At 64.7% G+C, this 912,668-nt stretch carries 852 protein-coding genes, 18 tRNA genes, 3 rRNA genes, 1 other RNA gene, 21 pseudogenes and 2 riboswitches (2 of these 897 only partly in view); of the genes and pseudogenes, 402 read left to right on the forward strand and 493 right to left on the reverse strand.

The window, feature by feature from the left end:
* Positions 1-923: the end of a transcription-repair coupling factor gene (mfd, locus tag CUREI_RS03985; RefSeq protein ID WP_038610717.1), read on the forward strand. Its footprint begins 2,710 nt before the window's first position; only the last 923 of its 3,633 coding nucleotides appear in the window; its start codon lies beyond the left edge, outside the window; the stop codon is at positions 921-923.
* Between the two features lie 130 nt (positions 924-1,053).
* Here the strand turns inward: mfd and CUREI_RS03990 are convergent, their stop codons facing one another.
* Complete coding sequence (locus tag CUREI_RS03990; protein WP_038610720.1) at positions 1,054-1,674, reverse strand: CPBP family intramembrane glutamic endopeptidase; 621 nt, start codon at positions 1,672-1,674, stop codon at positions 1,054-1,056.
* A 51-nt stretch (positions 1,675-1,725) separates the two neighbouring features.
* On the opposite strand from CUREI_RS03990, the gene CUREI_RS03995 reads away from it, so the two are divergent.
* The gene (locus tag CUREI_RS03995) at positions 1,726-2,880 is read left to right on the forward strand and encodes an NAD(P)H-binding protein (protein WP_069202880.1); all 1,155 of its coding nucleotides are present in this window, start codon (positions 1,726-1,728) and stop codon (positions 2,878-2,880) included.
* On the opposite strand, the gene CUREI_RS04000 is transcribed toward CUREI_RS03995, so the two are convergent.
* Positions 2,861-4,177 (reverse strand): esterase-like activity of phytase family protein, encoded by a 1,317-nt coding sequence (locus tag CUREI_RS04000; RefSeq protein ID WP_084768160.1) that lies wholly within the window; start codon positions 4,175-4,177, stop codon positions 2,861-2,863. The genes CUREI_RS03995 and CUREI_RS04000 overlap by 20 nt on opposite strands.
* Positions 4,178-4,336: 159 nt before the next feature.
* Between CUREI_RS04000 and CUREI_RS04005 the strand changes: the two genes are divergently transcribed.
* Positions 4,337-4,410, forward strand: a tRNA-Leu gene (locus tag CUREI_RS04005).
* On the opposite strand, the gene CUREI_RS04010 is transcribed toward CUREI_RS04005, so the two are convergent.
* On the reverse strand, positions 4,411-4,641 hold the full coding sequence (locus CUREI_RS04010) for a DUF3253 domain-containing protein (RefSeq protein ID WP_330216996.1): 231 nt from the start codon (positions 4,639-4,641) through the stop codon (positions 4,411-4,413).
* A gap of 23 nt (positions 4,642-4,664) precedes the next feature.
* Positions 4,665-5,021 (reverse strand): DoxX family protein, encoded by a 357-nt coding sequence (locus CUREI_RS04015; RefSeq protein ID WP_038610727.1) that lies wholly within the window; start codon positions 5,019-5,021, stop codon positions 4,665-4,667.
* A 25-nt stretch (positions 5,022-5,046) separates the two neighbouring features.
* Here CUREI_RS04015 and CUREI_RS04020 point away from each other — a divergent pair, with 25 nt between their 5' ends.
* Positions 5,047-6,285: a hypothetical protein gene (locus tag CUREI_RS04020; RefSeq protein ID WP_144242411.1), complete on the forward strand. Its 1,239-nt coding sequence runs from the start codon at positions 5,047-5,049 to the stop codon at positions 6,283-6,285.
* Positions 6,266-7,384: an aromatic amino acid lyase gene (locus tag CUREI_RS04025; RefSeq protein ID WP_038610734.1), complete on the forward strand. Its 1,119-nt coding sequence runs from the start codon at positions 6,266-6,268 to the stop codon at positions 7,382-7,384. Before CUREI_RS04020 ends, CUREI_RS04025 begins: the two co-directional genes overlap by 20 nt.
* A gap of 2 nt (positions 7,385-7,386) precedes the next feature.
* On the opposite strand, the gene CUREI_RS04030 is transcribed toward CUREI_RS04025, so the two are convergent.
* Positions 7,387-8,766 carry a cryptochrome/photolyase family protein gene (locus CUREI_RS04030; RefSeq protein ID WP_038610738.1) on the reverse strand — a complete coding sequence of 460 codons (1,380 nt, stop codon included), beginning with the start codon at positions 8,764-8,766 and terminating at the stop codon, positions 7,387-7,389.
* A gap of 29 nt (positions 8,767-8,795) precedes the next feature.
* Between CUREI_RS04030 and CUREI_RS04035 the strand changes: the two genes are divergently transcribed.
* Positions 8,796-9,260, forward strand: coding sequence for an S-ribosylhomocysteine lyase (locus tag CUREI_RS04035; RefSeq protein ID WP_038610742.1), 465 nt, complete (start codon positions 8,796-8,798; stop codon positions 9,258-9,260).
* A 22-nt stretch (positions 9,261-9,282) separates the two neighbouring features.
* On the opposite strand, the gene CUREI_RS04040 is transcribed toward CUREI_RS04035, so the two are convergent.
* Positions 9,283-10,209: a suppressor of fused domain protein gene (locus CUREI_RS04040; protein WP_038610745.1), complete on the reverse strand. Its 927-nt coding sequence runs from the start codon at positions 10,207-10,209 to the stop codon at positions 9,283-9,285.
* Positions 10,210-10,358: 149 nt separating this feature from the next.
* Here CUREI_RS04040 and CUREI_RS04045 point away from each other — a divergent pair, with 149 nt between their 5' ends.
* Entirely contained in the window at positions 10,359-11,174 is an 816-nt protein-coding gene (locus CUREI_RS04045) for a Bax inhibitor-1/YccA family protein (protein WP_038610748.1), read from the forward strand.
* A 63-nt stretch (positions 11,175-11,237) separates the two neighbouring features.
* On the opposite strand, the gene CUREI_RS04050 is transcribed toward CUREI_RS04045, so the two are convergent.
* The 3 genes from CUREI_RS04050 to CUREI_RS04060 form a co-directional block, all read right to left on the reverse strand.
* Positions 11,238-11,771, reverse strand: coding sequence for a hypothetical protein (locus tag CUREI_RS04050; protein ID WP_038610751.1), 534 nt, complete (start codon positions 11,769-11,771; stop codon positions 11,238-11,240).
* Between the two features lie 38 nt (positions 11,772-11,809).
* Entirely contained in the window at positions 11,810-12,331 is a 522-nt protein-coding gene (greA, locus tag CUREI_RS04055; RefSeq protein ID WP_038610754.1) for a transcription elongation factor GreA, read from the reverse strand.
* 106 nt (positions 12,332-12,437) lie between these two features.
* Positions 12,438-12,902 carry a DUF4307 domain-containing protein gene (locus tag CUREI_RS04060; RefSeq protein WP_038610757.1) on the reverse strand — a complete coding sequence of 155 codons (465 nt, stop codon included), beginning with the start codon at positions 12,900-12,902 and terminating at the stop codon, positions 12,438-12,440.
* 97 nt (positions 12,903-12,999) lie between these two features.
* On the opposite strand from CUREI_RS04060, the gene mca reads away from it, so the two are divergent.
* The 3 genes from mca to CUREI_RS04075 are packed head-to-tail and all read left to right on the forward strand — an operon-like array spanning position 13,000 to position 14,970.
* Positions 13,000-13,872: a mycothiol conjugate amidase Mca gene (mca, locus tag CUREI_RS04065; protein ID WP_038610759.1), complete on the forward strand. Its 873-nt coding sequence runs from the start codon at positions 13,000-13,002 to the stop codon at positions 13,870-13,872.
* Complete coding sequence (locus CUREI_RS04070; RefSeq protein WP_038610762.1) at positions 13,873-14,172, forward strand: hypothetical protein; 300 nt, start codon at positions 13,873-13,875, stop codon at positions 14,170-14,172. It abuts the gene before it with no gap.
* Positions 14,173-14,970, forward strand: a complete 798-nt coding sequence (locus CUREI_RS04075) for an isoprenyl transferase (protein ID WP_407919156.1) — start codon at positions 14,173-14,175, stop codon at positions 14,968-14,970.
* Here the strand turns inward: CUREI_RS04075 and coaA are convergent, their stop codons facing one another.
* The gene (gene coaA, locus CUREI_RS04080; RefSeq protein WP_038613916.1) at positions 14,971-15,894 is read right to left on the reverse strand and encodes a type I pantothenate kinase; all 924 of its coding nucleotides are present in this window, start codon (positions 15,892-15,894) and stop codon (positions 14,971-14,973) included.
* A 114-nt stretch (positions 15,895-16,008) separates the two neighbouring features.
* Here coaA and glyA point away from each other — a divergent pair, with 114 nt between their 5' ends.
* Positions 16,009-17,301 carry a serine hydroxymethyltransferase gene (glyA, locus tag CUREI_RS04085; RefSeq protein WP_038610768.1) on the forward strand — a complete coding sequence of 431 codons (1,293 nt, stop codon included), beginning with the start codon at positions 16,009-16,011 and terminating at the stop codon, positions 17,299-17,301.
* On the opposite strand, the gene CUREI_RS04090 is transcribed toward glyA, so the two are convergent.
* Entirely contained in the window at positions 17,298-17,693 is a 396-nt protein-coding gene (locus tag CUREI_RS04090; RefSeq protein ID WP_038610771.1) for a DUF5997 family protein, read from the reverse strand. The genes glyA and CUREI_RS04090 overlap by 4 nt on opposite strands.
* A 24-nt stretch (positions 17,694-17,717) precedes the next feature.
* On the opposite strand from CUREI_RS04090, the gene CUREI_RS04095 reads away from it, so the two are divergent.
* The 3 genes from CUREI_RS04095 to CUREI_RS04105 all read left to right on the forward strand — a co-directional run bounded on the left by CUREI_RS04095 (position 17,718) and on the right by CUREI_RS04105 (position 19,551).
* Positions 17,718-18,299 carry a LysR substrate-binding domain-containing protein gene (locus tag CUREI_RS04095; protein WP_038610774.1) on the forward strand — a complete coding sequence of 194 codons (582 nt, stop codon included), beginning with the start codon at positions 17,718-17,720 and terminating at the stop codon, positions 18,297-18,299.
* A gap of 53 nt (positions 18,300-18,352) precedes the next feature.
* Entirely contained in the window at positions 18,353-18,928 is a 576-nt protein-coding gene (locus CUREI_RS04100) for a hypothetical protein (RefSeq protein WP_158407450.1), read from the forward strand.
* A 92-nt stretch (positions 18,929-19,020) separates the two neighbouring features.
* The gene (locus CUREI_RS04105; protein WP_051952388.1) at positions 19,021-19,551 is read left to right on the forward strand and encodes a GNAT family N-acetyltransferase; all 531 of its coding nucleotides are present in this window, start codon (positions 19,021-19,023) and stop codon (positions 19,549-19,551) included.
* On the opposite strand, the gene CUREI_RS04110 is transcribed toward CUREI_RS04105, so the two are convergent.
* The 4 genes from CUREI_RS04110 to CUREI_RS04125 are packed head-to-tail and all read right to left on the reverse strand — an operon-like array spanning position 19,548 to position 23,705.
* Positions 19,548-21,119 carry an MDR family MFS transporter gene (locus CUREI_RS04110; RefSeq protein ID WP_038610780.1) on the reverse strand — a complete coding sequence of 524 codons (1,572 nt, stop codon included), beginning with the start codon at positions 21,117-21,119 and terminating at the stop codon, positions 19,548-19,550. The genes CUREI_RS04105 and CUREI_RS04110 overlap by 4 nt on opposite strands.
* Positions 21,113-21,721, reverse strand: coding sequence for a TetR/AcrR family transcriptional regulator (locus CUREI_RS11570; protein WP_051952193.1), 609 nt, complete (start codon positions 21,719-21,721; stop codon positions 21,113-21,115). The genes CUREI_RS04110 and CUREI_RS11570 overlap by 7 nt, the downstream gene beginning before the upstream one ends.
* Before the next feature lie 27 nt (positions 21,722-21,748).
* A complete protein-coding gene (locus tag CUREI_RS04120) occupies positions 21,749-22,252 on the reverse strand; it encodes a hypothetical protein (RefSeq protein ID WP_038610783.1) in 504 nt (167 codons plus the stop codon).
* 52 nt (positions 22,253-22,304) lie between these two features.
* Positions 22,305-23,705: a class II fumarate hydratase gene (locus tag CUREI_RS04125; protein WP_038610786.1), complete on the reverse strand. Its 1,401-nt coding sequence runs from the start codon at positions 23,703-23,705 to the stop codon at positions 22,305-22,307.
* Between the two features lie 104 nt (positions 23,706-23,809).
* Between CUREI_RS04125 and CUREI_RS04130 the strand changes: the two genes are divergently transcribed.
* Positions 23,810-24,484, forward strand: a complete 675-nt coding sequence (locus tag CUREI_RS04130; RefSeq protein ID WP_038610789.1) for a CPBP family intramembrane glutamic endopeptidase — start codon at positions 23,810-23,812, stop codon at positions 24,482-24,484.
* Here CUREI_RS04130 and glpX read toward each other — a convergent pair.
* Positions 24,481-25,491, reverse strand: a complete 1,011-nt coding sequence (gene glpX, locus CUREI_RS04135; RefSeq protein ID WP_038610792.1) for a class II fructose-bisphosphatase — start codon at positions 25,489-25,491, stop codon at positions 24,481-24,483. The genes CUREI_RS04130 and glpX overlap by 4 nt on opposite strands.
* A gap of 120 nt (positions 25,492-25,611) precedes the next feature.
* Here glpX and CUREI_RS04140 point away from each other — a divergent pair, with 120 nt between their 5' ends.
* The gene (locus CUREI_RS04140; RefSeq protein ID WP_038610795.1) at positions 25,612-26,190 is read left to right on the forward strand and encodes a DUF4245 domain-containing protein; all 579 of its coding nucleotides are present in this window, start codon (positions 25,612-25,614) and stop codon (positions 26,188-26,190) included.
* Here the strand turns inward: CUREI_RS04140 and CUREI_RS04145 are convergent.
* Together CUREI_RS04145 and xseA are read right to left on the reverse strand one after the other, a co-directional pair.
* Complete coding sequence (locus CUREI_RS04145; RefSeq protein WP_038610798.1) at positions 26,159-26,443, reverse strand: exodeoxyribonuclease VII small subunit; 285 nt, start codon at positions 26,441-26,443, stop codon at positions 26,159-26,161. The two genes, CUREI_RS04140 and CUREI_RS04145, sit on opposite strands and share 32 nt — an antisense overlap.
* An 11-nt stretch (positions 26,444-26,454) precedes the next feature.
* The gene (gene xseA / locus CUREI_RS04150; protein ID WP_038610801.1) at positions 26,455-27,720 is read right to left on the reverse strand and encodes an exodeoxyribonuclease VII large subunit; all 1,266 of its coding nucleotides are present in this window, start codon (positions 27,718-27,720) and stop codon (positions 26,455-26,457) included.
* A 114-nt stretch (positions 27,721-27,834) separates the two neighbouring features.
* Here xseA and CUREI_RS04155 point away from each other — a divergent pair, with 114 nt between their 5' ends.
* Positions 27,835-28,812, forward strand: coding sequence for a 4-hydroxy-3-methylbut-2-enyl diphosphate reductase (locus CUREI_RS04155; protein ID WP_038610804.1), 978 nt, complete (start codon positions 27,835-27,837; stop codon positions 28,810-28,812).
* Here the strand turns inward: CUREI_RS04155 and CUREI_RS04160 are convergent, their stop codons facing one another.
* Genes CUREI_RS04160 through CUREI_RS04170 form a run of 3 tightly spaced genes read right to left on the reverse strand, consistent with a single transcriptional unit; the run spans position 28,813 to position 31,959 of the window.
* Positions 28,813-29,460 (reverse strand): DUF6542 domain-containing protein, encoded by a 648-nt coding sequence (locus tag CUREI_RS04160; RefSeq protein WP_201773340.1) that lies wholly within the window; start codon positions 29,458-29,460, stop codon positions 28,813-28,815.
* Positions 29,461-29,471: 11 nt separating this feature from the next.
* Positions 29,472-30,521, reverse strand: coding sequence for a DNA recombination protein RmuC (locus CUREI_RS04165; protein ID WP_038610807.1), 1,050 nt, complete (start codon positions 30,519-30,521; stop codon positions 29,472-29,474).
* Positions 30,522-30,552: 31 nt separating this feature from the next.
* A complete protein-coding gene (locus CUREI_RS04170; RefSeq protein WP_069202882.1) occupies positions 30,553-31,959 on the reverse strand; it encodes an AI-2E family transporter in 1,407 nt (468 codons plus the stop codon).
* A gap of 94 nt (positions 31,960-32,053) precedes the next feature.
* On the opposite strand from CUREI_RS04170, the gene ychF reads away from it, so the two are divergent.
* The 8 genes from ychF to CUREI_RS04205 all read left to right on the forward strand — a co-directional run bounded on the left by ychF (position 32,054) and on the right by CUREI_RS04205 (position 40,149).
* The gene (gene ychF, locus CUREI_RS04175; protein WP_038610809.1) at positions 32,054-33,142 is read left to right on the forward strand and encodes a redox-regulated ATPase YchF; all 1,089 of its coding nucleotides are present in this window, start codon (positions 32,054-32,056) and stop codon (positions 33,140-33,142) included.
* Between the two features lie 20 nt (positions 33,143-33,162).
* Complete coding sequence (locus CUREI_RS04180) at positions 33,163-34,674, forward strand: recombinase family protein (protein ID WP_038610812.1); 1,512 nt, start codon at positions 33,163-33,165, stop codon at positions 34,672-34,674.
* A 349-nt stretch (positions 34,675-35,023) separates the two neighbouring features.
* Positions 35,024-36,880, forward strand: a complete 1,857-nt coding sequence (locus CUREI_RS04185; protein ID WP_024058955.1) for an HsdM family class I SAM-dependent methyltransferase — start codon at positions 35,024-35,026, stop codon at positions 36,878-36,880.
* Positions 36,877-37,857 (forward strand): restriction endonuclease subunit S, encoded by a 981-nt coding sequence (locus tag CUREI_RS04190; RefSeq protein ID WP_022865465.1) that lies wholly within the window; start codon positions 36,877-36,879, stop codon positions 37,855-37,857. The genes CUREI_RS04185 and CUREI_RS04190 overlap by 4 nt, the downstream gene beginning before the upstream one ends.
* Positions 37,858-37,949: 92 nt before the next feature.
* Positions 37,950-38,132, forward strand: coding sequence for a helix-turn-helix domain-containing protein (locus CUREI_RS04195; RefSeq protein ID WP_022865466.1), 183 nt, complete (start codon positions 37,950-37,952; stop codon positions 38,130-38,132).
* Between the two features lie 170 nt (positions 38,133-38,302).
* Positions 38,303-39,325: a DUF4192 domain-containing protein gene (locus CUREI_RS04200; protein ID WP_038610815.1), complete on the forward strand. Its 1,023-nt coding sequence runs from the start codon at positions 38,303-38,305 to the stop codon at positions 39,323-39,325.
* Positions 39,326-39,484: 159 nt separating this feature from the next.
* The gene (locus CUREI_RS12495; RefSeq protein WP_016456431.1) at positions 39,485-39,628 is read left to right on the forward strand and encodes a hypothetical protein; all 144 of its coding nucleotides are present in this window, start codon (positions 39,485-39,487) and stop codon (positions 39,626-39,628) included.
* An 89-nt stretch (positions 39,629-39,717) separates the two neighbouring features.
* On the forward strand, positions 39,718-40,149 hold the full coding sequence (locus tag CUREI_RS04205) for a single-stranded DNA-binding protein (RefSeq protein WP_038610819.1): 432 nt from the start codon (positions 39,718-39,720) through the stop codon (positions 40,147-40,149).
* On the opposite strand, the gene CUREI_RS04210 is transcribed toward CUREI_RS04205, so the two are convergent.
* Entirely contained in the window at positions 40,146-40,559 is a 414-nt protein-coding gene (locus CUREI_RS04210) for a recombinase family protein (protein ID WP_236627257.1), read from the reverse strand. The genes CUREI_RS04205 and CUREI_RS04210 overlap by 4 nt on opposite strands.
* 212 nt (positions 40,560-40,771) lie before the next feature.
* Between CUREI_RS04210 and CUREI_RS04215 the strand changes: the two genes are divergently transcribed.
* The 4 genes from CUREI_RS04215 to CUREI_RS04230 all read left to right on the forward strand — a co-directional run bounded on the left by CUREI_RS04215 (position 40,772) and on the right by CUREI_RS04230 (position 42,419).
* Entirely contained in the window at positions 40,772-41,317 is a 546-nt protein-coding gene (locus tag CUREI_RS04215) for a TetR/AcrR family transcriptional regulator (RefSeq protein ID WP_034666346.1), read from the forward strand.
* A complete protein-coding gene (locus CUREI_RS04220) occupies positions 41,314-41,673 on the forward strand; it encodes a DMT family transporter (RefSeq protein ID WP_038610824.1) in 360 nt (119 codons plus the stop codon). Before CUREI_RS04215 ends, CUREI_RS04220 begins: the two co-directional genes overlap by 4 nt.
* Positions 41,670-41,999, forward strand: coding sequence for a DMT family transporter (locus CUREI_RS04225; protein WP_034666342.1), 330 nt, complete (start codon positions 41,670-41,672; stop codon positions 41,997-41,999). Before CUREI_RS04220 ends, CUREI_RS04225 begins: the two co-directional genes overlap by 4 nt.
* 105 nt (positions 42,000-42,104) lie before the next feature.
* Positions 42,105-42,419, forward strand: coding sequence for an NIPSNAP family protein (locus CUREI_RS04230; RefSeq protein WP_236627258.1), 315 nt, complete (start codon positions 42,105-42,107; stop codon positions 42,417-42,419).
* A 263-nt stretch (positions 42,420-42,682) separates the two neighbouring features.
* On the opposite strand, the pseudogene CUREI_RS12595 reads toward CUREI_RS04230, so the two are convergent.
* The 6 genes and pseudogenes from CUREI_RS12595 to merA (CUREI_RS04255) form a co-directional block, all read right to left on the reverse strand.
* Positions 42,683-42,833: pseudogene (locus CUREI_RS12595) on the reverse strand (IS481 family transposase); the annotation flags it as partial.
* Between the two features lie 375 nt (positions 42,834-43,208).
* On the reverse strand, positions 43,209-44,165 hold the full coding sequence (locus CUREI_RS04235; protein ID WP_038610825.1) for a cytochrome c biogenesis CcdA family protein: 957 nt from the start codon (positions 44,163-44,165) through the stop codon (positions 43,209-43,211).
* Positions 44,162-44,644, reverse strand: a complete 483-nt coding sequence (locus tag CUREI_RS12600) for a TlpA family protein disulfide reductase (protein WP_236627259.1) — start codon at positions 44,642-44,644, stop codon at positions 44,162-44,164. Before CUREI_RS12600 ends, CUREI_RS04235 begins: the two co-directional genes overlap by 4 nt.
* 119 nt (positions 44,645-44,763) lie before the next feature.
* Positions 44,764-45,087: a hypothetical protein gene (locus CUREI_RS04245; RefSeq protein WP_236627260.1), complete on the reverse strand. Its 324-nt coding sequence runs from the start codon at positions 45,085-45,087 to the stop codon at positions 44,764-44,766.
* 18 nt (positions 45,088-45,105) lie between these two features.
* On the reverse strand, positions 45,106-45,792 hold the full coding sequence (gene merB, locus CUREI_RS04250) for an organomercurial lyase MerB (RefSeq protein ID WP_236627261.1): 687 nt from the start codon (positions 45,790-45,792) through the stop codon (positions 45,106-45,108).
* Positions 45,793-47,217, reverse strand: coding sequence for a mercury(II) reductase (merA, locus tag CUREI_RS04255; protein WP_038610830.1), 1,425 nt, complete (start codon positions 47,215-47,217; stop codon positions 45,793-45,795).
* A gap of 108 nt (positions 47,218-47,325) precedes the next feature.
* On the opposite strand from merA (CUREI_RS04255), the gene CUREI_RS04260 reads away from it, so the two are divergent.
* Together CUREI_RS04260 and CUREI_RS04265 are read left to right on the forward strand one after the other, a co-directional pair.
* On the forward strand, positions 47,326-47,715 hold the full coding sequence (locus CUREI_RS04260) for a heavy metal-responsive transcriptional regulator (protein ID WP_004601215.1): 390 nt from the start codon (positions 47,326-47,328) through the stop codon (positions 47,713-47,715).
* 476 nt (positions 47,716-48,191) lie between these two features.
* Positions 48,192-48,902: an IS6 family transposase gene (locus tag CUREI_RS04265; protein ID WP_038610832.1), complete on the forward strand. Its 711-nt coding sequence runs from the start codon at positions 48,192-48,194 to the stop codon at positions 48,900-48,902.
* A 680-nt stretch (positions 48,903-49,582) separates the two neighbouring features.
* On the opposite strand, the gene CUREI_RS04270 is transcribed toward CUREI_RS04265, so the two are convergent.
* The 3 genes from CUREI_RS04270 to CUREI_RS04280 all read right to left on the reverse strand — a co-directional run bounded on the left by CUREI_RS04270 (position 49,583) and on the right by CUREI_RS04280 (position 53,192).
* A complete protein-coding gene (locus CUREI_RS04270; protein ID WP_201773341.1) occupies positions 49,583-50,878 on the reverse strand; it encodes a coiled-coil domain-containing protein in 1,296 nt (431 codons plus the stop codon).
* 1,534 nt (positions 50,879-52,412) lie between these two features.
* Positions 52,413-52,712: a hypothetical protein gene (locus CUREI_RS04275; protein ID WP_024058949.1), complete on the reverse strand. Its 300-nt coding sequence runs from the start codon at positions 52,710-52,712 to the stop codon at positions 52,413-52,415.
* A 171-nt stretch (positions 52,713-52,883) separates the two neighbouring features.
* On the reverse strand, positions 52,884-53,192 hold the full coding sequence (locus CUREI_RS04280; protein ID WP_024058948.1) for a helix-turn-helix domain-containing protein: 309 nt from the start codon (positions 53,190-53,192) through the stop codon (positions 52,884-52,886).
* 1,472 nt (positions 53,193-54,664) lie between these two features.
* On the opposite strand from CUREI_RS04280, the gene erm reads away from it, so the two are divergent.
* A complete protein-coding gene (erm, locus tag CUREI_RS11790; RefSeq protein WP_016456425.1) occupies positions 54,665-55,519 on the forward strand; it encodes a 23S ribosomal RNA methyltransferase Erm in 855 nt (284 codons plus the stop codon).
* Positions 55,520-55,589: 70 nt separating this feature from the next.
* Here erm and CUREI_RS12605 read toward each other — a convergent pair whose 3' ends face one another.
* The 3 genes from CUREI_RS12605 to merA (CUREI_RS04300) form a co-directional block, all read right to left on the reverse strand.
* A complete protein-coding gene (locus tag CUREI_RS12605; RefSeq protein ID WP_425304311.1) occupies positions 55,590-56,060 on the reverse strand; it encodes a type IIL restriction-modification enzyme MmeI in 471 nt (156 codons plus the stop codon).
* Between the two features lie 833 nt (positions 56,061-56,893).
* A complete protein-coding gene (locus CUREI_RS04295) occupies positions 56,894-57,244 on the reverse strand; it encodes a hypothetical protein (RefSeq protein ID WP_005293255.1) in 351 nt (116 codons plus the stop codon).
* A complete protein-coding gene (merA, locus tag CUREI_RS04300) occupies positions 57,241-58,662 on the reverse strand; it encodes a mercury(II) reductase (protein WP_038610842.1) in 1,422 nt (473 codons plus the stop codon). The genes CUREI_RS04295 and merA (CUREI_RS04300) overlap by 4 nt, the downstream gene beginning before the upstream one ends.
* A 98-nt stretch (positions 58,663-58,760) precedes the next feature.
* On the opposite strand from merA (CUREI_RS04300), the gene CUREI_RS04305 reads away from it, so the two are divergent.
* Complete coding sequence (locus tag CUREI_RS04305) at positions 58,761-59,150, forward strand: heavy metal-responsive transcriptional regulator (protein ID WP_005290994.1); 390 nt, start codon at positions 58,761-58,763, stop codon at positions 59,148-59,150.
* A 46-nt stretch (positions 59,151-59,196) separates the two neighbouring features.
* Here CUREI_RS04305 and CUREI_RS12790 read toward each other — a convergent pair.
* From CUREI_RS12790 to CUREI_RS04320, 4 genes and pseudogenes are all read right to left on the reverse strand, one after another.
* Positions 59,197-59,442, reverse strand: a pseudogene (locus CUREI_RS12790) (LLM class flavin-dependent oxidoreductase); the annotation flags it as partial.
* Positions 59,443-59,524: 82 nt separating this feature from the next.
* Positions 59,525-59,815: pseudogene (locus CUREI_RS11940) on the reverse strand (VOC family protein); the annotation flags it as partial.
* Between the two features lie 223 nt (positions 59,816-60,038).
* Positions 60,039-60,482: an alternative ribosome rescue aminoacyl-tRNA hydrolase ArfB gene (gene arfB / locus CUREI_RS04315; protein WP_038610845.1), complete on the reverse strand. Its 444-nt coding sequence runs from the start codon at positions 60,480-60,482 to the stop codon at positions 60,039-60,041.
* Between the two features lie 87 nt (positions 60,483-60,569).
* The gene (locus CUREI_RS04320; RefSeq protein WP_051952194.1) at positions 60,570-61,643 is read right to left on the reverse strand and encodes an FUSC family protein; all 1,074 of its coding nucleotides are present in this window, start codon (positions 61,641-61,643) and stop codon (positions 60,570-60,572) included.
* 132 nt (positions 61,644-61,775) lie between these two features.
* On the opposite strand from CUREI_RS04320, the gene CUREI_RS04325 reads away from it, so the two are divergent.
* From CUREI_RS04325 to CUREI_RS04335, 3 genes are read left to right on the forward strand one after another with little or no spacing between them, the layout of a single operon-like run.
* A complete protein-coding gene (locus CUREI_RS04325) occupies positions 61,776-62,615 on the forward strand; it encodes a CPBP family intramembrane glutamic endopeptidase (protein WP_038610848.1) in 840 nt (279 codons plus the stop codon).
* 11 nt (positions 62,616-62,626) lie between these two features.
* Positions 62,627-63,784: a chromate efflux transporter gene (gene chrA, locus CUREI_RS04330; protein WP_038610851.1), complete on the forward strand. Its 1,158-nt coding sequence runs from the start codon at positions 62,627-62,629 to the stop codon at positions 63,782-63,784.
* A 40-nt stretch (positions 63,785-63,824) separates the two neighbouring features.
* Positions 63,825-64,925: a Dyp-type peroxidase gene (locus tag CUREI_RS04335; protein WP_084768173.1), complete on the forward strand. Its 1,101-nt coding sequence runs from the start codon at positions 63,825-63,827 to the stop codon at positions 64,923-64,925.
* Here the strand turns inward: CUREI_RS04335 and CUREI_RS04340 are convergent.
* Positions 64,908-65,960 carry a sensor histidine kinase gene (locus tag CUREI_RS04340; RefSeq protein ID WP_038610854.1) on the reverse strand — a complete coding sequence of 351 codons (1,053 nt, stop codon included), beginning with the start codon at positions 65,958-65,960 and terminating at the stop codon, positions 64,908-64,910. The two genes, CUREI_RS04335 and CUREI_RS04340, sit on opposite strands and share 18 nt — an antisense overlap.
* Positions 65,960-66,634 (reverse strand): response regulator transcription factor, encoded by a 675-nt coding sequence (locus CUREI_RS04345; protein WP_084768175.1) that lies wholly within the window; start codon positions 66,632-66,634, stop codon positions 65,960-65,962. The genes CUREI_RS04340 and CUREI_RS04345 overlap by 1 nt, the downstream gene beginning before the upstream one ends.
* 89 nt (positions 66,635-66,723) lie before the next feature.
* On the opposite strand from CUREI_RS04345, the gene CUREI_RS04350 reads away from it, so the two are divergent.
* Together CUREI_RS04350 and CUREI_RS04355 are read left to right on the forward strand one after the other, a co-directional pair.
* Positions 66,724-67,548: a DUF418 domain-containing protein gene (locus CUREI_RS04350; protein WP_038610856.1), complete on the forward strand. Its 825-nt coding sequence runs from the start codon at positions 66,724-66,726 to the stop codon at positions 67,546-67,548.
* Positions 67,545-68,390 carry a trypsin-like serine protease gene (locus tag CUREI_RS04355; RefSeq protein WP_038610859.1) on the forward strand — a complete coding sequence of 282 codons (846 nt, stop codon included), beginning with the start codon at positions 67,545-67,547 and terminating at the stop codon, positions 68,388-68,390. Before CUREI_RS04350 ends, CUREI_RS04355 begins: the two co-directional genes overlap by 4 nt.
* A gap of 46 nt (positions 68,391-68,436) precedes the next feature.
* Here CUREI_RS04355 and CUREI_RS04360 read toward each other — a convergent pair whose 3' ends face one another.
* Both CUREI_RS04360 and CUREI_RS04365 read right to left on the reverse strand, forming a co-directional pair.
* Complete coding sequence (locus CUREI_RS04360) at positions 68,437-70,392, reverse strand: vWA domain-containing protein (protein WP_038610862.1); 1,956 nt, start codon at positions 70,390-70,392, stop codon at positions 68,437-68,439.
* Entirely contained in the window at positions 70,385-71,770 is a 1,386-nt protein-coding gene (locus CUREI_RS04365; RefSeq protein WP_038610865.1) for a magnesium chelatase, read from the reverse strand. Before CUREI_RS04365 ends, CUREI_RS04360 begins: the two co-directional genes overlap by 8 nt.
* A 41-nt stretch (positions 71,771-71,811) precedes the next feature.
* Here CUREI_RS04365 and CUREI_RS04370 point away from each other — a divergent pair, with 41 nt between their 5' ends.
* Positions 71,812-72,360, forward strand: coding sequence for a histidine phosphatase family protein (locus CUREI_RS04370; RefSeq protein WP_038613955.1), 549 nt, complete (start codon positions 71,812-71,814; stop codon positions 72,358-72,360).
* A 26-nt stretch (positions 72,361-72,386) separates the two neighbouring features.
* Positions 72,387-73,079 (forward strand): SCO1664 family protein, encoded by a 693-nt coding sequence (locus CUREI_RS04375; protein WP_051952195.1) that lies wholly within the window; start codon positions 72,387-72,389, stop codon positions 73,077-73,079.
* A 15-nt stretch (positions 73,080-73,094) separates the two neighbouring features.
* Here the strand turns inward: CUREI_RS04375 and CUREI_RS04380 are convergent, their stop codons facing one another.
* The 5 genes from CUREI_RS04380 to CUREI_RS04400 all read right to left on the reverse strand — a co-directional run bounded on the left by CUREI_RS04380 (position 73,095) and on the right by CUREI_RS04400 (position 78,404).
* Complete coding sequence (locus tag CUREI_RS04380; protein WP_069202884.1) at positions 73,095-75,035, reverse strand: bifunctional metallophosphatase/5'-nucleotidase; 1,941 nt, start codon at positions 75,033-75,035, stop codon at positions 73,095-73,097.
* A gap of 91 nt (positions 75,036-75,126) precedes the next feature.
* Entirely contained in the window at positions 75,127-75,666 is a 540-nt protein-coding gene (locus CUREI_RS04385; protein ID WP_038610870.1) for a DUF488 domain-containing protein, read from the reverse strand.
* Between the two features lie 25 nt (positions 75,667-75,691).
* On the reverse strand, positions 75,692-77,200 hold the full coding sequence (locus tag CUREI_RS04390; protein WP_051952196.1) for an HNH endonuclease signature motif containing protein: 1,509 nt from the start codon (positions 77,198-77,200) through the stop codon (positions 75,692-75,694).
* Between the two features lie 106 nt (positions 77,201-77,306).
* Positions 77,307-77,783: a hypothetical protein gene (locus tag CUREI_RS04395; protein WP_038610873.1), complete on the reverse strand. Its 477-nt coding sequence runs from the start codon at positions 77,781-77,783 to the stop codon at positions 77,307-77,309.
* Positions 77,784-77,909: 126 nt separating this feature from the next.
* The gene (locus CUREI_RS04400) at positions 77,910-78,404 is read right to left on the reverse strand and encodes a DUF1707 SHOCT-like domain-containing protein (protein ID WP_038610876.1); all 495 of its coding nucleotides are present in this window, start codon (positions 78,402-78,404) and stop codon (positions 77,910-77,912) included.
* Positions 78,405-78,455: 51 nt separating this feature from the next.
* Here CUREI_RS04400 and CUREI_RS04405 point away from each other — a divergent pair, with 51 nt between their 5' ends.
* The gene (locus tag CUREI_RS04405) at positions 78,456-79,229 is read left to right on the forward strand and encodes a MerR family transcriptional regulator (protein WP_038610879.1); all 774 of its coding nucleotides are present in this window, start codon (positions 78,456-78,458) and stop codon (positions 79,227-79,229) included.
* Between the two features lie 23 nt (positions 79,230-79,252).
* On the opposite strand, the gene CUREI_RS04410 is transcribed toward CUREI_RS04405, so the two are convergent.
* The 3 genes from CUREI_RS04410 to CUREI_RS04420 are packed head-to-tail and all read right to left on the reverse strand — an operon-like array spanning position 79,253 to position 82,327.
* Complete coding sequence (locus tag CUREI_RS04410) at positions 79,253-80,005, reverse strand: ABC transporter ATP-binding protein (protein WP_038610883.1); 753 nt, start codon at positions 80,003-80,005, stop codon at positions 79,253-79,255.
* Positions 80,006-80,008: 3 nt separating this feature from the next.
* Positions 80,009-81,094, reverse strand: a complete 1,086-nt coding sequence (locus CUREI_RS04415) for a FecCD family ABC transporter permease (protein WP_051952197.1) — start codon at positions 81,092-81,094, stop codon at positions 80,009-80,011.
* 3 nt (positions 81,095-81,097) lie between these two features.
* Positions 81,098-82,327, reverse strand: a complete 1,230-nt coding sequence (locus CUREI_RS04420) for an ABC transporter substrate-binding protein (protein WP_038610887.1) — start codon at positions 82,325-82,327, stop codon at positions 81,098-81,100.
* A gap of 226 nt (positions 82,328-82,553) precedes the next feature.
* On the opposite strand from CUREI_RS04420, the gene CUREI_RS12850 reads away from it, so the two are divergent.
* Entirely contained in the window at positions 82,554-82,889 is a 336-nt protein-coding gene (locus CUREI_RS12850; RefSeq protein WP_038610890.1) for a DUF3072 domain-containing protein, read from the forward strand.
* A 12-nt stretch (positions 82,890-82,901) separates the two neighbouring features.
* Here the strand turns inward: CUREI_RS12850 and ku are convergent, their stop codons facing one another.
* Entirely contained in the window at positions 82,902-83,714 is an 813-nt protein-coding gene (ku, locus tag CUREI_RS04430) for a non-homologous end joining protein Ku (protein ID WP_038610893.1), read from the reverse strand.
* 35 nt (positions 83,715-83,749) lie between these two features.
* Here ku and CUREI_RS04435 point away from each other — a divergent pair, with 35 nt between their 5' ends.
* A complete protein-coding gene (locus CUREI_RS04435; RefSeq protein ID WP_038610896.1) occupies positions 83,750-86,026 on the forward strand; it encodes an ATP-dependent DNA ligase in 2,277 nt (758 codons plus the stop codon).
* A gap of 3 nt (positions 86,027-86,029) precedes the next feature.
* Here CUREI_RS04435 and CUREI_RS04440 read toward each other — a convergent pair whose 3' ends face one another.
* Positions 86,030-86,233 carry a hypothetical protein gene (locus CUREI_RS04440; protein WP_038610899.1) on the reverse strand — a complete coding sequence of 68 codons (204 nt, stop codon included), beginning with the start codon at positions 86,231-86,233 and terminating at the stop codon, positions 86,030-86,032.
* 35 nt (positions 86,234-86,268) lie between these two features.
* On the opposite strand from CUREI_RS04440, the gene CUREI_RS04445 reads away from it, so the two are divergent.
* A complete protein-coding gene (locus CUREI_RS04445) occupies positions 86,269-86,793 on the forward strand; it encodes a 2'-5' RNA ligase (RefSeq protein ID WP_051952199.1) in 525 nt (174 codons plus the stop codon).
* Here CUREI_RS04445 and CUREI_RS04450 read toward each other — a convergent pair.
* The 5 genes from CUREI_RS04450 to CUREI_RS04470 form a co-directional block, all read right to left on the reverse strand.
* The gene (locus CUREI_RS04450) at positions 86,790-87,527 is read right to left on the reverse strand and encodes a spermidine synthase (RefSeq protein ID WP_051952200.1); all 738 of its coding nucleotides are present in this window, start codon (positions 87,525-87,527) and stop codon (positions 86,790-86,792) included. The genes CUREI_RS04445 and CUREI_RS04450 overlap by 4 nt on opposite strands.
* A gap of 9 nt (positions 87,528-87,536) precedes the next feature.
* A complete protein-coding gene (locus tag CUREI_RS04455; RefSeq protein WP_038610905.1) occupies positions 87,537-88,982 on the reverse strand; it encodes a DHA2 family efflux MFS transporter permease subunit in 1,446 nt (481 codons plus the stop codon).
* Between the two features lie 126 nt (positions 88,983-89,108).
* The gene (locus CUREI_RS04460) at positions 89,109-89,528 is read right to left on the reverse strand and encodes a cupin domain-containing protein (RefSeq protein ID WP_038610909.1); all 420 of its coding nucleotides are present in this window, start codon (positions 89,526-89,528) and stop codon (positions 89,109-89,111) included.
* Positions 89,529-89,581: 53 nt separating this feature from the next.
* Positions 89,582-90,628, reverse strand: coding sequence for a hypothetical protein (locus CUREI_RS04465; protein WP_038610912.1), 1,047 nt, complete (start codon positions 90,626-90,628; stop codon positions 89,582-89,584).
* Between the two features lie 21 nt (positions 90,629-90,649).
* Positions 90,650-91,558, reverse strand: coding sequence for a DUF808 domain-containing protein (locus CUREI_RS04470; protein WP_038610916.1), 909 nt, complete (start codon positions 91,556-91,558; stop codon positions 90,650-90,652).
* Between the two features lie 113 nt (positions 91,559-91,671).
* Between CUREI_RS04470 and CUREI_RS04475 the strand changes: the two genes are divergently transcribed.
* The 5 genes from CUREI_RS04475 to CUREI_RS04495 all read left to right on the forward strand — a co-directional run bounded on the left by CUREI_RS04475 (position 91,672) and on the right by CUREI_RS04495 (position 96,564).
* A complete protein-coding gene (locus CUREI_RS04475) occupies positions 91,672-93,219 on the forward strand; it encodes a dipeptide ABC transporter ATP-binding protein (protein ID WP_084768177.1) in 1,548 nt (515 codons plus the stop codon).
* 91 nt (positions 93,220-93,310) lie between these two features.
* Positions 93,311-93,416, forward strand: a riboswitch (TPP riboswitch).
* Entirely contained in the window at positions 93,407-94,000 is a 594-nt protein-coding gene (locus tag CUREI_RS04480; RefSeq protein ID WP_069202885.1) for an ECF transporter S component, read from the forward strand. It overlaps the preceding riboswitch by 10 nt.
* On the forward strand, positions 94,001-95,329 hold the full coding sequence (locus CUREI_RS04485) for an ABC transporter ATP-binding protein (RefSeq protein WP_038610921.1): 1,329 nt from the start codon (positions 94,001-94,003) through the stop codon (positions 95,327-95,329).
* 3 nt (positions 95,330-95,332) lie between these two features.
* Complete coding sequence (locus tag CUREI_RS04490) at positions 95,333-96,094, forward strand: energy-coupling factor transporter transmembrane component T family protein (RefSeq protein WP_038610924.1); 762 nt, start codon at positions 95,333-95,335, stop codon at positions 96,092-96,094.
* Positions 96,091-96,564 (forward strand): nucleoside/nucleotide kinase family protein, encoded by a 474-nt coding sequence (locus CUREI_RS04495; RefSeq protein WP_038610927.1) that lies wholly within the window; start codon positions 96,091-96,093, stop codon positions 96,562-96,564. The genes CUREI_RS04490 and CUREI_RS04495 overlap by 4 nt, the downstream gene beginning before the upstream one ends.
* On the opposite strand, the gene CUREI_RS04500 is transcribed toward CUREI_RS04495, so the two are convergent.
* Together CUREI_RS04500 and CUREI_RS04505 are read right to left on the reverse strand one after the other, a co-directional pair.
* Complete coding sequence (locus CUREI_RS04500; protein WP_038610930.1) at positions 96,545-97,084, reverse strand: DUF402 domain-containing protein; 540 nt, start codon at positions 97,082-97,084, stop codon at positions 96,545-96,547. The two genes, CUREI_RS04495 and CUREI_RS04500, sit on opposite strands and share 20 nt — an antisense overlap.
* A 2-nt stretch (positions 97,085-97,086) precedes the next feature.
* Positions 97,087-97,755 (reverse strand): Rv1157c family protein, encoded by a 669-nt coding sequence (locus CUREI_RS04505; protein ID WP_038610933.1) that lies wholly within the window; start codon positions 97,753-97,755, stop codon positions 97,087-97,089.
* 170 nt (positions 97,756-97,925) lie between these two features.
* Between CUREI_RS04505 and typA the strand changes: the two genes are divergently transcribed.
* The 8 genes from typA to CUREI_RS04545 all read left to right on the forward strand — a co-directional run bounded on the left by typA (position 97,926) and on the right by CUREI_RS04545 (position 105,935).
* Positions 97,926-99,842 carry a translational GTPase TypA gene (gene typA, locus CUREI_RS04510; RefSeq protein ID WP_038610936.1) on the forward strand — a complete coding sequence of 639 codons (1,917 nt, stop codon included), beginning with the start codon at positions 97,926-97,928 and terminating at the stop codon, positions 99,840-99,842.
* An 11-nt stretch (positions 99,843-99,853) separates the two neighbouring features.
* A complete protein-coding gene (locus CUREI_RS04515; protein ID WP_051952202.1) occupies positions 99,854-101,497 on the forward strand; it encodes an ABC transporter family substrate-binding protein in 1,644 nt (547 codons plus the stop codon).
* Positions 101,494-102,366: an N-acetyl-1-D-myo-inositol-2-amino-2-deoxy-alpha-D-glucopyranoside deacetylase gene (gene mshB, locus CUREI_RS04520; protein WP_038610942.1), complete on the forward strand. Its 873-nt coding sequence runs from the start codon at positions 101,494-101,496 to the stop codon at positions 102,364-102,366. The genes CUREI_RS04515 and mshB overlap by 4 nt, the downstream gene beginning before the upstream one ends.
* Positions 102,363-102,686 carry a hypothetical protein gene (locus tag CUREI_RS04525; protein ID WP_038610945.1) on the forward strand — a complete coding sequence of 108 codons (324 nt, stop codon included), beginning with the start codon at positions 102,363-102,365 and terminating at the stop codon, positions 102,684-102,686. Before mshB ends, CUREI_RS04525 begins: the two co-directional genes overlap by 4 nt.
* 12 nt (positions 102,687-102,698) lie before the next feature.
* Entirely contained in the window at positions 102,699-103,022 is a 324-nt protein-coding gene (fdxA, locus tag CUREI_RS04530; protein ID WP_038610948.1) for a ferredoxin, read from the forward strand.
* A 4-nt stretch (positions 103,023-103,026) separates the two neighbouring features.
* Complete coding sequence (gene dapC, locus CUREI_RS04535) at positions 103,027-104,127, forward strand: succinyldiaminopimelate transaminase (RefSeq protein WP_038610951.1); 1,101 nt, start codon at positions 103,027-103,029, stop codon at positions 104,125-104,127.
* Between the two features lie 66 nt (positions 104,128-104,193).
* Complete coding sequence (locus CUREI_RS04540; RefSeq protein ID WP_051952390.1) at positions 104,194-104,763, forward strand: GtrA family protein; 570 nt, start codon at positions 104,194-104,196, stop codon at positions 104,761-104,763.
* An 89-nt stretch (positions 104,764-104,852) separates the two neighbouring features.
* Positions 104,853-105,935 (forward strand): HNH endonuclease signature motif containing protein, encoded by a 1,083-nt coding sequence (locus CUREI_RS04545; protein ID WP_038610954.1) that lies wholly within the window; start codon positions 104,853-104,855, stop codon positions 105,933-105,935.
* Here the strand turns inward: CUREI_RS04545 and CUREI_RS11585 are convergent.
* From CUREI_RS11585 to CUREI_RS04570, 4 genes are read right to left on the reverse strand one after another with little or no spacing between them, the layout of a single operon-like run.
* Complete coding sequence (locus CUREI_RS11585; protein WP_051952203.1) at positions 105,884-106,429, reverse strand: GNAT family N-acetyltransferase; 546 nt, start codon at positions 106,427-106,429, stop codon at positions 105,884-105,886. The genes CUREI_RS04545 and CUREI_RS11585 overlap by 52 nt on opposite strands.
* On the reverse strand, positions 106,419-107,393 hold the full coding sequence (gene dapD / locus CUREI_RS04560; RefSeq protein WP_038610957.1) for a 2,3,4,5-tetrahydropyridine-2,6-dicarboxylate N-succinyltransferase: 975 nt from the start codon (positions 107,391-107,393) through the stop codon (positions 106,419-106,421). Before dapD ends, CUREI_RS11585 begins: the two co-directional genes overlap by 11 nt.
* A gap of 5 nt (positions 107,394-107,398) precedes the next feature.
* Positions 107,399-108,763, reverse strand: coding sequence for an amino acid permease (locus CUREI_RS04565; protein WP_038610961.1), 1,365 nt, complete (start codon positions 108,761-108,763; stop codon positions 107,399-107,401).
* Complete coding sequence (locus tag CUREI_RS04570) at positions 108,764-110,140, reverse strand: amino acid permease (RefSeq protein WP_051952204.1); 1,377 nt, start codon at positions 110,138-110,140, stop codon at positions 108,764-108,766.
* A gap of 116 nt (positions 110,141-110,256) precedes the next feature.
* On the opposite strand from CUREI_RS04570, the gene dapE reads away from it, so the two are divergent.
* From dapE to CUREI_RS04600, 7 genes are read left to right on the forward strand one after another with little or no spacing between them, the layout of a single operon-like run.
* The gene (gene dapE / locus CUREI_RS04575; RefSeq protein WP_038610964.1) at positions 110,257-111,348 is read left to right on the forward strand and encodes a succinyl-diaminopimelate desuccinylase; all 1,092 of its coding nucleotides are present in this window, start codon (positions 110,257-110,259) and stop codon (positions 111,346-111,348) included.
* A gap of 6 nt (positions 111,349-111,354) precedes the next feature.
* Positions 111,355-112,140 carry an LOG family protein gene (locus CUREI_RS04580; protein WP_038610966.1) on the forward strand — a complete coding sequence of 262 codons (786 nt, stop codon included), beginning with the start codon at positions 111,355-111,357 and terminating at the stop codon, positions 112,138-112,140.
* Positions 112,133-112,984 (forward strand): dihydropteroate synthase, encoded by an 852-nt coding sequence (gene folP / locus CUREI_RS04585; protein ID WP_236627262.1) that lies wholly within the window; start codon positions 112,133-112,135, stop codon positions 112,982-112,984. The genes CUREI_RS04580 and folP overlap by 8 nt, the downstream gene beginning before the upstream one ends.
* Positions 112,981-113,697, forward strand: coding sequence for a glucosyl-3-phosphoglycerate synthase (locus CUREI_RS04590; protein ID WP_038610972.1), 717 nt, complete (start codon positions 112,981-112,983; stop codon positions 113,695-113,697). Before folP ends, CUREI_RS04590 begins: the two co-directional genes overlap by 4 nt.
* Positions 113,698-113,707: 10 nt before the next feature.
* A complete protein-coding gene (locus CUREI_RS04595; RefSeq protein ID WP_038610974.1) occupies positions 113,708-114,028 on the forward strand; it encodes a hypothetical protein in 321 nt (106 codons plus the stop codon).
* A gap of 4 nt (positions 114,029-114,032) precedes the next feature.
* Entirely contained in the window at positions 114,033-114,203 is a 171-nt protein-coding gene (locus CUREI_RS11795; protein WP_069202886.1) for a DUF3117 domain-containing protein, read from the forward strand.
* 17 nt (positions 114,204-114,220) lie between these two features.
* Entirely contained in the window at positions 114,221-115,081 is an 861-nt protein-coding gene (locus CUREI_RS04600; RefSeq protein ID WP_038610977.1) for a class I SAM-dependent methyltransferase, read from the forward strand.
* A gap of 18 nt (positions 115,082-115,099) precedes the next feature.
* On the opposite strand, the gene CUREI_RS04605 is transcribed toward CUREI_RS04600, so the two are convergent.
* Both CUREI_RS04605 and glgA read right to left on the reverse strand, forming a co-directional pair.
* Positions 115,100-116,500 carry a GH32 C-terminal domain-containing protein gene (locus CUREI_RS04605; RefSeq protein ID WP_038610980.1) on the reverse strand — a complete coding sequence of 467 codons (1,401 nt, stop codon included), beginning with the start codon at positions 116,498-116,500 and terminating at the stop codon, positions 115,100-115,102.
* Positions 116,497-117,654 carry a glycogen synthase gene (gene glgA / locus CUREI_RS04610; protein WP_038610983.1) on the reverse strand — a complete coding sequence of 386 codons (1,158 nt, stop codon included), beginning with the start codon at positions 117,652-117,654 and terminating at the stop codon, positions 116,497-116,499. The genes CUREI_RS04605 and glgA overlap by 4 nt, the downstream gene beginning before the upstream one ends.
* Positions 117,655-117,721: 67 nt before the next feature.
* On the opposite strand from glgA, the gene glgC reads away from it, so the two are divergent.
* Entirely contained in the window at positions 117,722-118,939 is a 1,218-nt protein-coding gene (gene glgC / locus CUREI_RS04615) for a glucose-1-phosphate adenylyltransferase (protein WP_038613977.1), read from the forward strand.
* On the opposite strand, the gene CUREI_RS04620 is transcribed toward glgC, so the two are convergent.
* A complete protein-coding gene (locus CUREI_RS04620) occupies positions 118,936-119,610 on the reverse strand; it encodes an O-methyltransferase (RefSeq protein ID WP_051952205.1) in 675 nt (224 codons plus the stop codon). The two genes, glgC and CUREI_RS04620, sit on opposite strands and share 4 nt — an antisense overlap.
* A 67-nt stretch (positions 119,611-119,677) precedes the next feature.
* Here CUREI_RS04620 and sigE point away from each other — a divergent pair, with 67 nt between their 5' ends.
* From sigE to tatB, 3 genes are read left to right on the forward strand one after another with little or no spacing between them, the layout of a single operon-like run.
* Entirely contained in the window at positions 119,678-120,280 is a 603-nt protein-coding gene (gene sigE, locus CUREI_RS04625) for an RNA polymerase sigma factor SigE (RefSeq protein WP_038610986.1), read from the forward strand.
* Positions 120,281-120,298: 18 nt separating this feature from the next.
* On the forward strand, positions 120,299-120,685 hold the full coding sequence (locus tag CUREI_RS04630) for an anti-sigma factor family protein (protein ID WP_038613981.1): 387 nt from the start codon (positions 120,299-120,301) through the stop codon (positions 120,683-120,685).
* A 10-nt stretch (positions 120,686-120,695) separates the two neighbouring features.
* Positions 120,696-121,118 carry a Sec-independent protein translocase protein TatB gene (gene tatB / locus CUREI_RS04635; RefSeq protein ID WP_038610990.1) on the forward strand — a complete coding sequence of 141 codons (423 nt, stop codon included), beginning with the start codon at positions 120,696-120,698 and terminating at the stop codon, positions 121,116-121,118.
* Here tatB and CUREI_RS04640 read toward each other — a convergent pair.
* The gene (locus tag CUREI_RS04640; protein WP_038613983.1) at positions 121,111-122,247 is read right to left on the reverse strand and encodes an Mrp/NBP35 family ATP-binding protein; all 1,137 of its coding nucleotides are present in this window, start codon (positions 122,245-122,247) and stop codon (positions 121,111-121,113) included. The two genes, tatB and CUREI_RS04640, sit on opposite strands and share 8 nt — an antisense overlap.
* 52 nt (positions 122,248-122,299) lie before the next feature.
* Between CUREI_RS04640 and CUREI_RS04645 the strand changes: the two genes are divergently transcribed.
* Positions 122,300-122,821: a general stress protein gene (locus tag CUREI_RS04645; protein WP_051952207.1), complete on the forward strand. Its 522-nt coding sequence runs from the start codon at positions 122,300-122,302 to the stop codon at positions 122,819-122,821.
* Positions 122,814-123,527: a type 2 periplasmic-binding domain-containing protein gene (locus tag CUREI_RS04650; protein ID WP_038610993.1), complete on the forward strand. Its 714-nt coding sequence runs from the start codon at positions 122,814-122,816 to the stop codon at positions 123,525-123,527. The genes CUREI_RS04645 and CUREI_RS04650 overlap by 8 nt, the downstream gene beginning before the upstream one ends.
* Positions 123,528-123,607: 80 nt before the next feature.
* Here the strand turns inward: CUREI_RS04650 and CUREI_RS04655 are convergent, their stop codons facing one another.
* The 3 genes from CUREI_RS04655 to CUREI_RS04665 all read right to left on the reverse strand — a co-directional run bounded on the left by CUREI_RS04655 (position 123,608) and on the right by CUREI_RS04665 (position 131,942).
* A complete protein-coding gene (locus CUREI_RS04655) occupies positions 123,608-127,342 on the reverse strand; it encodes a multifunctional oxoglutarate decarboxylase/oxoglutarate dehydrogenase thiamine pyrophosphate-binding subunit/dihydrolipoyllysine-residue succinyltransferase subunit (protein ID WP_038610996.1) in 3,735 nt (1,244 codons plus the stop codon).
* A 123-nt stretch (positions 127,343-127,465) separates the two neighbouring features.
* Positions 127,466-131,077: an ABC transporter ATP-binding protein gene (locus tag CUREI_RS04660; RefSeq protein ID WP_144242413.1), complete on the reverse strand. Its 3,612-nt coding sequence runs from the start codon at positions 131,075-131,077 to the stop codon at positions 127,466-127,468.
* A complete protein-coding gene (locus CUREI_RS04665; protein WP_069202888.1) occupies positions 131,067-131,942 on the reverse strand; it encodes a hypothetical protein in 876 nt (291 codons plus the stop codon). The genes CUREI_RS04660 and CUREI_RS04665 overlap by 11 nt, the downstream gene beginning before the upstream one ends.
* Before the next feature lie 91 nt (positions 131,943-132,033).
* Between CUREI_RS04665 and CUREI_RS04670 the strand changes: the two genes are divergently transcribed.
* Both CUREI_RS04670 and CUREI_RS04675 read left to right on the forward strand, forming a co-directional pair.
* Complete coding sequence (locus tag CUREI_RS04670) at positions 132,034-133,617, forward strand: carboxylesterase/lipase family protein (protein WP_038610999.1); 1,584 nt, start codon at positions 132,034-132,036, stop codon at positions 133,615-133,617.
* Between the two features lie 99 nt (positions 133,618-133,716).
* Positions 133,717-134,607 (forward strand): hypothetical protein, encoded by an 891-nt coding sequence (locus tag CUREI_RS04675; protein ID WP_084768179.1) that lies wholly within the window; start codon positions 133,717-133,719, stop codon positions 134,605-134,607.
* 12 nt (positions 134,608-134,619) lie between these two features.
* Here CUREI_RS04675 and CUREI_RS04680 read toward each other — a convergent pair whose 3' ends face one another.
* Positions 134,620-135,144, reverse strand: a complete 525-nt coding sequence (locus CUREI_RS04680) for a hypothetical protein (RefSeq protein ID WP_038611001.1) — start codon at positions 135,142-135,144, stop codon at positions 134,620-134,622.
* Between the two features lie 157 nt (positions 135,145-135,301).
* On the opposite strand from CUREI_RS04680, the gene CUREI_RS04685 reads away from it, so the two are divergent.
* From CUREI_RS04685 to CUREI_RS04705, 5 genes are all read left to right on the forward strand, one after another.
* Complete coding sequence (locus CUREI_RS04685) at positions 135,302-136,507, forward strand: MFS transporter (protein ID WP_038611003.1); 1,206 nt, start codon at positions 135,302-135,304, stop codon at positions 136,505-136,507.
* A complete protein-coding gene (locus tag CUREI_RS04690) occupies positions 136,504-137,499 on the forward strand; it encodes a nucleoside hydrolase (RefSeq protein WP_038611005.1) in 996 nt (331 codons plus the stop codon). The genes CUREI_RS04685 and CUREI_RS04690 overlap by 4 nt, the downstream gene beginning before the upstream one ends.
* Before the next feature lie 112 nt (positions 137,500-137,611).
* Positions 137,612-138,391, forward strand: a complete 780-nt coding sequence (locus CUREI_RS04695; RefSeq protein ID WP_051952208.1) for a hypothetical protein — start codon at positions 137,612-137,614, stop codon at positions 138,389-138,391.
* Positions 138,392-138,394: 3 nt separating this feature from the next.
* Positions 138,395-139,093: an energy-coupling factor transporter transmembrane protein EcfT gene (locus tag CUREI_RS04700; RefSeq protein WP_236627263.1), complete on the forward strand. Its 699-nt coding sequence runs from the start codon at positions 138,395-138,397 to the stop codon at positions 139,091-139,093.
* The gene (locus tag CUREI_RS04705; protein WP_051952209.1) at positions 139,084-140,244 is read left to right on the forward strand and encodes an ATP-binding cassette domain-containing protein; all 1,161 of its coding nucleotides are present in this window, start codon (positions 139,084-139,086) and stop codon (positions 140,242-140,244) included. Before CUREI_RS04700 ends, CUREI_RS04705 begins: the two co-directional genes overlap by 10 nt.
* 8 nt (positions 140,245-140,252) lie before the next feature.
* On the opposite strand, the gene CUREI_RS04710 is transcribed toward CUREI_RS04705, so the two are convergent.
* From CUREI_RS04710 to CUREI_RS12800, 10 genes are all read right to left on the reverse strand, one after another.
* Positions 140,253-141,638 carry a DUF3427 domain-containing protein gene (locus CUREI_RS04710; protein ID WP_051952210.1) on the reverse strand — a complete coding sequence of 462 codons (1,386 nt, stop codon included), beginning with the start codon at positions 141,636-141,638 and terminating at the stop codon, positions 140,253-140,255.
* Positions 141,639-141,659: 21 nt separating this feature from the next.
* Positions 141,660-142,550 (reverse strand): DDE-type integrase/transposase/recombinase, encoded by an 891-nt coding sequence (locus CUREI_RS11590; protein WP_051952091.1) that lies wholly within the window; start codon positions 142,548-142,550, stop codon positions 141,660-141,662.
* A 101-nt stretch (positions 142,551-142,651) separates the two neighbouring features.
* Positions 142,652-143,338, reverse strand: coding sequence for a hypothetical protein (locus tag CUREI_RS12220; RefSeq protein ID WP_144242372.1), 687 nt, complete (start codon positions 143,336-143,338; stop codon positions 142,652-142,654).
* Positions 143,339-143,388: 50 nt separating this feature from the next.
* Positions 143,389-145,053 (reverse strand): DEAD/DEAH box helicase family protein, encoded by a 1,665-nt coding sequence (locus tag CUREI_RS04725; RefSeq protein WP_038614001.1) that lies wholly within the window; start codon positions 145,051-145,053, stop codon positions 143,389-143,391.
* Positions 145,053-145,442, reverse strand: coding sequence for a (deoxy)nucleoside triphosphate pyrophosphohydrolase (locus CUREI_RS04730; protein WP_038611007.1), 390 nt, complete (start codon positions 145,440-145,442; stop codon positions 145,053-145,055). Before CUREI_RS04730 ends, CUREI_RS04725 begins: the two co-directional genes overlap by 1 nt.
* Before the next feature lie 53 nt (positions 145,443-145,495).
* On the reverse strand, positions 145,496-146,455 hold the full coding sequence (locus tag CUREI_RS04735) for an L-lactate dehydrogenase (RefSeq protein WP_038611009.1): 960 nt from the start codon (positions 146,453-146,455) through the stop codon (positions 145,496-145,498).
* A gap of 109 nt (positions 146,456-146,564) precedes the next feature.
* Positions 146,565-147,968, reverse strand: a complete 1,404-nt coding sequence (locus tag CUREI_RS04740) for an amino acid permease (protein ID WP_144242483.1) — start codon at positions 147,966-147,968, stop codon at positions 146,565-146,567.
* Between the two features lie 406 nt (positions 147,969-148,374).
* Positions 148,375-148,962 (reverse strand): hypothetical protein, encoded by a 588-nt coding sequence (locus CUREI_RS04745; RefSeq protein ID WP_038611013.1) that lies wholly within the window; start codon positions 148,960-148,962, stop codon positions 148,375-148,377.
* 47 nt (positions 148,963-149,009) lie between these two features.
* Positions 149,010-149,606 (reverse strand): hypothetical protein, encoded by a 597-nt coding sequence (locus CUREI_RS12795; protein ID WP_330216997.1) that lies wholly within the window; start codon positions 149,604-149,606, stop codon positions 149,010-149,012.
* Entirely contained in the window at positions 149,488-150,357 is an 870-nt protein-coding gene (locus CUREI_RS12800; protein WP_330216998.1) for an SLC13 family permease, read from the reverse strand. Before CUREI_RS12800 ends, CUREI_RS12795 begins: the two co-directional genes overlap by 119 nt.
* Positions 150,358-150,456: 99 nt before the next feature.
* Here CUREI_RS12800 and CUREI_RS04755 point away from each other — a divergent pair, with 99 nt between their 5' ends.
* Positions 150,457-152,553 carry a DEAD/DEAH box helicase gene (locus CUREI_RS04755; protein WP_038611015.1) on the forward strand — a complete coding sequence of 699 codons (2,097 nt, stop codon included), beginning with the start codon at positions 150,457-150,459 and terminating at the stop codon, positions 152,551-152,553.
* 184 nt (positions 152,554-152,737) lie between these two features.
* Here CUREI_RS04755 and CUREI_RS11595 read toward each other — a convergent pair whose 3' ends face one another.
* From CUREI_RS11595 to putP, 4 genes and pseudogenes are all read right to left on the reverse strand, one after another.
* Entirely contained in the window at positions 152,738-154,465 is a 1,728-nt protein-coding gene (locus CUREI_RS11595) for an IS3 family transposase (RefSeq protein ID WP_084768181.1), read from the reverse strand.
* A gap of 113 nt (positions 154,466-154,578) precedes the next feature.
* Positions 154,579-155,061 carry a membrane protein gene (locus CUREI_RS04765; protein ID WP_038611016.1) on the reverse strand — a complete coding sequence of 161 codons (483 nt, stop codon included), beginning with the start codon at positions 155,059-155,061 and terminating at the stop codon, positions 154,579-154,581.
* 33 nt (positions 155,062-155,094) lie between these two features.
* Positions 155,095-155,694, reverse strand: coding sequence for a GmrSD restriction endonuclease domain-containing protein (locus tag CUREI_RS04770; protein WP_038611018.1), 600 nt, complete (start codon positions 155,692-155,694; stop codon positions 155,095-155,097).
* A 75-nt stretch (positions 155,695-155,769) separates the two neighbouring features.
* Positions 155,770-157,269 (reverse strand): annotated as a pseudogene (putP, locus tag CUREI_RS04775) (sodium/proline symporter PutP).
* Between the two features lie 126 nt (positions 157,270-157,395).
* Here putP and CUREI_RS04780 point away from each other — a divergent pair.
* From CUREI_RS04780 to CUREI_RS04805, 6 genes are all read left to right on the forward strand, one after another.
* On the forward strand, positions 157,396-160,497 hold the full coding sequence (locus tag CUREI_RS04780) for a DEAD/DEAH box helicase (RefSeq protein ID WP_038611020.1): 3,102 nt from the start codon (positions 157,396-157,398) through the stop codon (positions 160,495-160,497).
* A complete protein-coding gene (locus CUREI_RS04785) occupies positions 160,494-161,306 on the forward strand; it encodes an SWIM zinc finger family protein (protein ID WP_038611022.1) in 813 nt (270 codons plus the stop codon). Before CUREI_RS04780 ends, CUREI_RS04785 begins: the two co-directional genes overlap by 4 nt.
* A 57-nt stretch (positions 161,307-161,363) precedes the next feature.
* Positions 161,364-162,536: a metallophosphoesterase family protein gene (locus tag CUREI_RS04790; protein WP_038611025.1), complete on the forward strand. Its 1,173-nt coding sequence runs from the start codon at positions 161,364-161,366 to the stop codon at positions 162,534-162,536.
* 3 nt (positions 162,537-162,539) lie between these two features.
* Positions 162,540-165,188 (forward strand): AAA family ATPase, encoded by a 2,649-nt coding sequence (locus tag CUREI_RS04795; protein WP_038611028.1) that lies wholly within the window; start codon positions 162,540-162,542, stop codon positions 165,186-165,188.
* A gap of 11 nt (positions 165,189-165,199) precedes the next feature.
* Positions 165,200-165,664 carry a MarR family winged helix-turn-helix transcriptional regulator gene (locus CUREI_RS04800; protein WP_038611038.1) on the forward strand — a complete coding sequence of 155 codons (465 nt, stop codon included), beginning with the start codon at positions 165,200-165,202 and terminating at the stop codon, positions 165,662-165,664.
* Positions 165,665-165,746: 82 nt separating this feature from the next.
* Entirely contained in the window at positions 165,747-165,977 is a 231-nt protein-coding gene (locus tag CUREI_RS04805; protein WP_051952212.1) for a PspC domain-containing protein, read from the forward strand.
* Here the strand turns inward: CUREI_RS04805 and CUREI_RS04810 are convergent.
* On the reverse strand, positions 165,974-166,789 hold the full coding sequence (locus tag CUREI_RS04810; RefSeq protein ID WP_236627264.1) for a polysaccharide deacetylase family protein: 816 nt from the start codon (positions 166,787-166,789) through the stop codon (positions 165,974-165,976). The two genes, CUREI_RS04805 and CUREI_RS04810, sit on opposite strands and share 4 nt — an antisense overlap.
* Before the next feature lie 67 nt (positions 166,790-166,856).
* Positions 166,857-167,390, reverse strand: a complete 534-nt coding sequence (locus CUREI_RS04815; RefSeq protein WP_038611044.1) for a YceI family protein — start codon at positions 167,388-167,390, stop codon at positions 166,857-166,859.
* 124 nt (positions 167,391-167,514) lie between these two features.
* Here CUREI_RS04815 and CUREI_RS04820 point away from each other — a divergent pair, with 124 nt between their 5' ends.
* The 3 genes from CUREI_RS04820 to CUREI_RS04830 all read left to right on the forward strand — a co-directional run bounded on the left by CUREI_RS04820 (position 167,515) and on the right by CUREI_RS04830 (position 170,009).
* Positions 167,515-168,357 carry an EamA family transporter gene (locus CUREI_RS04820; RefSeq protein WP_051952213.1) on the forward strand — a complete coding sequence of 281 codons (843 nt, stop codon included), beginning with the start codon at positions 167,515-167,517 and terminating at the stop codon, positions 168,355-168,357.
* A gap of 693 nt (positions 168,358-169,050) precedes the next feature.
* Positions 169,051-169,410 (forward strand): Cd(II)/Pb(II)-sensing metalloregulatory transcriptional regulator CmtR, encoded by a 360-nt coding sequence (cmtR, locus tag CUREI_RS04825; RefSeq protein ID WP_038611046.1) that lies wholly within the window; start codon positions 169,051-169,053, stop codon positions 169,408-169,410.
* Entirely contained in the window at positions 169,407-170,009 is a 603-nt protein-coding gene (locus CUREI_RS04830) for a cadmium resistance transporter (protein ID WP_038611048.1), read from the forward strand. Before cmtR ends, CUREI_RS04830 begins: the two co-directional genes overlap by 4 nt.
* A gap of 280 nt (positions 170,010-170,289) precedes the next feature.
* Here CUREI_RS04830 and CUREI_RS04835 read toward each other — a convergent pair.
* The 5 genes from CUREI_RS04835 to CUREI_RS04855 all read right to left on the reverse strand — a co-directional run bounded on the left by CUREI_RS04835 (position 170,290) and on the right by CUREI_RS04855 (position 175,377).
* Positions 170,290-170,363: transfer RNA gene (locus CUREI_RS04835), tRNA-Arg, on the reverse strand.
* A 236-nt stretch (positions 170,364-170,599) separates the two neighbouring features.
* Positions 170,600-171,271, reverse strand: coding sequence for a LutC/YkgG family protein (locus CUREI_RS04840; RefSeq protein ID WP_051952214.1), 672 nt, complete (start codon positions 171,269-171,271; stop codon positions 170,600-170,602).
* A complete protein-coding gene (locus tag CUREI_RS04845) occupies positions 171,272-172,822 on the reverse strand; it encodes a LutB/LldF family L-lactate oxidation iron-sulfur protein (protein ID WP_038611050.1) in 1,551 nt (516 codons plus the stop codon).
* Positions 172,819-173,604, reverse strand: coding sequence for a (Fe-S)-binding protein (locus CUREI_RS04850; RefSeq protein WP_038611052.1), 786 nt, complete (start codon positions 173,602-173,604; stop codon positions 172,819-172,821). Before CUREI_RS04850 ends, CUREI_RS04845 begins: the two co-directional genes overlap by 4 nt.
* A gap of 90 nt (positions 173,605-173,694) precedes the next feature.
* A complete protein-coding gene (locus CUREI_RS04855; RefSeq protein WP_038611055.1) occupies positions 173,695-175,377 on the reverse strand; it encodes an L-lactate permease in 1,683 nt (560 codons plus the stop codon).
* A gap of 165 nt (positions 175,378-175,542) precedes the next feature.
* On the opposite strand from CUREI_RS04855, the gene argS reads away from it, so the two are divergent.
* The 4 genes from argS to thrB all read left to right on the forward strand — a co-directional run bounded on the left by argS (position 175,543) and on the right by thrB (position 180,941).
* A complete protein-coding gene (gene argS, locus CUREI_RS04860) occupies positions 175,543-177,195 on the forward strand; it encodes an arginine--tRNA ligase (RefSeq protein WP_038614012.1) in 1,653 nt (550 codons plus the stop codon).
* Positions 177,195-178,559: a diaminopimelate decarboxylase gene (gene lysA / locus CUREI_RS04865; protein WP_038611057.1), complete on the forward strand. Its 1,365-nt coding sequence runs from the start codon at positions 177,195-177,197 to the stop codon at positions 178,557-178,559. Before argS ends, lysA begins: the two co-directional genes overlap by 1 nt.
* Positions 178,560-178,646: 87 nt before the next feature.
* Positions 178,647-179,999, forward strand: a complete 1,353-nt coding sequence (locus tag CUREI_RS04870) for a homoserine dehydrogenase (protein ID WP_038611059.1) — start codon at positions 178,647-178,649, stop codon at positions 179,997-179,999.
* Positions 180,000-180,011: 12 nt separating this feature from the next.
* On the forward strand, positions 180,012-180,941 hold the full coding sequence (gene thrB, locus CUREI_RS04875; protein ID WP_038611063.1) for a homoserine kinase: 930 nt from the start codon (positions 180,012-180,014) through the stop codon (positions 180,939-180,941).
* 66 nt (positions 180,942-181,007) lie between these two features.
* On the opposite strand, the gene CUREI_RS04880 is transcribed toward thrB, so the two are convergent.
* Both CUREI_RS04880 and CUREI_RS04885 read right to left on the reverse strand, forming a co-directional pair.
* A complete protein-coding gene (locus CUREI_RS04880) occupies positions 181,008-182,153 on the reverse strand; it encodes a glycerol dehydrogenase (RefSeq protein ID WP_038611066.1) in 1,146 nt (381 codons plus the stop codon).
* Positions 182,154-182,182: 29 nt separating this feature from the next.
* Complete coding sequence (locus CUREI_RS04885) at positions 182,183-183,913, reverse strand: long-chain fatty-acid--CoA ligase (protein ID WP_038611069.1); 1,731 nt, start codon at positions 183,911-183,913, stop codon at positions 182,183-182,185.
* 262 nt (positions 183,914-184,175) lie between these two features.
* Here CUREI_RS04885 and rho point away from each other — a divergent pair, with 262 nt between their 5' ends.
* From rho to CUREI_RS04980, 19 genes are all read left to right on the forward strand, one after another.
* The gene (gene rho, locus CUREI_RS04890) at positions 184,176-186,062 is read left to right on the forward strand and encodes a transcription termination factor Rho (protein WP_038611072.1); all 1,887 of its coding nucleotides are present in this window, start codon (positions 184,176-184,178) and stop codon (positions 186,060-186,062) included.
* Positions 186,062-187,141 carry a peptide chain release factor 1 gene (gene prfA, locus CUREI_RS04895; RefSeq protein WP_038611075.1) on the forward strand — a complete coding sequence of 360 codons (1,080 nt, stop codon included), beginning with the start codon at positions 186,062-186,064 and terminating at the stop codon, positions 187,139-187,141. The genes rho and prfA overlap by 1 nt, the downstream gene beginning before the upstream one ends.
* Positions 187,128-187,979: a peptide chain release factor N(5)-glutamine methyltransferase gene (prmC, locus tag CUREI_RS04900; RefSeq protein WP_038611078.1), complete on the forward strand. Its 852-nt coding sequence runs from the start codon at positions 187,128-187,130 to the stop codon at positions 187,977-187,979. Before prfA ends, prmC begins: the two co-directional genes overlap by 14 nt.
* A 26-nt stretch (positions 187,980-188,005) precedes the next feature.
* Positions 188,006-188,662, forward strand: a complete 657-nt coding sequence (locus CUREI_RS04905; RefSeq protein ID WP_038611081.1) for an L-threonylcarbamoyladenylate synthase — start codon at positions 188,006-188,008, stop codon at positions 188,660-188,662.
* Positions 188,663-188,667: 5 nt separating this feature from the next.
* A complete protein-coding gene (locus CUREI_RS04910) occupies positions 188,668-189,828 on the forward strand; it encodes an MraY family glycosyltransferase (protein WP_038611084.1) in 1,161 nt (386 codons plus the stop codon).
* A 44-nt stretch (positions 189,829-189,872) separates the two neighbouring features.
* On the forward strand, positions 189,873-190,283 hold the full coding sequence (locus tag CUREI_RS04915) for a hypothetical protein (RefSeq protein WP_051952394.1): 411 nt from the start codon (positions 189,873-189,875) through the stop codon (positions 190,281-190,283).
* Between the two features lie 343 nt (positions 190,284-190,626).
* On the forward strand, positions 190,627-191,421 hold the full coding sequence (gene atpB, locus CUREI_RS04920; RefSeq protein WP_038611089.1) for a F0F1 ATP synthase subunit A: 795 nt from the start codon (positions 190,627-190,629) through the stop codon (positions 191,419-191,421).
* A gap of 97 nt (positions 191,422-191,518) precedes the next feature.
* The gene (locus CUREI_RS04925; RefSeq protein WP_034999811.1) at positions 191,519-191,764 is read left to right on the forward strand and encodes an ATP synthase F0 subunit C; all 246 of its coding nucleotides are present in this window, start codon (positions 191,519-191,521) and stop codon (positions 191,762-191,764) included.
* 48 nt (positions 191,765-191,812) lie between these two features.
* On the forward strand, positions 191,813-192,385 hold the full coding sequence (locus CUREI_RS04930; RefSeq protein WP_038611094.1) for a F0F1 ATP synthase subunit B: 573 nt from the start codon (positions 191,813-191,815) through the stop codon (positions 192,383-192,385).
* Positions 192,386-192,390: 5 nt separating this feature from the next.
* Positions 192,391-193,224, forward strand: coding sequence for a F0F1 ATP synthase subunit delta (locus tag CUREI_RS04935; RefSeq protein ID WP_038611097.1), 834 nt, complete (start codon positions 192,391-192,393; stop codon positions 193,222-193,224).
* Between the two features lie 8 nt (positions 193,225-193,232).
* Positions 193,233-194,897, forward strand: a complete 1,665-nt coding sequence (atpA, locus tag CUREI_RS04940; RefSeq protein ID WP_038611100.1) for a F0F1 ATP synthase subunit alpha — start codon at positions 193,233-193,235, stop codon at positions 194,895-194,897.
* A 51-nt stretch (positions 194,898-194,948) separates the two neighbouring features.
* Positions 194,949-195,917 (forward strand): F0F1 ATP synthase subunit gamma, encoded by a 969-nt coding sequence (locus CUREI_RS04945; RefSeq protein ID WP_038611103.1) that lies wholly within the window; start codon positions 194,949-194,951, stop codon positions 195,915-195,917.
* A gap of 3 nt (positions 195,918-195,920) precedes the next feature.
* Positions 195,921-197,438: a F0F1 ATP synthase subunit beta gene (atpD, locus tag CUREI_RS04950; protein WP_038611106.1), complete on the forward strand. Its 1,518-nt coding sequence runs from the start codon at positions 195,921-195,923 to the stop codon at positions 197,436-197,438.
* Between the two features lie 11 nt (positions 197,439-197,449).
* Positions 197,450-197,818, forward strand: a complete 369-nt coding sequence (locus CUREI_RS04955) for a F0F1 ATP synthase subunit epsilon (RefSeq protein ID WP_038611109.1) — start codon at positions 197,450-197,452, stop codon at positions 197,816-197,818.
* A 102-nt stretch (positions 197,819-197,920) separates the two neighbouring features.
* The gene (locus CUREI_RS04960) at positions 197,921-198,421 is read left to right on the forward strand and encodes a DUF2550 domain-containing protein (protein WP_084768183.1); all 501 of its coding nucleotides are present in this window, start codon (positions 197,921-197,923) and stop codon (positions 198,419-198,421) included.
* Positions 198,422-198,443: 22 nt separating this feature from the next.
* Positions 198,444-199,136, forward strand: a complete 693-nt coding sequence (gene nucS, locus CUREI_RS04965; RefSeq protein WP_038611112.1) for an endonuclease NucS — start codon at positions 198,444-198,446, stop codon at positions 199,134-199,136.
* Positions 199,136-199,423 (forward strand): hypothetical protein, encoded by a 288-nt coding sequence (locus CUREI_RS04970; protein ID WP_038611115.1) that lies wholly within the window; start codon positions 199,136-199,138, stop codon positions 199,421-199,423. Before nucS ends, CUREI_RS04970 begins: the two co-directional genes overlap by 1 nt.
* Before the next feature lie 10 nt (positions 199,424-199,433).
* The gene (locus tag CUREI_RS04975; protein WP_038611118.1) at positions 199,434-199,736 is read left to right on the forward strand and encodes an MTH1187 family thiamine-binding protein; all 303 of its coding nucleotides are present in this window, start codon (positions 199,434-199,436) and stop codon (positions 199,734-199,736) included.
* A gap of 3 nt (positions 199,737-199,739) precedes the next feature.
* The gene (locus tag CUREI_RS04980) at positions 199,740-200,576 is read left to right on the forward strand and encodes a tetratricopeptide repeat protein (protein WP_038611121.1); all 837 of its coding nucleotides are present in this window, start codon (positions 199,740-199,742) and stop codon (positions 200,574-200,576) included.
* Here the strand turns inward: CUREI_RS04980 and glgB are convergent, their stop codons facing one another.
* Both glgB and CUREI_RS04990 read right to left on the reverse strand, forming a co-directional pair.
* The gene (gene glgB / locus CUREI_RS04985; protein WP_201773343.1) at positions 200,577-202,766 is read right to left on the reverse strand and encodes a 1,4-alpha-glucan branching protein GlgB; all 2,190 of its coding nucleotides are present in this window, start codon (positions 202,764-202,766) and stop codon (positions 200,577-200,579) included.
* A gap of 9 nt (positions 202,767-202,775) precedes the next feature.
* Positions 202,776-204,803, reverse strand: a complete 2,028-nt coding sequence (locus tag CUREI_RS04990; protein WP_038611123.1) for a maltotransferase domain-containing protein — start codon at positions 204,801-204,803, stop codon at positions 202,776-202,778.
* A gap of 152 nt (positions 204,804-204,955) precedes the next feature.
* Between CUREI_RS04990 and CUREI_RS04995 the strand changes: the two genes are divergently transcribed.
* Genes CUREI_RS04995 through CUREI_RS05015 form a run of 5 tightly spaced genes read left to right on the forward strand, consistent with a single transcriptional unit; the run spans position 204,956 to position 210,028 of the window.
* On the forward strand, positions 204,956-205,750 hold the full coding sequence (locus tag CUREI_RS04995; RefSeq protein ID WP_051952396.1) for an ABC transporter ATP-binding protein: 795 nt from the start codon (positions 204,956-204,958) through the stop codon (positions 205,748-205,750).
* A 16-nt stretch (positions 205,751-205,766) separates the two neighbouring features.
* Positions 205,767-206,654, forward strand: coding sequence for an NUDIX hydrolase (locus tag CUREI_RS05000; protein ID WP_407919152.1), 888 nt, complete (start codon positions 205,767-205,769; stop codon positions 206,652-206,654).
* On the forward strand, positions 206,644-207,783 hold the full coding sequence (locus CUREI_RS05005) for a THUMP-like domain-containing protein (RefSeq protein WP_038611132.1): 1,140 nt from the start codon (positions 206,644-206,646) through the stop codon (positions 207,781-207,783). The genes CUREI_RS05000 and CUREI_RS05005 overlap by 11 nt, the downstream gene beginning before the upstream one ends.
* 10 nt (positions 207,784-207,793) lie before the next feature.
* Positions 207,794-208,915: a cysteine desulfurase family protein gene (locus CUREI_RS05010; protein WP_038614018.1), complete on the forward strand. Its 1,122-nt coding sequence runs from the start codon at positions 207,794-207,796 to the stop codon at positions 208,913-208,915.
* A gap of 51 nt (positions 208,916-208,966) precedes the next feature.
* Positions 208,967-210,028, forward strand: a complete 1,062-nt coding sequence (locus CUREI_RS05015) for a glycoside hydrolase family 25 protein (protein WP_038611134.1) — start codon at positions 208,967-208,969, stop codon at positions 210,026-210,028.
* Here CUREI_RS05015 and CUREI_RS05020 read toward each other — a convergent pair.
* The 8 genes from CUREI_RS05020 to CUREI_RS05055 form a co-directional block, all read right to left on the reverse strand.
* A complete protein-coding gene (locus tag CUREI_RS05020) occupies positions 210,025-210,813 on the reverse strand; it encodes a spermidine synthase (protein WP_038611137.1) in 789 nt (262 codons plus the stop codon). The two genes, CUREI_RS05015 and CUREI_RS05020, sit on opposite strands and share 4 nt — an antisense overlap.
* 14 nt (positions 210,814-210,827) lie before the next feature.
* The gene (locus CUREI_RS05025; RefSeq protein WP_038611140.1) at positions 210,828-211,577 is read right to left on the reverse strand and encodes an ABC transporter permease; all 750 of its coding nucleotides are present in this window, start codon (positions 211,575-211,577) and stop codon (positions 210,828-210,830) included.
* A gap of 3 nt (positions 211,578-211,580) precedes the next feature.
* A complete protein-coding gene (locus tag CUREI_RS05030) occupies positions 211,581-212,327 on the reverse strand; it encodes an ABC transporter permease (RefSeq protein ID WP_038611143.1) in 747 nt (248 codons plus the stop codon).
* The gene (locus CUREI_RS05035; protein ID WP_038611146.1) at positions 212,324-213,238 is read right to left on the reverse strand and encodes an ABC transporter ATP-binding protein; all 915 of its coding nucleotides are present in this window, start codon (positions 213,236-213,238) and stop codon (positions 212,324-212,326) included. The genes CUREI_RS05030 and CUREI_RS05035 overlap by 4 nt, the downstream gene beginning before the upstream one ends.
* An 83-nt stretch (positions 213,239-213,321) precedes the next feature.
* Complete coding sequence (locus tag CUREI_RS05040) at positions 213,322-214,002, reverse strand: response regulator (protein WP_038611149.1); 681 nt, start codon at positions 214,000-214,002, stop codon at positions 213,322-213,324.
* On the reverse strand, positions 213,999-215,111 hold the full coding sequence (locus CUREI_RS05045; RefSeq protein ID WP_051952216.1) for a sensor histidine kinase: 1,113 nt from the start codon (positions 215,109-215,111) through the stop codon (positions 213,999-214,001). Before CUREI_RS05045 ends, CUREI_RS05040 begins: the two co-directional genes overlap by 4 nt.
* 55 nt (positions 215,112-215,166) lie before the next feature.
* The gene (locus CUREI_RS05050) at positions 215,167-215,481 is read right to left on the reverse strand and encodes a metal-sensitive transcriptional regulator (protein ID WP_038611152.1); all 315 of its coding nucleotides are present in this window, start codon (positions 215,479-215,481) and stop codon (positions 215,167-215,169) included.
* Between the two features lie 34 nt (positions 215,482-215,515).
* On the reverse strand, positions 215,516-217,690 hold the full coding sequence (locus CUREI_RS05055) for a heavy metal translocating P-type ATPase (RefSeq protein WP_084768185.1): 2,175 nt from the start codon (positions 217,688-217,690) through the stop codon (positions 215,516-215,518).
* A gap of 173 nt (positions 217,691-217,863) precedes the next feature.
* Here CUREI_RS05055 and mnmA point away from each other — a divergent pair, with 173 nt between their 5' ends.
* Together mnmA and CUREI_RS05070 are read left to right on the forward strand one after the other, a co-directional pair.
* Positions 217,864-218,943, forward strand: coding sequence for a tRNA 2-thiouridine(34) synthase MnmA (gene mnmA, locus CUREI_RS05065; RefSeq protein ID WP_038611160.1), 1,080 nt, complete (start codon positions 217,864-217,866; stop codon positions 218,941-218,943).
* 197 nt (positions 218,944-219,140) lie between these two features.
* Positions 219,141-219,998, forward strand: coding sequence for a uroporphyrinogen decarboxylase/cobalamine-independent methonine synthase family protein (locus CUREI_RS05070; RefSeq protein WP_038611163.1), 858 nt, complete (start codon positions 219,141-219,143; stop codon positions 219,996-219,998).
* Here CUREI_RS05070 and CUREI_RS05075 read toward each other — a convergent pair.
* The gene (locus CUREI_RS05075; RefSeq protein ID WP_038611166.1) at positions 219,995-220,669 is read right to left on the reverse strand and encodes a 3'-5' exonuclease; all 675 of its coding nucleotides are present in this window, start codon (positions 220,667-220,669) and stop codon (positions 219,995-219,997) included. The genes CUREI_RS05070 and CUREI_RS05075 overlap by 4 nt on opposite strands.
* Positions 220,670-220,739: 70 nt before the next feature.
* Between CUREI_RS05075 and ligA the strand changes: the two genes are divergently transcribed.
* Positions 220,740-222,764, forward strand: a complete 2,025-nt coding sequence (ligA, locus tag CUREI_RS05080) for an NAD-dependent DNA ligase LigA (RefSeq protein WP_038614023.1) — start codon at positions 220,740-220,742, stop codon at positions 222,762-222,764.
* A 96-nt stretch (positions 222,765-222,860) separates the two neighbouring features.
* Here ligA and CUREI_RS05085 read toward each other — a convergent pair whose 3' ends face one another.
* Positions 222,861-223,526, reverse strand: a complete 666-nt coding sequence (locus CUREI_RS05085) for an ACT domain-containing protein (RefSeq protein ID WP_038611169.1) — start codon at positions 223,524-223,526, stop codon at positions 222,861-222,863.
* 101 nt (positions 223,527-223,627) lie between these two features.
* On the opposite strand from CUREI_RS05085, the gene gatC reads away from it, so the two are divergent.
* Genes gatC through CUREI_RS05105 form a run of 4 tightly spaced genes read left to right on the forward strand, consistent with a single transcriptional unit; the run spans position 223,628 to position 227,742 of the window.
* Positions 223,628-223,927 (forward strand): Asp-tRNA(Asn)/Glu-tRNA(Gln) amidotransferase subunit GatC, encoded by a 300-nt coding sequence (gene gatC, locus CUREI_RS05090; protein WP_038611172.1) that lies wholly within the window; start codon positions 223,628-223,630, stop codon positions 223,925-223,927.
* Between the two features lie 6 nt (positions 223,928-223,933).
* A complete protein-coding gene (gene gatA, locus CUREI_RS05095; RefSeq protein WP_038611175.1) occupies positions 223,934-225,415 on the forward strand; it encodes an Asp-tRNA(Asn)/Glu-tRNA(Gln) amidotransferase subunit GatA in 1,482 nt (493 codons plus the stop codon).
* Positions 225,390-226,700 (forward strand): MFS transporter, encoded by a 1,311-nt coding sequence (locus CUREI_RS05100; protein ID WP_269077750.1) that lies wholly within the window; start codon positions 225,390-225,392, stop codon positions 226,698-226,700. Before gatA ends, CUREI_RS05100 begins: the two co-directional genes overlap by 26 nt.
* A gap of 10 nt (positions 226,701-226,710) precedes the next feature.
* Positions 226,711-227,742: an ATP-dependent 6-phosphofructokinase gene (locus CUREI_RS05105; protein WP_038611178.1), complete on the forward strand. Its 1,032-nt coding sequence runs from the start codon at positions 226,711-226,713 to the stop codon at positions 227,740-227,742.
* Here the strand turns inward: CUREI_RS05105 and CUREI_RS11600 are convergent.
* Positions 227,739-228,587 (reverse strand): PrsW family glutamic-type intramembrane protease, encoded by an 849-nt coding sequence (locus CUREI_RS11600; RefSeq protein ID WP_051952217.1) that lies wholly within the window; start codon positions 228,585-228,587, stop codon positions 227,739-227,741. The genes CUREI_RS05105 and CUREI_RS11600 overlap by 4 nt on opposite strands.
* Positions 228,584-228,973, reverse strand: a complete 390-nt coding sequence (locus CUREI_RS05115; RefSeq protein WP_038611181.1) for a hypothetical protein — start codon at positions 228,971-228,973, stop codon at positions 228,584-228,586. The genes CUREI_RS11600 and CUREI_RS05115 overlap by 4 nt, the downstream gene beginning before the upstream one ends.
* A gap of 204 nt (positions 228,974-229,177) precedes the next feature.
* Here CUREI_RS05115 and CUREI_RS05120 point away from each other — a divergent pair, with 204 nt between their 5' ends.
* Entirely contained in the window at positions 229,178-229,693 is a 516-nt protein-coding gene (locus CUREI_RS05120; RefSeq protein WP_038611184.1) for a mismatch-specific DNA-glycosylase, read from the forward strand.
* On the opposite strand, the gene CUREI_RS05125 is transcribed toward CUREI_RS05120, so the two are convergent.
* Together CUREI_RS05125 and CUREI_RS05130 are read right to left on the reverse strand one after the other, a co-directional pair.
* Entirely contained in the window at positions 229,660-230,481 is an 822-nt protein-coding gene (locus tag CUREI_RS05125; RefSeq protein ID WP_038611187.1) for a PrsW family glutamic-type intramembrane protease, read from the reverse strand. The genes CUREI_RS05120 and CUREI_RS05125 overlap by 34 nt on opposite strands.
* Positions 230,481-230,948, reverse strand: a complete 468-nt coding sequence (locus CUREI_RS05130) for a hypothetical protein (RefSeq protein WP_144242414.1) — start codon at positions 230,946-230,948, stop codon at positions 230,481-230,483. Before CUREI_RS05130 ends, CUREI_RS05125 begins: the two co-directional genes overlap by 1 nt.
* A 432-nt stretch (positions 230,949-231,380) precedes the next feature.
* On the opposite strand from CUREI_RS05130, the gene CUREI_RS12615 reads away from it, so the two are divergent.
* Positions 231,381-231,725 carry a GNAT family N-acetyltransferase gene (locus CUREI_RS12615; protein WP_069202889.1) on the forward strand — a complete coding sequence of 115 codons (345 nt, stop codon included), beginning with the start codon at positions 231,381-231,383 and terminating at the stop codon, positions 231,723-231,725.
* Between the two features lie 10 nt (positions 231,726-231,735).
* Here the strand turns inward: CUREI_RS12615 and nadC are convergent, their stop codons facing one another.
* A complete protein-coding gene (gene nadC, locus CUREI_RS05140) occupies positions 231,736-232,611 on the reverse strand; it encodes a carboxylating nicotinate-nucleotide diphosphorylase (protein WP_051952218.1) in 876 nt (291 codons plus the stop codon).
* 6 nt (positions 232,612-232,617) lie between these two features.
* Positions 232,618-233,571, reverse strand: a complete 954-nt coding sequence (gene nadA, locus CUREI_RS05145) for a quinolinate synthase NadA (RefSeq protein WP_038611193.1) — start codon at positions 233,569-233,571, stop codon at positions 232,618-232,620.
* A gap of 152 nt (positions 233,572-233,723) precedes the next feature.
* Here nadA and CUREI_RS05150 point away from each other — a divergent pair, with 152 nt between their 5' ends.
* The 4 genes and pseudogenes from CUREI_RS05150 to CUREI_RS11960 all read left to right on the forward strand — a co-directional run bounded on the left by CUREI_RS05150 (position 233,724) and on the right by CUREI_RS11960 (position 238,045).
* The gene (locus CUREI_RS05150; RefSeq protein WP_038611196.1) at positions 233,724-234,710 is read left to right on the forward strand and encodes a bile acid:sodium symporter family protein; all 987 of its coding nucleotides are present in this window, start codon (positions 233,724-233,726) and stop codon (positions 234,708-234,710) included.
* A 28-nt stretch (positions 234,711-234,738) separates the two neighbouring features.
* Positions 234,739-236,262: an Asp-tRNA(Asn)/Glu-tRNA(Gln) amidotransferase subunit GatB gene (gatB, locus tag CUREI_RS05155; RefSeq protein ID WP_407919153.1), complete on the forward strand. Its 1,524-nt coding sequence runs from the start codon at positions 234,739-234,741 to the stop codon at positions 236,260-236,262.
* A 115-nt stretch (positions 236,263-236,377) separates the two neighbouring features.
* Positions 236,378-236,818, forward strand: a pseudogene (locus CUREI_RS12620) (transposase); the annotation flags it as partial.
* A gap of 111 nt (positions 236,819-236,929) precedes the next feature.
* Entirely contained in the window at positions 236,930-238,045 is a 1,116-nt protein-coding gene (locus tag CUREI_RS11960; protein WP_236627276.1) for an IS30 family transposase, read from the forward strand.
* Between the two features lie 162 nt (positions 238,046-238,207).
* On the opposite strand, the gene CUREI_RS05165 is transcribed toward CUREI_RS11960, so the two are convergent.
* A complete protein-coding gene (locus CUREI_RS05165) occupies positions 238,208-239,611 on the reverse strand; it encodes a YkvI family membrane protein (RefSeq protein WP_038611203.1) in 1,404 nt (467 codons plus the stop codon).
* A 181-nt stretch (positions 239,612-239,792) separates the two neighbouring features.
* On the opposite strand from CUREI_RS05165, the gene CUREI_RS05170 reads away from it, so the two are divergent.
* Positions 239,793-240,635, forward strand: coding sequence for a DoxX family protein (locus CUREI_RS05170; protein WP_038611205.1), 843 nt, complete (start codon positions 239,793-239,795; stop codon positions 240,633-240,635).
* On the opposite strand, the gene ilvD is transcribed toward CUREI_RS05170, so the two are convergent.
* Both ilvD and CUREI_RS05180 read right to left on the reverse strand, forming a co-directional pair.
* Entirely contained in the window at positions 240,636-242,474 is a 1,839-nt protein-coding gene (gene ilvD, locus CUREI_RS05175; protein ID WP_038611208.1) for a dihydroxy-acid dehydratase, read from the reverse strand. It lies immediately after the preceding gene.
* A 4-nt stretch (positions 242,475-242,478) separates the two neighbouring features.
* Positions 242,479-243,027 (reverse strand): PH domain-containing protein, encoded by a 549-nt coding sequence (locus CUREI_RS05180; protein WP_038611210.1) that lies wholly within the window; start codon positions 243,025-243,027, stop codon positions 242,479-242,481.
* Between the two features lie 277 nt (positions 243,028-243,304).
* On the opposite strand from CUREI_RS05180, the gene CUREI_RS05185 reads away from it, so the two are divergent.
* From CUREI_RS05185 to ilvC, 3 genes are all read left to right on the forward strand, one after another.
* Positions 243,305-245,131: an acetolactate synthase large subunit gene (locus tag CUREI_RS05185; protein ID WP_038611213.1), complete on the forward strand. Its 1,827-nt coding sequence runs from the start codon at positions 243,305-243,307 to the stop codon at positions 245,129-245,131.
* Positions 245,132-245,133: 2 nt separating this feature from the next.
* The gene (gene ilvN, locus CUREI_RS05190) at positions 245,134-245,652 is read left to right on the forward strand and encodes an acetolactate synthase small subunit (protein WP_038611216.1); all 519 of its coding nucleotides are present in this window, start codon (positions 245,134-245,136) and stop codon (positions 245,650-245,652) included.
* A gap of 74 nt (positions 245,653-245,726) precedes the next feature.
* Positions 245,727-246,743, forward strand: a complete 1,017-nt coding sequence (gene ilvC, locus CUREI_RS05195; RefSeq protein ID WP_038611219.1) for a ketol-acid reductoisomerase — start codon at positions 245,727-245,729, stop codon at positions 246,741-246,743.
* 135 nt (positions 246,744-246,878) lie between these two features.
* On the opposite strand, the gene CUREI_RS05200 is transcribed toward ilvC, so the two are convergent.
* Entirely contained in the window at positions 246,879-247,379 is a 501-nt protein-coding gene (locus CUREI_RS05200) for a hypothetical protein (protein ID WP_038611222.1), read from the reverse strand.
* Between the two features lie 268 nt (positions 247,380-247,647).
* On the opposite strand from CUREI_RS05200, the gene CUREI_RS05205 reads away from it, so the two are divergent.
* The 7 genes and pseudogenes from CUREI_RS05205 to CUREI_RS05235 all read left to right on the forward strand — a co-directional run bounded on the left by CUREI_RS05205 (position 247,648) and on the right by CUREI_RS05235 (position 255,591).
* Positions 247,648-248,559, forward strand: coding sequence for a cation diffusion facilitator family transporter (locus CUREI_RS05205; RefSeq protein WP_038611225.1), 912 nt, complete (start codon positions 247,648-247,650; stop codon positions 248,557-248,559).
* Positions 248,560-248,574: 15 nt separating this feature from the next.
* Positions 248,575-250,338: a DUF262 domain-containing protein gene (locus tag CUREI_RS05210; protein WP_038611227.1), complete on the forward strand. Its 1,764-nt coding sequence runs from the start codon at positions 248,575-248,577 to the stop codon at positions 250,336-250,338.
* The gene (locus tag CUREI_RS05215; RefSeq protein WP_038611230.1) at positions 250,338-251,204 is read left to right on the forward strand and encodes a hypothetical protein; all 867 of its coding nucleotides are present in this window, start codon (positions 250,338-250,340) and stop codon (positions 251,202-251,204) included. The genes CUREI_RS05210 and CUREI_RS05215 overlap by 1 nt, the downstream gene beginning before the upstream one ends.
* A gap of 10 nt (positions 251,205-251,214) precedes the next feature.
* Positions 251,215-252,195: pseudogene (locus tag CUREI_RS05220) on the forward strand (hydroxyacid dehydrogenase); the annotation flags it as partial.
* A 54-nt stretch (positions 252,196-252,249) separates the two neighbouring features.
* Positions 252,250-253,266 carry a 3-isopropylmalate dehydrogenase gene (locus CUREI_RS05225; RefSeq protein WP_038611232.1) on the forward strand — a complete coding sequence of 339 codons (1,017 nt, stop codon included), beginning with the start codon at positions 252,250-252,252 and terminating at the stop codon, positions 253,264-253,266.
* A 10-nt stretch (positions 253,267-253,276) separates the two neighbouring features.
* Positions 253,277-254,737 (forward strand): hypothetical protein, encoded by a 1,461-nt coding sequence (locus CUREI_RS05230; RefSeq protein ID WP_038611235.1) that lies wholly within the window; start codon positions 253,277-253,279, stop codon positions 254,735-254,737.
* A 62-nt stretch (positions 254,738-254,799) separates the two neighbouring features.
* Positions 254,800-255,591, forward strand: coding sequence for a fumarylacetoacetate hydrolase family protein (locus tag CUREI_RS05235; protein WP_084768193.1), 792 nt, complete (start codon positions 254,800-254,802; stop codon positions 255,589-255,591).
* 8 nt (positions 255,592-255,599) lie between these two features.
* Here the strand turns inward: CUREI_RS05235 and CUREI_RS05240 are convergent, their stop codons facing one another.
* Positions 255,600-256,715 carry an isochorismate synthase gene (locus CUREI_RS05240; protein WP_038611252.1) on the reverse strand — a complete coding sequence of 372 codons (1,116 nt, stop codon included), beginning with the start codon at positions 256,713-256,715 and terminating at the stop codon, positions 255,600-255,602.
* Between the two features lie 85 nt (positions 256,716-256,800).
* Between CUREI_RS05240 and CUREI_RS05245 the strand changes: the two genes are divergently transcribed.
* From CUREI_RS05245 to CUREI_RS05295, 11 genes and pseudogenes are all read left to right on the forward strand, one after another.
* Positions 256,801-257,895, forward strand: a complete 1,095-nt coding sequence (locus CUREI_RS05245; RefSeq protein ID WP_144242416.1) for an alpha/beta hydrolase family esterase — start codon at positions 256,801-256,803, stop codon at positions 257,893-257,895.
* Positions 257,896-258,148: 253 nt separating this feature from the next.
* Complete coding sequence (gene gltX, locus CUREI_RS05250) at positions 258,149-259,636, forward strand: glutamate--tRNA ligase (RefSeq protein ID WP_038611255.1); 1,488 nt, start codon at positions 258,149-258,151, stop codon at positions 259,634-259,636.
* Positions 259,637-259,791: 155 nt separating this feature from the next.
* Positions 259,792-259,863, forward strand: a tRNA-Gln gene (locus CUREI_RS05255).
* Positions 259,864-259,893: 30 nt separating this feature from the next.
* Positions 259,894-259,966: transfer RNA gene (locus tag CUREI_RS05260), tRNA-Glu, on the forward strand.
* A 127-nt stretch (positions 259,967-260,093) separates the two neighbouring features.
* Complete coding sequence (locus CUREI_RS05265) at positions 260,094-261,146, forward strand: ABC transporter substrate-binding protein (protein WP_051952221.1); 1,053 nt, start codon at positions 260,094-260,096, stop codon at positions 261,144-261,146.
* Between the two features lie 94 nt (positions 261,147-261,240).
* Entirely contained in the window at positions 261,241-262,764 is a 1,524-nt protein-coding gene (locus tag CUREI_RS05270) for an ABC transporter permease (RefSeq protein WP_144242485.1), read from the forward strand.
* 15 nt (positions 262,765-262,779) lie between these two features.
* Positions 262,780-263,838 carry an ABC transporter ATP-binding protein gene (locus tag CUREI_RS05275; protein WP_038611258.1) on the forward strand — a complete coding sequence of 353 codons (1,059 nt, stop codon included), beginning with the start codon at positions 262,780-262,782 and terminating at the stop codon, positions 263,836-263,838.
* 80 nt (positions 263,839-263,918) lie between these two features.
* Positions 263,919-263,991 (forward strand) — tRNA-Glu (locus CUREI_RS05280).
* Between the two features lie 63 nt (positions 263,992-264,054).
* Entirely contained in the window at positions 264,055-264,876 is an 822-nt protein-coding gene (locus CUREI_RS05285; protein WP_038611261.1) for a PhzF family phenazine biosynthesis protein, read from the forward strand.
* 80 nt (positions 264,877-264,956) lie between these two features.
* On the forward strand, positions 264,957-265,532 hold the full coding sequence (locus tag CUREI_RS05290; RefSeq protein WP_038611263.1) for an HD domain-containing protein: 576 nt from the start codon (positions 264,957-264,959) through the stop codon (positions 265,530-265,532).
* Positions 265,533-265,578: 46 nt separating this feature from the next.
* Positions 265,579-266,471: pseudogene (locus tag CUREI_RS05295) on the forward strand (pyridoxal-phosphate dependent enzyme).
* Here the strand turns inward: CUREI_RS05295 and CUREI_RS11965 are convergent.
* The 3 genes and pseudogenes from CUREI_RS11965 to CUREI_RS05310 all read right to left on the reverse strand — a co-directional run.
* Positions 266,446-266,902 (reverse strand): annotated as a pseudogene (locus tag CUREI_RS11965) (cytochrome ubiquinol oxidase subunit I); the annotation flags it as partial. The pseudogenes CUREI_RS05295 and CUREI_RS11965 overlap by 26 nt on opposite strands.
* Before the next feature lie 208 nt (positions 266,903-267,110).
* The gene (locus CUREI_RS05305; RefSeq protein ID WP_038611269.1) at positions 267,111-269,300 is read right to left on the reverse strand and encodes a YhgE/Pip domain-containing protein; all 2,190 of its coding nucleotides are present in this window, start codon (positions 269,298-269,300) and stop codon (positions 267,111-267,113) included.
* Complete coding sequence (locus CUREI_RS05310) at positions 269,297-271,888, reverse strand: YhgE/Pip domain-containing protein (RefSeq protein ID WP_051952223.1); 2,592 nt, start codon at positions 271,886-271,888, stop codon at positions 269,297-269,299. Before CUREI_RS05310 ends, CUREI_RS05305 begins: the two co-directional genes overlap by 4 nt.
* 83 nt (positions 271,889-271,971) lie before the next feature.
* Here CUREI_RS05310 and CUREI_RS05315 point away from each other — a divergent pair, with 83 nt between their 5' ends.
* Positions 271,972-272,931 (forward strand): pyridoxal-phosphate dependent enzyme, encoded by a 960-nt coding sequence (locus CUREI_RS05315; protein WP_038611272.1) that lies wholly within the window; start codon positions 271,972-271,974, stop codon positions 272,929-272,931.
* The gene (locus CUREI_RS11970) at positions 272,928-275,687 is read left to right on the forward strand and encodes an FAD/NAD(P)-binding protein (protein WP_038611274.1); all 2,760 of its coding nucleotides are present in this window, start codon (positions 272,928-272,930) and stop codon (positions 275,685-275,687) included. Before CUREI_RS05315 ends, CUREI_RS11970 begins: the two co-directional genes overlap by 4 nt.
* Positions 275,688-275,707: 20 nt before the next feature.
* On the opposite strand, the gene CUREI_RS05325 is transcribed toward CUREI_RS11970, so the two are convergent.
* Positions 275,708-276,394 carry an IclR family transcriptional regulator gene (locus tag CUREI_RS05325; protein WP_038611277.1) on the reverse strand — a complete coding sequence of 229 codons (687 nt, stop codon included), beginning with the start codon at positions 276,392-276,394 and terminating at the stop codon, positions 275,708-275,710.
* Between the two features lie 61 nt (positions 276,395-276,455).
* Between CUREI_RS05325 and leuC the strand changes: the two genes are divergently transcribed.
* Both leuC and leuD read left to right on the forward strand, forming a co-directional pair.
* The gene (leuC, locus tag CUREI_RS05330) at positions 276,456-277,877 is read left to right on the forward strand and encodes a 3-isopropylmalate dehydratase large subunit (protein ID WP_038611280.1); all 1,422 of its coding nucleotides are present in this window, start codon (positions 276,456-276,458) and stop codon (positions 277,875-277,877) included.
* Between the two features lie 12 nt (positions 277,878-277,889).
* Positions 277,890-278,480, forward strand: coding sequence for a 3-isopropylmalate dehydratase small subunit (gene leuD, locus CUREI_RS05335; protein WP_038611283.1), 591 nt, complete (start codon positions 277,890-277,892; stop codon positions 278,478-278,480).
* A gap of 14 nt (positions 278,481-278,494) precedes the next feature.
* Here the strand turns inward: leuD and CUREI_RS05340 are convergent, their stop codons facing one another.
* The 3 genes from CUREI_RS05340 to CUREI_RS05350 are packed head-to-tail and all read right to left on the reverse strand — an operon-like array spanning position 278,495 to position 280,462.
* On the reverse strand, positions 278,495-278,959 hold the full coding sequence (locus CUREI_RS05340) for a hypothetical protein (RefSeq protein ID WP_038611286.1): 465 nt from the start codon (positions 278,957-278,959) through the stop codon (positions 278,495-278,497).
* Positions 278,960-278,962: 3 nt separating this feature from the next.
* Positions 278,963-279,427 carry a YbjN domain-containing protein gene (locus tag CUREI_RS05345; protein WP_038611289.1) on the reverse strand — a complete coding sequence of 155 codons (465 nt, stop codon included), beginning with the start codon at positions 279,425-279,427 and terminating at the stop codon, positions 278,963-278,965.
* 24 nt (positions 279,428-279,451) lie between these two features.
* Entirely contained in the window at positions 279,452-280,462 is a 1,011-nt protein-coding gene (locus CUREI_RS05350) for an NUDIX hydrolase (protein WP_038611291.1), read from the reverse strand.
* 90 nt (positions 280,463-280,552) lie between these two features.
* Between CUREI_RS05350 and CUREI_RS05355 the strand changes: the two genes are divergently transcribed.
* On the forward strand, positions 280,553-281,551 hold the full coding sequence (locus CUREI_RS05355) for an NAD(P)H-dependent glycerol-3-phosphate dehydrogenase (protein ID WP_038611293.1): 999 nt from the start codon (positions 280,553-280,555) through the stop codon (positions 281,549-281,551).
* Positions 281,552-281,572: 21 nt separating this feature from the next.
* A complete protein-coding gene (locus CUREI_RS05360; protein ID WP_038611296.1) occupies positions 281,573-282,613 on the forward strand; it encodes a D-alanine--D-alanine ligase family protein in 1,041 nt (346 codons plus the stop codon).
* A 145-nt stretch (positions 282,614-282,758) separates the two neighbouring features.
* Here CUREI_RS05360 and CUREI_RS05365 read toward each other — a convergent pair whose 3' ends face one another.
* Positions 282,759-283,688 (reverse strand): DUF3515 domain-containing protein, encoded by a 930-nt coding sequence (locus tag CUREI_RS05365; protein WP_038611299.1) that lies wholly within the window; start codon positions 283,686-283,688, stop codon positions 282,759-282,761.
* 33 nt (positions 283,689-283,721) lie between these two features.
* On the opposite strand from CUREI_RS05365, the gene CUREI_RS05370 reads away from it, so the two are divergent.
* The 7 genes from CUREI_RS05370 to CUREI_RS05400 are packed head-to-tail and all read left to right on the forward strand — an operon-like array spanning position 283,722 to position 290,812.
* Positions 283,722-284,684, forward strand: coding sequence for a thiamine-phosphate kinase (locus CUREI_RS05370; protein WP_038611302.1), 963 nt, complete (start codon positions 283,722-283,724; stop codon positions 284,682-284,684).
* Positions 284,684-285,325, forward strand: coding sequence for a uracil-DNA glycosylase (locus tag CUREI_RS05375; RefSeq protein WP_236627266.1), 642 nt, complete (start codon positions 284,684-284,686; stop codon positions 285,323-285,325). Before CUREI_RS05370 ends, CUREI_RS05375 begins: the two co-directional genes overlap by 1 nt.
* A 24-nt stretch (positions 285,326-285,349) precedes the next feature.
* Entirely contained in the window at positions 285,350-286,879 is a 1,530-nt protein-coding gene (locus tag CUREI_RS05380; RefSeq protein ID WP_038611305.1) for a DAK2 domain-containing protein, read from the forward strand.
* A gap of 1 nt (position 286,880) precedes the next feature.
* Entirely contained in the window at positions 286,881-288,983 is a 2,103-nt protein-coding gene (locus tag CUREI_RS05385) for an ATP-dependent DNA helicase RecG (RefSeq protein WP_038611309.1), read from the forward strand.
* Between the two features lie 18 nt (positions 288,984-289,001).
* A complete protein-coding gene (gene rsmD / locus CUREI_RS05390) occupies positions 289,002-289,598 on the forward strand; it encodes a 16S rRNA (guanine(966)-N(2))-methyltransferase RsmD (RefSeq protein ID WP_038611312.1) in 597 nt (198 codons plus the stop codon).
* Positions 289,599-290,075, forward strand: a complete 477-nt coding sequence (gene coaD, locus CUREI_RS05395) for a pantetheine-phosphate adenylyltransferase (protein WP_038611314.1) — start codon at positions 289,599-289,601, stop codon at positions 290,073-290,075.
* Entirely contained in the window at positions 290,075-290,812 is a 738-nt protein-coding gene (locus CUREI_RS05400) for a sulfite exporter TauE/SafE family protein (RefSeq protein WP_038611316.1), read from the forward strand. The genes coaD and CUREI_RS05400 overlap by 1 nt, the downstream gene beginning before the upstream one ends.
* 13 nt (positions 290,813-290,825) lie before the next feature.
* Here the strand turns inward: CUREI_RS05400 and CUREI_RS05405 are convergent, their stop codons facing one another.
* The 5 genes from CUREI_RS05405 to CUREI_RS12750 all read right to left on the reverse strand — a co-directional run bounded on the left by CUREI_RS05405 (position 290,826) and on the right by CUREI_RS12750 (position 293,908).
* Positions 290,826-291,599 carry an amino acid ABC transporter ATP-binding protein gene (locus tag CUREI_RS05405; RefSeq protein WP_038611318.1) on the reverse strand — a complete coding sequence of 258 codons (774 nt, stop codon included), beginning with the start codon at positions 291,597-291,599 and terminating at the stop codon, positions 290,826-290,828.
* The gene (locus tag CUREI_RS05410; RefSeq protein ID WP_051952224.1) at positions 291,596-292,570 is read right to left on the reverse strand and encodes an amino acid ABC transporter permease; all 975 of its coding nucleotides are present in this window, start codon (positions 292,568-292,570) and stop codon (positions 291,596-291,598) included. The genes CUREI_RS05405 and CUREI_RS05410 overlap by 4 nt, the downstream gene beginning before the upstream one ends.
* Before the next feature lie 2 nt (positions 292,571-292,572).
* A complete protein-coding gene (locus tag CUREI_RS05415; protein WP_038611321.1) occupies positions 292,573-293,472 on the reverse strand; it encodes an ABC transporter substrate-binding protein in 900 nt (299 codons plus the stop codon).
* A gap of 91 nt (positions 293,473-293,563) precedes the next feature.
* The gene (locus CUREI_RS05420) at positions 293,564-293,779 is read right to left on the reverse strand and encodes a hypothetical protein (RefSeq protein WP_038611324.1); all 216 of its coding nucleotides are present in this window, start codon (positions 293,777-293,779) and stop codon (positions 293,564-293,566) included.
* A gap of 6 nt (positions 293,780-293,785) precedes the next feature.
* Entirely contained in the window at positions 293,786-293,908 is a 123-nt protein-coding gene (locus CUREI_RS12750) for a hypothetical protein (RefSeq protein ID WP_269077753.1), read from the reverse strand.
* Positions 293,909-294,060: 152 nt separating this feature from the next.
* Here CUREI_RS12750 and CUREI_RS05425 point away from each other — a divergent pair, with 152 nt between their 5' ends.
* Positions 294,061-294,327, forward strand: coding sequence for a helix-turn-helix transcriptional regulator (locus CUREI_RS05425; RefSeq protein ID WP_038611327.1), 267 nt, complete (start codon positions 294,061-294,063; stop codon positions 294,325-294,327).
* Positions 294,324-294,797: a hypothetical protein gene (locus CUREI_RS05430; RefSeq protein WP_038611330.1), complete on the forward strand. Its 474-nt coding sequence runs from the start codon at positions 294,324-294,326 to the stop codon at positions 294,795-294,797. The genes CUREI_RS05425 and CUREI_RS05430 overlap by 4 nt, the downstream gene beginning before the upstream one ends.
* Before the next feature lie 15 nt (positions 294,798-294,812).
* Here CUREI_RS05430 and CUREI_RS05435 read toward each other — a convergent pair whose 3' ends face one another.
* The 5 genes from CUREI_RS05435 to CUREI_RS05460 all read right to left on the reverse strand — a co-directional run bounded on the left by CUREI_RS05435 (position 294,813) and on the right by CUREI_RS05460 (position 299,215).
* On the reverse strand, positions 294,813-295,982 hold the full coding sequence (locus tag CUREI_RS05435; RefSeq protein WP_201773345.1) for an MFS transporter: 1,170 nt from the start codon (positions 295,980-295,982) through the stop codon (positions 294,813-294,815).
* A gap of 38 nt (positions 295,983-296,020) precedes the next feature.
* Positions 296,021-296,476 (reverse strand): MarR family winged helix-turn-helix transcriptional regulator, encoded by a 456-nt coding sequence (locus CUREI_RS05440; RefSeq protein ID WP_051952225.1) that lies wholly within the window; start codon positions 296,474-296,476, stop codon positions 296,021-296,023.
* Positions 296,477-296,561: 85 nt separating this feature from the next.
* A complete protein-coding gene (locus tag CUREI_RS05445) occupies positions 296,562-297,038 on the reverse strand; it encodes a hypothetical protein (protein WP_144242417.1) in 477 nt (158 codons plus the stop codon).
* A complete protein-coding gene (locus CUREI_RS05450; RefSeq protein ID WP_038611336.1) occupies positions 297,035-297,244 on the reverse strand; it encodes a helix-turn-helix transcriptional regulator in 210 nt (69 codons plus the stop codon). The genes CUREI_RS05445 and CUREI_RS05450 overlap by 4 nt, the downstream gene beginning before the upstream one ends.
* A 1,731-nt stretch (positions 297,245-298,975) precedes the next feature.
* Positions 298,976-299,215 (reverse strand): hypothetical protein, encoded by a 240-nt coding sequence (locus CUREI_RS05460; protein WP_038611341.1) that lies wholly within the window; start codon positions 299,213-299,215, stop codon positions 298,976-298,978.
* Positions 299,216-299,375: 160 nt separating this feature from the next.
* Between CUREI_RS05460 and CUREI_RS12225 the strand changes: the two genes are divergently transcribed.
* Complete coding sequence (locus CUREI_RS12225; RefSeq protein WP_144242418.1) at positions 299,376-299,741, forward strand: hypothetical protein; 366 nt, start codon at positions 299,376-299,378, stop codon at positions 299,739-299,741.
* 296 nt (positions 299,742-300,037) lie between these two features.
* Here the strand turns inward: CUREI_RS12225 and CUREI_RS05465 are convergent, their stop codons facing one another.
* Positions 300,038-300,772 (reverse strand): hypothetical protein, encoded by a 735-nt coding sequence (locus tag CUREI_RS05465; RefSeq protein WP_144242419.1) that lies wholly within the window; start codon positions 300,770-300,772, stop codon positions 300,038-300,040.
* A gap of 63 nt (positions 300,773-300,835) precedes the next feature.
* Complete coding sequence (locus CUREI_RS05470) at positions 300,836-301,177, reverse strand: hypothetical protein (RefSeq protein ID WP_038611346.1); 342 nt, start codon at positions 301,175-301,177, stop codon at positions 300,836-300,838.
* 123 nt (positions 301,178-301,300) lie between these two features.
* Between CUREI_RS05470 and CUREI_RS12445 the strand changes: the two genes are divergently transcribed.
* On the forward strand, positions 301,301-301,438 hold the full coding sequence (locus CUREI_RS12445; protein ID WP_158407451.1) for a hypothetical protein: 138 nt from the start codon (positions 301,301-301,303) through the stop codon (positions 301,436-301,438).
* A 238-nt stretch (positions 301,439-301,676) separates the two neighbouring features.
* On the opposite strand, the gene CUREI_RS05475 is transcribed toward CUREI_RS12445, so the two are convergent.
* A tRNA-Leu gene (locus tag CUREI_RS05475) sits at positions 301,677-301,750 on the reverse strand.
* 152 nt (positions 301,751-301,902) lie between these two features.
* Here CUREI_RS05475 and polA point away from each other — a divergent pair.
* Positions 301,903-304,506, forward strand: a complete 2,604-nt coding sequence (gene polA / locus CUREI_RS05480) for a DNA polymerase I (RefSeq protein WP_051952398.1) — start codon at positions 301,903-301,905, stop codon at positions 304,504-304,506.
* Positions 304,507-304,936: 430 nt separating this feature from the next.
* On the opposite strand, the gene CUREI_RS05485 is transcribed toward polA, so the two are convergent.
* Positions 304,937-306,169, reverse strand: coding sequence for a YkvI family membrane protein (locus CUREI_RS05485; RefSeq protein WP_051952226.1), 1,233 nt, complete (start codon positions 306,167-306,169; stop codon positions 304,937-304,939).
* Positions 306,170-306,473: 304 nt separating this feature from the next.
* On the opposite strand from CUREI_RS05485, the gene rpsA reads away from it, so the two are divergent.
* The 6 genes from rpsA to CUREI_RS05515 all read left to right on the forward strand — a co-directional run bounded on the left by rpsA (position 306,474) and on the right by CUREI_RS05515 (position 312,178).
* On the forward strand, positions 306,474-307,934 hold the full coding sequence (rpsA, locus tag CUREI_RS05490; RefSeq protein ID WP_038611352.1) for a 30S ribosomal protein S1: 1,461 nt from the start codon (positions 306,474-306,476) through the stop codon (positions 307,932-307,934).
* A 120-nt stretch (positions 307,935-308,054) separates the two neighbouring features.
* A complete protein-coding gene (gene coaE / locus CUREI_RS05495; protein WP_038611355.1) occupies positions 308,055-308,651 on the forward strand; it encodes a dephospho-CoA kinase in 597 nt (198 codons plus the stop codon).
* Between the two features lie 66 nt (positions 308,652-308,717).
* Entirely contained in the window at positions 308,718-309,071 is a 354-nt protein-coding gene (locus CUREI_RS05500) for a DUF4259 domain-containing protein (protein WP_038611358.1), read from the forward strand.
* 32 nt (positions 309,072-309,103) lie between these two features.
* Positions 309,104-311,203: an excinuclease ABC subunit UvrB gene (uvrB, locus tag CUREI_RS05505; RefSeq protein ID WP_038611361.1), complete on the forward strand. Its 2,100-nt coding sequence runs from the start codon at positions 309,104-309,106 to the stop codon at positions 311,201-311,203.
* Positions 311,204-311,219: 16 nt separating this feature from the next.
* On the forward strand, positions 311,220-311,678 hold the full coding sequence (locus CUREI_RS05510) for a universal stress protein (protein WP_038611364.1): 459 nt from the start codon (positions 311,220-311,222) through the stop codon (positions 311,676-311,678).
* A gap of 53 nt (positions 311,679-311,731) precedes the next feature.
* Entirely contained in the window at positions 311,732-312,178 is a 447-nt protein-coding gene (locus CUREI_RS05515; RefSeq protein ID WP_038611367.1) for a universal stress protein, read from the forward strand.
* On the opposite strand, the gene CUREI_RS05520 is transcribed toward CUREI_RS05515, so the two are convergent.
* From CUREI_RS05520 to CUREI_RS05530, 3 genes are all read right to left on the reverse strand, one after another.
* Positions 312,179-314,341: a HelD family protein gene (locus tag CUREI_RS05520; protein WP_038611369.1), complete on the reverse strand. Its 2,163-nt coding sequence runs from the start codon at positions 314,339-314,341 to the stop codon at positions 312,179-312,181.
* A gap of 64 nt (positions 314,342-314,405) precedes the next feature.
* Positions 314,406-315,446, reverse strand: coding sequence for a DoxX family protein (locus CUREI_RS05525; protein ID WP_038611372.1), 1,041 nt, complete (start codon positions 315,444-315,446; stop codon positions 314,406-314,408).
* 103 nt (positions 315,447-315,549) lie between these two features.
* Entirely contained in the window at positions 315,550-316,143 is a 594-nt protein-coding gene (locus tag CUREI_RS05530) for an MBL fold metallo-hydrolase (RefSeq protein ID WP_038611375.1), read from the reverse strand.
* 85 nt (positions 316,144-316,228) lie between these two features.
* Between CUREI_RS05530 and uvrA the strand changes: the two genes are divergently transcribed.
* The 4 genes from uvrA to rplT all read left to right on the forward strand — a co-directional run bounded on the left by uvrA (position 316,229) and on the right by rplT (position 320,571).
* Complete coding sequence (uvrA, locus tag CUREI_RS05535) at positions 316,229-319,087, forward strand: excinuclease ABC subunit UvrA (protein WP_038611378.1); 2,859 nt, start codon at positions 316,229-316,231, stop codon at positions 319,085-319,087.
* 271 nt (positions 319,088-319,358) lie between these two features.
* A complete protein-coding gene (gene infC / locus CUREI_RS05540; RefSeq protein WP_084768197.1) occupies positions 319,359-319,907 on the forward strand; it encodes a translation initiation factor IF-3 in 549 nt (182 codons plus the stop codon).
* 33 nt (positions 319,908-319,940) lie between these two features.
* Entirely contained in the window at positions 319,941-320,135 is a 195-nt protein-coding gene (gene rpmI, locus CUREI_RS05545) for a 50S ribosomal protein L35 (protein ID WP_038611384.1), read from the forward strand.
* A gap of 52 nt (positions 320,136-320,187) precedes the next feature.
* A complete protein-coding gene (rplT, locus tag CUREI_RS05550) occupies positions 320,188-320,571 on the forward strand; it encodes a 50S ribosomal protein L20 (RefSeq protein ID WP_038611386.1) in 384 nt (127 codons plus the stop codon).
* A gap of 84 nt (positions 320,572-320,655) precedes the next feature.
* Here rplT and CUREI_RS05555 read toward each other — a convergent pair whose 3' ends face one another.
* The 3 genes from CUREI_RS05555 to CUREI_RS05565 form a co-directional block, all read right to left on the reverse strand.
* Positions 320,656-321,312, reverse strand: a complete 657-nt coding sequence (locus CUREI_RS05555) for a response regulator (RefSeq protein WP_038611389.1) — start codon at positions 321,310-321,312, stop codon at positions 320,656-320,658.
* A 16-nt stretch (positions 321,313-321,328) separates the two neighbouring features.
* A complete protein-coding gene (locus CUREI_RS05560) occupies positions 321,329-321,511 on the reverse strand; it encodes a hypothetical protein (protein ID WP_144242420.1) in 183 nt (60 codons plus the stop codon).
* 114 nt (positions 321,512-321,625) lie between these two features.
* Positions 321,626-322,588, reverse strand: coding sequence for a sensor histidine kinase (locus tag CUREI_RS05565; protein WP_038611395.1), 963 nt, complete (start codon positions 322,586-322,588; stop codon positions 321,626-321,628).
* Between the two features lie 206 nt (positions 322,589-322,794).
* Between CUREI_RS05565 and CUREI_RS05570 the strand changes: the two genes are divergently transcribed.
* From CUREI_RS05570 to der, 33 genes and pseudogenes are all read left to right on the forward strand, one after another.
* Complete coding sequence (locus CUREI_RS05570) at positions 322,795-323,607, forward strand: TrmH family RNA methyltransferase (RefSeq protein WP_038611397.1); 813 nt, start codon at positions 322,795-322,797, stop codon at positions 323,605-323,607.
* A 215-nt stretch (positions 323,608-323,822) separates the two neighbouring features.
* Positions 323,823-324,893 carry a phenylalanine--tRNA ligase subunit alpha gene (pheS, locus tag CUREI_RS05575; RefSeq protein ID WP_236627267.1) on the forward strand — a complete coding sequence of 357 codons (1,071 nt, stop codon included), beginning with the start codon at positions 323,823-323,825 and terminating at the stop codon, positions 324,891-324,893.
* Between the two features lie 12 nt (positions 324,894-324,905).
* The gene (pheT, locus tag CUREI_RS05580; RefSeq protein WP_038611400.1) at positions 324,906-327,413 is read left to right on the forward strand and encodes a phenylalanine--tRNA ligase subunit beta; all 2,508 of its coding nucleotides are present in this window, start codon (positions 324,906-324,908) and stop codon (positions 327,411-327,413) included.
* Positions 327,414-327,478: 65 nt separating this feature from the next.
* Positions 327,479-328,534 (forward strand): N-acetyl-gamma-glutamyl-phosphate reductase, encoded by a 1,056-nt coding sequence (argC, locus tag CUREI_RS05585; protein ID WP_038611402.1) that lies wholly within the window; start codon positions 327,479-327,481, stop codon positions 328,532-328,534.
* Between the two features lie 56 nt (positions 328,535-328,590).
* Positions 328,591-329,751 (forward strand): bifunctional glutamate N-acetyltransferase/amino-acid acetyltransferase ArgJ, encoded by a 1,161-nt coding sequence (argJ, locus tag CUREI_RS05590; protein WP_038611405.1) that lies wholly within the window; start codon positions 328,591-328,593, stop codon positions 329,749-329,751.
* A 12-nt stretch (positions 329,752-329,763) separates the two neighbouring features.
* Positions 329,764-330,699, forward strand: a complete 936-nt coding sequence (gene argB / locus CUREI_RS05595; protein ID WP_038611408.1) for an acetylglutamate kinase — start codon at positions 329,764-329,766, stop codon at positions 330,697-330,699.
* Positions 330,696-331,874, forward strand: coding sequence for an acetylornithine transaminase (locus CUREI_RS05600; protein ID WP_038611410.1), 1,179 nt, complete (start codon positions 330,696-330,698; stop codon positions 331,872-331,874). The genes argB and CUREI_RS05600 overlap by 4 nt, the downstream gene beginning before the upstream one ends.
* A 3-nt stretch (positions 331,875-331,877) precedes the next feature.
* Positions 331,878-332,819 carry an ornithine carbamoyltransferase gene (argF, locus tag CUREI_RS05605; protein ID WP_038611413.1) on the forward strand — a complete coding sequence of 314 codons (942 nt, stop codon included), beginning with the start codon at positions 331,878-331,880 and terminating at the stop codon, positions 332,817-332,819.
* Positions 332,816-333,313, forward strand: a complete 498-nt coding sequence (locus CUREI_RS05610) for an arginine repressor (protein ID WP_038611415.1) — start codon at positions 332,816-332,818, stop codon at positions 333,311-333,313. The genes argF and CUREI_RS05610 overlap by 4 nt, the downstream gene beginning before the upstream one ends.
* 46 nt (positions 333,314-333,359) lie before the next feature.
* Positions 333,360-334,574 carry an argininosuccinate synthase gene (locus CUREI_RS05615; protein WP_038611418.1) on the forward strand — a complete coding sequence of 405 codons (1,215 nt, stop codon included), beginning with the start codon at positions 333,360-333,362 and terminating at the stop codon, positions 334,572-334,574.
* Between the two features lie 9 nt (positions 334,575-334,583).
* Positions 334,584-336,020 (forward strand): argininosuccinate lyase, encoded by a 1,437-nt coding sequence (gene argH, locus CUREI_RS05620; protein WP_038611421.1) that lies wholly within the window; start codon positions 334,584-334,586, stop codon positions 336,018-336,020.
* A gap of 66 nt (positions 336,021-336,086) precedes the next feature.
* The gene (locus CUREI_RS05625) at positions 336,087-336,266 is read left to right on the forward strand and encodes a Trm112 family protein (protein WP_038611424.1); all 180 of its coding nucleotides are present in this window, start codon (positions 336,087-336,089) and stop codon (positions 336,264-336,266) included.
* A gap of 18 nt (positions 336,267-336,284) precedes the next feature.
* Positions 336,285-337,553, forward strand: a complete 1,269-nt coding sequence (gene tyrS / locus CUREI_RS05630) for a tyrosine--tRNA ligase (RefSeq protein WP_038611426.1) — start codon at positions 336,285-336,287, stop codon at positions 337,551-337,553.
* An 897-nt stretch (positions 337,554-338,450) separates the two neighbouring features.
* On the forward strand, positions 338,451-339,137 hold the full coding sequence (locus CUREI_RS12230) for a hypothetical protein (RefSeq protein WP_144242372.1): 687 nt from the start codon (positions 338,451-338,453) through the stop codon (positions 339,135-339,137).
* Positions 339,138-339,268: 131 nt separating this feature from the next.
* Positions 339,269-339,760, forward strand: a pseudogene (locus tag CUREI_RS12855) (hypothetical protein); the annotation flags it as partial.
* 240 nt (positions 339,761-340,000) lie between these two features.
* Positions 340,001-341,500 (forward strand): 16S ribosomal RNA (locus CUREI_RS11810).
* A 412-nt stretch (positions 341,501-341,912) separates the two neighbouring features.
* Positions 341,913-344,999 (forward strand): 23S ribosomal RNA (locus CUREI_RS05645).
* Between the two features lie 170 nt (positions 345,000-345,169).
* Positions 345,170-345,287: ribosomal RNA gene (gene rrf, locus CUREI_RS05650) — 5S ribosomal RNA — on the forward strand.
* Together the 16S, 23S and 5S rRNA genes form the textbook arrangement of a ribosomal RNA operon.
* 562 nt (positions 345,288-345,849) lie before the next feature.
* Positions 345,850-346,575 carry a tetratricopeptide repeat protein gene (locus CUREI_RS05660; RefSeq protein ID WP_407919154.1) on the forward strand — a complete coding sequence of 242 codons (726 nt, stop codon included), beginning with the start codon at positions 345,850-345,852 and terminating at the stop codon, positions 346,573-346,575.
* Positions 346,576-346,579: 4 nt separating this feature from the next.
* Positions 346,580-347,563, forward strand: a complete 984-nt coding sequence (locus CUREI_RS05665; RefSeq protein WP_038614057.1) for an HAD-IIA family hydrolase — start codon at positions 346,580-346,582, stop codon at positions 347,561-347,563.
* A gap of 209 nt (positions 347,564-347,772) precedes the next feature.
* Complete coding sequence (locus CUREI_RS05675) at positions 347,773-348,597, forward strand: TlyA family RNA methyltransferase (RefSeq protein ID WP_038611437.1); 825 nt, start codon at positions 347,773-347,775, stop codon at positions 348,595-348,597.
* On the forward strand, positions 348,598-349,518 hold the full coding sequence (locus tag CUREI_RS05680; RefSeq protein ID WP_038611440.1) for an NAD kinase: 921 nt from the start codon (positions 348,598-348,600) through the stop codon (positions 349,516-349,518).
* A 27-nt stretch (positions 349,519-349,545) separates the two neighbouring features.
* Entirely contained in the window at positions 349,546-351,273 is a 1,728-nt protein-coding gene (gene recN, locus CUREI_RS05685; protein ID WP_038611443.1) for a DNA repair protein RecN, read from the forward strand.
* A 52-nt stretch (positions 351,274-351,325) separates the two neighbouring features.
* Positions 351,326-352,567, forward strand: coding sequence for a putative cytokinetic ring protein SteA (gene steA, locus CUREI_RS05690; protein WP_051952399.1), 1,242 nt, complete (start codon positions 351,326-351,328; stop codon positions 352,565-352,567).
* A 12-nt stretch (positions 352,568-352,579) separates the two neighbouring features.
* Positions 352,580-353,428: a copper transporter gene (locus CUREI_RS05695; protein WP_051952229.1), complete on the forward strand. Its 849-nt coding sequence runs from the start codon at positions 352,580-352,582 to the stop codon at positions 353,426-353,428.
* A 20-nt stretch (positions 353,429-353,448) separates the two neighbouring features.
* The gene (locus CUREI_RS05700) at positions 353,449-354,096 is read left to right on the forward strand and encodes an NUDIX domain-containing protein (protein ID WP_038611449.1); all 648 of its coding nucleotides are present in this window, start codon (positions 353,449-353,451) and stop codon (positions 354,094-354,096) included.
* Between the two features lie 3 nt (positions 354,097-354,099).
* Entirely contained in the window at positions 354,100-355,020 is a 921-nt protein-coding gene (gene xerD / locus CUREI_RS05705; RefSeq protein ID WP_038611452.1) for a site-specific tyrosine recombinase XerD, read from the forward strand.
* 187 nt (positions 355,021-355,207) lie between these two features.
* Positions 355,208-356,077, forward strand: coding sequence for a ParA family protein (locus CUREI_RS05710; protein WP_038611455.1), 870 nt, complete (start codon positions 355,208-355,210; stop codon positions 356,075-356,077).
* Positions 356,077-356,898 carry a segregation and condensation protein A gene (locus CUREI_RS05715; protein ID WP_038611458.1) on the forward strand — a complete coding sequence of 274 codons (822 nt, stop codon included), beginning with the start codon at positions 356,077-356,079 and terminating at the stop codon, positions 356,896-356,898. The genes CUREI_RS05710 and CUREI_RS05715 overlap by 1 nt, the downstream gene beginning before the upstream one ends.
* Before the next feature lie 36 nt (positions 356,899-356,934).
* Entirely contained in the window at positions 356,935-357,531 is a 597-nt protein-coding gene (gene scpB / locus CUREI_RS05720; protein WP_038611461.1) for an SMC-Scp complex subunit ScpB, read from the forward strand.
* Between the two features lie 11 nt (positions 357,532-357,542).
* Positions 357,543-358,472, forward strand: a complete 930-nt coding sequence (locus CUREI_RS05725; RefSeq protein ID WP_038611464.1) for a pseudouridine synthase — start codon at positions 357,543-357,545, stop codon at positions 358,470-358,472.
* On the forward strand, positions 358,472-359,173 hold the full coding sequence (gene cmk / locus CUREI_RS05730; protein ID WP_038611467.1) for a (d)CMP kinase: 702 nt from the start codon (positions 358,472-358,474) through the stop codon (positions 359,171-359,173). Before CUREI_RS05725 ends, cmk begins: the two co-directional genes overlap by 1 nt.
* Positions 359,170-360,801 carry a ribosome biogenesis GTPase Der gene (der, locus tag CUREI_RS05735; RefSeq protein WP_038611469.1) on the forward strand — a complete coding sequence of 544 codons (1,632 nt, stop codon included), beginning with the start codon at positions 359,170-359,172 and terminating at the stop codon, positions 360,799-360,801. The genes cmk and der overlap by 4 nt, the downstream gene beginning before the upstream one ends.
* A 25-nt stretch (positions 360,802-360,826) precedes the next feature.
* Here the strand turns inward: der and CUREI_RS05740 are convergent, their stop codons facing one another.
* Complete coding sequence (locus CUREI_RS05740) at positions 360,827-361,606, reverse strand: class I SAM-dependent methyltransferase (protein WP_038611472.1); 780 nt, start codon at positions 361,604-361,606, stop codon at positions 360,827-360,829.
* Positions 361,607-361,719: 113 nt separating this feature from the next.
* Here CUREI_RS05740 and CUREI_RS05745 point away from each other — a divergent pair, with 113 nt between their 5' ends.
* From CUREI_RS05745 to CUREI_RS05760, 4 genes are all read left to right on the forward strand, one after another.
* Positions 361,720-362,565, forward strand: coding sequence for an alpha/beta hydrolase family esterase (locus CUREI_RS05745; protein WP_051952230.1), 846 nt, complete (start codon positions 361,720-361,722; stop codon positions 362,563-362,565).
* Between the two features lie 34 nt (positions 362,566-362,599).
* The gene (locus tag CUREI_RS05750; protein WP_051952231.1) at positions 362,600-363,562 is read left to right on the forward strand and encodes a diacylglycerol/lipid kinase family protein; all 963 of its coding nucleotides are present in this window, start codon (positions 362,600-362,602) and stop codon (positions 363,560-363,562) included.
* Between the two features lie 49 nt (positions 363,563-363,611).
* A complete protein-coding gene (locus CUREI_RS05755; protein ID WP_038611473.1) occupies positions 363,612-364,148 on the forward strand; it encodes a gamma carbonic anhydrase family protein in 537 nt (178 codons plus the stop codon).
* Positions 364,149-364,275: 127 nt separating this feature from the next.
* On the forward strand, positions 364,276-365,451 hold the full coding sequence (locus tag CUREI_RS05760; protein WP_038611475.1) for a zinc-dependent alcohol dehydrogenase: 1,176 nt from the start codon (positions 364,276-364,278) through the stop codon (positions 365,449-365,451).
* A gap of 185 nt (positions 365,452-365,636) precedes the next feature.
* Here CUREI_RS05760 and CUREI_RS05765 read toward each other — a convergent pair.
* The 3 genes from CUREI_RS05765 to CUREI_RS05775 form a co-directional block, all read right to left on the reverse strand.
* Positions 365,637-365,713 (reverse strand) — tRNA-Pro (locus tag CUREI_RS05765).
* Between the two features lie 81 nt (positions 365,714-365,794).
* Positions 365,795-366,136, reverse strand: a complete 342-nt coding sequence (locus CUREI_RS05770) for a YchJ family protein (protein WP_236627157.1) — start codon at positions 366,134-366,136, stop codon at positions 365,795-365,797.
* A gap of 59 nt (positions 366,137-366,195) precedes the next feature.
* On the reverse strand, positions 366,196-367,422 hold the full coding sequence (locus CUREI_RS05775; protein ID WP_051952233.1) for a bifunctional alpha/beta hydrolase/OsmC family protein: 1,227 nt from the start codon (positions 367,420-367,422) through the stop codon (positions 366,196-366,198).
* A 110-nt stretch (positions 367,423-367,532) separates the two neighbouring features.
* Between CUREI_RS05775 and secA2 the strand changes: the two genes are divergently transcribed.
* The 5 genes from secA2 to CUREI_RS05800 all read left to right on the forward strand — a co-directional run bounded on the left by secA2 (position 367,533) and on the right by CUREI_RS05800 (position 372,355).
* Entirely contained in the window at positions 367,533-369,824 is a 2,292-nt protein-coding gene (secA2, locus tag CUREI_RS05780) for an accessory Sec system translocase SecA2 (RefSeq protein WP_038611477.1), read from the forward strand.
* A gap of 87 nt (positions 369,825-369,911) precedes the next feature.
* Positions 369,912-370,337, forward strand: coding sequence for an oxoglutarate dehydrogenase inhibitor Odhl (odhI, locus tag CUREI_RS05785; RefSeq protein WP_038611479.1), 426 nt, complete (start codon positions 369,912-369,914; stop codon positions 370,335-370,337).
* 20 nt (positions 370,338-370,357) lie between these two features.
* A complete protein-coding gene (ftsR, locus tag CUREI_RS05790; RefSeq protein WP_038611481.1) occupies positions 370,358-371,122 on the forward strand; it encodes a transcriptional regulator FtsR in 765 nt (254 codons plus the stop codon).
* Positions 371,110-371,670, forward strand: coding sequence for a bifunctional nuclease domain-containing protein (locus CUREI_RS05795; RefSeq protein WP_038611483.1), 561 nt, complete (start codon positions 371,110-371,112; stop codon positions 371,668-371,670). Before ftsR ends, CUREI_RS05795 begins: the two co-directional genes overlap by 13 nt.
* 118 nt (positions 371,671-371,788) lie before the next feature.
* Entirely contained in the window at positions 371,789-372,355 is a 567-nt protein-coding gene (locus CUREI_RS05800) for a MerR family transcriptional regulator (protein ID WP_051952234.1), read from the forward strand.
* A gap of 69 nt (positions 372,356-372,424) precedes the next feature.
* Here CUREI_RS05800 and CUREI_RS05805 read toward each other — a convergent pair whose 3' ends face one another.
* The 6 genes from CUREI_RS05805 to gndA are packed head-to-tail and all read right to left on the reverse strand — an operon-like array spanning position 372,425 to position 379,990.
* Positions 372,425-373,828, reverse strand: coding sequence for a hypothetical protein (locus CUREI_RS05805; protein WP_038611486.1), 1,404 nt, complete (start codon positions 373,826-373,828; stop codon positions 372,425-372,427).
* 48 nt (positions 373,829-373,876) lie between these two features.
* Complete coding sequence (locus CUREI_RS05810) at positions 373,877-374,737, reverse strand: hypothetical protein (protein ID WP_038611489.1); 861 nt, start codon at positions 374,735-374,737, stop codon at positions 373,877-373,879.
* Complete coding sequence (locus CUREI_RS05815; protein ID WP_038611491.1) at positions 374,737-375,789, reverse strand: hemolysin family protein; 1,053 nt, start codon at positions 375,787-375,789, stop codon at positions 374,737-374,739. Before CUREI_RS05815 ends, CUREI_RS05810 begins: the two co-directional genes overlap by 1 nt.
* Complete coding sequence (locus CUREI_RS05820) at positions 375,786-377,156, reverse strand: hemolysin family protein (RefSeq protein WP_038611494.1); 1,371 nt, start codon at positions 377,154-377,156, stop codon at positions 375,786-375,788. The genes CUREI_RS05815 and CUREI_RS05820 overlap by 4 nt, the downstream gene beginning before the upstream one ends.
* Before the next feature lie 17 nt (positions 377,157-377,173).
* Entirely contained in the window at positions 377,174-378,478 is a 1,305-nt protein-coding gene (locus CUREI_RS05825; protein WP_038611497.1) for a DEAD/DEAH box helicase, read from the reverse strand.
* A 42-nt stretch (positions 378,479-378,520) separates the two neighbouring features.
* Positions 378,521-379,990 carry an NADP-dependent phosphogluconate dehydrogenase gene (gene gndA / locus CUREI_RS05830; protein ID WP_038611500.1) on the reverse strand — a complete coding sequence of 490 codons (1,470 nt, stop codon included), beginning with the start codon at positions 379,988-379,990 and terminating at the stop codon, positions 378,521-378,523.
* 52 nt (positions 379,991-380,042) lie between these two features.
* On the opposite strand from gndA, the gene CUREI_RS05835 reads away from it, so the two are divergent.
* The gene (locus CUREI_RS05835; protein WP_051952235.1) at positions 380,043-380,492 is read left to right on the forward strand and encodes a PaaI family thioesterase; all 450 of its coding nucleotides are present in this window, start codon (positions 380,043-380,045) and stop codon (positions 380,490-380,492) included.
* Here CUREI_RS05835 and CUREI_RS05840 read toward each other — a convergent pair.
* From CUREI_RS05840 to CUREI_RS05860, 5 genes are all read right to left on the reverse strand, one after another.
* Positions 380,489-381,559, reverse strand: a complete 1,071-nt coding sequence (locus CUREI_RS05840; RefSeq protein WP_069202890.1) for a magnesium and cobalt transport protein CorA — start codon at positions 381,557-381,559, stop codon at positions 380,489-380,491. The two genes, CUREI_RS05835 and CUREI_RS05840, sit on opposite strands and share 4 nt — an antisense overlap.
* 225 nt (positions 381,560-381,784) lie before the next feature.
* Positions 381,785-382,660, reverse strand: a complete 876-nt coding sequence (gene pflA / locus CUREI_RS05845; protein WP_038611505.1) for a pyruvate formate-lyase-activating protein — start codon at positions 382,658-382,660, stop codon at positions 381,785-381,787.
* 3 nt (positions 382,661-382,663) lie between these two features.
* A complete protein-coding gene (grcA2, locus tag CUREI_RS12805; RefSeq protein WP_038611508.1) occupies positions 382,664-382,915 on the reverse strand; it encodes an autonomous glycyl radical cofactor GrcA2 in 252 nt (83 codons plus the stop codon).
* 39 nt (positions 382,916-382,954) lie between these two features.
* Positions 382,955-385,006, reverse strand: a complete 2,052-nt coding sequence (locus tag CUREI_RS05855; protein ID WP_330217001.1) for a pyruvate formate lyase family protein — start codon at positions 385,004-385,006, stop codon at positions 382,955-382,957.
* A 294-nt stretch (positions 385,007-385,300) separates the two neighbouring features.
* Entirely contained in the window at positions 385,301-386,638 is a 1,338-nt protein-coding gene (locus CUREI_RS05860) for an NAD(P)/FAD-dependent oxidoreductase (RefSeq protein WP_038611513.1), read from the reverse strand.
* Between the two features lie 131 nt (positions 386,639-386,769).
* On the opposite strand from CUREI_RS05860, the gene CUREI_RS05865 reads away from it, so the two are divergent.
* Complete coding sequence (locus CUREI_RS05865) at positions 386,770-388,089, forward strand: SAM-dependent methyltransferase (RefSeq protein WP_038611516.1); 1,320 nt, start codon at positions 386,770-386,772, stop codon at positions 388,087-388,089.
* Between the two features lie 138 nt (positions 388,090-388,227).
* Here the strand turns inward: CUREI_RS05865 and CUREI_RS05870 are convergent, their stop codons facing one another.
* Entirely contained in the window at positions 388,228-388,938 is a 711-nt protein-coding gene (locus CUREI_RS05870; protein ID WP_236627159.1) for a YceI family protein, read from the reverse strand.
* A 7-nt stretch (positions 388,939-388,945) separates the two neighbouring features.
* Positions 388,946-389,149, reverse strand: a complete 204-nt coding sequence (locus CUREI_RS12810) for a hypothetical protein (protein ID WP_330216986.1) — start codon at positions 389,147-389,149, stop codon at positions 388,946-388,948.
* Positions 389,150-389,411: 262 nt separating this feature from the next.
* Here CUREI_RS12810 and CUREI_RS05880 point away from each other — a divergent pair, with 262 nt between their 5' ends.
* The gene (locus tag CUREI_RS05880) at positions 389,412-389,789 is read left to right on the forward strand and encodes an RNA polymerase-binding protein RbpA (RefSeq protein ID WP_038611519.1); all 378 of its coding nucleotides are present in this window, start codon (positions 389,412-389,414) and stop codon (positions 389,787-389,789) included.
* A gap of 78 nt (positions 389,790-389,867) precedes the next feature.
* On the opposite strand, the gene CUREI_RS05885 is transcribed toward CUREI_RS05880, so the two are convergent.
* From CUREI_RS05885 to CUREI_RS05905, 5 genes are read right to left on the reverse strand one after another with little or no spacing between them, the layout of a single operon-like run.
* Complete coding sequence (locus CUREI_RS05885) at positions 389,868-390,878, reverse strand: polyprenol monophosphomannose synthase (protein ID WP_051952236.1); 1,011 nt, start codon at positions 390,876-390,878, stop codon at positions 389,868-389,870.
* Positions 390,865-392,442, reverse strand: a complete 1,578-nt coding sequence (lnt, locus tag CUREI_RS05890; RefSeq protein ID WP_038611521.1) for an apolipoprotein N-acyltransferase — start codon at positions 392,440-392,442, stop codon at positions 390,865-390,867. Before lnt ends, CUREI_RS05885 begins: the two co-directional genes overlap by 14 nt.
* Positions 392,443-392,994 (reverse strand): FxsA family protein, encoded by a 552-nt coding sequence (locus CUREI_RS05895; RefSeq protein WP_038611524.1) that lies wholly within the window; start codon positions 392,992-392,994, stop codon positions 392,443-392,445.
* A gap of 26 nt (positions 392,995-393,020) precedes the next feature.
* A complete protein-coding gene (locus tag CUREI_RS05900) occupies positions 393,021-393,749 on the reverse strand; it encodes an SDR family oxidoreductase (protein ID WP_038611526.1) in 729 nt (242 codons plus the stop codon).
* Positions 393,742-394,848 (reverse strand): M24 family metallopeptidase, encoded by a 1,107-nt coding sequence (locus CUREI_RS05905; protein ID WP_038611529.1) that lies wholly within the window; start codon positions 394,846-394,848, stop codon positions 393,742-393,744. Before CUREI_RS05905 ends, CUREI_RS05900 begins: the two co-directional genes overlap by 8 nt.
* 32 nt (positions 394,849-394,880) lie before the next feature.
* Between CUREI_RS05905 and CUREI_RS05910 the strand changes: the two genes are divergently transcribed.
* A complete protein-coding gene (locus CUREI_RS05910) occupies positions 394,881-395,447 on the forward strand; it encodes a S1 family peptidase (protein ID WP_038611533.1) in 567 nt (188 codons plus the stop codon).
* Here the strand turns inward: CUREI_RS05910 and CUREI_RS05915 are convergent, their stop codons facing one another.
* Genes CUREI_RS05915 through dop form a run of 8 tightly spaced genes read right to left on the reverse strand, consistent with a single transcriptional unit; the run spans position 395,448 to position 404,501 of the window.
* Entirely contained in the window at positions 395,448-398,210 is a 2,763-nt protein-coding gene (locus tag CUREI_RS05915; protein ID WP_038611536.1) for a DEAD/DEAH box helicase, read from the reverse strand. It lies immediately after the preceding gene.
* 5 nt (positions 398,211-398,215) lie between these two features.
* A complete protein-coding gene (gene tatC / locus CUREI_RS05920) occupies positions 398,216-399,226 on the reverse strand; it encodes a twin-arginine translocase subunit TatC (protein WP_236627160.1) in 1,011 nt (336 codons plus the stop codon).
* A 9-nt stretch (positions 399,227-399,235) separates the two neighbouring features.
* Positions 399,236-399,499 (reverse strand): Sec-independent protein translocase subunit TatA, encoded by a 264-nt coding sequence (gene tatA, locus CUREI_RS05925; protein ID WP_038611539.1) that lies wholly within the window; start codon positions 399,497-399,499, stop codon positions 399,236-399,238.
* Positions 399,500-399,534: 35 nt separating this feature from the next.
* A complete protein-coding gene (locus CUREI_RS05930) occupies positions 399,535-400,461 on the reverse strand; it encodes a helix-turn-helix transcriptional regulator (protein ID WP_038611542.1) in 927 nt (308 codons plus the stop codon).
* Positions 400,461-401,414: a helix-turn-helix transcriptional regulator gene (locus CUREI_RS05935; protein ID WP_038611544.1), complete on the reverse strand. Its 954-nt coding sequence runs from the start codon at positions 401,412-401,414 to the stop codon at positions 400,461-400,463. Before CUREI_RS05935 ends, CUREI_RS05930 begins: the two co-directional genes overlap by 1 nt.
* 7 nt (positions 401,415-401,421) lie before the next feature.
* Positions 401,422-402,780, reverse strand: coding sequence for a Pup--protein ligase (pafA, locus tag CUREI_RS05940; protein WP_144242425.1), 1,359 nt, complete (start codon positions 402,778-402,780; stop codon positions 401,422-401,424).
* Between the two features lie 28 nt (positions 402,781-402,808).
* The gene (locus tag CUREI_RS05945) at positions 402,809-402,991 is read right to left on the reverse strand and encodes a ubiquitin-like protein Pup (protein ID WP_038611551.1); all 183 of its coding nucleotides are present in this window, start codon (positions 402,989-402,991) and stop codon (positions 402,809-402,811) included.
* 10 nt (positions 402,992-403,001) lie between these two features.
* Complete coding sequence (gene dop / locus CUREI_RS05950; RefSeq protein ID WP_038611553.1) at positions 403,002-404,501, reverse strand: depupylase/deamidase Dop; 1,500 nt, start codon at positions 404,499-404,501, stop codon at positions 403,002-403,004.
* A gap of 114 nt (positions 404,502-404,615) precedes the next feature.
* Here dop and CUREI_RS05955 point away from each other — a divergent pair, with 114 nt between their 5' ends.
* Entirely contained in the window at positions 404,616-406,100 is a 1,485-nt protein-coding gene (locus tag CUREI_RS05955) for a peptide MFS transporter (protein ID WP_038611556.1), read from the forward strand.
* A 74-nt stretch (positions 406,101-406,174) separates the two neighbouring features.
* On the opposite strand, the gene pdxS is transcribed toward CUREI_RS05955, so the two are convergent.
* Complete coding sequence (gene pdxS / locus CUREI_RS05960) at positions 406,175-407,050, reverse strand: pyridoxal 5'-phosphate synthase lyase subunit PdxS (protein WP_038611559.1); 876 nt, start codon at positions 407,048-407,050, stop codon at positions 406,175-406,177.
* A 71-nt stretch (positions 407,051-407,121) separates the two neighbouring features.
* Here pdxS and CUREI_RS05965 point away from each other — a divergent pair, with 71 nt between their 5' ends.
* The 6 genes from CUREI_RS05965 (at position 407,122) to pdxR (ending at position 412,549) form a co-directional block, all read left to right on the forward strand.
* On the forward strand, positions 407,122-407,307 hold the full coding sequence (locus tag CUREI_RS05965; protein ID WP_144242426.1) for a hypothetical protein: 186 nt from the start codon (positions 407,122-407,124) through the stop codon (positions 407,305-407,307).
* 340 nt (positions 407,308-407,647) lie between these two features.
* A complete protein-coding gene (locus CUREI_RS12235) occupies positions 407,648-408,211 on the forward strand; it encodes a hypothetical protein (RefSeq protein WP_144242427.1) in 564 nt (187 codons plus the stop codon).
* A 15-nt stretch (positions 408,212-408,226) separates the two neighbouring features.
* Positions 408,227-408,976 (forward strand): ABC transporter ATP-binding protein, encoded by a 750-nt coding sequence (locus CUREI_RS11975; RefSeq protein ID WP_084768201.1) that lies wholly within the window; start codon positions 408,227-408,229, stop codon positions 408,974-408,976.
* A gap of 16 nt (positions 408,977-408,992) precedes the next feature.
* Positions 408,993-410,297 (forward strand): zinc-binding metallopeptidase family protein, encoded by a 1,305-nt coding sequence (locus CUREI_RS12240; RefSeq protein ID WP_144242428.1) that lies wholly within the window; start codon positions 408,993-408,995, stop codon positions 410,295-410,297.
* Positions 410,298-410,608: 311 nt separating this feature from the next.
* Positions 410,609-410,995, forward strand: coding sequence for a hypothetical protein (locus CUREI_RS12245; RefSeq protein WP_144242429.1), 387 nt, complete (start codon positions 410,609-410,611; stop codon positions 410,993-410,995).
* 174 nt (positions 410,996-411,169) lie between these two features.
* Positions 411,170-412,549, forward strand: coding sequence for a MocR-like pyridoxine biosynthesis transcription factor PdxR (gene pdxR, locus CUREI_RS05975; RefSeq protein WP_236627161.1), 1,380 nt, complete (start codon positions 411,170-411,172; stop codon positions 412,547-412,549).
* Between the two features lie 36 nt (positions 412,550-412,585).
* Here pdxR and arc read toward each other — a convergent pair whose 3' ends face one another.
* The 3 genes from arc to CUREI_RS05990 are packed head-to-tail and all read right to left on the reverse strand — an operon-like array spanning position 412,586 to position 416,208.
* The gene (gene arc / locus CUREI_RS05980; protein ID WP_038611570.1) at positions 412,586-414,106 is read right to left on the reverse strand and encodes a proteasome ATPase; all 1,521 of its coding nucleotides are present in this window, start codon (positions 414,104-414,106) and stop codon (positions 412,586-412,588) included.
* A 29-nt stretch (positions 414,107-414,135) separates the two neighbouring features.
* Positions 414,136-414,969: a tRNA (adenine-N1)-methyltransferase gene (locus CUREI_RS05985; protein WP_038611572.1), complete on the reverse strand. Its 834-nt coding sequence runs from the start codon at positions 414,967-414,969 to the stop codon at positions 414,136-414,138.
* Positions 414,970-414,984: 15 nt separating this feature from the next.
* The gene (locus CUREI_RS05990; protein WP_038611575.1) at positions 414,985-416,208 is read right to left on the reverse strand and encodes a M18 family aminopeptidase; all 1,224 of its coding nucleotides are present in this window, start codon (positions 416,206-416,208) and stop codon (positions 414,985-414,987) included.
* Between the two features lie 26 nt (positions 416,209-416,234).
* Between CUREI_RS05990 and CUREI_RS05995 the strand changes: the two genes are divergently transcribed.
* Positions 416,235-417,074, forward strand: coding sequence for a RecB family exonuclease (locus tag CUREI_RS05995; protein ID WP_038614087.1), 840 nt, complete (start codon positions 416,235-416,237; stop codon positions 417,072-417,074).
* Here the strand turns inward: CUREI_RS05995 and CUREI_RS06000 are convergent.
* The 7 genes from CUREI_RS06000 to CUREI_RS06030 form a co-directional block, all read right to left on the reverse strand.
* A complete protein-coding gene (locus CUREI_RS06000) occupies positions 417,071-418,738 on the reverse strand; it encodes a formate--tetrahydrofolate ligase (protein WP_038611577.1) in 1,668 nt (555 codons plus the stop codon). The genes CUREI_RS05995 and CUREI_RS06000 overlap by 4 nt on opposite strands.
* Before the next feature lie 5 nt (positions 418,739-418,743).
* Positions 418,744-420,054: an anaerobic C4-dicarboxylate transporter gene (locus CUREI_RS06005; RefSeq protein ID WP_038611579.1), complete on the reverse strand. Its 1,311-nt coding sequence runs from the start codon at positions 420,052-420,054 to the stop codon at positions 418,744-418,746.
* A 99-nt stretch (positions 420,055-420,153) separates the two neighbouring features.
* Entirely contained in the window at positions 420,154-421,593 is a 1,440-nt protein-coding gene (aspA, locus tag CUREI_RS06010; RefSeq protein ID WP_038611582.1) for an aspartate ammonia-lyase, read from the reverse strand.
* A 59-nt stretch (positions 421,594-421,652) separates the two neighbouring features.
* Positions 421,653-422,330, reverse strand: a complete 678-nt coding sequence (locus CUREI_RS06015; protein ID WP_038611585.1) for an HAD family hydrolase — start codon at positions 422,328-422,330, stop codon at positions 421,653-421,655.
* Positions 422,308-422,706 (reverse strand): hypothetical protein, encoded by a 399-nt coding sequence (locus CUREI_RS06020; RefSeq protein ID WP_038611588.1) that lies wholly within the window; start codon positions 422,704-422,706, stop codon positions 422,308-422,310. The genes CUREI_RS06015 and CUREI_RS06020 overlap by 23 nt, the downstream gene beginning before the upstream one ends.
* Before the next feature lie 24 nt (positions 422,707-422,730).
* Positions 422,731-423,945 (reverse strand): cysteine--1-D-myo-inosityl 2-amino-2-deoxy-alpha-D-glucopyranoside ligase, encoded by a 1,215-nt coding sequence (mshC, locus tag CUREI_RS06025; RefSeq protein ID WP_038611591.1) that lies wholly within the window; start codon positions 423,943-423,945, stop codon positions 422,731-422,733.
* 16 nt (positions 423,946-423,961) lie between these two features.
* Complete coding sequence (locus CUREI_RS06030; protein WP_038611593.1) at positions 423,962-424,807, reverse strand: undecaprenyl-diphosphate phosphatase; 846 nt, start codon at positions 424,805-424,807, stop codon at positions 423,962-423,964.
* 70 nt (positions 424,808-424,877) lie between these two features.
* Between CUREI_RS06030 and CUREI_RS06035 the strand changes: the two genes are divergently transcribed.
* Positions 424,878-425,930: a YncE family protein gene (locus tag CUREI_RS06035; RefSeq protein WP_038614089.1), complete on the forward strand. Its 1,053-nt coding sequence runs from the start codon at positions 424,878-424,880 to the stop codon at positions 425,928-425,930.
* Positions 425,931-425,942: 12 nt separating this feature from the next.
* Positions 425,943-427,022 carry a quinone-dependent dihydroorotate dehydrogenase gene (locus CUREI_RS06040; RefSeq protein ID WP_038611606.1) on the forward strand — a complete coding sequence of 360 codons (1,080 nt, stop codon included), beginning with the start codon at positions 425,943-425,945 and terminating at the stop codon, positions 427,020-427,022.
* Here CUREI_RS06040 and CUREI_RS12755 read toward each other — a convergent pair.
* Positions 427,019-427,141 (reverse strand): hypothetical protein, encoded by a 123-nt coding sequence (locus tag CUREI_RS12755; RefSeq protein ID WP_269077723.1) that lies wholly within the window; start codon positions 427,139-427,141, stop codon positions 427,019-427,021. The genes CUREI_RS06040 and CUREI_RS12755 overlap by 4 nt on opposite strands.
* Before the next feature lie 961 nt (positions 427,142-428,102).
* Between CUREI_RS12755 and CUREI_RS11980 the strand changes: the two genes are divergently transcribed.
* The gene (locus CUREI_RS11980; protein ID WP_084768203.1) at positions 428,103-428,474 is read left to right on the forward strand and encodes an SdpI family protein; all 372 of its coding nucleotides are present in this window, start codon (positions 428,103-428,105) and stop codon (positions 428,472-428,474) included.
* Between the two features lie 455 nt (positions 428,475-428,929).
* On the opposite strand, the gene CUREI_RS06045 is transcribed toward CUREI_RS11980, so the two are convergent.
* Positions 428,930-429,697 (reverse strand): ATP-binding protein, encoded by a 768-nt coding sequence (locus CUREI_RS06045; protein WP_038610129.1) that lies wholly within the window; start codon positions 429,695-429,697, stop codon positions 428,930-428,932.
* 3 nt (positions 429,698-429,700) lie between these two features.
* Complete coding sequence (gene istA, locus CUREI_RS06050; RefSeq protein WP_084768122.1) at positions 429,701-431,341, reverse strand: IS21 family transposase; 1,641 nt, start codon at positions 431,339-431,341, stop codon at positions 429,701-429,703.
* A gap of 135 nt (positions 431,342-431,476) precedes the next feature.
* Between istA (CUREI_RS06050) and CUREI_RS11985 the strand changes: the two are divergent.
* Positions 431,477-431,669, forward strand: a pseudogene (locus CUREI_RS11985) (quinone-dependent dihydroorotate dehydrogenase); the annotation flags it as partial.
* Here CUREI_RS11985 and CUREI_RS06055 read toward each other — a convergent pair.
* The 5 genes and pseudogenes from CUREI_RS06055 to CUREI_RS12870 all read right to left on the reverse strand — a co-directional run.
* Complete coding sequence (locus CUREI_RS06055) at positions 431,666-432,022, reverse strand: hypothetical protein (RefSeq protein WP_038611609.1); 357 nt, start codon at positions 432,020-432,022, stop codon at positions 431,666-431,668. The pseudogene CUREI_RS11985 and the gene CUREI_RS06055 overlap by 4 nt on opposite strands.
* 9 nt (positions 432,023-432,031) lie before the next feature.
* Complete coding sequence (locus tag CUREI_RS06060; RefSeq protein WP_038611612.1) at positions 432,032-432,565, reverse strand: YbhB/YbcL family Raf kinase inhibitor-like protein; 534 nt, start codon at positions 432,563-432,565, stop codon at positions 432,032-432,034.
* A gap of 21 nt (positions 432,566-432,586) precedes the next feature.
* Positions 432,587-432,818, reverse strand: a pseudogene (locus CUREI_RS12860) (ABC transporter ATP-binding protein); the annotation flags it as partial.
* Positions 432,754-433,101 (reverse strand): annotated as a pseudogene (locus CUREI_RS12865) (hypothetical protein); the annotation flags it as partial. The pseudogenes CUREI_RS12865 and CUREI_RS12860, both read right to left, overlap by 65 nt.
* 72 nt (positions 433,102-433,173) lie before the next feature.
* Positions 433,174-433,296 (reverse strand): annotated as a pseudogene (locus tag CUREI_RS12870) (hypothetical protein); the annotation flags it as partial.
* Positions 433,297-433,686: 390 nt separating this feature from the next.
* Here CUREI_RS12870 and CUREI_RS06070 point away from each other — a divergent pair.
* From CUREI_RS06070 to CUREI_RS06080, 3 genes are all read left to right on the forward strand, one after another.
* A tRNA-Leu gene (locus CUREI_RS06070) sits at positions 433,687-433,772 on the forward strand.
* A gap of 75 nt (positions 433,773-433,847) precedes the next feature.
* Complete coding sequence (locus tag CUREI_RS06075) at positions 433,848-434,504, forward strand: TVP38/TMEM64 family protein (protein ID WP_038611617.1); 657 nt, start codon at positions 433,848-433,850, stop codon at positions 434,502-434,504.
* 20 nt (positions 434,505-434,524) lie between these two features.
* Positions 434,525-435,082: a DNA-binding protein gene (locus CUREI_RS06080; RefSeq protein ID WP_038611620.1), complete on the forward strand. Its 558-nt coding sequence runs from the start codon at positions 434,525-434,527 to the stop codon at positions 435,080-435,082.
* Here the strand turns inward: CUREI_RS06080 and CUREI_RS06085 are convergent.
* Genes CUREI_RS06085 through CUREI_RS06095 form a run of 3 tightly spaced genes read right to left on the reverse strand, consistent with a single transcriptional unit; the run spans position 435,054 to position 437,595 of the window.
* Complete coding sequence (locus CUREI_RS06085) at positions 435,054-436,295, reverse strand: SPFH domain-containing protein (RefSeq protein ID WP_407919157.1); 1,242 nt, start codon at positions 436,293-436,295, stop codon at positions 435,054-435,056. The two genes, CUREI_RS06080 and CUREI_RS06085, sit on opposite strands and share 29 nt — an antisense overlap.
* Before the next feature lie 9 nt (positions 436,296-436,304).
* The gene (locus CUREI_RS06090; RefSeq protein ID WP_038611623.1) at positions 436,305-436,733 is read right to left on the reverse strand and encodes an NfeD family protein; all 429 of its coding nucleotides are present in this window, start codon (positions 436,731-436,733) and stop codon (positions 436,305-436,307) included.
* Positions 436,734-436,743: 10 nt separating this feature from the next.
* Complete coding sequence (locus CUREI_RS06095) at positions 436,744-437,595, reverse strand: DUF3097 domain-containing protein (RefSeq protein ID WP_038611626.1); 852 nt, start codon at positions 437,593-437,595, stop codon at positions 436,744-436,746.
* A 40-nt stretch (positions 437,596-437,635) separates the two neighbouring features.
* On the opposite strand from CUREI_RS06095, the gene CUREI_RS06100 reads away from it, so the two are divergent.
* A complete protein-coding gene (locus CUREI_RS06100; protein WP_038611629.1) occupies positions 437,636-438,388 on the forward strand; it encodes a hypothetical protein in 753 nt (250 codons plus the stop codon).
* Here CUREI_RS06100 and CUREI_RS06105 read toward each other — a convergent pair.
* From CUREI_RS06105 to CUREI_RS06115, 3 genes are all read right to left on the reverse strand, one after another.
* Positions 438,385-439,431, reverse strand: a complete 1,047-nt coding sequence (locus CUREI_RS06105; protein WP_038611633.1) for a ferrochelatase — start codon at positions 439,429-439,431, stop codon at positions 438,385-438,387. The two genes, CUREI_RS06100 and CUREI_RS06105, sit on opposite strands and share 4 nt — an antisense overlap.
* 18 nt (positions 439,432-439,449) lie before the next feature.
* Entirely contained in the window at positions 439,450-441,153 is a 1,704-nt protein-coding gene (locus CUREI_RS06110) for a DIP1281 family NlpC/P60 protein (RefSeq protein WP_236627162.1), read from the reverse strand.
* Between the two features lie 488 nt (positions 441,154-441,641).
* Positions 441,642-442,121: an Rv1476 family membrane protein gene (locus CUREI_RS06115; protein ID WP_051952240.1), complete on the reverse strand. Its 480-nt coding sequence runs from the start codon at positions 442,119-442,121 to the stop codon at positions 441,642-441,644.
* 208 nt (positions 442,122-442,329) lie between these two features.
* On the opposite strand from CUREI_RS06115, the gene acnA reads away from it, so the two are divergent.
* The 3 genes from acnA (at position 442,330) to CUREI_RS06130 (ending at position 446,527) form a co-directional block, all read left to right on the forward strand.
* Positions 442,330-445,107, forward strand: coding sequence for an aconitate hydratase AcnA (gene acnA / locus CUREI_RS06120; protein ID WP_236627163.1), 2,778 nt, complete (start codon positions 442,330-442,332; stop codon positions 445,105-445,107).
* A 108-nt stretch (positions 445,108-445,215) separates the two neighbouring features.
* Positions 445,216-445,767 (forward strand): TetR/AcrR family transcriptional regulator, encoded by a 552-nt coding sequence (locus CUREI_RS06125; protein ID WP_038611639.1) that lies wholly within the window; start codon positions 445,216-445,218, stop codon positions 445,765-445,767.
* Positions 445,768-445,804: 37 nt separating this feature from the next.
* Positions 445,805-446,527, forward strand: a complete 723-nt coding sequence (locus CUREI_RS06130) for a glutamine amidotransferase-related protein (RefSeq protein ID WP_038611642.1) — start codon at positions 445,805-445,807, stop codon at positions 446,525-446,527.
* Here CUREI_RS06130 and CUREI_RS06135 read toward each other — a convergent pair.
* Positions 446,524-447,180, reverse strand: a complete 657-nt coding sequence (locus tag CUREI_RS06135; RefSeq protein WP_038611645.1) for an NAD(P)H-binding protein — start codon at positions 447,178-447,180, stop codon at positions 446,524-446,526. The two genes, CUREI_RS06130 and CUREI_RS06135, sit on opposite strands and share 4 nt — an antisense overlap.
* A gap of 41 nt (positions 447,181-447,221) precedes the next feature.
* On the opposite strand from CUREI_RS06135, the gene CUREI_RS06140 reads away from it, so the two are divergent.
* Both CUREI_RS06140 and CUREI_RS06145 read left to right on the forward strand, forming a co-directional pair.
* Positions 447,222-447,491, forward strand: coding sequence for an ACT domain-containing protein (locus tag CUREI_RS06140; protein WP_038611649.1), 270 nt, complete (start codon positions 447,222-447,224; stop codon positions 447,489-447,491).
* Between the two features lie 10 nt (positions 447,492-447,501).
* On the forward strand, positions 447,502-448,866 hold the full coding sequence (locus CUREI_RS06145; RefSeq protein WP_038611652.1) for a PFL family protein: 1,365 nt from the start codon (positions 447,502-447,504) through the stop codon (positions 448,864-448,866).
* On the opposite strand, the gene CUREI_RS06150 is transcribed toward CUREI_RS06145, so the two are convergent.
* The 11 genes from CUREI_RS06150 to CUREI_RS06200 form a co-directional block, all read right to left on the reverse strand.
* Positions 448,863-449,114 (reverse strand): PLDc N-terminal domain-containing protein, encoded by a 252-nt coding sequence (locus tag CUREI_RS06150; protein ID WP_051952241.1) that lies wholly within the window; start codon positions 449,112-449,114, stop codon positions 448,863-448,865. The two genes, CUREI_RS06145 and CUREI_RS06150, sit on opposite strands and share 4 nt — an antisense overlap.
* Positions 449,115-449,126: 12 nt before the next feature.
* On the reverse strand, positions 449,127-449,645 hold the full coding sequence (locus CUREI_RS06155; RefSeq protein ID WP_051952242.1) for a DUF421 domain-containing protein: 519 nt from the start codon (positions 449,643-449,645) through the stop codon (positions 449,127-449,129).
* 654 nt (positions 449,646-450,299) lie between these two features.
* Positions 450,300-451,928 (reverse strand): ABC-F family ATP-binding cassette domain-containing protein, encoded by a 1,629-nt coding sequence (locus CUREI_RS06160; protein ID WP_038611655.1) that lies wholly within the window; start codon positions 451,926-451,928, stop codon positions 450,300-450,302.
* A gap of 161 nt (positions 451,929-452,089) precedes the next feature.
* Positions 452,090-452,941, reverse strand: a complete 852-nt coding sequence (locus tag CUREI_RS06165) for a cutinase family protein (RefSeq protein ID WP_038611658.1) — start codon at positions 452,939-452,941, stop codon at positions 452,090-452,092.
* A 301-nt stretch (positions 452,942-453,242) separates the two neighbouring features.
* Positions 453,243-453,635 carry a metal-sulfur cluster assembly factor gene (locus CUREI_RS06170; protein WP_038611661.1) on the reverse strand — a complete coding sequence of 131 codons (393 nt, stop codon included), beginning with the start codon at positions 453,633-453,635 and terminating at the stop codon, positions 453,243-453,245.
* A 2-nt stretch (positions 453,636-453,637) separates the two neighbouring features.
* Positions 453,638-454,087, reverse strand: a complete 450-nt coding sequence (gene sufU / locus CUREI_RS06175; protein WP_038611663.1) for a Fe-S cluster assembly sulfur transfer protein SufU — start codon at positions 454,085-454,087, stop codon at positions 453,638-453,640.
* A complete protein-coding gene (locus CUREI_RS06180) occupies positions 454,084-455,316 on the reverse strand; it encodes a cysteine desulfurase (protein ID WP_038611666.1) in 1,233 nt (410 codons plus the stop codon). The genes sufU and CUREI_RS06180 overlap by 4 nt, the downstream gene beginning before the upstream one ends.
* Positions 455,316-456,071, reverse strand: coding sequence for a Fe-S cluster assembly ATPase SufC (gene sufC, locus CUREI_RS06185; protein ID WP_038611670.1), 756 nt, complete (start codon positions 456,069-456,071; stop codon positions 455,316-455,318). Before sufC ends, CUREI_RS06180 begins: the two co-directional genes overlap by 1 nt.
* Before the next feature lie 12 nt (positions 456,072-456,083).
* Complete coding sequence (gene sufD, locus CUREI_RS06190; RefSeq protein WP_038611673.1) at positions 456,084-457,247, reverse strand: Fe-S cluster assembly protein SufD; 1,164 nt, start codon at positions 457,245-457,247, stop codon at positions 456,084-456,086.
* The gene (gene sufB / locus CUREI_RS06195) at positions 457,248-458,693 is read right to left on the reverse strand and encodes a Fe-S cluster assembly protein SufB (RefSeq protein ID WP_038611675.1); all 1,446 of its coding nucleotides are present in this window, start codon (positions 458,691-458,693) and stop codon (positions 457,248-457,250) included. It abuts the gene before it with no gap.
* On the reverse strand, positions 458,686-459,417 hold the full coding sequence (locus CUREI_RS06200; RefSeq protein ID WP_051952243.1) for a helix-turn-helix transcriptional regulator: 732 nt from the start codon (positions 459,415-459,417) through the stop codon (positions 458,686-458,688). The genes sufB and CUREI_RS06200 overlap by 8 nt, the downstream gene beginning before the upstream one ends.
* Before the next feature lie 246 nt (positions 459,418-459,663).
* Between CUREI_RS06200 and mptB the strand changes: the two genes are divergently transcribed.
* The 5 genes from mptB (at position 459,664) to CUREI_RS06225 (ending at position 464,945) form a co-directional block, all read left to right on the forward strand.
* Complete coding sequence (mptB, locus tag CUREI_RS06205; protein ID WP_038611678.1) at positions 459,664-461,298, forward strand: polyprenol phosphomannose-dependent alpha 1,6 mannosyltransferase MptB; 1,635 nt, start codon at positions 459,664-459,666, stop codon at positions 461,296-461,298.
* Positions 461,291-462,217, forward strand: a complete 927-nt coding sequence (locus CUREI_RS06210) for an ABC transporter ATP-binding protein (RefSeq protein WP_038611680.1) — start codon at positions 461,291-461,293, stop codon at positions 462,215-462,217. Before mptB ends, CUREI_RS06210 begins: the two co-directional genes overlap by 8 nt.
* Entirely contained in the window at positions 462,217-462,987 is a 771-nt protein-coding gene (locus CUREI_RS06215) for an ABC transporter permease (protein ID WP_038611683.1), read from the forward strand. Before CUREI_RS06210 ends, CUREI_RS06215 begins: the two co-directional genes overlap by 1 nt.
* A 136-nt stretch (positions 462,988-463,123) precedes the next feature.
* On the forward strand, positions 463,124-463,987 hold the full coding sequence (locus tag CUREI_RS06220; RefSeq protein ID WP_084768487.1) for a COX15/CtaA family protein: 864 nt from the start codon (positions 463,124-463,126) through the stop codon (positions 463,985-463,987).
* Position 463,988: 1 nt separating this feature from the next.
* Positions 463,989-464,945, forward strand: a complete 957-nt coding sequence (locus CUREI_RS06225) for a quinone oxidoreductase family protein (protein WP_038611688.1) — start codon at positions 463,989-463,991, stop codon at positions 464,943-464,945.
* Here CUREI_RS06225 and CUREI_RS06230 read toward each other — a convergent pair.
* Entirely contained in the window at positions 464,942-465,895 is a 954-nt protein-coding gene (locus tag CUREI_RS06230; protein ID WP_084768207.1) for a heme o synthase, read from the reverse strand. The two genes, CUREI_RS06225 and CUREI_RS06230, sit on opposite strands and share 4 nt — an antisense overlap.
* Before the next feature lie 132 nt (positions 465,896-466,027).
* Between CUREI_RS06230 and tkt the strand changes: the two genes are divergently transcribed.
* From tkt to pgl, 5 genes are read left to right on the forward strand one after another with little or no spacing between them, the layout of a single operon-like run.
* A complete protein-coding gene (tkt, locus tag CUREI_RS06235; RefSeq protein ID WP_084768209.1) occupies positions 466,028-468,199 on the forward strand; it encodes a transketolase in 2,172 nt (723 codons plus the stop codon).
* A 43-nt stretch (positions 468,200-468,242) separates the two neighbouring features.
* Entirely contained in the window at positions 468,243-469,334 is a 1,092-nt protein-coding gene (gene tal / locus CUREI_RS06240) for a transaldolase (RefSeq protein WP_038611694.1), read from the forward strand.
* A gap of 1 nt (position 469,335) precedes the next feature.
* Complete coding sequence (zwf, locus tag CUREI_RS06245) at positions 469,336-470,874, forward strand: glucose-6-phosphate dehydrogenase (protein ID WP_144242430.1); 1,539 nt, start codon at positions 469,336-469,338, stop codon at positions 470,872-470,874.
* Positions 470,875-470,889: 15 nt separating this feature from the next.
* Positions 470,890-471,819, forward strand: coding sequence for a glucose-6-phosphate dehydrogenase assembly protein OpcA (locus CUREI_RS06250; RefSeq protein ID WP_038611699.1), 930 nt, complete (start codon positions 470,890-470,892; stop codon positions 471,817-471,819).
* Positions 471,809-472,492: a 6-phosphogluconolactonase gene (gene pgl, locus CUREI_RS06255; RefSeq protein ID WP_038611702.1), complete on the forward strand. Its 684-nt coding sequence runs from the start codon at positions 471,809-471,811 to the stop codon at positions 472,490-472,492. Before CUREI_RS06250 ends, pgl begins: the two co-directional genes overlap by 11 nt.
* Positions 472,493-472,506: 14 nt before the next feature.
* On the opposite strand, the gene secG is transcribed toward pgl, so the two are convergent.
* The 18 genes from secG to CUREI_RS06345 all read right to left on the reverse strand — a co-directional run bounded on the left by secG (position 472,507) and on the right by CUREI_RS06345 (position 490,815).
* Positions 472,507-472,743, reverse strand: coding sequence for a preprotein translocase subunit SecG (gene secG / locus CUREI_RS06260; protein ID WP_038611705.1), 237 nt, complete (start codon positions 472,741-472,743; stop codon positions 472,507-472,509).
* 82 nt (positions 472,744-472,825) lie between these two features.
* Positions 472,826-473,599 carry a triose-phosphate isomerase gene (tpiA, locus tag CUREI_RS06265; RefSeq protein WP_038611709.1) on the reverse strand — a complete coding sequence of 258 codons (774 nt, stop codon included), beginning with the start codon at positions 473,597-473,599 and terminating at the stop codon, positions 472,826-472,828.
* 25 nt (positions 473,600-473,624) lie between these two features.
* A complete protein-coding gene (locus tag CUREI_RS06270; RefSeq protein WP_038611712.1) occupies positions 473,625-474,836 on the reverse strand; it encodes a phosphoglycerate kinase in 1,212 nt (403 codons plus the stop codon).
* 92 nt (positions 474,837-474,928) lie between these two features.
* Positions 474,929-475,939: a type I glyceraldehyde-3-phosphate dehydrogenase gene (gene gap / locus CUREI_RS06275; protein WP_038611715.1), complete on the reverse strand. Its 1,011-nt coding sequence runs from the start codon at positions 475,937-475,939 to the stop codon at positions 474,929-474,931.
* A 240-nt stretch (positions 475,940-476,179) separates the two neighbouring features.
* Positions 476,180-477,148: a DNA-binding protein WhiA gene (gene whiA, locus CUREI_RS06280; protein WP_038611718.1), complete on the reverse strand. Its 969-nt coding sequence runs from the start codon at positions 477,146-477,148 to the stop codon at positions 476,180-476,182.
* Positions 477,149-477,194: 46 nt separating this feature from the next.
* Positions 477,195-478,160 carry a gluconeogenesis factor YvcK family protein gene (locus tag CUREI_RS06285; protein ID WP_038611721.1) on the reverse strand — a complete coding sequence of 322 codons (966 nt, stop codon included), beginning with the start codon at positions 478,158-478,160 and terminating at the stop codon, positions 477,195-477,197.
* A 33-nt stretch (positions 478,161-478,193) separates the two neighbouring features.
* Positions 478,194-479,105, reverse strand: coding sequence for an RNase adapter RapZ (rapZ, locus tag CUREI_RS06290; RefSeq protein WP_051952245.1), 912 nt, complete (start codon positions 479,103-479,105; stop codon positions 478,194-478,196).
* A gap of 51 nt (positions 479,106-479,156) precedes the next feature.
* Entirely contained in the window at positions 479,157-481,220 is a 2,064-nt protein-coding gene (uvrC, locus tag CUREI_RS06295) for an excinuclease ABC subunit UvrC (protein WP_038611723.1), read from the reverse strand.
* A 3-nt stretch (positions 481,221-481,223) separates the two neighbouring features.
* On the reverse strand, positions 481,224-481,757 hold the full coding sequence (locus CUREI_RS06300) for a PH domain-containing protein (RefSeq protein ID WP_236627164.1): 534 nt from the start codon (positions 481,755-481,757) through the stop codon (positions 481,224-481,226).
* A gap of 73 nt (positions 481,758-481,830) precedes the next feature.
* Positions 481,831-482,316, reverse strand: coding sequence for a 6,7-dimethyl-8-ribityllumazine synthase (gene ribH, locus CUREI_RS06305; protein ID WP_084768214.1), 486 nt, complete (start codon positions 482,314-482,316; stop codon positions 481,831-481,833).
* Between the two features lie 9 nt (positions 482,317-482,325).
* Positions 482,326-483,603, reverse strand: a complete 1,278-nt coding sequence (locus CUREI_RS06310) for a bifunctional 3,4-dihydroxy-2-butanone-4-phosphate synthase/GTP cyclohydrolase II (protein ID WP_038611729.1) — start codon at positions 483,601-483,603, stop codon at positions 482,326-482,328.
* Between the two features lie 11 nt (positions 483,604-483,614).
* Positions 483,615-484,202, reverse strand: a complete 588-nt coding sequence (locus CUREI_RS06315; protein WP_038611732.1) for a riboflavin synthase — start codon at positions 484,200-484,202, stop codon at positions 483,615-483,617.
* Positions 484,183-485,181 carry a bifunctional diaminohydroxyphosphoribosylaminopyrimidine deaminase/5-amino-6-(5-phosphoribosylamino)uracil reductase RibD gene (gene ribD / locus CUREI_RS06320; protein ID WP_038611734.1) on the reverse strand — a complete coding sequence of 333 codons (999 nt, stop codon included), beginning with the start codon at positions 485,179-485,181 and terminating at the stop codon, positions 484,183-484,185. The genes CUREI_RS06315 and ribD overlap by 20 nt, the downstream gene beginning before the upstream one ends.
* Positions 485,178-485,840 (reverse strand): ribulose-phosphate 3-epimerase, encoded by a 663-nt coding sequence (gene rpe / locus CUREI_RS06325; RefSeq protein WP_038611736.1) that lies wholly within the window; start codon positions 485,838-485,840, stop codon positions 485,178-485,180. Before rpe ends, ribD begins: the two co-directional genes overlap by 4 nt.
* A gap of 5 nt (positions 485,841-485,845) precedes the next feature.
* Positions 485,846-487,339, reverse strand: coding sequence for an RsmB/NOP family class I SAM-dependent RNA methyltransferase (locus tag CUREI_RS06330; protein ID WP_038611740.1), 1,494 nt, complete (start codon positions 487,337-487,339; stop codon positions 485,846-485,848).
* The gene (gene fmt, locus CUREI_RS06335) at positions 487,336-488,265 is read right to left on the reverse strand and encodes a methionyl-tRNA formyltransferase (protein WP_038611742.1); all 930 of its coding nucleotides are present in this window, start codon (positions 488,263-488,265) and stop codon (positions 487,336-487,338) included. The genes CUREI_RS06330 and fmt overlap by 4 nt, the downstream gene beginning before the upstream one ends.
* Positions 488,266-488,273: 8 nt before the next feature.
* Entirely contained in the window at positions 488,274-488,765 is a 492-nt protein-coding gene (gene def, locus CUREI_RS06340; RefSeq protein ID WP_038611744.1) for a peptide deformylase, read from the reverse strand.
* A gap of 40 nt (positions 488,766-488,805) precedes the next feature.
* The gene (locus CUREI_RS06345) at positions 488,806-490,815 is read right to left on the reverse strand and encodes a primosomal protein N' (protein ID WP_038611747.1); all 2,010 of its coding nucleotides are present in this window, start codon (positions 490,813-490,815) and stop codon (positions 488,806-488,808) included.
* A gap of 135 nt (positions 490,816-490,950) precedes the next feature.
* Between CUREI_RS06345 and CUREI_RS06350 the strand changes: the two genes are divergently transcribed.
* Genes CUREI_RS06350 through CUREI_RS06360 form a run of 3 tightly spaced genes read left to right on the forward strand, consistent with a single transcriptional unit; the run spans position 490,951 to position 493,133 of the window.
* Entirely contained in the window at positions 490,951-491,844 is an 894-nt protein-coding gene (locus CUREI_RS06350; protein ID WP_038611750.1) for a polysaccharide deacetylase family protein, read from the forward strand.
* A gap of 17 nt (positions 491,845-491,861) precedes the next feature.
* Positions 491,862-492,245 (forward strand): hypothetical protein, encoded by a 384-nt coding sequence (locus CUREI_RS11620; protein WP_051952246.1) that lies wholly within the window; start codon positions 491,862-491,864, stop codon positions 492,243-492,245.
* Positions 492,246-492,248: 3 nt separating this feature from the next.
* A complete protein-coding gene (locus CUREI_RS06360; protein ID WP_051952247.1) occupies positions 492,249-493,133 on the forward strand; it encodes a hypothetical protein in 885 nt (294 codons plus the stop codon).
* On the opposite strand, the gene metK is transcribed toward CUREI_RS06360, so the two are convergent.
* The 11 genes from metK to pyrR form a co-directional block, all read right to left on the reverse strand.
* Entirely contained in the window at positions 493,130-494,347 is a 1,218-nt protein-coding gene (gene metK / locus CUREI_RS06365; RefSeq protein WP_038611753.1) for a methionine adenosyltransferase, read from the reverse strand. The two genes, CUREI_RS06360 and metK, sit on opposite strands and share 4 nt — an antisense overlap.
* Before the next feature lie 141 nt (positions 494,348-494,488).
* On the reverse strand, positions 494,489-495,724 hold the full coding sequence (gene coaBC / locus CUREI_RS06370) for a bifunctional phosphopantothenoylcysteine decarboxylase/phosphopantothenate--cysteine ligase CoaBC (protein WP_038611756.1): 1,236 nt from the start codon (positions 495,722-495,724) through the stop codon (positions 494,489-494,491).
* 85 nt (positions 495,725-495,809) lie between these two features.
* The gene (gene rpoZ, locus CUREI_RS06375; protein ID WP_038611759.1) at positions 495,810-496,124 is read right to left on the reverse strand and encodes a DNA-directed RNA polymerase subunit omega; all 315 of its coding nucleotides are present in this window, start codon (positions 496,122-496,124) and stop codon (positions 495,810-495,812) included.
* A gap of 15 nt (positions 496,125-496,139) precedes the next feature.
* Positions 496,140-496,727, reverse strand: a complete 588-nt coding sequence (gene gmk, locus CUREI_RS06380; RefSeq protein WP_038611762.1) for a guanylate kinase — start codon at positions 496,725-496,727, stop codon at positions 496,140-496,142.
* Positions 496,728-496,729: 2 nt separating this feature from the next.
* Complete coding sequence (gene mihF / locus CUREI_RS06385; RefSeq protein ID WP_038614115.1) at positions 496,730-497,053, reverse strand: integration host factor, actinobacterial type; 324 nt, start codon at positions 497,051-497,053, stop codon at positions 496,730-496,732.
* A gap of 202 nt (positions 497,054-497,255) precedes the next feature.
* Entirely contained in the window at positions 497,256-498,095 is an 840-nt protein-coding gene (gene pyrF, locus CUREI_RS06390; RefSeq protein WP_038611763.1) for an orotidine-5'-phosphate decarboxylase, read from the reverse strand.
* A complete protein-coding gene (gene carB / locus CUREI_RS06395) occupies positions 498,095-501,448 on the reverse strand; it encodes a carbamoyl-phosphate synthase large subunit (protein WP_038611765.1) in 3,354 nt (1,117 codons plus the stop codon). Before carB ends, pyrF begins: the two co-directional genes overlap by 1 nt.
* A gap of 18 nt (positions 501,449-501,466) precedes the next feature.
* Complete coding sequence (gene carA / locus CUREI_RS06400) at positions 501,467-502,621, reverse strand: glutamine-hydrolyzing carbamoyl-phosphate synthase small subunit (protein ID WP_038611768.1); 1,155 nt, start codon at positions 502,619-502,621, stop codon at positions 501,467-501,469.
* Positions 502,622-502,643: 22 nt separating this feature from the next.
* Complete coding sequence (locus CUREI_RS06405; protein ID WP_038611771.1) at positions 502,644-503,927, reverse strand: dihydroorotase; 1,284 nt, start codon at positions 503,925-503,927, stop codon at positions 502,644-502,646.
* On the reverse strand, positions 503,924-504,874 hold the full coding sequence (locus CUREI_RS06410; RefSeq protein WP_038611774.1) for an aspartate carbamoyltransferase catalytic subunit: 951 nt from the start codon (positions 504,872-504,874) through the stop codon (positions 503,924-503,926). The genes CUREI_RS06405 and CUREI_RS06410 overlap by 4 nt, the downstream gene beginning before the upstream one ends.
* Positions 504,875-505,435, reverse strand: a complete 561-nt coding sequence (gene pyrR, locus CUREI_RS06415) for a bifunctional pyr operon transcriptional regulator/uracil phosphoribosyltransferase PyrR (protein ID WP_038611777.1) — start codon at positions 505,433-505,435, stop codon at positions 504,875-504,877.
* A 134-nt stretch (positions 505,436-505,569) separates the two neighbouring features.
* Between pyrR and CUREI_RS06420 the strand changes: the two genes are divergently transcribed.
* Genes CUREI_RS06420 through CUREI_RS06430 form a run of 3 tightly spaced genes read left to right on the forward strand, consistent with a single transcriptional unit; the run spans position 505,570 to position 507,865 of the window.
* Positions 505,570-506,901 (forward strand): TIGR01777 family oxidoreductase, encoded by a 1,332-nt coding sequence (locus tag CUREI_RS06420; protein ID WP_038611780.1) that lies wholly within the window; start codon positions 505,570-505,572, stop codon positions 506,899-506,901.
* The gene (locus tag CUREI_RS06425) at positions 506,898-507,383 is read left to right on the forward strand and encodes a YbjN domain-containing protein (RefSeq protein ID WP_084768216.1); all 486 of its coding nucleotides are present in this window, start codon (positions 506,898-506,900) and stop codon (positions 507,381-507,383) included. The genes CUREI_RS06420 and CUREI_RS06425 overlap by 4 nt, the downstream gene beginning before the upstream one ends.
* Entirely contained in the window at positions 507,380-507,865 is a 486-nt protein-coding gene (locus tag CUREI_RS06430; protein ID WP_038611783.1) for a YbjN domain-containing protein, read from the forward strand. Before CUREI_RS06425 ends, CUREI_RS06430 begins: the two co-directional genes overlap by 4 nt.
* Here the strand turns inward: CUREI_RS06430 and CUREI_RS06435 are convergent.
* From CUREI_RS06435 to aspS, 16 genes and pseudogenes are all read right to left on the reverse strand, one after another.
* Positions 507,862-508,704 carry a PPK2 family polyphosphate kinase gene (locus CUREI_RS06435; protein WP_038611786.1) on the reverse strand — a complete coding sequence of 281 codons (843 nt, stop codon included), beginning with the start codon at positions 508,702-508,704 and terminating at the stop codon, positions 507,862-507,864. The two genes, CUREI_RS06430 and CUREI_RS06435, sit on opposite strands and share 4 nt — an antisense overlap.
* A gap of 291 nt (positions 508,705-508,995) precedes the next feature.
* A pseudogene (gene nusB / locus CUREI_RS06440) lies at positions 508,996-509,502 on the reverse strand (transcription antitermination factor NusB); the annotation flags it as partial.
* Complete coding sequence (gene efp / locus CUREI_RS06445) at positions 509,502-510,065, reverse strand: elongation factor P (protein ID WP_038611789.1); 564 nt, start codon at positions 510,063-510,065, stop codon at positions 509,502-509,504. The gene efp and the pseudogene nusB, both read right to left, overlap by 1 nt.
* Before the next feature lie 50 nt (positions 510,066-510,115).
* A complete protein-coding gene (locus CUREI_RS06450; RefSeq protein ID WP_038611791.1) occupies positions 510,116-511,207 on the reverse strand; it encodes an aminopeptidase P family protein in 1,092 nt (363 codons plus the stop codon).
* Positions 511,207-511,641 carry a type II 3-dehydroquinate dehydratase gene (gene aroQ, locus CUREI_RS06455; protein WP_038611794.1) on the reverse strand — a complete coding sequence of 145 codons (435 nt, stop codon included), beginning with the start codon at positions 511,639-511,641 and terminating at the stop codon, positions 511,207-511,209. Before aroQ ends, CUREI_RS06450 begins: the two co-directional genes overlap by 1 nt.
* Before the next feature lie 2 nt (positions 511,642-511,643).
* Complete coding sequence (aroB, locus tag CUREI_RS06460; protein ID WP_038611797.1) at positions 511,644-512,696, reverse strand: 3-dehydroquinate synthase; 1,053 nt, start codon at positions 512,694-512,696, stop codon at positions 511,644-511,646.
* 18 nt (positions 512,697-512,714) lie between these two features.
* Positions 512,715-513,230, reverse strand: coding sequence for a shikimate kinase (locus CUREI_RS06465; RefSeq protein WP_038614121.1), 516 nt, complete (start codon positions 513,228-513,230; stop codon positions 512,715-512,717).
* A gap of 131 nt (positions 513,231-513,361) precedes the next feature.
* Complete coding sequence (gene aroC / locus CUREI_RS06470; protein WP_038611800.1) at positions 513,362-514,585, reverse strand: chorismate synthase; 1,224 nt, start codon at positions 514,583-514,585, stop codon at positions 513,362-513,364.
* 37 nt (positions 514,586-514,622) lie between these two features.
* A complete protein-coding gene (locus CUREI_RS06475) occupies positions 514,623-515,048 on the reverse strand; it encodes a prepilin peptidase (RefSeq protein WP_051952248.1) in 426 nt (141 codons plus the stop codon).
* A 10-nt stretch (positions 515,049-515,058) separates the two neighbouring features.
* Complete coding sequence (locus CUREI_RS06480; RefSeq protein WP_038611803.1) at positions 515,059-515,877, reverse strand: shikimate dehydrogenase; 819 nt, start codon at positions 515,875-515,877, stop codon at positions 515,059-515,061.
* Positions 515,878-515,879: 2 nt separating this feature from the next.
* On the reverse strand, positions 515,880-517,028 hold the full coding sequence (locus tag CUREI_RS06485) for an endolytic transglycosylase MltG (protein ID WP_236627165.1): 1,149 nt from the start codon (positions 517,026-517,028) through the stop codon (positions 515,880-515,882).
* Positions 517,029-517,030: 2 nt separating this feature from the next.
* Positions 517,031-517,519 (reverse strand): Holliday junction resolvase RuvX, encoded by a 489-nt coding sequence (gene ruvX / locus CUREI_RS06490; protein WP_038611806.1) that lies wholly within the window; start codon positions 517,517-517,519, stop codon positions 517,031-517,033.
* 128 nt (positions 517,520-517,647) lie between these two features.
* Complete coding sequence (alaS, locus tag CUREI_RS06495) at positions 517,648-520,314, reverse strand: alanine--tRNA ligase (protein ID WP_038611810.1); 2,667 nt, start codon at positions 520,312-520,314, stop codon at positions 517,648-517,650.
* 73 nt (positions 520,315-520,387) lie between these two features.
* Positions 520,388-521,749, reverse strand: coding sequence for a replication-associated recombination protein A (locus CUREI_RS06500; protein ID WP_038611813.1), 1,362 nt, complete (start codon positions 521,747-521,749; stop codon positions 520,388-520,390).
* A gap of 9 nt (positions 521,750-521,758) precedes the next feature.
* Entirely contained in the window at positions 521,759-523,018 is a 1,260-nt protein-coding gene (locus CUREI_RS06505) for a phosphotransferase family protein (protein WP_038611816.1), read from the reverse strand.
* 7 nt (positions 523,019-523,025) lie between these two features.
* Positions 523,026-524,849, reverse strand: coding sequence for an aspartate--tRNA ligase (gene aspS, locus CUREI_RS06510; protein WP_038614129.1), 1,824 nt, complete (start codon positions 524,847-524,849; stop codon positions 523,026-523,028).
* A 146-nt stretch (positions 524,850-524,995) separates the two neighbouring features.
* Here aspS and ypfJ point away from each other — a divergent pair, with 146 nt between their 5' ends.
* From ypfJ to CUREI_RS06525, 3 genes are read left to right on the forward strand one after another with little or no spacing between them, the layout of a single operon-like run.
* Positions 524,996-525,928: a KPN_02809 family neutral zinc metallopeptidase gene (gene ypfJ, locus CUREI_RS06515; protein ID WP_084768220.1), complete on the forward strand. Its 933-nt coding sequence runs from the start codon at positions 524,996-524,998 to the stop codon at positions 525,926-525,928.
* Positions 525,929-525,979: 51 nt separating this feature from the next.
* The gene (locus CUREI_RS06520) at positions 525,980-526,702 is read left to right on the forward strand and encodes a CBS domain-containing protein (protein WP_038611819.1); all 723 of its coding nucleotides are present in this window, start codon (positions 525,980-525,982) and stop codon (positions 526,700-526,702) included.
* A 54-nt stretch (positions 526,703-526,756) separates the two neighbouring features.
* Positions 526,757-528,151 carry an L-serine ammonia-lyase gene (locus CUREI_RS06525; protein ID WP_038611821.1) on the forward strand — a complete coding sequence of 465 codons (1,395 nt, stop codon included), beginning with the start codon at positions 526,757-526,759 and terminating at the stop codon, positions 528,149-528,151.
* A 6-nt stretch (positions 528,152-528,157) separates the two neighbouring features.
* On the opposite strand, the gene hisS is transcribed toward CUREI_RS06525, so the two are convergent.
* Positions 528,158-529,438 (reverse strand): histidine--tRNA ligase, encoded by a 1,281-nt coding sequence (gene hisS, locus CUREI_RS06530; RefSeq protein WP_038611824.1) that lies wholly within the window; start codon positions 529,436-529,438, stop codon positions 528,158-528,160.
* Positions 529,439-529,475: 37 nt separating this feature from the next.
* The gene (locus CUREI_RS06535) at positions 529,476-530,111 is read right to left on the reverse strand and encodes an MBL fold metallo-hydrolase (RefSeq protein WP_201773326.1); all 636 of its coding nucleotides are present in this window, start codon (positions 530,109-530,111) and stop codon (positions 529,476-529,478) included.
* Positions 530,112-530,214: 103 nt separating this feature from the next.
* On the opposite strand from CUREI_RS06535, the gene CUREI_RS06540 reads away from it, so the two are divergent.
* On the forward strand, positions 530,215-531,159 hold the full coding sequence (locus tag CUREI_RS06540; protein ID WP_038611829.1) for a peptidylprolyl isomerase: 945 nt from the start codon (positions 530,215-530,217) through the stop codon (positions 531,157-531,159).
* A 71-nt stretch (positions 531,160-531,230) separates the two neighbouring features.
* Here CUREI_RS06540 and CUREI_RS06545 read toward each other — a convergent pair whose 3' ends face one another.
* The 17 genes from CUREI_RS06545 to CUREI_RS06625 all read right to left on the reverse strand — a co-directional run bounded on the left by CUREI_RS06545 (position 531,231) and on the right by CUREI_RS06625 (position 550,978).
* Positions 531,231-533,279: a bifunctional metallophosphatase/5'-nucleotidase gene (locus CUREI_RS06545; RefSeq protein WP_038611831.1), complete on the reverse strand. Its 2,049-nt coding sequence runs from the start codon at positions 533,277-533,279 to the stop codon at positions 531,231-531,233.
* A 180-nt stretch (positions 533,280-533,459) separates the two neighbouring features.
* Positions 533,460-535,736 (reverse strand): RelA/SpoT family protein, encoded by a 2,277-nt coding sequence (locus tag CUREI_RS06550; RefSeq protein ID WP_038611834.1) that lies wholly within the window; start codon positions 535,734-535,736, stop codon positions 533,460-533,462.
* A 48-nt stretch (positions 535,737-535,784) separates the two neighbouring features.
* A complete protein-coding gene (locus tag CUREI_RS06555) occupies positions 535,785-536,360 on the reverse strand; it encodes an adenine phosphoribosyltransferase (RefSeq protein ID WP_038611837.1) in 576 nt (191 codons plus the stop codon).
* Positions 536,361-536,376: 16 nt separating this feature from the next.
* Entirely contained in the window at positions 536,377-537,996 is a 1,620-nt protein-coding gene (locus CUREI_RS06560; protein ID WP_236627166.1) for an ABC transporter substrate-binding protein, read from the reverse strand.
* A 14-nt stretch (positions 537,997-538,010) separates the two neighbouring features.
* Entirely contained in the window at positions 538,011-539,159 is a 1,149-nt protein-coding gene (gene secF, locus CUREI_RS06565) for a protein translocase subunit SecF (RefSeq protein WP_038611843.1), read from the reverse strand.
* Between the two features lie 2 nt (positions 539,160-539,161).
* Complete coding sequence (gene secD / locus CUREI_RS06570; protein ID WP_069202892.1) at positions 539,162-541,087, reverse strand: protein translocase subunit SecD; 1,926 nt, start codon at positions 541,085-541,087, stop codon at positions 539,162-539,164.
* A gap of 155 nt (positions 541,088-541,242) precedes the next feature.
* Complete coding sequence (gene ruvB / locus CUREI_RS06575; RefSeq protein WP_038611846.1) at positions 541,243-542,319, reverse strand: Holliday junction branch migration DNA helicase RuvB; 1,077 nt, start codon at positions 542,317-542,319, stop codon at positions 541,243-541,245.
* A 13-nt stretch (positions 542,320-542,332) separates the two neighbouring features.
* Positions 542,333-542,947 carry a Holliday junction branch migration protein RuvA gene (gene ruvA, locus CUREI_RS06580; protein ID WP_038611849.1) on the reverse strand — a complete coding sequence of 205 codons (615 nt, stop codon included), beginning with the start codon at positions 542,945-542,947 and terminating at the stop codon, positions 542,333-542,335.
* The gene (ruvC, locus tag CUREI_RS06585; RefSeq protein ID WP_038611852.1) at positions 542,944-543,477 is read right to left on the reverse strand and encodes a crossover junction endodeoxyribonuclease RuvC; all 534 of its coding nucleotides are present in this window, start codon (positions 543,475-543,477) and stop codon (positions 542,944-542,946) included. The genes ruvA and ruvC overlap by 4 nt, the downstream gene beginning before the upstream one ends.
* Positions 543,478-543,587: 110 nt before the next feature.
* The gene (locus CUREI_RS06590; RefSeq protein ID WP_038611854.1) at positions 543,588-544,340 is read right to left on the reverse strand and encodes a YebC/PmpR family DNA-binding transcriptional regulator; all 753 of its coding nucleotides are present in this window, start codon (positions 544,338-544,340) and stop codon (positions 543,588-543,590) included.
* A gap of 77 nt (positions 544,341-544,417) precedes the next feature.
* Complete coding sequence (locus CUREI_RS06595; RefSeq protein ID WP_038614136.1) at positions 544,418-544,873, reverse strand: hypothetical protein; 456 nt, start codon at positions 544,871-544,873, stop codon at positions 544,418-544,420.
* Positions 544,870-545,955, reverse strand: coding sequence for a glycosyltransferase family 4 protein (locus tag CUREI_RS06600; protein WP_038611857.1), 1,086 nt, complete (start codon positions 545,953-545,955; stop codon positions 544,870-544,872). Before CUREI_RS06600 ends, CUREI_RS06595 begins: the two co-directional genes overlap by 4 nt.
* Positions 545,956-545,958: 3 nt before the next feature.
* A complete protein-coding gene (locus CUREI_RS06605; protein ID WP_038611860.1) occupies positions 545,959-546,894 on the reverse strand; it encodes a phosphatidylinositol mannoside acyltransferase in 936 nt (311 codons plus the stop codon).
* Positions 546,895-547,530, reverse strand: coding sequence for a phosphatidylinositol phosphate synthase (gene pgsA, locus CUREI_RS06610; protein ID WP_038611863.1), 636 nt, complete (start codon positions 547,528-547,530; stop codon positions 546,895-546,897).
* Positions 547,523-548,164, reverse strand: a complete 642-nt coding sequence (locus CUREI_RS06615) for an HIT family protein (RefSeq protein WP_051952249.1) — start codon at positions 548,162-548,164, stop codon at positions 547,523-547,525. Before CUREI_RS06615 ends, pgsA (CUREI_RS06610) begins: the two co-directional genes overlap by 8 nt.
* Positions 548,124-550,178 carry a threonine--tRNA ligase gene (gene thrS / locus CUREI_RS06620; protein WP_038611869.1) on the reverse strand — a complete coding sequence of 685 codons (2,055 nt, stop codon included), beginning with the start codon at positions 550,176-550,178 and terminating at the stop codon, positions 548,124-548,126. The genes CUREI_RS06615 and thrS overlap by 41 nt, the downstream gene beginning before the upstream one ends.
* 212 nt (positions 550,179-550,390) lie before the next feature.
* Complete coding sequence (locus tag CUREI_RS06625) at positions 550,391-550,978, reverse strand: copper resistance CopC family protein (protein ID WP_038611872.1); 588 nt, start codon at positions 550,976-550,978, stop codon at positions 550,391-550,393.
* Positions 550,979-551,829: 851 nt separating this feature from the next.
* Here CUREI_RS06625 and CUREI_RS06630 point away from each other — a divergent pair.
* The 3 genes from CUREI_RS06630 to CUREI_RS12255 all read left to right on the forward strand — a co-directional run bounded on the left by CUREI_RS06630 (position 551,830) and on the right by CUREI_RS12255 (position 554,149).
* On the forward strand, positions 551,830-552,648 hold the full coding sequence (locus CUREI_RS06630) for a tyrosine-type recombinase/integrase (protein WP_236627167.1): 819 nt from the start codon (positions 551,830-551,832) through the stop codon (positions 552,646-552,648).
* 66 nt (positions 552,649-552,714) lie between these two features.
* Complete coding sequence (locus CUREI_RS06635; RefSeq protein WP_038611875.1) at positions 552,715-553,044, forward strand: hypothetical protein; 330 nt, start codon at positions 552,715-552,717, stop codon at positions 553,042-553,044.
* Between the two features lie 517 nt (positions 553,045-553,561).
* Positions 553,562-554,149, forward strand: a complete 588-nt coding sequence (locus CUREI_RS12255; protein WP_144242431.1) for a hypothetical protein — start codon at positions 553,562-553,564, stop codon at positions 554,147-554,149.
* On the opposite strand, the gene CUREI_RS11625 is transcribed toward CUREI_RS12255, so the two are convergent.
* Together CUREI_RS11625 and CUREI_RS12260 are read right to left on the reverse strand one after the other, a co-directional pair.
* Complete coding sequence (locus CUREI_RS11625) at positions 554,146-555,036, reverse strand: DDE-type integrase/transposase/recombinase (RefSeq protein ID WP_051952091.1); 891 nt, start codon at positions 555,034-555,036, stop codon at positions 554,146-554,148. The two genes, CUREI_RS12255 and CUREI_RS11625, sit on opposite strands and share 4 nt — an antisense overlap.
* A gap of 101 nt (positions 555,037-555,137) precedes the next feature.
* Entirely contained in the window at positions 555,138-555,824 is a 687-nt protein-coding gene (locus CUREI_RS12260; protein WP_144242372.1) for a hypothetical protein, read from the reverse strand.
* Positions 555,825-555,917: 93 nt separating this feature from the next.
* Here CUREI_RS12260 and CUREI_RS12265 point away from each other — a divergent pair, with 93 nt between their 5' ends.
* Entirely contained in the window at positions 555,918-556,400 is a 483-nt protein-coding gene (locus CUREI_RS12265; protein ID WP_144242432.1) for a hypothetical protein, read from the forward strand.
* Between the two features lie 535 nt (positions 556,401-556,935).
* On the opposite strand, the pseudogene CUREI_RS06660 reads toward CUREI_RS12265, so the two are convergent.
* Positions 556,936-557,571: pseudogene (locus CUREI_RS06660) on the reverse strand (RNA-guided endonuclease InsQ/TnpB family protein); the annotation flags it as partial.
* 154 nt (positions 557,572-557,725) lie between these two features.
* Between CUREI_RS06660 and CUREI_RS06665 the strand changes: the two are divergent.
* Both CUREI_RS06665 and CUREI_RS06670 read left to right on the forward strand, forming a co-directional pair.
* Positions 557,726-558,544 (forward strand): DUF6414 family protein, encoded by an 819-nt coding sequence (locus tag CUREI_RS06665; RefSeq protein ID WP_236627168.1) that lies wholly within the window; start codon positions 557,726-557,728, stop codon positions 558,542-558,544.
* A complete protein-coding gene (locus CUREI_RS06670; protein WP_236627169.1) occupies positions 558,541-559,671 on the forward strand; it encodes an AAA family ATPase in 1,131 nt (376 codons plus the stop codon). Before CUREI_RS06665 ends, CUREI_RS06670 begins: the two co-directional genes overlap by 4 nt.
* A 109-nt stretch (positions 559,672-559,780) precedes the next feature.
* Here the strand turns inward: CUREI_RS06670 and CUREI_RS06675 are convergent, their stop codons facing one another.
* Positions 559,781-560,221 carry a GNAT family N-acetyltransferase gene (locus CUREI_RS06675; protein ID WP_051952253.1) on the reverse strand — a complete coding sequence of 147 codons (441 nt, stop codon included), beginning with the start codon at positions 560,219-560,221 and terminating at the stop codon, positions 559,781-559,783.
* Positions 560,222-561,591: 1,370 nt separating this feature from the next.
* On the opposite strand from CUREI_RS06675, the gene istA (CUREI_RS06685) reads away from it, so the two are divergent.
* Positions 561,592-563,232, forward strand: coding sequence for an IS21 family transposase (gene istA / locus CUREI_RS06685; RefSeq protein WP_084768122.1), 1,641 nt, complete (start codon positions 561,592-561,594; stop codon positions 563,230-563,232).
* Between the two features lie 3 nt (positions 563,233-563,235).
* Positions 563,236-564,003, forward strand: a complete 768-nt coding sequence (locus CUREI_RS06690) for an ATP-binding protein (RefSeq protein WP_038610129.1) — start codon at positions 563,236-563,238, stop codon at positions 564,001-564,003.
* 501 nt (positions 564,004-564,504) lie between these two features.
* Here CUREI_RS06690 and CUREI_RS12270 read toward each other — a convergent pair.
* From CUREI_RS12270 to CUREI_RS12275, 3 genes are all read right to left on the reverse strand, one after another.
* Entirely contained in the window at positions 564,505-564,663 is a 159-nt protein-coding gene (locus CUREI_RS12270) for a hypothetical protein (protein WP_236627170.1), read from the reverse strand.
* A gap of 427 nt (positions 564,664-565,090) precedes the next feature.
* Positions 565,091-565,162 (reverse strand) — tRNA-Val (locus CUREI_RS06695).
* 15 nt (positions 565,163-565,177) lie between these two features.
* Positions 565,178-565,438: a hypothetical protein gene (locus CUREI_RS12275; RefSeq protein WP_144242434.1), complete on the reverse strand. Its 261-nt coding sequence runs from the start codon at positions 565,436-565,438 to the stop codon at positions 565,178-565,180.
* On the opposite strand from CUREI_RS12275, the gene CUREI_RS06700 reads away from it, so the two are divergent.
* The 9 genes from CUREI_RS06700 (at position 565,409) to msrB (ending at position 568,424) form a co-directional block, all read left to right on the forward strand.
* A tRNA-Gly gene (locus CUREI_RS06700) sits at positions 565,409-565,484 on the forward strand. The genes CUREI_RS12275 and CUREI_RS06700 overlap by 30 nt on opposite strands.
* A gap of 19 nt (positions 565,485-565,503) precedes the next feature.
* Positions 565,504-565,575, forward strand: a tRNA-Val gene (locus tag CUREI_RS06705).
* 34 nt (positions 565,576-565,609) lie between these two features.
* A tRNA-Gly gene (locus CUREI_RS06710) sits at positions 565,610-565,685 on the forward strand.
* Positions 565,686-565,728: 43 nt separating this feature from the next.
* A tRNA-Cys gene (locus tag CUREI_RS06715) sits at positions 565,729-565,802 on the forward strand.
* A 15-nt stretch (positions 565,803-565,817) separates the two neighbouring features.
* Positions 565,818-565,889 (forward strand) — tRNA-Val (locus tag CUREI_RS06720).
* 43 nt (positions 565,890-565,932) lie between these two features.
* Positions 565,933-566,008 (forward strand) — tRNA-Gly (locus CUREI_RS06725).
* A 37-nt stretch (positions 566,009-566,045) separates the two neighbouring features.
* Complete coding sequence (locus tag CUREI_RS06730) at positions 566,046-566,729, forward strand: dihydrofolate reductase family protein (RefSeq protein ID WP_038611886.1); 684 nt, start codon at positions 566,046-566,048, stop codon at positions 566,727-566,729.
* A gap of 28 nt (positions 566,730-566,757) precedes the next feature.
* Positions 566,758-568,014 carry a glycosyltransferase family 87 protein gene (locus tag CUREI_RS06735; protein ID WP_069202893.1) on the forward strand — a complete coding sequence of 419 codons (1,257 nt, stop codon included), beginning with the start codon at positions 566,758-566,760 and terminating at the stop codon, positions 568,012-568,014.
* A complete protein-coding gene (gene msrB / locus CUREI_RS06740) occupies positions 568,011-568,424 on the forward strand; it encodes a peptide-methionine (R)-S-oxide reductase MsrB (RefSeq protein ID WP_038611889.1) in 414 nt (137 codons plus the stop codon). The genes CUREI_RS06735 and msrB overlap by 4 nt, the downstream gene beginning before the upstream one ends.
* Before the next feature lie 21 nt (positions 568,425-568,445).
* Here the strand turns inward: msrB and hemQ are convergent, their stop codons facing one another.
* The gene (gene hemQ / locus CUREI_RS06745) at positions 568,446-569,150 is read right to left on the reverse strand and encodes a hydrogen peroxide-dependent heme synthase (RefSeq protein ID WP_236627278.1); all 705 of its coding nucleotides are present in this window, start codon (positions 569,148-569,150) and stop codon (positions 568,446-568,448) included.
* 126 nt (positions 569,151-569,276) lie between these two features.
* On the opposite strand from hemQ, the gene CUREI_RS06750 reads away from it, so the two are divergent.
* On the forward strand, positions 569,277-569,915 hold the full coding sequence (locus CUREI_RS06750; RefSeq protein WP_038614150.1) for a DUF3000 domain-containing protein: 639 nt from the start codon (positions 569,277-569,279) through the stop codon (positions 569,913-569,915).
* A gap of 11 nt (positions 569,916-569,926) precedes the next feature.
* The gene (locus CUREI_RS06755) at positions 569,927-571,132 is read left to right on the forward strand and encodes an HRDC domain-containing protein (RefSeq protein ID WP_038611895.1); all 1,206 of its coding nucleotides are present in this window, start codon (positions 569,927-569,929) and stop codon (positions 571,130-571,132) included.
* Here the strand turns inward: CUREI_RS06755 and dxs are convergent.
* The 4 genes from dxs to dut form a co-directional block, all read right to left on the reverse strand.
* A complete protein-coding gene (gene dxs, locus CUREI_RS06760; RefSeq protein ID WP_038611898.1) occupies positions 571,129-573,042 on the reverse strand; it encodes a 1-deoxy-D-xylulose-5-phosphate synthase in 1,914 nt (637 codons plus the stop codon). The two genes, CUREI_RS06755 and dxs, sit on opposite strands and share 4 nt — an antisense overlap.
* A gap of 106 nt (positions 573,043-573,148) precedes the next feature.
* Positions 573,149-574,408 carry a class I SAM-dependent RNA methyltransferase gene (locus tag CUREI_RS06765; protein WP_038611901.1) on the reverse strand — a complete coding sequence of 420 codons (1,260 nt, stop codon included), beginning with the start codon at positions 574,406-574,408 and terminating at the stop codon, positions 573,149-573,151.
* The gene (locus tag CUREI_RS12000) at positions 574,409-575,368 is read right to left on the reverse strand and encodes a DUF3710 domain-containing protein (protein ID WP_084768222.1); all 960 of its coding nucleotides are present in this window, start codon (positions 575,366-575,368) and stop codon (positions 574,409-574,411) included.
* A gap of 73 nt (positions 575,369-575,441) precedes the next feature.
* Positions 575,442-575,897 carry a dUTP diphosphatase gene (dut, locus tag CUREI_RS06775; protein WP_038611904.1) on the reverse strand — a complete coding sequence of 152 codons (456 nt, stop codon included), beginning with the start codon at positions 575,895-575,897 and terminating at the stop codon, positions 575,442-575,444.
* Positions 575,898-576,016: 119 nt separating this feature from the next.
* On the opposite strand from dut, the gene CUREI_RS06780 reads away from it, so the two are divergent.
* Entirely contained in the window at positions 576,017-576,553 is a 537-nt protein-coding gene (locus CUREI_RS06780) for a DUF3093 domain-containing protein (protein WP_084768224.1), read from the forward strand.
* Between the two features lie 79 nt (positions 576,554-576,632).
* Here the strand turns inward: CUREI_RS06780 and CUREI_RS06785 are convergent, their stop codons facing one another.
* Positions 576,633-576,926, reverse strand: a complete 294-nt coding sequence (locus CUREI_RS06785) for a DUF4193 domain-containing protein (protein WP_038611910.1) — start codon at positions 576,924-576,926, stop codon at positions 576,633-576,635.
* A gap of 164 nt (positions 576,927-577,090) precedes the next feature.
* On the opposite strand from CUREI_RS06785, the gene ppgK reads away from it, so the two are divergent.
* Together ppgK and CUREI_RS06795 are read left to right on the forward strand one after the other, a co-directional pair.
* Positions 577,091-577,849: a polyphosphate--glucose phosphotransferase gene (gene ppgK / locus CUREI_RS06790; RefSeq protein ID WP_038611913.1), complete on the forward strand. Its 759-nt coding sequence runs from the start codon at positions 577,091-577,093 to the stop codon at positions 577,847-577,849.
* A gap of 165 nt (positions 577,850-578,014) precedes the next feature.
* The gene (locus tag CUREI_RS06795; RefSeq protein WP_038611916.1) at positions 578,015-579,496 is read left to right on the forward strand and encodes an RNA polymerase sigma factor; all 1,482 of its coding nucleotides are present in this window, start codon (positions 578,015-578,017) and stop codon (positions 579,494-579,496) included.
* Between the two features lie 73 nt (positions 579,497-579,569).
* Here CUREI_RS06795 and CUREI_RS11630 read toward each other — a convergent pair whose 3' ends face one another.
* The 3 genes from CUREI_RS11630 to CUREI_RS06810 are packed head-to-tail and all read right to left on the reverse strand — an operon-like array spanning position 579,570 to position 582,283.
* Positions 579,570-580,223: a DUF4190 domain-containing protein gene (locus tag CUREI_RS11630; RefSeq protein ID WP_051952255.1), complete on the reverse strand. Its 654-nt coding sequence runs from the start codon at positions 580,221-580,223 to the stop codon at positions 579,570-579,572.
* Positions 580,224-580,271: 48 nt separating this feature from the next.
* Positions 580,272-582,032 (reverse strand): DEAD/DEAH box helicase, encoded by a 1,761-nt coding sequence (locus CUREI_RS06805; protein WP_084768226.1) that lies wholly within the window; start codon positions 582,030-582,032, stop codon positions 580,272-580,274.
* On the reverse strand, positions 582,029-582,283 hold the full coding sequence (locus tag CUREI_RS06810) for a DUF3039 domain-containing protein (RefSeq protein WP_038614160.1): 255 nt from the start codon (positions 582,281-582,283) through the stop codon (positions 582,029-582,031). The genes CUREI_RS06805 and CUREI_RS06810 overlap by 4 nt, the downstream gene beginning before the upstream one ends.
* 51 nt (positions 582,284-582,334) lie before the next feature.
* Here CUREI_RS06810 and CUREI_RS12635 point away from each other — a divergent pair, with 51 nt between their 5' ends.
* From CUREI_RS12635 to galE, 6 genes are all read left to right on the forward strand, one after another.
* Positions 582,335-582,850 carry a DUF3099 domain-containing protein gene (locus CUREI_RS12635; protein WP_084768228.1) on the forward strand — a complete coding sequence of 172 codons (516 nt, stop codon included), beginning with the start codon at positions 582,335-582,337 and terminating at the stop codon, positions 582,848-582,850.
* Between the two features lie 25 nt (positions 582,851-582,875).
* Positions 582,876-584,435, forward strand: coding sequence for a DUF7782 domain-containing protein (locus tag CUREI_RS06820; protein WP_038611919.1), 1,560 nt, complete (start codon positions 582,876-582,878; stop codon positions 584,433-584,435).
* Between the two features lie 8 nt (positions 584,436-584,443).
* Complete coding sequence (dtd, locus tag CUREI_RS06825; protein WP_038611922.1) at positions 584,444-584,878, forward strand: D-aminoacyl-tRNA deacylase; 435 nt, start codon at positions 584,444-584,446, stop codon at positions 584,876-584,878.
* Positions 584,879-584,988: 110 nt separating this feature from the next.
* The gene (locus CUREI_RS06830; RefSeq protein ID WP_038611925.1) at positions 584,989-585,990 is read left to right on the forward strand and encodes a sigma-70 family RNA polymerase sigma factor; all 1,002 of its coding nucleotides are present in this window, start codon (positions 584,989-584,991) and stop codon (positions 585,988-585,990) included.
* A 128-nt stretch (positions 585,991-586,118) separates the two neighbouring features.
* Positions 586,119-586,814, forward strand: a complete 696-nt coding sequence (locus CUREI_RS06835; RefSeq protein ID WP_038611927.1) for a metal-dependent transcriptional regulator — start codon at positions 586,119-586,121, stop codon at positions 586,812-586,814.
* Positions 586,811-587,800 carry a UDP-glucose 4-epimerase GalE gene (gene galE, locus CUREI_RS06840; RefSeq protein ID WP_038611930.1) on the forward strand — a complete coding sequence of 330 codons (990 nt, stop codon included), beginning with the start codon at positions 586,811-586,813 and terminating at the stop codon, positions 587,798-587,800. The genes CUREI_RS06835 and galE overlap by 4 nt, the downstream gene beginning before the upstream one ends.
* Positions 587,801-587,803: 3 nt before the next feature.
* On the opposite strand, the gene CUREI_RS06845 is transcribed toward galE, so the two are convergent.
* The gene (locus tag CUREI_RS06845) at positions 587,804-588,955 is read right to left on the reverse strand and encodes a DUF4192 domain-containing protein (protein WP_158407452.1); all 1,152 of its coding nucleotides are present in this window, start codon (positions 588,953-588,955) and stop codon (positions 587,804-587,806) included.
* A gap of 213 nt (positions 588,956-589,168) precedes the next feature.
* On the opposite strand from CUREI_RS06845, the gene CUREI_RS06850 reads away from it, so the two are divergent.
* The 3 genes from CUREI_RS06850 to CUREI_RS06860 all read left to right on the forward strand — a co-directional run bounded on the left by CUREI_RS06850 (position 589,169) and on the right by CUREI_RS06860 (position 594,179).
* Positions 589,169-590,260: a PAC2 family protein gene (locus CUREI_RS06850; RefSeq protein WP_038611934.1), complete on the forward strand. Its 1,092-nt coding sequence runs from the start codon at positions 589,169-589,171 to the stop codon at positions 590,258-590,260.
* Between the two features lie 34 nt (positions 590,261-590,294).
* Positions 590,295-592,835, forward strand: a complete 2,541-nt coding sequence (locus CUREI_RS06855; RefSeq protein WP_084768501.1) for a DEAD/DEAH box helicase — start codon at positions 590,295-590,297, stop codon at positions 592,833-592,835.
* A gap of 96 nt (positions 592,836-592,931) precedes the next feature.
* The gene (locus CUREI_RS06860; protein WP_038611940.1) at positions 592,932-594,179 is read left to right on the forward strand and encodes an NAD(P)/FAD-dependent oxidoreductase; all 1,248 of its coding nucleotides are present in this window, start codon (positions 592,932-592,934) and stop codon (positions 594,177-594,179) included.
* An 88-nt stretch (positions 594,180-594,267) separates the two neighbouring features.
* On the opposite strand, the gene CUREI_RS06865 is transcribed toward CUREI_RS06860, so the two are convergent.
* The gene (locus CUREI_RS06865) at positions 594,268-594,792 is read right to left on the reverse strand and encodes a carboxymuconolactone decarboxylase family protein (RefSeq protein ID WP_038611943.1); all 525 of its coding nucleotides are present in this window, start codon (positions 594,790-594,792) and stop codon (positions 594,268-594,270) included.
* Positions 594,793-594,813: 21 nt separating this feature from the next.
* Complete coding sequence (locus tag CUREI_RS06870) at positions 594,814-595,410, reverse strand: peroxiredoxin (RefSeq protein WP_038611946.1); 597 nt, start codon at positions 595,408-595,410, stop codon at positions 594,814-594,816.
* 116 nt (positions 595,411-595,526) lie between these two features.
* Between CUREI_RS06870 and CUREI_RS06875 the strand changes: the two genes are divergently transcribed.
* Entirely contained in the window at positions 595,527-596,483 is a 957-nt protein-coding gene (locus CUREI_RS06875) for a hydrogen peroxide-inducible genes activator (RefSeq protein ID WP_038611949.1), read from the forward strand.
* 15 nt (positions 596,484-596,498) lie between these two features.
* Positions 596,499-600,443, forward strand: coding sequence for an ATP-dependent RNA helicase HrpA (gene hrpA, locus CUREI_RS06880; protein ID WP_038611952.1), 3,945 nt, complete (start codon positions 596,499-596,501; stop codon positions 600,441-600,443).
* A gap of 27 nt (positions 600,444-600,470) precedes the next feature.
* Here hrpA and nrdR read toward each other — a convergent pair whose 3' ends face one another.
* Complete coding sequence (gene nrdR / locus CUREI_RS06885) at positions 600,471-600,929, reverse strand: transcriptional regulator NrdR (RefSeq protein WP_038611955.1); 459 nt, start codon at positions 600,927-600,929, stop codon at positions 600,471-600,473.
* Positions 600,930-601,593: 664 nt separating this feature from the next.
* On the opposite strand from nrdR, the gene lexA reads away from it, so the two are divergent.
* The 5 genes from lexA to CUREI_RS06910 all read left to right on the forward strand — a co-directional run bounded on the left by lexA (position 601,594) and on the right by CUREI_RS06910 (position 606,612).
* On the forward strand, positions 601,594-602,274 hold the full coding sequence (gene lexA, locus CUREI_RS06890; RefSeq protein ID WP_038611958.1) for a transcriptional repressor LexA: 681 nt from the start codon (positions 601,594-601,596) through the stop codon (positions 602,272-602,274).
* 78 nt (positions 602,275-602,352) lie between these two features.
* The gene (locus CUREI_RS06895) at positions 602,353-603,138 is read left to right on the forward strand and encodes a DeoR/GlpR family DNA-binding transcription regulator (protein ID WP_038611961.1); all 786 of its coding nucleotides are present in this window, start codon (positions 602,353-602,355) and stop codon (positions 603,136-603,138) included.
* Between the two features lie 70 nt (positions 603,139-603,208).
* Positions 603,209-604,192 carry a 1-phosphofructokinase family hexose kinase gene (locus CUREI_RS06900; protein ID WP_236627171.1) on the forward strand — a complete coding sequence of 328 codons (984 nt, stop codon included), beginning with the start codon at positions 603,209-603,211 and terminating at the stop codon, positions 604,190-604,192.
* Positions 604,193-604,211: 19 nt separating this feature from the next.
* A complete protein-coding gene (locus tag CUREI_RS06905; protein ID WP_038611963.1) occupies positions 604,212-606,284 on the forward strand; it encodes a PTS fructose transporter subunit IIABC in 2,073 nt (690 codons plus the stop codon).
* A gap of 58 nt (positions 606,285-606,342) precedes the next feature.
* Positions 606,343-606,612, forward strand: coding sequence for an HPr family phosphocarrier protein (locus tag CUREI_RS06910; RefSeq protein WP_038611966.1), 270 nt, complete (start codon positions 606,343-606,345; stop codon positions 606,610-606,612).
* 71 nt (positions 606,613-606,683) lie between these two features.
* Here the strand turns inward: CUREI_RS06910 and CUREI_RS06915 are convergent, their stop codons facing one another.
* Positions 606,684-607,964, reverse strand: coding sequence for a uracil-xanthine permease family protein (locus tag CUREI_RS06915; RefSeq protein ID WP_038611969.1), 1,281 nt, complete (start codon positions 607,962-607,964; stop codon positions 606,684-606,686).
* A gap of 121 nt (positions 607,965-608,085) precedes the next feature.
* Between CUREI_RS06915 and nagB the strand changes: the two genes are divergently transcribed.
* A complete protein-coding gene (gene nagB / locus CUREI_RS06920) occupies positions 608,086-608,811 on the forward strand; it encodes a glucosamine-6-phosphate deaminase (protein ID WP_038611971.1) in 726 nt (241 codons plus the stop codon).
* Here the strand turns inward: nagB and hflX are convergent.
* On the reverse strand, positions 608,808-610,343 hold the full coding sequence (hflX, locus tag CUREI_RS06925; RefSeq protein ID WP_084768233.1) for a GTPase HflX: 1,536 nt from the start codon (positions 610,341-610,343) through the stop codon (positions 608,808-608,810). The two genes, nagB and hflX, sit on opposite strands and share 4 nt — an antisense overlap.
* Before the next feature lie 70 nt (positions 610,344-610,413).
* Here hflX and CUREI_RS06930 point away from each other — a divergent pair, with 70 nt between their 5' ends.
* Entirely contained in the window at positions 610,414-611,157 is a 744-nt protein-coding gene (locus CUREI_RS06930; protein WP_051952256.1) for a hypothetical protein, read from the forward strand.
* An 18-nt stretch (positions 611,158-611,175) separates the two neighbouring features.
* The gene (locus tag CUREI_RS06935) at positions 611,176-611,691 is read left to right on the forward strand and encodes a hypothetical protein (RefSeq protein ID WP_038611974.1); all 516 of its coding nucleotides are present in this window, start codon (positions 611,176-611,178) and stop codon (positions 611,689-611,691) included.
* A gap of 13 nt (positions 611,692-611,704) precedes the next feature.
* On the opposite strand, the gene dapF is transcribed toward CUREI_RS06935, so the two are convergent.
* The 3 genes from dapF to CUREI_RS06950 are packed head-to-tail and all read right to left on the reverse strand — an operon-like array spanning position 611,705 to position 613,976.
* Positions 611,705-612,517 carry a diaminopimelate epimerase gene (dapF, locus tag CUREI_RS06940; RefSeq protein ID WP_038611977.1) on the reverse strand — a complete coding sequence of 271 codons (813 nt, stop codon included), beginning with the start codon at positions 612,515-612,517 and terminating at the stop codon, positions 611,705-611,707.
* Positions 612,514-613,413 carry a tRNA (adenosine(37)-N6)-dimethylallyltransferase MiaA gene (miaA, locus tag CUREI_RS06945; RefSeq protein WP_038611980.1) on the reverse strand — a complete coding sequence of 300 codons (900 nt, stop codon included), beginning with the start codon at positions 613,411-613,413 and terminating at the stop codon, positions 612,514-612,516. The genes dapF and miaA overlap by 4 nt, the downstream gene beginning before the upstream one ends.
* Complete coding sequence (locus CUREI_RS06950; protein ID WP_038614170.1) at positions 613,410-613,976, reverse strand: hypothetical protein; 567 nt, start codon at positions 613,974-613,976, stop codon at positions 613,410-613,412. Before CUREI_RS06950 ends, miaA begins: the two co-directional genes overlap by 4 nt.
* A gap of 133 nt (positions 613,977-614,109) precedes the next feature.
* Here CUREI_RS06950 and CUREI_RS06955 point away from each other — a divergent pair, with 133 nt between their 5' ends.
* Together CUREI_RS06955 and CUREI_RS06960 are read left to right on the forward strand one after the other, a co-directional pair.
* Positions 614,110-615,462, forward strand: a complete 1,353-nt coding sequence (locus tag CUREI_RS06955) for a DUF349 domain-containing protein (RefSeq protein ID WP_038611983.1) — start codon at positions 614,110-614,112, stop codon at positions 615,460-615,462.
* A 9-nt stretch (positions 615,463-615,471) separates the two neighbouring features.
* On the forward strand, positions 615,472-616,551 hold the full coding sequence (locus CUREI_RS06960; RefSeq protein WP_038611986.1) for a GNAT family N-acetyltransferase: 1,080 nt from the start codon (positions 615,472-615,474) through the stop codon (positions 616,549-616,551).
* On the opposite strand, the gene CUREI_RS06965 is transcribed toward CUREI_RS06960, so the two are convergent.
* From CUREI_RS06965 to CUREI_RS06995, 7 genes are all read right to left on the reverse strand, one after another.
* Complete coding sequence (locus CUREI_RS06965; RefSeq protein WP_038611989.1) at positions 616,548-617,159, reverse strand: Rv2732c family membrane protein; 612 nt, start codon at positions 617,157-617,159, stop codon at positions 616,548-616,550. The genes CUREI_RS06960 and CUREI_RS06965 overlap by 4 nt on opposite strands.
* Positions 617,160-617,176: 17 nt before the next feature.
* Positions 617,177-618,703: a tRNA (N6-isopentenyl adenosine(37)-C2)-methylthiotransferase MiaB gene (gene miaB, locus CUREI_RS06970; protein ID WP_051952257.1), complete on the reverse strand. Its 1,527-nt coding sequence runs from the start codon at positions 618,701-618,703 to the stop codon at positions 617,177-617,179.
* A gap of 24 nt (positions 618,704-618,727) precedes the next feature.
* Positions 618,728-619,876 (reverse strand): aminotransferase class I/II-fold pyridoxal phosphate-dependent enzyme, encoded by a 1,149-nt coding sequence (locus CUREI_RS06975; RefSeq protein ID WP_038612003.1) that lies wholly within the window; start codon positions 619,874-619,876, stop codon positions 618,728-618,730.
* Entirely contained in the window at positions 619,873-620,589 is a 717-nt protein-coding gene (locus CUREI_RS06980) for a 6-carboxyhexanoate--CoA ligase (protein WP_038612005.1), read from the reverse strand. The genes CUREI_RS06975 and CUREI_RS06980 overlap by 4 nt, the downstream gene beginning before the upstream one ends.
* Before the next feature lie 49 nt (positions 620,590-620,638).
* The gene (gene recX / locus CUREI_RS06985; protein ID WP_038612008.1) at positions 620,639-621,220 is read right to left on the reverse strand and encodes a recombination regulator RecX; all 582 of its coding nucleotides are present in this window, start codon (positions 621,218-621,220) and stop codon (positions 620,639-620,641) included.
* A 3-nt stretch (positions 621,221-621,223) separates the two neighbouring features.
* The gene (gene recA / locus CUREI_RS06990; protein ID WP_038612011.1) at positions 621,224-622,345 is read right to left on the reverse strand and encodes a recombinase RecA; all 1,122 of its coding nucleotides are present in this window, start codon (positions 622,343-622,345) and stop codon (positions 621,224-621,226) included.
* Positions 622,346-622,595: 250 nt separating this feature from the next.
* Positions 622,596-622,811 (reverse strand): DUF3046 domain-containing protein, encoded by a 216-nt coding sequence (locus CUREI_RS06995; protein ID WP_038612014.1) that lies wholly within the window; start codon positions 622,809-622,811, stop codon positions 622,596-622,598.
* Between the two features lie 43 nt (positions 622,812-622,854).
* Here CUREI_RS06995 and CUREI_RS07000 point away from each other — a divergent pair, with 43 nt between their 5' ends.
* From CUREI_RS07000 to CUREI_RS07010, 3 genes are read left to right on the forward strand one after another with little or no spacing between them, the layout of a single operon-like run.
* Positions 622,855-623,421: a biotin transporter BioY gene (locus CUREI_RS07000; RefSeq protein ID WP_038612018.1), complete on the forward strand. Its 567-nt coding sequence runs from the start codon at positions 622,855-622,857 to the stop codon at positions 623,419-623,421.
* A 3-nt stretch (positions 623,422-623,424) separates the two neighbouring features.
* Complete coding sequence (locus tag CUREI_RS07005; RefSeq protein WP_038612021.1) at positions 623,425-624,114, forward strand: energy-coupling factor ABC transporter ATP-binding protein; 690 nt, start codon at positions 623,425-623,427, stop codon at positions 624,112-624,114.
* On the forward strand, positions 624,111-624,716 hold the full coding sequence (locus CUREI_RS07010) for an energy-coupling factor transporter transmembrane component T family protein (protein ID WP_038612024.1): 606 nt from the start codon (positions 624,111-624,113) through the stop codon (positions 624,714-624,716). The genes CUREI_RS07005 and CUREI_RS07010 overlap by 4 nt, the downstream gene beginning before the upstream one ends.
* Before the next feature lie 69 nt (positions 624,717-624,785).
* Here CUREI_RS07010 and CUREI_RS07015 read toward each other — a convergent pair whose 3' ends face one another.
* The 4 genes from CUREI_RS07015 to pgsA (CUREI_RS07030) form a co-directional block, all read right to left on the reverse strand.
* Complete coding sequence (locus tag CUREI_RS07015; protein WP_038612027.1) at positions 624,786-625,649, reverse strand: PspA/IM30 family protein; 864 nt, start codon at positions 625,647-625,649, stop codon at positions 624,786-624,788.
* A gap of 71 nt (positions 625,650-625,720) precedes the next feature.
* Positions 625,721-626,092 carry a helix-turn-helix domain-containing protein gene (locus tag CUREI_RS07020; protein WP_051952258.1) on the reverse strand — a complete coding sequence of 124 codons (372 nt, stop codon included), beginning with the start codon at positions 626,090-626,092 and terminating at the stop codon, positions 625,721-625,723.
* Between the two features lie 23 nt (positions 626,093-626,115).
* Positions 626,116-626,655 carry a CinA family protein gene (locus CUREI_RS07025; RefSeq protein ID WP_038612030.1) on the reverse strand — a complete coding sequence of 180 codons (540 nt, stop codon included), beginning with the start codon at positions 626,653-626,655 and terminating at the stop codon, positions 626,116-626,118.
* Entirely contained in the window at positions 626,652-627,191 is a 540-nt protein-coding gene (pgsA, locus tag CUREI_RS07030; RefSeq protein WP_084768507.1) for a CDP-diacylglycerol--glycerol-3-phosphate 3-phosphatidyltransferase, read from the reverse strand. The genes CUREI_RS07025 and pgsA (CUREI_RS07030) overlap by 4 nt, the downstream gene beginning before the upstream one ends.
* Positions 627,192-627,240: 49 nt before the next feature.
* Between pgsA (CUREI_RS07030) and CUREI_RS07035 the strand changes: the two genes are divergently transcribed.
* A complete protein-coding gene (locus CUREI_RS07035) occupies positions 627,241-627,525 on the forward strand; it encodes a YciI family protein (RefSeq protein ID WP_038612037.1) in 285 nt (94 codons plus the stop codon).
* A 9-nt stretch (positions 627,526-627,534) separates the two neighbouring features.
* Here the strand turns inward: CUREI_RS07035 and CUREI_RS07040 are convergent, their stop codons facing one another.
* From CUREI_RS07040 to dapB, 7 genes are all read right to left on the reverse strand, one after another.
* Positions 627,535-628,710, reverse strand: coding sequence for a TerC family protein (locus tag CUREI_RS07040; RefSeq protein WP_038612039.1), 1,176 nt, complete (start codon positions 628,708-628,710; stop codon positions 627,535-627,537).
* A 186-nt stretch (positions 628,711-628,896) separates the two neighbouring features.
* Complete coding sequence (locus CUREI_RS07045; protein WP_038612041.1) at positions 628,897-632,016, reverse strand: FtsK/SpoIIIE family DNA translocase; 3,120 nt, start codon at positions 632,014-632,016, stop codon at positions 628,897-628,899.
* Positions 632,017-632,083: 67 nt separating this feature from the next.
* Entirely contained in the window at positions 632,084-632,710 is a 627-nt protein-coding gene (locus tag CUREI_RS07050) for a TIGR03085 family metal-binding protein (protein WP_038612043.1), read from the reverse strand.
* Between the two features lie 124 nt (positions 632,711-632,834).
* The gene (locus tag CUREI_RS07055) at positions 632,835-634,937 is read right to left on the reverse strand and encodes a ribonuclease J (RefSeq protein ID WP_038612045.1); all 2,103 of its coding nucleotides are present in this window, start codon (positions 634,935-634,937) and stop codon (positions 632,835-632,837) included.
* A 2-nt stretch (positions 634,938-634,939) separates the two neighbouring features.
* A complete protein-coding gene (dapA, locus tag CUREI_RS07060) occupies positions 634,940-635,848 on the reverse strand; it encodes a 4-hydroxy-tetrahydrodipicolinate synthase (RefSeq protein ID WP_038612048.1) in 909 nt (302 codons plus the stop codon).
* A gap of 36 nt (positions 635,849-635,884) precedes the next feature.
* Positions 635,885-636,517, reverse strand: a complete 633-nt coding sequence (locus CUREI_RS07065) for an FAD-dependent thymidylate synthase (RefSeq protein ID WP_051952259.1) — start codon at positions 636,515-636,517, stop codon at positions 635,885-635,887.
* Positions 636,518-637,261 carry a 4-hydroxy-tetrahydrodipicolinate reductase gene (gene dapB / locus CUREI_RS07070; RefSeq protein ID WP_038612050.1) on the reverse strand — a complete coding sequence of 248 codons (744 nt, stop codon included), beginning with the start codon at positions 637,259-637,261 and terminating at the stop codon, positions 636,518-636,520.
* A 55-nt stretch (positions 637,262-637,316) separates the two neighbouring features.
* On the opposite strand from dapB, the gene CUREI_RS07075 reads away from it, so the two are divergent.
* The 4 genes from CUREI_RS07075 (at position 637,317) to CUREI_RS07090 (ending at position 640,142) form a co-directional block, all read left to right on the forward strand.
* Positions 637,317-638,012 (forward strand): AMIN-like domain-containing (lipo)protein, encoded by a 696-nt coding sequence (locus tag CUREI_RS07075; RefSeq protein ID WP_038612053.1) that lies wholly within the window; start codon positions 637,317-637,319, stop codon positions 638,010-638,012.
* 9 nt (positions 638,013-638,021) lie between these two features.
* Positions 638,022-638,315: a hypothetical protein gene (locus CUREI_RS07080; protein ID WP_038612056.1), complete on the forward strand. Its 294-nt coding sequence runs from the start codon at positions 638,022-638,024 to the stop codon at positions 638,313-638,315.
* A gap of 109 nt (positions 638,316-638,424) precedes the next feature.
* On the forward strand, positions 638,425-639,201 hold the full coding sequence (locus CUREI_RS07085; protein WP_038612059.1) for an NAD(P)-binding protein: 777 nt from the start codon (positions 638,425-638,427) through the stop codon (positions 639,199-639,201).
* A 47-nt stretch (positions 639,202-639,248) separates the two neighbouring features.
* Positions 639,249-640,142: an oxygenase MpaB family protein gene (locus CUREI_RS07090; RefSeq protein WP_038612062.1), complete on the forward strand. Its 894-nt coding sequence runs from the start codon at positions 639,249-639,251 to the stop codon at positions 640,140-640,142.
* A 65-nt stretch (positions 640,143-640,207) separates the two neighbouring features.
* On the opposite strand, the gene CUREI_RS12640 is transcribed toward CUREI_RS07090, so the two are convergent.
* Together CUREI_RS12640 and CUREI_RS07100 are read right to left on the reverse strand one after the other, a co-directional pair.
* Positions 640,208-641,512 (reverse strand): DUF6114 domain-containing protein, encoded by a 1,305-nt coding sequence (locus tag CUREI_RS12640; protein ID WP_069202894.1) that lies wholly within the window; start codon positions 641,510-641,512, stop codon positions 640,208-640,210.
* Positions 641,496-642,077, reverse strand: a complete 582-nt coding sequence (locus CUREI_RS07100; protein WP_038612065.1) for a DUF6230 family protein — start codon at positions 642,075-642,077, stop codon at positions 641,496-641,498. Before CUREI_RS07100 ends, CUREI_RS12640 begins: the two co-directional genes overlap by 17 nt.
* 237 nt (positions 642,078-642,314) lie before the next feature.
* Here CUREI_RS07100 and CUREI_RS07105 point away from each other — a divergent pair, with 237 nt between their 5' ends.
* Together CUREI_RS07105 and CUREI_RS07110 are read left to right on the forward strand one after the other, a co-directional pair.
* A complete protein-coding gene (locus CUREI_RS07105; protein ID WP_038612069.1) occupies positions 642,315-643,391 on the forward strand; it encodes an oxygenase MpaB family protein in 1,077 nt (358 codons plus the stop codon).
* Positions 643,392-643,492: 101 nt separating this feature from the next.
* Positions 643,493-645,076 carry a succinic semialdehyde dehydrogenase gene (locus tag CUREI_RS07110; RefSeq protein ID WP_038614180.1) on the forward strand — a complete coding sequence of 528 codons (1,584 nt, stop codon included), beginning with the start codon at positions 643,493-643,495 and terminating at the stop codon, positions 645,074-645,076.
* A gap of 57 nt (positions 645,077-645,133) precedes the next feature.
* On the opposite strand, the gene CUREI_RS07115 is transcribed toward CUREI_RS07110, so the two are convergent.
* The 4 genes from CUREI_RS07115 to CUREI_RS07130 form a co-directional block, all read right to left on the reverse strand.
* Complete coding sequence (locus CUREI_RS07115) at positions 645,134-647,422, reverse strand: polyribonucleotide nucleotidyltransferase (RefSeq protein WP_038612072.1); 2,289 nt, start codon at positions 647,420-647,422, stop codon at positions 645,134-645,136.
* Positions 647,423-647,562: 140 nt separating this feature from the next.
* A complete protein-coding gene (gene rpsO / locus CUREI_RS07120) occupies positions 647,563-647,832 on the reverse strand; it encodes a 30S ribosomal protein S15 (RefSeq protein WP_038612075.1) in 270 nt (89 codons plus the stop codon).
* Positions 647,833-647,935: 103 nt separating this feature from the next.
* Positions 647,936-648,898, reverse strand: a complete 963-nt coding sequence (locus tag CUREI_RS07125; RefSeq protein WP_038612078.1) for a nucleoside hydrolase — start codon at positions 648,896-648,898, stop codon at positions 647,936-647,938.
* On the reverse strand, positions 648,895-649,863 hold the full coding sequence (locus CUREI_RS07130) for a bifunctional riboflavin kinase/FAD synthetase (protein ID WP_038612081.1): 969 nt from the start codon (positions 649,861-649,863) through the stop codon (positions 648,895-648,897). The genes CUREI_RS07125 and CUREI_RS07130 overlap by 4 nt, the downstream gene beginning before the upstream one ends.
* A 31-nt stretch (positions 649,864-649,894) precedes the next feature.
* On the opposite strand from CUREI_RS07130, the gene truB reads away from it, so the two are divergent.
* Positions 649,895-650,788, forward strand: a complete 894-nt coding sequence (gene truB, locus CUREI_RS07135) for a tRNA pseudouridine(55) synthase TruB (protein ID WP_038612084.1) — start codon at positions 649,895-649,897, stop codon at positions 650,786-650,788.
* A 106-nt stretch (positions 650,789-650,894) separates the two neighbouring features.
* On the opposite strand, the gene CUREI_RS07140 is transcribed toward truB, so the two are convergent.
* The 10 genes from CUREI_RS07140 to rimP all read right to left on the reverse strand — a co-directional run bounded on the left by CUREI_RS07140 (position 650,895) and on the right by rimP (position 662,005).
* Positions 650,895-652,592: an IS3 family transposase gene (locus CUREI_RS07140; RefSeq protein WP_038609853.1), complete on the reverse strand. Its 1,698-nt coding sequence runs from the start codon at positions 652,590-652,592 to the stop codon at positions 650,895-650,897.
* Between the two features lie 101 nt (positions 652,593-652,693).
* On the reverse strand, positions 652,694-653,356 hold the full coding sequence (locus tag CUREI_RS07145) for a 4'-phosphopantetheinyl transferase family protein (RefSeq protein WP_038612086.1): 663 nt from the start codon (positions 653,354-653,356) through the stop codon (positions 652,694-652,696).
* Positions 653,356-654,156 (reverse strand): metallophosphoesterase family protein, encoded by an 801-nt coding sequence (locus CUREI_RS07150; RefSeq protein ID WP_038612089.1) that lies wholly within the window; start codon positions 654,154-654,156, stop codon positions 653,356-653,358. Before CUREI_RS07150 ends, CUREI_RS07145 begins: the two co-directional genes overlap by 1 nt.
* Positions 654,153-655,490 carry an MATE family efflux transporter gene (locus CUREI_RS07155; RefSeq protein ID WP_038612092.1) on the reverse strand — a complete coding sequence of 446 codons (1,338 nt, stop codon included), beginning with the start codon at positions 655,488-655,490 and terminating at the stop codon, positions 654,153-654,155. Before CUREI_RS07155 ends, CUREI_RS07150 begins: the two co-directional genes overlap by 4 nt.
* Complete coding sequence (locus CUREI_RS07160; protein ID WP_051952260.1) at positions 655,483-656,481, reverse strand: DHH family phosphoesterase; 999 nt, start codon at positions 656,479-656,481, stop codon at positions 655,483-655,485. The genes CUREI_RS07155 and CUREI_RS07160 overlap by 8 nt, the downstream gene beginning before the upstream one ends.
* Positions 656,474-656,914 carry a 30S ribosome-binding factor RbfA gene (rbfA, locus tag CUREI_RS07165; protein ID WP_038612098.1) on the reverse strand — a complete coding sequence of 147 codons (441 nt, stop codon included), beginning with the start codon at positions 656,912-656,914 and terminating at the stop codon, positions 656,474-656,476. Before rbfA ends, CUREI_RS07160 begins: the two co-directional genes overlap by 8 nt.
* Before the next feature lie 98 nt (positions 656,915-657,012).
* Positions 657,013-659,844 carry a translation initiation factor IF-2 gene (gene infB / locus CUREI_RS07170; protein ID WP_038612101.1) on the reverse strand — a complete coding sequence of 944 codons (2,832 nt, stop codon included), beginning with the start codon at positions 659,842-659,844 and terminating at the stop codon, positions 657,013-657,015.
* A gap of 104 nt (positions 659,845-659,948) precedes the next feature.
* Positions 659,949-660,281, reverse strand: coding sequence for a YlxR family protein (locus tag CUREI_RS07175; RefSeq protein ID WP_038612104.1), 333 nt, complete (start codon positions 660,279-660,281; stop codon positions 659,949-659,951).
* Between the two features lie 168 nt (positions 660,282-660,449).
* A complete protein-coding gene (gene nusA, locus CUREI_RS07180; protein ID WP_038612107.1) occupies positions 660,450-661,457 on the reverse strand; it encodes a transcription termination factor NusA in 1,008 nt (335 codons plus the stop codon).
* Positions 661,454-662,005 (reverse strand): ribosome maturation factor RimP, encoded by a 552-nt coding sequence (gene rimP, locus CUREI_RS07185; RefSeq protein ID WP_038612110.1) that lies wholly within the window; start codon positions 662,003-662,005, stop codon positions 661,454-661,456. Before rimP ends, nusA begins: the two co-directional genes overlap by 4 nt.
* 31 nt (positions 662,006-662,036) lie before the next feature.
* On the opposite strand from rimP, the gene CUREI_RS07190 reads away from it, so the two are divergent.
* Complete coding sequence (locus CUREI_RS07190; protein ID WP_236627172.1) at positions 662,037-662,843, forward strand: DUF4439 domain-containing protein; 807 nt, start codon at positions 662,037-662,039, stop codon at positions 662,841-662,843.
* Between the two features lie 137 nt (positions 662,844-662,980).
* Here CUREI_RS07190 and CUREI_RS07195 read toward each other — a convergent pair whose 3' ends face one another.
* Complete coding sequence (locus CUREI_RS07195; RefSeq protein ID WP_038612113.1) at positions 662,981-664,768, reverse strand: proline--tRNA ligase; 1,788 nt, start codon at positions 664,766-664,768, stop codon at positions 662,981-662,983.
* Positions 664,769-664,799: 31 nt separating this feature from the next.
* On the opposite strand from CUREI_RS07195, the gene CUREI_RS07200 reads away from it, so the two are divergent.
* From CUREI_RS07200 to CUREI_RS07220, 5 genes are all read left to right on the forward strand, one after another.
* Positions 664,800-665,486 (forward strand): YaaA family protein, encoded by a 687-nt coding sequence (locus tag CUREI_RS07200; RefSeq protein WP_038612116.1) that lies wholly within the window; start codon positions 664,800-664,802, stop codon positions 665,484-665,486.
* A gap of 10 nt (positions 665,487-665,496) precedes the next feature.
* Positions 665,497-666,222, forward strand: a complete 726-nt coding sequence (locus CUREI_RS07205; RefSeq protein ID WP_038612119.1) for a DUF1648 domain-containing protein — start codon at positions 665,497-665,499, stop codon at positions 666,220-666,222.
* Between the two features lie 88 nt (positions 666,223-666,310).
* On the forward strand, positions 666,311-667,432 hold the full coding sequence (locus CUREI_RS07210; protein ID WP_038612121.1) for an ATP-binding protein: 1,122 nt from the start codon (positions 666,311-666,313) through the stop codon (positions 667,430-667,432).
* A 22-nt stretch (positions 667,433-667,454) separates the two neighbouring features.
* The gene (locus CUREI_RS07215) at positions 667,455-668,468 is read left to right on the forward strand and encodes a thermonuclease family protein (protein WP_051952261.1); all 1,014 of its coding nucleotides are present in this window, start codon (positions 667,455-667,457) and stop codon (positions 668,466-668,468) included.
* 36 nt (positions 668,469-668,504) lie between these two features.
* A complete protein-coding gene (locus CUREI_RS07220) occupies positions 668,505-669,248 on the forward strand; it encodes an NAD-dependent deacylase (RefSeq protein WP_038612127.1) in 744 nt (247 codons plus the stop codon).
* Here the strand turns inward: CUREI_RS07220 and CUREI_RS07225 are convergent.
* Both CUREI_RS07225 and cobA read right to left on the reverse strand, forming a co-directional pair.
* Positions 669,245-670,162, reverse strand: coding sequence for a class I SAM-dependent methyltransferase (locus tag CUREI_RS07225; RefSeq protein WP_038614184.1), 918 nt, complete (start codon positions 670,160-670,162; stop codon positions 669,245-669,247). The genes CUREI_RS07220 and CUREI_RS07225 overlap by 4 nt on opposite strands.
* A 124-nt stretch (positions 670,163-670,286) precedes the next feature.
* A complete protein-coding gene (gene cobA, locus CUREI_RS07230) occupies positions 670,287-671,027 on the reverse strand; it encodes a uroporphyrinogen-III C-methyltransferase (protein ID WP_051952263.1) in 741 nt (246 codons plus the stop codon).
* A gap of 24 nt (positions 671,028-671,051) precedes the next feature.
* On the opposite strand from cobA, the gene CUREI_RS07235 reads away from it, so the two are divergent.
* Positions 671,052-672,257: a protein adenylyltransferase SelO family protein gene (locus CUREI_RS07235; protein WP_038612130.1), complete on the forward strand. Its 1,206-nt coding sequence runs from the start codon at positions 671,052-671,054 to the stop codon at positions 672,255-672,257.
* A 36-nt stretch (positions 672,258-672,293) separates the two neighbouring features.
* Here the strand turns inward: CUREI_RS07235 and mqo are convergent, their stop codons facing one another.
* Positions 672,294-673,805, reverse strand: coding sequence for a malate dehydrogenase (quinone) (mqo, locus tag CUREI_RS07240; protein WP_038612133.1), 1,512 nt, complete (start codon positions 673,803-673,805; stop codon positions 672,294-672,296).
* Positions 673,806-673,933: 128 nt separating this feature from the next.
* Here mqo and CUREI_RS07245 point away from each other — a divergent pair, with 128 nt between their 5' ends.
* From CUREI_RS07245 to CUREI_RS07260, 4 genes are all read left to right on the forward strand, one after another.
* A complete protein-coding gene (locus CUREI_RS07245) occupies positions 673,934-674,938 on the forward strand; it encodes an alpha/beta hydrolase (RefSeq protein ID WP_038612136.1) in 1,005 nt (334 codons plus the stop codon).
* 47 nt (positions 674,939-674,985) lie between these two features.
* On the forward strand, positions 674,986-676,413 hold the full coding sequence (gene mtr / locus CUREI_RS07250) for a mycothione reductase (RefSeq protein ID WP_051952264.1): 1,428 nt from the start codon (positions 674,986-674,988) through the stop codon (positions 676,411-676,413).
* A 310-nt stretch (positions 676,414-676,723) separates the two neighbouring features.
* Complete coding sequence (locus tag CUREI_RS07255) at positions 676,724-677,053, forward strand: hypothetical protein (protein WP_038612139.1); 330 nt, start codon at positions 676,724-676,726, stop codon at positions 677,051-677,053.
* Positions 677,054-677,098: 45 nt separating this feature from the next.
* Entirely contained in the window at positions 677,099-677,578 is a 480-nt protein-coding gene (locus CUREI_RS07260; RefSeq protein ID WP_038612142.1) for a hypothetical protein, read from the forward strand.
* Between the two features lie 72 nt (positions 677,579-677,650).
* On the opposite strand, the gene map is transcribed toward CUREI_RS07260, so the two are convergent.
* The 5 genes from map to dxr are packed head-to-tail and all read right to left on the reverse strand — an operon-like array spanning position 677,651 to position 684,042.
* Positions 677,651-678,550, reverse strand: coding sequence for a type I methionyl aminopeptidase (gene map / locus CUREI_RS07265; RefSeq protein WP_038612145.1), 900 nt, complete (start codon positions 678,548-678,550; stop codon positions 677,651-677,653).
* A 50-nt stretch (positions 678,551-678,600) separates the two neighbouring features.
* Positions 678,601-680,415, reverse strand: a complete 1,815-nt coding sequence (locus tag CUREI_RS07270) for a penicillin-binding transpeptidase domain-containing protein (protein WP_038612148.1) — start codon at positions 680,413-680,415, stop codon at positions 678,601-678,603.
* A 1-nt stretch (position 680,416) separates the two neighbouring features.
* On the reverse strand, positions 680,417-681,580 hold the full coding sequence (gene ispG, locus CUREI_RS07275) for a flavodoxin-dependent (E)-4-hydroxy-3-methylbut-2-enyl-diphosphate synthase (RefSeq protein WP_038612151.1): 1,164 nt from the start codon (positions 681,578-681,580) through the stop codon (positions 680,417-680,419).
* A 20-nt stretch (positions 681,581-681,600) separates the two neighbouring features.
* Complete coding sequence (locus tag CUREI_RS07280; RefSeq protein ID WP_038612154.1) at positions 681,601-682,809, reverse strand: M50 family metallopeptidase; 1,209 nt, start codon at positions 682,807-682,809, stop codon at positions 681,601-681,603.
* 15 nt (positions 682,810-682,824) lie between these two features.
* On the reverse strand, positions 682,825-684,042 hold the full coding sequence (gene dxr / locus CUREI_RS07285; protein ID WP_051952265.1) for a 1-deoxy-D-xylulose-5-phosphate reductoisomerase: 1,218 nt from the start codon (positions 684,040-684,042) through the stop codon (positions 682,825-682,827).
* Positions 684,043-684,179: 137 nt separating this feature from the next.
* On the opposite strand from dxr, the gene CUREI_RS07290 reads away from it, so the two are divergent.
* The gene (locus tag CUREI_RS07290) at positions 684,180-684,713 is read left to right on the forward strand and encodes a DUF2631 domain-containing protein (RefSeq protein WP_051952266.1); all 534 of its coding nucleotides are present in this window, start codon (positions 684,180-684,182) and stop codon (positions 684,711-684,713) included.
* Positions 684,714-684,768: 55 nt separating this feature from the next.
* Here the strand turns inward: CUREI_RS07290 and rlmN are convergent, their stop codons facing one another.
* Genes rlmN through frr form a run of 3 tightly spaced genes read right to left on the reverse strand, consistent with a single transcriptional unit; the run spans position 684,769 to position 687,413 of the window.
* The gene (rlmN, locus tag CUREI_RS07295) at positions 684,769-685,872 is read right to left on the reverse strand and encodes a 23S rRNA (adenine(2503)-C(2))-methyltransferase RlmN (RefSeq protein WP_038612160.1); all 1,104 of its coding nucleotides are present in this window, start codon (positions 685,870-685,872) and stop codon (positions 684,769-684,771) included.
* Positions 685,873-685,925: 53 nt separating this feature from the next.
* Entirely contained in the window at positions 685,926-686,843 is a 918-nt protein-coding gene (locus tag CUREI_RS07300) for a phosphatidate cytidylyltransferase (RefSeq protein WP_051952407.1), read from the reverse strand.
* A 12-nt stretch (positions 686,844-686,855) separates the two neighbouring features.
* Positions 686,856-687,413 carry a ribosome recycling factor gene (gene frr / locus CUREI_RS07305; protein WP_038612163.1) on the reverse strand — a complete coding sequence of 186 codons (558 nt, stop codon included), beginning with the start codon at positions 687,411-687,413 and terminating at the stop codon, positions 686,856-686,858.
* Between the two features lie 76 nt (positions 687,414-687,489).
* Here frr and CUREI_RS07310 point away from each other — a divergent pair, with 76 nt between their 5' ends.
* Entirely contained in the window at positions 687,490-688,587 is a 1,098-nt protein-coding gene (locus CUREI_RS07310; protein WP_038612166.1) for an amidase family protein, read from the forward strand.
* Positions 688,588-688,595: 8 nt separating this feature from the next.
* Here CUREI_RS07310 and pyrH read toward each other — a convergent pair whose 3' ends face one another.
* The 3 genes from pyrH to rpsB all read right to left on the reverse strand — a co-directional run bounded on the left by pyrH (position 688,596) and on the right by rpsB (position 691,518).
* Positions 688,596-689,357 (reverse strand): UMP kinase, encoded by a 762-nt coding sequence (pyrH, locus tag CUREI_RS07315; protein WP_051952267.1) that lies wholly within the window; start codon positions 689,355-689,357, stop codon positions 688,596-688,598.
* 142 nt (positions 689,358-689,499) lie between these two features.
* Complete coding sequence (gene tsf, locus CUREI_RS07320; protein WP_038612171.1) at positions 689,500-690,318, reverse strand: translation elongation factor Ts; 819 nt, start codon at positions 690,316-690,318, stop codon at positions 689,500-689,502.
* Positions 690,319-690,534: 216 nt separating this feature from the next.
* Entirely contained in the window at positions 690,535-691,518 is a 984-nt protein-coding gene (rpsB, locus tag CUREI_RS07325; protein WP_038612174.1) for a 30S ribosomal protein S2, read from the reverse strand.
* A 301-nt stretch (positions 691,519-691,819) separates the two neighbouring features.
* Between rpsB and CUREI_RS07330 the strand changes: the two genes are divergently transcribed.
* Positions 691,820-692,359, forward strand: coding sequence for a M23 family metallopeptidase (locus CUREI_RS07330; RefSeq protein ID WP_051952408.1), 540 nt, complete (start codon positions 691,820-691,822; stop codon positions 692,357-692,359).
* Here the strand turns inward: CUREI_RS07330 and CUREI_RS07335 are convergent.
* From CUREI_RS07335 to rpsP, 12 genes and pseudogenes are all read right to left on the reverse strand, one after another.
* Positions 692,322-693,215: a tyrosine recombinase XerC gene (locus CUREI_RS07335; RefSeq protein WP_038612178.1), complete on the reverse strand. Its 894-nt coding sequence runs from the start codon at positions 693,213-693,215 to the stop codon at positions 692,322-692,324. The two genes, CUREI_RS07330 and CUREI_RS07335, sit on opposite strands and share 38 nt — an antisense overlap.
* A gap of 11 nt (positions 693,216-693,226) precedes the next feature.
* A complete protein-coding gene (locus CUREI_RS07340) occupies positions 693,227-694,414 on the reverse strand; it encodes a DNA-processing protein DprA (protein WP_038612181.1) in 1,188 nt (395 codons plus the stop codon).
* Positions 694,415-695,935 (reverse strand): YifB family Mg chelatase-like AAA ATPase, encoded by a 1,521-nt coding sequence (locus tag CUREI_RS07345; RefSeq protein ID WP_038612184.1) that lies wholly within the window; start codon positions 695,933-695,935, stop codon positions 694,415-694,417.
* A complete protein-coding gene (locus CUREI_RS07350) occupies positions 695,922-696,302 on the reverse strand; it encodes a YraN family protein (RefSeq protein WP_038612187.1) in 381 nt (126 codons plus the stop codon). Before CUREI_RS07350 ends, CUREI_RS07345 begins: the two co-directional genes overlap by 14 nt.
* A gap of 159 nt (positions 696,303-696,461) precedes the next feature.
* On the reverse strand, positions 696,462-696,767 hold the full coding sequence (locus CUREI_RS07355) for a DUF2469 domain-containing protein (RefSeq protein ID WP_038612190.1): 306 nt from the start codon (positions 696,765-696,767) through the stop codon (positions 696,462-696,464).
* Positions 696,764-697,420 carry a ribonuclease HII gene (locus CUREI_RS07360; protein WP_038612193.1) on the reverse strand — a complete coding sequence of 219 codons (657 nt, stop codon included), beginning with the start codon at positions 697,418-697,420 and terminating at the stop codon, positions 696,764-696,766. Before CUREI_RS07360 ends, CUREI_RS07355 begins: the two co-directional genes overlap by 4 nt.
* A gap of 4 nt (positions 697,421-697,424) precedes the next feature.
* Positions 697,425-698,261 (reverse strand): signal peptidase I, encoded by an 837-nt coding sequence (gene lepB / locus CUREI_RS07365; protein ID WP_236627173.1) that lies wholly within the window; start codon positions 698,259-698,261, stop codon positions 697,425-697,427.
* Positions 698,262-698,385: 124 nt separating this feature from the next.
* Positions 698,386-698,733, reverse strand: a complete 348-nt coding sequence (rplS, locus tag CUREI_RS07370) for a 50S ribosomal protein L19 (protein ID WP_038612195.1) — start codon at positions 698,731-698,733, stop codon at positions 698,386-698,388.
* A gap of 113 nt (positions 698,734-698,846) precedes the next feature.
* Complete coding sequence (locus tag CUREI_RS07375) at positions 698,847-701,156, reverse strand: Tex family protein (RefSeq protein WP_038612197.1); 2,310 nt, start codon at positions 701,154-701,156, stop codon at positions 698,847-698,849.
* Positions 701,157-701,418: 262 nt separating this feature from the next.
* Positions 701,419-702,240 (reverse strand): annotated as a pseudogene (gene trmD / locus CUREI_RS07380) (tRNA (guanosine(37)-N1)-methyltransferase TrmD); the annotation flags it as partial.
* A 1-nt stretch (position 702,241) separates the two neighbouring features.
* The gene (gene rimM, locus CUREI_RS07385) at positions 702,242-702,742 is read right to left on the reverse strand and encodes a ribosome maturation factor RimM (protein WP_038612199.1); all 501 of its coding nucleotides are present in this window, start codon (positions 702,740-702,742) and stop codon (positions 702,242-702,244) included.
* 118 nt (positions 702,743-702,860) lie between these two features.
* Positions 702,861-703,358: a 30S ribosomal protein S16 gene (gene rpsP / locus CUREI_RS07390; protein WP_038612211.1), complete on the reverse strand. Its 498-nt coding sequence runs from the start codon at positions 703,356-703,358 to the stop codon at positions 702,861-702,863.
* A 343-nt stretch (positions 703,359-703,701) separates the two neighbouring features.
* Here rpsP and CUREI_RS07395 point away from each other — a divergent pair, with 343 nt between their 5' ends.
* A complete protein-coding gene (locus CUREI_RS07395) occupies positions 703,702-705,855 on the forward strand; it encodes an acyltransferase family protein (protein WP_236627174.1) in 2,154 nt (717 codons plus the stop codon).
* A 158-nt stretch (positions 705,856-706,013) separates the two neighbouring features.
* Here the strand turns inward: CUREI_RS07395 and ffh are convergent, their stop codons facing one another.
* From ffh to gdhA, 13 genes and pseudogenes are all read right to left on the reverse strand, one after another.
* Positions 706,014-707,618, reverse strand: a complete 1,605-nt coding sequence (ffh, locus tag CUREI_RS07400) for a signal recognition particle protein (RefSeq protein WP_038614202.1) — start codon at positions 707,616-707,618, stop codon at positions 706,014-706,016.
* 111 nt (positions 707,619-707,729) lie between these two features.
* A complete protein-coding gene (ftsY, locus tag CUREI_RS07405) occupies positions 707,730-709,370 on the reverse strand; it encodes a signal recognition particle-docking protein FtsY (RefSeq protein WP_038612215.1) in 1,641 nt (546 codons plus the stop codon).
* A gap of 38 nt (positions 709,371-709,408) precedes the next feature.
* Positions 709,409-712,876: a chromosome segregation protein SMC gene (gene smc / locus CUREI_RS07410; protein WP_038612217.1), complete on the reverse strand. Its 3,468-nt coding sequence runs from the start codon at positions 712,874-712,876 to the stop codon at positions 709,409-709,411.
* A 28-nt stretch (positions 712,877-712,904) separates the two neighbouring features.
* Positions 712,905-713,189 (reverse strand): acylphosphatase, encoded by a 285-nt coding sequence (locus CUREI_RS07415; protein ID WP_038612219.1) that lies wholly within the window; start codon positions 713,187-713,189, stop codon positions 712,905-712,907.
* A 20-nt stretch (positions 713,190-713,209) separates the two neighbouring features.
* Positions 713,210-713,695: pseudogene (locus CUREI_RS07420) on the reverse strand (alanine:cation symporter family protein); the annotation flags it as partial.
* Positions 713,696-713,733: 38 nt separating this feature from the next.
* The gene (locus tag CUREI_RS07425; protein WP_038609853.1) at positions 713,734-715,431 is read right to left on the reverse strand and encodes an IS3 family transposase; all 1,698 of its coding nucleotides are present in this window, start codon (positions 715,429-715,431) and stop codon (positions 713,734-713,736) included.
* Positions 715,432-715,480: 49 nt separating this feature from the next.
* A pseudogene (locus CUREI_RS07430) lies at positions 715,481-716,503 on the reverse strand (alanine/glycine:cation symporter family protein); the annotation flags it as partial.
* Between the two features lie 55 nt (positions 716,504-716,558).
* The gene (locus tag CUREI_RS07435) at positions 716,559-717,065 is read right to left on the reverse strand and encodes a flavin reductase family protein (RefSeq protein WP_038612224.1); all 507 of its coding nucleotides are present in this window, start codon (positions 717,063-717,065) and stop codon (positions 716,559-716,561) included.
* Between the two features lie 22 nt (positions 717,066-717,087).
* A complete protein-coding gene (mutM, locus tag CUREI_RS07440; RefSeq protein WP_038612227.1) occupies positions 717,088-717,909 on the reverse strand; it encodes a bifunctional DNA-formamidopyrimidine glycosylase/DNA-(apurinic or apyrimidinic site) lyase in 822 nt (273 codons plus the stop codon).
* Positions 717,902-718,669, reverse strand: a complete 768-nt coding sequence (gene rnc / locus CUREI_RS07445; protein WP_038612229.1) for a ribonuclease III — start codon at positions 718,667-718,669, stop codon at positions 717,902-717,904. The genes mutM and rnc overlap by 8 nt, the downstream gene beginning before the upstream one ends.
* Positions 718,666-719,202 carry a YceD family protein gene (locus tag CUREI_RS07450; RefSeq protein WP_038612231.1) on the reverse strand — a complete coding sequence of 179 codons (537 nt, stop codon included), beginning with the start codon at positions 719,200-719,202 and terminating at the stop codon, positions 718,666-718,668. The genes rnc and CUREI_RS07450 overlap by 4 nt, the downstream gene beginning before the upstream one ends.
* 21 nt (positions 719,203-719,223) lie before the next feature.
* Positions 719,224-720,015, reverse strand: coding sequence for a DivIVA domain-containing protein (locus tag CUREI_RS07455; RefSeq protein WP_038612232.1), 792 nt, complete (start codon positions 720,013-720,015; stop codon positions 719,224-719,226).
* Between the two features lie 26 nt (positions 720,016-720,041).
* Positions 720,042-721,388, reverse strand: coding sequence for an NADP-specific glutamate dehydrogenase (gene gdhA / locus CUREI_RS07460; RefSeq protein ID WP_038612234.1), 1,347 nt, complete (start codon positions 721,386-721,388; stop codon positions 720,042-720,044).
* Between the two features lie 111 nt (positions 721,389-721,499).
* Here gdhA and CUREI_RS07465 point away from each other — a divergent pair, with 111 nt between their 5' ends.
* Complete coding sequence (locus CUREI_RS07465) at positions 721,500-722,642, forward strand: glycerate kinase family protein (protein WP_051952269.1); 1,143 nt, start codon at positions 721,500-721,502, stop codon at positions 722,640-722,642.
* On the opposite strand, the gene CUREI_RS07470 is transcribed toward CUREI_RS07465, so the two are convergent.
* Positions 722,612-723,001: a hypothetical protein gene (locus CUREI_RS07470; RefSeq protein WP_038612235.1), complete on the reverse strand. Its 390-nt coding sequence runs from the start codon at positions 722,999-723,001 to the stop codon at positions 722,612-722,614. The two genes, CUREI_RS07465 and CUREI_RS07470, sit on opposite strands and share 31 nt — an antisense overlap.
* A gap of 30 nt (positions 723,002-723,031) precedes the next feature.
* Between CUREI_RS07470 and CUREI_RS07475 the strand changes: the two genes are divergently transcribed.
* Genes CUREI_RS07475 through CUREI_RS07485 form a run of 3 tightly spaced genes read left to right on the forward strand, consistent with a single transcriptional unit; the run spans position 723,032 to position 728,101 of the window.
* Complete coding sequence (locus CUREI_RS07475) at positions 723,032-724,384, forward strand: DUF4921 family protein (protein WP_051952270.1); 1,353 nt, start codon at positions 723,032-723,034, stop codon at positions 724,382-724,384.
* 3 nt (positions 724,385-724,387) lie between these two features.
* On the forward strand, positions 724,388-725,641 hold the full coding sequence (locus CUREI_RS07480) for an amidohydrolase (RefSeq protein ID WP_038612239.1): 1,254 nt from the start codon (positions 724,388-724,390) through the stop codon (positions 725,639-725,641).
* Between the two features lie 54 nt (positions 725,642-725,695).
* Positions 725,696-728,101 carry a glycogen/starch/alpha-glucan phosphorylase gene (locus CUREI_RS07485; RefSeq protein WP_038612242.1) on the forward strand — a complete coding sequence of 802 codons (2,406 nt, stop codon included), beginning with the start codon at positions 725,696-725,698 and terminating at the stop codon, positions 728,099-728,101.
* Here the strand turns inward: CUREI_RS07485 and CUREI_RS11640 are convergent.
* Positions 728,098-728,556, reverse strand: a complete 459-nt coding sequence (locus CUREI_RS11640; protein ID WP_051952271.1) for a GNAT family N-acetyltransferase — start codon at positions 728,554-728,556, stop codon at positions 728,098-728,100. The two genes, CUREI_RS07485 and CUREI_RS11640, sit on opposite strands and share 4 nt — an antisense overlap.
* A 29-nt stretch (positions 728,557-728,585) precedes the next feature.
* Here CUREI_RS11640 and CUREI_RS07495 point away from each other — a divergent pair, with 29 nt between their 5' ends.
* Both CUREI_RS07495 and CUREI_RS07500 read left to right on the forward strand, forming a co-directional pair.
* Positions 728,586-730,427, forward strand: coding sequence for a chorismate-binding protein (locus CUREI_RS07495; protein ID WP_038612244.1), 1,842 nt, complete (start codon positions 728,586-728,588; stop codon positions 730,425-730,427).
* Positions 730,420-731,160 (forward strand): aminotransferase class IV, encoded by a 741-nt coding sequence (locus tag CUREI_RS07500; RefSeq protein WP_038612247.1) that lies wholly within the window; start codon positions 730,420-730,422, stop codon positions 731,158-731,160. Before CUREI_RS07495 ends, CUREI_RS07500 begins: the two co-directional genes overlap by 8 nt.
* Before the next feature lie 322 nt (positions 731,161-731,482).
* Here the strand turns inward: CUREI_RS07500 and CUREI_RS07505 are convergent, their stop codons facing one another.
* The 9 genes from CUREI_RS07505 to CUREI_RS07545 are packed head-to-tail and all read right to left on the reverse strand — an operon-like array spanning position 731,483 to position 740,842.
* Positions 731,483-733,903, reverse strand: a complete 2,421-nt coding sequence (locus CUREI_RS07505; protein WP_038612249.1) for an excinuclease ABC subunit UvrA — start codon at positions 733,901-733,903, stop codon at positions 731,483-731,485.
* 30 nt (positions 733,904-733,933) lie between these two features.
* Positions 733,934-735,355: a pyruvate kinase gene (gene pyk / locus CUREI_RS07510; RefSeq protein WP_038612252.1), complete on the reverse strand. Its 1,422-nt coding sequence runs from the start codon at positions 735,353-735,355 to the stop codon at positions 733,934-733,936.
* Complete coding sequence (gene lgt, locus CUREI_RS07515; RefSeq protein WP_084768513.1) at positions 735,348-736,298, reverse strand: prolipoprotein diacylglyceryl transferase; 951 nt, start codon at positions 736,296-736,298, stop codon at positions 735,348-735,350. Before lgt ends, pyk begins: the two co-directional genes overlap by 8 nt.
* Before the next feature lie 26 nt (positions 736,299-736,324).
* Complete coding sequence (locus CUREI_RS07520; protein WP_038612255.1) at positions 736,325-737,143, reverse strand: indole-3-glycerol phosphate synthase TrpC; 819 nt, start codon at positions 737,141-737,143, stop codon at positions 736,325-736,327.
* Positions 737,144-737,187: 44 nt separating this feature from the next.
* The gene (locus CUREI_RS07525) at positions 737,188-737,886 is read right to left on the reverse strand and encodes a TIGR02234 family membrane protein (RefSeq protein WP_038612258.1); all 699 of its coding nucleotides are present in this window, start codon (positions 737,884-737,886) and stop codon (positions 737,188-737,190) included.
* A complete protein-coding gene (locus CUREI_RS07530) occupies positions 737,887-738,696 on the reverse strand; it encodes an inositol monophosphatase family protein (protein WP_038612260.1) in 810 nt (269 codons plus the stop codon).
* A gap of 4 nt (positions 738,697-738,700) precedes the next feature.
* Complete coding sequence (locus tag CUREI_RS07535) at positions 738,701-739,336, reverse strand: type 1 glutamine amidotransferase family protein (protein ID WP_038612263.1); 636 nt, start codon at positions 739,334-739,336, stop codon at positions 738,701-738,703.
* 26 nt (positions 739,337-739,362) lie between these two features.
* On the reverse strand, positions 739,363-740,661 hold the full coding sequence (locus CUREI_RS07540; RefSeq protein ID WP_051952272.1) for an MFS transporter: 1,299 nt from the start codon (positions 740,659-740,661) through the stop codon (positions 739,363-739,365).
* A gap of 1 nt (position 740,662) precedes the next feature.
* Positions 740,663-740,842: a hypothetical protein gene (locus tag CUREI_RS07545; protein WP_144242438.1), complete on the reverse strand. Its 180-nt coding sequence runs from the start codon at positions 740,840-740,842 to the stop codon at positions 740,663-740,665.
* Positions 740,843-740,944: 102 nt separating this feature from the next.
* On the opposite strand from CUREI_RS07545, the gene CUREI_RS07550 reads away from it, so the two are divergent.
* Positions 740,945-741,982 carry a YbjN domain-containing protein gene (locus CUREI_RS07550; protein WP_038612269.1) on the forward strand — a complete coding sequence of 346 codons (1,038 nt, stop codon included), beginning with the start codon at positions 740,945-740,947 and terminating at the stop codon, positions 741,980-741,982.
* Position 741,983: 1 nt separating this feature from the next.
* Here the strand turns inward: CUREI_RS07550 and CUREI_RS07555 are convergent, their stop codons facing one another.
* Both CUREI_RS07555 and CUREI_RS07560 read right to left on the reverse strand, forming a co-directional pair.
* Positions 741,984-742,508 carry a hypothetical protein gene (locus tag CUREI_RS07555; RefSeq protein ID WP_144242439.1) on the reverse strand — a complete coding sequence of 175 codons (525 nt, stop codon included), beginning with the start codon at positions 742,506-742,508 and terminating at the stop codon, positions 741,984-741,986.
* Complete coding sequence (locus CUREI_RS07560) at positions 742,490-743,326, reverse strand: hypothetical protein (protein WP_038612275.1); 837 nt, start codon at positions 743,324-743,326, stop codon at positions 742,490-742,492. Before CUREI_RS07560 ends, CUREI_RS07555 begins: the two co-directional genes overlap by 19 nt.
* Positions 743,327-743,383: 57 nt before the next feature.
* On the opposite strand from CUREI_RS07560, the gene CUREI_RS07565 reads away from it, so the two are divergent.
* The 6 genes from CUREI_RS07565 to CUREI_RS07590 all read left to right on the forward strand — a co-directional run bounded on the left by CUREI_RS07565 (position 743,384) and on the right by CUREI_RS07590 (position 751,618).
* Positions 743,384-743,953 carry a TetR family transcriptional regulator gene (locus CUREI_RS07565; protein ID WP_038612278.1) on the forward strand — a complete coding sequence of 190 codons (570 nt, stop codon included), beginning with the start codon at positions 743,384-743,386 and terminating at the stop codon, positions 743,951-743,953.
* A 22-nt stretch (positions 743,954-743,975) separates the two neighbouring features.
* Positions 743,976-746,144 (forward strand): glycogen debranching protein GlgX, encoded by a 2,169-nt coding sequence (gene glgX, locus CUREI_RS07570; protein WP_038612282.1) that lies wholly within the window; start codon positions 743,976-743,978, stop codon positions 746,142-746,144.
* Positions 746,144-747,532, forward strand: a complete 1,389-nt coding sequence (locus CUREI_RS07575) for an exonuclease domain-containing protein (protein ID WP_038612284.1) — start codon at positions 746,144-746,146, stop codon at positions 747,530-747,532. Before glgX ends, CUREI_RS07575 begins: the two co-directional genes overlap by 1 nt.
* A 63-nt stretch (positions 747,533-747,595) precedes the next feature.
* Positions 747,596-748,177, forward strand: a complete 582-nt coding sequence (locus CUREI_RS11645; protein ID WP_051952273.1) for a hypothetical protein — start codon at positions 747,596-747,598, stop codon at positions 748,175-748,177.
* Positions 748,178-748,187: 10 nt separating this feature from the next.
* Entirely contained in the window at positions 748,188-750,563 is a 2,376-nt protein-coding gene (treY, locus tag CUREI_RS07585; protein ID WP_038612288.1) for a malto-oligosyltrehalose synthase, read from the forward strand.
* A gap of 14 nt (positions 750,564-750,577) precedes the next feature.
* Positions 750,578-751,618: a GTP pyrophosphokinase gene (locus tag CUREI_RS07590; RefSeq protein ID WP_084768242.1), complete on the forward strand. Its 1,041-nt coding sequence runs from the start codon at positions 750,578-750,580 to the stop codon at positions 751,616-751,618.
* Here the strand turns inward: CUREI_RS07590 and CUREI_RS07595 are convergent, their stop codons facing one another.
* From CUREI_RS07595 to ilvA, 4 genes are read right to left on the reverse strand one after another with little or no spacing between them, the layout of a single operon-like run.
* On the reverse strand, positions 751,619-752,002 hold the full coding sequence (locus CUREI_RS07595) for an RNA-binding S4 domain-containing protein (RefSeq protein WP_038612291.1): 384 nt from the start codon (positions 752,000-752,002) through the stop codon (positions 751,619-751,621). It lies immediately after the preceding gene.
* Between the two features lies 1 nt (position 752,003).
* Complete coding sequence (locus CUREI_RS07600; protein WP_038612294.1) at positions 752,004-752,237, reverse strand: hypothetical protein; 234 nt, start codon at positions 752,235-752,237, stop codon at positions 752,004-752,006.
* A gap of 19 nt (positions 752,238-752,256) precedes the next feature.
* Complete coding sequence (locus tag CUREI_RS07605) at positions 752,257-752,898, reverse strand: IMPACT family protein (protein WP_038612297.1); 642 nt, start codon at positions 752,896-752,898, stop codon at positions 752,257-752,259.
* A 4-nt stretch (positions 752,899-752,902) separates the two neighbouring features.
* Positions 752,903-754,204: a threonine ammonia-lyase IlvA gene (gene ilvA / locus CUREI_RS07610; protein ID WP_038612300.1), complete on the reverse strand. Its 1,302-nt coding sequence runs from the start codon at positions 754,202-754,204 to the stop codon at positions 752,903-752,905.
* A 126-nt stretch (positions 754,205-754,330) separates the two neighbouring features.
* Between ilvA and CUREI_RS07615 the strand changes: the two genes are divergently transcribed.
* Positions 754,331-755,200, forward strand: coding sequence for a choice-of-anchor I domain-containing protein (locus tag CUREI_RS07615; RefSeq protein WP_038612303.1), 870 nt, complete (start codon positions 754,331-754,333; stop codon positions 755,198-755,200).
* Between the two features lie 93 nt (positions 755,201-755,293).
* On the opposite strand, the gene dnaE is transcribed toward CUREI_RS07615, so the two are convergent.
* From dnaE to lspA, 7 genes are all read right to left on the reverse strand, one after another.
* On the reverse strand, positions 755,294-758,854 hold the full coding sequence (gene dnaE / locus CUREI_RS07620; protein WP_038612306.1) for a DNA polymerase III subunit alpha: 3,561 nt from the start codon (positions 758,852-758,854) through the stop codon (positions 755,294-755,296).
* A 57-nt stretch (positions 758,855-758,911) separates the two neighbouring features.
* The gene (locus tag CUREI_RS07625; RefSeq protein WP_038612308.1) at positions 758,912-760,180 is read right to left on the reverse strand and encodes an ABC transporter permease; all 1,269 of its coding nucleotides are present in this window, start codon (positions 760,178-760,180) and stop codon (positions 758,912-758,914) included.
* Positions 760,181-760,891, reverse strand: coding sequence for an ABC transporter ATP-binding protein (locus CUREI_RS07630; protein ID WP_038614223.1), 711 nt, complete (start codon positions 760,889-760,891; stop codon positions 760,181-760,183).
* A gap of 36 nt (positions 760,892-760,927) precedes the next feature.
* Positions 760,928-762,598 (reverse strand): efflux RND transporter periplasmic adaptor subunit, encoded by a 1,671-nt coding sequence (locus tag CUREI_RS07635; RefSeq protein WP_038612310.1) that lies wholly within the window; start codon positions 762,596-762,598, stop codon positions 760,928-760,930.
* A 105-nt stretch (positions 762,599-762,703) separates the two neighbouring features.
* Entirely contained in the window at positions 762,704-763,204 is a 501-nt protein-coding gene (locus CUREI_RS07640; protein WP_051952275.1) for a hypothetical protein, read from the reverse strand.
* Positions 763,205-764,134, reverse strand: coding sequence for an RluA family pseudouridine synthase (locus CUREI_RS07645; protein ID WP_038612313.1), 930 nt, complete (start codon positions 764,132-764,134; stop codon positions 763,205-763,207).
* Positions 764,124-764,645, reverse strand: a complete 522-nt coding sequence (lspA, locus tag CUREI_RS07650; protein WP_051952276.1) for a signal peptidase II — start codon at positions 764,643-764,645, stop codon at positions 764,124-764,126. The genes CUREI_RS07645 and lspA overlap by 11 nt, the downstream gene beginning before the upstream one ends.
* Before the next feature lie 49 nt (positions 764,646-764,694).
* On the opposite strand from lspA, the gene CUREI_RS07655 reads away from it, so the two are divergent.
* The gene (locus CUREI_RS07655; protein ID WP_038612319.1) at positions 764,695-765,618 is read left to right on the forward strand and encodes a hypothetical protein; all 924 of its coding nucleotides are present in this window, start codon (positions 764,695-764,697) and stop codon (positions 765,616-765,618) included.
* Here CUREI_RS07655 and CUREI_RS07660 read toward each other — a convergent pair whose 3' ends face one another.
* A complete protein-coding gene (locus CUREI_RS07660) occupies positions 765,619-766,209 on the reverse strand; it encodes a hypothetical protein (protein WP_038612322.1) in 591 nt (196 codons plus the stop codon).
* Between the two features lie 75 nt (positions 766,210-766,284).
* Here CUREI_RS07660 and CUREI_RS07665 point away from each other — a divergent pair, with 75 nt between their 5' ends.
* A complete protein-coding gene (locus CUREI_RS07665) occupies positions 766,285-767,178 on the forward strand; it encodes an asparaginase (RefSeq protein WP_038612325.1) in 894 nt (297 codons plus the stop codon).
* On the opposite strand, the gene CUREI_RS07670 is transcribed toward CUREI_RS07665, so the two are convergent.
* The 23 genes from CUREI_RS07670 to CUREI_RS07780 form a co-directional block, all read right to left on the reverse strand.
* Positions 767,167-768,549, reverse strand: coding sequence for a DNA polymerase IV (locus CUREI_RS07670; RefSeq protein ID WP_038612328.1), 1,383 nt, complete (start codon positions 768,547-768,549; stop codon positions 767,167-767,169). The genes CUREI_RS07665 and CUREI_RS07670 overlap by 12 nt on opposite strands.
* A 43-nt stretch (positions 768,550-768,592) precedes the next feature.
* Positions 768,593-769,891 (reverse strand): HNH endonuclease signature motif containing protein, encoded by a 1,299-nt coding sequence (locus tag CUREI_RS07675; RefSeq protein ID WP_084768246.1) that lies wholly within the window; start codon positions 769,889-769,891, stop codon positions 768,593-768,595.
* A 209-nt stretch (positions 769,892-770,100) separates the two neighbouring features.
* Positions 770,101-773,277 (reverse strand): isoleucine--tRNA ligase, encoded by a 3,177-nt coding sequence (ileS, locus tag CUREI_RS07680; protein WP_038612334.1) that lies wholly within the window; start codon positions 773,275-773,277, stop codon positions 770,101-770,103.
* 239 nt (positions 773,278-773,516) lie between these two features.
* On the reverse strand, positions 773,517-774,545 hold the full coding sequence (locus tag CUREI_RS07685) for a DivIVA domain-containing protein (protein ID WP_038612337.1): 1,029 nt from the start codon (positions 774,543-774,545) through the stop codon (positions 773,517-773,519).
* A 126-nt stretch (positions 774,546-774,671) separates the two neighbouring features.
* Positions 774,672-774,983, reverse strand: a complete 312-nt coding sequence (locus CUREI_RS07690) for a YggT family protein (RefSeq protein WP_038612340.1) — start codon at positions 774,981-774,983, stop codon at positions 774,672-774,674.
* Positions 774,984-775,001: 18 nt separating this feature from the next.
* On the reverse strand, positions 775,002-775,532 hold the full coding sequence (locus tag CUREI_RS07695) for a cell division protein SepF (RefSeq protein ID WP_038612343.1): 531 nt from the start codon (positions 775,530-775,532) through the stop codon (positions 775,002-775,004).
* 49 nt (positions 775,533-775,581) lie between these two features.
* Entirely contained in the window at positions 775,582-776,292 is a 711-nt protein-coding gene (locus CUREI_RS07700; protein ID WP_038612347.1) for a YggS family pyridoxal phosphate-dependent enzyme, read from the reverse strand.
* Positions 776,285-777,010: a peptidoglycan editing factor PgeF gene (pgeF, locus tag CUREI_RS07705; RefSeq protein ID WP_038612350.1), complete on the reverse strand. Its 726-nt coding sequence runs from the start codon at positions 777,008-777,010 to the stop codon at positions 776,285-776,287. The genes CUREI_RS07700 and pgeF overlap by 8 nt, the downstream gene beginning before the upstream one ends.
* 14 nt (positions 777,011-777,024) lie before the next feature.
* Entirely contained in the window at positions 777,025-778,218 is a 1,194-nt protein-coding gene (gene ftsZ / locus CUREI_RS07710; RefSeq protein ID WP_038614228.1) for a cell division protein FtsZ, read from the reverse strand.
* Positions 778,219-778,351: 133 nt separating this feature from the next.
* Complete coding sequence (locus CUREI_RS07715; protein ID WP_038612353.1) at positions 778,352-778,999, reverse strand: cell division protein FtsQ/DivIB; 648 nt, start codon at positions 778,997-778,999, stop codon at positions 778,352-778,354.
* A complete protein-coding gene (gene murC / locus CUREI_RS07720) occupies positions 779,000-780,421 on the reverse strand; it encodes a UDP-N-acetylmuramate--L-alanine ligase (protein ID WP_038612356.1) in 1,422 nt (473 codons plus the stop codon).
* Complete coding sequence (locus CUREI_RS07725; RefSeq protein WP_038612360.1) at positions 780,418-781,500, reverse strand: UDP-N-acetylglucosamine--N-acetylmuramyl-(pentapeptide) pyrophosphoryl-undecaprenol N-acetylglucosamine transferase; 1,083 nt, start codon at positions 781,498-781,500, stop codon at positions 780,418-780,420. The genes murC and CUREI_RS07725 overlap by 4 nt, the downstream gene beginning before the upstream one ends.
* Before the next feature lie 7 nt (positions 781,501-781,507).
* Positions 781,508-782,932 (reverse strand): FtsW/RodA/SpoVE family cell cycle protein, encoded by a 1,425-nt coding sequence (locus CUREI_RS07730; protein ID WP_084768248.1) that lies wholly within the window; start codon positions 782,930-782,932, stop codon positions 781,508-781,510.
* Between the two features lie 62 nt (positions 782,933-782,994).
* On the reverse strand, positions 782,995-784,398 hold the full coding sequence (gene murD, locus CUREI_RS07735) for a UDP-N-acetylmuramoyl-L-alanine--D-glutamate ligase (RefSeq protein WP_038612363.1): 1,404 nt from the start codon (positions 784,396-784,398) through the stop codon (positions 782,995-782,997).
* The gene (gene mraY / locus CUREI_RS07740) at positions 784,395-785,501 is read right to left on the reverse strand and encodes a phospho-N-acetylmuramoyl-pentapeptide-transferase (protein WP_038612365.1); all 1,107 of its coding nucleotides are present in this window, start codon (positions 785,499-785,501) and stop codon (positions 784,395-784,397) included. Before mraY ends, murD begins: the two co-directional genes overlap by 4 nt.
* A 37-nt stretch (positions 785,502-785,538) precedes the next feature.
* Positions 785,539-787,059, reverse strand: coding sequence for a UDP-N-acetylmuramoyl-tripeptide--D-alanyl-D-alanine ligase (locus CUREI_RS07745; RefSeq protein WP_038612368.1), 1,521 nt, complete (start codon positions 787,057-787,059; stop codon positions 785,539-785,541).
* Positions 787,056-788,552: a UDP-N-acetylmuramoyl-L-alanyl-D-glutamate--2,6-diaminopimelate ligase gene (locus CUREI_RS07750; RefSeq protein ID WP_038612371.1), complete on the reverse strand. Its 1,497-nt coding sequence runs from the start codon at positions 788,550-788,552 to the stop codon at positions 787,056-787,058. Before CUREI_RS07750 ends, CUREI_RS07745 begins: the two co-directional genes overlap by 4 nt.
* A 25-nt stretch (positions 788,553-788,577) precedes the next feature.
* Complete coding sequence (locus tag CUREI_RS07755; protein WP_038614233.1) at positions 788,578-790,482, reverse strand: peptidoglycan D,D-transpeptidase FtsI family protein; 1,905 nt, start codon at positions 790,480-790,482, stop codon at positions 788,578-788,580.
* A 202-nt stretch (positions 790,483-790,684) separates the two neighbouring features.
* On the reverse strand, positions 790,685-791,347 hold the full coding sequence (locus CUREI_RS07760) for a hypothetical protein (RefSeq protein WP_144242440.1): 663 nt from the start codon (positions 791,345-791,347) through the stop codon (positions 790,685-790,687).
* 39 nt (positions 791,348-791,386) lie between these two features.
* Complete coding sequence (rsmH, locus tag CUREI_RS07765) at positions 791,387-792,391, reverse strand: 16S rRNA (cytosine(1402)-N(4))-methyltransferase RsmH (RefSeq protein WP_038612374.1); 1,005 nt, start codon at positions 792,389-792,391, stop codon at positions 791,387-791,389.
* Positions 792,392-792,565: 174 nt separating this feature from the next.
* A complete protein-coding gene (gene mraZ, locus CUREI_RS07770) occupies positions 792,566-793,000 on the reverse strand; it encodes a division/cell wall cluster transcriptional repressor MraZ (RefSeq protein WP_038612377.1) in 435 nt (144 codons plus the stop codon).
* Positions 793,001-793,415: 415 nt separating this feature from the next.
* Positions 793,416-793,808 carry a DUF3040 domain-containing protein gene (locus CUREI_RS07775; RefSeq protein WP_038612380.1) on the reverse strand — a complete coding sequence of 131 codons (393 nt, stop codon included), beginning with the start codon at positions 793,806-793,808 and terminating at the stop codon, positions 793,416-793,418.
* Between the two features lie 88 nt (positions 793,809-793,896).
* Positions 793,897-794,331, reverse strand: a complete 435-nt coding sequence (locus CUREI_RS07780) for an SAV_6107 family HEPN domain-containing protein (RefSeq protein WP_038612383.1) — start codon at positions 794,329-794,331, stop codon at positions 793,897-793,899.
* A gap of 154 nt (positions 794,332-794,485) precedes the next feature.
* Here CUREI_RS07780 and CUREI_RS07785 point away from each other — a divergent pair, with 154 nt between their 5' ends.
* Genes CUREI_RS07785 through CUREI_RS07795 form a run of 3 tightly spaced genes read left to right on the forward strand, consistent with a single transcriptional unit; the run spans position 794,486 to position 797,694 of the window.
* Entirely contained in the window at positions 794,486-795,088 is a 603-nt protein-coding gene (locus CUREI_RS07785; protein ID WP_051952280.1) for a GNAT family N-acetyltransferase, read from the forward strand.
* A gap of 3 nt (positions 795,089-795,091) precedes the next feature.
* Positions 795,092-796,183 carry a polyprenyl synthetase family protein gene (locus CUREI_RS07790; protein ID WP_201773327.1) on the forward strand — a complete coding sequence of 364 codons (1,092 nt, stop codon included), beginning with the start codon at positions 795,092-795,094 and terminating at the stop codon, positions 796,181-796,183.
* Positions 796,183-797,694: an alpha-(1->6)-mannopyranosyltransferase A gene (locus tag CUREI_RS07795; RefSeq protein ID WP_051952281.1), complete on the forward strand. Its 1,512-nt coding sequence runs from the start codon at positions 796,183-796,185 to the stop codon at positions 797,692-797,694. The genes CUREI_RS07790 and CUREI_RS07795 overlap by 1 nt, the downstream gene beginning before the upstream one ends.
* Here CUREI_RS07795 and CUREI_RS07800 read toward each other — a convergent pair.
* Positions 797,597-797,959 (reverse strand): Rv2175c family DNA-binding protein, encoded by a 363-nt coding sequence (locus CUREI_RS07800; protein WP_038614245.1) that lies wholly within the window; start codon positions 797,957-797,959, stop codon positions 797,597-797,599. The genes CUREI_RS07795 and CUREI_RS07800 overlap by 98 nt on opposite strands.
* Positions 797,960-797,984: 25 nt before the next feature.
* On the opposite strand from CUREI_RS07800, the pseudogene CUREI_RS07805 reads away from it, so the two are divergent.
* Positions 797,985-799,238, forward strand: a pseudogene (locus CUREI_RS07805) (protein kinase domain-containing protein); the annotation flags it as partial.
* A gap of 21 nt (positions 799,239-799,259) precedes the next feature.
* Here the strand turns inward: CUREI_RS07805 and CUREI_RS07810 are convergent.
* The 14 genes from CUREI_RS07810 to ctaC all read right to left on the reverse strand — a co-directional run bounded on the left by CUREI_RS07810 (position 799,260) and on the right by ctaC (position 813,087).
* On the reverse strand, positions 799,260-800,648 hold the full coding sequence (locus CUREI_RS07810) for a class II 3-deoxy-7-phosphoheptulonate synthase (protein WP_038612388.1): 1,389 nt from the start codon (positions 800,646-800,648) through the stop codon (positions 799,260-799,262).
* A gap of 81 nt (positions 800,649-800,729) precedes the next feature.
* Positions 800,730-801,239, reverse strand: a complete 510-nt coding sequence (locus CUREI_RS07815; protein ID WP_038612391.1) for a polyadenylate-specific 3'-exoribonuclease AS — start codon at positions 801,237-801,239, stop codon at positions 800,730-800,732.
* Positions 801,240-801,455: a hypothetical protein gene (locus CUREI_RS07820; protein WP_038612394.1), complete on the reverse strand. Its 216-nt coding sequence runs from the start codon at positions 801,453-801,455 to the stop codon at positions 801,240-801,242.
* Positions 801,452-802,180: a lysophospholipid acyltransferase family protein gene (locus CUREI_RS07825; protein ID WP_038612397.1), complete on the reverse strand. Its 729-nt coding sequence runs from the start codon at positions 802,178-802,180 to the stop codon at positions 801,452-801,454. Before CUREI_RS07825 ends, CUREI_RS07820 begins: the two co-directional genes overlap by 4 nt.
* Before the next feature lie 13 nt (positions 802,181-802,193).
* A complete protein-coding gene (locus CUREI_RS07830; protein WP_038614247.1) occupies positions 802,194-803,147 on the reverse strand; it encodes an ROK family protein in 954 nt (317 codons plus the stop codon).
* Positions 803,148-803,158: 11 nt separating this feature from the next.
* Positions 803,159-804,310, reverse strand: coding sequence for a glycosyltransferase family 4 protein (locus CUREI_RS07835; RefSeq protein ID WP_038612400.1), 1,152 nt, complete (start codon positions 804,308-804,310; stop codon positions 803,159-803,161).
* A complete protein-coding gene (locus tag CUREI_RS07840; protein ID WP_038612401.1) occupies positions 804,294-805,322 on the reverse strand; it encodes an NlpC/P60 family protein in 1,029 nt (342 codons plus the stop codon). Before CUREI_RS07840 ends, CUREI_RS07835 begins: the two co-directional genes overlap by 17 nt.
* 159 nt (positions 805,323-805,481) lie before the next feature.
* Complete coding sequence (locus tag CUREI_RS07845; RefSeq protein ID WP_236627175.1) at positions 805,482-806,246, reverse strand: C40 family peptidase; 765 nt, start codon at positions 806,244-806,246, stop codon at positions 805,482-805,484.
* Positions 806,245-806,368: riboswitch (cyclic di-AMP (ydaO/yuaA leader) on the reverse strand. It overlaps the preceding gene by 2 nt.
* A gap of 412 nt (positions 806,369-806,780) precedes the next feature.
* Positions 806,781-808,412: a cytochrome bc1 complex cytochrome b subunit gene (gene qcrB, locus CUREI_RS07850; RefSeq protein WP_038612402.1), complete on the reverse strand. Its 1,632-nt coding sequence runs from the start codon at positions 808,410-808,412 to the stop codon at positions 806,781-806,783.
* The gene (qcrA, locus tag CUREI_RS07855; protein ID WP_038612403.1) at positions 808,412-809,632 is read right to left on the reverse strand and encodes a cytochrome bc1 complex Rieske iron-sulfur subunit; all 1,221 of its coding nucleotides are present in this window, start codon (positions 809,630-809,632) and stop codon (positions 808,412-808,414) included. Before qcrA ends, qcrB begins: the two co-directional genes overlap by 1 nt.
* On the reverse strand, positions 809,629-810,477 hold the full coding sequence (gene qcrC, locus CUREI_RS07860) for a cytochrome bc1 complex diheme cytochrome c subunit (RefSeq protein WP_038612406.1): 849 nt from the start codon (positions 810,475-810,477) through the stop codon (positions 809,629-809,631). The genes qcrA and qcrC overlap by 4 nt, the downstream gene beginning before the upstream one ends.
* Positions 810,478-810,533: 56 nt before the next feature.
* A complete protein-coding gene (ctaE, locus tag CUREI_RS07865; protein ID WP_201773328.1) occupies positions 810,534-811,154 on the reverse strand; it encodes an aa3-type cytochrome oxidase subunit III in 621 nt (206 codons plus the stop codon).
* Positions 811,155-811,542: 388 nt separating this feature from the next.
* Complete coding sequence (ctaF, locus tag CUREI_RS07875) at positions 811,543-811,974, reverse strand: aa3-type cytochrome oxidase subunit IV (protein ID WP_038612412.1); 432 nt, start codon at positions 811,972-811,974, stop codon at positions 811,543-811,545.
* A gap of 18 nt (positions 811,975-811,992) precedes the next feature.
* Positions 811,993-813,087 carry an aa3-type cytochrome oxidase subunit II gene (ctaC, locus tag CUREI_RS07880; RefSeq protein ID WP_038612414.1) on the reverse strand — a complete coding sequence of 365 codons (1,095 nt, stop codon included), beginning with the start codon at positions 813,085-813,087 and terminating at the stop codon, positions 811,993-811,995.
* Positions 813,088-813,431: 344 nt separating this feature from the next.
* Between ctaC and asnB the strand changes: the two genes are divergently transcribed.
* Entirely contained in the window at positions 813,432-815,354 is a 1,923-nt protein-coding gene (gene asnB, locus CUREI_RS07885) for an asparagine synthase (glutamine-hydrolyzing) (RefSeq protein WP_038612416.1), read from the forward strand.
* 74 nt (positions 815,355-815,428) lie between these two features.
* Complete coding sequence (locus tag CUREI_RS07890) at positions 815,429-816,424, forward strand: S41 family peptidase (protein ID WP_038612419.1); 996 nt, start codon at positions 815,429-815,431, stop codon at positions 816,422-816,424.
* A gap of 66 nt (positions 816,425-816,490) precedes the next feature.
* On the opposite strand, the gene CUREI_RS07895 is transcribed toward CUREI_RS07890, so the two are convergent.
* On the reverse strand, positions 816,491-816,835 hold the full coding sequence (locus CUREI_RS07895) for a HesB/IscA family protein (RefSeq protein WP_038612422.1): 345 nt from the start codon (positions 816,833-816,835) through the stop codon (positions 816,491-816,493).
* A 159-nt stretch (positions 816,836-816,994) separates the two neighbouring features.
* Between CUREI_RS07895 and CUREI_RS07900 the strand changes: the two genes are divergently transcribed.
* Both CUREI_RS07900 and CUREI_RS07905 read left to right on the forward strand, forming a co-directional pair.
* Positions 816,995-817,723, forward strand: a complete 729-nt coding sequence (locus CUREI_RS07900) for a DUF3043 domain-containing protein (RefSeq protein WP_038614256.1) — start codon at positions 816,995-816,997, stop codon at positions 817,721-817,723.
* A gap of 3 nt (positions 817,724-817,726) precedes the next feature.
* Positions 817,727-818,713 carry a nicotinate-nucleotide--dimethylbenzimidazole phosphoribosyltransferase gene (locus CUREI_RS07905; RefSeq protein ID WP_038612425.1) on the forward strand — a complete coding sequence of 329 codons (987 nt, stop codon included), beginning with the start codon at positions 817,727-817,729 and terminating at the stop codon, positions 818,711-818,713.
* On the opposite strand, the gene CUREI_RS07910 is transcribed toward CUREI_RS07905, so the two are convergent.
* Complete coding sequence (locus CUREI_RS07910; RefSeq protein ID WP_038612427.1) at positions 818,710-819,828, reverse strand: branched-chain amino acid aminotransferase; 1,119 nt, start codon at positions 819,826-819,828, stop codon at positions 818,710-818,712. The genes CUREI_RS07905 and CUREI_RS07910 overlap by 4 nt on opposite strands.
* 70 nt (positions 819,829-819,898) lie before the next feature.
* On the opposite strand from CUREI_RS07910, the gene CUREI_RS07915 reads away from it, so the two are divergent.
* A complete protein-coding gene (locus tag CUREI_RS07915) occupies positions 819,899-821,383 on the forward strand; it encodes a leucyl aminopeptidase (protein ID WP_038612429.1) in 1,485 nt (494 codons plus the stop codon).
* 10 nt (positions 821,384-821,393) lie between these two features.
* Here the strand turns inward: CUREI_RS07915 and CUREI_RS07920 are convergent, their stop codons facing one another.
* Positions 821,394-821,789 carry a hypothetical protein gene (locus CUREI_RS07920; protein ID WP_038614257.1) on the reverse strand — a complete coding sequence of 132 codons (396 nt, stop codon included), beginning with the start codon at positions 821,787-821,789 and terminating at the stop codon, positions 821,394-821,396.
* A 123-nt stretch (positions 821,790-821,912) separates the two neighbouring features.
* Between CUREI_RS07920 and sucB the strand changes: the two genes are divergently transcribed.
* From sucB to CUREI_RS12760, 10 genes and pseudogenes are all read left to right on the forward strand, one after another.
* Positions 821,913-824,123 carry a 2-oxoglutarate dehydrogenase, E2 component, dihydrolipoamide succinyltransferase gene (gene sucB, locus CUREI_RS07925; RefSeq protein ID WP_038612432.1) on the forward strand — a complete coding sequence of 737 codons (2,211 nt, stop codon included), beginning with the start codon at positions 821,913-821,915 and terminating at the stop codon, positions 824,121-824,123.
* 67 nt (positions 824,124-824,190) lie between these two features.
* Positions 824,191-825,891 carry a dihydroxyacetone kinase family protein gene (locus CUREI_RS07930; protein WP_038612434.1) on the forward strand — a complete coding sequence of 567 codons (1,701 nt, stop codon included), beginning with the start codon at positions 824,191-824,193 and terminating at the stop codon, positions 825,889-825,891.
* A gap of 83 nt (positions 825,892-825,974) precedes the next feature.
* Complete coding sequence (gcvP, locus tag CUREI_RS07935; RefSeq protein ID WP_038612436.1) at positions 825,975-828,839, forward strand: aminomethyl-transferring glycine dehydrogenase; 2,865 nt, start codon at positions 825,975-825,977, stop codon at positions 828,837-828,839.
* Between the two features lie 11 nt (positions 828,840-828,850).
* Positions 828,851-829,924, forward strand: a complete 1,074-nt coding sequence (gcvT, locus tag CUREI_RS07940; protein ID WP_038612439.1) for a glycine cleavage system aminomethyltransferase GcvT — start codon at positions 828,851-828,853, stop codon at positions 829,922-829,924.
* A gap of 2 nt (positions 829,925-829,926) precedes the next feature.
* Positions 829,927-830,313, forward strand: a complete 387-nt coding sequence (gene gcvH / locus CUREI_RS07945; RefSeq protein ID WP_038612441.1) for a glycine cleavage system protein GcvH — start codon at positions 829,927-829,929, stop codon at positions 830,311-830,313.
* Positions 830,314-830,346: 33 nt separating this feature from the next.
* A complete protein-coding gene (gene lipB / locus CUREI_RS07950) occupies positions 830,347-831,132 on the forward strand; it encodes a lipoyl(octanoyl) transferase LipB (RefSeq protein WP_038612445.1) in 786 nt (261 codons plus the stop codon).
* 4 nt (positions 831,133-831,136) lie between these two features.
* Positions 831,137-832,180 (forward strand): lipoyl synthase, encoded by a 1,044-nt coding sequence (gene lipA, locus CUREI_RS07955; protein ID WP_038612449.1) that lies wholly within the window; start codon positions 831,137-831,139, stop codon positions 832,178-832,180.
* A 43-nt stretch (positions 832,181-832,223) separates the two neighbouring features.
* Positions 832,224-833,015 (forward strand): DUF4191 domain-containing protein, encoded by a 792-nt coding sequence (locus tag CUREI_RS07960; RefSeq protein WP_038612451.1) that lies wholly within the window; start codon positions 832,224-832,226, stop codon positions 833,013-833,015.
* 17 nt (positions 833,016-833,032) lie between these two features.
* Positions 833,033-833,314, forward strand: a pseudogene (locus tag CUREI_RS12875) (threonine/serine exporter family protein); the annotation flags it as partial.
* Between the two features lie 55 nt (positions 833,315-833,369).
* On the forward strand, positions 833,370-833,504 hold the full coding sequence (locus CUREI_RS12760; RefSeq protein ID WP_269077724.1) for a hypothetical protein: 135 nt from the start codon (positions 833,370-833,372) through the stop codon (positions 833,502-833,504).
* On the opposite strand, the gene CUREI_RS07965 is transcribed toward CUREI_RS12760, so the two are convergent.
* A complete protein-coding gene (locus CUREI_RS07965) occupies positions 833,501-833,977 on the reverse strand; it encodes an RDD family protein (RefSeq protein ID WP_038612454.1) in 477 nt (158 codons plus the stop codon). The genes CUREI_RS12760 and CUREI_RS07965 overlap by 4 nt on opposite strands.
* 75 nt (positions 833,978-834,052) lie before the next feature.
* Here CUREI_RS07965 and glnA point away from each other — a divergent pair, with 75 nt between their 5' ends.
* The 3 genes from glnA to CUREI_RS07980 all read left to right on the forward strand — a co-directional run bounded on the left by glnA (position 834,053) and on the right by CUREI_RS07980 (position 837,176).
* Positions 834,053-835,489, forward strand: a complete 1,437-nt coding sequence (gene glnA / locus CUREI_RS07970; RefSeq protein ID WP_038612457.1) for a type I glutamate--ammonia ligase — start codon at positions 834,053-834,055, stop codon at positions 835,487-835,489.
* A 77-nt stretch (positions 835,490-835,566) separates the two neighbouring features.
* Entirely contained in the window at positions 835,567-836,133 is a 567-nt protein-coding gene (locus CUREI_RS07975; protein ID WP_038612460.1) for a VIT1/CCC1 transporter family protein, read from the forward strand.
* 80 nt (positions 836,134-836,213) lie between these two features.
* Positions 836,214-837,176: a TDT family transporter gene (locus CUREI_RS07980; RefSeq protein ID WP_084768258.1), complete on the forward strand. Its 963-nt coding sequence runs from the start codon at positions 836,214-836,216 to the stop codon at positions 837,174-837,176.
* Between the two features lie 17 nt (positions 837,177-837,193).
* On the opposite strand, the gene CUREI_RS07985 is transcribed toward CUREI_RS07980, so the two are convergent.
* A complete protein-coding gene (locus tag CUREI_RS07985; protein ID WP_038612465.1) occupies positions 837,194-837,751 on the reverse strand; it encodes a GH25 family lysozyme in 558 nt (185 codons plus the stop codon).
* Complete coding sequence (locus CUREI_RS07990; protein ID WP_038612468.1) at positions 837,748-838,272, reverse strand: NUDIX hydrolase; 525 nt, start codon at positions 838,270-838,272, stop codon at positions 837,748-837,750. The genes CUREI_RS07985 and CUREI_RS07990 overlap by 4 nt, the downstream gene beginning before the upstream one ends.
* Before the next feature lie 27 nt (positions 838,273-838,299).
* Between CUREI_RS07990 and CUREI_RS07995 the strand changes: the two genes are divergently transcribed.
* Positions 838,300-839,067, forward strand: a complete 768-nt coding sequence (locus tag CUREI_RS07995; protein ID WP_038612471.1) for a hypothetical protein — start codon at positions 838,300-838,302, stop codon at positions 839,065-839,067.
* Here the strand turns inward: CUREI_RS07995 and CUREI_RS08000 are convergent.
* The 5 genes from CUREI_RS08000 to CUREI_RS08020 all read right to left on the reverse strand — a co-directional run bounded on the left by CUREI_RS08000 (position 839,048) and on the right by CUREI_RS08020 (position 846,361).
* Positions 839,048-839,989: a S1 family peptidase gene (locus tag CUREI_RS08000; RefSeq protein WP_038612482.1), complete on the reverse strand. Its 942-nt coding sequence runs from the start codon at positions 839,987-839,989 to the stop codon at positions 839,048-839,050. The genes CUREI_RS07995 and CUREI_RS08000 overlap by 20 nt on opposite strands.
* A gap of 73 nt (positions 839,990-840,062) precedes the next feature.
* A complete protein-coding gene (gene thrC / locus CUREI_RS08005) occupies positions 840,063-841,529 on the reverse strand; it encodes a threonine synthase (protein WP_038612490.1) in 1,467 nt (488 codons plus the stop codon).
* 25 nt (positions 841,530-841,554) lie between these two features.
* The gene (locus CUREI_RS08010) at positions 841,555-841,827 is read right to left on the reverse strand and encodes a hypothetical protein (RefSeq protein WP_038612493.1); all 273 of its coding nucleotides are present in this window, start codon (positions 841,825-841,827) and stop codon (positions 841,555-841,557) included.
* A 179-nt stretch (positions 841,828-842,006) separates the two neighbouring features.
* On the reverse strand, positions 842,007-845,030 hold the full coding sequence (locus CUREI_RS08015; protein WP_038612496.1) for a bifunctional [glutamine synthetase] adenylyltransferase/[glutamine synthetase]-adenylyl-L-tyrosine phosphorylase: 3,024 nt from the start codon (positions 845,028-845,030) through the stop codon (positions 842,007-842,009).
* Positions 845,027-846,361: a glutamine synthetase family protein gene (locus CUREI_RS08020; protein WP_038612507.1), complete on the reverse strand. Its 1,335-nt coding sequence runs from the start codon at positions 846,359-846,361 to the stop codon at positions 845,027-845,029. Before CUREI_RS08020 ends, CUREI_RS08015 begins: the two co-directional genes overlap by 4 nt.
* 81 nt (positions 846,362-846,442) lie before the next feature.
* On the opposite strand from CUREI_RS08020, the gene CUREI_RS08025 reads away from it, so the two are divergent.
* Positions 846,443-848,020, forward strand: coding sequence for a CYTH and CHAD domain-containing protein (locus CUREI_RS08025; RefSeq protein ID WP_038612509.1), 1,578 nt, complete (start codon positions 846,443-846,445; stop codon positions 848,018-848,020).
* Here CUREI_RS08025 and CUREI_RS08030 read toward each other — a convergent pair whose 3' ends face one another.
* Positions 848,021-848,227: a hypothetical protein gene (locus CUREI_RS08030; protein ID WP_038612512.1), complete on the reverse strand. Its 207-nt coding sequence runs from the start codon at positions 848,225-848,227 to the stop codon at positions 848,021-848,023.
* Positions 848,228-848,314: 87 nt separating this feature from the next.
* Between CUREI_RS08030 and CUREI_RS08035 the strand changes: the two genes are divergently transcribed.
* Together CUREI_RS08035 and CUREI_RS08040 are read left to right on the forward strand one after the other, a co-directional pair.
* The gene (locus CUREI_RS08035) at positions 848,315-849,490 is read left to right on the forward strand and encodes a galactokinase family protein (RefSeq protein WP_038612514.1); all 1,176 of its coding nucleotides are present in this window, start codon (positions 848,315-848,317) and stop codon (positions 849,488-849,490) included.
* Positions 849,487-850,101 carry a hypothetical protein gene (locus CUREI_RS08040; RefSeq protein ID WP_201773329.1) on the forward strand — a complete coding sequence of 205 codons (615 nt, stop codon included), beginning with the start codon at positions 849,487-849,489 and terminating at the stop codon, positions 850,099-850,101. Before CUREI_RS08035 ends, CUREI_RS08040 begins: the two co-directional genes overlap by 4 nt.
* A gap of 120 nt (positions 850,102-850,221) precedes the next feature.
* Here CUREI_RS08040 and CUREI_RS08045 read toward each other — a convergent pair whose 3' ends face one another.
* The 6 genes from CUREI_RS08045 to CUREI_RS08065 form a co-directional block, all read right to left on the reverse strand.
* Positions 850,222-851,616, reverse strand: a complete 1,395-nt coding sequence (locus CUREI_RS08045) for an RNB domain-containing ribonuclease (RefSeq protein ID WP_038612518.1) — start codon at positions 851,614-851,616, stop codon at positions 850,222-850,224.
* Between the two features lie 26 nt (positions 851,617-851,642).
* An RNA gene (gene rnpB, locus CUREI_RS11740) (RNase P RNA component class A) lies at positions 851,643-852,035 on the reverse strand.
* Between the two features lie 143 nt (positions 852,036-852,178).
* Positions 852,179-853,876: an IS3 family transposase gene (locus CUREI_RS08050; protein ID WP_038609853.1), complete on the reverse strand. Its 1,698-nt coding sequence runs from the start codon at positions 853,874-853,876 to the stop codon at positions 852,179-852,181.
* 137 nt (positions 853,877-854,013) lie between these two features.
* Positions 854,014-855,129 carry a bifunctional RNase H/acid phosphatase gene (locus tag CUREI_RS08055; RefSeq protein WP_038612521.1) on the reverse strand — a complete coding sequence of 372 codons (1,116 nt, stop codon included), beginning with the start codon at positions 855,127-855,129 and terminating at the stop codon, positions 854,014-854,016.
* Between the two features lie 3 nt (positions 855,130-855,132).
* Positions 855,133-855,831: a zinc ribbon domain-containing protein gene (locus CUREI_RS08060; protein ID WP_038612524.1), complete on the reverse strand. Its 699-nt coding sequence runs from the start codon at positions 855,829-855,831 to the stop codon at positions 855,133-855,135.
* 10 nt (positions 855,832-855,841) lie between these two features.
* Positions 855,842-856,975, reverse strand: coding sequence for a Nif3-like dinuclear metal center hexameric protein (locus tag CUREI_RS08065; RefSeq protein WP_038612532.1), 1,134 nt, complete (start codon positions 856,973-856,975; stop codon positions 855,842-855,844).
* A gap of 36 nt (positions 856,976-857,011) precedes the next feature.
* Between CUREI_RS08065 and CUREI_RS08070 the strand changes: the two genes are divergently transcribed.
* From CUREI_RS08070 to CUREI_RS08090, 5 genes are all read left to right on the forward strand, one after another.
* Positions 857,012-857,644 (forward strand): HAD-IA family hydrolase, encoded by a 633-nt coding sequence (locus CUREI_RS08070; protein ID WP_038612535.1) that lies wholly within the window; start codon positions 857,012-857,014, stop codon positions 857,642-857,644.
* The gene (locus tag CUREI_RS08075) at positions 857,595-858,113 is read left to right on the forward strand and encodes a low molecular weight protein-tyrosine-phosphatase (RefSeq protein ID WP_051952284.1); all 519 of its coding nucleotides are present in this window, start codon (positions 857,595-857,597) and stop codon (positions 858,111-858,113) included. The genes CUREI_RS08070 and CUREI_RS08075 overlap by 50 nt, the downstream gene beginning before the upstream one ends.
* A gap of 6 nt (positions 858,114-858,119) precedes the next feature.
* Positions 858,120-859,037: an SURF1 family cytochrome oxidase biogenesis protein gene (locus CUREI_RS08080; protein ID WP_236627176.1), complete on the forward strand. Its 918-nt coding sequence runs from the start codon at positions 858,120-858,122 to the stop codon at positions 859,035-859,037.
* 25 nt (positions 859,038-859,062) lie between these two features.
* Entirely contained in the window at positions 859,063-859,476 is a 414-nt protein-coding gene (locus CUREI_RS08085; protein ID WP_038612543.1) for a hypothetical protein, read from the forward strand.
* 45 nt (positions 859,477-859,521) lie between these two features.
* A tRNA-Val gene (locus CUREI_RS08090) sits at positions 859,522-859,594 on the forward strand.
* 163 nt (positions 859,595-859,757) lie between these two features.
* Here CUREI_RS08090 and CUREI_RS08095 read toward each other — a convergent pair.
* A complete protein-coding gene (locus tag CUREI_RS08095; protein WP_038612547.1) occupies positions 859,758-860,162 on the reverse strand; it encodes a DUF3052 domain-containing protein in 405 nt (134 codons plus the stop codon).
* Between the two features lie 200 nt (positions 860,163-860,362).
* Between CUREI_RS08095 and aceE the strand changes: the two genes are divergently transcribed.
* The 5 genes from aceE (at position 860,363) to CUREI_RS08120 (ending at position 866,291) form a co-directional block, all read left to right on the forward strand.
* Entirely contained in the window at positions 860,363-863,158 is a 2,796-nt protein-coding gene (gene aceE / locus CUREI_RS08100; RefSeq protein ID WP_051952286.1) for a pyruvate dehydrogenase (acetyl-transferring), homodimeric type, read from the forward strand.
* A gap of 258 nt (positions 863,159-863,416) precedes the next feature.
* The gene (locus CUREI_RS12280; RefSeq protein ID WP_144242372.1) at positions 863,417-864,103 is read left to right on the forward strand and encodes a hypothetical protein; all 687 of its coding nucleotides are present in this window, start codon (positions 863,417-863,419) and stop codon (positions 864,101-864,103) included.
* Between the two features lie 101 nt (positions 864,104-864,204).
* Positions 864,205-865,095, forward strand: coding sequence for a DDE-type integrase/transposase/recombinase (locus CUREI_RS11655; protein WP_051952091.1), 891 nt, complete (start codon positions 864,205-864,207; stop codon positions 865,093-865,095).
* A 111-nt stretch (positions 865,096-865,206) separates the two neighbouring features.
* Positions 865,207-865,494, forward strand: coding sequence for an acyl carrier protein (locus tag CUREI_RS08115; RefSeq protein WP_038612550.1), 288 nt, complete (start codon positions 865,207-865,209; stop codon positions 865,492-865,494).
* Positions 865,491-866,291 (forward strand): HAD-IIA family hydrolase, encoded by an 801-nt coding sequence (locus CUREI_RS08120; RefSeq protein ID WP_038612553.1) that lies wholly within the window; start codon positions 865,491-865,493, stop codon positions 866,289-866,291. The genes CUREI_RS08115 and CUREI_RS08120 overlap by 4 nt, the downstream gene beginning before the upstream one ends.
* Positions 866,292-866,363: 72 nt before the next feature.
* Here the strand turns inward: CUREI_RS08120 and CUREI_RS08125 are convergent, their stop codons facing one another.
* The 3 genes from CUREI_RS08125 to CUREI_RS08135 all read right to left on the reverse strand — a co-directional run bounded on the left by CUREI_RS08125 (position 866,364) and on the right by CUREI_RS08135 (position 869,254).
* The gene (locus tag CUREI_RS08125; protein WP_038614264.1) at positions 866,364-867,758 is read right to left on the reverse strand and encodes an NAD-dependent succinate-semialdehyde dehydrogenase; all 1,395 of its coding nucleotides are present in this window, start codon (positions 867,756-867,758) and stop codon (positions 866,364-866,366) included.
* Positions 867,748-868,071, reverse strand: a complete 324-nt coding sequence (locus CUREI_RS12285) for a hypothetical protein (RefSeq protein ID WP_144242441.1) — start codon at positions 868,069-868,071, stop codon at positions 867,748-867,750. The genes CUREI_RS08125 and CUREI_RS12285 overlap by 11 nt, the downstream gene beginning before the upstream one ends.
* Positions 868,072-868,336: 265 nt before the next feature.
* A complete protein-coding gene (locus CUREI_RS08135) occupies positions 868,337-869,254 on the reverse strand; it encodes a DMT family transporter (protein ID WP_038612559.1) in 918 nt (305 codons plus the stop codon).
* A gap of 86 nt (positions 869,255-869,340) precedes the next feature.
* Here CUREI_RS08135 and CUREI_RS08140 point away from each other — a divergent pair, with 86 nt between their 5' ends.
* On the forward strand, positions 869,341-869,877 hold the full coding sequence (locus tag CUREI_RS08140) for a hypothetical protein (RefSeq protein WP_038612562.1): 537 nt from the start codon (positions 869,341-869,343) through the stop codon (positions 869,875-869,877).
* On the opposite strand, the gene CUREI_RS08145 is transcribed toward CUREI_RS08140, so the two are convergent.
* From CUREI_RS08145 to CUREI_RS08175, 8 genes and pseudogenes are all read right to left on the reverse strand, one after another.
* On the reverse strand, positions 869,870-870,709 hold the full coding sequence (locus CUREI_RS08145) for a trimeric intracellular cation channel family protein (protein WP_069202919.1): 840 nt from the start codon (positions 870,707-870,709) through the stop codon (positions 869,870-869,872). The genes CUREI_RS08140 and CUREI_RS08145 overlap by 8 nt on opposite strands.
* 30 nt (positions 870,710-870,739) lie before the next feature.
* The gene (locus tag CUREI_RS08150) at positions 870,740-871,555 is read right to left on the reverse strand and encodes a trimeric intracellular cation channel family protein (RefSeq protein ID WP_051952288.1); all 816 of its coding nucleotides are present in this window, start codon (positions 871,553-871,555) and stop codon (positions 870,740-870,742) included.
* A 131-nt stretch (positions 871,556-871,686) separates the two neighbouring features.
* Positions 871,687-872,802, reverse strand: a complete 1,116-nt coding sequence (locus CUREI_RS12015) for an IS30 family transposase (protein WP_236627276.1) — start codon at positions 872,800-872,802, stop codon at positions 871,687-871,689.
* Positions 872,803-872,913: 111 nt separating this feature from the next.
* Positions 872,914-873,381 (reverse strand): annotated as a pseudogene (locus CUREI_RS12645) (transposase); the annotation flags it as partial.
* A gap of 76 nt (positions 873,382-873,457) precedes the next feature.
* Complete coding sequence (uriH, locus tag CUREI_RS08160) at positions 873,458-874,444, reverse strand: uridine-preferring nucleoside hydrolase UriH (protein WP_038612565.1); 987 nt, start codon at positions 874,442-874,444, stop codon at positions 873,458-873,460.
* Positions 874,437-875,882 carry a uridine transporter UriT gene (gene uriT / locus CUREI_RS08165; RefSeq protein WP_038612568.1) on the reverse strand — a complete coding sequence of 482 codons (1,446 nt, stop codon included), beginning with the start codon at positions 875,880-875,882 and terminating at the stop codon, positions 874,437-874,439. The genes uriH and uriT overlap by 8 nt, the downstream gene beginning before the upstream one ends.
* A 63-nt stretch (positions 875,883-875,945) precedes the next feature.
* A complete protein-coding gene (locus CUREI_RS08170) occupies positions 875,946-876,743 on the reverse strand; it encodes a serine hydrolase domain-containing protein (RefSeq protein WP_038612571.1) in 798 nt (265 codons plus the stop codon).
* A gap of 30 nt (positions 876,744-876,773) precedes the next feature.
* Positions 876,774-877,394, reverse strand: a complete 621-nt coding sequence (locus CUREI_RS08175; RefSeq protein WP_051952289.1) for a DUF4230 domain-containing protein — start codon at positions 877,392-877,394, stop codon at positions 876,774-876,776.
* 224 nt (positions 877,395-877,618) lie between these two features.
* Here CUREI_RS08175 and CUREI_RS08180 point away from each other — a divergent pair, with 224 nt between their 5' ends.
* Complete coding sequence (locus tag CUREI_RS08180) at positions 877,619-879,175, forward strand: AbgT family transporter (RefSeq protein WP_144242492.1); 1,557 nt, start codon at positions 877,619-877,621, stop codon at positions 879,173-879,175.
* Positions 879,176-879,198: 23 nt separating this feature from the next.
* Here the strand turns inward: CUREI_RS08180 and CUREI_RS11660 are convergent, their stop codons facing one another.
* Positions 879,199-879,840: a hypothetical protein gene (locus tag CUREI_RS11660; protein ID WP_051952290.1), complete on the reverse strand. Its 642-nt coding sequence runs from the start codon at positions 879,838-879,840 to the stop codon at positions 879,199-879,201.
* A gap of 10 nt (positions 879,841-879,850) precedes the next feature.
* Positions 879,851-880,132, reverse strand: a complete 282-nt coding sequence (locus CUREI_RS08190) for a hypothetical protein (protein ID WP_038612577.1) — start codon at positions 880,130-880,132, stop codon at positions 879,851-879,853.
* Between the two features lie 118 nt (positions 880,133-880,250).
* Between CUREI_RS08190 and CUREI_RS08195 the strand changes: the two genes are divergently transcribed.
* From CUREI_RS08195 to CUREI_RS08205, 3 genes are all read left to right on the forward strand, one after another.
* A tRNA-Asn gene (locus tag CUREI_RS08195) sits at positions 880,251-880,326 on the forward strand.
* Positions 880,327-880,505: 179 nt separating this feature from the next.
* Complete coding sequence (locus CUREI_RS08200; RefSeq protein WP_038612580.1) at positions 880,506-881,504, forward strand: NADP-dependent oxidoreductase; 999 nt, start codon at positions 880,506-880,508, stop codon at positions 881,502-881,504.
* Between the two features lie 9 nt (positions 881,505-881,513).
* On the forward strand, positions 881,514-882,212 hold the full coding sequence (locus tag CUREI_RS08205; RefSeq protein WP_038612583.1) for a type 1 glutamine amidotransferase domain-containing protein: 699 nt from the start codon (positions 881,514-881,516) through the stop codon (positions 882,210-882,212).
* Positions 882,213-882,232: 20 nt separating this feature from the next.
* Here the strand turns inward: CUREI_RS08205 and CUREI_RS12765 are convergent, their stop codons facing one another.
* Both CUREI_RS12765 and CUREI_RS08210 read right to left on the reverse strand, forming a co-directional pair.
* Positions 882,233-882,367 carry a hypothetical protein gene (locus CUREI_RS12765; protein WP_269077725.1) on the reverse strand — a complete coding sequence of 45 codons (135 nt, stop codon included), beginning with the start codon at positions 882,365-882,367 and terminating at the stop codon, positions 882,233-882,235.
* 198 nt (positions 882,368-882,565) lie between these two features.
* The gene (locus CUREI_RS08210) at positions 882,566-886,333 is read right to left on the reverse strand and encodes an RNA-directed DNA polymerase (RefSeq protein ID WP_144242442.1); all 3,768 of its coding nucleotides are present in this window, start codon (positions 886,331-886,333) and stop codon (positions 882,566-882,568) included.
* Positions 886,334-887,263: 930 nt separating this feature from the next.
* On the opposite strand from CUREI_RS08210, the gene CUREI_RS12450 reads away from it, so the two are divergent.
* Positions 887,264-887,440: a hypothetical protein gene (locus tag CUREI_RS12450; protein WP_158407453.1), complete on the forward strand. Its 177-nt coding sequence runs from the start codon at positions 887,264-887,266 to the stop codon at positions 887,438-887,440.
* A 203-nt stretch (positions 887,441-887,643) separates the two neighbouring features.
* Here the strand turns inward: CUREI_RS12450 and CUREI_RS08220 are convergent, their stop codons facing one another.
* From CUREI_RS08220 to CUREI_RS08230, 4 genes are all read right to left on the reverse strand, one after another.
* Positions 887,644-888,099, reverse strand: coding sequence for a hypothetical protein (locus tag CUREI_RS08220; RefSeq protein WP_051952291.1), 456 nt, complete (start codon positions 888,097-888,099; stop codon positions 887,644-887,646).
* A 44-nt stretch (positions 888,100-888,143) separates the two neighbouring features.
* Positions 888,144-888,500, reverse strand: coding sequence for a hypothetical protein (locus CUREI_RS12290; RefSeq protein ID WP_144242443.1), 357 nt, complete (start codon positions 888,498-888,500; stop codon positions 888,144-888,146).
* Between the two features lie 734 nt (positions 888,501-889,234).
* Positions 889,235-889,933: a hypothetical protein gene (locus CUREI_RS08225; protein WP_051952292.1), complete on the reverse strand. Its 699-nt coding sequence runs from the start codon at positions 889,931-889,933 to the stop codon at positions 889,235-889,237.
* Positions 889,934-889,953: 20 nt separating this feature from the next.
* Positions 889,954-890,027 (reverse strand) — tRNA-Ile (locus tag CUREI_RS08230).
* 82 nt (positions 890,028-890,109) lie between these two features.
* On the opposite strand from CUREI_RS08230, the gene CUREI_RS08235 reads away from it, so the two are divergent.
* Complete coding sequence (locus tag CUREI_RS08235; RefSeq protein ID WP_038612589.1) at positions 890,110-890,382, forward strand: hypothetical protein; 273 nt, start codon at positions 890,110-890,112, stop codon at positions 890,380-890,382.
* Between the two features lie 12 nt (positions 890,383-890,394).
* On the opposite strand, the gene CUREI_RS08240 is transcribed toward CUREI_RS08235, so the two are convergent.
* The 3 genes from CUREI_RS08240 to CUREI_RS08250 are packed head-to-tail and all read right to left on the reverse strand — an operon-like array spanning position 890,395 to position 892,448.
* Positions 890,395-891,318 (reverse strand): Ppx/GppA phosphatase family protein, encoded by a 924-nt coding sequence (locus tag CUREI_RS08240; RefSeq protein WP_038612592.1) that lies wholly within the window; start codon positions 891,316-891,318, stop codon positions 890,395-890,397.
* Complete coding sequence (locus tag CUREI_RS08245) at positions 891,315-891,878, reverse strand: DUF501 domain-containing protein (protein WP_038612595.1); 564 nt, start codon at positions 891,876-891,878, stop codon at positions 891,315-891,317. Before CUREI_RS08245 ends, CUREI_RS08240 begins: the two co-directional genes overlap by 4 nt.
* A gap of 24 nt (positions 891,879-891,902) precedes the next feature.
* The gene (locus CUREI_RS08250; RefSeq protein WP_038612598.1) at positions 891,903-892,448 is read right to left on the reverse strand and encodes an FtsB family cell division protein; all 546 of its coding nucleotides are present in this window, start codon (positions 892,446-892,448) and stop codon (positions 891,903-891,905) included.
* 136 nt (positions 892,449-892,584) lie between these two features.
* Here CUREI_RS08250 and CUREI_RS08255 point away from each other — a divergent pair, with 136 nt between their 5' ends.
* Positions 892,585-893,046 (forward strand): hypothetical protein, encoded by a 462-nt coding sequence (locus tag CUREI_RS08255; protein WP_038612600.1) that lies wholly within the window; start codon positions 892,585-892,587, stop codon positions 893,044-893,046.
* Between the two features lie 304 nt (positions 893,047-893,350).
* Here the strand turns inward: CUREI_RS08255 and CUREI_RS08260 are convergent, their stop codons facing one another.
* The 7 genes from CUREI_RS08260 to CUREI_RS08290 all read right to left on the reverse strand — a co-directional run bounded on the left by CUREI_RS08260 (position 893,351) and on the right by CUREI_RS08290 (position 898,616).
* On the reverse strand, positions 893,351-893,581 hold the full coding sequence (locus CUREI_RS08260; RefSeq protein ID WP_038612603.1) for a hypothetical protein: 231 nt from the start codon (positions 893,579-893,581) through the stop codon (positions 893,351-893,353).
* 45 nt (positions 893,582-893,626) lie between these two features.
* Positions 893,627-893,812, reverse strand: a complete 186-nt coding sequence (locus CUREI_RS08265) for a hypothetical protein (RefSeq protein WP_038612606.1) — start codon at positions 893,810-893,812, stop codon at positions 893,627-893,629.
* Positions 893,813-893,891: 79 nt separating this feature from the next.
* Entirely contained in the window at positions 893,892-894,809 is a 918-nt protein-coding gene (locus tag CUREI_RS08270) for a nucleotidyl transferase AbiEii/AbiGii toxin family protein (protein ID WP_051952293.1), read from the reverse strand.
* Positions 894,796-895,623: a type IV toxin-antitoxin system AbiEi family antitoxin domain-containing protein gene (locus CUREI_RS08275; RefSeq protein ID WP_236627280.1), complete on the reverse strand. Its 828-nt coding sequence runs from the start codon at positions 895,621-895,623 to the stop codon at positions 894,796-894,798. The genes CUREI_RS08270 and CUREI_RS08275 overlap by 14 nt, the downstream gene beginning before the upstream one ends.
* A 171-nt stretch (positions 895,624-895,794) precedes the next feature.
* Complete coding sequence (eno, locus tag CUREI_RS08280; RefSeq protein ID WP_038612621.1) at positions 895,795-897,069, reverse strand: phosphopyruvate hydratase; 1,275 nt, start codon at positions 897,067-897,069, stop codon at positions 895,795-895,797.
* Positions 897,070-897,136: 67 nt separating this feature from the next.
* The gene (locus CUREI_RS08285; protein WP_038612624.1) at positions 897,137-897,943 is read right to left on the reverse strand and encodes a lytic transglycosylase domain-containing protein; all 807 of its coding nucleotides are present in this window, start codon (positions 897,941-897,943) and stop codon (positions 897,137-897,139) included.
* Between the two features lie 46 nt (positions 897,944-897,989).
* Positions 897,990-898,616 (reverse strand): MazG nucleotide pyrophosphohydrolase domain-containing protein, encoded by a 627-nt coding sequence (locus CUREI_RS08290; protein WP_038612627.1) that lies wholly within the window; start codon positions 898,614-898,616, stop codon positions 897,990-897,992.
* A gap of 34 nt (positions 898,617-898,650) precedes the next feature.
* Here CUREI_RS08290 and CUREI_RS08295 point away from each other — a divergent pair, with 34 nt between their 5' ends.
* Entirely contained in the window at positions 898,651-899,298 is a 648-nt protein-coding gene (locus tag CUREI_RS08295; RefSeq protein WP_038612629.1) for an 8-oxoguanine DNA glycosylase OGG fold protein, read from the forward strand.
* Between the two features lie 288 nt (positions 899,299-899,586).
* Here the strand turns inward: CUREI_RS08295 and dnaG are convergent, their stop codons facing one another.
* The gene (gene dnaG, locus CUREI_RS08300; RefSeq protein ID WP_038612632.1) at positions 899,587-901,515 is read right to left on the reverse strand and encodes a DNA primase; all 1,929 of its coding nucleotides are present in this window, start codon (positions 901,513-901,515) and stop codon (positions 899,587-899,589) included.
* 35 nt (positions 901,516-901,550) lie between these two features.
* Between dnaG and CUREI_RS08305 the strand changes: the two genes are divergently transcribed.
* Both CUREI_RS08305 and CUREI_RS08310 read left to right on the forward strand, forming a co-directional pair.
* The gene (locus CUREI_RS08305) at positions 901,551-901,940 is read left to right on the forward strand and encodes a ribonuclease domain-containing protein (protein ID WP_038612635.1); all 390 of its coding nucleotides are present in this window, start codon (positions 901,551-901,553) and stop codon (positions 901,938-901,940) included.
* Positions 901,940-902,188, forward strand: a complete 249-nt coding sequence (locus tag CUREI_RS08310) for a hypothetical protein (protein WP_038612638.1) — start codon at positions 901,940-901,942, stop codon at positions 902,186-902,188. The genes CUREI_RS08305 and CUREI_RS08310 overlap by 1 nt, the downstream gene beginning before the upstream one ends.
* 66 nt (positions 902,189-902,254) lie before the next feature.
* Here the strand turns inward: CUREI_RS08310 and CUREI_RS08315 are convergent, their stop codons facing one another.
* Positions 902,255-903,274 carry a DUF559 domain-containing protein gene (locus CUREI_RS08315; protein ID WP_038612641.1) on the reverse strand — a complete coding sequence of 340 codons (1,020 nt, stop codon included), beginning with the start codon at positions 903,272-903,274 and terminating at the stop codon, positions 902,255-902,257.
* A 315-nt stretch (positions 903,275-903,589) separates the two neighbouring features.
* On the opposite strand from CUREI_RS08315, the gene CUREI_RS08320 reads away from it, so the two are divergent.
* The 3 genes from CUREI_RS08320 to CUREI_RS08330 are packed head-to-tail and all read left to right on the forward strand — an operon-like array spanning position 903,590 to position 906,472.
* Complete coding sequence (locus tag CUREI_RS08320) at positions 903,590-905,302, forward strand: carbon starvation CstA family protein (protein WP_038612644.1); 1,713 nt, start codon at positions 903,590-903,592, stop codon at positions 905,300-905,302.
* Positions 905,286-905,543, forward strand: a complete 258-nt coding sequence (locus CUREI_RS08325) for a cory-CC-star protein (RefSeq protein ID WP_038612647.1) — start codon at positions 905,286-905,288, stop codon at positions 905,541-905,543. The genes CUREI_RS08320 and CUREI_RS08325 overlap by 17 nt, the downstream gene beginning before the upstream one ends.
* Positions 905,534-906,472: an ArsA family ATPase gene (locus CUREI_RS08330; RefSeq protein WP_038612650.1), complete on the forward strand. Its 939-nt coding sequence runs from the start codon at positions 905,534-905,536 to the stop codon at positions 906,470-906,472. Before CUREI_RS08325 ends, CUREI_RS08330 begins: the two co-directional genes overlap by 10 nt.
* Before the next feature lies 1 nt (position 906,473).
* Here the strand turns inward: CUREI_RS08330 and CUREI_RS08335 are convergent, their stop codons facing one another.
* Positions 906,474-907,745 carry a deoxyguanosinetriphosphate triphosphohydrolase gene (locus CUREI_RS08335; protein ID WP_038612654.1) on the reverse strand — a complete coding sequence of 424 codons (1,272 nt, stop codon included), beginning with the start codon at positions 907,743-907,745 and terminating at the stop codon, positions 906,474-906,476.
* A 20-nt stretch (positions 907,746-907,765) separates the two neighbouring features.
* Between CUREI_RS08335 and CUREI_RS08340 the strand changes: the two genes are divergently transcribed.
* Positions 907,766-909,778 (forward strand): TPM domain-containing protein, encoded by a 2,013-nt coding sequence (locus CUREI_RS08340; RefSeq protein WP_038612657.1) that lies wholly within the window; start codon positions 907,766-907,768, stop codon positions 909,776-909,778.
* 4 nt (positions 909,779-909,782) lie between these two features.
* Here CUREI_RS08340 and CUREI_RS08345 read toward each other — a convergent pair whose 3' ends face one another.
* Genes CUREI_RS08345 through CUREI_RS08355 form a run of 3 tightly spaced genes read right to left on the reverse strand, consistent with a single transcriptional unit; the run spans position 909,783 to position 912,153 of the window.
* The gene (locus CUREI_RS08345; RefSeq protein ID WP_038612660.1) at positions 909,783-910,256 is read right to left on the reverse strand and encodes a hypothetical protein; all 474 of its coding nucleotides are present in this window, start codon (positions 910,254-910,256) and stop codon (positions 909,783-909,785) included.
* A complete protein-coding gene (locus CUREI_RS08350; RefSeq protein WP_038612663.1) occupies positions 910,253-910,759 on the reverse strand; it encodes a hypothetical protein in 507 nt (168 codons plus the stop codon). Before CUREI_RS08350 ends, CUREI_RS08345 begins: the two co-directional genes overlap by 4 nt.
* Positions 910,760-910,770: 11 nt before the next feature.
* Positions 910,771-912,153 (reverse strand): glycine--tRNA ligase, encoded by a 1,383-nt coding sequence (locus CUREI_RS08355; protein ID WP_038612666.1) that lies wholly within the window; start codon positions 912,151-912,153, stop codon positions 910,771-910,773.
* A gap of 175 nt (positions 912,154-912,328) precedes the next feature.
* Between CUREI_RS08355 and CUREI_RS08360 the strand changes: the two genes are divergently transcribed.
* Positions 912,329-912,668, forward strand: the 5' portion of a protein-coding gene (locus tag CUREI_RS08360; protein WP_051952295.1) for an ArsR/SmtB family transcription factor. 143 nt of this gene lie beyond the right edge of the window; 340 of the gene's 483 nt are visible here — the first part of the coding sequence; the start codon lies at positions 912,329-912,331; the stop codon falls past the right edge of the window.

The raw sequence follows: 912,668 nt of genomic DNA on the forward strand, positions 1-912,668 counted from the left end.
TGGACATCGCCAATGCCAACACCTTGATTGTGGAAAACGCGCAGAACATGGGCTTGAGCCAGCTGCACCAGCTGCGCGGACGCGTGGGGCGCTCCCGCGAGCGCGCGTACGCGTACTTCTTGTACCCCAAGGACAAGACGCTCACAGAGACCTCCTACGACCGCCTTGCCACCATCGCCCAGAACAACGACCTGGGCGCTGGTATGGCCGTGGCGCAGAAGGACCTGGAAATGCGCGGCGCGGGCAACGTGCTCGGCGCGGAGCAGTCCGGTCACATCGCGGGCGTCGGCTTCGACATGTACGTCCGGCTGGTCAGCGAAGCCGTGGAGACCTTCAAGGGGCTCATGAGCGGTGAGCCCGTCGACGCCACAGACAAGGGCCCGAAGGAAATCCGCGTGGACCTGCCCGTCGACGCCCACATCCCAGAGAACTACATCAACTCCGAGCGTCTGCGCCTGGAGGTTTACCGTAGGCTCGCCGAGGCGCGCGACGACGATGCCCTCACCGCCGCCGGCGACGACATGGTGGATCGCTTCGGTGCCCTGCCCACCGAGGTTGAGCACCTGATGGCAGTTGCGCGGCTGCGTAACCAAGCGCGTGCGGTGGGCGTGGCCGACATCCTCACCCAGGGCGCACGCATCAAGCTTCACCCGGTTGAGCTACCGGACTCCAAGCAGGTGCGACTGAAGCGCCTGTACCCGGGTGCGAACTACCGGGCCGCAGCGAAGACCCTGCAGGTGCCCATGCCGCGCGAGGGCGGGAACAAGCGCGCGATCAACGCACCCAACTTGCGAGACATGGAGCTGCTGCAGTGGGTGGCGGATTTCATGTCCGAGATGCTGGATGCGCCGAAGGTCTCAGTGGCTGGATCGACGGTGGCGGAGGAGAAACCGAAAAAGAAAGTGTTCTCGGTCAGCGAGTAAGAGCGGTCTCCACACTCGGGATCCAGCTACCAGGAGCCAGCTATTCGCATCCACGGGCCGATTAGCTGGCTCTTACCAGCTGGATCCGCGTGGAAGGGGGAGGGGGCCGACAGTGGGCTGTGGTTCCGATCTAGAAGAACTGCGGCAGGATGAACAGCATCCCGATGCTCCAGGTCAAGTGCACCGCAATAGGGGAGTACAGCCTGCCGGTTTTGACCGACTCGTAGTACGCCACCGCGCCAAGAACGCCCGCTGCGAACACTAGCAGCGGCACGCCCATTGCGCAGGTGACCAGGCAGTAAACAGCCGTGGACCACAACCCAGCCTGGGCCACCGACTGGCCGTGGGCGCGCAACTGCCGCGGGACCATGTCGCGGTACACGAGCTCTTCGCCGACGCCGTTGACCACGAGCACCACCAGCGTGAGCAGGTAACCGCCCTTGTCCGGGGTATTCAGCAGCTCGGCAGCCGGACCCGCCAGCGCGGGGATGCGGCTGACCACCACCGCGCCGAGCACGAAGACGAGGGCGAGGGCGGCGCCGATGAGGGCGCCCCGGAGGACGTCGAGAAGCTTGTGTGGCCCGGCAAAGGCCCTGTGATTTCCCCACACCCACCACGCCGCCGCGTAGACCGCAGCGGTAAGCGCGGTGGCCCAGTAGAAGCCGGGGGTGCCGTCGCCGGCGCGGCGCGACAAGAACAGTCCGAGCGCGCCGAGTGCGCAGGGCACGAGGAAAAGCCATTGCCTGGTCAAGTGAGAACTCCGTCCAAGTATTACCGGCGGTGCAGGAGCAAGATTACCGGCATGACTGAAACAAGGACTGGGCTGGTCACTGGCGCCACAGGCTACGTGGGTGGTCTCGTGGTGAAAAACCTACTCGACGACGGCTGGCGCGTGAAGATCCTCGCCAGAGACGAGGACAAGGCGCTGGGCAAGACCTGGGGCGATGAGGTGGAGATCGTCGAAGGCGACGCCAGCGAACGGGCGGACGTTGCTGGCGCGCTCGAGGGCGCGGACTGCGCCTGGTATCTGCTGCACTCCATGGGCGACGGTGCCGGGTTTGCAAAGGAAGAAGCCGAAATGGCCCGCCAGTTTGGGGAGGAGGCAAAGCGCGCCGGGGTGGAACGCATCGTGTACCTCGGCGGGTTACACCCGAGCGGCGAAGATGTCTCCGAGCACCTTGCTTCGCGCGTGCGCGTGGGCAAGATCTTGATGGATTCGGGCGTGCCCACCGCGGTGCTGCAGGCGGGCGTTGTCATCGGCGACGGCTCGTTGTCGTTCCAGCTGCTGCGCCACGTCACCGAGCGAGTCCCCGCGTTCATCGCCCCGGATTGGATCACAAACAAGATCACTCCGATCGGCGCCCGCGACATCGCCTTCTACCTTGTCGCGGCGGCCGATCTCCCGGCGGAGATGAACCGCACCTTCGACGTTGGCGGGCCGGACTCGATGCCGTACGTGGAGATGATGCAGCGCTACGCCGAGGCGGTGGGGCTGCACCGCCGCCCGTATGTCACCGCGCCGATCATGACCCGCAAGTTGGCAGCGTGGGGGCTGGGCATGCTCACCCCGCTGACCTACAAACAGATTCTGCCCATCTTCGAATCGGTCAGCGTGGACACGGTGGTGAAGGAGCGCGACCTAGAAGCGCTTGTGGGCACCCCGGAGGGCGGCAACCAGAAGTTCGAAGACGCCGTGCGCGAGGCCGCCCAAGGCACCGACCCGGGCTGGTACGGCGCAACGGCCACGCCTTTGCATGCCGCAGCCGTGGTGGCCGGTGCGTTGAGTGGCCGCCCGTTGGTGCAGGTGCCGGTCAACCTTGCCGTGGCGGTGGCGGGCACCATCGTCGCGGGTAACGCTCGGGAAGGTGGCCGCTCGCCGTGGCCCGCGGTGGCGGCGGCCGCAACGGTGGTTGCGGCCGCATCTGCGATCTCGCGGGTTACTTCACGGAGAAGATGATCATCTCGGTGTCGTCGGGCTTGCCGCGGTAGCGTCCGTCGTCGCCGGGGAAGTTGTTGTCCAGCGCGGTGAGGTAACGACCGTCCTCGAGCTGGATGATCGTTTCAACGCTGCGGAGAGCAAACGCGAACGGGTCCCCAACACCGTAAGCACGCGCGTCCGAGACCATGCCGATCTTGCCTGGATTGGCGATGTTCAGCAGATCCGCCATGAGGTGTTTTTCCAAAACCGTACCCGCCTCGGCATCGCCGAAGTTCCTCACCTCAAACACCTTTTTAAGTTTCGCGTCAGATCCGAGAGAGTCATCGCGCTCAAGAACCAGCAGGCGACCGTCTTTGGTGAGGAACGCGTCCCCGATCAACGCGTCTTCGCTTTCGGCCATGTAGGTCCAGGTTGCGCCGGTGTACTCCCCGGTTTCGGTATCAAACTGGGAGACGATCCGTTCCCGTTTGTCTTCCGCATCGTCAAGGTACCCTTCGAAGATCGGGTACAGGTAGCGGCCGTCAGTGGCCATGGCTTCGAAACCCTTCGAATTGCGCAGGTTTGGCTTCTCGCCAGCGTCAAGCGTGGGGTTGGATGGGCTCTTTACCTCCGGGTGCGGGTAGGGCGCGTGGAGCAGCGTGCCGTCCGCCGAGAAGTGCAGGATGTACGGGCCGAACTCCTCGCCGATCCAGAACGAACCGTCGGTTGCCCGCACAATCGACTCTGGGTCGAAATCCGCGCCGGTGAGGAGACGGTCAGTGGTGCCGTTGTTGACGATCGGCCAGGTAATCTTTCGCTCGGGATCTTTCAAGTCGATCTGGTGCAGCACTTCAATACCGCCCACGTTTTCTGGGTTCTTGGCGGTGGCTGCGGTCTCCCAATTCGGTTTAACCTGGTAGATGCGCAGCAGGAAGTCCGAGGAATTCGCTTTTGAGCCGAAACCGTTGTCGGGCAAACCGTAGAAGGTGCCGTCACCGACCTCGACAATTCCAGAAAAACCGGGGATGACCTGGCCCTTGAATGGATGGGTCTGCCCGTTGCCGTCGAACGCGTCCTTGCCAGAGTCCGGGCCATTTGCCTGGTGAAGCGCGGACAGTTTTGCGCGGCCTTCAAGGACTGGGCCATTCTGCGGGGCAGCGGGCGAGTGGTCGTTTGCGGAAGACCCGGTCGCCGTCGAGCTGCCGCCAGCCGCGGATCCGACAACTCCGCCTAGTAGGCCGCCGACCAAAAATGCGCCGGACACGACGGCCATAATTTGCTCGAGATTGAGGTTTCTTATCAGTTGATCAAGTGGTGGAGGGAGCTGGATGTTCATGGCCACTGCCTTTGTCACTACGGGAAATTGGGTGCAACGCTCAAGCGAAACCTGCGCTTCGCACAGTGAGTGTAAGGCGATGCATCCGTCTCCGCTGGGCGAGAATTCCCCCACCGATTCTCGCCCAACAATAACGGGGAAGTACCATGGTTCCCCATCGCCCCTATAGCCCAATTGGCAGAGGCAGCGGACTTAAAATCCGCGCAGTGTCGGTTCGAGTCCGACTGGGGGCACTATGGGAAGCGGGGTCCGCGGCGAATTCGGATAGGACCTTTCGCGGTGGCTAGATCTACGGTTTCGGAACCCTGGGTGATGATGACGGTACCGGCGTCGACAAGCTGCTGCGCCGCGTCGCGGACCGGTTGCATGAGGTCGCGCCAGTGCTCGTCGCCCAGCTCGCGGGCCACGTCGGACGGGCAGATCGAGGAGGAAGGGGCGCGGGCAGCAAGCTTCTCGACGATCACCTCACGGTATTTCGCCGCCCCTGTCATCGGCGCCCGATTCGCAGCGCCGCCTGGATGAGTGGGACTTGCAGCGGTAAGCGGCCGATGGCGATGGCCTTCAGCGGCAACGACGTGTTTCGCCACTGCCAGGCCATGTTGAAGTTTGCCGGCCACACCGCGGCGAGCAGTGCTGCGGCCAGCGGGCCGCCGATTGCGCGTGTTTTTCCATTCGCCAAAAGCGCCGCCACGACGAGCTCCGCGACGCCGGAGACGTAGGTGTACGTGCGCGCGCTGCCCGGCAACGCGTCGGGCACGATTCGATCGAACGGTTCCGGTTTGGCAAAGTGCAGTACGCCTGCGCCGGCGAAGAGGGGGATCAGTAACTTTTCGAGCAATTTCATTTGTTTAAGTTTACGTGAACAGCGCATGATCTACCGTAACCCCGTAGATTCGAGGATTATGTTCGTTCTTTGCGTTGCACCGCTTCGGGATGTCGATCCTTACCAAGTAAAGGGCAGGGATTTATTCGGCAACTCCGACGTTGATACTGCGTTTTCGAGTAGGGCTGGTGGATCGGCCAGTTTGACGCGCCCTCGTGTGAAGCAAACAATCGCTTCACACGCCGAGATGAACAAGGTTGCAGCCCAGTTCGACGGAATTCTCAGAGTAAGCCCACCTAAGTTGTACGACCAACAGGGGATGCACCTTTTGGTCTCGCTCGTTGAGGTGCGCGATGAATTTCTATTGCGGGCACACCACATCGAGAGGTTCGAGCGTATAACCACCCGGTTGTTTGAAGAATTTACCGAAAAGCACTACAGTGCGAATGCCGATTCCGCTCCTTCTGTACGGTGGGTGAACCGAACGTTACTTCTCCCACGTCGCGAGCTTGCGCTCGAACATGGAGCTGGAGAACCAGAGTTGCCGAAACGTTGGTTTCAGCAGGATGGAAAACGAGAGGTACCTCTGAGTAAGGGGGCGGTATTTTATGCGAGTTGGGGCAACAACGTTCTGATCTACCATCCAGATCACGGACGAGACTTTGGGATCGATTCTGTGGTTGAGCCGCTTATCCACGCACAATACCTGTGGTGCTACCTGACCGATATCGAACGAATTTCGCTGGGGTATCTGGAATTGCTGAGCTCGGGAAGAAAAGTGCGTGACCGGCTTATCCGTGGCGTGATCGATCTACATTTCGAACTGGCGATGGAATCAGTAATGCGCGAAAGAACTCGAACGGAATCGCAACCGCAATTCCGTGAGATTGTTGAGGCGGTCCTCGCGGCTTGGAAGTATGAAGAAGTGCATGAGGATGTGGACACAAGGCTGCAGCGACTTGAGCATATCGTCCAGGGCCGTTCCGAACTCGTGCAGCGCACCCAAAACAAGGTCATGGAAAATACGCTGTTCGCTCTGGGCGCCCTGACGCTGGTATCCTTGGCGATCTCGCTAATCCAAACAGCTTTTGCTGAAGTGTCTGTGGATGGGGAAGGTCTAAGGCCTGGTGGAGCGATGTTCGAGTGGATGAGAAACGTCGACGCGTCGACGTTGGTGATGTTGTCTCTCGTTATTAGCGCGATCGTGATATTAATCGCGGGATTGTGGCCAAAAGCCGTCGATCAACGGGAAAGGAATCAGCTAAATGGCATTCACGTTGAGTGAGCTACGCAACGCTGTGCAGCAGATTGAGGAGCCGCAGGCATGGTCAAACAGGGTCAACCCGCTTGCCGACGAACGGTATCGCATTGAGCAATTCATAGAATCCGGTGGCCAGGCGTACGGATTCACCACATTATTTGGTCACTTAGATTCGATTAAGAGGGAGCGCGAAGCCATTTCGAGTCTCTACCAGGGCCACCTTGTTGGTCATCCGGATCGGCTGGACCCCGTAATTGCGCGTGGGATTGTGGCCGTCAAGCTTTGCCAACTTTCTAACGGCGGAACGGGGATCTCTCTAGCGTCCTACGAGCGTCTCCGCGAAGCATACGCCGCCGGATTAGACGATGTGCGGGTAGATTTGTATGCCTCGTACGGCAGTGGCGACGTCGTCCCCGGGGCATGGCTCGTCAATTCGATTTTCGGCGGTGTTGAAAACCTCCGAAGGGGCGATCTCATGGCGCTTATTAACGGGGCCTACCTTCCCGCCGGTGTGCTATTAGGGGCGTTAGACCAACTCGAAACGGTCGTGTCGCGAGGGCTCGTACTCATCGCTGACGCGCGGGATGTGTCGAAAAAGCTCCAAAAATCTTCCGACGTTCAACTCCCTGTGTCGTTGCGGGACCTAACCCCTTTGCACGAGGTAGTCGATCATGCCCGAGATCAGATAGAAGCTGCGTTGCTCAGAGCAGCCAACCGCCGCAGCGGCAACCCGATGTTCCAGATAGAGGGTGGGGTCGTGCAGCCGTGGAGTAATTCTTCGTTTCTCGATTTCCAGCTGACGTTCGCGTTGAGTACAGCACACGAAGCATCGCTGGTTATCGCTGCGTATGCTACCTCCGCAACAAGATGGGTATGCGGATCAGCTGAACTATTGGCGGATGAACTCCAGCGTCCTCTTTTCGTCCAACTGCCCAAGGTGGCTAAAGCGTACGAGGACAAGTTGCTCGCTAGATCAGCAGGAGCGAGTTACTCGCAAAACGAATCTCGGGGAGTAGAAGATATATCGGATTCCTCGTTGCGGCGAGTGCTTGACTTGGTCGATAGCGCCTCGGTGATAGACAACATTAACGATCTTCTTGAGGAAGCACTCCGAATGGTCTGAGATCAACTACTGGTCTTTATATCCTCGTACGCCGCCAGCGCCACCTTGCGTGATTCCTTCACGTCCACCATCGGCTCCGGGTAGCCGGGCAGCAGCGCCTCCGGAGCCCACCGCGACACGTACGCGCCGGCGGGATCGAACTTTTCCTGCTGCGTAAGCGGGTTGAAGATGCGGAAGTACGGCGCAGCGTCGTCGCCCGAGCCCGCCACCCACTGCCAATTGAAGGGGTTGGAAGCGGCGTCCGCGTCGACGAGCGTGTCCCAGAACCATTCCTCGCCGTGGCGCCAGTGAATGCCCAGGTTCTTGGTGAGCCAGGATCCCACCACCATGCGAACACGGTTGTGCATGGTGCCGGTGCGCCACAGCTCGTGCATGCCTGCGTCGACAAGCGGCACCCCGGTAGCTCCCCGCTGCCACTGGGCGAGTTGATCTAAGTGCTGCGCCGCGTCTGCATCCGGTTCCATCGCGGCGCTCGCAAATGCGGCGGCATGCTCCCACGGTGCCGCGTTGGCGCTCCACGCCCACTCGAAGCGGTTGAACTGCTCGCGCACGTTGTGCGCCGCCAGATCCGGAAGGTGGTAGTAGCGGTGCCAGGCGAAGTCGCGCCACACGAGCTGGCGTAGAAACGCCCACGCATCTGGTGCGGCGGTGGGGTGCTCCTCGGCGAACGCCACGGTTTCCGCCCACACGTAGCCAGGGGAGAGCTCGCCGAAGCGCAGGTGGGCGCTCAGCCCGGATGTCGCGCCGGGGGTCAGGTCGTTGTTGTCGTAACCGTGCCCGTCGGCCAGGCCGTCTAAGAACTCGTGGAATCGGCGCAGCGCTGCGTCCTCGCCGGGTGTGTTGTGCACAGCCAGTTCCTCCGCCCACGACGGCGCGGCCGAAACCTCCAGGCGCGTGCCCCCTGGGAGCGACGGCGCAGCCACCGGGCGTGGGGGATGCGCCGCTACGTGCTGCTGCATCGCTTTGTAAAACGGCGTGAACACCCGGTACGGCGTGCCGGACCCCGTGGCGATGTCCCACGGCTCTGCCAGCAAAAACCCGGGGAAGGTGCGTGCGTCGACGGCTCGCTTGACCTCGGCGTCGAGCTCGACCGAGTCGTAGCGACGGTTCCACACCACCTCAGCGTCCATCTCGCGGGCGAGGCGAGGCACGATTTCGCGCGGGTCGCCCACCTCGCGGATGAGGGGCAGCTTCTCGCTGAGGGCAGCGGCGCTGCGCTCTCTCCACCAGGCGGCCGCGCGGCCGAGGGGCCGGGCAGTGGAGGAGTCGTCGATAAGCACACCGGCAACATCGCCGCGCGACGCGGCGTACGCGAGGGCGGGGTTGTCGGTGACGCGCAGGTCGTCGCGGAACCAGACGAGCGTCGTTGGGGTGGTGGGCACGGGTGCGTCCCTTCAGTACAGTTGGGGCCATGACTGATCGTATGAATGTTGAATCGTTCAACCTCGACCACACCAAGGTAGCCGCCCCGTTTATTCGCCTGGCGGACCGCAAGGAGCTGCCCCACGGTGACACACTGGTGAAGTACGACATCCGCTTCAAGCAGCCCAACGTGGAGCACTTGGAGATGCCCGCGGTGCACTCGCTTGAACACATGTTCGCCGAGCACGCGCGCAACCATGCCGACAACGTGATCGACTTCGGCCCGATGGGCTGCCAGACCGGCTTCTACCTCCTGCTCTCCGGTGACCCGTCCGAGGCTGAGGTGGCGGAGCTCGTCGAGAAGACCTTGACGGACATCACCGAGGCAGATCAGGTGCCCGCCGCCAACGAGCAGCAGTGCGGCTGGGGCGCAAACCACGATCTCGCCGCCGCAAAGCGTGAGGCTCAGGCGTTCTTGGACAAGCGCGCCGAGTGGGGCACCGTGTTCAAGTAAACCGGTTCCCGCAGTCCGGGCGTTAGGTATTCGGATCCACCACGCGGATCTCAAGGGGCGCGGTGCGCAGGCGGTACACGCCTGGCGCCGCGTCGAATACTGCTAGCAGCTCGTGCGCGAACGCCGTGGTCGCGGGCACAATGATGTGGTCGTCTGCGAACTCGGCAGTGGGGCAGTGGGGATCGAACAACAGCCACGTATCGCCGTTGAGTAAAGCGAACGTCCGGCCGTGTAGCAGGCGGTGGCGCGCGGCCCGCACCACCGCCCGAGCGGCCGCGGTGTCCATGTCCACGCGGCCCTTCGCATCAACGTCGAGGAAGCGCGCGTGCATCGCGCCTATCGACGACCCTTCGGCCCCCACCACCCTGCCCAGCATTTCGCGGTCGTCGGGATGTGCACTGAGTGGCGCGCGATCTGTGGACGTCATGGATAAGGGCACGCGGTCGCTTATCAGTGTCGCAAACTTAAGCGGGTCCCACGACAGCATCCGCTCGAAGTCGTCTCCGGCCAGGCCCACGGCGCAGGTGAAGCGGATGAAGCCGGTCGGCCCGTCCAGTACGCCGAGGAGCGGGTCGGTGACGAACACGAATCCCGTCAGCGTTCCCCGGGGAGTATCCAGCGACAGGTAGTGGCCGGGCTCGATCTCGTCGCGCGCTGCGTGGGCGAGCACGTCCGCCGGCCACTGCTGCGGGAGCGCAGGCGCGCCGGGCACCCGCATCGTCAGCTCCGTCTGCGTGCCCGCGGACGGCTGCGACGAGGCGACACGAGACACGCCGAACGTGGTGTACAGGACGTGGGGGACCGGTTCTGCGAGTACGCGGGCGTGGACCTCAAGACTGCGGTAGGCAAACACATACGCGTCGTCGCTGCCGGTGACGTTGCGGATGTGCTCGCGCACAGCGTCGCCGCCTGTGCGGGGACCGCGTCGCGCATTCTCAAACACACCCATGGGCCCACCATATCGCCGCCTGGATGTCCGAGCGACGCAGCTGTGGGAACCTTTTGTCAACGTGTGACGTTGTAGACATTGAACTCTTTGGGCCGGGCGCCCGGTCCGGGAATGACGGTACGCAACTTTATGGAAAGGATCTGTGCGACGTGAGAAGCACTAACCCCGTTCTGCGCAATCTGCCGGAGGCGGAGGCGAATAACGGCTACGGCTACCAGGCCGGCCAGACCGCCACCCTGCCGGGGTATGCGCCCGACATCAACCAAGACCGCCCGATGACGGTGGACGACGTAGTGACCAAGACCGGTATCACGCTGGCCGTCATTATCGCGTTTGCCGCCGTCAACTTCGCCATCTACGCCAGCGGCAACATCGGCCTCGGCTCCATGCTCACCATCGTCGGCGCCATCGGCGGGTTCGTCACCACCCTGGTGCACGCGTTCCGCCGTGAATTCGGCTCGCCCGTTGTCACCCTCATCTACGCCGCGTTTGAGGGCTTGTTCCTCGGCGGCTTCTCGATTTTGGTTTCGGGTTGGTTCACCGTCGGCGGCGCCGACGCTGGCCAAATGATCTTCCAGGCCATCCTGGGCACGGTCGGTGTGTTCATCGGCATGCTGGTGGTCTACCGTCGTGGTGCGATCCGCGTCACCCCGCGTTTCAACCGCGTGCTCACGGGCGCCATTTTCGGCGTCGCGATCATGGCCCTGGGTAACCTCCTGCTGGCCATCTTCGCCGGAACCTCCCCGCTGCGCGACGGCGGCACCCTGTCCATCGTCTTTGGCGTGGTCTGCATTGTGCTTGCGGCCCTGTCGTTCCTGCAGGACTTCGACCTAGCGGACAAGCTCGTCCGCACCGGTGCGCCGGAGCGTGCGTCCTGGGGCGTCGCCCTGGGTCTGGCCGTGACGCTGGTCTGGCTCTACACCGAGATCCTGCGCCTGCTGTCCTACTTCTCCAACGACCGCTAAGAAGCGAACAAGAAAGCGCCTCGCACCGGGTTCTCCGGCGCGAGGCGCTTTTTTCGTGTCGGCCTAGTACTCGTTGTCAGGGACCACCGACTGGCCGTCGACGGAGATGGTGGTGAAGACTACCTCACCGTCAACCATCTCCGGGTTGCCCAGCACAACCTTCACGCCTTCTTCGCGGTTGTCGGGGGAGACCACCACGCGGGTCGCGGTGCCCTCCGCGAGGTCCTCGCCCCACTGATCCCACACGATGTCCTCGAGGAAATCGTCCTGCTTCTGGCAGTCCACGGTCAGGCGCTCCGGACGCACCAGCCCGGTGGCGCCACAGTTGTTGAATGTCGGGGTGCCAGCAGCAGCGGAGGCTGTGGTCGTGCGCTCCTGGCTCAGCCCGTTGGCTTCGGTGACGTTGGTCGCCTCAGCACTCGAAGTCGCCTGAGCGGTTGTGCCGCCGACGCCCTTGAGGGAGGTCGGGTCCTGGCTGGTGGCCGTGTCAACCTTCTCATCGGACGGGTTCTGGTGCGGAGGGGTGCAACCTGCCAGGGCGAGCGCTGCCAAGGCGGCGACTCCGGCTACTACTTTGCGGGAAGAGGTGGCAATCACAGGGATATTCCTATCGTTGGAAACGGGAAAAGTTTTGGCTACTTCGCGCGGGGCGTGGAGGCCTTGTCTGAATCATACGGCTCGGCGGAGACGACGGTGACAGAGATCTCTCGGCCGTTTGGAGCCGTGTACGTGCGGGTCTCGCCCTCGGAGGCGCCCACAACAGCTGCGCCGAGCGGGGAGTTCTCCGAGTACGTCTCCAAGTCTGCGTTGTCCGTGGAGGCCGCGCGGGTGCCAATGAGGAAGGTCTCGCGGTCGTCTTCGTCGCCGTCGTAGTACACGTGCACCACGGAACCCACGTGGGCGACACCCTCAACCACACCGGAGCGCTCGGTGGTGGAGTTAGACAGGATCTCGGAGATCTGGTTGATGCGCGCCTCCTCCTGATCCTGCTGCTCACGGGCCGCGTCGTAGCCCGCGTTCTCCTTCAGGTCGCCTTCCTCGCGGCGCTCGTTGATCTCGGCGGCGATGACCGGGCGATTGTCAATGAGCTGCTGCAGTTCGGCCTCGAGCTTGGCCTTCATCTCGGGAGTGATGTACTGCTGCTGGGTTTCAGCCATAAAGGTCTCAACCTTCCCTGATACGTGAAATAGGCCCGCCGCTAGCGGGCCGAAGTGTGCAGATATACGGCCGAAAGATTACCACATGGCGCGGTGCCGAAACCCGCTAGCGTGCTGCGTAAAACGTGCTTTCCGGGTCCATGTAGAACGGAAGGTTCTCGGAGCAGCCATAGATACGTCCTGACACGAGCGGTTCTCGCACCGGGAGGTCCACAGCGATGCGGGAGCGCTCTTCGGCACCGGCGGGCAAGATGACCTCGCGCCGGCCCACCTCCGCGTGCGAGTAGTCCACCGCAGTGACGATGCAGTACGCGGGAGTGTCAGGGTGCTTGCGGGTGACGTCGATCCAGAGCCTGCCGGTGGTGTCGTCGAGACGCTCCTGCGAAATGAACTCGGCCCGGACGGGTTCGTTGAAGCGGTCCATGATTGTTCTCACGCCGAAGAACAGCAGCGCGCCCACGAGGAGGACGGAGACGACGGCCACCACCTTGCCGCCGATGGAGCCGGATCCGGCCTTCGAGCCGTAGCGGTCGGAGGGGCGGGGGTTGGTGGCTGGGCTCGCAGTACTCACAGAAACGGCTCCTTGCAGGTGGTAAGGACTTCGGGGTCGATCGTACTAAGATGAGGCGAAGGTAAAGAACTGGCCCTACAGACGTTGGAGTGATCGAGTGACCGGCTTGCGTTTGATGGCAATTCACGCCCATCCCGACGACGAATCCTCCAAGGGGGCGGCCACCATGGCCAAATACGCCGCGGAGGGTAACCGGGTGCTCGTGGTGACCTGCACCGACGGCAGGCGCGGCGACGTGCTCAACCCCGCAATGGACTGCCCGGGGGTGCTGGACAACATCTTGGACGTGCGGCGCGAGGAGATGGCCCGCGCGGCCGCGGCGCTCGGCGTCGAGCACGTGTGGCTGGGTTACGAGGATTCAGGCCTGCCGGAGGGCGACCCACTGCCGCCGCTGCCCGAGGGATCGTTTGCCGTCCAGGATCCGGAAGACGTGGCGGTGAAGATCGTGGAGCAAATCCGCGAGTTTCGCCCCCACGTGATCATCACCTACGACGAAAACGGCGGGTACCCGCACCCGGACCACCTGATGGTGCACGCGGTGTCCTTGATCGCTTGGGAGCGCGCGGGAGATCCCGATTTCGCGCCCGAGGCCGGCGCACCGTGGACTCCGCTCAAGCTGTACTACTCCCACGGCTTTATCCTGCGGCGGATGAAGCTACTGCAGGAGCGGTTGATCCAGCGTGGCCAGAAGAGCCCGTACGAGCTAATGATCAAACGGTGGGAGGAAAACGAGGGCGATGTGTTCGACCGCGTGACCACGCAGGTCGAGTGCGCCGCCTACTTCCAGCAGCGCGCCGATGCGCTGACCGCGCACGCCACGCAGATCGACCCGGCCGGGGCGTTCTTGGCCAGCCCCGTCGAGGACCAGCAAGTGGTGTGGCCCACCGAGGAATTCGAGTTGGCCGCCAGCCGAGTGGACACGACACTGCCGGAGACGGACTTGTTCGCGGGCATCGAGGAGGAGAAGTAAATGACCACGTTCACCGTCGCCGCCGCAAACGCCGCCAACTGGGTCCTCGCGCAAGCTCCGGGGGAGACCCCGGTCGGGCCGGACTTTGGCAAGGCGTCGCCGATCGGTCTGCTGCTGCTTGTCATACTGGGTGTGGTGGTGCTGTTCATCGGCTGGTCGTTCCACCGCCGGTTCTCCCGCTTCAAGCGCCGCCAGGCTTTCGCGGAGGCGCGTGGCATCGACCCGTTCGATGAGAAGGCCATAGATGCCGCTATGGAAAAGGCTGGACTTAAGGACCAGCGGAAGAAAAGCGCCTTCTAGCTGGCTAGAGTTGCAACCGTGTCTGTCCTTTCCAAGCTGCGATACCCGCTCTATCCGCTTTACGAGGCGCGCCTGAAACGCGAGCTCCGCGGCAAGAAGCGCCCGCGGCACATCGCCGTGATGGCTGACGGCAACAGGCGGTGGGCGCGCGAGTCGGGCTTTGCGGACATCTCGCACGGGCACCGCGTTGGGGGCGCAAAGATCGGCGAGCTAGTGCGTTGGTCGGCGGAGATGGACATCGACGTGCTCACCATCTACCTGCTGTCCACGGAAAACCTACAGCGCACCACCGAGGAGGTGGAGCTGCTCTTCGACATCATCTCCGGGGTGATCGAAGACCTCGCCACGGAGCATGACACCTGCCGCGTGCGGTTGGTGGGGCATCTCGAGCTGCTGCCGGAGGACGTCGCTAAGCGGATGCGCGACAGTGCCGCTACCACTGACGAAAAGCCCGGGCTCACCGTCAACATCGCGGTAGGCTACGGCGGGCGGCAGGAGATCGTGGACGCGGTGCGCTCGCTTATCGACGCCAAAGCTCACGCCGGAGTCGCCGCCAAGGACATGGCGCCCGAAATCACCGTGGAATCCATCTCGGAGCACCTGTACACCTCGGGCCAGCCGGACCCCGACTTGGTCATCCGCACCTCCGGCGAGCAGCGCCTGTCCGGGTTTTTGCTCTGGCAGGCGGCGTATTCTGAGATTTGGTTCACGGATACCTACTGGCCAGCGTTTCGCAAAATCGACTTTTTGCGCGCGCTGCGCGATTATTCGCAGCGCTCCCGCAGGTTCGGCAAATAGTTACAACTTGCGCATGCGTACACGCTGGACTGTGTGGTCGTAGTCTTTGCGCAGCACGAGCGACGCGCGCACGCGGGTGGGCAGGATGTTTTCCATCAGGTTGGGCAGGTTGATAGTTTGCCACAGCTCGCGCGCGGCGTACGCGGCGGCGGCATCGTCCATTGTCGCGTAGTCGGCGAAGTGGTTACCGGGTTCGCGGAATGCGGTGTCGCGCAGTTTGAGGAAGCGCTCGATGTACCAGCGCTCGATGTCCTGGGTCTTCGCGTCCACGTAAATGGAAAAGTCGAACAGGTCGGAGACCATCAGGGTGGGCCCTGTTTGCAATACGTTGAGCCCCTCGAGGATGAGGATGTCCGGCTGGCGGACCTCGATGCACTCGTCGGGGAGGATATCGTAGGCCTCGTGGGAATAGATCGGGGCCTTGACCACGGGCTGCCCGGATTTTACCTCGGTGACAAAGCGCATGAGGTTGCGGCGGTCGTAGGATTCCGGGAAGCCCTTGCGTTGCATGATGCCGCGCTCTTCCAACACCGCCTTGGGGTAGAGGAAGCCGTCGGTGGTGACAAGGTCCACCCGCGGGTGCGAGTCCCACCGCTGCAGCAAGACCTGCAGAACGCGCGCCGTGGTGGACTTGCCCACAGCCACCGATCCCGCCAACCCGATGATGAAGGGCACGTGCCCGGGGTCTCCACCGATGAAGGTTTCGGTCGCTTTGGTCAGCTTTTGCCGCGCCCGTACCTGGAGGTGAATCAGGCGCGACAGTGGCAGGTAGATGTCCTCGACTTCCTGCAGGTCGAGGTTCTCGCCGATCCCGGAGAGCGCCTCCAGTTCCGCCTCCGTGAGCACCTGGGGCATGGTGGCGCGGCGTGTGCGCCAATCCTCGCGGTGGAAGTCGAGGTACGGCGACGAATCGGCTCGTGACATAGCCACCATTGTTACACCCAGGGGAAAAGGGGAATGAATCTCGCTTCTTGGCGCAGCGGGTTTCCTATACTTCGACATGTTGTTACCAACGCGAGAAGAAAGGACCCGGTCGAAGTGTCTGAAGACCTCCGTTACCAGGATCTGGCCACCTACGACCCCGAGGTGCACGCCGCAATCGTGGCCGAGCTGGCGCGCCAGCGCGACACCTTGGAGATGATTGCCTCCGAAAACTTCGTGCCGCGCTCCGTGCTGCAGGCGCAGGGATCGGTGCTGACCAACAAGTACGCGGAGGGCTACCCGGGCCGCCGTTACTACGGGGGCTGCGAGCACGTCGACGTGGTCGAGGACCTTGCCCGCGACCGTGCCAAAGCGGTGTTCGGCGCGGAGTACGCCAACGTCCAGCCGCACTCGGGCGCCCAGGCGAACGCCGCTGTGCTTATGGCATTGGCTGAGCCGGGTGACACCATCTTGGGCCTCGACTTGGCGCACGGCGGCCACCTCACCCACGGCATGAAGATCAACTTCTCCGGACGTCTCTACAACGTGGCTGCCTACCAGGTGGAGGAGGACACCCACCTTATCGACATGGCCAAGCTGCGCGAGCAGGCCCGGGAGGTCAAGCCGAAGGTCATCATCGCCGGCTGGTCCGCGTACCCGCGCCACGAGGACTTCGCGGAGTTCCGCTCCATTGCCGACGAGGTCGGCGCCTACCTCTGGGTCGACATGGCGCACTTCGCCGGCCTCGTGGCAGCGGGCCTGCACCCGAACCCGGTGCCGCACGCGCACGTCGTGTCCTCCACCGTGCACAAGACGCTGGGCGGGCCGCGTTCCGGCTTCATCCTCACCAACGACGTGGAGTTGCACAAGAAGCTGAACTCCGCGGTGTTCCCGGGCCAGCAGGGTGGGCCGCTCATGCACGTCGTGGCCGCAAAGGCCACCGCGTTCAAGATCGCGGGCACCGACGAGTTCAAGGACCGGCAGCAGCGCACCCTCGCGGGTGCGAAGGTGCTGGCGGAGCGTCTGCTTGCCGACGACGCGCGTGAGGCCGGCGTCTCCGTCGTGTCCGGCGGCACCGAGGTTCACCTCGTGCTGGTGGACCTGCGCAACTCGCCGATGGACGGCCAGCAGGCTGAGGACCTGCTGCACGCCGCGGGCATTACCGTCAACCGCAACGCTGTGCCGTTCGACCCGCGCCCGCCGAAGGTGACGTCTGGGCTGCGCATCGGCACCTCCGCCTTGGCTACCCGCGGGTTCGGCGAGGAGGATTTCCGCGAGGTCGCCGACATCATCGCGGAGACCCTGATCAAGGGTGAGGACGCCGACATCGAGGCGCTGCGCGGCCGGGTCCGTGCGCTGGCGCAGCAGTACCCGCTCTACCCGGGCCTCGAAGACTGGAAGATGCTCTAGTCGTCGTCGCCAGCGGCGGGGTTTTCGGCTCCGTCGCTTGAGCCCCCGTGCCCGCGCTGCTCGGCGAGAGTGGCGCGGGCTTTTTGCAGCCACTCCGGCTGGTCTTCAAGCAGTGCACGAATCTCGTCGGTGGTCATCGCCTGCTCCGCGCCGGCGTTTTTCAGCGCGGTGACGGAGATGCCGAGCTTCCGGGCGACTTCGGGGCGCGGGTGGGGCCCGCGCAGCCGGAGTTCCTGTAGCCACTGCGGCGGGTTGTCCTGCAGCTCGCGCAGCTCCGCGTGCGTCACCGCACCATCTTGGAACTCCTGCGGGGTGGCGGGGAGGTAAATTCCCAGTTTCTTTGCGGCGGTCACCGGCTTCATCGCGGTGCCGGAGGGAGTCTGATCAGTCATAGCAAAACGGTAGCATTGAGCGTCATGCTCACCATCGCCTTCGCTACCGGCACTGAACCGGGCAAGTGGTTCCGTCGCTACGAGGAGCTCACCGGGGATCGCCTCGAGGCGGTCCCGTCCGACGACCCGTTCTCGCTCGTCGGCACGCAAGCGACGGCCGCGCTGATGCGGCTTCCGGACGAACGGGTAGGCGACGAGCACCATGTCGTCCGCCTGTACGAGGAGGCGCCAGGGGTCGCGGTGCCGAAGGACTCGGTGTACGCCGAGGTGGGGGAGGTTACGCGGGAGGATCTCGCGGAAGAAATCGTCAACTTTTCCGGGCAGTCGCCTATCGACGACCTTCGGTCTGCCCTGCAGGTGGTCGCGGCGAACGTCGGTGTGGCATACGCGCCGCTGCCGTTGCTGAAAAACCTTGCGCGCAAGCAGATCAAGGCCCTTCCGCTGAACGGGGAGGCGGCTGGGCAGACCGAGATTGCTCTGGTGTGGCGCAAGGTGGACGATTCCGACGTTGTGCAGGACTTCGTCGGCGTGACGCGGGGCCGCACCGTGCGTTCCTCCCGCGGGACTAATCACCCCCGATCAGGTGGGAAGCGGACCCGACGTTAACTCGATGTTCATAATGGACGATGGACTTGTTCCACAAACGAAAGGCACAGATCATGTTTTCCCGTAAGATTGTTGCTTCCGCTGCTGCGTTGACGATTGGTGCGACCGGCCTGGTTGCCTGCTCGAACGACGACGACGCTGAGCCGACCTCCACCGAGGTTGTCTCCGAGACCGCGACGGAGACCGATACGGCTACCGAGACGACTTCGGCTGAGGAATCCACCACCTCCGCTGCTGCCGACGCCGAGGCGACCGAGGAGATCACCACCGCCGACGGCGCGACCGCCATGGTGCCGGCTGGTGTCGTCGCTGCGATGGACGAGTACGCGATGCCGGAGTGGGGCGAGCCGATGGCGGTCGAGGAGACCGACGGCGGCTGGATCGTCACCTACGACAACGAGCACTACGTCACCTGGAACGAGAACACCGGTGGCGCTCCCACCTGGGGCCAGATCGCTAACGAGTGGATGACCGATGTCCGCCTGGACAAGAAGCTGGGCTTCCCGGTTGCCCCGGAGACCGAGAACGCAGACAAGTCCGGCTGGACCCAGGAGTTCGAGAACGGCACCATCGAGTGGACCCGCGGCGGCACCGACGATGCCTTTACCGCAATCGTCACCGAGAAGTAATTCGGCTCGACGTTTCAGGCGCCACCCTGCGGATGCGGGGTGGCGCCTTTGCATGCTTGCGCGCGTTCACGCCCTTCTGGACAATGGGGCGCATGCAGAAATCGGACTTTTTCATCCGGCCCATCCGACCGGAGGACTATCCGCAGGTACGCAGCATCTATGAGATGGGGCTGCAGACCGGCAACGCCTCCTGGGAGACCCAGGGGCAGACCTGGGAGCAGTTCTCCCGGAAAAAGATCATGGAGACGGTGTTTGTCGCCGTCGATGGGGAGGACGAGAACACAATTCTCGGCTGGGTGGGCGCCGCAAAAGCCTCGTCCCGGGCGGTGTTCTACGGGGTGGTGGAGGATTCGATCTACACGCACCCCGATGCGCGCGGCCGCGGCATTGGCGGAGCGTTACTCGACCACCTCATTCAGACCTGCATTGACCTGCACAAGTGGTCCATCCATTCTTGGATCTTCCCGGAAAACGAGGGATCCGCGGGCCTGCACAGATCCCGTGGGTTTGAGAAGGTGGGCACGTTCCACAACATGGCCCAGATGGCCTACGGCGACCGCCGAGGCCAGTGGCGCGATTGCGACATCTACGAGCTCATCTTGCCGATGTCGCGTGAATCCTAGCTCAGGTCCTCCTTGAGCTTTTCCTCGCGCACCGGCAGAAGCAGCAGGAAGGCGACGATGACTAGGGGAACCATCAGCTGGAACACCGGTGTGAGGCCGTCGTTGTAGGAGGTCAGCACCGCTTCTTTCACGGGCGCCGGCAGCTGCGCAACCAGCTCGGGGGTGAGGCGGTTCGCGCCGCCTTCGCCGAAGCGCTGCGCGTACTCCGCGCCCTCGGGGCCGAGCTGAGCCAACGCCTCCGGCAGCCGCTCCTGCAGGTTGTCGCGCATGTTGTGGATGAACAACGACCCGGACAGGGAGGCACCGATGGATGCGCCGATCTGGCGGAAGAAGTTGTTCGTGGAGGTTGCGGTACCCACATTCGCGAGCGGGAACGAGTTCTGCACGATGAGGACGAGCACCTGCATGACCAGCCCGAGGCCGAAGCCGAAGATGAACATGTACACACCCAGCATGGTCAGCGAGGTTGTCACCTTCAACGTGGAGAACAGGTACAGGCCCAGCGTGGTCACCAGCATGCCCACGAGCGGGTACATCTTGTACCGGCCGGTCTTGGAGATGATGAAGCCGACAGCCATTCCGGTGACCAGCATGCCCACGACCATCGGCAGCATCATGAGACCTGCCTCGGTCGGGGTGAGCTGGTGCACCATCTGCAGGTAGGTGGGCAGGTACGCCAGGCCACTGGTCATGGCCAAGCCCAGCACGGTGCCGGCAAGCGTGGTCAGCACCATGTTGCGGTTGTGGAACAGGTCCATCGGGATGAGCGGGTTCGTTGCGCGAAGCTCCACCAGGACGAATACCACCGCGGCAACGAGCGCGATCACACTGGTGGCGATGATGGTGGGGGAGCTCCACTCGTACTGGGTGCCGCCCCACGTGGTGGTGAGGATCAGCGACGTGGTTGCCACCACCATCAGCGTGGTGCCCAGGTAGTCGTAGTGCATGCCCTTCGCAGAGCCGCGGCGCAGCTTCAGCACAACCACGCACACGGTCATGGCGAGCAAGCCCAGCGGGATGTTCATCCACAGCGCCCAACGCCAGCCGGGACCGTCAGTGAACCAGCCGCCCAACACCGGGCCCAGCACGGAGGCAACGCCGAACACGGCGCCCATCACACCCATGTACTTGCCGCGCTCGCGGGCGGGGACCACCTCGGCGATGATGGATTGGGAGTTCACCATCATGCCGCCGGCGCCCAAGCCCTGGACCGCGCGGCCGATGATGAGCAGCTCCATGGTGTTGGCGAAGCCACCGAGGGCGGAACCCACAACGAACAGGCCGATGCCCGTGATGTAGAGCCACTTGCGTCCGAGGATGTCGCCGAGCTTGCCGTTGACCGGCATGGCGATGGTCATTGTGACCAGGAACGCGGAAATGACCCAGCTCATGTGGTCGACGCCGCCGAGCTCACCGACGATGGTGGGCAGCGCGGTGGCGAAGATCATCTGGCCGAGCGAGCTCATCAACATCGTGAGCAGCAAGGCGGAAAAAATGATGCCGACGTTTGGGGCGCCAGCGCCGGTCTTCGGCGTGTCGGCTGCGCGTGTTTCTGCCGTATCTACCATGGCATGTCCTTTGCGTAGTTCGAAAGATCTTGGGCGTATGTGATGAGCTGGGCGATTGGGTCGCCGCCGTCGGGCGGGTGCCAGAGGTAGCGGCTTACAACCCCTTGGAAGAGCGCGACGATGAAGTGCGTTTCGTCCTCGAGCGAACCGGTGTGCCGCCGGTCGTCGGGGAACTGCTCGAAGTGGTCGTAGACCGCGCGGCCCACCTGGGTGAGAAAGCCGCGCTTGCGAGCCGCCTCCGCCTGCAGGAGCCCGGGGTTTTTCTCCAGCATCTCTCTGCGGCACGCCGTGGCCGGCCCGTCGAAGCCGCCGGGGGCGACCTCGATGGAGCGGATGACAAGCTCGAGAACGTTGTCGCTTTGGGTCCGCTCGATCGCGGTCAGGGATTCATCGCTGAACGCGAACGGGAAGGACCCTAAGATGGCCTCGTCCTTGGAGTCGACGTAGTTGAAGAAGGTGCGCCGCGAAATGCCGGCGTCGCGGCAGATGTCGTCCACGGTGACGTTGTCGTAGCCGTGTTCCTCCACCAGCCGGGCGGCCTCGTCGCGGATGCGCTGCTTCGTCTCGCGGCGCTTCTGCTCTCGGATCCCTTCATTTTGCACGGGGTGCAATATTACACCCGGTGCACGTTATGGCAAGCCCGCTGAAAGCTCGCCTTCTACCAGGGCGTTCGCGCCCTCGAGGTACCTCAGTTTCACAATCCCGGGGTCAAGCTTCTCGACGTCCCAACGGCCCTGCCCGTCATTACACCCCTTCGTCAACGGAATGGATGTGCCGTCCTGGGTGATGAGCGCGGTGCATCCAGTCAGGGGGTAGGTCACCGACGCGGTGCCGCCACCAAACGTGGCGACCGCCGGCCAAGCCTTCACCTTCGCGTTGTCCTCCAAACTGTTCAGCGTGCCGGTGTAGGTGCCGGTAGGGGCCGAAGGATCGTCGATAGGCAGCTGTGGCTGCGCGGTCACCGTCACGGTGGCGGGAATGTCATTTGTCGGCGTCGGGCGGGGGTTGGAGTACCAGTACGCAGCCGCGAGCGCGATGCCGATGATGGCGGTGATGAGCGCGAGCACCCCACCGATAACCCACGGCTTGTTCGGGCCGCCAGCGGTGCGCAGCTCGGAGAAAGAATCAGGCATGAGAAAGCCCCCAGCTCGAAGTGATGTGCTGGGGGCAGATTCTAGTTCCGGTCTAGTTCCGATCGGTGTTCGCCATGGAGAGCACGTCGAGGCGCTTATCCAGCTCCTCCTCGGTGAGCTGCTCGCCGTCCACGAAGCCCAGGTCGATGGTGGCCTGGCGGATGGTGATGCCCTCCTTGACCGCGTGTTTAGCAATCTTCGCGGCGTTTTCGTAGCCGATCGCGGAGTTCAGCGGGGTGACGATCGACGGGGAGGACTCGGCGAGGGTGCGCATGCGCTCCTCGTCCGGCTCGATGCCGTCTACAAGCTTGGTGGCGAACTGGCGGGCCGTGTTGGCCAGCAGGCGGGACGACTCCAGCACGTTGCGCGCCATCATCGGGATGAACACGTTGAGCTCGAACTGGCCCTGGGTGCCGCCGAACGCGACGGCGGCGTCGTTGCCGATGACCTGCGCGGAAACCTGCGTCGCGGTCTCACACAGCACCGGGTTGACCTTGCCCGGCATGATGGAGGAGCCCGGCTGCAGGTCCGGCAGGTGGATCTCGGCGAAGCCGGCGAGCGGGCCGGAACCCATCAAGCGGATGTCGTTGGCGATCTTGTACAGGCTCACGGCGACGGAACGCATCGCGCCGGAGAATTCCACGAGGCCGTCGCGGTTGGCCTGCGCCTCAAAGTGGTTCTTGGCCTCGGAAAGCTGCTCGACGCCGGTGAGCTTCTTCAGCTCCTCGGTGACCTTGCCGCCAAACTCGGCCGGGGTGTTGATGCCGGTGCCGACCGCGGTGCCACCGATGGCGAGCTCGCCGAGGCGGTTCAGCGTTCCCTCCACGCGCTCGATGCCGAGCTCAATCTGGCGGGCGTAGCCGGAGAACTCCTGGCCAAGCGTGACCGGGGTGGCGTCCATGAGGTGGGTGCGACCGGACTTGACCACCTCGTGCCACTGACGGGCCTTGGTTGCCAGCGACTCCTGGAGCACCTTCAGCGTGGGGATGAGGTCGTTCGCAGCGGCCTCGGTCGCGGCGACATGGGTCGCGGTGGGGAAGGTGTCGTTGGAGGACTGACCCATGTTGACGTGGTCGTTGGGGTGGACCTCAACACCGTTGGCCTTGGCAATAGAGGCGATGACCTCGTTGGTGTTCATGTTCGAGGAGGTGCCGGAGCCGGTCTGGAACACGTCGATCGGGAACTGGTCGTCGTGCTTGCCGTCCGCGATCTCCTTCGCCGCCGCGATGATGGCGTCGGCCTTCTCGGCGTCCAGGTTGCCGAGGTCCTTGTTCACCTGCGCGCAGGCCGCCTTGAGCAAGCCGAGCGCGCGGATCTGCTGCGCCTCCAGACCGCGGCCGGAGATGGGGAAATTCTCCACCGCGCGCTGCGTCTGCGCGCGCCAGAGGGCGTCGACGGGCACCTTGACCTCGCCCATGGTGTCATGTTCGATGCGGTATTCCTGATCAGCCATCATGTGTCCTTTGCAACTCTATCGTGCACGCCCCGCACTGTAAGGTGCGTGCGTGCCTGTCCATTGGACGATTATGCATGAACCAGACACGACGAGGAGACGAAATGACCGAACACAACGCCCCGCAAGCCCCCGCTTTGAGGGATGCGCTGGTGGGGCTCGCGTGCGTGGTAGTTGCCGATGCGCTTCTTATCGCGCAAGCGTTCGTGCTTCTGCGCCTCGAAGTCTCGCGCGCAGTGCTGCTCACGCTCTTCCCAGTATTGATTCTGGTGGCGCTTGCGGTGCCCACTATCTTCCTGCTGCGCTACCTCAAGCGGCGCGGGATCCCACTCGGATTTCACCGGCTGGGTGCGAAGGGGTGGCACTTGCTGTGGGAGTTCCCAGCCGCAGTGCTGTTCGCGGGAGCCGGGGCCGCGCTCATCGGCCCGCTGGTCGGGCTGGAGCCGACAGGGGAGTCGGTGGCGAACGACGGCTCCAACCTTGGCATCGTCCTCACCCTTATTGCTTACTTAACGGTGGGGCCGTTTCTTGAGGAAATCGTGTTCCGGCGCCTCGTGATGGGCTACCTGGACACGGTCGCCCCCGCTGCCGTGAGCGTCATCGGCAGCGCGATTCTATTCGGCCTTGCACACATCGCCCCGCCGGCGATGCTGTATACGGGGCTCATGGGCATCGCCCTGGCACTTTCAACTCGTTGGCATAAGTCGCTGTGGGCCGGGCTCATTTTGCACTTCTGCAACAACCTGCTCGTGCAAGCTGTTGTCTTGGGCGCGATTTAGTCGTTCGGGTCGGAGTAGTCCACCACGGAGTAGTCCTGCAGCTTCGCCAGCTGGTGCTGGGATTCCACGAAGCGCACGGTGCCGGACTTGGAGCGCATGACCAGCGAGCGGGTGGTCGCGCCCGACTTGCGGTACGTCACGCCGCGCAGCATGTCGCCGTTGGTCACGCCGGTGGCAGCGAAGTAGCAGTTGTCGGACGTGACAAGGTCGTTGATGCCCAGCACGCGGTCGAGATCGTGGCCGGCCGCCAGCACCTTCTCGCGCTCCCGGTCGTCCTGCGGGGCGAGCATGCCCTGGATCTCACCGCCGAGGCACTTCAGCGCGCACGCCGTGACGACGCCCTCCGGGGTGCCGCCGATACCCATAGCAATGTCGATGGAGCTGACATCCCGCGCGGCTGCGATGGCCCCGGCGACGTCGCCGTCCATGATGAAACGAACCTTGGCGCCAGCGGCACGGATGTCGTCCACAAGCTGGTTGTGGCGCGGGCGGTCGAGCACCACCACGGTCACGTCCGAGGTGCGGATGCCCTTCGCCTTCGCCACGGCCTCGATGTTCGCGGCGACCGGGGCGGTGATGTCGATGGTGCCGGCTGCTTCCGGGCCCACGGCGATCTTGTTCATGTAGAACGCATCTTGGGGGTTGAACATGGAACCCCGGTCGGCTGCCGCGATCACGGAGATCGCATTCGGGCGGCCCTCAGCCATGAGGCGGGTGCCGTCGACCGGGTCCACCGCGAGATCCACCGCCGCGCCTTGGCCGTTGCCCACCCGCTCGCCGTTGAACAGCATCGGGGCCTCGTCCTTTTCGCCCTCACCGATGACGATCACGCCGTCCATTTCCACCGAGTTGATCATCTTGCGCATCGCGTTGACTGCCGCGCCATCGCCCTCGTTCTTCTGGCCGCGTCCCACCCAGCGGCCGGAGGCCAGTGCGGCGGCCTCGGTGACGCGCACCAGCTCCATGGCGAGGTTGCGGTCGGGGTAAAGGTCAGACGGTGCAGTCATCGAAGAAGATCCTCCTGTGGCGATAAAAATGACCCCCATATTGTGTCACTTCCGCTGCGCAAAGAGGTTGGTATTCCCACCTTTTAAGGGGGAGGGGCCCTGCGTGCAATACTGAAGCGCGTGGCAAGCGATAAAAAACCCCGCATTTTCCAGGACGGGCGAGACATTGCGATCAACGCCGTCCTCATCGTCGTGCTGATGCTTGTGGCAGTCGGTGCCACCGGGCTGTGCTCCTTCAATCCGGGCGCGCCCGAGCAGGGGCCGGTGCAGGAAGTGGACGCGGAAACCTTTCTCGATCTGGAGTCCCGCGCGGTGGGCTTCCCGGTGCGTTACCCGGATATGCCGGAAGGGTGGATCACCAACTCGGCGCGCCGCTCTATGCTCGCCGGCCAGCCTGCCCCAGTGGTGGGTTGGGTGACTCCGGACCGTGGCTTTATCCAGCTCACCCAGACGGGGCTTGACGTCGAGGCTGCCATCGAGAACGCGGATTCGAAGCCGCGCACGCTGGATCGCACCGTCGACGTGGACGGGCACCCGGTTGAAGTGTTCGCCTCCGAGGAGCAGGACGTGCGGGATGTATGGGTGGTCGATGCAGGCGACGCCCGGTTCGTCCTCACGGGTGCCGGTGAAGACCGGGAGTTCGAGGAATTGATCGCTACCGCGCTCGCTACTGCTCCGATTCAGCACCCTGACCAGTAGCGGCGGCGCCCTGTCGGGAACTGATGGCGTCTTCGACGCGGCGCGAAGCGCCGTCCAAAAGCACCTCGCACCGCTTAGCCAGCGCCTCGCCGCGCTCCCAATATTTCAGCGATTCATCGAGGCTCATCTGCCCCAGCTCGAGGATCTTCACGGTTTCAACGAGCTCGTCGCGCGCCTGCTCGTAGGAGAGGGTGGATGGGTCCGGCAATGCGTTCTCGTTGGCCTGGCCGGATCCGAAAGTGTTTTCGCTCATGTGGGCTTTCCTTAATCTGCTTGCGTGGTGGACATAGCGGCGGCGGTGATGGAGCCGTCGCCGACGCGGATGCGCAGCTGCGACCCGGGCGGGGTTTGATCGATGGAGGTCACAACTTCGGGCTCGGAACCGTCGCGGGGCAACACCTGCACCACCGCGTAGCCGCGGGCTAGCGTTGCCGCCGGGCCGAGGGCGGACACCTGGGCGCGCAACCCGCGGACGTGCTGGGACTCGCGCTGGAGGAGATGGGAAATGTCGCGCCGGATCGACACCGCGGCGCGGTCCACCTCCTCGCGGTGGCGATTGATCGCCAGCATCGGGTCCGCGAGCGACGGGCGCGAGCGCAACGATGCCAGGCCATCGCGCTCCCTGCGGACCCACCCGCGCAGGGCGGCGGCCATCCGGCCCCGGGCTTCGTCGATAAGCATCCGCTCCTGTGCGACGTCGGGAACCGCGCGCTTGGCGGCGTCGGTGGGGGTTGCGGCGCGGACATCGGCGACGTTGTCCAGCACTGGGTTGTCCGGCTCGTGACCGATGGCGGAGATGACAGGGGTGCGGGCATCCGCGACGGCGCGCTGCAGCGCTTCCTCTGAAAACGGCAGCAGATCCTCCACCGAGCCACCACCGCGGGCGATGATGATCACGTCGACATCCGGGTCCGCGTCGAGCTCCCCGAGGGCCTCGATGACCGCGGGGACGGTGGTTGGGCCTTGGACCGGGGTGTTGATGATCTCGAACTGCACCTCCGGCCAGCGCCCCTGCGCCACCGTGACGACGTCGCGCTCTGCGGCGGAACCTCGGCCGGTAATCAGCCCCACCTTGGTGGGCAGGTAGGGAAGCGGCCGCTTCCGAGCCGGATCGAACAACCCCTCGGACGCGAGTTGCTTGCGCAGGGCCTCGATGCGGGCCAGCAACTCGCCCGCGCCAACGTGCCTGATCTCCGACACCCGCATGGAAAACGTGCCGCGGCCGGGGTAGAAGGACGGTTTGCCGAGGACGACAACGCGGTCGCCGTCTTTCAATGGCACCTGCATCCCGGTAAGCAGAGACGTCTCTGCGGTGAGTTGAACGCTGGCCTGCTCCTGCGTGTCGCGCAACGTGAGGTAGGAGAACCTCCACGAGGGCTTCGTGTTGACCTGGGTGAGCTGGCCTTCAATCCAGAGCCACCCGAGGCGATCAATCCAGCCCTTCACCGAGGTGTTGAGCTTGGACACCGACCACGGAGACTCCGGCGAACTCTTGGACGGCGCGTTGCGCGAATCCGATGCTTCTGCCACCGTGCGTTCCTTTCTTCGACCCGTTGTGCTGACCCGTTTGCCTCAGCAACGTTACCCGGCGGGCCGACATCGCCCGCCTATTGTTTTTGACGCTGATTGGTTAGTGTTGGTTCCATGACAGATCAGGGTAAAAAAGTCCTCCTCGCATCCCCCCGCGGGTACTGCGCCGGCGTCGACCGCGCGGTGGAGACAGTAGAGAAGGCCCTGGAAAAATACGGCGCACCTGTGTACGTGCGTAAGGAAATTGTGCACAACAAGTACGTCGTTGAAACGCTACAGGAGCGTGGCGTGGTCTTCGTCGACGAAACCGATGAAGTGCCGGAAGGCGCGCACCTTGTCTTCTCCGCTCACGGCGTCTCGCCGGCGGTGCGCGAATCCGCCGCGCAGCGCAACTTGCTCACACTGGACGCGTCGTGCCCCCTGGTCACCAAGGTGCACAACGAGGCACGGCGTTTCGCACGCGACGGTTACCACATCCTGCTTGTCGGCCACCAGGGCCATGAAGAGGTCGAGGGCACCGCCGGCGAGGCCCCGGAGATCACCCACCTCATTGACGGTGTCGACGGCGTCGACCGCCTGCCTGACTTCCCCGAGGACCAAAAACTCGTGTGGCTGTCCCAGACGACGTTGTCGGTGGACGAGACCATGGTGATTGTGGACAAGCTCCACGAGCGGTACCCGAATCTGGAAAACCCGCCAAGCGACGACATCTGCTACGCCACCCAAAACCGCCAAGCGGCGGTGAAAGAGATCGCCCCTCGGTGCGACTTGGTCATTGTTGTTGGCTCTAAGAACTCGTCGAACTCCCGCCGGCTCGTCGAGGTTGCGTTAGAGGCCGGCACCCCGGCGTCGTATTTGGTGGATTACGCCTCGCAGATCGAGGACGCCTGGTTCGAGGGCGTGGAAACCGTGGGTGTGTCCTCCGGCGCTTCCGTGCCGGAGATTCTGGTGAAAGAGCTGATGGAAGAACTCGCGCGCCGCGGCTACACGGACGTGGAGGAAGTGACCACCACGGTCGAGACCATTACCTTTGCCCTCCCGCGCGACCTGCGCCTGCCGCGCCGCAACAACCCGGCGGTGGCGCAAGGCTAGTCAGCCCTTGTAGAGGTCCTCGCCGAGCCGGTCCGTAATTCTGGAGGAGCCGGTTCGCGGGGGCCTTTTCGCCGCTCGCTCGGAATCGGCGCGTCGCAGAAGCTCCTGCACGGAAACAGACGCGGCGCGCTCCCGTGCACGCCGGCCTTGGGCGTTGGTGCGGCGGTTGCTGCGATGCACCCTGGCGCGCTCCGCGGATTCGCGCCTGCGCAGTTGCGCGTTGTACCGCTTGATCAGCCCGATACGCACCGAAGCAATGACCAACGAGCCGAGCGTCACCGCGAATAACAGTGGGAACATCTCGGTCACCGGGTACAACACCAGCAGGAGAGCGGCCTTGCCGGACGCGCCCCCGGCGGCGATATCCCCGCGTGCCATTGCCCAGCCTGTAAGGAGGACGGCGCCAACGAACAAGATCGGCGCGCTGGCGACACTGAGAAAGAGCCCTTTCGGGTTGACCAGGGTCACCACGGCAATGACCGCGACGGCGTACAGCGTGAGAAACGGCCAGCCGATGAGCGCGGTCGACAGGGAGATAAGCGCTCCCGTGAACAGCGCCGCGAAGATGATGCTGATGCCGGATCCCGTGGGCAACCCGACAAAGGTTGCGGACGGGGAGGGTGAATTCCGGCTCGAGACGTGCGACACGCCAGACGAGTTTACCCGTCGGCCTCCTCGGCAGCGTGGCGGGCACGCGTGGACACGGGTTTGAGTGCGGGCGCTACACCGCGACGTGACGGCACCTGGGCCTCTTCCAGCCTGCGCGCGGTCACCATCACCCGCGAATCCATCGATGCCAAGGTGGCGTTGTATGCCTCCACCGCCTTGTCCAGGGAGGCGCCGACCCGGTTGTAGTGTTCCGCCATGGTGGATAGGCGCTGGTGCAGCTGCCCGCCCAAGCGTTGGATTTCCCGGGCGGCCTCGTCAAGCGAGGCATGCCGCCAGCCCAGTGCCACGGTGCGCAGCAGCGCGAACAAAGTGGTGGGTGTGGCGACGACAACGTCGCGGGCGAAGGCGTACTCCAGGAGCTCCGGGTCGATGCTCAGGGCTGCGTCGAGAAATGGGTCTGCTGGCACGAAGAGCACTACAAACTCTGGGGTGGGTTGGAAGGCGTCGATGTACGACTTCGCTGACAACGTGTCCACGTGGGCGCGCAGGAGGTGGGCGTGGCGCCGCATGAACGCCTGGCGCTCCTCGGGGTCTTCGGTACCGATCGCGTCGAGATACGCCTGGAAGGGCACTTTGGCGTCGACGACGATGTTTCTGCCCTCGGTCAGGCGGATGATCATGTCGGGGCGGACGTTGGCGTCGTCGATGCGCATGTGGGCTTGGGTGTCAAAGTCGACGTGTTCCAGCATGCCGCCGAGCTCCACCACCCGCTCAAGTTGCATCTCGCCCCAGCGGCCCCGCGTTTGCGGCGAGCGGAGCGCGGTGATGAGCTGATCGGTGCGGTCGCCCAGACGCGCGGAGGTTCTGCCAATCGCCTGCACCTGCCCGGCTAGCGACGACGCGGTCACCGCCTGCTGCTTGTCCATCGAGTCCAGCTGGTCGCGCATGTCTTTCAACGCGCGCGCTACGGGCCGCAGGTCCTGCGGTGGAGCGGGCTCCGGCGTGGAGCGCCGCAGCCAGGATGCACCTGCGAAAACGCCCGCGATGAACCCGGCGAGCAGACCGGTGGAGAGGATGAGAAGCACGGTGGCGGTGGACATGGCTGGCAGTCAACCACACCGCTGGGGCACGCTACCGCTCGGGTTCGACCGTGTGTTCGCTTGGTGCCCGCTCGGTTGAGCGTGACTGCGGGCTTGCTTCTGCCTTTCCGCGCAAGCGCCCGATGCGCTCAGTTGTCACACGCAGTTTCTTCAAACTCGTGGTGCCGAAGCGCTCGCGCTTCGCATCATCCGCCTGGTCGTCGGGTGCGGGGGCGTTGACCCACTCGTGCTCGCCGCGCCATTCCTCGCGCTTGTGCACGGATTCCGCCTCCACGATCTCGGCGATAATCTCGCCCTCGTGGGTGGCAAGGTCGATGTCCTTAGCACCGATCTCGCCGGCGTTGATGCGCAGGACCTCCAGCGCGTAGCGGTACACCACTGCGATCATCGCAGCGGTAGGCACCGCGAGGAAGCCGCCGATGAGGCCGAACAGGGCACCGCCGACGGTGACGGAGACCAGCACGATCACTGGGTGCAGGTTCATCGCGCGGGACTGCAGCAACGGCGAGAGTACGTTGCCCTCGAGCTGCTGCGTGGCCAGCACGATGCCCAGCACGATCAGGGCTTTGGTGAAGCCGAGGGTGACCAACGCGATCAGGACCGCCAGCGCACCCGCGACGACGGCGCCGACGATGGGGATGAACCCCGCCACAAAGGTGATCAGCGCAAGGGTAAACGCCATCGGCACACCCACGATGGCGATACCGGTGCCGATGACAATCGCGTCCACCAGGGAGCACACCGCTTGCGCGCGGATGAAACCGGACAGGGTGTTCCAGGCCCGCGTGAGCAGCTCGGTGAGGTACAGGCCGGTGCGTCCGCCGGTTGCGCTGCGCAGCCACGGCAGAAACCTGTGGCCGTCCTTGAGAAAGAAGAAGGTCAGCACAACCAGAACCATCAACGTCACGGACAGGCCCGCGGCGGTGTTGATGCCGGAGAACACGCCGCCGGCGATCGCGCCCGCCTGGTTTTGTATCCACAGCGTGATCTCGTCGACGCCTTCGTTCAGGCTCTCGGGGTCTAAGTTCAGCGGCGGTCCCTGCGCCCAGAGCTGCAGCCGCTGCAAGCCCTCGAGCGCCTGGATGTACAGCAGCCGGGACTGGCCCACAAGGTCTGGCGCGATGATCATGGCCAGCGCCGCGAGCACGCCGAAGAACAACAGCATCGTCAAAAAGGCCGCGAGGGCGGCGGGGACCTTCAGGCGCCGCAGGGCAGCAGCGATGGGTGCGAGAACCGTGCACACGATAAGCGCGAGCACGACGGGAAGAATTCCCGCCCAGAACGCGCCGATGAGTCGGCCGACCGCGTACAAAAACACGGCGACGACCAGGATCCGGAGCGTGAACTTCGCTGATGATGCGAGCCAGTTGTTGAAGACGACGTTGCGGTCAACTCGGTCCTCGTGCTCTTGGCCGGTTGTCTGGATCGGTTCGCTCACGCGGACTATTGTGCACCATCGCAAATTGCTTTGCGACGGCCCACCTCACGGCCCGCGCCGAATCGGGCGAAAGGGTCCGCTAGGATATTGCGCCGTGAGCCTTACTCTTGGAATTGTCGGTCTGCCCAACGTTGGCAAGTCCACCCTGTTTAACGCCCTGACGCGCAACGAGGTGCTTGCCGCGAACTACCCGTTCGCAACGATCGAACCGAACGTCGGGTTGGTGGAGCTGCCAGATCCCCGCCTGGACCGCCTGGCGGAAATCTTTGACTCGGAGCGCGTGCTGCCTGCGACCGTCTCGTTCGTCGATATCGCCGGCATTGTCAAGGGCGCGTCCGAAGGTGAGGGCATGGGCAACGCCTTTCTTGCCAACATCCGCGAGGCCGACGCAATCTGCCAGGTCGTGCGCGCGTTCGCCGACGACAACGTCATCCACGTGGATGGCCAGGTCAATCCGTCCTCCGACATCGAGGTCATCAACACCGAGCTGATCCTCGCCGACCAGCAGACCATTGAGAAGGCCCTGCCGCGCCTAGAAAAGGACGGCCGCAAGGATAAGGACGTCGCCGCGCAGGCCGAGGAAGCGAAGAAGGCGCAGGGCGTCCTTGAAGATGGCCGCACCCTGTTCGCCGCCTCCAAGACCGGTGACGTCGACCTCGCGCTGCTGCACCACCTGCACCTGATGACGGCCAAGCCGTTCCTCTACGTGTTCAACTCCGACGAGGACGTGCTCACCGACGACGCGCGCAAGCAGGAGCTGCGCGACCTCGTCGCCCCCGCCGAGGCGGTGTTCCTTGACGCGCAGACCGAAACCGAGCTGCTCGAGCTTGACGACGAGGACGCGGCCGAGCTGCTCGCCGCCGTGGGCCAAGACGAGCCGGGCCTGCAGACCCTGGCGAAGGCCGGCTTTGACACCCTCGGCCTGCAGACCTACCTCACCGCCGGCCCCAAGGAGGCCCGCGCCTGGACGATCCGCAAGGGCGACACTGCCCCGAAGGCCGCCGGCGTGATCCACTCCGACTTTGAAAAGGGCTTTATCAAGGCGGAGATCGTCGCGTTCGACGACTTGAATGAGTTTGGCTCGATGGCGGAGGCCCGTGCCCACGGCAAGGTGCGCCAAGAAGGCAAGGACTACGTCATGGCCGACGGCGACGTGGTGGAGTTTCGTTTCAATGTAACCTGAGGCGCGCTAGTGTTAGCGGCATGACAACACGTGCTGCTATTTACCTCCGTATCTCGCTCGATGCTGCCATGGACGGCCTCGCCATCGACCGGCAGCGCCAGGACTGCGAAGCCCTTGCCGAGCAACGCGGCTGGGACGTCGTGCATACCTACGTCGATCAGTCGATCTCCGCGTCGAAGAAGGACGTGGACCGCCCCGACTACGACGCGATGGTGGCGTCCTTTGAGCGCGGCGAGATCGACGCGATCATTTGCTGGGACCTCGACCGCCTCACACGGCAGCCCTGGCAGCTCGAAGAGTGGATCGACAGGGCAGAGGAGCAGGGGCTGAAACTCGTCACTGCGAACGGTGATGCTGACCTTGCCACCGACGGCGGCAGAATGTACGCGCGCATCAAAGCAGCCGTGGCACGCGGCGAGATCGAGCGAAAGAGCATGCGCCAGTCTCGTGCGCAACAGCAACGCGCCGAGCAGGGCCGCTGGTACTCCGGCGGTGTGCGCCCTATCGGCTACACCTCCACCGGCGAGATCATCCCGTCCGAAGCCGCCGCCGTGCTCGGGATGTTCCGCGCTGTCGAGCGGGGCAACTCCATGCGCGATATCGCACGTGCCTTATCTGGGGTCGATCAGCCGGGCTTGCCGGATATCCCGACCACGCCGCGCCATATGCACACCGTGGTTACAGAGCGCAACGCTCGACGCCGCGCTGCTGGCCAGGAAGAAAAGCCTGTTCCCGACGCGCAGCCGTGGGCCTATACGTCGTTGCACTCGATCCTGCGCAATCCCGTGTATGCCGGCTACTCCACGTATAAGAAGGCCAAGCGCAAAGGCGTGAAGAACAAATACCGCCGTGTCACGCATATCGTCCGCGACCCCGATACCGGCGAGCCGGTGAAAGGGCAGTGGGAGCCGATCGTCACACCCGATCTGTGGTGGCGTGTGCAGAACGTGCTCGATGATCCCGACCGGCTGACCAACAAGGAGCGGCGTAATACTCGCCGCCATCTTGGCTCGGGTCTGTATGTCTGCGACGAGTGTGGCAATCCCGTGCGCACGCATGCCGACCGCTACCGCTGCGCGGCCTGTGGCTTAGTGCGCACGCATAGCGTCGATGATTTTGTGCTCGCCGTGATCCGCGCCCGCCTTGGTCGTGACGACCTAGCAGACCTGTTGCCGACTGCGGATGACGACGAGGTCGACGCCATCGACGACGAACTCGCTGAGCTTCGCGCAAAGCTCGCCCGCGTCCAGGCTGACTACGACGAGGAGCTTATCGAGGCCCGTGACCTCAAGCGCGCGCGAAACCGTTATGAGCCGCAGATCGAGAAACTCGAAACGCGCCGTGCCCGCCTTGCTGGCGCATCGGCGCTGCTCGACACAACCGGCTACGCCTCGCCCGTGGACGCCTTCGACAACGCAGAGCTTGCCGTGCAGCGCCGTGTCATCAACACCCTGTGCCAGGTGCGCCTGCGCCGTGGCGTGCGCGGAAGCAAGACCTTTAACCCCGAATCAGTCCAGATCGTGTGGAACTAGGTTGCAGTGTGTGACACGTCAACAATCGCGCGCATGTGCTGCGACGCGCGACGCTCCTACGAAGGAACGCCACGGAGCCGGCAGTTCGGGGGAGATCTGCCTTCGTGTATCGGGGGTGACACTGCTCAACCGTGGCGTTCGGGGAAAGTATTACACGACTGTTTCCACCCCGCATGTCGAGCGCCGAAAGCAAGAACCCGGGTTGTACGGTAGCGGTAATTTGCGTTTTTGTTACACGCCGCGTTTCACGCAACGATCCCGGGCGGCTTCGCATCCTGCCATGTGTACATCGTTACATCTCAGGGGCGAGATGTGGAGGATCGGCCAGACTTGGATAGGGAGTGCCCGCATGGCAAACGAGCGGATTACAGAAGACTTAGTCGATGAAAAGCTCCGCAACCTCGGATATTACGAGGATGCAGAGAAGATCATCGTTGAGAAGCAGCAATCCGCCATTGAGCTGGTTCGCAAGTCTTTGTCGAAGGCGTCGAAAACTGGCGGCGGCGGTGGTGGTTTCCCGGAGTTCATCATCACTGCCCCCGACACCCCCGACATGATCGTGGTTATCGAGTGCAAGGCAGAGACACGTTGGCACGAGTCGGAAAATCGTGATCGCCCTAAAGACTTCGCGGTTGACGGTGTTCTGCACTACGCAAGTTTTCTGACACACAAATACACCGTGATCTCGATTGCAGTCTCGGGCACGCCTGCACATAGTGAATGGTCCTTCTTTGTCACCACCAAAGGAGAGAAGGAAGCACGCCCGCTTAAGGCCCCGAGCGGTGCAGCGATTACCGAACTTGTCAGCCTTGATGACCTCATTACCGCCGCATCGTTCGATCCTTCTGTTCAGGCAAAGCGAACAAAAGACCTCATTTCGTTCTCTCAGGAAATGCACGCTTTCATGAGGGATGAAGCGGAGCTAGAAGAGAAAGAGAAGCCTCTCGCCGTCGCGGGTAGCCTAATCGCGCTCAACGACCCTGTCTTTGCAAAGACCTACGAAGCATATGGTGCGAAAGACTTGCCCGACTTCTGGATGCAAACGATCCAGAAAGTCATCGGGTCTGCGCAAATCCCGTTCGCCAAGATAACGAACATGACCCAGCCGTTTACTGGCATCCAAGTGCACCCAGAGCTGGGTAAAGCTACCAAAGCCTATCCGCAGGGCTTGTTACACGAAATCGTGACCCTGCTTGCGGAGAAGGTGCTGCCCTTTATCACCGTTTATCACGACTTCGACGTTGTGGGAGCTTTCTACGGTGAGTTCCTGAAGTACACAGGCGGTGACGGCAAAGGGTTGGGGATTGTACTCACGCCGAAGCACATCACTGAGCTGTTTAGCCTGCTTGCCAACGTCGATAAGGACAGCATCGTGCTTGACACCTGCGCTGGTACTGGAGGCTTCCTAATCTCGGCAATGAACCAGATGGTCCGTACTGCGATCACGCAAGACGAGATTGAGTCGATCAAGAAAAACCAACTGATCGGCGTCGAACAAAACCCGAGCATGTACGCCCTAGCGGCTTCAAACATGATCCTGCGCGGTGACGGGAAGGCCAACCTCTACCAAGGGTCTTGTTTTGACACCGCCATCACCAAAGGCGTCAAGTCCCACAAAGCGACAGTTGGTTTGATTAACCCGCCTTACGCCAAAACTAAGGAAGACCTGCACGAGCTGCGATTCGTGGAACACATGCTTGATTGTCTCACTCCCGGGGCGATCGGTATTGCCATTGTCCCTATCTCGTGCGCAACTGCGCCTAGCATCCGCAAGCGCAGCCTCCTGAAGAACCACACACTGGAAGCAGTCATGTCAATGCCACCGGAAGTCTTTTACCCGGTTGGTGTCGTCACTTGTGTGATGGTGTTTACTGCACACATTCCACATGAAAGATCTGACCGGAAAAGCTGGTTTGGTTATTGGCGCGAAGACGGGTTCGTCAAAATTAAGAATCTCGGCCGCGTCGATCGAAATGGAACCTGGCCAGAGATACGCGACCACTGGGTTGAGATGTTCCGTAATCGAGAAGTCAAGCCTGGTGAATCTGTCATGCAAAAGGTGGATGCCGAGGATGAATGGGTCGCGGAAGCTTACATGGAAACGGACTACTCGACTCTTACCCAGTCGGACTTCGAGAAGGTCCTTCTCGACTACGCACTGTTCACCTTGCGCGGGGTCGATATCGAAGAAGGCGGGGACGCGTGACTCGCCAACCTTTAGGTGACCTATTTCATGTTGAGTACGGAAACAAACTCGACATGAACAAGATGACACCAACCGATCCACGGACAGGCATCGCATTTGTAGGACGAGTGGGTGGCCTGAACGGAAAATCAGGTGTCTCCGGGTACGTCGAGGCACTACCTGACCTGACCCCTTATCCCACAGGTTTAATCACAGTTGCCCTCGGAGGGTCGCGACTGCTGTCTTCCTATGTTCAGCAGCGCCCGTTCTATACAGCTCAGAACGTGGCAGTCCTTCGTCCAAAGCGAGACACCATGAGTCTCAACGAGCGTCTCTTCTACGCGATGTGTATTCGCAAGAACGCCTTTCGTTATAGCGCTTTCGGAAGGGAAGCAAACCGCACTCTAGCGACTATTGAGGTTCCCACCGAGATACCCGATTGGGTCGAAATTAGTGAGGTTCCGACTCATGAGGGGCTTCGGGCAGCTACAGGCGATCCCGTGGCTTTGACCGACCCCAGTGGCTGGTGCGATTTCCCGATAGAACAGCTATTTGAGATCAAGAAGGGTAAGCGAGTCACCAAAGCAAATAGGCAACCGGGAACAACACGTTTCATAGGTGCTTCGGACAGTAACAATGGGATTACCGATTGGAGCGCGCTTGAACCACTCTTCCCCGCAGGGACCATCACAGTTCCCTACAACGGATCGGTTGGTTATTCCTTCTACCAGGATCAACCGTACTTCGCCTCAGACGACATTCAGGTGTTAATCCCTAAACAAGAAGTGTCCTACTGGGCAATGCTGTTCATCTCAACCATGATTCGTCACGAGAAGGACCGATTCACGTATGGGTATAAGTGGAATTTGGCTCGAATGAGGAAGATGACACTTCGGTTGCCAGCTGCACCAACCGGGAAGCCTGACTGGGATTACATGGAAGGCTTTATGCAAGGATTACCGTTTTCTGCCGCGATCACTGGTGAGGTGGGTGTCTAACGCTCATCGGTTACGCCTACGTTCCAACCTCCAAGCAGAGACAGTAGCTCGACACTCAGCGTGACCTTCTTGTCCAGCGCACCCGTGAGGGCGTGGCGCACGCCCGCGCCCAGGGCAGGGTCGCCGGCCCCAAACCGAAGCTCGACCAAGAACAAGCCCAGATCGCCAAGGAGCTTATTGAGGGCGGCAAGTCCGTCAGTGCAGTAGCCAGGACATTCAACGTCTCGCGGCCGACGATCTATCGCGCTCTCAAGCGCATCGAAGCCGACGCCTAAGCACAGGCTGCGTCGCTAGCGCTCGCACCCGGCGAGAAGGCACCAGGCTGCGCTAGCGACGCCCGGCGCACAAAGGCACTGTACTGCTGGGATACGCCTGCGACCGGCAGAGCCGGGCCGAATACGGGATTGACCACATACACCCCGTATTCGTGCAAAGGAGCACTGCCATGTCCACTCATTCCCACACGCTTGCATCTCACGGCGAGATCCTTGCGAACCTCCCCGGCATCCTCGGCTTCTACCCGAACAACTCGCTGATCCTCGCGTTCTTCGTCGACGACGAGGGCGTCGACACCGTCCGCCTCGGCCCGGTCGCACGGTTCGACCTGGACGAGGCCGTGGAGAAGCTCAACGAGAGCCGCGAGCGGTTCGCAGCGTGGGTCCACCACCTCGAACTCGACGCAGTTATCGCGTACATGATCAGCGATGACATTGCGCAACCGGTCTTCGACGAGACGGCCACGTACCTCACCAGCGGGGCAGTGCACCTACCGCCGCTGCTCGGGGTGGTGCAGGTGCCCGAAATCGTCACCGGGGCCGCGTGGTGGTCTGTGTACCAGCATCCGCTCATCGACGAGCCACGCCACGGCGTTGTCGGCGAGGTCGCCGCATCGGCGGCGCTTCAGCAGATGCTAGAGCACACCGGAGAGCTGCCGGAGCCGAGCAAAGACGACATCGAAGCACGGTTGAACAGCACCGATCACGGCATCGACGCTGCCGAGCACGCCGACATCATCGAAGACGCGCTGGCGTATATCCCGCCCATGTTCGCGGACGTGCTGCAGCGTGAATACGAGCAGGCGGCGGCAGGGATCACCCAGCCGAGCACTCGTGCTGTTCGGTCTGCGCTGAAATGCTTCACCACGCCGCGCTTGCGAGACACGCTGCTCGCAGCGCTGCTCGATGAGCCGCAGGCTGGCCTTGCGTTCATAGAGCAGGTTATGCGCGCTGTCCCGACCAGCTGGCCGGGGATGCGGGCGCAGCTCACCGCCACTGTTGCCGTGCTCGCTCACGCCACAGGCCAGCCGGGACTAGCTGGCGTGGCTGCGCAGCGAGCCACCGAGATCGGACCAGACGAGAATTTCCCGTCTCTGGTGGCCAAGCTGACCGACATTGGCCAGGGCGAGCGGATGGTCGAACTCGTCCGCGAGGGCGCTGAGAAGACCCGCACGATCTTGTTCACCGAGTAGCACCACACACCCCGTTGCAGCGATGCAACGGGGTTTCTTTTTCTCGCGGGGCCGTGGCCAGCAGAGATGCACACCTAGCGGGGCGGGGGAGAACCCCCTAGACAGCAGAGCTGTCTCCAACAGACGGATTGACCATCCATCCGAACAAGGAGGCACCTGATGCGCGACATCACCCACACCGACCTGGAACTGCTCTACCAGCTCGCCGACGGCATCGACGGCGAGGACGCCGATCCGGGCGCAGCACAAGAACTGCGCGACCTAGAGGCGGCAGGCACACCGCTGCCCTGGGCAGTGCTGTAACGACAGCTCAACCCCCGCAGCGGCAAAGCCGCTGCTTAAGTACCCAAATTGCACGGCAAATCACACCCACTCACGTAAGGAGAACCATCATGTCCAACCCCTTCAACAACGGCACCATCGTCGGCAACGCAGCTCGCGCACCCAAGCTGTTCGAGCACGCAAACGGCGGCGCGACGGTGAAGCTCAGCGTCTATGCGCGCAACACCTTCAAGAACAAGTCCACCGGCAAGGTGGAAAGCGAGATCGTGGAGCTGACCGGCTACGTCCAGGACGCGAAGAACCCCGGTGTGTTCGGCTGCATCGGCTCCGGCGACCGCGTCGCGGTGAGCTACTCGCTCAAGACCGACGTCTACACCGACAAGGACGGTGTGAAGCAGTACCCGCTGGTGGCGCGCATCGACACGGTGCAGCTGATCGATTCCAAGAAGGAGTCCGCTGCACGCGCTGCCCGTCGCGGTGGCGAGGCGGCGAACGCCGCCCTGGCTGGCGCCGGCGCCGACAACGACGAAGCACCGTTCTAACGACAACACCCCGCAGGGAAACCTGCGGGGTTATTTTTTTCAACTATTTCACGGTGTTGATCCAGCTCTTTCACGGCCATACCCAACTGAACAAAACCCAACAGCCCTAGCATCAGCTTGGCGATCGGGGTGGAGTCTTTTGAGTAGGTCTGTCCCTCCTTGAGGAGCTTCACCGACACTCCTTTGCTGACTAGCTCGTCAACAATGGCGTACAGATCCGTCAGTGAACGCGCGCACCGATCCATCGACGTGACGACAAGCTGATCTCCTGCACGGACATATCGCATTGCTTCATCAAGTCCAGGGCGCTCACGCGATCCACCACTGGCCTTATCCGTGTAATAGGTGAAGACCTTCTCTGCCTTGAGTTGTTCAATCTGACGATCAAGGTTCTGATCTTTCGAACTCACCCGGGCATAGTCCACCTTTTGTCCTGAGATCGCCCCCCAACTGTTCAGTGATCTCCAGAGGCAGTGACGGTTCTGTTCCGTTAGTCTTGGAACTAACCCTAGCGAACAGGAAGTTTTTTCATTCACAAATTGTTCGCTTGGGGTGTACCCCAGGTGCCCCTACCAGCGCCCGCAGTTGAAGGCTTCACCTATCAAATGGTAAAATTAGCTATATGCGAACCAGTCAGCGCTCCGAGATCCTGGAAGCTGCCCTCCGCGTCATGAACGCAGCGGAGGGTGGCGACATTACCCTTGACGCAGTGGCCCACGAGGCCGGGCTCACCAAACCGGGATTGCTATATCACTTCCGCAACCGCGACGTACTGCTCGCCGCGATCGTCGACCACGCTGCGGCCAACGTCGAGAACGACATGACTGCCACCCTTGGCAAGCCCCTCGAGAACGCCAACGCCACCGAGCGGCTCCTGAGCTACGTTCACGTCGCCGCCCACGGGGCCGCCAAGCGCGCCGAGTTCATCATCTGGGGCCAAGCGACGTACCGGCCCGAACTCACCGAACCGTGGACTACGCGGATGGGCCGCTGGCTCGAACTCCCGGACGATCTCGACGCCGCCACCCGAGCCAGGCTGACCACCGCCCGACTCGCCGCCGACGGACTCTGGGGCGCCCAGGCCACAGGTGTGTCCACCCTCCACGGCGCGGATCTCGAAGCCGTCGTCTCCAGCATTCGCTCCCTGATCGAAGGAACAACCCCATGAAGCAGTGGTTCCTGCTCGCTGGTGCCATCACTACCGAAGTGGCGGCGACGCTGTCTCTCAAGGCGGCGCTCAATCACCCATCCTGGTACATCGTGGTTGCTGCCGGATACATCGGCGCTTTCGTCTTCCTCACCTTCTGCCTGCGCGAAGGAATGCAGATCGGCGTCGCCTATGGCATCTGGGGAGCCAGCGGGGTCGTGCTCGCCGCTGTGCTATCCGCCGCGATTTTCGGTGAACCTCTGACTGCTGTGATGGGTCTTGGAATGGTTCTGATCATCAGCGGTGTCCTCACCGTCGAACTCGGCTCCCAGAAAGCTCAGCAAACCGCAGCCCAGGAAGCAGGAGTCAACTCATGAGATGGATCTTCCTCGCAGGCGCCATCTTGTCCGAAGTCGTCGCGACCATGTCGCTACGAGCCTCCGACGGTGGCCGGGTGAAGAAATGGTTCATCGGCGTCATCGCGGGGTATCTCGTGGCGTTCGTCGCCTTAAGTCTCGCCTTGGCCGACGGCATGGCCCTTGGCGTCGCCTACGGCATCTGGGCAGCATCCGGCGTAGCTCTCACCGCGATCCTCGCCCGGGTCATCTTCCACGAACCCCTCACCCGAACCATGGCCCTCGGCATCCTCTTCATCGCCGTCGGAGTTCTCACCGTTGAAATCGGCGCCAACTTGGCGAACTGACGCATTTCCGCAGGTAAACCAGGCAGATTGGTGTGCCCCAGGTGCACCACGAGGCGCACAGACAAAGGCTCCCCAATGAGCGCCTGTGGGCCTAGCGTTGTGGATGTGATCACCTGTGTCGTCCACTACACCATCGACCCCGACCAGATCGCGGCCTTTGAACAGTTCGCCCGCGCTTGGATGCGGCATGTCGACGAACACGGCGGCACCCACCACGGGTACTACCTACCCGCGGAAGGTGTGAGTGACCGTGCGGAATCCCTGTTCAGCTTCCCCAGCCTGGCTGCCTACGAGCAGTACCGCACCTCGTTCGGCACCCACCCGGACTTCATCGCCGCTGACCGGATTCGAGACGAGTCCGGGTGCGTCCTGCGGTACGAGCGCACCTTCATGCGGCCGCTCCTACCCCAGGGACACTGAAAGGGACTCCGGCAGCACGCTCGGCACAACCCACAACGCCGCAGGTCAGCGCGTACAGATGGGTGTACCCCAAAAGCCTCATGTCTCGATTATGCCTCACAAACCCCTACCGAGCACCACCCTGCGACAACTTAGGGCGAGACGCTTTAGTGAGACGGGGAGGAGGCCAATTGCCCCATGAAACGGTCTCACATTCCAGTTCCTGCCGGGTGTCTCATAAAACTTTAGGTTTTCAGGACGCTCCGCGACCGCTAGTGGGCCATATAAGCGAGTCGGGTGTGGTCATCGACAGCGGCATGGACGTGGTCGAACCCGATCGGGTCTTCCGGTCGCGGATCGGTCGTGGACTCGCCAACCGCCGCTGTCGGGGATGCGGCTGAGTTTCTTCACATCGATATGGATGAGCTTGCCTGGCCACCAGCAACGCTCTCGCATGCGTGGTCAAGCGGGCGTTACCGTTGGGCATAGAGGCCTCCGGCAGTGAAGAACTAGACAGCTCCACTAAGCCAGGAGGCCTAACTATTTCACAAGACCGAAAGTGCCACCAACGTCACGGTCGAGTACAACTAGTGGGTGTCACTGTGGCTTTCCGAAGTCCACCACACTGACGTTCCCGTCATTGCGGGGGCGGTACAGAGGGCTCCTGACGGATTGCCCGAAGTCCTCTGCACGAATTGACTTCCGGCCTGATGCCGCTGTACCAACCTGTCCTGATAGGCGGGCGCCTCGTTTGCCAGAAGATGGGGCACGGTTCCCTCTCCCCCTTGCTTTTTGGGAGTCCTCGGCCAGCTACGGGATCGTGCCTGGCCGGTCCTCGGTCGAGTTGTTGTCCGGAGTTGGTGCGCAGCAGTCGGGTTCCCCGCTTTGCCCGGGGCCCTCGCCTGTGGGCGGCGTTCCCTGTCTGATGCGCAGTCTCCTGCGCCGGTTGAGGGCGGCCAATGCCGATGCGAGCACCACGGCTGCGGCGAGGGCTGCGATCAGGGTGCTGTTGTCGCTGATCCAGGCGCTGGCGGCGGCTGACCATACGGCGAGGCTGTTGGCCTGTGCGGTTCCGCCGGTGGCGGCGGGATACCAATACCAGCTGAGGTAGGCGCCGGTTATGGTGAGGATGAAGGCGGCGATGCGGTTGCTGTGCTTGGCCAGGCCGGTGATTCTTCGCCCGAGGGCGGCCCCGGCGATGGCCGTGCCTGCCGAAACGAGCATCAGGACAGTGGCCGAGCCTGCGGCGTAGGCGGCGAAGACCGCGAGCAGCCCGGCGTAGCTGGCGACGGCCTGGGCTTGGGCGATCACGGCCAGGAGCACCCCGAGGGTGCAGCCGAGGGATGCTGCGGCGTATCCGACCCCGAAGGCCACCATGCGCCCGGTTTTGTGCCCTGCCCCTGCGGCTTCTTGTGTGCGGGGTTTCGTGGCCCAGGCCGGCAGACGGAGCCGTGGTGTGAGTCCGGTGAGCATGGCCAGGCCCAGCAGGAGAAGGATCACCCCGGTGGCCATTCCCAGCCAGGGCGCTGCGCTGATCAGGGTCCTGGCGCCCGCGCTGACGATCAGCCCGAAGGCTGCCAGGGTCCCGGCGAAGCCGAGGCTGAGCGCGAGCCCGGCCCGGAGCCCGTGGGCCAGACGCAGCGCGAGCGGGCGCGTCCGGGCGTCCCCGATGGTCTGGGCTATCCAGGCGGGCAGGAGGGCGAAACCGCAGGGATTGACCGGGGCAATCATTCCAGCGGCGAAGGCCAGGGCAAGCAGGGCTGTCATTGGGCACCGGCCTTGGTGAGTTCTTCTTGGATCTTTTCCGCAGACGGGTCGGTGGCCCGGAAGGTAACGTCACCCTTCGCGTCGACCACCACCAGGGTGCTCATGGAGGTGACCTTGTACCGGGTGGTCAGTGTGGCCCCGGTGTCGATGACGGCAGGGAGCTCAGGGGCCTTGATGTAATCGCGGAATCCGTTGATGGTCTCCTTCGGTTCTCGGGGGTCCACGTCCACCAGGAGGTAGTCGGCCGAGCTTCCCAGGGCCGTGGAGGCCTTGTTCAGGGAATCGGCCCCTTCCACACACTCACCGCATCCGGCAGAGAAGAAGAACAGTGCTGCGGGCTTACCGTCCGGGATGGTCCGGGTAGTGCCGTCAATGTCGGAGACCGTAACAGCAACGGCACCGGCCGCGTCGGGCGACGAACCGCCTGGCGCGGCCGACGGGCCGCTCGGTGAGCTGGCGCAGGCGGTTGTCAGTGCCATGACCGCTGTCAGAAACAGGGCGGAGGCGAGGTGCCTGGGCCGGGGAACGGACAGAGAACGGCGGGATCTCGGGTATGTCATGGTGTCTGGTGGTTCCTTCCAGGAATGGGGATGGGGACTCAGGCGGTGCCGTGGTCGGTGCGGTGGTGCTCGGGGGATGCGGGAGGGCAGCAGTCGTCGGTCCTGTGGCGTTTTCGCTGCCTGGTGACGGCGATGATCCCGGCCAGGAGCACCGTGGCGGCCGCGAGTAACACGAGGGGATTTGAGAAGAATCCGGCGATCGCGCCGAGGGCTCCGGCGGCGATGAGGATGGGTCCTGCGCAGCACAGGATCATGGCCGCTGCTATGCCGATTCCTGCGGCCAGTGTGTGGTATCGCCCGGGGCGACCGGTCTGCCGGACGGGTTGATGGCCGGTGTCTGGCTGTTCTGGGTGCTGGGTCATGTCATGTCCTTTTAAAGCTCAGCAGCAGGAGTCCTGCGCCGCGGGGGCCCGCGTGGCGGCCGCGGCGAGGAGGGCGGAGGCCATGGCGGCACCGGCCCGGTGTGCCGCCTCGATGTCCAGGACTTCGCCGTCGGGATGGGAATCCAACCACGGCTGGGCGTCCTCGCGGGAGGCGAAGTAGTGGACCTGGTTGCAGAACGATGACCGCACCGGCCCCGTGCCCGGGTGGCTGATGATGGACACGACGGCGGTGGCCGGCTGCACGGAGGTCACCGTGCCGTCCGCGCCCGTCATCACCCGGATGACGGTCCCGCTACCCGGGGAGGTCGACTCAATGGTTGCGGCCTTCCCGATCAGGGCCGGGAAGAAGAGGGTGTCCAGGGCGCACCAGGTGTAGAGCTGTTCCCCGGCCAGGGTGAAGCGATGCGGGGTGGGCCGCATCGTCAGGGCCAGGCCGATGATGCGGCCCTCGTCGTCGTACTCGGTGTCCGGGACGGCGGCCAGTCCCTGCCGGACCGTGTCTTCGCTCCGGCCACTGGCGGTGGCCAGTTCGGCGACCGTGACGGGCTCGCCCTCGGCCAGGAGCCGCAGCAGCGGCACGAACAATTCCGGGTCTATTCCGGAGCGCGCGGGGGACAACAGATAGGTGAGGGCCTGGTCGGTGGCGGTCATGGCATTCCTTTGCTTCGGTAGTGGGGGCTGCACTCAGGCGCAGCAGGAGAGCTTGGAGACGTCGGTGTTGAAGGCCTTGGCGGCGATCCTGATGCCCTCGGCCATCGTCAGGTAGGGGCTCCAGGAGGCGGCGACCTGTGCGGTGGTCATGCCCGCTTCGAGGATGTAGACGCCGGCGGCGGCGATCTCCCCGGCGTCCTTGGCCACCGCGGAGAGGCCCAGGATCCGTCCGGTGTCGCGGTCCGCGACAACCTTGATGAAGCCGCGGGTGTCGCGGTTGACCACGGCTCGCGGCACGTACTCCAGGGGGAGGACCCGGCACTCGCAGCTGATCCCGGCGGCGACAGCTTCCTTTTCCGTCATCCCGACCGCCCCAATGGCGGGACTGGTGAAGGTGACCCGGGGCAGGTGCCGGTAGTCGACCTCGGCCAGGGCATCGGTGAACGCATTGTCCACGGCCAGGGCGCCGTGGGCCGCTGCGACGTAAACGAACTCCCGATGGCCCGTCGCGTCCCCGGCGGCCCAAACCCGCGGGTTGGACGTGGCCAGGCGGGAATCGACCACGATCTCGCCGGATGCGCCGGTCTTCACCCCGACGGCGTCAAGGTCCAGTCCCTCGGTCACCGGGCGGCGGCCCAGTGCCACGAGGATGTGGGAAGCGCGGAACACCTCCTCGCCCCCGGCCACGTTTGCCGTCACCGAGACCCCGTCCGGGCCGGAGGCCACGGAGTCGGCCATGGCCCGCCGGACCACTCGGATCCCCTCGTCGGCGAACACCCCCGCCAACGCCTTGGATGCCTCCGGTTCCTCCTGCGAGGCCAACCGGGAACGGACCAGCATGGTCACCCGGGAGCCAAGCCGTGAGAAAAGCTGTGCCATCTCCAGGGCAACATAGCCTCCGCCCAGGATCAGCATTGATTCGGGCACCTCGTCCAGTTCCATTGCCGTCGTCGAGGTCAGGTACCCGGCCTCGGCCAGTCCGGGAACGGGGGGCACGTAGGGTGCGGAGCCAGTGGCCACGAGGTAGTGCCCCGCCTCGATCGTTCTCACTGCACCATCCGGGGAGATCACCCGGAGCAGCGGTGCGTCCTGGGTTCCGGTGAACGACGCGTCCCCCGAGATCATCGTCCACCCGTAGTCCGCGGCCAGATCGACGTACTTCTCCGTGCGCATGCTTTCAACCAGCGCGGCCTTGCCCTGAATCAGGGCCGGCATGTCCACCGGGCCCGCCGAGGCCGCCACCCCAGGGAAGCGGGCCGAATCCAACGCCACGTGGCGGGCCTCCGCGGCAGCCAGGAGCGCCTTCGACGGGACGCAGCCCGTGTTCACGCATGTCCCGCCCACGGTGCCGCGCTCCACCATCACGACGCGCTTGCCCAGCCCGGTGGCCCGGATCGCGGCCGCAAACGCTCCGCCGCCGGAACCAATAATCGCCAGATCGAACTTTTCGTTTGTCATTCCAGATGTCTCTTCCCTGTGGTTCAAAAGTTCCTATGGAACCATTGTGAACCTTCCAGTACAATGGAAGGTCAAGTGTGGTGGCCATTGGAAGGGGAATCGGCGAACATGAGGATCGGACAGCTTGCGGAAGCAACCGGAACCACGACCAAGACCCTGCGGTTCTACGAGGAGTCGGGGCTGCTCCCTCCGGCCGAGCGATTGGCCTCCGGCTATCGGGACTACGCCGAGGATGCCGTGGGTCGGGTCGGGTTCATCCACCGGGGTCAGGCCGCCGGGCTGACCCTCGCCCAGATCCGCCAGATCCTCGACATCCGCGACGGCGGCCAGGCGCCCTGCGAGCACGTGCGCGACCTGCTTGACGTGCGCCTCGCTGAGATCGAGCAGCAGATCGCGCAGCTCTCCGTGCTACGCGACACTATCGCGGACCTCAGACAGGACGCCGCACACCCGGACCCTGAAACGTGCAGCACCGATCAAGTGTGTAGGTACTTGTAATCCAATTGGGCACACCTCCTGGACCGCCAAAAGGCTCTCGCAAAAAGATACCGCCAGATCTACAAAATTGAGGAAGAGCTCATCAGCAAAATCGACAAATTGACTGACGTAGTAGTCATCCCTAACGCGTAAGACCTGCACACTGCTTGTACAAATGATAGTTTCGTGATGACGCTGGGGTGGGTTCCTGCTCCGCAGGCGTCCGAAGGCCCTGGGTCGAGCAATCCCCCCTGCTCCCCGGGGTCTTCCGCTATCTGAGAACCTTGCTTCACCCGGGTTCTCTCATTCTTCACTGCCCAGGGGGGCAGGGGAACCGTATATTGCTTACGGTGTGAGACCCCTACAGCTCGGGCCATTCACTCGCCCCTTTAAGGGCGGCGACGTGACGTGCGACCGTGGCCCGCGAGAACCCCGTTTCCGCTGGTGCTGTTGCAAAGTTCGGGCGACAGGAAGACCTGCGTGAAATAATCACAGCCATGGGCATCTTCTCCGGTCGTCATTTCCCCCGTGAAATCATCCTGTGGGCGGTCCGGTGGTACTGCCGCTACGGGCTCAGCTACCGCGATCTGGAAGAAATGATGACCGAACGCGGCGTACCGGTCGATCACAGCACCATCTACCGCTGGGTCCAGAAATATGCTCCTGAGCTGGACAAGCAGACCCGGTGGTACCGACAAGTCCCGGATTGGCAGGCCCGGTCCTGGCGGGTGGACGAGACCTATATCCGGGTCGGGGGAAAGTGGTGCTACCTCTATCGGGCCATCACCGCGGGTGGGCATACCCTGGATTTTTGCCTGTCCCCAAAGCGTAATGTCGCCGCAGCGAAGCGTTTCCTGGCCAAGACCCTGAGGTCGAACACGATAACCGGGTTCCCGCGGGTGATCAACACCGATAAAGCACCCTCCCTGGCCAGGGCAATCGCCGAGTTGAAGTCAGAGGGAATCTGCCCGCAGACCGTGGAACACCGGCAGGTGAAATACCTCAATAACGTCATTGAAGGAGATCATGGGCGGCTGAAACGGATCCTCGGACCGAAGGGGGCGTTCAAAAACCAGACCTCGGCGTACCGGACGTTGAAAGGGATGGAAGCGATGCACTCATTACGGAAAGGCCAGGGCGCGATGTTTGCCTACGAGCAACCGAACCCGGATGCGGTGATCGTCAGCCGGGTGTTCGAGGCTGCCTGAGAACGCCGACCCGCAGCGAGCATCAGAGGATGAAGACTGGGTCGTCACGGCTCTCCGCCTGAAGTTTGCAACAGCACCAAGGCGCCGTTCGGACGTCGTAGGGGAATAGCGGTGGTGCAGCTCTAGGTGCACTGACATTTCACGGTGTATTTCACACGCCGCTTTGTTGCACATCACCCGTGCTGTTTTACAGTGCAGTGCAGCGGTGCTTTTACTGGCGTTTCTGCTGCGCAATTCACTGCACTATGTAGTGGACGCGACATTTCATTAACACGTAGGTTGCACTGTGTATTGGGCACCCATTTCATCGACACGTTTACTGCGCAATCAAATGCCCTGTCACTTTAATGACATGTGAATTGGGCAGTGAAGTGGTTTGTCATCCTATTGACACCTTTACTGCGCAACAGAATGACACCGTCATTCTGCCGGCCCTTCTGCGGACGTCTTTTCTGCGCAGCACACGCGCCATTGTCCCGGCCGACGTGCTGCGCAATATCTCCGCCACTCAACAGGCCAATTCGCTGCACAACGTAGTGACACTCCGCTCAGCGTGGCCCAGATTTCTTCGATTCTCGCTGAATTAGAGCGGTTTTAGCGCTATCTCTGGACACTGACCCTGGCGACACCCTGCTAGGCCGCTACAGGGCCGTACAGGGCGGGGGAGAGCAGTGCTACAACTAATCAACGCCATCACGGTCACGCTGCTGTTGCTGATGGCGGCGGCGCTTCTCGATACGCTCCTGTGCACGTCGGCGCGCGTCACTGTGCTTGCTTGAGGTCTGCGACTCCTTGAACTGCGTAAAGCGCTCAAGCAACTCCGGGCTGCCGTGCAGTTCTTGCACCAGGAACTTCTTGTCCAGATGCTCCAACTGCTGTCCTGACTTCACCGCTTCTTCGATGATGATGGCGGCTTCATCTTCGGCATCCGCGTGCGCGTTGCGGCGGATCTGATCAGCGTCCTCGCGGGCGTCCTCACGCATCGATGTAGCGTCGCGCGTGGCCTCGTCGCGGATGCTTGCAGCCTTACCTCGTGCTTCACTGCGGATCGTCTCGGCGTCGCGCTCAGCCTGCTTATGGGCCTCGTCGGCCTTGCGAGTTATCGACTCCGCTTCGCTGCGGGCCGTGGCTGTAATCGCGCTCGCCTTGGCCCGTGCAGTCTCTTCGGCTCGTTCGAGCAGCTCGTCTGCTTGCGCTTCGGCAAGGCCCATGGTCTGTTCGGCGTCCTGCTCGGCTTTCTCGCGTGATTCACGAAGTACGCGCTCAGCAACAGCGCGGGCCTGTTCTTCGGCGTGCTGCAGCACACTTTGCGCTTTCTCGTTGGCTTCTTGGGCCTGTTCAAGTTCTTCTGCCGCCTGCTCGCGGTCACGCTCAGTCGCGTCCATGTCTCGCTGTACCGAACGGTGCTTGAGTTCCACTTCGTTCTCTCGGTTCGCGAGATCACGCTCCCGATCTTGCTGCTCGGTGTAGCGGTCGAGGTTCAGCGACTCGTCGTGTCGTTCAGAGACTTCCAGCTCGACCGGATAACCCAACGAGTGCATGTGTTCACGAAGCCCTCGCTGTGCATCGATGAACTTCTGTTGGCCCGATATCTGCTTGCCCTTCTTCGGGCCGGATGTGTACCGCACCGTGGGGTCTGTGTTGTACGCGATGCCAGGGCGGCAACGCAGCGTACCGGGCTTGTCCGGATGAGGGGAGAGGGTGTCCGCCTGAAACTGGATGTGTGGCGTCGATTCGTCGAAGTTCATGTTCCCGCCGGCGACTGCGTCGATACCGCCGGGAATGAAGTTCTCGGCGAGCCAACGCATTGACTCTTCGGGGTACTTCTTTGCTTCTTCGTAGTCGCGGGCGACATAGCGCGGACGTTTCACTTCGCGCCCGTCCACCTCACTGGTGTAGTAGTCGGGGATCTCCTTGCACATCGACTTCGGCGGATACACGACGAACAGCGACGTCTCGAAACTGTTCTTCTGCACGCGCACTCCGTCCATCCGAGGCGTCTACGGCCGCCACAGGGCCGTACAGCCGCTGCCACAAAGATGAACCAATCGAGTCGCGGCGCTATGAATTTGTGTCAGCAGCTGCCGCTGGATCTGCTGCAGCGCGGGCGCTGCGAAACACACGTCGCTGGCGGTGTATCTCACATGCGCTGTCGCGCATATGTCCGCCGCGAGCGTGATACGTCTGCACCGATAGTGTGCTTGTTGTACGGGCCGATATGGAGTGTGTTACTTCAGGCCCGTGTCTCAACCCCCGCAGCAGCATCAACACCGCCTTGCGGCGGATAGCTCGCTGCGGGATTTTCACCACCCTGCAATGACCGCCTGACGGCGGTGTCACGGTGCAGGGTGTGGCTGTGCGCACCACTTAGACGATGTCGGTCTTGCCGTTCGGTTAGACACCTTGCGCTCGCAAGCTCGCTGCAGGTGTCTCGATGACGCGGGAAGACGCCGCAAGCGGCGTTTCCACCCGTCATCGGCCCTTACTTTAAGACCGACATACAGTGGCTGACGCCACACGTGGTGCGCACAGCGTGGCGACCTGCAGGTTTTGCATAGGCACCATGTGCGCTTCGCGCATCAACGGGCCGTTTCGGGTAAGGGTCGAAGACCACGTAAAGACCCGAAACACGCAGGTCGCAGCCCCCTTCTGTGTCAAAACCCCTATATGTTTGTCGTTATAGGGGTAGAAGGGGAAAAGGGCATAAGGGGGTGCGACGCCTCCGCTGCGCTCCGGCGCTCGGCATAGCCGAGGCACTGCACCGGGTATTACTACTCGCTGGCGCTCGCATAACCCGGTGCCCGGCGCTGGCGCGCCGCCCCCTACAGCCCCAGTCTCAGACCTCGCTCGCTCGGTCTGGCTGGTGCTGTCTTGCCCTCCGCCTGCGCTCCGGTCAAGATGCCCAATAGTGCAGCTGGCGCTGCACCTTGTGTGATGACCCATGCTCTGCATCACGACACTGCTGGCAATCCGATATATCCCGTCGATATGTATTCGGATATGCCAGCATCGATGTGTCGTGTTTGGGTCATCACGAAACGCTCCATTACGGCAAGCGTGCCGTAATGGATATTGGCGTATCTCACGACGCGGCATCATGCGGCGTCCGCCGCATACCATCTGCCGTCGCGGTCACAACTTCAGCAGCACAGCTGCTGAAATCTGCTCTGTCCACGCTGCTGTCTTTGCTGCACCCACGGCCCCGTCTTCGGCATATTTCAAGTCCACACAAGACTATGCCGGCCAGAACCGCGCATAACAGCAGCGCGACATACCGCCAGCCATGTGGCGGATGATCCAGGCGACGGGGCAGACGTGTATATGCCCCGTCGCCGATACCGGCGCAAGCATCGTGACAGTGTCACGTGTAGCGGTGCCGCAGCCACCCGCACACACGCGAAAACCCCGCCCTTGCGAGCGGGGTGTGTGGCGACATCAAACGTGACGGCTGTACGTCGTCACGCCGCGTGGCCGTACACACATGAGGTGATTGCGTGTACGGCTAAAGGGTTAGTCGGGTACAACTTCTAGATGCCGCTTCGGCTTACTGCCCTCGGTGCTCTCAGGCGTGTCGCCGTCACCGTTCTCAGGTGTATCGCTGTCCCCTTCGGTGCTGGCGGACTTGTCACCGTCCCCTTCGGTGCTGGCGGACTTGTCACCGTCGAGATTCACCTCGAACTCTTCGGCATACTTGCGCAACTGCGCAAGGCGCTCCTTTGTCGCTTTGTGTGCACGGCGCGCCTCGTTCACGGTATCTTTTGCTTGCTGCTCATCGCGCAGCGCTGCTGCGTAATCGTCTCTGAAAGACATGGTTTGTTCTCCTTGGTTGAATGAACTGTTTATTTGGACTCGGGGCACGACGGTGGAGCGCGCGTGTGTAGTAGCACGGCCATCACCCATCAGCCCTCGCACTCAGTTCAAGACCCAGCCTGACTAGCTGAGCTAAGCGGCGGGATCTCGTCGTAGGCGGGTTTGTCCGCATTAGTGCTTCACACCGCCCAGCACCGTGACGAGCTGCTGGCGCTGCTCATCTGTCAGTTGGGGCGCTGCATTCACGACGGCATCGACGAAGCCGTCGAATAGCTGCGGGGCAGGGCGGCGTGCGGCCGCGAGGTAGGCGTCGAGATCGTCTTGGCGAATCCGATAGGCGGTGCCGAAACGGTGGAATGAAAGACGGCCCTCTTTAATAGCTTTTCGCAACGTGGACTCGGAGCCGACGCCGAGATCGGCGAGTTCCTGCAGCGTGTAAAAGCGTGGCGCGACGGCGGTAGTCGTGTCCTTTTCGGACATAGAAAAACGCTCCTGGGCAGATTGATCTGTCCCGGAGCGGGGTGCTTTACCGGCTTGCTATTCAGGCGGCTTGGAGTGCCGTGCTCAACTCGCTAGAACGGTGGTCTGCCGTCCCATCGCTTTACGGGAGCGCTTACTCCCTACCTGACCGCTTTTGTGGTTGGCAATGCCGTTGCCGACCGGTCTATCTCGTCGGAGGAACCGCGCCTATCACGGTCGAGAGGCTGTCTCTTTATGAATTATCCTCGGGGTTATCCCCCGTATGCGGCTGGCTAAACCAAAAACGAATTAAAACGCCACATACGGTCTGGGGGCCATCGTACGGAACTTATGCGTCGCGCACAATAGCCTGCGACCTAATCTTTACGAATCGAACCGAGCACGTTTCTACACGCCACGTGGCACGGCTGGGGTGTTGTGGTGGGGCAGCTGTTGTGTGGCGGCATGGTGACACGCAAGGGGCGCGCCTTTTTGTGACCTGTGACACGTCTATAGTGTGCTCGTTTCGTAGTTTTGACCTCGTTTCGTAATTTGCCGATCAAAATACGAAAAAATTACGAAACGCTCTACCTGCGGTTTCGTGATTTCCGCAAACGAAAAGAACAAAACTACGAAACACGCGATAACGCTGTGACCTGCATAGACACGTCACATTTCGGCGGTGTTTCGTTATTTTGCGGTATTTCGACCCAAACCTTTTAAGAGAGAGACGCAGACACGCATTGCAGGCACATGTCTACGACACAGAGCGTCCTCGTTGAGGGCACGCTGCAGGGGTTGCAGCTATGTGACACGGGACACAATCGCAATCAAGGTGTCTCTTCTTATTTAGATTTTCTTCAAAAAGTGGAAAAATTACGAAACGAAAACCATTTACGCTGCTCAACGTATGTTTTTGTGTTTCGTAGTTTTGTTCTTTTCGTTTACGAGATTACGAAATGACCCGCAAATACCTACCGTGACCTGCGGTGATGTGTTTCGTATTTTTCTGCGTAATTTCACGTCGCCCGAAGCAGACACCCTGCCGTGTGCTTGCTGCAGGGCTGCGGCCGTCCCTCCATGTGGAGCGTCAGTGTCGATGCTGTAACTTAAACGTACATACATTTGTGGCGCTCTCGTTACGTGTCTGTGCATTGCCGAGCTCTTTACTGTTGTGTGTGGGCGCGCAGCCGTAGTGTCCGTGCCACTCCGAGTAGGGCGCGTCGTACCCCAAACCCATGTTCAATTAAATTCCAATCCAGAGAGGTCTTGCACTGTTGCGGTGCGGTTGTCTTCTTTCTCACCGTATTGGACCCTGCGAAATTAATTGGATACGATAGGCCCATGTTGATTTCAGGTTCCGTTTTCATGCGGCCGCTCACCAGCCGCTAAGGCGGTTTTCTCCCTCCCGCAGGTTAGAAACCGCTCCGGTCCTTTAGCCGGGCGGCCATTTGCCATGCCCGGCTCCGTTTCAACTCCACGGAGCACACCTGATGTCTACATACGGATACGGCCGTCACGAACATGGCCAAAATTTTCTCACAGACCACAAGATCATCAACTCCATCGTCGATCTTGTAAAACAAACCTCCGGCCCCATCATTGAGATCGGGCCAGGAAGCGGTGCCCTCACTCACCCGATATCCCACTTGGGGAGGGCAATAACGGCAGTTGAGGTAGACGCAAAACTAGCTGCCAAACTCACAAAAAAGACCGCCTCGGCGTCGGTCGAAGTGGTCCATGATGATTTCCTCAACTTCCCGTTACCCGCCACTCCCTGCGTCATTGTGGGAAACATTCCCTTTCACCTCACCACTGCCATTCTTCGAAAGTTGTTGCATGCGCCGGCATGGACTGCCGCTGTACTCCTCATGCAGTGGGAAGTCGCTCGCCGCCGGGCCGGGGTAGGTGCAAGCACGATGATGACAGCTCAGTGGTCCCCATGGTTCACGTTTCACCTTGGTTCCCGAGTACCAAGGTCTGCTTTCCGGCCACAGCCAAACGTTGACGGGGGGATCTTAGTGATCCGCCGGGTGGGTGACCCGAAGATCCCGATAGAGCAACGCAAAGCCTTTCAGGCGATGGTGCACACCGTTTTCACCGCCCGGGGACGCGGGATAGGGGAAATTCTCCGAAGGGCAGGGTTGTTTTCATCACGTTCAGAGACACAATCATGGTTGCGCTCGCGAGGAATCGACCCCGCAACCCTACCTCCCAGATTGCACACCAGCGACTGGATCGATCTCTTCCAGGTGACTGGTTCCTCTTCACCGCGCCATCGGCCCATTTCACAATCGGGAAGTAGTCAACGCCCTCCTCAACGGAAAAATCGAGGCCGGCGGCGGTAATCCCCCCACCACCAAAACCGAAATCCACCAGTAGTAGTGAACGACCCATGTTCGTCTACCGTGAGCCGCGTTATGGCAGTGACGTGTTCTCGTCGGGCACAGTCATAGTTCCCGGCGTTGCCAGCGACAGGGTTCTACACCCAGCAGCGGGACCGATCAAAATCACCCGCACGGGGAACGACCCTGCTGGTGGTTTCGATTTTGATGAAAGCGAGGAGACATAGCCCCTCGCCAACTCCCCGTAGCTGGCGAACAGTAGCTCCTGGCGCTGGCGCTCGTTGGTGAGTTTGCGTGCCACATCGAAAGCCTTATCGACTTCCCGGTCCAAGTTGTTGTGAGCCTTGAGCAGAATTGGGTCCATCGATAACGGGTTGTAGTGCTCCGCGAGTGACCGCTGGGGGTGCCGCTCGCGTGCCCGCAGCACCAACTGTCCAGCGTCGATGATTCGCTGCTGCGCCTTCTCATCTAGTTCACACAGAGCTGGTCCGCAGTTGTAGCTCCCGATGTACTCCGAAAAACGGAAAAAATAAATAGTGGGGATACATCAACCTTCCACTTTCCATTCTTCCGGCTCAGAGTATTGAGGGGTCTGGGACCGGGTCCGTAAACCCTTTATGTTTTTCGCGCACAGCGGTTTTTAGCGACGCACCCTATAGGTTTTCCGCAGAACCTATATGTGTTTCTGTGCACCCCCATATGTTGTCTGTTTCTAGCGGTATTTCGTTGTACTTTGCGCATCGAATAGTTATTTATCGACGACACTCCGTCGAGTTCAAGTTCAACGTGTAGTGCTTAACCTCTGCGATGAACTCTTTGATCCCGGGACGTGATGAGGACTGGGGCTATTGTGCTCCCCCGAACGCTACGGCCCGGGGGCACGAGGCTGTGTCGCAGGTGCAAGCGAGAGGACCAGGAGCGAAACACAGACCGCTGAGTCGACGCAGTCACGGTAAAGACGGAGCCGTCTAGGCGGTGCTCGAGGTTGCGCGAGATACGGTGACGCTGGGCGTCGGTAAGCGATGCGCATTCGGCGACATCGATGGAAAGCTGGACTTTGCCGTCCGTCGTGTTGACGCCCTGGCCGCCCGGAGTCGACGATTTAGCGAAACGCTCCGCGAGATCGGCGGCGATGACCGCACCGTCGGGGATCCCCGGGCCGGGCGCTATGGTCATGTCGTTCATGCCGCCCAGCCTAGGTGCCCACAACCCTTTCTCGTCTCGGCGGAAGCGGAGACCGCGTCGCGACGGCCGGGATCCAGCCTCAGTATTATCCTCGTCACCGGTTGTTTCGAACGCTTTTTGCTCCTCCTTCTCCCGTCGGGCTTCGATTTCAGCGGCCTCCGCAGGTGGCAGTGATCGCTGGATCCGCTCGAACTACCGGTTCCGATCAGCGGTCGAAGGATTTTCGCAGCAGCCGGACCTGCGGCGCCGGTGCCGCCGCCGTAGCCTGACGAGCATCCCCGCCATGACGGCCATCACGACGGCGGTCCCGGCACCGATGATCCAGGGATTACCGAGGAGCCCACCGACGCCTGCGAGTGCTCCGCCCGCCGCGATGAACGGCAGGCCGCAGCAGAGCAGCGACGGAAGCGCGCAGCATGCCAGCAAGAGCAGCCCGGTCACTGCAGCGACGACGGGACCGGCGCGCCATTCGTCGCGGTCCTGATCGGCGCTCATCGTCTGCTTCAGGATGAGATCTCCCCGATTGCCTGCGTTGCCGTTCATGCGCAGCACGACAGCAGCGACGGGTCGGTGGTGAAGGCCTTCGCGGCGATCCGGATGCCCTCGGCCATGGTCAGGTAGGGGGCCCAGGCGTTGGCGACCTCGGCGACGGTCCTGCCGAGCACGTGGACGCCTGCGGCGGCGAGCTCCCCGGCGTCCTTGGCGACGGCGGTCATGCCGAGGATCTCGTTCGTCTCGGCGTTCACGACGATCTTGATGAACCCGCGGGTGTCGCGGTTCACCAAGGCGCGGGGCACGTGGTGCAGGGGTAGGACGCGGCAGTCGCAGCGGATCCCCGCGGCGAGGACGTCCTTCTCGGTCATCCCGACCGCGCCGATCGCGGGCCCGGTGAACGTCACCCGCGGCAGGCGGGCGTAGTCGACGGACCGGTCGGCGTCGGCGAACGCGTTCTCGGCGACGAGGGTGCCGTGGTGGGCGGCGACGTAGACGAACTCGGGGTGCCCGGTCACGTCGCCCGCGGCCCAGACCCGCGGGTTCGAGGACTGCAGCCGGTCGGAGACGACCACCTCGCCGGAGTCTCCGGTATTCACCCCGACCGCATCGAGGTTCAGGCCATCGGTGACGGGACGGCGTCCGAGGGCGACCAGGACCTGGTCGGCGCGGAACTCCTGCGAGCCGCCGGACAACGCGGCGGTCACGACGGCCTCGCCTCCCGTGCCGCGGGAGACCCGGGTGGGCACTGCGCGGCTGACGACGCGGATGCCCTCGTCGGCGAACACCTCCTGGAGCGCCTTCGACACCTCCGGCTCCTCCTTCGAGGCGAGCCGGGACCGCACGAGCAGCGTGACCTGCGAGCCGAGGCGGGCGAACAGCTGCGCCTGCTCCAGGGCGACGTAGCCGCCGCCGAGCACCAGCAGCGACTCGGGGACCTCCGTCAGCTCCATCGCCGTGGTCGAGGTCAGGTATCCGGTCTCCTCCAGGCCGTCGATCGGCGGTGCCCACGGGCGAGAACCAGTCGCGACCAGGTAGTGGTGGGCCTCGATGGTCTCGACGCTTCCGTCGGATCCGGCAACATCGAGAACCGGCGCATCAGGGGTGCCCACGAACGAGGCGTCGCCGCGGAGGACCTGCCAGCCGTAGGAGTCGGCGACGTCGGCGTACTTCTCGCCGCGCAGCGACTCCACCAACGCTTGCTTCCCAGCGATCAGCGCGGGCATGTCGACGGGATCCGCCGTCGTCGCGATCCCGGGGAACCGGGTTGCGGCGTCGACCGCGACGTGCCGCGCGCCGGCCGCGGCAATGAGCGCCTTCGACGGGACGCAGCCCGTGTTCACGCAGGTGCCGCCGAGCGTCCCGCGCTCGATCATCACCACCGACTTCCCGAGCGTGCTGGCGCGGATCGCAGCGGCGAACGCGCCGCCTCCCGATCCGATGATGGCGAGATCGTACTTCGTAGGCATCGCTGCTCCTGTCAACTCTTGGCTTTCTGCTCTGTCTCAGCCATACTGGACCTTCCAGTGCAGGGGAAGGTCAAGCGCGGCCACGGAGGGAGACAGCAATGTGGATCGGAGAACTCGCCGAGAGGGCGGGCACTACCGCGAAGACACTTCGCTTCTACGAGGAACAGGGCCTTCTGCCCCCGACCGAGCGCACGCCGTCCGGATACCGCGACTACGCGCCCGAGACGGTCGCTCGGATCGACTTCATCCACCGCGGCCAGGCCGCGGGCCTCACCCTCGCCCAGATCCGCCAGATCCTCGACATCCGCGACGGCGGCCATGCGCCCTGCGAGCACGTGCGCGACCTGCTTGACGTGCGCCTCGCTGAGATCGAGCAGCAGATCGCGCAGCTCTCCGTGCTGCGCGACACTATCGCGGACCTTAGCCAGGACGCCGCGCACCCGGATCCTGAAACGTGCAGCACCGATCAAGTGTGTAGGTACTTGTAGACGGCGGGAGTCAATGACTCAAACGCTACAACCCCGATATGCGCTAGCGCATGTCGATGCCGCCGGTGCCCACCTCGATGATTTTGGTGGTGGCCGCGATAGCACACAGCAGCGGCATCGGGGCGGAGGCCTGCAGCGCGAAGTGGTGGACTCGGAAGGACGCGTTGTTCACGCCGATTTCGTCCGCAGCCTGGGTGATCTCCAGACGAGTCTTGGCGATCTTTTCCGCAGATGGCCCGCACTAGCTGCCGAAGGCGTAATGCCCGAAGCTTAAGAAGCCGAACGCTTTCATTGGATGACACTCCTTTTGATGGTGTTAACGAGAGGGAGTAACTTTGCAACGACATACCGTCGAGTTCAAGTTCAACGTGTAGTTACGCGTCGGGGCTGCCCACGCAAAACTCGTTACCTTCCGGATCCTGCATAACGGTCCAAGTAAGTCCCGGTGCTTCATGACCGCTGAGTTCAGTGGCGTCCAACGCCTTGAGGTGCTCTACTAGGGCTTCAAAAACAGTGCCGCCGCCGTCGATATGAACGCAGTTTTTGCCGGGGGTGGGGTCGGCAACGCGCTGAAAACCTAGTGCTGGGGTGGAGCCGACCATGACGAAGTCTCCGCAGTCGGCGACGATTTCGCATCCAGTCGCGGCGGACCAGAATTCGGCGAGCTTAGAGGGGTCGTTTCAATCGAAGGTTATCTGTCGGATAGCGAAAGTTGTGTCACGCATAGTCCGCGCCGTACCCGTGCTTCGCACTCCACGTCTCGCTTCGTCTTCTTCGAGGATTCGTGGGATGCCCCGAGCCGCAGCTCGTTCTCCCCTCAGGCATCTGAGCTGGGGACACGGCTTTTCGGCTGTTGAGGTTCTTTGGGATGAGTCTGCAGGAGCGGTGTTACGGCAACCGGGGCCGGCGCCTCGTCGACTTCAGCTCCGAGCGCCGCTTCTTCGCTTCGAGACGGCGCCGCACCGAGCCGCGCGTCGGCTTCGTTTTCCGCCGTGGGGGAGGTGGCGGGGCGAGAGCCTCGCGCAACAGGGCAGCCATGCGTTCTCGCGCCTCGGCGCGGTTGCGGACCTGTGAGCGCTGCGTCGACGCGCTGACGGTGAGCACCGTGCCGTCCAGGCGGTGTTCTAGGTTGCGCAGGGCGCGGCGGCGTTGGGCGCCGGAAAGTGATGCGCACGTCGCAATGTCGATGGAGAGCTGCACCTTGCTGTCCGTCGTGTTGACGCCCTGACCGCCCGGGCCTGACGCTTTCGCGAACCGCTCCGTCAGATCCGCGGCGGCGACGACGAGGCCGCCCGGGATCCCCGGGCCAGGTGCAATGGTCAAGTCGTGCATGCCGCCCACCTTACGTATGCAGGTCGTATGCGCTGAACCTGTGGGACGGGGGCGGTAGAGCGGGAGCCCGTCGCAAAGCAACTGCTCCTAGCGCCGCGGCAGCACGACCTCGGGGTACTTGCGCACGTAGCCGACCGCGATGACGACGAGCGCCGCGAACGCGCCGATGACGGTCTCCGCGGTGCGCGCGAGCAGCATCGGCCAGACGGGGGAGGCCTCGACCGTCTGCACCATCAGCAAGGCGGTCGGGGTGATGAAGCTGGCGGCGATGGTGTAGTTGCGGGTCACGTACATCTCGGTGAGGTACTGCAGAATCACAATCCACACGACGATCTGCCAGCCCTGCATCGGGTGAGACAGCAAAAAGCCGGCCACCGCGATGCCGGTGAGGGTGCCCAGGACGCGCTCGATGGCGCGGTAGTACTGCACCTTGAACCGGGAGTTCACCAGCGGCGCGACGGCGGCGACCATGGCCCAGTAGGAGTGGGTCAGCGGGTCGAAAATAGTCACGGAAATCAGCCCCAGCACGCCGGCGAGCAACGGGGAGAAGAAAAACCGGCTGGCTTCGACCCGCAGGCGCCGCCACGGCACCCGGCCCGCCCCGGGGGCGCGGGTTGGGTGCTCGGGTTCCTTCGCATCGCCGCCGGGGCCTTCGCCGATGAGGTGGGAGAGCTGGCCAAGCGCGAGACAAAACAGTGCAGCGGTGCCGGCGATGGCGAAGGCGAGCGCCGGGTGGACCGGGTCGTTGAGGGACCCGACGGCAGCCACGGAGAAGACCACAAACACCGACCCGGTCGGTTTCATTTCCGCGGCCAGCGCAATGGTCGCCCACACCGAGGACACCAGCGCGGTGACGGTCATTAGCGCCCACGGGCTGAGGTCCAGCCACGCCATGACCGCGCCCACGGTCACCGCAGAGGTCAGTGCGATACCTGCCAGTATGTGGTGCTTCAGCCGCACCCGGCGCGTCATGTGCCTGCCGTACACGCCGGTAAATGCGCCGAAGTTGGCGTAGATGGCCAGATCCATGCGGCCCAGCGCGAGCAGCGTGAACATGGGGATGGCAACGCCGAGGGCGGTACGGAAGGCGGGGATGTGGTCGCGCCGGGCAGGGCCCATCTCAAACAGCGGGCTGAAGTGGTGCAACCGGGAACCTCCCATACGCGATCCGTGCTCGTGGTTGTCCGCGGGCAGAGTTTAGCGCGGGCGCGGCGCTGATCGTCCCATGCACATATCAACAGTCAGGCATATGATGGCCCGGTTGTTGTAACCGCGAGAAGGAGTTTCGTCACAGTGTCACACGCGGGGGAGTACGCGTTCGAGTCGAGAAACCAATCCAACTACGCCTGGTGGAGGCCACTCGCCGAAATCGTCGCGGTCGCCGTGCTCACCGTCGCGTTCGTCGCGGTGATTGGTGTTTCCCTCGAAGCCGCAGGAGTGGACACGACGAGCGGCGCGGCGGACAAGTACTTCGGGTACGGCTCCGTGGTCGTGGAGATCCTGGCGGTGCTCGCCGCGGTCCGGTTCATCGGGCGCAGGCCGGTTGCGTCGGTGTTCACAGCGCGAACAGGAACGAAACCTTGGGTGCCATTCGCCGCGTACGCGTTGGCGTTTGTTGTCATCGCCGCTGTTATGGGCGCGGTCGGCGTGGTCGGTTACGGCGCGTCCTGGGATCAAGTTATCGGAGATATCCGGAGCGATCTTCCGTTGGAGCTCGTCGTTATTGTGCTCGCCGCGCTTGCGGAGGAGATGGCGTTTCGCGGCGTGTTCTTCCAGGCGTTCACGGCGTGGACCAAGCGCCCGGCCGTGGGCGCGGTGCTCGCCGCGATCCCGTTCGTGGCGATGCACCCGCAGGCGTACGGCTCACCGGTTCCCTTCGCCCATTATTTCCTTGACGCGCTGCTATACGCGCTTTTGGTGTGGGCGTTCAACAGCCTCTGGGTCGCGGTTGCGGTGCACGCGGCGTGGAACACCTTCGGCTCGGTCCAAGCCCTGGGAATGCCGAACTCGGCTGCGAGCGTCGTGGCGGCATTCGCGGCTGCTGCGGCGGCTTCCGCCGTGGTGATTGCAGTGCTACCCCGCGCCGCGCCGGTTCACACGCGGGCACCTGCTCAGCGTGGCGCCGACCGCTAGCCTCACATCTTGTGCTTGAGGTATTACACGTATTCACCCGCCTCGGTCTGACGTCGTTCGGCGGGCCGACGGCGCATCTGGGGTACTTCCGGGACGAGTTCGTGGAGAAGCGGAAGTGGCTCACCGACGACGAGTACGCCGACCTCGTCGCCCTGTGCCAGTTCATGCCGGGCCCCGCGTCGAGCCAAGTCGGCATGGCAATTGGGCTCAAGCGTGCCGGGTATGCGGGCATGCTGGCCGCGTGGGTGGGTTTCACGCTGCCAAGCGTGGTCCTCATGGTCGCGTTCGCGCTCGGGGTGGCGTACCTCGGCGACATCTCGGACGCGGGTTGGCTCGCGGGGCTCAAGGCTGCGGCGGTCGCGGTCGTCGCGCAGGCGGTTATGGGGATGGCGACAAGCATCGTCACCGACAGGCTCCGCGCGGCCGTCGCGCTCGCGGCGTTCCTCATCGTGCTTCTCGTCCCGCACCCCGCGGCCCAGGTCGGCGCGATCGCCGCGGGCATGGTCGCGGCCACCGTCGCATTGTCGCCTATCGACGCCCCTCCGGCCCCCACCCGCACCTCCACAGCAACCCGCACCGTGGGGTTGGCGGCGTTGGGGGTGTTCGCTGCACTGTTGGCGCTGCTGCCGCTGGTGGGGCACATGAATACAGGCCTTGGCATCTTCGACAGCTTTTACCGCTCCGGCGCGCTCGTCTTCGGTGGCGGGCACGTGGTGCTCCCGCTGCTAGAGCAGGCCACGGTCGCGGCCGGGCTCGTTGACGCCGATACCTTCCTCGCCGGATACGGCGCCGCCCAGGCGGTGCCCGGCCCGCTGTTCACGTTCGCGTCGTTCTTGGGTGCCTCGGCGCAGGGGGTGCACTGGCTGTGGGGCGCGACCCTGGCCACGGTGGCGATCTTCCTGCCGGCGGCGCTGCTGGTCATCGGTGTGATGCCGTTCTGGGACCAGCTGCGCGCCCATCCGCGCGCCGCGCACGCGCTCGCGGGTGCCAACGCCGCGGTGGTGGGCATCCTGGCCGCGGCGCTGTACACGCCGGTGTTCACCTCCGGCATCCACGGGCCGGCGACGATGGCGGTGGCGGCGGGGGCGTTCGTAGCGCTGCGGAGCTTCAAGGCGCCGGCGTGGGCGGTGGTGATCGGTGCGGCGCTTACCGGGTGGGCGGTGCTGTGATGCGAGCGCAACTCACACCGATAGGGAATACTTACTCCCCATGACAAGCAGGAACCAGGCAGAAGTTACCCAGACCGTGATCCTCCCGCAGTCGCGGGACGCGCTGTTTATCACCCTCGGCTTCAAAGAAGGCGGCGAGGAGGCCGCGCTCGCGGCGCTTTCCAGCCTGTCCAGCCTCACCAACGGCGTGGGCTTCCGGTACCCGAAGGCGCACTTGACCGCGGTGGCTGGCATCGGCGCGACAATGTGGGACCGGCTTTTCGCACTGGACAAACCGGAGCACCTGCACGAGTTCGTCGAGCTCCACGGCGCGAAGCACCACGCGCCGTCCACGCCGGGCGACCTGTTCTTCCACATCCGGTCCGACGAATTCGACGTCGCTTTCGAGCTCGCCCGCCGCATCAACGCGATCGTGGAGGACCACATCGACTACCACGACGAGGTTCACGCCTTCCAGTACCAGGATTTCCGCGACCCGCTCGGCTTCGTCGACGGCACCGAAAGCCCCCGTGGCCAGGAAGGCGTCGAGGTGGCCATCATCCGCGACGGCATCTGGGAGGGCGGCAGCTACATCGTCGAGCAGAAGTACGTGCACAACCTCAAGGCGTGGAACGACATCACGGTGGAGGAGCAGGAGCAGGTCATCGGCCGCACGAAGCACTCCGACATCGAGCTGGATGAGAAGGCGCCGAACAGCCACGTGGCCGTCAACCAGGTAGAAGACGAGGACGGCAACGGGCTGGAGATCGTGCGCAACAACCTCTCGTTCGGCGACGCGCTGGGCAAGCAGGGCACCTTCTTCATGAGCTACGCCCGCGACCCGCGCATCACCGAGGTGATGCTGCGGCGGATGTTCATCGGCGAGCCGGAGGGCAACTACGACCGCATCCTGGATTTCTCCGAGGCGCTGACCGGCTGCAACTTCTTCGCGCCGCCGCGCGTGTTCCTGGACCACTGCGCCGACTACGCACACCCGCACCTGCGCCCGGACGCGGGCGAGCAGCCGAATCAGCCCGCGATCAACCTGCCGCAGGGCAAGGCGGTCTTCCCGGACCGAGCGGACGTGCCCACCTCCCACAACGCGGAGGACGTCGCGGCCGCGCAGGCGCGATACGAGGGGGCGCTACGCCGGGAGCAGTAGCTTCACGACGAGCCCGCCTTCGGCCCGCGCCGCCAACTGCAGCGAGCCGCCGTGGGCCTTTGCTATCGCCTGAACCAGCGCCAGTCCGAGCCCGTGTCCGGAACCCGAGGTGCGTCGCGCGCGGGCGAACGGCTCGGTCCAGGTGGCAACCTCGGCGGGGTCCAACACGTCGCCGCCGGAGGAGACGGTAATTTCGGCGAGCGGCGCGGGGGTGCCGGAGGTTCTCCGCAGTGTCAGCTGCGCGGTACCGGGCGCGCCATGGGCGACGGCGTTGCGCACGAGGTTGTCCACGGCCTGGCGGACCAAGGTGGGGGAGGCTTCAACGGTGACCGGCTCGGCGTCGACGGGCACGCAGTGCGCTGCGACCGCCTCGTGGCACAGGGCCGCCAAGTCGACGGCGTCGCGGTCGCGGACCTGCACGTTGGCCAACTGCAGCAGCGAGGACACGGTCGCGGCGTTGCGGGCGTTGACCTTGCGGATCTGGGCCACAGCGGGGCGCAGGTCTGCGTCGCCGCCGCTGAGAGCAACGTCGGCGACGGTCTGGATGGTGGCGATCGGGGTTTTCAACTCGTGGGAGGCGTTGGCGGCGAAACGGCGCTGGCGTTCCACCGCGTCCGCGAGCTCGTCGAGCATGGCGTTGAGCGCCTCCGAAAGCTCGCCGACCTCGTCGCGGGGCCCGTCGTAGTCGATGCGGGCCGCGAGGTTGCCGCGGGTAACCTCGCGGGCGTCGTCGGCGATGGCGCGCAGCGGGGTGATCACCAGCCCGGCCACGAACCAGCCCGCCACCCCGGCGAGCGCGGTCAGCAGTGCCAACGCGCCCAGAGAGGCGGTGAGGATCCGACGCAAGATCTCGTCGGTCACGGGCACCGCGCCGTCGATGACCACCCCGTCCGGCCCGGCCGGAAACTCCGCCATCACCGGCACAGGGGTGAGCTTCAAATACGCGTACACCAGCCCGATCAGCGCGCAGCCGACGCCGAGCACGGTGGCCACGAACATCACGGTGATGCGGGCACGGAGGCTGAGTTTGCGCATCAGCGCTCCTTGTCGGCCACGTAGTAGCCGGCGCCGGTGACGGTGTGCACGATGCGCGGCTCGCCGAGCTTTTTGCGTAGGTGAGACACCGTCACGCGCGGGGAGTTGGTGAAGGGGTCGGCGTTTTCGTCCCACGCCTCGGCCAGCAGGTCCTCGGCGGAGATCACCCCGCCGTCGGCCTCCATGAGCACTTGCAGCACCGCGAACTCCTTCGGGCTGAGGCTCACCGGTTCGTCGCCGCGGGTGACCTCGCGCCGGAAGGTGTCCAGGCGCACGTCCCTGCAGCGGTACACCTCGCCGCGCGCCGGGGCGTTGCGTTTTGCCAGGGCCCGCACGCGCGCCACCAGCTCCGGCAGCTCGAAGGGTTTGGCCAGGTAGTCGTCGGCGCCGAGGTCGAAGCCTTCCAACCTGTTGTCCAGCGTGCCGGAGGCGGTCAGCATGATCACGCGAGTCGTCGGCTGCGTGTCCACGATCCGGCGGCACACCGCGTCGCCGTGCACCCCGGGCAGGTCGCGGTCGAGGACGACGACGTCGGGCGGCAGCTCGTCGATACGCTCGAGCGCCTCGTAGCCGTCGTATGCGGTGGAGGTCTGCATGCCTGCGCGCGTGAGTCCGGTGGCGATGGCGTCGGCCAAGAAGGCCTCGTCGTCTACGATGAGCACCCTAATTGTCATGGTGGCGATGGTAAATGCGGCCGTGTTGCGGCGGCGTAAACACGCGCGTTAATGCTGGCGCAACACCGTCCCTCGTAGCTTGGCGCACCATGCAGACCAGAATCGTTGGCATCGACGCGGCCCGTGCCGTGGCGCTTGTCTCTATGATCGTCGCCCACCTCACCGCACCCACCGGGATCGCCGCGCAACTGCTGTTCGGTTTCCCGGCGGGGCTCTTCGCGTTCCTCGCCGGGGTGTCCATGGGGCTCATGCGCGCCCGGCCGGCACAGTTCGTGGTGCGCGGGGCGTGCCTTGTGGCGCTGCACGTCGCACTGGTGCCGTTCGCCGGGACCATCGAGGTGGTGTTGGGCACGATCGGGGTCTGCATGATCGCGCTCGCCTGGGCGCCCAGACTGGGGTCGGCTTGGATGAGCTGGCTCGTTGCGGTGCTCACGCTCGGATCTGCGGTGCTCGCGCCGTCGGCCTCGCCGTACCCGCCGCTGATGTGGGCGGCGCTCATGGCCGCCGGGATGCTCTTTGCCCGGCACATGCCACTGCGCTCCGGCGCGGTGGTGGGCCTGGCGCTGTTTGCCGCCGACGTCGCGCTGCGGTGGTGGTTCCCGCTACCCGCGCTTCTCGACGCCTCCGGCCACACCGGCGGCCTTGTCGATGTCGTGGGCACCGGAGGGGCGTCGATAGGCATCTGCTCCCTGTGTTGTCTTGCCGGGCGTTGGCTGGGGTGGCTCGCGCCGCTGGGGCGGATGACGCTGACGCTGTATTGCCTCCATGTGCTCACCGCGCAGTGGGTGGGGCTGGGGCCGAGCCTGCTTGGTGCGGTGCTGATCGCGTACGGCTGGCTCGCGGTGTTCGAGCGCGGTCCTTTGGAACATGTTGTCCGCCGCCTGGTGGCGGTGCTTGGAAAGGAAAAAGTATGAAAAAGTTGGCGATTTGCGTTGCAGTTGGTGTTGCTGTGGCGGCGCAGCCCGCGTGGGCGATGGAATCCGAGCAGTTCGCAGGCGACGCGGCTGAGGCGCAGCCGGTGGTCTCGGTGCGCGTGGACGACTCCGACCCGGACGACGGCGTGTGCACCGGCACCGCCATCGACCCGCACTGGGTGATCACCGCCCGCCACTGCGTGGAAGCGGCCGCCAAGGCGGGCGGCTCGGTGCGCACCGGCCAAGGTGACAACCAGAAGGTGTACAAGGTGGACCGCCACGAGGTGGCCCCGCGCGGCGACATCGCCCTGCTGCACACGGCAGAGGACATGGGGTTGCCCTTGTACGCCTCGGTGGCGGATACGGTGCCGAGCGGTGGCGTGAACATCTACGGCTGGTCCTCCGACGGCTCCGGCGGCTCCACCACGCTGCCCGCCGCGGAGGCCACGGTGCGTGGGGAATCGCCGCTGGCGCTATTCGACGCCCCGACCGCCCTCGACGTGGCGCTGGAAAACGGCGCGCGCATCCAGCCCGGCGACTCCGGAGGCGCCATCTTCGATGGCGGCAAGGTCGCTGGCATCATGTCAGCGGGGTTGTTCGAGGACCCGGAAAACCCCACCGAGGAGGAGATGACCTCGAACGCCGCGGTGGCAGTGGCGCCGGTAGCGGAGCAAGCGGAGTGGATCCGCGGCGTGGTCGCGGGTTCCGACGTGCCGGGCGCGGGTGCCGCCGAGTCCTCGGAGCCGAGCCCAAAGGTGCGCTACGCGGCGCTCGGCCTTGGCGCGCTTGCGTTGTTGGCGGCCGCCACGTTCATGGCCACCCGGCGAAAGGCAGGCGCGTAGTTCGCGCTCGTCTGCACGCGTCTGTGCTCGTCTGTGCTCGCCTGTGCTAGAACCACCCGCGTAGGTACTCGCCGACCACCGCGCCGCCGAGCTCGCCGAGGTCCGGGGCCACCACGCGCCCGCCGGATCGGCTCGCCATGGCGTTGAGCAGGTTGACCAGCCCGGGGTCGTCGCCGAGGCGGAAGAACGTCGGGCTCACGCCCCGCTTGGTCACCTGGTCAAGCGCCTGCACGGTCTTGGCCAGCGTGATCCGGTCGGTAGGCCAGTTGAAGTAGGGCTGGCCCCAGTCGGTGATCATGGACGTCGGCTCGCCGTCGGTAACCACCAGCAGGGTTGGCTCGTGGTTGGGGTGGCGGGCGAAGAACTGATCCGCGAGCAGCAGTGCGTGCTGCAGGTTCGTACCTTTCTCCTGGATCGGCGGCAGGCCTGTCAGCTCCTCAATTGACATCGTCTGCGCGTACAGCCCGAACCCGATGAGCGTGAGCTCGTCGCCGCGGAACTGGGTGGAGATGAGGTGGTGCAACGCCAGCGCCGTCTGCTTCATCGGCGCCCAACGCCCCTCCATTGCCATGGAGAAACTGGTGTCCACCAACAGCGCCACCGCGTTTCTCGTGCGGGCTTCGGTTTCCACCACCTCAATGTCGCCGAGCTGGATGCCTATCGACGCCCCTTCGGTCCGCTCGCCGGCAACCGCGGTGCGCTGGATCGCGTTGGTGATGGTGCGGGTGGTGTCCCAGGCGGCGGTGTCGCCGAACTCCCAGGGGCGGGTGCCGCCGGTGGGTTCACCGGTGCGCCCGGCGAGGCGGGAATCGCGCGCGCCGGGGGAGGCCAGGTGCGTGGAGACGTCGCGCAGCAGCTCCTTGCCCAGCATCCGCATCGCCTTGGGCGACAGCTGCAGGTTGCCCTGCTCCCCCTTGTTCAGCAAGCCCGATTCCCGCAACGCCTTTTCCAGGTCGCGAAGCGTTTTCGCGCTGGTGGCCGCCTCCTTGCCCAAGAGATCGGCCACCTCGTCGAGGTCCAGGTCGGGCCGGGCGGCGTTCATCGCCTCCGCCAGCTCGTCCAACCGGCCCAGGTCGCGCATGGCCCGGGTGGCCTCGCCAAGCCCCATGCCGTCGCCGTCGCCCTCGAACGATTCGGACCCGTACCAGTCCAGGTCGGGGCGGATGCCGCGCAGGTTCGCGTCCAGCTCGCCCATGAGGTTCATCAGTTCCTCGGACCCGAATGCCTGGGCGGATAGCGCCATGAGCTCCTGGCGCTGCTCCGGCGTCATCGAGTTGAGCAGGCGTTGGGCGGCCGCGGAGCGCTGGGCGAGCAGCTCCACAAGCTCGTCGATGTTCCTGGGCTGCTCCGGGAACTGGTCCCCGTGCTTGGCCATGAACTCGGTGAAGTCCTGCTCGGTGGCCATGCCGGCGCGGTGCTTGCCCAGCAGCACGTTGAGGTCGCGCAGCATCTCGGCAACGGCGGCCCGGTCTTCGTCGGTGGCGTTTTCCAGCATGCCCTTCATGCCTTCGAAGCGCTGGTCCAGCAGCTCCCGGCCAACCAGGTCGCGGATCTGGTCGTACTTCTCGCGCGCCTCGTTGGATGCCCAGTCGTAGCCGTCGAGTTCGGTCACCGCGGCGGCGGGGGAGGCGGGCAGGTTCTCCAACGTCATCTCGCGCATGGAGCGGTCGAGGTCGTCCATGTCCACGTCGCGGGCGAGCTGCCCGCGCTCGGCGAGCACCGCGGCGTCGAGAAGCTTGCGCACCTCGTTCAGCGTGCCGTGCAAGTTGCCTTTCTGCAGCAGTTCCTGACGCCGCTCGGCGATGCGGGCGGCGAGCTCGTCGTATCCCTCAGCGCCCTCAGTGCCTCTGCGCAGGTACTCGCGCAGGGCCTGCTCGGCGGGGTAGCCGTACATGACGTCGTCGGCGATGGCCCGCACCGCCTCGGTGAGATCCGGCGGGGGTGCGAGCGGGTCCGGGCCCGGGGTGTACTTGCGGTAGTGCAGGTAGCGGGGGTTAACCATAGATGGTCTCGCCCTCTCCGGAGTCCTTCGAGATCTTCTGCGTCAAGTACAGCGCCTCCACCGCGAGCTCGATCGCGGCGGCGCGTTCGCCGTCGCTCTCGGCGTGGAAGGCGCGGGCGATGTCGTCGTAGAGCGGCTCATCGAGCACCGGCAGGCCGTCGAGGAACTCGCTGGCGGTGACGTTTGCGCCGTCGGTGATGGTGGTGGTGCCGTCGAGTGCCTCGATCAGCGGGGTGAAGTCGAGCTCACGAATGCGGGGGCGAAGTGCCTGAGCGACCGCGTTGCGCAGCAGGTACTCGAGGATGTCCCACTCGCGGCCTTCTTCGCCGTGCTCGAACTCCACCTTGCCGCCGAGCACGTCCACAGCGGCCTCCACGTCCACCAGGCGGGCCACGGCGATGTCCTCGCCGCGCACTGCGGCGCGGCGCGCGGCTGCGGCGGCGATGGTCTCGGCGCCGGCGATGGCGAAGCGGGCGGAGACGCCGGCGCGCTGGTTCACGGCGTCGGACTCGCGCAGGGCCCGGGTGAAGCGGGCGAGGATCTCCATGACCACGTCCGGCACCTCGGCAGTGAGCTGGGATTCCTGGCGGATCACCGCGATCTCGTCGTCCAGCTCGACGGGGTAGTGGGTGCGCACCTCGGCGCCGAAGCGGTCTTTTAGCGGGGTGATGATGCGCCCGCGGTTGGTGTAGTCCTCCGGGTTGGCGGATGCGACCACGAGGACGTCGAGAGGCAGGCGCAGCATGTAGCCGCGGATCTGGATGTCCGCTTCCTCCATGACGTTGAGCATGGCCACCTGGATGCGCTCGGCCAGGTCAGGCAGCTCGTTGATCGCCACAATGCCGCGGTTCGAGCGTGGGATGAGACCGTAGTGGATGGTCTCTGGGTCGCCGAGGCGACGGCCCTCGGCCACGCGCATCGGGTCGACATCGCCGATGAGGTCCGCCACGGAGGTGTCCGGGGTGGCCAGCTTCTCGGAGTAGCGGGCCTCGCGCGGGATCCAGACAACCGGCAGCGCGTCGCCTTCTTCCGCGATGCGGCGCTTCGCTGCCTCCGTGATGGGGTGCAGGGGGTGTTCGCGCAGCTCGGAGTCGGCGATGGCGGGCACGTAATCGTCGAGGAGCTGCGGCAGGGTGCGCAGCAGGCGGGTCTTGCCTTGGCCACGCTCACCGAGCAGCACGATGTCGTGGCCCGCGATGATCGCGCGCTCGACCTGAGGCAGCACGGTGTGCTCGAGGCCGTGCAGGCCCGGCCAGGGGTTCTCGCCGGCCTTAAGCTTGGCTAGCAGGTTGTCGCGCAACTCCTCGCGCACGGTCTTGTATTCGTAGCCGGCGGCCTTGAGCTCGCCGAGGGTGGAGATTGCTGGGGCTTGCGTCATGCCGGCCAGGGTACGCCAGTGTCCGACATAGGATGGCCGGCATGGTTCACGCCAACGTCTACCTCGTCCGCCACGGCGAGACACCCACCACCGGGAAGGTCCTGCCCGGGCGGGCTCCGGGGCTGCACCTGTCCGCGCGCGGGCGCGAGCAGGCCAAGGAGGTCGCCGCGCAATTTTCGGATGTTCACGCCGTGTACTGCTCGCCGCTGGAGCGCACCCGAGAAACCGCGGCACCGCTGTGCGAGAAGTTCGGGTTGGAGCCCGTGCTTTGCGACGGCATCCTGGAAGCCGACTTCGGGTCCTGGACCGGCGCCTCGTTGCAGGAGCTCTCCGCGTTGCCGGAGTGGAAGGTGGTGCAGCAGCGTCCGTCGGAGTTCCGCTTCCCCGGCGGCGAATCCTTCGCGGAGATGCAGGCGCGGGTGGTGGGCGCCCTGGAGGAGATTGTGCGCCGCCACCCGGGTGAGACTGTGGTGTGCTTCTCCCACGCGGACCCCATCAAGGCGGCGCTGACCCACTACGCGGGCAAGCCGCTGGACGAGTTCCAGCGGGCGAAGGCGGCCCCCGGCTCGGTGACCAGGGTGCAGCTGTGACGGAAAAGCCGGAGGTGTTGGCGCTAATGGAGCGTGGCGACGTCCGCGTACTTGGCGCGCTCACCGAATCCTCCAACGCGACCTTTCTGGTGGAGGTGAGCCGAGGCGGCGGTACTTGCTGGGCGATCTTCAAACCTGAGGCGGGGGAGCAGCCTCTGCACGACTTCGAACCGGGCCTGTGGTGCCGGGAGCGCGCCGCCTTCCTGCTCAGCGAGTGGTTGGGCTGGGGCATCGTGCCGCCAACCGTCGTGCGGGAGGTTGAGCCGTTTGGTGTCGGGTCGCTGCAGGCCTACGTCGACAACGACGGCTCCCACTACTTCCCGTTGCTGGAGACCCGTCCGGACCTGCACCCCCAGTTCCGGCGCATGGCCGTGTTCGACCTGTTGGCCAACAACACGGACCGCAAGTCCGGCCATGTGTTGCTCGGGAACGTGCCGGGCACCGGCTCAGACGAGCAGGTGTGGGGCATCGACCACGGACTGTGCTTTCACCAGGACCCGGAGCTGCGTACCGTGATTTGGGATTTTGCTCACGAGGAGGTGGAGGCGGAGCTCGTCGATACGCTCGCGCCCCTCGTGGGTGGCGTGCCGGACGAGGTCGCCTCGCTGCTCACTGAGCCGGAGGTTGCCGCGTTGCGCGCGCGGGCCTCGCGGATCGTGCGGCTGCCGTGGCTGCCGGAGCCGCGCTCGCACTACCAGTTTCCCTGGCCGCTGGTGTAGTGCTCGCGGGCCTGGTCAGCGCTTCGCGATGGGGCCTAGCACCCTGTCCACCTCGAACGGGAAGAGCAGGGCGACGAGGCTCGCCATGCCGACGAGGGCGGCAAACCCCAGCGGGAGGATCCAGCCGAGTTTGCCCATGAGGTCCGCAACGAACGAAGGGGTGGCGGTTTCCGGCGCAGGCGCGGGAGCGACATCGACCGGGACGGTCACGTCGGTGCCGGCGTCGGTGGTAATGCGCAGCTGCTGGGTGCCAGACAGGTCGGCTGGCACGGTGAGCTTTACGGTCGCGGTGCCGTACTCGTTGGCGGTCATGCCCGCGGCGTCAGCGGAGATCGTGGCATCGGCGGTGGCGTTGCCGAGCGTTGCGGTGACGGTAGTAGCGCTTTCGCCCTGACCGTAGAGGAGGGAGCTGAGTTCGATGGTCGCTTCCTCGCCGGCGGTGAGCGGGGCGGGAAGGTGGACGCCCACGTTGGACTGGCTGGTGCGCTGCTTCTGGCCGGCGTCGAGCGCCTCCACGAGCGCGTTGAGGTCCACGTACCCCAGGTTCGCCGGTGCGGTGCCGCGGGTGAAGGCCTTGAAGTTGTCGCCGCCGCCGAGCAGGAACGTCGATCCGGCGACCACGTACGTCGTGTCTGGGTCGATGGGTGCGCCGTCGATGGTCACGGAGGTGATCTTCGACCCCACCGGCGCGGCTGGGTCGTAGGTGTAGGCAACATTGTCGGAGACGCCCAGCGGGAACATCGGCCGCTCCGGGTCGTCGCGCCACTGCTCCTCCAGCGCGGCCACGACGTCGGAGCCCTTCAGCTCCACGTAGGTGTTCTCGCCGCCGAACGGCTGCACCGAAAAGGCCTGCTCGTATGTCACGTCGCCTGCCTCGATTTCGGCGCGGACCCCGCCGGCGTTCATCACACCGATGTCTGCGGTGACCGAGGAGTTGTTGGACACGCCTTGGCGGGTGGCCTCTGCGATGTAGTTGTTCAGCTGGGACTCCCTGTCGCCCGCTTTATACATGTGCGCTGCGGCGCGGCCGACAACTTTCTTGCCCTCGGAGCCGGCCTTCGCCAGCGCGTCCTCGATCACTTTGTTGATTTCGGGCTGTGGGGTGTCGCAGGCGCGGATCGCGTCGGCGTCGAGGAGCTCGGCCCTCTTCACGGTCAGCGTCTTGCTCGCGCGGTCGAAGCTCAGATCCACGTTGGCCAGGTTGTTGCCGTAGTATCCCGCCTGCATGAGCAGCGGCTTGGCGCCCGTTGGTGCGATGACCTGGTGGGAGTGGCCCAGGAACGCGACGTCGACGGCGTCCGAGAACTGGTCGGCCTTGATGCCGCCTTCGTGCACGAGCGCGACCACCACGTCGGCCTCGCCGTCGTTCTTCAACCGCGTTGCAAGCTCATTGGTGGTTGCCACCGGGTCGTTCCACGTGATGCCCGCGATGGATTTCGGGTTGACCAGGTTTGGCATGTCGTCGGTGACGGTGCCGATGAAGGCTACTTTTGCGCCGTCGAGGTCCTTGACCACGTAGTCCTTCGTGTTTTCCACGGTCTTGGCGTTGGCGGCCAGGTAGTCGAACTTCGCCGTGGCGGTGACGCGGGTGGAAAATTCGTCGGCGCCGTCATCGAGTTCGTGATTGCCCAGCGCCGAGACCTGCAGGTTCATCAGGTTGAGGATCTCAAGGGTGGGGACGTCGTCAAGCAGCTTCGATGCGAAGGGGGAGGCCCCGATGTTGTCGCCGGCGGAGGTGAAAATGTGGGTCTTGCCCTCGGCTGCTCTATCCACCGCGCACTTGAGGTGGGCGGCGCCGGGTGCGTTCTTCGTCTGCTCCCAGTACCCGTGGAAGTCGGTGATGTTGGAGATGGTGAACTCGGAGGTGGTGTCGGCCATCGCCGCCGGGGCGAGGGTGACGGCAATCGCTGCGGCGGTGGCAACCGAGATCAACTGGGTGGGGACGCGGGAAGACACGGGAGGGCCTTTCGTGAGGGCTGGGTGAACGACGAAGACTGTAGGAAGGCTGTATTTCTTTGAGGTTGCCCGCAGATGAATTTTGGGTGCGTCAGGCGGCGGGGTAGCGCACGAGGCCGTCGTCGCCGACCACGGCGCCCTCGTTGAGGGTCGCCTCGCTTATCGACGCCCCTTCGGCCCCCATCCCCATAATGTGACCAACCTCGTCCCCATGGGCGAGCAGGTGGTCGGCGATGATCCGCCGGTGGCACCGCCACCAGACCGCCTCCGAGCACATGATGGCGGTAGGGGTTGTGGCCGCGTGGTTGCGCAGCTCAGCAAGCGCGTCCGCGAACTCGTCGCCGAGCGCGTGGTCTGCGTAGTTGTGGAAGCTGCGGTTGCGCCAGTTCCCGTTGGCCTCGAATGGCACGGTGTGCGATACCGTGCGCCGCCCTGTGAGGCCCTCGCTCCGGCTGTATGCGATGCCGTGGTCGGGCAGGTGCGCGGCGAGGTGGTCGTCATTGAACCACGGGTACTTCCTCGAACCGGGCAGCTTCCGCACGTCAACGATGGATTCCACCCCGGCGGCGGTGATCATCGCTGTGAAGTCTTCGAAGTCCAGGTTGGAGTGGCCCACAGTGTAGATACGCATGCCAACGACGCTACGCGTCCGGCTCTCACACTCGCATGGGCACGAACGCATCCTTCATGGGTGGGTGGCTGGGCGGGTAGAAAGCGGGGTCGCGCCCGTTGTGTTTCGCGCACTCGCACCTCCCCTTGGCCGCGAAAATCCTGCTCACCGCCGAGTGTCTCGCCGGCACCGACTGATTGAATTTCAGCGCCTCACTCGGTCGACGGCGGAAGCCTGCTCTACCCGTTTGCGGGTCGAAATCCATGTACCCCTTGTTAAAAGAGCCGTCCCTGTGGTCGTTGTTGCACCTGTGGTGCTCGCGGCACAGGCCGGTGAGGTTTTCGATGTCTGTGTTTCCACCTTTGATCCACGCGAGGATGTGGTGGGCCTCGCACTCCGACATGGCTGCGGTGCAGCCGAGCCAGGAGCAGACCCCTTGCACCGCGAACATGGCGATGCGCTGGGCGACCGAGGCCAGCCTGCTGGTGCGCCCCATCCACAGCGGCACCGAGGTGACCCCGTCGACCTGGAGCAGGAAATCGGTGGTGCCGTCCATACCCAGGCGAACCAGGTCGAAGCAGTCCACCTCGATCCCGGTGTTGGTGTCGTAGAGCATGGCGGCGTCGCCGTCCGCGAGATCGTCGAGGGTCAGCGCCAACACCACAGAGGCCGCGCCGCCGTTAGCCTTCTGCGATTCCTGCTCGTACTGCTCGAAGATGGCGAAGAACTGGTCGAATCGGCGCTGCTGCGGGGTGCGCGGATCCACCTCGCCTTGCAACTCCTCCGGAAGGTTTGCGTTTGGCGCCAACCCTTTGTCCAGGTGTGCCTTCATCAGCGCCGCGTGGCCGGCGGTGGCATTGATATGGATGTCTACGGTGCCATCTGCTTTACGACGGCCAAAGGTCACACTCCGCTTCTCAAACCCGGCGTTCGGGTTGGAGTGGGGAGCGTGCTTGCGATTCGCGGCGTCGACAGCCTTGCGCACAAACAGACGCAGGTCCTCCGGGCTGCGGTGCAGGGCTTCTTCCATGGCCTCGGCGTGGATGCGGGCGCGCTCGCTCGACGCGGCCTTGAGGAGTTTGTCCAGCTCGCGCCGGATGATGTCCTGCTTCTCAGCACTTACACGCGACGAGTTCTTTCGGGCATCCTCCTGGCGGGCGCGGTCCTCCTCGGCGGTGGAGGCGGCATCGTCCGGGGCCGCCTCGAAAAGATCCTCGGCCTCGTCTGCAGGGGGAGGGGTGGGCTCCGGTGGTGCGCCGTACAGCAACCGGCCGCGCTCGAGGCGGTTGTAGGCCTCGCCCTTGGACAGGTCCAGGCACTGCTGCAGGTACGCGTTAGGGTAGTTGGCTCCGACGACACGTCCAGCATCGTCCCGGTCAGCGATGAAGGCGAATGCTGCGTCGATAGATGCCTTCTTCTTAAACTGCTCCTCCAGGCGCTCCATGTCGTGCCGGATATCCGCAAATGCGAGGGCGGAGGGGTCTTCGAACAGCGTGCTAAGTGTGCGCAGCGCCGAGGAAATGTCGTCGACACACCGGGTAATCTCGCTAGTCATGGCCCCTCCTTCCTGCTGAGAGTCCGGTTTTTGGAAGTGATGAATTCAATCTAACAACGCGTCCGACACGGTCATGTGCAAATAGAACGTCTGTTCGAAACAGTAATCAATTCAGCACTTCAATGTCCACTTCTGCGTTGTCCTTGAGCATGAGCTGGCTGCCGAAGGGCAGGCTCATGTCGGACGAGTACGAGAAGTGGTCAGGCGAAACCCGCAGCCGCACCCGCTTTCCTACGTATTCGTCCCAGCCGTTGGTGTGATCTGAGGTCCCGAAATCCCAGTGCTGCACGGATCCAAGGCGGGCAAAGGGGCTTTCTTGGGCAACCTGACTTCCCGCCTTATTTGCGGTGATGGTGACAGGGGAGTTGAAGACCAGCACGTAGTACAGGTTGTCCGGGTCTTCGTTGGCCGGAGCGGGGCGGCCGTTCCGGGCTTGTTCGGTTGACCATGCTTCCACGTTGCCGGTGACGAACAGGTCACCGTTCGAGTCCACGACTACCGGAGCGTCTTCCGCTTCCGCAACTTCCGCAGACTTCACAACCGAGCCGGAATCCTGTTCTACCCACTGCGTGGATGTGACCATCACAGTCTCCTGCGAACCACCCCCAGCGCAGCCCGAAACCATCCCAACAGAACCGGTAACAACAAGCGCGAACACGCGACGACAACGCCTGCCCCCACTCTAATCGGAGCGCACAGGAATTCCCGGCTACTTCTCAAGCTCTTTGCGACGCTCGGCGACAAGTTTCAGCCGCTCGGCGCGATCGGAACGTTCCTTTTCTAACAGTTCCTCGAGAATCTCGTCTTCCTCGTCGGAGATGTCAAAGACGGTGTACCAAGCGACAGTGAGCATGCCCACCACCGGCCACACCACCCAGGCGTAGTCCAAATCGAGCCCAAGCTGCAGCACGAAAAAGACCGCCAAACCGCCGATGATGGTGGTGTAGATCGCGGTGTCCAGCTTCCGCTTCGCCGCGAGTTTCTCATCCAGCTCGACCTCGGACGGCGTCCGCTTCTCCGGTGAGACCGGTTCGGCCGGGAGGTCGTCGAAAAGCACGGAAAGCTCCCCGCGTGTGCGCGCAATCGCGGCTTGACCTGTGCGTTCTTCGAACTCTCCCACGTCCAGGTAGCCGTCGGCGAACAGCGTGCCCAACCGGTCCAGCGCGTCCGAGCGCTCAGCATCGCCCACGCGAATCTCGTCCATCACAGCTCCCAACTTGCACTTGCCCCTGCGGCAAGCTGTTCAATCGCAATCATGGCAGATGGTATCGAATACACGATCGGCGAGGCGGCGGATGCGCTCGGCGTTTCCGGCAAGGCGCTGCGCCACTGGGAGGCGCTCGGCCTCATCACGCCCGCGCGCACGTGGGCCGGCCACCGCGTCTACAGCGAGGCGGACCTCGAGCGCGGCGCGGCCATCGCCCTCTACCGGGGCGTCGGCGTGCCGCTTGCGCAGATCGAGCAGCTTCTTGACGCCTCCGGAGCCACCCTCACCCGCGCCCTCGAGCACCACCAGAAAGCACTCGCTTCTCGACGGCGCACGCTCGACGCCCAACTCGCATCTGTCCAGCACCTCATTGACAACGCAACGAAAGGATCTATCGACATGGACGCAATGAAGAAGTACCTCGGCGAAGATATGCCCGCCTACCAGGAGGAGGCTGAGCAGCGCTGGGGCGAGACCCCGGAGTGGGCGCAGTCCCAGAAAAAGCTCGCGCAAATGGGCGAAGGCGACTTCAAGCGCCTGCAGGAAGAGCAGGAGGTGTTCGCCGCAGACCTGGTTCACGCCCGCGACGCCGGTGTGGAACCCGGCTCCAAGGAGGCCACTGAATTGGTGGAGCGCCACCGAGCGAGCATCGCCCAGTGGTACGACGTGACCCCGGCGCGCCAGCTCATCCTCGCGCGCATGTACGTCGGCGACCCCCGTTTCCACGAGGCGTACAGCGGCGCCCAGGAATATCTACTGGAGCTGGTCACAGCCCATGCCGCGGCTGAAGGGGTGGACGTAGACAACCCGCAGTGGGGCTAGCGGAGTGCCACCCCCGCCCGCAGCTACACCGGGCACACCACCGGCACGCCGCCATCGTCGAGCACGCGTGCGCGGATGCCGTAGACCTCCTCCAGAAGGTCGGGCTGCAGCACCGCGTGCGGGATGTCGTGGGCGACCACGCGGCCGGCCTTGACCACGAGCAGCTCGTCGCAGTAGCGGGCGGCCAGATTCAGGTCGTGGATGGCTACGAGGGCCAGCCGGTTCGAGCCGTGCACCTCTTCGCAAACGATCTGCAGCAGTTCCACTTGGTGGCGCAGGTCGAGGGCGGAAGTGGGCTCGTCGAGAAGCATGATGTCGGGCTCGCGCACGAGCATTTGCGCCATGGCGACGAGCTGGCGCTGTCCGCCGGACATGTCGGACACGAGGCGGTCCGCGAGGTGCGTGATACCCAAGCGCTCCATCACGGCCGCACTGCGGTCTAGCGGATTCCACGACGCGTCCCCGCGGCGGCGCGCAGACACCATGATGGATTCAAACGCTGTCAGCGACGCGCTGCTGAGCAGATCCTGGGGGACGTAGCCGACGGCTTGCACCTTCTGCTTGCCGACGAGCTCCGCGCCATCGACGCTGAGCGTCACCGACCCCTCAGCGGGTTCCTTGATCCCTGCGATGGTTTTCACCAACGTAGACTTACCGGCCGCGTTCGGCCCGATGAGGCCGACGACTTTTCCTGGCTCGAGGGGGCCGAACGACAGCGAGTGCAAAATGGTGGTTCGGCCGTAGGAAACGGTGAGGTTTTCGGCGCGAATTGCCATGGTTTACGCACTCCTTCGGCGGGCCCGGGTGAAGATGAGGAAGACGAAGAACGGTACGCCGACCAGCGAGGTGATGATGCCGATCGGGATCGCCACACCGGGGATGATGGACAGGGACACCGCGTAGGCCATGCTCAGCAGCATGGCTCCCGCGGCTGCGGCGGCGGGGAGGAAGAACTTCTGGTCCTCGCCGACGAGCATCCGCGCGATGTGGGGGCCGACAAGCCCGATGAACCCGATAATGCCGGTGAACGCCACGGAGGCGGCAGCGAGGAACGACGCCACCAGCAGGGTAGACAGCCGCAGGCGCTTGACGTCGATGCCGAGGGCGGCCGCGCGGTCGTCGCCAAGGCGCAACGCGGTGAGCCGCCAGACGTTGGCGATGCAGAACGGCACCGCGGCCGCCAGCACGATGGCCAGGATGATGTTGGCGGTCCAGTTCGCGCGCTGCATGGAACCCATAGTCCAGAACACGATCTGCTGGAGGGCTTCCACGTTCGCGCCGTACTGCAGCAGCGACAGCAGGGCCTGGAAGAAGAAGGACAGCGCGATGCCGAGCAGGATCATCGATTCCGCGGTGGCGCCACGCCACACGGACGCGCCGGCGACGATGCCCACCGCGATGAGCGCGGCCAGCGCGGCCATGAGCGCGAGGTTGAATTGCGGGTTGGCAATGAGCGTCCAGCCCATGACGATGGACACGGCCGCGCCGAATGCGGCGGCAGCCGAGATCCCGAGCGTGAATGGCTCGGCCAGCGGGTTGTCCAGAATGGTCTGCATTTGCCCGCCGGCCAGGCCGAGGGCCGCGCCGCACAACACCGCCATGACGGCCGCCGGGAGGCGCAGATTCCGGATCACCACGCGGGTTTCTTCGTCCACCTGCTCCGGGCGGAACACAGCGTTCACAACGTCGGCGACCGAGATGTCGAGCGGGCCGACGATGACGGCGATGAGAAAGCTTGCGGCAGCCGCGGCGGTGAGCCCGACGATCGCGAACGCCTTCTTGCGCCCACGCCGGCGGTAGCTGTCGATTGCGGCTTGGCGAGCGTCCACAGCCACTCCAGGTTCCGCGGATACCTTGGTTGTCATGGTCTAGCTTTCCTCCGGGTTGGCCGGGTCGATGAAGAATGCGCCGCTGTACTCAAAGGGCAGCCATTCCTTGTGGAAGTCCTTGAAGTCCTGGGTGGGGTTGAGGTCTGCGAACTGCTCCGGGTGGATCCACTTCGCAAACGCTTCGAGCGCGAACACGTTGTAGGGGTTGTCGTAGAACTGGTGGTAGACCGCGAAGTAGTTGCCGGTCTTGGTCGCGTCGAGCTGATCCATGCCCGCTTGGCTGAGCGGGCCGTCGCAGGTCTGCAACGCCAGCTCTGGGCTGGACTGGTAGCCCAGCTCCACGTGGCGTACGGCGTCCGTGCGGTTCGGGTCGCGCGCCCACTCGCCGCCGGTGACAATGAGCTTGTCCGGGTTGAGCTCGATGAGCTTTTCCGCCGTGATCGTCGTGCTGTCCGCGCCAAGCACCTCTGGGCCGAGGTTGTGCCCGCCGGCGGCGGTGACCAGCGTGCCCAGGTTGGCATCGCCCGCGACGGCGCAGCAGTCGTTGAATCCGGGGGCCATCCAGATGAGCACGTCGGGCCGGTCGGTGGTTTCGGCGACCCGGTCGGTGATCTCCTTGACCTTGGCGTTGTAGAACTCGTTGTACTCCTCGGCGCGCTCGCTTTGCCCCAGCAGGTCGCCCAAGAGCTGCATGGAAACGGTGGTGTTTTCCAGCGGCTTCTGGCGGAAGTCGATGAATGCGTACTTCAGTCCTGCGGCGTCCATGTCGGAGAGGAACCCGCTTTCCTCCACCGCTTTCTTCTGGTCCAGCGTCATGATCACCACGTCCGGCTTCTGCGCCAAAAGGTTCTCCACTGTGACGTCACCCTTTTGGATCATGCCGATGGTGGGCATGTCCTTGGCCTCGGGCTGCAGTTCGAAGAGTTTGTCGCGGAACGCGCCTGCGGCCTTCTCCAAGTCCTGGCCGTACGCCACGACGTTGTGCAGCGGCTCGTCCTGCAGCAGGGCAGTGGCGTAGGCGGCGCGCCCCTCCGCCAGCACGATGCGCTCCGGCAGCTCGTTGAACTGCAGTGTGCGCCCAGCGGCGTCGGTCACAGTGACAGCGCCGTCTGTGGCCCGTGTCTGCGAGGTCCCGGACTGCGCGGACGCCGTTTCGGAGGTGCTCGCGTGTGTCGTGTCGGCATCGCCGCCGTTGTCAGCGCACGCGGTCAGTCCGAGCGCGGTTGCAATTGCGACGCCGAAGACGCCGATGCGGTGTGGAAGCTTCACCACTTTCCCCTTTATTCATCGAGTCAGCCTAAGCTAAGTTATAGGAACAACTGGGAATGTAAGGCAAGCCTAAGCTGCGGTCAAGAAGGGGCTGCGGTGGGGGTGACGCGACCACAACGCACGCAGCGCGTATCGGCCGAAGGGCGGCCCCGGTTTTTGGGTACGATGGCGTCACTTTCGCGTCCCGCGCCCGCGCCCGCGGACGTCGACACAAGAGGAGGAAACCATGACCACTCCAGAGAATGATCCCCGCAACCAGGTTGCGCAGGAGCCGCCGTTCGACCCTGAGTATGACGCGGCGTACGACCAAGCGCCGCCCGCCAACGAGCAGGCCCCGCAAGGCGACGGGCAGGAGATGCTCGGCGCGACCGGCGACGCCCAGGACGGCAACCTGGAGAAAGACCCGTCCGACTGGGTCTCCGGGGACGACCCGGCCACCGAGGCGCAGAAGTCCTACATTGACTCGCTGGCTAAGCAGGCGGGGGAGCAGATCCCTGCGAACCTGACCAAGGCCCAGGCCTCCGAGCACATCGACCGGCTGAAAAAGCTCACCGGCAACTAAGCACTCCGCCGGCTAGGCGCTCTTGTCGCGCTTGTCCAACGACGCCTTCAGCGCGGCCATGAGGTCGACCACGTTGTCGTCGTCTGCATCGTCGTCATCGGGTTGCTCGCCGAAGGTGGCGTCGGTGTCGAGCGTGTCGCCCTCTTCGAACTTGGCGTCGATGAGTTTGCGAAGCTCCGCCTGGTAGTCGTCCTCGAACTCCTCCGGTGTGAAGTCGGAGGCGTAGGACTCCACCAGTTGCTTCGACAGCTTTAGCTCTTTTTCGCCGATCTTCGCCCGGGACTTTGTGCCCTTGAACTCTCCGGCGAAGTCGAGCTGGCGCACCTCGTCGGCCCACATCAGCCCCTGCAGCACGATGACCTTATTTACCACGCGCAGCACCCCCAACCGGGTCTTTTGCCGCAGGGCAAAGCGCACCACCGCGATCAGGTCCGAATCCTGCAGTGTCTGCCGCAGCAGCAGGTACGACTTCGGTGTCTTGCCCTCAGGCGCGAGATAGTAGGACTTTTCCAACATGAGCGGATCAATCTGCTCCGCGGGCACGAACTGCACGACCTCAATCTCGTCGTTGTCCGCCTCGGGCAGGGATTTGAAGTCGTCGTCGGTGAGCACGACCGTGTCGCCGTCCTCCTCGAAGGCCTTGTCGATGTGCTTGTACTCCACCTTTTCACCGCACACCTCGCAGCGCCGCTCGTAGCGAATGCGTCCACCGTCCTTGTCGTGGACTTGGTGGAACGACAGGTCGTGGTCCTCGGTGGCCCCGTAAGCCTTCACGGGGACGTTGACGAGGCCGAAGGTGACAGAGCCCGACCAAATTGCACGCATGGGCCACACTCTACGCACGCCTCTACAGTGGGACCATGGCGAACGACCAGAAGGTCCGCGTCGGCGGCCGCGAGCTCACCGTGAGTAACCTCGATAAGGTGCTTTACCCGGCCACGGGCACGACCAAGGCCGACGTGATGCGGTACTACCAGGCCGTCGCCGAGGTGCTCATCCCACAGGCGAGGCGGCGGCCGGTGACCAGGAAGCGGTGGCCCGAAGGCGTCGAGAAGCAAAGCTTCTTCCGCAAAGACCTCGAAGATTCCGCGCCCGAGTGGATAGCCACCGGCACCATCCAGCACACCACGAGCGTCAACGCGTACCCGCTTATCGACGGCTCCGCCACCCTCGCCTGGCTGGCCCAAGTTGCCGCCCTCGAGCTGCACACCCCGCAGTGGCGCTTCGGCGAGGACGGGGCACCCCGCAACCCGGACCGGCTGGTGCTGGACTTAGACCCCGGGCCCGGCGTGGAGCTGCGTGACACCGCCGAGGTGGCCCTGTGGTGCCGCGAGATCCTCGAGGACATGGGGCTGACCTGCGTCCCGGTGACGTCCGGGTCCAAGGGCATCCACCTCTACGCGGGCCTAGACGGGGCAAGCGAAGCGGACGCCGTGTCCAAGGTGGCCAAGACGCTGGCGCAGCATCTCGAGCGCACCCACCCAGACCGGGTGACCGCCGACATGTCGAAGGCGCGGCGCAAAGGAAAGGTCTTTTTGGACTGGAGCCAAAACAACGGGAAGAAGACCACCATCTGCCCGTACTCGCTGCGGGGGCGGCAGCAGCCCACCGTCGCCGCGCCGCGGACGTGGGACGAAATTGAAGACCCGAAGCTGCGCCAGCTCGAGTTCGAGGAGGTCATGGAACGGGTCACAGATGGGCTCGATCCGATGGCGGACCTTGGCACCCACCGGGACGACAAGCTGGCCACGTACCGCTCCATGCGCGACAAGCGCAAGACCGGCGAGCCGGTGCCGGACGCCGCGCCGCAGCCACGCGAGGGCGAACCCATCTTCGTCATCGGCGAGCACGACGCCTCGCACCTGCACTGGGATTTCCGGCTGGAGCACGACGGCGTGCTCGTCTCCTGGGCCGTACCGAAGGGCCCGCCGCTCGAGACCGACAAGAACCGCCTCGCCGTGCAGACCGAGGACCACCCGATTGAGTACGCCGAATTCGAAGGCACCATCCCAAAGGGCCAGTACGGCGCCGGCACGGTGAAAATCTGGGACATCGGCACGTGCGAGGTTGAAAAGTGGCGCGCAAACGAGATCATCGTCGTACTGCACGGCCGCGGCGACGGGGGCTTGGGCGGCATCCCGCGCCGCTACGCGCTCATTCGCACCGAGGGAAAGAACTGGCTGCTCAAGCTCATGCGCGACCAGCCTTTGCCCGCGCGCCCGCTTGCTCCCATGCTTCCCACCATGGCCACCCGCGGCGACATCACGCTCGACCAACACGAGGGCGCCACGTTCGCGTTCGAGATGAAGTGGGACGGCTACCGGATCCTCGCGGACGTCGGCCGCGACGTCCGTTTAGTCAGCCGCGGCGGCAAGGACTACACCCGCCTCTTCCCGCACGCGAGCGAGCTTTCGCAGATGCTTGCCGACGGCGGCTGCGTCGACGGCGAGTTGGTCGCCCTCGGGCCCGACGGACGTCCCGACTTTTCGCTGCTGCACAACGCCGACCGCGACGGCGCGCACGCGCACCTGCGGTACATGGTCTTCGATCTCCTCCGCCTGGGGGGCCGCGACCTGACCGCGGAGCCGTGGTCCACCCGGCGCGAGTTGCTGGGCCACATGGGCGACACCGAGCACGTGGTTGTCCCACCCGCGTACACCGGCAGCTTCGACCACGCGTGGCGCGCCGCCGAAGAGCTGGGGCTGGAGGGAGTGGTGGCCAAACGCACCGACTCGGCGTACGCGCCGGGGGAGCGCAGCAGCGCGTGGTTGAAGGTTAAACGGGCACTGCACCAAGAGGTGGTGGTTGTCGGCGTGCGCACGGGCAAGCGCGACATCGCATCCCTGCTCGTCGCGGTGCCGGACGACGAAGGCGAGCTGCGCTACGCCGGCCGCGTGGGTACGGGCTTTTCCAACGCGCAGCTCGCCGACATTGGGGCGAAGCTGCGCCGCATTCAGCGCGCGACACCACCGGTGGACGTGCCTGCCGAGGATGCGCGCGATGCTTGGTGGGTTATACCGGAGTACGTGGCGGAAGTGCAGCTCGCAGGGGCCACCGCGGAGAAAAAAGTGCGCCAGGCCTCGTGGCGAGGCTGGCGCGATGAGAAAGATCCCAGCGAGGTGCGTTGGGAGGTCTAGCGGCTAATCCTCCAGCGTCGGGTCTTCGGCGTCGTCGCGCTCGGAGATGTCGTACTCCAGCTGCGCCTCCTCGGTGGAGTTCTCCGCCTCCTCGCCGTAGCCGAGCGCGGAGCCGGTGTCCTGCGCAAACTGGTCGTCGTCGTGGTCGACCGGCTTGTTCGTGCTGCCCTGGGTGGTGTAGCCGGGCTTCGCGGGATCGTTCTGCATGGGTCGCTTCCTTTCGTCGATAGCGTATTGCCACGATGGTACGCCCAAAGCCGGGTACGCTCGATCCGGTGTCGCCCGAGAACATTCTGCTGCGCTTGCCTGAAGCCCAGGAGCAGACTGTCCGGGAGATCTACGCGGCGCTCGAGCAGCGGGGCTTCCCGCCGCAGCACCAGCGCCCGCATATTTCCGTCACCTTCGCCCCGGCAATGCACCGTCGCGCGATCGCAGCGGCCGTGGACCTACTGCCGCCGCTGTTGCCCGCAACCTTGCGCCGCTCGGGTGTGGTCGTCTTCGGCACGAAGTCCAAACAAACGGTGGCCTGGTTGCTCGAGGCGCCGGAGGACCTTGAGCGGGCGGCGCGCGCCGTCAGCGCATCCAACCCAGAAGGGCGCGGGGAGCGCTGGGTCCCGCACGTAACCATGGGCCTGCGCCTGCCCAAGGCGGTCGTGCCGGACTATATCGCGGCACTTGCGGAGGTCACGTCCCCGCACCTGACAGAACTTACGGCCGCCTTCGCGGCGTTCTACCAGCCGAGCTTGGGCACCGAGTTGGTGCTTTAAACGGCTCGGTCGTGCAGGGGCGAAGCGCCGTCGAGAGGCAGCTGCGACCCTGCGCGGAGCGGGCGGTCGGAGGCTGCGACGACGACGTTGCCGTAGCCGCGGCCGGCGAATATCGCGGCGGTGTGCGAAAACACCTGTTGCAGCCCGGCGAGCTCAGCGCGGCTGCGCGGCAGACCTTCGTGGTCCCCGATGTTGGCCACGAACAACCCGCCGGGGGACAGCGCCCGGTGCGCGGCGCGGAAGAATTCCACGGTGGTGAGTGGACGGGGCGTGTCCGGACCCGCGAAGACGTCGCGGACAATCACGTCCACAGAGCCGGGCGCGAGCGCGTGCGTGAACGCGCGGGCTTCCGCGACGGCGATCTCCACCGGTGGGTCGAAGGTGTCGCGCACGAGGCGCGCCAGCCCACGGTCCAACTCCACCGCGATGTTGTGGCTGTCCCACCGGTGGTGGACGTAGCTCGGCAGCGCGCACCCGGCCGCGCCCAGGTGCACCGCGGTGAACGGCTGCGCCAGCTCAGCGGCCGCGATGAACTCCGCGATCCACTGCATGTACTCGTACTCCAGCACCTCGGGCGCGCCGGGCACCACGTAGGAGGACGGCACCCGGTTCACCTCGAGCACGAACGCTCCGTCGCGGCCGGGGTCCGCGACGATGGCCGCGGTGCCGGTGTCGATGGAGTAGGTGCCCTCGATGCGTTTTTTCGGGGCGCGGGGTTTCCGGGTGCGGGACACGGTGACCCCTTAGTCGCTCCAAGACTTCGTCTTGGCAAAGAAACAGGCAGCGACGGCACCGGCCGCGATCACGGCGCTGGGCAGCCAGATCGAGTTGCTCATCGCCTCGGCGAAGGGCTCGTGCAGCGGGGCGGGTAGCACGCCGGTGGTCTGACCGGCGGTGGCCATCTCGCTGGCATCGCCGCCGAGCTTTGCGGCCAGCTGGGACGACATCATCGCAGCGATGGCCGCGGAGCCGATCACGGCGCCGATCTGACGCGTGGTGTTGTACACGCTCGAGCCCGCGCCGGCGAGCCGTGGGTCCAGGTTGCGCGTAGCGATCATGGACAGCGGGCCCCACATCATCGAGTTGGCCACGCCGTAGAGGGCCGAGACGGCGTACATCCACTGCGGGTCCACATCCGGGGTGGTGATCAACGCAGAAGCGGCCATGGAGACCGCAGCGAGCGTGAGCCCGGCAATGGCGAAGGGCTTCGGGTCGTGCGTGTTGGTCAGCTTGCCGATGTACGGGGAGAGAAACCCGGAGATCAGGCCAGACGGCAGCACGAGCAGTGCAGCTTTGGTGGGGGAGAAGCCCTGCACCGTCTGCACGTAAATCATCCACGGGATGATGTAGGTGGAAATGGCAAACCCCACGGTGGAAATGGTGGCGCCGGCGAGGGAGAAATTGCGGTCGTTGAACAGGGCCACCGGCACGAGCGCACGGTCTCCCTGCCGCGATTGCCAGCGGAAAAACAACGCCATGGTGACGGCCCCGACCACCAGCAGGGCCCACACGCGCCAATCCCAGCCGAAATGCTGCGCCTCCTGGATGCCGAAGACGAGGCAGAACATGCTCACCGAACTCAGGGCAACACCAACCCAGTCGAAGTGGCGGTTCGTCTTTTCCAAACGCGGCACATAGATCCAGGCCAAGATCAGGCCGAGGACACCGACGGGGACGTTGACGAAGAAGATCCAGGGCCACCCGGAGGCGTCGACAAGCACGCCGCCCAACAGCGGGCCGGTGACCGTGGCGAGGCCGGCAGTGGCGCCCCAGACACCCATGGCGCCGCCGCGCTCCTTCGGGGAGAACGTGCGGATCATCACCGACATTGTCTGCGGGGTGACCATCGCCCCGCCCAGCCCCTGGAAGGCGCGCGCGGTAATGAGCGCGGTGGAGGAGCTGGCCAGGCCGCACGCGAGCGACGAAGCGGTAAAGAGGGCCAGCCCGATGAGGTAGATCGTGCGGGGGCCGAAGCGGTCACCGAGGCGCCCGGTGATCAGCAGGGGCACCGCGTACGCCAGGAGGTAGGCGGAGTTGACCCAGATAACCTCGTTGTACGAGGCGCCCAGCCCCTCAGAAATGGCGGGGATGGCCACGGAGACGATGGTGGAATCCACCAAAATCATGAAAAAGCCCAGCATCATCGACCAGAGGGCTGGCCACGGCGAGCGCGTTGAAGTTTGCTGCACCGGGGAAATGATACTGCGCTTCAACGACAGTGCTAGGGAGGAGCTAGAGCTGTGGCCACATAGCGTGACCGGCAATAGGAAAGGCCCGGGAATGGGGCATCGTTCCCGGGCCGAAAGCGTGCGGTGTTACACGCCGTCAGTCTCGTGCGGGTCGTTGTCCGCCTCGGCCTTCGTTTCGTGGCGGGTGCCCGGCTCGTGCTCCGGCGGGGCGTAGATGGAGTACAGCTTCGCGGGCGCGTCGGACTCGTTGACAAAGTTGTGCCACTTGCCGGCCGGCACGAACGCTGCCCAGTCCGCGGTAATGACCTCGTCGACGTCCAGCTCGTCCTCGGACGGGCCGATCTTCGCGCGCAGCTCGCCTTCTTCCAGGCGGAGGAACTGGTCGTGGTCGTCGTGGATTTCGGCGCCGATCTCGCCGCCGGCCGGAATAGTCATCACGGTCAGCTGCAGGTTCTTGCCGGTCCACAGTGTGTCGCGGAACGCCTCGTTGTCGAGCGTCGCGCGCTCAATGTCCACTACGTACGGGTTCGGTCCGTTGTCAGCCATAACGCCTCCTCGGTCGATGGGGTTGGTCCACCACCGAGCCTAGGGGCTTTTGCTTATCGACGGTGGCGTCCGCCCCGCTTCCGCCCCCGATGCTTCCGCCTGAGCTGCACCTTTTCCACCTCGGTGAGGTAACCCCCGTCGGCGTGCTGCGCCGCCACCGGCGTCAGCGCGGGCCGCTGCAGCGGTTCCGCCAGCTCGTCGACACGGCCGAACATCTCGGTCGGCGCACCCAGCGCCTCCGGGCGCCCGTTGCCGTGCAGCGACACGTAGCGGGCGGTATGCCGCGGCTTGACCTCGTCGTCCGGGTCGGTGGCAAAGTCGCGCTCCACCGTCACACCCCAGTCCCCGCCGGGGAACTCGATGAGCTGCCACGGTTCCGGGCGGCGCACCGGCGCCACGGCTAACGCGGGGACCCGTTCCGTGCCCTCGTCCGGGCCGGCAGCGTCCAAGGCGGCCATGCCGTTCAAAATGATTGCGCGGGCCCACAGACCGCCCGGAGCGATCCCGTCGAACCAGGAGCGGGCTGCAACAGCGTCGTCCCCAGCAATCGCGCCCAGGACGCGCCCGCCGAGGGTGGCTAGCGTAGCGCCGTCGAGAGGCACGAGCCCCACGAACCACTGGCCGGGGGAGTATGCCTCGAGCTCGGCAGCGCTGAACTCGCCCACTGAGGTGTCCAGGACCAGCATGTCCCCGGGGCGCAGCACGGCAGCCGCGTCGGGGGCGTTGTTGCGGGGAACGGCGAGCTGCGGCTCGGGCAAGACCACGTGGACGTCGAAGCGCTCGGCTTCGCGGTCCAGCTTCACCGCGGCCACGGTGGTGGGCTGCAGAAACGAGGAATGGACGCGCTCAATGTCGGGGAAGTGGGAGCGCCACTCAGGTGCGATCTCACCGAGGACCGGGCCAGGGAGATCGCCTGTGCTGCCGCGGCGCACACGCCACGAACGGTTCAGGGGGTTGGCCTCCAGCACCACGTCGATGTAGATGGTGCCCCGCAGCCCGGCGAGATCCGCGAAAAGGGCGGCCTGCGAGACGTGGTCCACGGGGACTTCCACGCCGGCGCCCCACGTGGACGGAGCGAGGGGATACTGCTTGGCTGCCATAGGGCGAATTGTAAGCAGCTGCTAACGCAGCTTCTTCACCAGCTGCACTACGCCGAGGACGATGAAGCCCACGATCAGCCCCACAATCATGGAGATTCCCGTCTCCACCATCCAGCCGAGCGCGCCGCCACTGACGGCCTCCTGGCCCTTGGCGATAATCTCGTGCGGCCAGTGCCAGCCCACGACCTCGTCCAGGCCCCTCACGATGAGGTGGCCGCCGACCCACAGCATGGCGATGGTGCCGATGACGCCGATGGCGCTGAGCACGTGAGGCATCGCCTTCACCAGGCCCCGGCCCAACTTCGGCGCGTTGCCGCGCTCGATCATGCCGCGGCCAATGTCGTCGATCTTCACCAGCAGCGCCACGGCGCCGTACACCGCGACGGTGAGGAAGATGCCCACCGCGATCAGCACTACCGCCTCCATCCAGACGGGCTGGTCTTTGACCTCGTCCAAGGAGATGACCATGATCTCCGTGGACAAGATGAGGTCGGTGCGGATCGCGCTGTTGACCAGGTTGTCCTCGTCCTGCTCGGACTTGTTCGCAGCCTGTTCCGCTTGCTCGTCGCTATCCGAGGACAGCTTGTGCACGATCTTCTCCGCGCCCTCAAAGACGAGGTAGGCGCCGCCCAGCATGAGGATCGGGGTCAACGCCCACGGCGCAAACGCGTTAAGCAGCAGTGCGATGGGGAGGATGAAGACGAGCTTGTTGCGCAGCGACCCTTTGGTGATGCGCCAGATCATCGGCAATTCGCGCGACGGGGTAACGCCTGAGACGTACTGCGGCGTCACCGCAGCGTCGTCGATGACCACGCCGGCGGCCTTTGTTGAGGTCTTTGCGGTCATGCCGGCGATGTCGTCGACGCTCGCGGCGGCTTGGCGGGCGATGAGGGCGACGTCGTCGAGCAGCGCGAGTAGGCCACCGGCCATGTGTTCTCCTCGTGGGTTTGAGACAAGAGTAACTCAGTTAGTATACGGAACTCGCCGGATGCGTCTTGCCCAGGCGGAGTGAGGGTTGCCTAACCTTTGCTAGGGTCGATCGCATGCGGACATCTCAGGCCACCGTGACAACGACCCGCCCTGAGCGTTACGGCAAGCAGCTCGCCTCCCACTTCAGCAAAAAGGTTGAGGCACAGTGGAGCGATGTCGACCGCGAGGGGGCCATCAACTTCCCGGCGCACGACGGGATCGAGGGCGCCCGGTGCACCCTCACTGCCGGAGAGGGCGTGCTGCACATGCGTATCGACGGCACCAGCGACGCCGTCGAGCGATGTGAGCAGGTGGAGGAGTCGCTCAAGGCGAACAACATCGTGGACGGCTCCGAACGTCACCAGCGCGTCATCGAACTCCTCGAGCACGCCGGCTTGCCGGACGCGGAGCGCCGCGCGACCCAGTTCCCGCACGAGTTCTCCGGCGGCATGCGCCAACGCGCGCTCATCGCCATGGGCCTGGCTGCCAACCCCGAGCTGCTCATTGCCGACGAGCCGACCTCGGCGCTTGACGTGACCGTGCAAAAGCGCATCCTTGACCACCTTGAGACGCTCACGCAGGAGTCGCAGACTGCGCTGCTGTTCATCACACACGACCTCGGCCTGGCCGCCGAGCGCGCCGACCACCTGCTGGTCATGCACCGCGGTCGCGTGGTCGAGCGTGGCTCGAGCCTGGACATTCTGCGCAACCCGAAGCACCCGTACACCCGCAGGCTTGTCGACGCCGCACCGTCGCTCGCCGCCGCCCGCACCCAGGCCGCCTCCATCGGCGAAGGCGCGAAGGCGGTGGAGACCAAACCCGAGGACGTAGTCATCCGCGTGGACAATTTGGTAAAGGAGTTCGATGTCCGCGGCCAGAAGGCGGACAAGAAGGTGTTGCGCGCCGTAGACGAGGTGTCCTTCGACCTGCGCCGCGGCACCACACTCGCGCTCGTCGGCGAGTCCGGCTCCGGTAAGTCCACCGTGGCCAATATGGCGCTGAACCTGCTCGAGCCGACCAGCGGCACCGTGTACTTCGAGGGCCAGGACATCTCGAAGTTGAGCCGCAATGAGCTCTTCAACATCCGCCGCAAGATGCAGGTGGTGTTCCAGAACCCGTACGGCTCGCTCGACCCGATGTTTTCCATCTACCGCTGCATCGAGGAGCCGCTGCGCCTGCACAAGGTGGGCAACCGGAAGCAGCGCGAGGCCCGCGTGGCGGAGCTGCTGGACAAGGTGCAGATGCCGCGCTCCGCGATGCGCCGATACCCCAACGAGCTCTCCGGCGGTCAGCGCCAGCGCATCGCGATCGCACGCGCGATGGCGCTTGAACCGGAGGTCATTGTGCTCGACGAGGCGGTCTCGGCCCTCGACGTGCTCGTGCAGGATCAGATTCTCACCCTGCTCAAGCAGCTCCAGGCGGAGATGGACCTGTCGTACCTGTTCATCACCCACGACCTCGCAGTGGTGCGCGAGACCGCCGACGACATCGTGGTCATGCGCCAGGGCAAGGTGGTGGAGCAGGGCCCCGCGGACGCGATCTTCGACACCCCGCAGGAGGAGTACACCCGCAACCTGATCGATTCCGTGCCGGGCTTAAACATCGAGTTGGGCCAAGGCTAAAAGCGGTTTGCTTATCGACGACGCCACGCAGCCGGCCTGCGAACGTCGTCGATAAGCATGTCTGGGCCATGTTATAGCATCGCCGGAGAACTGAACACTGCACGGGAGCTGCGTTGCAGCTGAGATGCCGGTTGACGGCGAACCGTAGAACCTGATCCGGGTAATGCCGGCGCGAGGAAGGAAGATTATGACGAAGAACTATTCGTGGCGTGTGATCGACATTGTCACCGCCGCTGTGTTGGGTGTGGCCTGCGGCCTGCTGTTTTGGGTGTGGAACAGCATCGGCTACGCGGGGTTTAAGGCGCTCGACGCCCTGACCCCGGGCCTGGGTGGTCTGGTCACCGGTATCTGGTTTACTGGCGGTGTGCTCGGTGGTCTGATCATCCGCAAGCCGGGTGCCGCGGTGTTCGTCGAGGTTGTTGCCGCATCCGTTTCCGCGGTACTTGGCAGCCAGTGGGGCATTGAGACGCTCTACTCGGGTCTGGCCCAGGGCTTCGGCGCTGAGCTGATCTTCCTGATCTTTGCCTACCGTCGCTTTGGCCTGTCCACGGCGGTGCTCTCCGGTATCGGCGCCGGTGTCGGCGCGTTCATCCTGGAGCTGTTCCTGACGCCGAACCTGGCGATGAGCCTGCAGTTCAACCTCATCTACCTGGCCTGCCTGATCGTCTCCGGCGCGATGCTTGCCGGCGTGTTCTCGTACTACTTGGTCAAGGCGCTGGCGAAGACCGGTGCGCTGGACCGCTTCGGCGCAGGCCGCGAGCGCTTCGACCAGGCTGCGTAGATGGCCCCGGTCATCCGCGCCCGCGGGCTGACCTATCAGCACGCGACGCGCCCTGATCCGGCGTTTTCCGGCGTCAACCTCGATGTCGAGCGCGGCGAGCGCATCCTGATCACCGGCGATTCCGGCTCCGGAAAATCGACGCTGCTCGCGGTGATCGCGCGGCTTATCGACGACTCCGAGGACGGCAGCCGCGCCGGCACCCTGGACGTCGACGGGACCGTCGGGATGGTGCTGCAGGATCCCGAGGCACAGACCATTTTGTCCCGCGTGGGCGACGATGTCGCTTTCGGCGCGGAGAACTTCGGCGTGCCCCGCGACGAGATTTGGCGCCGTGTCGAGGTAGCGCTGGACGATGTCGGCCTCGACGTGCCACTCGACCACCGCACCGCGCACCTATCCGGCGGGCAGAAGCAGCGCCTCGCCCTTGCCGGGGTCCTTGCGATGGGCTCGGACATTTTGGTGCTCGACGAGCCGACCGCCAACCTGGATCCGCACGGCCGCGACGAGGTGATTAACGCCGTCGATCGAGTGTGCAAGCGCACCGGGGCCACACTGATCGTGGTCGAGCATCGCCCGAAGCACTGGGCGCACGTAGTGGACACCTACTATCGCCTGGACCGCGACGGACTGCGCCGCATCACCGCCGAGGAGCTTCCGGACGCACCGCCGCTTCCGCCCGCAAAAGACGTCCCGGCCGGCGCGCGCGGCGCAGTGGCCACGAATAATCTGCTCACGCGTTTCGGCCCGCCGCGCACGGTTCGCGCACCGGAGGGCCACTCGACCGTGATCACCGGCGAGAACGGCTCCGGCAAAACCACGCTCGTGCAGGTGCTCGCGGGTCTGACACCGCCGGAGCGCGGCGTGGTGGAGTACTCCGAAACGATCCGCCAGGGGTTGACCAAGCCGTCGATTGACTGGTCGTCGAAGCACCTGGCCAGCCGCATCGGCTACGTGTTTCAGGAGCCGGAGCACCAGTTCGTCACCGCCACCGTGCGCGAGGAGATGGCACTGTCCGGTGCGCCGCAGGAGCGTATCGACGACCTCCTGCACCGCCTCCGCCTCGACCACCTGGTCACCGCGAACCCGTTCACGCTCTCCGGCGGGGAAAAGCGCCGCCTGTCGGTGGCTACCGCTTTGGTCAACGCCCCGCAATTGCTCATCCTGGACGAGCCGACGTTCGGCCAGGACGACCGCACCTTCGTGGAACTTGTCGGCCTGATCCGGGAACTGACGGACAACGGCGTCACGGTCATCTCGATCACCCACGACGAGGCGTTCATCGCCTCACTCGGCGACCACACCGAGCACATCACGGCGGGGGAGAGCTAGCCCATGAACCTGTTGGTCAACATCAACCCCGTCACGCGCATCCTCGGCCTGGCGCTGCTGACCACGCCGCTGATGTTCACCATCGACTGGGTCTCCGCCACGTTCGTCCTCGTCTTCACCGTTGTGATGGTGCCGCTTTGCGGTTTGAGTTACGGCCGTTTTTTCAAACGGGCACTGCCGATCCTCATCGTCGCGCCACTGGCAGGCATTCCGATGGCGCTCTACGGACAAGCGGGCGGCGAGACTTACTTCGAGTGGGGGCTCGTCCACGTCACCGAGTTGTCGGTCTCGCTCGCGTGGGCCGTCATCCTGCGTGTGTTGGCAATCGCGCTGCCTGTGGTGTTGCTGTCCGCTGACGTGGACCCCACCGACCTTGGCGACGGTTTGTCACAGGTGCTGCACTTGCCGGAGCGCTTTGTCATCGGCGCGGTGGCAGCCCTTCGCATGCTCACGCTGCTTCGCGACGACCTCGACGCCATGCGCCGTTCCCGCCGCGCCAGAGGCATCGCCGACCAGGGCAAGATCAAGTATTGGTTCTCCTTGTCGTTCGGGCTGCTGGTGATGTCGCTGCGCCGCGCCGGCAAACTCGCCACCGCGATGGAGGCCCGCGCCTTCGGCGGGCCGACCAAGCGATCCTGGGCGCGCGAGTCCAAACTGCACGCCCGCGACTGGATCGTCATGGCGGTCTGCCTCGGTACCGCGCTTGTCGCCCTCGGTGTCGCGTGGCTTACCGGCGACCTGCGCCCGGTGTGGTCGGTGAGATGACCTACACGCTGCTTATCGACGGTGCCTCCGGTTCCGGTAAGACCACTCTCGCCAGGCAGATTGGCCAGGCGCTGGGCATTCGCGTGGTGCATCTCGACGACTTTTACCCCGGCTGGTACGGACTGGCAGAAGGCGCTGCGATGGTGGCGCGCGACGTGCTGCACCCGGTGCAGCCCGGGTATTGGCGCTGGGACTGGTACCGCCACCGCCGCGCCGAGTGGGTGCCGCTTGAACCAGGGAAGGACCTCGTGGTGGAGGGGGTTGGGGCGGTCACGGAGTCGTCGATACGCGCTGCCCGAATGCTCGGGGACGTGAACACCATTTGGGTGAGCGCGGACGAGCACACGAGAAAAGCCCGGGCCCTCGCACGGGATCCGGGCTACGTCCTGTGGTGGCAGATGTGGGCGCGGCAGGAGGCGACGCTAGAGAAAATGCCAGTAGATGTGGAGGTTATGCGTCGGCCGGGGTGAGTTCGACCTCGTCGGCCCATGTGAGCTCGATGCCCTGGGCGCGCAGCCACTCCATGGCGTCGTCGCCGTGGCGCGTGATGCCGTCGACGGCGGTGAGCGTGACGTCGATAGCCTTCTCTGCGTCTTCGGCGGTAATGAGACCCGCGGACGTTGCGGCCGCGAGCTCGTCGATGTCCAGCACATCAATGGCGTTGCCGGTCAAGCTGACCAAGTCCACGTACAGGTCGCGGGTGCGCCACACGTCACCGTCGATGTCAATGTCCGCGACGTCGAAGTAGAAGTCATGCTCGTACCCGGCGCCTTCGCGCCAGTGGAAGATGTTGGCGCGCAGGCCAAGCTCCGGCAGCAGCCAGCTCTCCAGGTACCCGAACTCCGGGTGGTTCGCACCCCGCGCCATGTACAGGCCGAAATCAGTGACCTTGAACGTGTCCACCTCGCGCAGGAACCCCTTCGGGTCGGTGTTTGTGCGCGCGGCGGTGTCGAAGGTTTCCTGTTTTGCAGGGTGGAGATCGGCGGCCATGGTTACCTCACGTCAATGGATGCTGCGGTCGGTGCGAAGGGGCACACGTTGTCTACAGTTCGCACGCTGCCGTGCGCAACTGCCAGGACTTGCCCGGATCCCGTGTCCGCGGTGGCGGACAGGGTGGCTGGTCCCGCGGGGTTTATCCCGTAGTTGCCCAGTGGCGTTACGCCGGTGCGCAGCGAGGTCAGGTTGACCCAGTACACCTGCATCTGACCCTGCTCCTGCGCCGCTGCGGGAGTGCCCAGCGCGGTGAAGACGAACGTCGTTTGGCCCGGGCCCGCGCCGGGGGCGGGCGAGGCCGCGGGTCCCGGCACCGCGATGGCGGAGGCGGTGGAGTGCAGTCCCTGCCCAATGCAGTTGCCGGAGACGGTCGGCCAGTAGAACTGGGTGAATTGTGGCGCGTCGGCGGGTAACGCTGGGCCGCCAAGCTCGCCGGCGCCGGCGAAGAACTGCACAGCGGTGCGGAGGGTGTTGCCGACTTCCGCCGGCACGTACGGCTGGTCCGCGAAAGCGTTGACGCGCGCGACGGTTTCGGGCGTCGGGCGGCCAAGGGGGTCGAGGAACGGCTGCGCGCTGGCTGGCTGCTTAGCGACGCCTCCGGCCACCACCAAACCGGCCGCGCAGAGCGCCGCGGCCACGGAACGGACGAGGGAACGGTTCTTGTTCACTTGCGCCACATTAGTCACATGCGCACCAACTTCAAGCGGAGCTGGCAAATTGCTGCACCAATAGCGTGCGCGAAATCGGCCTTGGTAACAGGGTGGCGGGTAGTGCGGTCGGTGAGGAGCGGGGGTATCGTTTAGGCGTTATTTCCGCCAACCCTTAAAGGATCTATCGAGTGTCGCACCCTGAATTTCGCAACGTAGCTATCGTCGCCCACGTCGACCACGGTAAAACCACCCTGGTCAACGCCATGCTGGAGCAGTCCGGCGTGTTCGGCGACCACGGCGAGCACGGCGACCGTGTGATGGACTCCGGCGAGCTCGAGTCCGAGCGCGGCATCACCATTCTGGCCAAGAACACCGCCATCCGCCGCGCCGGCAAGGGCAAGGACGGCTCTGATCTGGTCATCAACGTCATCGATACCCCGGGGCACGCCGATTTCGGCGGCGAGGTCGAGCGCGGCCTGTCCATGGTTGACGGTGTCGTGCTGCTTATCGACGCATCCGAAGGTCCGCTGCCGCAAACCCGCTTCGTCCTGGGCAAGGCCCTCGAGGCGAAGAAGCCGGTGATCATCTGCGTAAATAAGACCGACCGTCCGGACGCCCGCATCGACGAGGTGGTCGAGGAGGCCCAAGACCTGCTGCTGGAGCTCGGCGCTGGCCTCGAAGACCCGGAGGCCGCTGAGGCTGCTGAGAACCTGCTCGAACTGCCGGTGCTGTACACCTCCGGCCGCGCGGGCCGCGCCTCCCTGGAGAACCCGGGCAACGGCGAGCTGCCGGCCAACGAGGACCTGCAGCCGCTGTTCGACGTCATCTACGACGTGCTGCCGGAGCCGTCCGCAGACGTGGACGCCCCGTTCCAGGCGCAGGTGACCAACCTCGACTCATCTTCCTTCCTGGGCCGCATCGCGCTCATTCGCGTGTACAAGGGCACGGTGAAGAAGGGCCAGACCGTGGCGTGGGTCCACTACGACGCTGACGGCAACCAGCAGGTCAAGAACGTGAAGGTGGCCGAGCTGCTGGTCACCGAGGGCCTGGACCGCGTTCCCGCGCAGGGCGATGTGGTTGCGGGCGACATTGCGGCGATCTCGGGTGTCGAGGACATCATGATCGGCGACACCCTGTGCGACCCGGAGCACGTGGAGCCACTGCCGCGCATCAAGGTCGACGACCCGGCCATTTCCATGACTATCGGCGTGAACACCTCGCCGATGGCCGGCCGGAACGGCGGCGACAAGCTCACCGCGCGCATGGTCAAGGCCCGACTGGAACAGGAGCTCATCGGTAACGTCTCAATCAAGGTGCTGCCGACCGACCGTCCGGACGCCTGGGAGGTGCAGGGACGTGGCGAGATGGCGCTCACCGTGCTCATCGAGACGATGCGTCGCGAAGGCTTTGAGCTCACCGTGGGCAAGCCCCAGGTGGTGACCAAGGAGGTCGACGGCAAGACCTACGAGCCGTACGACCACATGATCATCGACGTGCCCGCGGAGCACCAGGGCGCGGTCACGCAGCTGATGGCTAATCGCAAGGGCCAGATGACCTCGATGTCCAACGCGGGTTCCGGCGACTGGGTCCGCATGGAGTTCGACGTGCCGTCCCGCGGCCTGATCGGCTTCCGCACCACCTTCCTCACGGAAACCCGCGGCGCCGGCATTGCCAACTCTTACTCCATCGAGCACCGCCCGTGGGCCGGCGAGATCAAGGGCCGTCCGACCGGTTCTCTCGTGGCCGACCGCTCCGGCCAGGTCACCGCGTACGCACTGCAGCAGCTCGCTGACCGCGGCGACTTCTTCGTTGAGCCGGGCGCGGAAACCTACGAAGGCATGGTCGTCGGCGCGAACTCCCGTGACGAGGACATGGACGTGAACATCACCAAAGAAAAGAAGCTCACCAACATGCGTTCCGCCACCGCGGACGCCACCGTGACGCTGCAGAAGGCGCGCACCCTCTCCTTGGACGAGGCCATCGAGTTCTGCGACGACGACGAGTGCGTCGAGGTCGCGCCCGAGGCAATGCGTGTGCGCAAGATCATCCTCAACGCCACCGAACGCGGCCGCGCCCGCTCCCGCGCGAAGCAGAAGAACAGCTAGCCTGTTCCTTCATGCACCTGAGTAGAACGCGCCGCCCAGCCACCCGAGCTGTGGCGGCGCTTTCCGTGCTCGGCCTCCTCGCGTCCTGCGCCGCGAATCCGGGTCCGCCGCCGTTGGTTGAGGCGGAACAGGAGACGACCACGACCGCGCGGGAAACCGACGCGCCTGCGGAGGAGCCGACACCGGCGGAGCCTGCGAGCAGGCCACAGGCGGAGGTGGCCGTGGACCCGGTGCGGGCGGGCTTCAACCCGCACCTTGCAAGCGACGAGTCCGCGGTGGTGCACGGCATCGCAGATCTCACCTTGCCCAGCGCCTTTGGGCCCGACGGCACCATGGACACGAACTTGCTTGTCGGCGCCTCTGTTCTGGCGACCTCGCCAGCCGCCTTCACCGTGCGCTACATCATCACCCCCGACGCGCAGTGGTCCGACGGTACCCCTATCACGGGCGCCGACTTCGCCTACCTGTGGCGGGGCATGACCCGCACCCCGGGCGTGGTTGACCCGGCCGTCTACCGCGCGGTCGCGGACGTCCGCGTCAGCGGCCCCGGCGGCAAGGTCGTGGATGTGGACTTCGCGCAGCCCGTGGGGGACTGGCGGGTGCTGTTCGACCACCTTTTACCGTCCCACCTCCTCAACGCGGATGCCGCCGACTTCGCCGTCGCGCTGCGCAACACCGTCCCGGCCTCCGCCGGCCGCTACCTGGTGCGCGAAGTCGACCGCGCGCACGGCACGGTGACGCTCAACCGCAACGACCGGTTCTGGGGGCCGGATCCAGCGCCGATTGACATTCTCACCCTCGCCGCCGCGCGCGAGACCACCCAAGTCGCAGACCAGCTGCGCAGTGGCCAGCTCGCGTTTGTGGATATGGCGCCACAGGACACCACCAAAGACGTCCTGGGTTTAATTCCGGGTGCGCAACTGCGCGCATTCCCCGGCGGCCGCACACTCGGCGTGACCCTTTCCACCACCAGCGGTGTGAGCTCTCAAGCGCGCGCCGAGGTGCGTTCGCTTCTCGACGTCCCCCTGCTGGCCCACATCGCCGCCTCCCGCACCACCGACGTGGATGCCGCGGCGCCGACCACCTCCGGATCACTCGCGCTGCTTCACCAGCTCGCCGCCCAGGGCAAAGTGCTGCGTGTCGCTGCGGACGCCGCCGACCCGGCTGCCTCGGCGGCGGCGCGGTCCATGGTGGACGTCCTCAACAATGCGGGGGTGCCCGCAAAGACGGTGGCGAAGGACCTTGGCTCTATCGCAGGCCAGGGGCTTCCGTCGGGCGAGGTCGACATGGTCGTGCACTGGCGAGCCCAACAGGGCGGGCGAGCGGCGCTAGCGAGCCGGATCGCGTGCCCGCCGGGTACCGGCCGCGCTGGCAACCTCTCCGGGTACTGCACGCCGGGCGGGGACGAGCTCGCGGCCCGTATCCTCGGCGGCGATCTCGAACTGGCGGCCGCCACCGAGCGCGTTGCAGAGCTGGAAGACCGTGAGGTGCTCTGGGTCCCCCTGCTGCACGAAACCCGCCTCGCCGCCACCGCCGGCGGGATCACTGCCCAGGGCACCGCGGCGGGGGAGTGGCCCGGAGGGTTGTCCTCTGCAGCCGCGTGGAAACTGGCCGATACAGTGGGTCGGCGTACATCAATCCAGGAGGTTCCATGACCGCACGAGATCTGGCCGGCTACCGCGTTGTGGCCGTGCACGCCCACCCCGACGACGAGGCCATCACCACCGGTGGTGCCATCGCCGCCCTCACCGCCCGTGGCGCGGATGTGCTCGTGGTGACCTGCACTCTCGGCGAGGAGGGCGAAGTCATCGGCGAGCCGTACCAGCGCCTGGTGGCGGACCAGGCCGACCAGCTCGGTGGCTTCCGCATCCAAGAGCTGCAGCGCTCGCTGCGGGCCATGGGCGCGCGCGGCACGTTCCTCGGCGGCGCCGGGTGTTTCCGGGATTCGGGCATGGAGGGCTCCCCAGCGAGCAGGAATCCCTGGGCGTTTGTGAATTCGGGCGAAGCTGCCGTCGAGAAGCTCGCGGCGATCTTTGCTGCGGAGCGGCCCCACCTCGTGCTCACGTACGGCCCCGATGGCGGTTACGGTCACCCGGACCACATCCGCGCCCACGAGATCACGCACGCCGCGGCCCAGCGCGTGGAGGTCCCCCGCATCCTCTGGGCGGTGCGGCTGGCGGAGGAAACCGCAGCGCTTATGCCGACCGAGGCGCCCGCAGGCTGGCGCCTGCCGGAAGACGGCGAGCTCGACGGCGTGGGCTCGTCCGACCTGCGCGTTGAGTTGGACGACGCCGCCTACAGCGCCAAGGTCGAAGCGATGCGCGCCCACGCCACCCAGCTGTGGATCGCGGACGGGCGCACCACCGACGTCAACCCGCACGCTGCGCTCGCGTCGGGCCCCGTGGTGTACTACGCGCTTTCCAACCTCATCGTGCAGCCGATCCAGCGTGTCGAGCACTACCAGTTGGGCGCGGGACTCCCGTTTGACGACGCAGCTTCGCCCCTCGCCGGCATCGCGCGATGACCGAGCCCGTCGTGCGCGACGACTTCACGCGCCGCGAAGCAATCGCCGGCCTGGTGTGGCTGAGCATCGGCGCGCTGGTGTCGCTGGTGCTCGAGGCCGTCTACCTCAACTGGCTGTGGGTCGTCGCGGCGCTGTTGTTCAACGCTGTCGTGACCAAAACCGCGCGCTTGTGGTCGTCGAAGTGGGCCCTGCTCCCGCTCGCGGTATGGCTAGCCGGGTTTTTCGTTTCATTGGCGCTGCTCCCGCCGACCGGCTGGTCGCTGGCGTTATTGCTCGCCGGGGTAGTGGGTGGCGTTTGGCCTCTCATTCGCTCAAAGTGACATACTGTTGCCATGACTTACGTGATTGCTCAACCGTGCGTCGACGTCAAGGACCGCGGCTGCGTTGAAGAGTGCCCCGTTGACTGCATCTACGAGGGCAAGCGCATGCTTTACATCCACCCCGACGAGTGCGTCGACTGCGGCGCCTGCGAACCGGCATGCCCGGTCGAGGCCATCTTCTACGAGGACGACCTCCCCGACGAGTGGAGCGAGTACTACGACGCCAACGTCGGCTTCTTCGACGAGCTCGGCTCCCCGGGCGGCGCCGCCAAGACCGGCCCGCAGGACTACGACCACCCGTTCGTGGCCGCCCTGCCGCCGCAGAACCAGGACTAGGCCGTTGGCTCGCACCCCGCTTGGATCACACCTGCCGGACTTTCCCTGGGACACCATCGCGGATGTGCGCGAGCGTGCAGCATCACACGAGGGAGGGTTGATTGACCTTTCCGTCGGCGGGCCGGTGGACCCGGTGGCGCCGTCTATCCAACTCGCGCTCTCCGAAGCCGCCGCTGCGCCCGGCTACCCGCAAACCGCCGGCACCCCGGAGTTGCGCAGGACTATTGTGGGCGCTCTCGAGCGCCGCTTCGGCATCCCCAGGCTGAACGAGAAGTCGGTGCTGCCGGTCATCGGCTTGAAAGAGGCCGTGGCGTGGCTTCCCACGTTGCTCGGCCTGCGCGGCGACACGGTTGTTATTCCGGAGGTCGCGTACCCCACCTACGAGGTCGGTGCACTCATGGCCGATTGCACGGTCGTGCGGTGTGACAACCCGTCTGAAGCCCCGCGCGACGCCGCGCTGGTGTTTGTGAACTCGCCGTCTAACCCGACCGGGGGAGTGCTCTCGGTAGAGCAAATGCGGGAGTGGGTTGCGTTCGCACGCGAGACCGGCGCGATCATCGCCTCCGACGAGTGCTACCTCTACCTTGGCTGGTCTGCCGAGCCGGTGTCCATCTTGCATCCGTCCGTCACTGACGGCGACAACACAGGTCTGCTTGCGCTGCACTCGCTGTCCAAGACCTCCAACCTGGCGTCGTACCGCGCCGGCACTATCTCCGGCGACGAGGCGCTGGTGCAGGAGCTGCTGGAGGTGCGTAAGCACGCTGGCCTCATCGTGCCCGGGCCTATCCAGGCCGCTATGGTCGCAGCCCTCGGCGACGACCTGCACGAAAAGATGCAGCGTTCCGTCTACGCTCAGCGCCGGCTGACGCTGCTGCAGGCGCTGCCGGAGGCGGGCTTCACGGTCGACGACTCTGATGCCGGGTTGTACCTGTGGTGCCGTCGAGAAGCGATGAGCTCCCGCGAGACACTCGATTGGTTGGCGGAGCGCGGCATTCTGGCTGCCCCCGGAGACTTCTACGGCCCCGCAGGGGCACACCACGTGCGTATCTCGCTCACGGCAACCGACGAGCGCATCGCAGAAGCCGCGGCGCGCCTGGTTTCTTAACCGCCCGCCCACGGGACTACACTTACGAAAGTTTTGCGTAGTTTTCCAAGGAGGTCGCCTGTGGCGCTGGACCAACACGTCGCGCCGGTTCCGGCGCCAACTGGCGGTAGCACCGCGGTGCGGTTTGCAACGGGGCTGCGGCAGTTCGTGCGCTTCGGCATTGTCGGCGGCTCCGGTGTACTTGTGAACTTCGTGGTGTTCTACCTCGCCAACAAGGGGCTGGAAAACGGCCTGGGCCTCCACGCCAACGACGTGGTTGCGCAGCTCGGCTCCACCCGGTGGAACGTGCGGTGGTACCACGTCCTGTCAACGCTCGCGTTCCTGCTGGCGAATACGTGGAACTACCAGCTCAACCGCTCGTGGACTTTTCGTGGCGTGCACGGGCGCTCATGGCTGCGCGGGTTCTTCCCCTTCCTCGCCACGGGCGCGCTCGCGTTCGCCGTGTCGCTGACGTGTATGACCTTGCTGATGAACCCGACGACCCCCATCGGCCTGCCGGACAGCGTCTTCGACGATTCAAGCGGCCTGCGCACCAAATCGTACTGGGCCCAGGCGATTTCGACGTTCATTGCGATGCCCGTGAACTTCATCATCAACAAATTCTGGGCTTTCGGAAAACCTAAAACCGTAATCTAGCTGCGATTTGTGGAATTTTCTGGCGGAGTTATCCACATTTCCGCCTAGGGTCTTTTCTTGGTGCGTCCGCCACTCTAGCGTCTTCAGGCATGACGCCATTCCAAAAATTCCTTGACACGCAGCCCTCAATCGGCGTGCTTGTCGGCTTTGACAAACGCGCCGCCATCGCCGCCGGTGTGATCCCGAACGTCGCCACAAAGTGGGCCGCGTTGCACGCGGTGTACTACGGCGCGACTAGGTGGGCGAAGCAGCAGCGGCTGAGTTTGCAAGCGGCCCAAGAGTTCCCCCTGAGTCAGCTGGTGTACATCGAAGACCGGCTGAAACTGATCCCTAACGAGGCGGAACGTTGGCGCGTGCGCCGGAAGTTACTTGAGGCCGCATCCACCCATCAGGCGCTCAAAGCGAAGGCAGATCGTCTCATTCTGAAACCCGCGCGGACGAAGCCGAAGCTGCAAGTTACGGTGGGCAGGTCGGTGCACGGGACGCGGACGATGCGCGTCACCGCTGATGAACACGACATCGCGGACATCGAGCACTATCTGCGCGACGGGCTCGACCCTTCGAAGCCTCCGGGGCCGCAAATGCTGCGCAGGTTCTTGGATCTTATCCGGGGCAGCGGCGGCGGGGTGCCCCGCGGTGTTCGTCGACCGATTGTGGTGGTGGGGCTCGATCAGCATGTGAAGATTCTCCGCGGCGAGGGGGACGATGTGATCCTCGGTCTCACCGACGGCACGACCATTAGCGGCGCCGAGTATCTGGCAATGCAGCCCGGGTTTGAGGAGGTTGCCCTCTTCCACCCGTCGGAGGGTGCAGTGAATCTGTACCGCGGATCGCGCTACGCGAACGACAAGCAGCGGGATTTGGCGCGAATGACGCTGACCGTGTGCCCGTGGCCAGGATGCCGCCACGGTTCGGACGATTGCGAGATCCACCACATACAAGCGTGGTCCCAGGGCGGGGAGACGAATATGTCCAACTTGGCGCCGGTCTGCCACTACCACAACCAGATCAACCACGATATACCCGCGCACGCCAACACCCGCGGGAGCGTGCGACGGGTTGGTGGCACCCCGATGTGGGTTTCGCCGCACGGGTGGCGGGTGCCCAACAGTTACCACCCTTACGGCGCGATGTCCGTTCTCTTCGGGGCGTCTTCGGCAAGCAGGACGTAGCGGACTAGTTCGTCCACGTAGCCCCTTTGGCGCGCGGGCTCAGGCAGAAAGCCGTCGTACGTGTAGCCGGCTTTGCGCGCCACGCTGCGGGACGCCACGTTTCCTTCGGCCACGTGGATCTCCAGGCGAGGCGCGCCGTCGGCAACCGCCCGCTGTGTGACCAAACGGACCGCCCGAAGCGTCAGGCCCCGGCCCCTGGCCCACGGGGCGGTGTTATAACCCAAAACACCACCAGGGCGCAGCTCGATATTGCCCGCGTATCGCCCGTCCACCACGTAGGCCCACCGAGCAACGCCCGGCGCTGGAACGCCGAGGAACTCATCGGCGTGCGCTGCGGTGTATGGGTGAGGCACGGTGGTCCACCGCACCATCCCGGGGTCGTTCCTGGCTGCAACGAGGTCGTCACGCACCCCCGGCAGTGACATGACGTGCCGCCAGGGGAGCAGTGTCAAATCCCCGTCGACAAGCTTTTGACCATCGAGGTCAGTTGGCATGCAGGGCCTCGTTGAGCTCAATGCCCTTTGCGGGTACGGCTTCAACGGCCCCGGATACGGAGTTACGGCGGAATTGCAGGCCGTTAGCACCGGAAAGCTCCAGTGCCTTCACGGTGCTGCCGGCTTCTTTGCCCAGGGCCTCGGCTACCGGCGCGGTGAGCACGACCTTGGTGCCGGCGGTGACGTAGAGGCCGGCTTCGACGATGCAGTCGTCGCCAAGCGAAATGCCCACGCCTGCGTTGGCACCGAGCAGGCAGCGCTCGCCGAGCGAGATGACTTCCTTGCCGCCGCCGGAGAGGGTGCCCATGATGGAAGCGCCGCCACCGATGTCGGTGCCGTCGCCCACGACGACACCAGCGGAGATGCGGCCCTCAACCATCGAGGCCCCGAGCGTGCCGGCGTTGAAGTTCACAAACCCCTCGTGCATGACCGTCGTGCCCTCGGCCAGGTGCGCGCCGAGGCGGATGCGGTCCGCGTCGCCGATGCGTACGCCGGACGGCACCACGTAGTCCACCATGCGCGGGAATTTGTCCACGGAGAACACCACAACCGGGCCCTTGGCAGCCAAACGGCCACGGGTGAGCTGGAAATCGGTGACGGCGCACGGGCCGTAGTTGGTCCACACCACGTTCGACAGCAGGCCAAAGACGCCGTCCATGTTGGCGCCGTGCGGGCGGATCAGCCGGTGCGACAGCAAGTGCAGACGCAGGTAAACGTCGTAGGCATCCACCGCCGGTTCAGCCAGATCCGCGATGGTGGTCTCCACGGCCACGCGCGCTACGCCTCGGGCTTCGTCCGGGCCAACCAGGTCAGCGAAGCGAGCGTCCGCTTCCTCCAAACGGCGGGTCCCAGTCTCTCCCGTGGCCTCGTCGATCTTCGGTGCCGGGTACCAAACGTCGAGGACGGTGCCGTCGTGGGTGATGGTGGCTACGCCACGTGCATATGCAGAGGTAGGAGAAGTCATGCAGCTCACCTTACGGCACCCCTGGTGCGGGTGAGCAACGACAGGGCCACAAGTGCCAGGGAGAGAATAGTGACGCTTATGACCTGGGAGCGCGAAGCATCGTCGAAAAGCATGAGCACGGTCAACCCGAGCAGTGCCGCGAGTGTCACCCACGGCACCCACGACGCGCCGCGCACGCGCACGGCGGAGGAGCGGATGCGCGGGTGGAGCCTGATGAAACTCAGCGTGATCATGATCCAGGTGACAATGAGGCACCCGCCGGTGGCGGACATGATGAAGTCGATCATCCCGGGCGGGTTCCACCACTGCAAGCCGACGGCCACGAACGCGAAGAAGACGGACACCAGCACCGAGTTGCGCGGCACGCCCGCGGCGTTGGTTGCCGCCATCCAGCGCGGGGCGTCGCCCTCGAGCGCCTGCTGGTAGCCCAGGCGGGAGGTGCCGTAGATCTGCGCGTTGAACGCGGACAGCAGTGCGAGGACGATCACCACCTCCATGAAGCCGGCCGCCCCGGGGATGTTGGCCATCTCCAACACGGCGGTGAACGGGGAGTCAGCGGCGGAATCGGCTCCGTCGATGGCTGCGTACGGCAGCAGCAGGATGATCACGGCCACGGATCCGATGTAGAACAACGCGATGCGCCAGATGATCGAGTTCACGGCCCGCTTGACGTTATCTGCAGGGTTTTCGGACTCCGCGGCGGCGATGGTGACCACCTCAATGCCGCCGAACGCGAACGCCACGGCCAGAAGTCCCGCCGCAATGCCGCTGATGCCGTTGGGGGCGAACCCGGATTCTCGGACGTTGCCGAAGCCGACGAAGCCGCTGGCGGGCAGCACGCCGAGCCACAGCAGGGCGCCGATAATCAAGAACGCCAGGATGACGGCGATCTTGATCATGGCGAACCAGTACTCGAACTCGCCGAAGCCCTTCACCTGCGCGAGGTTCACGGCGGTGAGCACCGCCACCACGATCAGCCCGGGCACCCATTGCGGCACGCCGAACCACCCGGCCATCATCGCGGACGCGCCCGTGAGCTCGGCGCCGCACGCCATGATGAGCAAAAACCAGTAGATCCAGCCGAGCAAGAACCCGGCCCAGTGGCCGAACGCCATGCGCCCGTAGGTGGCGAACGAGCCCGAGGAGGGGTGGGCGGCCGCCATCTCGCCGAGCATGCGCATCACCGCGATGACGATCAGCCCTGCGATTACGTACGCGATGAGGATCGCGGGCCCGGCCGCGCGGATGCCCACGCCGACGCCGAGGAACAGCCCGGCCCCGACCGCGGTACCCAGCCCCATGAGGGTGAGGTGGCGCGATTGCAGGCCTGAGCCCAAATCGCCTTCGCTAATCGACGTTCCTTCGGCCATTTACCGTTCCCTCTTCCCATGTACTGCGCTTGCCAGCGCGATAACGCCGACGACGACCGCGACGGCCAGCATTTGGAAGCGGCCGTCCGGGTCTGCAAGCATGAGCGCGATCACGCCAGCGGACAGCGCGATCATGACCCACGGCAGGACGGTCGGTGCCCACATGCGCACCTCGGTGATCTCGCCCGTGGCCACGAGCGTGGGGTGGATGCGCACGAACGACAGCGCGACGACGATCCACAGCACGATCAGGCAGCCGCCGACCGCGTTAAGCAGGAAGGCGAGCAGGCCCGGCGGGTTCCAGTACTGCAGTGCTACTGCAGCAAACCCGAAGACGACCGAGACGATGACGGCGCGCACGGGCACGCCGCGGGTGTCGGTGCGCGCGAACGAGGCAGGTGCGTCGCCGCGAACCGCGAGGTTTTGCAAGAAGCGCGACGAGCCGTAGATCTGCGTGTTGCACGCCGACAGCAGCGCCACAACGATGACGGCCTCCATAATTCCTACAGCGCCGGGGATGTTGGCCATTTCCAGCACGGCGGTAAATGGCGAATCCGCCGCGGAGTCCGCCCCGCCGATTTGGTCGAACGGCAGCAGCAGCACAATCAGCAGCACGGACCCGATGTAGAACACCGAGATGCGCCAAATGATGGAGCGGATGGCGGAGTGCACGCCAGCCTGCGGGTCTTCCGACTCCGCGGCGGCGACGGTGACGAGCTCGATGCCGCCGAACGCGAACGCCACTGCGAGAAGCGCGGTGGCTACGCCGGACCAGCCGTTGGGCATGAACCCCACCTCGCTGACGTTGCTCAAGCCCACGAATCCGCCCGCGGGTAACAACCCGAGCCACAGCGCCACGCCGATGATGAGGAACGCGACGATGACGGCGACTTTGATCAGCGCGAACCAAAACTCGAACTCCCCGAAATTCTTCACCGCGGAGAAGTTGATCACGGTAAACACCACGATCGCGGCCAGTGCGGGGATCCAGGGCGAGATACCGAACCACGTGGCCACAATGGCGGAGGCGCCGGTGATTTCCACGGCCATGATCATGATCATCATGAACCAGTACAGCCAGCCGATGGTGAACCCCGCCCACGGGCCGAACGCCTGGGCGGCGTAGGTGGAAAACGTGCCCGAGGAGGGGCGCGCGGCGACCATCTCGGCGAGCATCTGCATGAAGCAGACGGTGATGAACCCGGCGATGACGTACGCGATCAGCACCGCAGGCCCAGCGGCGGCGATGCCCACGCCGGTGCCCAGAAACAGACCGGCGCCGATGGCGGAGCCGAGGCCCATCATGGTGAGGTGGCGCGTCTTCAGCCCGCGCGCGAGCGCGTTGGAGTCCGCGACAGGGGAAACAGGTGTCGACATGGGAGATACCTTAAACTCCGCGGATTGGGCTCTGGTCTTTATATGCCGGTCTGTATGTGTGGTTGCGGATGGCGCACCGCCGACACACGCGGATGCGGCGAACGTAGGATCGCGGTGTGACTACGTTAGATCTTTTCGCTGACCCAGTTGACCTCACCGCGGCGCTCGTGGATATCGAGTCGCCCTCGCACCATGAGGAGGCGATCGCGGACGCCATCGAGCAGGCCTTGCGCGGCCTCGAGCACGCGCAGGTGGAGCGCTTCGGCAACACCGTGGTCGCGCGCACGAACTTCGGGCTGGGTAGCAGGGTGGTCCTCGCAGGGCACATCGACACGGTGCCGCTCGCGGACAACACGCCCCATCGGCTCGTCGATGGGATCCTCCACGGCTGCGGTTCCGTGGACATGAAGTCCGGCATGGCCTGCTACCTGAACGCGTTTGCGCGTCTGGCGGCCCCGGGCAAGTCCGCGCACGATCTGACCGTCATCGCGTACGAGGGCGAGGAGGTAGCGCAGGAGCACAACGGCCTGTTCCACCTGGAGCGCGATCACCCGGAGCTGCTCGAGGGCGACATCGCGCTCCTCGGCGAGCCGTCCGGCGCGATCATCGAGGCCGGTTGCCAGGGCTCCATCCGCGTCTTCGTCGACGCGCACGGCACCCGCGCTCACTCCGCGCGCAGCTGGCTCGGCCACAACGCCGCGCACGACCTCGCCGGCGTGCTCACCCGCATCGCCGCGTATGAGCCGCGCAGCGTCGTCATTGACGGCTGCGAGTACCGCGAGGGGCTCAACGTGGTCGGCATGGAGGGATTCGTGGCCACGAACACCATCCCGGACCACGCGCGGTTGATCGTCAACTTCCGCTACGCCCCGGACCGCTCCGTGGACGAGGCGAAGGCGCATTTGGAGGAAGCGCTGCAGCTTGACGACGAGCTGACGCTGACCTACGACGACATCTCCCCAGCCGCGCTGCCAGGCTTGGGCGACCCGGTGGCTGCCGGGCTGGTGCAGGCGGTGGGCGGGCAGTTCCGCGCCAAGTTCGGATGGACGGACGTGGCGCGCTTTTCTAGCCTGGGTGTGCCCGCGGTCAATTTTGGCCCCGGCGACCCCGGCTTCGCCCACAAGAAGGACGAGCAGTGCCCGGTGGACCAGATCACGCAGGTCTCCGAGCAGCTGATGTCGTACCTGAGCGCCAACGAAAGCGAGTAGTTCCACATGGCCCCGCTGAACATCCCCCGCCCGGACCGCGACCGCAAGCTGCGCGGCCCAATCGCCTTGCGCGGTGAGGACCGTCAAACCTCCACGCACGACCAGCGCTTGCTCGAGTCCGCCGGCCACGCCGACGGGCAGTGGAAGCACGAGGACCCGTGGCGCGTGATGCGCATCCAGTCCGAGTTCGTCGCCGGCTTTGACGCCCTGTCCGACCTGCCGAAGGCTGTCACCGTCTTCGGCTCGGCGCGGCTGGGGGAGGGCACCCCGGAGTACGAGCAGGCCCACGAGGTCGGCCGCGCGTTGGCGGATGCCGGCTACGCCGTGATCACCGGTGGCGGGCCAGGCCTCATGGAGGGGCCGAACCGGGGCGCTCACAACGCCGGCGGCCTGTCGGTGGGTTTGGGCATCGAGCTGCCCTTCGAGCAGGGCCTCAACGACTGGGTGGATCTGGGCCTGAACTTCCGTTACTTCTTTGCCCGCAAGACCATGTTTTTGAAGTACTCGCAGGCATTTATCGCGCTGCCTGGCGGATTCGGCACGCTAGACGAGGTCTTCGAGGTGCTGTGCATGGTGCAGACCGGCAAGGTGACCAATTTCCCGATCGTGCTCATCGGCACCGAGTTCTGGTCGGGTCTAACGGCGTGGATCGAAGACCAGTTGCTCGCCCGCGGTCTGATCACGCCCGGCGACGAGAAGCTGTACCTGGTCACGGACTCCGTAGAGGAGGCCGTGGCCCACATCGTGGACGCCCACAGCGAGATGACGGACCAGCGCCTCAACAATGAGTAGGCCGCTGGCTCAGGTCATGGCGATTGTCAACCGCACGCCTGACTCGTTCTACGACAAGGGCGCCACGTTCGCTGCGGAGAAGGCGCTCGAGCGCATCGACGCCGCCGTGGCCGCTGGCGCCACCATCATCGACATCGGTGGTGTGAAGGCGGGACCTGGCGACGACGTGTCCGTCGCCGCCGAGATCGAACGCGTCGTGCCCACGATCGAGCTGGCCCGCCAACGCCACCCGGGCGTGACCATCAGCGTGGACACCTGGCGGGCGCCGGTGGCCGAGGCGGCGATCAACGCGGGCGCCGACTTGGTCAACGACACGTGGGCCGGCTTCGACCCGGAACTCGTGGAGGTGGCCGGCGCGCACGGCGTGGGCTACGTCTGTTCGCACACCGGCGGAGTGACACCGCGCACCCGCCCGCATCGGGTGCATTACGACGACGTGGTGGCCGACGTCATCGCAGAGACCACCGCGCTGGCTGAGCGGGCTGTGCACCTGGGCGTGCCAGAGGAGAAAATTTTCATCGACCCGACCCACGACTTTGGCAAGAACACCTACCACGGCCTGGAGCTGCTGCGCCGTGTGGACGAGCTGGTGGCCACCGGCTGGCCGGTGCTGATGGCGCTGTCCAACAAGGACTTCGTGGGCGAGACCGTCAACCGCGGCATCGGCGGCTCGGACGTCGCCGAGCGTGTCCCCGGCACCCTCGCGGCCACCGCCTGGGCCGCGGCGCACGGAGTGGCCGCCTTCCGCGTCCACGAGGTGGAGGCCACCCTGGACGTGATCCGCATGACGGCCGCGATCGCAGGCGACATGGCGCCGCTGTACACCGTCCGGGGGCTCGCGTGAGTGTCAGCGTGGTGATCCCGGCGCTCAACGAGCAGGACACCGTGGCCAGGGTCGTCGAGGCATGTCTGCTGTCGTGCGCCGACGAGGTGCTTGTCGTCGACCCGGACTCCACCGACGCCACCGCCGAGCGCGCCGCCGCAGCCGGTGCGCGGGTGGTGCCGTGGCGCGAGGTGGACCCGCGAGAACCGTGGGACGGCAAGGGCGAAGCGCTGTGGCGCGGCGTGAAGGCGGCCAGCGGCGACGTCGTCGTGTTCATCGACGCGGATGTGACATCGCTCGAGCCGTGGTGGGTCGACGCGCTCGCGGCACCGTTTCGCGATGGCACCGTCCACCTGGTCAAAGCCGCCTACGAGCGCGCCCACGCCGGCGGCCGCGTCACCGAGCTCACCGCGAAACCGCTGCTGCGGGCCTTGTTCCCCGAGCTCGCGCACATCCGCCAACCCCTCGCGGGCGAATACGCCATCCGCCGCTCCACCGCACTACGAATGCCGTTTGTCGCGGGCTACGGGGTAGAGGCGGGACTGCTTATCGACGTCGCGTCCGCGCACACCCCCGCCGCCATCGCCCAGGCCGAACTGAGCCCTCGCGAGCACCGGAACCGGCCGCTCGCGCAACTGGGCCCGATGGCGGACGTGGTGGCGCGCACCATCCTCGCGCGCGCCGGGGTGGGCGACGCCGAGGTTCGCGAGCGCCCTGCCTGGGTCGACGGTTAAACTGACCGCCATGTTCTCCTGGATCGTGCTCATCCTCATCCTCGTGGCGCTCAGCATCGTTGGTGTACGCGTGTTCGCCTCTATCTTCGGCCGTGGGGAAGCGTTGCCACCCATGCCGCCCACCGCGGAGGTACAAGAGGCCAACCGGCGCGCCGTGGAAGAGGGCAACTTCGGTGACATCCAGCTCGAAGTGGTGCACCGCGGATACCGCATGGATCAGGTGGACGCGCTGCTGGAGCAGTTGGCGGGTGGGCGCCTTGGGCCCGTCGATAGGCGGGATGCTCAGGTAGGATCGTCCGCAGTCCGTCATCACGAAGTAAAAGGAGCGTAAGCGAATGGCAGCAATGAAGCCGCGTACCGGCAGTGGCCCGATGGAAGCCGTGGAGGAATCCCGCAAGATCGTGATGCGCATCCCGTCCGACGGCGGCGGCCGCCTCGTGGTGGAGCTGACCAAGGAAGAGGCCGGCGAGCTCGGCCGTCTGCTCACGGAGGCCGCAGAAGCCTAACGCGGTAGTATCGCCACATGCTCAACGACATTGTGGACGTGCTGGCCGACCCGGCAGACCTCACCCCGCTTCGGGGCGCGGACGGATTTGCCCGTCTCGTCTCCGAATCGGGGCATTCTTATGATGTGGCAAAGCAGGGCTACGTCACCCTCGCGGCCGGCAAGGGCATCGGCCACGAGGGCGATTCGCTGGAGATGGTCAACTCCCGCGAGACGTTCCTGTCCAACGGCCATTTCGCACCGTTTGTGGAGGCCGTCTCCGACGCGGTCGCTGACGTTGTGGAGCGCGCCGCCGGCGACGCCGACCCGGTTGTCATGGAGGCCGGCGCGGGCACCGGCTACTACTTGGCGCACACGCTCGACCTGATCGAGGGCGCGCGCGGCGTGGGTCTCGACGTGTCCGTCCCGGCCGCCAAGCACCTTGCTAAATCCCACCCGCGCGTGGGCGCCGTGGTGGCGGACGTGTGGGAGCAGCTGCCCATCCGCACCGGTTCCGTCCACGCGCTGGCAGTGGTGTTCGCACCGCGCAACCCGGTGGAATTCGCGCGCGTGTTGGTGGACGGTGGGGAGGCAGTCATGCTCGTCGCGGACCAAGGCCACCTCGACGAGTTGCGCGAACCCCTGGGTATCCTCGGCGTCGAGGACGGCAAGATCGAGCGGCTCGTTGCCCAGTCCGCGGGCCACCTCGCACCTGCAGCGGACCCGGAACTCATCGAATTTCCCATGCAACTCGGCCGCGATGCCATCGCCGCACAGGTGGGCATGAGCCCGTCCGCGCGCCACTTAGACCCGGAGGTGCTGCAGGCGCGCCTGGCGGAACTGCCGGAGCAGATGGAGGTCACCGCCCGCGCGCAGCTCGTCCGCATGCGCAAGGCCTAACACAACAACGAGAGGCGGCTAGCCCATGTAGCCGCGGCGCCACTCGTTGTAGATGGCCGCGCCGTCGTGCGCGCGGGTGCGGATGCCGGAGCAGTTGCCGTCCAGCCACACGCGCGAGGACATGACGACGCTGCCGCCGCCCGCGTAGACTTCGACGGTCGAGCCGTCGACGATGACGGTGATGTTGTCCTCGTCCTCGTCGTTCAACGTGGCGGTGGCGGGGGAGCCGTCGAGGCGGTCCAGGGTGAGCTGGTCGCCGGCGTGCGTGATCACCACACCCGGCTCGCCGTTGCCGTCGAGGACCTCCACCGTGACGGAGGAGCCCGGCGCGATCTCGCACAGGCCGGCCCACATGCGGGCGCGGTCGGTGCTGTCCACCGCGTCCGGCAAGCCCACGGCGGGTACCTGGTACAGGCGCCCGCCCTGCAGCGTGACTCGACGCGGGAGGGTCAGCGCGTTGGCCCAGCCTTCCGCGTCCCAGTTCGGCTCGCGGGTCGGGTCGCCGTTGCGGTCCGTGTTTGTCATGAACCCGTAGAGGTAGGCGCGCTCGTAGAGCTTCGCCGTCTCCGCCAGGTTGTAGGTGGTGTTGCGCGGGCGTGTGAAATCGTGGCCGTGGTCCAGGAGGGTAAATGGCGTGTCCACGCGGAACCGGTGGCCGCGCAGCTCGCCGACGGCGTAGACGGCTGTGTCTTTGCCGTCGCGTTCGAGCGTGATGAACAGCACATCGCGGATCTCGCCGTCCACTTCGTCGCGCAGGCGCACGATGCGCGGCGCGACCAGGGAGGCGTCGAGGTCGATGCCGGTGTCGCCGTCGAATTCGAGCGCGCCTTCGAACTTCCAGTCGCGCCCGTCATCGGAGGTGAGCACGACCGGCTTGGGCGCCGTTTCGGGCCCGGAGACGGCCAGCATGAGCCAGCCCTCGTGCGCGTGTTCACGGTCCGCGCCGGCGCCCCAGTTCGGCACGACGCAGGGGGAGCGGAAATTGCTGGCGCCAGCGGCGTCCTCCACCACGGCGCCGAGGCGGGTGACGGCCTTCGAGACCTGCGCGTCCTCCGTCTCGTCCGTCTCCACACACAGCTCATCGACGTGCGCCACGTGCGCGATCTGAATAGTGTTGCCGGCCGCGGTCGCGGAGGTGAAGTACAAGTCCACGCCCTCGCCCGCGGGCGCGACGCTGCCCGCGCGCACGGCGGTTTCGCCGCCGACGGGCGCGATCACGTCGTCGCACTCGAGCCAGTTGAAGGAGTCGTCCTCGCTGATCTCGTGGCCCCAGCGGCTCGGTGCGTCCGGTGTAGGGCGGTACTGGTAGAACATGTGCCAGACGCGGTCGTCCGGCCCGCCGGTGCGGTAGATGCCAGCGGGGCCTTCGAGGATGCCGCGCTCGGCGGTCGCGTGTAGTTCCGGACGGTAAACGGTCATCTCATCAGCCCCTTGTAGATATTCACGGTGTCTTGCGCAATGGTTGCCCAGGAGAATTCGGTCTTGGCCCGCGCGAGGCCGGCGGCGCCCATGGCGGCGGCGCGCTGGGCGTCGCCCGCGACGGCGTTGACGGCATCGGCCAAGCTCTGCTCGAAGCCGGCGGCGTCATCGGCGCTGTAGTCCACCAGTATGCCGGTCTCGCCGTCGATGACGACCTCTGGGATGCCGCCCACGCGCGAGGCCACCACGGCGGTGCCGCAGGCCATCGCTTCGAGGTTGACAATGCCCAGTGGTTCGTAGATAGACGGGCACACAAAGACGTCGGCGAGCGAGTAGACCTCGCGCACCTTCTCCGGCGGCATCATCTCCTGCACCCAGAAGATGCCGTCCCGCTGCGATTTCAGCGTATCGACGAGCCCTTCGGTCTCCGCCGCGATCTCCTTGGTGTCCGGCGCCCCTGCGCACAGAATGAGCTGGATGTCGTCGTCGAAGCGCTGGGCAGCTTTGAGCAGGTGCGGCACGCCCTTCTGGCGGGTGATGCGCCCCACGAATGCGACCACGGGCTTGTCGGGGTCGACGCCCAGCTCCTCGGCGATCGTGCCGGTATCCGGGAACCACTTCTGCGGGTCGATGCCGTTTAAGACGGTGTGCACCTTCGCGTCGTTGATACGCGGGTACGCCTCGAGCACCGCCTGCTTCATGCCGGCAGATACGGCGATGACCGCATCGGCGTACTCGAAGGCGTTCTTCTCCGACCAGGACGAGACGTTGTAGCCACCGCCGAGCTGCTCGCGTTTCCACGGGCGGTCCGGCTCCAGCGAGTGCGCGGTGACCACGTGGGGGATCTCATGTAGCGCCGCGGCGAGGTGGCCGCCCAGGCCCGCGTACCAGGTGTGGGAATGCACCACGTCGAGCCCGCCGGCGGCGTCGGCCATGCGCAGCCCGGTGGACAACGTCTTGATGGCGCCGTTGGCGTCCTCGAGTGCGGGGTCGACGCCGTGAACGTAGACGTCCTTTTCGTCGCGCGGGGCGCCCATGCAGTGCACGTCCACGTCCACGATGTCACGCATGAAACGCGTCAGCTCCGTGACGTGCACGCCAGCGCCGCCGTAGACCTCCGGCGGGTATTCGCGGGTGAACATTCCGACTTTCATGCCCGCCGAGCCTACGCACGTGCGCGATTCCCTGCACGGGCCCAAAATTCTCATTAGCCTTGCGCGTATGAAGAGCCAGCCACGAGTTCTCGCCATCGTCTTGGCCGGCGGGGAGGGCAAGCGCCTGTTCCCCCTCACCGCCGACCGCGCCAAACCCGCCGTGCCCTTTGGCGGCAACTACCGTCTGATCGATTTTGTCCTGTCCAACCTCGTCAACGCAGGCTACATGCGCATTGCGGTGCTGACGCAGTACAAGTCCCACTCCCTGGACCGCCACGTGGCCACCGCGTGGAACGTCTCCGGGCCCACGCAGCAGTACATCGCCTCCGTGCCGGCCCAGCAGCGCCGCGGCAAGCGGTGGTATTCGGGTTCGGCGGACGCGATTGTGCAGTCGCTGAACCTCATCTACGACGACGCCCCAGATTACGTCCTTGTCCTAGGTGCGGACCACGTGTACCGCATGGACCCCTCGCAGATGGTGGAGGACCACATTACGTCCGGCAAGTCCGCCACCGTGGCCGGCATCCGGGTGCCGCGCTCGGAGGCGCACGCGTTCGGCTGCATTCAGGCGGACGACGACGGCACGATCACCGAGTTCCTGGAAAAGCCCGCCGACCCGCCGGGCACCCCGGACGACCCGGAGGTGACCTACGCGTCGATGGGCAACTACTGCTTCTCCACCGAGGCGCTCATCCAGGCGCTGCTAGAAGACGAGCAAAACGAGGACTCCAGCCACGACATGGGCGGCGACATCATCCCGTACTTCGTGGCGCAGGGCGAGGCAAACGTCTACGACTTCTCGCGCAACGAGATCCCCGGGGCCACCGAGCGCGACCACGGCTATTGGCGCGACGTCGGCACCATCGACTCGTTCTACGAGGCCCACATGGACCTGATCTCTTCTCACCCCGTGTTCAACCTGTACAACAAGGCGTGGCCCATCCACGCCACCGAGGACGGCAACCTGCCGCCGGCGAAGTTCGTCATGGGCGGCATTGCACAGGAGTCCATCGTCGCGTCCGGCTCCATCATCTCGGGCGCGACCGTGCGCAATTCGGTGCTGTCGACCGACGTGCGCGTAGAGGAAGGCGCGACCGTAGAAGGTTCGGTGCTGATGCCGGGCGTGCGCGTGGGCCGGGGAGCGGTGGTGCGCCACTGCATCCTGGATAAAAACGTCTACGTCTCCGACGGCGAAATCATCGGCGTGGACCTCGAACGCGACCGCGAGCGCTTCACCGTCTCTCCGAACGGCGTCGTCTGCGTGGGTAAGGGCGAGGTGATTTAGCGCCGCTTGGTCACGAGCGTCAGCCCGCCGTCGAGAGGCAGGCGCGCAATGGCGGCGCCGTCGAGCGCAAGCGTATCGACGAAAGCGTCCGCCTCCCTCGCCGCCTCCGTTGCACGGTCGCGACGCGTGGCGTCGGCGACGGTGCCGTCGAGCAGGGATCCGGCGAGGACGAGCGTGCCGCCTGGGGCGAGCAGGGGCCACGCCGCGTCGATGAGCGGGCGTAGCTGCACGGCGGCGACGTCGGCGTAGATGAGCTGGTAGGCGCCGGTGGCGAGGCGCCCCATGACGTCGAGCGGACGGGAGGTGAGGAAGCGCACCCGCGACGGCGCGAAGCCCGCGGCACGGAAGGCGCCCTTTGCGCCCGCCTGCAACGCCGCTTCCGGCTCGATGCAGGTTAACGTGGCCTTTTCGCGCAGGCCCGCGAGGATGTGCAGGCCGGCGACGCCCGCGGCGGGGGTGACGGCGACGGCGCCCTGGGATGCCTCGCTGCCGGCCGCCAGCACGGTGAGCAGGTCGCCCACCACGGGGCTGGGGGTGGCCACGCCGTTTTCCTCGGCCTCTTCGCGCGCCTGGCGCAGCGCGTCGCCCACCGTCTCCGAGACGTGGTCCCGGCGGGCGGCGATGTAGGTGCTCAGTTGGGTAAATGCGGTCTCACTCACACCGGCAATCATAGCGGGGCGAGCGCAGCCAGGAAGTTCACAGGAGAGGAGCTGGTGCGTGGCAGCACGGTCTGCGACAATGGTCCGCATGAGCGTCGAGGAATCCCCACTGTCCGGCACGGCCGCGTTCGACGCTGGCGAGGGGGCCATGCCCACGTGGTCGGAGCTGGTGCAGGAGCACGCCGATAGCGTCTACCGCCTCGCGTACCGTCTTTCCGGCAACCAGCACGACGCGGAGGACCTGACGCAGGAGACCTTCATGCGCGTGTTCCGCAGCTTGAAGCACTACCAGCCGGGCACCTTCGAGGGCTGGCTGCACCGCATCACCACCAACCTGTTTCTAGACATGGTGCGCCGTCGCGCCAAGATCCGCATGGAGGCGCTGCCGGAGGACTACGAGCGCGTCCCCGGCACCGACATGACACCGGAGGAGGCCTACAACGTGGCCAACCTGGACCCGGCGCTGCAGCGCGCGCTGGACGGCCTCGCGCCGGATTTCCGCGTCGCCGTCGTGCTCTGCGACGTGGTGGGGATGACGTACGAGGAGATCGGCGAGACCCTCGGGGTGAAGATGGGCACCGTGCGCTCGCGCATCCACCGCGGCCGCGCGCAGCTGCGCGAGTCCCTTGAGGCGCAGGCGCTCAACGACGCCCACGCGAAGGAACTCATCCGCACCCGCTAGACAAGCGACGTGATCCGCATGGCCAAACGCGAATTCAAATCCACCGACCACCTCAACCCCGAAGCGGTCGCCGCCTTCGTTGATGGCGAGCTGTCGGACTCGGCCTTCCATCGCGCCGCGAAGCACCTGGAGGCGTGCGACGAGTGCCGCGCGGAGGTGGACTGCCAACGCAAGGCCGCCAACCGGCTGCGCGTGGTGGATGACTCCGACGTGCACGCCCCGGCCTCGCTGGTGGAGCGCTTGGCTGGTTTGTGTGCGGATGAGCCCGGCAGCGGCGCGACGGGCGGGAGCGACGCTAGCGGCGACCGTGTCAGCGCGCCGCGCGGGAAGCTCAGCCGCTTGGGCTCTGCGCTGCATTCATCGGTGCAGTCATCCTTGGGGGCCCTCAAGCGGCGCGGAGAGTAGGGTGACGTAGGTGTTTTCCAACATCGGCTGGGGCGAAATCTTCTTCATCCTGATCATCGGGCTCATCGTGATCGGGCCGGAACGCCTGCCGTCGGTCGTCGAGGACGTGCGCGCGGCCATCTACGCCGCGAAGAAGGCGATCAACAACGCGAAAGCGGAACTCAACGGCGAGTTGGAAGGCTTCGACGAGATCAAGAAACCGCTGGACACGGTCACCCAGTACGCGGCGATGGGGCCGCGTCGCGCCATGGCCAAGGTGCTGTTTGAAGACGAAGCCGTGGACGGCCCAGCACAGCCCGGCCCGATGCAGACCGCTCCGGAGCCCACGAAGTCGGGGCCGCGACCGGCGCCGGGGGCGCGGAAGCAGCCGCGGCGGGATCAGGCGGAGCGGCCGTCGCAAAGCAAGGGCTTCTCCTGGGAGGACATTACTTAACCCGCGGGTTCAGGCTCTTGCCGGCGAGGGACTCGCGGCGGACCTTCAGCTGGTCGGCCACCGCGCGGATGGCCTTCGCGGCGGGGGAGTCCGGTTCGGAGATGACCACGGGGGTGCCGGTGTCGCCGTGCTCGCGCAGCGTCGGGTCGAGTGGGATGGAGCCGAGCAGCGCCACGTCGGAATCCGTCAGCTGCGTCAGACGCTCGGCCACCTGCTCGCCGCCGCCCTCGCCGAAGATGTTCATGACAGTGCCGTCGGGCATGGTCATGCCGGACATGTTCTCGATCACGCCCGCGATCTTCTGGTCCGTCTGCTGCGCGATGGTGCCGGCGCGCTCGGCCACCTCGGCGGCCGCGGCCTGCGGGGTGGTCACGATCAGAAGCTCGGCATTGGGCACGAGCTGCGCCACCGTGATGGCCACGTCGCCGGTGCCGGGCGGCAGGTCCATGAACAGCACGTCCAGGTCGCCCCAGTACACGTCCGCCAAGAATTGCTGGATGGCGCGGGTGAGCATGGGACCACGCCACACGATTGGCGCGTTGCCCTCCACAAACTGGCCCACGGAGATGTGGCGCACGCCGTGCGCGATCGGCGGCATGATCATCTCATCCACCACGGTCGGGCCCTTGTCGTCCGAACCCATGAGCCCGGGCACGGAGTGGCCGTAGATGTCTGCGTCGACGATGCCGACGGTCAGGCCCTGCGCAGCCAGTGCGGTGGCGAGGTTGACGGTCATCGACGACTTGCCCACTCCGCCCTTGCCCGAGGCCACAGCGTAGATGCGGGTGCGCGTGTCCGGGTCGGCGAACGGGATCACCGGCCCGGTCTGCTCCCCGCGCAGCTTCAACGCCAGCGCCCGGCGCTGCTCGTCGCTCATCGTGTGCAGGGCGACGCTGACCTCGCCCACCCCGTCGAGCTCTTCCAGTACGGCGCGCGCGTTGCCCTCGATGGTGTCGCGCATCGGGCAGCCCGCGATGGTGAGGTAGATGCCCACGGCCACGTCCGCGCCGGTGATACGCACGGATTCGACCATGTCCAGCTCGGTGATCGGCTTGCCGATCTCGGGGTCCTCCACGCGCGCGAGGGCGGCGAGGACGTCCGCTTCTGTAATCGTGTGTTCAGTAGCCATCTCGCCGAGAAGTATAACGGTGCCGCGACGCAATACCGATACACTGGTGAGCATGACAACACCCATGAATAACCCCGCCCGCGGCGCGGCACGCGAAGTGCCCACCGGCTGGCCTGTCGGCAGCTTCAAAACGTACGCGGAGGCGCAGCAGGCGGTGGATTCCCTGTCCGACACGCAGTTCCCGGTGGAGAAGCTGTCCATCGTGGGCGTGGACCTCATGCAGGTGGAGAAGATCACCGGCCGCCTGACGTGGGGCAAGGTGCTGGGCACCGGCGCCCTCTCCGGCCTCTGGATGGGCCTGTTTTTGGGCCTGATCCTGTCCTTGTTCACCGAGCCCGGCAGCGGCTGGGTCACATTCACCACCACGCTCATTATGGGCGCGATCTTCGGTGTGGTCTTTGCCGCCGTCGCATACGCCCTGACCGGCGGCAAGCGCGACTTCTCCTCAGCGACGGCGATCGTGGCGGGACGCTACGACGTGCTTTGCGAGCCGGACGAGGCACCGCGTGCGCGCGACCTCATCGCGGGGCAGCTGCCTCACGACGACGCTTCGCCCGCCAACCCCGATGCGTAACACCCGCCGCGCGCTTGTCGCGGTGGCGGCCTCCACATTTGCACTCGGCGGGTGCTCGGCCGCGGGGTTGCAGCACACCGGCAAGGACCCGGTGGCCATCGGCATCGACGCCGACGACCCGGAGCAGGTGGTGCTGGGCGAGATCTACCGCCACATCCTGCAGCAGCTCGGCCGGCCCGCCAGCGTGACCCCCGCCGACTTCGCCACCAGCGACACCTTAAGCGTGCTGAAGGAGGAACCGGTGGACTTCGTGGTGGCGTGCACAGGCCGGCTTGTGGAGGAGACGAACACCGCGGCCGCACACAAGTTGGCCGAGGAGGCCGAAGCCGGCGCCGAAGGAATGTCGGAGACCGTGTACGACGCTGCCGTGGCGGCCCTGCCGGCGTCGGTGCGCACCGTCGACCCGTCGCCAGCCGAGGGCTGCAGTAACGCCGGGGACCTGCCGCAGAACGTGATCCCGTTGTTCACCGCGGGCATGTTCGACCGGGGGGAAATCAACCGCCTGAACTTCATCACCCGCGTCATGGCCACCGACAGGATCGAGGAGATGGTCGACGCGGTCGAGGACGGTTCCAGCGTGGAGGACGCGCTGGCCGAGTGGATGATGGAGTACGCCCACATCGACGTCTACGCCGACGAGGTCGCCGACCCGGACGACAGCGGTGCTGCGGCCGGCGACTCCGCCGACCAATCCGGCGCGCGGTAGCGTCTACACACGAGGAAGGGCCCCGGGATTTCCCGGGGCCCTTGGTGCTTGGCGGGTGGGGCCGTTAGGCCGTCGTCAAGCTACTTTGCAAACGCGTCCTCGAGGAGCTGCTTTTCCTCCTGCTGGTGCACCTTCGCCACACCGGTGGCGGTGGTGGACTGGGCGCGGCGGGACACGCGGACCATCTCCGGCATGTCCGGGATCAGGCGGCGCAGGTGCTCGTTGTAGAACGGCCACGCGCCCTGGTTGGCCGGCTCGTCCTGGACCCAGCGGATCTGCTTCGCGTTCGGGTAGTTCTTGAACGCGTCGGAGAGGCGGTTGAAGGGGATCGGGTGGAGCATCTCCACGCGGACGATGGCGACGTCGTCGCGGCCGTCATCTTCCTTCTTCTTCGCCAGGTCCCAGTAGATCTTGCCGGAGCACAGCAGGATCGTTTGCACCTTGTCGGTGTCGCCGATGACCTTGTTGCCGCGCTCGACGAAGTTCGGGTCGTCGATGACGGACTGGAACTTCTCCACCTCGATGAAGTCCGCCGGCTGCGAGACGGCTGCCTTGTTGCGCAGCATGGACTTCGGGGTGAACACGATCAGCGGACGCTTCATTTCACCGAGCGCCTGGCGGCGCAGCAGGTGGAAGTGGTTCGCCGGGGTGGACGGCTGGGCGATGGTCATGGAGCCCTCCGCCACGAGCTGCAGGTAGCGCTCGATGCGGGCGGAGGAGTGGTCTGGGCCCTGGCCCTCGTAGCCGTGCGGCAGCAGCGCGATGAGGGAGGACAGCTCGCCCCACTTTGTCTCCGAGGAGGAGAGGTACTCGTCGATGATGGTCTGGGCGCCGTTGGCGAAGTCGCCGAACTGCGCCTCCCAGGCCACCACGGCGTCCTTGTTGCCCAGGGTGTAGCCGTACTCGAAGCCCATGCCCGCGAACTCGGTCAGCGCGGAGTTGTACACCTGGAACTGGCCGCCGTTGCCGGCCTCCTGCGCGTTGTAATCCAGCGGGTTGTACGCCTCGGCGTTGTCCGGGTTGTACAGCACCGCGTGGCGCTGGGTGAAGGTGCCGCGCTGGGAGTCCTCGCCGGCGACGCGGACGAACTTGCCCTGCTCTGCGAGGGAACCGAAGGCGAGCAGCTCGCCCCAGCCCCAGTCGATGTCGCCGTCGGTGAAGGAGCCGCCGCGCTTCTTCAGCACGGACTTCAGGCGCTTGTTCGGCGTGAAGTCGTCCGGCAGGTTCGCGTACGCGTCGGCGAGGCGCTTGAACTGCTCCTCCGAGATGGAGGTGTCCAGGCCGCGGGTGAGCTTCTGGGAATCCGTGATGCCGGTCTGCTCGCTCGGCTTGCCCTTTTCCGCCTTCACGTCGGAGAAGACGGAATCCAGCTGGTCGTGGAAGTCCTGCGCGGCCTTCTTCGCGTCGTCCTCGGTGATGTCGCCGCGGCCGATGAGATCCTGCGTGTAGCGGGTGCGCACGGACGGGTGGGACTCGATGCGGTCGTACATCACCGGCTGGGTCACCGTCGGGTCGTCGGCCTCGTTGTGGCCGCGCAGGCGGTAGCAGATGAGGTCGATGAAGACGTCCTTGCCAAACTCGCGGCGGTACTCCGCAGCCAGCTGGGCAACCCATGCGGCGGCCTCCGGGTCGTCGCCGTTGACGTGGAAGACCGGGCAGTCGAAGCCCTTGGCCAGGTCGGTGGCGTAGAAGGAGGAGCGGCCGGAATCCGGGGTGGTGGTGAAGCCGATCTGGTTGTTCACCACGATGTGGATGGTGCCGCCGACGGTGTAGCCCGGCAGGCGGGACAGGTTCAGGGTCTCCTGGACCACGCCCAGGCCGGCGAAGGAGGCGTCGCCGTGCAGCATGAGCGGCACAACCGGGTGGTCCTCGCGGCCGTTTTCCTCCTTGATCTTGTCCGCCTTCGCGCGGGCCATACCCACCAGCACCGGGTCAACGGCCTCGAGGTGGGACGGGTTGGCGGCCAGCGACACCTTGATCTCGCCGTCGCCGAACATCTGGATGTGCTCGCCCTCGAAACCGAGGTGGTACTTCACGTCGCCGGAGCCGCCCTGCTGGGCCGCGCGCATGTTGCCCTCGAACTCGTTGAAGATGGTGGCAACCGGCTTGCCGACGATGTTGAACAGCACGTTCAGGCGGCCGCGGTGCGGCATGCCGATGACGACCTCTTCCAGGCCCTGGCCCGCAGCGGTGTCGATGATGGCGTCCATCAGCGGGATCAGGGTCTCGGCGCCCTCCAGGGAGAAGCGCTTCTGGCCCAGGTACTTCGTCTGCAGGAAGTTCTCGAAGGCCTCGGCGGCGTTGAGCTTCTGCAGGATGTACTTCTGCTCCGGGCCGGTCGGCTTCGGCATGCCGGCCTCGACGCGGTCGCGCAGCCATTCGCGCTCGTCGCGGTCCATGATGTGGGAGTACTCGGTGCCGACCTTCAGGGTGTAGGCGGCACGCAGGCGCGACATGACCTCCCGCAGCGTCATCTGTTCCTTGCCACCGAAACCGCCGACGTGGAAGACGCGGTCCAGGTCCCACAGGGTCAGACCGTGGGTTTCCATGAGCAGGTCGCGGGAGTCCGGCTTGGGCAGGCCCGGCTGGTGCCAGTGCAGCGGGTTGGTGTCCGCGATGAGGTGGCCGCGCGAGCGGTACGCCTCGATGAGCTGCATGACGCGGGTGTCCTTGTTGATGCCGGTGTTCGGCTCGTCCTGCGCCCAGCGCATCGGGGCGTAGGGGATCTCTAGGGAGCGGAAGATCTCGTCCCAGAACTTGTCGTCGATGAGCAGCTGCGAGATGTCGCGTAGGAACTCGCCGGACTCCGCGCCCTGGATCACGCGGTGGTCGTAGGTGGAGGTCAGCGTGACCAGCTTGCCCACACCCAGCTCGGCGAGGCGGTCCTCGGAGGCGCCGGCGAACTCCGCCGGGTAGTCCATCGCGCCCACACCGATGATGGTGCCCTGGCCCTTGGTCAGGCGCGGGATGGAGTGGCGGGTACCGATGCCACCCGGGTTGGTCAGCTGGATGGTCACACCGGAGAAGTCGTCCATGGTGAGCTTGCCGTCGCGGGCGCGCACCACGATGTCCTCGTACGCGTCGACGAACGCGGAGAAGGACTTGGTCTCGCACTCCTTGATCGCAGCGACGACCAGGGAGCGGGAGCCGTTCTTGCCCGGCAGGTCGATGGCCAGGCCGAGGTTGATGTGCTCCGGCTGCACGGCGAAGGACTTGTTGCCGTCCTCCTTGTAGTTCTTGTTCATGTCCGGGTGCAGCTTGGCGGCCTGGACAATCGCGTAGCCGAGGATATGGGTGAACGACACCTTGCCGCCGCGGGTGCGCTTGAGGTGGTCGTTGATCAGCGCGCGGTTTTCGAACATGAGCTTGACCGGCATGTCGCGCACGGTGGTCGCGGTCGGCACCTCGAGCGACTCGTTCATGTTCTTGGCGATGGCCTTAAACGCGCCCTTGAGCTGGAACTCGCCCGGCTCGGCGTCGACCTGGGCGATCTTGTCCAGCGGGGAGGTTGTCGCCGGGGCAGTGGAGCGCTTCGGCTTCGCGGCCACCTTGGCCGCTGCCTCGTCCACCTTGGTCTCGCGCCCGTCCTGGCTCGGTGCGCCGGTGGTGCGCGCGACCTTCGGGTCGGTCTTCGGGGCGCTAGCGCCTTCTGCGGAAGGTGTGACGGTCGACGTGCCCTTCGCAGTCTTCGGTGCGCCCTTGCTCTCAAACAGCTCACGCCATTCGGCATCCACCGAGTTCGGGTCGTCCTTGTACTGCTGGAACATCTCGTCAACCAGCCAGCTGTTCTGGCCGAACGTGTTTTCGCTGCTCACGGCAGGTTCTCGCCTTCCTTCTCCATTGATTTCGCGGAACGTCTCTTTGACTGTAATCGTCGGCGCTGGTAGCGCGCTAACTTGTATTGTCCCACTCCACGGGGTCCCTGCGTTTCACCCCCGTTATCGGTTGGCAGACCACATATGGGCATACCTTCCGCCTGCGGAGATCAAGGACTCGTGGCAGCCGTCCTCGATGATACGTCCATCATCTACAACGAGTATGCGGTCAGCTCGCGCGGCCGTCGCTAGGCGGTGCGCGACGACCACAGATGTGCGGCCAACCATCGCCCGGTCGGAGGCGTCGAGCACGGCGCGCTCGGTAGCCGGATCCAGGGTGGCTGTGGCCTCGTCCAGCAGCAGCACGCTCGGCTGCAACATCTCCGCGCGCGCCAGCGCGATGATCTGGCGCTGCCCGGAGCTTAAGCCCCGGCCGCGTTCGCCCACGCGCGCGTTGAACCCGCCGGGGATGGTGCCGATGACGCCGAGCGCGCCGATGCGCTCCACCGCTGCCTGCACGTGCTCGTCGGTCGCGCCCGGCGCGCCGTAGGCGATGTTCTCGGCGACGGTGCCGGGGAAGAGGTACGACTCCTGCGGCACCTGGGCGAGTGCGCGGCGCCATTCGGCCAGCGGAAACTCGGCGATGTCGGTGCCCGAGGCCCGCACCACGCCGCTCACCGGGTCGTAGAAGCGAGCGAGCAGCTTGACGACGGTCGACTTGCCCGCGCCCGTCGGGCCCACCAAGGCGACGGTGGTGCCCGGCTCGAGGCGCAAATCCATCCCGGCGACGACGGGGTTGTCGGGGGTGTAGCCGAAGGTGACGTCGAGAAGCGAAAGCTCCCCGGCCGCGGCCTCGCTGGCGCCTTCGCGCCGGCCGGTGTCGGGAACGGTGGTGCGCTCGTCGAGCAGCTCGCGGATGCGGTCGAAGCTCACGGTGGCCTGCTGCCAGGAGTCGAAGATTTGGCCGAGCTGCTGGATGGGGCCGTAGAGCTGGCTCAAGTACATGGTGAACGCGACGAGCACGCCGACGGACAGGGTGCCGTCCGCGACGCGGGAGGCGCCTACGCCGATGATCACCGCGGTCATGACTTGCGAGACGAACTGCATGCCGGGGAAGTAGAGGCCGACCAGGCGCACGGAGCGCATGCGCAGACGGCGGTAGGTGTCGCTCAGGCCAGCGAAGCGGGCTTCAAAGTGGTCTTGCGCGAGGTGGGTCTGGGTGACGCGGATGCCGCCGATGAGCTCGGCGAACTCGCCGTTGACCGCGGAGATCTGCGCGCGCGACTCGGCGTAGTAACGCTTGGAGTAGCGCCGAAACACCCACGTGGCCGCCACAATGACCGGCACGGCGGCGAAGGCGACCAGGGCGAGTTCGCCGTCGGTGGCCACCAGCATGACGGTGACGCCGGCGAGCGAGCCGACCGCGACGATCGCCTGGGCTAGACCGGTCTGCAGGAAGCTGGACAACGTGTCGATGTCCGTGGTCATGCGCGTCATGATCGTGCCGGACAGGCGCGACTCGAAAAAGCTCAGGCCCAGCTGTTGCAGGTGCGCGTAGGAGCGCAGGCGCAGGCCGTAGAGGAGGCGCTCGCCGGAGCGCGAGGACAGCACGGTCATCGCGGCCGAGGACGCCCACGCGATCACCACCACAGCGAGCGCGATCAGCCCGGTGCGGATCAGGCTGGCCTGGTCGGCGCCGGCGATGCCGCGGTCCACCGCCGCGCGCACGAGGGTGGGGAAGGCGAGGTCCGCCAGTACCCCGACCACCAGCAGCGCGACCGTGCCGGCAATGAGCCAGCGCACCGCGCGGAAGAGGTCGCGCACGTGGAACGCGCTCGACGGGGTGCGCAGCTGGTCCAGCCGTTCCTCGGTGAGCCCCGGCTGCTCGGTGGCGGCGGGAAGCGCGTCCACACGCGCGAGCAGCGCGGGCGTGGCGTTGACTGTGGACGCCCGGCCCGAGGTGGGCACGATCACCCGCTCCTGCTCCGCCGCGGTGACCTCGGGCCACAGATCCGCCTGCGTGGGGGCCTGCGGAAGCGCTGCGGGGGCATCGGCGGACATCGTGGCGCGGTACTGCGCGCTCGCGGTGACCTCGTCGCGCGGGCCGAGCTTGACGACGGCTCCGCCCCGCACCACCGCCACCGTATCCGCGTGATCCACGGTGGATTGCCGGTGCGCCACGGTGAGCACCGCGATGTCTGCGAGTGCCTCGCGCAGGTTGGCCAGGATGGTCGCCTCGGTGACGGCGTCGATGGCGCTTGTCGCGTCGTCCAGCACAAGCACGTCCGGCTTCGCCATGAGCGCGCGGGCAAGGGAGATGCGCTGGCGCTGGCCGCCAGACAGGGTGAGGCCGCGTTCGCCCACTTTGGTGTCGTAGCCGTCCGGCAGGCGCTGGATGAACTCGTCCGCGCACGCCAGGCGCGCGGCCTCGCGCACAGCGCGGTCGAGCTCCTCGGGCGGGAGGGGAGAGCCCATGGCGATGTTGTCGCGCACCGAGGAGGAGAACAAAAACGCGTCGTCGAAGACGCACAGGACGTGCTCGCGAAGGGCGGAGCTGCCGTCGAGAAGCGTCACGCTCCCGGCGTCCGGCTTGTAGAAGCCGCCGGCGAGCTGGACGGCCATGGTCTTGCCCGCGCCGGGCGGGCCGACGAGCGCGACCGTTTCGCCCGGGCGGACGGTGAGGCTGAAGCCGTTGAGGACGTCATTGCCGCCTGTGGCGAAGTGGACGTCGTTGAAGCGCAGGCCGGCGTGGGCGCGAGAGTCGGCGGGAGCGGACGCGGCGGCGGTGTCGGGTGCGAGCTGCAGCACATCGTCGAGGCGGTCGAACGAGCTCATGCCCATCTGCAGCCGCACGTACTGGTTGGTCAGCATGGACATGGTGGACGTCATCGAGGTCAGGTACGCCGTGAACGCGACGAATTGGCCGATTGTGATCTGCCCCCGGATAGCCAGCGTGCCACCGGCGACGATGGTGACCACCAGCGCCACCTTGGGCAGCTGCGAGAGCACCGGCTGGAAACGCGCGGTGAGCTTCGCGGCGCGCATCTTCACCGCGTAGAGGTGGCGGCCAAGCTGGTCCAGACGGTCGATTTCCCGCTGCTCCTGGCCGAACGCTTTGACCACGCGCACGCCGGAGACCGTCTGCTCCACGTGCTCCGCCAGCTCCGCGGTGGCGTGCTGGTTGACCCACGTGGCGGCGTACAGCGTCTTGCGCGAGCGGTTGGCCTCCCAGAGGATCAGCGGCAGCAGCGCGAGCGACATCAGGGTCAGTGGTACGTCCATGCGCAGCATCACAGCCAGGGTGACGGCGAGCTGCACCACGCGCGTGAGCAGCATGGGCAGGTTGGACAGCACCATGTTGTACTGGTTCAAGTCCGAGATGGACCGGGAGACGATTTGGCCGGTGACGATGTCGTCTTGGCCGGGTCCGTCCAGGCGGTGCAGGGTGCGCAGAATCTCCGTGCGTAGCCAGTGCTGGGAGCTCGTTGCCAACCGGCCCGCGGTGACGCGGCGGATGAAACTGAAGGCATAGGTGGCGGCAGCCACCGCAACCATCAGCCAGGCGATGCGGGTCACGGACCCTTCGGCGTTGCCGGTGGCGATGTCCACCGCGCGGCCGGTCAGCGCCGGCACCGCCACCTGAAACACCGCCGCGAGCGCAGCCGCGGTAAACGCCGCAGCCGCAGGTGCGCGGTTGGCGCGCAGGGTCCGGGTGAGCAGGCGGTTAATTGTCACCGCTGCCCTTGTTTGCCTTGTCCCGGTCGTTGAACACGCCCAGGATCCAGGACGCGAACTCCTTCGGATTCATACTGAGCCCCGCGCCGGTTTCCTCGTCGTCGCGCTCGGGCAGCGGGGTAGCGAATGCGGTCGGCGCAGCGCCCAGGCCTGACTGAACGTTGGCAATCACGCCGTCCGCGAGCTTGCGGTTGGCGGCGGTGCCGGCAATCGCGCCGAGGCCCAGCGGCAGGAGCTTGCCCAGCCAGGCGCGGCGCGAGCTCTTCTTTAGCGAGCGCATGGCCACGCGCTGCAGCACGTTGTTCGTGTTGGATAGGGTCGGCCCGGAGAATTTCGCCAGGGTGGATTTGCCGGGGATTGTCCCGGCGTCGTCGCCCAGCATGGCGTCCACGATTGCCAAGCCCTTCGCGCCCATCAGCAGCGACAGCACCAGCGCGCGGCGGCGCTCCGGGTCGGAGATATCCTCCCCGCGCAGGTAGGCCGAGGCCACAGCGTAAAACGCGGCGAGATCCAAAAACACCACGGACTCGCCAGCCACGGCCGCAGTGCCGGTGACCAGGCCGATGCCCGGCACCGCAGCGGCCGCACCGACGCCAGCACCGGTGCCAGTGACGGTGTTTTTCAGGTGCTTGTCCATCATCTCCTGGATCTGCGCCGGTGATGCGTCCGGGTGCTGGCGGCGCAGCCAGTTCACGTAGGTGCGAATCGTCGATGTCTGCAGCTGCACCGCCTTATCCACCGCGCCGATAAACGCCCGCCCAAGTGGGCCGGCGTCTTTTTCCAGCTGCGACGGGTCTTCCCGCAGCGCTTGCTCGATCTCGTCGCGGACCGCCAGGTCCTGGGCCTTCTTCTTTGTGCCAAACATGGCCGCCTCTTTCAGTCACAGGTTTCGCAGGTGTCTTTTACGCCGGTTCAGCATAGTTGGGCCCGGCGCTCATCCGTCTACGCTGGGGCGCATGAGCGCCACCGAACATCCCGTCGCCGACACCACCGCGGGCACCGTCCGCGGTGTGGTGGACGAGCGCTCGGGTATGCGCACCTGGCGCGGCGTGCCGTTCGGCGCAACCACCGCGGGCACCGGGCGTTTTCGGGCCCCGCAACCGGCGCAGCGGTGGCAGGGGCTTTACGACGCCTCCCGCTTCGCCCCGCCCGCCATGCAGGGCACATTCGGCTGGCGCGACATGGTCATTGGGACCGAGGACTGCCTCACGTTGGATATCGTGCGCCCCGACACCGACGAGGAACTGCCGGTGGTGGTCTACTTCCACGGCGGAACGTTTGTCACCGGTGCGAGCCACGAGAAGGTGCTGCAGGGGCACATGCTTGCAGACGCCACACAGGTGGTCTACGTCTCGGTGAACTTCCGTCTCGGCGTGCTGGGCTACCTGGATTTCCGCTCGCTCGGCCACGACTGCGTGGCCACACCGGCGCTGCTAGACCAAATCCTGGCTCTCGAGTGGGTGCGCGAGAACATCGCGGCCTTCGGCGGCAACCCGGACCGCGTCACCATCATGGGGGAATCCGCCGGCGGGGCGGCGGTCGTGCACCTGATGTGTGCCCCCGGCGCGCGGGGGTTGTTCCACGGCGCAGTGGCCCAGTCGCCGCCGCCAGCCAGCGTGCATTCGCGCCTGCAGGCGGCGATGTGGGTGCGCGAGCTGGTCACCCGGATGGGCCTGCCGCGAACCACCACGCTGGCGGACCTGCGCACAACCAACGCCGAGGACCTCGTGCGCGCGGGCCAATCCATGCTGCGCAACACCAAGGAACTGGTGCAGTTGAACACCAGCTTCATGCCCACAGTCGACGGTGAGACGCTCACCGACCACCCCATCGACACCTTCGAGGCCGGTGAACAGGCCGCAGTGCCGCTGATCGTGGGCACGAACTCGGACGAAGCCAGCTTTGCCAAAGCCATCTACCAAACCACGAAATCCCGGCAGCGTGCCGCGCGCCGGGCCCTCGAGGCGTTCGATCCCGACAACGCCCAAGCGGTATTGCGCGCCTACGGCTACGCGGGTGAGCGCGCCGCGTACGCCGACCTCATCGCCGACGCCGTCTTTTGGGCCCCGACGGTAATCCTGGCCACCGCGCACAGGAGAAAAGCCCGCACCTGGATGTACCGCTTCGACTACGCCTCCGCGGCCATGCGCTGGCTCGGCCTCGGGGCGATGCACACCGCGGACCTGGGCGCGGTGTTTGGCGAGCCAAACTCCACCAAGGCCTCGAAGTGGGACGTGTCCAATGCATCGGAGCGTTTCGCGGCCGTTAGCCGCGTCATGCAGTACCACTGGGGCAAGTTCTTCCACACGGGCGCGCCGGGCGAGGAGTGGCCCGTGTACGGCTTCCGCTCCGACGAGATGCCGGGGCGGGCAACAGCCGTGTTCGACGACGGGATGCGTGTGGAGTGGGACCCGAAGGCGCCGCAGCGACGGGCTTGGGAACGCTTTGACATGCGCGAGTGGGGCCTGCATAGACAAGACCTCATGAACTCCGCAGCCTCCTTACTCGGGGCCGCGCACCCGGCGTGGGGCGACGCCTGAATTCACACGCATGCGCGCGGTTTCACAGCTAGGCTTGGGCGCGTTGTGGGCCAACTGGCGCACAACGCCTGATGGTGCGACGTGGAAGGAACCACCGACATGAGCTTTTTCGAGGACATTGCTGCGGCGCTGGACCGCGACGGCATCGAGTCCCGCGTGGGCGGGGACACCATGTTCGTGCCCCTGACCGCGGAGCTGGAGATCCAGTTCGTGGAGATTGACCAGCACCTACCCGCCGCCAACGTCTACATCGCCGCGGCGGACGTGGACGAGGACGACGAGGACTTCGAGGCTGTATTGGTGGCGGTGGTGTTCTCCGTGGAAGACGCCGTCGCTGCCGTGGCGGAGCACATGGCCACCGACCAGGTGATCACAGTGCTGCGAGACCTGCTCGAGGGCACCGACGAACGTATCGGCGACCTGGAGTTTTTCCAGGACCACCTCAACCCGCAGCAGGTCCGCGCCGAGGTCGGCGAGAACGCGGAGCTGCAGGTGACCATCGACACTGTCGACGGGGCACCGAACGCCAAGGTCACCTTCGTCGCCCTCCCGGACGATTACGACGACGTCCTCGACGACGCGGAAAGCGAGCTCTGGGAATCCGACGGCGACGCCGAACTCACCGACGAGGACCGCGCGCGTCTCTTCGAGGTCATCCACGATGAGGCGCTCGCCGACGCCGAGCGCCTTGAGCTAGGCAGCTTCACCGACTTCGACCGGCTTTTCGACGTGCTCTCGCTCGCCGCCGACCAAGCCGAGGACTGGGAGGCCCAGCTGCTGCCCGTCGACGACGACTTCGACGAGCCGGAGGTGTACGACATCTTCGGTCAGGACGACGACGAAGCTGAGGCGGACGACCTCGACGAAACTGAGGGCGACGATCTCGCCGACGACATCGCAAACGGCTCCGGCGCTCCCGGTGCTGCTGAGTCCGCGGACGACATCCCGGGCGTCGACGAAGACGACAGCAGCGACGCCGCCCGCGCGTAGCCCCGGGGCGGGCTACGCCGCGCTCAGCCCCTCGAACATCGACGACGGGGATGCGATGGGCGCGAAGGTGCCGTCCACCAACCACACGTAGTTCGCCGCGCGGCCCCCGGTGAGCTCGTGGACTGCGTGCGCGGCGTCGTCCGGGATCAGCGCACGGACCCACGACTCGGCGAGCACGGGGTCGACATGCGCCCCGGTAGCGTCCGCAATCCGCACCTCAAGCAGGTAGGCGGGCACATGATCGCCCCCGTAGCCCTGAATCCGCGCCCGTGCCCGCGGGCCGACTCGCCGCCGGGTCACCGCCAGCGTGAGCTGCGGCCCGTTCGCCACCCTGGGCAGGGTGAGCACCGGCGGGCGCCATGCGGCAGTGGGGCGGGACAGGGAGCGCGGGTGGTGCATGACGGCCTTTGCGGACTGGATTGTCTCCGGGTGACGCGTTCGAATCTCCTCCGAGAGGGCCTCTGGCGTGTGAGCCGGGAGAAGGGTCGTGTCATTTCGTTTGACGCTGCGTAGCGGGTTTGTTGTGGTGAACTTCATGGCGGTCAAGGTACAGCGCCATTGCGACATCAGTTCGAAAACGTTCGAACGTATGAACGAATGAACGGCTGTGCCTGACGTGGTTTTCGGATGTGGCAAATATTTGCCACATTCCCAAACCCGGACATCCCCGTCCGTGGATGTACCCTTGCCAGCGATGAACGCCGACACACCAAACGCAACGACGCAGCAGATACAACCGAAGATCCCGCACACGATCTGGGTGCTCGTCGGCGCCGCATTCATCATCGCACTCGGTTACGGCCTTATCGCCCCGGTGCTCCCGCAATTCGCGGGCAGTTTCGGTGTCTCCATGGCGGCGGCCGGTGCGGTCATCTCCGTGTTCGCGCTCGCGAGGCTGCTGGGGGCGCCGGGCGCTGGCGTGCTCGTCGATAAGCTTGGCTCCCGCCCGATCTACTTAACGGGCCTACTCATCGTCGCGGCGTCGACGTTTTTCGTCGCCTTCGCCCAGGCCTACTGGCAAATTGTCGCGCTCCGGTTCATCGCCGGCTTCGGCTCCACCATGTTCACGCTGTCGGCGCAAGCGCTCATCGTTCGGGTCACGCACCCGAGCATTCGCGGTCGCGCCAGCGCCCTGTACGCCTCCGCATTTTTGGTGGGCAACGTCGTCGGCCCTGTCATCGGCGCAGCGCTGTCGTTCTTGGGCTTCCGTGCGCCATTCATGATCTACGGCGTGGCCGTGGCGGGTGCCGCAATTGCGGTCGGCGCACTCACCGCGCCGAAACCGGGCTCCCACCCGCTGCCTGCGGCAAAGCCGAAGATGCGCCTGCGCCAGGCGTGGCGCACCCCGACGTACAAGGCGCTGCTGGTAGCCGGGTTCACCAACGGCTTTGTCAACATGGGCGCCCGCGTCGCAATCCTGCCGCTGTTCGCGGCGTCCGTGTTCGAGCGCGGGGGAGCGGCTTCCGGGTTCGCGCTCACCGCGTTCGCGTTCGGCATGGCGGTCACCCTGCAGATCTCCGGCCGCCTTGCCGACAACCTCGGTCGCCGTCCGCTCGTTGCCGCTGGCCTGGCTACTGCGGGTCTGTTCACCGCGTTGCTCGGTGCGGCAACAAGCTTTTGGCCCCTGGTGTTCCTCTCCGCCGCCGCGGGCATCGGCGCGGGCCTGATGAGCCCCGCCACCCAAGCCACGCTTGCAGACATCATCGGCAACGACCGCTCCGGCGGTACAGTGCTGTCCACGTACCAAATGACGCAGGACGCCGGCCAAATCCTCGCGCCGGTCCTCGTCGGCGCCGTCGCCGAAGCCGCTGGCTTTCGCGCCGCGTTCGGCGTCTGTGGCGCGGTGTGCGCCGCCGCGCTTATCGTCTGGCTCGTCGCCGGAAAGGAAACGAAGCAATGAGAGTAATCCTGGACTGCGATCCCGGCATCGACGACACCTACGCCATCATCTTCCTCACCGCCGCGGCCCACGCGGGCCTCATCGAGCTTGACTGCGTAACGACGACCTCCGGCAACGTCCCCGCTGACCAGTGTGCCCAGAACGCGGGCTGGATCCTCGGGCTGTGCGGCCTGCCCATCATTCCGCTCGCCGCCGGCCTGCCCGCGCCGCTCGAGGTGGAGCTGACCACCACGCCGGAAACCCACGGCGACACCGGCCTCGGACACGCCAACGCGCCCGCGCGCCATGTGGAGCACGACTGGGACACGCTGTGGATCGACTCCATCGAGCGCGGCACCGACGACCTCCACCTGATTGTCACCGGCCCATTGACCAACCTGGCCGCCTTCGCACACGCCCACCCAGAGCACTTTGCCAAGCTCAGGCACATCACCGTGATGGGCGGGGCGGTGAACTACCCGGGTAACACCACCCCGAGCGCGGAGTGGAACTTCTGGGTGGACCCGCACGCCGCCGCCGACGTCTTTGCCATGACGCCCACCCCGGTCACCCTGTGCTCGCTCGGCGTGACGGAGCGGATGCTGCTGACGCCGATGGCGCTGGCGGAGCTCGTCGAGAAGCTTGGCGGCTCGCCGCTCGCCGAGCACCTGGAGGCGATCACCCGCTTCTACTTCGAATTCCATGAGGAGGTGGGGGAGGGCTACCAGGCCCAGATCCACGACCTGCTCACCGTGCTCATCACTCTGGGGCTGGTGGATGCCGCCGTCGAGGAGACCACCGTTGACGTGGAGGCGGACTCCGAGCTCATGCGCGGCACGTCGGTGGCGGACCTGCGCGGCATCTGGGAGCGCGAGCCCAACGTGCGCCTGGTCACCGACGCCGACATCGACGCCGCGTGGGAGCGTTTCGCCTGGGCCTGCGGGGTCCACGCCAAGGTCGCGGCCGGCGACGCCGAGATCGCCGAGCTGCGCCACCAGCGCGCCGACGACTAACCGGCGCCCCGCGTACGCCCTGCTACACTCCCGAACCGGTAGCCCCGCCGAGGTGACATAGGCGAGACGGGCTGACCTTGCCGTATCTCCCCGCACACCACTCGGAGTTTTCATGTCGCACACAACCGTCCCGGTCCAGCACAAGGCCGAGTGGACCCCCGCTCGCCGCGCACTGGTCATCGTCGGCGCCGCCATTATCGCCGCCACCTGGCTGTACTTCGTGCTCGTCCGTCCGTCGGACTGGGACCAGGTCACCGGCTCCGGCGCCGGCATCGCGTTGCTGGCTGGCTACGGCCTCGGCACCGTCCTCCTGCTTGCCGCCGTCATCCCGGTGCTGCCCGCGCGCACGCTGGGCTTGATCCCCATCGCCATCATCATCAACTCGGTGGTCGGCGAGATCGTCGGCTCCATCGGTCTGCCGCTGTACCTGGACTCCGTGGGCACGGTGCTCGTCGCGGCGCTCGCCGGCCCGGTCGCCGGCATGGCCACCGGCGCGTTGAACAACGTGGTGTGGGGCCTGCTCAACCCGGCGGCGCTCCCGTTTGCGGCGGGCGCGGCGCTCGTCGGTTGGCTCGCCGGCGTGTTCATCCACCGCTTCAACGCCTTCCGCAACATTGGTACGGTGATCGGCTTCGGCATCGTCCTGGGCATCGTCGGCGGTATGGTGGCGGCCCCGGTCGCGGCCTACGTCTACGGCGGCACTGCCGGCGTGGGCACCGGTGCGCTGGTCAGCCTGTTCCGTGAGATGGGAGGTTCGCTCATCGCGTCCGTGACCACCCAGGCGTTCATCTCCGACCCGGTGGACAAGGTCATCGTCATGCTCGTCGCCTACGCCACCGTCAAGGCGTTGCCGAAGCGCACCGTCGCCGCATTCGCCCCGCAGCACGCGTAGGCCGTGTTGACCACCCAGCCACGACTCAACCCGCTGACCGCGCTGGTCATCGGGGCGTCCGGCTGGATTCTCGTGTTGGGGCTCAACTCCCCGGCGGCCTCGCTCGCCGTCATCGCGGTCGCGCTCGCCGCCGGCACCTGGCGCACGCGCAACCCCTCCCTCGTGGCAGCCACCGCAGTGCTCACCGCACCCGTCGCGCTATCGATGCTGCTCATCCACGCGCCCTACGGGGAGCGCCGTATCGCCCCGCTGCTGACGTCCGACGGGCTCGCGGATGCCGCCCACCTCACCGCCCGCTTCACCGCGCTGATCGCCTGCCTACTTGCCGCCGTGGCGTGGATACGCACGCCCGACTTGGCCAAGGCCCTCCAAGCTGCGCCCGGCGGCAACCGCCTCGGCTACATCGCGGGCACTACGCTGCAGCTTGGACCCCAGGGCGCGCAACGCATCCGCGCTGTCCGCGACGCCAACCGCCTGAAACAGCGCCGCATCACGCTGAAAACCGTCGTGCCCAACCTCGTCATGCCCGTGCTCACCGAGCTGCTCACCCAAGCTGGCGCCCGAGGCCAGGCACTGGAGACCGCGGGGTACGACCTCACCGGGCGCCGCACCGTCCTGCGCCCCGTCCACGACAGCACAGCGCAACGAGTCGAGCGCATCCTGATCCCGCTGGCCTGCGTGGTAGTAGTCGCATGGATCTAACGCCACTCACGCATGCCCTCGGGCAGCACCGCACCGTCCAGGTCGTCGGCAACTCCGGCGCGGGCCTGACCACCCTCGCCACCCAAGCCCACCGCGAGTGGCCGGGCGCGGCCGTGGTCCAGCAGGACGCCACCGCGCACGTGTCCTACCTGCGCGACACCGTCGTCGAGGAGGTCGCCCTCGGCCTCGAACAGCGCGGCACTCCCATCCCCGAAATGCGGCGCCGCTGCGAGCGCGTCCTCAGCGCCGCGGGCCTGACCGATCTCGCCGAGCGCCACCCCGCACACCTCTCTGGCGGCCAAACACGCCGCCTCGCCATCGCGGCCGTCGCCGTCCTCGAGCCGGACATCCTGCTTCTCGACGACCCCTTCGCCGGCCTCGACCCCACCTCCGCACGCTCCATGATCCGACTCCTGGAGGCTCTCCCGTCGCGCATCGTGCTCTTGAATAACCGCCCCCGCCTCGACTTGGAAGTGCTCTGGCTTATCGACGGCATCCTGTCTCCCACGCCCCCTGCCAAGCACGCGCGCAGCCTCCCCGCTCGTTTGGAGCCCACCGGTGATCCGATTGACCTCGGGGAAATCTCCGCTACCCGCGGCGGCGAGCCCCGGAAGTGGTGGCAATTTCGAGCGCACGGACAACCCGCTTTCGCCGCTGGCCCCATCCACCTGACTGTGCGACCGGGCGGGGCAGTGTGGCTGCGCGGCGACAACGGCGCAGGCAAGACCACCTTGCTGCGCGCGATGGCCGGGCTCGACGGCAACCCCGGCCTCGAGCAGACACACGGCCTCGAGGTCTCACTCGCACTACAGCGTGCCGCCGACCAGCTCGCCGAATCCACGGTGGGGGAGTTCGTCGGCGACCCGGACGCCGTTGCCGCGCTCGGCCTCGACCCGGACACCCACCCACTGGACCTTCCGGCCGCGCACCTGCGCCTGGCTCAGCTCGCCCAAGTGTTTGCTCAGAAACGCCCGCTCGTCCTCCTCGACGAACCCGACGTCGGCCTCGACGCCCCCTCCCGCGACCGGGCGCACGCGCTGATCGCCGAAGGTCTCCGCCGCGGCCAGGCAGTGATCTTCACCTGCCACGATGAAACGTTCGCGGCGGAAGTGGGGGAGTACGTGGGTGTGACTGAGTCGGAGCTCACCTGAATAGCGAGCTACATCGGCAACTGAGGGTCGCTGCTATCATCGCGTGAAATCATGTGGCCTGGAGCGCGATGAAGCGCAGCGCCCTTCTCGGCATAATCCAGATCCTGAATGCTCGAGCGCTTGTTGGTTGTGAGCGCCTTGTACAGCGGGGCGGGAACAGGCTCGGGTAATGCCAGATTCATGGCCACCACGTCGAGCAACTCATCATTGTTTCCCGTCATGTGCCGCTCCTTCGCGTGAGTAACCTCAGCCTGACCGAGGTAGTAAAACTCCAAGCCGTCTGCGTCTTCACGCTTCACAAAGAGGTGGAGGTCGGCGGACCCATCCAAAATTGGCTGGAGTTCGTTGCTCTTCAGCGTCCGATTGTTCTTGGAGAACCATTGCATTGTGGATTGGTCAATGAACGTGTCGTCGTATCGGTGGCTCGCCAGGACGTCGGCGTCCTTGTGGTAGGTGAGGAAGATCGGGCAAGTGTTGGTGTTTGAATCCACCGCGTACCCGTAGATCGTGGACTCCCTGTTGTGATGCCAGTTGAGGAGCCTTGCTGCGTCTTTTCGGGTGTACGTTTTTCCCCGGACGAACATGTCGCTCTGACGGTACTGGCGACGGTTTACAAGGAGGCCAGTTTCGATGAGGTCATCAATGTGGGAGCGGAAACTGACTTCCGGATTCGGGTGTTGCTCGTCGTAGGAGAAGTACAACTCTGCGAACCGCTGACCGAGCTGAAAACCGCTGCTTGTGCGGACAGCGAGTGGATTACCCCCATAACGTTGGGCAGCAGCCTTCGTGAACCAGTCCAAGTTCAAAACGAGCTCTACCGACTGCATGAGGTTAGCCGAGGAATCAAGCTCCGGTGAGTACTGCTCAATTGCGGTCTTGAAGTCGTGTGCGGAAAGCGTCCCTTGAGGTCCGCGGCGCACAAGTTCGGAGAGAAGCAAAAGCTCCTGCGGTCGTTTTCCGTTGAGAAGCTCCGCGGCGATGAGGGAGAGAAAGCCGTCTTCTTCGCGGGAGGGCGCTGAGTCAACTTCCTTCAATTTGTACAAAATCGACCAGTAGTTTCGGGTGTGTTGATCGGTTGCGCACAGCACAGACGGATCCATGGACTCGTGGTAAAGGAAATCGACGAGCCTCGGAATCCGGCCGAGCCGGTACTTCAACTCGGCGATGGCTTCGCGCTTCGCTTTAACTCCGGTGATACGGGCCCTCTGCAGGGACTCGATTACTCGGGCTGCGGAGACCTTGTCGAAGCTCACCGTGGAAGACCCGGCTTTTGGGCGGGGGTCGTTGACGTCGTCGAGGATCTTCGGCTTGCGGCCAGTCTTGTTTCCGGTGAGAGCAATAGCAATGAGGTAGTTGTTCGCGTAGTGGGTCTGCGGACTTCCTGTGAACCACACTGGTGGCCGTTGTGTTGTTGGCTAGGTGGTTTTGGCTATGTTTCGTTGTTTAGCCAGGGTTGTGTATTGCCCGTCTGGTCCGGTGGTGAGTCTGTCAAAGACGAACCAGTCCAGATAATCGTCAAGATACTTCATAAACTCCTCGGTTGTGTGCTTTTCGGGGCGAATTCCACTGGCGTGAAGTTCGCGCTTGATGGTGCCGAAGAACCCTTCTACTCGGGCGTTGTCGCCGCTGTTGCCGAGCCGGGATAGGGACGGCACCATCAACCAGGCGTTATCGCACGGGTTCTCGTCTGTGCAATGTGTGCATTGTTGCTTGTCGTGACTGATATCAGTCAGTCGGTCAACCCAATCGATGTGGCGGTAGTGCCAGCCACGGTCGGTGTGCAGTTCGGGGCGTTGGCCTGGTTGTATTTGCTCGAGCCCAGCTTCAAGCATCGTGTTGGTCAGCAACGCCGCTGGTCGCGTTGCGCAGGTATACGCGATGGGCATGTTGTCGTGGAAGTCGATCAGCGGGCTAAAAAAGACTTTGCCGTCAGCGCATTGAAACTCGGTGATGTCGGTGCCGAGTCTTTGGTTTGGCGCATCGGCATAGAAATCGTGTACCAGATCCTTCCTGCCCGCCTGCCTGCGACGATCCGCCTGCGAACGATATCTTTGCGAAACGTGGGTGCCATTTTTGGTGACAGTGTCGATGTCTCCAACCAGACATCGATTTGCTGGGCGATGCGCAGTTTCGCCCTTGTACGAGCTGTAGCGCTTCGTGCGTTTCATCTTCGGCTGCAGGTGTTCTTCGCGCATGATCGTACGAATCGATTTTTCCCCCAGCGACAGACCGTTCGCTTTGCACACTTCACTCACGCGGCGGTAGCCGTAGACCATGCGGTTGCCCTCACAGGCGGCGGTAACCATTGCCTTGGCCTGGCCTTTTCGGTCGACTAGAGGGTGTTTTAACCGCCTGCATGCCGACTTGTAGGTGTTGTATTTCAATCCGTAGTAGGCGCAGCAACGCGTTACTTGGTATCCGACGTCCCGGAGTCGTCTGACAGCCGTAGCGACGACCACGCTATCGAGCGTCTCCGGGTTTGCGCTTTTCCCTCAGATTCCATCACCGCCTCAAACAGCGCTTTATCCGCCAGACGCATAAACCGCTCTTGACGCAACAGGTCTTTGAGGGTCTCAACGTCATCCGGCAACGCTGCCTCATCAAACGGAGCTGTTGGCTGCTCATGGTTGCGTGAATGTGCACTCTCACCGCGCGGGGCGCGTTGTGATTGACGTTGTGTTTCGGCCTTCTTGCGCTTGCGTTTTTGGGCTTCGTGGTGTTCTTTCACACGCGCCAGTGTCGCCTGTTCTATCTTCTGCGGTGTCATCCCACGCCGCGAACCCGCATCCGGAGCGAACTTGTGCGTCCACGCCGCCACGGAACTCGCAGCGACCCGAAAACGCCATCCAATCTCGCGGGTGGATGCCGACGTTGTCACATTCGCCCGGACGACCTCAGCAATCAACTCGGCAGAACGCCAACCTTTATCGACCCCGCTGCCATGACGGGCGTTGCGTGCCCATCCCGAAATTGAAGCGGTAGAAGGAACAGACCTACATTCCTCCCGAATCAACTGCGCACGAACCTGCGAAGCAGCAAGCCCCTGCCCCGAAAGCTCAACGGCACGCTGCCGTACCTCCGGCGGATAACTCATCCTCGAACTCCGATCCCGACGACCGATGGTTCACAGGAAGTCCGCACAGCCTAGTTACCAATAAAATCGATGACGCGCAGCGAGTGCTTGTCGGCGGACTTTCGCAACCCCCGTCCAAGTTGCTGCGTGAAAATAATTGAGGATTCAGTGCTTCGGAGCAGGACGATCACATTCACCGAGGGGATGTCGATTCCCTCGTTGAAAATGTCCACCGTGAAGATGTAATCGAGCTCGCCATTTTCCAGCTTCGAAACGACCGACTCTCGCTGCTCAATCGTGTCCGCTCCAGAGAGACTCCTCGTTCTCAGCGGACGGCCGTGAACGGTGCGTGAGGAGAGCGCTTCCGCAAGGATGCGGGATTCTTCGTTACTACTGCAGAACACGAGGCCTTTCGTACCTTCTGCGAACGAGTATTTCTGCAGTGCATCAATGATGTGCTCGACGCGACTTTCCGCAACCAGATCTTTGAGCTTTGACTTGTCTCCGATTGATCCCTGCGCCGATTCGTAGTCGGCGATGCCGTAGTAGTCGAAGGGGACGAGCATCCGGTTTTCGAGAGCGCCTTCAAGACGGATCTCGTAGGGAACGTTATATCCAAAGAGTTCGAAGACGTTAAACCCATCCGTTCGCTCCGGGGTGGCGGTCAAACCTAGCGTGAAGTTGGGACGAAAGTGGTTCAAGATCGACTGGTACGACTCGGCCCCGGAACGGTGAACCTCGTCGATGATGATCAGATCGAACTGGAGCGGCGAGATTGACGCCAGATTCTCTCTCCGTGAAAGAGACTGAACCGTTGCAAACACCAAATCTTTGTCTAACTCTCGCCGCGCCCCCACGAAGAAACCGATTTGTGAGTCGTCGACTTCCAACACCTTGGCAAACTCTTGAGCTGCCTTTTTCAAAATCTGCTCACGGTGAACAATGAAAAGCGTTTTTGAAGGCTTCATCTGGCGCGTAGCCAACGCCGCCAAAATAGTCTTTCCCGTGCCGGTTGCTGAGATGATCAATGCGCGTTTTTCGCCGGAGTCGACCACACTCTGAAGCTGCTCAAGCGCCTCCACCTGCATCAGGTTTGGAAGAATCTTCTCGTCTTCCGGAGAAACCTCCATCGGTTGAGTTTCCGTGAAAACGATTGTGCGTTTGGCCCTCTTATGCTCGTATTCGCTGATCCATTCCTCGGTCAGTGGTACTGCCTTCTCGAGGTGCTTGTCGACCCCACTTTGAAGCTGTGACGCAATGTTGCCGTTTCGGTGCGAGGAAACTCGGATGTTCCACTCGTGGTTTTCCATCAGGGCGTAGCGCGTGAGGTTTGAGCTGCCGACGAGCGCGGTGACATGATCGCCGTGATTGAAGATGTAGCCCTTAGCATGGTGGGCGTATTCAGACATGACGTAGACATCGACGTTTTCCAGAGTTAGTAGCTCGCGCAATGCAGCTGGCTCGTTGAAGTCCTGGTACGAGGACGTGATGATCGTGCCCTTGCCTTGAAATTCAACGAGTTGCTGTTTGAGCGCGCCGATACCGCCGACCGTCACGAATGCAACGGAGAAGACGTAACTATCAGCGAACTCAAGTTCGTTCTTGAGCGCCTCGTACATGGTGTTTGAGTCACCGTTGGTGATGAGCTCCGGGTTTTCTTTCTTGTTGGCAAGAACGGCTTCGTCGATGAAGCCGTACTCAAGGTCGCGTTGCAGCGAGGAAAGCAAAGGATCCATTATTGCTGCTGCACTCGCTCAACAGTCTCGATGTCGGCTGGTGCCCATTCAAGTTGGTGCAGCTCAGCCTTCGGAACCCAGCGGATTTCTTGATGTTCGGAAAGCTTCGGGGTGCCGGAGCGTATCGTGCAGTAGTACGTGGTGAGGTTGATGACTACAGAGTTGGTTTCGTGCCGGCTCGTCACGATACGATCCAACACTTCAACCTCAACGCTGAGTTCCTCGAAGAGCTCGCGCTTCAGCGCCTGTTCCGGAGTCTCGCCGGGTTCAATCTTTCCGCCGGGAAACTCCCACAATCCGCTCATCGATCGGCCCGGCCCTCGCTGTGCAGCAAGCACAAGTTCGCCGTCAAGGATCGCTGCTCCAACCACATCGATGCTTCTGGCCATGGTGACATCCTAGACGGCAGCCGGGCGAAGCTGTCGTCGATAAGCAAAGGCCCCTAAAACTCGGCGCGGTCGATGACGTCGCGCAGCGTTTTGGCGGAGTGGCGGAACTTTTCCAGCTCGTCGGCGTCGAGGCGCAGCTCGACCACGTTGCGTACGCCGGTGCGGTTGAGCACGGTGGGGGTGCCGATGTAGAGGTCGTTAAGCCCGTACTCGCCCTGGAGGAGGGCGGAGACGGGCAGAACCACGTCCTCGTTGCGCAGGATCGCGCGTGTGATGCGGGCGAGCGCGTTGCCAATGCCGAAGGCGGTGTTGCCCTTGCGCTTGATGATGTCGTAGGCAGCATCGCGGGTGCGCACGAACATCTCGTCGATCTGGGCGTAGATGTCCGGGTTGGTTTTGGCCTCAGCTTCCAGCATGGCGCGCAGGGGGACGCCGCCGATGGATCCGGTCGAGAGCACGGGCAGTTCGGTGTCGCCGTGCTCGCCGATGATGTGGGTGTGGACGGCAGACGGGGCGATGTCGAAGAACTGGCCCAGGTTGTGGCGCCAGCGGGCGGTGTCCAGGACGGTGCCGGAGCCGATGACCTGGTTTGCCGGCAGGCCGGTTTGCTTCCGGGTGATGTAGGTGAGCACGTCGACAGGGTTGGTGGCAACCAGGTAGATGCCGTTGAAGCCGTTGGCCATGACGTCTTTGTTGATGGACTGGAAAATCTTGGCGTTGCGGGCGATGAGGTCGATGCGCGTCTCACCGTCGCGCTGGGCCACGCCTGCGCAGTTGACCACGAGCGCGGCGTCGCGGCAATCCTCGTACGTGCCCACCGTGACGTTCATGTGCTGGCCGGAGAACGGGATCGCGTGGTTGAGGTCCTCCACCTGGGCCCAGACAAGATCCTCGTTGAGGTCGATGATGGCCAGGTGGTCGGCCAGCCCCTGGTTGAGAAGGGCGTATGCGTAAGCGGTGCCGACAGCGCCGGCGCCGATGAGGACAATCTTGTTGCCATGAGTCACGGTCATGTGTGCAAGTGTGGCAGACAGGTGGGGATTGTGCGCGGTGGGGTGAGGTGAAAACGGTAAAGCGCCTCCCACGGGGGGAGGCGTTTGGAACTTGAGGGTGCGGTGCGCGCTACTTCAGCGCGTACTCGTCCTGGGACTGCTCGATAACTTTGGGGCGTCCGGTGGCGAAGTACAGCACGGTCATGATCACCGTGAAGGCCACGCCGATGCCGAGCGCGAGGCGGAAGTCCGGCAGCCAGGCCATGATGCCGAAGGTGCAGAGGATAAACGCGATGGCGAAGTACTGCCCGTACGGCCAGAAGGGCACAGCGAACTTCAGGGCAGCCTGCTCCTCGGGCGTCATCTGTTTGCGCATGGCTACCTGCGCCAGGAGGATCATCAGCCAGACAAACACGGTGGCGAAGGTGGCCAGCGCGGCAATGGTTTCGAAGACGTCGGGGTAGCGGGCATTGAGGACAACACCAATGACCAGGACTGCCAACAGGGTGGCGATGGTCATGACCGGGACGTCGCGGTAGGTCTTCGCCATGCGCCGCGGGGCCAAGTTCTCCTTGGCCAGGCCGGTAAGGACGCGGCCGGTGCCGAACAGGTCGGCGTTGATGGCAGACAGGGCGGCGGTGATGACCACGAAGTTGAGCAGGCCAGCCGCCCAGTTCACGCCGAGGGTGTTGAAGATCTGGACGAAGGGGGACTCCTCGCCGGTGATGGTGCGCCACGGGTTGAGGATCAAGATAATCGAAATCGCCAGCACGTAGAACAGCAGGATGCGCGCCGGGACGGTGTTGACGGCCTTCGGGATGGAGCGCTCCGGATCGTCTGCCTCCGACCCCGCGACGCCGATGATCTCGGTGCCGCCGAAGGCGAACAGCACGAGGATGAAGGACGCGATCATCCCCTGGACGCCGTTGGGGAAGAAGCCGCCGTCGTTCCAGAGGTTGCTCATCTGCGCCACCTCCGGCTGCTGCCCAAGGTTGAACACCAGGATTGCCGCGCCGCCGATGATCATCGCCACCACGGCGGTGACTTTAATGATGGTGAACGCGAACTCGAGCTCGCCGAACCAGCGCACGGTGGCGAGATTGGCGGCGCCGATGATGAGCAAGGTGACGGCGATCCACACCCACGCAGCTGTGTCTGGGAACCAAAACTTCATGTAGATGCCAATGGCGGTCAGGTCCGCCAGGCAGACAATCATCATCTCGAAGGCGAACATCCAGCCGGTGATGTAGCCGCCCCAGCCGCCCAAGTACTTGCGGCAGTACACGGCGAAGGAGCCGCGCACCGGGTTGCGCACGCTCATTTCGCCCAGCGCGCGGAGCATGAAGTACACCACCGCGCCGCCCAGCAGGTAGACCAACAGCACGGACGGGCCGGCGGCCTGGATCGCGCCGGCGGAACCGTAGAACAGGCCGGTGCCGATCGCCGAGCCGAGAGCGATGAAGTGGATGTGACGGGCGTTTAAACCAGCGCGTTTCGGTTTGGGCTGCGATGAGGTTTCTGAGGGTGCAGTCATAACAGACATTTACTGTGCTCCTTCGGGAAGCGATGCGCGAATCGGCGCGCTAAGTGGGTTGGCGTTGTGCCCTACAGGGGCGGTGTCTTCCCGGTTTGTCGCCGCGGGCGCTGGCCGTGTGCCACCTCGCGGACGAGCCCGGGGGCGCGGCGCGAACGACATGAGCCTGTTAGTGCCTGCGCTAACGCGAAGCCCCCAGCGCAATGAGCAGCGGAGGCTGTTAGCGCAGGGGGCTGGAGTCGGCCGGCACCGCGCTACAGATGATGATGCAGGCGGGCCGGCTGGGTAGTCAGCATCGCAAAACGCTCGGCCGGTGCGACCGAGACGGTAATAGCGGTGCTGATGATCACGCCGATGAATATACACGGTGCTCTCGGCGCCGTGGGGGAATTAGCGAAATCGCCGGTTAGAAACGGTCGGATGAGAACTGCCCGGCCTGGTCCACCTCAAACCAGTGGCCTTCGCGCTCGACGCGCGCCGTGCCGTTTGCAAACTGGGTAAACGTGTACTCCGCGATGGTCACCTGCTCACCGGGGTGGAGTTTCACAGCTGGCGGGACGCCCTCGCCGCCGCCGACATCGTGGGTCGCGGCGAACCCGATTGCCGGGTCCCACAAGAACACATCCGTGCTGCCGCCAATGCCGTGGTCGATATCCAAGGGCGGGACATTGCCGGTGAGCTCCACGTTGCAGTCGAAGTACGCGTCCTGCGCCGCCTCCTTGTCGAAGTACGTGCACATGGTGTTCGGGGAGACCTGCACGGCGTAGGCAGGGTGGGCAGCGTCCGGGAAGATGCGAAACTCCTCCGCGTCGCGCACGAGCGGGCCGGTCGGCGTTGGTGTGCCGGTCGCCGTGGCGCTCTCGGTGACCGCAGCCTCCTCTGCGACGGGCGCCGTGACCGTGGACGTCACCTCGATCACATCGTCCGAATCGCAGGCGGCTACCGTTGTTGCGGCCAGCAGGGTGGCGGCCAGAGCGGCATGGGGCTTCCTCATGGGGCTGACTGTATCCGGAAACGAGGTGTTCCGAAGGTTAATCGTCGTTAAGCAAAAATGCCGAACGCCCACGCGCCCAGCACCAGGGCAATGGAGAACGCCCAGCACACCGGGAACGCCAGGCGGATGTACTTGCCCATCTCGCCGCGGGCGAGGCCGAGTGCGAGCCACAGCGCGGGGGAGAACGGGCTGACAAAGGTGCCAATCACGTTGCCCACGATCATGGCGGACGCGGCGCCCATATCCGAAACACCGAACGCCTCCGCGGTCTGCTGCACGATAGGCAGCACGGAGAAGTAGTAGGCGTCTGTGGACGTGGCCAGGTCCAGCGGCACGCCGAGGAGACCGACGATGATGTGGATGTACGGGCCGACGGCCTCCGGCAGGACCGCAATGAGAGACAGCGCGATCTGCTCCAGCATGCCGGTGCCGTCCAGAACGCCCAGGAACATCGCCGCCGCGAGGATGACGCCGGCCATGGACAGCGCGGTGGGGGCATGGCGGCGCAGCACGTCGCTCTGATCTTCAAGGGACGCGAAATTGATCACCAGCAGCAGCGCGGTGCCCACCAAGAATGTGGGGGCGGGGGAGGCGAGCCCGGAGACGAGCACGCCGATCAACGCGACGGTGATGAGCGCGTTCACCCACGACACCCAGGCGGCCCGTGCGCTGGGTGAACTTTAGATTCGACCGCTCTTCCTGCTGGGTGCGGGCGAAGTCCTCGGCGATGGCGCTGACGTCCACCGTGCCCGCCGCCTGGCCGGCGCCGGAGCGACGGCTTTCCACCAGCCCGAAAATGGCCGCGACGATGAACACCAGCACAATCGCTATACCCTGCACAGGCAGCAGATGCGTCCAGATCTCGTTGGGGGAGGGGCCAATGACGGAGCTGGCGCGGCCAACCGGCCCGCCCCACGGCAGCATGTTCATCACCGAGGCCGAAAGCGCAACGATGGTGAGCAGTACGTAGCGCGAGATGTTCATCGCCTCGTAGAGCGGCAGCAGCGCGGGGATGGTCAGCAGGAATGTTGTGGACCCGGAGCCGTCCAGGTGCGCCACGATCGCGATCGCGGCGGTGCCCAGCGTGATCAACAGCGGGGTACCGCGGGTAGCCCTAATCAGTGCCGTGATCACGGGCTCAAACAACCCCACGTCTGAGAGGATGCCGAAGTAGATGATGGCGAAGATGAACATCACCACCACGTTCATGACCCTGTCCAGGCCGTCGAGGTAGTAGTCCGAAATCTCCGCAACCCCAGCGCCGGTGAGCACCGCGCCGACGATGGGGATGAGCGTCATGGCGACGATCGGGTGTGTTTGACCTTTCAACAGCAGCCCGACGGTGACCACAATGATGGCCAAGCCGAGCAGCGTCAGCGCGAGTGGGGAAGTCATGAAAAAAGACTAGGGGATCGCTGTGAGAGGCCACCGCGGGCCCGGGTAGCTGGGCGAAAATAGCAGAACACGGGGGTTGTGCCGTAGGGTTGACAGGCGATGAGCAATTCCGAAAACGCCACCGGCGGCGAGAACGAGCCGGATATGAATGTGTCGGAAAATCAGGAAAACCCGCAGGATGTCGCGGCCGAGATCGTCGAGGCCGTAGCAGAGGACACCAGGGATGCGGGAGTTTCTGACCAGACCGGCGCCGCGGATGCCGTGGCCATTGAAGAGAACAACGATGTGCTGAAGCTTAGCGACGAGCCTTCGGCCGAACCCTCCGCCGACAAGGCCCCCGAACCCGCTTCGGAGCAGGAAGCGCCTGCTGAGAAAGCGGAGCCCGAGAACGGCTTTGAGAAACTGGACCTGCCCGATGCCGTGGTCGAGGCCGTCAAGCGCGTGGGCTTCGAGCAGCCTTCGCCGATTCAGGCGCAGACCATCCCGCTGCTGATGCAGGGCCGCGACGTGGTCGGCCTAGCGCAGACGGGTACGGGCAAGACTGCGGCGTTCGCACTGCCGGTGCTGTCCCAGATCGACCCGGACAAGCGCTACCCGCAGGCGCTCGTGCTGGCACCGACGCGCGAGCTGGCGCTGCAGGTGTCGGACTCCTTCCAGTCCTTCGCCGACCACTTGGGCGGCGTGCACATCCTGCCCATCTACGGTGGCCAGGCCTACGGCATCCAGCTTTCCGGCCTGCGCCGGGGTGCCCAGGTCATCGTGGGTACGCCGGGTCGTGTGATCGACCACTTGGAGAAGGGCTCGCTGGACATCTCCAACCTGGAGTTCCTCGTCCTCGACGAGGCGGACGAGATGCTCAACATGGGCTTCCAGGAGGACGTGGAGCGCATCCTCGAGGACACACCGGAGACGAAGCAGGTGGCGTTGTTCTCCGCGACGATGCCGAACGCGATTCGCCGCATCTCCCGCGACTACCTGAACAACCCGGAAGAAGTCACCGTTAAGTCGGAGACCCGCACCAACACCAACATCACGCAGCGCTACCTGTTCACGGCGCACCGCAACAAGCTCGACGCCATCACCCGCATCCTCGAGGTGACGGAGTTTGAGGCGATGATCGTCTTCGTGCGCACGAAGAACGAGACGGAAGAGATTGCCGAAAAGCTGCGCGCACGCGGGTTCTCCGCAGCCGCCATCAACGGCGACATTGCCCAACAGCAGCGCGAGCGCACCGTGGACCAGCTGCGCGACGGCCGCCTGGACATCCTCGTGGCCACCGACGTCGCGGCCCGCGGCCTGGACGTCGAGCGCATCTCGCACGTGCTCAACTACGACATCCCGAACGACACCGAGTCGTACGTGCACCGCATCGGCCGCACCGGCCGCGCAGGCCGTACCGGCGAGGCGATCCTGTTTGTCACCCCGCGCGAGCGCCGCATGCTGCGCTCCATCGAGCGCGTGACCAACGCGACGATCGAGGAGATGGACCTGCCCACCGTCGACGAGGTCAACGAGTCGCGTAAGGCCAAGTTCATGGACTCGATCACCGAGTCCCTCGAGGCCACGGACATCCAGGTGTTTAAGACCATGGTCCGCGAGTACTCCGCGGCCAACAACGTGCCTATGGACGACATCGCCGCCGCCCTGGCCACCCAGGCCCTGGCCGGCGACGAGTTCTTGATGAAGGAGCCGCCGCGCGACAAGCGCGACCGCCGCGACCGTTTCGACCGGGATGACCGCCGCGACCGTGGTGGGCGCGGCCGTGACCGTTTCGACCGCGACGACCGGGGTGACCGCCGCGGCGGGCGCCGCTTCGACGACAGCGGGAACTTTGACACCTACCGTCTGGACGTGGGCAAGCGCCAACACGTCCGCCCGGGTGCCATTGTCGGAGCGCTGGCCAACGAGGGCGGGTTGAACTCCAAGGACTTCGGCCGCATCACCATCGGCGGCGACTTTACGCTGGTCGAGCTGCCGAAGAACCTGGACCAGTCGGTGCTGGACCGCTTGGAGGACACGCGCATCTCCGGCCAGCTGATCAACATCCAGCGCGACCACGGCGCGCCGCCGCGTGACCGCGGAGGCCGTGGTGGCTACCGCGGCGGGCGCGGGCGCGACGACGATCGTGGTGGCCGTGGCCGTGGCCGCGGCGGTTACCGCGGTGGCCGTGGGCGCGACCGCTACGACCGCGGTTAAACCCAGCTCCTGATAACAGCCGGCCTCGTGCCGGCTGTTGTGCTGTTGGTGGGGGGCCTGGGGTCGTCGATAGGCATGGAGGCCCGCCCACACGTCTACTTCCAGCTAGTAAGGCCCAGCTATTCGGCTAAAAGGGGGTGCGGACGAAAAGTTGGAGTGCGTTTTGGGGGACGTTGTCTCGTTGTTACGCACTCAATGCTTGCCGGTGCTCGGCGATGGTGGTGCATCCTTTGCCGAGTGTCGACTTCAACCGACGGTGGATATAGAAGTCGATGTAGGCATCAACATAGTCACGCATCTGCGCAACCGTCATCGTCGACACCACCGGCCTGCCTTTGAGTATCTCTTGTTTCATCGTGCCGAAAAACCCTTCGGTGCGCGCGTTATCGCCGCTGGTGCCTTTGCGCGACAGCGACGGGATGTAGCGCCACCGACTGCTACACCACAAATCAGCCTGGCAGGCAGGGCAATCCAGACTGTTGTGAGTGTGATCGGTAATCAAACTCACCCACCGCGGGCTTCGGTACAGCCCGCCCCGGTCGGAATGGATGATCGGTTTTGCCCCGTCGGGTTTGCTCTTATCGATACGAGCGATCATCTCAGCGACAAGGCCATGATCCGGTGACGTCGACATGGTCACCGCCACGGGCATGCCGTCGTAGAAGTCGATCGCCGCTGATATGAACAGTTTGCCGTCCAGGCAGCGAATTTCGGTGACATCGGTGCCGATTTTCTCCCATGGCGCATCCGCGTGGAAATCGTGGGTCAGCCCCAACGCGGCGGCATGGTCGGTGAAATACTGCGACGGCGCAATCACAGGCCTGGCCGCATCCGCTTGTGCGTCACCGTCGGCGCTGCCGCTGCCGGTATGCGGGGTCATCAGCAGCAGGTTTGCTGGTTTATGGTCGGTTTCACCGGTGTAGGAGGAATACTTACCCGCCTGCTTCGCCGGCGGGCGGCACCCAAGCTCTGCCATGAGGGCGCGAACGATCTCTTCCGACACCGTATGCCCCCTGATCTTCAACCAGGCGTAGATGCGGCGGTAGCCGTAGCTTTGCCCGGATTCCGCCGCTGCCTGCAAGATCAGCGGTTTGAGCGCATCGCGGCGCTGACGGCGCTGCTGGACCACCTGTGCATGGGTGCGCTGGTGGTAGTAAAACGTCGCCGGTGCAACCCCGACCAACCCGCATGCTTTGGCAACAGAAAACCCGTACCTGTCCGTGAGGGCCACAACCACCGCCGCTTTCGCCGCAGTGGATAACTCACCGTCACGGACGCGGTCTTTTCCCTGCGTGTCACCGTCGTCCATGAGCACGTCAATGATGGCGTCTTTGACTCGTTGGCGGTCTCGTTCATCAGCCAGCATTTTCTTCAGCACCGCCGGATCATCCGGCAAGGCATCCATATCCGGTATCGGTCCTGGCCCTGGCAGCCACTCGTCGACTGGACGCGGTTTCCTGCCTGTTTTGCCGGTGGTGTCTGCGCGGTGGTGCTGGCTGGCGCGTTTCGCGTTGCGGTTGTTGCTCACGCGGTTCATTGTCGCCTGATACACCTTGTCGAATGGCATCGACGCCGCGTGGTCGCGTTGTTTCTCGTCGGGCCAATACTGCCTCGTCCACCTCAACGCAGCGGTGTCGTTGACGTCGAACTCCGCGGCAATGTCGCGCAGCGTCGAATCCGAGGTCAACCTGCGGGCGACTACCTTGGCGATCGTCTCGGCGCTATAGGTGCGGCGCGCGGTATCGCGAGTGCGTCCGCGGCGTTTGGCGGCAACCCAATTGCCGACCGTGTGCACTGACGGGCGGCGACTGCAGACGCTTTCAACCCAACTGCACACTTCCCGGGCAGATGAGCCGGCTAAAAACCTCTCGATCGCACCATCGCGGATATCAGATGGAAATGCTGCGGGCATCGGAATACCTTTCAGCCCCCACCACTCCAACTTTTTGTCCGCGCTCCCAAAACCGCGAATAGCTGGGCCTTGGTAGCTGGATTTGGCGCCGGGACACCGGGCCGCCGAACCATTTACGCCGGGGACGGCAGGAACATCAGGATCAGGGTGAGCATCCACAGCAGGTTGAAGATGCCGGCGCCGGCGGTGGCCTTCGCCTTGGACTTCTCAAAATTCTCGGTGACGTCGGACGGGTCGGCTTCCGCGGGCGACAGGGCGCCGAGGGAGCCCATCATCTTGCGCTGCTGCGGAATTACCATGCCCAGCAGGATTGCCCACGCGATTACGGAGAGCACGATCGCGGTGTGGAACCAGTAGTTGGACTTGTAGGTGTCCCAGTCAAAAGCCAGCACCACGGCACCGAGTAGCGGCACCAGCAGGGAAAGCATGCCGTAGGTGGTGGTGATGCGGTGCAGGACGGACGCGCGGCCGGTGGCCTCCTCGCCGCCGGCGCGGGACTCGGCGGCCTGGCGTGGGAACATCGAGGTGGACACGACAACCGGGCCGAGCAGCAGGATGGCCGCAGCCACGTGCAGGAAAATAAAGAATGTAGTCATATGCCCATATCTTACGGCACGGTGGGAAAATGCTCACAGCTCCCGGCGCGCGACGAGCCCCGCAACCCCGGAGCATGCGCGGCGCACTGCTCGCAGATCCGCTTTCGGTAGCGGGAGGGCGTACTGCTTGGCCACGTCCACCATTCGGCGCCCGTACGCGCAGCGCGAGCGCCGGGCATCGGGCATCCACTCGGACGGCAGCTTGTCGCCTTTCGCTTGGTTGGCCTCCGCGGAGACGGCAATCAGGTTGGCTGGGTCGTTGTAGAACCGCGTACGTGTGGCGGCGTCCCAGCGATGGGCGCCGAGATCCCAGGCGGCGGAGACAGGCAGGATGTGGTCGATCTCCACGTCGTGGGGGAGCAGCGGGTCACCGGTATACGGGTCCGGCACGGCCGCCGCTTCCCACTGGGGCCACGGCCGTGTGCAGTCCGTGCCAAACGCGGCGGCCATGACGCGGGTGCGGGTGTCGCAGCGGTCGGGACCGCTGGCCCAACCGGGGCCAAACTCGGCTCTGTCGTAGCCGAGGATGGTGGTGCGGTGGGGCACCGAAGGGACGTCGAGAGGCAACGGGCGTACAGGGAAGGGCAGGACCAGCAGTGTGAGTACGGAGAGAAGGGCGAGGTAGGTGCGCACACCCCTTTAGACCGCGCTGCCGCTCCTGCGGTTCCGTAGCGCGTCAGCAAAGGTGGACTCTGGGTGGGCGAGCGCTTAGTCGGTGGCGGCGGATGCGGTGTCAAATTCCTCTGCCACGCCCGGTTTGGGGCGGGTGGCAAGGGAGACCGCCACCATCGCCGCTGTGGCGAGGATGACTCCAGGGACGATCTCGTAGATCGCGCCCGACAGCGCGTCAACGGAGCCCCAGATGAAAACGGTGACCGCGCCGACGACCAGGCCCGCGATGGCGCCCGGCGCCGTGAGGCGTTTCCAGTACAGCGAGGCGATGATGACAGGGCCGAACGCGGCGCCGAAGCCCGCCCACGCGAAGCCGACGAGGCCCAAGATGGTGTCGGACGGATTGATGGCCAGCGCCATGCCTACTAGTGCGACGCCGATGACCATGGCCCGCGACAGTACGAGCAGTGTGGTGGTGCTGGGGTGCTTGTTGGCAATTCGGTAGAGGTCCTCGATCAACGCCGAAGAGGTGATGAGCAGCTGCGACGACATCGTGGACATGATCGCGGCAAGCACAGCGGTGAGTACAAGGCCGGCGATCAAGGGGTGGAACAGGATGCGTGCGAGGTCCAAGAAGACCGTTTCAAACCCGCTTTGATCTGTCACTGACGCCGACGTTTGCCCGAAGTAGACAGTGCCCACGAGCGCGGTGAAGATGGCGCCGAGGTAGCAGATGGCCACCCAAATTGTGCCGGTGCGGCGGGCAGATTTCGCCTCAGACGGTGAGCGCAGCGCCATGAATCGGGTGACGATGTGCGGCTGGCCGAAGTACCCCAGGCCCCAGGCGAGGTTGCCCACGATGGTGGCAAGCGACACACCGGCGACCATGTTGAAGTACGTGGGGTTGCCGTCCTCCCACGGCCCGTAGGGGTTGGAGGTGGCCCAGGAGAAAATGTCGGCGGGGTTGTCCAGCGCGAGGAGCGCCATGAGCGGCACGGTCAACAGCGCAAGGAACATCAGCGCGCCTTGCACCACGTCGGTGTAGCTCACGGCGAGGAAGCCGCCGATGAATGTGTAGAGGACGGTGATGGAGCCGACGAGCAGCACGCCGTGGAGGTATTCGCCGCCGAAGGTGGACTCGTAGTACCGGCCGCCGGAGACCATGCCGGAGGAGACGTAGAAGGTGAAGAAGAAGATGATGATGAGGGCTGCGGTCACACGCAGCACGCGTGAGGTGTCGTGCGTGCGGTTTTCAAAGAAGCTGGGCAGGGTGATCGAGTTTTTCGCCACCTCGGTGTAGGTGCGCAGGCGAGGGGCGATCCACTTCCAGTTCGCCCAGGTGCCGATGAAGAGGCCGATGACGATCCACAGCTCGCTCATGCCGGCCACAAACAGGGCGCCGGGAAGGCCCATGAGCAGCCAGCCTGACATGTCGGACGCGCCGGCGGACAGTCCCGCGACGAGGGGGTGTAAACCGCGGTCGCCCAGGACGTAGTCGTCGTACTTTGTGGTCTTGCGCCACTAATAGATGCCGATGGCAACCATGACGCCGAAGTACAGGACTACGGCCAGCACCAGCCAGAAGTTGTCGGACATGCTTCCTCACATTCTTGTTCGCTGCGGCAGACTTTAATCCATGGCCCGACACGTCCGGCTCGTTGTGCAAAACCGGCGCAAACACGCCCCGGTGGCGGTGTCGGCGCGGGTGGTATAAGGGTGGGTATGCCTGAATACCTTCTCCATGGCTTGTGGCTCGCAGAGTCCGGGCTGACGGTGTGGGTTGAGCGCGTGCAGGGGCACCGGATTGTGACCATGGATGACGTGCCGCCCGGCACGTTCCCGCCGATCGTGCACTCGCTTATCGACGGCCAAAGGTTCCGCCACCGCCACACCATTGGCGTCCAAACTCCGAAGGGCCGCCAGGTCTGGTTGAAAGCGCCAGTGGTCAAGTTCGCGCCGGAAGAGGCGGTGCGCTTCCTGGACAACCTGGCGCATTTGGACGGGGATTCACCGGCGGCCACGCCCGAGCAGCGCCAGGCCATTGCACAGGACATGTATTGGCTGCTGCGCATGTACAACGGCCTCACGCAGTTTGTGCGCGCCGGGCGGGTGAGCATCCACGTGCCGTACAGGGACGGGCAGTGGTACGCCCAGTGGCAGCTCGGCACCGGCGTGGAGGAGCGCAGCTGGCTCGCTGAGATGGTGGCGGCATCCCCGGGTGTGCTGACGGTGAACAACCCCAACCTGAGCGAGGACTGCGCACAGACCTTTACCCACTGGATCGCTTCCGCGCGCTTGCAGGGTGCTGTGGCGGATTCGGCGACGCGGCCGTACCCATGGCACGACTTTGTTAAGTCCCTGCTGCACAGCCTGCCGCTGCGGCGCGGCGGGGCGAATTTGGCGCGCCAGGTGGGGGATTGGAACGGCACCATCACCGCGGTCAACCTGCAGCTGGTGTTCATCGCGGAGTCCCCGGATCAGGCGGATGAGACGGGTGAGGACACCCAGTGGCCCGTGCGCGTGCAGGTGCGCTCGACGAGCGACGCCCCGCGCCCGGTGCGTTTGGCGGAGTTCGATTCGGCGACTGCCGATGCTTTGCGTGAGCAGCTCAACCGCGCGATTGCGGTGACCCCACTGGTGGATCCCGCCGAGCGCGGCAGGTTCCGCTCCGCGGTCGACTACGGTGTGGACCACAACGCTGGTGATTGGGACTTGTACCTGCGCGGTGATGAGATCGTCTCGTTCGTGCGCGAGGCGGCCCCGCTGTTGCGCGCCAAAGGATTCGTGGTGATGTTGCCGCGTGCGTGGGCGACGGCGGAGACAGCCTCCAAGCTCAACGTCAGCGAACACAAGGACCCGCACGACTCCTCCACGGTGACGATGATGGGCTTTGACACCCTGGTCAAGTACGACTGGCGGCTGTCCGTGGGCGGCGTCGAACTCACGGATGAGGAAATGGCGGAGCTGGTCAAGTCTAAATCGGGGCTGGTCAAGCTGCGCGGCGAGTGGGTGTTGGCGGATACTCGCGAGATTTCCAAGACGGCGAAGTACCTGGAGTCGTTGCACGACAGCTCGGTGGACAACGCCTTCCGTGAGGCGGAAGCCGCGATCAAGCGCGCACGGATTGCCCAAGCCGCGGGCTCCGACGACGCCGCGGAGCTCCAGCGCATCGCCCAGCAGGCGCAGGACGAATACGAACGCCTGAAGGCTGCGGAGGGCGAGGGCGTGGTGTCCGCGGCCGAGCTGCGCCAGCTCGCGCTCGAAGCAGGCGCGGACAGCCCGATTGAATTCACGGGCTCGCCGTGGTTCACCTCGCTTGTCGGCGGCACGGACCGCCCGGCACCGGAACGAGTGGACATCCCCGAGACGGTCTCGGCGGATCTGCGCGAGTACCAGCGCCGCGGCGTGGACTGGCTGTATTTCATGTCGCGCAACAACCTCGGGGCGGTGCTTGCAGACGACATGGGGCTGGGCAAGACGCTGCAGCTGCTCTCCCTCCTGGCGGTGGAGGAAGCCGAGGGCACGAAGCGTGGCCCCACCCTTGTCGTCGCCCCGACGTCGGTGGTGGGCAACTGGGCGCGCGAGGCGGCCCGGTTCGTGCCGAGCATGCGGGTGCGCGTCCACCACGGCACCGGCAGGCTCAAGGGAGACGAGCTGTTCGAGGCTGCGGACAGTGCGGACATTGTCATCACCTCGTACGGCACCCTCGCACGCGACGCCAAGGACTTGGCTGCGGTGCAGTGGGACCACGTGGTGCTGGATGAGGCGCAGGCGATCAAGAACGCGGGCACCCAGTCGTCGAAAAGCGCGCGAGCGATCCCTGCCCGTCACCGCATCGCGCTCACCGGCACACCGATCGAGAACAAGCTCTCGGAGCTGCGCAGCATCCTCGACTTTGTCAACCCCGGCATGCTCGGCTCGCAAAGTTTCTTTCGCAACCACTTTGCCAAAGCCATCGAGTCGCGCCGGGACGAGGCGCTTGCGGACGAAATGGGGCAGCGGCTGCAGCGCCTGACCGCGCCCTTCATTTTGCGCAGGTTGAAGACGGACACGGCAATCATCTCGGACCTGCCGGAAAAGGCCGAGCACGTCATTGCGGTGGACATGACCCCGGAACAGGCCGCGCTGTACAAGGCGCTGGTGGACGGCATGCAGGCGGAACTGGAGCAGCGCAAAGGCATCGCGCGGAAGGGACTGGTCCTGGCCACGATCACCCGCATCAAGCAAATCTGCAACCACCCGGCGCACTTCTTAGGCGATGGGTCTCCGGTGGCCAGCAAGGGCCGCCACCGCTCCGGCAAGGTGGAAAAGCTCATGGAGTTGCTGGAAGAGGCAGCCGAATCCGACCAGCGCGTGCTCATCTTTACGCAGTACAAGGCGTTCGGCGACATCTTGCAGCCGTACCTGACCGACCGCCTCGGCGGGGAGGTGCCGTTCCTGCACGGAGGCGTGGGCAAATCGGCGCGCGACGCGATGGTCGAGCGTTTCCAGCAGCCGGACGGCCCCCGCGCAATGATTCTCAGCCTGAAGGCGGGAGGCACTGGGCTGAACCTCACTGCCGCCTCGATGGTCATCCACTTAGACCGCTGGTGGAACCCGGCGGTGGAAAACCAGGCCACGGACCGCGCGTTTCGCATCGGTCAGGAGAAGAACGTCACGGTCTACAAAATCATCACCCGCGGCACCATGGAGGAGTCGATCCAGGACATCCTGGACGGGAAGACCCAGCTCGCGGGCGCGGTTGTGGGGCAAGGCGAGGGCTGGATCACCGAGCTGGGCACCGACGAACTCGCGCAATTGATCAGCTACAGGGGGCAGCAATGAGCAAGCGGCCGCACGACGACAACGTCATCTACGCCAACTTCGGCGCCCGCAAACGTGTCTCCAGCGCAGCGGAGACGGGCGGTTCGACCGCCAGTGCGTTTCAGCCACGGTCGCTGTCGCCGGCGGCGATGCGCATCTACAACGCAGCGGTGCGTCAAACAGACGTCGGCCGCGCAAAGCGGGGGTCGGAATACGCCGCCCGCGGGCACGTCGTTGAGCTGCGTGCAGTGACGCAGGGGGTGCGCGCGGAGGTTGTGGGCAGCCAGAACGATCCCTTCCGCGTGGCCATGTACCTGCCGCAGCGCTCCAGCGAGGACATCCGCAGGGCGATTAGCGCCCTTGTCCGCGCGCCCGGCTCTATCGCCGCGGCGAAGTCGGGGACGTTCGACGAGGACGTCCTAGACGTGTTGCTGTGCGAAGCACCGCGGGAAGTCACGTTTTCCTGCGATTGCCCCGACGGGGCAGACGTGTGCAAACACGGCGTGGCCGTCGCGCAGCGCGCGGCCGAGATGATCGACCACAACCCGGCCGTCATCTTCACCATGCGGGGGCTCACGCTCGACGAGCTGGAAAACCGCAAGCGCAACCAGGCGGACGATCTCGCACGGGAGAATGCGGAACCCGGATCCCAATACTTTTGGTCGGGCCGGGACATGCCGGAGCTGCCGCAGCCCAAGGTGGCGCCGATGATCGAGGACTCGGACATCGACCTGCTCCACCGCGCGATGCAGACCGTGTCCTTCACCAATATCGACCAGTTGCGCGCAGTGGCGGACATCGAGGATCTTTACGACGAGCTGACGCGCTAGAACGCAAGTTCGAACGCCTGGCGTGCCGTGTCGGCAGGCGTGGTAGGTGTAATAGGCATGAGGCAGACCACCTTCATCCACACCTCGGACCTGCAGCTGGGCATGCGGCGGAAATTCCTCTCGCCCGAAGCGCAGTCTCGTTTCGACGACGCCCGCTTGCGTGCAGTTGCCCGCCTCGGCGAGATCGCCGAGGAGCGTAGCGCAGACTTCATCGTCGTGGCCGGGGATGTCTTCGAGCACAACTCGCTTGAGCCCGTCACGCGCGGTCGAGCCATGGAAGCGCTGCGCAAGCTGCTCGTGCCGGTGTACTTGCTGCCCGGCAACCACGACCCGCTGGTCGCAGACAGCATCTTCCACCGCACCGAGGGGATCGAGGGCGTGACCGTGCTGTCGGATTCAGCCCCCGTGGAGGTGCGCGAAGGCGTGGAGGTTATCGGCGCGCCGTTGTTGACCAAGCACGCCTCGGAGGACCTGTGCGCGAAGGCCGTTCGGGACCTAGCACCGACAGACGCGATCCGCGTGCTCGTCGGGCACGGCCAGGCAGATGGTTTCGGTGCGGAGGAGACGCAAGCGTTAATCGATGTCGCGAATCTCGACGCCGCGATTGCGCGCGGTGTCATCGATTACGTGGCGTTAGGGGACACGCACTCGACGTCCGCGCTGACCCCGTCGCAACGTATCTGGTTCTCCGGCTCGCCGGAGACGACGGACTATTTTGACCGCACCCCGGGAGTGGCCGGCGGTGAGGTGGATTCCGGCAACGCGCTCGTCGTCACCGTGGAAAAGGAGGGGACCGAATCGAATGTAGAGGTGGAGAAGGTGCCGGTGGGCACGTGGACGTTCGAAGCCCGCTTCTGGGAGGTTGCAGATTCGGACGACGTCGTCGGCGTGATCCGGGATCTCAAGGCGTACCCGGAGAAGGACCGCACCGTGATCAAGTACGCGCTGTCGGGCACGCTCGGCTTGGAGGACACGCGCACGCTCGAGCGGGAGCTGGCGGATCTCGAGCCGATTTTCGCGGCGCTATATCCTCGCGAGCGGTTGATGAGCTTGCACTTGGAGCCCAGCGACGAGGAGATGCAGAATCTGCCCCTGACCGGGTACGCGCACGATGCGATGCGTGAGCTCGTCGGCCAAGCTGCAGGGGGAAGCCCCGCGGACGAGACACAGCGGGCGACAGCACGTGATGCCGTCAACCTCCTCTTCCGGCTCACCAAGGAGGTGGATTAACTCATGCGCATCCACGACCTTGCCATCGATAACTTCCGTGCCATCGAGCACCTCGAACTGCACGACCTGCCGGACACCGGTGTCATTGTCATCCACGGCGACAACGAGGCCGGAAAGTCCACAATTCTCGATGCCATTGACACCGTGCTGAGAGAACGCCACTCCGCCGGCGGGAAGAAGATCAAGGTGTTTGCACCCGTGGGCCGCGACGCGTCGCCGGAGGTCACCTTGACCGCCACAGTGGGGGAGACCACCTTCACCATCCGCAAGCGCTGGTTGAAAGGCAAGCTGGCTGAGCTACAGATCCACTCGCCGGTGCACAAAAACTTCACCGGGCGCCAGGCCGACGACGAGCTCGCGCGCCTCATCGCCGAGCAAATGGACGCAAACTTGGCGTCCACGCTATTCCTGCGCCAGGGCGAGCTTGAACCGGGCATCGCGGCAGCCGGCATCCCCTCGATTTCGCAGGCGCTCGAGGCGGAATCGGGCGGGGACCACTCCGGCGAGGAAGACACCGCGCTCATGCAGGCGATAGAGGCAGAGTATTCGCGCTACTGGACGGCCTCCTCCCCACCAAAACCCAAAGCCTCTGTCACCGCTAAAGCCGATGCCGTGGATGCGGCACGAGCGGCGCTACGCACGGCCCAAACAGAGGTGGACAACCTTTCGGCATTCGTCGATGAGGTCGCGCGCCGCGAGGCCGAGATACGCGCAGCCGACGCAGAATTGCCCGAGGCCACCGAGGAGCTCACCCAGCGCGAGGCGGAGTACGACCAGGCCAGCAAGCTGCGGGAAAAAACGCAGACCGCAGCAGACGGCCTGGCCCGCCGTACCGCCGCCCGCGAACGCGCCGAGCGTGACCTCAACGATCGTGCCGCCCTTGCCGCCCGTGTCGCCGCCCTGCAAGGCCAAGAACAGGAACTGCGCGAGCAACTCGCCCCGGCACAGCAGGCCCGCGACGCGGAATCGGAGAAGATCGCAGAGCTGACCGACGCGCTGCATTCCGCAAAAGCTCGCGTGAGCACCGCCCGCGCCGCGCTGCGCCAGGCCGAACACGCCCGCGACAGCACCCGCGCTTCTCGACGCCTCACGGAAGTCACCGACCAGCTCCACCGCATCCGTGAAGCCTCGGAGGCTTACGCAACCCTGTTGCAATCCGCCCCGAGCCCCGAGGTCACGGACGCGGATGTCCGCGCGCTGGAAGAGGCCGACAGTGAGCTCACGTTGCAACGCCGGCTGCGCGACGCGGCCTCCGCCAAGTTGGAAATCACCGCGGACGGCGCGACTATCCAGGTCAACGGGGAGTCGCTGGCAGTCGACGGCACGGAAACGGTTGCCGTCTTCGAGGGCACACAGCTGACTCTGGGCGAATTCGGCGTGGTATTTCGCGCTGCCCAGGGCGCGAGAGATTCCGGCCGCGCCGTCGAGGATGCCGAAGACTCCGTTGCCCGCGCGCTGGAAAAGACCGGCTGCGACACCCTCGAGCAAGCCCGTGCTGCCCGCGACGCGTGCAAAGCGCACGAGGCGGAGCTCAAAGCCGCCCGTCAGCGCCGCGACGACGCGTTGGCAGGAACCGGAGCGGACGAGCTGGAAGCTGAACGGGACCGCCTCACTGCCCAGGTGGAGGAACTCGCTGCCAGCCTCGACGGCGACGTCGCGGCCCAGGACGAGCAGGACGCAGAACTTGACGTCAAACAGGCACAACTGGCGTTAGAGGAGGCAGAACGAGACGTCGATGCCGCCGATGCTGCACTCAAGCCCTACGCCGACAAAACGGCGGCAAGCGAGCTGACGGTGCTGCACACCAAGCTCGAGGCCAAAGAGTCGGAGGCATCTCACGCCGCCACCGAGCTGGAGATGGCCGAGCAGACTGCATCCACGGAAACGCTTACCCGATCTGTGGAGGCCGCACTCGAGGAAGAACGTGAGGCTAAGCAAGAACACGCAGCGCTTGCGGCGGAACTCGCCGACGCCGACCCAGAATTGGCGCAGCAGATGCTCGACGGCGCGAAGACCCGTCTGCGCAACCTGGAGAAGCGAAAGGCCGAGGCGCACAACCGGGTCACCGAGCTGACCGGGCGCATTGAGATCGCGGCCGGAGCCGCTGAAAAGGCCGACCGCGCAGCCGCGGAGCTCGACGCTGCGGAAACCGAGCTTGCACGCACTACTCGCCGGGCGGAGGCCGCGCGACTGCTGCGGGACACCATGCACGCACACCGCGACGCGGCGCGCGCCCGGTATTCGGCGCCGTTCAACGATGCCATCCGGGCACGAGCGCGGGTGCTGTTCGGGCCGAGCGTCGACTTCAACCTGGCCGACGACCTCACGGTCAGCGAGCGCACTGTCGACGGGGTGAGCGTGCCGCTCGAGCAGCTTTCCGGCGGCACCAAGGAGCAGCTGGCGATTCTCACGCGCTTCGCCATCGCGGACGTTGTCACGGCGAGCGGCGCGACGGCGCCGGTGCCGGTCGTGGTGGACGACGCCTTAGGCGCCACCGACCCAGAGCGCCTCGCTCGCATGAACTCGCTGTTCACCCAGGTGGGCAAATCGGCACAGGTTATCGTCCTGACCTGCTTTCCTCAGCGCTTTGACCGCGTCGACGCTGCCCGCATGCTGTCCATGGATGAACTGAAATCCTCCGCCGTGGACTAACATCACCGCGTATGAGTACGCAACCGCACTGGCTTGAGGAGGACGAGCAGGATCTTTGGCGGTTGATGATCGCCGGGTTCACCACAGTATCCCGGACGATCGACGAGCGGCTGCAGGCCGGCAGCGAGATCTCCTCATCCGAGTACGCGGTTTTGGTGGTGCTTTCGGAGGCGGACGAGCGCACCCTTCGCTTGCGTGATCTGTGCGCCGAACTTGGCTGGGACCGCTCGCGGGCGTCGCACCAAGTCACCCGGATGGCCAAACGAGGCCTGGTCACCAAATGCAAGTGCCCGGGAGACGCTCGCGGGGTCTTGGTGACGCTGACGGACGAGGGCCTGTCGCGACTGCGCGACGCCGTGCCCGACCACGTGGAAACGGTCCGACGCCTCGTTTTTGACCACCTCGACGACGACCGCGCCGCAACGCTGCGTGAATTCCTCACCGACGTGATCGCGGCGGACGACCTGCCGTCTTAGGGCTCGCCCTTGCAGCAGGGGACGGGCAGGGGTTTGATGGGCTGCAGGTAACCAAGCGACGTCTACAGAGAAGAGGATTGCCGTGTCCAACCCGTATAACCCTCAGAACATTAACCCCGATAACTCCCCGAAGCGGCTTGAGCGCTCCATGTCCGATAAGTACATCGCCGGCGTGTGCGGTGGCGTGGCCAAGTACCTCGGCGTGGATGCGGCGGTGGTCCGCGTGATCTTCGTGCTGCTGGCACTCGCGGGGATCTTCCCGGGCTTGCTCGCCTATATCATTGGTTGGATCATCATGCCCGCCGAGTATTAGGGGGAAGTGCCGTCCACAAACGTGAACCGGATGGTGCTGCCGCGCAGCTGCTCGAGCGCGCGGTGCACACCCGCGGCCGTGCCCGAGCCCGGGTGGTTCATGTGGGCAAGCACAATTGCGCCGTCCGGGGCGCTGACAATGTTCCCGGCGACCTGCTCGGGCGTTGCTGTAGCGCCGAAGTCGCCGTTGACGGTGTAGCCCGCAATGGTCACTCCGCGGTCTCGCGCGATATCGACAGCGACGTCATCGTAGTGGGCGGTGCCGGCCCGGAACCAGTTCGACTCGACCCCGTAGCGGGAGAGTAGCTCGCGGTTGCCGTCGATCTCCGCCATCGCCTCCGCCGGGCTCCGGGTGCCGGGGATGCCGTACGCGGCCGCGCCGTTGACCGTAAGCGGCAAATGGCGTGTGCCGTGGTTTTCCAGCCGGAACAGCGGATCCGCGGCCAGACGCGCGGTGGTCTCTGGGTTCGCCTCCACCCACGTCGAGCTGACAAAGAGCGTTGCGGGCACCGCGTGTTCGCGCAGCGTATCGACGAGCCGCTGGTCCACCGCCGAACCGTGGGGGCCTCCGCACGCGTCGAACGTGAGCGCAATCGTGCGTGCGCCCGCGGCTGCAGGCACGGTCTCTGCGATGCCTGGCATCGAGGTGCCAAAGTTCACCGGCACCCGGCCGGCGTAGCGCTCGGGGCGGGCCTTCGCTGTCACCGTCTCGCGCGCGGTAGAGATGGCCGTTGCCGTCTCGGTGACGACCGCATGGTGCGGTTTCGCGCACCCCGCAAGCGCAAAAATGCCCGCCATTGTCGTGGCGGACATGAATGTTCTCCTGCTCAGCACAGCAATTCAGTGTACTGGGCTATGCGGCGAGGCGCTCGTGGATAAGCTACTGCTTGATCGCGGAGCCCTCGATCTCGATGCCGACCTTCTCGCTGACCAGCATGCCGCCGGAGTTCAGCGGTGCCTGGAAGTTGATGCCGTACTCGCTGCGGTTGATCGTGGTGCGAGCCTCGAAACCGATGCGGGTGTTGCCGAACGGATCCTCTTCCACGCCGAAGGTCTCCACGTCAAAGGTGATCGGCTTGGTGGTCTCCTTGATGGTCAGGTCGCCGGTGACCGTGCCGTTGCCCTGCGCGTCCACGTCGAAGCTGGTGGCCGTGAAGGTCATCTCAGGGTACTGCTCGACGGCGAAGAAGTCCTCGCCGCGCACGTGCGCGTCGCGGTCGGCGTTGCGGGTTTCCACACTGGCGGTGCGCACGGTGCCGGAGGCGGAGCTTGCGGCTGGGTCCTCCGCGATGGTGACGGTGGCGTCGAAGTCGGTGAACTCGCCGCGGACCTTGGTCACCATCGCGTGGCGCACGGTGAAGCTGATGGAAGAGTGGGCGGGGTCCAGGTTGTACGTGCCGGTCAAGTTGCTCATTCGATTCTCCTTGTTGTTGATGCGTCAACTACGGACGGCAGCGATGCTACGTACAGAGAGGTGACGTGTCAACCTCCTCGGCCCACAACATGGTATGAATATGTGATCTTCAGCAGGAGGTGCCGTGAGAACACAACAGCCTATCGACGTCCGTCCGGTCCTCCTCGTCCTCATCGGATCCCTCGGAATTCAATCCTCCGCACTGATTTCCTCAACGCTGTTTGCGCAGCTAGGTACCGTGGCGGTGTCCACCTTCCGCCTCGTGTTGGCCTCCGCCATCATGTTGGTTGTATTTCGGCCGCCACTGAGGCGCTTCAGCCGCGCTCGCTGGATGAACGCGGGCGTCTACGGTGTGGCACTAGCCGCGATGAACCAGTTCTACTTCGCCGCTGTAGACCGCATCCCGCTCGGTGTTGCAGTCACCCTCGATTTCCTGGGCCCCGCCTGCGTATCGTTCTTCGGTTTGCGGCACTCGAAGGAACGCCACTGGGCGATTGTGGCCTTTGTCGGGGTGGTGCTGATCGCGGGACCGTCGTCGGGGCTCGACAGGCTTGGCATCCTCTTCGGCCTGCTCGCCGGCGCATTCTTCGGGCTATACACCGTTTACGCTGAGCGCCTCGGCAAGGCGGAAGGGGGCCTGGGCGATCTTGCAATTTCCGTGTCTGTGGCCGCCCTGGTGGCGCTACCCTTTACGTTCCAAGAGGTGACCGCACTGGACCTCCACGCTGTGGCGGTACTCGCAATCGCCGCACTGGTTGGGGTGGTTATCCCATACGTGGCGGACACACTCGCCGCCCGCTACTCATCGGCTGCGGTGGTGGGGACCCTGTTCGCGCTGGACCCGGTAGTGGGTTCGCTGCTGGGATGGCTGGTGGCCGGCGACTCACTGACCGTCCGCATGGTCACCGGCATCGCGTTCGTCACCGTCGCTGGCGCCGTGATGACTTGGCGCTCCACCCCGCGGTGATGTAAACCCCCAGGTCGGGGGTTTCAGGAAACTTCTGACCAGTTATCTCAGATCCACTGCTATACCCCGGTTACACGCAGTTTCGCCTCCGGTTACACGACAGAAGTCAAGCTCCCCACTCCACCGTGAACGCTTGACAAGCTCGCCAAAGGTGAGCACCTCCGGTGACTTACGGTTCGAGCGGAAACTTTCAAAGCTCCGGAACTCGAGCCAATTCGGTTGCCTTCGGCGCGGCACAAATCGCACATGGGCCGATCATCAGAAACGAGCGTGGTTCAACCACGTATGCACCGTCGCCAGTGTTGTCTCCCTCGTTGTCCCTCACGGCAATCCATCCGGCCAGGCTCTCCTTGGCGGCGCGAACGGTCGTCGAACCCCGAGGTGTCCCCGCTGCAAACGGGAATCGAGTCGAGGCTGGGGATGAGGTAGATAGGTTTGTTCGAGCCTTCTCGGTTCAAGATGATGAGGCCATCGAGTGTTGTCCCGTTCGGGTCATTGCTTGGGCCTGAAAACGGGTCTCGCGAACTACGCCAGGCTTGTGCGCATCTTGAATCTCGAGCTGGCGACGTTGTTTTCGCAACTTTGCTGGAATCTCTGTCATCTCTGCTCCTTCCACTGTCTCTTGAGCAGCACACACAGCTGCACCGCTACCCGGAACTTGACTAGTTCAGTGCTCGCTGTATAGTTCAGTGCATGCTGACTATTGCTTCGCGTCTCGACGTGATGAACCGCCTGGGTCGTGCACTGGCCGACCCCACTCGATCCCGGATCATCTTGACCCTGCTCGACCATCCCGCTTACCCGGCGGAACTGTCCCGAGATCTGGACCTGACACGCCCGAACGTGTCCAACCACCTGGCATGCTTGCGCGATTGTGGGATCGTCGTCTCCGAGCCCGAGGGGCGTCGGACGCGATACGAGATCGCCGATCCGCACCTGGCGCAGGCGCTGAATACATTGGTCGATGCCACCCTGGCAGTAGACGAAGATGCCCCGTGCATCGATCCCGCCTGCTCGCTTCCCGGATGCGACGTAGCTGGGGAGGGCGCATGATCCTCACCACGGTCTTGCAGGCGATAGGCCTGTTCGCAGCTACCAACATCGACGACATCATCGTTCTCTCCCTCTTCTTCGCACGAGGGGCAGGCCAGAGCGGCACCACCGCCCGTATTTTGGCCGGCCAGTACCTCGGATTTGCCGGCATCCTCGTCGCCGCGATCCTTGTGACCATCGGCGCCGGAGCATTTCTGCCCCCGGCAGCTATTCCATACTTTGGTCTCATCCCTCTGGGCATCGGCCTCTGGGCCGCATGGGAGGCCTGGCGCGGAGACGATGACGACGATGACGACGAGGCCAAGGTTGCCGGCAAGAAGGTCGGCGTTTGGACAGTCGCAGGCGTCACGTTTGCCAATGGCGGCGACAACATCGGTGTCTACACCCCTGTATTCCTCAGCGTGGAACCTCTCGCAGTAGTCGCCTACTGCGTTATCTTCCTCGCGCTCGTTGCGGTCCTGGTGGCACTGGCAAAATTCGTCGCCACCCGCCCCCCGATCGCGGAAGTGCTCGAACGCTGGGAGGACATCCTCTTTCCCATCGTTCTCATCGGCCTCGGTATCGTGATCCTCGTCAGCGGCGGAGCCTTCGGGCTCTGACGTAGCGGCAGCGTTCCAAACGGCCCCGACCGGGCGCACCCCTCTTGGTTCAGACCCCAACACCTACCCGCAGCCAGTCCTGCGTGATTGCAGCAACAAGACCGTCATCGAGCGCTGCAAAACCCCGCCGTCGAGCGAACCAAGCCACAGCCACTGAGTGCAGGCGCCTCTACTGTTCATCTACTACAACAAGACGCATAACGAACTCACCCACCCCCGGGAAACCCGAAAACGAAAATCTCGAGACACCGTAGGAACGATGTCTCGAGACTTCACAGGGTGTCCCCGACAGGATTCGAACCTGCGACCTTCGGTACCGGAAACCGATGCTCTAATCCACTGAGCTACGAAGACAATGCGCTAAAGAGTAGCACTCGGCCGCGTCCGCGATGAAATTGGGTGTGGCTGCCCGCGGTGATGGAATGTCGAACCAACCCAGAACCGACTCTCAGGTGCACTCCATGGTTTTGCAACGCGGGCGCCCCATAATGATTCATGCGCGCCGCGGGAACGGCGCGACACGGGAAACAATGACAGCGAAACGGCCGGCCCCGAACGGGACCGGCCGTTTCGCTATGCCAGGAAGCCGGCTACTTCACGACCATCACGATGAGGTCTCGCGGGCCGTGCACGCCCTCGACGCGCACGAGCTCGATGTCGGAGGTAGCGGACGGGCCAGAGATCATGGTCGCCGGGCGCTCCGGGTCAATGCGAGAGATCATCTCCGGCACGCCGTAGACCACGGTGTCCGGGCGCACGATGCAGATGTGGCGGTCCGGAACCAGGGAGAGAGCGCGCCGGCCGCAGACGTCGCCAGACTCGAGCACGATTGTGCCGGTCTGGGCGGAGGTCACGTGGGAGTCGGTGACCACGGCATCGACGTCGCCAAGCTTGCGCGGGTCGGAGTCGTTGCTGTCCGGGCGCGCGGTGCCGTCGAAGCCGTCGAAGAGCGAGGCGTCCAAGCCGGGGGCGTAGACGATCTCTTTGCACTCGCGGTCTGCGAGCACCTTGAGGATGTCCTCGCGGAGTGACTCTTCGGTGGTCTGCACGACGTCGGCCTTGTAGTCGACGAGTCGGTCGATGAGGATCTCACGCAGCTCGTCCGCGCCGAGGTCGGACGAGGTGTGGTAGTTACGCACAATCTCAACCGACTCAGGCGCGTTGGACAGCTGCTGCGCGTCGCGGATGCGCTTGAGGATCTCGCGCTTCGCGTCCTCGTTGCGGGTGTCGCGGGCGGAGTCGCCGGATACGCGGGTAGTCATTTACTTGTCCTCCTCGAAACGCTTGCCGGAAACCTGCTGGTCGCTGGGGATACCCTGCTCGCGGGCCTCCGACAGCAAGCGCTCCGCCTCGTCGGTGTCCCACCACTGGCGGAAGGACTTCTTCGGCGGCACGGCGACGTCGCGGTACTCGGTCCAGCCGGAGATTGGCGGCGGCATGGTCTCGATCTTGCCGTTGAACCCGCCGAGCACGCGACCGAGGGCGACCATGCGCACGAGCTTGTCCCACACGCCGCTGTGGCCCCAAACCTGCGCCAGGGAAGCGAACGCAGCCCGTTCGACCTGGTTCGGCTCGTTCTTGGCCTTCTGGTAGCGCAGCTCGAGCAGGATGTCCGTGATCGGGATCTTCACCGGGCAAACCTCGTTGCAACGCCCGCACAGGGAGGACGCGTACGGCAGGGAGCCGTTCGGGTCGTCGGAAGACTCAATGCCGGTCAGCTGCGGGGAGAGGATTGCGCCGATCGGGCCCGGGTAGGTGGAGCCGTAGGAGTGGCCGCCGGCGCGCTCGTACACCGGGCAGACGTTCAGGCAGGCAGAGCAGCGGATGCACTTCAGTGCTTCGCGGCCGATCTCGTTGGACAGGGCAGCGGTGCGGCCGTTGTCCAAGAGAACGATGTGGAAGTTCTGCGGGCCGTCACCCTCGGTCACGCCGGACCAAAGAGAGGTGTACGGGTTCATACGCTCGCCGGTGGAGGAACGCGGCAGCAGCTGCAGGAACACGCCGAGGTCTTCGAACGACGGCAGCAGCTTCTCAATGCCCATGACGGTGATCAGCGTCTCCGGCAGGGTCAGGCACATACGGCCGTTGCCCTCGGACTCGACGATGGAGACGGTGCCGGTGTCCGCGCAACCGAAGTTGCAGCCGGAGATGGCCACCTTGGCCTCCATGAACTGCTGGCGCAGGAACTTGCGGGCGGCCTCTGCCAGCTCAGCAGGATCCTGGGTCAGGGTGTCATCGGTGTTCGGCATCTTCGCGGTGAAGATGTCGCGGATCTCCGCGCGGTTGCGGTGGATAGCCGGGACCAGGATGTGGGACGGGAAGTCCTCGCCAAGCTGCACGATGAGCTCAGCCAGGTCGGTCTCCTGCGCGAAGACGCCGGCCTTTTCCAGCTCGTCGTTCAGGGCGATTTCCTGGGTGGCCATGGACTTGATCTTGACGACCTTGTCTTCGCCGGTGGCCTTGACCAGGTCCTGGATGATCTCGTTGGCTTCCTTGGAGTCGCGTGCCCAGTGGACGTGGCCGCCGCGTGCGGTCACGTTCTGCTCGAACTGCTCCAGCAGTTCCGGCATGCGGGCGATGACGTCGCGCTTGATGGTGGAGCCTGCCTCGCGCAGGTCCTGCCAGTCGTCGACCTCGTCCACAACTGCCTGGCGCTTCACACGGATGGTGGTGGTCGCGTACTGGTAGTTGCGGCGCTTGGTTACGTCGTTGAGCTCGTGGTGCGCAGCTTTTTGGAACTTCTCGGTGCCGCGCAGGTGGGACGGGCCGCTTGCGAACGGCGGCATGGTGGGTTGGCCGAGTGCAACCTTCACAGCATTTTCTCCTTCTTGTACGCCGCGGACGTCGGGGTCAGCGGGTGCTCCTTGGTGGAGGCCAGGATCTCAGCCATGTGCACCGAGCGAATACCCATGTGCTGGCGGGAGAGGGCGCCACCGATGTTCATCAGGCAGGAGGAGTCACCGGCGGTGACGTACTCAGCCTGGGTGTCCTTGATGTGGCGCACCTTGTCGGAAACCATGGCGGAGGAGACCTCCGGCATCTTCACGGAGAAGGTGCCGCCGAAGCCGCAGCATTCCTCCACGTTGGGCAGGTCCACCAGCTCGATGCCCTCGACGTGGCGCAGGAGCTCGATGGGGCGGTCGCCCACCTTGATGAAGCGCTTGGAGTGGCAGGAAGCGTGATAGGTCACGCGGTGCGGGAAGAACGCGCCCACGTCGTAGGTGCCGGCGACGTCAACGATGAACTCGGAGAGGTCGTAGGTCTTCTTCGAGGCGGTCTTCGCGCCGTCGACAAGAGCCTTAGAGCCGAAGCGCTCAGCCAGCTGGACGTGCTGCTCGCGCACGGCGCCGGTGCAGGAGCCGGACGGAGCGACGACGTAGTCGATCGACGGGTCCGAGAATGCGTCGACGTATGTTTCGATGATCGGGATGGCCTGCTCTTTGTAGCCGGTGTTCACGTGCATCTGGCCGCAGCAGGTCTGTTGGTCGGGGAAGACAACGTCATAGCCCAAGCGGGAAAGCACAATGGCAGTGGCTTTGTGCGCGTCGGGGAAGAGGGCGTCGCCGATACAAGTAGAAAACAGCGCTACTCGCATGTTCGGACTCCTAATTTTGAGTGATCACAGGGAAAGTGAAAGCCCCCGTAGGCTGTGACGACCTCGAGGGCTCCGATATTCAGTTGTCGGTTACGGAACGACCGGCGCAAGCGCGCTGAGGACGTTCGACTGAAGGAACACTATCACGCATACCGCGATAAGGAATCCGAAGCTCCACCCGACGACCTTCTTGAAGATCTCGGACTCCTTGCCCTCCATGTTCACTGCGGTGGCCGCGATGGCGAGCGACTGCGGCGAAATCATCTTGCCCACGACGCCGCCGGTGGTGTTTGCGGCAAGCAACAGGTCCGGGTTCAGGCCCAAGTTCTGCGCGGCGGTGACCTGCAGGTTGGCAAACAGGGCGTTGGCGGACGTGTCGGAGCCAGTCACGGCCACGCCCACCCAGCCGAGCACTGGGGAGAAGAAGGCGAACGCCGGGCCGAGGTTGGCGAAGAACTCGCCGATGGTGACGGTCTGGCCGGAGTAGTTCATCACGTACGCCAGAGCGAGAACCAACACGATCGTCAGTGCGGACCAACGCATCTTCCACGCGGTCTCTACAAACTCCTGGCCCACCTGGCCCCAGGTGAGCTTGTACCGGCCATTCTCGTTGAAGACCATGTAAAGGATGGTCACGATGATCGCAGAGATGACCATCAAGCTGCCGGGGTTGTTGATGTAGGCGAAGGAGTAGTCGCTGTTCACAGGGTCCCCGGCCGCGTCAAGTAGCTTGCCGTCCAGACCCGGCCATGGGAAGGAGATCTTGAACTGCTTCAGCCAGGTCGGGATCGCGGTGCCGAGGTTAGCCAGGCCGAAGACAATCACCACGACGGCGTAGGGCAGCAGTGCCATGAACACGCGGTTGGCGGGCAATTCCACCTCGTCGCCGTCGGTACCTTCGATGTGGTGCAGGCCGAGGCGGTCGCGCAAAGCGTCGATGCCGCGCGGCTGCCAGAATCGCAGAAGCAGGAAGGCGGCGCCGAGTGCCACGATGCAGGCGATGACGTCGGTGAGCTGGTATGCGAAGTGGTTGGACGTCCACCACTGGGTAACTGCGAAAGTGCCACCGATAACGGCGGCTGCTGGTGCGGTCTCGCGGACGCCGCGCCAGCCGTCGATAAGCAGCGCGATGATGAAGGGGACGAAGAACGCGAGGATCGGGGTCTGGTGGCCCACGATCGCGGCGATGTTCTCGGTTTGCTCAAGGGTGCGGCCGCCCACGTCACCGGCGGTGGTGATGGGGATCGCCACGGCGCCGAACGCCACGGGGGCGGTGTTCGCGATGAGCACGACAGTTGCGGCCTTCAGCGGCGGGATGCCCAGCGCCAGAATCATGGTCGCGGTGATGGCCACCGGCGCACCGAAGCCGGCGAGCGCCTCAAGCAGGCCACCGAAGCAGAACGCGATGAGCATGGCCTGGATGCGCACGTCGCCGTTGCCCATCTTGTCAAAGACGAGGCGCAGGTCTTCGAAGCGGCCCGACGCGACGGTGATTTGGTAGAACCAGATCGCCGTCAGGATGACAAAGACGATGGGGAACAGGCCGAACAGGCCGCCACGGAAGGCCGCGGAGATTGCCATTCCGGTGGGCATGTTGAAGCCCAGGATGGCCACCAGCAGCGCAACGACAAGTGCTACGGCACCCGAGGTGTGCGCGCGGGCTTTCAGTCCCAACAGCATGATGAAGAAGGTCAGAAGCGGCAGGGTAGACACCAGTGCCGAGAGGCCCACGCTGTCACCGATGGCATCGGTGACCACTTGGAATTGGTCCATGGAAAACGCTCTTTCGAGTCTGAGAAGTGCAATGACTGAAACAATATGCCACCTGTCGGCCGAAAGTGACGAATACAGGGGTAGGGCAATGGTGTGACCTATGGCACCTGGGTGGCTGTGGGCACGCTGCGTGCGGTGTCGGAGGGTGCTTTAAACTTGTGCCCCATGACGCCAGCTGAACTCGCAACAACCGTGAAAGAGGCCGCCACGCGCGTACTCGCAGCCCACGATCTCGACGCATCCGTCGTTCCCGACACAGTGACTGTGGAACGCCCGCGAAACCCCGAGCACGGTGATTACGCCACCAACATTGCGCTGCAGGTTGCGAAAAAGGCGGGAACGAACCCGCGCGAGCTTGCGGGCTGGCTTGCAGACGACCTGTCGGAGGATCCCGCGATTGATTCCGCCGAGATCGCCGGGCCCGGCTTTCTCAACCTCCGCCTTGCAGCAGGTGCCCAGGGGCAGCTGGTGGCGAAGGTGCTCGCGGAGGGCGACCAGTTCGGCCACTCCGACCTTTTCGCCGGCGAGAAGGTGAACCTGGAGTTCGTCTCCGCCAACCCCACAGGCCCGATCCACCTCGGCGGCACCCGCTGGGCCGCTGTGGGCGATTCCCTCGGCCGCGTGCTGGAGGCCTCCGGCGCGCACGTGACGCGCGAGTACTACTTCAACGACCACGGCGGGCAGATCGACCGCTTCTCCCGCTCCCTGGTCGCCGCGGCGAAGGGAGAGCCGACGCCTGAGGACGGCTACGGCGGCGACTACATCCGGGACATCGCTCAGGCCGTGGTGGAAAAGCACCCCCACGCGCTCGAGGGCAGCGAGGCGGAGGTGCAGGAGACCTTCCGTGCGGTGGGTGTGGAAATGATGTTCGCCCAGATCAAGGCATCTCTGCACGACTTCGGGGTGGATTTTGACGTCTACTTCCACGAGAACTCGCTGTTCGAATCCGGCGCGGTGGACAAAGCGATCGCGACGTTGAAGGACAACGGCAACCTGTACGAGGCGGACGGTGCGTGGTGGCTGCGCTCGACGGACTTCGGCGACGATAAAGACCGCGTCGTGCTCAAATCCGACGGCGATGCCGCTTACATCGCGGGCGACATTGCGTACGTAGCCGACAAGTTCGACCGCGGCCACACCCTTGCCATCTACATGCTGGGGGCTGACCACCACGGATACATCGCGCGACTCAAGGCCGCCGCTCAGGCACTGGGGTACAACGCGGACGCGGTTGAGGTGCTCATCGGGCAGATGGTGAACCTGGTGCGCGACGGCCAGGCGGTGAAGATGTCCAAGCGCGCAGGCACGGTGATCACGCTCGAGGACCTGGTGGACGCGATTGGCGTGGACGGCGCCCGCTATTCGCTGGTGCGCTCTTCTGTGGATTCCACCCTGGACATCGACCTGGATCTGTGGACGAAGCAGTCCTCCGACAACCCCGTCTACTACGTCCAGTACGCGCACGCCCGCCTGTGCTCCATCGAGCGCAAGGCGATCGATGCAGGCGTCTCCTACGCCGAGCCTGATCTCTCCCTGCTCAGCCACGACAAGGAGGGCGATCTCATCCGCACCCTGGGCGAGTTCCCCGCCGTGGTCAAAGCCGCCGCGGAACTGCGCGAGCCGCACCGCATCGCCCGCTACACCGAGGAGCTGGCAAGCGCCTTCCACAAGTTCTACGACGCCTGCCAGATTCTGCCCAAGGCCGGCGAGGACGCGGAGCCGATCCACGCGGCGCGCCTCGCGCTCGCCATGGCGTCGCGCCAGGTCGTTGCCAACGCGCTGGGCTTGATCGGCGTGAACGCACCGGAGCGGATGTAATGACTGTCTTTATCTCCACGCCATACGAACAGGACAGCGGCGACTTCAACGACCTACCTGCCCACGTGTGGCCCCGCTGTGCAAAACGCGAGGAAGACGGGGTAGTCACCATCGCGGGTGTGCCGCTGCCGGAGATCGCTGCGGACTACGGCACCCCGGTGGTGGTCGTCGACGAAGACGACTTCCGCTCGCGCTGCCGCGACATGGCAACCGCGTTCCTGGCCCCGGAGAACGTCCACTACGCATCCAAGGCGTTTTTGACCCGCCACGTCGCGCGCTGGGTTGATGAAGAAGGGCTGGCCCTCGACGTGGCCAGCGAAAATGAGCTGCGCATCGCCTTGGCCGCCGATTTCCCTCCGGAGCGCATCACCGTGCACGGCAACAATAAGTCCGACGCGTTTTTGCGCCTGTGCGTGGAGTCCAAAGTCGGCCACGTGGTGATTGACTCGCAGCAGGAACTGGCACAGCTGGAGGCCGTGGCCCGCGAGGCAGGCGTGAAGCAGGACGTGTTCGTGCGCGTAAAGCCGGGTGTGGACGCGCACACGCACGAATTTATCGCCACCAGCCACGAGGATCAGAAGTTCGGTATTTCCCTGGCCACCGGCGACGCGCTGACGGCCGCCGTCGACGCCATCAAGTCGGACTCGCTGGAGTTGACCGGATTGCACTGCCATGTCGGCTCGCAGGTTTTCGACGCGGAAGGGTTCAAGCTCGCGGCCGAGCGCGTCCTCGAGCTGTACGCAGAGATCTGGAGGACCCAGGGCGTGGCGTTGGGCTACCTCGACCTGGGCGGGGGCTACGGCATCGCGTACATGCCGGGGGAGAAGCCCCTGGACGTGGCTGCGGTGGCAGCCGACCTGCTCGCGGCCGTCCAGGAGGTCGCGGACGACCTCGGCATCGCCGCGCCGACGGTGGTTGTGGAGCCCGGCCGTGCCATCGCTGGCCCCTCGGCCGTCACCGTGTACACCGCTGGGGTGATCAAGGACGTGGACACCTCGTTTACTACCTCCCGCCGCTACATCGCGGTCGATGGAGGCATGAGCGACAACATCCGCCCGTCGCTCTACGGTGCGCTGTACGACGCTCGCGTGGTTAACCGGTTCACCGACGGCGTGCCTACCGACACCCGTCTCGTAGGCTCTCACTGCGAGTCCGGCGACATCCTCGTCGATGACGCGACGTGGCCTGACGACGTCGCGCCTGGGGACCTCATCGCCTTGGCCGCAACCGGCGCGTACTGCTATTCCATGGCGTCGAACTACAACGCCTTCGGCCGGCCCGCCGTGGTGTCGGTCCGGGGCGGAGAGGTCACGCCGATGGTCCGCCGCGAAACCGTCGAGGACCTTCTCGCCCGCGAATATTAATTGACCATGGCGTGTGAGCTGCGCGATAGTAGACAAAGCGGTTCACCGCTGGTCCCCACACCGCCTGACGAAGGAGCAACACGCATCATGACTTCCGCCACCGCCGAGGGGTACAACGGCAATTACCCGGGTAAAGGAATCGGTACCCCCGTGGGCATTGCGGTGCTGGGTAAAGGCACCGTCGGCACCGAGGTGCTGCGCCTCATTTCCGAATTTGGGCCGAGCTTGGAGCAGCGTATCGGCGGCCCGATCGAGGTGCGGGGGGTCGCGGTATCGGACGTCGACAAGCACAAGGATGCCCCTGAGGTCCAGGGCCTGTACCTGACCGACAACGCGCGAGAGTTGGTCACCCGCGACGACGTGGACGTCGTTGTGGAGCTGATTGGTGGCATCGAATACCCGCGCGAGCTCGTGCTCGAGGCGCTCAACGCCGGCAAATCCGTGGTGACCGCCAACAAGGCGCTCGTTGCCGCGCACAGCGCGGAGCTTGCAGACGCCGCTAACGCCGCCGGCGTGGACCTGTACTACGAGGCCGCGGTTGCCGCCGCGATCCCGGTCGTGGGCATGCTGCGCCGCTCCCTTGCGGGCGACCAGGTGCAGCGTATCTCCGGCATTGTCAACGGCACCACGAACTTCATCCTCGATGCGATGGCCTCAACCGGCGCAAGTTACGAGGAGGCGCTGGCCGAGGCGACCCGGCTCGGATACGCGGAAGCTGACCCGACCGCGGACGTGGAGGGCCACGACGCGGCCTCGAAGGCGGCCATTCTCGCCTCCATGGGCTTCCACACCCGCGTTACGTTCGACGATGTCTACTGCGAGGGCATCACGCAGGTCACCGCCGACGACATCGCGGCGGCGGAGCAGTCGAATCAGACCATCAAGCTCCTGGCCATCTGCGAGCGGCTTGTGGACGAAAACGGCAACACCACCGGTGTCAACGCGCGCGTGCACCCGACTCTCGTCCCCAACGAGCACCCGCTTGCCACCGTGGACAAGTCCTACAACGCTATTTTCGTCGAGGCCGAGGCGGCGGGCCGGTTGATGTTCTACGGCAACGGCGCGGGCGGCGCCCCGACCGCCTCCGCCGTGCTCGGCGACCTCGTGGGCGCAGCCCGCAACAAGGTTCACGGCGGCCGCGCGCCGGCGGAAAACCCATACGCCGACTACCTGGTCGTCGCATTCGACGAGGTGACAACGCGCTACCACATCAACATGTCGGTCAACGACCGCGTTGGTGTTCTGGCGGATCTGACAAACCGTTTCGCCAAGGCGGGCATTTCCTTGTCTGCGGTGCGCCAGGAAGAGTCCGGCGACGACGCCCACCTGATCGTGGTCACCCACGCAGCGCGGGAAAAGGACCTGCGCGAGATCGTCGAGCAGCTTACCGGCCATGACGACGTGCTGGCGGTCAACTCCGTCATCCGCTTGGATGCTTAAGGGGGCTGCACCATGGCGATCGATCTGCAACCTGGCCTCAAGGCGAAGGTCACCGTCCCCGGCTCGTCCGCGAACCTCGGCCCGGGCTTTGACACACTCGGAATCGCGCTGAGCATCTACGACACCGTCGAGGTGGAGGTCACAGAATCGGGCCTAGAGGTGGAGATCTTCGGCGAAGGTGCCGACGACCTGCCACGCGATGGCTCCCACCTCGTGGTCAGGGCCATCCAGTCCGGTCTCGCGGCCGCGGATGTGTCTGCACCCGGTCTGCGGGTGGTTTGCCACAACTCCATTCCGCAATCGCGCGGTCTGGGCTCGTCCGCCGCCGCGGCAGTGGCAGGCGTCGTTGCCGCCAATGTGCTCGCTGGCTCGCCGCTCGACCACGATGCAATAGTGCAGCTCTCCTCCGAGTTCGAAGGCCACCCGGACAACGCGGGCGCTTCCGCTCTCGGCGGCGCTGTGGTGTCGTGGACCGATATTCCCGTCGACGGGCAATCCAAACCGTCGTACCGCGCGGTGCGGATCCCGGTAGACGAGTCCATCAAGGCAGTCGCGTTGGTGCCGAACTTTCATGCCTCCACGAATGCGGTGCGCAAGGTGCTTCCGAGCCACGTCACACACACGGACGCGCGCTTCAACGTCTCGCGCACTGCGGTGATGACGACGGCGATCCAGCACCACCCCGAGCTGCTCTTCGAGGGCACCCGAGACCGCCTGCACCAGCCGTACCGCGCTGACGTGCTCCCGATCACCGCCGAGTGGGTCAACCGCCTGCGCAACCGCGGGCACGCGGCGTACCTTTCCGGTGCGGGCCCGACAGCGCTCGTCCTCACTACGACCGCCGTTGAGCCGTCGCTTCTCGACGAAGCACGCTCCGCCGGGCTGCGTGTGATCGAACTCGACGTCGCGGGCCCTGCGACCGCGGAATTGCTGCAGAACTAAACGTCTAAACGCGAACGAAAAAGGCCGCACGATGCGAAATCGTGCGGCCTTCGGCGTTGGCTGCGGCTAGTGCTTGTTCACGTACAGCTTCGGCTCCGGCAGGCCACGCTCCTCGCGGACGCGACGGGAGGTGTACTCCAAGGTGATGAGCGCCTCGACAACCTGCTCCGGGGTGACCGGGAACGGCATGTTGTGAATGGTCTCGTCCTCGCTGGTAGCGGCCTTTGCGACTGCCTCAAGCACGTCGGTGTCCTCGGGGGACAGGCCGACCTCGGTGAGTGTGGTCGGCAGGCCAACGCGGGTGCTGAACTCGATGAAGTCCTCGAGCTCTTCAGTGTCAGCGCCCTCCATGATGAGCTGGGCGATGGTACCGATGTTGACCTTCTCGCCGTGGGAAAGCCCGTGGGTCTGCTCGGCGGCGGACAAGCCGTCGTGGATGGCGTGGGCAGCTGCCAGGCCGCCGGACTCGAAGCCCAAACCGGACAGCAGCGTGTTCGCCTCAACGACCGCGTCGAGTGCTGGAGTGACGACGCCTGCGCGCACTGCGTCGAGCGCCGCGAAAGCATCGTTCCAGAGGATGTCCCAGCACAGCTCTGCGAGTGCGGCGCCAGCGCGCGTGGGGTGACCGCCGTTCATGGTCGTGCCGTTGCCCTTCGCTGTGGCACGTGCCTCGACCCAGGTGGCCAAGGCGTCGCCGATACCGGCGACGAGGAACTTCTCGGGGGCGCCGGCCACGAGCTGGGTATCGATGAGGACGAGGTCGGGGTTGCGCGGGAAGAAACGGTACTCTTCAAACGCGCCGTCTTCGGTGTAAATGACGGAGAGGGTGGACGTCGGCGCATCGGAGGAGGCAGCGGTGGGTACGGAGACCCACGGGATGTCCGCCTGGAAACCAGCCGCCTTCGCGGAGTCGATGGCGGAGCCGCCACCGAGGCCAACCACTACGTCGTAGCCGTTGTCCTTGATCAGCTGAACGGTGTCGTCGACGCGCTTCGCGGTGGCGAACCCGGAGAACTCGACGCGGTTGACCGGCAGGCCTTCCTTCTGGAATCCGTCGGTGAGCTGGTCTTCGACGAGACCCCACACTGTGTCATCGGAGAGCAGCAGGGGGTTCTTGCCCAGCTGCTTCAGGTACGTCCCCAGCTCGTGCATCGCGTTCTTGCCCTGCACGTAGCGGGATGGGCTGGAGAAAATACTTGGCTTTGCTGTCATACTTCCCGAGCGTACCTGCCACCGGCGGTTTACGAGGCGGGTTTTGGCCTGCCGCCCGGACCAGGCAGGGCGAGAATGTCAAATTCTTCGCGCTGCAGGTGCTTGCGCAGGTCTTTCTTATCAAACTTGCCCACAGAGGTCTTGTCGATACTGTCCACGAACGTCCAGTACTCCGGAGCCATCCATTTGGGCAGCACGTCGGCGAGCCCCGCGCGCAGGCGCGCCGCGGTGTCCTTCGTCGGCTCCACACCGGCGTTGAGCTTGGTCACCGCCAAGGGGCGCTCGCCCCACTTCTTATCCGGGATGCCGATGACGGCGCATTCGATGACGTCCTCGGACTCCATGATGTGGTTTTCCACCTGGGCGGAATAAATCCACTCGCCGCCGGAGCGGATGACGTCGCGGGCGCGGTCGTAGAGCGTGAGGAAGCCGGCGTTGGTCACGGTGCCGACATCGCCGGTGCGCAACCAGCCGTCGGCGGTGAAGTGGTTGTCCACGTCGTCCACGTTCTCGCCGCGGAAGGTGGAAGCGATCTCTCCGGGCTCTTGGGTCGGGGAGTGGTAGTAGCTAGCCGCGACCATGTTGCCTCGCACCTGGATTTCGCCCTGGGCGCGGTCGTTGGAGGCCATGACGCGGCCGTCGTTGACCACGCGGTACTGCAACGTGGGTGCGAACCGCCCCTGCGAGATGCGGTACGCCCAGCGCGCCTCACCGGACGCGCCAGACGGGGGCCGGGCCACGGTGCCGACCGTCGAGGTCTCCGTCATCCCCCACACATGCACGACGTCGACGCCGTAGCGCTCCTCCCAGACCTTGATCAGCGCGGGCGGGGCTGGGGACCCGCCGACAAAGATCTCCTGCAGGCTCATGCGCTCCGGCGGGTTGTGCAGGTAGTGGACCATGAGCTGGATCCACAGGGTGGGCACACCGTGGGCGACGCGGGGGTGGGTGCTGGCGATGAGCTTGGCTAGCGTCGGCGCCGACATGTCCGAGTCCGGCAGCACCAGCGGCGTGCCCGCGAGGAATGCGGCGAGGGGCACGCCCCAGCTGAGCACGTGGTAGATGGGGATGCAGCACAGGAAAGTCTCGCCGTGCGCAACGGCCAGCGAGTCCGTCGCGCGCAGCCCTGTCGCCTCTAACCACAGGGACCGGTGTGAGTATGCGACGCCCTTGGGTGCGCCAGTGGTGGCCGTCGAGTACACCAGCGCGGCCGCGGTGTTCTCCGGCAGTTCGGGCCACGGATAGGTCGTCGGACGGCCGTCGAGCAGCTGTTCGTAGCTGTACACCTCCACTGACGGGGGCAGGTGCGAAGCTGCGTCGTCAAGCGGGGCGATGCCCGTAAACGCCACTGCGCGGACGTTGGGGCAAAGCTGCAGAATTGCACCCAGCTTTTCGGCGAGGCGCGGGTCGGCCACGATCACTTCGGATTCGGCGTGATTGACCACGTATGCGATCTGGTCCGCCATGAGCTGGACGTTGAGCGGATTGAACACCGCGCCTTTCGCAGCCACGGCAAACATGACCTCGATGTGCTCCGCGCAGTTGTAGAGCAGCGTGGAAACGCGCTGGTCGCCGTCGATGCCGAGGTCGTCGTGCAGGGCGTTGGCGAAGGCGGTGGCGCGCGCCCCGATTTCCCCGAACGTCGTTTCTTCCGCGCCGGATGCGCGCCACGTCGTGCACGTCGTATTGGCGTGAGCGGTGGTGCCGAACTCCAGGATCCTGGCGACGGAAAACGGTACCTCCTGCATCGTTGAAAGCATGCAGGCTATATTAGCGCGGCCCCGATGAGCGCTGGGGGCGCGATGCGCTACACTTTCGCGTGGATCGTGCGAATTGCACCGCCCCGGGCAGTCCGGTTGACGGTGTTGGCGGCGCATCCGGGAGGATCGTTTCCCCGGGCCCGCGAGATCCGGCCGGGCCAGGCAGCCCACCCCGACAGACCGCACATGACCGCTACCGGCGTATGCACACACCTCGCAGATGTACGCGACGTGGCGCTGGTCTAGCGACGAAAGGACACACGTGACCGATACCGGCACCACGGCAGACCTAGCCAAAATGAAGCTCCCAGAGCTGCGGAAGATCGCCGCTGAACAGGGGCTGAAGGGCATCTCCGGCCTGCGCAAGGGAGATCTCATCCACGCCATCACCACAGGGCAGGTGCCCAAGAAGGCTGCAGCTGATGCCGCGGCTCAAGCTCAGCCCGAAGCTGGCAAGCCGGCAGACGCTGCGAAGGCGGAGCCGGCGGCCGACGCACCAGCGCCGGGCGAAGCCGGCGGCAAGGGGGGCGCGCAGCCCGAACACGCGGAGCGCGGCAACGACGATGAGGATTCGCGCGGCGGTTCCCGTTCCGCTGCGCGCCGGGCGCGACGCAACCGTGCGCGCACTCAGCAGGACTCCGAGTACGACGGCGGTGAGCAGCGTTCGAACGAGCGCAACGACGAGAGGCGCGCCGGAGACAACCGCGACGCGGATAGCCACAACGACGACAGCCGCAACAACGACAACCACAACGACAACCACAACGACGACAGCCGCGGCGGCCGGAACCGGGGCGGGCAGCGCAACCAAGACCGCAATCAGGACCGCAACCAGCACCACGACGATGACGGCCAGGGCGGGGGCCGCCGTGGCCGACGCGGGCGCCGCAACCGGAACCGCAACCGCGACAACCACCAGGGCAACGGTGGTAACGGCGGCAACGGCAACAACAACGACCAGCACTTCGAACCGGAAGACCTGCAAGAGGTCGCCGGCATTGCCGATGTGCAGGACAACGGCTCGGCGTTCATCCGCACGACCGGTTACCGCCAGTCCAACGCCGACGTCTACGTGCCGCAGAAGCTAGTGCGCCAGTCAGGCCTGCGCTCCGGCGATGCTGTGATGGGACAGGTTCGCGCCAACGGCCAATCGCACCAGCAGGGCAACGGCCGCAACCGCCGCAGCTACAACCAGGTTGTGCGCGTGGATTCCATCAACGGTCAAACGCTCGAGGCGGCGAAGAGCCGCAAGGAGTTCCACAAGCTCACCCCGCTGTACCCCAACCGCCGCCTGCGTCTGGAAACCGAGCCGAAGATCCTGACCACACGCGTGATCGACTTGGTCATGCCGATTGGTAAGGGCCAACGCGCGCTGATCGTCTCCCCGCCGAAGGCCGGTAAGACGACGATTCTGCAGAACATCGCCAACGCGATTGCCACCAACAACCCTGAGTGCTACCTCATGGTCGTCCTCGTCGACGAGCGCCCCGAGGAAGTCACGGACATGCAGCGAAGCGTCAACGGCGAGGTCATCGCCTCCACCTTCGACCGCCCGCCGAGCGAGCACACCGCAGTGGCGGAGCTGGCCATCGAACGCGCGAAGCGACTAGTGGAGATGGGCCAGGATGTCGTGGTCCTGCTGGATTCCATCACCCGCCTGGGCCGCGCGTACAACAACTCGTCCCCGGCTTCCGGCCGCATTCTCTCCGGCGGTGTGGACTCCAACGCGCTCTACCCGCCGAAGCGGTTCCTGGGCGCCGCCCGCAACATTGAGGAGGGCGGCTCGCTGACCATCATCGCCACCGCGATGGTCGAGACGGGCTCCGCCGGCGACACCGTCATCTTCGAGGAGTTCAAGGGCACCGGCAACGCCGAACTCAAGCTCGACCGCAAGATTGCGGAGCGCCGCGTGTTCCCAGCTGTGGACGTCAACCCGTCCGGTACCCGCAAGGATGAGCTGTTGATGAGTCCGGATGAGGCGCGCGTGATGCACAAGCTGCGCCGGATCCTTTCCGCGCTTGACCCGCAGCAGTCCATCGACATGCTGATCAAGCAGCTGAAGAAGACAAAGACTAACGGCGAGTTCCTCATGGGTGTGGCCAACTCCGCGCCGATGGCGCAGACCGAGAATGACGAGGAGTACTCCTAATGGCAGAGAAATCGCAGGTATCGCTTGTCGACGACTACGTGTCCGAGTACCAGGGCATTCAGGCGCAGATGGGCGACCCCGAAGTCGCCGGCGATCAAGACCGGTTCCGGAAGCTGTCCAAGCGCTACGCGGAGCTGCAGCCGATCATCAACGTCTACAACGACTTGACCCAGGCGCAGGAGGACCACGAGGCTGCCGCCGAAATGGCCGGCGAGGACAAAGAGTTCGCCGAGGAAGCCAAGCGTCTCGAAGGCGAAATCGTGCGCCTGGAGGAAGAGCTCGCGGACCTGCTCGCCCCGCGCGACGAGCACGACGGCGACGACGTGATTATGGAGCTCAAGGCGGGCGCGGGCGGTGAGGAGGCCGCGCTGTTCGCCGGCGACCTCGCCCGCATGTACCAGAAGTACTGCGAGAAGCACGCGTTGAGCTGGGAAGTCCTGGACGTTGCTGAGTCCGACCTCGGCGGCGTGAAGGATATGACGGTGGCGGTGAAAGCCAAGAACCCGTCGCGCGACGGCGCGTGGTCCAAGCTGAAGTTCGAGGGCGGCGTGCACCGCGTGCAGCGTGTACCCGTGACCGAGTCGCAGGGCCGCATCCAGACCTCCGCGGCTGGCGTGTACGTCTTCCCGGAGGCGGACGAGATCGAAAGCGTCAACATTGACGAGAAGGACCTCCGCGTCGACGTCTACCGTTCCTCGGGCAAGGGCGGCCAGGGCGTGAACACGACCGACTCGGCCGTGCGCATCACGCACCTGCCCACCGGCATCGTGGTGACCTGCCAGAACGAGCGATCCCAGATCCAAAACCGCGCCCGCGCAATGCAGGTGCTCCAGGCCCGCCTGGACCAGCTCGAGCGCGAAAAGGCCGAGGCCGAGGAGGCGGAAGGCCGCGCATCGCAGGTGCGGACCATGGACCGTTCCGAGCGCATCCGCACCTACAACTGGCCGGAGAACCGGATCTCGGACCACCGCATCAATTACAAGTCCAACAACCTGGACTCGGTGCTCGACGGCAACATGGATGACCTGATCACCGCCCTGCAGACGCACGAGCGTCAAGAACGCCTTGAAGCCGAGTAGCCTGCGGGAAGCAATCTCAAACGCCACGTCCACGCTCCGTGAGGCGGGCGTCTCGTCTCCGGACGTGGATGCGCGGCTCTTGGCGGCTCACCTGTTGGGGCTGCGTCCGGTGGAGCTGATGTTCGCTGAGCCGCCGGCGGGGTTCGAGTGCGACTACGCCCAGCTCGTTGCCCGCAGGGCCGCGCGTGAGCCGCTGCAGCACATCACCGGCAGCGCGCCGTTCTACGGCGTCGAGCTCGCCGTCGGGCCGGGCGTGTTCATTCCCAGGCCAGAAACGGAAGTGCTGGCGCAGTGGGCCGTGCAGATGCTTGACGACGCACCTTCGGCCCCAACCGTCGTCGACCTCGGCTCTGGGTCTGGAGCCCTGGCGATCGCCGTTGCTCGCGCCGTGCCGGCGGCCACCGTGTACGCCGTCGAGCGCTCGCACGAAGCCCGTGAATACTTGCGGCGCAACGTGGAGGAGCACGCGCCGCAGGTGCGAATAGTCGCAGGCGACATGACCGACCCCCACCTGGTGGCGGAGCTTGCTGGGTCGGTGGATCTTGTCGTGAGCAACCCGCCGTACGTGCCGGAGTCCCCGGAGCTCCAAGTGGAGGTGTACGCGGACCCGCACGAGGCAGTCTTTTCGGGCACCGACGGGATGGCGGCGATACGCGGGCTCGTGCCCGTGGCTCAGCGATTGCTGCGCGACGGGGGAGCACTCGGCATCGAGCACGACGATACGACATCAGTGCAGGTGCAGGACGTTGTCGCCGCGGGTGGGTTCGGCGACATCCGCGTGGTTAAGGATTTGGCTGGGCGGGCCCGTTTTGTCACGGCGCGTAAGCTAGCCCGGTAACTGCCTGCAATCCGCAAGGAGCGATTATGAGGGAAACGTACGACTGCCTCGACCCGCAACGACGCGAGGAGGGGATTCGCGCCGCCGCCGATGCGGTGCGGGCCGGCCGCTGCGTCGTGCTGCCCACAGACACGGTCTACGGCATTGGCTGCGACGCGTTCAACAACGACGCCGTGGCCACCCTCTTGGCCACCAAGCACCGCGGCCCGGATATGCCGGTGCCGGTGCTGGTGGGCTCGTGGGTGACCATCCAGGGGCTGGTGCGCGAGTTCACGGAGACGGCGAAGACCCTCGTGGAGGCGTTTTGGCCGGGCGGGCTGTCCATCGTGGTGCCGGAGGCACCGAGTTTGCCGTGGAACCTGGGCGACACGCGCGGCACAGTACTGCTGCGTATGCCGAACCAGCCGCTCGCGCTGGAACTGTTGCAAGAGACCGGCCCGATGGCTGTTTCTTCTGCGAACATTTCGGGCAACCCGCCGGCGACGACCGCGGCGCAAGCGCGCCAGCAGTTCGGCGACGCTGTGGGGCTGTACCTCGACGGTGGCGAGGCAGAAGTGGGGAAGCCATCCACAATTGTCGACCTGTCGGGCCCGGCTCCGGTGATTCTGCGCGAGGGGGCGATCTCCGCGGAGCGCATTGGTGAAGTCCTTGGACTTGACCCGGAGAGCCTTCGGAGGAAGTAAACGCCATGAACGCCTCTGGTGTTCCGCTGCGGGAGTTGGGGTTGATTCTGCTTGTCGCCGCCGCAGTGACGTACCTTGCTACTGGCCCCGTGCGCTCGGTTCTCGTGCGAACGGGGAGAGTTGCGGAAATCCGCACCAGAGACGTGCACACGCAGCCGACCCCTTCCTTAGGCGGGCTAGCAATGCTCACCGGGTTTCTCGCCGCGTTTGCGCTGGCGCAGCAGCTGCCTGCGCTTACCCGCGGGTTCGCGCCGGTGACCCCGGAGATGACGGCGGTCTTGGTAGGGGGCTTGTCCATCGTGCTCGTGGGTGTCCTGGACGACCTCTATGAGCTACGGGCGCTGACGAAGCTCATCGGGCAGTTTGTCGCGGCGATTGTGATGACCACGCTGGGCATCGTCTTCACCGTGTTCTACGTGCCGTTCGGGGAGGGCACGACGCTGATATTGGATCAGGCGCAGGGCATGGTGCTCAGCGCCTTGTTCACGGTCCTTCTCATCAACGCGGTGAATTTCGTGGATGGTATCGACGGGCTTGCCGCGGGCCTGGGCATGATCGCGGGCTCGGCGATTTTGTTGTACTCGCTCGCCGTACTCCACGACCAGGGCGGGGCCGTCTCCGCGTACCCGCCCGCGATTATCTGCGCCATCCTCGTGGGGATTTGCGCGGGCTTCTTACCCCACAACTTCGAGCCAGCGCGGATCTTTATGGGGGACTCCGGCGCAATGCTCATCGGGTTGCTCCTTGCCGCCGCGTCTATCTCCGCTTCGGGCAAGATCAACATGTCGCTCTACGGCACGGCCGACTTGGTGGCGCTAGTCAGCCCGATTGCCGTTGTGCTCGCAGCAATCGCGCTGCCCGTGCTGGATCTGGTGTGGGCCGTGGTGAGACGCACGGCGAAGGGGCAGAGCCCGTTCGTGGCGGATGCCGGCCATATCCACCACCGCCTTTTGCGGCTCGGCCATACACACCGGCGGACGGTCCTCGTGCTCTACATGTGGGTGGCCGCGGTGGCCTTTGGGGCGGTGAGTTTCTCACTTGTTCCCACCCCGGCGGCGCTGGCACTGAGCGGGGTCGCACTCGGGGTGGCCTTTGTGCTCACTCTCGTGCCGCTTGCCAGGGGCAAGATTGGGCCGTCAGGTGTGCCGTCGATAAGCAATAGCTAGGATGTGCCTCCGTGAAACCGCTAGAAATCAACGATGCTTCCGCCATGTCCGATCACAAGCGCCCCCTCGTGCGCGCATTGCAGGTCGCTGTGTGGGCGCTGGTGGCGCTGACAATCGTCTCGCTGATGGCATGGGGTGCCGCCCGCGACCTGCCGGGGATTTGGGCGGTGCTCATGGGGGTAGCTGTGGGCGGCAGCTTCGTGTTGCTCACCGCCGTGACCGTGCTCGCCACCTCGGATTCGTCACCGAACTCGACCATGGCGGTTGTGCTGGGCGGGTGGCTGCTGAAGATGGGGGTGTTAGTGATTTTCCTGCTGTGGATCCGCGGCTACGACTTCTACGACCACGCCGCATTCGGCGTGACTACCATCGCCGCGCTGGTGGTCGCCCTGGCGGCAGAAACCTGGGGTGTTATTACGACGCGGACGACGTACCTGGATGAGCCATCCACGTAGCCTGTGACAGACCTAACAAGCGACGAAAATGAGGCGCGAACTGGGACGTTGCGGTTTCCTGGGGGCTGGGGTGGCGAGTCGGGGGGACGACTGCCCAGGTGAAACCCACTTTTCTCGGAACGCCTGTTAGGATAACCGCTGGGTTTGTTCTGAGCCGATCTTAACCCTGTTACGCAGGGGAAACCGGCACAGGGACGACATCCCCTGTCCCCGCGGAAGCAGATGTGCGACGGAGTCCGCCGCGGAGGCAGTTGTTGTTGAAGACGTCCATCGCACCGCGCGCCGGCACTGACGGTGCGCGGCCCGAGAACGGGAGAGAACGCTGAGCGTTACAACTTTGGCCATGAAGGGCGAATTCCACGCACCTTCACTCGGTCCAGAATTTTTCCCGGGGCAGACGTACGGCCAGCTCATTGGCGAGGACTTCGCTAATGGGTGGTTCGCACTCGACCGCATCATGCTCGTCCGCCTGTTTATGGCGGCGATCCTGGTGCTCCTCTTTGTTATTGCCTTCCGGAACCCCAAGCTGGTTCCTAAGGGCCTGCAGAATGTCGCCGAAATCGGTGTCGACTTCGTCCGCGTGCAAATCGCGGAGGACACGTTGGGGAAGAAGGACGGCAAGCGGTTCCTGCCGCTGCTGTGCACCATCTTCTTCACCACGCTGTTCATGAACGTGGCAACGATCATCCCGGGCCTGAACATCTCGCCTAACGCACGCATCGGCATGCCGATCGTGATGGCGGTTGCGGCCTACATTGCGATGATCTACGCCGGCATCAAGCGCTACGGCATCGCATATTTCAAGCACTCGACCGTAATCCCCGGCCTTCCGTGGTTTCTCCACCTCCTGGTGGTGCCGATCGAGTTCTTCTCGACGTTCATTCTGCGTCCGGTCACCCTGGCACTTCGTCTTATGGCGAACTTCCTGGCCGGCCACATCATTCTCGTCCTGCTGTACTCCGCCACGAACTTCTTCTTCTGGCAGCTGAACGCATGGACGGCAGTGAGTGGCCTGACCCTCATCGCAGCACTGCTGTTCACCGCATACGAGTTGATCATCATCTTCCTGCAGGCGTACATCTTCGCTCTGCTGACTGCGGTCTACATCGAGCTGTCGCTGCACGCGGATGCGCACTAACAAAGCGCGACCACACGGCCAACTGAATAACCCCACTATCTGTCACTTGCTCACCCGCATCCCGCGGGAGAGCGCCTAGAAAGGGAACGACTTTCACATGAACGACATCATTCTTGCTCAGGCAGCGGAGACCGTGAACCGCTACGAGGGTCTCGGCACCATCGGCTACGGCCTCGCAACCATCGGCCCGGGTATCGGTATCGGCATGCTCGTCGGCAAGACCGTCGAGGGCATGGCTCGTCAGCCCGAGATGGCCGGCCAGCTGCGCACCACCATGTTCCTGGGTATCGCCTTCGTTGAGGCGCTCGCCCTCATCGGCCTCGTTGCCGGCTTCCTGTTCTAAAAAGCGTCCGCGAGTAACCCCGTACATTTTTTAGATCAGGAGCAACCAATGACTAACGTCACTGCATTCCTCGTGGCCGCTGAGGGCCACGAGACGCTGCCGGGGGAGGGTGAACCCTCCATTCTTCTGCCGGCCGCGTACGACGTGGTTTGGTCTCTTGTCGTTTTCATCATCGTCGGCCTACTTTTTGCGAAGTACGTCATTCCGAAGTTCCAGGAAGTGCTGGCGGAACGCGAAGACCGAATCAAGGGTGGCATCGAGCGTGCTGAGGTCGCCCAAAAGGAAGCTAAGGCTGCCCTGGAGAAAAACAACGCCGAGCTTGCGGAGGCACGCCACGAGGCCGCCGAAATCCGTGAAGCCGCCCGCGCCCGCGGTAAGGAGATCGAGGCTGAGTCTCGTGCCCGCGCCGAGGACGAGGCCCGCCGCATCATCGAGTCCGGTGAGAAGCAGCTGCAGGCCTCCCGCGAGCAGGTTGTCGCTGAGCTGCGCAACGAGATGGGCCAGAACTCCATCTCGCTCGCTGAGCGTCTGCTGGGCACCGAGCTGTCGGATTCGACCCGCCGCTCGAACACGATCGACGAGTTCCTAAGCGAGCTCGACCACGTGTCGACGAGGAAGTAGGCGAAATGAAGGCAGCTAGTCGCGAAGCACAGTCGCACGTTACGGACACGCTGGATGAGCTGATCCGGAACGCCGGCAATACCGTCGCCGTGGCTGCGCAAATCGGCACCGAACTGTTCCTCATCGTGGATCAGCTCGACGCCGAGCGCGCGCTGCGTGTTGCCGTTGCAGACACGTCGCTCGAAGCCTCCCAGCGGGAGGGCATCGCCCGCGACGTGTTCGGCAACAAGGTTGCACAGCCCACCTTGGACATTCTCACTGCGGCAGCGCAGCAGGAGTGGTCGACCCCGCGCGAATTCCGCGCAGGGTTGGTCAACCTCGGCCGGCGTGCGCTGGAGCTGGGCGCCAAGGAGCAGGGCCAGCTTGAGCAGGTGGAAAACGAGCTGTACGAGCTCTCCGTCCTGCTTGAGGGAGAGAAGGAGCTGACCCAGCTTCTTTCCGACCGCACTGCAACCCCGGCACAGAAGCGCGGACTGTTGGCTAGCGTGATTTACGGCAAGGTGACGATGTTCACCGAGGCGCTAGCGCTGCAGGTCATCGGCCGCCCCGTGCACAACCCCGTCGACGACCTGGCCGAGTTGGCCGCGGGCGTTGCGGAGCTGCGCGGAAAGGCTGTCGCGCGCGTGAAGTCCGCTGAGGCACTCAGCGAGACCCAGCGCGACGCACTGGCCCGCAAGCTAGAGCAGATTTACGGTCGCGAGATGGCCATCCACTCTGAGGTTGACCCCAGCCTCCTCGGCGGAATGGTCGTCCGTGTGGGCGATGAGGTCATCGACGGTTCGACGCGCGGCAAACTTGACCGCCTTCGGACCGACATGGCGGCCCAGGCGGCCAAATAGAAGACAACATGCTGGAAGAAACTACCGAGAGCAGGAAGAACATGGCGGAGCTGACGATCTCCTCCGATGAGATCCGTAGCGCGATAGCGAACTACACCTCGAGCTACTCCGCGGAGGCCTCCCGTGAGGAGGTCGGCGTGGTGACTTCGGCTGCAGATGGTATTGCCCAGGTTTCCGGGCTGCCAGGTTGCATGACGAACGAGCTGCTCGAGTTCCCGAACGGCGTCATCGGCGTCGCACAGAACCTTGAGACCGACTCCATCGGTGTCGTGGTGCTAGGTAATTTTGAGACCCTTTCCGAGGGCGACGAAGTCAAGCGGACGGGCGAGGTTCTCTCGATCCCGGTCGGCGAGAACTTCCTCGGCCGCGTGATCAACCCCCTGGGCCAGCCGATTGACGGCCTGGGCCCCATCGAGTCCAACGAAGAGCGCGCCCTGGAGCTCCAGGCCGCAGGCGTCCTCGACCGCCAGCCGGTCGAGGAGCCGCTGCAGACGGGTATGAAGGCGATCGACGCCATGACCCCGATCGGCCGCGGCCAGCGCCAGCTCATCATTGGCGACCGCAAGACCGGTAAGACCGCGGTCTGCATCGACACCATCCTCAACCAGAAGGAATACTGGGAGACCGGTGACCCGTCGAAGCAGGTCCGCTGCATCTACGTCGCCGTCGGCCAGAAGGGCTCGACCATTGCCGGCGTGCGCCAGACGCTGGAGGAAAACGGTGCGCTGGAGTACACCACCATCGTGGCTGCGCCGGCGTCCGACTCCGCGGGCTTCAAGTGGCTTGCACCGTTCTCCGGTGCTGCGCTCGGTCAGCACTGGATGTACCAGGGCAAGCATGTTCTGGTGATCTACGATGACCTGACCAAGCAGGCTGAGGCCTACCGCGCGATTTCGCTCTTGCTGCGCCGCCCGCCGGGGCGCGAGGCGTACCCGGGCGACGTGTTCTACCTGCACTCCCGTCTGCTGGAGCGCGCCGCGAAACTCAACGACGAGCTGGGCGCAGGCTCCTTGACCGCGCTGCCGATCATCGAGACGAAGGCGAACGACGTGGGCGCCTTCATTCCGACCAACGTCATCTCCATTACCGACGGCCAGGTCTTCCTCCAGTCCGACCTGTTCAACCAGGGTGTCCGCCCGGCTATCGACGTGGGTATTTCCGTCTCCCGTGTCGGTGGCGCCGCGCAGACCAAGGGCATGAAGAAGGTCGCCGGTAACCTCCGCCTCGACCTGGCGGCGTACCGCGACCTCGAGGCCTTCGCGGCCTTCGCGTCCGATCTCGACGCAGCTTCGAAGAAGCAGCTCGAGCGCGGCCAGCGTCTGGTGGAGCTGCTCAAGCAGTCCGAGCACGCGCCGCAGCCGGTTGAGTTCCAGATCATTTCGATTTGGGCGGCGAACCAGGGCGTCTTCGACGTCGTTCCCGTCGAGGATGTCCGCCGCTACGAGGCTGAGCTGCACGAGGCTATCCGCGCCAACGCTCCGCAGGTGTACGACCAGATCGCCGGCGGCAAGCAGCTTGACGACGACTCCCAGGCCGCGATCCTGCGTGTCAACGACGAGCTGGCCCGTAACTTCCAGGCCACCTCCGGCGAGCGAATTGTCCGCGAAGCGGAGGCCGAGTCGCTCGACTCGAGCACCGTCGGCAAGAACCAGCTCAAAGTCAGCCGCTCCTAGTCCGCGCGCAACGCAACTAGGACTACTACACAAAGGAAGGGAGGAAACACCATGGCAACGCTTCGCGAATTGCGTGACCGCATCAGGTCCGTCAACTCCACGAAGAAAATCACCAAGGCCCAGGAACTGATCGCCACTGCGCAGATCACCAAGGCCCAACAGCGCGTCGAGGCGGCCAAGCCGTACGCAGACGAGCTGAAAGACGTCATGGAACGCCTCGTGTCCGCGAGCTCCCTGGCCCACCCCATGCTCCACGAGCGTGAGAACGGCCGGGTCGCGGCGATCCTCGTGGTCACCTCTGACCGCGGTATGGCCGGCGGCTACAACCACAACGTTCTGAAGAAGACGGCGCAGCTGGAGCGCATGCTGGAAGAGGCCGGCTATGAGGTCGTCCGCTACGTCACCGGTAACAAGGGTGTGACCCACTTCAAGTTCCGTGACATGGACGTGGCTGGCTCTTGGACCGGGTTCTCGCAGCAGCCGTCGTGGGAGGACACCCACGACGTTCGCCACCAGATCATCGACGGTTACATGGCCGGCTCCGGGGAAACGGTGCCGCTGCGCGTCGATGGCGGCGAGCGCGAGACCGTCAGCGGCTTCGACGTGGTCTACGTGGTCTACACCGAATTCGTGTCCATGCTCTCTCAGGAGGCACGGGTGACCCAGCTCCTGCCCATCGAGCCGGTGCTGGACGAATTCAAGTACGAGCAGGCGGACATGCTGACCACCTCTGGCGAGGTGGCTCCGGACATGAACTTCGAACCGGACGCGGATACGCTCATGGACGAGCTGTTGCCGGTGTACGTCTCTAGGCTGCTCTACTCGATCTTCCTAGAGTCCGCTGCAGCGGAGTCGGCGTCTCGCCGCACGGCTATGAAGAACGCGACGGATAACGCTACGGAGCTGGCGAACGACCTGTCCCGTGAAGCGAACCAAGCCCGTCAGGCAAAGATCACCCAGGAAATCACCGAGATTATCGGCGGCGCTGGCGCGCTGTCCGGTAGTGGAGAAAGTGACTAAATCATGACAACTGCTCACTCTTTTGATGAGCGCAACGACGAGCTGGCGGGTGCGGCGCTGACCGAGTCCGACGCCCAGGCCGCCGCTCCGGTCGAGAACACTCAGAATCCGCGCGGTTCTGAGAACGGCCGCGTCGTGCGCGTCATTGGCGCAGTCGTCGACGTGGAGTTCCCGCGTGGCGAGCTGCCCGCTTTGTACAACGCTCTCGAGGTCGACATCGACCTCGGCGAGATGTCCAAGACCATCGTGCTCGAGGTGGCTCAGTTCTTGGGCGATAACCTCGTGCGCACCATCGCCATGGCGCCGACCGACGGTCTCGTCCGCGGTGCCAAGGTGGCGGACTCCGGCAACCCGATCTCGGTGCCGGTGGGCGACCAGGTGAAGGGCCACGTGTTTAACGCTCTCGGCCAGTGCCTGGACGACCCGTCGGTGGGCGAGACCGGCGAGCGTTGGGGCATCCACCGCGAACCGCCCGCCTTCAAGGACCTCGAGGGTAAGACCGAGATCCTCGAGACCGGCATCAAGGTCATCGACCTGCTTACCCCGTACGTCAAGGGCGGCAAGATCGGCCTCTTCGGCGGTGCAGGTGTGGGCAAGACCGTGCTGATCCAGGAGATGATTACGCGTATCGCCCGCGAGTTCTCCGGTACCTCGGTCTTCGCCGGCGTCGGTGAGCGCACCCGTGAGGGCACCGACCTGTTCCTCGAGATGGAGGACATGGGTGTGCTGCCCGATACCGCGCTTGTCTTCGGCCAGATGGACGAGCCACCAGGGGTTCGTATGCGCGTGGCCCTGTCCGGCCTGACCATGGCGGAGTACTTCCGCGATGTGCAGAACCAGGACGTGCTGCTGTTCATCGACAACATCTTCCGCTTCACCCAGGCGGGCTCCGAGGTGTCGACCCTGCTGGGCCGCATGCCTTCCGCCGTGGGTTACCAGCCGACCTTGGCAGACGAGATGGGTGTGCTCCAGGAGCGCATTACTTCGACCAAGGGCCGCTCGATTACGTCGCTGCAGGCCGTGTACGTGCCGGCGGACGACTACACCGACCCGGCTCCGGCCACCACCTTCGCTCACCTCGATGCAACCACCGAGCTTTCCCGCTCGATCGCGTCGAAGGGCATCTACCCGGCCGTGGACCCGCTGACCTCCACGTCTCGTATCCTCGAGCCGGGCATCGTGGGCGAGCGCCACTACGCAGTGGCGCAGAAGGTGATCGGCATCCTGCAGAAGAACAAGGAGCTGCAGGACATCATCGCCATCCTCGGTATGGACGAGCTGTCCGAGGAAGACAAGATCACCGTGCAGCGCGCACGTAAGATCCAGCGCTTCCTGGGCCAGAACTTCTTCGTGGCGAAGAAGTTCACCGGCGACGAGGGCTCCTACGTGCCGCTCGAGGAGACGATCGACGCGTTCGACCGTCTCTGCGAGGGCGAGTTCGACCACTACCCGGAGCAGGCCTTCAACGGCCTTGGCGGTCTGGACGATGTCGAGGCTGCGTACAAGAAGCTGCAGGCGTAGGAGGGTAAACGATGGCTGAACTTACCGCTCAACTGGTCGCTGTTGACCGCTTGCTCTGGAAGGGCCAGGCAAGCATCGTCACCGCCCAGACCACGGAGGGTGAGATCGGCGTCCTTCCTGGCCACGAGCCGCTCCTTGGCCAGCTCAAGGACAACGGTGTGGTGACCATCCGCCCGACTGACGGCGAGCGCCTCGTAGCAGCCGTCCAGGGTGGCTTCCTGTCCGTTGTGGGCGACAAGGTGACCATTCTGGCCGACTACGCAGTCTTCGCCGACGAGGTTGATACCGCTGAGGCGGAGTCCCACCTCGACGACGAGGACGGCACGGTCAAGGCGCGTTCCGAGGCGCAGCTCGCCGCGGTGCGCCGCCAGGGCCAGTAATCGCTCTGGTGAGGAAGGCATAGACGCCGACCGTCACACGCACACCCCTTCCCGGGAAACCGGGAGGGGGTGTTTTGCATTCGTGCAGTATCATCATCGGCGATGTCTATCCAACGTGGTCGAGGAGGTCAGGCCGGCATGATGGTCGTCGCAGTGGGTGCAGCAGCCGTCCTGGCTGTCGTCCTCGGGGCGGCAGCTTGGCGGTTTGCCGTGGTGCGCAACTCCGGCGCCCGGGCAATGATGCGCGAGCTTCCGGCCGGTGGCGTGCACGGGTGGCGTCATGGTGTGCTGCGGTACGACGGGGAGCGGCTACTGTTTTTCAAGCTTCGCTCCCTGACCTTCCATCACGACATTGAACTAGACCGCCGGGGAGTGGAATTCGACGGTTTTAGAGACGTGACCGACGATGAGCGCGAGTTCATGCCCGAAATCGGTCGCGTCCTTTGCTTTTCTGGCCCCGTGGGCGACTTCGAGTTCGCAGCCGACGGCCGCACCGAGATGGGGCTCATCTCGTGGGTGGAGGCCGCGCCGGACGTGCGCCAGGAGCGTATCGACGCGCGTTCGTTGATCAGACGCGTCAGGCGCGATTCCGAGCGGCACTAGCCCCCGCTGTACCCTTAACGGCATGCGTCTTGTCATTGCCCGCTGCTCCGTGGACTATGTCGGCCGTCTGGATGCCCACCTGCCGGAAGCGACCCGCTTAATTTTGGTGAAGGCGGATGGTTCCGTGTCCATCCATGCGGATGACCGCGCCTACAAGCCGTTGAACTGGATGACCCCGCCATGTACCACGCGCGTGGAAAGCGTCGTTGACTTGGACGGCGAGGACACTGGTGAGCAGCTGTGGATTGTTGAGAACCCGAAGGGGGAGCAGCTGCGCATCAGCATCGCCGAGGTGCTACTGGACGAGACGAGGGAGCTGGGCGAAGACCCGGGCCTAGTCAAAGACGGGGTGGAGTCCCACCTACAGGAGCTGCTGGCAGAGCACATCAGCACGCTAGGCGAAGGCGTGACCCTGGTGCGCCGCGAGTACCCCACCGCGATCGGCCCGGTGGACATTCTCGCGCGCGACCCGCAAGGAGGCACGCTGGCGGTGGAGGTGAAACGCCGCGGCGGCATTGACGGGGTTGAGCAGCTCAGCCGCTACGTGGAGCTGTTAAACCGGGACGAGCTGCTGCGGCCTGTGCGCGGCGTGTTTGCGGCGCAAGAGATCAAACCCCAGGCGCGCACCCTCGCGGGCGACCGTGGCTTCGAGTGTGTGACCCTGGACTACGACGAGCTGCGCGGGATCGAGTCCGCAGAATTGCGGCTGTTCTAATGCCTCGCAGAAACCGGCGCCAGCACCACACGCCCCGCTATGTGCTGCCGCGGGACGGCTCGACCTTCATTGGCACCCAGGAAATGGAGGGCCCGAGCTGGGCGCGCGGCGAGATTTTCAAGGTCCGCCAGATCGGCGCGGCCGCGGCGACGAAGTACTACGTGTGCCCGGGGTGCAACCAAAACATCCCGCCGGGAGTGGCACACGTGGTGGCCTGGCCGCGGGACACGGGCAGGGGCGTGGACGACCGCCGGCACTGGCACAGGCACTGCTGGCAGCGGCGCTAGACTAGTCCGCATGATTGCAGCGTTTTCTGTGGCCCCGACCGTGACAAACAATTCCAACGCGGAGATGTCCGACGTTGTCGCTCAGGCGGTGAAGGTCGTCCGCGAGTCGGGCCTGCCGCACGAGACCACCGCCATGTTCACCACGATCGAGGGGGAGTGGGACGAGGTGATGGACGTGATCAAACGTGCCACGCAAGCGGTGGAGGAGGTCTCGCCTCGGGTCTCGTTGGTGGTGAAGGCGGATATTCGCCCAGGCTACGAAAATATGTTGCAGCAGAAAGTCGAATCTTTGAACAAGCACCTGGAGGCATAACGCATGACAGAACCGCACTTCACCGGCGGCGCGATCGATCTGGGGGCGCTCGCGGACCGGAACGAGGCAACACCCACCGGCGGCTTCGAGCCGTTCATCACCGTCGACGAGGCGAGCGTTGAACAGCAGGTGTTCCAGCGCTCGCTGCAAATCCCCGTGGTGGTGCTCATTGGCACGCCGCGAAGCGCCGACTCCGAGAGTTTGAAGGCGCAGTTCCAGAAGCTCGCCGCAGGCCAACGCGCGTTCATGGTGGCCTACGTCGACGCGGACGCTACCCCGCAGGTGGCGCAGGCGATGGGCGTGCGCGTGCTGCCCACGGTGGTCGCTCTCGCGGGTGGGCGCCCGGTGGCCAACTTCGAGGGCAACCAACCGGCGGCTGAGCTGGAGCAATGGGTTGGCGCCCTGGTCAGCCAGCTCGGTCCGCAGCTGCAGGGGCTTGACGACGACGGCGCTGCTAAGGAACCCGAAACAGACCCCCGCCTGGATCAGGCCACGGCAGCGCTCAACGCGGGCGACTTCGATGCCGCGACGGCGATCTACGACCAGATCTTGGCGGAGGATCCCGCCAACGCGGAGATCACCCAGGCGAAGGCCACCGTCGCTGTGCTCAGGCGAGCCCAGAGCCAGGGGGAGCCGGAGGATGACGTCGAGAAGCAGCTGCAGCTCGCGGACAAGGCATTTGTCGCGGGCGACCCCGAGGCTGCCTTCGACCGCTTGCTTGGGATGGTCGAAGCTGAGCCACGGGCGAAAGAGCGCCTGCTCGAGCTGCTGAAACTGCTGGAGCCGAGCGACCCGCGGGTGATCGCCGCGCGCACCCGGCTTGCCAGCGCGCTGTTTTAACTAGCGGCGCAGCGCGTAGTACTGCACGCTCATCGCGGGCACGTGCAGCTCGACGGACTGCTCGAAGCGGTCCCACTCCACCGCCTGGGTCTGCAGGACGCGGGGGAGGTCGTTGCCGGCACCCCCGTAGACGGCGTCGTCGGTGTTGATCAGCAGCTCCCACTCGCCGGCCTCCGGCAGCCCCAGGCGGTAGTTCGGCTGGGAGACGCCGGAGAGGTTCACCACCGCCAAGACCGGAGTGGCGTCCGCGCCCCAGCGGACATAGGCGAGGATGTTGTTGGCGGCGTCGTCGCCCTTCACCCACTGGAAGCCCATCGGCACGTTGTCCTGGGAGTACAGGGCAGGGGTGTCGCGGTAGACCAGATTCAGATCCCGCACGAGCCGCTGGATGCCACGGTGGTAGTCGTGCCCCCAGCCTTCGGCGAGGTCGTCCCAGTTGACGGAGCCGGCCTCGTCCCACTCGGTGGTTTGGCCCCACTCGCAGCCCATGAACAGCAACTGCTTGCCCGGGTGGGAGAACATGTAGCCGTACAGGGCGCGCACGCCGGCGGCCTTGTTCCAATCGTCGCCGGGCATACGCTGCCACAGCGAGCCCTTGCCGTGGACCACCTCGTCGTGGCTAAACGGCAGGACGTAACGCTCGGAGAACGCGTACACCAGCGAGAACGTGATTTCGTTGTGGTGGTGGGAGCGGTGGATGGGGTCGAGGGAGAAGTATTCCAACGTGTCGTTCATCCAGCCCATGTTCCACTTCAGCGAAAATCCTAGGCCGTCCGCGTCGGTCTGCGCGGTCACACCCGGCCATGCGGTGGATTCCTCCGCGATGGTGAGCACGCCGGGGTGCTCGCGCTGCACGGTGGCGTTCATCTCCTGCAGGAACTGCACGGCTTCCCAGTGCTCGCGACCACCGTACTGGTTGGGCAGCCACTCGCCGGGTTCGCGGGAGTAGTCCAGATAGAGCATGGAGGCCACGGCGTCCACGCGCAGACCGTCCAGGTGGAACTCCTCGCACCAGTACAGGGCGTTGGCAACCAGGAAGTTGCGCACCTCGCGGCGGCCGAAGTCGAAGACGTAGGTGCCCCAGTCCTTCTGCTCGCCGCGGCGCCAGTCGGGGTGCTCGTAGAGGGCAGCGCCGTCGAAGCGCGCCAGCGCCCAGGCGTCTTTGGGGAAGTGGGCTGGGACCCAGTCCACAATCACGCCGATGCCGTTGGCGTGCAGGCGGTCCACGAGTGCGCGGAATTCGTCGGGGGTGCCCCAGCGCGCCGTCGGCGCGTAGTAACCGGTGACCTGGTAGCCCCACGAGCCGCCGAAGGGGTGCTCGGCCACTGGGAGGAATTCCACGTGGGTGAAGCCGTTGTCCACCAGGTACGGCACCAGCTCCTCGGTGAGGGTGGCGTAGTTCGACCCCTCCTTCCATGAGCCAACGTGGCACTCGTAGACGCTCATGGCGGAGTTCGTGGCGTCAACCCCGGCGCGCGCCTGCATCCACTCGTCGTCGGTCCACGCGAACTCGCTTCGCGCCGCCACCACCGACACGGTCTCCGGCGGGGTGAGGGTGCGCTTGGCCAGCGGGTCCGCCTTGTCCACGCGTGCGCCGTCGGCGGTTTGGATGGCGTACTTGTACGCCGCACCGTCGTCGATGCCGGGGATGAAGATCTCCCACACTCCGGACACACCGAGGGAGCGCATCGGGTACTGGTTCGGGTTCCACTCGCAGAAGTCGCCGATGACGGCCACACCCTGCGCGTTGGGCGCCCACACGGCAAACGAAGTGCCGCGGACCTCGCCCAGCGAGGTCTCGTAGGAGCGCACGTTCGCGCCGAGCACTTCCCACAGCCGTTCGTGGCGGCCCTCGCCAATCAGGTGCAGGTCAAGGGAGCCCAGGGTGGGCAGGAAGTGGTACGCGTCGGCGACGATACGGGGCTCGGCGCCGGGGTAGGTCACGCGGAAGCGGTAGTCGGGCGAATGCTCGTCGTCAAGCGCGATGGCCCAGATGTCGTCGCCGATGGGCTCCATCGCCTCGGCAGCGTTGTGGATGAGCAGCTCCACGCGCTCCGCACCGAGGAAGCGGGTGCGCACCACGGATCCGGCGCTCAGCCTGTGCCAGCCGTAGAAATCGTGCGGCGCGTGGTGCTTGCATTCGATCAGGCGCTGGCGGTCGCCTTCGGGGATGAGCAGGTCGGTGTTCATGGCGTTTCCTTAGGGGCGGTAGTCGTGGTCTGAGATCTGACGGTACGCAAGTGCTTCTCGACGCACCTTCGGCACCTCCGGCAGCCGGAAAATATGCGCCACATTCTTCTCGGGGGCGAGCCGGACGAAATTGCCGGTCTCGGTGGCTGTCCAGGTGTAGGTTTCGCCGGTGATCTGGTCGGCCACCTCGAAAGTGTCGCCGTCGTTCAGGCCCACGGCGGAGGCGTCGAGGCGCAGCATGCCCTCCTGTGTGGAGAAGGGGGCGAGGTTGACCACCACGAGGACCGCGTTGCCCGTTTCGGCGTCCACCTTGGAGTACGCGATGATCTGGTCGTTGGCGATCTCGTGGAAACGGATCTGGCGCAGCTGCTGCAGGGCGGGGTTGTCGCGGCGGATGGTGTTGAGCAGCGTGAGGTACGGCTCGAGCGAGGCGCCGTTTTGCAGCGCTGCGGCGAAATCGCGGTGGCGCAGCTGGTACTTCTCGCTGTCGTGGTATTCCTCGCTGCCCTCTGCGACCGGGCGGTCCTCGTAGAGCTCGTAGCCGGAGTACACGCCCCACAGCGGGCTCATGGTCGCGGCCAGGGTGGCGCGCAGCGCGAACGCGGCAGGGCCGCCCTGTTGCAGGGATGCGTGGAGGATGTCGGGGGTGTTGACGAAGAGGTTGGGGCGGGAGACGTCTGCGACGTCCACCAGCAACTGCGCGAAATCGGTCAGCTCCGCCTTCGTGGTCTTCCACGTGAAGTGGGTGTAGGACTGCGAGAACCCCGCCTTGGACAGGCCGTACATCCTTGGCGGGCGGGTAAACGCCTCAGCCAAGAAGATCACGTCCGGGTCCGTTTCGTGGACCTTGGAAATCAGCCAGTGCCAAAAATTCACCGGCTTGGTGTGTGGGTTGTCCACGCGGAAGGTGGTCACGCCGAGATCCACCCAGTACATGAGCACGCGGTAGATCTCGGCGTAGAGCTTCTCTGGCGCGTTGTCGAAGTTGAGGGGGTAGATGTCCTGGTATTTCTTCGGCGGGTTTTCGGCGTACGCGATGGTGCCGTCCGCCAGCACGGTGAAAAACTCCGGGTGTTCGGTGGCCCACGGGTGGTCCGGCGCCGCCTGGAGGGCGAAGTCGAGGGCGATTTCCAGGCCCAGCTCGTTGGCGTGGTCCATCATGTCCAAGAACTCGTCCTCGCCGCCGAGGTTTGGGTCAAAAGCGTCGTGGCCGCCGTGTTTGGAGCCGATGGCCCAGGGCGAGCCCACGTCCCCGTCCTGCGCGGTGAGCGTGTTGTTCCGGCCCTTGCGGTTGTCCTCGCCGATGGGGTGGATGGGCGGGAAGTAGACGGTGTCAAAACCCATGTCGGCCACGCGCTGCAGCTGGGCGGCGGTGGTCGCCCACGTCCCGTGGACCGGGTTACCGTCCGCATCCAGCCCGCCGGTGGAGCGGGGGAACAGCTCGTACCAAGAGTTCACCAACGCCTCGCGTCGCTCCACCAGAATGTCCGCCACAGGCCCCCGCGTGACCAGCTCGCGCAGCGGGTACTCGGCCAGCACGTCGCGCACCTCCTGGGAGACGCCTGGGGCGATGCGCTGGCTGAGCGTCAGCGTGTCGTCGAGAAGCGTCGCCCGAGCGTGCTCGAGCACCTCGGGCGACGGGGTTTGCGCGATGGCGGCTGTGAACAGGTCGGCGCCGCGGGCGATGTCGTTGGCCAGCTCGACCTCTGTTTGGCCGGCGGCGAGCTTCTTTTCCACGGCGTTGCGCCATGTTGCCATGACGTCGCTCCATGCGTCCACGCGGTAGCGCCACAGGCCCTGCTCGCGCGGGATGAAGATGCCGTGGACGTAGTCCGGGCGGTAGACCTCCTGGTGCATGGGCACGGAGTACTGCTCGCCCGATGGGGCGACCAGCACGAGCGTGGCGGCCACCGCATCGTGGCCCTCGCGCCACACCAGCGCTGAGACCGGCACCACCTCGCCGACCACGGCCTTAGCGGGCAACGTCCGCCCGGAGACTTGCGGGCGCACGTCGTCGATGCCAAAGCGAGCAACCATAATTTCGGACCCTCTCAACCTGCCTGCATTCCATCAGCCAGGGTAGCGCGGGCCTCCCACACACGCGGGTCGAAATAGGTAAAGATGGGTGCGTGAACACGAACGAGGAAAACGCCCAGCCACTCACCACGGACCCGGACCTGCTCGTCGACATGCGCGATGTGGAGTTCGTCCGCGGCGGCCGCACGCTGGTGGGCCCCGTGACGTGGCAGGTGGAACTGGACGAGCGCTGGGTGGTTATCGGCCCCAACGGCGCCGGCAAGACCACGCTGATCCGCATGGCCTCCGCGCAGGAGTTCCCCTCCGCCGGCACGGTGTTTATCCTCGGCGAACGCGTCGGCGCGACCGACATGCGCGACCTGCGCGCGGCCATCGGCGTGACCTCGTCGGCGGTGGCCCAGCGCGTGCCGGACGACGAAAAGGTGGGCGACCTCGTCGTCTCCGCCGGCTACGCCATCCTGGGCCGCTGGCGGGAAGACTACGACGAGATGGATTACGAGCAAGCGCTGGAGGTCCTTGAGCAGGTCGGCGCGATCCACCTGATGGACCGGCGCTGGGGCACCCTTTCCGACGGCGAGAAGAAGCGGGTGCTGGTGGCGCGGGCGGTGATGACCAACCCGGAGCTGCTCATCTTGGACGAGCCGGCTGCCGGTATGGACCTTGGCGGGCGCGAGGACCTGCTGGGCTATTTGGCGGACCTTGCCATGGATCCGGATGCGCCCGCGATTGTCATGATCACCCACCACTTAGAGGAGATCCCGGCCGGGTTTACGCACGCCATGTTGCTGGACGAGGGCGAGGTGGTGGCCCAAGGCCTCATCGACGATGTGCTCACCTCCGAGAACGTCTCGCGCGCGTACCACCAGCCCATCGAGGTCACGGTGGACGAGGGCCGCTACTTCGCGCGCCGGGCACGCGCCGCACGCGGGGGTGCGCACCGGGCGTAAGCCTGGGGGAGCGGCCATGCCCACGGAAAGGACCAGGCAACGCAACGTCCGCCAGGGCGTGATGACACACGACGCCGCAGACGCCATCGACGTCAGCGAACAGAGCGGGTTCCAGGGTGCCCGGCTGTCCGCCACGGTGGTGCTGCTGCGCGACGGCACGGACGGCATCGAGGTGTGGATGCAGGAACGCGTGCTGTCGATGCCGAACTACCCCGGCATCACCGTCTTTCCCGGCGGCGGTGTGGACTCCCGCGACTTCCCGCCGCGCGCGTGGAACGACGGTGATCTGTGGCTCGGCCGCTCCGCCGTGTCACTGGCCCGCCAGCTCGGCGTGACCAAGTACAAGGCCCACGCGCTCATGTTCGCGGCGGTGCGCGAGCTGTTCGAGGAAACCGGCACGTTGCTCGCGGTCGACGACGACTGCGTGCTGCTGGACGACGCCCGGCCGTTCCACGACCGGCGCCTCCAGCTGGAATCGCACGAGCTCTCGCTTACCGACGTGCTCCGCGAGTCCAACCTCAACGTCTGCGGCGACCTGCTCAAACCGCTGGCGCGCTGGGTTGGCCAGTCTGAAAGCGGCAACTGGTTCGACACGTTCACGTTCATCGCCGCCCACCCCGGCGGCCAAGAACCGGATTCCGAGACCGACGAGGCGGACGACGCGAACTGGTTCCCGCCGCAACTGCTGCTGGACGGGTGGCGCCACGGCCTGGTCCGCCTCGCCCCGTCAACCTGGGCGCAACTCTCCGCCATCGCGTGCTTTGCAGGCACCGCCGAGGCGTTGGCGGCCGCCGAGACTTCCGACCTTGCGCCGGTGCTGGGGGACCCGGTGGACGATCAGCGTTTCAGCGACTTCTACTCGTTTATCCCCATCGACAGGATCGGACGCCGCGGTGGGATTTAACGTTGAAGAGGCCCGCTACCTCGCGGCCAGCGCCGACCAGATTGCGCAGGTTGCCCCCGAGGTGGCGTTGACCAAGACGTCGGTGTTCGCCGACAGGGCAGTGCTGGACCGCCATTTCGGCGACTACGCCCGCGCGGTGAGCGTGCTCATCGCCTCGCAGCGCGCGGCGGCGGGGAAATTTCCTTCGCACTGGCTCACGGACGACGCCGCTGTCCAACAGGCGACACCCGCCCGGGTGGCACGCGTGCGGGCCGAGCGCATCGCCGCGGCCGGGGTGGCGTTTGTCCACGACGTCACCTGCTCCGTGGGCTCGGAAGCCCCGGCATTTTCGGCCGTTGGGTTGGACTGGCTCGGCTCCGACCTGGACATGGCGCGCCTGGTCATGGCGCGGCACAACCTGGGGCCAGACGCGTGGCTCGCCCAAGCCGACGCGCTCGCGCCGGTGAGCGGCGGTGGAGTGGTGGTTGCCGATCCCGCGCGCCGGGCCGGCGGCAGGCGCATCACCGATCCAGCGAAACTCCTCCCGCCGCTGCCGGACCTGCTCGAGGCCTATGCGGGGTGGGAATTGGCGGTGAAATGCGCGCCGGGCATCGACTATTCGCAGTGGCACGGGCTGGTCAGCGTTGTCTCCGTCGACGGCGGGGTGAAGGAAGCGTGCCTGTACACCCCCGGGTTGGCGGGCGGAGCGCGTCGAGAAGCGGTCGTGCTGCGGACGCACGAGGAGCGCGTGACGGATGGGGAACCTCACGAGGTGGCGGTGACCGCGCCACGGAAGTTCATCATCGAGCCTGACGGCGCGATTGTGCGCGCAGGCCTCGTGCGGCAGTGGGCGGCGCGCCATGGGCTGAGCATGCTGGACGAGCACATCGCGTTCACCACCGGGGACGACGTGCCGGCAGGCTACAGCGGCTTCGAGTTCATCGAGGCGGTGCCCCTGCGCGGGTTGAAGCGGGCGCTCGCCGGCCATGGCGCGGGTGCTGTGGAGATTCTCGTGCGCGGGGTGGACGTGGACCCGGACCAGTTGCGCAAGAAGCTCAAACTGCGCGGGGAGAGGCAGATGGGTGTGGTGATCGCGCGCATTGGCAACGATGCGGTGGCGCATGTGTGCGGCCCGCGCGTCCACGCCTAACCTGGCACGCATGGTCTACCTCGATCACGCAGCCACCACCCCCATGCGCCAAAGCGCCGTCGATGCATGGGTGGAGCACGCAGGCGCACTCAACGCGGGCAGCCAGCACGCCGCGGGGCGCCGGGCCAACGCGGTGCTCGCGGAGTCCCGGGAGCGTATCGCGCGGGCGCTCGGTGCGGACCCCGTTGAGGTGGTCTTCACCGGGTCCGGCACGGAGGCGAACAACATCGGCGTGCGCGGGCTGTTTGGCGCCTCGCAGTCAGGCCGCGTCGTGTCGACCCCGATCGAACACCCTGCGGTGCTCGAGGTTGTCAAGGCTCTAGGCCAGACCGGCGAGGATGTCGCGTGGCTCCCAGTCGGCCGCGACGGGCGGATCTCCGACCTTGCGGCGCTGGACACCCCAGCGGCGGTGGCAGCGGTGATGTGGGCGAACAACGAGACGGGCGCTATCCAGCCCGTGGGCGAGGTTGTGCGGCGCGCGGGCTCCGTCGGCACTCCTGTGCACGTGGACGCGGTCCAGGCCGTTGGCCACGTGCCGGTGAACTTCCACGAGCTGGGAGCGGTGACGCTGGCAGCCAGCGCGCACAAGTTTGGCGGTCCTAGGGGGATGGGGATTTTGCTGGCGCGCCGTTCCCCGGTGCCGCAGCCGGTGATCCTGGGCGGCGGGCAGGAACGCGGCATCCGTTCGGGCACGGTGGATGTGGCGTCCGCGGCGGCGACGGCGGCGGCGCTGGAGGAGGCGGTCGCGGAGATGGAGGCGGAGCGCGCCCGGATCAGCGACCTGCGTGACACGGTGGTCGCCGGGGTTGAAGCGGCGGTGCCGGAGGTGATCGTCACCACCGGGGAGCCCCGCCTGCCGGGGCACGCGCACTTCATGTTCCCGGGCGCGAACGCGGACGCGCTAATCATGCTGCTCGACGCGCAGGGGATAGAAGTCTCCGCCGGATCTGCGTGTGCCAGCGGCGTTTTGCGGATGAGCCACGTCCTAGAGGCCATGGGGTATTCCGAGCGCGAAGCGATGGGGGCTTTGCGCGTGACGGTGGGGCGGACGAACACGCGCGACGACGTCGACGCGTTCCTAGCGGCCATCCCGGAAGTGGTCGAGCGTGCGCGGGCGGCGGGCGCGCTGTAAGGCGCGTGTCGCGTGTGGTTTGTGTGACTGGGGTGCTTTAGTGTGGCCGGTATGCAACGTACTCGCCGCACTCGTTCTGTCGCCGCCGTCGCCGCTTTAGCGCTCGGGCTGGGCATTGTGAACCCGCTATCGGAGCCTGCCGACGCGCAGTCCCTCCCGGGGCTGGTCTCCGGTGTCGACGTCGCGGGCCACCAGCGCCCCGGCGGGACTGCCATCGACTGGCACTCCGTGGGCACCATCGGCGGACAAGACTTCGCGTTTGTGAAGGCCTCCGAGGGCGAGGGCTGGAAAAACGAGTTCTACGACGAAGACGTCAAAGCAGCGGCCGACGCCGGCCTCAAAGTGGGCGCCTACCACTACGCCCGCCCAGCGGAGGACCCCGTTGCGCAGGCCCGTTACTTCGCCTCCGTGGTCAATGCAGGCCCGGCGACCCAGTTGCCCCCGGTGCTGGACCTCGAGGTGGACGAGGGCCTCGGCCCGGTGCAGCTGGCCGCCTGGACGCAGACGTTCCTCTCTGAGCTGGAGGCGCGTACCGGCAAGCGGCCGATGCTCTACACGTACCGCTACTTCTGGTACGAGCGGATGGACAACACCAACGCGTTCACCTCCTACCCGCTGTGGCTGGCGGCGTACCAGAACCAACCACCGGCCCCGGTCGGCGGCTGGGACAAGCTGAGTTTCTGGCAGCGTGCTGAGACGGGCCGCGTGGTGGGGATCAACACTCCCGTGGACATGAACATCTTCAACGGCAGCGCCTCGCAGTTGGATCAGTTTGCGGCTGGCGACTTGCGCGCCGGCGGCGGTGTGCTCGAATCGTTCCAGGCCCAGGATTCCGGTCAGCTCGAGGTGCTGGAGCAGGACAACACCGCACTCGTCGTGGCCATCCTCGCGCTCGCCGCGGGCGGCCTTGGCGCGCAGCAGCTTATCGACGCCGCACGTCTCGCCGGCTTCGACCCCACCGACGCCGACAACATCGCGGGTCTCGTCCGCGCGCTGTCGAACCAGGGCGAGCTACCCGTCGAGGACCTGCGGAAGATGATGGTCGGCGAATACCAGATCGGCGACCTGCTCATCCTGCTCGACAACGCAGCGAAACAGGCAAACCAGAGTTAGTCGTGGCGCGGTGTCGTGGCCAAGCGGCGGCACCAGTCTTCGCCCTTGAACTGCGCTGGCACCGCGCCCTTGAGCAGGCTGCGGGTGAGCTGGCCGTTTGCCTCGAGCGGCCGGCCTGCACCAATGAGCACGATGTTGCCGTAACGGCGGCCCTTCAGCATCGGCGGGTCTGCGATCGCCGCGACGTGCGGGAACACCGCAATCATGCCGGCAAGCTCCTCCTTGGCCTCCTTTAAGTCCGCGTGCGAGCCGCAGTTGGCGACGTAGAACCCGCCCTCGCTTAGCGACGCCCACGCGGCCCGGTAAAACTCCACCGTGGTGAGGTTGCGTGGGGTAGTGGCCGATGAGAACACGTCCCGGATGATCACGTCGCGGGTCGCCGGTTTGAACGTGTCGGTGACCTCGCGGGCGTCACCGACGCGGATTTTCACGGTGGGTGACCGGGGGACGTCGAAAAGCTCGCGCGCAAGAACGGTGAGCTCGGAATCGATCTCCACCACCGTGTTGCGGGAGCCGGGCCACGCCGCGGCGACATAGCGCGCGAGCGTGCACGCGCCGCCACCGAGGTGGGTCAGACGCGACTTCGCCCTGTGTGGTTCCGGGTAGGCGGAGTCGAGGAAATCTGCCATCCAGCGCATGTACTCGAAATCCAGCCGGGTTGGCTCGCCCGGCACGATGTGGGAGCTGGGCACGCCATTGACAAGCAGCACCATGGACCCGTCCGGTTCGTGGAACACTTCGGCGACGCCGGTGTCGATCTCGTAAAACTCGCTTTTTGCGGCCATGGCTGGTGAGAGTACTAGAGGCGCGCGTCGGTCCCTCGCAGGTAGGCCTCAGAGGCGGCCCACGCGGCTGCCGCGAGCGCGGCCGAAGCGAGGATCACGCTCAGGACAGTCCCGAAGTCGAGTGCGCCGGCATTGGCGACGGCGGTGCTGCCCAGCCACAGCGTTTCCGACAGCAGCGCCGGCGCCGAGACGAATCGCACGCCGGGCATGCCGGATGCGAGCGCGCCGAAGGAGATGAGACTGGCCATCACGGCAATGCCGATGGGGGCCGCGAAGCTGCGGATGACCATAGAGAGAAGCGACTGCCAGGCCGCCACCGCCACTATCGGCGCCAAGGACAGCGCAGCGGCGGCGACGAGGTGGACGGGTAACGCGCCCGGTACGCCCAGGGCGAAACCGGCAACGAGCGCGAGGATCACCAGCACCGCGTGCATCGTCGCGGCCGCGATACTGATCGCCGCAATCTTTGCGGCCACCAGGCTGCCGGTGCCGCGGGTGGAGGTGAGCATGGTCATCCAGTTGTGTCCCCGGTGCTCCACGCGCCAGGCGTAGGCGGCCAGCACCGCGATGCCGGCGGTGCAGAACAGCATGCCGTAGAAGAGCATGATCTGGGAGAAGTAGCTGTCCCAGCCAGCGGACAGTGTCTCGGCATTGGCGGAGTAGTTGCCGGCGCCGACGCCGACGGCGATAAGCGGCACGAGGACCACCACCGCCCACATGTGGGAGCGCTTGAACTTCAGCAGGTCGTTTGTGATCAGGTGCATGGTTTAGATTTCCTTCCGGTCCAGGGCCCTCGAACCTGCGATGAACACTGCGGCGGCGAGGACAAGGTATGCGGCCCACAGCCACCAGCCGGGCTGGATTGGAGCGACGCCCGACTCGGTGAATCCGAACGGCAGCAGCACGGCGTAGTAGCCGAAGGGGTTCAGCGCTGCGAGCCAGGCGGGGGACAGCAGCGCGGCGACGCCCAAGAACCCGCCGACGATGCCGACGCCCAACACGACGATCTGTGAATCGACCACTGCCGCGAGCAGCAGCATCACGGCCAGCAGGGCGATGCTGGTGCCCAAGGCCCCGAGCCCGAAGCGCAGCCATGTGGAAGCCATTGCCCCGCTAGGCGCGGGCGCGCCCAAAGCGACGGGCAGGGCGAGGGCTGCGGCGAATTCGAGCGCGGTGAACACGACCACGACCAGGCTGGCCACGGCGAACTTCCGGGAAAGCAGCGTCCCCGGCTTCGTGCCGGCAATGGCGTTGAGCCGCCACCCGCCGCTTACGTGTTCCGCGTCGACAATGCGGCTGGCCACCAGTGCCAGCAGCAGGGGAGTAAGAAACGCCAGGGCCATGCCCAGCCCGACGAGGTGGCTGGCCCACTGGGTGTGCGGGTCGGCCTGGAAATCTGCGATGGGATCGCCCGCGAACAGGTTCATGTTGGAAAACAGCACGATGCCCGCGCACATGAGCAGGCACAGCCATACGATCTTGGTGCGCTTGAGCTTGGCAAACTCGACCATCATGCGCCCATCGCCTCCTTGCTCGTCAGGCCGATGAAGACGTCTTCCAGGGTGCGCCGCTTGCGCACCACCTGGTACAGCGGCACGCCGTGGGATACGAGGTGGGCGCAAGTCTCGGCGACCTGGGCGTCGCTAAGCCCGGAAAGCTCCAGGCCGCCCTCGACGAAGGTGGGGTGAAGCGCCCGCAGCACCTCGGCGGCCGCATCCGGGTGAGGGGTTTGGATGAACACGTCCGGCAGCTGCGCGCTGTAGAGCTCGTCCTGCGAGCCCTGAAACACCAGCTCGCCGTGGTTGATGATGGTCAGATCCGAGACCATCTTCTCAATCTCGGACAACAGGTGGCTGGACACCAGCACGGTGCGGCCGTGGTCGCGGGCGAGGCTGATGATCAGCTCGCGGATCTCCTCGATGCCGGCAGGGTCGAGGCCGTTGGTGGGCTCGTCCAGGATCAGAAGCTGCGGGTCACGTGCCAGCGCCATCGCGATGCCGAGACGCTGCTTCATGCCCAGCGAGTAGTTCTTCACCAGCTTGTCCATGTGGTTTTCAAGGCGCACAAGCCGTACCGCGCGGCGCGCCCGTTCTTTGTCGGCGCCGAGCAGGCGGGTGACGATGCGCATGTTCTCCCCGCCGGTCAGGTGCGGGTAGGCGGCCGGCGCCTCAATGAGCGAACCGACGCCGGAGAGCACCTTTGTCCGGTTGGCGCGGGTGATCGGCTGGCCCAGCATCGTGATCTCGCCGCCGGTCGGCGCGATCAGCCCGAGCAGCATCTTCATGGTGGTGGACTTGCCGGAGCCGTTCGGCCCGAGCAACCCGTGCACCACGCCCGGCTGGACTTCGAGGTTGAGGTCGTGGACAACGTCTGTGTTTCCGTAGGTCTTGGTCAGACCCCGGGTGTGAATGATCGGTGTTTCCATGCGTTCAAGGTTCGCGCATGGCACGGGCCTTCCGCGTCGGCGCGGGGCACGATTTTGGGCGTGATACCCAGGTATGACGCGGTTTAGGAATCCAGCAGGTCCGCGCGCGAGACCAACCCGGTCCGGTACGCGAAAAGTGCCGCGTGCACCCGGTCGCGCGACTGCGTCTTCGCCAGCACCCGGCCCACGTGGGTCTTCACCGTGGGCATGGAGATGAACATCCGTTCGGCGATCTCGCCGTTGCTCCAGCCCCGGGCAATCGCGATGAGTACTTCGCGCTCGCGCTCGGTGAGCTCACCCAGCGCGAGGCAGTCCGCGGGGGACAGGGCCACCGCCTCCTCTGTCGGAGCAGCAAGCTTTGCGACGATCCGGTTCGTCGCCCTCGGCGAAATCACCGCGTCACCGCCTGCAACCGTGCGGATCGCGTCCAGCAGCGCCTCCGGTTCCGCGTCCTTGAGCAGGAACCCGCTCGCGCCCGCGCCAATCCCGCCGAGCACGTAGTCCTCGTCGTCGAACGTGGTCAGCACGATCACCTTGGTGTCTGGATGGTGCTGGGTGATACGCCGGGTGGCGGCGATGCCGTCGAGGACGGGCATTTGCACGTCCATAAGCACAATGCCCACCGGATCGCTGTCGCACGCCTGCACTGCCTCTTCGCCGTTCGCGGCGAGCCAGCGGACCTCCATGTCCGGCTGGGAGTCCAACACGTTGCGGATGCCGTGGAGAAACAACGCTTGGTCGTCTGCGAGTCCGAGAGTGATCATGAGTTCAGCGGGATCCTTGCCGTTGTGGTCCAGGTGCCGGCGGGGGTGGCGGATGCGGTCACCGTGCCGCCAGAAAGCGCCGCGCGCTGCCGCATGCCCTCCACTCCGTGGCCCGGACGAGTGGTCGCTCCGGGAGCGACCGGGTTCGTCGTTTCTACCACGACGTTATCTGCGCCCCAGCGCACCGCGAGCTCGGCGCGGCCGGTGCCGTGCTTCATGGCGTTGGTCAGGGACTCCTGCACGATGCGCTGGGCGGTAAGCGCGGTGGCCGGGGCCAGGTGCTCGGGAGGGGTGCCCTCGGCGGTGTATGCGACGGTAAGCCCGCCCGCGCGGCTGGTGGCGACCAGGCCGTCGATGTCCAGTTGCGTTGCTGGTTCAAGGGGGCGCTGTTCAGCGTCGCGGAGCAGCTCCACCACGCCGCGCATCTGGCGCAGTGAGTCGCGGCCGACGTTGCCGATGGTGCGCAGCGCCTCGTCCTTCGCCTCCGGGGTGGCGGCAAAGCGTGCGCCGTCGGCCTGCGCGACGATGACGGTCAGCGAGTGGGTGACGATGTCGTGGATCTCCCGCGCGAGGTGGGCGCGCTGCTCCTGGGCATCGCGCTCGAACTGCTCACGCTGTCGGGCCAGATCCTTCTCCGCGGTCTCCTTGGCACGGCGGCGGAGCTCGCCGAACAGCAGCGCCACGGTCAGCAGAATGATGCTCCAGCAGACGTAGGGGAGTCGCTCGGCAGGCTCGAGCGCGGTGAGCGCGGGGATGACGAACGCGGTGGCTGCGGCGTCGCCAAGCAGCAGTGCACCCGTGGCGATGTCGCGGTGCGGGGCGGGCAGGTGGCGCCTGGCGATGTAGGCGGCGAACGGCGCCACGGCGATTGCGCCGACGGGGAGCGTGTTGCAGAACGCCGCGGGAATGAGCACCGTAAGGATCGCAGCGAACGTTTCCAGCGGCCAGCGCCAGCGGGTAAACGGGGCCGCAACGGCGCAGGCCAGCAGTGCGAGCCCGACGACCAACTGCCGCGAATCCGGCAGCAGCCCAACTAGGCAGGCGACCAGCATGAACGCTGCCATGCCCGCATTGCGGATCCGCACTGCGCGGGTAGTGGAAAAGTCCATGGCCGCCCACGCTACTTGCCGCCACGGGCAACCGCGTCGTACTGCGGTATGACGATTAGGACTTCACCAGCCGCGCGATTGCGGCGGACGCCTCTTCGATCTTGGCGTCGGCTTCTTGCCCGTCGCTGATCGCATCGGCAACACAGTGCTTCAAGTGGTCGTCCAGCAAACCCAGTGCTACGCCCTTCAGCGCCGCGTTGACCGCACTGATCTGGGTGAGGATGTCAATGCAGTAGGCGTTTTCGTCGATCATGCGGTGAATACCGCGGGTCTGCCCCTCGATACGTTTGAGCCGAGCGAGGTAACGGTCTTTCTCGCCGATGTAGCCGTGGTTGGCCGAGTTCCCGGAAGCGGGGGTGGGGGTGTTCATCATTGGTCTCCTGGATGGTGTGGACGGTGTCGGGTCACTTAGACCGGTTAAGCATCCGGTCGGTGCTGCTCTGTGGGGTGAGGTCGAGGCGGCGGAGCAGCTGCGCATTGAGGGCGACGACGACGGTCGAGGCCGACATCAGGATTGCGCCGACGCTCATCGGCATTACGAACCCGATTGGGGCGAGGATACCGGCAGCCAGCGGAACGGACAGCAGGTTGTAGCCGGCCGCCCACCACAGGTTCTGCTTCATCTTCCGGTAGGTCGCACGGGAGAGCTCGATGACCGAAAGCACCGATCGCGGGTCGGAGCTTGCCAGGACGACGCCCGCCGAGCCGATCGCCACGTCTGTGCCGGCACCGATCGCGATGCCGACATCGGCCTGGGCCAGCGCGGGGGCGTCGTTGACGCCATCGCCGACCATGGCGACCTTGTGGCCCTCGCCCTGCAGTTCCTTGACTTTCGCGGCCTTGTGCTCGGGACGCACACCCGCGAAGACCCGGTCAATGCCCAGGTCCTTGGCTACGGTGTCCGCGACGGCCTGCGCATCGCCGGTGATCATGACGACCTCGGCGCCCGCAGAGTGCAGTGCGTCGACGGCGTCGCGGGACTCGGGACGAATCTCGTCGGCAAGCCGCAGCGCTCCGATCACTTCGCCGTCGGCGAGGACGTGGAGAATGATCGCGCCCTCCTTTCGCCACTCGTCTGCGATGGGGAGCTCTTCGGCGGAATGCTGCTCAAGCAGGTAGGGGCCACCGACCTCGATTACCTCACCGCCAACAGTTGCCTTCACGCCCACTGCTGGGGACGAAGAAAAGTCGGTGGCGTTCGGTACGGCTACGCTACGGGCCTGAGCAGCCCCGGTGATGGCGCGGGCGAGCGGGTGCTCGCTGTCTGCTTCGGCGGCCGCTGCCAGGGCAAGCACGTCTGCTTTATCACGCCCGCCGACGGGGTCGATCGCGGTGACGGTGGGCTCACCTTTGGTGAGGGTGCCGGTCTTGTCGAATAGTACTGCGTCGACGGTGCGCATGGATTCGAGCGCGAGCCGATCCTTGATCAGCACCCCGCCGCGGGCGGCGCGCTCGGTCGCGATGGAGACGACCAACGGGATTGCGAGGCCTAGGGCATGAGGGCAGGCGATGACGAGCACCGTGATGGTGCGCACCACGGCATCGTTTGGCATGCCGACAACGGTCCAGACCACGGCGGTCAGAATGGCGGCGCCGAGGGTGAACCAGAACAACCACGCGGCGGCCTTGTCTGCGAGGCGCTGCGCCCGCGATGACGATTCTTGCGCATCGGTGACGAGCTTTTGAATGCCGGCCAACGCAGTGTCGCCACCCGTGGCTGTGACCTTGATGCGCAGGCCCGAGTCTGTTGCGATGGTGCCAGCGACCACGTGCTCGCCTTCACCTCGGCGCACCGTTTTCGACTCGCCGGTGACCATCGACTCGTCCATGCTGGCGCTGCCGTCGACGATTGTGCCGTCGGCAGGCACGGACGCGCCGGGCCGCACGATCACGACATCGCCGACCTCGAGATCCGCCGGGGTGACCTTCACCACTTCGTCGCCGTCGATCTTCTCGGCCTCGTCGGGCAGAAGTGCGGCGAGCGAATCCAGGGCCGAGGTGGTCTGGGCAAGGGAGCGCATCTCGATCCAGTGCCCCAGCAGCATGATGACCACCAGCAGCGCCAGTTCCCACCAGAAATTCAGCCCGCGGTCCAGCAAGTTCAGGCTCGCACCCCAAGAGGAGACGAAGGCGACCGTGATCGCGAGCGCGATCAGCAGCATCATGCCGGGTTTGCGGGAGCGGATCTCGGAGACAGCACCCGTCAAGAACGGGCGACCTCCCCAGAAGTAAATGACCGTGCCCAAAAGCGGCGAGATCCACCGGGCCCATTCCGCGTCAGGCAGCTGGTAGCCGATGAGATGGGCGAAGGTTTCGTTAAATCCGACGACCGGGATCGCGAGAACCAGCATGATCCAGAAGAGCCTGCGGAACTGGGCAACGTGGTCTCCGTGGCCTGCGTGGCCCGAGTGGCCCGCGTGGTCATGGCCCCCGTGGCCCGCGTGGCCATGGCCTCCATGTTCTCCGTGGCCCGCGTGCTCTGTGTGGTTGTGGCCGGCATGGCCTTCGTGGTTGCTGTATTCGTGATGGCTGGCGTGCCCACCGGGTCGGGTTCCGGAGTGGGCGTGCCTGTTGTTCATGGTTCTGTCCTTTCGCAGCAGTTCATGGTTGTGATCAGTTCGTGCATGCCGGGGCGTAGCGCGACGGCCGTCTTCCACCTTAATACCCCAAGGGGGTATATGTCGAGGGGGTGTTTCCATGCGACCAGCCGGACGTTTCACCTTTCGCCTTCACGGGACTACACTCCCGCCACATGCGAGTATTGGCAGCCATGAGCGGGGGAGTCGACTCCTCTGTCGCTGCTGCGCGCCTGGTGGAGGCGGGCCACGACGTCGTTGGTGTGCACCTTGCGCTGAGCAAGGACGCGCAGCAGACGCGCGAGTCTGCCCGCGGCTGCTGTTCCCTGGAGGACTCCGCCGACGCGCGCCGCGTGTGTGACCACCTGGGCATCCCGTTTTACGTGTGGGACTTCTCTGACCGCTTCAGAGAAGAGGTCATCGACAACTTCGTGTGGTCCTACGAACACGGCGAGACCCCCAACCCGTGCCTGCGCTGCAACGAGAAGATCAAGTTCGCGGCGTTGCTGGACCGCGCGGTGACCTTGGGCTTCGACGCTATCGCCACCGGGCATTACGCAATTATCGACGACCAAGGCAACCTTCGCCGTTCCTCGGACCCGAACAAAGACCAGTCGTACGTGCTCGGCGTGCTCACGCGCGACGAGTTGGACCGCTGCATCTTCCCGGTGGGCGACACGGAAAAGCCGCAGATCCGCGAGGAGGCCGCCCGCCACGGGTTCGCCACCGCGTCCAAACCGGACTCCTACGACATCTGCTTCATCCCGGACGGCAATACGCAGGCGTTTCTGGGCCGTTCAATCGGCATGCGTCCCGGCATGATCAAGGACATCGACGGGCGCGAACTGAAGGAGCACGACGGCGCCTTCCAGTACACGATCGGCCAGCGCAAAGGCCTGAACATCCGTGTGCCCGCCGAGGACGGCAAGCCGCGCTATGTCACGGACGTGGATACCGCCACCGGCACGGTCACCGTCGGCCCGCGCGAGGCGTTGAAGGTCCACGAGATCACCGCGGACCGTCTCAAGGTGCTGCACCCTGCCATGAACGGGCAGTTCGAGGCGAACGTGCAGATCCGCGCCCACGGTGGAGTGGTGCCTTGCACAGCGCGCATCGACGGTGACCAGATGATGCTGACGCTGCACGAGCCGCTCGAGGGTGTGGCCCGCGGCCAGGCCGCGGTTCTCTACTTGCCCGATCCTGACGGCCTCGGCGACATCGTGCTCGGCTCCGGCACCATCTGCGCGACGGCGTAAGAGAGCGGCGGCTGAAACGCGCCCACGGCGCCCGCCGAGCCCAAACCTCGTTAGTTACACCTCGTTTATCGCGGAAAATTGTCGACTAACGAGGTGCAACTAACGAGGTTTGGCCGGCAGCGCCGGGTGAGCGCCGGGTGAGCGCCGGGTGAGCGCCGCGCGGGGACACAGGCGTGCCACCGCGTAACATCAGCGCGGTGACAACACTTCCACCAACCGCGTTCGGCCTCGGGGCCCTGCCCGGCACCGACTTCGCGCAGGCCGCGGACGTGGTGCTGTCGGAGTCGCCCCTGCCGCACGTCCCGCAGCTGCCAGATCGCGGCGTCGGCTCGGACCTGATCGGCCGCACCGCCGCCATGTTGGAGATTCCCGTCGCGCGCGGACCCCGCGGTTGGCGCGTGGCGGCCCGGGCGAGTAAGGACGCTGACCGCATGGAGCGCGACCTCGACCAGCTCGAGGAACTCTGGCACGGCAAAACCGACACGGTCAAGGTGCAGCTGGCCGGCCCGTTCACGCTCGCCGCCGAGATCGAGATGTCCAACGGCCACCGCATGATCACCGACCCCGGCGCGCTGCGCGATCTCACGGACGCGCTGCTCGAGGTGAGTGTGGCGCACCGGAGGGACGTCGAGAAGCGGTTCGGCGCGAGCGTGCTGCAGTTGGACGAGCCGCGACTGCCCGAGGTCGTCGCCGGCACGCTGAAAGGCGCCACTGACTTTGAGACCATCCGGGCGATTCCGGAGCCGGAGGAGACGCTCGCCCGCTTCAGCGAGCACCTGCTGCATACGCCGACGCTTCTCAACGTCCCATGGTTCACCACCGACCCGCGCACCGCCGACAAAGACGCGCTGGCCCGGCTGTTGGATGGTGGGGCGCGCATCGCGATCCCGGCCATGCAGCCGCGCGAACTGTACAACGTCTTCGACCAGCTGCAGATCGACCCGGCGGCGACCACTGTCGATGTCTACGCCGAGCCAGCTCCGACGTTGACGGGCACCGCGGCGAACTACCGGGCGGCCCGCGAGATGGCCGAAGATCTGGGTCCGGCGCCCTAGCCCAGCATCGGCCAGCCGGGCAGCACGTTCGATGCGTCGCGGCCCTGGGATTCGAAGTAGCGTTTCCGGTCCTCCTGCAGCTTGTAGTACTCAACGGCCTGGTATTCCATGAGCTCGCCGGCGTCCATCTCCGCGAGCTCCGGGTAGTGTTTGCGCACCTGCATCCACGCCACACGCGCGGCCGCGAAGGCGTCGGCGGTCGCCTCGTGCGCGTTGTCTAGGCGCACGCCGTAGTGCTCGCACATCGACGTCAGGTTCCGCTGACCTTTGCGGTAGCGGTCCTTGGCGCGGTCGATGAGCAGGGGATCGAATACGAGGCCGGTGACCGTGAAGTCGCCGGTGAGATGGCGCAACACCGTCAGGTCGTAGGGGGCGTTGAAGACCACCAGGGTCAGGCCGTCCTCCCAGCCCTGCTTGATCGCCTCCACGGTCTCGCGCACGACCTCGTCGTGGTCGCGCCCCTCCGCGCGAGCCCTCTCGGTGCTGATGCCGTGAACCTTGGCCGCCTCCTCGGGGATCTCCACCCCGGGGTCCGCGAGGGTCTCGGTGGCGTCGACCGCGGAGCCGTCGATACGCACGAGCGCCGAAGTGACCACGCGGGCCTCGCGCGGGTTGGCGGACGTGGTCTCCAAGTCGAAGGAGAGCATGCGGGAGGCATCGAATGTGGCCATGACGGACATTGTAATGAGCACTCCGACACGCACCCGCCGGGCGTTAAACGCGGCGCTAAACTCGGTGCGCGTGAGTGAAATTTCCGCTGATCTGCACCGCGAATGGGACGAGCTGGCCGAGGAGGTCCGCCGCCACCGGGACCTCTACTACAACGGTCAGCCGGTCATCACCGACGGCGAGTTCGACGAGTTGTTCCGCCGCCTCCAGCGACTGGAGGAGGAACACCCAGAGCTCGCCGTGCCGGATTCGCCGACGAAGGAGGTCGGCGCCCCGGCCGCCGACGACGCGTTTGCGGACGTGCGCCACCCGGAGCGCATGATGAGCCTCGACAACGTTTTCAACGAAGACGAGATGCGCGAGTGGCTGTCCAAAGCCCCGGGCCCGTATCTCACCGAGCTGAAAATCGACGGGCTTTCCATCGACCTCATCTACGAAGACGGCGAACTCACGCGCGCGGCCACGCGTGGCGACGGCACCACGGGTGAGGACATCACGGCCAACGCCCGGGTGATTGAAGACATCCCGCACCGGCTCACCGGCGACGCGCCGGCATTTCTGGAGGTCCGCGGCGAGGTGTTCATCCGGCCCGAGGATTTCCCCGAGCTCAACGAGCTGCGCCAAAAGGAAGGTGGCAAGCCCTTTGCCAACCCGCGCAACACGGCGGCGGGCGGTCTGCGGCAGAAGAACCCGGAGGACGTAAAGAAACGCAAGCTGCACATGATCTGCCACGGCATCGGCGCGCGCGAAGGGTTTACCCCGCAGACGCAGCACGAGGCGTACGAGAAGCTCGCCGAGTGGGGCTTGCCGGTGAGTGAGTACACGCGCCGGGCTGAGACCGCCGACGAGGTCATCGAGGCGGTGAATTATTGGGGTGAGCACCGCAACGACGCGATCCACGAGATGGACGGCCTGGTGGTCAAGGTGGATTCGGTGGCGCAGCAGCGTGCCCTGGGTGCGACATCGCGCGCGCCGCGCTGGGCGATCGCGTACAAGTACCCGCCGCAGGAGGTGACGACAAAGCTCAACGACATTGCCGTCTCCGTTGGGCGCACGGGCCGCGCCACGCCGTTCGCGGTGCTGGAGCCGGTGTTCGTCTCCGGCTCAACGGTGTCCATGGCCACCCTGCACAACCAGCACGAGGTCAAGCGCAAGGGTGTGATGATCGGTGACACGGTCGTGGTGCGCAAGGCCGGCGAGATCATCCCGGAGGTGCTCGGCCCGGTCGCCGATCTGCGCGACGGCACCGAGCGCGAGTTCGTCTACCCCGAGCACTGCCCCGTGTGCGGCACGAAGCTCGCCCCCGCGAAGGAGGGCGACGCCGACTGGCGCTGCCCCAACACCCGGTCGTGCCCCGCGCAACTCTCGGCGCGCCTGGAATACCTCGCCTCGCGCGGCGCCTTCGACATCGAGGCGCTGGGGGAGAAGGGTGCGGCCGATCTCATCGCCTCCGGCGTGCTGGAGGACGAGGCGTGCCTGTTCGACCTCACCGAGGACGACCTGAAAAAGTCCAGCGCCTACACCCGCAAGGACGGCCAGGTCAACGCCGCCGGCAAGAAACTGCTGGCCAACCTGGACACCGCGAAGAACGCCGAGCTGTGGCGGGTCATTGTGGCGCTTTCCATCCGCCACGTTGGCCCCACAGCGGCCCGCGCGCTGGCCTCGCGCTTCCAATCCATGCAGGCGCTTATCGACGCCCCTACGGCCGACCTCGCCGAAACCGACGGCGTCGGCCAGGTGATTGCGGAGAGCTTTAAGGATTGGTTCACGGTGGATTGGCACCAAAACATCGTGGATAGCTGGGCCGCGGCGGGGGTGACCATGGAGTCGGATGAGCAAGACCGCGCCCCGCAGACCCTGGAGGGGCTCACCGTGGTGGTCACCGGCAGCTTGGAAAGCTTCACCCGCGACGAGGTGAAGGAAGCGATCCTCTCGCGCGGCGGCAAGGCGACTGGCTCGGTGTCGAAGAAGACCGATTACGTGGTGGTCGGCGAAAACGCCGGCTCCAAGGCGGCGAAGGCGGAGGAGCTGGGCCGGCCGATCCTTACCGAGGCGCAGTTTGTGCAGCTGCTCGAGGGCGGGCCCGGCGCGCTGTGACGGATCCTTCCGGGCACTGCTAGACGACCTGGGGACAGTGACACATGTTGCCGGCGCGATGTGGAATCTGTCACCGGAGAGCAGCTGAGATGGCCCCTAGCGCAGCATCGCGCCCATGATGCAGCCGAGATCGCCGATCTCTCGCACTTCGGAGGCCAGAAAGTCCGGTCCGCCGACGCGGCCGACCACCAGCACAAGGTCGGTGCCCTGCAGGGGAGTGATCGTCAGCGCGGTGCCGAGCTGGAACCACGGCTCGGGCGCCCAGCCGTCGAAGTCGGGCTGGAGGATTCGCGCTGCGTCGATAGGCGGCATCTGCGGGCGGGTGCCGTCGTCCTCCGGCGCGGCGGGAGAGGCCGCGGCGCGCGAAAGCTCGCCGTCGGAGTTGCGCAGTACCACAGCCCACGACGAGGTCACCGCGCCAGGCATGACGCGAACCAGCTCGTCAAGCGTGTCGTTCAGTGTGCCGGTGCGCTGTGCAATCCGCGCGAGCATCTCAATCTGCCCGCGGCGGTCCACGCGGCCGGTGAACGGGCGGATGGAATCCACCTCCGCGCCGTCGACCGCTGCGACGGCGGTAATAAGGGTGTCCACCATCACGCCGGTGGGCAGGGTGACCACGATGTCGTCGGTCACGGTGCCGTCGGTAGACGTCTCCACGATATCCACGGAATTGATATCGGCGTCGACCATGCCGAAGGCCTCGGCGAGCTGGCCCAGGCTTCCGGGAACGTCCGGGAGGGAAACGCGGATGAGGTACGACATGGACTTATTTATAGCAACCGGGGGTGGTCTGGCGGTGTCACGGCGTGACGTAAGATGAGGCGCGTTCGACGCAACCCACGTGATGTGGAAGGGATGGGACTGTGGCTGAGATTTCACGCGACGAGGTGTCGCGCATCGCACGCCTGGCGCGAATCGCGCTGAAGGACGAGGAGCTGGACGACATCGCCAAGCAGCTGGAGACCATCGTGGATGCGGTGTCGAAGGTGCAGGGCGTCGACACCGAGGGTGTAACGCCTATGAGCCACCCGCACTCTATCGACGCTGGCATGCGCGAAGACGTGGAGAAGAAAACGCTGACGCAGGCTGAGGCGCTCGACCAGGCCCCGGCGGTAGAGGACGACCGGTTCGTGGTTCCGCAGATTCTCGGAGAGGGAGACTAAAGAGCAATGACGCAGTACACGATTCCGGCCGAAGGTCTCGTCGCTAAGCCAGCGCACGAGCTCGCGGCCATGATCCAGTCCGGCGAGGTCACCTCCCGCGAGGTCACGCAGGCGTTCCTCGACCGCATTGCCGAGGTGGACGGCGAGCTCGGTGCGTTTCTGCACGTCGGCGCGGACGAAGCGCTGGCGGCCGCGGACAAGGTGGACGAGCAGGTGAAAAACGGTGAGCAGCCGGCCTCCGCGCTGGCCGGTGTGCCCTTGGCCCTCAAGGACTTACTGGTCACCACCGACGCGCCGACAACGGCGGCGTCGAAGATGCTTGAGGGCTACATGAGCCCGTACGACGCCACCGCTGTGGCCAAGCTGCGCGCCGCCGGCATCCCGATTCTGGGCAAGACCAACCTGGATGAGTTTGCAATGGGCTCGTCCACCGAAAACTCGGCGTACAAGCCGACGAAGAACCCGCACGACCTCGAGCGCGTGCCCGGCGGCTCTGGCGGCGGCACCGCAGCGGCCCTGGCGGCTGGCGAGGCCCCGCTCGGCATCGGCACCGACACCGGCGGCTCCATCCGCCAGCCGGCGTCGCTGACCGGCACGGTGGGCGTGAAGCCCACCTATGGCGGGGTGTCCCGCTACGGCGTGATCGCGTGTGCGTCGTCGCTGGACCAGGTGGGCCCGTGCGCGAACACCGTGCTGGACACCGCGCTGCTGCACGAGATCATCGGCGGCCACGACGAGTTCGACGCCACCTCCGTGAACCGCGAGGTGCCGGCGTGTGCCGACGCCGCACGCGAGGGCGCCTCCGGCGACCTGCAGGGTGTGAAGATCGGCCGCGTCAAGCAGTTCGATCGCCCCGGCACCCAGGAGGGTGTCACGGAGACGATCAACGCGGCCTTCGCCCAGCTGGAGCGCCAGGGCGCGGAGATCGTCGAGGTGGATTGCCCCAGTTTCCACGACGTCATGGAGGCGTACTACATCATCCAGACGTCCGAGGTGAGCTCCAACCTCGCCCGCTTCGACGGGATGCGTTACGGCCAGCGCGTCGGCGACGACGGTACCCGCTCAGCCGAAGAGGTCATGGCCGCCACCCGCGGCGAAGGCTTCGGCGCCGAGGTCAAGCGCCGCATCATCCTGGGCACCTACGCGCTGTCCGTGGGCTACTACGACGCCTACTACCTGCAGGCGCAGCGCGTGCGCACCCTGGTCGCGCAGGACTTTGCGAAGGCATTCGAGCGTTGCGACGTCATCGCCGCCCCGGCCACTCCCACCACCGCGTTCAAGCTAGGCGACAAGGTGGACGACCCGCTGGCGATGTACAACTTCGACCTGTTCACCCTGCCGCTGAACCTGGCCGGCCTGCCCGGCATGTCGGTGCCTGCGGGTAAGGCCTCCGACACCAACCTGCCGGTGGGCCTGCAGCTGATCGCCCCGGCCTTCGAGGACGCGCGCTTGTACCGCGTGGGTGCCGCTTTTGAAGCCGGCCGTTAGCCCCTGGAATACCCTCGCAGCCCTGGCTGCGGGGTATTTTCTTGTCCTGATCGACCAGGGCTTCATGCCTGTGATCACGCCGCTGTTGCCTTTCGACGTCGGCTCCGCAGTGTGGCTGACCAGTATCTACCTGCTGTGTACGGTGGCCCCGATGCCGGCTACCGGCAAGCTTGGCGACGCCTTCGGTCAACGCCGCGTCTTCCTCATCGGTTTGGCCATCTATGTGGTTGCCCTCGTGTTGGCTGGTGCCTCCTGGTCGTTCGGCTCGCTCGTGGTTGCCCGCGGGCTGCAGGGTCTCGGCGCCGCGGTGTTCTTGCCGCAGGCGTTCGGGCTGATTCCGCGCGTGTTTGCGGAGGACAAACAGGGCCGCGCGTTCGCCGCCTGGGGCGTGATCGGCTCTGTGGCGTCCCTAATCGGGCCCGTGGTTGGTGGGGCAGTGGCAGAAACCGCTGGATGGCGCGCAGCGTTTTTCGCCCAAGCTGGGCTCGGCGCGGTCGCGCTCGTCGCCGGCTTGGTCGCGCTGCCGCGGCTGCCCCGCAGCGGCGAACGAGTGACCCTGCTGCCTGTACTGCTCTCCTTCGGCGGGCTTGGTCTACTGGTTTACGGCATCCAATTCAGGCAGTGGCCCTCAGTTCTCTTCGGCGCGTTGCTGATCGGGGTGCTGGTGCTATCCGCCCGCAACGGCACGGACGACGGGTTCCTACCCGTGGAGCTGATGCTCGACCGCTCCTTCGCGCTCGGCGCCCTGGGGGTTGCCGCGATGGGCTTCACCGTGGCGTCGATGTTCATCCCGCTGATGTACTGGTTGCAAACCGTCGCCGACGCCTCGCCCACGGCGTCAGGCGCGATCACCGCGCCCATGTCCGTGTTCGCGCTCGTGCTCACCCCGGTTGCCGGGTACCTGACCGACAGGCGCGACCCGGGAAAGCTCTGCGCCGCGGGCTTTACCATCTCCGCGGCCGGGCTCGTGCTCGCCATCGCGTTGATCCACACCGGGGCGGGCGTGTGGTGGTTTACCGCCGTGACTTCGCTGCTGGGCATCGGAGGCGCGTTCGTGTGGGCGCCCAACGCTGCGGTGACGATGCGCGGCATCCCCGAGCACGAAACCGGTGCGGCCTCCGGGCTATACAACACCGCCCGCCAGGTCGGCTCGGTGCTCGGAGTGGCCTTGGTGGGTATGGTGCTCGCCTCAGGGGCCATCGAGTCCACTGCCGGTTGGGCGATCGCGCTGCCCTTGGCTGCGATGCTGATCGGAGCGGCGTCGTCGCTTCGTCTTCGGGGGTAGCCTTGCAGGTATGCGACTTGCCACTTTGACATCCGGCGGCGACTGCCCCGGCCTCAACGCCGTCATCCGCGGCATCGTCCGCACCGCGAACAATGAGTTCGGCTCCACAGTCGTCGGGTACCGCGACGGCTGGGTGGGGTTGATGGAGGACAGGCGCATCGACCTGTACGACGACGCCTACATGGACTCCCTCCTGCTGCGCGGTGGCACCGTGCTGGGTACCGGCCGCCTGCACCCAGACAAGTTCAAAGCTGGCATCGACACTATCAAGGCCAACCTCGCGGACGCCGAGGTCGATGCACTCATCGCCATCGGCGGAGAAGGCACCCTGAAAGGCGCCAAGTGGCTCTCCGACAACGGCATTCCGGTTGTTGGCGTGCCCAAGACCATCGATAACGACGTCGCCGCCACCGACTACACGTTCGGCTTCGACACCGCGGTTTCCGTGGCCACCGACGCCATCGACCGCCTGCACACCACGGCGGAATCCCACAACCGCATCCTCATCGTGGAAGTGATGGGCCGCCATGTGGGGTGGATCGCGCTGCACGCGGGCATGGCCGGCGGCGCGCACTACACCGTGATCCCCGAAGAACCCTTCGACATCGCCGATATCTGCAAAGCGATGGAGCGTCGTTTCCAGATGGGGGAGAAGTACGGCATCATCGTCGTGGCAGAGGGCGCGGTGCCGAAAGAGGGCACGATGGACGCGGGCTTGGGCGAGGAAGACGAGTTCGGCCACACAACGTTCAACGGTATGGGCCAAATCATCGGCGACGAGGTGAAAAAGCGCCTAGGCTACGACGTGCGCACCACAGTACTCGGCCACACCCAGCGCGGCGGCACGCCCACCGCTTATGACAGGGTCTTGGCCACCCGCTACGGCGTTCACGCCGCCCGAGCCGCCCACAACGGCAAATTTGGCAGCTGCGTGGCGCTGCATGGCGAGGACATCGAGCTAGTCGCGCTGGAAGACGCTGTGTCCAAGCTCAAGACAGTTCCTCACCACCGGTACGTCACCGCGAAGGCAATGTTCACCTAGGCGACTTCGTTCCCAGCAGAACCTGCCAGTGTCCGACGGCCAATTTTGCGGCTGCGCACGTAGAACCAGATACCGCCTGCGAACACAAAGATCGATGTGGCGAAGAAACCAATAATCGGCGCGACGTCGCCCGGCAGCTCAGTCCCGGTGTTGAACACCGCGTGGGCGGCGTACCCGAACAGGTACCACCCAACCAGCTGACCGACGCGCCAGCGCATGGGCTTGTCGGTGCGGCACAGGAAATTGCCCAGACCCCAGGCGGTTAGCCCCGTGTAGAAGGCGTGCGCCCACGGGGTGGGAAGGCAACGGATGCCGGCAGCGACCAGCGAGCCCTCGAGGTCGGAATTGAGGTTTTCCAGCGCTCCCTTCAAAATGTACGTCGCGTTCTCGACCGCGGAGAATCCGAATCCCACAGCAATCGCGACAGTAACGGCCTCGACAGGACGCTGGATGCGCATCACCATGGTGCACAACACAAACACGGCGGTGAACTTCAGTAGCTCCTCCGCGGTAGGGGAGATGAGGCCGAACTGCAGGTTGCTCAACCCAAGCCGGCCCTGCAGCGACACCGCGGCGTCGTTTGCGTTGACTGCTGGCGCATACAGAGCGGCGCCGTAGAGAAACGCTGCGGTCACCCACCCCGGCATCGCATGGGCCATCTGTCCCGGATGGTTGCGCAGTGCAAGCCAGGCGATGAGCAGCCAGACGCCTGCGTGCGCAACGCTCATACCTGCGGTAGTGGAATTGAAGGGCAGGCCAGCGAGGTACGCCGCGGACCACGCCGCGCTCGTGAGAAAGAGAATGGCCGCGATTATTCGCAGCGTGAGAGCCGGTCGCTGTGTCATTTGGCACCCACCTCAAGCTCCTCTGGGGCTGCGGCGACCACGCGGTCAGCCAGTTCATCCGCGTCAGGGCCGCCGATGGTGAAGTACCGGGTAGAAGCGTCGTCGAGCACGGATACAGCAACGAAGGCGCCGTCTCCTGAGGCGCCGTTGCGTTTCACCCGCACACCGTCGCGCGGTTGCTCGATGCCGTCCAGATCAACCGAGCGGTCCAAGACCGCGGCGCGGTAGACGCGGGCAAGTGCCCTATCTTCGTCGTCAGGAGTGGACTCGGAGCGGGCCATGATGCGGGTCCCGCCGCAGTCCCAGATTCTCGAGCTCTGCGCGAACCCCGACGGGTTGTTGCACACGAGCGGGCCATCCCCGTCCGCGACGGTAACACTGCCCATTTCAACCGGATTTTCAGGAGCGGCCGATTCTTCCGACAACGCGGGCTGACTGAGTATGCGCGGAGCCACGAGGAGCACGGCTACAAGGACACAAAGGATTGTCCCGAGCACCACTGGCGCCCGGGAAACGGTGGAATCATTCATAACGACGCATACGGTACAGCGGATCCGGCAACGCCGCAGGGGACAGATACAGTCGGATGCATGCATGACCGTATCCCCGATCCTTGCCGGCTCCTCATCGTCGGCATCAACCCAGGCCGCCTCACCGAGGAGGTGGACGCGCCCTTCGCCTACCCAGGAAATCGCTTCTGGCCCGCGCTGGAGGCCGCGGGGATAACCCCGTATCGTGTGCACGCTCACCGGGGTCTTTCTGACCCGGACGCCGCCATGCTCGTGGAGCGCGGCATTGGTTTTACCAACCTGGTGAACCGGATGACGCCGCGCGCGTCCGAGCTCACCCGCGAAGAAATGGTGCAAGGAGGGCAGGTGGTGCGGGACGTCGTCGCTAAGCACCAGCCCAAGGCCGTGATGTTCGCAGGTATCGGTGCATACCGCGATGCTTACCGACGACCAAAGGCTACCCGCGGCCTCCAGCCCGAGACCCTTGCCGGGGTGCCGGTGTGGGTGGTGGGCAACCCCAGCGGGCTCAACGCGCACGAGACGGTAGCCACGCTCGCGGAGAGCTACCGCGAGGTGTGGGAGGCAACCGGTTCCTGACGGCCGATCGCACGGGAGCGGCGGTAGAGCCAGATCAGCAGCACCCACAGCAAGACCGTGATCGCGATCGAGCAGATGAGACCCGCGACACCGGGAAGCTCACGGGCGGCGTTGAACGCCCCGTGGAGCGCGGCTGCGAGGAGGAACCAGCCGGTAATCCGGGAGAAACGCCAGCCCAGCGGCTGATCGGTGCGGCACAGGAACTGCCCGAGGCCCCACGCCGCCAGCCCGGTGTACACGGCGTGCGCGAATGGGGACAAGACCATGAGCGCGATCATCGACGCGACGCCGTCGAAGTAGTCCGACTGAAGGTCGCGTACTGCCGCGATCGCCGAGTTATTCACGGTTTCCGCAATGGTGTAGCCGGCACCGACGGCCATGCCGACCACGGCGGCCTCGACGGGAGTGCGTACGGGTGCGAAAACCACGATGACAAATAGCGCGGCAAGCAGCTTGGCCGTCTCCTCCGAGAAGGAGGAGAACAGGTACGTCACGGCATCCGGTAGGTCAGCGGCGGCATTGAGATAGGCGGTGTTGACGGAGGGGATAGCTCCGCACAGGCCAACCCCAGCGAGCGCGGCGGCAGGCAGCCACCACGCCGCGGCGGGTCGCCCGGGGTGACGGCGCAATAGCAGCCACGCGATAGCGGCGACGGCAAGGGTGAACCCCGCTGCTGCAGCACCGAATATGGGCCGCCACGGCAAGGAGGCGAGCACGTAGAGGTAGCGCCCCACGCATGCGAGAATGATCAAGCTGCAGACGATCTGCATAATGCGGGTGCGTGGCATTACCGGGCCTCCTTTGCAACAAAACGGTCGACTATCTCCCGGCCAGCCGTGTGGCTCGCCGCGACGTACGCGGTGAGGTCCCCTCGCTCAGCAGCGGCGACAGACACATCATTGAGGTGCGCAACATACACACCTGGCGCCGGGTGCTCGATTTCGTCCGGGCGTATCTGCTCCCCACCGGTGGCCTGCCAGTACATACGCGCGACTGAGTCGGCCCGCTCTGCCTCGTCGGTCATGGTGTAGTCGGCGCGGATCTGGATGTATGTGTCCGCACAGTCCCAACTCCACGTGCCGGTGCCGTCGCCCAGACCATCGTCGGCGGATGTTTGGGTGCACTGCAGGGCATCGCCGTTGGCGTCGTGAAGCGTGATGCCTCCTGCTGTGACCTCCGTGGTGGCGGGCTCATCTGTTTTGGCTGCCGCCTGGGCCGCGAACGGGGCCGCCAAGATGATCGCTCCGGCGGCCACGATTCCCAGGGTCCCGGATCGGGTATTTCTGTCAGAAAAATCGGGATACTCCACTCGCGTCAGCATAAGGGCTACCTCTGACGTGTGCAGCGCGTGCCTATAAGTGCGCCATTTGATGCGACGTGGAAGGCGATGGTCACCTAGGTTTACAGCTAGGGCGCTCTCGCAGCCCGTGGTTCATCATTTCGGAGGCACCGTTGATTTTCTGCGACAACCCCACCTTGAGCAATGAGTGGGTCACTCTCGAGCCGCTTGGCCTGCAGCATGCGGAAGCCCTTGCCGACTGCGTCGGGGATCTGTCGAGCTTGTGGTACCAGGACCACATTCCGACACCGGGGGGAGTGCCCGAGTACATCGAGGCGTATCTCGCTGATCAGCATCGCGGGGCGCGCGCCGTGGGCGATTGTCGGCCCGGAAGGATCGGCGATCGGCGTGACGACATTCCTCCACCCGGATCCGACCAATCGCAACATCGAGATCGGATCGACCTGGATCGCCAAACACGCCCAGGGCGGAAAGTTCAACAAGGCGGCGAAACTGCTCCTGCTTCAGCGCGCCTTCGGGGACCTCGGCTGCCTGCGTGTAGAGATCCGCACGCACTACATGAACCGCCAGTCGCGTGCGGCTATCGAAGGACTCGGTGCGAAGCTCGATGGAGTGCTACGCCGCCACAAAATTCTCGCCAGCGGCCTCGTGCGCGACACATGCGTCTACTCCATCCTGGACATTGAATGGCCGGAGGTAAAGACCTCGCTCGAGGCCCGCCTGAACAGGTGATCCGCCGAGGTCAGGGCAGCGCGTCGAGACCAATATCCAGGATGGTCACCGAGTGTGTAAGCGCGCCGACGGCGAGGAAGTCAACGCCCGTGTCCGCGTAAGCGCGGGCGCAATCAAGCGTCAAGCCCCCCGAAGATTCGAGCATCGTCGCTGGAGACAGGGCATCTCGCCGGGCGACGGCCACCCGCGTATCTTCCACCCCGAAATTGTCCAACATGACCAGATTCGGCTTCATTTCCAGGACCTCGGTGAGCTGGTCTAGGTCATCTACTTCGACCTCAAGGGGGAGGTCTGGGAATGCTTTGGCCGTGCGTCGATATGCGTCGGCTGCGCTACCGACGCTCGCGACGTGGTTGTCCTTGATCAGTGCCGCGTCACCCAGACTCATGCGGTGGTTGATACCTCCGCCGCAACGCACGGCGTACTTTGCCAAATCGCGGTAGCCGGGAAGCGTTTTTCGGGAATCCCTCACCCGCGCCCGGGTACCGGAAATAACCTCCGTCCACGCAGAAGTCCCGGTCGCGATGCCGCTGGCGTAGGTGAGCAGATTCAATGCAGTCCGCTCCGCCGACAAAATGACGCGCGCCGGGCCGGACACCGTAGCAAGACAGTCACCGGCCGTCACTCGATCGCCGTCGGCGGCGTGCACAGACACGTCGACGGCGGGGGAAATCTCGCGCATAGTCCATCCCACAACGTCGAGTCCCGCGACGGTCCCGTCCTGGCGGGGGACCACCTGCGCAGTAAGAACTGCGTCCATGTTGATTGTCGCCTCGGATGTGGCGTCGGGGCCATGAGCGAAGTCCTCCGCGAGACCGAGACGGATGAGTCGTAGTGTGGCCTCCTTATTCAGCGGGGAGTGGGTCGGCTGAGCAGGCGTTGTCATCGGTGTCTACTCACCGCTTCCCGGTGTGCCGATGGCGATCATCCGCTCCAATGACTGGCGCGCCTTTGCGGCGACGTCCTCGGGCACGGTTATCTCGTCGCGGAGATCCCGCAGGCTGCGAACCAGCTTTTCTGGGGTGATCATCTTCATGTACCGGCAACTCGCCTGGGGGTTCACCGGTTGGAAATCCGCCAGCGGAGCCCGCTGTCGCAGCTGGTGTAGCATTCCCACCTCGGTGGCTACCAGCACAGTTCCTTCTGTGTCGCGGTCTGCTTGGTCGAGCATCCCGCCGGTGGAGAGCATGTGCACACGCTCCGGCTCGATGACCCCCTCGCCAGCGAGGAAGATCGCGGAATTCGCACAACCGCATTCTGGGTGGATGTACAGCGGCGCATCGGGGTGCGCCGCCGCTTGCTCCGCAAGCTCCTTGCCGTTGATTCCCGCGTGGACGTGGCATTCGCCCGCCCAGATACGGATGTTCTCGCGGCCGGTCAGGCGCTTCACATGGGCGCCGAGGAACTGGTCGGGGCAAAAGAGGATCTCACGGTCCGGATCGATGGAATTCACCACCTCAACGGCGTTCGAGGAGGTGCAGCAGACGTCCGTAAGGGCCTTTACTTCGGCGGTGGTATTCACATAACTGACGACGACCGCACCAGGGTGCTCGTCCTTCCATTCTTGAAGTTGCTCAGCGGTGATGGAGTCCGCCAGCGAGCATCCAGCATTTTGGTCCGGGATGAGCACCGTTTTGTCGGGGCTGAGGATCTTGGCGCTTTCCGCCATAAAGTGCACACCGCAGAACACGATCACGTCTGCGTCGGTGTCGGCGGCGATACGAGATAGCGCGAGTGAATCGCCGGTGAAGTCGGCGATGTCCTGGATCTCCGGAATTTGGTAATTATGCGCCAGAATGACGGCGTTTCGTTCGCGCTTAAGTTCGCGCACTTCATCGGTCCACATACGCCCAATGTAATCCGGGGCGCCCGCTGGATAGTCTGCTTTAGCCGATAAAATGCACGACCGGCTGGCCTGCTCCCGCCGGTGATTCATCGTGAGCATCAACGCCGTAGGCCAGGGCTACGTATTGCCATGCGGGCATTACAGTTCACAGTATGGAATCAGAACAGTTCGCACGAACCGCACATGCGGAAGAACGTTCAGCGTTCGTCGCTACGCTCGGCTTCCCGCTCCTCGTCATCGCGGGCGGCGCGATCGGATTCGCCGCGCCGGGAGTGGTCGAGCCTATTTCGGGCTGGACCACGTGGCTGCTCGGCCTCGTCATGTTTGGCATGGGGCTCACCCTGACCGGCAAGGACTTTGTTTTTATCGCCTCTACGCCACTGCCCGTCGTTATCGGCGTGATCGCGCAGTTTGTCATCATGCCGCTCGCCGCGGTCGCGCTGGCCTGGGTGCTACGTTTGCCTCCTGAGGTCGCTGCCGGCGTAATTCTCGTCGGCTGCGCGCCCGGCGGGACATCCTCGAATGTCGTCTCCTATCTCGCCCGCGGCGATGTAGCCCTGTCGGTGACGATGACATCGGTTTCCACGCTGCTCGCCCCGATTTTCACCCCGCTGCTCACACTTTGGCTGGCCGGTGAGCACATGGACGTCAGCGCAGGCCCAATGGCGTGGTCGATCGTGAAAATGGTGATCCTGCCCGTCGGCCTCGGCCTGCTGGTGCGCCTGGCCGCGCCGCGCCTTGTGGCGGCCGTTGTGCCGGTGCTGCCGTGGGTCTCGGTCATCGCGATCGCAATCATCGTCGCCATTGTCGTGGCCGGTAGCCGTGACAAACTCGCCCAGGCCGGCCCCGTCGTCTTACTCGTGGTCGTGCTCCACAACGCCATTGGTTACGCGTTGGGCTACGCCACTGGCAAGGCTACGGGCCAGACAGAACAGTCCTCGCGCACAATGGCCGTAGAGGTGGGCATGCAAAACTCCGGTCTGGCCACCACGCTCGCCGCCAGTTACCTAAGCCCGCTCGCCGCCCTTCCAGGCGCGGTGTTCTCCGTTTGGCACAACATCTCCGGGGCTGTCCTGGCGCTCATTTTCCGGGCGCGCGATCGTCGATCGCAGGAGGCGCCAGAGCAGCTGGAACGGTAGCCAGAGCTATGCGCCAAGCGCGGGACTGATGGCACTACACTTAGCAACCATGACTGCCTACGACCTGATGGATTACAACGAGGTACTGGAAAAGTACGACCCCGTGATGGGCCTCGAGGTGCACGTCGAGCTGGCCACCGAGACAAAGATGTTTTCCACCTCCTCCGCCCACTTCGGCGCGGAGCCGAACACGAACATCGACCCGGTCTCGCTGGGGCTCCCGGGCGCGCTGCCCGTGGTTAACGCCAAAGGTGTGGAGTGGGCCATCAAAATTGGCTTGGCGCTCAACTGCAAGATCGCTGAATCCTCGCGCTTTGCCCGCAAGAATTACTTCTATCCGGACCAGCCGAAGAACTACCAGATCTCCCAGTACGACGAGCCGATCGCCTACGACGGCTACCTCGATGTCGTGCTCGAGGACGGCACCGAGTGGCGCGTGGAGATCGAGCGCGCGCACATGGAGGAGGACACCGGCAAGCTGACCCACCTGGGCTCCGCTTCCGGCCGCATCACCGGAGCGACCGCGTCGCTGGTTGACTGCAACCGCGCCGGCATCCCGTTGATCGAGATCGTGACCAAGCCGATCACCGGCGCCGGCGAGCGCGCACCCGAGGTAGCCAAGGCCTACGTGGGTGCGCTGCGCGAGCTGGTCAAGGCCCTCGGCGTCTCCGACGCGCGCATGGACCAGGGCAGCATGCGTTGCGACGCGAACGTGTCCCTGCGCCCGATCGGGCAGGAGGCATTCGGCACCCGCACCGAGACGAAGAACATCAACTCGCTGAAGTCCGTTGAACAGGCCGTGCGCTTCGAGATGCAGCGCCAGGCCGCCGTCCTGGCGGACGGTGGGGAGATCGTGCAGGAGACCCGCCACTATCAAGAGAAGGACGGCACCACCTCGAAGGGCCGCCCAAAGGAAGAGGCCTCGGATTACCGCTACTTCAACGACCCGGACCTGCCGCCGGTCATTGCCAAGCCGGAGTGGGTCGAAGAGATCCGGCAAACGCTGCCGGAGCTGCCGTGGGTGCGACGCGCCCGCATTCAAAAGGAGTGGCAGCTGCCGGAAAAGGAGTTCCGCGACCTGGTCAACGCCGGCGCCCTGGACCTCATCGTGGACACCGTCGAGGCCGGCGCCACGCCCGACGAGGCCCGCGCGTGGTGGGTCTCTTACATTAACGGCAAGGCCAACGAAGCTGGCACGGACCTTGACGCGCTTGGGGTGACCCCCGCGGACGTTGCTCGCGTGGTGGAGCTGGTCAAGGACGGCAAGTTGACCACCAAGTTGGGCCGCCAGGCTATCGACGGCGTGATCGCCGGCGAGGGCACCGTCGACGAGGTCGTTGCAGCCCGCGGCCTCGAGGTCGTGCGCGACGATGGTGCGATTGAGAAGGCCGTCGACGAGACGCTGGCCGCGAACCCGGACATCGTGGAAAAGTACCGCGCCGGCAACACAAAGGTCACCGGGGCGATCGTTGGTGCTGTGATGAAGGCGACGCAGGGCAAGGCGGATCCGGGCCAGGTCAACCAGCTCATCGCGAAGAAGCTCGCGGAGTAGGTACCGCCCCGAAGAAGGCGCCCGCCGGGGCTCGGTTTTAAAAGGTGAAAGGCGGATGGTGAATACCCTCGGAGTTGTCAGTGGGTGAATGCGCCACCACGACCGGGAGGTTGTTATGGCTCATCGTTGGACTCCGAAAGATACCAAGGCCGCTGCGGTGGCGCGGGTGGTTGCAGGCGACGACGTCAGCGAGATCGCCCGCGATGCCGGTGTGAAATTCCAGACCGTGTACAGATGGGTCAAACAAGCCGGTGCTGTCGCGCCGACGAAGGCGTTAGCGCGTGAGCGCGACCAGCGCCTCGATGACGCGGTGGCGTTAGTGACCTCGGGGATGTCGGTGCCGGATGCCGCTGCGGCGTTGGGGATGTCACCGGGTGCGTTGTACCCGCGGTTGGCGAAAGCCGGTGTGGTTACCGAATTGCAGCGAAAGCCCCGCATCACCCCGCAGCAGAAAGCTGATGCGGTCGAGCGAGTAATGGCTGGTGAGCAGGTTGATTCAGTTGCTGCGGCATTCGATCGGTCGGCTAACACGGTATTTCGCTGGGTGCGGCAAGCACGCCAGGTGAAAGCGGTGAAACACCGTGATGGGCCTCAGCGCGCGGACACGCCGGAGGCGTGCGCGTCAAAGGCCTCTGCACACAGCACAGTTGATGGCGTGCCAGCACCAATGAAAACGCGAGCAGGCAGTGTGCCTGCCGACTATGCCGAGGACTGTGTGAACGTAGGCCGCGGGGTCCGGCTGTCGTTTGAAGACCGCCTGACGATCCAGCACGGGTGCAGCCAGGGCCGTTCAGCGAGACAGATCGCAACGCTTCTGGGGCGCCACCATAGCGTGATCAGCCGGGAAATTGCCCGCAACGGGTGGAAAGTTGCCGGCGATGACGGCGAGGTCACGGTGTACTACAACGCCCGGCGTGCCGGCGTGGGTGCCAAGGCGCGTGCGTGTCGGCCGAAGGTACGCAAGCTCGACGACAACCCGCAGCTTCGCGCTGTGGTGGTGGCCTGTCTTGCCCGCCGGTGGTCGCCCGGGCGCATCAGTGTGTGGCTTAAGCACGCTTTCGCCGATGATGAAACCATGCGCATTTCTCACGAAGCGATCTACAGTGCCTTGTACATCCAGGGCAAAGGCAGCCTGCGCGCCGAGCTTGAAGCGGTGATGAAGACCCAAGACGTGCTCATCCGCGGCGGGAAGCGGCGCAAAGCCCGCCCCCGCCCCCGCAACGCCGGTGTGTTAACCGGTAAGCCGTGGGTCAAAGGCGCTGAGATCACCAAGCGCAGCCCGGAGGCCGACGACCGGGCGGTGCCTGGGCACTGGGAAGGCGATCTTGTCATCGGCAAGGGCGGCAAAAGCGCGCTGATTACCCTGGTCGAGCGCACCAGCCGATACACCCTGCTTGGCCATCTGCCCACCGAGCACACATCGATGACGGTGATCGAAACGATCCAGCACATGATCAAAGACCTCAACGCTGAGCAGTTGAAAACCATCACCTGGGACCAAGGCGTAGAGATGGCTGAAACCGCACGTGTGCGCATCAAGGACGGCTGCGAGGTGTACTTTTGCGATCCGCACTCGCCGTGGCAGCGGCCGACGAACGAAAACACCAACGGTGAGATCCGGCGCCGCTTCTACAAAAAAGGCACCGACTTCGCCACCGTCACACCTGAGCATGTCGCTTGGGTACAAAACGAACTCAACGACACACCCCGACAAGTCCTCGGCGGGGCGACACCACGTGAGATACTCGAGCAACTATTCAAACGTGGCGCATTAACCACTTGATCCCGCCCTCGTTTGAGGCGGGGATTCACCATCCGCCTTTCACCATGTGTGGCTGAAACGGCGAGTTACGCGTCTAGCCCGTACGGCAGTACCCCCAATGCGCGACAACGCCCCGGCCAAATTGCGTTGGCTGGGGCGGAGCAGACGTCGTAAAGCGAATGCTTATTTGTTGTCGGGCTCGACGGCGGGGAACTCGCCGGTCTTGTACATCTCCTCGTAGGACTCCCAGTGGATCGAGTCGCCCGGGGTTGCGGGAGCGCCATCGTAGGCTTTGGATTCTGGGTTGAGGGCGGGGACGTCCTTGAGGTCAAATTCGCTGGAGGAGTCTGCGTGCAGGTCGGCGGCGACCTCTTCCTGCACGGACTGCCACAGTTCCTGGTCGTCGACGTGCGAGTTGGAGGCGAGCTCGTCCACTTCGGCGCGTTCGGCGCGGGTCAGGTCGTCAGAGGCCGGGTTCAGCTGCGTCTCGGCCAGCTCGGCGAGGCGCTCGCGGCGGCCCGTCTCGTCCTGGATGTTCTCGCGGTCGCGGAACCACGCGACACCCATGACAATGGCAAGGACCAAGCCGAGGTAGCCCAGCACCGGGTAGACCCAGCCGACCAGGTCTGCGAAGCCGATGAACGACAGCGCGAACCCGATGAGCACGACAACGGCGTAGTAGGGGCGGAATTTCCCGGGCTTGTCGTGGCTCAGGCGGCGGCTCAGGGCGTAGAAGAGCCCGACGGCTGTGTTGTAGATCATTAGGTAGATGACGATCGACACGAACACGCCCACGGTCGGGTGCATGTTGTCGAACACCTTAAGCAGCGGCAGGTCGGAGCCCATGACGTGCTCCATGTTCATGAACAGCACGAACGTGAGGATGAGCAGCAGAACCGCGAACATGATGCCGCCGAGGAGGCCGCCCTTTCCGGCCTGGGCCGGGTTCATGTGGGAGCCGGCGAAGACGAGCATCATGGAGGTGTCCATGATCATCACCAGCGTGGCGTAGTTCAGCGCGGTGATCAGCCAGTTGTCGAAGGTGCCGGAGGCGTGCGGGTTGGTCTGCGCGATCTCGTTGATCCGGCCGACGTTATCCGGCATGTCGGTGAGCGTGATCACGAACGCGGCGAGCAGGCAGATGATAAGCAGCGGCGTGATAAAGGAGATCACGCTGGTTAGCTTGTCCACGTCCAGCAGACCGGACAGGAGCAGCAGCACCACCATGATGGCGGACCCGACCCAGGTAGGCAGGCCGAACTGCTGCTCGAGGTTCGCGCCGGCGCCGGCCACCATGACAAAGCCTATGCAGAACAGCGTGAACATGGTGGTGATGTCCATGTACTTCGCTATCCACGGGCGCGAGACGCTCTTGAACACCGCGCTGTGGTCATCCGCCAAGTAGTACGAGCCCAGCTGGTAGACCCAGCCACTGAACACGGCGATGGTGATACCGGCGATGGCGGCACCCACAATGCCCCAGTAGCCGAAGGACAAGAAGTACTGGATCACCTCCTGGCCCGATGCGAAGCCCGCGCCGACGGTGAGGCCCACCAGCGCTAGGGCGACTTTGAATGTTTTACCCATAATGATCCTCAATAGATGTAACAGCGAAAAGAGCGGTCACGACGGTAACAGCAATACGGGGCCAGTGCTAACCGACGTCCACAGGTTTCCGCTGCCAACACCGCAGCGCACGACGGTGCAATTCGTTCACGATCGGCGCGTTACCAAGGAATAGGCAGGTGTTTCGCATAGATTGTTGGGCATGGCTACTAACCCCCGCGATCTCACGCCCCACGAACAACAGGACCTGAGCAACTTGGATACCCCGGACGTGCCGGAGTACTCCGGTGACACCAACGGCGCCACCGACGGCCTGTACGCCCGTGCCGGTAAGGCCGCCCCGACCGAGATCTTCCCGCGCAGCGAGCAGAACACCGGCCCGTTGATTCCGGACGCCCCGGCAGATACGGAGACGTTTCAAGCGCCGACGGAAACAGTGGCGGTGGATCGTGAGCCGGCCTACGCGGTGGATGCCACCGAGCCCGTTTACACGGAGCCCGTGGAAACTGTCGTAGCAACGGAAGACGCTCGCCGCGGCACCACAGATTTCGGTTTGTTCTTGCTGCGCCTCGCGTTGGGCGCGTTTCTAATCATCGATTCGATTGGCACGTTCTTCCGCCTCGGCGGCAACGAGGGAATTTCCGGCCTGGAATCCGCGTACGCCAACTACCCCTACGGGGACGCGTTGGCCGTAATGGTGCCCACCCTTGAGCTCGCGGCAGGCGTGTTCCTGGTGCTCGGCCTGCTCACACCAGTGGCAGCGCTCGTCGCGATCGCGGTGACCGGGTTCACGGCCCTGCATGCCTTCGACACCCAGACGGATGGCTTCAACGTCTTTGCGTGGTCACCGGAAACGTGGGTGCCGATCATGCTGCTTGCTGCGTCCCTCGCCGTGCAGTTCACCGGCCCGGGCCGTTACGGTGTTGACGCCTCCCGTGGCTGGGCGAAGCGACCGCTGGCCTCGAGCTGGATCTGCGCCCTGATCGGCCTGGTGGCGGCCGGGCTGATCTGGTGGTTCGGCACCGAGATCAACCCGTTCGCCTAATTAATCAACCTGGCGCACCGCGCCCTTGTCGGCGCTGGTGGCCATTTTTGCGTACGCGCGCAAGGCTTTCGACACCTCACGGACGCGGTTCGGCGTCCACGGGTTGTCGGAAGCTTCCATCGCTTCGCGGCGCTTGCGCAGCTCCGCCTCGTCCACATCCAGTTTCAGCTCGCGGTTGGAAACCGAGATGGCGATGGTGTCGCCGTTCTCAATCAGCCCGATCAAGCCTCCAGCGGCAGCTTCGGGGGAGATGTGGCCGATGGACAGGCCTGACGTGCCGCCGGAGAAGCGGCCGTCGGTGATCAAGGCGCATTTCTTGCCCAAGCCAGCTCCCTTGAGGAACGAGGTGGGGTGGAGCATCTCCTGCATGCCCGGACCACCTGCGGGTCCTTCGTAGCGGATCACCACGACCTCGCCTTCGAGCACCTCGCGGTTGAGGATCATGGATACCGCCTGCTCCTGGGAATCCACCACGCGGGCAGGCCCGGAAAACTCCCACAGGCCTTCTTCCACGCCGGCGGTCTTCAAGATCGCGCCGTCCGGGGCGAGGTTGCCACGAAGCACCACGAGGCCGCCGTCGGACGTGAAGGGGTGCTCGACGTCGTGGATCACGCCGTTGTGGGCGTCTGTGTCCAAGTCGGACCACCGAGCGCTCTGGGAGAACGCCTTCGTGGTGCGCTGCCCGCCGGGTGCGGCGTGGTACAGCTCCACGGCCTCGTCGGTGGCGCTGCCACCGCGGATGTCCCAGTCGGCGAGCCACTCGTTGAGCGACGGGTACGCGATGGAGTGCACGTCTTCGTGCAGGAGGCCTGCCCGGTTGAGCTCGCCCAGGATTGCCGGGATGCCGCCGGCTCGGTGAACGTCTTCAACGTGGGCGTCGCCGTTGGGCGCGACCTTGGACAGGCACGGGATCTGGTGCGACAGCTCGTCGATGTCAGAAAGGTCGAAATCGATCTCGCCCTCCTGGGCGGCGGCGAGGATGTGCAGGATAGTGTTGGTGGATCCGCCCATCGCCATGTCCAGCGACATCGCGTTGCGGAAGGCGCGCTCGTTTGCCACATTGCGCGGCAGGACGGATTCGTCGCCCTGACCGTAGTAGCGATCGCAGAGCTCCATGATGGTGCGGCCGGCCTTTTCAAACAGGTCACGCCGCGCGGTGTGGGTGGCCAGGGTGGTGCCGTTGCCGGGCAGCGACAGGCCGAGCGCTTCCGTCAGGCAGTTCATGGAGTTCGCGGTGAACATGCCGGAGCACGACCCGCAGGTGGGGCAGGCGTTGTTGGCGATGCTGTCCAGCTCGGCATCCGTGACATCGTCGTTGGCGGACAGCGAGATTGCATCGATGAGGTCGGACTTCGGCTTAGTCACCCCACCGACCGAAAACGCCTTGCCGGCCTCCATTGGGCCGCCGGAGACGAACACGGCCGGGATGTTCAGGCGCATCGCGGCGTTGAGCATGCCCGGGGTGATCTTGTCGCAGTTGGAGATGCACACCATCGCGTCCACGGTATGGGCGTTGACCATGTACTCGACGCTGTCGGTGATGATCTCGCGCGAGGGGAGGGAATAGAGCATTCCGGAGTGGCCCATGGCAATGCCGTCGTCGACAGCGATGGTGTTGAACTCTTTGGGGACGCCGCCGGCAGCGCGCACGGCCTCGGCGACGATGTCGCCCACCTCCTTCAGGTGGACGTGGCCGGGCACGAACTGCGTGTAGGAGTTCACGATGGCCACGATGGGCTTGCCAAACTCGTTTTCGCCGGTGCCGGTTGCGCGCCACAGGGCGCGAGCGCCTGCGGCCTGACGGCCGACGGTGGTGACGCGTGAGCGAAGCGGAATCACGGTGTTACTCCTTCGTATCGGGTTTGGTCTCAGATGCAGCAGGGCGCGGGCCTGGCAGGTCTGGGTGGGCGGCGACATATTCGTCGTACTCTTCGCGGCTGAGCAGCACCTTGTTGCCTCCCTTATCGATGATCTCGTACTTGCCGTCCGCAGCTTCGCGGGCTGCGGTGATGGCATCGGTAATACGGCCGTTTGACGCCTCGGCGAGATCCGGCAGAGAGTTAAACGTCACGCCGGGCAGCGGGTGCTCCGCGCCACTCGCCGTCACAGCGCTCACGGACATGCCTGTGAACGAAAGCCCGGAAAGATCCCGCCACGGTAACGTGACGTTTTTGCGGAAGAGGTACTTCGCGGTGATGCCGCGGTCGTCGACGGTGGTGGAGGATGCTAGGACCCACGCCAGCCAGAGAGCGGGAAAAATGAGCAGCCACGCCAGGTACTTCGGCGCCCAGAGGATGCCCATGAGCGCGATACCGGTTGCAATCACGATGGCGAGGATGTGTTCTCTCGTCGGTCTGAAAACGTGCGGGTTGCGTTCCGGCGTGCCAGTCATAGTTGGCGATGGTAGTCACCTTTGGGGCGTCGATAGGAAATGCCCCAACATTCGCGTGAATAAAAACCCGCGCGACACCACCACGGGAAGTAATCTTTTCCACGTGATCAACGAGCGACTTGTAATTATCGTATCCCGACGGCGCTTGCCGTAGCGGGTGCGTTTTACTACGCCGCTCACAGAACAAGCGCCCTCGAGAGCTCGACGCTCGTCGGGGGCTTTTCTTGTTCGAGATCGCGATGTAGACGATTTTGGACCGAGCAAGGAGCCTTCAACCGTGGCAGCTTCAGAGAAACGAAAGCCCGAACGCATCACAGGCGCGGACGCCGTCGTTCGCAGTCTTGAGGAACTTGGCACGGAGATGGTGTTTGGTCTACCCGGCGGCGCGGTGCTTCCGCTTTACGACGCGCTGTTTCGCGCCCGGAAGCTGCGGCACGTGCTGGTGCGCCACGAGCAGGGAGCGGGCCACGCAGCTGAGGGGTACGCGGTCGCGTCCGGCAAGGTTGGCGTCTGCATCGCCACCTCCGGGCCCGGGGCGACGAATCTGGTGACGCCAATTGCAGACGCGTACCTGGACTCCGTGCCGATGGTGGCAATCACCGGACAGGTTGGCTCGCCGCTGCTAGGCACCGACGCGTTCCAAGAGGCGGACATCCGCGGAATCACCATGCCAATCACTAAGCACAACCTCATGGTGACCAAGGCAGAAGACATTCCCCGGGCGATCGCCGCCGCCTTTCACATCGCATCCACCGGGCGGCCGGGCCCGGTGCTGGTGGACATCCCGAAGGACGTCCAAAACGCTGAGATCGATTTCACCTGGCCGCCGGTGGTCGACCTGCCGGGATACAAGCCGAACACGAAACCGCACAACCGCCAGATCGCGCAGGCGGCGAAGATGATCGCCCAGGCCGAGCGGCCGGTGCTCTACATCGGCGGCGGCGTGGTGAAGGCGAACGCCCACAAGCAGCTCGCCGAGTTCGTGGAGGCCACGGGCATCCCGGTGGCAACCACGCTGATGGCGCTCGGTGCGTTCCCGCAGTCCCACCCGCTGTACCTGGGCATGCCGGGCATGCACGGCATGGTGCCCGCCGTCGGCGCCTTCCAAGAATCGGATCTGCTAATCGCCATCGGCGCGCGTTTCGACGACCGCGTCACGGGCGACACTGACACGTTCGCCCCCCACGCAAAGGTAATCCACGCTGACATCGACCCTGCAGAGGTGGGCAAGATCCGTGCCGTGGATGTCCCGATTGTCGGCGACGCCAAGCGCGTTTTGTCCGAGCTGACGGACTATTTCGTGGAGAGCGGCAAGGTCAAGGCCCCCAGCATCGATCCGTGGGTCGCGCGCCTGCGGGATCTGAAGGAGCGGTTCCCCCGCGGCTACGAGCCGAATGCGGACGGCTCGCTCGCTCCGCAGTTCGTTCTCGAGACGCTGTCGAAGGTTGCCGGGCCCGACGCAATTTACGTTTCCGGCGTGGGGCAGCACCAAATGTGGTCCGCGCAATTCATCGACTACGAAAAGCCCCGGCACTGGATCAACTCCGGCGGCGCGGGCACGATGGGTTTCTCCATCCCCGCTGCCATGGGCGCGAAGGCGGCCAATCCGGACGCGGAGGTGTGGGCCATCGACGGCGACGGCTGTTTCCAGATGACCAACCAGGAGATCACCACCGCCGCGCTGGAGGGGTTCCCCATCAAGGTGGCACTCATCAACAACGGCAACCTGGGCATGGTGCGCCAGTGGCAAACCCTGTTCTACGAGGGCAACTATTCGCACACGAAGCTCGGCGGCGAAGTCTACGTCCCGGATTTTGTGAAGCTGTCTGAGGCGCTTGGTGCCGTGTCCTTCCGCGTCACATCCGCGGACGAGGTGGAGGACGCGATCCAACGCGCCCGCGAGATTAACGATCGCCCCGTGGTGGTGGAATTTGTCGTGGGAGAGGACTCCCAAGTCTGGCCGATGATCGCGGCAGGCACCTCCAACTCCGAGATCGAGTACGCGCGCGGCCTGCGCCCGTTCTTCGGCGAGGAGGAGTCCGCGGCCGAGACGCCTGAGGCCATCAACGACACCATCGAAGCCCTCGAGCAGGAGGAGAACTAAACATGGCTGAGCAAGAAACCATCACCCGCCACACGCTGTCTGTGCTCGTTGACGACGTCGACGGCATCATCACCCGCGTCACCGCGCTGTTCACGCGCCGGGGCTACAACCTGGTGTCGCTCGTTTCCGCGAAGACGGCGGCAGAGGGTATCAACCGCTTGACGGTGGTCGTCGACGCGACGGAGCACGCTGTCGAGCAGATCACCAAGCAGCTCTACAAGCTCATCCAGGTGCACAAGGTGCTTGAGCTTGACGACGCCACGTCGGTGGGCAGGCAGCTGCTTTTGGTCAAGGTGAAGGCGGACAACCTGACGCGCCCGCAGGTGGTGGATGCTGCGAACCTCTTCCGTGCGCGCGTGATCGACGTGTCGGTTGACTCGGTAATCATCGAGGCCACCGGCAACTCCGCCAAGCTGAAGGCGTTCCTCGAGGTGATGGAAACCTTCGGCATTCGCGAACTCGCTCGCTCTGGCGCTGTCGCGCTTTCGCGCGGGGCCAAGACGATGGCAAAGGGCGACTAAATCCGCAACCCCAGATGGCGGTTGTGTCATAATGTGAAATGACCGTCTCACAATTTGAAGGAAGTGACGTATACATGGCAATCGACGTGCTTTACGACAACGACGCAGACCTGTCCCTGATCCAGGGCAAGAAGGTCGCGATCATCGGCTACGGCTCCCAGGGCCACGCGCACGCGCAGAACCTGCGCGAGTCTGGCGTTGAGGTTGTCGTCGGCCTGCGAGAGGGCTCCAAGTCCGCCGAGAAGGCGCGCGAAGCTGGCTTCGAAGTCAAGACCAACGCTGACGCGGCTGCGTGGGCGGACGTCATCATGGTGCTGGCCCCGGATACCTCCCAGGCGCAGATCTTCACCGAGGACATCGAGCCGAACCTCAAGGATGGGGACGCGCTGTTCTTCGGTCACGGCCTGAACATCCACTTCGGTCTGATCAAGCCGGCAGAGAACATCACCGTCGCAATGGTCGCGCCGAAGGGCCCGGGCCACCTGGTCCGCCGCACCTTCGCCGACGGCAAGGGCGTTCCGTGCTTGATCGCTGTGGAGCAGGACCCGCAGGGCAACGGCCGCGAGCTGGCGCTGTCCTACGCGGCGGCAATCGGTGGCGCTCGTGCCGGCGTCATCCCCACCACCTTCGAGGCGGAGACCGTCACCGACCTCTTCGGCGAGCAGGCGGTGCTCTGCGGCGGTTTGGAAGACCTGATCATGAAGGGCTTCGAGGTGCTGGTCGAGGCGGGCTACGAGCCGGAGATGGCCTACTTCGAGTGCCTGCACGAGATGAAGCTCATCGTGGACCTCATCTACGAAGGCGGCATCGCGAACATGAACTACTCGGTGTCTGACACCGCTGAGTTCGGCGGCTACCTGTCCGGGCCGCGAGTGATCGACGACGGTGCCAAGGACCGGATGCGCGACATCCTCAAGGACATCCAGGACGGCACCTTCACCAAGCGTCTGGTGGCCAACGTCGAGGGCGGGAACAAAGAGCTTGAGGGCCTGCGCGAGAAGGTTGCGCAGCACCCGATTGAAAAGACCGGCGCGCAGCTTCGCGACATGATGAGCTGGGTGAAGAACCCGCTCACCGACACTGCTCGCTAACCCCCTTTTCAGCGAACGTTTCACGGCGGGACCACTCCGGTCCTGCCGTGTTTTGCTGCCCGGGTCGGCAGAAACAAGAAACCCCGCGCGCCCGAGGGGCTGCGCGGGGTGGTCTCGTCGACGAGGGTGGTGCGACTAGTTGGTCGCCGGGGCCTCGGACGGTGCGAGGGTGTCGGTGACCTCATCGACGATCTCGGTCTGGGTGACCGTGTCGTCTGCTGCGTTCTCGTCGGCAGCGGAGGACTCGGTTGCGGCGTCGTCCTCGACGGTGGTGGTCTCAGAGACAACCTCGGTAGCCGCGGTGGTGGTGGAAGTTTCGGTGGTGCCCTCGTCGTCGTTGTCGGAGAACAGCGACCACAGCAGCCACAGCAGCAGCAGGGCGACGATGATCCCGAGCAGCCACTTCCACCAGCCGCCGCCGTTGTTCTCCTCGGTCACAGCGGTGGAGCCGGAGGTCGAGCGAGCTGGGGTAGCGGTGGTGCGCTCGGTGTTGGTGCCCTGAACGCGCGTGGTGCCGGCCGGGTCGACGTCCGCGTCCTTGGCGCCACGAAGGTCGTTAACCTTGTCTTCGCCAAAGTCCTTTGCGCCGTTGGCGATGTCCTTGGGGTTGCGGTTCGGATCGTTCGGGTTCGTCATCCTAAATTCCTTTCGTGCTAATTCACATGCTGGCTAGCGTCCGCGAAGGCCGCGTGGCTGCGCCAGCATTCTCCGTGAACACCCACCAATTGTAACAAAGAACTGGCAGTTGCCTCCGCGAATCGTGTGGTAATCCGAGCCAGGCCGGCGGTGTTTTCGCTGTACTTGCAGCTGCAAGGGGTGTTACTGCAGTGATTTTCAATTAGTTGTCAATAAGGATTGCGTCGGATACCGTTGGTCGTCGATACGCATTGCGAAAGGAGCTCGTATGCACGACCATGCCCACCATCACGGTCAACACGGACACGGTGGCCCGGCAGCTTCCCGGCGAGCGTTGAGCGCGGCACTCGGCATCACTGGGGTCGTCTTTGTTGCGGAAGTTGTCGGCGGCGTGCTTTCCGGGTCGATGGCGCTTCTGGCCGACGCGATGCACATGCTTTCCGATGCCGCGGGGTTGATCATCTCCCTCGTTGCCATCGTTGTGGGGCAGCGGGCTGCGTCGTCGACGGCGACGTACGGTCACCGGCGGGTCGAGGTGCTGGCGGCACTGATCAACGCGGTCGCGGTGCTGTCTATCTCAGTATGGATCGTCGTCGAAGCGGTGCGGAGGCTGCGAGACCCGCAGCCCGTGGAAACCGGCCCAATGATGGTGATCGCCGTGATCGGTTTGCTTGCCAACGCCGCCTCCGCATGGGTGCTATCGCGTCACCGCGAGGGGTCCATCAACGTGCAGGGTGCGTACCTGCATGTGCTTGTGGATATGTTCGGCTCGGTGGCAGTGTTGGCCGCCGGAGCAGTGATCGCGCTCACCGGGTTTACTGGGGCCGACGTGATTGCTTCGCTTGTCATCGCCGCGCTGGTGCTACCGCGCGCCTGGCAGCTGATGGTGCGCTCTGCACGCGTCATGCTGGAGCACGTGCCGACTGGCTTCGATGTCGCAGAGGTGGAGCGGGCGCTCGGTAATGTCGGCGGCGCCGCGGGAACCCACGACCTGCACCTATGGTCGCTTGACGGGGTGAGTGTGATCGCCACCGTCCACGTCGTAGCCGCTCCCGGGGTGGATAGGGACCTGCTCTTAGACCGCGTCCAACACGCTTTGGCTGGCCTCGGGGTGGAGCACGCCACAGTGCAAATTGAGCCTCCGGAGCACATCTCGCACGAGACGGTGTGCGAACTCTGATCTACCCTTGGCTCCATGGGTTTCACCACGCCGAGCTACTCGCTGACAGATCTCTTTTCCCGCGCGGAAAAGGCCGAGCTGCAGTTGCCTGATTTTCAGCGCGATTATGTGTGGGACGTTGACAGAGTCCGCGCCCTGATCACCTCGGTACTTCGCGGGTACCCCATCGGTTCCTTTCTCGCGCTGGACACGCGCAAGGCCCAACAGCGGTTCAGGCCGCGCCCCCTCGAAGGGGTCGAGCCGCGCGGTGTGGCGCCGGGCCTTTTGCTGCTGGACGGCCAGCAACGGCTCACCTCGCTCTACCAGGCGTTCACTCACGGCGGCGAGGTGCGCACGGTGGATTACCTGGGCAGATCTATTCGCCGCCGGTTCTTCGTCGACGTGCGCGCTGCCGTTGCTGCGGAGCCGATGCCGGTGGAAGCCGTGTTCGCGGTCGACGAAGACGGCGTCGTGCGCTCCCACTTCGGTCCGGCCGTAGACGAAGCGCTGACATCCAGTGAGGCATATATTCGCAACGGCGTCATCCCGGTGAGCATCCTGCTGCGACACGAGGGGAATGACCTGCTGGTGGACATGGCTGCCCAAACCCAAGACGAGGAGCTGCGCGACGCCGTCAAGCGCTTTATCAACCAGGTCTTGCGGGGGCTGCCGGCTTACGACGTGCCGATGACCCGCGTGGACCGCGATACCGCGCAGGCGGGGGTGGGGCAGATATTCGCCTTTTCCAACTCCGCGGGTGTGCAGATGGATGTCTTTGAGCTGCTCACCGCGGTCTTCGCGGCCGAGGACCCTGGGTTCAGGCTGGCGGAGCACTGGGCCCTGATGGAGGAGCAGCTCCGCGCTCACCCCGTGCTGGACGGCGTGGGGCGCGTGGAGTTTCTCCGCGCTTTGTCTTTGCTGCTGACCAGCCGGCACGGCCCCGCGCTCGGTCACAGGGGCGACATTTTGAACATCTCGCTCGGGGATTACCGGCAGCACGCGGGGGAGATGGTGGCGGGCTTCATCGCCGCAGCGGCATTCTTGGAGCAGCGGCATATCGTTACGCCGGACCAGGTACCGTACTCCGCGCAGCTGATCCCGCTGGCGGTGATCCTGGCGAGGCTGGCGGAGGATCCCGGTGCGCTCGAGGGCGATGGCGCCGAAGACCGTCTGAATCGGTGGTTTTGGTCCGGCGTATTCGGGGAACTCTACGGCGCTCACGCGCCAACGATCCGTATCGGCCTCGATGTAGCGGAAGTCACCCCGTGGCTGCGGGGAGAGACCGAGCAGCTTCCCCGGACCGTCGCGGACGCGCGTTTCCACGAGGCACGCCTGTGCAGCGCCGGTCCTGATAGCGGGGTGTACCGCGGGATGTACGCGCTGCTCATGGCTCGGGGCGCCCGAGATTGGCGCACAGCGCAGCCCTTTACTGCCGAGACAGCGCCCGAGCTGCAGCCACGGTTCCACCGTGTGTTCCCGCGGGAGTACCTGCTTACAGCGGGCCTCGCTGATACGCAGCTGGCGGATTCGGTGCTCAACCGCACGCCAATGGGTAGGCGCACCGACGTGGTGATCGAGCACAACGAGCCGAAGCGGTACTTGCCGCGCCTGCAGTCGAAGTCGCTGCTGGACGACCGTGAATTCGACGACCTGCTTTCCGGGCACGAAATGGATCCTGCACTGCTGCAGGCTTCTGACTGGGCAGGGTTTGTGGCGGACCGCCGCGAGCGTTTTGTCGGCATGGTCGAGTACGCCATGGACCGCCCAGCCATTCGGGATTGGGAGCTGGGCGAAGCGTAGTGGGGCCAAGGAAAACTACGGCGGCCGTTCTCGCGTGCGCCGCCGTCGCTGCAGGCGCGGCAGCGCTCACGGCATGCGCACCGGAGGCGCAGCTTAGCCCGCTAGAGCGCGCTAAAGGGGTGAACCAGTCCAAACACGTCGCGAAGCTGTTTGCGGATCAGCCTGAAGTGGTCGACGACGTGCTGGGCATCAAAACAACCAAGCTGTTTTTCCCCACGTCCGAGACGCTCATTCTCAGCGACGCCACCGTGGAGGCGCAGTTGCGGGCTGCGTCTATCGCGGTGGCCACCAACGCCCCGATGATGGTCTACGACCCTGGCCGCCACGCCGAGTACGTCAGCATGATCGCGGACATGCGCACCGTCACCGTGCTAACTGTCGGCGACGTGTCAATCGCGCCGTCGTCTGGCGCAGTCCGAGTGCGTAGAGACCCCGGGGGACTGCGGGCGCTGGGTGAAATGACTGCTTTGCGGTTTCAGGAGCGTGCCGTGGAAGACCCCGCAGACGCGGTGCGCGAGGTGGCCGCGCAGGACCAGCAAGAACCAACGTGGCTCCGGGCGGTGTGGGCGGACCCGGTGGTGTTGCCGGGCGCGCGACCGGATCCGTTTCCCATCCAGTCGCGCCGGGATGCCAACATGGCACCCCGCGTGGTGGCCACCTGGGAATCGTCCATCCCATCGGTGGCGAACGCCCGCAGTTACGGCGCAACCGTCACCGTCGTACCGCTCGCAGACCCCCGCCAGAGTGAAGAAACGCTCTACGCGATGGCCGGATTGTCGGACCTGCCGCTGGTGGCCCTTGGCAGCCAGTTTGGAAGCTCAGAGGAGCTTCAGCAGCGTATCCGTGAGGCGGAAGACGCATACTAGCCCGCTTAGTATAAGCGGACGCTTACCCTTCAAATCCTCTAAGGAGAACCAGTGCTCTCGCACACCAATCGTGCTCATTGCGGACCCACTCGCGCCGGAAGCAGAACAGGCCCTGGGCGAGGCGGTAGAAATCCGCCGCGTCGCCGGGACCCGCCGCCCCGATCTCCTTCAGGCGGTCCGCGACGCCGATGCGCTCATCGTCCGCTCGGCCACCACGGTGGACCGCGAGGTCATCGACGCAGCCGAGCGTTTGCGGGTCATCGGCCGCGCAGGCGTGGGCATAGACAACATCGACGTCGACGCAGCAGCCGCGCGCGGTATCACGGTGGCGAACACGCCAACGGCCAACATCCACTCCGCGTGCGAACACGCCATCGCATTGCTGCTCGCGGCCGCGCGCGCCATCCCGGCCGCGAACGCCTCCACCCATGCCGGGGGATGGGAGCGGTTCCGGTTCCAGGGCACAGAGATCTACGGCAAGACGGTGGGTGTTGTCGGTTTCGGCCGGGTCGGCCGGCTCGTCGCAGAGCGACTTTCGGCGTTCGGTACGCGCGTACTCGCCTTCGACCCGTACCCGGACCATGCTGCCGCCGAGGGCCTTGGCGTCGAGCTGGTGGATCTGGACGCACTCGTCGCACGCAGCGACTTTGTCTCCATCCACGTGCCAAAGACGCCTGAGACGCAGTCGCTTTTCGACGAACGACTGCTTCGCTCAGCCAAACCCGGGCAGATCCTGGTGAACACGTCCCGCGGCGGGGTGGTGGATGAAGCCGCCTTGGCTGCTGTCTTGCAGGACGGGCCGGTCGCTGCGGCCGGAATCGACGTCTTCACCACGGAGCCACCCCAGGACTCGCCGTTGCTGGGGCTGGACAACGCGGTGCTTACCCCGCACCTCGGCGCACAGACGCGTGAGGCGCAAGCAAGGGCTGGTGTGGACGTCGCACATGCGGTGCTGGCCGCCCTGCGCGGGGAAACGGTCCCGGGCGCGATCCGCGGATGATAGTGTGAACCCGTTTTCTACTATGTGGGAAAGGGATTTCAGAGTATGAAAATTGCTGTACTTGCTGGCGACGGAATCGGCCAAGAAGTGATGGCGGAGGGCCTCAAAGTCCTCAACGCTGTGCGCGATGATGTAGCGACCACCGATTTCGACCTCGGGGCACGCCGCTACCTGCGCAACGGCGAGCTGCTTACCGACGCGGACCTGGCAGCGCTCAGGGAACACGACGCGATCCTGCTGGGCGCCATCGGCGACCCGGCACGCGTGCCGGCCGGCGTACTCGAGCGCGGTCTGCTGTTGCCCTTGCGCTTCAAGCTGGACCATTACGTTAACCTGCGCCCCTCGCGCCTGTACCCGTCGTCAGTGAGCCCCCTGTCCAACGCGGGCGATATCGACTTCGTTGTGGTCCGAGAGGGAACTGAAGGACTCTACGCAGGAAACGGCGGCACCCTGCGCCAAGGCACCGAGCACGAAGTTGCCTGCGAGGTGTCGCAGAACACCTACCACGGCGTCGCACGTGTTGTGCGCTATGCATTCGAACTCGCCATGACGCGCCGCAAGAAACTTACCCTGGTGCACAAAACCAATGTCCTGGTTAACGCGGGTGGCCTATGGCAGCGCGTCGTTGATGAGGTGGCCGAGGAATTCCCAGAGGTGGAGGTGGATTACAACCACATCGACGCTGCGACGATTTACATGGTGCAGGATCCGCAGCGGTACGACGTCATCGTTACCGACAACCTCTTCGGCGACATTCTCACCGACCTCGCCGGCGCCGTCGCAGGTGGGGTAGGCCAAGCTTGCTCCGGCAACATCAACGCGTCGAAAGAGTTCCCGTCCATGTTCGAGCCGGTCCACGGCTCGGCCCCGGACATCGCGGGGCAGGGAATCGCGGATCCGACCGCGATGATTCTGTCCGTAGCAATGATGCTGCGCTTCCTCGGCGACGAGGACAATGCTGCGCAGATTGAGGCAGCGGTCGAGCGCGATGTGGCGGAACGCGAAGGCGCTCGGGTGCGAACTGCCGAGGTAGGTGACAGGATCGCCGCCGCACTGAAGTAGGCTGGCTCGCATGCATGTGACCCGCTCCATCCCCGCCGTACTCGCAGCAACCGCACTGGCATTGACCAGCTGCAGCAATACCGGGGAAGGGGGTGGGGGCGGCCCCGAGGTGCTGGAAACCAACGGGGACGAGGTCATTCAAGACGCGGACGGCACCGGCGTCGAGGTATCCCAGCGCCTCTTTGAATCTGCGGATACCGTCGTTGTCTCCGACAAGGAGCGCGACCAGCAGCTCAAGGCCGCCGCCATCGCGGTGAAACTGGGCGCACCCATGCTTGTGCGTCTGGATGGCGCCGACGCCGCCGTCGACGCCGAGATTGAACGGCTGGGGGCCTCGCGCGTTGTGACGGTGCCGGGCGAAGACGATGAGGTCTCCAGCACGGAGCCCGTTTCCTCGGCGGACCCGGAGGGCGACGCCGCGGCCATTGCCGGGTTGGAGCCGGGTAACCCTGAGGACCTGGTCCTGCCGCCGGTGTTCGCCACCGCGGCATCTTCCCGCGCGTCCGTTGCCACCGCGCGTGCCGCGGGCGCGGACGTCCAGGTGCTCGCCGCCGCTGACCCGCGTGCGACGTCGGAGAGCATGCGCACGGTCACTGAGCAGGACACACTCGCGCTAGGGAGCCAGTGGGGCTCGAACGAGAATTTCCAGGACCGTGCCGCCCTTGCTGGCAATGGCGAACTGCCCGGCGGCGGCGGGCTGGTGTTCCCGGGCCGCCGAATGATCGCGCTCTACGGTCACCCGTATGGCCCGGAGCTGGGCGTCATGGGGGAGCAGGACCCCGCCGCGGCAGTTGCTCTGGCGCAGCAGTATGCGGCGGACTACCAGCCGCTCGATGACCAGCCGATTGTTCCCGCGTTTGAAGTCATCGCGTCCGTCGCCTCTGAATTCCCGGGCGACGACGGCAACTACTCCAACGAGACCCCGATGGAGGATCTGGTCCCGTACGTGGACGCCATCGTGGACGCCGGGGGCTACGCTGTGATCGACCTGCAGCCGGGGCAGGGCAGCTTCTTAGAGCAGGCGAAGCTCTACCAGGATCTGCTGAAGCGCCCCAACGTCGGCCTTGCGCTGGATGCCGAATGGAAGCTCAACCCGGGTGAAGCCCCGCTGTCGCGCATCGGCAGCGCCACCGCCGCTGAAATCAACGAGGTGGCGGACTGGCTTGCCCAGCTCGTGCGCGACAACAACCTGCCGCAAAAGGCGCTGGTGCTTCACCAGTTCAACGTGGCGATGTTCCCGGACCGCGAAAACATCGTGACCGGCCAACCGGAACTGGCGTGGGTGCTGCACGCGGACGGCCACGGCGTCCCGGAGCAGAAGTTTGAGACGTGGGATGTGCTGCGCCAGGGATTGGACCCGAACTTCTTCATGGCGTGGAAGAACTTCATCGACGAGGATTTCCCCACGTTCACCCCGGAGCAGACCTACCAGGACGTCGAGCCGCGCCCGTGGTTCGTGAGCTACCAGTAGGGCTCCGCCACGGGGCGAAGGTCCGGGTAATGCCACTTTCGCAAACTTGTATGCTAAATCACATGCGTTTTGGACGAATTGCAACACCCGAAGGCATGACCTTCGCCGTCATTGATAACGAGGGGAAAACCGCCAAAGCAATCGCGGGCACCCCGTTCACGGAACCCGAATACACGGGCAAGGAGTACGCGCTGGACGATGTCCGCCTGCTCGCCCCGACCCTCCCGTCGAAAGTGGTGGCGGTCGGTCGCAACTACGCCGACCACGTCGCCGAAGTGTTCAAGGAATCCGCTGAGTATCTCCCGCCGACGATCTTCATCAAGCCCTCTACCGCCGTCGTGGGTCCTGGCGCCCCGATCAAGATTCCGGAGTTTGCAACCCGCGTTGAGTTCGAGGGTGAACTCGCGCTCGTTGTTGGCGTGCCGTGCAAGAATGTCAAGGCTGCGGACTGGAAGACGGTCATCCGCGGGGTCACCATTATCAACGATGTCTCCTCCCGCGACCTGCAGTTTGCCGACGGCCAGTGGGCGCGCGCAAAGGGCATCGACACCTTTGGCCCGATCGGCCCCTGGATCGAGACGGACCTGGGCGCGTTTGATTTCTCCAATTTGCCCATCAAGGCGCACCACACGCACGACGGGGTGACGCAGACGAAGCAGGATTCCAACTCGAACCAGATGATCAAGTCCCTCGGCGAAATGGTGGAGTGGGTCTCCGAATCTTTCACGCTCCTGCCGGGCGACGTGATTGCCACTGGCTCTCCGGCTGGGACCGCCGAAATGGTTCCGGGCGACTATATCGAGGTGGAAATCCCCGGCATCGGCACGCTGGGCAACCCGGTCGAGCGGGCGTAGCCGAAGCGCTACAGGCCAAGCGCGCGCATAATCGTGCGCAGCTTGGCCGACGTTTCGTCTAGCTCGGCTTGGGGGTCCGAGTCCGCGGTCAACCCCCCGCCCGCCCAGGCGCGGGCGCGGGTGCCGTCGCCGTTGACCTCGGCGCACCGAATCGCCACCATGTACTCGCCGTCACCAGCCGCGTCGGTGAAGCCCACAGCTCCCGCGTAGAACCCGCGATCAGACTCGGCGGTGGTGATTAACGCCTCGGCAGCTGCCTGCGGGGTGCCGCACACTGCAGGCGTGGGGTAGAGGCGCAGCGCCAGGTCCAGTGCGCTCGGGGCGGGGTCTTTCAGCACGCCCTCGATGGGGGTCGCCAAGTGCCACATCTCGCTGGTTTTTTCCAGTTTCGGGCGCTCTGGGATGCGCAACTCACTGCACAGAGGCTGCAGTACGTGGCGAATGTGGTCCACGACAAAGTGGTGTTCGTCCAAATCCTTCGCCGAATTGTAGAGCGCATCTGCTGCTGCGCGGTCTGCCACCGGGTTGGCCGGTACACGCGCTGCGGAGCCCGCCAGGGGAAAGGACCACACGCGGTTGCCGCGGCGGCGCACCAGCACCTCCGGTGAGGAGCCGACGAGGAAATGGCCGTCGCGACCCGACGGGGTGAGGTCCGCAATAAACCCGTCGCGGGTGACGGATAGATCGATCAGGCGCGCCGCGACCAAGCGTGGATCTACGGGAGGGTCGAAGGCGATATCCACCGCGCGGGCGAGGACGACTTTCTCCAGCGCGGAACCCTGAATCGTCGAGATGGCGGCCTCGACCCTGCGGTAGTGCTCCTCCGGGGCGGGGTCGACGTCGATAAGCTTTGCGCGCAACTTCGAGCCCTCGCCGACGCGATAGTAGGGGTGCGGCTCCAAAGGACCCGGTTCGCGGATGATGTGCTCCGGGACAGTCAGTGCCGCACGGCAGTCCTGATCGAATGGGAGGGCGCCGACAATCATCTCCGCCTCTCCGCGGTCGATCGCGTCTGCGGCTTCCCAGGCATCGTCGAACGTGTGCAGTGCTCGCTGCGTCCGTACTGAGCCGTCGCCGCGCGAGAGCAGGAAGTCCGGGGCGCTGTCGGGTCTGGATGTGCGCATGTGGCGTTACTCTATCGCGCAGTACCGCTATGCCACACTTCCGCATCGCTTGCTGGAACATGTGGGTACGTTTATTGTTGCCTGTGTGAAAATTGTTAAAACCATTGCGGGTGGCCTCGCGGCTCTTCTAGTAGCGGGCGGCGTTGCAGCTCCGGCACAGGCTGGTGCCCAGGACCTCTCCTCTCAGATCCCAGGCCAAGTCAATGCAGCTATCGACAACGCTAACCGAGCCGTATCGGACGCCACGAGCCAGGCAAACGCCGAGTGGAACAAGTTCGTGGACATGGCCAACCAGTCGCTGCCCAGCGGCTCGTCCCTGCCGCGCAACCCGGTCCAGGCCCCGCAGATTCCTCGCCTGCCAGCGCCGGCCCCGGTGCCCGCTCCGGCTGTTCTTCGCCCGTGGGCGCCGCAGGCGCCGGCCCCGGTAGCGAACGGCACCAACGGCGAAGTTCGAGCCGCAGGTCGCAGCTACCTCATCTGGGTGCCGCGCAACTACAACCCCGCGAACCCGACTCCTGTGATGGTGGGGTACTCCGCGTACCAGGACTCCACCGAGAATTTCCGCAACTACTCCCGGCTGCGTGAATCTTCGGTTGGGCGCGACGCCATCATCGTCTACCCGCGCGCAATCGGCGCTTCCTGGGAGGGTTCACCGACAGCGTCTACGGGCCCCGGCCAAGACATCGCGTTCGTGCGGGCCATGATTAATGACGTGCAGCGCTACTACAACATCGACCGCCGCCGCATCTACGCCACCGGCATGTCCACCGGCGGCGGTATGGCTGCGGTGTCGGCCTGCCACATGGCTGACCTGTTCGCGGGGGTGGCAGGTGTGTCCGGTGCCTACTATGCGCCGGTGAACCAGGGCTGCCAGAACCTGCCCGTCGCGTTCATGGCCCTGCACGGCATGAACGACACGCTCACGCCGTACTATGGCACCATCCGTCGTGGTGTACGCGTCATGCCGGTGCCGGAGCTGTTCGCCTCCTACTCCGCCCGCAACGGCTGCGGCCCGGGCCTGGACCGCGCCCCGGCTGGCAACAACGCTACCCGCGTTTCTGCCCGCGGCTGCAGCAAGGGCGTCGAGGTGATCCAGGTGCACGGGTCCAACCACTTCTGGTGGTACTCGCCGTCCGCTGCGGACGAGATGTGGGCGTTTTTGTCCCGCCACTCCAAGTAGGGGCTTGCCACAACGCAACCGGTTGCCTTCGGGCGGCCGGTTTTTCTGTTTGTGCGATATGTCCGGTGTCCCGGGCTGGGGCACAGATGGTGAGATTGGAATGGTGAGAATGCGGTGGATCGGGCCGAACTCACCACCGTGAACTCACCCTGTGTGAATCGGGGCTCGGCCTCTCCGGCCTGCCCGGGCGTCGAGTCGGGCGTCGCCGGAGGACGTCGATAGGCAGTGTGCATGGCGCGCTACCATTGCGCACATGACTGACTCTTCTATGCGTGTACGTTTCTGCCCGTCACCGACCGGAACCCCGCACGTGGGCATGGTGCGCACCGCGCTATTCAACTGGGCGCAGGCCCGCCACTCCGGCGGCACCTTCGTGTTCCGTATCGAGGACACGGACGCGGCGCGTGATTCGGAGGAAAGCTACCAGGCCATCATCGATTCGCTGGAGTGGCTCGGCTTGAACTGGGACGAGGGCGTCAACGTCGGCGGGCCGCATGAGCCATACCGCCAGTCCCAGCGCTCCGAGATCTACACGGACGTCCTGAACAAGCTCATCGAGGCAGGGGAGGTCTACCCGGCGTACTCCACCAACGAAGAGGTCCAAGAGCGCCACAAGGCCGCCGGGCGCGACCCGCAGCTGGGCTACGACAACTTCGACCGTGACCTCACACAGGAACAGATCGACGCATTCGAGGCCGAGGGCCGCAAGCCCGTGTGGCGCCTACGCATGCCGGACCAAGACTGGACCTGGAACGATCTTGTGCGCGGCGAAGTGACGTTTAAGTCTGAGACGCAGCCGGACTTCGTGGTCGCGCGCTCCAACGGCGCCCCGCTGTATACGCTGGTCAACCCGGTGGACGACGCTTTGATGGGCATCACGCACGTGCTGCGCGGCGAGGATCTCCTGTCTTCCACCCCACGCCAGATGGCGCTGTATGAGGCGCTCAAACGCATCGGCGTCGCAGAATTCACCCCGGAGTTCGGCCACCTGCCGTTTGTCATGGGGCAGGGCAACAAGAAGCTGTCCAAGCGCGATCCGGAATCCAACCTTTTCAACCACCGCGACAACGGCATCATCCCCGAGGGCATGATCAACTACCTGGCGCTATTGGGCTGGTCACTGTCCGCGGACAAGGACATCTTCAGCGCCGATGAGATGGTTGAGGCGTTCGACGTCTCGGACGTGCTTGGCAACCCGGCCCGCTTCGACCAGAAGAAGCTGGAGGCGATCAACGCCGACCACATCCGCCTGCTCGAGCCGGAGGACTTCCGCAGCCGGCTACGCGAGTACCTGACCGAGTACACGGACTTCCCAGGGGACTACCCGGCTGACAAGTTCGCCATCGCCGCGGATCTGGTGCAGACGCGTATCAAGGTGCTCTCGGAAGCCTACGACCTGCTGAAGTTCCTGGTCATCGCTGACGAGGATCTGGAGCTGGACGAGAAGAGCGCGAAGAAGAACCTGAAGGACACCGCTGTCGAGCCGCTGGATGCCGGCATCGCCGCGCTGGAAGCGGTGGAGGAGTGGACGACGCCGGCCATCGAGACCGCCTTGAACAAGGCGCTTATCGACGACCTCGGGCTCAAGCCCCGTGTCGCATTCGGTGCCCTGCGCGTCGGTGCAACCGGCGCTGCGGTGTCGCCGCCGCTGTTCGAATCCATGGAGCTACTCGGGCGCGAATCCACCCTGAAGCGCCTGCGCGCAGCCCGTGATGTTACCCCGTACCAGGCTGCGGAGTAGTTACAGCGCTGTTGTTTCGTGCGTTGTGGCCACCGCGTTTTCACGCGGTGGCCTGGGGATTTGGTCCTTTACGCGCTTCATGGTTATAGTACTCCATGTTGTTCAGCAAGACAGCGCAGACCGAAAGGAAAGCGCAGGTCAAAGCGGAAAAACGATGGCCTATGGTGTAATTGGCAACACTACGGTTTCTGGTACCGTCATTCTAGGTTCGAGTCCTGGTAGGCCAGCTGCAGAGCTAATATGTTCTGTGTCCTAATGCCCCGTTCGTCTAGCGGCCTAGGACGTCGCCCTCTCACGGCGGTAACACGGGTTCAAATCCCGTACGGGGTACAATGCCTCCGTTTATCTGTTGTATACAGATGAACGGAGGTTTTTGCCATGTCGCTCGGCGAGCGCACTCATCATAACAGTGTTACTTTTGGCGAGGCCTTACTTCATCTGACGCGAGGAAAACCCCATGCGCTTCGTCCACAAGTCCCTTTATGTTGGCGCAATTTTTGGTACCGCTGCGCTCACCCTGGTGGGTTGCTCTGAGCCGTCTTCGGACAACACCGCAACGACTTCCGCAACTGAGGGTGTGACCACCGACGGGAAAACGGTGCTGACCCTCTACACCTCTGAGCCGGAGGAGAAGGTCGACGAGATTAACCGCGCGTTCCAGGAGGAGAATCAAGATGTAGAGGTCCAGGTTTATCGCGCCGGTACGGGCGACCTGAAGGCTCGCATCGAGGCGGAGCGGACCTCCGGCAAGGTTGAGGCCGACCTGATCTGGGCCGCTGACGCACCGACGTTTGAGGGCTTTAAGAGCGACGAGCTCTTGACCAAGTTCGACAGCGTCGAGACTAATGACGTTCTCGAGGACGTTGTTGACCCAGAGGGCTTCTACGTTGGAACCCGCCTGATTCCGACCGTCATCGCATACAACACTGAGGTAATCGACCAAGCTGACGCCCCAGCCTCGTGGGCGGACCTCACCGACGAGAAGTACATGGACAAGATTGTCATGCCGGATCCGGCCGTCTCCGGCGCCGCCGCCTTCAACGCGACTGTGTGGATGAACGACGATAAGCTCGGCGAGGCGTGGGTGACCGACCTCGGCGCCAACCACCCGATGATCGCCGCTTCCAACGGCCCCACTTCCCAAGAGATCGCCTCCGGCGGCCGCCCGGTGGGTGTCGTCGTTGATTACCTGGTGCGCGACCTCGCCGCGAAGGGTTCGCCGATCAAGGAGGTCTACGCCACCGAGGGCTCGCCGTACATCACCGAGCCGATCGCAGTGTTCAAGGATTCAGAGAACAAGGACGCTGCGCAGCGCTACATCAACTTCATCTTGTCCGAGAAGGCCCAAAAGATCGCCGTCGAGCAGAACTACTTGCCGGTGCTTGAATCCGTCGGAACCCCGGGTGACGCGCCGAAGCTTAGCGACATCGCGCTGATGAGCGCCGACCTTAAGACCCTGGCCGAGGACCGCCAGCGTTCGGTGGACTTCTTCCAGAACGCGATGAACTAGGCGCAACGTGGCCAACCGATTCTCGCGGGGTATCGGCCTCGCCCGCATCGGGGTGTGGCTGATTGCCGCGGCGATATTTCTTGCCCCACTCGCCATGGTGGTGTCGCTGGCACTCGGAGGCAACCAGTTCCCGGTGCTGATCGAGCAGGGTCTGGGACGGGCAACGTGGAACTCGGTCTACACCACGCTGCTGTCTTCCGCCGGCGCTGTCATTGTGGGTGGGTCGATTGCGATCCTGCTTGAGCGCACCGACGTGGCTGGTGCCACCGCATTGCGGTTGTTTCTGCTCTCCCCGCTGCTCGTACCGCCGTTCGTCGGCGCCATCTCGTGGCTGCAGCTGTTTGGGCGCAACCAGGGTCTGAACGCTGTGTTCGGCCGCCCTATCTGGGATATCTACGGCGCCGACGGCATCATTTTCCTCATGGTGCTGCACTCGTACCCGGTGGTTTACGTGATTGTCTCCGCCGCGTTGCGCTCCATCCCGTCTGACCTTGAGCTCGCAGCGCGCGTGAGCGGGGCGGGCAGTGGCACGGTGCTGAAGACTGTCACCATTCCGTTGTTGGGTCCAGCGCTTTTGAGCGCGTTTACCCTGACGGCGGTTTCCAACCTGGCAGATTTCGGCATTCCCTCGATCCTCGGGTCGCCCGTGCGGTTCGAAACGCTTGCCACTATGGTCTACCGGTTCATGGAGTCGGGGACGGTGGCGAACCCTCTGCAGGTGGTTTCGACGGTGGGAGCGGTGCTGATGATCCTTGGCATCGGGGCCGTGGTCGCCGACTACGTGGTGTCCCAGCGAGGCACGTCAACGGTGACCGGCGGCGGCACGATGAAACTTTCCCTTGGCTCGGCCAAGTGGCTCGTCACCGTGGTTGCCTGGGTGCTTGCTTTGGCACTGACGCTCGGCCCACTGCTCGGTTTAACCTACCGAGCGTTTCTGCCCGCGCCCGGCGTGCCGTTCACGATGGAGAACATTTCGCTGGACAACTTCCAGCGCACGCTGGCCAACCCACGCGTGCGCGAGGGCTTCAGCAATTCCGTCACGCTCGCGCTGGGGGCCGCGCTTGCGTGCGGCGTCTTGGGTTGGATGATCGGCATGTTAGTCACGCGCACTAAGGCGCGGTCGAACACGGCGCTCAGCCTGATCACGCTCTTGCCGTCGGCGCTGCCGGGGTTAATCATCGGCGTCGGTTGGGTGATCGTCGGCCGCTACACGGGCATGTATAACACCCGCTGGATCATTCTCGTCGCCTACGTCTGCGCGTTCACGGCCATGGTGTTGCAGGCGGTGCGCGCGCCTCTGGCCAAGATCCCGACGGCGGTGGAGGAGGCCGCGCAGATTTCCGGTGCCGGTCGTTTGCGCGCCGTGTGGGATACCAGTGGCCGGATGACGCTGCCCGCGGTGTTTTCCGGCGCAGTGTTGGTCGCGGTGACGGCGGTGCGTGAGCTGACGGTTTCTATCCTCTTGGTCGCCCCGGGCACGACTACCATCGGCGTCCAGCTGTTTAACCTGCAGCAATCTGGCAACTACAACCAAGCGTCCGCACTCGCCTTGATGTTCGCCGTGATCGGTATCGTGGCGCTGGCGTTTACCGTGCGAAACCCCAGCAAGAACGCATAAGGAGGAGACGCGATCATGAGCGCCATTGTGGTCAGCGGCTTAAAAGTGGTGTTCCCCGACGGCACCGTCGGGCTACAGGACATCAACCTGACAATTCCAAGCGGCGAGTTCGTCGCGCTCGTTGGGCCGTCAGGTTCGGGCAAGACGACGCTTCTGCGCACTGTCGCTGGGTTTATCGAACCTGCGGCAGGCTCGATCGAGCTCGGGGGAAGGGACGTGTCTAACACCCCGCCGGAGCGGCGGCACATGGGTATGGTGTTCCAGCAACACGCTGTGTGGCCGCACATGAGCGTTGCGGACAATGTGGCGTACCCGCTGCGCCGAGCAGGTGTGAAACGCGCGGAGGAGAAGCAGCGCGTGGAGCAAACCCTGACAACGGTCGGTCTCGATGGTTATGGCGATCGTCGGCCGGCTACGCTGTCCGGTGGTCAGCGCCAGCGCGTGGCGCTCGCGCGCGCGATTGTTGCGGAGCCGGAGGTGCTGCTATTAGACGAGGCGTTGTCCGCCCTCGACGAACCGTTGCGTGATTCACTTCGCCGCGAGCTGGTGGAGCTGACCCGTGAGTCCAACCTCACTACCGTCCACGTCACCCACGATCGGAAGGAGGCCATCGCGATTGCAGACCGGATTGCAGTGCTGCATGACGGCCGACTTGAACAATTCGACACGCCCGAAGCGATCATGACCAGCCCGGCGACGGCGTGGGTAGCGTCATTTATTGCGGACGCTACGCTGCTCGATGGTGCGGTGCGGGAGGGCCTGGTGGAGGTGGGGTCGCTGGGCATGACGTGGCCTGTGGGCGGCGTCCAAGCGAATGGCGAGCTTCGCGATGGTGAGAGCGTGGTGGTAGCGGTGTTGCCGGGAATGGTGGGGACGGGGGTGTCGGCAAGCGAAAATACCTTGAACGCGACCGTTACCTCCGTTCTCTACGAGGTGAACTCGTACACCGCGAACCTCAAAGCCAGCGGTGTAGAGTTCCGAGTACGGCTGGGGTTGACACCGAAACCCAAGGTGGGGGACAGGGTCGCGATTACAATCGCGTCACCGAAGGTGTACAAAACGGAATCGTGGTGATTATAATCGCCTGTGACCTGCCGATTTGTACGTTGGCAGGTGCGTCCTTTATCTTTAACAAGTCGCAAGCAAGCGAGCGCGCCCCGTTCGTCTAGCGGCCTAGGACGTCGCCCTCTCACGGCGGTAACACGGGTTCAAATCCCGTACGGGGTACAAGTATAAACTCCCGACCCGGTCCTCCGGGTCGGGAGTTTTCGCGTTGGTACGCTCGGCGCGGTGACCTCCCTAGACTTCTTCGAAATCGACGTCTTCGCCACCGGCGCGTTCACGGGCAACCCGCTCGCGGTAATCTGCGGCGCGGACAGCCTCACCGGTGAGCAGATGCAGCAGATTGCGTCGTGGACCAATTTCTCGGAGACGACGTTCCTGCTTCAGCCCACAAGCCAGGAGGCGGACTACCGCGTGCGCATCTTCACGCCCGTTGAGGAGTTCGATTTCGCCGGACACCCAACGCTGGGCACCGCTCGAGCGTGGCTCGAGCTCGGCAACGCGCCCCGCCAATCTGGCCGCGTGGTGCAGGAGTGCGGCGTGGGCAACGTCGAAGTGCGCATGCAGGGCGACATGCTCGCGTTCGCCACGCCGCCTCTCAAACGCAGCGGCGAACTCACCGCGGAGGGCAGGGATGCGGTGTGCGAGACCTTTGGCGTCGAAAAGCAGGCGCTTATCGACGCAGCCTACGGCGACAACGGACCCGGCTGGAAGCTTGCACTTTTGGATGGCCTAGACGCGCTGAGGTCCTTAGAGCAGCCGACGGACAGTGATCTGAAAGTGGCGTTTGCGGCGCTGACCGGAGGTACGGATCCCGCGTACGAGCTGCGGGCGTTCACCCCGACCTTTGAGGATCCTGTGACGGGCAGCGCAAACGGGGCGATGGCGCAGTGGTTGCGCGGGCGGGGAGACGTCCCTGCCCGATACTCGGTGTCGCAGGGCGCGTCGCTCGGCCGCGACGGCCGCGTGGAGATCCATGACGATGGCAAAGATATCTGGGTTGGTGGACGGGCACAGGTGCGGGTACGGGGAACGATAACCGTCGGATAGATCATGCGTTTGAACGCCTGGCGGGCGGTGTCGACGGCGTTCGTAGAGTGAAAGCTGTTCCCGGCAGAAAGGGGCCCATAATGGCCGAGTCTCTCGTCGCATCCCCGCGACTCATCCAAGCAATCAACACCGCCGCGTGGGCGCACCGCGACCATGTGCGCAAAGGCACGGACATTCCGTACGCCTCCCACGTCTTCGGTGTGATGCACCTCGTCTCCCAGGTCACTGACGACGAGGACGTACTCATCGCGGCGCTCTTCCACGACATCCTGGAGGATGTCCCGGACGAGTACAGCCCCGAGCGCATGGCCGAGGAGTTCGGAGACCGGGTCGTGGAGCTTGTTCGCGGCGTGACAAAAGACAGCACGCTAACCAGCTGGCAGGACCGTTCGGACGCGTACCTTGCGCACCTGCGCCAGGCGGAAGACGGCAGCGTGCTCATCTCTGCGGCTGACAAGTTGCACAACCTGTTGGCCATCCACGCGGACTTGGACGTCATCGGCGATGAGTTGTGGTCCCGGTTCAACTCCGGAAAGGAACGTCAGCTGTGGTGGTACCGCTCGGTGGCGGGCCTGGTGCAGGAACGCCTGCCGGGCAACGCGCTCGGTGAGGAGTTGGAGCGCCAAGTCGCCCGCCTGGAGGCGCGTGGCGCATAAGGTGGTGCGCATGGACGTTTCCGCATAGACAGGCTTTCTTAGCGCCATCGGCGACACGCCGCTTGTGGACCTCTCCGCTGGGTTCCGCGGGCGCGTGTGGGGCAAGCTTGAATCCCTCAACCCGGGAGGCAGCGCGAAGGATCGCACGGCGCGTGCGATGGTCGCTGCAGCCACGGCTCGCGGCCTGCTGCACCCCGGCGCGGTGGCGGTGGAATCTTCCAGCGGCAACCTCGGTATCGCGCTGGCGCGCGAGGCCATCGCGGGCGGCTGGGAGTTCCACTGCGTCGTCGACCCGCGCACCAACCAGGCAACGCTGGCGATGATCGCCGCCCTCGGGGCGGTGCTGCACCCGGTGGAAGAGCCGGACCCGGAAACGGGCGATTGGCTCGCCGCGCGGCGCAACCTAGTGGCCGAGCTGAAGCGGGAACTCGGGGCGGTGAACTTAGACCAGTACTCCAACCGTGCGGCGTTCGACGCGCATGACCAGGGCACGATGCGCGAGATTGTGCAGCAGCTCGGGCACGCGCCCGAATTGCTCGCGGTGGCGGTGAGCACCACCGGCACAGTGGGCGGCTGCCTGAAGCACATCCGCGAGCACGGCTACGGCACGAGGGTCGTCGCGGTGGATGAGAGGGCTCGGTGCTTTTCGGAGGCGACCGCGGTGAGCGCATCCTCCCCGGCTACGGTGCCGGCGTGGTCACTGAGCTTTCCAAGGAGGTGGCACCCGACCGGGTGGCGCGGTTGTCTGCGGCGGATGCTGTGCGCTCGGCGCGGGGATTAGCACGGTCCACCGGGTTCGTGCCTGGGGCATCCGGAGGCGCAGTCGCCGCGGCTGTCGCCCGGCTGATCGACGAAGCCGCTGCCGACGAGATCGTGGCCGTCTTCCACGACGGCGGCAGGGCGTACCTGGACAAGCAGTTCGCCACGATGATGAAGTAGGCGGAGAGGTTGACCACCACCGCGACGGTCCAGATGGAGGTGAGGTGGGCCCAGGCGGGCACGCGGCCCCAGCCGAAGATCCACACCCCGAGGAAGATGGATTCGAAGAAAAAGGCCGCCAGCCCCTCGAACGCCAGGGGAGCGTCGAAGACGCCGCCGACGAAGCTGGCGTACTCGGGCCAGTTCATGCCGAACTGAAACTCTTGCATGATGCCGGTGACCACCCCCATCGCGAAGTTGATCAGGAAGAGGTTTCCGAAGAACCGGGTGGCCCGGTACCAGCGCTCGTGGCCGGTGCGCTCCCAGATTGTCTGCATGATGGACACCATTGGGGCGAGGCCTATGGTTAGCGGGGCGAAAATGTAGTGAAAGACGGTGGTGATGCCGAACCGCCGCCGCGAAAGGTCGACCACATCGAGATCCGTGGTCACGCCTCCTCGTGCACCCCGGCGGGGCGCGGTTGCGTGGTCCGTGGCCGTTGCCGCGGATGGAGAAGCCACGGGGCGGGAAGGATCGCCCGTATCTAACAGGACGGAGGAACCTAATAGAGAGTTTCCATTCAAAAGTGCAAAAGGCGACATCTGGGTGGGCGGGCTGGTTACCGCGCGTGCGCGGCACCATCGAGCTGTAGGGGGCGGCCTACGTCATCATCACCTTGGTCTGAGCAACCGCCTCGTCCATGCGGCTGATCGCGTGGTGCAGCCGGTGGCGCAGCCAGAGGCCGAGGAAGAGGAAGGGCAGCGCGAAGAGGACGAGGATGCCGAGGGCTCGCCAGAAGTCCCAGCCGTAGGTGCCGAAGACCGCGGCGCGCATAGCGCGGATCGAGTAGGTCGCGGGCAGCCAGGGGCTGATTGCCTGCGTCCAGCCCGGCAGCAGCTGCAGCGGGTAGGCTCCGTCCGCCGCCGAGACCTGGAGCACCAGGATGAGCACGCCCAAGGCCTTGCCGGCGTTGCTCAGGGAGAGCACCAGCGTGTAGCAGATCAGGTGGAAGACCAGGCTCGAGACCCACCCCGCCATGAAGAGGAGGAAGGGGTGCGCGGGCTCGATGCCCACGTAAACGATGAGCCCCGCAATGAGCAGCGTGGATTGGGCCAGGCCGGTGGTCACGAACGTCAGGTAGCGGCCGAAGTACTTCTGGCCCGCGGTGAGGCGGCCGGGATCGACCACGTTCTGTTCGATGGAGCGGTCGTCCGTGCGCACGGCCACCGACGTCAACAGGGCGCCTACCCACAGGGCGAGCACCGTGTAGAGCGGGGCCATGCCGGCGCCGAAGCTGACGCGGGGGAAGACCTCCTTGCGCTCCAGCTTGACTGGGTCGACGAGGGCGTCGGCGAGCACTTCCGGGTGGCTGGAGACGAGGTCGGCCAGCTTCGTCAGGTCCCCGCTCGAGCGCGCCTGCGCGATCGACCGCTGCGCCTCCTGCATCCTCGCCGCGTTGGCGCGCAGAGATTCCGCCGTGTCGCGCAGGTTCGCACCGGAGGCTGCGAGGGTGTCGCGCAGCGAGCCGGGCCGGTTGGCCAGGGCAGAGGAGACGCCGTCCATGTCTGAGCGGGCCTTGTCGACGTTCGCCCGGACGTTGTCCAGCGAGCCCGACAGCGCCTCGAGGCGCGGGCGGATCCCGGTTTCGTAGGAATTCTTGGCCGAGTCCATCGCCGCGCGGGCCCGGGCGATCGAGTCCTTGATCTCCTGCCGGTCCGCGTTCTTCCCGTCCCGGCCGCCCTGCCCGGCGGTGAGGCGCGCGGCGGCGTCGTTGAGTCGGTCGCGCACGGCCGTCTGGCGGGCGATGGCGTCGTTGAGGTGGCCGACCACCGCGCGCACCCCCGGCTGGGCCTCGGGGGGAAGCGCCGGGGCGACCTGCCCGTTGATGGTGTCGCGCAGGGCCGTGTATTGCTTCACCTGGACATCGATGCGCGCGGCAATGTCCGTCAGGCTCGCGGCGGTGGCCTGGGAGGTGGCGGAAGAGTCCGCCAGCAGCTGGTCGACGCGGTCGCTTACGGCGGCAAAGCTTTCCGACGTCGCCCCCAGCGCCGCCGCAAGCGCCGCGCCGTCTCCGCCGAGGCCCGCCCCGGTGGCCCCGAGGTCGACGGGGTGGACTTGCCCGAGAGAGTCGCCCAGCGCCCCGGAGATCCGCCCAGCGCTGTCGACGAGCGGCACGCTCGACTCTGTGAGCGAGGCGAGCGCGTCGACGGTGCTGGCGCTGGAGAGCAGCTGGTCGCGGGCGCTGGCGGTGCGCTTCTCGATGGAGTCGAGCGCCTGCTTGGTCTTCGCCTCGTTGAAGTAGTCAGAGGCCGTCTCGATCACCCCGAATGACACCTGGGAGAGGGCCCTGGTGAACGACGCGCTGATCTGGGCGCTGACGCCCTGCGTGCCGTTGGAGATGAGCAGCGGGGAGATGGGGTTCTTCTTCTCGTTGACGTAAAGGTCGATCCGGCTGGGTTCGGCGTCGCCGGCGTAGAAGGTGAACATGTCGTCGCTCAGCGTGGGCGGCAAGACGATGGCGGCGTAGTACTCGCCGGACTTCGTGCCCTCGATGGCGTCGTCGGCATCGGTGATGACCCAGTCCATAGAGTCGTCGCGGTAGAGCTGGGAGAGGACCATGTCGCCGACGTTGACGGCCAGCGGGGTGAGATCGCTCGTGTAGCCGCGGTCGGTGTTGGCCACCGCCACCTTGAGGCGCTCGGTGTTGCCGAATGGGTCCCACGTGGCCAGCACGTTGAACCAGGCGAAGAGGCAGGGGATGGCGATCAGGCCGACCATGACGATGCCCGCCATGACGTTGGTGTAGAGCCGGCGCAGGTCGTTGTAGGCGATGGAGAAGACGGTTCTCACTTGGTGTCCTCGCTTTCGGCATCCGCGGGCCCGATGGTGGCGCTGGTGCCGGCGGAGTCGTGGCGGTGGATCACGGCGTCGCGCAGCTCGGCCTCGCCGAGGCGCGAGACCTGTTCGGCGGCGACGAGGCTCTGCGTGAAGTACTCCACCGCGCCGAGGTAGAGGACGACCAGCAGCGACCAGGCGACGACGATGGCCAGCATGACCGTCTTGTCGGTGGGCAGGAGCATGGTGAGCAGGGTGATGATGGCGATGCCGACAACGCCCGCGCCGATCCCGCCGAAGATGAGGGCGCGGTAGTTCTCCCGCAGCATCCGCGCCCGCTTCTCGACGCTCCCGCGGAACTCATCCCGGTCCGACAGGGCGGCCATGATGTCGGACGCGCGATAGGGCGAGCCCATGACCTCCACCTTCTCGTTGGTGATCAGGTTCGTGCGCGCGAGCTGGCGGTTGAACAGGAGGTTGGCGTGCGAGGAGGTGAGTCGGAACAGCCACCCCAGGGCGAAGGCGGCGGCGGACATGGCGAGAAGCGTCGCCATAAAGCGGAGGTAGTGATGGCCGTAGAACCCGGCGATGGTCTCGCGCATCGCGTCGATGCCGTAGCGGAAGGGAAGGAAGGGGTAGATGTGGCGGAAGAAGTCGGGCATGAGCTCGATGGGGTAGAGGCCCGACGCGCCCGGGATCTGAATGACGACGAGGAAGACGGCGATGCCGCGGCCAATGTGGCCGAGCGCGGAGACGATGGAGTAGATGATCCCCGTGTAAGCGACCCCGATGGCGATTGCGGTGGCGAGAAAGGCCGTGACGGACTGCATCTGCACCCCGAAGGCCACGTTGCCGAGCGTCACCACGACGGCCTGGAGCACCGAGAGCGTGGCGAAGAGGAGGAAGCGGCCGAGGTAGGCCTGGCCGACGGTGAGGCGGCGGAAGCCCTCGGTGTCGACCTCGACGCGGAAGATGATCGTCAGCACGAACGCGCCGATCCACAGGGCCAGGTTGGTGAAGAAGGAGGCCATGGAGCTGCCGTAGTTCTCCGTGGGGAAGACGGCCTGCTGCTCGACGGTGACGGGCGAGGAGATGTACTCGCCGATCTTCGCGGAGTTGAGGTTCGTGACAGTGTTGAGGGCCTTCGAGTTGTAGCTGGCCAGGAGGGCGTTGATGTCGGACTGGGCGGAGCGGGCGCCGTCGGCGAGCGTGCCGAGGTTGCCCGAGACCTCGTCGAGGATGCCGAGGCTGGCCGCGAGCTGGTTGTCCACCCCGGCGAGCAGGGAGGTCGTTTCCTCGCGCAGGGCACGCTGGCTGCTCAGCGCGCCGCGCACGGAGGCGATGCTGCCGGAGGCCTGCGCGAGCGAGGCGTTGATCGCGGGCACGGACTCGCCGAGCTGCTTGCTCGCGTCGCGCGCTGCGGCGTTGGCGTCGCCGGTCGCGGTCTCGAGGGAGTCGCCGAGCTCGCCTATCGACGCCAGCGCGGCGCCCGCGCTGCGGTCCACGTTGTTCAGGCCGTCGAGGACGGCGCGGGAGGCGGCGGTACGCTCCTCCAGCGCGCTGGCCGCGGCGTCGAGCTGAGCGCGGACCTCGGGCGATAGGGCCGCCCCGGCCGACAAGGCGCGCAGCTGCGCGACGGCGGATTCGCCCTGCTTGACCACGCCGTCGACCTCGCCGACGGCGGAGCGCACCCGCCCCTGGGCGGTGCCGAGCTGGTCCGTCGCCTCCGCGATGGAGGCGTTGGCGGAGGCGGCGCCGAGGCTGAGCGCGTTGGTGGACTCGACGAGCGCGGTCGACGTGTCGGCGCTGAAACCGGCGGAGGACTTCTGCAGCTCGGCGATGATCCCCTCGGCCTCGCCGAGGGAGGAGTCCACGGACCCGAGGGTGTCGTCGACGGAGCCGACGAGGGTGTTCAGCTCGGCGACGACCGGGCGCGCCCCGCTGATGCTCTGCTTCATCGTGGCCACCCGCCCCTGGGCGGCGTCGAGGTTGGCGGCGATCTGGCCGAAGCTCCCGGAGGCCTTGCCTCGGACCTTCTCGGCGTCATCGCGCGACGCGAGCCCCGTGTTGCGCAGCTCGGTCGCCGCGGCCTCGCCGACCTTCTTCTTGAAGGCCTCGGCCACGGCCGTGTCGACGGCGGAGGCGCCGGCGTCGGTGATCGAGGGGGCGACGCCGTTCCTCTTCTCGTTGACGTAATACTCCAGCACCGGCTGCGTGTATGTGCCGCTGACCAGGCTCAGCAGGTCCTCGCTGAACTCGGGCGGGATGAGGAACATGGCGTAGTAGTCGCCGCGCATGAGCCCGTCGCGGGCCTCGTCCTCGGGGAGGAACACCCACCCGATTTTGTCGTTGCTCTTGAGCTGCTCGGTGATCTGCTCGCCGACGTCGACGTCGCCGACGCGCTCGGCGGAGGCGCCGCGGTCGTTGTTGACCACCGCGATGCGGATGTTCTGGGTGTGGGCGTAGGGGTCCCAGAAGGCGTTGATGTTGAACCACGCGTAGAGCGAGGGGATGATGAGCACGCCCACAATGATGATGAAGGCCCGGGGAACGCGCAGCAGGCGTCGAATGTCCCGTCCAAGAATCTGCCCGCTCTTTCTCACGTGACGAGCGTACCCTCGAATGGAGCGTTAAGGGAAACGCCCCGCGGCGGCCCCGCCGGCCCGAAACGCATAAGCTGGCGTTCATGCTCTCCGAATTATCCCCGGGCCTGCTCGCCGCTGTGGGCGGCACGCCCCTCGTTTCCCTTCCCGAGCTCGGTGGCGGGAACGCCCGGGTCTGGGCCAAACTCGAGTCCTTCAACCCCGGCGGCAGCGCCAAGGACCGCACAGCCCGCGCCCTCGTCGCCGACGCCATCGAGCGCGGCGTGCTCGGCCCGGGCAGCGTCGTCGTGGAGTCGAGCTCCGGAAACCTGGGCGTGGCTCTGGCCCGCGAGGCGGCCGTCGGCGGGTGGGAGTTCCACTGCGTCGTCGACCCGCGCACCAACCAGTCAACGCTGGCGATGATTGCCGCCCTCGGGGCGGTGTTGCACCCGGTGGAGGAACCAGACCCGGAGACGGGCGATTGGCTCACCGCGCGGCGCAACCTAGTGGCCGAGCTGAAGCGGGAACTCGGGGCGGTGAACTTAGACCAGTACTCCAACCGTGCGGCGTTCGACGCGCATGACCAGGGCACGATGCGCGAGATTGTGCAGCAGCTCGGGCACGCGCCCGAAATGCTCGCGGTGGCGGTGAGCACCACCGGCACAGTGGGCGGCTGCCTGAAGCACATCCGCGAGCACGGCTACGGCACGAAGGTCGTCGCAGTGGATGCAGAGGGCTCGGTGCTTTTCGGAGGCGACCGCGGTGAGCGCATCCTCCCCGGCTACGGCGCGGGCGTGGTCACTGAGCTTTCCAAGGAGGTGACGCCCGACCGGGTGGTGCGGGTGTCTGCGGCGGACGCTGTGCGCTCGGCGCGTGGATTGGCACGGTCTACCGGATTCGTGCCTGGGGCATCCGGTGGCGCGGTCGCCGCGGCTGTCGCCCGGCTGATCGACGAAGGTGCTGCCGATGAGATCGTGGGCGTCTTCCACGACGACGGCAGGGCGTACCTGGACACGGTGTACAACGACGAATGGGTTGAAGCGCACATTGGAGGGTTGGAATGAAAGTTGCGATCATCGGCGCGGGACCGCGCGGGCTGTGGGCCGCAGAGGCATTAATGGAGCGTGCGCGGCAGCGAGGCGCCGGCATCTCGCTGACGGTCTTCAACGACCGCCCGTTGCCGGAAGCATCTGCGCCAGGCGCCTTCGGCGCATCCGTGCCTGATGCGTGGATCCTCAATGCGCCAAAGTCGATCATGGAAACCCGGCTCGGGCCACTCGATGCAGACGACAAGCTCGCCGGCGAATTTCCGGGCCGCCGGCATGCGGGCGAGCACATGCTCGCTTCCTGGCGCGCCCTGGAAGAGCACCTACCGCCGCGCTGCAGCGTGACCCACCGCGTGGAACACGTCGACACGGTCGAGCCAAACGAGGGCGGTGTGGACGTGCTCGGCGAGCGGTTCGACGAAGTACTCATCGCGACCGGCCACGCCCACGATTGGCCCGGCTCGCTCGCGCACCGCGACTTGGCGGGCTTGAAAGTGGGGGCACCCGCGTACCCGGCAACCAACCTCGACGCTGTAGGCACTGATGACGTCGCCCTGGTGCGCGGCGCGGCGCTGACGTTCATCGATGTGGTGAAGTACGCCGACGCCAAAGTCTTCTACCCGGTCACCCGCACCGGGCGCTTCATGGAAACCAAGGCCTACCTGGATGGCGAGGCGAAGCGTCGGGCCAAGCCGCACATCGGTGCGGCGTCGCGGGCCATACTCCGGTGTCGCGACCTGGACGAACTGCGAGCCATCCTTGTCAGCTGCGCAACTGAAATTCTGGGCATCGTCGGTGGGGAGGGGAGCGCGGACGACATCCGAGCCGTTTTCGCCGGTAAGGACTTCACCGGCGACGCCGTAGCCGAATTGCGGGCGTCTCTTGACGCGTCCCGCGGCGAGCGGCCTTGGACGCCGGTGCTGGCCGCGCAGGTAGCATTCCGCGAGACTTACGATGCCCTCATTGAGCGCGCCTCCTTCGGCGGCCGCGAGACGCTCGGTGGCCGAGATTTTGACGGTTTCACGCGAACGATGGAGCGTGTCGCGTTCGGGCCGCCGCCGGAGTCTGCAGAACTGCTCTTGCAGATGATCGACGCCGGCCGAGTCCGCACCGACCTCATCGCTCGCGGTGAGGAGGACCTGCAAGAGCTCGCGGGTGAAGTCGGCGCGACGGTGGTCATCGACGCCGTCCTCGCCCCGCCAGGCGTTGTCGAGGGCACGCTCGTGGGCAACCTGGTGGAGGCGGGCGTCGGGCAACGCTATGCCGACACGAATGCCCTGCACGTGACACCGGACGGCACGCTAGTGGGCCAAGAGCACCTCGCGGCTGCCGGGCGCATGAACGAGGGGCTCATCCTCGGCCACGACACGCTCAAGCGCACTGAGCACGACGTCATCGACCGCTGGGCCGGCCGCGTCAGCGCCTCGGCGATGCAGGAGCCCGATCGCGTCCACGGCCTGCCGCCGCTGGAACCGAAGCGCTTCGACTGGTCGGAGGAGCTGCTCGCAGACCCGGAGGCCTGCCACTCGCTGATCGAGCAATACGGCAGCCCCGTCAACGTCGTGCACCCGGGCCCCATGCAGGCCAGCATCGACGAGCTCGTCGAGGCCGGGCGGCGCGCTGGCGTGGAAACGAAGGTGTTCTACGCCAGGAAGGCCAACAAGGCACTCGTCTTCGCGGACACGGCCCGCGATACCGGCAACGGCGTCGACGTGGCCAGCGAGAACGAGCTGCGGCAGGTGCTCTCCCACAACGTGCCGGGAGACCGCATTATCCTGTCCGCCGCCATTAAGCCTGACCGCCTCTTGCAGTTGGCCATCGACAACGGCGTGGTCATCTCCGCCGACAACCGCGCGGAGTACGACCGCATCCGTACGCTGGCCGAAACCTCCGGGGCGACGGCCCGCGTCGCTCCGCGCCTCGCCCCAGACCCGGACACGATGCCGCCCACCCGCTTCGGCGAGCGGCTGGGGGACTGGGCGGGGCACTTGCGTGAGCCGTCGTCAAGCGTGAGCGTCGTCGGCGTCCACGCTCACCTGCACGGGTACGCGGCCGCGGATCGCTCGGCGGCGCTGCGCGAGTGCATGCAGCTTATCGACGCCCTGACGGCCGCCGGCCACACCCCCGAATTCATCGACATCGGGGGCGGCGTGCCCATGCGCTATCTTGCGCACGAGCAGCAGTGGGAGGACTACCAGGACGCCATTGCCACCCAACGCGCCGGGTACGCCGAGGCATTCACGTGGAAGGCAGACCCGCTGACGAACACCTACCCGTACTGGCAGGAGCCCACGCGAGGGGAGTGGCTGGGCCAGGTGCTGGCAGATGGTATCGGAGAGGGGCTGCGCGAACGGGGGCTAAGGCTGCACCTCGAGCCGGGGCGCTCGCTGCTGGACGGCTGCGGCGTCATCCTCGCCCGTGTGGCGTTTGTGAAGACCCGCTCGGACGGTGTGCCCCTCGTCGGGCTGGAAATGAACCGAACCCAGTGCCGCACGACGTCGGACGATTACCTCACCGATCCGGTGCTGGTGAAGCGTCACCCCGACGGAGAGCCGCTTGAGGCGTTTTTGGTCGGCGCATACTGCATTGAGGACGAAGTCATTCTGCGCCGCAAGATCCGCTTCCCCGCGGGGGTGGCACCGGGCGACATCGTGGCCATCCCCAATGCGGCGGGGTATTTCATGCACATTTTGGAAAGCGCTTCGCACCAGATCCCCCTGGCCAAGAATGTGGTGTGGCCTGATGCGGAGCTCGACTCGATCGACCGCGGGTAAAGCCGGCTGCTTGCCGCCGTCTACAGGGCCCGCTCGAGTTGATTTCTCGCCCCAAGCAATTCCGATTTCCATTTCGCGGCGGGTGACGGCTTGAGCCGCTCGGCGGGACCGGAAATGGAAAGCACCGCGACGAGCGCGCCGTCGGGCTGGAATACCGGAGTCGACACGGACGCCAGGCCCACCTCGCGCTCAGCGACGGACTCCGCGTAGCCGTCCGCGCGCACCTGTTCGAGGTCGTTGTCGCCGAAGGGGGCGTCGATACGCGAATACGCCGCGAAGACGTGCGCGGCGGAACCCGCGGTGAGGGTGAGCTGGGAGCCCACCGGCACGACGTTGTGCAGGCCGCTTTCCGGCTCCTCGGCTGCGATGCACGTACGGGTGGTCCCGGTGAGCTGGTAGAGCTGCGCGGACTCGCCGGTCGCCGCGACAAGGTCACGAAGGACTGGTGCGGCGGCGGCGATGAGCTTCGGCGACGGGCCTCCGGTGTAACCGGGAAGTGCGGGCCCGAGGGACCACTCGCCGCGGTCGGTCCGGGCGAGGACATGGTGGACCTCGAGCGCGGTCGCGATACGGTGGGCGGTGGCACGTGGCAGTTCGGTCGCGTCGCTGAGTTCGGCGAGCGATTTGTCGCCGGCCGCGACCGCGGACACAATTGCGACCGCGCGGTCGAGCACTTTGATGCCGGAGCCTTCGTTATACTGTCTCACAGTCCGAATCCTAACATCTCATTATGTGGGACTGTGGGGAAGAAGTGCGAAGGAGATTCCTATGGCGGAAAAGCCGTTGACGTTGGCGGAAAAGGTGTGGCGCGACCACGTGGTCAAACAAGGAGACAACGGGGAGCCCGACCTCATCTTCATCGACTTCCAGCTGCTGCACGAGGTGACCTCACCGCAGGCGTTTGATGGGCTGCGCATGGCCGGCCGCTCGCTGCGCCACCCGGAGCTGCACCTGGCAACGGAAGATCACAATGTGCCCACCGAGGGAATCACCTCGGGCAATCTCATCGAGATTGCCGAGCCCACGTCGCGCACCCAGGTGGCTACCCTGCGCAAGAACTGCGAGGAGTTCGGGGTGACGCTGCACCCGATGGGCGACATTCAGCAGGGCATCGTCCACACCGTGGGCCCGCAGCTAGGCATCACGCAACCGGGCATGACCATTGTGTGCGGCGATTCGCACACCTCCACGCACGGAGCGTTCGGCTCCATCGCCATGGGCATCGGCACCTCCGAGGTGGAGCACGTCATGGCCACCCAAACCCTGCCGCTGAAGCCGTTCAAGACCATGGCCGTCGAAGTTACCGGCGAGCTGCAGGAAGGAGTGACCGCGAAAGATCTCATTCTGGCCATCATCGCCAAGATCGGCACCGGCGGCGGCCAGGGCCACATCATTGAATACCGCGGCGAGGCCATCGAGAAGATGTCCATGGAAGCGCGGATGACCATCTGCAACATGTCCATTGAAGCGGGCGCACGCGCGGGCATGGTCGCGCCGGACCAGAAGACTTTCGACTACGTCCAGGGCCGCGAGTACGCCCCGAAGGGTGCGGACTGGGACGCGGCGGTGGAGTACTGGAAAACGCTGCCCACCGACGACGGCGCGGAGTTCGACACCGTCGTGGAGATCGACGGCGCGGCGCTCACCCCGTTTGTCACCTGGGGCACCAACCCCGGCCAGGGCCTGCCGCTGGCAGAGGCCGTGCCGGACCCAGAGGACTTCACCGATGAGACCGCCAAGCAAGCCGCGGCGAAGGCGATCACGTACATGGACTTAACTCCGGGCACTCCGCTGCGCGACATCACCATCGACACGGTCTTCTTGGGCTCTTGCACTAACGCCCGCATCGAAGACCTCCGCGCCGCAGCCGAGGTGGTCAAGGGCCGCACCATCGCGGAGAACACCCGCATGCTGGTCGTGCCCAGCTCCACGCTGGTGAAGCAGCAGGCGGAGGAGGAAGGTCTGGACAGGATCTTCACCGATTTTGGCGCCGAGTGGCGCACCGCCGGGTGCTCGATGTGCCTGGGTATGAACCCGGACCAGCTCAAGCCGGGGGAGCGAAGCGCGTCGACAAGCAACCGCAACTTCGAAGGCCGCCAGGGCCCCGGCGGGCGCACGCACCTCGTCTCGCCGCTTGTCGCCGCGGCAACCGCCGTCACCGGACACCTTGCCAGCCCCGCTGACCTGTAAAGGAGCACCCCAATGGAGAAGTTCACTACCCACACCGGTGTCGCCGTGCCGCTGACGCGGTCAAACGTGGACACCGACCAGATCATCCCGGCGCGCTACCTTAAGCGTGTGTCCCGTACCGGCTTTGAGGACGGGCTGTTTTCCAACTGGCGCGAAACCGAGCCCGGATTTGTGCTGAACCAGGGCGCGTACAAGAACGGCTCTGTCTTGTTTGCCGGGCCCGACTTTGGCACCGGATCTTCGCGCGAGCACGCTGTGTGGGCGTTGATGGATTACGGCTTCCGCGCCGTGTTCAGCCCGCGGTTCGCCGACATTTTTCGCGGCAACTCCGGCAAGGCGGGCCTGCTGGCCGCCAATCTGCCTGAGTCGGACATCGAGCTGATCTGGAAGCACCTGGAGCAGCACCCGGGCGAGACCGCTACCGTGTCGCTGGAGGACCGCACGGTCACCGTCGGCGAGAACACCTTCGTCTTCGAGGTGGACGACTACACCCGCTGGCGCCTCATGGAGGGCCTGGATGACATCGGCTTGACGCTCCGCGACGAGGGCGCCATCGAGCGCTTTGAGGCGCAGCGGCCCGCGTTTAAGCCGGCCGTGCGCTAGGGGGCGCGGAAAATCTAACCCTGCTGCGCCATCGCGTCGATCTGTTGAAGCACCTGCGGCGCGAACGCAGCGAGGAAGTCCCGCGACGCGGCCACCACGCCTTGGATGCCCGTGAGTACGTGGGATTCAAACTGCGCATCCGTGTAGCCCCAGTGTCCGGGCATGCTGTACGCCACGCCGAGCGCCGTGATGCCGCGGTTGGCGTCCTTCAACGCCGTTACGGTGGGATAGGCCTTGGTGTAGTTGTACTGCTCGACCCACTCGCGGACCTCCTCGTAGCGGTCCTGGCCAATCGAGTCCACCGCCACGGTGGAGATCACGTTCACATTCGGTTCGATGTGGCTTATCTCCAGCCCAATTCCGGCGAAGCCGGAGCGGATGGAAAACTCTCCCGCGTCGTCGTACTGCCAGCCCTGCTTGGCAAAGACGTCTTTCGCGCGCTGGATGGTGAGTGGCTTCAATGTGTCGGTAGTGCCCATGGTTTACGCCTCCTTAGCGGTATCGGTGAAGGATTCCTCGCGGCCCGGGAAGGCCTCGCGCAGTTTGCCCGCTACGTGGTGGATCGCAGAGAAGAAGTATTCGCACATCTCGCGCAGCTGCTGGTCGGCGAACCCGTCTCCGGAGAAAAACGGCGCTTCCATGATCGCGATCGCCGTGCCGTCCTCGCGCTGCACGGGGTGCACCCGCACCAGCGGCAGGGAGCGGTTGAGGGAGTTGGCGAGTTCGCGCAACGTCTCCACGTCCGCGGGCTGATCCAGCACGGCCATCCACCGGGACGTGGCCTTAAAACCTTGGTTTTCCACCTCGAAGAAGACCACCAGGCCCGGAAATGCGGTTCGGACCTCGCCGTTGCCCTCGCGGTAGAACTTCAAATCCATCGCGGTAAGCGTCGAGGCGATGCGGTCCTGCGACACTGGGGGAAACGCAGTCTGGGATGGGGAAGTCATGGGAATGTACGTTCCTTTCTTGTACTACAACACCGGGAGCGCGGAGGGCACGTAGTCCGCGCCCGTGAGCTGGCCGTCGCGGAAGCTCAGCACCCACACGGATCCCTTCTTGGCGTGAATGTGCGTGTCGATGGGCAGGGTGCCCTGTGCAGAGAGCCAGGCCAGCATGCCCGGAATGATCTCACCCTGAGCGCAGATGACGCTGGTGCCTCCTTGCGCAATCACGTCAGTGAACGCGCGCTGTGCGCCGACCATGTCGGTGAGCCAGGCGTCGTCGCCGAAGCGCTCGTTCACCCCGACGTCCAACCCGAGTTCATCCGCAAGCGGGGCGACGGTGGTTTGGCAGCGCTCGGGCGCAGCGGAGTAGATCCGCTCCGGTGCGAACGCGCTGAGCAACGGCACTAGCATCTCGGACTGGCGGCGGCCCTTCTTATCCAGGGGGCGCAGGTTGTCGTCACCGGACCACTTCTCGCGGTCGTGGGCGCGCGCGTGGCGCACGTAGAGCACACGCGCATCCGCTGGGGTGCCGAACCGTTTCTTCGCTTTGTGCAGCACCTGGCGATCCAAGTCGTACGTCATCAGGGGGATGGCCTGGTCGATGGGCAGCCAGCGGATCTCGTCCACTTCGTTGTTGGGCGTGAACTCGCCGCCGGTGACTTCGCCCGTCCAGTAGTAGACCACCTTCGTGGTCTTTTTCACCGGGTACACGGTTTTGCCCAGCAGTTTGCCCAGCCGCACGTCGTAGCCCGTCTCCTCCTTGATCTCGCGCACAGCGGTCTGGATCAAGGATTCGTCGGGATCGACCTTGCCTTTGGCCAGCGACCAGTCGTCGTAATGCGGGCGGTGGATGCAGGCCACCTCGACGGAGTCCGGGGTGTTGAGGTCCCCGCGCCACAGGACCGCGCCAGCGGCCAAGGTGGTGCGCTCGAATTCCTCGTGCGGGTGGTTGGGAATTTCTTGGAGGCGCCCGGTGAGGAACATCTCGCCGTGCGTGTCCTTGTCCTGCTCGTGCAGATGGCCGTCGTGTTTAGGCATACATGCCATTGTGTCGCACACCTGGCGGGCGCGCTACGTCCAGGCTGGGTGGTAGGTTGAAGCGGTTGAAAACGCTGGGAGGACGCACCGATGGTCAACGTGGCAGTACTGGGCGCAGGTTCGTGGGGGACCACCCTTGCCAAAGTGTTCGCAGACGCTGGCAACCCTGTGGCCCTCTGGGCGCGCAGGGACAGCCTTGCTAACACCATCCAAGCAACGCGGGAGAACCCCGAGTATCTGCCTGGCATTGAGCTGCCGGCGGCGATTCATCCCACATCAGACGCGGCGGAAGCGCTCGACGGGGCCGCCATCGTCGTGTTCGGAGTGCCCAGCCAAACGATGCGCCAGAACCTGACCGCGTGGGCGCCGCGTCTGCCGGGGGACGCCACGCTCGTGTCCATCTCTAAGGGCATCGAAACCGGCACCCATATGCGGATGAGCGAGATCATCGCGGAAGTCACCGGCGCGAGCGAGGACCGCATTGCCGTGCTCAGTGGGCCGAACCTCTCGCGTGAGATCGCGCAGGAGCAGCCTGCCGCCACCGTGATCGCCTGCGCCAACGAGAACCGTGCCAAGCTGGTCCAGGCTGCGTGCGCGACGGGCTACCTGCGCCCGTACACCAACACCGACGTCGCCGGGTGCGAGATCGGCGGCGCCACCAAAAATGTCATTGCGCTCGCGTGCGGCATGGCCGCGGGCCAGGGGCTGGGCGACAACACGCTGGCCACTTTGATCACCCGCGGGCTGGCGGAAACCACGCGACTGGGCAGCGCGCTGGGGGCAGACGCCCGCACGTTCGCGGGCCTTGCCGGCATGGGAGATTTGGTGGCCACCTGTGCCTCGCCCCTGTCGCGCAACCGCACGTTCGGCGCCGCGTTAGGCCAGGGCGCGACCATGGACCAAGCGCGCGCCGCCACGAAAGGCCAGGTGGCGGAGGGCGTGGTGTCCTCCCGCAGCATCTTCCAGCTCGCCGCGGAGCACTCGGTGGAGATGCCAATTACCCAGGCCGTCTACGCCGTGTGCCACGAGGGGATGAAGGTGGCCGACGCAATTGCCGCGCTGATGGGGCGCAGCAAGAAGGCGGAGTAGGGGGCGGTAGGCTTAACGCCCGTGATCCGCATTGCTGTTTTGTACGGTGGCATGTCCACCGAGCACTCCATTTCCTGCATCTCCGCCGACTCGGTCATGTCGCACATGCCCGCCGAGTACGAGGTATTTCCCATCGGCATCACCCAGGACGGCGTGTGGGTCGAGGGCGTGACCAATCCGGCGGAGGGGGCGGAGCTTCCCGTCGTCAAGCACGGGCGCGAGGTTGCGTTCTCTTTGAACCCGCAGCGCAAGGGCCTGCTTTACGACGTCGCCTCCGGCGAGCCCCTGACCACGGTCGATGCCGTCTTCCCGGTACTGCACGGCAAGTACGGCGAGGACGGCACGGTGCAGGGGCTGCTGGAGCTCGCCGGCGTGCCGTACGTGGGCCCGGGAGTGCTGGCCTCCGCGTGCGGCATGGACAAGGAGTACACGAAGAAGCTGGTCTCGGCGGCGGGGATCCCGGTCACACGCGAGGTGATCTTGGACCGCGCCCGCGAGCTCACCGACGCCGAGCGCGATCACCTGGGGCTGCCGGTGTTTGTGAAGCCGGCGAACGGCGGGTCCTCTATCGGCGTGTCCAAGGTGACCAGCTGGGAGGAGCTCCCGGCGGCGGTAGCGCTCGCCTTAGAGTCCGATGACAAGGTCATTGTCGAGGCGGAACTGGTGGGGGACGAAGTGGAGGTGGGCGTGCTCGAGCGGCCCGACGGGACCGTCACCGCCTCGGTGCCCGCCAGGCTCAACGGCACGGAAGACTCCGCGGAGGGCTTCTACGGGTTTGAAACGAAGTACCTGGAAGAAGGCGTTACCGCGAGCATCCCGGCGCCGTACTCGGACGAGCTCATCGCCCAGCTGCAACAAATGGCGGTGACGTGTTTTCACGCGTTGGACTGCAAATCGCTGGCTCGCGTGGATTTCTTCGTCACCGACCGCGGCCCGGTGCTTAACGAGGTCAACACCATGCCCGGCTTCACCGCGATCTCGATGTACCCGCAGGTCTGGGCTGCCACCGGGCTGGAGTACCCGCAGCTGCTGGACACCCTGGTGCGTACGGCGCTGCGCTAGGTCAGTGTCCTTCCGCGGCGCGCTTGTGGCCCTGGGGCCCGCCTGCACTGCCCAAATCCAGCTACAAGGATCCAGCTAACGGCCTCCTGGGCGCGAATAGCTGGATCCTTGTAGCTGGATCCGCGCCAACACAGGGGCCGGGCGGTCACCGCTCCGTGGTGTGCTCCGCAATGAGGTTGGTCAAATTCGTGATTGCCTCGTTGCTCTCCGCTTGGGGCAAGGAAGCGGCGACTTGGACGTCGCGGCCCATGGCGTACCAGGTGGAGGCGGTTGTGCCGTTGGCAAGTTTCACGTCCTCGAACCAGGGGATCCCGTTGACCTGATCAAGGCGCGCGCCCGGCCCGTAATTTTCCGGCTCCGCAACGCCGCAGCGGAGCACAATCGCATCGCGTCCCGGCGCCGACCACGCCACGGTGTGCGGGCTAGCGACGTCGACGCGGGTGTAACCGTCAGCAATTGTCTCCGGCGCGGCGGCGAGCAGGGCGTCGCACCTACCGGTGTCGCCGGCCTCGGCGAGGTTCGACAGCGGGGCGGTGCGCTGCTCCGGGGCGGGCCCGGTCAGCGCGCCGGTGGGCAGGGACATCACCGGGGGCTGGCCGTCGCGCAGCTGCTGCAGATCGGCGGTGACGGCCAAGATTGGTGAACGGTCCACGGTGTACCAGGTGGCGAGCGTGGAGCCGGGGGTGAGATCGTCTACGCGCAGCCAGCGGGCGCCCCCCAGGTCCTCCGTGGCGGCATAGGGGGTGTACTGCGCCGGCGCGTCCACACCGCAACGCAGCGTGATGCGCTCGGTGGAGGAGGCTTGCCACGCGGCGGCCCCGTCGGGCGCGGGCTGGGCCAACTCGGCGCGCTTGAGGCCGGCGAGGGTGTCTGGGAGATCGTCGACAAGGGCGGCGCACTCGGGAGAATCTGCTTCAGGCGCGGGCAGTTCCGTCATCGCCACAGGCTGAAGTGCGACACGCTGGAAGTACACCCGCGCACCAACTAGGACGCCGAGCACCAGCAGTACAGCTAGCCCAAGGCTGATGTATATGGTCGTGCGGTTAATCTGTGGGTCGTGCGCCGTCGAGCTCATGGCGGCAACTGTAGTGAAAGGGCTGGCGAGGACGTGATTGAGACAGGCTTTCCCACCGGCGGGCCGACCTTGCGTGAGCTTGGAGAGCGCGAGGTGATCAACCGCATCCGCGCGCAGGCCCCGTCCACGGTCAACGGCGACGACGCCGCGGTGCTGGCCCCCGCTGCCCCGAATTCGCGGGTTGTCGCCGCTACCGACATGTCCGTGGAGGGCATCCACTTCAGTGCTGACACCACGACTCCTTACTGTGTGGGCCGCAAAGTGGCGCTGCAGAACTTTGCCGACATCGAGGCCATGGGCGCGCGCCCTATCGCGGCCCTGATGGCCGTTTCGGCCCACCCCGACACAGCGGTGCGGGTGATGGAGGACATCGCCCGCGGGGCAGGGGACATGGCCGCCCAGTACGCCTGCGAGCTCGTCGGCGGGGACGTGACGAGCGGCGAGCGCCTGGTCGTGTCGGTGTCGGCCATCGGCACGCTCGGCGGCAACCGCCCGCCGTTGACGCTGGGCGCCGCGCGCCCCGGCCACCGCGTGATCGCCCACGGGCAGTTCGGCTACTCCGCTGCCGGGCTTGCGCTACTGCAGGCCGGCGTAAAGATTCCGGAGGAGCTCGAGCCGCTGGTAGCCGCGCACCAGGTGCCGCAGTTGACGCCGGGCAGCGGGGTGGTTGCGCGCGCCGCGGGTGCGTGCGCGATGACGGACAATTCGGACGGCCTCATTCGCGACATTTCGCAGATAGCGGACGCCTCGGACGTGGGTATCGAGCTGGCGTCCAACGCGCTGGCCCCCGATGCGCTCCTCGTGCAGGCTGGCAGCCTGCTCGGGGTGGACCCGTGGGAATGGGTGCTCGGCGGCGGAGAGGACCACACGCTCGTCGGTACGATCGAGGGCTCTGCGCCCGTGGGTTTTCGTTCCATTGGTACCGTCTCTAAAAAGCCGGGCGTGCGTATCGACGGCTCCGCGTCCTCCACCGACGCAGGATGGGAGAGCTTCTGATGCTTCCGGTACACGAAACCTGGCAGGCGCCGCTGGCCCCAGTGGAAGACCAGATCCACGCGATGGGGGACTTTTTACGCGCTGAAGGCAAGTACCTCCCGAAAGGCCACGACATCTTGCGCGCCTTCGCTGACCCGTTCGACGACGTGCGGGTGCTCATCCTCGGCCAAGACCCGTACCCCACGCCGGGCCACCCGATGGGGCTCGCCTTTTCCACGCAGCCCGGGGTGGCCGCGCCGCGTTCTCTGGTGAACATCTACAAGGAGCTCCAGGACGACCTGGGTTTTCCGCCCCGCGCGGACGGGGACTTAAGCTCCTGGTCCAAACAGGGCATCCTGTTGCTTAACCGGGTGCTCACCGTGCGCCCCGGTAAACCCGCATCCCACCGCGGGAAAGGGTGGGAGGCCGTCACCCAGGCTGCCATCGAGGCGTTGGTGCAACGCGATGCGCCGTTGGTGGCGGTGCTGTGGGGGCGCGACGCGCAAACCGCCGCTAGGTTTCTCGGCGACACCCCGCGCATTGAATCGCCGCACCCCTCGCCCCTGTCCGCGTCCGGGGGATTTTTCGGCTCCCGTCCGTTTTCGCGCGCCAACGAAGCGCTCGAGGCGATGGGTGCCCAGCCGGTGGACTGGGCGCTCTAACCAGACACTGTAAACTCTCCCAGCATGTCCGCATCTCCACTTTCCGACGGCACGCGTCTGCTCGCATGGGCGCGCCGAGCCGCCGGCGAGCTGGAACGCAGGCGCGCCGAAATCAACAAGCTCAACGTCTTCCCGGTGCCCGACGCGGATACCGGCTCGAACATGGCGCACACCATGGCCGCCGCGGTGCAGGAGGCGTCGCAGTTACCTGAGGAGGCAACCCTCACCGAGGTGGCGGAGGCCCTCTCCGTGGGTGCGGTGCGAGGGGCGCGCGGCAACTCTGGCGTGGTCCTTTCCCAGGTCATGCGGGGCCTCGCCCAGGCGTCGCGGCGCGACATCGAAGAAGGGGAGATGCTGGCGGATGCGTTGAACAGCGCTGTTGGGTTTGTCGGCCGTGCGATTGCCGAGCCGGTTGAGGGCACCATCATCACCGTGCTGCGCTCCGCCGCCGAGGCAGCCCAGACAAACGAGGGGCGTTCGCTCGGCGACGTGGCAACCGCGGCGACCGCAGGCGCCCGCAACGCGTTGGCGTTAACCCAGACCCAGCTGCCCGAATTGCGCGAGGCGGGCGTGGTCGACGCCGGCGGGGCGGGTCTCGTGGCGGTGCTGGAGACGCTCGCCCAGCCGCTGGGCGAGCCGGAGGACGTCGTGAAGCACGAGCCCACGAACGCTGGCCACGGTGTGGCTGCCGAGCTGGAAGTGATGTTCAACTTCCGGGGTGACCTCGACGCGCTGCAGGAGCAGCTTGCCGGGATGGGCGAAAGCCTGGTCATCGCGCGGCTCGACGAGCAGGACGGCAGGGTGCACATCCACTCCCGCGAGGCGGGCGCAGTCATCGAGGCGGCGTTCGCGGCCGGCGAGGTCAGCGAGCTGCGGCTGGAGGTGCTCCCAGGCGAAGCGCCCCGCGGGGCACCCGCGCGTCTCGTTATCGCAGTGACGCCGCCGGGTTCCATCGCGTCACTGTACGGGGCATCCGGTGCGGTGACAGTCGCGCCGGGCCCTGACGTGGCTCAGGCCATGTTGAACGCGATCACGCGCTCGGGCAGCGAGGAGGTCATCGTGTTGCCCAACGGCCAGCTCAGCAACAGTGAGCTCGCGGAGGTCGAGCACGCTGCGCGCGCCGTGGAGCAAACCATCACGATCCTGCCCACCGTGCGGCTCATCTCCGGCATCGCGGCATTGTCCGTGCACGACCCCGCGCAGCCGCTCGCCACTGCCGCGTTCACCATGTCAGAGGCGGCCGGGGAGATGCGCACGGCCTTGGCCGTTCGTGCCGAGAAGGGGGCGCTCACGGTGTCGGGGGCGGTGGCCAAGGGCGACGTGGTTGTCACCACACGCGGCGAGCACATGCTCATCGCGGACGAGCCGTTGGAGGCGGTTGAGCGCGCGTGCAGGCGGTTGCTGGAACACGGCGGCGAGCAGGTGAGCATCCTTTTCGACCCGGATGAATTGCACGCGGAGGCGCTGGAGCGGCTGGGGCAGAGCCTTGGCGTCGACGTGATGGTTTATCCTGCAGACGGTCTGCAAGCCTGTGCGGAGATCGGGGTGGAGTGACATGCTGGGGTTCGAGGACACACGCCCGTTGAACCTGGTCATTCCGTTGAAGCAGGCCAAGGCGATTGGCAAGCACCTCGACATCCACACGTGCGGGGAGCTGCTGCGCCACTATCCGCGCCGCTACCTGCATTACGGCACCGGGGCCGACCTTACCGGGGTAGAGCCGGGCGATACGCTCACCGTCATCGGCACCGTCACCGCCACCGAGCAGTTCACTACCAACAAGCAGCCGAAACGGCCGATTTACAAGGTGCACGTCGACGACGGCCGCCAGGTGTTTTTGGCCACGTTTTTCGGGTCCCACTACGCGCAGCGCGTGCTCAAAGAGGGCCGGCGCGTCATGCTTACCGGCAAGTACGACGTCTTCCGCAACCAGCCGCAGCTGTCGCATCCGGATTTCGTGCTTCTGGACGGCCCGACGGAGGCCACCGGATCGCTCAAGCAGCTGGGGCATTTCGGCGACATCGAGGACATGCTGCGCGGGCGCGAGTGGCTGCCCATCTACCCGGCGGTGAAAAACGTCAGCACCTGGACCATCATGGGCGCCGTTCATAAGGTGCTGCAGTCGCTGCCGCCTATCGACGAGCCTCTCGGTTTCACCCCCATCGGCTTTGTACCCCTGAACTCGGCGGTGCGCCAGATCCACGAGCCGGGGCCCGACGGCCCGTCGCGAGCCCTGCAGCGGCTGAAGTACGACGAGGCGCTGTCAGTCGCGCTTGCCATGGGTGTGCGGCGGGCGGATGCGCAGGCGCGCACCGCGCTCGCACTGCCGCGCGTCGCTCGCCGGGACCAAGACCTGTTGGTGGAGCGGTTGCCATTCCCGCTTACGGCCGGACAGGACGAGGTAGTTGCGGAGATCTCCCGCGACATGGCGGATACCGTGCCGATGAGCAGGTTGCTGCAGGGCGAGGTGGGCTCCGGCAAGACCATCGTGGCGTTGATCGCGATGCTCCAAGCCGTGGACAACGGCGCGCAGTGCGCATTCTTAGCGCCCACCGAGGTGTTGGTGATGCAGCACGCCCGCTCGATGACCCAGGTGCTCATGAACGCGGGCGTGCCCGCCAGGGTGGTGGCGCTGACCGGATCAATGTCCGCGGCCCAGAAACAGGACGCACTGCTGAAGATCGTCTCCGGCGAGGCGGACATCGTGGTCGGGACCCATGCGCTCATCCAGGACGGTGTGGATTTCTTCCAGTTAGGCCTGGTGGTGGTGGATGAGCAACACCGCTTCGGGGTGGAGCAACGGGACGCTCTTCGTGCCAAGGCGGGGGAGACAACACCTCACCTGCTGGTGATGACGGCGACGCCGATCCCGCGCACGATCGCTATGACCGTCTTCGGGGACCTGGCAGTCTCCACCCTGCGCGAGCTGCCCGGGGGGCGAAAGCCCATCCAGTCCGCGGTGGTGCCGGAGTTCAAGCCGCGCTGGGTCGCGCGGGCGTGGGAAAAGATCCGGGAGGAAGTCGCCGCCGGGCACCAGGCCTATGTCGTGTGCCCGCGCATTGAGGGCGAGGGCGGGGTGCTCGAAATGTTCGCCGAGCTTGCTTCCACCGAGTTCGCGGGGCTGAGCGTCGCCTTCCTCCATGGTCGAATGAGCGGCGAGGAAAAAGATGCCGTGATGGCGGATTTCGCTGCCGGTGGAGTGGATGTCTTGGTCGCCACCACCGTCATCGAGGTCGGCGTGGATGTGCCCAACGCGACGGTGATGATGGTGCGCGAAGCGGAACACTTTGGCGTGTCCCAACTGCACCAGTTGCGTGGGCGTGTGGGGCGTGGCGGTAACCAGTCCCTATGCCTGTTCCATACGCTCGCGGAAGAGCACACGCCGTCCTTTGAGCGGGTTGCCCAAGTCGCAGCTACGTCCGACGGGTTCGCCCTGGCGGAACTCGACCTTCTGAACCGCCGCGAGGGCGACGTGCTGGGTAAACAACAGTCCGGCACGCATCGCACACTGCGGCTTCTGAACTTGGTGGAGGACTTTGAGGTGGTCCGCCGCGCCTACGACGACGCCGCGCGCCTGGTGGCCGACAACCTCGAATTCGCCCGAGCCGCCACGGCGGACTTCGTGGCAGAGGACTTTGAGTATTTGGACAAGAGCTAGCGCGTTAGAGTTGTGGCCATGAACCGCATCATTTCCGGCGAGGCCCGCGGCCGGAAAATCAAGGTGCCGCCAGAGGGCACTCGCCCCACCTCTGACCGCGCGCGGGAGGGCCTGTTCTCCTCCCTGCAGGTCCGTTTCGGCTTCGTGGACAAGCACGTGCTCGACCTCTTCGCCGGCTCCGGTGCACTTGGGCTCGAGGCCGCCTCCCGGGGCGCTGCAGAGGTGGTGCTGGTGGAAAACAACCCCGATGCCGTGCGCATTATCGAGTTCAATGCCGGCGTGGTGGGCCACCCGAACACTGTCGTCGAGCCAGTGAAAGCGTCCACGTACTTGGCCCGCGCTCCGCGCAACCACTTCGACATGGTGCTCGCTGACCCGCCGTACGAGCTGGCGGATGAAGCTGTCGCCGAGATGGTGGAGGCGCTGAAGCCAGTGCTTCGAGACGGCGCCGTGGTCGTGGTCGAACGTCACCGGGAGAGCCCGGAGACCGCGTGGCCGGGGGAGTTCACACCCACCGGCCAGAAGCTGAAAAAACGGCTCTACGGTATTGCGCGGATGGACATGGCTGTTTACGCGGACCCGGACGCCGAGACGGTCGCGGAAGGGGAGGAATAGATGACAACTGCAGTGTGCCCTGGCTCATTCGATCCGATCACCAACGGGCACTTAGATATCGTCACCCGCGCCTCCCGTCATTTCGACGAGGTGGTGGTGCTGGTGACAGGAAACCCGACAAAGACCTCGGGCCTGTTCACCATCGACGAGCGGGTGGAGCTCATCCGCGAGGCCACGGCGCACCTCAATGGCGTGCGCGTGGACAGCTGGGGAGGGCTGCTGGTGGACTACACCTCCGCCCACCACATTACGGCGTTGGTGAAAGGGCTTCGCTCCTCCCTTGACTACGAGTACGAGCTACCCATGGCCCAGATGAACCGTCGCCTCACCGGCGTGGACACGTACTTCCTGCTCACGGACGAGAAATACGGCTACATCTCGTCCTCGTTGACCAAAGAAGTGGCCAAGTACGGCGGCGATGTCACGGGACTTGTGCCTGATACCGTCCGCGAGGCAATGTTGAAGAAGTTCCATTAATGCTGCAGGTTGTCGGGGTCGGGGTTGCCGTCGCCGTCGGCGCTGCCATGCAGCGTGTTTCCGGCATGGGCGTGGGGTTGATTGCGGCCCCGGCGCTCTCGTTGCTCCTCGGCCCCGTTGACGGCGTGCTCCTGGTCAACCTGCTTGCAGTCATCAACGCCGCCACCAATACCTGGGGGATGCGCGCAGACGTGGACTGGCAGAAATTCGCCCCCATCGCGCTGGCAATGGTCCTCGGCGTGGTGCCAGGAGCCTGGGTAGTCGCCAACGCGCCGACGGACGTGCTGCTTATCCTCGTCGGCGCGTTGTTGCTCCTCGCACTGTCCATTGTCACGCTGGGCAAGCGCTATGTGCCGCAGGTGGAAGGCGCCCTGCCCGCCGCCGTGTCCGGAGCCATCGGCGGGTTCATGAACACGCTCGCTGGCGTGGCGGGCCCCGCGATCACCGTGTACGCGGAGGCCGCGCGCTGGCCGCAGAAGGTGTACGCCGCGACGCTGCAGCCGATCTTTCTGGTCGGCGGCTCGCTGTCGTTCACGGCGAAAGTGCTCTCGGGTGCAGCCGATATCACCGCCATCGAGCCCGCGCTGTGGGCCGCTACGTTGACAGCCCTCGTGGCGGGTATTGCAGCAGGCACCACGTTGGCGCCGCGCGTGCCGTCCACAATCGCCCACCGCATCGCGCTCGGACTCGCCTTCTTGGGCGGGGCGACGGCGCTGGTGCGCGGCCTGTTCCTCTAACGCGCTGGTCGTACTAGAACAGGGTGGAGACGAACGCCTTGGTGCGTTCGTGCTGCGGGTTGTCCAGCACCTCTTCCGGGGTGCCGTATTCGATGATCTGGCCGCCGTCCATGAACGCGACCTTGTCCGCCACTTCGCGCGCGAATGCCAGCTCATGGGTGACTACGAGCATCGTCATGCCCTGCTCAGCCAGGTCGCGCATCACGCGCAGAACCTCGCCGACGAGTTCGGGGTCCAGGGCGGACGTGGGCTCGTCGAAAAGCATGAGCTTCGGGTCCATTGCCACCGCTCGCGCGATGGCGACGCGCTGCTGCTGGCCGCCGGAGAGCTGGATCGGGTAGGCGTCCGCCTTGCTGCCCAGACCGACCATCTTTAGCAGCTCCATCGCGCGGGTTTTCGCCTGCTCCACCGGCTGGCCCTTGACGTGTACCGGCGCCTCGATGATGTTGTCTAGCACGGTGCGGTGCCCGAAGAGGCTGAAGTTTTGGAACACCATGCCGATGTCCCGGCGCTGCCTCGCGGCGTCCTTCTCGCTCATCTCGTGGAGCACACCGTTTCGGTCGTGATAGCCAATGAGTTCGCCGTCGACGTACAACCGGCCGGCGCTGATCTTTTCCAAGTGGTTCACGCAGCGGAGCAAGGTGGACTTGCCGGAACCCGAGGGCCCGATCAAGCACGCCACTTCACCGGCAGCCACCTCGAGATCGATGCCCTTGAGCACGTCTAGGTTGCCGAAGGATTTCCACACGTCCACGGCCTGAATCATCGGCGTCTGCTTGATGGTCATGAGCGGGGGTCCTTCTTCTGCGGTTGGTCAACAATCTGGACGTTGTTCGGGATGGTGCCCTCGGCGTCGGCAAGGCTGGCTAGCTGGCGCGCGGTGAGCTGGCGTGTGGCGCCACGGTCGAAGTAGCGCTCGAGGTAGTGCTGCGCCACCATGAGCACAGACGTGATCACTAGGTACCAGGTGGCAGCCACCAGCAGCAGCGGCACCGGCTCAAAGAGCGCGGCCGCGATGTCCATGGAGCGGCCGTAGAGCTCGAGGGAATACGGCACCGCCACAACGAGCGACGACGTCTTGAGCAAAGAAATGAACTCGTTGCCAGTGGGTGGGATGATGATGCGCATGGCCTGCGGCAACACCGTGCGGTGCATGGTCTGGCCCCAGCTCATGCCGAGCGCTTTGGAGGCCTCCACCTGGCCCTCCGGGACGGCGGACACGCCCGAGCGAACAATCTCGGCCATGTAGGCTGCCTCATTCAAGCCCAGGCCGACAACAGCGAGCGCGAACGCCGAAGAGGTGAAGGGCTCCAGTGGTATCTCCGCGAAGCCGACGTTGATGGAGTCGTAGATGGCACCCACCAAACCCCAGAACATCAGCTGCACGTACACCGGGGTGCCGCGGAAGATCCACAGAAACACCCACGCAACCGTCTTGAACACCGGGTTCGGGCTCATGCGCATGACGGCGAGTAGCACACCACCAACAACACCGATGAGCATGGACAGCACCGTGATCGCAATGGTGTGCAGCGCCGCGGTGGCAATGCGGGTGTCCAGGAGGTACGTGAAGTAGGTGTCCCACCCGTAGGCGTCGTTACGCGCGGCGCCGATGACAAACCACACGACCACGAGGACGAGCAGCGCCGCCAGCACCCACCGGCCGGGGTGGCGCAGTGGTTTGGCTTCAATGCGCTCGGGACGGGTGCGCGATCCCCGCGTCCTCTGGGCGGCGTATTTCGAATAGGGGGTGCTCATGCTCACAGTCCTCCCGCGGGTTGTTCGTTGATCAGGGCCTGATCCAGAAGGCCGGTGTCGATGTTCCACTGATTGAGAATCCGGGCGTAGTCGCCGGTGTCGATGAGATGCTGCATGGCTGCGGCCATTGCGTCGGCAATTGGCGAGCCCTTCGGCACAGCGAAGCCGTAGGGGGCTGCGTCGAACATCTCGCCGACCATCTCCAATTCGCCGTCTGAGCGCTCGACGGCCCAGGCGGTGACAGGGGAGTCGGCGCTGTACGCGTCAGCTCGTCCGACCAGCGCCGCCAACGCAGCATTGTCGGCGGTGTCGAAGGCCAGCACGGTGAGGGGTTCTTTACCCGCAGCCTCGCAGGCCTCGGACTTGGGACGTACGTCGTCAGTCTCGGATACGGTGGTGCGCTGCACCGATACGGTCAGGCCGCACGGGTCAGAAGGGTCCACGCCGGAGCCTGGCTGGGCAGCCCACTGCACGCCTGCGTAGAGGAAGTCCACAAAATCAAAGGACTCTCGACGTTCTGCGTTGTCAGTGAAGCCGGAGGCACCCGCGTCAAGGCTGCCAGCGGTCACTGCGGGAAGGATAAGAGCGAAGTCCATGTCGTCGACGCGAAAATCCATGCCCATAACGCCTGCGACCGCGCGAGCGAGGTCCATTTCGACACCAACGATGTCGCCGCGCGAATTCTTGAACTCGAATGGGGCGAACGGCGGGTTCGCGGCGACGTTGAGCACCCCGTCGGCTGCGACTTCGGGCGGCACCATCGCGGCAATTTCCGGGACCTCATCGGGCACGATGGGTTCCCAACCTTCAGGTGTGCCGCCTTCCTCGTTGGTCACGCAACCGGCGAGCAGCGAGGTAGCAGCGAGGCAAGCCGCTATTCGCGCGGAGGTGGGGTAGTGCATTCCGGCTCCAAGTACACGATGAATAATTACAAAGCATTGTATATTACACCGGGCTGTAAATGGGCATCGGCGGGCCGACGCCTACCCGCCTCTACCGCTGGTTGGCCATGCGCCGGCCGCGCACGACAAGTTCGACAACCGATACGATCGCGATGGTGCCGACGAACACTGGGACGAGTACGCGAGCGGCCTGCTCAAATCCGTCGGCGAACTTTTCTGTGTCCGCGGTAAGCAAGCCCGGGGGCATATCGGCGTAGCCGCCTACTTCCTGTTTCAACCACTCGACTGGCTTCACTGAATCGGGCACGGATGACTAGGTCTCCGACGACTGGGTCCCATCCTGCACCTGAGATGACTGTGCGGTGGCGATGTGAGCCTGGAGGCTTGCGAGGACGAGTACTCCGGCGGTCGTGCCGGCGACGAGGGAATTGCGCATGGGGCGTATCTTAACCAATTCGTTAACATCCGCGACTCCTGCGCGCAGATGTCCTCGCCGCGCCAGATCGCGTTGCCGTCGGTCTCCGGATGGGCCCCGTCAATTGAGCGAAAGTGTTGACAGAATGTTGGGTTTAGGCAACACTTTGCCCTATGCCCCTAAAGAAAGCTGCCGCTGAGCCGATCTACAACCGGGTGAGAGTGTTGCGGGTTGAGAGGGACATGTCGCGCCAGCAGCTCGCTGACGCGGTTGAGGTGAACGTTCAAACCATTGGCGCGTTGGAACGCGGCGACCACAACCCGAGTCTGCTCCTGGCGTTCCGAATCTGTGAGGTGTTCAACCTCCCTGTGGAAGCAGTGTTTTCCAGAACTGAATTCAGCCTCATGTCGACAGAGATGTACCGGAAGGAAGCGAAATGACCACTACTCCGATCCCCGACGCCGTAGCTACACGTAAGCGGCTGGTGCGGGTAGGCGACGTCGCCGTTGCTGCGCTCGTGCTGTCGGTGGCCCTGCATTTCCCCGCGCAGGGAGTGTCGAACCTGCTCTGGATCCTTGGCGGCCTTGTGGCTGCCCTGGTAATACGCGGTCTCCGCAGAGCGATCGGCAACGCCGACCTGCCTCAGGCGGAACTCGATGAGTACGAACTTGCCCGGCATCTCCAAGCTCGGGAGGAAGGGCTTCGGTGGTCGCTTGGCCTCTCGCTGGCGATATTCGTTCTCAGCGGGGCCGTAGCGTTTGCGACGCGCTTTTGGGTAGATCCGGACGGCGTCACGGTCGCGCTCTTCTTTGCAAAGACCGTCTACTGCCAGATGATCTTGGTGCCCTACATCGTCGCACGCTCGCTTGCCGGCAAGATCAACCACGACGAGTTGAGCGCCCAGGAGTGACCGCCCAGCCAGGTGTTAGAGAATGCGGTGCAGCGTCTTTCGGCCTGCGAAGAGGATTGCCAGGGACAACACGAGCGAGCCGGCGCCGAACCAGTACGGCACGCCAGCGCCCAGCGAGGCTGCTAGAGGCCCTGAGGCGGCCGGCGCCACCGCACCGCCCAAAAAGCGCATGCCCGAATAGCTCGACGACGCCACGTTGCGCGGCATCTCCGTCGCCTCCATGACGGCTTCGGTGAGCGCGGTGTTGAATACCCCGATGAACACACCCGCCAGAATGACCAGCGCCACCACCACCTTCAGGTTGTGGACCCCAAAACCAAGTACTGCAAGGTTGATGCCAAACCCGGTGAGGATAGTCACCAGCACGGGCATCAGGCCGAAGGTGCGGACGAGCCTGGGGGCGAGGAACACCGATGAGACAGCGAGGGCGAGGCCCCATCCGAAGAACACGTAGCCCAGTTCGGTCGCGCCGAAGGCGCGTCCGCTTTGCTCTGCGGCTTGGTCGATCGGGTAAGGGGAGTAGGCGAGAAGGGTGAAAAAGCCGTAGTTGTAGAACACCGCAACGAGACCGAGCGTGAGCAGCGCCGGGTCCTTCACAGCTGCTAGGCCCGCAGTGAACGCCACGGGTTCGGGCTTGGTCTTCGCCTTCTGTAACAGTGACGCGATGGCGATGAAGCCGGCGGCCATTAATGCGGCCGTGCCAAAGAACGGTGCGCGCCAGCTGATCTCGCCAAGGACGCCGCCGGCAAGCGGGCCGACGGCCATCCCGATACCCATCGCAGCCTCGTAGAGAATGACCGCCTCGCCAGAATTTCCCGCTGCGGCACCCACGATAGCGGCGAGCGCGGTCGAGATGAACAGCGCGTTTCCTAAACCCCAGCCGGCGCGGAACCCGATAATCGCGTCGACGGAACCCGCAGCGCCAGACAATGCAGCGAACACGATGATCAAGGCCAGACCGATCAAGAGCGTGGTCTTGACGCCGATGCGCGAAGAAATGAACGCGCTGAAGAACATCGCCAACGCGGTGATGAGGAGGTAGCTGGTAAACAGCAGCATCGTCTGGGTCGGCGAGGCGTGAAGCTCCCGGCTAATCGCGGGCAGGATCGGATCGACCAACCCGATGCCCATGAACGACACCGCGCAGGCAAAGGCGAGCGCCCACACCGCGACCGGTTGTTTCAAAATGGAATGGGATTCCGTGTGTACGTGCGGCGTGTCTGTCACGCGCGTCCTCCTGTTCGTTGTTTCAAGTCGGCTGCCAGCCCTGGAAAAAGCTCCGCCGCGCGCTTGAGCGTTGCGACGTCCTCCGGCTTCAACGCGTCAAACACCGGGGCCACCGCCTCGGCCGCTGCTGCCCTGTAGCTGCGTAGAACCTTGCGGCCGGCGTCGGTGATGGTCAGCGCTGTTGCGCGGGCATCGTCGTCGGCGGTGTGTCTGGCGGCGTAGCCGTCGTGCACAAGCCGCTTCATGGCTTGGCTCATGGAGGGCTGGCGGATGCCTTCCCGTGCTGCAAGCTCTCCAATCCGGAGCCCCGGCTCGCGCTCGAGGGCGGCAAGCGCGCGCATGGAAACGTTTGAAAGCTCCATGCCCGACGCCTGGTACGCGGCGCGTGTGAAATGACTTCCGGCCGCGATGAGCTCCACTGCGAGCGCGGCGAGGTCCTCGTTGGAGTGCATAGGATAACTATATAGGTTGCCTATGCATGGCAAAACCCCGCAGGCCATAAAGGCGTGTGGGGTGTGCTCGTAGTGGGGAGAGGTGCTAATCCTCGGCCTCTGCGTCGAGGCGAGTCTGGTCGCGCTGGCGGCGCTTCTTGCTGATGGTTCCGGCCATCACTACGGCCGCAACGGCGCCGACGATTGCGCCGATGGCGCCAGCGCTGTCGAAGCCGCCGGTGACGATGACACCTGCCAGCCAGACAGCGCACAATGCCCAGTAGGTGACAATGATGCTGCGTGGGGTGTTGCGAAGCCGGAAGATCGGCGACGCGACGTAGTTGCGCATCCACTGCGAGCTCGCCGCACTGCTAATCAGTGGGGTCAGCAGGACGATTGCCGACCACAGGGACTGGCGGCCTGGCAGCACCCACGCGAGGATCGCGCCAACGAGCGCCATGCCGATCAGTGAGGTGTAGAAGCCCACCGAGTTTGCTTTGTGATACGTCGCGGCCTCGAACTCGTCGGTGGCGGTGCCGTCGACGTAATTGACGATTGAGTCTCCAAAGTTCTTGAGCATCATTTCTCCTTAGTTTGACCAAAGATTTCTTCAACTGACTTTTCAAATTGCCGGCAGATATCGAGCGCCAAGTAGACGGAAGGCGAGTAGTTGCCCCGCTCGATGTTGGCGATGGTCTGCCGGGAAACACCGACGCGGTCAGCGAGCTCCTGCTGCGACAACTCGTGCCAGCGCCGCCATTTGCGAACTGTGTTGGTGTGGTCGCCCATATGGCCTCCTTCCATTTACAAAATGTAAAAAGAACAACGCGCAGTGTCAAGAGTGCTTTACATTTTGGCGAAGGGCTGGAGTTATGTAGGGATAAGAAAAAGAGGCACCGCGCCCGACGGTGCCTCGAAAAAAGTGTGCCCCAGGTGATGTCTGGTTCGGTGACACCGTTCCGCTCCTCGTCCGCAACGGCCTCGAGCGGCAACGGAGCGCTCGTCGATAAGCGAAGGCTTCTGCCTGCGATTTCCTGGGGCCGCAACGCGGCTCCAAAACTGGCCCATACCGCGTCAACCCACCCCCGAAACAACCCCGGAGCGTCCGGGGCAATCTGCTGCCCGCTGAAACCGACCGGGATGTAGCGCTGAACAACTCTCAGAACCCTACAACTCACCCCATCTCGGGGCACACGAAAAAGAAAAAACTCGAGACTCCGTAGGAACGATGTCTCGAGACAACAACACAGCGTGCCCCAGGTGAGACTCGAACTCACACTGGACGGGTGCGAGAAATCGACCGATTTTTGACTCACCGCGTCATGCGCGGTGGCCAGGGCAGGCAACGAGCAATCGAATGCCTGTGCGCATGGCCAACCCCCGTAATGAGGGTCATAGAAGTGGACCGGCATGCAACGACGCCCCCCTTAAAGGGTGGATACGAAGGTGCCGGAAATTGATATTGGTCTGAGAGAGTGTTGCGTCGAAACCAGTGTCCATCAAGTACCTTGTTGCATCCTCTCAACACCGGAAAGGCTCTAAATCATGCGAAAACCTACTCGCAAACTTGCAAAAACGGCACGCGTCGCGGCTTCGGCGATGATGGCCACTGGTCTCACGTTCTCAATGACGCTTGGCACCGCCCATGCGGCCGACTCACAGGTATCGGAGCAGACAGTCCTGCTCGACGTACAACCGAATGCTTCGGACCGGCTCACAATGGACATCTCAGCATCTAACGGGACCTTTGAAATCGACGGGTCGCAACCACGGCTTATCGATGCCAACGGGCAAGTAAGTCGCGTGTTCAAGACTGGAGTAGTAACACTCCCCGATGGCCAAGAAGCTGAGGTAACCTACACCTTGGTCTCAGACACGAAATTGGAGGCGCACGTTCGCCCAACCCGTGGATTGGATAGGGATTGTTTCGGGGATGCCCTAATCCTTGGGGGTACGGTCTCAGGTAGCCTGATCGCAGCACCGGAAGCTTTGGGTGCGTCTCTCGCGGCGGGTGCGGTTGTTGCAGGGTCAGAGTGGAATGCCCTTAACTCATGCTTCGGAAAGTAGGATGATAGATGAACGTAAAGGCGCTGCGTAAATTTGCGCTAGTTGTAATCATGTTCTTGATCCTCGGCGTTTTGGCGTACGAAGTATTCACTGGGTCACTGACTGTTAGTACGACCGTCGTTGCAGTGGGTGCTTTGGCATTTCTGGCCTGGGGGTATTGGAAGGTTTCCCACGAGCGGCCGAGCACGGTCACAAACGGCTAGTAAGAAGCTACGGCGGGTGCTTTGGGCATCAGATATTTTCCAAATCACCAGCAAACGGCGCACCTCCCCATACCGGTTTCTAGGAACACTTCGGTAGCCCCTAAGCGAGCGTAAACGGCATCCACAAGCTCGATGAATGGGACCGCAGGTTGCCCATTACACGTCCCAATCGCAACAGGGGCGTGATAAAGTGGCCGTCGACTCGGCGCCCCACCTCGCCGCCCTACTTTCTCCTGGGAGGGCGGTTCTTCTATGCGGGGCCGTCGCGATCGTCGGCGCGCGGCGTGGTGTACGGCGAATCCCATGACCGCGGTGTGACATCCGCAGGGCGACCGCGGTGGAGCCGGGCATGCGGTGAGTCATCCTCCGGCTCGACCCAGCCCTCGCTGCGGAGGCGGTCGAGCGCGGTGACGGCGGCGTGGTGTAGCTGCGGGTCGATGGCGCAGCGCAACTGGCTCGGGGTCAGCGCCGCGTTGTGGGTCTCGACCACGCGGGCCAGCGCCGCACGCGCCGCAGCGACCGAGGCGTCGCTATGAGTGCAATCTGAGGTTTCGGAGCGACCTAGGCACTGTATGTGACGGGCAGGGTGCTGGCCGGGGGCTTGCAATGCTGCGGCGGATGTCTATTTCCACGCCGTTCTGGGGAAGCCAATGAACTTGAGTAACTCTTCCAACGACGCGCCCATCAGTTCAAGTAGCTCGACCACTCCCGTTGAGTACGCTTATCGTGACGGCTCATCAGTTTGCTTCACCCACAATGACCTGTTGGTCGGTGCTGGGGCAGCAATCGTCGCCGCTGCTGACGCAGGCCCGGTTGCCCTTGCCGCAGCTCTTGAGGCCGCAGCCACCGCGTTCGGAGGACCTGTAGGTACAGCGATTGGTTTCGTGCTTGCCGCAGCCAGCGCACCCAGCCTGGTCGAGCTCGGCGGACGTGCGGTCACTGCGGTTGCCACCAATCGTGGCCTCAAGATAGGAGTTCAGGCGGACTACCCGCCCGTGTACTCAGACTACTGCTGAGAGGAGATCCCATGAATCAGCGATTAGCTTTACTCCAAGTCGTTTTCCACATCCTCACCCTCACGGGATGTACTCTTTTGTCGACCCACTTCGAAGCTGGGAGCACCAGGCCAGGGGATCAGTTAGCCCTTGGATTAATTCCGCTCATTCTGGGAGTCGGCGGAACGGCTTACCTTGCAATCGTGAAGAAGCATCGCGACAGCTGGCGTTATGGAATTCCGACTATCGTTTTCGGCGTAGTCATATCGGTATTCTTCCCGTCTTTCTTCTCTCGTATAGTAGTTCTGATCCTCTTCCTACTGCTCATCGGCGCTACTGCATTGAAGACGCAGCGGACCCCAGTTAGGGCATAGATCTCTTACGACTTGGGTACACGACGCCAGCAAGTAAAGACGCGGCCCTGGACTTACCTCGGGCGGCGTCTTTACTTGCTGGACATAAACACATTGTGCGGGAGTTTTTAGGGGGGTAGCCATGGGTGACGCAGCGACGCCCTCCAGGCGCACGCAGCCGGCCGCGGCGACGTCCTCCCACCGCACACCTGCCCGCACGGCCCGGCAGAACGTGCCGACGTATGTACGGGTAGCACTCGCTCCGGACTCGCCACGCTCGCCGGATCGTTCGTAGGCACGAATCTGGCCACGTCGCTCCGCAGCGGCTTGCTCCGCGTCGCGTGCGACGTGCTCCATCCACGCGAGCGTGCGCCGATGCACCTCAATGAGTAGACCCGTCCACTCCCAAACCGACTCGTCGATGTGTGTCGAGTCGTGAAGCAGCGCAGCCAGCGTCGCCAGACGGATACGCACAGTGGTGAAGTGGCTCTCGCGTGAGTCCTCGTCGTCGTTCTCGGCCAGCGACGCGAGCTCGGCCTTACGCAGCGCAGCGTAGACACCCTCGCATGCGGTCATGCGCGTGCCCGGTGCGACCGTGATCGCGGGCGCGAGGGTGTCGGGGTCGTAGGCGATACCGAAGTCGAGCTCGCCCCACGGCCGCGCGGAGGGGGCAAGCACGGTACGTTGCACAAGACCCACGCGGTCGAGCGCGAGGTAGTCGGCCGCGAGCTCGGGCTGGGGACCACCGGTGAGAAAGCACGTCTAGTCGACACCGTCGATTCGCGTGTTGCTGTGCGTACGGGTTGCATTCCCGATCGGCGCACCACTCCACGCCGAGAGGAGCGCCTCGATCACGGTCGAGCCCTGCCGAGCCCCCGCGCGGGTCAGCGACGTAACCTCGTCGTAGAAAATCCACGCCGGCGGGTGGGCCTTCATCACGCGCTGCCGTACGTGCTTCCCATCGACCTCGGCTTCTTCCTCGTCCTGGAGAAGGTCGGCTAGGGCCTCACCCGAGCCGAGCTCGGAGGTGGTGTCGAGGTCACCTAGTGCGGTGAAGAGCGGTGTGCCCTCCGGGCCGTGTGGGGGCTCGCGGTGGGTGGACATCCGTGCAGACCGTGAACGCATGGCGTCGCGCGGCGTTGAAAGACTCTGGTGTGGAGTGGGTCAGCGCGCGTGTGCTGCGCCGTACACTGGCCACGTTCATCGCCGCTGGGCAAGGCGACCAGGTTGCGCGCCGATCAGCTCGGCAGCGCCCGCGTTAGTGTGACCACGAGGCATTACATCGACACCCACGGTGTCGTCCGCGACGCGGGGCCGAGCGCCTTCGCCGCGTTCATCGACAGCGATACTGACACAGCGGAGTGACCATCGGGGTCGCCCCCCCGGGGTGGGGACAGGACAGCACCCCGGACCCCTCCCGCCGACCACCGCTGAGCGCCGCGCATGGGGGGTGGTCAAGTCGGTTTACATTTCTCGGATCAGCGCTGCGATAGCGACTCTCCGCGACCTGGGAAAACATCACCGCGCAAAACCAAAAAGTCAACAAAGTGTCAACAGTTTTGCTCGACCGTCTGACGAAAACCTTGTTGACCAGCCACTTCGGTGCCCCAGGTGAGACTCGAACTCACACTGGACGGGTTTTGAATCCGTTGCCTCTGCCAATTGGGCTACTGGGGCATCGCGGGAAAGTGTATCCCAGTGCAGCCTGAGGGAGGAAATCGCCCCGCAGACGCTCCAACCGGGCTGTGTCGGGGCGGCCGCTAAACTGGCCAACCGTGAGCACTACACCGGAGAACACGAAGCGACTGCTGCTTGTCGACGGGCACTCGATGGCCTTCCGCGCTTTCTATGCCTTGCCCGCGGAGAACTTCTCCACCTCCGGCGGCCAACACACGAATGCGGTCTACGGGTTTTTATCCATGTTTGCCAACATCCTGGCCGACGAGAAGCCGACACACGCCGCGGTCGCCTTCGATGTGGGACGTAAAACCTTCCGCACGGAGCGCTTTCCGGAGTACAAGGCGCAGCGCGAGGCCGCGCCGCCGGAGTTCAAAGGGCAGGTGCCGATCATCGAGGACGTGCTGGGCGACCTCGGCATCGCCACCTTGAGCAAGGAGAACTTCGAAGCAGACGACATTGTCGCCACGCTGGTGACCCAGGCCCGTGCCGAGGGCGACTTTGAGGTTGTGCTGGTCAGCGGCGACCGCGACTACATCCAGCTCGTAGACAATTCCACGACACTGCTGTACCCGACGCGTGGAGTCTCCACCATGACCCGTTTCACGCCAGATGAGGTGGAGAACAAGTACGGGCTGACGTCTGCGCAATACCCCGACTTCGCGGCGCTGCGCGGGGATCCGTCGGACAACCTGCCCAGCGTGCCGAAGGTGGGGGAGAAGACCGCCACCAAGTGGATCACGCAGTACGGCAGCCTCGAAGGCCTCATCGAAAGCGCCGACGAGCTCAAGGGCGTGGCCGCGAACAACTTCCGTGAGCGCATCGACCAGGTGCGCCTCAACCGCGAGCTCACACAGATGGTCACCGACGTCGAGCTGCCGGTCGGCCCCAGCGACCTGGAGCTCAAGCCGGCGGACGTTACCCAAGTCGCCTCCCGCTTCGACGCCCTCGAGTTCGGGGTGAACCTTCGCGAGCGCGTCCTCGCTGCCGTGCCTACCGACGGCTCCGCTCCGGAAACCGCGGCCGTCGAGCTCGAGGACATCGTGCTTGACGACGAGCCTCTGGACACCTGGCTTGAAGAGCGGTCAGCTGACGGCTTAGCGGTATATCTCACCGGCAACGCGGCGCCGGGGCAGGGTGACGTAGTCGCGTTGGCGATCGTCGACAAGCAACGGCACGCGGTGAGCAAGCTCGCGGCGGACTTGAGCGCCAAGGAAGACGCGGCGCTGAAGCGGTGGCTCGAATCGGACGCGCCGAAGTTCATGCACGAAGCCAAAGCGGCCTACCACATGCTTCGCGGCCGTGGAATCAAGCTTGCCGGTGTCGCGCACGACACCGCGATCGCGGCGTACCTGCTCCGGCCAGGTCAGCGCACCTACGCGCTGGAGGATATCTACCAGCGCCACCTGCAGCGCCAGCTCAACGTCGGGTCAGACCAAATGAGTTTGCTGGGCGACACCGCAGACACAGATGCTGCGGCCGCGATCCTGGAGTTGTCCGCGGAGCTTGCGAAAGAATTGCGCGAGATTGATTCCTACGAGCTCTACGCGGACCTTGAGCTTCCACTGGTAACCGTGCTCGCGGAAATGGAGCACATCGGCATCGCGGTGGACTTGGACGTATTGGAAAATCAGCGCAAAGACTTCGCTCACAAAGTCGAGCAGATCGAGGAGGAGGCGCGGGTGCTCGTGGGCGAGCCGTCGCTGAACCTCTCCAGCCCGAAGCAGCTTTCCTCGGTCCTCTTTGACAAGCTCGAGTTGCCGAAGACCAAGAAGACTAAGACGGGGTACTCAACCGCCGCGGGCGAGATTGAGGCGTTGGCGGAGAAGCATCCGCACCCGTTCTTGGACCACCTGCTCGCGCACCGCGAGATGCAGAAACTGAAGTCCACCATCGAGGGCCTGATCAAGACGGTACAGCCGGACGGGCGCATCCACACCACCTTTAACCAGACGGTGGCATCGACAGGTCGGTTGAGCTCGGCGGAACCGAACTTGCAGAACATTCCCGTGCGAACCGAGGCTGGCCGCACCATCCGCTCCGCATTCGTGGTGGGCGGCGGATACGAATGTCTGCTCACCGCCGATTACTCCCAGATTGAAATGCGCGTCATGGCGCACTTGAGCCAGGACGAGGGTTTGATCGAGGCGTATCGGGCGGGGGAGGACTTGCACAACTTCGTGGGCTCGCGCGTCTTCGACGTGCCGATTGATCAGGTGACGCCGGAGCTGCGCCGACGCGTGAAGGCCATGTCCTACGGGCTTGTGTACGGTCTTTCCGCTTACGGGTTGTCCAACCAGCTGTCCATCTCCGCAGGGGAAGCGAAGAACATCATGGAGAGCTACTTCGAGCGCTTCGGAGGCGTGAAGCGCTACTTGAATGAGGTGGTGGAGCAGGCGCGCCGCGACGGCTACACCTCTACGGTCTTCGGCCGCCGCCGGTACCTGCCGGAGCTCAACAGCGATAACCGTGTGGCGCGGGAGAACGCGGAACGTGCAGCACTCAACGCGCCGATCCAGGGCACGGCGGCCGACATTATCAAGGTGGCCATGCTCAGGGTCGACGCGGCGCTACAGGGCAAACAGTCCCGCGTGCTTCTGCAGGTGCACGACGAACTCGTGGTGGAAGTGGCCCCAGGCGAATTGGAAGAGGTCCGCGAGATCGTCGAGCGCGAGATGGATGGCGCCATCGAGCTGCTTGTGCCGCTGGAGGTCTCGGCGGGCACAGGCGCGAACTGGGACGCGGCGGCGCACTAACGCACTGCGGGCCCAGTGGCCGTCCGTAGAGCGAAGGCGGGTAGGAACGCGGTGCTGTTCCTACCCGCCTCGCTCCACGGCATCTTCCCCGGTTGCCGTGACCCCCCAACAGGAGCCTCCCCCCACGCGGCTCCGAACCGTATTCACTTGTGTTCCTCCCCTCGGGGGAAGGGGCCGCCGGGGTGGGCCCTTGACCAGGCCGGGGCTTAGATTTCACCCCTGGCTAAGTCGTCCCCCGAAAGCCAGGGAATACCTTACCGCTGTCTAAAAGCAGGCTCCACTGTAAGTGGGTATGAGCTAGATAATCCACCTAGTGTTCACCTGCCGGGCGAGAAGGCGCACAACTGGCCAGGATAAGAAACGCGCCGGCAACTGACGGTTTGCCGACAGTTCACCGGCCGTTTCACCCCCGCGAAATACCCCCTTGCTCTCAAAGCAAGTCGTTGAGGGAGCGCTTGCTGTCCTTTTCTTCTCCCGCGTCGATCTCGTCTTGGAGCGCTTCCTTGAAATCGTCGTCTTCCAGGTTCGAGTCGCTGGCGAGGTCGTCCACATCAGCGTCGCCTTCACCCTCGACGGCGTCGCTGCGGCGCTGACCCTCCTCCTTGAGCTCGCTGCGGTGGCGCAGGTACACCACCGTCATCACTGCCATGACGAAGAGTCCGAGGTAGCCCAAAATCGGGTACAAGCTGCTCACCAACGGTTGGAAACCCGCAAAGGAGAGGCCGAAGCCCACCACACAAGCAATCGCGTAAACGGGGTAGAACCGCTCAGGCTTTTTACGTGTGAGACGTTTTGCCAGCGCGTAGAACATGCCGAGGCAGGTGTTAAACACCATGATGAAGATGACCCACGTCATGATGAAGCCAAGAACCGGGTCCACGTTGTCGATGACGGCGAGCAGCGGCATGTCTGCGCCGTTGACGGACTGCACCTGGATAAGTAGAGAAGCAACCAGCAGCGCGAGCATCACTGCGTAGATCACGCCGCCGAGGATCCCGCCAAGGCGGGAGCTCTTGGTGTCGAACTCATCGCCCGCCATGACGATGGCCATGGATACGCCGCACAACGCGTTGAGCCCGGTGTGGTTGAGTGCGCCCAGCCACCAGTACGGCGTGCCGTCCGCCCGGGTCACTTCATTTTGCGCGTACTCACTGACCTCGCTCCAGCTCGGGTCCATCTGGGTAAAGGAGTAGATGGAGCCGATGAGCACGAACACCACCAGAAGGGGAGTAGCCCAGCCGATGACAGAAGAGACCTTGTCCACGTCGAAGCGTCCGACAATCAACATGAGGACGAGCATCGCTACCGCGCCAACCCAGATCTGCCAACCAAACGCCTGGTTCAGGTTGGAGCCGGCGCCGGCGAACATGACGAAGCCGACGGAGAACATACACGCGACCGCAGACCAGTCCATGACGAATGCCGCGGGTTTCCAGGTGACGTTGTAGAAGACCTCGTTATGTTCATTGGCCAGGAAATACGAGCCGAAGGACATGAAGGCGGTCGCTGCCAGCAGCATGGTCACGCTGGCCAGGATCACGCCGTAGAAACCGTGGGTGCCGTAGGACACGAAATACTGTAAGGCTTCCATGCCCGAGGCGAAGCCGGCACCAACGACGATGCCGACAAAAGAGGCAGCGACTGCAAGGCTGCGTTTCAACATTGTTTTGCTCCTGAGGACAAACTGGTAATACGGTCAAAACCGTGACAATGGTAGCGCGCGTCTGCCCCCTGCCCTGTAGCTGACGCGCTCCAGCGGTTTATTTGCTCTAGCTGGGAAAAGTAGGTACGCTTCTCGGAGCGTGTCTATGCGCGAGGGTGGTGCCCACCGTAATAGGAGGGTGGGGCGACTGGCTCGGCGCGAGATCGGCAGACACAATCCCCGCCCGAACGGAAAGGGTGTGCGCTGCTGAAAGAGACGCTTCTGTCCATTCACGACCTCCTATTTTTCGGAGCACATACTACTTATGCGCACTTCCAACGCACCGCAGGTTGCCATCAACGACATCGGTGGCCCTGAGGAATTTCTTGCCGCTGTCGACGCCTCCATCAAGTACTTCAACGATGGCGACATTGTCACCGGCACCGTGGTCAAGGTTGACCACGACGAGGTTCTGCTCGACATCGGTTACAAGACCGAGGGCGTCATCCTCACACGCGAGCTGTCCATCAAGCACGACGTCGACCCGGAAGATGTGGTCGAGGTCGGCGATGAGATCGACGCGCTTGTCCTGACCAAGGAGGACAAGGAAGGCCGCCTGATGCTGTCCAAAAAGCGTGCGCAGTACGAGCGCGCTTGGGGCACCATCGAGGAGCTTCAGGCCAACGACCAGCCGGTTACCGGCACGGTCATCGAGGTCGTCAAGGGTGGCCTCATCCTCGACATCGGACTGCGCGGCTTCCTGCCCGCCTCCCTCGTCGAGATGCGTCGCGTCCGCGACCTGGATCCGTACATCGGCCAGGAACTCGAGGCGAAGATCATCGAGCTGGACAAGCACCGCAACAACGTTGTGCTGTCTCGCCGCGCCTACCTGGAGGAGACGCAGTCCGCTGTGCGCTCCGACTTCCTGCACCAGCTGCAGAAGGGCCAGGTCCGCAAGGGTGTCGTGTCCTCCATCGTCAACTTCGGTGCGTTCGTCGACCTCGGCGGTGTTGACGGCCTGGTGCACGTCTCCGAGCTGTCCTGGAAGCACATCGACCACCCGTCCGAGGTTGTCGCAGTGGGCGACGAGGTCACTGTCGAGGTCCTCGACGTCGATCTCGACCGCGAGCGCGTTTCCCTGTCGCTGAAGGCGACCCAGGAGGATCCGTGGCGCGTCTTCGCCCGCACCCACGCTGTGGGCCAGATCGTCCCGGGCAAGGTCACCAAGCTCGTTCCGTTCGGCGCGTTCGTCCGCGTCGAAGAGGGCATCGAGGGCCTCGTGCACATCTCCGAGCTGGCCCAGCGCCACGTGGAGGTTCCGGACCAGGTTGTCAACGTCGGCGAAGAGGTCATGGTCAAGGTCATCGATATCGACCTGGACCGCCGCCGCATCTCCCTGTCCCTCAAGCAGGCGGACGAGGACTTCGTGGAGGAGTTCGACCCGTCCCGCTACGGCATGGCGGATTCCTACGACGAGCAGGGCAACTACATCTTCCCGGAGGGCTTCGACCCGGAGACCAACGAGTGGATGGAAGGCTACGACGAGGCTCGCCAGGAGTGGGAGGCTCGCTACGCCGAGGCGGAGCGCCGCCACGCAGCCCACGCCGCCCAGATCGAGCGTCACCGCGCCGCTGCCGCCGAGGCTGCGGAGCAGGCCAGCGACCAGGCCAACTACTCCTCCGAGTCTGCTGCGGCTCCGGCAGCTGACCAGGCCGAGGAGAGCATTGGTTCCCTGGCTTCCGATGAGCAGCTCGCAGCCCTGCGCGACAAGCTCGCTGGCAACTAAGTACTCGCAAGCTCGTACTTAGGAGAAGCTGAGGACAAGCGAGTAAGCGCTCTGCTTAGCGACGACGTCCCGCCCCCGACCGCAGCGGTCAGGGGCGGGACGTTTGCTATCTTCGGGCGCATGAAGAAAGTGGGCCTGACAGGCGGCATCGGCAGCGGTAAATCGACGGTGGCGGGGATGCTCGCCCGTCGCGGTTTTGTCGTTGTCGACGCCGACGAGATTGCCCGCGGGATCATGGAACCAGGTTCCCCGGTGCTCGACGAGGTGGCCCGCGCGTTTGGCGCCGACCTGATCGACGCGGACGGGGCACTAAACCGCCGTGAGCTTGCCCGCCGAGCATTTGCGTCGGATGCTGCCACTGCGCGGCTCAACGCAATCACCCACCCGGCCATCCGGGCGGAATCCGAGCGACGTTTCGCCGCAGCGGAGGCAGCGGGGGAGCGGGCCGTTATGTACGACATGCCCCTGTTAGTGGATTTGGGGCTGGACAAAGCGATGGACCTCACCGTTGTCGTGGATGTGGACGTCGACGAAAGGGTCCGAAGGCTCGTCGATACGCGGGGCCTCGACGAAGCCGACGCACGCGCGCGGATCGCCCAGCAAGTGGACGACGCTGCGCGCCTTGCCGCGGCCGACGTTGTCATCGACAACAACGGGCCCTTGGAAGCGCTTGCGCCGCAAGTGGATGCACTGGTGCGGCATATCAACGGTTTGTGACCTGTACCGCGGAAATTCACCGGTGCGACACATCCCATTTACCTTGCTGGTCTACGTTCTCATGCCATGGGTACGTGGAACACGGGGCCGTTTGACAACGACTCTGCCGCCGATGCGGTGGCTGCGCTGGTCGACGGCACGTTCCGCATGGACCAGTTCCGTTTCGAATGCGGCGTGGGCACGCTGAGCACCGACGATGCGGAGTCCGTCATTGCGCTCGCCGCGGTGCTGAACGGCCACCTTCCCGACGAGTTCGCCGGGGAAGTGGTGGAATACCCCTTTACCTTGGACGACAGGCGGTGGATCCGCAGCCGAGCCCAGGCAGCGCTGCACCCCGGGGTATCTGCGCTGTACTCGATGTGGGAAGAAGCCGGCGAGCTGGACGAGTGGCTCGCTGCCTCGCGCCGGTACGCGGGCTAGGCGGTGTCGGCGCGGCGCGTAGACTGTTCGCCATGGCTTTTGCTGCTGAACACCCCGTCCTCGCGCAGTCCGAATTCCGCCCAGTGGGCGAGATCGAGCGGCGCGAGAAGCCGTTCGAAGTTGTCTCGGAGTACAAGCCGTCGGGCGACCAGCCGCATGCGATCGCTGAGCTCGACGAGCGGCTTAACCGCGGTGAACGCGATGTCGTGCTCATGGGTGCGACAGGCACCGGCAAGTCCGCGACAGCGGCCTGGCTGATTGAGAAGCAGCAGCGCCCCACGCTCGTGATGGCGCCGAATAAGACACTGGCGGCCCAGCTCGCAAACGAGTTGCGGCAGCTGCTGCCAAACAACGCCGTGGAGTACTTCGTGTCCTACTACGACTATTACCAACCGGAGGCGTACATCGCGCAGACGGACACGTACATCGAGAAGGACTCCTCCATCAACGACGATGTGGAGCGGTTGCGCCACTCCGCCACATCGGCGCTGCTATCGCGCCGCGACGTTGTCGTGGTGTCCTCGGTCTCGTGCATCTACGGCCTTGGTACCCCGCAGTCGTACCTGGACCGATCCATCGTGCTGCGCGTGGGGGAAGAAGTGGAGCGGGACCGCTTCCTGCGCTTGCTAGTGGATGTGCAGTACGAGCGCAACGACATCGACTTCAAGCGCGGCACTTTCCGCGTCAAGGGCGACACGGTCGACATCATTCCTGCGTACGAAGAGGTGGCCGTGCGCGTCGAGTTCTTCGGCGACGAGGTGGACGCGCTGTACTACATCCACCCACTGACCGGCGACGTGATCAGCCAGGAGGACGAGGTCCGTATCTTCCCGGCGACCCACTACGTGGCAACGGACGAGCGCATGGAAAAAGCCATCGAGGCGATCAAGCTCGAGCTGGCGGACCGGTTGGAGGAGCTGGAGAGCAAGGGCAAGCTCCTCGAAGCCCAGCGCCTGCGGATGCGCACGGAGTACGACCTGGAGATGATTCAACAGGTCGGTTTCTGCTCCGGCATTGAGAACTACTCGCGCCACATGGACGGCCGCCCCGCAGGTTCGGCCCCGGCGACGCTGATCGACTACTTCCCGGAAGACTTCCTCACCATCATCGACGAGTCCCACGTCACCGTGCCCCAGATCGGCGGCATGTTCGAAGGCGACATGTCGCGCAAGCGCAACCTGGTCGAGTTCGGGTTCCGCCTGCCCTCTGCCGTGGACAACCGTCCATTGACGTTCGACGAGTTTGAGGCCCGCGTGGGCCAAACCGTCTACATGTCCGCAACTCCCGGGGACTACGAACTGGCCGCCTCCGAAGGCGAGTTCGTCGAGCAGGTCATTCGCCCGACCGGCCTGGTGGACCCCAAGGTCACAGTGAAGCCGACGAAGGGGCAGATCGACGACCTCATCGACGAGATCCGCACACGCACCGCAAAGGACGAGCGCGTGCTGGTGACCACGCTGACCAAGCGCATGGCGGAAGATCTCACGGATTACCTGCTGGACAACGGCATTAAGGTGCGTTACCTGCACTCCGACATCGACACGCTGCAGCGAGTCGAGCTGCTGCGGCAGCTGCGCCTCGGCGAGTACGACGTGCTCGTGGGTATCAACCTCCTGCGCGAGGGCTTGGACCTGCCCGAGGTGTCTTTGGTGGCCATCTTGGACGCTGATAAAGAGGGGTTCTTGCGCTCCACGAAGTCGCTCATCCAGACCATCGGCCGCGCCGCGCGTAACGTCTCGGGCGAGGTCATCATGTACGCAGACCAAGTCACCGAGTCCATGCAGGACGCAATGGACGAGACCGAGCGCCGCCGCGAGAAGCAGATCGCGTACAACAAGGAGCACGGCATTGACCCGCAGCCGCTGCGCAAGGCCATTGCCGACATCTTGGACCAGGTGTACGAGAACGCGGACGCCGACGCGTCTGCAAGCCTAAGCTCCGACGCGGCAGTTGCGGACCGCCCCGACGTATCCAACATGGCGTCCGATGACGTGCAGAAGCTTATCGACGACCTGACGGTCCAAATGCGCGACGCCGCCGGCGAGCTGAAATTCGAGCTGGCGGGCCGGCTGCGTGACGAAATCGCAGATTTGAAGCGCGAGCTGCGTGGTATTAAAGACACAGGCAACTAGCGAAAGGACTTCTGTCTTGCACACCTACCATTCGATCGCTGTCGGCACTGACGGATCCGCCACTTCCATGGTGGCCGTGCGCGCTGCCGCCAGCCTGGCACGCGTCTACGGTGCGGAGCTGACGATTATTTGCGCCCACTACACCGCATCCGGCTCCATGTTGAACTCCACGAACGCTGAACTGTCCCGCGTGGACATTGTGACGGCGACCAACGCGCGCGACATCCTGAGCAAAGCGGAAGAGATTGCCCGGGAGGAGGAGGCCGGCAAGGTCAACCTGGTGTCCAAGGGTGGCCAGCCGGCGAGTGTGTTGGTGGAAGCCGTGAGCGAATACGGCGTGGACTTGTTGGTGGTGGGCAACAAGGGCATGCGCTCGATGGCGGGCCGAATTTTCGGCAACATCCCCGGCAACGTGGCAAAGAAGGCCCCGGTTGACGTCATGCTCGTGGATACCAGGGCAGAGGGACACGACTAGGTGGGCCGAGGGGTAGACTGGCCGTGTCCCGCAAGTTGTGAAAGGTGACCATTATGGCCGATACCCCGTACAAGACCATCGTCGTCGGCTCCGACGGCTCGAAGTCCTCGTTGCTGGCCGTCGAGCGCGCAGCGAAACTCGCCGCCGCCTTCGGCTCTACCCTCGTCATCGGCACCGCCTACTACGAGAACGAGGAAGACGCCGCGAAGACCCTGCGCCAGGATTCGGTGACCATCCTGGGCGACCAGAAGGCGCTGGAGAATCTCCAGGGCGCGGCCGATCACGCGCGTGCCGCAGGCGCACCCGAGGTGCAGACCGCGGCTCGCCCGGGCACCCCAGTGCAGGCGCTCATGGCCATCGTCAATGACAACAACGCGGACCTGCTGGTGGTGGGCAACCGCGGCATTAACTCCCTGACGGGCCGTCTGCTCGGCTCCGTACCGGCGGACGTCGCACGCCAGTCCGACTGCGACGTCATGATCGTTCACACCGTGAACTAATTATTCGCCAACCACCGTCAGCGTCTGTGTGGCGCGGGTGACCGCGACGTAGAGGTCTTGCCACCCCTGTGGCGAGGCCTCGATTATTTTGCCCGGCTCCACCACGACAACGTGGTCGAACTCGAGCCCCTTCATGTCGCCGACGTTCTCCGCGTCGATAACTGCGGTGAGGCCCTCCCGCGCTGCCCGGTGCTCCAATGCCTCTAGGTCGGGCACGAATTGCACCGGCACTCCCGATGCACGTATCGCTTGTGGGACAACAGCCTGGGGGTCGATGTGGGCGAGGATCTCCGCAGCGTAGTCGGCGATCTCCTTCGGCGTGCGGTAATTCACCGTCAACTCATGCAGCCGGAAACGCTCGCCGACAAACGGCTCCAGCGCTGCGGACCAGTCGTCCACACCGGCGGGTGAGGACGTTTGGGCCGTGTCGCCCACCAGCGTCATCCAGCGCGATGGGCACCGGCGGAATACCATCCGCCACTCCATCGGGGAGAGCTCTTGCGCCTCGTCCACGATGACGTGCCCGTACGCCCAGGTCTGGTCTGCCCGGGCTCGCTGGGCGGTCGAGCGAGTGTCCGTCTCCCGCTGGCGGCTCGCAAGCGTCTCCGCGTCGATCACGTCCGCCGCGGAGAGGATCTCCGCCTCGAACTGGTCGTCGTCGTTATCCGTGGATTCTGACGAAGCCAGCACATCGAGCGCCCCCTCGGCTTCTGCGACGAGCTCGCGCCACTCTTCCTCCTCCTTGCGCCGCTGCTCCTCGGGGTCGACGGTTCCGATGAGGACGGCGAGCTCATCCACGAGGGCGGTGTCGGCATGGCTGAAGGGTGAGCCGGGCGCACGGTACAGAGCCGCGCGCGTGTAGTCGTCATAGTCGCCCGCGACCTCGACGATCGCGTCTTTGCTGGTCAGCAGCGCGTCGAGCACCTCCGCGGGCTCAAGCTCCGGGAAGTGGGCGTCGATAAGCCGCTGCACCTGCGGGTCGTCCGCGAGGTCGTCGTGGAGCTGATCTACATCTGCATCCGAGAGCAGATTCGTCCCACCCAGCGGATCTTCTCCGATGCGCCGGGCCAAGGCCTCGGCCAGCAGCTGGGTGAGGTGCTCGGCGAAGTGCGCCCGCGCCTGGTTATGGGGACGCCGGGAGCGGCGGGCGCGCGTGCGGGCCGCCTTAACCATCTGCGGAGTTGCGTCGACCGGGACACCGTCGAACGTCAACCGCACCGGGGCATCGGGCACCGTCTCGTAGGCTTGGACAGCGCGTTTGAGGATGGTCACCATCTCTATCGAGCCCTTCACCTCGCGCCCCGCGGTGGAGTCGCTGCCGTCGGGAGTGAATCCAGGCACCAGCTGATCGACGGTAGAGAGCACCACACCGGTTTCGCCGAGCTCCGGGAGCACGCGCGAGATGTACTCAAGGAACGTGGCGTTCGGTCCAACAACCAGTACACCGGTGCGCGTGAGCTGCTCCCGCCAGGTGTAGAGCAGATAGGCGATGCGGTGCAGCGCCACAGCAGTCTTGCCCGTCCCGGGGCCGCCCTGTACCACCATCACACCGCGGGTTGGGTCTCGGATGATCTCGTCCTGCTCGCGTTGGATCGTCTCCACGATGGAGCGCATATGCCCGGATCGTGCTTCGTTCATCGCCCGCCGCAGCGCGGCTTCGGAACCGACGCCGGCGGAGGAGAATTCCGCGCTGTCGCCGGAGAGCACTTCGTCGTCGACGGCCGTGACGGTGCGCCCGCGCATGCGGATGTTGCGGCGGGACTCCACGCCCTCGGGGTGGGCCGTTGTGGCCAAGTAGAAGGGGCGCGCGAGGGGAGCGCGCCAGTCGAGCAGGAGCGTGCGGTAATTGTCCTCGCGGTCGTCGATACCCATGCGGCCGATGTACCGGCGTTCCAAATCTGAGCGTCCAGGCACCGGATTTTCTGGGTCGTCCTCGGCCACGTCGATACGGCCAAACACCAGACCCGTCTCCGCGACGTTGAGCGCGTCCAGCTTGGCGTTCAACCCGTGATATTCGGTCTCACGGCGCACCAGAGCGTCGGAGTCCGGATTGTCTGGGTCGACGTCGCGCTGCACTTCCTCTAACCGCGCTTGGGCGCGCGCAACTTCCGCGTCGAGGTGTGCGAAAAGAGTGTCCACGTACGCTTGCTCTGTCTCTTGCATCCCCACAACAAACGGCCCCGCGGCGGGAATTATTCCCAGCCGCGGGGCCGTGTGCGCTACGCGTTTACGCGAACTTCTTCTGCGCCTTCTTCACCAGCTTCTGCGCCTTCTTCTCGGCCTTCTTGGCCTTGCGCTTCCACTTGAGCTTGGTAAGCAGGGACGGGTTCGCATCCAGCTTGTCCCATGCCTTCTGCAGAGAATCCACTGCACCCTGCGCCTTGTTCTGAGCCTTGGCGGAGGCCTTGTTCACCTTGCGCTTGGCCGTGAACTTATCCAGCGCGGACGGCTGCAGGTCGTCCAACTGGCCCTGCAGCTCGCTCACGACACCGTTGACCTTGCGCTTGGCCGCGAACTTCTGCACAGCCGACGGCTTCAGGTCCCCGTAGGCGTCCTGAGCCTTGTCGGAGGCCTTATCCGCGGCGTCGTCGAGCCACTCGCTGGCGTCCGACAGCAGGTGAGAGGCCTGCTTCTTCGCGTCGCCGAACCAGTCGTTTGCTGCGTCACCGGCCTTGACAGCAGCCTTCTTCCAGTCGCCCTTGTTGTCGTCGACGTAGCCGGTGACTTGGTCGGTGGTGTCAGAGAACCAGCCGGAGGCCTTGTCCCACGCCTTCTCGGTCTCGGACTTGGTGGGCAGGGCCTGCTTGACGTTCTTCTGCGCTGCCTGGGCTGCATGCTGGGCGCGCCACTTCAGGTCCGGCTTGCCGTTGTTGTCAACGGTGGCCAGCAGCACACCGCCGGCGAGGCCGAGGTCCGTCAGTGCGCCGGTGCGGCGGCGGGCCTTTTCGTCAGCGTCGTCCGCCTCCCAGAACGCGTGGCGGCCAACGATGGACGGCAGCGCGGTTGCGGCCAGCAGGGTCGCGGAAAGGCGCGGGAACTTGCCGATGGCAAAGGATGCGCCGGCGCCGGCCTTGGTTGCGCCGACGAGCTGCGCGGCGGTCTCCGGGCTCTTCGGCAAGAAGCCGCGGTACTCGCGCGGGGTCAACGCGCGTACCTTCTTCAACACGCTATCCGCGGCCTCCTTGTGGCCGGCCGGGTTTAGCAGGGTCTCGACACCGTCGATCACGTAGACCGAAGCCAGCATCGGGCGTGCGATTTTCCGGATCATACTCTTACCCAATCCTTACTTTTGTAGCTGAATGTGCTCTCGCCGAGTGTAGCGACTTTGCGCGTTCCGGGTGGCTGGATTTCACTAGCGGTAGGGTTTGCGCCTACCAACGCCGATCCCACCATTCGTCGAGGTGCGGCCGCTCATCGCCGAGCGTGGTGGGTTTGCCGTGGCCGGGCCGGACGATGGCTTCATCCGGGTAGACGTCGAAGATCTTCTCTTTCACGTCGTTGAAGAGGCGCACGAAATCGCCCTCGGACTGGGTCTTGCCCAGGCCGCCGGGGAACAGGGAGTCGCCGACGAACAAGTTCGGGGTGCCCTCAATGTCCGCCACCACGCACGCGCCGCCCGGGGTATGGCCGCGCAGGATAATCACCGGTAGGAAGTGCCCCGCGAACTCGATCGTGTCGCCATCGCGCAGCTCCACGTCCGCCGGCGCCGGGATGGCCGGCGCATCCAGGAACGGCGCGTAGTGCTTGGCACCGGTGGCCTCGAGCACCTCGACGAGGGCGCGGGTGTGGTCGTAGTGGCGGTGCGTGGTCAACACGCCGGTGATCTCCACACCAGCTTTGTCGGCCAAGGCGAGGAGGTCGGAGGCTTGCGAAGCTGCGTCGATAAGCAGCCCCTGCCCACCGTCGCAGAGGAGGTAGCAGTTGTTGTCCATGTCGGAGACTGAAATTTGGCGCAGTTGGATCATGCGGCCCAGGCTAGTCAGGAATGTATGACTCTGGGCCGGCGTTGGTAGCGTCTTGGGAGTACCGACAGACGAAAGCGAGAGTGACGTGGCCGAAAAGCTGACCGTGCGCGGCGCCAGGGAACACAACCTCAAAGGCGTGGACATTGAACTGCCCCGCGACAAAATGGCGGTGTTTACGGGCCTGTCTGGCTCCGGCAAGTCCTCGCTCGCATTCGACACCATCTTCGCCGAAGGCCAACGTCGCTACGTGGAGTCGTTGTCGTCCTATGCCCGCATGTTCCTGGGGCAAATGGACAAGCCCGATGTGGACTACATCGACGGGCTGAGCCCCGCAGTGTCCATCGACCAAAAGTCCACCAACCGTAACCCGCGCTCAACCGTGGGCACCATCACCGAGATCTACGACTACTTGCGTTTGCTGTACTCGCGCGCCGGCACGCCGCACTGCCCGGTGTGCGACGCGGTGATCGAGCGCCAAACGCCCCAGCAGATTGTGGACCGGGTACTTGAGCTGGAGGAGCGCACCAAGTTTCAGGTGCTCGCGCCGATTGTGCGCAAACGCAAGGGCGAGTTCCAGGATCTGTTCGCGGACCTGTCTGCGCAGGGCTACTCGCGCGTGAACGTGGACGGGCAGACTTACCAGCTCTCCGAGCCGCCGAAGCTGGAAAAACAGGTCAAGCACAACATCGACGTGGTGGTGGACCGCCTCACCGTCAAAGCCAGCCAGAAGCAGCGTTTGACGGACTCGGTCGAGACTGCGCTGAAACTTGCAGACGGCCTCGTCGGCTTCGACTTTGTCGACCTTGAGGAGGACGACCCGGAGCGCGTGCAAATCTTCTCCGAGAAGATGGCGTGCCCAAACGGCCACAAGCTCAACGTAGAGGAGTACGAGCCGCGCGCGTTCTCCTTCAACTCGCCGTTCGGCGCCTGCCCGGCCTGCGACGGCCTCGGCGTGCGCAAAGAAATCGACGTGGACTTGGTCATCCCGGATCCCGACGCCCCGGCAGTGGACGCGTTCCAGCCGTGGAACTCGAGCCCGAACAAGAAGTACTTCACCAAACTCATCGAGGCGCTTGCCAAGGAGGAGAAGTTCGACGCGAACGCCCCGCTGAGCTCACTGACCAAGACGCAGCAAAAGCACCTGATTCACGGCTCGTCCACCCAGGTCAACGTGCGCTATAAGAACCGTTACGGCCGTCAGCGCTCGTACACCGCGGCGTACGAAGGCATTGTGGGCTACCTGGAGCGCAAGCTGGAGCAAGCCGAGTCCGACACGCAGAAGGAACGCCTGCTGGCGTACACCCGCGAGGTGCCGTGCCCCACGTGCAAAGGCGCGCGACTGAAGCCGGAGATTCTGGCTGTGCGCTTGGCGTCTACCACGCATGGGGAGAAATCCATCGCGGGCCTGACGGAGCTGTCCATCGAGGAGGCGTCGCAGTACCTGGACAACTTGGTGCTGGGGTACCGCGAGGAAATGATCGCCGGTGCCGTGCTGCGCGAGATTCAAGCCCGCTTGCACTTCCTGCTGGACGTGGGGCTGAACTACCTCACGCTTGCGCGCTCCGCCGGCACGCTCTCCGGCGGTGAGGCGCAGCGCATCCGTTTGGCCACCCAGATCGGCTCGGGCCTCGCGGGTGTGCTGTACGTGCTGGACGAGCCCTCGATCGGCCTGCACCAGCGCGATAACCAGCGCCTCATCACCACACTGAAAAAGCTGCGGGACCTGGGTAACACCCTCGTGGTGGTGGAGCACGACGAGGACACCATCCGGGAAGCCGACTGGCTGATCGACATCGGGCCACGCGCCGGCGAGTACGGCGGGGAAGTGGTCTACCAGGGCAAGCCGGAAGGCATTCTGAAGGCCAAGGGCTCGCTTACGGGCGACTACTTGTCAGGCCGGAAGGTGATCGAGGTGCCTGAGCAGCGCCGGCCGGTGGAGAAGGACCGACAGCTCAAGGTTGTCGGCGCCCGTGAGAACAACCTGGACAACGTCAGCGTGAACATCCCGCTCGGTGTCTTGGTTGCGGTCACGGGTGTCTCGGGCTCCGGCAAGTCGACGCTGGTGAACCAGATTCTGGCGAAAACGCTGCAGAATCAGCTCAACGGTGCACGCCAGGTTCCCGGGCGGGTGAAGAAGGTCGAGGGGCTGGAGCACCTAGACAAGCTTGTGCAGGTAGACCAGAGCCCCATCGGGCGCACCCCGCGCTCCAACCCGGCAACGTACACCGGCGTGTTCGACAAAATCCGTAACCTCTTCGCTGAAACACAAGAGGCGAAGGTGCGTGGCTACAAGGCGGGCCGGTTCTCCTTCAACGTCAAGGGCGGGCGCTGCGAGGCTTGCCATGGCGACGGCACCATCAAGATCGAGATGAACTTCCTGCCGGACGTGTACGTGCCCTGCGAAGTCTGTCACGGCGCACGGTACAACCGAGAAACCTTGGAGGTGCGCTACAAAGGCAAGAACATCGCCGAGGTGTTGGAGATGCCGATCTCCGAGGCGGCCGAGTTCTTCGAGCCGATTACCTCCATCCACCGCTACCTGCAGACGCTTGTGGACGTTGGCCTCGGCTACGTCCGCCTCGGCCAGAGCGCGACTACTCTTTCCGGCGGTGAGGCGCAGCGCGTCAAACTCGCATCCGAGCTGCAGAAGCGCTCCAACGGGCGAACCATCTACATCCTCGACGAGCCGACGACTGGTCTGCACTTCGAGGACATCCGCAAACTGATGCTGGTGCTGAATGGTTTGGTGGAGAAGGGCAACACCGTGCTTGTCATCGAGCACAACCTGGACGTGATCAAGTCCGCCGACTGGATCATCGACATGGGGCCGGAAGGCGGCTCGGGCGGCGGCACGGTGGTGGCGCAAGGCACCCCGGAGGACGTGGCAAAGGTGGAGGGCTCGTTCACTGGCCAGTTCCTCGACGACATCCTCACGAAAGCCTGAGCGACCACTGACGGTACAGATTTGGCAGCAGCGCGCGATGCGTGTATATTTCGTTGCACACCGCCCATCGCGCACGTGTCATGCGGGCGCGGGGCCGCAAGAGGAGTGAATCCCACCCCAAGCTGCTCACCACAGTGAGTTGGATACGGGTCAAACGGTGCGCCGAGCAGGCAATTGTATCGGTGTGCTTTGGACGATCTCCCGCCACCCGTCTGGGTGAGCGGGTTTTTCGCGTGGGATAGCGCCGATTGCGGCTCGAGAGCGGCACACATTGTCCCTTACGTCTCTAGGAGTTCTCATCAGCGCTGAAGCTCGGATCAATGAACGTATCCGTGTCCCTGAAGTTCGCCTCGTCGGCCCCTCCGGCGAGCAGGTGGGCATTGTCCGCACGGACGACGCCCGCAAATTGGCGTATGAGGCGGACCTCGACCTGGTTGAGGTAGCCCCGAACGCGAAGCCGCCCGTGGCCAAAATTATGGACTACGGCAAGTTCAAGTACGAGCAGGATCAGAAGGCCCGCGAGGCCCGCAAGAACCAGCAGCAGACCGTGGTTAAGGAACAGAAGTTCCGCCCCAAGATCGATGAGCACGACTACCAGACCAAGAAGGGCAATGTAGAGCGCTTCCTGGAGAAGGGCAACAAGGTCAAGGTCACCATCATGTTCCGCGGCCGCGAGCAGGCCCGCCCCGAGCTGGGCTACCGTCTGCTGGAGCGCCTCGCTGAGGACGTCGGGGATCTCGGCGTCGTCGAGTCTCGCCCGAAGCAGGACGGACGAAACATGACGATGGTCTTCGGACCGGCTCGCAAGGGCAAAAAGTAGTTCCAACAATCGACACTCTGAAGGGCTTTCACCATGAAGCAGAAGACCCACAAGGGCACCGCAAAGCGCATCAAGGTCAACGGCAAGGGCAAGCTGCGCCGCGAGCAGGCTGGTAAGCGCCACCTGAACGAGAAGCTCTCCTCGAAGCGCCGCCGCAAGCTGTCCGGCTCCACCGACGTCGCCCGGGCTGACGTCAAGCGCGCAAAGCGCCTCCTCGGCATGTCTTAAGCACTGCCCGTTCAACCAACCGACTACGAGATACGACAAGGAAGTTTGACTCATGGCACGTGTGAAGCGTTCAGTCAATGCTAAGAAGAAGCGCCGCGCAATTCTCAAGTCCGCAAAGGGCTACCGCGGCCAGCGCTCCCGCCTGTACCGCAAGGCCAAGGAGCAGTGGCTGCACTCCCAGACCTACGCGTACCGCGACCGCCGCAAGCGCAAGGGTGAGTTCCGCAAGCTGTGGATCCAGCGCATCAACGCCGCTGCCCGCATGAACGACATCACCTACAACCGCCTCATCCACGGCCTGAAGCTGGCTGAGGTCGAGGTCGACCGCAAGATCCTCGCCGATCTGGCCGTTAACGACTTCGCTGCGTTCTCCGCGATCTGCGAGGTTGCAAAGAACGCTCTGCCGGAGGACGTCAACGCTCCGAAGGCCGCCTAAGCGCGTGCTGCTTAGCGACGAGCTAACGCGCCCGCCCCGTTGCTATCGGGGCGGGCGCGTTTCGTTGTAGCTGGGGTGGTGTCCCTACCGCCGGCCGCCAAGGACAGTGACCACGAGGTCGAGCCGAGAGCTGACGCCAAACAGCGTGAGTAGATGGGAGACCTGCTTTTTCACCGTCGACTCGGAGTAGTTGAGCCGCTTGGCAATGTCTGCGTTGCTCAACCCCTCGCACAGGAGGTCCAGGACGGCTACCTCCGTCTCCGAGATCCCAGCCGGCAGCTCTGCGCGCGCTGGAGCGGGTTGCTCGTCCTGCGGCGCGATGTAGCGCACGAGGTTGTTCATCGCCGCGGGGGACACCACCGTCCCGCCCGTCACGGCTTGCCGCACGGAAAGGATAATTTCCTCCGGCGGCTGGCTCTTCAGTATGTAGCCGCGGCCTCCGTGTGCGAGGACATCGAGCATCGCGCGATCGTTCTCCAAGGATGTGATGGCAAGGAACGCGGGAGTGCGCGGGCGCTGCGCAAGGTGGCGCAGGAGCGTGGCGCCGTCCATCTCCGGCATGTGCACGTCGGAAAGCACGATGTCCACTGCGTCGACATCAATCTTTTCAAGCGCTTCAGCGCCGTTCGATGCCGTGCCGACGACGTGGATGTCGTTGGTGGTGTGAAAATACCGGGTGAGCACATCGCGGACGAGCGGGTCGTCGTCCACGAGGAACACCCGGATTGGGGCCGTGGTCATCGGGATAAGGAGCTAGCTACTTGCACCAGAGGCGGCCCATAACGCCACCACATTCGTACATGTCGCCCACAACGCCCGAGGCGTACGGGGTGGCGGCGATGCTGTTGGCGGACTGTTCTGCTGCCGAAGCGAGCGGCGCGCCGGTAACTACAGCGACTAGGGCGAGGGCACCGGCGGCGGTGCGTGCGAGCGTCTTCATATAGAGCCTCCGATCCAAAAACGGTAACGCACCCATTATCCGCATCCTGCCGGGTGCTTCCAAGCGGAATCCGAAAGTTGACCGAAAGAAGGAACGAAAGTTCCTTTTCGCCGGTCACGGGAGGGTGAGTTCGTAGCGCCAGGTGCCGCCTTCGGTGTTCCACGTGAGCGTCCCGCCGTGGGACGCGACGAGGTCCCGCGTTTCCCTGAGCCCGATGCCAGTAGTCATGTGAGTATCCCGTTGCCGGGCGGCAATGGAGTTTTGCACCGCCACCGTGACTCCGTGGTCGCCCCGCAGTGCCGCCACGATGACCGGACAGGCGGGGTCGCCGTACTTGAGGATATTGGTGGCGAGCTCGCGGCACACCTGGCTTACCGGTTCTAGCTCGGCGTTTCTGAGCACCTCGCTGCTCAAGCCAGACTCCACCACGGTGAACCCGTGCCCTCGGAGGTCCTCAGTGAGCGCGGTAAACGCGTCTAAGACCGACCCGTTGGGCGTGGGGTGCTGCGTCAGCGGTGAATCATCGCCCCGCATGAAACGGATAAGGTCTCGGACCTCCTGCATGGAGCGCCGGGCGTCTGCGGCGATCAGCTGCGCGGCTTGCGCTACCTGATGGTCGCCTGACATCGCCAGCGACTCGCTGCGCAGAACGACGGAAGTCAGCGATGCGGCGACCGACCCATGGAGGGCTAAAACCGCGCGCTCCCGTTCCTCCTCGATGCGCCGCTGTAGGCGCTCGGATTCCGCCTGTCGGCGCTTCGCGGAGCGCCGAAGCGCCCAGCCGGCCGCGCCTGCAGCGAGCATTTGTGCCCCGAGAATGGCTGCAGTCAGCGGAGCATCCGGTAGCCAGACCCCGTCAGCAAGTTCGGTTTGCGCTAGGTACCACAGGATTAGCCCCAGTAATCCCGCCTGCGAGATGGGCAGGCGGGAGGCCAGCACCGCGGTAAGCGCGAACAGGGCTAGGACGACAAATGGGCTGGAAAATTCCGGGTAGGACGCGGCGAATTGGGTCAGAACTGCGGCGGATACCGTCGCCGTCAGCGGCGTGATTCTTGCGGCCGCCGCAAACAGAAACATGGCCACCGTTACGCCGATACTGCCTGTCTTTGCTCCAGCCCCGGCAAAGCAGACGCCTACAACTCCCAATACCGCCAATACGCAGGCGGCGACTACCCAGTATCTGCGCCTGGCCCAGTGGATGCGAGGGGGCGATGGCGAACGGTTAGCTTCGAGGCGGGAAGACACGGCAATAGCGTAGCCACAACGGCACGTACGCTGTAGCCATGCCATTGGATTTCCAACAACCGTTTACAGAGCGCACCCCTCGCGTGGTGAACGCCGGGAAGCTGAAGCGGGCGCAAGCTCGTCGTAAAGCACATGCATTCTTGGCGGAAGGGGAGAACGCGGTGGAGGCCGCAGTGGCTACGGGGGCCGCAACAGACCTCTTCGTCACCGAAGCGGCAGCGGAGCGGTTCGAAGAAATCGTGCGTGCCGCCGTGTCCTTGGATGTGTACACGCACGCGATCACGGACAAGGCGGCGGATGCGCTCGCGGACGCTGTGACTTCGACGGGCATTTTCGCGGTGTGCCGGCCGGTGTTGTGGACAGTGCCGAAGATTCTCAAGGGCCGTCCGCGTGTAGTGGCGGTGTGCGTGGAGACGAACGATCCGGGCAATGCCGGCACCATCATCCGCATCGCGGACGCACTTGGTGCGGATGCAGTAATTTTTGCCGGCGACACGGTTGACCCGGAGGCCCCAAAAGTGGTGCGGTCGACGGCGGGATCGCTCTTCCACATACCCGTCGCTCGCGACCGCGACGTACGCCGCGTCATTGGGCAGCTCGAAGCCGCGGGGCTTTCCACGTTCGCCACCACCATGGACGGGGAGGTGAACCTGGCGCAGTCGGGGGAGGCGCTGCGACAGCCCACCGCGTGGCTCTTTGGCAACGAGGCGCACGGGCTTGACAGCGACATCCTGGCGGCCGCGGACCACAGGGTATCTATTCCGATTCAGGGAAGCGCGGAATCTTTGAACTTGGCCACTGCTGCGTCGATCTGCTTGTGGGAGTCCGCGAAGTCACTCGGGGACGAGTAGACGACGGGCGAGGGGAGGCTGGTGTTCGGTCGTGTGAGGTGCCCATTGTTTTCCTGTCTGTCTTGGGCGGTGCCGGGAATGTCTCTATCGTTGCCGTTCACCGTTCCGCCCTCCCGCGGGCGCGGTCTGGCCGGGCAGGTAAACTAGTGCACGCTTTTGAACCGACACCGCTGCGTCCTTGACTTCGGCCGCAGCGCTCTTGTGGAAAGGTGCGGGTGAACACAAGCGTGGCCGATAACGCGAACCCAACTCCCGAAATCGAACTGACCGAGGACGCCCTCAACCGGGCAGCGGACGAGGCAATCGCCGCCTTCGAAGCCGCACCGGACCTCGCGGCGCTCGAAGACGCGCACCGCCTGCACCTCGGGGAAAAGGCCCCGATACCGCAGGCGCGCCGCGCGCTTGGCACCCTGCCGAAAGATCAGCGCAAGGATGCCGGCCGGCTGGTCAACATGGCCCGCGGCCGCGCCGAGAAGTCGTACGCCCAGCTTCGGGTGCAGCGCGAAGAGGAGCACCGGGAGCAGCAGCTGCGCGAGGAGAAGGTGGACGTCACACTGCCGACCGCTCGCGCGCAGGCAGGTGCGATGCACCCGATCACTACGCTGTCTGAAAACATTGCGGACATTTTCATCGGCATGGGGTGGGAGGTTGCCGAGGGCCCGGAGGTAGAGGCGGAGTACTTCAACTTCGACGCGCTGAACTTCATCCCGGACCACCCCGCCCGCACGCTGCAAGACACGTTCTACGTCGGCGAAGAAGATTCCAAGCAGGTCATGCGCACGCACACGTCGCCGGTGCAGGTGCGCACGATGCTCGAGCGTGACGTGCCCATCTACATCGCCTGCCCGGGCCGGGTATTCCGCACGGACGAGCTGGATGCCACCCACACCCCGGTGTTCCACCAGGTGGAAGGCCTAGCCGTGGACAAGGGTTTGACCATGGCGCACCTCAAGGGCACGTTGGACCACCTTGCGCAGTCTCTTTTCGGCCCGGAGACCACAACGCGTATGCGCACCAACTACTTCCCCTTCACGGAGCCGTCCGCAGAGGTGGACGTGTGGTTCCCCAACAAGAAGGGAGGTGCCGGCTGGATCGAGTGGGGCGGCTGCGGAATGGTCAACCCCAACGTTCTTCGTGCCGTCGGCATCGACCCGGAGGTCTATTCCGGCTTCGCATTCGGCATGGGCCTAGAACGCACGCTGCAGTTCCGCAACGGTCTATCGGACATGCGCGACATGGTCGAAGGCGACGTCCGTTTCACCATCCCGTTCGGCGTGCAGGCATAAGGAGAACCAGCAATGCTCATTTCAAAGAATTGGATTGTCCGCCCGCTGCAGAATGCGGGTAACCAGGACTTCAACCCCACTGACGAGGAGCTGGACGCGGGTTTCGTGCGCGTCGGCTTCGAGACGGAGGGCTACGCACCTTTACCCGAAGTTGAGGGCCCGCTCGTTGTTGGCCGCGTTGTAGAGATCCAGGAGCTCACCGGGTTTAAGAAGCCCATCCGCTGCTGCCAGGTGGATGTCGGCCACGCCAACGGGACCGGGGAGCCGCAGGGCATCATCTGCGGCGCCAGGAATTTCGCCGAGGGTGACCTTGTCATCGTCTCGCTCCCGGGCGCGGTGCTGCCCGGTGGCTTCGAGATCGCCGCGCGCAAGACGTACGACCACATCTCGAACGGCATGATGGCCTCCGCGGCAGAGCTCGGCCTGACCTCCAAGAGCGAAGGCATTATTACGCTCCACAGCGGCGCGGCGACGCCGGGTGACGACGCCCGGGAGATCCTCGGCTCGGACGACACCGTCTTCGACGTCAACGTGACCCCGGACCGTGGGTACGCACTCTCTGCTCGCGGGCTGACCAGGGAGATCGCGTCCGCCTTCGACCTCAAGTTCACCGACGTCGCGGAGGACCCGTCCATCGCGGGCATCGACATTTCGAACGTCCCAGAGCCGCAAGAGGAGACCATTCCGGTCACCGTCGACGAATCCACGAGGGCGCAGCGCTTTGGCGTGCGCACGGTCGAGGGCATCGACCCGAATGCCACCACGCCGTTCTGGATGCAGCGCGAACTCATGCTTTCTGGTGTGCGCTCCGTCAACGCCGCGACCGACGTGACGAACTACGTCATGCTGCTTACCGGCCAGCCCATGCACGCCTTCGACGCCGACACAATCGCCGGCGGCCTGCGGGTGCAGAACGCGGAGGCCGGCCAGACATTCGAGACCCTCGACCACGTCGAGCGCACACTGACAGCCGAGGATGTGGTGATCAGCGACGACAACGGCATCCAGTCCCTCGCCGGTGTCATGGGCGGCACCACGTCCGAGATCTCCGACGAGACCGTGAATGTCCACTTCGAGGCCGCGACGTGGGACCCGCTGACGGTGGCACGCACCGCGCGCCGCCTCAAGCTGAGCTCCGAGGCTTCACGGCGCTTCGAGCGTGGGGTGGACCCGCAGTTGGTGGAGATCGCGCTCGATATTGCCAGCGCACTGCTGGTGCAGATCGCAGGCGGCACCATCACAGCGGGCAGGACCCTCATCGGGGAAGCGGGTAAGCGCGAAACCATCAGCATGCGCGCAACGAGGCCTGCCGATCTGATCGGTGTGGACTACCCGCGTGAGACCGTCGTTCGCCGCCTGCAGGAGATCGGCTGCGAGGTTACGGGTGACGGCGACGAGCTGCAGGTCACACCGCCGACGTGGCGCACCGATATTTCGGTGCCGGTCGAGTTGGTTGAAGAGGTCGTGCGCCTGGAAGGGCTGGAAGCGATCCCGTCCATCTTGCCCACACCCCGCGGCGGACGCGGTTTGAGCCCGCTGCAGCGGCGCCGTCGCGCGGTCACCCACGCATTGGCCTACTCCGGTTACGCGGAGATCATTCCCACGCCCTTTATCGCGAACAATACGTTCGACACGTGGGGGTTGGAGGCGGATGACCCGCGCCGAAACACCGTGCAGGTGCGCAACCCGCTGGATGCGGACTACGGGATCCTTGGCACGACACTGCTGCCGTCGATGCTCGAGGCAGTGGGGCGAAACGTTGCCCGCGGACGTGGCGACTTGGCCATCTACTCGGTGGCGCAGACCTCGAAGAGGCGCGCGGCCGTCTCCCCGTTGCCTGACGTCGCCGAGCGTCCCGCAGACGACGTCATCGCGGAACTCATCGAGTCCCTGCCCGAACAGCACCTGCACGCCGCGACCGTGGCGTGCGGGAACACGCAGCTCGCGGGCCCGTGGGGCGAGGGGCGCGCCTACGAGTGGTCCGACGCCATCGAGGCCGCCCAGGTAGTCGCCCGCGCGTGTGGCGTGGACCTGGAGGTGGAGGCGGCGGACTACCTGCCCTGGCACCCAGGTCGCTGCGCTGCGCTGACGGTTGATGGCGCTGTGGTTGGCCACGCGGGCGAGCTGCACCCGCAAGTTCTGGAAAAGCTCGGTCTGCCGGCGCGCACCTGCGCGATGGAGATCGATCTCAGCGCTATCCCGCTCGCAGAGCGTCTGCCCGCACCGCGGTTGTCCGCCTTCCCACTTCTGAATCAGGACATCGCTCTCGTGGTCGACGAGGCCGTGGCTGCCGAGGACGTGCGCCGCGCAGTGCAGGAGGGTGCGGGAGAGCTCGTCGAGGCAGTGACGCTTTTCGACGTCTACCGTTCCGCGTCCCTCGGGGAGGGGAAGAAATCGCTCGCCTTCGGCCTTGCTTTCCGCGCCCCGGACCGCACGCTGACGGAAGAGGAGGCGTCCGAGGCACGGCTGCATGCCGCGGAGTTGGCCAAGGAACGATTCGGCGCCGAAATGCGCGGATAAGGTTGCCACGAAACTCACAGCATGAATAACTTCCAGTAGAGTGCATAACTGCTACACTCGCCGGTATGTCAGACGGCAAGGTAATGAAGGTAGCAGTTGCGGGGGCCACCGGGTACGCGGGCGGCGAGATTCTCCGCCTGCTGCTGGGCCACCCGGCCTACCTGGCCGGGTGGCTGCGCATCGGTGCACTGACCGGGGCGTCCAACGCCGGCCAGACGGTAGGCGAGCTCATGCCGCACCTGACGGAACTAGCAGACCGCGTTATCGAGCCCACCTCGGTCGAGGTGCTTGAGGGCCACGATGTCGTTTTCCTGGGGCTGCCTCACGGGCACTCAGCCGAGATCGGCGCGGCGCTGGGCAAGGGGGTGACTGTCATCGACTGCGCCGCGGATTTCCGCTTGCGCGACGGTGAGGCGTGGCGGCGCTACTACGGTTCCGACCATGCCGGATCCTGGCCCTACGGGCTGCCTGAGCTGCCCGGTCACCGCGAAGACATTGCGGCGTCGAGCCGCATTGCCGTCCCGGGGTGCTTTCCCACCGGTGCGACGCTTGCGGGTTGGCCCGCGGTGCAAGCCGGCGTGGTTGTGCCTGATCTGACCGTTATTGCCGTTACCGGGGTGTCTGGGGCTGGCAAGAAGGCCAAGGTGGACATGCTCGGGGCGGAAACGATGGGATCGCTGAAGGCCTACAGCGTTGCCGGCGCGCACCGGCACACGCCGGAGATCGCGCAAAACCTGCAAGAGGTCGCCCAGGCGCCGGTCGCGGTCACCTTCACGCCGATCTTGGCGCCGTTGCCGCGGGGCATCCTCACCACGGTAACCGCGCCGCTGGCGCCGCACGCGGACCCTGCCGCGGTGCGGGAGGCCTACGAGGCCGCGTACGCGGACGAGGCGTTCGTCCACTTGCTCCCGGAGGGGCAACAGCCACAGACGCAGCACGTGGTCGGCTCGAATATGTGCCACCTGCAGGTGGAGGTTGATGTGCAGGCGCGAAAGGTCGTCGCCACCAGCGCCATCGACAACTTAACCAAAGGGACAGGGGGAGCGGCGGTGCAGTGCATGAACCTTGCCCTGGGGCTGGACGAGTGCGCAGGTTTGTCGCGAGCAGCGGTGGCTCCGTAACCGCCACCCGCATCGCACCATTTTCCTGCCTTCCCTTATTGAAAGGACCACCCAGCATGAGCACTACCGGTGTCACTGCACCCGAAGGATTCGTCGCTGCCGCGGCCCGCGCAGGCATCAAACCGTCGGGCAACCCCGATCTCGCTGTCGTAGTAAACGAAGGCCCCGACTTCACCGCCGCGGGCGTGTTCACCCGCAACAAGGTGTGTGCCGCACCCGTGAAGGTGAGCCGCGAGACGGTCGCAGGCGGGCAGCTGCAAGCCGTCGTTTTGAACTCCGGCAACGCCAACGCGTGCACGGGCCAGCAGGGCCTCGACGACGCGCGGACGATGCAGCGCCTTACCGCGAACGGCGTCGGGACCGAGCCGTCGCGTGTGGCCGTGTGCTCGACCGGCATCATCGGCGACGTGCTCCCCATGGACAAGGTGGAGAGCGGAATCGCGGCCGTCGTCAAGCAGCTTGGCGACAACGGCGGGGACGCCGCGACCGCGATCATGACCACCGATACTGTGGCGAAGGAAGTGGTAGTCAAGGGCGATGGCTGGACATTAGGTGGCATGGGGAAGGGGGCCGGCATGATGGCGCCGTCGCTCGCCACGATGCTCGTGTGTCTGACCACCGACGCGAAGGTGACGCCCGACGCGCTGCAGGCGGCGCTGGAACGAGGGTGCGCGGCCACGTTCGACACCCTGGACATCGACGGCTCGACGTCGACCAACGACACCGTGATCGCGATGGCCAGCGGCGCTAGCGGGGTCACCCCGACGCAGCAGGAATTGGATGCGGCGGTGCTGGAGGCATGCGCCCAACTCGCCGCAAAGATGCAGTCCGACGCTGAGGGTGTGACCAAGCGCGTCACAATCACCGTCACGGGGGCGGCGGATGACGCACAGGCGCTGCATGCCGCGCGCACGATCGGGCGAGACAATTTGGTCAAGACCGCGATGTTCGGATCCGACCCGAACTGGGGCAGGGTGCTCGCGGCCGTCGGCATGGCGGAGGCCGAGATGGACGCAGAGCACATCTCGGTGACGTTCAACGGGCAGACGGTGTGCGAACACTCAACCGGCGCACCCGGCGCGCGGGAGGTCGATCTCAGCGGCGCGGACATTGCGGTCGTGGTGGACCTGGGCACGGGCGGAGAAGGTCGGGCGACCGTGCGCACCACCGACCTGTCGCACGCGTACGTCGAGATCAACTCGGCGTACACCAGTTAGGAGGTGGGTGAGATGATGCCGCATTTGAGCAACGAGCAGCGAGCCACCGTGCTGGCCGAGGCGCTGCCGTGGCTGCAGCACTACCGGGACAAGATTGTCGTGGTCAAGTACGGCGGCAACGCCATGATCGACGATGAATTGAAGAATGCTTTCGCGGCGGACATGGTGTTCTTACGCACGGTGGGGGCGAAGCCGGTCGTGGTCCACGGCGGCGGGCCCCAGATCAGCCAGATGCTGGCCCGCCTGGGCTTGGACGGCGGGGAGTTCGTCGGCGGGTTTAGGGTGACTACCCCTGAGATCCTGGATGTTGTGCGCATGGTGCTCTTCGGCCAGGTGGGCCGGGACCTGCTGGGCAAAATCAACTCGCACGGGCCGTACGCGGTGGGCACCTCGGGTGAGGACGCTGGCCTGTTCACGGCGAAGCGGCGCACTGTGGAGGTGGACGGCCGGATCCAGGACATCGGGCTGGTGGGCACGATCACGGACGTTAACCCTGCCGCGGTGATGGACATTATCGAGGCAGGCCGGATTCCGGTGGTCTCTGGCATCGCCCCGGGCGACGACGGCGAGGTGTTTAACATCAACGCCGACGAGGCTGCGGGTGCACTAGCGGCCGCTATCGGCGCAGAGCGCCTTGTCGTGCTCACCAACGTGGAAGGCCTGTACACGGACTGGCCAAACAAGGATTCGCTGCTGTCCAAGATCGAGGCGGCGGAGCTGGAGCGGATGCTGCCTGGCCTCGCCACCGGCATGATCCCCAAAATGGAGGCGTGCCTGACTGCGGTGCAGGGCGGGGTGAAGGCCGCGCACGTCATCGACGGCCGCGTCGCCCACTCGGTGCTGCTGGAGCTGCTCACCATGGGTGGCGTGGGCACGATGGTGCTGCCGGACGATTACGACCGTAGCCACTACCCGGACGGGATCATCTTTAGAAAGGACGACGCATGAGTGACTTCGCATCGCGCTGGTCTGGCGCGCTGTTAGACACCTATCCGGCGCCGCCGGTGGAGCTGGTCTCCGGCTCTGGGGCGACCGTCACCGATGCCGAGGGCGCCGAGTACATCGACATGCTCGCCGGGATCGCCGTGAACGCACTCGGCCACGCTCATCCCGCCGTTGTCGAGGCGGTGAGCTCGCAGGTGGCGACGCTCGGCCACGTGTCTAACCTCTTCGGCTCCCGGCCGGTGGTCGAGGTGGCAGAAGCGCTGCGCGCACGGGTCGGCGACGACACGGCCCGCGTGTTCTTCTCCAATTCGGGTGCCGAAGCCAACGAGGCAGCGTTCAAGCTCGCGCGGCTGACCGGCCGTCGGCGCATCCTGGCCGCCGAGCGCGGCTTTCACGGGCGCACCATGGGCTCGCTGGCGCTGACCGGCCAGCCTGACAAGCAAGCGCCGTTCGTGCCGCTACCCGCGGGCGTGGAGTTCTACCCCTACGGCGACATCCGCGCCCTGGAAGACCTCGTGCAACAGGACCCCGGGAACACCGCGGCAATTGTCCTCGAGCCGATCCAGGGCGAAACTGGGGTCATCCCCGCGCCTGAGGGCTTTCTCCACGCCGTGCGAGCGCTCTGCGACACCCACGGCATCCTCCTTGTCGTCGACGAGGTCCAAACCGGAGTAGGCCGCACCGGCGACTTCTTCGCCTTTCAGCACGAGGGGATCCTCCCGGATGTCATCACCATGGCAAAGGGGCTCGGCGGCGGGCTGCCCATCGGCGCCACGATCGCCCGCGGCAAGGCGGCCAACCTGTTTACCCCGGGCAGCCACGGCACCACCTTCGGTGGCAACCCGGTGTCCTGCGCTGCGGCTGGGGCCGTGCTTCGCACCGTCGACGAGGATTTCCTCGCCGAGGTGCGCCGGAAAGGGCAGGTGCTTATCGACGAAGCGTCGCGTCTGCCCGGCGTGGAAGAGGTCCGCGGGCGCGGGCTGATGCTGGGGCTCGTTCTGGACGCGCCGATGGCGAAGCTCGTCGTCAAGCATGGTCTCGCACACGGCCTAATTGTCGACGCCCCGGCCGACGACGTCATCCGCCTCACCCCGCCGCTGGTCATCAGCGACGACGAAATCCGTCTCGCCGTTGAACGCCTCGCCGAGGCAATCGCAGACGCAAAGGAAAGGAGCTAACCCATGGTCCGACATTTTCTCGCGGACGACGATCTGACGCCGTCCGAACAAGCCGAGGTCCTCGCGCTGGCCGCCGAGATGAAGCGAGAGCCGTTTGCACGCCGGCCGCTCGAGGGGCCCAAGTCGGTCGCCGTGCTTTTTGACAAGACTTCCACTCGCACCCGCTTCTCGTTCGACGCAGGCATTGCGCAGCTCGGCGGGCACGCGATTGTGACCGAGACCGGAAACTCCCAGATGGGGGCGAAGGAAAGCTACCAGGACACTGGCGCGGTGCTGTCCCGCTTCGTCGAAGCGATCGTGTGGCGCACCTATGCCCACCAGAACTTGCTGGACATGGCGGAGACGGCCACTGTCCCCATCGTCAACGCGCTTACCGACGACCTGCACCCGTGCCAAATTCTGGCGGACCTGCAAACAGTGGTGGAGAACTTCTGCCCGGAGGAGGGGCCCGCGGGACTTCACGGGCTGAAGGCCGTCTACTTGGGCGACGGGGACAACAACATGGCCAACTCCTACCTCATCGGTTTTGCCACCGCAGGTGTGGACATCTCGGTCATCGCGCCGGAAGGGTTCCACCCGCGCCAGGAGTTCGTCGAGCGGGCGCAGCGTCGCGCCAAAGAAACCGGGGCAACCGTCACGGTCACGTCCGACATTGCAGCCGTAGAAGGCGCAAACGTGGTGATCACGGATACGTGGGTCTCCATGGGCATGGAGGGCGACGGGAAGGACCGCCGCACCCCGTTTCTGCCGTATCAGGTGGATGCGGACCTGATGTCCCGCGCGGCGGGGGATGCCATATTCTTGCATTGCCTTCCCGCGTACCGCGGGAGCGAAGTGGCGGCGGATGTCATCGACGGGCCGCAGTCGCGAGTCTTCGATGAGGCGGAAAACCGCCTGCACGCCCAAAAAGCGTTGCTGGCCTGGCTTTTGGAGCACCAAGCATGACCCAACCCGTATCCCGCACTGCGCGGCAGGCAAGGATCCTCGAGCTGCTTGAGACGACCCGGGTGTCGTCGCAGGTGCAGCTGTCGGAGTTGCTGCTGGACGAGGGCATCGACATTACGCAAGCCACGCTGTCGCGGGACTTGGACGAGCTGGGCGCCAAGAAGGTGCGGCCCCGCGCTGGCGGCCGTGCCTATTACACCGTCGGTTCCGAGGCGGAGTCGCTGGAGGCCGCGCACTCCGGCCCGCGTGAAAAGCTGCGCCGGATGATTGAAGAGCTGGTTGTCTCCGTCGATTATTCGGGGCACATCGCTGTCGTGCGAACCCCGCCGGGGGCCGCCCAATACCTGGCCAGCTACATTGACCGCGTGGGCCTCGAACAGGTGGTGGGCTCCATCGCCGGCGATGACACGGTCTTCGTGCTGGCACGAGAACCGCTCACTGGCAAGAATCTCGCGCATCAGCTCTTCGGGCTGCAGGAGTCGCTCGGCGACTAAGCGCCGCTACACCACAAAGTTTCTGATCTGAAGGAGAATTTTCAACATGACTAACCGTGTCGTGCTCGCGTACTCGGGCGGCCTGGACACCTCCGTGGCCATTCCTTACCTCGGTGAGATGACTGGGGGCGAAGTTATCGCAGTGTCGCTTGACTTGGGCCAGGGCGGCGAGGACATGGAGTCCGTCCGCCAGCGTGCTCTCGACTGCGGCGCTGTCGAGTCCATCGTGGTGGACGCCAAGGACGAGTTCGCCGAAGAGTACTGCCTGCCCACCATCAAGGCCAACGGCATGTACCAGGGTGAGTACCCGCTGGTCTCGGCTATTTCGCGCCCGTTGATTGTGAAGCACTTGGTGGAGGCCGGCCACAAGTACGGCGGCACCCACGTCGCCCACGGCTGCACCGGCAAGGGCAACGACCAGGTCCGCTTCGAAGTCGGCTTCCTCAACCAGGATCCGGATCTGGAGATCATCGCACCGGCCCGCGACTACGCCTGGACCCGCGACAAGGCCATCGAGTACGCCGAGGGCAAGGACCTGCCCATCGAGCAGTCCGCGGCATCCCCGTTCTCCATCGACCAGAACGTTTGGGGCCGCGCTGTCGAGACCGGCTTCCTGGAGGATCTGTGGAACCCGCCGACGAAGGACTTGTACGCCTACACCGAGGACCCGGCACTGGGCAACGCTCCTGACGAGGTCATCATCTCCTTCGAGGCCGGCAAGCCGGTAGCCATCGACGGCCGCAAGGTGACCGTCCTCGAAGCGATCGAGGAGATGAACCGCCGCGCCGGCGCCCAGGGCATCGGCCGCCTGGACATGGTGGAGGACCGCCTGGTGGGCATTAAGTCCCGCGAGGTGTACGAGGCCCCCGGCGCCGTCGCGCTGATCACCGCGCACAAGGCGCTGGAGGACGTCACCGTCGAGCGCGAGCTGGCGCGCTACAAGCGCCTCATCGACGCCCGCTGGTCCGAGGAAGTCTACGACGGCCTCTGGTTCGGCCCCTTGAAGCGCTCCCTCGACGCGTTCATCGAGTCCACCCAGGAGCACGTCACCGGCGACATCCGCATGGTGCTGCACGCAGGCACCGCGACCGTGAACGGCCGTCGTTCCAACCACTCGCTGTACGACTTCAACCTGGCCACCTACGACACGGGCGACTCCTTCGACCAGACGCTGGCAAAGGGCTTCGTGCGCCTGCACGGCCTGTCCTCGCAGATTGCCAACAAGCGCGACCGCGAGGCTGGCACCTCCCAGGACAAGTAGGTCGGGCCGATGCAACAGCACAAGACCAACGAAGGTGCCCTGTGGGGCGGCCGTTTCTCCGGCGGCCCGTCTGAGGCGATGTTCGCGCTTTCCGTGTCAACCCACTTCGACTGGGTGCTCGCGCCGTACGACGTCCTCGCATCAAAGGCGCATGCCAAGGTGCTGCATCGGGCTGGGTTGCTTAGCGACGACGACCTGACGGTCATGCTCGACGGCCTTGACCAGCTCGGCCGCGACGTGGCTGACGGCTCATTCGGCCCGCTGCCGACGGACGAGGATGTCCATGGCGCTATGGAGCGCGGCCTGATCGAGCGTGTCGGCCCCGAGGTCGGCGGCAGGCTCCGCGCCGGCCGCTCCCGCAACGACCAGGTCGCAGCCATGTTCCGCATGTGGCTGCGCGATGCCCTCCGCGGCGTCGCGCAAGATGTGTGCGACCTGGTGGACGCGATTGCGGAGCAAGCAGAGGCCCACCCTGACGCGATCATGCCGGGCAAGACCCACTTCCAGGCAGCGCAGCCTATCCTGCTGGCGCACTCCTTACTCGCACACGCGCAGCCGCTGTTGCGCGACCTTGAGCGCATCCAGGACGCAGACAAGCGCTTGGCGGTTTCGCCGTACGGTTCCGGGGCACTCGCCGGCTCGTCGCTCCACCTGGACCCAGAGGCCATCGCAGAGGAGCTGGGGTTCGACTCCGCCACGGACAACTCGCTCGACGGCACCGCGTCGCGCGATTTCGCGGCCGAAGCCGCCTATGTATTGGCTCAGATCGCCATCGACGTGTCCCGCTTTGCGGAGGAGATCATCGCGTGGTCCACTCCCGAGTTCCGCTACGTCACTCTCCACGACGCGTGGTCAACCGGGTCCTCCATCATGCCGCAGAAGAAGAACCCGGATGTGCCGGAGCTCGCCCGCGGCAAGGCTGGCCGCCTGATTGGAAACCTCGCGGGTTTGCTGGCCACGCTTAAGGCAATGCCTCTCGCGTACAACCGCGACCTGCAGGAGGACAAGGAGCCGCTGGTGGATTCTGTCACCCAGCTCTCCATCCTCCTCCCAGCGTTCACCGGCCTGGTCTCCACCTTGGTCTTCCACGAGGAACGCATGCGCGAGCTTGCCCCGGCCGGCTTCACGCTGGCGACGGACCTTGCCGAATGGATGGTTCGCCAGGGGGTGCCGTTCCGGGAGGCCCACGAAGCCTCGGGCGCGTGCGTGCGCATTGCGGAAGCCCGTGGCGTGGACCTGGTGGATCTCACCGACGAAGAGCTGGCGAGCGTGGACGAGCGTCTGCGGCCTGAAGTACGCGAGGTGCTCACTGTCGACGGCGCAGTGGCTTCGCGCGATACGCGCGGAGGCACGGCGAAGCCGCGCGTGGAAGAGCAGCGCGAGCGGGTGCGTGCGGCGAACACGGCGGCGCGGCAGTGGGCGACCACGCCGGTTCGTCCGCAATAGGGTGCTGCAGGGCACGTCCAGGCACGTTGACCGCACTCGCGGCAGCTGCGGGTACGATGCACAACCATGAGTCTGGATCCGAAGCTTCTCCAAATCCTTGCGTGCCCCAAGGACAAGGGCTCGCTGGAATATGACCAGGAGCGGCAACTGCTTGTGAACGAGCGCCTCGGCATCGCCTATCGCGTAGATGACGGCATACCCGTCCTGCTCATCGACGAAGCAGAGCCCTACACCCCGGCGAAGTAGACGACGAAGAAAGCGACAATGACTTCCACCAACATCATTGACGAGTTGACCTGGCGGGGGCTGATCAACCAGTCCACCGATCTGGACAATTTGCGCGAAGCAACAGAACACCCGATCACGCTGTACTGCGGCTTCGACCCGACCGGTCCGTCGCTGCACGCTGGCCACCTCGTCCCGCTCCTCATGCTGCGCCGCTTCCAAGAAGCTGGTCACACCCCGATTGTGCTGGCCGGCGGTGCGACCGGCATGATCGGCGACCCGCGCGAGGTGGGGGAGCGCTCCATGAACTCCGAGGACACGGTGAAAGACTGGGCGGAGAGGATATCCGGCCAGCTCCAGCGGTTTGTCCACTTCGACGGCGACAATGCCGCGAAGTTGGTCAACAACAACGACTGGACGAGCAAACTCGGCGCGATCGAGTTTCTCCGAGACATCGGCAAGCACTTTTCCTTGTCCACCATGCTCGGCCGCGAGACGGTAAAGCGCCGCCTCGAAAACGACGGCATTTCCTACACGGAGTTTTCGTACATGCTGCTGCAGGCGAACGACTTCGTGCAGCTCCGCCGCGAGCACGACTGCATCCTCCAAATCGGTGGCGGGGATCAGTGGGGCAACCTCGTCGCTGGTGTGGACCTAAACCGCCGCATCGATGGCGCGCAGACCCACGCGCTGACCGTGCCCCTAGTGACCGACGCCGACGGCAAGAAGTTCGGAAAATCCACCGGTGGCGGGTCGCTGTGGCTCGACCCGGAAATGACCAGCCCGTACACCTGGTACCAATACTTCGTCAACACTGCCGACGCGGATGTGATCCGCTACCTGCGGTGGTTTACCTTCCTGGACCAGGAGGAACTCGCGCGCCTCGAGGTGGAGGTTGAGGAACGTCCGTTTAAGCGCGAGGCCCAGCGTCGCCTGGCGCAGGAAATGACCGATCTGGTCCACGGCGTGGAAGCCCGTGAGGCCGTAGAACTTGCTTCCCAGGCACTGTTCGGCCGTGCGGAACTCGCGGATCTCGATGAAGCCACGCTTTCCGCGTCGCTCTCTGAGACTGACGTGTTTGAGTTTGCGTCTGCTGAAGAGACGACCATCGTCGATCTGCTCGTAGGTGCTGGACTCGCGGATTCGAAGGGCGCAGCCCGCCGCTCCATCAAGGAAGGTGGCGCCTACGTGAACAACGTGCGCATCGAAGACGAGGCGTGGTCCCCGGCGGAGAGCGATTACCTCCACGGTGCGTGGCTGGTCCTGCGGCGAGGCAAGAAGAACTTCGCCGGGGCAAAACGCGTATAACGGCGCCAACAACCCGGATTACACCCAGGCAGAAACCGTGTTCTGCCTGGGTGTTTGTGTTGGTTTAGGGTTCGTGGTTATATATCCATCCGTTGCTTCTGAGCGGCCCGAGCGGTTGGTCAGGGGGAATGGTTAAACTACATAAGGTTACCGCGGGGTAAACGGTGGTTGAACGCGAGTTTGACTTCTGGTTTATGTTGTGTGTAGCTTGTAGCGAGGCTGCTTGACTGGCTGGGCTGTGTTGGTCTGGTTGGTGGGTGTGCTGGTGTTGTTTGAGAACTCGATAGTGTGCCAATGTACTTTTGTTGCGTGGGTGTGTGTCACCTGCCCTGTTTTGTGCACTGTGTGGTGGATGCCTGCTTTGTTGGGTGTGTGCCGGTGGTGGCGTGGTTGAATTCCAATAACTAATCGCGTCATCTGTTTGGTTCAGTGCGTGTTGGGGTGTGGTTGACATGCTTTTCACTCGCGTATTTGTGATCGGCCCTTGTTTTGCCCCGTCGGGTTAGGGCCGGTTGTTGTTGAACCTTGTAATTTTTGGAATTTTTGTGCCAGTTCAGCATCGCTGCTTTTTTGGTGTGGTGGTGTTGGGTGGTTTGTTTTTGGTTGGGTTTCGGGCTTTTCACGGCCTTGTTTCTTGCTGAAACTTTTGTGGAGAGTTTGATCCTGGCTCAGGATGAACGCTGGCGGCGTGCTTAACACATGCAAGTCGAACGGAAAGGCCCAAGCTTGCTTGGGTACTCGAGTGGCGAACGGGTGAGTAACACGTGGGTGATCTGCCCTGCACTTCGGGATAAGCCTGGGAAACTGGGTCTAATACTGGATAGGACCACTTCTTGGATGTTGTGGGGCTGTGCGGACTTCCTGTGAACCATCGGTCGTCGGGATCGGAGTTCGAGGATGAGTTATCCGCCGGAGGTACGGCAGCGTGCCGTTGAGCTTTCGGGGCAGGGGCTTGCTGCTTCGCAGGTTCGTGCGCAGTTGATTCGGGAGGAATGTAGGTCTGTTCCTTCTACCGCTTCAATTTCGGGATGGGCACGCAACGCCCGTCATGGCAGCGGGGTCGATAAAGGTTGGCGTTCTGCCGAGTTGATTGCTGAGGTCGTCCGGGCGAATGTGACAACGTCGGCATCCACCCGCGAGATTGGATGGCGTTTTCGGGTCGCTGCGAGTTCCGTGGCGGCGTGGACGCACAAGTTCGCTCCGGATGCGGGTTCGCGGCGTGGGATGACACCGCAGAAGATAGAACAGGCGACACTGGCGCGTGTGAAAGAACACCACGAAGCCCAAAAACGCAAGCGCAAGAAGGCCGAAACACAACGTCAATCACAACGCGCCCCGCGCGGTGAGAGTGCACATTCACGCAACCATGAGCAGCCAACAGCTCCGTTTGATGAGGCAGCGTTGCCGGATGACGTTGAGACCCTCAAAGACCTGTTGCGTCAAGAGCGGTTTATGCGTCTGGCGGATAAAGCGCTGTTTGAGGCGGTGATGGAATCTGAGGGAAAAGCGCAAACCCGGAGACGCTCGATAGCGTGGTCGTCGCTACGGCTGTCAGACGACTCCGGGACGTCGGATACCAAGTAACGCGTTGCTGCGCCTACTACGGATTGAAATACAACACCTACAAGTCGGCATGCAGGCGGTTAAAACACCCTCTAGTCGACCGAAAAGGCCAGGCCAAGGCAATGGTTACCGCCGCCTGTGAGGGCAACCGCATGGTCTACGGCTACCGCCGCGTGAGTGAAGTGTGCAAAGCGAACGGTCTGTCGCTGGGGGAAAAATCGATTCGTACGATCATGCGCGAAGAACACCTGCAGCCGAAGATGAAACGCACGAAGCGCTACAGCTCGTACAAGGGCGAAACTGCGCATCGCCCAGCAAATCGATGTCTGGTTGGAGACATCGACACTGTCACCAAAAATGGCACCCACGTTTCGCAAAGATATCGTTCGCAGGCGGATCGTCGCAGGCAGGCGGGCAGGAAGGATCTGGTACACGATTTCTATGCCGATGCGCCAAACCAAAGACTCGGCACCGACATCACCGAGTTTCAATGCGCTGACGGCAAAGTCTTTTTTAGCCCGCTGATCGACTTCCACGACAACATGCCCATCGCGTATACCTGCGCAACGCGACCAGCGGCGTTGCTGACCAACACGATGCTTGAAGCTGGGCTCGAGCAAATACAACCAGGCCAACGCCCCGAACTGCACACCGACCGTGGCTGGCACTACCGCCACATCGATTGGGTTGACCGACTGACTGATATCAGTCACGACAAGCAACAATGCACACATTGCACAGACGAGAACCCGTGCGATAACGCCTGGTTGATGGTGCCGTCCCTATCCCGGCTCGGCAACAGCGGCGACAACGCCCGAGTAGAAGGGTTCTTCGGCACCATCAAGCGCGAACTTCACGCCAGTGGAATTCGCCCCGAAAAGCACACAACCGAGGAGTTTATGAAGTATCTTGACGATTATCTGGACTGGTTCGTCTTTGACAGACTCACCACCGGACCAGACGGGCAATACACAACCCTGGCTAAACAACGAAACATAGCCAAAACCACCTAGCCAACAACACAACGGCCACCAGTGTGGTTCACAGGAAGTCCGCAGACCCGTGGTGGAAAGTTTTTTCGGTGTGGGATGAGCTCGCGGCCTATCAGCTTGTTGGTGGGGTAATGGCCTACCAAGGCGTCGACGGGTAGCCGGCCTGAGAGGGTGTACGGCCACATTGGGACTGAGATACGGCCCAGACTCCTACGGGAGGCAGCAGTGGGGAATATTGCACAATGGGCGCAAGCCTGATGCAGCGACGCCGCGTGGGGGATGACGGCCTTCGGGTTGTAAACTCCTTTCGCTAGGGACGAAGCGTTTTTGTGACGGTACCTGGAGAAGAAGCACCGGCTAACTACGTGCCAGCAGCCGCGGTAATACGTAGGGTGCGAGCGTTGTCCGGAATTACTGGGCGTAAAGAGCTCGTAGGTGGTTTGTCGCGTCGTTTGTGTAAGCCCGCAGCTTAACTGCGGGACTGCAGGCGATACGGGCATAACTTGAGTGCTGTAGGGGAGACTGGAATTCCTGGTGTAGCGGTGGAATGCGCAGATATCAGGAGGAACACCGATGGCGAAGGCAGGTCTCTGGGCAGTAACTGACGCTGAGGAGCGAAAGCATGGGTAGCGAACAGGATTAGATACCCTGGTAGTCCATGCCGTAAACGGTGGGCGCTAGGTGTGAGTCCCTTCCACGGGGTTCGTGCCGTAGCTAACGCATTAAGCGCCCCGCCTGGGGAGTACGGCCGCAAGGCTAAAACTCAAAGGAATTGACGGGGGCCCGCACAAGCGGCGGAGCATGTGGATTAATTCGATGCAACGCGAAGAACCTTACCTGGGCTTGACATACACCAGATCGTCGTAGAGATACGGTTTCCCTTTGTGGTTGGTGTACAGGTGGTGCATGGTTGTCGTCAGCTCGTGTCGTGAGATGTTGGGTTAAGTCCCGCAACGAGCGCAACCCTTGTCTTATGTTGCCAGCACGTTATGGTGGGGACTCGTGAGAGACTGCCGGGGTTAACTCGGAGGAAGGTGGGGATGACGTCAAATCATCATGCCCCTTATGTCCAGGGCTTCACACATGCTACAATGGTCGGTACAACGCGCATGCGAGCCTGTGAGGGTGAGCGAATCGCTGTAAAGCCGGTCGTAGTTCGGATTGGGGTCTGCAACTCGACCCCATGAAGTCGGAGTCGCTAGTAATCGCAGATCAGCAACGCTGCGGTGAATACGTTCCCGGGCCTTGTACACACCGCCCGTCACGTCATGAAAGTTGGTAACACCCGAAGCCAGTGGCCTGTCATGGGAGCTGTCGAAGGTGGGATCGGCGATTGGGACGAAGTCGTAACAAGGTAGCCGTACCGGAAGGTGCGGCTGGATCACCTCCTTTCTAAGGAGTTTTTTTSTGGCTCACAGTTGTGGGCTTTTTTGTGTGGTTGATGTCGCCGAGTGTGCGACTGCCATGAAATATGTTGTGCCGGGTGGACGCACACCTAGTGGTGGTTGGTTGCTTGATCTGGATGGTCAGGTGGCGTACTGCTTAYTGGTGGGTTGTKTGCTGTGTGGTGCTGTGGGTGGGTGATGCGCACCTGTTGCGTGACAGAAGGTTTGTAAGCATTGGTGCACTGTTGGGTGTCTGGGGCAGCACAGGTTTGTGTGTCCTTGTTGGGCCCYTKKYGTGRGCYGGCGGCGGTTGTTTGCTGGTTTGTGTGGGGGTTGTGTTGTGTGAGAACTGTATAGTGGACGCGAGTATCTTTCTTTTTTGTGTTTTGGTGTTATTTACCTTGATTGTTTGTGTGTCCGTGTGTTTTGTTACGGGCGTATGGTGGATGCCTTGGCATGCTGAGCCGATGAAGGACGTGTGAGGCTGCGTTATGCCTCGGGGAGTTGCCAACAAAGCGTTGATCCGAGGATGTCCGAATGGGGAAACCCAGCACCGGTTGTGTGGTGTTACCCGCAGGTGAATTCATAGTCTGTGTGGGGGTTGACGCGGGGAAGTGAAACATCTCAGTACCCGTAGGAGAAGAAAACAATTTGTGATTCCGTGTGTAGTGGCGAGCGATAGCGGATGAGGCTAAACCGTGTGCGTGTRAGACCTGGCAGGGGTTGCGTGTGCGGTGTTGTGGGGTGTGTGCGTGTGCAGGCTGCCACCTGCAGGCATGATTCGCGCGTGTCAGTGGAAGCATCTGGGATGGTGCGCCGGAGAGGGTGATGAGTCCCGTACGTGAAGGCATGTGTGGTTGTGTGGTGCATGTCCCCGAGTAGCAGCGGGCTCGTGGAATCTGCTGTGAATCTGCCGGGACCACCCGGTAAGCCTAAATACTCAGTGTGACCGATAGTGGATTTAAGTACCGTGAGGGAATGGTGAAAAGTACCCCGGGAGGGGAGTGAAAGAGTTCCTGAAACCATGCGCTTACAATCCGTCAGAGCACCGTTWWGTGTGTGATGGCGTGCCTTTTGAAGAATGAGCCTGCGAGTCAGCGGCATGTCGCGAGGTTAACCCGTTTGTGGGGTAGTCGTAGCGAAAGCGAATCCGAATAGGGTGTTTTTAGTGGCATGTCCTGGACCCGAAGCGGGGTGATCTACCCATGGCCAGTGTGAAGCAGCTGTAAGAGGTTGTGGAGGCGCGAACCCACTTAGGTTGAAAACTGAGGGGATGAGCTGTGGGTAGGGGTGAAAGGCCAATCAAACTCCGTGATAGCTGGTTCTCCCCGAAATGCATTTAGGTGCAGCGTGATGTGAGCTTGCCGGAGGTAGAGCTACTGGTTGGTTGAGCGGGACTATCATCTTAGCGACGTCAGCCAAACTCCGAATGCCGGTGAAGTGGTGCATTGCAGTGAGACTGTGGGGGATAAGCTTCATAGTCGAGAGGGAAACAGCCCAGATCGCCGGTTAAGGCCCCTAAGGGTGTGCTAAGTGGAAAAGGATGTGGGATCGCGAAGACAGCCAGGAGGTTGGCTTAGAAGCAGCCATCCTTGAAAGAGTGCGTAATAGCTCACTGGTCGAGTGGTTTCGCGCCGACAATGTAGTGGGGCTCAAGCACACCGCCGAAGCCGCGGCAAGCCTTTTTGGCTTGGGTAGGGGAGCGTCGTGTGTGGGGTGAAGCCGTACTGTAAGGAGCGGTGGACTGCATGCGAGTGAGAATGCAGGCATGAGTAACGAATGGCAAGTGAGAATCTTGCCCGCCGGATGACTAAGGGTTCCTGGGTCAAGTTCGTCTTCCCAGGGTGAGTCGGGTCCTAAGGCGAGGCCGACAGGCGTAGTCGATGGTTAACGGGTTGATATTCCCGTACCCGTATATGCGCGCCCAGTATCGAAGCGGTGATACTAACCACCCTGATCTGCTGACGTTGATCACTCTTTGAGTGGTTGGTTGGTGGTGATGCGTGGGGCCTGATCCGTTGTAGGTCAGTGATGGGGTGACGCAGTGAGGTAGCCGAGCCGCTTATTGGATTGCGGTGCAAGCGTGTGGCACGACAACATTGGTCAAATCCGGTTGTCWTKTGTGTGAGGCGTGATGCGTAGCCCTTKKGTGGGTGATGTTGGTGATCCTGTACTGCCGAGAAAAGCCTCTAGCGATGTGTGTGTACGGCCCGTACCCATAACCGACACAGGTGGTCAGGTAGAAAATACTAAGGCGAGCGGGTGAACTGTGGTTAAGGAACTCGGCAAAATGCCCCCGTAACTTCGGGAGAAGGGGGACCCATGCTGGTCAAGCATGTTTCGTGTGGTAGCTGGTGTGGGTCGCAGAGAAGAGAGGGGAGCGACTGTTTATCAAAAACACAGGTCCGTGCGAAGACGGTTAAGTTGATGTATACGGACTGACGCCTGCCCGGTGCTGGAAGGTTAAGAGGACCTGTTAGGGCTTTTTGGTCCGAAGCGGAGAATTTAAGCCCCAGTAAACGGCGGTGGTAACTATAACCATCCTAAGGTAGCGAAATTCCTTGTCGGGTAAGTTCCGACCTGCACGAATGGCGTAACGACTCCCCTGCTGTCTCAACCACAGGCCCGGTGAAATTGCAGTACGAGTAAAGATGCTCGTTTCGCGCGGCAGGACGAAAAGACCCCGGGACCTTCACTATAGCTTGGTATTGGCATTCGGTGCGGTTTGTGTAGGATAGGTGGGAGACTTWGAAGCRTGCACGCTAGTGTGTGTGGAGTCGTTGTTGAAATACCACTCTGACCGTAGTGGATATCTAACCTTGGCCCATGATCTGGGTTGGGGACAGTGCCTGGTGGGTAGTTTAACTGGGGCGGTTGCCTCCCAAAATGTAACGGAGGCGCCCAAAGGTTCCCTCAGCCTGGTTGGCAATCAGGTGGGTAGAGTGTAAGTGCACAAGGGAGCTTGACTGCGAGACGTACGTGTCGAGCAGGGACGAAAGTCGGGACTAGTGATCCGGCACCTACTTGTGGATGTGGTGTCGCTCAACGGATAAAAGGTACCCCGGGGATAACAGGCTGATCTTCCCCAAGAGTCCATATCGACGGGATGGTTTGGCACCTCGATGTCGGCTCGTCGCATCCTGGGGCTGGAGTAGGTCCCAAGGGTTGGGCTGTTCGCCCATTAAAGCGGCACGCGAGCTGGGTTCAGAACGTCGTGAGACAGTTCGGTCTCTATCCGCCGCGCGCGTTGAAACTTGAAGAAGGCTGTCCCTAGTACGAGAGGACCGGGACGGACGTACCTCTAGTGTGCCAGTTGTTCCGCCAGGGGCATGGCTGGTTGGCTACGTACGGGAGGGATAACCGCTGAAAGCATCTAAGCGGGAAGCCTGTTTTGAGATGAGGTTTCGTTTGAGGTTCCCAGGAGACGACTGGGTTGATAGGCCGGATCTGGAAGCGTAGTAATGCGTGGAGGTGACTGGTACTAATGAGCCGATAAACACCAACACACGACGTGTTGGTAGGTAACACCGCGTATGAAACACGATGAAATGTTCTCGCGTCCACTGTGCAGTCGCTGACACAGCACACCACCCACCGCTTGTGGTGGTGGGTTGGCTGACAGTGTGAAGTGCATATGTTCGCTGCGTGTCAGTGTCGTGCATGCCCCTGTGGGTGTGTCGGTGGTTGATGGCGGCGGGGAAACGCCCGGTCCCTTTCCGAACCCGGAAGCTAAGCCCGCCCGCGCTGATGGTACTGCTCCCGGGAGGGAGTGGGAGAGTAGGTTACCGCCGACGCGTTAAAACTTGATATGTTGTGGCACCCGCCACCACACCTGTTGCTCCTGTTTGGGGATCTGGTGTGGTCGGCGGGTGCTTTTGCGTGTGCGGGGGTGGGGGTGTTGTGGGGGTTGGCACCGCGCGTTGTTGACTTGGGGTGCTGCGGGCGGGATTGCCTGTGGTCGTTAACTTCTACATTGGGCCGGAATATCTGGACCGTTGCGTATAGTCCGGCGGGGATATAAAGCGCGCTTCTTGGAGGGTGTGTACGGATACACCCACGGAAGAACAGCGCACCCGACCCGGGGGAGAAACGTGCCCGACTACCGGGCCGTGGCTGTGCTGTTCACGGGGGTTTTCCTATAATGGTCGGGATTGGAAACGGAGGTCCCTGATGGCAGATGTGGACGAAGGAAGAGGGCGAGACCGCTCCTCTCGCGGGAACGCCCGTGGCGGGCGAGGTAACGGCGGCGGCCGGCAGGGTGGCGCTGGTGGCGGCCGCAGGGCTCGCGGTGATCGCCGCGGCCGTGGTCATAGTGGACGTGGGAAGGGCGATGATCGTCGGCAGGGGCGCGGGGGCGTGCGGCACGACCGCTCCAATCCTCGCCGCGAGGGATTCCGCGAGGATCGCATGGCGCAGAAAGAACTCGAGCCGGATCTCCCTCAGGACGTAGAGATCTCCGATTTGGATCCTTCGGTGCTGCAGGATTTGAAGGTGCTGTCGAAGGATAATGCGGAGCGCGTCGCAAAGCATATGCTCATGGCAACTGATCTGCTGTATGACGATCCGCAGCTTGCGCTGCGGCATGCTCGAGCCGCGAAGAATCGCGCCGGCCGTGTCGGTGTCGTGCGCGAGACCAACGGCGTCGTCGCTTACCACGCTGGCGAATGGAAGGAAGCGTTGTCTGAGTTGCGGGCGGCGCGTCGTATCTCCGGCGGGCCGGGTTTGCTCGCGGTGATGGCGGACGCTGAGCGTGGGCTCGGACGTCCTGAGAAGGCGCTGGAGTTGGGCCGGAGCCCTGAAGCCCGCGAGTTGGACAGGGACGGTCAGATTGAGCTTGCGATTGTGCTTGCGGGTGCTCGGCATGATCTGGGGCAGCACGATTCCGCGGTTGCGCAGCTGCAGCGATTGAACCCGTCCTTGAACTCTCAGGGGTTTGCTCAAGCTCGACTGAGCTACGCGTACGCTGATGCGCTGCTTGCTACCGGGAAGAAGGATGAGGCCAAGCGCTGGTTCGAGCACGCGGCGGAGATCGATGTAGAAGGCATGACCGATGCCGCTGACCGAGTGGCGGAGCTGGGCTAGATCTATGGAGCTCGCCAAAAACGTTGACGGCCTGCTGCTGGATTTGGATGGGACGGTCTGGTCAGGAGGAAAGGCCATCCCTTCTGCTGTGGAGGCAATCCAGGCGGCCGGGGTGCCCGCGGCGTATGTGACCAACAACGCCTCACGGAGCGCCGCCGACGTAGCGGAGATGTTGCGGGCTATCGGGCTGCCGGCTTCTGAGGACGACGTGCTGACCTCCGCTATGGCGGCGGTGCGGCTAGCGGAGCGATACGTGTCGCCCGGGGACTCGGTGTACGTGGTCGGCGCGGAATCGCTGCGTGCATTAGTTGTCGCCGCGGGTTTCACTCTTGCAGGCAGCGCCGACGACAACCCGAAAGTCGTCCTTCACGGCCACAACCCTGAGACGGGGTGGCGCGAGCTTTCAGAGGCCGCGCTCAGCTTGCAACGTGGGGCGAAATACTTAGCGACCAACCTTGATTCGTCGCTGCCAATGGAACGCGGCTTGATGGTTGGCAATGGCGCAATGGTTGCGGCGGTGACAGCAGCAACTGGCGTGACCCCTGAGGCGGCCGGCAAGCCGGAACCAGCGATGTTTAAGCAGGCAGCGCACGACCGCGGGTGGGTACGCCCTCTTGCGGTTGGGGACAGGCTGGATACTGATATCGCTGGCGGGGTCGCCGCAGGCATGCCTACCCTGCACGTGCTCACTGGCGTCTCTGGGCCGTACGCGCTCATTCAGGCGCCGCCGGCGCACCGGCCCACGTACATAGCCGAGGACATGCGGGCGTTGCTCCAGACTGCGGAGGATCTTCGGCCAGGTGCCCGGGACGGCTTCCGCGCACGCATTGACGGCTCCGCGCTTGTCATCGACGGAGGAGGGCCGGGTGCGACGGGCGTAGGAGCCCTGCGCACGGCGCTCGACGTGGCGTGGCAGTCGAACGAGGCACCCGCCGAAGTACGGGCCGAGTCGCCAGCGGCGGAAGCGGCAATCGCGGAGTGGTGGTGAGCCCCTTGGCCCCCACACCGATTCCCCGCGATCCCCGTGCGGTACGTGTTACCGCCGGGGAGGTGTCGGACCGAATTGCGGCCATCCTCGCTGAGCCGGCCGCTGATCTCGCAGCCGAAGCGGACGCGTTGGCACGCGCCCACGCCGTCCTGCGTGAGGCCCTGAACGACAATTAGTTGCGCCAAGAACACGAAAGGGGGCGCACCGCCGTGGCACCAAAACGCACCCGGCTTGACGCCGAGCTAGTTCGCAGGAAGATCGCGCGGTCGCGCGAGCAAGCGCAAACATGGATCAAGGAAGGGCGCGTCCAAGTCAGTGGCTTCACCGCCACCAAGCCTGCAACCGTGGTGGAGCCGGAGGCCTCCATCAAGGTAAATACCGAGGACGTGGACGATTGGGCCTCGCGCGGAGCCCACAAGCTGCTCGGCGCATTGGACGTGTTCGAACGTGGCGGCCTAGTCGTGAAGGGGCGCAAAGCCCTCGACGCCGGCGCATCGACGGGGGGCTTCACCGACGTCTTGCTCCGCGCGGGCGCGAACGAGGTGGTGGCTGTCGACGTGGGCTACGGGCAGTTGGTGTGGAGGCTGCAAAACGACGATCGGGTGCGTGTCCTGGATCGCACCAACATCCGGAACCTCACGCCCGAGATGATGGGCGGCCCCGCCGAGCTCATGGTCGGCGACCTGTCGTTCATTTCCTTGAAGCTGGTTCTGCCCGCCCTGGTCGAGTGCATGGTGGATGGCGCGGACATGTTGCCCATGGTCAAACCGCAGTTTGAGGTGGGCAAGGATCGCCTCGGCAGCGGGGGGGTGGTGCGCTCGTCTGCGCTGCGTGCCGAGGTCACCTTGGACGTCGCGAAGTACGCGCAATCGCTGAACTTGTCCGTGCGGGGGGTCACAGCATCGCCTCTGCCGGGACCGAGCGGTAACGTGGAGTACTTCTTGTGGCTGGTCAAAGACGGTGGCGAGCAGCAGCTCGACGACGCGGCGTTGGCCGAGCTCGTCGACCGCGCGATCAAGGAAGGACCAAAATAGATGGCCGAGGCGACGCACCGGGAGATCTTGCTGGTCCCGCACCTGTTTAGGGCGTCTAACATCCATTCCGCGGCGCGCGCGGCGGAGATGCTGCAGGACGCGGGCATCACGGTTCGGTTGCTCGAACAGGAGCAAATGGAGGCCATCGAGACAAATCCGGTGCTGTGCGGGTTGACCCGTGCAGTGGCAGATGACGATGCTGCCGCGGGCTGCGAGTTGGTGTTGGTGCTCGGTGGCGACGGCACGTTCTTGCGCGCTGCTAGTTACGCACACGCCCAAAACATTCCGGTGCTGGGCATCAACCTGGGGCACGTCGGGTTCTTGGCAGAGGGCGAAGCCTCGAGCCTGGAGAAAGTCGTGGGTCAGGTCATCGACCGGTCCTACCGCGTGGTTGACCGCATGACGCTCGACGTAGCTGTCATCGGCGACGGAGGCGAGGTGCTCGGGCGCAGCTGGGCGCTGAATGAGTGCAGCATTGAAAATTCGGACCGCTCGCGGGTGCTGGATGCGACGCTTGAGGTGGATTTCCGCCCAGCATCCTCGTTCGGCTGCGACGGCGTGCTTATTTCCACGCCTACCGGCTCCACGGCATACGCGTTTTCCGCTGGTGGTCCCATCATGTGGCCGCAGCTTGATGCGATCTTGGTGGTGCCAAACAACGCTCACGCGCTGTTTGCCAAGCCGCTTGTGGTGGCGCCGACGTCCACCGTGGCGGTGGAGTCCGAGCGGCAGACAACGCAGGCGACAGCGGTAATGGACGGGCAACGCCGTATGACCGTTCCGGCCGGCTCCCGCGTTGAAGTCGCGCGCGGCACGCGTCCGGTGCGCTGGGTACGCTTGGACGACAGGCCGTTCACCGACAGACTGGTGGACAAGTTCCAACTCCCGGTTTCCGGGTGGCGCGGCCCGCGTGGCGCGTAAGCGCGTGTAACTACAGGAAGGCACTTCTTGCTCGCTGAAATCGCTATTTCCAACCTGGGCGTGATTAGCCACGCATCGGCTGAATTGTCTCCGGGGTTAACGGTGCTCACCGGCGAAACCGGCGCAGGTAAGACAATGGTGGTGACGGGCTTGCGTCTGCTCACCGGTGGGCGAGCGGACGCCTCGAGGGTGCGCACCGGCTCCGACGGCGCAGTAGTGGAAGGAGCGTTTAGCACTGGGGGCCTGCCAGAGGACGCGGTGGGCGCCGTCCGCGACATCGCGACGGCCGCGGGGGCTGATGCCGATGAAAACGGCGAATACTTGGTCTCCCGCTCGGTGAAAACGTCGGGACGATCGAGCGCGCACCTGGGCGGGCGGAAAGTCCCAGCGGCGACGCTTGGCGAGCTTGCCAGCCACCTGCTCACTATCCACGGCCAAAACGATCAGCTGCGGCTCATGGCACCGGAACAGCAGCTGGCCGCACTCGACCGCTTCGACCCGGCCATCCCGGCCAAGCTTCGCCGCTACCGTGATGCCTACACCGACTGGCGCGCCGCGGCGAAAGACCTGAAGGAGCGCACGGAAAAGCGCCTCGAACTCGCGCAGGAGGTAGACCGTTTGCAGTTTGCCTTGCAAGAGATCGACGCGGTCTCGCCCCAGGCAGGCGAGGACGACGAGCTTGTGGCCACGATCAATCGCCTGCAGGACGTCGATGCGTTGCGCGAGGCGGCGGAGACGGCGCTTGTGGCCATCGACGGCGCGGACGCAGTCGGCGGCGTCGGCGGGGAGGAGGAGCCGGCATCGGATCTGATCGGCCGGGCCCAGCAAGCGCTCGAAGCCGCGAGCGACCAGGACCTCCGGGATCTTGGCGCCCGGCTGGGCGAAGTCGCCGGGGTGCTCTCCGATGTCTCGGCGGAGCTGGGCAGCTACACGGGCAGCCTGCCCTCTGATCCCGAGGAGTTGGAGCGGCTGCTGCAGCGCCAGCAGGAAATCAAGGCGTTGACACGCAAGTATGCCCCGGATGCGGCCGGCGTGGTGGCGTGGCGCGACAAGGCGCAGGCGCGGCTGGCCAAGATTGATACGTCCGAAGGTGCCGTCGAGAAGCTCAAGGCAAAGGTGGCCGAACTCGAGCGGGAGATGCAGCGCCGCGCCGTGGAGTTGACGAAGGCCCGGCAGAAAGCGGCGGAAAGGTTCGGCGCGGCGGTGACCGAGGAGTTGCACGGTTTAGCAATGCCGAAGGCGCAACTTCGGGTCCAGGTTTCGCAGGCGCCCTATGGGCGCGACGGCGCGGATGCAGTCGAGATCCTGCTCGCTCCGAACACTGCGCTGGAACCAAAGCCGTTGGCCACCAGCGCGTCCGGGGGCGAGCTTTCCCGCGTCATGCTGGCGCTCGAGGTCATTTTGTCCGCGTCCTCCAGCGGTGCGACGCTGGTGTTCGACGAGGTGGATGCGGGCGTCGGCGGGCGCGCCGCGGTTGAAATCGGGCGCCGTCTTGCGCGACTGGCTGACGGCAACCAAGTCATTGTGGTGACGCACCTGCCGCAGGTAGCGGCCTATGCCGATACGCACCTGCATGTGTCTAAAGACGTCGGAGATGAAGCGGTGACATCCGGCGTCGCGGCGCTGCAGCCGGAGGAGCGCATTGAAGAGCTCGCGCGCATGATGGCAGGCATGGACGATTCGGACACCGGCCGTGCCCACGCCGCGGAACTGTTCGAGCGAGCGCAGAGCGAGGTTGCGCAGTTGCGAGGCTGAGGCCCCGCGCGCCTCCACGGTGCGGGCCGGGCACCGTTGCACAATGGTGCGCATGAGTGTTTCACCCTCCCCTGTAGATCCGACGAAGGAACCGCCCGCGGCCGAGCTACGCGGCACTTTGCGCGACTGCACGCCGCAGGGCAGGGGGCTGGGCAAGCTCGGCGAGGGCGACATCGTGTTCGTCGATGCACCTGATATGCAGCGCCGCCTCGCTGAGCAGATCATCGCGAACCGCCCGGCGGCTGTGGTTAACCTCGCGCCGTACTCGACCGGCACGTTGCCAACGTTTGGGCCGCATCTGCTTCTCGACGCCGACGTTCCGCTGTTTGAGGCCGCCGGCACCGAGATGCGCGAGAAGATTCGTGACGGCAAAAAGGTCACCGTGTCGCCGTCGGGCGAGATCACGGTCGGCCGCAAGCCTGCGGGACAAGCGCAGCCGGTGACCCGCGCAGAGGTAGATGCGACGTTCGCCCAAGCCCAGCGCGGGCTGGTGGAAAACATGGAGGCGTATCTCGGCAACACCATCGAGTTCATCCACTCCGAGTCCGCACTGTTGATTGACGGCGTGGGTGCGCCTGAGCTGGGCGAGGTGATGACGGGCCAGAAGGTTGTGGTGGCCTCGCCGACGCCGGATCTCCGCCAGCGGATGGATGAGCTCAAGCACTTCATGCGGGAGTACACCCCTGTGGTCATCGGTGTGGGGTCTGCCGCCGACACGCTGGCAGATATGGGGTATGCGCCGGACATTATCGTCGGCGACCCGAAAGACGTGGCCGCGGAGAACCTGCGCTCCGATGCCCGCGTGATCTTGCCGGCGGAGCCGGACGGCTACGCGCCCGGGCTGGAGCGCATCCAGGATTTGGGTGTTGGGGCGATGACCTTCCCGGCCGCCACAGATTCCCCGACCGATCTGGCCATTTTGCTCGCCACATTCCACGACGCCGAAACGATCGTCACGGTTGGGCAGCCGGTTGAGCTTGACCGTATATTCGCGGATTCGGCCACTTCCGCCGGAACAGTAGGTACCCCGGCGACGGAGCCCGCTGCGCTCCTTGCGCGCTTGAAGGCAGGGCGCAGAATTGTGGATTCGACGGTGATTGCCAACCTGTACACGGCGGAGTCTGGCTCGGGGGTCGCGTGGGCCTGGGCGATCCTCGGCGTGTTGGTCGCAGTCGCAACTGCGATTCTGATCGCGGGTCTGGGCGGCGACGGCACCTTCGCTGGCAACCTCGCAGACACCTGGGATGCCATTGCGAAGACCGTGCGCGGCTGGTTCGACGGACTGGGTAGCTAGGAGGAACAGCAAATGGCAAGGACACGGGGCAGGGTCGGTCTTATCGTCGCGGGCTTGTGCTGGGGTTCGGCACTCGGCCTTGCGCTCGGTGCACTGGTGCTCGCGCCAGCCATGCCTGGGTCTGTGGATCTGGGCATTTCGGATTCCGAAGCTGGCACCAGCGACGATGCGCAACGCGACGACTCCGACCGTGCAGCAGCTCAGATTGAGGCGGATGCGGCGAACACATTGCTCGCCCAGGAATCCGCCACCATCGTTTCGGGGGCGCTGCAGGATGTGCCTGTGACCATCGTGCGCACCGCAGCGGCAGACGATGAGGACGTAGAAGCCGTGCGGTGGCTGCTCAACGCGGCGGGTGCAGCGGATTCCGGCACCATTACTCTGACGGAGCGCTTTACCGACCAAGCCAGCGCGGACGAGCTCTCAAGCATTGTGGCGAACACGTTGCCCGCCGGGGCGCAGCTCTCGGTGCAGGAACGGTCCCCGGGCACCCACGCGGGGGAGTCGCTCGCGGCGGCGCTGTTCAGCGGCGGTGCCGCCGAGAAGCCCAAGGCACAAGACGAGGAGCGCGCGCTGGTCTTGGAAACGCTGCGGAGCGCGCAGTTTATCGAGTACAGCGGCGCAATCGCCCCGGCGGCCGCGATTGTGATCGTGGACGGGCCCTCCCGCGGCGGCGATTTTGGCGCGAACGTCTTGGGCGACTTCGCGCGGGCCCTCTCCGCCAGCGGCTCGACTGTGCTGGCCAGCCAGGATGTCGACCCAGAGCCCCTCGACAGCGTGAACGTCGTCGGCGCGGTGGACCGCGAGGTAGGGCGCATTCAATCCGTGCTCGCGGCAGCGCGTGCCAAGTCCGCCGGCTGACACCCGTAGGGTGGGGGGCCATGAGCCACGAATTCACCGTTACGGAATCTGAAGTGCTGCTTGAAGCGCCAATCATCGCGGTGCGCCGAGACCAGGTGGTTATGCCCGGGGGTGCCACCGCAGCGCGCGAGATTGTGGAGCACTTCGGTGCCGTCGCCGTCGTAGCTATCGACGACAAGGGCCGGGTAGCGATGGTCGAGCAGTACCGGCACAGCATCGGCCAGCGCCTGCTCGAGCTGCCCGCCGGCCTGCTGGACATCCACGCCGAGGATGAGCTGGAATGCGCAAAGCGGGAGCTCCAAGAAGAAGCCGGTCTCGCCGCGGAGGAGTGGGGAGTGCTGGTGGATCTGGTGACATCCCCGGGTTTCGCGGAGGAAGCCGTGCGTGTGTTTATCGCCCGGGGTCTGCGCGAGGTGGATAGGCCCGAGGCTGAGGACGAAGAGGCGGACATGCGGCTTTCGTGGGTAGGTATCGACGACGCCACTGGAAAGGCGCTCGCCGGCGAGATCACCAACTCGATCGCCGTCTCCGGCATTCTCGCCGCTGCACACCTGTTGGCCAGCGGGGCGTCACCGCGAAGTGTCGACGAGCCGTTCCGTTTCCGCCCTGCATCACTCGCGAACCGGAGGTCGGCCCAAGGCATCGTGCCGGATATGAAGCGGATTTAGCCCGTGGACGCACAGTCGCTTGCGCAGCGGTGGCTCACCCACCTTGCCGTGGAGCGGGGTGTCTCTCCCCACACGCTGAGTAATTACACCCGAGACGTCCGCAGGTACACCGACTGGCTCGCCGCCGCGGGCAAGACGGCCCTTACGGACGTCACGGCGACAGACATTGAGGCGTATGTGGCCGACCTGCGCCGGGGTGTCGATGGGGCGCGGCCGCTGGCGCCTTCATCGGCAGGCCGGGCGCTCACCGTTGCCCGCGGTCTGCACAAGTTCGGGGTCGAGGAAGGCGTGCTCCCAGCGGATGTGGCGGCTGACGTCTCGCCGCCGTCGACAGGCGAGCGGCTCCCCGACACGCTCAGCATCGACGAGGTGGCCGCGCTGCTCGATGCGTGCCCTACCGAAACCCCCTCCGGCCTGCGCGACAAGGCCCTCCTCGAGGCCCTGTATGCCACCGGCGCCCGTGTGTCCGAGGTGCTGGGCCTGAGCGTTGACGATGCGTCTGCGGCCCTAGACCCGGAGTCCGGCGGCGTGTTGACCGTGACCGGCAAAGGCAACAAGCAGCGGCTCGTGCCGCTGGGATCCAAGGCGCGGGATGCGTTGGAAGCGTATTTGGTGCGGGGGCGCCCGGCGTTTGCCAACGGGACCTCGCACGCGCTGCTTCTGAACAAGCGCGGGGGAGCACTGTCGCGTCAGAGCGCGTGGAACGCGATCAAGCTGGCGGCTGCCCGAGCAGGCATTGACAAGGAGGTGTCTCCTCACACCCTGAGGCACTCCTTTGCCACCCACCTCTTAGAAGGTGGCGCGGACGTGAGAAGCGTGCAAGAGTTGCTCGGCCACGCGTCGGTGACCACCACGCAGATCTATACGCACATCACCGCCGAGAACCTGAGGGAGGTGTGGCGTAGCACCCACCCGCGCGCTTAAGTTTGGCGGGCTGTGCAAACGGTCTAAATCAAGGTCGTTTACTTGACAAATCGGACCCCGCGCGGCGCTGGAGCGGGCTCGAAACCGCTTCAACACCGGTACCCCGCGCATGCGGCACGCACGGAATCACAACGTTGTAAGATGGCCTCAGTCAAGGGTTTGGACGTGATTGAGGGAAGGACCAGCCATGGCGGACGAGGCGCTCTTTGACGCTGCGGACCAGAAGACGTTTCTGACCGGTCGGCCGTGGCGCGAATTTGCCCAGCCGGTCGAGCTGGAAAAGCACGGGCCGGCCACGGTGATCTCTATGGTCAACCAAAAAGGCGGGGTGGGAAAGACAACCTCCACAATCAACTTGGGGGCGTGCTTGGCGGAGCAGGGTCGAAAGGTGCTTTTGGTGGACCTTGACCCGCAAGGCGCGCTCTCGGCAGGGTTAGGGGTGTCCTACGAGGACGATCAAGTCACGGTCTACGACCTACTGTTCGATAACACCGCAAGCATCCACGCGGCGATCCACACGACCAACGTTTCCGGTCTCGACGTGGTGCCAGCCAACATCGATCTTTCCGCGGCTGAGATCCAGCTGGTCAACGAGGTCGGCCGCGAACACACGCTTGCCCGCGCATTGCGCCCGGTGCGCAATGAGTACGACTTCATCTTCCTTGACTGCGGCCCTTCGCTCGGTCTTCTCACGGTCAACGCGCTGGCCTGCTCGCAGGGGGTCATCATCCCCATGGAATGCGAGTACTTCTCGCTGCGTGGTCTGGCGCTGCTGACCGATACGGTGGAGAAAGTGCGGGACCGCATCAACTTCGACCTGGACATCGTGGGCATTCTGGTCACGATGTTTGACCGGCGCACCACCCACGCACGCGAAGTGATGGATCGCGTTGTTGAAGTGTTTGGTGAGCGCGTGTTTGACACCGTGATTACCCGCACGGTCCGGTTCCCAGAGACTTCCGTGGCCGGCGAGCCGATCATTACGTGGGCGCCCAGTTCCCAGGGTGCGAAGCAGTACCGCGACCTGGCGCTCGAGGTACTGGAGCGCACCAGCTAGTGGCGGCACCTGAGCCCGAGCAGCCCGCACAGCAGGAGACCCCAGGGTTCACCATCGCCCTGCACAACTTCGAGGGCCCGTTCGACCTACTGCTCAGCCTGATCCAGTCGAAGCAGCTGGACGTGACCGAGGTGGCGCTCGCTGAAGTCACCGACGAATTCATCGCGTACACACGCAAGTTGGGCGAGAGCCAGGCGCTCGACGAGGTGACGGAGTTCCTCGTCGTGGCTTCCACGCTGCTCGACCTGAAAGCCGCGCGCCTGCTCCCAGGCAACGACGGCGACAACATCGAGGACTTGGAGCTTCTGGAAGCCCGTGACCTGCTGTTCGCTCGCCTCCTGCAGTACCGCGCCTACCAGCGCGTGGCGGACCAGTTCACGCAGTGGCAGCAGCACGCCGCGCGGCGCTATCCCCGTGCGGTCTCCATGGAGCCGAGGTTTGCGCAGCTGTTGCCTCCGGTGCAGCTGGGGCACACCCCGGCGAGCTTCGCGGAGTTGGCGGCCAGCGTCTTCCGCCCGCGGCCGCCCGAGGAGGTCCGGACCGACCACCTACACGCGGTTGCAGTCTCCGTTCCTGAACAGGCGGGCAATATGCTTGACACGTTGAAGCGCGCAGGCTCCGGGGCTTGGCTGACATTCCACGCGCTCACTCGCGATTGCACTCGGTCGATGGAGGTGGTGGGCCGCTTCCTCGCGCTGCTCGAGCTCTACAAAGCTCGTGCCGTGGACACGCAGCAGGAGGAAGCATTGGGGCGCCTCGACGTGGCGTGGACCGGCCTTGACGTGGACCCGGCCGTTGTCGCGGCCTCGAATTGGACGTAACCGAGGGCGAGGCCGCAGCCGATACACTGCTTGACCATGGATAGCTTGCCAATGGTCTCCCAGTTGCGCTCGCGCATTGAGTCAGTGTTGTTGGTGCTCGACGCGCCGGTTGCAGCCGACCGGCTGGCCAGCGCGCTCGGTGCCACGTCGGCAGAGGTGTCCGATCAACTGCGGGACATCTCCCGCGAGTTAGACGAGCGCGGGTCCGGCATGGACCTCCGCGAAAACGCCGAGGGCTGGCGTCTGTACACCCGAACGAGCAACGCCGAAGCAGTCGAGGCGGTTCTTCTCGACGGCACCCAGAAGAAGCTGTCGCGTGCGGCGATGGAAACCCTGGCGGTGGTGGCGTATCGCCAGCCGGTGACCCGTGCGCAGGTGGCGGGTGTGCGCGGAGTCAACGTAGATGGCGTCATGCGGACGCTGATGCTTCGCGGACTCATCGCGGAAGTCGACTCGGGCGGGGATGGCCAGGAGGTCGGCGCCGCCGGTGAGCATGGGAGCGGCGAGCACGGGGCGCACCGCTACGTCACCACCGAGCTCTTCCTCGAGCTGCTGGGCATCGACTCACTTGAACGTTTGCCCGAGCTCGCACCCTTGCTTCCGGACATCGATTCCATCGAGGATGCCTGGTAGGCTCCCTGACCATGACACCACCCGCTCGCCGAGATGGCACACCGGAAAAGCGTGGGAAGAACGACACGTTCTACCTTTCCTACGCCAAGCCGGCAAAGAAACAGAATGTCCGCTTGAACAAACGGCGCGAAAACGCCAAAGAAAACGAGCCCAGCCCGTTAGACGACAACTGGTGGGACGACGATCCAGCAGCAGCGAAGGCGGCCGCCGAAGGTGTGCGTTTGCAGAAAGTGCTGGCGCAAGCAGGCGTTGCATCCCGCCGCCACGCAGAGGCCATGATCGAGCAAGGCCGTGTGGAGGTCAACGGGGAAATTGTCACCCGCCAGGGCATGCGCGTGAACCCAAACGTCGACATCATCCGTGTTGACGGCGCCCGCATCAACGTCAACGAGGAGCACGAGTACTTCGCGTTCAACAAACCGCGCGGAGTGCACTCCACGATGAAAGACGAGATGGATCGTGTCTCGGTCGGCTCCTACTTGTCGGAGCGCACCGCCTCGGGGCAGCGCCTGTTCCACGTCGGCCGCCTCGACGCCGATACCGAGGGCCTGCTCTTGCTCACCAACGACGGTGAGATGGCGAACCGTTTGACGCACCCGAAGTACGAGGTTGCCAAGACCTACCTCGCCACCGTCCTGGGGGAGGCCAACAATGCGCTGGTGAAGCAGCTCAAAGAGGGCATTGAGCTTGACGACGGCCCCGCCAAGGTCGACTACGCCCAGGTTGTGGACGTGCACAACGGCCAATCCATCGTCCGCGTTGAGCTGCATGAGGGGCGCAAGCACATTGTGCGCCGGATGCTGAAGCAGGCGGGCTACCCAGTGCAGCGACTGGTCCGCACGAAGTTCCATACGGTGCAGCTCGGGGATATGAAGCCTGGTTCCATACGCGCGTTGAACTCGTCGGAGCTCGCGTCGCTGTACAAGGCGGTGGGGATGTAATGGCCGATCCGGTTGCGAATATGCCCGGCGGGGGGCTCATCGTCGCAGTTGACGGGCCGTCGGGCACTGGCAAGTCGACCATGTGCCGCGCGTTGGCGAAGCGCATGGGCGCGAAGTACGTGGACACCGGCGCGATGTACCGCGTCGCTACCTTGGCGGTGCTGCGCGCTGGTGTTGACCCAGCGGACACCGCCAGAGTGATCGAGGCTACGGCTGACCTGCCCTTGGCGGTCTCGGATGATCCAGACTCCACCCAGGTGCTCCTCGGCGGCGAGGATGTGAAAGACGAGATCCGGGGGCGGGAAGTGACCCGCCACGTCTCTGCCGTCTCCGCCATCCCGGAGGTTCGGGTGAACCTGGTTGATCTGCAGCGCAAGCTCGCACGTGAAGCTGGGAGGGCAATTGTGGAGGGCCGCGACATTGGCACAGTTGTCCTCCCTGATGCGCCGGCGAAGATTTTTATGACGGCGAGCGCTGAGGTGCGCGCCCAGCGCCGCTACAACCAAGACATCGCGGCTGGGCGCGACGCAGACTTTGACGCAGTATTGGCGGATGTCCAGCGCCGCGACGAGGCCGACTCTTCCCGCGCGGCAAGCCCCCTGCGGCCGGCGGAGGACGCGGTGCTGGTGGACACCTCGGAACTGACCCCCGATGAGGTGCTTAAGGCACTCACCGAGGTCGTGGAAAGGAGCGCGCGATGAGCGAGCAGACGAACAACGGCGGCAACCTGGAGCCGGAGACCGAGTTTATTCAACCCGGCATCGACCACTCTGGCTACACAGATTCCGACGCATACGTCGTGGGCGCGGACAGCGCGGAATACTACGAGAACTCCGACTTCGACGCCGAAGATGACCTCCACGACTTCGAGGACGCTGATTTTGATGCGTCCGAGTTCGGTGAGGCGGATTACGGCGAGGACTTCAAGAGCGACGACGAGCTGACCGAAGAGGAATGGGCGGCGCTTGAGGCCGAGTACGGTGTCGCGCAGCCCGACGTGGTGACTGAAGCGCTGCCCACCGTCTCTATCGTGGGCCGCCCCAACGTGGGTAAGTCGTCGTTGGTCAACCGGTTTATTGGCCGCCGCGAAGCTGTTGTGGAGGACCACCCGGGCGTTACCCGCGACCGTGTCAGCTACATCACCGACTGGGGTGGCCGCCGCTTCTGGGTGCAGGACACCGGCGGCTGGGATCCGGACGCAAAGGGTATCCACGCGGCCATTGCCCGCCAGGCCGAGGCCGCGATGGCAACGTCCGATGTCATTGTGATGGTGGTCGACGCGAAAACGAGTGTCACCGAGACAGACGCCGTCATGGCCCGCAATCTGCAGCGGTCCGAGGTCCCGGTGATCTTGGTGGCGAACAAGTTCGAATCCGAAAGCCAGTGGGGCGACGTGGCCGAGTTCTACTCGCTCGGCCTGGGCGATCCCTGGCCGGTTTCCGCCCTGCACGGCCGCGGCGGTGCAGACGTGCTGTATGAGATTCTGCGCCTGTTCCCGGACGAGCCGCGTGTGAAGGAATCCGTTACCGGCGGTCCGCGCCGCGTCGCACTTGTGGGCCGGCCGAACGTGGGGAAGTCCAGTTTGCTGAACAAGCTGACTAAGTCCGACCGCTCCGTCGTGGACAACGTTGCGGGCACGACCGTGGACCCGGTGGACGAGTTGGTCCAGCTGGACGAGAACCTCTGGACCTTCATTGACACCGCCGGCCTGCGCAAGAAGGTGAAAAACGCCCAGGGCCACGAGTACTACGCGTCGCTGCGCACCCGTGGAACGATCGAGGCGGCCGAGGTGTGCGTGGTGCTCATCGACGCCTCCGAGGAGATCTCCGAGCAGGATCAGCGAGTGATCTCCATGGTGCTGGAGGCGGGTAAAGCCATGGTCATCTGCTTTAACAAGTGGGACCTCATGGACGAGGACCGCCGCTACGACTTCGACCGCGAATTCGACGAAACCATGGGCCAGTTGAAGTGGGTGACCAAGCTCAACATCTCCGCCGACACCGGCCGCGGTCTGCACCGCTTGGAGCCGGCGATGAAGGAGGCGCTAGAGAACTGGGACAAGCGCATCTCTACCGGCCAGCTGAACAACTGGCTGCGCGAGGCCATCGCCGCGAATCCGCCGCCGATGAAGAACAACCGCCTGCCGAAGCTACTGTTCGCCACCATGGCCAGCACGCGCCCGCCCACAATTGTGCTGTTCACCACCGGGTTCTTGGACGCGGGTTACCGCCGGTACTTGGAGCGAAAGTTCCGGGAGCAATTCGGCTACCACGGCACGCCCGTCCGCATCGCCGTGCGGGTGCGTGAGCGGCGAGGCAAGCGGGGCTGAGGCCACGCGGCAGCGCCGTGCCGACTTAGCGCGCGTAGACAAACGCGTCGGTGCGGTACGGCAGCGGGACGGCGTCGCCGTGGTCGAAGCCGAGGCGGTCGTAGAGGTACCAGGATAGGTTTGCTTCCATTTTCGCTCGGGTTCGGGCATTCGCTTTGAGCCAGTACGAGCGCGTGGCCATGAGGCTGAAGCAATCTTCCACGGCGATGGGGTGGAGCCACTCGTGGCGCAGCTCCCTCTCAAGGCGCCAAGGACCGTCCACCGTGGGGTAGAAACCTTCACGTTGCACGTCGCCGGAGTGCATGATGCGGCTGAGACGAAGCACCCAGGGGTGGCGCACGGCGAGGGTGTTCCAGCACAGTACGAGGCGGCCGCCTGGGCGGATCACCCGATGTGCTTCGGCGCTGGCGGCGGCGCTGTCTACCCAGTGCCACGATTGTGCGCACGTGACTGCGTCGACAGCATTGTCAGCGAGACCCGTGGCCTCGGCGGTTGCCCGCCACACAGGCACGGAGGGCAACACGGAACGGAAGACTCGGACCATGTCGGCGCTGGGGTCGCAGGCGTAGACGTCGCGTGAGCCGTCGATAAGCAACTGCGTGAATTTGCCCGTGCCAGCGCCGACGTCGCAGACGGTGCCGCCGCCGACTAATTCTGCGAGGGCTGCAGGGTACGTCGGACGCGCTGCGTCGTAGCGGGCGGCGTCGCGGGTGAACGCCTGCGCTGCACCGCTTCGATGCGAGGGGTCTTTGAACGATGGTTCGGCTTTCCGGCTCGGACCCGGCTGTGTTCCGCTCGCGTGCACGATGGATTAATCTACCTTCCGTGTTTTCGCGTCCCCTCATTCGCACAGCTACAGCTGCTGGGCTGGCTGCGATTAGCCTCATCGCAGGCGGGTGCGCTGAAGGGGGCTCCGCAATGCGTCCGTCGACCACTACGATGCCGCAACAACCGGTGGACAGCGTTCGCGAGGTAGAGCCCTGGGCGGATCCCGGGGTGGAGCAGCGCCAGATCACCTCTGCCGGCATGAAGCGCGAGTTCCTCCTGTCCGTTCCCAAGGGGGCTCACCAACGTGAGCGGTTGCCGTTGATCCTGGCGTTTCACGGCTACAAGGAGGACGCGCGGCAGTTACGGCAGCACTCGCAGCTGGAGAAGGCCGATGCCGTGGTCGCCTTCCTGGACGGGGTGGACAACGCTTGGGCGCCCGCGCCGTACGCAACCTCGACGGGGGAGCAAGACCTAGCCTTTGTGGACGATGTGGTCGCGCAGCTGGAGGGCGAGTTCTCCATCGACACAGCGCGCGTGTTCGCTGCCGGATTCTCTAACGGCGGCGGGTTTGCGGCGTTTGTGGGGTGCCAGCGCCCGCAGGAGTTCACCGGTGTGGCCACCGTGTCCGGAGCGTTTTACCAGCGGGTTTCGGAGGGTTGCTCGCAGATCCCCATGAAGCACATTGACTTCCACGGCACGGCTGACCCGGTCATCTCCTACGACGGGGGAGAGCGGCACGAGACGGTGTATGACTCAACCCACGCCATGTTGGAGGAGGCGGCTGTGCGCAACCATTGTGCGCGGAAGGAGGAAGCCAGGCTCTCGGACTCGGTCGTCGAAGCTAGGTGGGACGACTGCGACGCAGCACTGGCGCATTACCGCATCGACGGCGGCCCGCACGTCTGGCCTGGAGGTACCGCCGATACCTCAGGACTCGTTTCCAACGGGTTTGCCACCCGAACCCTGTTGGACTTCTTCGGCGTGGGGATTTCGTAGCGCCCCACGCCTAGCATGCGGTTACCATGAGCTGGTGAGAGTCGCCCGTTCCAAGCACGTCACTGTGGTGTATAACCCGGTAAAGGTCGACCTCGGCCGCTTGCGTCGTGCCGTGGAGCGCAGCGTCTGGCCCGGCGCGAAAGTCACCTGGTTTGCGACTTCCACGGAGGACCCCGGTTACGCGCAAGCCTCGCGCGCGCTCGAAGAAGGCGCCGATCTGATTGTCGCTGCCGGCGGCGACGGCACAGTGCGCATGGTGGCGCTCGCGGTGTCTGGGTCGCAGGTGCCAATGGCGATTGTGCCTGCGGGCACCGGCAACATGCTGGCGCGTAACCTCGGCATTCCGCTGGCGCTTGAACCTGCCGTGCGTCGCGCGTTTAGCGGGCAGGGACGCGTGACCGATCTCTGCCGCGCGGAGCTTACCTACCCGGACGGTTGCACGGAGCAGTCCGGGTTCGCGGTCATGGCCGGCGTGGGTGTGGACGCCGGCATGATCCACCGCACCCGAGAAAGCCTCAAGGCGGCGGTGGGCCCGCTTGCGTACGTTCCCGCCGTGTTCCAGTCGCTTGGCGGCGGCAACAGCGTGCGCGTGAGCATCACGCTTGACGACGCCCATCCGGTCACCACCGACCTGCACACGTGCATCTGTCGAAACTTCAGCGAGTTGGTCGGCCACATCCCGCTCCTGCCGGATGCGCGTCCCGACGACGGCTTACTCAACGCCGTGATCCTCCGTGCGGAAGATGCGGCGGACTGGGCTGGCATCGGTGGGAAACTCGTGCTCGACACCGTCAGGGGTGGTGTGCGCGCACTGGCTTCAGGCGGCGGCGCGGACGGAGCGTCGCCGTCGCCACGGACCATGCAGTACATAGACGGTAGGTCGCTGGCTCTCGAGTTCGCAGAGCCGGAAGAGCTGGAACTCGACGGCGACGCCGCTGGCGCGGTCACCGCCGTGCGCTTCGAAGTCGATCCGGGTGCTTTCCGAGTGGTGTGTTAGGCCCGCGCGCCCGCGGCCGGGGGACGGGGAGAAGGCGCACAATGGCTGCATGATCTACAGCTTTGAAGGGCACACACCGAAGGTTCACCCCTCCGCGTTCATCTCGGACGCCGCCACCATCATCGGGAATGTGAGGATTGGCGAGGACGCGAATATCTGGCCCGGAGCAGTGCTCCGCGGCGATATCGGCGCCATCCGCATCGGCGACCGCGCCAGCGTTCAAGACGGCACCGTCATCCACGTCGACACTGACGGCCACACTGTGCTTGAAGACGACGTCACCGTCGGCCACTTGGCCATGGTGCACGGCTGCCACATCGAGCCGGGATGTCTGATCGGGATGAACGCGACGGTGCTGTCGAAATCCCGCATCGGCACCGGCAGCATCGTCGGCGGCGGGGCAGTAGTGCTGGAAGGGCAAAAGATACCCGCGTTTTCCCTCGCAGCAGGAGTGCCCGCACACGTGAAACGCACGCTGGAGCCCGAGACGTACGAGGCGCGCCTGAAGCACGCGGCCTACTACGTGGAGCTTGGCAGGCGCGCCGCCAGCGGGTTGGTGCCGGTGGATCGGGCAGAGGCGCAGTAGACACCGGGGACAGCCCGACGCATTGCTGCTGTTTTATGTAACGTCGGCTACACGGAACCCCACAATATGGCGCGCCCTACCCAGTCGGGATTACTCTCGGCCGAACCCTAACTTTGAGAGGTTTCCAATGAAAGCCCTGACCTGGCAAGCGAAACGCACCGTGACCGTCGAGGAAGTTCCCGACCCGAAGATCATCGAACCCACCGACGCCATTATCCGCGTCACTTCCTCCGCTATCTGCGGTTCCGACCTCCACCTTTACGAGGTCCTCGTGCCCTTCATGGACAAGGGCGACGTTATCGGGCACGAGCCGATGGGCATCGTCGAGGAGGTAGGCTCCGCGGTCACCAACCTCAAGCCCGGCGACCGCGTCGTCATCCCCTTCACCGTCGCCTGCGGGCACTGCTACATGTGCGAGCGAGGCTTGCAGTCTCAGTGTGAGACCACGCAGGTCCGTGAGTACAACAGCGGAGCCACCCTGTTCGGCTACTCGCGCCTCTACGGCTCGCTGCCTGGAGGCCAGGCCGAGTACCTGCGCGTCCCTCACGCCGATTACGGCCCCGTGAAGGTTCCCAGCGTCGGCGAGGACGAGCGCTTCCTGTTCCTCTCCGATGTCCTGCCCACCGCCTGGCAGGGCGTTAAGTACGCCAACGTCCCTGAGGGCGGCACCCTCGCGGTGCTCGGGCTCGGCCCGATTGGGCAAATGGCCGCCCGTATTGGGGCCCACCTGGGCTACCGCGTCATCGGCGTCGACCCCGTCGCAGAGCGGCGCGCCATGGCAGCCCGCCACGGTATCGAGGTCCTCGAGGGTGGCGAAGGGGTTGTGGAGGAGCTGCGTGAGCGTACCGACGGCCGCGGTCCCGATTCCGTCGTCGACGCGGTCGGCATGGAAGCCCACGGCTCTCCCGTCGCTGGCACCGCGCAGGCTGCCGTTGGCATGCTGCCGTCTTCGCTCGCCCGCACTGCCATGGAAACGGCCGGTGTGGACCGTCTCAGCGCGCTCTACTCCGCAATTGATGCCGTTCGACGCGGCGGGACGATCTCCCTCAGCGGCGTCTACGGCGGCATGAAGGACCCCATGCCGATGCTGACGCTCTTTGACAAGCAGGTGCAGATGCGGATGGGCCAGTGCAACGTGCAGCACTGGACCGACGACCTCCTTCCGCTGGTCGACGATCCGTCGGATCCGCTCGGCGTGCTGGACCTGAAGACCCACACTGCGCCGCTCGACAACGCCCCAGAGATGTACGAGAAGTTCCAGAAGAAGCAGGACGGCTGCATCAAGGTCGTGCTCAAGCCGTAACGGCAGATAGCGGAGCGCCGCGGCGTTTCCCCAACCCGCAAGAGCGGGATTTCCTGGCCCCAGGCGAAACAACTCGCCTGGGGCCATTTTCGTGTGTGGACACGTGCCTGCATGCACCTCAAGCAAAAGGAATCGGCCCTCTGGCCAGCACATGCCAACCGAAGAGCCGAAACCCCTTCAAAACGTGGTCGGACTGACAGGATTTGAACCTGCGACCCCCACACCCCCAGTGTGGTGCGCTACCAAACTGCGCCACAGCCCGATCCGCTACCGCTAGGCACAGGGCCTCATCGGCAACTCCGGAGATATTACAGCACTGTCATACGCGGCCAAAACCGGCAGGTCACCGGACGCTACCGTCGACGTAGACCCAGGAGCCGGCGCGGCGCTCGAACCGGGAGCGCTCGCGCATGGCGCCGCCGGGGTAGTGGGCCGCGAACTCTACCGTGCCCTCAGCGTCGAATGGCCCGCCGCCAGAGGTGGATACCACCTGCAGCCGTGTAAAGGGCTCGCCAGCAGGGTTGACTTGGAGGTCGGCTGGGCGCGTCTCGTCGGCCCAGGTGCGCGCGACGTAGGCACCGTCGCCAAGCACGTAGGCGCTGTAGCGCGACCGCATCAGCGCCTCAGCGGTAGGGGCGGAGGAGACGCCGCTGATGAAGCGGCCGCAGCACGCCTCGTACGGCATGCCCTGACCGCAGGGGCAGAGTCCCTGAGCGATACCCCGCTGGCCTTGCGGCGCGGCCGTCATTTGGCCAAACGCTCCCCACGACGCAATGCGTTCTGCCGGCGGCGGCGCTCCAGCGAGGCGGTCTCCACCGTGGTGGCGATGTCGCCCTTGTCCACGTAGCCGTCCACGGTGGACGCGGCGCCGGCAGCGCGCAGGGTCTCCACCTGGGCATCCGTCAGGTCGCCGTAGAGCGTGATCAGTCGGGTGAAGGTGCCGTCGCCGTTGTGGGTGACTTCCACGCGGACGTCGTCAAGCGGCATGCGCTTTGCGGCCTCGCGTACCGCTTGCGAACAGCTGACCGCGAGGGCGGACATGTACAGGCCAGTGGACGTGACACCCTGGCCTTTGCCACCGGTGTTCTTGGAGCGGTCGGTGGTAATCGCGACGTCGGAGGTGCGCACGACGTCGCCGTACTTGGTGCCGCGCGCGGAGTAAGACACAGCGTTGGTGTCAGAGGTCTTTTCGGGAACAAACAGCGGCTGGATGTACTGCACCGCCCAGGAACCGATGATGTCCGCGGCCCGCTGCGCGGTGCCCTGCCGGGTGAGCAGGTGGTCCGCCTTGTCTAGAGCCATCAGCGACTTCGGGTAACGGGTGAGGGAGAAGATGTTCTGGGCGTTGTCGATGCCGACGGTGACGTCGATAGGCGAGTGCACGAGCAGCAGCGGCTTGCGCAGTTTGGGCAGGTACTCCTCCGGGTTGGTGTCCGCGAGGTCCTCTAAGAACTCGCGGGAGATGATCAGCTCGCGCCCGCCGAGCACCACGGGAACGGAGCCGTTGGCGTCCGCCTCTCCGATCGCGTTGGCGTAGTGCAACACGGAGTGTGCCGGGTCGAACGGCGCGCCCACGGTGGCCACGGCCTTGACCATCTTCTTCAGCTCGGGCCGAGTGGCGGCCTTGAGCGCCGCTGCGCCGCCGAGGGAGTGGCCCATGAGCAGCTGCGGGGCCTTGTAATTGGCCTCCAGCCACTGGGCGGCCGCGACAATATCGTCCACGTTCTCGGAGAACGAGGTGTCCTTGAATTCGCCCTCGGACTGGCCAAGGCCCGGGAAGTCGAAGCGCAGGGTGGCGATGCCGTGCTGCGTCAGCTGCTTCGAAATGCGCGATGCGCCGGGGGTGTGGCGGGATCCGGCAAAGCAATGGGCAAAGATTGCGTAAGCCTGGGCGGGGCCGTCCGGGCGGTCGATGGTGCCGGCCATCATGTAGCCCTTCGACGACGGGACTTTCACATTCGTAGACAGCATGGTTAGCCGTATCCTCCTGCGGCTGGGCGACGGGTGCGCCACGGGTACTTTCGGAGCTAGATTAATCGCCGCACCAACCGTTTGACACCTTGGCGTTATTCTTTCCACCTATGGGCAAGTTTGACTGGTTCTGGAAGGCCATGGGCTCCACCACGGAACGCAACAACAAGAAGTCAAAGGCGGTTGTGGCGAACGCCCACGGGCTCATCGACGAGCTTTCGCTTCTCGACGACGCTTCGCTCGCCGAGACCGTCCGGGCCACCGTGCGCGATGGTGCCGTGTCGGACGCGCCCCGGTTCCTCGCCGGGTTGTCGGTAGCGTCGCAGCGAACGCTTGGCATGACCCCGTTCGAGGTGCAGAACCAGGCGGTGCTGCGTTTGCTGGAGGGCGATGTAATCCAGATGGCCACGGGTGAGGGCAAAACACTCGTCGGCGCGATGGCCGCCACGGGGTTCGCGCTGCAGGGAAAGCGCGTGCACCTGATCACGGTGAACGATTACCTCGCCGCCCGAGATGCCGAATGGATGCGCCCGTTAGTGGAGTTTTTCGGTCTGCGTGTCGCGGCGGTGACCCAGACCTCCACCCGCGATGAGCGCGTAGCGGCCTACCGCGCCGACGTGGTGTACGCCCCCGTGACAGAGATCGGCTTCGACCACCTCAGGGACAACCAGATCACCTCCCGCGAAGACGCCGTGCAGGTGCCCGCCGACGTCGCGCTGGTGGACGAGGCCGACAGCGTGCTCGTCGACGAGGCGCTCGTGCCCCTCGTGCTCGCAGGGTCCGAGGGCTCTACGCAAGCAACCGGCCAGATCACCGAGGCGGTCTCGCATCTGGACGAAGGCCGGGACTACACCATCGACGCTGAGGGAAGGAACGCGTTTCTCACCGAGGACGGGGCGCGTCGGGTCGAGCGTTTGCTAGGCATCGATTCGTTGTACTCCGACGAGCACATCGGCTCGACCCTGGTGCGGGTGAACTTGGCGCTGCACGCCAAGGCGCTGCTGATTCGGGACGTGCACTACATCGTGAACGACGGCAAGGTCGCACTCGTCGACGCCTCCCGGGGCCGGGTGGCGGACCTACAGCGCTGGCCCGACGGGTTGCAGGCGGCCGTGGAGTCAAAGGAGGGGCTGGATGTTTCCGAGGGTGGCCGCATCCTGGATTCGATCACGCTACAGGCGCTGATGCGCCGTTACCCGCTGGTGTGCGGCATGACAGGTACCGCGGTGGAGGCGACCGACCAGCTGCGTTCCTTTTACGGGCTGCACGTCGCGGTGATCGACCGCGCTAAAGAGCTCAAGCGTTTCGACGAAGCGGACCGCATTTACGCCACGCTGGGGGAGAAGAACGAGGCGATCGTCGATGAGATTGCGCGCATTCACTCCACCGGGCAGCCCGTGCTGGTGGGAACCCACGACGTGGCGGAGTCCGAGGCGCTGGCCGATTCGTTGCGGGTGCGGGGGATCGCCGTGAACGTGCTGAACGCGAAAAACGACGCCGAGGAGGCGCGGATCATCGCCGAGGCCGGCGATATCGGGCGCGTGACCGTGTCCACCCAAATGGCGGGCCGCGGTACCGACATTCGGCTCGGGGGCGCTGATGAGCGCGACCATGATGAGGTGGCTGCCCGCGGCGGCCTCGCCGTGCTGGGCACCGCACGCCACCGCACCGCGCGCCTGGATAACCAGCTGCGCGGGCGTGCAGGCCGCCAGGGCGACCCGGGCTCGAGTGTGTTTTTCGTGTCGCTGGAAGACGACATCGTCACCACCGGCGGCGACGGCGAGCAGTTCACCGCCCGTCCAGAAGCAGACGGCCGCATCACCGGCAACCGCGCGCAAAGCTTCATCGAGCACTGCCAGCGCGTGACTGAAGGGCAGTTGCTGGAAATTCACTCCCAGACCTGGAAGTACAACAAGCTACTCGCCGACCACCGCGACATCGTGGACGAGCGTCGCGCCACCTTGCTAGACACCGACACCGCTTGGCGCGAGTTGGCCGAACGTTGCCCGCAGCGGGCTGTTGAACTGTCCGACCTGCCGGCGACGACGCTGGAGCAGGCGGCCCGGGACATCATGCTTTACCACCTCGACGCTGAGTGGTCCGAGTACCTAGCACTCATGGATGACGTGCGCGAATCCATTCATCTGCGCGCCATTGCCCGGGAAACGCCGATCGACGAATACCACCGCATCGCGTTGCGCGAGTTTAAGGAGCTGGCCAACCGCGCCGTGGAGGCGGCAGCGGAGACGTTCAACGAGGTGCGCATTGACGCAGATGGCGCGCACCTTGCGGCAGCGGGGTGGAAGCGCCCCAGTGCGACGTGGACGTACATGGTCTCCGACAACCCGCTTGCAGGTTCCGGCAACTCCATCATCTCCGGCATCGGCAACATTTTCCGCTAACCACCCTCCAGTCGCCACACCCGCTCCAAGGCCGAGCGCTATTATGGCGAGAGATCTCAACCACGACTCGAAAGTCAGGAGTTACCCATGAGCGAAAGCACGCCGCAGAACCAGGTCGAAACCACCTCGGTGTTCCGCGCTGACCTGCTCAAGGAAATGGAGTCCGGTGCCGCGTCCTCCGTGGATTCCGTCGCAGGAGCCGACCAGCTCGCGGAGGGGGAAGCTCTGCTCGTAGTCAAGCGCGGGCCAAATGCCGGTGCTCGTTTCCTGCTGGACCAGGATTCCACCACCGCCGGCCGCCACCCGGAGGCCGATATCTTCCTCGACGATGTGACTGTCTCTCGCCGCCACGCAGAGTTCCGCCGCAGCGAGGGCGGCTACGAGGTTGTGGACGTCGGATCGCTCAACGGCACCTACGTCAACCGCGAGCCGCGCAACTCCCAGGAGCTGACTGACGGGGACGAAATCCAGATTGGTAAATTCCGTCTCGTCTTCATCACCGCAGGCAACTAAGTAGAGGAAAGTTCGACCCAGTGAGCGCAATCCGTCAGACGGCTCCCGCTGCCAACGCCGCGAAGCCAGCGAAATCTGCCAAACCCGCCAAGACAATGTCCATCGGCGTGGTGCTTGAGCGTCTTCGCGCTGAGTTCCCGGACGTGACCGTCTCTAAGATCCGCTTCCTCGAGTCGGAGGGGCTGATCACCCCGCAGCGCACCGCCTCAGGCTACCGTCGCTTCACCGATGAGGACATCGAGCGCCTGCGCTACATTTTGGTCACGCAGCGCGACAACTACCTGCCGCTGAAGGTCATTCGCGAGCAGCTCGAGGCGATGGACTCCGGGCATGTCACCGCGATCCTGACCGCGGGTGAGTCCGAGCCCATGATCTCCCCGGAAAACTTCCGTGCACCGGCCGCGACGCAGCTGACCGACACGGACGTTGCGGAGCAGGCGCAGACGGATGCGCAGACTGTGGCGGAGTACATCAAGGTTGGCTTGATCACCCCCGATGTCGCCGGGCTGTTCACGGCGGACGACGTGCGTACCGTCACCACCGCGCTATCCCTGGCGGAATTCGGCTTTGACGCCCGCCACCTGAAAACGCTGCGTACAGCCGCGTCCCGGCAGGCCGACATGATCAACCAAGTGGCAGGTCCGGTGGCGAAGTCGGGCAAGGAAACTGCGAAGCAAAAGGCGGAGGAAATCGCCCAGCAGATGTCCGCGCTCGTGGTGTCCCTGCACGCGTCGTTGGTGAAGAACGAGCTGCGCGCGCAGTTGGGGAGCTCATGGAGGGCGTAACCCTCGTCGGAGTCTTTCCCGTCGGGCCAGAGGACTTCCTCTGCGCACTGCTTCAACGCCCCTCGAATGGACGGTGCATTCCCGTCTGGCTTCCGCCTATGGAAGGTGCCGAGCTGGCCGCCCGCCTGAGCGGCTGGGCGCCCCGCCGACCCCGGCCGGTGGACGCGATGGCCGAGCTGATCCGCACTTCGGTCGACGGGGCCGCGAGCCTCGAACTCTCCAGCTACGTTGACGGCACGTTCATGGCCACGCTCACGCTTGACAGCGGGGTGGAAATTGACCTCCGCTCCTCCGACGCCCTCCTGCTTGCCCACGAGCTTGATATGGAGTTAGCGGTGGATGACACAGTCGCTGCCCAGGCGGCTGTGTTCATCTCTGAGGACGACGCCAAGCGGTACCTGCAGGCGGACATCGAGGTGGAGGGATTCAACGGCCAGTCGGTTTCCGCTAGTGGGGACGCCCAGGCGGACGCGGATTTCGAGGCGCTGATGCGAAGCCTCGGCGTGGAGGATGCCGATCTGGGGGATGACAACCCCGAGGAGGAGTAAAACCCTCAAGTATTCCTTGAGGGTTTCGGCGTGTTGCGCCTGTGACTATTGACCGGCTACGTATGCTTGGCATTTAATAGCCCTTGGGCACACAGCAAACTTTCATGGGAGTAATTACATGAGCAACATCGAGGGAACCCGCGGCGGCCAGGTGGAAGCGGTCCAAGAATCGCTTTTCGACGTCGGGCCGTCCGACGAGGTGGGCTACCGTGTGCCCATCGCGTGCCAGGTCGCCGGCATTACCTACCGCCAGCTCGACTACTGGGCGCGCACCGGCCTGGTGCGCCCGTCCATCCGCGGCGCGAAGGGATCCGGTTCCCAGCGCCTGTACTCCTTCAAAGATATCTTGGTGCTTAAGATCGTGAAGGGCCTGTTGGACACCGGAATCTCGCTGCAGAACATCCGTCTCGCTGTGGACAAGCTGCGTGACCGCGGCGTCTCCGACATTGCTGAAATCACGCTGGTTTCCGACGGCGTGACCGTGTACGAGTGCCGCTCCAACGAGGAGATCATTGACCTCCTCGGGGGTGGCCAGGGTGTTTTCGGTATCGCCGTGCCGCAAATTATGAAGGAACTGACGGGCACGATCTCGGCCTTCCCCTCCGAGCGGATCATGTCGGAGGATGCCGACAACGTCATCGGGTTCGACGAACTGGCGGATCGCCGCCGGCGCAAGACCTCGTAAGCTGCCATTGCTCAAGCCCGGGCTGGGATTTCTCCCACCAGCCCGGGCTTTTGTCTTGACCGCTGTACGCTACAGCCCGGCGGCTCGATTCACCGCGCCGGCGATGTCATCCGCTTGTGCGGCGTCCACTGTTGCAGCTGCGACAGACGCGAGGGCCGCATCGGGCTCGCCGCCTCCGACGTGGACAACCGAGATCTGCACGTTATCCCCGCTCGCTTGGCGCACGTCGTCTGCGAACGCGTCATCGTCGTCTGCATCGGCGGTACCGGTGGTTACCACCACAACCCGGACCGGAGTGTCCCAGCTGCCGTAAGTGTCTGCGGCGGCTGTTACTGCCTCACGGGTCTGGGGCGAGCCTCCTGTGAGGAAGCGACGAACCGCTACCGCCACCGACTCTGCGTCGGGGGAGACCGTGATGTTTCGGCGGTAGCCCACCGCAACCCCAGGATTCAGTGGCGATGAATAGTTCCAGAGACCAACCTGCTTGTCTTGCTCTCCGAGCTCGAGTGCCGCGCTCGCGATTGCGTCTTTCGCGGACTGGATGTACGGGGCCATGGCATCAGATGTGTCCAACAGGAACAGCGTGTTCTCCGGGCTGAGAGCGCCGCTTTTTGCCGCGGCATCTTCTCGCTTCGTGTCGGCGGTAAGCGCCTCCCCGCCGGAAGGCAGCGCTGCGGCCCAGACAAGGTCGGGGATGACTGGCTGGTCCTTCGCGGAGCCATTGAACGCGTCGGCCGCGAAGCGCGCGAAGTCTTGACCCGCGCGGGCCTGATCCTCATCCACGCTGTCGTTCTGGTTTAGCGGAAAGGCGACGTAGACGGCGTCTGCACCCACCGGCGTGAACGTAAGGCCATCCGGTACCTCGTGCCCTCCGGTGGCGACGAACTGACCGCTACCAGTATCAACATCGGCGGCGCTGTCGACCCGTTGGTCCGTCAGTGCCTGCACGGCGTCGTTATCGTTGCCCGCCACCTGGGCTGCCACGAGAGCGGAGGCTACCGGGTCATCGCCGACTGGAAACCGCACCTTATCCACAGTGAGATTCTCGAGCGCCACCTTGTCGTTACCAGCTACACCGACCGCTTGGCTGTACACAGCCTGCGGGTCGGACACAGCCTGGGTACGGCCGGCGTTGTCGAGCACCTGTCGGGTGACGCCGGTGTCCGGGGCGATGTAGACGGCAGCGCCTGCAACCTCATCCACGAGTTGCGGCTGGACGCAGAAGTCTCGGACGACGGGGTTGGTGTCACCGTAGGCGTCGATAAGCGACTGTCCCGCCACTTTGTCAACGGTTGCAACGGGAAGTGCGAGATCGCCCGCAACACAGTCGCGCTGCTCAGCCTCGACGTCCCCATCGCCGCGGCTGGTCAACCACCACACGACACCGGCGACTACGAGCGCGAGCGCAACGAGCACTGCGATGGCACCTCCCGACAGCGCGTAAGTGTTCTTACCGTTTGCGTGCTTTGCCATCGGGTCTGCCGCCTTTTCAATCGATCGAGTGAAAGCCTGGTGGAGAGTCTAGCCGTGCCACGCAGCGTCAATGACCGCGACAAGCCGTCGGCGAAGCGGCTGCGCACGACGCGTGAGTTCCCGTTGGCGGGCCACGTATTGCGCCTTGCCCTCGGGGGTTTCCACAGCCACTACGTCGAAGCCGAGTTCGCGGCAGTCGTACGGGGACGCCTCCATATCAAGCTTCCGCGCATCCGCGGCGAGCTCGAAGCAGTCCATCAGCAGCTCACCAGGCACGAGCGGGCCGAGCTTGAGCGCCCATTTGTACAGGTCCATGCTCACATGGACGCAGCCGGCTTGGTCGCTGCGCGCCTGGCCATCGCGCGTAAGCACCGTCAGGTTGAGCGGGCGCGCGGTCGGGGTGAAAAAGCGGAACGCGTCGAAGTGTGAGCACTTGATCGTGTGCGATTCCACCACCGCGTTCGTGCCTTCGGCGCCGAGGCGCAGCGGGAGGCTGTGGCGCGGGGAATCCGTGCGGTAGACCATGGCCCACTCGTGCATGCCGAAGCAGTCGAAGTGGGCATCCCGCTTCTCGACGGACCGAAGGATCGCCGCCGCCTCTTCCGCATCGCCTCGACGGTGGGCGAGGAAGCTTCGAGGGTCTACCTCGACAGTGCCGTTACCGTCGACGGTGTAATCGCGCCACTGCGCGTGCGGAAGCTCAGCTGCGTCTGCAAGCGCGACCCCCACCCCTGGGTGCCAGCGCTTCAAATGCGATGGCCGCAGGGGGTAGTAGTCGAAGAGAGAATCCCACACGGGGTGATACTCGCCCCGGGCTCGACGCGCCACGCGGGGGCCGGTCCAGTATTCGGCGCGGGCTTCGTGCGCAGCGATGCGGGGCAGGTACTCATCGGGGGCGAGTACCTGCATTAATCCGCCTCGTGCGTCCAGTCGGAGACGGTGCCGACGTATTCCTCAATCAGGTCTTCGAGCGCGACGACGCCCACCAGCCGGCCATTGTCGTGGACCTCAGCCATGTGCGCTGAGCGACGGTGCAGCTGGGCGAGGGCATCGTCCATGGACTGCGTGGCCTCGATTGTGGTCAGGGGACGAATCCGTTTAAGGGAGACCCGGGGATCGCCCTGCGGGTGCTCCATGAGATCCAGAATGTCTTTGACGTGAACATATCCGGCGAGGGAGCTCGCGTCGATGCGCACAGGGAAACGCGAATACCCCGTTTCCTGCACCGCCTCCTCGATCACGGACAAGCGGATGCCGCGGGGATCGTACGGGATGGTTTTCAACCCGGCGAGCGGAATCATCGCTTCCCTCAACTGGCGCGATTCCTGGCGCAACGCTTTGGCAAGACGCACCGTCTCCTCCGCGTCCAGCAGACCTTCCTCGCGCGACTCCTGGATCATGCTGGCCAGCTGCTCCTGGTCCACGGTGGACTCCAACTCGTCGCGCTGCTCAATGCCGAACAGCAGCAGCGTCTTGCGCGCAACCCAGTTCAGCAGCTCAATGACGGGGCGGGTGAGCTTCATCCACACGGTCATCGCGGGAGTCAGCCACATCGCCATCTGCTCTGGGCCCGCGATGGCAAGATTCTTCGGCACCATTTCTCCGAACAGGATGTGCAGGAACGAGATGATCAACAACGCGATGACGAAGGAAACGGGGTGCAGAAGCCCCGGAGGCAGCCCGAGCGACTCGAACGGCGCTTCGATGTAGGCAGCGATGGCGGGCTCCGCCACCTTGCCCAGCACCAGCGACGCGATTGTGATGCCGAACTGTGCGCCCGCGAGGTAGATGGAGAGGTGCTCCGTCGCGTACAACACCCCCTCCGCTTTGGTCTTGCCCTGGGCCAGCAGCGATTCCAAGCGGTCTCTGCGCGAGGAGACGAGCGCGAACTCGACAGCGACGAAAAACGCGTTCACCGCCAACAGGGCGACGATGAGAAGCGCGGCTAACCAGATACTCACTGCGCCTCCTCCTCAGGGACCGGCCGCAACATGGCCCGGTCAATGCGGCGGCCGTCCATCTCGGTGACCTGGGCGAGCCAGCTCCCGGCGCCGGCGGATTGGAATTCTTCCTGCAGGCTCCCCGTGGCGCCGCGGAGGGTAACTTCGTCACCCAGTTCCGGGATCCGCCCGAGCGTGCCCATGATGAGGCCGCCGAGCGTTTCGTACGGGCCGTCAGCGGCTGCGAAACCGGTGCGTTCCTCAAGCTCGTCAAGACGCACAAGCCCCGCAACCTCCCACGACGTGCCAAATCGGGTGAAGTCCTTCTCGCTCTCGCGGTCGTCGTACTCGTCATAGACCTCGCCGAGGATTTCTTCAACTAGGTCCTCGATAGTGACCAGTCCCTGCGTCCCGCCGTACTCGTCAGCCACCAGCACGACCTGGGAACCCGCGGAACGCACGCGGTTAAGTACCGAGTCTCCGTCGAGCGTGCCCGGCACGAACGGCACCTGGCGGGCGAGGGCGCCGAGCTCGGTGGTCTGGCGGTCCTCGTGCGGCACGGAAAACGCGTCCTTGATGTGAACAACCCCGAGAGTGTCGTCCAAATCCCCGCGGCGCACCGGAAAGCGCGAGTGCCCCGTCTCACGCGCGAGGGAGATCAGATCCGCAACCGTGTCCTCTGCGTCCAGCGAGTCGATGGTGGAACGCGGCGTCATCACCTCCTCTGCGGTGGTCTCCCCGAAGCGGAGGGAGCGGTCGATCACCGCTGCCGTGGCGGCGTCGAGGCCACCGGCTTCAGCGGAGCTGCGCACCATCGCGCCCAGCTCCTGGGAGGAGCGTGCGGACGCCAGCTCGTCCGCAGGCTCAATGCCCATTTTGCGCACAACCCAGTTAGCCGAGGAGTTGAGGAAGTTGATAAACGGCTTGGCCACGGTGTTGAAGTAGTGGACGGGCCGAACGACTGCCCGCGCCGTCTTCAGCGGATCCGTGATAGCCACGTTTTTCGGCACGAGCTCACCGAACACCATGGACAAAAACGTCGCCACAACAAGCGCCAAGATGAGGGCCACGGTGGATGACGCGCTGGCCGGCAGCCCGACAACCTCCAGCAGGGGAGTGAAAAACTTGCCCAGCACGGGCTCGGCGAGGAAGCCGGCGGCAAGTGTGGTCAACGTGATGCCCAGCTGTGCGCCGGAGAGCACGAACGAGAGGTTGGCGTGGTCTCGAGCCACCGCGCGGGCGGTGCTGTCGCCTGTGTCGCGCACATGTGCGTCAATGGTGGAGCGCTCCATGCCGGTCATGGAGAACTCGATGGCCACAAACAGCCCTGTTGAGGCAGTGAGCACCACGAACGCCAGCAAGGCGAGAATGGAAAGCAGTAGGTCCATGAGCGATGGTCTGTGCCTTAGCGGCCGTTACTCCTTCGGCTTCGGTCTGAGCGGCGGGCTCGATTAGTGCCGCGGCTGCGGTTGCCGCCCGCCTTGCGGTTGCCGGAACCCGTGGCCCGCTTCGGCTGCCGCGACTGGCCCGGCGGGGGGAGCGGCGCGCCTTCCGGCTGACGTGCACCGGTGATTGTAACCAAGGACTCCGACAAAGGAGTTACCTTGACCTCCGGGGCGTCCACCCCTGCCTTGCGCAGCAGCTGCGAGACCTCCTTGGATTGGTCGTCCATCACCAGCGTCACCACGGTGCCGGACGTCCCAGCACGGGCGGTGCGGCCGGCGCGGTGCAGGTACGCCTTGTGCTCGGCGGGCGGATCCACGTGGACGACAAGTGAAACGTCGTCGACGTCGATGCCGCGCGCTGCGATGTCGGTGGCCACGAGCACCGGGGTTTCCCCGGAGGCAAACCCCTCGAGCGCTCGGGTGCGCGCACCCTGGCCTTTATCACCGTGCAGGCCTTGGGCGTGGATGCCCGCGCGTCGCAGCTTCTTCACCTGCCGGTCCACGCCGTGCTTGGTGCGCATGAACATGATGGTCTTGCCCTCGCGCGCGGCAATCTGCATCGCGATGTCGTTGCGCTCCTCGCGCCCGCCGACCATGAGGCGGTAGTGGTCCATCGTGTCCACCGCAGCCTCCACCGGGGCGGTGGAGTGCGTGACGGGATCGTGCATGTAACGGCCGATGAGCTTTTCCACGTCGCCGTCCAAGGTCGCGGAAAACAGAAGGCGCTGGCCGTCCTTGGGCGTGCGGTCCAGCAGTTTGCGAACCTGCGGCAGAAAACCCATGTCTGCCATCTGGTCCGCCTCGTCCAGCGCGGTCATCTCTACCGAATCCAGCGACAGCTTCTTTTGGTTGATCAGGTCCTCTGCGCGTCCAGGGGTGGCTACCAGCAGATCGACCGGAGACGCGAGCGCGCGGATGTGGTGGTTAATGTTCACCCCGCCCACAACGTCGAGCACACGCAATCCGAGCGCGGCCGCTGGCTCATCCAGGCGTTCGCGTATCTGTGTCGCCAGCTCACGCGTCGGCGCCAGTACCAGTGCGCGTGGGTGGCCGGGCTTGCTCGGGGCGCCCTCGAGGCGCGCCAAAATGGGGAGCCCAAACGTGAAGGTCTTGCCGGAGCCTGTGGGCCCGCGTCCGAGGACGTCTTTACCCGCCAGCGCGTCCGGGATCGCTGCCTCCTGGATGGGGAAGGGCTCCGTGATGCCCTGCTTGTTCAGGACGTTGACGATGCCGCGGGGCAAACCGAGGTCAGCGAAAGTAGTCATTTGGTGCAGTTTACGCGTTGACGCGCGAGGGGAGTAGCCAAGCTAATAACTCAGCTCCTCGCGCTCGCCGGACCACGTAGTGTGGAACGTTCCTTCCATGTCGACGCGCCGGTAGGTGTGCGCGCCGAAGAAATCGCGCTGGCCCTGAATCAAGGCGGCCGGTAGACGCGTGGCGCGCAGCGAGTCGTAGTAGGACAACGACGACGCAAACACCGGCACCGGCAGACCTAGCTGTGTCGCAGTGACGACGACCCGGCGCCACGAATCCACCAGCCCCTTTTCCAGCTCGCCCTTGAAGTACGGGTCCAAGAGCAGGGAGGGCAGTTGCGGATCGTTCTCGTACGCCTCCGTGATTCGGTCCAGGAACTTCGCCCGTATGATACAGCCGCCGCGCCAAATACGCGCTAAATCGCCCGGCTTGATGTCCCAGCTGTGCTCCTGCGAGCCAGCGTTGATCTCGTCGAATCCCTGGGCGTAGGCGACGAGCTTGGAGGCGTAGAGGGCGCGGCGAACGTCTTCAATGAACGACTGCTTATCGACGCCTACGGTCTCCAACGTCTCAGTCTCACCCGCGGGCAGACCAATCTCCTGCGCGGCCTCACGCTGCGCTAGGGCAGAGGACAGTGCGCGGGCGAAGACTGCCTCGCCAATGCCGGTGGTGGGCACACCGAGGTCGAGAGCTTCCTTCACCGTCCAACGGCCGGTGCCTTTCTGCCCGGCGGCGTCGACGATGACGTCGATGAACGGCTTCCCGGTTTTCGCGTCCTCCTGGCGCAGCACCTCGGCAGTGATCTCGATGAGGTAAGAATCCAGGTCGCCCTTGTTCCACTCGGTGAAGATGTCGGCGATCTCCGACGGTTCCAGGCCCGCCGCGTAGCGCAGGAGGTGGTAGGCCTCGCCGATGACCTGCATGTCGGCGTACTCGATGCCGTTATGCACCATCTTGACAAAGTGGCCCGCGCCGTCCGGTCCGATGTGGGTGACGCACGGCGTGCCGTCGACCTTCGCCGAAATGTCTTCCAGCAGCGGGCCCAGCGTCTCCCAGGATTCCGCCGGGCCGCCGGGCATGATCGACGGGCCGCGAAGCGCGCCCTCCTCGCCGCCCGAGATGCCCGCGCCCACGAAGTGGCGGCCCGTCGCGGCGACCTCTCGTTCACGGCGGATGGTGTCGGTAAAGAGGGAGTTGCCGCCGTCGATGATGATGTCGCCCTCGTCCATGGCCTCAACAAGCTGCGAGATCACGGCGTCGGTCGCTGCGCCAGCCTGAACCATGATCACTGCCTTGCGGGGGCGCTCCAAGGACGCGACGAACTCCTCGATCGTTTCCGCGGGGAGGAACGTCCCTTCGTGGCCGAACTCCTCCGCGACCGCGCGTGTTTTTTCGGGCGAGCGGTTGTAAATCGCCACGGTATGGCCTTTGGAGGCGAAGTTGCGGGCCAAGTTGGAACCCATCACCGCCATGCCGACGACACCGATTTGAGCAAGCTGGTCACCATTGCGTTCTGCAGTCATAGGGCGGATTCTACGCGGGGTACTTCAGCTGGCGCCCGTATCATCGGCGGGCATGAATCTGGAGAAGCAATCGCGTCTGTACCGCGAGGTCATCGAAGCGCCGCTGAGCGAAGAAGAACTCGCGTTCGTGAACTCGACCGCGTTCGATTTCGCCCAAACCCTCGGCTTACAACTGACGTTCTGCGCGCAGGATCGTCTCGAAGGCGAGCTTGCGGTGGATCAGCGCCACCTGCAACCCACCGGCATCGCCAACGGCGGCTTGTACTGTGTCATCGGCGAAACACTCGCGTCAATTGGGGCAGTCGCCGCGTGCGCCAAACCCGCGGTGGGCATGAGCAACTACACCGACCTCCTAGGCAGCGTCCGGGAAGGGGAGACGATCCGCGCGGTGGCCCGGCCGGTGCACGTCGGCAAGCGCACGCACCTGTGGCGTGTCGAGATGCGCTCCGGCGACAAGCTTGTCGCCGTGACCAACCTCAAGCTGATGGTGCTTGACAGCTAGAGCCAGTGGTTCTTCCGGAACCACCACCACATTGCAGAGATGGCGGCAAGCATGACTAACAACGCCGCCGGGTAACCGTAGCGCCACCCCAGCTCGGGCATGTTTTCAAAGTTCATTCCGTAGATGCCCGCCACCAGCGTGGGCACAGCGGCCATTCCGACGACGGCGGATATGGTGCGCATGTCGGAGTTTTGCTGCATGGTCACCTTGGCCACGGAGGCGTCGAGCAGCGAGGTCAGGCGCTCGTCGAAGCCCGAGAGGCGGTCACTCACGATCGTGGCGTTGTCCTGCACATCCCGGAAGTAGGTGCGCAGCGCCTTGCGTAACACGTCCTTGTTGTTGTTCAACCCGTTGCGCAGCGCCGGTGCGAGCGGATCGATGGCGTGGCGCATCTCCAAGATCTCGCGCTTGTAGGTGTAGATCTTGTCGATGTTGATGGTGCGGCGCGGCGTGAAGACCTCGTTTTCCAGATCGTCCACGTCGTCTTCGAGCAAGTCAGTGACCTTCAGGTAGTTGTCCACCAGGTAGTCCGACACCGCCCAAGCCACGGCAGTGGGGCCGAGCACCGCGAGTTCTTCCTCGTCCTCCAATTTGGCTGTCAGATCCGGCAACCGGGCCCCGTGGCGAATGGTGATGGCGAACTTCTCGCCGACAATCATTTGCACCTCGCCGGTGGAAATGATCTCGCGGGCGTCCGCGACTTCCTCGTCGTCCCGGTACGAAACGGAGCGGACGACCATGAACAGCTGCTCGTCATGGCGTTCAATCTTCGGCCGCTGGTGTGCGTCCACCACGTCGTCGACCACCAGATCCTCGATGTCGAAGATTTCCGCGACCCGTTCCATTTGCGCGGTGGAGGGCTCTTTCAGGCTCAACCACACGAACGCGTTCTCGTAGCGCTCCACCACCTCAAGCGCGTGCCCCATGCGGACGTTCCCAGGCTGACGTTTACCGTCCACAAACACGCGGCAGAAATCAATCTGTCGCTCAAGGGGGACCGGAATAGAGCCGGTGGGAGGCTGCACCTTCTTTGGTCGCTGACCCGGCATCGGAATTCGCGGCGGCATAGTTGCAAGCCCCCTTTCACTCATGCGAGGGCCCCAGCGGTGCGGCGGCGCGTTCAAGCAGTTTGCAACACTGCACTGTCGCTGGGGTCCTGTGCGGCGGAGAGCGCACCCGGGGGCACGCTGAACAACTCAGGTGATATTACGCTCTGTCGGCTGGTTGTCGAACCGGGGTGTGGGGCGGGACAGCCCCGAAACCCGGGGCCTGCAACACCGCCTCAACACCGCCTAAAACACCGTCAGGCCGCGACTGCGGAAAATCTCACGGGCGTGCTCCACAGATTCAGCACTCGGGGGAGCGACGTCCTTGAGCTCGTAATCCAGCCCGATCTTGTCCCACTTGTCGGCTCCCATGTTGTGGAAGGGCAGCACCTCAACGCGTTCCACGGTGCCCTTCCACCTGGCGACGATGTCGGCGACGTTCTGGATGTTGTCCTCGCTGTCAGTGAGACCGGGCACGAGCACGAAGCGGATCCACACGGCCTTGCCTTTCGCGTGCAGGCGATCACCGAAGTCGATGGTCGGCTGCAGTTGACGGGCGGTGACGTGCTCGTAGGTTTCTGCGTCGCCGGATTTGACATCCAAAAGAAACAGGTCGATGTTGTCCAGGTCCTCGTCCGTGAGGCGGGCGCCGAGGAACCCGGAGGTGTCCACTGTGGTGTGCACACCTGCGTCGTGCACCGCTTTAAGGAGCCGCCGGGTAAACGCGATCTGGAACAGCGGCTCGCCGCCGGAGAGTGTGAGCCCCCCGCCGGAGGCGCGGAATACCTGTTTGTAACGCAGCACGCGGCGCACAACGTCGTCAATGCGCTCAAGCGTGCCTTCTTTCATTTCCATCGTGTCCGGATTGTGGCAGAACTTGCACCGCAGCGGGCAACCGGAAAGAAAGACGGTCATCCGGGTGCCGGGGCCGTCGACAGCCGTCACCAGCTCCCAGGAGTGGATAAGGCCGATCTCGCCGGTGCGGCGGGCCTCGAACAACTCAGGCCGGGTGATTTCTAGGTCGTCGGTGGACAGTCCGCCTAAACCGGCGGCGACGCCGCGCACGCGCTCGCCTTGCTCAGGCGAGAGCGTGACGACGCCGCTCGTTCCGTCTTGGGCCATCGACTACGCACCCTGGTGGAAGGTACGGGAAATGACGTCGCGCTGCTGCTCCTTTGTCAGCTTGACAAAGTTCACGGCGTAGCCGGAGACGCGGACAGTCAGGTTCGGGTAGTTTTCCGGGTGCTCCATCGCGTCCTCGAGGGTGGACTCATCCAGGACGTTGATGTTGGCGTGGTAAAGGCCCGATTCCATGTTGTGCGCTGACCGGGATGCCTTCATAGAGGCGAGGCGCTCGTCAAAAGTGGGGGTGGACATTGTGGTGACTCCTTCGAATCGGTTGTGGGTGGGGGTGGGTTAGGCGGGGTGGACCGCCACGTCGGCGTTGTCCATGATGAAGCCGGCGTCGAGCACACCGACCAAGTTGGTGACCTGCTCTTCCTTATTGCGGCCCAAGCCGGACGGCGTGATCGTGTTGGTCAGCGAAATGCCGTCCAGCGCGTCGTTGTAGTCGAGCTTGCCCACGGACAGCATCGAGGCGACCATGCCGTGGTTGTCGGCGCCGTTTTCCGGGTTCGCGCCTGGCGCGAATGGGGTGCCTGCCTTGTGGCCCGAGGGGAAGGAACCGGTGGCTTTTCCGTAGACCACGTTCGAGGTGATAGTCAGCACCGATTGAGTTGGGATGGCGTCGCGGTAGAGCGGGATCGCCTTGATCTTCTGCATCACCGTGTGCACCACCGTCGCCGCGATGTCGTCCGCGCGGTCGTCGTCGTTGCCGTACACCGGGAACTCGCCCTCGGTGACGTAATCGACGATCAAGCCGGTTTCGTCGCGCACCGGCGTGACCTTCGCGTACTTAATGGCGGACAACGAGTCGGCCACGATGGACAGGCCTGCGATGCCGCAGCCCATGGTGCGGACGATGTCGGAATCGTGCAGCGCCATCTCGATGGACTCGTAGGCGTAGCGGTCGTGGCAGTAGTGGATGATGTTCAGGGCTTCAACGTAGGTGCCGATGACCCAGTCGAGCATTTCTTCGTACTTCTGCCAGACTTCGTCGAAGTCGAGCGGGCCGTCGCCCTCGATGGGGGTGTGGTCGCCGTCGGTGATCTGCTTGCCGCTGACTTCATCGCGGCCGCCGTTCATGGCGTAGAGCAGCGCCTTTGCCGCGTTCACACGTGCGCCGAAGAACTGCATCTGCTTGCCCACCTGCATGGGGGACACGCAGCACGCGATCGCGGCATCGTCGCCCCACTTATCGCGGATCTGCCTGTCGGACTCGTATTGCAGCGACGACGTCTCAATGGAGATCGCCGCGCAGAACTCCTTGTATCCCGCGGGAAGGGAAGGATCCCAGAAGATGGTGATGTTGGGCTCCGGCGCAGGCCCGAGGTTGCGCAGCGTCTGCAGCAAACGGAACGCTGTCTTGGTCACCTGGTGGCGGCCGTCGGACGAAAAGCCCGCGTCGGTCCAGGTGGCCCAGTAGGGGTCGCCGGAGAAGATCTGGTCGTAGTCCTCAGTGCGGAGGAAGCGCACGATGCGCAGCTTGATCACCAGCGCATCGATGATCTCTTGGGCTTCAACCTCGGTGAGTGTGCCGTTGGCCAGATCGCGCTCAAAGTACACGTCCAAGAAAGGGGAGAGGCGTCCGATGGACATTGCGGCACCGTCTTGGCTCTTGACGGACGCGAGGTAGCCGAAGTAGGTCCACTGCACCGCTTCTTTCGCGTTCGTGGCCGGCCCAGAGATGTCGAAGCCGTATCCGGCAGCCATCTTCTTCAGCTTCTTCAGCGCCTTAATCTGCTCGGCGTGCTCTTCGCGGTAGCGGGCCCAGTGCTCCGAGAACCCTTGCTCCAACGACGCGTCCTTGGCATGCTGCTTTTCCTCGATGAGGAAGTCCACACCGTACAGGGCGACCCGGCGGTAGTCGCCGATGATGCGGCCGCGGCCATAGGCGTCTGGCAAACCCGTCACGATGTGCGACGAGCGGGCAGCACGAATGCGCGGGGTGTAGATGTCAAAGACGGCGTCGTTGTGCGTCTTCCGGTATTCGGTGAAGATCTTCTTCACCTCCGGGTTCACCTCTTTGCCGGCTTCCTTGATGGCTTGCTCAACCATGCGCCAGCCGCCGTTCGGCATCATGGCGCGTTTGGTCGGGGTGTCCGTCTGCAAACCCACGATGACGTCGTCGTCCTCGGAGATGTACCCCGGCTCGAACGCGTCGATGTCGGCGGGGGTTTCGGTGTCGACGTCGTAGACGCGGCGGTCGCGTTCGACGGCGAGGTAGTTCTTATCCAAGTGGTCCCAGAGGCGAAGCGTTTTGTCGGTTGCACCCTCTAGGAACGATGCATCCCCGTCGTAAGGGGCGTAGTTGCGCTGGACGAAATCGCGGACGTCGATGCGTTCCATCCACGGTCCCGGCGCGAAGCCGTCCCATGCGCGGTTTTCAAGTTGCGGCTCTGTAGAAACAGTCACAGTTGCACAGTCCTTCTTCAGTGAAACGATAAGGAACTCTGGCGGCTGCGCTTGCCCAATCTCATGCCCATGTACTTTCAAAGCGCTTGCCGCTCACCACTCAGTGTAGGCCGTTGTTAGCTTTAATAGGTAGTACGATTGGAGTGATTTGCGGCACGTTTGCGCAGAGAAAAATCCCCGGTACCAGTCTCGGTTGCGCCTGGTACCGGGGAGCCTGAGGGGCGTGGTCTACTCCTCGTCCTCCTGTACGGGACACTCGAGCTGGCCTTCCGTCACCGCCAAGTTGTGGCGGGTGCGGGAGAAGGCGTTGATGGTCCACTCGTTGGCAGCCACGATCCTGTTGCGGGTGCCGGTAAGGAAGGAGAGGTGCACGCCGAGCCACATGAGCCAGCCGATGAAACCGGTGATTTCGACCTTGCCCATCTTCACTACCGCGTTGAAGCGGTTGATGATGGCCATCGAGCCCTTGTCAAAGTAGTCGAACGGGTCGCGGTTCTCCGGAGCGACGTCGTGTTCGACCTGCTCCTTGATGATCTTGCCCACGTACTCACCGGACTGGATAGCCACCTGCGCAACACCAGGGAGGCGGTCGCGGCTCATCATGTCGCCGATGACGAAGACGTTTGGATCGTCGCCCACGGAGAGGTCGGCGTTGACCGCCACCTTGCCGGCGCGATCGGCTTCGGCGCCGAGCTGCTCCGCCACCTGCTTGCCCAGCGGGGAAGCGGCCACACCGGCGGACCAGATCTTCGTCGGGGTGTCGATGGTGGTTTCTTGCTCCGTCTTCATGTCCTTGTAGGTCACGGAGTCCGCGTCCACGTTGGTCACCATGGCGTTGAGAATGACGGTCACGCCGGACTTTTCCAGCTCGCGCTGCGCCTTCTTACCCAGGCGCTTGCCGAAGGGCGGCAGCACCTGCGGCGCACCGTCGAGAAGGTAGATCTTAGCCTGCTCGGTGCTAAAGGAGTACCGGCCCGAGGTGAACGCGCGGTGCGCCATCTCCGCCACCTGGCCAGCTAGCTCCACGCCGGTTGGGCCTGCGCCGACGATCACGAACGTCAGCTCACGCTCGCGCTCTTCAGGGGTCTCTGCAAGCTCCGCACGCTCAAAGGCGGCGATCAGACGGGCCCTGATCTCAAACGCGTGGTCCAGGGTCTTCAGGCCCGGCGCAAACTGGGCGAAGTGGTCGTTGCCGAAGTAGGACTGTCCAGCGCCGGCAGCCACGATGAGGGAGTCGTAGCCGAAGACGGACTCCTTGCCGCCTTCGACGGAGGTGACGGTCTTCGCGTCGGTATCGACGGTTTCGACGGTGCCGCGCACCACACGCACGTTCTGCTGGTTGGCGAACATTTGGCGGATGTCGCCGGTGATCTCACCCGAGGACATCAGGCCCGTCGCCACCTGGTACAGCAGTGGCGGGAAAAGGTGGTGGTTGGTGTTGTTGATCAACGTGATGTCTACATCAGCGTCCGCGAGCTCCTTCACGGCGTTGACGCCGCCGAAACCCGCGCCGACAATCACAACGTGGTGGCGGCTGCCAGCGGGGCGGTTCACCTGTGAGGCCATGAGCATTCTCCTCGGGTCAATGACTTTCGTTACTGGAACGGCCTACATAGTACGCGCTTACAGATGATCCGGGATCGCTGCCTCCGCCGTGGCATCCCGTCTTCAACAGCGCGACAACTAGCATGCAAAGAATGTCCGAGTTCACCCGCGAGAGCCGCCCAGCCCACCTGAAGCCCATTGACGCGGACGTGTGGCCGGGAATCGCTACAGTTCCGCAACCGGGCAGGTTACGTACCAAACGTGCGGAGGCTGGATTTGCGCGAGCGTGTGCGGCGGCGGGGCTGAGCCTTTCTGGCGACGAGGCAGACATTACCGTCGAGCGGGCGGAAGTCTTCCCGCGCATTGCGGCGGGGGGCTGGGTAGGGCTCGCCGAGGGATACATGGCAGGCGAGTGGTCGACCACAAGCTCTGAGCAGCTTGTCGACGCCCTGACGGCCCTCTTGCGCGCCGGATACCGTCCGCGCACGCCTCGAGTGGATGCCCCGCGGCCGGCGATGGCGGGTGATGTGCCGCCTGACCTAGTCGCGCATTTTTCCGGTGACGGCATGAGTGCGTTTCAAGGGCATTTCGCCACCGGTGTGGCAACCACTGAACGCGCTCGGGTGAAATCGCATGTGCGAGGTGCCGGGCGGGGATCCGAGCCTGCTCATCATTTCGTATCAGTGACGGAAATCGGCACACCCATGGAGTCGGAGCGCGCTGACCTTCAAGACGCGCAAAACCGCAGCGTCACGATGCTTCTAGACGCAGTCGGCGTCGCCGCAGGCACCCACATGTTGGAGTATCCCTCCGGAGGTGGGAAGCTGGCGCTTGCTGCTGCTACACGCGGCGCCACCGTCGACGCTGTTGCCCGAGACGCGCGGCTCTACGCCGCATTGCGGGAGCGGTTGATCTTTGCCGGCTCGGACGGGTCGGTTGCCCCGGAGAGAGTCGCTGAGGGGCCGGGGGCGCTCGCGCGCCAGCGGCGGGGATCCTACGACGCTGTAGTGAACACAGAATCGCTGGAGACGTGGCCGCGGCGCCAGCAGGCGCGTTACCTGCGGTCCGTCGATGCGATGCTGGCGCCGAGTGGACGAGTGGCTCTGCAGACGATTGTGCGTACCTCCGTGTACAGCGGCCTGGCAGATCTGGCTACCGAATCCATGCGGGCGTACATCTGGCCCGGGCTGCGGTATGCAAGCATGGACGAGATTGCAAAGGACATCGACAGGAACACCGATCTGCGCGTGGTGGCGCGAACGTCTGCACCTGAGCACCTCGCGGCGTCGCTCCGCCTGCAGCGCATCACGTTTGACGGCAAAGTCCGCGACGCCGCCGCCGACGGCTTCGACGCGGTCTTCCGGAGGATGTGGGTATGGCAGTTCGCGCTGCGCGAGGCAATGGCGCGGCTGGGAATGATCGATCTCGCGCAAATCACCTTGGCACGTCGTAACAGGAGAGGGCGCCGCTAAGGCGGGCTTAGCTCCTCCCACGTTACTTGACATAATGTACATTATCGGACAGTTCTGGAGGGGTGAGGAAGGGCCTAGCGCGCCGTGCACTAGGCCCTCCCGTGCTTTTAATTACGTCATGTTACGTAATGAAGGCGACTACTTAGTCAGGTTCACGCGGACATTCACTTCGCCGTCTTCGGCAATTTTCGCTGCAACGAGCTCCGGTGTTTCCACTCCGTAGTCCAGCCGGTTGATCGGGATGTCGCCCGCTACGATGAGACGGTCTCCGGACCGCGCTACAGCAAAACGCTGCGTGACGGGTTGGGTCGTTCCGTGGATAGTCAGGTCTCCGGTTAGCTCCACAGAGCCGACGGAGCCGTCGTCTGGCACCGCCGACACATCCGTAGGCTCAGTCACCCTAAACGTCGCCTCCGGGTACTCCGCAGTGTGGAAAATGCGTTGCCGAACGGACTCATCCCGCACATCGCTGTCCGACGTGAGATGCTGCATGTCTACCGTGATCTCGCCGGCAGTCAACGTGCCGTCCACAATCGTCGCAAAACCGGTCACACCCTGGGTGGACGCCGACGTGGTGCGCCGTTCACCGGGCAGCACCTCGTCGAACGTAAACCCTGCTGAGGTGGAATTGCTGCCCGGTCGGTTGGTCACCTGCCACTCGCCATCGATTGCTGTGGACGCAGCAGACACTTCCTCGGACGAGATGCCCTCAGTTTTCACGCCGTTGCCCATGAATAGATTCATCAACAACGGAACCATGGCCACCACCACCGCGACGACGATAAAGATGGACACGGCAATAATGAGAATTCTGCGCTTTTTCGCGTTCGCCTCCGCGCTCGTCACCACGTGGACATCACCTCAACCTTTCAAGTTGCCGGGCCAAGTCTACTAATTCGTCACATAGCGGAGCCAAATCGTCAGGGCCCGCACTCTCGGCGTTTGCGGTGCGAATGTCCTCCGCCGCGCACCGCAGCGCGTACAGCCGATCACGGATCTCGGCGACTCGGCTGCGGTTGAGGATCACGGCGTCCTCGTCCACGGCGGTTCCAGCAAGCATAGTGCGCTGCTCGTACGCGCGTTGCTTACAGGAAGGGCCGCAATACTTCCGTTTCCTGCCGCGACCGTGGTTCACGGGAATGTCTCTACCGCACCACGCGCACACGGGAGCCTTCTTGGTAAAGGAACGTAGGTTATCCGTCACAACGAAATAGTCTATTACAACTGTCCTTCTGCGGGAAGTGGCGGGGAACAATCCGCACGAAGCCACCGTTATACTGGAGCGACTGAAAACAAACGGGTTGAAAAGGATGGTGAGTACCATGGCTGATCGGGTTCTTCGCGGTAGCCGCATGGGCGCAGTCAGCTACGAAACGGACCGCGACCATGATCTCGCGCCGCGCCAGATGGCGAAGTACCGCACCCCGAACGGCGAGGTGTTCGAGGTGCCGTTCGCAGACGACGCCGAGATCCCTGAAGAGTGGATGTGCAAGAACGGCCAGGTAGGCACCCTTATGGAGGGCGAAGGCGTGGAATCCAAGCCTGCCAAGCCGCCGCGCACCCACTGGGACATGCTGCGGGAACGCCGCACGATCGAGGAGCTCGATGTCCTACTCGAAGAGCGTCTAGAGCAGCTGCGCAAGCGTCGCCGCACCGCAGCCCGCATCGCCAAGGAGCAGCAGCAGGCCAACAAGAGCTAGCGCGCCTCCGCGCGTCTCACGCGAAGCGCCCGTCCGGTGACCATGGTCACCGGACGGGCGCTTGGCTGTTTCGCTCTTCTATCGGCGCTTGCCGTCGAGACCAAGCGCGTGCAGTGCCTGGCGCGCCGTCTCCTCTCCCAGGTGGACTGCGTCGTTAACTCTGCGTGCTGCCCGGGAACGCAGTGCTCCTAGGTCGAAACCTTGGACCTCGTGCTTCGCCACTGCGGCGAACTCACCGATGGTGGTGATGGCTCGCTCTGGGGCATTTTCCACCTTTTTGCCCAGTTCAGCGAGCTGGGAGTGCTCCACAGCGTGTGCCAGCTGGCGGCCAGTCTCCACGGTGAGGTCCTTGACGAACGTGGCCTTCTCCGCCACTCCCCATTTGGTCACTTCTGCCAGCGATGCGGTTGCGAAGCTGGCGTTCAGCTTGGATTCACCCAGTTTGCGGTCCTCAAACGTGATCGGGACTTCGCGCACGTCGTAGCGAAGCTTGGCCACCTTGTGGGCGATCTCGACTTGGAAGATGTAGCCCTTCGTCGAAAGCGCGTCGAGGTCGAGCTCCTCCAGCACTTCCCGCTTGAACGCGCGGTAGCCGGCCGTCATGTCTGCCACGTCTGTTCCCAGCGCGACGGAGATGTACTGGTTGCCCAGCTTGGACAGCAAGAAGCGCTCCTTCGGCCAGTTCTTCACCTCGCCGCCTTCGATGTAGCGCGAGCCGATGGCCAAGTCTGCGCCGTCGGCAACAGCGTCGAGAAGGCGGTGCAGCTCCCCGGGCGCGTGTGAGCCGTCGGCGTCCATCTGGACGAGCACGTTGTAGTCGCGCTCGAGACCCCAAGTGAAGCCCGCTCGGTAGGCGGCGAGCAAGCCCTCCTTGCCAGTGCGGTGCAGAACGTTAACTTCGTCGTGCGCCTGAGCAAGGTCATCCGCCTTTGCACCGGTGCCATCAGGCGAGTTGTCGTCGACGACGAGGATGTCTACCGCATCCTTAGTGGCCAGCACTCGCTCGATGATGAGCGGGAGGTTTTCTACCTCGTTATAGGTCGGGATAATCACCAGTGTCTGGTTGGCCACGGTGCTACATCTCCTCATAGGTACGCTTGGGGTTTCTCGAAGGAGCATACCCTCGCCGGTTCTTGCGTGCGGACACGGTTGCGGCGAGCATAAGCAGCGCGCCAGCGCCGACGAGCAACCATTCCAGCGCTCCACCGAAACGCACTGCCGGCGTCGTTGCGGTTCGCAGCGGCAGCTCCTCAATCAAGTGCGCTGGCTCGAAAATGCTGGTCTGCTGCGAGACCGTGCCGTCTGGGTGCACGATGGCGGACACACCGGATGTCGCGGCCACCACGACCGCCCTGTCGGTCTCAAGTGCTCGCATCCGGCTCATCGCCAGCTGCTGGTAGGTCATGTCCGTGAACCCGAAGGTGGCGTTGTTCGTGGGCGTCGACAGTATTTGCGCCCCGCCGCGTACCGCCATGCGATACGCCTCGTCTTCAGCGATCTCGTAGCAGGTGGCCACTCCGACCGGGATGTTGCCCATGTGGACAACGCCGTTATCGTCGCCGGGTTTGAAGTCCCCGGCCAAATCCACCAGCTCGGAAAAATTGCGGAAGAAGTCGCGCATCGGCATGTATTCGCCGAACGGCTGCAAGAAGCGCTTGTTGTGGCGCTCCCCCGCACCCGTTTCCGGATCGAAGACGACCATGGTGTTGCGCGCCCCCGCGTCGTCGCGCGTGAGCGTGCCTATAAGCACAGGTGCGTCCACTCCGCGTACGGCGACACCGACTAGCGCCGCAGCCTCAGTGTCGGCGAAGGGGTTGACGTCGGAAGCGTTCTCGGGCCAGATCACCATATCGAGCGGCTCGCCGGCATCGCGGGTCTCCTTCGCCAGCTTCAGCGTTTCGTTGACATGGTTGCTCAATACGGCGCGGCGCTGCTCGTTAAAGTCCAATCCCATTCGAGGGACGTTGCCCTGCACGGCGGCTACGCGGGCACGGTCGACTGTGGACGAGTCCCCGCCGACTCCGAGACCCGCGAGGAGGCCTGCCGCGAGCGGAAGGACAACGGCCAGGGCGGCGGCGCGACGCGAAGCTGCGCAGAGAAGCGACCCCAGCCCGACCGCCACGAACACGGCAGCGAGGGTGACAAGCGCAGGTCCGCCCCAGGCAGCAAGGGGTGCGAGCGGGCCGTTGATCTGACCCCACGCGAGCCGCACCCAGGCAAAGCCCCCAAAGGGCCAGGACGACCGGACGAACTCGACCGCCACGTAGATGAAGGGAAACGCCAACGCGCCGAAACGCCAGCGTGCAGCGATGACGCCGAATGCGCCTGTGGCTAGCGCGTAGAGCGCCATCGTCACCGCGAGCGCGACGTAGGGCATCGGGCCAACAAATTCGCCCACCCACGGCAGCAAGAAGAGGTAGCAGAACAACCCGTGCGTCAAGCCGATGAACGCACCGAATGCCGCGCTCGGGCGTTCCTGGGCTTCGCCCGCCATTCCTAGCGGGGTCGTCACGCTCCTCGGCCAAGGAACGAGCATGAGCCATAGCAGCGCCACACCTGCGATCCCTGCCCACCAGTAGCCGATTGGCTCGTACGACAGGTACACAAGCCAGCCGGAAACGGCGGCGAGCCCGAAGCGGATGAACGCGGGCACTTAACGCGCCCCGCCTTGGGAGTTGGTATCGGGGCCGTCTGGGCCGTCCATGCGGTACCACTGCTCGAGCTCGTCGGCGTCGATGACCGGCTCCTGTCGCTGGTCTGCTCCCGTCGGTGCGCTGGGCTGGGTGCCCGACTGGGTAAAACTGCCGTAGCTGGTTTGGAACTGTCCCAGCGGGGTTGCGTTGTACACGCGGACGCCGAGGTTCTCCACGGCGGAGCGCGCTCGCCTGGTCATGGTCTTGCGGATGAGGCCGCGAGTCGGCCCAAACACCAGGGGCAGGCCCACAAGGGAGGTGACGAAGCCGGGGACGACGCTCAAGGCCCACCCACCGATGAGCAACGCGGTGTCTCCTGCGAGTTTGCCCACGCTCGAGTGGCCGTTCACGGCGTCCATCATTGCGCCACGCAGCGCCATGGTGGCAGCTGCGCCGCCTGCAATCATGAGGACGAATATGGTCAGAAGCGCCCACCCGACGCCGATGGCCCTGGCCACGAGGAAGAACGCGAGCGCTTCGACAACGAAGTATGCGAGAAGAGGGATCGGCATGGGGTTGAGGTTACCTAACCTGGCGCTTACCTCGGCATGCGCCTCCATACGGGCCGCGGCACTACCCGCATGACGGCGGCCAGAAGCGCGAGCCGGCGGGGAATCCACACCGTCGTGCTCCTCCCGCGGCGCGCGGCTGTAACCACGGCGTCGGCGACTATGTCCGGGGTCACAGACATCACCGCCGGCTTCATCCCCTCAGTCATAGAACCGATGACGAAGCCGGGCCGCGCCAGGATGAGGCGGAGCGGCGAGCCGTGCAACCGGTCCATCAACCCCTGGCAGAATGCGTCGAGACCGGCCTTCGTCGACCCGTAGACGTAGTTCGCCCGCCGTGCCCGCCACCCCGCGATGGAAGAAAACGCGTAGATCTCCCCCGCCGGCATTTCATCTGCGAGCACGGTCAGCATGCTCACCTGCGCGAGGTAATCGACGGTGGCGATTCGTGCGGCCTCCGCCTCGTCGTGCTCGGCGCGGTTGTGGTCGCCGAGGATGCCGAACGCCACGATCGCGGTGGTCACCTGACCCGCCTCGCGCACGATTGTGCGGTGCGATTCGAGGTCGGCGGCATCAAAGTCCACCGCGCGGACGGCGGTAGCGCCCGCGTCAAGCAGACGCTCTTCGATATCCGCCAGCCCTCGACGTCCTCGCGCCGCGAGCACCACTTCCCTGCCCGCGCATACGCGCTGGGCGATCTCCCCTCCGATATCGCTGCGCGCGCCAAGCAGCAGGACGGTGCCTGCACCGTTACGCATCGCCGCCGCCCAGCGCGCGCCGGGTGTGGTTGAGCGTGACCACCCCGTCTGCGGTCATCCGCACAATGTCTTCGATGCGCATCCCCCACTCCCCGGGTTTGTAGATTCCCGGCTCAATGGAAAACACCATCCCTTCTCGCAGCTCAACGTCACTGCCTGCGATGATAAAGGGCTGTTCGTGCCCGGACAGCCCAATGCCGTGGCCGAGACGGTGCGTGAAGTATTCCCCGTAACCCCCCTGCTCAATCACGTTGCGTGCCACAGCGTCGAGATCGCCAGCGGTCATGCCCGGGCGGGCCGCGTTGCACGCCGCCTGAAAGGCCTGCTGCAAGACTTCGTAGGCCTGGAGAAACTCCTTGGGCGCTTGGGCGGGCTCGCCCACCACGTGGGTGCGCGTGCAGTCGGACTGGTAGCCGGATGGCAGCGCCCCGCCCAGGTCCACCACAACCGGGTCCCCTGGCTCAAGCACGCGGTCGGAGAAGTCGTGGTGCGGGTTGGAGCCGTTCGGGCCGGAGCCGACGATGACAAACTCGACCGTGTCGTGCTCGTCCAAGATGAGCTGGTGGAGCTCCTCGGCAACGTCGCGCTCGGTGCGCCCGGGACGCAGGAGCTCGGCGGCGCGCTCGTGCACGCGGTCAATCGCCGCCCCGGCTCGCTCGAGCTGTGCGATCTCCTCGGCGTCTTTGACCATGAAGAGCTCCGCCACCGCATCCGACGCTAATTCCGTCCGCGGCAGTAGCCCCTGCAGCGCGAAGACATGGTCGGCGGTCAGGGAGGACCCCACCCCGATGGTCCCCTCGCCGAGCCGTTCCGCGACAAGCTGGTACGGGTTGTCGCCGTCGCGCCACCCGAGGACCTCCACGTCTGCCGCGCCCTCTAATCCCAACGACTGGATATCTGTCACCGGAGCCACCACGGCGGCCCCGTCTGGCGCGATGACCAGCGCGGTAAGGCGTTCATGGGACGACGCCCAAGAACCGGTGAGGAACGCAAACTCCGCACCGGTACCGATGACGAGTCCGCCCAGCCCCCGGTCCTGCAGGAGCCGGGCGGCCCGGTTGCGGCGTCCGCTGTACACATCAGGGTCAAAAGCAGTCATGGGCGCAATGGTAGATCGCTACCATCTCCCCCGTGACGTCCGACCTCCGCTGCTCCGTCGCCCGCCTCGCCGCGCCAGGCGGCTACTGCTCCGGCGTGCTTATTGCCCCGGACATCGTGCTCACGTGCGCGCACTTTCTCGCGCGGCGCGGGTGGGCTGGAGTGCGCGTGCGTATCAACGGCTCCGCGTACGACCCCGCTCATGTGCACGTCATGCGCGGTACCGATATCGCTCTCGTGCGCCTGTCGAAACCCGCGGATGCGCCTGTGCTGCCCCTCGGGCCCATGCCGCGCCCGCTTGCGCGGACGCTCACTCTCGGGTTCGGTGGGAAGGCGCAGCACGTCCAGACGCGGCCAGGCGTGTACCTCGGCACGCTGCCGTCGGCGTGGTCGCGGAATCGGCAGACCACGGTGAGCCCGGCAGGCCTGGTCGTTGCTAACCCGCCGGCAGTGAAGGGTGATTCGGGCGGGCCGGTAATGGCGGATGGGAAGGTGGTCGGGGTGCAATCACTCATCCTCGACCCGCTTGGGGTGAACCTCCGTCTCGCCACGGTTGCACTGTGGCCCGTGGGACTAGCAGATGCGATCCGGACGCTCTGATTAATTCCCGATGGCCACGACGCCGCGGCGGATCGCGTCCACCGCGCGGTTGGCTTTGTCCCGGATCTCGTCCGAGTAACCGGTTTTCTTGATCTGCTCCAGCAAGTCGATCACCTGGCGGCACCAGCGCACGAAATCGCCGGGGGTCAATTCCGCGCCGGACTCGGCGGCCGCGGCGAGCGCGTAACCCAGAGGCGCGCCTGCGGTCCACTGGTGGATGGACAAGCAAAATCCGGGATCCGGCAGACGGGTTGCTGGCAGGCCGTGGCGCTGCTCGTCCGAAACCAGCTCACCGTAAACCCGCATCGTCTCCCCCATCGCATCCGCCATCGCGTCCGTCGCTGCCTCGGGGGTGCCGCCGGTGGCACGACGGTTTTCGAACACCACCATGGACGCGACGCCAGCGAGCTCCGCCGGGTCTAACCCATCCCAGATCCCCCGCTTCAGGCACTGTGCAACAAGAAGGTCCGAGACGTTGTGAATCCGCGACAGGCGCTCTCCCTCGTCGGTGACCTGCGGCTCGCCAGCGTCGAGCTCAACGTAATCCATCTCCGTGAGCAACCCGATAATGTGCTCGAAGGTGCGACCCAGCGAGTCTGTGGAGGTGTCCACTCGGCGCTCCAACGTGGCCAGTCTGCGTTCTTCCCGCACGATCTCCTCAGCGGTGCGCGCAAGAACTTCGCGGTCGGCCGGGGGCCAGGCGTGCACCGGGTGGTTGCGGATTGCCTCACGCAGCGCAGTGATCTGCTTGTTTGGCCGCACCCGGGACTGCTCCCGGAGTCGCTTCGGGGCGTTGAAGTGCCCGCGGTGTAGCAGGTCCGCAACTTTGCGGGCATGCCGCCGCGGCTGGTCCTGCATGTGGCGGGGAACCTTCACCCGGCCCACAACCAAAGGCGGGTTCTTGAAAGACGACGCGTCGATGCGGCCGGACCAACCGCGCTCGGTGGTTACCCACGGCCGCGGATCGTTCGCTTTCACGGCGGCTTGAACCACGGCAGCGAGTTCGGGCTTGCGTTTGCCGGGCAGCGCGATGACCTGCCCGACCTGCAGGGAACCGAGAATCTTAACTGTTTCCGTCTGCCGGCTGTCCAGGTGGTCGCGCCGAGCCTTCTTTTCCTCCTCCGACAGGTCCCTGCGCAAGTTGGAGTACTCCACCAGTTCGGCGGCGGCGTCGTCGCTTGGCGGAGCGAAGGCAGAAATATCGCTATCCAGCTTGGCCCGCAGCGTACGCACCTTCTGCTGCAGCCGTTCAATGTCGCGCACCTCGCCCACCACGGAGCGGTCGGTTTGAAACTGGGCGAACGATTGCTCGATCAGGCGGATCGAATCCTCGTAGCCGTTCATCGCCAGCATATTGATGGCCATGTTGTAACCGGGCTGGAACTGGGAGATCAGCGGATACGTGCGGGTGGAGGCTAGCCCCGCCACCTGGTGCGGGTCCATTGCCGGCGCCCACTGCACAACTGCGTTTCCGATGTGGTCGATGCCGCGGCGGCCCGCACGGCCGGTGAGCTGGGTGTACTGGCCTGGCGTGAGGTCCACATGGGCCTCGCCGTTGAACTTGACCATTTTCTCCAGCACCACGGTGCGCGCCGGCATGTTGATGCCCAGCGCCAGGGTCTCGGTGGCGAAAACGACCTTGACCAAGCCGCGGACGAACAGCTGCTCCACGATGTGCTTGAACGCGGGCAACAGACCAGCGTGGTGCGCGGCGAACCCTCGCATCCAGGCTGTGCGCACCTGGCGGAAGTTCAGCACCTCCAGGTCCTCTTCGGGGATGCCTTCCACGCCGTCGTCGATGATCTGCTCGATCTCCGCGCGCTCCTCAGGCGTGGTCAGCTCCTTGCGCGAGCGCAAACACTGGAACAATGCGCCGTCGCAGCCCGCGCGGGAGAAGATGAACACGATCGCCGGCAGCATGTCCTGGCCCTGCAGCGCAGAGACGACCTCGGGCCGGCCAACGGGGCGGACCTTGTCCTGGCCGCGCGAGCGACCGCTGCGCGAACGGGAGCGAAAGCCCCTCCCCTCCTCGAAGTCGCGGCGGCCCTCGTCGGAGGAGCCCGCCTCAATGCGCTCGATGGCGTGCTCGAGGCTGCGGTTGACCCGCCCGCCGGTGCCCGGCTCGAACAGCGGGAACATCTTGCGGCCGACCATCATGTACTGGCTCAGCGGCACCGGGCGGTGCTCGGAAACGATGACCTCGGTGTCGCCGCGCACCGCGTCGAGCCACTCGCCGAATTCCTCGGAGTTGGACACCGTGGCGGACAGGCCGATCAGGCTCACAGAATCGTCGAGGTTGAGGATGATCTCCTCCCACACAGCACCCCGGTCCCGGTCCGCAAGGTAGTGGATCTCGTCCATCACCACGTGCGTGAGCCGGTTCAGCTGGGGCGACTCCGCGTACAGCATGTTGCGTAAGACCTCGGTGGTCATCACCACGATCTCTGCGGAGCCGTTGATGCTGGTATCGCCGGTAAGCAGGCCCACCGCGTCCTCGCCGTGCTCTGCGACTAAGTCGTGGTACTTCTGATTGCTCAGCGCCTTAATCGGCGTGGTGTAGAAGCACTTCGTGCCGCGGTGCAGGGCGAGTGCGACGGCGAACTCGCCGACGATGGTCTTGCCCGAACCGGTGGGCGCGCACACCAGCACGCCGCGGTCTTGCTCCACCGCCTGGCAGGCCTGGAGCTGAAAGTCGTCGAGCGCAAACGGCTTCGCGTCGGCGAATTCCCGCAGAAACGATGTACCAGGATCGGGGGAAAGCATGCCCCCTACAGTACGTCCCTGAAATCTGCTCCGCCCGCGTAGCCCCGTGGCGAGGAGTTGTGCTGGCGCTCCGGCGCGCGCTGCACCGGTGTCGGGCGCTCAATCGTCTCCGCTCCGATGCTGCTTGCGGGGCCGACGGATGACGGCGCCTCAATCGGGCCGGAAGCTTCCTCGTCGTCCAGATCCATCCAGTCGGGGCGTTCGCGCTTGTGCTTGCGGTCGTTCCAGCGACAGAACTGGAAGGCCATCTCTACCAGCAGACAAATGGAGATAGCCAGCGCCACCATGGAAAACGGATCCTGGCCCGGAGTCATTACCGCGGCGAAGGCGAAGATGCCCACGATGATCAGGCGCCGCTTGTTCTTGACGTGCTCGTATCGGAGCACGCCCAGCATGTTGAGCATGATGATGATCAGCGGCACCTCGAAGCTGACGCCGAAGATGACAATGAGAGCGAGGAGGAAGTTGTAGTACTCCCCACCTGTCAATGCGGCGACCTGGAACTCGTCGCCCATGGTTATCAGCACGTACAGGCCTTTGTCCAGCACGAAGTACGCGAGCAGCGCGCCGGAGACGAACAGCAGCACCGCAATGGTGACGAAGCTGAACGTGTAGCGGCGCTCGCTTTTGTGCAGGCCCGGGGTGATGAAGTTCCAGATCTGTATGAGCCACACCGGCGATGAAAGGACTAGCCCAGCGAGCGCGCCGACTTTCAGGCGCAGCATGAACATCTCAAACGGGCTGGTAGCCAGCAGGCGGCATTCGCCGTCGCCGGTGAAATCCGCCCGGAGATCCGACGGCAGGTTGCAGTAGGGGCCGCGGATGATCTCGCCCAGCGGCATCATGCGCGGCGGGGCGGACTGGTACCAGATAAAGCCGATGATGGTGCCGACGACGATCGCGGCCAGGGAGATCATCACCCGCCGGCGGAGCTCCTGGAGGTGCTCCACCAGCGACATCTCACCGGTCGGGTTCTTCGCTCGCTTCGGCTTCTTGGGGGTTTTCGTGCGTGCCATCAGGCAGAGCTAGCGCGGCTGGTTCTCCGGGCGGTCCCAGAAGTCCGCCTCCTGGGTCGCGCTGCGGGTCTCCTGCGCGGGCGCAGACTCGATCTGACGCTGCTGGGTGGCAGTGCCAGCCTCGTCTTCGTTGCGCATCTCCTTGACCTCGGACTTGAAGATGCGTGCGGAGCGACCCATGGAACGCGCCAAGTCCGGCAGCTTGTTTGCGCCGAACAACAACAGCACGAGGAAGATGACGATGATGAGCTCGGTCCATCCAATATTTGGCATGGGCTGTCCTTTCCGAAGACGGTGTAACGCGCAGGTTAGTCTAACGCGTCGAGTGCACGTTTCGCGCTCGACATAGCTTCTGCGGCAAGACCTGCAGGTTCGACGATGCGAACCCGGTCAGCCTGGCTCAAGCTGAAGCGAACCAGCCAGCTGTCGCTGCCGTAGCGCATGGTTGCCGGGAGCCATTCGCCCTGCGCCTGCGCATCTTCCAGCTCGATGTCCCAGTAGTCCGCAAGCCAGGTGGCGTCCTTGTGGATCAGCAGTTTGGCTTGTGGCTGGTCGGCCATGCCGAACGGATCCGCCGGATCGAAATCTGTGCCGGGGGTCTCCGAAGGAACGTCGAGAAGCTCAGCTTGTTGGATCCTGTCCAGGCGGAACGTCTTCGTCTCGCCGCTGTCCGTGGCGCGCAGGTAAGTAGCGCCGGACTGGTGGAACAGGCTCGCGGGGTCCACCTCGCGCTCGGAAACGGTGTCCGAGGATGCCGAGTAGTAGGTAATGCGCAACTTGCGCTTGGCAGCGAGCGCCTCCGCCACGGTGCTGGCGACGCCGGCTTCAGCAGTGTGCTCGGCGTCGCCGACCGCCTGGGAGGTCGTCACCGCGCGGATCTTCTCTGCGGCGGAGCGCACTGCGCGGCCGTCCACAAGTCCCGGCATGGTTTCCAGGGAATCCAGCAGGATGAGCAGGGCGCTTGCCTCCGCGGGGGAAAGACGCAGCGGGGTGGTCATCCCCTGGTCGTCTTTGATGTCGACGCCCTTCCAGGAGTACTCCAGGTCGATCATCTCGCCGGGCCCGGTGCCCACGCCGGAAAGAAACAGCAGCTCGAAATCGTCGCGCACCTGCATCGGGTCCGCGCCGAGATCGCGGGCGATCTCCATCGGCGTCAGCCCCGGGTGGTTCGACGAGTACGCCAGCAGGTTGAGCAAGCGCACCACGCGCTCCTGGCGCTTGAAGTCCACGGCCATCAGTTGTCCCCTTCCAAAGCGGTGCGCAGCAGCTTAACGACGTCCTGACGGACCTGCACCGGCTCCACCGCGACCACGCTTCCGCCGAGGCTGGCGATGGTGCGCACTGCCCAGTCGCGGTCCACGTCGCGCAGCGTGATGGTGTCATGGTCTTGCCCATCCGTGTCGACTCCGGAGACACGGGTGCCACGCTGAACGAGTTCCTCGCCGCTGCCGCGACGAACGGTGACGGTGGCGCTGATCAGCTCACCGCGCAACGTTTCCTCCACCAGCGCCTGCAGGTCGCCTGCGCGCTCGTGGAACGCGGAGCTGTGGCGAACCTTCTTCACCTGGGAAACCTTTTTCAGGCGGAACACGCGAACGTCATCGCGCTCGATGTCGAAGCCGACGAAGTAGGCGCGGTTGTTCAGCGAGACCACACCCCACGGATCCACCACGCGCCGCTCCGGATCCTTGCCGGGAGCGCGCACGAAATCGAAGGAAATGCGCTGCTTGGCCTGCACGCACTTCACAATCGCGCGCAGTGTGTCGGGGCGCAGCTGGAAAATGTCGTTGGACACGCTCATCAGCGCCGGGGCGTCCATGGAACGGGTGGCACCTGAGGCGGCCAGCTTGGTCCACCCAGAGCGGGCGAACTCGCCCAGCGAGCCGGGCTTGCTCAAGTCCGCTGCCAGGCCCACGACGGAGGCTTCCTCCGCGGTCAGGTCCACCGCGGGAAGCTCGTAGAGGTCCTTAACCACCCACACCTGGCCGTCCTGATACTTGGCCGGCACGCCGAGATCACGCAGCTCGCGCACGTCACGCTCAATGAGGTGGGTGGCGGCGTCGCGAGTGCGACCACCGTAGCCGTCCACGTGCTTTTGCACCCACGCAACATCGCGTTTTTCCGGCGACGCCAGCAGGGCGAACGTGAGCCCCACTTGGCGCACGACCATGTCGTTGTCGTTGGCCACGGCGTTCCTATCCTTCCTGCGACGTCACCCAATTAATCAGGTCAGCGGCATCATCGTCGGTGTTCGCGAACGGATCGAGCAGCTCAACCGTGCGCGGCTCCGGGCGGTTGACCTTCAAATGCACCCAGTCGACATTATGCGCAAGGTCCGCTTCCCGCACGGCGCGGAGAAACTCGCCGCGGATTGCAGCCCGCGTGGTCGCCGGCGGGTTGACGGCAGCGTGCTCGATTGCTGTGTCGTCGATCCAGCGTGCGGCCATCTCCTTGCGCTCGAGCACATGGAACAGGCCGCGCGACGGGTTGATGTCGTGGTATGTCAGGTCAATCTGAGCGAGCTTCGGGTGGTCCCAGCCGCACTCCAGCCGGTCTTTGAACTGAGTGAGCAGCTTGCGCTTGATCACCCAGTCGATCTCCGTGTCCACGCCGGAGAAATCCTGGGTAGAAATTGCGTCGAGCACACGCGACCACAAGTCCACTACACGCGCCATCTCCTCGTTCGGCGTGCCCTCGTCAGGACGCTGCTCCAGCCAGCGCCCGGCCGCCTCGAGGGTGCGCTGCTGCACCTCGAGTGCAGTGACGGTGCCGCCCGCGGCAAGGCTGAGTTCGGTCGATCCCGTGGGATCCGCGGCGATGTCGCGAATGTGCGCGATGGGGTCTGCAAGCTCCATATCCGGCAGGTCGAAGCCCGCCTCAAGCATCTCAATGACCAACAGCATCGAGCCCACCTTGAGCGCGAACGTGGGCTCAGACATGTTGGAGTCCCCCACGATCACGTGCATTCGCCGGAAACGGTGGGAATCTCCGTGGGGTTCATCGCGGGTATTGATGATCGGCCTGGTGCGCGTGGTGGCGGACGAAACGCCCTCCCACACCTGGTCCGCGCGCTGGGAGATGACGAACTTGTCCCCCGCGATCTTGCCCGCGCCACAGATCAGCTGGCGCGTAATGAGAAACGGCAGCAACTGCTGGCCGAAGGACTTCAGCGCGAGCTCGCGGCTGATCAGGTAGTTCTCGTGCGCGCCGTAGGAGTTGCCGCGCGAATCCACGTTGTTTTTGAACAGGTACGTGGAGCCAGTAAACCCGTCCGCGCGCAACGCCTCGTCGCACTGCTGGGACAGATGGTGGAAAATCCGCTCTCCCGCCTTGTCGTACGCAAGCAGTTGGCTCAGCGAGTCGCATTCCGCAGTCGCGTATTCCGGGTGTGACCCCACGTCCAGGTACAGGCGCGAGGCGTTCTCGGTGAACACGTTTGAGCTGCGGTGCGCCGCGACAACCGGGCGGAAGAGGTAGCGGGCCACTTCCTCGGGGCTCAGTGCTGGACGTGCGCCGTCGTACGCGGCAACACCGAATTCCGTTTCCACGCCCATGATGCGACGCGGGTAGCCGGTAGCCAGCTTACTGCCCGCCCTTCTGCACGAAGGACTTCACAAACTCCTCGGAATTGCTTGCCAACAGCGCGTCGATCTCGTCGAGCAGGCCGTCCGTGCCCGCGGTGTTGATCTGCACCTGGCCGGCCTCGAAGTCCTCGTTGTGGTCGTCGCCCCCGTTACCCGGGGCGTGTGTCTGTTGCGTAGCCATAGCCGCAACCCTACCGCTCCGGGGTGAGCCCCAGACCAGAAAGCAGCGCTTCGGTTGTTTCGGCGCTGTCGATGAGCTGGCCCACCTGTTGCTTCGTGTGCTCGCCCACGAGGTCGAGGGGCACCCGGTACAGCTCCCCACCCACGGTGAACAGCATGGACTGCCAGCTCGACGCGGTCAGGTCTGCCGCGAATTTCTCCCCAGCCCGGCCGCGGAAGTACGCGCGGGTGTCCTCCGGCGGGTGCACCGCAGCGCGCGCAATCTCCTCGGCGGGGACCATGGTTTTCATCGCCCCCTTGCGCACAAGCGCATGGTAGAGGGACACCTGCGGATCGATGTCCGCGTACTGCAGGTCGATGGCCTGCAGTTTTGCCTGCGTGGCGCCGCGTGCGTCGAATCGGCGCACCAACGCCCATTTCGCAGTCCAGTCCAGCCGGTCGGCGGTGGAAAGCGGGTCGCGCTCGAGATCGTCGAGGATCTCGCCCCACATCTCCAGCACCTGCTTGTCGACGCTGCTTCGCCCCTCACAACGCTTCCTGTACTCGCGGAGCACCGAAATGGCGGTCAACCTGCGGCCGTCGAGAAGCGTGAGCTCATGCTGGAGGGAGGGGTCGTGGCTGACGGCCTTGATCTCCTCGACCGGGTTTTGCAGGCGGAGGTCGGTGAAGTCCACGCCGGACTCAATCGCATCGAGCACGAGCGAGGTCATGCCGAGTTTGAGGAAGTTGGAGTACTGGCTCATGTTCGCATCCCCCACGATGACGTGGAGGCGGCGGAAGTCCTCCTCCGGCGCGTGTGGTTCGTCGCGGGTGTTGACAATCCCGCGGTTGAGCGTGGTCTCCAGAGACACCTCCTGCTCGAAGTAGTCTGCACGCTGCGAGATCTGGAACCCGGGCGTTTCCGAGGCCTGCCCGATGCCAACGCGACCGGCGCCGATGATGACCTGACGGGTGACAAAGAACGGGATGAGCGCCTGGGTGAGGTTTTCGAAGTTGGTGTGGCGGGAATACAAGTAGTTCTCGTGGCTACCGTAGGAGCGGCCCTTGCCGTCGACATTGTTTTTGTAGAACTTCAACGGCGGGCACGGCTCGTGCTTGGCCAGCACGGACACCTGCTGTTCCCACAGCTGGCGGATGCACGTTGCGGCCTCGTTGAGAATGATGTCGCCGGCTGCGTCGTAAACCATGGCGTCGAAGGCGTTCGAGCACTCCGGGCTGGAGTACTCCGGGTGTCCATGGTCGACGTAGTAGCGCGCGCCGTTGGTTGTGACCACGTTGGCCACGCCGATGGCGTTCGCGTCCACGACCGGCACGCTGCGGTAGCGCTGCAGGTCGAAGCCGCGGGCGTCTTTCAGCGGCGCCTCCTCCGCGTAGTCCCACCGCGTACGTGCCTGCGTGCGCAGCGCGGCGTAGGCGACCACCGCGTGCGTTGAGGTGACCAGCGGGCTGATCTGCGGGTTACCCGGGCAGGTGATGCCGTACTCGGTCTCGGTTCCCATGTAGCGCGTCATGGGTGTCGAGCGTACAGGCGGTTGCTGCGGGAATTTCTCGTTCTCAGGGTTTGCGCTGAATCGCTGCCGTGAAGTATTTGGCGGTTAATACGGTGAGCCGTTTTTTATTTATTTATGTCTACCCAAACCCAGCCCGGTGCGGACACCCCGCGGACCGAGCGCACATTTTTCGGACAACCATGGGGCCTGGCCAACCTCTTCGGCATCGAGCTGTGGGAGCGATTCAGCTTCTACGGCATGCAGGCGCTGCTGGCGTTTTACATGTACTACGCCACAACCGAGGGCGGGCTCGGCATCGACCGGTCTACAGCCCTGAGCCTCGTCGGCGCCTACGGCGGTTTCGTCTACATGATGGCGCTGGTGGCGTCGTTCGTCGGCGACCGACTTCTCGGCCCTGAACGCACCCTGTACTACTCCGCGATTTTGGTCATGATCGGCCACGTCATGCTCGCCTTGGTCCCCGGCGCCGCCGGCCTCGCCATCGGCCTGGTCTGCGTCGGCATCGGCTCCGGCGGCGTGAAGACGGCGGCCCAGGTGGTGCTGGGGGATCTCTACAGCCGCGAGGACCCGCGCCGCGACGCGGGCTTTTCCGTCTTCTACATGGCGATCAACATCGGCGCCCTGTTCGGTCACGCGATCACCGGCTGGGTGTGGGGCATGGCCGGCTTCCACTGGGGCTTCGGCCTTGCAGCCATCGGCATGGCCATTGGTCTGGTGCAGTACACCGTGATGCGAAAATCTACCATCGGTGCCGTCGGCTCTGAGGTCCCCAACCCCTTGCCGCGCTCCGAATGGGCAAAGTGGGGGCTGGGCGTCGCCGGAATCGCGCTCGTGCTGGTCAGTTTGCTGACTACCGGCATTCTGCCGCTGGATTGGCTCTCCTGGGTCGTCTTCGCGGTTGCCCTGGTGGCGACAGTGGTGCTGCTGAGCGAGATGTACGCCTCGGACGAGGTCACTGACGCGGAGAAATCCCGCCTCACCGGCTACATCCCCCTCCTCGTCGGCTCGGTGGCGTTCTTTGCCATCTTCCAGTCGCAGTTCACCGTGGTGGCGGTCTACGCCGACCAGCGCGCGGATCTCAGCCTGTTCAAGTGGGTGCTCGAGCCGGCGCAGGTGCAGTCCTTCAACCCACTGTTCATCATCATTTTCGCGCCGATCTTCGCCACCATGTGGACGAAGCTGGGCGAGCGCCAGTGGGCCTCCGCCACGAAGTTCGGCGTGGCCAACATCATCATCGGCCTTTCCTTGTTCATCTTCCTGCCGTACGTAGGCAAGGGCGAGCAGTCCACTCCCCTTCTGGTGCTCGTGGTGATCTTGTTCCTCTTCACCATCGGCGAGCTGTTCCTGTCGCCCGTGGGCAACTCCCTGGCCACCAAGGTCGCCCCGCAGGCGTTCAAGTCCCGGCTGTTCGCTGTCTGGCTGATGTCGGTGTCCATGGGCACCGCGCTGTCCGGCGTGCTGGGTTCGCTGTACAACCCGGACGACGCAGTCGCCGAGCGCACCTTCTTCCTCACCCTGTCCGCGATCACCATTGTGCTCGGAGCGTTCCTCATCGCCATCCGCCGCTGGGTTGTGCGCAAGTTCGGGGACATCCGCTAACCGGCAAAGCCCACCTCTGCAACGCAAAGGCCCACTATCCGCAAGATAGTGGGCCTTCCCGTTTCTACTGCCTGTTACCAGCCGCGCTCTGCCAGGCGGTGCGGCGCCGGCAGGTCGGCAACGTTGATGCCCACCATCGCCTCGCCCAACCCGCGGGAGGCCTCTGTGACCACCGCGATGTCGCTGAAGTTCCTCGTCGCCTTCACCACAGCCTTCGCACGGGCCTCGGGGTTGCCGGACTTGAAGATGCCGGAGCCGACGAAGACGCCGTCCGCGCCAAGCTCCATCATGAACGCGGCATCAGCCGGGGTGGATACGCCGCCGGCGACGAGCAGCGGCACCGGCAGCTTGCCGTTTTCCGCCACCTGGGCCACCAGCTCGTACGGCGCCCGCAGCTCCTTGGCCGCGACGTAGAGCTCGTCGCGGTTGTTGGCCCAGATCGCCTGCAGCGCTGCGATTTCGCTGGTGATCTTGCGGATGTGCTTGGTGGCCTCGGACACGTCGCCGGTGCCGGCCTCGCCCTTGGAGCGAATCATGGACGCGCCCTCGTTGATGCGGCGCAGCGCCTCACCGAGGTTGGTCGCGCCGCAGACGAACGGCACGGTAAAGCCACGCTTGTCGATGTGGTTGACGTAGTCGGCTGGGCTGAGCACCTCGGATTCGTCGATGTAGTCCACACCCAGGTGCTCCAGGACTTTCGCCTCCACGATGTGGCCGATGCGGGCCTTGGCCATGACCGGGATGTCGACGGCCTCGATGATGCCCTCGATGAGGTCCGGATCCGACATGCGGGCCACGCCACCCTGGGCGCGGATATCGGCAGGCACGCGCTCGAGCGCCATGACGGCGGATGCGCCTGCGTCCTCGGCGATCTTGGCCTGCTCGGGCGTGACCACGTCCATGATCACGCCGCCGATGAATTGCTGGTTTAGTTCCTGTGCTTTAGACATGCTGTCGAGTTTGCACCCTCCAACTGGTAGATTCCAAGTGCCAGTTTCATGCAATTTCTTTGGACCAGTTGATGCTGCTGCAAATCTCCCGCGGCTCCGTGGTCGCGGCGTACGACCATCTCGAGGGCGAGGGTTACCTCCTCTCCCGGCAGGGCGCACCGACTCGGATCCATCCCGAGCTTACGGTGGCACCTGCGTCCGATAGCGGTGGTGCACCCCGCATTTCGCACAAGGTTTCCCGCACCCGCATCTCGTGAAGCCCTCCCCCGGCAGCGCCGGCACGATCAAACCGGCGGCATGGCGTAAGGCCTGGCGCGAAGCCGCGGGCATCCTTTCATGGCGCTGCTTCTACGTGTTCGCGCCTGGGGGCGCAGCGCTACGATGTCGGCCACCGCGTGCGTTGAGATAACCGGTGGGCTGAACTTCGGGCTATCCGGACAAATAATGTCGTACTCGGTCTCGGTTCCTATTTAACGCAACTGGTTATTAAGCATAGCCTGAATAGGCTACATGGCTGAGTTAACAGATCAGGACAAGTGAAAGTAGTGCCTGCTAGCGGTGACCTGTGCTATCATCTATGTTTCAGGGGTGAATCAAATGGACCACCTCATCGACAAAGGCCTCAAAGGAGTAAAGAACTTGAAGACGACGAAGTGGCGCATTCTCGCCGGACTAGCAGCGACTCTAACGAGTGCAATCTCCCTCTCGCCCATTTCGGACGCATCCCCCAGCGATGGCGCACCGACAGTGCCATATCAATGGTCTGAAGCACCCAAGGCGTGGCTGGCCGACGATTCGCGCGATGACGAGGGGGTCGCGCAAGATAAAAACGGCGCGGGATTTACCCCGTATGCTTTCCGGGAAACTGGGGCGCCGGGAACTTGCCGTCTTGTTGTTTGGGATATCGGTTGGGACCAATCCAAGAATTGGCTGGGCATCCAAGGCGGAAGGCAAAACTGTCCAAACAATACTGCTTTTTCTGTAGAGCTCCGCAAAGATCTTTCTTTTAGGCCGGATCCAATCATTGGTTCTGTGACGGGCGTGAATAACCAAATAGTTCGAGCTTTTGGTGCATGCCAGGGGGCCGGTAATTATTACGGCCGGGTGGCGAGTAACACAGGAAACTCGTTGCGTGGAGATAACTCTGGGGCGTGTCGCTAATCGGAAGGAAGCTCCTTGATTCGCACCAACTCGCTGAGCAAGACTTTCAGGTCCCGCACCGGCACCACGGAAGCGGTCAAAGACGTTTCGGTGACGTTCTCGCCCGGCCTTTCAGCGCTGATAGGCGGAAACGGCAGCGGAAAGTCGACGTTGATCCGTCTCCTATGCACAATTGAAAAACCGACGCGAGGCGGGTTTTCCGTCAATGGCTCTGAGATCACAGGAAGAGCGTTAGTTAATTATCGGCGTCGCATCGGTTACGTTCCCCAAGATGTACATTTCGCCTCGACAATGACATGTCGAGACGCCCTTGCATATGCAGGATGGGTTGCAGGTCTCGATAGACAAGCCTATCTGCGGCGAATCCCGGAAGTTTTAGATTTGGTCGAGCTGCCCGAAATTGAGAATTCCAGAGTTAGCAATCTTTCTGGAGGACAAACTCGACGTGTTGGAATTGCAGCCGCTCTGATCCATTCGCCGGACATTCTATTTTTGGATGAACCTACTGCGGGTCTTGATCCGCAAGCCAGGATTGAGGTGCGGCGTCTCCTTAAGCGCCTCAAAGATAGCGCAACAATAATTCTTTCCACGCATCTGCAGGATGATCTCGAGCATGTGGCCGACAGCGTGGTTGCACTCCACAACGGTCGCGTCGCGTACGAGGGAGCATGGGATCGACTAAGAGACGTTTCGACAGAAAATTTTTCCTCGGTGTCAACCGATAACCTGGAACGCGCCCTCGCCTACGTGGCTTCGAGAAATTAATCAAGGCTTCAAACTTATGATCGCTAGAAAACTCGGATCACCAGTGTTCTTGGTGCTCGGTGTCATTCAGGTTGTATTCAGTGTCGGGGTTTCCTTTTGGGTGACCTCCAAACAAATGCAATTTGCATACCCGCGAATCGCGGATATCGCTGAAGCGTTTCGGTTTGTAACCGCATTATCTTGTTTCGGACTTGCAGTTATCGTCTCCTTCAACGTGGCAGCTTTAGGATCTCCTCGTGTGGGAACTGCCAACCCGCTTGGCCGGTATCCGCTGAAACTGCAGGTTCTATTCTTGACGCTCACCCCAGCATTAATTACGGCCGTGTCAATATCATTTGGGGCCCTGCCTAGTTTCATCGATGCCATCACTCAAAGTGCAGTCGGATCGGTCTGGCTTCCTCTGGTAGTCGTTGTCAGTACAGCTTTTCTTTTCACCGTTGCTGCGCTGTCCGCTTTGGTTGCGCTAACCTTTCGCAAGTTTCATCCAGTCGTATCTTCACTGATTTCCGTGATTGTCGCCTACTTTGTCGTAGCGTTCGGTGCTAATAGTGATAAGACTTGGGCAGTCGCTCCAATTGTTTTACAAGCGATTGAACCGACTGATCTCACTGAGCCTCGAAACCTGGTAGTTGCCTTGGGGGTAAGTGCATGCCTAGCACTTGCAGCTGGTGGGCTCCTTTTGAAGGCTGCTGGGGTTTCGAAATACTTTAGTGTTAGCGGACTAGTTTCCATGACGGCGATTTTCGGTGTTTCAGCTCTGTTGCAGGCAGCTGCAGGTTCCGCCGCGATCGTTGATCGCGACTCCTGTGCATTGACGTCGGGCGGCTCAGAAATTTGTGTGGATTCGGCCGATAAGCCTGGCCTTGAGCAAATGGTGCGTGATGTCTCTGCCGTCGAAGAGTATCTACCCGAAAGGGTAAGCCCCAGGAAACTCGCTAGTACTTCGGCTTACCGAGTTAAGACCGGGGACCACGGTTACCAACAGTTTACGATCGCTGGTGAAGATCGGCGCCTAGACATCAGTGGGCTGCTTCTGGACGAGCTAGGAATCGACTCATGTACAGATCCGACGTCTGAAGGAGCCTTTGTGATCGACCGGGTTGGGGTTTACATCACTAAGCGCACTGGTGTCTATTCCAAGAACGTTGAGAATAATGGTGCTTTCTACCATAGTATTTCCGAGAGTGGTGAGACGGATCCAGCACCGGAGGACGTGTTGTCATTCCTTGATCCCAGTGTGGTCGACGATAACTTAGCGAAAAACTGGAGAGCAATCGAGTCATGTCAAGCAACGTGGGACATGTTGACGGCTGAGTCCTAAGCCATTCAATGACCAATACTTGATTACTCAGAGATAGCCCGATGCCGATCCGCAGTATCTTTCTGTCCACACCGTGGCACGTCATTATCCTTTTAGGGGCATTTTGCGATGTAATGATTTTTCTAGTTCGTGGCGTAACGTTCGAGGTCGGAGGCACTCCCACAGAGCCCTTCGTCATCACAGCTGCCGAGCTAGTTTCGCTGCTTTTCGCTTTGACCACGGTTGTGCTTCTATCACCCTCGATGCCTCACATTGATCTGCGGAGACGACGGGCTCAGTGGTTATCGGTAGTGAGGCAAACGATTGGTGCGATGATCGTTTTGATTGTCTCCAATTTCGCCTCGTCTCAGATCAAAGTAGCCTACTATCTCCAGTCGGGAACCGATTCTGCTGTTGGCCCGGAAAGCGAACTGATCATCAACAATAGTGTGTTGATATTTGCGACAGCCGGAATACTGATCGCGCAATGGGGAAAATCATTGGGAGTGGCAGCCACTGTTGTGCTGTGGCTTACGTGTAACGCGCCTCTGGTATTTTTCACCAACCTCACCCCTTGGCCCTTTGCGGTTCTTCTAGGTGAAGGTCCCTGGTTTTCTCTGAAGCATGTGGCGGCTACCGGGCTAGTGTTAACCGCAAATTTCGTAGTGCAGTTCCGTACAGCCGGAGCCGGTGCTTTCGCGATTCGAGCGGACAGATAGATGCCACCGCTCCAGAAGGAAAGCGTTCGTCAGATGTAGGTTGCAGAGCACCGCGGGCGTGCGACGCTGATCACGCCGCCGATGAATTGCTGGTTTAGTTCCTGTGCTTCAGACATGCTGTCGAGTTTGCACCCCCAACTGGTAGATTCCAAGTGCCAGTTCCATATAGTTTCTTTGGACCAGTTGATGCTTCTCGACGTCTCACGCGACTACCCCACGCCGATCCCAGCACAGATCGCCGCCGGGATCCGTGATGCCGTCGCCAAGGGCACCCTGGCGCCTGGCGACGAAGTGCCGTCCACGCGAGCGCTGGCCGCACAACTCGGGGTCTCCCGCGGTAGCGTGGTCACGGCCTACGACCAGCTTGAAGGCGAGGGCTATCTCCTCTCCCGGCAGGGCGCGCCGACCCGGATCCATCCCGAACTTGCGGTTGCGCCAGTGCACGAAATTGACGGGACACCCGGCATCTCGCACAAGATTTCCCGCACCCGCATCTCGCTGAAGCCCTCCCCCGCCAGCACCGGCACGATCAAACCGGCGGCGTGGCGTAAAGCCTGGCGCGAAGCCGCAGCTGAACCCGGCGGCAGCGTGGATAAATCGGGCGAGTCGGAACTTCGCCATGCAATCGCGGAGCACCTCCGTCTCGCCCGCGGTATGACGGTCTCGCCGGGGCACATCGTGGTCACCGGCGGTTCCCGCGAGGGGCTCATGTGCATCCTCTATACGCTGGGGGCAGACCTTAAGGTCGGCGTCGAGAACCCTGGCCACCCCGGCTTAAGGCGCGTCATTCCGCTCGGCGGCCACCGAGTGGTGGAGTGCGAAACGGACGCTGAAGGGGTCGTGGTCAAGCAACTGCCTACAGATTTGGACGCATTGTTAGTCACGCCATCACACCTCTACCCGTTCGGGGGCGCGATGCCGGCGCCGCGCCGGGCGGAACTGCTGGAGTGGGCGAAACAGACCGGCACGGTGATTATCGAGGACGACTTCCACACCGAACTGCGCTACCGCATCGCTCCCCAACCGACACTGTCCACGCTCGCGCCGTCGGCGGACGTACTCACCCTCGGCACGTTTTCCACGCTGCTGTCGCGCGAACTGGCCGCCGGCTACGTTGTCGCCTCCCCCGCGACCGTGGACCGGTTGAAAGAGGTCCGTGGAATCCTCGGCATGCCGGTCGCAACCGTGACTCAGCGCGCGATCGCCTCACTGCTGCGCGGAGGTGTCGTCCGCCGTAACACCCGCGCCGTGCACCGGGCGCTGGGCCAACGACGACAGGTGCTAGAAGACCTACTGGTGCCGCTTTTCAATGACGCGCGTCTCGCACCGGGCGACGGCGCGGATCTGACGGTGCGTTTTGGCACGCGACACGACCGTGATGATTTTGAAAAGCGCTTGCTTGAAGCTGGTATCGAGTCGGGCCATGAATCCGCATTGTGGACCAGCGGTGGCGACGGACTGGTACTAAGTTTTGCCCACTTGAGTACCACTGACTTCGACCGCGCCGTCGAAATCGTCACACGAACTGCCCGATGTCATGAGCACGGCACGTGACGCCGCATAGCGAAGTACTGAAGCGGATCGCCCCGCCTACCCGATGACCTCTGCGGCAACCACGCGGCGGCCGTGCCTGCCGGTGATGCGCGCCCACTCGTCCGGATTCGCTGTGTTCGGCATGTCCTCGCTCTCGTCCTGCTCCTCGCGCACTGCCTGGCGCAGGTGGTCGGCGGTAACGCCCGCTGTGGACACGCCGGAAAGGTGGTCCTTAATCGCCAGCTTCTTGGCACGGTCGACCACGTTGGCGATCATGGCGCCGGAGACGAAGTCGGAATAGTGCAGCGTTTCGGCGGAGCCGTCGACAAGCTCGAGGCGCACGAAGGGACGCGGGGCGAACATCGCGTCGGCGGTGGCGTCGATGAGCTCGTGGCGCGGAGCCGCGAGTGGCACGCCATCGGTGATGTAGCGGGCGAGGATGTCCTTCGCTTCCGCTCGGCCTGGGCGCGAGACGCGGACCTTAATATCGAGGCGGCCCGGGCGCAAAATCGCCGGGTCGATGAGCTCCTCCCGGTTCGTCGCGCCGATGACGATGACGTTGGCGATGTCCTCCACGCCATCGATCTCGGTGAGCAGCTGGGGCACCACCGTGGTCTCCATGTCCGAGGAGACGCCGGAGCCCCGGGTGCGGAAGATGGATTCCATCTCGTCGAAGAAGACGATGACGGGGTTGCCGCCGGATGCGAGTTCGCGGGCGCGCTCGAAAATGAGGCGGATGCGACGCTCGGTCTCGCCCACAAATTTGTTCAAAAGCTCCGGGCCTTTGACGTTGATGAAGTGGGCCTGGCCACCGTCGCCGATGCGCTGCGACAGCGAGTTCGCGACCGCCTTGGCGATCAGCGTCTTGCCGCAACCGGGCGGGCCGTAGAGCAGCAGGCCCTTCGGCGGGCGCAGGTCGTAGGCCTGGTAAAGCTCCGGGTGGGAAAACGGCAGCTCCACCGAGTCCTGGATGGTTTCGATCTGCGAGGCCAAGCCGCCGATGTCGGCGTAGGTGACATCCGGGACCTCGTCCAAGGAGAGCTGGTTGACCTCCGTCTTCGCCACCCGCTCGAAGGCGTAGCCCGCCGAGGTGTGCACAAGGACGGTGTCCCCTGCGCGTACGGCGGCGCGCAGCGGCTCGGCGAGCATGACGAGGGATTCCGCACCTTGCTGGTCTGCCACGATGGCGCGGTCCTCGCCGACGCGCTCGATCATGGTCGCGAGCTGGCCGGTGGGGTCGAACCCGCAGGCCTCCACCACGATCGTGCCCTCCCCGAGGCGCACGAGCGTACCGGGGACGAGCGCCGCCGGATCCACCAGCGGCGACACCTTTAACCGCATGCGTCGGCCGGAGGTGTGCACCTCGGCCTCGCCGTCGCGCGGGACCGGAGCGAGGTAGATCCCGTATGTCGACGCGGGCTCATTGAGTTCCTCGACCTTGGCGTACAGGTCGTTGAGCTTGTCGCGGCTAGTTTTTAGCAGCTCAGCGAGCTTCTGATTGCGCGAGGTCAGCTCGCGGTTTTGACGTGCGAGCTCGCGCAGCTCCGCCGCGGGGGTGCCGTCGTGGGGATGTGCCATGTGCTCGAGCCTACAGAGGGGCTTTCCGCCTACCGACGAGCCTTGCGTTGCGGCCGCGGCGGCGTCACACCGTCTGCGAGCCTTCGGGTCCACACCAGGAACGCCGTGTGCGCGTTCATGCGGTGCTCCGGGCGGGTGGCCAGGCCCTCGACCTTCCACTCGCGCAGCAGGGTTTCCCATGCACGTGGCTCGGTGAAGCACTTCGCCTCGCGGATGGCCTCCATGATGTTCATCAGCTGCGGCACGGTAGCCACGTACGTCATGAACACACCGCCCGGGATGAGGACGTTCTTCACCGTGTCAATGAAGTGCCACGGCTCCACCATGTCCAGGATGACGCGGTCTACCTGGCCGTCCAGGTCCTCTGGAGTGACTTCGCCAAAGTCGCCGAGCCGCGGCGCCCACCAGCTTGGCTCACCCCCGAAGTAGTCGGCGACGTTGTCCCTGGCGAAGGCGAGGTGGTCATCCCGGATTTCGTACGAGTAGACATGGCCCTCGGGGCCGACCGCGCGCAGGAGCGACATCGTCAGCGCGCCGGAGCCTGCGCCGGCCTCGAGGACGCGCGCGCCCATGAAGATGTCGCCCTCGACCAGAATTTGTGCGGCGTCTTTGGGGTAGATCACGGCGGCGCCACGGGGCATCGAGAGCACGTGGTCCACCAGCAGGTGGCGGAAGCACAGAAAGTCCGAGCCGAGCGTCGACTTCACCACCGAGCCCTCGTCCGCGCCGATGATGTCGTCGTGGTGGACGATGCCCTTGTGCGAGTGGAACTGCCCGCCTGCTTTGAGCTCGATGGTGAAGTGGCGTCGCTTTGCGTCAGTAAGCTGCACCTTGTCGCCTGGCTGGAACGGTCCCGAATACATGGCGGCTAGTATGCCCTACCGCGCGCCCGCGTAAAAAGCCGAAAGGGCGCGCACGAAGTAGTCCATGTCGTCGACCCCGCACAGCTCCCGGGCGGAGTGCATAGACAGCAGCGGCACGCCGACATCCACGGTGGGAAGGCCCAGCCGCGTCGACGAGATCGGCCCGATAGTGGACCCGCACGGCACGGCGTTGTTGCCCACGAATGTCTGATGCGGTACCCCGGCGGCCCGGCAGGCCAGGATCCACTCTGCTTCCGTCGCAGCGTTTGACGCGTACCGCTGGTTGGCGTTGATCTTCAGCACCGGTCCGCGGTTGATCAGCGGGTGGTGGGTCGGGTCGTGCTTGCCCGGGTAGTTCGGGTGGACCGCGTGCGCGGCGTCCGCAGAGACCTGGATTGAGTTGGCGATGATCTCGGCGGGGTCGCCGAAGCCGGCGGCCACCTTCGTCAACACACGCTCCAACAGTGGGCCGCCAGCGCCCGCAGTCGAGGCCGAGCCGACCTCCTCGTGGTTGAACGCGGCGAGCACCAGGATGTCCCCCGCTTGGTGCTCTGCCTGGTCCTTGGCTGCGAGCAGCGCCTGCAGCGACGCCCACATGCTGGTGAGGTTGTCCAGGCGCCCGGCGGCGAGCATATCGCCCAGGATTTCGCCGCGTTGCGCGTCCGCGGTGATCAACTCGTGAGCGACGATGTCCTCCGCATCGATGCCGGCAGATTCCGCCGCAAGCTCCACAAGCGGCCGGTCCTCGCCCAGAACCGGCTGCGTGTGCACTTGGCGGTCGATCTCCGGCATGTCGCCGCGGTAAAGGTGGATGGCCAGGTTCGGCACACGCGCCACCGGCCCGGTATTGACAAGGTGTTCGGTGCGATCCGCCGTGACCACCCTGCCTGCGAATGTGAGGTCCCGGTCGAACCAGCTGGCCAGAATCGGCCCCCCATAGACCTCCACCGCCACCTGCCTGAAACCCTCCCGCAGCACATCCGGGTCCGGCTTGGCCATCAGGCCCGGCGAATCGGTGTGCGATCCAACCACCCGGAAACGCGGGCGGGCGTTTTCCGGGACCCACCACGCGACGACCGCGCCGTCGCGCACGTTCAGGTGGCCACCGGGGGCGTGCGCGTCGTCGTCAAGCAATGCGCTCCGCGAAAACCCTTCCGCCTCCAGCCTGTCGGCGACGGCCGCGGCGGCGTGGAATGCTGACGGGCTCTGGGCGATGAAATCGATGAAGGGCTGTGTCATGGCTCCACTCTATGATGTTGTCCACCATGACAACTCCCAGCACTCCCCCACGCCCAATCGCCCTCTCCCCGTCGCGCGCCTCCGACTACAAGCGCTGCCCGCTGCAGTACAGGCTGCGCGCCATAGACCGGATCCCGGAGCCGTCTACAGAGGCGCAGGTGAAGGGCACCTTGGTCCACGCGGTGCTGGAGGAGATGTTCACGTGGCCGCGCGAGCAGCGGACCTACCCCGCTGCGGTGAAGCGGTTGAAACCCCAGTGGGAGCGGATGCAGGAAGCCGACCCGTCCTGCGGGGAGCCTGTCGCCGACGAGTACCAGTTGCTTGTAGACGCGCGCACGCTGCTCCGCGGGTACTTCACCATGGAAAATCCACTGGGCTTTGACGCGCACGCGCAGGAGATGCCCGTGGATTTCACGCTCCCGAACGGGGTGCCGGTGCGCGGGTTCATCGACCGCGTGGATATCGCACCTACCGGCGAGGTGCGCGTGGTCGACTACAAGACAGGTAAGAAACCGCTGTTGCGCTACTCCCAGGATGCCCAGTTCCAGATGCGTTTCTACGCCCTGGTGTACTGGCGGTTGTTCAACGTCGTGCCCACGCAGCTGAAACTGATGTACCTCAAGGTCATGGATTCCATGATCCTCGCCCCGTCGCGGGAGGAGCTGGAGTACTTCGAGCGCGACCTTGCAGAGCTGTGGTGGAAGATCGAGGCAGACGGCAAGGCGGGCACTTTCCGCCCGCAGCAGTCCAAGCTGTGCGGATGGTGCGCCTTCCAGTCCCTGTGCCCCGTCTTCGGCGGCACTCCCCCGCCATACCCCGGCTGGCCGGGGTCTCGGGCGGACACAGCGCCGAAGCCGGAAGCCTAGAACAGGCCGCTGATCACGCCGTTGTTGTCCACGTCGATGTTGTTCGCCGCCGGCTTCTTGGGCAGGCCCGGCATAGTCATCACATCGCCCGTGAGCACAAGCACGAAGCCTGCGCCGGTGCGCGGGATGAGGTTCCGCACGTGCAGGGTGTGCCCGGTCGGTGCGCCCAGCTTCGACGGGTCGTCCGAGAAGGAGTACTGCGTCTTGGAGATGCAGACCGGGAGGTTGTCAAAGCCGTTGTCTTTGAGCGTCTGCAAATCCTTCAGCGCAGCAGCGGAGTACTGGACGTTGTCCGCGCGGTAGATCTCTTTGGCAATGGTCTCGATGGAGCGCTCGACGCCCTCGGCCGGGTCGTAGAGCGGGCGCGAGGTGCCCTCGGTGAGGTTGTCCAGCAGCGTCTGGGCGAGCTCCAGCGCGCCGTCGCCGCCCTTGCCCCACACATCCGCTTCCGCCAGCGCAACGCCCTTGTCTTTCGCCCATGCGTGCACGAACTCCAGCTCGGCGGACGTATCGGAAGTAAACCGGTTCAGCTCCACCACCGGGGTGACACCGAACTTGCGCACGTTCTCCACGTGGCGCTCAAGGTTGACAATGCCTTCCTCCAGCGCAGCGACGTTCTCATTGGACAGTTCTGCCTTGGCCACACCTGCGTTGTGTTTGATGGAACGGATGGTGGCGACGATGACTGCGCCTGCAACATCCAGGCCGCCGTAGCGCGCCTTGATGTCGAAGAATTTCTCCGCGCCGAGGTCCGAGCCGAACCCGGCCTCTGTGAGCACGATGTCGGCGTACTGCTGCGCGGTGCGGGTGGCAATCAGGGTGTTGCAGCCGTGGGCGATGTTGGCGAAGGGGCCGCCGTGGATGAACGCTGGAGTCCCGCCCAAGGTTTGCACCAGGTTTGGGTTCACAGCGTCCTTCAGCAGCGCCGCCATCGCGCCTTCAGCCCCGAGGTCGCCCGCAGTGACCGGCTTCTTGTCGTAGGTCAGGCCGATGGTGATGTTGGCCAGGCGCTGCTTAAGGTCCTCTAGGTCCGTTGCCAGGCCGAGGATCGCCATGATTTCCGACGCAGCGGTAATGGTGAACCCGGTTTCCGCCGGCACGCCGTGTGCTGGCCCACCAAGGCCCGTGACCACGTTGCGCAACGCGCGGTCGTTGACATCCAGGCAGCGCTGCCAGGTCACCCGGCGCGGGTCGATGCCCAGCGCGTTGCCCTGGTGAATGTGGTTGTCAATCAAGGCCGCGAGCATGTTGTTGGCGCTGGTGATGGCGTGGAAATCACCGGTGAAGTGGAGGTTGATCTGCTCCATCGGCACCACCTGGGAGTAACCGCCGCCAGCCGCGCCGCCCTTGATGCCCATCACCGGGCCGAGCGAGGGCTCGCGCAGCGCCACCATCGCGTTTTGCCCCAACTTCGCCAACGCGTCGGTCAGGCCGATAAGCGTGGTGGATTTACCTTCGCCGGCAGGTGTCGGCGACACGCCGGTCACAACGACCAGCTTGCCGAGGTTGCCGGACGGCACCTGGGTGATGTCCACCTTGGCCATGTGCTTGCCGTACGGGATGAGCGCATCCTCGCCGACCCCGGCCTGTGCGGCAATGTCGGCGATGGGAGCGAGCTCGTGGGCTTGGGCGATTTCGACGTCAGTCAACGGTTGAGCAGTCATGCGACTCACACTACAGCGGCGCCGATGGCGTAACCCAGCAGAACGCTGACAAATATGCAGACCACGCCCGGGGCCAAGAACGGGTGGTTAAACACGTATTTACCAATGCGGGTGGAACCGGTGTCATCCATCTCCACCGCGGCGAGCAACGTCGGATACGTCGGTAGCACGAACAGCGCGGAGACTGCGGGGAAGGCGGCGAGCGCAGTCAGCGGGCTCACTCCAATCGCAAGCGCCGCCGGGATGAGCGCCTTCGCCGTGGCTGCTTGGGAGTACAGCAGCGATGCGGCGATGAAAAGCACGATCGCGAGCAGCCACGGCTTCGCGGTGAGCACGTCGCCGGCGATGTTCTGGATGTCCTCGATGTAGTAGTTGATGAACGTCGTGCCTAGCCAGGCCACACCGAGCACGCACACGCAGGCGGACATGCCGGAACGGAACACCTGCGTGTTCAGGATCTCCGCTGCCGTCGTGCGGGTGACCAGCACGATGGATGCGGCGGCGCCGAGCATGATGGCCATGATCGCTTCGTTTCGCGGGATGGTCGGATCCGAAATGAGCCCCACCTGATCAGAGATCAGCGTGGCGTAGACCATCACGATCACAATCGCGGCGAGGAAGATCCCCACCGAGGTCTTTGCTCCTTGGGGCGGGACGTAGTGCTCGCGCGAAGCCGGCTGCGCAACGAGGCCTTCGGACACTCGCTTGCGGTAGACCGGATCATCTTCGAGCTCCGCGCCCGTTTTGTTGGCGATCCAGGCCATGGGGAAAATTGCCAGGAACGTCGCGGGGATCATCACCGCCAGCAGCTGGAGGTAGCCCACGCCGAGCGGCTCGAGCGCGGAGGCCATAAACACCACCGCGGCGGAAATCGGCGAAGCGACGATAGCCATCTGTGAGGCGATCACGGCCGCCGACAGTGGGCGCGAGGGCCGCACCTTGCCCTCCTTGGCCACCTCCACGATGACGGGCATGGTGGAAAATGCGGTGTGGCCGGTGCCGGCGAGCACCGTCATCAGCCAAGTGACAATTGGGGCGTAGACCGTGATGCGCTTCGGGTTACGGCGCAGGAAGCGCTCTGCCAGGTCCACCAGGTAGTCCATGCCGCCAGCGAGCTGCATCGCGGAGATAGCCGCGATGACGCACATGATGATGCCGATGACATCGAACGGGATGGCTTCCGCGCTGACCGGCATCCCGGTGGCGCCCAGCAGTAGCACGCCGAGCCCGCCAGCGAAGCCGATGGCGATAGAGCCCATCCGCGCTCCCACCACAATCGCTCCGAGGAGGATGATGATGTGGACGGCGAGTAACACGACGGGCTCCTTCAGACAGTTATTAGGTCATCCCATTATTTGTCCGGAGGAGCCCGAAACGGAAATGCAGTCGATGTGATGTTGGCTACGCCTCCGCGCCTACCCTTCCAAGCTCGGCTCGTCGTCGACGTAAAGCTTGCCCCGGTACTCGGGGTGCATGAGGTTTTCCTTGCTCAGCAGCTTCTTCAGATCTTCTTCCTCGATGAGACCCTTCTCCAGCACGAGGTTGTAGACACTCTTGCCGGTTTCTGCCGCCTCGCGGCCGATGAGGTCGCCGTTGTGGTGGCCGATCACCGGGTTGAGGTAGGTGATAATCCCGATGGAGTTGGTCACGTACGCCTCGCACACGTCCTGGTTGGCGGTGATGCCGGTGACGCACTTCTCGCGCAGGGTCTTCGCCGCGTTGGCGAGCAAGCGGATGGACTCGAACAGTGCTTGACCGATCACCGGCTCCATCACGTTGAGCTGGAGCTGCCCCGCCTCGGAGGCCATCGAGATGGTCACGTCGTTGCCGAAGACCTTGAAGCAGACCTGGTTGACCACTTCGGGGATCACCGGGTTGACCTTCGCCGGCATGATCGAGGAACCCGCCTGCCGCTCCGGCAGGTTGATTTCATTCAGACCGGCGCGCGGGCCGGAAGACAGCAGGCGCAGGTCGTTGCAGATCTTCGACAGCTTCATCGCGGCGCGCTTGATAGCGCTGTGCATCATCACGTAACCGCCGGTGTCGGAGGTCGCCTCGATCAGGTCCGGCGACGCCTGGATGTCCAGACCGGTGACCTCGCGCAGCGCGGAGACCACTTGGTCACGGTAGCCGCTCGGAGTGTTAATGCCGGTGCCGATGGCGGTCGCGCCCAGGTTGACCTCCAGCAGCGAGTCGGCCGCGCTGCTGATGGTGCGCTGCTCCTCTGCGAGGTTGGCGCCGAAGGCGGTGAATTCCTGGCCCAGGGTCATCGGGACGGCGTCTTGCAGCTGGGTACGGCCCATCTTGATGATGTCGGCGAACTCGTCACCCTTCGCACGCAGTGCCTTCTGCAGCTTGTCGAGCTCCTCCAACAGGCTCTGCACCGCGTAGTACACGCCGAGGCGGAAACCGGTCGGGTACGCGTCGTTAGTGGACTGCGACATGTTGACGTCGTCGTTCGGGTTGATCACGTCGTAATCGCCCTTGTCACGGCCGATCAGCTCAAGCGCGAGGTTTGCAACGACCTCGTTGGTGTTCATGTTCACCGAGGTGCCCGCTCCGCCCTGGAAGACGTCGATGGGGAACTGGTCCATGCACACGCCCTCGCCCAGGATCTTGTCGCAGGCCGCGACGATCGCCTCGGCCTTATCCTTCGGCAGCGCGTGCAGGCGGCGGTTGGCCATAGCCGCGGCCTTCTTCACCTGCACCATTCCGCGGATGAACTCCGGGAAGTCGTTGATAGTGCTTGCGGAGATATGAAAGTTATCCACGGCGCGTAGTGCGTGGATGCCGTAGTACACGTCTGCGGGTACTTCAGCAGTGCCAAGGAGGTCTTCTTCAATGCGTGCGTCCATGGGCGCCACTATACGGAGAATGCTGCTTCGCGCTGCAGCCTCCTCACCCCCGTTTATGCCTATAGAGCTGCAGAAAACCAGCTGTCCACGTCGCCGGCATCGGCGCCCACGAGTGCCTGCGGGTCGAGCTTTGACACCCCGTCCGGCACGGCATCGCCCAACCCCAGAACGACGCATCCCGCAGCGGCAGCGGCCGACATGCCGTTCCACGAGTCCTCGACAACGAGGCACTCGCCAGGAGCCGCGCCAACGCGCCGGGCTGCCTCGAGGTACATCTCGGGCGCGGGCTTAGGGTTATCCACCTCGTCGCCGGTAATTGTGTCGGCGAAGTATTGTCTGCCTATCGCGTCGATGCACGGATCGGCCAGCACCCGTTCGGTGTTGGTGCAGACGAACATCGGGGTGCCCCGTTGCGCGAGCGCTTCCAGCACTCCCTCGATACCCGGGTTGAGCGCGATGCCGCCTGAGAACAGCTCGGCCACTCGGCCAAACATCCAGGTGCGGTAGCGCTCCACATCTCCTTCGGCCAGCGTGTGCCCGGCCCAGTCCGCGACAATGCGCAGCGTGTTGGGGAAGCTGCCGCCGATGGTCTGTTCACGCACTTCCGGTGTCAGCGGGCGGCCAAGCAGCTCCCCGAGTTCGTAGGTGGCCTGGCCCCACAGCGGCTCCGTGTCGATGAGGGTGCCGTCCATGTCCCAAAAGACGGCGGCGGGCCTACTCAAATTCCGGCAGCTCATGCAGTGCCTCGTCGGTAGCACCGGTAGCGGCGGCGGCGCGAAAGACGAGGGTCTCAATGTCTGCCTTCTCCTCCGGCTCCAAGACCGCACCCGCGTGCTGCTCGTTGAACTCGTCGAGGTTGGCGTACAACGGCGCGACCACCTTCACCAGCGCCTCGCCCTCCGGGTCATCGCCCAGGAGGTCCAGCGCGTCGAGGAACATCTCCAAGATCCTCTTCAGGTCAGGCAGCACCGCCGGATCGAAGGGTTCCTCCCACAGGTCTTTGTCGTCGTCCTGCAAGTAGGAGCCGGTGGCGAACGTGGTCAGATCGTCGATAAATTCGTCGACCTCGGGCTGAAATTGCGCCCGGATCGAGCTCTCTGCAGCTGCGCTCATGGGCACCATTGTGCGCGAGCGCCGCTAAATACGCACGCCGAGCAACCCGTCGAGAGCGGTAGCGATAATCCGGTCGTGGTCTCCGGTGACGCCGTCGATAAGCGTCAGAGCCCGCGGCGTGTCCAGGTCGTTGGCCAGGTGGGCCCGCAGCTCGTCGACGACTGTGATCGCCTCCGCCTCGCTCGCCTCTTTCCCTAGCTGCTCGCGCCAGCGGGTGAGACGCGCCCCAGCCTCGTCCAAGATGGCGTCGGAAAAGTCGCGGTCCGTGCGGTAGTGGCCGGCAAAGACGGCCAGGCGGATCGCGGACGGATCGTGCCCCTGCTCCGACAGCTTGTGTACAAAGACGAGGTTGCCCAGGGACTTCGACATCTTCACGCCGTCAAGTGCGATCATGCCGGCGTGCACGTAATGGCTGGCCATGCGGTCCACCTCCAGCGCGGCTTCGGCGTGGGCGGCGGAGAACTCGTGGTGCGGAAATGCCAGGTCGGAGCCGCCGCCCTGGATGGCAAAGTGGGCGCCCAGCCGGTTGGTAGCGATGGCGGAGCACTCAACGTGCCAGCCGGGACGGCCCGGTCCGAACGGGGAATCCCAGGCGGGCTCACCCTCGCGGTGCCCGCGCCAAATCAGCGCGTCCAGCGGGTCGCGCTTGCCCTCGCGTTCGAGGTCGCCGCCGCGCTCCGCGAAAAACTGCTCCATGGTGGCGCGGTCCAAGTTGGACTCGTAACCGAACTGTTGCGTCGCCTCGATAGAGGCGTAGATATCGCCGTGGTCGAGCTCGTAGGCGGCCCCTTTAGCGAGCAGACGCTGGACCATGGCGATGACCTCGTCGACGGATTCCATGGCGCCGATGTAGTCGCGCGGCGGGATTACCGACAGGATTTCCATGTCGCTGCGGAACAGGTCGATCTGGCTGGTACCCAGCGCGCGCCAGTCCACCCCGTCGCGCGCTGCGCGCTCGAACAGCGGGTCATCCACGTCGGTGATGTTCTGCACGTAGTGGACCGCGTGCCCGTTGGCGATGAGTTGGCGCTGCACCAGGTCGAACGTGAGGTAGGTCGCGGCGTGACCCAGGTGGGTGGAGTCGTACGGCGTGATGCCGCAGACGTAGAGGCCAACCTCCCCGTTGGCGTCTTGGGTGGTGTCCACCTCTTTCACAAGCTGATCTGCGGTGTCGTAGAGCTTTAGCGGCGCCGGTGTACCGGCGACGGCGGGAACGGACGGCGTGGGCCAAGCATGCATGCGGGCAACCCTACCGTTACGACGCCATGACGCCCGCACCCAGCAGCGCCATGACGATCAGTCCCAGCGGGATGCGGTATGCAGCGAACCAGGCGAACGAGTGGTTGGACACAAACTTGAGCAGCCAGGCGATGGAGATGTAGCCCACGACAAACCCGATGCCGGAGCCGACTAGCAGCTGCAGGCCAGACGCGGCCTGCCCCGCCTGGGGGTCAAACGCGTCCGGCAGGGAGAACAGCCCGGAAGCCAGCACCGCGGGAATGGCGAGCAGGAACGAAAAGCGCGTGGCCACCTCACGGTCCAGATCGAGCAGCAAACCGCCCGAGATGGTGCCGCCGGAGCGGGAGACGCCGGGGATGAGCGCGAGGCACTGCCACAATCCCATCACGATCGCGTCTTTCATAGTCAGCTCGCCAAACCCGCGCGTCTTCTTACCCATTCGCTCCGCCAGGATGAACACGAACGAGAACAGGATGAGCACAGTCGCGGTGATCCACAGGTTGCGGAAATTGTCCCGGATGAGGTCTTTGAGCAGCACACCAGCGAGTGCGACGGGGATTGTGCCCACGATGACCATCCACCCCATGCGGTAGTCCGCCCCCCGCTTGGACGTGTCGGCCAGGCCTGCAAACCAACCCGTGAGAATCCGCCAGATGTCTTTGGCGAAGTACACCAAGACCGCGAGCTCGGTGCCGAGCTGAATCACGGCTGTGAAGCTGGCGCCGGCGTCTTCGCCCCAGAACAGCTCCGAGACAATGCGCAGGTGGCCAGAGGACGAGACCGGCAGGAACTCCGTCAACCCTTGGACGACGGACAAGACAACGACCTGGAGCCAGGACATGGTTGTGGCGGGATCAGTCATGGCGAAAGACACTACCACGCCGCCTGAGCGACTGCGGTGCGCGACGGGCGCGTTGCTAGGCTTTCGCCTTGTGAATGCTCGTTTGTCTGCCCCCACATCACGCACCCGCGTAGCGACGGCCTCCGGTGCCCTCGCAGCAGTTATCACCCTGAGCGCCTGCGGCGCATCCCCTGCCGCGAAGATCGAGGAAGCCGGCGGTGAGGCGGCCGCGAGCATGGGCAGCGCCGAGCCCGCCCAGTCCCCCGCGGCGGTAGACCCGGCGGGCCAAGTGGTCTCGTTCGAGCCGGTGCGGGATCTGGACGTGACAGACGGGCGCATCGGCGTGCGCACGGCCGACGCGTTGACCATCGGCACGTTGGAGGAGATTGAACGCGGCGCAGGTGAGCGGCACGCGTTGGACGCGTCGTGCGGCGAGGCGTCCGCCAACGCCGGCACGTTCGCGGTGGCCTGCGACGGGGAGATCAAGCTGTTTGGCGACCGGGACGAGACCATCGGCACTGATTTGCCGGTCACGGTGGCCACTGTTGCGTCGACAGGCGAGGTGCTCGCGGGCAGTAGCTCCGAGCGCAAGATCTGGGTCTTTGAGGACGGCGAGCTGGCCTCGACAATCGACGTCGCGCGCGAGACCGACCAGCTGCAAGCGGTGCAGGTGGATGGCCAGCGCGACTCGGTAGTGCGCACGAACCGCTTCGACACCACGATCCAAGACGTGGACTGGGCGGGCTCGCGCCAAGGCGGCACGCTGCGCGTGGGCCTAGGTGTGGGCAAGGTCGCCGGCGGCGAGCACGGGCTGGTGCTGGCCGCAGACTCCACCGGCAGCCAGCTCCACGTCTACACCACCGACGACATCATCCGCCTCCAGCAATCCGCGCCCGTGCCGGAGGGGCCCTGGGACGCGGCGTGGGACCCGGCGCAGCGCCTCGCGTGGGTCAGCTCACTGGCCAGCAACACGGCAACCGGTTACGACATCTCTCAAGGCATTCCGGTGAAACGTAAGCACTTCGCCACCGTCGCCGACGCCCAGAGCATCATTACGCTTGACGACGGCATCGTGGTCACCGCCTCCGCCACCGGCGACGGCATCCAGATCGTCTCCCCCGCCGACCAGACCGAGAGCAACTAGGAGATACCACCCATGACGCTCTACGACCGCGCACTCAAACTCATGTTCCTGCTGCCGCCGGAGCGCATCCACGGCATCATCAGCGGCGCCCTACAGACGCTGCACTTGGCCACCCCGGTCAACCGCGGGATGGAAAAGGCCGTGCGCGTGCACGACCCGGTGCTGCGCCAAACCGTTTTCGGCGTGGACTTCCCCGCCCCGCTGGGGCTGGCGGCCGGCTTCGACAAAAACGCCGAGGCGATCGACGCTTGGGGCGCGGTCGGCTTCGGTTACGCCGAGATGGGCACCGTGACCCCGAAAGCGCAGCCGGGCAACCCGGCCCCGCGGCTTTTCCGCCTGCCCGAAGACAAGGCCATTTTGAACCGCATGGGGTTCAACAACAAGGGCGCGCTCACCGTCGCGGATAACCTGCGGGCGAGGCGCTCCCGCGACGTGGTGGGCATCAACATCGGCAAGAACAAGACCTCCGAAGACGCCGTCGCGGACTACCGCGCCACTTCGACGTTGCTCGGCGGGCTGGCGGATTACTTGGTGGTCAACGTCTCCTCCCCCAACACGCCGGGTCTGCGCGACCTGCAGGCGGTTAAAGAGCTTCGGCCGATCTTGGAAGTGGTAAAGAAGTCCACGACCACCCCGGTGCTGGTGAAGATCGCGCCGGATCTTTCCGACGAAGACATCGACGCTGTGGCTGACCTCGCCGTGGAGCTGGACCTTGCCGGCATTGTGGCCACCAACACCACCATCTCCCGCGACGGACTGAACACTCCCGCTTCCAGGGTAGAGAAGATGGGCGCAGGCGGGATCAGCGGTGTCCCGTTAGAAAAGCGCTCGCTTGAGGTGCTCAAGCGCCTCAACGAGCGCGTGGGCGACAAGCTGGTGCTGGTCAGCGTCGGCGGTATTTCCACCCCGGAGCAGGCGTGGGAGCGCATCGCCGCGGGCGCGAGCTTGCTGCAGGGCTACACCCCGTTCATTTATGGCGGGCTGGGCTGGATCCGCGGCATCCACCGCGGGATCGCCGCGCAGATTAAAGCCCACGACCTGGACTCGATTGAGCAGGCTGTGGGCAGCGGGCTGGAGTGGAAAACGCTCTAGGTGTGCCCAGCGGCGAGTGCCCAGCCGAGCAGCCAAAATGGTGTGGTCGTCACCAGCCGTGTGTCCAGCGCTTTAAATCCGAGCCCGGTGAGCACGACGGCTGCGATGAGTGTACCCACCTGGGTGCGCGAGCCTCACCGATCAGCTCCAGCAGCGGCCCGAGGACGCGGGTCGCCAGTCGTGACTGTCTAGGGCTGACTCGCCGCGTTCATGGGATCCCCCGCTTCATACCCAGATGGAGCGGCGGTCACGACGTACGACCCCGGAACATTCGGCCAATGTGTTGTATCTAATGCCCTCGGTATTCCCTTAAGTTGGGCAGACGGTCAAGAAATTGGCCGCTACCTAAGGCACAAGCAGAGGAAACTTGCGGCTGACAGAATCGTCTCACTCGCCGCGGTATATGGCGCGACCGCATTGCTCGAATACGGCATCAAAGCCTCGGGGCCGGTAGTGTGGGCGGGGCAACTCGCTCTCTACGCGGGTTCATGCGCGGTTAGTGAGCAAATTCGCGTTGATTAGGAATTTATAATATGGGTTCTCGGTTTGAAATGGGATTCGGGGGAGCGCTCGCCGCACGAGAGGAGAACGGGGCACCATGGGTTCCGCCATGGTGGCAGAGCTTCGTTATTGTGCCTCTCGCAGTGATCGCCATGTATGTTGTGTTTCCTGTCGGCACCGATTCCAACACGCGGTCCCCGAATCCGGATGGCTCATTCTGGAGCAATTTGAGCTTGGATCACTTAATCGCTCCGGTGACCTTTACATTAGGCGGATATTACCTGTTGATTTTGCCGATCTTCTATCTCCGCAGGTATCGCTGGAATAAGAAGAACCGCTAGTAGTTTTTGCAGCGCCTGCAAGCTCTCGTCGATGGATCTCGCTGAATTTCATTTGGACGCCACCGCAGGATTCCTAGGTCATGCGGGTTACTTACTGGAAGTGGTGAGCGGTTTAGCTAGGCGCTGTTGGAGCGTGAACAGCTCGACGAATCCGTAGTTCAAACTTTTGAACGCACCTCACGTGCTTTTGACGATTAGGCCAGCACTCCGTCATTTCGATTTTGAAGGTGATTTACAAGTGGGTTCCGCCCTTGCGATTTCTGCCTTGGCCCTCCTATTTTTCGGCGTAAATTCCCTGATACTGTGCAGAAAGACTCTAAACGGTACGAACTCGCGCAACGATGGTTTTGGAATTCGAACTCAGGCGACCAGAACTAGCGACGCGGCATGGAATGCGGGGCACAGAGCAGCTGCCCCACTACTGCGGGCGTTTGGTGTTCTCGACATTCTCTTCGCCCTACTCCTCGTCGTAATTGGCCTCCTTGCACCTGACATGTGCGCGCGTTTAGGAATAACCATCCGGTTAATCGCCTACGCAGTTGCGGCCACTGGATTTTTTATTGCGGTGAAGAAAGCTGATTCCGCTGCCAGGGGCGTTAGCGAGCAATGATAGACACCATCTAATACAGCGCTCTGAGTAAGCAACGTACGGCGGGGCCGAAAATCCCGATGACGATAGCGTAGCCGGCGGGCTCCGCCCCTCCGAATTGGGAGGATCCACGGTGTCGCGACTGCCACAACGACGAGCCCGCACGTCGGCGTTTTTTGGGCAGCGCCGCCTGTTGCGGACCGCGCAGCCGCTATGTACCCGATGCAGAGCGCGCTGGCATAGAACCCCCATGGCAGCACCTTCGGACCATGGGTCGTCGAGATTCCTGGAACTGTCGATGTAGCGGAAAGCAGAAACAAGCCGACAGACGATCCCGAGGTCGAGGCCATGGAGGTCGGCGGGGTAAGCGGGGCTCCCGTTGTTTAGACCACGTGTTTAGTAACGGTGTGGTGAGTATCGGGTAACGCCCGGGTGAGTATCGAGTAACACCCGGGCGTTTTGGGGTTTCGGCGGGGTTATGGGGCCAGTCGCATGTTGGTGCCTTCGAGTGTGATGATTTCGGCGCCGGCGACGAGTCGGTTGAGGATGGATTCGGCGATGACGGCATCGGGGATGGATTTGTACCACTCGTCGGGTGTGAACTGGGATGTCACGATGGTGGATCCGCGGGGTTCGCGCTCTGCGAGGATGTTGAGCAGTTGGTGTGCGGTGACGGCATCGATTGGGGTGGTCAGGAAGTCGTCGAGGACTAACACGTCTGTGTGGTGGAGGTCTTCGAGGAATGTGATGCGGGCTGGGTCGTCGTGTTTGAGCACGGCGAGGTGGTTGGCAAGTGTGTCGGTGCGGAAGAAGCGTGCGGAGTAGTCGTTTCGGCACGCCGCGGTGAGTAGTGCTTGGGCGAGGTAGGTTTTGCCGACGGAGGATTTGCCCAGGATGACAATGTTTTGTGCGCTTTGGCACCATTGGCAGTGAGCGAGTCGGGTGATTTGCTCTTTGTTGATGGTGCGGCCGGGCGTGTAGGTGATGTCTTCGATACAAGCATCGGGATTTGGCGATCGGGATGCTTTGAGCAGTTTGTTGACTCGCCTCTCACGCTTGGCCGCTACCTCTTTGTCGAGTGCGTAGAGCACCTTGTCGGAAAAGCTCCAATCGTCGAAGGCGGGATCGGCGGCGATGTCGATGACGCTTTGTCCGAAGGCGGTCATGCGCAGGTCGGTAAAGACCGGCAGGACTGATTCATCGAGGAAGCGGGCAGATGCTGATGCTGGCTGTGGGTGGGGCATGGGTTATGCAGATCCCTTCTTGGTGAGGTTTTCGAGGCTGAACTGGGCAGCACCACCGAGGTAGGCGCCGCGGGTGTCACGCGCTGTCGGCGCAGGCGCGCCGTCAGCGGGTCTGCCGGTTGGTTGATCGGTTGGCAGGTCAGTGCCTGTAGGCCGTGTGGAGGTGTCTTTGCGCACGGCGGCCATCATGTTTTTCACCGCGGTATACGACACAGCACGCCTAGCACCGTCGGTGGACACCAACCGCCTGCAGGCTTCTTCGAGGATTGGCTTGTTGGTGTGTTTGCCCATGCTGAGCACGTTGCGGCACGCTTGGTACGCCTGGGCAGGGATCGCTTTGGCTTCGATGAGCTCGGCAATCACCTGGCGGGTGGCCGGCCCGATCTTGGCGGCTTCGCGCAGGAAGTACTCGCTTGTCCACAACCCACGGGTGTCACCCATGTTCGCCGGGATGTGGTCGGTGTCGGTGACATACACCCCGCGGGCACGTGCGAGTTGGTGGGTGGCCACACGCTGCCCGGCGTCGAAGACGGCGAGACTGTCACCGGTGATACGCACATCCACGGTGCGGCCCACCAGCTGGTTGGGCACCGAGTAATGCGCGTTGTGCACTCTGATGTGGAAGTTCGGCGCGACTTTGGCGCGTTTCCATTCGGTACGCTGCCACGGCGTTTCAGGCAGCGCGGTGAGCACGTCGCGTTCGAACTGATCAAACAATGCGCGCCTGCTCGTCGCATTGCCGCGAAACGGTTCGGCAGCGTTGATCCCATCGACTAGGACGGTGATTTTTGCGTTGAGCTCGTCTATTCCGGCGCACTGGTGGCCATCGAGTGCGTGGATAACGTTCTGGGTGACAATCTTGACTGCAGCTTCAACGCTGGCCTTATCCTTGGGACGTTTCGCCCGAGCCGGCAACGCGGCGGTGTTGTAGTGCTCCAAAAACTCCTCGTAGGTGGAGTTGACCCGGCGATTCCTGTCCGCGGCACTGATCGCATTCGAAGCCGTTGAGGCATTATCCGGCACGATGACCTCGGCAACCCCGCCGAAGTACTCGAACGCGCGGATATGAGCTGCAAGCCACGCGTCCTGGCGCTCATCCGCGCACGCGCAGGCGAACACCATCCCTGAATACGGCAGCGAGGCGACAAAGATACTGACCTTCAAGCCTTGCCCGCCGGTGGGGTCAAACAACCGCATCTTCGTGCCTGCCCAGTCCACCTGCATCGTATGGCCTGGGAGATGGGTGATTCTGGCGGTCAGCCCGGCTGCATCGACGTGTTGAGCCACAAGTTGGCGAAACCGCTCGTAGCTGTAGTACCGCTGGCCTGTGCCCGCAGGCTGTGCGGTGTAGCGGCCCCACAGCACCTGCAGGGTCACCTTGTTGCGCCCGGTGCGCGCCTTGGCGACAGCGTCGAAATCGATCGGGACGAAATCCCCCTGAGCATGGCTGCGCCCGTCGACGAACCAGTCCGCCAGCTCATGATCCGCAACCCCACGAAGTTGCTCACGGGTTGTGATGTTGTGTTCCACCAGCGCATCGCGAGCCTTTTGCACGGTGGTGTGCGAGCACCGCGAACTCGAACAGATTTGACGGACAGACCAGCCTTTGAGCACTTGATCCATTACCGCCCGGTAGTCAGTCACAATCAGACTCCTCTGGTAACGCCGCGTGCCCTGAAGTCACGCGGTCACCAGAATCCTCCCCCGGACTGTTACTGGATGCTCACCAATGCGTTACTCGATACTCACCACGGTGTTACTAGATACGACCGCGCAACACCCGTCTCTAAGCGTTCGCTCGAGGTGCTCAAGCGCCTCAACGAGCGAGTCGGAGCCAAGCTGGTCCTGGTCAGCGTCGGCGGCATTTACACCCCGGAGCAGGCGTGGGAGCGCATCGCCGCGGGCGCGAGCCCACGGCCTGGACGCGATTGAGCAGGCCGTGGGCAGCGGGCTGGAGTGGAAAGAACTCTAAACGCGCCCTGCTGCGCTGCGGCGCAGCACCACCGCGCACAGCCCGGCGGCGAGCGCCCAGCCGATCAGCCAGAACGGCGTGGTGGCCATGAGCTCAGTGTCGGGCGCGATGAAGCCGAGCCCGATGAGCACCACGGCCGCGAGCAACGCACCCACCTGGGTGCGCGAGCCTTCCTGCTTGGTGTTGTAGGTGGCGAAGGCGCCGACGATAGCCACCGCAGCGATGACGGAGAGCACCTGCGGAGTGACGGGGAGCGCGGCGTCACCTCGAAGCAGCGCCATCACGGCGTAGAGCACAAGCACAAGCGCGACGCCCAAGAACGCGCCGCCGACGCGTAATTGCACTGGGACCATCGGTAAGCCTTACTGGTTTTCGTACCAGCCCCAGATGATGGCGCGGCCGAGCGAGTGGAAGTTCAGGTTGAAGCCGAGCTGCGTGGGGTTGGCAATCTCGTCCGCGGGCAGCTCCGTATCCACCGCATGGATCGCGTAGAGGTAACGGTGCGGGCCATGGCCGGCGGGCGGGTTCGCACCGTAGTAGCCCTTGACGCCGCTATCGCCGGTAAGCACCACCGCGCCCACACCGAGACCCTCTTCCGAGCCCGCGCCGGCGGGCAGTTCAGTCACGTCGGCCGGGATGTTGAAGGCGGACCAGTGCCAGAACCCGGATGCGGTTGGCGCGTCCGGGTCGAAACAGGTTACCGCAAACGTCTTGGTTCCCTCGGGAGCGCCCGACCAAACCAGTTGCGGGCTCGTTGCGTCGTCACCGGCGAGCGTGTCGGCCAAGCGCTCGCCGTCGACGATGTCTTTCGACGAGAGTTCAAAGGACGGCACGTCTGCAAGCGGGGCGTACGGGTCTGGGCCGGGAAAACGGTCGGAAACGTAAGAAGCAGTCATAGCTCCATTCCTACCCGAGAGCTAGTGACCATTGCCACTCCATGCGGCGAACAGTTGCGCGTATCTCCCTCCCAGCCTCGATGAGCCGGGCGTGGGTGCCGTCCTCGATGATGCGCCCGGCGTCCATGACCAAGATCCGGTCCGCTCGGGCTGCCTGGTCCAAGCGGTGCGCAACCACCAGCGCGGTTGTCAAGGCAGCGACGGCGCAGGTCGATTGAGGCTTGCGCCACTTTCTGGCCGACGACGAAGTTGCCAAGCCCGCGCAGGAACATCTCCGCCAACATGCACAGCATGGCAAGCAGGATGATCCAGACGAACGCGCGGGTCCCGGCACCAAGCACCGGAACGGTCCCGCTGGTGAGCGGGTCGACACTGCACCCGAAGAGGTTGGCTTGGGTGGTGTAGGCAACTACCGTCAGCGCCTGCACGGTCAGCAGCACCGCCCACCAGCGCCGATCCAGCGCGTTCGGCAGCTCCGCCAGGTAGGCGAATGTCTCCCTGACACCTGCGGCGGCCACCACGTCTGCCTGAGTCACGGAATCTAACCCAGTGGTCGGATCGTCCAGGATCAGCACGTCCGGGTCCGCCGCGAGCGCCCGCGCGAGTGCGACACGCTGCCGCTGCCCGCCGGTGAGGTTGAGACCAGCCTCCCCAGCGGTGCGCCGGGCAGCTTCCCGTCCGCCTGCACCGCGCCCAGGCGTCGCACAATGTCCTGGCAGTGGGCGGGGCAAGAGCTTGCTTTACGACGTCCTCCGGAACGTCCCCGCGCGGGTTCACGTTGTCTGCAATAGTGCCCTCAAACACGTTGACGGTGTGCGGCGGGAACAGCGCCCCTTCGCACCGCGCCCACGCGGCGGCGGCGTTGTACGACTGCTCCTCGGGGCTGAGGATCCACAGTCCCGGCCCCTGAGAGGCCGCACCTCTGGCAGCGCGCCCGTGCTGGTGTCGGCCGCGGGTGGTGCGGGCGGAACTAACCACCGGTACGTCAGCACACGTCTGGGCGGGGTGATCATCTCTCAAAAGCTAGTAAATTCCTAGGGCTGGGCTGGCGATTTGGTGCTTGCCCCACCCAGCCCTATAGTTATGCGAGTGCCCAGCCGAGAGGCTGAAAAACACCCAAAGCCCGGGTGGCGGAATGGCAGACGCGCTAGCTTGAGGTGCTAGTGTCCTATTAACGGACGTGGGGGTTCAAGTCCCCCCTCGGGCACAGATTTTAACCCCGCTACCGCACGTAGCGGGGTGTTTTTCTGTTCGGCAACCCCTTGCTGTAAAACTGTGGCTCGTGAAACGGTCGAACAAGCTGGTGCTACTCAGTGTTGCCGCAGTGGTTTTCATCGCGGCGTGGCGGCTTCTCGACGCCCCCCCGCTGTCAACCCTGCGCGACTGGTCCGACCACACGGGTCCGTGGTTCCCTGTCGTCTTCGGGTTGCTCTACGTGCTAATTACGCAGTTCCCAATCCCGAGGACGCTCATGACGGTCTCTGCAGGGATCCTCTTCGGCGCGGGCCGCGGAATCCTTATCGCGCTCACCGCGACCACGATCAGCGCTGTCATCTCGCTGGTAATCGTGAGGTCGCTCCTCCGGGATTGGGTCGAACCCCGCCTGACGCACCCCTCGGTGCAGAACCTGAATCATCGCCTTGAGCAACGGGGGTGGCTGGCCATTCTCAGCCTGCGCATGATTGCCGCGGTGCCGTTTTCCGTACTCAACTACGCGGCCGCGCTTACCCGGGTGCCGGTTATCCCGTTTGCGCTGGCCACCCTGGTCGGCTCTGCCCCCGGCACGATCCTGGTCGTGCTCTTCGGCGACACACTAACGGGCCGGGCGGACCCGGTGTTCGTCGCTGTCATGGCGGTGCTGGCGGTGGCCGGCGTTATGGGTCTGGTGCTGGACGCCAAGCTGCCCACGCGCCGTGTCGGAGTCAAGGCGCAGGGGTAGACCCGAGTAGGCTTCGGCCCATGATCGCAGTGCATGCCAGGTACCGGGGGCGGGAGAAGGGGCGCGCCACAGTGGTGGAGCGATCCGCCCAGGCGCTGAGTTCCCTACCCGGGGTCGCCGGGTTTGAGGTGCTGGGTGTGGAGGACATCCGCTCAGAAGTCGCCGATGCGGAGGCGGCGCTTAACCTCATCATGGCGCTGCTTTCCGACGGCAGCTGGGCCATCGGGCTGGGCATCGCGGACAGTTCAGACGCTTCTCACGCAGCCACAAGGGCCGTGGGCACGAGGCCGGGCCATGTGCAGGTCATCGTCGATAAGCGCGATGCCTCGACGGACGCCTCCGATATCGCCGCGGTGTTCGCGCTGATGGCGCACGTGCTGCACAAGCGCACCTACGAGGGGCGCGAGGCAACTTCACTCGTGCGCCGCGGCATGAACCAGAACGAGGCCGCCGCAACCCTGGGCATCTCCAAGCAGGCGATGAGCCAGCGGTTACAGGCGGCCGGGTGGCCCGCTGAGCAGGCCGGGTGGCAGCTTGCGCTGAACCTGATTACTCGCGCGGCTGCTCAGACGGGGTAGCCGGCCGGGAAACTGGCCCCGGCGCTGCACTCTCGTCGGAATCCGCGGCGGGTTCGCGGGCCGTGATTTCGCGTCGCTCCAAACCGGGCTGGGGCGACGTTTCTGCCGGCTCCTGAGTCGGGTCCGGGTCGTCCACGTGCTTATTCGCCACCGCACGCGCCTCGGCGAGCGCCTTTGCCAGCTCCGGGTCGGTGGAGGTGTCAAACCAACGGTCCGTGTCGTCCGCCTCCGCCATTTCCCGGTCGCGCTCGTTGGGCGAGTCCGCCTTGTAGCGGAACACGCCGTCGTCGTCCTTGTCGGCGAACGCGCGGGCGAACTGTTGCAACGAGTCGCCGAACTGGGACGGGATCATCCACATCGTCGCCGCGTCGTTGTTGGCGATCTTCGGCAGCTGCTCCAGGTATTGGTAGGCCAACAGCTCCGGCGTGACGCCGGAGGACTTGATCGCGGCGTTGACCTTCTGGATCGCGCGGGCCTCGCCCTGTGCGGCCAGATATTTGGCCGCACGTTCGCCTTCGGCACGCAGCATCATGGCCTGGCGCTCGGCCTCGGCCGCGAGAATCGCTGCGTGCTTCTCGCCCTCTGCGGAAAGAATGCGGGCTTGCTTCTCGCCCTCGGCGGTCTTGATGTCTGATTCGCGTTTGCCTTCCGCAGTGAGAATCATCGCGCGCTTCTCGCGGTCCGCCTTCATCTGCATCTCCATGGACTGCTGGATGGACGGTGGCGGGTCAATCGCCTTCAGTTCGACTCGGCTAATGCGCAGGCCCCACTTCGCGGTGGCGGCATCCAGCTCGCCGCGCAGGCGGCGGTTAATAGTCTCGCGGGACGTCAGCGTCTCCTCCAGCGTCATGCCGCCGACGACGTCTCGCAGCGTCGCCACCGAGATCTGCTCCACGCCGACGAGGTAGTTGTCCACGCCGTAGATAGCCTTGGCCGGATCGTTGATCTGGAACGTCACCACCGTGTCGATGGCCACAGTGAGGTTGTCCTGGGTGATCACGGCCTGCGGCGGGAACGACACCACGCGCTCACGGGTGTCCACACGCTGGCGCACGCGGTCGATGTACGGCACCAAGAAGGTCAGCCCGCCCGACGCCGTGCGGGTGTATCGCCCCAGCCGCTCAATCACCGCTGCTTCACCCTGCGGGATGAGTTTGACCGAGGCGGTGAATATCGCCACCAGCAAGGCGACAATGATGACGATGGTGATGATCCCTCCCACTTAGGGCTCCTTCCACACGACAGCAACAGGGCCGTCGATATCGTAAACGGTCACGGTGGATCCTGCTGGGATCGTTTCCGCCGGATCCAAGCTGCGCGCCGACCACAGCGAGCCGTCGAAACGCACCTGCCCGGTACCCCCAGCGATCTCCTCGACAACCTCTGCCCGGCTGCCCACGAGCGCGCGGGGCGTCTCATCCAGCACGAGCGGAGCGTCCATGCGCGTGCGAAGCACCGGCCGCAGGAACATCCAGAACAGCGCCGACGAAGCGACGAAAACGGCCAGTTCTGCCCACAGCGGCACGCCAGCGAGCGCAACCAGCGCTGTGGTGAGCGCGCCTGCCCCGAGCATGAGCAGGGTCAATTCGCCCGCCGCTAACTCCAATAGCGCAAGGGCTGCGGCGGCCACAAACCAGAGAAGCGATCCCACCAGCAGTACCTTACATGTGTCCGAGATCGGATTTGGACAATTCCGGGTTTGTCACAAAGTCCACTAGACGCTCCAGCGCCCCGATCAAGGTGGAGTCGAGGTCCCGGAATGTGCGCACGGACGAAGACACACGCCGCCACCCTTCCTTCGGGTCGGACCAGCCCAGCCGCCGGCACACCCCGGTCTTCCAATCTTCCCCGTAGGGCACCTCCGGCCACGCAGGGATGCCCACGCTCGCAGGTTTCACCGCCGCCCAAATGTCGATGTACGGGTGGCCGGTGACTAAGACGTGCGGCCCGACGTGCTCGACCAAACGCGACTCTTTGGTGCCCTGGATAAGGTGGTCGGCCAGCACCCCGATGCGGCGGCCTGGCCCCGGCTGGAACTCGTCCAGACGCTGCTGCAGGTTGTCTAGGCCCTCCAGATACTCGACAACGACGCCTTCGACGCGCAGGTCGTGGCCCCACACCTGCTCCACAATCGCCGCGTCGTGGATGCCCTCTACCCAAATGCGAGACGGCATGGCCACTTTCGCCTGCACGTTTTTAACTTTGCGGGAGCCTGAGTTGGACCGTTTCGGCCCCTCCTGACGCGGCGCGACGTAGCGCGTCAGCGTAACGCGCCTGCCTTCCACCATGAACGCGCCGGGCAGCATCTTGAACAGCCGCTGCGTTCCGTGACGGTCTTCTAGCCTGACAAAGTCGCCGTCATATGTGCGCTCAAACCCCACCACTGCGCCGACAAAGTCGTTGCCCACGATTTCCACGATGATGCCGGGCTCCGCTGGCACCTCCGGGTACGCTGGCCGCTTTGTGCGCGCGTGGCCTTGAAAAATGTCTCCGCTGTACCGGCTATCTCCCATAGTGCGTCCGTATTCTATCCGCACCACTACACTGTCCCCGATGCACACGCGCGCCGAAGTCTATTCTCCTCTCCAAAACACCGCCGTCTGGCTCGCGGCCTGGCTTTACAACGTGGAGTCCACCGACGACACGATCGACGCGCTTACGGACCTCGGTGGCAGGCACACGTTTCTCGGCGAGCCTGTGGCGCATCTGCTTCACGACGTCCGTTCCGCCGCCGATCTCGACTCACCCGGCCCCTGTGTCAGACTTGTGCTCTGGGGCCCCGGACAAGCACCGCGGCTGCGGGCGGGATCTCCCGCGATGGAGGCGCTCACGCAAGCCGGGGCACTGGTGGTCCGCGGAGTCGGCGCCCACCACATTCTGATCCCCACGTATGCAGGTGACGGTGTGAGCTGGCGGTGGTTCGAGGATCCGGAACCACTCCCCGAGCCGGAGTGGCTCTCACCCGGTGAAGCGGATCAGTTGCTCTCGAGCGCCACGGACCAGGCCGCCGTGCTCATCGAAGCCGCCGGCGGCACACGCATGGAGCTGCCGAACCCGCGCCTTGCAATAGGCACCCTCGCAGACTTTTACGATACTCCGGGCCTGCCCGCCGGCGTCACCGCCCGGGCCGCGAAGCTCTTCGCCCGAGCTGACAGGGTGGCCGCGATCATTGAGACGGTCACGGACCGGCTGGACGACCATTCCTTTGACCCCCAGCTCTTTGCCCTGTGGCGCCACGTCCGCTCCGCGCGGATGGCCGGCGTGGCCGACGCGGTGGTGGACTACCAGCGCGAGTGGGCGCGTTAACCGCGTGAACGCTGTGGACGCTTCACCGGCGCGCAGCACCCTTCCTTACACGGGGCGCCGTTGACGGTGCAGCCTTGCACGGTCACCGTTGACAAGGTTTCAGGCTTGACTTGGGTGGCAACTGCCTGCGCGAGGTCCACGACCATCCCAGCGAACTCGGGTTCGAGCCCCACAGTCTGCGTTCGCTCGAGGGTCACACCCATTTCCTCGCACGCCTGCCGCAGCTCGGTGTCCAAGTCCCACACCACCTCCATATGGTCGGTGATGAAGCCGATGGGGACACAAATCAGGTGCTCCATCCCCTCCCGTTTGAGCTCATGCGCGCGGTCGACCACATCCGGCTCGAGCCAAGGCGTCGCCGGGTTCCCGGAGCGCGACTGCCACACCAGCTCGTAGTCTTCTACGCCTGCGTGCTTTGCAACGAGCTTCGCCGCCTCCTCCACTTGGCGCGAGTACAAGTGCCGATCCGTCGGGCCGCCAGCGTTTTCGTCCGCGGCACTGGGCACACTGTGCGCGGTAAACAGCACGCGCGTCTGCCCATCTGCGTTGTCCACGGCCGCGCGCAGCCCCTCAGCGACGAGCTCAATGAACACAGGGTGCCCGTAAAACTGCCACAGCTTGGTGTAGGTGATCTCCGGGGTGATCTCGCGGATGCGCTGGATGTCCTCGTCGTACTGGCGGCAGGCGGAGTACCCGCCCCAGGCGCTGGTGGCGAAGACGAGGACGTTCCTGTGGCCGTCGTCAAGCACCTGCTTCGCCGTGTCTTCGGCGAACGGGTGCCAGTTGCGGTTGCCGAAGTAGACGGGCAGGTCGATGCCGCGCGCCGACAGCTCGGCCTCGATGTTGGCGATGAGCTCGCGGTTCTGCGCGTTGATGGGGCTCACACCGCCGAAGTGGAAGTAGTGCTCGCCAACCGCCGCAAGGCGCTCGCGGGGGATGCCGCGGCCGCGGGTGACGTTCTCGAGAAACGGAATGACCTCGTCCTCTCCTTCGGGGCCGCCGAAGGAGAGGACGAGGAGTGCGTCGTAGTCGTTGAGGGCCATGCCCCCGAGCCTAGCCCGCTAGAGCAGGCGGACGGCGTTTGGAGCCATGCCGGACCAGCGAACCGGCGAGATTTGGACGTTCTGGCCGGACCGCGGCGCCTCGATCATGGTGCCGTCGCCGAGATAGATTGCCACGTGCTGGTTCCCGCCCGGCCCCCAGAACAGCAGGTCGCCGCGTTGCGCCTCGCTCGCCGGGACCTGCGTACCGCGCTGGTACTGATACCCGGTGTAGTGCGGTAGCGCTACACCAGCCGCCGCGAAGGCGTAGAGCACCAAGCCGGAGCAATCAAAACCTGTGACGGTGCCGCCGTCTACGCCGGTCGTCGGTCCGTTGGCGTCGCCGCCGCCCCAGACGTACGGGGTACCGATCATGGACTGCGCACGGGCAATCACCGCCTCGATCTGAGACGCGTCCGACACTGCGTCCGACACTGCGGCGACGGATGTTTGCGCCTGCTCCGTGACCTCTTCCGCGCTCTCGACATCAGGCAGCACCTCCACGACCGTCTCGGAGTTGCCCTCCTCTTCATGGAGCGCGCCCGTGAGACCGTCACCGAATGCCGTGACTAATGCTCCAGCGTCAATGTCGGCTCCAGCGTCGGCTTCAGCATCAGCTTCAGCGTTGGCACTGCCAGGCGATCTGTAGTTCGCGGTAGCACCTCCCACGAGCGCGATGCCGGCGGCGATCGCACCTGCCTTTGCGATTTCGTCCTCGTCGAGATCGAGCACCCCACTCTGGGAGATAAGCCCGGAGAGATCGCCGGTGGAGGAGGTTTGGGCGACCGTGCGAACCGCATCAGCCACCGCCTCTCGGCTCGGCTGGGGTACGTCGGGCGCACTGCTGGAAACCCGCTGACGAACGAGGTCGACCACTTCTTCCGGGACCTCGTAGGTGGTGTCGCCCCGAGAGATCGTGAGTGTCGCCGCATACGGGTCGGCGACAGTCGCGCTGCCCGCTTGTCCAGCTTGAGCGGTCTGTTGCTGTCCATCCGCCGCTTCAGGCTGGGCTGGGCGCTGCTCGTCCAGCGCAGCTTGCGCCCGGTCCAGATCCGTTTGGGCCGCGTCACGCTCCTCGGCCGCCGCTTCAAAGGCAGCGCGGTTTTCGTTCAGGAGTTCTTGCGCGTGGGCTTGCGCCTGCTCGGCCTCCGACTCGGAGGCGTCGGCGAGCTCGCTCACTTCGCGCAGCGTGGCCTCGTCGTTGGCGGCCTCCGCGCGTGCCCGCTCCGCCTCCGCGAGCTTGGCGCGAGTCTCTTCGGAACGCTGCCGCAGCAACTGCGAGCGCTCCAGCACGTCGCGCTGCGAGCTAGAACCGCTGACCGCCACGAGCGCGTCGCCGGGGTTCGCGCCACGGTATTGAGACCGGCTCAGCTCACCCAACTCCGCTCGCAACGCGTCGACTCGCTCCTGGGCATCTTGGAGGCGGCGCTCTGCCTCGTCCCTCCCGCGCCGGGACTGTTCGGCTTTCACCTGCGCGTCGTGCAGATCCACCAAAGCCTGGTTGACGGCTTCCTGGAGCCCACCGAGATCGAGGTTGAGCGCATCGACGTCGGCTTGTGCGCGCGACACCGCCGTGACGAGCTCACCGACCGCGGAGGTTGAACTTTGACTGGACGCGGCGGGGCTGACAACGACCACCGTTGCAGAAATAGCTGCGGCGCACACGGCGCTGCCGAACGCTTTACGCGCACGGCTCAACCGGGTGCCCCTCTGTGGATATGCCACGAAGGTGCTCCTCACACCGCCCGTCGCGCACGCTGCAGTCACACCGGGCGATCAAGAAAACCCAGGCATGGTGCAACCCGCGCGGGAAACCGTGACTAGTGGTTCCGCGAGCGGTCTAGACATTGACTACTGACGCGGCAGCGCGAATCTCGACCGCCCCACACGAGCGTTGCCACCCGGTACTTGGCGTGCTTCCCCACATGCCCGGACCTCGGCGGACGCTTGACTGTAGCGCCCGCATGGTGCCTGTGCGTCGTGTGTGACGGTTATCGACCCGCGAGCCGATACGGGAACCATACGTCAAGGAAACACACTTGTATCCCTTTCGTTACATTCCGTCCCCGCAGTCAAGCCTGGTTACATGATTCACGGCAGCCTCACCAGCACATACTGCCGTCAACCCGAATCAAGTGACCTTCGTCACACACTGGAATAGTCATCGTCGGTCGGCCCCATCCGCCAGCTAGGGCCACTAAGGCGTCAAGCATCTAAACTTGTCGTCGCCGAGCCGCGCGCGCGGCGACGAGTGCTGCCGCCACAAGCGCAAGAACCGACACCGCGGTGACGAGCGGCCAATTCACCGAGAATGAGGTCGCGGCATCGACAAACGCATCCACGCCTGCGGGATAGTCGCGCTGCGCAACCATGGCGCGCTCTCCGCGTTCTACTTGTGCGCGGGTCAGCGAATCGCTGGCGCCAACGGCCACGTGAGGGGTGCGTACGAGCACCGTGTCCAAACCCGCTTCGGCGGCGGCATCCTGGGCGAGATCTCGCAAGTCAGCGACCACGGGCGGAGTCTGCTCGAGCACGATAATTCCAACGGGATCGAAGCCGGCCGTGTCGGCGTTGGCGAGTGTGTCCCGCAGTGCCGCGCCCAGTTCAGGGTTGACGGGATTGTCGGTGTCGAACGCCACGGCGGAAGAATCCAGCTGGGACACCAGATCCTGGAACGTCGTCTCCGTCTGCATAGGCCTCTTCCCTTGTGTGCGCGGCGTTGTCGGGCGGTCGATGGGGAGTCTAGCGGTGGGCACCGAAGGGACGTCGATAGCCGCGATGCGAAAACATAACGGGCGTAATGTTATTATCGACGCGGAACTATGGCAGGTCCCTTACACTGGTGGCCTGACCATAGGGTCACGAATCCCTGACGAGATACGACGAGAATTGGAGCTCACCGTGGCAGAAAGCAAGAACTCTTTCGGTGCCAAAAAGACGCTCGAGGTCGGCGGTAAGTCTTACGACTACTTTGCGCTCGACGCAGTCGAAGGCATGGAGAAACTCCCCTACTCCCTGAAGGTGCTGGGCGAGAACCTCCTGCGCACCGAGGACGGCAAGAACGTCACCGAGGACCACATCAAGGCAATCGCAAACTGGGACCCGTCCGCGGAGCCGAGCGTGGAGATCCAGTTCACCCCGGCCCGCGTCCTCATGCAGGACTTCACCGGCGTGCCGTGTGTTGTGGATCTTGCAACCATGCGTGAGGCCGTGGGCACCCTGGGCGGCAACCCGGACCAGGTCAACCCGCTGAACCCGGCCGAGATGGTCATCGACCACTCCGTGATCATCGAGGCGTTTGGTTCCGAGAACGCCATCGACAAAAACGTCGAGATCGAGTACCAGCGCAACGAGGAGCGCTACCAGTTCCTGCGCTGGGGTGCGGAAAACTTCTCCAACTTCCGCGTTGTACCGCCAGGGACCGGCATCGTGCACCAGGTCAACATTGAGTACCTCTCCCGCGTTGTCTTCGACAACGAGGGTCTCGCATACCCGGACACCTGCATCGGCACCGACTCCCACACCACGATGGAAAACGGCCTCGGCATCCTCGGCTGGGGCGTTGGCGGCATCGAGGCTGAGGCCGCGATGCTGGGCCAGCCGGTCTCCATGCTCATCCCGCGCGTTGTCGGCTTCAAGCTCACCGGCGAGATCCCGGCCGGCGTGACCGCTACCGACGTGGTGCTCACCATCACCGAAATGCTTCGTGAGCACGGCGTCGTGCAGAAGTTCGTGGAGTTCTACGGCAACGGCGTGAAGGAAATCCCGCTGGCTAACCGCGCCACCATCGGCAACATGTCGCCGGAATTCGGCTCCACCTGCGCGATCTTCCCGATCGACGAGGAGACCATCAACTACCTGCACCTGACCGGCCGCTCCCAGGAGGACATCGACCGCGTCGAGGCATACGCCAAGGCACAAGGCATGTGGCTGGAGCAGGACGCCCAGGAGGCCGAGTACTCCGAGTACCTCGAGCTGGACCTGTCCACGGTGGTCCCGTCCATCGCTGGCCCGAAGCGCCCGCAGGACCGCATCCTGCTGTCCGAGTCCAAGAACACCTTCCGCAACCAGCTCCCGGACTACAACACCGCTGGCGAAGGCACTGCCGAGCCGGTCCGCGCCGAGAAGGTCGACGCGGTTTCCTACAACGAGTCCTGGCCGGCAAACGGTGAGTCCGCTGCCGAGGGCGCCGAGGGCCGTGCTTCCAAGCCGGTTATCGTGCAGTCCCCGCAGGGTGGCGAGTACACCCTCGACCACGGCTTCGTGGCTATCGCCGCCGTGACCTCCTGCACCAACACCTCGAACCCCTCCGTCATGGTGGGCGCCGCGCTACTGGCCCGCAAGGCTGCGGAAAAGGGCCTGAAGGCTAAGCCGTGGGTCAAGACCATCATGGCGCCGGGCTCCCAGGTGGTCGACGGCTACTACGAGCGCGCCGACCTGTGGAAGGATCTCGAGGCCGTCGGCTTCTACCTCTCCGGCTTTGGCTGCGCATCCTGCATCGGCAACTCCGGCCCGCTGCCGGCCGAGGTGTCCGACGCCGTCAACGAGTTCGACCTGACTGCCACCGCAGTGCTGTCCGGCAACCGTAACTTCGAAGGCCGCATCTCCCCTGACGTGAAGATGAACTACCTCGCGTCTCCGCTGCTGGTCATCGCCTACGCCATCGCCGGCACCATGGACTTCGACTTCGAGTCCCAACCGCTCGGCCAGGACGCTGACGGCAACGATGTCTTCCTCAAGGACGTCTGGCCATCCACCGAGGAGATCGAAGAGACCATCGCTGGCACCATCTCCCGCGAGATGTACGAGAAGGACTACGCGGACGTCTTCAAGGGCGACGAGCAGTGGCAGGGCCTCGACATCCCGACCGGCAAGACCTTCGACTGGAACGAGGACTCCACCTACATCCGCAAGGCTCCGTACTTCGACGGCATGCCGGAGCAGCCGGAGGATGTGAAGGACATCGAGGGCGCGCGCGTCCTGGCCAAGCTGGGCGATTCCGTGACCACGGACCACATCTCCCCCGCCTCCTCCATCAAGCCGGGCACCCCGGCCGCAAACTACCTCGACGAGCACGGCGTTGAGCGGAAGGACTACAACTCCTTCGGCTCCCGCCGAGGCAACCACGAGGTCATGGTGCGCGGCACCTTCGCCAACATCCGCCTGCGCAACCAGCTGGTGGACGAGCAGGGCGGCTACACCCGCGACTTCACCCAGGAGGGTGCGCCGCAGGCCTACATCTACGACGCCGCTATGAACTACGCCGAGAAGAACATCCCGCTGGTAGTTATCGCCGGCAAGGAGTACGGCACCGGTTCCTCCCGCGACTGGGCCGCGAAGGGTACCAACCTGCTCGGCGTGAAGGCTGTCATCGCCGAATCCTTCGAGCGCATTCACCGCTCGAACCTCATCGGCATGGGCGTGCTGCCGCTGCAGTTCCCGGAGGGCCAGTCCCACGAGTCCCTCGGCCTGGATGGCACGGAGACGTTCTCCATCACCGGCATCACGGACTTCAACGGCGGCGAGATCCCGTCCACGGTGCACGTCAAGGCCGAGAAGGACGGCGCCGACGCAGTCGAATTCGACGCTGTGGTCCGCGTTGACACCCCGGGCGAGGCCGAGTACTTCCGCCACGGCGGCATTCTGCAGTACGTACTGCGCCAGATGGTCCAGAGCTAGCGCTTAGCCTGACCCCCATCGCCGCGAAGGGGCCTCCGCACTGCGCGGAGGCCCCTGACCGTTTCCCACCCCGTTTCTGCCGACCTTGACACCCCCCGAGGAGCCCTCATGCCGATAGTGAGCGACGAAGAGCTGCAGCGCCGACGCGGCGAGATCATCGATGCCGCCCGCGCGTGTTTCGCACGCTACGGCTATGAGGGCGCCACCGTCGCCCGTCTCGAGGCGGCCACCGGGAAGACACGGGGTGCGATCTTCCACCACTTCGAAGACAAAGAGGCGCTGTTCCTAGCCATCGCAAAGGCAGACGCTGAGCGCCAGGCCCAGGTGGTCAGCGAGCGCGGCCTTGTGGATGTCATGCGCGACATGCTCGTCGACCGCGAGTCGAACGACTGGTTCACCACCCGCTCCGAAATTCTTCGCAAGCTGCGCACCGACCCCGAGTTCGAGACGCGTTGGCGCGAGCACCAGGAGGTGCTGGACCGCGCCGTGCGCGAGCGCCTGGAGTCGAATAAGCAGATGCGTGACGACGTCCCAGTGGCCGTTGTCCAGACATACCTCGAAACGGTGCTTGAGGGCTTCATCACCAAGCTCGCCTCCGGCGAGCCGGTGGAGCGGCTGGAGCAGATGCTCGACGTTGTGGAACAGTCGGTCCGCGGCTGATTCCTCGAAATAGACTAAGCGGTATAGAATCGCCGCTATGTCGAAGCTGCTCTTTCTCTCCCTGCGTACCGGCGACATCGGCCCGGATGTGGCCCGCGCCGAGTACCACGATGTGCTGCGTGCGACAGGCCTGCGTGAGGTAGACGTCGAGCTTCGCGTCATCGACTCCCCCAACGCCGAGCTCGGCCCCCTCGACTCTGTCAGCGGGATCATCGTCGGCGGCTGTTCTCTCAACGTGACGAACCCTGAGCGCGATGCGTGGCACCTGCGTATCGACGACATTCTGTCCGCAACCGTGCAGTCAGAAAAGCCCACATTTTTCGTGTGCTTCGGCATCTCCTGGCTCGTGGACTACTTGGGCGGTTCGGTCGGCCGCACGCATCCCGAACAGTCCGGCCCCACCACCGTCAATGTCGTGGCCGACGATGCTGTGGCCGGAGCGGGTGGGTCCTTCACCGCCTTAACCGGCCACACCGAAAACCCTGTCGAGGTGCCCGACTCCCTCACCGTTGTGGCCACGGGGCCGGGTGGAATGATCCAGATGGTGCGCTATACCGACCGCGTTTGGGCCACTCAGTTCCACGCGGAGATGGACGCCGACGCTATGCGCACGCGCATGGACTTCTTTCACGATTACGGGTACTTTCCCGCCGACGAATACGCCCGCATCGTCGCCGATCTGCCCAACCATGACGTAAGCCGGGCGAACGCGCTGCTCCGCACGTTTGCCCGGCTTTGCCTGGATGGGCAGTTCACCTAAATCTCGGAGACCTTTCCCTCCCCAGTTTCGAAGTCGATCGGGTTGTGGTCGAATGCTTCACCGCGCCCGACCGATTCCACAATCACATCCGCCACGAGCTCGCGCGGGGTCTCGGAGTCTGCGTCGCGCGCGCCGTCAAGCACCGTGATGCCACTGGCGGCATCGTCTGTCAGACGGGTGGGGCCGAGGATCTGGTACGGCAGGTTCGACCCCAGCAGGCGCTGGTCCACAGCCTTCTTCGCTTCCACGTATGCGTACCAAGAGCCACCGTCGTCTTCCGCTGTGGCTTCTGCAGCCCCCGCGTAGGAGACCATAACCAGGAACGGCGCGTAGTCGCCGAGCTCCTCCAATGCGTCGATCATCGCCATTGCCGCGTCACGGTCAACGGCGTAGGTGAGCTCCGCCGAACCGCCACCGGCGCCAGCGGACCACACAACGGTATCGAACGGTGTAAGGAGCCGGGCCCAATCCTCCGCGTCCAACGTGGTCAGGTCGCGGACGATGACGGTGGCGCCGTCGTCAGCCAGCTTTTGCGCGTGATCGGGGTTGCGCACAAGCGCGCTGACCTTGTGGCCCTCCTTCACAAGCTTGGGTACTGAGTGGCGCGAGACGTTTCCTCCCGCGCCGAGAACGAGAACATGTCGTGTTTCCATAACTTCAACCGTAGCGCCAAAAGTACGTCTATACTTTGCGCATGCACGCAATTATTACGACCACTGGTAAGGACCGCCCCGGTGTCATCGCCGCCGTCTCTGCTGAAGCTGCAGAGCAGGGCCTGAACATCGTCGACGTATCGCAGACCATCATGGATGACTACTTCACCATGATCATGCGCGTCGAACTTCCCGAGGGCGAGGTGGACATGGGGGCCTTGCAAGAGGCGTTCGACGCCGCCGGCAAGCCGCTCGGCATGGTCGTCCGCATCCAGTCCGATGCCCTCTTCAGCGCCATCAACGACATCTAGGAGCGCGACTGTGAGCTTCGAATTTTCAGACGCCCGGTTCCTCGAAGTCATCCGCATGATCGAGGACTACCGCCTAGACATCCGCACCGTCACCATGGGCATTTCGCTCATCGGTTGCACGCGCGGTTCCATGGAGGCCACGGCTCAGGCGGTGTACGACCGCGTGACTGAACGCGCCCGCGACCTCGTTCCAGTGTGCCAAGGCATCGAGCGAGAACTGGGCATCCCGATCGTGAATAAGCGGATCTCCGTCTCGCCTATCGCCCTTGTTGCGGCGGGCGTAGACGGTAGCCCAGTCGAAATTGCCCGCGCCCTGGACCGCGCGGCTTCCGAACTAGGCGTGAATTTCGTCGGCGGCTACTCCGCCCTGGTGGAAAAGGGCGGCACTACCGCTGACAAGCGCCTGATCTACTCCATTCCGGAGGCGCTGTCTGAGACGAACCAGGTGTGCAGCTCCGTCAACGTCGCGTCCTCGCGTGCCGGCATCAACATGAACGCCGTCGCGAAAATGGGCGAGATTGTGAAAGAGGCGGCCGAGGTAACGGCTGACCGGTCATCCATTGCCTGCGCCAAGCTGGTGGTGTTTGCCAACGCAGTCGGCGACAACCCGTTCATGGCCGGCGCCTTCCACGGCATCGAAGAGCCGGACACGGTGATCTCCGTCGGCGTGTCGGGGCCGGGCGTCGTCGACAACGCGATTGCCCCCCTCAAGGGCGCGACACTGAACGAGATCGCCGAAGAGATTAAAAAGGCAGCGTTTAAGATCACCCGCGCGGGCCAGCTTGTGGGCACGATGGCGGCGGATCGCCTCGGCGTGCCGTTTGGGATTGTGGACCTGTCGCTGGCTCCAACTGCGGAGATGGGCGATTCGGTGGCACATGTGCTGGAGCGGATGGGTCTGGATCAGGTGGGAACGCACGGCACTACCGCCGCGCTCGCCCTGCTCAACGATGCGGTGAAGAAGGGCGGCATGATGGCGTGCTCGCGCGTCGGCGGCCTGTCTGGCTCGTTCATTCCCGTCTCCGAGGACAAGGGCATGATCGATGCGGTGCACTCCGGCGCCATCTCCATGGACAAGCTCGAGGCGATGACGTCCATCTGCTCCGTGGGCTTTGACATGATTGCCATCCCGGGTGATACGTCTGCGGAACTTATCGCCGGCATGATCGCGGACGAGGCTGCAATCGGTGTGATGAACCACAAAACAACCGCTTCCCGCCTGATCCCGGTGCCGGGCACCAAGCCCGGCGACGAGGTCAACTTCGGCGGCCTGCTCGGCTATGCGCCGGTGATCCCGGTGAACACGGTGGGCAACGACGAGTTCATCCACCGCGGCGGTTTCATCCCTGCCCCGGTGCACGGGTTTAGGAACTAGCGCTTCTTACCCACAACAAAGTAAGCGACCCAACCGAGCGTGTTCACGGCGCCGATCACCGGAGTCCACAGCCACTTCGGACCGCGAATTCGCTTCGAGTTGGTACGGGCAAGATCCCGTAACGCGAATGCCTTACCAGCGGTATCGATGGTAGCGAGTATGCCTGTGATGGTCTTCTGGTCCGAGGACATGCCATTCCAGGCGTCCTTGATTGAGCCAATAATCCCGTTGTTTGTCTGCTTTGCCATAGGGTAAGTGTACTAAGCTCCTTCCACTGGACGGTAGATCAAGTGGGAGCTCGTATCACCTGCCGCGATGACCGACATTGTGCCGTCCGTTTCCAAGATAACCGCTTCGACGTTGCTGAGCCCGGCGCTGCCGCTTTTGCGTACTGCTTGAAGGACTTCCCGCTCGGTCACGCGCTCACGGCGCATCGTGACAGTGTTAAACCTGTCTCCGGAGTACAGGAGCGCTGGCTCAGCTTTGATCAGCCTTTCAAAACGGTCCGAGTTCCAGGCGAGTTTGGAGATGACGAACTGGCCTCCGAGCAGCACGATAATCGCGGTTACTGATTGCGAGAGCTTGACATCCTTGCTAGTCAGGGTCGAGGCGAAAACAGAGCCCACGGCAACAGTGATAACGAAATCGAAGATGTTGAACTTCGAAAGCGAACGCTTGCCCGCAATCCGCAGCATCACGATCAATGCCACGTAAATCAGCAGACCCTTTGCGGCGGTACTCCAGATGGTGGTGAAGTCGTTGTAGAATATGTCGCGCACGTTGACCACTGTAGTGAAGCCGGGTGCGTGCCCTCAGGCCTGTGGCAATCTCTCGGACGGATGCGCGTTGCGGACCGGGATTTTTCCTCAGCTACAAAGCGGATTCAGGAGCTTCTAGGATGGACTCGATCTCCTTAGGGCGCACCAAAACACTGGGTATTGGGCTAGATCCGCAACCTGTTTTTGACAGAACCTTAAACAACGGTTTAGCAGCCTGGATCATCCGCCGTACATAGCCTAGAAGGAGACGCCATGAGGCCTGACGGATATCAAAGCCGGAAACCGGCTGGAGGACTTCCTTTCAATAGCGGTCCCTACAGCGCTTGCAGAACTGACACCTTGCCGACGAGAAAAAGTTACCAAAGGCGCAGAAGAGTTTCCCTTCGGGATTAAGAGTCGGTATAGGCGTCAGATGGGGCGAGATCGCATTTTCACCATTGTCAAACATCTCGGAGAACCTTGTAGATTCATTTCCCATCTGGCCAGGCGTGCTCATGGAATTTGCTCGCATGCAAGAGGCTGATCGTGATTATTACCTCCAGAGAATGCAGAAAACTCTCCCCGAGCAAGGGTGACGTTGTAGCGGTGTTCTGGCCTAGCTAGTCGTAGTGACCGAAACGTCTCGACAACGGAAACCCTAGCGGTCGAAAGTCGCTAAGCCAGCTCGACGATCTCCATGTACTCGTCGCTCCACATGTCTTCGTCCCCTTCCGGCATGATGATCACGCGCTCAGGCTCGAGCGCACGCACCGCACCCGGATCGTGGGTGACCAAGACGACCGCGCCGGTGTAGGTCTTCAACGCGTCGAGCACCTGTTCTCGGGATTGGGGGTCGAGGTTGTTGGTGGGCTCGTCGAGAAGCAGCACGTTCGCCCGCGACGAGACGAGGGTGGCCAACGCGAGGCGGGTCTTCTCGCCGCCGGAGAGAGTTCCCGCTGGTTGTTCCAGTTTGTCGCCGGAAAACATGAACGCGCCGAGCAGACCGCGCAGATCCTGCTGGCCGGCATCTGGGCAGGCCTCAATGGTGTTCTCCCAGACTGACTTCTCGCCGTCAATCGTGTCGTGCTCCTGGGCGAAGTAGCCGATCTTCAATCCGTGGCCTGAAACCACGCCCCCCTCGCCGTCAGTGCGCTCCACCCCGGCAAGCAGCTTCAACAGCGTTGTCTTGCCGGCACCGTTCGTGCCCAGCACGACGACGCGGGAGCCCTTGTCCACTGCCAGATCGACGCCCGCGAACACTTCCAAGGACCCGTACATCTTGGTCAGCCCCTTGCCGAAGAGTGGGGTCTTGCCACAGGGTGCCGGCTCCGGGAAGGAGATGGAGGCGACCTTATCGGCGACGCGGACCTCGTCGAGCTCCCCCATCATCCGCTCAGCTCGCGCCAGCATTTGCTTTGCTGCCGAGGCCTTGGTCGCCTTCGCCCCCAGCTTCGCGGCCTGTTTTTGCAGCGCGGATGCCTTCTTCTCCGCGTTCGCCCGTTCGCGGCGCCGCCGCGCCTCATCGAGGGCGCGGGCGTCTTTATACTTGGAAAAGCCCATGTTGTACACATCAGCCTCGGCGCGCACAGCGTCCAAGAACCACACCTTGTTGCACACGGCGTCAAGCAGCTCCACATCGTGGGAGATCATGATCAACCCGCCCTCGTGCTTCGAGAGAAAGTTGCGCAGCCACGCGATGGAGTCAGCGTCGAGGTGGTTGGTGGGCTCGTCGAGAAGCAAAGTGGTCTGAGACTTGCCAGAACCCTGCCTCGAGGCGAAAAGAATCTGGGCGAGCTCGACGCGGCGACGTTGACCTCCGGAGAGCGTCTTCAGCTGCTGGTCCAGGATGCGCTCCGGCAGTCCGAGATTGTCGCAGATCTGAGCAGCTTCCGCGTTCGCCTCGTAGCCACCGAGCGCCTGGTAGCGCTCCTCTAAGCGGGAAAACTTCGCAATCGCCTTGTCGCGTTCGGCGCCGTCGGTGGTTTCCATCAGCGTCTGCTGCTTCGCCATCGATCGCTGGATTTCATCCAGCCCACGTGCCGAAAGGACGCGGTCGCGCGCGGTCTGCTCGATATCTCCCTCCTTCGAATCCTGCGGGAGGTAGCCGATCTCACCCGAGCGGGTCACCGAACCACCGTATGGCTCGGTTTCCCCGGCCAAAATACGCATCGTGGTGGTCTTGCCAGCGCCGTTACGGCCTACTAGACCAATCCGGTCGCCGGGTTGGACGCGGAGGTGCTGGCCGGGAGCCTGGAGGAGCGTGCGCGCCCCAACCCGGACCTCGAGATCATGAGTAACAATCACGGAGGATCACTGTATCAACTCCCCCAAATCAGGATTCACTTCTTGTTCACTGCGCGCACTATCCACCAGATCAGCACAAACGGCGTGGCAATCACGCCAACGACCGCGAGCATGATCAAAATTTCCCCGAGTGCGATATTCACACGAGCCTCCTGTAAACGCTAGTGCGAATTGAGCCAGTCGATGCCAACAGCCCGGTCGGTGCCGGAGTATTGCGTGTGCGTGAAGAATCCGCGGACAAGCGCCGCGTAGTCTCCCACGCCGTACCTGGCGACCTCGTTGAAAATCTCCGCCGACGGGGCGCGGCCGTGCAGCACATCCATCCTCATCGACGGTTCCACGATTCCACGGTATTGATCCGGGAACGCGCACACCGCGTCGCTAGGGTTACACACCTCGAGCACCTTGCTGCCCAGGGAGCCGAAACCGCCGTTCAACTGGCCAAGGGCACCCGTGTTGACGTCGGGCTTCGGCGGGTACTGCACGGCACCGTTGCCGCCCTGGTACGGGTTTGCGTAGAGCACAGCCCCCGCGAACCGGTTCTTATTCAGAGGCCCGCGGTCGTACGCGGCGTCATTGATAATCCGGGCCGAGACATCTGCCCCGAGCGAGTAACCGACCAGGCTGATTGAGCTGTTCGGGCAATCGTGCTGAATGCGGGAAATGATGCGGGCAGCGTTGCGGTAGCCGTCATTAGAAGACTCACGGTACGGCGTCACCACAAAACCGTGGGAGGTGTACGGCACGTACGTGACATCGGCATCCGGTTGAACAGCGAGAGCGTTACCCACCGTGAACGTGATAAGGCCCAGCGGTGCTTGCTCGGGTGAGAACGACACGGTGTTGCCACCGCCGGGAACCACAACAACCTGCTTCGGCGAGCAGTGGTTCGCAATGTCATCGGCTCCAGGCAGGTTGAGCGGAGCTGCACCGGCAACCCCCTGGCCCACGGTCAAAGCCGCTGCAAACGCGCAGGCGACAGAACTGCGAATGACCCGGCGGAAAAGAGACATGTTTTTACCCTTCAACAACAACCAACGCGACGCGCACGGGAGTGGGCCTGTGTCCGCGCTGCCCGCATTTCGCTTCCGAGACCTGTCGTATAGGCACCCGCGTACGAAGCCACGGTGATATGTTATCGCGTGCTTCCGGGTCCCGCTGTGCAATAGCCGCCTGGGATTTTCGTCCTGAGGAGGACCCTACGGATTGTGGGGGATGTCATGTGACATCCCCGCCACACTGCGGGCCCGGCGAAAAGTAAAAACGCCCTAGCTCCAACCGGAACTAGGGCACTTCCGCCTGCGTGGGCCAAGGTTACACCGCGAAGCCGAGGGCGCGGAGCTGCTCGCGGCCCTCCTCCGTAATGAACTGCGGGCCCCACGGCGGCATCCAGACCCAGTTGAGATCGATCTCGTCGACCGCGGTGTTGGACACCACCGCTTGCGTCGCCTGGTCCTCAATCACGTCCGTGAGCGGGCACGCCGGCGATGTCAGCGTCATGTTGATGACGGCGACGGTGCGCCCCTCACGTTCCTCAATCCACAGGTCGTACACGAGCCCGAGATCGATGACGTTGATGCCCAGCTCCGGGTCGATCACGTCGTGGAGGTACTCCTCCACCTCGCCGACGAGCTTGAGCTGCTCCTCTGTCTGCTGCGGGCGCTCCGCCTGCGCCGGCTGACCCACCTGGTTATTCGCCTCAGTCATAGCTACTCCTTTTCTCCCAGTGCGTCCGACGTCGCCGCCTGGAACGCCTTCCACCCCAGCAGCGCACACTTCACGCGCGCCGGGAACTTTGCGACGCCCGCGAACGCAACGCCGTCGCCGATCATCTCAGCGTCGCCCTCGACGGTGCCGCGCGAGGTGATCATCTCGTCGAAGGCGGCAAGCTTCTCCATGGCTGTCTCCACCGGCAGGCCAATAACTTCCTCGGCCATGACCGACGTGGACGCCTGCGAAATCGAGCACCCCTCGGCGTCGTAGGAAACGTCCTCGACCGTCGAGCCGTCCTCGGACAGGTGCACACGCAGGGTCAGCTCGTCGCCGCAGGACGGGTTGACGTGGTGCACCTCCGCTTCGTACGGCTCACGCAGACCCGCGTGCTGCGGGTTCTTGTAGTGATCCAGGATGACTTCCTGGTACATGGACTCCAGGTTCATCGCGCGAAAAACTCCTTCGCCTTGGCTACGGACGCGACCAGCGCATCCACCTCTTCCAGCGTGTTATACAGGTAGAAGCTCGCTCGCGCCGACGATTGCAGGTCCAAGCCCCGGTGCGCGGGCCACGCGCAATGGTGGCCGGTGCGGATCGCCACGCCTTCGGCATCGAGCACCTGCCCAAGGTCGTGCGGGTGCACGCCCTCGACCGCGAACGCGATCGCGCCGCCACGTTTTTCGGCGGTAAGGGGGCCGGCGATCCGGAGGCCGTCGATAGCCTGCAATTGCTCCAGCGCATACGCGGTGAGCTCATGCTCGTGGGCCTGAATGTTCTCCATGCCGATTTCGGTGAGGAAGCGCACGGCCTCGCCCAAGCCGACGACCTGGGAGGTCATCTGCGTACCCGCCTCAAAGCGCTGCGGCGCCGACGCGTAGGTGGATCCCTCCATGCGGACGACCTCGATCATCGAGCCGCCAGTGAGGAACGGGGGCAGCTCGTTGAGGTGCTTTGAGTACACCGCACCGACACCGCTGGGCCCGCACATCTTGTGGCCGGAAAACGCCGCAAAATCGACATCCAAGGCGTGGAAGTCAACGGGCATGTGCGGCACAGACTGGCACGCATCCAGCACGGTCACGGCTCCCACCGCCTTCGCGCGCCGCACCATCTCGTCGACGTCGGCGTGCGCGCCAGTGACGTTCGACTGGTGGGTGAAGGCGACAACCTTGACGGACTCGTCCAACTCGAGCGAGTCGAGGTCGATCCGCCCGTCTTCGGTCATCTTGTACCACTTCAGCGTCGCGCCTGTGCGACGAGCGAGCTCCTGCCAGGGCACCAGGTTTGCGTGATGCTCCAGCTCGGTGACCACGATGGTGTCGTCCGCGCCAACAGCGAGCGAGCCCGCGCGGGAATCGCCAAGCACGTACGCCACCAGGTTGAGTGCCTCGGTGGCGTTTTTCGTAAACGCGATTTCATCGTTCGCCGCGCCTACGAACGACGCGATGGCCTCGCGCGCGGACTCGTACGCGTCGGTCGCCTCCTCCGCGAGCTGGTACGAGCCGCGGTGCACGGGTGCGTTGCACCCCAGCACGAAATCACGCTCGGCGTCCCACACCCGCTGTGGGCGCTGCGACGTCGCTCCCGAATCCAAGTAGACCAACGGCTTGCCGTCACGGACGGTGCGCTGGAGGATCGGGAACTCCTTGCGGATTGCTTGTACGTCGAGGGCCATTAGATGAACTTCTCGTAGCCTTCGGCTTCGAGCTGGTCGGCGAGGGAGGAGTCGCCAGTCTGCACGATCTTGCCGTCGGCGAAGACGTGGATGAAGTCGGGCTTGACGTAGTTCAGGATGCGCTTGTAGTGCGTAATCATGAGCACGCCGCCTCCGGTTTCATCCTGGTAGCGGTTGATGCCCTCGGACACGATACGCAGCGCATCGACGTCCAGGCCGGAGTCGGTCTCGTCCATAACGGCGAACTTCGGCTTCATCAGGGAAAGCTGCATAACCTCGTGGCGCTTCTTCTCGCCGCCGGAGAATCCTTCGTTCACCGACCGCTCGGAGAAGGACGCGTCCATCTGCAGTGCCTCGCGGGCGGCGTTGAGCTCACCGACCCATTCGCGCAGCTTCGGGGACTCGCCGCGGACCGCGGTGACGGCCGAGCGCATGAAGTTGGAAGACGACACGCCAGGGACCTCGACCGGGTACTGCATGGCCAAGAAGAGGCCAGCACGGGCGCGCTCGTCGATCTCCATGTCGAGGATGTTCTCGCCGTCGAGCAGCACCTCTCCCCCGGTCACCTCGTACTTCGGGTGGCCAGCCAGGGTGTAGGCCAGCGTGGACTTGCCGGAGCCGTTCGGGCCCATGATGGCGTGGGTCTCCCCGCCATTAATCGTGAGGTTGACGCCCTTCAGAATGGGTTTCGCCTCCTGGCCTTCCTCAGTGGGAAGAACATTTGCGTGCAGGTTCTTGATTTCCAGGGTGGACATATGTTGCTCCTTTTAGTTTTCGTTGCGCTCGAGCTCGCCGGCGACACGGGAGATAAGCTCCTCTCGCACCGACTCGACCGGAATCTGGTTGAGGACCTCGTTGAAAAAGCCGCGGATGATCAGGCGGGTGGCGTCTTCCTCGCGGATGCCGCGGGAGCGCAGGTAGAACAGCTGATCGTCGTCGAAGCGGCCAACGGTCGCCGCGTGACCCGCACCGGCAATCTCGCCGGTCTCGATCTCCAGGTTCGGGATGGCGTCAGCGCGCGCTCCGTCGGTAAGCACCAGGTTGCGGTTGGTCTCGTACGTGTCGGTGCCCTTCGCCTCAGCACGGATCAGCACATCGCCCACCCAGCAGGTGCGTGCTTCCGGCAGCTTGGAGCCCTTATCGCCCTGCAGCGCGCCCTTGTACAGCACGTTGGACCGGCAGTTCGGCACTGCGTGATCCACCAGGAGACGGTTCTCGATGTACTGGCCGGCGTCTGCGAAGTACACGCCGGTCAGCTCGGCGTCGCCGCCGGGCGCCGCAAAGGCGAGGCGCGGAGTAATGCGCACGACCTCACCGCCGAAGGTTGCGACGTGGTGGCGCAGGGTCGCATCGCGCTTAACGACGATGGACTGCTGGCCAACGTGCACGGTGTCGAGAGCCCAATCCGCATCCACCACAGCGTCCACGCGGGATCCCTCGCCAATCACCCAGTTCACGTTGTCCGCGTGCGTGCCGGAGCCCGTGTAGCGGACCACGACAGTAGCGGCCGAGTTTGCGCCGGTCTCCACCACGACGGTGCCAAAGGTGGTCGCATCGACGCCCGCGCCCGTGATGGTGACGGTGATCGGCTCAGCCAACTCGACGTTTGCCGGCACCGAGATCAACGTGGCGTGGTCGGAGGACGTCCAGGCCTGGGCCGCGACGCGGTCAACCGGGGCGCCCGCGGCGGTCACGCGCTCGTCGGTAAGCGGGGCTTGTTCGACGGACACCTCAGACGGACCGTCGACCGCGATTTGCACGGGGGCCTGGGGCGCAAACTGGCCGTTGTGCAGGCCACGGAGGCGGCGCAGGGAGATGAAGCGCCAGACCTCATCGCGTCCACCCGGAACGTCGAAGTCCTCGACATCAAAGGAGGAAAAGAGGTCGCCCTTGTTGTTGTGCGTGGTGGCGTTCTTGACGGTTTCGGCCATTTAGCCCACCGATCCTTCCATTTGCAGCTCGATGAGACGGTTGAGCTCCAGCGCGTACTCCATGGGCAGCTCCTTGGCAATCGGCTCGACAAAGCCGCGCACGATCATCGCCATGGCTTCATCCTCTGGAATGCCGCGGGACATCAGGTAGAACAGCTGGTCCTCCGACACCTTCGACACCTTGGCTTCGTGGCCGAGGGTCACGCGGTCGTTGCGGATGTCGTTGTACGGGTACGTGTCGGAGCGCGAAATGTCGTCCACCAGCAGCGCGTCGCACTCCACGTTGGACACGGAGTTGTGCGCATTGGTGTTGACCTGCACGAGGCCGCGGTAGGCGGCGCGGCCTCCGCCGCGGGCGACGGACTTGGACACGATGGACGACGACGTGTGCGGCGCCATGTGCGTCATCTTCGCGCCGGTGTCCTGGAACTGCCCTTCCCCCGCGAACGCGACAGAGAGCACCTCACCGCGCGCGTGCGGTCCGGTCATCCACACAGCCGGGTACTTCATGGTCACCTTGGAGCCGATGTTGCCGTCGACCCACTCCATGGTCGCGCCCTCTTCAGCCTTGGCGCGCTTGGTGACCAGGTTGTAGACGTTGTTGGACCAGTTCTGGATGGTTGTGTACCGGCAGCGGCCACCCTTTTTCACGATGATTTCCACCACAGCGGAGTGCAGCGAGTCCGACTTGTAAATCGGCGCGGTGCAACCCTCCACGTAGTGCACGTACGCATCTTCATCGACGATGATCAGCGTGCGCTCAAACTGGCCCATGTTTTCCGTGTTAATGCGGAAGTACGCCTGCAACGGGATGTCCACGTGGACCCCCGGCGGAACGTAGATGAACGAGCCACCCGACCACACAGCGGTGTTGAGCGCAGAGAACTTGTTGTCGCCAGCCGGAATGACGGAGCCGAAGTACTCCTTGAACAGGTCCTCGTGCTCACGCAAGGCGGTGTCGGTGTCAACGAAGATGACACCCTTTTCCTCCAGGTCCTCGCGGATCTGGTGGTAAACCACCTCGGATTCGTACTGGGCGGCAACGCCGGCGACGAGACGCTGCTTCTCCGCCTCGGGGATGCCGAGCTTGTCGTAGGTGCTCTTAATGTCCTCCGGCAGGTCGTCCCACGAGGCCGCCTGCTGCTCGGTCGAGCGCACGTAGTACTTGATGTTGTCAAAGTCAATGTCGGAAAGATCCGCGCCCCACGTGGGCATCGGCTTCTTCTCAAAAATCTCCAACGCCTTCATGCGCTGGTTGAGCATCCACTCCGGCTCGCCCTTGATACCGGAGATGTCGCGCACCACATCTTCGTTCAAGCCACGGCGCGCAGCTGCGCCGGCAGCGTCGGAATCGTGCCAACCGTAGTTGTAGGCACCGATCGACTCGATGATTTCGTCGTCGTTCATCGGCCTCTCAAGGCCTGGTGTGGGCTTCACTTCAGTCATTGTCAGCCGCTCCTTTCATTGCGGTCCCCGCCGCTGTGCCCGCTGACACGGACACAGGCTGACCGGCAAGGGGAATGTTAGTCGTGCAGATTCCGTGTCCGTCTGCGATGAGGGCAAGCGGCTGCACATGCGTATCGACGATGCGCGCCACCGCCTCCCGCTCCGCCTCGCAGAACTCCGGGTGCGCCGCGGCGACCGCCGACACCGGGCAGTGATGCTGGCAGATTTGAATGCCAGAATCGGTGCGGTGGACGCTAGGCGCATACCCGTGGTCCTCGAGGGCGGCGGCGACGCGCTGCGCCGTCTCTTCAGCGTCAGCACCCGGCTCCACGCGGCCGAGAATTTTTTCGACGCGTGAGCGGGCGAAGTCGCGCACCGCGTCCTCGCCGCCGATGCGCTGGATCAGCTCGACGGCATCGAGAGCGAGGCCGTCGTAGTTCGACCCGAAGCGCTCGCGCCCCGCGGCGGTGAGCCGGAAGTGTTTGGCCGGCCGGCCGCGTCCCTGCTCTTCTCCCGCTACGTTGCGCGGAGCGCACGCATCCGCCAAGCCTTCGCTGACGAGTTTGTCAACGTGGCGGCGAACCCCAGCTGCGGACAACTGGAGTTCTTCCGCTATGTCGCTGGCGGTAACCGGGCCACGTTTCAGCAGGACCGACATCACCTGCGAACGCGTGTCTCCGCCAGCGCGGGACGCATCCGTAGGAACGGGGGTGTGGGAATCCACGATTGCACCACCTTTCGCTCGATGTGGTCGGTGTCGCTGCCTTTTCACAACACTAGTGTGTTCTAAATATTCCTGCCGCACCGGGTGCGGCACCCGCACCCCACCGTCGTGTAGGGCAGCGCCTTAGACTGATCTGCCGTGACCACCCCGAACCATCCGCAGCGCGGCAACGTGACCACCAACCCGCGTGGTGTCAGCAGCTCCCGCAGCGGCCCTCGTGCAACTGTGGCCAGTGAGCTGCCCCGGATGGGACGGCCAGGGTCCCGCTCAACACTGCTGCACGACCCCACCACGCCGCCTATTTCCGCGCCGCCGAGGGCGACGGATGAGCGTTCGCGCGAGCACAGCAGGTTTGCCCTCCTACGCTATCTCGGCGCCGCGGGTACGTTCCTCATCGGTTTCGCTGGCCTCAGCGGCGGCGCGCTTCCGGTGGTGGAAAACCCCTGGCAAGACTTTCCATTGGGCGCGGAGATGGGCCGGATGATGCTGGCGTCGAGTTCACTTGTCCTCATCGGCGTAGGAATGCTCGTCGCTGCCTGGCTCGCAATGGCACCCTGCGTCGGCGCTTCTTTTGGACCAGCACGCGGCGTACGCACCAGCACGCCTGAGGTGATGCGGACGTTCATCGCGTGGGTCCTCCCGCTCATGGCCACCGCGCCTCTGTTCACCCAGGACATTTATTCGTACCTGGCCAACGGCACCATCGTGCGTCAGGGGCTGGACCCGTATGCTTCCGGCCCGGTGGAGATTCTGGGCGTGGAGCACCACCTGGCCCGGTCCGTGCCGTTCATCTGGGCGCACTCCCCCAGCCCCTACGGCCCGGTGGCGCTGGGGACGGCGGCAATCATTTCTCACCTCACCGGAGATTCGATCTTTTGGGGCGTGCTCGCGCACCGCGCCGTCTCCGTCGCCGGTATCCTCGCGGCGGCGTGGGGCATCCTCACGCTCGCCCGCCGCTGCGGGGTGTCTGGGCCCGCGGCGCTATGGCTGGGCATCCTCAACCCGCTCACGGTGCTGCATATGGTCGGAGGCATTCACAACGAAGCCATCATGATGGGTCTGCTGCTCGTCGGCCTCGAGATGGGGCTTCGCGGGATCGACCGGATCCAGGCCGGCAACCGCGTCGGCTGGGTGCTTTTCGGGGCATCGACGGCCGTTATCAGCTGCGCGGGCATGGTGAAAGTCGTCGGTTTCCTCGCCCTCGGTTTCACCGGCATGGCGCTCGCCCGCCACTTGCGGGCGCGGGGCACAAGTACCGCACTGGGCGCTCGCTCTATCCTGGCCGCGGCCGTGCTGCAGACGCTGGTGCTTGCGGCAACAGCCATCGCGGTCTCGCTCGTCTCCGGGATCGGGCTCGGATGGGTCACGGGGCAGGGTGGCGCGGCGCAGATCCGCAGCTGGCTCTCACTCACCACAGACATCGGCGTCGCCGGGGGGTTCCTCGGCATGCAGCTCGGGCTCGGCGACCACACCGATGCGATGCTGAGCGTGACCAGGTGGGCGGGGCTCCTGGTCGCCGCCGCCTTCGTTGTCCGCATGCTGTGGGCCACCTACCGCGGCACGATCCACCCCGTCGGCGGCCTCGGCGTCTCCACGATCGTGCTGGTCGTCCTTTTCCCGGTTGTCCATCCCTGGTACCCGCTCTGGGCCATCCTGCCCCTCGCTGCCTGGGCGAACCGATTTGCATTCCGCGCCTCCGTCGCCGGATACAGCGCCCTGGTGAGCTTCTTGGTGCTGCCCCGCGGCCTGCGGTTACAAGCCGATGCAGTTGCAACAATTTACGGCGCAGCGATCCTTGGCTTCGCCTTCCTCACAGGCGTCGTCTTCCTCGTGCTTCGGGAGTGGAAGCGGCGACGGTCTACACTCATCTCCCATGAGTGATCACGCGCTGGTCGTCGACAACGTTGTCAAGCGTTTCGGGGGCTCAACGGCGGTCGATGGCCTCAGCTTCACAGCACGGCGCGGCCAACTGCTCGCGCTGCTTGGGCCCAACGGCGCCGGGAAAACCACCACCATTGAGATGTGCGAGGGATTTACCACACCGACCTCGGGCACTATTCGCGTGCTCGGCATGGACCCGGTGGCCAACCCGCAAGCAGTGCGCGACCGCATCGGCATCATGCTTCAAGGCGGTGGCGCATACGCCAGTGTGTCCGTGCGCGAGATGCTTGAACTTGCGGCGGGGTACAACGCCGATCCGCACGACCCGCAGTGGCTCATGCAGCTCCTGGGCCTTGAAGGGATCGCGAACACGAGCTACCGCAGGCTTTCCGGCGGGCAACAGCAGCGCCTTTCCCTCGCGCTTGCCATGATCGGCCGGCCGGAGCTGATCTTTTTGGACGAGCCCACCGCGGGCATGGATGCGCAGTCCCGAATCGCGGTCTGGGACATCGTCGCCGCCATGAAGCGCGACGGGGTGAGCGTGGTGCTCACCACGCACCTTATGGACGAGGCCGAGCAGCTCGCAGACGACGTGGTCATCATCGACCACGGCAAGGTTGTCGCCCAGGGAACCCCGTCCGAGCTGACCAACCACGACGAGTTTCCGGTGCTGTCCGTGGAGACCGCAGACGTCCTGGACACCCGCCCGCTTAACGACGCGCTCGCGCCCGCAGGCCTGAGCGTCGAGGAAGTCCGCCCGCGGAGTTACCGGGTCCGGGGAACCGGCTCACCGGAGGTCGTCGAGAAGCTGGCGCGTGAGGCTGCCCGGCAGGATGTGCTGATCCGGGAGCTCAGCGTTTCGCACCGCAACTTGGAGGACGTGTTTTTGGATCTGACCGGAAGAGAGTTGAGGAGCTAATGCAGGCAAACGCACTCACCCCCGGGGTCTTTGCCCCCGCACCGCAGCGAGCCTCCTTTGCGGCGATGGTGGCGGCCCAGGGCAAGATCGAAGCAAAGCTCATGTTGCGCCACGGCGAGCAGCTCCTTGTCAACGTCATCATCCCGGCGGCAATCCTCCTTGCCGCACACTTCGCGCCGATCCTGGGCGACAACACCACCTTCGACGTGCTGGTGCCGATGGTGTTCGCCGTTGCCGCCACCGGCGCCGGCTTTACCGGCCAGGCCATTGCAGTGGCGTTTGACCGCCGCTACGGTGCCCTCAAGCGCACAGGCGCGTCGGGAGTACCCGCCTGGACCATCATCGCCGGCAAGATCCTCGGCGTGCTGGCGACTGTGCTGGTGCAGATCGTGGTGCTCAGCGCCATCGCCTTCGCGCTGGGTTGGCGGGTCTCCGCCGCCGGAGCAGCATTCGGTTTGGCCGCCCTGCTGCTTGGTGTCGCGGTGTTTACCGCGTTGGGTCTGCTCATGGGTGGCACCCTGAGCTCGGAGTTGGTGCTCGCGCTGGCCAACCTCATTTGGCTGGTGCTCATGGGGGTCCTCGGCTGGGTGGGTTACTCGTCCGATATCGCCCACGCCGGCTGGTGGAATGCGGTTCCCACTGTCGCGCTGGCGGGCGCACTTGTCCAGGCGGTGCAGTTGCACGTCAACTGGGCTGCGTGGGTGTCGCTGGCCGTATGGGGGGCAGCCGGGGTCACGGCGGCCGTGCGCCTGTTCCGTTTCGACGGCTAGGCGCGATACACTCAGCCACGATCGCCATCGTCCGAAAGTTGGAGAACTAGTGACTGCAACCACAGCTGAGACCCGTCCCCGTTCCTGGAGGGAAGCGTGGGACAACCCGTCGTTGAAGCTGCAGCGCATCCTCGCAATGGTGCTGCTGCTGTGCCAGGGCGGCATCACCGTGACGGGCTCGCTAGTGCGCGTGACTGGCTCAGGGCTGGGTTGCAACACGTGGCCGCTGTGCCACGAGGGCTCGCTCGTGCCGGTGGCGGGCGCGGCACCGTGGATCCACCAGGCCATCGAGTTCGGCAACCGCACCCTCACGTTCGTCGTCGCGGCCTCCGCGGCGCTGGTGCTTCTCGCCGTAATCCGCGCGCGCCGGCGCAAGGAGATTACAACCCTTGCCTGGGTCTCGCTGCTCGGGGTTGTCCTGCAGGCAGTCATCGGCGGCGTATCGGTGCTGCTGGACCTCCGCTGGTGGTCTGTGGCCGTACACTTCCTGCCCTCCATGGTGCTGGTGTTCGTGGCTGCGATGCTTTACATGCGGATCGCTGAGCCGGACGATGCCTCACCCACTCGCCGCTACCCCACGTCGGCGCAGACATGGACGCTCATCGCCGCCGCAGCGCTCTGCGTGGTGCTCATCACCGGCACGATGGTCACCGGCTCGGGCCCACACTCCGGCGACTCCGGGGTCGGCATGGAGGGGCGCCTCCAAATGGACACACGCGTGTTGGCGTACGTCCACGCGGTGTGCATGTACCTTTACCTGATTGCCACCATCATCACCACGGTGCTGCTGCGCAACTCCGGCGCACCCGAGGACGCGCGCCGCACCTCGTATGTGCTGATCGCGCTGATTCTGGTGCAGTGGGCCATCGGCGTCACACAGTTCCGTCTCGGCGTTCCACGCTGGACAATCCCGGCGCACATTGCAATGTCGTCTGCCGTGGTTGCATTTAGTTCCTTCCTCTTCGCGCACGGGAAGCGCAGGTTGCCTACGCTCGTGTGACATGAAAGCAATCGTTGTCACCTCACACGGCGGCCCAGAGGTCCTTGAGTACAAGGATGTCGAGGCGCCGGTTCCCAGCACGGGCCAGCTGCTTATCGACGTCAGCTACGCCGGCATCAACTTCATCGACACCTACTTCCGCTCCGGCACATACCCCTCCAATCCCCCGTACATCCCGGGCACGGAGGGCTGCGGGCGTGTAGTGGAAGACCCGCTCGGCGAGATCGCGCCGGGCACCCTGGTCGCTTGGCACGACGCCCCCGGCTCCTACGCCGAGCAGGTCGCGGTGGACCGCAACCGCCTTGTGGCCGTGCCGGAGGGCGTTGAGCCGGCAGTGGCGGCCTCGATGCTGCTGCAAGGCATGACGGCCCACTACCTCCTTCACGGCGTGCGGGAGACCAATCCGGGCGACACGATGGTGGTCACCGCGGGGGCGGGCGGTGTTGGCCTGATCCTCACCCAGATGGCGGCGGCCCAAGAGGCGACGGTGTACTCCGTCGTCTCCACCGACGAGAAAGAAAAGCTCGCCTACGATGCCGGCGCGACCAAGGTGTTCCGTTACGGTGAAGACTTGGCCGAGCAGATCAAGACAGAAAACGGTGGCGGCGTCGATGTGGTCTACGACGGCGTGGGCAACGATACTTTCGAAATGTGCCTCGACGTCACCCGTCCGCGGGGTCTGGTGTGTTCGTTCGGGTCTGCCTCAGGCGACGTGGAGCCGTTTAAGATTCAGGAACTCAACGCCCACGGCGCGCTGTTTCTCACCCGTCCGTCGCTCAAGCACTACGTCGCGACCGACGACGAGTTCCTCATGCGTGCCCAGGCTGTGGCCCGCGCGGTGGAAGATGGCACGGTGAAGATTCGTATCCACCCGCCGTACAAACTGGAAAACGCCTGCGAGGCCCATGCGGACCTGCAGGCGCGAAAGACCACCGGCTCTGTGGTGCTGGAGGTTTAGAACAGCAGCTCCCCGACGGTCTCCCAGCCCAGCACGGCATCGAAGGAGAGCCCGAGGAAGAGCGCGGCTAAGTAGTTGTTGGACAAGATAAACAACTTGAGCGGCTTGACGTTCTCGCCGCGCACAATGCCCTGGTGCAGCCTGGTGGCCATGACCAGGAAGGCCGCGCCGGAGACCACCGCGATGACAAAGTAGATCCACGAAGCCGCCGGCACGAGCAACAGTGAGACGGCCACGGTGATCCAGGAGTAGATGACGATCTGCCGGCTGGTTTCTTCAGCCGAGGCGACCACCGGCAACATCGGCACCTTCGCGCGTGCGTAGTCGTCCTTGTACTTCATTGCCAGGGCCCATGTGTGCGGCGGCGTCCAGAAGAAGATGATGAGGAGCATCACGATGGCCTGCCACCAGTTGTCGGCGGACCCGTCCTGGACATTGTCGCGGATGACAGCCCAGCCGACGAGCACGGGCATGCAGCCCGCTGCCCCGCCCCAAATCACGTTCTGCCAGGTGCGGCGCTTCAGCCACTTCGTGTACACGAAGATGTAGAAGAAATTGGTCAGCACAATGAAAAAGGCGGCCAGCCAGGAGTTGCACAGCAGGCCGAGCCACAGCACTGACAGCGCCAGCATGACCCAGGCGAACACCGCCGCCTTCTGCTTCGTCACCGAGTGGCGCACGAGCGGGCGGGCGCGGGTTCTCCCCATTTTCTGGTCGATGTCGTAGTCAGCGACCATGTTGAAGGTGTTGGCCGCTGCAGCGCCCATCCAGCCGCCGAGCAACGTCCCCAGGACCAGCCAGAGGTGCACTTCGCCGCGGTCAGCCTGCAGCATGGCAGGGATCGCGGCCACCAAGAGAAGTTCAATGACCCTCGGCTTCGTCAACGCGAAATATGCCTTGATGGTCTCCAACAACTCTCTCCTTTTATGTGCTGCGGATTGCGCGGGCAATCATACCTTCGGACGATGGTAGCCCTTTCCAACGCGCGGGCACGAATCCGGAATGCATCGAGTGAGGGCGATCTCCCGGAGGCGTCGATAGGCGATATGCTTTTGAGCGACCTTAGAGAAAGCGAGGACCCCATGACGCTGCCCCCTGAACTGCAGGCGATGACCGAGCGCAACTACCCCGAGGACTGGACTGACACCGACACCCGGGCGGTGGATACGGCCCGGGTACTCGCCGCGGACGCCGTGGAGCACTGCGGCTCCGGCCACCCCGGCACCGCTATGAGCCTCGCGCCGCTGGCGTACACGCTCTTCCAGCGCGTCATGGACGTTGACCCGGCCGACAAGGACTGGGTGGGCCGCGACCGGTTCGTGCTGTCTAACGGCCACTCCTCGCTCACCCAGTACGTGCAGCTCTACCTGGGCGGCTTCGGGCTTGAGCTGCAGGATTTGAAGGATCTGCGCACCTGGGGCTCGAAGACCCCGGGCCACCCGGAGTACAACCACACCGACCACATCGAGATCACCACGGGCCCGCTCGGTCAGGGTTTGGCATCCGCAGTGGGCATGGCCATGGCGGCGCGGCGCGAGCGCGGGCTGTTCGACCCCGATGCACCTGCGGGCGAATCTCCATTCGACCACTACATCTACGTCATCGCTGGCGACGGCTGCCTGCAGGAGGGCGTGACCTCGGAGGCGTCTTCCCTCGCGGGCACCCAGCAGCTGGGAAACCTCATCCTGTTTTGGGACGACAACCGCATTTCCATCGAGGACGACACCCAGATCGCGTTCACCGAGGACGTGCTGAAGCGGTACGAGGCCTACGGGTGGCAGACGCTCACCGTCGAGTCCGGCGAAGACGTCGCCGCCATCGAGTCTGCGGTTGCTAAGGCAAAGGCCGAGACGGCCAAGCCGACGATCATTCGCCTCAAGACCGTCATCGGGTACCCGGCCCCGAACCTCATGAACACCGGCGCCATCCACGGCGCTGCGTTGGGCGCTGACGAGGTAGCCGCGGTCAAGAAGGCACTCGACTTCGACCCGGCCGTGATGTTCCCGGAGGAAGACGAAGTGATCGCCCACACCCGCAGGCTGCGTGAGCGTGCGGCTGAGAAGCACGCAGCGTGGAACGAGAAATTCGACGCATGGGCGCAGGCAAACCCCGAGCGCAAGGCGCTGCTGGACCGTCTCACCGCGCGCGAACTGCCGGCCAATTGGAAGAAGGACTTCCCTACTTGGGAGCCGGACGCCAAGGGCCTGGCGACCCGCAAAGCGTCCGAAGCCGCCATCCAGGCCGCCGCGGCCGCACTGCCGGAGCTTTGGGGCGGCTCCGCCGACCTGGCCGGCTCCAACAACACCTTGATCAAGGGCGCGAAGTCCTTCGGCCCGCAGGCCATCTCCACCGAGAAATTCTCCGCTCACCCGTACGGGCGAAACCTGCATTTCGGCATCCGTGAGCACGCCATGGGCTCGGTGATGAACGGCATTGCCCTGCACGGCGGCACCCGCGTCTACGGCGGCACGTTCCTGATCTTCTCCGAGTACCTCTACCCGGCGATCCGCGTGGCCGCCCTCTCCGGCATCGACGGCTACTACGTGTTCACCCACGACTCCATCGGCCTCGGCGAGGACGGCCCAACCCACCAGCCGGTGGAAACCCTGGCCGCGCTACGCGCGATCCCGGACGTGGCCGTTATTCGCCCGGCGGATGCGAACGAGACCTCAGCGGCGTGGATTGCTGCGTTGGAAGCCAAGGAGCAGCCGAAGGCGCTGGCGCTGTCCCGCCAAAACTTACCGGTGCTCGAGGGCACCAAGGAGAAGGCCTTCGACGGCGTCGCTCGCGGCGCTTACGTCCTAGTCGAGGCGTCCGCCGAGACTCCCGACCTCATCCTGATGGCCTCCGGCTCGGAAGTCCAGTACGCAGTGGAGGCGGCGAAGGTGCTTGAATCAGATGGCACGGCGACTCGCGTCGTGTCCGTGCCGTCCATGGACTGGTTCATGGAGCAGGACGACGCATACATTGACTCGGTGCTTCCTCGCGATGTCAAGGCCCGCGTCTCGGTGGAGGCGGCGACCTCCATGCCGTGGTTCCGCTTTCTCGGCGAATACGGTCGCGCTGTCTCGCTCGAGCACTTCGGGGCCTCGGCCCCCGGCGCTGAGCTGTTCGAACGCTTCGGGTTCACTACCGACAACGTTGTCCGTGTCGCGCGCGAGACCCTCGACTGCGTGCGCGAACAGCGCAGCGTAGCGACGAGCGTCCGCGTCGGCAACACCGAATCCGAGCCGACTCGCGGAGACGGGCGTTAACTCGCAGGCTCGTTAACGAGATCTAATAGGAAGGAACTGACGAATGAATGCCATTGACGAACTCTTCGAGGTTGGCACCTCCACATGGCTCGACGACCTGTCCCGCGAACGCATCGCCACCGGCAACCTCGGGGAGGTCAAGGCGGAGAAGTCAATCGTAGGCGTGACCACCAACCCGGCTATCTTCGCCGCGGCCATGGGCACCGGCACGCACTACGACGACCAGCTCGAAGAGCTTAAGCTCGCCGGCACCACGGCGGACGCTGCGGTGTACGCCATGAGCGTCAAAGATGTCCAGGACGCCTGCGACCTTTTTCGCGACACGTACGACACCACCGGCGGTAAAGATGGGCGCGTCTCCATCGAAGTCGACCCGCGCTACGCCGCTGACGAGGCCAAGACCATCGCGCAGGCACGCGAACTGTGGGAACTCGTAGACCGCGAGAACTTGATGATCAAGATTCCGGCCACCGACGAATCCCTGCCCGCCGTGACCGCGGCGTTGGCGGACGGCATCTCTGTCAACGTCACCCTGATTTTCTCGGTGGCGCGTTACAAGCAGGTCATCAAGGCCTACAAGGAGGGCATCCGGCAGGCTGCCGCCAATGGCCACGATGTGAGCCGCATCCACTCGGTGGCGTCCTTCTTCGTCTCCCGCATGGACACCGAGGTGGACAAGCGGCTCGAAACCATCGGCACCGACGAGGCGCTGGCACTGCGCGGTAAGGCCGGCATCGCGAACGCCCGGTTGGCGTACGCGCTGTTTCAGTCGGAGTTTGGCGAAGCTGGCGTCGATACGCTGCCCGCGGGCGCGAATGCGCAGCGTCCGCTGTGGGCGTCTACCGGCGTGAAGAACCCGGCGTACCCGGCGACCATGTACGTGACCGAGCTGGCTGGCCCGGACACGGTGAACACGATGCCGGAAAAGACGCTGGATGCGGTGCTGCGAAACGGTGGTGTCCACGGCGACACCCTCACCGGCACCGAGGCCGTCTCCCGCGAGGTGTTTGCGGCGCTGAGCGAGGTCGGTATCGACCTCGACGACGTCGTCGCGGTGCTGGAGCGCGAAGGCGTGGAGAAGTTCGTGGACGCGTGGCAAGACCTGCTCGATTCCATGGCTGCTAAGCTCGCCTGACGTGACTGAACCGCACCGGCAGTGGTCCAATCCGCTGCGCTCCCCCGCAGATAAACGCCTCCCCCAGATCGCCGGACCATCGGGCATGGTCATCTTTGGTGTGACGGGTGACCTCGCTCGCAAAAAGCTGCTTCCGGCCATCTACGACCTGGCTAATCGCGGCCTGCTTCCCGGCGGGTTCACCCTCATCGGTTACGGCAGGCGCGAATGGGACAAGGCAGACTTTCAGGACTACGTGCGCGAGGCGATCCTCAACGGTGCCCGCACCCAGTTCCACGAGAACGTCTGGCAGCGCCTCGCCGAAGGCCTGGAGTTTGTCCGGGGCAACTTCGACGACGACGCGGCGTTCGACGACTTGGCTGCTGCCTGCAAACGCAGCGACGAGCACCGCGGCACGGCTGGGAACTGGGCGTACTACTTGTCCGTGCCCCCAGAGTTTTTCGCCGAGGTAGTCCACCAGCTTGATCGCTGCGGAATGGCGAAGGCGGGTGCCAATGAATGGCGCCGCGTGATCATCGAAAAGCCGTTTGGCCACGATCTCGCCTCCGCCAAGAAGCTCAACGACGTGGTTGGCGCCGTCTTCCCCGAGCGCTCGGTGTTCCGCATCGACCACTACCTGGGTAAAGAGACAGTGCAAAACATTCTTGCGCTGCGCTTTTCCAACCAGATGTTCGAGCCGGTGTGGAACTCGCACTACATCGACCACGTACAGATCACTATGGCGGAAGATATCGGTCTCGGCGGCCGCGCCAGCTACTACGACGGTATCGGCGCAGCCCGCGACGTGATCCAAAACCACCTGATCCAGCTGCTGGCGCTGGTGGCGATGGAGGAGCCGACCTCGTTCTCCCCCGCCCAACTGCGCGCGGAAAAACTGAAGGTGCTGCGAGCAACCTCCGCCGTCGGACCGTTTGGCAAGACCACCGCCCGCGGGCAGTACACCGCGGGCTGGCAGGGTTCGAAGAAGGTTGTGGGCCTGCGCGAGGAGGACGGGTTCGACCCAGAATCCACCACCGAAACCTACGCGGCATGCACACTGCAGATCGAATCCCGCCGCTGGGCCGGCGTGCCGTTCTACCTGCGCACCGGGAAGCGCCTGGGCAGGAGGGTGACCGAGATCGCGCTGGTGTTCAAGCGCCCGCCGTACCAGCCGTTCTCGAAGGGCCAGGCGGATCTACTCACCAACAACGCCGTGGTCATCCGGGTGCAGCCAGACGAGGGCGTGCTCATGCGCTTCGGATCCAAGGTGCCCGGACCCGGCATGGAACTGAGGGACGTCAACATGGACTTCTCGTACTCAGAGGCGTTCACCGAGCAATCCCCCGAGGCCTACGAACGCCTCATCCTGGACGCGCTATTGGACGAGTCCAGCCTGTTCCCCACCAACTCGGAAGTGGAGCGCAGCTGGGAGATCCTGGACCCGGTGCTTGATTACTGGGCCGAGCAGGGCCGTCCGGACGACTACGCGGCCGGCACGTGGGGGCCGGCGTCCGCCGATCGCATGCTGGCCAAAGACGGCCGCGTGTGGCGCCGCCCGTAAGAAAGGTCGAACCACATGATCATCGAACTGCCTGACACATCCACCAAGGCCATTGGCGCAGAACTCGCCAAGGCCCGGGAGAGCCACTCGCTGACTACCGGGCGCGTGCTGACCCTTCTCGTCGCCATCGACGACTCCGGCGCGGACTCCATCGACGACACCCTTGAGACCCTGCGCGACGCGTCGTTCGAGCACCCAGCTCGCGTGCTCGTCCTCATCTCCGGTGACGCTGGTGCCGCCACCCGGCTCGATGCCCAGGTACTTGTGGCCAGCGATGCTGGCGCCTCCGAGGTCGTAGTGATGCGGCTCTACGGCGAACTCACGGGCCACCTGGGTGCGATTGTCACACCTCTGCTTCTGCCGGACACCCCGGTCGTGGTCTGCTGGCCGCAAAAGGCACCGGAGCGCCCTGCCGACACCCAGCTCGGACGGATCGCGCAGCGTCGCATTACGAACCTGCGCCGGGACGGCAACGGGATGACCCTGCAGCGCCTCACAGCGGGGTACGTGGATGGGGACTCAGACGTGATGTGGTCGCGCATTACGCCGTGGCGGGGCATTGTGGCCTCGGCCCTAGACCGCCACCCCGGCAAGCGCATCCTGAGTGCCGAGATTGCCGGTGCTGCCGGCGACCCGAGCGTGGACGTCGCTGCTGGCTGGCTCGCTTCCAGCTTGAACGTGCAGGTCACCCGCCGTCAGGCTGATCCGGCGGGGAGCTTTCCTATCACCCGGCTCGCGCTGCGTTGCGAAGACGGCGACGTTGAAGTGGCCGTCCAGAACAGCCACACCGTGTGCATTTCCACCCCCGGCCACGCAGACTCGCTCGTCGCTATGGGTGAGCGCAGCGACGCGGAGAGTCTCGCGGAGGATCTGCGCCACCTCGGCCCCGACGCCACTTACGAACGCGCTTTGCGCGGGCTGTCAGGAGTAGACCATGAGCTATAAGGACCTTCCATCGCTTCTCGACGACGTTGCCTCACGGTTCACAGACGTCATGGCCAAAATCCACGCCACCGGCCGCTCCGCGCGCGTGGTGCTCACGGGCGGCACTGCGGGAACCGCCCTGCTCGCGAGGTTAATTAATGCGCCAATCGACTGGACGCGGGTTGAGGTGTTCTTCGGCGACGAGCGCAATGTGCCGGTGGACCACCCGGACTCCAACGAAGGCCAGGCGAGGTCGGCGCTGCTGTCGCACGTGGACATCCCGGAGAGCAACATTCACGGCTACGGCCTCGATGGCGGCCCGATGAACGCCGCGGTCGAGCAGTACCGAGAACTCGTTGGCGACGGCGGCTTCGATCTGCACCTGCTGGGCATGGGCGGCGAGGGGCACATCAACTCCCTGTTTCCCCATACCGATGCCGTCCGGGAGCGAGACGCGTTGGTTGTGGCGGTCACCGACTCCCCCAAACCGCCGGCAGAGCGCGCCACCCTCACCCTGCCGGCGGTGCAGAGTGCGGACCGTGTGTGGCTGCTCGTTTCCGGTGCCGAGAAGGCTGAGGCCGCAAGCCACGCCGCCGACGGCGCAGACGCGGCCGAGGACTGGCCGGTCGCTGGCGCAATCGGGCGCAAAGAAACGGTCCTGTTCGCCACTGAGGACGCAACAGGACCGTTGTAACGGCGGGGTCTGGGTCAGACCGCGTAGGTCTGAATCAGATTCAGCCCGACGATGCACAGAATCCAGATCAGCGCGATCAGCACAGTGATGCGGTCGAGGTTTTTCTCCACCGTCGTCGAACCGGAGAGGTTGGCCTGAACACCGCCGCCGAACAAGCTGGACAGGCCACCACCCTTGCCCTTGTGCAGCAGGACGAAAATGGTCATGAGAATCGCTGAAATCACCAGCACGATCTCAAGCGCTAAAGCCATACGCGCGACACCTTTCAAATGGGAGACGGTGCAAACTCTTCCAGGGAGCTTACACCACCGCAAGTACTTACCTGCGCTGCGGCTACATCACAGAGTTGGCGGCCGCGGCGGCGAGTTTTGCAAAGTCTTGCCCGTCGAGTGACGCGCCTCCGACAAGACCACCGTCCACATCAGGCTGGCCGATGATCTCTGCCACCGTGTCCGCCTTGACGGAGCCGCCGTAGAGGATGCGGATCTGGTCGGCCACAGTGTCGTCGCTGAGCTCCCGCACCAGCTCGCGGATGCCGTGGCAGACTTCCTGCGCGTCCTGCGCGGAGGCTACCTTACCGGTGCCGATCGCCCAGACCGGCTCGTACGCGATGACGGTGCGGGACAGGTCCACGCCCGCCAGCGATTCGCGTGCCTGCTGGACGACGTAGGAGACATGCTCGCCCGCCTCGCGTACCTCCAGGGGCTCGCCGACGCAGACGATCGGGACGATGCCGTGTTCGATGGCTTTGGCTGCCTTTGCGGCGACCTGCTCGTTGGTCTCCCCGTGGTACTCACGGCGCTCCGAGTGGCCCACGACCACCCAAGAGCAACCCAGTTTCTCCAGCATCGCAGCGGAGATGTCGCCGGTGAACGCACCGTTGTCGTGCTCGGAGACGTCCTGGGCACCGTAGGTGATCTTGAGTTTGTCGCCCTCGACCAGCGTCTGGATCGAGCGCAGATCCGTGAACGGAACCGTCAAGGCGATATCGACGTACTCGTAGCCGTCTTTCGGAAACGCGAAGACGAGTTTCTGGGCACTCTGGATGGCCTGAAGGTGGTCGTGGTTCATTTTCCAGTTGCCGGCGATAAGTGGGGTGCGTGCCATAGCGTGAAATACCTCCTAGGTTGAACTAGTTCAGAACGGAGACGCCCGGCAGGTCCTTACCCTCAATGAGTTCGAGGGAGGCGCCGCCGCCGGTAGAGATGTGGGAGAAGCCGTCCTCGTCGAGGCCGAGCGTGCGCACCGACGCCGCAGAGTCGCCGCCGCCGACGACGGTGAAGGAACCGTTGTCTTTGGTCGCGGCGATCATTGCCTCGGCCACAGCCTTGGTGCCATCTGCGAAGTTCGGGAACTCAAACACACCCATCGGGCCGTTCCAGAACACCGTCTTGGAGGCTGCAAGTGCCTCGGCGTAACGCTTCGCTGTCTCTGGTCCGATGTCGAGGCCCATCCAGCCCTCCGGAATCGCATCCACGCCGACAATCCTCTTCTCGGTGTCCTTGGCAAACTCGGCGCCTGCGGCGACGTCCACCGGTAGCAGCAGCTTCTCGCCGAAACGCTCGATGAGATCCTTGCACGTGCCCACCATGTCCTCTTGAAGGAGGGAATTCTGCACGTCGTGGCCTTGAGCAGCGAGGAAGGTGTAGCACATACCGCCGCCGATGATGATCTGGTCCGCTTTCTCCGCCAGCGCTTCGATGACACCGAGCTTGTCAGACACCTTCGAACCACCGAGCACCACCACGTACGGGTGCGCCGGGTCGTTCTTCACGGAATTCAGGGTCGCGACTTCCTTATCTACGAGGTAGCCCGCGTAGGCGGGCAGCGCCTTCGCCACGTCGTAGACGGAAGCCTGCGCGCGGTGGACCACGCCGAAGCCGTCGGAGACGAAGGCGCCGTCGTCCGCCGCGAGCGCGGCCAGCTCGTCGGCGAACGCGGCCCGCTCTGCCTCATCCTTGGAGGTCTCGCGCGGGTCGAAGCGGACGTTTTCCAGAAGGAGGATCTCTCCTTCGGTCAGGCCGTTTGCACGCTCGTGCGCGTCCTCGCCTGAGACATCGGCAGCGAGCGGGACGAACTGGCCGAGCCGCTCGGAAAGCGCCTCAGCAACGGGTGCAAGCGAGAATTTGGGGTTGACCTCGCCCTTCGGACGCCCCAGATGCGCCATCACGATGACCTTCGCGCCTGCGTCAAGCAGGGCCTTCAATGTGGGCAGCGACGCGTCGATGCGACCAGCGTCGGTGATGTTGCCGTCGTCATCGAGCGGGACGTTCAAGTCCGACCGCACCAGGACGTGGCGCCCGTCCACGCCTTCGTCGAGAAGCTGCTGCAGATTCTTGGTCATAGGTCTCTCCTTCATTGTGTGAACCGTATCCATCGTATGAAAAACGGGCCCGCAACGTCACTATTGTTGCGGGCCCGTATCAGCGTCACGCCTTACAGTTTGTCAGCCACAAACTTTGCCAGGCGGATGTACTGCGAGGTGTACGACCACTCGTTGTCGTACCAGGAGATGATCTTGACCAGGTTTCCGTCGATGACGCGGGTCATGCCCGCATCAAAAATGGCCCCGTGGGTGTTGCCGATAATGTCGGAGGAAACGATCGGGTCTTCGGTGTATTGCATGGCGCGGCCGAACTCCGCGTCCTGCACCGCGTTCTTCACCGCCTGGTTGACGTCCTCCACGGTGACGTCCTCGCGCAGGGTTACCGTGAGGTCGGTCGCGGAACCGGTGATGGTGGGCACGCGCATGGCGAAGCCGTCCAGCTTGCCCTCCAAGTTCGGCAGCACCAGGGCCACTGCCTTCGCGGCGCCGGTCGTGGTCGGCACGATGTTCTGCGCCGCCGCGCGTGCACGACGCAGGTCCCTGTGAGGTGCGTCCTGCAGCCGCTGGTCGCCGGTGTAAGCGTGGATGGTGGTCATCAACCCACGCTCGATGCCAAACGCATCGTCGAGCACCTTAGCTACCGGCGCAAGCGAGTTGGTCGTGCAAGATGCGGCGGAAATGACATCTTCGCTACCCGTGTAATCGGTGTGGTTGACGCCCCACACGTAGGTGCCGTCCACCTCCTTGCCCGGCGCAGAAATGATGACCTTCTTCGCGCCGGCGTCAATGTGCGCCTTGGCGTCAGGGCCCTTGCGGAACACGCCGGTGCACTCGAGCACGATGTCGACATCCGCGTCGCCCCACGCGAGGTTGGCGGGATCCTTCTCCTCGGAGACCGCGATCCGGCGGCCGTCGACCGTGATGGATTCGTCGTCGTACTCGATGTCGTGGTCGAACTGGCCGTAGGCGGTGTCGTACTTCATCAGGTGAGCCAGCGTCTGGTTGTCGGTGAGGTCGTTGATCTTGACGACTTCGAGCTCGCCCTTGTACTCGTTCTCGATGATGCGAAACGCTGCGCGGCCGATGCGGCCGAAACCGTTGATGCCAATGCGGGTAGTCACAGTCAAACTCCTCGTCTTTGTGCCTGTGTCGTTCCGATTTCGAGTGTAATGAGCTTGACTTTTACCTGCAGGGGGCGCGGGCGTGGCAGAGAAACCGGGGGCAGGAACCGCAACCGGATCTGCCAATCAATGTGGGTTTGAGCCCGGATCGATCGCGGCGGGGGGGTGAGCGCCAGCAGTTTTCTACCCCCGGAGTGACACAGACCGGACCTGATGTGACAAATGCCACTGACTGCCAGCCTAAGTGGTGGCTGTCCCGTGAGTGTCTTCAATGCCGAGTTCTGCCGCCCGTTTGTCGGCCAGCGACAGGAGGCGACGAATGCGGCCTGCGACCGCGTCCTTGGTCATTTGCGGATCCGCCAGCCGACCGAGCTCCTCCAGTGACGCGTGACGGTGCTCGACACGGAGGAAGCCGGCTTCGGCGAGGTGCTCAGGAACGTCGTCACCGAGAATGTCCATCGCCCGCTCCACGCGAGCCGCCGCGGCTGCAGCCGCCTGCGCGGAGCGGCGCGTGTTCGCGTCGTCGAACGTGGCGAGACGGCTATTGGTCTTCGCGGTGGCCGCCCGGGTTTCGCGCTTGGTGTCCCATTCGATACGGGCGGCGGGCGCACCCATGCGGCTGAGCAAAATGCCGATTGCCTCGCCATCGCGCAGGGTCACGCGCTCGATACCTCGGGTCTCACGAGTCTTCGCCGTGAGCCCCATTCTCCGAGCCAAGCCCACCAGGGCAAGTGCCGCCTCTTGGCCTGGGCACGCTACTTCGAGGCTTGCGGCGCGACCCGGCTCAGTGAGCCGACCACGGGCAAGAAACGATCCGCGCCACGCGGCCTCCACCCCGGCCATGGGGCCCGAGATGATTTGCCGCGGCATGCCGACTACCGGGTGACCGGACGCGGTAACGAGCTTCAGCGAGCGGATAACGTCCGCCGCTCCGTCCTCAACCCGGACTTCATAACGGCAATCCCGGCTGGCGGACGATGCCGGAATAAGCTCCACCGGCGCGCTAACCGCACATAAATCGGTCAGCGTGCGGGCCAAGCGACGGGCGACTGCCTCCTCTGCAAAACCAGCAACAATGGCGACACCCCGCTCAGAAGGACGCAGCTCCCCGCCGAAGCGAATCAGCGCGGTCGCTTCGGCACTGCGCGCTTCCAAACCGCCGCCCGTGGCGCGCAAAAGCTCATCCTTGACCTTGGCCGTCAGCGCCACCGGCGCCTCCCCTCATCTATCGTGCAGGTGTGAATCGCCCAGCAGTCTATCGCGTGGGGCCAAGTGCCTTGAGGGCAGCTGCCAATTTGTCGGGGTCGTGCCGGTTCGAGGCCACCCGGTCGTCCCCCACCTCACGCAGCGGCGCAAACACCACCTGTGCGCCCAATCGGCCCGCGGCCCGCGCGATGTTGTCCCGCTCGCCGGGGGACGTGGCTGTGTGCTCATCCGCAAGCACATAATCCACCCGCAGGTCCGGGGCGTGCTGCGAGAAGACGTGGATATGGCGCTCGGTGCTAAAACCCGGTGTCTCCCCCGCCTCCGGGGACAAGTTGAGGATGACCACGACGGTCGCATCCGTCTCGTTAAGGGCCTGCGCGATATCGGGGACGAGAATGTGCGGGATGACAGACGAGAACCATGAGCCGGGTCCGATAGTCACCACATCGGCATCCAGGATCGCCCGCACCGCTGCGGCGCTGGCCGCCGGCTGCGCAGGGATCAGCCGCACTCGCCGCACCGCGCCAGGAGTAGTCGCCACCGCGACCTGCCCGCGCACGGCACGCAGCACACGAGGATCGTCGTCTAACCCCGCAACTTCCGCCTCGATGTCGAGGGGCTGGGGGCACACGGGGATCACCCTGCCTGCGGATCCTGTCCACGCCGCGACTCGGTCGAGAGCCGCCTGCGTGTCGCCGAGGCGCTCCGCAAGCCCAGTGATGAGGAGGTTGCCTAGGGCGTGGCCCGCCATCGCTCCGTGGCCTCCGAACCGGTGCTGAAGCGTCTCGCGCCACATCGAGCCGTCCTCGTCGCTCGCTGTCAGCGCGGCGAGCGCCATACGCAGATCACCTGGGGGAACAATGTCCATCTCGCGGCGAAGACGGCCGGACGATCCTCCGTCATCAGCCACCGTGACTACGGCGTTAATGGTGGAGGCTCCCGCAGCGCGCGCAGCGGTCAGCGTCTGGTACAGGCCGTGCCCTCCCCCAAGGCACGTATACGACACATGGCTCACTTGACCCTTCTTTCTCTGGCCTGGTGTGTGGGGTTAGTGGCGCTCCAGGTCACGGTGGATGACATTCACGTCCACCTGTCCCTGTTGGCTCAGCCGCTTGCCGATTGCCTCTGCCACCGCAACCGAGCGGTGGTGTCCACCCGTGCAGCCGACACCGACGGTAATGAAGTCCTTGCCCTCGTGGCGGTAGCCCCCAAGGGTGCTCGAGAGCAACTCGACGACGTTGTCGACGTAGTCCCTGGCACCGTCCTGGCTCAGCACGTAGTCGGCCACGGCCTGGTCTACACCGCGGAATTCGCGCAGCTCCTCCACCCAGTACGGGTTTGGCAAGAACCGGACGTCGAGCACGATATCGGCGTCGCGCGGTGAGCCGTGCTTGAACCCGAAGGATTCGATGGTGATGTGCTGCCGCCCGAGGGGTAGTTCACCCACCGACGCCTCAACCGCGCGGCGCAGGTCATGCACCGACAAGCTGGTCGTGTCGATGATGACGTCGGCAGAGGCCCGGAGGTCCTCCATTGCCTCCCGTTCGCGCTCAATGCCGGACTGCAGCGTGCCGTCGCCCTGCATCGGGTGGGTTCGCCGCACCGAGTCGAAACGGCGGATGAGGACGTCGTCGCGTGCCTCCAAGAACAGAATGAACGGGTCGTACCCGCGCTCGCGTATCCCCGCGATGGTGCTCATCAGCGAGCCCTTGAACATCGACGCACGGACGTCGGTGACAACCGCGAGGCGGTCGACGGGAGAATCATCCGCCGCAGCGAGGTCGACGAGCTCCAGGATGAGCTGGGGAGGCAGGTTCTGGGAGACGAAGTAGCCTTTGTCCTCGAACACCTTCGCTGCGGTGGACAAGCCGCCGCCGGACAGGCCCGTGATGATCACCGGGCGCGTCCGCGCCTCAGTGGTGTCGTGGGGCAACGCGGGGGTGTGGGGTGTGGTGGGCATAGCCCTCATCCTAGACAAGGCGGCAGCGAAGCGACGTCGAGAAGCCGCGTGCTACTGGTCGTGCAGGTGGCCGTAGATGGTCTCCGCCAACTTTGGTCCCACGCCCTTGACCTGCTGGATTTCCTCGACCGACGCCTCCTTGATCTTCTTTACCGAGCCGAAATGCTTGACCAGGTCCGTGCGGCGAGCGGGCCCCAGCCCCGGAACGGCGTCGAGCGCGGAGGAGCGCATGCGCTTGGAGCGCTGCTGGCGGTGGTAGGTGATGGCGAAACGGTGCGCCTCGTCGCGCACCTGCTGCAGCAGGTACATGCCCTCCGAGTTACGCGGCAAGATAACCGGCTCGTCGTCGTCCGGAACCCAGACCTCTTCCAAACGCTTCGCGAGGCCGATGAGCTGCACATCCACGATGCCGAGCTCGTCGAACACCTCCTGAGCGGCCGTAACCTGGGGCTTGCCGCCGTCCACGATGAATAGCTGGGGCGGGTACGCAAAGCGCTTCGCGCCCGTGGTCTCGTCCGCCTCGTCCTCGAAGGTTTGCTCGTCTGCCACCTCGTCCGGGTTCGCCAACTTGTCTTCGTTGTAGCGCTTGAAGCGACGGCGGGTCACTTCTGCAATCGAGCCGACGTCGTTGGAATGGCCGTCACCCGCGGCCTCCTTGATGCGGTAGCGACGGTAGTCGTTCTTCTTGGGAAGCCCGTCCTCGAACACCACCAGCGACGCAACAACGTCGGTGCCCTGAATGTGCGAAATATCCGTGCACTCGATGCGAAGCGGCGCCTCGTCCATGCCCAGCGCTTCTTGGATATCCTGCAAAGCCTGCGAGCGGGCCGTGAGGTCGCCCACTCGCTTGAGCTTGTGCTGGTGCAGCGCCTCCGCCGCGTTCTTGTGCACGGTCTCCATCAGTGCCCGCTTGTCGCCACGCTGCGGCACGCGGATGTCGACGGGCCCGCCGCGAAGTTCCGCCAGCAGTTCCGCAACCTCCGGCAGTTCCGCCGGCAGCGCCTCCACGAGAATCTCGCGGGGCACCGGCATCGGCGCCTCCGCCTTCGCGCGCGATTCTTGGTCGACACCGCGGCGGCGCACCTTCTGCGCCTCGATCTTACGGTCTTCTTCCTGCTCAAGGCGCACCCGCTCAACGGCATCCGAGTAGTACTGCACGAGAAAGTTCTGCATCAAGGTGGGCAAGGTCGGATCTGCTTGACCTTCGTCAAGGCGCTCGGAGGCGCCCGGCTCGTCGCCGGTTTTCTCGACCACCCAGCCGCGCTGCGCCTTGATGCGGCCGTCCCGAACATTGAAGATCTGTACCGCGGCCTCAAGCTCGTCGGTGTCGAACGCGACGATGTCGGCGTCGGTGTCTTGGCCCAGCACCACCGTCTGGCGCTCCATGACCTTGTTCACCGCCCCCAAGTCGTCGCGCAGCCTCGCCGCGCGCTCGAACTCCAAGTTCTCCGCTGCCTCGGTCATCTGCGTGGTGATGCCGCGCACTAGTTGATCCGTGCGGCCGGACATGAACCCGAGGAAGCCCTGGACAATCTCGTCGTACTCCGCCTCGTCCACGCGCCCCACGCACGGGGCCGCGCACTTGTCGATGTATCCCAGCAGGCACGGCCGCCCGAGCGATTCGTGGCGGTTAAACACTCCGTTTGAGCACGTGCGTATTGGGAAAACGCGGGTGAGTAGATCAAGCGTCTCGCGCACGGCCCACGCATGAGAGTAGGGGCCGAAGTAGCGCACGCCCTTGCGCTTCGGGCCGCGGTAGAAAAACGCGCGTGGGTAGCGCTCCCTCACGCTGACCGCGAGCATGGGGTACGTCTTGTCGTCGCGGTACATGACGTTGAACCACGGGTCGAAGCGCTTGATCCAGGTGTATTCCAGCTGCAGCGCCTCCACCTCGGAGGCCACGACGGTCCACTCCACTGAGGCACCCGTGTACACCATCTGGCGGGTGCGGGGGTGCAACGTGTTCGGCGGCTGGAAGTAGTTGTTCAGGCGCGCACGCAGGTTCTTTGCTTTACCCACATAGATGACGCGGCCATCGCGGTCACGGAACTTGTATACGCCCGGATCGGTCGGGATTGTGCCCGGTGCTGGGCGGTAACTCTGCGGATCTGCCAAGGGTTAATCCTGCGGCATGTACTGGGCTTCCAGAGCCCGGAAGTCCTCCACGGCCTTCAGCGCCCACTCCTTGTCGGCGGATTGAATGGCCCACAGCGGGACGTATTCGAACTCCGGCAGTTCCAGCCGCGCCATACGCGAGCCCTTGGGAAAGCTCAGCCCGTAGATCACCACCCACGGGTAGTAACGGGTGCCGATGATGTTGCGTACCTGCACCCCGTCCTCGTTCGCGCGCACGCGTGGGCGCGTCAGAGCGATCCACGACAACAGGGAGATGACGAGGCCGACGCCGATGAAGGCGAATTTGTCTAGGTCGGTGATGGCCACGCCCGTGAACTCCGCGTCCACGGCCCAGGCCATGAAAACGTGCACTGCCATAACCAAGACGACCCAGCCCACGGCCACGTTGCGTAAAAACTTGGACGAGATCTCAAGGTCCCACGGCTTCCTGGTTGTGGTCGCGTGCGGGTCGAGCGCGTTGAGGTAGGCAACCTCGTCCCGGCCCGAAAGTTCCGTCGGGTTGTGTTGGTGAGCCACTCCCACTCTCCTTACAAACGCTCGAGCTATGTGCGTGTCGACGCCCGCAGGCGCACCACGCTTTCCGGTTACTCTAACCCTTCAACGGCAGGGCACGAACCTTACGCAGCTCAGCGGCGGTGCCGGCGGCCGCTCGCATAGCCTCCGCGCCTTTGTCCTCCTTGGCGTCTTCCCCGCCGGCGCGCTCATAGGCCTGGTCCTCGTCGTCGACGGTGAGCACGCCGTTGCCTACCGGGGTCTGCTCGTCCAGCGCAACCCTGGTCAAACCGGTAGTGACGGAATCGCACACATACTGGAAGTGCGCCGTTTCCCCGCGAATGACGCAGCCGAGGGCCACAACCGCGTCGTAGCGCCGCGCGCACGCCTGCACGACGACCGGCAGCTCCAGTGCGCCGGCCACGGCGTACTCCTCCACCTTCACACCGAGTTCTCGCGCTTCATCCCGCGCACCGCTGCGCAGCAGGTCGACGATTTTGTCGTTCCAGCGGGTGTAGACGACCGCGATGGTCATGCCCTCCGCGTGTATGGAATAGTCCTCTGGTGCTCCGGTCGATGCCACTGGTGCTCCTTAGTGTTCGTACCCCGGATGCGCGGCCAGCCATTCGGCTACGCCGGGCAAGTCGTGCCCCATCCGGTCGCGCTTTGTGCGCAGGTACTCGATGTTGTCGTGTGTGGGAACGATTTCGATCCTACTGCGGCCCGCCACCTCGGGGCCGTAACCCGTCAGCGCGTCGATCTTTTCCGGGTTGTTGGTGAGGATATCTAAGGAACCCATCCCAAGATCGGCCAGGATCTGCCCCGCGGCGGAATACTCCCTCGCGTCCGCAGGCAAACCCTGCTCCAGGTTGGCGTCCACCGTGTCCAAACCCTGATCTTGCAGGCGGTAAGCCTTAAGCTTGGCCAGCAACCCGATACCGCGGCCCTCGTGCCCTCGCAGGTACACCACCACGCCGCGGCCGGCCTGCTGGATGCGACGCATGGATTCGTGCAGCTGCGGCCCGCAATCGCAGCGCTTGGAGGCGAACACGTCGCCCGTTAGGCACTCCGAGTGCACCCGGACGAGCACGTCGTTCGCGCCCGCGAGCGTGTCGACGCCTCCGGCCACCAACGCCACATGCTCCACCCCGGTGATGGTGTCGCGATAGCCCACCGCGGTGAATTCGCCGTACTCGGTGGGCAGCGCCGCCTCCGTGACGCGCTCAACGGTGCGCTCGTGGTGGCGGCGGTAGTCTGCCAGCTGCTCGATGGAAATCATGGGCAGGTTATGGGTGTCAGCGAAGCGACGCAGCTCCCCGAACCGCGCCATGTCCGTGGGGTCGTCCTCGGAGACGATCTCGCACAACGCCCCCACAGGCGCCTTGCCGGCCAGGCGCGCAAGATCCACCGCTGCTTCGGTATGGCCGGGGCGCTCGAGGACGCCACCTGCCTTCGCCCGCAACGGGACCACGTGGCCGGGCCGGGTGAAGGAGGCGGGGGTGGCGGAGCCGTCGGCGAGCATTGCGATAGTGGTCGCGCGCGAGCGGGCGGAGATGCCGGTGGTGCCTGTGGCCGCGTCGACGGTGACCGCGTAGGCGGTGCCGTGGAGATCCTGGTTGTCGGCCACCATCGGCGGCAGCTCGAGCGCGGTGGCGCGCTCGTCCGACATGGACACGCAGATGTAGCCGGACGTGTGGCGCACCGTGAAGGCCACGAGTTCCGGTGTTGCGTCCTGGGCGGCGAAGATGAGGTCACCCTCGTTTTCCCGGTCCTCGCTGTCCACCACGACAACGGCCTTACCTGCGCGGATGGCGGCGATGGCCTCCTCGACAGTATCCAACGTGGAGTTCAACGAGTTGAGGGAAGTCATAGCGCTCAACCCTAACCCTGCACCATCTTTTCAACGTATTTGGCCATCACGTCTACTTCCAGGTTCACCGGATCGCCCGGTTGTAGCGCGCCAGCGGTGGTCTCGCTCAGTGTGGTGGGGATGAGCGACACCTCGAAGTACCCCTCACTCACCGCCGAGACGGTCAAGGACGTGCCATTGACGGCGATCGACCCCTTCTCCACGACATAGCGGTTTAACTGCTGCGGCAACGTGAAGCGCACGACCTCCCAGTGTTCCGAAGCTGTCCGCGAAACCACCTCGGCCACGCCGTCGACGTGTCCCTGAACGATGTGGCCGCCCATGCGCTGGCCGGCCGCGAGCGCGCGCTCAAGATTGACCCGCGACCCGGGTGCGTAGGAGCCGAGCCGCGAGCGGTCCAGCGTCTCGCGCATGACGTCCGCGGTAAAGGTGCCGGAGGCGTTGTCCACCACAGTCAGGCACACGCCGTCCACGGCGATCGAGTCGCCGGCGACCGCGTCTTGGGTGACCTTGGGGGCGCGCACGGCGATCCGGACGGCGTCGCCAAGCGGCACCAGCTCTTCCACCGTTCCGATTTCCTCAATAAGTCCCGTAAACATCTCTCTCCATTTCTATGAACACGTCATCGCCCACCTGCCGCACCGCGGTGGTGCGGAAGCGGTAAGCGTCGGCGATGGTGCCCGCGATCGCACGATCCAGGACCCCGCGGCCGGCGCCGAGGAGCGCGGGCGCGATATAGGCCTGCACCGTGTCCACCAAATCCAGCTCAAGGAAACTCGCGGCGAGTGTCGCCCCACCTTCGACCAGCACGTCGCGCGCCCCGGTGTGCCACAGCGCGTCCAGCGCCTCGTGGGGTGCGGCGTACTGCTCGAATCCCAGGCGCGAGAGGTTGCCCTCGGGGACCTCGCGTGAGCCGATAACCACGTGGCGCGGCTGGTGCTGTCGAAGCGTGCCGTCTGGGAACCGTGCGGTCAGCGACGGGTCGTCCGCGATCGCGGTGCCGGTGCCGACGATGATTGCATCGATCTTCGTGCGGTCCTCGTGCACCTGTTCCCTGGCGGCTTCGCCTGTGATCCACTGACTCGTGCCGTCAGCTGCGGCGGTAAAACCGTCGAGCGTGGAGGCGAACTTCAGCGTCACGCTCGGGCGACCGTGTCGCACAGAGCGCAGCCATGGTTGCAGCGCCGCCACCCGCACCGGCCGGAAGTCCACCTCAACGCCGTGGTCCCGCAGGTACGCGGCCCCGCCGGCAGCTGCTTTGTTGGGGTCGGCGGTGAAATACACCACCCGTTTAACCCCCGCCTCTACGAGCGCACGGGCGCATGGGCCGGTGCGACCAGTGTGGTTGCACGGCTCCAGGGTCACCACGGCGGTGGCGCCCCGGGCGCGCGCACCCGCCTGTCGCAGGGCGTTGATCTCCGCGTGCGGCCCGCCCGCTGGCGAGGTCGCGCCGGTTGCGATGAGCTCACCGGAGGCGCTGACAAGCGCGCAGCCCACCGGCGGGTTCGGCGACGTTGTGCCACGGACGGATTCACCTGCCGCAATCGCGGCGGAAATTGCGCCGAGTTCCTCCGTCACGCCTGCGCCGCCTCGCGGGCGAGCTCGCGCAGACGCTCCACCGCCTCGGCCGGATTAACGGCGCCAAAGACTGCGGAACCGGCCACGAACGCGTCCACGCCGGCCTCTGCAGCCTGGGCGATGGTCGCGTCCGCGATGCCGCCGTCGATGCCGATGATGGTGTCCAGGCCTGCCTCCGCGATGCGGTCGCGCAGCACCATCACCTTGCTCAGCACCTCCGGCATAAATTTCTGGCCGCCAAACCCGGGCTCCACACTCATCACCATCACCTGGTCGAAGTGCTCGAGGTCGTCCAGGTATGGCTCGATCGCGGTGCCGGGCTTGATGGCAAACCCCGACTGCACCCCTAACTCGCGGCACTGCTTGGCGGCCCCGACGTGGTCATCGGTGGCCTCGACGTGGAACACAAGGCGGTCGCCGCCGGCACGCACATAGGTGTCGAACCAACGCTCAGGCTCCTCGATCATCAAATGCATGTCCAGGAATTGGTCTGTGACCCCGTTGACCGCCTTGGTCACGTCCGGGCCGAATGAAAGATTGGGCACAAAGTGGCCGTCCATGATGTCCACGTGGATCAGGTCCGCGTTCGCCACCTTGCGCACGTCCTCGCCGAGAGCCGCGTAGTTGGCCGCCAGAATCGATGGGGCAATCTGAATCATGGGCACTACCCTAGCGTTCCGGTTTTGCGCAGCACCGCGTAGAACATCGCGTCGGTGCCGTGCCGGTGGGGCCACATCTGCACGCTCGGGCCGTCGCCGACGTCCTCCATGCCGGCGGCCCACTCGCGAGCGTCGAGTTCCTCAACGCAGCCTTTGGCCAACTGCTTCTCGACGATCCTTCGGGTCTCTCGCACATCCGGCGAGCACGTGGAATAGACGATGACTCCGCCGGGCTTAGCCAGCTCAACCGCCGACTCCAGCAACTCCTCCTGGAGCTGGTTGAGCTCGGCGATGTCGCTCTCCGCTTTCGTCCAGCGAGCTTCCGGGCGGCGCCGCAAAGCCCCCAGCCCGGAGCAGGGAGCGTCCACAAGCACGCGGTCGTAGCCCGGCTCGAGGCCGGTGTCCCGCCCGTCGGCGGTGTGCACCGTCACAGGCAGGCCGCGCACCGTCTTGGCAATCAGCTCCGCACGGTGCGGACTGACCTCCACGGCGTCGACCGTGGCGCCGTCAATTGCCGCGATGGCACCCATCAGGGCAACCTTGCCTCCAGGCCCCGCGCACAGGTCGAGCCACCGGCCGTGATCGTCGCCGACCGGCACCTCAGTAACCGCCCGAGCGATGACCTGGGAGCCTTCGTCTTGCACCGCGGCGAGGCCGTCGCGCACCGGGTCGAGCTGCCCCGGGTCCCCCTCCGGCAGGTAGACCGCGTACGGCGAGTACTTACCCTGCTCGCCACCCGTGGACAGCGCGAGCTCCTCGGCGCTGATCTCGCCGGGGCGCGCCACAAGGTGCACAACCGGGCGGGCTGAGTCCGCCTCGAGCGCGGCCTCGAGCTCGCCCCTCTTGTCGCCGAGCGCCTCGGCAAAGGCACGCGCGATCCACTCCGGGTGGGCGTGGGTGAAGGCGAGCGCTCCCATCTCGCTTTTCGGCGCAAGCGTGCGCAGCCACTCCTCAGCAGGCGTGCGGCCGACGGAGCGCAACACGCCGTTGGCAAAGCCTTTGGCCTTGTCGTGGCCGGCCGCCTCGACCAGCCGCACGGACGTGTCCACTGCGGCGTGGTCGCCGACGCGGGTGTTCAGGAGCTGGTAGGTGCCTAGGCGAAGCGCGGCGAGGACCTCGGGCGCAATGCGGTTGAGCTCACGCGACGAGTTCTTCGCTATTACCGCGTCGAGCACCCCGAGCGAGCGCAGCGTGCCGTAGGCCAGTTCAGTAGCAAATGCGGCGTCGCGGCCGGCGATCGCCCGCTCCCGCAGGATGCCGGGCAGGGTGAGGTTGGCAAATGCCCCGTCCCGTGCCACGCGCAACACGACCTCAAACGCCGCCTCGCGCGCCGGGTCACCGATGCTGGCCGGACGGCCCTTCACTGTGTAGCGCTGGCGTCCACCACCCTGCCCGCGCGTCTGGTGCCGCGCCTGTGCGCGGCCCTGCTTCTGGCCCTTATTGCCTTCCGGCTTGTCGTCGCGGCGCCCCGCGGAGCGCGACCGAAACCCTCCGCTCATTCGAACACCACTCCCTCTTTCGCTTCCGGGCTGAGCCCGCGAGCCCAATCCGCAGCGTTCATCATTTTCTTGCCCGGCGGCTGGATCGTGCCCAAGCGCACGTCGCCGTCAGCGGTGCCCACCAGCACCTCATTTTTGCCAAACCACGCCTGGCCCGGGGCCAGTGTGTCCCCGTCAGTCGGGGTAATGGGGCCGAGCTTGAAGCGTTCCTCCCCGCGCATTGTCCACGCACCGGGCGCTGGGGTGTGCGCCCGGATGCCGCGGTCAATCACCGAGGCCGGCTGTGCCCAGTCCACCCGGGCGTCCGCCGGGGTGATCTTGTGGGCGTAGGTTCCCTCCTGCGGCTGCGGGGTGGGCGTTGCGGTCCCGGCCTCGAGCGCGTCCATGGTCGCAGCCAGCAGGCCCGCGCCCGTGTCGGCGAGGCGCTCCAGCAGTTCTCCGCTGGTTTCGGTCTGCCCGATCCCAGTTTCCAGCTTGCCCAGGATGTCTCCGGTATCCAGGCCCTCATCGATGCGGAAGGTGGTGGCGCCGGTCACCTCGTCACCGTTGGCGATCGCAGCCTGCACCGGTGCTGCGCCGCGCCAAGCCGGGAGCAGCGAGAAATGCAGGTTCACCCATCCGTGCGCCGGAATGTCCAGCATGTCGGCTGGGATGAGGTTGCCGTACGCGACCACAGGCACGGCGTCCGGGGACAACTCGCGCAGCCTGTGCTGGATGGTGCTGTCGCCCGCCAGTGTTTCCGGGGTAAGCACCTCGATACCGTGCTCGAGCGCGAGCGCCTTTACCGGCGAAGGGTGCAGCGTTCGACCCCGTCCTTTGCGGGCATCCGGGCGTGTGAGCACCGCAACCACCTCGTGCTCGGAGGCGAGAAGCCTCCGCAGCGCCACCGCCGCAGGCTCTGGGGTGCCGGCGAATACCAGTCGCATGTGTGTGCCTACCTCCAATCTGCGGCACGGATTGCCGCCATTGCTTCCTTGCGCTGTTCGGGTTCCATCCTGCGCATAAACATCACGCCGTCCAAGTGGTCCGCCTCGTGCTGGATGCACCGGGCTAGTAACCCCGTCCCGCGCAGCGCCAGCGGCCGGCCGAAGCAGTCTTGGCCCCGAGCGACCACCGCGTTGTGTCGGGTGACCTCGCCACGCACACCCGGCACGGAGAGACAGCCCTCCATGCCAGTCTGCAGCCCCTCGCCCAGCGACTCCCACACGGGGTTGACAATGTGGCCCCGCATGCCTTGGCAGTCGAAGACGAACACGCGGCGGGCCAGTCCGATCTGGTTGGCGGCGAGGCCGACGCCGCCGGCGTGGTCCATCGTCTCCAGCATGTCTCGAACAAGCCGTTCCAAGGCTGAATCGAAGACGGTGACCGGATCAGCGACGGAGTTGAGCACTGGGTCGCCGAACAGACGGATATCGCGGAGAGCCATGTGGAGGAAGTCTACTGGCTCACCGCTGCACCCCCGCGCCTTAGCCGATGTCGACGGGGTCCACCTGGATTCTCAGCGGCAGGTCCTGCCGCGCCGTCGTCCAGGCCACCGCGCCAGCGCGCAGCGCCTTGCCCAGCGCGGCCCGCCCAGCGAGCGGAGTGCGGACGAGCATCCGCTGCGCTGGCCCGAGCGCCTCCCGGTTCCACTCCCCCGGCAGCCGCACCCCGGGCGGCAGATCCACGGGCCCGAGTAACTCCGCATGCTCCGGCAGCTCAGTGCGGGCGAAAAACTCGTCCAACCCGTCGCGGGGGGCGTCCGCGACCGCGACGTGCACCGCGGGCGGGAATCGCGCCTCCCGCCGCAGGTTCAGTTCGAGCGCGGCGAAACCGGGCGCATCCCACCGGATGAGGTGCTGCACCACCGGCAGCGACGGCTCCGCCACGACGACAACCTCCCCGCCCGATGCGTGCGGCTGCACGAGTGTCGCCGCAGCCATCCAGCGCGCGAACGTGTCTTCCACGGCGCGCAGATCAGGCCGCTGCAACAACGCCCACGCGTCAAGCAGCACGGCGGCGCCGTAACCGCCGTCGACCCGCGGCTCCGCGCCTGGGGTGGCCACCACGAGCGCGGCTCCGGGCTGCACCTCCGCCCGCACGTGGTCGCCGCCGGAGGTCACGACCTTGTACTTGGCAAATGCCCGGCCCAGCTCTTCGGCTGTGCGGTCCGCGCCGAGCACTACCGCCCGCAGCTTGCGCGAGCCGCACACCGGGCACACGTGCGCCGGATCCATCCGCCCGCACCAGCGGCACGTCGGCGCCGCGGCCTCGCCACCGGACGGCAACCCCAGCGGCCCGTTGCACCACCTGCAGCGCGCTGGGGTGCGGCACTGGCCGCACGCGAGTGCCTGGATGTAGCCCGTGCGCGGCACCTGGAACAGCACCGGCGTGCCTCGCTCCAGCGCTTTGGTTGCCGCTTGGAACGCCGCCGACGGCAGGCGTGCCTGCCGCGCACGCGGGTCGCGCTCCATCTCAAAGTCCGAGTCACCCGCAGCGTGGATATATGGGGCGCGGGTGCGCAGCGTCTGCTTCGGCGCAACGAGCTCGTGCATCCAGCCCGACTCCACCAGCAGCTGCACCTCCGCGGTGCGGGCGTGGCCACCGATGAGCAGCGAGCACCCCTCCTGCGCCGAGCGGGTGGTCAACACTTCCCTGGCATGCGCATACGGCGCCCGGGGGTCCACCAAGTTGGAGTCGCCGTCGAACATCACCGCGGCGAAGCGCAGGTCGCGCACGGGTGCGAACGCCGCAGAGCGGGTGCCCACCACGATGCGCCCCTGCCCGTGCAGTACGGAGAGATAGCGCGAGTAGCGCGCCTGCGGCCCCTGCGAGGCCGTCAAGGTGGTCACCTGCCGCGGGCCGACGAACTCGCGCAGCGCGGACTCGCACGCATCCACGTCTTTTTGGTCCGGCACGATGATGAGCGCCCCGGCCCCGTCCAGTGCCACCTTCGCCGCCAGCGCCGCCAGCGCTGCCGCCCAGTCGTCGCCCGGCGCCACCTGCCACGCAGCCCGCGCGATCTTGCCGGCCACCACGGCATCCACGAAGGACTGCCCGAACGCGTATGGGGTCCACGCGGATAAGTCCGGCTCCCCAACGTCGCCGAGTTCCTCCCACGGCGTCGAGGTGTCTGTCTCCTCCGCCTTCGCGTGACGCGCCGGGATGGCGGAGCGGTAAATGTCGGATCTGACACCCGCGTAGCGGTCCGCCAATGCGTCGACTAACTCGCGCACCTTGCCCGGCGCGACCACCTCCGGCGAGATGACGCGCTCAATGAAACGCAGTGTGCCTTCGTGGCGCGATGTGGATGCGCGCTCGAGCACAATCGCGTCCACTAACCTGCCGGCGAACCGGACGCGCACACGTACACCCGGCTGCACCGCGTCCGCGTGACCTTCAGGTACGAGGTAGTCGAACGGCCGGTCCAAGTGCGCCAAGCCGAGCATGGGCAACACGCGCGCAACGGGTAACTCTGCGGCAGGCGTGTCAGACATGACCCCGGATTCTAAACGACTCCCCGACACCGACCCCGGTACGTAAGCCCCACCGCGCGCCAGACCACCACATGGAGTACGAATAAGACTGCAGCTTCGCCCGTCAACCGTGCCCCGAAAGTCCGCTTCGCCCTCATGAAACGCCTGTGTATTGCCGTCTCGTCTGCCCTCGCCCTTGTTGCCGCAGCTGGCGTTCCTTCCGCCGCATCGGCAGACGTGGCCAAGGTGACACAGCTGGCAACGCCGAGAGACGCGCAGGTTATACCGGGCCACCCGTTCGGCCCGATTCTGGCTGAGGGCGAGGGGCTGCCTATCGACGCTAGCTCCGCCTACGTCGCCAAGCCCTCCCAGCGCACCTCCTGGGAAACACCGGCCGCGGTCACCGTGGAACCGGTACAGGAGCCCTCGCCCGCCCCGGAGCCAGCGAAGTGCTTCAATTGCGTCGCACTCACTTACGACGACGGTCCCGTTCCCGGCACCACGGAGCGGCTCCTGGACACGCTCAAACGCAAGGGCGTGCACGCGACCTTTTTCGTGGTGGGCCAAAACGCCAACGCGTACCCCGAGATTCTCCGCCGCATCCGGGACGAGGGCCACACTATCGGCAACCACTCCTATTCCCACCCAGACATGGCCCGCCAAACAGACGGCACGATCGCCGCGCAAATGGATAAGACCGACGCTGCGCTGACGGAACAGGGCGGGATCACTCCCCGCTGGATGCGCCCGCCCTACGGCTCGTACGACTCGCGCGTGGCCGCGGCCGCCGGGGCTCGCGGCATGGCGCTGGCGGTGTGGGACGTGGACACAGCTGACTGGCAGCACCGTAACACCGCGACGACGTGCCAGCGGGCGGTCGCATCCGCGCACGAGGGGGCGATCATCCTCATGCACGACATCCACGAACCCACGGTCGCGGCGGCCGAATGCGTCATTGACGGCCTGCGCGCCAAGGGGTTAAAACCGGTCGGCCTACACGAGATGATTGCACGCCCAGAAGCCGGTCACGTGTACGAAACTGCGGACTAGAACATATACTCCCGCCCGTGAGCGAACCTGAAATAAACGCCGGCCGGACCGGGTGGGTCAAGGCCGTGCCCTATACCATGCTCGCCGTCTACGCCGTCGGCCCGTTGCTGCTCATCCCTGCTGTGAGCACTCCCTGGCCGGTGGTCGGGTTCATCTTCGCGGTGGCCGCGGCCGCCGGGCTTATCGACGGCTTCGCGTTCCGCCCCAACTGGTCCCTGCCAATCCTCGCCGGCGTCGGGTTCTGGATTGCGAAGGTCCTCTACTTCAACGACGGGACATTTATCTACGCCCTGGGCGCTGCGGCTACCTGCGCAGCGGCAATGGGACTTTCACGTTTGCTCAGCGTCGGCCCGTCGACAAGCAACGCGGAAGATAGGGCCGAAGATAGGGCGGAGGCATAGCCGGTGCAGACCTGGAGCCTGGACCACCCGCAGTACGGGTTGATTGAAGTTCGCGTCGGCTTCGACCGGGACTTCGCCGCCGAGGAACCGGACTGGCCCGGCGACGAAACGGAAAAGGAAGGCACCCTGGCAACCGCCGAGAGCTCGCTGCGAGAGCGGATCAAGCTCTGGGCGGACAACCCCTCGGAACGCATGGAAGTACGCGTCGGCGGCGTGGTGCAGCACCGCTACAACGACGTGGCCAGTGCGCGGCTTCCCTTATTCGGCGAGTGTGCCCACGATACGTTGGAAACGCCGACGGGCCTTGGGACGGACCGCAACGAACCGCACCTCAAGCTGCTAGCCAGTGGGCTGGACGAGCTGCTGAGTGTGGAGTTCCGAGAAGGCCCGACCGTCGTCGAGTTCGACCCGCCCAACAGCTCCCGCGGCGCGCGGCGGCGCGAAGTGATGGAATCGAGTGAACTCAAACGCGCGCTCATTCCCATGGCGGAGGGGCTTGGCAAAGGCGGCTGGGCCTTGGCGATTCTCTTACTCGGCCCCCTTGTAAGCCGCCTGTTGGGCTGGCTGGCGCAATTCCTCCCAGAATGGGAGCTGCCGCGATGGAGTCTTCCAGACTGGCAGTTGCCCCACATCGACCTGCCGGTGCCGGATCTGCCGCAGATGCGTCTGCCGCTTCCGCACATCGACGTCCCCTCTCCCGCCCTCCCCGAAGTGCCGGAATGGGTCCTGTGGCTTGTCGAGTACAGCAAAATCTGGGTGCCGGTGGTCATCGGCGTTGCCGTCGGCGCTCTCGCACTGCGCAACCACCGGCGTTCCGAAAAAGAAAAGGCCGCCTGGCAGCACTACCAGGCGGCGGGGACCATCACGCCGGAGGAACGGGCGAACTAAATACCGGCGGCTGCTTTCAGGTCGTCGGCCTTGTCGGTGCGCTCCCACGGCACGTCGATATCCGTGCGCCCGAAATGCCCGTACGCTGCGGTCTGTGCGTAAATGGGGCGCTTTAGGTCGAGCTCGCGGATGATCGCCTGGGGGCGAAGGTCGAAGACTTTCTCCACCGCCTGCTGAATGCTCTCGTCAGTTTGCCCGGCAGCCGCTGTGCCGAACGTCTCCACGTAGAGGCCAACGGGGTTCGCCCGGCCGATGGCGTACGCCACCTGCACCTCGACGCGCTCAGCCAGCCCTGCGGCAACGATGTTCTTGGCCACCCAGCGCATGGCGTACGCGCCGGAGCGGTCGACCTTTGACGGATCCTTGCCAGAAAAAGCGCCGCCGCCGTGGCGCGCCATGCCGCCGTAGGTGTCCACAATGATCTTGCGGCCGGTCAGGCCGGCGTCGCTCATCGGGCCACCCTGAATGAAGGAACCCGAGGGGTTAATGAGCACCTTCGTGTCATCGCGGTAGTACCGCTGCAGCCCCGCGTCGTCCAGCACCCAGTTGATCACGTGCTCGCGCAGCGCCTGCTCCAGCGCCTCCCCAGTGAAGTCCGGATCGTGCTGGGTCGAGATGACGATCGTGTCGATGAATGCGGGCGTCGCGCCGTCATAGGCGAAAGTGACCTGGGTCTTGCCATCCGGGCGCAGGCCCGCCACGATTCCATCGTGGCGCACTTGGGAGAGGCGGCGTGCGAGGCGGTGCGCCGTAGAAATCGGCAGCGGCATGTATTCCGGTGTCTCGTTGGTTGCGTACCCGAACATCAGCCCTTGGTCGCCGGCACCCGTCTGGTCTTCCTCGCCAGTGGAGGTGTTCTCGCGCACTTCTTGGGACGTGATCACCGAATCGTGGATCTCGGTGGACTGATCGCCGATGGCGATGTTCACGCCGCAGCTGCGGCCGTCAAATCCGACCTCCGAGGAGTCGAACCCGATCTCCACCAACTTCTCCCGCACGATCTTGGCGATGTTCGAGTACGCGGAGGTACGCACCTCACCAGCGACATGAACCTGGCCTGTGGTCGCGAGAGTCTCGACCGCGACCTTCGCCTCAGGGTCTTGCGCAAGCATGTCGTCGAGGATGGAGTCCGAGATCGCATCGCAGATCTTGTCAGGGTGGCCCTCGGTAACCGATTCACTTGTGAACAAGCGGAAGTAGGTGTCAGTGGACAAAGCAGTCTTTCCTTCGCGTCTGAGCGGACGAGTTACGTTCCGGCGCACCACCTGGGGAATTCAGCGCAAACACGGCTGAGACGGAAACGGCACGTCGTAAGGTGAAGCCCACGATAGACCAAGCTGTCTAAGAGCGCAACGTCACCGCAGGCGGCGCTCGACTGCATCCCAGATCCGGACCGCGACTTCATGCTTGGTGCCGTCGGGAATCTCCTCTTGCCCCCCGTCCGCGCTGAGCAACCAACCGCGATTGCGGGATTGGCCGAACACGCCCCCACCCGCGACCGAGTTGACCATGAGCATGTCCGCGCCCTTGCGCCTGAGCTTCTCGCGGCCGTAATCGAGCTCATTGTCCGTCTCTGCAGCGAACCCGATGACGGTTGCGCGGGTCTGACCAGCATCACGCATCTGCACGAGCGTCTTGAGGATGTCTGGGTTTTCGGTCAGCTGGATGACAGACAAGGCCTCGTCGGCCTGGCCCTTCTTTAGCTTGGTGTCGGCCTCGGTCTCCGGGCGGAAATCCGCTACGGCCGCCGCCATGATGATGATGTCGGATTCTGGAGCACGCTCAACCATCGCGTCGCGCATGTCCCGGGTTGAGCGGACCCTGACGATCTCGGCCCCCGACGGCGGTTCCAACTGGTCGGTCGCTCCTGCCACGATGGTGACCTGCGCGCCCCGCTGCGCCGCGATGTCGCCGAGCGCGTACCCCTGCCTGCCGGAAGACCGGTTACCTATGAAACGCACCGGGTCGACGTTTTCCTGCGTACCTCCAGCGCTGATAAGCACCCGCTTGCCCGCGAGCGACGGCGAAAACGCAGCTGTGCGCTGCACCGTACGGGCAAGCTCCGCAATTACGTGCGACTCAGGCAGGCGCCCCGGGCCCGTGTCTTTACCAGTGAGTCGGCCGTGCGCGGGTTCGAGCACCGTGATCCCGCGATTGCGGAGTGTCTCCACGTTGGCTTGGGTTGCGGGGTTCAACCACATCTCAGTGTGCATGGCTGGGGCGAGGACAACTGGGCAGGTGGCCACAAGGATCGTGGTGGTGAGGAGGTCGTCCGCCCGGCCAGCCGCAACGCGAGCCAGAAAGTCGGCGGTGGCGGGAGCGACGACCACCAAGTCGGCCTCCTGCCCGAGACGCACGTGCTGCACCTCGTCGACCCGGCTGAAGACCCCGGTTTCAACCGTGTTGCCACTCAGCGCCTCGAAAGTGGCTGCACCCACGAAGCGCAGTGCGTTTTCAGTGGGTATGACGCGAACGTCCGCGCCCTGCTCTTTGAAATCGCGGACCACGTGGCAGGCCTTGTACGCGGCGATGCCACCGGATACGCCAACGATCACGTGCAGGGGTTCGGACGCGTTCGGGGCTTCACTCATGGATCCCAAGCATACAAAACGCCGCTACCCAGCTCAGCTGCTGGATAGCGGCGGGACTACGCGATGCACCGCGCGACGGGCAGGGCTACTGCCCCTCCTCGTGCTCCAGAAGGCCGGCTTCGATCTCACGGAGCGCGATAGACAGCGGCTTCTCGCCGGGCTCCGGGGACACCAGCGGTCCGACGAACTCGAAGACCCCGTCTTCAGAATTCTGGTAGAAGCTGTTGATCTGGCGGGCGCGCTTGGCGGCGAAGATGACGAGCGCGTACTTCGACGACACCTTGGTCAAAAGCTCATCGATCGGGGGCGCCGTAATGCCCTCTGGCGTGTCGTAAACGTTCTCCTGCTGGGGTTGCTCAGCAGCAGAGGTGTCAGACAGGTCCTTAGTTTCGTTGCTCACGTGTAAACCCACTCGCTAACTGTTGTTGGAAGATGTGCCTTGAAGAATATCGGCGATGGACCGCACCGCAACATCCACGTCGTCGTTGACCACCACAACGTCGAATTCACCCTGTGCGTCGAGCTCCTCGCGGGCGGTGGTGAGCCTGCGCTCAATCACCTCAGGCGTTTCAGTGCCGCGTCCGGTCAGGCGCTGCACGAGGACGTCCCAAGACGGCGGAGCGAGAAACACGGTGCGCGCCTCAGGCATCAACCGCTTGATGTTGCGAGCGCCGACTAAGTCGACCTCAACCAGCACTGGGCGGCCAACCCCCATCGCCTCCTGCACCGGGCCGGCAGGAGTGCCGGAACGCTGCAGACCGCCATGGATGTCCGCCCACTCCAGCATCTCGCCGCGGTCGATGCGGCCCTGAAAGGCCTCGGGCGTGACAAAGAAGTAGTCCTTGCCGTCCACTTCACCCGGACGCGGTGCCCGAGTTGTCATGGAAACCGAGAAGTACAGATCCGGCACGGTCTCACGCAGGCGGCTGACCACCGTCGACTTCCCCACTGCGGACGGACCGGCCAGCACGACCAGGCGCCCGCGGGGGGTCACCCCGGACACGCTTAGTTCTCTTCGTAGCCGAAGCGCTCAAGCAGCGCGCGGCGCTGACGGTCGCCGAGCCCGCGCAGACGACGGGTCTGGGCGATCTCCAGCTCCTCCATGATCTCGCGTGCCTTGACCTTGCCCACCTTCGGCATGGCCTCGAGGAGCGCGGAAACCTTCGTCTTGCCGATGATTTCGTCGGTGTCCGCCTTGTCCAAGACATCCTGCAGCGTGGTCTCGCCACGCTTCAGGGACGCCTTCAGCTCGGCGCGCGCCTTACGCGCCTCTGCCGCCTTCTCCAGGGCTGCCTTGCGCTGCTCATCGGTCAACTGTGGAAGTGCCACGGGTTCCTCCATGTGATAGTTACGAACATTGATTCAGTCCGACGTGCGCCGGATCGGGGGCTTCCTTCGCCGAATGTCATCGGTGCAATTCGCCACGTCCGGCACAGTCTAACACTGCGATTTTCAGCAGCGGCGGCGCAGAGCGAGTGCTTGACTGCATTTCTCCACGTCACCGTGCGACGGAATTAAACTACCAGGGTTTTTACTCGGCGGTAAATGCACCCTGGGGATTTCCGGATTTCACCAGGGCAGACACGCGTTTCCGCAGCTCAGGAGCATCCGGGCCTGCGGAAAGAACAGAACGCGAAACGCTTGGGAATACCAGGTGCCCGATGGATCCGGCGATCGCCTCCGCGTCCTGCATTGTCGCGCCTTGGGCGCCCACGCCAGGCATGAGGACAGGGCCGTTCAACGAGTCCAGCACCGGAGGCGTGGACACCGTGGCTCCTACAACCACGCCTACGTGCCCGACGCGCCCGCCGCTGTTGTAGGTGGCGCATTCGTCCACCATGCGCTGCGACAGCATCCGCCCGTCGATCTTCCCGGTCTGCAGTGCTACAGCCTCCGGGTTGGAATTTGCGGCCATGATAAACACGCCCTTGTGGTGCTCGGCCGCCATGTCGATGGCGGGTGCGAGTGACCCAACGCCTAGATACGGGGTCAGCGTCAGAGCATCCGCCTCCAGCGGTGCGCCAGGCGCCAGCCACGCTGCGGCATAGCCAGCCATGGTGGATCCGATGTCGCCGCGCTTCGCGTCCGCGATGACGAGGGTTCCCGCCTCGCGCAGCGCGGCCAACGTCGATTCAAGTACGGCGAACCCCGCGGCGCCGAAGCGCTCGTAAAAGGCAACTTGGGGCTTCACCACTGCCACATAGCCCGCGAATGCGTCAACGCAGATCTGCGAGAACACCCGCACGCCCTCCACGGAATCGGGCAGCCCCCACTGCTCAAGCAGTGCCGCGTGCGGGTCGATGCCCACGCACAACCGGCCGTATTCACGGCCGGCGGCGACGAGGCGCTCACCGAAAGTCAACGTGCCCATTACTCGGAGACCTTGCTGTGCTCAAGCTCCTGCAGGCTGATAACGGTGATCGCGTTACCGCGCAGCGCCTCAATACCCTGCACCGCGGCGGTCACGCCCTGCACGGTGGTCATGATCGGCACGCTCGAAACGACCGCAGCTGCGCGGATGTCGTAGCCGTCGTGGCGGGCGCCGGCGGAGCCCGCCGGGGTGTTCAGCACCAGATCGACCTCGCCGTCGAGGATGCGCTCGACGATGGACGTGCCCTCCGCACCGGCGCGCACCTCAGAAGCCTTGAGCGCGACTTCGCACTCGATGCCGTTGCGTCGCAGCATCTGCGCGGTGCCCTCAGTGGCGAGCACTTTAAAGCCCATGGTGGAAAGGCGCTGAATGGGGAAAATCAGCGTGCGCTTGTCGCGGTTGGCCAGCGAGACGAACACCGTGCCCTCCGTGGGCAGCTCCCCGAATGCCGCGGCCTCAGCCTTGGCGTACGCCACACCGAAGGACGGCGCCAAGCCCATCACCTCGCCGGTGGACTTCATCTCCGGGCCGAGGATGGTGTCCAGCACCGCGCCGTCCGGACGGCGGAAGCGGGTAAACGGCAGCACCGCTTCCTTCACGGCAATCGGGTGCTCGAGCGGCAGGGAGCCGCCGTCGTAGTCGCGGGGGATGAGGCCTTCGTCGCGCAGCTCCGCAATAGTTGTGCCGAGCATGATGCGGGCGGCTGCCTTCGCCAAGTGCACGCCAGTCGCTTTGGACACGAATGGCACGGTGCGCGAGGCGCGCGGGTTTGCCTCGATGACGTAAAGGATGTCGTCCTTCAGGGCGAACTGCACATTCATCAGGCCCTTCACACCGATGCCGTGCGCGAGCGCCTCTGCGGAGCGGCGAACCCTGTCAATGTCGTCGGGTCCGAGCGTCATCGGCGGCAGGGCGCACGCGGAGTCGCCGGAGTGGATACCCGCTTCCTCGATGTGCTCCATCACGCCGCCGAGGTAAACATCCGTGCCGTCGCACAGCACGTCCACGTCGATCTCGATCGCGTTGTCCAAGAAGCGGTCCACCAGCACCGGGTGATCCGGAGAAAGCTCGGTGGCACGGTCGATGTAATCGCGCAGGTTCTGCTCGTCGTAGACAATCTCCATACCGCGGCCGCCCAGCACGTAGGAGGGTCGCACCAGCACCGGGTACCCGATGCGGTCGGCCACTTCGCGCGCGCCTTCGAAGGTGGTCGCGGTGCCGTATGCCGGTGCCGGCAGGTTGGCTACAGAGAGCACCTCACCGAACTCGCCGCGGTCCTCCGCCAAGTCAATGGCCTTGGGCGAGGTGCCCACGACCGGCACACCGGCATCTTCAAGTCGCTGAGCCAGGCCAAGCGGGGTCTGCCCGCCGAGCTGCACGATGACACCCGCGACGGTGCCGGTGGCGGCCTCGGCGCGGTAGACCTCCATGACGTCTTCGAACGTGAGCGGCTCGAAGTAGAGGCGGTCTGCAGTGTCGTAGTCGGTGGAGACGGTCTCGGGATTGCAGTTGACCATCACCGTCTCGTAGCCCACTCGGGACAGCTCGAGAGCTGCGTGGACGCAGGAGTAATCGAACTCGATGCCCTGGCCGATGCGGTTCGGGCCGGAGCCAAGGATGATCACCTTCTCCTTGTCGCTCTGCCCGCCGCGGGCGTTGCGTACCTCGGACTCGGCGTCCGGGTCCAGCTCGTACGCCGAGTAGTGGTACGGCGTCTGCGCCTCGAATTCACCCGCGCAGGTGTCGACGGTCTTGTACACGGGGTGGATGCCCAAGGACCAGCGCAGCGAACGCACGCCGTCCTCCCCTGCCAGTTCAGGACGCAGCGCGGCGAGCTGGGCGTCGGACAGCCCGTAGGATTTCGCCTCGCGCAGGAGGTCGGCGTCCAGCACCGGCGCGTCGATAAGCACCTGCCTGAAGTCGATGAGCGCCTCGAGCTCGGCGAGGAACCACGGGTCGATGCCGCTCGCTTCGTGGACCTGCTCGACGGATGCGCCGAGTCGGAGCGCGAGCTCGACGTCGTAGAGACGCTTGTCGGTCGGCACCTTGAGGTCATCGAGTACTGCGGCAACGTCGGTCGCGCGCTCACCGGCGAAGTACTCGTCCGGCTTGGTCCAGAAACCGTTCGGCTTATCCTCCATGGACCGCATGACTTTGTTTAGGCCCTGGATGTAGTTGCGGCCGATGCCCATGGCCTCGCCCACCGCCTTCATCGAGGTGCCCAGGGTCTCGTCGGAGCCCGGGAACTTCTCAAAGGCGAAGCGCGGCATCTTCACAATCACGTAGTCGAGCGTCGGCTCGAACGCCGCGGGGGTCACTCCGGTGATGTCGTTGGTGATCTCGTCGAGGGTGTAACCGATGGCGAGCTTCGACGCGATCTTCGCAATCGGGAAGCCCGTTGCCTTCGACGCCAGTGCGGAAGACCGGGACACGCGCGGGTTCATCTCGATGGTGATGATGCGGCCGTCGGTCGGGTTAACGGCGAACTGGATGTTGCAGCCGCCGGTGTCCACGCCGACTTCGCGGATGATGGCAATGCCCTGGTCGCGCATGGTCTGGTACTCGCGGTCCGTCAGCGTCAGCGCCGGTGCCACCGTGACAGAGTCGCCGGTGTGCACGCCGAGTGCGTCCACGTTCTCGATGGAGGCAACGACCACGACGTTGTCGTCGCCGTCGCGCATGAGCTCAAGCTCGAACTCCTTCCAGCCCAGGATGGATTCCTCGATGAGGACGTTCGCCTCTGGGCTCGCTTCCAGGCCGCCGCCGGCGATCCGGTCCAAATCTTCCATGGTGAACGCGAGGCCAGAACCCAGGCCGCCCATGGTGAAGGACGGGCGCACCACCACCGGCAGGCCCAGCTCTGCAACGGTCTCGTGGACCTCGTCCATGTTGAAGCAGACGCGGGAGCGGGCGGATTCGCCGCCGATCTTCGCCACAATATCCTTGAACTTCTGACGGTCCTCGCCGCGCTCGATCGCGTCGATGTTCGCACCGATGAGCTCGACACCGTGCTTGGCCAAGATTCCCTGGCGGTCAAGCTGGATCGCAGCGTTGAGCGCGGTCTGGCCGCCGAGGGTGGCCAAAATTGCGTCGACAGGGTGCCCCTGCTCCGCCTCGCGCGCGAGAATCTTGTCGATGTAGGACGGCTCAATCGGCTCCACGTAGGTGTGGTCCGCGAATTCCGGGTCAGTCATGATCGTCGCCGGGTTGGAGTTGATCAGGGTGACGCGCAGCCCCTCTTCCTTGAGCACGCGGCAGGCCTGGGTGCCGGAGTAGTCGAATTCGCAAGCCTGGCCGATCACGATGGGGCCAGAGCCGATGACCAGGACGTGGTTAATGTCGTCGCGTTTCATGTGTTTCCCTTCCTGGTTTTACGCGTTCTTCTGAGAGGTGCTCATCAGCTCGATGAACTGGTCGAAGAGGGGGTTTGCGTCGTGCGGGCCAGCCGCAGACTCGGGGTGGTACTGCACCGAGTACGCCATGCCGCTTTCCAGCGCCACGCCCTCCACGACGCCGTCGTTCAGGCAGGTATGCGTAATGACGGCGGTGCCGAAATCGGTGTCGAAGGTTCCGCCTGCGCCGACGCCGTCCGGCGCCTTGAGCGCAAAACCGTGGTTCTGCGAGGTGATGTCGATCTTGCCGGTGAGGTGGTTTTTCACCGGAACGTTCACGCCACGGTGGCCGAACTTCATCTTGTACGTTTCCAGCCCCAGCGCGCGGCCGAGAATCTGGTTGCCGAAGCAGATGCCGAAAAACGGCACGCCCTGCTCGATGACCTCGCGGACAGCCTCCACCATCGTGTCGGCCGTCGCCGGGTCGCCCGGGCCGTTGGAGACGAATACGCCGTCCGGGTTGTACTTCTGCACCTCGGCAAACGGGGTGTTGGCCGGCACGACCACCGTTTCAATTCCGCGCTTGGCAAAGTGGCCGGGCGTGGCGGTTTTGATGCCCATGTCATAGGCCACCACTGTGAAGCGCTTCTCGCCCACTGCCTCGATGGTGTACGGCTGGTCCGTAGAGACGTCCGCGGCGAGGTCCGCGCCCTCCATGGACGGCTGCCCCTGCACCTTCGCCACCAGCGTATCGACGTCCTGACGGGCTTCCTCACCCGTGAAGATGCCTGCCGCGATGGAACCGTAATTGCGCAGGTGGCGCACCAGTGAGCGGGTGTCCACCCCACGGATGCCGGTGATGTCCTGGGCACGCATTTCCTCTTCGAGGCTGCGCGCAGCGCGCCAGTTTGAGACGCGGCGGGACAGGTCGCGGACGACAAGCCCCGCAACCCAAATGCGGTTGTCGTGGGACTCGTTGTCCTCGTCGTTCCAGCCGGTGTTGCCGATTTGCGGCGCGGTGGTCACCACGATCTGGCGGTGGTACGACGGGTCCGTCATGGTCTCCTGGTACCCGGTCATTGCGGTGGTGAAGACGGCCTCACCGAAGACGGTGCGCTCTGCGCCGAATGCGTAGCCGGGAAAGGTCGCGCCATCGGCCAGGACCAGCACGGCCGGGATTCGTTGTTCCTTCATTGCTTCTTCTTTCACTTTCCGTTTAGTCCTGCTGTGCGCCGTAAGTCTGGGTGCCGCGCAGCCAGGTGGCGGTAGCGCGTGCGCTGAATTCAATGCCTTCGTACGGCGTGTTCGAGGCCTTGGACGCCATCTCCTCGCCGCGGGCGGTCCACGGCGACTGCGGGTCGACCAACACCAGGTTGGCCGGCTCGCCGACTGCAATCGGGCGACCCTGGTCCTGGAGGCGAAGGATCTCGGCGGGGCGCTCGCTCATTACTTTGGCCACGAAACGCCAGTCCGCCAGACCGGTTTCCACGAAGACCCGGTGCACGACTGCCAAGGAGGTTTCCAAACCGAGCATCCCGGGCTTGGCGTGCTCGAACTCGACGCACTTGTCCTCGGAGCCGTGCGGCGCATGGTCGGTGGCCACAACGTCGACCGTTCCGTCGAGTAGCGCCTGCTTGAGCGCCTCGGCGTCGCGAGCCTCACGCAGCGGCGGGTTGACGCGGTAGAGGCCGTCGTAGGTCTTGAGCTGCTCGTCGGTGAGCAGCAGGTGGTGCGGGGTGACCTCCGCAGTGACCTCGATGCCTTGGTCCTTGGCAAAACGCAGCAGCTGCACGGTGCCCTCTGTGGAGGCGTGGCACAGGTGATAGCGCCCGCCGTAGTCGCGGGTCATGATCGCGTCGCGGGCGACGATGGATTCCTCCGCCACACGCGGCCAGCCGCGCAAACCCAGGCGCGCGGCTTGCTCGCCCTCGTGGGCGACAGCACCAGCTGTCATTCGGTGGTCCTCGGCGTGCTGCGCGAGGACGACGTCGTGGGCCTTCGCGTACTCAATGGCACGGCGCATCAGCTGCGGGTCGTTGACGCACTTCCCGTCATCGGAGAACATGCGCACACCGCTACGCGCCATGAGACCGATCTCGGTGAGCTGCTCGCCCTCCAACCCCTGAGTGATGGATCCGACCGGGTAGACGTCGCATTTGCCGTACGTCTGGCCCTTCTCCCACACCGCCTCAGCTAGGAACGGCTGGTCGATCACCGGGTTGGTGTTGGCCATGGTGAACACGGCGGTGAACCCGCCCTTCGCGGCGGCGTCAGAGCCGGTAGCAATGGTTTCGGTGTCCTCGCGGCCCGGCTCGCGCAGGTGGACGTGCATATCCACCAGGCCTGGCAGGAGCACGTTTCCGCCGCAGTCGATCACTTCATCTGCGTCGTCGAAGCGGTTGTCACCAATCGCCTCAATGACGCCGCGGGTGACGTCGATGAGAATGTTGGTCGCGTCCTCACCGTACGGGCGGACATTGTTGAGCGCGAGCGTGGTCACTTCGTTGCTCCTTCCTCGTTAGCTGGCCGGTCGCCAGAGCCTGCGAGCAGGGTGAACAGCACGGCCATGCGGGTGTAGACGCCGTTGGACACCTGGCCAAGCACGACGGCGTTGCCGCGGTCCGCGACGTCGAAGTTGATCTCCATGCCGCGCAGCATCGGGCCCGGGTGCATGATCAACGCGGAATCTTTCATCCGGTCCGCGCGTGCTTTGCTCAGCCCATAGAGGGTGGCGTACTCGCGGTGCGACGGGAAGAACCCGCCCTGCATCCGCTCGGCTTGCACGCGCAGCATCATGACCACATCCGCGTTCTCGATTTCGGCGTCGAAGTCGTACGCCATGCGCGCCGGCCAAAACTCCACGCCGGTTGGCAGCAACGTCGGCGGTGCGACGAGTACGACGTTCGCGCCCAGGGTGTGCAGGAGGTCCACGTTGGAGCGGGCCACGCGGGAATGCAGGATGTCGCCGACGATGAGGACGGTCTTGCCGGCAACGTCGCCAATGTGCTGGCGCATGGTGACAGCGTCCAGCAGCGCCTGGGTAGGGTGCTGGTGCTGACCGTCACCGGCGTTGATGATGCTGGTCTCCGGCAGCCATGTCCGCAGCAGCTGCGCCGCGCCGGATGCGGGGTGACGCATGATGATCGCGTCGGCGCCGACAGACGCCAACGTTGCCGCCGTGTCCTTCAAGGACTCGCCTTTTTTCACGGACGAGCTCGACGCCGAGATGTTGATCACGTCCGCGCTCATCCACTTGCCCGCGGTCTCGAACGAGGAACGGGTGCGGGTGGAGTTTTCGTAGAACAGCGTCATCACCGTGCGCCCGCGCAGCGTGGGCAGCTTTTTGATCTCGCGGCCGTCCAGCGCCTCGCGGAACCTGTCCGCCTCGTCCATGAGCCCCACAATCTCGTCGCGGCTCAAGTCTGCGATGTCAATGAGGTGTTTCATCTATCCCTCTCTTTCCAGGGCCACCCGGTCCACGGCGTCCAGCGGCGTCAGCGCAACGGTGACGTCCTCGTCCTTGGAGGTCGGGATGTTTTTGCCCACGTAATCTGCGCGGATCGGCAACTCGCGGTGGCCGCGATCCACCAACACGGCCAGCTGGATTGCGCTGGGGCGGCCGATATCGCGTAGCGAATCAAGGGCCGCCCGGATGGTGCGCCCGGAATAGAGCACGTCGTCGACGAGGATGACTACAGCGCCATCAATATCGACTGGGATGTGTGTCGGCCGCAGCGCGCGGTGCGGCCGGTTGCGCAGGTCGTCTCGGTACAGGGTCACGTCGAGGCTGCCAACAGGGATAACAACCCCGGAAAACTCCTCCACCGCTGCCGCAATCCGCTGCGCCAGCGGCACTCCCCCCGACGGAATGCCCAGCAGCACTACCTGCGGGCTCGCAGCGTCATCCAACGCCGTCTTCTCTATAACCTGGTGCGCGATGCGTGCAACAGTGCGGCCAACGTCTTGCGCGTTCAGCAACTCGACGGTCGACCGTTCATTTCCACTCATCGAACCTCCTTCCCCGCCTCGCTGTGCGGAATTTAAAGGATGTTGACAACGGCCCCGGTAACCGGATCCGTCTGTAGTCTTGGGACCGGCACTTACAGTAGCACCCTCCCCGATTGACCGCGAAGGATGAACCCATGGGCATTCACGCCGAGTACACCCTCCCCTTCCCCCGCGAGGACGTCTGGCGCTGGCACACCCGGCCAGGTGCTGTCACGCGGCTAACTCCCGGTTTTCTGCCCATGCGGGTGCAAAGCGAAGCGGCGTCGATACGCAACGGCACAACCGTGTTCAGCCTCCCCGCCGGCATGCAGTGGAAAGCCCACCACCTCGCTGACGGCTACACCGCAGGCCACAAATTCACCGACATCGCCGCCAACCAGCCACTACGCACTGCGACGCAATGGCGGCACGAGCACCGCTTCGAAGACGCTGGCCAGGGCACATTGCTTATCGACGACGTGTCCGCGACCATCCCAGAAACGGTGCTCCGACCCGCATGGGCGTACCGCCAGCGTCAACTCCTGGAGGATCTGAAGTTCATCGCGTCGCTGCCCGACGCAGAGCCGAAGACGGTAGCCATGACTGGCTCGAGCGGACTGGTGGGTACGCACCTGCGCGCGCAGTTGACGACGGCCGGCCACTCCGTGATCCCGCTGGTACGCGGCGAGGCGGGTCCGGGCGAGCGCCACTGGGACATGGACAACCCCGCACCTGATCTGCTCGCTGGCGTGGATGGGGTGATCCACCTCGCAGGCGAGAGCATTATGGGGCGATTCACCGAGGACAAGAAGCGCAAGATCCGCGACTCCCGCATTGAGCCGACAAGGAAACTTGCCCAGCTTTCTGCGGATTCCGGTGTGGGCGTCTTTGTCGGTGCGTCTGCCGTCGGTTACTACGGCACTGATGCGGGTGGCTTCCCGCACACCGAAACAGACGGTCCCGGCGCAGGGTTTCTGGCCGACGTCTGCGCGGCGTGGGAAGACGCGGCGCAGGCGGAAGGCATCAGGACCGTCAATATCCGCACCGGCCTCGCCCTGTCCGGCGCGGGTGGGCTGCTGCCCGTGCTCAAAGCGAGCGTCAACGCCGGGCTGACCGCACAGTTCGGAGCCGGCGACTTCTGGATGAGCTGGGTCGCGCTCGACGATCTGACCGACCTCTACACCCGCGCGCTGCTCGACGACACGGTCTCCGGCCCGGTGAACGCGACCGCGCCGGAGCCGGTGACAAACGCGCAGATGTCCGAGCAGCTCGCTGAGCTGCTGCGTCGGCCTGACGTGCTGGCCATCCCGACGTTCGGCCCGAAGCTACTCCTCGGCGATGAGGGCGCCCGCGAGTTGGCGCTGGCTGACCAACGGGTTGTGCCCGCCGCGGCGACGGAGCGCGGCTGGCAGTTCCGCTACCCCACTTTGGAGGCGGCGCTGCGCCACGAGCTCGGGAAAGAGCAACTGCTAGTCTCGCAGGCGTGAGTACAGACCAGACCGAAGCCTCCGCCCCGCGGGGAGAGCACCCGGAACGCAACGCGACCGAGCCAGTCACCCCGCAAGCCGTTGCCGCAATCTTTGAAGAGGAAAACCTCGAGTACCGCATCGAGGACAGCGCGGTGCGGTCGGGGTTTGTCAACGCCGCGATCGTCGTTGCCGTCGACGGCGACCACCTCGTCTTCGAGGCTTTATGGCGGGGCGAGTTCCCCCGCGACCTCGCACCGAAAGTGCTCTACGCTTGCAACGAGCACAACCAGACGCACTTCGCCCCAACTCTGCGCTTCTTCGAGCGCGGCGAGGACCAGCTAGCGGTCAGCGCAATCCGCTCGCTGCGTGTGGCGGAGGGCGCGTCCTTTAATCAGCTCGGTGCGTTTATCGTCAGCTCCATTGACGCAACCCTGCAAGCCTTCGACTTCCTAGCCGCCACATTCCCGTCCGTTGTTACCTGGGAGGAACCGCAGCAATGAGTAACGTCACGCTCGTGACCATCGACCGCGTTATCGCCGCCATGGCCGGCCGCGGTGTGGAAGTCACCGACGATCCCTCGGGGCGCGCAGGCCACGCGAATGTCAACGGCTACAACCTGCTGTTCGTCCTGCTGGACTCTGTCCTCATCGTCCGTGCGGACTCGGTGACTGACACCCCGTCGGACACGGCTGACGCGACGCTGTACCTAGCCGCTAATCAGGTCAACAGTTCGTACCTGGACGCCCGTGCCATAGTAGTCAATCGGACTGAGAACCTCGTCGTACGCACTGAGGCTGAGATTCAAGTTGGGGCCGGCCTGTCTGAGGTCCAGCTCGAGCATGCCCTGCAGGCCGCGGTGGATGGTGTCTTAGAAACGCAGGACGCGATGCGCGCGCTCGTCAGCGAGATCCAGCAGCAGGCGGAATCCGCCGGCCTCACTCCCAACCCGGACACGGGCGCAGAAAGCGGCACGACGAACTAGGAGTTTGCGAGGCGCTCGAGTTCAACTTCCGGGTCAAAGTTGGCTTCCGGCCAGTTGAGGCCGAGCGACTGGAGCGCGTCATACAGCAACGTTTTCACTACCGTGCGGCAGTACGTCTTATTGTCGGACGGGATGCAGTACCACGGAGCGGCTTCTGTCGATGTGCGCGTCAGGGCGATTTGGTAGGCGGCCATGAACTGGCTCCACAGCTTCCGGTCATCGATGTCGGACGGGTTGTACTTCCAATGCTTGTCCGCGCGCTCGATACGCTCCTTCAGGTTTTCGGCTTGAAACTCGCGGGAGATGTGGGGCATGACCTTGATAATCTTTGTGCCCCGCGCTGCAAGCTGATTTTCGAAGTCGACGATCGCGCCGTAGCGACGCTCGATCTCCTCCGGCGGAGCCATCTGTTTGACCCGCTGCACGAGCACGTCCTCGTAGTGGGAACGGTCAAAGACGGCAATCTGCCCAGGCTCGGGAAGATGGGGGGTGAGGCGCCAGAGAAAGTCGTGCGCCGCTTCCTCCTCCGTCGGCGGACCGAACGCGTGCACATGCACGCCTTGAAGGTCCATGGTGGCCCCAACGACGTGGCGGACGATGCCGCCTTTGCCTGCGGTGTCCATACCCTGCAATACGAGCAGCACTGACCCTGCGTTGTCGTTGCCTGCTCGGCCGTTGGCGTAGAGCCTCTCTTGCAGCTGCGAAAGCTCCTCATCGTATTCGTGGAACGCGTCCTCGACGTCCGAAACGCCCGGTGTTGCCGCCGGATCGACATCTGCCAACTGGAAGTTGGGGCCGACCTTGAACTGCTCCGCCTCCTCGACAGTCAGTTTTGACATGTCGGTTCCTTTCTCGCTCAGCCCCTGCCTTGGCGGCTACGAATTGGAAAAGAGGCTGAGCACCGCCTCCCTTCCGGAAGTCGCTCAACCTCTCTTGTGCATCACTAGATTGCGCTAGCTGCGGGTGTCGTCCGCACCCGGCTCCACATCCTCCGTGGACGCTGCGATTTGCCGCGCCTCTTCGGCGCCTTCTGCTTCCACGTTTCCGTTCTCAAGTTGCTCACCCGGCGTCTGTGCCACGTCCGGCTGTGCCTCCCCAGACCCGCGCTCTGGCGTTGTGCTGGCCTTTGCCGTTTCGGCGTCAGAGTCCTCCTCCACGGGGTAGGCATCCTCCGCCTCTTCCCCCGCGAACGGCGCGTTGGTGGCGGAGCGCTGGGCGATACCGTCCAACACAACGTTGATGTACGGGGCAGCATCTGCGCCGGAGTATTCCGCCGCCATCTCCACGCCTTCCTTGATGGAGACGGGCGCGTCGACCTCGTCGTTGAACAGAATCTCCCACGCCGCAACGCGAAGGATCTGGCGGTCTACCGCTGGCAGGCGGAACAACTCCCAGTCCGCAGAGAGATAGCGTTCGATCGCGTCATCGAGATCGTCCAGCTTCTCCGCGGCGCCAGAGACGATGGTGCGGGTGTACTCCGCGACCGGTGCAACGGCATTCGCGGGGTTCTTCGCAAGCTGCACTCGGTCTTCTACCACCGCTACCGGGTCAAGGTCCCTGGTTTCTGCCTCGAAGAGGATGTCCACTGCCCGGCGACGCGCGCGGTACCGCGCGCCGTGACGTTTGTAATCGGGCATTAGTTGTTCACGCGGGACAGGTAGTCGCCGGTGCGGGTGTCCACCTTGACCACGTTGCCCGTCTCCAAGAACAGCGGAACCTGGATTTCGGCACCAGTTTCCAGCGTCGCCGGCTTGGTACCGCCGGTGGAGCGATCGCCCTGGAGGCCCGGTTCGGTGTGCTCAATCTTCAGGTCGACCGAGATCGGCAGCTCCGCAAACAGCGCCTCGCCCTCGTGGAACGACACCTGCACGCGCATGTTCTCCAGCAGGAAGCGAGCAGACTCACCGAACTTGTCGGCCGGAAGCTCGTACTGCTCGTACGTCTTGTCGTCCATGACAACGTAGTTGGTGCCGTCGTTGTAGAGGTACGTCATGTCGCGGCGATCAACCGTTGCGGTTTCCACCTTGACGCCGGCGTTGAAGGTTTTGTCCACAGTCTTGCCGGAGACGACGTCCTTCAGTTTGGTGCGCACGAACGCCGGGCCCTTTCCCGGCTTGACGTGCTGGAACTCAATGATCTGCTGCAGCTTGCCTTCGTTCTTCAGCACCAGGCCGTTCTTGAAATCGGCTGTAGTTGCCATATGGGTACCTTCCTCCTGGGAGTGTCGGGGCGTGTGCAAACACAGCAATGTTACAGCACGGTCAAATCCTTGGTGTAGTCCGTGATGACCTTCGGAGCAGCAGCAGTGATGATAAGCGTGTCTTCGATTCTCACGCCGGCCTTACCGGGAATGTAGATCCCCGGCTCGATGGTCAGGGTCATGCCCTCCGCCAGCGTGCCCTCGCCTGTCTTCGCGGCGCTGGGGGCCTCGTGGACGTCCAGGCCCACGCCGTGACCCGTAGAGTGCACGAAGTACTCCCCATACCCAGCGTCTTCGATCACGTCGCGGCAGGCTTTGTCCACGTCCGCCAATTTCGCACCGGGCACCGCGGCTTTGACGCCGGCGAGCTGCGCGGCAAGAGTGACCTCGTAAATCTTATGTTCGAGCGATCCGATCTCGCCGATTGCAAACGTGCGCGTCATGTCCGAGTTGAATCCGAGGCGGTGCATGCCGAAATCGATGGTGACCAAGTCGCCCTCAGCGATGACGCGGTCGCCTGCACCGTGATGCGGCTTGGCGGAGTTCGGCCCCGACGCGACAATCGTGTCGAAGCTGACGCGCTCTGCGCCCAGCACCCGCATGCGATACTCCAGGTCCGCGGCGACCTCGCGTTCGGTGCGACCAGCCCGCAGCTCTCCCGCGCCCAAAAGCTCGTCCAGCGCCCGGACAGAAAGCTCGGCGGCTTCCGTCAGTCGGGTGAGCTCCACGTTGTCCTTCGTCAGGCGGATATCTTCAATGACACCGCTAACCGGTACGAGGGTCACGCCGTCTGGGCACGCCTCACGCAACTTCTCCAGCAACGAAACAGAGACGTAATCGGCCTCGAAGCCGACGCGGTGGCCGTCCGCAGCCTTGGACAGCATGGCTACGGCGACGTTGCGCTCGATCGCAGCTTGGATGTCCGGCACTTCCTCGGCGATCTGCGTGGTGTACCGCCCGTCGGTGGCAATGGCGGCGGTGCGGTCCTTCGACACCAGCATCGCGCCGTTCGAACCCGAAAAGCCGGAAAGATACCGCACATGGGTCAGGTGCGTGACCAGCATGTCGTCGATGCGGCGCTCCGCCAGCTTCGTGGACAGTTTGCGGCGGCGATCCTCAAATCGGGTGTCTGCCAGTGCCATCAGAGCCTCCTTGCGTAGTAGTCGAGCGCGAGCCGGTAGCCGTCCACCCCCAGCCCCGCGATCACGCCTTTGGCGATCGGCGACAGGTAGGAGTGCGCCCTGAACGGCTCGCGTGCATGCACGTTGGAAATGTGCACCTCGATAAAGCCGTGGTGATCTTCCAGTTCTACCAGCGCGTCGCGCAGCGCGACGGAGGTATGGGTAAATCCGCCGGGGTTGATGATCACGGCCCACCCGTTGTCCGCTGCCTCGTGGACCCAGCCGATCAGCTCGCCTTCGTGGTTGGACTGGCGGCATTCCACGTCCACGCCGAGCTCGGCGCCGCGCTCGAGCAGCTGCTTCTCGACGTCAGCAAGCGTCACCGACCCATAGATCTCCGGCTGACGTTTTCCCAACCTGTTCAGATTGGGACCATTAAGCACAAGGATGTTCATCGCTACTCCGAAATCGCCTCGTAGGCCTCGCGCATCTCTTCCACCGTCGCGTCTTCCAGCCGGGTGCACGACCCGAGACCGTCAAGGACAACGAAACGGATGCGCCCGTCCCGGTTCTTCTTATCCAGCAACATCGCGTCGTAGAGCTCATCAAACGCGCCCGCCTCGTAGCGGGTGGGCAGCCCGGCGCCCGTGAGGATCTGCTCATGGAGGGCAACCAACGCTTCGTCGATAAGTCCCCGGCGCTGCGCGAGGTGCGCGACAAACATCATGCCCACCGCGACTGCGTTGCCGTGGCGCCAGGTGTAATTCTCCCGTCGTTCAATCGCGTGACCGAGTGTGTGGCCGTAGTTGAGAATCTCTCGCAGACCCGATTCCTTCAGGTCCTGGCCCACCACGTTCGCTTTGACTGCGACGGAGCGCTCCACCAGTTCAGGCCAGTGCTCTCGGGGGCCTTGCTGGTAAAGCTCGAGGATTCGCGGGTCAGCGATAAAACCGGTCTTGATCAGTTCCGCCGAGCCCGAAACCACCTCGGCGTGCGGCAGAGTATCAATGCGGCCCAAGTCGATGAACACGCTATCCGGCTCGTGGAATGCGCCGACGAGGTTCTTGCCGGAAGCGGTGTTGATGCCGGTTTTCCCACCGACCGCCGCATCCACCATGGCCAGCAGCGTGGTTGGCACCTGCACGACCTTGATGCCCCGCATCCAGGTTGCGGCGGCGAATCCCGCGAGGTCCGTGGCGGCACCGCCACCCAGGCCTACGACGACATCCTGGCGCGAGAAGGCTTTCCCTCCGAGCGTGTCCCACAGGCCCGCCAACACGTCCAAGTCTTTACCCGCCTCCGCGTCCGGAACGCAGACTGCGACAGGCTCGGCACCCTCCGCCATGACGAGCGCCGACAGTTGCTGTGCAACAGGTTGCAACGGCGCCTGGTGCACGATCAACGCACGTCGTGCTCCGACCTCGGCGACGCGCTGCGCGACATCAGCTAAGTTATCGCGCTCGATGTGGATCGAGTACGGGTTCGCACCCGTGACTTCTACGACAGCCATGTGGCACGCCCTTCTTCGTTAATCCGCCTCGATGAACCCGAGGATCTCCGCCACCACGCGCTGCAGCGGCCGCTCGTCCGTACGCACGCGGAACGTCGCGACCTCACGGTAGTACGGCTCCCGTTCGACGACGAGCTCGCGGTACCGCTGCTCCCGGTCCTCCCCATCGAGCACCGGGCGGGTGTTGTCGTCGGCGGTGCGCCGAATGCCCTCCTCCGCACTGACGTCAATCCACACCACGGTGTGGCGTTGCAACAGCGCGCGCACCTCCTCAGTGACAACGGAGCCGCCGCCGAGGCTGACTACTCCCCCGGTGGCCAACGCGCGGGCGACGTAGCCGATTTCGAGCTCGCGAAACGCGTCCTCGCCAAGCTCGGCGTACACCTCGCCACACGCTTTGCCCTCCCCTTGCTCGATTAGCACATCGGAATCAACGATGGGGAGGTTGAGGGCGCTTGCAACCCTGCGCCCGATGGTGGATTTACCCGATCCCGGCAGGCCGACGAGTACGACGCGGGGAGCCGAGTTCACCATTGCCGGCGCCGCTGCGACCAACTCCGTTGCACTGGGTGCGTCGTGCTCATTGAAGGGGGTTGCGTTGTCGAAAGCGCTGTCATCCACCACATCGTTCACGATGTCTGCGGGCGATCCCCCGGTCGGGGTGGTCATTCCTGCTCCTCCTCCTGTGCGAATGCGAGCCGGTCAGCGACGTACGCACGGTACGCCTCAACATTGCGGCGCACTTCCTCCACCGTGTCGCCGCCAAACTTTTCCGAAACTGCCTGCGCGAGTACGAGTGCGACCATCGCTTCAGCAACAACTCCGCCAGCTGGAACCGCGCACACATCCGAGCGCTGGTGAATCCCCGTTGCAGGTTGGCCTGTGGCCATATCCACCGTTTTGAGCGCCCGGGGCACGGTGGAAATGGGCTTCATGGCGGCCCGGACACGCAGTTGCTCGCCGTTGGTCATGCCGCCCTCGAGGCCGCCAGCCCGGTTGGTGGACCGAGAGATGCCGCTCTCACCCCGTACTATCTCGTCGTGCGCCTGGGAACCACGGCGGCGTGCCTCCGCAAATCCGTCACCAACCTCGACGCCCTTGACGGATTGGATGCCCATCAGCGCACCCGCGAGACGCGCATCGAGACGACGCTCGCCCGAGACATGCGAACCAAGGCCAATCGGCAGGCCGTCGACGATCACCTCCACGACGCCGCCCAGCGTGTCGCCGTCCTTCTTCGCCGCCTCGATGCAAGCGACCATGTCCGCTTCCGCTTCCTTGTCGTAGGCACGGACCGGCGATGCGTCGATGGCTTCAATGTCGGTGAAGCTCGGGAGCGGGCCCGAATACGGAGCCGACTCACCGATGGACACCACGTGGGAAAACACTTCCACCCCGAGGGTCTCCCGGAGGAAGCTGCGGGCCACAGTCGCGGCGGCCACGCGCGCTGCAGTCTCGCGTGCAGACGAGCGCTCGAGCACCGGGCGGGCGGAATCGAAGCCGTACTTGAGCATGCCAGCGAAATCGGCATGGCCCGGCCGCGGCCGCGTCAGGGTAGCTCCGCGCCCAGAGGACATGGCCTTCGCCACCTCTGGGTCATCCATGTCCACGGGCTCGGCGGACATAATCGTGGTCCATTTTGGCCATTCTGTGTTGCCGATCTGGATGGCAATAGGGCTGCCTATCGACGTGCCGTGTACGACACCGGCGAGCAGCGTCAGTTCGTCTGCTTCAAACTTCATGCGGGCGCCGCGGCCATAACCAAGGCGGCGCCGCGCTAGCTGGTGTGCAATCTCTTCCTTCCGCACCGGAAGACCTGCCGGGGCGTTTTCCACCATTGCGATGAGGGCTTGGCCGTGCGATTCACCGGCCGTTGTCCAACGAAGCATGGCGATATTCTTGCATAAGCCATCCCCGCCCGGTCCCTCAAACCCCCGAATACATGCCCCAGCACACAACCACCATCCACGCCGCGCACAGCATCGACGGCCCATGAGCAAGCGACCGGCGGCCAGTGCGCAAGGCGGCAACCGCTGTTATGGCGCCGGCTACGCCCATGGCGGCGATTGTGCTTACCAGCCCGCCGGCAGCTGCGCAGGCGACGCCGAGCGAGATTGCCAGCTTCACGTCTCCCCCGCCAATCCCGTCGCCAGATACCAGGTACAGCACCGGCCAGATGAGACCCCAGCACCACGCCGGATGCCAGCCACACGCGACCACAGCAACCAGCGCGGGCGGCACTGTGAGGGGGTCAGGCAGACGCCGCACCCGTATATCGTTCGCGGCGAGCGCGACGGACCATGCCGCACACGCGGCCACGCCAACAGTAATGAACAATCCCCCTGTCCCCATGGCGGAGACGCTAGTGGGTCTGCTCCCAGTGGCGCAAGAGCGCGTTCCGCATTGCGTCCCGGGGTGCCTCCGCGCCGGTGAATTGCTCAAATTGGGCGTAGGACTGTCCCGCGAGCATCGACAAGCCGCCCACCACCGGGTAGCCGTTCGATGCCGCTCGGGTGGCGAGCGGCGTCGGCCACGGGTTATAGATCACATCGAACACGGGCGCGTGCCCGAGCGTCGAGGCGTAGGAAATCAGCGCGTCGGCGGGGACTGTGGAGACTAGAACATCCGCATCCATGCAAACTCCTGCGAGATCGGCTTCGAGAGAGCGGAACCGGACGTCCATGCCGTCCGAGAGCTCGGCGTACTCGCCGGACCGGTCCGAGCGGTTGACGATGGTCACCTGCTCACATCCGATTTCGCGAAGCGCCCACATCACCGCGCGTGCCGTGCCACCGGCTCCCACCAGCACCGCTCGTTGCGGGCCCCTTTCCCCGAGCAATTCACGCAGAGCGACTATGACGCCCTCGCAGTCGGTGTTGTCGGCGCGCCATCCGCCGCCAACGCGCGTCAGCGTGTTGGCCGAGCCGATCTCTCGTGCGCGTTCTGTCACTTCGTCGGCGACCTCGAGCGCGGCGAACTTGCACGGCATGGTTACAGAGAACCCGCAGAACGCGTCGCCCGCCTCCCCCACGACCCGCGGCAACTGATCTGCTTCGCACAACATGCGGGTGTACTCCCAGTCGGCAAGCCCTGCTGCGGCGTAGCCGGCATTATGCAGCACCGGAGATAGCGAGTGCTCAATGGGCGCTCCGAGCACCGCGGCGCGATGAATCATCTCCATCGCTACCGCTGGGAATCCAGCACGCCCGAATCAACCGCACGCTGGGTGTCGTTGAGGTGCTGCTCGAAGGTGTCGTTGAAGATGGTCGTACCGTCCTTGTCCACGGTGACGAAGAAGAGCCAGTTGCCGTCTGCGGGATTCTCCATCGCTTCGATGGCCTCGATAGACGGTGACGCAATCGGCGTCTGCGGCAACCCGTCCATGGCGTAGGTGTTCCACGGCGTCACGCGGGCGCGGTCCTCATTTGTGGTGGCAACTTCCACCGACGGCAACCCGTAATTCACCGTGGAGTCGAACTCCAATCGCATGGGCTCGTCCAACCGGTTGAGAATCACGCGCGCAACCTTGTCGAACTCGCCGGCGGGGGCTTCACGTTCAACCAGCGACGCAGCGGTGAGCAGCTCGTAGGGGGTCAGACCCACGTTCTTGGCGCGGCCGACAATGTCGGTGGAGTCGTACTGCTTGGCAGACCGGGTGATCAGGTCGGTGAGAATCTCCTCAGCGCTGGCGTGCGGGTCGATGATGTACTCACCAGGGGCGATGAGTCCCTCCAGACGCTTCGCGTCGCCCGCGCGCCCGCCCACAGCCTCGCGCGCCCATTCCGGCACACCGAGTGCAGCCGGGTCGGCGTCAGCGGCGGCCTTGTTAAGGTCTTCCAGGTTCACGCAATCCGCCGCCGGCTTCTCGCCGCACGCAGACTGCTGGATCATGGAGAGGATGCCCAAGCGCGTTTGACCACCCAGGATGTTGATGTCCATCAGCGTCGCGCCGCCATAGACCTGAAGCGGCGTGACACGCTGCTGCGGATCCAACAGCGCGTTTACAGCGGACTCAGCGCTCATTTCCCCCTGGAGCCGGTAGAAGCCCGGCTGAATGTTGTCCGCGTTTGGGTTGTTTGCGGCAGCGGTTTGGAAGGCGTTGTCGGACGCGACGATGCCGCGGTCCGCGAGTTCCGGGCCGAGCTCGGACAGGCTCGCGCCGTCCTGAATCTGCACAACCTGCTCCTCGCCGTTTCCGGCGCCTTCGAAATCGGACGCTGAACTCCCGCGGGTGATAGCGATCCACGCGACGAGCCCGATAATCAACAGGAGCGACGCGACCAACACCGCGGTGTTTCGAGTACGCCGCATGGCGGCTTGGCGTGTGGACAAGATTAGTTCTCCTTGAGGTAGTTCTTGCGGCCGTCAAGCCAGGATTGCAGAATCTCCACCGCCGCCGCTTGGTCGATGACGGAGCGCGCATCTTTCTCGCGAACGCCAGAGGCGCGTAAGGACTGGGTAGCAGCGACGGTGGTCAACCGCTCGTCGGCCATTTTCACCGGCACGTCACATCGACGCCGAATGCGGAAGGCAATTTCTTTCGCGTGCTTGACACTGCGCGACCCGTCGCCATTGAGGTTCGCCGGCAACCCGACAACGACCTCGACCGCCTCGTACTCAGCAATGAGCTCGAGAAGGCGCTCAATGTCTTCGCCATCGCGGTCTTTGAACCCGGTGACACGACGCACCGTCTCAACCGGCGTGGCCAGCGTCGCGTCCTTGTCGGAGGACGCCACGCCGATGCGGACGGTGCCCACGTCGATGCCGAGACGGCGACCGGCGCCCGGGTCATCGCGACCCGGGATATCTGGCTGCACCTTCATCCGTGTTTCCTTTCCGCTTCGGACGCGCGACGTACCGCGGCCTTCCTTGACTGACCTCGGTTAAACCTAACTGTTCCCTGTGGGCCCATCCGGTCGCAGCCTCGGCGTGTCACGCCATGCACGAAGGCCTACCCGGCCAGCGACTCCCGCACCGCGCGCAGGGCGTCGTCGATGCCGCCGGCGCGGGAGCCGGTGCCCTGGGCGAGATCGGGCTTGCCGCCGCCCTTGCCGTCGATGTACTGGCCAACGAGTTTCACCAAGTCACCGGCCTTAACGCCTGACGCGACCGCCTGCTGCGTCGCCGCAGCGGCGAGAGAGACTTTGCCGTCGACTTCGGACATCAGCACGATTACCGCGTCCTCCGCCTGCAGCTTGCCCCGCAGGTCGTTCGCAATCGTGCGCAGGTCGCCGGTGGTGATGCCGTTTGGCAGCTGCTTTGCGACGACACGGTGCGCGCCGACCGTCTGAGCCTCGTTGGCCAGGTTTGCGGTGGACGCGAGGAGTTGCTGCCTGTGCAGATTCTCGATTTCCTTCTCCGCGGCCCGCAGACGCTCGGCGAGCTGCGCGATGCGGTCCGGGAGCTGGTCGGTCGGTGCCTTCAGCTCGGCAGCCAGGCCCGATGCGAGCGCGGCCTCCTTGGACAGGAACCTGAAGGAATCCATGCCGGAGTAGGCCTCGATACGGCGGGCGCCGGATCCCACCGAGGACTCGCCCAGCACTGCGACCGGGCCGATCTGGGACGAGTGCGCGACGTGGGTACCGCCGCACAACTCGATCGAAAACGGCCCGCCGATTTCCACCACACGCACCTTGTCGCCGTAGCTTTCACCGAACAGTGCCATCGCTCCCATTTCCTTTGCGCGCTCGAGCGATGTCTCGATCGTGTTGACTTCCAGGTCGGCGTCCACGGCCTGGTTGGTGATGGTGGCGATCTCCTGCAGCTGCGCCTCAGTGAGCTGCTCGGTGTAGTTGAAGTCGAAGCGCAAGTAGCCCGGCTTGTTCAACGAGCCAGCCTGGACCGCCGTCGGGCCCAGCACTTGCCGGATAGCGGCGTGAATCAGGTGGGTTGCCGAGTGCGCTTGGCGCGCGCCGTGGCGCCAAGCGCCGTCCACCTCTGCGGTGACAGTGGAGCCCAGGTCCAGCCCACCGTTTTGCACCGTGGCCTTGTGCAGCCAGAGCTTCTTACCCACGCGCTGGACGTCGTTGACGTTGAGGATGGTGTCGCCCATGACTAGGCGGCCACGGTCCGCCATCTGGCCGCCGGATTCGGCGTACATCGGGGTCACGTCGAGGATCACCTCAACCTCGTCGCCCTGGGAGACCTCACCGACCTTCTCGCCGCCTCGCACCAGACCAATCACCGTGGCGTCGTGGACGAGCTGGTCGTACCCGACGAACTCGGTCGGGTTCGCATCCACCCATTCGCGGTAGAGCGACTCGTCTACGTTGCGGTGCTTTTTCGCCTTGTTGTCGGCCTTCGCCCGCTCACGCTGCTCCTGCATCGCGGCATCGAAAGCCGCCATATCCACATCCAGCCCGGCCTCGCGCGCCATTTCCACCGTCAGGTCAATCGGGAAACCGTAGGTGTCGTGCAGCTCGAATGCCTGGGCGCCCGGGAGAACTTTGGCGCCAGAGGCGGCGACGGCAGAGGCCGCCTCGTCGAAACGCGTCGTGCCCGCCTCAAGCGTCTTGGAGAACGCCTTTTCCTCTGCAATAGCGACGCGGAGGATGCGCTCGCGATTGTCCGCGATCTCCGGGAACGACGGGGTCATGGTGTCCATGATGGTGTTCATGAACGTCTCCATCACGGGGCCGGTCGCACCGAGCAGGCGTGCGGAGCGGATGATGCGGCGCAGCAGCCGACGGAGGATGTAGCCGCGCCCCTCGTTCGACGGGGTGACGCCGTCGAGAATGATCATCATTCCGGTACGGGCGTGGTCGGCGATAACGCGGAAGCGCACGTCATCGTCCTTGTTGCCCGCGTCGTACTTGGAACCGGTGAGGTCTACAGCCGCGTCAATGACCGGTCGCAGCAGGTCAGTTTCGTAGACATTGTCCACGCCCTGCAGCAGGCACGCCACGCGCTCAATGCCCATGCCGGTATCGATGTTCTTCTGCGGCAGTTCCCCGACGATCTCGAAGTTGCCCTTTTTATCGCCCTCGCCACGGACGGATTCCATGAACACGAGGTTCCAAATCTCCATGTAGCGGTTGTCGTCGGCGATCGGGCCGCCGTCTTTGCCGTATTCGGGCCCGCGGTCGTAGTAGATCTCTGAGCACGGCCCGCACGGTCCCGGGATACCCATGGACCAGAAGTTGTCCTCCATGCCCATGCGCTGAATGCGCTCTTCCGGCACGCCCACCTTGTCGCGCCAAATACCTGCGGCTTCGTCGTCATCCAGGTACACGGTGACCCAGAGACGCTCCGGGTCCAACCCAAGCCCGCCGTCGTCCACGGAGCCCGTGAGCAGGTTCCACGCGTGCGTGATCGCGCCCTCTTTGAAGTATTGGCCGAATGAAAAGTTGCCGGCCATTTGAAAGAAGGTGTTGTGGCGGGTGGTGATGCCCACTTCCTCAATATCAAGGGTGCGCACGCACTTTTGAATCGAGGTGGCGGTGCCGTTTGCAAAGTCCGGGGTCTGGTCGCCCAGGAAGTACGGCTTGAACGGCACCATGCCCGCGTTGACGAACAGCAGAGTCGGGTCGTCCAGAATCAGCGAGGCGCTCGGCACCGGGGTGTGCCCAGCCTCGACGAAGTGGTTGGTGAACCGCTCTCGGATTTCATGGGTCTGCACGCGTGGTCGTCCTTTCAGCAGCGCCGTTTTTTATCCGGGCTTACTCTACCCCGCGCCACCGCGGCCGCCGGGTTCACCGTCCGCGGACGAGCGCGCGAAGTCTACCGATGAAGTCGTGGATCCGCCGCTCGGCGCCGTGCTCGGTGGGGCGGTAATACACCGCATCCTCCAAGCCGTCGGGCATGTACTGCTGCTTGACGACGCCCTTCGGGTCATCATGCGGGTAGACGTACCCCACGGCGTTGCCCATCGCCTTCGCACCTTCGTAGTGGCCGTCGCGCAGGTGCGCCGGCACGGGCGGCGCGTTTCCTGCCCGCACGTCGGCGAGCGCGGCGTCGATAGCCTGGATGACCGACGGCGACTTCGGTGCCGTGGCCAAATGGATAGTTGCCTGTGCCAGCGCCAGCCTCCCCTCTGGCATGCCGATGAACTGCACGGCGTTCGCGGCCGCGTTCGCAGTCTGCAGCGCGGTCGGGTCAGCCATGCCGATGTCCTCGGAGGCGTGGATGACTAGCCGGCGCGCGATGAAGCGCGGGTCCTCCCCTGCTTCGATCATCCGCGCCAGGTAATGCAACGCAGCGTCGACATCGGATCCGCGGATGGATTTGATAAAGGCGCTGACGACGTCGTAGTGCTGATCCCCGTCGCGGTCGTAGCGCACCACCGCCCGGTTGACGTTTTCCTTCACCGTGTCGATCGTGATCGTCTCGCCCGGCTGCACGGCCTCCGCGGCGGCTTCCAAGTAGGTCAGCGCCCGGCGGGCATCACCGCCGGCGAGGAGGACGAGTTGTTCGCGTGCAGCTTCGTCAAGCAGAAACGCCCCGTTGAAACCGCGCTCGTCCGCCATCGCCCGGTCAAGCACAGCACGCAGGTCATCTGCGTCCAGCGACTCCAGCTTCAGCAGCAAGGAACGCGACAGCAGTGGCGCGACCACACTGAAACTCGGATTCTCTGTGGTCGCCGCTACCAGCAGGACAGTCCGGTTCTCCACTGCCGCGAGCAACGCATCCTGCTGGGTCTTGGAAAACCGGTGCACCTCGTCGATGAACAGGACCGTTTTTTCACCACGGATAAGGTCGCGCCGCGCGTCGTCGATGACCGCCCTCACTTCTTTCACCCCGGACGAGAGCGCGGAGAGCGCAACGAAGTTTTGCCCCATCGCCGACGCGATGAGCGAGGCGATCGTGGTCTTGCCGGTGCCCGGCGGGCCGTAGAGGATCACCGAGGCCGCACCCGAGCCGTCGATGAGCCTGCGAAGCGGCTTGCCTTCGCTGAGCAGCTGCCGCTGCCCCGCTACCTCGTCCAGCGAGCGCGGACGCATTCGAGCTGCAAGCGGCGCGCTCGCTCCAGCCTCGAAAAAGCTCGTGCCGCGGTTGCCGGTTGCAGCTGGTTGATCCTGCCCGCTTGTCGCCGCGAAAAGCCCTTCTTGCTCCATCGGTGTCCTCTACCGCAGCCGCTCGGCCAACGTCTGCGCGAACTCGTAGATTGTGCGGTACGCAGGGTCTGCGCCTGCGTCTGCAAACGCGGCAAGCGACTCAAACGTTTCGCGCAGATCTCGCCGCACCAACGCCTCATCTGCGGTGAACGGGCCTTGCGAGTGCGGCCGCAGCACGTCGTGCGCGCTATCCGGCCCTGAAACGCCCGCCTCAAGCGCGCCGCCCAGGTCAGGCAAGGGCACGTCGACCCCGGCTGCCACAAAATCTGCCCGGAGCTGCTCGTCGTGCTCCGCCAGCTCCGACAAGCTCAACGGATCCAGTAACGCGACACTGCTCATCGCCCATCCGATCAAGGCGGCCGTGATACGCGCCTGCAGCGTGTCCGGGTGTCGCACGCTTGGCCACACGTCGCGCACCTCGCGCACCCACGCATCCACAAACGCTTCTGTGGCCTGGGCGTTAAACGGCTGCGCAGCGAGAAACGCCGGGAAGCGGGCCACAACGAATGCCACGTCGAACGTCACATCCCTATACCCCGCCCATTCGTAGTCCAAGAAATGGAAGGCACTGTCGGTCTCAACGATGTTGTCTGGGGTGAGATCGAACGGGGTGAACGCGCGCATCCCACCACGCAGCAAGCGGCTTTGCACGTTGGACGCCGCGATGCGCACCTCAGCGGGGATTGCCACGCCAGCACCCTCGAGCACGTTGACGCCGATGCGGATCCGGTGCGACAGCAGGCGGTCGCGGAGCTTTTGCAGGTTGGCGGAGTTCGGCCGTGAACGTGTCATGCGCTGCAACAACACGTTGAAGGCATCTTCCTCGTCCGCTGTGCCGGTGTGCATCATGCCCAGCGCCCTGCCGAGTTTGCGCAGAATGTCGGTGTGCGTGGCTTCATCCGCGGCACGCAGGGCGTCCGCCAGCGTGCGCCCATCGCCCAAGTCGGAAATTATGAGCACGCGCTGGGCTGTGTCGTACCCCAGAAGGACTGGTCCCGGTCGGGCGCTCGGGCTTAGCGACGTCGCAAACTGGTAGGCCACAGTCTCGCGCAAGAACGCAGCGTCCACCAATTCGTCGCCCGACGCCGGCGAGCGTTTCACCACCACCGAGCGGTGCTGGAAGAACGGGTTGTTCACCACCCTGGCGCGGTACACCTCGGCGACACCGGAGCCGTCAAGCCGCTCGACGTCGACAAGCTCCTGCTTCCCGCCATACCGCTTTGTCAAGATGTCGGCGGCGACGCGGATGACCTCCGGCGTATCTGCCATGGGTACCCTACTTCTCGGCGCCCGCAGCCTCGACCTCGTCGCCGGCCGTCTCGGTGGCCTTCTTCGGTTTGAAGTCCACACCGGTCTCCTTGCGCTGCTCTGCCGGGATCGGAGCCGGCGCATCCGTCAGCGGGTCGACGCCTCCGCCCGACTTCGGGAATGCGATGACGTCGCGAATCGACTCGAAACCGCCCAGCAGCGAGACGATACGGTCCCAGCCGAACGCAATGCCGCCGTGTGGCGGGGCGCCGTACTGGAACGCGTCCAGCAGGAAGCCGAATTTCTCGTCCGCCTCCTCGTCGGTGATACCCATCACCTCAAAGACGCGCTTCTGTACGTCGTGCTGGTGGATACGGATGGAACCGCCGCCGATCTCGTTGCCGTTGCACACGATGTCGTATGCGTACGCCAGCGCCTCGCCCGGGTTCTGCTCGAAGTTGTCCAGGAACTCGGGCTTCGGCGAGGTGAATGCGTGGTGCACTGCGGTCCACTTGGAGTGCCCAAGCGCGACATCGCCGGACGCCGTGGCGTCTGCTGCCGGCTCGAACAGCGGTGCGTCCACAACCCAGGTAAACGCCCAATCACCTTCCTTGATCAGGTCGAGCTTGCGGGCGATTTCGCCTCGCGCGGCGCCGAGCAGTGCGCGCGACGCCTTGGTCTCGCCTGCTGCGAAGAAGATGCAGTCGCCCGGCTTGGCGCCAACGTGCTCGGCGATGCCGGCCTTTTCCTCGTCGGTGATGTTCTTAGCCACGGGGCCGGTCAGCTCGCCGTCCTCCTGCACAAGGATGTAGGCAAGGCCCTTTGCACCGCGCTGCTTCGCCCACTCTTGCCAGGCGTCAAGTTGGCGGCGTGGCTGCGATGCGCCGCCATCCATCACAACCGCGCCGACATACTCTGCCTTGAACACGCGGAACGTGGTGTCCTTGAAGAAGTCGGTGCACTCCACCAGCGGGATGTCAAAGCGCAGATCGGGCTTGTCCGAACCGTACTTCTCCATCGCTTCCTTATAGGTCATGCGCGGAATCGGCGTCTCAATTTCGTAGCCGATGAGCTTCCACAGCTCAACCAGGATTTCCTCCGCCAGCGCGATGACGTCGTCCTGGTCCACAAAGCTGGCTTCCACGTCAAGCTGGGTGAACTCGGGCTGACGGTCCGCTCTGAAGTCCTCGTCGCGGTAGCAGCGAGCGAGCTGGTAGTAGCGCTCCATGCCCGCCACCATGAGCAGCTGCTTGAACAGCTGCGGAGACTGCGGTAGCGCGTACCACGAACCTGGCTTCAAGCGCGCCGGTACGAGGAAGTCGCGCGCACCCTCGGGGGTGGAGCGCGTCAGCGTCGGGGTCTCAATTTCAGTGAAGTCGTGGCTGTCCAGCACGCGCCGCGCCGCCTGGTTTGCCTTCGCGCGCAAGCGCATCGCCTTCGCCTGCCGCTCCCGGCGCAGATCCAGGTAGCGGTAACGCAGTCGGGCTTCCTCGCCCACCTCGTTGGAGGACGCATCCTCAATCTGGAACGGCAACGCGGCCGCCTTGTTCAACACAACTAGATCGGTCACGTTGACCTCGATCTCACCGGATGCAAGGTTCGGGTTGGCGGAACCCTCCGGGCGCGGCTCCACAGTGCCGGTCACCTGAATGACGTACTCGCTGCGCAGGTCGTGTGCGGCCTCAGCCACCTCGGACTCACGGAAGACCACCTGGGCAAGACCGGAGCGGTCACGCAGGTCGATAAAGATGACGCCGCCGTGGTCGCGCCGACGGGCGACCCAGCCGGTGAGCGTCACTGTCTGGCCGTCGAGTTCTTTATTCAGGTTCCCCGCAAGGTGAGTGCGCAGCACGGTTTCCACGTCCTTCCACGTGATGGCAAAACTAACCTGGCAAATCTTACCTGCCGTGCCGAAATAGCGCGCCCGCCCCCTCTCACTGCGGGAGCCGCGCTGGGTCTACCCCGCGCGTGCACGCGTGATTTGGCACAATTCTGTGCATGACTTTCAGAGGCGATTACGCACAAGGCCAGGGTGGCAACGTCAGCACAAGCTCGGGCTCTGGCCAAGGCGGCGGTGGCGGCCTGCCATCGGGCGCCATGATGCTACTGCCGCTGCTACTCCGCGGTGGCGGTGGCGGTGCTGTGATTGTGGTGCTGCTGGCGTTGCTGTACTTCAGCGGCGCGTTCAACGGGATGCTCGGTGGCGGAGACAGCTCCCAGACCCAGTCGCAGTCCCAGGGCAACTACACGTTGGAACACTGCCAGGAACCGGGTTCCTCGAACAAGTATGACGACTGCCGCGCAGCAGCAACGTGGGGTTCCCTGAACACCATCTGGGAGCAGGTCTTGCCGGCACAGTCCGACACCCAGTTCACCGAGCCGAACATGACCATCTTCAAAAACGACGTGAACACCGGATGCGGCTTTGCAAGCGCCGACACCGGCCCGTTCTACTGCCCGCGCGACACCACCGCGTACCTCGACGTGAGCTTCTTCGACGATCTCGGCCGGCTCGGCGGCTCCAACGGCCCGCTGGCGCAGGAGTACGCCACCGCGCACGAGTACGGCCACCACATCCAGAACCTGGAGGGCACGCTCGGATTGAGCGACTATAAGAACCCGGGCCAGGATTCCGCTGCTGTTGCTCTGGAGCTGCAGGCGGACTGCTACGCGGGTATCTGGGCGCACCACGCCTCCCGGGGCGAGAACGCGTCGCTTGAGCCCATTTCTGACGAGCAGCTGCAGCAGGCACTGCAAACGGCGCAGTCCATCGGCGACGACAACATTCAGCGCCGTTCCGGCGGCCAGGTCGACCCGGATGCGTGGACCCACGGCTCGTCCGAGCAGCGCATGGAGGCGTTTAAGTCCGGGTACGAATCCGGCGCAATGTCCGCGTGCGACACCCTCAACCGCGGCGTGTACAGGAGCTAGCCCTGCACTTTCGCCCTTCTGCTGCAACGGCACGCCGCTACAGTGGCCGGCATGAGCAATGCCGAGACCAACCGCGCCGTGCCGTTTCTTGCTGCGTTTAACGCAATAGAACGGTTTCTCCGGGATGCGCTGGGGGCGAAAAAGTCAGACTCGTTTTCATGGCTGTCCCGGTTGGCGGCGAGGCAGGGAGTACTGACGTTGCAGCAGTCCGAGACGCTGCAGGAGTTTGCGGAGCTCCGTAACGCGATTAGCCACGGCGAGTACGAGGACCTACGGCCAATTGCGGAGCCGCTGCCGGAGACGGTTGCGCAGATCGAGCGGTTGCGCGACACGCTGCTGGCCCCCACGGCGGCGCTCGCGGTCGTTGAGCACCAGCAGGTGGTCAGCTTCTCCCCCGACGACGACATGCGAGAGCCACTTAGCATCGTCGCCTCGAAGGGGCTTGCGCAATTTCCCATCTACGACGGTGGCGAGTGCGTCGGGCTTCTCACCACGAACGCCATCGCGCGCTGGGTCGCGGCCGAGCTACGCGCAGACGGCACCATTTCCACCGGGACTGTCGCGGACGTGCTCGCCCACAGCGGCAAGCTGGATCAGCCGATTTTCCTCCCGCGCACCGTGACAGCCGCCGCTGCCGTCGAGGCGCTGAGCACCCCGCTACCGTCGGGCGCGGTACCCCGTCTCGCGATCATCACGGAGCACGGCAAATCCACGCAAAAGCCCATCTCGGTGCTCGGAGCCACCGACATCCCTGCTCTCACGCAAGCGATGTGAGCCTGCACTTTGCGACGGGCTCTGCGGAGACCTCAGTCCGGTATCATCCCCGGCATGTCAGCAAACTTTGTCAGCGTCGTCGACCTGTTCAGCATCGGCATCGGCCCCTCATCGTCCCACACCGTCGGGCCGATGCGCGCGTCTATCGCCCTCATCGACAAGCTTGATACCTACCCAGCGAAGGTGACTGTCGAGCTGCGGGGTTCCCTGGCTGCTACCGGTGTCGGGCACGGCACCGACCGCGCCGCGCTGCTCGGCCTGGTCGGCTACACCCCCACCACCACGTCCGCGGACATTGCGCCAAAGCCTGGTGAGCCCATCCCGGCTACCGGCACCATCTCCGGCCCCGCTGGAACCGTGGAGTACGAGCTGAGGTTCGATCCGGCGCCGGTGGCGGCGCACCCCAACTGCATCATCTTCGACGCATGGGATGAAAACGGCGGTGTCTTGGCCGAGCGGGAGGACTTCTACTCCGTCGGCGGCGGCTTCATCTTGGACCGCTGGGAGATGGAGGAACACCGAGACGAATCCGGCGTCGCCTCCGCCCGCGAGATCGCATCCGTGCCCTATCCCTTTGACACCGCGGCTGAGCTGGTGCAGCGTTGCGCGGAAACCGGCATGAGCATCGCGGAGATCATGCGGGAAAACGAAGAGTCGATCCACGGCAGCGACAAGCTCAACGCGCACCTCGACGCCGTATGGAACGTGATGCAGGAGTGTGTCGCCCACGGCATGAAGACGGAGGGGGTGCTGCCCGGCGGCTTGAACGTCAGGCGCCGGGCAAACCGCCTGCACCGTCTCCTCACCGCCGAATACGAAGCCTCCACCGCCCGCGGCCTAGACGCGATGGAATGGGTGAACCTGTACGCGCTCGCGGTCAACGAGGAAAACGCCGCTCACGGGCAAGTCGTCACGGCGCCGACCAACGGTGCCGCCGGCATCATCCCCTCGGTTATGCACTACTGCCGCGACTTCACCGATGACTTCACGGTAGAACGGGCCCGCGAGTTCCTCCTCACTGCCGGAGCGATCGGCTCGATCATCAAGACCAATGCGTCGATCTCCGGCGCCGAGGTGGGCTGCCAGGGCGAGGTCGGGTCCGCGTCATCCATGGCGGCTGCGGGCATGTGCGCCGTGCTCAACGGCACACCCCAGCAGGTGGAGAACGCCGCCGAGATCGCGCTCGAACACAATCTGGGCCTGACCTGCGACCCTGTCGGCGGCCTTGTCCAGGTTCCCTGTATCGAGCGCAATGCCATCGGCGGGGTTAAGGCGATTAACGCAGCCCGCCTGGCCAAGCTCGGCGACGGCACCAATATCGTCACGCTCGACGACGTTGTGGAGACAATGGCCGCAACCGGCCGCGACATGATGACGCAGTACAAGGAGACCTCCATGGGCGGTCTCGCCGTGCAGCTCGGTCTCCCGGTGAACATCACCGAATGCTGATTGCGCCTAGCGCACCGCCCGGATAACCGCCTCAGCGTCGAGTGCTACCGATTCCTGCGCGTGATCGGCGAGGTTCTTCACCGCAACCTCCCCGGCCTCCAGCTCCCGCTCCCCTAGCACCAGGGCGAATTTCGCCCCGGCGCGGTCGGCACCCTTCATCGAGCCCTTCAGGCCGCGCTGCCCGTAGGACATGTCGGCCGAGACGCCTGCGGCGCGGAGCTCGTCGATAAGCTTGCTCATTGTCGTCCTCGCTTCGTCGCCGATGGCGATGCCGAACACGTCGACGCGGCGGTCGGCGCCCTCCAGCTCAACGCCTTCGGCTTCGAGGGCGAGCACCGCGCGGTCCACGCCGAGACCGTAACCGATGCCGGACAGGTCAGGTCCACCAATCTGAGCCATCAGACCGTCGTAGCGGCCGCCCCCGCCGATGCCGGACTGCGCGCCGAGGCCATCGTGGACGAACTCGAAGGTGGTCTTGGTGTAGTAATCCAGCCCACGCACCATGCGCGGATTGATCTCGTACGGTACGCCGAAGCTGTCAAGCGCCGAGGTCACGGCCTCGAAGTGCGCGCGGCACTCGTCGCAAAGGTAGTCCAGCATGAGCGGTGCATCGGCGGTCATCGCTTTGACTTCCTCGCGCTTGTCGTCCAGCACGCGCAGTGGGTTGATCTCCGCGCGTTGACGGGTTTCCTCGTCGAGCGGCAGGTCGAACAGGAACTGCTGCAACTTCTCGCGGTACGCCGGGCGGCAGTGCTTGTCGCCCAAGCTAGTCAGCTCGAGACGGAAACCGGTGAGCCCGGTAGCGCGGTAACTACGGTCGGCCAGCGCAATGACCTCCGCATCAAGCAACGGGTCATCCATGCCGATTGCCTCCACGCCCACTTGCTGGAGTTGGCGGTAGCGTCCGGCCTGCGGGCGCTCGTAGCGGAAGAACGGGCCGTAGTAGTTCAGCTTTACCGGAAGATAGCCGCGGTCCATGTTGTGCTCGATAAACGCGCGCATCACGCCCGCGGTGCCCTCTGGGCGTAGGGTGACAGAACGACCGCCGCGGTCCTCGAAGGTGTACATCTCTTTGCTCACCACGTCCGTGGACTCGCCGACGCCGCGGGCGAACAACGCAGTGTCCTCGAAGACGGGCAGCTCGATGTGCTGGTAACCGGCAACCCGGGCTTGGCGCGCGAACTCGTCGCGGACGCGGATAAACGCCGCGGATTCCGGCGGCACGTAGTCCGGCACACCCTTCGGGGCGGAAAGCTCTTGAAAGTGGTCGTTCTGGTTCTCGCTCACAGGGGGCAAGTCTAGTGCAGCGCTACCGCCTCCCGCGTTAGCGTCCTGCGTTGGCTTTGCGCAGGAAAGGGTTGGTGGCGCGCTCGTGCGCTACCGTTGTCGCCGAGCCGTGGCCGGGCAAAACCTGCAGCTCGTCAGCGAGCTCCCACACCGGCCCACGGAGGCTTTCGTGCATCTGCGCCGGGTCCGAATCCGGCAGGTCCGTGCGTCCGATCGACCCGCGGAATAGCACGTCGCCAGAAAACACTACTCCGTCGCCGACCAGCATTACGCAGCCAGGCGAGTGACCCGGCGCGTGCACCACCCGCAGCTGCAGACCCGCCACCGTCAGCACCTGCCCGTCCGCTAACGGTGTTGGGTTGTCGATGGGTTGCATGCCGGAGGCGTCGTGAAGCTCGCGCGCCTGCTCGCTGACGCCGTCGCCGCGCAACAGCATGAACGCGTCCGCGGGGTGCACAAACGTCTCCACGCCGAAGGCGGCCGCATCGCGGATGTGGTCGATGTGGCCGTGGGTGAGCACCACGGCTTCCACCGTGAAACCTTTTTCGTCGGCAAGCCGCGTCACAACATCGTGGGCGCCCAGGCCCGGGTCGATCACCATCGCGCGATCACCGTTAGCAACCACATAGCAATTAGTCTGAAACGGTCCAGCGGCGAAACCGGTGATTCTCATGCCGGCCACTATATCCCGCCTGCTAGGCTGACTAGCCGTTCATGGGCGGTCGCGTATCGACGGTAGCTCCGCCCACCCCAACGACACGGCGAGGTGAAGCCCAGTGGCATCGAACGAGCAGCGCGGCAAGGAAGCGTTGTCCAACCTGGAGCGCGAACTGGAGTCGCGCGACCGGAAAGAGAAGGCCCGCCCCTGGTCTGTCGCGGCCATCTCTGCGGCCGTCATCGCCCTCATTGGCGGCGGCCTCTACTTCGCCGCCACCAACAACAGCGACGACGACATGGCCGCGTCGGAAACCACCACCGAGTCGGAGGCGGCTGAAGAGGACGCATTCGATGCCTCCCAGTACGAGCCGATTGCCACGCAGCGCGCGCAGGCCCTGCCGGCAACCGTGAACTGCACCTACAACGAGGACGGGGACGGTGGCGCGGGAATGCCTCCCACCGACAACGTCTCCGCCGAGGGCACTGTCACGGTGGAGCTGGAGACGAACCAGGGCCCGATCGGTATGGAGCTGGACCGCGCCGCCTCACCGTGCACGGTCAACGCCATTGAATACCTGGCTCAGGAGGGCTTTTACAACGACACGGTGTGCCACCGCCTGACCACCGGTGACGGCCTGAAGGTGCTGCAGTGCGGTGACCCGGACGGCACCGGCGCTGGCGGCCCGGGCTTCCAGTTCGCCAACGAGCTGCCTACTGACCAGGCGCTCGACACCGTCGACCTGTCCGAGGCCGGTGTGCCCGAGGGCGCCTCCGAGGAAGAACTGCGGCAGACCAAGGCGATGATGCTGCAGCAGACCGGCCAGCCGCAGCGCTACGACCGCGGCACTATCGCGATGGCGAACGCGGGGCTGGACACCAACGGCTCCCAGTTCTTCCTCAACTACGGCGATTCCGTGTTGCCTCCCCTCTACACCTACTTCGGCCAGATCGACGACGAGGGCCTTGCCACCTTGGACGCGATCGCTGAGGCCGGCGTTGAAGGCGGCGCGCAGGATGGGGCTCCGGCAGAGGAAGTCCGTATTGAGAAAGCAACGGTGAAGTAGCCCGCCGGCGAGCTCGCACAACCGCGCCGCCGCTTCCAGGGGAGGAAGCGGCGGCGTTGTTATTGATCCGTCTACCTAGGGCTAATGCGTGCGATCGGGCCGAGGACCGCGTCGATCTCGAACGCGAACACGAGCGGGAGGATGAGTGCCAGAACGGCCGCGATCACACCGAGGATGATGCCGAGGCGTGCATCGGTGGCCTTTCCTGTAGGCGAACCGGTCTCGCCCTCACCGTCGACGGTCACCGGCAGCGACACGTTGGTACCCGCGTCGGTGGTGATATTCAGGGTCTGCTCGCCAGAGACACTAGCCGGGATATCCAGCTCGACCGTCGCGCGGCCCTGCTCGCCGAGGCCCTTGTCGGCGTCGGTCACTTCGTTGTCTACTTTCGCCGTAGCCTCGGTCTCGCCCAGCTTGGCGGTGACGGTAGTGGCCTTCGGCTCGCCCTCGGAGGAGTAACTCAGGGAGGTCAGCGTAATGGTGTTCTTCTGGCCGGCCTTCAGTCCACCCTCCGGGAGCACCACGCCGACGTCCTTCTGACCGGCGCGGACTTTGGCTTCACCGGATTGCAAATAGTCCACGAAGGCCTGGAGGTCGTTGTAGCCGACGTCGTTGCGGTCACGGACCTCGTCTTTATTGATCAGGGCGTCGCCGCCGTCGAGCAGGAAGGTCGACGCCGCGACGGTGTAGTCCTTATCCGGGTCCACAGACTCGCCGTTGATCTTGATGTCGAGGATACGGTTGCCACGCTCTGCATTCGGATTGTAGGTGTACGACACGTTGTCGGACAGGCCCATGTCCAGGCGCGGGCGGCCGGACTTCTCCGCGGCCTCCTCGGTCCGCCACTGGTTCTCCAGGGCTTCCTTAATCGCGGCACCGGAGAGGGTCGCAACGGCGATATTGTTACCGAACGGCTGGACTGCTGCCGCTTGTTCGTAGGTCACCTCGCCCTGTGCAAGATCATCGCGGACACCGCCAGCGTTCATGACGCCGAAATCGATCTCGGTGTCAAGGAAGTCGGAAAGTGCGGCGACGGCGGACTGGGCCAGCATGTTGTTCGCGGTGGACTCGGTGCCACGGTTTGACCCCGGCGTGCCGCCGGGGTTAGAGCCCCGCTTGAAGTCCGCATCGATGGTGGCCACGACTTTCTGGCCTAGTTCTGTGGCCTTTTCGTCGGCCTCCGCGACAATCGCCTCAACCTCCGGATCCGGGGTGATGCCGAGCGTTTGGAGCTGGGAGGCGTCGATCTGCTGGCCCGCAACCTTCACGAGCTTCTTCTCAGCCTTGTCATAAGTGAAGGTAATGTCCGTGACAACCTTGCCGTACTCGTGGGACTGCGCGTAGGGCACGGTGCCGTCAGGGGTGAGCTCAAGACGCCTGATGTGGTCGTCGCCGCCGAAGGCAAAGTCCACGTATTCCGGATTGAGCTTCGCCGCGCTTGTGTCCGCCGGGTCGTGGATGAGCGCGATGACCAAGTCGGCCTCGCCGTTTTCCTTGAGCTTCTTCGCCTCAATGTTGACCTGCTCGGCAGAGTCGGTGAACTCCACGCCTGCAACGTTGGCCGGGCTGGACTTTTGCGGGGTCAGGTTGGAGGTGGTGCCGACGAGGGCGACCTTCACACCTTCCTTTTCCACAATGGTGTAGGGCTTCACTGGCTGCTCGCCCTCCACAAAAATGTTCGCCCCAAGCTGCACGCCGTTTGTGCCCGGAACGATGCGGTCAATGAGGTCCTTGTAACCCTTGTCGAACTCGTGGTTGCCCACGGCGGAACCGTCGGTGCCCATGGCATTCAGGAAGTCCATCGTGTACTTGTCGTCGGAGATGAATGAGATGAAGGCGGAGCCGCCCTGGTTGTCCCCGGAGGATGTGACAATCGTGTTCGGGTTCTGCTGACGCAGGTAGTTCATGATGCCCGCGACGTTGGCCGCGCCCATCTCATCGCCCGCCTTCGGGGTGGTCGACAGGTTCGCCTTCAGCCGGCCGTGGAAGTCGGTGATGTTGGCGACGTCGATCGTGACCTGGTCGGCCTCGGCTGCGGCGGCGAACGGGGTTGCGGTGAGCACCACTGCGGTCGTGGTGGTTGCGGCGATCAGGGCGCCGGCGCGGCGGAAGTGGAACACGGGAACTCCTTTGGCTTCGTGCGGATGTCCCTCACTTGTAGCCTGCGTACCCCGTTTTCGCAGCGTGAAACGAGTCCGCTGCTATAGTTCTGCTGGGCAAATAACCCCGCGTCCATCAAACTTTCACCCTCCGTTCATCTGCGCCGCCGCGAGGTTGAAGGTGGGTGGCTCAGACCGCCGCTAGGCCGTAACGCGGTAAACGTCGAAGACGCCCTCAATGTTGCGGATCTGGTTCATGATCGAACCCAGCTGTTTGATGTCAGAGACCTCGATGGTTAACCGGATGGTCGCAATGCGATCCTGACCCGCCTGCGAGGACATCGCCAGGATCGGGAGTTTCGCCTCGGAGAGCACACCGGTAGTTTCCGTGAGCAGGCCGTTTCGGTCCAGTGCCTCGAGCTGGATCGTCGCGCGCGACGCGCTTCTGGACGATCGCTGGTTCGCCCACCCCACGTCCACCAAACGCTCCGGTTCCTCATTGAGCTTGGACGCATTTGTGCAGTCGGCGCGGTGGACAGAGACTCCCCCGCCGCGTGTGACAAAGCCGAAGATCGCGTCGCCAGGCACCGGCTGACAGCACTTCGCCAGCTTGGCCATGACATCGGGGCTGCCTTCTACCAAGATGGCGGGCCCGTCTCCGCTCGTCTGCGGTCGCACAAGGGCGGACATCGGAGTGCGGGCAGTCAGCGCGTCGACAGCGTCGTCGTCGCCGCCGAACATGTCCATGAGCAAGTGCGCCACATGCTGCGTGGAAACGTTGCCGGCGCCGATGGCGGTGTAAAGCGCGTCCACATCCTGGTAGTGCAACCGGGTCGCCACCTGGCGCATGGAGTCATTTGTGAACAACCGGTGCATCGGCAGCCCGCCCCGCTGCACCTCAGCGGCGAGCGCGTCGCGGCCAGCTTCGAGCTGCTCCTCGCGGCGTTCTTTGGCAAACCACTGGCGGATCTTCGCCTTCGCACGGGGCGAGACCACGAAGTCCTGCCAGTCACGCGACGGGCCGGCGCTCTGGTCCTTCGATGTGAAGATCTCCACCCGGTCGCCATTTTGTAGCTCGGTTTCCAGGGTGACCAGTTTGCCGTTCACCTTGGCCCCGATGCAGCGGTGGCCCACCTCGGTGTGCACGGCGTACGCGAAATCCACTGGCGTCGAACCCGCAGGCAAATCCACCACATCGCCCTTGGGCGTGAAGGCGAAAATTTGCTGGCTGGTCAGGTCGTAGCGCAGTGAGTCCAAGAACTCGTTCGGGTCCGCGGCCTCCTTTTGCCAGTCCAGCAGCTGGCGCATCCACGCCATCTGGTCCACCTCGGCCTGGTCCCCTTTGTGGGAGCCCTTTGTCTCCTTGTACCGCCAGTGGGCCGCTACGCCGAACTCAGCGTTGTAGTGCATTTCGTGGGTGCGCACCTGCACCTCGAGGGGTCGGCCTGTCGAGGTCATCACGGTGGTGTGCAGTGATTGGTACACACCGAAGCGGGGATTTGAGATGTAGTCCTTAAAGCGGCCCGGCATGACCGAGTAGAGAGAGTGCACCACGCCGATCGCGGCGTAGCAGTCGTTGACCGTGTCCACTAGAACACGAATGCCGACGAGGTCGAAAATCTCGTTGAAGTCGTGGCCGCGCACCGCCATCTTTTGGTAGATGGACCAGTAGTGCTTAGGCCGGCCCATCACCTCCGCCTCAATGCCATTTGCGGAAAGTTCGCGCTGCAGCACATCGGTGATCTCACGCAGGGCGCGGTCTCTCGAGGGCGCGTGGTCGGCCACCATGCGGACGATCTCTTCGTATTTTTTCGGCTGCAGGATGGCAAACGCTAAGTCTTCCAGCTCCCACTTCACGCTCGCCATACCGAGGCGGTGCGCCAGCGGGGCGATCACGTCGAGGGTCTCCTGCGCCTTCTTCGCCTGCTTTTCCGGCGGGAGGAAGCGCATCGTGCGCATGTTGTGCAGGCGGTCCGCGACCTTAATCACCAGCACTCGCGGATCCTCCGCCATCGCCACGATCATTTTGCGGATCGTTTCGGCCTCCGCCGCCGCGCCGAGCGCAACCTTGTCCAGCTTGGTCACGCCGTTGACCAGCTTGGCCACTTCAGGGCCAAAGTCGCGGGTGAGGTCATCGAGCGAATAGTCGGTGTCCTCCACCGTGTCGTGCAGCAACGCCGCCACCAACGTCGTGGTGTCCATGCCGATTTCGGCGCAGATCGTGGCCACGGCAAGTGGGTGGGTGATGTACGGGTCGCCCGATTTACGCAGCACACCTTCGTGCAAGCGCTCCGCGGTAAGGTACGCGCGGTCAAGGAGCTCCGCGTCCGCCTTGGGGTGAAACTCCCGGTGCAGTGACAAGAGTGGGTCGAGCACCGGGTTGATCCTGGAGCGGCCGTTGCCGGTCAGCGAACGTGCCAGACGGGCTGACATGCTGCGCACCGAGGGGCCCGTTTTCTTCACCGGCTTGTCGGTCATTTCAAGGCTCCGATCACAGGGACTACTCCAACGGATAGAGCAGTAATTCTACGCTGCGTCCGGGTGTTCTTCGGTCAGTACAACTAGCGGAGCATCCCCAAGCTTTTCGCGTCCCCCCAGGCCTTCCACCTCAAGGACAACCACGTATCCAGCAACGCTGCCGCCGGCGCGTTCGATGAGGTTGCGCGCCGCGACGAGGGTGCCGCCGGTGGCCAGCACATCGTCGACGAGCACGACGCGCTTACCGGTCACGTCCACGCCGTCCGCCGGAATCTCCAACGCAGCCGTGCTGTATTCGGTGGTGTATTCCTGCGTAATCACCGGCGGCGGCAGCTTGCCCTTCTTCCGGATGGCGAGGATGCCCATACCCAGCTCGTACGCTACGGCCGAACCAAGCAGGAAACCGCGTGCGTCAAGGCCGCCGACGACATCCGCGCCGAGTTTGCGGCTGGCTGTAGCCATCTCAGCGATGACGATGTTTAACGCCGCAGGGTCCGCCAGCACGGGCGTGAGGTCTTCAAAGAGCACGCCCTCCTCGGGGAAATCGGGGACCTTGCGAATTTTGTCATTCAGCGCGGCGCGGGCGGTGGCATAACGGTTGCCGTCGATAGGTGTGGGGGCCATGAGCTGCGTTCTCCTGTTATTTCTCGGCCGAAATGTCCGTGGAAAGTTGCCACCGGTCCATGTTCCAGCCAATGCCGGCGAGACCTGTGTACGGCACCACGTTACGCACTGCGCCGTCCACAGCGAATGTTCGGGGCTGGGCTGCGAGAGGAATGGAGGGCAACTCCTCCCACAAATACCCTTCTTGGGCGCGCAGAGCAGCAAGGTCTTGGGCCCGGTTGTTTGCCGCGGGGTACTCGCGCATCGGGTCTTCAGCGTGCAGGATCGCGTCCGCTGCGCCCTCTGTCCACGTTTCGTTGCCCCACTCGTCGTACTCCGCGCGCGGAAGGTCCGCGAGCGTCTTACCGCCCTCGGTGACGTCGATGACGCTGATGCCCGCCGGTTCACAGCTGCGACGGATCGAGTCGACCATCGCCGCAAACCGGGCGCTCGGGTACGGGTAGCCGATGCGTATTTCGGACCCCGAAAGCGCCGATGCCGCGTCTATGTCCACGTCGAGGTGCGACTCCACTACGCTGGCCACGCGCTCCGCCAGCGGGTCCGAGTGCTGCAGCACGTGCAGCGGCGCGACGGGCACGTCTACTCCAGCGTGGTCGCTGGATGCCTTCGCGACGGCTCGTGGGTCCACACACTTGGCAAAAGCTTGCCGGTTCTCTGGAACCGCCCACATGCCCACCTCGGGGAAGGTCAGCGCCTCTGTCAGCTCGCCTACCTGGGTGTCTACATCCAACCGGTTGCCTTCGGCGTTGACATCGTGCCAGGCCGGGTCCGGCTCACGTAGGTCGCCGATTCGCAGTGCTTCCGCCTCAGCGAGCTCGGCGGAGTCGGCTCTGCCGGGCCACACCACCATTTCCCCCGTCTGCGGGGCGACGCCGTAGTAATACTCGTTCGCCACAAGGGTCACTTCCCCGCTCTCCCCGACCTCGGAGATCTGGAAGGGGCCGAAAGACACTTGCAGGTCAGGGTCGAAGTGCTCCAGGCTAAACCCGTTTTTCCACACTTCAGCGATCGGTGAAAGGCGCGAGAAATCGTCGGAAAGCAGATCGGCGTCGAGGTCGTCGACGCTCTTGCCTAGCTTGTTGGCAACTGCATGCGCGGGCAGCACAGTGCCCGCCTCAAACAATCTACGCCAACGCGCGCCGCGATTTTCCTTGAACGTCAGGGTGAATTCCTTCGAACCCGTCGTGCACGACAGGTCCTCGGTGTCGTCGAACAGCGGCATGCGGGAGCCAAACAAGCCCGGGTACTGCCCTGCTGTGAACGTAAGCAGGTAGTCCGAACAGGTCACCGGCGTGCCGTCAGAGAAAACTGCGCTGTCGGACAAGGTGTACACAACCTTGCGCTGGTCTCCCGGGAGTACACGGGTGGTCACTAAATCCGTGTTCGGGATCATCTGACCACTCGGGCCCGGAACATACACGCCCGGGTACAGGCGAACCGACAGCTGCTGGGAGAGATCGCTTGCCCCTTCCAGGGTGCCGGCGTTCGTCGTCCGCAGTTCACTGAGCACTTGATACCCGAACAGCTTCTTTGCCTGCTCGCCTTCGTCGTCCTGGCTCCCGCACGCAACTAGCGCTGCCGAGCCCACCACCACTGCGGCGGCCGCAGCTATAGCTCGCTTCACTCGTCCAATCAAGGTTCAGACACCACCTACCGGGTTGAAGGGCGCCAGGTTGCGGAGTGCGCGGTGCCCTCTGCGCGGGTGCTGCCCGAGCGACGCACCGGTGCTTCAACCTGGCGTTTGTGTTGCCCCGCATCTTCCAACTGGGCGGTCTCATCGTCGACGCTCCCGCGCGAGCGGTAGCGTTCCACCTCGGCGTTGTGCTCTTTGTACTTTTTCTTCCGGTTGACCAGGCTCACCAGCAAAGGAGTGGCCAGGAAGAGGGAGGAGAAAATGCCCTCGATCACACCGATGAGCTGGATGAGCGCGAGGTCCCGTAACGTGCCCACTCCAAGCATCCACACCGCCACGACCATGAGCGCGACAATCGGCAACGCGGAGATCACGGAGGTGGAGATGGAACGCACAACGGTTTGGTTGACGGCCAGGTTCGCCTCCTCGGCGTACGTGGAACGGCGCGAATCCAGCACACCCGAGGTGTTTTCGCGCACTTTGTCAAACACGATCACGGTGTCGTACAGCGAAAATGTGAGCACCGTGAGCAAGCCGATGATCATCGCTGGGGTGACTTCGAGCCCGAAGAGCGCGTAGATGCCCAGAATCAGCACCGCGTCGACGATCAGCGCGGCCATGGCGGCAGCGGCCATTTCTCGCTGCAGACGCACCGCAACATAGACCGCTGCCGCCACGAGGAACGCGGCCATCGCAAGCAGCATGCGGTTGGTGATGGTGGAGCCCCAAGATTCAGACACCGTGGAGTCGCCGATCGCATCAGCGCTCGGTTCACCGTTGTAATCGGTGATCTGGTACTCGTCGAAGATGGCCTGGCGGGCGGCGTCAATCTGCTCCTGCGTGAGGTGCTCGGAGTTAATCTCCAGCACGCGGGAGTCGCCCGATCCCACAATCTGCGTCAACTCAGGGGTCACACCCGTCGCATCCGTGAACGTCTCCTCAACCTGCTCGGTCGCGAGCTCGCCTGCGGGCATCGTCATCTTAGTGCCGCCCTCGAAGTCGATGCCGAGGTTGAACCCTCGCAGCAGCATGGCCAACAGCGAGATCACCACTAGGGCCAACGTGATGCCGTACCAGAGCTTCCTGCGGCCGACGAAGTCAACGGACCCGGTGCCGTCGTAAAGCGTTTCCGCGGAGCGCTTCGCAGTTGCGTTCGTGCTCGACATGTCTAGATCTCCTCGTTCGTTGCAACCGGCTGGGGCGCTTGCGTATCGACGGCATCCTGTTTGCCACCGGGGCTAGCCTGCGCACGGCGCTCTTGGGCCGTTGCAAACGCTTTGCCCATGCCGTTGGCCGACGGTTTGGCCCAGAAGCGGTTTCGCGACGCGATGATCAGCAGCGGGGCGGTAACCAGGAACGTGACCACCAAGTCGAACACCGTTGTCAGCCCCATCGTGAACGCGAATCCCTTCACGTCGCCGACAGCCAGGAAGTAGATGATTACCGCCGCAATCAGGGTCACCATGTTGCCGGTGATCACTGTGTCCTTCGCCCGCTCCCAGCCAGATGCCGTAGCGGAGCGGAAGGTCTTGCCCTTGCGCACCTCATCCTTGATGCGCTCGTAGATCACGATGAAGGAGTCGGCGGTCGCGCCGATGCCGATGACTAGGCCTGCGATACCGGAGAGGTCCAGCGAGTAGCCGATCCAGCGGCCGAGCAACACCAAGGTCCCGTACACGAGCGCACCAGCCGCGACCAAGGAGGCCAGTGAGATCAGGCCGTAGAGGCGGTAGTAGGCGAAGACAAACAGGGCAACCAGGATGAGGCCCACAACGCCGGCGTAGAGTCCCGCCTTCAACGATGCCTGGCCCAGTGACGGCGGCACGGACATGGCTGTTCCGCCGGGCTCGCCGTTCTCGCCCGCAAAGGACAGCGGCAACGCACCGTAACGCAGGTTGTTGGCAAGGTTCTCCGCCTCCTCCTGGGTGAAGTCGCCGGTGATAGAGGTCGCGGACCCGACCGGGGTGGCCCCCTGAATCACTGGCGCAGAAATGACCTGTGAGTCCAGCGTGATCGCAATCTGCTTCTGCAGCATCTCGCTGGTGAGCCGCGCCCACGTCTCGGACCCGTTGGGCTGGCCAGCCTGGCTAAAGGCGAAGCTGATCTCCATCTGGCTGGACTGCGGGTTGAACCCGCCGGTGATGGCGCGGGAGGTGTCGATCTGTTCGCCGGTCAGACGCGGGCCGTTCTCGTCGGTGACCCCGTTGAGCAGGGGCACTTCGTCCAGCAGAAGTGCCTGGCCCGTGGCCGGGTCGCACGCCACCAGCGGGAGTTCTGCCTTATCTGATCCCGCGAGCGGGTCGGTGATCTGGCCCGCGCAACGCGCCGACATGAGCGTCATCGCGGCGAACTGCTCGGTCGGGTCAACGGACTGGCGCGTCTTGCGAAGCATGTCCGTCGTCTCCTGGCGGCGCTCCGCGGCTTCGACCGGGCCGTTCGGCTCCGGCAAAGGCTTCGCCGTCAGCTTCGGTGCGTCCGCCGGCTCAACGGGCTGTTCTTCTTCCTGAGGGGCGACGTCCTTGCCCTCTCGGGAGCTCTCTTCCGCCCCCTTGGCAGCGTTCTCGGCTTCCTTTTCAGCGGCCTCTTTACGCGCAGCGAGCTGATTGAGTACGGCCTGCCCCTCCTCCGGGGAGTAGATCCCGTATTCCACCCACTCGTTGGCCATATCCAAGATGGCGTCGTCGACCTTTGCGGGGTCTGCTGCTGGCGGATCGAGCACCGGGCGGAAGAACAGCTGCGAGGTTTGTCCGATGTTGCGGATTTCCGCGGTGTCGTCGCCTGCTGCCTCGATAACGATCGTGTTGCCGTCAACGACGACGGAGGCTCCTGTCACGCCCATGCCATTGACACGGTTTTCCAAAATGTTCCGCGCATCCTCCAGCTGTTCTGACGTCGGCTCGTCGCCCTGCGGGACCAACGTCACGCGCGTTCCGCCCTGCAGGTCGATACCGAGCTTTGGCTCTGCCGTCCTGTTGCCGGTGAAAAAGACGAGGGCGTAGACGCCGATAACGATGAGGGCGAAGAGCGCAAGCGCCCGGGCGGGCCAGCGCTTTTTCCCCCGCACTTCGCGGGACCGCCGAGTGTTGCTGGACACTGAGCTGACTCCTCTGCTTTCCGAGCTCCAATTTTCCGCTCCACCAGCGCCCCGGCGACAGTGAATCGACGCACGTGACGGGCGCACCGGTGGAGGCACAACGGATCATGCTACGGCATTCACCCGTGCACCCGGCAGACCGGCCCGCGCGGTACCTAAGAGAAGGAGATTTGCCCCGGCGCCTCCGGGGGCGCCTGCAGACCGAGATGGTTCCAGGCAGCTGCGGTGGCGACCCGGCCGCGGCCGGTGCGCGACATCAGCCCGGCCCGTACAAGGTACGGCTCGCACACCTCCTCGATTGTCCCGGGGTCTTCCCCGACCGCGATAGCGAGCGTGCCGACACCAACCGGGCCGCCGCCGTGGCCGCGGACCAGCGAATCCAGCACGGCGCGATCCAGCCTGTCGAGCCCGCGTTCGTCCACGTCGAACACCTTCAGTGCCGCCCGCGCCGCTTCGAGGGTGACGTGCCCGTTGCCGTGCACATCGGCCCAGTCCCGCACGCGCCGCAGCAGACGGTTTGCGATGCGGGGCGTGCCACGGGATCGCGACGCAATTTCTACCGCGGCATCGGTGTCGATGCGGACACCGAGGATCGTCGCGGCACGGCTGACCACCTTCGTCAGGTCATCGACGTCGTAAAACTCCATTTGCGCCGTGAAACCGAATCGGTCGCGCAACGGCCCGGTAAGCATGCCAGCCCTCGTCGTAGCTCCGACGAGGGTGAACGGCGGGATCTCCAACGGGATGGAGGTGGCCCCCGGACCCTTGCCCACAATCACGTCGATGCGGAAATCCTCCATTGCCATGTAGAGCATCTCTTCAGCAGGCCGGGCGATGCGGTGGATCTCATCGATGAACAGCACGTCGCCTTCCATCAGGTTGGAAAGCATCGCGGCAAGATCCCCCGCACGCTCGAGTGCGGGCCCTGAGGTCATGCGCAACGACGTACCTAGTTCCTGCGCCACGATCATGGCCATAGTGGTCTTTCCCAGACCAGGTGGGCCGGACAAAAGAATGTGGTCTGGCGTCACACCGCGGCTGCGCGCGCCTGCGAGGACCAGATTGAGTTGCTCGCGCACCTTTGGCTGGCCGATGAATTCTCCGAGCGACTTCGGCCGCAACGAGCGTTCAATGTCGTGCTCGTCTGTCTGCACGTGCGCGTCCACTGGCGATGCCTGCTTCGCGGCGAATCCCTCCGGCAGCTCAAACTCGGTCTTTTCCACATCCGACACGGAAAGTGCCTCCCTACTTCTTGCCCAGCTGGCTCAGCGCTCGGCGTAGCAGTGCCGAGGCAGATTCTCCCGGCTCCGCTGCCACCAGCGCGTCGACAACAGGCCGTGCCGTGCGCTCCTGGAATCCGAGCCCCACCAGCGCCTCGACCACCTGTTCAGAGGCGAACGACCCCCCGGCAGCAGTGCCCGACGGCCCCGGAGCGGCAGAAGTGTCCGCTGCAGCGGTGAACGGATCCACCTTGTCTTTCAGCTCCAAAGCGATACGCTCGGCCATCTTTTTGCCCACGCCAGGGATTGTCTGGATTGCTTTCGCATCTCCGGCGGCGATATGCGCCGACAGTTGGCCAGGCTCGAACACCGAAAGGGCTGCCAGGGCGAGCTTGGGCCCGAGACCTGAGACCGTTTGAAGCTTGTGGAACATCTGGCGTGATTCCGCGTCCGCGAAACCATATAAAGTGACCCCGTCGTCCTTAACCACCATCGAGGTCAGCACCCTGCTGCGCTCCCCTCGGGCCAGCCGCCCCAGCGTCGACGGAGCGGCGAGGAACCGGTACCCAACCCCAGAGCACTCGATCACTGCGTGGTCAAGCCCGATGGAGAGTACCTCCCCATGTAACGAATCAATCATTGGTTTACCGCCTTTACCGTGAGCTGGTTCGTTCGTGCGATAAGTGGGGCGCGCCAGCAGTGGCACACGGCGATAGCGAGGGCGTCCGCCGCGTCGGCAGGCTTCGGCGCTTCCGACAGCCCGAGAATCCGCGTGATCATCGTAGTCATCTGTTTCTTGTCCGCCCGGCCGTTGCCAGAGATGGCTTTTTTCACTTCGGAAGGGGTGTACATGTGCACGGGGATGTCACGCTCGGCCGCAGCGAGCACCATGACGCCGACTGCGTGGGCCGTGTGCATGACGGTAGAGACACTGCCCCGTTCGAAGATTCGCTCCATAGCGATAACATCCGGCCGGTAGTCGTCGATCCATTCGCCCACTGCACGGGAGATCCGCAGCAGTCGCTCCGCGAGCTCTGCCGTAGACGGGGTGCGAACCACGCCGACCGCAACGGGAAAGATTTGGCGACCGCGGCCCGCTTGGACCACGGACAAGCCGCACCGGGTCAAACCGGGGTCGATGCCCATTACCCGTAAGCCCTCAGACGACATCGGCTCCTCCCTTCAGCTCGTGCGCCCTCCGTAACACATATGTTCTACCACACGGGGCAGATGAAAAGCCCGCGCCGCGTGTGGCGGCACGGGCTAAGCGTCGGTGAACGTTAGGCGTCCAGCTGCGCTGCGACCTCGTCCGAAAGGGTCATGTTGGTGTAGACGTTCTGGACATCGTCCGAGTCCTCGAGCGCGTCGATGATGCGCATCATCTTTTTGGCACCGTCCACATCCAGATCCACCTGGACGTCAGCGCGGAACTCCTGGCCCGCGTCTTCAATCTCGATGTTCTCGCCTGCGAGCGCCTCACGCACTGCCGGCAGATCAGTCGGCTTGCATGTGATCTCGAATTCCTCGCCCAGGTCGTTGACCTCTTCGGCACCCGCGTCAAGCACCGCCATGAGGACATCGTCTTCGCTCAAGTCGCCCTTCTGAATGGTCACGACGCCAGTGCGCTCGAACATGTAGCCGACGGACCCGGACTCACCCAAGTTTCCGCCGTTCTTGGTCATGGCGGTACGCACCTCAGTTGCCGCCCGGTTCCGGTTGTCGGTCAGGCACTCAATGAGCACGGCCACGCCGTTGGTGCCGTACCCCTCGTACATGACCGTCTCCCAGTTTGAGCCACCGGCTTCCTCACCCGAGCCGCGCTTACGCGCGCGCTCGATGTTGTCGCCCGGAACGGAGGCCTTCTTTGCCTTCCGGATCATGTCGTCGAGGGTGGGGTTTGCCGCAGGATCGCCGCCGCCGGTGCGCGCCGCGACTTCGATGTCCTTAATCATCTTCGCCCACAGCTTCGACCGCTTTGCGTCGTTTGCGGCCTTCTTGTGCTTCGTGGTCGCCCACTTTGAGTGGCCCGACATAACGCACCCCTTTTCCTCGGTTGACGTGTCGTTGACGTATAACAGAGCGCATTATACGCACCGGTGCAAGCGTCCCCCTACTGGTCGCCCTGCACGAACTGTGGTGGCGCCGCCGTGCCTCCCAGCCGCAACGCGCGCACCAGCGGCCTCGAACTCAGAGCCCGCGTATCTTCCACCGCATCGTTGTAAAAGCGCAGCGCCAGCGACACCCGAGTGTTTGCATCCTGTAAGGGCGCTGGCTCCCGGCGCCCGCCGGCTCTCTCACGCAGCACCTGCACGAGACAGGCTTCCTGCTGCATCCTGCTTTGGAGGTCCGTCGGCGTGAGCCGGGTGCGCTCCGTTTCTCCAGCCAGCACCCCAAGCTCTGGATATACCGCGGCGACCACCGCGCACCGGCGATCTAACGCAGCTTGAAGCGCATCGCGCGACCGGTCGAGACGGATATGCAACCGGTGGAGCCGTTGCGCCGTGCTGTACGCCCACGCCGCAAGCAGCGTAAGAGACACCGCCGCCACGATGAGCAGCACGTTCAGTACCACGCCTCCACCCCGACCTTCTCTTCTACCGACACCGCCTCGTACACGTTGAGTACTTGACGGGCCACCACAGACCAGTCAAAGTGGCCCGCCCGCCGGCCGCCGGTTTTGGCAAGCCGGGTGCGCAACGGGACGTCGTCGATAAGCAGCTGCAACTGTGCCGAGAGCGCCGCCGCATCGCCGGGTGGGAACAGCAAGCCCGCATCCTCGCCGCACACGGCTGCGAACGCAGGGATATCGCTGGCCACTACGGCGCACCCCGCAGCCATCGCCTCCACGAGAACAATGCCAAAGGACTCACCGCCGAGGTTCGGCGCGACGAAGATGTCGGCACGGCCCAAGATCGCTGCTTTTTCATCTTCGGTGACTCGACCGGTAAATTCCACGCCCTCTACAAAACGCTGGGCGCCTGCCCCGACAACTGTGACCCGGGGCCGCTGCGGCAGCATCGACACAGCGCGCAGGAACACATTCAAACCTTTCCTCGGCTCATCCAAGCGGCCCAAAAAGACCACTTCCACACCATCTGACGCGTTGCTGCGACGAGCAGCCGCGAACCGAGCCGTGTCCACGCCATTCGGAATGATCACGGGATCGGTGCCCACCTGCTCGGCTTGCCAGCGCCACGCTTCATCACTGACCGCGATACCGGCGCGAATTTTTTCCAGGCTTCCCCGCAGCGCCGGAAGAGCCAGCTTAAGCGCGTAGGAGGATGCGGCAGAGGCGTGATACGTCGCGACGATAGGTCCGGTGGCCATGCGCACCGCGGCCATGGAGTAACTCGGCGAATTCGGCTCGTGGACGTGAAGCACGTCGAAGGCGCCGCCTTCGATGAACTGGCGGGTGGTGCGGCGCACATGGGGCCCGAACGAGATGCGAGCGACCGACCCGTTGTAGCGCACCGGCACGGCCGGCCCGCCCGGGGTCACCCACCGGGGCAGCTCCGTGCGCGGTGATGCCGGGCCAAGGACCTGTGTGTCGTGGCCCATCCCGCGCAACGCAGCTGCCAGGTCAAGGACGTGCGCTTGAACCCCGCCCGGCGTGTCAAAGGAATACGGGCACACGAGACCGACTCGCACCGGCTACCTCCCCGCCGCACGCTGGCGCTGCTCGAACTCCTTGCGGCGGCTGGGTTTGGGCGCATCCGTCGGCCACAGCGGCTGAAGCATGTGCCAGTCCGCGGGATGCGCCGCGATATTAGCCGCGAACGCGTCCGCCACCCGCTGCACCGTCTCATCCAGCGTGGTCACCTTCACGGGTGCCGACACCCGCATACCCCACCCCGGGTCGCGGCGGGTGCCGGTGAACCAGGAATGCGCCACGAGCAACGGCGCCCCGGTATCTAGCGCAAGCTTCGCGGGCCCGGCCGGAAACGTGGTCGCTTCGCCGAAAAACGACACCGGCACACCCGCGCGGGTGAAATCGCGCTCTCCCAGCAGACACACGATCCCACCGCCTTCAATCACCTCTTTGAGCCTCACGTACGGTGCGCGAGCGGCGCCGCTGAGCGGCACGACCTCGAAACCCAGCGTCTCCCGGAACTCGACGAACGCGTTGAACAGTGCCTCGGGCCTAAGCCGCTCAGCAACGGTGGCGAACTGCCCGTAGTGGGCGACCAGCCACATGCCGGCCATGTCCCAGTTCCCGGAGTGCGGCAGTGTCAGCACCGCGCCCTTGCCACGCGACAGCGCGGCGTCGAGGTGGTCACGCCCCTCCAATCCCGCGGACAGCTTGCTGTCCAACGTTGGATCCCCCGCGAGGCGCGGCAGCCGGAACGCCTCCAACCAATAGCGGGCGTACGAGCGCATTGCATCCTGTACGAGCTCGCGCGTGACGTGCTCTGGCCCAACCACCCGGGCCAGGTTGCGCCGCAGCATTTCCATACCTGCCCCGTTGTCTGAGACGCGGTCCGCGGCCCATTGGGCGGCAAGTGACGTCAGTCCGGCGGGCAGCGCGCCGGCAATTTTCCAGCCGGCGATATAACCCGCGGCCGTGAGCCGCTCACGCGCGGAGGTCATTTACGCCCCCGCCGGCGGCGCGACGCGGCTGCCCGCCTTTTCGTCGCGTTTGGCGAGCAATAGCCGCTGCACCACTGTGAATGCAGACCCGAGCACGAGAATCCAGAGGGACACAACGACAGCGTGCGGCACACCGAAGCCCTGGAGTGCAAGGCCACCTAGTCCCAGGATGAGCCGCTCCGGGCGCTCGATCAAGCCGCCCACAATGGTCAGCCCGCCCGCTTCACCACGCGCCTTGATATAGCTGATTGTCTGGGACAACACGAGTACGGCCAGGCACACAGCAACGTTCACCGGCGCGGCACCTTCGACATACACCAGCCACATGGCGATCGCACCGAATAACGCACCGTCCGTGAGCCTGTCGCAACTCGCGTCGAGCGTGGCGCCAAACGCGGTGCCGCCGCCGCGAAGGCGGGCCATTGTGCCGTCCACCATGTCGAAGGCCGCAAAGAACAAGCTCAGCACCGCAGCCCACACAAGGTGGCCGGTGGGAATGAGCGCCACCGAGCTGAGCACCGTCAACGCCGTGCCGGCAATCGTCGTCGCGTTCGGGGTTAAGCCGATCTTCAGCAGCCCCTTCGCCAATGGCTCCACCACCACTGCGGCGGGTTTGCGGCCGTGCACGCTAAGCATCGCTGTCACCTGCCTCCAGTAGGTCGACCTCGCGCCAGCCGTCGGCAAGCAAGGCCCGAGTATCCCGCAGCAACTGTGGTAGGACCTTCGTGCCACTGATTACGGTCATGAAGTTCGAGTCACCCGCCCATCGCGGCACAACGTGCAGGTGCAGGTGGTCGCCGACAGACCCCCCGGAGGCCTTGCCCAGGTTGAGACCGACATTAATGGCTTCGGGCTTAGAAACGCGCTTGAGCGTCTTCACCGCGTGCTTGGCAAACGCCATGAGCTCGGTTGTCTCAGCATCGGTGAGCGCCTCCAGCTCCGCGACCTTGCGGTACGGCACGACCATCAGGTGCCCCGCGTTGTACGGGTACAAGTTGCATACGGCATAGACGGTCTTGCCACGCGCGACAATCAAACCGTCCTCGTCGCTCAATTCCGGAATGCGCAGGAAGGGATCGCCTGCGCTTGCCGACGATCCTTCGGCCTCCTCGCCGCCATCACTTGCCTCGCGGCCCGGCATGGAGGCGATGTAGCGCGAGCGGTACGGCGCCCACAGACGGGTGAGGCGATCCGGATCGCCCACACCGGCGTCGGCGTAGGTATCGCCGCTAGTTTCGGATTGCAACGGTTTCCTCGCTGGGTTGCTCATTGCGTTTCGCGCTGATCCACTCACTGATGGTTTCTACAGCTTCGTCCACCGGAACGCCGTTGATCTGGCTGCCGTCCAAGAAACGGAAGCTCACCGCGTTGGCCTCCACGTCCCTCTCGCCCGCAAGCAGCATGAACGGCACCTTCCCCGTGGTGTGGGTGCGGATCTTCTTCTGCATGCGGTCATCGGAATGATCGACTTCGGCGCGAATTCCGCGCGCCCGCAGCTTTTCGATGACCCCCTCCAGGTGCTCGCCGAACGCGTCCGCCACCGGGATGCCCACCACCTGGTGCGGTGCGAGCCACGCCGGGAACGCACCTGCGTAGTGCTCCAGCAACACGCCGAAGAAGCGTTCAATAGAGCCGAACAGCGCGCGGTGGATCATTACCGGCCGCTTCTTCGAGCCGTCGGACGCGGTGTACGTCAGGTCGAAGCGCTCGGGCAGGTTGAAGTCCAGCTGCACGGTAGACATCTGCCAGGTGCGGCCGATGGCGTCGCGAGCCTGCACGGAAATCTTCGGTCCGTAGAACGCCGCGCCTGCCGGGTCCGGCACGAGCTCGAGGCCGGACTTCCTAGCCACAGACTCGAGAATGGCAGTCGAGCGTTCCCAAATTTCATCGTCACCGATGTATTTGTTGGGGTCCTTGGTGGACAGCTCCAAGTAGAAGTCGTCCAACCCGTAATCCTGCAGCAGGGAGATGATGAACTCCAGCACGCTGGTCAGCTCCTCTTCAAGCTGATCCTCCGTGCAGTAGATGTGCGCATCGTCTTGCGTGAAGCCGCGGGCGCGGGTGAGGCCGTGGACCACGCCGGATTTTTCGTAGCGGTAGACGGTGCCGAACTCGAACAGGCGAAGCGGCAGCTCGCGGTAGGAGCGGCCACGCGAGTCAAAGATGAGGTTGTGCATCGGGCAGTTCATCGGCTTGGCGTAGTAGTCCACCGGCTGCTTGGTCACATTGCCGTCCGCGTCCACCTCGCCGTCCAGCTTCATGGGCGGGAACATGCCGTCGGCATACCAGTCCAGGTGGCCCGACTTCTTAAACAGGTCACCCTTGGTCACGTGCGGGGTGTTCACAAAGGAGTAGCCCGCAGCCACGTGGCGCTCGCGCGAGTGCTGCTCCATAGTCATGCGCACGATGCCGCCGTCCGGGTGGAACACTGGGAGGCCGGAGCCGACTTCGTCCGGGAAGGAGAACAGGTCCAGCTCGTTGCCCAAACGACGGTGGTCGCGCTTTTCGGCTTCTTCGAGCATGGTCATGTACTCGTCAAGCTTGTCCTTGGACTCCCAGGCGGTGCCGTAAACGCGCTGCAGACCCGCGTTGTTTTGGTCGCCACGCCAGTACGCTGCGGAGGAACGAGTGAGCGCAAATGCCGGAATGTACTTGGTGGTGGGCACGTGCGGTCCGCGGCACAAGTCATGCCACTCCACCTCGTTGGTCCGAGGATTGACGTTGTCGTAGTGGGTCAGTTCACCCGCGCCGACCTCGGTCGCCTCGTCCGAGTCTGGGTCCACACTGCCCTTGTCTTGGATCAGCTCAAGCTTGTACGGCTCGTCCTTGAGATCCTCGGCTGCCTCCTCCGCAGACGCGTAGACGCCGCGGACAAATTTCTGACCCTGTTTGATGATCTTCTTCATCCGCTTTTCCAGCGTCTTCAGATCCTCGGGCGTGAACGGCTGTGCGACATCGAAGTCGTAGTAAAAACCGTCGTTAATGGCTGGGCCGATGCCCAGCTTCGTGCCTGGAAATTCCGCCTGGACAGCCTGGGCGAGGACGTGCGCGCAGGAGTGGCGGATCACGGAGCGGCCAAGCTCGGTGTTGGCAGGCACCGGGAGGAACGTGGCAGTCGCATCAGGGACGTGGGATAGATCCTTCAGGTCGCCTGCCTCATCCTGAACGCACACAATGGCGTCCTCGCCCTTGTTCGGCAGGTTCAGCTCCCTCATGGCCGCGCCGACGGCGGTTCCGGCGGGAACCTCGAACGGCGCGAATTCGATTGCTGCTTCGGTGGACATATTCGTCGTGCGCTCCTTTGCGCGTCACTGGGCTGCGGCATACCTGGACGCAGCCGATCATCTACGTTCTCTCCCGACGGCGCAGGTAACGCGCCGGGCCATAGGGATCCTACCCGTGCTGGCCCAGCATCACAGTCTCGCCCCACGAGCGGGGAGCCGTCCGCCGCGACCCGGCATCCAGGCGCAAAGGGGCTGCGACTATGCCTGTCTTCCTACTCGGCCTCGTCCTGAGCAGTGGCCGGGTTCCGACGGCCCCTGGCCAACGCAGCCGCTGCCGCACCCCCGATGACCAGGACACCTAGCAATGTCAGCAGGACCTTCGCCGGCGTGCCCATCCCCTCGGCGTCGTCGGACGCCGACTCCTCGGTGGTGTCCGCAGCAGCCTGGTTCTCTTCGGCTGGCGCTTCATCTGGTGCGAACGTGAAGGAAGTCACACCCTTCGTCGCGTGACCATCCGACGACACGATCTGGTAGCCGACGGTGTACTCACCCGGCTGAGCGTCCACATCACCCGGCACGTCCAGTGTGACCAGGCGCCCCTCCACTGCCGGTTCACCCGAGTACACCACCTCGGACTGACCGTTGACCTCGCGCGAGATTGCCACAGTGTTGAAGCCCTCCTGCACCTCCCCGGAGAATTCCAGGGTGACCTCGTCCGGGAACTCGTGCACAACGCTGCTGTCATCGGGAACCGCACCAACGACCGAGTCATGTGCAAGGGCTGGAGCGGCTGCCACGAGCGAGCCTGCTGCAGCCGCTGCTACTACCGCCGCTCGTCGCATTGCTGCCGGAATGAGCATGGAGCCTCCTTAAGTAAAAACATCCGCGCCGGCTGGCGCTAGATGCAATAGTCGTTTTTCCAGCCACACTAGTTCCCACCGGGCTCGACCCAACATTGTTGTCAGGGCCACGTTTATCCACGCTCAGAACCGGCGTGGAAGCGCGCACCCCCTTTTGGTTGGACGCCTACTGACACCCCGCGAAACACGGCAATGCGGCCGCACGCAGGAGAAACCCACTTTTGACCGGTCAGATGCGACTGATTGTACGATGGCTGCCACTGGACCATTCCCTGACGCTGGCGAGCTACTTCAGCCCTGACTGGCCGGATCTCGCCGCATTGAACGCGGCCGATGGAAATATGAAGAAACCCCAGGGAGATTGCATCCTGGGGCTTCTTCTTTTGGTGGTCCTAGCTGGGATCGAACCAGCTGTTAATGATATGGGGAAACATTATTAGTGTAGTTAGTAGGGATTTATTGGTGCCGGAGCGCCGTGGAACGTCACGAAATGCCAATTTAAGTACCACGTAGGTACCACGAAAATGAGGAAACTATCATGGCCCGCGAATCTTGGGGAATTGTCGACCGCCTACCCTCGGGGCGGTACCGCGCCCGCTACACCCACGACGGTGCCCGCCATAAGGCGCCCGAAACGTTCGAGACCAAGACCCAGGCGCGTGAATATCTTGCCGGCGAACGTTCGACCATTGCAGCCAGCACGTGGATTCACCCGGATGAGCGGGAGAAGGCCCATAAGCAAGCCCAGCGGGATCGTGACCGGCCCAGATCACCTTCGGTGTGTACGTCACCCGCTGGATCACCACGCGGACGAATGGACGTGGCCACCCCATTAAGGCCTCGACCCGAGATTGATCGAGACTGGGCGCCTTGCCTCCTGGTCTGAGACACCGCTGGCCGAGATCACCACCGCCGCCGTACGGGCCTGGTACGCCGAGCAGATCGCCACCGGCAAGCTCACCGCCGTAGCCCATGCCTACGACCTGATGAAGTCCGTTCTCAAGACCGCCGTCGAGGATAAGCTCATTGAGACCAATCCCTGCCGTCCGCGGTGGGTCAACAACAGCCACGGGCAAGAAGGTCACTCCTCCGACCGACGACGAGCTGGATCAAATTATCGAGGCCCTGCCCGAGCAGTACCGCCAGTCGCCGTTCTGGCTGCCGCCGGTGGCCTGCGCTTCGGCAAGATCATCGCCTTGACCCGCGACGACGTCACCATCGAGCTGACCGACGACGGCGATGTCGACGCCGTGCGTATTGCCATCACCAAGTCGATTGCCCTCACCGAGAGGTCCGGCCGGGTCGAGGGCACGACGAAGAGTGAAGCCGGTGAGCGTGTGGTCGCCATTTTCGGCGCCGACGCGGGGGTCAGCGCGGCCCACGTCGAGAGGATCGCCCCAGGGAAGCGCCTGTGGCACGCTGTACGCGATCAAAAGCAGCCATTGCCATACCACACCTTCGAGCACAACTGGAAGAAGGCAGCAGAGTCTGTAAACTCCACCGCAAACTTTCACTCTCTACGGAATTACAGTGGCACCCGCTACGCGCAGACCGGTGCGACGCTAAAGGAAACTATGGCTCGCCTCGGGCACAGCTCTCCCTTGGCTGCGATGCGCTACCAACACGCCGGTACACGCGACGACGAGCTGGCTCGGAGAGCTGCGCGGTAACCTTCCCGCGCAGCACAACTGCGCCGACGGCATGCATGATAAACAGATTCCCCGAAAGGAACCGCCATGTATGCCGACAGCATCCGTGAGACCCTCAGCAACCGCCTGCACGCTGCCTCACCGATCCAGGGCCGACACGTCTGCTCCGTGACCGTGAAGATCGACCAGGATGACCCACAGAGTGCGTGGGTCACCATCACCGATCACGCCGATACCGGTGAACTAGTCGACCATTTGTTCAGATTTTCGTGGACCGATGTACTGGTCGTGAACAATCTCACCGATTCCGTGGTCAGGGGGTACCTCTTCTCCGTCATCGGCGGCGAGCATGTTGCTCGGGAGCTGGAGCCCCACCTAGGCATGGACTACACAGGCAAAATCGGCGAGTCGCGTTGAGCATCTACACCAATCCAACCGCACTGCAGGTGTGGATCGACTGTCAGCCGCTTTCGATGTGTATAGAACCGCTAGTAGATTCAGCAAACCCCAAGCCCACAGACACGGTTGCTAGCAGCGGAGCGGTACGCGTATCGGTACCAAAAGCCAGCGATCGTCCCTAGCGGTGCTTTGTTAGGTGTCTCTGGGGCAGCGACAGGTAAGATCGGTGCGGTGGTTACTCTGGATTCGTAGGAGAGTGATCACCACACGCTTCTTCGTGGGTGTCGTATAATTCGTCGCTCTGCCGCCCATTCTACAACCGTGAACGGCTGTGCCAAAGAGGCAAACCCTAATCAAGGCACGTAATAAGGCAACAGGGTATCGCCGTGCTCCCCGCTCACCACTGCGACTATAAGATAATGCCTCCCAGATTCTAGGCCCCGGAGGCGAAAGCCGGTTGTGGAGCACCCCATATCATCAGGATCATCTGAGGTTGCTCGCGACAAGGGGCCTGCTACTAACAGAGTGAGGGAAAATGATGGACTTCGTGCAGCTCGACGCTAGTGCTTGGAGAACGAGTGCAGCAATTCTTTCCGGCGGATCCGCACTTATTGCAATTCTCGCCGGTATTGAGCAAATGTCGAGTTCCGCTCGTGCGAAAAACAATATTGAGTGGTTACAAGCTTCCCTCCAGCAGGAACAGGAAGGGCCCAGACGTGAAGCGCTGGAAAAGAAGCTGGTTCAAAACCAGGCAAGACTCATAGCTCGACAAGAAGTTCCTCTTTGGTACCTTTCTCCCATCCTGGTTTGGCCCCTTTTGGTGATACTGGCCCTTTACTCCGCATCAGGCGAGCATAACTCGCTTCTTGGCCTCACATTCGCTGTTATCGGCACAATTATTTTCGGACTGAATTTAATCAGAACTACAATCAGGGCCTATTGCGAAAGAACAAGAATTTATTATCAGTTTTACTCAGGTAAGTATAAGTTCCGACCTGCCGAAATTGACATTCTCGCCTTAATGGAAGGGGGAACCCGTAAAGAATTTGTTCAGAGCGGGTTCCTGATAGGGGTCTGCGGACTTCCTGTGAACCACACTGGTGGCCGTTGTGTTGTTGGCTAGGTGGTTTTGGCTATGTTTCGTTGTTTAGCCAGGGTTGTGTATTGCCCGTCTGGTCCGGTGGTGAGTCTGTCAAAGACGAACCAGTCCAGATAATCGTCAAGATACTTCATAAACTCCTCGGTTGTGTGCTTTTCGGGGCGAATTCCACTGGCGTGAAGTTCGCGCTTGATGGTGCCGAAGAACCCTTCTACTCGGGCGTTGTCGCCGCTGTTGCCGAGCCGGGATAGGGACGGCACCATCAACCAGGCGTTATCGCACGGGTTCTCGTCTGTGCAATGTGTGCATTGTTGCTTGTCGTGACTGATATCAGTCAGTCGGTCAACCCAATCGATGTGGCGGTAGTGCCAGCCACGGTCGGTGTGCAGTTCGGGGCGTTGGCCTGGTTGTATTTGCTCGAGCCCAGCTTCAAGCATCGTGTTGGTCAGCAACGCCGCTGGTCGCGTTGCGCAGGTATACGCGATGGGCATGTTGTCGTGGAAGTCGATCAGCGGGCTAAAAAAGACTTTGCCGTCAGCGCATTGAAACTCGGTGATGTCGGTGCCGAGTCTTTGGTTTGGCGCATCGGCATAGAAATCGTGTACCAGATCCTTCCTGCCCGCCTGCCTGCGACGATCCGCCTGCGAACGATATCTTTGCGAAACGTGGGTGCCATTTTTGGTGACAGTGTCGATGTCTCCAACCAGACATCGATTTGCTGGGCGATGCGCAGTTTCGCCCTTGTACGAGCTGTAGCGCTTCGTGCGTTTCATCTTCGGCTGCAGGTGTTCTTCGCGCATGATCGTACGAATCGATTTTTCCCCCAGCGACAGACCGTTCGCTTTGCACACTTCACTCACGCGGCGGTAGCCGTAGACCATGCGGTTGCCCTCACAGGCGGCGGTAACCATTGCCTTGGCCTGGCCTTTTCGGTCGACTAGAGGGTGTTTTAACCGCCTGCATGCCGACTTGTAGGTGTTGTATTTCAATCCGTAGTAGGCGCAGCAACGCGTTACTTGGTATCCGACGTCCCGGAGTCGTCTGACAGCCGTAGCGACGACCACGCTATCGAGCGTCTCCGGGTTTGCGCTTTTCCCTCAGATTCCATCACCGCCTCAAACAGCGCTTTATCCGCCAGACGCATAAACCGCTCTTGACGCAACAGGTCTTTGAGGGTCTCAACGTCATCCGGCAACGCTGCCTCATCAAACGGAGCTGTTGGCTGCTCATGGTTGCGTGAATGTGCACTCTCACCGCGCGGGGCGCGTTGTGATTGACGTTGTGTTTCGGCCTTCTTGCGCTTGCGTTTTTGGGCTTCGTGGTGTTCTTTCACACGCGCCAGTGTCGCCTGTTCTATCTTCTGCGGTGTCATCCCACGCCGCGAACCCGCATCCGGAGCGAACTTGTGCGTCCACGCCGCCACGGAACTCGCAGCGACCCGAAAACGCCATCCAATCTCGCGGGTGGATGCCGACGTTGTCACATTCGCCCGGACGACCTCAGCAATCAACTCGGCAGAACGCCAACCTTTATCGACCCCGCTGCCATGACGGGCGTTGCGTGCCCATCCCGAAATTGAAGCGGTAGAAGGAACAGACCTACATTCCTCCCGAATCAACTGCGCACGAACCTGCGAAGCAGCAAGCCCCTGCCCCGAAAGCTCAACGGCACGCTGCCGTACCTCCGGCGGATAACTCATCCTCGAACTCCGATCCCGACGACCGATGGTTCACAGGAAGTCCGCACAGCCATAGTGGGAACCAGTTTTGGCTTTGCTGCCCTTATTCTCAGTGTGAAGTATGGCCCGAATCCTTGGAGAATTGTCATTCTTCTTGCGTCAATTTTCGCGGTGCTAGTTACATGTATGTTTGTTAAAGATTATGCATATACTTTTGCCGGCGACTCGACGGGCGGCATTTCGGCTTTCCAAAAGAGAATAAATATTCGGAAAGTTACCAATTCTGTATTGGGATCTGAGTTCGAAGAGGAAATTAATGGAATCGACACATCCATTCAGACGATCGAGAAATTGAGGGCAGAAGTCGATGAGGCGATGAGAGGTCCGATAAGAGCGGGCTTGGGCGACATGGTTCGAGAGCTCAAAAAGAACATTCACCTAGTTATCAGCGATCTTGAATCCCTGCGGCACAAGATTTCATCTTCAGAAGCTGAATCTAATTTTACTGAAGCACGTGAACAGATTGCGCTAATTGATAAAAAAATTGAGCAAATCAAAATAGCCGTTCAATCTATAAAATTCAGCGGGCTTGAATAATGCCTTGCCGGTTACCGACTAGCACTACTTCGTGAGGTGCCCCTGGGCGGTGGTAGGAGGACACCGCCCCAGCAGATGGATGACAACAGTCTTCAGCTTCCCAAGATAGCTTAGAAACTCGCGCTATCTCCGGGGCTTTGGCTCCGTCCCCAGCCAGGCGTTGCCCGAGGACAAACATTGCCGATGATCACACTAAGGCCGGCTCTTATGAACGATCGAATTGCACCAACCCGAGCATCAGGTCCTCCAGGTGCAATGCGACTTGGCCCACTCACCTTCTCAGTCCGGTCGGTTCCCATACGAGAGGCTCTACTGCCGCGAATACCTCATTATAAAATCTAACGAAGCGTTTTTAGGAACGGGGAGAAAACTCGTCGGCACATTTCATGCCTGGCTTTTCCGGAGATGTGCATGCGCACGGGGCTACAATGTCATCCGCATCTTCTACCCGCTGAGCATGTTGGGATCGTCCCTGCGTACGGGGAGAGAGCCCTTGATGACCGGCGCATATCGTGCCTGGTCTGCGCGTCTCTGCTTACTTTGAACCCGCAGGCAATAAGGAATGAGCAGCCGATTGCTCGACTGCTGTGACCACGTGGGCCCTGCCTCTTCTGCACCCACACCCCATCCCCGCCACATGATCGGGCCTGATGCGCTGTGAACTCCACGGCCATTTAGACTCTGCCCCCTCCGGGGCGGAATTGTCTTCACGGTTGGCCTTCGCCTGGCGGATGGCCTCACGCAGGATGTTGATCGCGGCGTTGACGTCACGGTCGAGCAGCATCCCGCACTGCTTGCAGTCGTAGACCCGCTTGGTGAATGGCATCTTGGTTTTTGAGCCACATACTGAGCAGATCTGCGACGACGAGAAAAACTGGCCGACCGCAACAAGCGCAACGCCGCGTTCTGCGCCCTTATATTCGAGTTGACAGCGGAACTTACCGAATGAGGCGTCCAGGATAGCCCGGTTGAGGCCGGCCTTCTGCTTCACGTTCTTACCTGGGGTGTCTACGGTGCCGCGGCCTGAGGAGGTCATGCCTGACACGTTGAGATCTTCGATCCCAATGGCCGCGAACCCATCCGCCAGGAAGGAGGTCAGCTTATGGAGGAACCCCTGGCGCTGCAGTGCCACCTTGTGCTGGTGGCGAGCCAGGCGCTGGGCGAGTTTCTTTTTCTGTTGAGTGCCCCGTGCACCCGCCCAATCTCATCTTTCCTCATAGGGGTAGATCTACCCCTGCGGACACCCCGCCGCCAGAGCTAACGAAGCACTTCTAGGGACTGTAGTCTTGTGGCTCAGATCCTCTGCATTAATAATTTATAGCTATATGAAAGACTACCTTTCATCCGCAGGAGAGCAAATGGCAGGTAAAAAGAGTGAGAGCCACGAAATCGTAAAGGTTGTCTATTTCGACCAGGAGACCGCGTCCGACTATTTGGACATCATTGCAGGAGGTACTCTCTCTACAACTAAAGAAGATATTCGCGACCGAACCACAGAAGCTCACGCAGCCGTCGATGCAAAACTCAGCGCGAAGCTGAGTTGGCTGCCTTTTCTGCGAGGCTCTGCTGATCTGGGGGCTGGCGCGGAAGCCTCTATTGCGGGCGAGAGTATTCTTAGCAAAACGCTGGCTAACACCATCCTCACTGACTATCTAAAATCCGCAGGTGAGGACGCGAAGATTAGCAAACTCGAAGGTTATAGTGTTTTCGCGGCTCAGGAATCGATGGCATTCATGAAAATTTACACCCCATTTATGATTGCTGCTCGTACTGAGGATGCAGACTTCGATATCGCACGAATGGATGAGGCTCTAGAGAAAGCCAAGGGGTACTACGAGCTGCTTGGCGAGAGCGTCAATGGTAGGAAGGTTGTACTCCGATTTAATATTCGCGCCTTTCGAAACAACTATGGTTTATCGGATTTAACCCGGATGAACTTAGTGTTCCATGGTATTGAAGTCGGACGAACCACAGAGGCCAGCCTGAACATTAAGTCCGAAATGGCCCAAGGCGCAACGGGCGCTCCGAAACTAGAAGATCTAATTCAGGATTCTGTGCATGCAGATCCGGGTTCCAAGGAGGACGTAAATCTACCGGTTTTCGATGTAGTTCTTGCTGCAGTTGAAGGCAAGGTGACGGAGTGAGCCGCAGCATGAAGGCGGAAATCTATTATGGTCCCCCCTCGTGGTTTGAAGGACTGACCAACCAAATCGATTCAGAGCCATTTTTAGACATTGTCTACGAACGAGACAGTAGAGCGCGGGAGCACATAATAGTGCAACGTGGTGCGCCGCCTATCGAGGAACAGGACCCTGTCGAAGGGCCCGAGCATGTCGTCGTCAACTCTGGTGATTACGCAAGCTTGGTTGAGGCAACGATTTCCAATTTCGGCGGTCTAATTCGGTCCATCGACCCCAAGAACCTTTACTTAAACAATCCCCCACAAGTGGTCCGCTCTCATGTTCAGCGCATTGCGGAAGTGACCGAGATCCCCTACGAGTACGGTGCATTTAATCCCCAAGTTCTTCGGGACTTTTACGACGGCTTTAATGAACACTTGGTTGGGCAAGGTTCTGTAAAAAATGAACTTTTGGCCGCTATGTATCCGTTAGCTAGCCAAAAAGCGAACGAGCCGGTAGTCGTGATGTTTTATGGTCCGTCGGGTGTTGGCAAAACTGAGACCGCCAAGTTCATCAGCAAGCTTACTGGCGGAGATCTTTTCCGTAAGCAATTCTCCATGCTTCATAGCGAAAAGTTTGCCTCCTACGTGTTCGGAGGAAGCCACCAAGAACCGTCACTCGCACGTGACTTAATGGAGCGAGAGTCTAACGTGATCCTGTTCGATGAGTTCGATAAGGCAAGTCCAGTCTTCCACAGCGCCTTTTACGAATTGTTTGACGAGGGCGTTTTGGAGGACAAGAACTATCGCACGAAGGTGAGAAGCCCACTCATCATCTGCACGTCGAATTATGGTTCCGAGGAGGAGGTGAAGAAGGCCTTGGGAGAAGCGCTTTACTCTAGGTTTAATGCATTTATTGAGTTTCATCCCTTGAGTCTCAAAGAAGTGATTTTAATCGCAGATCAGCTCATTGATTCAAAAGTGGACAAATTAGATCCAACCGAGCGGACGCAACTAGACGTCGACAGACTTAAGACTCAGGTGAAACAATACGCTGGGCAACTTCGAAATGTCCGTAAGCTGAGCAGCACTATTGACCAGGTGATTGGGCTCCAGTTAGCGACGGGCCTTCTCAAGAGCACTGAGGGCTAGAGGCCCTAGGGGTTCTTGGTACCATGTGATGACTGTGCCAAAGTGAAACCTAATTGAAATGTGTCCGCTATCTTGTCCCTGCTCATGGGTTGGCTAGCTCATCTCGGTGTTACAGCGGCGAAGTGTACATCGGACGGGATCTACCGTCATCAGGCGCGATTAACTCCCACCCTAAGGATTGCCAGAATCCGTCCGATGCTTCAGCCAGCGCGAGCATTTGGCGCTGTGGATACCGCTCTGCCACCCAGTGAACGATTGCTGTTCCTATGCCACGACCCCGATGAGTGTGCCTAACGTCGATGAACTGAATCTCGATCACGTCGGGGCCATCCATTGGCAGGGGGTAGTGGGTCCCACCCCAGTAACTTCGGTCGGGTTTGAAATCCAACTCCAGCAGCGCAACTTGTTCACCGCCATCGCGCACCTCGTACCATTTGTAGTCCTCAGCTAACCGGTATGTGCCCAACCAATGCTGGTTGAACTCATAATCACCAGCGATGTTCTGCGAAAATGTCATGGGGTCGGTGATGGGATGAAACGAGAGCTCCATGCCATTATGGTACTGCCTGTTTCACACAGAAATTTATCTGTGCGTTAAATCATCTGTCACGGGCGCATATCGCCCGATCAACGGTAGCCAGAGTTCGCGATCATCCTCCGGTGTTGAGCGGTTAAGTACAAATAGAGGCTGTCCACAGATAACACCGCGCCTACAGCCACCCTACCTAAGTGCTACTGCTGTGCTAGTGTCCTGCACCGTTTATTCGCTGAACTGAGGCCCTACCCCCTTTGGCCCTGGTCCCGCCGTGGCTGATGCTACATCCAGACAGAGAACCGATAACGGCAATTTGGCGCACCTTGCTCACCTTTGCAGCTTTACCACGAAATGGTAAAACCGCTAGAATTCGACCCATTCATAGTCGTCTTCGAGGCTTGACACGACTATTACCGAGGAATTTCTGGGCTTGAAACGCATAGCTGAAAGGATTTCTTTCCACTTTTCGAATTGACCCCGTTCCCCCATCTTTGTCCCGGCAGCGCGAAGATCGGGTTGAATCGTCGTCTTAAGGTCGACGATGTCGCATTTCTTCCAATCCACCCCTCCAATCAGATCGGGGATCCTAAACCTAGGCCGCAGCTTCCCAGGTGCGGCGAGAGTGGGCTGCGACCATAGCCAAGACCAATCATTCATGATGGACCCGCTTTCAACAGCTGATGCCGCAGTTGCCGCAGTAGGTGGTAGACGATCAAGTACCCATTCTCGTTCAGCCTCTTGAAGATGGAAGAAAATATTGCGAGTTTTCGCCCCCAGGGCCCTCCCGCGTCCAGCGCAAGTTCGGCTGGAGACCATCTTTTCTGTGCTGCTGGGGATTGGAGTGAACGGACGATGAAGTCTGCGGCGAGGGCAACATCTTCTTGGACTGAAGTCATAGTCTCCCAACTGCCGTCAAGCTTCTGACGGCGACGTCGGCCTTCCCGCAGCACTTGAGGTCTGGCGTAGGGCATGCAAACCGCTCGATCTACCAGGGTGCCCAGGACGGTGTACTGGGTTATGGCGTCACGTTCCATGCTTTGTCCTAAATTCAGAAGTTCGGGATTTTAAATCGCACAGGTACGAAGGCGGAGATTCAAGGATCTTCACGAACTACTAAGCCCCGCTCATAACCCCTAGGCACCCAGCGACATTCCTTCTCAAGCTATCCGATTCGCGCTTCCTCCGATAGAAGTCACGAAAAGTTAGCTCGAACCTTTCCTCTGTCCTGGCGCCCAGTCGTCGGCCCAGGGTGTTGCGCGGTCGTATCTAGTAACACCGTGGTGAGTATCGAGTAACGCATTGGTGAGCATCCAGTAACAGTCCGGGGGAGGATTCTGGTGACCGCGTGACTTCAGGGCACGCGGCGTTACCAGAGGAGTCTGATTGTGACTGACTACCGGGCGGTAATGGATCAAGTGCTCAAAGGCTGGTCTGTCCGTCAAATCTGTTCGAGTTCGCGGTGCTCGCACACCACCGTGCAAAAGGCTCGCGATGCGCTGGTGGAACACAACATCACAACCCGTGAGCAACTTCGTGGGGTTGCGGATCATGAGCTGGCGGACTGGTTCGTCGACGGGCGCAGCCATGCTCAGGGGGATTTCGTCCCGATCGATTTCGACGCTGTCGCCAAGGCGCGCACCGGGCGCAACAAGGTGACCCTGCAGGTGCTGTGGGGCCGCTACACCGCACAGCCTGCGGGCACAGGCCAGCGGTACTACAGCTACGAGCGGTTTCGCCAACTTGTGGCTCAACACGTCGATGCAGCCGGGCTGACCGCCAGAATCACCCATCTCCCAGGCCATACGATGCAGGTGGACTGGGCAGGCACGAAGATGCGGTTGTTTGACCCCACCGGCGGGCAAGGCTTGAAGGTCAGTATCTTTGTCGCCTCGCTGCCGTATTCAGGGATGGTGTTCGCCTGCGCGTGCGCGGATGAGCGCCAGGACGCGTGGCTTGCAGCTCATATCCGCGCGTTCGAGTACTTCGGCGGGGTTGCCGAGGTCATCGTGCCGGATAATGCCTCAACGGCTTCGAATGCGATCAGTGCCGCGGACAGGAATCGCCGGGTCAACTCCACCTACGAGGAGTTTTTGGAGCACTACAACACCGCCGCGTTGCCGGCTCGGGCGAAACGTCCCAAGGATAAGGCCAGCGTTGAAGCTGCAGTCAAGATTGTCACCCAGAACGTTATCCACGCACTCGATGGCCACCAGTGCGCCGGAATAGACGAGCTCAACGCAAAAATCACCGTCCTAGTCGATGGGATCAACGCTGCCGAACCGTTTCGCGGCAATGCGACGAGCAGGCGCGCATTGTTTGATCAGTTCGAACGCGACGTGCTCACCGCGCTGCCTGAAACGCCGTGGCAGCGTACCGAATGGAAACGCGCCAAAGTCGCGCCGAACTTCCACATCAGAGTGCACAACGCGCATTACTCGGTGCCCAACCAGCTGGTGGGCCGCACCGTGGATGTGCGTATCACCGGTGACAGTCTCGCCGTCTTCGACGCCGGGCAGCGTGTGGCCACCCACCAACTCGCACGTGCCCGCGGGGTGTATGTCACCGACACCGACCACATCCCGGCGAACATGGGTGACACCCGTGGGTTGTGGACAAGCGAGTACTTCCTGCGCGAAGCCGCCAAGATCGGGCCGGCCACCCGCCAGGTGATTGCCGAGCTCATCGAAGCCAAAGCGATCCCTGCCCAGGCGTACCAAGCGTGCCGCAACGTGCTCAGCATGGGCAAACACACCAACAAGCCAATCCTCGAAGAAGCCTGCAGGCGGTTGGTGTCCACCGACGGTGCTAGGCGTGCTGTGTCGTATACCGCGGTGAAAAACATGATGGCCGCCGTGCGCAAAGACACCTCCACACGGCCTACAGGCACTGACCTGCCAACCGATCAACCAACCGGCAGACCCGCTGACGGCGCGCCTGCGCCGACAGCGCGTGACACCCGCGGCGCCTACCTCGGTGGTGCTGCCCAGTTCAGCCTCGAAAACCTCACCAAGAAGGGATCTGCATAACCCATGCCCCACCCACAGCCAGCATCAGCATCTGCCCGCTTCCTCGATGAATCAGTCCTGCCGGTCTTTACCGACCTGCGCATGACCGCCTTCGGACAAAGCGTCATCGACATCGCCGCCGATCCCGCCTTCGACGATTGGAGCTTTTCCGACAAGGTGCTCTACGCACTCGACAAAGAGGTAGCGGCCAAGCGTGAGAGGCGAGTCAACAAACTGCTCAAAGCATCCCGATCGCCAAATCCCGATGCTTGTATCGAAGACATCACCTACACGCCCGGCCGCACCATCAACAAAGAGCAAATCACCCGACTCGCTCACTGCCAATGGTGCCAAAGCGCACAAAACATTGTCATCCTGGGCAAATCCTCCGTCGGCAAAACCTACCTCGCCCAAGCACTACTCACCGCGGCGTGCCGAAACGACTACTCCGCACGCTTCTTCCGCACCGACACACTTGCCAACCACCTCGCCGTGCTCAAACACGACGACCCAGCCCGCATCACATTCCTCGAAGACCTCCACCACACAGACGTGTTAGTCCTCGACGACTTCCTGACCACCCCAATCGATGCCGTCACCGCACACCAACTGCTCAACATCCTCGCAGAGCGCGAACCCCGCGGATCCACCATCGTGACATCCCAGTTCACACCCGACGAGTGGTACAAATCCATCCCCGATGCCGTCATCGCCGAATCCATCCTCAACCGACTCGTCGCCGGCGCCGAAATCATCACACTCGAAGGCACCAACATGCGACTGGCCCCATAACCCCGCCGAAACCCCAAAACGCCCGGGTGTTACTCGATACTCACCCGGGCGTTACCCGATACTCACCACACCGTTACTAAACACGTGGTCTAAACACCCAGGGGTTGCCATTCGCGAGATTGACAGAAAAGTGTGCCTGAAACAGGCCCTAATCCGGCACCATGTGGTGCACTCCGGGACAGCCAATAGACTGCACCACCACAGGCACCGTTTTCCAGACACAATCCTGTCAGTCCGCGAGAGTGACATTTTTCAGCACTATTTTCGGACTATCCACGGCCTGTCCGCACGAGCAACGCTCTTTGTGACAGCTCAGTGTGCACTTCCCGGTGCAGGAAATGCGCCACCAGAGTGTCGAGGATATGGTCACTCACGTATCCCCGCCCTCGTAGCGATTCCCCCGAGCGCCCCCGGGCGGGGGTACGTTTATTTTTTGTGAAGCGGTTTCGTTGTCAGCCCCGTCATGGTCCAACACGGCGGGGTTTTCCCATACAGTCATGGTTACCACTCACCGCCGTAGATGTAGTCATACAACGATGCAGCCGTAATGAGCGCAGTGCGTCCATTGTCCCGGGCGCCGGGAACGGTCTTTAGCTCACCCCGGGTGAGCAGGCGGTCAACGGTGCGGGTAGAGATGCCCACACGTTCACACGTCTTCACGACTAAAGGTCCTGAGCAGGTCGCCAGCGGTGAGCAAGGGAAAAATGGGGGTGGCAGTAGCCATAGTGATATACCTCCTGTAGCTGCCCACTTGTCAAGGTGGTCCTACAGGGACCTATCGGTGCCCCGGCCTCGGGGAAGCCCGGCAAGCTCGGGATTAAGCCCAGATCATCCCCTCGAGTGAGTTAGGCGGGCCCGCTCCGTTACACGAGCCAGTAATGGCTCCTGAAGTCACTAGACGTCCCGTGTCTGACGTCCCAGTCTCGCTCTAATTGCCTAGTCATGTGGAGGGGTTATCACGCCGCGGCAATCTTCAACGCGCTCACCCTTAGGATACCTGGGAATGTCAGGAAACGCCATGCTCAGCGCGCTCAGCCCTCGCCCAGATAGAAAATTTTAAAACCCCTGTTTCCAGGGGTTTAACTTGTGGTCCTAGCTGGGATCGAACCAGCGACCTTTCCGGTGTGAACGGAACGCTCTTCCACTGAGCCATAGGACCGAACGAGGTGAAACACTACACGCCGCGCCCGAAAGAACCGAATCCGCTGGTCATTACACCAATTGAACCGAGATAAGTAAGCCGCGGCAGCCGCATGACAAAAGCACCTCCACCCGCCACCGGAATGACAACGATGCGATTTAAAAGAAGTGGGAGGAAAGGGGTGATGACGTCGCGATTTGTAGGGACGGGCGTGGTGAGGATAAAGTGTGTTCTCGCATTCAACGCAGACAGCGTGGAAAGCGTGCGGATGTAGCGCAGTTGGTAGCGCATCACCTTGCCAAGGTGAGGGTCGCGAGTTCGAGTCTCGTCATCCGCTCCAGTTCCCAGCGGGAACGCGAGCGCGATTAGCTCAGCGGTAGAGCACTACCTCGACACGGTAGGGGTCACTGGTTCGATCCCAGTATCGCGCACGGAGGGTTACACCCTCGCAAACTGAATAGTAATGCGGATGTAGCGCAGTTGGTAGCGCATCACCTTGCCAAGGTGAGGGTCGCGAGTTCGAGTCTCGTCATCCGCTCCAAGTACTTCGGGGGTATCACCGAATACTTCGGAGGTAACTCCACGGTGGATTGGTCGAGTGGTTAGGCAACGGTCTGCAAAACCGTGTACACGGGTTCGATTCCCGTATCCACCTCCACGCTTAACTAGCCTCGCGCGATTAGCTCAGCGGTAGAGCACTACCTCGACACGGTAGGGGTCACTGGTTCGATCCCAGTATCGCGCACAGGAATCCTTGCTGGATTCCTGTGCAGACGAACGTTTGCACTGCGGATGTAGCGCAGTTGGTAGCGCATCACCTTGCCAAGGTGAGGGTCGCGAGTTCGAGTCTCGTCATCCGCTCCATTCAAACCCCGGCTCGCCCGGGGTTAATCTTTTGCGCATGATCACCACAAAGGACATTCTCGGCCCCGTGCGAGCGCCCGGTCAGTGCGAAACCCGTGCGGCGATGGTCATGACGCTATTTGGCGCGTTCGGCCGGCACGGCACCTCCAGCGCACTCGGCAACGACCTTGATTCCTCGTTTCTGCAGGAGCTACGCGCATGGGCGGACGTCGTGCTGGTCTCCGCTTCTACTGCCGCCGCCGAAGGCTACGGCCCCGCCGAGACGCCGATAGCCTTGCTCACCCGCTCACTCAGCATCGACCCTTCGCTCGGGGTGTTCTCAGGCGGCGACGCGCTCATCGCCTGCCCGCAGCAATCGCTTGACGACGTCGCTCTCGCTCCCAAACGCGCCGCCCTCCAAGCTGCCAGCGTGAAATTCGTTTCTACTGGGTCCGGCTCCGCCCCAGAAGTAATTGGAGCACTTCACCGGGAGGGTTTTCACCGTATAGCTTGCGAGGGCGGGCCGAGTGTGTACGCGGATCTCATCAGTCACGATCTACTCGACGTTTGCCATGTCACTCTTGATCCGTCCGTAAGCGCCGACGACGGCCCTTGGGGTCTCGCGCAGGTCGATCGTCAGCCCTCCTTCTACCAGCGCTACTTTCTGGAGGCTGCGCTCTCAGCTGAGGACGACAACGACTCGATGCTCTTCCTCCGTTACCGGAGCGTGCGAGAACGCTAACGACACTGCGGGCGGTACGGTTAGGCGCGTGATTGCTACCCCGCCGCCACGAAGCGTCCGTGAAGTACCCGAGGCCGAGTCAACCGCAGCGCAGGCCCAGTCGGCCGATGAGCGCACACGCCTCGCACCCGCGATTGCGGCTGCCGCATGGCCTGTCGCGGTGCTTCTGGTCCTGCACCGGCTATTCATCCTCGCGCGTGCGGGATCGGTGACAGACGATTTCACCACGGTGTGGTCCGCCACCCGCCGCTTCATCGACCGGGTGCCGGTGTACGATGAGGTCTACAGCCACGTCAATCCGCACTACTTGTATAACCCGGGTGCGACACTGTTGCTGTCGCCATTGGGGTTAATCTCGGACATCAATCTGGCGCGCCCGCTGTTCATCGCGGTGAACGCGGCGTGCATTGTCGCCGCTCTGGCCTGGCTGACCAAAATCGCAGGCCGCCCGCTGCCCGGCCCTGTATTTCCCGTCGCTATCGCGCTGGCGTTTTGCACAGAAGCCGTGACCAACACACTGGTGTTTTCCAACATCAACGGCGTCCTCCTGCTTGCGCTGGTAGCGTTCATCGCCTTACTACTTGCCCGCCGCGACATAGCCGCGGGCGTGGTGCTGGGTTTGGCCATCTTAGTCAAGCCGATGTTCGCGCCGCTGCTGGTGTTGCCGCTGCTACAGCTGCGCTGGCGACCTGCGCTCGGTGCTCTCGGTGTCCCGGTAGCGATGAACCTTGCTGCGTGGCCGCTGACTCCCGGCGCCCGCGATTACCTCGACGTCGTCGTGCCGTATCTCCGCATCACGCGCGACTACGCCAATTCGTCCCTGCCAGGCTTCGCCGTCTACTTCGGCATGCCACCGTGGTCGCAGGCCGTCTTGTGGTCGCTTCTGGCTGCTGCCGTGGCCGGGGCAGTTCTCGGTCTCGCGCGCTGGCGCCAAACGGACGAGCTGCTCTACTTCGCGGCCGGTTCGGGTGTGCTGCTCGCCGGCGTGTGCCTCCTGTCATCGCTCGGACAGGCGTACTACTCGATGATGTTATTTCCGGCGTTATTTACCATCTTTCACAAAGACAGTCCGATGCGGTCGTGGGCCGCGTGGCTTGGCGCCGCGCTGTGCCTGTCCCCGTTGGATTGGGTCAGCGACAACCACTCGCTCTTCGGAGGCTGGCTCAACACGTATCTGCCTACCCTCGGATGGGCCGTTTTCATCGTTTCCTGCGCGGCGTGGGTATTGTCGAGAACACACAAGCGTGATACATCAACGACCAGGACGGAAAGGACTGTGCGATGACCGAGCAGACCCCGAACTACAAGGATTTTACCGAGGCACAGTGGCGCGAAAAGCTCTCGCCGGAGGAGTTCCGCGTGCTGCGCGAAGCAGGCACTGAGGCTCCCGGAATCGGCGAATACACCGACACCACAACCGAGGGTGTCTACCGCTGCCGCGCCTGCGGAGCCGAGCTGTTCCGTTCCACGGAGAAGTTCGACGCCCACTGCGGCTGGCCTGCATTTTTCTCGCCGCTCGCAGGCGACGCCATCATCGAGCGCGAGGACACCTCACTGGGCATGATCCGCACCGAGGTGCTCTGTGCCAACTGCGGTTCGCACCTCGGCCACGTCTTCGCCGGCGAGGGTTTCGACACCCCCACCGACCTGCGGTACTGCATTAACTCCATCTCGCTCACCCTCGACGAGGCGTAAGCAGCCGCTTGACGACGTTACCTACGGCAGGACCTCGATGATCTCCGCGATGTCGCTGACCCGGCGCCCAGTCTGGAACGGGATCTCTTCCCGTACATGGAGACGGGCCTCTGTGTAGCGCATCGTCTTCATCAGCAATTCAATCCGCTCCAGTGTCGGAGCCTCGAACGCCAGCATCCATTCGTAGTCGCCCAGGGTGAACGCTTCGACGGTGTTTGCGCGGACGTCGGCGAAATCGCGCGCGGCCATGCCGTGCTCCGCAAGGATGCGGCGACGCTCCTGCGGGTCCATGACGTACCAGTCGTAGGAACGAACGAAGGGGTACACGGTAATCCAGTCGCCCGGCTCCTCGCCCATGATGAAGCTGGGCAGGTGGGATTTATTGAACTCCGCCGGGCGGTGCAGACCGTTTCCAATCCAGCTCAGCTCCACTTTTTGGCCAAGCGCGGTCTCCCGGCGGAAGTCTGCCAACGCCTTCTGCAGGTGTTCAAACTCCTCAGCGTGCCACCAAATCATGAAGTCGGCATCTGCACGGATACCGGTGTTGTCGTAGATGCCGCGGATAGCCACAACGCCCTCCCGTTCCAACTCGGCGAAGAAGGCGCGAGCTTCGTCGATAAGCTGCCCGCGCTCGGTGCCGAGTGCGCCGGGTACCGCGCGGAACACCGCGAACTGCAGGTAGCGCTGGGTCGCGTTGAGCTTCTCAAAGTCGAGCTTGGCCATGATGAATACCCCTTTCCTGCCATGCGGCAGATCAAACGAAAGACGTACTCCACTCTACGCCGTCGGCGGCCGCCCCCCACGGCGCGCCTCCCCCAACGTGGCCGCTTGCTGGATACGTTTGAGCCTGTGATGAACTCGGACTCCACCTCCACATTGCCTGCCGACGGGGCGGGCGAGAACAGGGACGACCACGCCCGCGACGATTCCTGGCCGGCCGAATTCAGTGCCGCCGTTGAATCCATGCACGCGGCGCGCCTCCGGCCCGAGATCACGCTGGGCACGATCCGCCCGCCCCAGCGCCCCGCACCGTTTAGCCACGCCGTGGGGCTCGAGGTGGCGCACGCTAACGAAAACGATATGCCTGTGGATTCGGAGGGTGACGCCTTCGGTCGCCTCATCCTCCTGCACTCCCCCGCCGCCGAAGAGGCGTGGGAAGGCTCAATGCGCTTGGTGGCCTACATCCAGGCCGACATGGACGACGCCGTCGCATCCGACCCGTTGCTTCCGGACGTGGCGTGGCAGTGGCTCAACGAATCCCTGGCAGAGACCGGAGCGAGCCACACCAACCTCGGCGGCACGGTGACATCCACGGCGTCTGTGCGTTTCGGCGAGATTGGCGGGCCTCCCCGCGCGTACCAGTTGGAGATGCGCGCGTCGTGGACTGCTGAGGGAACGGACTTGCAGCACCACGTGGAAGCGTTTTCGAAAGTCCTCGCCCACGTTGCTGGCCTGCCACCGGAAGGTGTGACGCAGCTCGGCTCGCGCTAAATTTTCTGGGTATGAGCGGCCGCATTGACTATCGCCTTGTAGACACCCCCGACGCGTTTGTTCACGCGGCGGAGGCTCTGGAGCGCGGCCGCGGCCCGTTCGCGGTGGATACCGAACGAGCCTCTTCCTTCCGCTACGGCGAACGCGCCTTTCTAGTGCAGGTGCGCCGCCGCGGGGCGGGGACATTTCTCATCGCCCCCGAGGGACACCGCGAGGCTGCGCGGTCAACATTCGCGCCCGTGCTCAACGACGCTGAGTGGATCATCCACGCTGCGGGTGAGGACCTGCGCAGTCTCGCCCTGCTGGGCTTGCACCCCGGCGTGCTGTTCGACACGGAGCTCGCCTCCCGCCTCGCAGGCTACAGCCGGCCAAACCTCGCCGCCATGGTGGAGCGGTTTGTGGGCGTGGAGCTGGAAAAGGGCCATGGCCACGAAGATTGGTCGCGCACGCCTCTGCCCGAGCCTTGGCGGGAATACGCGGCGCTGGATGTTGAGTACCTCCACGAGTTAGCCGAGGCGCTCACCGAGCTTCTCGACGCTGAAGGCAAACTGGGCTGGGCCCATCAAGAATTCAGGCATCTCATTGCAACCCACTCGCTTGTACCCCGGCCGGAGAAAACGTGGCGCGACCTCAAGGGGTTGGCCGCGCTGCGCGAGCAATCCAGCTTGCAGGTGGCGCGGAAACTCTGGCAGGCGCGCGAGGAGCTAGGGAAGGCGCGCGACATCTCCCCCGGGCGTCTGTTGTCCAACCGGGCGCTCCTTGACATCGCGCGCACGCGACCCGCTACGCCCCACGAGCTTTCCAAAGCCGCCGGACGGGTTACGTTCTCGCCCCGGGACTCGCGACGCTGGCTGAGCGTCGTGGACGAGGCACTTGCCTCCGACCCCGCCACGTGGCCGCAGCGAGGCGCGCAGCGAACCGACGCGGTTCCGTCAAAGTCGGGCTGGGAACGGCACTACCCGGAATCGTGGCAAATGCTACAGACGTGCCGGCAGGAGATAGCGGCCACTGCTGAAGCGCTGAACATCCAGCCCGACATCCTGCTCGGCCCGGCGCACCTGCGCGAGGCGGTGTGGCACTCACCCGAGCACGGCCCAGCGTGGGACACGCACCAGGCGGCCGGTGCGCTACGGACAACGGGTGCGCGCCCGTGGCAGGTCGACATCACCGCGCCGATTCTGGCAGACGCCCATGCCGAGAGGGCCGCGACGGACTAGTCCGCCAAACTGCGTGCCCACTCGCGCACTTGCGCGGCGGCAGAGACAGGATCCAGCCCGTACTGTTCCAAAATCTCGCCGCGCGACGCGTGCAGCGGGAAAACGTCGGGGAACGCGAGGTGCCGCACTGGCACGTCCAGTTCCGCTGCGGCGACGGCCTCGGTGACCGCGGAGCCGACGCCGCCGCGCACCACGCCGTCTTCGTAGACAACTACCAAGTCGGCCTGCGCGGCCTCGTCGATCACGCTGGGCGAGACTGGAATGACCCACCTGGGGTCCACCACGGTTGCGCGGATTCCATCTGCCCGCACCGCCGCGGCAACATCCAGCGCGTACTGTGCGAAAGCGCCGACAGCGACAATGAGCACGTTGAAGTCGTCAGACTCTTCCTCTCCGGGGCGAGCGAGGACATCCACGCCGCCTTCCAACCGCTCCACGGCGTCGATGTCTGGGCCGGCTGCGCCCTTGGGGAAGCGTACGACTGTAGGGCCGTCGTCAACTGCGATCGCTTCCGCGAACTCCTCGCGTAACCGCGAGGTATCGCGGGGGGCGGCAATTCGGATCCCAGGCACTATCGATGCGATGGCCATGTCCCACACGCCGTTATGGCTGGCGCCGTCGGAGCCAGTGACTCCGGCTCGGTCAAGGACGAGGGTGACTGGCTGCCCGATAAGGCCGACATCCATGAGCAGCTGGTCGAAGGCGCGGTTGAGGAACGTAGAGTAAAGGGCCACCACGGGGTGCAAACCCCCCAGTGCCATACCGGAGGCGGAGGCCACCGCGTGCTGCTCCGCAATACCGACATCGAAAAATCGGTCCGGAAACTGCTCTGCAAACGGCTGCAAACCGGTCGGGCCCGCCATCGCGGCAGTGATGGCGACGATGTCGCTGCGTTGATGCCCCGCCCGCAGCAGCTCCTCGGTAAACACTGCAGTCCACCCCGGTTCGGACTTCGCCAGCGCCTTGCCCGTCACCGGATCGATTGCCCCAGTGGAATGCATTTGGTCGGCGACGTTGTTGACCGCGGGCGCGAAGCCATGGCCCTTCTCGGTGACTACGTGGACGATGATCGGGCCGTCGTGACGCTTCGCGTACTTGAACGCGTTGAGCAGGCTCTTGATGTCGTGGCCCTCGACCGGGCCCACGTACTTCATGCCCAGCTCCGGAAACATCTCGGTGGGCACCACCTGATATTTCACGCCCTCTTTCAGAGCGTGCAGCGCGTCAAATGTGCGCTCTCCGACCCACCCCATGGATTTCAGGGTTTTCTTGCCCGATTCCATGACTTCGTCGTAAGCCGGCTGCATCCGGATGGCCGCAAGCTGATCGCGCAGCTTGGTTAGGTTGTCGGCGAAGCCTCCGATCGTCGGCGAGTACGACCGCCCGTTATCGTTGACCACGATGACGACATTGCGGTTCGCTGCGGCGATGTTGTTCAGGGCCTCCCAGCACATCCCGCCAGTGAGTGCGCCGTCGCCGACGACCGCTACCACGTTGTCCTCGCCGCGGCCGGTCAGCGCCTTCGCCTTCGCCAAACCGTCCGCGTACGACAACGACGCGCTCGCATGGGAGGACTCAGTCCAGTCGTGCTCGGACTCGCAGCGCGCGGTGTAGCCGGACAGGCCGTCTTTTTTTCGCAGGGTGTCGAACTGTCCAGCCCTGCCCGTGAGGATCTTGTGCACGTACGACTGGTGTGAGGTGTCGAAAATAATCGGGTCGTGTGGCGAGTTGAAGATGTAGTGCAACGCGATGGTCAGCTCAACCACGCCCAAATTCGGCCCAAGATGACCGCCGGTTGCTGAAACTTTTTGGATCAGCAGCTCGCGGATCTCATCCGCCAGGTCATCGAGTTGCGCGGGAGAGAGCTTGCGGACATCGGACGGCGTTGCGATGTGCTCGAGCAGTGCCACGGTCCTGTCGTACTCCTTCGCAATAATGGGCCCGCGTAGCGCAGGCCACCCGGGCGTAACGTTCTCAGTAGTCTACACGCCGGGCACCGCGCCCCGATCCGGCACGTCACGCGCGTTCTAGCGCGGCAATGACCTCGAAATGGTGGGTATTCGGGAACGCGTCGATGAGCTTAAGCCGCGTCACTGCATAACCGCGATTGCCAAAGCCAGCGAGATCCCGCGCGAACGTCGCCGGGTCGCAACCGACGTGGATCACGCGTTGCGGCGCGGCGTCTGCAATCGCGTCCACGACATCTTGACCTGCGCCTGCACGGGGAGGGTCCAGCACTACAAGACCCGGCTTCGGCAGCTGGCTCACCGTGGATGCAACGTCGCCGTGGTGCATGCGAACGTTGAAAGCGTCTGTCACCTGCTGTTCCCGCGCCGCGGCTGCATCTGAGTAGTCCACCGACTCAACGGTGCCGCCGCCGAGCGCGTCGCTGATGGCCGGGACGAACGCACCGACGCCGCCGTAGAGGTCCCACCCAACAGGTGTTGCGTATTCTCCCCTGCCCCAGTCAGCAATGGTGTCGGAGTACGCCTCGGGTGCTCGCACGTGCGCCTGCCAAAACGCCGTGGGCGGGAACATGAAGTCGAAGCCGCGCACCCGCTCGACCACTTTGCCGTCGCCTTCAAGCACCCGCTGCACCGCCTCAACCCGGCGCCCGCGCTGCGCCGCGTGAGTCTGAACGACATGGCGCTGCCCGTTTGCGTCCCGCGCGACGACGAGCTCTGCGCCTGGCGCGAACGCGCGCGCGTCCTCTCCGACTATGCCGTCAAGAAGTCCCGGGACCGGCTGGGTGCACACGGAGCTTGCCACCACGTCAGCAGAGCGAGCGCGACGCATCCCCGCCCTTCCCCGGCTGTCAATGCCGAGGCGAACCCGTGTGCGCCACCCCGTAGGAGGGTCAAGTTGCGCCACTTCCAGGTGATCGAAATCGAAACCGGCGAGAACGCCCGAATGTGCCGAGAGCGCCCCGAGTTGGCCGAGCAGGATGTCGCGTTTGAAGCCCACCTGTGCATCCGGGCGGATGTGGGAGTAGTCGCAGCAGCCCGCACCGGCGGCGGCAGCCGGACACGTCGGCTCCACCCTGTCCGGGGATGGCTCTCTCACCTCGACGGCATCCGCCCTTGCCCACCGCTTCTTCACCTTGGCGAGCGTCGCGTCCACAACATCACCGGGCACACCGCCTCGGACAAACACCACGCGACCGTCGGGGGCGTCAGCGATACCCTCTCCCCCGTGCGCCATGGCCCGGACCCGCAAACGCACGGACTGGCCTGGTGCAAGAGGCGCGGAGGCTGCTCCCTTAGAGAACTGACCCACCTATTTGGCTGTCGACGCAGACGCGCCGCCCTCGTCCGTGTTTGCGCCGTTGACGCGCTGGTCGCGTAGCTGCTGCTGGTTGTCCGCATTCTGGGCGATGATCTGCTTTAGCGCGTCGCTGAGCGCATTGGGGTTGCCGTTCGCCGGAGCCTGCGCCGCCTCTTGTGCCTGACGGGCCCTCGCTTCAGCCGCTGCCTGCACCTGCTGGGCCAACTGGGCCGGGAGCACCACCTGCAGCGAGTTGCCAGCCAGGACCGGGTCCTCGCCACGGTACACAAACGAGCGCGCGACTATTTCGCGTCCGGTTTCCGCGAGGGCCTGTTCAGAACCTGCCGGCGCCGCTAACGTCACGCGGTACAGCCAGCGCGGACCCTCCACGCCGATGATGCGAATCACCCCGTTGGAACCAGTGCCGACTATCTCCTTGCCCCACGGGCCTTGCTGCACCTCAACCGGCATGCCCTCGGAGCGCATGCCCTGAATGATTTCCTCTGCGGACTGTTCCCACAACCCCCCGGTTCGCGGGGCCGCGAAAGCAACCGGCGTGATGCGACCGTGGCGCGTGACTACATGCACCATTTTGGGCCCCTGCTCTCCCATCTCGACCTGCACCTGGGATTCCTTCGGCAGCGGAACACGGACGGAGCCGAGATTGAGCGTGACGTCGGAGAAATCGGAAAAGTCGAAGTCCTCTATCTCAACGTTGTCGCCGTCGAACGGCCCGGTCGAGCCATTCACTGGGTCGTAATTGTTCAGCACTTCGACGCCGGGGGCGAGCGGAAGCGAGGCAGTCTCCTGCTTCTCGACGAGCTCCGCGCCGGCCCAGCTTTCGACCTCCCGGCCCGCTTCTGGGCCACCAGCGGGTTCCGCCGCCAGCCCCTCCGTCGTGGGGGCAAGCGGTGTGGATTCTGCGGCAGCTTCATCTTGCTGCTTCTTCTTTCCGAACGGCCAGAACGCCATGAGCGTCACTTCCTTACTGGTGGTCGCAGTTGCGTGTCATTCGTGCGTTTGCGGTTACACACTGTAGCCCGCGCTAGTGGGTTCCAGTGGAGCCGTACCCGCCGGATCCCCGCTCCGTTTCGTCCAATTGATCGACCTCTTCGAACTGCGCAAGCTCCACGCGCTGGATAACAAGCTGAGCGATGCGCATGCCGCGGGTGATCTCGATAGCCTCAGTGCGGTCGGTGTTGAGCAGGCACACCATCAGCTCGCCCCGGTAACCCGCGTCGATGGTGCCCGGCGTGTTCACGATGCTCAGGCCGTGCTTTGCGGCCATTCCGGAACGGGGGTGGATCAGCCCGACGGTGCCGGTTGGAAGCGCGATGGCCACCCCTGTGCGCACCAGTGCCCGCTCCCCGGGTTGGAGAATGAGATCCTGCGCAGAGTACAGGTCCGCGCCCGCGTCCTCGGGATGGGCCCGCTTCGGCAACGGCAGTTCCGGGTCAAGCCGTTTCACCTGAATCGGCGGGATCGTGGCCCACTCTGACATTTCATGCTCAGTACTGTGCTGTTCCACTCGGTCCACCCTACGTGACCGCTTAGACACAGTCTCGGCCGCGACTCCCGCGCAAATATGTCTGCGGGACGCTCCCGCCTATTGTAGGGGTCGTGAGTGAAACCGCGTCGACCCCTGCAAACCCCGGCGCTGCGGAGGCAGCGAACTTAAATGCGGCGGCTGAAGTGCTATACACGGAGCGTCAGTGGGTGCCCTGGTACTGGTGGGTGGCTCTTGCTGGACTCACGCTGCTGCTAGCGGGCCAATTCGCCCTGAACCGCAACATCTGGTGGTTCATCGGCCCGCTCGTACTGTTTGGGGCACTCTTTTCCTGGTTCCTCCTGTGGCTCTCACGCACCACGCTGACGGTTGAGCGAGATCCGGACGGCACCCGGTGGTTGAGCGTCGACGATGCCAACCTCCCCAACACGGTCGTCGCGCGTTCGATGGTGGTCCCGGGCTCAGCCCGGCAAAACGCGCTTGGACGCCAGTTAGATCCAGCGGCGTTTCTGGTGTCGCGCCCTTGGGTCAGCGAGCACGTTCTCATCGTGCTGGACGACCCCGATGACCCCACCCCCTACTGGCTCATCTCCGCGAAACGCCCGGAAGACGTACTCGCCGCGTTTGCGCCCGGTAGCGAAACAGCGTAACGCCGCAGCTCTGTTACGACCAAAGGGCGGCACCACCGTTGCAGGTGGGCCGCCCTTTGGTCGTCGATAGGCGTCTTGCTTACTCGCAGTCGAGGCAGATCTTAGATCCGTCGTCCTCGATGTATGCGAGGCGGTTGTTCTTCTGCACTAGAAAGCACGACGCGCAGGTGAACTCGTCGTCCTGACGCGGCTTGACCTCCACATTGAGCTCCTCGCCGGAAAGGTCCTGGGTCGGCGGCTCGACTGGCTCGACGATCTCACCGTCGTCATCCATGCTGCTGCCAGCTACCTCAGCGGCCTTGAGACCTTCCAGTGAATCGGTCTCAATCTCGTCGTCCATCCGGCGGCGCGGCGCATCGTAATCGGTGGCCATGGTGGTGTGTCCTCCAGCTCAGGTGATTGCCCCAGAAAGGGCCTGAAAGTCGTCAGTTGAGCGGAATACTAGGGGATACACATAGCCCTGTCACCTTCCCAGCTCAGGCACTGAAAAGACTGCTTCGGGCGCGAGGTGTCGGCACCGTTTGTACACTTCCTGCCATGACTGAAACGGCTCTTGGATTCGGCATCGATATTGGCGGGTCTGGCATCAAGGGCGCTGTAGTAGACATGGCAACGGGCGAGCTCGTCGGCGAGCGCGCCACGGTTGCCACGCCGCAGCCCGCGACACCGGCCGCAATTGCCCACGCCGTGGCACAGATCGTCGCATCGTGCGCATGGGTTGGTCCCGTCGGTATCGCGCTGCCATCCGTGATCACAGGCCAGATTGCGCGCACCGCTGCGAATATCGACGATTCCTGGGTGGGTCTTGACGTCCATGAGCTATTTACCCAGGCCCTTGGGGGCGCGCCGGTATCAGTGCTCAACGACGCGGACGCTGCAGGTATCGCAGAGGTGGCATTCGGCGATGAGGCTGCCCGGAACGGGGCAGTTATCTTCCTTACCTTCGGCACCGGGATCGGTTCCGCGTTCTTTAGCGACGGCACGCTCTTTCCCAACACCGAGCTCGGGCACATGCGTATCGACGGCGCGGAGGCGGAGCACTTCGCGTCCTCCGCAGTGCGCGACCGCGAGCAGCTGAGTTTCGCGGAATGGGCTGCTCGCGTGGACACAATCTTGCACGAGTACGCCCGCTTGTTGAACCCGTCCGCGTTCGTCGTTGGCGGGGGCATTTCCGGTGTAGCCGAGCAGTGGGTGCCGCTGCTCACCGTCGATGTCCCTGTCGTGCCGGCCGCGTTGCGCAACAACGCAGGAATTGTGGGCGCCGCCATGGCTGCGCACAGCCATGTCGCTCCGTAAACCTCTACCAGCGTTGCGGTACGGTAGCTGCCGTTGGGCAGCCAGTGCGCGAGGAGAAGGAATATAGCCTGCGGCTGGCTGTTAGTATTGGCGTTCTGAAAATTCTCGGACGCAGACGTACCCTGGGTTGCCAGTGGTAAGGTCCAATGATTCGAAAGGGCGTACGTGGTAGCCAGCGAAGCTTCAAGCAATAGCACCGACAGCGTAACTGAGGTTACTCCTGACGGTGGCGCAGGCAGCGTTGCCAAAGCCGGCGCGAAAAAGACGGCCAAAAAGACCGTGAAGAAAACCGCGAAAAAGACCGCAAAGAAGACGGTTAAAAAAACGGCGAAGAAGACCGCAAAGAAAACAGCCAAGAAGTCGGCCCGAAAGACCACCGCAAAGAAGGCCACGAAGGCCGCAAGCCCGGCCACTTCTGATGCCGACGAGCTGGAAACCGGTCTGCTGGGCGCGGGCGAGGAGCCGACCGAGCGCGACGCAGACCGCGAAGATCCGGATTACGATCCGGAGATCGGCGACGAAGACGACGCTTTCGACGAGGATATCGACGACGCCCTTGGCGACGAAGTCTCGGATGACGACGAAGACGAGCTCGGCGCCGAAGACGAGTCTGACGACGACGAGGAAGAAGAAGACGAAGGCGCCTCCGTCTGGGACATCGAGGAATCCGCGGCGTTGCGCCAGGCACGCAAAGATGCCCAACTGACTGCCTCGGCGGACTCGGTACGTGCATACCTCAAGCAGATCGGCAAAGTCGCCCTCCTCGACGCCGAGCAGGAGGTATCCCTGGCAAAACGCATCGAGGCGGGACTCTACGCCCAGTACCGATTGGACGAAATGGCGCGCGCGGCCGCCGAGGGCGATAAAGACGCCAAGCTCACGCCCGCCGTCAAGCGAGATCTTCGGGCGGTCGCCCGCGACGGCCGCAAAGCGAAGAACCACCTGCTGGAGGCAAACCTGCGTCTCGTGGTGTCGCTGGCGAAGCGCTACACCGGTCGCGGCATGGCTTTCTTGGACCTCATCCAAGAGGGCAACTTGGGCCTGATTCGCGCAGTGGAAAAATTCGACTATTCCAAGGGCTACAAGTTCTCCACGTACGCCACGTGGTGGATCCGCCAGGCCATCACCCGCGCAATGGCTGATCAGGCTCGCACCATCCGTATTCCGGTGCACATGGTCGAGGTCATTAACAAGCTTGGGCGCATCCAGCGAGAGCTGCTGCAAGATCTTGGCCGCGAGCCCACACCGCTTGAGCTGGCAAAGGAAATGGACATTACCGAGGAGAAAGTCCTCGAGATCCAGCAGTACGCGCGGGAGCCGATCTCGCTCGACCAGACCATTGGCGACGAGGGCGACAGCCAGCTGGGCGATTTCATCGAGGACTCGGAAGCCGTCGTGGCGGTGGACGCAGTGTCGTTCACGCTCCTGCAGGATCAGCTGCAAGATGTCCTGCACACGCTTTCGGAACGCGAGGCCGGCGTGGTGCGTCTGCGGTTCGGTCTGACGGACGGCATGCCCCGCACGCTTGACGAAATCGGCCAGGTGTACGGCGTCACCCGAGAGCGCATCCGGCAAATCGAGTCCAAGACCATGTCCAAGCTGCGCCACCCGTCGCGTTCGCAGGTGCTGCGAGATTATCTGGATTAAACCGCCGCCTGGCACTACAACTAAAGCCCTGACCGAAACGGTCAGGGCTTTCGCTGTGTCGGAGCGCCGGCGCCTAGTTGTTGAGACTCCGCTCCACCTCATCCTCGAGGCATGCCTGCAGTTGCTCGTCATCGTTCTGGTACTGCTCACACGCCTCAAATACGCCGTCGTCCACCAGCTGCTTCGCTACGGAGAAGCCGAAGATAAGCATCAGCGCCGACAGGATCAACGAGATGGCGCCCGTGACAATGCCGGTGATGGCCATCCCCTTCCGAGCCCCAGGGCCGGCGATTGCGTTGGCCCTCCGCACGCCCATGATGCCCAGGATGAGAGCGATCAATCCGAGAATGAACCCAGGGAAGATGAAGGCTAGGCCAAACAGCGCCAGTATGCCGAGAATCATGGCGGCGAGCGCAACACCGTTGTTCTGCTGGGGCCCAGGCTCGGGCGCGTAGCCGTACGACATTGGCGTGGTGCCGTAGTTGCCGCCGGCCACGCCGTCACCAGCGTTGCCTGCCTCACCCTGGGCGTAGTCCGCCTGCTGCCACTGCTGGCCCGTGTACCCGCCGTATTCGGACACACCTTCTGGGTGGTGTCCCAAGCTGCCCTCCCCCGGGTGGGTGTCGTACGTGTTCTCACCCCTGGGGTTCTGGCCAAAGGAGTTATTGTCCCGCGGTTCGTCGGGGTTGTTTCCGGGGTTGTGCCCAGGGTTGTACGGGGTGCTCATCGCGTGTCCTTTCGTGTCGGCGTGTCGCAGGCAACCCTACCGGCGGCCCTACCAGTCCCGCAGGAACGCGATGCGCTGACGGAGCTGCTCTGCGTTGCACAGGGCGGTCGGCGGGCCGCCACACGCCTTGCGTACCTCGGTGTGGATTGCCCCGTGCGGCCGACCCGTCTTGCTCGCCGCGATAGCTACTCTGGCGTTGAGTTCCTTGCGCAGCTGGGGCAGTTCGTCTGCAGCGGTGGCGGGCTCCGCGACTGCGCCCGTGTCAACCGGTGTGTGACGTACAGGCTCGCCAAGCACTTCGGCGCGTTCCCGTGCCTTGCGTTCCTCGGCCCGGCGCGCCTTCTCCTCGGCGTCTCGGGCGTCCAGCTGGTCGCTTTGCCGCTTGGCTAGGAGGGTCCGCACCTGGTCGGCGTCGAGCAGCCCGGGAAGGCCGAGGAAGTCTTGCTCCTCTGCCGAGCCCGCCTGAGTCGCCGTTCCGTAGGTGGATCCGTCGAAGATTAGCGAGTCTAGCTCCGCCGATGCACCGATTGATTCGTACGCGGGGAGCTCGTCGGGCTCGTTCTGTGTGCGGTTGGCTTGCTCCAGCAGTTCGTCGGACCAGCCGGACTCCCGGTGCGGCTTGCCCAGGACGTGGTCGCGGGAGACTTCCATCTCCTCTGCGAGCCGGAGCAGCACCGGCACCGATGGCAGGAAGACTGAGGCGGATTCGCCAGGCATGCGAGAGCGGACGAAACGGCCGATCGCCTGCGCGAAGAACAATGGCGTGGATGCAGAAGTGGCGTACACGCCCACGGACAGGCGCGGCACGTCCACGCCCTCGGACACCATGCGGACGGCAACCATCCACTCGTCTCGCGATGCGGAGAACTCGTCGATGCGGTCGGAGGCGCCGGCCTCGTCCGAAAGCACAACAGTCACGGGTGTGTTGGATAGCGTCTCGAGGATCTTTGCGTAGGCGCGCGCGGTGGTCTTGTTGGTGGCGATGACCAAACCGCCGGCGTCCGGCATGTTCGCTCGGATTTTCATCAAACGGGTGTGCGCCGCGGTAAGCACGGCGGCGATCCAATCCCCTTTCGGGTCGAGAGCGGTGCGCCATGCGCGGGAGGTCTGCTCCGGGGTAAGCGGCTCTCCCAGGCGAGCCGAGTACTCTTCGCCGGCTGAGTCTTTCCACTGGGCCTCTCCCGAGTAGGCCAGAAATACCACCGGGCGCACAACGCCGTCGGCGAGCGCGTGGGAGTAGCCGTAGGTGTAGTCCGCCTCCGAGACCAGGTGTCCTTCACCGTCCTCGACGTAGCGGACGAACGGGATTTGTGAGTCATCTGAGCGGAAGGGGGTGCCGGTCAGTGCGAGGCGGTGCTCGACGTCGTTGTACGCCTCATACACGCCATCGCCCCAGCTCTTAGAGTCACCCGCATGGTGAATCTCGTCCAAGATGACCAGGGTGCGGCGGGCGGATGCGACCGCGTGGTGTTTGAACGGGTGCATCCCCACCTGCGCGTACGTGACCACGATGCCGTCGTACGACGCGTTTACCGCCGAGGAGTTGGTGAAGTTCGGGTCTAGCGACAGCCCGAAGCGCTTCGCTGCGTCTGACCACTGGTGCTTCAGGTGCTCCGTGGGTACCACGACGATGATGCGTTGCACGGTTTTGTCTTCAACCAGCCGCGAGGCCAGGGTCAACGCGAACGTGGTCTTACCGGCGCCCGGTGTCGCAACCGCCATGAAGTCGCGCGGTTTGTCCCTGAGAAACGAATCGAGGGCCTCCTGCTGCCATTTACGCAGCTGGGGCCCAATGGACGCGGAGCTCACTTGCGGCGCAGCCCCTTGTAAATGCGCTCGCAGTCAGGGCAGACGGGCGAACCGGGTTTCGCCTGCTTTTTCACCGGAAATGCTTCGCCGCATAGTGCCACCACCATTTTCCCGGAGATGGCGGAATCGACGATTTGGTCCTTCTTGACGTAGTGGAAGAACTTTGGCGTGCCGTCGTCTGTGGTCGACGAGGTGTCTTCTCTGAGGTCGGTGCGCTCGAGCGTCTGTGTCGTCGTGTTCACGGCGTCCATCATGCCCCAATTTGTGCGAGAGGTTAAGCCGGAGGGCTAACCTCGAGGTCCATGAGTTCCCACGATCGCACGGACCCTGAACCGGACCCAGAATCGGGCCCAGAGTTGGGCGCGGAGACGGTGGACGCGGAACCCCACGCGCTCGACGGATCGCCCCAACCCCGTGGGGCGTCGCGCCGGGTGTCGCTGCATCGGCGCCGCGCACGTGCGTCCCGGGCGTTGATCACAGATGCTTCCTACACTCCGGAGCAAAACCGTCAGTCTCGTGAGCGGCAGTATGCCGTGCTCCAGGGGCTGCGAATACCGTTTATCTTGGGGGCGTTTTTCGCGGCCCGGTCGCACCTGTGGGTGCTGGCCAGTGTGCTGTTTGTGGTCTCAGTGCCGCTGCCCTGGATCGCGGTAGTGCGCGGCAATGCCCAGGGCGAGGTGCGCGATAACCGCGAGAAGAACGTGTACAAGCCAGCCGCCGCCCGCCAGCACATGCTGGCCGAGCAGCAACGCGCTGCGCTTGACGCTCCCGGTTCTACCGCGCGCAACTCCCCCGCTATCATCGACCACGACGAATAGCCCAACCTCACCGCAGGAGCCCCGCGTGACCAACCCCGGCGACCTCTCCCCCGCTTTCCCGGAGCTTGCCAGGACGCTGGCGGAGGAGCTGTCGCGGGCGGGCTTTACCGCCGACGGCATCGCCGCCCACCTCGGACCGGAGGCCACCGAAGCGATGTACCGGCGTGAACCGGGGGTGGTTCTCGCCGCAACCGCCGACGGGACCCGCCTGTCCGCCCTCATCCGCTTCTTCATCCTGCGGCGCCCGGCCACGGCGGAGGCTCTCGGCGGCATGCTCACTACCAAACTCGCGCTCGCGCTTATCGACGCCCATACGGTCCTCCCCGTTGCCGGTGCGAGCACCTACCGCGTCGCCGTTGACGTGCGCGCCCACGTTGTCGCTGGCAAACCCCGGGTGGTGTTTTCCGACCTCGACGCCTCGATGACAGACATCGTCCCGGGCCGCGATCACGTACTCGGTGTCGGCTCCGCGTCACTGTCGCTGCTTTCCGCTACCCCGTGCACCCCTGTGGAGTCGGTGCTAGACCTTGGCACCGGCTCTGGTGTCCAAGCGCTCGCGCAAGCGGATGCAGCAACCACCGTGATCGCTACCGACGTCCACACCCGCGCGCTTTTGTTCGCAGAGGCGGCTATGCGCGCTAATGCGGTCGACAATGTTGAGTTGCGCCAGGGCAGCTGGTTTGAACCGGTGGCGGGCGAGCACTTCGATCGCATTGTGGCTAATCCGCCGTTCGTGGTCGGGTTGCCCGAGGTTGGCCACGTGTACCGGGATTCGGGCCTGGACTTAGACGGTGCCACGCAACGGGTGCTGCAGGACGCACCCGGGCATCTCGCACCCGGCGGTCGGGCGTTCATCCTGGGATCGTGGGTCCACGTCCTTGACGAGCCGTGGCAGTCCCGTGTCGCCTCATGGTTGCCATCGCGCGGCGTCAACGCGTGGGTGCTGCAGCGCGACGTGGTGGACCCCGGCATGTATGTCTCCACCTGGCTGCGGGATGAATCCATTGATCCCCGCTCCGACGATGGGGTGAATCGGACGCTGCAGTGGCTCGACCACTTCGCCGACAACGACGTCCATGCGGTTGGGTTTGGCTGGGTGATGCTGGAAGACATCGGTGATGCCCCCAGTGAGATCACCTGCGAGGAACTCACCCACGCGTTTACCGACCCGCTGGGGCCGGAAGCAGAAGAGTATCTCACCCGCGCGGCATGGCTGCGGGGCAAAGACCGTGACGCCGTCCTCGACGCAACCTACCTGGTGCGCCCTACCGTCGCGGTCGAGGACATCAAGCTGGTTGATGCCGAGTCAGGGATGGGCTTTGCGGACGAGGTACTTCGGATCACTCGCACTGACGGCCCGCGGTTTTCCCACACCGTCGATGTGGGGGTTCTCTCGCTGATTTCTGGGTTGCACCCCAACGGGTTGCCGCTGCGCGACGTGGTCGGCCTCTACGCCGCCTCACAGGGTGTCAGTGCACCGGAGGACGTCGAGAAGCTTGAAACTGATGCGGCGGCTGCGGTGGTCGACCTTGTGCGCCACGGCTTGGTGTTGCCGGCCGAGATCGCCCAGTTGACCCACCTCTAGGAGCAACCATGAGAGCGGTGCTTACCCGTGTCACCAGTGCAAGGGTGACGGTTGACGGGGCGACGGTTGGCGAAATCGAGTGCCCAGAAACCGGCGGGATTCTCGCGCTGGTTGGTGTAGGCCGCGAGGACGCTCCTGACGCTTGGAAGACGGTGGCGCGCAAGATTGCGGAGCTGCGGATCTTAGGCGGCGAGCGTTCCGTCGAAGAAGTCGGCGCACCGGTGCTTCTGGTTAGCCAGTTCACGCTCATGGGCCGGACCGCAAAGGGGCGCAGGCCGTCATGGAGTGACGCGGCGCCCGCTGACGTGGCCGCGCCAGTGATAGACGACATCGCTCGGGAGCTGCGCTCCCGGGGCATCGATGTCTCGGAAGGGCGTTTCGGAGCCCACATGCAGGTGTCCAGCGTCAACGATGGACCGTTTACTGTCATCGTCGAAGCGTGACCATCAACGGGAATGAATGAATTTCGGCCGGGCGGGAACATCACGCGCCTGCGGGACGTTTCCCCACTAGACTGCCCAGCTGTTCCACCTAGTCCGAGGAGGCGTTGCACATGACCCAGCCGGATCACGCTGCACAGGGTACGCAAGATTCTGCAGAAACCGTTGACCGCGGCAGCCGCAGGAACCAAACCAACGACAACCCGTCGGCGGACCTCGTCCGTGTCTACCTCAACGGCATCGGAAAAACGGCGCTTTTGGACGCGGAGGAAGAGGTCGAGCTCGCTCAGCAAATCGAGGTCGGCCTGTACGCGCAGCACCTCTTGGACGACCCGGACGTCAAGCTCACGCGGGCGAAGAAGCGCGACCTGAAGATCTTGGCCAAGGAGGGCCGGAAGGCGCGCGCTCACCTTTTGGAGGCCAACCTCCGTCTGGTGGTGTCCCTTGCCAAGCGGTACACCGGTCGCGGCATGCCGCTGCTGGACCTGATCCAAGAAGGCAACCTGGGCCTTATCCGCGCGATGGAGAAGTTCGACTACTCCAAGGGCTTCAAGTTCTCCACGTACGCGACCTGGTGGATCCGCCAAGCCATCACGCGCGGCATGGCAGATCAATCGCGCACCATCCGCCTCCCAGTGCATCTGGTTGAGCAGGTGAACAAGCTCTCGCGCATCCGCCGCGAGATGTACCAGTCCCTTGGGCGGGAACCAACGAACGAGGAGCTCTCGGAGGAATCCGGCATCGAAGAATCCAAGATTGAGATGCTCCTGCGCCAGTCGCGCGACCCGGTGAGCCTGGACATGCCGGTCGGCGCGGACGAGGAGGCTCCGCTGGGGGACTTCATCGAGGATGCAGAGGCCACCGATGCGGAAGATGCCGTGGTGACCACGCTGCGGCACGACGACATTCAGGACATCATCAATGGTCTTGAGCAACGGGAACAGGATGTCATCCGCATGCGCTACGGCTTGACGGACGGCGTGCCTCGCACCCTCGACCAGATTGGTCGCCAATTCGGGTTATCGCGTGAGCGTGTGCGCCAGATCGAACGAGAGGTCATGGCCAAGCTGCGCGCCGGTGAACGCGCGGACCGCCTGCGCGACTACGCCCTGTAGTTCACCACCCGTACCTACCAAGTCCAGCGCCAAGTCCAGCGTTCCCGGTATCGCTGTGGGCGCTGGGCTACGATGTTGCCCGAGAGTGTACGGGCTGGAATCCGTTGCGATTGGAAGGGAGCGTCAACGTGCGTGACCTCGTTGACACCACAGAGATGTACCTGCGCACCGTCTACGAGCTGGAGGAAGAAGGCATCACGCCACTTCGAGCCCGTATCGCGGAACGCCTGGAACAATCCGGCCCCACCGTGTCCCAGACGGTCGCCCGCATGGAGCGCGATGGTCTCATCGTGGTCGAGCACGACCGCTCGCTTTCCTTGACCGAAGAGGGCCGAAACCGGGCGACGGCCGTCATGCGCAAGCACCGTCTTGCTGAGCGCCTGCTCACCGACATTCTTCAGCTCGACCTGGATCAGGTCCACGACGAGGCGTGCCGCTGGGAGCACGTGATGAGCGAGGAAGTCGAGCGCCGCGTTGTTGCGGTCTTGGACAATCCCGCCCGCTCCCCGTTTGGGAACCCGATCCCGGCACTCGATGAGCTCGGCGCCTCCCCGGTTGATGCCGGCCAAGAAGGCATCCGCGCAACCGATCTTCGGTTGAAGGAGCCGACGCGAGTGACCGTCGTGCAGATCAGCGAAATCCTCCAAGACGGTGCTGTGCCAAAAACCGCAGGCCCGCTCGTCGGCAAGACCGTCACGCTTACTCCTCTCGACGGGGGTGCGCTCGAGGTGACAACCGACAACGGCAGCAGCTTCCACCTCCCCGCCGACACCGCCCACGCCCTGCGCGTGGAACGCGAGGGTGAGACGGGAATTCGGCTGTGAGGCTCGTTGTCACCGGGGGCGCCGGCTACGTAGGAAGCGTGTGCACCGCCGCATTGCTGGACGTGGGCCACGACGTCATCGTCGTCGATGACCTAAGTACCGGGAACCGCTACGCGGTTCCGGAGGCCGCCACGTTCGTTGAGGGCACGATCCAGGACGTGATTGACGACGTGCTCGCAGATACCGCGGGCGGGCCAGTGGACGGTGTCCTGCACTTCGCCGCACAATCCCTCGTGGGTGAGTCCGTGGACGATCCGGCGAAGTACTGGCACGGAAACGTTGATGTCTCTCTCGCGCTCCTCGACTCGATGCGCCGTCACGGAGTGGACTCGCTCGTCTTTTCGTCCACCGCCGCGGTCTACGGCGAGCCGGACGCTGTGCCGATCACCGAAGACGCCACCGCGCGCCCGACAAACCCGTACGGCGCAACCAAGCTGGCCATCGACAACGCTATTACCTCCTACTGCCACGCATACGGGCTCGGCGCCACGAGCCTGCGGTACTTCAACGTCGCGGGCGCGTACAACGGCATCGGCGAGAACCATCTGACCGAGACACACCTCATCCCGATTGTGCTGCAGGTGGCTATGGGCTACCGCGACAAGATCATGATGTACGGCGACGACTGGCCTACAAAAGATGGCACCTGCGTGCGCGACTACATCCACGTGCGGGATCTTGCGGACGCGCACATCCTCGCGTTAGAAGCCAACACTGCCGGCACCCACCATATTTTCAATCTTGGCTCCGGCGACGGGGACTCGGTGCGCGAGGTCATCGAGGTTTGCCGTGACGTCACGGGCCACCCCATCCCGTCGGAGGTAGCCCCGCGGCGTGCCGGCGATCCTGCAACGCTCATCGCCTCGTCGGGAACAATCCGGCGCGAGCTTGGGTGGGACCCGACCCGCACCCAGCTGCGCACTATTGTGCGCGACGCCTGGGAGTTCACGCGTCAGCTCGGCGATAAGTCGCATTCCGCCCGCTAGCGCTCACCCCTCGAGACCCGCCCACGTATCAGCGCAACCCTGGCGGCACAGCTCCAGAAGCGCGTGGCCTTGCCCTATCCCCAAGACACTTGCGAGTAGGCCCGACAGGGAGTGACCGGGCACTTCCTTCTGCGCGGATGCTAAGGCAGCGCTCGCCCAGCCAGTGAGCCCGAGTGAGACCGCCACCATCGCCCAGAGACATAGCGCGTTCGCGCGGATCCGTCCGCTGAAGTTGCGTGCGATGGTGAGCAGGACCGCGGCCGCGGCGCGGGGGTGGTTTAAGGCGTCCACAATGAGGCAGTCGCGCAGCGCATTTCGAGACAGTACCGAGGCAAGCAGCTCCACGTCTTCCGTGCAGGTGAACACGTCGGCGATGATCAAACTCCCGTCGTTGTCGATCACGCTGGTGTTGGGCGCACCGAGGAAAATGTCGCATGCGCGCTCGAGCCTCTCACGGGCAAGGTCCGGGGCTACGTCCACTAGGTCCATCAGCTCGGCCCCTCGGCGGCGCGCGTTCGGGGCCAAAGCCTCGCATTTGAGCACGTCAGAGGTGGAGACGGGATCGAAGTGCGCGAATAGCTCGTCTTTACGCAGCTCGGGCAGTGCGCCTTGGTCAATGAGCGGGCGCATCGGCTCGGCAGCGACGATTGAGGACACGATGCCGCATTGGTAGGTGTCGTCCCAGCCCCAAAGATTGCGCGCTGAGCAAATGTCCGGGCCGAAGACGAGGTGGTAGGGCGTACCGTCGGCGACTTCGGAAACAATCCAACAGGCCTCCACGATCTCACCGAACTCATCTGCGGCTCGGCACAACCCTTCCACGGCCGCCGCAACCATCTGGGAATCCGGCACGCGGGTGATGATTACGGCGAAGGTTGCCACATGCCTGCCCACCGGGATCAGCTGGAGCGCGCGCTGAATGCTTTCGGTGTTTCCCACGTCGGCGTCGAGGTAGGTTCCAATGTCGAGCGCTTGGTCAGCAGCGGGGTGCGAGTAGACGTTGATGAGCACGACCGATTCGTTTGGAAAATATCCGAGCGCCCCCGGAATGGTGGCGATCAGGTGCGACGGTGAGCGGAGAGCTGTTTGCCCCCGGTTCGGCAAGTTCGCACTGGCTGGCTGGTTGGTCTCGTTTGGCTGAGGCTGTGTATCCATAACGATTAGACCGTGCCTAGTCAGCTGCGGTTCCCCGCGCCGAACAATCTGCTCATCCCGCGCGGTCATCTCACCCGACCTGCACCGGCTAGAGGCACCGGCCGCGGCACTCGGGCACAATGGAATGATTGCGCACCGAGATCCGTTGTGCTGGTGGAGCAGAAAGCCCGGCCGAACTGCCGGCTGGGCGAGCGAATGTAGGAGGCCACAACCATGACGCAGGAACGTCGCATGTACGAACTTGAGTACCCCGCGCCGCAGGTGAGCGAGGACACGCAGAACGGCCCAGCGCTGGTCATCGCCATGCACGGGTATGCAGACGCGGGTCACGCGGTCGAGGCCGCAGCTGACCACCTCAAGGCCGCGCTGGAGTCGCGCACCGTCGCGACCTTTAGCAACGACGAGTTGATCGATTACCGGTCCCGCCGCCCCACCGTGACACTGGACCACGCCGAGATCACTGATGTCGCCGACCTGCAGTTGGACATGCGCGTGCTGCGAGATGAGAAGGGCGCATCCTTTTTGCTCCTCTCTGGTCCGGAGCCGGACCTGCGTTGGGAGGCATTTGGAAGCGCAGTAGCCGACCTTGTGGAGCGCTTCGGCGTGAGCAAGACAATCTGTTTGTATGCGGCACCGATGGGCGCGCCCCACACGCGCCCGCTGGTGGTGTCTGCCCACGGCAATGACCGCGAGCTTGTCGGGTCGATGTTCACCTTTGACGGCATGGTGAGCATCCCCGGATCCGCATCAATCCTCATTGAGCGCGAGCTGCACAGGCGTGGCCGTTCGGTGGCAGGGTATACAGCGCACGTGCCGCACTACGTGGCTGCCTCCCCATACCCCCACGCAACGTTCCAGCTACTGCAGTCCGTTGAGGATGCGACGGATCTGAAGTTTCCGTTGCGTTCCCTGGAAGCGGACATGCGCAGGGTGTCCCAGCAGCTTGCGGAGCAAACCGGTAACTCCGAGGAAATCACCCAGGTCGTTCAGGCCCTCGAAGAGCACTACGACCGTGAGATCCAGGAATACCGCGACCGCCACCCGCAGGCGATGATGCCTGGGGAGGCGCAGATGCCCAGCGGCGAGGAGATCAGCGAGGCATTTGAAAACTACCTTTCGGCCATCGAGGATCGCGACCGCAACCGTGGGGACCAGCGTGGTCTCCCCCACAGCGAAGAGACGGCTCGGCGGCTGCGCGACCACTTTGTGGTCGACCCGGATGAGCGTGAGCAACCGCTTGATGACGACCAAGGGGACACCCCGCGCGGCGAGAGCTCCGACGGGCAGGACGGCGACCCGAGGTAGCCGTGTCGTGCGGTCGGCTACGGTAAAAGCTGTGATGCTGACCGATTTGCTTGACGACATTGCGCACGCCCCAGAGTCGCTCTTCGAGGATGCTGTCTGGGACTCCTTCACCGCGTGGACGGCTTCGAGAGGGATATCGCTCTACCCCGCGCAGGAAGAGGCGTCGCTCGCGCTGCTGGCGGGCGACAACGTTATCTTGGCTACCCCGACAGGGTCGGGGAAATCCATGGTGGCCAACGCTGCACACTTCATCGCCTTGGCCCGTGGTCAGCGGACGTTTTACACCGCCCCGATTAAGGCCCTGGTCAGCGAAAAGTTTTTCGCGCTGTGCGAGATTTTCGGCGCGGAGAATGTAGGCATGATGACCGGCGACGCGACGGTGAATGCGAATGCGCCGATCATCGCCGCCACCGCAGAAATCGTTGCCAACATCGCGCTGCGGGAAGGGGCACACGCCAAGATCGACCAGGTTGTGATGGACGAATTCCATTACTACTCCGAACCCGACCGCGGCTGGGCTTGGCAGGTGCCGCTACTTGAGTTACCGCAGGCGCAGTTCCTCCTCATGTCCGCCACGTTGGGGGACACGGCTTGGCTGGAGGAAGACCTCACCGAGCGAACCGGCCGAAAGACCACCTACGTCGGCGGTGCCGAGCGCCCGGTGCCGCTGGACTTCCACTACGTGTTCTCCCCTGTCCACGAGACGATCGAGGAGTTGCTGGAAGACAACAAAGCGCCGATATACGTTGTCCACTTTTCACAACGCGAGGCGACGGAACGCGCCCAGGCGCTAACGAGTTTGAACATCATTACGCCTGAAGAAAGGCAGCGCATCGCTGAAGAAATCGGAGACTTCCGCTTCACCACAACGTTTGGCAAGACACTCTCCAAGCTCGTCCGCCGCGGCATCGGTGTCCACCACGCGGGCATGCTGCCGAAGTACCGCCGCTTGGTTGAGCGGCTTTCCCAAACCGGGTTGCTCAAGGTCATCTGCGGAACAGACACCCTCGGCGTGGGCATCAATGTGCCGATCCGCACGGTCCTCATCACCGGCCTAGTCAAGTACGACGGCACACGCCAGCGGATCCTCAAGTCCCGCGAGTTCCACCAGATTGCCGGCCGCGCTGGCAGGGCGGGGTACGACACTGAGGGCACGGTCGTCGTCGAGGCGCCGGAACACGAGATTGAAAACGTGAAGCTGCGCCGGAAAGCGGGAGACGACCCGAAGAAACTGAAAAAGCTTAGGAAAAAGTCTGCCCGCGAGGGGGAAGTGAGCTGGTCCGAGAACACCTTCGAACGGTTAAAGGTAGCGGAGCCCGAGGAGCTGACCAGCCAGTTCAAGGTCTCGAATTCCATGCTGCTGAACGTGGTGGCCCGGCCGGGAGATGGCTACGAACACATGCGCCACTTGTTGCGCTCGAACCACGACCCGCGTGCGAAGCAAAACCGGGACATTATCCAGGCGGTGAATCTCTTCCGCGGATTGATTACCGCGGGCGTGGTGGAGCGCACTCCCGACTCCCCTGCGTTCCGGCCGTACACGCTCACCCAGGAGCTGGACCGGGATTTCGCACTGAACCAACCGCTGTCCCCTTTCGCATTGGCGTTCCTCACGTTGCTCGACCCTGAGTCGGACATGTACACCCTCGACGTCATCTCAACGTTCGAGGCGATTCTGGACGACCCGAGACAGCTGCTCCAAGCCCAGCAAACAGCGGCTCGTGGCGAAGAGATCGCCGCTCTGAAAGCAGAGGGGGTGGACTATACGGAGCGGATGGCCATCATTGAGGACGTCACCTACCCCAAGCCGCTTGCTGACGAACTAGAGGAGGCGTTCGCCACCTTCACCGAAGGCAATCCGTGGGCGAAAGAATTCGAGCTGTCGCCGAAATCGGTTGTGCGCGACATGATGGAGCACGCGATGACGTTTTCGGACCTCATCGCCACCTATGGTCTGGCCCGCTCGGAGGGCGTGGTGCTGCGCTACCTCACCGATGCGTGGCGCACCCTTTCCTATTCCATCCCGGACACCTACATGAACGATGATCTTGAGGACATCGTCGTGTGGCTCGGCGAGCTGATCCGACAGGTCGACTCGTCGCTCATCGACGAATGGGCGCACATGACCGGCGACGACCAGCCCGTGAGCCAAGACACCATCGACCGCGAGCTCGCGTTCGGTGTGGAAGACCCCACGGCGCTCACCGCCAACCGCCGCGCCTTCACCATCATGGTGCGCAACTATTTTTTCCGCCTAGTGGAACTTTTCGCGTACGAGAAGGAGGACCAGCTGGAGGACATGCTGGGCTACCTGGAGCCGGACGCGCGGGTGGACTGGCCAGCTGCAATGGACGACTACTTCGACGAATACACGGATGTGGACCTGGGCCCCGACGCGCGCGGCCCGGAATTCTTCCGGCTGGAGGACTCTGCCGGCCGAGCGTGGAGGGTCACCCAAATTATCAAGGACCCCGAGGGGGACAACGCGTTCCAGCTGCACGGTGTTGTGGATCTGGACGCCTCCGACGAGGCAGGTGAAGTGCGGCTCTCCTCGCTAGGCATCCGCGAGGGGTAGAGCGCGCCGGCAATTTTCAAAGCCGAGACGACGGCGCGGATTCTGCGTTACATTACCTTCAACACGTTTGCATAGTTGTTGTGAGGAGGAACACACGTGGCCCGCACTATCGTCGTCGGGGCCGGCATGACGGGCCTCGCCACCGCGTGGCACCTACAGGAGTACGGACATGAGGTGGAGGTGCTTGAACGCATCGATGTCGCCGCCGGCTCTTCTTGGGGCAACGCTGGATGGCTCGCACCAGGAAAAACGATCCCGCTGGCCAACTCGAGCTTGTGGGCGTACGGGCCCACCGCGCTCTTTGACAAGCACGCCGCTCTTGATGTGCCTGTGCGCATCGACCCGAAGCTGTGGCGCTTCTGTGCGAACTTCATGGCGCACGCCACCGGCCGCGCCTGGGACAAGACGATGGCGGGTCTGACACAGGCAGATCTGGCTGCCTTGGCGGCATACGACGAGCTTGAGGCAGGCGGAGTGAATGCGTCCACTACCGAGGGGCCGTTCATCATCTGTTTCGAAAACGAAGGCAAAGCCGCCGGCTTCCTGAAGGAGGTCGAAGGGGCGCAACGTCACGGCCAGGACATCCCCTTCGAGCAGATCACGCTTGACGACGCCCGAGCAGACGCGCCGATGCTTACCGACAAAGTCGGGGCAACATACCGCATGGGCGGACAGCGCTTCATCGAACCGGGGCCATACTGCCAGGCCATCGCTGATTCGATCGTCCAGCGCGGCGGCACCATCACCACGGGTGCGGAGGTCGTGGAGGTCACCTCCACCCGCACACCCGCGGTCAAACTCGCTACCGGTGAGTGGCTGCGCGCCGACAACGTGGTACTTGCCACCGGCGCGTGGCTTCCTAAGTTGGCGAAGGTCCTGGGAGTGACCACCCTCGTCCAGGCCGGCCGCGGGTACTCCTTCTCCGTAGAGACCGAAGAACCCGCCACGTGCCCGGTGTATCTGCCGGACCCGAAGATCGCCTGCACCCCGTACCAGGGCCGGTTCCGCATCGCCGGCACAATGGAGTTCCGCGGACCCGACGAGCCATTCCAGCCTGGCCGCGTTGCGTCGATGATCCACACGACGAAACCGTTCTTCCGTGGCATCGACTGGGACGACCGGCAGGACGAGTGGGTGGGATCACGCCCGGTCACCCCGGACGGCCTGCCGCTCGTTGGTGCTACCAAGGCACCAAACGTCTACACCAACGGCGGCCACGGCATGTGGGGCATCATTCTCGGTCCGCTGTCCGGAAAGATGCTGGCGAAGCAGATCGAGACCGGCGAGGTGGACGAGACAATCGCGCCGTTCGACCCGCTGCGCGGCCCCTTCGGCGGCTTGTAGCCCCCCGCTCCCGCGACGCCCATAGCAGCAAAAACCTCCGGCCAGGAGGGTTCTTGGCCGGAGGTTTTCAACGTCGATAGGCTACTGCCTAGCGGGCGTCCTCGATGGTGATAGCCTGAGCCACCGCTTGGACGACGCTGGCGACCTTCACGGCCTCCCAGACCTGCTCCTTGGTCACGCCCTCCTCGCGGACGGTGTTGGCGTGCGCCACGGCACAGTGCTCGCAGCCGTTGATGGTGGACACGGCCAGGGACCACAGCTCGAAGTCAGCCTTTTCAACTCCGGGCTTGGAGATGATGTTCATACGTAGGCCGAACTTGACGTTGGCGTAGTCATCGCCGAGCCAGTTCTTCGCGCGGTAAGCGACGTTGTTCATCGCCATGACGGTGGCCGCGCCGTAGGCGGCCTCCACGGCCTCGTTGGAGAGGTGCTCCTTGGCCTCCTCCGCGATTTCTGCGATGACCTTCGCATTACGGGTCGCTGCCGCAGACGCGAGCAGGGTGCCCCAAAGCTGTTGCTCGCTGAGCTCAGTCGAGCGGGTCAGGGAGCCAAGGTTCAGCTTCTGGTCCTTCGCGTACTCGGGCAGGGCCCCACGCAAATTCTCAATGGACACAATGTCCTCCTTCTACTTCCGTTACTTCAGAGACTCCTGGACCACGGCCATCTTGTCGATGTTCTTGGTCGGGTCGTTCTTCTGCCAGTCGCAAGCGCAAACCTCTTCAGACTGCAGTGCGTCGAGAACGCGCAGCACCTCGTCGACGTTGCGGCCCACCGCATCCGGGGTGACGGAAACGAACTGGATCACGCCGTCCGGGTCGATGATGAAGGTGGCGCGGTCAGCAACACCGTCCGCGTTCTCCACGCCCAGCGCACGGATGAGGTCGTGGCGGACGTCGGCGAACATCGGGAACGGGATGTTCAGCAGGTCCTCGTGCGTCGCGCGCCAGTTGAAGTGGGAGTACTCGTTGTCGGTGGAGCCGCCGAGCACCTGGGTGTCGCGGTCCTCAAACTCCTCGTTGAGCTTGCCAAACGCCGCGATCTCGGTCGGGCACACGAAGGTGAAGTCCTTCGGGTAGAAGAACACGATCTTCCACTTACCCTCGTACTTGTCCAGAGAGACGTTCTCGAAGTAATCGTCCGGGGAAGCCGCGTTCGCTTCCTTCAGGTTGCCGCCCTTCAGTGCGACAAGGTCAAATTCCGGGAAACGCTCTCCAACGGTCATGATCGGCATGTGAGTTCCTCCAAAGAAACTGGTTTCGGGGTTTGTCTGTGGACGCGATCCAGTATGACACAGATGTAGCCCGCTTTCAACACAAAAACCTATGAACATCGTGTAACTTCATAGGCATGGGCAATAAAGAATATAAACCGACGATCGCGCAACTCCGGACGTTTGTCACCGTCGCCGAGCAGAAACACTTCGTCTCCGCGGCGAACAAACTCGGCATCTCCCAGCCGTCGCTCTCCCAGGCCTTGGCCGCCTTGGAAAGCGGCTTGGGCATCCAGCTCATCGAGCGTTCGACCCGGCGCGTCATTGTCACGCCGATAGGCGAACAGCTTCTGCCATTCGCCAAAGCAACCCTAGAAGCGGCCGACGCATTCGTTGCACATTCGCGCGGCGCGGGAGGCGAGCTCGCCGGCCCGCTCAACATCGGCATCATCCCCACCGTCGCCCCATATATTCTGCCCACGCTGCTCACGCTCATCGCTGAGGAATTCCCGGAGCTCGAACCCCGCATCGTGGAGAACCAGACGGAAAGCTTGCTGCAGCGACTCCGCGACGGCCACATCGACGTCGCGGTCTTGGCCACCCCCACCGGGGCGACCGGGGTGACGGAGATCCCGCTTTACGACGAAGCGTTCGCCATCGTGACCAACCCTGATAACCCATTGGCGGGGCGGGGCGACCTGGCGCTTGATGCGCTGCGCGACCTCGAGCTCCTCCTCCTCGACGACGGGCACTGCCTCCGCGACCAAATTGTGGAGCTGTGCCAACTGGCGGAGGTTGACCGCAGCCCCGGCGCACAATCGGCGACGCGCGCCGCCTCGCTGACCACGGTGGTGCAACTGGTTGTCGCGGGTCTGGGCTCGACGCTGGTGCCGATGTCGGCCGTTGCTACTGAGTGCGCACGACCCGGCATCGCCGTCTCTGCGTTCGCCGACAGCGTGGAGGCGAAGCGCACCGTCGGGCTTGTCATGCGGTCGTCTTCACGGCGCCAGCAGGAGTTTGCGCGCCTGGGAGAGCTCATTACGCGTGCCTTCGAGAAGGCTACGGAAGCTAGTGTGGCGCTGCTGCCGCGCTAGACTCACGCTCTGGTTATGAATGAGCACGCAATACAGAAGTCGGCGCTGTACGAGGCACTCGACAGCGTCCCAATCGCAGACGTCCGGCGATTCCGCCGCCGCTTGAAAAACGCTCGCTCCCCCGAAGCGCTAGAAGCGATTGCCGCGGACGTGGAAAAGGCGCGCGCGGTTGTTGATGCGCGAGCCGCCCGCATCCCCGACATCACGTACCCGGAGAACTTGCCGGTGTCCGCGCGGCGCGAGGACATCATGGAACTGGTACGCGACAACCAAGTCGTGGTCGTCGCAGGTGAGACCGGTTCGGGTAAGACCACGCAGATCCCGAAGATGCTGCTGGAGATGGGCCGCGGCCGACGCGGATTAATTGGCCACACCCAGCCGCGCAGGCTGGCGGCACGCACCGTGGCGGAGCGCATCGCCGAGGAGCTGGGCCAGGACATCGGCCATTCCGTGGGCTACGCCATCCGCTTCGACGACCGCGTGTCCGACTCCACTGCGGTGAAGCTGATGACGGACGGCATCCTCCTCGCCGAAATGCAGCGCGACAGGTTCCTCAACGCCTACGACACGATCATCATCGACGAGGCGCACGAGCGCTCCCTCAATATCGATTTTCTGCTTGGCTACCTCAAGCGCCTGCTACCGAAGCGGCCGGACCTGAAAGTCATCGTCACCTCCGCGACCATCGACCCGGAGGCGTTCGCCCGCCACTTCGCAGACGCGGACGGCAACCCAGCGCCCGTCATCGAGGTTTCGGGACGCACCTACCCGGTGGAGATCCGCTACCGGCCCTTGGTTGAGCAAGTGCAGGCGAAGGACGGGTCAGTCAAGGAAATCGACACCGACATGATCGAGGGTGTCATCGACGCGTGCAAAGAACTCATGCGCGAAGGCGACGGCGACATCTTGTGCTTCTTCTCCTCGGAGCGCGACATTCGCGACTGCATGGAAGCTATTGAGAAAGAACATTGGCGCGGTGTCGAGGTCGTGCCGCTTTTCGGCCGCCTCTCCAACGCAGAGCAGCACCGGGTGTTCGCCCCGCACTCTGGCAGGCGCATCGTCTTGTCCACCAACATTGCGGAGACGTCGCTCACCGTGCCCGGAATCCACTACGTGGTGGACACGGGGCTCGCGCGCATCTCGCGCTACTCCACACGGACGAAGGTGCAGCGGCTGCCCATCGAGGAAATTTCCCAGGCCTCAGCCAACCAGCGTTCGGGTCGTTCTGGACGAACTGCAGACGGCATAGCGATCCGCCTGTACTCAGAAGAGAACTTCGAGGCCCGCCCCGAATTCACAGACCCGGAGATTCTGCGCACCAACCTTGCCTCGGTGGTGCTGCAGATGATCTCCTTGCGTCTTGGCGACATCTCTCAGTTCCCCTTTATCCAGCCGCCGGACCAGAAGGCGGTGCGCGACGGTCTCGCGCTGCTGCACGAACTCGGCGCCATCACCGGCACAGCACGCGACGGCGCACCGGGACTCACCGAGGTGGGCCGCGACATCGCCCGGATTCCCGTGGACCCGAAGATGGCTCGCATGCTAGTCGAGGCCAACCGCCTTGGCGTGCTCGACGACGTCACCGTCATCGTGGCGAGCATGACCATCCAGGATGTGCGCGAGCGCCCACTGGACTACCAAGCCCAGGCGGATCAAGCCCACGCACGGTTCAAAGACTCCACGTCGGACTTCTTGTCGTCGCTGAAGCTGTGGGACTACATCGGTGATTCGCGCGACGAGCTGTCCGGCAACGCCTTCCGCAAGCGGATGAAGCGCGAGTTCCTGCACTACATGCGCATCCGCGAGTGGTTCGACCTCGTGCGCCAATTACGCGACATCGAACGCCAGCTTGGGTGGTCCCGCGCAGAAAACGTCGCGGGGGAACGCGACGCCGATGCGATCCACAAATCCCTGCTCACCGGCCTGCTGTCCAACATCGGCGCACGCGACGGGAATTCGAAAGAATTCCAGGGTGCCCGCGGAACTAGATTCATGGTGTTCCCTGGGTCGTCGCTAAGCAAGAAACCGCCCGAGTTCGTCATCGCCGCGGAGCTGGTGGAGACCTCCCGGCTGTGGGCTCGGGACGTGGCCAAAATCGAGCCTGCGTGGGTCGAAGCTGCCGCCGGCGACCTGGTAAAGCACAGTTACTCTGAGCCGGTGTGGTCGCGCAAACGCTCCGCTGCCATGGTCCACCAGAAATCCATGCTGTACGGCGTCACGATCGTGCGTGACCGCCTCGTCCCCTACCACCGAGTGGACGCTGCGGGGGCGCGCAACATGTTCATCCGCCACGCCCTGCTCGAGGGCGACTGGAACCGGCACCACACGTTCATCGAACACAACGATGCGCTCCTCGCTGAGGCCGCGCAGGTCGAAGAGAAAGTGCGGCGTAGGGGCCTGGTTGTCGACGAAGACACCCTCTTCGACTTTTACGATTCGCGCCTGCCCGCGGATGTCACTACCGCACGCCACTTCGATTCTTGGTGGAAGAAGAAGCGGGCGCAGGACAAGCATTACCTCGACTTCGACCCGGACTCGCTGCTGGACGACGACGGTGTTGACTCGTCTGCGAACGCGTTCCCGCAGACGTGGCGCCAGGGCACGATCGACTACGCGCTGCGGTACAAATTTGAACCCGGAGACCCGTTCGACGGCGTGACCGTGGATGTGCCGGTGCCGCTGCTGGCCAACCTGCGCGCGGAAGGGTTTGACTGGCTTGTGCCGGGACTGCGATCTGAACTTGCGGCTGAGTACATCCGTACGCTCCCAAAGGCGCTGCGCAAGACCGTGGTGCCCGCTCCCGACTTCGCAAACCGGGCATTGGAGGCCATCCGCCAGGCGCAGGACGGGGCAACCGAGCAGGAACTTCGCGCGACGCCGTTTGCAGACACCCTGGCGGAAGCGCTGCGCGGCCTTGGCGGCCGCGGCATCAACGGCTCCGATTTCAACCCGGCAGCGTTACCCGCCCACCTCAAAGTGACGTTCGCGGCGATCGACCGTCGTGGCAAGGTCGTCGACCACGACACCGACCTCGACGCGCTGAAGCGCCGTCAAGCGGGCCAGATCAGATCGTCCGTGTCGAAGGCAAGCCACGCTTCTGAATCCGATGCCGTGGAAAAGTGGACGGCCGACTCGCTGGGTACGGTTCCCGAAACCGTCACGACCACGATTGACGGCAATGACGTGGACGCCTACCCCGCCCTCGAAGCCACTAAGGACGGTGTGCGGGTAACGGTGCACCCGACGAAGGCGGCTGCCGACGCCTCAATGGTCACGGCGACGTTGACGCTGTTGCTGCGGGACATCACTGTCAACGCTTCGCAGATGACCAAAGGACTGCCGTTGCGGCAAAAAGTCGCGGTGGATCGCTACCCGCACGGCGGAGCCGCCGGGCTTGTCGAGGATGCACGGGTGGCGGTGATCAGGGATCTCCTACTAGCCAACGGCGGCCCCGTCCGTTCGCCCGAAGACTTCGAAGCGCTCGCCGACACCATCCGCCCGCAGGTCGCAGGTGGCGTGCGCCGCGCCGTGGTCACGTTGGCCCCCGCGCTCGCGGAATACGCCAACATTGCGAGCGAACTCGACCAATGGGAGGGGCCGGCTATCGACGACATGAAGGCGCAATTGCAGTTCTTCCTGCCCAACAACGCTGTGACCGTGCACGGCATTGGGCACCTGCAGCACCTGCCGCGCTACATCGACGCGATGCGCATCCGCTTGGATGACATGCGGCTGGACCCCGATAGGGACGCAGACAGGCAGTCTGTAGTCGACTCGGTAAAGCGCTACCTGGCGCAGCGCATGAAGTCGCTGCCTGCGGGGCGTACCAAAACCAAGGCGTACAAGGACATCCTGTGGATGATCGAGGAGCTGCGTGTGAGTCTCTTCGCGCAGCGGCTGGGCACTCCGAGACCGGTAAGTCAACGCCGCATCGAGAAGAAAATCGACGCGCTACGCTAGCGCTCACTGCCGCCGATGTTCGCCGCGCTAGAAGTCTTCCCGGTCGCGGCGGCGCATCAAGCGGATTTCGGACTCGAAATCGTCCGCACTTTCAAACGACTTGTACACCGAGGCGAATCGCAGATAAGCAACCTCGTCGAGCGCCCGAAGTGGCTCGAGCACCGCGAGACCGATTTCATGGGCCGGGACCTGAGAGCTCCCCTGAGCGCGGACGGTTTCCTCCACCTCTTGGGCGAGGCGTTTCAACGCGTCGTCGCTCACATCCCGCCCCTGGCACGCGCGCCGCACCCCGACAATAAGCTTGTCGCGGTCAAACGGCTCACTCACGCCGTTTCGTTTCACCACGGTCAGCACGGCCTTTTCAACGGTGGTGAATCGCCCCCCGCACTCGGTGCACTCTCGACGCCTCCGAATAGCCGAGCCTGCCTCGACAAGCCGTGAGTCAGTGACACGAGACTGCTCGTTGTGGCAAAACGGACAAAACACGGTTTTTCACCCCCGGGGTAGTAGCGATTTGGCGTGGCAGTGAGTCTACGCCCCTGCTACCGTGCGGCTACAGCCGCTGTCCGCGCCACCTCACCGCTTGGCGCTGCGGCAGAACTTTCCCCACCGGAGAACACACCGCCGAACGCAGAACCGATGAGCAAGGCCGCGGTCATAGACACTCCGAGGATCACCGTATCCCGCGTCTCGTGCCGAGATTCGAATGCCTCTCCCGTGCCGGCCACTGCCCCAGAATCGGCTCTAGGCGCGCGTTCATACATTCGATTCAAGCTACTGAGCGTTCGAACACCAGGAGTTCCGACACGGCGGCTTGCGCCGGAATCCACGTCCCAGACCTCCGCCGGCGGCACGACGGGCACACCGCTGCAACCGGCTTGGTAACGGTTCTGCACAGGATTAATAGCAATAGACACGGTCGTGCTCCCTTCACTTTGCGGCACACATTAAGGTGGGTACCGATGCGCCCGCTCGCGGGTGCGTTCATATGTTCGAATGCGATTACGTGTTCGATTTATAGCAGGCGTTGCAGACCGTGTCTACCCCGCGATCCAGACGATCGAACATGAGTGCCCTCTCTGGTAGGTTTTGAGTGACGAAAGCCCGCAGAGTCCCCTCACCAGATCCCACAGAGCCAGAAGGAGTTGTCATGGCACGGAAGAAGTCTGACCCCGCCACACCGGATTACAACGCACTGTCAGACCGGCAGCGCCGCATCTTGCAGGTCATTCAGGACGCCGTCGTGCTTCGCGGCTACCCGCCGAGCATCCGCGAAATCGGTGACGCGGCCGGGCTGCAGTCGACGTCTTCGGTTGCCTACCAGCTCAAGGAGTTGGAGAAGAAGGGCTTCCTGCGCCGCGACCCAAACAAGCCGAGAGCCGTGGACTTGCGCCAGCTCCCGGACACCGAACGGAAAAAGCGCAAGCCGCAGGAGGCGAAACCACAGGATGCGTCGAACGCCCGCTTCGTCCCGGTCTTGGGACAGATCGCTGCGGGCGCACCGATCCTCGCCGAGGAAAACGTCGATACCTACTACCCGTTGCCGGAGGATCTGCTCGGTGACGGCGATGTGTTCATGCTCCAGGTTGTCGGCGAGTCGATGCGGGACGCGGGCATTCTCAACGGGGATTGGGTCGTAGTGCGCTCCCAGCCCGTTGCAGAGGAGGGCGAGTTCGTTGCCGCGCTCATCGACGGCGAGGCGACGGTGAAGGAGTTCCACCGCGACTCGACAGGCGTGTGGCTGCTCCCGCACAACGACGCGTTCTCCCCCATCAAGGGTGACGATGCAGAAGTGATGGGGCGCGTCGTTTCCGTATTCCGCACCCTCTAGCTTACAAATCCCCACGTCCGGGGGAAGACTGAAACTGACTCCAGCGGCCGCGTGCCCGCTTTTGGGATACTCATTCGCATGTATGCAGAGGAGCGCAAGCGCCAGATTGCATCACTCACGGCCGTCGAGGGGCGTGTGAGTGTTGCGGACCTCGCCGAAAAATTCGATGTCACGGCTGAAACCATTCGACGCGACCTCACCGCGCTGCATGCCGAAGGGGTCGTCCACCGGGTCCATGGCGGCGCTGTTGTCAATCAGGCGTTTCTCACCACGGAACAGCCTCTCGACGCCCGGTCCCGCTCTGCGTCCGCTGCCAAGAACGCCATCGCGCGCGAAGCCCTCCAATTCCTGCCCCGCCACGCCGACGCTGGCATCTTCCTCGACTCCGGCTCAACCACCCAACTCTTCGCCGGCCTTCTGCCCGAGCACTCGCCCGCGCGGAACTTCTCGATTGTGACGAATTCGCTGCCAATCGCATTCGATCTGGCGTCCGCCGGCCTCGACAACGTCCAACTGCTCGGCGGCTCCGTTCGGGCGATCACCCAGGCTGTTGTCGGCGGTACCGCGCTTCGCACCCTCGCACTCATGAAGGCAGACGTGGCCTTTATCGGCACAAACGCGCTCACGATCGATCACGGCTTATCCACCGCAGACGCACAAGAAGCGGCGGTGAAATCGTCCATGGTCACCAACGCGAGGAAGGTTGTCGTCTTGTGCGACTCGACCAAGATCGGTAACGACTATCTGGTCAGTTTCGCGCCGCTCGATGCCGTTGACGTTGTGGTCACCGACGCAAGCGCTCCCCAATTATTTGTCGACGAGCTACGGCGACATGACATCGAGGTAGTCCTTGCCCAGGTGTGACCCACCCCCCGTTTAGCGCCGATCGTGTCCGATCATTGCACAAACCCACACAATCGGACACACTCAGGGTGTGAGGAGCACAAAGAGCACGAAGCGAATCGTGACGGTCACCCCCAACCCCAGCATCGACGCCACGGTGCACATTCCCGCGCTGAGACGCGGGGAGGTTGTGCGTGCCACCGCCACCCGCAAAGAGGCCGGCGGCAAAGGCATCAACGTCGCGCACGCCGCGGCTATGGCCGGCTACGACGCGACCGCGGTGGCACCTTGTCAACAGTCCGACCCGTTCGCCACCGCCATGCGTGCCGTCCCCGTCGCGTTTGTCCCCGTGCACATTGCGTCTGCCGTCCGAACGAACACGGCAATTACTGAGGACGACGGCACCACCACCAAGGTCAACGAAGCGGGCTCCGAACTCTCCGACGCTGAGCTAAGTGCGGTGGAATCTGCTCTGGCTCGGAATTGCAGCGGCGCTGACGCCGTCGCGCTTGCTGGCTCCCTTCCGCCGGGGGCTCCGGCCGACTGGTACGCATCCCTTGTCCACACGGTGCGCGCCAGCGCCACCGACGCGATCGTCGCCGTGGACACTTCGGACGCGCCGCTTCTCGCGCTTGGTCAGCACTTGCCTCTCGCCGCCCCCGATGTCATCAAGCCCAACGCGTTCGAGCTCGCCCAGCTCACCGATAACGACGGCCGTGAGCTGGAGGCCCGCGCCGCTGCAGGCGACTATGCCCCCGTCGTTTCAGCCGCGCGCGATCTGGTGCAGCGCGGCATCCGCGAGGTCCTTGTCACGCTCGGCAGCGCGGGCGCGTGTCTGATCACCGCTGAAGCAGCCTGGGCTGCAACTCCGCCGCCCACCGTTGTGAAATCCACGGTAGGCGCCGGCGACAGTTCGCTCGCCGGGTATCTCACTGCGCGTATCGACGGCGAGACGCTCGCCGACTGCCTGCGCCGCGCTGTCGCGTACGGATCGGCCGCGGCCGCGCTGCCAGGTACCGGGCTGCCCGCACCTACGGACGTACATCTCGATCACACAGACGTTTTCCCTGTATAACTCCACGAGAGAAGGCCCCGTGAATTCCCCTCTTATTACACCCGAGCTTGTGCAACTTGACGCAGATTTGGGCAATGCACCGCCCGACGTCATCGCTCGCCTGGCGGCCTTGGTCGTTGGCGCAGGGCGAGCCACGGACGCCGCCCCGATAGCGGATGCGGCAACTGCTCGCGAGGAAAAGGCTGGCACAGGCGTCAATGGCCGGGTCGCCATCCCGCACTGCCGCAGCGCTGCGGTGTCCGAACCCACGCTCGCGTTCGCGCGACTCTCCAACCCTGTGGACTTCAACGGCCCCGACGGAGATGCAGAGCTAGTCTTCCTCATCGCTGCCCCGGAGGGCGGCGGCAAGGAGCACCTGAAGATCCTATCCAAGCTTGCGCGCGCGCTGGTGCGAGGCGATTTCGTGGACCGGTTACGCGCCGCAGCAACCGAGCAGGAGATCGTTGATGCAGTGCTTGAGGTGGTCAATGCCGAGCCGAACAAGAAGGCGAAACCGGCTGGTGGACAGGTGGCGCCCGTTGCGCCGGCAGGATCGTCGTCAAGCAAGGCGCCTGTGCGCATTGCCGCAGTGACATCCTGTGCGACCGGAATTGCGCACACGTACATGGCCGCCGACGCGCTGACGCGAGCTGCAGAAAGGCGCGGCGATGTGGAGCTGCGCGTGGAGCCGCAGGGCTCCTCCGGCGGCGACCGGCTGGACCAAGCCTTCATCGACTCGGCCGACGCCGTCATTTTCGCACACGACGTTGCCGTGCGCGACAAGGAGCGCTTCGCCGGAAAACCTGTGGTGGATAGCCCGGTGAAGCGCGGCGTGAATAAGCCCGACGCGATGATCGATGAGGCGATCGCCGCCGCTGGAAACCCCGATGCGCCCCGCGTGGCCGCCGCGTCGTCGACATCGGGCACCGAGCAGACGGACGCGTCGTCCGAGACGTGGCCGAAGCGTCTGCAACAGGCGATTATGACGGGCGTGTCGTACATGGTGCCGTTTGTCGCTGCGGGCGGTCTGCTGCTGGCGCTCGGTTTCCTGTTTGGCGGCGCCGATATGGCGAACGGGTGGCAGACTCTCGTCACCGATTACTCGCCGACGAACCTTCCGGGAAACGAGATCACCATCGACGGTGAAGCCGTCTCGTTCGCTCGCTCTGGCTGGCTGCTTTATCTCGGCGCGGTCTTCTTTGCTACCGGTCAGATGGCTATGCAGTTTGTCGTACCGGCGCTGTCCGGCTACATCGGCTACGGCCTCGCGGGCCGTCCCGGCATCGCCCCCGGGTTTGTCGGCGGCGCGATCTCCGTCATGGTCGGCGCGGGCTTCATCGGTGGGTTGATCACCGGCCTGCTCGCCGGTGCTGTCGCGTACTGGATTCAGACCTGGAAGGTGCCACGCTGGCTCGGCTCGCTCATGCCGGTGGTGATCATCCCGCTGCTGACCTCGCTTGTCATCGGCCTTCTGATGTTCCTGCTCCTAGGCCGCCCGCTCGGTGCGGTCATGGAGGGCCTGACAAGCTGGCTCGAATCAATGTCCGGCTCGTCCGCGGTGCTGCTCGGCCTGATCATCGGTCTGATGATGTGCTTCGACCTGGGCGGGCCGGTGAACAAGGCAGCGTACCTTTTCGGCACCGCCGGTCTATCCGCCGGCACGCAGGGTGCCTACGAGATCATGGCCGCTGTCATGATCTCCGGTATGGTACCGCCAATCGCGCTGTCCATCGCCACGTTCCTTCGAAAGTCCCTGTTCACCCCCGCAGAGCAGGAAAACGGCAAGTCCGCGTGGCTGCTCGGCCTCTCGTTCGTCTCCGAGGGCGCGATTCCCTTCGCCGCAGCCGATCCGTTCCGCGTCATTCCCGCAATGATGCTCGGCGGCGCGACCGCCGGTGCAGTTTCCATGGCGCTGGGGGTTGGGGCCCAAGCGCCGCACGGCGGTGTGTTCGTTATCTTCGCCTACGACCCTTGGTGGGGCATGCTCGCCGCGCTAGCGGCCGGCGTTGCTGTGGCCACGGTCGCGGTCGTTGCGCTGAAGCAGTTCTGGCCCAACCACGAGATCCGCAAGGCCGCAGAGCAGGCGCAAACCCCCGTGTCCGCTACGGCGTAGGGGCGTACACTCGGCAATGATCTGACGTATTGACAAACCCTGAAAGGTAGATTGCATCATGGCTTCGAAGACAGTGAAGGTCGGCTCCACCGTTGGCCTGCACGCCCGCCCGGCGACTGTGATCGCGGACGCCGCTGGCGAGTACGACGACGAAATCCTGCTCACCCTTGTCGGCGGCGACGATGACGACGAAACCGACGCAGCGTCTTCGCTGATGATCATGGCGATGGGTGCGGAATTCGGCGACGAGGTTGTCGTCACCTCCGATAACGCTGAGGCGGTCGAGGCAATCGCGGCGCTCATTGCCAAGAACCTCGACGACGAGTAAGCGGTGTTCGCTTAGCGACGGCGCAACGCCCGGGCAGCCGATACGGCCGCCCGGGCGTTGCTCTGTCCGCTCTAGTTCCGGAGTCGTCCTTCCCCAATCGTGTCGTAGACCCACCGCATGAGCGGGTATACGACGATGATGCCCACCGACCCCAGCGCGATGCCTTCCAGCGTGACATCGCCGACATCGAGGGTGAGGTTACCGATACCCACAATGAGGGCGACAGCTGAGGCGGTGAGGTTGGCTGGATCGGTGAAGTCCACCTCGTTGTCCTGCCAAATGCGAACCCCCAGCATGCCGATGAGGCCGTACAGCACGAGACACGCGCCGCCGAGAACGCCGGCGGGGATTGTGAAAATCACGGCGCCAAATTTCGGGATGAACGCGAGGATCATGGCAAAGACGGCCGCGACCCAGTACGCGGCCGTGGAATACACCTTCGTCGCCGCCATGACGCCGATGTTTTCGGCGTAGGTGGTGGTACCCGATCCGCCGAAGCCACCGGCGAGCGTCGTGGCGATACCGTCGCCGATCAAGGCCTTGCCCTGCAGGTGGTCCAGGTCGCGCCCCGTCATTTCGGAGACCGCCTTGACGTGACCGACGTTTTCCGCAATCAGCACCACCAACACCGGCAGCGTGACCAGCACTGCGGCGAGATGGAACTCGGGGCGGTGGAATTGGGGCAGCCCAATCCACGGCGCTTCGCCGATGGTCTCCAGTGCATCCTCGCCGAGACCCCCGGTCATCGCCGCGAATATCCAACCCACCAGCACGCCGATCAAGATGGATAACCGTGAAAGAATGCCGCGCGTAGCGACGGTCACCACCACAACTGTGAGGAGCGTGACCCCTGCGACCCACGGCTGGGTCTCAACGTTGGCCACCGCCGTCGGCGCGAGATTGAACCCGATAAGGGCCACAATCGCTCCTGTGACAACAGGGGGCATCACCGCGTCGATGACCCTCTTTCCTGCCCACTGGACAACGACGCCGACGAGTATGAGCACAAGGCCCGTCACCAACACTCCGCCGAGCTGCGCGCCCATGCCGTACTCCTGCGAAGCGGTGAGCGGCGCAATAAACGCGAAGGACGATCCCAGGTAGCTTGGCACCTTGTTGCGGGTGAGCAGCAGGAAGATGATGGTGCCCAGGCCGGAGAACAACAGCGTCGTGTTGACTGGAAAACCGGTCAAGGTTGGCACGAGCAGTGTGGCGCCGAACATCGCGACGACGTGCTGCATGCCGATGCCGATGGTGCGTGGCCAGCTAAGCCGCTCGTCGGGCGCAACTACGGCCCCGGGGTCGACGGTGCGCCCGTCGCCGTGCAAGTTCCATCCAAGAGAGTGCTTCACGGGTGAGCATTATCACCCCGCGAGCCCGCGTCGCGGTGCACCGGGGGTGGTCGGAGCCACTCAGCCACCCCGTACCCGCCAGCGCGGAATTCAGCGGCAGGTTCTTGCTACGTTAAGCCGCATGGACATCGTTGTGCGCCCTAATGTCGGACAAGTCGGCGTGTACGCAGCCGAACTGATCGCGCCGTTCGCCCATGCAGGTGCCACGCTCGGTTTGGCAACTGGCTCGACGCCCAATCCCACGTACGCGGAACTTGTGCGCCGCCACCGCGAGAACGGGTTGAGCTTTGCGGGCTGCGAGGCATTTCTCCTTGACGAGTACGTCGGCCTCGATCCGGCGAATGAGCAGTCGTACTACTCCACCATCCGCCGCGAGTTCACCAGCCATATAGATATCAAGGATGCGAAGGTGCATTCGCTCGACGGGCTGGCGCCAGACCCAGAAGCGGAAGCACGCGACTACGAGGCCCGAATCGCGGCGGCGGGCGGGATTGACGTGCAAATCCTCGGGGTGGGGGCAAATGGCCACATCGCCTTTAACGAGCCGCCGAGCGCGCTTGATTCGCGTACTCGGATGGTTGATTTGCACCCAGTCACCGTCGCCGACAACGCGCGCTTCTTCGATGACGAGGAGCAGGTGCCGCGCCAAGCCCTCACGCAGGGCGTGGGCACCATCATGGAGGCGCGCACCATCGTGCTCTTAGCTACGGGCGCGCGGAAGGCCGACGCCGTGCACGCGCTCGTGGAGGGCCCAGTCACTTCGGCGTGCCCAGCGTCGGCGCTGCAGCAGCATCCGCGCACCACGATCGTCCTAGACGAGGCGGCCGCGGCGAAACTCACGCGTTAGCCGACCACGAATTCCGCGTACTGCTCGGCAAGGACGCGCGGCAGACGGACGTCGATGCGCGTCCCCGCCTCCTCGTACTCCTCGGAGCGCACCGTGCCTTCGTCGTGGACGCGGCTGACAACGTCGCCGCGCGTGTAGGGCACGACCATGGTGACGTGGGCGTCGATCGAGTTGAGGTGCTGTTCGATGCGCACCTCGAGCTCCTCGATGCCCTCGCCGGTGAGCGCTGAGACGAACACCGCGGTGCGCCCAGTCTTCTCAAACGCGTGGCGCAGCTCCGCAAGCACCAGCGGGTCAGCCTCGTCGATCTTGTTCACCACGACAATCTCGGGCGGCATGTCCTCGCCCGAATCGCGGGTGACCTCCGCAAGTACTTCATTGACCGCCTCAATCTGCTTCAGCGGGAACGCGTCGGAGCCGTCCACAACGTGGAGGAGCAGGTCCGCGCCGGACACTTCCTCGAGGGTGGACTTGAATGCCTCAACCAGCTGGGTGGGGAGGTGTCGGACGAAACCGACGGTGTCGGTGAGCACCACGTTGCGCCCATCAGCGAGCTTTGCCCGCCGCGTGGAGGGGTCGAGGGTGGCAAACAGCGCGTCTTCCACCAGCACGCCTGCGCCAGTCATCGCGTTGATCAGCGAGGACTTGCCGGCGTTGGTGTAGCCGGCAATCGCAATTTTGGGGATGGTCGAGCGCTGGCGCTGCGCCCGCTTCACTTCACGGGCGGTGGTCATGTCGCGTAGCTGGTGGCGCAACTTGGCCATCTCGGTGCGGAGTCGCCGTCGGTCGGCCTCAATGCGGGTTTCACCGGGGCCACGGAGGCCGACACCGCCGTTGGACCCGGCGCGGCCGCCGGCCTGACGCGACAGGTTGCCGCCCCAACCGCGCGTGCGGCTGTACAGGTACTCCATCTGAGCGAGGCTCACCTGCGCCTTGCCCTCCCTGCTCTTCGCGTGTTGGGCGAAGATGTCGAGGATGAGCATGGTGCGGTCGATCACCTTGATCTTCAGGGCCTCCTCCAGCGCGATCATCTGCGACGGCGAAAGTTCACCGTCGAAGATCACCGTATCCGCCCCGGTGGCCTGCGCGATGTCGCGCAGTTCCGCAACCTTGCCGGAGCCAATGTACGTGCCCGGGTCAGGCTTATCCCGCTTCTGGTACAGCATGTCCAGCACCTCAGCGCCGGCGGTCTTGGCAAGCGCCGCAAGCTCCCACATGCTCGCCTCGATCTCCGCGACGGTCCCCTCGGTCCACGCGCCCACGAGAAGGACTTGCTCAATACGGAGCTTCCGGTACTCCACCTCGTACCCGTCCGCCTGCTCCTCGGAGCGAAGCTCGGTGGCTCCGGTAACGGAACGGAACGAGTTTCTTTCCGCCAAATCGAGGGCGCCGACAGTCGGCTCCGCACCGGGTTGCGGCTCATTGTGGCGGAATGCCTGGCGCAGCAGCTCGTCGTGGGTGCGCTGCTCCGGCGTCAGTTCGTCGTCAAGCAAAAAGTGTTCTTTCCTGTCTTTAGCAAGGTTCACTGTCATATCTACCGGATTCAACGCGGGCTGGCCCGGGATTCTTCCCGTTGTTGGACACCGGCTAGGATCTAGCGCCATGAGCACAGCAGTGAGCACCGATCTTTCCGCACTCGGCCTCAACTTTGACAAGTGGCAGGACGCTGTGGAGGCCGCGATTGCCACGGACCGCCTGTCCGTCGTGGGTGAGGTCCGCGGCGGGCAGCTGATCCAGTACACCGACCCGTCCGGCGCGCAGCTGAACATCCTGGCCGTTGAACCGTTTGCCACCTTCGCCGGTTTCGAGTCGGTCACCCGCACATACGCGCACATCACGCCGCTCAACGACGTCGTCGCGCTCGCCGACGTTGTCGACCCGCGCGGCAACGCGATCGCGTCGCTGACCGTCAACCTCGCCCAGGAGCCGTTGCTTGTCGACGACCCCGGGCTGGAATGGCAGGAGCTGTCGGTGACCGCGCTCGGCCTGGCCGTCGATTCCTACGAATCCACCGAGGCCTACCTTGCGCTGCACCCTGGAGCCGTGGTGGGCGCGGTGACCTCTGCGGGTGCCGACGCGGTGGCCAGCGGCAGTGCAACCACCCCTGACGCCAGCGCCGAGTTCTCCGGCCGCGTGCTGGAGGCCGAGTACCGTACCTCGGCGCTGACCGGCCAGCGGTTCATCCACGTTTCCGTCGACGCCGCGTTCCCGTTTGACGTGTGCCTGCCGGACGGCGAGCTGCCAAAGCGCGACAGCGTGATCGCCGGTACTGCCGTAATGGCCGGCTCCATCCCCACCCCCACCGGAGGCGGTTGCGGCGGATCGTGCGGCTGCGGCGGGCACTAAGCGTGTAAGAGGGGCACGATGAGCTCACCGGACAGGGACCTTTCACGTGCGCTGCTGGGCGCGCTCGTGCTTGCCGCCGCCGTGCTGCTCGTGCTCACGCTGAAACTGCCGGGCCTCCTGCTGTCTGTGCTGCTGGTCATCGGCGCGATCCTCATGGCCCGCCGGGTGCAGGCTGACCCGGAGGCGCTGGCCATCCGTTCCTCGCTCCAGTACGCCCGCGATGACATTGCCGAGGTGCTGGCGGCCTACGACCAGCTACAACACGGTGCTTCTGCCGCCGATGTCGCCGACCGCACGCTGCACTACCCTGCGCTGGCGAACCCGGATAACACGGTGCCTCAAATCAACGAGTTCCTCCTCCGGGCGTCTTCCGCGCGCAGGTTTGTGGCGCGCGTCGACGGCTACCTCGACTCCCCCACAACCGACAAAGCGCAGCTGGAGCGCATCCTCTCCGTGGCCGACCAGCGCGCCTTCGAGCTCCAGGAGGCATGGGACGACGCACGCCGGGCCGCCAAGGAGATTGGCCCGGCGTAGCCGCCGCGGGTCGTTACCGCCCCTCCGCCAACTCCCCGCGGAACACGATCGTGGACGGGCCCGTCATGGTCGCTTCGCCGTTATCGAGCACCACCTCGATGGAGCCGCCGGGAACATTGACAATCACCGCGCCGTTTTCGATGCCGGCGTCCGCAAGCGCGGCCTGCGCTGCGGCCACGGTGCCGGTGCCGCAGGAGCGGGTCTCGCCCACACCGCGCTCCCAGACGCGCATGTGCACGCTGCCGTCCGCAAGCTCGGTGAGCACCTCAACGTTGACGCCGTGCGGGAAGAACTCGGGGTCGAACTCCGGTGCCTCGAACTCCATGGTTGCAAGGTCCGTGGCGGTCATCCCCGGGATCACGCACGCCAGGTGGGGGTTGCCCACATCCACGCCGATGCCGGCGAACTGCGCTGCCCCCATCGACGCGGTGGACACGCCGGTGACCTCAACGCGTCCCATGCCGACAGCGACGATTGCGTCGGCGGAGTCGGCGGAGATTATCCGGATGTGCTTGACCCCGGCCCGGGTGTCCACGTCGAATTCCTCGGCCTTCTCTAGGCCCTCCGCCGCCAGCACATGGGCGAACGCGCGAATGCCGTTGCCGCACATCTCCGCGACGGAGCCGTCGGCGTTGCGGTAGTCCATGAACCACTTCCCGTCCGCTGCGCCGCCGCGGCGCACGACGCGCAGCAGCCCGTCGCCGCCGATCCCGGCGCGGCGGTCGCACAGGAACGCGACGCGCTCCGGGGCGAGGTCCAGCTGGTCCTCAACGTCGATGATGACAACGAAGTCGTTTTCGGTGGCGTGTGCTTTGAGGAATTTCACGCCAGCGAGTCTAACGCGGCCCCCACCACGTCGGGGCCAGCAGCATCCAGCCACACCGTGCGCGGGTCGCGGTTGAACCAAGAGCGCTGACGGCGCACGTACCGCCGGGTACCCGTGATCGTCTGCGCCACCGCTTCGTCTTCAGTGAGCTCGCCGTCGAGCATTGCCAGCACCTGGGCGTAGCCGATGGCCCGCCCGGCGGTGGAGTCGCGCACCAGGCCGTCGCGAATGAGCGAGCGAGTTTCGTCGACTAGACCCTGCTCGAACATCAACCGGGTCCGCAACTCGATGCGCGGGTTCAGCCAGTCCGCCTGCGTGCGCAGGCCCAAGATGCGCGTGCCCCAGCGCGGTGGCGCGTTCTTGGGCGGCTGGGAGGCCTTGAATGGCTTGCCGGTCAGCTCAATCACTTCGAGGGCCCGCACAGTGCGCCGCGGGTCCTTGTCCTCGATCACCCGTGCCGCGTCTGGGTCAACCTGCGCCAGCTCCGCGTGCAGCGCATCCACACCGATCTCCGCCAGCCGCTGCTCGTACTTTTCACGCACGGCGGGATCGGTTGGCGGGAACAACCACGCGTCGATGAGCGACTGCACGTACAACATGGAGCCGCCCACCAGTACCGGCACCTTGCCGCGGAACATGATCTCCTCAACCGTTTCCACCGCGAGCGCCTGGTATTCCGCCACAGAGGCGGTGCGCGTGACGTCCCAGACGTCCAGCAGGTGGTGCGCAATGCCCCCGCGCTCGCCCACCGGCAGCTTCGCGGTGCCGATGTCCATGCCCTTGTACAACTGCATGGAATCGACGTTGACTACCTCGCCGCCCAGCTCGCGGGCGAGCGCGATGCCGAGCGCTGACTTGCCGCTGGCCGTCGGCCCAACAACTGCAACCGGCCTCATACGCACCACTGCGCCACGTAGCGGCCCACGCCCAAGGTGTCGTCGTGGTCGATCAACTCCGCCTCGTGGGGCCTCAACCCAGCGAGCTCGTGCCAAAGCGCGGGTTCTAGCAAGAGCTTGTCGACGACCTCCAGCTGCCCGCCGTCCAGCCAGTCGAGCACCTGCTGGTGGTATTCCGGCGCGCCGTCCACCAGAGCGAGCGGGGCCCGCGGGGTCAATCCCGCCGGGCCGTCGAGCACCACAACTGTCACCGCGTTCGGGTCCGGGGTGCCGATGCTGTCGCGCGCCTCGCGGATGACCGGATCGCCCAGCACGAATCGCGCCACCAACTCGCCCAGGTAGTTCCCGCCGCGCACCGTCACGTCGGGCCTGCCCCACGCCGTGAACGACCCGGTGTGGGCGGTGTACCAGCGTCTGTCGCGTGAGCTGACGATGTCGATCGCCCGCCCGTCTGCGGTGCCCGCAAGTTCGCGGACGGTCTGGAGGAGGCGCAGCGAAGCGGCGTCGCTAGGCGAAAGCGCGAGTGCCGGCGACCCCGGCACAATCCAGAGGTTGGGTCTCACGCGCACAACCCTACCCAGCGCCCCATTTGCGCCCCGCGCCGGGCGTGGTGGCTGTAAAATCGCACGCATTGCGCAAGGCAGCCGCGACGCGCGGCACAGTGCGACCAGCTCGGCCGCAGAAAGGAATTCCCCGATGACTGATGCCAACTCCACCCCCACCCCGGGTACGAGCGTGCCGTCGCCGGCTGCGATGGCCAAAAAGCCGGGCCCGCGGCCGGGTGCCGCGGTGAAGACGGTCACTCCCGCACCGGTGCCGGCGCGTGAGCCCTCGGACCCGTCCAAGTTTGGTCGTGTGGACGAGGACGGCAACGTCTTTCTCACCCGCGGCGGCGAGGAGCGACAGATCGGGTCCTGGCAGGCCGGCACCCCCGCTGAGGGCTTGGCGCACTACGGCCAGCGCTACGACGATCTAGTCACCGAGGTTGAGCTGCTAGAGACGCGTCTGCGCGCCCACCCGGAGGAAGCCGACGCGATCCGGAAGTCGGCGGAGACGCTCAAGACAACGCTTGCGGATGCTGCGGTCATCGGCGACGTCGATGCCGTGGAGGCGCGGCTGACCAAAGTGGTCGAAGACTCCGCTGCCGCGCGCGAGAGGGCGAAGGAGCAGAAAGCGCAGCGGCGGCAGCAGGCAATTGCCCGCAAGGAAACGCTTGCCGCTGAGGCTGAAGACCTAGCGGAAAACTCCACGGAGTGGAAAGCAGCCGGTGATCGCATCCGCGCGATCCTGGAGGAATGGCGCAGCATCCGCGGCATTGACCGTGCCACGGACGACGAGCTGTGGAAGCGCTACTCCCGCGCGCGCGACAGCTTCAACCGCCGCCGCGGCTCGCACTTCGCGGAGTTGGATCGCGGCCGCGCTCAGGCGAAGAAGGCGAAAGAGGAGCTGGTCGAGCGCGCTGAGGCGCTCAAGGACTCCACCGAGTGGGGCGAAACCGCACGCGCGTACCGCGACCTGATGACCGAGTGGAAGGCGGCCGGACGCGCCCCACGCGAGGTGGACGACGCACTGTGGGAGCGCTTCCGCGCCGCCCAGGACCACTTCTTCGCCGCACGCAACGCCGTCAACGCTGAGCGCGACCGCGAGTTCGAGGCCAACGCGGACGCCAAGGACGCGCTCATCGCCGAATACGACTCGCTCATCGACCCGGCGAAGGGCCTCGGCGCGGCGAAGTCGAAACTGCGCGAGCTGCAGGACAAGTGGGATGAGATCGGTTTCGTCCCTCGCGGGCGCGTGCGCGAATTCGAAGACAAGATCGCGCGCATTGAACAGCGCGTCGCCGCCGCTGAAGACTCCCGCTGGCGCAAGACCAACCCAGCGCAGCAGGAGAAGGTAAATCAGTTCCAGGTCAAGGCCGACGATTTCGAGCGTCAGGCCCAAGCTGCTGAGGCACAGGGCGACGCGGCGAAGGCCGCGTCGTTGCGCGAGCAGGCCAAGCAGTGGCAAGAGTTCGCGGACGTGGCCGCCAAAGCAGTGAACGAAGGCTAGATCCAGCGAGTGCTCCACCCTCACCTTTACGTCCCCCGTCCGGGCCACAGCGACGATGCCGAGGCCGTGGTCGGGGGCTACGCCTTTTCCGCGACGCTTGCCATCCAGGACATCACCGGTCTTGTCACCTCGGGCGTGTCCGCCTCGCACATTGCCAAACGCCTTGAACCGTCTGCCGAGTCCGAGGCCATGCTGTTCGGCCTGGCTTCATCGCAGCACCTGCGCCCGGTGACCGAACTCGGGTACCCCGAGCTGTTCGCGGCCGACCTGGACTTCGTGGAGGCCTGGCTGTTCGTCTCACTGCCGCTGCTCGAAGACCGCGGGGTGATCGAAGCCAACTTCACCTTCGACTCTGAGGTCGCGCCGCTGCCGGGCGAACCCGCCCCCGCCGCACCGTGGGCCAGTGCGCTTTCGCTTCTCGACGACCTGTCGGCCCGACTCAACCGCCCCACCCGCCAGCTGTGGGTGACCCATGCCGTTGACGCTGCTGAGCCGCCGCGGATCCAGGAATTCGGCTACGCTCCGGCGTTCCGGGAAGATCAGGCGACCTTCACCGTGGGGGTGATAGCAACCCTGCCCGCCTCTTCCCCGGCAGAGTTCGCAGTCGTGCACGGACCTGGTTTCACGGTGGACCGGACGGCGGCGCCCGGCGAGGTGGAGCAATTCTCGCACCTACTAACGTCCGCATCGCGCGACTACCCACGCGGCGAGTTGGTCATGGACACCATCGAGTGGGACCTTGATCGCATCCGGGATGCCGGGGCGCGCTTGCAGGACCGCGGTGGCGCGCAGCTCACCGGCCTTGCCTACGTTGACGGCGAATGCGTGGGGCTGTGCGAGGTGGTGCGCTACGCCTCGGACGACCCCAAAGTGTGCGAGCTGGGACTCGTCTACGTCATGCCCGAATACCGCGGCCGGGGAATCGGCGCGGGCATGCTGCGCACTTCCATGGAACGGGCGAAGGAAACGTGGGAGGACTTGGAGACCGTTTACTGCTCCTACCCCGCAGACTCCCCCGCCGCACAGGCGCTCATGCGGCGGCTAGGTGCCGGGGTTGTCTCTTCCACAACCGCGTGGCAGAAGCCCTAGCGCGTTCGATTGTGGCGCTGGGCCGCGCGGGACCTGCGGTCGTCGATGAGCAGAGGGTTGTCCTGGTGCTTTGTCGCCGCGCGCTGCGCCATCGCTACCTCGTCCTTGCCCTGCGATTCGGCACGCTCCCGGGCGAGCGCCGCTTGCGACGCGTTGCGCGACAACATGAGCGGGAATGTGGTGAACACGACGGCGACGACGGAGAGGATGGCCAGGTAGTAGCCGGGGCCGCGGCTGATGTCGAGCCCGCTCGAGTTACGCAGCCAAATGCCCAGGACGGAAAACACCAGGGAGACGGTGGTGACCATCCACGCGGGCACGGTGATTGCAAAGCGCTGCGTGACAACCGCGAGGGTGGTCAGGATGCCGACGCCGATGAACGAAATCCACGCGAAGACGTACTCCGTGATCGTGGTTTGCGCTTCCTTCGCTGCGCCGGTTGCGGCGAGCACCTGCCACCCAGATGCGTCGCCGACAAACGGAAGCACCATCGCGACCAGGTAGAGCGCCGCGGCGGCTGCGAGAACCCAGCGTTTCGCACCCATGTCCACCGTGGACGCGGCGGTCTTTTCTTCGTGGGCAAGGGCTGCGGGATTGGGCTGCGTCATGTCGCCCAACTGTAGCCCTAGCTCCCGCAGCAGGCGGAATCCGTAGCAGCGGCAGCGGGTTTGCCGATCGAAGGCAGGCCGAGTCCGACTCCGATCGGCCCGGTGGTGGGCACCTGGCCCGCCGCGGCGTTGTCGCCAGCCTTGGTGCGGCGGTGCTCGTGGATGCCGGAGTCCGCGATCAGGTAGTGCGGCTTCGCTTCGGTAATGGTGACCGTGACGTAATCGCCTGGACGGACCTCGCGGTCGATAGCCCCCTCGAGCGCGAAGTGCACGAGACGCCCGTCGCGCGCGCGGCCGGACATGCGCTGGGTGCGGTCGTTCTTGCGGCCATCCTCCTGCACGAGAAGCTCCTGGCGCGTGCCGACGAGCTTCGCGTTCTCCTCCGCGCTGATGCGCTCCTGCAGCGCGTGGAGGCGCTCGAAGCGCTCCTGCACCACTGCCTTGGGGATCTGCTCCGCCATGTCCGCCGCCGGCGTGCCGGGGCGCGGCGAGTACTGGAAAGTGAACGCCGAGGTGAAGCGGGCCTTCTCCACCACGTCGAGCGTGGCCTGGAAGTCCTCTTCCGTCTCACCCGGGAAACCGACGATAATGTCGGTGGTGATCGCCGCGTGCGGCAGCTTCTCGCGCACCTCGTCCAAGATGGCCAGGAACTTCTTGGAACGGTAGGACCGGCGCATGTCTTTGAGCACCTTGTCCGAACCGGACTGCAGCGGCATGTGCAGCTGCGGGCAGACATTGGGGGTCTCCGCCATGGCGTCGATGACATCCGAAGTGAATTCTGCCGGGTGCGGGGAGGTGAACCGGACGCGCTCAAGCCCCTCGATGTCGCCGCAGGCGCGCAGCAGTTTCGAGAACGCCGAGCGGTCGCGCTCCATGTCATCGTCGACGAAGTTCACCCCGTAGGCGTTGACGTTCTGCCCGAGCAGGGTCACCTCGGACACGCCCTGGTCCACAAGCGCCTGGACTTCGGCGAGGATCTCGCCGGGCCGGCGGTCGATCTCTTTGCCGCGCAAGCTGGGCACGATACAGAACGTGCACGTGTTGTTGCAGCCCACGGAGATAGAGACCCAGCCGGCGTAGGAGGACTCCCGCTTGGCGGGAAGGACAGACGGGAAGACCTCGAGGGACTCCACAATCTCTACCTGCGCTTCATCTTCCACGCGTGCGCGGTCCAGCAGCGCTGGCAGCGCGGAGATGTTGTGGGTACCAAAGACAGCGTCCACCCAGGGGGCCTTTGAAATGACGGTGTCGCGGTCTTTCTGCGCAAGACAACCTCCGACGGCGATCTGCATGCCCGGGTGGTCGGCCTTGACGTTTTTCAGCTGCCCGAGCGAGCCGTACAGGCGCTGGTCCGCGTTGTCGCGCACCGCGCAGGTGTTAAAGACCACTAGGTCGGGTTCTTGGCCTGCACCGGCCGCAACATAACCTGCGTCCTCGAGCATGCCGGAGAGCCGTTCGGAGTCGTGCACGTTCATTTGGCAACCGAACGTGCGCACTTCGTAGGTCCGGGGATTGCTGTTATGGGTGGTGCTCGCCGTAGTCACGGCGTGACAGTGTAACCAGGTGAGCTACAACCGCGAAATGGCGTTTGCCAGGCCGTCGATCTGCTCGTCGGTGTGTGTCGCCATCACCGTCACCCGCAGCATTGCCTCGCCCCGCGGGACGGTTGGCCAGCGGATGGCGGGCACAAAATAGCCGGCGTCGCGCAAGGCCGCGGAGGCGCGGACCGCGCTCGCCTCGTCACCTACGGGCACCGGGATGATGGGGCTGGGCCACTCGCCCATTCCCAGATGGGCGGCGAGGCGTTGGATGTTGCGATGCAGCGCGGCCACCGGGCTCTGGCCACCTTCCAGTACGCCAACCGCGGCGGAAACCGCTGCGCACGTGGACGGGGTGGAGGAGGTGGAATACACGAAGGGGCGCGCCTTTTGCCGCAACAGCGCAGCCACCGGCGCGGAGGCGGCCACAGCCCCACCCTCCACACCAAGGGCCTTGGATGCCGTTGCGACGAGGATGTCCGGGAGGTCGTCTCGAAGCTCGAAGTGCTCGATGATGCCACGGCCAGTCGCGCCCAGGGTGCCGGTGCCGTGCGCATCGTCGACCATGAGGGCGGCGCCGTGGGCCCGGCAGACGGCGAGGAGTTCCGGCACCAGCGCGAGCGTGCCGTCCATGGAGAACAGCCCATCGGTGACGACGAGGGCGTTACCGTCGTGCCGGCCGAGCAGCTCGTCCACGTGCGATGGGTCGCGGTGGCGGTAGACGCTGACCGAGGCACCCGATGCCTTTGCGAGGCGGCAGCCGTCGATAATGCTGGCGTGGTTGCGCTCGTCCGAGAGGATGAGCGTGCCGGGAGCGGCGAGTGTCTGCAACACTCCGGTGTTAGCAAGAAATCCTGCGGAGAAGAAGACCGCGTCGTCGTAGCCCAAGAAATGGGCGAAGTCGGCCTCGACCTGGACGTGCAAGTCGGTCGAGCCGGTGGTGAGGCGCGAGCCCCCGGAGCCGGTTCCGTAGCGGCCGATGGCGGACGCAGCCGTCTCCGCGACCACCGGGTGCCCCGCCAGCCCGAGGTAATTCGAGGAACTGAAAAGCACGTACTCGCGCCCGTCCACGGTGCAGACCGGATCCTGACCAGTGGTAAAAACTGCCGGGACGCGTTCGAAACCCATGCCGCGCCACTGGCCGAGCGCCTCGCAGGCGGCGGTGTCGAGCCAGCTCATTCTGTGTCTCCCACCAGAACAGGAGTGTGCTCGAGGTAATGGATGAGGCCGCCTGTGTCGCGCCCATCCACGATAAAAAGCCGCCCGCCCACCGCAGAACCGGCGGGCTTCATGTTGGGCACCCGAACGTAGCCAAGCGACTTCGTCGCCACATACCCCGTGGTGTAGCCCGGGTCGTCGGAAATACAGACCTCAGCGAGCACCGACGGATGATGAGCGACCTTGGAAGCGAGTACCAGCGCCTCGGTCACGCGAGCCTTGCCTGAGCCTGCTTCGGGTCGCTGCCCGGTCGCGGCCGCGGCGTCCAGTGACGTCACGCGCACGCCCCGAGCGCGGTCTGGTTCGAGGCGGTGCCCGGTTTCAGCGTGGAACAGGATCGCGCCACGCATGTCGCGCACGCCAGTCAGTAGCTCCCAGGCATCCGCGGCGTGTGGAGTGAGCGGGGCGAGGGTGTTGATGACGGTGTCGCGGGCCTCTCTGGGGTCTTCGCACGCGGCCTCGGTGATGGCCAGCGCAGGAACGCGCATTATTTCCCCGTCGATGGCTGCGACGGTCACGGTAATGGAGTCCGGCGTTCCCTTACTGTGTGATAGCGCACGGCGGCTCATTGCCGCGCACACGTCCGCTACCTCGTCCGCCTCCACGATGCGCTCCGCGCCCGAGATATGCACGCCTTCTGCACTGGAGCGCATCTTCACGCTGAACAAACTCATGCGGCCAAGTCTAGGAAACCTCCCTGAACACTGTTCAGTGTTTCGCGGACTATTCCTCGCACCCCGCGATACGCTCGTCCAACGCCTCCCGCCCGATCCGCAGCGCCATCCCCTGGTTGAAGCCGCGCCGGGCCAACGCGCCGACGATGCGGCGCAAGTGCTTGACGTACTCCGTCCGGTCTGCAGGGGCGGATTTCACTTTCCGCGCAGCCTTTTCCGCTACTGCGCGCGCGGTGCGTTCTTCGTCCGCGTCGGAGATTTGCTCCAGTGCCGCCGCGCGGTCCGTTCCCTCAACCCCTTTATCGCGCAGCTCCATGTCGAGCGCCCGAGCTGACTTCCCCCGACGTGCTGCTCGCTGCCGCACCCACTCGGAGGCGAACTGGGCGTCATTGACCAGCCCTGCGGCAGCGAGATCATTAACGACCTCATCCACCAGCTGGGGCTCGAACTCCGCCTTCAGCAACCGCTCGCGCAGTTCCGAGCGCGAGCGCGCCCGCTGGTCCAGCAACCCCAGGGCCCGCTTCCGCACCGGCGCCAACGCTTCTTCGCGCTCACGGTCAAAAAGGCCGGTGCCCGGCTCGTAGGCGTCAAGCGCAGCCTGGAGCCGGGCAATCTTTTCGCGGTCTGGCACCGTTTACTCCGCCGTTGCCGGAGCAACCTCGTCTTCGTCGTCGAAGTCGATGTTGGGCACCATGTCCACCGGGTCATCCGTCAGCTCGTCCGTGGGGTTCGCGTACTTACCCACGTGGAGCGCCTGGAAGATCTTGTCCTCGATCTCGTTGGCCAAATCCGGGTTTTCCTTCAGGAAGATACGGGCCTTTTCCTTGCCCTGGCCCAACTGGTCGCCCTCGTAGGTGAACCAGGAACCGGACTTCTTCACAATGCCGTTTTCCACGCCCATGTCGATGATGGAGGATTCGCGTGAGATGCCCTCGCCGTACATGATGTCGAACTCCGCGATCTTGAACGGCGGGGACACCTTGTTCTTCACCACCTTCATCTTGGTGCGGTTACCAATGGAGTCCTGACCGTCCTTCAGGGTCTGAATGCGGCGGACATCGCAGCGCACCGACGCGTAGAACTTCAGCGCTTTACCGCCCGTGGTGGTCTCGGGCGAGCCGAACATCACGCCGATCTTTTCGCGCAGCTGGTTGATGAAGATGGCGGTGGTGCCGGAGTTATACAGCGCGCCGGTCATTTTGCGCAGCGCCTGCGACATCAGGCGGGCCTGGAGACCAACGTGGCTATCGCCCATCTCGCCTTCGATCTCGGCCTTCGGCGTCAGCGCGGCCACCGAGTCGATGACGATCATGTCAATTGCACCGGAGCGCACTAGCATGTCCGCAATTTCCAGCGCCTGTTCACCGGTGTCCGGCTGGGACACAAGCAGGTTGTCCGTGTCCACGCCAAGCTTCCTGGCGTAGTCGGGGTCCAGCGCGTGCTCAGCGTCGATGAACGCAGCGATGCCTCCGGCGCGCTGCGCCTCAGCGATCGCGTGCAGCGCCACGGTGGTCTTACCCGAAGATTCCGGCCCGTAGATCTCCACGATGCGCCCGCGCGGCCAGCCGCCGATACCGAGGGCCACGTCGATTGCGGTGTTACCGGAAGAGATGGACTGGATCGGCGGACGGTTTTCATCGCCCAGGCGCATGACGGCGCCCTTGCCGAAGTCCTTTTCAATCATCGCCAGGGCTGCGTCCAGCGCATTCTGGCGGTCGTTGCCCGCCGAGGCGGCAGCCTTCTTCTTCGTTGCCATGTGGTTGTTCTACCTCCAATTGTCGGCGGCGCGTATGCGTCGCGTGCACAGTTTGCTTGTTAGACGTATCGCCATACCGCTTCGGTTCCCTCGCACACGGAGAACACTGCGAAAACACTGCCCGAGTTCAAGTCCAAGCGGAAAACGGGGCTCACTGTAGAACGCGACGGCGACACGCCAAAGAATACACGCAAACGTGTTCGAAAATCAACGAGGCGCGCGAGCGCGGCGCCGTCGTCAAGCAGCGGCTTCAGTTGCCCGGACGGTCCACGCCAAGCCTGCGCTCCTCGGGGATGTCGAAGGCCTCGCACAGGCCACGCCACGCCTCTCGCGGATCCACCCCGTCGCCGATGAGTTCCGCCGAGGTCTTCTCAAACCCGGGCAAGACCTGCGTCTGGATAATCCACTGCGCGCGGTCTGGGCCGAATTCGTCGCGCACAAGCTGGTCAAACTCTGTCAAACGCATGTGGCCGACACTACACGTCGAGCGCAGCGGTACACTCCCGCGCATGACCAAGAACTCCACCGCACAGGACATCGCCCTTATCGCCGTCTTTGCCGCGATCGTCATCGTCCTCGGATTCGTCTCTATTCCCGTCGGTGTCGCGGGCGTGCCCATCGTGCTACAAAACGCGGCCGTCATCCTCGCGGGCCTCGTCCTCGGGTGGCGCCGCGGTTTCGCCACGGCCGCGATCTTCCTGTTGGTCGGCCTCGCACTCCCCGTGCTCGCCGGCGGCCGGACAGTGATTTCCGCGCTCGGTGGCGCAACCGTGGGCTACCTGGCGGGCTACCTCGTCTCCGCCGCCGTCGCGGGCGCGATTGCGTACTTGGCCCCGTTCAAGTCGAACAAAGCGGCGACGATAGGAATTCTCATCCTTGCCGGTTACGTCGCGTTGTTCTTCCAATACCTGTGCGGCGTGTTCGGCCTCATGTGGCGCGCGCAGATGTCCTTCGGGGCGGCCTGGGCAGCTCAGGCGCCGTTCCTCCTCCCGGATGCAGGCAAGATCGCCCTCATGATCGCGATCGCGTTCGCCGTGCACCAAGCCTTCCCTGACTTGCGCGGGCGGCGCGCATAGGCAATGCCACTCATCGAATTCCGCAAGGCCGCCGTCACCTACGACGGCGAACCCGTGCTCCAACCCCTGACCGTGAGCCTTGCCGAGCAGCGCATCGGAATCATCGGCTCCAACGGCTCCGGCAAATCAACCACCGTCCGCATGATCAACGGGCTCATCGAGCCGACGTCGGGCGAGGTGCTTTACGACGGGCTGTCGCCCCAGTCCGACGGCAAGGAGATCCGCAAACGCGTCGGATTCGTCTTCTCCGACGCCGAATCGCAAATCGTCATGCCGCGCGTGGCCGACGATGTGGCCTTTTCTCTACGGCGGTTCAAACTCCAGCGCGACGAGGTGCGCCGCCGCGTAACTGAGGCGCTTGACCGCTTCGAACTCGCTGATCGCGCCGAGCATTCCCCGCACACGCTTTCCGGCGGGGAGAAACAGATGCTGGCGCTCGCATCGGTCCTGGTGATCCAGCCGGACACGATCATCGCAGACGAGCCCACCACCCTGCTGGACCTGCGGAACCGCCGCCGCATCGTGCGCGAGCTGCTCGCACTGCAGCAGCAGCTCATCGTTGTCACCCATGACCTTGAGATGCTGCGCGAGTTTGAACGTGTGCTTGTTATCGACGACGGCTCGCTCGTGTTCGACGGCGCCCCGAGCGACGCAATCGAGTTTTACACCGATCTGATGGACGCGAAACCGTGATCCGAGAACTGCCCCTCGGCGTCTACGTGCCAGGCTCGACGGCGCTGCACCGCATGGGTGCCGCAGCGAAGTTCGTGGCCCTCGTCGTATTCATCGCTCTGGTCACCGCCTTGCCCACGCAGCCGTGGCACTCCCTCGTGGCACTCGTGTTCGTGCTCATGCTCTACGCGTGGGCCCGCATCCCCGCTGGTGTGGCAGGCCGGCAGCTCGCGCCCCTTCTGCCCGTGTTGCTTTTCTTCGCCGTATTCATGGTGTGGCAAAACGGCGCGCGATCCGCGCTCACCCTGCTAATCGGGCTGCTGGCGACCATTGCGGCCGCGAACTTGCTCACGCTTACCACCCCTATAGAAGAGCTCCTCACGTCCCTTGACCGCGCCCTAGCACCGCTTGGGCGCACGGGGGAACTAATCTCGCTCACCATTGCCCTGACTATCCGCCTGATTCCGCTAACCCTCGCAACCGCCAACGAGGTGCTCGACGCCCGTAAGGCACGGGGAGCAGGATTCTCGCTCACCGCGTTTGGCATCCCCATGGTCATCCGCTCGGTGCGGCGGGCGAAAATGATGGGCGAAGCCCTCATGGCCCGCGGCGCCGTGGACTAGCGGCCCCCAATACGACGTTCCGCCCGGCCCCTGCAGGAGAGACCGGGCGGAAACCTTTGTTTGGCGGGATTACTCCCCGCGCAGCTCGCGCATGCGCTGCGCGACGGCGTCGTCGGAAACCTCAGAGCCCATCGGGCGAGAGGTGCCGCCGCTCTGGGCAGCGGCGTCCTGGTCGGCACTGCCTTGCTCGATGGCCGGCTTCTGCCCGGAGGTCAACTCGCCTGCCATTTCGGCGCGCAGCTGCTCTAGGCGACCGTGGCCAGCCATCTGGATTCCCGCCTGCTCGACCTCTGCCATGCGGCCCTCGATGGAGTTCTGGGCGAGTTCTGCCGCGCCGAGAGCGTTAGCGTACCGGCGCTCGATCTTGTCGCGCACCTGGTCCAGGTTCGGGCCCGTGGAGGTGATGGAGTTCATGGATTGCATGGTCTCGGAGACCTTTTCCTGCATCTTGGCCTGCTCCAGCTGAGAGAGCAGCTTGGAGCGCTCGGCCACCTGCTGCTGCAGGTGGGCCGCGTTGCGCTCAACCGCCTGCTTCGCCTGTGCAGCCTGCTGCAGGGCCTGATCGTGCAGCTGCTTGGTATCTTCCACGCTCGCTTCCGCGGTAACCAGCTGAGCCGCGAAGGCCTCAGCGGCGTTTTCATACTCCTGCGCCTTTTGGGCGTCGCCTTCCCCACGGGCCTTATCAGCCAGCTGCAGGGCCTGGCGCGCATTCGCCTGCAGCTTCTCCACATCCTCCAGGCGGCGGTTGAGCTGCATCTCGAGCTGGCGCTGGTTGCCAATCACAGCCGCGGCCTGCTGGGACAACGCCTGGTGCTGGCGCTGCGCGTCGTTGATGGCCTGCTCGATCTGGATCTTCGGGTCAGCGTTTTCCTCGATCTTGTTGTCGAAGAGCGCCATCAGGTAGTTCCAGAACTTGGAAAATGGGTTCGCCATGGCGAGAGCACCGTGACCTTTCTGTCAGTAGATTGCGTTAATCCTCAACTACTGTAGTCACCCGTCGCCACTTACGCTTCGGCCGCAGCCGGGGTAGTGCGCTCCAGTTCCTCCGTGAACGAGTGAAGCGACATGTTCGCCACGGCTTCGAGCAGCACCCCAGAAACGGTGGTCCCAAGCGCGTCACACAAAGCAGCTAGAAGTTCGGAAGAGACTTCCTTCCGGCCGCGCTCCAGCTCTGAGATGTAGCCAGAGGACACGCGAGCCTCCTTGGCCAAGGCTCGTAGCGTTACGCCCTTATCGGCACGGAAAGCACGAAGCGACATGCCGAGCGCCTCGCGGAATAGCGGCTCCCGCGCAGCCGGGGCAGACGGAGAAGCGGCCCCGGCCGGGGCGACGGGCAGGTCAACCGGAACGTCGTGCAGCAGAGTCGTAGTGGTCATCAGACGTTCCAACGGCCGGGCGGCTAACTTTGTTCCCGCACGCCCGACAGGGCGCCGAGCAGCGCAGCCTCGACGGCGCGCCGCCTCACCTCATTGCGGTCCCCCGACAACACACGCACGGGCACCGGTGCTCCCGGAACCAGTGCGTAGCGGCCGCTTCCCGCATCGAGCAGCTCCGCCGCCTGGGAAGAAGCCGTCCATTTCGGCCCAGCGAGCCCAATCCACACGGTGCCAGCGGGGACACCGTCCTGGTCTGCTGGCCCCGCAACGCCGGTCAGCGAGACCGCCCAGTCGGACCCGCACGCGCGACGGGCCCCGCGCGCCATCTCCCGGGCAACCGCGGCAGACACAACCCCCTCGCGCTCGATCAACTCCTCAGACACGTGTGCAAGGGAGGTCTTCAACTCCGCCGAGTACGTCACCAGGCCGCCGACGAGAGCGTCCGACGCCCCTGGCACGTCCGCCAAGGTCGCGGCCGCGAGACCTGCCGTCAACGACTCGCAGAATGCGATTGTCTGGTGGCGCAAGCGGAGCTCGTCGATAAGCAGCTGCGATGTGGTCACGAATTCACCTTCCCTGCGTCAACGAGATACTGCACACCGGTCACCACGGTAACCGCGACGGCGAGCAGCATCACGACAAATGTCGGAGTATCCATCCACGCGGGCAACGGGCAGAGATACAGACCCACGGCCAGCGTCTGCAGCGCGGTCTTCAGCTTGCCCCCCTTCGAGGCCGGCACCACGAGGCCGCGGCGCAGCATCACCATGCGCCACACGGTGATGCCCAGCTCGCGGACGACAATCACGACGGTCACCCATACCGGCAACGGCCCGGCGATGTTCAGGGTGACCAGCGCCGTAATCATGAGCGCCTTGTCCGCAATCGGGTCGGCGATTTTGCCAAAGTCGGTGATGAGCCCGCGGGCCCGGGCGATGTCTCCGTCGAGCTTGTCCGTGATCATCAGCGCGGCGAACAATCCAAACGCCCACCACCACCGCTCGGAGAGAACGAGCCAGGCGAAGACGGGAATGAACAGGATCCTCAGCGAGGTCAACACGTTGGGGAGGTTCCAGTTCGACGGCTTGTCGGGTTGCATCACGGCCTCCACCATACCCACCCCGGGCCGGCCACCTAGACTGCCCTGTATGAAGTATTTCGCAGCTACGTACACCTACGGCGAGCAGTCGCTTGTCGACGCCACACGTCCCGCCCACCGCGAATTCATCGCTTCGCAGCTCTCACTCGGACGGATTGTCGGTTCCGGCCCGTACACGGACGGGACGCGGGCGCTCATTATCCTGCAGCTGCCGGACACCGCCACGGAGGCGGACGCGGCGGAGGTGTTGGACGACGACCCATACACCGTGGCCGGTGCACTCGCAGCACGGGATGTCCACGAGTGGAACCCGGTCACGAACATCTTCAGCTAGCGCCAGCGGCTAGCCCTTCCGTCCCCCTCGGGCGACGTCGAGGTGGTCGGTCTCACGCGAACCGTCCGCCGTGTGGTCGCCCTTGCCCGATGTTGCGGGATCGTCGATCCACTCGACGTGGTGTCCGTGCTTGTCTACCTTGCGGCGGTTGCCGTGGTCGTCGAAGTCGATGTGGAACTCCTTCTCCCCCGCGTCCTTGCGGCCCGCATTGATATCCGCCCGGTCTTTGATCAGCGAGGCGATGGCCGTAATGACAAGCGTGCCCACGATGACCAAGAGGGATGTCACGGTACCAACCTCCGGCACGTTGAGCCCCTCACCGCCGTTAATGAACGGCAAGTTGTTCTCGTGCAGGGCGTGGAGCAGCAGCTTTACGCCGATGAAACCAAGCACCACGGCAAGTCCGTACGGCAAATAAACCAAGCGGTCGAGCAGGCCATTGAGCAGGAAGTACAGCTGGCGCAGGCCGAGCAGCGCAAACGCATTGGCGGTGAACACCAGGAAGGATTCCTGGGTGATGCCGTAGATCGCAGGAATGGAGTCGAAGGCGAACATCACGTCGACGAAGCCGATGGACAGCAGCGCCACGAATAGCGGGGTGACGGCCTTCTTCCCGGCCTCCGTCCGCGAGAACAGGCGATCGCCGTGGTACGACTTCGTCACCGGAATGACCCTGCGCAGCGTCTTCACCACGAACATGTCGTTCGGGTCCTCTTCCTCCTGGCCCGTTGCCTCGTCGTACACAAGCTTGATGGCCGTGTAAATGAGGAACGCAGCGAAAAGGTAGAACACGTCCGACCAGGCCTCGATGATCACCGCGCCCAGCAGAATGAACAGCAGACGGCAGATCAGCGCGATGACAATGCCGATGAGCAGCACTTTTTGCTGGTAGGCCCGCGGGATCTTAAACGCGCCCATGATGAGGGCGAACACGAAGAGGTTGTCCACGCTCAAAGAGAGTTCAGTGATGTAGCCGGTGAAGAACTGCACACCATGCTCGGCATCCCAAAGCCACCAGACAATGCCGCCGAAAATGGCCGCCATCGTCATGTAGAACAGCGCCCACCCCCCGGATTCCTTCATCGTCGGCTCATGCGGGGTGCGCACGTGCGAGACGAAGTCGAAGATGAAAAACCCCAGGATCACCGCCGAGGTGAGCAGCCAAATATACAAAGGAACGTGCATTAACGCCTCCGGTCACGAGTTACAGAAACAGACCGGAGGTCTCCCCCACCCTTGTGGGCGGCCCGGACCGGGGCCGTCGATTTGCGACGGCTCCGTGCTGACGATCCTGGGCCCTTCCGGGGTACTCCCCTCCAAGCTCGGTTCACTCTACACCATCGGGCAGCGGCGGTGGATTAAGCGCGGCGTCTAGAACGCGCCGCCGGTCGGGTTGTACGTTGCCGTCACGGTGCGGGTGTCCGAGCCACCATCCGACTCGCCAGCGGTGTCGCTGCCGGATTCGTCGGGGTCGCCGGATGAGTCGTCGTCAAGCATGGCATCCTTCGGCGCCTCGGCTGGGTCGGCACCCTTGATCATCCAGATGATCGTATCCAGCTCCTCGGGCTTGACTAGCACGTCGCGCGCCTTGGAGCCCTCCGACGGCCCAACGACGCCGCGCGATTCCATGAGGTCCATGAGGCGGCCTGCCTTGGCAAAACCGATGCGAAGCTTGCGCTGCAGCATGGAGGTGGAGCCGAGCTGGGAGGTGACCACTAGCTCGACGGCCTCGAGCAGGTCGTCCATGTCCTTGCCGATGTCGTCGTCGATGACCTTGGCTTCCGCCTGCTTGTCGTCGGTGACGCCCTCGACGTAGTCCGGCTCGTCCTGCTGCGATTTGGCAGCCTCCACGACCGCCTGGATCTCCTCGTCGGTGACGAACGACCCCTGCAGACGCTGCGGTTTGCCGGCACCCTGCGGGATAAACAGGCCGTCGCCCATGCCGATGAGCTTCTCCGCGCCGCCCTGATCCAGAATCACGCGCGAATCCGTCAGCGAGGAGGTGGCGAACGCCAGGCGCGACGGCACGTTGGTCTTGATCAGGCCGGTGACCACGTCCACGGACGGCCGCTGCGTTGCCAGCACGAGGTGGATGCCGGCCGCGCGAGCCTTCTGCGTGATGCGGACGATGGACTCCTCGATTTCTTTCGGAGCCGTCATCATGAGATCCGCCAGCTCGTCCACCACGCACACGATGAACGGGTACGGGCGCATCTCACGCTCGGAGCCCGGGGGCGCGGTGAGCTCACCGGAGCGGACCTTGCGGTTGAAGTCCTTGATGTGGCGAACGCGCGCGGACTTCATGTCCATGTAGCGCTGCTCCATCTCCTCCACGAGCCACTGCAACGCCGCCGCCGCCTTCTTCGGCTGCGTGATAATCGGTGTGATCAGGTGAGGGATGCCCTCGTACGGGGTCAGCTCCACCATCTTCGGGTCCACCAGAATCAGGCGGACCTCTTCCGGCGTCGCGCGCGTGAGCAGCGAAACCAGCATGGAGTTCACAAACGCGGACTTACCGGAGCCGGTGGAGCCAGCCACCAAGAGGTGCGGCATTTTCTGGATCGAGGATGCGATGAAGTCGCCCTCGATGTCTTTACCCAGGCCAATCAGCATCGGGTCGTCCTGGGACGCCACCTTCGGCGCGTCCAGCACGTCGCGCAGGCGCACCATCTCACGGTCCTGGTTCGGCACCTCGATACCCACCGCGGACTTGCCCGGAATCGGCGTCAACAAACGCACGTTGTCCGTGGCCACCGCGTAGGCGAGGTTCGACTGCAGGTTGGTGATCTTGGAGACCTTCACGCCAGGCCCGAGTTCAACCTCGTAGCGCGTCACTGTCGGCCCACGGGAGAACCCGGTGACCTGGGCGTTGACGTTAAACTCCTCGAAGACGTCCGTGATCGCCTCGATCATCCGGTCGTTTGCCTCGGTACGCGTCTTCGGCGCGCTGCCTGGCTGGAGCAGATCGGTCGACGGCAGCGTGTAATCGCCCTGCGGGATCTTGCGCACCTGCTTGGGCGCAGCCGCCTCCTTCTCGGACTTCGGCGTCGTCGCAGGAATCTTCGCCGCGTCGATACCTGAGCGCGCGGCGATGGCCTTCGCCATCTGCTCGCGAGAGCTGGCTACTGCGTCGGGGGCGCTTGCTTCTCGACGCTCCCCCTCCGGCTCCGCACGCGACAGCTCCTTCGTCTCGTTGTCGGCCTGCGGGCTTACCGGGGCCGCCGGCGCAGGTGCAGGCTTCGCTGCAGGCGTGGGTTTTGGAGCGGACGGAGTGGACGACTGCTTCCGGGCAGGGGCCCTGCGGCTCACCACCGCGGTCTTATCCGCCGCCTGGCTGTCGTCGGCATCTTGCGCATCGTCGTCCTCATCGACCTCGTCGGCGAAGTCGAACAAGTCGAAATCGTCGTCGCCGTTTGCCGGGTAGCTTTCCATTGGCGTCGGCCGGCGGCGCGAACGGGTACGCGTCGGACGGGACGGGGCGGACGCGTCGGAGCGCCGGCTGCCGGTGGAGCGGCGTTCTCGCCCCGCCGCAATGTCGTCCAAGTCTCCAGAGACGTGGCTGTACGGGTCCGCGTCATCGTCGTCAGGCGTATCCGTGTTGGACAGCATTTCCGAGACGAGGTTTTTGATGTAGTCGTACGCCTCGCGCACAGTGATGCCAGTGGCCTTGAGCGCCCCGTAGAGGATGACAAGACCGAGCAGGGGCACGGCAACGTAGGAAGAAAATCCCGCCGCAAGCACTCCGCCAGTCAACGCGCCGATCGCGCCGCCGGCGAGTTTGCGCTCAGCCCACGCTGTCGGGTTGCCCGCAAAGACGTGGATCAGGCCAAGCATTGCAACCGCGATGATGGAGAATCCGAGCGTCACCCTCCCCCGGACCTCGTCCGTAGCGCGCACATTGAGCATGAGCGCCACCGCAATCCCCACCAGTACGACCGGCAGGATCAGCGCACCGGCGCCAATCATCCAGTGCGTGCCCGTGGAAATGAGGTCTCCTACAGGCCCGGCAACGTTGAACCACACAGAACCGCCGATAACCGCAGCAAGCCCGATAAGGATTAAACCCCACGCGTCAGCGTGGGATTCAAACGTGCCCGGGCCCTCACTGCGGGGCCTCTGCAACCGTCGGCTGCGGCCGCGGCGTCCCGTTTGCTCGTCATCGTCGTCTTCCAGATCGAAGTCGTCGTCCCAATCGCTGTCCCGATCGACGTTGCTGCGGGAGCGGCGCGAACGGGAGGTGGTAGCCGAAGGGTCGTCGTCAGGCTGGCCCTTATCGCGGCGAAACAACGACCCGACGCCACGAGCCGCCGCGCCCAGCGAGCTCCCGACGGCCTTGTAAGCCGAGCCGACGCGCTCATCGGCAGTGTCGGCCGCGACGTTGGTCGATGTCGGCGGGTGCGTCATGGACACCGGACCGCCGTAGCGGGTGCCGCCGGCGGGACGGCGTGACGATGACCGCGAAGAGCGCGGCGCGGTGTTTTTGACAGACATGGGTGCCACTCTAACGCCTTACGTCACATATTCACCTCTCGCCACACTAGGCAGGCACAGTCAAGGGCTACATCTTGACATTGAACCCATCGAACTCATCGACGGCCCCGGTAAGGTTCACCTCCACCGCGTCGCGGCCGGACACCCACAACAGCAACTCGCCCGGCTCGCCTGACACCCGTAGCACGTGGTCGCCGCGCTGAGCCACCCCTGCCTTATCTGCGAGCGTCACCGGCGGCAAGTTCGGAGGAGTGAGGATGACCGGCACCGGTGCCTTGCGCATCGTGAGCGCGCCAAAGCGCTTCGCTAAAGCGAAAAGCTGTTCGTTGACAGCCTGTGAGAACTCACGGGGCTCCACCACTCCCCCACCTCGGCGGACGTCTTCGTGATGGATGAAGTGCTCCGATGTGTTCATCGCGGTGTTCAGCGGCTTCATCCACACAGGCGGCCCCGCCGCCCACTCGCGCACCACGTCCTCGTATGGGCGCGATTGTTGTTTCTGGGTTTCTTTTTCCGTCAGGCCGGAGAGTGCGTCGATGAAGATGCCTGGCGCCGCAGCAGGTTTCGACTCGCGCACAAGCAGGTGGATAGCGAGATCTTGGGTCGTCCACCCCTCGTTCAAGGTGGGGGCATCGGGGCCGACCTGCAGGAACAGCTCGGCAAGGCGTTCACGTTCTTTTTGGGCGAAAGACATGACGCCCAGCCTAGCCACGTCGAGGTACGCGTGGTTGGTTGAAGCAACCTGTGCCCATGTGACAGCAATACCCCCTCAGCCCGCAGGAAGCAGGCCAAGGGGGTGGACGCCAAGTAGCAGCCGTTTAACGCGACTCGCGGTTCGCAGCCACTTCTTCGTCGCTGGCCGCGTAGTTTTCGGACGACATCGGCACGACCGTCGGCAGAATCACCGGCTGGCGCTTGTAATTCTGCTCGATCGCGCGGGACACCTTTCGCCTGATCTGCTGGACCATGCGGAACGGGTCGTTTTCGCCCTCCGCAGCCAGGTCGCCCATGACGGCCTCCACGCCCTCGACAACCTTCTTGTTAAAGTCCCGGTCGTCGTCGGTGTACCCCGTGGTGGAGACTTGCGGGACCTCGAGGAGGCGGCCCGTGCGGTCGTCGATAACGCAGGTGATGGAGACGACACCGCCGGACGCCAGCGACGAGCGCTCGCCCAGCACATCCGGGTCAACGTCGCCCATCGTGGTGCCGTCCACGTAGAGCTGGCCCACTTGGTACTGCCCGGCCACCTTAATTTGGCCCTTGTGCATGTCCACGACCACACCGTTTTGTGCCAGCGCCGTGTTGGACGGCTTCACGCCGGTCGAGATTGCCAGCTCCTTGTTCGCGCGCATGTGGCGCCACTCGCCGTGCACGGGCATGGCGTTGCGCGGACGCGCAGCGTTGTAGAGCGCAAGCAGCTCGCCTGCGTAGCCGTGGCCGGAAGCGTGGACGTGTGCCTCGGAGTTGGTAATAACGTTCGCGCCGATTTGCGCGAGGTTGTTGATCACCGCGAACACCGACTCCTCGTTGCCCGGAATGAGGGAGGAGGACAAAATGATCGTGTCGCCGTCGTGAATGGTGATCTGGCGGTGCTCACGGCGAGACATGCGCGACAACGCCGCCATCGGCTCGCCCTGCGTGCCGGTGGTGATGAGCACCGTCTTGTGCGGCGCCATCTTCGCGGCCTCCTCGATCGGGATGATCGTGCCCTTCGGCGCGCGCAGGAGGTTCATCTTCTCCGCGATCTCCATGTTGCGCAGCATGGACCGGCCGTTGAACGCCACCTTGCGGTTGTTGGCCACGGCCGCGTTGACGGCCATCTGCACACGCGAGACGTTGGACGCGAACGACGCGATAACCACCCGCTGCCGCGCTCCCGCCACCAGGCGGGTCAACGTCTCTTCGATGCCAGCCTCCGAAGCGGAGATGCCCGGAATGGTGGCGTTGGTGGAGTCGCACATGAACAAGTCAATACCCTCGTCGCCGAGTCGCGACAGCGCAGGGATATCGGTCGGCTTGCCGTCGTACGGGGTTTGGTCCACCTTCACGTCGCCAGTCATCACCACGTGACCGGCGCCGGTCTTGATGGACACGCCGAGGCACTCCGGGATCGAGTGGTTGACGTGCCAGAAGCGGAGGCGGAACGGGCCAACGGTGATTTCCGAGTCTTTGTTCACGTCGTGCAGCTTCGGACGCTGGCGGTGCTCCTGCGTCTTCGCCTTAATCAGCGCGTTGGTGAACTTGGAGGAGTAAATGGGCAGATCGTGGCGCAGCTTGAGCAACCACGGGATAGCGCCGATGTGGTCCTCGTGCCCGTGTGTGACCACGAGGGCGTCGACCTTGTCCAGCTTGTTTTCAATGGGGCCAAAGTCCGGCAGCACCAAGTCAACGCCCGGTTCGTCCGAGTTCGGGAACAGCACACCGCAGTCCACGATGAGCAGACGGCCGTTGTATTCGAAGACCGTCATGTTGCGGCCGATCTCGGAGATACCGCCGAGCGCGTAAATGCGCAGCGTGTCCTTGGCCAGCTTAGGCGGGGCGGGCAGGCGCTTTGTCAGATCCGCGCCCTGCATGGACTTCATCGGGTTGCGACGCCCACCGCCGTTGTTCCCGTGGTTGTTGCCTGCGCCGTTGCCTCCATTGCCGCCGCGTCCGCGGCGACGACGGTTCCGGTTGCTGCCGCCGTTCCCGCCATTGCTTCCGTTGCCTCCACGGCCGTGTCCGCCGCGGTTGTGTCCGCCCTCGCGGTTCCCTCGGTCGCTGTCGTCGCCGTTGTTGGCGCCGGCGTCAGCGGGGGCGTCGTTGCCGCCGCCGTTCGCGGGCGTCTCGCTCGGTGCCTGGAAAACCGGCTGCTGGTCGGTCGCCTCCGGCGGTCCAGCCTTGCGCGTCACTTTGCGTGCGCGGTTGCGGGGTTCATTCATATCTATAGGACTCCAGCCTGTGTCATGTCGTCTCGGAGCCGCTCCACCTGTTGTTCCGTCGCCGTGGCGACGGGTAGGCGCGGGTCTCCAACGTCGATGCCCTGCAGTCGCAGAGCTGCCTTTGCAAATGCCACGCCGCCCAGCGCGCTTTGCTGGCGCGCGAGCACGTTAAGAGTGTTGGCGTTGATTTCCCGTGCGCGGGTGAGATCGCCGTTCTCAAATGCAGTCACTAGTTCCCGCAGGGCCTGCGGCGCGGCATGCCCCACCACCGAGATCATTCCGGTCGCACCGATGCTCAGCCATGGAAGGTTCAACGGGTCGTCGCCCGAGTACCAGGCCAGCCCGGTCTCTTGGATCAGCGTCGCCGCCTCCAGGAAATTACCCTTGGCGTCTTTCATCGCCTTGATGTTGTCCACCTGCGCGAGCGCGCGGATGGTGGCTGACTCGATCGGGACGCCCGAGCGGCCCGGTATGTCGTACAGGCAAATGGGAAGATCGGTTGCCTCCGCAACTGCGCGGAAATGCGCCTCCACACCCGCCTGCGACGGTTTGGAGTAATACGGGGTCACCACCAACAGCCCATCGGCGCCTGCCTCATGCGCGGCCTGGGCCATCGCCATCGCGTGGCGGGTGTTGTTGGATCCGGCCCCCGCGATAATGCGCGCCTTGTCACCTACCTCTTCGCGCACGGCTTTGAGCAGCGCGACTTTCTCTTCGTCGGTGGTCGTCGGGGATTCGCCCGTCGTGCCTGCGAGGACTAGTGCGTCAATTCCGTTTTCTACCAAGTGGGCAGCGAGATCGCGGCCTGCGCGCAGGTCGACTTCGCCGTCGGAATCAAACGGCGTGACCATTGCAACGCAGACGGAGCCGAAGATATCGGCTCCCCGATCAGCTTTCAGAGATGTGCCCATGGCCAAGTAGGATACCCGCCCCGCCGACGCTATTGCTTATCGACGTTGCTCTGCCCGCAAATCCCCAAATAGCAGCGGCGCCTCTACTGCCATGATGTCGAGCACCGCCGCAGCCAGCTCCCGAATCTCGTCGTGTTCGAACCGCCCTTGATAGGCCTGGATAAACCCCCGCCAAGCTCGAAAGGTCCCGGTGGCGACCAGCTCGGTTGCCGCAGCCGCTGGGGTCAGCGCGTTGGCGGCCTCGCGTGCGCGTTTGCGCCGCACCAGCGCGTTGGTCTCCTCCACCATCGCGTCCTCAAGCGCCTGCAACAGCTCATGGCGCACAAATTCCGCTTCTTCAACCGCTGCCTCAAATGCACGGGTGAGATCGTGGTCGGCCGCGATCACCGCTGGCACCACCGTGCCTTCGATCGCGCGTTCGCTCACCGCCAAGCCGTGGCCGCGCACTGCAGCTGCCGCATCGCGGGAAACGCCTCGGATATGAAGAGTTGCGCTCGCGTGGTCAAGCAGCTCTGTGCGGGACTGCGCGAGGTCGTCCACACTGCGGCGAAGTTGTATCGCCGGAGGGGCGTCGCTCAACGACGCCAATGCGACCGCCGCCTCGCTCGGGCTAACGGTGTCCGGGAACGGGATGCGCACCGCTGTGGATGCGACGAGTTCGACGTGCATTTACAGGCCGAGGTATGCGTCGAGGCCGATAGTCAGACCCGGGTGATCTGCCACGTCGCGCACGCCGGTCAGCACACCGGGAACGAAGGATTCGCGCCCGTAGGAATCTTGGCGGATGGTTAGGGACTGTTCGGTCGTGCCGAAGATGATCTCCTCGTGCGCGACCATGCCCTGCATCCGCACGGCGTGCACGGGCACACCGTCGACATCGGCTCCGCGGGAACCATCGAGCGCCTGCTTCGTCGCATCCGGCATACTGCCCATCCCCGCTTCTCGACGAGCCTCCGCAATCCCCTGCGCAGTCTTTACTGCCGTGCCGCTCGGCGCATCCAGCTTGTTCGGGTGGTGGAACTCCACAACCTCAGCGGACTCGAAAAACGGGGCAGCCTGACGCGCGAACGCCATGGTCAGCACCGCGGAGATGGCAAAGTTTGGCGCGATCAGCACCCCGACGTTCCCGTTCGCGTCGCACCACTCACGCACCTGCTGGTAACGCTCGTCGTCGAAACCGGTGGTCCCCACCACGCAGTGAATGCCGTTGTTGATGCAGAAGTCCAGGTTGCCCATTACGGCGTCTGGGGTGGTGAAGTCGACGATCACGTCAACCCCTTCGTCGACAAGCACCTGCAGCGAATCCTCCGCGCCTACCTCGGCGGCGAGCTCAAGGTCGTCGGCCTTTTTCACGCCTTCGACAACTGCGGATCCGACTCGGCCTGCCGCGCCGAGCACTCCAACTTTGATCATGTGCGTCCTTTCTTCGTTCCTTTAAACGCAATGGTAGCCCCGCTAGGGTGGAGCCATGACACACCGCAACACAGCCCTATTCCCGCTTCTGGTCGCGACCGCCGCCCTGCTCGCAGGATGCGGTGGTCAGAGCCAGGAGGGTACCGGTACCCCGGCGCCCGAGACGGTGACAACCACGGCTACCCCGTCCAGCCGCGCCTCCAGCGACAGTGCAACCACTCGCTCGAACGAGACGGCACATAGTGCCGCCGCGCAAAGCGAGACCCACGAGGCCTCTGCGGCAGCGGCAGCACCGGCGACCGAGCCCCAAGGCCCCTCCCCTTTCACCCTCGAAGACACCCACCTGCAAACGCCCGGCAACTCCCAGCTGCAGATCGAGGGGGTCCGGGCCGGGTCGCATGCAGGGTACGACCGCATTGTCGTCGAGTTTTCCGGCGCTGGAACGCCGGACGTGCTCGCTGGCTACAACCCAGACCCGCGGCAGCAAGCATCCGGCTACCCGCTCGTCCCGGCGGGCAATGCTTATTTCGACCTCATCATCCAGGGGGTGCCCTGGACCATGGGGTTGAGCGAGGCGGACCTGGCCAAGGCTGACCCATCGGGAGTGGCCGCGGGCGGGATTCTGGAAATCGCGGACGGCGGCGTGTTCGAAGCGAACGCGCAGTACGTCGTGGGCCTGGATGAAAAGCGCCCGTACAACCTGTATTTGCTGGAAAACCCCACCCGCGTTGTGGTGGATTTTGCCAAGTAGGAGGCCGAAATGAATCTGGTCTCCTGGCTGGGTCTCGGATTTGTTGTGCTGATGGCCATCGGCGGGATCGTCGTGCTGGCGAGCACCCTCCGCGACATTGATCGAAGCGGCATGGAAGAAGAATCCAAACGTCGTTGGGGGTTCCTCATGGCGCTCTCGCCCCTCGCGGGGCTGTACGCCTACAACAAGCGCGACGCCCTGTTTGGCCACAGCGACGAGCCCCGTAGCGGCGTCCCCGACGGGGACCTCGACGAGGACCTCGACGAGGACACGGCGCCTCGGCGTGGTGCAGGGGCCGAGTAATTTTCGGCCCGAGTGTTGGACGGGACCCGCACAGAGTCTAAAGTGAAGGGGGACACACTGGCGCCAGAGTGTTGCTGGCGTCAAAGGCTCTGTGTGAAAGGTTTTGGAAATGTTCGACCCCTATCGTCGCCCCACAGTGGCAGTCGTCGGCGCTGGCATCGCAGGCTGCACGGCTGCTGCAGAGTGCGCCTTCTCCGGCTTTGACACGACCCTGTTCGACCGCAAACCGCGCGTCGGCGGTCACCTCAACGCACCAGGAGCCCAGAAGGTATCCAGGCGCCAGCACTTTCGCACTCCGTACTTGAAGCTGACCAAGACGGACGGCTCCCCCACCTCACTCACCTCCCACCTGAGCGCCGCAGTTGAAAAGAGCGGAGCGGTCTTCAGCGGCGGCTCGGAGGTGACCGCCGCCGAATGGAACGCCGACGATGGCCAGTGGGAAATCACGTTCACCCGGGACGGAGAGCAGCACACCGAGCGCTTCGACGTGCTGATTCGCGCAACCGGTGAGCCGTCCCCGTGGATCGCGGTGCCTGGCCGCGAGCATGCGGACGCGGACGAGCTGTATCTGCACAACGGCGTGGACGTTGTCGGTTTGCCCAACACCCTGTTTGTGGACTACCACACCCCCGACCCGAAGTTCGATGAGAAATCCTGGGCCGTCTACGAGGCCCGCGGCGACTACGCACGGCGGTACGTCCGCCAGCTGGAGATTCGTGGGCCAGGTGCGATGACCGTCAAGCGCGACAAGTGGCGCGTCCAGCCAGGTACCGTACGGGGCCTCAAGGGCGCGCTTGTCGAGTTTGATACGGACGCGCACGAGTTCACCCGTGCAGCAAACCACCGTCCGCAGACGCGCCGCACAGCCCCTAGCGTCGCGGGATAACCCCCCACCTACGCCCCCCCGAATTGCCCTAATTCAAGGAGAAAACGATGACCACCCTTAAGCCCTCCGGCAGCACAGCCCCTGCCCCCGCTACCACCGCGGCAAGCGAGATCGACACCGCCAACCTGCCCGAACTCGGCCCGGACTCCATCCTGTGGCAGCGCTTCGGCGACTGGCGCTCAATGTTTGTCGCCCTCAGCGCAGGTGTGCTGCAAATTGCCCAGCGTGACATCAGCCGCTCGCTGGTGCAGCAGTCCAACGTGTTTGACAACGAGGTGGCACGCCTTGTGCGCTCCGCATTCCCGATCATCCGCACCGTCTACGAAGGCCCCGAGGTGGGCGCGATGATCCGTGACTTCCACAAGGATATCAAAGGCACCCACCCGGACGGAACGCGCTACCACTCGCTCAACCCGGAGGTGTACTACTGGGCGCACGCGACGTTCACCGCGATGCCGTACTACCTCGCCGGCAACTTCATGCCTGAGCTGAGCCGCGCCGAGCGGGAGCAGCTCTTCCAGGAGTCGCGTACGTGGTACAGCTACTACGGGGTGGCCGAGCCGGAAAACGCTCCGAAAACTTACGACGAATACGTCAAGTACATGGATGCGATGTACGACAAGCTCGGCCCGAGCGAGACCATCGACCGCTCGCGCATCATGAACGGCCTGACGCTGGATCCGCCGGATCCGTCGGTGCCCCGCTGGGCGTGGAAGCCGGTCGCCCCATTTGCTTCCAAGCTCCTGCTGTGGGTTTCCATCGGCTTGCTGCCGGCAAAGGTCCGCGACAACCTGGGGCTGGAATGGACCAGGTCCGACCAGCGCAAGCTCAACATCTTCGCACGGGCAACCCGTCGCGTGTTCTCTGTGCTGCCGCGCAAGGCACGCATGGTTCCGATGGCGTCCCGCGCCATTGAAAAGGCCGAGGCACAAGGCCGTTAACGCAACAGAAAAGGGCCGCCGGTTTCCCACCGGCGGCCCTTTCGCCGTGCCCTAGAGATTGGACGTTACTTCGGCACCCGCAGGTTCACCGCTGGCGCGTGGAGGTGCAGCCCGTCCAGGCTCACCAACTGCATGGTGACACCCTGGAGCGCGACGCGGTCCATCACAAAGTTCGGTACAGGCATGTTTGGCACGGGGTGCGCGTCCGGGACACCGAGCCCAGCGAGCACGTCACCGAGCTCGCCCTCAAGATCGACGGTGACCGGAACCGTGGGCACGCCTGCGACCGCCGGAGTGGCGGTGAGCGCCGTGGCGACAACGGTGACCGGTCCGTCCGTCACCGTCGTTTCCACATCTCCGGTTTCCATCTGCCCGCGTGCGGCGAAACCCGGCAGCTCTAACGAAAGATTGCGGGCTGCGAGCCGATCGCCGGTCAAGATGAGCGTGCGGGTTGGCACATCTCCGACATTGACCATGCCGATGGACGCGTGGACATTCCCTGTGAGGGCGACATAGTCAGCAGTTACGGTGCTGAGATTGCCTGGCGCGATTGTGCGTGTCGGCTCGAGTTCTGGGTACGAAATACTCTCGCGCGGATTCGGGAGCTGCGGCAGAGACGCGGGTGCGGGGACCTGCGCAGGTTCCTGGGCGCTCACCGCGGGCTCCTCCCCCACATTCGCAGCGATAAGCCCCGTGGCAGCGAGCACGACTGCGACAGACTTGGCATTGCGCAAAGCGGCAAGATCAATCCTGGTTGACCCACCGCGGTTTTGAACCATTGCTCCCTCGCCATGTGTTGCTGGCTCCTGCGCCCGCTTCTTTTTGCGAGAGTGCTTGCCACGTGGTTTCTCGTCCCGGTCTTCCCAGCCAAGGCCGAGCGCGCCGCCGACGATGCCCAGCAGTGATCCGACCACGAACCCGCCGATATTCGACGTCGGCAGCGCAATGATGGCTACAAGTATGGCCAGCACGCCGAGGTACGGGGCGGCGAGCGGCTGCAGCCACATGCCAATGCCGAACATGATCAAGACGGCTCCGATCAGCAGGGTGGAGACGCCTGAAATGGTGGAGATCATCACCAGCAGGTCAGACACGTGGATGGTCAAGTACGCGGGTGCGAGCATTACTGCGCCGGAAAGCACCAGCAACAAGCCCGGGATAAAGGGGCGCTGGCCCCGCCACGTCTTGAAGCGTTCCCGGGCGGGCCTCGGCGCGGAGCGGTGGCCACGGTTGCTGTCGCCCGCGTCTTGGGTTGGGGCCGCCTGCTCCGGTACAAGGTTCAGCACGGCCGTGTCATCGTCACGCTCACCATTGTTTTCGTCGAAAAAGAAATCGTCTCCCTCTGCGTCAGAGTTAAGCTGTGCAGCCATCCGACATACCCCGTTTCACATCTACAGCAACACCTGATGCCGCAAGTCGCTTCGCGCCGATGGACGTCGCGCGGATATCGTCCGCCCGCAGCGTCACCTTGTTCGCATGCAGACTCCAAGCATTCGGCTGCGCCATGGAGTTGAACTGGCTTGCGTCGGCACCGACCGAGGCGTCCGTCAGGTCGAGGGCGCCCTTAATATCGGTGGCACCCACGACCAGGTCCTCAACCTCGACGCTATTGTCGCCGAGCGCCTTGAGCGTGAACGTGCTTTCTCCGACAAGAGGTACGTCGGGAAGCGCGGCCGAGAGGCACAGATTGGACGCGTACGCGTGCTCGAACTTGACCCTCGCCACAGGGACCGCTTCCTCGGCCATCTGCTCGCCGTCGGTGAAGATGCTTAGCCCTTCGCCTTCGAGGTGGGTCATGCTGATCTTGAAAAACGTCCCCGACAACGCGAGGTTGGCGGTGAGTCCGCCTTGCGCAACGGCGACACCTGTCGCGCCGAAGCCCGCAAGCCCCGCAAGCAGGGCCACGCCTGCCTTGGTCTTGTTGATCCTTCCCATGACAATTCCTTCCGTCCGTGGCCGGACGCCAAACCGCGAGCGTATCGACGGTTGCCATCACAATGACCAGTTATGATCTGCAACACCCTAGCACACAGTCTGTAAGGACCTTAACATTCTTTACCCAGGTTGTTCGCGACCTAGTCGTGACCCAGTTCGCAGCCATATTTGACGTGTATTACACTTCACACCACACCGCATTCGGTCCGGCCATCCCCGGAGGAAAGGAAGACACTGATGTCCCACGCACTTGTGCCTGACGGAGCAGACAACACCCAGACGAACGAAGACGGTGACAACACTCGCTTTGCCCAGCCGGACAACCTGGACAAGCCAGAACGCGCGAAGCGCGAACTCAAGCGCGCGCCGCTAGGCCCGGATTCGCTGCTGTGGAAGTGGGGCTCCGACCAGCGCCTGCAGCTCCTGCGCGGTTACACCGGCGTGTTGCAGAACATGCACCCGGCCATTGGCCAGTCGCTGTTGGATCACTCGAGGTTCTTCGAGGAGCCGTTCGCGCGACTGGAGCGCTCCACCCCGCAGATCATTTACTCCATCTATGACGACGGCACCCGCGCCAAGATGATCCGCGATTACCACCACACCATCAAGGGCAAGCTGCGCAACGGCGAGCGTTACCACTCGCTGAACCCGGACGTGTACTGGTGGGCGCACGCCACCTTCGTCTGGCGTGTGATCTGGGCCCAGGAGCTCTTTGGCACCCCCTTCACCCGCGAGGAGAAGGAGCAGATCATCCAGGAAGGTGTCACCTGGTGGGATATGTACGGCATGTCCGAGCGCCCCGTCATCGACAGCCTCGACGGCTACATCAAGTACTTCGAAGAGATGGAAAACACCGTCCTCGAGCGCAACGAGACCGTTGACTTCGCGCTGCGCACCGCCCGCGTCGAGCCGGTCAAAGCGCCGGACGGCGTGCCGGAGGCCGTATGGAAGGTGATCTGGAAGCCGCTGATGAACAGCGTCATCTGGATGACCTACGGCACCCTCAGCGACAAGCAGCGCGAGATTCTCGACCTGCCGTGGACTCCGAAGGACCAGCGCCGCTTCGACCGCATTGCCAAGGCCGTGAAGAAGCTTTTCGACGTCTTGCCGGAGGACAAGCGCTACATGGAGCCCGGCCGCTCCATGATGATCAAGAACGGCATGATCGACGGCAAGTACAAGGAGCCGAAGCTCGCCGACGCGTACAACGGGCACGGCGAGAGTGAAGCGGACACTGATACGACCGCTACCGCACAGGCTGGCCCGAAGGACGGCGGTGCGGAAGAGCGCCGCGCGGCCGGCTGCCCGTTCTAACCTTTCCATCACCCCAGGACTACTGGCCGTGCTCTCCTACCACTGCAGGTGGCGCTGGCACTGGGGTGATTTTCTCCCACAACCACCTTTTTGGAGATCACATGGCCATCAAGCGCCTGAAGGCACAACCGCTCCCCGCTGATTTTTTGGACCGGTTGCAAAAGTTCACCACCAACGCATCGACCGGGTCGCTCTACACGGGCGAGCGAAAGGCCGTCACCTCCCCATTCTTTGAAGGAGAGCTCGGTTGGGTCGGTGTCGGCACAGTCGAAGACGTCGAAGAAGCGTTCACCCTCGCCCGCCGCGCCCAGCCGATGTGGGCCGCGAAGCCGGTGAAATACCGCGCGGCGCTCTTGAACCGCTTCCACGACTTGGTCAAAGAAAACCGTGAGCTGCTCGCGGACATCGTCCAGCTCGAAACCGGCAAAGATCGCACCGCCGCCTACGACGAAATCCTCGATGTGATGAACAATGCGCGCTACTACGCAAACATCGCCGAGGATGAGCTGGAGATGAAGGCCCGGCCGGGGGCGTTCCCCGTCATCACCAAGACGGTGCAGCAGCGCGTGCCAAAGGGCATCGTCGGGCAGATCAGCCCGTGGAACTACCCGCTAGCACTCGGCATTTCCGACGCGTTGGCCGCGTTGGTCGCTGGCAACGCCGTCGTTGCCAAGCCCGACCTGAACACACCGTTCTCCAACATCATTTCGCTGAACCTCCTGCTCAACGCTGGGCTGCCGCGCGACGTGTTCCAAATCGTCACCGGCACCGGCCGCGAAGTGGGCCAGGCGATTGCGCAACGCTGCGATTACCTGATGTTCACCGGCTCCACGCAAACGGGCAAGATTCTCGGCGAGGTCGTGGGCGAGCGCCTTGTCGGCTTTTCTGCGGAGCTCGGCGGAAAGAACCCGATGATCATCGCTCCGGACGCGGACATCGAGGCGCACATCGACACCATCGCCACCGCCTGCTTTTCCAACTCCGGGCAACTCTGCGTCTCCATCGAGCGCATCTACGTGCCGGACGCGATTTTCGACCGCTTCATCCGCGAGTTTCGGGACGCAACCGAGCGCATCACGCTGGGGACTGGGTTGAACTGGAACTACCAGATGGGCTCGCTGATCAACCAGGACCAGCTCGACACCGTGCAGAAGTTCGTCGACGACGCGGTGGCCAAGGGAGCCACCGTTGTCACGGGTGGCAAACCGCGCCCGGAGTTGGGCCCGTTCTTCTTCGAGCCCACGGTGCTTACCGACGTCAGCGATGACGTTGACCTGCTCACCCAGGAAGTCTTCGGCCCGGTCGTCTACGTCCAGCGCGTGGCGGACACCGACGAAGCCATTCGCCTGGCCAACAGCACCAGCTACGGCCTTAATGCCTCCGTTTTCGGCGCCCCGGACACCGCGTGGGAGATCGCGGAGCAGGTAGAGGCCGGCGGCGTGACGATTAATGACGGCTACGCCGCCACCTGGGCGTCGGTGTCCACCCCGCTCGGCGGCGTGAAGCAGTCGGGTGTGGCTCGCCGCCACGGCCCTGAGGGACTGACCAAGTACACCGAGGTGAAGAACATTTCGGAGCAGCGGATCATGTCGATGCGCGGCCCCAAGCAGTTGCCACGCCGGTACTACGGTCAGCTCATGACCACCGCGCTCGATCTGGGGAAGAAGCTGCGCTTCCTGCCGTAGGATCGTCGATACGCAAAAAGCGGGTGCCCACTTCGGGCACCCGCTTTGGCGCTTCTGTTACTCGCCGTCCTCGACCGGCACGAGCGAGATCTTGCCGCGGTTGTCGATGTCACGGATCTCAACCTCGACCTTGTCGCCGACATTGATCACGTCCTCGACGTTTTCCACGCGGGTGTTGCCGCCCAGGTTCGAGATGTGGATCAGACCGTCGGTGCCCGGCGTGATGGACACGAACGCGCCGAACGCCACGGTCTTCACCACGGTGCCGAGGTAGCGCTCGCCCACCTTCGGCTGCTGCGGGTTCGCAATCGAGTTGATTTTCTCGACTGCGGCGTCCGCTGCCTCGCCGGACGCTGCGGAGACGAAGACGGTTCCGTCGTCCTCGATAGAGACCTCAGCGCCAGTGTCGTCGGTGATCTGATTGATGGTCTTCCCCTTCGGGCCAATCACCTCACCGATCTTGGACACGGGAACCTTCACCGTGGTGATCTTCGGAGCAATCGGGCTCATCTCGTCCGGTCCCTGAATGACCTCGGCCATGGTGTCTAGGATCGCCTCGCGGGCGTCGTGGGCCTGGTTCAGCGCATCGGCGAGGACGGACGACGGGATCCCGTCGAGCTTGGTGTCCAGCTGCAGGGCGGTGATGAACTCGCGGGTGCCGGCGACCTTGAAGTCCATGTCGCCGAACGCGTCCTCCGCGCCCAAGATGTCGGTCAGGGCCACGTACTCGGTCTCGCCGTTGACCTCGCCTGAGACCAGGCCCATGGCGATGCCGGCAACTGGTGCAGCGAGCGGGACACCAGCGTTGTACAGGGACAACGTGGACGCGCACACCGAGCCCATGGAGGTGGAGCCGTTGGAGCCAAGCGCCTCGGAGACCTGGCGGATGGTGTACGGAAAGTCTTCGCGCGACGGAATCACCGGCACCAGCGCACGCTCCGCGAGGGCGCCGTGGCCAATCTCGCGGCGCTTCGGCGAGCCCACCCGGCCGGTCTCGCCCGTGGAGTACGGCGGGAAGTTGTAGTGGTGGATGTAGCGCTTGGACTCCTCCGGGTGGAGGGAGTCCAAGTGCTGCTCCATCTTCAGCGTGTCCAGGGTGGTCACGCCCAAGATTTGGGTCTCGCCGCGCTCGAACAGCGCGGATCCGTGGGCGCGCGGGATCAGCTGCACCTCGACCTCGAGGTCGCGGATGTCGGTCACGCCTCGGCCGTCGATGCGGAAGCCCTCGGTGAGGATCTTCTCGCGGACAATCTGTTTCATCACCGCGTTGTAGGCGGCACGGATCTCCTTGGATGCCGCGGCGTACTCCTCGCGGTCATCGTCGTCGATGTCGAAATCATCTAGCAGGTCGTGCTCGATCTCTTCCATGTAGGCGTTCGTGGCGTCGTCTCGCTCCGCCTTACCCTTGATGGTGAGCAGCTTGGAAAGCTTCTTCGCAGCCTTCTTCTCCACGGCGTTGAAGACCTTGTCGGAGTAGGCGGGGAAGAGCTCGAACTCCTTCGTCTCCTTCGCCATCTCTTCGGCGAGGGCGCGCTGGGCCTGGCACAGCGTTGCAATGAAGGGCTTGGCCGCCTCGAGGCCCTCAGCCACGGTTTCCTCGGTCGGTGCGGGATACCCGGCTTCGATCTGCTTGACGACGTTCACGCCGGCGCCTGCCTCCACCATCATGATGGCGACATCTTCCTCGGTCTTGCGGCCGCGTTTGCGCTCCACCATTCGGCCCGCGACAACCATCTCGAACAGGCAGCGCTCGTGCTGCTCGTGGTTGGGGAACGCCACCCACTGGCCCTCGGGGTGCTTGTCGTCCGCTATGAGCGCCATGCGCACGCCACCAACCGGGCCGGACACCGGCAGGCCGGACAGCTGGGTGGCGGCGGACGCGCCGTTGATGGCCACGACGTCGTAGTACTCCTCCGGGTGCTGCGACATCACGGTGATGACTACCTGCACCTCATTGCGCAGACCCTTGACAAATGTGGGGCGCAGCGGGCGGTCGATCAAACGGCAGGCGAGAATCGCCTGGGTGGAGGGGCGGCCCTCCCTGCGGAAGAACGAGCCCGGGATCTTGCCTGCGGCGTACATGCGCTCTTCCACATCAACGGTGAGCGGGAAGAAGTCGAAGCCTTCCCGGGGCTGGTTGGACGCGGTTGTGGTGGCGAGCAGCATCGTCTCCTCGTCCAGGTACGTCGTGACGGAACCGTCCGCCTGGCGCGCAAGCTGGCCGGTTTCAAACCGGATGGTGCGAGAGCCGAAGTCGCCGTTGTCCAGGGTAGCTACTGCCTCGGTGATGCCGAATTCTTCGTCCACCTGGACGTCGAACGCATTCTTTGGCTTAAAGTTGCTCAAAAGATCCCTCTCCTTGAAGGTTCATGGCGATCATCGGTGCCGCCAGTGTCGTGTGTTCTCATGCAACGGCCAATGATGATAACAAAAAACGCCCCACCGTGCAGGTGAGGCGTGATTTCGGGCCACGGCCCGATACTGTCTTAGCGGCGCAGGCCCAGGCGTGCAATCAGGTCGCGGTAGCGCTCGACGTTGTTCTCGCGCAGGTACTTCAGCAGACCGCGGCGGCGACCGACCAGGAGCAGCAGGCCACGGCGGGAGTGGTGGTCGTGCTGGTGGTCCTTGAGGTGCTCGGTGAGGTTGTTGATGCGCTCGGTGAGCAGGGCAACCTGCGCCTCCGGGGAGCCGGTGTCGGTCTCGTGCAGGCCGTAGGACTTGAGGATCTCGGCCTTCTTCTCAGTGGACAGTGCCATGAGGTACTCCTTGGTTGTTTCAGTTCGCGTTCTACGGAAAAAGTCTTCGCTGCGCCGTAACTGCCGCGAACCACAGTCAATTGGCGCAAGACCTTGGGAGACGTTACACGACCGGGGTCTCGCGGGCCAAACCGGTCAACCGGCGCATGAACTCCTCCAAAAAGCCTGCAGTATCCACCCGCACGGCGACGGCGGCGTGCTTGTCTTGGTCGTTGAGACGGGTCTCGTCGCCGATGGTGCGCCCGCGCGTTTCACCCTCCACATCCACCTTCATGTTGATGCCCAAGGTGTCCACCAGCCCCGGGTTGATCGCCACGGCCACCGCAAGCGGGTCGTGCAGGCCGCAGCCGCCCAGGTGCGGCGAGGTGGTCTTGTACGCGTCGATGTAGTAGTTCGTGATGTCCGCGAGGAAGTTGCCGCCGGTGGTGCCCAGCGCGGACCACTTCGCGGTCTCAGCCGTGGTCAGCAGCGTCTTCAGGGTGACATCCAGGCCGATCATGGTGACGTAGCGCAGGCTGCGGAACATCAGGTCCGTCGCCTCCGGATCCTGTTGGACGTTCGCCTCCGACCACTTCGTCACGTTGCCCGGCACCGTCAGCGCGCCGCCCATCATCACGATCTGCGCGCTCTCGCGGAACACGTTGGACGCCTCGATCGCGGCGGCGATGGTGGTGGACGGGCCGGTGGGCACGATCAGCAGATCGTTGCCGTACTGCGCCACCGACTCAACCAAGAAGTCCACGGCGGAGGTCTCCTCCACCTGGCGGGCGGCGTCCGGGATCTTCACCTCGCCAATACCGTTTTTGCCGTGGATGAACGCGGAGATTTCCTGGACCTCGAAGGAGTCCTTGGCGCCCGCGTGCCCAGGACCTGCAAACACCGGCACATCCGTGCGGCCGAACAGTTCCAGAATTGCCAGGGTGTTGCGTACGGATTGCTCCACCACGACGTTGCCGTAGGTGCAGGTCACGCCGATAAGTTCAACTTCCGGCGAAGCGAGCGCGTACGCGAGAGCCAGGGCATCGTCGATGCCCGTGTCCAAATCCAGGATCAGCTTGGTGGTCATGCTCCGAGAATATCGCGGGTACGAGAAACGTCGCGGGACATGTGTTCCAAAAGCTCATCCACCGAGTTGAACTTGAGCATGTCGCGGACCTTCTCCACGAACTCCACGCGCGCCATGCGCCCGTACAGGTCCGCGTCACGGTCGAGCACGAACGACTCCACGCTGCGGCGGGCGTCTCCAAACGTCGGGTTGGTGCCGACAGAAATCGCCGCCGGGTACCGCACGCCGGGCTCCATGTCGCCGTGGATGCCGCCGTCGTCGATGATGGTCAGCCACCCGGCGTAGACGCCGTCCGCGGGGACTGCCGCGGTGTCGGAGGCGTACTGGTTCGCGGTGGGATAGCCCAGCTCTTTGCCGCCACGGCCTGCGCCCCGTTCGATCGGGGCGATGACGGAAAACGGCCGCCCCATGAAGTCGGTGGCGAGGTCGACGTCGCCGCCGGACAGGTGGTCGCGGATGGCGGTGGAGCAGATCCGCACGTCGCCGTCGCCGAGCAGCGTCACCACAGACACGTCGACGCCAGCCCGCTCGCCGAGCTGCGCCATGGTGGTCGCTGTGCCGACGGCATCGCGCCCGAACGTGAAGTTCTCCCCTACCAGCACGTGCTTGGCGTGCAGAGTATCCACCAGTACCTCATTCATGTACTGCGCAGGCGTGAGCCCGCCGATCTCTTGGCGCAGGTCGATCACCAACAGCGCGTCGACGCCTAGGTCGGCGATGTGGCGGGCCCGCTCCTCAAGCGGCATCAGTGCCCTTGGTGCGTGCTCGGGGGCGAAAATTGTCACCGGGTGCGGGTCAAACGTCATGACCACGCACGGCGCCGCGGCCCCGCGTGCGGTCTCTACCGCTTTGGAGATGAGCAGCTGGTGGCCGCGGTGTACCCCGTCAAACACACCGATCGTCACCACCGTGCCAGTCTCCGCGAAGGAATCCGGCACACTCGCAAGCCCACGCAGAATATCCACGGGGCATTAGCGTACGGCATACTCGGCAACCATGAACGATCCCCTCGCAACCTCCGGAATCGTCGTCGTGGACAAGCCGGCTGGCATGACCAGCCACGACGTTGTGGCCCGGCTTCGCCGCATCTTCGGCACCCGCAAGGTCGGTCACGCTGGCACGCTCGACCCAATGGCCACCGGCGTGCTTGTGGCGGGCATCGAGCGCGGCACGAAGCTGCTGGCCCACCTGGTTGCGCAGGACAAGGTGTACGAGACCACCATTCGCCTTGGCGCCACGACGACGACGGATGATGCCGAAGGCGACGTCGTCGAGAAGCATGACGCTTCCGGCGTGACGGACGACGAAATCCGCGCGGAGGCGGAAAAGCTCACCGGCGCGATTATGCAGGTGCCGTCAAAGGTGTCGGCGATCAAGATCGGTGGGCGCCGGGCGCACGAACTGGTGCGGGCCGGCGAGGAAGTGGAAATTCCTCCGCGCGAGGTGACCGTCCACGCCTTCGTTCTCGGGGAGATTCGCCGCCACGGCGAGTTCGTCGATGTGGACGCGCGGGTGCACTGCTCCTCCGGCACCTACATCCGCTCGCTGGGGCGGGACATGGGCGCCGCCCTTGGCGTCGGGGGGCATCTGATTGCCTTGCGACGCTCACGCGTCGGGTCGTTCTCCCTCGACGACGCGCGAACGCTCGAGCAGCTCGAAGACGCGGCGGAGCTGTCGCTCGGGCTGGACGAGGCGCTGGTCCGCGCTTGGCCGGTGCTGGACGTGACGGTCAAGGAATATGACGCGCTAGCAATGGGCAAATGGCTCGAACCGCGGGGCCTGGACGGCGTGCACGCGGCGAAGGGGCCGGACGGTCGCGTTGTTGCGCTGGTGAAAGAACAGGGCAAGCGACTCGCCACGGTGTTCGTGGCGCGGCCGTCGACGCTGTAGGTCGCAGCGCGCTTGGCCTGGCGAAGATACTTACCCCAGGGTGCTTATTTCCCGGGTGGGAGCGTCTGCCGGGGGTGCTGACTATTTCTTGGACCACTGGGGGCTTTTATACGCTCAGTGCCTGTCGGTACTGGGCGATGGTTGTATATCCTTCGGTCAGCGTCGACTTCAACCGTTCGTGGTTGTAGAAATCGACGTAGCGGTTAATGTATCGGATCATTTCTGCTCTTGTCATCAGTTCGGTTTCTGGGCGTCCGTAGATGCATTCCTGCTTCATAGTGCCGAAAAAACCCTCCACTCTCGCGTTATCCCCACTTGTTCCTTTGCGCGACAATGACGGTATAAGCAGCCATTTGTTGGGGCAGAACTGTCCCGTTTCGCATAGCCGGCACGTTGTGGTGTCGTGGCTGGAGTCGGTGATGGTCTCTACCCAACGGTGGGTGCGATACAACATGCCCCGGTCGGAGTGGATGATCGGGCGCGCACCTTCAGGCAGGTGCGCTTTGAGTTGGTCCATCATGTCCATCACAAGCCCCGTGTCCGGGGTGGGTGACATAGCCACCACAGGGATGTAGCCGTCGTAGAAGTCCACGACAGGGCTTATAAATAGCTTTCCGTCTACGCAGTTGACCTCGGTGACATCAGTGCCGAGTTTCTGCCACGGCTTATCTGCATAGAAGTCGTGGTGCAGGTCAAACGCGAGCGCGTTGGTTTTGAAATATGTTGACACCCCGTCCGGGTACATCACCTGCTCGGGTTGAGCATCAGGATCGATAAGCAGCAAGTTTTCTGGCTTGTGCTCATTTTCGCCCGCATAGGAAGAATGCCTTCTTATCCTCTTGCCCTTCGGGCGCAGCCCGCATTCGCCCATCAGGGCGTTTACTACCTTTTCTGACACTACGATTCCGCGCTTGGCCAGCGCGTGATGGACCCGCCTATAGCCGTAGCTACATCCAGAGGCTTCCACAATGTCGGTGATCTCACGAGCGAGCTCTGCACGGCGCTTCTGCCGCAGCGCGTGGCGCCGCAATTGGTCACGACGGTCGAAAAACGTCGACTTGCTCAGTCCGACTAACCGGCACGCCTTACGCACTGAAACCCCACCGGCGTGCACGAGGATCTCAACCGCGGCTGTTCTCACCGTCAGATCCGGCTGCCCCGCCGGGGCGAGGTCTTTTCCCGCCTCACCACCTGCCCGCTGTTCAAACGCCGCCTGTAACAACGCGTCTTTTACCATGTCACGCTCCACCTGAGCTGCGATGATGCGTTTGAGGGCTGCTGGATCATCCGGCAGATTGTTCACATCCGGTGTTGAACCGGGTAACCATTCATCAACCGGGCGCAACTTGGGCGCCTGGGCAGCCTGCTGGCGGGCCGCGTTTTGCTCGCGGATATTCTTGCGATGCTCGTTCACGCGTTCCATTGTCGCCAAAACAACATCATTGAACGACACAGACGGATCCAACGGCGTTTTTGGGCCGAAACTGTCTACCCACCGACTCACAGCGGTTGTGCCGCACCCGTATTCCGCGGCGACTTTCGAAATCGTTGCCCCCAGCACAACGCGCGACGCGACAACGCGGCCAATCACCTCCGCAGCACACTCCCTGACACGCTCCGCGTCATCGACCAGATCCTGGTCCACCCCGTGACGATGCGCCGCAACCCACAGCGTCAGTGTCGCACGCGATGGCCGCACCCCATGCGCAGCCTCAAGCCGGTCGAACACCGCCGCAGCGCTTAACCCGGACTCGTATAACTCAACCGCCTCACGGCGAAACTCATTGCTGAACTTGTAACCCATTCAAGGCCTTCCCGCCCCAAAGTGGTCCAACTAAATGTCCGCAGTCCCGCCCGTCCATGCAGTACCCGAGGAGTAAGCACCCTGGAGTAAGCATCCAGCGGTTAGCGCACGTAGGTGGATGCGACCACATAGCCGTGGCGGTGCACCCACCGCCCCTCAAACACCGGCACTGGGGACGGGCGCGCCAAGAGCTGGGAGATGAACGTGCCGTCGGGACGCAGCTCAATCTCGGCCTCGTCAAAGCCCAGCCACCGCCGCGTCATGGGATACCAGCACTTGTATGTGGCCTCCTTGGCGCAAAACAAGAGGCGATCCGCCCAGCTGTAGCCGTCCACCTGCATCTGGCGCACCATTGCGGCTTCGGTCTCGCTCGCGATGGAGCGCAGCACCCCCTCGGGCAGTGGCTCGGCCGGCTCGGCGTCGAGGCCCAGGGATCGCACGTGGCGGGTGGAGGCTGCCACGGCCGCGCGCAGCCCGTCGGTGTGCGTGAGCGAGCCCGTGTACCCGCGAGGCCACAGGGGCATCCCCCGCTCCCCGCGCAGGATAGCGCCGGCGGACTTTAGACCAAGCTCCCGCAGGGCCTGGTGGGCGCACCAGCGGGCGTCGCCGAACTCGCCCTTACGCACGTCCACGGCCGAGCCGACCACGTCGCGCTCCGCGGGGTGCAGGTGCTCGTACCGGGTGAGGTCCACTGCGCGTCCGGCGTTGCCGGTGAGGTAGAAGACGCACCGGGCTTCAGGGGGGAAGAGGGCAATGTCTTGCATCACTGCTCTACCTCCATAACTGGGTACGGGAACGGCCGGGCGGACGGGTAACGCTCCCACTCGCGCGGGTAGCCTAACGAGGCTTCAATGTGCGGAACGCCGTCCACCGTTGTCACCCCCGGCATGTGCAGGTGCCCGTAGACGACGGCCTGCGCGCCGTATCGCTGCGGCCACGTCCGCGTGTGCCGCGTGCCGCACCACAGCGCGATGTCGGACCACCGCATCTGTTGCACCGGCTCCTGCACCAGCGGCCAGTGATTGATCAGGATCGTGGGGCCGGTAATGCGGGAAAGTCGCTTCGTGGTGTAGGCGAGCCGGTCCCAACACCACGCGCGTATATCCACGAAGGGAGCGATGGCCATTTCGTCCGTCATCACCACATTGTTCTTGTGGGCGGCCGCTAGTGCTTCGTCGACGGTGAGGTCGCGGGCGCGAAACGAGTAATCATAGAGGGTAAACAGCGGGCAAATTGTCACCCCGCTGAATACCGGGTAACGGTCTTCGGGCGTGATCACGCCGATGGAGCGCATGGCTTGGACCAACATCGTGTACCTGTCACGGCCCCGGTGCCGGTCCGCAGAGCGGCAAAACAATTCGTGATTGCCCGGCACCCAGATCACGGTGTCGAACCTGTCCGAAAGCTCCCGCATTACCTGCACGACCAACTCGGGGCGCTCGGCCACATCGCCGGCGACGATAAGCCAGTCCGACGGGTCAGTGGGCCGGATGGCGTCAATCTGCGCGGCGTTGCGTTTCACCGCCGCGTGCAGGTCGCTGACGGCCCAAAGCGTGGTGGTCATTCCTCATTCCTACCATCGGCACCAGACACGGCCCACCGCATGGACCTAAAGCGCCACACCACACCAACCAGCCGGACAACAACCTGGGCGAGTTGCCCGACCCAGATACCGGTCAGCCCCCATCCGAAGATGCCGGAGGCCACAATGATCGGCAGTGCAACGGCTAGCAGCGAAAACAGCGTGAGGTTACGCAGAAACGCCGCATCCGAAGCGCCGAGTAGCACCCCATCGAGCGCGAAGACCGCCCCACCCGCAACGATCATGGCGATGAGCAGGATCCAGGGCACCCGCAGCGTATCCATGACCTCCGGGTCCGAGGTGAACAGCCCTTGAATCTGGGCACCAAAGACCGCGAACACGCTGGACAACACTACAGCAAAAATCATCGAGTACCGCAGCGCCTGCAGCCCCACCGCCCGGGCCTGCGCCGCGCCCCCGCGGCCGAGTGCGGCACCCGTGAGCGTCTGCGCCGCGATAGCGAGCGAGTCCAGCACGAGGGTGAGGAAATTCCAGAGCTGCAGCATGAGCTGATGCGCGGCCAGCGCCACCACGCCGAAACGCCCCGCCACGGACGCTGCGGTGAGCAACGACACCTGGAACGACAGCGACCGCAAGATCAGATCCCGCCCCAGCACAAGCTGCTGTTTGATCACATCCCACCGCGGCGCCCAGCTCCCGCCGTAGCTGCGGTGCTCGCGGGCAAGCACCACGACAAACAACAGCGACGTTATCCCCATGCCGATGACGTTGGACACCGCCGACCCCACCAGCCCAAAGCGCCCCACGAGAACCGGCAGCAACGCGGCGCCTGGGACGAGCCCGCAGAGGGTGAGGTAGAACGGCAAACGGGTATTTTGCACCCCTCGCAGCCACCCATTTCCCGCCATGATCACCAGCGTCATCGGCACAGCCAAGGCTGCCACGCGCATCCATTGCGCGGCCCGGGCACTCGTGTCGTAATCCCCGGCCAGCGCCTGCGCGAGCGGTTGGGCGAACACCCCTACAACGAGGGCCAGCAGCGTGCCGACGCCCAAAGCCACCCACGTGGACTGGACACCCTCCGCCACCGCCTTGTCGCGTTGCCCCGCCCCGTAAAACCTGGAGCTGCGGGCGGTTGTGCCGTACGACAGGAACGTCAGCTGGGTAGTCACCGTGGACTGGATTGCCGCACCTGCCGCCAGGGCGGCGAGTTGCGCAGTGCCGAGGCGCCCGACAATGGCCGTATCCAGCAGCAGGTAGAGCGGATTGGCGGCCAGCACACCCAGCGCCGGCAACGCGAGCAGGAGAATGTCGCGGCCGACGGAGCGGCCGGCTCTAGAGCGCGGTTTAGTCATGGGCCGAGGGGTGCTCCGGGAAGGCGTCGATAAGCTCGCGGATGACCGCGTCGCGGCTGCCGGCGGCGGAGTAGCCCGCTGCCGCCCGGTGCCCGCCTCCGCCGAGGCGCTGCGCGACAGCGGAGACATCCACCACGGTGGAGCGCAGGGACACCGCCCAGAATTTCGGGGCCTCCTCTTTCAGCACGACGCCCACGTCCGTGCCCTCGAGCGAGCGGGCGTAATCGATAATCGCCTCCACCGCTGTCTGGCTCATCCGGGAATGTATGCCGGCCGGGATGGTCAGCACCGCCAGCGAGAACCCTTTCGTGGGAACGATCTGGGTTTTGGAAAGAACGGCCCCCATCAACTGCAAATCCACTGGCCCCATCGTGTCCATGAGGTCCATCGCAATCTGGCGGGTGTTTAGGCTGAATTGCATCAGCTCTGCCGCCAGCTCGTGCATGCGCGGCGTGCCCCAGCGGAAGCTGCCGGTATCCGTGACCAGGCCCGCGTACAGGCCGTAGGCGATGTCCTGGTCGAGCTCCGCGCCGAGGTAACCCAGCAACTCACGCACCATGACGGTGGTGGACTCGCTTTCCACGATCAGGTTTGTCCCGCCGAACCCTGGGTTGGTGTTGTGGTGGTCGATGACCACCACCCGGGACGGCTCGCTCAGGATCGCGGGCATGTGCGACCCCGTGCGGTCCGCAGAGGCGCAATCGACGGTAACCACTAGCCCGTCCGCTGGCAGCGGCTGATCGTAGAGGATCTCGTCCACGCCCGGGATGGTGCGCATATTCGACGAGTGTGGCAGCGGCTGGCCGATGTAGACCTGCGCGTCCGTACCCAGTTTCCGCAAGCCCGCGGCCAGCGCGCATGCGGAACCGACCGCGTCCGCATCCGGTTTGATGTGCGCGACCACCGAGACCTTGGCAGCACGGCGCACACGGGAGGCGACGGCTTCGAACTGCGCCGCCGCCTCCGGGAGATACCTCGGGGGCCTAGGCATCGTCGCCCGTGTGCTTGTAGGGGTTGCTCTCCCCCGCCGGCTTCGCGTTCGCGCGCAGCTTGGCCAGCTCTTCGTCGCGCGCGCGGGCCCGGTTCAGGAGCTCCTCCATGTGGGCGGAGGACTCCGGGACGGTGTCGCGCTCGAACGAGATGGTTGGCGTGAACCGCACGCTGAGCTGATCACCGACGATCTTGCGGATCTGGCCGCGGGCGCGGTTCAGCGAGACCGCCGCCTGGTCGTAGTCCGGCTCGTCGTGGATGTCGCGGCCGCGCACCGTGTAGTACACGGTGGCGTCGTGGAGATCCCCAGTGACGCGGGCGTCGGTGACGGTGACAAGCTCTAGGCGCGGATCCTTGATCTCGCGCTCGATGGCGGATGCGACAATCGTCTGAATTTGCTTGGCCAGACGCTGCGCGCGGGGGTTCTCAGCCATACTCAACTCCTTTGTCCAAAACTTTCAATAGTGTAACCCCCGCCCAGCGCAACCATGCGCCGGACGGGGGTCCGCTTACTGCCTCAAGCGTGCAGGCGCTAGTCGCGCGGCACCTCGACCATCTCGTAGGTCTGGATGAGGTCGCCCACCTGGATATCCGGGTAGGACAGCACCATGCCGCACTCGTAGCCCTTGGCCACCTCGTTGGCGTCGTCCTTCTCGCGTCGCAGCGACTCGATGGTCGCGTCCGGCGTGATGACGTTGCCGTCGCGGACCAGGCGCAGCTTGACGCCGCGCTTGACCTTGCCCTCGGTGACCATGCAACCGGCGATGAGGCCGACAGCGGAGGCCTTGAAGATCTGGCGGATCTCCGCCTCGCCCAGATCGCGCTCTTCGTAGATGGGCTTGAGCATGCCCTTGAGCGCGTTCTCCACGTCCTCGATGGCCTGGTAGATCACCGAGTAGTAGCGGATTTCCACGCCCTCGGCGTTCGCTTCCTCGGTGGCCTTGCCGTCAGCGCGGACGTTGAAGCCGATGATGATGGCGTCCGACGCCGCCGCGAGGGTGACGTTGGTCTGAGTCACGGCACCGACACCGCGGTCGATGATGTTGACCTCGACCTCGTCGTCGATCTCGATCTTGAGCAGGGCCTCCTCCAGGGCTTCCACGGAACCCGCGTTGTCGCCCTTGAGGATGAGGTTGAGCTGGCTGCGCTCCTTGAGGGCCTGATCCAGGTTCTCCAGGGACACACGCTTCTTGCTGCGCGCCTGCATCGCCGCACGGTGGCGCGCGTCGCGCTGCGCGGCAATCTGGCGTGCGACGCGGTCGTCCTCGACCACGAGCAGGTTGTCGCCCGGGCCGGGGACACCGTTGAGGCCTTGAACCTGCACCGGACGGGACGGACCCGCCTCTTCCACGTCGTTGCCCCACTCGTCGACCATGCGGCGGACGCGGCCGAAGTTGCCGCCGACCACGATGGAATCGCCGACACGCAGCGTACCGCGCTGCACGATGACGGTGGACACCGGACCGCGGCCGCGGTCCAGGTGGGACTCGATGGCCACACCTTGTGCGTCCATGTCCGGGTTCGCCGTCAGCTCGAGCGCAGCATCTGCGGTGAGCAAGACGGCCTCGAGGAGGTCGTCGATGCCCGTGCCCTGCTTCGCCGAGATGTCGATGAACATGGTGTCGCCGCCATACTCCTCCGGAACCAGGCCGTACTCAGTGAGCTGGCCGCGGATCTTGTCCGGCTGAGCCTCGGGCTTATCCACCTTGTTCACCGCGACCACGATGGGCAGATCCGCCGCCTTGGCGTGGTTGATCGCCTCGACTGTCTGCGGCATCACGCCGTCGTCCGCGGCCACCACGAGGATTGCCAGGTCCGTCGACTTCGCACCGCGGGCACGCATGGCGGTAAACGCCTCGTGGCCCGGAGTATCCAGGAACGTGATCTTGCGGGGCTCGTCCTCCAAGGTGACCTCGGTCTGGTACGCGCCGATACCCTGGGTGATGCCGCCGGCCTCGCCGCGGCCCACGTTCGAGTGCCGGATGGAGTCCAGCAAACGGGTCTTACCGTGGTCGACGTGGCCCATGACGGAGACCACCGGCGGGCGCTGCTCCAGCGCCTCTTCGCCGCCCTCGTCCTCGCCGAACTGCAGGTCGAAGGACTCGAGCAGCTCGCGGTCCTCGTCCTCAGGCGAGACGATCTGCACCTCGTAGTTGATCTCGGCGCCCAGCAGCTGCAGCGTCTCCTCGGAAACGGACTGCGTCGCGGTCACCATCTCACCGAGGTTGAACAGCGCCTGTACGAGCGACGATGCCTCGGCATTGATCTTCTCAGCCAAGTCAGACAGGGTCGCACCCTGACGCAGACGAACGGTCTTGCCGCCGCCGTCAGGCAGACGAACGCCACCAATGACGTTCGGCTTGTGCATCTCTTCGTACTCGGCCCTCTTCTGGCCCTTGGACTTGCGGCGCTTACCCGGCGCACCACCCGGGCGCCCGAAAGCACCAGCGGTGCCGCCACGACGGCCGCCGCGTCCGCGGAAACCGCCACCCGGGCCGCCGAAGCCGCCCCGGTTCGGACCACCCTGGCCGCCACGTCCACGGCCACCGCCCTGGCCGCCGCGACCGCGACCGCCAGTTGCCGCCTTCGACGGCATCTGCTTCGGCGAAGGCCCAGCAGCCATATCAGCCGGAGACGGACGGGAGCCACCGCCCTGGCGTGCGCCACCCGGACGCGGACCACCCTGGCCCGGCCCCGGGCGACCCTGGCCCTGGCCCGGACGTCCACCACCCGGACGCGGCGGACGCTGCCCGCCACCGGCGTTGGAGGAGAACGGGTTGTTGGCCACGCGCGGACGCCCCGGCTTAGCTACCGGGCGCGGCATTGCGCCAGGCGTCGGGCCGTCGTTCTTCGCAGCCGGCTTCGGTGCCGCAGGCTTCGGCGCGCCCGGCTTCGGTGCACCGGACGGCTTTGGAGCTGCAGGCTTCGCAGCCGCCGGCTTTGCAGCAGGCTTCGGTGCAGCAGGCTTTGGCGCACCCGGCTTCGGCGCGCCCGGCTTCGGAGCCGACTGAGCTGCGGCGGGCTGTGCTGCAGGCTTCGCAGCCGCCGGCTTCGCAGCTGCAGGCTTTGGCGCGCCCGGCTTCGGGGCGCCAGCCGGCTTCGGCGCGGCGGGCTTCGCACGGTTCTGACCGGGCTTCTTCAGCGGCGGCTTCTTCGGCGCGGCTTCTTCCTTGTTCTGGTCAGCCGCGTCCCCACCACCATTCTGCTTGGCGTAGTGGGCCTTCATCTTCTTCACGACGGGCGGCTCGATCGTGGACGACGCCGTCTTCACAAACTCGCCCTGCTCCTTAAGCGTGGCGAGCAGTTCCTTACTTGTTACGCCGAGCTGCTTGGCCAACTCGTGAACGCGTAGCTTTCCGGACACGTATCTCCTCTTGGTTGGTGCTAGGAGCGGTGCCCTTCGGCTACCTGCCCCTAGACGTGGTCAGTGACATTCATCGCTGATGCTGCTTCATCGTTGCGTACTCATCAGTGTTCAGTCTTTCCTTGTTCGTCTGGGTCGTTCACCTCGCCGCAGTTGCTTTGCGACGACGCAAGGTACGTACGTACATGACCTAGGTCCACCGCGGTGGACAGACGGAGCGCGCGCCCGAAGGCACGACGGTGTTCCGCCAGCTCGACTGCGTCCAGCGAGGGCATGATCCACGCGCCACGGCCAGGAAGTTTCCTTCCCGGGTCCGCGAGGATCCGCCCCGGCACCTCCGGGTCGGCGACGACCCGCAGCAGCTGGGTATCCGGCTGCGCGGTACGGGTGGCGATACAGGTGCGGGTGCGAATCGGCTGCTTACGCGCAACGCCCATCCGCGATCCCTTCCTTCATCTGCTCACTCGGTCGCCGCACCTAAAGTGTGCGGACACAAAAGCCGTAGAACACTCTACGCCAAAACCCGCCGGATCTATATTTCCAGCGGGTTTGATGGTTACAACGGTGTGATTCCGTTGTGTATTCCAGCGAATACGACTCGAGCGCTACTGTGCTGCGTCGGCGTCGGAGCGAATATCGATCTTCCAGCCCGTCAAGCGGGCGGCCAGCCGCGCATTCTGGCCCTCTTTACCGATAGCCAGGGACAGCTGGTAGTCCGGCACAGTCACCCTGGCCGCTTGGGCTTCGCGGTCGAGCACCTCCACGCTTACTACCTTCGACGGTGCAAGCGAGTTGCCTACGTATTTCGCCGGATCCTCGTCCCAATCGATGATGTCAATTTTCTCCCCGCCGAGCTCTTGCATGATGTTGGTGACGCGGGCACCGCGCGGGCCAATGCATGCGCCCTTCGCATTCACACCCTTCACCGTCGCGCGCACCGCCACCTTGGAACGGTGGCCAGCCTCGCGGGCAATGCCCACGATCTCCACCGAGCCGTCCGCCACCTCAGGCACCTCGAGCGCGAACAGGCCGCGCACCAGCTCCGGGTGAGTGCGCGACAGGTTCACCTGCACACGCTTATCCCCCTTGTTCACGCCGACCACGTAGGCCTTGATGCGGTCGCCGTGCTTCAGACGCTCCCCCGGGATTTTCTCCGCGGGCAGCAAAATGCCGTCCTGCGGATCCGCCTCGGTGCCGAGCTGGACAATGTTCAGGCCGCGGGACTCCGCCTGGGCGTCGCGCTGCACGATGCCGGAGACAACCTTGCCCTCGAAGCCGGCGTACTCGTCGTACACGCGGCCGGCCTCGGCCTGGCGCAGACGGCCCTTGATCGCGTCGCGCACCGCCACCGAGCCGATGCGGGAGAAGTTCACCGGGGTGTCGTCATACTCGGAGATGACCTCACCGTCGGCGTTCAGTTCGCTGACGATGACCGCGACGTTGCCGGTCTCGGTATCAATGTCTACGCGGGCCTTAGCAGCCTCGTCTGCTTCCCCCTCCTTGAACTCGCGGTAGGAAAACAGCAGCGCGTTCGCAATGGTGCCCAGGAGGTCGTCCATGGGGATGCCTTGCTGTTCCTCGATCGCCTTCAGCGCGTTCAAGTCGATATTCACTTGTTTTCCTTCCCTGCCGTCGCAGCGGCCTCAAGATCTTCAAATGCACGGTCCGCCAGCAGCGTTTCTGCTGCCAGCGGCGCGTTGAACTCAATTTCTACCACTGCGCCGGACAATTCAGAAACCGACGAAATACGAATCTCTTCGTCCTTCTTCGTCGCCCGCACCAGCGCCACCTGCGTCTCGTCCGCGTTCAACGGGCCGAGGCGCCACAGCTGATCGCCCACCTTCACTTTGCGCCCGCGGTTGCGGCGGAAGTGGCGCGCAGCCGTCAGCGGCAGATCAACGCCCGGCGTGGTCAGTTCCAGGGTGTAGCCCGCGCCGAAGTTCACCTCGCCGCGTTCCTCGGCGTCGTCGAAAAGCTGGGAAAGCTCGTTGGACACCGCTTCAAGCTCATCGAGCGTCGGGTGCGTGTCCGAGTCAAGCGCGATCACCACCTGCGACTTCTTGCCAGCTTTCACCGTGCGGATTGCCTCGACATCCATGCCGTGGGTGTTCGCCACCGGTTCGACCAAGCGCTCAAGTGCCTCGTTTGTGGGAAAAGCCATGCCGACAAACCTAGCGTGTAACGTGCAGCGGGTGAAGAAACTCCTCCTGTTGCCGGCCGCCGCGCTCGTGCTGTCCAGCTGCACGGTTATGGACGTTGTTGGTCCGCGCGCTAACGGCGAGATCATGGCGCTGGCGAAGCAGGCCTCCGCAGACTGGGTTTTCGGAGACCCCTCTCGGGAGCAATGGCACGAGATGCGCAAGAAGCAGAGCGAGGAGCTGAAGAACGAGGCGCGCAGGCTTTGTGGCCTGGACGCGCAGGGGGAGACGCCCGCCTCGTGCGACGTCGGCTACGGTGACACCGACCTGCCCGCCACCGGTAATGCCTCCGCGCTGCTCGAGCACACCGTCACCGCTGCTGACAAGGTGCCGAGTGAGTCCGTGGACCTCATCGTCGCCCAGGCTATCGACGCACTCACGCTTTCCCCCGTCGACCTGGACCCGATCACCGACATTGTGGCTGACGCCGCAGACGCGCAAGCGGCCCGTGACATGCTCGCGCGGGAAAACGCTGCGTACTACGGGCTTGGCCTTGCGCTCGCCTACGCGGACGGCGACCTGCGTGAACGCGTCGCCGTGTTGCGCGATGCCTCCCACGAGCGCACCGCTGCGCTCACCCGCGTGCTGGATGCCACCGACGGCGAGGCTTTGGTTCCCGCCGCTGGCTATGCGTTCGCCGAGGGCTACCACGAACCCGCAAACGCAGAGGAGGCCGCCCAGCTGATCACAACCATGCAGAGCGACCTTGTTAAGCAGTGGCGCTACGCCGCCGCCCACGCCGATTCAGCGACGTGGCGCGCGGACGCCATCCGGTTGGCCGCACACGCCCAGCGGGTCTAGGCCGGTGGCAGCAGGCCGCGGACGCCGCAAACGGCAAACCTCGTTAGTTGCACCTCGTTACTCGCGGTATTCCGGCGTCTAACGAGGTGCAACTAACGAGGTTTGGGCAGTGGGTTGGGCGCCCCCGCGCCCCGGAACTAGCCGAGGCGCTCAGCGACGAGCTCTTGGACCTTGGCCACGATCTCGTCGGCCGGAACCTCCAGCGTCTCGCCGCCGCGGATACGCAGCTCCACCACGCCGTCGGCGAAAGAACGGCCGAGGATGACGATAAACGGCATGCCGAGCAGTTCGGCATCCTTGAACTTCACACCCGGTGACACCTTGGGGCGGTCGTCGAACAGCACTTCGAGGCCGGCGTCGGAAAGCTCCGCCGCGATGCGGTCGCCCGCCTCAAGTGCTGCGGCGTCCTTGTTCGCCACCGCCACGTGCACCTGGTACGGCGCGATCTCGACCGGCCAGACCAAGCCTTTGTCGTCGTGGCGCTGCTCGGCCACCACCGCGAGCATGCGGGAGATGCCGATGCCGTAGGAACCCATGGTGGGCACGGCGCGCTTGCCGTTCTCATCCAGGATCTGCACGTCCATGGCCTCGGTGTACTTGCGGCCGAGCTGGAAAATGTGGCCCAGTTCGATGCCGCGGGCGAGTTCCACGGTGCCGTTGCCGGACGGGGACGGGTCGCCCTCCTTGATCTCCGCAGCTTCGACGTAGCCGTCAACGGTGAAGTCGCGGCCCGCCACTAAGCCCACCACGTGCCGCTGCGGGGCGTCGGCGCCGGTGATCCAGGAGGTGCCCTCCACCACGCGCGGGTCCGCCAGCACGCGCACGCCGTTTGCCAGCAGGGCGCGCGGGCCGACGTAGCCCTTGACCAAGAAGTCGTTCTTGGCAAAGTCTTCCTCGGAGGCGAGCTCGAACGTCGCGGGCTCCAGCGACGCCTCGAGCCGCTTCTCGTCCAGCTCGCGGTCGCCCGGGATGAGCACGCCGACAAGCTGCGGGCCTACCGGCTGACCGTCCTCGTCGACCTCACGCGAGTCGTCGACCTTCACCATCATGCATTTGAGGGTGTCGGCAGCTTCGGCGGAGCGGCCGTCGACAAGCACGCCGGCGCCCTGCGCCCACTCCACGAGCGCGGCGATGGTCTCGGAGGACGGCGTGTCGTGCTCGACCGCCTCGGGCAGGCCATCGAAAGAGCGCGGCTCGGGCGCAACCGTAGTCACAGCCTCAACGTTGGCCGCGTAATCGCCCGCGGTGGAGATGACGAAGGTGTCCTCGCCGTTGTCGGAGTACGCCAGAAACTCCTCGGACGCCGAGCCGCCCATGGCGCCGGACGTAGCCTTGCAGATCTCGTAGCGCAGACCCACGCGGTCGAAGATGCGCTGGTACGCGGCTCGGTGCTTGGCGTATGACTGCTCCAGGCCCTCGTCCGTCATGTCGAAGGAGTAGCTGTCCTTCATCACAAACTCGCGCCCGCGTAGGATGCCGGCGCGGGGGCGCGCCTCGTCGCGGTACTTCGTCTGAATCTGGTACAGCGTGACCGGGAAGTCCTTATAGGAGGAGTAGAGGTCCTTCACCGCGGTGGTGAACATCTCCTCGTGCGTGGGGCCGAGCAGCATGTCCGCGCCCTTGCGGTCCTTCAGCCGGAACAGGTCGTCGCCGTACTCGGTCCAGCGGTTGGTGGCCTCGTAGGGCTCGCGCGGCAGCAGCGCCGGGAAGAGGAGTTCCTGGCCGCCCATTGCGTCCATCTCCTCGCGCACTACACCCTCGATCTTGCGCAGGGCGCGCAGGCCCAGCGGCAGCCAGGAGTACACGCCAGGCGCGGCGCGGCGCACGTAGCCGGCGCGCACTAGCAGCTTGTGGCTGGGCACCTCAGCGTCGGCGGGATCTTCGCGCAGCGTGCGCAGGAACAGCGTGGACAGGCGTGTAATCATGGTTGGAAAGCTTACCGCTAGGGTTTTGCGCATGCTGATCGTGCTCCCGCCTTCAGAGACCAAGGCACCCGGCGGCGTCGAGGCGCCGATGGCGCTGTCGTTTCCGTCGCTTGACCCGGTGCGCACGTCGCTTCTCGACGCCCTCACGGCCACCGACGTGGACGCCCAAATGTCCGAGCTGAAAATCCCCGCTGGCAAACGCGCCGAAGCCGAAGAGAACCTCGCGCTGCGCGCGGCGCCGGTGATGCCCGCGATCCGGCGGTACACCGGGGTGCTCTACGACGCGCTTGACCCGTCAACCTTGGCTGATGAGGCCTTGTCCCGCCTGGCCGTGGGCTCGGCGTTGTTCGGGTTGGTGCGCGCGGGCGACATGATTCCGCGCTACCGCGTCTCCGGCGGATCCAAGGTGGGTGGGAAAACCATGAGGGCGTGGTGGGGCACAGCGGTAAGCGATGTGCTCGCCCAGCAGGACTTCGTGGTGGACATGCGCTCCGGGGCCTACAAGCAGCTCGGGCCGGTTCCGGGAGCGCTGACGGTGCGCGTGGAGCAGGCAGACACCGGCAAGGTGGTCAGCCACTTTAACAAGCAGTACAAGGGCGAGTTGGCCCGCGCGCTTGCGCCGCATGCCGCAGCGTCGGCCGAGGATGTTGCCGAGATCGCTTCCGCCGCCGGCTTCGACGTTGCTGTCAACGGCGCGCTGCTCACGATGCGTGTGTAGCCTGAGCGTTATGCCCGCCCACTACCGTCGCTACGCTGTGGCCGCACTGATCTACGCCGCAGGGTTCGCCTACATCTTGCTGCGCTGGGACGCAATCCCGGACCCAGTGCCGGTGCACATCGGCCCCACCGGCGAGGCTGACGGGTTCGCGTCGAAGACGCTGCTCAGCACGACTGCGGCGATCATCATCGGCATCGTCGTCTCTGCGGTGATGCCGCTGTTGCTGCCGCCGCGGGCGTTTGCCCGACGCACCGTCGACGTCCCGGCGGAGGACGCGCTGCCGTATTCGGAGACGGCGGCCCGGCGCGTCGAGAAGCTTTGCGACGCCTCCGCAGACCTAGTCTCCAAAATCATCCTCGCGCTGGCCGCACTGTTCGCGGTGATGAACATTGCCATGGTGGTACCCGACGTGAGCCTGCCATTCTGGCTAGAAGCCGCGCTGTGGGTCTGCTTTATCGTCTACGCGGTCGTGATTGCGGTGCGACTGACCTCCGAGAAGGACGGTATCGAACCGGACGCAGAGGAACAGGCCCGCAATCAGCAACTGCGCTACCAGGGCGGCATGGGTACGTATTCGGCGCCGAACGATCCGATGGTAGCGGCGGTGCTGCCGTCGAATCCGGGAAAGATCGCGGTGAACACCGCGCACGCGCCGGGCAAGCGCTACTTACGCCGGATGATCCTCGGCGTGGTTGCGACCCCCGTCGTGTGCATCGTGCTTACTTTCGTGATGTAGCGGGGGCTAAGCCGTCGCGGCCCGCAATTTATCGGTTTATCGGCCGGATCGAATTTATCGGTTTATCGGTTGCGTTATGCTGACCAGTATGAACAATCCCTTCCGCCCGACGTTCGGCGCGAGTCCCCTTGTCTGGGCCGGCCGCGCGACGGTGCTCACCGACTTCGAGCGCGCCATCTTAGGTTCCGCGGGGAATCCGGACCGGTCGATTCTCATCTCGGGGTCCAGGGGCATCGGCAAGACGGTGCTGCTCACGGAGCTCGAAGATATCGCAGCACGACACGGCTGGATCGTGCTGCGCGCGTCGGCGCGGGAACAGATCGCAGAATCACTTATCCAGTCGGCAATCCCCGAAGCGATCAACCGGCTGTCCCCGCCGCAGCGGCGCCAGATCACCGGGGTGTCTGTCGCAGGCATCGGCTCGGTGCGCACCGAGGTGGAGTCGCATGACCCGGCGCCCAGACTGACCACCCAGCTCCGGGAGCTCATCTCCCACCTCCGCGGCACCGGGGTGCTCATCACCATCGACGAGGTGCAGGACGCCTCACCGGAAGACCTCACCCAGGTCGCCGTGGCGTACCAGGACCTGGTGCGTGATGATCTCCCGGTTGCGGTGGCGATGGCCGGACTGACCCACGGGATCAACACGCTACTCGACCTGCCCGGCGCGACGTTTCTCCGACGCGCCCGCCACTACGAACTCGGCCCACTCACGCTGGAGGACGCGCACGCTGCGCTTGCAGACACGGCGCGCGACGGCGGGAGGTTGTTCAGCGACGCGAAGCGGGCGGCCGAGCTCAGCAAGGGCTACCCCTACCTCGTGCAGCTGCTCGGCTTTTTGTCGTGGGAGGCCGCCGACGAGCTCGGGGTGGACAGCATCGACGCCCATGCAGTGTCCGCCGCGATACCGCGCACGCTTGAACGCCTCGGCGTCCAGGTCCTCCAGCCGGCGCTTAGGGATGTCCCGGCGCGGCAGATGGAGTACCTGCGTGCGATGGCCGAGATCGAGAACGAGACCGGCTCGTATGAGATCGCATCGTCTGCATTGGCAGAGGCCCTCGGCCGCCCAGCAACGTCGCTGTCCGACATTCGCGCCCGCCTGATTGAACGCGACTTGATCACCCCTGCCGGGTGGGGCCTCATCGAATTCGCTCAGCCGTACCTGGGCCAGTACCTCCTCGACCGCGGCCGCCCTCAGCGGATTAATTAGCGGCGCATAATATATTGAGCGGGTGAAGAAGCTTACAGCGATACTCGGCGCGGTAGCGCTCCTCTGGGGCGGTGCCCACCTCGTCTCGAATGGCGATGAGAGCGCAACGGTCGAGCGCATCATCGACGGTGACACGTTGGACGCGTCGATCAAACGGGAAACGGTCCGGATCCGGCTGCTGAACATCGACACTCCAGAGATTGGCCGAGCCGGGAACCCGAGCGAGTGCTTCGCGGAAGAAGCGAAACAGCGTTTGGAAGAACTCGTGCCGCCTGGAACGAAAATCCATCTCGAATACGACCAAGAGCGTCTGGACAAATACGGCAGAACCCTCGCCGGGGTGTTCCGGGATGACCAGTTTGTCAACGAGCAACTGGCACGCGAGGGCCTCGGCCGCGCAATGTTGGTCGAGCCGAACTCCCGTTTCTACCAACGGATCCTTGATGCGGAAAGCGAACCCCGAGATGCAGGGCACGGAATCTTTGGCGCGGCCCCGGGCTGTTTCGCAGCGGACAGCGACGTGCAAGACACGATTGACGCTCTTGTCCAGGAGAGTCAGGCGCTGGGCGAAGCCGATTTGGACGACGACGCATCGATACACGTTGCCCGGAAGCGCCTTCAAACCATCAACCGCCTACGCGAACAGCTAAGCGACGAAGTGCACCAGCGCGATCTTTTCTACGAGACCGAACTCACTCATCTGCTTGATGAGACGGAGGAGCAGGTTCGGGACGCCTCCGCGCAGCTCGACGAAACAGAAGCCCGCATTCGGGAGCTTGAGGAGGAGCGTCAGCGACTCGCGGAAGAGGAGCGCCAGCGTGAGGAACAGCAGCGTCAAGAACGGATCCACCGGCAGGAGCAAACACCATCGTCACCCGCATCGGGCCAGTACGCCCCCAGTGCTCCTTCCGCGCCCGCGGTGGATAACTACACCGGCTGTCGTGCGTACGGAGGCAACTACGCCCTCAGCAACGTGGATAAAAACGGCCGCCGTTACGCCAAGATCGACTGCTCCACAAAAGTGCAGATTGGATAGCGCACCAGCAACCGCCGCCAAGGTACCGTCGGCACCATGACACCCCGGCCTATACCTACTATCGACACCGCCCGCGCCCTTCTCGCGGACGCCTCCCACATCGAGGTCTTCACCGGCGCAGGCATGAGTGCCGACAGCGGCATCGCCACCTACCGCGACGCGCAGACCGGCCTGTGGGAAAACGTGGACCCGCAGGATATGGCAACCATTGACGCGTGGCACGACGATCCGGACACCATGTTCGCCTGGTATCTTTGGCGCGCTCACCTCGCGCAGCAGGCGGAACCGAACGCGGGCCACATCGCCGTTGCAAATTCACCGAAGACGACGGTGACCACGCAGAACATTGACAATCTCCACGAACGCGCTGGCAGCAAGGACGTCGTCCACCTGCACGGCTCGCTGTTCGACTTTCGCTGCTCGCTTTGCGACGAGCACTTCGCCCAGCCCATCAGCCTGCCCACAGAACCCGTGGCTGCGATCACTCCCCCAGCCTGCCCGGTCTGCGGCGGGCGCGTGCGCCCCGGCGTGGTCTGGTTCGGCGAAGCCCTGCCAGAAGCGGAGTGGAAGGAGGCGGAGCGGCGTATGCGCACCGCAGACGCACTGGTGATCGTGGGTACGTCCGGGGTGGTCTACCCCGCCGCCGGGCTGCCGCTCATAGCGCACGCGCGCGAAATCCCCATCATCGAGGTCACGCCGATGCGCACGGACTTGTCGCACTTGGCGGACATCGTCATCGAAGGCACCGCCGCAGGCGCCCTCCCCGCCCTCTTGGGCTAACGGATTGCCCGGAGCACCGTAAACGTCGTGTCCCGCGCGACCTGCTCCACAGGACCGAACCGGCGCTCCACCTCACCGCGGTAACGCAGGTGCGAATTGTGTACCAGATACAGCGAACCGCCGGGGGCAAGCAGGCGCACGGAGGCGTCGAGCAGATGCTGCACCAACGTGGCGTCAACGGTGGTGCCGTCGTGGAACGGCGGGTTGAGCGCGATGGTGTCAAAGGACGCGTCCGGCCAGCGCGAGCCGGCGTCGTCCCACGTCGCCTCCAACCCGATGGCGCGGGCGGAGAGCACCGCGTCGGCATCCGCGTCCGTTGCCAACCCGCCCAACCCCCGGGTGACTGAACCATTGCCGCACCCTAGGTCCAGCAGGCGGCCGCACTCGGCGGGCAGGCACGACCGCAATAGCTCCCCACCCCGGTCCGGCTTCGCGCCGGAGAAGACACCGCCGACGGCGACCAGGCCGTCGCCAAGCGTTGGCTCGTAGCTCACCTCCCGTGGGCCAGAGGCGACCAGGCACCGGAACTTGCCGCGGCCGAGCGAGGCACCGACATCCGTGAACGACCTCGCCAGCACCGCGTTCATACCGCGTGAAAGGTGCTTGTTGTTCGCGCCGAGCACGACGCGCACGTCGTGGTAACCCGCGCCTGCAATGGATCGCGCCAGGTAGTTGAGCCGCGCCAGCGACTTCGGAATCTCCCCGACCGCGACCGCAGAGCCGGACGCGCCGGCCAGGTACTCGTCGAGGCGCACGTCTCCGGTTACCTCGGCCCCGAGCGCTAGGGCTTCCTGGCTGCGCAAATAGTCCGAGTCGAGGAAGACCACCGGCGCGCCCTTCGCCACGGCAGCGCGGGTGAGGTCCATGGTCGGGTCGTGGCAGATCAGCACAGTCTCCGGCAGCTTGGCCTCCAAACCCCGAGAACCAGACCCTGAAAACCCGCCATTTTCGGCCATTCTCTGGGTTTGCTTCTCGGGGTTTGTGGGACCGGCAGACCCGGCTGACGCAGCCCCACCGAACGCGACATCCCAGATCAAGCTATCCAGCGTGCGCAAGACCCGCGACCTCCCCAAAGACGTACACGGCGGGCGACCCGACGCCTTCGGCCTCCATCACGTCGGCGAGCGTCCCTGCGGTGGCGAAAAAGACACGTTGCGCGTTGGTCTCGCCCTCCTGGATCACGGCGGCGGGTGTCGCTGCGTCGAGGCCGGCCTCCACCAGCGCCTCCGCGATCGCGCGCACGTTACGCACGCCCATCACCACCACGATGGTCCCGCCCGCGCGGGCCAGCGCACCCCAATCCACCAGCGACTTCTCGTGTCCCGGCGGCAGGTGGCCGGACGCAACCGTGAACGCGTGGGTCACGCCTCGCTGGGTCACCGGCACCCCGGCCGCCGCCGGCACCGACACCGCGGAGGTCACACCCGGCACCACCGAACATTCCAGCCCGGCTGCCGCGCACGCCTGCAGCTCCTCAAAGCCCCGGCCGAACACGTACGGGTCGCCGCCCTTGAGCCGCACCACGTGCTTGCCCTGCCGCGCATAGTCGACCATCATCTCGTTGATGCGCTCCTGCGCGACCTGTTTCGCGTACGGCAGCTTTGCTACGTCGACAACTTCCTTGCCGGTCAGGTCCAGAAAATCGCCCAACTCCGCTGCGGGGCCCAGGTGGTCGGCGAGGATCACGTCGGCAGCCTGCAGCGCGCGCAGGCCGCGGATGGTGAGCAGGTCCCACGCGCCAGGGCCGCCGCCGACAAGAGTGATGTGGCCTGTAGTCATAGCCATTCAGTTTAGGGTGGAGCTATGCAACGACCCCAGCTCGCCCACACGCTCGCCGACGCACTCCCGGAACTCGCGCACGAGGAGCCGGGCACCCAGTTTGAGAATCCGCAGCTTGTTGCGCTGAACGAGCCGCTCGCCCAGGAGCTCGGACTCGATGTCGCATGGCTGAAGTCTGACGACGGCCTGAAGTTCCTCTCCGGTGGCTACGGCGGCCACGCCATGGCGTACGCTGCGCACCAGTTCGGCCAGTTCGTGCCGCTGCTGGGCGATGGCCGCGCCCTCCTGCTGGGCGACATCGCCGGCCGCGAAATCCAGCTCAAGGGCTCCGGGCTGACCGCCTTTTCTCGCCCGGGTACCGACGGCGTTGGCGCCATTGGGCCGATGCTGCGCGAGCACCTGGTCTCGTCGTTCATGCACGCAGTCGGTGTGCCCACCACGCGCTCGCTTGCGGTGCTTGCCACCGGCGGCACCGTGATCCGCCAAAACGGAGCGGTTCCCGGGGGCATCGTGGTCCGTGTCGCCGCAAGCCACCTGCGCGTCGGGTCGGTGCAATACGCCGCGACGCAATCCGAAGCCCTCACGCAGAAGGTCGTGGAGGCCTCCGGGTTTAACGACGCCGAAGACATGCTCCGCACGGTCACCCGCCGCCAGTTCGATTTGGTGGCCCACTGGATGCGCCTCGGGTTTGTCCACGGCGTGATGAACACCGACAACGTCGCGCTCTCGGGCGAGACGATCGACTACGGCCCCTGCGCCTTCACCGAACGCTTCGACGGGTCCGCGAGCTTCTCGTCCATCGACCGCCAAGGGCGCTACGCCTTTGGCAACCAGCCCAACATCATCGCGTGGAACATGGCGCGCCTGGCCGAGGCGCTCTACCCCCTGCTCGGGGCGGACACGGTGGACGAGTACGTCAAAACAGTTCAAGCGGAATGGGACACCGCCTGGCAGCGCTGGATCGGCGACGACCACGAGGGCCTCAACGCGGCTGCAGACATCACCACCTACAACCGCGAGCACGGCATCAACGGCGAACCGGGCCCCATCTTCATCCCTCGCAACCAGATGCTGCAGGACGCGATCGACGCCGCGGAGCTGCACGGCGACTACACCAGGTACCACGAGCTGCTCGCCGCGGTGAGCGACCCATACAACGAAAAGGCCGGGCCCGAATGGATGGCCCGGCCTGAGGGGCAGCTGCCCTACGTCACCTTCTGCGGGACGTAGGGCCGCCGCACGACCCTGTAGAGCGACAAACGAGCGCTACAGTGTGTTTTCGTCGGTGTCGAGACCCAGGGTTTTCTGGGTCCACGCCCACTGCTCGTCGTAGGCCTCTTTGTCGCGCTTGAGGGACTTACCGTACGTCGGGAACATCTCGTGCAGCTTGTCCGCCCAGTCGATCATGTGCTCGCCGAAGCAGCGCTCCAGCAGCTCGATCATCGCGGCCGGGGTGATGGAAGCGCCCGGGGAGGCGCCGAGTACGCCGGCGATGGTGCCGTTCTGGTCGTTGACCAGGGCGGTGCCGAACTCGAGGGTGCCGAAGCGCGGGAACGCGGCTGGCTTGATCACCTGCACGCGCTGGCCGGCGACCTCAACCTGCCAGTCCTTGCCGTCTGCGTCCGGGTAGTACTCGTGCAGCATGTCCACCTTGCCGTCGAAGTCGCGGAAGATTTCCTCCACCAGGTACTTCACTAGGCCGATGTTGGTGGCGCCAACGCCCAGGTAGGACGGGATGTTGTCCAGACGGATGGACTTGAACAGATCCAGGTAAGAGCCTTTCTTGAGGAACTTCGGGCTCCAGCCGCCGTACGGGCCAAACAGCAGAGACTCCTCACCGTCGACCACGCGCAGATCCAGGTGCGGCACGGACATCGGTGGCGCGCCGACCTTCGCCTTGCCGTAGACCTTCGCCTTGTGCTGCTGCACCAACTCCTGGTTGGTGGTCTTCAGCCACATACCGGAGATGGGGAAGCCCGCGTAGCCGTGGACCTCCGGCACGCCGGCCTTGCGCAGCAGGTCGAGGGCGTAGCCGCCGGCGCCGACGAACACGAACCGGGCGCGCACAATCTGCTTGTCGCCGGTGTGGACGTTTTTGACGGTGACCTTCCAGAAGTTGCCCTCGCGCTTGATGTTGGTCACCTCGCGCCCGTAGCGGATCTCCGTGCCGTTCTTCTTCGCCGCGTCCAGGAACTGCTCGGTGAGGGAACCGTAGTTGATGTCGGTACCAACGTTGGTCCAGGAGATCGCCACCGGCTCCGCGTCAAAGTCGCGTCCCTTGGACATCAGCGGCAGCTTCTCGGCGAAGGTGTCGCGGTCGTCCGTGAACTGCATGTCGGGGAACATGTGGTTCTCGGAGAGCTTGTCGTAGCGCTTACGCAGGTACTTGATCTGGTCTTCGCCCTGCGCGAACGAGACGTGCGGGACGGGGTTGATAAAGGCGCGCGGCTCCGTGAGCACGCCATTTTCCACCTGGTAGGACCAGAACTGGCGGGAGAGCTGGAACTTCTCGTTAATCGCCATCGCTTTGGACACGTCGATGCGGCCGTTCTTTTCCGGCGTGTAGTTCAGCTCGCACAGGGCCGAGTGGCCGGTGCCCGCGTTGTTGAACGGGAAGGAGGACTCTCCCGCCGGGCCGTCGAGGCGCTCGAAGACCATCTGGGACCAGTCCGGCTCCAGCTCGTGCAGCATCGAGGACAGCGTGGCGCTCATGATGCCGGCGCCGACGTGCAGGATGTCAACCTCGTCCGCGTACTTTTTACCACCGTTGTCAGACATACGTAGTCATCCTTTGAGGGTTTGAACGTTTGGGAGTGGTGACCATATTACGTCCCCTTGCTCACAAGGGTGCAACGGCTTGACGACGGCCACAGGTTGTCCCCGTAGCTGTCAGTATCATCGGCGACATGACTGACCGCGAGATCGAACTGAACTGGCAACCAGACGTCCTCGGCAGCGGCTTTGAACAGGCCGTGCTGCCCCAGGGTAAAGACCCCGACAGCGGCACTCGTGTGGAGGCGGTGCTGGTGCGGGACGTGCGCGCGTCGGAAAGCTCCACGCGAAAGCCGGCGGTGCTGTGGGTCCACGGCATGTCCGACTATTTCTTCCACACCCACGTTGCGGACGAGTTCGCCGCGCACGGCTACCCGTTTTACGCGCTGGATTTGCGCAGGTGCGGGCGCGCATTGCGCCAGGGCGAGCGTCCGCACTTTACGTTGAGCATGCGCCGCTACTTCCCGGAACTGACGCAGGCGCTGAATATCCTGGCCCGGGAGCACGGATCGGTGGTGGTGCTGGCCCACTCCACCGGCGGGTTAATCGTGCCGCTGTGGGCGGACCACCTGCGCCGCGAGGAGCCGGAGGAGCACGCCAAGCTCGCGGGCATAATTCTAAATAGCCCTTGGCTGGACCTGCAGTTCCCGTCGTGGCAAGTCGCGGTGTTGAAGCCCGTGCTGAACACGCTCGGCGCGGTGTTTCCGTCGCTGCCGTTGCCGCACGGCGGGGAGGGCACGTACGGCCGGTCCATCCACAAGGACGAGCACGGCGAGTGGGTCTTCAACACTGCGTGGAAGCCCATTGACGGCCACCGCAAGTACCTCGGATGGATCCGCGCGGTGATCAAGGGCCAGGAACAGATCCACGCTGGAAACGTTGATACCGGTGTGCCCACGTTGACGCTGCGGTCTTCCCACTCCTACCTCGGCGAGGACTATTCGCCCGCAGCCGATACGGCGGACACGGTGCTCGATGTGGACCAGATTCAACGCTGGGCACCGACACTGGCCAAAGATGCTGAGGTAGAGGTCGTCGACGGCGCCCGCCACGACGTGTTCCTCTCCGAGCGTTTTGCCCGCGAGGCCGCGTTTAAGTTGGTGTTCGCGTGGCTCGACGGCCACAACTTCACGCAGTAGCCACCGCAGGCCGCAACTAACCCGCAATTCTTTTGGAGGATGATTCCATGCCCGACGTGACGGACGCGACACAGGAAGCAACGCAGTACGACGTGATCATCGTGGGGGCGGGTTCGGGTAACTCCATCCTCACCCCGGACTTCGACGACAAGAAGGTCGCGATGGTGGAAAAAGGGGCGTTCGGCGGGACGTGCCTGAACGTGGGCTGCATCCCCACCAAGATGTACGTGCTCGCCGCGGAGCACGCGTTTGCGGCGCGCGAGGCGGGAAAGCTCGGCGTGGACCTCGAGTTCAAGGGCGCCGACTGGCCGGCGATTGTGGAGCGTGTCTTTGACAGGCGCATCGACCTCATCTCGAAGGGCGGCGAGGACTACCGCCGCAACGGTTGCCCGAACGTGACCGTCTACGACATGGAGGCGTCGTTTGTCGCGCCGAAGATTTTGAAGACGGGCCGTGGCGACGAGGAAGAGCTCATCACCGCCGATACGATCATCCTTGCCGCGGGCGCCCGGCCCTTCATCCCCGAGTGGGCGCACAGCGTGCCGTTCCACACCAACGAGGACATCATGAGGCTCGAGCACCAGCCGAAGTCGCTGACCATCGTCGGCGGCGGCTTCATCGCCATGGAGTTTGCGCACGTCTTTGACGCGCTGGGCACCGACGTGACCGTGATCAGCCGCTCGCAGCTGCTGCGCAAGCTGGATAAAGACATCGCGGAGCCATTCAACGCGATTGCCGCCGAGCGCTACACCACCCACATCGGCCGCACCATCACGGACGCTGCCGAGACGGATGGGGGCGTTGCGTTAACCCTTGACGACGGCACCGTGGTCACCTCCGAAGCCCTCCTCATCGCCACAGGTCGCGTGCCAAACAGCGACACTTTGAACGTCCGCGCCGGCGGCATTGAGACGCACGCTGACGGCCGCGTCGCTGTCGACGAGCACGGGCGCACCACTGCGGACGGGGTCTGGTCTCTCGGCGACCTGTCGTCGCCGTACCAGCTCAAGCACGTGGCAAACGCGGAGCAGCGCGCCGTCACCCACAACGTTCTAACCGCGTGGAACGGCGGCGACGAAACCTCGCTTGTACCCCTGCCGCACGACCACGTACCGTCAGCGATTTTCACCCACCCGCAAATCGCCACGGTGGGCATGACCGAAGACCAGGCGGTGGACGCCGGTTACGACGTCACGGTGAAGGTGCAGAACTACGGCGACGTCGCCTACGGCTGGGGCCTCGAGGACTCCACCGGTGTAGTCAAGCTGGTAGCGGACCGCTCCACCGGCGCCTTGCTGGGCGCCCACTACATGGGCCCCCAAGCCTCCACTCTGATCCAGCAGATGATCACGGTGATGGCCTACGGCCTCGACCTCAGGGAGTTCCCCCGGTCCCAGTACTGGATCCACCCGTCCTTGGCCGAGGTGACGGAAAACGCGATTCTCGGTCTCGACCTGGAGTTCAAAGGCTTCTAGCCTTCCCCATATCGGGGGGTGACGCAAGGTTAACAGCAGTTTCTCCTGCTGCAACGGAAATGCGCTCGTGGAGGCAGGTGGATTAACCGGGTGTTTACCCCGGATTCACTCCTGAGTCGTGTTCCATTCGGATTGTGAATGTTTCTGACGACAACTCACATCATTCTCGCAGTTTTGGGCTAGCTTCAGTGCTGACACCGGGGCCGAACCCAGCACGGGGTTGTTTCCGGCCCAGGGGACCGCAGCCCCTGGACTACTTCGGATCCCACCCGGGCGTCGTGCAAGCACTAGCAGAGAAGGATTTCGTTTCATGCGCAATTTCCGCCAGGTAGCCCTCGCCGGCGCTACCGCCCTCGCCGTGACGTTCAGTTCCACCGCAGTGGCAGCCGCTCAGAATGAGACAACGAAGGTCGAGAGCGGCCCCTCCCTTTCCCACGAGATCGGCAAGCACCTCGATTCTGGGACAACAGCAGATGGTCGCGCAATCTTCGGTGTCCAGAAAGAGGGCTTCGAGGAGCAGCCGGCGTGGGCCAAGCTGCTGTACGGCCTGCTGATCTTCAACAGCGCCGCCGCCTTCTTCGGCCTCATTGTCGGCCCCGCCTACAACTTCATCGTCCACGGCCCGATCAACTTCCGCTAGTGGCTGCCCGCTTCCGAGACTTGAGGATCTGAGAGAGAGACCGACATGCGTAACTTCCGCAACGCTGCCCTCGCTTCTGCAACCGCCCTCGCCATCGCCGCTACCGGCACCACCGCTGCCTTCGCTGACCCCGAGACTGGGCCGGGCAAGACCAATTCGAACTGTGATATTGAGAGAAGTGCCGAAAACGCTGGCGGCCCGCTGGAAGTGCTGTTTAAGGGCACCGCGTGCGACACCGACAAGTCGGTGAAGGAGATCATCTCCGATGGCTTCGAAGGCCTCCGCAATGGCCAGGGTTCCTCGCAGTTCCTGCCCTCGGACGACCGGGAGAAGGAATTTGACATCCGCGACGCAGCGGGTAAAGAGACCTACTGGCAGCTGCTTCCCCAGTGGGTTCGCATATGGATCGATGCTACGGCCATTACCGGCATTGGCGCGTTCGTCGGCCTGGTCATCGCCGGCGTGAACTTCGCCTCCTACAACGGCTTGATCCAGCTTCCGGAGTTCCCGCTGCCCCAGTTCTAAACCCCGCGGCTAAAGGCTCAAACCCCCGTCACGCTGTGACGGGGGTTTCGCGCTACCGTCCGATAGTGTGGGTCACTCCCCCAGCATGTGTTGCCCCGCGGCAACATCTGCGTCGGGGATCGTGAGGATCTCGTTGCCGTCGTCGGTAATCACCAGCGTGTGCTCGAACTGGGCGGTGTACTCGCCGTCGATGTTTTGGACGGTCCAGCCGTCGTCCCAGATGCGGTACGGCAGCTCGCCGAGGTTGATCATCGGCTCGATGGTCAGGGTCATGCCCGGCTCCAACACGTCCGTGTATGCGTCTGAGTCGTAGTGCAGCACGACCAGCCCGTTGTGGAAGGTGGGGCCGACGCCGTGGCCCGTGAAATCGGTGACCACGTTGTAGCCGAAGCGCTTGGCGTAAGACTCGATAACCCTGCCAATCACGTTGATCTGCCGCCCGGGCTTGGCCGCCTTGATGCCGCGCATCATCGCCTGATACGTGCGGTCCACGAGGTCCTTGTGCTCCGGCGCGACCTGGCCCGCGAAGAAAGTGGCGTTGGTGTCGCCGTGCACCCCGTTCTTGTACGCAGTGACGTCGATGTTGACAATGTCGCCCTCCTGGATCACCGTCGTATCCGGGATGCCGTGGCAGACGATTTCGTTCAGCGAGATGCAGCTGGACTTGGGAAAGCCGCGGTAGCCCAGCGGAGACGGGTACGCGCCGTGCTGGATGAGGTAGTCGTGGACGATCCCGTCGATCTCGTCGGTGGTCTTGCCGGGGGCGACGGCCGCGCCCGCCAACGCAAGCGCGTTGGCCGCGATCTTGCTGGCCTCGCGCATCGCTTCGATCGTCTCCGGAGTCTGGATGAACGGCTCCCCGATGTTTTCTCGGACCTCGTCCTTCCACACGTATTCTGGTCGCTCAATGGACTTCGGTACCGCGCGCTCTGGCGTGGGCTTTCCCGGTGTAAGTAGGCCTCGTTGATTCATGGCTTCGATGGTAGTCCCGCGGTCAAACGGGCAAAGCGCACGGCAGAGGTCTATTCGTTTTGCGAGTCCAGGTTGACCAGCATCCTGTCAGTGACCGCCACCGCGGCCTCCGAGCCACCGCCGAGCACCACCAAGGTGGCGAAGGCGATGTCGTCGTCTGCCCTGTAGCCGGTGAACCACGCGTGCGATCCGCCGTTGATTTCCGCCTCGCCGGTTTTGCCGCGGATGTCGCCGCTAGCGCTCATGCCCCCTGCGGTGCCGCCGGGCGCGGTCACTGCGGCCATGAGTTGGCGGAGCTCGTCGATAGCCTTCGCGTCCACTGGCGCCGGTGTCTCGTTGACCCGGGTGTCCTCGCCCTTCACCAAGTACGGCTCCGGCAGCGAACCCCGCGCGGCGGTGGCGGAGACCAGGGCCATGCCGAACGGGCTGGCCAGGTCCAGGCCCTGGCCGTACCCGGCCTCGGTGCGGTCAAGGGGTTCCTCCCCCTCCGGAATGGAGCCTGTGATCGTCTCCACACCGGGGATCTGCATATCCAGGCCAAGGCCGAACTGTTTGCCTAGCGCTTTCAGCTCACCCGGCGCCAGTTTCGTCGAGATGTCCGCGAAAGTGGTGTTGCACGAGCGCGCGAACGCCGTTTCCAGCGGCACCGTGCCGAGGCTGAACCCCGCGTAGTTTGTCACGGTGCGGCCGTAGATGTCCATGGCCCCCGGGCACGGCACCGCCGAGGCGGGCTCAAGGCCCTGCTTCGTCAGCGCCGCAAAAGCGGTGAGGACCTTAAACGTGGACCCCGGGGGGTATTGGCCCATGGTGGCCAGGTTGCCCTCGGCGTCTGCCGCAGGCGTCTGCGCAATCGCGAGGATCCCGCCCGTCGATGGGCGGAGAGCCACAATCATGGCTTGCTGCCCGGCAACCGGCTCGAGCGCGTCCTCGGCGGCGCGCTGCACCCGGTGGTCGAGGCTGATGTGGACGGCTGGCGCGGGAGCCGCGTCGACGCGTTTGACTTCCTCGTAGGACGCGCCGTTCTCGTTGACCACATCGACGCTCCACCCGGCATCGCCCTCGAGGTCGTCGCGGACCAGCTCCCCCACGCGAGCCATGATGTCCGGGGCGAAATCTGGCTCCGTATTCACCATCGCGGCTTCCTCGTTGAGCCGCACGCCTGGCTCGCCAGCAAGCGCCGCCTCCAACGCGTCGCGCGCAGGCGCGGGGACCACAGCCACCGAGTACGTCCCGGTCGCCTCGGACAACTCGTTGGCCAGGCCGTCCGGATCGCGCAAGGGGACGCCTCTATCCGTCTCGTGTGCCGCAGCCAGTGCCGCGCTGATCGCGGACGCCGCGGAGCGCGCCGAGCGCATGGTGTCGGTATCCACCAACACGCGGTACGCGGTGCCGGGCCTGAGCAGCTCCACTCCGTCGCTTGAGACCACGCTCGCCTGCTCGGGCGCGACCGAGCGCAGTTCCAAATGCTGGTTCGCCCCGAGGCGCGGGTGGAGCATCGAAGGCTGCCAACGCACGTTCCACGCGTCACCGCTTTGGGTCAGCGTCATCTGCGCCGTGTAGGTCAGGTCCCGCTCGCGCGGGAGGTCCCAGCGCAGCTCGTAGGACGCGGTGGCTACGTTGCCCTCCTGGGTAACGCCCAGGAGGGACGCGCTCAGGCCCTCCGCCTGGAGGCCGTCCCACGTGTCGTGCAGAGAAGACTCGGCAGCCCCCGCATTATCGACGAGCGACGCATTGACCTCGCGTTTTTCTAACGCGCCCAGAAAGGATTCAGCGGCTGGCTCCGCGTCGTTGGGGCGCGGAGTGCAACTACCCAGTGCCACCCCGAGTGCAACCACCACAACCCCCGCCACACTGCGACGGAGCATGTTAGCGGGTGACCTTGACCTCGGCCTTCGCCCCCGCGACCTCCTCGAGGCCCTCTTCCTCGGCAATGCGGTGCGCGTACTCGATCAGCGTCTCCACGATCTTGGACTCCGGCACGGTTTTTACAACCTCGCCCTTGACAAAGATCTGGCCCTTGCCGTTGCCGGACGCCACGCCTAGGTCCGCATCGCGCGCCTCACCCGGGCCGTTAACCACACACCCCATTACGGCGACGCGCAGCGGGAACTCCATCCCGTCGAGGCCCGCGGTGACTTCCTCGGCCAGCTTGTACACGTCCACCTGCGCACGGCCGCAGGACGGGCAGGAGACGATCTCGAGCTTGCGGGGACGCAAGTTGAGCGACTGCAGGATCTGGTCGCCGACCTTAATTTCCTCGACCGGGTCCGCAGACAGGGACACGCGGATGGTGTCGCCGATGCCCTGCGAAAGCAGCGCGCCGAACGCGACGGAGGACTTGATGGTGCCCATGAACTTCGGGCCAGCCTCGGTCACGCCGAGGTGCAGCGGGTAATCTGTCTTCTCCGCCAGCTGGCGGTACGCCTCCACCATGAGCACCGGGTCGGAGTGCTTCACAGAGATCGCGATGTCGCCGAAACCGTGCTCTTCAAACAGCCCGGCCTCGTAGATCGCGGACTCGACCAGCGCCTCCGGGGTGGCCTTGCCGTACTTCTCCAGCAGCCGCGGATCCAGGGAGCCGCCGTTGACGCCGATGCGGATCGGGATGCCCGCGTCGCCGGCCGCCTGCGCGACCTCCTTCACGCGGCCGTCGAACTCCTTGATGTTGCCCGGGTTCACGCGCACCGCGGCGCAGCCTGCGTCGATAGCCGCGAAGATGTACTTCGGCTGGAAGTGGATGTCCGCGATCACCGGGATCGGCGACTTCGCGGCAATTGCAGGCAGCGCCTCCGCGTCCACCGTCTTCGGGCACGCCACGCGGACGATGTCGCAGCCCGCGGTTGTCAGTTGCGCGATCTGCTGCAGCGTCGCGTTGATGTCGTGCGTTTTCGTGGTGGTCATCGACTGCACGGAAATCGGGTGGTCAGAGCCCACGCCGACATCGCCCACCATCAGCTGACGGGTCTTGCGGCGCGGCGCCAAGGTCGGTGCCGGGCCCTCTGGCATACCTAATCCGATGGGGGTGTTCATGGTGGCTAACTCTAGCACCGTCAACCAAATATTCGGACGGGGTTGACCACGTCAGCAGCCATCACCAGCACACCAACGCCGAGCATCAGCGCGGCCATGGCGTAGGTCAACGGCAAAAGCTTTTCGTAGTTGGCGGGAGCGCCTGGGCCGAGCCCCCGAAGGCGCCGGAAAGCGTCGCGCACCTTCTCGTAGAGCACCACCGCGATGTGGCCGCCATCCAGCGGCGGCAGGGGCACCAAGTTAAACAGCGCGAGGAAGAAGTTCAGGCTGGCCAGCAGCATCCAGAACGCTGACCACATGTTCTGCTCTGCCAGCTCGCCGCCGGTGCGTGATGCCCCGATCACGCTGATAGGGCCTTCGATGTCGCGCTCGGCACCGAAAAGTGAAGCGACCACGCCCGGGATCTTGCCGGGAAACGCCACGATGCCGTCGACGGCCGCCACCAGCATTTGCCACGTAAACCGCGCCGTGGCGGGCACAGCCTCGAGCGGGCCGTACTGCTTCACGGCATCCACCACCGGCGCCGCGACAATGCCCACCGCGCCAACGGTGACGTGTTGCCCGGTCGCAGGGTCGATGCGCTGTACCCCCTCCACTGGGACGTCCAAGGTGATCGTTTCGTCGTCGCGCAGGACCTCCAGCTCCACGGTTTCGCCGGGCTGCTTGGCGACGGCGTCCCGCACATCCCCGAACTGCTCAACCTCCCGCCCGTTGATTGCCACGAGCGTGTCCCCCGGGCGCACACCCGCCTGGCCGGCGGGGCCCTCGCCCGCGCACTCCCCGAGGGTGTCTGCGTCCACCTGGTCCGCCACGCAGACGGTTTGGCCGACGCGCGGGGTGAAGTCGGCGTCCGGGTTCGGGATGCCGGAGAAGACCCCGACGAAGTACGTGATGACAACGCCGATGAGCAGATTCATCGCGATGCCGCCGGCGAGCACAGCCACGCGCTGCCACGCCGGTTTGTTCACCATGGCGTGGGGCGCCTCCTCCGGCGTGAGCGGATCCATCGCGGTCATTCCGGCGATGTCACAGAACCCGCCGAACGGCAGGGCCGCGATGCCGTACTCCGTGCCACCCTTCGTGGTGGACCACACAGTGGGGCCGAAACCAATGAAGTAGCGTCGCACACGCATGTTAAAGGCACGGGCGGTGAACATGTGCCCGGCTTCGTGCAGCGCGATGGACAGGGCGATCGCCAGTGCAAAGCCAATAATGCCTAGAGCACTCACAAGAGCCTTCCGCCGCTATGCGCCGGCGGCGCGGGCAACCGCGGCCCTAGCGCGTTCGCGGGCGAGGTCCTCAGTGCGGATCACGGACTGCACGTCAGCTGGGGCCTCTGCGAAGTCGCTGGCGCCGTGTAACACCTCGGCGACGATGTCCACGATCTCGGGGAATCTCACGCGCCCGCCCACGAACGCGTCGACGGCTACCTCGTTGGCCGCATTGTAGATGGCGGGGTACGGGTCCCCCTCCTGCGCCGCCTGGCGGGCCAGCTTCACGGCCGGGAACGCGTCGTCGTCCAGCGGCTCAAAGGTCCACTCCGACGCCTGGGAGAAGTCAAGCGCGGGCTGCGCGCCAGGGATGCGGTGCGGCCAATTCAGCGCGTGCGAAATTGGGAGCTTCATCGATGGCGGAGACGCCTGCGCAATAGTGGCGCCGTCCGCGAACGTGACCATCGAGTGCACGATGGACTGCGGGTGGACCGTCACGTCGATCTTGTCCGGCTCCGCGTCGAACAACAGGGACGCCTCAATAAGCTCCAGACCCTTGTTCACCATCGTCGCGGAGTTCAACGAGTTCATCATCCCCATCGCCCACGTCGGGTGGGCCACGGCCTGCTCGTAGGTGACGTCCATCAGCTCGGCGCGGGTCTTGCCACGGAACGGGCCGCCGGAGGCGGTGAGCACGAAGCGCTCCACCTCGCCGCGGCTGCCCGCGCGCAGCGCTTGCGCCATCGCGGAATGCTCCGAATCCACCGGAACGATCTGGCCCGGGCGCGCGGCCTGCAGCACGAAGCGGCCACCGGCGACCAGCGACTCTTTGTTTGCCAAGGCCAGGGTCGCTCCGGACTTCAGCGCGGCCAGCGTTGCGGGCAAGCCAGCGGAGGATCCGACGAGCGCGTTGAGCACAAGGTCCGGCTGTGACACTTCCACCAGCTCGGCAGCACAGGTCTCGCCGGTGATAACGGGACCGCCGAGTGCTTCGGACACCTCCCTGGCCGCCTCCGCATCACGCACGGCGACGCAGTCCGCGCTCACACCGAACTCGCGGGCTTGCTGGACCGTCAGCTCGGTGTTCGACCCCCCACTCGCAATCCCCACCACGGTGAACTGGTCGCGGTGGCCGCGGATCACCTCAATCGCCTGCGTGCCTATGGAACCAGTCGAGCCCAGGATCACTACATTCTTCACGCGCCATATTGTTGCACGCACCGCCGCCGTCCGGCACCACGCGGCAGTCATCGCGCGAGCGGTGGTGCGAAAGTTTGAACACAATGGGGGTGAGGTGTCACCGTCCGCACCTGTGGTGTGAGATGATGGGCGCTGACAGTTTTTGCCAATTTTGCCAACCGCCAACCACGCTTTGAAGGAGCATTCCAGTGGCCCACGCGAAGGACAACGCACCCCAGGTGTACAACGGTGTTTCCGAGGCGGACGTTCCGTCCGCACGCTTCGGCTGGAGCGCGTTCACCGACCGCACCATCCAGATCGCCGGTTGGATCTCTGTGCTGTTCCTCGTTGCCTACAGCTTTGGCAACCACGAGGGCCACGTTGAGACCATCTGGCTTGTCGTGCTTGCGGTGCTGATCGCCCTCGGCCTGATCCTGCAGGCGACCAAGCCCAAGCTCAACCAGGTCCGTACCGTCACCTCCCACAACAAGCCGGTGGGCCACAAGGAGCCCGACTGGACCTACAACCAGGCCACCCTGTCCGGCGATGTGTACGAGAACCTCTCCGATTCCCAGCTGCGCGCCCTGAACATTGAGCCGTCCCGCGTTGCGCACCTGCGTCCGGCACGCGGCGAGGAGCGCGCGGTCGAGGGGTCCGTTTCCCGCCCGGTAGCCGCGCCGACCGAGCGCGAGGATGTCGAGGTCGTCACCGTGGAGCCCCGCGGCAAGCACTCGCGCATCTAGCTGCGTATCGACGACGTAACCGCCAGCCACCCGGCTGGCGGTTTTTCGTATCCGGCTAGCTCGCCTTCTCGTCCGCGGCGAGCTGGCCGCACGCGGCGGCGATCTCCTGGCCCTTCGTATCGCGCACGGTGCACGGCACGCCCTGCGCGGCCACTCGGCGGACGAACTCGTCCTGCCGCGCCTTTGGCGAGGCGTCCCACTTGGACCCTGGGGTGGGGTTGAGCGGGATCACGTTCACGTGCACGCGCGAGCCGAGCGCGGCGTGCAGCTTCTTGCCCAGCATGTCCGCACGGAAATCCTGGTCGTTCATGTCCCTAATCAGCGCGTATTCGATGGAGACGCGACGGCCGGTCTGGTCGGCGTAGTACCGGGCGGCGTCGAGGACCTCGGCGACGGCAAAGCGGTTGTTCATGGGAACCAGCTCGTCGCGGAGCTCGTCGTCAGGTGTGTGTAGGCTGACGGCGAGGGTGCACGACAGGCCCTCGTCCGCGAGCATGCGGATCTGCGGGGCCAACCCCACCGTAGAGACGGTGACGTTGCGCTGGGAGATGCCGAAGCCGTCCGGGGCCGGCTGGGTAATCTGGCGCACGGCAGAGACCACACGCTTGTAATTGGCCAGCGGCTCCCCCATGCCCATGAACACGATGTTGGACAACCGCGAGCCCTCGGCCTGCATCATGGCCGCGGCCGCCCGGACCTGGTCCACGATTTCGGCCGTGGAGAGGTTGCGGTCTAGGCCGCCCTGGCCGGTGGCGCAGAACGGGCACGCCATACCGCACCCTGCCTGGGAAGAGATGCACAACGTGGCGCGGCCGGGGTAGCGCATCAGGACAGATTCCAGCAGAATGCCGTCGTGAAGCCGCCACAGCGTCTTGGTCGTGTCGCCTTCATCGGTCTCCACTGTGCGCACGGGGGTGAGCAGCGTGGGAAACAGCGCGTCCTTGACTGCTTGGCGTTGCGCCTCGGGCAGATCCGTCATGGTCAACGGGTCCGCCTCAAACTTGCCGTAGTAGTGCCGCGCGATCTGGTCGGCGCGGAACTTGGGCAGGCCTAGCTCCTGCAGCGCCTCGATGCGCTCGTCTTTGCTCAGGTCCGCGAAGTGCTTCGGCGGCATGCCGCGCTTCGGCGCAAGCAGCTGAATGTGGGGGAAATCGCTCATAGTGCGCCCCATCTTTGCACGTTAGAGCGCCGAGTACGAATCTTGCGCGCGGGTTACGCGCCGTTCATCAGCGAGATGGTGGTGAGCAGGATGTACGTCGCCGCGGCGGCCGGAAGCATGCCGTCGAGGCGGTCCATGATCCCCCCGTGGCCGGGCAGGAGGTGAGACATGTCCTTGATACCCAGCTCACGCTTGAACTGGCTTTCCACCAAATCGCCCATCGTCGCGCAGATGACCAAGGCGACACCAAGCACGATGCCCATCCACCACGGCCCGTGGATGAGCAGCGCCACCACGAGCACGCCGGTGATGATGCCGGCGACGAGCGAGCCCGCGAACCCCTCCCACGACTTGTTTGGGCTGACCGCGGGCGCCATCGGATGGGAGCCGAACATCACGCCCGCGGCGTACCCGCCGACGTCGCTGGCCACTACGCAGAGCATGAACGCGATGATGTAGGCCGAGCCATCCACGCCCGCTTCGGTGATCCCGGAGATCATGGCAGCGAAGGTGCCGAAGAGCGGGATCCAGGCCAGCACAAAAATAGCTACCGCGGTGTCCCGCAGATAATTCTCCGGCTGGCTGTGGCGTCCCCTGTGGAACATGCCCCAGAACATCACCACCAGCACGGTGAAGGCGAACCCGGCAACGAGGCCGGACGTGCCGTACGGCACCGACAACCAGAGCATGGCCTGTCCGAGGATGATCAGCAGCGTGCGGGGCTGGATGTAGCCGGCCTCGCGCAACCGCGTCATGACCTCCCACATCGCCAACGCGACCGCCACGGCGACAAGCGGGTACCAGGCCACCGGCCCGATCCACACCGCCGTGATCACCAGCGCGCCGAGCACCACCCCTGTGGCAATTGCCGCCGACAGGTTGCGCCCGGCTTTATTCTTCGGCCTCGGTGCACGCGTGGGCCAGCGGCTGGGCGCGGCCTCGGCACCGTGCGTGGTGTGCGTTCGCGGCAGGGACACGTCGGCCTAGACCTCCAGCAGCTCGTTTTCCTTGCGCTGCACAATTTCGTCGATCTGAGCGACGTACCCCTGGGTGGTCTTGTCCAGGGCCTTTTCCGCGGTGTTGACCTCGTCCTCGCCCGCGTCGCCGTCCTTCTGAATCTTCTTCAGCGCTTCCATGCCCTGGCGGCGGACGTTGCGGATGGCAATCTTGCCGTCCTCGCCCTTCTGCTTCGCCTGCTTGACCAGGTCCTTGCGGCGCTCCTCGGTGAGTTGCGGAACGGTCACGCGGATCACCTGGCCATCATCCGTCGGGTTGACGCCGAGATCGGAGTTGCGGATTGCGTTTTCAATTTCGCCCATGGTGGACATGTCGTAGGGCTTGATCAGGAGCATGCGCGGCTCCGGCACCGAAATGGTGGCCATCTGGTTGATCGGCGTCCGGGTACCGTAGAAGTCCGCCATCACGCCGTTGAACATCGCCGGGTTCGCACGGCCGGTGCGGATGCTAGCCAGCTCATCTCGGGTGTGCTCGACGGAGGAGGTCATGCGCTCTTCAGCATCCAGCAAAACGTCATCAATCATGGGTCTACCCCTATCGCTTCTCGGGTTTGCGTCCCCCTTAACTTACCAGCGCTGCGCGCCTGCCTAGACTGTCGCCATGCCGCACCCAGCCTTCACGTACGTCGCCCACCCCGGCGCTGTGCTTGCGGGCCCGCCCGGCGGGCGGCTGACCGGGTGGCGCATCCCAGTCAAAGACGGCACCGATGTCGCTGGCATGCCCACGACGAACGGCAACCCGGCCCGCGCCTACGTCGCGCGCGAGACGGATCCGTTCGTACTGAAGCTCCTCAACGCGGGGGCAATTATCGACGCCAAAACGCTGACCTCCGAGCTCGGCGCAACCTGCTACGCAGAGCGCCCCGGCGTGCCGGTGCTGGAGTCCCCCGCCTTCCCCGGCCGCACGCCTGGCGGATCCTCTGCTGGCGCGGCTGTAGTGGTCGCGGACGGGGTCTCGCGCGCCGCGCACGGCACGGACGCCGGCGGCTCGATCCGCGTGCCCGCGGCGGCGTGCGGCGTGACGGGGCTGAAGCTGGCCAGCCGCGAGCTGCCCGCGCACGGCTTCCTCTCCCGCAATGTGGCGGACCTGTGCACGCTCACTGGGTGGGAGCCGCCAGCCGGTCGCCGGTTGCGGATCGGCGTGCTCACCAAGGGTGTGTTCGCCGACCCGGAGGTGGCGCAGCGGCGCGGAGCTGACGTCGAGAAGCTAGCGGCGCTATTGGGTCGCACGCACGAGGTAGTAGAGATTGGTCCGTACGCGGAGTCTGCGGCCACCTACGCGCACTTCACCACCCTGATCACGCACGCGTTCCGGGACGTGAACCCGCTGGACAACGCCTACATCGAGTGGCTGGTGCGGCAGGCCCAGCGGCTCGAGACCGAGCAGGTGGATGCGGCGAAAGCGCATGCCCGCGCACTTCCGGGCATCGTTGCGCGGCAATGGAATGTTGATGCTGTGCTCTCCCCCACCGTCGCCTACGATCCCCCGCCCCTCGGCTATTTCCCGGCCCTTGCCCCCGAGGAGAGTTTCCACGCGCAAACCCACTGGTCGCCGTGGTGCTCCGTGTTCAATGTGTTAGGCACCCCGGCGATCGCGCTTGGCGGCGTGCACCTGGGCAGCCTACGGCTCACGGGGCCGGAACTGCTTCGCCTCGCGCAGGAGGCGGAGGCACTCCTTGAGCGCGAGGTGAGCCGCTAAGCGGCGGGTTACGCGACGAGCGTGCCCACCTGCTCGCCCGAGACGGCGCGCGCGATGTTGCCCTCTTCCAAGAGGTTGAACACGAGGATCGGCATGTTGTTGTCCATGCAGAGGCTGAAGGCAGTCGCATCTGCAACCTTCAGCCCCCGCTCGATGACCTCCCGCGGCGAGATCTCGGAAAAGAGCTCCGCGTCCGGGTTTTCGCGCGGGTCGGAATCGAAGACGCCGTCGACCGCCTTGGCCATCAGCAGCACCTCGCAACCGATCTCGAGCGCGCGCTGCGCCGCGGTGGTGTCGGTGGAGAAGTACGGCATGCCCATACCAGCGCCGAAGATCACCACGCGCCCCTTCTCCAGGTGGCGCGCCGCGCGAAGCGGCAGGTACGGCTCTGCAATCTGCGCCATGTTGATAGCGGTCTGCACGCGGCAGTCCACACCCATCTGCTGCAAGAAGTCCTGCAGCGCAAGGCAGTTCATGACCGTGCCCAGCATGCCCATGTAGTCGGAGCGGGCGCGGTCCATGCCGCGCTGCTGCAGCTCGGCACCGCGGAAGAAGTTGCCGCCGCCGATGACAACGGCGACCTCGGTGCCCCCGCGCGCGACCTCCGCAATCTGCCGGGCGACGGACTCCACCACGTCCGGGTCGATGCCGACCTTGCCTCCGCCGAACATTTCACCGCCCAGCTTCAGCATCACTCGCTTGAAACCTGTGCGGGTGGGATTGAGGTCAGTCACCGAGAATCGCTCCTTTGCGCGGCGGGGTGTGGACATGTTCGCAGACGATAGTAGCCCCGCGCATGCACCGGCACCGAACCGCGCTCGGGTGGCGCGTGCCTCACGACGAAACCCCGTACCCGGCCAGCCACCCGTTGAGGGCGGTGGGGGTACGGGGCGTCGAAAGGACTACAGGCGCTTACGCCTGGCCAACCTCGTAGCGGACGAAGTCGGTGATCTCAATGCCGTTCTCCTCGGCGTACTGCTGCACGGTCTTCTTGGAGTCGGACAGGGACGGCTGATCCAGCAGCACAACGTCCTTGAAGAAGCCACCCATGCGGCCCTCAACGATCTTGGCGATGGCAGCCTCCGGCTTGCCCTCGTTGCGGGTGATCTCTTCCTGGACCGCGCGCTCCTTCTCAACAACATCGGCCGGCACGGCCTCCTTGTTGAGGTAGCGAGCCTTCATCGCGGCGATCTGAAGAGCAACCTGGTGGGCAGCCTCGGCGTTGTCGCCGGTGTAGGCAACCAGGACGCCAACGGCCGGCGGCAGGTCTGCAGCCTTCTGGTGCAGGTAGGGCTCAACCTTCTCGCCCTCGACGGTAGCGGCGCGGCGCAGCTCCAGCTTCTCGCCGATCTTGGCGGAGAGGCGCTCCAGCACGTCGTGGGCGGTCTCGCCGTTGACGTCCGCGTTGGCCAGCTCCTCCGGAGAGTTCGCCTTCACAGCGGCCGCTGCGTCCGCGATCTGGGCGGCGATGTCCTTGAACTCCTGGTTCTTGGCCACGAAGTCGGTCTCGGAGTTGATCTCAACGATGGTGTTGCCGGAGACGGCAACCAGGCCCTCGAGGGCGTTGCGCTCCGCGCGCTTGCCCACGTCCTTTGCACCCTTGATGCGGAGGTTCTCAACGGCCTTGTCAAAGTCGCCGTCGGTCTCTTCGAGTGCCTTCTTGCAGTCGAGCATGCCGGAGCCGGTGGTCTCGCGGAGCTTCTTGACGTCAGCAGCAGTGTAGTTCGCCATAGTGGGCGATCCTCCTCATAGAAGTGTTGCGTAAAGATGAATAACCGTTAATAGCGTAGCCGACGTTTTCCACGGCGGCACGGCTGGCGCACGGTTTAGGGCGCCTTCACACGCGAAACACCCCGCGCCCGCCATGTGCCCCACCGGTCGGACCGGCAGGCACTGGCGAACACGGGGTGCGCGAGGGTTCAGATCAAAGGATCCGTACTGCGTGGCCTACGCCTGGGTGGCGGACTCGGTGCCAGAGATCTGGATGCCCTCGTCGACCTTGCCGGTCTGGTTGGCGGCTGCAGCCTCGTTCGCCTGCTCAGCGGCGCGCACAGCTGCCGGCTGCTCAACCTCGGCGACCTCCTGCGGAGCGGCGGTCTCGGCGGCGACGGCAGCCTTCGCAGCGTCGGCGGCGGACACGTCGTCGGATGCGGCGGCCTGAGCGGCAGCCTCAGAGGCCTCAGCCTGGCGCTTCGCGTCGGTGTCGCCGGCGGCGTCGCGAGCGGAAGCGAGCTGGCGCTCCTCGCGCTGCTGCTTACCTGCGACAACAGCCTCGCCCACGATGCGGGTGAGCAGTTTCACTGCGCCGATAGCGTCGTCGTTGCCCGGGATCGGGAAGTCCACAACGTCCGGGTCGCAGTTGGTATCCAGCACGGCCACGACAGGGATGCGCAGCTTCTGCGCTTCGGAGACCGCGATGTGCTCCTTGTTGGTGTCCACGATCCACAGCGCGGACGGCGCCTTGGTCATGTCGGCGATCCCGCCCAGCACACGCTCGAGCTTGATGCGCTCGCGGGTGAGCATGAGGACTTCCTTCTTGCCGCGGCCCGCGTAGCCGTCCTCGGCCGCGTCCATCGCCTGCAGTTCCTTCATGCGGCCAATGCGCTTGGACACAGTCTGGAAGTTGGTGAGCATGCCGCCCAGCCAGCGGTGCGTCACGTACGGCATGCCGACGCGCTGCGCCTCTTCCTGGATCGGCTCCTGTGCCTGCTTCTTGGTGCCGACGAACAGGATGGTGCCGCCGTGAGCGACGGTTTCCTTGACAAACTCGTAGGCCTCATCGATGTAGGTCAGCGTCTGCTGCAGGTCGATGATGTAGATGCCGTTACGGTCAGTGAAGATGAAGCGGCGCATCTTCGGGTTCCAGCGACGCGTCTGGTGGCCGAAGTGCACACCAGCGTCGAGGAGTTCACTCATGGTTACAACTGCCATGGTTTTGTCTCCTTCGGAGAAAATAGTTCGGTTATCTTGCAAGTCTCACGCGCGGGTTTTTATCCCGCGCCCTAGCACCGTGCTCGCCCTGCACCCTGTGAGAGGGACCGTCGCTGAGCAGGCATGATCCGGCGCGCGTAGTCAGCCCAGAAAAGCTGCCGGTGCAACCCTACCTGGCTTTCCCAGCAAAACCTAATCTCATCTGCGTCTTCATGTGGATAACCCCGCCGCGGCCGAGGCGTTATCCACAGAACCGCTTGCACCCCTTCTCACTGCAGCGGTGAAGTGGTCTGATCGCAGCATGCGCCTATCGACGATCCTCCGGTCCACCACCGCCCTGTTCCTGCTCACCGCCGCACCTGCCGCCGCGTGGGTTGACCCGGTCGCTGGCACCGCCTACTCGAGCGGGGTGAGCCGTCCCGCGAACATACCGGACCAGAACTGGAAGCCCGGCCACCGAGGCGTCGACCTACCATTGCGCGCTGGCCAGCCGGTGCTTGCGGCGGGTGACGGCGTTGTCGCCTTCGTCGGCTCGGTGGCTGGCACACCCGTCCTTGCCATCGACCACGCTGGCGGGATCCGCACCACCTACCAGCCTGTCCGCTCGGATCTTGCCCCAGGCGATGCAGTGCGCGAAGGGCAGCCCGTGGGTGCGCTCACCCGGGCACCGACAACGTTCTCCGGGGCGCACGATGGCCTGCACTGGGGCGCACGAACCGGCAAGGACACCTACATTGACCCGCTGACGTTGCTGCAGCCGCCGCGCATACGGCTCAAGCCGCTCGACGGTTCTCCTGCGTCACCTACGCACGAGGGTGCGCCTGGTCGTAGATTCGCTTGAGTCGCTGCGCGGAGACGTGCGTGTAAATCTGCGTGGTCTGCAAGCTGGTGTGCCCGAGCATCTCCTGCACCACGCGCAGGTCGGCACCGCCCTCGAGCATGTGGGTCGCCGCCGTATGGCGCAACGTGTGCGGGCCGACGTGCTCCACGCCCGCGCCGCGCCCGGCGCGCTCAACCACCCGCCGGACCTGGCGCTGGTCGATGCGCCCGCCGCGGGTGCCGACAAACATTGCGGGGGTGTCACCGGCGAGCTCGTCGCGGCCAGACTCCAGCCATGCCGCAACGGCCGCCGAGGCCTCGTTGCCGAAGGGCACGACGCGCTGCTTGTTGCCCTTGCCGGTCACGTGGGCGAGCCCCCGGGCGAGGTCGACGTCACCGATGTCGAGCCCGGTGAGCTCGCCGACGCGCATGCCCGTGGCGTACAACAACTCAAGCATTGCCCGGTCGCGCAGGTGCTCCGCCGGGTGAGCCCCGTCGTCCTGGGGCACCTCCACGAGCTCTGCGGCGCGCTCCCCTTGCACCACGGTGGGCAACGGGCGGTTGACTTTGGGGGCCTTCAATCGGGCGGCGGCGTCGCTTTCGACGTAGCCCTGGCGGTAGGCCCAGGCAGAAAAGGCCCTGGCGGCTGCGGTGCGCCTGGCGAGTGTCGCCCGGCTCTTGCCTGCCGCGAGGGCATCCGCCAGCCACTGCCGCAGCGCGTCAAGGGTGAACTCGTTGAACGTCGCCGCGTAGTCGCTCAGTCCTCGCAGATCCGCTACGTAGCCCTTGACCGTGTGTGGTGAGCGGCCGAGGACGAGTTCGGCGTATTCGGCGAAGTCGTCCACCGCTGCCTGCAACTGTCCCGGCTGTGTACTCATGTCACGGCAGCTTACTCTCCTCCCACAGCCGGCTGCTCTGCCCGCGACCAGCGACGGCGGTCGCGCTCCACTAACCCACGCTGCGACAAATCCATGAGGATGTGCACCGTCAGCGCGATGGTGAGCCCGGAGTCCGCGGCAACCTCCTCAGCCTCGCGGCCCTGTTGGCCCACGGGCGGAAGCGCGTCGTACACGCGCAGCTCATTGCGGGAAAGCTGCTGCGTCACGCTCGGCGGGAACTGCATTTCAAGCTGCTCGTCGGCATCGAAATCTCCGACCGCCGTGAGCTGCTCGTGCGCCTGGCCGGCGTTGAGCACCATCAGCGCTTCCTCTCGCTGGATGGCTAAGTTGGCACCGAGCGACTGCGCGTCGGTGATCGGGCCCGGCACCGCCATGGCTTTCCGGTTGAACGCGTTGACCCACTTCAAGGTGTTGAGCGCCCCGGAGCGAAACGGCGCTTCCACCAGCACGGTACCGAGGGTCAGCGCCGCAACCAGACGGTTTCTGGTGAGGAAGCGGTGCCGGTCAGGTGTCGTGCCGAACGGATACTCCGTCACGATGGCAGACCCGCTGGCCACGACGCGTTCAAACAACGCTTTGTTGGAGCGCGGGTAGTGCTCCCCCGGCCCGCACGCGGCGACCACGATAGTGGGCGTCTGCACGTCGAGCGCCGTTTGGTGCGCGACGGTGTCAATGCCCAGCGCCCCGCCGGAGACGATCGTGTACCGATGCCCGCCCAATCCGGTGACCAGGTCCTTGGTGGCCGCGTGGCCGTATTTGGTTGCGTGGCGCGTACCGACGACGCCGACCGAATGCGCGAGCAGCCCCGCGAGGTTGGGGTTCCCCTGCACCCACAGCGCGTGCGGGGCGATCCCGTCCGGCTGGTGGCTGACCTTGGCGGCCGCGCCAGTCTGCTGGCGGGCGAACGAGCGCTCGATAGCGTCCGCGGGCCACTGCGCGCTATCCGGCGTGAGCAGCGTGAAGCCCGCTTCGGCCGCGCGCTCGATATCTTCGGCGGGCCGGTCCCAGGTGAAGCGGTTTTCAGTCTGCGCGAGCAGGCCGCCGATCCAGGTGGCGCGGGTGCGCACACCGTGCGCGATCTCGTCCGCGGATTTTCCCATGCTGAGCAGTGCCTGGATGTGGTGCGAGGGCCCCTCGACCACGCGGCTGAGGTAGGCCCAGGATTCTGGCGCAGACACTTAAGCCACCTCCCGCTGGTTCGCGCGCAAGTCCAGGGCGCGATAGGCGTGGTCGATATCCGGCTGGTCCGCCTGCTCCAGGTCCGCTAGCGTCCAGGCGAGTTTCAGGCATTTATCCGCGCCGCGCTGCGTGATCGTCCCCTCCGAGAGGGAAGATTCCAGCAGCGCCATCGCGGATTCCCGCGCCGGGAAGTGCCGCCGGATCAGTGTCGCCGGAACGCGCGCGTTCACGGACTCCGCGAGCCCTGCCTGCGCCCAGCGGGCCGCCGCGCGTTCCCGGGCGGCCACCACCCGCCGCGCGATCGCACTGGACCGCTCCGCATCGTTGGGGCTGAGCACCGACGCCTCGGCCGAGGTGGTGAGGAACACGTCGATGCGGTCCCTCAGCGGACCCGAGATGTTGCTCAGGTGCCGCGCCCGTTGCGGAGAGCTGCACGTGCAGCGCCCCTCGATCCGCGGGCAGGCGCACGGGTTGGCGGCCAGCACCAGCTGGAAATCTGCCGGGTACACCACCTCGCGGCGAGCGCGAGTGAGCCTCACCTCTCGCTTTTCCAACGGGATACGCAGGGAATCGAGCACGTGCGCTTGGATCTCCGACGCCTCGTCGAGAAAGAGCACCCCGCGGTGCGCCTGGCTCACCGCCCCGGGCGTCGGCGTGCCACTGCCCCCGCCGATCAGCGCCGCGCGCGTGAGGGACGGGTGCGGCGCGACAAACGGCCGCGCGTCGACGACGTCTCCCCCAGAGATGCCCGCAGCGGAGTGGATGGCAGTGACTTCCACCACCTCCTCGACCGTGGGCTCAGGCAGAATCGATGGCAGGCGCTCTGCCAGCATGGACTTTCCGGATCCGGGTGGGCCGATCATCATGACGTGGTGGCCGCCCGCGGCGGCGACCTCAAGCGCCTCGCGTTCCTCGGTCATCCCGGCGAGATCGCAGAAGTCAGGCACGGCGACCGGTGCCGTCTCGCGCAGCGGCGCCGAGGCCACGTCCAGCTGGACGGCCCCTGTCACCCACTCCCAGACATGTTTGAGCGAATCTGCCACGAGCACGTTACTTCGGCCCAGCAGCGCCGCCTCGGCGGCATTGGCGCGCGGCACGACAATCGTGTCTACGGCATTGTCGGCGTCGTGCAGGACTGCAAGCAGCATCGGGAGCACGCCTTCGGCCCGCCGCAACGTGCCGTCCAAGGCGAGCTCGCCGCAGAACATCGTTGCTCTGAGCACCTGATCCGCGCGCGGGTCCAGGCTGCCCAGCACCGCCAGCGCGATTGGAAGGTCGAAGTGCGAGCCCGCCTTGGGCAGGTGCGCCGGCGAGAGCGACACCATGATCTTCGTGCGCGGCCACGGCAGGGCCGAGTTCGCAATCGCGGTGCGGATGCGCTCACGGGATTCCTTCACCGCCGCGTCGCCCAGGCCCACCATGTGCATCCCCGGCAGGCCGGCGCCGACGTTTGCCTCCACCGTGACCAGGCGTGCGGTGACGCCCTCCACGGTCGCGCTCACCGTGCTAGCAAGCGCCATCTTCGACCCCCGGGTAGCGCCGCAGGATGTAATCCTCGCCCGCGAAGACCACCTCGACCACGTCGAAACGGACCGGCCGATACGCGTCTGCGCAGTGCTCTTCGAGCCACTGGGCCGCGCACCTGCGCATGGTGGCCAGCTTCTTCGTTGTCACCGCCTCAGCTGCGCCGAACGCGCTGCCGCGGCGCGACTTCACCTCCACGAAGACGACCGTGCCGTCGTCGTCTTCAACGACGGCATCGATCTCCCCCGCCCGCATTCGCTGCCGGTGTCCGAGGAGGGTATACCCCTCATCCTCGTACCACCTGATCGCAGCCCGCTCCCCTGCGCGGCCCAGCTCGTATTGGGCCTGATAATCCACCTGCATGGTCCCTCCCGCGTGTCATTGAGTTCCAAGAATCGGTCCTCTATCAGACTTCGGAAGTACCGTGGCGGTTCCGTCGACAGGGCAATCTGCCGCGTTCCGGCTCGTCCGCTACCCCGCCGTTTGCCGCCTGTACTGACTCCGGGTACTTACTCCGGGTACTTACTCCGGGAAGGTCAGCTCGGGCTTGTCCAGCTCCTCGATGTTGACGTCTTTGTAGGTGATCACCCGGACGTAGCGCACGAAGCGCACCGCGCGGTACATGTCCCACACCCATGCGTCCGACATCAAGACCTCGTAGTACACGTCCCCGCCTTCGGTGTGCGGGATGAGCTTGACGCCGTTGGCCAGGTAGAAACGCCGTTCGGTTTCCACCACGTAGGAGAACTGGCTGGCTACGTCGCGGTATTCGCGGTAGAGGGAAAGCTCGACGTCCGCCTCGTAATTGTCAAGATCCTCTGCGCTCATGCGTGCCCCTTCATGCTGGACTGCGAGTAGAAGACGTCAGCGTCCCTGACGTTCGCATAACTATAGCGGTGCTCGGGACTCGCGCCGTGGCGGCGCACCGCGTCCATGTGCGCCTTCGTTGAATAGCCCTTATGCCCCTCTAAGCCGTACTCGGGGAAGCGCTTGGCCATCTCGCTAACTAACCGGTCACGGCTCACCTTGGCCAGCACGCTGGCGGCCGCGATGCAGCGGGCGGTGTAGTCTCCGCCCACCACCGGCAGCTGGGGTGCGACCAGGCCGGGGATACGGAACGCGTCGACAAGCACGTAGCCGGGCTGCACGGAAAGGCCCGCAATTGCGCGGCGCGCACCGTCAAGGTTGGCCGCCTGGATGCCTCGGCGGTCTATCTCGGCCGCCGGGATGTGCACGACGGAGTACGCGAGCGCGGTATCGACCAGCGCGTCGAAAAGCAGGCAGCGCTTACGCGCAGTGAGCTTCTTTGAGTCCGTTAGGCCCTCCAGCGCGCGCTGTGGCGCCGGCGGGAGCACGCACGCGGCGATAGTGATGGGGCCGAAACAGGCCCCGCGGCCGGCCTCGTCCACCCCTGCCACAGGACCGAGGCCCGCCTTTTCTAACGCGACCTCGTAGGTGCGCAGCTGCTTTAAGCGGCGCACAGCATCATTGCTGGATGTCCGGGTCGTCGACGCCCTGCATGCGGCTGAGCGGGAAGACTACAGCCTTGACTTTGCCGCGGATGTTCTCCTCCGGGATGGTGCCTTGGAGCTCGTCGCCCATGTGCGCGCGCGAGTCGAGTGAGTTGGTGCGGTTGTCGCCCATCATGAAGTAATGGCCCTCCGGTACCGTCACGGGGCCGAAGTACGGGCCACCGCAGGCGTCGGATCCTTGCGATTGATCCACCGGGTAGAAGTTCGGCTGCAGTGTGTAGGACTGGTCGATCGGCTTGCCGTCGACCATCACGGCCGGGTCCCCCGCCTGGCAGGACACGGTTTGCCCGCCGGTGGCGATGATGCGCTTCACCAGCGTATTCTCGTCCTTCGGCACCAGCCCGACCCAGGAGCCGACTTCCTGCATCCCGCGCACGACTGGATTGGAAGACCGGTTGGAGTCAAAGCCCGTGTTCCACGAATCCGTGCCGGCGAAGACGATGACATCGCCCGGCTCCGGGTCGGAGAAGTAGTAGCTGACCTTCTCCACGAAAATGCGGTCGCCCGAGCCGTTCTCCCCGTGCAGCGTGGGCTCCATGGATGCGGACGGAATGACGTAGAGGCGGCCGATGAACGTCTGGATCACAAACATGATTAGCAGCGTCAGCACCACCACCACCGGAATTTCCACATACCAAGGAAGTTCCTTGTTCTCTTCCTGCGTCCCCGCCGGTGTGCGCCCCGCTCGAGCGGGCTGCGCAGGCGCGTACCGCTGTTGCGCGTAGGGGTTGTGGGGCTGTGCAGGCTGGTTGGGCTGCTGCCCGCCTGCGGGTCCGTTCACGTTGGTCACCCGGGATACGTTAGCACCGCCCGGGCGCGCCCCAGCACGCTGGGACATGGCGCGGGCATGGTGCAAAGACAAGCGAAGCGCCCCGCCCGATACGACTCGGACGGGGCGCGGGGGCGGCGCAGAACTAGCGGCGCTCCTTGATGCGGGCAGCCTTGCCGCGCAGCTCGCGCATGTAGTACAGCTTCGCGCGGCGGACGTCGCCCTTGCGGACAACCTCAATCTTCTCCAGGTTCGGGGAGTGCACCGGGAAGGTGCGCTCAACGCCGATGCCGAAGGAGACCTTGCGCACGGTGAAGGTCTCGCGGATGCCGTCGCCCTGGCGGCGGACCACGAAGCCGGTGAAGACCTGGGTACGGGTAACAGAACCCTCGATCACCTTGACGTGCACGTCGAGGGTGTCGCCCGGGCGGAAATCCGGGATGTCGTCGCGCAGCTGGCCTGCGTCGACAAGATCAATGATGCCGTTGCTCATGAAAGCAATCCTTTACGTGTTCGGACAGAGGACCCTGGCGGCACTTCCCCTGCGGGGCGCTCGGCCGGTTCGTGTCGATTACAACAACCCGGCAAATGTTACATACGCGCCGGTCAGTTCCCAAATCCGGCGCGCTTGAGCGCGTCCGCCATGGAGCCGGATGCTTGGCGACGCCCCTCCGGCGCGCCCTGCCGCCGGCCACCGCCCCGTCCATGGTTCTTGCCACCGTTCTTGCCGCCTCGCTCCGCTCTCCCCTTCTTCGGGGCGTTCTGGCCCGGCTCGTCGTCGAGGCGCAGGCTTAGGCCGATGCGCTGGCGCTGCACGTCGACGTCCATGACCTTCACCTTCACCACCTGGCCGGAGCGCACCACCTCGTGCGGGTCGGAAACAAAGTTGTGGCTCATCGCCGAAACGTGGACAAGCCCGTCCTGGTGCACACCCACGTCCACGAAGGCGCCGAACGCGGCGACGTTGGTCACCGTGCCCTCCAGGATCATGCCGGGCTGTAAGTCCTTCACCTCATTGACGCCCTCTTTAAACTCGGCGGTTTTGAACTCCGGGCGCGGGTCGCGGCCGGGCTTGTCCAACTCCGCGAGGATGTCGGTGACGGTGGGAACACCGAACTGGCCGTCCGCAAAGTCTACCGGCGCGAGCTTCGACAGCACCGCGGTGTTGCCGATGAGCTGCTCGGTGCTCAGGCCCGTTGCTTGGGCGACGCGCTCCACCACCGGGTACGCCTCCGGGTGGACTGCAGAGCCGTCGAGCGGGTTCGCCCCGCCCCGGATACGCAGGAAGCCCGCGGCCTGCTCGTACGCCTTGGGCCCAAGGCGCGGCACCTTACCCAGCTCTTTGCGGGTGGTGAAGCGGCCGTTCTGGTCGCGGTAGGCGACGATGTTCTTGGCCACCGTGCCGGAGAGCCCTGCGACGCGCTCAAGCAGCGGCGCGGAGGCGGTGTTCACATCCACGCCGACGGAGTTCACCGCGTCCTCCACCACCGCATCCAGCGTCTGCGCCAGCGCGGTCTGGTTCACGTCGTGCTGGTACTGGCCTACGCCGATGGACTTCGGATCCACCTTCACCAACTCCGCCAGCGGGTCCTGCAAGCGGCGCGCGATGGACACCGCCGAGCGCAGCGAGACGTCCATGTCCGGGAACTCCTCTGCCGCGATCGCGCTGGCGGAATACACCGACGCGCCCGACTCGGACACGACCACCGGGGTGGGGCGTTTCCCGCCCGCCTGGGCGATGAGGTCCGCCACCTCGCCGGCGAGCTTCTCCGATTCGCGCGACGCCGTGCCGTTGCCCACGGCAATCAGCTCCACGCCGTGCTCCGCCGCGAGCGACGCCAGCTCCGCGCGCGAGGCGTCCCAGCGGTTCTGCGGCTGGTGCGGGTAGACGATGGTGGTCGCCAGCACCTTGCCGGTCTCGTCCACCACCGCGCACTTCACGCCATTGCGGTAGCCGGGGTCCAACGCCAGGGTGGCTCGCTGGCCGGCCGGGGCGGCGAGCAGCACGTCGCGCAGGTTGGTCTTGAACACCTGCAGCGCACCCTCCTCCGCCTTTTCCTTCAGCCGCATGCGCGTGTCCAGGTTCGCGGAGACCTGGAGCTTGGTGCGCCACCCCCAGCGCACGGCCTTGGCCAGCCACTCCGACTCCTTCACCGGCAGAGTAAACCGTTCCGCGATCATTCCCTCGTACACGGCCTCGTCGCCGGGATCCATGTTCAAGGTCAGCACGCCCTCGGCCTCGCCGCGCAGGAGCGCAAGGATGCGGTGGCTCGGGAGGGTTACAAACGGCTCCGAAAACTCGAAGTAGTCCGCGAACTTCGCGCCCTCGGTCTCCTTGCCTTCCACGGGCGCAGAACGCATGGTGCCTTGCTTATAGACGCGGTCGCGCACCTCACCGACCAAGTCCGCGTCGGTGGCGAAGCGGTCCACCAGGATGGCGCGGGCGCCCTCGAGCGCGGATTTCACGTCCGGGAAGCCTTCCGATAGGTGGGCTTCGGCCAGGGCCTCGGGGGACGCCGAAGGGTCGTCGATAAGCTGCTGCTCCAACGCCTCAAGGCCGGCCTCGCGCGCGATGTCCGCCTTCGTCTTGCGCCGCTTTTTGTAGGGCAGGTAGAGGTCTTCCACGCGCGCTTTGGAATCGGCGGCGAGGATCTCGCGCTTCAGCTCATCGGTGAGCTTGCCCTGCGCCTCAATGCTTTCCAGCACCGCCTGCTTCCGCTCCGCTAGCTCCACCAGGTAGGTGTTGCGCTCCTCGATGTAGCGCAGCTGCGCGTCATCGAGGCCGCCCGTGGCTTCCTTGCGGTAGCGGGCGATGAACGGGACAGTGTTGCCCTCGGCCAGCAGCGTTAGCGCCTGCTCGACCTGGCTGTCCCGCACCTGTAGTTCGTTCGCGATGGTGGCTGCGATTGATGTCATTCGGACGAGTGTAGTCGGCGGCGCCAGGCTAAACCTGCACCGTGCTCCCAGAGTGATACATCCCAGGCGGCAGCGCCTTTTCTACCGCCCGTGTCGCCTCCTCGAGCGCGAGCGCGGTGCGTCCGGTAACGGTGAGGGTCTCGCCCTCAAGGGTAATCTCCGAAGCGCGGTAACCCGCCTGCTTCAAGGCCCGGCGCAGCTGCTTGATAACGACGCGCTTCGCCCCATCCACCCTGACCGTCGTGACCACATCGCGGGCATCCAGCATGAAGCGGTCCTCGTCGCTGAGGGGCGTAGTCTCCAGTAGATCCGGGCGCACGTCACGGGTACGTTTCAGGGACTGTTCGCGCCTCCACGCCGCAACTTTCGCGTGGTCGCCGGACGTGAGCACCGCCGGCGCCTCGATCCCTCGCCACACCCGTGGTTTGGTGTAGCTCGGGCCTTCGAGCAACCCGTCGGAAAAGCTGTCGTCCTCGTGGCTCTCGGTGTTGCCCAGCACGCCCGGGATGAGGCGCGTGACGGCCTCCGTGATCACCAAGACGGCGACCTCGCCGCCAATGAGCACGTAATCGCCGATGGAGACCTCGCGCACCCGATAGCGCTTGGAGGCGTCCTCGAACACCCGCTGGTCGATGCCCTCGTAGCGCCCGCACGCGAACACAATGTGCTCCTCGCGCGACCACGCCTGCGCGTCCGCCTGGGTGAACGGCTTGCCGGCCGGGGTCGGCACAATCAACAGTGGCTTCGAGGCGTCTTCCCCACTGTCGTACGGCCGGGGCGCGACGGCATGCACCTCGTCGTGGCGCGGCTTGTCGTTGCGGTGCGCCGCTGCAGACTCGAGATCGGTTCCGGCGCGGCCCGTGGCGACGTCGTCAAGCGCAGGCCCCCACACCTCGGGCTTCATCACCATGCCTGGGCCCCCGCCGAGCGGCGGAGCGTCCACGGACTTGTGGTTCCCTGTGGCCCAGTCGCGCAGGTCGTGCACGCCGACGGCAAGGATCCCTTGCTCGATCGCCTTGCCCAGCAGCGCATGCCGCAGCGGGTCCAGGTATTCGGGGAATATGGTGATGACGTCGAGGCGCAGGCTAGACATCCAGCAGGCCCTCCGGTGGGGTGATGGTGAGGAAGCCCTCCTCCACGTCGAGCTCCGGCACGAAGTCCATGACAAACGGGACAAGCACCTCTTTGCCGCGGTAATCGATCTCCAGGATCTTCCGGTTCGGCGTGTCCATCACGCCGGTGACCTCGCCCACTTCGTCGCCGTCGTGGCGCACGTTAAGCCCGATGAGTTCGTGGTTGTAGTACCCCTCCGAGTCGTCGTCTCGCTCCAGCGGCTCGGCCGCGAACTTCATCCCGCGCAAACTGTCGGCTGCAGTCCGGTCCGGCACTTCCTCGAAGGTGACCAGGAGGCGCTTTTGGTGGGGGCGCACCGCCTTTACCGTGAGCTGCCGCTCCTTGCCAGCCTGACGGCCGGTGAGGACGGCGCCGGGGACAATGTGCTCTTCCGACTCGTCTGCCAGCAATTCGACGGCAACTTCGCCCTTCACACCGTGGGACTTGACCACTCGGCCAATCTGCAACTCCATGAGTGGCTACGGTAGCAGGCCCGTGCACCTATCCCGCAGCGCTCGGGTGCTCCATCGCGAAACCCCCGTTCCGCACGTCGCGTGCGGAACGGGGGTGGCGTCGATAGGCGAAGGGCGCCTAGTTCTCCTCGAACGACTCTGCGTCGGCGGACTCGCCCTCAGCCTCAGCGGCCTCGGCTTCGGCGGCTGCAGCTGCCTCGGCAGCCTCCTTCGCCTCAGCCTCTTCCTTGGCCTTCTTGCGCTTCTCGGTGATGGCCTCAGCGGTCGGGCCATTCTTGGCCTCTTCCAGCGCCTGGTTGAACAGGTCGAGCTTGGACGGCTTCTCCTCGGCCACCTTCAGGGTGCCCTCAGCGCCGTCGAGCCCCTTGTGCTTCTGCCAGTCGCCGGTCACCTTCAGCAGCGCGAGCACCGGCTCGGTCGGCTGGGCGCCAACGCCGAGCCAGTACTGAGCGCGCTCGGAATCGATGCGGATGAGCGACGGCTCTTCTTTCGGGTGGTAGATGCCGATGTTCTCGATGACGGCACCGTCGCGGCGGGTGCGGGCATCGGCGATGACAACGCGGTACTGCGCGTTGCGGATCTTGCCAACGCGCTGCAGCTTGATCTTTACAGCCATGGTGTACTTCCTTGTAGGTCACTGGGCAGTACAGACACTCGCCGCTTGTCGACGAGCCGGTTCAACCCTTTTTATTTACCCTGCGCGTGCCTGGCCGGGCGACCTTCCCGGTGAGGTTCTCCCTCGCGGGGTGCAGACGGATCCGGCGCGTACGCAGTTATGGACTTGTCGTGCCCGGCGCAACGAAGGACGCCCGACAGCCTGTGATACTTTACGCGGGCCGCACCTGCAGACCAAAACCAGCGGGTATGTCAGTTCGGCCCCGCGTGGGCGGGGCGGTAGGGTCGATATTCGTTTGTGACGTAAGTTGCCGATGAACGGAAGTGACAGGTTGGAGACGCGGTTGACGACGACAGCAGTGCCCGCACCGCGGTCGGCGAAAGGCTCATCCGCCTACCGCGTCGACTTGGACGGGCTGCGCGGGTTCGCGATCGCGCTGGTGGTTGTGTTCCACGTCTTCGTCGGCCGGGTCTCCGGTGGCGTGGACGTATTCCTCCTGCTGTCGGGGTACTTCTTCCTCGGCGGCCAGCTGCGTTACGCGCTGCGCCCCAACCCCAACCTGAACCCCTGGTGGCCGTTGTGGCGCACCATCCGCAGATTGGTGCCGGCGCTTGCGCTCGTCGTGGTTGTGGTGATCGCCCTTGTCCTGGCTGTCGCCCCCGAGTTGATGAACCCCCAGCTGGCCCGCCAAGTCACCGCCTCGATGCTGTACTTCCAGAACTGGGAGCTCGTGGCACAAAACGCGGACTACGCAGTGGCAAGCCAGGACACATCCCCGCTGCAACACCTGTGGTCCATGTCCGTGCAGGGGCAGTTCTACGTCTTCGGCATCGCGATGGGCTGGCTCGTCGCCGTTGCGGTGGTGAAGCTGCGTGCGAATCCGGTCCACGCCCGTCGCGCGGCGATCGCGGTACTGGCGGCGATTACCGTTGCGTCTTTCGCTTGGGCGTCGCGCTTCGGCTTGGAAGGAACTGGCGAGAATTATTACTCCACCTTCTCCCGCGCCTGGGAGCTCTCGCTGGGCGCGCTGCTCGCGTTCGTGCCGGCTCACCGCTTCCTGCCGCAAACCACCGCGTGGCTGACCTCCCTGCTGGGCGTGGCGCTCATCGCCGTGACCGGCCTGATCGTGCCCACGTCGCTCGCGTTCCCGGGCCCGATGGCCTTGATCCCGCTCACAGGCGCCGCGCTGGTGATCCTGTCCGGGAACGCGAATCCGGTCTCCAACGTCCTGGCCTCCGCCCCCATGACCTGGCTGGGTTCGGTGGCGTACTCGCTCTACCTGTGGCACTGGCCTCTGCTCATTCTGGTCACCGTCATCGGCGGCTACGACACCCCGCCGGCCTGGCTGGGTGCACTGGTCATCCTCGTGTCCCTCTGCCTGGCCCATGTGACCCACACGTTGGTGGAAGAGCCGCTGCGCCAGCACCGCCCGCGCCCACGCGGTGACGACGACCCGGTTGCGGACGCAAAAGCGTCGCTACGCACCGTGCCGGGCGTCGCCCGCGCGGTGGGTGGGGTTCTGGCGGGCGCGCTGTTCGCCACCGCCCTGGCCGTGCAGCCGTACTGGGAACACCGCGTTGACCGCGAGGAGACATCGCTGGACCCGGAGCGCTACCCAGGCGCCCGCGCGCTGCAGGGCGCGGAGGTACCGGACAGGAAGGCACGACCGAACCCGAACCTCATCGCGGGAATCTTCCCACCTATCGGGAAAGAGGACTGCATGATCTTCCTGGCCGAAGGCCCCGATGTCATGCCCGGCCCAGACTGTGTCTACGGCGACCTCGACGCGGACACCACGGTTGTGCTCGCCGGAGGTTCCCACATCGAGCCGTTTATCATCCCCCTCGATCAGCTCGGCCGAGAGCACCACTTTAAGATTGCGACCTTCGTGCGCCAGGAGTGTCCACTGGTCGTGGGAGGGCCAGGAAACCCGGCCAACGAGATCGTCTCGCCCGTATGCGCTGAGTGGGGCGAAAACGCGCTGCAGGAAATCATCGACCTCGAGCCGAACATGGTGATCTCCACCTCCACCCGGCCAGCCGGTTTCGCTGGCCAGGGCGTCGTGTCTGCAGACTACGTCCCGGACGCCTACATCCAGCTATGGCAGCGACTCTCGGATTTGGGAATCCCGTTCGTGGGTCTGCGCGACAACCCGTGGATGTTTAACCCCGACGGCGACCCCATGGACCCCAACATCTGCATCGTCATGGGCTACCCGGAATACGCCTGCTCCATGCCCGCGGACATGATCTACGCCCCGCAAGACCCGGCCGCGGAGGTCCTAGACGGCAGCTTCAACCAGTGGGAAATCGACACCGCCGGCTGGTACTGCCCGGACGGCGTCTGCCCGCCCCAGATCGGCAACGTCTACATCTACCGCGACCAAAACCACATTTCCAACGCCTACGCCGAGTCGCTTGCCCCGCTGCTGTGGGATACGCTCTTCCCCATCTTCGCTGAGCTCTCGCTTACCGACGCCCCTCCGGCCACCCCCTAAACCCGGCCCAACCGGCTCCTGGGCCCACCCCACCCGCGGGCTCGCTAGATCCAGCTACAAGGACCCAGCTATCTTACGGTTTTTGGCCGGATAGCTGGGTCTTACCAGCTGGATTCTGAGCCGCCAGCTCAGGCGAGCACCGCCCCTCGAAGGAACGGTCAGAAGAACTTGCCCTTCTGCATGCGCTTCATCGCTTCGTTGAAGTCCAGGTTGTTTAGGTCCATCCCTTGCATGCCTGCCGGTAACTGCTGCTGCAGCTTCTCTAACTCCTTCGGGTCGGGCATACCCGGCATACCCGGCATTTTGGGCATTCCCGGCATACCGCCCCCGCGCTTCGGTGCCTTGCGCTTGCCGTTCTTGCCCTTGCGACCCTTCGGCTTCTTCTTCGTTGCCGAGCGGCCACCCATGCCCGGCATGCCGCTCAGGCCGAACTGGCTGGCCATCTGCCCCATCATCTTCTTCGCCTCGAAGAAGCGCTCCACCAGCTGGTTGACGTCGGCGACCTTCACGCCGGAACCGTTGGCGATGCGCTTGCGGCGAGACGCGTTGAGGATCTTCGGGTCCCGGCGCTCTTCCGGGGTCATGCCGCGGATGATTGCCTGGATGCGGTCGAGCTGCTTCTCGTCGACCATGTCGGCCATCTCGTTCATGGCCTTGCCGCCCGGCATCATCTTCAGCAGGTTGCCGATCGGCCCCATGCGGCGGATCATCAGCAGCTGATCAAGGAAGTCTTCGAGCGTGAGTTCGCCGGAGGCCAGCTTGTTCGCCGCTGCCTCGGCGTCCTGCTCGTTGTAGGTCTGCTCTGCCTGCTCGATAAGCGAGAGCAAATCGCCCATGCCCAGGATGCGGCTGGACATGCGCTCAGGGTGGAAGACGTCGAAGTCCTCCAGCTTCTCGCCGGTGGAGGCGAACAGGATCGGCTTGCCGGTCACTTCGCGGATGGAGAGCGCTGCGCCACCGCGCGCGTCGCCGTCCAGCTTGGTCAGCACCACGCCGGTGAAGTCCACGCCCTCGGCGAACGCTTCTGCGGTCTTCACCGCGTCTTGGCCGATCATGGCGTCGATGACGAGAAGGACCTCGTCTGGGTTCACCGCGTCGCGGATGTTGCGGGCCTGCGTCATCAGCGTGTCGTCGATACCGAGGCGGCCGGCGGTATCGATGATCACCACGTCGTTCTTCTGCTGCTTGGCATACTCGATGCCCTGCTGCGCCACCGCGACCGGGTCGCCGTGGGAGGTGCCCATCTCGTGGTCGAACGAATCCAGGGACGTTCCCGGGTCCGGGGCGAACGTCGGCACGCCTGCGCGCTCGCCGACGATTTGCAGCTGCTGCACCGCACCCGGGCGCTGCAGGTCGCACGCGACGAGCATCGGTGTGTGCCCCTGCTTGGACAGGTGCTTCGCCAACTTTCCGGCGAGGGTGGTCTTACCCGCGCCCTGGAGACCCGCCAGCATGATCACCGTCGGCGGGTTCTTCGCCATGTTCAGCCGGCGCGTTTCGCCGCCGAGGATGTTGGTGAGCTCCTCGTCGACGATCTTGATCACCTGCTGCGCAGGGTTCAGCGCTGCGGAGACGTCGGCGCCGAGCGCGCGCTCCTTTACGCGCTTGATAAACGCTCGTACGACCGTCAACGACACGTCCGCCTCCAGCAGCGCGAGACGGATTTCGCGTGCAGTGGCGTTGATGTCTTCTTCGGTGAGCTTGCCCTTGCCGCGCAGGCCGCCGAGGGCTGATTGGAGGCGGTCGGACAGTGACTCGAACACGGTGTGCACGCTCCCTTAGCTGCTAGCGGAAAATAATCTCCCCAAGACTAGCGCGCGCCCCGGACGATGGGCACATCACCGGGGCGCGTAGGGCGCCGATACGCAGGGGGCTTACCCCAGCAGGGCGTCGACGAAGCTTTCCACCTCAAACGGCGCCAGGTCGTCCGCCCCCTCGCCGAGTCCCACGAGCTTCACCGGCACGCCGAGCTCCTCCTGCACCTGGAAGACAATGCCGCCCTTCGCGGTGCCGTCGAGCTTGGTCAACACGACACCGGTGATGTCAACGACCTCGCGGAACACACGCGCCTGCATGATGCCGTTCTGGCCGACGGTGGCGTCGAGCACCAGCAGCACCTCGTCGACGTTGCTCTTCTTTTCCACCACGCGTTTCACTTTGCCCAGCTGGTCCATCAGACCAGTGGAGGTGTGCAAACGGCCCGCGGTGTCCACGAGCACGACGTCGGCGCCCTCCGCGACACCGGTTGCCACGGCATCGAAGGCGACGGAGGCCGGGTCCGCCCCCTCCTTGCCGCGCACGGTGGAAGCACCGACACGCCTGCCCCACGTCTCCAGCTGGTCCGCCGCCGCAGCGCGGAAAGTATCGGCGGCGCCGAGGACAACGGAGTGGCCCATGGACACCAACACGCGGGCGAGCTTGCCGGTAGTGGTGGTCTTGCCGGTGCCGTTGACGCCCACCACAAGGATCACTGCCGGTTTGCCGTCGTTCGGCATGGCCTTGATAGAGCGGTCGAGATCGGGGCGAGCGGCCTCAATGAGGGTTTCGCGCAGCATCGCGCGCGCCTCTTCCTCCGTCTCCACGCCGCGCTCGGCGATCTTCTCGCGCAGGGATTCGGTGACTTTCATGGTCAAGTCTGCGCCCAGATCCGCCATGATCAGCGTGTCCTCGATCTCCTCCCAGGCGTCCTCATCCAGGTCACCGGCGGTGAGGATGCCCAGCAGGCCCTGGCCGATCGCGTTCTGAGAGCGGGACAAACGCCCTCGCAGTTTGCCAATGCGCCCCGCGGCCGGCTCGATCTGGTCCAGCGGCTCCTCGGAAGGGGCCTCGATAATGACGGCGTCGTCGGAGACCGGCGCCCCGGTCTCACGGGCTTCTTCGGCGCTCTCCACGGCGGCGGCAGCAGCGGCCGCCGCTTCTTCCGCCTCTGCCTCCTCCGCAGTGGGCTCCTCACCTGCGGGATCCTCCGCAACGGGCTCCACCTCGACCGGTGCGCTTTCTGCGGGCTCTGCAGGTTCAGCAGGCTCGGCGACGTCTTCCGCCACCGGCAGCTCCTCTTCCTGCGCCTGCAGCTCCTCGTCAGCCGCGGCTGGGGTCGCCTCGGGCTTCTCGACGGGCTCCGCAGGCTCTGCCGACGGTTCGGCCTTCGCTTCCTCTTGGACGGGTGCGTGTTGCGCCTCGTCCTGCCCGATGGCCCGCTCAATCACGCTCTCTTGCTGCGCGTCGGCCTGAGCAGCAGCCCCAGTGGAGGGCGCTGCGGCAGACGCAGACGCCGGCCGCTCGCGCCGAATTGGCTCTGGCTGCTTCGGCTGGGCGTCCACCTGGGCGAAGTTGAAGCCACCCTTTGCTTGGTAGTTGCCCGACTTCTCCTGCTGGGTGAGCTGCTTCGGCTCCTCGGGTTTTTCAAACGAGACGGTCTTCGACGCTTTGCGCTTGTTCCCGGCGACGACGATGCCGGCGATGATCAGCGCGATGGCGATGACCGCAATGACAATCCATAGGACAGTGGTGTTCATACCCACTAGTGTGCCAGCCGCGCCGACACGGGGCTGCGCTACGTCGCTTCGGCTCCCGGAGCTGCCGCCGCAGGCTGCATGCGCTGGGAGAGGACCCGCGTGACGCCGTCGCCGCGCATGGTCACGCCGTAGAGCACGTTCGCTACGTCCATGGTGGGCTTTTGGTGGGTGATCACAATGAGCTGGGAATCCCTGCGCAGTTCCTCCAGCAGGGCGATGAGGCGCCGGAGGTTGACGTCGTCAAGCGCTGCCTCCACCTCGTCGAGCACGTAGAACGGGCTGGGGCGCGCGCGGAAGATCGCCACCAAGAAGGCGAGCGCCGTGAGCGATTTCTCCCCGCCGGAGAGCAAGGACAGTCGCTTAACGCGCTTGCCCGGCGGGCGGGCCTCTATTTCGATGCCGGTGGTGAGCATGTCGTCCGGCTCGGTGAGCACGAGGCGGGCCTCGCCGCCGGGGAACAAGGTTTGGAACACGCGCGGGAACTCCGCTTCCACATCCGCCCAGGCATCGGTGAACAGCTGCAGAATCTGTGCGTCAACGTCTTCAATGACCCCGGTGAGGTCTTTCCGCGCTTGGATGACGTCGTCGAGCTGAGTGCTCAAAAACGTGTAGCGCTCCTCCAGCGCCTTGAATTCCTCCAGCGCGAGCGGGTTGACCTTGCCCAGCGCCCGCAGGTCCTTTTCTGCCCGCTTCAACCTGGCTTGCTCGGCCGCGCGGTCAAAGTCGTCGCCCGGGGTGTAGTCCGCGAGCAGGTCGGACACCGCGATGCCGAGGGACGAGGTGACGTTCGCCTCCGCTTCGTCGATGCGCACCTGCGCCTGCGAGCGGGCAATGTCGGACTGGTGGGCGCTATCGGTCAGCCGCGCAAGCTGCTGCCGGGTGGCGTTGACCTGCTGGCGCGCCTGCTGCACTTGTCCTTGCAGGCTGCTCACTTGCGAGGCCAGCTCGTCGCGCTGCGCAGTGGCGCGGGCGAGCGCATCCTCGATGCGAGCGACGAGATCTCGCGCGTGCTTCTCGACGGCGCCGGCCAACTCCGCCTCCGCCCTGCGCCGAGCCATCGCGGCGTCGTGACGCGCCTTGGCCTGGCGCTCCGCTTCTGCCTGGCGGCGCAGCGCGTCACCCTTTCCGGCTTCGGCTTCGGCGCGCTGCTGCGCGGTCCGGGAGGATAACGTGGCCTCCATCTCCAGCGACTTGGCCTGGTTCAAGGCGTTTCGCGCTTGGTCGCGCTGCTGCGTCGAGGGCTCCTCCGGCGATGCCGCCACATCGGTGTCCACGCGGGTGAGGCGGTCACGTGTTTCCTCCAGCTCGGAGCGGCGCTGTGCCAATCGAGCGTCCGCCTCGTTCGCCCGAGCCGCGGCGCGCTCGTGTTCCGTCCTGTTTGCCTCGGCCTGCTTCGCCAGGCGGGCGCGGTCGCGGCGCCACGATTCCAACTCCGTGTCGTGCTCGCGCAGGGCGGCCTTAGCGGAGGCGGCGTTGACGCGCGCTTCGTCGGCAGCCACGGTCGCGCCTTCGAGCGTGCCGGCCAGCTCGTTGAGCCGCTGCTGCGCGTCGGCGAGTTCCCTCCCAGCCGTCTCGATGCGCGCGGCGACCTCGACGGTAGAGGTTTGACCGGTTCCAGCCGCGACCCAGCCCTCGCCCACCAGCACGCCGCCGGGCGTGACGGCCCGAAGCCGCGCATCCTGCCCCACGGCAGCGCGGGCCGCCGCGACGTCGGGGGCGAGCACGACGTCTGCGAGCAGACGCGTCACCGGGCCAACTACCGACGCGTCCAGCTCCATATGGTCCAGCAACCAGTCAATATCGCCGTCGACGTCCAGGCGCCAGGTGGTCCCGCCCCGGGGCTCGACGACAACGGTGCGGGCCGCCGACGCCAGAGCCTCGACGGCCTCCTCCGATACGTCGCCGGCTAGCGCCTCCGCATGCTGCCCGAGCGCAGCCGACACAGCCCGGTCCAGGCCGGATTCCACCGAGATAAGCCCGGCAAGCACCGGGAAGCCCTCCACAACCTCCTGCCCCGTGCGCTTCGGCGCCTGCTCAGCCAGCGTGTCAATGCGCGACTGCAGCGTAGCCACCGCGCGCTCGTGCTCGCGCTGCTGCGTCCGCAGCTGGTCCAGGCGCTTGTCGGCGGCGTCGGACTCGGTGTGGGCACGGGCGAATGCGTCGTCGAGAGGCGAGCGCTCCGCCTCGACGTGTGCGATGCGCTCCTCCACTTCCACCACCTCGGCTGTGGCCTGGCGAGCGCGCTCCTTGGTCTCCGCGAGGGTTTCTTCCAGGCGGCGGACCTCCGCCCCGGCCGCCTCAACTGCGGCCGCCTGCGATTCTTCCTGCGCGATCAGCCGCACCACGCCCTCGCGGCGGTCCGCGATCGCGCGCACCTGGGCCATGTGTTCGCGCTCGGCCTCGTCAAACGCCTCCTGCCGCTCGGCAACTTCCTCGCGGATGGCCTCCAACTTCTCGGCGGCTTCTTCGGCCGCCTCGAGGGCTTCAGCGTAGCGCTCGTCCGCAAGCGAGGCCCGCGCCTCAAGCTCATCCGGATTCTGGCCCGAGTACGGCACCGAGGCGTTCGAGTTCCGCGCGCGCTCCGAGGCGATGCGCTGGGTCGCGCTGACGCGCTCGGCCAGGGTGGACAGCGAGAACCAGAGTTGCTGCGCCTGTTCAGCCTGCGGCTGCAGCTCCTGCTGGCGGGCCTCTAAGGCCTCCAGCTCATCCACCGCGGTTTCCAGCGTCGCGTTGACGGTCTCGACCTGCTCCGCCAGCATTTCAGCGGCGCGCTCGGCGTCGGCAAACGTGGCGCGCAGCCGCACAACTTGGTCGCCGGCGAGCTTGAGTTTCGCATCCCGCAGCTCCGCCTGGACCGCCGCGCCGCGCTTGGCGGCCTCGGCCTGGCGCGCAAGCGGCTTAAGCTGCTTGCCCAGCTCCTCGGTGAGGTCGGTGAGGCGATCCAGGTTTGACTGCATGCCGCTGAGCTTGCGCTGCGCTTTCTCCTTGCGGCGACGGTGCTTGAGCACACCCGCGGCCTCCTCGATGAACGCGCGGCGCTCTTCGGGGCGCGAATCCAGGATCTCGGAGAGCTTGCCCTGCCCGACGATGATGTGCATCTCGCGGCCGATGCCCGAATCCGACAGCAGCTCTTGGATATCCATCAGGCGCGCCTTGGAGCCGTTGATTTCGTACTCGGAGGCGCCGTCGCGGAACATGCGGCGGGTAATGGCCACATCCGTGTAATCGATGGGCAGCCGCTTGTCGGTGTTGTCGAAGGTGAGCGTCACTTCCGCGCGCCCCAGCGGCTTGCGCCCGCCAGCGCCAGCGAAGATGACGTCTTCCATTTTGCCGCCACGCAGGTTCTTCGCGCCCTGCTCACCCATCACCCACGCGAGCGCGTCCACCACGTTGGACTTGCCGGAGCCGTTCGGCCCCACCACGGCGCAAATGCCGGGCTCAAACTTCATCGTGGTCGCCGACGCAAAGGACTTGAATCCTTTGAGCGTCAGCGATTTGAGGTGCATTTTGTGGATGTTACCGGCTTGAGAGCGCTTAGCGCTCGTCGAACCCCTCTGCGCCCCTCGGCTCGCCGTACTGCGCCTGCACATGCTCCACACTGCCGGGGCGCTCCGCGGTTGAAGGCTGCTCCTCCAGCAGCTGCCTGAGCTTCTCGACGCCACCTTCGGCCCCCTCCGCTACCACCTCAACCCTGCCGTCTGCAAGGTTCTTCGCGTAGCCGGCCAAACCCAGCTCGAGGGCGCGGGAGCGGGTCCACCAGCGAAACCCCACACCCTGGACGTTGCCACGGACGTGGGCGGTCATGCGTGTTGTTGTCATGTCGCCCTAGCGTAGCTGGGTTACCGCTCGAGGTTCCCCTCGCGGGCGATGATGCGGTCCTCCTTGCTACGGCGTGTCACCGGATCAGACCCGTCCCAGTACTCCACGTTGGCGATCTCCGGGAGCATGTCGCGGTGGAACACTGGGTCCACGCCCTGGCGTCGCTGCTCGTTGAAGTTCTTCAGCAGCTTCAGCGCCACGCCACCGAGCGGCACGATGGCGATGATGTTGAAAATGGCGAGCAGGCCAGCCATCGTGTCGCCCAGCGCCCACACGAGCGGCACGGAGCCGAACGCGCCGAAGATGACAAAGCCGATGACAACGAGGCGAAATACCGTCATGGTCGTCTTGGAATCGGTGAGGTACTGCACATTCGCCTGCGCAAGGTAGTAGTTGCCGATGACGGAGGAGAACGCCAGGAAAAACAGGATGAACGTGATAGCGTGGGCGCCCCACGCGCCGACCGAATCCGCCAACGCGGACTGCGTCAGCGACGCACCCTGGATGTGGGGGTGCTGACTATTTCTTGGACCACTGGGGGCTTTTATACGCTCAGTGCCTGTCGGTACTGGGCGATGGTTGTATATCCTTCGGTCAGCGTCGACTTCAACCGTTCGTGGTTGTAGAAATCGACGTAGCGGTTAATGTATCGGATCATTTCTGCTCTTGTCATCAGTTCGGTTTCTGGGCGTCCGTAGATGCATTCCTGCTTCATAGTGCCGAAAAAACCCTCCACTCTCGCGTTATCCCCACTTGTTCCTTTGCGCGACAATGACGGTATAAGCAGCCATTTGTTGGGGCAGAACTGTCCCGTTTCGCATAGCCGGCACGTTGTGGTGTCGTGGCTGGAGTCGGTGATGGTCTCTACCCAACGGTGGGTGCGGTACAACATGCCCCGGTCGGAGTGGATGATCGGGCGCGCACCTTCAGGCAGGTGCGCTTTGAGTTGGTCCATCATGTCCATCACAAGCCCCGTGTCCGGGGTGGGTGACATAGCCACCACAGGGATGTAGCCGTCGTAGAAGTCCACGACAGGGCTTATAAATAGCTTTCCGTCTACGCAGTTGACCTCGGTGACATCAGTGCCGAGTTTCTGCCACGGCTTATCTGCATAGAAGTCGTGGTGCAGGTCAAACGCGAGCGCGTTGGTTTTGAAATATGTTGACACCCCGTCCGGGTACATCACCTGCTCGGGTTGAGCATCAGGATCGATAAGCAGCAAGTTTTCTGGCTTGTGCTCATTTTCGCCCGCATAGGAAGAATGCCTTCTTATCCTCTTGCCCTTCGGGCGCAGCCCGCATTCGCCCATCAGGGCGTTTACTACCTTTTCTGACACTACGATTCCGCGCTTGGCCAGCGCGTGATGGACCCGCCTATAGCCGTAGCTACATCCAGAGGCTTCCACAATGTCGGTGATCTCACGAGCGAGCTCTGCACGGCGCTTCTGCCGCAGCGCGTGGCGCCGCAATTGGTCACGACGGTCGAAAAACGTCGACTTGCTCAGTCCGACTAACCGGCACGCCTTACGCACTGAAACCCCACCGGCGTGCACGAGGATCTCAACCGCGGCTGTTCTCACCGTCAGATCCGGCTGCCCCGCCGGGGCGAGGTCTTTTCCCGCCTCACCACCTGCCCGCTGTTCAAACGCCGCCTGTAACAACGCGTCTTTTACCATGTCACGCTCCACCTGAGCTGCGATGATGCGTTTGAGGGCTGCTGGATCATCCGGCAGATTGTTCACATCCGGTGTTGAACCGGGTAACCATTCATCAACCGGGCGCAACTTGGGCGCCTGGGCAGCCTGCTGGCGGGCCGCGTTTTGCTCGCGGATATTCTTGCGATGCTCGTTCACGCGTTCCATTGTCGCCAAAACAACATCATTGAACGACACAGACGGATCCAACGGCGTTTTTGGGCCGAAACTGTCTACCCACCGACTCACAGCGGTTGTGCCGCACCCGTATTCCGCGGCGACTTTCGAAATCGTTGCCCCCAGCACAACGCGCGACGCGACAACGCGGCCAATCACCTCCGCAGCACACTCCCTGACACGCTCCGCGTCATCGACCAGATCCTGGTCCACCCCGTGACGATGCGCCGCAACCCACAGCGTCAGTGTCGCACGCGATGGCCGCACCCCATGCGCAGCCTCAAGCCGGTCGAACACCGCCGCAGCGCTTAACCCGGACTCGTATAACTCAACCGCCTCACGGCGAAACTCATTGCTGAACTTGTAACCCATTCAAGGCCTTCCCGCCCCAAAGTGGTCCAACTAAATGTCCGCAGTCCCTGTCGTCCCTGCCGAAGGTCACGGCCGGGCCAAGCAAGACAACGAACGCAGTGATCGAGCACACCAGCAGGGTGTCAAAGTACACACCGAGGGTCTGCACCAAGCCCTGCTTCACCGGGTGCGACACCGTTGCGGTTGCGGCCGCGTTCGGCGCCGAACCCATGCCGGCCTCGTTGGAGAACAGCCCGCGGCGCATGCCTTGTGCGAAGGCGGCGCCGACGCCCGCGCCCGCGACCTGCTCCAGCCCGATCGCGTGGCCCACGATGAGCTCGACCATGCCCGGGATTTCCCGCCAGTTGATCACCACCACCGCGATGCCGATGAGGATGTAGGCGCCCGCCATAAACGGCACGATGACCTGGGTCCAGGAGGCAATGCGGGTGACGCCACCAAAGATAATGAGCGCGGTGAGCACCGCAATGACACCCGCTACGACCGCCTTGAGCGCAACCGAATCGCTACCTAGCGATCCGCCGACGGCCTCCGCGATGGAGTTGGTCTGGATGGCGTTGTACACAAAGCCGTAGGTGACAGCCAAAAACGCCGAGAAGATGACGGCCAGCGGCTTCCACCCCAACCCGCGCGTCATGTAATACGCCGGCCCGCCGTGGTAGTTGCCGTCCGAGTCCTTGGTCTTCCACAACTGCGCCAGGGTCGATTCCACAAACGCCGTCGCTCCGCCGAGCAGCGCCAGCATCCACATCCAGAACACCGCGCCCGGCCCGCCGATGGAGATCGCCAGCGCGACGCCGGCGATATTACCGGTGCCCACGCGCGAGGCCGCGGAGATGGTGAACGCCTTGAAGGCCGAAAGCCCGCCGTACTCCTCGTCGAGGTCCCGCCCTTCCCGGTCCTTGCCCTTTGGCCTCTCCGAGACCGCCTTGAACATGTCCGGGACCATGCGGATCTGGACAAAGAGTGTGCGGAGGCCGAAGTAGACACCCGCCGCGACCAAGAACCATGGCACGAGGTTCCAGATCACGCCGTTGAGCGAATCCTCGACGAAAGTAGTGGCTGCATCCATGGCGGGCAGTGTATCCCCGGGTTGCCCACCTCACACAATGAAGCGCAGCCGGAGGCTAGCCCTCCGCCAGCTTCGGCCGCACTTCCCCCGGCGTGATCGCCCCGTGGGTACCAAACTCGCGCTGCCAATACAACAGCGGGCAGTTCGCGTTCACCTCGGCCGCGTCCACATCCACCAGCACAAGGAAGTGGTCGCCGGCAGCGATAATCTGCGCAACCGTCCCCGCAACCCACGTGTGGTCCCCCGCCAGCTGCGGCGCGCCGTCCGCCATGGCCCACTGCACACCCGCAAACCGGTCGAGCGTCTTGTCCGCGAACCGCCGCGCCAGCACATTTTGCTCCGTCGAGAGCACGTTGATGCCTATCGACGATCCTTCGGCCAACTGCGCCAGCAACGAGGACTTCCGGTCCAGCGACACCAGCACCATCGGGGGCTCAAGCGACAGCGACATGAACGCGCTGACTGTGGTGCCGTGCGGCTCTGCCGCCGTGCCTGTGGTCACGATCGCCACCGCGGCAGCCAGCTGGCTCATCGCTTCCTTGAATGCTGACTGATCAACCATGTCGCCTAACCGTACCCCAGCGCTACAACACCTGACAGACGGGGCAGAAGTAGCTGGAGCGTCCGCCGACGGTCACTCGCTCGATCGGCGTTTCGCACCGGGGGCAGGGTTTGCCGGCCTGCCCGTAGGCGTTCAGTGAGCGCGAGAAGTAGCCCGACGCGCCGTTAACGTTGACGTACAGCGAATCGAAGCTGGTGCCTCCCTGTTCCAACGAGCGGGCCATCACATCGCGCGCGGCGTCCAGGACCGCCTCCGCGTCGCGTTGGCGCATGGTCTTGGCGCTGCGCCACGGTTTGAGCCGCGCGGCCCACATGGCCTCGTCCGCATAGATCGAGCCGATGCCGCTGACCACTTCCTGGTTGAGCAGCACGCTTTTGAGTGGGGACTTCCTGCGCCGCATCGCACGGGCCGCGTCGCGCAGGTTGAACTCCGCCTCGAAGGGATCGGGGGCGATGTGTAGGGCGGGCTGCGGAACGCCGTCGATAAGCGGGGTGTACTGCCAGTACCCAAAGGTGCGCTGGTCCACGAAATCCAACTCCGCGTCCCCAATGTCTGCGCGGATGCGCAGGTGCGGCGAGGTCACGGTGCCATGCTCGGCGACAAGCATTTGCCCGCTCATGCGCAGGTGCACGAGCAGCGCGGCGCCGTCGCGTAGCGTGAGCCACAGGTATTTGCCGCGCCGTCCGGTGCCCGTAATGGTCAGGCCCGGCAGGGCGGTCTTCAAGTCCACGGTGTTGCCGCGCGCGGCGCGGGGGTGCAGCACCTCGACGCGCGCGAAGGTGCGACCAAGGACGTGGGCGTCAAGGCCGCGGCGGACGACCTCGACCTCGGGTAGCTCAGGCATTCCCGCGCACGGCCTCCGCGGCATGGTCGCGCAGGAAAAGCACAGCCTGGTGGGCCGCCTCCTGCTCTGCCAGCTTCTTGTTCGGCCCCGTGCCCGTGCCGCGGGAGACGCCGTCCACGAGCGCGTCCGCGGTGAAGGTCTGGTCGTGCTCCGGGCCCGAGGCCTGGGAGACGTATTCCGCCACGGGCAGCTTGAGCTCGGCAAGACGGACCTGCAGGTCCGTCTTCCAGTCGTGGTGCTTCTTGCTCACGGTCGCAGTGCGGAGCTTTTCGTCGAAAAGCGTGAGAATCACGTCGCGCGCTGTGGCAAACCCGTGCTGCAGGTAGATTGCGCCGAAGATGGCCTCGGTGGTGTCGGCGAGGATCGAATCCTTCTCGCGTCCGCCAGTGAGGGCCTCACCTTTGCCAATGAGCACGTGGCTGCCCAGGTCGATCTCGCGGGCGATATCCGCGAGGCCGTACCGGGACACAATTGCGGCGCGCATCGGCGACAAGTCGGACTCGGGCCGGGAGGGGTAAAGCTCAAACAGCTTCGTGGCCACGGACAAGCCGAGCACCGCGTCACCGACGAACTCCAGGCGCTCGTTGTTGGGCAGGTGGCCGTGCTCATTGGCAAAGGAACGGTGCGTCAGCGCCAGCTTCAGGCCGTCGCGGTCAATGTCCACGCCGAGGCGTTCCAGCAGCGGCGCGTGGTCGACAGCGTCAAAGGCCTGCTCCCACCGCTCGTCAGCGCTGACTTTCGGCTTGCGTGAGCGGCTCACAGGAACTTCTCCAGGCCAGCCCAGCGCGGATCGACCAAGTCGTTGTCTTCGCCCTCCACCGCGTCCGGCGCCGGGACATCCGTATCGCCCTCGCACTCCGGCTCGCAGGTGGGGTTGAAGGGCCAGTTCAACCCGGCCTCGTCCACGAACGCCTGCTCGAGGTCGACGGTGTTGTCCACCACCTGGCGGATCTCGTCACCGGAGCCCTGGTCCTCGTCCACCTCGTCGTCGCCGGTGATGAAGTCGTCGGACGCGGAAAATACCTCTGAAACGCGCAGGGTCTTGGTGGGGGTGAGCTCTTTCAAGCAGCGCACGCACTGGCCTTGCAGCGTCGCGGTCGCGGTCGCATCCACCATGACCCCCGAGCCGAGCGGGACGAGGGTGGCCTCGACCTCAACCTCGCGGCCTTCCGGGATGGCGATCATTTCTGGGCCGATGCGCGACGGGGAGGGGCCCGTCTGTGTCACGGTCTTGGGCGTGCCGTCCCCACCCAGCACGTCGGTGACATCAAATACGAAAGGATTGGTAGCCATAGCGACCACAGACTACCCCGTTTAGTACTCCTCGCCGTAGCCGCGGGAACGCTCGGAGTACTCCACCCGCTCACCACCGTGCGCGCGATCCACACGATCGGTGCGTCGGCTCCGCCCGGCGGCCCCAGAGGCGCCTGCGCCGCGTCGCAGCGCACTGCGGTCGGAAGAGACGGTTTGCAGGACGGAACGCAGGCCGTCCTCGAACTCCGCAAGCTTCGAATCCACGTAGTCGTCGCACTCCGCGCGCAGGCGACTGGATTCCGCCGACGCGTCGTCCACCAGGCGGTGCGCCTCCTCGTCCGCACGGCGGATGACCTCGGACTCGGAGATGAGTCGCTCCTGCTCCGCCAGCCCCTTGTCCACGGAACGCTGGTATTCCGCGTTGGCGGACTCGAGGATGCTGTCCGCTTCCCGCTGGGCGTCGCTTACGGTCGTATCCGCCACGTTCCGAGCCTGGTTGACCATCCTGTCGGACTCGTCCTCCGCGTCAGTGATGAGCGCAGCGGCTTGTGCCTGCGCATCGCTGAGCATGGATTCCGCCTCGGAGTGCGCGTCGCTGAGAATGCGCTCCGCGTCCTCCTCTGCGGTGCCGACCAGCACGTCGGCGCGGTCCTGCGCCCCCCGCAGGATCTCGTCCTGTTTATCCAGAACGTCCTGCGCGTCGTCGAGGTCGACGGGGATGGCGTTCCGGAGGTCGTCGAGAAGCCCGAGCATCTCGTTGCGGGGCACCATGCAATTGGAGGTCATCGGCACGCCGTAGGCCTGCTCGAGGGTCTGAACTAGCTCATCCAGGGCTTCGAAAACGCGGTACATGGTGCTCCAGCGTACCCGCTGGCCCCCTAGATCACGCCCTGGGCGAGCATCGCGTCCGCGACTTTTTTGAAGCCCGCAATGTTGGCCCCGACCACGTAATCGCCGGCGCGGTCGTACTCCTCTGCGGTGTTCTTGGCCACCGTGAAGATGTTGGACATGATCTTCTGCAGGCGGTCGTCCGTGTAGTCGAAGGACCAGGAGTCGCGCGACGCGTTCTGCTGCATCTCCAGCGCAGAGGTGGCCACGCCACCGGCGTTGGCGGCCTTGCCCGGGCCAAAGCCGATCTTGCGCTCGCGGAAGACCTCAATCGCTTCGGCGGTGGACGGCATGTTCGCGCCCTCAGCCACGTAACGCACGCCGTTGTCCACCAGCGTGCGGGCGTTGTCGCCGTCGAGCTCGTTCTGCGTCGCGCACGGCAGAGCGACGTCGGCCTTTAGGTCCCAAATCGAACCGTCCGTGTGCAGGGTCGCACCGGTCGCCTCATCGACGTACTCGGCCACACGGCCACGGCGCTTCTCCTTCACCTCGCGCAGAAGCTCCACGTCCACCCCGTTCGGTGTCTCCACCCAACCGGAGGAGTCGGAGAACCCGACGACGGTCGCGCCGAGTTCCTGCGCCTTCTGGATGGCGTAGATCGCCACATTGCCGGAGCCGGAGACGATGACCTTGGAACCGTCGATGGAATCGCCGTTGGCCTTCATCATCTCGTCCGTGAAGTACACGGCGCCGTAGCCGGTGGCCTCGGTGCGCACGAGCGAGCCGCCCCACGTGAGGCCCTTGCCGGTGAGCACCCCGGACTCGTGCTGGTTGGCCAGGCGGCGGTACTGGCCGAAGAGGTAGCCGATCTCGCGCCCGCCGACGCCGATGTCACCGGCCGGGACGTCGCGGTACTCGCCGATGTGGCGCCACAACTCTGTCATGAAGGACTGGCAGAAGCGCATGATCTCACCTTCGGACCGGCCCTTGGGGTCGAAGTCCGAGCCGCCCTTGCCACCGCCGATAGGCAGGCCGGTCAGGGAGTTCTTAAAGATCTGCTCGAAGCCCAGGAACTTGATGATGCCCAGGTTCACGCTCGGGTGGAAACGCAGTCCGCCCTTGTAGGGGCCGAGCGCCGAGTTGAACTGGACGCGGAAACCGCGGTTGACGCGGATGTTGTTGTCGTCGTCCATCCACGGCACGCGGAAGATGATTTGGCGCTCCGGCTCGCACAGCCGCTCAATCAGCCCGTAGTCGGCGTAGTGCGGGTCTTTGCTCAGCACGATCTTGAGCGATTCGAGCACCTCGGCCACTGCCTGGTGGAACTCCGGCTCGCCGGCGTTGCGCTCGAGCAGCTTCTGGTAGTAGCCGGCGACTTCCTGGTCAATTGCGCTCATCGGCGTGGTCCTCCAATACCTATAGGGGTGCAGAATTGCGTACCCGAGGAATGTTACTCCAGGAGGAACCGGAGGGGAGGATTTTCCGCGCAACTCGGTAAAATTTGTTCCATGACTTCCCCCGCTTCCGCCCCGTTCGACCCCGCCCCCTCGCCAAAAGTCGTGGTGGCGCCGGATTCATTCAAGTCCACCGCCACGGCGGCCGAAGCCGCCGAGTGGCTTGCCGAGGGCGTACGCTCAGTCATCCGCGACGCGCAGATCCTGCTCACCCCGATGGCCGACGGCGGAGAAGGCACCTCCGCACTCTTCGAGGGTGAACGCGTGAGCCTGCCGACGACGACCGCAGCCGGCCGCCTCACCGAGGCCGAATACACCTACCACGCGGCCACAAAGACGGCCTACATCGACGTTTCCGCGGCTTCCGGCCTACCCGCCGTGCAAGATGACCCGGTCCCACTGACCGGGGACACGTACGGCACCGGCGTGCTCATCGCGGATGCGCAAACCCGCGGCGCGGAGCGCATCGTACTGGGGCTCGGGGGCACAGCAACGAACGACGGCGGCACCGGCATCCTCGTGGCCCTCGGCGTGAACCCCTTGGACCAGGCCGGCTACCAGCTCACACCCGGAGGCGGTGCCCTCGAGCGTCTAACAAGCTTTGACACCGCCAAAGTCAACGTGCCCGCAGGCGCGGTGGAGTGGGTGCTGCTCACGGACACCTCCGCCCCCGCCACCGGCCCCGAGGGCGCGGCCCACGTGTTCGCGCCGCAAAAGGGCGCCACCGACGCAGACGTCGAAGTGCTCGATCGCGGTCTCGCGCGCCTGTGCGAGGTCGCCGATGTGGACCCCGCTACCCCGGGCCTGGGTGCCGCAGGCGGAGTGGGCATCGGCATCACGTGGCTGTCCACCATGCTGCACGGCGACGCGTCCCACGTGCACGTGCTGCCCGGGGCGCGCGTTGTCGCAGAGTCCAACGGGCTCACCGAGCACATCGACGGCGCGGCGCTGGTAATCACCGGCGAAGGCCGCTACGACGGACAAACGGGCACCGGCAAGGTCGCGTCCGTCGTGGGCGAGCTGGCCCGCGAGGGCGGCGCCGTGTTTGCCGTTGCCGCAGGAAGGTTCGACGAACAGCCGGCGGACGGCTCCATCGCCGTGACGCTGCCGGAGACCGATGACGTGCGCGAGCAGTTGATTCAGGCCGGGGCGGAGATCGCGGTGGCCTACCTGAACACCTCCACCGTCCAGGGGTAGATTGATGGCGCCTCAAAGCGGTCTTGGTCTTCCAGCATGACCGGGTCGCGCGGGAGCTCAGCTTTCGGGGTGAGAATGCGCGACAGGCCCATGGCCAGGCTGTTGAGACTCTCTGCGCCTTCGACGTCGATGCGGTAGCGGTGCGTTTCGGCCCCTTCGGCAGGCTCGCCCCTGTCCCGCTCGTAGGTTTCAGCCAGTTCGGCGCGAACGGAGTCGTCGATACGCACGCGCTGCATAGCTACGGTGCCGGACGCGAGCATCTCGCGGCGCACGAGGATGTCTAAGGCGCGCTGGAAAGCGTCCCTGACCTCGCCGGCAGCGGCGGGCGGGACAAGAACGTCGAATTGGATCACAGACATGGGTCTAAGGCTAACCGGTAGGGTAAGGGCATGTTTGACCCATCCGCAGACCCAGCGCACGCCCAAAATCGCGTGCTGCGGTCAACAGCGGACGGGACGGTGAAACAGGTCAACCCTTTTACGGGCGAGCAGGTGTGGACCGTACCTGGGCGCGCCAGCCGGCTCTTGGCCCACGCCGGCGCCTCCCCGGCACTGCTGGAGCCCGGCGCGCACGCGGCCGCCTGCGATTTCTGCGAGGCGCACAAGCTGCGCACGCCTCCGGAACGGTCGCGTCTGGTGGCGGACGGCGACGGGTTTTCAATCCTGCGCGATGTCATGCCCGACGAGCTGGACGCGACCGTTGCGGAGTTTCGGCGGGTGCCCAATCAGTTCGAGATCGTCCCCTACGACTATTGGCGGCGAAACTACGGCTACACCATGCCCGCGGCTCGCCGCGCGCACATGGAGCGTTATCTGGCCGACCCTGCGGGTCGGAGCCACGTGCTGCAAACGGTGCGCGCCCGCCTGGACGCGGCCGGGCACGACACGGACGTCACGGAGCAGCACCTGCTGGAGCTTGCTCCCGCGTATTTCGGCGGCGGCCACGACGTGATCATCGCCCGGCGCCACTATGTGGATGGCGCGAATAACTCGGCGCAACTGGCTGGCTCCGGACAACTCTCCGCTGAGGAGCACTACCGCTTCATCGCGTTTACGGTGGACGCGCTGCGCGACCTAGTCAATCAGCTCACCTACGCGCGCTACGTGGCGGTGTTTCAAAACTGGCTTTCACCAGCCGGAGCGTCGAAAGAGCACCTGCATAAGCAGCTCGTGGCTATCGACGACTACGGCCCCGTCGTGGAGGCGGAGGCCTCGAGGCTGCGGCGGAATGCGAACCTGTTCAACGACTTCGGCGTCGACCTCGCTTTCTCCCAGGGCCTCGTCATTGCGGACAACGACCACGCCATCCTCGTCGCAGGTGTGGGCCACCGCTTCCCCACCATGACGGTGTATGCAAAATTCCGCGCCTGCGAGCCGTGGGAGCACTCGCCCGAGGAGGTGCGCGCCGTTTCCGACCTGTTGCACGCCGCGCACGCCGCCACCGGCGTGCAGGTGGCCACCAACGAGGAGTGGCACTACCGCCCCTCGGGCCTCGACGTTGCCATGCCGTGGCGCATCGACGTGAAGTGGCGCGTCTCCACCCCAGCCGGTTTCGAAGGTGCGACGCAGATCTACGTGAACACGGTCTCACCGTTCGCCGTGCGCGACCAGGCCACGGACGCGCTTCGATCACTGCGCGGGCGCGGCCATGTGTCCGCTTCCATCCGCATCGGCGAGGAGTGCGTTCCGGCGCCGAACCTGTTGCGTTACAACCCCGACTTAGACTCCGACGAAGAAAGGTGACTTTTGAGTACTGTTTCCGACATTGTGCGTTCCTACTCCGTGGACGAGGTGTGGCAGCGCCGTCTCTACGAGCTGCTGCACGCGAACCCGGAGCTGTCCATGCAGGAGCAAGAAACCTACAGCCGGCTCATGATGGAGCTGTCCCGGTTCGACTGTGAGGTCATTGCCCCGATTGGCAAGTACGGCATCTGCGCAGTCTTTAAAAACGGCGACGGCCCGACCGTGATGCACCGCGCGGATTTCGACGGCTTGCCTGTGACAGAACAGACCGGCGCGCCCTACGCCTCGCACAAGACGGTGAAGACTACGGACGGCCAAACGGTCGGCACCATGCACGCGTGCGGCCACGACATCCACACCACCGCGCTGATGAGCATGTGCGATGTCCTGGACCACACCCGCGAGCACTGGTCCGGCACGTTCATCGCGTTGTTCCAGCCGGGCGAAGAGATCGGAGCCGGCGCCCAGGATATGGCGGATAACGGCCTGACCGCCAAGGTGCCCACCCCCGACGTCGTCTTCGGCCAGCACGTCATGCCCGGGCGCGCAGGCGAGGTGATGTCTAAGCCCGGCCCACAGTTCGCCGCGTGCGATTCCATCCGCATCCGCATCCCGGGGCGCGCCGCGCACGGCTCGATGCCGCACAATTCCGTCGACCCGACATACACGGCCGCGATGATCATCGCGCGCCTGCAGGCCATCGTCGGCCGGGAGGTGGACCCGGCGGATTTCGCCGTGGTCACGGTGGCCAGCTTGCACGCTGGCACGACCAACAACATCATCCCGGGCGAGGCGGAACTCGTGCTGAACTGCCGCTTCTACTCCGACAAGGTGAAGGCCCGGGTGTATGCAGCGATCGAGCGCGTCGTGCACGCGGAGGTGCTGGCGTCGGGATCGCTGGACGAGGCCACAGTGACCTACTTCGCCCACGGCGAGCTGCTGGACAACGACGAGGCCGTGTTCACACGGGTGCGCGAGCAGTTCGACGCCGTCTTCGGCGACGCGTCCGTGACCGCGGACCCGAAGACGGTCTCGGAGGACTTCCCCGTCATCGGCCAGGCCTTCGGCGCGCCGTACTTCTTCTGGCTCATCGGCTGCACGCCGCGCGACATCTGGGACAAGGCGGTGGAAGAAGACCGGGTCGGCGAAGACGTACCGGTCAACCACATGTCTACGTTCCTGCCGGAGTACGAGCCGACCATCGACGCCGCCACCCGCGCAGGCGTGACCGCGGTGCTGAGCTACCTGGCCAAGTAGCTGCGCACCGCGCTCACCTGCACGTCAGCACGTCCGCCGGTACGCTCGGGGCCCATGACTGCCACCACACCAGCATTCGAGCAGACCGTCGAAGGCCACGTTCGCGCATTCGCCGGAAGCGCCCCGGACAACGCCACGGTGAAAAAGTTCTGGACAGGACTTTCCGCCGCCACCGTCGAACAGTTCGCCGACAACTGGGAGAAAACCCGCGACGCCTACAAAGGCGCCCGCCGCGCCGCGTACTTCTCGGCGGAGTTTCTCGAGGGCAGGGCGCTGCTGAATAACCTGACCAACCTTGGGCTCGTCGATAAGGCGAAAGCCGCCGCGGAAGCGAACGGCTTCGAGCTCACCGAGGTGTTGGAGGCGGAACACGACGCGGCGCTGGGCAACGGCGGTTTGGGCCGCCTCGCCGCCTGCTTCCTAGACTCTGCCGCCACGCAGGATTTTCCGCTGACCGGCTACGGCTTGCTCTACCGTTACGGGCTGTTTCGCCAGGAGTTCAAAGACGGCTTCCAGCGCGAGCACCCGGACGCGTGGAAGGAGTCGTTCTACCCCTTCATCATCCGCCGCGGCTCGGAGCAGCGCATTGTGAAGTTCGACGACATGCACGTGCGCGCTATCCCCTACGACATGCCGATCACGGGCTACGGCACTGACAACGTGGGCACGCTTCGCCTGTGGGACGCGTCCCCGATCGCCGAGTTCGACTACGACGCGTTCAACTCCCAGCGGTTCGCCGACGCCATCTTGGAGCGCGAGGCTGTCCACGACATCACCCGCGTGCTGTACCCGAACGACTCCACCTACGCAGGCAAGCTCCTCCGCGTGCGCCAGCAGTACTTCTTCGTCTCTGCCTCACTGCAGGAGCTGATCGACGACTACCGCGCCGCCCACGGCGACGACCTGCAAAACTTCCACACATTCAACGCCATCCAGCTCAACGACACCCACCCGGTCCTGGGCATCCCCGAGCTGATGCGGTTGCTTATGGACGAGCACGGCCTCGGCTGGGACGACGCCTGGGAAGTGACCACCCACACCTTCGCCTACACCAACCACACGGTGCTGCAGGAGGCGTTGGAGACGTGGGAGGAAGCCATCTTCAAGCAGCTGTTTTGGCGCATTTGGGAGATTGTGGAGGAGATTGACCGCCGCTACCGCCTGGACATGGAGTCGCGCGGCATCGACCCGGAGACCGCGCACTACTACTCCCCGGTACACGACGGACGAGTGCACATGGCGTGGATCGCCTGCTACGCCTCGTACTCGGTCAACGGTGTGGCGGCGCTGCACACCGACATCATCAAACGCGACACCCTCGGCTTCTGGCACGGGCTTTACCCGGATCGCTTCAACAACAAGACCAACGGCGTGACCCCGCGCCGTTGGCTGCGTATGTGCAACCCGCGCCTGTCGGCGCTGCTGGACCGCCTCGCCGGCAGCGACGAGTGGGTCACCGACCTGTCCAAGCTGCAACAGCTGCGTCCGCATTTCGACGACCCGGAGGTGCTGCGCGAACTGCGCGAGATCAAGGCCGCGAACAAGCGCGACTTCGCCGACTGGATCGCCGAGCGCCAGGGTATGCAGATCGACCCGGACTCCATCTTTGACACCCAGATCAAGCGCCTGCACGAATACAAGCGCCAGCTCATGAACGCGCTGTACATCCTGGATCTGTACTTCCGCATCACTGTCGACGGTGAGCGGGATGTGCCGAAGCGCACCTTTATCTTCGGCGCCAAGGCGGCGCCGGGCTACGTCACCGCCAAGGGCATTATCAAGCTCGTCAACACCATTGCGGAGTTGGTGAACAACGACCCTGTGGCTTCGCAGTACATCCACGTGGTGTTCGTTGAAAACTACAACGTCTCCCCCGCAGAGCGGATCATCCCGGCCACGGATGTCTCGGAGCAGATCTCCACCGCCGGCAAGGAGGCGTCCGGCACCTCGAACATGAAGTTCATGATGAACGGCGCGCTCACCCTCGGCACCATGGACGGCGCCAACGTGGAGATTGTGGACGCCGTCGGCGAGGACAACGCCTACATCTTCGGCGCGCGGGAAGAGGAGCTGCCGGAGCTGAAGGCGCACTACAACCCACGCCAGGTGGCCGAGGAGACCCCCGGCCTCATGCGCGCGCTCGATGCGCTTGTGGACGGAACACTCGACGACCGCGGCACCGGCGTCTTCCACGACATCCGCGCCTCGCTGCTTGACGACAACGGCTACGGCGAGCGCGACGTCTACTACGTCCTCGGGGATTTCGCAGCATTCCGCGCGGCCCGCGACCGCATGGCCGCGGACTTCTACGCCGACCCGGACGGGTGGGCACGCAAGTGCTGGGTCAACATCTGCGAGTCCGGCCGCTTTTCCTCCGACCGCACCATCCGCGACTACGCGCAGGGCGTGTGGAAGATCGAGCCGACCGCGATTAGTGGCAACGAACCGGCGAGGGGCTAGTCGCGCACCATGCGCTTGAGGGTGACGTTGTCGCCCTCATGGTGCGTTTCTTCGCCGTCGAAGGCAAAGCCGTGCTTGCGGTAGAACGCCTGAGCACGCTCATTGAAGTCCGCGACCCAGAGGAACGCGGGCTGGCCCGGCGGGACCACAGCGTCCATGAGCTTGGGGGCCACACCAGTGCCCGCAGCCTCCGCCAGTAGGTAAAGGTTGCGCAACTCGGTGCGCTGCCCGGGGATGGCGTACGCCATGCCCACAGGCTGGCCATCAACTTCCGCAATGACGACGCACCCATCCGGGTCCTGGAAGTATGCAGCCCATTCGCGTTCGAGCACCGCTGCATTGTCAAGTGCTTCGTCGGGGATGTGCCCGCGAAAGGCCGCGGCGCGGGAACGGTTGTGCACGTGGGCAACAGTGGCTGCGTCGGCGGCGCCGGCGAGCCGGATGGTGGCGTCCATGCGCCTCAACGCTATACGATTCCACTGCGATGATCCTGCTCGTTGACAATTACGATTCATACACGTTCAACCTCGCCCACCTTATTGCGGAGGTGACCGGGCACGAGCCCCTCGTCGTGCCCGCCGGCGACGCAGCGGGTCTGCCGGAACGCGTCCGCGCTGGCGAGTTCAGCCACGTTGTGATCTCCCCTGGCCCGGGCACCCCAGAGCGGGACGAGGACTTCGTCGCCTCCCGGCGCGTTATCGAGGCGGCTGCAAAGGCGCAGGTTCCGTTGCTGGGCGTGTGCCTCGGCCACCAAGGGCTAGCCATGCTCGCCGGTGCGGCCGTAACCCGGGCTCGCGAGCCGCGCCACGGGTTCGTCTCCACACTCACCCACTCCGGCGAGGGGATCTTCACCGGCATCCCGCAAGGCTTCGAGGTGGTGCGCTACCACTCGTTGCACGTCGAGGAGGTTCCCGGCGTCACGGTCCACGCGCGCAGCGAGGACGGCGTGGTCCAGGCGCTGAAAGTGGACGGGCTTCCCCACTGGGGTGTGCAGTTCCACCCCGAGTCCGTGCTCACGCAGCACGGCGCGGCCATCATGCGTAACTTCCTGGGCGGCTGGCGGCTGATCCACCGGGAGGTGCCCGGTGGCATCGACTGCCAGAGGGTGTTCGACGCCATCAGGCGCAGCGGCAACGACGCGTTTTTCCTGGACTCCGCCGATTCGCGCGGCAGCTTCTCCATCCTCGGCGACACTGCGGGCGCCCTGTCCCGCTCCATCCCCTTCACGCTTGGCGACGGCGACATTCTGCACGACCTCGAACGGGAACTTTCCACCCCCATCCACGGAGCGCCCGATTTGCCGTTCACCGGCGGGGTAATCGGCTACCTCGGCTACGAGTGCGCCGAGCTGACCATGCCGATCACGTTGCGCCACCGCTCCCCCTACCCGGACGCGTATTTTGTCCGGCCGCAATCCTTCATCGTGTACGACCACCAGACCGAAACCGCCCACCTGTGCGCCCTGGCCGGCGAGGGCGCAGAGGGGTTGCTCGGCCGGCTCGAGCAGGCGCTTCAGGGGGCGGAGGGAGCCGGAGGTGCGTCGATAGGTGAAGGCTCCTGGAGCAACCCGGACTACCTCGGCAGCATCGAGCAGGCCCAGGAGTTGCTGCGCGCGGGCGAGAGTTACGAGGTGTGCTTGACCGACACTTTCACCGCCGAAGCGACGGGCGATATCTACCGCCAACTGCGCGAACACAACCCCGCGCCGTACGCCGCACACCTCATCTTCGAGGGCGTGGAGGTCGCCAGCGCATCGCCCGAGCGCTTCCTCACCGTGCGCGGCCGCGAGGTGGAGGCGAAGCCGATCAAGGGCACCATCGCCGCTGATCAGGACCCCGCGCTGCTTGACGACGACAAAACCCGCGCCGAAAACCTCATGATCGTGGACCTGCTGCGAAACGACCTCTCCCGCGTTTGCGAGCCGGGTACCGTGCGCGTGCCCCGGCTCATGCAGGTGGAGTCGTACGCGAGGGTGCACCAGTTGGTTTCCACCATCACCGGGCAGCTGCGCGAGGGGTGCACCGCCGTCGACGCTGTGCGCGCGACGTTCCCGCCCGGCTCCATGACCGGCGCGCCGAAGCTGCGCACCTGCGAGATCATCGACCGCTTAGAGACCTCCCCGCGCGGCGTCTACTCCGGCGCGCTGGGCTACTTCGGCTTCGACGGCCAGGCTGATCTCTCCGTGGTGATCCGCACCGCCGTGCGCGCAGGCAACACCGTCACCGTGGGTGCGGGCGGCGCGATCGTGCTGGCCTCCGACCCCGAGTCCGAACTCGCCGAGCGCAACCTCAAGGCACAGTCCGTGCTCGGGGCGTGGGATGCGTAGGTACGTCTGGCGCGGCGGCTTCGTCGAATGCGACGTCCCCGACGGCCCCCTCGATGTGGCCGACTCCTGGCGCCACTCGAACGGCCGCACGAACGGCCTTCACCTGCACCTCGCGCGGTTTTCCCGCGTTGCTGGGCGGCTGCCCGAAGGCTACGTCGATAGGCTGATGTCACTTTTGCACGAGGGCGAACTCTTCCCCCGCATCGCCCTGTCCCAGGGGCAATTGCTTCTCGACGTCCGCTCCGCCCCTTCCCCGCGCTCGTCTACTGCGCTGACGTACGCGCAGGCTTCCGACCCGCGCACCCGTCCCGAGGTGAAAGGTCCCGACTTCGCTGCGTTTGGCGCGTACCGTTCGCGGTACCAGGTGGAGGGCACGGACGACGCGGTGATCGTCAATAAGGATGGCTCCATGCTGGAGACCACCACAGGCGCGCTGGTGATGTGGGACGGTGACGCTCTGTGTGTTTCCGACGGCGTACGACTGCCGAGTGTCACGCTGCATCAAGTCGTCGCCCGCGCCGAAACGCTGGGCCTGCCCGTGGTGCGCCGCCGCCTGACCCCCGAGCTCGCCGCCGCGCACCCCCTGTGGTTCCTCAACTCCGTGCACGGCATCAGCCCGGTTCGCGAGCTACACGTCGGCGACACCGTGATCACTCCCCCGGCACACCCTTGTTTCGACGAGTGGCACGACTGGTGGTGGGGCGGCTTCACGGTCGAATGGCCGGGATACTGAAAACCTATGTCTCTGCATAGTGGGCGGGCCCACGGGGACTATGCAGCCGCATAGTCAACGGCGCTGAACCGATCTTCCGTGACACGGACCGGCCGGGTCCAAAAACTATGCCGCTGCATAGTAAGCGAGCCCCCTTCGCCAGCCCGAGTTTGTACGAATTTACATGCGTCAATACCTATAGGCTTCTGACCTTCACGTTTAAAGCTGAACAACCGTGCCAATTGTCAACTTTTACATGTTTCGTTTAGGAACCCACACCTTCGAAGCATCGCGAACGACGACTCCGGGACTATGCAGCTGCATAGTCCCCACCCACAGCAACCTACGCCGAACGCTCGGCGAGTACCTTCCCGGTCGCGGTATCGCACTTGGCCAGCTCCGCCGGGGTGCCGGTGGCGACGACCTGCCCTCCGTCGGCACCGGCGTCCGGGCCCATCTCAATCACGCGGTCGGCTTGTGCGATCACGGAGACATCGTGCTCGACAACGATCACGGTCTGACCCGCGTCGACCAGGCTGTTGAGTTCTTGCACCAGCAGAGCAACATCGGCGGGGTGCAAACCAGTGGTGGGCTCGTCCAGCAAGTACACGGTGTGGCCCCGGCGTGAGTTGCGGGAGCGCTGCAGCTCCGTGGCCAGCTTGATGCGCTGCGCCTCGCCGCCGGACAATTCCGGCGCGCCCTGGCCCAGCCTCAGGTAGCCAAGCCCCACCGCTTGCAGGGTTTCCACGGCACGCAGGATTTTCGGTTCGTCGGCGAACACGTCCGCGGCTTCGTCGACAGTCAGATCCAGCACCTGCGCGATGTTGAGGCCCTCCCACGTCACTTCGAGGGTCTCGTCGTTGTAGCGCGCCCCGTGGCAGTCGGGGCAGGTGGTGTAGGAGCCGGGCAGGAACACCAGCTCCACCTCGATCTTCCCGGCGCCGCCGCAGGTCGGGCACTGCCCCTGCTTCACGTTGTAGGAAAAGCGCGACACGGTCCACTTGCGCCGTTTCGCTTCGTTGGTGCCTGCGAACAGTTTGCGCACGCCGTCGAACAGACCGGTGTAGGTCGCCAGCGTCGAGCGGGGCGTGCGTCCGATCGGCTTCTGGGTGATCTGCACGACGCGGCTCACGGCATCGAAGCCGGCGCGCGTATCGACGTTCCATCCGGCCTCCCCCACCCCGGCATCATCAGTGGCTTCGTCCTCCTCATCGACGACAGAGGACGCCGCTTCGCGCAGCACACCGGCGAGCACAGTGCTCACCAACGTGGATTTTCCGGAGCCGGACACACCCGCCACGGCGGTGAACTGGCCCAGCCCGAACGCGATGTCCAGCCCATCAATGGAGCGGGCCCGCACGCCGGACAGGGACAGCTCGCCAGCCGCAGGGCGCGGGTCGTCGTTGAGCGAAAGTATGCGGTTGGCCAGCGCGCGGGCGGTCGGTGCGTCGCCGGTGTACTCGCTGGTGGGGCCGGAGTACACCACCTCGCCGCCGCGCTCGCCGGCTAGTGGGCCGACATCCACAAGCCAGTCGGTCTGGGCGACCAGCTCCATGTCGTGCTCCACCAGCAGCACGGAATTCCCAGCGTCGATGAAGCGACGGCAGATGTCGAGCACCGCGCCGCGTTCGGACGGATGCAGGCCGGCGGACGGCTCGTCGAGCACGTACGCCACGCCGAAGAGACCGGAGCGCAGCTGAGCGGACAGGCGGATGCGCTGCAGCTCACCGGCGGACAGCGTCGGCGCGGGACGGTCCAGGCTCAGGTGAGCCAGCCCCAGGTCAAGCGCGGACTGCAGCGCGGGCAGGATCTGTTTGAGCAGCAGGTCTTCCGCGGAACCTGCAGACGGCTCCTGCGCGTCGAGCACCTCGTAGACCTGGTCCAGGGGCAGGGCGCCCAGCTCGTCGATAGGCATCCCCGCGTAGTTGACCTTGAGCGCCTCGGGGTTGAGGCGCCGGCCGTGGCACGTCTCGCACACGTGCGACTCCATGTGGGACAGCACCCGTTTGCGCAGCGTATCCGAGTTTGTCTCTGCAAGCGTGTTGGTCAGGTACGACGCCACCGAACGCCACGTGCCCTTGTAGTTCCGCTGGATCTGGTCCTCTCCGCGCACGGGCTTCACGGTCACAACGGGACGCTCGTCGGTGAACAGAATCCAGTCCCGATCCTTCTGGGGCAGATCCTGCCAAGGCGAATCCAGGTCGTAGCCCAGCGCCTGCAGAATATCGTGGAAATTCTTGCCCGCCCACGCGCCGGGCCAGGCTTGGATTGCCCCGTCTTCGATCGACAGCGTGGGATCCGGCACCATGGACGCTTCCGTCGGCTCGTGGACCACGCCGGTGCCCTGGCAGGTCGGGCACATCCCCTCGGGGGTGTTCGGAGAGAAGGAGTCGGAGTACAAACCCTTCGGGTTGTCGCCCGCGCGCGAGTACAACAACCGGATGCTGTTGGACAGCGCGGAGACCGTACCCACCGTGGAGCGCGCACCGCCGCCGGAGGTGGACTGCTCCAAGGCGACCGTCGGCGGCAGGCCCTCGACGGCGCCGACCTGGGGGTCCACCGCGGAGCCGATCAAGCGGCGCGCGAACGGCGCCACCGATTCGAGGTAGCGCCGTTGGCCCTCGCCGTGGATGGTGCCGAACGCGAGGGAGGATTTGCCGGAACCCGACACCCCGGTCACCGCAACGAGTGTGCCGCGCGGGATGTCCACGTCGACGTTGCAGAGGTTGTGCAGGTGGGCGTCTCGTACCTGGATTCCAGTCATGGCACCAAGACTAGCCGGGCACCGTTCGCGCTATAGGCGGGTGTCCTCGCCCAGCTGGTGCACGTGGATAGTGTTTGTCGTGCCGGAAACCCCCGGGGGCGTGCCTGCGACGACGACCATGGTGTCTCCCTCGTTGTACTGCTCCATGGCCAGCAGCTGCCTGTCCACCACCTTGATCATGTCGTCCGTGCTGTGCACGTCCTCGCACAGGAACGTTTCCGCGCCCCACGTCATAGCCAGCTGTGAGCGCACCTGCTGCACTGGGGTGAACACCAGAAGTGGCAGTTCAGGGTGCAGGCGCGCGACTCGGCGGGCCGTGTCGCCGGAGGTGGTGAAGGTGACAATCGCCCGGGCGTTGAGCCGGTCCGCAATGTCGTTGGCGGAGTACGACACCACGCCGCGCTTGGTGCGCGGGATGTGGTTCAGCGGTGGCACGGTCCCCATGCCCTCAGCGGAGCGCACGATGCGGCCCATGGTGCGCACCACGTTGTGCGGGTCCACGCCCACCGACGTCTCGCCGGAGAGCATTACCGCGTCTGCGCCGTCGAGCACCGCGTTGGCAACGTCGGATGCCTCTGCGCGGGTCGGGCGGGAGTTCTCGATCATCGAGTCGAGCATCTGCGTTGCGACGATCACCGGCTTGGCGTTCTCGCGAGCAATCTGGATCACGCGCTTTTGCACGGCCGGCACCTGCTCGAGCGGGATCTCCACGCCGAGGTCGCCCCGCGCGACCATCACGGCGTCGAACGCGAGGATGATGGACTCCAGCGCGTCGACGGCCTCAGGCTTTTCCAGCTTGGCCACGACGGGCACACGTCGGCCAACCTCGTCCATGATCTCGTGCACCAGCTCCACATCCGCAGGCGAGCGCACGAACGACAACGCGATGATGTCCACGCCGAGGCGAAGCGCGAAACGCAGATCCGCCTTGTCTTTCTCGCTGAGCGCCGGCACAGAGATGTCCATGCCCGGCAGTGAGACGCCCTTGTTGTTGGACACCGGGCCACCCTCGGTGACGCGGCAGACGACGTCGTTGCCGTCCACCTCCGTGCACACGAGGCCGACCTTGCCGTCGTCCACGAGCAGGCGGTCCCCCGGCTTCGCGTCCTGGGCAAGCTGCTTATACGTGGTGGAGACTCGGTCGTGGGTGCCCTCGACGTCGTCGACGGTGATGCGGACGGTTTCGCCGGTCTCCCAGTAGGTTTTCCCGTCGCCCTCGAACCGGCCCAAGCGGATCTTCGGGCCCTGAAGGTCGGCGAGGATGCCGACGGCGTGCCCGGTCTCGTCCGTGGCCTCCCGCACCCAGCGGTAGTTCTGCTCGTGGTCCGGGTAGTCGCCGTGCGAGAAGTTCAGCCTCGCCACGTCCATGCCGTCGCGCACGAGACCGAGAATCGCGTCTTTGCTAGCCACTGCCGGGCCGAGGGTGCAGACGATCTTTGTTCTTCTATCCACGTGTACCAACCTCGCCTTCGTAGGTGTTTTGCGTGCGGTTTCCCGCCCCACGGTACCCGTCATCCTCTGTCTCCGCCGTGGAGGAGCTGGTGAACTCCGGGTCCACCTCCGCGGGCGTTTCCCTCCCCTTTGGCCTGGTAAGGAAGAAGATTACGGCCGCGATGAACAACATGGCCGAAACCCAAGTATTCACCCGCAGACCGAGGATGAGGTTCGCTTCGTCGCGGCGCATGAACTCGATGAAGAAGCGGCCAAGGGTGTATCCGGCGACATACAGCCAAAACACCCGGCCGTGGCCGAGGCGGAACCGCTTGTCCGCCCAAATGAGCACGAAGAAGACTGCGACATTCCAGATCAACTCGTACAAGAACGTCGGGTGCACGCTCGCGATCACCTCGCCGGTGGAGCGGCCGGTCAGTGGCGCGTACTGGCCCGCTTCATTGACGCGGTAGTAAATGTCCAGCGCCCAAGGCACATCCGTCTCGGCGCCGTAAAGCTCCTGGTTGAAGTAGTTGCCCAGCCTGCCTATGCCCTGAGCGAGGATGACCGTCGGCGCCACTGCATCGGCGAACGGGGCCAATGGCAGATGCTTCCTGCGCAGCATCACCCACACCGCAAGTGCGCCGAGCGTGACCGCGCCGATGATGCCCAACCCGCCGGCGGTGATGTTCAACGCCTGCCAGGGGTTTTTGCCTTCGCCGAAGTATTTCTGGTGGTCCGTGATCACGTGGTACAAACGCCCGCCGATGATGCCGGCGGGGATGGCCACAATCGCCGCGTCCCACACCGTCTCCGGGTTGCCGCCGCGCGCCTTGTAGCGCCGCAGCGAGATCGCCATCGCCACGATGATGCCGGTGATGATGCACAGGGCATATGCGCGAATCGGGATGGGACCGAGGTACCACACACCCTGGGGCGGCGACGGAATGTTGGCCAGGTTCAGCGTTTGCACGCCAATCAGTGTGCCATTTAGCGCCGGGACGGGCACGCGGGGTGCTGCCCCGCCGCGGCGAGGCTGCGGGTTGCGGCGAATATATCGTCCGCGGCCATGACGGCCTCGGCGGCAAGCACGGCATCGGCACCGCAGGAGGCCGCATCGATGAGGTCGCGCGCGTTAGACACCCCGCCGAGGCTGATCTTGATCACTTCGCTTGGAAGGCCCGGGGCGATCTCTGCAAAAGCGTTCCGGTTCAAGTCGTTGGTGTCGAACGTCCAGGAATTCACCGCCACCACGGATACCCCTGCACGAAGGGCCCTGTCCGCCTCCTCCGGCGTGCGCACTTCCGCCACCGCCACCATGCCGAGGGATTCGGCGCGGTCCACCAGCGCCTCGAAACGGTGCTGGTCCAAGATCCCCACCTGCAGCGGGAGAGCGTCGGCACCGTAGCAGCGGGCCTCGTGGATCTGGTACGGGTCCACAATGACGTCGCGGCACACCATCGGCAGCTCCACTGCGGCCCGGGCCTCAGCCATGTCTGCCAGCGAGCCGTCGAAACGCAGACGCTCAGTTTGGCATGCGATGAGGTGGGCGCCGCCTGCTTCGATGTCGCGGGCGAGCGTGTCGACCGGCGCGTACCCGGCGCCAGTGGGGCCGAATACCGGGGAATTGCGTTTGATCTCCACGATCACGCTGCACCCGTGACGCAAAAGCGCCGCCCGTGCATCCCGGGTCGGCGCCATGTCGCGTGATCGAGCTTTGATCTCTTGGAAGGAAACGGCCGCCTCCCGCTTTGCGACGTCGCGAAGCACACCAGCGACGACGTCGTCGAGTGTGCCCGGTGCCGGCATGGCTACCTCCCAGTCGCAAGGGGCATGGCCTGTTAGGGGTAAGGCTAGCTGGTGCCCTTGTGGGAGGGGAAATCCTGGCCGCCGTCGCCGCGTGGATCCGTCGGGTCGATGTCAGCGCTAATGGCGTCCCACAGCACCCGTCCCGAGTTCGGATCCTCCTCCAAGTCTGCGCGCACTCTCTCCCGGCGCACGGTCTCTTTCTCGTACTTATTCTGCCGCGGCGAGTCGGTGCCCGGACGCACCAGCAGCACGAGCCCACCTGCGACGCCGAGCAGCGCAGCGATAAGCGTAAGCACGGGGCCCGACGGCTGCGTCGCCACCGAGGTGATCTCCGCCCATTCGGCGAGCGCCGGGGCGGAGGATGCCTGCTGGGTGCGGTCGGCGCCCGCAGTCAGCAGCGTGTGCACGCGTTCTGGATCCGCGCCGGAGACGAGCAGCGTCACCGCCGGCACCGACAACCCCACCGATGCCGCCGCGCAAATGCCGCCCACGATGCGCCGCCCAAGGCGGCGGAGCGCGAAGGCCGCCAGCATGCCGGCAAGCAGGAGTACCGCGATAGCTGTGGTCTCCGTGGACCAGTCCGCCCCGTCGACCGTTACCGTGCCGCCGCCTGAGATGTCGTCGTTGTACTGGGCGCTTACCCACTCCCGCCGAGAAGCGAACCAGGTCAACGCGCCCGAAAGTCCGAGCAACGCCGCGCCAGCTCTCGCGGCCTTCTTGTTCGGCGTGTTCTCTGTTGTCATCTACTTGCCTTCCTCGCCTTCGCCTGCCCGGGCCGTCTCTACTGCGCGCATGACTGCGGCGTGGGCACGTGCGGTGCCCACTACTGCTCCGGCTTTCCCGGGCTGCCAGGGGCTCCCGTCGCCGGCCGTGGCCACTGCCCCGGCGCTGCGGGCGAGCAAGATTCCCGCCGCGTTGTCCCACACATGCGGGGAGAAACTCACCGCGGCTTGGTAGATCCCCTGGGCCGCAAACGCGAGGTCGATGCCCACCGAGCCACTGATGCGCGGCCGCAAGCCCGCCTGCGTCAACTCGCGGGCGAGGCCCACCCGCTCGCGTGACGGCAGGTGGTCGCGGTCCCGGGAATACAGGGATCCGATGCCCACGTGCTGCACGGCGGCGTCTGCCGCTTCCACTGGCGGCAGCGCGCGGCCGTTGAGGTGCACCGGCTCGCCGTCGATAGCTGTCAGCCGCATGCCCAGCAGAGGCGCGTCGACCACCGCAGCTACCGGCTGCCCGTGACGCAGCAGAGACACCAAGATCGCGCAGTTGGGGTTGCCCACGGAGTAATTCGACGTGCCGTCTATCGGATCGACCACCCAGCACGCGCGCTCGCTCAGCCGCCCGCCCTGTTCTTCGCCGACAACCCCGAAGCCGGTCGCCGCTGTGAGCTCTCGGCGCAGCAGCTCCTCCACGGCAAGATCGGCAGCAGTGGCGAAGTCTCCGGGGCCCTTGGTCAACGCCGGCGCGGCACCCAACTCATTGATGAAGATCTCGCGGGCAGCGTCGACCGCGGCCTCCGCAGCCTGCAAACTCCCCCTCGTGTCCGCCACAGCGCTACCCCAGTTGGCCGATCCAGCGCCGCAGCACGTCCGAACCAGCCTCTCCGGAGCGCTCTGGGTGGAACCGCGCGGCCCACAGCGGCCCGTTCTCTACCGCCGCCAGCACGGGCAGGCCCTCGACCCAGCTCAGCGTGGGGTACGCGATAAATTCGTCCTCCGCGAGCTCAAAGCTGCTCGCACCGGTCCCCGCGTCAAAGACGAACTCCTCGCCGCCAGCGAGCATCCGGGATCCCTCGGCCGCGGCGACCGTGGCACGCTCGACCGGAGCCGCCAGCGTAGCGACGCCTCCGGGCCACTCACCGAACCCAGCCTGACCTTGCGCGTCTCGCTCGAACAACGCGTCCATGGCGGCGCCGACGGCGAGCACCGGGCGGGAGCCGGCGAGGCGCTGCCCGACCACGCGGGACGCGTGGGCGCGATTGAACGCCTGCAGCGCCGCAGACGCGTCGCCGCTTGCCGCCAACACCAGCCCGTCAGCTGCGACCCCCTCGGCTGGATCCGCCGTGACAGTGACATTCACGCCGCACGCAGCGAGCGCGGCGCGCAGTTCTTGGATGCAAACATCGTTGCCTGCGAAAGCGTCGAACACCGCCACGGTCGGCGGTGTCGGGGTGCAAGATGCGTCGCTCATGAGTGCGTAGTGTAGCCCCGCGCCGCCTACCGGCCCCTGCGCGGGTAGTGCCGCGGAGCCTGCACCGCCTTGAGCCGCGCCGAGAGGTTATTCACTTCCACCACCCGGTGGCGGCCCAGCTGGCGGTCAAGCAACGTGATGGCCAAACCGATGGCGATCACGCCCGAGGCGATGCCGAAGACGGGCGCGAACGCCATTTGCGTCACCAACATGCCGTAGACGGCGGAGCCCAGGCCAGTGCCGCCGTCGAAGCCGATGTTCCACACTGCGGACGCCTCCGACGTTTTGTGGCGCGGCAGGCGGTAGAACAGCAGCGTCAGCGCCTCGTTCTGCACGCCGCCGAAGCCCGCGCCGTAAAACAGTGCGGCGATGAGCATCGTCCACGCCGGCAGCTGCATGAAGAGAATGACGGCCATGAGCGCGACACCGATGGCGGCGGTGATTTGAAACGGAATGAGCACGGTGCCCGGGTAGCCGCGGCGGTCCATGATGCGCCCTGCCACGTACCGCGAAATCATCGCCGCGAAGTTGAGCGCACCGAGCATGACACCGGCAAGCGCCGCGCCGGAGACTGGGTCCAGCTCGCGCATGGAAACGGGTAGGAAGTTCGTGATCGCGCCGTAGGCCGTGGTGACGAACATCAGGGCCAGGGCCGGAACGAGCGCGAGGTGCCACATCGGCACGCGGACGCTTTGCGTAGTCTCGGCATCCGGCTCCGGCGTCGGGATGGTGGGAATGGCAAAGCACGCGGCGAGGGAGACCGCGCCGATAGCCGTCGCGATGATGTACACCGCGTTGTAACCGACGACATCCACCAACGCCAGGCCGGACGGCAGCGCGACCATCTGGGCGAGGCCCACCACCACACCGAAGATGCCGGTGGCACTGCCGAGGAGCCGAAGCGGAACCAACTCGGCGACGATCGCGGCTTCAGCCACGGACAGCGCTCCGAATCCGACGCCACGGATAGCACTGACGGTGAGCAGGGGCGCCGGCTCCATCCCGATCATGTAGCCCAGCGCGGGGATGCCCAGCAGCAACGACGAGACAGCGATGACCCAGCGGTAGCCGACGGTTTTCAATGCCTTCGGGACGAAGACCTGGGTGATCACCGTGGCCAGCATGAACACCCCGGTGGACAGGCCAGCCAGGGACGCCGGCTGATCCGCGTCGATGACAGCGGTGGGCACCACAGGCAACAACAGCGCCCACGCCGCGAAGGCCGAGGCGACGGCGATGAGCACGGGAACGAGGCCGCGGGCGCGCCACACGTTGGTCAGGGACTCAACCTCGCCTCGAGTCAGCGGTGCGTTGGACCATGCCACCTCACATCACCTCCACGAGGACGAGCACCGCAAGTACGACCGCCATCACGGCCAGTGACGCCAACACAGCGGTGGCAGCCCGGGACGCGCCGCGTTGGTAGCTGGACCACACTCCACCGACGAGAAGCCCCGCCACAAGGCTGAGCACGACCACCAGAACCGGGTTCCCGACTGCGGACACCGCAATGACCTCCTTGTACATCCGACGTAATTCCGCCGACATTGTAGACCTCAGACACCACGCGGCCGGCTCAGCCTCATCGTCGAGCGCTATGCTCACTCCATGGGAAAGCACGCTGCGCCCGCCGAAAACACGCACCCGACTGAAGTTGAGCTCGAGCGGGTTGCCTCCCTGCTTGAGAGCCTCGGGTTCAAACCGCTTGTGCGCCCCGACCGCCTCGTCGTGGGCGCGCACGCGTTTATCGCGTCCTTCTGGGTGGACTACAACCGGCCGATGTGCCTGGTATTCGATACCACGGACCGCATTCCCACCGATTTCGAGCACTCCACGGCACTCGCGCGCTTCACCAACACCTGGAACCACGACCGTGTCGGCCCCTGGGCCTCGTACCGCCTCGCGGAGTCCGGAGATGTGCGGGTGAACATGCGTCGCGGAATACATATCAAGCACGGGCTTAGCGAGGAGCAGCTGGCCGCCGAACTGGTCGACTGCTTCGAGCACGCCGCCGCGTTCTACCTGCAGCTGCGCGAGCGCTTTCTCGACGCGGGCTTAGACCAACCCCTGCCGCCTCAGCTCATGCGACTGCAGGACTCGGACGTGCTGCTGGGACGCCACCCGTCGCTGCGCCACCTGCCCCGGGACACCGACCCGGATGTCGCCGCCGTCCCCGAGCTGTACAGCGCGGTCGACGACGCGCTCGGCCCCGTGGATGTGCACGACCTCACAGCCGCGCTCGAGCGGCTGGCGTTCAGCTACGGCGTGGATCACGACGGCATTATCGCCACCGGAGTCAACGGTGTCGCGTTCGCGCTGACCATCGACGGTGAGCCCGAGTCTCGCTACGCCCGCGTTACCGGCATGTGGGACACGAGCCGCGACGCGCTGTCCGACTTCCTGCCGTTGTGGCTTGTGTGCAACGACGTCAACGAGCGGACCTGCGCCACCGTGGCGTACCTGCACGAGTTCGACGGAGTTGTGCACATGCACGCGGAATCAACCTTCATGGTGGCCGAAGGGGCGACCCCTTCTCAGATGGCCGAGTTCGTCATCTCGGCGATGGCGGCGTGTTTGGCCGCGATCGACCACGTGAGCCAGCAGGTGTCCGGACAGTCAGTGGTGGACTGGCCCGGCAGTCCCTGAGCTACCCTTCCCGGGAGTACGCGAGGAGATTGGTAATCCAACACACCAGCACCGCCGCGAAAGGCCCAGCCGCCCACGCGGCACCGGGGCGCACGGGAGGGACCAAGGTCACCGAGTCGCCGTTCGCAAGCGCCTCCGGATCCGGCAGCGGATGCGCGAGCGCGACAAACCAATTGCCAAACACGTACAGGGCAAACGCCGCTATCGCGCTGACAACGCCAGCCCACAACAGCCACGCAACTCCCCCAGCAGTATTGCCTTTGCGGGTTGTCCTGACTGCCGCCGCGGCCACGATACCCCCCGCCAGCGCCGTGAGCAGGGCGAAGGAGCCGTAACCCGCAAACTCAACGTTCGCCGGGCTGAGCGCTTGATCCACCTGCACCGCAGAGTCTTCGACTTGGCCGACGTAGGCCGGCCGCACCAACGCCCACACCACGCCGCCGAGGATGCCTAAAACACAACCGAGCGCCAGGAGCCCAGCCCCGGCGCCCAGTGCGGACCTGCGCTTTAGTTGCACAGTTTCCAACGACCGTCTTCCTTCTGGAAGATCATGGTCGAGGTTTCCTCGCCCTTTTCGCTGCGGGCGGTCAAGCTCGCAGACGCACGATTGCCGTCAACGCGGACGTCGGAGATGCTGACATCGGTCTCGTACATGTCGAGCCCCTGCCCCTGTTGCTCGGCGAGGCGGCTGGCTTCCTCGACCTGCTGCAGGGTCAGCCCCTGACGCTCCAGCTCCTGCATCATCTGATCAGATACGGCCTTGCAGGAGTTATCCAAAATGGCCGACGCCCAGTTTGCCCAGGAACCTGGGTTGAGAACTGCGCGGGCCGTCGCCTCCATCTGCTTGCGGTCTTCGTCTGAGCCGGCTGTGCCGCTTGGCAGCGGTTGGTTGGTGTTTTGGGGCACCCCGTTTTCAAAGGGATTGGCCAGCGTCGCGGGTTGCCCGCCGTTGCCGGATTGGGCAGCGCCATCCGTGCCAGCACCTTCGGACGCGCCGTCCTTCGCCGCGCGCTTGGTCGTCGTCTCGGTGGCAGTGGACTCCTCGGTGTCATCAGCGTTATCAGCCTTATCAGCACCGTCTGCAGATTCCTCGGTGGATGTGTTTGCCACAGACGCGGAGGCGGGGGCCTCTGCAGCGGTGGACAGGCCACCGGAGCTGCCCTCGTCGTCAGACCCGCAGGCCGTCAGCGGGGCCACAAGGGCAAGCGCCACCGCGGTCAGCGCGATGCTTTGTTTCGTTTGCAACTTCACGGTGTACCTGAACCTCTCGTTGTCGGACGCGACGAATAGTACCAACTGCTGGCTGTCGCGCTCGTCGAATGCGTGTGCAAGCGTCCTGGACACTCCCTGTGAGGACGCGCACAACCTGGACCCCGGCGGCTGCCCGTCTATGTTGAACTTATGCAGTTAACCCGCCAGCGCATTACAGAAGCGGCCTTGCGTATTCTCGGCGAGTACGGGCTTGCGGATGTCTCGATGCGCCGGGTTGCCTCGTCCTTGGGAGTCGCGCCCGGCGCGCTGTACTGGCACATTGCCAGCAAGCAGGAGCTCATCGCGTGCATGGGTGAGGCGATCGTGCAGCAGCTTTTGGACGGGCCGTTGCCCGACCCGGCGCGGCTAAGCGCCGAGTTGCGGGGCACGGTACTTGGGGTGCGCGACGGTGCCGAGGTGGTGATCGCGGCGATGAGCCAGCCGCACGCCCGTGTGCAGGGGACCATCGAAGCGCGGTTTACGGCCTCTGTGCAGGCGGCGGTGGGCGAAGCGGCGTCGGCAAGCAACGCGCGCATCGTGGGCCAGGCGCTGCTGCACCTGACGCTGGGCAGTGCGGCGGTGCACCAGTCGGCGGCGCAGCTTGCACAGGCCACCAGAGCTGAGGACGCGGGCAGCGCCGACGTTGACGAGGCCGCGGGCGAGGCAGAGCACGCCGCGGCGGTGGGATTCTTGCTCGACGGGCTGAGGCAAAGCGGGTGAGGGCGCATTAAGCTGTGACCCCATGACTGACACCATCGTGTGGCCCGGGTCCGCGTACCCCCTCGGATCCACGTTTGACGGCGCGGGCACAAACTTCGCGCTCTTTTCCGGCGTTGCAGAGGGCGTGGAGCTGTGCCTGATCGATGACGACGGCGCAGAGACCCGCATCCCGCTGGAGGAAGTGGACAACCACGTATGGCACGCGTACCTGCCCGGCGTGCAGCCCGGGCAGCGCTACGGCTACCGGGTCCACGGCCCCTGGGACCCGGAAAACGGCAAGCGCTGCGACCCCAGCAAGCTGCTGGTAGACCCCTACGCCCGCGCATTCGACGGGGAGTTCGACCAGCACTCCTCCCTGTTTTCCTACGATGTTGGCGCCGAGGATCCTGGCACGGGCCGCAACGAGGAGGACTCGCTCGGCCACACCATGCTCTCCGTGGTGATCAACCCCTTCTTCGACTGGGGCGACGACCGCGCGCCGAAGATTCCGGAGGAAGAGTCGGTGATCTACGAATGCCACGTCAAGGGCATGACGCAGACGCATCCCGACATCCCGGAGCCGCTGCGTGGGACCTACGCGGGCATGGCGCACCCGGCGATGGTGGATTACCTCAAAGACCTCGGCGTGACCGCGATCGAGCTGCTGCCGGTCCACCAGTTCCTCCAGGATGACCGCCTGCGTGACCTGGGCCTGCGCAACTACTGGGGCTACAACACGTTCGGCTTCTTCGCGCCCGAATACAGCTACGCCTCCGCCGCCACCCCGGGCGACGCCGTCGCGGAGTTCAAGCAAATGGTGCGCGCCTACCACGAGGCGGGCATCGAGGTGATCCTGGACGTGGTGTATAACCACACTGCCGAGGGCAACCACATGGGGCCGACTATCGCCTTCCGTGGCATCGACAACGAGGCGTACTACCGCCTTGTCGACGGAGACAAGTTCCACTACATGGACTACACCGGCACCGGAAACTCGTTTAACGTGCGCTACCCCCACTCGTTGCAGTTGATTATGGATTCGCTGCGGTACTGGGTCTCGGAGATGCACGTGGACGGCTTCCGCTTCGACCTCGCGTCCACGCTTGCCCGCGAGTTCTCCGACGTGGATCGTTTGGCCACGTTCTTCGACCTGGTGCAGCAGGACCCCGTGGTTAGCCAGGTGAAGCTCATCGCTGAGCCGTGGGACGTGGGCGAGGGCGGCTACCAGGTGGGCAATTTCCCCGCGCTGTGGAGCGAGTGGAACGGCAAGTACCGCGACACCATGCGCGACTTCTGGCGCGGCGAAGACTCCACCCTCAGCGAGTTCGCCTCCCGCCTCACCGGCTCCTCCGACCTGTATCAGCACAACGGCCGCCGCCCTACCGCATCCATCAACTTCATCACCGCCCACGACGGATTCACCCTCAACGACCTGGTCAGTTACAACGAGAAGCACAACGAGGCGAACGGCGAGGACAACCGCGACGGCGAGAGCCACAACCGGTCTTGGAACTGCGGCGTGGAGGGCGAAACCGACGACCCGCAGGTGCTTGAGCTACGCTCCCGCCAGCGCCGTAACTACCTGACCACGCTGCTGCTTTCCCAGGGCACCCCGATGATCGCCCACGGCGACGAGATCGCTCGCACCCAGGGCGGCAACAACAACGTCTACTGCCAGGACAACGAGATCGCCTGGATGGACTGGGGCATGCTGGAAACCGCCAGCGAGCTGCACGATTTCACCCGCAGGTTGATCGCGATGCGGCACGAGCACCCGGTGTTCCGCCGCCGCCGCTTCCTCGCGGGCAGCGCGCTGGGCGACGGGGAGCACGGCCGCGAAATTGCCTGGCTGACCCCGGAGGCCGGTCAGATGACGCAGGACGACTGGAATGCCTCCTTCGGCCGCGCACTCATGGTCTTCCTCGACGGCGAGACCATCGCCGAGCCGGACGCGCGGGGCCAGCGAGTCGTGGACGATTCTTTCCTCCTCATGTTTAACGCCCACTACGAAGACATCGACTTCACGGTGCCCGGGGCCGATTCTGGCGACGAGTGGGAGGTTGTCGTGGACACCACGCAGGCACGGGGCGTGCGCGAGGACGCCGCGCCGGTGCCGTCGGGCGGCACCGTCACCGTCGGCCAGCGCTCGACGGTGGTCCTGCGCCGCACCCAACCACCCGCAGGCGAAGGAAACGTGGAGGCCAACCTGTAATGATCACCGCGCACGGCGCAACACTGACCGTCACCAACGACTCGCTCACCATCACCCCCACCGCGCTCGCCGCGTCCCTGCGCGGCAGCAGTGCCAGCCGCGAGGTGGCGATCACCGACATTAAACACACATCCGTCACCCCGGGCGACGTGTGGTCGCGCACGCGGGTGGACATCGACGCCGGTGAGAACTCGCTTGCCATCTGGTTTGCTCCCGGCGACGAGAATGGCCCTGCCGAGCTCACAAAGCTTCTCGACGAAGCGAAGCGCGGCGACGCCCCGGCCGCAGACACCGTCGCCGGCGGCGCCGGTATCCCGGGGTTTTCCTTCGTCGGGTTCGACGTCGAGACGGCGAACCGTCGCTGGGGCTCAATCTGCCAGATCGGCCTGGTCAAGATCGTCGACGGCGAGGAAGTGGACCGCGCGTCGTGGCTGTGTAAGCCCCCGGCCTTGCTGAGCGAGTTTGCAGAGGACAACGTTGCGGTCCACGGCATCACGGCCGACGACGTGGCGGACGCCCCGGACGTGCGCGACTGCATTGCGCGCATGGTGGAGTTTGTCGGCGATTTGCCCCTGGTGGCCCACAACGCGCAGTTTGACGCATCCGCGCTACGCGATGCCTGCCGCGCCTCCGGGGTAGAGACCCCGCAGATGTTATTTGCCTGCACCCTCGCGCAAGCACGCGCGACCAAGCTGGACGTGGCCAACCACCGTCTACCCACGCTCGCCGAGCACTTCGACGTGGAACTGGCCCACCACCACGACGCGTGCGAGGACGCCGCAGCGTGCGCGGGTGTGATGGTGGGCCTGGCCCGCGCCGCAGGCCACACCGGCAGCGTGATGAGCTTTGTGCACGACTCAGGTTTCACCCTCGGCTCCATCGATGAGACGCGGGTGACGCCTGTGCTGCGGGACCGCTCCGGCGCCGGCCGAGCCATGCAGGCGGACAAGGCCGCGCACGGCGGCGTCGCCGCGGCGGTTGCAGCGACCGCAGCGCCACAAGGATCCAACCAGGCGGGGCCGGCGAAGCGCTCGTCGGCAAGCACACGCTCCGGCTCGAAGCCTGCGCCGTGGCAATCCGTGGCCACGCCCGACACCGTGCCGGAGCCAAACGCTGAGGCGGACCCGAACGCGCCGCTCTACGGGGAGCACGTCACGCTGACCGGCGAATTCGAACCGCACGACAAGGGCGAGCTGTGGGCCAAGATCGCGGAGCAGGGCGCGCAGGTGGGCAAGAACGTGACCAAGAAGACCACGGTGCTGGTGGTCGGCGAGTGGGCCACAATGACCTCGAAGGAGAAGCGGGCGCGCGAGCTGAACGACAAGGGCCAGGACATCCAGATCTGGCCCGCTGACAAGCTGCTTGAGGTGCTAGGGCTGAGCGAGTAACGGCCGCGGCGGGTTTTCCTCGCCGCGGGGAACCGCGCGGGCGTCGGGCGCGTCTAAGTAGGCATGCACCTGACAGCCACTGCTCCTGCTCGCCTCGACGGGGTGACGTTGCGCCTCGCGCATCTCGACAGCGCCGGATCCCGCGCCTGCATCCAGGCCGGGTTCGCGGCCTCCACCGCCTACATCAGTCTGTCCCCGGGGCTGGTGTGCATGTTCGACTCGCCCTCCGGCACCGGCCTGACGCACCAGGACATCGGCGCTGCAGGGTTTAGCGCGCACCAGCTGTGGAACGCGGCGGCGGCGCAGTTGACCGAGAAGGCGCAGCGCCCGCACGGCGCGGAATTCCTTGTCCGTTGTCCCTCCGTGACCCTCGGCGGCACCGACCTTCCCCACGGCTTCGAGGTGGACGGCCACGGTATCCCGGCGGCATCGTGGCTCGCCCACCCGCGGCCGTTTTCGCTGCTGCACCGGCACTTCGAGGCAGTGCTGCGGCCAGGCACCGGGCTGGTGTACGCCAGCCGCGACGGGCGCGAGTTGTTCGTCTTCGACGCCGATGCATCGGAGCTCTCCGCGCGCCTGCCGGGTGCGGATGTGTGGACGTACTCCGTAGGCTTTCCCCTGATGCGATCCGCGGATTCGCATTAGGGTGTGAGGGGTGAAACGCGCGATTACCTCCACGTACCGCCTTCAGCTCCGCGGGCCCCACGCCGACCCTGACGGCCGCGAGTTCGGCTTCGCGCAGGCGGCCGACATCGTGCCGTATTTGGCTAGCCTGGGGGTGTCGCATTTGTACCTCTCCCCGATCTTCGCTTCGGCGCCGGAGTCGAACCACAACTACGACGTGATCGACCCCACGGTGGTCAACCCGGAGCTCGGCGGCATTGACGGCCTGCGTCTGCTCGCCCGCACTGCGCACGAGGCGGGCCTCGGCCTGGTGGTGGACATCGTGCCGAACCACCTCGGGGTCGAGGTCCCGCGCCGCAACCCGTGGTGGTGGGACGTGTTGAAGCACGGAAAAGACTCCGACTACGCCCACTTCTTCGACATCGACTGGGCCCAGGACAACGGTGCCGACGGCAAGCTGGGCCTGCCGGTGCTGGGCTCGACCGACGACGCTGCGGCGATCGCGCTGTCGCGCATCGACGGCGAGGACGTGCTCACCTACTACGACCACGTCTTCCCGCTCGCGCCCGGGAGCTACGCCGGGCTCGACGACGATCCGGTGGCGGTCCACGACCGGCAGCACTACCGGCTCATGTACTGGCGCGACGGCATCATTTCCTACCGCCGCTTCTTCTCCATCAACGGCCTCGCCGGCGTGCGCCAGGAAGACGAAAGCGTCTTCGACGCCACCCACGCCACACTCCGCAAGCTCGTGCGCGAGGGGCTTATCGACGGCGTTCGCGTCGACCACCCCGACGGCCTAACCGACCCCTTCGGCTACCTCACCCGCTTGCGCGAACTCGTCGGACACGACGCCTGGCTGATCGTGGAGAAGATCCTCGCCGCCGACGAGCCGTTGGACCCGCGGCTGAACATTGATGGCACCACCGGCTACGACGCACTGCGCGAGTTCGACGGTGTGTTTATCAACCCAGACGCGGCGGGGCAACTCGGCGACACGGCGTACCGCTACAGTGGCGCCCGCTGGGACGAGCGCGCCGTCGAGGTGGCCGAGTGGGCGCTGAAGGCGCGCGTGGCGGAGGAAGAACTCGCCGCGGAAGTACGCCGGCTGGCGCGCGCGGTGCGCCACGACAACCTCTCCCCCGCAGGCTCCCAGGTCAGCGACGCAGCGCTCACCGAGGTGCTTGTGGAACTGGTTGCCCGCATGCCCGTTTACCGCGCTGACTACCGTTCGCTGTCAAGAGTAACCGCGACGCTGGTTGCGAAATTGGCCCAGAGCCCGATCGGGTTTGACGCGGAGGCGCTCGACCTTGTCGCGGCTGCCTTGGCCGCGCACGGCGAGGCTGCGCACCGCTTCGCGCAGGTCTGCGGCGCGGTGATGGCCAAAGGTGTGGAGGACACCCTGTTCTACCGCGCCTGCCGTCTGGTGGCGTTGCAGGAAGTTGGCGGCGCACCCGGCCGCTTCGGGGTGAGCACGTCTGAGTTCCACCTCCTGCAGGACGAGCGCGCGCAGCTCTGGCCCCGCACGATGACCACACTGACTACCCACGACACCAAGCGCAGCGAGGACACCCGTGCCCGCATGCTGGAGATCGCAGAGCTACCGGGAGAGTTCGACCAACTGGTCGAGGAGGTTTTTGCGCTGACGCCGCCGCCTGACACCGCAACCGGACTGTTTCTCCTGCACAACCTCCTGGGTGCGTGGCCGCGCGACGGCCGGGTGACCGAGGATTTCACCCAGCGTTTGCAGGCCTATGCGGTCAAGGCCGTGCGCGAGGCCGACACGCTGTCTAGCTGGTACGACAGCGACCTCGCCTACGAGGCCCAGGTGACCGAATGGATCGCGCACCTGACCCACGGGCCCGCGACGCGGATGCTCGCCGGTTTTGCCCTGAAGCTGCATTCCGGCGGCGTGGCGGTCTCGTTGGGGCGCAAACTCCTTCAGCTCGTCGGCCCCGGCATCCCGGACACCTACCAGGGCACGGAGTTTTTCGATTTCTCCCTGGTGGACCCGGACAACCGACGGTTCGTGGACTACGCGGCGCGAAGCGCTGCCGCCGGCTCGCCGGAGGACGTTGCCAAACAACGCGTGGTGCGCGAGGCGTTGGCGCTGCGGCGTGAGCGTCCGCAACTGTTTCTCGACGGCGGGTACGCCGGGGTGTTCGCTGAGGGCGACGCGAGCCAGCATGTCGTCGGCATGGCCCGCACGGCCTACGGCGTGCCCCAAGTGATCGCTTTGGCCACCCGCGAGCCCCTGGCGCTGGAGCGGGACGGCGGGTGGCGCGGCACTGCTGTCACGTTGCCTGACGGGATCTGGACCGATAGTTTCAGCGGTCGCACATACTCCGGCCGCGTGCCCATGGCAGAGCTGTGTGCCGAGCTGCCCGTCGCGCTGCTGAGCAGGTAAGCTAGCCCGCCGTTATGAGCACTGCAAAACAGCGCATCAAGGCGGCCACACCCCGGAACAAGGCGGTGGACGACACCATCGCCCGCCTCGGGTCAACGTATTTCGCCTGGGTGCGCGAACACGAGGACGCCGCGACAACCTTCCGCCACGCACTGCACGAGCTCATGCGCGACGCCGGCGTGAACTTCGACCGCGTGGATGCACGCGTGAAGTCGTGGACCTCGTTGAAGGAAAAAGCACGCAAGACCCGCGCGGACGGTGAGCTGGTCTACCCGGACCCCTGGAACGACATCAAGGACATCGTCGGCGCGCGCATCACGGTTCTGCACTCGACCGAGATCCCCGCCGTGCAGCGGCTGCTGGCGGACCAGTTCGAGGTGTTGCGCAGCGTGGACAAGGCCGAGGAGACGCGCGTGGCGGGCGGCTTCGGCTACGGCTCGCACCACTTGGTCGTGCGCGTGGAACACCAGTCCGAGGGACTGGAAGACTACGTGGGTCAAGTTTTCGAGGTGCAAATCCGCACCGTGCTGCAGCACGCCTGGGCGGAGTTCGAGCACGACATCCGCTACAAGCGCGCCGCCGAGAAGCTGGACCCGCAAGTCGACCGCGCGTTTACCCTGGCGGCTGGCCTGATCGAGCTCGCAGACCAGCAATTCGACCAAATCGCTGCCGTGGCCGACCCGCAGGAGAAGGTCAACACCGACGTTGACGCGGAAATCTCCCCGGAGACACTGCCCGGCATCCTCACGGTGCTCTTAGGCAACCAGTTCCCCCTCTCACGCGCCGGGGACTACCGGTTCTGCACCGAGCTGTTGCGAGCCCACGGAATAGAGCATGTCTCTGAGGTCGCGGAACTGATTAACCCGGCAGACATCGAGGCGCTGTCGAACTCCCTGTCGTACCCGTTCGTGCCGGGACAGGTGCGCGTGGTGGACGATCTTCTGCTCAACCGTTACGGCACCGAGCACATTCAACGCACATGGGATGCCGGCAACCGCCCGCAGGTGCGCCGCAAGCGCCTGACCACCCGTCTAGCGTTGCTGCGCGGAGAGTAGCTACTTCCGCCGGCCCAGCAAGCGGTCGGTCTCCCGGCGCTCTTTCTTGGTCGGTCGGCCCGTGCCGCGGTCGCGCACCGGCGGCGCGGCAAACAGCTCCCGCGGCGGGGGCGGCGGCGAGTGGTCGATGTAGCAGGACCGGGCTATCGGGGCTCCAACCCGCTTAGTCACGGTCGCCGCCACTTCAAGGATGAGCTCGCGGTGGTCTTTCCACACGCGCACGGTCTCTCCCGGCACCACCTGTGCGGCAGGTTTGACGGCCTTGCCGTCGATTTTGACGTGCCCGGCGCGCACAGCCTCAGCGGCTAGGCTGCGGGTTTTGAAGATGCGGACGGCCCACAGCCAGACGTCGATGCGCACGGCCGACGCAGTTGGCTGGGTCAAACTAGACCTCATCCTTGTGGTTCACAATGCGCTGGACCTTGTTCCAATTGGAGAACCCGCCCGCAACGGCGATAATCAGGCCGAGCGCGAAGATGGTCCAGGAACCGAAGATCAACCCGAACGCGATGCCGCCGGCGACGCCGCCGCCGGCCCACATGACGGCGTTGCGGGAGTACTGGCGAACAGCGGCTTTCCGCTGAGCAATCGGGTCGTTGGGGCGCGGCTGCATGGTCATGGGGCTTAAGTGTAGCGCCTTATCTGCCCCGTTCGACCCAACGGTGGCCTGCATCTTTCATCTCGGCCCCGCCGTGGGTGACCGCGGCAAGCAGCGTGGTGATTCGGTCGCGCTCTCCGGGGGCGTAGGCGAGGGTGTAGGCGGCGGCGCGGCCGTAGGACACGTCCATGATGTCGACGCCTGCCGCACGGAGCTCGGACTCGATGCGCCCGGCCTCCGCGTGCGGGAACTCGACGGTGCCTAACTCCCGGATTTCCCGGGGCACGGGTGTCACGCGCTTCAGCGTCTCGGTGACGGACTCGGTGTAGGCGCTGACCAGCCCGCCGGTTCCGAGCTTGATGCCGCCGAAGTAGCGGATGACCACAGCTACGACGTCGCGCAGCCCGGAGCCCTTGAGCACCTCGAGCATCGGCTTGCCGGCGGTGCCGGACGGCTCCCCGTCGTCAGAGGAGCGCTCGATCGGCTGAGCTCCCTCCTGGTGCACGATGAAGGCGGAGCAGTGGTGGCGCGCGTCGGGGTAGCGCTCCCTGGCTGCCTGGACGACGTCGCGCGCCTGCTCCTCGGTTTCGGCGCGCGCAACCCAGCCGATGAACCGGGAGCGTTTGACCTCGAACTCGGAGGTGGCAAGCTCCGCCGCAGGGCGGGTGTAGGACTGCTCCACTGCCCTAGCCCGCCACGATGAAGTCGTACTCCGGGGTGCCCGGCTCCAACCGGCGGCAGCCGATGGGGGAAGCGTCCATGCGTTCCAGCAACGGCCCGAGATCTTCCGCGTGCTCGAGCTCAATGCCGACGAGCGCCGCCCCTGTCTCGCGGTTGTTTTTCTTCAGGTATTCGAAGAGCACGATGTCTTCTTCCTCCCCGAGCACGTCGTTGAGGAAGTGGCGCAGCTGGCCGGCCTCTTGCGGGAAGTTGACCAGGAAGTAGTGGCGCAAGCCCCGGTGCACCAGTGAACGCTCCATGACCTCGGCGTAGCGCAGCACGTCGTTGTTGCCGCCGGAGATGATGCAGACCACCGTCGAGCCCGGGGCCACATCCGCCAGCCCCAGGCCAGCCACGGACAGCGCGCCAGCGGGCTCGGCGATAATGCCCTCGTTCTGGTACAGCCCGAGCATTTCCGTGCACACCGCGCCCTCGTCCGCCGCGTACAGCGTGATCGAGTCCTCGTGCTGGTTAACGATGCGCCAGGGGATGTCGCCGATGCGCTTGACCGCGGCGCCGTCCACGAATGGGTCGATGGATTCCAAGGTCACCGGCTCCCCCGCCGCGCGTGCCGCGCCTAGCGACGCCGCACCTTTCGGCTCTACCCCCACTACCTTTGTCGCCGGGGACATATCCGCCAGGTAGGACACCACGCCGGAAATGAGCCCGCCGCCGCCCACCGGGACGAGCACCGTATCCAGCTCCTTGCCCATGCTTGCAAGCTGGGCGACGATTTCCGCGGCGACGGTGCCCTGGCCGATCACCGTGTCGCGGGAATCGAACGGCTCGATCACCGTCGCGCCGCGGTCTGTGGCGTCTTCCCGGGCGGACTGCGCCGCCTCATCGAACGTGTTGCCCGTCACCACCAGCTCGATGGCATCACCGCCGTGCACACGGATGCGGTCCCGCTTCTGCTTCGGAGTGGGCTTGGGCACGAAGATCTTGCCCTGGATCCCCATGGCGCGGCAGGCGTACGCGACGCCCTGAGCGTGATTGCCGGCGGAGGCCGCGACGACACCGGCTGCCCGCTCGTCCTCGTTGAGCCGGGAGATGCCGTAATAGGCGCCGCGGATCTTGTACGAGCGCACGTCTTGCAGGTCCTCGCGCTTCAGGTAGACCTCCACGCCGTACAGCTCAGACAGACGCGGGCAGTACTGCAGCGGGGTAGGCGAAATCACCGACGAGATTCGCCCTTGCGCGAACCGGATATCGGCTGCGCGGACAGCGTCGAAAGTGGCATCGGACTGATCTGTAGTGCCTGTGCGCATGGTTAGGGAGTTTACGCCTGCCGCCGTCGTTCACTTCCACGCCACCTGACCGAAACTTTCTGCCTATTTCCAACCGGTGCACATAAGCACGTATTGCTTCGTCCGGCGCAATTGAAAGGTTTGCCGATGTCACCGTCTACCGTTTCCCGCACCGGCCTCGCTGCCGCCTGCGCCACCGCACTCACGCTCAACCTGACGCAACACGCCGGGGCAGCCGTCGTCGACTTACCTGTAAAACAGATCGCTGACGGCGCTACGGCCGCTATCTCGGCGCTCGGTTCGTACGGCGTTGACCCCTCCAACCCGGCCACACCCACAAAGGTCAGCGAGGTCTCCGGCGGCGGGAACACCACCATCAACTCTGTCGCGGTGCGACGCGACGGCCTAGCGGTGGCCACCGTCGAGCCGGAGAATAAAACGGACAACGGCGAGCTGATCAGCTTCGATGCCAGCGCGGACGAGCTTGGTGCCGTCCTCGGCCGAGTTGGCGTCGGTGCGCTTCCCGACATTGTCACCATCACCCCGGACGGCGCATACGCGCTGGTGGCGAATGAGGGCGAGCCCGCCGAGGACTACTCCTACGATCCGGGGGGCAGCGTCTCTGTCCTCAAGCTGCCTACTGACGTTGCCGCTGCGACCCAGGACGACGCATTGCAGGCCGGCTTGAGCAAGGTCGGCGACCTCGGCGCGGAGGGGTCGGCATTTGTGTCTGCCACAGACTCCCCGAACGGCCACAACCTGCTCATCGTCGGCAACGAGGTTTCGGGCACCCCCACCGTGTTCCAGGTGGACTCCCTCGTCGCCGAAACGACACCGTCGACTCCCAAGCCAAAGAAGCCGAAGAACGCTGCTCCGGAGTGGATGCAGCCGCCCTCGTACGAGGATGCGGCTCTTAAGGCCATCGCGAAGATTTCCGTCCGGGTCACCGGAATCAGCACTGTCGTGGTAGCGCTTGTAGTGCTCGCTGATGCCGTCCCTGGTCTGCAGCATGTCTGAAGCTGGCTACCAAGGCATTCCTGTAACCCTCAACCCGATAACGATGCCCGCCCGGCAACTCGCCAGGCGGGCATCATCGTCGCGCTATGGCCGTTACCCCAAAATTCCGGCCCCCAGCGTCGCTTTGAGGTCCCCCATCAAGCTCGCCGACCTAGTGACGCGCAAGTGTTCGCCCAGGATCATCAGCTGACTGTGTTCGCCGTTGACCAGGTTCAAGTACACATCCGAGTCGCCCGGGTTATTGACAAGCACCTGCTTGAGCTTGGCAATGGTGTCGACAGTGCACTGATCCGTGCGCATGGTCAGCCGCAGCGGCAAGCCAGCTCCGTTGCCGGGGCCGAGTTCAGGCACCTTTACGTCGTCGCCAAAGAGGCTCATTCGATCGTCTCGGATGGATACGTGCGCTTTGACCAAAATGATGTTGTCTTCAACAATTTGCGGCGCAACGAGGGCGTATACCTTGTTGAACAGGAGCACATCCACCTGAGCACCGTGGTGGTCCTCGATAGTCACGATGGCCCACGGCGAGCCGTCTTTCTTAGAGAATCGGCGGTCCACCGACGAAATCAAGCCACCGATAGTCACCTCGGCACCGTTGCGCAATTCCCCGGAGAGGATGGTGGTCAGCTGGGTGTCGGTCTGCGCGTCAATCGCCTCTTCGAAGCCGTCGAGCGGGTGGCCCGAGACGTACAAGCCGAGCATTTCGCGCTCCAGCGCGAGTTTATGCTTCCGATCCCATTCGTCGTCCGGCACCTCTATGGCAAAGGCCGCGTTTTCTGCCCCGCCGTCGCCGCCCAAGCCTGCGAAGAGGTCGAACTGGCCCTTGTCTGCGGCTTTCTTGGTGGACAGTACCGAGTCCACTGCGTCCTCTTGGATGAGCATGAGGCCCTTGCGGGGGTGCTCGAGGGAATCGAATGCTCCTGCCTTGATCAGCGATTCCGTGATGCGCTTGTTGCAAGCCAGCAGCTCGATCTTGTCCAGGTAGTCGGAAAAACTGGTGAAGTTCCCCTTTTCTTTCCTGGTTTTCTTGATGGACTCCACCACCTCGGCGCCGACGTTGCGCACGGCGGCGAGGCCGTAACGGATGTCGTCGCCGACAGCGATGAAGTTCTCTTCGGACTGGTTGATGTCCGGCTGCAGCACGCTGATACCTAAGTGGCGGCAATCGGACAGGTAGATGGCCGACTTGTCCTTCTTGTCGCCCACAGAGGTCAGCAGCGCGGCCATGTACTCGGCGGTGTAGTTCGCCTTCATGTAGGCGGTCCAGTAGGACACGAGCGCGTATCCCGCGGCGTGGGACTTGTTGAACGCGTAGGACGCGAACGGCTCGATCGTGCCCCAAAGTGCGTCCACCGCCTCCTTGGAGTAGCCGTTTGCGAACATGCCCGCGGAGAACGTTTCGTACTCCTTGGCCAAGACTTCGGGCTTCTTCTTACCCATGGCCTTGCGGAAGCCGTCCGCTTGGCCGGCCGTGTAGTTGGCCACCTTCTGCGAGATGTTCATGATCTGCTCTTGGTAGACGATCAAGCCGTACGTCTCGTCGAGGATGTCCTTGAGCGGCTCTTCCAGTTCCGGGTGGATCGGTGTAATCGGCTTGCGCCCGTTCTTGCGGTCCGCGTAGTCCCAGTGGGCGTTGACACCCATCGGGCCGGGGCGGTACAGGGCCAGAGACGCCACGATGTCGTTGAAGCCCGTCGGCTTCATGCGCTTGAGCAGTTCTTGCATGCCACCAGAGTCGAGCTGAAACACGCCCAGGGTGTCGCCGCGCGACAGAAGCTCGTACACGGCCTGGTTGTCGGTGTCGAGCGCCTCGAGGTCGATGGTCTCGCCGCGGTTTTTCTGTACGTTTTCCAACGCGTCGCCGAGCACGGTGAGGTTGCGAAGGCCCAGGAAGTCCATCTTCAACAGACCGATGGCCTCGCACGCCGGGTAATCCCAGCCAGTGATGATCGCGCCGTCGGCTGGGCGCTTCCACATCGGGATGTGCTCCATCAGCGGCACCGACGCCATGATCACGGCACATGCGTGCACGCCTGCTTGCCTGACCACGCCTTCCAGCCCGCGCGCAGTCTCGTAGATCTTCGCCACGTCGGGGTCGGTCTCAATGAGCGAGCGCACCTCCGCGGCCTCCGCGTACCGGTCGTGCTCAGGGTCGGTGATGCCCGACAGCGGGATGTCCTTGGCCATGATCGCCGGGGGCAGCGCGCCGTTGATGCGGTCCGCCATCTGGAACCCGGGCTGACCGAAGTTCACCTTCGCCGAGTCCTTGATGGCCTGTTTCGTCTTCACCGTGCCGAACGTGATCACCTGGGCGATCTTGTCCTCGCCCCAGCGCTCAGCGGCGTAGGTGATCATCTCGCCGCGGCGGCGGTCGTCAAAGTCGATATCGATATCCGGCGCGGACGGGCGCTCGGGGTTAAGGAAGCGCTCGAACAGCAGCCCGTGCTCCATCGGGTCGATGTTGGTGATGGTGAGCGCGTAGGCGACCAGAGAGCCGGCCGCCGAGCCACGGCCGGGCCCCACACGAATGCCGACCTCGCGGGCGTGCTTGATCAGCTCGGCGACGATGAGGAAGTAGGACGGGTAGCCCTTCATGTCGATGACGTCGATTTCGTAACTTGCGCGGTTGAGGTACTCCTCAGGCACCTCTCCCCCGTCGAAGCGGTCCTTCAGCCCGCGCAGCACTTCCTCCCGCAACCACGTTGTCGGGGTGTGGCCCTCCGGTACGTCGGCGATGGGCATCCGGTCGTGCGGGTGCTCCTCCCACAGCTCGCCGTAGTCGCCCACGCGCTCCGCGATCCACAGCGTGTTGTCGCAGCCGTCAGGCACGGTGGAATCCCACAAGTCGCGCATCTGCTCAGCGGACTTGATGTAGTAACCCGTGCCGTCGAACTTGAACCTGTCCGGATCCAGCAGCGTCTTACCGGTCTGCACACACAGCATCGCCTCGTGCGCCGGAGCCTGGGACTCCAGGACGTAGTGGCAGTCGTTGGTAACCAGCGGAGGCAAGTCCAGCGCCTCGCCGATGCGAAGCAGGTCCTCGCGCACACGCCGCTCGATGTGCAGCCCGTGATCCATCAGCTCGAGGAAGTAATTGTCTTTGCCGTAAATGTCTTGCCACATCGCCGCGGCCTCCAACGCCGCGTCGTACTGACCCAGACGCAGGCGCGTCTGCACATCGCCCGAGGGGCAGCCCGTGGTGGCGATGATCCCGTCGGCGTGTTCAGCGATCAGCTCCGCGTCCATACGTGGCCACTTGCCAAGTTGGCCCTCGTACGAGGCCAGGGAGGACAGCTTGAACAGGTTGCGCAGACCGGTGGCATTTTCCGCCAGCATGGTCTGGTGCAGATACGCGCCCGAGGCGGAGACGTCGTCCGGCTTCTGGTCCGGCGTGCCCCACAGCACGCGTTTCTTGTTGAACCGGGATTCCGGCGCCATGTACGCCTCGATCCCGATGATCGGCTTCACGCCCGCGTCAACCATGCGGCGGTAAAACGCATTGGAGCCGAACATGTTGCCGTGGTCGGTCATGCCAACCGCGGGCATGCCCTGGCGGGAGACTTCCTCCGCCAGAAGATCCACCTTGGCCATGCCGTCCAACATGGAAAATTCTGTGTGGTTATGCAGGTGCACAAAGGAGGATTTTTTGGCCATGCGGGTCATCTTAGACGGCACGCCGACACCGGCGGATCTCCCCGAAACCCTGTTCGGTTATTCGTAGCGGAGCGCGTCGATAGGCTGCATCTTCGCCGCCTTCGACGCGGGGTACGCGCCGAAGAACACGCCGGTTGCCAGCGAGAACAGCAGCGAGAAGAGCACCGCGCTCAGCGGCGGCCACGTCATCTCCAGCACCGCGGAGCTTGCGATCAAGCCGACCGCGCCGCCGAGGATCACCCCGATAATGCCGCCGATGAGACACACCAGCATCGCCTCCACGATGAACTGCACACGGATGTCGCTCTGCGTGGCGCCGAGGGCCTTGCGTACTCCGATTTCGCGAGTGCGCTCAGTGACCGTAATGAGCATGATGTTCATCACCCCGATGCCGCCGACGAGAAGCGAAATGCCGCCGATCGCGGACAGCACCGTCGACAGGGTACGGAAGATGGTGGTCAGCCCCTCGAGGCTCGCGGAGATGTCGAACACCTCAGCCTCGTAGTCCTCATTTCCGGCGTACTTCCGGTCTAGATAGGACTGCAGGTCGTTGCGGAACACTTCCGGGTCTTCGTTCGCCGCGGAGCGAACGCTAAACGACGGCACCCAGTCGACTTCCATCCCGACCCGCTCAGCCGACGTGATGGGGATGTAGATCTGCGCGAACGCGGATTGGCCGAACGCTGGGCTGTCACCGGTTTCCTCCAGCACACCGACGATGGTGAACACGCTGGTGTTGTTGTTCACCTCGACATCGAAGCGGGAGCCGAGGGCCGAGGTCGCATCGCCGTCAAACAGCGCTTCCACCAGCCCGGGCGACACCACCGCCACGGGCCGTTGGCTATCGATCATGTCCTGCGAGATGCCGCGGCCGTACTGGACGTTCAGGCTGCGGATATCGAGCGACGCCGCAAGCACCGGATTGACACTGACGCTGGCTGTGGTGTCATCGAGGGCTGCCTCGCCGTCGCTGGAGGTGTCGATATCCACGCCCTGCACGCGGCCGTGGAAGGCGGCGGCGAGTTCATTGAGCTCGTCGATGGTCATGCCGTCGCGCTCGTCCGACGGCGGGGCCAAGCTGAAACCCGCGAACGGGTCGTCGGAGCCTTCCCCTTCCTCCGCGCGCTCGTGGATCATGACCGGGTAGGTCGTCGTGCCGGCGTCCTCAAGACCGCCCATCACATCATTTTCCAGCGCACGGCCGAGCGTCATGATGATGATCACGGCCATGATGCCGATGATGATGCCCAAAAGTGTGAGCAGCGAACGCAGCTTGTTCGTGTTCAGGCTGGATACGGCCAACCGCACGGATTCCCGGATGTTCATCTACTTCGCGCCTTCCGGTTCGCGCACGGCCGCGATACGCCCGTCCATCATTTCCACCACTCGCCCGGTCTCCTCCGCCAGCTCGGGGTTGTGGGTGATGAAGACGATGGCCTTGCCGAGGTCCTGGTTGAGCTCGTGGAACAGGTCCATCACCATGCGGCCGGTTTTGGAATCCAGGGCGCCGGTCGGCTCGTCCGCCAGCAGCAGGTCAGGATCGTTGGCGAGGCTGCGCGCAATGGCAACGCGCTGCTTCTGCCCACCTGAAAGCTCATTCGGGTTGTGGTGGAGGCGGTCGCCCATGCCCATGCGGTTGAGCAGCTCAGCTGCGCGCTCCTCGCGTTCCTTGCGCTCCACGCCGGCGTACATCATCGGCATCGCCACGTTCTGCAGTGCATCGATCCGGCCGATCAGGTTGAAGTTCTGGAAAATGAAGCCGATGTTCTGGCTGCGGTAGGCCGCGAGTTCCTTGTCTTCCTTTGCATAGACCGGCTCGCCGTTGAAGGCGTAGGCCCCGTTTGTCGGGCGGTCCAGCATGCCAATCAGGTTCATCAACGTGGACTTGCCGCAGCCGGATGGTCCAACAATGGAGACGAACTCGCCTTGATCCGCGAAGAAGTCGATACCGTGCAGCACGGTGAGCTCACTCGGCTCGCCCTCGTTGTACGTCTTGACCACGTTGCGCATGTCGATGAGCAGGCCGGAATCGGCCATGCCACTGTGCTTGACTGAGGAGGTGGGCGCAGTCATCTACTGCTCCTCGGCGGCCCGGCGGGTACTAGTGACCGTCACCGTGGCCGTGGTGCGTTCCTTCTTTTCGCGGGCCTCGCGCACCTTCTCCCCATCGAAGTTCGGGTCGTTGATCTCGACCTTCTCACCGATGCGGCCCGTGTACTCGTCCGGCCAGTTGATCACGATGTCGCCCGGCTTGAGGTCGCCGCCCGTCACTGCGATGTCAACGTCGTTGGACGCGCCCGTTTGCACCGCACGCTCCTCCACCGTGCCGGTGGTCGCGTCGTCGTCCTCAGTGGCCAGCACCAGCACCTTCTGGTCCTTGTCCTCGCCGTAGACCGCATCCAGCGGGACATTCAGGGCGTCTTTGGCCTCGGCCGTGATGATCTCGGCGCGCGCACTGCCGCCGAGGAGCAGGCCCTCTTTGTCGCCGGTGATCTCAATTTCAACGGGGAACGTGACCTCGCTGGACTTGGCCGCCTGGCCACCCATCTCTATGGCCGGATTCTGGTTCCCACCGGAGACCGAATCGGCCGCCGGGGCAATCCGGGAAACCCGGCCGTTGAACTTCTTCTTTCCAGTGGCGGTGGAGGTGAACTCCACGCGGTCGCCCTCCGCAATGTTGGGAATGTCCGCCTCGCGCACATCGGTGCGGATCACCAGGCGGGAATCATCCGCGATCGTCATGAGTTTGCCTTGCGGAATGTCGCCTTCTCGCACGTCCACGCTCGTGACCAGGCCCGCCAGCGGCGCGTACACCGTGGATTCGCGCACCTGGTACTCCAGGGTGCCGTCGCCGTCGCCGAGCTGAGCCGCCTCCGCCTGGCGCCACGCCGAATCCAGCTCCGCTTGCAGCTGGTCGCGCTCCTGAGCGGCCTGTGCCTGCGCAGCAGCGAGGTTGGCTTTCGCCTCTTCCAACGCCGCGTACGCTTCGTCGGTGCTCACTGCCACGCTCGCAGCAGCGCCGCCGTTCTCGGCCGTGAGCTGCGCGAGTTGGTCCGCGGTCACACCGCCGGTGTTACCTTGACTCACGCCTTGGTTCGGCGCGGCGGGAGCAGCAGGGGCACCCACCACCTCGGGCGGCGCCACCACACCGGGCGCCGGCACCGGCGCCGGCACCGGCGGCTGCACCGGCGCAGCGGTCCGCACACCCGGCAAGTGCGAGGAGATGCCGCCGGCAGCGCGCTCGATGGCGTCCACGCCACGATTGACCAAACGAGCTCCGCCGTTTGCGGCGACGGCGGCGTTATAGGCCGCCTGCGCCTGGTTCAGCTGCGCCTGAGCAGCCCGGATCGTGGGGTTTGTGCCGTTATCCAACCCCGCCTGGTAGGCGTTGAGTTGGGATTGCAGCTGGTCCACCGCCGCCTGCGCATCGGCCTGCGCGTTCGCCTGCTGCTTCTGCTGGACCTCCAGCTGGCGCTCGAGCTGCTCGGAGTTGAGGGATGCCAAAAACTGCTCCGGCTGGACGCGGTCGCCCGCCTTCACTGCCACCTTTTCCACCTCGGACTGCACCGGGGTCGTGATGTTCACGGAGCGAACCGGTTCAATCGTCCCGTTGACCACAACGCTATCTGAGACTCCCTCATTGGAGGCCACCGTGTAGTCGCCCGGCTTCAGGCCGTCCCCATCGGCGTCGTTGTCACCGCCGCCGAAGCCGCAGGCGCCGAGAAGGAGCGTCGAAGTGGTCACTAGCGCAAGCCCCGCGCGAGTAAAACGCCTGCGTGCGGTCGAGCTGTCGGTGTGGGAAGTCAAGAGATCTCCTCGCGTAAGGGGCCTGCATGCAACGTTGCAAAACTATACACGTCCACCCGTCGCTGACCGGGTGAGTGTGAAGGCACCCCACACCGCATCAGCCGGCAGCATTTCCACTGCAAGCACGCGGTAATCGTCCGTGATCCGACGGAGCTCTTCTCGCGTGGCGTACACCACGGCGCTGGTGAGGGGTTGCGTGGTGGCGGCCCGGAGGACGTCGATACGCGAGCTGCCTGGCGACGGCTCCGGGACGACGATCGGAGCCTCGCCGGCAACAACGAGTGCGCTCACGCGCGGGGCCGGCTGGAGCGCCGCCACCGCTGCAGGCGCGTCGAGGGGGAGGGCGAACGTGACCAGCGAAAACGAGGCGTCCTCGTGGTCGAGGGTTCCCTCCGCCCGTTGCACGTACGCCTGGGTGGATTCGCCCGGCAGCGGGCCGAGCTCATCTCCCTGCGGCACTGGCGGCTTCGGGGGCACGGCGACACCCACCGCCCAAAAACCAGCGACCACAAGCGCCGCCGCAGCAACGATCGCCGCCCGCATTTAGCCCTGCCGAACCTTCTCCAGCGCAGCGCGCAAATCGTCGGGGTAGTCCGACACGACCTCCATGTACTCGCCGGTGCGCGGGTGGGTGAAGCCCAATTTGGTGGCGTGCAGCCACTGCCGCTTCAAGCCGAGTTCGCGGGCCAGATTGGGGTCGGAACCGTACATCGGATCGCCCACGCACGGGTGCCCCACGGAGGACATGTGGACACGGATCTGGTGGGTGCGGCCGGTTTCCAAGTGAATATCCATCAGGCTTGCGCGCCGAAACGCCTCGATGACGCTGTAGTGCGTCACGCTGGGCCGGCCACCGTGCGCGACGGCGAACTTCCAACCCGCCGAGGGGTGGCGAGCAATGGGCGCATCGATCGTGCCCTCAATTGGGTCGGGCAACCCCTGGACCAGCGCGTGGTAGGTCTTATCCACCGTCCGCTCTTTGAAGGCGCGTTTAAGGGCGGAGTACGCGGGCACGCTGGCGGCCACGACCATCACGCCGGAGGTTCCCACGTCGAGGCGCTGCACGATGCCTTGGCGCTCCGGCGGCCCGGCATCCGGCAGGGTAAAGCCCATCGCTTGCAGGCCGCCCACGACATCGGGGCCTTCCCATCCGAGTGTGGGGTGCGCAGCCACGCCCACCGGCTTGTCCACCGCGATGACATCGGCGTCGTGGTAGAGAATCTCCAGACCCTCCACGAGTTCCGTCACCGGCTGAGGGGTGCGCTTCGGCTCCGGCAGGGTGACTTCCAGCATCGCGCCCGACGCGACACGGTCGGATTTCTGCGCTGCCGCGCCATCGACGAGCACATCGCCCTCTGCGGCCATTTCCGCTGCGACGGCTCGGGAGACGCCGAACAGTTTGGCAATAGCCGCGTCAACCCGCATGCCTTCGAGCCCTTCGGGCACGGGCAGAGCCCGAAACTCACCGCTCATCGCCGGCTCCCCTCAATTCGGTTGCGAGCGTGGCCAGAATGAACACGCCCACACCGACGGTGATTGCGGCGTCGGCGAGGTTAAATACCGCGAAGTCGCCCACAGAGATGTAGTCCACCACGTGGCCGAACCAGAAGCCGGGGTCCCGGAATAGCCGGTCGCACAGGTTGCCCAGCGCTCCTCCAGCCACCAACGCCAGACCGAGCACTTCCCACCGGTTGTCCATCCGCGGCGCAAACCACAACGCGCCGACGACAAAGGCGAGCTGGATCGCTGTGAACACCCAGGTGAAGTCTTCCCCCATGGAGAACGCCGCGCCGGAATTGAATAGCAGGTAGAAGCGGAACCAGTCCTCGATCACTGGCTGCGCCACGCCGGGCTCCAGCCATCCCAGCATGAACTGCTTAATCAGCTGGTCCACTGCCGCGACAGCGAGCATGACGGCCACTACGAGGCCGAGGTGGCGCGGTGCTGTATGTGCGGGTCTTGCCGGAAGAGTTGCGTGATCCATCGCCGTATCACTTTAGCCGGTGGCACCCGGGCCAGGTAGCTTCGGAGGAATGTTCCGCAGCCTCCGCACAATCACCGCCGCCGCCGGCCTTGCTCTCACTCTGACCGCATGTTCCCCCTCCGACGACGACCCAGTGGCCGGGGTACCGGCATTTCCTATCGACGCCCCTTCGGTCACCCTCCTCAACCCCGGTGACAACCCCCAGGAGGTGCGCTACTTCCCCGACGGCGAATGGGACACCACCGTCGCCGTTTCCTCCGGCGTGGACCAGCACGTCGCGAAGTCCGGCGATAGTACTGCGCCAGAGGCACCCGCGGGCGGCGACGTGGACACAACCACCCTGCCACTGGCCGCCGAAAGCACCGAGGCCCCGGCGCCGGAGGACGGTGAGGAGGATGCCGACACGCGCATCGACTTCACCGCCGGCTCCGGCAAGCACTCCAATTTGGACGTGGGACAAGACGTTGCGGCCGCCGAGGGGTTCCACATGAGCTGGCGCGCCGACGACTCAGGGAGCATTTCCAGCCTGAAGCTGCTCGCTCCTGACGGCGCACCGGAACGCGGCCTGCAGCAGGTGGAAACCGCGCTACTCGCCCTTGTCAACAACGCAGTCATTTTCCCGGATGAGCCGATCGGGCCCGGCGCGAGCTGGTCGGTCGAGCGACGCGTCGCCGGTGATGCAGCAACGTCGCGCATCACCACCTACACCCTGGTCTCCCGCGATGGGGACAGGTTGACGCTTGATGTGGCAGTTGAAGAGCGTCCTCAGCGCGACAGCGTGGCCGTCGACGGGCAGGACGTGAAAGTTAAATCAGCCAGCACCACCTCGCAAGGGCAGCTGGTGGTGGACCTGTCCCGTCCACTGCCGGTATCCGGCCAGTCCGCCTGGACTACCCGCCTCATCTACGGCGGGGACGAAAAAGCGCGGGTGGTCCAGGACATCACCCGCGCGGTGCAGTACGGCGTCGAGTAGTTAGAGGCTCGGCGCTGCCGGCGCCTCAGCCGGGGCTTCCGGAGCGGCGGGTGTCTCTGCAGGCGCCTCAGGAGCCGCGGGAGCGTTGGTCTTGCACATGTCCGGCACCTGCTCCGGGGCGAGCGTGTTGCTGACCAGGAAGCAGGCCCAGCTCTGGGAGATCTTCCAGTTGCCGTCCTCGTGGACAAACTCCACGTCTTCCGCCAGCTGGGATTCGGCGTCTGGGCGGGTGAAGCTCACGGTGGCCAGCACGGAGTCGGCGGTGTAGCCCGGCAGCACCGGGTTGACCACCTGGAAGTTCGCGCCGGATTGCTGCTGCGACTGCGTCATCAGATCAAACAACTCCGGGGAGGTCTCGCCGCCCTGCACCGTGTTCGCACGCTCCGAGATAGGCAAGTTCGGGTCCGCCGCGCGCTGGAGCACGGCGTTGAGCTCCTCCGCCGTGGGCATCTCCGCTGCTGGCGCGGCCTCGGAGGTCACCGCCTTGGTTTCAGTCGTGGTTTCAGGTGTGTCCGAATCCTCGGAGCAAGCCGCCAGGCCCAGTGCAAGTCCAGCGGCGGCCGCGGCTGCGACAAGTTTCGGTGCTTTCACGTAGATCTCCTTGCATAGCGTAAATCTCCGGCTTCACGTTACTGCACACCCGCTCGCTTCTGGCACTCTGTCTGCATGAGCGTGGTAGTTATCTCATCCGGCGGCACGATCGCCTCGACCAAAGATGCTTGCGGAGCACTCGTCCCGACACTGTCCGCAGATGAGCTCATCGCGTCCTGCGGCACCACCCGTCACGTGCGCGCCATTGACATTGCCAGCCTGGATTCTTCGTCCATGGGCCTGCGCGAAGTGGACCTGCTGCGCGCCGTTGTGCGGGATTTGCTTAGCGACGGTGACGTCTCCGGGGTCGTGGTCACCCACGGCACCGACTCCATGGCTGAGACGGCGCTCGCACTGGACCTCGTCCACTCGGACCGCCGCCCAGTAGTGCTCACCGGTGCGATGCGGCCGGCGGATCATCCCACCCCGGACGGCCCAGCCAACCTGCGCGGCGCCATCGAGGCCGCCGCCACCACGCACAGCCGCGGCGTGATGGTGCATTTCGCGGGCGCGACCCTTCCGGCGCGCGGGCTGCTGAAAACACAGACCACCGCCGGGGATGCGTTCACCCTCACGAGCCCGCGCGTGCTGCCCCGCCCCATGGCGGTTCCGCCCGCCCCACTCGAGGGTGTACGCGTCCCCATCATCCGGGCGTGGGCCGGCGCCGACGACGCGCTCATCAATGCACTACCGCCTATCGACGGGCTCGTACTGGAAGCCCTCGGTTCCGGCAACGTGTCAGCCAAGATGGGCAAAGCGGTTGCAAAGATACTGCGCCGCGGGGTGCCGGTAGTGGTCGCGACCTCAGTGCCGTACGGCGAGGTCTCGTTCGCGTACGGGGGCGCGGGGGGCGGCTCGACGCTTGGGAGCCTCGGCGCGCTTCCGGCGGGCTACCTCAGCGCAGGCCAGGCGCGAATCGCTCTGGCGACCGCGCTGGCGACAGGGGTAAACCCCCGCTCACTGCTGTGAGAACCAGTCGTCCCAGTCCAGGGAGTCAAGCGGGTCCGCCGGCTGCAATGCTGGGTCATCCGCTCGCAAGCTCTGAATCCTGCCTGGCCCAGTCGCGCGGGTTTCAAACCGCACCGTGACCCAGCCTTTGCCCGCCCCCTGCACCCAGCCGTGCCCATAGTCCGGGTGAAAGACGTCTTGCGTGGCGCGCCAGATCCCCTGCGTCGGTGCCGCTTCCTCCTGCGCCTCGGTGTCGAAGCGGGTTTCGTGGTCGCTGACGCCGGTTTCGTAATCCGCGGTCACGGGCGCCGGCTTCACAATCGCCTGGTCCAGCTCCGGGAACAGCACGTCCTGCAGCGTGTCCTCGAGGCCGGAGTAGGACACCCCCACGAGGCGGATCGGCCCCACCTCATCCGGGTAACGCACGATGCGAAACGCGGTGGCGAGCAGCGTCTCCGCGTCGTCGGTTGCGTACGGCAGGGTCGCCGAGCGGGACTCAATGCGGAAATCCGCCATCCGCAGCTTCACCGTCACCGTGCGCGCGCCGCGGCCGTCCTTGCGCAGCCGTCGGTGGGATTCTGCAGCCGCACGCTCCAGAGCAGCGTCCACTTCCGCGGCGGTGCTCAGGTCTTGCGGGTAGGTGTGCTCCGAGGAGATCTGTTTGGACACGGCACGCGGTGCAACTGGGCGCTCGTCTACCCCGCGCGCCAGCCACCACAGCTGCTTGCCTACCGCCCCGCCGATGGCGATGTCTAGCTCCTTTTCGCTCAAGCGTGCCAGATCGCCGATCGTTTCAATCCCCGCGGCGAGCAACTTGGTCTCAGTCACGGGGCCGACTCCCCACAGCGCGTTGACCGGCATCGGGTGCAAAATCTCCAGCTGCCTGTCGTGCGGGATGACAAACACACCGTCCGGTTTCGCGCGCCCCGAGCCGATCTTCGCGTACTGCTTACCGGGTCCCGCCCCGATAGAGCTGGGCAACCCCGTTTCCTCCTTAATCGCCGCCCGCAGCCCGTTCGACCACTCCTCAACCTCCTCGGGGCTCGCCCCGACAAGGTCTGCTGGCTCCATGAACGCCTCGTCGATGGAGAGCTGCTCTACCACGTCGACGTGTCTGCCAATCACCTCAAACACCCGGCGCGACGCCGCGGCGTAGACGGGCCGTCGCGGTGAGACGAGCACTGCCTTGCTGCCGACGAGGCGCGCTGCACGGTGCGTCGGCATCGCCGAGCGGGCGCCGTATTTTCGCGCCTCGTAGCTCGCCCCGGCGACAACACCGCGCCCGGATACGCCGGCGACCAGCACGGGGCGGCCCTGCAGCGTGGGCCGGGTCAGCTGCTCGCAGGACGCGTAGAACGCATCCATGTCGATGTGCAGCACCCAGCGATTCATGCCCACCACTGTGCACCACCCTGAACGCCGAACACCAATCCCGTCACCCGTCGAATGACGATCCGGTAACGAAGTCCATCCGCCTGGGTAGCCCCCGGCCGCGTGAGACGAACCGCGCCCCGTCGTTAAACGTGAAAATCAGGTCGGGCCCCGCACTCTCGATGGTGATCACGCCGTGGCTTACCTGCGAGTGGCAGCTCGAGCACAGTGGGATGAGGTTATCCATGTCGGTCCTCCCGCCGAATTCCCATTCCCTGAGGTGGTGTATCTCGATGAACCGGCGGTGGGAGCACCCGGGCATCGCGCACTGATAGCCCCATACCGCGAGCAGAGCCTGCACTTGGCCGTCCGTTGCGAACCGCTGGGAGCGCCCGACGTTGATAGTGAGTCCATTTTTGTCCAGCAGGTGCAGGCGCACCATCGCGTTGGCCAGGTAGCTTCGCACATCTTCGGACCGGGCTGCGCGGTTTTCGGGCATCCAGCAACCCCCTTCCTGGTTCACCATCAGGTTCACCTGCACGCCGGGGCTGCGCAGCGGGCTGGCCGGGTTCGATCTGACCATGTCGATCATGGCCATCAGTGCGCCGTAGACGTCCTGTTTCTCCGGCGGACCGAAGCGAGACACAGTGTTGGCGATGCTCTCGGCGCTGATTTTGGTGCGTCGGCGCGGCTGACGGTCTTGCTCGGCTGGGACGGCGTCTTCGGCGTCAGCTGCGTCGTCGATAAGCATCTGCGCCTTTTCGGGATCATGCAGGTGAGCTGGGTCGAGATCTTCGAGGCCGAAACAGGCCAGCTGCGCGATCTTGAGCGCCGACAGTAACTTTTGGCCAGCCACCGCAGGCAGCCGGGACTCGAAGGCGATCATGCCGTCGTCGCACTCGCGCGCGCGGGCGTACGGCTCCGTCGGCTCGTGGTCCTTCGGCCCCGCCCCCGCGAGTACCAACTTCAGGTCGGAGAAAGCCAGAGAGAGCGCCAGCTGTACGAGCTCTTCCTCGCTCTCTTCCTCGAGGAACCGCAGGAGAAAACGGACGGTCGAATATGGCATCACCCCGGATTCAAACGCGTGGAACAGCCGCCGGTACTTCCGCAATCCCCGTGCCACACGTACATACTCAAACGCGGTTGCTTCTGGGAGGTTGAGTTCGCGACGGAGCCAAGTCGCCGTCGTTTTTTCCCCGTACGTTTCCGCGAGCTGCTGCTCGTCGAATTGCCCCACCGCGTCCAGCATCCACGCCCTGTGATGGTTCGCCGTGAGATGGTTACCTTTGATCTGCTCTTCGAGTAGGTCCGTTGATAGACCACCCGTTCGAGCCTGCGCTTGTTCTTCCACTGCAGCTGTCATGTTCACACCCCTCGTTTGAAGCCGTACTTCCGTTATATGACGGTCATATGTTCGAATCAAGAGTTGTAAGCAAAATGACTACTGAAGTGGACAACTCAGCGGAATTCCGGAATGCGGTTAGCCGAACACGTTGAGGAAAAACTATGCCGCTGCATAGTGGCCCCGTTTAGGAAACCACTATGCAGCGGCATAGCGCGAAGGTCCGCGGGCTAACCGTTCTTGCGCACGGCCGCGGTGACGCCCTCCACCACGTCGTGGCCGTCCACCGGCTCAGTGACTACGTCAAAGGACGTCGCCAGCGTCTCGGAGGCGATGTGCTCGGCGTGCGTGCGAGCCCACGCTTCCTTCTCGGCCGGCACCGCAAGCACGACCGCGATGCGGTCGGACACCTCGAGGCCCTCTCGCTTGCGAGCGTCCTGAAGACCACGGATAACATCTGCCGCCCAGCCCTCGGCCTCGAGTTCCTCGGTGACCTCGGTGTCCAGCACCACCAAGCCGACCGTGCCGTCCGCGTCCACGCGGGCGGTGCTCTCCGGGTTCTCTGCCACCAGGCGCTCGGTGTAGAGCGCCGGGGTGAGCACGATGTCGCCATCGACAACCACATCGTCGCCGCGCCGCTCGTAGTTGCCTGCCTTGACGTTCTTGATCGCGCGCTGCACGTCCCTACCCAGCGAGGGGCCGGCCACCTTCGCGTTGACCACAACTTCGAAGGATCCGGCGGAATCGACGTCGTCAGTCAGCACCACGTCTTTTACGTTCACCTCGTCGCGGATGGTGTCGCGGAACGGCTCGAGCCTGGCCGCGTCCTGCAGCGCGACGGTGAGCGTCGGCAACGGGAGGCGGTTGCGCAGCTTGTTCGCCTTGCGCACCGACGAGGCGGCAGAGCACACCGCGCGGGTGGCGTCCATCGCTGCGACGAGCTCTGCGTCGGCCGGCAGGTTCGCGGCTTCCGGGTAGTCCGTCAGGTGCACCGAGCGCCCGCCAGTCAGGCCGCGCCAGATCACCTCGGAGACGTACGGCAGCAGCGGCGCCACCGTGCGGGAAACGATTTCCAGCACCGTGTAGAGGGTGTTGAACGCCTCCGGGTGCGCCTCTTGCCCCTCCCAGAACCGGTCGCGTGAGCGGCGCACGTACCAGTTGGTCAGCGTGTCGGCGTAGCGGCGGACCTCGTCACACGCGTCCGCGATGCGGGTGTCCTCCAGCGCCTCGCCCACGGATGCAACGAGGTCGTGCGTCTTGGCCAGGATGTAGCGGTCCAGCACGTTGTCCGAGTCCACCGACCACTGCGCCTCTTCGGAGGAGTACAGCTGCAGGAACGTGTAGGCGTTCCAGATAGGCAACAGTGCCTGGCGCACGCCCTCGCGGATGCCCTGCTCGGTGACGATCAAGTTACCGCCGCGCAGGATCGGAGAGGACATGAGGAACCAGCGCATGGCGTCCGAGCCGTCGCGGTCGAAGACCTCCATCACGTTCGGGTAGTTGCCCTTGGACTTAGACATCTTCTGCCCGTCCGAGCCCAGCACGATGCCGTGCGCGACCACCTTCTTATACGCCACGCGGTCAAACAGCGCGGTGGACAGCACGTGCTGCACGTAGAACCAGCCGCGGGTCTGGCCGGAGTATTCCACGATGAAGTCCGCCGGCTGGCGGGTCTCAAACTCCTCGCGGTTTTCAAACGGGTAGTGGTACTGGGCGAACGGCATGGAACCGGACTCGAACCAGCAGTCGAGCACGTCCGGCACGCGGCGCATCATGGACTTACCGGTCGGGTCGTCCGGGTTGGGGCGGACCAGCTCGTCGATGTGCGGGCGGTGCAGCGACTTCGGGCGGGTGCCAAAGTCGCGCTCCAGCTCGTCCAAGGAGCCGTAGACGTCCACACGCGGGTACTCCGGGTTGTCGGAAACCCACGCTGGCACCGGCGAGCCCCAGTAGCGGGTGCGGGAGATGTTCCAATCCCGCGCCCCCTCGAGCCACTTGCCAAACTGGCCGTCGCGGATGTGCTCAGGGATCCACTCGATCTCCTGGTTCAGCTCCACCATGCGGTCACGGATATCCGTCACCTTCACAAACCACGCGGGCAGGGCCATGTAGATCAATGGCTCGCCGGAGCGCCACGAGTGCGGGTAGGAGTGCACGATGGTCTGGTCGCGGACCACCCGGCCCTTCGCGCGCAGGTCGCGGATGATGTCGCGGTTGGCGTCGAAGACCAGCTTGCCTTCGTACTCGGGCACGAGCGAGGTGAACTTGCCGTCCGCATCCACAGGGATGACAAGGTCGATGCCGTACTTCTGGCAAGTGAGCATATCGTCCTCACCGAACGCCGGCGCCTGGTGGACGATACCGGTGCCGTCTTCGGTGGTCACGTAATCCGCGTTGAGGATCATAAACGCGTTGTCGTGGTCACGGAAGTAGTCGAAGACCGGCTCGTACTCCAAGCCCTCCAGCTGGGCACCCACGTACGTGGCCACCACGTCGTAGTCGCCGAGCTCCTTGCCGTACGCGCCGAGCAAGCTCGTCGCCAGCAGCAGCTGCTTATCGACGAAACCTTCGGCCCCGTCTGCACCGACCGTCACCAACGAGTACTCCACTTCAGGGTGGACGGCGAGCGCCAAGTTCGACGGCAGGGTCCACGGGGTGGTGGTCCACGCGATCGCAGCCGCGTCGTGAAGTTCGGGGTGCTGTGCCCACGTCTGAGCCCCCGCGAATCCTTCCCGGCCGCCGGTCAACGGCAGCGTGACGGTGACGGTGGGGTCCTGGCGGTCACGGTAAGAGTCATCCAGGCGGGTCTCCTGATTGGACAGCGGAGTGTGCTCGGCCCAGGAGTACGGCAGGACGCGGAAGCCCTGGTAGATCAAGCCCTTGTCGTAGAGCTCCTTAAACGCCCACATGACGGACTCCATGTACTCCGGGTCCATGGTCTTGTAGCCGTTTTCAAAGTCGACCCAGCGCGCCTGGCGAGTGACATAGTCCTCCCACTCCCCCGCGTAGTGCATCACTGACTTCGCGCAGTACTCGTTGAACTGCTCCAAGCCCATGTCCTCGATCTGGGCTTTATCAGTAATGCCCAGTTGCTTCTCCGCCTCCAGCTCCGCAGGCAGACCGTGGCAGTCCCAGCCGAAGACGCGCGGGACGTGGTACCCGGCCATGGTGCGAAAACGCGGCACGATGTCCTTGACGTAGCCAGTGAGCAGGTGCCCGTAGTGGGGCATGCCGTTTGCGAACGGCGGGCCGTCGTTGAAGACGTACTCCTCGCAATCCTCGCGCTGCTCAAGCGATGCCCTGAACGTGCCGTCGGCGCCCCAGTAATCCAGCACGACGCGCTCCATGTCCGGGAAGCGGTCGCTGCCGCCCGTCATGTCAACCTTTGGGTAGACGTTGCCAACCATGGCTACTCCTCCTTCAGCCGTACAGGGACGCAGTGTTGCGCGGTACCACCCTGCTTGGGGCACACGCCCCCACTTCATTGCGGTGAAGGAAGTGTCGTCTTCCGTATGCGACGTCCGGGTCTAATGAGCGCAGTGGCCGTTCTTCCGGAAACGCTCCCCGGTGATGGCCGGATCAACGCGTGTTACGAGTAACGCCCAGCATCGTACAACGATGCTGGGCGTTTGTGAAGAACGAGGTGTTACTTCTCGTTCGGTGCGGTGGTGGTGCGCGCCTCGAGCTCCTCAAGCTGGGACTCCAGCATGGTCTTCAGGCGGGTGCGGTACTCGCGCTCAAAGGTCCGTAGCTCCGCAATGCGGTTCTCCAGCGCGGTCTGCTGCTGCTTCACCGTGTTCATGATCTCGGTGTGCTTGCGCTCGGCCTCGGACTTCAGCTTGTTGGCCTGCTCCTCCGCTTGGCGGATCTGTGCCTCGGCGCGGGAGTTGGCGTCGTTCGTGGTCTCTTCGGCCTTCTTCTGCGCGTCAGTCACGAGCTGCTTGGAGCGGGTCTCCGCCTCCTGGAGCTGCGAGCGGGAGCGGGTGTCAGCGTCGTCAAGCACCTGCTTCGCCTTGGCCTTCGCCTCCTGGATCTCACGATCCGCGGTTTCACGGGCCTCGGACACCAAGGTGGATGCTTCGCGCTCTGCCTCGGAGGTCAGGCGGTCCGCCATCTCCTGCGCCATGCCAAGCACCTTGGCAGCCTGCATGTGGCTCTGGCCCTGAGAGTCGGACTCAGCACCGGTGCCGGCCGCATCCTGTGAGGCTGCCGCCTTGGAGGTTGCGCGGGCGTCGGTGTCCTTCACGCGCTGGCTGGAGCCCGCAGCGGCGCGATCCGCCTCTGCCTGCTGCCGGTCGCGGGCGGCCTTCTTCTTCTCGTTGTCCAGCTCGGTGCGAGCGGTTCGCAGGTCACGCTCCAGCTTTTCGTTGTCGCGCTTGAGCGAGTTGAGCTCCTCGTCGAACTTGGTGCGAAGCTCAGCCTCGATCTTGGAGCGCAGAGCGCTCTCGTCGACATCGGAACGGGTAACAGCAGGGGCCTGCGACGTTGCTGCAGCTGCGCCACCAGAAGCCTCTTCCGCACGGGCACGAAGCTCGTCGTTCTCGTCCTGCAGCTGTGCGAGGGTGTCCTCCACGAGGTCGAGGAACTGGTCCACCTCGTCTTCGTTGTAACCCCGCTTGCCAATCGGCGGCTTGCTGAAAGCGACATTGTGCACGTCTGCTGGTGTCAGCGGCATTTGCGTTCCCTTCGATAATCGTGTGAATACTCGCTCGCGCGAAGCGTTATCTGCTGAATTGTAACCGTTTCGTTCGACGAGTGTAGTCCAACCTGCCCGGAAGGCCGGGGTAACGCTCAAATACAGCTATCGCAGTGCGGGGTTGATCATCGTCGCCCCGATGAGCATCTGCACCACCGCGAGCGCGAAGAACAGCACAATCACGCTGACGTCGAGACCCACCCCGCTGCCGCCCAACCGCAGAGGCGGAATAAGTTTGCGCAGGGCGTTCACGGGAGGATCCGTCACCCTGAGGACAGGCTCGACCACCATGATGAACCAGTGCGGCGGGTCAAATTGCTTGGAAAACGCCTCCACCATCTCGACGATGATGCGCACGATCACCAGCAGTGAGTACAGCCCCACTAGGGCGTAGAGAATTGCTCCGAAAAGTGCCACGCCACATCACCCTAGCGGCTACCGCAAGCCGGCAGCACGCATCAAGTCATCCTTGTCCAGTTTCGCGTTCTCCGGGACGATTGCAAAGACCCGCTTGCGGGTCTCCGCCCCGCGGGAGAGGTTGTGCATGTTGCCGCGCAGGGCGAAGCACAGGCCGGCGGCAAAGTCGACGATGCGTTTGGCGTCGGCGGCGTCTAGGTCGGTTAGGTCCATCACCACGGCATCGCCGTCGCGGAACGGCTCGCCGATCTCTTTGGCGTCGTTGTAGTTGCGCGGAGCGGCGGTGACAATGTGGGTGGTTGAGCGGTAGCTGGGGCGCACGGGTTCACGCACAGAGTCGTGGCGCTCGCCGATGGGTGCGCGCTCGACGCGGGAGGGACGCTCTGGGCGCTCAGCGCGCTCGAGGCGCTCGGTGCGGTCGTAGGCGGTGGAGCCGGCAGCCGCACCCGCGCCTGGGTGGTACTGCGGGTCGTCGTAGTACGCGTCGTCCTCGCCGTTGTCGACGGGGCCGAGGCCGAAAAAGTCTTTGGCGCTGTCAAAGAAGGACATGCAGGGGGCTCCTTTTACGCAGGCATGCTCGTGGGCGGTGAAGTGGAGTTCAGCGTACGGGCCGGGGGCCGAGGAGGGCTGTTCCGACACGCACGATATCCGATCCGCAGGCGATGGCCTCGCGGAAATCACCGCTCATACCTGCGGAAAGACGTAAGCCCCGTCCAAGCTGAGTGGCGTAAGCGTCGGTGAGCGCGCGGGCCTGGGCAAACACCTCACGGGGCTCCGAGTCGAGCGGCGGGACCACCATGAAACCGGCCAGTTCCAGGTGGCGGGCCCCCTCCACGACGTCCACGATCGCCGGGACGTCCTCGGGAGTTGCGCCTCCGCGTGCCGCGTCGCCGTCGTATGACAGCTGCACCATGCACGGGAGTATCTCTGTGGTGCGGTCGCCGCGCTCGAGCGCGAGGCCCATCCCGCGCTCCAATCCGTTGGCCAGCGTCACCGAATCCAGCGAGTGCACCTCCGCCGCCCAGCGGGCTACCGCGTTGGCCTTCTTGGTCTGGATCTGCCCGATCATGGCAATGCCGCAGCGGCCCGCAAGGTGCGATGCCTTGTCGCGCGCCTCCTGCTCGCGGTTCTCCCCCACGAGGTTGAACCCGTGCTTCGCGAGCTCGACGATGCGCTCGACGGGGTGAAACTTTGTCACTGGGAGCAGCCCGACGCTGCCTTCCGCTCGACCAGACGCCCGCTCGGCATCGTGGATAGCGTGGCGGACGTCAGCGATGTTCTGTTCAAGGGTGTGGGAAAGATCAGGCATGGGGCATCCAAATAACTCCGGCTTGGCGTCCGGTGACGCCGTCTCGGCGGTGGGAGAAGAAATCGTGGTCGGTGATTGTGTCGCGCGGATCTGCGTCGATGTGGGTAACGCCCAGGCTCAGCAGCTGGCGCACCAAGCCTGCGCGCACGTCGATACCGGCGGTGCCCCGCGTCGTTATCGTGCGGGAGCCGGGCAAATGCTTCTCGACGTCCGCGGCCATGTCCTCCGGAACCTCGTAGGACGCACCCGCGGCGGCAGGGCCCAAGAGCACCTGGATCTGGGAGGGCTGGGCACCCAAGTCCACCATTGCCTGCACTGTGTTTTTCACAATGCCGTTGCGCGCGCCCATCCGCCCGGCATGGGCCGCCCCGATCACGCCGGCGGTGTGGTCCGACAGCAGCACCGGGGTGCAGTCGGCCACCAGCACGCACAGCGCGAGGTCTTTTTCACGCGTCACCAGGGCATCAGTGGCTTCCACGGGGACGGCCGAAGGCGCGTCGACACGCGTGACTGTGTTGGTGTGCAGTTGCTCCATCCACACGAAGCGGTCGGTGGGCAACCCGAGGATGCCAGCCAAGCGCGAGCGGTTCGCGGCGACGTCCTCCGGGTTGTCGCCGACGTGCGTGCCCAGGTTGAAGGAGTCGTAGGGAGCAGCGGAAACCCCGCCCGCACGGGAGGTGAACACCATGCGGACGGGGCGGGTGGAAAGATCTGGCATGCCAGCCAGCTTAACTAGCGCATGAAGTCCGGCACATCCACATCGTCGAAACCGCCGTCGAAACCGCCGTCAAAGCCACCGTCGCGGCGCTCGCGCGCGTCGCGGTCCCTGTCACGGTCGGTGAACAGGCCGCCGCGGGGGGCCTCGTAGCGGTGGCGTGCCTGGTACTCATCCTTGGCGGGCTCCGCTTCCACAACTCGGGAAGAGGCCTGCTCGCGCTGCGGTGCCTCGTGCTCCGCGGGCTCGGCCGGGCGGGCGTTGGCCTTCTCGTCGAAGCCGGTGGCGATGATGGTCACGCGAACCTCGTCGCCCAGGTTGTCGTCGATGATGGTGCCGAAGATGATGTTGGCGTCCTCGTCCGCCTTCTCTTCCACGATGGATGCGGCATTGTTGACCTCCATCAGGCCCAGGTCGGAACCGCCGGCCACCGAAATGAGCACGCCCTTCGCGCCCTCCATGGTGGTCTCCAACAGCGGGGAGTTGATGGCCTGCTCGGTTGCCGTCATCACCCGGTTCTCGCCGCGGGCAGAGCCGACGCCCATGAGCGCGGAACCAGCGTCCGCCATGACGGAGCGCACGTCGGCGAAGTCCACGTTGATCATGCCCGGGATGGTGATGAGGTTGGTGATGCCCTGGACACCGTTGTAGAGCACCTCATCCGCGGCGCGGAAGGCTTCCATCATGGAAAGCTCGGCCTCGCCGAGCTGCAGCAGGCGGTCGTTCGGGATGACGATGACGGTGTCGCAGACTTCCTTGAGGTTCTCAATGCCCTCCAGCGCTTGGCGGGTGCGGCGTTTGCCCTCGAAGGTGAACGGGCGGGTCACCACACCGATGGTCAGCGCGCCCATTTTCTTGGCGATGCCAGCCACGACAGGAGCCGCACCGGTGCCCGTGCCGCCGCCCTCGCCGGCGGTGACGAACACCATGTCGGACCCCTTCAGGGATTCCTCGATTTCCTGCTTGTGGTCTTCGGCAGACGTCCGCCCAACCTCGGGGTTCGCACCCGCACCGAGACCGCGGGTGGCCTCGCGTCCGATGTCGAGCTTGGTGTCGGCATCGGTAAACAGCAGCGCCTGGGAGTCGGTGTTGATGGCAACAAACTCGACGCCCTTCAGGCCTTCCTCGATCATGCGGTTGACGGCGTTGACGCCGCCGCCGCCGACTCCGACGACGCGGATCATGGCGAGGTAGTTGGCGGGAGAGGTCATGGTGGTGGTCTCGCCTTTCACAAGTTGGTTCTGACAGTTGCTGTCCATCTTGTGCGAAAGCGTGCCGGAATTTGTTTTCTAGGTCGGCGTGTCACAACCCTAAACCTTTACTTTAGGGTTGTGACCTGCGCGTTTAGCGCGAGGTGACCAGTTCCGGGTTGGAAATGTTGAATGTTTGTCCCGGCAACTGCAGCACGGTTTCGAGCGCGAGCGCCTTGTTCCGGTCGTCCTCCGCCGCGCCCCAGACCACTGTGCGGTCTCCATCGAGTTTCAGCACGAAGCTGTGGTTTCCTTCAGTGGTCAGTTCGCGGACCTGCGGGCGCGCTGCATCAGTGATCGAGGACGCCACCTCGACCGCGTCGCGCATCTGATCCTCGGCGACACCCACGAGCTGCACCGCGCCCACCGGGGGCTGCGCCACAACGAAGTCCTCGCCCTCGCTGTTGATCAAATGCGGCTCGCCATCTTGGTCAATCCACGCCACGGGGGTGTGCTCAACGACCGTGACGTCCACCGCGTTGGGCCACTGCCGTTTCACGGTGGCCGATTCCACCCAGGGGTTGCCGGCTACGCGGTGCGCGGCACCGCGCACGTCCACCCGCCCCATCGGGGTGCCCACCTCGATGCCTGAGAGCGACTCGACCTCCGCAGGGGGCAGGTTCACGGAGCCTTCAACGTTGACCGCGTCCACCGGCATCGCGGGGGTAAACGGCAGCGCCGCCACGACAGCCGCGACGACCGCGACGCAACCAATGAGGATGGCAATGGCGCGGCGCGACATTTACGCCTCCTGCAGGGCGTCGAGGATCTCGTCGGCAAGCAAGGTCACGCTGCCCGCGCCCATCGTGAGCACGAGGTCGCCGGGCTTCGCCACCGACGCCACGGTGGCCGGCGCTGCGGAGAAGTCCGGTTCCAACCGCACCGGAACCGTCATCTGCTCGGCGATAATGCGGGAGGTCACCCCCTCCACCGGCGTTTCGCGGGCCCCGTAGATGTCCAGCAGAATGCACTCGTCGCTTAGCGACAGCGCTGCGGCGAACTCGGATGCGAACTCACGGGTGCGTGAGTACAGGTGCGGCTGGAAGCACACGATTACCCGGCCGCCCTCGCCTTCGGCTACGACCTTGTCGCGCGCGGCGGTGAGCACCGCGTCGACCTCTGTGGGGTGGTGCGCGTAGTCGTCGTAGACACGGACCCCGTCGACGTCGCCTTTGAATTCAAAGCGGCGGCGCACGCCGGTGAATTCGGACAGCCCTTGGGCCAGCTTGGCCGGGTCCGCACCCACGAGCGTGCCCGCCAGCAGGGCGGCGGCGGAGTTGAGCACCATGTGACGGCCCGGAATAGCCATGGTGTACATCACGTCGCCGGAGACGCGCTCGGTGCGAAGCTCCACCTCGATCACGGCGTGCTCGCCCTCCTGACGCTCGCCGGTGACCACCGCGCCCGCGGGTATGCGGGGGTGGCGCGCGGCGGCCTCGGCGGTGCCGTACCCGGAGACGGTCAGCCCTCGCTCCATGGCGCGCTCACCGCACTGCGCGGCGTTGTCGTCGTCCAAGCACACCACGACGTGCTTGGCGAGGTCGGCGAAGTCGTCGAAAACCTGGAAGTACTTCTCCCTCGTGCCGTAGAAATCGAGGTGATCGGGCTCGATGTTGGTGATCACGGCGACATCCGGGGAGTAGCGCAGAAGCGACGCATCGGACTCGTCGGCTTCTGCGACAAACACCTCCCCGTGTCCGTGGTGGGCATTAGTGCCGGCCCGGTTGAGCTGGCCGCCGATGGCGAATGAGGGATCCTCCCCCGCAGCCTGCAACGCCACCACCGCCATCGAAGTGGTGGACGTCTTACCGTGCGTGCCGGCGAGCAGAAGCTGCGTCGAGCCTTCCATCAGCTCCGCGAGCAGGTCGGAGCGGCGCAGGAGCGGGATGCCCTCGCGCTTGGCGCGCACGAGCTCCGGGTTGTCCTGCGGGATGGCGGCGAAGCTCGTCACCACAGCGGTGGGCAGCTGACCTGACAGCTCCAGGTTGGCCTCGTCGTGGCCGAGCGCAATCGTCGCACCCTTGGCTTTGAGGGCGCGCACAGGGCGGGAATCCTTCGCGTCGGAGCCGGTCACGGTCGCACCGCGGTCGAGCAAGATGTGCGCGACACCGGACATGCCGGCGCCGCCGATGCCAATGAGGTGGACGCGGGAGAGATCGGTCATGTTCTTTCCTTTCCAGCTGCAGCTGCAACACGCCCGGCAAGGTCCTCGGCCACGCTGCCCGCGCCCGAGTCCTGCAGCGCCGAGCGCATCACCGCGCGGGCCTCCGGGTCGCGCAGCGGCAGCAGCTTCTCGACGAGCGCTTCGCCGCTCAACGCCGCGTCGTCGATGCGCAGCGCAGCCCCAGTGGCCACGAGGTGGGCGGAGTTCAATCCTTGTTCCCCGTTGCCGTGCGGCAAGGGGACGTAGATGGCGGGCAGGCCCGCAGCGGAGTTCTCCGCCACAGTCATCGCGCCGGAGCGGCACACCACCACGTCCGCGACGGCGTAGGCCGCCTCCATATCGTCGATGTAGGGCACGGCGGTGTAATGCTCGTGTGTGGCGGGCGCGTCGTTCTTCCGGCCGTACGCGTGCACGATCTGGTAGCCCGCGGCGGTGAGGGGCTCTACCGCGTCGGCGATCGCGGAGTTGATACTCACGGCGCCCTGCGAGCCGCCGGTGACCAAGATGGTGGGCCGCTGCGGGTCAAGTCCCCATACGCGCAGTCCGCGCTCGCGCTTTGCGCCGTCCGGGTCCACGCCCACGCCCGGGCGGACGGGCACCCCGACAACGTCGCCCGCCATGCCGGAGTTCGCCACTGCGTTGAAGCCCGTTCCTCCGAGCTTGACGCCGAGCTTGTTGGCCATGCCAGCCAGCGCGTTGGTTTCCAGTACGAAGAAGGGCAGTCCGAGCGACTTGGCCGCGAGGTAGGCGGGCGCGGAGACGTATCCGCCCGTGCCGAACACAGCGTCGGCCCCGGCGAGCTGCATGGCCTGCCGGGCCTGGCGCACGGCTCGGTTCAGTTTGAATGGCACCGCTGCCAGCTTCCACGGCTGCTTGCGCGGGATCGGCACTGGGTCGATGAGTGCGAGCTCGAACCCGCGGGCAGGCACGATGGTGGTCTCCAACCCGCGCTCGGTGCCCAAGGCCACAACGTTGGCCCCGTAGGCGTCGCGAAGCACCTCTGCCACGGCCAGCGCGGGTTCGATGTGGCCCGCGGTGCCGCCGCCTGCGACGACGACGCTGAAATTCTCGGTAGTCATTGCTCTCCTAGTGTCGCGGCGTGGGTCTGTGCGGCTGACCATGGTAGCCACGCGCCGACTGCGTCACCGGGGTGCCGTAGCGCTTCCGGCGGGGCGCGGGGGTGGCGGCTGGGTGCCGCTGCTTCGGCGCCCGCGGCTCCCCGATGCACAGGATGCGGTCGAACATGGGGCGGCCGTAGTTCTGCATGGACGACACGGCGTCCGGCTCGTGGCGTGCGACCGACGCCAGCACGCCCATCGCGCCGAGGGTGAACACCGCCGAGGAGCCGCCGGCAGACAGCATCGGGAGCTGGATGCCGGTGACCGGAAGGAGCCCGATGACGTACGCCATGTTGATGAAGGCCTGGGACACGACCGTCGCGGTCAGCGACGCGGCCATGAGGGTCTGGTACTGCGTCTGCGCACGGCGCGCCGTGCGCATGCCGAAGTAGCCCAGAAGCGCGAAGAGGAGGATCACCAGGGCACCACCCCACAGGCCCAGCTCTTCCCCGATGACGGCGAAGATGAAGTCGTTGCGCGCCTCCGGCAGGTAGAACCATTTGGCGCGGGATTGGCCGAGGCCCACGCCGAAGATGTGCCCGTCCGCCAGCGATAAGAAACCCTGGTGGGATTGGAAGGCGACGCCCTTGGCGTCGTCGAAATGGCCATGCAGGGCGTCGAAGTACACGTGGAAGCGGTCCGAGCGGAAGCTGCCGGACAAAAAGATCGCCACAAGCGCGATGAAGCCGGAGGCGATTACCACGCCGACGGCTTTCAGGGACACGCCCGCAAACAGGAGGATGAAGGCGACCACGACGGCAAGCGACAAGGCCATGCCCATGTCCCCCTGCATGGCGATCAGCGTGACGCACACGAGGGAAACCATAATGAATGCGGCGAAGCCGTTGTCTGCCTTGAGCAGCCGCCGCGGATCCTTGTTGGCCAAAATTTTCGCGCCCCACATGGCGATTGCGACGCGAGCGAACTCGGAGGGCTGCAGGCGTATCGGGCCGGCGACGAGCCAGGATTGCGATCCCACCTCTTCGCGGCCTGTGCCCAGCGGGGTGAGCACGGCAACCAGCAAGACGACGGCCGCAACCATCAGCCAGTTGGACAGGTTGCGCAGTCGCTCGGGCGGAGTTTGCAACGCGGCCCAGAAGGCGCCGAGCCCCAGAAAGACCATGAAGCACTGGCGAGCGGCCTGCGCCCACACACTGGCGCTGGCGGCGAATGAGGTGGCCATGGACGAGCTCATCACCATTACCACGCCGAGACCGGCGAGGAACAGCACGATGCTGCGGATCATCGTGTAGTCGATCAGCGGGCGGGCATCGAGCGCGCTCCGGATGCGCCTGACAGCTGCGCTGAGCTTCGACTCTGGAGCGGGCGCCGCTTGCGTGCGCGGCGCGCCCGGCCGTTGTGCGCGTGCCCGTTGTGCGCGTGGAACCGTCATGCTGCCCTTTCGATCCGGAGCGTCGATTGCATCCGCGAGAATATCTCAACCTCTAGTTGAGCTTACTTGTTGTCCGGGTTCCAGTGTCGCATCGCGGCTGCGGCAAACGCGTCGCCACGCGCCGACATACCGGAAAACATGTCAAGGCTGGCGGCGGCCGGTGCGAGCAGCACCGTGTCACCAGATCGCGCCTGGGTAGCCGCCCACGCCACGACCTCGTCCATTGCCTTGTCCGGGTCACTTGCATCGGAGACGAACACCGGCACGCCCGGGGCGTACTGCTCGACGGCGGCGCGGATGAGCTCGCGATCCGACCCCAGAAGCGCAACCGCACGGAGCTGTCCTGCGTGGTCCTTCACCACGTCGTCGACGGATGCCCCCTTGAGCTGACCTCCCGCCACCCACACCACGGGGCCAGCCCCTGTCAGCGCGGAATCGGCGGCATGCGGGTTGGTTGCCTTGGAATTGTCCACCCAGTCAACACCGCAAGCGGAGTGCACGACTGAGCCCCGGTGCCCCTCAACCTGGTAGGCATCCAGTGCCCGCTGGATGTGCTCGGGGGTCGCCCCCTGCGTCAGCGCCACCGCGGTAGCCGCGAGCGCATCGAGCACCCCCGCCGCACCCGCGGGCTCAATGCCGTCTGCGCTGGCGATGTCTACCGTCGTCCCGTCCAGCTTGGCGACGATGCGTCCGCCCGAAACGCCGACCTGACCATTCTCGGGTTCGGACAGCGTAAACCCGATGATGTCGGTGCGTCCGGTCTCTGCGGCGAGGCGGGCGACCTCCGCGTCGTCGATGCCCACCACCGCAACCGATGCCTTGAGCACCTTCGCCTTTGCCGCGGCGTATTCGGCGAAGCTTCCGTGCCAGTCGATGTGGTCGGCGGCGAGATTGAGCAGCACGCCGGCGTCGGGCATGAGGGCGCTCGACCAGTGCAGCTGGAAACTCGACAGTTCCGCCACCAGCACATCCAGCCGCTCCGGCGAGAGCATCGCCTCCCCCACCGCGACTCCGATATTGCCGCACGCGCCTGCGCGCAGCCCCGTGTCCCTGCTGGCTTCATCCATCATCTGCGCCAACATGCCGGTCGTGGTGGTCTTGCCGTTCGTACCGGTAACCACCAGCCAGGTGCGCGGCGGGCCGAACACGGCCGCGCGGTCGAGTCGGAAGCACAGCTCCACGTCGCCGATGACTTCGATGCCGGCCGCCATCGCGTCGACAAGCAAGGGCGCGTCCGGGCGCCACCCTGGGGACGTGACGACGAGGCCCACCTGGCCGAAGCGCGCGCGGGCCTCGTCGCCCGTGCAGGTGTCATAGCCGTTGGCTGCGGCGTTACCGCGGCGCTCAGCACTGTCATCGACCACCGTGAACCGGACCCCGGCGCGCTGCAGCAGCTGCGCGGCGCCAAGGCCGGACACACCGGCGCCGGCAACGAGCGTGTACTCGGGGAGGATCGGGGCCGTCATAGGTTTGCCCCGTTCTGGGACAGCCATTCACCGTAGAAGACGGCCAGGCCCAGCATGACCGCCATCGCGGAGATAATCCAGAACCTGACAACCACCGCGGTCTCCGGCCAGCCGCCGTTTTCAAAGTGGTGGTGGAACGGCGCCATGCGGAACACGCGCTTACCGGTGGACTTGAACGACGCCACCTGGATGACCACGGACGCGGCCTCGAGGACGAACAGCGCGCCGATGATGACCATGAGCAACTCGGTGCGCGAGCCCACGGACAAACCGGCGACCAAGCCGCCAAGGGCGAGCGAGCCGGTGTCGCCCATGAAGATCTTCGCCGGGGCGGCGTTCCACCACAGGAAGCCGACGCAGGCGCCGAAGCCGGACGCGGCCAAGATAGCCAGGTCGAGCGGGTCGCGAACGTTGTAGCAGCCGGTGGTAGCCACGGCGTCGCAGGAGTTGCGGAACTGCCAGAACGTGATGCCCACGTACGCCGCCATCACCAGCGCGGTAGTGCCGGCGGCCAGGCCGTCCAACCCGTCGGTGAGGTTCACGGCGTTGGACCACGCCGCGAGCAGGATGTAGATGAAGATCAGGAAGAAGATCGTGCCGATCACCCCGCCGCCGAGGGTGAGGTTCATCGTTTCGATGTCGCGCACGAAGCTCAAGAACTGCGAGCCCGGGGTCAGCCCGTTTTCGTCCGGGAAGCGGAGAATCAAGATGCCGAAGACGAGCGCGATAGCTAGTTGCGCCACGAGCTTGGCGGTCTTGTTCAGGCCCAAGTTGCGGTGCATGAACAGCTTGATGCCGTCGTCGGCGAACCCGACGAGGCCGAGCGACAGCGTGAGAAACAGCACGATCAAGCCGGTCGCGGTGAATGCTGTGTGACCGGTCAGCAACGCTGCGAGGCTACCGCCCAGGTACCCCAAGGTGATGCCAGCAAGGATGGCCAGACCGCCCATCGTGGGGGTGCCGCGCTTGCGCGCGTGCGAGGCCGGGCCGTCTTCACGGATCTCCTGCCCCATGGCCCTGCGGTTGAAGTACCGAATAAGCGTGGGGGTGAGAAAGATCGAAACCAGGAAGCTAATAATCCCGGCGCAGATAACTTGAACCATGGGTATGCGTGCCTTGCTATGTTCTCTTGTCGCGTGTCTACCTAAGCGTATGCCCCTGCAGGAGCGCTTCCGCCACCACCCACAGCCGGGCAGCGTTGGAGGCTTTGACCAGCACGACATCGCGGTCTGCGCGCTCGTGCCAGTTGTCCTCGCCCGGCGGCGGGGAGGACAGCAGCGCACCGACGGCTTGTGCGGCAGCCTCGGTGTCCGAGACGGTGGTGGCGTTAATGCCGTTTGCGACGGCGCGCTCGTGCAGCGCTGCCATCGATGCTGAGTCCCCGACAGCCACGAGGTGGGTCACCCGGTAGCGGGCCAGCTCGTCGGCAAGCAACGCGTGCTGCTCCACCGCGTCCGGGCCCAGCTCGCCCATCTCTCCCAGCACCGCTACCGAGCGAACTCCCGGCCGGGCCGCGGCGGTGTACCCCAGGGCTGCGATCGCGGCGCGCATAGATTCCGGGTTGGCGTTGTAGGCGTCGTTGATCACGGTCACGCCGTCCGCCCGGGTGTTGACGTCCATACGGTTGACCGAGACGGAGTGCGCGCTGGAGAGCGCCTTCGCGACAGTGACCTCGTCCACGCCCAGCTCCACGCCGACCGCCGCCGCAGCGAGGGCGTTGCCGACCTGGTGGGCGCCGAAGACGCCGAGCTCCACACGTTGCGGGGACCCGTTCGGGGTGTGCATGGTAAACGACGCGCGAGCGACGGCGTCGAGCTCTACGTCGGTGGCGTAATAGTCAGCTTTCGTGTTGCCGGTCTCGGAGAACGTGACCACCCGGGCTGCCGTGCGCGGCGCCATTCCGGCCACCAAATCGTCGTCGGCGTTGAGGACCGCGACGCCATCTGCCGGCAGCGCTTCGACGAGCTCGCCCTTCGCGATGGCAATGTTTTCCCGCGAGCCGAACTCCCCGATGTGGGCGGAGCCAACATTGAGCACCACACCGATCTTCGGCGGCGCAATGGTGGCTAGGTGCGCGATGTGGCCGATGCCGCGGGCCGACATCTCCGCAACCAGAAAATCGGTGTCCTCGGTGCAGCGCAGCACGGTGTACGGGTGACCAATCTCGTTGTTGAAGCTGCCGGGAGGCGCAACCGTCTCACCCGCGCGCGACAGCACCGCCGCGATCAAGTCCTTCGTGGACGTTTTTCCCGCCGAACCGGTCACGCCGACGATGGTCAGCCCGTGTTCGTCGCTGAGCTCACGCGCGACCGCGGCCGCGAGCTTGGACATGCCGTCGACCACGCCCGCGGCTGAGCCGTCGGGGTCGTTGGCGGCCAAGTCCGAGTTGTCGCCTTCGCGGGGCGGGAGCTTCTCGACGATCACCGCAGGGCTTCCCACCTCCTTCGTAGTGAGCGCCGCGACGGCACCTGCCTGTGCGGCCTTGTCCACGTAATCGTGCCCGTCCACGCGGGCGCCCGGGAATGCGACGAACAAGCCCCCGGGACCGATCTTGCGGGAATCGAACTCGACGAACCCAGTGACGCGCGCGTCCGGATCCGCTTCCGGGCTCAGACGCCCCCCGGTGATTTCAGCAATGCGTGCCAGCGTCATGTCAATCATGCTTGCGCTTCCTTTTCCTGTATCGCCCTGCGCATTTCTTCCCGGTCGTCGAAGTGCAGCTTCTGCGTGCCCACAAGCTGACCCACTTCGTGGCCCTTGCCCACCACAATCACTGCGTCGCCAGGCTGGGCCCAGGCGACAAGGGCGTCAATCGCCTCCCCGCGCGGGCCGACCTCGACGATCTCGGCGTCGGTGCCGGCGCCGCGGGCGCCCTCGAGAACCGCCGCGCGAATGGCGGCCGGGTCCTCCGTGCGCGGGTTGTCGTCGGTCACAACCACAAAGTCTGCGCCGCGCGCGGCCTCCGCCCCCATCAGCGGTCGCTTCGAGGAGTCACGGTCCCCGCCGGCGCCGACAGCGACGCCGACGCGACCGCTCACCTGGCCACGCAGGGTGGCCAGCACCGCGCCGACGGCTGCCGGCTTGTGGGCGTAGTCCACGACGGCGACAAAGGGCTGGCCTTCGTCGATACGCTCCATGCGCCCCGGCACCGCTGCCCGCTCCAGCCCGCTGAGGAACGCGTCCACATCGACGCCGGCGGTTGTTGCCACTGCGGCTGCGAGCGCGGCGTTGGCGACGTTGAATGCGCCCGGCATGGGCAGCGTGAACTCGTGGCTGCCGTCGGCGTTGAGCCTGACGCGCTGCGACCCCTGGTCGCGGACGCTAACGAGATCAGCAGTGACGTCCGCGGCGCGGGTGGTGGCGACGGTGACCGGGTTGTCAGCAAGCGCCGCCATGCGCGTGCCCCATTCGTCGTCGATGCAGATGACGCTGCGCTTGCCGCGCAGGTCGCTTGCCGGGTCGAAGAAGAGCGCCTTGGCCTGGAAGTAGTCCTCCATGGTCGGGTGGAAATCCAGGTGGTCCTGAGACAGATTGGTAAATGCGGCGATATCGAAGTCGGACCCCGTCACGCGCCCGAGCATGAGCGCGTGGGAGGAGACCTCCATCACCACATGCGTGACCCCCTCGTCGCGCATCTGCCCAAACAGCCTCTGCAGCATCGGCGCCTCAGGCGTGGTCAGCTCAGTCGCGACATCGCGGCCCATGATCCGCGTGCCCGTAGTGCCGATCAACCCCACCTTGCAACCGGCTGCGGTGAGGCCCTTTTCCAGCATGTAGGTGGTCGTGGTCTTGCCGGAGGTGCCTGTGACCCCCAGCAACGTGAAGCTTCTCGACGGGTGCCCGTACACCTCGGCCGCGACATGGCCCAAAATCGCCCGCACATCCTCGACGACCAGCACCGGCCGGCGATCCGCCGTCTGCTGGATGATGGCCAGGCCGGCTTCGTCGGTCAGGATGGCGCCCGCCGCGGAATCGAACGCGTAGGTTGCGCCGTGCACGCGCGTGCCCGGCAGGGCAGCGAACAACCCGCCAGGCTCGACGTTGGCGGAGTCGAGGCCGACGAACGTCACCGGCATGGTCGCGCTCGGAGGGTTGACAATGCGCGCGTCTGCAATGCGCGCGAGGTCCTGCAGCGTGGTGGTTGGGGTTGTCATCCTGTCTTCCTCCATCGTTTCCCCGTCACTCCCCCTGCAGCCTGTACGGCTCGGCGGGCGGGCTCAACGGCACATTCTCGCGGTTGAGCAGCCAGCCAGCAATTTGCTTGAACACCGGGGCGGCCGACTGCCCGCCGGCTCCGCCGTCCAGCACGCCCCGCTGCGGCTCGTCCAGCATCACGGCCACGACAAATCGCGGGTCGTCCGCAGGCGCGATGCCCGCGAACGTGATCCAGTACGCGCTCTGCGAGTAGGCGCCGGTGTCCGGATTGACCTTCTGTGCGGTGCCCGTCTTGCCCGAGAATTGATACCCCTCCACGCTGTTGCCCTGCGCAGTGCCGTTATCCACGCCTGCGGGGTCTTCTTGGAACGTGGCGCGGAACATGTCCACGGTAGTGCGGGCTGCTTCCGGGCTGACCACGCGAGTGCGCTCCGGCGCGGGCTGCGGGATCTCCTCGCCGTCCGGGCCAGTGATGCTGGAAATGATGCGCGGCTGGATCCGCTCGCCGTCGTTGGCTAGGGCCTGGTAGACGCCCGCCATTTGCAGCGCCGTCCAGCTCATGCCTTGGCCGATAGGCAGGTTGGCAAAGGTGCCACCCGACCACTGCTCCAGCACCGGGAGCAGGCCGGACGATTCGTTCGGCAGCTCGACGCCCGTGCTTTGGCCGATGCCGAAGCGGTTGAGGTAATCCCAGTAGCGTTCCTCGCCCAGGCGCTGCACGAGCTGCAGCGTGCCCACGTTCGAGGACTTAGCAAAGATGCCAGCGGTGGTGTACGGCATGACGCCGTGCTCCCATGCGTCCCGGACGGTAATGCCGGCCATGTCGATTGACCCGGGAACCTGGTGCACCTCATACGGGTCCGTCAAGCCCTGGTCGATCGCGGCTGCGGCCGTGATGACCTTCGCCACCGAGCCGGGCTCGAACGGGTGGGACACGTTGGGGTTTTCAAATCCCTTGCCTTGCTTGAGCTGCTGCTCGATATTCCCATTGGGGTTGATGGTGCCCGTGTTGGCCATGGCCAACACCTCGCCCGTGTGCGCGTCGAGCACGACGGCTTGGGCATCCTTGGCCTGCGAGTTGGCCTTCGCCTGCTCCAGTGTCTGCTGCACATAGGTTTGCAGGTCCAGATCGATCGTGAGCTCAATACGGGAGCCTTCAACGGCCGGGACCACGTCGCGCAGGGATCCAGGGATGGACTGCCCGCCGGCCGAGACGTCCTCGGTCGAGCGGCCGTCGATCCCGGTGAGGTCAGCGTCCCTCGCAGCCTCCAGCCCGAATTGCCCCTGGCCGTCCATCGAGACTTTGCCGATGATGTTTTCGCCGACCGCGCCGTTCGGGTACTGGCGAATGTCTTGGTGGTCGGCTGCGATGCCGTGGAATGCGTCCGCCACTGTCGCCGCGACGTCCGGGTCAACATTGCGCACGAGCACTTCGTAGCTGGAATCTGCGTGCAGCTTGTCCAGAATCTCTTTCGCGCTGACCTGGCCCACTTGCGTGGTGGGTTCCCCGGTTGCCGTGCTGGCCGGCGCGTCGCCTTTGACCTCGCCGTCGCCGATCATCCCCGGGATCTCGTTGGCCATGGTCCGCAGCACGTCTTCGACGCGCGCGTCCACCTGCGCCGCAATGTCAGCATCGGACAGGCCGTCCATGCGCAACTGGAGCTCTTGCTGCTCTTTCAGCTCGCTTCGCAGCTGGACCGGGGAAACGGTCAGGGACCTGGCCTGCATGGTGTACGCCATCGTATTGCCGTCACGGTCGACAATCTCGCCGCGACGGGCGCGATCCACGTAGGTACGGCTTCGCTGGTCGTTGGCTTGCTCGCGCAGTTCGTCGCCGATGATTACCTGCACCCAAAAGAGGCGCCCGATGAGCAGCGCCGCGACAGCCAAAAACGCCACACCGAGCCAATAGACGCGCGTGCCCGTGATGCGCTTTTGAGATACCGGAGCCTTCTGCTGTGAGCTGGGCTGGCCGCGACGGGGTCCCGTGCCTTGTACGCCGGTGTTTCCGCCTGTCTTGTTCACTGCCCCACCTCCTTCGTCCGCCTCCGTTATGCCACTGCAGGTTTGTCTCTGCCGCCGTCAATCATGCACCGCCTCTTGCTCGTGCAGCGGTGCGCCACGCCCAGCGCTATGGCTGAGCGGGGACGTTCGCTTGATACGGCGCGAGGTTGGCAATTCGCGGCGCCTCCGCGGAGCGGCCCGGTCGCTGGGTCAGGGAATCCTCCAGCTCCTTCGTCGCGCGCTCGTCAGACGATGCCCGCGAAGCAGGCGACCCCGTCCCGTTAACGTCGACAATTTTGGTGGCGGACTCTGGGTTGTACGGCCGTTGCTCCTCCGCGTGCCCGGTTTCACCCACCGCGACGACTCCGGGCTCGCCAGGGACAACCATGCCCATGGCGTCCGCACGCTGTGCCAGCGAGGCTGCAGATTGCCGGTCCTCCAGATCGCGGTTCAGCGACTCCACCTCGTTTGCAAGCTGCTGCTCGGTCGCTTGCAACTTCTGGATGGCAAAGGTCTGGGCGGTAGCAATACCGGACAAAATCATCGCCGCCGCAATACCGGCGAACAGCAGTGGCAGCGCAATTTGGGACAGGGATGAGAACTTGGTGCGGGCCTTGGCAGTGGCCACCCGGCGTCCGCGCACAGACACCACCTGGTTCGACCCCAAACGGCCGCGAGACCTTGAGTGCTTCTCATGCGGTTTGACACCAGGCATGGTGCGGGCAGAAGACTGCTCGCTTCGGCGCGAGGTGCGGTTCAGCGTTGCAGATCGCGTTGCTCGTGCGGCCATGGTGTCCGTCCTTTGCGGGCTGGGTAGGTGGTGTCGGGGCTAATCGGTGGGGCGAAGTTTTTCTATGCAGCGCACCCGTACGGGCGCGGCGCGCGGGTTGCGTTCGATCTCTGCAGCATCGGCTTTTTCCGCGCCCCGGGTCACGGTGCGAAACGCCGGCTCTGAGCCAGGCAGATCCATCGGTAACCCTGCGGGCGTCTTGGACGCGGTGAGTTTGGAAAACGCGGCCTTGACGATCTTGTCTTCCAGCGACTGGTAGCTCATGAACACGGCCCTGCCGCCGACACCCAGCATGTCTGTGATGACGGGCACGACGTTTTCCACCGCTTCCAGCTCCCGGTTGACCTCGATGCGCAGCGCTTGAAAGGTCCGCTTCGCGGGGTGCCCGCCGGTGCGGCGGGTGGCGGCGGGGATCGTGTCGTACAACAGCTCCACTAGCCGTGCTGCGCGGTCAAACGGCTCGCGCTCGCGCTCCGCCACAATCGCGGAGGCGATCTTGCCCGCGAACCTTTCGTCGCCGTAGGTCTTCAGGATGCGTGCTAGGTCGCCGTGGCTGTAGGTGTTTAGGACCTCAGCCGCCGTGATGCCACCGGTTTGATCCATCCGCATGTCCAGCGGGGCGTCACCACGGTAGGAAAAACCGCGTTCTTCCTGGTCGAGCTGCATGGAGGACACGCCCAAGTCGAACAGTGCGCCAGCGACGCAATACTCGCGGGCTGCCTCAAAGATCGGGCCCTGCCTGTCTGCAACGGCGTCGTCGATGTGGTCGAAGCGGGCTTGCACAGCCACGAACCGGTCGCCAAATGCAGCCAAGCGTTGCGACGCCTGACGGAGCGCATCCGGATCCCTGTCCACACCGATCACACGGGCGTGGGGAAAGACGGTGAGGAAATGCTCAGAGTGTCCCCCCGCCCCGAGGGTGCCGTCCACAAGCACAGCGTTTTGACCAAAGGCTTCGACAGCCGGTGCGAGGAGCTCAGCCATCCGGTCACGCAGAACGGGAACGTGACCGTGCGGGTCGTCAGCGAGCGTGAACTTCGCCATGTCGTGCCCTCCGTGTACCGTTGAATCGCGTTGTGTGTATGCAGTGCGGGGAGCGCGTAGAGCCCTGCCCGGGGCGGCTGTTCTGATGTCGGGGAAGTACACCAGAACGCTTCACGCCCCGGACAGAGTCCGTACACACTCTCCTTGTCGATGTCCGCTGCCGGGTAGTCAGTCCTACAGCAGGCCGGAGAGAATGTCGTCGTCGTCCGCCGCGGAGAACGCGGCTTCGGTTTCTTCTTGATACTTATTCCAGGACTCGAGGTCCCAGATCTCGAGAAAACCCACGGAACCGATGACCACGCATTCCTTGCTCAGGTTTGCGTACTCGCGGTGCGCCGGGGACAAGGTGATCCGGCCAGAACCGTCCAGCGATTGCTCATCCGCACTGGCAGCCAGATTTCGGATGAACGCTCGTGCCTTCGGGTTCGTGCGGGATGCCGCCGCGGCCTTGCGGGCGCGGGCAGCGAACTCGTCGCGCGGATACACCGCGAGAGAGTGGTCCTGCCCCTTAGTCACCATCAACCCGTCCGCAAGATCCTCTCGGAACTTCGCGGGGAGCGTCAGGCGACCTTTGTCATCCAGCTTGGGGGTGTAGGTACCCAGAAACATCCGGTGACCTACCTTCCTTCACTTTCAGACGTTGGCTGTGAAATTTTCTCGGCTTCGTTCCACGGCGCGCACGTAGTCAAGATGCACGCCATTTCACTCCGCTGCGCCCCACTTTAACCCACTTCTCCCCACAAACGCCACACCTACGCGAAACTTCTCACTGGCAACGGCTGTTGTTGCAGGTAATTGAGTAAATAGTCGAGTGGGGGAATTTCCCGCCGTTGCGAGTAACACCACTCACTTGAGGTAGACGCAACCCCAAAAGACGCGGTTTTCACCGGCTGTACAGGGGGCCGACGCGCGAACTAGCGCCACAATGCATCACTGTGGGGAGAAGTGGGAGATTAATCGGCTGCACGAAAAAGCGCCCTCCCGGTGACGGGAGGGCGCAGGAGATAGGGGCGCCAGTGAAGGGTTACTGCCGGTCCTCGAAACGCCGGCGGAAGCTTTCCTCCATGCTTGCGCCACGTTGCGAGCGTGGCTTCGACCGCTTCGACGCGCGCGATGTCACCGACGCGGTCTGCGCAGGTGTGCGCAGCGCCATGACGCCGCCAAAAAGCATGACTGCGAATCCGATGATGCTCAGCACGACAGTCCAGATGCTCAGGCTCGCCAGGGCAACGCCGCCGAGAAGTAGCACGAGACCCAACACAATCAGTGCCAGGCTGCGCATGGTGAGCTGACCGGTCTTCGGGGCAGAACCCACACCCGAATCGGTGACCACGCTGCTGCCGAATTTCGGGTCGTCCGCGAAGAGCGATTGCTCGATTTCGCGCAACGCCCGCATTTCCTGCTCAGAAAGAGACACTGCTCACTCTCCAGATGCCGTTGGCGGACTGCAATTGCTCGTATAACGGCCATCGTACGCAGATTGTTCCCCGCACCCACCCCTACGGTTACGCAGCGACTGCAGACCCACCCGCCACAGTCGCAGAGTAGAAGTCCTCAACATCCGCCAGCAGCCGGTGCACCACCGCGGACCCCGGGTTGAGATCGATCCCGGATGCCACCCTGCCCCGCTGCGCAGAGTAGCGCCTGAACACAGCCGCCCAGTCGGCGCCAGCCGCACCCGTGAGTGCGAGTTTGTCCCAGGCGTTCGTGGGCAGACGCTTCCGTTTGCGGACCACTGGCGACTGGGCGCTGCGCGCACCGGCGATGCGAAGTGCCGCACGGTAGGCGTTTTCCATTGCGAGGTCGTGCCGGCCGGCCTCGAAGTCGTCGTGCGCCTGGGCGATGAGGCTTTCCGCGGCCGCGAGAAACTGGTCGGCACGGCTGACACGTGCGCCAGCCCCGTAGACCGATCCCGTCGTTGCCGAAACTACGCTTGCCATGTCCGGTTCCTCCTGTCTCGAGCCGTTTCCCGCTTGTGCGATGGGCCCAATCTAAAACACTCGTTCGACACACCCTGCGCCGTTTCGAACATTAGTTCTACATCGTCCGCATGCCGTTACCTCGCGCCGGCTATGCAAGTGCTTCGATAGAGACATGACTGCGACCATTCAGCGCCTCACCCCCGCCGAGTTCATCATGCTCGCCCCCGCGCTCGTCGACATCTATATAGAGGCCATGGGGTACGCCCCTTCGATGCGGCCGCAACGCATCCAGGTGTGGAAGGGCGAGGTCCGCTCCCCCGGGTTTACTGCCTTGGTGGCTGTGGACGGTGACGTCATCGTGGGCGTCGCATACGGGTTCCTGGGCACGCGGGAGCGCTGGTGGGACCAGCAACTGGTGCGCGCGATGAAGGCGAAGGGTGAGCTGAGCGCCCTTGACCGCGACATGCTGCACAACTATTTCGAAGTGGCGGAGGTGCACGTCGCCCCTTCCCGGCAAAGCGAGGGCATCGGCGCACAATTACTGGCGGCGTTATTGCGGGAGGTGACGGCTCGATGGGCCCTACTCTCCACCCCGGAAGTCGCCGGAGAGGCGAACAACGCCTTCGGCCTCTACCGCAAATTTGGTTTTACGGACGTAGCCCGGGACTTCTTCTACGAGGGCGATGGCCGGCCGTTTGCCATCCTCGCCCTCGATCTCCACAACACACTGGGTAGGGTGACTGACGTATCCGATAACGGGCACAAGGAGCTGTAACACGTGGCCACAACGCATCTGGAACTCTCGGAAATCCCGCAGCGGGTAGAGCGCAACCTCGCCGCCTTCTTTGACGCGCGCGCCGACGCCATCGCGGCCATCGGTGAGCCTGTCGCCCACGCAGTGAGCCACCTCCAGGCGTTCGTGCTCGGCGGCGGCAAGCGCGTCCGCCCGACCTACGGCTGGGCGGGCTTTGCTGGTGCAGGCGGCCTGGAGCGCGGCGAAGAGGACCCGGACGCCGTACTACGCGCCGTGAGCGCGCTGGAGCTGATCCAGGCGTGTGCGCTCGTGCACGACGACATCATCGACGCCTCCGACACCCGGCGCGGCAACCCCACCGTGCACCGCGCCCTGGAAGCCGAGCACCGCGACCGCGATCTCCTCGGCTCCGCCGAGGCGTACGGCACGAATGCGGCGATCCTGCTGGGCGACCTCGCGTTGGCCTGGGCGGAGGACATGTGGCGCTACTCCGGTGTGTCCCAGGAGGCCCTCGCCCGGGCCGCGGAGCCGTGGGTGGGCATGCGCACAGAGGTCATCGGCGGCCAGCTGCTGGACATGATGTTGGAAAGCCTGCGCAGCGAATCTGTGAAGATGGCCAACCGCGTCAACCGCTACAAAACAGCGGCATACACCATCGAGCGGCCCCTTCACCTCGGCGCGGCGCTGGCAGGTGCGGATGAGGCGACTATCGGCGCGTTCCGCGGCTACGGGCGCGATGTCGGTATCGCGTTCCAGCTACGCGACGACCTCCTCGGCGTGTTCGGCGACCCAGCTATTACGGGCAAGCCTGCGGGCGACGACCTGCGGGAGGGCAAGCGCACCGAGCTCTTCGCCACTGCCGTGGGGCTCTTAGCGGAGAAAGACCCGGATGGCGCAGAGGAGCTGCGCGCCGGGATTGGCCAGACGGCGGACGGCGCGAAGTTGCGTCGATTAGCGCAGCTCATCCGCGACAGCGGTGCCGAGGATGCGGTCGAACAGCGCATTGAGCAGCTCACCGCGTCGGGCCTCGAATATCTCGAGGGCGCGGGTATCAACGACGCTGCCGTGGACGCGCTCACGGCTCTCGCGCGCAAAGCCACAGACCGGCGCAAGTGATGCGGCGTCATCCTCGCGCGCTCGGCTTCGCGGCATGCGTGCTCATCGCGGTTGGCTCCTTCGGCGCGGGCGCGACCCGCTACCGCGGTGGAGTACTGCGGGAGCTCGGGCTGGACTTCCTGGCGTTCGGCCACGGCCGCGGACTCATGGACCTCCTGCTCACCGCCGGCATCGTCGGCCTCGTCGTGGCGTGGGTGATGCTGTGGAAGGCACGGCCTTCTGCACGGCAAATGCGGCGCACCGTGTGGTGGTGGACCGGAGCGCTCGCGTGCAGCGCGCCGATCCTCTCACGGGACGTGTACTCGTACTTGATGCAGGGGGCGATGCTGCGCGACGGCTTCGACCCGTACTCCGAGGGCGCCGCCGTCAACCCTGGCCCGTTTCTCTGGGAGGTCTCCCACGACTGGCGCAACACCACAACCCCCTACGGCCCGCTTCACCTCGGACTCGGTAAGGCGGTGACAACGCTTGTCGGCGACAACGTCACCGCCGGGTTAATCGCGTACCGGTTGATTGCCGTGGCCGGCTTTGCGCTCATCGTGTGGTCCGTCCCCCGGATCGCCAAAGCAATCGGCGGCGATCCCGCTCTCGCCCTCTGGCTCGGTGTGGCGAACCCGGTGATGCTGCTGCACCTGATCGGCGGCATGCACAACGAGGCCGTGATGGTTGGGCTGGTCAGCCTCGGCTTGCTCTCCTGCCTGCGGGGACGCTGGTGCACCCCTGGGATAGCGCTCATCGCGCTGGCGGTCTCGCTCAAAGCGACCGCAGCTGTCGCGCTGCCCTTTGTGGTGTGGCTGATGGTCCAGCGGCATAGCTCAACCGCTCTCGGGCGCGCGGGCATGCTCGTCGTCTCCGGGGCATGGGCGCTCGTCGTCAACGCCGCCGTGGTCCAATTGGTCACCGTCGCCTCCGGCACCACCTGGGGCTGGTTGGCGCAGATCACCGGCAACTCCAAAGTGATCAACCCGCTCGCCGGCCCCACGCTCGCCGCCGAGCTGCTCACCCCGTTGCTGCAGCTTGTCGACGACACGTTCCGCTACAACACCGCGCTGAGCTGGACCCGCTCCGTTTTCTCTGTGCTCATGCTGGTGGGGCTGGTTGCAGTGTGGTGGCTGTTCCGCCCCCGGCCCGGCACCGCCTACGAGCGGCGCGCGGTCGCTGGCACCACCGCCGCCTACGCCGTGGCGTTTGTGGCGAACGCTGTGACGCTGCCGTGGTACTACGCCTCACTCATCTCGCTGACCGGCACGTTCCGCCCACCGGCGTGGGTGGTGAAGGGGTCCACTGGGGCGTCGATCGTGGTCGCCCTGGCGTTCCAGGGAAGCGGAAACCACCGCCTCTACGACGCGTGGTTCCTCGCTCTCGCCGCGATCGGCGCCGTAGTTGCGGTGGAATGGTTGTTCCGTGACGCGTCTAAAACGCCATGGCCTGCGCGCGACGAATCACCTCGCGGGCCTTCTGGCCGTGAAGCGCATCTACAGGACGCCCCGGCAGAGTCTCGTCCGGCGTGAACAGAAACGCCAGGATCTCGTTGGCGTCGTAACCGCCGTCATAGAGCACGGTGATCGCGCCGGAGACGAACTTGTTCAACCCGTCCTCGCCCAGCAGGCTCGCCGGGATGACCTTCTTCCCATCCCGGACGTAGTGCACCAATTTCTTCGCACCGATGTAGTCGTGCACCTTGGTCACTGGCACGCCGAGAACGTCGGCGACATCCGGGAACGGCAGCAAGGTTTCGTCGGCAAGCAATTGCTCAAGATTCGTTTGTGCACTCACGGTTGGCGATTCTACGCTGGTGCGCATGGCTACCTTGGGTGCAGGCACGACATTGGACGGACGTTACGTCGTCGACCGCCCAATCGCGCGTGGGGGGATGGCCACCGTCTACCGGTGCGTGGACAGGCGCTTGGGCCGCGAAGTGGCGGCGAAGGTGATGCACGAGCAGTACGTCCACGACGAGGTGTTCCGCGAACGCTTCCGACGAGAGGCTCGCGCGATGGCGCAGCTCAGCCACCCGAACCTGGTCAATGTCTACGACTTCTCCGCCTCGGGCGACGAGGTTTTTCTGGTCATGGAGCTGATCACCGGGGGCACGCTGCGCGAACTCCTCGCCGAGCGCGGTCCCATGCCGCCGCACGCCGCGGCAGCGGTGATGCGCGGCATGCTCACCGGCCTAGCAGTCGCGCACGAGAAAGGGATGGTCCACCGCGACATCAAGCCCGACAATGTGCTCATCGACGCATCCAGTCGCGTCAAACTCTCCGACTTCGGCTTGGTGCGCGCCACTGCGGAAACCACCCAATCCACCGACCAGATCGTGGGCACAGTCGCCTACCTGTCCCCCGAACAGGTCGACGGCAGCCCCACCACCGCCGCATCCGACGTGTACTCCGCAGGCATCGTGCTCTTCGAACTTCTCACGGGGCAAACACCCTTCGACGGCGACACACCCCTTGCGCACGCGTACGCAAGGCTGCGGTCGGACGTGCCGGCGCCGTCCACGCTCATCGCCGGGGTGCCGAAGCTTTTCGACGAGCTGGTGGCCACCGCCACCTCCCGAAACCCGGCTGACAGGTTCCACGACGCGGCCGATTTCCTCGCTGCGCTCGACGACGTGTCCCGCGAGCTGCGCCTACCCGCCTACACGGTGCCTGCGCCCCGAAACTCGGCCGCGCACCGTGCCACCGAACATCCGACGAATTTCGGGCTCGCCGCTGCTGACCCTTCGATTCCCCCAGCGGAAGCTGCCCCGACTGTCGCCCGTCAGCGTCTGTTTCCGGGCGATGACGCCCCGACGCGCGTCTCCGCGCCCGCCCCCTCCCGCGACCAGTGGCCTGCTGCGGCCGCGGTGCCACCCCCCGTGGTGGCGCCGCAAGCACCGGTGGAGCGGGTGCCGGCGCCCGCACCTCAGCGACCCACCGTCAACCCGGTGTCGAACCGTTCCCCGATCGGCGTAGCCATCTACATGGTTTTGGCCCTCGGCGTCGTCGTGGCCATCGGGCTGGGCGCGTGGTGGTTTGGCTCGGGGATGTACGGCGAAATCCCCGAGATCATCGTCCCCCTGTTCTAAAGCGCCCTAGTAGCGCAGCATCTCCGCGACCAGGAAGGACAGCTCGAGGGCCTGCTCGGTGTTCAGGCGGGGGTCGCAGGCGGACTCGTAGCGTCCCGGCAGGTCCACGTCGGTGATGTCTTGGGCGCCGCCAAGGCACTCGGTGACGTTCTCACCGGTGAGCTCGATGTGGATGCCGCCCGGGTGTGTGCCCAGCTCGCGGTGGACCTCGAAGAAGCCCTGCACCTCGTCCAAGATTTTGTCAAAGTGACGCGTCTTGTAACCGTTGGAGGAGGTGAAGGTGTTGCCGTGCATCGGGTCGGACTGCCAGACCACCTTGTGGCCGGACGCTTCCACCGCCTTCACGATGCCGGGGAGCACGTCGCGCACCTTGTCCTGGCCCATACGGATGACCATGGTGAGGCGGCCGGGCTCGCGGTTCGGATCGAGCTTGTCGGCGTAGGCGACAGCCTCCTCCGGGGTGGTGGTCGGGCCGAGCTTGATGCCGATGGGGTTGGAGATCATCGCGGCGAAGTTGACGTGGAAGTCGTCGATGCCGCGGGTGCGCTCGCCGATCCACAGCTGGTGCGCCGACAGGTCGTAGAGCTTGGTCTCACCGCTGGAATCGGTGGCGAGGCGGAGCATCGCGCGCTCGTAATCCACCAGCAGCGCCTCGTGGGAGGCGTACACCTCGGATGTCCGGAGGTTGTCGTCGCGCACGCCGCAGGCGTCCATGAACGCGAGAGAGCGAGAAATCTCGCGGCCGAGCGCCTCATAGCGCGCCCCAGCCGGGGAGTTGGAGACGAACTCGCGGTTCCAGTCGTTGATGTGGTGCAGGTCAGCGGTGCCAGACGTGGTCAGGGCGCGCACGAGGTTCATCGCGGCCGACGAGTTGGCGTAGGCGCGCACCATGCGGGCCGGGTCGTGACGGCGGGACTCTTCGGTGGGCTCCACACCGTTGACAATGTCACCGCGGTAGTTGGGCAAGCCGTTGCCGTCCAAGTCGGAGGACCGCGGTTTGGCGTATTGGCCGGCGATGCGTGCCAGCTTCACCACCGGCATAGACGCGCCGTACGTCAGCACCGCCGCCATCTGCAGCAGTGTGCGTACGTTCGCGCGGATGTGGGGCTCCGTGTTGGATTCAAACGTCTCGGCGCAATCGCCGCCTTGCAGCATGAAGGCCTCACCCAAGGCGACATCCGCGAGGTTGGCCTTGAGCTGCTCCACCTCGGGTGCGAGGACCACTGGGGGCACGGACTCGAGGATCTTTCGCACGTTCTCAGCCTGGGCAGGGTCCCAGGAAGGCTGCTGCTTCGCGTCGCGGGAGATAACGTCTTGGAACTGCTCGTTCAGGTCGCCCGGCAACGGGGGCAGATCCGGCAGCACGTCTTTCGGGATGTCAATAGTCCAACTCACCCGTTTAGTAGTAGCACGATTTATCCCTGCGCCACAATACTTTTTACCTGCAGGTTCCCAGACTACGGCGGCTCAATCTCACTATCTGGACACAGCACCGGAGGCGTCGAGAGGCAGCGCCTCCATGCACACACGGAATTTACGCAGGTTGTGGCGCGCGTCAACGAGCGCGTCGTGGTTGCCGTCCGGCACCTTGGGCAAACGAGGCCTACCCGCCATCTGCCAGTACTGCTTGAGCTCGCGGGTGTACCGCGGCAAATCCTTCGGCAACCCAGACATGTCACCCCACAGCTGCGCGAAGACGACGTGGTCGTACGCACCGACCCACGCCCACAGCTCCGGAACGCCTCGGCCGGCGGCGAGGAACGCGTGGGCCTCCTCCCGAATCTGACGCAGCGGCTTCCAGGCTGGGTGCGAGGCCCGCGGCAGCTTGCTCAGCACGTTGTCGCGCACCCACTCATTGGCGCGCGAGGCATCGAACTCATTGCTGACGGCGTAGAACTCCCGGCCGTCTTCTGCGACGATGCCGATAGAGACCAGTTCGATCGTGGAGCCGTCCTCAATGAACTCCGTATCGTAGAAATACCGCATCTACTTGCGCTGCTCCGCCCGTATGTCGTTGAGCAGCTCGCGTCGCGACGGCCCCTTCGGCCCCCTGTCGCGGCGCGGCCAAAACATTACCGCCGCCACCGCGACCACAGCGATCGGTCCCGCCAGCTTCGGATACCAGCCGGCTTGGGACGCAATCAGGAACAACGTCACCACAACGGCAACGAGGACGAAGCGGACAATGAGGGATCTGTTCACGGGCGCGCCTCCTCTGGGTAATCCCCCGTCTCCTCCAACGCCTTTTTCACGTCGGAGGCGTAGACGTCTACGTAGTCCTCCCCCACCATTGCCGCGAGGCGGCGCATGCAATAGTCGGTGAACGGCCGCATGACCTCGCGCGAGTCGGGGTCGAAACCGTTCTCCACCGCCCACGCCCGCGGATCAATCGGCTCGGACACCTTGATCCGCACCTTGGCGGGGCGCGGAATGGTGGTGCCGATGGGGTTGGCTTTTCCGGATCCGATCATGCCGATCAAGACAACCGGGACTCCGCTCGGCATCGCGATGCGGGCAAGCCCCGTGCGACCTTTGTACACGCGGCCGTCCGGGGAGCGCGTGCCCTCCGGGTAGATACCGAAGAGGTCGCCCTTGTCCAGCACGCTCTTGGCCGCCGCCTGCAGCGCATCCCCGGCGTCTTTCGCACCGCGGTCGACGGGGATTTGGCCCACCGAGGAGAAGAAGAACTTCTGGATGCGCCCGGTAAGACCCGGTGTGGTGAAGTACTCCTTTTTGGCCGGGAACGTGATCTGACGGCGCACGAGCAGCGGCAGATAAAAGGAATCCAGCACCGCTTGGTGGTTGGACGCCAAGATCGCGGCGCCTTCGTTGGGGATATTCTCCGCGCCCTCGATAGTGGGACGGTTCCACACCAGCAGGGGCGGCCCGAGCAAAACCTTGAACAGGGAGTACCACTTGTTGTTCATCGTTGTTCGCCTTCTACAGCAGTTCGCGGGCCAAATCAGCGACACCGATCATACCCGCCCGGGACCCCAGCTCAGCGCACAGGATCTCCGGCAATGGGCGGTAGCCGGCACCCACAATGTTCGCTTCCATGGAAGCGCGGGCGTGGTCCAAGAACAAATCCGCGTCGTCGCTGACTCCACCGCCAAGCACAATGTGGGCAGGATCGAGCACGTCCGCGACTATCGCCAGCCCGCGCCCCAGCCACGTTGCAAAGCTGTCCAGGGCGGCGAGCCCCAACTCGTCGCCGCCGCGCGCCGCAGCCATGATGTCGTGCCCGCTCGCCCGCTTTTCGACGACCGCCCGGTACACCGCCGAGTCCTTGAAGCTGCCCTCCGTGGCGATGTCGATCGCGCAATCCACCAGCGACGTACCGGATGCGTAGCGCTCCAGGCAGCCCTGCTTTCCGCACGAGCACACCCGCCCGCCCGGCACGACGGTGATGTGCCCGAACTCCGGGGCGGTGCCGAACGCGCCGCGGTAAATTTCACCTCGGTGCATCAGCGTCGCGCCGATACCGGTGCCGACGGCGAAAAAGACCCACGTTTCCAAGTCGCGCCCCGCGCCGTAACGGTACTCACCCCAGGCCGCGGAATTGGCGTCGTGCTCCAGGCGCACCGGCAGGCCCAGCGCCTCCTCCAGATCCCGGCGCACGGGCTGATCGTCCCGCCACGCCAGGTGGGGCGCAAACCGCACGACCTCGCACGACGGGTCCAAGAATCCGGCGACGGCGACGCCGACAGCGCCAACATCGTGTGTCGCCCGCAGGTCCCCCACCATGCGCACGATCGTGCCTGTAAGCCCCTCAGCGTCGTGGGGCGTGGGGGTGCCGAGCGATTCCACAATCGCGCCTGTCGCATCCACCACGGCGGCGCGGGTGTTCGTGCCGCCGATATCAAAACCGACGGTCACGGGTGAGTGAGCAACCATGTCAAGGCAGTCTAGCCCCCCGGCTGCGCCGCCCCGCATAACGCTGCTAGCCGGTCGCCGAGCACGTCCCAGGAGAAGCGCTCGGCGACGTGGGCTCGCCCGGCTGCGCCCATGCGGGCACGCCCTTGGGCGTCGACAAGCATCCCCCCGATCGCCCGTGCGACCTCGTTGGTGTCGCGCCCATCCACCACTACCCCGCTTTCGGGCGTAACAGTTTCGGGCGCGCCGCCGGAGCGACCTGCGACCACAGGCACGCCGCACGCCTGGGCTTCGAGGTACACAATGCCGAGGCCCTCGACGTCGAAACCGCCGAGGCGGGTGCGAGCGGGCATGGCAAATACGTCCGCAGCCGCCACAATGTCGCGCAGCTGCTCCCCCGGCACGGCGCCCGTGAACACCACCCCCGCTCCGGCGATTGCGTGCAACCGACGCGCGTCAGGCCCAGTCCCCACGATGACGAGCCGCGCGCCTGCCGCTTGACGACGCACCTCCGGCAGCGCCCGTATCAGCACATCCTGCCCCTTACGTGCGACCAGCCGAGACGAACAGACAACGAGTGGCGCATCGCCGACGCCCAGGCGTTCGCGGGTGGCGGTGCGCTGCGTCGCGGTAGCCGGCCGGAAGAACTCCGTGTCCACGCCGGACGGGAGCGCAACAAATCGGGGGCCGCTGCCGAATGCCGGGCGGAGTCGTTGCAATGTGTAGTCCGAAATGTAGGTCACGATATCCGCACTACGCCCGATATCGCGTAGCGCATTGCAGCCGATAGGCACCTTGGCCCAGCCCACCTCGTGACCGTGCGTGGAGGCGATAACGGTGGCGGCGCCTGCCCGTTTCGCCGCAGGCCCCATCAGGGCAAGTGGCGCAGCGGCGCCGAACCAGACTGTGTCAATGCCGTGCGTGCGAATGAGGCGCTGCATTGCACGCGTCGTCGACGGCGTAGGCAGCATGACACGGTGCGACCAGCGCACCACCGTGTACGGCACGGACGCATCCCATTTGCGCGCCGCGGCAGCATCCTGCGTGGAGGCGAACACCACCAGCGACTCAGGCCCCACCCGCCGGGCGAGCTCCCGGGCGAAGTCCCGCAAATATGACTGAATCCCGCCCACGGTCGGCGGGAAGTCGTTGGTAACCAGTAGCGTCTTAATAGCGCACGGCACCCTGGACCGGCATGCTGTTCAGGGGAACAACCTGGATCGGGATGCCGTAGTCAGACGAGTGGACCACCATGCCGTCGCCGATGTACATGCCCACGTGCGTCACACCCGGGTAGTACCCGATGATGTCGCCGGGCTGCAACGCGTCCAGCGAGACCGGCGTGCCACCAGCGAGCTGGGCCTGGGAGGTGCGCGGGATGCTGATGCCGTTTTGTGCGTAGGCCCACATCATGAGACCGGAGCAGTCGAAGGCGTCTGGGCCAGCCGCGCCCCAACCGTAGGGCTTTCCCAGCTGTGCCATGGCCGCGGCGACAATGCCGGAATCCACCGCCGGCAGTGCCGAGCTCTCGACCGGGTTGTCCTTCTTGACCCACCGCTCGCGGTCGGCCTCGTTCAAGCTGTCCACTTGGCGCTCAATGTCGGCGACGCGCTGGTCCAGCTCCGCGCGCTCCTGCTGAAGCTTCTTGCGCTTGCCGTCAAGCTCGTTGCGGACGTACTGCGCTTCGGCCACTGCGATGTTGGCAGCGTTCGCGCGGTCGGCGGCCGCACGGTTCGCGTCGTCCAGCTCGGTCAAGGCGCGCTGAGAGTTCCTGTTCAACGCTGCGAAGTACGCGGAGCGGTCGATCGCGTCCTGCGGGGTGCCGGAGCCGAGGGTGGTGAGCAGCGCGTCAGTTGCCGGGACACGGTAACGCGACTGAGCGATGTCGCCAACGTTCTTGCGCTGCGCGTCACTGTCGCCGCGGATCGCCTCCAACTGCGCCTTGGCCTCCGTGGCACGAGCGATGGCGGAGCGCTCCTTGTCCTCAGAATCGGCGATCTGGTCCTCCAGACCCTTGATCTCCTCCGCCTTGGCGGTGGCGTCGTGGGAGGCGGACTCCATCTGCTCGATGAGCGCATCCACGTCGTCGGCGTGCGCGGAGGGAAGCAGCGGGGCGGTAGATGCGACGATGCCGCCTGCAAGGACCGCAGTGGTTACGGAACGGGAGCGGTTTCGGCGAAGGGAGTGCTTACCCACGTGTATACCTCTTCATGTGCTGGCGAGAACGAACAAACTATAGCTGTTCCGAAGGCCGTCGCAAAGCAAAATGCGCCGGGACGTGACTGGTGTGAAAAGTGGCCTCTAATGAGCAAAGCCCCGCTGGCCGTACGGTAGCGGGGCGTCAGGGGGATTGGCCTAGAAGCGAACCACAGAGTGGATCGGCATCATGTTCAGGCTGCGGTATCCGACCGGGGTGCCGGAGTTCAGCGCATCGATGATCTGGCCGTTGCCGGCGTAGATGGCAACGTGGGATGCGCCGTCGTAGTAGGCAACGATGTCGCCGGGCTGGATGTCGCTCAACGCGACGCGCTGGCCGGAGTACGCCTGGGACTGAGAGGTTCGCGGGATGGACTTGCCCACCTGCGCGTATACCCACGAGGTGAAGCCGGAGCAGTCGAACGAGTTCGGGCCAGCGGCACCGTACACGTACGGGGAGCCGATCTTGGACTGCGCGATGGACACAATGCGCTCGCCGACGGACGGCTGGCGCACCGGCGCGGGCGCAGCGGCCGGAGCCGAGTAGGTCTGCTTCGCCGGTGCCGACTCTGCTGCGACCGCCTGCTGCTCCACGGTGTTGAGGAACTGGTTGAAGCCCGGAACGTTCGACACACCCGGGATTGCCTTCACGGACGCGATAGCGTTCTGGATGCTTGCGTCGGCGGACTGGCCCGCCACGGACGGGATCCACGCGTCGATACCCGGGATGGCTGCGATGCCCGGGACGTTTTCGATGCCCGGAACCTCGACGGAAACCGGGGTGTTGGGAACACGGACCTCTGCTGCGGAGGCGGCGGCCGGCGCGACCAGTGCTGCGCCAGCTGCAATAGCGGCGGTAGCCGCTGCTGCGCGCGAAGCGGTGTTTTCCTGGCGACGGTGCTTTGCCACGATAGTTTTCTCCATATCTTCTCTTCGCCAACCGGGTTAGCTGTCGGGCGGGGTGTTGAGAAAAGGCCCTGCGCCCCACGGGAGCGTGAGCCCCACTGTGGTTCCCCGGTCCCCTCGGCGGGCGGCCCGCGGGTGCGGAACGTCAACCTGGGTAACGGCTTATATGTTGTCTGCGGTACATGCTGCCAACGGTTGTTGTCGCAATGTCTCGAACAGGTTACGAAACGGCAACATCCGTGTCCAACCGCCACGCCGTTATTGTTCCGTTATCAACAGGTTTGGGTTGCCTGCGTCGCTGTCGTCACGCGCGCGGCCGGTCCAGAGAAGCCGCCGTCGTTACGGAACAAAAGGCGTCTGAACTGGACGTTTATCTTCTCCCTCCACAACTCCCCCGGCACCGCGTTGCCGACCCGAGGTGGGTCTTCATGAGGGGTTGTGCGCTTCGTCACATGCCGTCTTTATCACCTTGTAACAAAGTGAAACCCCCCTTTTCCCGAAACCGGGAAAAGGGGGTTTGTATGCGACCGCTAGGTGGGAAAGCGCGGGAGGTTATTCAGCGCTGTTGTGCGTTGCGTCGCGGTCGAAGCGGTCCTTCGTCTCCTCGAGGGCACGCATCGTCTCAACGGCCTCGTGGTGCTTCTGCTCCTCGGCGTCGCGGACGCGCTCAGTCACGCCGAGCTCAGCGGGCGAGAACTTGCCGATGGTGTCCGAGTCCGCGAAGCCAAGCTGGTTCATCTGCTTCGGCACACGGGCACCGGCGTACTCCAGCGGCACGGGGTGGCCGTGCTCGTCCACCGGGCCGAGCGGCTGGTGGATCTCCACGAACGCGCCGTTCGGCAGACGCTTAATCACACCGGTCTCGATACCGTGCTCCAAGACTTCACGGTCGGAGCGCTGCAAGCCAATGCACAGGCGGTAGGTGATGAAGAAGGCCAGCGGCGGCAGGACGATCAGGCCAATGCGGCCGAACCAGGTCATCGCGTTCAACGAGATCTGGAAGAAGTGCGCGATGTGGTCGTTACCACCGGAGATGGTCAGCAGCAGGAAGAAGGTCAAGCCCATCACGCCGACACCGGTGCGCACCGGGACGTCGCGCGGACGCTGCAGCAGGTTGTGGTGGGCGGTGTCGCCGGTGACCTTCTGCTCGATGAACGGGTACGTAATCAGCAGCACGACCATCAAGCCACACAGCAGAGCAACCCAGAACGCACCCGGGATGGTGTAGTTGCCAAGGTAGAGCTCCCACGCCGGCATGACACGGGCGGCGCCGTCAGTCCACAGCATGTAGATGTCCGGCTGGGAGCCAGCGGAAACCTGCGACGGATTGTACGGACCCAGGTTCCAGATGGCGTTGATCGACGTCAGACCAGCCATGCCGGCAAGAACAGCGAAGACCACCATCATGTAACCAATTGCCTCGGTTGCGAATACCGGGAGGATACGTACACCGACAACGTTGTTCTCGGTGCGTCCCGGCCCAGGGAACTGGGTGTGCTTCTGGAACCAGACGAGCGCGAGGTGCGCTGCAACGAGGGCGAGGATGATGCCCGGCAGGATCAGCACGTGCAGGATGTAGAAACGATCCAGCATGAGGTCCGACGGGAAGTCACCGCCGAAAATCGCCCAGTGGATCCAGGTGCCGATGATGGGCAGACCCAGGATGATTGCGGACATGATGCGCAGGCCAACACCGGACAGCAGGTCGTCCGGCAGCGAGTAACCCATGAAGCCCTCGATCATGCCCAGCAGCACGAGGGTGACACCGATAAGCCAGTTAGCCTCACGCGGGCGACGGAACGCGCCGGTGAAGAACACGCGCATCATATGGGCGAACATCGCCATCATGAACATCAGCGCGGCCCAGTGGTGCATCTGGCGGACGAACAGGCCGCCTCGGACATCGAACGAGAGGTCCAGGGCCGTGGCGTACGCGCGCGACATTTCCACACCGTTCAGCGGGAGGTACGCGCCGTCGTAGATGACCTTTGTAATCGACGGGTCAAAGAACAGTGCCAGGTAGATACCGGTCAGCAGCAGGATGATGAAGCTGTACAGCGCCATCTCACCCAACATGAAGGACCAGTGGGTGGGAAAGACCTTGTTCAGCTGCGGGCGCAGCACGCCCGAGATGGTGTAGCGCGAATCAACGTTGTCCGCGGCTTGCTCAAGTTTAGTGCTCATTAGGACTGACGCTCCCAGAATGCCGGGCCGACGGGCTCAATGAAGTTCCCGTTGGCGATGAGGTAACCGTCTTCGTCAACAGTCACAGGCAGCTGAGGCAGGGCACGAGCGGCCGGGCCGAAGACCGGCTTGCCGTAGTGCAAAGCGTCGAACTGCGACTGGTGGCACGGGCACAGAATGCGGTTGGTCTGGGCCTCGTACAGCGAGGTCGGGCAACCGATGTGCGTGCAGATCTTGGAGTAGGCGTAGTAATCGCCGTAGTGGAAGTCCTCCTGGCCCTCGCGCTCCACCACCTTCTCAGCGTCCTGCGAACGCAGGCGGATCAGCATAACTGGGTTGCGCGGGCCGTGGATGGAGTGCATGTGGTGCTCGTAGACGTCGCGCTCCGGGTCGTACTCCGAACCGTCGTTGACGTCCTCCGGGTACAGGGGAAAGACCGTCTCCATCGCAGCAGCAGCGAGGTCTTCCGGGCGCATACGCACCAGACGGGACACGCCCGCCGTGGAGTAGTGCGAACCGGTCTCGCTCTCGTGCAGCTCGGCGATCGAACCGGTATCGCGGCCGAGATACACCTTCACGCCCTGGTCCTGGATGGTCCAGCCGTGCGTCCACAGAGTGCCGTCGCCATGGTAGTCCAGCTCGTGGCGGACCTTCCAGGGGTTCTTGATCAGACCGCCGAGAGGAGCAATGACCATCAGGCCCGCGAGGACACCCGCGGTGCCGAGAAGGCCCTGCAGTGCCTTGCGACGACCCAAGGTCGACGTCTCCCACGCGTCGTTCAGCAGCGCGGTAGTGGTGCGACGGTCCAGCTCGCTGGAGCGGCCGTCGTGGCGGCGCTGCACCGCAATCTCCTCCGGCACGAATTTCTTCACGTACTGGATGATGGCGATGCCGAGGCCGCAAAACGCGAGTGCGGAGGTCAGGCCGAGCAGCGGGGTGTACAGGGTGTAGACCCACAGCCCATCGTCGCCGTGGAACTTCGGCTCCCAAGGCCAAAAGAGGTAGACGCCGAGGAACGCGAGTGCGCTGACGACCGAGATAGTCAGCCAGATACCGATGCCGGTGGCAGCGGACTTCTCGCGCGGGTCGCCCTCAACCGGGAAACGCTCCTTGCGGTACGCAACCGTCACGTCGTCAAGCTCGGTGCCCAGAGCCGCGAGCTCGGCATTGTTCATGCGGTCGAGCTCTTCTACCGAGTAATTCTTCTTCACTTCACTCATGAGCGAGATCCAATCCACATAGCAGCGGCAGCGACCAAGGTCACGCCGATGATCCACATCGCCATACCTTCAGAGACCGGGCCGAGGCCACCCAGGTCCCAGCCGCCCTGGGACGGGGTCTCCTTGGTGGACTTGATGAAGGCGATGATGTCCTTCTTCTCGTCCGCCGTCAGCTGGCGGTCGGAGAACTTAGGCATGTTCTGCGGGCCGGTGAGCATCGCCTGGTAAATCTCCTGCTCGTTCGCAGGGTCCAGTTCAGGCGCATACTTACCGGAGGACAGAGCGCCGCCACGGCCGGTGAAGCTGTGGCACGACGCGCAGTTCAGGCGGAACAGTTCGCCGCCTCGGGCGACGTCGGCAGCCTGGATCTGCCCGTCGAAGTCCTTACCGCGCAGCTCTTCCATCGCGAGCGAGCCGTCCTCGTTGTAGACCAGCTCAGGGCCGCCGCCGTTCGCTGCAACGTAGGCAGCAAGAGCGAGTGCCTGTTCCTCGGTGTAGCGCGGGCGCTTGCGCTCAGCCTGGGCGTCGTTGGACATCATCGGCATACGGCCGGAGTTGACCTGGAAGTACACGGCGCCTTCGCCGGTGCCGATGAGCGACGGACCGCGGTCCTCCACGCCCTGGAGGTTCGCACCGTGGCACGTGATGCAAGCAACGTCGTAGAGGTCCTTGCCCTCCTGGATCATCGCCTGGTCGTCACGGGCGGCGGTAGCCACCTGCGTATCGGGGGTAAGCGCGGACGCGAGCAGCCCCGCGCCGGTCAACCCCAGCGTCAGGGCAGCTGCGCCAGCGAGTGTGCGCTGCGTCTTGCGTCCCTGGCGCTTCTTCTTGGGTGAGTTTTCCATTGTGTTCCCTTAGCGACTTTTCAGAATTTGTCCGGTACCTGTGCGGCTTAGCTGGGCTACTGCACGAGGTAGAGGGTGATGAACACGCCGATCCAGATGGCGTCGACGAAGTGCCAGTAGTAGGAAACGGCCATCGCGGCGGTTGCCTGAGCCGGGGTGAACTTCGACTTCGCCACACGCATCAAAACGACGATGAAGGCGATGATGCCGGCGGTCACGTGGGCCATGTGGAAGCCGGTGATGATGTAGAACACCGAGCCGTACACGCTGGACTGGGGGGTCACACCCGAGGTCACCATTTCGGTCCACTCGAATGCCACCAGGCCGAGGAAGATGACGCCCAGCACAACGGTCACGGTGAACCACTTGCGCAGGCCGAACACGTCACCCCTCTCCGCGGCGAAGACACCGAACTGGGAGGTGAACGAGGAGGCAATCAGCACGACGGTGATGATGCCACCGAACAAAACGTTCAGGTGGTCCGTCTGGTTGCCCCAGTCACCTGCGGCGAGGCCGTTTGCACGCGACGTGAAGTACATCGCGAACAAACCGGCGAAGAACATGAGCTCCTGGGCGAGGAACGCGATCGTGCCCACGCTGACCATGTTCGGTCGGTTCAGCGCTGGGACGCGATTTTGCGGCGTCGCCATATCTTGGTTTGTCATTGCGGTCGTCACGGAGGAGATTATCCCCTATCTCGCCCTGATATTCATCTCACTCACCCCCGCAATTTCCCTGTGAACGACACCCCAGCCTGCGCTTTTCGCACACGTCGATGTTGCGAAAACATGAACTTCGAGTCGACGGGAACTTTCTGCGGGAGTTTACGACGCGATCCCTGCTGGTCATCGGGCCACTCCCCCTCGCCTGTCATCCGATGCCGTTTTCCACCGGCGCTGGAAGCGCCGGCCAGCAAGTAACTCGAGAGTTCCCAGTTGTGCCGCATCTCACACGCAACGCACGCGGCGCCCACGCTCGTGGGGGGACAAACTTTCGGTTGATGGCGCCAGCGATACAGAAGAACCCCGCCACGGATCACCGTGGCGGGGCTTTGCCTTCGCGCTGTTAGTGCTTCTCGCGCGGGATGCCGTACTGCAGGTTCAGCATCGCGGTGGTACCGATCAGCAGAACCGCGCCGATGGCCAGCAGCCAGAGCTGCCAGAAGGCAATGCCCAGCCCCAGCACGCCGATGGACATCGACATGGCGAACGGCCAGATGGAACCCGGGGAGAAGAAGCCGAGCACGCCCGCGCCGTCCTCGATCTCAGCCTCTTCCCAGTCCTCCGGGACGATGTCCATGCGGCGCTCGGTGATGTTGAGGTAGCCGGCGAGCATGAACGAAAAGACGGCGGCCAGCACGAGACCGACGGAGCCGATCCACTCGATGCCGAACAGGTACGCGTCCTCACCAATCCACGACGTGGCGAGGATGTAGAACACAGCCATCAAGGCAAGGAAGGTGCCGATGGCGTAGAAAACCTTTGATCCAGTTCCCATGGCTTCGCTCTCTCTTTCTTAAACGTTCGCGTTCGGGTCGACAGTGTTCTCGCCGTCGCGGGTTGCGGTGCGGTCGGAGACGAACGGGTGGGTGGAGGTGGCGTACGGCTCTTCGCCGATGGAACGCAGGGCTTCGGAGTTCGGCGCGCCAGGATTGTCGCGGCGGAATTGGATGTACCGCTCGAACTTCTCCGGGCTCACAGCGCGAACCTCGAAGTTCATCATCGCGTGGTAGGTACCGCACATCTCGGCACAACGGCCGACGAATGCACCCTCTTCCTCGATGCGCTCAATCTGGAACTTTCGCTGCTGCTGGTTGCTTTCCGGGTGCGCGTAGACGTCGCGCTTGAACAGGAATTCCGGAACCCAGAACGCGTGGTTCACGTCGCCAGATGCGAGACGGAACTCGATCGGGGTGTCGGTCGGCAGCACCAGCACCGGGACTTCTTCGGTGGAACCCAGGGTCTCAATTTTGTTGAAGTTCAGGTAGGAGAGGTCGCCCATGGAGGTGCCGTGGATCGGGTTCGCGTTGTGCGCGTCCTCCGCATCGAACTTCGTCTCCTCGGCCAGCGCCTGTCGCTCAGCATCCAGGCCGTCGTAGTCCTGGCCGTCTTCGGTCAGATCACCGTCGACCTCGGCGTAGCCGAACTTCCAGTTCCACTGGTAGCCGGTGACGTCGACGGTCACCTTCGGGTCTTTATCAAGCGCGGTGGTCTGAGTCTGGGCCTGAACGGTGAAGAAGAACAGGATCATCACGATGACGATGGGCACCACCGTCAGCGTCAGCTCCAGCGGGACGTTGTACTGCAGCTGCTTCGGGAACTCGCCGGCCCCCTGCTTTTCGCGGGCCTTCCGGTTCCAACGGACGATGGCCATGATGAACAGGCCCCACATGATGATGCCGATGATCCAGGCGGCGAGCCATGTCCAAACCCAGAAGTTGTACATCTGGGTGCCCTCGGGCGTGACCGGATCCGGCCAGCCCATGTCGAGGATGTTCGCGAGCGCATCCGGCGCAGCAACGTCGCAGCCCGTCAGCGCAAGGCTGCCAAGCAGGAGCGCGCCCGCGACGCCGGCCTTTTTGGCGAATCCGCGGTTTACTTCCTTATCCACGTGTGTCTGCCTTCCTGTCCACACTAAAAACATTGAATGCCCATGTTTACGACAGAACATTCCTACCCGGTCAGAATAGTTCATCTGGCATGGACCGTCTGAATCCCAGCGCTGCGGGTAGCGGTGCTGACCGGAGGATCGTCGATAAGCAACTGCTTAGCAACGCGATAGCTCCGCCGTCGGCGCATATGGGGTAAAAAGTTCAACCATAAGTTGGCCCCCTTATGGGGCACGGCGAAAGTTTGGCGTCTCCGGTTCACGGAATCGGCGGCGCGAACCCTATTGTTGAGGGGACTCTTCGCCGCTTGCGGCGGCGCACTTTTTATATACGGAGAGGTTTCGATATGTGTGGCCTTCTTGCCCTGCTTTCCGCGGACGCAAACGCAGCCAAGTTCGTTGATCCGGTCGGGCACGCCCTGCCGTGCATGTACCACCGCGGCCCTGACGCCGCAGGCACCTGGAACGACGAAGACGCCGTCTTCGGCTTCAACCGTTTGGCCATCATCGACATCGAGCACTCCCACCAGCCGCTTCGCTGGGGCCCCGCGGATAACCCGGAGCGCTACGCACTGACGTTCAACGGTGAGATTTACAACTACGTCGAGCTGCGCGAGGAACTCGCCGCTGCCGGCTACACCTTCAACACCGAAGGCGACGGGGAGCCGATTGTGGTGGGTTACCACCACTGGGGCGCCAATGTTGTCGAACACCTGCGCGGCATGTTCGCCTTTGTCATCTGGGACACCGAGACCCGGACGATGTTCGCCGCCCGCGACCAGTTCGGCATCAAGCCGCTGTTCTACGCGACTACTGCCGCAGGCACGGTTTTCGCCTCTGAGAAGAAGTCCATTCTGGAGATGGCACCAGCACTGGGTCTAGGCCTGGAACTTGATCGCCGGGCGATCGAGCACTACGTGGACTTGCAGTACGTGCCGGAGCCGGAGAGCCTCCACCGCGAGATCCGCCGCGTGGAGTCCGGGTGCACCGTGACCCTCAAGCCGGGCGGCGAGGTGCACTCCGACCGGTACTTCAAGCCACACTTCACCCCTACCCCGGTTGTGAAGGGCCGAGAGCAGGATTTGTACGACCGGATCGCCCGTGCCCTGGAAAATTCGGTGGAAAAGCACATGCGCGCTGACGTCACCGTCGGATCGTTCCTCTCCGGCGGCATCGACTCCACCGCAATTGCCACCCTGGCTAAGCGGCACAACCCCAATTTGCTCACGTTTACGACCGGCTTTGAGCGCGAAGGCTATTCCGAGGTCGACGTGGCTGCGGAGTCGGCCGAGGCGATCGGTGTCGAGCACATTGTGAAGATCGTGTCGCCGGAAGAGTACGCGGACGCCATCCCGAAGATCATGTGGTACTTGGACGACCCGGTGGCAGACCCGTCGCTGGTGCCGTTGTTCTTTGTTGCGCAGGAGGCCCGAAAGCACGTCAAAGTGGTGCTCTCCGGTGAAGGCGCGGACGAGCTCTTCGGCGGCTACACCATCTACAAGGAGCCGCTCTCCCTTGCTCCGTTTGAGAAGCTTCCAAGCGCACTGAACAAGGGGCTGAACCGCCTCAGCCGCGTCCTGCCGGACGGCGTGAAAGGCAAGAGCCTGCTGGAGCGAGGCACCACCCCGATCGAGGACCGCTACTACGGCAACGCTCGCTCCTTTAACTTCGGCCAGCTGCAGCGGGTGCTCCCGTGGGCGAAGCGCGAGTGGGACCACCGCGAAGTGACGGCACCGATCTACGCCGCTTCGACGGCAATGGACCCGGTCGCGCGCATGCAAAACCTCGACCTGTTCACCTGGATGCGAGGCGACATCCTGGTGAAGGCCGACAAGATGAACATGGCTAACTCGCTGGAGCTGCGCGTGCCGTTCTTGGACAAGGAGGTCTTCGAGGTCGCACAGACGATCCCGTACGACCAAAAGATCGCAGGCGGAACCACCAAGTACGCGCTGCGCAAGGCCATGGAGCAGATCGTGCCCCCGCACGTCCTGCACCGCAAGAAGCTGGGTTTCCCGGTGCCGATGCGCCACTGGCTGGCTGGCGACGAACTCTTCGGCTGGGCCCAGGACACGATCCGCGAGTCCCAGACCGACGACATCTTCGCCAAGGACCAGGTCCTGGAGATGCTGAAGGAGCACCGCGACGGCGTGTCCGACCACTCCCGCCGCCTGTGGACGGTGCTTGCGTTCATGGTGTGGCACGGCATCTTCGTCGAGCACCGCATCGACCCGCAGATCGAACACAAGGACTACCCAGTTCAGCTCTAGGTAGCGCCTGCACTACCTCAAACGTAGAGCCAAGGGTATGGTGCTGCGACCGACGTTCCGGTTGGATGAGATGCATGTCAACAGCACGCAAAGTTCTCCTCACGGTGGGCGGCCTGGTGGTCGCGCTCATTCTCGCGGCAGCTGCCGCCGTGTACGTCTACGGCCCCACGGCCACCGCCATGTACACCGGCACCGCTCGGTTCTTTGGCACGGACACCCCGAAGCGTTACACCTCGACGGTGCTCGACCTCGCCGGCCAGGGCCTCTACGCAGACACGCCAGAGTTTGCGGAGGCCAGCACCGCCGCTCGAGAAGCTGCGGAGAACGCCGAAACGCTCGACGACATCCGTCCCGCACTCGACAAGGCGGTGCAGGCTGCTGGAGGCAAGCACTCCAAATTGTTCGCGCCGGCCACTGGCGACGATGACGAGGTCGATGACGAGATCGCTGAAACGAAGACTGCCGGCGTCGCGGTCAGTGGCGGCGTCGCGGTTGCGACGGTGCCGGGAGTGGACCGCCACGCCGACATTCAGGCCTACGCGGACGCCCTCAGCAGCGGCCTGATCCAAGCCCGGGACGATGGGGCTTGCGGGGCTATCGTGGACCTGCGTGGTAACGGCGGTGGCGATATGGGCCCAATGCTCGCTGGGCTCTCACCTCTACTTCCGGACGGTGAAGTGCTCGAATTTGTTACGGCGAGCAGCTCGATGCCGGTCAACGTTAGCGGTAACGCGGTCAACGGCGGTGGGAGCGCTCTGGAAACCGCGGGTGGCAAATGGGACGCGCCGACCGCTGTGCTTGTGGACGAATACACCGCCTCGTCCGGTGAAGCAACGATGTTGTCGTTCCGCGGCTTGGAGCGCTCGCGCAGCTTCGGTGAACCGACGGCCGGCTATGCCTCGGCCAACATGGTCTACGACTTTCCCGACGGCAGCAGCATGATGCTCACCATTGCGAAGGATCGCGCCCGCACCGGCGAAACGTTCGCGGAGGATCCCATCCGTCCCGATACCGAGGGCGGTGAAGCAGACGCGCTAGCGTGGCTCGCCGAGGAGCATGACTGCCGGTAGCAGACAAGAAGAAAGCTCCGCACCGTTGCTGGTGCGGAGCTTTCCTCGTCGATAAGCGAAGAGTGCTTAGTTGAAGCTGTCGCCGCAGGCGCAGGAGGAGCCTGCGTTCGGGTTATCGATGGTGAAGCCCTGCTGCTCGATGGTGTCCGCGAAATCGATGGTGGCGCCCATCAGGTACGGCACGCTCATCTTGTCCACGACGAGACGCACGCCGCCGACCTCGTCGGCCTTGTCGCCGTCTAGGTCACGGTCGTCGAAGTAGAGCTGGTAGCGCAGGCCAGCACAGCCGCCCGGCTGGACCGCGATGCGCAGCGACAGGTCGTTGCGCCCTTCCTGGTCAAGCAGGGCCTTCGCCTTCGCCGCGGCAGCCTCAGTGAGGTTTACGCCGGTAGTAGAGGTAGGGGCAGTCATTGCAGTCTCCTTAGTGCGTCGACGTCAAGCTACGAGAAGCTCGTGGAGTTTCTCTTCGGAGTGTGCGCCCATGCTACGCGCCACTCGTCGCATGTACTACAACCGGCCGGCCCACCGGGCTATTCCCCACGCGTCGGGAGGCCTTGTAGCCTTATGAGCGTGAAACTTCCCTGGCAGAAAACCGAACAGAGCACAGACGCGGCAACCACCGCGGGCTCGACGAAGGTCGAGCTGCCCGATACCCACCACAGTGCAGACGTAAAGACCGAGGCAAAAGCCGAGAATAAGCTGCCGAAAGGCTACACCCCGCCGAAGGGCCGCCCGACGCCGAAGCGCATCGACCAAGAGATCAAGCGCGGCGTGGTGCGCGACCCGAACGCCGCGACCCCGGCCCAGATGCGTCAGCGCGAAAAAGAGCTGAAGAAATCCATGTCCAAAGAGGAATGGAAGGCGCACAAGAAGAAGGTCCGCGAAGAAAACCGCGCGCGCAACCGCGAGATCCAGGCCCGCATCGACGCTGGCGACGAGCGCTACCTCACCGACCGCGACCGCGGCGAGGTCCGCGGGTTCGTGCGCGACTGGGTGGACTCGAAGCGCTTCTTCAACAACTACGTCATGCCGGCTGCACTGGTGTTGCTGGTCATCATGCTGATCGGCACATGGCTGCCGCGCGTGTCCGCCGTGCTGTCGCTGCTCAGCCTCCTGTTTATGCTCACTATCTTCATCGAGGGCTTCATCATCGGCAGCCGGGCAAACCGCGCCGTGCGGGCAAAGTTCCCTGATGCGGACACAGGCTTCGGCATCGGCATGTACGCCTTCTCCCGCGCGACCCAGCCGCGAAACTGGCGCACGCCGAAGCCGCGGGTGGCCGTCGGCGCGAAGGTGTAATCCATGGAGTTCCAGCCGGTTGAGGCGCCTAAACAGTCGCACGCACACGCCGTCGCCGACGCGCTTGCGGGTTCCGTCAGTGGTCTCGCGCTGGGCAGGCTCGCCTCTCTCGCCGCGTGGATCGCTTCCGTGCAGGGCAAGGATGTGCCGGGGCCGTTTGTCCGCCCGCGTGCCGTGGTCGTTGCGGGCAACCACGGCGTCGCCGCGCGTGGCTTGTCCGCATGGGCCGCCGACGCTGGAGCCACACAAGCGGAGGAGCTGCGCGCTGGCGGCGGGCCTGCTCACGCCGCCGCGCGGTTAGCCGGGGCCAGCCTGCGCTTTGTCGACGACTACCTCGATGCTCCCACTGGCGCCATCGACGTGGAGCCCGCAATCTCCCCCGAGGTGTGGGAGGCCGCACTCGCGGCGGGAGCAGAGGCAGCCGATTCCGAGATCGACTCGGGGGCGGACTTGATCATCCCTGGCGACATTGGCGTGGGCAACACCACCGTCGTTGCCGCGGTGTACGGCACCTTCACCCGCACGGAGCCGGTCAAGGCCATCGGCCGCGGCTCCGGCATCAACGACAACGTGTGGAAGGTCAAAGCCGCCGCAGTGCGCGACGCCATGTTCCGTGTGCGCGGTTTCCGCGACGACACTAAGCGCGTATGCGCGGAGCTGACCGGGCCGGACTTCGCGTTTTTGGTGGGCCTGATCAACCGCGCGGCCGCCCGCCGAACGCCGGTGCTCATCGGCGAGGCGTACCCCGCTACCGCCGCCTACGTGGCCGAGCGTCTTGCGCCCGGAGTCAAAGCGTGGCTCATCGCCGGCCAAGTCACAGCGGAACCGGCGCATGTTGGCTGGCTTGAGGCACTTGACCTGAAGCCGGTGCTGGCGCTGGACATGAAAACGGGCCAGGGTGCAGGTGCCCTGGCCGCGTTGCCTCAGCTCAACCTCGCCGCAGAACTCGCGGGCGAGGTGCTGGCCGAAGGGTCGTCGAGAAGCGTTTAGCGCTCGCTGTCCCCGGGGACAAGTACGGTGTTCCAACCGTGCGTATCCTCCGCGTCGCCGGTCTGAATGCCGCGAAGGCGCTCGCGCATGGCCATGGTGATCTCGCCGGCCTCGTTGCCGTTGATGGTGAACTCACCCTCGTTCGACTTCACCGTCCCCACCGGGGTGATCACGGCGGCGGTGCCGCACGCCATGGTCTCGGAGATGGTGCCGTCCTGCGCACCGGTGCGCCACTCATCCACCGTGATCTTGCGCTCCTCGGTGTCGTAGCCCAGATCCGCGGCGACCTGCAGCAGCGACTTGCGAGTGATGCCCGGCAGCAGCGAGCCCGACAGCTCAGGCGTGACAATTCGTGCGGTGTCGCCGGAGCCCTCGACAAACATGAGGTTCATGCCACCCATTTCCTCGATGTAGGTGCGCTCGATCGCGTCCAGCCACACCACCTGGTCGCAGCCCTTTTCCGCTGCCTGCTGTTGCGCGAGCAGGGACGCGGCGTAGTTGCCGGCGAACTTCGCATCGCCGGTGCCGCCGGGGGCCGCGCGGACGTAGTCCTCAGAGATCCACACGCTCACCGGCTTCACGCCGCCAGTGAAATACGCGCCGGCGGGCGAGGCGATGATGTAGAAGGTGTAGCTCGAAGACGGCTTGACGCCGAGCGTCTTTTCCGTGCCGATCATGAACGGGCGCAGGTACAGCGACGCCTCGCCGCCCGCCTCCGGCACCCAGTCTTTATCAATCTCCACGATCTGGCGCACGGCCTCAAGGAAGGTCTCCTCGGGCAGTTCCGGCATTGCCAGGCGGCGCGCAGAGTGGTTCAGGCGCTGCGCGTTTTGCTCCGGGCGAAAGGCGGTGATGCTGCCGTCAGTGTGGCGGTAGGCCTTCAGGCCCTCGAAGATGGCTTGGCCGTAGTGGAACACGTTGGAGGCCGGGTCCAGCGTTACCGGCTGGTACGCGCGCACCTGCGCGTTGTGCCAGCCCTGCCCTTCCGTCCAGTCGATGGAGACCATGTGGTCTGTGAACTGCTGGCCGAACGCCGGGTCTGCGAGAATCTCCTTGCGCTCGGCGTCTGGGGTGGGGTTATCGGTCGGGGCAATTGTGAACTCAATCTCAGCCATAGGGCTAAGGGTACTCCCCGCTTGAGTACGCTCGGTGGGCGGAACTGCCCGCACGGTGAAAGGAATTCTCATGGCGTTTGAACTCAGCCTCCCAGCACGCGGCACCACGGTGCGCACAAGCCCCGGCACGACTGTCCCCGACGGGGCAGCGCTGCTTGTCCCGGTGGCCAGCGGCGAGGACGGCATCGAGGTCCCGGTCACCGCGCTCGCCCCCTCGGGCCTGCTTGAGGCGCTGGTCGCCGTCGGCGCCAAGGGTGCAGCGGGCGAGGTCACGCGCCTGCTTATCGACGGCAGCCTGGTCATCGCGTTCGGCCTCGGCGACGCCTCGGGCATTGACGACGAGGCCGTGCGACGCGCTGCCGGCGCCGCTGCGCGTGCGCTAAACAACGTCGAGCACGCAGCCGTGTCCACGGAGTTCGGCGCGGGCCCCGTGGTCCAAGGACTGCTTCTGGGCGGCTACGTCTATGCCGGCCTGAAGTCCACTGCCGATGTCCGCGACGAAGACAGCGACGCCGAGACGCCGCAGACCACCAAGATCACCGTGATCGGCGCCGACGAGGCGGAGCACGACGCCGCGGTGATTGTGGCCGAGTCCGTGAACCTGGCCCGCGACCTAGTAAATACACCGGCGAATTACCTCTACCCGGAAAGCTACGCCGGCGTGATGAGAGAAGTCGCGCAGACTGCCGGGCTAGATATCGAGGTGCTGGACGAAACGCAGCTAGAGCAGCAGGGCTTCGGCGGCATCTTGAGCGTCGGCCGCGGTTCCACCCGCCCGCCGCGCCTAGTGCACCTGACCTGGGCGCCCGCGGGCGCGTCAACGAAGGTGGCGCTTGTGGGCAAGGGCATCACCTTCGACACCGGCGGCATCTCGCTCAAGCCCGCTTCCGGCATGGAGGACATGATCTCAGACATGGGCGGCTCCGCTGCGCAGCTGGCCGTCATTGCCGCAGCAGCCCGCCTCGAGCTGCCAGTGCGCGTCGACGCCTGGCTGCCCCTGGCCGAGAACATGCCGTCGGGCGCCGCCACCCGCCCGGGCGACGTGATCACCCATTACGGCGGCATCACTAGCGAAGTCATCAACACCGACGCGGAGGGGCGCCTCGTGCTTGCCGACGCCATCGCGCGTGCCTGCGAGGATGCGCCGTCCTACCTCATCGAAACGGCCACGCTCACCGGGGCGCAACTCGTCGCTCTGGGCAAGCGCACCGCCGGCGTGATGGGCTCCGACGAGTTCCGCGATTTCGTCGCGGAGTCTGGCCGCAACGTGGGCGAGCAGGCGTGGGCCATGCCGCTTCTGGAGGAGCAGGAAGAAGAACTGACGTCCCCCATCGCAGATATCCGCAATACGCACAACGCTCGGACCGGCGGCATGCTCTTCGCGGGACTGTACCTGTCCCGTTTCGTGCCCGAGGACATCGAGTGGGCGCACATCGACGTGGCCGGGCCGGCGTGGAACGGCGGTAGCCCGCACGGTTACACCCCGAAGCGGGCCACTGGCGCGCCTGTGCGGACCATCGTCGAGGCGCTGACGCGTCTCGCGGAGAAGCAGTAGCGCACGCTCGCTAGCTATAGGGGTTTTCGCCGCGCTCGAACTTCGCGCGGCGCCGTCGTTGCTCCTCCCGCTTGCGCAGGATGCGCTCTTGCTCGATCTTCCTGCGCATGCGGTCTGGATAGCCGGTCGCTTCAACGTCGTACAGGGTGATACCCAGCATCTTCGACACATGGTCGATGCCTTTGGGTCCGCCGATGCGACGGCGCGTGTAGTTGCCCTGCTCGTCGACCAGCACGACGGACATTTCGTTGACCATGGTCTCCGGCTCTACGAACCCCTCCACGTACGCGCGCTCGGCAACCCACTCGCGCAAGTACTGCGCATCCTCGGCGCGGACCGTTTGTCCCGGCGCGCGGGGCGGTCTGAACGCCGCAGCCTTCTTGCCTCTGCCGAACAGGTTGAACACGCTCCACATCATACGGTGCTCCCAGGGCAGAAAAGGTCACCCCTTGGGCAACGGACGGTGCGTGTTCCGGGTACGCTTTGTGCCTGAATAGCTTCCAACGTTTCGATGAGGAGACTTTACAAAATGGCGCACTCAGTTGAGATGCCCGAGCTGGGCGAATCGGTCACCGAAGGCACGATCACCACGTGGCTGAAGGAAGTCGGCGACGAGGTCGAGGTTGACGAGCCGCTGCTCGAGGTCTCCACCGACAAGGTCGACACCGAAATTCCGTCCCCCGTCGCCGGCGTGATCCTGGAGATCAAGGCCGACGAGGACGACACCGTTGAGATCGGCGATGTCATCGCCATCATCGGTGACGAGGGCGAGGAAGCGGATTCCTCTTCCGACTCCAGCGACTCTGACGAGGCGGAAGACGCTGAGGACGACGACGCAGACGCCGAGGAGCAGGACGAGGCGCCGAAGAACGAGGAGAAGAAGTCCTCTCCGAAGTCTTCCGGCGACGCCACCGACGTTGCTATGCCGGAGCTGGGTGAATCCGTCACCGAGGGCACGATCACCACGTGGCTGAAGGAAGTCGGCGACGAGGTCGAGGTTGACGAGCCGCTGCTTGAGGTCTCCACCGACAAGGTCGACACCGAGATCCCGTCCCCGGTTGCGGGCACTCTGATCGAGATCCTCGCTGACGAGGATGACACCGTCGAGGTCGGCGACGTGATTGCGCGCATTGGCGACGCGGACGCCGCTGCTTCCGGCAACGCCTCTGACGACGACTCCGACGACGATTCGAACGACGGCTCGGCTGAGGAGAACGTCGCTGAAGAGGACGAGAAGGTCGAGGACGACAACTCCGCTAAGGGCGAGGGCGACAACCCAGAAGATGCCCCGAAGAAAGACGCCGCAAAGTCTTCGTCCAAGAACAAGAAGGGCTCTGGCGAGTCCACCAAGGTCGAGATGCCGGAGCTGGGCGAGTCCGTCACCGAGGGCACCATCACCACGTGGTTGAAGGCAGTCGGCGACTTGGTTGAGGTGGACGAGCCGCTGCTTGAGGTCTCCACCGACAAGGTCGACACCGAGATCCCGTCCCCGGTCGAGGGCACCATCTTGGAGATTCTTGCCGAGGAAGACGACACCGTCGAGGTGGGCCAGGCGATCGTGATCATCGGCGACGCGGAAGCTGCCACTGAGGCCGACGACGAGACTGAGACGGCCGACGAGCCCGAGGCCACCGACGAGCCCGCCGAGCAGGAAGAAGAAGCGGAAGCTAAGCCGGAGCCGAAGCAGGACGAAGAGAAGCCTGCCAAGGCTGAAAAGCAGGAGACCGCGTCCAAGAACGCCTCCGCCAAGGTCAACAACAGCGGCAACGTCCCGTACGTCACCCCGCTGGTTCGCAAGCTTGCGGACAAGCACGGTGTGGACCTCAACGCGATCGAGGGCACCGGCGTCGGCGGCCGCATCCGCAAGCAGGATGTCCTGGCCGCAGCCGAGGGCGGCGCAACCGAGGCCGCATCTGCGGACGCCTCGTCTGCGACGAAGGAGCAGACGGAGCAGCCGGAGCAGCCGAAGGGCGCCCGCGCTAACTGGTCGACCAAGTCCGTGGACCCGTCCAAGGCTGAGCTCATCGGCACCACCCAGCGCGTGAACCGCATCCGCGAGATCACCGCCGCGAAGATGGTGGAGTCGCTACAGACCACCGCGCAGTTGACCCACGTGCAGGAGGTCGACGTCACCCGCGTCGCCGAGCTGCGCAAGAAGGTCAAGCCCGCGTTCGTGGAGAAGCACGGCGCGAACATCACCTACCTCGCGTTCTTCATCAAGGCCACGGCCGAGGCGCTGGTCTCCCACCCGAACGTCAACGCCTCGTACGACGCTGACGCGAAGGAGATCACGTACCACGAGGACGTGAACATCGGAATCGCCGTCGATACGCCGCAGGGCCTCCTTGTGCCGGTGATCAAGAAGGCGCAGGACATGAACCTGGCGGAGATCGCGAAGGCGATCGCGGACCTGGCGGACCGCGCCCGCAACAAGAAGCTGCGTCCGGACGACCTGTCTGGCGCAACCTTCACCGTGACCAACATCGGTTCCGAGGGCGCGCTGCTGGACACGCCGGTGCTCACCCCGCCGCAAGCCGGCATCCTGGGTACCGCTGCGATTGAGAAGCGGCCGGTCATCGTGACGGAGGACGGCATCGACTCCATCGCCATCCGCCAGATGTGCTACCTGCCGTTCACGTACGACCACCAGCTGATCGACGGTGCGGATGCAGGCCGCTTCGTCACCACGATCAAGGACCGCATCGAGCAGGGCGATTTCGAGGCTGACCTCGACGTTTAACCCCGTTTGCGCGTAACCCGGCACCCTGCTCGGTGCCGGGTTTTTCGTGCGCGCATAAAGTGGCGGTATGACGCACACATTCAAATCGTTCCGCAACACCACCGACCACTTCATGCGGGAGGCCCTTGGCGGCCTCGTCGCCGCGCACCCATGCGCCGAGTGGCACGACGAGGGCTTCGTTGGACTTTCGCGTCCCGACGCCTCCGCTGGCGCGCGCCGCGTCGCGGTCATCTCCGGCGGCGGGTCGGGCCACGAGCCGATGCACGCCGGTTTTATCGGAGAGGGCATGCTCGACGCAGCCTGCCCGGGCTTGCTGTTCACCTCCCCCAACGCTGTGCAGATCGGTGCCGCCACCGAGTGGGCGGACCGCGGCGCGGGCGTGGTGCATGTGGTGAAGAACTACACCGGCGACGTCATGAACTTCACCGTCGCCGCCAACCACGCCCAGGCGGAGGTAGAGCACGTCCGGGTCGCCGACGACGTGGCCACCGAGATTGACAACGACGATTCCCCCGGCCGCCGCGGCACCGGAGCGACTGTGATTGTAGAAAAGGTCGCTGGCGCCGCCGCGGCCCGCGGGGACGACCTGCGCACCGTGGCCGGTATCGCCCAGCGCGCGGCGGACCAGTCCCGCAGCATGGCAGTGGCGCTGCAGCCGGGACACTCCCCGACTAGCGACCGCGACACTTTCGACCTAGACGAGGGGCAGATCGAGGTCGGCGTCGGCATCCACGGCGAGCCCGGCGTGGAGCGCCGCGATATCGCGCAGGCGCAACCCAGTGCGCAGGCCTTAGTGGCGGAGCTGCTTGACGGGGTCCTGCAGTCGCTGCGCGACGCGGGAGTCGAGGGTGACGACGTCATGCTCTTTGTCAACGGGCTCGGCGGCACCAGCCAGCTGGAGCAGGACCTCGTTTTCGGCGAGGCCCTCAAACAGTTGACCCAACGCGGGCTGAAGGTGCGCCGCGGTATGCGCGGCACCCTTGTCACGTCTCTGAACATGGCGGGCATCTCGCTCACCATCACGGCGCTGGATGACGAGCTGATCGAGCTCATCGACGCCGAGACCTCCGCCCCCGCTTGGCCCGGCGTCGTGCGCGACCCCGAGTACGCCGATGCGCACATGGTCGACGACGAGGCCCAGCCCGACGAAGGCGAGGAAAACATCTGGCTCACCGCGTTCGTGGAGCGTCTCTCCCGCAGTTTCGACGACTTGACTGTGCTGGACCGCGAGGCCGGCGACGGCGACTTCGGCCAGAATATGGAGGCAGCCTTCGGTGACGTCGAGACGCCCGTGCGAGGCGCCGACGCGGAGGTGCTGAGCTTCTTCGCCCACCGCATGCTGGTGCGCGCCGGAGGTACGTCTGGCGCCGTGTTGGGAACGTTCTTCCGCGAGATGGCGGGCGCATTCAAGGCGGCAGGCGTGGATTCGCGCACCGCGGACGGCGACGGATTTGCGGCGGCACTGGCGGAAGGGCTGCAGCGCGGCGTAGCTGCGATCACGGAGCTCGGCGGCGCGAAGGAAGGCGACAACACCCTTGTCGACGCGCTGGCGCCGGCAGCCCGGGCGGCGAAGGACTCCCGCGGGTCGGTCCAGGAGGTGCTCGAGCTCGTCTTCGGCCCAGCGGTCGAGGGCGCAAAGTCCACCCGCGGTATGCAGGCGAAGAAGGGCCGCGCCTCCTACCTCGGCGAATCCGCGAAGGATGTGCCGGATCCCGGCGCGATCGCGGTGACGTGGCTGTTCGGCGACGCCGCGGTGGACGAATTCTAGACAGCTTTGTGCAAAATGGCTTCTAGCAGGGGCTGGGTGACTAAGATGGCTCGTTGTACAACTTTCAACGCTAGGAGCTCCAGTTGGATTACATCTCCCGTCATATCGGCCCCGACCAGCAGGAACAGCAGCAAATGCTGGGTGCGCTGGGCTACGACTCCATCGACGCTCTGATCGCCGCGGCGGTGCCGTCCGGCATCGTGGCGGAGCGGCCACTCGAACTGCCGGAGGCACTGACGGAGTACGAGGCCCAGGCCCGACTGCGCGAGCTCGCCGGCAAGAACACGGTCCTGCGCGCGTTTTACGGGCAGGGCTTCTCCTCCACGCTCACCCCGCCAGTGATCCGCCGCGGCGTGGTCGAAGATGCCGGCTGGTACACCGCGTACACGCCGTACCAGGCCGAGATTTCCCAGGGCCGTCTGGAGGCGCTGCTGAACTTCCAGACAATGGTGCAGGACCTCACCGGCCTAGACATCGCGAACGCCTCGCTTCTCGACGAAGCGTCCGCCGCCGCAGAGGCCGTGGGGCTGATGTCCCGCGTGGTGAAGAAGGGCCGCCGGGTGATCCTGGATGCGCGCCTGCACCCGCAGGTGATCAAGGTGGCGGCAGAGCGCGCCCGCGCCATCGACCTCGAGGTCGAGGTTGCAGATCTCACGGAGGGCGTTGTCGGCGAAGACCTGGTCGGCGCGGTCTTCGCGTACCCGGGCACCGAGGGCGACATCGCGGACCCGCGCCCGGTGATCGAAGCGATCCACGAGCGTGGCGGCCTGGTCGCCGTCGATGCGGACATCCTGGCCCTAACGCTGTTGGAATCGCCCGGCGAGTTCGGCGCCGACATCGCAATCGGCACCACCCAGCGCTTCGGCGTGCCCCTGTTCTACGGCGGCCCGCACGCGGCGTACATGGCGGTCCGCGAGAAGCTGCAGCGCCAGATGCCGGGCCGCTTGGTCGGCGTGTCCAAGGACGCGGAGGGCTACCCCGCGTACCGGCTCGCGCTGCAGACCCGCGAGCAGCACATCCGGCGCGAGCGTGCCACCTCAAACATCTGCACCGCCCAGGCGCTGCTGGCGGTGACCGCGTCCATGTATGCCGTCTACCACGGCCCTAAGGGCCTGAAGAACATCGCGCACGCCGTGCACGAGCGCGCCGCCGACTTCGCGGCGTCGCTGGAGGCCAGCGGTGTGCAGGTGAAACACGCCGACTTCTTCGACACGGTCGCGGTGCAGGTTGAGCGGGCGCCGGAGGTCGTCGACAAGCTTGCTGCCGCGGGCTACCTCGTGCGCACAATCGACGAGACGACCGTGGGCGTGTCCTTCGGCGAGGACACCACCGACGCCGACGTCGCCGCCCTTCTGGAGGGCTTCGGCGCAACGCCCGCCGAGGGCGACACCCGCATCCCCGCCGCGCTCGCGCGTGACACCGCGTTCCTCACCCACGAGACGTTCAACCGCATCCACTCCGAAACGCAGATGATGCGCTACATCCGCGCCCTCGGCGACAAGGACCTCGCCCTGGACCGCACGATGATCCCGCTCGGGTCGTGCACCATGAAGCTCAACCCGACGGCGGGCCTCGAGGCCATCACGTGGCCGGGTTTCGCCGACGTGCACCCGTACACACCCGACGAGTTCACCGCGGGCTGGCGCGAACTTATTGACGAGATCCGCACCTGGCTGGTGGAGATTACCGGTTACGCGGAAGTATCGGTGCAGCCGAACTCCGGCGCCACCGGCGAACTGGCGGGCCTGCTGGCCATTCGCGGGTACCACGTGGCAAACGGCGACGCCGAGCGCGACATCTGCCTCATCCCGGCGTCCGCGCACGGCACGAACGCGGCGTCGGCGACCTTGGCGAACCTGCGCGTTGTGGTGGTGAAGACCGCCGAGGACGGCTCCATCGACCTGGCGGACCTCGACGCCAAGCTGGAGCAGCACGGCGATGCGGTGGCCGCGATCATGCTCACCTACCCCTCCACGCACGGCGTGTACGAAGAGGACGTGCGTGTGGTCTGCGACAAGGTGCACGCAGCCGGCGGCCAGGTCTACATCGACGGCGCGAACATGAACGCTCTAACCGGCATCGCCCGCCCGGGCGATTTCGGCGGCGATGTCTCCCACCTGAACCTGCACAAGACGTTCACCATCCCCCACGGCGGCGGCGGGCCGGGCGTAGGCCCGATCGGTGTAGGTGAACACCTCATCCCATTCCTGCCGGGCGACCCGACCGACACGTCTGCGTTCTCCGACGGCGGGGTGCCGGTGGCATCAACCCTGTACGGCTCGGCGGGCGTGCTGCCCATCTCCTGGGCCTACATCGCCATGTCCGGCGCCGCCGGTCTGCGCAGCGCCACCGAGCACGCAGTGTTGGGCGCGAACTACATCGCCCATGCGCTGAACGATTCCTTCCCCGTGCTCTACACCGGCAACGACGGCCTGGTGGGCCACGAGTGCATCCTGGACCTGCGGGAGCTGACGGATGCATCCGGCGTGACTGCGGCCGACGTGGCCAAGCGCCTGATCGATTACGGCTTCCACGCCCCCACCCTGGCGTTCCCGGTCGCCGGCACACTCATGGTGGAGCCGACCGAGTCCGAGGACCTGGCCGAGCTGGACCGCTTCATCGAGGCGATGCGCTCTATCCGCGCCGAGATCCAGGAGATCATCGACGGCCGCATCGAGTACGAAAAGTCCGTCGTGCACAACGCGCCGTTCACCGCCGCCAGCGTGATCCGCGACGAGTGGCCGTACGACTTCTCCCGCGAGAAGGCCGCCTACCCGGTCGACTCCCTCGTGCACGCGAAGTACTTCCCGCCGGTGCGGCGTATCGACGAAGCCTTCGGCGACCGCAACCTCCAGTGCGCCTGCCCGCCGCCTGAGGCATTCGACATCACGCCGGAAGTTGTGGAGGACGTCGACGTCGCGGTCTCCGAAAAGAACGCCAAGTACTAAGGAGCACCCCCATGCCACAGACCCCACTGCACGCCACCCACGAAAACCTCGGCGCAACGTTCACCGACTTCGGCGGCTGGGAGATGCCGCTGAAGTACGGCTCGGAGCTGGAAGAGCACCGCGCGGTACGCACCGACGTGGGCATTTTCGACCTGTCCCACATGGGCGAGATCACCGTCCAGGGCCTCGACGCCGCCGCTTTTTTGGACTACGCGCTGATCTCCAACTTCACCGCGCTCAAGGACGGCAAGGCGAAGTACTCCATGATCGTCGCCGAGGACGGCGGCATCATCGACGATTTGATCACCTACCGCTTCAGCGAGAACCATTTCATGGTCGTGCCTAACGCCGCGAACACCAACGCCGTCTGGGCCGCGTTTGAGGCGCGCAAGGGCGACTTCGAGGTGCAGCTCACCAACAATTCCGAGGCGTTCGCGCTGGTTGCGGTCCAGGGACCGAAGTCGTTGGACGTGCTAAAGCCTTTGCTTAGCGACGACGCCTCCGCCCTTTCCTACTACTCCAGCGCGTGGATGACCCTCGACGGCGTTGAAACGATCGTCGCCCGCACCGGCTACACCGGCGAGGACGGCTTCGAGCTGTTCTGCACCCGCGAGGACGCGCAGAAAGTGTGGGACGCCGTCATCGGCTCCGGCACCCCGTGCGGCCTGGCGGCGCGCGACTCGCTGCGCCTGGAGGCTTCCATGCCGCTGTACGGCCACGAACTGACCGCCGAGATCACCCCAGTGGAGGCCGGCATGGGCCGCGCCTTCGCCAAAAAGGAAGCGGACTTCGTCGGCAAGGACGCGCTAACCGGCCGCGAGCCGAGCGTGGTTATCGCGGGTTTGACCTCCGAGCAGCGCCGCGCCGCCCGCGAGGGCGCCGAGGTCTTCCTCGCCAGCTCCGACGAAAAGATCGGCGTGGTCACCTCCGGCCAGCCGTCGCCGACGCTGGGTCACCCGGTGGCGCTTGCGCACCTGGATCCGCAGCACGCGGAGCTGGGCACGGACGTGGAGATCGACATCCGCGGACGCCGCTACCCGTTTACTATTGCACCGACCCCCTTTTACTCCCGAGAGGACGCATAACCATGGCACTGCAGCCTGACTTTTACTACTCCGAGGACCACGAGTGGATCAACGCCACCCCGGATGACGCCGCTGGCAACACCGTGCGCGTGGGCATCACCCACGTGGCCGCGGATCGCCTCGGCGAGGTCGTCTTCGCGGAGCTGCCGCAGGTGGGCGACACCGTCACCGCGGGCGAAACCTGCGGCGAGATCGAATCCACCAAGTCGGTCTCCGACCTGTACTCCCCCGTCACTGGCACCGTCACCGCGGTCAACGAGGACATCGACGGCGCCTACGAGGCCATCAACAACGACCCCTACGGCGAGGGCTGGCTCTTCGAGGTGGAGGTCGAGGAGGTCGGACCGCTGCTCAGCGCAGACGAGTACGGCTCCGCCAACGGCGTGTAGTCCCCGCCCCCGCCGGGGACTAAGGTTGGGAAAATGACAGCCCCGCGCGACCCGTTCTTCCCCGCCGAGAAATCCATCCGAGCCTCAGCTGCGCCCATCGACGTGCGCGAGCTGGGGCTCGTGGACTACCAGGAGGCGTGGGACCTCCAAGCGGACATCGCTTCTCGACGAGCCAAAGGCGAGCTGCCGGACACCGTGCTCGTCCTCGAGCATCCCTCCACGTTCACGGCCGGCAAGCGCACGCAGCCGGAGGACATGCCCGACCCCGCCTACCCCGTGCCGGTGGTGCCCGTCGACCGCGGCGGGCGCATCACCTGGCACGGTGAGGGCCAGCTCGTGGTGTACCCGATTATCAAGCTCGCCGAGCCAGTCGACGTGGTGGACTACGTGCGCAGGCTCGAAGAGGCCCTCATCCAGGTCGTGCGAGCGGCGGGCGTGACCACCGCGGGGCGTGTCGACGGCCGCTCCGGGGTGTGGGTGCCTGAACAGACTCGGGCGGCGGACCCGAAGGCGTCGTCACGCGAGCGCAAGATTGCCGCGCTGGGCATCCGCATCACCCGCGGAGTGACCATGCACGGGCTCAGCCTGAACTGCAACAACACGCTGGAACACTACAACCACATCGTGGCCTGCGGCATCGACGACGCCGACGTGACAACCCTCTCGCTCGAGCTTGGCCGCGACGTCACGCCGGGTGAGATGGCAGCTCCGGTGGTGCGCGAGCTCGAACGCGCGCTGGCCGGTGAGCTGGTGGTAGCGGACCACACCTTCGCTACCCGGCCAGACCCCTCAAAGGGTTTGACACGGAAGGTACGGTAAGGGCGTGACTGTAGCACCAGAAGGCCGCAAGCTCTTGCGCGTTGAGGCGCGCAACTCCGAAACTCCTATTGAGAAAAAGCCGCGGTGGATCCGCAACTCCGTCAAGACCGGTCCCGAATACGAGGACATGAAGCAAAAGGTCAAAGGGGCCGGGCTGCACACGGTATGCCAGGAAGCCGGCTGCCCGAACATCCACGAATGCTGGGAGTCACGTGAGGCCACCTTCCTCATCGGCGGTTCCCGCTGCTCCCGCCGCTGCGACTTCTGCGATATTGCGTCCGGCCGCCCCGATCCCCTGGACCGCGACGAACCGCGCCGCGTGGCCGAAGAGGTGCGAAGCCTCAACCTCAACTACTCCACCATTACGGGCGTGACCCGCGACGACCTGGAGGATGAGGGCGCATGGCTGTACGCCGAGGTGGTGCGCAAGATCCACGAGCTCAACCCGCACACCGGCGTGGAGAACCTCACCCCGGACTTCTCGGGCAAGTCTGACCTGCTGCAGGAAGTCTTCGAAGCGCGCCCCGAGGTCTTCGCCCACAACGTAGAGACTGTGCCGCGCATCTTTAAGCGCATCCGCCCGGCGTTCCGCTACGACCGCTCTCTGGACGTCATCCGTCAGGCGCGCGACTTCGGTCTGATTACCAAGTCCAATCTCATTCTGGGCATGGGCGAGACCCGCGAGGAAGTACTCGAGGCGCTCGCCGACCTGGTTGACGCCGGCTGCGACATCATCACCATCACCCAGTACCTGCGCCCGGGCCCGACGTACCACCCGATCGACCGCTGGGTGAAGCCGGAAGAGTTCATCGAGTACCGCGACGCCGCTTACGAGATGGGCTTCGGCGCCGTCATGTCCGGCCCGCTGGTGCGCTCCTCCTACCGCGCCGGCAAGCTGTACGTTGAAGCAATGGCCCACCGCGGGTTGGAGCTGCCGGAGAATCTGAAGCACCTGGCCGAGACGTCGCAAGGCGACACTGCTCAGGAGGCCTCCACGCTGCTGAAGAAGTACGGCGCATCCGCCGACCACCCGGTGGCGACCCGCTAAGTGTCTTTGGCCTGCGTTGTGGCTGTGGCATACAGTTAGGGCCATGGCTACGACGCAGGACAAGGCGGCCGCGAAGGCCGCCAAGAAGGAACAGCGCGCCGCGAAGCGCGCAAAGGGCAAGGCGACGCGCTCACAGCTCAAGCAGGCGTTTGACATCCAGCGCAAGCGCGACAAGGCGCTGATTCCTCTCATGCTCGCCTGCGTCCTCGGCGGCGGGTTGCTATTCTTCCTCATCGGCCGGCTGTTCGGCGGCCAGTGGTTCATGCTCGTCCTCGGCCTGCTGCTCGGCGCGGTGCTGGCCATGTTTGTCTTCTCCCGCCGGCTGGAGAGGTCCATGTACGACGAAGTCGGCGACACGCCCGGCGCAGCCGGCTGGACGCTGGAGAACATGCGCAACACGATGGGCATCGTGTGGCTGACCAAGACCGGCGTGCAGGCAAACACCCACATGGACACCGTCCACCGCGTGGTGGGCAACCCGGGCGTGGTGCTCGTCGGCGAAGGCAACCCGAACCGCCTCAAGCCGCTCATGGCCAAGGAGCACAAGCGCGTTGAACGCCTGCTGGCCGGCGTGCCGGTCCACGAGGTGTACGCGGGCGACGGCGAAGGCCAGGTGCGTACCAGGGATTTGCAGAAGCACCTGCTCAAGCTGCCGAAGAACTACCAGAAGAACGAGGTGTACAACCTCGCTGCCAAGCTGGATGCCATGGATTCCCGCGGCCGCGGCGCCCAGGCCGCTGGCTTGCCGGGCGGCCCCCTGCCCAAGCAGGCGCAGAACATGGCCGGCATGAACCGCAAGATGCGCCGCATGCAGGAGCGCAAGGGCGGCAAGTGACCGAGCCCAACCCGCGCATGGACGCCGAAGCGAGCACCTGCCTCCGCTTCGGCGTTTTATTGTTGGCGGCCGGCGCGTCTGGCTACCGCGTGATACGCGCGGTGAAGCGGTGCGCCCGCTCAGTCGGCTTCGATAGCGCCGACGTGATCGTCGGCTTCAACACCATCAGCTGCACGTTCCACCGCGGCGGTCAGTTCCGCACCGCCGTTGCCGACGTGCCGCTGCCTGGCGTGAACGCCTCACGCATCGAGGCGTTGGAGACTGTCGCGCACTCGCTGCTGCAGAGCTACCGCACCCCGGAGGTCATCGACGCCGCGCTCGACGAGATTGAACGCGCTGTCACGCTTCACGGAAGTGTCGTTCGTCGTCTTGTTTGTCGCCGGCGGCCTCTCGGTCGGGCGCATGCTCACCGATCCGAACTGGGCGTTTTCGCGCTACATCGACTTCGGCCACCAGCTCGTCGGCGAAGAGCGCCCCATTAACAACTAGGTGCGGATCACGGTCGTGGTGGTGGCCCGGTCGTGCATGCCGCGACCGTCGGCGTCCACCAACGCGGCCGGCAGCACAAAGCCCGTGAGGATGGTGCGCACCGCTGCGCGCCAGAACCCCACGGGCGCTTCTTTGTCCACCCGCGCCACACCCATGCCCAGCACCGCCATGCCAGGGGTGCGCGCGAACAACCAGCCGCAGATGATGCCCAGCACAATCCACAGCAGGTACGTAGCGGTGTACCTGTCGCCGAGCGCGTCAGTGTTCTGCACGATCAACGACGCGGCGACCGCGCAAATGGCCCAGTCGATGAACACGCCACCCATTCTGCGCATTACCGACGCCTGCGCGCCCGGCCCCTCCTTCGGCATACCGAGAAACTCCCCGGGGTACTCCGGCATCGCGTCCTCGCCGGTGAATTGGTTCGGGATTTCCGGGCCGTTGCGCCAGTCATGTCGTCGATTAGCAGCCATGCTTACGAAGCGTAGCGGTCTGCGCGCGTAGACTTGAAAACACTTGTGTCAGCCAACAGACGAGGAGTACCGCCCGTGGCCTTCGACAACATCGAAGACGTTAAGAAATTCATCGCCGACGAGGAGGTGGAATTCGTTGACGTGCGTTTCACCGACGTGCCCGGCATCGAGCACCACTTCTCCATCCCGGCGTCGATGTTTGACGAAGACGTGATGGAGGAGGGCCTCGCGTTCGACGGCTCCTCCATCCGCGGCTTCACCACCATTGAGGAATCCGACATGACGCTCATGCCGGACCTCGCAACCGCCAAGCTGGACCAATTCCGCGGCTCCAAGACCTTGAACGTGAAGTTCTTCGTCAACGATCCGTTCACCCACGAGCCGTTCTCCCGCGACCCGCGCAACGTGGCCAAGAAAGCGGAGGAATACCTCCGCTCCACCGGCATCGCGGACAGCTGCTCCATCGGCGCCGAGGCCGAGTTCTACCTGTTCGACTCCATCCGCTACGAGGTAGAGGGCCACTCCGCGTTCTACGAGATTGACGCGGCAGAAGGCTGGTGGAACCGGGGCAACGAGGTTGAGTCGGACGGCTCGCCCAACCTGGGCTACAAGAACCGCGTGAAGGGCGGTTACTTCCCCGTCCCGCCGCACGACAAGACCGTCGAGGTGCGCGACGCCATGGTGCGCAACCTGGCAGCCGCCGGCTTCGACATCGAGCGCTTCCACCGCGAGGTGGGCAACGGCGGCCAGCAGGAGATCAACTACCGCTTCAATACCCTGCTGCACGCGGCCGACGACCTGCAGGACTTCAAGTACATCGTGAAGAACACCGCCACGCTGTACGACAAGACGGTGACCTTCATGCCCAAGCCGCTTGCCGGCGACAACGGCTCCGGCATGCACGCGCACCAGTCGCTGTGGAAGGACGGCGAGCCGCTGTTCTACGACGAGTCCGGCTACGGCGGCCTGTCCGACATCGCCCGCTGGTACATCGGCGGCCTGCTCGAGCACGCTGGCGCGGTCCTGGCCTTTACCAACCCGACGCTGAACTCCTACCACCGCCTCGTGCCCGGCTTTGAGGCGCCGATCAACCTGGTGTACTCCCAGCGCAACCGCTCCGCGGCCATCCGCATCCCGATCACCGGCGCGAACCCGAAGGCCAAGCGCATCGAGTTCCGCGCCCCGGACCCGTCCGGCAACCCGTACCTCGGTTTCGCGGCGATGCTCATGGCGGGCATCGACGGTATCAAGAACCGCATCGAGCCGCACGCCCCGGTGGACAAGGACCTCTACGAGCTGCCGCCGGAGGAGGCCAAGGACATCCCGCAGGCCCCGACCTCGCTGGAAGCTGCGCTGCAGGCCCTCGAAGCGGACCACGACTTCCTCACCGAGGGCGACGTGTTCACCGAGGACCTCATCGAGACCTACATCAAGCTCAAGTACGACAACGAGATCACACCGGTCCGCCTGCGCCCCACGCCGCAGGAGTTCGAGATGTACTTCGACTGCTAGGTTTGCATAGCCTGACCTGCAGTAAGGCAGGCCGAACTTGCTTGCCGCGCCCGTCACGGCCCGCAAAGATGGGCCCTATGACCGAGATGAAGGTGGCCGGGGCGGAGCTCCGCGTCGATAGGCAAGAGCCCGGCACCGGCGAACAGCTGAACCGCCTGCGGGCCGCGGTGTTGGGCGCGAACGACGGCATTGTCTCTACCGCGGCCGTAGTGGTGGGCGTTGCGGGCGCGACGTCGGACCAGACGACGATCGCGATGTCGGGCCTCGCTGCCGTGATCGGTGGTGCGGTGTCTATGGCACTCGGCGAGTATGTGTCCGTGTCCTCGCAGCGAGACTCCGAGCGCGCCATGGGGATGCCCGAGGCCGCGCAGGTGAACCCGTGGTCCGCGGGGATTGCGTCCTTCTTGTCGTTTTTGCTGGGCGCGTGCTTGCCCTTTGCGACGGCGCTGCTTGCCCCCGTCGCATGGCGCATCGCCGCCATCTTCGGGGTGACGCTTCTGGCGCTGGCGCTGACGGGGGCGCTTTCCGCCAAACTGGGCGGGGCGCCGATTGGGCGGTCCGTGGTCCGCATCGTGGTGGGCGGATCGCTGGCGCTCGTGGCCACCTTTGCCGTCGGCTCGCTGTTCGGCGCGAACGTGGGCTAAGTGCAACCGGTAGCGCCCGGGCAGGCGTTGCCGGTGGGCCGGACGAGCACTGCCGGACCATAGGGATTACCATGCCCTGAGTGACTGACAAGTTCCGGCAACTCCCACCGCCCGGCCCCGCATGGGGCGGCAGCCTCATGGGCACATCCATCGTTTCGCGCTTGCTGGTAGAGATGGGGCTGCACTTCGCGGCCGCGGTCTTTGCCACCATCGCATGCTTCATTTTGGTCGTGCTCGTGTTCGGGTTCGCGCGCTACCGCCACCCCAGCTTCGGGCGCACCACGATGGCGGAGTGGTCCATGTTCTTCATCGGCATCCTCGCGCTCGGCGCCGCGCTTTCCGGGCTCACCGACGAGGGTGTCTACCGCCTCATCGGTTTCTGGATCGGCGCGCCCACCACGGCAATCACCTGGGGTATCCAGCTCTCACGCTTTGACGGCGACCCGAGATTTACCTGGGGCCTGCCACTCGTCGGCCCGATGATTTCCGCATCTGTCGCCGGGTGGCTGGCCCGCGACTACGGCCAGCTGTACCACGTGCTGGGCACGGTGTTCTTCCTCATGTCCTTGCTTACCGCGGTGCCGACATTCATCCGCGTGTACTGGGCCGCGTGGCACGGCAAAGTTGACCTGTCTGGGCCGCTGTCCGCCACCGCGTGGGTGCCGCTCGGCGTCATTGGGCAATCCACCACTGCGATGCAGATCCTCTACCCCGGCTCGTTTTCCATCTACTACGGCCGCGTCGCGCTGCTATTTGCCATCCCGCTTGGCCTCTACGCCATGGCGAAGTTCTACCCGAATGTGGCGCGCTGGGTGGACTACTCCCCCGCGTGGTGGTCGTGCACGTTCCCACCGGGAACCGTGAGCATGGGCGGGCACCAGATGGCGCTGGTAAGCGGGCAGCACTGGCTCGACGTCGTCGCTCTGACCGTGCCGCTACTCCTGCTCGTGCACTGGTCGCTGTGCTCCGCCCGCTTCCTCAGCTGGGTGTTTGAGGGCCGCCGGGAACACGCCCGCAACCAGTCACTGCCCTCAGCCCGTTAAGACGGCACGCCCGCGGGTCACCGGGCGAGGTTGAGGTCCACCTCCACGCCGCCGGCCTGGCCGCGGGAGGTGAACTGCCACACCGCGGGCGTAGGCATTCCCCACGGGCGCGGCCATGCCCCGGGGTCAGGGATCGGCGCGCAGGCGTCCACCACGGGGTTGTCGCGCCAGTCCGCCAGCCACAGCGCACCGAACTCGGACACATCCGCCAGCAGCATGTGTTTCCTCCAGTACCAGGCATTCGTGTACACGCCGGCGACCTGCACGCCTGCGGAGGTGAAGGCGTGGTGGGCGGAACGGACGTCGTGAAGCGAAAGCCCCGCCGGGCTTTCCACGTCGAGCCACACGGGCACGCGGCGTTCTCCAAGGACCTCGAGCGCGGCCGCGACCTGCGCATCGATGGACGTGCCCTCGGACGGCGCGCGCAGAAAGTGGTACGCCGCCGTTGCGTGCGGCGCAAACGACGCGAAGCATTCGTCCTGGTAGGTGCCGTCGGTGGTGCGGGCCACCACGAAATCGAAGGCGGAAGCGTCCAGGCCGGCTTGGTGCTCCGAGACGTCGACGCCGAGCTTCACCGCTTGGACAACCCCATTCGCGGCGCGAAGCTGCCCGGGTGCCGGCGCTGCGCGGCCGCGTCGCCGATGGCGAGGCGCCACTTCGGATCCGTCACGGGCATCTGGGAGACCGGGAACCACCCCGCCTCAGTGTTTTCGTCGTCGCCGACGGCCGGCTCCACGGACGGGTCGAGCGGCTCGCAGCGGATCTGCACCGTCATGTAGCTGGCCTGATCACCGTTGGAGTGGGTGACCGGACCGTGGGACCCCACCCCCAAAATCGCGGCAGCGGTGACCTTCACGCCGGTCTCCTCCAGCACTTCGCGCACAGCGGCGGCGTGCGGCTCCTCCCCAGGATCCACGATCCCCGTCACCGGAGTCCACTGCCCGTTGTCGGCGCGGCGCACAAGGAGCACGTCCGGTACCGCCCACGGCGAATCCACCGTGGAATCGCGCAGCACCACCGCACACACGGATGGCACCCACATCAGGTCGGTGCCAATTTTCTTGCGGGTCTCCACGATGAACTCCGGGATAGGCATAGGCGCAAGTGTACAATCCCCAGAACTATGAGCACCGCCGTCACCGAGCCCGAGCCGTCCCCGCAGCCCTGGCTGAAGCGCATCCCCGCTCCCCTGTTCACCGTGGTGTACGGCGCGTTGGTGATCCTTGTGGTGTTCGGTGCGGCAATGGCGGCGGGCTACACCGCCGATACCGCGGACACCGCAGGCGCGGAAGCTGTGGCGGAGAGTGCGCGGCTGCCGCAGCCGGAGCGGCCGTTCAACCCGCCGCCGGCAAACCCGGACAATGTGGCCGCGAGCATCCGGCCCCACCTCATCACCAACGTCCGCGTTGGCAAGACCGACTCGGGTGCCATGATGCGCGGCGACATTGTGGGCGGCGCGCTCGACGACACCACCGAGATCGCCGGCCACCTGTCGCGGCTGTTGGAGCAAAATTGCCTGGACACGGTGACGTTGACGTCGAAAGGCGGCATGCGGTTCAACTTCTGGGGCTTTTGCTTCTCGACGCTGCCTCCGGCCACCATCGCCCGGCTCATGGACTTCGGCGTGGACGAGGGGGCCGACTCTGTGTCATTTGCCGTCTACCCCGTTCAGGGCAACTTCCACACGATCACCTTGAACTGGATGGACGTCGGCGACACCGACGACACCGACGAGCTGATCGAGCAGTGGCAAGAGGTGGAGCGGCCCGACGAGATCGACCGCATTACGTTCAACGGCTACACCGACGACGAGGTCGTTGTGATGGACAACGACAAGAAAACCGGCGAGGCCATCAAGCGCTGGCCGCGGTTCACCAACGCTGAGGAATGAGTTCCGCATCGGGCACGGCGTGGCGGATGGCGGCCATGACCTGCCCGGCGTTGGAGTAGCTCATCAAGTGGGGGTTGTCCATGCCTTCGCGGCACTCCTCCGACGAGCGGCCGGCCTCCGTGCCGGAGACGACGCCGATGATGGTGGCGCGGCCGTGAACGTCCGCGAATACCGGCCCGCCGGAGTCACCCGACGCGGCGCATACGGCGGCGATGTCACCGAACGTCTCGTCCTCCACGCCGGGTTCTACGTTGACGATCTGCACGCGTTCGGTGGCCTCGAAGGCACCGCACGTGTAGCCGGTTGTCGCACCGGTTTTGCACACCCGCTCAACTGGGCCGAGGTTGTCCCCGATGCCGGTGGGTATCGGCGCACCGACAAGGTCCATGTAGCGCTGCGTATCCGTGATCTCGATGATGCCCACGTCCGCGCCTTTTGTCTCCGGGGTCTGCCTGCTGTACAAGCCGGAGAAGATGAAGCGGCCGACTTCCGAGGCGTAATCAAACGCCGTGGACGCGTTCGTGGGCCAGACCAAGTCCCCTTCGTGGCCGCAGTGGCCGGCCGTCACCGCGTACGCGCGGCCATCCTGGCCGGTGAACGAGAACGCGACAGTGCACGACTGGGCCGTGAACTGCTCGCCGGGTGCCGGGTAGTGGTCCGTGACCTGAATCTTCGTGCCCGGCGCCCACGGCGCAAACGCTGGTACGAGGACGTTCGAGACAGCGGGGTCCTCGGGGACGGGAGCGACCTCACTCGGTGTTTGCACCTCGGAGAGCGCCTGGCGTTCCTCCACCGTGGCGGTGGGCACCTTGGACGCATTCAGGCTCAGCCACACCACCATGCCCACCAGCATCGCCGTCGCCACGATGATGGTGATCCACCCGCCGGTGCGCAGCCCGGTGTGGTTACTCGGGCTGGTCAATCGCCGCGTCCTCGTCGGCGGCGTTGGCGTCCTTGTGGACCCGCAAACTGCTCCTGCGCCATGGCGCGGTTCCTTACACGTGGGTGCGCTCGATGGCGTCGGCGATAAACGCCTTCACCGCGTCCACATCGTTGGGCAGGTCGGTGACGTGGCGCTCGGCGTCCATAATTTCGGCAAAGCGCTCCGGCACCTCGGGGGCCTCCCCGATCGCCTCGGCGATGGTGTCGGCGAACTTCACCGGCAGCGCCGTCTCCAGCACCACGATCGGCGAGTCCACCTCGCCTGCTAGCTGCTCCGCGACGTAGACGCCGTCAGCGGTGTGCGGATCCACCAGCACGCCGTACTCGTCGTTGATGCGGCGGATGGTGGCCACGCGGTTCGCGTGGGTGGAGGTGCCTGAGCAGAAGCCGAACTCGGTGCGGATGCGCTCCATGACGCCCTCGCCGCCGAGGTCAGCGGCGTCAAAGCCGCCGTCCTTAACCTTCGCCCCGAACAGCTCGCTGGTGAGGTTGGAGTTGCGGGATGTGGCGTCAAAAATCATGCGCTCGAAGTTGGAGGCCTTCGAGATGTCCATGGACGGCGAGGACGTCGCGTGGGTCTCCGCGGCGGTGCGGGGGCGGTACTCGCCGTCGGTGAAGAACTCGTGAAGCACGTCGTTTTCATTCGTGGCGACGATGAGGCGGTCGATGGGCAGACCCATCTGCTTGGCAATGTGGCCCGCGCATACGTTGCCGAAGTTGCCGGTAGGAACGCAGAACGACACGCGCTGCGGATCCTCGCCCTCAGCAGGGGCGTCGGTGACCTTGAGGTACGAGGCGATGTAGTACACCACCTGCGCGAGTAGACGCGCGAAGTTGATGGAGTTCACCGCGCCGATGGCGTACTTCGACTTGAACGCCGCGTCCGCGCTGACCGCCTTGACCACGTCCTGGCAGTCGTCGAAGACACCCTCGAGGGCGATGTTGAAGATGTTCGGGTCGTCGAGACCGAACATCTGCGCCTGCTGGAACGGCGTCATGCGGCCAGCCGGGGTCAGCATGAACACGCGGATATTGTCGCGGCCACGCATCGCGTACTCCGCAGAAGAACCGGTGTCGCCGGAGGTGGCGCCAAGGATGTTGATCTCCTCGTCGCGCCGGCCCAGCTCGTACTCGAACAGCTCGCCGAGCAGCTGCATCGCCATGTCCTTGAAGGCGGCGGTCGGGCCCTCGGAAAGGTGGCCGATGAACAGGCCGTCGTGCAGGCGGGTCACCGGCACGATCTCATCGTCGGCGAACACGGGGGTGCGGTACGCCCGGCGCGCGATCGCCTCAAGGTCGCGCGCCGGAATGTCGTCCACGTACAGCTTGAGTACTTCGGCGGCGAGGGCCGCGTAGCCGTCGTGAAGCAAAAGCTCGCGCCACTCGCCGAGCAGCTCGGGGGTCAGGGACGGATACACCGCCGGCATGAACAGGCCGCCGTCGGGGCTGAGGCCTGTGAGCAGGATGTCTGTGAAGGAGCGTGCCTTCGCCGTCGCGTCGCGAGTTGAGATGTAGTCCACCCCGCGAATTCTACGGCATACCCCGCTACGTCCGGGGCGGTTCCTGTCGACCGGTCAAAATATCCACCACCGAGCGGATCGCGGCGTCCCCGAGCGGTGCGAGGGTGCGGCCGGTCTCCGGCTTCTCCCGCACGGGCTCGGCGGTGCGGGCGCCTGGCTGCACGGTGAGGCTGAGCGTTTCGCCGTCGAGCTCGAGGGCGGTTTGCGGGTCCACGCCCGCGACGCGCGCGGCATCCACCAGCGCGACCAAATCGGAAAACGTCGCGTCGTTGAGGTTGACTGTCATGTTCACTGCCATAGTGCAGAGCATATTGCCTATCGACGTCGTCCCGCCGAGCCGCGGCCTGGCCACCCGCACGCCGCCTTCGCGGATCCAGCTACCAGGATCCAGCTAATCGGCTCCTGGGCGCGAATAGCTGGCTCTTACTAGCTGGATCCGCGCCGTGGTGGCTGGCGGGGGTGGTGCGGCGAAGGGCACTAGTCGAACTCGAGGGACGGCACCTCGCCCCAGAATGCCTTCTCCACCACCTTGTGGGCGCGGCGCGTGATGCGCAGGTAGTCCTCGAGGAATTCCTGCTGGTCGTCCGGGTTGTAGCCGGCCGATCCCGCCACCTGCGCGAGCTGGGGCCCCGGCGCGGGCAACTGGTCGGTGCGCTTGCCGGTGACGAGCACGATGGCGTTGCGGGCGTGCGTGGCGGTCAGCCACGCTGTGCGGAGCACCTCGGCGTCGGCGCCTGGGATCACGTCCGGGTTATCAAGCTCCGCCAGGAAGTCCAGCGCGTCCAGGGTGGATGGGGTGCGCAGTTCCTCGTAGGTGTGGGCGTGCTGCATGGCAAGGAGCTGCACCGTCCACTCCACATCCGCCAGCGCGCCGCGGCCGAGCTTGGTGTGGGTGGCGCGGTCGGCGTTTCTGGGCAGTCGTTCGTTGTCGACGCGAGCTTTGATCCGGCGGATCTCCCGGATGTCGGCCGGGTTCGCCCCACCGTCGGGGTAGCGGAACGCGTCCGCGGCCTGCAGGAAGGCGTCGCCCACCCGGCGGTCGCCGGCGACGACGGCAGCGCGGAGCAGCGCCTGGCGCTCCCAGACCTCGCCCCATTCGCGGTAGTAGCGCTCGTAGCTGGCGACGGTGCGCACGACCGCGCCGGAGCGGCCCTCGGGGCGCAGACCCATATCCACCTCGAGCGGCGGATCCCCGGACGGCTTGGCCAGCCGGGTACGCATCTGGTCCACGATCTTCGCTGCCCACGCGAGGGCGTCGCCTCCTTCGTCGGCGGCGGTGGCACGAGACGGCTCGGCCACCACAATCACGTCCGCGTCCGAGCCGTAGCCGAGCTCGGCCCCGCCGAGGCGGCCCATGCCGATGACGGCGAGGCGGGCCGGAGGCTCGTCGTGAGGCGAGGACGCGAGATCCGCGTAGACCTCGGCCCGGAGCGCCGCCTCGAGCACGGCTTCCCACACGTAGGTGAGCTCGACACAGACCTGGCGGACGTCCATCATCCCGAGCAGGTCGGCTGAGGCGATGCGCGCGAGCTCTGCGCGACGCAGTGAGCGAGCAACGGCGACCGCCTTGTCTGGGTCACCCTGGTGCCGCTTCGCCGAGGCGATGATCGCCTTGTGCACCTGGTCTGGCGCGGGCTCAAGCAGGCGCGGCCCGTTGGAGCCGTCGCCGAGCAACTTCACCACATCCGGGGCGGAGATAATCAGCTCAGCCGCGTAGGGCGAGGTGCCCAGGATGTGCATGAGGCGCTGGGATGCGATCCCTTCGTCGCGCAGCATGCGCAAAAACCAGCTGCGGTCCACAGCGGCCTCGGAGAGCTTGCGGTAGTTGAGCAAACCCTGGCCGGGGTCGGCGGTGTCGGCGAGCCAGTGCATGAGCGACGGCAGCAAGATCGCCTGCAGCTTGGCCTTGCGCGAGGTGCCCTTCACCAACGCAGAAAGGTGGTCGAACGCGCGCGCCGGGTGACGGTAGCCAAGGGCGGCCAGCTGCGCCTTGACCGCGTCCGCGGAGAGGGTGGCCTCGCCGACGGTCATGTCTGCCACCGCGCTGAGCAGCGGTCGGTAGAAGAGGCGCTCGTGCAGATCGGCGACGTCGCGCCGCACGCGCTTCAGCTCGCGGTAGAGCGCCTGATCGGCGGTGCCTCGGTGGTCTGCGGTGAAACCGGCGGCGCGGGCCAGCCAGCGGTTGCGCTTTTCGTCGTCCGGCTCGGGCAGCTGGTGGGTGCGTTTGAAGCGCTGCAGCTGTAGGCGATGCTCCAACAGGCGGAGGAATTCGTAGGCCTTTTGGAGCACCCGCGCGTCTTCGCGCCCCACGTACCCCGCCTCTGCCAACGCCGCCAGCGCCTCGAGCGTGTTGCGGGCGCGCAGCGTGTCGTCGATACGCCCGTGCACGAGCTGGAGCAGCTGCACAGCAAACTCCACGTCGCGCAGACCCCCGGGTCCGAGCTTGAGCTCCCGGCGCCGCATGTCCGCCGGCACGTTCTCGAGCACGCGGCGCCGCATGGCCTGGACGTCCTCCACGAAAGACTCCCGCTGGGATGCCTCCCACACCAGTGGGGCGATCGCCTCGGCGTAGGCGCGGCCGAGCTCCATCGTCCCGGTCATCGGCCTCGCCTTCAGCAGCGCCTGGAACTCCCAGGTCTCGGCCCACTTACGGTAGTAGGCCCGGTGCGAATCCAACGTGCGCACCAGCGCACCCGATGCGCCTTCCGGACGCAGGTTCGCGTCCACATCGAAGAAGCAGGCGGAGCCGAGGCGCATCATCTCCGCGGCCACACGGGTGATCTTCGGCGACGCGGGCTCGGCCACGAACACCACGTCCACGTCGGAGATGTAGTTCAGCTCCCCCGCGCCGCACTTGCCCATGGCAATGACAGCGAGCTCCGCGTCCAGATCCTCCTCGCCGTAGACGGACCGCACCGCCACAGCCAACGCGGCCGTGAGCGACGCGTCCGCCAGCCACGTCAGGCGCTCGGTGGTGTAGCTGTACCTCATCGGCTCACCTTCGCCGTAGCCCTTGACCGCAGCGAACGTGCCCGCCAAGTCGGCGGCGGCGATACGCATGATGAGGCCGCGGTGCGCGTCCCGCAACTGCTGTTTGGCCGCACCAGCGTCGCTCTCCCCCGCCCTGTACAGCCTCGGCCCGTCCGCGTCCACGCCGACCGCGGCGAGCATGGTGCGGTAGAGCTCGTCGTGGCCAGGCACGTCCTCGAGCAGCAGGCGCCACTGCTCCGGGTGAGCGATCAGGTGGTCCGACAGCGCGGTGGAGCCGCCCAGCAGCGCGAACAGCCTGGTGCGAAAGACCGGGTGGTCGGTCAGCGCCTCCACGAGTTGGTCCCAGCCTCTACCGAGCGCGTCGTAGAGGCGGCGGGCGTTGTTCAGCGCGAGGTCCGGGTCGCCGGAGCCGGCGAGGGTGTAGAGCGAAGCGTCGTCGAGAAGCGAAAGCTCCTCGAGGTCCTGCGCCGCGCGCGGGTGCGTCAGGCCAAGCTTGGCGGGCGAAATCACAGGTCGATCCCGGTGTCGATCTCCCACGGGGTGATCTGGGCGGTGTAGTCGTGCCACTCGTCCCACTTCGCGCGCAGGAAGAACTCGAAGACCTGCTCGCCGAGCACCTCTGCCATGAACTCGGAGCGCTCCAGGTGGCGCAGGGCCTGGTCCAGCGAGTTTGGCAGGTCGCGGTAGCCCATCGCGCGCCGCTCGCGGCGGGTCAGCGCGAACACGTCGTCGCGCGCCGGCTCGTCCAGCTCGTAGCCCTCCTCAATACCCCTCAAACCCGCGGCCAGGATGGCGGCGTAGGCCAAGTAGGGGTTGCAGGCGGAATCCATGGAGCGCACCTCCACCCGGCGCGAGTCCGCCTTGTGCAGACGGTAGGTGGGCACGCGCACCATGGCGGAGCGGTTGGAGATGCCCCAGGTGGCGGCGGTGGGCGCCTCGGAGCCGAACTGCAGGCGCTTGTAGGAGTTGACCCACTGGTTGGTCACCGCCGAGATTTCGTTGGCGTGCTCGATGATGCCGGCGATGAACTGGCGGCCGGTGGTGGACAGGCTGATCTCGTCGTCCGGGTCGTGGAACGCGTTGGAGTCGCCCTCGAATAGGGAGAAGTGCGTGTGCATCGCCGAGCCTTCGAGGTTGGCAAAGGGCTTCGGCATGAAGGTCGCGTGCACGCCGTTGATCTCCGCCACCGTTTTCACCACGTAGCGGAAGGTGACAATGTTGTCCGCCATGGTCAGCGCGTCGGTGTGGCGCAGATCGATTTCCTGCTGGCCCGGCGAGCCCTCGTGGTGGGAGAACTCGGTGACGATGCCCATGTACTCCAGCGCGGACACGGCTTGGCGGCGCAGCCTCGGCGCCTCGTTGCGCTTGGCTTGGTCGAAGTAGCCGCCCTTGTCCGCGGGTGTTGGCGGCTGGTCACCGTCGCCGGGTTTGACCACGTAGAACTCGATCTCTGGGCTGGCCATGAACTCGAAGCCCATGTCGCGGGCGGCGCTGACTTGACGGCGCAGCACCTGGCGGGGGTCGGCGTACAGCGGGTCGCCGTCCGGCATGGTGATGTCGCAGAACATCCGGGCGGTTTGGTAGCCGGAGTCCTCGTCGAACGGCAGCGGCTGGTACGTCGACGGGTCGGGCCGCAGCAGGGTGTCCGACTCGGAGATTCTGCTGAACCCCTCGATGGAGGAGCCGTCGAAGCCCACGCCCTCTTCAAACGCGCTCTCCAGCTCCGCGGGCGACATCATCACCGTCTTCAAAGAGCCGAAGATGTCCGTGAACCACAGTCGGATAAAAGCGATGTCCTGCTGCTCAACCAGGCGCAGCACGTTGTCGGTTTGGGCGCTCATACCCGTTTACTGTAGCGGGCCGTCCGACGCGGCTAGGCAGGCTAAGCTTGGGCACCAAACTCTTGAAGGAGGACAACGATCATGGCTGCACAAGCACCCGAGCAATTCCTCGAGGTGGAGATCAAGCTCGCCGTCGACGAGGGCACGTCCCTGCCGGACCTCACCCAGTTGCCCGGCGTCGACGAGATCGCGACGATGCGCGAGCACAACCTCTCCGCCGTTTACTACGACACGGAAGACCTGCGGCTCACCCGCTCCAAGATCACCCTGCGCCGCCGCACCGGCGGCAATGACGATGGGTGGCACCTGAAGTTGCCCAAGGAGGGCGGACGCAACGAGGTGCGTATGCCTCTCGACGACCCTTCGGCCGTGCCCGAGGAACTCCTCACCCACGTCCGCGCGATTGTGCGCACCGCTGAGCTCGCGCCTATTGCGCAGGTAGATAACCGCCGCGTGGAGATCACCCTCGCCGGCGCCGAAGGCGCTGTCGCGGAGTTCTGCGACGACCACGTCACCGCCTGGTCCTTGCTGCCCGGCGGCGAGCGCACCAGCTGGCGCGAGTGGGAGCTGGAGCTGTCCGAGACCCTCGCAGGCACCGACGCCGGCAACACCTTGATTAATCAGAGCACGTCGTTTCTGATCGCGGCTGGCGCGCGCAAGTCGGCCTCCCCCTCCAAGCTCGCGACCGCGCTGGGAGATTCCGCCTCGAACGCTCCTCTGCCGCCGCACCTGCGCGCCGAACTCGACGAGGATTCCCCCGCCGCCGCGGTGGTGGAATCCCTGCGCAAGAAGCGCGACGCTATCGTGGCCTGGGAGCCGCGCGTGCGTGCCGACGAATTCGACTCGGTGCACCAGATGCGCGTAGCCACCCGCGAGATGCGCTCCCTGCTGGAGACCTTCGAGGGCATCCTCCAGGGCGAGCAGCTGACCGAGCTGGAGGCCGAGCTCAAGCACGCCGCAGCTGTACTGGGCTCTGCACGCGACGCCGAGGTGGTCGAAGAACGCTTCTTGGAGCTGCTGGACTCCGACGAGTCCGGCCTGGTCGACGACGCTGCCCGCGCCCACATCGAGGGCGATATGCGGCGCGACTACAACGAGGCCCACGCCGAGATCGTGGACATGCTCAATTCGCAGCGCTTCCTGGACCTGCTGGATGCCATTGATGGGTTGTTGGCGGAACCGCCCGTCGCTAAGCAGGATGCCCCTGCGAAGAAAGAGCAGAAGCAGTCGAAGGAGGTGCTTTACGACCACCTGGAGCGCGGCTACAAGAAGCTGAAGAAGCGCCACAACAAGGTTGACGAGCACTACCACGACACCGATCTGCCGCTGCACGAGCGCGAGGACTACGTCCACGACGTGCGCAAGGCGGCGAAAAAGCTGCGCTACTCCGCCAACGCCGCGGCCGACGCAGGGCTGAAGGCTGGGCGATTGGCCAAGGCCTGCAAGGCGCTGCAGTCCAAGCTGGGCGATTTCCAGGACGCGGTGACATCGCGCGACCGCATCCAGCGGCTGGCGGACGAGGCGCGGGAGCGCGGCGAGGACACCTTCGCGTACGGCATGCTCTACCAGCGCGAACTCGACCGCGGGGAGCGCGCGCTCGCCGGCTACGACGACGCCGTGCGCGAGGTGCGCAAGGCGTTCAAGAAGATCAAGCTGTAGCTACTTCTCCCAGGACGGGGCCTCGCCCCAGTTGTCGTCGGCCTCGTCCTGGTTGTCGGCGCGCTTGTTGCGCTGCGCGGCGATTTGCAAAGCCTGCTGGGCTTCTTCGCGGGTGGTGTACGGGCCCATGCGGTTGTCCCACGCGGCTTCCTTGCCCTGGGTGACCTCGCCGGTAGCGGGGTTGTAGTAGTACTGCTCGTCGGCCATCGTTTCTCTCCTGTCTCTCGAGGGCGCTTTACCCGTCTGACTGTACCGGTGCCGTTGGTAGTGTGGTGACGGTTGAAGGAGCGTGACATGGCAGTGTTTGAAACCCCCTCGCAGTCCCCCGCGCAGCGCGTCCGCGCAGCGCGTCGAGGGTCCGGTCGGGTGGCGTCCGCACCCGGCACCTGGGTGCTCATCGGTGAGAATGTGGACCACTTCGGAGGCGTCACCCTGGCGGGCACAGCTGCACTGCGGGTGGCGGCGGCGGTGAGCCCGCGCCCGGACCGCGTGGTGTCAGTGTCCGCGCGCGGGCCGCTAGGCCAGGAATTTTCGGCGCAACTGCCTTTCGACGAGGAACCCGGCGACGGCCTCGCGCGACGCTGGTGGGGCCTGGTGCACACGCTCGTGCAGCGCCAGGTGCTCTCCCGCGACACAGCCGGCATGGACATCACTGTGGAGTCCGACGTGCCGGTGGGCGCCGGGCTGGGCGCGCTGTATGCCGCTGACGCCGCGATCGCGCTGGCGCTCGCCGGCGCACACGACGACGTGGACACCGCCCCGTTCAGGGCGCGGCTGGCGGAGATCTGCTCGCATGCGATGGCGACCTACTCGTCGCTGCCGGTCCTTCGCGCCCGCCACTCCGTTGCGTTGCGCGGCGCCGAGGGGGTCTCCGTCGTGGACTACGCCGACGGTTCGCTTACCCAGGCTCCGCACCCGTCGCGCCACGGCGTGCGCGTGTTCTCCGTGGCAGCAAGCCTGGGGGCGCCGTTTGCAGAATCCAGCGAAGCAATCGCAGCACACCGCGCATTCATCGACGCTGCCTGCACCAACTTCGGTGTCGCATCGCTGCGTCAGCTTCCCGACGCCCCCGGCCGCGTCGCCCAGTGGGTCGAAGCCCGCCGCGCCGCTGGGGACGACACGGCACCCGACCCGGAAACCGCACGGCGCTGGGTGACGTTCTGCGAGTCCGAGACGTTGCGCTCCCTCGCCGCATCCAAGGCCCTTCGCTCGAGGCGCGCCAACGAGCTGTTCACCTTGTTGAACTCAGCCTCCGAGGCGCACAGCCTGGCCACCCCGGACGCGCTGGTTGCGCTCGCGCGTGAGCGTGGCGCCGTCGCCGCGCGCCCCGCCGCTACCGGCACCTCCAACGCCGTGATCGCATTCGTGCCTGTGCAGGATGCGGATGCGTTCGCCGGCTCGATGGCGCGGGAATACGAGGTCGTTGAGGTCGCAGCCGGGGAGCCGGCCCGCCTGGAGGGTCAGGCATGACCGGCGGGTCCGGCGTGGGCGAGCAGGACCGCTTCGCGCTTACCGGGTCGCGCATCGACCAGCTCGTCTCCGCCCACGACGCGTACATGGCCTCAGCGAACGACCACTACGATGACGTGCTGTTCGAAGTCAGCGAGCGGATCGCGGTATCCGGCAGCGCAGGAAAGACCGACATCGCTGCTCTGGTGTGTTGGAAGCGCCTCAACGCCAGCACGATCTGGGTGAGAGACCTCATGCAAATGCCGGAACACGAGGTCCGCGATGCCACTGGCCTCGCGTTTCAGCGCGCCCGCTCTGCGGCACGAGTCTTCGACGCAGCGGACGGCGCCATCGCTGCCCTGCACCCCCTTCCCGGTTTGCGACGCGGTGGTGCTGTCGCTTCGGCAGTGCTGACCGCCGGTGTGCCAGAACGGATGGCGGTCTACGACCGGCGCGCACACGCATCGTTGCAAAATATCGGTATCCCGATCGGGTACACGACAGGTGTCTATTCTCGGTATATGTCCGCTGTGGAGGCGCTGAGAGATGACGTCAATGCGTCGCATGGTCTGCGGTGGCGAGCGCGCGATGTTGACTTGGCGCTCTACTGGATGTCGAACCGAGGACCGTAGGGAGTACGTATAGACGCATCTGACAGGTACCTGCGCCGCGCTCACCACGAAGCGCTGAATCGGTTACTCCCCCGTTAATGTAGAGCGGGCACAGGGACCCACGTTCACCACTCAAAACCCCTAGTCAGCCGGCCAAGCGAACCCGACCTCCCGTGCGGTCGGGTCCGCCCGCACGAGTGAGAACTTCGTCTCCGCGCCTTCCTCGGGCGCGCCTGTAGACGGCGCGAGCACCGGCGGGTCGACGATGAATACCCGCGCGGCCTCCTCACCCGTCTTCAGTGTCACGCCGTCAAAGTTGTGACCCACCCATGGTTTGAGCACCGTTGCCTCGGTGAGGTGCAGGCTGGCCTTCTCCACGGTGTTGGCCAATTGGGACGACCTGCCCATGGTCTTGATCACTCGCGGGGCGTCGCGCTTCACCCACTCCGGCACCTCCGTGCCGGCGCAGATGGCAAGGCAGACTTCGGTGGCGTAGCGGTCGATGAGCCGCCGCAGGGGTGCTGTGACGTGCGAGTAGTACCCGCCGATGCCGGCGTGGACCTCCGGCTCACCCGCCGAGAGATCCACGTACCCGGATCCGCGCAGGAGCTTTTGCGCCTCGCGCATGACGGCCATGCCACGCGGGGTGTCGGCGTCCACGCTGGCCAGGAATTCGCCGATGTCGGCGGACACCTCCTCCGCCGGGTAGCCGAGGTTGCGGGCCTCCCGACGGAACTCCGCCTCCCCGGCCGTATCCGCCGGCCCAAGTGTGCGCAGGAACCCCACGCCGGCATCCACCATCATCCGCCCCGCCACCATGCCGGTGAGCAGGGAGATCTCAGAGTTGTAGTCCATTACTGGGTGGCGCGGCTCGATGACCAGTTCAAATGTGTCGCCGTCGCCGACCACGCGCACGGACGGCAGGCGCAGGTTAACCGCCTGTCTGCGCAGCGAGGACTGCTGCCGCAGCCGGCCCACCTCCTCCAGCAGCGTGATGGAGGGGTGAACGGTGCCCGCCTGCATATCGGCATGCACGCCCTCGTAGTCCAACCGCGCAACTGAGCGCACCAGCGCGCGCTCCACGTGCGCCGCGTCCACCTCGCCGGCGTCGTCCAGCTCGAACGTCCACAGCACCGCAGGGCGGTCTACCTCCGGCAGGAGCGAAGCCGACCCCTCCGACAGCTCCTCCGGGTGCAGCCGTGCCGGCTCGTCCGGCAGGTAGATGGTCTGCCCGCGCTCCAACGACTCCTCCGCCACGCCAGATCCCGGTGCCACGAACGCGGCTACGTCCGCGATGGCGTAGCGCACCACAAACCCGTCGCCTGCGCGGCGTTCGATGTGCACCGCCTGGTCCAAATCCATCGATCCGGAGGGGTCGATCGTGACGAGGGGGACGGAACGGGCGTCGATACGCGAGCCCGCAAAGCGGTCCTTCAGCTGCGCCGCTTGCGTGTGGAGCTCCGGCGCGAACCCAGTGCGCACGTCGAATTCGCGCGCAATCGAGCGGAAATCCAGGGGCGCGGCGTAGAGCTTCATAAGCTGCTATCGTGCCACGAAATGGGCGAATGAGTCGGCCTGTGAGCCGGATTCTGTTCCCCGTGAGCGGGGCGGCGACCATCCATCTGGGCCACCCATTGCTGGGCGCCTCAAGCAGCTACCTTCGGACTGGGCGGGCAGCCTGCGTCCGACGACCTCCGCCAGTGGCGGGGGCTCTTGCCTTGCTCCCGGTGGGGTTTACCTGGCCACCTGCGTCGCCGCAGATGCCGGTGCGCTCTTACCGCACCCTTTCACCCTGACCTCGTCACCGAGGCGGTCTACTTTCTGTTGCACTTTCCCGCGGATCGCTCCGGGTTGCTGTTAGCAACCACCGTGCCCTGTGGAGTCCGGACTTTCCTCGACCCGCGCCTTCCCCATATCTGGGTGGTTCGCAGCGCCGCGGCCGCCCGGCCGGCTCATTCGCGAGGTACAGCATACGCTTTCCGCCGGTTGAAACGGAACTGCCGAGCATCCTTCGAGGATGCTTACCCCAGGATGCTTATCCTTCGAGAGCGTTGCCGAGCATGGGGGTGCTGACTATTTCTTGGACCACTGGGGGCTTTTATACGCTCAGTGCCTGTCGGTACTGGGCGATGGTTGTATATCCTTCGGTCAGCGTCGACTTCAACCGTTCGTGGTTGTAGAAATCGACGTAGCGGTTAATGTATCGGATCATTTCTGCTCTTGTCATCAGTTCGGTTTCTGGGCGTCCGTAGATGCATTCCTGCTTCATAGTGCCGAAAAAACCCTCCACTCTCGCGTTATCCCCACTTGTTCCTTTGCGCGACAATGACGGTATAAGCAGCCATTTGTTGGGGCAGAACTGTCCCGTTTCGCATAGCCGGCACGTTGTGGTGTCGTGGCTGGAGTCGGTGATGGTCTCTACCCAACGGTGGGTGCGGTACAACATGCCCCGGTCGGAGTGGATGATCGGGCGCGCACCTTCAGGCAGGTGCGCTTTGAGTTGGTCCATCATGTCCATCACAAGCCCCGTGTCCGGGGTGGGTGACATAGCCACCACAGGGATGTAGCCGTCGTAGAAGTCCACGACAGGGCTTATAAATAGCTTTCCGTCTACGCAGTTGACCTCGGTGACATCAGTGCCGAGTTTCTGCCACGGCTTATCTGCATAGAAGTCGTGGTGCAGGTCAAACGCGAGCGCGTTGGTTTTGAAATATGTTGACACCCCGTCCGGGTACATCACCTGCTCGGGTTGAGCATCAGGATCGATAAGCAGCAAGTTTTCTGGCTTGTGCTCATTTTCGCCCGCATAGGAAGAATGCCTTCTTATCCTCTTGCCCTTCGGGCGCAGCCCGCATTCGCCCATCAGGGCGTTTACTACCTTTTCTGACACTACGATTCCGCGCTTGGCCAGCGCGTGATGGACCCGCCTATAGCCGTAGCTACATCCAGAGGCTTCCACAATGTCGGTGATCTCACGAGCGAGCTCTGCACGGCGCTTCTGCCGCAGCGCGTGGCGCCGCAATTGGTCACGACGGTCGAAAAACGTCGACTTGCTCAGTCCGACTAACCGGCACGCCTTACGCACTGAAACCCCACCGGCGTGCACGAGGATCTCAACCGCGGCTGTTCTCACCGTCAGATCCGGCTGCCCCGCCGGGGCGAGGTCTTTTCCCGCCTCACCACCTGCCCGCTGTTCAAACGCCGCCTGTAACAACGCGTCTTTTACCATGTCACGCTCCACCTGAGCTGCGATGATGCGTTTGAGGGCTGCTGGATCATCCGGCAGATTGTTCACATCCGGTGTTGAACCGGGTAACCATTCATCAACCGGGCGCAACTTGGGCGCCTGGGCAGCCTGCTGGCGGGCCGCGTTTTGCTCGCGGATATTCTTGCGATGCTCGTTCACGCGTTCCATTGTCGCCAAAACAACATCATTGAACGACACAGACGGATCCAACGGCGTTTTTGGGCCGAAACTGTCTACCCACCGACTCACAGCGGTTGTGCCGCACCCGTATTCCGCGGCGACTTTCGAAATCGTTGCCCCCAGCACAACGCGCGACGCGACAACGCGGCCAATCACCTCCGCAGCACACTCCCTGACACGCTCCGCGTCATCGACCAGATCCTGGTCCACCCCGTGACGATGCGCCGCAACCCACAGCGTCAGTGTCGCACGCGATGGCCGCACCCCATGCGCAGCCTCAAGCCGGTCGAACACCGCCGCAGCGCTTAACCCGGACTCGTATAACTCAACCGCCTCACGGCGAAACTCATTGCTGAACTTGTAACCCATTCAAGGCCTTCCCGCCCCAAAGTGGTCCAACTAAATGTCCGCAGTCCCCATTTCTCGCGGCCACCCGAGGAGTAAGCGTTTAGGAGTAAGCATCCTCCCCCCGGTACGCATCCTGGGATAGCGTCTAGCGCCGAAACCTACCCGCGGTGGTGGGAGACGTCGTTGACGCAGCGCACCACGCCGTAGTCCCCGTAGAAGTCCACCACGGAGATGCTGGCCAGGTCCAGAAAGACGTGCTTGAACATGTCGGCGTTCGCCCCCAGAGCCTGCCGGATGAAGGACTTCACCGGCGTCATGTGCGTAACCACGAGCACGGTCTTGCCCTCGTATCGCTCCTGCAGCTTCAGCCTGGTGCGGCTCACGCGGCGATGCAGCGCGGTGAGGGACTCCCCGCCCGGAGGCGCATTGTTCGGCGAGGCCTGCCATTCGTCGAACGCGGCGGCGTCTTTCGCCGCGGCTTCATCGCGGGTGAGCGCCTCGAAGTCGCCGAACGCGATCTCGCGCAAACCATCCTCGGTTGTCACGTCCAGCCCGATCTTGCCGGCCGAGATGCGGGCCGTCGCCTGCGCACGGGCCTGCGGGGAGGCGACGATGGCGTCGATGGGTCCATACGCATCCAGCACCCCCGCTGCCCGGCGCGCCTGGTCACGGCCTGTGTCGGTGAGCTCCGGGTCCGATGTGCCGGAAAAGCGCCGCTCAGCGGAATGCTGCGTCTGTCCGTGGCGGAGCAGAATGAAGCGCGTGCGCGGCGCGTCGGTGCCGGCCCAGTGCGCGGGGCTCGCGGTCTGGTGCGAAGCCTTCTCCCCCGCCCACACGCCGGTGCCTTCGACAATGCCGGGTTCGTCGCCGCGGGCTGCGGCGTCCATGGCCACGTTGGACAGCTCGTCGGCCTTCTTGTTCTTGGCGCGCGGGACCCAGGTGTAGGTGACCTTCGCAAACCCGGAAGCGAGGTCGCGGGCCTCGCGGGCCAACTTCTGCATGTCGGGGTGCTTGATCTTCCAGCGGCCGGTCATTTGCTCGACCACCAGCTTGGAGTCCATGAACACGTCCACGTGGGTTGCGCCAACCTGCGCGCATGCCTCCAGGCCCCGGATGAGGCCGTAGTACTCGGCGACGTTGTTGGAGGATTTCTTGCCCACCACGTAGGCGATCTCGGCCAGCGTCTCCCCGGAGGCGTCGTAGACCACCGAGCCGGAGCCGGCCACGCCCGGGTTGCCGCGGGAGCCGCCGTCGCAATACATCGTGACCTGCATGGTCTACTCCGCAGCCGGCGCAGCGTCAGCCGGTTTGACGCGCACGAGCAGCGTGCCGCAGTTCGGGCACGTGGGCAGCTCGTCGTCCGGCTCGCCCATCACCTCAGCGCGCTCAGCCGGCGGCAGCTGGATGAAGCAGCTGCCACAGGCCCGGCCGTTGAACTTTGCGGCACCAATGTCGTCGTAGGCGCGGAGCACGTCGGCAGGCAGCTGCTCACGGAGCCCGTCCGTATCCACCGTCTCTTCCTCGGGCAGGGCATCCACTGCGCGCTGGGCGGCCTCGACCTTGCGGTTCGCCTCGTCCACGCGAGCGGCGTGGACGTCGCGGTTGTTGCGCAGCGCGGCGATCTCGTTGTGAGCCTCCTTCAACTCGGACAAAAGGTCCGCGATGCGGGACTTCGCAGCATAGCGGTCGTGCTCGAGATCCTTGCGGCGCTCGGGATCGGTCTCGGCGGACAGTTGGCGCTTGTCGTCCAACTCGCGCTTCTTCAGCTTGCGCTCGTCCTCCTGGATGCGCAGGATTTCCAGCTCCATGTCGTCCACCGCGAGCTGGGCTGCGGCGGAGGCGTCGGTAAGGCGCTTGCGCTCGTCGATAAGCTTCTGCAGCTCCTGCTCCTCGGCGCGGACGCGGGGCTGCGACGAGGCGGCGTCGGCCTGCGCGAGCTGCAGGAGGACGGGCTGCAGGTCTTTGGAAAGGTGCATCGTTTCTCCTCTACTCGGGGTGCGCGGAAATGGTCCACGGATCCGTGCGGATGCGCAGGATCTCGGTGTCCACGCCTAACGGAGCCACGATACTCTCCGCCTGCTCGGTCCAGGGAAACTCGCTGGCCCAGTGCGCGGTGTCGATCACGGCCGGCCCGCCGGCGCGCAGGTGCTCGTCCACCGGGTGGTGGCGCAGGTCGGAGGTGACGTAGACGTCCACCCCGAGCTTGGCCACGTCGGCCAGGAAACTGTCGCCGGCGCCGGACGAGACCGCCACCGTGCGCACAATCTGCTCGGGGTCGCCCGCAGCTCGCACACCCCACGCGGTTTCCGGCAGCGCGTTGGCCACCTGCTGGGTGAACTCGCGCAGGGTCATGGGCTCCTCCAGCTCGCCGATGCGCCCCAGTCCGGTCGCGGTGTTCAGGTCCTGGGTGTCCTCCATCTGCACGACGTCGAACGCGGGTTCTTCGTACGGGTGGTGCGCCCGCAGCTTCTCGACGATCCTCCGGCGGTCCCCCGCCTTCGCCACGAACTCCACCCGGATCTCGTCGCCCGTGTAGTGCTTGCCAACGGCACCGTCGGTGGGGTTCGCGCCCTCGACCGGGATGAACTCGCCCGTGCCCTCGACGGAGAAGGCGCACTCGCGGTAGTTGCCGATTTGGCCGGCGCCGGCGGCGAACAGTGCGCGTTTGAGGTCGGCGGCGGCGCTGCACGGCACGTGCACGCCCCAGTGGTCCATGGCGCCCAGCAGCACCGGTTTGATTGGGCGACCAGGTGTGATGCCCACCAGCTCCGCCAGTTTGTCGGACACGCCCGGGCGAGCGGAATCGGCATTGGTGTGCGCGGCGAACAACGCGCAGCCGCCGGCGAGGAGCGTGTGGATGACCTTGCCCTTCGGGGTGTTTGCCGCCACCGAGTGCACCCCGCGCAACAGCAGCGGGTGGTGCACCACAAGCATCTGGGCGCCGGAGGCGACGGCGTGCTCGGCTACCTCCTGGGTGCAGTCGAGCGCGAAGGCCACCTTGGTTACCTTCGCGTCCGGGTCGCCGCAGATCAGGCCCACCTGGTCCCAGCTCTCAGCGAGCGCGGGCGGGTAGGCGGCCTCGAGGGCGTCGACTATGTCTCCCACTGTTACGTCTGTCATGGCAGCCAGCCTACAAATTTGGAACAGTGGGCAGGTGTGAACGCCACTTTGCTTTTCGACGTCGACGGCACCCTCATCGACTCCTTCCCCGGCATCCGACAGGGCTTCCTCATCGGGCTCGAGGCCGTAGGGTGGGACGTGCCGGACGAGGAGTTCATCCGCCGCATCCCCGGCCCGCCCATGCCGGAGACGATGCGCTCGCTCGGCATGAACGAGGCACAGGTGGAGCGTGCCATGCGCGCCTACTCGGGCTACATGTCGGACGAGGGCTGGCAGCGCTTCGAGGTCTTCGACGGCATGGACGATCTCGTGGCGCGTCTCGCCGGGGAGGGCTACCGCGTGTGCACGGCGACGTCGAAAAGCGAACGCTTCGCCCGCGCCGCCTTGGAGCGCGCCGGCATGCTCGAGCACGTTGATTTCCTGGGCGCCGCGTCCAACGACGGCACCCGCGCGAAAAAGGTCGACGTGATCCGCTACGTGCTGGACCAGGCCGCGCCGCAGCGTCCGCTGATGATCGGCGACCGCCTGCACGACTTTGAGGGCGCCGCCGCGTTTAATATCCCGAGCGTCGCCGTGACCTGGGGGTACGGCGCATCCGAAGAATGGGATCTGGCCGACTATGTGGCGGGCGACGCCGCCGAACTGGAAAGGATTATCCGTGAGTTCTAAACCCCTGCACATCGACTTCGTCTGCACCGGCAACATCTGCCGCTCGCCTATGGCGGAGGTGATCGTGCGCGACAAATTGGCTGACGCCGGGTTGGGGGATGCGGTCACGGTGACGTCGTCAGGCATCGGCGGCTGGCACGTCGGGCAGAAGGCGGACGAGCGGGCGCGCCGAGAGCTTGCCGCCCACGGCTACGACGGCGAGGCGCACCGCGCCCAGCAGTTCGAGTTTGAGCAGGAGCAGGCGGACCTGATTGTCGCCCTGGATACGAATCACGTCTCGGAGCTGGTCGCCCGCGGCGTGGACGAGGACAAGGTGCGCCTCATCCGTTCGTTTGACCCCGCCGCCGAGGACGGTGCGGGCGTGGCGGACCCCTACTACGGCGGGCCGGAGGGCTTTGCGGTGGTGCGCGAACAGATCGAGTCTGCAGCTGACGGCATTATTACCTGGGTACGTGAGCAACTAGACTGACCCGGCGTGAGCGCCAACAGTCAATCGTCGAAACCGTGGTGGCGGCAGATGCTTACCCCCGGGTGGGTCATCGCGGCTCTTTTAATCGGGGTGTTTTCCTACTACGCGTTTACGTTCCTGGCGCCGTGGCAGCTGGGCAAGAATGAGGCGCTGGTGGAGCGCAACGAGCACATCTCCGCCGCCTTCGACCACGACCCGGAGCCGTTGGCGGACCGACTCGGCACCGACGGGTCGCTTGAGTCGGACGCCGAGTGGTCCCGCGTGGTGGCCACCGGCCGCTACTCCGGCCCGGACGTGCTGCTGCGCCTGCGGCCCGTCGACGGGACCCCCGCCTTCCAGGTCCTCACCCCGTTCACCCTGGATGACGGCCGCGCGATCGTGGTCCACCGCGGCTGGGTGAAAGCCGAAAACTCCACCCAGGTGCCCGACATTGCGCCCGCGCCCACCGGCGAGGTCACCATCACCGGCATGCTGCGCGCCGACGAGGGCGAGCACCCCAACCCACCCATGCACGAGCAGGGCTACGACATGGTCTATTCCATCAGCCCCGGCCAGGTCGGCTCCCTCGCCGGCACGGAGGTCGTCTCTCCGTACATCCAGCTCCTCGGCGGGGAACCCGGCGTCCTCGATCCCATCCCGCTGCCCCAGCTCGAACGGGGCAACCACCTCTCCTACGGCCTGCAGTGGATCCTGTTCGGCATCGCCGCGCCCGCAGGCCTGATCTACTTCCTCTACTCCGACTCCCGCGAGCGCCGCCGCTTCGCAGCCGAGCAGGAGCAATTGCGTATCGACGCCACCTCCGGCCCCGCACCCGGCCCGGAACCGTCCGACCTGACCTCCCCGCCTGTCCGGACCCGTCAGCGCTATGGCTCCTCCCGCGCCAACCCGTGGGCCAAGGCCTACGATAAAGAAGCAGAACGCTAGCTTTCCTTATGCCGAAGGGGGACGGATGACGTCCATCAACGCCGAGCAGCTCCACTCGGCCCTGGTCACGCTTCGCACCGCGGGTGTCGGGCTGGCGGACGGCATCGAGACCGACGACGTCGACGACGCCGTCTCCGACCACCCCGTACTGTTCTCCAGTCGCCCCCTCGCCGTGCTGGCCCAGGTGGCGGACGCCGACGAGGACGCGCTGTTCGCTCTGTCCCGCCCCGGTTCTTTGGACACCCGCGCAGAGCGCGCCTGCGCCGCGGCGGGGATGGAGCTGTGGGACCTCGCCGTTGTCCCTGACGCGAAGGGGTCTGTACGCGGATCGGCCCGGGTGCGGTTTTCCGAGTGGGACGTCGCCGACGTGGCGTTCGACGGCACCTCTCCCCGCTTCGAGCTGGACATCCTCGCTGCGATTGAATCCCGCGCACTGTAGGCAGTTTCTGTTCTGCAATCGACCTCTGCTAGTCTTTTCCTGCACGCGCCGTTAGCTCAGCTGGAAGAGCAACTGGTTTACACCCAGTAGGTCGGGGGTTCGAACCCCTCATGGCGCACAGCATGAAAGGCCCCGCCCCGGGAGGATGCTCATCCCCCTGCGGCGGGGCCTTTTCCGCTACCCGTGTCGCGGATCCAGCTAGTAGGACTCAGCTAACAGGCGAAAAACCGCGAATAGCTGGATCCTGGTAGCTGGAAACGCGGGGGCAGGCGGGGGGGGATCTATCGGCTGCGCGGGGTCAGGCAGGAGCCCTGCCACGCACCAAAGCGGTCCGCCTTCGTTTGGGTCAGGCCGGCGAGCTGGGCGGATTCCGCGATCTCGCTGGGCGGGACCACCCCCGGGGAACCCGCGCCGGGTGTGAGCAGCCAAATGCGGCCGCCGGCGGTGAGGCCGCGGGAGACGTCGACAAGGTCGTCCACGAGATCCCCGTCGCCCTCGCGGAACCAGAGCAAGATGGTGTCGGAGGGCTCGTCAGCGTCTTCGTCGAGAAGCTCGGCGCCAATCGCATCCTCGACAGCCTCGGAGAGGGCGGAATCCGCGTCCTCGTCCCAGCCGATCTCCTGCACAACATCGCCCGGGCGTACCCCCAGCCGAGATGCGTAAGCGTCCACTCCTGTGGCACTCAAGTTCCGTGTCCTCCGTTGCAGTTCAGGTGGTTGGTTTGGGCGTTAGCTTAACGTCGATAGGCAGGGAATGCGCGAAGAAGCGGTGATTAGTCTCACCAAAGCCCACCCACTGTAAGAAACCGCGCCCGCAACCACGTATTCTTAAGGGCGTATTGCCCGAATGAACCCAGGAGGTCAAAGTGGCCCAGAAAGAAACCGAGATGGAAGACGCGCGCGTAAAGAACGCGGCTGAGGTTGACACCAACATCCTCTCACTGCGCGAGGGCGTTGCGTCCTACCTGCACGACGCGGACCCGGAGGAGACCCAGGAATGGATGGACTCCCTCGACGGGCTGCTGGAGGATTCTGACCCAGAGCGCGCTCGCTACCTCATGCTGCGCCTGATCGAGCGAGCGAACGCCAAGCGCGTGCCGCTGCCGGCGCTGTCTTCCACCGACTTGGTCAACACCATTCCGACGAAGCTCGAGCCGGAATTCCCGGGCGACGAGCAAATTGAGAAGCGCTACCGCCGCTGGATGCGCTGGAACGCCGCGGTGATGGTGCACCGCGCGCAGCGCCCCGGCATCGGTGTTGGCGGCCACATTTCCACCTACGCGTCTGCCGCAGCGCTGTACGAAGTCGGCTTCAACCACTTCTTCAAGGGCAAGGACGCCCCACAGGGCGGCGACCAGATCTTCTTCCAGGGCCACGCTTCTCCGGGCATGTACGCCCGCGCCTTCATGGAGGGCCGCCTCAGCGAGGACGACCTGGACGGCTTCCGCCAGGAGCACTCCCGCGAGCAGGGCGGTCTGCCGTCCTACCCGCACCCGCACGGCATGCCGAAGTTCTGGGAGTTCCCGACCGTGTCCATGGGCCTTGGCCCGATGAACGCGATCTACCAGGCACGCTTTAACAAGTACCTGCAGGACCGCGGGATCAAGGACACCGACCAGCAGCACGTCTGGGCGTTCCTCGGCGACGGAGAGATGGACGAGCCGGAGTCCCGCGGCCTGATCCAGATGGCGTCCCTGTACGGCCTGGACAACCTCACGTTCGTGATCAACTGCAACCTACAGCGCCTGGACGGCCCGGTGCGCGGCAACGGCCAGATCGTGCAGGAGCTGGAGAGCTTCTTCGTCGGCGCCGGCTGGAACGTGATCAAGGTGGTCTGGGGCCGCGAGTGGGATGAGCTGCTGGAAAAGGATGAGGACGGCGCGCTCGTCCACATCATGAACACCACCAAGGACGGCGACTACCAGACCTTCAAGGCCAACGACGGCGCCTACGTGCGCGAGCACTTCTTCGGCCGCGACGAGCGCACCAAGAAGCTCGTCGAGGACATGACCGACGAAGAGCTGTGGAACCTGCGTCGCGGCGGCCACGACTACCGCAAGGTCTACGCCGCCTACAAGCGCGCTCTTGAGACCAAGGGCAAGCCGACCGTCATCCTCGCCCACACGGTGAAGGGATACGGCCTGGGCCACAACTTCGAGGGCCGCAACGCCACCCACCAGATGAAGAAGCTGGCGCTCGAGGACCTCAAGCTCTTCCGCGACAAGCAGCAGATCCCCATCTCCGACGAAGAGCTGGAGAAGGACCCGTACCTGCCGCCCTACTACCACCCGGGCGAGGACGCCGAGGAGATCAAGTACCTCAAGGCCCGCCGCGAAGAACTGGGCGGGTTCCTGCCGGAACGCCGCGAAAACTACACCCCGCTGGAACAGCCGGACTTTGAGAAGACCTTCAAGGCGTTGTTCAAGGACTCCGGCAAGCAGGAAGTTGCCTCCACCATGGCGCTCGTGCGCACCTTCAAGGCGCTCATGCGCGACAAGGAGCTGAGCAAGCGCGTCGTGCCGATCATCCCGGATGAGGCCCGCACCTTCGGCCTCGACTCGTGGTTCCCCACCCTGGGCATTTACAACCCCAATGGCCAGAACTATGTGCCGGTGGACCACGACCTGCAGCTGTCCTACAAGGAGGCCACCGACGGCCAGATCCTGCACGAGGGCATCAACGAGGACGGCTCCTCGGCCTCCTTCATCGCAGCGGCGACCTCCTACGCCACCCACGGCGAGCCGATGATCCCCATGTACATCTTCTACTCGATGTTCGGCTTCCAGCGCACCGGCGACAACTTCTGGGCAGCCGGCGACCAGATGGGCCGCGGCTTCATCGTCGGCGCGACCGCCGGCCGCACCACCCTGTTCGGCGAGGGCCTGCAGCACATGGACGGCCACTCCCCGATCCTGGCCTCCACCAACCCGGCTGTGATCCCGTACGACCCGGCGTTCGCCTACGAGATGCCGTACATCATCTCCAAGGGCATCGAGCGCATGTACGGCAACGGCGAGGGCAAGGACGAGAACGTGATGTACTACATCACCGTTTACAACCAGCCCCACCACCAGCCGGCCCGCCCGGAGAACCTGGACGTGGAGGGCCTGCACAAGGGCATCTACCTCTACGACAAGGGTAAGGACCTGGACAACAAGGTCTCCCTCCTGGCCTCCGGCGTGGGCATGCAGCAGGCGCTGCGGGCGCAGGAGATCTTGCAGGAGCAGTACAACGTCGGCGCCGCGATCTACTCCGTGACCTCGTGGACGGAGCTCGCCCGCGAGGGCCAGCGCAAGGCCGCCGAGCAGCTGCGCAACCCGGAGGCTGAGGTCGAGGAGGCCTTTGCAACCAAGCAGCTGAAGCAGACCTCCGGGCCGTACATCGCGACCTCCGACTTTGCATCCGACCTGCAGGAGCAGATCCGCGCTTACGTGCCGGGCCAGTACATCGTGCTGGGTGCTGACGGCTTCGGTTTCGCCGACACGCGCGAGGCCGCCCGCCGCTTCTTCAACATCGACGCCGAGTCCATGGCCGTCGCCGCTCTGCTGGGCCTGGCCAACGAAGGCAAGATCGACCGCTCCGTCGCCGCCCAGGCAGCCAAGGACCTGAAGATCGACGACCCGACTGCCGCCACCCAGGACGACTCCGCCGAGGACGTCGGCCCGGAGAACACCGCCGAGTAGCACCTTGCCTATCGACGAAGGGGCGTCCCGCCTGGAACGCCCCTTTCGTTATGCCCTGGGTTGGGAGCCTCTAGCCGGCTGGTTCTTGACAGATTCCGCGCACCGCCTGGTCCGACCTGGGTGTTTGCGGGCCGTCTGACAGATTCTGCCGTAATGTGTCGCTGAGGCACCCACTACCCAGCGCTCAATCGGATTTGTTCACTCCCGGGCTGTGCGGACTTCCTGTGAACCATCGGTCGTCGGGATCGGAGTTCGAGGATGAGTTATCCGCCGGAGGTACGGCAGCGTGCCGTTGAGCTTTCGGGGCAGGGGCTTGCTGCTTCGCAGGTTCGTGCGCAGTTGATTCGGGAGGAATGTAGGTCTGTTCCTTCTACCGCTTCAATTTCGGGATGGGCACGCAACGCCCGTCATGGCAGCGGGGTCGATAAAGGTTGGCGTTCTGCCGAGTTGATTGCTGAGGTCGTCCGGGCGAATGTGACAACGTCGGCATCCACCCGCGAGATTGGATGGCGTTTTCGGGTCGCTGCGAGTTCCGTGGCGGCGTGGACGCACAAGTTCGCTCCGGATGCGGGTTCGCGGCGTGGGATGACACCGCAGAAGATAGAACAGGCGACACTGGCGCGTGTGAAAGAACACCACGAAGCCCAAAAACGCAAGCGCAAGAAGGCCGAAACACAACGTCAATCACAACGCGCCCCGCGCGGTGAGAGTGCACATTCACGCAACCATGAGCAGCCAACAGCTCCGTTTGATGAGGCAGCGTTGCCGGATGACGTTGAGACCCTCAAAGACCTGTTGCGTCAAGAGCGGTTTATGCGTCTGGCGGATAAAGCGCTGTTTGAGGCGGTGATGGAATCTGAGGGAAAAGCGCAAACCCGGAGACGCTCGATAGCGTGGTCGTCGCTACGGCTGTCAGACGACTCCGGGACGTCGGATACCAAGTAACGCGTTGCTGCGCCTACTACGGATTGAAATACAACACCTACAAGTCGGCATGCAGGCGGTTAAAACACCCTCTAGTCGACCGAAAAGGCCAGGCCAAGGCAATGGTTACCGCCGCCTGTGAGGGCAACCGCATGGTCTACGGCTACCGCCGCGTGAGTGAAGTGTGCAAAGCGAACGGTCTGTCGCTGGGGGAAAAATCGATTCGTACGATCATGCGCGAAGAACACCTGCAGCCGAAGATGAAACGCACGAAGCGCTACAGCTCGTACAAGGGCGAAACTGCGCATCGCCCAGCAAATCGATGTCTGGTTGGAGACATCGACACTGTCACCAAAAATGGCACCCACGTTTCGCAAAGATATCGTTCGCAGGCGGATCGTCGCAGGCAGGCGGGCAGGAAGGATCTGGTACACGATTTCTATGCCGATGCGCCAAACCAAAGACTCGGCACCGACATCACCGAGTTTCAATGCGCTGACGGCAAAGTCTTTTTTAGCCCGCTGATCGACTTCCACGACAACATGCCCATCGCGTATACCTGCGCAACGCGACCAGCGGCGTTGCTGACCAACACGATGCTTGAAGCTGGGCTCGAGCAAATACAACCAGGCCAACGCCCCGAACTGCACACCGACCGTGGCTGGCACTACCGCCACATCGATTGGGTTGACCGACTGACTGATATCAGTCACGACAAGCAACAATGCACACATTGCACAGACGAGAACCCGTGCGATAACGCCTGGTTGATGGTGCCGTCCCTATCCCGGCTCGGCAACAGCGGCGACAACGCCCGAGTAGAAGGGTTCTTCGGCACCATCAAGCGCGAACTTCACGCCAGTGGAATTCGCCCCGAAAAGCACACAACCGAGGAGTTTATGAAGTATCTTGACGATTATCTGGACTGGTTCGTCTTTGACAGACTCACCACCGGACCAGACGGGCAATACACAACCCTGGCTAAACAACGAAACATAGCCAAAACCACCTAGCCAACAACACAACGGCCACCAGTGTGGTTCACAGGAAGTCCGCAGACCCCCGGCCCTGGCTAGAGTGAGCAAATCCGTGGGCGCCGCGCTGGATGGGCTTATCATTGCGGCATGGAACTTTCACAACGGCTGGACTTGGGTGCCCTTGACCTCGCCGACGACACCGACACTGACGAGGCCCGGGACACGTTCACGCGCCTCGCGCAGCTCGTGGAGGAGGTCGCAGGCGTTGAGATCGCGCCTGAAACGGGGTTGAGTGAGAGCGGGGTTTCGTCGTTAGACCGCATCGAGCTCGCGGTGCGCATCGAGGACGCGTTCGGAGTGCCTATCGACGAGCACGTGTACGCCTCCTGCCCCACCGCGCAGGACCTGGCTAAATATGTGGAGGAGCACCAATGATTTCGTACCTAACCGACATGGACGGCGTCCTGCACCGCGAGGGCGACGTCATTCCCGGCGCGCAGGAGTTCATAAGCTCACTGCGCCGTGAGGACATCGAATTCATGGTGCTGACCAACAACTCCATGCAGACACCGCGCGACCTGTCCGCGAAACTGCAGCGCATGGGCCTGGATATCGAACCGGAGCGCATCTGGACCTCGGCCACGGCGACAGCGAAGTTCCTCTCGCAGCAGGCCGGCGTGGCCTCGGCGTACGTCATCGGGGAAGCAGGTCTGACGACGGCGCTGCATGAGATCGGGTGGATCCTCACCGACGCGGACCCCGACTTTGTGGTGCTGGGCGAGACCCGCACGTACTCGTTTGAGGCGCTGACCACCGCGTCGAACCTGATCCGCAATGGCTCGCGCTTCATCGCGACCAACCCCGACCTGACTGGTCCTGGGCCGGCCGGCGTGGTGCCTGCAACTGGCTCCGTGGCCGCCATGATCACCGCCGTGACCGGGATGGAGCCGTACTACGTGGGCAAGCCGAACCCGGTGATGATGCGCTCGGCGCTGAATAACATCGGCGCGCACTCCGAGAACACGGTGATGATCGGCGACCGCATGGACACCGACGTCAAGGCTGGCCTTGAGGCGGGCCTGCGCACCATCCTTGTGCGCACCGGGATATCCGACGACGCGGAAATCTCCCGCTACCCCTTCCGCCCCACATCCGTAGTTGAGTCGGTGGCCGATCTGGTGGAGCACATCCGCGACCCGTTTGGCGACGGATTCTACGCCGACGAGGAGTAAGACCGGCCAACAGAAGAGCAACGGCCCGGGGCGTCGAGATGACGCACCCGGGCCGAAGCTTTGAAGAGGTTTTTACACCTGGGAGTCGGAACCAGCGACGTAGAAGCGCTGCTTGTTCACAAACTCGTCCATGCCCAGCGGGCCGAGCTCGCGGCCCAGGCCAGACGCCTTCACGCCGCCGAACGGCAGCTCGGCGCCGCGGGCCTGCGGGATGTTGACGTGGATCATGCCGGTGTCGATCTTCGCCGCGACCTTCTTGGCGCGCTCCTCGTCCTCGGACATCACGGCGCCGCCGAGGCCGTAACGGGAGTCGTTGGCAACCTTGATTGCCTCCTCCTCGGAGGAGACCTTGTACACCTCAGCCACGGGGCCGAAGAACTCCTCGTAGTAGGAGTCGGAGCCCACCGGGATATCGGTGATCACGGCCGGGGTGATGTAGGCGCCCTTGCCGGTCACCTCGCCGCCGACGCGCAGGTTCGCGCCCTCATCCACGGCTAGACGCAGCTGCTGTGCCAGCAATTCCGCGGCGTCGCGGGAGGACAGCGGGTAGAACTCGTTGCCCTCGCCCGGGTTCAGCGGGTCGCCCTCGGTGTAGGAGGAGGCGATGTCAACCAGCGCCTGTACGAACTCGTCGTAGATGTCTTCCATGACGATCATGCGCTTGTTGGAGGTGCAAGCCTGGCCAACGTTGCCAATGCGCTTGTTCCACGCCGTCTCGGCCGCAGCCTTCACGTCGGAGGAGTCCAGCACGACGTAGGCGTCGGTGCCACCCAGCTCGAGCACGCACTTCTTCAGGGCCTCGCCAGCCTGGGAAGCAATGGCGCGGCCCGCGCGCTCGGAGCCGGTGAGGGATACGCCCTGCACGCGGTTGTCCTTGATCATGGTGGAGATCTGCGAGTGCTGCGCGTACACGTTGGTGTACAGGCCCTTCGGCGCGCCAGCCTGGTCGAAGATCTTCTCAATCGCCTCGGCCGAACGCGGGCAGATCTCCGCGTGCTTGACCATAACTACGTTGCCGGCCATGATCGCCGGCGCCGCGAAGCGGGCGACCTGGTAGTACGGGAAGTTCCACGGCATGATGCCCACGATCACGCCGAGGGGGACCTTGCGCATCACGGAGGTGCCGCCGCGCTTGTTCGGGATTTCCTCGTCGGCACCGAACTCTGCGCCGTTGTCGGCGTAGTAGTTGAAAATATCGACGACGTCGTCGACCTCGCCGTCGCCTTCCTTGACGGACTTACCCATTTCCTCAGCGATAATGCGGGAAAGTTCGTCCCTTTGGTCGTCGAAAAGCGAGGCGATCTTGCGCAGCACCTCTGCGCGCTCCTCGAAGCTCTTCTCGCGCCACTGCTTAAAGGTGTCGTCGGCGGTGGCCAGCGCCTGCTCGAGCTCATCGTCGGTGATGAAGTCGTAGGACTGAACGATTTCGTTGGTCTTTGGGTTTTGTACTCGGTACTTAGTTGACATGTAGACCATGGTACGAGCGTGGCGCGATACTCGCCACGAAATTTTCCTCGCGGGCTAGCTGCTCGATCGCGTGCGCAAACTCCGCGACCTCGCCTTCGGTCGCGCGGATCGACTCGCCGCACGAGTACGTGCGATCCGGGTGGCGCTGCCAGCGGGTGAACCAGACGTCGCCCGGCTCACCTTCGGGCAGCAGGAGCATAAGCTTCTCGACGCTCCGTCGCACCCGCCCCGGCATCCCCTCAATGCGGAGCGTCCACGCGAGTCGGTTGCGCGTGGCGCGGCAGGTGCGGGGCGCGGCCAGTGTTGTCGTCATAGGTGGGGACCCTTCTTGCGGGCGCCTACTGCGGCGGCGCGCCCGCATTGGTAGCGGCACACTCCGGCCCCGGTGACTAAGCGGGATTACCGCGGCGGGTGACTAATCCGCGCGGCGGAGTGTGAGACGAGAGGTTCGTCTTCCCCAACGGCCTCTGGTTGCTCGCGGACGATCTTGCGTCACACGAGTTGCCCTGGGCAACCCTCAACCGCTGCTTGATCCCCCTATTCGCTCGAGCTGTGGTTGAGGTTGAGGCGGACCACGCCTAGAGCAACCGCACCGCCAGCACGCCCAGGAAGATCACCACGAGCCCGAGTAGCCGCATCGCCGTCAGCGGATTCTTCCGCGCGCCGAACGCCCCGCGCGCCTCCAGCGACTGACCCGCCGCGATAGTGCCGGCGTTGAACGCGATCACGGTGGTGGCGGTTCCAAGCCGCGGCGCCAGCGTCGCGCCGGAGATGACAAACGTGGCGCCGACGAGGCCGCCGACCCACATCCACCACGGCCCCGGCTCGGGCCGGCGTGCGAGCTGGCGCGGGCTACTCACCAGCGCTGCCACCAGTAAGAGCAGCGCACCAACGGCGAGGTTGATTTCGCCTGCGTGCAGCGACGACCCGGCGATGGTGCCCAGGTACCCGTTCACCGCTGCCTGCACCGCAGAGCCCACACCGACCAGCACGCCCAGCGCGCGGAACAGCCACAGCTCCACCCCGGCGGCATCGCCCTCCACCGGGGGCCGCTTCCCTGCGCGCAGCACCACCACAATGCCGGCCAGCACCACTACGGCGCCGAGCACCCGCATCCACGACACCGGCAGCATCGGCGCGCCGAACAGGCCGAACCTGTCGATACACAGCCCCATCATCACCTGACCCAAAATCGGCAGCACCACGGTCTGCACGGCGCCGAGCCGGGGAAACAGGAGGATGTTGCCCAGCACGAAGCACACCCCCATCGCGCCGCCGAGCCACACCCACCACGGCGCAGAAACCCCGTCGGCGAAATGCGGCAGGGGGTTGCCGTGCAGCGCGGTCGTGGCAAGTATCGCGACCAACAGCGCGACCGTGAATGAGACCAGCGCAGACACCACAGGCTTGTTGCCCACGCTCAAGCGCAGGCGAGAGTTCGCTGCGGTCTGAATCGGGATCAGCCCGCCCACCGCGAGCGCCACGAGCAACAGCATGGGGCGATTTTCTCACGACGGGAACTTCGCCACCGCCCCGGCTACACTCGGGAAGAGCATTGGGGGATGTACATAGGGGGACTCTCGTGAACGCAACCACGCTCGGCGCGGCCGGCTCGCTCGCAGCCTTCGCCGGAACACTTCTGGCAATGAACCACGGCACGCGGCTTGCCGGCATAGTGCTGCTTGGCACGGCTCTCACGCTGGGCGCGGTCGGCCTCGCGCTCCGCATCCAACCGCGTAGGGGTCCGGTGCTGGCTGCCGCACTCGCGCTCGCCGGCCTCGGCTTCACCTCCATCCCGGCGGTGCAGACGCAGCTCTTAGCGATAGAGGCGCACGAATACACAGAGGAGCAGTTCAAGCAGGTGCAGAGGAGCGCCCAACACTATGGACGGCTGGGCAGACAGTTGGCTGCGGCCGAAGGGACGTCTATAGGCAATCCGCTGCCGCCAGGGTCCACGGTGAAGCTGGACGGCTGGGAGATTACGGTGCGTTCGCCGACGGATATCCGAGCCACGCACGACGGCGCCGCGCCCGAGCAGCCCTACGAGCTCACGCAGAAAGGCGAGGTCCTGGAGGTCAAAGTCGGCGACCAAACCCGCTACATCGAGTTAGCTACCTAAGGCCGTACGCGCGGTACAGCGCGGCGACGAACTCGTCGTGGGTGACCTCGCCGTCGATGGCGGCGAGCTCGTCCCGCACGTCCTTACGCGTCGGCGCGGAGACCATGGTGGTGGCGGTCTCGCCCCCGGAAGCAACGGGCGGGAGCTTTTCACCCACCTTGCGCTTCACGCGCGTGAAGTAGCTGTCCACGGGCGCAAGCGCCTCCGCACCCGGCACCGACCAATGCAGCCAGTGCGCCGCCACCCCGAGCGAGATGCCTAGCAGCGCCGACACCGCAAGTCCCGCCGACTCCCAGCCGAGGTCGTAAAAGAGCTGCACGCTTATCGACGCCACTATCGCGGGGACCACGTACCACTGGCGGTCCACGAGAATGGACGGAATCTGCCCGATCATTATCTCGCGGATGACCATCCCACCCGTGGCGGTCAGCACGCCCATGAGGATGCACCCGAACCAGGTCACGTCCGCATGCAGTGCCGTGACCGTGCCGGTGACCGCCCACACGCCGACGATGACCATGTCACCGTGGAAACGGAACAGCTCCCAGGCGCGGCCCTCTAGCGGAAGGGCGAAAGCGACGAGGGAGCCGACAAGCGCGGTGCCGATGTACCACGGGTTCTGCAGCGCCGCGGCCGGGGTGGAGCCGATAAGCGCGTCGCGGATCATGCCACCCGCCATGCCGGAAATGATGGAGATGAGCATGAACCCGACGGCGTCGAAACGCATGCGCCTGGCCACCAGCCCTCCCATCAGCGCGTTGAGGAATACCCCGATGAGGTCGAGAACAGCGAAGGAGAAACCGACGGCGGTAAACACGTTGTCGAAGTACATGCGCGCCATCGTAGGGGGTGGAAACCCGGGCTAGGTCTTGGTTTCGGTGCGCTCCTGGACCTCGTTTTGCAGCATGATGCGCAGGGCTTTGATCAGCTCCTGGTCGGATGCGCCCTCCAACGCACGTGTGACGTCTTCGCCGGATTGTTCAGGGTGCTTCGAATCGGTGGACACGCCGAGGGCGTCGCCGATCTTTTGCTCCAGCGGGCGCTCGGTGTGCCTTGTTTGGAAAAACGCGATGCGGTCGCCGCCGTAGTAGACCGCGATGGCGAAGATCGGGGCAGCGATCGCCGCTGCCAGCATACCCTCGCGCACGAGGTCGAAGTGGTTCATCACGAGCAGAATCGCCGAGGAGATGATGGCCGGGAAGACCGTCATTTTTTGGGAGGTGAAGAGGGACGGAACGCGCCGTAAGACAATGTCCCTCGCAAGCGTGCCGCCGGTTGCGGTGATCACGGCGAGCAGCAGGCACGGCACCCAGTTGAGGTCCGCGAGCAGACCCTTGAGCGTGCCCGCGACCGCCCAGACACCGATCGTGACCACATCCGCGTAGAAGCGGAAACGCTCCCACAACCTGCCGTGGAGATTCACGGTGTATGCAATTGCCGCGCCTACCGTGGCGGTGATGAGGTACCCCGGATTGGTCAGCGCGGCGGCGGGCCCGTCGTTGAGAATCGCGTCGCGCATGAAGCCGCCGCTCAGCGATGAGATGTACGCGATGAAGGCGAACCCGACGATGTCAAAGTTCATCCGTTTCGCCACAGTGCCGCCGACGGTGGCGGCCAACAGCACGCCCGTGTACTCGAGGACGAAATACAGGGTGCCTACGGTGTCCGAAGTTTCCATGAGGGCTAAGGCTAGCCCGGCGGTCTGACCCGCACCCGTTCTAGTGGGGCGGGTCTGGGTGAGCATCTCCCGGGCGCGCGGACAGATGGTGAGACAAGGATGGTGAGACTCCGCGATGTATGGGGGCGGGATCAAGTGGTTAATGCGCCACGTTTGAATAGTTGCTCGAGTATCTCACGTGGTGTCGCCCCGCCGAGGACTTGTCGGGGTGTGTCGTTGAGTTCGTTTTGTACCCAAGCGACATGCTCAGGTGTGACGGTGGCGAAGTCGGTGCCTTTTTTGTAGAAGCGGCGCCGGATCTCACCGTTGGTGTTTTCGTTCGTCGGCCGCTGCCACGGCGAGTGCGGATCGCAAAAGTACACCTCGCAGCCGTCCTTGATGCGCACACGTGCGGTTTCAGCCATCTCTACGCCTTGGTCCCAGGTGATGGTTTTCAACTGCTCAGCGTTGAGGTCTTTGATCATGTGCTGGATCGTTTCGATCACCGTCATCGATGTGTGCTCGGTGGGCAGATGGCCAAGCAGGGTGTATCGGCTGGTGCGCTCGACCAGGGTAATCAGCGCGCTTTTGCCGCCCTTGCCGATGACAAGATCGCCTTCCCAGTGCCCAGGCACCGCCCGGTCGTCGGCCTCCGGGCTGCGCTTGGTGATCTCAGCGCCTTTGACCCACGGCTTACCGGTTAACACACCGGCGTTGCGGGGGCGGGGGCGGGCTTTGCGCCGCTTCCCGCCGCGGATGAGCACGTCTTGGGTCTTCATCACCGCTTCAAGCTCGGCGCGCAGGCTGCCTTTGCCCTGGATGTACAAGGCACTGTAGATCGCTTCGTGAGAAATGCGCATGGTTTCATCATCGGCGAAAGCGTGCTTAAGCCACACACTGATGCGCCCGGGCGACCACCGGCGGGCAAGACAGGCCACCACCACAGCGCGAAGCTGCGGGTTGTCGTCGAGCTTGCGTACCTTCGGCCGACACGCACGCGCCTTGGCACCCACGCCGGCACGCCGGGCGTTGTAGTACACCGTGACCTCGCCGTCATCGCCGGCAACTTTCCACCCGTTGCGGGCAATTTCCCGGCTGATCACGCTATGGTGGCGCCCCAGAAGCGTTGCGATCTGTCTCGCTGAACGGCCCTGGCTGCACCCGTGCTGGATCGTCAGGCGGTCTTCAAACGACAGCCGGACCCCGCGGCCTACGTTCACACAGTCCTCGGCATAGTCGGCAGGCACACTGCCTGCTCGCGTTTTCATTGGTGCTGGCACGCCATCAACTGTGCTGTGTGCAGAGGCCTTTGACGCGCACGCCTCCGGCGTGTCCGCGCGCTGAGGCCCATCACGGTGTTTCACCGCTTTCACCTGGCGTGCTTGCCGCACCCAGCGAAATACCGTGTTAGCCGACCGATCGAATGCCGCAGCAACTGAATCAACCTGCTCACCAGCCATTACTCGCTCGACCGCATCAGCTTTCTGCTGCGGGGTGATGCGGGGCTTTCGCTGCAATTCGGTAACCACACCGGCTTTCGCCAACCGCGGGTACAACGCACCCGGTGACATCCCCAACGCCGCAGCGGCATCCGGCACCGACATCCCCGAGGTCACTAACGCCACCGCGTCATCGAGGCGCTGGTCGCGCTCACGCGCTAACGCCTTCGTCGGCGCGACAGCACCGGCTTGTTTGACCCATCTGTACACGGTCTGGAATTTCACACCGGCATCGCGGGCGATCTCGCTGACGTCGTCGCCTGCAACCACCCGCGCCACCGCAGCGGCCTTGGTATCTTTCGGAGTCCAACGATGAGCCATAACAACCTCCCGGTCGTGGTGGCGCATTCACCCACTGACAACTCCGGGCAAATTCACCACCCTCCTCTCACCATTTGTCCCCGAGGGGGCCTGAACGGCCGCGCTACCTCAGGCGCTGGACCGCATCCACAACGAGGTCCCAGAAGCGGTCCACGTCGAGGCGCGTCGCAACGGAGGTGTTGTACGCCGAAGCAGCGCCAGAGCCAGCGGCACCGAACGGCGCGCCAGACGCCGTCGCCGCTCCGAACACGCGCAGGTCCGCCACGGTGCGCCCGCGGGTCAGCGAGCCGGCGAGCTCCACAGACACCGGTACGGCTACGGTCTCCACGACAGACGGATCGATGACGTAGGCCACGGCACACGGGTCGTGCACCGGCGGATTGTCAAAGCCCTGGGCGTCTTTGTAGTTGCGGCGGAACGCGTCGATGAGCCCCACCACGAAGTCCCCGGCGAAGGTGCCCAGGGCTGCGAAACGGGCTTCAACCTCGGGGGTGGCAAGCGCCTGGTGGGTCAGGTCCAGGCCAACCATGACGACCGGCCAGTCCTCGCCGAACACGATCGCTGCGGCCTCCGGGTCCACAGCAATGTTGAACTCCGCGGACGGCGAGTAGTTGCCCGCCCCGTACGCACCGCCCATGAGCACGACCTCCCGCACGCGGGGAACAATCCGCGGCTCCAGGCGCGCGGCCAGCGCGATGTTGGTCAGCGGGCCGGTGGGCACGAGCGTGACGGTCCCCGGCTCTTCGCGCATGAGCGTATCGACGATCCACTGCACCGCCCCGTCGTCCTGCACCCCCACCGCAGGTTCGGGCAGCTCGAACCCGTGGATCTCCATGCCGGTGTCGCCGTGGATGTCTTCGGCGGTGACGACGTCGTTAAGCAATGGCCTGGTCGCCCCGCGGTAGACGGGCACCGAGGTCAGCCCGGCGACTGTGAGCACCTGCTGCGCGTTGCGCGTGACGTGGTCGATGGTGTGGTTGCCGCCGACGGTGGTGAGACCGAGCAGTTCGATGTCCGGGTTGCCGGCTGCGAGCAGGATGGCCACGGCGTCGTCGTGGCCGGGGTCGCAATCCAGGATGACTTTACGCACTGCGCGCCGCCCGGTCTTCGGCCGCGAGGGTGTCCGGAACCGTCTCCGGCTTGGGGATGAGGAAGGACGCCGCAAACGCGCAACCCAGCAGGATCGCGCCGGCGATCATGCCCGCGCGGTAGTTGCCGCCGGTGGCTGTGAACACCGCGAAGACGATGGTGAACGACAGGCCCGCACCCAGGTTGAACGCGCCGCCGTTCAGGCCCGGCAGGTAACCCTGGTTGTGCTTCGGGGCAAGCACGACGCCGAGGGATCCGAGCATGATGTTGGCCATGCCGGCGTAGGTGATGCCGGCGAGGATGGACATGGCCAGCAGCAGGCCGCGGGTCGGGTTGCCCACGACTGCTACTCCGAAGAGAACGGACAGGGCCGCGCCGGCGATGCCGATTTGCAGGATGATTTTGTAACCCACGCGGCCGGCGAGCCAGCCCGCGATCGGGCCCATGGCCAGGCCGGCTAGGGCGTACGGGGTCAGCGTCCACCACGACACCACGCCGGCGGACATGCCGGGGCCTGCGACGTCGTCCTGCGCGAGGTTGGGCACAAGGCCGTTCATTACGGCGAACACGCCGGTCATGGTCAGCGTGGTGGTGAGCAGCAGCGCCCAGGTGCGGCGCTGCGAGAGCAAGTCGGTGGACATGAGCGGGTGCGGGCTGGACTTCTCGGTGCGCCAGAACCACACCAAGGACGCCGCGCCGATGGCCAGCAGGATGATCACCATGCCCCAGTTCGCGGCGGCGAGTTCGCCGGCCATGTTCAGAGCCGTAAGGATCGCCGCGGCGCCAACGACCAGGCCGACAACGCCCTTCCAGTCCATGGGCTGCAACTGGTCGGACTTGGTCTCCGGCACGCCGTAGCGCACTGCGAACACGGCGAGCAAGGCAGCGGCGCCGATGACCCAGAAGAGGGAGCGGAAACCGAAGGCGTCGGTAAGCCACCCGCCCAACAGTGCGTCGATGCCGGCGATGCCGCCGTTGACCGAGGTGAGGATGCCCACCAAGAACGCGAACTGCTTCTCCTCGCGCACCGCCTGGCGCAGCATCACGGAGGTCAGGGCGACGGTCGGGCCGGACACGCCCTGGATCACGCGGCCGATGAACAGCATGGTCACGTTGGTGGCCAGCGCTGCAACCACTGAGCCGAGGACCGTCACGGCCATCATGCCCACCAGCACCTTTCGGCGGCCGATCAAGTCGCCCCAGCGCGGCATGAACAGCGCGAACACTGCAGCGGCGGTGAAGAACGCGGTCTGCGTCATGCCGATCTGCGCGGTGGTGGCGTTCAGGTCGCTTTCCATTGTGGCCAGCGCCGGCGCGAGCATTGAGGCGTTAAGTTGGAATGCGAACACGGCCACCAGCAGCGCCACCATCAACGGCACAACCTGGTTGGTGGGCAGCTTTTGCCCCGCTGCTGGCTGCGGGGTGTGAGTCGAAGTCATGCGGGCAGTGTAAAACACGTAAGGCCTGCCGCTCAGCGTTCGTCTCACAGATTCTGCTCAGCTCTACCCCAGCGCTCCCCAAAGCGCGGTATTGGTCTCCTGCCACAGCGGCTTGGCCCAGTCGCCGAACTCCCGGTCCGTGAGCACCACGCCCGCTTGACCCCCCGCGACCCACAGGTACGTGCCCGCCATGCCGAAGTGGCCGACGGTGTCCGCGGGCATGCCGTCGCCGGTCCAGTGCGGGGATTTCTCGCCCTTGATCTCAAACCCGAGCCCCCACGGGCACGGCTTCTGCATCCCGTAACCGGGCACCACGCCACGCAGATCCCCGAACTGGTTGGAAAACGCCTCCTTCAGCGTTTCTGCCGCAAGCAACGTCGGCGCGATGAGCTCCTGCGCGAACAATTGCAGATCGCCTATAGACGAGCTCCCGCCATGCCCCGCCGAACCATAAATCTCCGTTTTGTCCATCCCCAGCGGCTCGAAGACACCCTCGCGAGCGTAGTCGCCGAATGTGATGCCGGTGGCCTCTTCGAGGTGCTCGGCGAGGATCTCGTAGCCGGCCGAGGAGTAGATGCGCCGCTCCCCCGGTGCTTTCTGCGGCTCCCGGCTGTCAAACCCGGCCCCGGAGGCGTGCGCGAGCAGGTGTCGGACGGTGGATCCCTCCGGGCCGGCCGGATCGTCCAGCCCGAACGCCCCCTCCTCCACCGCCAGCAGCACGGCGTACGCGGACAGCAGCTTGGTCACGCTGGCGAGCTCGAAGACACGGTCAGACTCGCCGAACTCGGCCTGGGTGTCCCCCACGAGCGCCGCCGCAACGTTGTCTACCGGCCAGTCGCCGAAGTACCGCGCAAGATCCATGCCCGCCACCTTACGTGCTCGGCACTGGCGCTAGGTCGCGCTTTCGACCTTCACCTCGTAGTCCTCCATGGAGGTGCCGCGGATCAGCGCCTCCGCGTGCGACCGCACCAGCTCCTCCGCGCTGGCCTGGGCGCGATCTAACAGACCGTCGTCCACCGCCTTCTGCTTCTCCACTTCCCGGCGCGAGTCCACAAACTCGGTGACGTCTTCCACCTTGATCTGGTTGATGGGGTTCATGGTCTGGTCCCACACCTCGGAGCTGCCCTCGGTCCAGGTGGAATCCAGCACCTCCGCGCGCGGCAGCCGCACGGTAAAGGTCTGTGCGGCATCATCCACGTCGACTGTGATCTGGCCAGCGTCTTTGATGCCGGCGGTGACCTTCCCCTCGTAAGACACCAGGAAGTTCTTGCCGGTGAACGGCACGTGGACGTTGAGCAGGCGCAAGCCTTCGTCGTCAAACTTGCCCACGGACGAATAGACGTATTCTTCCGTGGCCAGCTGCGCGATGTCGTTGAACTCGCCGCCGATCGAGGTGGAATCGATGGTGCGCTCCCCGCGCCCGAAAATCGCTGGCCGCACCAGCATCAACACAAGCGCGACGGCCGCGAGCACCGCCACAATTGACACAACTATGCCGCCGAGTTTCTTCACACCTGCGCATAGTAGCTGCTGCCTACCGACGTCCTCCGGCCCCCACATCCTTCTGTAAGCTCGCTGTGACCTCCCGCGCACCGCCCCGGCGGTCGCGCGCGAATCACACGCACGACGAGGCACGACACACGGAAGGCCGAACCATGTCCGGAACCACCAAGGCAGATTTGCCCCGCGACGACTCGAAACCCCACGACAACGACGACCACCGCGACCAAGGCGGCATGACCGGCTTCCTCGGGTGGATTGAAAAGATCGGCAACAAGCTACCGGACCCGTTCTGGCTGTTTGTCATCCTTGCCGGCGTTGTTGCCGTCGCGTCGTGGCTGGCCAGTATGGCTGGCCTGTCCGCGGTGGACCCTTCGAGTGGCGAGGAGATTCACGTCGAGTCGCTGCTCACCGGCGACAACCTCTCCCGCATGGTCACCGACGCGGTGGACAACTTCATCGCGTTTCCCCCGCTGGGCGTGATCCTCGCGGTGATGCTCGGTGTGGCCGTGGCGGAACAGACCGGCCTCCTGGCCGCGATGGTCCGCGCGATGGTGGACAGGGTCAGCCCGAAAATTCTTACGTTCATGGTGGCCCTGGCCGGCGTGACGGGCTCGGTCGCTTCGGATGCCATCTACGTGATCATCATTCCGCTCGGCGCAATGGCTTTCCACGCCGTGGGGCGCTCGCCCGTCGTGGGCGCGATGGTCGCGTTCGCCTCCGCGTCGGCCGGGTTTAACGCCTCGCTGATCCTGAACGTCACGGACCTGCTGCTCGCCGGCATTTCCACCTCGGCCGCCCAAATCGTGGACAGCGCCTACGAGGTCTCCCCGTTGGCAAACATCTTCTTCGTCATCCCGTCCGCCATCGTGCTCTCGCTGATCATCACGGCGGTGACAGAACTGTACGTCGATAAGAAGGCCCAAGGCCTGGTGGACCACGACGCCATCGACGAGGACGAACTTCAGCTCGACGAGTCCAACGAACCCGACGACGCCCACCTCACCGACGACGACGACCTCTCGCTCACCCCGCTGGAGCGAAAGGGCCTGATCTGGGCCGGAGTGACGCTGCTGCTCAGCCTGGCGGCGTACTTCGCGCTGCTGTTCATCCCTGGCTCTCCGTTCGCGCGACCGGATGAGGGCTTCATGGAGTCCCCGCTCATCCGCGCCATCGCCGTACCGATCGCGTTGATGTTTTTCGCCACCGGCCTGGTCTACGGGCTAATCGTGGGCACGGTCAACAAGGCCGCGGACATTCCGGAGTTTATGGCGAAGGGACTGGAATCGCTCTTGCCCATCCTGGTGCTGTTCTTCGCCGTCTCCCAGTTCCTGGCCTGGTTCCAGTGGTCCAACCTGGGGCCCTGGACGGCAATCAAGGGCTCGGAGCTGCTGCAGTCCTGGGACCTGCCCAACGTGCTGCTCTTCGCAGCCTTCGTGCTCATGGTCACGTTGATCAACCTCTTCATCACCTCCGGCTCCGCCCAATGGGCGCTGATGGCGCCGGTGGTGGTGCCGATGATGATGTACGTGGACGTATCCCCCGAGGTCACTCAGATGCTCTACCGCATCGGCGATTCCCCCTCCAACATCATCACCCCGATGTCGCCGTACTTCGCCCTGGCCCTGACCTTCCTGCAGAAGTACTACAAGAAGGCCGGCGTGGGCACCCTGATGTCGTTGTCCCTGCCGTACTCGGTGGCCATGCTGGTGGGCTGGTTCCTCTTCTTCATGCTCTGGTACACACTCGGCATCCCGCTCGGCCCCGGCTCCCCGATGGGGTATCAGGTGTAGACGGTTACCGAGTCACCAGCCGGCTACTTCCCAATCTCCGCCGGCGTGCAGATCGGCGCCCGGCGGATAAACTCCTCCGGCGCACCCTGCTCACGCAACGTGATGCCGTTGTAGCAACCCTCCGCCAGACCCGTCTGCTTGGTCCCGGCTGCCGGGATCACCGCCCACTTCCCGTCCGCGTTCTTGAAATACAGCACCCAGTCCGTCTGGTTCGCGCCCGCGATAGCCCAGTGGCCGTCGCAGAAGATCACGGACGTGCCGGTGAAGTGGGGCCACCCAGGCACCACGGCGTCGAACGCCTGCGGTGCGCACGACCCCTTCGCTCCAGCGCCGCCCACTGAGCCCGGGCGCGCAACACCCGGAATGGGCATCGGCGGGAGCAGCGCAACCATCCGTTCTACCGCCGCACGGTCCACAATTTCGGGCAGCTGCGCCCAGCCCTGCTGCACCGCGAACACCCCGGCCACGCCCACCGCAGCCAGCACACCCAAGGTGATGCCGACGATTTCGCCCGTGTTTAACGACGACCCTTCGGCCCCCTCCGTCGATCCTTGAGAGGACATCTGCCCGTCGCTCTCACCGTCCTGCGAGAAGGCGGCGGGAGCAACAACAGCGGACGTGGTGACGGCGGCAGCGACGCCGAGAGCAAGCATCGGTTTCTTCATAAGTCCCACCCTATCCAAACGGGACCATCACCTCGAGGGGATCAACGCAACCCCCCCACACACCGAGCGCCACGGCTGCAACCACGAGTACCCACCACAGCAGTCCTCGGGGCCGTGCGAACCACTTGTCGGCAACCAGCCAGACCACTGACGGCACGATCAGCGCCAAACCCAGAAACGTCAGCGCCCGCCAGTCCGCCAAACGGTTCGCCGTGAGCAGGCACACCACCCCGAAGCCCGCAAGCCCGCCTGCTACCGCCTGTCCGCGGAATCCACCAACCGGAATCAACATGGGCCACACGCTACCTCATGTGACGATCAAAATCGGGCTTTAGCTGGCGATTTGGGCAACCAAGAAAAACCACGCTATTGTTACATCTCGTTGCACAGCGAGAGCAACCGCAACATATTCCTCCATAGCTCAGTTGGCAGAGCATTCGACTGTTAATCGAAGGGTCACTGGTTCGAGCCCAGTTGGAGGAGCCATCCCATTCGCCCCTTGGCTAGCGTAGAACCTAGTCACGGGGCGTTTTTGATTGTGTGGCGAGGCGGAAGGAATAGCGGCGGCCCCGCGCAACGTTGCAACTGGTGTTCAAGAGCATTGGCCCAGCCCACCAAGCGGGGCTGAGGTCGTGCCAAGAGCACAACGAGTAAGGAGCAGCGCTTTGACCACCGCTAAACAATGGGTTCTTGCCTCCCGTCCGGATGGGGCACCAACCGTCGAGAACTTCCGTTTCGAGGAGGTAGAGCTGCCAGAGCTGTCTGACGGCCAGATCCTCGTTGAGAACACTTTTGCGAGCGTCGACCCCTATATGCGCGGGCGGATGAACGACGTGAAGTCGTATATCGAGCCGTTTCAGATTGATGAACCATTGACCGGCACTGCGGTGGGAGTTGTCACCGAGTCCCGTTCGAACAAGTTCAAGACGGGCGATACGGTCAGGCATTTTGCAGGGTGGCGCACCCACGCTGTGCTGAGTGAGGACCAGGCGGAGCAGATTGACACCAACCTGGCTCCAGCCGAGGCGTATTTGGGCATTCTCGGGCAGACAGGTTTGACCGCCTACGTCGGGCTCACCGCCGTCGGCGAGATGAGGGAGGGCGATGTCGTGTTCATCTCGGGCGCGGCAGGTGCTGTGGGTTCAGTAGCCGGGCAAATAGCCAAGCATCTCGGCGCGGCCAAGGTGATCGGATCTGCCGGCTCCCCCGAAAAGGTCGACTACCTCACCGGAATCGGCTACGACGAGGCGTTCAATTACAAAGACGGTGATGTGAACGGCCAGCTCGCCAAGGCGGCGCCGGACGGCGTCGACGTCTACTTCGATAACGTCGGCGGGGACCACCTCGAGGCAGCAATTCAGAACGCAAATACATTCGGCCGCATCGCCATGTGCGGAGCGATCGCCCAATACAACGACACTGAGCCGGCACCCGGGCCGCGAAATCTCGGTCTTTCCATCGGCAAATGCCTCACCCTTCGCGGGTTCGTGGTGGGCCAATACACTCACTTGGCCAAGGAATTTCAGGAAAAGATCGCCCCACTCGTCGTCGATGGATCTATTAAATATGCGTCGACGGTGCGCGAGGGCATCGAAAACATGCCGAGCGCATTCCTCGAGCTTTTCGAGGGCGGCAACACCGGCAAGATGATCGTTAAATTTTAGGAGGACACCATGACCAAGGTACTTATGGTTGTTTCAGCAGCCGACCACTGGACGCTCAACGACGGCACGCACCACCCCACCGGCTTCTGGGCCGAAGAGTTGGTCACCCCGTACTCAATTTTCACCGACGCCGGCTGGGACATCGATGTGGCAACACCGGGCGGGATCGCTCCCACCGTCGATAGCGCGAGCCTCGATGAGAGCGCAGGCGATGCAGAAACCCTCCGAGAGGTGAAAACGAAACTCGATAAGCTGCAGCCCGTTCTAGCGGAGCCGCTCAACCTCGACAACGTCGAAGCTGCAGACTACGACCTTGTCTTCTACCCCGGCGGGCATGGCCCGATGGAAGATCTCGCGGTCAACGAGACTTCCGCGCGCATCCTCGTCGATCGCATGGCAAACAACGCGCCTGTGGCTCTTCTCTGCCACGCCCCGGCCGCTGTCCTCGCTACCGAGAATGCGCCCGGCGGCTCCCCGTTCGCCGGGCGGGCCATGACCGGTTTCTCTAACGACGAGGAACGCGCCGCCGGGCTCGCCGACAAGGCGCCGTGGTTGCTTGAGGACCGGCTCGTCAACCTCGGCGTCGAGTACAACAAAGCACCGGAGCCGGGGGCGCCCTACGTCACCGTCGACGGCAACCTCTACACCGGGCAGAACCCGTCCTCGTCGCGAGAGCTCGCAGAGCGGCTTGTGAAGGACCTCGCCTAACCCGGATCCAGGGGGAACAGCTACACCTGGCGGGCAACCACCCGCGCCACCGCCAGGTCCTCCCACGGCATGTCGATGGTTTTGAACATCAACCGCCGCGCACCCGCCATATCCTCCACAATGACCTGCGCGCCGTGCAGCTCATCCTCCTGCAATTCCCCGAGTCCACGGTGTGCACCCTACGGCAAACGTCGGCGCATCAGTTCGCAATTACTATCGAAAACCACAGGTTCCCCCGCACCCGCCGCCACGCCAGCCGCTCGCCACACTGGTGATACAAGGTGTGGAACTGGCATCACCGTTCACCCAAATTGTGCTAAAAGAGCGGCGGCCCACGGAATTAGGAAATTTTACTACTTCTTTCGATGAGCCCCCATTTCAAAGCCGTCCGGCAGCGGTTTGAACTCACCTTTCTCAACGTAGGCGTGTTTTTGGAAGTCTCGGAGTTTGTTGATGTCCAGCTCACCGATCACAAAGTGCTCGTTCGTTCCTCCCCGAATCTGAACCATGTCACGCTTAAATGACTCGTAGGCGGGTACCCGGATACGGGAATCGCCGTACATCCTGTTATTGACCTGCACAATGTAACTGTGGATATCCAACGCAGATGCTTCAACTAACGAGTTGAATGTATTGAGGTCTTGATTCCACTCCACGACGAACAGTGCGTCGATGTTGCCTCTCAAGGAATTTCGGTACTCCGAATTGGTAAGTTCCGAGCACACCAGCATTGCAAAGTGGAAGTTGCCATGCGCTATCCGCGGCGGTTTCGATTCGCCTTCCCACTTCACCTTTGGGCTCAATTTGAGTCGAGCGATGCGGTTGAGGTTGTCCGCTTCTCCGTGTGCAGGGCGTTGCTTATCCTGGATGTACAAACCCAGCGAGGGGAACCGGAAGCCCTTGTGTATTGCGGAGAACCACACTTGGTTATGCACTACCGAACCTGGCCCATGCAGATACTCCACGCCGGAGATGAGGTTGATGTTCTTTCGACGCAGGTGACTTGCAGCTGTCATAAACCACGTGGGTGGCAAGCAAACTTCATGGAGTACGAAGTAATCGGCGTTGCCCTCCGCCATTACGCTGTTGACCAGTTCTGCCGTAGTATTCCAGCGTTTCAGACCAATTTGAGGATTACGCAATACCGATTCTGTGAGGTAGTTCCGCGGCGTGTATAACGCGCCGATTGCCACTTTGACCTTCGATTGATCGCGTTCCACAGAGGGGAACCAGATGTCAGCACTATTGGATCCGCGCCACGGCACGCCCGCCTTCTGAGCCAGCTCCTTTTGCATGGTTTCTTGAAGTCGCTCCCACCTGTCTCGATCCTTTACTGGTAGGTCGGCGAAAATGTCCGAACGTTCGGCGAAACCACGTGCAATTAAGAACCAGTCTTGAACGTGGCGCATGGTTATCCCGCATTTCTTCCACGGGCCTTCGCCATCCGCCCCTGCAACCCGAGTCCAGGCGAAAAGCTCAATCGGTGATGGCGGCCGGGTTGGAAAGACAAAAGCTCGCACGGTTAACGTACGGTCCTCGTACTTCGGGGTTTCGCCCTCCAAGCATCGCTGAAGGTACCTTTCTAATCGTTCAAGCGAGAACCTGGCTCCGACCGCATTCAGAAGCACAAACAACTTCCAGGTGCTTTCGCCCAGCAGCCTTTCGACGGCCGAAGGCACCGCTTCTTTCTGCGTCTCTATACCGTCAAGAAAGGCGAGGTGGCGCTCGTCGAACGTCGCAGGTGTGCCCGCAGCGAAGTGGTCGAGTTCGCGCGACACGAGTACCTGTTTGAAGGGGACCAACGCCAGGTCCATTGAGAAAAGCCGGTGGAACTTTCCCTCATAGAATCGCTTCACTGCCTCTTCACCCACCCCGTCCGAGTTACACCACCTAGCGGAGAAGGAATCGTCAACTTTTCTAGCTGCGGACTCGCTCTCGTCACCGTGAGATGATTCTTCACTCAGGAGCGCATCCAGTGTTTTCAAGAGTGCGCGCTTGTGCGCAGCAGATACCAAACTTCCTGGGACGGAGATAACCTCGTCCGCGAATTTTGCGTACGTGAGCTCCCTCCATGAGAGCAAGATGTCGGGCTCGCGGGCGTCGATAGTATGCCCTGCGACCTCCAAAACGGTTTTACTGTCCTTCAGCCACTGCATCACTTCGCCTAACGCATAGGCTATTCGCTGGGCACCTCCTGTATCTCCCACCTCGAGACAGAGCCGGAACAGCCGCTGGTAGTAGTTGTGGAATTCTGTGAAGCGATTTGGCCGCGAGGTGTGTTGTAGGAACGATATGACGAACTGCTCTCGGTGGGCCTTCCAATCGGCAGCGACAACGTTCCGAGCGATAGTCTTCAGATCACGCACCTTGAGCGCGAAACCAGCGCGTTTGGTAGCGATTGCCTCGAGCCCGAAAAACTCTGCGTCCTTTGTCGGCTGCTCGTACATTAAGGCGATGATCTCGGTGGCGACTTCCACGGGGTCTTCGGGCAAGATGGGCATGTTGCGCCACTCGCTAGTGTTTTTGGTCATCACGGAACGCACGTGATTGACAGCCCACTGCCCGAATTTGCCCTCCGCGTGGACAAGCGAGAGTTTGTCGGCGTTAAGGATAAAAGTTGAATCGGCCTGGTATGGAACCTTGATTTCAACTCTGTATCTTCCAACGTTGTCGGCTGTCACCTCGCTTACGTCTGGCTCAGCCGCCTCCGAGTTGGCTGTTTCTTGGACATCCGAGCTCGAGGACTCCTTGGTATCTGGAACTTCCTCTTGATCGGGTTTAACGGGCTGCCCTCCCGTGTTTTCCGTCGTCTCTGCCGCACCATCTCCATCGGCACTCCGACTGTCGGTGCAGACTTCGTCACAGAGCAGCAGCTCAACGTCTTTGGATTGTGGCTCGCAATGTCCCACCGGATACAAGGTGAGGTGGTGTTTGATCCACTTTCCAAGATTATGAATAGTTTCAATCTCGGGGTGCCCCTCGATGACGAGCGCAATGTCGTCGACATATCGTCCGTAAAAACGCGGCTTGATCCCTTTTTCGATCGCTCTGTCGAGATCCATGAGGACGATATTGCCGATGACGTTGCTCGCACTGACCCCTACAGGCAGCCCTCCGATACCATCAGGTTCTCCTAGTGTCTCGCGAAGCGAATCGCTCCACGCAGTAAAGGCCTCCACGAGCAGGATGTGGATTGCGAGATCCTCACCGATGGTGCCTTCCCCACTGAACAGATGTGTCTTCCATCTCCCCAGCCAACCCGAATCGAGCAAAAACCTCGGGTCAATATTGTGGAAGTAATTCGTTAGGTCCGCACTGACAAAGAAGGCGTCTTTGTTCTCTTTGATCAACCCTTCTACCGCGTCAACACCGTCCTCTTTCCATCGACGGTAATTGTTCAGATACGGTTCCAAGCTCCCTAAAGCGAAGCTGTTTACGTGTTTTTTGTCGTAGCTGCGGCGGACCCGATTGGAGTACACGTTATCGCTGAGCTCCGCATCAAACTTTGACCCCACACGCAAGATCCACAAAGCGGATAAGACATGGAGGTCCATCGACCCGGCACATACGGGCCGAAGAACAAGTTTGCGTTCTTGCGGTTCCATTGTCTCCCCACCCCCACACAAGTCGTTGTATTCGGAGATTTGCGTCTTTTGCCCCTTTTCTTCCCGCAGGTGGCGGCTGGAAAATCGGTGAACACGCGGTTCATCCCTGCTTTCCCACCCTTCGGCCTTTTTGAAGATGTAGCCTGGCTCCCCGATGATTGTCTTAACCCATTTGGCGTAACCATTTGGCAGGCCACCTTCTTGATATTTAATCTCTGGGCGACCGTCGACGATCACTTCCGTGAATAAACTCCCCAGAGGACTTCGGCTGACCTGAGAAATTTTCTCCGCGAGCTCCTGCAGCTTGTTCCAGATATTTTCTTCATAGCTGGCGATGTCCTGGCGGGAAAGATGATCGGCTTGGAAAACGTCGGCCTTGGCCTTCCGATATGCGAATATCAAATCGTCGTGAAGCGGACATCGCTTCCCTAGCCAACCTGTGGCATTTGGGGGAAGTACGGTCTCATTTCCTGTTGGATAGTTTTCTGAAAACAAAGCATCGGATTCGCTAGGCATAGTGAAACATTAGGACACCCGGCCGAACAATGAAGGCCACGAAACAGAAACGCAGAGGAAAACCCTTTACCTCCGGCTCCGGGCAGGCTCATCGAAAGCAAAGCTCGACCTCCTCTTGCACTTACAAGTGCAAGCCGATAACGTTCGTCACATAATTAGACGAGGTTCAAAACGACCACCACGCTATCCCCTTCGAACGCTATTGTTCTCACCGCCGAGGAGACAGTGGCATTCGAATCACTGAAGATCCCGGACGAAGCTGATTTTGCGATTCATGATCGAGATGGCAACACAGTAGACCTACCTACAGATGTGCCGGAAACGGTCCTCGCAGCACTTCGGTCCCTCATTGAAACTGGCGAGGTCGCGATCAGACGAATGCCCACAGAGCTTACTAGTACTTTGGCTGCGGAAATTCTGGGGTCTCCAGACCCGCTCTTATGAAGCGGGCAACTGAAAGCAAGATCGACAGTTTTAAAATCGGTACGCACACCCGCTTCGATCGGGATGACGTTCTAGCCTTCAAGCGGGCTCTGGAAAAGAAGCAGAATGATGCGTTCGAAAGACTCCGGTCTTTCGAACTCCAGGCGTTCGGCCCGATAGCAGACTGATCTTACTGAGGCGCCCCCTCAGCTAACATCACGATTGTGGCTCAACGAGTGCTCGTTGATGCGAATGTCATCGCCAGTCGAACCTTAACGGATTGGCTATATCAGCTGCGCACGTTCGACAGCGGTATGTACACGAATGCTATGGACCCGTGATATTCAAGCAGAGACGATCAGGGTGATCCCAGGAGACATCCAAAGTGGGCTGGGACCAGAATCGAAAAACGCCTCGAGATGCTCGAAGAGGCTATCGACGAAATGATCGTCTATCCCGACATGGACGATGGTTTTACTGGAGCGGATAGCGGGGACTTTCACGTCCATGCAGCGGCCGTCGCCGGAAAAAGCAATCTATCTCCTCACCAACAACAGACCCGAGGACTTTTCAGCAGCGCCCGCAGAAGAGCACTACGAAATCTATAACAGCGACGACTTTTTCAATCTTGTTGCAGATTCGAACGTGCAGGCATTCATTGCGGCTACAGAGGCGCAGTTTTAGTTTTACTCCCAACCAGGAGTAACTTCGCGCCCAATTCACAAGACGTTGGAATCAGCAGGCTGCCCATTGTTTGCTCAGCGTGTGAAAAGTGCGTTGGCTGAAATCGCTCAGCGCCGTTGAGCTAACCGAGTCCCCCTGCACCACCACCGTTCTTACGCAGATCTTCTCGACGAACGCTAGAAAACCCCCGGAGCATTCCCTCTCTATCGTGTTGTCATCCCGCTACCACCCCCAACCACCGTTGCCACCGCCAGGTCCTCCCACGGCATGCCGACGGTCTTGAACACCACCCGCCGCGCCGGATCCAGCGCCACCTCCCCGCGCACAACCTCAGCCATCGTCACCACGCCATCCCACGCAAGCGTGCCCCTTTCCACTGCGATCGCCACATCGCCGGCCTCCCAGCGCGCGGCCCCCGAATCCTCAACAATCACCTGCGCGTCCCGCAGCGCATGCTCATGCAACTCCCGCGTGTCCACCGCGTGCGCCCCCACAGCAAGCACGGTCGCATCAGGCCGCAATTGCCTATCGACGACCACAGGTTCCCGCGCGGACGTCGCCAGCACAATCAATCCGGCCGCCGCCAACGCGTCGTCGGCCGCATCGCTACACAGCTGGGCCCACGGGTAGGCCAGATCCGCCGGCTCGCCACCATCCATCGGGTCACCGTCAATTTGAACTGTGACACCGATAGAGCTCCGAGCTAACTGCGCCGGTTATCATTTAGGTTTCTGGAAAACAGGGTGCAGACAGTCGACATGACTATTCCCGCACCAGCAACCCAAATAAGGGCCTCGGTGAAAATGGCCGGTTGCCCATCGCCATTTACACCGATTAGCAATCCGATCGCTATCGCAGCGGCGCCAACAATCGTTGCGGCTATTTGCACCTTCGAGGACTGTCTTGACAGGATCAGCGTGGTAATTGCAGAAACCACGGAAAGAATGATGGCAACTGTACCAATCCAGCTGATTCTGATTGGGGCCAGAAGTAAGAGAGCCACGCCCGCGACTGCGACCACCAATTCAGGCCAAATTGGACGAACTTTTCCGTTTCCCATAGTTACTCTCCTTCATCTCTCTAGCCTGAAATCGTAGGGACCCACTGGCTAGGGTGAGCAGCCGTCACTGCCGCAAAGTAAGTCCCTGCCGTCGCAAGACAGCCTCCCCGACGCGGGTCAGCGGCATTTGGGTAAACACTCTTACAAATGTGGACCATGTCTCTATTCAGCTGGACATTGCACTCCACACGCTCACTGGGGCTTTGATGGGCCCCGTAGCACATGTCATGCCTCGCACATGCACCAGAAAAGTCAGCGTTGTCGCCAGGTGCGGGAAATTGATCCGGTGACTTCGTGCAGTAGTCATTCAAACTTCCCCTAGAAGGGTCATAGATATAACCCGGCGGGGGCTCGATTCCCGCGCGATTGTACATTACAATGCTCTTACCAGCGAGATCCTTTCGGCTCTCCGTAGAGACGGTTACAGGTTCCTCTTCAAATTCGGCTTCGAGATCAAGGTTCTGGGAGGCTGCCCACTGGGTAAGATTCTCCGCAATCTCGGGAGTAATTTCTTTCCCGACTGCAGCATCGACCGTACGAATCGCCGCACTAGGTTGTTCAGCTGCGACAGCGGACGGGACTGTTATTGAAACCGCGCCCAGGGCAGCGAATGCAGCTGCTACAACACGCCCCCCCCCCATGTTCAAACCACACATAAAATTCAACTCCTGAAGTTAAATGCAAAAAACTACACCCATCCTGCCACCGATACGGCAGTACTTTAAAAGTAACGGTTAGGAACTTGGGCTAATCAAATGTAACACCCCTAGGACCAAGTTGCAGCCGATAGCACAATGGCCACGAACTACTAAAGCCTTTTGCCCTGCGCGATTCCCCCCCACCCCCTCCCCCGCGGACGTCGCCAGCACAACCAATCCGGCCTTCCCCAGCGCCTCGTCGCCCACATCGCTGCCCAGCTGGACCCACGGGTAGGCCAGATCCGACGGCTCGTGGCGCGAGACAAACGTCACCGACACCTCCCGTACTCCCCGGAGGACATCCACCACCGTCCGCGCGTGCGCCCGCCCCTGGACACCCGCACCGACGATGACGCATTCCAGCGGCTCGTCCGAGGACCGCAACCGGTCCAGCACCCCCGCGACCGCAACCGCGGGCGTGCGGATCTCAGTCAGCGCCGCGGCATCCATCACGACCTCCGGCGTCAGCGTCTCCCCGCCCATGAGCAAGTACGACCCCTGCACCAGCGGCACATCGACGACCGACCCCGCCGGCTGAATCCCCAGCACCTTCACCCCGACCGCGCCGTCAAGCGCCGCCGGTAGCAGGTGCATCTCCCCGTGCGGCAGGCCCACCTTCTGCCGCTGCGGATCGGTGGCGGGGTCGAAGCCGTCGATAAGCACGCGGCGAAGGGCTTCGACGGCCTCGCTCGGCGTGACCGCGACCATAACTTCGCTGTAATCCATGATGCGCATGCGGCCAGAGTAAGAAGTAGTGGGGTTAGCGGGGCTCGAACCCGCGACCAACGGATTATGAGTCCGCAGCTCTAACCGACTGAGCTATAACCCCAAAACGCGTGCGCTTCGGGAGATTCTACATCCCCGCAGCAGATGTGAATCACTGGGTGACAACGGAAGGTACCCTAGCCACCATGTACCAATACGTTGTCGGAGCCGCCGCCGGGTACGTGCTGGGCACGAAAGCCGGCCGGAAGCGCTACCACCAGATTGTCAACGCCGCCCAAGCGGTCGCCAACTCACCGGTGACAAAGCAGGTGACCTCGTCGGCCCGCCGAGCCATCGCCAACAAAATCGACCCGGAGCCGCGCATGCGCGAGGTCAAGGACCTGCGCAAGGGCAAGAAGCTGCGCGGCAAGTCCGCCAACCAGATCGAGGACACGATCTACGAGCCGGACCAAGACTAAAGGCATCCGCCTTTAGTCTTGAGCTAGTCCTGCCACGATGCCGTCGAGAATGTCCTTCTCGCTAATGATGAAGCCGGTGGCGCTGGCTGCACGCTCGAAGAAATCCATGAGCTGCTCCACCACCGTCGCACCCGCGGCGATGACGTCGGCGCGTCCTGGGTGGACGACGGGGTTCTCGCGGCGCTGGGCGGCAGTCTTGGAACGCAGATCAGCTGTCACGTCGCGCAAACGGTCGAACGGGATTTCCGACAGGTGGATCCGCTCTGGGTCGTAGCTGCCCAGCTCCTGCGCCAACGCAGAGAGCGTGGTGAAGGTTCCGGCGCAGCCGACAAAGCACCGCGCATCGGCGAAGGGTACGGCGTCGGACGCGTCCGCAATTCTTTCGTCCACGAACGCTCGCGCCACAGCGGTCTCGTCGGCCGTGGGCGGATCCGTGTGCATAATGCGCTCGGTGATGCGCACGCATCCCATCTGGGTGGAGACCGCGTGGCCTTTCATGACGACCTCGGTGGAGCCGCCGCCGAGGTCGATCACACAAAACGGGCCGCGTGCCGGGTCGATGTCGGCGGTCGCGCCGGCGAACGACAGAGCGGCTTCTTCCTCGCCGGAGACGACCTCCGCAACTGCGCCCGGCTGGATCCGGCCAAGCAGTTCGCGGGTCATGGCGAAGAAGTCCTCGCGGTTCGCTGCGTCGCGGGTGGCCGAGGTGGCCACCATACGCACGCGGGTGACGCCCTCGCGCTGCATCTCGTCCACGTAGTCAGCGAGGGCTGCGCGGGTGCGCTCGATAGCCTCGGGCGCGAAGGCGCCGGTCTCGTCTACACCCTGGCCGAGGCGGACGATGGTGTTGCGGCGGGAAACCTCGCCTGCGTCAGTGTCGTGGACGAGCAGGCGGATCGAGTTCGTGCCGCAATCCACGGCGGCGACGCGGGTCATGCCAACCCCTCCCCTGCTTCCTCGAGGGTGATGCCGAGGTCTGCCAGCGTCGGCCAATCCGCGGGGATTGCCGTACCGCGAAGACCCCCGTGCTCGGCGGCGAGCGCGACGGCTTCGGTGCCGAAGCGGACGCGTTCCGGGCCCTCCGCCAGCGCGTAGGCGATGAGCACATGGAGGCACTTCACCCGCTCCGGCATGCCGCCGCCGGAAAAGTTCGTGCCCAGGTCCTCGATGGCGTTGCGCTGGGCGAGGAAGTGCTCGTGAGCGGCTAGGTAATCGGCGCGCAGCGCCTCGCCCTGCTCGTTGTCCTCGTTGAGACGGTTTTCCATCCACTTCATCACCTTCGCGACCTCGAGGCGGGAGGCCTCAGCGGTCAGACGGGGGTCGGTGAGGTAGTAGAGGGTGGGAAACGGGGTGCCGTCGTCGAGCCTGGGAGCAGTTTTCACCACCGCCGGCTGGTTGTCCGGGGTGGTGTACGCGATGGCCAGCACGCCACGGGGGCTGCGGCCGAGTTGCTCTGCAACGGTGGCGAGCTGTTCGTCTGTGGGAGGGGTGTGCATGCGCGCTATTGTCCCACATGCCAGCTAAGACGCAGGCACGCCAGGGGCGGGGGCGGGCGAAGCGTCGTCGGCAGGCGGGAGCGCCTCGGGGACCTCGCGCAGGGAGTCCCACAGCACCTCAGCCCAGCCGCGGGTGTCGGGGATATCGTCCTTGCCGGTGGTGATGGCCTCCGGCGCGGTCATGCGCGGGTCGATGATGCGCCACGCGGTCTCGCCCTCCTCCATCACCCCGAGGCGGCGGCGGGCTTCCTGCTTGAGGTACTCCTCGTCGTCGTACTTGGCGATGTCGTTTTCGAGCGCCTCTTTCTGGGCTTCGAGTCGGGCGATGGATTCGTTGGCGCGGGCGATCTCGGCGCGGCCTTCGTAGAAGTTGCGCAGCGGGGCGGCGATGGCCAGCAGTACCACGATCAGCACGCCGATCAGGATGACCACGCTCGCCATGTCCTGTTTCGGAAACGCAATGGCCCGGCCGCGCTGCTTGCGCTGGGCGGCGCGCTCGGCGTTTTCCCGGTCGCGGCTGGCAACGGGGACCGTGCTGGGGCGGCGGGGCCGGATCGAGCGCTTCGTCATAGTCTGCAGATGATACGTCAGGGGTTACGCATGCCAGAGGCCCCGCGCCGGGAACGGGCGGGGCCGTCGTAACGCTCGCGCAGGCTCGCACAAGCTCCTCGAAGCGCTCGAGGGCGGCCTGGTCGTCGGCGGCGAAGTGCTCAGGCAAGCGGAACATCAGTTCGGTGCCGCAAGCGCGGTCCACGTTGACGCCGATGGCGGTGCCCATGTCGAAGATGAGCTTCGGATCCAGCTCCTCTGGGCGCGGGTGCTCGGTGGCAACCTTGTAGTCCAGTTCGAAGTCGTCAAAGTACTCGGCGTAGAGCAGCTGCAGGTTGCCGCGGACCCAGCTCGGGGCGGCGTCGATGACCTCTTGCGCCATGGCGGGGGTTACGCCGTCCTCTGCGAGGAGCTCGCAGAAGCCGCGGGCAGGGTGGGACCTGGCGTAGGTGGTGCGGAACTTCAACAGGCTGCCGGGGCCGAAGTAGCGGTCCAAGCGGCTGGTCAGCGCCGCCATCGAAATGCCGATGCCGTCAAGGTTCAGGCGCTTCTTGCTCACGCGCTCTTTGGCGGCCTCTTCAAGCAGGTCGCGGGCGTCGGCGTCGCGGGCGCGCAATAAACTCGCGCAGGTGATCCAAAGCGTCGCTGAAGCGGCCGCAAGAGTCCTGTTTGTCCAGGCGGCGCTCCAGCTCGTCGATAGCCTGGGTGACCAGCTAGTCCGCGTACTCCTCTAGGTCGGGCTCGCCGAAGTCGGACTCGTCGAAGACGATGTTGGAGATCCGCTCCACCACCTCACCCGGTGCCGGGGCGGCCTGCCGGTACGCCGCAGGATGGAGGATCAGGGCGGTGCGGTAGGCGTCGGCGAGGTGATACCCCCGGTGGCCGCCTCCAGCGGGCCCACCATCTCGACGCCATCTCCGCCGTCAAGCGCGCGGACCAGCCGGGGTTCTTGCCGCCCCCATCTCCAGCACCAGGTCCACACTCGGCTGCACCACGCGCAGGTTGCGCACCAGCTGCACGAGCTGGTCGTGGCGCGAGCTGTCTACGTACGTGTCAATCTGGCCGTCGAACACGGCCTCCGCTGCCGCGGCTGCCTGGACGTTAAGCGCAAACACCTCGCCGTGTTCATCGATGAGCCTCAGCACCGTGGCCACCGCGTGGCGGCACCACTCATGCTTGATCGCGCAATCGCACTGCGCCTACAGGTCCGTGCCCTCGAGCCGCAGCATCACGTGGCACTCATGCGGCGCGGTCACGGTTGCGCGGACAACGTCGTCGGTCTGCTCCGTGACCTGCACGCGTTGCTGGTCAATCTTCTGCCCGCGGTCAAAGCTCGCGTGGTCGGTGCGCTCCGCAAGGTAGTCCACGGTCAGTTGCTCGAACATGGCACCGACCTTACGGGCGCGCCCTGCACCGGCGAGGCGGATTCGTGTACTTGACGTCACCCCGGACATACCACGCGGGTTATAGCCAACTTCGCTTGCCGGGATCCCAGAGGGCTTCGGTGAGCTCTCCGGCCAGCGCCGGATTCAGCACTCCCGAAGCGAAAGCCATAGCGTTGGAGAGGTCACGATACTGCGCCGGGAGACCGAAGAAGCTTTCCGCCTTCTGCGTGTATCCGGTTTCCCACATCGATGGGACCCATATCTCGGTCGGATAATCAATCCTCCGTCGTCGCGCTTCATGCTCGCAGGCTGTCACCAGTTTGTGCGCCGAGAACGACTGCGTGAGCAGGATGGTAATGATGTCGGCCAAATCGTGGTACCGATTACTGTCTCCGCTGCGATGCTTCTCTCGCATCGCACAGATCTTGTCCGCAAGTTGAGACTCGATGGCGGTAGCGAATACGAAGAAGGGTTCCATCTCCTCGGACGTGAGTTCAGCCAGGACCGGATGAATCACTACCCGCTCATGAGGCTCTTGGGTATGGCGCTGCACGGTCAAATCGAGGCTAAACGGTTGAAACACGATAGCTCCCATCATCGCGTCAATTGAGGCTTCGTATGTCGGCCCGTTGTAGCCGTCTTCTGTTCCACTCCCTTTGATCCGCACACTTTTTACCCTGTACGTAAGCGGGCCGTGCCCAGACCGTCCAGCAATGTCCCGGATCTCAGCATCGATATCCTCGAGGTCGCCCAAGACATTCCTTGAGAGGTCGATGTCAGTGGTCGTGCGACCTTGCCGGTTTCGCATAAGCAGCGAAGCGCCGCCTTTGAGCACCCACTCGTCTGACTCTGGCTTGAACACGCGCTCGAGAAAACCCTCAAACGCGACTTGATAGCGGATCAGCTCGCCGGGCAACTTAAGCGCTTTCGCCCTCTTGTTAATGCCCTGGTTGAGCCTTTTCTGCCGTTCCTTACTTTCGCGCTTACTTGTAGTCACGGTGCCACCGCTCCACGAGTTCTTGCATTTGCTTGCGAAAAGGTGCCATCTGCATCTCAATCTGCTCGGTGACGCGCTTCATGCTCTCTTCCACAGCTTTGGCCACGCGGGGATCCAGAGCCAGATCCGGCAAACCCGACGCTGCATGCACGTACCGGTTGCGTCGTTCAATGAGGTCCTCCAGGGCGGACGCTTCCTCGCTCAATTCGGAAACCAAATTCATACCTGACGTTGCTCCGTACGAACGCGCTGCGGGCTTTAACTTGGCTGCCAAGTCATCGATGCGCAGGTTTTCCTTCCGCAACGCGTCTGCAACCAGATCGGCTAGATAGCCGCGTTCGATCCCAGCTTCCGCCAAATCCCCCACCGTCCGGGCGACGCTTGTCACCGGCAGCCCTTCTACGGAAACAATGTCTGAGCCCTGGAGCTCGCGCCCCGTGTAAATCCGAATTCCTTGCTGCCGAGTCTGCTTCTTCCCCTCGGTGGAGAACGTGAAGTTTGGCGGGATCAGGCGACCAATACCGTGCACACTCGCTGCTGATTCATGCGACACCACTAGCGGATGACTGTCCTCCCAGCGCTCCTCGATGAATTTCTTCGGTTCGAGCGCCAGCCACGCCGCTCGAAGTTCGTCCTGAGGTCCTGCCTGATGGGAGGGCAGCAGATACACCCCATGCCGGACTCGATCAAGATCGCCCTTCTCAGCCAACCGCGAAAGTTGTAGCCGCTCAATGCCTTCCCGGCCAGCCTGAGCCGTGGTCACTATCCCCCATTGATCGGCGGCAATCATCTCTAAGGTCGTCAGCGCGTCCACTTGCTTCAAGGCCCCTCCCATGCGCGCTAAGTATCGGTTCTGCATGACGATTGTATCACCTAAAAAGATACAATCGTCAAGCTTGGTTGATACAAATGCAGGAATGGCCGATAAAAAGAGGCCCCGCGCCGGGAACGGGCGGGGCCGAAAGGTGCGTCGCTAGGCCGGTGCTTATTTGAAGCGCGGGAAGGCGGAGCGGCCTGCGTACTCGGCGGCCGGGCCGAGCTCCTCTTCGATGCGCAGGAGGCGGTTGTACTTAGCCACGCGCTCGGAGCGGGCCGGTGCGCCGGTCTTGATCTGGCCGCAGGACAGCGCCACGGCCAGGTCCGCGATGGTGGTGTCTTCGGTCTCGCCGGAGCGGTGCGACATCATGGTGCGGTAGCCGTTGCGGTGGGCGAGCTCGACGGCGTCGAAGGTCTCGGTGAGGGTGCCGATCTGGTTGACCTTGACCAGCAGCGCATTCGCGGCGCCCTTTTCAATGCCCTCGGCCAGGCGGGCCGGGTTGGTGACGAAGAAGTCGTCGCCGACGAGCTGCACCTTGTCGCCCAGCTGCTGGGTCAGGGCGACGTAGCCGTCCCAGTCGTTCTGGTCCAGCGGGTCCTCGATGGAGACGATCGGGTACTGCTCCACCAGGTCCGCGTACACCTGGATCATCTCCTCCGGGGTGTGTCGGCCGCCCTCGAAGTCGTACGCACCGTCCTTGAAGAACTCGGAGGAGGCGACGTCGAGCGCCAGCGCCACGTCCTCGCCCGCGGTGTAACCGGCCTTCTCAATGGCCTCCACGATCAGGTCCAACGCCTCCTTGGTGGAACCGACAGACGGGGCGAAACCGCCCTCGTCGCCGAGACCGGTGGAGAGGTTCTTGGACTTCAGCACGCTCTTGAGCGCGTGGTAGACCTCGGTGCCCATGCGCAGCGCCTCAGTGAAGATCTCCGCGCCGATCGGGGCAATCATGAACTCCTGGACATCCACGCCGGAATCCGCGTGAGCGCCACCGTTGAGGATGTTCATCATCGGCACCGGCAGCACGTGCGCATTCGGGCCGCCGATGTAGCGGTACAGCGGCAAGGACGCGGAATCCGCAGCAGCCTTCGCCACGGCCATGGACACGCCGAGGATGGCGTTCGCGCCCAAGTTCTTCTTGTTGTCCGAGCCGTCGAGCTCGAGCATGAGGCTATCGACGATCCTCTGGTCATCCGCCTCCAGGCCAGCGAGCTCATCCGCGATGGTCTCGTTGACGTTACCCACGGCCTTGAGCACACCCTTGCCGGCGTAGCGCTCGTCGCCGTCGCGGAGCTCGTGCGCCTCGTGCTCGCCCGTGGACGCGCCGGACGGCACCGCCGCCCGGCCGTGGGAGCCGTCAGCGAGCAACGCCTCAACCTCGACGGTGGGGTTGCCGCGGGAATCTAGGATCTCGCGGGCGAAGATGTGCATGATGTCGGCCATGGTGACTCCTTGCGTGGGTCGAATGCTGTGTTACCGGGGTCCAGCTTAGCCGTCGGCAGAAGCGATCTCAGCGATGTGCGGGTTGGTTCACGGCGTAATTCGCCGCCGCGTCGCGCACCCGCGCAACGTAGTCGTTGGACTGGTTGGAGGCGAAGATGGCCTGCCGCCACCCCTCCTCCGTGGCGAGGTCGCGGCTGCCGCCGCCAGAGTTGCACAGCAGATTGGCGGCGCCGAGCGCTGCGTCGTCGATTTGCTGCGGGTCTGCGACACCGTCGCCGTTGGCGTCACGGCCGTAGCGGCCCCACGATTCGGGGATGAACTGCATGGGCCCGACGGCACGGTCGAACTCGGTGTCGCCGTCGTATGTGCCGCCGTCGGTGTCGCCTACCTGCGCAAAACCGTTGCCGTCCAGCCTCGGGCCGATGATGCGCGGGTCCGGGTAGCCGTTCGGGTCCAGCACGGAGTTGTGGAACCGGCCAGTGTAAGTACCATGCCGGGTTTCTACCCAGCCGATGCCTGCCAGCGTGTTCCATGTGAGGTTGCACGCCGGCCAAGACTCGGCGGCGATCAGTGCCGCGTTGGCGTAGGCCCGGACGGCCTGCCCAGAAATGTCGGTAGCGTTGCCGATGTCTTGGGACCAATCGAACAGCAAGTCAGAGGTGCGGCCCGGCGCATGGATGTCGATCGCCGGGGGCGCCTCCGCGGCCGGCGGCGGCATCGTGGAGGGCACGGGCTGGAGCGGCTCCTGCTGCTCCAGCGTGGAGAACGCTGCGATCAGCCAGGCGATCAGCGCGACGACCATGACAACGGCTGCGGCCACCGAGATGAGTCCCGCGCAGCCGCACCCGCGCGCTACTCGTCTGGCTGCAGTCATGGGCGAAAAGTGTACCGGTCCGTCGCTAGCCGCTGAATTTCCGCGCCTACTTCTGCTGTTCGCTTTGCGAATCCGCTTCCTGGGCTTTCCCCTCCGCCCAGAGCCGGTCCTGGGTGGCCTTGTCCACTAGGCCGGTGGAGCCGTCGAAAAGGTAAGGCGCGCGGCGGCGCATCTTCTGCACGAACGCGTCGGCGACGTCCGCAAAGTCGAACGCCCCGCCTTCCGACGCAATCTCGGCGTGGAACAAGATTTGGAGCAGGAGATCTGCGAGTTCGGACTTTAGGGCGTCGTTAGGCAAATCGTCCTCGATTGCGTCCGCAACCTCCTCCGCCTCCTCGCGCAGATACGGCAGGAGGCTTTGGTGCGTCATCTCTTGCTCCCACTCGCCGCGGCGGCGGGCGGCGTGCATCGTGCGGGTGGCTTGGTAAACGGGATCCGCAAGACTATCGACGCGTTCCGTCTCCGCCCCTTCCCGCTGCCAACACAGCACCTCCGGATCCTCGGGGTCCGTGGAGATCAGCCAGCGGTGCTCGCCGCCTGCGGTATCGAGGGCCCAACGCACATCGACCGGAACCTCGGGCGTGAACGCGACCTCGCCCGAGATGCGTCCGGCGAGGTGAAGCGGGATGAGGGTGGGCCAGCGGGGGTCGAGAAGCAGGACGGTTGCGGTCATGGAGGGCAAGTGTAGGGCCTCTAAGATAGGGCGCATGACTCAGATTGCAGAAGCCCTCGAGGCCGTCAAGCCCACCGCACAGGACGTGCTGGGCGACTCCGTGACCTTCTCCCCCATCCGCTGGAAGACCGGGTGGCCGCACCACCTGCGCCGCGTGCCGCCGTTCCGCGACGACGCCAGCGCGTCCATCACGCGCTCTGAGGTGTTCGCCTTTGCGGCGGACGTAGTCGAGTCCGGCTACGCGCGCGAGCAGATCATCGATTTCCTCGGCGCGTGCTTCGCGTACGTCGCGGGCCAATCCAACCAGGTGATGCAGATGCAGGCATTCCTGCGCAACAAGGGCAACGCGTCGAAGTTGCTGGCTGCGGTGCGCAAACTCGACGGCGCGAGCGCGGTGGACGCGTACGGTGCTCTGGTCGCGACTGGACTGCCGGCGAAGTTCGCCTCTGCCGTGGCATACTTCTTGGCTGGCGAGCAGGAGCCGGGCGAGGCCTCGAAGCCGGTGATTATCTGCTCGAACCGCGCTCGGGTCGCCGGTCTGACCAAGGAGGCCGACTGGTCCGCCGAGGAGTACGGCGAATACCTCGACGCGCTGCAGACAGGCCGCGACGCTTACGACGCCGAACTGCCCCTCGACGCCGTGGAGTGGGCGTTGCGGGAGTTCGCTCGTCGCTCCGAGTAGGGGCCGTAGCGCGGCGCCTCCCCGCTGCGTAAATGGTGAAAATAAGGTGGTGAATCTACGCGATTCTGCGCGGATTCACCATCCAATTCTCACCCTTTACAACCCGGAGTAAGCCAGCATCGCCAGAGAGCGCAACACGTTTCTAGAGGCAAAGGTGTGTTTCCGCAATGTGGCAGATGTATACCACATTGCAATTTCGACACACTGGCGGTTTTCGTCTTAGCGCGGATCGGAGCACATGGGCGAGGCCGGGTCCGAATGGCGGGCACCAGTGCCCGCGCGACCCCACTACCGGGTGCCGCGAAAGGCGCGGTCGTTGAGGTCGCGGCGAGCCTGCTCCAGCGCGACAAGGTCGGAGAACAGCGCGTTGTAGGCCTCTTCGTCGTCAGACGGACGCATGCGCTGGAGCTGGGACTTCAGCTGCGCGATCTGCTGGCCCACGCGGGTTTCCTGTAAACGCGACAGCACGGAGTCGGCGTACTCATAGAGGTCGTCGGCGTGAATGGGCTCGACGGCCAGCTCGGAGACGAAGTTGCGTCCGGCGTAATCGCGCATCTCGCCGGCCACGGCGGCGAGGAAGTTCGACTCGTCGGCGGGATTGTCCGCACCAGCGCGGGCGCAGCCGCCAGCGGCGGTGATGGCCTCCCGGACCTGGTGGTAGGCGTCGTGGGTGAAGGCGTCCGGGTTGATGCCGTCAAAGTAGTTGCCGGCTGCGGCGGGGTGCTGCAGGGCAATCTTCAACGCCTCGCGCTGGGGCCACAGCACCGGGTCGTCGGGGCGCGGCGGGATGAGGATCTCGGACTGCGCGCCGGAAGCGTCCGGCCCCGCGGCCGCGGCCGGGTCCCTGACCTCGGCCTTAGGCGTGCGCTTCTGCTTCTTCGGCTTTTTCGCCTCGGCGCGGACCTGCTCGAGCACCTCGTCGGGGTTGGGCCAGCCAACCCAGCCGGCCAGCCTGCGCGCGTACTCCTGTTGGAGCACGCGGTCGGAGATGGTGGCGACGACGGGGACGGTGCGTCGCAAGGCTTGCACGCGTCCTTCGGCGGAATCGAGCGAGTAGTCCTGCAAAAGCGACTCGATGACGAACTCGTAGACCGGCACGCGGGCGGCGACCAGGTCGCGCACGGCCGAGTCGCCGCGGGCGAGGCGCAGGTCGCAGGGGTCCATGCCATCGGGGGCGACCGCGACGAAGGACTGCGCACCGAACTCCGCGTCGGTCTCAAACGCGCGCATGGCGGCCTTCTGGCCAGCCTCGTCGCCGTCGAAGGTGTAGATGAGCTCGCCGCGGAAGAAACTGTCGTCCAGCATGAGGCGGCGGATCAGGCTCATGTGGTCGCCGCCGAACGCGGTGCCGCACGTGGCCACGGCGGTATCTACGCCCGCGGCGTGCATGGCCATCACGTCGGTGTAGCCCTCCACCACGACGGTCTGGTGCTTCTCCGCGATGTTCTTCTTGGCCTTATCAATGCCGAAGAGCACCTTGGATTTGTGGTACAGCAGCGTGTCCTGGGTGTTGATGTACTTGCCCAGAGGGTCGTCCTCGAACAGCTTGCGTGCGCCGAAGCCGATGACATTGCCGGCGGTGTCTTTGATCGGCCAGATCAAGCGGCCGCGGAATTTGTCGATCGGCCCGCGTTTGCCCATCGAGGACAGGCCGGCGTCCATAAGCTCCTGCACCTCAAAGCCCTTGCGCAGCAAGTGCTTGGTCATCGGGTCCCAGCCGCGGGGCGCGTATCCGCATTCGAAGTCGTAGATGAGCTCGCGCGAGAAACCGCGCTGCAGCAGCATGTCTCGCGCGGGGGCGGCGTCTGCGGTTTCCAGCTGCTCGCGGAAGTAGTCGTGGGCGGCCTTGTTGGCTGCCAGCAGGCGCTGGCGGGTGCCGCGGTCTACCTGGCGCGCGCCCGTGGATCCGCCCTGGTAGTTGATGTGGTAACCGATGTGGTCGGCCACCGCCTCCACGGCCTCGGGGAAGGTCAGCTGCTCCATCTCCATCATGAAGGAGAAGACGTCGCCGCCCTTGCCCGTGGAGAAGCAGTGGTAGTAGCCGTGCGCGGGACGGACGTGGAAGCTCGGCGTGCGCTCGTCCTTGAACGGGCTTAAACCCTTCAGCGAGTCGTGCCCGGCAGGCTTGAGCTGCACGTATTCGCCGACAATCTCGTCGAGCGGCGCGCGTTGGCGGATAGCTTCGATGTCGCTATCCGGAATTCTGCCCCTTGCCATGGCGCTCACTCTAGCGCGTGGCACGATATGCCCCTATGAAGCGCCCATTCGTCCTGCTCGCATGCTTCTTTTTAAGCAGTTGCCTATCGACGCCACCTTCGGCCCCTCCCCATCCCGACCTGCCGGCGTCGGGGCTTGCCGCGTGCGGCGCACTCCCCAGAGAGGCGTGGGACACCGTCGACCGCATCGAGGCCGGCGGCCCCTTCCCGTACCCGGACAACGACGACCGGCGCTTCGGCAACTACGAACGCACCCTTCCCGAGCAGCCGAGGAACTACTACCGCGAGTACACCGTGAACACCCCGGGTGTGAGCCACCGGGGCGCGCGCCGCATCGTCACCGGCGGCGGGGCGGACGGGCAGGTCGACGAGTGGTTCTACACCGCGGACCACTACGAATCCTTCTGCAAAATGGAGGTCAACTAATGCACCCAGTGTTTGTCACCCGCCCAGTGCGCTCGGTCGAGGACCTCGGCGCGGCCATCATCGTCGTGGCGTACGGCCGCGCCGCGGCGGAGACACGACCGGTGCCGCGCAACCTCGACGCGCTCGCGGACCTTCTGCGTGAGACCCAGGTGCGGCGTGTGGTGGTGACGGATTGGCGCGTACCGGAGGCGTCGATAGGCGGGCTGCTCGACGTTTTTGCCGACACGGGCGTCGAGCTGACCCACTAAGCCCGCAAACCCCGAGAACCAAACCCCGAGAATGGGCGGAAATGGGGCATTCTCAGGGTCTGATCCTCAGGGTTTGTGGAGGATGTCCACGGCCTCCTGCAGGTCCAGCGGCAACACGACGCTTCGCCCAGGGCCGTTCGGCACGTAATGCTTCGGCTGCACCCGCACGGGGAGCAGGTTTTGGGCAACGGGCCACGCGTTGCGGATGCGCTGGATCAGGTCCCCCTCGTCGCCCCAGAAATCCTCGGTGTAGAAATGCAAGACTTTGTACCCGTGCTCAGCGAGCCAGTCGTCGCGCACACGCTGTTTAGCCAACACCTTATGAGGGACTTCTTCGTATTTGAGCCACCCGTCGACCTCCACGACGGTGTTTTCGCCGATAAGGAAGTCCACCCGGTACCGCCCAATCGCCGCCTGGATCCGGTACGGCACGCCGTGGGCGTCGAGAATAAGACGCAGGAGGGACTCGTAGGGCGAGTCCGAAAGTCTGGTGGACAGCGGGAGCGCTTCGCGGGCGTTGGCGATACCCTTCGTGCCGGCCAGCCGAGCGATGGTGGCCCGAAACCGGTGCAGCAACTCCTGGTACATCTCATCTCCGTGCCCGCACAGCACGCTGTCAAACGCCACGACGCCTTCGCACACACCGCGTTCGCGGGCGATGTCGACCGCGGTGCGGATCGCATCCGTGTAGCGGACAGGCCTGTCGTGAATGATGTCAGCTTCCGGTATGCGCCGGTGGCGGTACTCGTACCCCGTCCAGCCACCGTTAGTGGAGGCCGGGCGCCCATTCGGCACCGCCAGCGTGACGGGTTGGTTGCGCGCGATGGTCCACACGCCGTTGAGCCTCGCTGCAGAACAGTCGATGAGCACCGCCTTCCGGCTCTGGCACCCCGCTGCGTAGCACTTCAGAAACGCTTGCTCGTGCTCCTTGAGCTTCTTCCACGTCTCGGCGCAGAAGTACATCGACTTGGTCAGCTGCACCAACTCCCCTTCGCTGATGCGCCGGTGCGTCTCGGTGTCTATGGACGACACTCTCCGCACGTCCACGAGCTTTTCGCGCAGCTCGTTCTTACGAGTGTCTTTCATTAGTCCCCCCTGACTAGGTCACCCGATGCGGAGGCTACCTCAACGGCGCCATTCCCGCCCGTATCCGCGCCTCCCGCGCCCGGTTCCACAAACCCCCAGTAACAAACCCCAAGTAAGGCCCAAAATCGGGCATTCTCGGGAGGGCTTACTCGGGGTTTGTCGGAATAGGCGTGCGAGGTACAACCCACACCGCCCCGAGCCAATAGAGCCGGCGAATATAAACCAACTGTTAGGCACCTGGGAACGTGTCGTGTGCCATAATGCCGGTCACTGTGGTTTGGAACATGTGAAACACGACACGATCGGAGATGACCTATGAGCTCACTCATCATGGTGCTCATCGGCCTAGCGATGATGGCTGCCGGCTACCTGCTGTACTCGAAATTCCTGGGCAAACGGGTCTACCAACTCGCGGACGCCTACACCACCCCGGCGCACACCATGGAAGACGGCGTGGATTACGTCCCCACCAACAAGTACGTCCTCTGGGGCCACCACTTCACCTCCGTCGCGGGTGCGGCGCCGATCATCGGTCCGGCCGTCGCGGTGATCTGGGGGTGGGTCCCGGCGTTTCTTTGGGTCACGCTGGGCACGATCTTCTTCGCCGGAATGCACGACTTGGGTGCGCTGTGGGCGTCGCAGCGGCACCGCGGACAGTCCATCGGCACCCTGTCGGGGCGCTACATCGGTGCGCGCGGGCGCAACCTCTTCCTCGTGGTCATCTTCCTGCTGCTGCTCATGGTCAACGCGGCGTTCGCCGTCGTGATCTCTAACCTGCTCATCTCCACGCCGAGTGCCGTGATCCCCACCTGGGGCGCGATCGTGGTGGCGCTGTTGATCGGCCAGGCCATCTACCGCTTCAACTGGAACCTGCCGCTGGTCTCCGTCGTCGGCGTCGCCGCGCTGTACGGTCTGATGATTCTGGGCGACCAAGTCCCGGTCGCACTCCCCAGCGAGATGCTGGGCATCCCGGCGCGCGGCTGGTGGATCATCTTCCTGTTCGCCTATGCGTTCATCGCCTCGCTGCTACCGGTGTGGGTGTTGCTGCAGCCGCGCGATTACATCAACGGCCTGCAGCTGTTCGTGGGTCTGATCATTCTCTACGGCTCCTTCTTCATCGTGCGCCCGGAGGTGGTGGCGCCTTCGCTTCGCGACGCCGTTCCGGACGGCACCCCCGGCATCTTCCCCCTGTTGTTTGTCACCATCGCCTGTGGCGCCATTTCTGGCTTCCACGGCATCGTCTCTTCCGGCACGTCCTCGAAGCAGCTGGATAAGGAGACGGACGCCCGCTTCGTCGGCTACTTCGGGGCCGTCGGCGAGGGGTTGCTGGCACTTGGCACGATCGTGGCCACGACCGCCGGGTTTAAGACGGTCAACGACTGGGAGAACGTCTACTCCGAGTGGAATGCCGGCGGCGTGGACGCCTTTATCAAGGGCGGCGGCGACCTGATGAACGAGGGCCTGGGCATCCCAACCTCCCTGTCCGCCACCATCCTGGCCACCATGGCCGTGCTATTCGCCGCCACCACCATGGACTCCGGCATCCGCCTGCAGCGCCTCGTGGTCGCGGAAATCGCGGAACTCGCCGGTGTGAAGCTCTCCGGCCTGGCGGCCACCCTCATCGCCGTCGGCTGCGCGCTCGGCCTGACCTTCTCTACCGGCGTGGACGGTTCCGGCGGCATGCTCATCTGGCCGCTGTTCGGCACCACCAACCAGCTCATGGCAGGTCTGACCCTTGCCATCCTGGTAGTCATGCTCACCCAGCTGCGTCGCCCGACCTGGCCGGTGCTCATCCCGCTCGTGTTTGTCACCCTGATGTCGCTGTGGGCTGCCGTCCTGCAGCTGCGCACGCTGTGGACCGCGCAGAACTGGCTGTTGCTGATCATCGACATCGTGATCATCTGCTGCGCGATCTGGGTCACCGTGGAGGCCATTGCTGCAATCGGCAAGGCCCGCCGCGCGCCGGCTGTGGTCTGGCGCGACGACGAAACCATCCCAGGCGAGTTGGCGGATGCTCAGGCGCGCTAAAGCATTCGCCCGGGGCTTAGACGAGTTCTACAAAGCCCCCTACCGCCGCGAGTTCGCCCGAGCCGCGCGCGAGGAGGACGACCTGTTCACCCTCCTCGTCGCCTCGGAGACGCTGGGCATCCCCAACCCCGCGAGCTTCTACGCCCTCGAGCTGATGCCGCTGCTTTACGACGAGTTCCACGCCTGGCACACCCGCATGGGCATGGAGCACTCCCCCTTGGACGGCGTGCGATGCTGCTAGAAGCCGCGCCCGTGATGTTCTTCGGCGGCAAGGGCGGAGTGGGCAAAACCACCGTCTCCGCAGCCTGCGCAGTGCGCCTGGCCGAAGCCGGCGAGCGCGTGCTGCTGGTGTCCACGGACCCGGCGCACAACCTGGGCCACATCTGGTCGCAGCGCCTGGGCGCCGAGCCCACCCGGCTGGAGCCCGGGTTGGACGTGGTGGAGCTGGACCCGGCGGTGACCACCGAACGGCACCTCGCCGGAGTGGAGCGCTCCATGCGAGCGATGATGCCGGAGCGGATGCACCCGGAAATCCGCCGTCACCTCGACCTGTCCAGGAACTCCCCCGGCATGCATGAGGCGGCGATGCTGGAGGCGGTGGCGGAGCTCGTCGATAGGCAGGGCTACGACCACATCATCTTCGATACCGCCCCCTCCGGCCACACCTCGCGCCTGCTGGCGTTGCCGGAGCTCATGGCCGCCTACACCGGCGGGCTGATGGAGCGGCGCGAGCAGTCCGACAAGTTCTCCCGCGCCGTCCGTGGCCTGGGCGGCATCGCGGACGGCAGCCCGGTCGAGCGCCGCAACCAGGAAATCCGCGCCACGCTGCTGCACCGGCGTCGCAAGTTCGAGCGCCTGCGCGACATCCTCACCGACCCGGGGAAATGCCTGTTCCACATCGTGCTCACCGCCGAGCGCCTGCCGGTGCTCGAGAGCGCCGAGCTGTACGACGACCTCACGGCCAACCGCATCCGTGTCAGCTCGCTGGTGATCAACCGCCGCAGCCCCGCCGACGCCGGCGAGTTCGTGGCCGCGCGCCGGCGCGTGGAGGACGACGCGCTGGCGCTGCTGGACGCCAAACTTCCCGACATCCCCCGCGTCGAGCTGCCCTGGCTGCCCGGCGAGATCGGCACCCGAAAGGCCCTGGCCGAGATCGCCTCTCGGCTGTGAGCTAGTAATACCCCTCGAACGCGGCGGCCTTCTTGGCGGTGCGCTCGAGGCGAGACTCGGTCATGGACGCGATCTGGTCCACGATCACGCGCTCGCGCTCTAGGTCCGTTTCGGCGGCGTTGAACCACGCCTGGAACATCGTGTCCAGGCTGCCCGGCGCGCCTGCGCGGAGGTACTCGTGGACGCGGTAGATGCGGTCGCGCTGCCGCTCTTGGCGGGCCTGGTGCGCCGGCTGGTCCATCACGTAGAGCACCGCAACGGTCTTGAGCAGCCGCACTTCCGCCTCCACGTCCGGCGGCACAACCAACCGGCCGTGCTGGCGCCCTAACCCCTGGCCCGCAGCGAGCGCGCGGTTGGCCTCGTCTTCCAAAGTGGCGCGGGTGACGGCGCCGACGTAGCGGCCCACCAGCTGCGAGGTCAGCGCCTTCAGCCCGGCCCACGCCGGAAGCGAGTAGTCGAACTCGGAGGCGGCCGCGATGGCGGGCAGCGCCCGCAGCCGGTCCGCGGCGTCGACTAGCGAGTCGGCGTCGCCGCCGAACGCGGCCGCGCCCTTCTGCGCCAGCGCGGCAAGCTCCACGAAGTCCCACAGCACGCGCAGGGACACGCGTCCGGAGACGATGCCGTCCTCCACGTCGTGTACGGAGTAGGCGATGTCGTCGGAGAAGTCCATGACCTGCGCCTCCATCGGGGGCGCGCCGTCGGTGTGCCCGTCGCGCACCCACGCCAGCACGGGCGCGTCCTCGTCGTACGCCGAGTACTTGCGGTTGACGGACCCGTCCGCGTTCGTGCGCGTGACCGGGTACTTCACCGCCGCGTCAAGGGAGGCCCGGGTGAGGTTGAGGCCGAAAGAGGTGGCGCGGATAAGCACCTTCGGCTCGAGCCGCGCCAGGATGCGCAGCGTTTGCGCGTTGCCCTCGAAGCCGCACGGCGCGACTTGGTCCAGCGCCACCTCGCCGTTGTGGCCGTACGGCGGGTGGCCGATGTCGTGCGTCAGGCCGGCCATCTCGCACAGGTCCGGGTTCAGCCCTAGGCCTTCGCCGATCCCGCGCGAAATCTGCGCTACCTCCAGCGAGTGCGTCAGGCGCGTGCGCGGCGTGTCCCCGTCGCGTGGGCCGACAACCTGCGTCTTGTCCGCCAGGCGGCGCAGCGCGGCGGAATGCAGCACGCGCGCGCGGTCGCGGGCGAAGTCCCCGCGCGAATCCGGGGCGAGCTGCGCACCCTTTGGCGCCTCGTCAGCGCGGCGGGTCGTATCGGCGGCGTTATACACGTACACGTCGCGCTACCCTAGTCGGCATGACTAGCCGTTACCTCCGCATACTCGCCGTGTCCGGCGGCCTTTTTGTCGCCACCGCACCCGCATTCAGCTTTGCGACGGAAGCTCCGCCCGCCCAACTGGTAGCCCAGGCAACCGCCACCAAGGCATCCCTCGAGCCCGGGAGGCTCACCCAACCGTTGACGGACGACGCGGAAGTGCTCTCCCCCGCTGAACGCTCTGAGATTGAGTCGGCGATCCAGCAGGTCAGCCAGACGCAGGGCAAGTCCGTGCGCGTGGTGTTCTTGCGCTCGTTCGGGCAGTACACCCCGTCTGAATGGGTGGACAAGGCCGTCGCGGCGAACGGCTCGAACACCGCCGTGGTGGCGATCTCGCCGGACGAGCGCCAATACAACGTCGGCGGCGGCGAGGAGTGGACGCAGTCCGAAATTGACCGCATGAACGAGGCCGCGTACGCGCAGCTGTCGCAGATGAACTGGTCGTCCGCTGCGTTGAATGCGGTGAACGCGGTGTCGGCCGGAGGGTCGTCGTCAGGCGGCGACGGCTCGGGCGCAGGCTGGCTTGCTGGCGGGCTGGGGGTAGCCGCACTGGCGGGCGGCGGCGTGTACGCGGCAACGCGCAAGGGCTCGAAGAAGCAGCAGGCCAAGCAGATAGAGTCCGCGAAGGCGCTGGATCCTTCCGACACCGACTCGCTGGGCCGCCTGCCCACGCCGACGCTGGAAGAGCTCGCGCGCGACGCGCTGGTCTCCGCGGACGATTCCATCACCCAGGGCAAGCAGGAACTCGAGCTGGCTACCTCCGAGTTCGGCGCAGACCGCGTGCGCCCGTTCACCTCCGCGATGAACGAGGCCACCACCACGTTGCAGCGCGCCTTCGCCACGCACCAGCAGCTCTACGACGCAATCCCCGAGACCGAGCCCGAGAAGCGCGCGATGCTGGTAGACATCATCTCCTCTTCCGGCCGCGCGGAGCAGGCGTTGCGCGACAAGACCCAGGAGTTCAACGAGATGCGCGGCGTGCTCATGCGCGCGCCCGAAGAGGTGGACAAGGTCCTCGCCCGTACCGTGGACATCCGCGCGCGCCTAGAGCCCGCCCGCGCGACCCTGGAGCAGCTGCGCGGCGAGTACCCGGCCGAGATGCTGGAATCCATCGTGGACAACGTGGACCTCGCGGCGGCGTCGCTGGACGAGGCGGAAAAAGCCCTCGGCGAGGCGCGCCAGATTGCGCAGCAGCCGGCCGGGCGCCAAGGCGCGCTGCTGGACACCCTCGCCGCAGCGACCCGCGCGGTGAACGTCTCCGACACGAACCTCGCCACCATTGAGCATGCCGAGGACAACATCCGCGCCGCCAAGGCGAACCTGCCGGCGCTGGTCAACGAGATCCGCGACGAGCTACGCCAGATCGAGCAGGTGAAAGCGGCGCGTGCGCAGGGCGCGGCTATCGACGTCGCTTCGCTCGACGCCGTTGCCGCCAAGGCCCAACGCATGCTGGCCGACATGGGGAGCCGGGACGAGACCGACCCGCTGGCCCTGTACCAGGAGCTGACCAGCATGGACGCGGAGATCGATGCCGCACTCGACCGCGCCAAGGGCATCGCCGGCGACCAGTCCCGCGCGCTGCAGCTTTTCGACCAGCAGATGCAGGTGGCCGGCGCCCAGATCCAGCGCGCCGAAGACCTCATCCTCTCGCGCGGGCGCATCATCGGCTCCCGGGCGCGCACGCTGCTGGCGGAATCGAAGCGGCAGTACGCGCAGGCGCACCAGCTGCGCGTCCGCGACACCCGCACGGCCATCGACGCAGCACGCGCCGCCACCGACACCGCACGCCGCGCCGAGGCGGCCGCGAACGACGACATGCGCCGCTACCAAGCCGCGCGCAACCGCCAGACCGCCGACTCCCTGGCCAGCGCGGTGCTGTGGGGCTCAATACTCTCCGGCGGCTTCGGCGGCGGGTTTGGTGGCGGCGGTGGCTTCGGCGGGGGTGGCGGAGGCTTCTCCGGCGGGCGCCCCTCCAACCGCGGCGGCACCTTCTAGGCCGCTAGTAGCGCGTGCGGCGCGCGGGCGCGTCGACGAAGGTCAGCGCCCAGGAGATGAAGGCGAGGTCCACCATCTGGACCTCGCCGACACCGCCCGAGCGCAGAGTGGGCTCTGCCACGTTCACGCCGAGCTCGCCGGACGGGAACCCGCGGGTGACGGCGATGAGCTCGCCGGAGGCGTCGCGGATCTCGCGCTTCGGGGTGATGGCGCCGGCGAGGAAATCAAAACCCGTGCGGTTGCAGGTGTAGCGCCGCCCGGCGCAACTGGCGACGTAGCGCGAGACGGTGAGCCCCGCCTTGCGCAGCTCGTACTCGCCGCCGGTGCCCACATCGAACGCGCGGAACCGCACCGGGTTGTCGGAGGTAATGCGCAGGACGGTCTCGTTCGCTGTGCCGCCGAACACCGTGACCGTGTCGGGGGTGGCTTCGGCGATGGACCTGTGGTCGTCGAGAAGCGACGAGCCCTGCCAGATCACAGCACCGCCACCACGACGGTAAACAGGGACAAGAAGACCAGCGTGGCAATCAGCGCGGTGGAAGTGACCATCTTGCGCGCCTCCAGCACGCTGCGCGAGAGCCACGCCAGCCCGGCGACGTGGGTGGGCGGCAGGGCGGTCTCCCCCTCGAACTCGAGGATGGCCTTGCGCACGCCGTTGTGGTCCTGCGTGAACTGCGCCACCTTGGCGCCGTCCGGGCCCTCGACCACCCAGTTCTTCGACGTCTCCGGGATGAACGCGTACGGGGTGTCCTCCACCAGCACGTCGATGCGCTTGGCGCGCTTCAGGCTGTCGCTGGTGCGCACGATCTCGCGGCCGCCGCTCGTGGCCACAGCGCCCGTTTCCGGGTGCGAGGTCAACTCCCAGTGTTGGCCGCAGACAATTGCGCGGTCGTGCTCGAATACTCCGAGGATGTCCGGGCCGTCCTCAGCAAGCAGCTTCAGCGCGTCCCGGTTCGTGCGATCCCAGCTGACGTAATGCATGGGCGAAGAACTTAGCAGCCGATCAGTCGCGCGGCCAGGTAGGACTCAAGCTCCGCCAGCGGGACGCGCTCCTGCTCCATGGTGTCGCGCTCGCGGACGGTGACGGCCTGGTCCTCCAGTGTGTCAAAGTCGTAGGTGACGCAGAATGGGGTGCCGGTCTCGTCCTGGCGGCGGTAGCGGCGGCCGATGGCGCCGGAGGTGTCGAAGTCCACGTTCCAGTGCTGGCGCAGCTTGGCCGCGAGCTCCTCGGCGGGGCCGGCAAGCTCCGGCTTCTTCGACAGCGGCAGCACGGCAACCTTCACCGGGGCGAGGCGACGGTCCAGGCGCAGCACGACGCGGGTGTCGGTGCCGCCCTTGGCGTTGGGGGCCTCTTCCTCGTCGTACGCGTCGATGAGGAAGGCCATCATCGCGCGGCCCAGGCCAGCGGCCGGCTCGATGCAGTACGGGATCCAGCGCTCGTTGTTTTCCTGGTCGAAGTAGCTCAGGTCCTCGCCGGAGGCCTCCGCGTGGGTGCGCAGGTCGTAGTCCGTGCGGTTAGCCACACCCTCGAGCTCGCCCCACTTGGAGCCGGCGAAGCCAAAGGCGTACTCGATGTCCACGGTGCGCTTGGAGTAGTGCGACAGCTTCTCCTGCGGGTGCTCGTAGAGCCGCAGGTTCTCCGGGTTGATGCCCAGATCCACGTACCAGTTGAACCGGTCGTCGATCCAGTACTGGTGCCACGTCTCGTCCTCGCCGGGTTTGACGAAGAACTCCATCTCCATCTGCTCGAACTCGCGGGTGCGGAAGATGAAGTTGCCCGGGGTGATCTCGTTGCGGAAGGACTTACCAGTGTTGGCGATGCCGAACGGCGGCTTCAGGCGCGCCGACGTCATCACGTTCTTGAAATTGACGAAGATGCCCTGCGCGGTCTCCGGGCGCAGGTAGTGCAGGCCCTCCTTGTCGTCCACGGGGCCCAGGTAGGTCTTCATCAACCCGGAGAACGCCTTCGGCTCGGTCCAGTTGCCGGGCTGGCCGGTCTCCGGGTCATTGATGTCCGCCAGGCCGTTTACCGGCGGGTGTCCGTGCTTTTCCTCGTACGCCTCGATGAGGTGGTCGGCGCGGTACCGCTTGTGGGTATAGAGCGACTCCACCAGCGGGTCCGTGAACACCTCCACGTGGCCGGACGCCTCCCACACGCGGGTGGGCAAGATGACGGAGGTGTCTACGCCGACGGTGTCCGAGCGCGACTGCACCATGTGCTTCCACCACTGGCGCTTGAGGTTTTCCTTCAGCTCCACGCCCAGCGGGCCGTAGTCCCACGCAGAGCGGGTACCGCCGTAAATCTCGCCCGCGGGGTACACCAGCCCACGGCGTTTGCAGAGGTTAACGACGGTCTCGATCTTTGATGCGGGCATCAACGTCTCCTGGAGCGAAAGTGCGTGCAAAGTACGGGCCATAGTCTAGCCCGCCTGACGACGCCTCCTGTCACCCACCCAGTTTGGACATCAGTCCCAATGTGCGGGGCATCTTCTGTATCCTTGGCCCAAGTCACTGCATTTCGCCCACAGGCGCGGACGGAAGGGAACGCCGATGAGCGACGGCCGGCGTCATGCTGATCGCTTAGATCTCACAGGAGAGGATCTTGACCGAGCCGCCGCGCTGGTGAAGGTGCTGGATTCCCGGACGCGGCTGGGGATTCTCCTGCTGCTCGCCGAGGAAGAGATGATGGTGCACCAGCTCGTCGCCGAACTGGGCAAATCTCAGCCCCTCATCTCGCAGCACCTGCGCGTGCTGCGCGCGGCGGGTCTCGTCACCTCGGCCCGCAAAGGCCGCGAGGTGCTGTACGCGCTGGCGGAGCCAGGCATCATCGCCATCATCGAGGAGCTAGGCAACCTCGAAAGGCTCCAGGAGGCGGAGGACGAGCTCGCAG

The sequence above is a fragment of the Corynebacterium ureicelerivorans genome (genome assembly GCF_000747315.1).
Lineage (GTDB): Bacteria > Actinomycetota > Actinomycetes > Mycobacteriales > Mycobacteriaceae > Corynebacterium > Corynebacterium mucifaciens.

What these genes read in the sequence shown, in the direction of transcription:
- CUREI_RS03995 (WP_069202880.1), top strand. Translation starts at nt 1,726, where the DNA reads ATGACTGAAACAAGGACTGGGCTGGTCACTGGCGCCACAGGCTACGTG.
- CUREI_RS04000 (WP_084768160.1), bottom strand. Translation starts at nt 4,177, where the DNA reads ATGAACATCCAGCTCCCTCCACCACTTGATCAACTGATAAGAAACCTC.
- CUREI_RS04015 (WP_038610727.1), bottom strand. Translation starts at nt 5,021, where the DNA reads ATGAAATTGCTCGAAAAGTTACTGATCCCCCTCTTCGCCGGCGCAGGC.
- CUREI_RS04020 (WP_144242411.1), top strand. Translation starts at nt 5,047, where the DNA reads ATGATCTACCGTAACCCCGTAGATTCGAGGATTATGTTCGTTCTTTGC.
- CUREI_RS04025 (WP_038610734.1), top strand. Translation starts at nt 6,266, where the DNA reads ATGGCATTCACGTTGAGTGAGCTACGCAACGCTGTGCAGCAGATTGAG.
- CUREI_RS04035 (WP_038610742.1), top strand. Translation starts at nt 8,796, where the DNA reads ATGACTGATCGTATGAATGTTGAATCGTTCAACCTCGACCACACCAAG.
- CUREI_RS04040 (WP_038610745.1), bottom strand. Translation starts at nt 10,209, where the DNA reads ATGGGTGTGTTTGAGAATGCGCGACGCGGTCCCCGCACAGGCGGCGAC.
- greA (WP_038610754.1), bottom strand. Translation starts at nt 12,331, where the DNA reads ATGGCTGAAACCCAGCAGCAGTACATCACTCCCGAGATGAAGGCCAAG.
- CUREI_RS04070 (WP_038610762.1), top strand. Translation starts at nt 13,873, where the DNA reads ATGACCACGTTCACCGTCGCCGCCGCAAACGCCGCCAACTGGGTCCTC.
- coaA (WP_038613916.1), bottom strand. Translation starts at nt 15,894, where the DNA reads ATGTCACGAGCCGATTCGTCGCCGTACCTCGACTTCCACCGCGAGGAT.
- CUREI_RS04090 (WP_038610771.1), bottom strand. Translation starts at nt 17,693, where the DNA reads ATGACTGATCAGACTCCCTCCGGCACCGCGATGAAGCCGGTGACCGCC.
- CUREI_RS04095 (WP_038610774.1), top strand. Translation starts at nt 17,718, where the DNA reads ATGCTCACCATCGCCTTCGCTACCGGCACTGAACCGGGCAAGTGGTTC.
- CUREI_RS04100 (WP_158407450.1), top strand. Translation starts at nt 18,353, where the DNA reads ATGTTTTCCCGTAAGATTGTTGCTTCCGCTGCTGCGTTGACGATTGGT.
- CUREI_RS04105 (WP_051952388.1), top strand. Translation starts at nt 19,021, where the DNA reads ATGCAGAAATCGGACTTTTTCATCCGGCCCATCCGACCGGAGGACTAT.
- CUREI_RS04110 (WP_038610780.1), bottom strand. Translation starts at nt 21,119, where the DNA reads ATGGTAGATACGGCAGAAACACGCGCAGCCGACACGCCGAAGACCGGC.
- CUREI_RS04120 (WP_038610783.1), bottom strand. Translation starts at nt 22,252, where the DNA reads ATGCCTGATTCTTTCTCCGAGCTGCGCACCGCTGGCGGCCCGAACAAG.
- CUREI_RS04125 (WP_038610786.1), bottom strand. Translation starts at nt 23,705, where the DNA reads ATGGCTGATCAGGAATACCGCATCGAACATGACACCATGGGCGAGGTC.
- CUREI_RS04130 (WP_038610789.1), top strand. Translation starts at nt 23,810, where the DNA reads ATGACCGAACACAACGCCCCGCAAGCCCCCGCTTTGAGGGATGCGCTG.
- glpX (WP_038610792.1), bottom strand. Translation starts at nt 25,491, where the DNA reads ATGACTGCACCGTCTGACCTTTACCCCGACCGCAACCTCGCCATGGAG.
- CUREI_RS04145 (WP_038610798.1), bottom strand. Translation starts at nt 26,443, where the DNA reads ATGAGCGAAAACACTTTCGGATCCGGCCAGGCCAACGAGAACGCATTG.
- CUREI_RS04155 (WP_038610804.1), top strand. Translation starts at nt 27,835, where the DNA reads ATGACAGATCAGGGTAAAAAAGTCCTCCTCGCATCCCCCCGCGGGTAC.
- CUREI_RS04165 (WP_038610807.1), bottom strand. Translation starts at nt 30,521, where the DNA reads ATGTCCACCGCCACCGTGCTTCTCATCCTCTCCACCGGTCTGCTCGCC.
- CUREI_RS04180 (WP_038610812.1), top strand. Translation starts at nt 33,163, where the DNA reads ATGACAACACGTGCTGCTATTTACCTCCGTATCTCGCTCGATGCTGCC.
- CUREI_RS04185 (WP_024058955.1), top strand. Translation starts at nt 35,024, where the DNA reads ATGGCAAACGAGCGGATTACAGAAGACTTAGTCGATGAAAAGCTCCGC.
- CUREI_RS04200 (WP_038610815.1), top strand. Translation starts at nt 38,303, where the DNA reads ATGTCCACTCATTCCCACACGCTTGCATCTCACGGCGAGATCCTTGCG.
- CUREI_RS12495 (WP_016456431.1), top strand. Translation starts at nt 39,485, where the DNA reads ATGCGCGACATCACCCACACCGACCTGGAACTGCTCTACCAGCTCGCC.
- CUREI_RS04205 (WP_038610819.1), top strand. Translation starts at nt 39,718, where the DNA reads ATGTCCAACCCCTTCAACAACGGCACCATCGTCGGCAACGCAGCTCGC.
- CUREI_RS04215 (WP_034666346.1), top strand. Translation starts at nt 40,772, where the DNA reads ATGCGAACCAGTCAGCGCTCCGAGATCCTGGAAGCTGCCCTCCGCGTC.
- CUREI_RS04220 (WP_038610824.1), top strand. Translation starts at nt 41,314, where the DNA reads ATGAAGCAGTGGTTCCTGCTCGCTGGTGCCATCACTACCGAAGTGGCG.
- CUREI_RS04225 (WP_034666342.1), top strand. Translation starts at nt 41,670, where the DNA reads ATGAGATGGATCTTCCTCGCAGGCGCCATCTTGTCCGAAGTCGTCGCG.
- CUREI_RS04235 (WP_038610825.1), bottom strand. Translation starts at nt 44,165, where the DNA reads ATGACAGCCCTGCTTGCCCTGGCCTTCGCCGCTGGAATGATTGCCCCG.
- CUREI_RS12600 (WP_236627259.1), bottom strand. Translation starts at nt 44,644, where the DNA reads ATGGCACTGACAACCGCCTGCGCCAGCTCACCGAGCGGCCCGTCGGCC.
- CUREI_RS04245 (WP_236627260.1), bottom strand. Translation starts at nt 45,087, where the DNA reads ATGACCCAGCACCCAGAACAGCCAGACACCGGCCATCAACCCGTCCGG.
- merA (WP_038610830.1), bottom strand. Translation starts at nt 47,217, where the DNA reads ATGACAAACGAAAAGTTCGATCTGGCGATTATTGGTTCCGGCGGCGGA.
- CUREI_RS04260 (WP_004601215.1), top strand. Translation starts at nt 47,326, where the DNA reads ATGAGGATCGGACAGCTTGCGGAAGCAACCGGAACCACGACCAAGACC.
- CUREI_RS04265 (WP_038610832.1), top strand. Translation starts at nt 48,192, where the DNA reads ATGGGCATCTTCTCCGGTCGTCATTTCCCCCGTGAAATCATCCTGTGG.
- CUREI_RS04275 (WP_024058949.1), bottom strand. Translation starts at nt 52,712, where the DNA reads ATGTCTTTCAGAGACGATTACGCAGCAGCGCTGCGCGATGAGCAGCAA.
- CUREI_RS04280 (WP_024058948.1), bottom strand. Translation starts at nt 53,192, where the DNA reads ATGTCCGAAAAGGACACGACTACCGCCGTCGCGCCACGCTTTTACACG.
- erm (WP_016456425.1), top strand. Translation starts at nt 54,665, where the DNA reads ATGTCTACATACGGATACGGCCGTCACGAACATGGCCAAAATTTTCTC.
- CUREI_RS04295 (WP_005293255.1), bottom strand. Translation starts at nt 57,244, where the DNA reads ATGAACGGCAACGCAGGCAATCGGGGAGATCTCATCCTGAAGCAGACG.
- merA (WP_038610842.1), bottom strand. Translation starts at nt 58,662, where the DNA reads ATGCCTACGAAGTACGATCTCGCCATCATCGGATCGGGAGGCGGCGCG.
- CUREI_RS04305 (WP_005290994.1), top strand. Translation starts at nt 58,761, where the DNA reads ATGTGGATCGGAGAACTCGCCGAGAGGGCGGGCACTACCGCGAAGACA.
- arfB (WP_038610845.1), bottom strand. Translation starts at nt 60,482, where the DNA reads ATGCACGACTTGACCATTGCACCTGGCCCGGGGATCCCGGGCGGCCTC.
- CUREI_RS04320 (WP_051952194.1), bottom strand. Translation starts at nt 61,643, where the DNA reads ATGGGAGGTTCCCGGTTGCACCACTTCAGCCCGCTGTTTGAGATGGGC.
- CUREI_RS04335 (WP_084768173.1), top strand. Translation starts at nt 63,825, where the DNA reads ATGACAAGCAGGAACCAGGCAGAAGTTACCCAGACCGTGATCCTCCCG.
- CUREI_RS04340 (WP_038610854.1), bottom strand. Translation starts at nt 65,960, where the DNA reads ATGCGCAAACTCAGCCTCCGTGCCCGCATCACCGTGATGTTCGTGGCC.
- CUREI_RS04345 (WP_084768175.1), bottom strand. Translation starts at nt 66,634, where the DNA reads ATGACAATTAGGGTGCTCATCGTAGACGACGAGGCCTTCTTGGCCGAC.
- CUREI_RS04350 (WP_038610856.1), top strand. Translation starts at nt 66,724, where the DNA reads ATGCAGACCAGAATCGTTGGCATCGACGCGGCCCGTGCCGTGGCGCTT.
- CUREI_RS04355 (WP_038610859.1), top strand. Translation starts at nt 67,545, where the DNA reads ATGAAAAAGTTGGCGATTTGCGTTGCAGTTGGTGTTGCTGTGGCGGCG.
- CUREI_RS04360 (WP_038610862.1), bottom strand. Translation starts at nt 70,392, where the DNA reads ATGGTTAACCCCCGCTACCTGCACTACCGCAAGTACACCCCGGGCCCG.
- CUREI_RS04365 (WP_038610865.1), bottom strand. Translation starts at nt 71,770, where the DNA reads ATGACGCAAGCCCCAGCAATCTCCACCCTCGGCGAGCTCAAGGCCGCC.
- CUREI_RS04370 (WP_038613955.1), top strand. Translation starts at nt 71,812, where the DNA reads ATGGTTCACGCCAACGTCTACCTCGTCCGCCACGGCGAGACACCCACC.
- CUREI_RS04375 (WP_051952195.1), top strand. Translation starts at nt 72,387, where the DNA reads ATGGAGCGTGGCGACGTCCGCGTACTTGGCGCGCTCACCGAATCCTCC.
- CUREI_RS04385 (WP_038610870.1), bottom strand. Translation starts at nt 75,666, where the DNA reads ATGCGTATCTACACTGTGGGCCACTCCAACCTGGACTTCGAAGACTTC.
- CUREI_RS04390 (WP_051952196.1), bottom strand. Translation starts at nt 77,200, where the DNA reads ATGACTAGCGAGATTACCCGGTGTGTCGACGACATTTCCTCGGCGCTG.
- CUREI_RS04395 (WP_038610873.1), bottom strand. Translation starts at nt 77,783, where the DNA reads ATGGTCACATCCACGCAGTGGGTAGAACAGGATTCCGGCTCGGTTGTG.
- CUREI_RS04400 (WP_038610876.1), bottom strand. Translation starts at nt 78,404, where the DNA reads ATGGACGAGATTCGCGTGGGCGATGCTGAGCGCTCGGACGCGCTGGAC.
- CUREI_RS04405 (WP_038610879.1), top strand. Translation starts at nt 78,456, where the DNA reads ATGGCAGATGGTATCGAATACACGATCGGCGAGGCGGCGGATGCGCTC.
- CUREI_RS04410 (WP_038610883.1), bottom strand. Translation starts at nt 80,005, where the DNA reads ATGGCAATTCGCGCCGAAAACCTCACCGTTTCCTACGGCCGAACCACC.
- CUREI_RS04415 (WP_051952197.1), bottom strand. Translation starts at nt 81,094, where the DNA reads ATGACAACCAAGGTATCCGCGGAACCTGGAGTGGCTGTGGACGCTCGC.
- CUREI_RS12850 (WP_038610890.1), top strand. Translation starts at nt 82,554, where the DNA reads ATGACCACTCCAGAGAATGATCCCCGCAACCAGGTTGCGCAGGAGCCG.
- ku (WP_038610893.1), bottom strand. Translation starts at nt 83,714, where the DNA reads ATGCGTGCAATTTGGTCGGGCTCTGTCACCTTCGGCCTCGTCAACGTC.
- CUREI_RS04435 (WP_038610896.1), top strand. Translation starts at nt 83,750, where the DNA reads ATGGCGAACGACCAGAAGGTCCGCGTCGGCGGCCGCGAGCTCACCGTG.
- CUREI_RS04440 (WP_038610899.1), bottom strand. Translation starts at nt 86,233, where the DNA reads ATGCAGAACGATCCCGCGAAGCCCGGCTACACCACCCAGGGCAGCACG.
- CUREI_RS04445 (WP_051952199.1), top strand. Translation starts at nt 86,269, where the DNA reads ATGGTACGCCCAAAGCCGGGTACGCTCGATCCGGTGTCGCCCGAGAAC.
- CUREI_RS04460 (WP_038610909.1), bottom strand. Translation starts at nt 89,528, where the DNA reads ATGGCTGACAACGGACCGAACCCGTACGTAGTGGACATTGAGCGCGCG.
- CUREI_RS04465 (WP_038610912.1), bottom strand. Translation starts at nt 90,628, where the DNA reads ATGGCAGCCAAGCAGTATCCCCTCGCTCCGTCCACGTGGGGCGCCGGC.
- CUREI_RS04470 (WP_038610916.1), bottom strand. Translation starts at nt 91,558, where the DNA reads ATGGCCGGTGGCCTACTCGCGCTGCTCGACGACGTCGCCCTCATCGCC.
- CUREI_RS04475 (WP_084768177.1), top strand. Translation starts at nt 91,672, where the DNA reads ATGCGGACATCTCAGGCCACCGTGACAACGACCCGCCCTGAGCGTTAC.
- CUREI_RS04480 (WP_069202885.1), top strand. Translation starts at nt 93,407, where the DNA reads ATGACGAAGAACTATTCGTGGCGTGTGATCGACATTGTCACCGCCGCT.
- CUREI_RS04485 (WP_038610921.1), top strand. Translation starts at nt 94,001, where the DNA reads ATGGCCCCGGTCATCCGCGCCCGCGGGCTGACCTATCAGCACGCGACG.
- CUREI_RS04490 (WP_038610924.1), top strand. Translation starts at nt 95,333, where the DNA reads ATGAACCTGTTGGTCAACATCAACCCCGTCACGCGCATCCTCGGCCTG.
- CUREI_RS04495 (WP_038610927.1), top strand. Translation starts at nt 96,091, where the DNA reads ATGACCTACACGCTGCTTATCGACGGTGCCTCCGGTTCCGGTAAGACC.
- CUREI_RS04500 (WP_038610930.1), bottom strand. Translation starts at nt 97,084, where the DNA reads ATGGCCGCCGATCTCCACCCTGCAAAACAGGAAACCTTCGACACCGCC.
- CUREI_RS04515 (WP_051952202.1), top strand. Translation starts at nt 99,854, where the DNA reads ATGCACCTGAGTAGAACGCGCCGCCCAGCCACCCGAGCTGTGGCGGCG.
- mshB (WP_038610942.1), top strand. Translation starts at nt 101,494, where the DNA reads ATGACCGCACGAGATCTGGCCGGCTACCGCGTTGTGGCCGTGCACGCC.
- CUREI_RS04525 (WP_038610945.1), top strand. Translation starts at nt 102,363, where the DNA reads ATGACCGAGCCCGTCGTGCGCGACGACTTCACGCGCCGCGAAGCAATC.
- fdxA (WP_038610948.1), top strand. Translation starts at nt 102,699, where the DNA reads ATGACTTACGTGATTGCTCAACCGTGCGTCGACGTCAAGGACCGCGGC.
- CUREI_RS04545 (WP_038610954.1), top strand. Translation starts at nt 104,853, where the DNA reads ATGACGCCATTCCAAAAATTCCTTGACACGCAGCCCTCAATCGGCGTG.
- CUREI_RS11585 (WP_051952203.1), bottom strand. Translation starts at nt 106,429, where the DNA reads ATGCCAACTGACCTCGATGGTCAAAAGCTTGTCGACGGGGATTTGACA.
- dapD (WP_038610957.1), bottom strand. Translation starts at nt 107,393, where the DNA reads ATGACTTCTCCTACCTCTGCATATGCACGTGGCGTAGCCACCATCACC.
- CUREI_RS04565 (WP_038610961.1), bottom strand. Translation starts at nt 108,763, where the DNA reads ATGGCCGAAGGAACGTCGATTAGCGAAGGCGATTTGGGCTCAGGCCTG.
- CUREI_RS04570 (WP_051952204.1), bottom strand. Translation starts at nt 110,140, where the DNA reads ATGTCGACACCTGTTTCCCCTGTCGCGGACTCCAACGCGCTCGCGCGC.
- CUREI_RS04580 (WP_038610966.1), top strand. Translation starts at nt 111,355, where the DNA reads ATGGCCCCGCTGAACATCCCCCGCCCGGACCGCGACCGCAAGCTGCGC.
- folP (WP_236627262.1), top strand. Translation starts at nt 112,133, where the DNA reads ATGAGTAGGCCGCTGGCTCAGGTCATGGCGATTGTCAACCGCACGCCT.
- CUREI_RS04595 (WP_038610974.1), top strand. Translation starts at nt 113,708, where the DNA reads ATGTTCTCCTGGATCGTGCTCATCCTCATCCTCGTGGCGCTCAGCATC.
- CUREI_RS11795 (WP_069202886.1), top strand. Translation starts at nt 114,033, where the DNA reads ATGGCAGCAATGAAGCCGCGTACCGGCAGTGGCCCGATGGAAGCCGTG.
- CUREI_RS04600 (WP_038610977.1), top strand. Translation starts at nt 114,221, where the DNA reads ATGCTCAACGACATTGTGGACGTGCTGGCCGACCCGGCAGACCTCACC.
- CUREI_RS04605 (WP_038610980.1), bottom strand. Translation starts at nt 116,500, where the DNA reads ATGACCGTTTACCGTCCGGAACTACACGCGACCGCCGAGCGCGGCATC.
- glgA (WP_038610983.1), bottom strand. Translation starts at nt 117,654, where the DNA reads ATGAAAGTCGGAATGTTCACCCGCGAATACCCGCCGGAGGTCTACGGC.
- glgC (WP_038613977.1), top strand. Translation starts at nt 117,722, where the DNA reads ATGAAGAGCCAGCCACGAGTTCTCGCCATCGTCTTGGCCGGCGGGGAG.
- CUREI_RS04620 (WP_051952205.1), bottom strand. Translation starts at nt 119,610, where the DNA reads ATGATTGCCGGTGTGAGTGAGACCGCATTTACCCAACTGAGCACCTAC.
- sigE (WP_038610986.1), top strand. Translation starts at nt 119,678, where the DNA reads ATGGTCCGCATGAGCGTCGAGGAATCCCCACTGTCCGGCACGGCCGCG.
- CUREI_RS04630 (WP_038613981.1), top strand. Translation starts at nt 120,299, where the DNA reads ATGGCCAAACGCGAATTCAAATCCACCGACCACCTCAACCCCGAAGCG.
- CUREI_RS04640 (WP_038613983.1), bottom strand. Translation starts at nt 122,247, where the DNA reads ATGGCTACTGAACACACGATTACAGAAGCGGACGTCCTCGCCGCCCTC.
- CUREI_RS04645 (WP_051952207.1), top strand. Translation starts at nt 122,300, where the DNA reads ATGACAACACCCATGAATAACCCCGCCCGCGGCGCGGCACGCGAAGTG.
- CUREI_RS04650 (WP_038610993.1), top strand. Translation starts at nt 122,814, where the DNA reads ATGCGTAACACCCGCCGCGCGCTTGTCGCGGTGGCGGCCTCCACATTT.
- CUREI_RS04665 (WP_069202888.1), bottom strand. Translation starts at nt 131,942, where the DNA reads ATGTTTGGCACAAAGAAGAAGGCCCAGGACCTGGCGGTCCGCGACGAG.
- CUREI_RS04670 (WP_038610999.1), top strand. Translation starts at nt 132,034, where the DNA reads ATGAGCGCCACCGAACATCCCGTCGCCGACACCACCGCGGGCACCGTC.
- CUREI_RS04675 (WP_084768179.1), top strand. Translation starts at nt 133,717, where the DNA reads ATGAGCTTTTTCGAGGACATTGCTGCGGCGCTGGACCGCGACGGCATC.
- CUREI_RS04680 (WP_038611001.1), bottom strand. Translation starts at nt 135,144, where the DNA reads ATGAAGTTCACCACAACAAACCCGCTACGCAGCGTCAAACGAAATGAC.
- CUREI_RS04685 (WP_038611003.1), top strand. Translation starts at nt 135,302, where the DNA reads ATGAACGCCGACACACCAAACGCAACGACGCAGCAGATACAACCGAAG.
- CUREI_RS04690 (WP_038611005.1), top strand. Translation starts at nt 136,504, where the DNA reads ATGAGAGTAATCCTGGACTGCGATCCCGGCATCGACGACACCTACGCC.
- CUREI_RS04695 (WP_051952208.1), top strand. Translation starts at nt 137,612, where the DNA reads ATGTCGCACACAACCGTCCCGGTCCAGCACAAGGCCGAGTGGACCCCC.
- CUREI_RS04705 (WP_051952209.1), top strand. Translation starts at nt 139,084, where the DNA reads ATGGATCTAACGCCACTCACGCATGCCCTCGGGCAGCACCGCACCGTC.
- CUREI_RS11590 (WP_051952091.1), bottom strand. Translation starts at nt 142,550, where the DNA reads ATGGTTACCGCCGCCTGTGAGGGCAACCGCATGGTCTACGGCTACCGC.
- CUREI_RS12220 (WP_144242372.1), bottom strand. Translation starts at nt 143,338, where the DNA reads ATGAGTTATCCGCCGGAGGTACGGCAGCGTGCCGTTGAGCTTTCGGGG.
- CUREI_RS04725 (WP_038614001.1), bottom strand. Translation starts at nt 145,053, where the DNA reads ATGGATCCTTTGCTTTCCTCGCTGCAACGCGACCTTGAGTACGGCTTC.
- CUREI_RS04730 (WP_038611007.1), bottom strand. Translation starts at nt 145,442, where the DNA reads ATGGCCAGAAGCATCGATGTGGTTGGAGCAGCGATCCTTGACGGCGAA.
- CUREI_RS04735 (WP_038611009.1), bottom strand. Translation starts at nt 146,455, where the DNA reads ATGACCGTGACTCATGGCAACAAGATTGTCCTCATCGGCGCCGGCGCT.
- CUREI_RS04740 (WP_144242483.1), bottom strand. Translation starts at nt 147,968, where the DNA reads ATGACTGCACCCTCAGAAACCTCATCGCAGCCCAAACCGAAACGCGCT.
- CUREI_RS04745 (WP_038611013.1), bottom strand. Translation starts at nt 148,962, where the DNA reads ATGAGGAAGCCCCATGCCGCTCTGGCCGCCACCCTGCTGGCCGCAACA.
- CUREI_RS12800 (WP_330216998.1), bottom strand. Translation starts at nt 150,357, where the DNA reads ATGACTTCCCCACTCGCGCTGACGCTGCTCGGCTTGGCCATCATTGTG.
- CUREI_RS04755 (WP_038611015.1), top strand. Translation starts at nt 150,457, where the DNA reads ATGAGCAATTCCGAAAACGCCACCGGCGGCGAGAACGAGCCGGATATG.
- CUREI_RS11595 (WP_084768181.1), bottom strand. Translation starts at nt 154,465, where the DNA reads ATGCCCGCAGCATTTCCATCTGATATCCGCGATGGTGCGATCGAGAGG.
- CUREI_RS04765 (WP_038611016.1), bottom strand. Translation starts at nt 155,061, where the DNA reads ATGACTACATTCTTTATTTTCCTGCACGTGGCTGCGGCCATCCTGCTG.
- CUREI_RS04780 (WP_038611020.1), top strand. Translation starts at nt 157,396, where the DNA reads ATGCCTGAATACCTTCTCCATGGCTTGTGGCTCGCAGAGTCCGGGCTG.
- CUREI_RS04785 (WP_038611022.1), top strand. Translation starts at nt 160,494, where the DNA reads ATGAGCAAGCGGCCGCACGACGACAACGTCATCTACGCCAACTTCGGC.
- CUREI_RS04790 (WP_038611025.1), top strand. Translation starts at nt 161,364, where the DNA reads ATGAGGCAGACCACCTTCATCCACACCTCGGACCTGCAGCTGGGCATG.
- CUREI_RS04795 (WP_038611028.1), top strand. Translation starts at nt 162,540, where the DNA reads ATGCGCATCCACGACCTTGCCATCGATAACTTCCGTGCCATCGAGCAC.
- CUREI_RS04800 (WP_038611038.1), top strand. Translation starts at nt 165,200, where the DNA reads ATGAGTACGCAACCGCACTGGCTTGAGGAGGACGAGCAGGATCTTTGG.
- CUREI_RS04810 (WP_236627264.1), bottom strand. Translation starts at nt 166,789, where the DNA reads ATGTCCGCCACGACAATGGCGGGCATTTTTGCGCTTGCGGGGTGCGCG.
- CUREI_RS04815 (WP_038611044.1), bottom strand. Translation starts at nt 167,390, where the DNA reads ATGAGCAACTTGACCGGCACGTACAACCTGGACCCCGCCCACTCTTCC.
- cmtR (WP_038611046.1), top strand. Translation starts at nt 169,051, where the DNA reads ATGCTGACTATTGCTTCGCGTCTCGACGTGATGAACCGCCTGGGTCGT.
- CUREI_RS04830 (WP_038611048.1), top strand. Translation starts at nt 169,407, where the DNA reads ATGATCCTCACCACGGTCTTGCAGGCGATAGGCCTGTTCGCAGCTACC.
- CUREI_RS04840 (WP_051952214.1), bottom strand. Translation starts at nt 171,271, where the DNA reads ATGACTACCCGCGTATCCGGCGACTCCGCCCGCGACACCCGCAACGAG.
- CUREI_RS04850 (WP_038611052.1), bottom strand. Translation starts at nt 173,604, where the DNA reads ATGCGAGTAGCGCTGTTTTCTACTTGTATCGGCGACGCCCTCTTCCCC.
- CUREI_RS04855 (WP_038611055.1), bottom strand. Translation starts at nt 175,377, where the DNA reads ATGGACCAATTCCAAGTGGTCACCGATGCCATCGGTGACAGCGTGGGC.
- argS (WP_038614012.1), top strand. Translation starts at nt 175,543, where the DNA reads ATGACGCCAGCTGAACTCGCAACAACCGTGAAAGAGGCCGCCACGCGC.
- lysA (WP_038611057.1), top strand. Translation starts at nt 177,195, where the DNA reads ATGACTGTCTTTATCTCCACGCCATACGAACAGGACAGCGGCGACTTC.
- CUREI_RS04870 (WP_038611059.1), top strand. Translation starts at nt 178,647, where the DNA reads ATGACTTCCGCCACCGCCGAGGGGTACAACGGCAATTACCCGGGTAAA.
- thrB (WP_038611063.1), top strand. Translation starts at nt 180,012, where the DNA reads ATGGCGATCGATCTGCAACCTGGCCTCAAGGCGAAGGTCACCGTCCCC.
- CUREI_RS04880 (WP_038611066.1), bottom strand. Translation starts at nt 182,153, where the DNA reads ATGACAGCAAAGCCAAGTATTTTCTCCAGCCCATCCCGCTACGTGCAG.
- CUREI_RS04885 (WP_038611069.1), bottom strand. Translation starts at nt 183,913, where the DNA reads ATGCTTTCAACGATGCAGGAGGTACCGTTTTCCGTCGCCAGGATCCTG.
- prfA (WP_038611075.1), top strand. Translation starts at nt 186,062, where the DNA reads ATGGCAGAGAAATCGCAGGTATCGCTTGTCGACGACTACGTGTCCGAG.
- CUREI_RS04905 (WP_038611081.1), top strand. Translation starts at nt 188,006, where the DNA reads ATGAGGGAAACGTACGACTGCCTCGACCCGCAACGACGCGAGGAGGGG.
- CUREI_RS04910 (WP_038611084.1), top strand. Translation starts at nt 188,668, where the DNA reads ATGAACGCCTCTGGTGTTCCGCTGCGGGAGTTGGGGTTGATTCTGCTT.
- CUREI_RS04915 (WP_051952394.1), top strand. Translation starts at nt 189,873, where the DNA reads ATGTCCGATCACAAGCGCCCCCTCGTGCGCGCATTGCAGGTCGCTGTG.
- atpB (WP_038611089.1), top strand. Translation starts at nt 190,627, where the DNA reads ATGAAGGGCGAATTCCACGCACCTTCACTCGGTCCAGAATTTTTCCCG.
- CUREI_RS04925 (WP_034999811.1), top strand. Translation starts at nt 191,519, where the DNA reads ATGAACGACATCATTCTTGCTCAGGCAGCGGAGACCGTGAACCGCTAC.
- CUREI_RS04930 (WP_038611094.1), top strand. Translation starts at nt 191,813, where the DNA reads ATGACTAACGTCACTGCATTCCTCGTGGCCGCTGAGGGCCACGAGACG.
- CUREI_RS04935 (WP_038611097.1), top strand. Translation starts at nt 192,391, where the DNA reads ATGAAGGCAGCTAGTCGCGAAGCACAGTCGCACGTTACGGACACGCTG.
- atpA (WP_038611100.1), top strand. Translation starts at nt 193,233, where the DNA reads ATGCTGGAAGAAACTACCGAGAGCAGGAAGAACATGGCGGAGCTGACG.
- CUREI_RS04945 (WP_038611103.1), top strand. Translation starts at nt 194,949, where the DNA reads ATGGCAACGCTTCGCGAATTGCGTGACCGCATCAGGTCCGTCAACTCC.
- atpD (WP_038611106.1), top strand. Translation starts at nt 195,921, where the DNA reads ATGACAACTGCTCACTCTTTTGATGAGCGCAACGACGAGCTGGCGGGT.
- CUREI_RS04955 (WP_038611109.1), top strand. Translation starts at nt 197,450, where the DNA reads ATGGCTGAACTTACCGCTCAACTGGTCGCTGTTGACCGCTTGCTCTGG.
- CUREI_RS04960 (WP_084768183.1), top strand. Translation starts at nt 197,921, where the DNA reads ATGTCTATCCAACGTGGTCGAGGAGGTCAGGCCGGCATGATGGTCGTC.
- nucS (WP_038611112.1), top strand. Translation starts at nt 198,444, where the DNA reads ATGCGTCTTGTCATTGCCCGCTGCTCCGTGGACTATGTCGGCCGTCTG.
- CUREI_RS04970 (WP_038611115.1), top strand. Translation starts at nt 199,136, where the DNA reads ATGCCTCGCAGAAACCGGCGCCAGCACCACACGCCCCGCTATGTGCTG.
- CUREI_RS04975 (WP_038611118.1), top strand. Translation starts at nt 199,434, where the DNA reads ATGATTGCAGCGTTTTCTGTGGCCCCGACCGTGACAAACAATTCCAAC.
- CUREI_RS04980 (WP_038611121.1), top strand. Translation starts at nt 199,740, where the DNA reads ATGACAGAACCGCACTTCACCGGCGGCGCGATCGATCTGGGGGCGCTC.
- glgB (WP_201773343.1), bottom strand. Translation starts at nt 202,766, where the DNA reads ATGAACACCGACCTGCTCATCCCCGAAGGCGACCGCCAGCGCCTGATC.
- CUREI_RS04990 (WP_038611123.1), bottom strand. Translation starts at nt 204,803, where the DNA reads ATGGTTGCTCGCTTTGGCATCGACGACGTGCGCCCGCAAGTCTCCGGG.
- CUREI_RS04995 (WP_051952396.1), top strand. Translation starts at nt 204,956, where the DNA reads ATGCGCGATGTGGAGTTCGTCCGCGGCGGCCGCACGCTGGTGGGCCCC.
- CUREI_RS05000 (WP_407919152.1), top strand. Translation starts at nt 205,767, where the DNA reads ATGCCCACGGAAAGGACCAGGCAACGCAACGTCCGCCAGGGCGTGATG.
- CUREI_RS05010 (WP_038614018.1), top strand. Translation starts at nt 207,794, where the DNA reads ATGGTCTACCTCGATCACGCAGCCACCACCCCCATGCGCCAAAGCGCC.
- CUREI_RS05015 (WP_038611134.1), top strand. Translation starts at nt 208,967, where the DNA reads ATGCAACGTACTCGCCGCACTCGTTCTGTCGCCGCCGTCGCCGCTTTA.
- CUREI_RS05020 (WP_038611137.1), bottom strand. Translation starts at nt 210,813, where the DNA reads ATGGCCGCAAAAAGCGAGTTTTACGAGATCGACACCGGCGTCGCCGAA.
- CUREI_RS05025 (WP_038611140.1), bottom strand. Translation starts at nt 211,577, where the DNA reads ATGCACCTGATCACAAACGACCTGCTGAAGTTCAAGCGCTCCCACATG.
- CUREI_RS05030 (WP_038611143.1), bottom strand. Translation starts at nt 212,327, where the DNA reads ATGATGGTCGAGTTTGCCAAGCTCAAGCGCACCAAGATCGTATGGCTG.
- CUREI_RS05035 (WP_038611146.1), bottom strand. Translation starts at nt 213,238, where the DNA reads ATGGAAACACCGATCATTCACACCCGGGGTCTGACCAAGACCTACGGA.
- CUREI_RS05040 (WP_038611149.1), bottom strand. Translation starts at nt 214,002, where the DNA reads ATGATCACTCTCGGACTCGCAGACGACCAAGCGTTGTTTCTCCACGGC.
- CUREI_RS05045 (WP_051952216.1), bottom strand. Translation starts at nt 215,111, where the DNA reads ATGGACTTTTCCACTACCCGCGCAGTGCGGATCCGCAATGCGGGCATG.
- CUREI_RS05050 (WP_038611152.1), bottom strand. Translation starts at nt 215,481, where the DNA reads ATGAACACCCCCACCCCCGCTTCCGGGAACTCGGCCAACCACGGCTAC.
- CUREI_RS05055 (WP_084768185.1), bottom strand. Translation starts at nt 217,690, where the DNA reads ATGAACAACAGGCACGCCCACTCCGGAACCCGACCCGGTGGGCACGCC.
- mnmA (WP_038611160.1), top strand. Translation starts at nt 217,864, where the DNA reads ATGCGAGTATTGGCAGCCATGAGCGGGGGAGTCGACTCCTCTGTCGCT.
- CUREI_RS05075 (WP_038611166.1), bottom strand. Translation starts at nt 220,669, where the DNA reads ATGGCCACATTCGATGCCTCCCGCATGCTCTCCTTCGACTTGGAGACC.
- CUREI_RS05085 (WP_038611169.1), bottom strand. Translation starts at nt 223,526, where the DNA reads ATGTCGTACCTCATCCGCGTTTCCCTCCCGGACGTTCCCGGAAGCCTG.
- gatA (WP_038611175.1), top strand. Translation starts at nt 223,934, where the DNA reads ATGACGCAGTACACGATTCCGGCCGAAGGTCTCGTCGCTAAGCCAGCG.
- CUREI_RS05105 (WP_038611178.1), top strand. Translation starts at nt 226,711, where the DNA reads ATGCGACTTGCCACTTTGACATCCGGCGGCGACTGCCCCGGCCTCAAC.
- CUREI_RS11600 (WP_051952217.1), bottom strand. Translation starts at nt 228,587, where the DNA reads ATGACACAGCGACCGGCTCTCACGCTGCGAATAATCGCGGCCATTCTC.
- CUREI_RS05115 (WP_038611181.1), bottom strand. Translation starts at nt 228,973, where the DNA reads ATGGGCAGTGTTACCGTCGCGGACGGGGATGGCCCGCTCGTGTGCAAC.
- CUREI_RS05120 (WP_038611184.1), top strand. Translation starts at nt 229,178, where the DNA reads ATGCATGACCGTATCCCCGATCCTTGCCGGCTCCTCATCGTCGGCATC.
- CUREI_RS05125 (WP_038611187.1), bottom strand. Translation starts at nt 230,481, where the DNA reads ATGCCACGCACCCGCATTATGCAGATCGTCTGCAGCTTGATCATTCTC.
- nadC (WP_051952218.1), bottom strand. Translation starts at nt 232,611, where the DNA reads ATGACAACGCCTGCTCAGCCGACCCACTCCCCGCTGAATAAGGAGGCC.
- nadA (WP_038611193.1), bottom strand. Translation starts at nt 233,571, where the DNA reads ATGTGGACCGATGAAGTGCGCGAACTTAAGCGCGAACGAAACGCCGTC.
- CUREI_RS05150 (WP_038611196.1), top strand. Translation starts at nt 233,724, where the DNA reads ATGGAATCAGAACAGTTCGCACGAACCGCACATGCGGAAGAACGTTCA.
- gatB (WP_407919153.1), top strand. Translation starts at nt 234,739, where the DNA reads ATGGCACTACACTTAGCAACCATGACTGCCTACGACCTGATGGATTAC.
- CUREI_RS11960 (WP_236627276.1), top strand. Translation starts at nt 236,930, where the DNA reads ATGAAAACGCGAGCAGGCAGTGTGCCTGCCGACTATGCCGAGGACTGT.
- CUREI_RS05165 (WP_038611203.1), bottom strand. Translation starts at nt 239,611, where the DNA reads ATGGGTAAAACATTCAAAGTCGCCCTAGCGCTGGTGGGCCTCACCGTC.
- CUREI_RS05170 (WP_038611205.1), top strand. Translation starts at nt 239,793, where the DNA reads ATGGCTACTAACCCCCGCGATCTCACGCCCCACGAACAACAGGACCTG.
- CUREI_RS05180 (WP_038611210.1), bottom strand. Translation starts at nt 243,027, where the DNA reads ATGACTGGCACGCCGGAACGCAACCCGCACGTTTTCAGACCGACGAGA.
- ilvN (WP_038611216.1), top strand. Translation starts at nt 245,134, where the DNA reads ATGGCTGAGCAAGAAACCATCACCCGCCACACGCTGTCTGTGCTCGTT.
- ilvC (WP_038611219.1), top strand. Translation starts at nt 245,727, where the DNA reads ATGGCAATCGACGTGCTTTACGACAACGACGCAGACCTGTCCCTGATC.
- CUREI_RS05200 (WP_038611222.1), bottom strand. Translation starts at nt 247,379, where the DNA reads ATGACGAACCCGAACGATCCGAACCGCAACCCCAAGGACATCGCCAAC.
- CUREI_RS05205 (WP_038611225.1), top strand. Translation starts at nt 247,648, where the DNA reads ATGCACGACCATGCCCACCATCACGGTCAACACGGACACGGTGGCCCG.
- CUREI_RS05210 (WP_038611227.1), top strand. Translation starts at nt 248,575, where the DNA reads ATGGGTTTCACCACGCCGAGCTACTCGCTGACAGATCTCTTTTCCCGC.
- CUREI_RS05225 (WP_038611232.1), top strand. Translation starts at nt 252,250, where the DNA reads ATGAAAATTGCTGTACTTGCTGGCGACGGAATCGGCCAAGAAGTGATG.
- CUREI_RS05230 (WP_038611235.1), top strand. Translation starts at nt 253,277, where the DNA reads ATGCATGTGACCCGCTCCATCCCCGCCGTACTCGCAGCAACCGCACTG.
- CUREI_RS05235 (WP_084768193.1), top strand. Translation starts at nt 254,800, where the DNA reads ATGCGTTTTGGACGAATTGCAACACCCGAAGGCATGACCTTCGCCGTC.
- CUREI_RS05240 (WP_038611252.1), bottom strand. Translation starts at nt 256,715, where the DNA reads ATGCGCACATCCAGACCCGACAGCGCCCCGGACTTCCTGCTCTCGCGC.
- gltX (WP_038611255.1), top strand. Translation starts at nt 258,149, where the DNA reads ATGACTGACTCTTCTATGCGTGTACGTTTCTGCCCGTCACCGACCGGA.
- CUREI_RS05265 (WP_051952221.1), top strand. Translation starts at nt 260,094, where the DNA reads ATGCGCTTCGTCCACAAGTCCCTTTATGTTGGCGCAATTTTTGGTACC.
- CUREI_RS05270 (WP_144242485.1), top strand. Translation starts at nt 261,241, where the DNA reads ATGGTGGTGTCGCTGGCACTCGGAGGCAACCAGTTCCCGGTGCTGATC.
- CUREI_RS05275 (WP_038611258.1), top strand. Translation starts at nt 262,780, where the DNA reads ATGAGCGCCATTGTGGTCAGCGGCTTAAAAGTGGTGTTCCCCGACGGC.
- CUREI_RS05290 (WP_038611263.1), top strand. Translation starts at nt 264,957, where the DNA reads ATGGCCGAGTCTCTCGTCGCATCCCCGCGACTCATCCAAGCAATCAAC.
- CUREI_RS05315 (WP_038611272.1), top strand. Translation starts at nt 271,972, where the DNA reads ATGCTCTCCGAATTATCCCCGGGCCTGCTCGCCGCTGTGGGCGGCACG.
- CUREI_RS11970 (WP_038611274.1), top strand. Translation starts at nt 272,928, where the DNA reads ATGAAAGTTGCGATCATCGGCGCGGGACCGCGCGGGCTGTGGGCCGCA.
- leuC (WP_038611280.1), top strand. Translation starts at nt 276,456, where the DNA reads ATGGCGGAAAAGCCGTTGACGTTGGCGGAAAAGGTGTGGCGCGACCAC.
- leuD (WP_038611283.1), top strand. Translation starts at nt 277,890, where the DNA reads ATGGAGAAGTTCACTACCCACACCGGTGTCGCCGTGCCGCTGACGCGG.
- CUREI_RS05340 (WP_038611286.1), bottom strand. Translation starts at nt 278,959, where the DNA reads ATGGGCACTACCGACACATTGAAGCCACTCACCATCCAGCGCGCGAAA.
- CUREI_RS05345 (WP_038611289.1), bottom strand. Translation starts at nt 279,427, where the DNA reads ATGACTTCCCCATCCCAGACTGCGTTTCCCCCAGTGTCGCAGGACCGC.
- CUREI_RS05350 (WP_038611291.1), bottom strand. Translation starts at nt 280,462, where the DNA reads ATGCCTAAACACGACGGCCATCTGCACGAGCAGGACAAGGACACGCAC.
- CUREI_RS05355 (WP_038611293.1), top strand. Translation starts at nt 280,553, where the DNA reads ATGGTCAACGTGGCAGTACTGGGCGCAGGTTCGTGGGGGACCACCCTT.
- CUREI_RS05365 (WP_038611299.1), bottom strand. Translation starts at nt 283,688, where the DNA reads ATGAGCTCGACGGCGCACGACCCACAGATTAACCGCACGACCATATAC.
- CUREI_RS05375 (WP_236627266.1), top strand. Translation starts at nt 284,684, where the DNA reads ATGCTTCCGGTACACGAAACCTGGCAGGCGCCGCTGGCCCCAGTGGAA.
- CUREI_RS05380 (WP_038611305.1), top strand. Translation starts at nt 285,350, where the DNA reads ATGTCCGCATCTCCACTTTCCGACGGCACGCGTCTGCTCGCATGGGCG.
- CUREI_RS05385 (WP_038611309.1), top strand. Translation starts at nt 286,881, where the DNA reads ATGCTGGGGTTCGAGGACACACGCCCGTTGAACCTGGTCATTCCGTTG.
- rsmD (WP_038611312.1), top strand. Translation starts at nt 289,002, where the DNA reads ATGAACCGCATCATTTCCGGCGAGGCCCGCGGCCGGAAAATCAAGGTG.
- coaD (WP_038611314.1), top strand. Translation starts at nt 289,599, where the DNA reads ATGACAACTGCAGTGTGCCCTGGCTCATTCGATCCGATCACCAACGGG.
- CUREI_RS05400 (WP_038611316.1), top strand. Translation starts at nt 290,075, where the DNA reads ATGCTGCAGGTTGTCGGGGTCGGGGTTGCCGTCGCCGTCGGCGCTGCC.
- CUREI_RS05405 (WP_038611318.1), bottom strand. Translation starts at nt 291,599, where the DNA reads ATGACCATCAAGCAGACGCCGATGATTCAGGCCGTGGACGTGTGGAAA.
- CUREI_RS05410 (WP_051952224.1), bottom strand. Translation starts at nt 292,570, where the DNA reads ATGAGCACCCCCTATTCGAAATACGCCGCCCAGAGGACGCGGGGATCG.
- CUREI_RS05415 (WP_038611321.1), bottom strand. Translation starts at nt 293,472, where the DNA reads ATGCACTACCCCACCTCCGCGCGAATAGCGGCTTGCCTCGCTGCTACC.
- CUREI_RS12750 (WP_269077753.1), bottom strand. Translation starts at nt 293,908, where the DNA reads ATGCGCAATTCCCTCGTCGCCGGCACGACCGCCGGAGTACTCGTCCTC.
- CUREI_RS05425 (WP_038611327.1), top strand. Translation starts at nt 294,061, where the DNA reads ATGCCCCTAAAGAAAGCTGCCGCTGAGCCGATCTACAACCGGGTGAGA.
- CUREI_RS05430 (WP_038611330.1), top strand. Translation starts at nt 294,324, where the DNA reads ATGACCACTACTCCGATCCCCGACGCCGTAGCTACACGTAAGCGGCTG.
- CUREI_RS05440 (WP_051952225.1), bottom strand. Translation starts at nt 296,476, where the DNA reads ATGCACTCCAACGAGGACCTCGCCGCGCTCGCAGTGGAGCTCATCGCG.
- CUREI_RS05445 (WP_144242417.1), bottom strand. Translation starts at nt 297,038, where the DNA reads ATGATGCTCAAGAACTTTGGAGACTCAATCGTCAATTACGTCGACGGC.
- CUREI_RS05450 (WP_038611336.1), bottom strand. Translation starts at nt 297,244, where the DNA reads ATGGGCGACCACACCAACACAGTTCGCAAATGGCGGCGCTGGCACGAG.
- CUREI_RS12225 (WP_144242418.1), top strand. Translation starts at nt 299,376, where the DNA reads ATGAACTTGAGTAACTCTTCCAACGACGCGCCCATCAGTTCAAGTAGC.
- CUREI_RS05470 (WP_038611346.1), bottom strand. Translation starts at nt 301,177, where the DNA reads ATGTCCACCCACCGCGAGCCCCCACACGGCCCGGAGGGCACACCGCTC.
- polA (WP_051952398.1), top strand. Translation starts at nt 301,903, where the DNA reads ATGGCCTTCCGCGCTTTCTATGCCTTGCCCGCGGAGAACTTCTCCACC.
- CUREI_RS05485 (WP_051952226.1), bottom strand. Translation starts at nt 306,169, where the DNA reads ATGTTGAAACGCAGCCTTGCAGTCGCTGCCTCTTTTGTCGGCATCGTC.
- rpsA (WP_038611352.1), top strand. Translation starts at nt 306,474, where the DNA reads ATGCGCACTTCCAACGCACCGCAGGTTGCCATCAACGACATCGGTGGC.
- coaE (WP_038611355.1), top strand. Translation starts at nt 308,055, where the DNA reads ATGAAGAAAGTGGGCCTGACAGGCGGCATCGGCAGCGGTAAATCGACG.
- CUREI_RS05500 (WP_038611358.1), top strand. Translation starts at nt 308,718, where the DNA reads ATGGGTACGTGGAACACGGGGCCGTTTGACAACGACTCTGCCGCCGAT.
- uvrB (WP_038611361.1), top strand. Translation starts at nt 309,104, where the DNA reads ATGGCTTTTGCTGCTGAACACCCCGTCCTCGCGCAGTCCGAATTCCGC.
- CUREI_RS05515 (WP_038611367.1), top strand. Translation starts at nt 311,732, where the DNA reads ATGGCCGATACCCCGTACAAGACCATCGTCGTCGGCTCCGACGGCTCG.
- CUREI_RS05520 (WP_038611369.1), bottom strand. Translation starts at nt 314,341, where the DNA reads ATGCAAGAGACAGAGCAAGCGTACGTGGACACTCTTTTCGCACACCTC.
- CUREI_RS05525 (WP_038611372.1), bottom strand. Translation starts at nt 315,446, where the DNA reads ATGATCCGGAAAATCGCACGCCCGATGCTGGCTTCGGTCTACGTGATC.
- CUREI_RS05530 (WP_038611375.1), bottom strand. Translation starts at nt 316,143, where the DNA reads ATGATCCAACTGCGCCAAATTTCAGTCTCCGACATGGACAACAACTGC.
- rpmI (WP_038611384.1), top strand. Translation starts at nt 319,941, where the DNA reads ATGAAGCAGAAGACCCACAAGGGCACCGCAAAGCGCATCAAGGTCAAC.
- rplT (WP_038611386.1), top strand. Translation starts at nt 320,188, where the DNA reads ATGGCACGTGTGAAGCGTTCAGTCAATGCTAAGAAGAAGCGCCGCGCA.
- CUREI_RS05555 (WP_038611389.1), bottom strand. Translation starts at nt 321,312, where the DNA reads ATGACCACGGCCCCAATCCGGGTGTTCCTCGTGGACGACGACCCGCTC.
- CUREI_RS05560 (WP_144242420.1), bottom strand. Translation starts at nt 321,511, where the DNA reads ATGAAGACGCTCGCACGCACCGCCGCCGGTGCCCTCGCCCTAGTCGCT.
- CUREI_RS05565 (WP_038611395.1), bottom strand. Translation starts at nt 322,588, where the DNA reads ATGTTTCTGTTTGCGGCGGCCGCAAGAATCACGCCGCTGACGGCGACG.
- CUREI_RS05570 (WP_038611397.1), top strand. Translation starts at nt 322,795, where the DNA reads ATGCCATTGGATTTCCAACAACCGTTTACAGAGCGCACCCCTCGCGTG.
- pheT (WP_038611400.1), top strand. Translation starts at nt 324,906, where the DNA reads ATGCTCATTTCAAAGAATTGGATTGTCCGCCCGCTGCAGAATGCGGGT.
- argC (WP_038611402.1), top strand. Translation starts at nt 327,479, where the DNA reads ATGTCAGACGGCAAGGTAATGAAGGTAGCAGTTGCGGGGGCCACCGGG.
- argJ (WP_038611405.1), top strand. Translation starts at nt 328,591, where the DNA reads ATGAGCACTACCGGTGTCACTGCACCCGAAGGATTCGTCGCTGCCGCG.
- argB (WP_038611408.1), top strand. Translation starts at nt 329,764, where the DNA reads ATGATGCCGCATTTGAGCAACGAGCAGCGAGCCACCGTGCTGGCCGAG.
- CUREI_RS05600 (WP_038611410.1), top strand. Translation starts at nt 330,696, where the DNA reads ATGAGTGACTTCGCATCGCGCTGGTCTGGCGCGCTGTTAGACACCTAT.
- argF (WP_038611413.1), top strand. Translation starts at nt 331,878, where the DNA reads ATGGTCCGACATTTTCTCGCGGACGACGATCTGACGCCGTCCGAACAA.
- CUREI_RS05610 (WP_038611415.1), top strand. Translation starts at nt 332,816, where the DNA reads ATGACCCAACCCGTATCCCGCACTGCGCGGCAGGCAAGGATCCTCGAG.
- CUREI_RS05615 (WP_038611418.1), top strand. Translation starts at nt 333,360, where the DNA reads ATGACTAACCGTGTCGTGCTCGCGTACTCGGGCGGCCTGGACACCTCC.
- argH (WP_038611421.1), top strand. Translation starts at nt 334,584, where the DNA reads ATGCAACAGCACAAGACCAACGAAGGTGCCCTGTGGGGCGGCCGTTTC.
- CUREI_RS05625 (WP_038611424.1), top strand. Translation starts at nt 336,087, where the DNA reads ATGAGTCTGGATCCGAAGCTTCTCCAAATCCTTGCGTGCCCCAAGGAC.
- tyrS (WP_038611426.1), top strand. Translation starts at nt 336,285, where the DNA reads ATGACTTCCACCAACATCATTGACGAGTTGACCTGGCGGGGGCTGATC.
- CUREI_RS12230 (WP_144242372.1), top strand. Translation starts at nt 338,451, where the DNA reads ATGAGTTATCCGCCGGAGGTACGGCAGCGTGCCGTTGAGCTTTCGGGG.
- CUREI_RS05665 (WP_038614057.1), top strand. Translation starts at nt 346,580, where the DNA reads ATGGAGCTCGCCAAAAACGTTGACGGCCTGCTGCTGGATTTGGATGGG.
- CUREI_RS05680 (WP_038611440.1), top strand. Translation starts at nt 348,598, where the DNA reads ATGGCCGAGGCGACGCACCGGGAGATCTTGCTGGTCCCGCACCTGTTT.
- steA (WP_051952399.1), top strand. Translation starts at nt 351,326, where the DNA reads ATGAGTGTTTCACCCTCCCCTGTAGATCCGACGAAGGAACCGCCCGCG.
- CUREI_RS05695 (WP_051952229.1), top strand. Translation starts at nt 352,580, where the DNA reads ATGGCAAGGACACGGGGCAGGGTCGGTCTTATCGTCGCGGGCTTGTGC.
- CUREI_RS05700 (WP_038611449.1), top strand. Translation starts at nt 353,449, where the DNA reads ATGAGCCACGAATTCACCGTTACGGAATCTGAAGTGCTGCTTGAAGCG.
- CUREI_RS05710 (WP_038611455.1), top strand. Translation starts at nt 355,208, where the DNA reads ATGGCGGACGAGGCGCTCTTTGACGCTGCGGACCAGAAGACGTTTCTG.
- scpB (WP_038611461.1), top strand. Translation starts at nt 356,935, where the DNA reads ATGGATAGCTTGCCAATGGTCTCCCAGTTGCGCTCGCGCATTGAGTCA.
- CUREI_RS05725 (WP_038611464.1), top strand. Translation starts at nt 357,543, where the DNA reads ATGACACCACCCGCTCGCCGAGATGGCACACCGGAAAAGCGTGGGAAG.
- cmk (WP_038611467.1), top strand. Translation starts at nt 358,472, where the DNA reads ATGGCCGATCCGGTTGCGAATATGCCCGGCGGGGGGCTCATCGTCGCA.
- der (WP_038611469.1), top strand. Translation starts at nt 359,170, where the DNA reads ATGAGCGAGCAGACGAACAACGGCGGCAACCTGGAGCCGGAGACCGAG.
- CUREI_RS05745 (WP_051952230.1), top strand. Translation starts at nt 361,720, where the DNA reads ATGCGTCCGTCGACCACTACGATGCCGCAACAACCGGTGGACAGCGTT.
- CUREI_RS05755 (WP_038611473.1), top strand. Translation starts at nt 363,612, where the DNA reads ATGATCTACAGCTTTGAAGGGCACACACCGAAGGTTCACCCCTCCGCG.
- CUREI_RS05760 (WP_038611475.1), top strand. Translation starts at nt 364,276, where the DNA reads ATGAAAGCCCTGACCTGGCAAGCGAAACGCACCGTGACCGTCGAGGAA.
- CUREI_RS05770 (WP_236627157.1), bottom strand. Translation starts at nt 366,136, where the DNA reads ATGCCGTACGAGGCGTGCTGCGGCCGCTTCATCAGCGGCGTCTCCTCC.
- CUREI_RS05775 (WP_051952233.1), bottom strand. Translation starts at nt 367,422, where the DNA reads ATGCTGTCTACGAATGTGAAAGTCCCGTCGTCGAAGGGCTACATGATG.
- secA2 (WP_038611477.1), top strand. Translation starts at nt 367,533, where the DNA reads ATGGGCAAGTTTGACTGGTTCTGGAAGGCCATGGGCTCCACCACGGAA.
- odhI (WP_038611479.1), top strand. Translation starts at nt 369,912, where the DNA reads ATGAGCGAAAGCACGCCGCAGAACCAGGTCGAAACCACCTCGGTGTTC.
- CUREI_RS05795 (WP_038611483.1), top strand. Translation starts at nt 371,110, where the DNA reads ATGGAGGGCGTAACCCTCGTCGGAGTCTTTCCCGTCGGGCCAGAGGAC.
- CUREI_RS05800 (WP_051952234.1), top strand. Translation starts at nt 371,789, where the DNA reads ATGAGCAACATCGAGGGAACCCGCGGCGGCCAGGTGGAAGCGGTCCAA.
- CUREI_RS05805 (WP_038611486.1), bottom strand. Translation starts at nt 373,828, where the DNA reads ATGGCAAAGCACGCAAACGGTAAGAACACTTACGCGCTGTCGGGAGGT.
- CUREI_RS05810 (WP_038611489.1), bottom strand. Translation starts at nt 374,737, where the DNA reads ATGCAGGTACTCGCCCCCGATGAGTACCTGCCCCGCATCGCTGCGCAC.
- CUREI_RS05820 (WP_038611494.1), bottom strand. Translation starts at nt 377,156, where the DNA reads ATGGACCTACTGCTTTCCATTCTCGCCTTGCTGGCGTTCGTGGTGCTC.
- CUREI_RS05825 (WP_038611497.1), bottom strand. Translation starts at nt 378,478, where the DNA reads ATGACTACTTTCGCTGACCTCGGTTTGCCCCGCGGCATCGTCAACGTC.
- gndA (WP_038611500.1), bottom strand. Translation starts at nt 379,990, where the DNA reads ATGACTGCAGAACGCAATGGTGACCAGCTTGCTCAAATCGGTGTCGTC.
- CUREI_RS05835 (WP_051952235.1), top strand. Translation starts at nt 380,043, where the DNA reads ATGAATCTGGAGAAGCAATCGCGTCTGTACCGCGAGGTCATCGAAGCG.
- CUREI_RS05840 (WP_069202890.1), bottom strand. Translation starts at nt 381,559, where the DNA reads ATGCCGCCGCGAATTCCGATGCCGGGTCAGCGACCAAAGAAGGTGCAG.
- pflA (WP_038611505.1), bottom strand. Translation starts at nt 382,660, where the DNA reads ATGGCCCAAGACGGAACGAGCGGCGTCGTCACGCTCTCGCCTGAGCAA.
- grcA2 (WP_038611508.1), bottom strand. Translation starts at nt 382,915, where the DNA reads ATGTCCACCCCCACTTTTGACGAGCGCCTCGCCTCTATGAAGGCATCC.
- CUREI_RS05855 (WP_330217001.1), bottom strand. Translation starts at nt 385,006, where the DNA reads ATGGAACGCATCGACGTCCGCGATTTCGTCCAGCGCAACTACGCCCCT.
- CUREI_RS05860 (WP_038611513.1), bottom strand. Translation starts at nt 386,638, where the DNA reads ATGGCCTCACAGGTGAACCGCCCCGCTGGCAGCCGCCACCACGTTGTG.
- CUREI_RS05865 (WP_038611516.1), top strand. Translation starts at nt 386,770, where the DNA reads ATGTCCGAGTTCACCCGCGAGAGCCGCCCAGCCCACCTGAAGCCCATT.
- CUREI_RS12810 (WP_330216986.1), bottom strand. Translation starts at nt 389,149, where the DNA reads ATGCTTGCTGGAACCGCCGTGGACGAGGACGCCGTGATCCTCAACCGC.
- CUREI_RS05880 (WP_038611519.1), top strand. Translation starts at nt 389,412, where the DNA reads ATGGCTGATCGGGTTCTTCGCGGTAGCCGCATGGGCGCAGTCAGCTAC.
- CUREI_RS05885 (WP_051952236.1), bottom strand. Translation starts at nt 390,878, where the DNA reads ATGAGGAGATGTAGCACCGTGGCCAACCAGACACTGGTGATTATCCCG.
- CUREI_RS05895 (WP_038611524.1), bottom strand. Translation starts at nt 392,994, where the DNA reads ATGCCGATCCCTCTTCTCGCATACTTCGTTGTCGAAGCGCTCGCGTTC.
- CUREI_RS05900 (WP_038611526.1), bottom strand. Translation starts at nt 393,749, where the DNA reads ATGCGTAACGGTGCAGGCACCGTCCTGCTGCTTGGCGCGCGCAGCGAT.
- CUREI_RS05905 (WP_038611529.1), bottom strand. Translation starts at nt 394,848, where the DNA reads ATGACTGCTTTTGACCCTGATGTGTACAGCGGACGCCGCAACCGGGCC.
- CUREI_RS05915 (WP_038611536.1), bottom strand. Translation starts at nt 398,210, where the DNA reads ATGCTTTCCCCCGATCCTGGTACATCGTTTCTGCGGGAATTCGCCGAC.
- tatC (WP_236627160.1), bottom strand. Translation starts at nt 399,226, where the DNA reads ATGGCACGCACGAAAACCCCCAAGAAGCCGAAGCGAGCGAAGAACCCG.
- tatA (WP_038611539.1), bottom strand. Translation starts at nt 399,499, where the DNA reads ATGCCAAATATTGGATGGACCGAGCTCATCATCGTCATCTTCCTCGTG.
- CUREI_RS05930 (WP_038611542.1), bottom strand. Translation starts at nt 400,461, where the DNA reads ATGGCCGTGGACTTCAAGCGCCAGGAGCGCGTGGTGCGCTTGCTCAAC.
- pafA (WP_144242425.1), bottom strand. Translation starts at nt 402,780, where the DNA reads ATGGGCGTGGAAACGGAATTCGGTGTTGCCGCGTACGACGGCGCACGT.
- CUREI_RS05945 (WP_038611551.1), bottom strand. Translation starts at nt 402,991, where the DNA reads ATGGCTACGCAACAGACACACGCCCCGGGTAACGGGGGCGACGACCAC.
- dop (WP_038611553.1), bottom strand. Translation starts at nt 404,501, where the DNA reads ATGACGCGCTACATGGGAACCGAGACCGAGTACGGCATCACCTGCCCG.
- CUREI_RS05955 (WP_038611556.1), top strand. Translation starts at nt 404,616, where the DNA reads ATGTCTACCCAAACCCAGCCCGGTGCGGACACCCCGCGGACCGAGCGC.
- pdxS (WP_038611559.1), bottom strand. Translation starts at nt 407,050, where the DNA reads ATGTCTAAAGCACAGGAACTAAACCAGCAATTCATCGGCGGCGTGATC.
- CUREI_RS05965 (WP_144242426.1), top strand. Translation starts at nt 407,122, where the DNA reads ATGCTGCTGCAAATCTCCCGCGGCTCCGTGGTCGCGGCGTACGACCAT.
- CUREI_RS12235 (WP_144242427.1), top strand. Translation starts at nt 407,648, where the DNA reads ATGGACCACCTCATCGACAAAGGCCTCAAAGGAGTAAAGAACTTGAAG.
- CUREI_RS12240 (WP_144242428.1), top strand. Translation starts at nt 408,993, where the DNA reads ATGATCGCTAGAAAACTCGGATCACCAGTGTTCTTGGTGCTCGGTGTC.
- CUREI_RS12245 (WP_144242429.1), top strand. Translation starts at nt 410,609, where the DNA reads ATGATCGTTTTGATTGTCTCCAATTTCGCCTCGTCTCAGATCAAAGTA.
- arc (WP_038611570.1), bottom strand. Translation starts at nt 414,106, where the DNA reads ATGGCACATCCCCACGACGGCACCCCCGCGGCGGAGCTGCGCGAGCTC.
- CUREI_RS05985 (WP_038611572.1), bottom strand. Translation starts at nt 414,969, where the DNA reads ATGTATTCGGGACCGTTCCAGCCAGGCGACAAGGTGCAGCTTACTGAC.
- CUREI_RS05990 (WP_038611575.1), bottom strand. Translation starts at nt 416,208, where the DNA reads ATGACACAGCCCTTCATCGATTTCATCGCCCAGAGCCCGTCAGCATTC.
- CUREI_RS05995 (WP_038614087.1), top strand. Translation starts at nt 416,235, where the DNA reads ATGACAACTCCCAGCACTCCCCCACGCCCAATCGCCCTCTCCCCGTCG.
- CUREI_RS06000 (WP_038611577.1), bottom strand. Translation starts at nt 418,738, where the DNA reads ATGACTGCTCAACCGTTGACTGACGTCGAAATCGCCCAAGCCCACGAG.
- aspA (WP_038611582.1), bottom strand. Translation starts at nt 421,593, where the DNA reads ATGGACGCACGCATTGAAGAAGACCTCCTTGGCACTGCTGAAGTACCC.
- CUREI_RS06015 (WP_038611585.1), bottom strand. Translation starts at nt 422,330, where the DNA reads ATGAGCTGCCGGAATTTGAGTAGGCCCGCCGCCGTCTTTTGGGACATG.
- CUREI_RS06020 (WP_038611588.1), bottom strand. Translation starts at nt 422,706, where the DNA reads ATGAGCGCAGCTGCAGAGAGCTCGATCCGGGCGCAATTTCAGCCCGAG.
- mshC (WP_038611591.1), bottom strand. Translation starts at nt 423,945, where the DNA reads ATGCATGCTTGGCCCACGCCGTCCGTTCCCGCCGTCGCCGGTACACCG.
- CUREI_RS06030 (WP_038611593.1), bottom strand. Translation starts at nt 424,807, where the DNA reads ATGACTGATCCCGCCACAACCATGTCCTGGCTCCAGGTCGTTGTCTTG.
- CUREI_RS06040 (WP_038611606.1), top strand. Translation starts at nt 425,943, where the DNA reads ATGACGCTCTACGACCGCGCACTCAAACTCATGTTCCTGCTGCCGCCG.
- CUREI_RS06045 (WP_038610129.1), bottom strand. Translation starts at nt 429,697, where the DNA reads ATGCCCCACCCACAGCCAGCATCAGCATCTGCCCGCTTCCTCGATGAA.
- CUREI_RS06055 (WP_038611609.1), bottom strand. Translation starts at nt 432,022, where the DNA reads ATGGTCCCAGTGCAATTACGCGTCGGCGGCGCGTTCTTGGGCGTCGCG.
- CUREI_RS06060 (WP_038611612.1), bottom strand. Translation starts at nt 432,565, where the DNA reads ATGACTGCTTCTTACGTTTCCGACCGTTTTCCCGGCCCAGACCCGTAC.
- CUREI_RS06080 (WP_038611620.1), top strand. Translation starts at nt 434,525, where the DNA reads ATGATCGCAGTGCATGCCAGGTACCGGGGGCGGGAGAAGGGGCGCGCC.
- CUREI_RS06095 (WP_038611626.1), bottom strand. Translation starts at nt 437,595, where the DNA reads ATGGGAGATAGCCGGTACAGCGGAGACATTTTTCAAGGCCACGCGCGC.
- CUREI_RS06100 (WP_038611629.1), top strand. Translation starts at nt 437,636, where the DNA reads ATGCACACGCGCGCCGAAGTCTATTCTCCTCTCCAAAACACCGCCGTC.
- CUREI_RS06105 (WP_038611633.1), bottom strand. Translation starts at nt 439,431, where the DNA reads ATGGCCCTCAACGACTACGACGCACTCCTCGTCCTCTCCTTCGGCGGC.
- CUREI_RS06115 (WP_051952240.1), bottom strand. Translation starts at nt 442,121, where the DNA reads ATGCAGACGGAGACGACGTTCCAGGATCTGGTGTCCCAGCTGGATTCT.
- CUREI_RS06125 (WP_038611639.1), top strand. Translation starts at nt 445,216, where the DNA reads ATGCCGATAGTGAGCGACGAAGAGCTGCAGCGCCGACGCGGCGAGATC.
- CUREI_RS06130 (WP_038611642.1), top strand. Translation starts at nt 445,805, where the DNA reads ATGTCGAAGCTGCTCTTTCTCTCCCTGCGTACCGGCGACATCGGCCCG.
- CUREI_RS06135 (WP_038611645.1), bottom strand. Translation starts at nt 447,180, where the DNA reads ATGGAAACACGACATGTTCTCGTTCTCGGCGCGGGAGGAAACGTCTCG.
- CUREI_RS06140 (WP_038611649.1), top strand. Translation starts at nt 447,222, where the DNA reads ATGCACGCAATTATTACGACCACTGGTAAGGACCGCCCCGGTGTCATC.
- CUREI_RS06150 (WP_051952241.1), bottom strand. Translation starts at nt 449,114, where the DNA reads ATGGCAAAGCAGACAAACAACGGGATTATTGGCTCAATCAAGGACGCC.
- CUREI_RS06165 (WP_038611658.1), bottom strand. Translation starts at nt 452,941, where the DNA reads ATGTCTCTTTTCCGCCGGGTCATTCGCAGTTCTGTCGCCTGCGCGTTT.
- CUREI_RS06170 (WP_038611661.1), bottom strand. Translation starts at nt 453,635, where the DNA reads ATGACTGAGGCGAATAACCAGGTGGGTCAGCCGGCGCAGGCGGAGCGC.
- sufU (WP_038611663.1), bottom strand. Translation starts at nt 454,087, where the DNA reads ATGAACCTGGAGTCCATGTACCAGGAAGTCATCCTGGATCACTACAAG.
- CUREI_RS06180 (WP_038611666.1), bottom strand. Translation starts at nt 455,316, where the DNA reads ATGGCCCTCGACGTACAAGCAATCCGCAAGGAGTTCCCGATCCTCCAG.
- sufC (WP_038611670.1), bottom strand. Translation starts at nt 456,071, where the DNA reads ATGTCCACCCTGGAAATCAAGAACCTGCACGCAAATGTTCTTCCCACT.
- sufD (WP_038611673.1), bottom strand. Translation starts at nt 457,247, where the DNA reads ATGGCCGAAACCGTCAAGAACGCCACCACGCACAACAACAAGGGCGAC.
- sufB (WP_038611675.1), bottom strand. Translation starts at nt 458,693, where the DNA reads ATGACTGAAGTGAAGCCCACACCAGGCCTTGAGAGGCCGATGAACGAC.
- mptB (WP_038611678.1), top strand. Translation starts at nt 459,664, where the DNA reads ATGGGACGGCCAGGGTCCCGCTCAACACTGCTGCACGACCCCACCACG.
- CUREI_RS06210 (WP_038611680.1), top strand. Translation starts at nt 461,291, where the DNA reads ATGAGTGATCACGCGCTGGTCGTCGACAACGTTGTCAAGCGTTTCGGG.
- CUREI_RS06215 (WP_038611683.1), top strand. Translation starts at nt 462,217, where the DNA reads ATGCAGGCAAACGCACTCACCCCCGGGGTCTTTGCCCCCGCACCGCAG.
- CUREI_RS06220 (WP_084768487.1), top strand. Translation starts at nt 463,124, where the DNA reads ATGGTGCTGCTGCTGTGCCAGGGCGGCATCACCGTGACGGGCTCGCTA.
- CUREI_RS06225 (WP_038611688.1), top strand. Translation starts at nt 463,989, where the DNA reads ATGAAAGCAATCGTTGTCACCTCACACGGCGGCCCAGAGGTCCTTGAG.
- tkt (WP_084768209.1), top strand. Translation starts at nt 466,028, where the DNA reads ATGACGCTGCCCCCTGAACTGCAGGCGATGACCGAGCGCAACTACCCC.
- tal (WP_038611694.1), top strand. Translation starts at nt 468,243, where the DNA reads ATGAATGCCATTGACGAACTCTTCGAGGTTGGCACCTCCACATGGCTC.
- CUREI_RS06250 (WP_038611699.1), top strand. Translation starts at nt 470,890, where the DNA reads ATGATCATCGAACTGCCTGACACATCCACCAAGGCCATTGGCGCAGAA.
- pgl (WP_038611702.1), top strand. Translation starts at nt 471,809, where the DNA reads ATGAGCTATAAGGACCTTCCATCGCTTCTCGACGACGTTGCCTCACGG.
- secG (WP_038611705.1), bottom strand. Translation starts at nt 472,743, where the DNA reads ATGGCTTTAGCGCTTGAGATCGTGCTGGTGATTTCAGCGATTCTCATG.
- tpiA (WP_038611709.1), bottom strand. Translation starts at nt 473,599, where the DNA reads ATGGCACGCACCCCACTTATCGCCGGCAACTGGAAAATGAACCACGAC.
- CUREI_RS06270 (WP_038611712.1), bottom strand. Translation starts at nt 474,836, where the DNA reads ATGACCAAGAATCTGCAGCAGCTTCTCGACGAAGGCGTGGACGGGCGC.
- rapZ (WP_051952245.1), bottom strand. Translation starts at nt 479,105, where the DNA reads ATGCCCACCACACCCCACACCCCCGCGTTGCCCCACGACACCACTGAG.
- CUREI_RS06310 (WP_038611729.1), bottom strand. Translation starts at nt 483,603, where the DNA reads ATGACTTCCCTCAACTCGTTGAACTCCACGTTGGATACTGTCGAGGAG.
- CUREI_RS06315 (WP_038611732.1), bottom strand. Translation starts at nt 484,202, where the DNA reads ATGTTTACGGGACTTATTGAGGAAATCGGAACGGTGGAAGAGCTGGTG.
- rpe (WP_038611736.1), bottom strand. Translation starts at nt 485,840, where the DNA reads ATGATTCAGATTGCCCCATCGATTCTGGCGGCCAACTACGCGGCTCTC.
- CUREI_RS06330 (WP_038611740.1), bottom strand. Translation starts at nt 487,339, where the DNA reads ATGAGCGGAGGGTTTCGGTCGCGCTCCGCGGGGCGCCGCGACGACAAG.
- fmt (WP_038611742.1), bottom strand. Translation starts at nt 488,265, where the DNA reads ATGCGACTGGTATTCGCCGGCACCCCAGAGCCTGCGGCGGTGGCGCTG.
- def (WP_038611744.1), bottom strand. Translation starts at nt 488,765, where the DNA reads ATGGCTCTCCGCGATATCCGTCTGTTCGGCGACCCAGTGCTCAACTCC.
- CUREI_RS06345 (WP_038611747.1), bottom strand. Translation starts at nt 490,815, where the DNA reads ATGTCTGACACGCCTGCCGCAGAGTTACCCGTTGCGCGCGTGTTGCCC.
- CUREI_RS06350 (WP_038611750.1), top strand. Translation starts at nt 490,951, where the DNA reads ATGAAACGCCTGTGTATTGCCGTCTCGTCTGCCCTCGCCCTTGTTGCC.
- coaBC (WP_038611756.1), bottom strand. Translation starts at nt 495,724, where the DNA reads ATGAGTGAAGCCCCGAACGCGTCCGAACCCCTGCACGTGATCGTTGGC.
- pyrF (WP_038611763.1), bottom strand. Translation starts at nt 498,095, where the DNA reads ATGGGCACGTTGACTTTCGGTGAGCGCCTCGTCGCCGCCGGCCGTGAA.
- carB (WP_038611765.1), bottom strand. Translation starts at nt 501,448, where the DNA reads ATGAAACGCGACGACATTAACCACGTCCTGGTCATCGGCTCTGGCCCC.
- carA (WP_038611768.1), bottom strand. Translation starts at nt 502,621, where the DNA reads ATGAAGGAACAACGAATCCCGGCCGTGCTGGTCCTGGCCGATGGCGCG.
- CUREI_RS06410 (WP_038611774.1), bottom strand. Translation starts at nt 504,874, where the DNA reads ATGAAACACCTCATTGACATCGCAGACTTGAGCCGCGACGAGATTGTG.
- pyrR (WP_038611777.1), bottom strand. Translation starts at nt 505,435, where the DNA reads ATGAGTGGAAATGAACGGTCGACCGTCGAGTTGCTGAACGCGCAAGAC.
- CUREI_RS06420 (WP_038611780.1), top strand. Translation starts at nt 505,570, where the DNA reads ATGGGCATTCACGCCGAGTACACCCTCCCCTTCCCCCGCGAGGACGTC.
- CUREI_RS06430 (WP_038611783.1), top strand. Translation starts at nt 507,380, where the DNA reads ATGAGTAACGTCACGCTCGTGACCATCGACCGCGTTATCGCCGCCATG.
- CUREI_RS06435 (WP_038611786.1), bottom strand. Translation starts at nt 508,704, where the DNA reads ATGTCAAAACTGACTGTCGAGGAGGCGGAGCAGTTCAAGGTCGGCCCC.
- efp (WP_038611789.1), bottom strand. Translation starts at nt 510,065, where the DNA reads ATGGCAACTACAGCCGATTTCAAGAACGGCCTGGTGCTGAAGAACGAA.
- CUREI_RS06450 (WP_038611791.1), bottom strand. Translation starts at nt 511,207, where the DNA reads ATGGCACTGGCAGACACCCGATTTGAGGATCGCCGCCGCAAACTGTCC.
- aroQ (WP_038611794.1), bottom strand. Translation starts at nt 511,641, where the DNA reads ATGAACATCCTTGTGCTTAATGGTCCCAATCTGAACAGGTTGGGAAAA.
- aroB (WP_038611797.1), bottom strand. Translation starts at nt 512,696, where the DNA reads ATGGCTGTCGTAGAAGTCACGGGTGCGAACCCGTACTCGATCCACATC.
- CUREI_RS06465 (WP_038614121.1), bottom strand. Translation starts at nt 513,230, where the DNA reads ATGGTGAACTCGGCTCCCCGCGTCGTACTCGTCGGCCTGCCGGGATCG.
- aroC (WP_038611800.1), bottom strand. Translation starts at nt 514,585, where the DNA reads ATGCTTCGTTGGACAACGGCCGGTGAATCGCACGGCCAAGCCCTCATC.
- CUREI_RS06475 (WP_051952248.1), bottom strand. Translation starts at nt 515,048, where the DNA reads ATGGGGACAGGGGGATTGTTCATTACTGTTGGCGTGGCCGCGTGTGCG.
- CUREI_RS06480 (WP_038611803.1), bottom strand. Translation starts at nt 515,877, where the DNA reads ATGGAGATGATTCATCGCGCCGCGGTGCTCGGAGCGCCCATTGAGCAC.
- ruvX (WP_038611806.1), bottom strand. Translation starts at nt 517,519, where the DNA reads ATGAAGGTGCAGCCAGATATCCCGGGTCGCGATGACCCGGGCGCCGGT.
- CUREI_RS06500 (WP_038611813.1), bottom strand. Translation starts at nt 521,749, where the DNA reads ATGGAGCAAGAAGGGCTTTTCGCGGCGACAAGCGGGCAGGATCAACCA.
- CUREI_RS06505 (WP_038611816.1), bottom strand. Translation starts at nt 523,018, where the DNA reads ATGGCAGATACGCCGGAGGTCATCCGCGTCGCCGCCGACATCTTGACA.
- ypfJ (WP_084768220.1), top strand. Translation starts at nt 524,996, where the DNA reads ATGACTTTCAGAGGCGATTACGCACAAGGCCAGGGTGGCAACGTCAGC.
- CUREI_RS06520 (WP_038611819.1), top strand. Translation starts at nt 525,980, where the DNA reads ATGAGCAATGCCGAGACCAACCGCGCCGTGCCGTTTCTTGCTGCGTTT.
- CUREI_RS06525 (WP_038611821.1), top strand. Translation starts at nt 526,757, where the DNA reads ATGTCAGCAAACTTTGTCAGCGTCGTCGACCTGTTCAGCATCGGCATC.
- CUREI_RS06535 (WP_201773326.1), bottom strand. Translation starts at nt 530,111, where the DNA reads ATGAGAATCACCGGTTTCGCCGCTGGACCGTTTCAGACTAATTGCTAT.
- CUREI_RS06550 (WP_038611834.1), bottom strand. Translation starts at nt 535,736, where the DNA reads ATGACCGACAAGCCGGTGAAGAAAACGGGCCCCTCGGTGCGCAGCATG.
- CUREI_RS06555 (WP_038611837.1), bottom strand. Translation starts at nt 536,360, where the DNA reads ATGGCCCCCACACCTATCGACGGCAACCGTTATGCCACCGCCCGCGCC.
- secF (WP_038611843.1), bottom strand. Translation starts at nt 539,159, where the DNA reads ATGTCGAGCACGAACGCAACTGCGAAGCGCTCCGCGGAAACGCTTTAC.
- ruvA (WP_038611849.1), bottom strand. Translation starts at nt 542,947, where the DNA reads ATGATTGATTCGTTACATGGGGAGGTACTCTCCATCGGGCTTGACCAC.
- ruvC (WP_038611852.1), bottom strand. Translation starts at nt 543,477, where the DNA reads ATGTCGTCTGAGGGCTTACGGGTAATGGGCATCGACCCCGGTTTGACC.
- CUREI_RS06590 (WP_038611854.1), bottom strand. Translation starts at nt 544,340, where the DNA reads ATGTCGGGCCACTCAAAGTGGGCGACCACGAAGCACAAGAAGGCCGCA.
- CUREI_RS06605 (WP_038611860.1), bottom strand. Translation starts at nt 546,894, where the DNA reads ATGACCTCCGCGCGTGAGCGGCTCACGGCCGCGGGTTATATCGCCGGC.
- pgsA (WP_038611863.1), bottom strand. Translation starts at nt 547,530, where the DNA reads ATGCTTAGCGTGCACGGCCGCAAACCCGCCGCAGTGGTGGTGGAGCCA.
- CUREI_RS06615 (WP_051952249.1), bottom strand. Translation starts at nt 548,164, where the DNA reads ATGAGCAACCCAGCGAGGAAACCGTTGCAATCCGAAACTAGCGGCGAT.
- thrS (WP_038611869.1), bottom strand. Translation starts at nt 550,178, where the DNA reads ATGTCCACCGAAGCAGCAATCGAATTCGCGCCGTTCGAGGTTCCCGCC.
- CUREI_RS06625 (WP_038611872.1), bottom strand. Translation starts at nt 550,978, where the DNA reads ATGCTCATTCCGGCAGCAATGCGACGAGCGGCGGTAGTAGCAGCGGCT.
- CUREI_RS06635 (WP_038611875.1), top strand. Translation starts at nt 552,715, where the DNA reads ATGTATGCCGACAGCATCCGTGAGACCCTCAGCAACCGCCTGCACGCT.
- CUREI_RS12255 (WP_144242431.1), top strand. Translation starts at nt 553,562, where the DNA reads ATGATGGACTTCGTGCAGCTCGACGCTAGTGCTTGGAGAACGAGTGCA.
- CUREI_RS11625 (WP_051952091.1), bottom strand. Translation starts at nt 555,036, where the DNA reads ATGGTTACCGCCGCCTGTGAGGGCAACCGCATGGTCTACGGCTACCGC.
- CUREI_RS12260 (WP_144242372.1), bottom strand. Translation starts at nt 555,824, where the DNA reads ATGAGTTATCCGCCGGAGGTACGGCAGCGTGCCGTTGAGCTTTCGGGG.
- CUREI_RS06665 (WP_236627168.1), top strand. Translation starts at nt 557,726, where the DNA reads ATGAAAGACTACCTTTCATCCGCAGGAGAGCAAATGGCAGGTAAAAAG.
- CUREI_RS06675 (WP_051952253.1), bottom strand. Translation starts at nt 560,221, where the DNA reads ATGGAGCTCTCGTTTCATCCCATCACCGACCCCATGACATTTTCGCAG.
- CUREI_RS06690 (WP_038610129.1), top strand. Translation starts at nt 563,236, where the DNA reads ATGCCCCACCCACAGCCAGCATCAGCATCTGCCCGCTTCCTCGATGAA.
- CUREI_RS06730 (WP_038611886.1), top strand. Translation starts at nt 566,046, where the DNA reads ATGATCACCACAAAGGACATTCTCGGCCCCGTGCGAGCGCCCGGTCAG.
- msrB (WP_038611889.1), top strand. Translation starts at nt 568,011, where the DNA reads ATGACCGAGCAGACCCCGAACTACAAGGATTTTACCGAGGCACAGTGG.
- CUREI_RS06750 (WP_038614150.1), top strand. Translation starts at nt 569,277, where the DNA reads ATGAACTCGGACTCCACCTCCACATTGCCTGCCGACGGGGCGGGCGAG.
- CUREI_RS06755 (WP_038611895.1), top strand. Translation starts at nt 569,927, where the DNA reads ATGAGCGGCCGCATTGACTATCGCCTTGTAGACACCCCCGACGCGTTT.
- CUREI_RS12000 (WP_084768222.1), bottom strand. Translation starts at nt 575,368, where the DNA reads ATGGCGTTCTGGCCGTTCGGAAAGAAGAAGCAGCAAGATGAAGCTGCC.
- dut (WP_038611904.1), bottom strand. Translation starts at nt 575,897, where the DNA reads ATGTCAGAGTGGGCCACGATCCCGCCGATTCAGGTGAAACGGCTTGAC.
- CUREI_RS06785 (WP_038611910.1), bottom strand. Translation starts at nt 576,926, where the DNA reads ATGGCCACCGATTACGATGCGCCGCGCCGCCGGATGGACGACGAGATT.
- ppgK (WP_038611913.1), top strand. Translation starts at nt 577,091, where the DNA reads ATGACTGAAACGGCTCTTGGATTCGGCATCGATATTGGCGGGTCTGGC.
- CUREI_RS11630 (WP_051952255.1), bottom strand. Translation starts at nt 580,223, where the DNA reads ATGAGCACCCCGTACAACCCTGGGCACAACCCCGGAAACAACCCCGAC.
- CUREI_RS06810 (WP_038614160.1), bottom strand. Translation starts at nt 582,283, where the DNA reads ATGGACGCCGTGAACACGACGACACAGACGCTCGAGCGCACCGACCTC.
- CUREI_RS12635 (WP_084768228.1), top strand. Translation starts at nt 582,335, where the DNA reads ATGAGTTCCCACGATCGCACGGACCCTGAACCGGACCCAGAATCGGGC.
- dtd (WP_038611922.1), top strand. Translation starts at nt 584,444, where the DNA reads ATGAGAGCGGTGCTTACCCGTGTCACCAGTGCAAGGGTGACGGTTGAC.
- CUREI_RS06830 (WP_038611925.1), top strand. Translation starts at nt 584,989, where the DNA reads ATGACCCAGCCGGATCACGCTGCACAGGGTACGCAAGATTCTGCAGAA.
- CUREI_RS06845 (WP_158407452.1), bottom strand. Translation starts at nt 588,955, where the DNA reads ATGGATACACAGCCTCAGCCAAACGAGACCAACCAGCCAGCCAGTGCG.
- CUREI_RS06850 (WP_038611934.1), top strand. Translation starts at nt 589,169, where the DNA reads ATGACGCAGGAACGTCGCATGTACGAACTTGAGTACCCCGCGCCGCAG.
- CUREI_RS06855 (WP_084768501.1), top strand. Translation starts at nt 590,295, where the DNA reads ATGCTGACCGATTTGCTTGACGACATTGCGCACGCCCCAGAGTCGCTC.
- CUREI_RS06870 (WP_038611946.1), bottom strand. Translation starts at nt 595,410, where the DNA reads ATGCCGATCATGACCGTTGGAGAGCGTTTCCCGGAATTTGACCTTGTC.
- CUREI_RS06875 (WP_038611949.1), top strand. Translation starts at nt 595,527, where the DNA reads ATGGGCAATAAAGAATATAAACCGACGATCGCGCAACTCCGGACGTTT.
- hrpA (WP_038611952.1), top strand. Translation starts at nt 596,499, where the DNA reads ATGAATGAGCACGCAATACAGAAGTCGGCGCTGTACGAGGCACTCGAC.
- lexA (WP_038611958.1), top strand. Translation starts at nt 601,594, where the DNA reads ATGGCACGGAAGAAGTCTGACCCCGCCACACCGGATTACAACGCACTG.
- CUREI_RS06895 (WP_038611961.1), top strand. Translation starts at nt 602,353, where the DNA reads ATGTATGCAGAGGAGCGCAAGCGCCAGATTGCATCACTCACGGCCGTC.
- CUREI_RS06910 (WP_038611966.1), top strand. Translation starts at nt 606,343, where the DNA reads ATGGCTTCGAAGACAGTGAAGGTCGGCTCCACCGTTGGCCTGCACGCC.
- nagB (WP_038611971.1), top strand. Translation starts at nt 608,086, where the DNA reads ATGGACATCGTTGTGCGCCCTAATGTCGGACAAGTCGGCGTGTACGCA.
- hflX (WP_084768233.1), bottom strand. Translation starts at nt 610,343, where the DNA reads ATGACAGTGAACCTTGCTAAAGACAGGAAAGAACACTTTTTGCTTGAC.
- CUREI_RS06930 (WP_051952256.1), top strand. Translation starts at nt 610,414, where the DNA reads ATGAGCACAGCAGTGAGCACCGATCTTTCCGCACTCGGCCTCAACTTT.
- CUREI_RS06935 (WP_038611974.1), top strand. Translation starts at nt 611,176, where the DNA reads ATGAGCTCACCGGACAGGGACCTTTCACGTGCGCTGCTGGGCGCGCTC.
- miaA (WP_038611980.1), bottom strand. Translation starts at nt 613,413, where the DNA reads ATGAGGCCGGTTGCAGTTGTTGGGCCGACGGCCAGCGGCAAGTCAGCG.
- CUREI_RS06955 (WP_038611983.1), top strand. Translation starts at nt 614,110, where the DNA reads ATGACTGATGCCAACTCCACCCCCACCCCGGGTACGAGCGTGCCGTCG.
- CUREI_RS06965 (WP_038611989.1), bottom strand. Translation starts at nt 617,159, where the DNA reads ATGACGCAGCCCAATCCCGCAGCCCTTGCCCACGAAGAAAAGACCGCC.
- CUREI_RS06975 (WP_038612003.1), bottom strand. Translation starts at nt 619,876, where the DNA reads ATGAGCTGGCTCGACACCGCCGCCTGCGAGGCGCTCGGCCAGTGGCGC.
- CUREI_RS06980 (WP_038612005.1), bottom strand. Translation starts at nt 620,589, where the DNA reads ATGAGTTTGTTCAGCGTGAAGATGCGCTCCAGTGCAGAAGGCGTGCAT.
- recA (WP_038612011.1), bottom strand. Translation starts at nt 622,345, where the DNA reads ATGGCAACGAAGAAGAAGGCTGCCGCCTCGGCGGGCAACGACCGCCAG.
- CUREI_RS06995 (WP_038612014.1), bottom strand. Translation starts at nt 622,811, where the DNA reads ATGCGTTTGACAGAGTTTGACCAGCTTGTGCGCGACGAATTCGGCCCA.
- CUREI_RS07000 (WP_038612018.1), top strand. Translation starts at nt 622,855, where the DNA reads ATGACCAAGAACTCCACCGCACAGGACATCGCCCTTATCGCCGTCTTT.
- CUREI_RS07005 (WP_038612021.1), top strand. Translation starts at nt 623,425, where the DNA reads ATGCCACTCATCGAATTCCGCAAGGCCGCCGTCACCTACGACGGCGAA.
- CUREI_RS07015 (WP_038612027.1), bottom strand. Translation starts at nt 625,649, where the DNA reads ATGGCGAACCCATTTTCCAAGTTCTGGAACTACCTGATGGCGCTCTTC.
- CUREI_RS07020 (WP_051952258.1), bottom strand. Translation starts at nt 626,092, where the DNA reads ATGACCACTACGACTCTGCTGCACGACGTTCCGGTTGACCTGCCCGTC.
- pgsA (WP_084768507.1), bottom strand. Translation starts at nt 627,191, where the DNA reads ATGCAACCCGACAAGCCGTCGAACTGGAACCTCCCCAACGTGTTGACC.
- CUREI_RS07035 (WP_038612037.1), top strand. Translation starts at nt 627,241, where the DNA reads ATGAAGTATTTCGCAGCTACGTACACCTACGGCGAGCAGTCGCTTGTC.
- CUREI_RS07040 (WP_038612039.1), bottom strand. Translation starts at nt 628,710, where the DNA reads ATGCACGTTCCTTTGTATATTTGGCTGCTCACCTCGGCGGTGATCCTG.
- CUREI_RS07045 (WP_038612041.1), bottom strand. Translation starts at nt 632,016, where the DNA reads ATGTCTGTCAAAAACACCGCGCCGCGCTCTTCGCGGTCATCGTCACGC.
- CUREI_RS07050 (WP_038612043.1), bottom strand. Translation starts at nt 632,710, where the DNA reads ATGTCTTTCGCCCAAAAAGAACGTGAACGCCTTGCCGAGCTGTTCCTG.
- CUREI_RS07055 (WP_038612045.1), bottom strand. Translation starts at nt 634,937, where the DNA reads ATGAATGAACCCCGCAACCGCGCACGCAAAGTGACGCGCAAGGCTGGA.
- dapA (WP_038612048.1), bottom strand. Translation starts at nt 635,848, where the DNA reads ATGGGCACATCTCTGAAAGCTGATCGGGGAGCCGATATCTTCGGCTCC.
- CUREI_RS07065 (WP_051952259.1), bottom strand. Translation starts at nt 636,517, where the DNA reads ATGCACGTCGAACTCGTCGCATCCACAGCGGTGCGCATCCCGTTCCCG.
- dapB (WP_038612050.1), bottom strand. Translation starts at nt 637,261, where the DNA reads ATGATCAAAGTTGGAGTGCTCGGCGCGGCAGGCCGAGTCGGATCCGCA.
- CUREI_RS07075 (WP_038612053.1), top strand. Translation starts at nt 637,317, where the DNA reads ATGACACACCGCAACACAGCCCTATTCCCGCTTCTGGTCGCGACCGCC.
- CUREI_RS07080 (WP_038612056.1), top strand. Translation starts at nt 638,022, where the DNA reads ATGAATCTGGTCTCCTGGCTGGGTCTCGGATTTGTTGTGCTGATGGCC.
- CUREI_RS07085 (WP_038612059.1), top strand. Translation starts at nt 638,425, where the DNA reads ATGTTCGACCCCTATCGTCGCCCCACAGTGGCAGTCGTCGGCGCTGGC.
- CUREI_RS07090 (WP_038612062.1), top strand. Translation starts at nt 639,249, where the DNA reads ATGACCACCCTTAAGCCCTCCGGCAGCACAGCCCCTGCCCCCGCTACC.
- CUREI_RS12640 (WP_069202894.1), bottom strand. Translation starts at nt 641,512, where the DNA reads ATGGCTGCACAGCTTAACTCTGACGCAGAGGGAGACGATTTCTTTTTC.
- CUREI_RS07100 (WP_038612065.1), bottom strand. Translation starts at nt 642,077, where the DNA reads ATGGGAAGGATCAACAAGACCAAGGCAGGCGTGGCCCTGCTTGCGGGG.
- CUREI_RS07105 (WP_038612069.1), top strand. Translation starts at nt 642,315, where the DNA reads ATGTCCCACGCACTTGTGCCTGACGGAGCAGACAACACCCAGACGAAC.
- CUREI_RS07110 (WP_038614180.1), top strand. Translation starts at nt 643,493, where the DNA reads ATGGCCATCAAGCGCCTGAAGGCACAACCGCTCCCCGCTGATTTTTTG.
- rpsO (WP_038612075.1), bottom strand. Translation starts at nt 647,832, where the DNA reads ATGGCACTGTCCACTGAGAAGAAGGCCGAGATCCTCAAGTCCTACGGC.
- CUREI_RS07125 (WP_038612078.1), bottom strand. Translation starts at nt 648,898, where the DNA reads ATGACCACCAAGCTGATCCTGGATTTGGACACGGGCATCGACGATGCC.
- truB (WP_038612084.1), top strand. Translation starts at nt 649,895, where the DNA reads ATGAACGATCCCCTCGCAACCTCCGGAATCGTCGTCGTGGACAAGCCG.
- CUREI_RS07140 (WP_038609853.1), bottom strand. Translation starts at nt 652,592, where the DNA reads ATGGGTTACAAGTTCAGCAATGAGTTTCGCCGTGAGGCGGTTGAGTTA.
- CUREI_RS07145 (WP_038612086.1), bottom strand. Translation starts at nt 653,356, where the DNA reads ATGCAAGACATTGCCCTCTTCCCCCCTGAAGCCCGGTGCGTCTTCTAC.
- CUREI_RS07150 (WP_038612089.1), bottom strand. Translation starts at nt 654,156, where the DNA reads ATGACCACCACGCTTTGGGCCGTCAGCGACCTGCACGCGGCGGTGAAA.
- CUREI_RS07155 (WP_038612092.1), bottom strand. Translation starts at nt 655,490, where the DNA reads ATGACTAAACCGCGCTCTAGAGCCGGCCGCTCCGTCGGCCGCGACATT.
- CUREI_RS07160 (WP_051952260.1), bottom strand. Translation starts at nt 656,481, where the DNA reads ATGCCTAGGCCCCCGAGGTATCTCCCGGAGGCGGCGGCGCAGTTCGAA.
- rbfA (WP_038612098.1), bottom strand. Translation starts at nt 656,914, where the DNA reads ATGGCTGAGAACCCCCGCGCGCAGCGTCTGGCCAAGCAAATTCAGACG.
- CUREI_RS07175 (WP_038612104.1), bottom strand. Translation starts at nt 660,281, where the DNA reads ATGGGCGTTGCGCGTAAGCAGCCGATTCGCACCCGCACCTGTATCGCC.
- rimP (WP_038612110.1), bottom strand. Translation starts at nt 662,005, where the DNA reads ATGGCTTTTCCCACAAACGAGGCACTTGAGCGCTTGGTCGAACCGGTG.
- CUREI_RS07195 (WP_038612113.1), bottom strand. Translation starts at nt 664,768, where the DNA reads ATGATTACACGCCTGTCCACGCTGTTCCTGCGCACGCTGCGCGAAGAT.
- CUREI_RS07200 (WP_038612116.1), top strand. Translation starts at nt 664,800, where the DNA reads ATGCTGATCGTGCTCCCGCCTTCAGAGACCAAGGCACCCGGCGGCGTC.
- CUREI_RS07205 (WP_038612119.1), top strand. Translation starts at nt 665,497, where the DNA reads ATGCCCGCCCACTACCGTCGCTACGCTGTGGCCGCACTGATCTACGCC.
- CUREI_RS07210 (WP_038612121.1), top strand. Translation starts at nt 666,311, where the DNA reads ATGAACAATCCCTTCCGCCCGACGTTCGGCGCGAGTCCCCTTGTCTGG.
- CUREI_RS07220 (WP_038612127.1), top strand. Translation starts at nt 668,505, where the DNA reads ATGACACCCCGGCCTATACCTACTATCGACACCGCCCGCGCCCTTCTC.
- cobA (WP_051952263.1), bottom strand. Translation starts at nt 671,027, where the DNA reads ATGACTACAGGCCACATCACTCTTGTCGGCGGCGGCCCTGGCGCGTGG.
- CUREI_RS07235 (WP_038612130.1), top strand. Translation starts at nt 671,052, where the DNA reads ATGCAACGACCCCAGCTCGCCCACACGCTCGCCGACGCACTCCCGGAA.
- mqo (WP_038612133.1), bottom strand. Translation starts at nt 673,805, where the DNA reads ATGTCTGACAACGGTGGTAAAAAGTACGCGGACGAGGTTGACATCCTG.
- CUREI_RS07245 (WP_038612136.1), top strand. Translation starts at nt 673,934, where the DNA reads ATGACTGACCGCGAGATCGAACTGAACTGGCAACCAGACGTCCTCGGC.
- mtr (WP_051952264.1), top strand. Translation starts at nt 674,986, where the DNA reads ATGCCCGACGTGACGGACGCGACACAGGAAGCAACGCAGTACGACGTG.
- CUREI_RS07255 (WP_038612139.1), top strand. Translation starts at nt 676,724, where the DNA reads ATGCGCAATTTCCGCCAGGTAGCCCTCGCCGGCGCTACCGCCCTCGCC.
- CUREI_RS07260 (WP_038612142.1), top strand. Translation starts at nt 677,099, where the DNA reads ATGCGTAACTTCCGCAACGCTGCCCTCGCTTCTGCAACCGCCCTCGCC.
- map (WP_038612145.1), bottom strand. Translation starts at nt 678,550, where the DNA reads ATGAATCAACGAGGCCTACTTACACCGGGAAAGCCCACGCCAGAGCGC.
- CUREI_RS07270 (WP_038612148.1), bottom strand. Translation starts at nt 680,415, where the DNA reads ATGCTCCGTCGCAGTGTGGCGGGGGTTGTGGTGGTTGCACTCGGGGTG.
- ispG (WP_038612151.1), bottom strand. Translation starts at nt 681,580, where the DNA reads ATGAACACCCCCATCGGATTAGGTATGCCAGAGGGCCCGGCACCGACC.
- dxr (WP_051952265.1), bottom strand. Translation starts at nt 684,042, where the DNA reads ATGACTGCCGCGTGGTGCCGGACGGCGGCGGTGCGTGCAACAATATGG.
- rlmN (WP_038612160.1), bottom strand. Translation starts at nt 685,872, where the DNA reads ATGAGCGATTTCCCCCACATTCAGCTGCTTGCGCCGAAGCGCGGCATG.
- frr (WP_038612163.1), bottom strand. Translation starts at nt 687,413, where the DNA reads ATGATTGATGACGTTTTGCTGGATGCTGAAGAGCGCATGACCTCCTCC.
- CUREI_RS07310 (WP_038612166.1), top strand. Translation starts at nt 687,490, where the DNA reads ATGCCGCACCCAGCCTTCACGTACGTCGCCCACCCCGGCGCTGTGCTT.
- pyrH (WP_051952267.1), bottom strand. Translation starts at nt 689,357, where the DNA reads ATGTCCACACCCCGCCGCGCAAAGGAGCGATTCTCGGTGACTGACCTC.
- tsf (WP_038612171.1), bottom strand. Translation starts at nt 690,318, where the DNA reads ATGGCGAACTACACTGCTGCTGACGTCAAGAAGCTCCGCGAGACCACC.
- rpsB (WP_038612174.1), bottom strand. Translation starts at nt 691,518, where the DNA reads ATGGCAGTTGTAACCATGAGTGAACTCCTCGACGCTGGTGTGCACTTC.
- CUREI_RS07330 (WP_051952408.1), top strand. Translation starts at nt 691,820, where the DNA reads ATGCGCCTATCGACGATCCTCCGGTCCACCACCGCCCTGTTCCTGCTC.
- CUREI_RS07335 (WP_038612178.1), bottom strand. Translation starts at nt 693,215, where the DNA reads ATGAGTACACAGCCGGGACAGTTGCAGGCAGCGGTGGACGACTTCGCC.
- CUREI_RS07345 (WP_038612184.1), bottom strand. Translation starts at nt 695,935, where the DNA reads ATGGCGCTTGCTAGCACGGTGAGCGCGACCGTGGAGGGCGTCACCGCA.
- CUREI_RS07350 (WP_038612187.1), bottom strand. Translation starts at nt 696,302, where the DNA reads ATGCAGGTGGATTATCAGGCCCAATACGAGCTGGGCCGCGCAGGGGAG.
- CUREI_RS07355 (WP_038612190.1), bottom strand. Translation starts at nt 696,767, where the DNA reads ATGAGCGCAGAGGATCTTGACAATTACGAGGCGGACGTCGAGCTTTCC.
- rplS (WP_038612195.1), bottom strand. Translation starts at nt 698,733, where the DNA reads ATGAGCAACGGCATCATTGATCTTGTCGACGCAGGCCAGCTGCGCGAC.
- CUREI_RS07375 (WP_038612197.1), bottom strand. Translation starts at nt 701,156, where the DNA reads ATGACATCAATCGCAGCCACCATCGCGAACGAACTACAGGTGCGGGAC.
- rimM (WP_038612199.1), bottom strand. Translation starts at nt 702,742, where the DNA reads ATGGAGTTGCAGATTGGCCGAGTGGTCAAGTCCCACGGTGTGAAGGGC.
- rpsP (WP_038612211.1), bottom strand. Translation starts at nt 703,358, where the DNA reads ATGGCTGTAAAGATCAAGCTGCAGCGCGTTGGCAAGATCCGCAACGCG.
- ftsY (WP_038612215.1), bottom strand. Translation starts at nt 709,370, where the DNA reads ATGAACACCACTGTCCTATGGATTGTCATTGCGGTCATCGCCATCGCG.
- smc (WP_038612217.1), bottom strand. Translation starts at nt 712,876, where the DNA reads ATGCACCTCAAATCGCTGACGCTCAAAGGATTCAAGTCCTTTGCGTCG.
- CUREI_RS07415 (WP_038612219.1), bottom strand. Translation starts at nt 713,189, where the DNA reads ATGACAACAACACGCATGACCGCCCACGTCCGTGGCAACGTCCAGGGT.
- CUREI_RS07425 (WP_038609853.1), bottom strand. Translation starts at nt 715,431, where the DNA reads ATGGGTTACAAGTTCAGCAATGAGTTTCGCCGTGAGGCGGTTGAGTTA.
- CUREI_RS07435 (WP_038612224.1), bottom strand. Translation starts at nt 717,065, where the DNA reads ATGGTTGATCAGTCAGCATTCAAGGAAGCGATGAGCCAGCTGGCTGCC.
- mutM (WP_038612227.1), bottom strand. Translation starts at nt 717,909, where the DNA reads ATGCCTGAGCTACCCGAGGTCGAGGTCGTCCGCCGCGGCCTTGACGCC.
- CUREI_RS07450 (WP_038612231.1), bottom strand. Translation starts at nt 719,202, where the DNA reads ATGGCTACCAATCCTTTCGTATTTGATGTCACCGACGTGCTGGGTGGG.
- CUREI_RS07455 (WP_038612232.1), bottom strand. Translation starts at nt 720,015, where the DNA reads ATGTACCGCGTTTTCGAAGCCCTGGATGAGCTAGTTCAGACCCTCGAG.
- gdhA (WP_038612234.1), bottom strand. Translation starts at nt 721,388, where the DNA reads ATGAGCGCAATTGACCAGGAAGTCGCCGGCTACTACCAGAAGCTGCTC.
- CUREI_RS07465 (WP_051952269.1), top strand. Translation starts at nt 721,500, where the DNA reads ATGACTTCCCCCGCTTCCGCCCCGTTCGACCCCGCCCCCTCGCCAAAA.
- CUREI_RS07470 (WP_038612235.1), bottom strand. Translation starts at nt 723,001, where the DNA reads ATGTCTGTGATCCAATTCGACGTTCTTGTCCCGCCCGCCGCTGCCGGC.
- CUREI_RS07475 (WP_051952270.1), top strand. Translation starts at nt 723,032, where the DNA reads ATGTTTGACCCATCCGCAGACCCAGCGCACGCCCAAAATCGCGTGCTG.
- CUREI_RS07485 (WP_038612242.1), top strand. Translation starts at nt 725,696, where the DNA reads ATGACTGCCACCACACCAGCATTCGAGCAGACCGTCGAAGGCCACGTT.
- CUREI_RS11640 (WP_051952271.1), bottom strand. Translation starts at nt 728,556, where the DNA reads ATGGACGCCACCATCCGGCTCGCCGGCGCCGCCGACGCAGCCACTGTT.
- CUREI_RS07495 (WP_038612244.1), top strand. Translation starts at nt 728,586, where the DNA reads ATGATCCTGCTCGTTGACAATTACGATTCATACACGTTCAACCTCGCC.
- CUREI_RS07500 (WP_038612247.1), top strand. Translation starts at nt 730,420, where the DNA reads ATGCGTAGGTACGTCTGGCGCGGCGGCTTCGTCGAATGCGACGTCCCC.
- CUREI_RS07505 (WP_038612249.1), bottom strand. Translation starts at nt 733,903, where the DNA reads ATGACTGGAATCCAGGTACGAGACGCCCACCTGCACAACCTCTGCAAC.
- CUREI_RS07520 (WP_038612255.1), bottom strand. Translation starts at nt 737,143, where the DNA reads ATGCCGGCACCGGGCACACTCGACGACGTCGTCGCTGGTGTGCTTCGC.
- CUREI_RS07525 (WP_038612258.1), bottom strand. Translation starts at nt 737,886, where the DNA reads ATGACAACAGAGAACACGCCGAACAAGAAGGCCGCGAGAGCTGGCGCG.
- CUREI_RS07535 (WP_038612263.1), bottom strand. Translation starts at nt 739,336, where the DNA reads ATGAGCGACGCATCTTGCACCCCGACACCGCCGACCGTGGCGGTGTTC.
- CUREI_RS07550 (WP_038612269.1), top strand. Translation starts at nt 740,945, where the DNA reads ATGGGAAAGCACGCTGCGCCCGCCGAAAACACGCACCCGACTGAAGTT.
- CUREI_RS07565 (WP_038612278.1), top strand. Translation starts at nt 743,384, where the DNA reads ATGCAGTTAACCCGCCAGCGCATTACAGAAGCGGCCTTGCGTATTCTC.
- glgX (WP_038612282.1), top strand. Translation starts at nt 743,976, where the DNA reads ATGACTGACACCATCGTGTGGCCCGGGTCCGCGTACCCCCTCGGATCC.
- CUREI_RS07575 (WP_038612284.1), top strand. Translation starts at nt 746,144, where the DNA reads ATGATCACCGCGCACGGCGCAACACTGACCGTCACCAACGACTCGCTC.
- CUREI_RS11645 (WP_051952273.1), top strand. Translation starts at nt 747,596, where the DNA reads ATGCACCTGACAGCCACTGCTCCTGCTCGCCTCGACGGGGTGACGTTG.
- CUREI_RS07590 (WP_084768242.1), top strand. Translation starts at nt 750,578, where the DNA reads ATGAGCACTGCAAAACAGCGCATCAAGGCGGCCACACCCCGGAACAAG.
- CUREI_RS07600 (WP_038612294.1), bottom strand. Translation starts at nt 752,237, where the DNA reads ATGACCATGCAGCCGCGCCCCAACGACCCGATTGCTCAGCGGAAAGCC.
- ilvA (WP_038612300.1), bottom strand. Translation starts at nt 754,204, where the DNA reads ATGCGCACAGGCACTACAGATCAGTCCGATGCCACTTTCGACGCTGTC.
- CUREI_RS07615 (WP_038612303.1), top strand. Translation starts at nt 754,331, where the DNA reads ATGTCACCGTCTACCGTTTCCCGCACCGGCCTCGCTGCCGCCTGCGCC.
- dnaE (WP_038612306.1), bottom strand. Translation starts at nt 758,854, where the DNA reads ATGGCCAAAAAATCCTCCTTTGTGCACCTGCATAACCACACAGAATTT.
- CUREI_RS07625 (WP_038612308.1), bottom strand. Translation starts at nt 760,180, where the DNA reads ATGAACATCCGGGAATCCGTGCGGTTGGCCGTATCCAGCCTGAACACG.
- CUREI_RS07630 (WP_038614223.1), bottom strand. Translation starts at nt 760,891, where the DNA reads ATGGCCGATTCCGGCCTGCTCATCGACATGCGCAACGTGGTCAAGACG.
- CUREI_RS07640 (WP_051952275.1), bottom strand. Translation starts at nt 763,204, where the DNA reads ATGCGGGCGGCGATCGTTGCTGCGGCGGCGCTTGTGGTCGCTGGTTTT.
- CUREI_RS07645 (WP_038612313.1), bottom strand. Translation starts at nt 764,134, where the DNA reads ATGAGCGGTGAGTTTCGGGCTCTGCCCGTGCCCGAAGGGCTCGAAGGC.
- lspA (WP_051952276.1), bottom strand. Translation starts at nt 764,645, where the DNA reads ATGGATCACGCAACTCTTCCGGCAAGACCCGCACATACAGCACCGCGC.
- CUREI_RS07655 (WP_038612319.1), top strand. Translation starts at nt 764,695, where the DNA reads ATGTTCCGCAGCCTCCGCACAATCACCGCCGCCGCCGGCCTTGCTCTC.
- CUREI_RS07665 (WP_038612325.1), top strand. Translation starts at nt 766,285, where the DNA reads ATGAGCGTGGTAGTTATCTCATCCGGCGGCACGATCGCCTCGACCAAA.
- CUREI_RS07670 (WP_038612328.1), bottom strand. Translation starts at nt 768,549, where the DNA reads ATGAATCGCTGGGTGCTGCACATCGACATGGATGCGTTCTACGCGTCC.
- CUREI_RS07675 (WP_084768246.1), bottom strand. Translation starts at nt 769,891, where the DNA reads ATGACAGCTGCAGTGGAAGAACAAGCGCAGGCTCGAACGGGTGGTCTA.
- ileS (WP_038612334.1), bottom strand. Translation starts at nt 773,277, where the DNA reads ATGGTTGGCAACGTCTACCCAAAGGTTGACATGACGGGCGGCAGCGAC.
- CUREI_RS07685 (WP_038612337.1), bottom strand. Translation starts at nt 774,545, where the DNA reads ATGCCGCTGACACCAGCAGACGTGCACAATGTCGCTTTCAGCAAGCCG.
- CUREI_RS07695 (WP_038612343.1), bottom strand. Translation starts at nt 775,532, where the DNA reads ATGTCCTTCTTTGACAGCGCCAAAGACTTTTTCGGCCTCGGCCCCGTC.
- CUREI_RS07700 (WP_038612347.1), bottom strand. Translation starts at nt 776,292, where the DNA reads ATGCCTGATCTTTCCCACACCCTTGAACAGAACATCGCTGACGTCCGC.
- pgeF (WP_038612350.1), bottom strand. Translation starts at nt 777,010, where the DNA reads ATGCCAGATCTTTCCACCCGCCCCGTCCGCATGGTGTTCACCTCCCGT.
- ftsZ (WP_038614228.1), bottom strand. Translation starts at nt 778,218, where the DNA reads ATGACCTCTCCCGCCAACTACCTCGCCATGATCCGCGTCGTCGGAGTC.
- CUREI_RS07715 (WP_038612353.1), bottom strand. Translation starts at nt 778,999, where the DNA reads ATGTCGCGCCGCGCCATTGCCATCCTCATTGGTTGCGTCGCGGTCGTC.
- murC (WP_038612356.1), bottom strand. Translation starts at nt 780,421, where the DNA reads ATGACCGATCTCTCCCGCGTCCACCTCATTGGCATCGGCGGCGCCGGC.
- CUREI_RS07725 (WP_038612360.1), bottom strand. Translation starts at nt 781,500, where the DNA reads ATGACTACCGAGAATTTCAGCGTCGTCGTCGCAGGCGGCGGCACCGCG.
- CUREI_RS07730 (WP_084768248.1), bottom strand. Translation starts at nt 782,932, where the DNA reads ATGACGGTTCCACGCGCACAACGGGCACGCGCACAACGGCCGGGCGCG.
- murD (WP_038612363.1), bottom strand. Translation starts at nt 784,398, where the DNA reads ATGACGGCCCCGATCCTCCCCGAGTACACGCTCGTTGCCGGCGCCGGT.
- mraY (WP_038612365.1), bottom strand. Translation starts at nt 785,501, where the DNA reads ATGGTTCAAGTTATCTGCGCCGGGATTATTAGCTTCCTGGTTTCGATC.
- CUREI_RS07745 (WP_038612368.1), bottom strand. Translation starts at nt 787,059, where the DNA reads ATGATTGACATGACGCTGGCACGCATTGCTGAAATCACCGGGGGGCGT.
- CUREI_RS07750 (WP_038612371.1), bottom strand. Translation starts at nt 788,552, where the DNA reads ATGACAACCCCAACCACCACGCTGCAGGACCTCGCGCGCATTGCAGAC.
- CUREI_RS07760 (WP_144242440.1), bottom strand. Translation starts at nt 791,347, where the DNA reads ATGGCCGCACGAGCAACGCGATCTGCAACGCTGAACCGCACCTCGCGC.
- rsmH (WP_038612374.1), bottom strand. Translation starts at nt 792,391, where the DNA reads ATGGCGAAGTTCACGCTCGCTGACGACCCGCACGGTCACGTTCCCGTT.
- mraZ (WP_038612377.1), bottom strand. Translation starts at nt 793,000, where the DNA reads ATGTTTCTGGGTACCTACACCCCCAAGCTGGATGACAAAGGTCGCCTG.
- CUREI_RS07780 (WP_038612383.1), bottom strand. Translation starts at nt 794,331, where the DNA reads ATGGCAAGCGTAGTTTCGGCAACGACGGGATCGGTCTACGGGGCTGGC.
- CUREI_RS07785 (WP_051952280.1), top strand. Translation starts at nt 794,486, where the DNA reads ATGACTGCGACCATTCAGCGCCTCACCCCCGCCGAGTTCATCATGCTC.
- CUREI_RS07795 (WP_051952281.1), top strand. Translation starts at nt 796,183, where the DNA reads ATGCGGCGTCATCCTCGCGCGCTCGGCTTCGCGGCATGCGTGCTCATC.
- CUREI_RS07815 (WP_038612391.1), bottom strand. Translation starts at nt 801,239, where the DNA reads ATGCGGTATTTCTACGATACGGAGTTCATTGAGGACGGCTCCACGATC.
- CUREI_RS07825 (WP_038612397.1), bottom strand. Translation starts at nt 802,180, where the DNA reads ATGAACAACAAGTGGTACTCCCTGTTCAAGGTTTTGCTCGGGCCGCCC.
- CUREI_RS07830 (WP_038614247.1), bottom strand. Translation starts at nt 803,147, where the DNA reads ATGGTTGCTCACTCACCCGTGACCGTCGGTTTTGATATCGGCGGCACG.
- CUREI_RS07845 (WP_236627175.1), bottom strand. Translation starts at nt 806,246, where the DNA reads ATGGAGAAAACTATCGTGGCAAAGCACCGTCGCCAGGAAAACACCGCT.
- qcrB (WP_038612402.1), bottom strand. Translation starts at nt 808,412, where the DNA reads ATGAGCACTAAACTTGAGCAAGCCGCGGACAACGTTGATTCGCGCTAC.
- qcrA (WP_038612403.1), bottom strand. Translation starts at nt 809,632, where the DNA reads ATGAGTGAAGTGAAGAAGAATTACTCGGTAGAAGAGCTCGACCGCATG.
- qcrC (WP_038612406.1), bottom strand. Translation starts at nt 810,477, where the DNA reads ATGGAAAACTCACCCAAGAAGAAGCGCCAGGGACGCAAGACGCAGCGC.
- ctaF (WP_038612412.1), bottom strand. Translation starts at nt 811,974, where the DNA reads ATGGGAACTGGATCAAAGGTTTTCTACGCCATCGGCACCTTCCTTGCC.
- asnB (WP_038612416.1), top strand. Translation starts at nt 813,432, where the DNA reads ATGTGTGGCCTTCTTGCCCTGCTTTCCGCGGACGCAAACGCAGCCAAG.
- CUREI_RS07890 (WP_038612419.1), top strand. Translation starts at nt 815,429, where the DNA reads ATGTCAACAGCACGCAAAGTTCTCCTCACGGTGGGCGGCCTGGTGGTC.
- CUREI_RS07895 (WP_038612422.1), bottom strand. Translation starts at nt 816,835, where the DNA reads ATGACTGCCCCTACCTCTACTACCGGCGTAAACCTCACTGAGGCTGCC.
- CUREI_RS07905 (WP_038612425.1), top strand. Translation starts at nt 817,727, where the DNA reads ATGGAGTTCCAGCCGGTTGAGGCGCCTAAACAGTCGCACGCACACGCC.
- CUREI_RS07910 (WP_038612427.1), bottom strand. Translation starts at nt 819,828, where the DNA reads ATGGCTGAGATTGAGTTCACAATTGCCCCGACCGATAACCCCACCCCA.
- CUREI_RS07915 (WP_038612429.1), top strand. Translation starts at nt 819,899, where the DNA reads ATGGCGTTTGAACTCAGCCTCCCAGCACGCGGCACCACGGTGCGCACA.
- sucB (WP_038612432.1), top strand. Translation starts at nt 821,913, where the DNA reads ATGGCGCACTCAGTTGAGATGCCCGAGCTGGGCGAATCGGTCACCGAA.
- CUREI_RS07930 (WP_038612434.1), top strand. Translation starts at nt 824,191, where the DNA reads ATGACGCACACATTCAAATCGTTCCGCAACACCACCGACCACTTCATG.
- gcvT (WP_038612439.1), top strand. Translation starts at nt 828,851, where the DNA reads ATGCCACAGACCCCACTGCACGCCACCCACGAAAACCTCGGCGCAACG.
- gcvH (WP_038612441.1), top strand. Translation starts at nt 829,927, where the DNA reads ATGGCACTGCAGCCTGACTTTTACTACTCCGAGGACCACGAGTGGATC.
- lipB (WP_038612445.1), top strand. Translation starts at nt 830,347, where the DNA reads ATGACAGCCCCGCGCGACCCGTTCTTCCCCGCCGAGAAATCCATCCGA.
- CUREI_RS07960 (WP_038612451.1), top strand. Translation starts at nt 832,224, where the DNA reads ATGGCTACGACGCAGGACAAGGCGGCCGCGAAGGCCGCCAAGAAGGAA.
- CUREI_RS07965 (WP_038612454.1), bottom strand. Translation starts at nt 833,977, where the DNA reads ATGGCTGCTAATCGACGACATGACTGGCGCAACGGCCCGGAAATCCCG.
- CUREI_RS07975 (WP_038612460.1), top strand. Translation starts at nt 835,567, where the DNA reads ATGACCGAGATGAAGGTGGCCGGGGCGGAGCTCCGCGTCGATAGGCAA.
- CUREI_RS07990 (WP_038612468.1), bottom strand. Translation starts at nt 838,272, where the DNA reads ATGCCTATCCCGGAGTTCATCGTGGAGACCCGCAAGAAAATTGGCACC.
- CUREI_RS07995 (WP_038612471.1), top strand. Translation starts at nt 838,300, where the DNA reads ATGAGCACCGCCGTCACCGAGCCCGAGCCGTCCCCGCAGCCCTGGCTG.
- CUREI_RS08010 (WP_038612493.1), bottom strand. Translation starts at nt 841,827, where the DNA reads ATGGCAGTGAACATGACAGTCAACCTCAACGACGCGACGTTTTCCGAT.
- CUREI_RS08020 (WP_038612507.1), bottom strand. Translation starts at nt 846,361, where the DNA reads ATGAGCGCCCAAACCGACAACGTGCTGCGCCTGGTTGAGCAGCAGGAC.
- CUREI_RS08025 (WP_038612509.1), top strand. Translation starts at nt 846,443, where the DNA reads ATGGCTGCACAAGCACCCGAGCAATTCCTCGAGGTGGAGATCAAGCTC.
- CUREI_RS08030 (WP_038612512.1), bottom strand. Translation starts at nt 848,227, where the DNA reads ATGGCCGACGAGCAGTACTACTACAACCCCGCTACCGGCGAGGTCACC.
- CUREI_RS08035 (WP_038612514.1), top strand. Translation starts at nt 848,315, where the DNA reads ATGGCAGTGTTTGAAACCCCCTCGCAGTCCCCCGCGCAGCGCGTCCGC.
- CUREI_RS08040 (WP_201773329.1), top strand. Translation starts at nt 849,487, where the DNA reads ATGACCGGCGGGTCCGGCGTGGGCGAGCAGGACCGCTTCGCGCTTACC.
- CUREI_RS08045 (WP_038612518.1), bottom strand. Translation starts at nt 851,616, where the DNA reads ATGAAGCTCTACGCCGCGCCCCTGGATTTCCGCTCGATTGCGCGCGAA.
- CUREI_RS08050 (WP_038609853.1), bottom strand. Translation starts at nt 853,876, where the DNA reads ATGGGTTACAAGTTCAGCAATGAGTTTCGCCGTGAGGCGGTTGAGTTA.
- CUREI_RS08055 (WP_038612521.1), bottom strand. Translation starts at nt 855,129, where the DNA reads ATGCAGGTCACGATGTATTGCGACGGCGGCTCCCGCGGCAACCCGGGC.
- CUREI_RS08060 (WP_038612524.1), bottom strand. Translation starts at nt 855,831, where the DNA reads ATGCACCTTTCCAAAGACCTGCAGCCCGTCCTCCTGCAGCTCGCGCAG.
- CUREI_RS08065 (WP_038612532.1), bottom strand. Translation starts at nt 856,975, where the DNA reads ATGACAGACGTAACAGTGGGAGACATAGTCGACGCCCTCGAGGCCGCC.
- CUREI_RS08075 (WP_051952284.1), top strand. Translation starts at nt 857,595, where the DNA reads ATGTGGCGGGCGACGCCGCCGAACTGGAAAGGATTATCCGTGAGTTCT.
- CUREI_RS08085 (WP_038612543.1), top strand. Translation starts at nt 859,063, where the DNA reads ATGACGTCCATCAACGCCGAGCAGCTCCACTCGGCCCTGGTCACGCTT.
- aceE (WP_051952286.1), top strand. Translation starts at nt 860,363, where the DNA reads ATGGAAGACGCGCGCGTAAAGAACGCGGCTGAGGTTGACACCAACATC.
- CUREI_RS12280 (WP_144242372.1), top strand. Translation starts at nt 863,417, where the DNA reads ATGAGTTATCCGCCGGAGGTACGGCAGCGTGCCGTTGAGCTTTCGGGG.
- CUREI_RS11655 (WP_051952091.1), top strand. Translation starts at nt 864,205, where the DNA reads ATGGTTACCGCCGCCTGTGAGGGCAACCGCATGGTCTACGGCTACCGC.
- CUREI_RS08115 (WP_038612550.1), top strand. Translation starts at nt 865,207, where the DNA reads ATGGAACTTTCACAACGGCTGGACTTGGGTGCCCTTGACCTCGCCGAC.
- CUREI_RS08120 (WP_038612553.1), top strand. Translation starts at nt 865,491, where the DNA reads ATGATTTCGTACCTAACCGACATGGACGGCGTCCTGCACCGCGAGGGC.
- CUREI_RS08125 (WP_038614264.1), bottom strand. Translation starts at nt 867,758, where the DNA reads ATGTCAACTAAGTACCGAGTACAAAACCCAAAGACCAACGAAATCGTT.
- CUREI_RS12285 (WP_144242441.1), bottom strand. Translation starts at nt 868,071, where the DNA reads ATGACGACAACACTGGCCGCGCCCCGCACCTGCCGCGCCACGCGCAAC.
- CUREI_RS08135 (WP_038612559.1), bottom strand. Translation starts at nt 869,254, where the DNA reads ATGCTGTTGCTCGTGGCGCTCGCGGTGGGCGGGCTGATCCCGATTCAG.
- CUREI_RS08145 (WP_069202919.1), bottom strand. Translation starts at nt 870,709, where the DNA reads ATGTACTTCGACAACGTGTTTACCGCCGTCGGTTTCTCCTTCGCTGTT.
- CUREI_RS08150 (WP_051952288.1), bottom strand. Translation starts at nt 871,555, where the DNA reads ATGGAAACTTCGGACACCGTAGGCACCCTGTATTTCGTCCTCGAGTAC.
- CUREI_RS12015 (WP_236627276.1), bottom strand. Translation starts at nt 872,802, where the DNA reads ATGAAAACGCGAGCAGGCAGTGTGCCTGCCGACTATGCCGAGGACTGT.
- uriT (WP_038612568.1), bottom strand. Translation starts at nt 875,882, where the DNA reads ATGACTTCGACTCACACCCCGCAGCCAGCAGCGGGGCAAAAGCTGCCC.
- CUREI_RS08170 (WP_038612571.1), bottom strand. Translation starts at nt 876,743, where the DNA reads ATGGATCTTGCGCGGTACTTCGGCGACTGGCCGGTAGACAACGTTGCG.
- CUREI_RS08180 (WP_144242492.1), top strand. Translation starts at nt 877,619, where the DNA reads ATGACCGGCTTCCTCGGGTGGATTGAAAAGATCGGCAACAAGCTACCG.
- CUREI_RS11660 (WP_051952290.1), bottom strand. Translation starts at nt 879,840, where the DNA reads ATGAAGAAACCGATGCTTGCTCTCGGCGTCGCTGCCGCCGTCACCACG.
- CUREI_RS08190 (WP_038612577.1), bottom strand. Translation starts at nt 880,132, where the DNA reads ATGTTGATTCCGGTTGGTGGATTCCGCGGACAGGCGGTAGCAGGCGGG.
- CUREI_RS08205 (WP_038612583.1), top strand. Translation starts at nt 881,514, where the DNA reads ATGACCAAGGTACTTATGGTTGTTTCAGCAGCCGACCACTGGACGCTC.
- CUREI_RS08210 (WP_144242442.1), bottom strand. Translation starts at nt 886,333, where the DNA reads ATGCCTAGCGAATCCGATGCTTTGTTTTCAGAAAACTATCCAACAGGA.
- CUREI_RS12450 (WP_158407453.1), top strand. Translation starts at nt 887,264, where the DNA reads ATGCAGCGGCCGTCGCCGGAAAAAGCAATCTATCTCCTCACCAACAAC.
- CUREI_RS08220 (WP_051952291.1), bottom strand. Translation starts at nt 888,099, where the DNA reads ATGGATGGTGGCGAGCCGGCGGATCTGGCCTACCCGTGGGCCCAGCTG.
- CUREI_RS12290 (WP_144242443.1), bottom strand. Translation starts at nt 888,500, where the DNA reads ATGGGAAACGGAAAAGTTCGTCCAATTTGGCCTGAATTGGTGGTCGCA.
- CUREI_RS08225 (WP_051952292.1), bottom strand. Translation starts at nt 889,933, where the DNA reads ATGCGCATCATGGATTACAGCGAAGTTATGGTCGCGGTCACGCCGAGC.
- CUREI_RS08235 (WP_038612589.1), top strand. Translation starts at nt 890,110, where the DNA reads ATGTACCAATACGTTGTCGGAGCCGCCGCCGGGTACGTGCTGGGCACG.
- CUREI_RS08240 (WP_038612592.1), bottom strand. Translation starts at nt 891,318, where the DNA reads ATGACCCGCGTCGCCGCCGTGGATTGCGGCACGAACTCGATCCGCCTG.
- CUREI_RS08245 (WP_038612595.1), bottom strand. Translation starts at nt 891,878, where the DNA reads ATGCACACCCCTCCCACAGACGAACAGCTCGCCACCGTTGCAGAGCAA.
- CUREI_RS08250 (WP_038612598.1), bottom strand. Translation starts at nt 892,448, where the DNA reads ATGACGAAGCGCTCGATCCGGCCCCGCCGCCCCAGCACGGTCCCCGTT.
- CUREI_RS08265 (WP_038612606.1), bottom strand. Translation starts at nt 893,812, where the DNA reads ATGTTCGAGCAACTGACCGTGGACTACCTTGCGGAGCGCACCGACCAC.
- eno (WP_038612621.1), bottom strand. Translation starts at nt 897,069, where the DNA reads ATGGCCGACATCATGCACATCTTCGCCCGCGAGATCCTAGATTCCCGC.
- CUREI_RS08285 (WP_038612624.1), bottom strand. Translation starts at nt 897,943, where the DNA reads ATGACTGCAGCCAGACGAGTAGCGCGCGGGTGCGGCTGCGCGGGACTC.
- CUREI_RS08290 (WP_038612627.1), bottom strand. Translation starts at nt 898,616, where the DNA reads ATGACCGCAACCGTCCTGCTTCTCGACCCCCGCTGGCCCACCCTCATC.
- CUREI_RS08295 (WP_038612629.1), top strand. Translation starts at nt 898,651, where the DNA reads ATGACTCAGATTGCAGAAGCCCTCGAGGCCGTCAAGCCCACCGCACAG.
- dnaG (WP_038612632.1), bottom strand. Translation starts at nt 901,515, where the DNA reads ATGGCAAGGGGCAGAATTCCGGATAGCGACATCGAAGCTATCCGCCAA.
- CUREI_RS08305 (WP_038612635.1), top strand. Translation starts at nt 901,551, where the DNA reads ATGAAGCGCCCATTCGTCCTGCTCGCATGCTTCTTTTTAAGCAGTTGC.
- CUREI_RS08310 (WP_038612638.1), top strand. Translation starts at nt 901,940, where the DNA reads ATGCACCCAGTGTTTGTCACCCGCCCAGTGCGCTCGGTCGAGGACCTC.
- CUREI_RS08315 (WP_038612641.1), bottom strand. Translation starts at nt 903,274, where the DNA reads ATGAAAGACACTCGTAAGAACGAGCTGCGCGAAAAGCTCGTGGACGTG.
- CUREI_RS08320 (WP_038612644.1), top strand. Translation starts at nt 903,590, where the DNA reads ATGAGCTCACTCATCATGGTGCTCATCGGCCTAGCGATGATGGCTGCC.
- CUREI_RS08325 (WP_038612647.1), top strand. Translation starts at nt 905,286, where the DNA reads ATGCTCAGGCGCGCTAAAGCATTCGCCCGGGGCTTAGACGAGTTCTAC.
- CUREI_RS08330 (WP_038612650.1), top strand. Translation starts at nt 905,534, where the DNA reads ATGCTGCTAGAAGCCGCGCCCGTGATGTTCTTCGGCGGCAAGGGCGGA.
- CUREI_RS08340 (WP_038612657.1), top strand. Translation starts at nt 907,766, where the DNA reads ATGACTAGCCGTTACCTCCGCATACTCGCCGTGTCCGGCGGCCTTTTT.
- CUREI_RS08350 (WP_038612663.1), bottom strand. Translation starts at nt 910,759, where the DNA reads ATGCATTACGTCAGCTGGGATCGCACGAACCGGGACGCGCTGAAGCTG.
- CUREI_RS08355 (WP_038612666.1), bottom strand. Translation starts at nt 912,153, where the DNA reads ATGCCCGCATCAAAGATCGAGACCGTCGTTAACCTCTGCAAACGCCGT.